At 64.8% G+C, this 902,827-nt stretch carries 826 protein-coding genes, 9 tRNA genes, 12 pseudogenes and 3 riboswitches (2 of these 850 cut by a window edge); of the genes and pseudogenes, 415 read left to right on the top strand and 432 right to left on the bottom strand.

The window, feature by feature from the left end; genetic code table 11:
• The 3 genes from cysW to CCZ28_RS11810 form a co-directional block, all read left to right on the top strand.
• A protein-coding gene (cysW, locus tag CCZ28_RS11800; RefSeq protein ID WP_140218225.1) for a sulfate ABC transporter permease subunit CysW crosses the window boundary here: on the top strand, positions 1–578 show its 3' portion. It extends 289 nt beyond the left edge of the window; 578 of the gene's 867 nt are visible here — the last part of the coding sequence; its start codon lies beyond the left edge, outside the window; it ends in the stop codon at positions 576–578.
• A 6-nt stretch (positions 579–584) separates the two neighbouring features.
• Positions 585–1,553, top strand: a complete 969-nt coding sequence (locus tag CCZ28_RS11805; protein WP_140218227.1) for a sulfate/molybdate ABC transporter ATP-binding protein — start codon at positions 585–587, stop codon at positions 1,551–1,553.
• Positions 1,554–1,798: 245 nt separating this feature from the next.
• Positions 1,799–3,250 carry a methyl-accepting chemotaxis protein gene (locus tag CCZ28_RS11810; RefSeq protein ID WP_240795288.1) on the top strand — a complete coding sequence of 484 codons (1,452 nt, stop codon included), beginning with the start codon at positions 1,799–1,801 and terminating at the stop codon, positions 3,248–3,250.
• A gap of 27 nt (positions 3,251–3,277) precedes the next feature.
• Here the strand turns inward: CCZ28_RS11810 and CCZ28_RS11815 are convergent, their stop codons facing one another.
• The 3 genes from CCZ28_RS11815 to gabD all read right to left on the bottom strand — a co-directional run bounded on the left by CCZ28_RS11815 (position 3,278) and on the right by gabD (position 7,558).
• Positions 3,278–4,483, bottom strand: a complete 1,206-nt coding sequence (locus tag CCZ28_RS11815; protein ID WP_140218231.1) for an HDOD domain-containing protein — start codon at positions 4,481–4,483, stop codon at positions 3,278–3,280.
• A gap of 114 nt (positions 4,484–4,597) precedes the next feature.
• The gene (gabT, locus tag CCZ28_RS11820) at positions 4,598–5,878 is read right to left on the bottom strand and encodes a 4-aminobutyrate--2-oxoglutarate transaminase (protein WP_140218233.1); all 1,281 of its coding nucleotides are present in this window, start codon (positions 5,876–5,878) and stop codon (positions 4,598–4,600) included.
• 231 nt (positions 5,879–6,109) lie between these two features.
• Positions 6,110–7,558, bottom strand: a complete 1,449-nt coding sequence (gabD, locus tag CCZ28_RS11825; RefSeq protein ID WP_140218235.1) for an NADP-dependent succinate-semialdehyde dehydrogenase — start codon at positions 7,556–7,558, stop codon at positions 6,110–6,112.
• Positions 7,559–7,900: 342 nt separating this feature from the next.
• On the opposite strand from gabD, the gene CCZ28_RS11830 reads away from it, so the two are divergent.
• From CCZ28_RS11830 to sugE, 8 genes are all read left to right on the top strand, one after another.
• Positions 7,901–7,977: transfer RNA gene (locus CCZ28_RS11830), tRNA-Arg, on the top strand.
• Positions 7,978–8,230: 253 nt separating this feature from the next.
• Positions 8,231–11,695 carry a type I restriction-modification system endonuclease gene (gene hsdR / locus CCZ28_RS11835; protein WP_140221332.1) on the top strand — a complete coding sequence of 1,155 codons (3,465 nt, stop codon included), beginning with the start codon at positions 8,231–8,233 and terminating at the stop codon, positions 11,693–11,695.
• 103 nt (positions 11,696–11,798) lie between these two features.
• Positions 11,799–13,310, top strand: coding sequence for an RNA-binding domain-containing protein (locus CCZ28_RS11840; RefSeq protein ID WP_140218237.1), 1,512 nt, complete (start codon positions 11,799–11,801; stop codon positions 13,308–13,310).
• Positions 13,311–13,378: 68 nt separating this feature from the next.
• The gene (locus tag CCZ28_RS11845; protein WP_140218239.1) at positions 13,379–14,920 is read left to right on the top strand and encodes an HsdM family class I SAM-dependent methyltransferase; all 1,542 of its coding nucleotides are present in this window, start codon (positions 13,379–13,381) and stop codon (positions 14,918–14,920) included.
• Complete coding sequence (locus CCZ28_RS11850; RefSeq protein WP_140218241.1) at positions 14,913–16,388, top strand: restriction endonuclease subunit S; 1,476 nt, start codon at positions 14,913–14,915, stop codon at positions 16,386–16,388. The genes CCZ28_RS11845 and CCZ28_RS11850 overlap by 8 nt, the downstream gene beginning before the upstream one ends.
• A gap of 25 nt (positions 16,389–16,413) precedes the next feature.
• The gene (locus CCZ28_RS11855) at positions 16,414–17,349 is read left to right on the top strand and encodes a restriction endonuclease (protein WP_140218243.1); all 936 of its coding nucleotides are present in this window, start codon (positions 16,414–16,416) and stop codon (positions 17,347–17,349) included.
• 162 nt (positions 17,350–17,511) lie between these two features.
• Positions 17,512–17,898: a hypothetical protein gene (locus CCZ28_RS11860; protein WP_140218245.1), complete on the top strand. Its 387-nt coding sequence runs from the start codon at positions 17,512–17,514 to the stop codon at positions 17,896–17,898.
• Between the two features lie 163 nt (positions 17,899–18,061).
• Positions 18,062–18,379 (top strand): quaternary ammonium compound efflux SMR transporter SugE, encoded by a 318-nt coding sequence (gene sugE, locus CCZ28_RS11865; RefSeq protein ID WP_140218247.1) that lies wholly within the window; start codon positions 18,062–18,064, stop codon positions 18,377–18,379.
• 12 nt (positions 18,380–18,391) lie between these two features.
• Here sugE and CCZ28_RS11870 read toward each other — a convergent pair whose 3' ends face one another.
• The gene (locus tag CCZ28_RS11870; RefSeq protein WP_140218249.1) at positions 18,392–18,877 is read right to left on the bottom strand and encodes a hypothetical protein; all 486 of its coding nucleotides are present in this window, start codon (positions 18,875–18,877) and stop codon (positions 18,392–18,394) included.
• A gap of 109 nt (positions 18,878–18,986) precedes the next feature.
• On the opposite strand from CCZ28_RS11870, the gene CCZ28_RS11875 reads away from it, so the two are divergent.
• The 8 genes from CCZ28_RS11875 (at position 18,987) to CCZ28_RS11910 (ending at position 28,190) form a co-directional block, all read left to right on the top strand.
• A complete protein-coding gene (locus tag CCZ28_RS11875; RefSeq protein ID WP_167509233.1) occupies positions 18,987–20,069 on the top strand; it encodes a PQQ-dependent sugar dehydrogenase in 1,083 nt (360 codons plus the stop codon).
• Between the two features lie 364 nt (positions 20,070–20,433).
• Positions 20,434–21,507 carry a saccharopine dehydrogenase family protein gene (locus CCZ28_RS11880; RefSeq protein ID WP_140218251.1) on the top strand — a complete coding sequence of 358 codons (1,074 nt, stop codon included), beginning with the start codon at positions 20,434–20,436 and terminating at the stop codon, positions 21,505–21,507.
• A gap of 66 nt (positions 21,508–21,573) precedes the next feature.
• The gene (locus CCZ28_RS11885) at positions 21,574–22,515 is read left to right on the top strand and encodes a Gfo/Idh/MocA family protein (protein ID WP_140218253.1); all 942 of its coding nucleotides are present in this window, start codon (positions 21,574–21,576) and stop codon (positions 22,513–22,515) included.
• 120 nt (positions 22,516–22,635) lie between these two features.
• Entirely contained in the window at positions 22,636–24,276 is a 1,641-nt protein-coding gene (locus CCZ28_RS11890; protein ID WP_140218255.1) for a methyl-accepting chemotaxis protein, read from the top strand.
• Positions 24,277–24,442: 166 nt separating this feature from the next.
• Positions 24,443–24,697, top strand: coding sequence for a hypothetical protein (locus tag CCZ28_RS11895; RefSeq protein WP_140218257.1), 255 nt, complete (start codon positions 24,443–24,445; stop codon positions 24,695–24,697).
• A 240-nt stretch (positions 24,698–24,937) separates the two neighbouring features.
• Entirely contained in the window at positions 24,938–25,831 is an 894-nt protein-coding gene (locus CCZ28_RS11900) for an SDR family oxidoreductase (protein WP_140218259.1), read from the top strand.
• Between the two features lie 5 nt (positions 25,832–25,836).
• Positions 25,837–27,630, top strand: a complete 1,794-nt coding sequence (locus tag CCZ28_RS11905; RefSeq protein WP_140218261.1) for a glycoside hydrolase family 15 protein — start codon at positions 25,837–25,839, stop codon at positions 27,628–27,630.
• A 2-nt stretch (positions 27,631–27,632) separates the two neighbouring features.
• Positions 27,633–28,190, top strand: a complete 558-nt coding sequence (locus CCZ28_RS11910) for a DNA-3-methyladenine glycosylase (RefSeq protein WP_140218262.1) — start codon at positions 27,633–27,635, stop codon at positions 28,188–28,190.
• A 138-nt stretch (positions 28,191–28,328) separates the two neighbouring features.
• Here CCZ28_RS11910 and pstB read toward each other — a convergent pair whose 3' ends face one another.
• The 4 genes from pstB to pstS form a co-directional block, all read right to left on the bottom strand.
• On the bottom strand, positions 28,329–29,093 hold the full coding sequence (pstB, locus tag CCZ28_RS11915) for a phosphate ABC transporter ATP-binding protein PstB (protein WP_058764843.1): 765 nt from the start codon (positions 29,091–29,093) through the stop codon (positions 28,329–28,331).
• Between the two features lie 5 nt (positions 29,094–29,098).
• Positions 29,099–29,974, bottom strand: coding sequence for a phosphate ABC transporter permease PstA (pstA, locus tag CCZ28_RS11920; protein ID WP_140218264.1), 876 nt, complete (start codon positions 29,972–29,974; stop codon positions 29,099–29,101).
• Complete coding sequence (gene pstC, locus CCZ28_RS11925; protein WP_140218266.1) at positions 29,974–30,948, bottom strand: phosphate ABC transporter permease subunit PstC; 975 nt, start codon at positions 30,946–30,948, stop codon at positions 29,974–29,976. Before pstC ends, pstA begins: the two co-directional genes overlap by 1 nt.
• 78 nt (positions 30,949–31,026) lie before the next feature.
• The gene (gene pstS / locus CCZ28_RS11930) at positions 31,027–32,052 is read right to left on the bottom strand and encodes a phosphate ABC transporter substrate-binding protein PstS (RefSeq protein WP_140218268.1); all 1,026 of its coding nucleotides are present in this window, start codon (positions 32,050–32,052) and stop codon (positions 31,027–31,029) included.
• A 395-nt stretch (positions 32,053–32,447) separates the two neighbouring features.
• Positions 32,448–32,611: riboswitch (yybP-ykoY riboswitch) on the top strand.
• A gap of 9 nt (positions 32,612–32,620) precedes the next feature.
• Here pstS and mntP point away from each other — a divergent pair.
• On the top strand, positions 32,621–33,193 hold the full coding sequence (mntP, locus tag CCZ28_RS11935; RefSeq protein WP_140218270.1) for a manganese efflux pump MntP: 573 nt from the start codon (positions 32,621–32,623) through the stop codon (positions 33,191–33,193).
• Between the two features lie 39 nt (positions 33,194–33,232).
• Here the strand turns inward: mntP and CCZ28_RS11940 are convergent, their stop codons facing one another.
• Both CCZ28_RS11940 and CCZ28_RS11945 read right to left on the bottom strand, forming a co-directional pair.
• Positions 33,233–33,775, bottom strand: coding sequence for a cytochrome b (locus CCZ28_RS11940; RefSeq protein WP_140218272.1), 543 nt, complete (start codon positions 33,773–33,775; stop codon positions 33,233–33,235).
• 80 nt (positions 33,776–33,855) lie between these two features.
• Complete coding sequence (locus CCZ28_RS11945; RefSeq protein ID WP_140218274.1) at positions 33,856–35,529, bottom strand: phosphoethanolamine transferase; 1,674 nt, start codon at positions 35,527–35,529, stop codon at positions 33,856–33,858.
• A gap of 247 nt (positions 35,530–35,776) precedes the next feature.
• On the opposite strand from CCZ28_RS11945, the gene CCZ28_RS11950 reads away from it, so the two are divergent.
• Positions 35,777–36,727, top strand: a complete 951-nt coding sequence (locus tag CCZ28_RS11950) for a cation diffusion facilitator family transporter (RefSeq protein ID WP_140218276.1) — start codon at positions 35,777–35,779, stop codon at positions 36,725–36,727.
• A 139-nt stretch (positions 36,728–36,866) separates the two neighbouring features.
• Here the strand turns inward: CCZ28_RS11950 and CCZ28_RS11955 are convergent, their stop codons facing one another.
• Both CCZ28_RS11955 and CCZ28_RS11960 read right to left on the bottom strand, forming a co-directional pair.
• Complete coding sequence (locus tag CCZ28_RS11955) at positions 36,867–37,415, bottom strand: cytochrome b/b6 domain-containing protein (protein WP_140218278.1); 549 nt, start codon at positions 37,413–37,415, stop codon at positions 36,867–36,869.
• Positions 37,415–37,681 (bottom strand): PepSY domain-containing protein, encoded by a 267-nt coding sequence (locus CCZ28_RS11960; protein ID WP_140218280.1) that lies wholly within the window; start codon positions 37,679–37,681, stop codon positions 37,415–37,417. Before CCZ28_RS11960 ends, CCZ28_RS11955 begins: the two co-directional genes overlap by 1 nt.
• Before the next feature lie 150 nt (positions 37,682–37,831).
• Between CCZ28_RS11960 and CCZ28_RS11965 the strand changes: the two genes are divergently transcribed.
• Both CCZ28_RS11965 and CCZ28_RS11970 read left to right on the top strand, forming a co-directional pair.
• Positions 37,832–38,497 (top strand): response regulator, encoded by a 666-nt coding sequence (locus tag CCZ28_RS11965; RefSeq protein WP_140218282.1) that lies wholly within the window; start codon positions 37,832–37,834, stop codon positions 38,495–38,497.
• Complete coding sequence (locus CCZ28_RS11970) at positions 38,494–39,855, top strand: ATP-binding protein (RefSeq protein WP_140218284.1); 1,362 nt, start codon at positions 38,494–38,496, stop codon at positions 39,853–39,855. Before CCZ28_RS11965 ends, CCZ28_RS11970 begins: the two co-directional genes overlap by 4 nt.
• On the opposite strand, the gene CCZ28_RS11975 is transcribed toward CCZ28_RS11970, so the two are convergent.
• Entirely contained in the window at positions 39,852–41,066 is a 1,215-nt protein-coding gene (locus CCZ28_RS11975; RefSeq protein WP_240795151.1) for an MFS transporter, read from the bottom strand. The genes CCZ28_RS11970 and CCZ28_RS11975 overlap by 4 nt on opposite strands.
• 78 nt (positions 41,067–41,144) lie before the next feature.
• On the opposite strand from CCZ28_RS11975, the gene CCZ28_RS11980 reads away from it, so the two are divergent.
• Positions 41,145–41,636, top strand: a complete 492-nt coding sequence (locus CCZ28_RS11980; RefSeq protein WP_205894571.1) for a MarR family winged helix-turn-helix transcriptional regulator — start codon at positions 41,145–41,147, stop codon at positions 41,634–41,636.
• A 49-nt stretch (positions 41,637–41,685) separates the two neighbouring features.
• Here the strand turns inward: CCZ28_RS11980 and CCZ28_RS11985 are convergent, their stop codons facing one another.
• Positions 41,686–43,047: an MFS transporter gene (locus CCZ28_RS11985; protein ID WP_140218286.1), complete on the bottom strand. Its 1,362-nt coding sequence runs from the start codon at positions 43,045–43,047 to the stop codon at positions 41,686–41,688.
• 317 nt (positions 43,048–43,364) lie between these two features.
• Between CCZ28_RS11985 and CCZ28_RS11990 the strand changes: the two genes are divergently transcribed.
• Together CCZ28_RS11990 and CCZ28_RS11995 are read left to right on the top strand one after the other, a co-directional pair.
• Positions 43,365–45,467 carry an ATP-binding protein gene (locus CCZ28_RS11990; protein WP_140218288.1) on the top strand — a complete coding sequence of 701 codons (2,103 nt, stop codon included), beginning with the start codon at positions 43,365–43,367 and terminating at the stop codon, positions 45,465–45,467.
• A 353-nt stretch (positions 45,468–45,820) separates the two neighbouring features.
• Positions 45,821–46,117 carry a hypothetical protein gene (locus CCZ28_RS11995; RefSeq protein ID WP_140218290.1) on the top strand — a complete coding sequence of 99 codons (297 nt, stop codon included), beginning with the start codon at positions 45,821–45,823 and terminating at the stop codon, positions 46,115–46,117.
• A 12-nt stretch (positions 46,118–46,129) separates the two neighbouring features.
• On the opposite strand, the gene CCZ28_RS12000 is transcribed toward CCZ28_RS11995, so the two are convergent.
• The 4 genes from CCZ28_RS12000 to CCZ28_RS12010 form a co-directional block, all read right to left on the bottom strand.
• The gene (locus tag CCZ28_RS12000; protein ID WP_140218292.1) at positions 46,130–46,915 is read right to left on the bottom strand and encodes an aldolase; all 786 of its coding nucleotides are present in this window, start codon (positions 46,913–46,915) and stop codon (positions 46,130–46,132) included.
• A gap of 131 nt (positions 46,916–47,046) precedes the next feature.
• Positions 47,047–47,877: a PhzF family phenazine biosynthesis protein gene (locus CCZ28_RS12005; protein WP_140218294.1), complete on the bottom strand. Its 831-nt coding sequence runs from the start codon at positions 47,875–47,877 to the stop codon at positions 47,047–47,049.
• A gap of 498 nt (positions 47,878–48,375) precedes the next feature.
• A complete protein-coding gene (locus CCZ28_RS24445; RefSeq protein ID WP_167509234.1) occupies positions 48,376–48,513 on the bottom strand; it encodes a hypothetical protein in 138 nt (45 codons plus the stop codon).
• A gap of 60 nt (positions 48,514–48,573) precedes the next feature.
• Positions 48,574–49,137 (bottom strand): TetR/AcrR family transcriptional regulator, encoded by a 564-nt coding sequence (locus CCZ28_RS12010; RefSeq protein WP_140218296.1) that lies wholly within the window; start codon positions 49,135–49,137, stop codon positions 48,574–48,576.
• Positions 49,138–49,210: 73 nt separating this feature from the next.
• Here CCZ28_RS12010 and CCZ28_RS12015 point away from each other — a divergent pair, with 73 nt between their 5' ends.
• The 7 genes from CCZ28_RS12015 (at position 49,211) to CCZ28_RS12050 (ending at position 57,364) form a co-directional block, all read left to right on the top strand.
• Positions 49,211–50,083 carry an alpha/beta hydrolase family protein gene (locus tag CCZ28_RS12015; protein WP_140218298.1) on the top strand — a complete coding sequence of 291 codons (873 nt, stop codon included), beginning with the start codon at positions 49,211–49,213 and terminating at the stop codon, positions 50,081–50,083.
• Positions 50,084–50,451: 368 nt separating this feature from the next.
• Positions 50,452–51,186, top strand: a complete 735-nt coding sequence (locus tag CCZ28_RS12020; protein WP_140218300.1) for a hypothetical protein — start codon at positions 50,452–50,454, stop codon at positions 51,184–51,186.
• Between the two features lie 187 nt (positions 51,187–51,373).
• Positions 51,374–52,552 carry a hypothetical protein gene (locus CCZ28_RS12025; protein WP_140218302.1) on the top strand — a complete coding sequence of 393 codons (1,179 nt, stop codon included), beginning with the start codon at positions 51,374–51,376 and terminating at the stop codon, positions 52,550–52,552.
• The gene (locus CCZ28_RS12030) at positions 52,542–54,308 is read left to right on the top strand and encodes an ATP-binding protein (RefSeq protein ID WP_140218304.1); all 1,767 of its coding nucleotides are present in this window, start codon (positions 52,542–52,544) and stop codon (positions 54,306–54,308) included. The genes CCZ28_RS12025 and CCZ28_RS12030 overlap by 11 nt, the downstream gene beginning before the upstream one ends.
• Before the next feature lie 370 nt (positions 54,309–54,678).
• On the top strand, positions 54,679–55,800 hold the full coding sequence (locus CCZ28_RS12035) for a hypothetical protein (protein ID WP_140218306.1): 1,122 nt from the start codon (positions 54,679–54,681) through the stop codon (positions 55,798–55,800).
• Between the two features lie 212 nt (positions 55,801–56,012).
• Positions 56,013–56,489, top strand: coding sequence for a hypothetical protein (locus CCZ28_RS12045; protein WP_140218308.1), 477 nt, complete (start codon positions 56,013–56,015; stop codon positions 56,487–56,489).
• 59 nt (positions 56,490–56,548) lie between these two features.
• The gene (locus CCZ28_RS12050; protein ID WP_140218310.1) at positions 56,549–57,364 is read left to right on the top strand and encodes a glucose 1-dehydrogenase; all 816 of its coding nucleotides are present in this window, start codon (positions 56,549–56,551) and stop codon (positions 57,362–57,364) included.
• 4 nt (positions 57,365–57,368) lie between these two features.
• Here the strand turns inward: CCZ28_RS12050 and CCZ28_RS12055 are convergent, their stop codons facing one another.
• Both CCZ28_RS12055 and CCZ28_RS12060 read right to left on the bottom strand, forming a co-directional pair.
• A complete protein-coding gene (locus tag CCZ28_RS12055) occupies positions 57,369–58,529 on the bottom strand; it encodes a sensor histidine kinase (RefSeq protein WP_140218312.1) in 1,161 nt (386 codons plus the stop codon).
• A 105-nt stretch (positions 58,530–58,634) separates the two neighbouring features.
• Positions 58,635–58,925 (bottom strand): hypothetical protein, encoded by a 291-nt coding sequence (locus tag CCZ28_RS12060; RefSeq protein ID WP_058766329.1) that lies wholly within the window; start codon positions 58,923–58,925, stop codon positions 58,635–58,637.
• Between the two features lie 537 nt (positions 58,926–59,462).
• On the opposite strand from CCZ28_RS12060, the gene CCZ28_RS12065 reads away from it, so the two are divergent.
• The 3 genes from CCZ28_RS12065 (at position 59,463) to CCZ28_RS12070 (ending at position 61,274) form a co-directional block, all read left to right on the top strand.
• Positions 59,463–60,542, top strand: coding sequence for an alpha/beta fold hydrolase (locus CCZ28_RS12065; RefSeq protein WP_140218314.1), 1,080 nt, complete (start codon positions 59,463–59,465; stop codon positions 60,540–60,542).
• 123 nt (positions 60,543–60,665) lie between these two features.
• A complete protein-coding gene (locus tag CCZ28_RS24880) occupies positions 60,666–60,818 on the top strand; it encodes a hypothetical protein (protein WP_346763999.1) in 153 nt (50 codons plus the stop codon).
• A gap of 33 nt (positions 60,819–60,851) precedes the next feature.
• Positions 60,852–61,274 (top strand): transferase, encoded by a 423-nt coding sequence (locus CCZ28_RS12070; RefSeq protein ID WP_346764000.1) that lies wholly within the window; start codon positions 60,852–60,854, stop codon positions 61,272–61,274.
• Between the two features lie 6 nt (positions 61,275–61,280).
• Here CCZ28_RS12070 and CCZ28_RS12075 read toward each other — a convergent pair.
• Positions 61,281–61,397 (bottom strand): annotated as a pseudogene (locus tag CCZ28_RS12075) (GNAT family N-acetyltransferase); the annotation flags it as partial.
• 319 nt (positions 61,398–61,716) lie between these two features.
• Between CCZ28_RS12075 and CCZ28_RS12080 the strand changes: the two are divergent.
• Positions 61,717–62,787 (top strand): hypothetical protein, encoded by a 1,071-nt coding sequence (locus CCZ28_RS12080; RefSeq protein WP_140218316.1) that lies wholly within the window; start codon positions 61,717–61,719, stop codon positions 62,785–62,787.
• Between the two features lie 160 nt (positions 62,788–62,947).
• Here the strand turns inward: CCZ28_RS12080 and CCZ28_RS12085 are convergent, their stop codons facing one another.
• The 6 genes from CCZ28_RS12085 to glnH form a co-directional block, all read right to left on the bottom strand.
• Complete coding sequence (locus CCZ28_RS12085; protein ID WP_140218318.1) at positions 62,948–63,448, bottom strand: GNAT family N-acetyltransferase; 501 nt, start codon at positions 63,446–63,448, stop codon at positions 62,948–62,950.
• A gap of 75 nt (positions 63,449–63,523) precedes the next feature.
• Positions 63,524–64,429 carry a MurR/RpiR family transcriptional regulator gene (locus CCZ28_RS12090; protein WP_140218320.1) on the bottom strand — a complete coding sequence of 302 codons (906 nt, stop codon included), beginning with the start codon at positions 64,427–64,429 and terminating at the stop codon, positions 63,524–63,526.
• Positions 64,430–64,439: 10 nt separating this feature from the next.
• Positions 64,440–65,477 (bottom strand): C45 family autoproteolytic acyltransferase/hydolase, encoded by a 1,038-nt coding sequence (locus tag CCZ28_RS12095; protein WP_140218322.1) that lies wholly within the window; start codon positions 65,475–65,477, stop codon positions 64,440–64,442.
• A 9-nt stretch (positions 65,478–65,486) separates the two neighbouring features.
• Positions 65,487–66,209 (bottom strand): glutamine ABC transporter ATP-binding protein GlnQ, encoded by a 723-nt coding sequence (glnQ, locus tag CCZ28_RS12100; protein WP_140218324.1) that lies wholly within the window; start codon positions 66,207–66,209, stop codon positions 65,487–65,489.
• Complete coding sequence (gene glnP, locus CCZ28_RS12105; protein WP_140218326.1) at positions 66,206–66,862, bottom strand: glutamine ABC transporter permease GlnP; 657 nt, start codon at positions 66,860–66,862, stop codon at positions 66,206–66,208. The genes glnQ and glnP overlap by 4 nt, the downstream gene beginning before the upstream one ends.
• Before the next feature lie 30 nt (positions 66,863–66,892).
• Positions 66,893–67,636 (bottom strand): glutamine ABC transporter substrate-binding protein GlnH, encoded by a 744-nt coding sequence (glnH, locus tag CCZ28_RS12110; protein WP_140218328.1) that lies wholly within the window; start codon positions 67,634–67,636, stop codon positions 66,893–66,895.
• A 223-nt stretch (positions 67,637–67,859) separates the two neighbouring features.
• Here glnH and CCZ28_RS12115 point away from each other — a divergent pair, with 223 nt between their 5' ends.
• Positions 67,860–69,188, top strand: coding sequence for an aspartate aminotransferase family protein (locus CCZ28_RS12115; RefSeq protein WP_140218330.1), 1,329 nt, complete (start codon positions 67,860–67,862; stop codon positions 69,186–69,188).
• A gap of 11 nt (positions 69,189–69,199) precedes the next feature.
• Positions 69,200–69,760, top strand: a complete 561-nt coding sequence (locus tag CCZ28_RS12120; RefSeq protein WP_140218332.1) for a carboxymuconolactone decarboxylase family protein — start codon at positions 69,200–69,202, stop codon at positions 69,758–69,760.
• 8 nt (positions 69,761–69,768) lie between these two features.
• Here the strand turns inward: CCZ28_RS12120 and CCZ28_RS12125 are convergent, their stop codons facing one another.
• A complete protein-coding gene (locus tag CCZ28_RS12125) occupies positions 69,769–70,935 on the bottom strand; it encodes an MFS transporter (RefSeq protein ID WP_140218334.1) in 1,167 nt (388 codons plus the stop codon).
• Positions 70,936–71,031: 96 nt separating this feature from the next.
• Here CCZ28_RS12125 and CCZ28_RS12130 point away from each other — a divergent pair, with 96 nt between their 5' ends.
• The 5 genes and pseudogenes from CCZ28_RS12130 (at position 71,032) to CCZ28_RS12145 (ending at position 75,941) form a co-directional block, all read left to right on the top strand.
• Positions 71,032–71,925: a LysR family transcriptional regulator gene (locus CCZ28_RS12130; protein ID WP_140218336.1), complete on the top strand. Its 894-nt coding sequence runs from the start codon at positions 71,032–71,034 to the stop codon at positions 71,923–71,925.
• A 178-nt stretch (positions 71,926–72,103) separates the two neighbouring features.
• Positions 72,104–72,395: pseudogene (locus CCZ28_RS24700) on the top strand (MFS transporter); the annotation flags it as partial.
• Between the two features lie 240 nt (positions 72,396–72,635).
• Positions 72,636–73,643: pseudogene (locus CCZ28_RS25100) on the top strand (HAMP domain-containing protein); the annotation flags it as partial.
• Between the two features lie 87 nt (positions 73,644–73,730).
• Positions 73,731–74,498 (top strand): methyl-accepting chemotaxis protein, encoded by a 768-nt coding sequence (locus CCZ28_RS25105; RefSeq protein ID WP_437179219.1) that lies wholly within the window; start codon positions 73,731–73,733, stop codon positions 74,496–74,498.
• A 471-nt stretch (positions 74,499–74,969) separates the two neighbouring features.
• Positions 74,970–75,941 (top strand): IS110 family transposase, encoded by a 972-nt coding sequence (locus CCZ28_RS12145; RefSeq protein WP_140218340.1) that lies wholly within the window; start codon positions 74,970–74,972, stop codon positions 75,939–75,941.
• Between the two features lie 603 nt (positions 75,942–76,544).
• Here the strand turns inward: CCZ28_RS12145 and CCZ28_RS12150 are convergent.
• A complete protein-coding gene (locus CCZ28_RS12150; RefSeq protein ID WP_140218342.1) occupies positions 76,545–77,996 on the bottom strand; it encodes a dihydrolipoyl dehydrogenase in 1,452 nt (483 codons plus the stop codon).
• A gap of 233 nt (positions 77,997–78,229) precedes the next feature.
• Here CCZ28_RS12150 and CCZ28_RS12155 point away from each other — a divergent pair, with 233 nt between their 5' ends.
• Both CCZ28_RS12155 and CCZ28_RS12160 read left to right on the top strand, forming a co-directional pair.
• The gene (locus CCZ28_RS12155; protein WP_140218344.1) at positions 78,230–78,745 is read left to right on the top strand and encodes a hypothetical protein; all 516 of its coding nucleotides are present in this window, start codon (positions 78,230–78,232) and stop codon (positions 78,743–78,745) included.
• A 351-nt stretch (positions 78,746–79,096) separates the two neighbouring features.
• Positions 79,097–80,149, top strand: coding sequence for an acyltransferase family protein (locus CCZ28_RS12160; RefSeq protein WP_140218346.1), 1,053 nt, complete (start codon positions 79,097–79,099; stop codon positions 80,147–80,149).
• A gap of 19 nt (positions 80,150–80,168) precedes the next feature.
• On the opposite strand, the gene crcB is transcribed toward CCZ28_RS12160, so the two are convergent.
• Positions 80,169–80,546: a fluoride efflux transporter CrcB gene (gene crcB / locus CCZ28_RS12165; protein WP_140218348.1), complete on the bottom strand. Its 378-nt coding sequence runs from the start codon at positions 80,544–80,546 to the stop codon at positions 80,169–80,171.
• A gap of 1 nt (position 80,547) precedes the next feature.
• The gene (nhaA, locus tag CCZ28_RS12170) at positions 80,548–81,726 is read right to left on the bottom strand and encodes a Na+/H+ antiporter NhaA (protein ID WP_140218350.1); all 1,179 of its coding nucleotides are present in this window, start codon (positions 81,724–81,726) and stop codon (positions 80,548–80,550) included.
• 233 nt (positions 81,727–81,959) lie between these two features.
• Here nhaA and CCZ28_RS12175 point away from each other — a divergent pair, with 233 nt between their 5' ends.
• The 5 genes and pseudogenes from CCZ28_RS12175 to CCZ28_RS12195 all read left to right on the top strand — a co-directional run bounded on the left by CCZ28_RS12175 (position 81,960) and on the right by CCZ28_RS12195 (position 85,699).
• Entirely contained in the window at positions 81,960–83,123 is a 1,164-nt protein-coding gene (locus CCZ28_RS12175; RefSeq protein ID WP_205894572.1) for an HPP family protein, read from the top strand.
• A gap of 136 nt (positions 83,124–83,259) precedes the next feature.
• Complete coding sequence (locus CCZ28_RS12180; protein ID WP_058766319.1) at positions 83,260–83,691, top strand: DUF4398 domain-containing protein; 432 nt, start codon at positions 83,260–83,262, stop codon at positions 83,689–83,691.
• Between the two features lie 29 nt (positions 83,692–83,720).
• Positions 83,721–84,104 (top strand): annotated as a pseudogene (locus CCZ28_RS12185) (DUF4398 domain-containing protein); the annotation flags it as partial.
• 110 nt (positions 84,105–84,214) lie between these two features.
• A complete protein-coding gene (locus CCZ28_RS12190; protein ID WP_140218354.1) occupies positions 84,215–85,222 on the top strand; it encodes a zinc-dependent alcohol dehydrogenase family protein in 1,008 nt (335 codons plus the stop codon).
• A gap of 84 nt (positions 85,223–85,306) precedes the next feature.
• Positions 85,307–85,699, top strand: coding sequence for a response regulator (locus CCZ28_RS12195; RefSeq protein ID WP_140218356.1), 393 nt, complete (start codon positions 85,307–85,309; stop codon positions 85,697–85,699).
• Positions 85,700–85,838: 139 nt separating this feature from the next.
• Here CCZ28_RS12195 and CCZ28_RS12205 read toward each other — a convergent pair whose 3' ends face one another.
• Complete coding sequence (locus tag CCZ28_RS12205; RefSeq protein WP_058777897.1) at positions 85,839–86,222, bottom strand: response regulator; 384 nt, start codon at positions 86,220–86,222, stop codon at positions 85,839–85,841.
• 243 nt (positions 86,223–86,465) lie between these two features.
• On the opposite strand from CCZ28_RS12205, the gene CCZ28_RS24705 reads away from it, so the two are divergent.
• Together CCZ28_RS24705 and CCZ28_RS12215 are read left to right on the top strand one after the other, a co-directional pair.
• Positions 86,466–89,807 carry a PAS domain S-box protein gene (locus CCZ28_RS24705; RefSeq protein WP_140218358.1) on the top strand — a complete coding sequence of 1,114 codons (3,342 nt, stop codon included), beginning with the start codon at positions 86,466–86,468 and terminating at the stop codon, positions 89,805–89,807.
• A gap of 505 nt (positions 89,808–90,312) precedes the next feature.
• Positions 90,313–91,455 (top strand): IS481 family transposase, encoded by a 1,143-nt coding sequence (locus CCZ28_RS12215; protein WP_140218360.1) that lies wholly within the window; start codon positions 90,313–90,315, stop codon positions 91,453–91,455.
• A 124-nt stretch (positions 91,456–91,579) separates the two neighbouring features.
• Here CCZ28_RS12215 and prpF read toward each other — a convergent pair whose 3' ends face one another.
• The 4 genes from prpF to CCZ28_RS12235 form a co-directional block, all read right to left on the bottom strand.
• Entirely contained in the window at positions 91,580–92,728 is a 1,149-nt protein-coding gene (gene prpF, locus CCZ28_RS12220) for a 2-methylaconitate cis-trans isomerase PrpF (RefSeq protein WP_140218362.1), read from the bottom strand.
• Between the two features lie 19 nt (positions 92,729–92,747).
• The gene (gene yghX / locus CCZ28_RS12225; RefSeq protein ID WP_140218364.1) at positions 92,748–93,638 is read right to left on the bottom strand and encodes a YghX family hydrolase; all 891 of its coding nucleotides are present in this window, start codon (positions 93,636–93,638) and stop codon (positions 92,748–92,750) included.
• 116 nt (positions 93,639–93,754) lie between these two features.
• Complete coding sequence (locus CCZ28_RS12230; RefSeq protein WP_140218366.1) at positions 93,755–97,873, bottom strand: CheR family methyltransferase; 4,119 nt, start codon at positions 97,871–97,873, stop codon at positions 93,755–93,757.
• A 485-nt stretch (positions 97,874–98,358) separates the two neighbouring features.
• Complete coding sequence (locus CCZ28_RS12235; RefSeq protein WP_140221337.1) at positions 98,359–100,701, bottom strand: DNA polymerase II; 2,343 nt, start codon at positions 100,699–100,701, stop codon at positions 98,359–98,361.
• Between the two features lie 205 nt (positions 100,702–100,906).
• On the opposite strand from CCZ28_RS12235, the gene CCZ28_RS12240 reads away from it, so the two are divergent.
• Entirely contained in the window at positions 100,907–101,599 is a 693-nt protein-coding gene (locus CCZ28_RS12240) for a 3'-5' exonuclease (RefSeq protein WP_240795152.1), read from the top strand.
• Between the two features lie 7 nt (positions 101,600–101,606).
• On the opposite strand, the gene CCZ28_RS12245 is transcribed toward CCZ28_RS12240, so the two are convergent.
• Positions 101,607–102,098: a hypothetical protein gene (locus CCZ28_RS12245; protein ID WP_205894573.1), complete on the bottom strand. Its 492-nt coding sequence runs from the start codon at positions 102,096–102,098 to the stop codon at positions 101,607–101,609.
• A gap of 245 nt (positions 102,099–102,343) precedes the next feature.
• Here CCZ28_RS12245 and CCZ28_RS12250 point away from each other — a divergent pair, with 245 nt between their 5' ends.
• Entirely contained in the window at positions 102,344–103,363 is a 1,020-nt protein-coding gene (locus CCZ28_RS12250; RefSeq protein WP_058760711.1) for a branched-chain amino acid aminotransferase, read from the top strand.
• 886 nt (positions 103,364–104,249) lie between these two features.
• Here the strand turns inward: CCZ28_RS12250 and CCZ28_RS12255 are convergent.
• The 10 genes from CCZ28_RS12255 to CCZ28_RS12295 all read right to left on the bottom strand — a co-directional run bounded on the left by CCZ28_RS12255 (position 104,250) and on the right by CCZ28_RS12295 (position 113,568).
• Positions 104,250–104,813 carry a DedA family protein gene (locus CCZ28_RS12255; protein ID WP_140218368.1) on the bottom strand — a complete coding sequence of 188 codons (564 nt, stop codon included), beginning with the start codon at positions 104,811–104,813 and terminating at the stop codon, positions 104,250–104,252.
• An 8-nt stretch (positions 104,814–104,821) separates the two neighbouring features.
• Positions 104,822–105,928, bottom strand: a complete 1,107-nt coding sequence (locus tag CCZ28_RS12260) for a calcium:proton antiporter (RefSeq protein ID WP_140218371.1) — start codon at positions 105,926–105,928, stop codon at positions 104,822–104,824.
• A gap of 149 nt (positions 105,929–106,077) precedes the next feature.
• Positions 106,078–106,197 (bottom strand): SDR family oxidoreductase, encoded by a 120-nt coding sequence (locus CCZ28_RS24930; RefSeq protein WP_205894574.1) that lies wholly within the window; start codon positions 106,195–106,197, stop codon positions 106,078–106,080.
• Entirely contained in the window at positions 106,194–106,817 is a 624-nt protein-coding gene (locus CCZ28_RS12265; RefSeq protein WP_205894575.1) for an SDR family NAD(P)-dependent oxidoreductase, read from the bottom strand. Before CCZ28_RS12265 ends, CCZ28_RS24930 begins: the two co-directional genes overlap by 4 nt.
• 13 nt (positions 106,818–106,830) lie before the next feature.
• Positions 106,831–108,303, bottom strand: coding sequence for a carbohydrate porin (locus tag CCZ28_RS12270; RefSeq protein WP_140218386.1), 1,473 nt, complete (start codon positions 108,301–108,303; stop codon positions 106,831–106,833).
• A gap of 86 nt (positions 108,304–108,389) precedes the next feature.
• Positions 108,390–109,178, bottom strand: a complete 789-nt coding sequence (locus tag CCZ28_RS12275; RefSeq protein WP_140218388.1) for an SDR family NAD(P)-dependent oxidoreductase — start codon at positions 109,176–109,178, stop codon at positions 108,390–108,392.
• Between the two features lies 1 nt (position 109,179).
• Positions 109,180–110,421, bottom strand: a complete 1,242-nt coding sequence (locus CCZ28_RS12280; protein ID WP_140218390.1) for an MFS transporter — start codon at positions 110,419–110,421, stop codon at positions 109,180–109,182.
• A gap of 53 nt (positions 110,422–110,474) precedes the next feature.
• Entirely contained in the window at positions 110,475–111,413 is a 939-nt protein-coding gene (locus CCZ28_RS12285; protein ID WP_140218392.1) for an NAD-dependent epimerase/dehydratase family protein, read from the bottom strand.
• 1 nt (position 111,414) lies between these two features.
• Positions 111,415–112,410: a fumarylacetoacetate hydrolase family protein gene (locus tag CCZ28_RS12290; protein ID WP_140218394.1), complete on the bottom strand. Its 996-nt coding sequence runs from the start codon at positions 112,408–112,410 to the stop codon at positions 111,415–111,417.
• Positions 112,411–112,551: 141 nt separating this feature from the next.
• A complete protein-coding gene (locus CCZ28_RS12295; RefSeq protein ID WP_140218396.1) occupies positions 112,552–113,568 on the bottom strand; it encodes an SMP-30/gluconolactonase/LRE family protein in 1,017 nt (338 codons plus the stop codon).
• A gap of 348 nt (positions 113,569–113,916) precedes the next feature.
• Between CCZ28_RS12295 and CCZ28_RS12300 the strand changes: the two genes are divergently transcribed.
• From CCZ28_RS12300 to CCZ28_RS12320, 5 genes are all read left to right on the top strand, one after another.
• Entirely contained in the window at positions 113,917–114,843 is a 927-nt protein-coding gene (locus CCZ28_RS12300) for a LysR family transcriptional regulator (protein ID WP_140218398.1), read from the top strand.
• Positions 114,844–115,208: 365 nt separating this feature from the next.
• Entirely contained in the window at positions 115,209–116,141 is a 933-nt protein-coding gene (locus CCZ28_RS12305; RefSeq protein WP_140218399.1) for a VOC family protein, read from the top strand.
• Positions 116,142–116,150: 9 nt separating this feature from the next.
• Positions 116,151–116,525, top strand: a complete 375-nt coding sequence (locus CCZ28_RS12310) for a Rieske (2Fe-2S) protein (RefSeq protein WP_140218401.1) — start codon at positions 116,151–116,153, stop codon at positions 116,523–116,525.
• A 26-nt stretch (positions 116,526–116,551) separates the two neighbouring features.
• Positions 116,552–117,715 (top strand): alpha/beta hydrolase family protein, encoded by a 1,164-nt coding sequence (locus CCZ28_RS12315; RefSeq protein ID WP_140218403.1) that lies wholly within the window; start codon positions 116,552–116,554, stop codon positions 117,713–117,715.
• A 17-nt stretch (positions 117,716–117,732) separates the two neighbouring features.
• Positions 117,733–118,866, top strand: a complete 1,134-nt coding sequence (locus CCZ28_RS12320; protein WP_140218405.1) for an FAD-dependent oxidoreductase — start codon at positions 117,733–117,735, stop codon at positions 118,864–118,866.
• Between the two features lie 104 nt (positions 118,867–118,970).
• Here the strand turns inward: CCZ28_RS12320 and CCZ28_RS12325 are convergent, their stop codons facing one another.
• Positions 118,971–120,071, bottom strand: coding sequence for an acyltransferase family protein (locus CCZ28_RS12325; RefSeq protein WP_240795153.1), 1,101 nt, complete (start codon positions 120,069–120,071; stop codon positions 118,971–118,973).
• Positions 120,072–120,299: 228 nt separating this feature from the next.
• On the opposite strand from CCZ28_RS12325, the gene CCZ28_RS12330 reads away from it, so the two are divergent.
• The 4 genes from CCZ28_RS12330 to CCZ28_RS12350 all read left to right on the top strand — a co-directional run bounded on the left by CCZ28_RS12330 (position 120,300) and on the right by CCZ28_RS12350 (position 125,966).
• Entirely contained in the window at positions 120,300–121,250 is a 951-nt protein-coding gene (locus CCZ28_RS12330) for an adenosine deaminase (RefSeq protein ID WP_140218409.1), read from the top strand.
• 2 nt (positions 121,251–121,252) lie between these two features.
• On the top strand, positions 121,253–122,059 hold the full coding sequence (hisN, locus tag CCZ28_RS12335) for a histidinol-phosphatase (RefSeq protein WP_140218411.1): 807 nt from the start codon (positions 121,253–121,255) through the stop codon (positions 122,057–122,059).
• A 1,134-nt stretch (positions 122,060–123,193) separates the two neighbouring features.
• Complete coding sequence (locus CCZ28_RS12345; protein WP_140218415.1) at positions 123,194–124,126, top strand: IS110 family transposase; 933 nt, start codon at positions 123,194–123,196, stop codon at positions 124,124–124,126.
• Between the two features lie 160 nt (positions 124,127–124,286).
• The gene (locus CCZ28_RS12350) at positions 124,287–125,966 is read left to right on the top strand and encodes an ArnT family glycosyltransferase (protein ID WP_205894576.1); all 1,680 of its coding nucleotides are present in this window, start codon (positions 124,287–124,289) and stop codon (positions 125,964–125,966) included.
• A 78-nt stretch (positions 125,967–126,044) separates the two neighbouring features.
• On the opposite strand, the gene CCZ28_RS12355 is transcribed toward CCZ28_RS12350, so the two are convergent.
• The 5 genes from CCZ28_RS12355 to rutA all read right to left on the bottom strand — a co-directional run bounded on the left by CCZ28_RS12355 (position 126,045) and on the right by rutA (position 129,648).
• On the bottom strand, positions 126,045–126,569 hold the full coding sequence (locus tag CCZ28_RS12355) for a flavin reductase (RefSeq protein WP_140218417.1): 525 nt from the start codon (positions 126,567–126,569) through the stop codon (positions 126,045–126,047).
• Between the two features lie 4 nt (positions 126,570–126,573).
• Positions 126,574–127,359, bottom strand: a complete 786-nt coding sequence (gene rutD, locus CCZ28_RS12360; protein ID WP_140218419.1) for a pyrimidine utilization protein D — start codon at positions 127,357–127,359, stop codon at positions 126,574–126,576.
• 82 nt (positions 127,360–127,441) lie between these two features.
• Positions 127,442–127,825, bottom strand: coding sequence for a pyrimidine utilization protein C (gene rutC / locus CCZ28_RS12365; RefSeq protein ID WP_058768984.1), 384 nt, complete (start codon positions 127,823–127,825; stop codon positions 127,442–127,444).
• A 6-nt stretch (positions 127,826–127,831) separates the two neighbouring features.
• Entirely contained in the window at positions 127,832–128,560 is a 729-nt protein-coding gene (rutB, locus tag CCZ28_RS12370) for a pyrimidine utilization protein B (protein ID WP_140218421.1), read from the bottom strand.
• Positions 128,560–129,648: a pyrimidine utilization protein A gene (rutA, locus tag CCZ28_RS12375; RefSeq protein WP_140218423.1), complete on the bottom strand. Its 1,089-nt coding sequence runs from the start codon at positions 129,646–129,648 to the stop codon at positions 128,560–128,562. The genes rutB and rutA overlap by 1 nt, the downstream gene beginning before the upstream one ends.
• Positions 129,649–129,984: 336 nt before the next feature.
• Between rutA and rutR the strand changes: the two genes are divergently transcribed.
• Positions 129,985–130,695 carry an HTH-type transcriptional regulator RutR gene (rutR, locus tag CCZ28_RS12380; protein WP_140221341.1) on the top strand — a complete coding sequence of 237 codons (711 nt, stop codon included), beginning with the start codon at positions 129,985–129,987 and terminating at the stop codon, positions 130,693–130,695.
• Position 130,696: 1 nt separating this feature from the next.
• Here rutR and CCZ28_RS12385 read toward each other — a convergent pair whose 3' ends face one another.
• Positions 130,697–131,605, bottom strand: a complete 909-nt coding sequence (locus CCZ28_RS12385; RefSeq protein WP_140218425.1) for an alpha/beta fold hydrolase — start codon at positions 131,603–131,605, stop codon at positions 130,697–130,699.
• Positions 131,606–131,728: 123 nt separating this feature from the next.
• Here CCZ28_RS12385 and CCZ28_RS12390 point away from each other — a divergent pair, with 123 nt between their 5' ends.
• Positions 131,729–132,163 carry a GNAT family N-acetyltransferase gene (locus tag CCZ28_RS12390; RefSeq protein ID WP_140218426.1) on the top strand — a complete coding sequence of 145 codons (435 nt, stop codon included), beginning with the start codon at positions 131,729–131,731 and terminating at the stop codon, positions 132,161–132,163.
• Positions 132,164–132,198: 35 nt separating this feature from the next.
• On the opposite strand, the gene eutC is transcribed toward CCZ28_RS12390, so the two are convergent.
• From eutC to eat, 3 genes are all read right to left on the bottom strand, one after another.
• Entirely contained in the window at positions 132,199–133,014 is an 816-nt protein-coding gene (eutC, locus tag CCZ28_RS12395) for an ethanolamine ammonia-lyase subunit EutC (RefSeq protein WP_140218428.1), read from the bottom strand.
• A gap of 145 nt (positions 133,015–133,159) precedes the next feature.
• Entirely contained in the window at positions 133,160–134,551 is a 1,392-nt protein-coding gene (locus CCZ28_RS12400) for an ethanolamine ammonia-lyase subunit EutB (RefSeq protein ID WP_140218430.1), read from the bottom strand.
• A gap of 67 nt (positions 134,552–134,618) precedes the next feature.
• Complete coding sequence (gene eat, locus CCZ28_RS12405; protein ID WP_140218432.1) at positions 134,619–135,983, bottom strand: ethanolamine permease; 1,365 nt, start codon at positions 135,981–135,983, stop codon at positions 134,619–134,621.
• Between the two features lie 338 nt (positions 135,984–136,321).
• Here eat and qhpR point away from each other — a divergent pair, with 338 nt between their 5' ends.
• The 9 genes from qhpR to CCZ28_RS12450 all read left to right on the top strand — a co-directional run bounded on the left by qhpR (position 136,322) and on the right by CCZ28_RS12450 (position 144,591).
• Positions 136,322–137,365: an AraC-like transcriptional regulator QhpR gene (gene qhpR, locus CCZ28_RS12410; protein ID WP_140218434.1), complete on the top strand. Its 1,044-nt coding sequence runs from the start codon at positions 136,322–136,324 to the stop codon at positions 137,363–137,365.
• A 1,017-nt stretch (positions 137,366–138,382) separates the two neighbouring features.
• On the top strand, positions 138,383–139,222 hold the full coding sequence (locus CCZ28_RS12415) for an urease accessory protein UreD (RefSeq protein WP_140218436.1): 840 nt from the start codon (positions 138,383–138,385) through the stop codon (positions 139,220–139,222).
• Positions 139,223–139,306: 84 nt separating this feature from the next.
• On the top strand, positions 139,307–139,609 hold the full coding sequence (gene ureA / locus CCZ28_RS12420) for an urease subunit gamma (RefSeq protein WP_140218438.1): 303 nt from the start codon (positions 139,307–139,309) through the stop codon (positions 139,607–139,609).
• Positions 139,610–139,619: 10 nt separating this feature from the next.
• On the top strand, positions 139,620–140,129 hold the full coding sequence (locus CCZ28_RS12425; RefSeq protein ID WP_058777628.1) for a GNAT family N-acetyltransferase: 510 nt from the start codon (positions 139,620–139,622) through the stop codon (positions 140,127–140,129).
• Positions 140,126–140,431: an urease subunit beta gene (locus CCZ28_RS12430; protein ID WP_137279113.1), complete on the top strand. Its 306-nt coding sequence runs from the start codon at positions 140,126–140,128 to the stop codon at positions 140,429–140,431. Before CCZ28_RS12425 ends, CCZ28_RS12430 begins: the two co-directional genes overlap by 4 nt.
• 152 nt (positions 140,432–140,583) lie before the next feature.
• Positions 140,584–142,284, top strand: coding sequence for an urease subunit alpha (gene ureC / locus CCZ28_RS12435; protein ID WP_140218440.1), 1,701 nt, complete (start codon positions 140,584–140,586; stop codon positions 142,282–142,284).
• Between the two features lie 88 nt (positions 142,285–142,372).
• Positions 142,373–143,479: an AAA family ATPase gene (locus tag CCZ28_RS12440; protein WP_140218442.1), complete on the top strand. Its 1,107-nt coding sequence runs from the start codon at positions 142,373–142,375 to the stop codon at positions 143,477–143,479.
• Between the two features lie 14 nt (positions 143,480–143,493).
• The gene (locus CCZ28_RS12445) at positions 143,494–144,069 is read left to right on the top strand and encodes a DUF4276 family protein (protein WP_240795155.1); all 576 of its coding nucleotides are present in this window, start codon (positions 143,494–143,496) and stop codon (positions 144,067–144,069) included.
• A 135-nt stretch (positions 144,070–144,204) separates the two neighbouring features.
• Positions 144,205–144,591, top strand: coding sequence for a DUF2809 domain-containing protein (locus CCZ28_RS12450; protein ID WP_167509236.1), 387 nt, complete (start codon positions 144,205–144,207; stop codon positions 144,589–144,591).
• Between the two features lie 6 nt (positions 144,592–144,597).
• Here CCZ28_RS12450 and CCZ28_RS12455 read toward each other — a convergent pair whose 3' ends face one another.
• Complete coding sequence (locus CCZ28_RS12455; protein ID WP_140218449.1) at positions 144,598–146,004, bottom strand: L-cystine transporter; 1,407 nt, start codon at positions 146,002–146,004, stop codon at positions 144,598–144,600.
• A 221-nt stretch (positions 146,005–146,225) separates the two neighbouring features.
• On the opposite strand from CCZ28_RS12455, the gene CCZ28_RS12460 reads away from it, so the two are divergent.
• Together CCZ28_RS12460 and CCZ28_RS12465 are read left to right on the top strand one after the other, a co-directional pair.
• Entirely contained in the window at positions 146,226–146,555 is a 330-nt protein-coding gene (locus CCZ28_RS12460) for a hypothetical protein (protein WP_140218451.1), read from the top strand.
• Between the two features lie 82 nt (positions 146,556–146,637).
• Positions 146,638–147,186: a glutathione peroxidase gene (locus CCZ28_RS12465; protein WP_140218453.1), complete on the top strand. Its 549-nt coding sequence runs from the start codon at positions 146,638–146,640 to the stop codon at positions 147,184–147,186.
• A 904-nt stretch (positions 147,187–148,090) separates the two neighbouring features.
• Here CCZ28_RS12465 and azu read toward each other — a convergent pair.
• A complete protein-coding gene (azu, locus tag CCZ28_RS12475) occupies positions 148,091–148,540 on the bottom strand; it encodes an azurin (protein ID WP_140218457.1) in 450 nt (149 codons plus the stop codon).
• Positions 148,541–148,873: 333 nt separating this feature from the next.
• Here azu and CCZ28_RS12480 point away from each other — a divergent pair, with 333 nt between their 5' ends.
• The 4 genes from CCZ28_RS12480 to CCZ28_RS12495 all read left to right on the top strand — a co-directional run bounded on the left by CCZ28_RS12480 (position 148,874) and on the right by CCZ28_RS12495 (position 152,407).
• The gene (locus CCZ28_RS12480) at positions 148,874–149,461 is read left to right on the top strand and encodes a TIGR00730 family Rossman fold protein (RefSeq protein WP_058779589.1); all 588 of its coding nucleotides are present in this window, start codon (positions 148,874–148,876) and stop codon (positions 149,459–149,461) included.
• Positions 149,462–149,549: 88 nt separating this feature from the next.
• A complete protein-coding gene (locus CCZ28_RS12485; protein ID WP_140218459.1) occupies positions 149,550–150,407 on the top strand; it encodes an SDR family oxidoreductase in 858 nt (285 codons plus the stop codon).
• Positions 150,408–150,459: 52 nt separating this feature from the next.
• A complete protein-coding gene (locus tag CCZ28_RS12490; RefSeq protein ID WP_140218461.1) occupies positions 150,460–151,533 on the top strand; it encodes a class I mannose-6-phosphate isomerase in 1,074 nt (357 codons plus the stop codon).
• A gap of 16 nt (positions 151,534–151,549) precedes the next feature.
• Positions 151,550–152,407, top strand: coding sequence for a glucose 1-dehydrogenase (locus CCZ28_RS12495; RefSeq protein WP_140218463.1), 858 nt, complete (start codon positions 151,550–151,552; stop codon positions 152,405–152,407).
• 324 nt (positions 152,408–152,731) lie between these two features.
• Here CCZ28_RS12495 and CCZ28_RS12500 read toward each other — a convergent pair whose 3' ends face one another.
• Entirely contained in the window at positions 152,732–153,388 is a 657-nt protein-coding gene (locus tag CCZ28_RS12500) for a TetR family transcriptional regulator (protein ID WP_058779593.1), read from the bottom strand.
• Positions 153,389–153,469: 81 nt separating this feature from the next.
• Positions 153,470–155,371: a 3-dehydroshikimate dehydratase QuiC gene (gene quiC, locus CCZ28_RS12505; RefSeq protein WP_140218465.1), complete on the bottom strand. Its 1,902-nt coding sequence runs from the start codon at positions 155,369–155,371 to the stop codon at positions 153,470–153,472.
• 454 nt (positions 155,372–155,825) lie between these two features.
• Between quiC and CCZ28_RS12510 the strand changes: the two genes are divergently transcribed.
• Both CCZ28_RS12510 and CCZ28_RS12515 read left to right on the top strand, forming a co-directional pair.
• Positions 155,826–157,223: an MFS transporter gene (locus tag CCZ28_RS12510; protein WP_140218467.1), complete on the top strand. Its 1,398-nt coding sequence runs from the start codon at positions 155,826–155,828 to the stop codon at positions 157,221–157,223.
• 254 nt (positions 157,224–157,477) lie between these two features.
• Positions 157,478–158,746: an OprD family porin gene (locus CCZ28_RS12515; RefSeq protein ID WP_140218469.1), complete on the top strand. Its 1,269-nt coding sequence runs from the start codon at positions 157,478–157,480 to the stop codon at positions 158,744–158,746.
• A 493-nt stretch (positions 158,747–159,239) separates the two neighbouring features.
• Here CCZ28_RS12515 and CCZ28_RS12520 read toward each other — a convergent pair whose 3' ends face one another.
• Together CCZ28_RS12520 and CCZ28_RS12525 are read right to left on the bottom strand one after the other, a co-directional pair.
• On the bottom strand, positions 159,240–160,169 hold the full coding sequence (locus tag CCZ28_RS12520; RefSeq protein ID WP_140218471.1) for a DUF6402 family protein: 930 nt from the start codon (positions 160,167–160,169) through the stop codon (positions 159,240–159,242).
• A 10-nt stretch (positions 160,170–160,179) separates the two neighbouring features.
• The gene (locus CCZ28_RS12525; protein ID WP_140218473.1) at positions 160,180–160,728 is read right to left on the bottom strand and encodes a PAAR domain-containing protein; all 549 of its coding nucleotides are present in this window, start codon (positions 160,726–160,728) and stop codon (positions 160,180–160,182) included.
• A 165-nt stretch (positions 160,729–160,893) separates the two neighbouring features.
• Here CCZ28_RS12525 and CCZ28_RS12530 point away from each other — a divergent pair, with 165 nt between their 5' ends.
• Positions 160,894–161,958 carry a PA0069 family radical SAM protein gene (locus CCZ28_RS12530; protein ID WP_140218475.1) on the top strand — a complete coding sequence of 355 codons (1,065 nt, stop codon included), beginning with the start codon at positions 160,894–160,896 and terminating at the stop codon, positions 161,956–161,958.
• A 172-nt stretch (positions 161,959–162,130) separates the two neighbouring features.
• Here CCZ28_RS12530 and CCZ28_RS12535 read toward each other — a convergent pair whose 3' ends face one another.
• Positions 162,131–162,499 carry a hypothetical protein gene (locus CCZ28_RS12535; protein ID WP_140218476.1) on the bottom strand — a complete coding sequence of 123 codons (369 nt, stop codon included), beginning with the start codon at positions 162,497–162,499 and terminating at the stop codon, positions 162,131–162,133.
• A 354-nt stretch (positions 162,500–162,853) separates the two neighbouring features.
• Between CCZ28_RS12535 and CCZ28_RS12540 the strand changes: the two genes are divergently transcribed.
• The gene (locus CCZ28_RS12540) at positions 162,854–164,668 is read left to right on the top strand and encodes a S9 family peptidase (RefSeq protein WP_140218478.1); all 1,815 of its coding nucleotides are present in this window, start codon (positions 162,854–162,856) and stop codon (positions 164,666–164,668) included.
• 105 nt (positions 164,669–164,773) lie between these two features.
• Positions 164,774–165,514, top strand: coding sequence for a DUF502 domain-containing protein (locus tag CCZ28_RS12545; RefSeq protein ID WP_140218480.1), 741 nt, complete (start codon positions 164,774–164,776; stop codon positions 165,512–165,514).
• Here the strand turns inward: CCZ28_RS12545 and CCZ28_RS12550 are convergent.
• Positions 165,511–166,308, bottom strand: a complete 798-nt coding sequence (locus CCZ28_RS12550; protein WP_140218482.1) for an SDR family NAD(P)-dependent oxidoreductase — start codon at positions 166,306–166,308, stop codon at positions 165,511–165,513. The two genes, CCZ28_RS12545 and CCZ28_RS12550, sit on opposite strands and share 4 nt — an antisense overlap.
• A gap of 153 nt (positions 166,309–166,461) precedes the next feature.
• Between CCZ28_RS12550 and CCZ28_RS12555 the strand changes: the two genes are divergently transcribed.
• Positions 166,462–166,899, top strand: coding sequence for a thiol-disulfide oxidoreductase DCC family protein (locus CCZ28_RS12555; RefSeq protein ID WP_140218484.1), 438 nt, complete (start codon positions 166,462–166,464; stop codon positions 166,897–166,899).
• A gap of 135 nt (positions 166,900–167,034) precedes the next feature.
• Complete coding sequence (locus CCZ28_RS12560; protein ID WP_058783069.1) at positions 167,035–168,297, top strand: Hsp70 family protein; 1,263 nt, start codon at positions 167,035–167,037, stop codon at positions 168,295–168,297.
• A 141-nt stretch (positions 168,298–168,438) separates the two neighbouring features.
• On the opposite strand, the gene CCZ28_RS12565 is transcribed toward CCZ28_RS12560, so the two are convergent.
• The gene (locus tag CCZ28_RS12565; RefSeq protein WP_140218486.1) at positions 168,439–168,930 is read right to left on the bottom strand and encodes a TetR/AcrR family transcriptional regulator; all 492 of its coding nucleotides are present in this window, start codon (positions 168,928–168,930) and stop codon (positions 168,439–168,441) included.
• 74 nt (positions 168,931–169,004) lie between these two features.
• Here CCZ28_RS12565 and CCZ28_RS12570 point away from each other — a divergent pair, with 74 nt between their 5' ends.
• Both CCZ28_RS12570 and CCZ28_RS12575 read left to right on the top strand, forming a co-directional pair.
• The gene (locus CCZ28_RS12570) at positions 169,005–169,373 is read left to right on the top strand and encodes a darcynin family protein (RefSeq protein WP_140218488.1); all 369 of its coding nucleotides are present in this window, start codon (positions 169,005–169,007) and stop codon (positions 169,371–169,373) included.
• A gap of 277 nt (positions 169,374–169,650) precedes the next feature.
• Positions 169,651–170,157 carry a nuclear transport factor 2 family protein gene (locus CCZ28_RS12575; protein WP_140218490.1) on the top strand — a complete coding sequence of 169 codons (507 nt, stop codon included), beginning with the start codon at positions 169,651–169,653 and terminating at the stop codon, positions 170,155–170,157.
• Here CCZ28_RS12575 and CCZ28_RS12580 read toward each other — a convergent pair.
• Positions 170,140–171,591, bottom strand: a complete 1,452-nt coding sequence (locus CCZ28_RS12580) for an MFS transporter (protein WP_140218492.1) — start codon at positions 171,589–171,591, stop codon at positions 170,140–170,142. The genes CCZ28_RS12575 and CCZ28_RS12580 overlap by 18 nt on opposite strands.
• 178 nt (positions 171,592–171,769) lie before the next feature.
• Here CCZ28_RS12580 and CCZ28_RS12585 point away from each other — a divergent pair, with 178 nt between their 5' ends.
• Positions 171,770–172,633 carry a LysR family transcriptional regulator gene (locus tag CCZ28_RS12585; protein WP_140218494.1) on the top strand — a complete coding sequence of 288 codons (864 nt, stop codon included), beginning with the start codon at positions 171,770–171,772 and terminating at the stop codon, positions 172,631–172,633.
• Between the two features lie 39 nt (positions 172,634–172,672).
• Here the strand turns inward: CCZ28_RS12585 and bdcA are convergent, their stop codons facing one another.
• A complete protein-coding gene (gene bdcA / locus CCZ28_RS12590; RefSeq protein ID WP_140218496.1) occupies positions 172,673–173,386 on the bottom strand; it encodes an SDR family oxidoreductase in 714 nt (237 codons plus the stop codon).
• 72 nt (positions 173,387–173,458) lie between these two features.
• Between bdcA and CCZ28_RS12595 the strand changes: the two genes are divergently transcribed.
• Positions 173,459–174,058 carry a TetR/AcrR family transcriptional regulator gene (locus CCZ28_RS12595; RefSeq protein ID WP_140218498.1) on the top strand — a complete coding sequence of 200 codons (600 nt, stop codon included), beginning with the start codon at positions 173,459–173,461 and terminating at the stop codon, positions 174,056–174,058.
• Between the two features lie 15 nt (positions 174,059–174,073).
• Here the strand turns inward: CCZ28_RS12595 and fdhE are convergent, their stop codons facing one another.
• Genes fdhE through fdnG form a run of 4 tightly spaced genes read right to left on the bottom strand, consistent with a single transcriptional unit; the run spans position 174,074 to position 179,697 of the window.
• Positions 174,074–174,997, bottom strand: coding sequence for a formate dehydrogenase accessory protein FdhE (gene fdhE / locus CCZ28_RS12600; protein ID WP_140218500.1), 924 nt, complete (start codon positions 174,995–174,997; stop codon positions 174,074–174,076).
• Positions 174,997–175,704 (bottom strand): formate dehydrogenase subunit gamma, encoded by a 708-nt coding sequence (locus CCZ28_RS12605; protein ID WP_140218502.1) that lies wholly within the window; start codon positions 175,702–175,704, stop codon positions 174,997–174,999. Before CCZ28_RS12605 ends, fdhE begins: the two co-directional genes overlap by 1 nt.
• Positions 175,701–176,621 (bottom strand): formate dehydrogenase subunit beta, encoded by a 921-nt coding sequence (gene fdxH, locus CCZ28_RS12610; RefSeq protein WP_140218504.1) that lies wholly within the window; start codon positions 176,619–176,621, stop codon positions 175,701–175,703. Before fdxH ends, CCZ28_RS12605 begins: the two co-directional genes overlap by 4 nt.
• 10 nt (positions 176,622–176,631) lie before the next feature.
• Entirely contained in the window at positions 176,632–179,697 is a 3,066-nt protein-coding gene (gene fdnG, locus CCZ28_RS12615; RefSeq protein ID WP_140221342.1) for a formate dehydrogenase-N subunit alpha, read from the bottom strand.
• Positions 179,698–179,961: 264 nt separating this feature from the next.
• Between fdnG and CCZ28_RS12620 the strand changes: the two genes are divergently transcribed.
• Positions 179,962–180,411: a GyrI-like domain-containing protein gene (locus CCZ28_RS12620; protein WP_042137586.1), complete on the top strand. Its 450-nt coding sequence runs from the start codon at positions 179,962–179,964 to the stop codon at positions 180,409–180,411.
• Between the two features lie 103 nt (positions 180,412–180,514).
• Positions 180,515–181,420 (top strand): NAD-dependent protein deacetylase, encoded by a 906-nt coding sequence (locus CCZ28_RS12625; RefSeq protein ID WP_140218506.1) that lies wholly within the window; start codon positions 180,515–180,517, stop codon positions 181,418–181,420.
• Here CCZ28_RS12625 and CCZ28_RS12630 read toward each other — a convergent pair.
• The 3 genes from CCZ28_RS12630 to CCZ28_RS12640 form a co-directional block, all read right to left on the bottom strand.
• Positions 181,347–182,492, bottom strand: coding sequence for an acyltransferase family protein (locus CCZ28_RS12630; RefSeq protein WP_140218508.1), 1,146 nt, complete (start codon positions 182,490–182,492; stop codon positions 181,347–181,349). The genes CCZ28_RS12625 and CCZ28_RS12630 overlap by 74 nt on opposite strands.
• Positions 182,493–182,911: 419 nt before the next feature.
• The gene (locus tag CCZ28_RS12635; protein ID WP_140218510.1) at positions 182,912–185,344 is read right to left on the bottom strand and encodes a glucan 1,4-alpha-glucosidase; all 2,433 of its coding nucleotides are present in this window, start codon (positions 185,342–185,344) and stop codon (positions 182,912–182,914) included.
• Between the two features lie 99 nt (positions 185,345–185,443).
• The gene (locus tag CCZ28_RS12640) at positions 185,444–187,675 is read right to left on the bottom strand and encodes an FUSC family protein (protein WP_140218512.1); all 2,232 of its coding nucleotides are present in this window, start codon (positions 187,673–187,675) and stop codon (positions 185,444–185,446) included.
• A gap of 165 nt (positions 187,676–187,840) precedes the next feature.
• Between CCZ28_RS12640 and CCZ28_RS12645 the strand changes: the two genes are divergently transcribed.
• Complete coding sequence (locus CCZ28_RS12645) at positions 187,841–188,773, top strand: LysR family transcriptional regulator (protein ID WP_140218514.1); 933 nt, start codon at positions 187,841–187,843, stop codon at positions 188,771–188,773.
• Here CCZ28_RS12645 and CCZ28_RS12650 read toward each other — a convergent pair.
• From CCZ28_RS12650 to CCZ28_RS12665, 4 genes are all read right to left on the bottom strand, one after another.
• Entirely contained in the window at positions 188,770–189,303 is a 534-nt protein-coding gene (locus CCZ28_RS12650; RefSeq protein WP_140218516.1) for a cytochrome b, read from the bottom strand. The genes CCZ28_RS12645 and CCZ28_RS12650 overlap by 4 nt on opposite strands.
• 87 nt (positions 189,304–189,390) lie before the next feature.
• The gene (locus CCZ28_RS12655) at positions 189,391–190,656 is read right to left on the bottom strand and encodes an arsenic transporter (RefSeq protein ID WP_140218519.1); all 1,266 of its coding nucleotides are present in this window, start codon (positions 190,654–190,656) and stop codon (positions 189,391–189,393) included.
• 41 nt (positions 190,657–190,697) lie between these two features.
• Complete coding sequence (locus CCZ28_RS12660) at positions 190,698–192,014, bottom strand: MFS transporter (RefSeq protein WP_140218521.1); 1,317 nt, start codon at positions 192,012–192,014, stop codon at positions 190,698–190,700.
• Positions 192,015–192,298: 284 nt separating this feature from the next.
• Positions 192,299–193,249: a bestrophin family protein gene (locus CCZ28_RS12665; RefSeq protein WP_058768100.1), complete on the bottom strand. Its 951-nt coding sequence runs from the start codon at positions 193,247–193,249 to the stop codon at positions 192,299–192,301.
• Between the two features lie 439 nt (positions 193,250–193,688).
• Between CCZ28_RS12665 and CCZ28_RS12670 the strand changes: the two genes are divergently transcribed.
• The 3 genes from CCZ28_RS12670 to CCZ28_RS12680 are packed head-to-tail and all read left to right on the top strand — an operon-like array spanning position 193,689 to position 197,144.
• On the top strand, positions 193,689–196,544 hold the full coding sequence (locus CCZ28_RS12670) for a DUF748 domain-containing protein (protein ID WP_140218523.1): 2,856 nt from the start codon (positions 193,689–193,691) through the stop codon (positions 196,542–196,544).
• A 19-nt stretch (positions 196,545–196,563) separates the two neighbouring features.
• Positions 196,564–196,848, top strand: a complete 285-nt coding sequence (locus tag CCZ28_RS12675; RefSeq protein ID WP_140218525.1) for a DUF2845 domain-containing protein — start codon at positions 196,564–196,566, stop codon at positions 196,846–196,848.
• Positions 196,845–197,144, top strand: a complete 300-nt coding sequence (locus CCZ28_RS12680) for a DUF2845 domain-containing protein (RefSeq protein ID WP_140218527.1) — start codon at positions 196,845–196,847, stop codon at positions 197,142–197,144. The genes CCZ28_RS12675 and CCZ28_RS12680 overlap by 4 nt, the downstream gene beginning before the upstream one ends.
• A 226-nt stretch (positions 197,145–197,370) precedes the next feature.
• Here the strand turns inward: CCZ28_RS12680 and CCZ28_RS12685 are convergent, their stop codons facing one another.
• Positions 197,371–198,153, bottom strand: a complete 783-nt coding sequence (locus tag CCZ28_RS12685) for an NAD(P)H-dependent oxidoreductase (protein WP_140218529.1) — start codon at positions 198,151–198,153, stop codon at positions 197,371–197,373.
• Between the two features lie 86 nt (positions 198,154–198,239).
• Between CCZ28_RS12685 and CCZ28_RS12690 the strand changes: the two genes are divergently transcribed.
• Positions 198,240–199,142 (top strand): LysR family transcriptional regulator, encoded by a 903-nt coding sequence (locus CCZ28_RS12690; RefSeq protein ID WP_140218531.1) that lies wholly within the window; start codon positions 198,240–198,242, stop codon positions 199,140–199,142.
• A gap of 145 nt (positions 199,143–199,287) precedes the next feature.
• Entirely contained in the window at positions 199,288–199,989 is a 702-nt protein-coding gene (locus tag CCZ28_RS12695; RefSeq protein ID WP_140218533.1) for a glutathione S-transferase family protein, read from the top strand.
• A 229-nt stretch (positions 199,990–200,218) separates the two neighbouring features.
• Here the strand turns inward: CCZ28_RS12695 and CCZ28_RS12700 are convergent, their stop codons facing one another.
• Positions 200,219–200,728 carry a nucleoside 2-deoxyribosyltransferase gene (locus CCZ28_RS12700; RefSeq protein WP_140218535.1) on the bottom strand — a complete coding sequence of 170 codons (510 nt, stop codon included), beginning with the start codon at positions 200,726–200,728 and terminating at the stop codon, positions 200,219–200,221.
• A gap of 299 nt (positions 200,729–201,027) precedes the next feature.
• On the opposite strand from CCZ28_RS12700, the gene CCZ28_RS12705 reads away from it, so the two are divergent.
• Positions 201,028–202,743: a GGDEF domain-containing protein gene (locus tag CCZ28_RS12705; protein ID WP_140218537.1), complete on the top strand. Its 1,716-nt coding sequence runs from the start codon at positions 201,028–201,030 to the stop codon at positions 202,741–202,743.
• An 87-nt stretch (positions 202,744–202,830) separates the two neighbouring features.
• On the opposite strand, the gene CCZ28_RS12710 is transcribed toward CCZ28_RS12705, so the two are convergent.
• Positions 202,831–203,421, bottom strand: coding sequence for a recombinase family protein (locus tag CCZ28_RS12710; protein ID WP_058787109.1), 591 nt, complete (start codon positions 203,419–203,421; stop codon positions 202,831–202,833).
• A gap of 220 nt (positions 203,422–203,641) precedes the next feature.
• The gene (locus CCZ28_RS24450; RefSeq protein WP_167509237.1) at positions 203,642–203,851 is read right to left on the bottom strand and encodes a hypothetical protein; all 210 of its coding nucleotides are present in this window, start codon (positions 203,849–203,851) and stop codon (positions 203,642–203,644) included.
• On the opposite strand from CCZ28_RS24450, the gene CCZ28_RS12715 reads away from it, so the two are divergent.
• Positions 203,834–204,994 carry an EAL domain-containing protein gene (locus CCZ28_RS12715; protein WP_167509238.1) on the top strand — a complete coding sequence of 387 codons (1,161 nt, stop codon included), beginning with the start codon at positions 203,834–203,836 and terminating at the stop codon, positions 204,992–204,994. The two genes, CCZ28_RS24450 and CCZ28_RS12715, sit on opposite strands and share 18 nt — an antisense overlap.
• On the opposite strand, the gene CCZ28_RS12720 is transcribed toward CCZ28_RS12715, so the two are convergent.
• Entirely contained in the window at positions 204,991–206,436 is a 1,446-nt protein-coding gene (locus tag CCZ28_RS12720; RefSeq protein WP_205894577.1) for a PLP-dependent aminotransferase family protein, read from the bottom strand. The two genes, CCZ28_RS12715 and CCZ28_RS12720, sit on opposite strands and share 4 nt — an antisense overlap.
• A gap of 168 nt (positions 206,437–206,604) precedes the next feature.
• Here CCZ28_RS12720 and CCZ28_RS24710 point away from each other — a divergent pair.
• Positions 206,605–206,709: pseudogene (locus CCZ28_RS24710) on the top strand (hypothetical protein); the annotation flags it as partial.
• A gap of 89 nt (positions 206,710–206,798) precedes the next feature.
• On the opposite strand, the gene CCZ28_RS12730 reads toward CCZ28_RS24710, so the two are convergent.
• Both CCZ28_RS12730 and CCZ28_RS12735 read right to left on the bottom strand, forming a co-directional pair.
• A complete protein-coding gene (locus CCZ28_RS12730; protein ID WP_140218541.1) occupies positions 206,799–207,845 on the bottom strand; it encodes a metal-dependent hydrolase in 1,047 nt (348 codons plus the stop codon).
• 3 nt (positions 207,846–207,848) lie between these two features.
• Positions 207,849–208,598 (bottom strand): alpha/beta fold hydrolase, encoded by a 750-nt coding sequence (locus tag CCZ28_RS12735; protein ID WP_140218543.1) that lies wholly within the window; start codon positions 208,596–208,598, stop codon positions 207,849–207,851.
• Between the two features lie 216 nt (positions 208,599–208,814).
• Between CCZ28_RS12735 and CCZ28_RS12740 the strand changes: the two genes are divergently transcribed.
• The 3 genes from CCZ28_RS12740 to CCZ28_RS12750 all read left to right on the top strand — a co-directional run bounded on the left by CCZ28_RS12740 (position 208,815) and on the right by CCZ28_RS12750 (position 210,298).
• Positions 208,815–209,048 carry a hypothetical protein gene (locus CCZ28_RS12740; RefSeq protein WP_140218545.1) on the top strand — a complete coding sequence of 78 codons (234 nt, stop codon included), beginning with the start codon at positions 208,815–208,817 and terminating at the stop codon, positions 209,046–209,048.
• A gap of 114 nt (positions 209,049–209,162) precedes the next feature.
• On the top strand, positions 209,163–209,861 hold the full coding sequence (locus CCZ28_RS12745) for a helix-turn-helix transcriptional regulator (RefSeq protein ID WP_140218547.1): 699 nt from the start codon (positions 209,163–209,165) through the stop codon (positions 209,859–209,861).
• A 65-nt stretch (positions 209,862–209,926) separates the two neighbouring features.
• A complete protein-coding gene (locus tag CCZ28_RS12750; protein WP_140218549.1) occupies positions 209,927–210,298 on the top strand; it encodes a VOC family protein in 372 nt (123 codons plus the stop codon).
• Between the two features lie 139 nt (positions 210,299–210,437).
• On the opposite strand, the gene CCZ28_RS12755 is transcribed toward CCZ28_RS12750, so the two are convergent.
• The gene (locus tag CCZ28_RS12755) at positions 210,438–210,704 is read right to left on the bottom strand and encodes a DksA/TraR family C4-type zinc finger protein (protein ID WP_140218551.1); all 267 of its coding nucleotides are present in this window, start codon (positions 210,702–210,704) and stop codon (positions 210,438–210,440) included.
• A 118-nt stretch (positions 210,705–210,822) separates the two neighbouring features.
• Between CCZ28_RS12755 and CCZ28_RS12760 the strand changes: the two genes are divergently transcribed.
• The 5 genes from CCZ28_RS12760 to CCZ28_RS12780 all read left to right on the top strand — a co-directional run bounded on the left by CCZ28_RS12760 (position 210,823) and on the right by CCZ28_RS12780 (position 214,203).
• Positions 210,823–211,539, top strand: coding sequence for a CDP-diacylglycerol diphosphatase (locus CCZ28_RS12760; protein WP_240795157.1), 717 nt, complete (start codon positions 210,823–210,825; stop codon positions 211,537–211,539).
• 20 nt (positions 211,540–211,559) lie between these two features.
• Positions 211,560–211,772 carry a hypothetical protein gene (locus CCZ28_RS12765; protein WP_140218553.1) on the top strand — a complete coding sequence of 71 codons (213 nt, stop codon included), beginning with the start codon at positions 211,560–211,562 and terminating at the stop codon, positions 211,770–211,772.
• A 205-nt stretch (positions 211,773–211,977) separates the two neighbouring features.
• The gene (locus CCZ28_RS12770; protein WP_140218555.1) at positions 211,978–212,625 is read left to right on the top strand and encodes a TIGR04211 family SH3 domain-containing protein; all 648 of its coding nucleotides are present in this window, start codon (positions 211,978–211,980) and stop codon (positions 212,623–212,625) included.
• A 102-nt stretch (positions 212,626–212,727) separates the two neighbouring features.
• Positions 212,728–213,315 carry an NUDIX domain-containing protein gene (locus CCZ28_RS12775; RefSeq protein WP_140218557.1) on the top strand — a complete coding sequence of 196 codons (588 nt, stop codon included), beginning with the start codon at positions 212,728–212,730 and terminating at the stop codon, positions 213,313–213,315.
• Between the two features lie 3 nt (positions 213,316–213,318).
• The gene (locus tag CCZ28_RS12780; protein WP_140218559.1) at positions 213,319–214,203 is read left to right on the top strand and encodes an oxygenase MpaB family protein; all 885 of its coding nucleotides are present in this window, start codon (positions 213,319–213,321) and stop codon (positions 214,201–214,203) included.
• A gap of 325 nt (positions 214,204–214,528) precedes the next feature.
• Here CCZ28_RS12780 and dbpA read toward each other — a convergent pair whose 3' ends face one another.
• Positions 214,529–215,902, bottom strand: a complete 1,374-nt coding sequence (dbpA, locus tag CCZ28_RS12785; protein WP_140218561.1) for an ATP-dependent RNA helicase DbpA — start codon at positions 215,900–215,902, stop codon at positions 214,529–214,531.
• Between the two features lie 127 nt (positions 215,903–216,029).
• Here dbpA and CCZ28_RS12790 point away from each other — a divergent pair, with 127 nt between their 5' ends.
• The 3 genes from CCZ28_RS12790 to CCZ28_RS12795 all read left to right on the top strand — a co-directional run bounded on the left by CCZ28_RS12790 (position 216,030) and on the right by CCZ28_RS12795 (position 217,918).
• Entirely contained in the window at positions 216,030–216,662 is a 633-nt protein-coding gene (locus CCZ28_RS12790) for a glutathione S-transferase family protein (RefSeq protein ID WP_140218563.1), read from the top strand.
• A 114-nt stretch (positions 216,663–216,776) separates the two neighbouring features.
• Complete coding sequence (locus CCZ28_RS24455; RefSeq protein WP_167371452.1) at positions 216,777–216,920, top strand: hypothetical protein; 144 nt, start codon at positions 216,777–216,779, stop codon at positions 216,918–216,920.
• Positions 216,921–217,078: 158 nt separating this feature from the next.
• Positions 217,079–217,918, top strand: coding sequence for a DUF6502 family protein (locus CCZ28_RS12795; RefSeq protein ID WP_140218565.1), 840 nt, complete (start codon positions 217,079–217,081; stop codon positions 217,916–217,918).
• Here the strand turns inward: CCZ28_RS12795 and CCZ28_RS12800 are convergent.
• From CCZ28_RS12800 to CCZ28_RS12825, 6 genes are read right to left on the bottom strand one after another with little or no spacing between them, the layout of a single operon-like run.
• Positions 217,915–218,361, bottom strand: coding sequence for a type IV pilin protein (locus tag CCZ28_RS12800; protein ID WP_140218567.1), 447 nt, complete (start codon positions 218,359–218,361; stop codon positions 217,915–217,917). The genes CCZ28_RS12795 and CCZ28_RS12800 overlap by 4 nt on opposite strands.
• A 7-nt stretch (positions 218,362–218,368) precedes the next feature.
• Positions 218,369–221,956: a pilus assembly protein gene (locus CCZ28_RS12805; RefSeq protein ID WP_240795158.1), complete on the bottom strand. Its 3,588-nt coding sequence runs from the start codon at positions 221,954–221,956 to the stop codon at positions 218,369–218,371.
• The gene (locus tag CCZ28_RS12810) at positions 221,953–222,561 is read right to left on the bottom strand and encodes a pilus assembly PilX family protein (RefSeq protein WP_140218569.1); all 609 of its coding nucleotides are present in this window, start codon (positions 222,559–222,561) and stop codon (positions 221,953–221,955) included. Before CCZ28_RS12810 ends, CCZ28_RS12805 begins: the two co-directional genes overlap by 4 nt.
• Positions 222,558–223,295, bottom strand: coding sequence for a PilW family protein (locus CCZ28_RS12815; protein WP_140218572.1), 738 nt, complete (start codon positions 223,293–223,295; stop codon positions 222,558–222,560). The genes CCZ28_RS12810 and CCZ28_RS12815 overlap by 4 nt, the downstream gene beginning before the upstream one ends.
• The gene (pilV, locus tag CCZ28_RS12820) at positions 223,292–223,894 is read right to left on the bottom strand and encodes a type IV pilus modification protein PilV (RefSeq protein WP_140218574.1); all 603 of its coding nucleotides are present in this window, start codon (positions 223,892–223,894) and stop codon (positions 223,292–223,294) included. The genes CCZ28_RS12815 and pilV overlap by 4 nt, the downstream gene beginning before the upstream one ends.
• On the bottom strand, positions 223,885–224,394 hold the full coding sequence (locus tag CCZ28_RS12825; protein ID WP_140218576.1) for a GspH/FimT family pseudopilin: 510 nt from the start codon (positions 224,392–224,394) through the stop codon (positions 223,885–223,887). The genes pilV and CCZ28_RS12825 overlap by 10 nt, the downstream gene beginning before the upstream one ends.
• Before the next feature lie 814 nt (positions 224,395–225,208).
• Here CCZ28_RS12825 and CCZ28_RS12830 point away from each other — a divergent pair.
• Positions 225,209–225,892, top strand: coding sequence for a class I SAM-dependent methyltransferase (locus CCZ28_RS12830; RefSeq protein WP_140218578.1), 684 nt, complete (start codon positions 225,209–225,211; stop codon positions 225,890–225,892).
• A gap of 16 nt (positions 225,893–225,908) precedes the next feature.
• Here CCZ28_RS12830 and CCZ28_RS12835 read toward each other — a convergent pair whose 3' ends face one another.
• Together CCZ28_RS12835 and CCZ28_RS12840 are read right to left on the bottom strand one after the other, a co-directional pair.
• Positions 225,909–226,832 (bottom strand): DUF6515 family protein, encoded by a 924-nt coding sequence (locus CCZ28_RS12835; RefSeq protein ID WP_205894578.1) that lies wholly within the window; start codon positions 226,830–226,832, stop codon positions 225,909–225,911.
• A gap of 105 nt (positions 226,833–226,937) precedes the next feature.
• A pseudogene (locus tag CCZ28_RS12840) lies at positions 226,938–227,156 on the bottom strand (aldo/keto reductase); the annotation flags it as partial.
• Positions 227,157–227,268: 112 nt separating this feature from the next.
• On the opposite strand from CCZ28_RS12840, the gene proP reads away from it, so the two are divergent.
• The gene (gene proP / locus CCZ28_RS12845; protein WP_140218580.1) at positions 227,269–228,720 is read left to right on the top strand and encodes a glycine betaine/L-proline transporter ProP; all 1,452 of its coding nucleotides are present in this window, start codon (positions 227,269–227,271) and stop codon (positions 228,718–228,720) included.
• Positions 228,721–229,325: 605 nt separating this feature from the next.
• The gene (locus CCZ28_RS12850; RefSeq protein WP_140218582.1) at positions 229,326–229,805 is read left to right on the top strand and encodes an Lrp/AsnC family transcriptional regulator; all 480 of its coding nucleotides are present in this window, start codon (positions 229,326–229,328) and stop codon (positions 229,803–229,805) included.
• On the opposite strand, the gene CCZ28_RS12855 is transcribed toward CCZ28_RS12850, so the two are convergent.
• Together CCZ28_RS12855 and CCZ28_RS12860 are read right to left on the bottom strand one after the other, a co-directional pair.
• Entirely contained in the window at positions 229,779–230,630 is an 852-nt protein-coding gene (locus CCZ28_RS12855; protein WP_140218584.1) for a Brp/Blh family beta-carotene 15,15'-dioxygenase, read from the bottom strand. The two genes, CCZ28_RS12850 and CCZ28_RS12855, sit on opposite strands and share 27 nt — an antisense overlap.
• 2 nt (positions 230,631–230,632) lie before the next feature.
• Positions 230,633–231,325 (bottom strand): bacteriorhodopsin, encoded by a 693-nt coding sequence (locus tag CCZ28_RS12860; protein WP_140218586.1) that lies wholly within the window; start codon positions 231,323–231,325, stop codon positions 230,633–230,635.
• Positions 231,326–232,025: 700 nt separating this feature from the next.
• On the opposite strand from CCZ28_RS12860, the gene CCZ28_RS12865 reads away from it, so the two are divergent.
• Positions 232,026–232,760, top strand: a complete 735-nt coding sequence (locus tag CCZ28_RS12865) for a hypothetical protein (RefSeq protein ID WP_140218588.1) — start codon at positions 232,026–232,028, stop codon at positions 232,758–232,760.
• Between the two features lie 504 nt (positions 232,761–233,264).
• Here CCZ28_RS12865 and CCZ28_RS12870 read toward each other — a convergent pair.
• Both CCZ28_RS12870 and CCZ28_RS12875 read right to left on the bottom strand, forming a co-directional pair.
• Entirely contained in the window at positions 233,265–235,157 is a 1,893-nt protein-coding gene (locus CCZ28_RS12870; RefSeq protein ID WP_140218589.1) for a methyl-accepting chemotaxis protein, read from the bottom strand.
• A 333-nt stretch (positions 235,158–235,490) separates the two neighbouring features.
• The gene (locus CCZ28_RS12875; protein WP_140218591.1) at positions 235,491–236,378 is read right to left on the bottom strand and encodes a LysR substrate-binding domain-containing protein; all 888 of its coding nucleotides are present in this window, start codon (positions 236,376–236,378) and stop codon (positions 235,491–235,493) included.
• A gap of 121 nt (positions 236,379–236,499) precedes the next feature.
• On the opposite strand from CCZ28_RS12875, the gene CCZ28_RS12880 reads away from it, so the two are divergent.
• The 22 genes from CCZ28_RS12880 (at position 236,500) to CCZ28_RS12985 (ending at position 255,445) form a co-directional block, all read left to right on the top strand.
• A complete protein-coding gene (locus CCZ28_RS12880; RefSeq protein WP_140218593.1) occupies positions 236,500–237,777 on the top strand; it encodes an MFS transporter in 1,278 nt (425 codons plus the stop codon).
• 375 nt (positions 237,778–238,152) lie between these two features.
• Positions 238,153–238,875 (top strand): beta-ketoacyl synthase chain length factor, encoded by a 723-nt coding sequence (locus CCZ28_RS12885; protein ID WP_140221346.1) that lies wholly within the window; start codon positions 238,153–238,155, stop codon positions 238,873–238,875.
• On the top strand, positions 238,872–239,639 hold the full coding sequence (locus CCZ28_RS12890; RefSeq protein WP_140218595.1) for a lysophospholipid acyltransferase family protein: 768 nt from the start codon (positions 238,872–238,874) through the stop codon (positions 239,637–239,639). The genes CCZ28_RS12885 and CCZ28_RS12890 overlap by 4 nt, the downstream gene beginning before the upstream one ends.
• Positions 239,632–239,892 carry a phosphopantetheine-binding protein gene (locus tag CCZ28_RS12895; protein WP_140218597.1) on the top strand — a complete coding sequence of 87 codons (261 nt, stop codon included), beginning with the start codon at positions 239,632–239,634 and terminating at the stop codon, positions 239,890–239,892. Before CCZ28_RS12890 ends, CCZ28_RS12895 begins: the two co-directional genes overlap by 8 nt.
• A 10-nt stretch (positions 239,893–239,902) precedes the next feature.
• A complete protein-coding gene (locus tag CCZ28_RS12900; RefSeq protein WP_140218599.1) occupies positions 239,903–240,157 on the top strand; it encodes an acyl carrier protein in 255 nt (84 codons plus the stop codon).
• A gap of 10 nt (positions 240,158–240,167) precedes the next feature.
• Positions 240,168–240,740: a hypothetical protein gene (locus CCZ28_RS12905; protein WP_140218601.1), complete on the top strand. Its 573-nt coding sequence runs from the start codon at positions 240,168–240,170 to the stop codon at positions 240,738–240,740.
• The gene (locus CCZ28_RS12910; RefSeq protein WP_140218603.1) at positions 240,737–242,383 is read left to right on the top strand and encodes an AMP-binding protein; all 1,647 of its coding nucleotides are present in this window, start codon (positions 240,737–240,739) and stop codon (positions 242,381–242,383) included. Before CCZ28_RS12905 ends, CCZ28_RS12910 begins: the two co-directional genes overlap by 4 nt.
• Positions 242,380–243,117, top strand: coding sequence for a glycosyltransferase family 2 protein (locus CCZ28_RS12915; RefSeq protein WP_140218605.1), 738 nt, complete (start codon positions 242,380–242,382; stop codon positions 243,115–243,117). The genes CCZ28_RS12910 and CCZ28_RS12915 overlap by 4 nt, the downstream gene beginning before the upstream one ends.
• Positions 243,096–244,034, top strand: coding sequence for an LpxL/LpxP family acyltransferase (locus CCZ28_RS12920; RefSeq protein WP_437179220.1), 939 nt, complete (start codon positions 243,096–243,098; stop codon positions 244,032–244,034). The genes CCZ28_RS12915 and CCZ28_RS12920 overlap by 22 nt, the downstream gene beginning before the upstream one ends.
• The gene (locus CCZ28_RS12925; protein ID WP_140218609.1) at positions 244,024–245,550 is read left to right on the top strand and encodes an HAL/PAL/TAL family ammonia-lyase; all 1,527 of its coding nucleotides are present in this window, start codon (positions 244,024–244,026) and stop codon (positions 245,548–245,550) included. The genes CCZ28_RS12920 and CCZ28_RS12925 overlap by 11 nt, the downstream gene beginning before the upstream one ends.
• Positions 245,543–245,977 carry an acyl-CoA thioesterase gene (locus tag CCZ28_RS12930; protein ID WP_140218610.1) on the top strand — a complete coding sequence of 145 codons (435 nt, stop codon included), beginning with the start codon at positions 245,543–245,545 and terminating at the stop codon, positions 245,975–245,977. Before CCZ28_RS12925 ends, CCZ28_RS12930 begins: the two co-directional genes overlap by 8 nt.
• Positions 245,965–246,549, top strand: coding sequence for an outer membrane lipoprotein carrier protein LolA (locus CCZ28_RS12935; protein WP_140218612.1), 585 nt, complete (start codon positions 245,965–245,967; stop codon positions 246,547–246,549). The genes CCZ28_RS12930 and CCZ28_RS12935 overlap by 13 nt, the downstream gene beginning before the upstream one ends.
• Positions 246,546–248,870 (top strand): MMPL family transporter, encoded by a 2,325-nt coding sequence (locus CCZ28_RS12940; RefSeq protein WP_140218614.1) that lies wholly within the window; start codon positions 246,546–246,548, stop codon positions 248,868–248,870. The genes CCZ28_RS12935 and CCZ28_RS12940 overlap by 4 nt, the downstream gene beginning before the upstream one ends.
• A complete protein-coding gene (locus CCZ28_RS12945) occupies positions 248,863–250,110 on the top strand; it encodes an NAD(P)/FAD-dependent oxidoreductase (protein ID WP_140218616.1) in 1,248 nt (415 codons plus the stop codon). Before CCZ28_RS12940 ends, CCZ28_RS12945 begins: the two co-directional genes overlap by 8 nt.
• Positions 250,107–250,604, top strand: a complete 498-nt coding sequence (locus CCZ28_RS12950) for a hypothetical protein (protein ID WP_140218618.1) — start codon at positions 250,107–250,109, stop codon at positions 250,602–250,604. The genes CCZ28_RS12945 and CCZ28_RS12950 overlap by 4 nt, the downstream gene beginning before the upstream one ends.
• Complete coding sequence (locus CCZ28_RS12955; RefSeq protein WP_140218620.1) at positions 250,601–251,785, top strand: beta-ketoacyl-[acyl-carrier-protein] synthase family protein; 1,185 nt, start codon at positions 250,601–250,603, stop codon at positions 251,783–251,785. The genes CCZ28_RS12950 and CCZ28_RS12955 overlap by 4 nt, the downstream gene beginning before the upstream one ends.
• On the top strand, positions 251,782–252,231 hold the full coding sequence (locus CCZ28_RS12960) for an ApeP family dehydratase (protein ID WP_140218622.1): 450 nt from the start codon (positions 251,782–251,784) through the stop codon (positions 252,229–252,231). Before CCZ28_RS12955 ends, CCZ28_RS12960 begins: the two co-directional genes overlap by 4 nt.
• Positions 252,228–252,965, top strand: coding sequence for a 3-oxoacyl-ACP reductase FabG (gene fabG / locus CCZ28_RS12965; RefSeq protein WP_140218624.1), 738 nt, complete (start codon positions 252,228–252,230; stop codon positions 252,963–252,965). The genes CCZ28_RS12960 and fabG overlap by 4 nt, the downstream gene beginning before the upstream one ends.
• Positions 252,965–254,197: a beta-ketoacyl-ACP synthase gene (locus tag CCZ28_RS12970; RefSeq protein WP_140218626.1), complete on the top strand. Its 1,233-nt coding sequence runs from the start codon at positions 252,965–252,967 to the stop codon at positions 254,195–254,197. The genes fabG and CCZ28_RS12970 overlap by 1 nt, the downstream gene beginning before the upstream one ends.
• A 23-nt stretch (positions 254,198–254,220) precedes the next feature.
• Positions 254,221–254,619 carry a hypothetical protein gene (locus CCZ28_RS12975; protein WP_140218627.1) on the top strand — a complete coding sequence of 133 codons (399 nt, stop codon included), beginning with the start codon at positions 254,221–254,223 and terminating at the stop codon, positions 254,617–254,619.
• Positions 254,620–254,699: 80 nt separating this feature from the next.
• The gene (locus CCZ28_RS12980; RefSeq protein WP_140218629.1) at positions 254,700–255,149 is read left to right on the top strand and encodes an excinuclease; all 450 of its coding nucleotides are present in this window, start codon (positions 254,700–254,702) and stop codon (positions 255,147–255,149) included.
• 59 nt (positions 255,150–255,208) lie between these two features.
• The gene (locus CCZ28_RS12985; protein WP_140218631.1) at positions 255,209–255,445 is read left to right on the top strand and encodes a hypothetical protein; all 237 of its coding nucleotides are present in this window, start codon (positions 255,209–255,211) and stop codon (positions 255,443–255,445) included.
• 331 nt (positions 255,446–255,776) lie between these two features.
• Here the strand turns inward: CCZ28_RS12985 and ilvA (CCZ28_RS12990) are convergent, their stop codons facing one another.
• Positions 255,777–257,291: a threonine ammonia-lyase, biosynthetic gene (ilvA, locus tag CCZ28_RS12990; RefSeq protein WP_140218633.1), complete on the bottom strand. Its 1,515-nt coding sequence runs from the start codon at positions 257,289–257,291 to the stop codon at positions 255,777–255,779.
• A gap of 127 nt (positions 257,292–257,418) precedes the next feature.
• On the opposite strand from ilvA (CCZ28_RS12990), the gene rpiA reads away from it, so the two are divergent.
• Positions 257,419–258,093 carry a ribose-5-phosphate isomerase RpiA gene (gene rpiA, locus CCZ28_RS12995; protein WP_058785140.1) on the top strand — a complete coding sequence of 225 codons (675 nt, stop codon included), beginning with the start codon at positions 257,419–257,421 and terminating at the stop codon, positions 258,091–258,093.
• 251 nt (positions 258,094–258,344) lie between these two features.
• On the opposite strand, the gene serA is transcribed toward rpiA, so the two are convergent.
• Entirely contained in the window at positions 258,345–259,574 is a 1,230-nt protein-coding gene (gene serA / locus CCZ28_RS13000; protein WP_140218635.1) for a phosphoglycerate dehydrogenase, read from the bottom strand.
• A 239-nt stretch (positions 259,575–259,813) separates the two neighbouring features.
• Here serA and CCZ28_RS13005 point away from each other — a divergent pair, with 239 nt between their 5' ends.
• The 3 genes from CCZ28_RS13005 (at position 259,814) to CCZ28_RS13015 (ending at position 262,468) form a co-directional block, all read left to right on the top strand.
• On the top strand, positions 259,814–260,479 hold the full coding sequence (locus tag CCZ28_RS13005; RefSeq protein WP_140218637.1) for a fumarylacetoacetate hydrolase family protein: 666 nt from the start codon (positions 259,814–259,816) through the stop codon (positions 260,477–260,479).
• An 89-nt stretch (positions 260,480–260,568) separates the two neighbouring features.
• Positions 260,569–261,474 (top strand): SdiA-regulated domain-containing protein, encoded by a 906-nt coding sequence (locus tag CCZ28_RS13010; RefSeq protein WP_140218639.1) that lies wholly within the window; start codon positions 260,569–260,571, stop codon positions 261,472–261,474.
• Positions 261,475–261,544: 70 nt separating this feature from the next.
• Positions 261,545–262,468: an SdiA-regulated domain-containing protein gene (locus CCZ28_RS13015; protein ID WP_140218641.1), complete on the top strand. Its 924-nt coding sequence runs from the start codon at positions 261,545–261,547 to the stop codon at positions 262,466–262,468.
• A 363-nt stretch (positions 262,469–262,831) separates the two neighbouring features.
• Here CCZ28_RS13015 and CCZ28_RS13020 read toward each other — a convergent pair whose 3' ends face one another.
• Both CCZ28_RS13020 and CCZ28_RS13025 read right to left on the bottom strand, forming a co-directional pair.
• Complete coding sequence (locus CCZ28_RS13020) at positions 262,832–263,974, bottom strand: IS481 family transposase (protein WP_140218643.1); 1,143 nt, start codon at positions 263,972–263,974, stop codon at positions 262,832–262,834.
• A 311-nt stretch (positions 263,975–264,285) separates the two neighbouring features.
• Positions 264,286–264,810: a gamma carbonic anhydrase family protein gene (locus tag CCZ28_RS13025; protein WP_140218645.1), complete on the bottom strand. Its 525-nt coding sequence runs from the start codon at positions 264,808–264,810 to the stop codon at positions 264,286–264,288.
• Between the two features lie 306 nt (positions 264,811–265,116).
• Between CCZ28_RS13025 and CCZ28_RS13030 the strand changes: the two genes are divergently transcribed.
• From CCZ28_RS13030 to CCZ28_RS13045, 4 genes are all read left to right on the top strand, one after another.
• Positions 265,117–266,568, top strand: coding sequence for an anion permease (locus CCZ28_RS13030; RefSeq protein WP_140218647.1), 1,452 nt, complete (start codon positions 265,117–265,119; stop codon positions 266,566–266,568).
• Positions 266,569–267,490: 922 nt separating this feature from the next.
• Positions 267,491–269,026 (top strand): acetyl-CoA hydrolase/transferase family protein, encoded by a 1,536-nt coding sequence (locus CCZ28_RS13035; protein WP_140218649.1) that lies wholly within the window; start codon positions 267,491–267,493, stop codon positions 269,024–269,026.
• Between the two features lie 241 nt (positions 269,027–269,267).
• Positions 269,268–270,179: a D-alanyl-D-alanine endopeptidase gene (pbpG, locus tag CCZ28_RS13040; RefSeq protein WP_140218651.1), complete on the top strand. Its 912-nt coding sequence runs from the start codon at positions 269,268–269,270 to the stop codon at positions 270,177–270,179.
• 110 nt (positions 270,180–270,289) lie between these two features.
• Positions 270,290–270,532, top strand: coding sequence for a hypothetical protein (locus CCZ28_RS13045; RefSeq protein WP_140218653.1), 243 nt, complete (start codon positions 270,290–270,292; stop codon positions 270,530–270,532).
• Here CCZ28_RS13045 and CCZ28_RS13050 read toward each other — a convergent pair.
• From CCZ28_RS13050 to CCZ28_RS13070, 5 genes are all read right to left on the bottom strand, one after another.
• On the bottom strand, positions 270,526–270,963 hold the full coding sequence (locus tag CCZ28_RS13050) for a GNAT family N-acetyltransferase (protein WP_140218655.1): 438 nt from the start codon (positions 270,961–270,963) through the stop codon (positions 270,526–270,528). The genes CCZ28_RS13045 and CCZ28_RS13050 overlap by 7 nt on opposite strands.
• A gap of 2 nt (positions 270,964–270,965) precedes the next feature.
• A complete protein-coding gene (locus CCZ28_RS13055) occupies positions 270,966–271,976 on the bottom strand; it encodes an AI-2E family transporter (protein ID WP_140218657.1) in 1,011 nt (336 codons plus the stop codon).
• Between the two features lie 118 nt (positions 271,977–272,094).
• Complete coding sequence (locus tag CCZ28_RS13060; protein WP_140218659.1) at positions 272,095–273,039, bottom strand: diguanylate cyclase domain-containing protein; 945 nt, start codon at positions 273,037–273,039, stop codon at positions 272,095–272,097.
• Entirely contained in the window at positions 273,036–277,874 is a 4,839-nt protein-coding gene (locus tag CCZ28_RS13065; RefSeq protein ID WP_140218661.1) for a PAS domain S-box protein, read from the bottom strand. Before CCZ28_RS13065 ends, CCZ28_RS13060 begins: the two co-directional genes overlap by 4 nt.
• A 301-nt stretch (positions 277,875–278,175) precedes the next feature.
• Positions 278,176–279,720 (bottom strand): carbohydrate porin, encoded by a 1,545-nt coding sequence (locus CCZ28_RS13070; protein ID WP_240795292.1) that lies wholly within the window; start codon positions 279,718–279,720, stop codon positions 278,176–278,178.
• A 445-nt stretch (positions 279,721–280,165) separates the two neighbouring features.
• Here CCZ28_RS13070 and CCZ28_RS13075 point away from each other — a divergent pair, with 445 nt between their 5' ends.
• Both CCZ28_RS13075 and CCZ28_RS13080 read left to right on the top strand, forming a co-directional pair.
• Positions 280,166–281,641 (top strand): glycoside hydrolase family 32 protein, encoded by a 1,476-nt coding sequence (locus CCZ28_RS13075; protein ID WP_140218665.1) that lies wholly within the window; start codon positions 280,166–280,168, stop codon positions 281,639–281,641.
• A gap of 53 nt (positions 281,642–281,694) precedes the next feature.
• Positions 281,695–282,687, top strand: a complete 993-nt coding sequence (locus CCZ28_RS13080) for a LacI family DNA-binding transcriptional regulator (RefSeq protein WP_140218667.1) — start codon at positions 281,695–281,697, stop codon at positions 282,685–282,687.
• On the opposite strand, the gene CCZ28_RS13085 is transcribed toward CCZ28_RS13080, so the two are convergent.
• The gene (locus tag CCZ28_RS13085; protein ID WP_140218669.1) at positions 282,684–283,715 is read right to left on the bottom strand and encodes a LacI family DNA-binding transcriptional regulator; all 1,032 of its coding nucleotides are present in this window, start codon (positions 283,713–283,715) and stop codon (positions 282,684–282,686) included. The genes CCZ28_RS13080 and CCZ28_RS13085 overlap by 4 nt on opposite strands.
• 361 nt (positions 283,716–284,076) lie before the next feature.
• Here CCZ28_RS13085 and CCZ28_RS13090 point away from each other — a divergent pair, with 361 nt between their 5' ends.
• From CCZ28_RS13090 to CCZ28_RS13110, 5 genes are all read left to right on the top strand, one after another.
• On the top strand, positions 284,077–285,333 hold the full coding sequence (locus CCZ28_RS13090) for an ABC transporter substrate-binding protein (protein WP_205894580.1): 1,257 nt from the start codon (positions 284,077–284,079) through the stop codon (positions 285,331–285,333).
• A gap of 94 nt (positions 285,334–285,427) precedes the next feature.
• Positions 285,428–286,417, top strand: coding sequence for a carbohydrate ABC transporter permease (locus CCZ28_RS13095; RefSeq protein WP_140218673.1), 990 nt, complete (start codon positions 285,428–285,430; stop codon positions 286,415–286,417).
• Positions 286,414–287,256 carry a carbohydrate ABC transporter permease gene (locus CCZ28_RS13100; RefSeq protein ID WP_140218676.1) on the top strand — a complete coding sequence of 281 codons (843 nt, stop codon included), beginning with the start codon at positions 286,414–286,416 and terminating at the stop codon, positions 287,254–287,256. The genes CCZ28_RS13095 and CCZ28_RS13100 overlap by 4 nt, the downstream gene beginning before the upstream one ends.
• A gap of 6 nt (positions 287,257–287,262) precedes the next feature.
• Positions 287,263–288,948, top strand: a complete 1,686-nt coding sequence (locus tag CCZ28_RS13105; RefSeq protein WP_140218678.1) for an alpha-glucosidase family protein — start codon at positions 287,263–287,265, stop codon at positions 288,946–288,948.
• A 17-nt stretch (positions 288,949–288,965) separates the two neighbouring features.
• A complete protein-coding gene (locus CCZ28_RS13110) occupies positions 288,966–290,060 on the top strand; it encodes an ABC transporter ATP-binding protein (protein ID WP_140218680.1) in 1,095 nt (364 codons plus the stop codon).
• 49 nt (positions 290,061–290,109) lie between these two features.
• Here the strand turns inward: CCZ28_RS13110 and CCZ28_RS25110 are convergent, their stop codons facing one another.
• The 3 genes and pseudogenes from CCZ28_RS25110 to CCZ28_RS13120 all read right to left on the bottom strand — a co-directional run bounded on the left by CCZ28_RS25110 (position 290,110) and on the right by CCZ28_RS13120 (position 293,061).
• Positions 290,110–290,874, bottom strand: coding sequence for a methyl-accepting chemotaxis protein (locus CCZ28_RS25110; RefSeq protein WP_437179221.1), 765 nt, complete (start codon positions 290,872–290,874; stop codon positions 290,110–290,112).
• Positions 290,875–290,967: 93 nt separating this feature from the next.
• Positions 290,968–291,999: pseudogene (locus CCZ28_RS25115) on the bottom strand (HAMP domain-containing protein); the annotation flags it as partial.
• Positions 292,000–292,110: 111 nt separating this feature from the next.
• Positions 292,111–293,061 carry an AEC family transporter gene (locus CCZ28_RS13120; RefSeq protein ID WP_140218684.1) on the bottom strand — a complete coding sequence of 317 codons (951 nt, stop codon included), beginning with the start codon at positions 293,059–293,061 and terminating at the stop codon, positions 292,111–292,113.
• A gap of 327 nt (positions 293,062–293,388) precedes the next feature.
• Here CCZ28_RS13120 and CCZ28_RS13125 point away from each other — a divergent pair, with 327 nt between their 5' ends.
• Positions 293,389–295,821: a glucose/quinate/shikimate family membrane-bound PQQ-dependent dehydrogenase gene (locus tag CCZ28_RS13125; RefSeq protein WP_140218686.1), complete on the top strand. Its 2,433-nt coding sequence runs from the start codon at positions 293,389–293,391 to the stop codon at positions 295,819–295,821.
• Positions 295,822–295,928: 107 nt separating this feature from the next.
• On the opposite strand, the gene CCZ28_RS13130 is transcribed toward CCZ28_RS13125, so the two are convergent.
• Both CCZ28_RS13130 and iolG read right to left on the bottom strand, forming a co-directional pair.
• Entirely contained in the window at positions 295,929–296,846 is a 918-nt protein-coding gene (locus CCZ28_RS13130) for a sugar ABC transporter substrate-binding protein (RefSeq protein WP_140218688.1), read from the bottom strand.
• 69 nt (positions 296,847–296,915) lie between these two features.
• Complete coding sequence (iolG, locus tag CCZ28_RS13135) at positions 296,916–297,908, bottom strand: inositol 2-dehydrogenase (protein ID WP_140218690.1); 993 nt, start codon at positions 297,906–297,908, stop codon at positions 296,916–296,918.
• A 120-nt stretch (positions 297,909–298,028) separates the two neighbouring features.
• On the opposite strand from iolG, the gene pqqF reads away from it, so the two are divergent.
• The 8 genes from pqqF (at position 298,029) to CCZ28_RS13175 (ending at position 306,099) form a co-directional block, all read left to right on the top strand.
• A complete protein-coding gene (gene pqqF / locus CCZ28_RS13140) occupies positions 298,029–300,416 on the top strand; it encodes a pyrroloquinoline quinone biosynthesis protein PqqF (protein ID WP_140218692.1) in 2,388 nt (795 codons plus the stop codon).
• Positions 300,417–300,598: 182 nt separating this feature from the next.
• Entirely contained in the window at positions 300,599–300,670 is a 72-nt protein-coding gene (gene pqqA / locus CCZ28_RS13145) for a pyrroloquinoline quinone precursor peptide PqqA (RefSeq protein WP_003243383.1), read from the top strand.
• A gap of 55 nt (positions 300,671–300,725) precedes the next feature.
• On the top strand, positions 300,726–301,637 hold the full coding sequence (pqqB, locus tag CCZ28_RS13150; RefSeq protein ID WP_140218694.1) for a pyrroloquinoline quinone biosynthesis protein PqqB: 912 nt from the start codon (positions 300,726–300,728) through the stop codon (positions 301,635–301,637).
• Positions 301,638–301,642: 5 nt separating this feature from the next.
• Positions 301,643–302,392: a pyrroloquinoline-quinone synthase PqqC gene (pqqC, locus tag CCZ28_RS13155; RefSeq protein ID WP_140218696.1), complete on the top strand. Its 750-nt coding sequence runs from the start codon at positions 301,643–301,645 to the stop codon at positions 302,390–302,392.
• On the top strand, positions 302,389–302,664 hold the full coding sequence (gene pqqD, locus CCZ28_RS13160) for a pyrroloquinoline quinone biosynthesis peptide chaperone PqqD (protein WP_140218698.1): 276 nt from the start codon (positions 302,389–302,391) through the stop codon (positions 302,662–302,664). The genes pqqC and pqqD overlap by 4 nt, the downstream gene beginning before the upstream one ends.
• A gap of 22 nt (positions 302,665–302,686) precedes the next feature.
• The gene (gene pqqE / locus CCZ28_RS13165; protein ID WP_167509239.1) at positions 302,687–303,838 is read left to right on the top strand and encodes a pyrroloquinoline quinone biosynthesis protein PqqE; all 1,152 of its coding nucleotides are present in this window, start codon (positions 302,687–302,689) and stop codon (positions 303,836–303,838) included.
• 209 nt (positions 303,839–304,047) lie between these two features.
• On the top strand, positions 304,048–304,572 hold the full coding sequence (locus CCZ28_RS13170; RefSeq protein WP_140218702.1) for a GNAT family N-acetyltransferase: 525 nt from the start codon (positions 304,048–304,050) through the stop codon (positions 304,570–304,572).
• Between the two features lie 120 nt (positions 304,573–304,692).
• Positions 304,693–306,099, top strand: coding sequence for an ATP-binding protein (locus tag CCZ28_RS13175; RefSeq protein WP_140218704.1), 1,407 nt, complete (start codon positions 304,693–304,695; stop codon positions 306,097–306,099).
• Between the two features lie 919 nt (positions 306,100–307,018).
• On the opposite strand, the gene pcaC is transcribed toward CCZ28_RS13175, so the two are convergent.
• The 7 genes from pcaC to CCZ28_RS13210 form a co-directional block, all read right to left on the bottom strand.
• Positions 307,019–307,414 (bottom strand): 4-carboxymuconolactone decarboxylase, encoded by a 396-nt coding sequence (gene pcaC / locus CCZ28_RS13180; RefSeq protein WP_140218705.1) that lies wholly within the window; start codon positions 307,412–307,414, stop codon positions 307,019–307,021.
• Positions 307,415–307,425: 11 nt separating this feature from the next.
• On the bottom strand, positions 307,426–308,214 hold the full coding sequence (gene pcaD, locus CCZ28_RS13185; RefSeq protein WP_140218707.1) for a 3-oxoadipate enol-lactonase: 789 nt from the start codon (positions 308,212–308,214) through the stop codon (positions 307,426–307,428).
• Positions 308,215–308,230: 16 nt separating this feature from the next.
• Positions 308,231–309,589 (bottom strand): 3-carboxy-cis,cis-muconate cycloisomerase, encoded by a 1,359-nt coding sequence (locus CCZ28_RS13190; protein ID WP_140218709.1) that lies wholly within the window; start codon positions 309,587–309,589, stop codon positions 308,231–308,233.
• Between the two features lie 16 nt (positions 309,590–309,605).
• The gene (locus CCZ28_RS13195) at positions 309,606–310,898 is read right to left on the bottom strand and encodes an MFS family transporter (protein WP_140218711.1); all 1,293 of its coding nucleotides are present in this window, start codon (positions 310,896–310,898) and stop codon (positions 309,606–309,608) included.
• A gap of 243 nt (positions 310,899–311,141) precedes the next feature.
• Positions 311,142–312,356 carry a 3-oxoadipyl-CoA thiolase gene (pcaF, locus tag CCZ28_RS13200; protein WP_140218713.1) on the bottom strand — a complete coding sequence of 405 codons (1,215 nt, stop codon included), beginning with the start codon at positions 312,354–312,356 and terminating at the stop codon, positions 311,142–311,144.
• Positions 312,353–313,138 carry a CoA-transferase subunit beta gene (locus CCZ28_RS13205; protein ID WP_058762700.1) on the bottom strand — a complete coding sequence of 262 codons (786 nt, stop codon included), beginning with the start codon at positions 313,136–313,138 and terminating at the stop codon, positions 312,353–312,355. Before CCZ28_RS13205 ends, pcaF begins: the two co-directional genes overlap by 4 nt.
• 3 nt (positions 313,139–313,141) lie before the next feature.
• Complete coding sequence (locus CCZ28_RS13210; RefSeq protein WP_058762699.1) at positions 313,142–313,990, bottom strand: CoA transferase subunit A; 849 nt, start codon at positions 313,988–313,990, stop codon at positions 313,142–313,144.
• A gap of 205 nt (positions 313,991–314,195) precedes the next feature.
• On the opposite strand from CCZ28_RS13210, the gene CCZ28_RS13215 reads away from it, so the two are divergent.
• Positions 314,196–314,417: a VF530 family DNA-binding protein gene (locus CCZ28_RS13215; RefSeq protein WP_058762698.1), complete on the top strand. Its 222-nt coding sequence runs from the start codon at positions 314,196–314,198 to the stop codon at positions 314,415–314,417.
• A 582-nt stretch (positions 314,418–314,999) separates the two neighbouring features.
• On the opposite strand, the gene CCZ28_RS13220 is transcribed toward CCZ28_RS13215, so the two are convergent.
• On the bottom strand, positions 315,000–316,652 hold the full coding sequence (locus CCZ28_RS13220) for a ShlB/FhaC/HecB family hemolysin secretion/activation protein (protein ID WP_140218715.1): 1,653 nt from the start codon (positions 316,650–316,652) through the stop codon (positions 315,000–315,002).
• Between the two features lie 2 nt (positions 316,653–316,654).
• Positions 316,655–321,643 (bottom strand): YDG domain-containing protein, encoded by a 4,989-nt coding sequence (locus tag CCZ28_RS13225; RefSeq protein WP_140218716.1) that lies wholly within the window; start codon positions 321,641–321,643, stop codon positions 316,655–316,657.
• 298 nt (positions 321,644–321,941) lie between these two features.
• On the opposite strand from CCZ28_RS13225, the gene CCZ28_RS13230 reads away from it, so the two are divergent.
• The gene (locus tag CCZ28_RS13230) at positions 321,942–322,541 is read left to right on the top strand and encodes a response regulator (protein ID WP_058762694.1); all 600 of its coding nucleotides are present in this window, start codon (positions 321,942–321,944) and stop codon (positions 322,539–322,541) included.
• Between the two features lie 158 nt (positions 322,542–322,699).
• Positions 322,700–324,331 carry an ATP-binding response regulator gene (locus CCZ28_RS13235; RefSeq protein WP_205894581.1) on the top strand — a complete coding sequence of 544 codons (1,632 nt, stop codon included), beginning with the start codon at positions 322,700–322,702 and terminating at the stop codon, positions 324,329–324,331.
• A gap of 391 nt (positions 324,332–324,722) precedes the next feature.
• On the opposite strand, the gene CCZ28_RS13240 is transcribed toward CCZ28_RS13235, so the two are convergent.
• The gene (locus CCZ28_RS13240; RefSeq protein ID WP_140218720.1) at positions 324,723–325,661 is read right to left on the bottom strand and encodes a class I SAM-dependent methyltransferase; all 939 of its coding nucleotides are present in this window, start codon (positions 325,659–325,661) and stop codon (positions 324,723–324,725) included.
• Between the two features lie 227 nt (positions 325,662–325,888).
• Between CCZ28_RS13240 and CCZ28_RS13245 the strand changes: the two genes are divergently transcribed.
• Positions 325,889–328,012 carry a TonB-dependent siderophore receptor gene (locus tag CCZ28_RS13245; protein WP_140218722.1) on the top strand — a complete coding sequence of 708 codons (2,124 nt, stop codon included), beginning with the start codon at positions 325,889–325,891 and terminating at the stop codon, positions 328,010–328,012.
• Between the two features lie 13 nt (positions 328,013–328,025).
• On the opposite strand, the gene CCZ28_RS13250 is transcribed toward CCZ28_RS13245, so the two are convergent.
• The 15 genes and pseudogenes from CCZ28_RS13250 to cobG form a co-directional block, all read right to left on the bottom strand.
• Positions 328,026–328,823 carry an ABC transporter ATP-binding protein gene (locus tag CCZ28_RS13250; protein WP_140218724.1) on the bottom strand — a complete coding sequence of 266 codons (798 nt, stop codon included), beginning with the start codon at positions 328,821–328,823 and terminating at the stop codon, positions 328,026–328,028.
• Positions 328,820–329,878 (bottom strand): FecCD family ABC transporter permease, encoded by a 1,059-nt coding sequence (locus tag CCZ28_RS13255; RefSeq protein ID WP_140218726.1) that lies wholly within the window; start codon positions 329,876–329,878, stop codon positions 328,820–328,822. The genes CCZ28_RS13250 and CCZ28_RS13255 overlap by 4 nt, the downstream gene beginning before the upstream one ends.
• Complete coding sequence (locus CCZ28_RS13260; protein WP_140218728.1) at positions 329,875–330,993, bottom strand: ABC transporter substrate-binding protein; 1,119 nt, start codon at positions 330,991–330,993, stop codon at positions 329,875–329,877. The genes CCZ28_RS13255 and CCZ28_RS13260 overlap by 4 nt, the downstream gene beginning before the upstream one ends.
• A 132-nt stretch (positions 330,994–331,125) precedes the next feature.
• The gene (locus tag CCZ28_RS13265; RefSeq protein WP_140221347.1) at positions 331,126–332,478 is read right to left on the bottom strand and encodes an MFS transporter; all 1,353 of its coding nucleotides are present in this window, start codon (positions 332,476–332,478) and stop codon (positions 331,126–331,128) included.
• A 151-nt stretch (positions 332,479–332,629) separates the two neighbouring features.
• Positions 332,630–333,142, bottom strand: a pseudogene (locus tag CCZ28_RS13270) (FAD-dependent monooxygenase); the annotation flags it as partial.
• Positions 333,143–333,489: 347 nt separating this feature from the next.
• Entirely contained in the window at positions 333,490–334,344 is an 855-nt protein-coding gene (locus CCZ28_RS13275; RefSeq protein ID WP_058786467.1) for an IclR family transcriptional regulator domain-containing protein, read from the bottom strand.
• Between the two features lie 415 nt (positions 334,345–334,759).
• On the bottom strand, positions 334,760–336,295 hold the full coding sequence (locus CCZ28_RS13280) for a hypothetical protein (protein ID WP_140218732.1): 1,536 nt from the start codon (positions 336,293–336,295) through the stop codon (positions 334,760–334,762).
• A gap of 52 nt (positions 336,296–336,347) precedes the next feature.
• Positions 336,348–337,373 (bottom strand): acyltransferase family protein, encoded by a 1,026-nt coding sequence (locus CCZ28_RS13285; protein ID WP_140218733.1) that lies wholly within the window; start codon positions 337,371–337,373, stop codon positions 336,348–336,350.
• A 92-nt stretch (positions 337,374–337,465) separates the two neighbouring features.
• Positions 337,466–338,230, bottom strand: coding sequence for an ABC transporter ATP-binding protein (locus tag CCZ28_RS13290; protein ID WP_140218736.1), 765 nt, complete (start codon positions 338,228–338,230; stop codon positions 337,466–337,468).
• Complete coding sequence (locus tag CCZ28_RS13295) at positions 338,227–339,261, bottom strand: FecCD family ABC transporter permease (RefSeq protein WP_140218738.1); 1,035 nt, start codon at positions 339,259–339,261, stop codon at positions 338,227–338,229. The genes CCZ28_RS13290 and CCZ28_RS13295 overlap by 4 nt, the downstream gene beginning before the upstream one ends.
• Positions 339,258–340,274, bottom strand: coding sequence for an ABC transporter substrate-binding protein (locus CCZ28_RS13300; protein WP_140218740.1), 1,017 nt, complete (start codon positions 340,272–340,274; stop codon positions 339,258–339,260). The genes CCZ28_RS13295 and CCZ28_RS13300 overlap by 4 nt, the downstream gene beginning before the upstream one ends.
• Before the next feature lie 42 nt (positions 340,275–340,316).
• Positions 340,317–340,402, bottom strand: a riboswitch (adenosylcobalamin (AdoCbl) riboswitch).
• 59 nt (positions 340,403–340,461) lie between these two features.
• Positions 340,462–342,132 (bottom strand): precorrin-3B C(17)-methyltransferase, encoded by a 1,671-nt coding sequence (cobJ, locus tag CCZ28_RS13305; RefSeq protein ID WP_167509240.1) that lies wholly within the window; start codon positions 342,130–342,132, stop codon positions 340,462–340,464.
• Positions 342,120–342,860: a precorrin-2 C(20)-methyltransferase gene (locus CCZ28_RS13310; protein ID WP_140218742.1), complete on the bottom strand. Its 741-nt coding sequence runs from the start codon at positions 342,858–342,860 to the stop codon at positions 342,120–342,122. Before CCZ28_RS13310 ends, cobJ begins: the two co-directional genes overlap by 13 nt.
• On the bottom strand, positions 342,860–343,486 hold the full coding sequence (locus CCZ28_RS13315; protein ID WP_140218744.1) for a precorrin-8X methylmutase: 627 nt from the start codon (positions 343,484–343,486) through the stop codon (positions 342,860–342,862). Before CCZ28_RS13315 ends, CCZ28_RS13310 begins: the two co-directional genes overlap by 1 nt.
• Entirely contained in the window at positions 343,479–344,765 is a 1,287-nt protein-coding gene (gene cobG / locus CCZ28_RS13320) for a precorrin-3B synthase (protein ID WP_276613490.1), read from the bottom strand. Before cobG ends, CCZ28_RS13315 begins: the two co-directional genes overlap by 8 nt.
• A 97-nt stretch (positions 344,766–344,862) precedes the next feature.
• On the opposite strand from cobG, the gene cbiE reads away from it, so the two are divergent.
• The 3 genes from cbiE (at position 344,863) to cobM (ending at position 347,859) form a co-directional block, all read left to right on the top strand.
• Positions 344,863–346,065: a precorrin-6y C5,15-methyltransferase (decarboxylating) subunit CbiE gene (gene cbiE, locus CCZ28_RS13325; RefSeq protein WP_140218746.1), complete on the top strand. Its 1,203-nt coding sequence runs from the start codon at positions 344,863–344,865 to the stop codon at positions 346,063–346,065.
• A gap of 343 nt (positions 346,066–346,408) precedes the next feature.
• On the top strand, positions 346,409–347,131 hold the full coding sequence (locus tag CCZ28_RS13330) for a cobalt-precorrin-6A reductase (RefSeq protein ID WP_140218748.1): 723 nt from the start codon (positions 346,409–346,411) through the stop codon (positions 347,129–347,131).
• Positions 347,128–347,859 (top strand): precorrin-4 C(11)-methyltransferase, encoded by a 732-nt coding sequence (cobM, locus tag CCZ28_RS13335; protein WP_140218750.1) that lies wholly within the window; start codon positions 347,128–347,130, stop codon positions 347,857–347,859. The genes CCZ28_RS13330 and cobM overlap by 4 nt, the downstream gene beginning before the upstream one ends.
• 111 nt (positions 347,860–347,970) lie before the next feature.
• Here the strand turns inward: cobM and deoC are convergent, their stop codons facing one another.
• Positions 347,971–348,648 (bottom strand): deoxyribose-phosphate aldolase, encoded by a 678-nt coding sequence (gene deoC, locus CCZ28_RS13340; protein ID WP_140218751.1) that lies wholly within the window; start codon positions 348,646–348,648, stop codon positions 347,971–347,973.
• Positions 348,649–348,720: 72 nt separating this feature from the next.
• Positions 348,721–350,046: a DUF3100 domain-containing protein gene (locus CCZ28_RS13345; RefSeq protein ID WP_140218753.1), complete on the bottom strand. Its 1,326-nt coding sequence runs from the start codon at positions 350,044–350,046 to the stop codon at positions 348,721–348,723.
• 330 nt (positions 350,047–350,376) lie between these two features.
• Here CCZ28_RS13345 and CCZ28_RS13350 point away from each other — a divergent pair, with 330 nt between their 5' ends.
• On the top strand, positions 350,377–351,279 hold the full coding sequence (locus CCZ28_RS13350) for a LysR family transcriptional regulator (protein WP_140218755.1): 903 nt from the start codon (positions 350,377–350,379) through the stop codon (positions 351,277–351,279).
• Between the two features lie 176 nt (positions 351,280–351,455).
• Here CCZ28_RS13350 and CCZ28_RS13355 read toward each other — a convergent pair whose 3' ends face one another.
• Genes CCZ28_RS13355 through CCZ28_RS13365 form a run of 3 tightly spaced genes read right to left on the bottom strand, consistent with a single transcriptional unit; the run spans position 351,456 to position 355,024 of the window.
• On the bottom strand, positions 351,456–352,610 hold the full coding sequence (locus CCZ28_RS13355) for a M20 aminoacylase family protein (RefSeq protein ID WP_140218757.1): 1,155 nt from the start codon (positions 352,608–352,610) through the stop codon (positions 351,456–351,458).
• A gap of 3 nt (positions 352,611–352,613) precedes the next feature.
• Complete coding sequence (locus CCZ28_RS13360) at positions 352,614–354,131, bottom strand: aldehyde dehydrogenase family protein (RefSeq protein WP_140218760.1); 1,518 nt, start codon at positions 354,129–354,131, stop codon at positions 352,614–352,616.
• Between the two features lie 2 nt (positions 354,132–354,133).
• Complete coding sequence (locus tag CCZ28_RS13365; RefSeq protein ID WP_140218763.1) at positions 354,134–355,024, bottom strand: NAD(P)-dependent oxidoreductase; 891 nt, start codon at positions 355,022–355,024, stop codon at positions 354,134–354,136.
• Positions 355,025–355,384: 360 nt separating this feature from the next.
• On the opposite strand from CCZ28_RS13365, the gene urtA reads away from it, so the two are divergent.
• From urtA to CCZ28_RS13400, 7 genes are all read left to right on the top strand, one after another.
• A complete protein-coding gene (gene urtA, locus CCZ28_RS13370) occupies positions 355,385–356,659 on the top strand; it encodes an urea ABC transporter substrate-binding protein (protein ID WP_140218765.1) in 1,275 nt (424 codons plus the stop codon).
• A 317-nt stretch (positions 356,660–356,976) separates the two neighbouring features.
• Positions 356,977–358,545: an urea ABC transporter permease subunit UrtB gene (urtB, locus tag CCZ28_RS13375; protein ID WP_140218767.1), complete on the top strand. Its 1,569-nt coding sequence runs from the start codon at positions 356,977–356,979 to the stop codon at positions 358,543–358,545.
• Between the two features lie 44 nt (positions 358,546–358,589).
• Positions 358,590–359,621 (top strand): urea ABC transporter permease subunit UrtC, encoded by a 1,032-nt coding sequence (urtC, locus tag CCZ28_RS13380; RefSeq protein ID WP_437179222.1) that lies wholly within the window; start codon positions 358,590–358,592, stop codon positions 359,619–359,621.
• Positions 359,618–360,463, top strand: a complete 846-nt coding sequence (urtD, locus tag CCZ28_RS13385; protein WP_140218771.1) for an urea ABC transporter ATP-binding protein UrtD — start codon at positions 359,618–359,620, stop codon at positions 360,461–360,463. The genes urtC and urtD overlap by 4 nt, the downstream gene beginning before the upstream one ends.
• 116 nt (positions 360,464–360,579) lie before the next feature.
• A complete protein-coding gene (urtE, locus tag CCZ28_RS13390; protein WP_074528715.1) occupies positions 360,580–361,278 on the top strand; it encodes an urea ABC transporter ATP-binding subunit UrtE in 699 nt (232 codons plus the stop codon).
• 140 nt (positions 361,279–361,418) lie between these two features.
• Complete coding sequence (aroQ, locus tag CCZ28_RS13395; RefSeq protein WP_140218773.1) at positions 361,419–361,862, top strand: type II 3-dehydroquinate dehydratase; 444 nt, start codon at positions 361,419–361,421, stop codon at positions 361,860–361,862.
• Between the two features lie 4 nt (positions 361,863–361,866).
• The gene (locus CCZ28_RS13400; RefSeq protein ID WP_140218775.1) at positions 361,867–362,721 is read left to right on the top strand and encodes a shikimate dehydrogenase; all 855 of its coding nucleotides are present in this window, start codon (positions 361,867–361,869) and stop codon (positions 362,719–362,721) included.
• A gap of 90 nt (positions 362,722–362,811) precedes the next feature.
• On the opposite strand, the gene CCZ28_RS13405 is transcribed toward CCZ28_RS13400, so the two are convergent.
• Together CCZ28_RS13405 and CCZ28_RS13410 are read right to left on the bottom strand one after the other, a co-directional pair.
• Positions 362,812–363,267, bottom strand: a complete 456-nt coding sequence (locus tag CCZ28_RS13405) for an REP-associated tyrosine transposase (protein ID WP_140218777.1) — start codon at positions 363,265–363,267, stop codon at positions 362,812–362,814.
• Positions 363,268–363,375: 108 nt separating this feature from the next.
• Positions 363,376–365,643, bottom strand: a complete 2,268-nt coding sequence (locus CCZ28_RS13410) for a YgiQ family radical SAM protein (RefSeq protein ID WP_140218779.1) — start codon at positions 365,641–365,643, stop codon at positions 363,376–363,378.
• A 289-nt stretch (positions 365,644–365,932) separates the two neighbouring features.
• On the opposite strand from CCZ28_RS13410, the gene CCZ28_RS13415 reads away from it, so the two are divergent.
• Positions 365,933–367,309, top strand: coding sequence for an amino acid permease (locus CCZ28_RS13415; protein ID WP_140218781.1), 1,377 nt, complete (start codon positions 365,933–365,935; stop codon positions 367,307–367,309).
• Positions 367,310–367,512: 203 nt separating this feature from the next.
• Here the strand turns inward: CCZ28_RS13415 and CCZ28_RS13420 are convergent, their stop codons facing one another.
• The 10 genes from CCZ28_RS13420 to rnr all read right to left on the bottom strand — a co-directional run bounded on the left by CCZ28_RS13420 (position 367,513) and on the right by rnr (position 378,115).
• Positions 367,513–368,994: a glucosyltransferase domain-containing protein gene (locus tag CCZ28_RS13420; RefSeq protein ID WP_140218783.1), complete on the bottom strand. Its 1,482-nt coding sequence runs from the start codon at positions 368,992–368,994 to the stop codon at positions 367,513–367,515.
• Positions 368,995–369,256: 262 nt separating this feature from the next.
• Positions 369,257–370,270 (bottom strand): D-alanine--D-alanine ligase, encoded by a 1,014-nt coding sequence (locus tag CCZ28_RS13425; RefSeq protein ID WP_140221350.1) that lies wholly within the window; start codon positions 370,268–370,270, stop codon positions 369,257–369,259.
• Positions 370,270–371,664, bottom strand: a complete 1,395-nt coding sequence (dnaB, locus tag CCZ28_RS13430; protein WP_058768707.1) for a replicative DNA helicase — start codon at positions 371,662–371,664, stop codon at positions 370,270–370,272. The genes CCZ28_RS13425 and dnaB overlap by 1 nt, the downstream gene beginning before the upstream one ends.
• Positions 371,665–371,813: 149 nt before the next feature.
• The gene (rplI, locus tag CCZ28_RS13435; protein WP_140218785.1) at positions 371,814–372,260 is read right to left on the bottom strand and encodes a 50S ribosomal protein L9; all 447 of its coding nucleotides are present in this window, start codon (positions 372,258–372,260) and stop codon (positions 371,814–371,816) included.
• A gap of 20 nt (positions 372,261–372,280) precedes the next feature.
• Positions 372,281–373,171 carry a hypothetical protein gene (locus CCZ28_RS13440; RefSeq protein ID WP_140218787.1) on the bottom strand — a complete coding sequence of 297 codons (891 nt, stop codon included), beginning with the start codon at positions 373,169–373,171 and terminating at the stop codon, positions 372,281–372,283.
• Positions 373,172–373,206: 35 nt separating this feature from the next.
• Entirely contained in the window at positions 373,207–373,437 is a 231-nt protein-coding gene (rpsR, locus tag CCZ28_RS13445) for a 30S ribosomal protein S18 (RefSeq protein WP_058765609.1), read from the bottom strand.
• Between the two features lie 26 nt (positions 373,438–373,463).
• Entirely contained in the window at positions 373,464–373,874 is a 411-nt protein-coding gene (gene rpsF / locus CCZ28_RS13450; RefSeq protein WP_140218789.1) for a 30S ribosomal protein S6, read from the bottom strand.
• 182 nt (positions 373,875–374,056) lie between these two features.
• Positions 374,057–374,431, bottom strand: coding sequence for a response regulator (locus CCZ28_RS13455; protein WP_140218791.1), 375 nt, complete (start codon positions 374,429–374,431; stop codon positions 374,057–374,059).
• Positions 374,432–374,564: 133 nt separating this feature from the next.
• On the bottom strand, positions 374,565–375,314 hold the full coding sequence (rlmB, locus tag CCZ28_RS13460; RefSeq protein ID WP_058779685.1) for a 23S rRNA (guanosine(2251)-2'-O)-methyltransferase RlmB: 750 nt from the start codon (positions 375,312–375,314) through the stop codon (positions 374,565–374,567).
• Positions 375,311–378,115, bottom strand: a complete 2,805-nt coding sequence (gene rnr / locus CCZ28_RS13465; protein ID WP_140218793.1) for a ribonuclease R — start codon at positions 378,113–378,115, stop codon at positions 375,311–375,313. The genes rlmB and rnr overlap by 4 nt, the downstream gene beginning before the upstream one ends.
• Before the next feature lie 212 nt (positions 378,116–378,327).
• On the opposite strand from rnr, the gene CCZ28_RS13470 reads away from it, so the two are divergent.
• Both CCZ28_RS13470 and CCZ28_RS13475 read left to right on the top strand, forming a co-directional pair.
• Positions 378,328–378,414: transfer RNA gene (locus CCZ28_RS13470), tRNA-Leu, on the top strand.
• Positions 378,415–378,526: 112 nt separating this feature from the next.
• Positions 378,527–378,613: transfer RNA gene (locus tag CCZ28_RS13475), tRNA-Leu, on the top strand.
• 88 nt (positions 378,614–378,701) lie between these two features.
• Here CCZ28_RS13475 and CCZ28_RS25120 read toward each other — a convergent pair.
• The 13 genes and pseudogenes from CCZ28_RS25120 to CCZ28_RS13535 form a co-directional block, all read right to left on the bottom strand.
• A complete protein-coding gene (locus CCZ28_RS25120) occupies positions 378,702–379,373 on the bottom strand; it encodes a methyl-accepting chemotaxis protein (protein ID WP_437179223.1) in 672 nt (223 codons plus the stop codon).
• Between the two features lie 186 nt (positions 379,374–379,559).
• Positions 379,560–380,636 (bottom strand): annotated as a pseudogene (locus tag CCZ28_RS25125) (HAMP domain-containing protein); the annotation flags it as partial.
• Between the two features lie 199 nt (positions 380,637–380,835).
• Positions 380,836–382,131: an adenylosuccinate synthase gene (locus CCZ28_RS13485; RefSeq protein ID WP_058779907.1), complete on the bottom strand. Its 1,296-nt coding sequence runs from the start codon at positions 382,129–382,131 to the stop codon at positions 380,836–380,838.
• A gap of 78 nt (positions 382,132–382,209) precedes the next feature.
• Positions 382,210–383,397, bottom strand: a complete 1,188-nt coding sequence (locus CCZ28_RS13490; protein WP_140218797.1) for an ATP phosphoribosyltransferase regulatory subunit — start codon at positions 383,395–383,397, stop codon at positions 382,210–382,212.
• Positions 383,398–383,654: 257 nt separating this feature from the next.
• Complete coding sequence (gene hflC, locus CCZ28_RS13495; RefSeq protein ID WP_140218799.1) at positions 383,655–384,524, bottom strand: protease modulator HflC; 870 nt, start codon at positions 384,522–384,524, stop codon at positions 383,655–383,657.
• A complete protein-coding gene (gene hflK, locus CCZ28_RS13500) occupies positions 384,524–385,711 on the bottom strand; it encodes an FtsH protease activity modulator HflK (RefSeq protein WP_140218801.1) in 1,188 nt (395 codons plus the stop codon). The genes hflC and hflK overlap by 1 nt, the downstream gene beginning before the upstream one ends.
• Before the next feature lie 98 nt (positions 385,712–385,809).
• Positions 385,810–387,114 (bottom strand): ribosome rescue GTPase HflX, encoded by a 1,305-nt coding sequence (gene hflX, locus CCZ28_RS13505; RefSeq protein ID WP_140218803.1) that lies wholly within the window; start codon positions 387,112–387,114, stop codon positions 385,810–385,812.
• A gap of 20 nt (positions 387,115–387,134) precedes the next feature.
• The gene (gene hfq, locus CCZ28_RS13510) at positions 387,135–387,380 is read right to left on the bottom strand and encodes an RNA chaperone Hfq (protein WP_007161156.1); all 246 of its coding nucleotides are present in this window, start codon (positions 387,378–387,380) and stop codon (positions 387,135–387,137) included.
• An 85-nt stretch (positions 387,381–387,465) separates the two neighbouring features.
• Positions 387,466–388,446 carry a tRNA (adenosine(37)-N6)-dimethylallyltransferase MiaA gene (gene miaA, locus CCZ28_RS13515; RefSeq protein WP_140218804.1) on the bottom strand — a complete coding sequence of 327 codons (981 nt, stop codon included), beginning with the start codon at positions 388,444–388,446 and terminating at the stop codon, positions 387,466–387,468.
• Positions 388,447–388,489: 43 nt separating this feature from the next.
• Positions 388,490–390,388, bottom strand: a complete 1,899-nt coding sequence (mutL, locus tag CCZ28_RS13520) for a DNA mismatch repair endonuclease MutL (protein WP_140218806.1) — start codon at positions 390,386–390,388, stop codon at positions 388,490–388,492.
• Entirely contained in the window at positions 390,381–391,811 is a 1,431-nt protein-coding gene (locus CCZ28_RS13525) for an N-acetylmuramoyl-L-alanine amidase (RefSeq protein ID WP_140218808.1), read from the bottom strand. The genes mutL and CCZ28_RS13525 overlap by 8 nt, the downstream gene beginning before the upstream one ends.
• Before the next feature lie 91 nt (positions 391,812–391,902).
• Entirely contained in the window at positions 391,903–392,364 is a 462-nt protein-coding gene (gene tsaE, locus CCZ28_RS13530) for a tRNA (adenosine(37)-N6)-threonylcarbamoyltransferase complex ATPase subunit type 1 TsaE (protein ID WP_140218810.1), read from the bottom strand.
• A complete protein-coding gene (locus tag CCZ28_RS13535) occupies positions 392,352–393,839 on the bottom strand; it encodes an NAD(P)H-hydrate dehydratase (protein ID WP_140218812.1) in 1,488 nt (495 codons plus the stop codon). Before CCZ28_RS13535 ends, tsaE begins: the two co-directional genes overlap by 13 nt.
• Before the next feature lie 62 nt (positions 393,840–393,901).
• Between CCZ28_RS13535 and queG the strand changes: the two genes are divergently transcribed.
• Positions 393,902–394,966: a tRNA epoxyqueuosine(34) reductase QueG gene (gene queG / locus CCZ28_RS13540; RefSeq protein ID WP_140218814.1), complete on the top strand. Its 1,065-nt coding sequence runs from the start codon at positions 393,902–393,904 to the stop codon at positions 394,964–394,966.
• On the opposite strand, the gene CCZ28_RS13545 is transcribed toward queG, so the two are convergent.
• Genes CCZ28_RS13545 through CCZ28_RS13555 form a run of 3 tightly spaced genes read right to left on the bottom strand, consistent with a single transcriptional unit; the run spans position 394,963 to position 396,960 of the window.
• The gene (locus tag CCZ28_RS13545; RefSeq protein ID WP_240795294.1) at positions 394,963–395,574 is read right to left on the bottom strand and encodes a trimeric intracellular cation channel family protein; all 612 of its coding nucleotides are present in this window, start codon (positions 395,572–395,574) and stop codon (positions 394,963–394,965) included. The two genes, queG and CCZ28_RS13545, sit on opposite strands and share 4 nt — an antisense overlap.
• A 16-nt stretch (positions 395,575–395,590) precedes the next feature.
• Positions 395,591–396,139, bottom strand: a complete 549-nt coding sequence (gene orn / locus CCZ28_RS13550) for an oligoribonuclease (RefSeq protein WP_140218818.1) — start codon at positions 396,137–396,139, stop codon at positions 395,591–395,593.
• A gap of 50 nt (positions 396,140–396,189) precedes the next feature.
• Complete coding sequence (locus tag CCZ28_RS13555) at positions 396,190–396,960, bottom strand: class I SAM-dependent methyltransferase (RefSeq protein WP_140218820.1); 771 nt, start codon at positions 396,958–396,960, stop codon at positions 396,190–396,192.
• A gap of 94 nt (positions 396,961–397,054) precedes the next feature.
• Between CCZ28_RS13555 and rsgA the strand changes: the two genes are divergently transcribed.
• Positions 397,055–398,077 carry a small ribosomal subunit biogenesis GTPase RsgA gene (gene rsgA / locus CCZ28_RS13560; protein WP_140218822.1) on the top strand — a complete coding sequence of 341 codons (1,023 nt, stop codon included), beginning with the start codon at positions 397,055–397,057 and terminating at the stop codon, positions 398,075–398,077.
• Positions 398,078–398,301: 224 nt separating this feature from the next.
• On the opposite strand, the gene CCZ28_RS13565 is transcribed toward rsgA, so the two are convergent.
• The 3 genes from CCZ28_RS13565 to motA form a co-directional block, all read right to left on the bottom strand.
• Positions 398,302–398,901 carry a nitroreductase family protein gene (locus CCZ28_RS13565; protein ID WP_140218824.1) on the bottom strand — a complete coding sequence of 200 codons (600 nt, stop codon included), beginning with the start codon at positions 398,899–398,901 and terminating at the stop codon, positions 398,302–398,304.
• Positions 398,902–399,062: 161 nt separating this feature from the next.
• On the bottom strand, positions 399,063–400,232 hold the full coding sequence (locus CCZ28_RS13570; RefSeq protein ID WP_140218826.1) for a flagellar motor protein MotB: 1,170 nt from the start codon (positions 400,230–400,232) through the stop codon (positions 399,063–399,065).
• Positions 400,232–401,083: a flagellar motor stator protein MotA gene (gene motA, locus CCZ28_RS13575; protein ID WP_058760791.1), complete on the bottom strand. Its 852-nt coding sequence runs from the start codon at positions 401,081–401,083 to the stop codon at positions 400,232–400,234. Before motA ends, CCZ28_RS13570 begins: the two co-directional genes overlap by 1 nt.
• A gap of 123 nt (positions 401,084–401,206) precedes the next feature.
• On the opposite strand from motA, the gene CCZ28_RS13580 reads away from it, so the two are divergent.
• The 5 genes from CCZ28_RS13580 to CCZ28_RS13600 all read left to right on the top strand — a co-directional run bounded on the left by CCZ28_RS13580 (position 401,207) and on the right by CCZ28_RS13600 (position 408,458).
• Positions 401,207–402,724, top strand: coding sequence for an HDOD domain-containing protein (locus CCZ28_RS13580; RefSeq protein WP_140218828.1), 1,518 nt, complete (start codon positions 401,207–401,209; stop codon positions 402,722–402,724).
• Between the two features lie 57 nt (positions 402,725–402,781).
• Positions 402,782–403,591: a rhodanese-like domain-containing protein gene (locus CCZ28_RS13585; protein WP_140218830.1), complete on the top strand. Its 810-nt coding sequence runs from the start codon at positions 402,782–402,784 to the stop codon at positions 403,589–403,591.
• Positions 403,592–403,607: 16 nt separating this feature from the next.
• The gene (asd, locus tag CCZ28_RS13590; protein ID WP_140218832.1) at positions 403,608–404,516 is read left to right on the top strand and encodes an archaetidylserine decarboxylase; all 909 of its coding nucleotides are present in this window, start codon (positions 403,608–403,610) and stop codon (positions 404,514–404,516) included.
• Positions 404,517–404,584: 68 nt separating this feature from the next.
• The gene (locus tag CCZ28_RS13595) at positions 404,585–406,348 is read left to right on the top strand and encodes a molecular chaperone (protein ID WP_140218834.1); all 1,764 of its coding nucleotides are present in this window, start codon (positions 404,585–404,587) and stop codon (positions 406,346–406,348) included.
• Positions 406,349–406,388: 40 nt separating this feature from the next.
• Positions 406,389–408,458: a GGDEF domain-containing phosphodiesterase gene (locus tag CCZ28_RS13600; protein ID WP_140218836.1), complete on the top strand. Its 2,070-nt coding sequence runs from the start codon at positions 406,389–406,391 to the stop codon at positions 408,456–408,458.
• Between the two features lie 114 nt (positions 408,459–408,572).
• Here the strand turns inward: CCZ28_RS13600 and serB are convergent, their stop codons facing one another.
• The gene (serB, locus tag CCZ28_RS13605) at positions 408,573–409,727 is read right to left on the bottom strand and encodes a phosphoserine phosphatase SerB (RefSeq protein WP_140218838.1); all 1,155 of its coding nucleotides are present in this window, start codon (positions 409,725–409,727) and stop codon (positions 408,573–408,575) included.
• Positions 409,728–409,915: 188 nt separating this feature from the next.
• Here serB and CCZ28_RS13610 point away from each other — a divergent pair, with 188 nt between their 5' ends.
• The 3 genes from CCZ28_RS13610 to CCZ28_RS13620 all read left to right on the top strand — a co-directional run bounded on the left by CCZ28_RS13610 (position 409,916) and on the right by CCZ28_RS13620 (position 413,709).
• A complete protein-coding gene (locus CCZ28_RS13610; RefSeq protein WP_140218840.1) occupies positions 409,916–411,418 on the top strand; it encodes an AhpA/YtjB family protein in 1,503 nt (500 codons plus the stop codon).
• Positions 411,419–411,439: 21 nt separating this feature from the next.
• Positions 411,440–412,978, top strand: coding sequence for a C13 family peptidase (locus tag CCZ28_RS13615; RefSeq protein ID WP_140218842.1), 1,539 nt, complete (start codon positions 411,440–411,442; stop codon positions 412,976–412,978).
• Positions 412,979–413,067: 89 nt separating this feature from the next.
• A complete protein-coding gene (locus CCZ28_RS13620) occupies positions 413,068–413,709 on the top strand; it encodes an oxidoreductase (protein WP_140218844.1) in 642 nt (213 codons plus the stop codon).
• 231 nt (positions 413,710–413,940) lie between these two features.
• Here the strand turns inward: CCZ28_RS13620 and CCZ28_RS13625 are convergent, their stop codons facing one another.
• Positions 413,941–414,876: a LysR substrate-binding domain-containing protein gene (locus CCZ28_RS13625; protein WP_140218846.1), complete on the bottom strand. Its 936-nt coding sequence runs from the start codon at positions 414,874–414,876 to the stop codon at positions 413,941–413,943.
• A gap of 126 nt (positions 414,877–415,002) precedes the next feature.
• Here CCZ28_RS13625 and CCZ28_RS13630 point away from each other — a divergent pair, with 126 nt between their 5' ends.
• Entirely contained in the window at positions 415,003–416,379 is a 1,377-nt protein-coding gene (locus CCZ28_RS13630; RefSeq protein ID WP_140218848.1) for an L-serine ammonia-lyase, read from the top strand.
• 63 nt (positions 416,380–416,442) lie between these two features.
• Positions 416,443–416,919 (top strand): YbaK/EbsC family protein, encoded by a 477-nt coding sequence (locus tag CCZ28_RS13635; RefSeq protein ID WP_140218850.1) that lies wholly within the window; start codon positions 416,443–416,445, stop codon positions 416,917–416,919.
• Here CCZ28_RS13635 and CCZ28_RS24840 read toward each other — a convergent pair.
• Positions 416,907–417,035, bottom strand: a complete 129-nt coding sequence (locus tag CCZ28_RS24840) for a hypothetical protein (protein ID WP_276613492.1) — start codon at positions 417,033–417,035, stop codon at positions 416,907–416,909. The two genes, CCZ28_RS13635 and CCZ28_RS24840, sit on opposite strands and share 13 nt — an antisense overlap.
• A 145-nt stretch (positions 417,036–417,180) precedes the next feature.
• Between CCZ28_RS24840 and CCZ28_RS13640 the strand changes: the two genes are divergently transcribed.
• The gene (locus tag CCZ28_RS13640) at positions 417,181–418,584 is read left to right on the top strand and encodes a PLP-dependent aminotransferase family protein (protein WP_140218852.1); all 1,404 of its coding nucleotides are present in this window, start codon (positions 417,181–417,183) and stop codon (positions 418,582–418,584) included.
• Here CCZ28_RS13640 and CCZ28_RS13645 read toward each other — a convergent pair.
• Genes CCZ28_RS13645 through mpl form a run of 3 tightly spaced genes read right to left on the bottom strand, consistent with a single transcriptional unit; the run spans position 418,581 to position 420,857 of the window.
• On the bottom strand, positions 418,581–418,877 hold the full coding sequence (locus CCZ28_RS13645) for a YceK/YidQ family lipoprotein (protein WP_140218854.1): 297 nt from the start codon (positions 418,875–418,877) through the stop codon (positions 418,581–418,583). The two genes, CCZ28_RS13640 and CCZ28_RS13645, sit on opposite strands and share 4 nt — an antisense overlap.
• Positions 418,870–419,502, bottom strand: coding sequence for a flavin prenyltransferase UbiX (gene ubiX / locus CCZ28_RS13650; protein ID WP_007161189.1), 633 nt, complete (start codon positions 419,500–419,502; stop codon positions 418,870–418,872). Before ubiX ends, CCZ28_RS13645 begins: the two co-directional genes overlap by 8 nt.
• Positions 419,502–420,857, bottom strand: a complete 1,356-nt coding sequence (mpl, locus tag CCZ28_RS13655; protein WP_140218856.1) for a UDP-N-acetylmuramate:L-alanyl-gamma-D-glutamyl-meso-diaminopimelate ligase — start codon at positions 420,855–420,857, stop codon at positions 419,502–419,504. The genes ubiX and mpl overlap by 1 nt, the downstream gene beginning before the upstream one ends.
• A 210-nt stretch (positions 420,858–421,067) precedes the next feature.
• Here mpl and CCZ28_RS13660 point away from each other — a divergent pair, with 210 nt between their 5' ends.
• Both CCZ28_RS13660 and CCZ28_RS13665 read left to right on the top strand, forming a co-directional pair.
• A complete protein-coding gene (locus tag CCZ28_RS13660; RefSeq protein WP_140218858.1) occupies positions 421,068–421,442 on the top strand; it encodes a COG4315 family predicted lipoprotein in 375 nt (124 codons plus the stop codon).
• 130 nt (positions 421,443–421,572) lie between these two features.
• Positions 421,573–422,739 carry a C4-dicarboxylate ABC transporter gene (locus CCZ28_RS13665; RefSeq protein WP_140218860.1) on the top strand — a complete coding sequence of 389 codons (1,167 nt, stop codon included), beginning with the start codon at positions 421,573–421,575 and terminating at the stop codon, positions 422,737–422,739.
• On the opposite strand, the gene CCZ28_RS13670 is transcribed toward CCZ28_RS13665, so the two are convergent.
• Positions 422,736–424,628, bottom strand: coding sequence for a sigma-54-dependent Fis family transcriptional regulator (locus CCZ28_RS13670; RefSeq protein ID WP_140218862.1), 1,893 nt, complete (start codon positions 424,626–424,628; stop codon positions 422,736–422,738). The genes CCZ28_RS13665 and CCZ28_RS13670 overlap by 4 nt on opposite strands.
• A gap of 248 nt (positions 424,629–424,876) precedes the next feature.
• Here CCZ28_RS13670 and exaC point away from each other — a divergent pair, with 248 nt between their 5' ends.
• From exaC to CCZ28_RS13700, 6 genes are all read left to right on the top strand, one after another.
• The gene (gene exaC, locus CCZ28_RS13675; RefSeq protein ID WP_140218864.1) at positions 424,877–426,397 is read left to right on the top strand and encodes an acetaldehyde dehydrogenase ExaC; all 1,521 of its coding nucleotides are present in this window, start codon (positions 424,877–424,879) and stop codon (positions 426,395–426,397) included.
• A 250-nt stretch (positions 426,398–426,647) separates the two neighbouring features.
• On the top strand, positions 426,648–427,679 hold the full coding sequence (adhP, locus tag CCZ28_RS13680; protein ID WP_140218866.1) for an alcohol dehydrogenase AdhP: 1,032 nt from the start codon (positions 426,648–426,650) through the stop codon (positions 427,677–427,679).
• Between the two features lie 175 nt (positions 427,680–427,854).
• Positions 427,855–428,502 carry a DedA family protein gene (locus CCZ28_RS13685; RefSeq protein ID WP_140218868.1) on the top strand — a complete coding sequence of 216 codons (648 nt, stop codon included), beginning with the start codon at positions 427,855–427,857 and terminating at the stop codon, positions 428,500–428,502.
• Between the two features lie 4 nt (positions 428,503–428,506).
• A complete protein-coding gene (locus CCZ28_RS13690; protein WP_140218870.1) occupies positions 428,507–429,343 on the top strand; it encodes a zinc-dependent peptidase in 837 nt (278 codons plus the stop codon).
• A gap of 51 nt (positions 429,344–429,394) precedes the next feature.
• Entirely contained in the window at positions 429,395–429,922 is a 528-nt protein-coding gene (ppa, locus tag CCZ28_RS13695; RefSeq protein ID WP_058760816.1) for an inorganic diphosphatase, read from the top strand.
• 424 nt (positions 429,923–430,346) lie between these two features.
• Entirely contained in the window at positions 430,347–431,552 is a 1,206-nt protein-coding gene (locus CCZ28_RS13700; RefSeq protein ID WP_140218872.1) for a tyrosine-type recombinase/integrase, read from the top strand.
• A 371-nt stretch (positions 431,553–431,923) separates the two neighbouring features.
• On the opposite strand, the gene CCZ28_RS13705 is transcribed toward CCZ28_RS13700, so the two are convergent.
• Genes CCZ28_RS13705 through CCZ28_RS13720 form a run of 4 tightly spaced genes read right to left on the bottom strand, consistent with a single transcriptional unit; the run spans position 431,924 to position 438,133 of the window.
• The gene (locus CCZ28_RS13705; protein ID WP_240795295.1) at positions 431,924–433,654 is read right to left on the bottom strand and encodes a response regulator receiver domain; all 1,731 of its coding nucleotides are present in this window, start codon (positions 433,652–433,654) and stop codon (positions 431,924–431,926) included.
• 1 nt (position 433,655) lies between these two features.
• Entirely contained in the window at positions 433,656–436,604 is a 2,949-nt protein-coding gene (locus tag CCZ28_RS13710) for an ATP-binding protein (protein WP_240795159.1), read from the bottom strand.
• Positions 436,605–436,636: 32 nt separating this feature from the next.
• Positions 436,637–437,101: a very short patch repair endonuclease gene (locus CCZ28_RS13715; protein ID WP_437179177.1), complete on the bottom strand. Its 465-nt coding sequence runs from the start codon at positions 437,099–437,101 to the stop codon at positions 436,637–436,639.
• Positions 437,102–437,107: 6 nt separating this feature from the next.
• Entirely contained in the window at positions 437,108–438,133 is a 1,026-nt protein-coding gene (locus CCZ28_RS13720; protein ID WP_140218878.1) for a DNA cytosine methyltransferase, read from the bottom strand.
• Between the two features lie 374 nt (positions 438,134–438,507).
• On the opposite strand from CCZ28_RS13720, the gene CCZ28_RS13725 reads away from it, so the two are divergent.
• The 8 genes from CCZ28_RS13725 (at position 438,508) to CCZ28_RS13760 (ending at position 444,014) form a co-directional block, all read left to right on the top strand.
• On the top strand, positions 438,508–439,344 hold the full coding sequence (locus tag CCZ28_RS13725) for an MrcB family domain-containing protein (RefSeq protein WP_140218880.1): 837 nt from the start codon (positions 438,508–438,510) through the stop codon (positions 439,342–439,344).
• Between the two features lie 131 nt (positions 439,345–439,475).
• The gene (locus CCZ28_RS13730) at positions 439,476–439,913 is read left to right on the top strand and encodes a protein NO VEIN domain-containing protein (protein ID WP_140218882.1); all 438 of its coding nucleotides are present in this window, start codon (positions 439,476–439,478) and stop codon (positions 439,911–439,913) included.
• Between the two features lie 259 nt (positions 439,914–440,172).
• A complete protein-coding gene (locus CCZ28_RS24715) occupies positions 440,173–440,445 on the top strand; it encodes a hypothetical protein (protein WP_240795160.1) in 273 nt (90 codons plus the stop codon).
• A 91-nt stretch (positions 440,446–440,536) separates the two neighbouring features.
• The gene (locus CCZ28_RS13740; RefSeq protein ID WP_140218887.1) at positions 440,537–441,505 is read left to right on the top strand and encodes a DUF932 domain-containing protein; all 969 of its coding nucleotides are present in this window, start codon (positions 440,537–440,539) and stop codon (positions 441,503–441,505) included.
• 145 nt (positions 441,506–441,650) lie between these two features.
• Positions 441,651–442,655 (top strand): YqaJ viral recombinase family protein, encoded by a 1,005-nt coding sequence (locus tag CCZ28_RS13745; protein ID WP_140218889.1) that lies wholly within the window; start codon positions 441,651–441,653, stop codon positions 442,653–442,655.
• Between the two features lie 72 nt (positions 442,656–442,727).
• A complete protein-coding gene (radC, locus tag CCZ28_RS13750) occupies positions 442,728–443,225 on the top strand; it encodes a RadC family protein (RefSeq protein WP_058760828.1) in 498 nt (165 codons plus the stop codon).
• A 172-nt stretch (positions 443,226–443,397) separates the two neighbouring features.
• Complete coding sequence (locus CCZ28_RS13755) at positions 443,398–443,595, top strand: hypothetical protein (RefSeq protein ID WP_140218891.1); 198 nt, start codon at positions 443,398–443,400, stop codon at positions 443,593–443,595.
• Between the two features lie 74 nt (positions 443,596–443,669).
• Positions 443,670–444,014 carry a hypothetical protein gene (locus tag CCZ28_RS13760; RefSeq protein WP_140218893.1) on the top strand — a complete coding sequence of 115 codons (345 nt, stop codon included), beginning with the start codon at positions 443,670–443,672 and terminating at the stop codon, positions 444,012–444,014.
• 17 nt (positions 444,015–444,031) lie between these two features.
• Here the strand turns inward: CCZ28_RS13760 and CCZ28_RS13765 are convergent, their stop codons facing one another.
• Positions 444,032–444,379, bottom strand: a complete 348-nt coding sequence (locus tag CCZ28_RS13765; protein ID WP_058760831.1) for a helix-turn-helix domain-containing protein — start codon at positions 444,377–444,379, stop codon at positions 444,032–444,034.
• Between the two features lie 149 nt (positions 444,380–444,528).
• Here CCZ28_RS13765 and CCZ28_RS13770 point away from each other — a divergent pair, with 149 nt between their 5' ends.
• The 3 genes from CCZ28_RS13770 to CCZ28_RS13780 are packed head-to-tail and all read left to right on the top strand — an operon-like array spanning position 444,529 to position 445,668.
• Positions 444,529–444,978: a hypothetical protein gene (locus CCZ28_RS13770; RefSeq protein ID WP_140218895.1), complete on the top strand. Its 450-nt coding sequence runs from the start codon at positions 444,529–444,531 to the stop codon at positions 444,976–444,978.
• 45 nt (positions 444,979–445,023) lie between these two features.
• The gene (locus tag CCZ28_RS13775) at positions 445,024–445,392 is read left to right on the top strand and encodes a hypothetical protein (protein ID WP_205894583.1); all 369 of its coding nucleotides are present in this window, start codon (positions 445,024–445,026) and stop codon (positions 445,390–445,392) included.
• 12 nt (positions 445,393–445,404) lie between these two features.
• Positions 445,405–445,668, top strand: a complete 264-nt coding sequence (locus CCZ28_RS13780; RefSeq protein WP_137279056.1) for a hypothetical protein — start codon at positions 445,405–445,407, stop codon at positions 445,666–445,668.
• Between the two features lie 409 nt (positions 445,669–446,077).
• Here CCZ28_RS13780 and CCZ28_RS13785 read toward each other — a convergent pair whose 3' ends face one another.
• The 10 genes from CCZ28_RS13785 to CCZ28_RS13830 all read right to left on the bottom strand — a co-directional run bounded on the left by CCZ28_RS13785 (position 446,078) and on the right by CCZ28_RS13830 (position 459,229).
• Positions 446,078–447,343: a cation:proton antiporter gene (locus CCZ28_RS13785; protein ID WP_058760834.1), complete on the bottom strand. Its 1,266-nt coding sequence runs from the start codon at positions 447,341–447,343 to the stop codon at positions 446,078–446,080.
• An 11-nt stretch (positions 447,344–447,354) separates the two neighbouring features.
• A complete protein-coding gene (locus CCZ28_RS13790; protein WP_140218897.1) occupies positions 447,355–448,782 on the bottom strand; it encodes a pyridoxal phosphate-dependent decarboxylase family protein in 1,428 nt (475 codons plus the stop codon).
• Positions 448,775–450,055, bottom strand: coding sequence for an ATP-grasp domain-containing protein (locus CCZ28_RS13795; RefSeq protein ID WP_140218899.1), 1,281 nt, complete (start codon positions 450,053–450,055; stop codon positions 448,775–448,777). Before CCZ28_RS13795 ends, CCZ28_RS13790 begins: the two co-directional genes overlap by 8 nt.
• Positions 450,056–450,066: 11 nt before the next feature.
• Positions 450,067–451,395 carry a coproporphyrinogen-III oxidase family protein gene (locus CCZ28_RS13800; protein ID WP_058766257.1) on the bottom strand — a complete coding sequence of 443 codons (1,329 nt, stop codon included), beginning with the start codon at positions 451,393–451,395 and terminating at the stop codon, positions 450,067–450,069.
• Positions 451,396–451,404: 9 nt separating this feature from the next.
• Positions 451,405–452,220 (bottom strand): amidohydrolase family protein, encoded by an 816-nt coding sequence (locus tag CCZ28_RS13805; RefSeq protein ID WP_140218901.1) that lies wholly within the window; start codon positions 452,218–452,220, stop codon positions 451,405–451,407.
• A gap of 14 nt (positions 452,221–452,234) precedes the next feature.
• The gene (locus tag CCZ28_RS13810) at positions 452,235–453,797 is read right to left on the bottom strand and encodes an NAD(P)-binding domain-containing protein (protein WP_204957066.1); all 1,563 of its coding nucleotides are present in this window, start codon (positions 453,795–453,797) and stop codon (positions 452,235–452,237) included.
• A gap of 182 nt (positions 453,798–453,979) precedes the next feature.
• Positions 453,980–455,008: a methyltransferase gene (locus CCZ28_RS13815; RefSeq protein ID WP_058766259.1), complete on the bottom strand. Its 1,029-nt coding sequence runs from the start codon at positions 455,006–455,008 to the stop codon at positions 453,980–453,982.
• Positions 455,009–455,040: 32 nt separating this feature from the next.
• Positions 455,041–456,147: a DNA alkylation repair protein gene (locus CCZ28_RS13820; protein WP_140218903.1), complete on the bottom strand. Its 1,107-nt coding sequence runs from the start codon at positions 456,145–456,147 to the stop codon at positions 455,041–455,043.
• A gap of 18 nt (positions 456,148–456,165) precedes the next feature.
• The gene (locus CCZ28_RS13825; RefSeq protein ID WP_081049595.1) at positions 456,166–456,951 is read right to left on the bottom strand and encodes an outer membrane lipoprotein-sorting protein; all 786 of its coding nucleotides are present in this window, start codon (positions 456,949–456,951) and stop codon (positions 456,166–456,168) included.
• Complete coding sequence (locus tag CCZ28_RS13830) at positions 456,899–459,229, bottom strand: efflux RND transporter permease subunit (protein ID WP_167509242.1); 2,331 nt, start codon at positions 459,227–459,229, stop codon at positions 456,899–456,901. Before CCZ28_RS13830 ends, CCZ28_RS13825 begins: the two co-directional genes overlap by 53 nt.
• A gap of 139 nt (positions 459,230–459,368) precedes the next feature.
• Here CCZ28_RS13830 and CCZ28_RS13835 point away from each other — a divergent pair, with 139 nt between their 5' ends.
• The 5 genes and pseudogenes from CCZ28_RS13835 to CCZ28_RS13855 all read left to right on the top strand — a co-directional run.
• Positions 459,369–459,854 carry a DUF1330 domain-containing protein gene (locus CCZ28_RS13835; protein ID WP_140218907.1) on the top strand — a complete coding sequence of 162 codons (486 nt, stop codon included), beginning with the start codon at positions 459,369–459,371 and terminating at the stop codon, positions 459,852–459,854.
• A gap of 22 nt (positions 459,855–459,876) precedes the next feature.
• Positions 459,877–461,238 (top strand): cytochrome P450, encoded by a 1,362-nt coding sequence (locus tag CCZ28_RS13840; protein WP_140218909.1) that lies wholly within the window; start codon positions 459,877–459,879, stop codon positions 461,236–461,238.
• Complete coding sequence (locus CCZ28_RS13845; RefSeq protein ID WP_140218911.1) at positions 461,216–462,322, top strand: hypothetical protein; 1,107 nt, start codon at positions 461,216–461,218, stop codon at positions 462,320–462,322. Before CCZ28_RS13840 ends, CCZ28_RS13845 begins: the two co-directional genes overlap by 23 nt.
• A 109-nt stretch (positions 462,323–462,431) precedes the next feature.
• A complete protein-coding gene (locus CCZ28_RS13850) occupies positions 462,432–462,875 on the top strand; it encodes a MarR family winged helix-turn-helix transcriptional regulator (RefSeq protein ID WP_140218914.1) in 444 nt (147 codons plus the stop codon).
• Between the two features lie 80 nt (positions 462,876–462,955).
• Positions 462,956–463,640 (top strand): annotated as a pseudogene (locus CCZ28_RS13855) (DNA helicase); the annotation flags it as partial.
• A gap of 158 nt (positions 463,641–463,798) precedes the next feature.
• On the opposite strand, the gene CCZ28_RS13860 reads toward CCZ28_RS13855, so the two are convergent.
• Positions 463,799–464,497, bottom strand: coding sequence for an inovirus Gp2 family protein (locus CCZ28_RS13860; RefSeq protein WP_081323513.1), 699 nt, complete (start codon positions 464,495–464,497; stop codon positions 463,799–463,801).
• A 405-nt stretch (positions 464,498–464,902) separates the two neighbouring features.
• Positions 464,903–465,133: a helix-turn-helix transcriptional regulator gene (locus CCZ28_RS13865; protein ID WP_058760849.1), complete on the bottom strand. Its 231-nt coding sequence runs from the start codon at positions 465,131–465,133 to the stop codon at positions 464,903–464,905.
• A 630-nt stretch (positions 465,134–465,763) separates the two neighbouring features.
• Between CCZ28_RS13865 and CCZ28_RS13870 the strand changes: the two genes are divergently transcribed.
• Positions 465,764–466,456, top strand: a complete 693-nt coding sequence (locus CCZ28_RS13870; RefSeq protein ID WP_205894584.1) for a hypothetical protein — start codon at positions 465,764–465,766, stop codon at positions 466,454–466,456.
• Between the two features lie 655 nt (positions 466,457–467,111).
• Positions 467,112–468,173: a DUF748 domain-containing protein gene (locus CCZ28_RS13875; RefSeq protein WP_140218918.1), complete on the top strand. Its 1,062-nt coding sequence runs from the start codon at positions 467,112–467,114 to the stop codon at positions 468,171–468,173.
• Between the two features lie 241 nt (positions 468,174–468,414).
• Here the strand turns inward: CCZ28_RS13875 and ilvA (CCZ28_RS13880) are convergent, their stop codons facing one another.
• Positions 468,415–469,956 (bottom strand): threonine ammonia-lyase, biosynthetic, encoded by a 1,542-nt coding sequence (gene ilvA, locus CCZ28_RS13880; protein WP_140218920.1) that lies wholly within the window; start codon positions 469,954–469,956, stop codon positions 468,415–468,417.
• Positions 469,953–470,354 carry a YybH family protein gene (locus tag CCZ28_RS13885; protein WP_140218922.1) on the bottom strand — a complete coding sequence of 134 codons (402 nt, stop codon included), beginning with the start codon at positions 470,352–470,354 and terminating at the stop codon, positions 469,953–469,955. Before CCZ28_RS13885 ends, ilvA (CCZ28_RS13880) begins: the two co-directional genes overlap by 4 nt.
• A 261-nt stretch (positions 470,355–470,615) precedes the next feature.
• Between CCZ28_RS13885 and CCZ28_RS13890 the strand changes: the two genes are divergently transcribed.
• The 4 genes from CCZ28_RS13890 (at position 470,616) to CCZ28_RS25130 (ending at position 476,107) form a co-directional block, all read left to right on the top strand.
• Complete coding sequence (locus tag CCZ28_RS13890; RefSeq protein WP_140218924.1) at positions 470,616–470,858, top strand: exodeoxyribonuclease VII small subunit; 243 nt, start codon at positions 470,616–470,618, stop codon at positions 470,856–470,858.
• Positions 470,855–471,733, top strand: a complete 879-nt coding sequence (locus CCZ28_RS13895) for a polyprenyl synthetase family protein (RefSeq protein WP_140218926.1) — start codon at positions 470,855–470,857, stop codon at positions 471,731–471,733. Before CCZ28_RS13890 ends, CCZ28_RS13895 begins: the two co-directional genes overlap by 4 nt.
• A 150-nt stretch (positions 471,734–471,883) precedes the next feature.
• Complete coding sequence (gene dxs, locus CCZ28_RS13900; protein WP_140218928.1) at positions 471,884–473,833, top strand: 1-deoxy-D-xylulose-5-phosphate synthase; 1,950 nt, start codon at positions 471,884–471,886, stop codon at positions 473,831–473,833.
• A gap of 1,575 nt (positions 473,834–475,408) precedes the next feature.
• Positions 475,409–476,107 (top strand): methyl-accepting chemotaxis protein, encoded by a 699-nt coding sequence (locus CCZ28_RS25130; RefSeq protein ID WP_437179224.1) that lies wholly within the window; start codon positions 475,409–475,411, stop codon positions 476,105–476,107.
• Here CCZ28_RS25130 and ribA read toward each other — a convergent pair whose 3' ends face one another.
• From ribA to nrdR, 10 genes are all read right to left on the bottom strand, one after another.
• Positions 476,108–476,728, bottom strand: a complete 621-nt coding sequence (ribA, locus tag CCZ28_RS13910) for a GTP cyclohydrolase II (RefSeq protein WP_058760869.1) — start codon at positions 476,726–476,728, stop codon at positions 476,108–476,110.
• A gap of 298 nt (positions 476,729–477,026) precedes the next feature.
• Positions 477,027–477,659 (bottom strand): retropepsin-like aspartic protease family protein, encoded by a 633-nt coding sequence (locus tag CCZ28_RS13915; protein ID WP_140218932.1) that lies wholly within the window; start codon positions 477,657–477,659, stop codon positions 477,027–477,029.
• Positions 477,660–477,686: 27 nt separating this feature from the next.
• Positions 477,687–478,196 (bottom strand): phosphatidylglycerophosphatase A family protein, encoded by a 510-nt coding sequence (locus tag CCZ28_RS13920; RefSeq protein WP_140218935.1) that lies wholly within the window; start codon positions 478,194–478,196, stop codon positions 477,687–477,689.
• A gap of 22 nt (positions 478,197–478,218) precedes the next feature.
• A complete protein-coding gene (thiL, locus tag CCZ28_RS13925; RefSeq protein WP_140218936.1) occupies positions 478,219–479,175 on the bottom strand; it encodes a thiamine-phosphate kinase in 957 nt (318 codons plus the stop codon).
• 15 nt (positions 479,176–479,190) lie between these two features.
• Positions 479,191–479,670 (bottom strand): transcription antitermination factor NusB, encoded by a 480-nt coding sequence (gene nusB, locus CCZ28_RS13930; RefSeq protein ID WP_027599169.1) that lies wholly within the window; start codon positions 479,668–479,670, stop codon positions 479,191–479,193.
• Positions 479,671–479,678: 8 nt separating this feature from the next.
• Positions 479,679–480,155, bottom strand: coding sequence for a 6,7-dimethyl-8-ribityllumazine synthase (ribH, locus tag CCZ28_RS13935; RefSeq protein WP_007161209.1), 477 nt, complete (start codon positions 480,153–480,155; stop codon positions 479,679–479,681).
• A gap of 109 nt (positions 480,156–480,264) precedes the next feature.
• The gene (gene ribBA, locus CCZ28_RS13940) at positions 480,265–481,353 is read right to left on the bottom strand and encodes a bifunctional 3,4-dihydroxy-2-butanone-4-phosphate synthase/GTP cyclohydrolase II (RefSeq protein ID WP_140218938.1); all 1,089 of its coding nucleotides are present in this window, start codon (positions 481,351–481,353) and stop codon (positions 480,265–480,267) included.
• A 10-nt stretch (positions 481,354–481,363) separates the two neighbouring features.
• A complete protein-coding gene (locus CCZ28_RS13945) occupies positions 481,364–482,026 on the bottom strand; it encodes a riboflavin synthase (RefSeq protein ID WP_140218940.1) in 663 nt (220 codons plus the stop codon).
• 144 nt (positions 482,027–482,170) lie between these two features.
• Positions 482,171–482,330: riboswitch (FMN riboswitch) on the bottom strand.
• Between the two features lie 56 nt (positions 482,331–482,386).
• Positions 482,387–483,511 carry a bifunctional diaminohydroxyphosphoribosylaminopyrimidine deaminase/5-amino-6-(5-phosphoribosylamino)uracil reductase RibD gene (gene ribD / locus CCZ28_RS13950; RefSeq protein WP_140218942.1) on the bottom strand — a complete coding sequence of 375 codons (1,125 nt, stop codon included), beginning with the start codon at positions 483,509–483,511 and terminating at the stop codon, positions 482,387–482,389.
• Entirely contained in the window at positions 483,508–483,978 is a 471-nt protein-coding gene (gene nrdR, locus CCZ28_RS13955) for a transcriptional regulator NrdR (protein WP_007161213.1), read from the bottom strand. Before nrdR ends, ribD begins: the two co-directional genes overlap by 4 nt.
• 190 nt (positions 483,979–484,168) lie before the next feature.
• On the opposite strand from nrdR, the gene CCZ28_RS13960 reads away from it, so the two are divergent.
• From CCZ28_RS13960 to trxA, 3 genes are all read left to right on the top strand, one after another.
• Complete coding sequence (locus tag CCZ28_RS13960) at positions 484,169–484,633, top strand: YbaY family lipoprotein (protein WP_140218944.1); 465 nt, start codon at positions 484,169–484,171, stop codon at positions 484,631–484,633.
• The gene (locus CCZ28_RS13965) at positions 484,630–485,277 is read left to right on the top strand and encodes a class I SAM-dependent methyltransferase (RefSeq protein ID WP_140218946.1); all 648 of its coding nucleotides are present in this window, start codon (positions 484,630–484,632) and stop codon (positions 485,275–485,277) included. The genes CCZ28_RS13960 and CCZ28_RS13965 overlap by 4 nt, the downstream gene beginning before the upstream one ends.
• A gap of 68 nt (positions 485,278–485,345) precedes the next feature.
• On the top strand, positions 485,346–486,215 hold the full coding sequence (gene trxA / locus CCZ28_RS13970; RefSeq protein WP_140218948.1) for a thioredoxin: 870 nt from the start codon (positions 485,346–485,348) through the stop codon (positions 486,213–486,215).
• 123 nt (positions 486,216–486,338) lie between these two features.
• Here trxA and CCZ28_RS13975 read toward each other — a convergent pair whose 3' ends face one another.
• Positions 486,339–486,689: a hypothetical protein gene (locus tag CCZ28_RS13975; protein ID WP_140218950.1), complete on the bottom strand. Its 351-nt coding sequence runs from the start codon at positions 486,687–486,689 to the stop codon at positions 486,339–486,341.
• A 122-nt stretch (positions 486,690–486,811) separates the two neighbouring features.
• On the opposite strand from CCZ28_RS13975, the gene CCZ28_RS13980 reads away from it, so the two are divergent.
• The 5 genes from CCZ28_RS13980 to CCZ28_RS14000 all read left to right on the top strand — a co-directional run bounded on the left by CCZ28_RS13980 (position 486,812) and on the right by CCZ28_RS14000 (position 490,626).
• Positions 486,812–487,363: a DUF2796 domain-containing protein gene (locus tag CCZ28_RS13980; RefSeq protein ID WP_140218952.1), complete on the top strand. Its 552-nt coding sequence runs from the start codon at positions 486,812–486,814 to the stop codon at positions 487,361–487,363.
• Between the two features lie 7 nt (positions 487,364–487,370).
• On the top strand, positions 487,371–488,078 hold the full coding sequence (locus CCZ28_RS13985) for an ABC transporter ATP-binding protein (protein ID WP_140218954.1): 708 nt from the start codon (positions 487,371–487,373) through the stop codon (positions 488,076–488,078).
• 1 nt (position 488,079) lies between these two features.
• Complete coding sequence (locus tag CCZ28_RS13990) at positions 488,080–489,333, top strand: ABC transporter permease (protein WP_140218956.1); 1,254 nt, start codon at positions 488,080–488,082, stop codon at positions 489,331–489,333.
• Between the two features lie 13 nt (positions 489,334–489,346).
• Positions 489,347–489,841, top strand: coding sequence for a DUF3299 domain-containing protein (locus tag CCZ28_RS13995; RefSeq protein ID WP_140218958.1), 495 nt, complete (start codon positions 489,347–489,349; stop codon positions 489,839–489,841).
• A gap of 95 nt (positions 489,842–489,936) precedes the next feature.
• The gene (locus CCZ28_RS14000) at positions 489,937–490,626 is read left to right on the top strand and encodes an OmpW/AlkL family protein (RefSeq protein ID WP_140218960.1); all 690 of its coding nucleotides are present in this window, start codon (positions 489,937–489,939) and stop codon (positions 490,624–490,626) included.
• A gap of 235 nt (positions 490,627–490,861) precedes the next feature.
• Here the strand turns inward: CCZ28_RS14000 and CCZ28_RS14010 are convergent, their stop codons facing one another.
• The 52 genes from CCZ28_RS14010 to CCZ28_RS14265 form a co-directional block, all read right to left on the bottom strand.
• Positions 490,862–491,791: an NAD-dependent epimerase/dehydratase family protein gene (locus CCZ28_RS14010; protein WP_140218962.1), complete on the bottom strand. Its 930-nt coding sequence runs from the start codon at positions 491,789–491,791 to the stop codon at positions 490,862–490,864.
• Positions 491,784–492,683 carry a sugar nucleotide-binding protein gene (locus CCZ28_RS14015; RefSeq protein ID WP_205894585.1) on the bottom strand — a complete coding sequence of 300 codons (900 nt, stop codon included), beginning with the start codon at positions 492,681–492,683 and terminating at the stop codon, positions 491,784–491,786. The genes CCZ28_RS14010 and CCZ28_RS14015 overlap by 8 nt, the downstream gene beginning before the upstream one ends.
• 87 nt (positions 492,684–492,770) lie before the next feature.
• Positions 492,771–494,975 carry a YccS family putative transporter gene (gene yccS, locus CCZ28_RS14020; protein ID WP_205894586.1) on the bottom strand — a complete coding sequence of 735 codons (2,205 nt, stop codon included), beginning with the start codon at positions 494,973–494,975 and terminating at the stop codon, positions 492,771–492,773.
• 145 nt (positions 494,976–495,120) lie between these two features.
• Positions 495,121–496,578: a catalase gene (locus CCZ28_RS14025; RefSeq protein WP_140218966.1), complete on the bottom strand. Its 1,458-nt coding sequence runs from the start codon at positions 496,576–496,578 to the stop codon at positions 495,121–495,123.
• Between the two features lie 200 nt (positions 496,579–496,778).
• Complete coding sequence (rplQ, locus tag CCZ28_RS14030) at positions 496,779–497,168, bottom strand: 50S ribosomal protein L17 (protein WP_007161227.1); 390 nt, start codon at positions 497,166–497,168, stop codon at positions 496,779–496,781.
• Between the two features lie 44 nt (positions 497,169–497,212).
• Complete coding sequence (locus CCZ28_RS14035; RefSeq protein WP_058760890.1) at positions 497,213–498,214, bottom strand: DNA-directed RNA polymerase subunit alpha; 1,002 nt, start codon at positions 498,212–498,214, stop codon at positions 497,213–497,215.
• Positions 498,215–498,236: 22 nt separating this feature from the next.
• Positions 498,237–498,857, bottom strand: a complete 621-nt coding sequence (gene rpsD, locus CCZ28_RS14040; protein WP_017640289.1) for a 30S ribosomal protein S4 — start codon at positions 498,855–498,857, stop codon at positions 498,237–498,239.
• A 16-nt stretch (positions 498,858–498,873) separates the two neighbouring features.
• Positions 498,874–499,263: a 30S ribosomal protein S11 gene (gene rpsK, locus CCZ28_RS14045; RefSeq protein ID WP_003281811.1), complete on the bottom strand. Its 390-nt coding sequence runs from the start codon at positions 499,261–499,263 to the stop codon at positions 498,874–498,876.
• A 30-nt stretch (positions 499,264–499,293) separates the two neighbouring features.
• Complete coding sequence (rpsM, locus tag CCZ28_RS14050; protein WP_007161230.1) at positions 499,294–499,650, bottom strand: 30S ribosomal protein S13; 357 nt, start codon at positions 499,648–499,650, stop codon at positions 499,294–499,296.
• Between the two features lie 130 nt (positions 499,651–499,780).
• Positions 499,781–499,897, bottom strand: a complete 117-nt coding sequence (gene rpmJ / locus CCZ28_RS14055; protein WP_002555468.1) for a 50S ribosomal protein L36 — start codon at positions 499,895–499,897, stop codon at positions 499,781–499,783.
• A 30-nt stretch (positions 499,898–499,927) separates the two neighbouring features.
• Positions 499,928–501,259 carry a preprotein translocase subunit SecY gene (secY, locus tag CCZ28_RS14060; protein ID WP_140218968.1) on the bottom strand — a complete coding sequence of 444 codons (1,332 nt, stop codon included), beginning with the start codon at positions 501,257–501,259 and terminating at the stop codon, positions 499,928–499,930.
• Entirely contained in the window at positions 501,260–501,694 is a 435-nt protein-coding gene (gene rplO / locus CCZ28_RS14065; protein ID WP_007161232.1) for a 50S ribosomal protein L15, read from the bottom strand.
• Between the two features lie 3 nt (positions 501,695–501,697).
• Positions 501,698–501,880, bottom strand: a complete 183-nt coding sequence (gene rpmD / locus CCZ28_RS14070; protein WP_007161233.1) for a 50S ribosomal protein L30 — start codon at positions 501,878–501,880, stop codon at positions 501,698–501,700.
• Between the two features lie 2 nt (positions 501,881–501,882).
• A complete protein-coding gene (gene rpsE, locus CCZ28_RS14075; RefSeq protein ID WP_058760892.1) occupies positions 501,883–502,383 on the bottom strand; it encodes a 30S ribosomal protein S5 in 501 nt (166 codons plus the stop codon).
• Between the two features lie 3 nt (positions 502,384–502,386).
• Positions 502,387–502,737 carry a 50S ribosomal protein L18 gene (rplR, locus tag CCZ28_RS14080; RefSeq protein ID WP_058760893.1) on the bottom strand — a complete coding sequence of 117 codons (351 nt, stop codon included), beginning with the start codon at positions 502,735–502,737 and terminating at the stop codon, positions 502,387–502,389.
• A gap of 10 nt (positions 502,738–502,747) precedes the next feature.
• Entirely contained in the window at positions 502,748–503,281 is a 534-nt protein-coding gene (gene rplF, locus CCZ28_RS14085; protein WP_058760894.1) for a 50S ribosomal protein L6, read from the bottom strand.
• Between the two features lie 11 nt (positions 503,282–503,292).
• Positions 503,293–503,685, bottom strand: coding sequence for a 30S ribosomal protein S8 (rpsH, locus tag CCZ28_RS14090; RefSeq protein WP_058760895.1), 393 nt, complete (start codon positions 503,683–503,685; stop codon positions 503,293–503,295).
• A 161-nt stretch (positions 503,686–503,846) separates the two neighbouring features.
• A complete protein-coding gene (gene rpsN / locus CCZ28_RS14095) occupies positions 503,847–504,152 on the bottom strand; it encodes a 30S ribosomal protein S14 (protein WP_140218970.1) in 306 nt (101 codons plus the stop codon).
• A 13-nt stretch (positions 504,153–504,165) separates the two neighbouring features.
• The gene (gene rplE / locus CCZ28_RS14100; protein WP_007161239.1) at positions 504,166–504,705 is read right to left on the bottom strand and encodes a 50S ribosomal protein L5; all 540 of its coding nucleotides are present in this window, start codon (positions 504,703–504,705) and stop codon (positions 504,166–504,168) included.
• A gap of 19 nt (positions 504,706–504,724) precedes the next feature.
• Entirely contained in the window at positions 504,725–505,039 is a 315-nt protein-coding gene (gene rplX / locus CCZ28_RS14105; protein ID WP_017640283.1) for a 50S ribosomal protein L24, read from the bottom strand.
• A 12-nt stretch (positions 505,040–505,051) separates the two neighbouring features.
• Positions 505,052–505,420, bottom strand: a complete 369-nt coding sequence (rplN, locus tag CCZ28_RS14110; protein WP_007161241.1) for a 50S ribosomal protein L14 — start codon at positions 505,418–505,420, stop codon at positions 505,052–505,054.
• A gap of 12 nt (positions 505,421–505,432) precedes the next feature.
• The gene (rpsQ, locus tag CCZ28_RS14115) at positions 505,433–505,699 is read right to left on the bottom strand and encodes a 30S ribosomal protein S17 (protein ID WP_007161242.1); all 267 of its coding nucleotides are present in this window, start codon (positions 505,697–505,699) and stop codon (positions 505,433–505,435) included.
• 2 nt (positions 505,700–505,701) lie between these two features.
• Positions 505,702–505,893, bottom strand: coding sequence for a 50S ribosomal protein L29 (gene rpmC, locus CCZ28_RS14120; protein WP_007161243.1), 192 nt, complete (start codon positions 505,891–505,893; stop codon positions 505,702–505,704).
• Positions 505,893–506,306, bottom strand: a complete 414-nt coding sequence (gene rplP / locus CCZ28_RS14125) for a 50S ribosomal protein L16 (RefSeq protein ID WP_017640282.1) — start codon at positions 506,304–506,306, stop codon at positions 505,893–505,895. The genes rpmC and rplP overlap by 1 nt, the downstream gene beginning before the upstream one ends.
• Before the next feature lie 12 nt (positions 506,307–506,318).
• Entirely contained in the window at positions 506,319–507,008 is a 690-nt protein-coding gene (rpsC, locus tag CCZ28_RS14130) for a 30S ribosomal protein S3 (protein ID WP_007161245.1), read from the bottom strand.
• Positions 507,009–507,021: 13 nt separating this feature from the next.
• Positions 507,022–507,354 (bottom strand): 50S ribosomal protein L22, encoded by a 333-nt coding sequence (rplV, locus tag CCZ28_RS14135; RefSeq protein ID WP_007161246.1) that lies wholly within the window; start codon positions 507,352–507,354, stop codon positions 507,022–507,024.
• 12 nt (positions 507,355–507,366) lie between these two features.
• Positions 507,367–507,642, bottom strand: a complete 276-nt coding sequence (gene rpsS, locus CCZ28_RS14140) for a 30S ribosomal protein S19 (protein ID WP_007161247.1) — start codon at positions 507,640–507,642, stop codon at positions 507,367–507,369.
• Between the two features lie 18 nt (positions 507,643–507,660).
• Complete coding sequence (gene rplB, locus CCZ28_RS14145; RefSeq protein WP_058760897.1) at positions 507,661–508,482, bottom strand: 50S ribosomal protein L2; 822 nt, start codon at positions 508,480–508,482, stop codon at positions 507,661–507,663.
• Positions 508,483–508,494: 12 nt separating this feature from the next.
• On the bottom strand, positions 508,495–508,794 hold the full coding sequence (gene rplW / locus CCZ28_RS14150; protein ID WP_007161249.1) for a 50S ribosomal protein L23: 300 nt from the start codon (positions 508,792–508,794) through the stop codon (positions 508,495–508,497).
• Positions 508,791–509,393, bottom strand: coding sequence for a 50S ribosomal protein L4 (rplD, locus tag CCZ28_RS14155; protein ID WP_007161250.1), 603 nt, complete (start codon positions 509,391–509,393; stop codon positions 508,791–508,793). The genes rplW and rplD overlap by 4 nt, the downstream gene beginning before the upstream one ends.
• A 13-nt stretch (positions 509,394–509,406) precedes the next feature.
• Complete coding sequence (gene rplC, locus CCZ28_RS14160; RefSeq protein ID WP_058760898.1) at positions 509,407–510,042, bottom strand: 50S ribosomal protein L3; 636 nt, start codon at positions 510,040–510,042, stop codon at positions 509,407–509,409.
• Between the two features lie 83 nt (positions 510,043–510,125).
• Complete coding sequence (gene rpsJ, locus CCZ28_RS14165) at positions 510,126–510,437, bottom strand: 30S ribosomal protein S10 (RefSeq protein ID WP_003243886.1); 312 nt, start codon at positions 510,435–510,437, stop codon at positions 510,126–510,128.
• Positions 510,438–510,609: 172 nt separating this feature from the next.
• Positions 510,610–511,803, bottom strand: coding sequence for an elongation factor Tu (tuf, locus tag CCZ28_RS14170; protein ID WP_058766819.1), 1,194 nt, complete (start codon positions 511,801–511,803; stop codon positions 510,610–510,612).
• Between the two features lie 28 nt (positions 511,804–511,831).
• Positions 511,832–513,934, bottom strand: coding sequence for an elongation factor G (gene fusA / locus CCZ28_RS14175; RefSeq protein ID WP_140218972.1), 2,103 nt, complete (start codon positions 513,932–513,934; stop codon positions 511,832–511,834).
• A 30-nt stretch (positions 513,935–513,964) separates the two neighbouring features.
• Positions 513,965–514,438: a 30S ribosomal protein S7 gene (rpsG, locus tag CCZ28_RS14180; RefSeq protein ID WP_007163088.1), complete on the bottom strand. Its 474-nt coding sequence runs from the start codon at positions 514,436–514,438 to the stop codon at positions 513,965–513,967.
• Between the two features lie 87 nt (positions 514,439–514,525).
• Positions 514,526–514,897 (bottom strand): 30S ribosomal protein S12, encoded by a 372-nt coding sequence (gene rpsL, locus CCZ28_RS14185; RefSeq protein WP_058765563.1) that lies wholly within the window; start codon positions 514,895–514,897, stop codon positions 514,526–514,528.
• Between the two features lie 165 nt (positions 514,898–515,062).
• On the bottom strand, positions 515,063–519,262 hold the full coding sequence (rpoC, locus tag CCZ28_RS14190; RefSeq protein ID WP_058765565.1) for a DNA-directed RNA polymerase subunit beta': 4,200 nt from the start codon (positions 519,260–519,262) through the stop codon (positions 515,063–515,065).
• 62 nt (positions 519,263–519,324) lie between these two features.
• Positions 519,325–523,398, bottom strand: a complete 4,074-nt coding sequence (gene rpoB, locus CCZ28_RS14195; RefSeq protein ID WP_140218974.1) for a DNA-directed RNA polymerase subunit beta — start codon at positions 523,396–523,398, stop codon at positions 519,325–519,327.
• A gap of 224 nt (positions 523,399–523,622) precedes the next feature.
• Entirely contained in the window at positions 523,623–523,991 is a 369-nt protein-coding gene (gene rplL, locus CCZ28_RS14200; RefSeq protein ID WP_058765569.1) for a 50S ribosomal protein L7/L12, read from the bottom strand.
• A gap of 79 nt (positions 523,992–524,070) precedes the next feature.
• Entirely contained in the window at positions 524,071–524,571 is a 501-nt protein-coding gene (gene rplJ / locus CCZ28_RS14205; protein WP_007163093.1) for a 50S ribosomal protein L10, read from the bottom strand.
• 208 nt (positions 524,572–524,779) lie between these two features.
• Positions 524,780–525,475, bottom strand: coding sequence for a 50S ribosomal protein L1 (rplA, locus tag CCZ28_RS14210; protein WP_058765571.1), 696 nt, complete (start codon positions 525,473–525,475; stop codon positions 524,780–524,782).
• Positions 525,475–525,906: a 50S ribosomal protein L11 gene (rplK, locus tag CCZ28_RS14215; protein WP_058765574.1), complete on the bottom strand. Its 432-nt coding sequence runs from the start codon at positions 525,904–525,906 to the stop codon at positions 525,475–525,477. The genes rplA and rplK overlap by 1 nt, the downstream gene beginning before the upstream one ends.
• Before the next feature lie 112 nt (positions 525,907–526,018).
• Positions 526,019–526,552, bottom strand: a complete 534-nt coding sequence (gene nusG / locus CCZ28_RS14220) for a transcription termination/antitermination protein NusG (protein ID WP_007163096.1) — start codon at positions 526,550–526,552, stop codon at positions 526,019–526,021.
• An 11-nt stretch (positions 526,553–526,563) separates the two neighbouring features.
• Positions 526,564–526,932 (bottom strand): preprotein translocase subunit SecE, encoded by a 369-nt coding sequence (gene secE, locus CCZ28_RS14225; RefSeq protein ID WP_058766816.1) that lies wholly within the window; start codon positions 526,930–526,932, stop codon positions 526,564–526,566.
• Positions 526,933–526,967: 35 nt separating this feature from the next.
• Positions 526,968–527,043: transfer RNA gene (locus CCZ28_RS14230), tRNA-Trp, on the bottom strand.
• Between the two features lie 54 nt (positions 527,044–527,097).
• Complete coding sequence (gene tuf, locus CCZ28_RS14235; RefSeq protein WP_058766819.1) at positions 527,098–528,291, bottom strand: elongation factor Tu; 1,194 nt, start codon at positions 528,289–528,291, stop codon at positions 527,098–527,100.
• Positions 528,292–528,374: 83 nt separating this feature from the next.
• Positions 528,375–528,450: transfer RNA gene (locus tag CCZ28_RS14240), tRNA-Thr, on the bottom strand.
• 20 nt (positions 528,451–528,470) lie between these two features.
• Positions 528,471–528,544, bottom strand: a tRNA-Gly gene (locus CCZ28_RS14245).
• Between the two features lie 23 nt (positions 528,545–528,567).
• Positions 528,568–528,652: transfer RNA gene (locus CCZ28_RS14250), tRNA-Tyr, on the bottom strand.
• Positions 528,653–528,870: 218 nt separating this feature from the next.
• Positions 528,871–530,412: a phosphoenolpyruvate carboxykinase gene (locus CCZ28_RS14255; protein ID WP_140218976.1), complete on the bottom strand. Its 1,542-nt coding sequence runs from the start codon at positions 530,410–530,412 to the stop codon at positions 528,871–528,873.
• 104 nt (positions 530,413–530,516) lie between these two features.
• Entirely contained in the window at positions 530,517–531,410 is an 894-nt protein-coding gene (gene hslO / locus CCZ28_RS14260) for an Hsp33 family molecular chaperone HslO (RefSeq protein ID WP_058772831.1), read from the bottom strand.
• Positions 531,411–531,512: 102 nt separating this feature from the next.
• Complete coding sequence (locus tag CCZ28_RS14265; protein WP_140221354.1) at positions 531,513–531,896, bottom strand: RNA-binding S4 domain-containing protein; 384 nt, start codon at positions 531,894–531,896, stop codon at positions 531,513–531,515.
• Between the two features lie 118 nt (positions 531,897–532,014).
• Between CCZ28_RS14265 and CCZ28_RS14270 the strand changes: the two genes are divergently transcribed.
• Genes CCZ28_RS14270 through rimK form a run of 3 tightly spaced genes read left to right on the top strand, consistent with a single transcriptional unit; the run spans position 532,015 to position 534,185 of the window.
• A complete protein-coding gene (locus tag CCZ28_RS14270) occupies positions 532,015–532,791 on the top strand; it encodes an EAL domain-containing protein (RefSeq protein WP_140218978.1) in 777 nt (258 codons plus the stop codon).
• Between the two features lie 15 nt (positions 532,792–532,806).
• Positions 532,807–533,283 carry an ATP-dependent zinc protease family protein gene (locus CCZ28_RS14275; protein ID WP_058761527.1) on the top strand — a complete coding sequence of 159 codons (477 nt, stop codon included), beginning with the start codon at positions 532,807–532,809 and terminating at the stop codon, positions 533,281–533,283.
• Positions 533,280–534,185 carry a 30S ribosomal protein S6--L-glutamate ligase gene (rimK, locus tag CCZ28_RS14280; RefSeq protein ID WP_058761526.1) on the top strand — a complete coding sequence of 302 codons (906 nt, stop codon included), beginning with the start codon at positions 533,280–533,282 and terminating at the stop codon, positions 534,183–534,185. Before CCZ28_RS14275 ends, rimK begins: the two co-directional genes overlap by 4 nt.
• 200 nt (positions 534,186–534,385) lie before the next feature.
• On the opposite strand, the gene CCZ28_RS14285 is transcribed toward rimK, so the two are convergent.
• Positions 534,386–535,705 (bottom strand): ATP-binding protein, encoded by a 1,320-nt coding sequence (locus CCZ28_RS14285; protein WP_140218980.1) that lies wholly within the window; start codon positions 535,703–535,705, stop codon positions 534,386–534,388.
• Positions 535,706–535,843: 138 nt separating this feature from the next.
• Here CCZ28_RS14285 and CCZ28_RS14290 point away from each other — a divergent pair, with 138 nt between their 5' ends.
• Positions 535,844–536,716 carry an undecaprenyl-diphosphate phosphatase gene (locus tag CCZ28_RS14290; RefSeq protein ID WP_140218982.1) on the top strand — a complete coding sequence of 291 codons (873 nt, stop codon included), beginning with the start codon at positions 535,844–535,846 and terminating at the stop codon, positions 536,714–536,716.
• 183 nt (positions 536,717–536,899) lie between these two features.
• Here CCZ28_RS14290 and ompR read toward each other — a convergent pair whose 3' ends face one another.
• Positions 536,900–537,634 (bottom strand): osmolarity response regulator transcription factor OmpR, encoded by a 735-nt coding sequence (gene ompR / locus CCZ28_RS14295; protein WP_140218984.1) that lies wholly within the window; start codon positions 537,632–537,634, stop codon positions 536,900–536,902.
• Positions 537,635–537,809: 175 nt separating this feature from the next.
• Here ompR and CCZ28_RS14300 point away from each other — a divergent pair, with 175 nt between their 5' ends.
• The 3 genes from CCZ28_RS14300 to gshA all read left to right on the top strand — a co-directional run bounded on the left by CCZ28_RS14300 (position 537,810) and on the right by gshA (position 542,302).
• Positions 537,810–540,128: a Tex family protein gene (locus tag CCZ28_RS14300; protein WP_140218986.1), complete on the top strand. Its 2,319-nt coding sequence runs from the start codon at positions 537,810–537,812 to the stop codon at positions 540,126–540,128.
• 2 nt (positions 540,129–540,130) lie between these two features.
• The gene (locus tag CCZ28_RS14305; protein WP_058761521.1) at positions 540,131–540,514 is read left to right on the top strand and encodes a PaaI family thioesterase; all 384 of its coding nucleotides are present in this window, start codon (positions 540,131–540,133) and stop codon (positions 540,512–540,514) included.
• 210 nt (positions 540,515–540,724) lie between these two features.
• Positions 540,725–542,302 carry a glutamate--cysteine ligase gene (gene gshA, locus CCZ28_RS14310; protein WP_140218987.1) on the top strand — a complete coding sequence of 526 codons (1,578 nt, stop codon included), beginning with the start codon at positions 540,725–540,727 and terminating at the stop codon, positions 542,300–542,302.
• Between the two features lie 844 nt (positions 542,303–543,146).
• Here the strand turns inward: gshA and argA are convergent.
• Positions 543,147–544,445 carry an amino-acid N-acetyltransferase gene (gene argA, locus CCZ28_RS14320; RefSeq protein WP_058761519.1) on the bottom strand — a complete coding sequence of 433 codons (1,299 nt, stop codon included), beginning with the start codon at positions 544,443–544,445 and terminating at the stop codon, positions 543,147–543,149.
• A 162-nt stretch (positions 544,446–544,607) separates the two neighbouring features.
• A complete protein-coding gene (gene argE / locus CCZ28_RS14325; protein WP_140218989.1) occupies positions 544,608–545,768 on the bottom strand; it encodes an acetylornithine deacetylase in 1,161 nt (386 codons plus the stop codon).
• A 169-nt stretch (positions 545,769–545,937) separates the two neighbouring features.
• Between argE and CCZ28_RS14330 the strand changes: the two genes are divergently transcribed.
• The 4 genes from CCZ28_RS14330 to CCZ28_RS14345 all read left to right on the top strand — a co-directional run bounded on the left by CCZ28_RS14330 (position 545,938) and on the right by CCZ28_RS14345 (position 554,029).
• Positions 545,938–547,287, top strand: a complete 1,350-nt coding sequence (locus CCZ28_RS14330) for a CYTH domain-containing protein (protein WP_140218991.1) — start codon at positions 545,938–545,940, stop codon at positions 547,285–547,287.
• A gap of 188 nt (positions 547,288–547,475) precedes the next feature.
• Positions 547,476–549,257 (top strand): GspE/PulE family protein, encoded by a 1,782-nt coding sequence (locus tag CCZ28_RS14335; protein ID WP_140218993.1) that lies wholly within the window; start codon positions 547,476–547,478, stop codon positions 549,255–549,257.
• A 40-nt stretch (positions 549,258–549,297) separates the two neighbouring features.
• A complete protein-coding gene (locus CCZ28_RS14340) occupies positions 549,298–553,647 on the top strand; it encodes a PAS domain S-box protein (protein ID WP_140218995.1) in 4,350 nt (1,449 codons plus the stop codon).
• Between the two features lie 67 nt (positions 553,648–553,714).
• The gene (locus tag CCZ28_RS14345) at positions 553,715–554,029 is read left to right on the top strand and encodes a DUF2388 domain-containing protein (protein ID WP_058761514.1); all 315 of its coding nucleotides are present in this window, start codon (positions 553,715–553,717) and stop codon (positions 554,027–554,029) included.
• Between the two features lie 95 nt (positions 554,030–554,124).
• On the opposite strand, the gene gcvH (CCZ28_RS14350) is transcribed toward CCZ28_RS14345, so the two are convergent.
• Positions 554,125–554,508 carry a glycine cleavage system protein GcvH gene (gcvH, locus tag CCZ28_RS14350; protein ID WP_140218997.1) on the bottom strand — a complete coding sequence of 128 codons (384 nt, stop codon included), beginning with the start codon at positions 554,506–554,508 and terminating at the stop codon, positions 554,125–554,127.
• A gap of 77 nt (positions 554,509–554,585) precedes the next feature.
• Positions 554,586–555,629, bottom strand: a complete 1,044-nt coding sequence (locus CCZ28_RS14355) for a glycoside hydrolase family 5 protein (protein WP_140218999.1) — start codon at positions 555,627–555,629, stop codon at positions 554,586–554,588.
• Between the two features lie 459 nt (positions 555,630–556,088).
• Here CCZ28_RS14355 and CCZ28_RS14360 point away from each other — a divergent pair, with 459 nt between their 5' ends.
• The 4 genes from CCZ28_RS14360 to CCZ28_RS14375 all read left to right on the top strand — a co-directional run bounded on the left by CCZ28_RS14360 (position 556,089) and on the right by CCZ28_RS14375 (position 560,334).
• Positions 556,089–557,417, top strand: coding sequence for a PQQ-dependent sugar dehydrogenase (locus CCZ28_RS14360; protein WP_140219001.1), 1,329 nt, complete (start codon positions 556,089–556,091; stop codon positions 557,415–557,417).
• Positions 557,418–557,544: 127 nt separating this feature from the next.
• Positions 557,545–558,219 carry a response regulator gene (locus tag CCZ28_RS14365; RefSeq protein ID WP_140219003.1) on the top strand — a complete coding sequence of 225 codons (675 nt, stop codon included), beginning with the start codon at positions 557,545–557,547 and terminating at the stop codon, positions 558,217–558,219.
• Positions 558,216–559,592, top strand: coding sequence for an ATP-binding protein (locus tag CCZ28_RS14370; RefSeq protein WP_140219005.1), 1,377 nt, complete (start codon positions 558,216–558,218; stop codon positions 559,590–559,592). The genes CCZ28_RS14365 and CCZ28_RS14370 overlap by 4 nt, the downstream gene beginning before the upstream one ends.
• A gap of 127 nt (positions 559,593–559,719) precedes the next feature.
• Positions 559,720–560,334: a glutathione S-transferase family protein gene (locus CCZ28_RS14375; protein ID WP_140219007.1), complete on the top strand. Its 615-nt coding sequence runs from the start codon at positions 559,720–559,722 to the stop codon at positions 560,332–560,334.
• Positions 560,335–560,340: 6 nt separating this feature from the next.
• Here the strand turns inward: CCZ28_RS14375 and CCZ28_RS14380 are convergent, their stop codons facing one another.
• The gene (locus tag CCZ28_RS14380) at positions 560,341–561,603 is read right to left on the bottom strand and encodes an HD-GYP domain-containing protein (protein ID WP_140219009.1); all 1,263 of its coding nucleotides are present in this window, start codon (positions 561,601–561,603) and stop codon (positions 560,341–560,343) included.
• Between the two features lie 106 nt (positions 561,604–561,709).
• Here CCZ28_RS14380 and CCZ28_RS14385 point away from each other — a divergent pair, with 106 nt between their 5' ends.
• Positions 561,710–562,591, top strand: coding sequence for an acyltransferase (locus CCZ28_RS14385; RefSeq protein WP_140219011.1), 882 nt, complete (start codon positions 561,710–561,712; stop codon positions 562,589–562,591).
• A gap of 72 nt (positions 562,592–562,663) precedes the next feature.
• Positions 562,664–564,097: a multidrug transporter subunit MdtD gene (mdtD, locus tag CCZ28_RS14390; protein ID WP_140219013.1), complete on the top strand. Its 1,434-nt coding sequence runs from the start codon at positions 562,664–562,666 to the stop codon at positions 564,095–564,097.
• Positions 564,098–564,207: 110 nt separating this feature from the next.
• On the opposite strand, the gene CCZ28_RS14395 is transcribed toward mdtD, so the two are convergent.
• Positions 564,208–564,417: a cold-shock protein gene (locus CCZ28_RS14395; protein WP_007161279.1), complete on the bottom strand. Its 210-nt coding sequence runs from the start codon at positions 564,415–564,417 to the stop codon at positions 564,208–564,210.
• 408 nt (positions 564,418–564,825) lie between these two features.
• Here CCZ28_RS14395 and CCZ28_RS14400 point away from each other — a divergent pair, with 408 nt between their 5' ends.
• Entirely contained in the window at positions 564,826–565,518 is a 693-nt protein-coding gene (locus CCZ28_RS14400) for an HAD family hydrolase (RefSeq protein ID WP_140219015.1), read from the top strand.
• 44 nt (positions 565,519–565,562) lie between these two features.
• Here the strand turns inward: CCZ28_RS14400 and CCZ28_RS14405 are convergent, their stop codons facing one another.
• Both CCZ28_RS14405 and murJ read right to left on the bottom strand, forming a co-directional pair.
• Positions 565,563–566,777, bottom strand: a complete 1,215-nt coding sequence (locus CCZ28_RS14405; RefSeq protein WP_240795297.1) for an NAD(P)-dependent oxidoreductase — start codon at positions 566,775–566,777, stop codon at positions 565,563–565,565.
• 288 nt (positions 566,778–567,065) lie between these two features.
• Positions 567,066–568,559, bottom strand: a complete 1,494-nt coding sequence (gene murJ / locus CCZ28_RS14410; protein ID WP_140219019.1) for a murein biosynthesis integral membrane protein MurJ — start codon at positions 568,557–568,559, stop codon at positions 567,066–567,068.
• A gap of 315 nt (positions 568,560–568,874) precedes the next feature.
• Here murJ and CCZ28_RS14415 point away from each other — a divergent pair, with 315 nt between their 5' ends.
• From CCZ28_RS14415 to CCZ28_RS14425, 3 genes are all read left to right on the top strand, one after another.
• The gene (locus CCZ28_RS14415; RefSeq protein WP_058761501.1) at positions 568,875–569,129 is read left to right on the top strand and encodes a YebG family protein; all 255 of its coding nucleotides are present in this window, start codon (positions 568,875–568,877) and stop codon (positions 569,127–569,129) included.
• 56 nt (positions 569,130–569,185) lie between these two features.
• Entirely contained in the window at positions 569,186–570,139 is a 954-nt protein-coding gene (locus CCZ28_RS14420; protein WP_140219021.1) for a nucleoside hydrolase, read from the top strand.
• A gap of 150 nt (positions 570,140–570,289) precedes the next feature.
• Positions 570,290–572,188: a hypothetical protein gene (locus CCZ28_RS14425; RefSeq protein WP_140219023.1), complete on the top strand. Its 1,899-nt coding sequence runs from the start codon at positions 570,290–570,292 to the stop codon at positions 572,186–572,188.
• Positions 572,189–572,575: 387 nt separating this feature from the next.
• Here the strand turns inward: CCZ28_RS14425 and fba are convergent, their stop codons facing one another.
• From fba to epd, 5 genes are all read right to left on the bottom strand, one after another.
• The gene (gene fba / locus CCZ28_RS14430; RefSeq protein WP_140219025.1) at positions 572,576–573,640 is read right to left on the bottom strand and encodes a class II fructose-bisphosphate aldolase; all 1,065 of its coding nucleotides are present in this window, start codon (positions 573,638–573,640) and stop codon (positions 572,576–572,578) included.
• A 119-nt stretch (positions 573,641–573,759) separates the two neighbouring features.
• On the bottom strand, positions 573,760–574,089 hold the full coding sequence (locus tag CCZ28_RS14435; protein WP_140219027.1) for an MliC family protein: 330 nt from the start codon (positions 574,087–574,089) through the stop codon (positions 573,760–573,762).
• A complete protein-coding gene (locus CCZ28_RS14440) occupies positions 574,086–574,277 on the bottom strand; it encodes a hypothetical protein (RefSeq protein ID WP_140219029.1) in 192 nt (63 codons plus the stop codon). Before CCZ28_RS14440 ends, CCZ28_RS14435 begins: the two co-directional genes overlap by 4 nt.
• A 5-nt stretch (positions 574,278–574,282) precedes the next feature.
• Positions 574,283–575,446 carry a phosphoglycerate kinase gene (locus CCZ28_RS14445; protein ID WP_140219031.1) on the bottom strand — a complete coding sequence of 388 codons (1,164 nt, stop codon included), beginning with the start codon at positions 575,444–575,446 and terminating at the stop codon, positions 574,283–574,285.
• Between the two features lie 27 nt (positions 575,447–575,473).
• Complete coding sequence (epd, locus tag CCZ28_RS14450) at positions 575,474–576,517, bottom strand: erythrose-4-phosphate dehydrogenase (protein ID WP_140219033.1); 1,044 nt, start codon at positions 576,515–576,517, stop codon at positions 575,474–575,476.
• Positions 576,518–576,992: 475 nt separating this feature from the next.
• On the opposite strand from epd, the gene nrdH reads away from it, so the two are divergent.
• The 7 genes from nrdH to CCZ28_RS14485 all read left to right on the top strand — a co-directional run bounded on the left by nrdH (position 576,993) and on the right by CCZ28_RS14485 (position 585,102).
• On the top strand, positions 576,993–577,217 hold the full coding sequence (gene nrdH / locus CCZ28_RS14455; protein ID WP_058761494.1) for a glutaredoxin-like protein NrdH: 225 nt from the start codon (positions 576,993–576,995) through the stop codon (positions 577,215–577,217).
• Between the two features lie 12 nt (positions 577,218–577,229).
• Entirely contained in the window at positions 577,230–577,634 is a 405-nt protein-coding gene (nrdI, locus tag CCZ28_RS14460) for a class Ib ribonucleoside-diphosphate reductase assembly flavoprotein NrdI (RefSeq protein WP_027598230.1), read from the top strand.
• Complete coding sequence (nrdE, locus tag CCZ28_RS14465; RefSeq protein ID WP_140219035.1) at positions 577,616–579,757, top strand: class 1b ribonucleoside-diphosphate reductase subunit alpha; 2,142 nt, start codon at positions 577,616–577,618, stop codon at positions 579,755–579,757. The genes nrdI and nrdE overlap by 19 nt, the downstream gene beginning before the upstream one ends.
• 10 nt (positions 579,758–579,767) lie before the next feature.
• Positions 579,768–580,748 (top strand): class 1b ribonucleoside-diphosphate reductase subunit beta, encoded by a 981-nt coding sequence (gene nrdF / locus CCZ28_RS14470; protein WP_140219037.1) that lies wholly within the window; start codon positions 579,768–579,770, stop codon positions 580,746–580,748.
• A gap of 320 nt (positions 580,749–581,068) precedes the next feature.
• Positions 581,069–582,604: a DNA-3-methyladenine glycosylase 2 gene (locus CCZ28_RS14475; protein WP_140219039.1), complete on the top strand. Its 1,536-nt coding sequence runs from the start codon at positions 581,069–581,071 to the stop codon at positions 582,602–582,604.
• A complete protein-coding gene (locus CCZ28_RS14480) occupies positions 582,604–583,104 on the top strand; it encodes a methylated-DNA--[protein]-cysteine S-methyltransferase (RefSeq protein ID WP_140219042.1) in 501 nt (166 codons plus the stop codon). Before CCZ28_RS14475 ends, CCZ28_RS14480 begins: the two co-directional genes overlap by 1 nt.
• A 123-nt stretch (positions 583,105–583,227) precedes the next feature.
• Positions 583,228–585,102, top strand: coding sequence for a type VI secretion system Vgr family protein (locus CCZ28_RS14485; RefSeq protein WP_140219044.1), 1,875 nt, complete (start codon positions 583,228–583,230; stop codon positions 585,100–585,102).
• Positions 585,103–585,212: 110 nt separating this feature from the next.
• Here the strand turns inward: CCZ28_RS14485 and tkt are convergent, their stop codons facing one another.
• The 5 genes from tkt to CCZ28_RS14510 all read right to left on the bottom strand — a co-directional run bounded on the left by tkt (position 585,213) and on the right by CCZ28_RS14510 (position 590,839).
• Entirely contained in the window at positions 585,213–587,210 is a 1,998-nt protein-coding gene (gene tkt, locus CCZ28_RS14490) for a transketolase (RefSeq protein ID WP_140219046.1), read from the bottom strand.
• Positions 587,211–587,330: 120 nt separating this feature from the next.
• Complete coding sequence (locus CCZ28_RS14495; protein WP_140219048.1) at positions 587,331–587,933, bottom strand: PqiC family protein; 603 nt, start codon at positions 587,931–587,933, stop codon at positions 587,331–587,333.
• Entirely contained in the window at positions 587,930–589,576 is a 1,647-nt protein-coding gene (locus CCZ28_RS14500; RefSeq protein ID WP_140219050.1) for an intermembrane transport protein PqiB, read from the bottom strand. Before CCZ28_RS14500 ends, CCZ28_RS14495 begins: the two co-directional genes overlap by 4 nt.
• Complete coding sequence (locus CCZ28_RS14505; RefSeq protein WP_140219051.1) at positions 589,560–590,201, bottom strand: paraquat-inducible protein A; 642 nt, start codon at positions 590,199–590,201, stop codon at positions 589,560–589,562. Before CCZ28_RS14505 ends, CCZ28_RS14500 begins: the two co-directional genes overlap by 17 nt.
• Positions 590,198–590,839 (bottom strand): paraquat-inducible protein A, encoded by a 642-nt coding sequence (locus CCZ28_RS14510; RefSeq protein WP_140219053.1) that lies wholly within the window; start codon positions 590,837–590,839, stop codon positions 590,198–590,200. Before CCZ28_RS14510 ends, CCZ28_RS14505 begins: the two co-directional genes overlap by 4 nt.
• Before the next feature lie 217 nt (positions 590,840–591,056).
• On the opposite strand from CCZ28_RS14510, the gene CCZ28_RS14515 reads away from it, so the two are divergent.
• The 6 genes from CCZ28_RS14515 to CCZ28_RS14540 all read left to right on the top strand — a co-directional run bounded on the left by CCZ28_RS14515 (position 591,057) and on the right by CCZ28_RS14540 (position 598,372).
• Positions 591,057–592,055, top strand: a complete 999-nt coding sequence (locus tag CCZ28_RS14515) for an ArsR/SmtB family transcription factor (protein ID WP_140219055.1) — start codon at positions 591,057–591,059, stop codon at positions 592,053–592,055.
• A gap of 116 nt (positions 592,056–592,171) precedes the next feature.
• Complete coding sequence (gene metK / locus CCZ28_RS14520) at positions 592,172–593,362, top strand: methionine adenosyltransferase (protein ID WP_140219057.1); 1,191 nt, start codon at positions 592,172–592,174, stop codon at positions 593,360–593,362.
• A 171-nt stretch (positions 593,363–593,533) separates the two neighbouring features.
• Positions 593,534–594,163: a phosphatase PAP2 family protein gene (locus tag CCZ28_RS14525; protein WP_140219059.1), complete on the top strand. Its 630-nt coding sequence runs from the start codon at positions 593,534–593,536 to the stop codon at positions 594,161–594,163.
• A 129-nt stretch (positions 594,164–594,292) separates the two neighbouring features.
• A complete protein-coding gene (locus tag CCZ28_RS14530) occupies positions 594,293–594,922 on the top strand; it encodes a phosphatase PAP2 family protein (protein ID WP_140219061.1) in 630 nt (209 codons plus the stop codon).
• Positions 594,923–595,017: 95 nt separating this feature from the next.
• Entirely contained in the window at positions 595,018–596,061 is a 1,044-nt protein-coding gene (locus CCZ28_RS14535; RefSeq protein ID WP_140219063.1) for a polyamine ABC transporter substrate-binding protein, read from the top strand.
• On the top strand, positions 596,048–598,372 hold the full coding sequence (locus tag CCZ28_RS14540) for a putative bifunctional diguanylate cyclase/phosphodiesterase (RefSeq protein WP_140219065.1): 2,325 nt from the start codon (positions 596,048–596,050) through the stop codon (positions 598,370–598,372). Before CCZ28_RS14535 ends, CCZ28_RS14540 begins: the two co-directional genes overlap by 14 nt.
• 325 nt (positions 598,373–598,697) lie before the next feature.
• Here the strand turns inward: CCZ28_RS14540 and CCZ28_RS14545 are convergent, their stop codons facing one another.
• From CCZ28_RS14545 to thiI, 3 genes are all read right to left on the bottom strand, one after another.
• Positions 598,698–599,087, bottom strand: a complete 390-nt coding sequence (locus CCZ28_RS14545; RefSeq protein ID WP_140219067.1) for a lysozyme inhibitor LprI family protein — start codon at positions 599,085–599,087, stop codon at positions 598,698–598,700.
• Positions 599,088–599,244: 157 nt separating this feature from the next.
• A complete protein-coding gene (gene typA / locus CCZ28_RS14550; protein WP_058761476.1) occupies positions 599,245–601,062 on the bottom strand; it encodes a translational GTPase TypA in 1,818 nt (605 codons plus the stop codon).
• A 156-nt stretch (positions 601,063–601,218) separates the two neighbouring features.
• Positions 601,219–602,673: a tRNA uracil 4-sulfurtransferase ThiI gene (gene thiI, locus CCZ28_RS14555; RefSeq protein ID WP_140219069.1), complete on the bottom strand. Its 1,455-nt coding sequence runs from the start codon at positions 602,671–602,673 to the stop codon at positions 601,219–601,221.
• Between the two features lie 385 nt (positions 602,674–603,058).
• Here thiI and glnA point away from each other — a divergent pair, with 385 nt between their 5' ends.
• From glnA to ntrC, 5 genes are all read left to right on the top strand, one after another.
• Entirely contained in the window at positions 603,059–604,465 is a 1,407-nt protein-coding gene (glnA, locus tag CCZ28_RS14560) for a glutamate--ammonia ligase (RefSeq protein WP_058761474.1), read from the top strand.
• 158 nt (positions 604,466–604,623) lie between these two features.
• The gene (locus tag CCZ28_RS14565) at positions 604,624–605,142 is read left to right on the top strand and encodes a DUF4124 domain-containing protein (RefSeq protein ID WP_140219071.1); all 519 of its coding nucleotides are present in this window, start codon (positions 604,624–604,626) and stop codon (positions 605,140–605,142) included.
• Complete coding sequence (locus CCZ28_RS14570) at positions 605,142–605,780, top strand: DUF4124 domain-containing protein (RefSeq protein WP_140219073.1); 639 nt, start codon at positions 605,142–605,144, stop codon at positions 605,778–605,780. The genes CCZ28_RS14565 and CCZ28_RS14570 overlap by 1 nt, the downstream gene beginning before the upstream one ends.
• Before the next feature lie 171 nt (positions 605,781–605,951).
• The gene (glnL, locus tag CCZ28_RS14575) at positions 605,952–607,016 is read left to right on the top strand and encodes a nitrogen regulation protein NR(II) (RefSeq protein WP_058761471.1); all 1,065 of its coding nucleotides are present in this window, start codon (positions 605,952–605,954) and stop codon (positions 607,014–607,016) included.
• A gap of 12 nt (positions 607,017–607,028) precedes the next feature.
• Entirely contained in the window at positions 607,029–608,459 is a 1,431-nt protein-coding gene (gene ntrC, locus CCZ28_RS14580; RefSeq protein WP_058761470.1) for a nitrogen regulation protein NR(I), read from the top strand.
• 1,097 nt (positions 608,460–609,556) lie between these two features.
• Here ntrC and CCZ28_RS14585 read toward each other — a convergent pair.
• Complete coding sequence (locus CCZ28_RS14585; RefSeq protein WP_140219075.1) at positions 609,557–610,114, bottom strand: hypothetical protein; 558 nt, start codon at positions 610,112–610,114, stop codon at positions 609,557–609,559.
• Between the two features lie 72 nt (positions 610,115–610,186).
• Here CCZ28_RS14585 and CCZ28_RS14590 point away from each other — a divergent pair, with 72 nt between their 5' ends.
• The 3 genes from CCZ28_RS14590 to rarD all read left to right on the top strand — a co-directional run bounded on the left by CCZ28_RS14590 (position 610,187) and on the right by rarD (position 614,154).
• Entirely contained in the window at positions 610,187–610,654 is a 468-nt protein-coding gene (locus CCZ28_RS14590) for a tRNA (cytidine(34)-2'-O)-methyltransferase (protein ID WP_058761468.1), read from the top strand.
• 76 nt (positions 610,655–610,730) lie between these two features.
• A complete protein-coding gene (locus tag CCZ28_RS14595; RefSeq protein ID WP_240795161.1) occupies positions 610,731–613,079 on the top strand; it encodes an FdhF/YdeP family oxidoreductase in 2,349 nt (782 codons plus the stop codon).
• A gap of 187 nt (positions 613,080–613,266) precedes the next feature.
• On the top strand, positions 613,267–614,154 hold the full coding sequence (rarD, locus tag CCZ28_RS14600) for an EamA family transporter RarD (RefSeq protein ID WP_140219077.1): 888 nt from the start codon (positions 613,267–613,269) through the stop codon (positions 614,152–614,154).
• 45 nt (positions 614,155–614,199) lie between these two features.
• Here rarD and secB read toward each other — a convergent pair whose 3' ends face one another.
• The 3 genes from secB to CCZ28_RS14615 are packed head-to-tail and all read right to left on the bottom strand — an operon-like array spanning position 614,200 to position 615,407.
• On the bottom strand, positions 614,200–614,664 hold the full coding sequence (secB, locus tag CCZ28_RS14605) for a protein-export chaperone SecB (RefSeq protein ID WP_140219079.1): 465 nt from the start codon (positions 614,662–614,664) through the stop codon (positions 614,200–614,202).
• Positions 614,665–614,691: 27 nt separating this feature from the next.
• Entirely contained in the window at positions 614,692–614,946 is a 255-nt protein-coding gene (gene grxC / locus CCZ28_RS14610) for a glutaredoxin 3 (RefSeq protein ID WP_140219081.1), read from the bottom strand.
• Positions 614,947–614,987: 41 nt separating this feature from the next.
• Entirely contained in the window at positions 614,988–615,407 is a 420-nt protein-coding gene (locus CCZ28_RS14615; protein WP_058772180.1) for a rhodanese-like domain-containing protein, read from the bottom strand.
• A gap of 181 nt (positions 615,408–615,588) precedes the next feature.
• Between CCZ28_RS14615 and CCZ28_RS14620 the strand changes: the two genes are divergently transcribed.
• The 4 genes from CCZ28_RS14620 (at position 615,589) to CCZ28_RS14635 (ending at position 619,748) form a co-directional block, all read left to right on the top strand.
• Entirely contained in the window at positions 615,589–616,200 is a 612-nt protein-coding gene (locus tag CCZ28_RS14620) for an NAD(P)-dependent oxidoreductase (RefSeq protein WP_140219083.1), read from the top strand.
• A 133-nt stretch (positions 616,201–616,333) separates the two neighbouring features.
• Entirely contained in the window at positions 616,334–617,617 is a 1,284-nt protein-coding gene (locus tag CCZ28_RS14625) for a murein hydrolase activator EnvC family protein (protein WP_140219085.1), read from the top strand.
• A 29-nt stretch (positions 617,618–617,646) separates the two neighbouring features.
• The gene (locus CCZ28_RS14630; protein ID WP_140219087.1) at positions 617,647–618,990 is read left to right on the top strand and encodes a S41 family peptidase; all 1,344 of its coding nucleotides are present in this window, start codon (positions 617,647–617,649) and stop codon (positions 618,988–618,990) included.
• Between the two features lie 2 nt (positions 618,991–618,992).
• The gene (locus CCZ28_RS14635; RefSeq protein WP_437179178.1) at positions 618,993–619,748 is read left to right on the top strand and encodes a divergent polysaccharide deacetylase family protein; all 756 of its coding nucleotides are present in this window, start codon (positions 618,993–618,995) and stop codon (positions 619,746–619,748) included.
• 7 nt (positions 619,749–619,755) lie between these two features.
• On the opposite strand, the gene CCZ28_RS14640 is transcribed toward CCZ28_RS14635, so the two are convergent.
• The 9 genes from CCZ28_RS14640 to CCZ28_RS14680 all read right to left on the bottom strand — a co-directional run bounded on the left by CCZ28_RS14640 (position 619,756) and on the right by CCZ28_RS14680 (position 626,763).
• The gene (locus tag CCZ28_RS14640; protein ID WP_140219090.1) at positions 619,756–620,517 is read right to left on the bottom strand and encodes a substrate-binding periplasmic protein; all 762 of its coding nucleotides are present in this window, start codon (positions 620,515–620,517) and stop codon (positions 619,756–619,758) included.
• A 293-nt stretch (positions 620,518–620,810) separates the two neighbouring features.
• Positions 620,811–621,572, bottom strand: a complete 762-nt coding sequence (locus tag CCZ28_RS14645) for a substrate-binding periplasmic protein (RefSeq protein ID WP_167509243.1) — start codon at positions 621,570–621,572, stop codon at positions 620,811–620,813.
• Positions 621,573–621,602: 30 nt separating this feature from the next.
• Positions 621,603–622,385, bottom strand: a complete 783-nt coding sequence (gene hisF, locus CCZ28_RS14650) for an imidazole glycerol phosphate synthase subunit HisF (RefSeq protein WP_140219092.1) — start codon at positions 622,383–622,385, stop codon at positions 621,603–621,605.
• Between the two features lie 21 nt (positions 622,386–622,406).
• A complete protein-coding gene (locus tag CCZ28_RS14655) occupies positions 622,407–622,703 on the bottom strand; it encodes a chorismate mutase (RefSeq protein ID WP_140219095.1) in 297 nt (98 codons plus the stop codon).
• A 10-nt stretch (positions 622,704–622,713) separates the two neighbouring features.
• Complete coding sequence (hisA, locus tag CCZ28_RS14660) at positions 622,714–623,451, bottom strand: 1-(5-phosphoribosyl)-5-[(5-phosphoribosylamino)methylideneamino]imidazole-4-carboxamide isomerase (protein ID WP_140219097.1); 738 nt, start codon at positions 623,449–623,451, stop codon at positions 622,714–622,716.
• A gap of 32 nt (positions 623,452–623,483) precedes the next feature.
• Positions 623,484–623,741, bottom strand: coding sequence for a DUF2164 domain-containing protein (locus CCZ28_RS14665; RefSeq protein WP_058768512.1), 258 nt, complete (start codon positions 623,739–623,741; stop codon positions 623,484–623,486).
• The gene (gene hisH, locus CCZ28_RS14670) at positions 623,741–624,379 is read right to left on the bottom strand and encodes an imidazole glycerol phosphate synthase subunit HisH (RefSeq protein WP_140219099.1); all 639 of its coding nucleotides are present in this window, start codon (positions 624,377–624,379) and stop codon (positions 623,741–623,743) included. The genes CCZ28_RS14665 and hisH overlap by 1 nt, the downstream gene beginning before the upstream one ends.
• The gene (gene hisB, locus CCZ28_RS14675; RefSeq protein WP_140219101.1) at positions 624,379–624,972 is read right to left on the bottom strand and encodes an imidazoleglycerol-phosphate dehydratase HisB; all 594 of its coding nucleotides are present in this window, start codon (positions 624,970–624,972) and stop codon (positions 624,379–624,381) included. The genes hisH and hisB overlap by 1 nt, the downstream gene beginning before the upstream one ends.
• A 126-nt stretch (positions 624,973–625,098) precedes the next feature.
• Complete coding sequence (locus CCZ28_RS14680) at positions 625,099–626,763, bottom strand: OFA family MFS transporter (protein WP_140219103.1); 1,665 nt, start codon at positions 626,761–626,763, stop codon at positions 625,099–625,101.
• A gap of 297 nt (positions 626,764–627,060) precedes the next feature.
• On the opposite strand from CCZ28_RS14680, the gene CCZ28_RS14685 reads away from it, so the two are divergent.
• From CCZ28_RS14685 to CCZ28_RS14705, 5 genes are all read left to right on the top strand, one after another.
• Entirely contained in the window at positions 627,061–629,280 is a 2,220-nt protein-coding gene (locus tag CCZ28_RS14685) for an AsmA family protein (protein WP_140219104.1), read from the top strand.
• On the top strand, positions 629,277–630,341 hold the full coding sequence (gene mutY / locus CCZ28_RS14690; protein WP_140219106.1) for an A/G-specific adenine glycosylase: 1,065 nt from the start codon (positions 629,277–629,279) through the stop codon (positions 630,339–630,341). Before CCZ28_RS14685 ends, mutY begins: the two co-directional genes overlap by 4 nt.
• Positions 630,338–630,610, top strand: coding sequence for an oxidative damage protection protein (locus CCZ28_RS14695; RefSeq protein WP_058768518.1), 273 nt, complete (start codon positions 630,338–630,340; stop codon positions 630,608–630,610). Before mutY ends, CCZ28_RS14695 begins: the two co-directional genes overlap by 4 nt.
• A gap of 85 nt (positions 630,611–630,695) precedes the next feature.
• A tRNA-Phe gene (locus CCZ28_RS14700) sits at positions 630,696–630,771 on the top strand.
• A gap of 299 nt (positions 630,772–631,070) precedes the next feature.
• Positions 631,071–631,424 (top strand): hypothetical protein, encoded by a 354-nt coding sequence (locus CCZ28_RS14705; RefSeq protein ID WP_140219108.1) that lies wholly within the window; start codon positions 631,071–631,073, stop codon positions 631,422–631,424.
• Positions 631,425–631,562: 138 nt separating this feature from the next.
• On the opposite strand, the gene CCZ28_RS14710 is transcribed toward CCZ28_RS14705, so the two are convergent.
• Entirely contained in the window at positions 631,563–631,883 is a 321-nt protein-coding gene (locus tag CCZ28_RS14710; protein ID WP_140219110.1) for a cupin domain-containing protein, read from the bottom strand.
• Between the two features lie 322 nt (positions 631,884–632,205).
• Between CCZ28_RS14710 and CCZ28_RS14715 the strand changes: the two genes are divergently transcribed.
• Positions 632,206–632,412: a hypothetical protein gene (locus tag CCZ28_RS14715; RefSeq protein ID WP_140219112.1), complete on the top strand. Its 207-nt coding sequence runs from the start codon at positions 632,206–632,208 to the stop codon at positions 632,410–632,412.
• 213 nt (positions 632,413–632,625) lie between these two features.
• Positions 632,626–632,967, top strand: coding sequence for a hypothetical protein (locus CCZ28_RS14720; RefSeq protein ID WP_140219114.1), 342 nt, complete (start codon positions 632,626–632,628; stop codon positions 632,965–632,967).
• Between the two features lie 265 nt (positions 632,968–633,232).
• Here the strand turns inward: CCZ28_RS14720 and sutA are convergent, their stop codons facing one another.
• The 4 genes from sutA to glnK form a co-directional block, all read right to left on the bottom strand.
• The gene (gene sutA, locus CCZ28_RS14725) at positions 633,233–633,568 is read right to left on the bottom strand and encodes a transcriptional regulator SutA (RefSeq protein ID WP_058772194.1); all 336 of its coding nucleotides are present in this window, start codon (positions 633,566–633,568) and stop codon (positions 633,233–633,235) included.
• A 71-nt stretch (positions 633,569–633,639) separates the two neighbouring features.
• Positions 633,640–634,059, bottom strand: a complete 420-nt coding sequence (locus CCZ28_RS14730) for a secondary thiamine-phosphate synthase enzyme YjbQ (protein ID WP_140219116.1) — start codon at positions 634,057–634,059, stop codon at positions 633,640–633,642.
• A gap of 173 nt (positions 634,060–634,232) precedes the next feature.
• Positions 634,233–635,573 (bottom strand): ammonium transporter, encoded by a 1,341-nt coding sequence (locus tag CCZ28_RS14735; RefSeq protein ID WP_140219118.1) that lies wholly within the window; start codon positions 635,571–635,573, stop codon positions 634,233–634,235.
• 49 nt (positions 635,574–635,622) lie between these two features.
• Positions 635,623–635,961, bottom strand: coding sequence for a P-II family nitrogen regulator (gene glnK, locus CCZ28_RS14740; protein ID WP_003096476.1), 339 nt, complete (start codon positions 635,959–635,961; stop codon positions 635,623–635,625).
• A 389-nt stretch (positions 635,962–636,350) separates the two neighbouring features.
• Between glnK and CCZ28_RS14745 the strand changes: the two genes are divergently transcribed.
• The 5 genes from CCZ28_RS14745 (at position 636,351) to CCZ28_RS14765 (ending at position 641,815) form a co-directional block, all read left to right on the top strand.
• Positions 636,351–636,650 (top strand): accessory factor UbiK family protein, encoded by a 300-nt coding sequence (locus tag CCZ28_RS14745; protein WP_074528821.1) that lies wholly within the window; start codon positions 636,351–636,353, stop codon positions 636,648–636,650.
• Between the two features lie 64 nt (positions 636,651–636,714).
• Complete coding sequence (locus tag CCZ28_RS14750) at positions 636,715–638,205, top strand: YifB family Mg chelatase-like AAA ATPase (protein WP_140219120.1); 1,491 nt, start codon at positions 636,715–636,717, stop codon at positions 638,203–638,205.
• Positions 638,206–639,243: 1,038 nt separating this feature from the next.
• A complete protein-coding gene (locus CCZ28_RS14755) occupies positions 639,244–639,942 on the top strand; it encodes a hypothetical protein (RefSeq protein WP_140219122.1) in 699 nt (232 codons plus the stop codon).
• Positions 639,939–640,775 carry a dCTP deaminase gene (locus tag CCZ28_RS14760; RefSeq protein WP_140219124.1) on the top strand — a complete coding sequence of 279 codons (837 nt, stop codon included), beginning with the start codon at positions 639,939–639,941 and terminating at the stop codon, positions 640,773–640,775. Before CCZ28_RS14755 ends, CCZ28_RS14760 begins: the two co-directional genes overlap by 4 nt.
• Positions 640,772–641,815 (top strand): thiamine-phosphate kinase, encoded by a 1,044-nt coding sequence (locus tag CCZ28_RS14765; RefSeq protein ID WP_140219126.1) that lies wholly within the window; start codon positions 640,772–640,774, stop codon positions 641,813–641,815. Before CCZ28_RS14760 ends, CCZ28_RS14765 begins: the two co-directional genes overlap by 4 nt.
• Positions 641,816–642,172: 357 nt before the next feature.
• Here CCZ28_RS14765 and CCZ28_RS14775 read toward each other — a convergent pair whose 3' ends face one another.
• The 4 genes and pseudogenes from CCZ28_RS14775 to CCZ28_RS14790 all read right to left on the bottom strand — a co-directional run bounded on the left by CCZ28_RS14775 (position 642,173) and on the right by CCZ28_RS14790 (position 647,003).
• Positions 642,173–642,361 carry a hypothetical protein gene (locus CCZ28_RS14775; RefSeq protein WP_140219128.1) on the bottom strand — a complete coding sequence of 63 codons (189 nt, stop codon included), beginning with the start codon at positions 642,359–642,361 and terminating at the stop codon, positions 642,173–642,175.
• A gap of 112 nt (positions 642,362–642,473) precedes the next feature.
• A pseudogene (locus CCZ28_RS14780) lies at positions 642,474–643,802 on the bottom strand (IS4 family transposase).
• A gap of 140 nt (positions 643,803–643,942) precedes the next feature.
• The gene (locus tag CCZ28_RS14785) at positions 643,943–645,910 is read right to left on the bottom strand and encodes a methyl-accepting chemotaxis protein (RefSeq protein ID WP_437179225.1); all 1,968 of its coding nucleotides are present in this window, start codon (positions 645,908–645,910) and stop codon (positions 643,943–643,945) included.
• 163 nt (positions 645,911–646,073) lie between these two features.
• A complete protein-coding gene (locus CCZ28_RS14790; RefSeq protein ID WP_140219132.1) occupies positions 646,074–647,003 on the bottom strand; it encodes a LysR substrate-binding domain-containing protein in 930 nt (309 codons plus the stop codon).
• A gap of 103 nt (positions 647,004–647,106) precedes the next feature.
• Here CCZ28_RS14790 and CCZ28_RS14795 point away from each other — a divergent pair, with 103 nt between their 5' ends.
• Positions 647,107–648,507: a NorM family multidrug efflux MATE transporter gene (locus CCZ28_RS14795; RefSeq protein WP_140219134.1), complete on the top strand. Its 1,401-nt coding sequence runs from the start codon at positions 647,107–647,109 to the stop codon at positions 648,505–648,507.
• 124 nt (positions 648,508–648,631) lie between these two features.
• Entirely contained in the window at positions 648,632–649,273 is a 642-nt protein-coding gene (locus CCZ28_RS14800) for a LuxR C-terminal-related transcriptional regulator (protein ID WP_140219136.1), read from the top strand.
• Here the strand turns inward: CCZ28_RS14800 and CCZ28_RS14805 are convergent.
• Entirely contained in the window at positions 649,266–650,897 is a 1,632-nt protein-coding gene (locus tag CCZ28_RS14805; RefSeq protein WP_140219138.1) for an ATP-binding response regulator, read from the bottom strand. The two genes, CCZ28_RS14800 and CCZ28_RS14805, sit on opposite strands and share 8 nt — an antisense overlap.
• Positions 650,894–651,589: a YoaK family protein gene (locus CCZ28_RS14810; RefSeq protein ID WP_140219140.1), complete on the bottom strand. Its 696-nt coding sequence runs from the start codon at positions 651,587–651,589 to the stop codon at positions 650,894–650,896. Before CCZ28_RS14810 ends, CCZ28_RS14805 begins: the two co-directional genes overlap by 4 nt.
• 127 nt (positions 651,590–651,716) lie before the next feature.
• Here CCZ28_RS14810 and CCZ28_RS14815 point away from each other — a divergent pair, with 127 nt between their 5' ends.
• Positions 651,717–652,562 (top strand): EamA family transporter, encoded by an 846-nt coding sequence (locus CCZ28_RS14815; protein ID WP_140219142.1) that lies wholly within the window; start codon positions 651,717–651,719, stop codon positions 652,560–652,562.
• Between the two features lie 13 nt (positions 652,563–652,575).
• Here the strand turns inward: CCZ28_RS14815 and CCZ28_RS14820 are convergent, their stop codons facing one another.
• Positions 652,576–653,370, bottom strand: a complete 795-nt coding sequence (locus CCZ28_RS14820; RefSeq protein WP_140219143.1) for an OBAP family protein — start codon at positions 653,368–653,370, stop codon at positions 652,576–652,578.
• A gap of 229 nt (positions 653,371–653,599) precedes the next feature.
• Here CCZ28_RS14820 and CCZ28_RS14825 point away from each other — a divergent pair, with 229 nt between their 5' ends.
• The 5 genes from CCZ28_RS14825 to CCZ28_RS14845 all read left to right on the top strand — a co-directional run bounded on the left by CCZ28_RS14825 (position 653,600) and on the right by CCZ28_RS14845 (position 656,700).
• The gene (locus CCZ28_RS14825; protein WP_140221357.1) at positions 653,600–654,358 is read left to right on the top strand and encodes a ParA family protein; all 759 of its coding nucleotides are present in this window, start codon (positions 653,600–653,602) and stop codon (positions 654,356–654,358) included.
• Between the two features lie 76 nt (positions 654,359–654,434).
• Positions 654,435–655,127, top strand: coding sequence for an AzlC family ABC transporter permease (locus tag CCZ28_RS14830; protein WP_140219145.1), 693 nt, complete (start codon positions 654,435–654,437; stop codon positions 655,125–655,127).
• Complete coding sequence (locus CCZ28_RS14835) at positions 655,124–655,435, top strand: AzlD domain-containing protein (protein ID WP_140219147.1); 312 nt, start codon at positions 655,124–655,126, stop codon at positions 655,433–655,435. The genes CCZ28_RS14830 and CCZ28_RS14835 overlap by 4 nt, the downstream gene beginning before the upstream one ends.
• A 36-nt stretch (positions 655,436–655,471) precedes the next feature.
• The gene (locus CCZ28_RS14840; protein ID WP_140219148.1) at positions 655,472–656,299 is read left to right on the top strand and encodes an AraC family transcriptional regulator; all 828 of its coding nucleotides are present in this window, start codon (positions 655,472–655,474) and stop codon (positions 656,297–656,299) included.
• A gap of 176 nt (positions 656,300–656,475) precedes the next feature.
• Complete coding sequence (locus CCZ28_RS14845; RefSeq protein ID WP_140219150.1) at positions 656,476–656,700, top strand: DUF2934 domain-containing protein; 225 nt, start codon at positions 656,476–656,478, stop codon at positions 656,698–656,700.
• 12 nt (positions 656,701–656,712) lie between these two features.
• On the opposite strand, the gene CCZ28_RS24845 is transcribed toward CCZ28_RS14845, so the two are convergent.
• From CCZ28_RS24845 to CCZ28_RS14865, 4 genes are all read right to left on the bottom strand, one after another.
• A complete protein-coding gene (locus CCZ28_RS24845) occupies positions 656,713–658,026 on the bottom strand; it encodes a methyl-accepting chemotaxis protein (protein WP_140219152.1) in 1,314 nt (437 codons plus the stop codon).
• 126 nt (positions 658,027–658,152) lie between these two features.
• Positions 658,153–659,094, bottom strand: coding sequence for a GNAT family N-acetyltransferase (locus tag CCZ28_RS14855; RefSeq protein ID WP_140219154.1), 942 nt, complete (start codon positions 659,092–659,094; stop codon positions 658,153–658,155).
• A 69-nt stretch (positions 659,095–659,163) separates the two neighbouring features.
• Positions 659,164–660,144, bottom strand: a complete 981-nt coding sequence (locus CCZ28_RS14860; RefSeq protein ID WP_140219156.1) for a fumarylacetoacetate hydrolase family protein — start codon at positions 660,142–660,144, stop codon at positions 659,164–659,166.
• Entirely contained in the window at positions 660,141–660,923 is a 783-nt protein-coding gene (locus tag CCZ28_RS14865) for a cyclase family protein (protein WP_140219158.1), read from the bottom strand. Before CCZ28_RS14865 ends, CCZ28_RS14860 begins: the two co-directional genes overlap by 4 nt.
• Before the next feature lie 267 nt (positions 660,924–661,190).
• Here CCZ28_RS14865 and CCZ28_RS14870 point away from each other — a divergent pair, with 267 nt between their 5' ends.
• The 3 genes from CCZ28_RS14870 to CCZ28_RS14880 all read left to right on the top strand — a co-directional run bounded on the left by CCZ28_RS14870 (position 661,191) and on the right by CCZ28_RS14880 (position 664,769).
• Entirely contained in the window at positions 661,191–662,354 is a 1,164-nt protein-coding gene (locus CCZ28_RS14870) for a hypothetical protein (RefSeq protein WP_140219160.1), read from the top strand.
• A 27-nt stretch (positions 662,355–662,381) separates the two neighbouring features.
• The gene (locus tag CCZ28_RS14875) at positions 662,382–663,506 is read left to right on the top strand and encodes an FAD-dependent monooxygenase (protein WP_140219162.1); all 1,125 of its coding nucleotides are present in this window, start codon (positions 662,382–662,384) and stop codon (positions 663,504–663,506) included.
• A 93-nt stretch (positions 663,507–663,599) separates the two neighbouring features.
• Positions 663,600–664,769 (top strand): MFS transporter, encoded by a 1,170-nt coding sequence (locus tag CCZ28_RS14880; RefSeq protein WP_140219164.1) that lies wholly within the window; start codon positions 663,600–663,602, stop codon positions 664,767–664,769.
• 741 nt (positions 664,770–665,510) lie between these two features.
• Here the strand turns inward: CCZ28_RS14880 and CCZ28_RS14885 are convergent.
• Positions 665,511–666,671, bottom strand: a complete 1,161-nt coding sequence (locus tag CCZ28_RS14885) for an alpha/beta fold hydrolase (protein ID WP_205894678.1) — start codon at positions 666,669–666,671, stop codon at positions 665,511–665,513.
• 118 nt (positions 666,672–666,789) lie between these two features.
• On the bottom strand, positions 666,790–667,737 hold the full coding sequence (locus tag CCZ28_RS14890) for a LysR substrate-binding domain-containing protein (RefSeq protein WP_167509244.1): 948 nt from the start codon (positions 667,735–667,737) through the stop codon (positions 666,790–666,792).
• Between the two features lie 191 nt (positions 667,738–667,928).
• Between CCZ28_RS14890 and CCZ28_RS14895 the strand changes: the two genes are divergently transcribed.
• Together CCZ28_RS14895 and CCZ28_RS14900 are read left to right on the top strand one after the other, a co-directional pair.
• Positions 667,929–668,858, top strand: a complete 930-nt coding sequence (locus CCZ28_RS14895) for a VOC family protein (RefSeq protein ID WP_140219171.1) — start codon at positions 667,929–667,931, stop codon at positions 668,856–668,858.
• Positions 668,859–668,865: 7 nt separating this feature from the next.
• Positions 668,866–669,258 (top strand): Rieske (2Fe-2S) protein, encoded by a 393-nt coding sequence (locus CCZ28_RS14900; protein ID WP_140219173.1) that lies wholly within the window; start codon positions 668,866–668,868, stop codon positions 669,256–669,258.
• On the opposite strand, the gene CCZ28_RS14905 is transcribed toward CCZ28_RS14900, so the two are convergent.
• Entirely contained in the window at positions 669,253–670,575 is a 1,323-nt protein-coding gene (locus tag CCZ28_RS14905) for a Na+/H+ antiporter family protein (RefSeq protein WP_140219175.1), read from the bottom strand. The two genes, CCZ28_RS14900 and CCZ28_RS14905, sit on opposite strands and share 6 nt — an antisense overlap.
• Positions 670,576–670,886: 311 nt before the next feature.
• Here CCZ28_RS14905 and CCZ28_RS14910 point away from each other — a divergent pair, with 311 nt between their 5' ends.
• Entirely contained in the window at positions 670,887–671,171 is a 285-nt protein-coding gene (locus CCZ28_RS14910; RefSeq protein ID WP_140219177.1) for a hypothetical protein, read from the top strand.
• Between the two features lie 271 nt (positions 671,172–671,442).
• On the opposite strand, the gene CCZ28_RS14915 is transcribed toward CCZ28_RS14910, so the two are convergent.
• From CCZ28_RS14915 to xylA, 4 genes are all read right to left on the bottom strand, one after another.
• Complete coding sequence (locus tag CCZ28_RS14915) at positions 671,443–672,579, bottom strand: sugar ABC transporter permease (protein ID WP_140219179.1); 1,137 nt, start codon at positions 672,577–672,579, stop codon at positions 671,443–671,445.
• A complete protein-coding gene (gene xylG / locus CCZ28_RS14920; protein WP_140219181.1) occupies positions 672,579–674,135 on the bottom strand; it encodes a D-xylose ABC transporter ATP-binding protein in 1,557 nt (518 codons plus the stop codon). The genes CCZ28_RS14915 and xylG overlap by 1 nt, the downstream gene beginning before the upstream one ends.
• Positions 674,136–674,198: 63 nt before the next feature.
• Entirely contained in the window at positions 674,199–675,200 is a 1,002-nt protein-coding gene (xylF, locus tag CCZ28_RS14925) for a D-xylose ABC transporter substrate-binding protein (protein WP_140219183.1), read from the bottom strand.
• A gap of 117 nt (positions 675,201–675,317) precedes the next feature.
• Positions 675,318–676,634 (bottom strand): xylose isomerase, encoded by a 1,317-nt coding sequence (xylA, locus tag CCZ28_RS14930; protein ID WP_140219185.1) that lies wholly within the window; start codon positions 676,632–676,634, stop codon positions 675,318–675,320.
• A 185-nt stretch (positions 676,635–676,819) separates the two neighbouring features.
• Here xylA and CCZ28_RS14935 point away from each other — a divergent pair, with 185 nt between their 5' ends.
• Positions 676,820–678,073, top strand: coding sequence for a XylR family transcriptional regulator (locus CCZ28_RS14935; protein WP_140219187.1), 1,254 nt, complete (start codon positions 676,820–676,822; stop codon positions 678,071–678,073).
• Here the strand turns inward: CCZ28_RS14935 and CCZ28_RS14940 are convergent.
• Positions 678,055–678,585: a Dps family protein gene (locus CCZ28_RS14940; RefSeq protein ID WP_017639603.1), complete on the bottom strand. Its 531-nt coding sequence runs from the start codon at positions 678,583–678,585 to the stop codon at positions 678,055–678,057. The genes CCZ28_RS14935 and CCZ28_RS14940 overlap by 19 nt on opposite strands.
• Before the next feature lie 373 nt (positions 678,586–678,958).
• Here CCZ28_RS14940 and CCZ28_RS14945 point away from each other — a divergent pair, with 373 nt between their 5' ends.
• Genes CCZ28_RS14945 through CCZ28_RS14955 form a run of 3 tightly spaced genes read left to right on the top strand, consistent with a single transcriptional unit; the run spans position 678,959 to position 681,056 of the window.
• A complete protein-coding gene (locus CCZ28_RS14945) occupies positions 678,959–679,672 on the top strand; it encodes a hypothetical protein (RefSeq protein WP_240795162.1) in 714 nt (237 codons plus the stop codon).
• Positions 679,669–680,082 (top strand): phage holin family protein, encoded by a 414-nt coding sequence (locus CCZ28_RS14950; RefSeq protein WP_140219189.1) that lies wholly within the window; start codon positions 679,669–679,671, stop codon positions 680,080–680,082. The genes CCZ28_RS14945 and CCZ28_RS14950 overlap by 4 nt, the downstream gene beginning before the upstream one ends.
• On the top strand, positions 680,079–681,056 hold the full coding sequence (locus tag CCZ28_RS14955) for a DUF3618 domain-containing protein (RefSeq protein WP_140219191.1): 978 nt from the start codon (positions 680,079–680,081) through the stop codon (positions 681,054–681,056). The genes CCZ28_RS14950 and CCZ28_RS14955 overlap by 4 nt, the downstream gene beginning before the upstream one ends.
• A 95-nt stretch (positions 681,057–681,151) precedes the next feature.
• On the opposite strand, the gene CCZ28_RS24460 is transcribed toward CCZ28_RS14955, so the two are convergent.
• Positions 681,152–681,304, bottom strand: a complete 153-nt coding sequence (locus tag CCZ28_RS24460) for a hypothetical protein (protein WP_167509245.1) — start codon at positions 681,302–681,304, stop codon at positions 681,152–681,154.
• 68 nt (positions 681,305–681,372) lie between these two features.
• Positions 681,373–682,353 carry an aldo/keto reductase gene (locus CCZ28_RS14960; protein WP_140219193.1) on the bottom strand — a complete coding sequence of 327 codons (981 nt, stop codon included), beginning with the start codon at positions 682,351–682,353 and terminating at the stop codon, positions 681,373–681,375.
• A gap of 111 nt (positions 682,354–682,464) precedes the next feature.
• Between CCZ28_RS14960 and CCZ28_RS14965 the strand changes: the two genes are divergently transcribed.
• The 5 genes from CCZ28_RS14965 to CCZ28_RS14985 all read left to right on the top strand — a co-directional run bounded on the left by CCZ28_RS14965 (position 682,465) and on the right by CCZ28_RS14985 (position 688,467).
• Positions 682,465–683,379, top strand: coding sequence for a LysR family transcriptional regulator (locus tag CCZ28_RS14965; protein ID WP_140219195.1), 915 nt, complete (start codon positions 682,465–682,467; stop codon positions 683,377–683,379).
• Positions 683,380–683,451: 72 nt separating this feature from the next.
• Positions 683,452–685,185, top strand: a complete 1,734-nt coding sequence (locus CCZ28_RS14970) for an OPT/YSL family transporter (protein WP_140219197.1) — start codon at positions 683,452–683,454, stop codon at positions 685,183–685,185.
• A gap of 218 nt (positions 685,186–685,403) precedes the next feature.
• The gene (locus tag CCZ28_RS14975) at positions 685,404–686,684 is read left to right on the top strand and encodes an MFS transporter (RefSeq protein ID WP_140219199.1); all 1,281 of its coding nucleotides are present in this window, start codon (positions 685,404–685,406) and stop codon (positions 686,682–686,684) included.
• A 138-nt stretch (positions 686,685–686,822) separates the two neighbouring features.
• Complete coding sequence (locus tag CCZ28_RS14980) at positions 686,823–687,884, top strand: haloacid dehalogenase-like hydrolase (protein ID WP_140219201.1); 1,062 nt, start codon at positions 686,823–686,825, stop codon at positions 687,882–687,884.
• Between the two features lie 58 nt (positions 687,885–687,942).
• Positions 687,943–688,467, top strand: coding sequence for a glycine cleavage system protein R (locus CCZ28_RS14985; protein ID WP_140219203.1), 525 nt, complete (start codon positions 687,943–687,945; stop codon positions 688,465–688,467).
• Here CCZ28_RS14985 and CCZ28_RS14990 read toward each other — a convergent pair.
• The 3 genes from CCZ28_RS14990 to CCZ28_RS15000 all read right to left on the bottom strand — a co-directional run bounded on the left by CCZ28_RS14990 (position 688,464) and on the right by CCZ28_RS15000 (position 691,606).
• Positions 688,464–688,949 (bottom strand): UPF0158 family protein, encoded by a 486-nt coding sequence (locus CCZ28_RS14990; protein ID WP_140219205.1) that lies wholly within the window; start codon positions 688,947–688,949, stop codon positions 688,464–688,466. The two genes, CCZ28_RS14985 and CCZ28_RS14990, sit on opposite strands and share 4 nt — an antisense overlap.
• Before the next feature lie 78 nt (positions 688,950–689,027).
• The gene (locus CCZ28_RS14995; protein WP_140219207.1) at positions 689,028–690,428 is read right to left on the bottom strand and encodes a sugar porter family MFS transporter; all 1,401 of its coding nucleotides are present in this window, start codon (positions 690,426–690,428) and stop codon (positions 689,028–689,030) included.
• A gap of 194 nt (positions 690,429–690,622) precedes the next feature.
• Complete coding sequence (locus CCZ28_RS15000; RefSeq protein WP_140219209.1) at positions 690,623–691,606, bottom strand: LysR family transcriptional regulator; 984 nt, start codon at positions 691,604–691,606, stop codon at positions 690,623–690,625.
• A gap of 92 nt (positions 691,607–691,698) precedes the next feature.
• Between CCZ28_RS15000 and CCZ28_RS15005 the strand changes: the two genes are divergently transcribed.
• The 6 genes and pseudogenes from CCZ28_RS15005 to CCZ28_RS25140 all read left to right on the top strand — a co-directional run bounded on the left by CCZ28_RS15005 (position 691,699) and on the right by CCZ28_RS25140 (position 696,199).
• Positions 691,699–692,337 carry an alanyl-tRNA editing protein gene (locus CCZ28_RS15005; protein WP_140219211.1) on the top strand — a complete coding sequence of 213 codons (639 nt, stop codon included), beginning with the start codon at positions 691,699–691,701 and terminating at the stop codon, positions 692,335–692,337.
• A gap of 34 nt (positions 692,338–692,371) precedes the next feature.
• A complete protein-coding gene (locus tag CCZ28_RS15010; RefSeq protein ID WP_140219213.1) occupies positions 692,372–693,142 on the top strand; it encodes a 2OG-Fe(II) oxygenase family protein in 771 nt (256 codons plus the stop codon).
• A 1-nt stretch (position 693,143) separates the two neighbouring features.
• Positions 693,144–693,785 carry a LysE family translocator gene (locus tag CCZ28_RS15015; protein ID WP_140219215.1) on the top strand — a complete coding sequence of 214 codons (642 nt, stop codon included), beginning with the start codon at positions 693,144–693,146 and terminating at the stop codon, positions 693,783–693,785.
• Between the two features lie 32 nt (positions 693,786–693,817).
• Positions 693,818–694,147: an Arc family DNA-binding protein gene (locus tag CCZ28_RS15020; RefSeq protein WP_140219217.1), complete on the top strand. Its 330-nt coding sequence runs from the start codon at positions 693,818–693,820 to the stop codon at positions 694,145–694,147.
• A 207-nt stretch (positions 694,148–694,354) separates the two neighbouring features.
• Positions 694,355–695,344, top strand: a pseudogene (locus CCZ28_RS25135) (methyl-accepting chemotaxis protein); the annotation flags it as partial.
• A gap of 120 nt (positions 695,345–695,464) precedes the next feature.
• The gene (locus CCZ28_RS25140; protein ID WP_437179226.1) at positions 695,465–696,199 is read left to right on the top strand and encodes a methyl-accepting chemotaxis protein; all 735 of its coding nucleotides are present in this window, start codon (positions 695,465–695,467) and stop codon (positions 696,197–696,199) included.
• Positions 696,200–696,622: 423 nt separating this feature from the next.
• Here the strand turns inward: CCZ28_RS25140 and CCZ28_RS15030 are convergent, their stop codons facing one another.
• Both CCZ28_RS15030 and dgt read right to left on the bottom strand, forming a co-directional pair.
• Positions 696,623–697,207 carry a flavin reductase family protein gene (locus CCZ28_RS15030; RefSeq protein ID WP_140219221.1) on the bottom strand — a complete coding sequence of 195 codons (585 nt, stop codon included), beginning with the start codon at positions 697,205–697,207 and terminating at the stop codon, positions 696,623–696,625.
• 100 nt (positions 697,208–697,307) lie between these two features.
• A complete protein-coding gene (gene dgt / locus CCZ28_RS15035) occupies positions 697,308–698,810 on the bottom strand; it encodes a dGTPase (RefSeq protein WP_140219223.1) in 1,503 nt (500 codons plus the stop codon).
• A 144-nt stretch (positions 698,811–698,954) separates the two neighbouring features.
• Here dgt and CCZ28_RS15040 point away from each other — a divergent pair, with 144 nt between their 5' ends.
• Both CCZ28_RS15040 and rep read left to right on the top strand, forming a co-directional pair.
• Positions 698,955–699,641 carry a hypothetical protein gene (locus tag CCZ28_RS15040; protein WP_140219225.1) on the top strand — a complete coding sequence of 229 codons (687 nt, stop codon included), beginning with the start codon at positions 698,955–698,957 and terminating at the stop codon, positions 699,639–699,641.
• A gap of 60 nt (positions 699,642–699,701) precedes the next feature.
• Positions 699,702–701,714: a DNA helicase Rep gene (rep, locus tag CCZ28_RS15045; protein WP_140219227.1), complete on the top strand. Its 2,013-nt coding sequence runs from the start codon at positions 699,702–699,704 to the stop codon at positions 701,712–701,714.
• A gap of 263 nt (positions 701,715–701,977) precedes the next feature.
• Here the strand turns inward: rep and CCZ28_RS15050 are convergent, their stop codons facing one another.
• On the bottom strand, positions 701,978–704,545 hold the full coding sequence (locus CCZ28_RS15050; protein ID WP_140219229.1) for a cellulase family glycosylhydrolase: 2,568 nt from the start codon (positions 704,543–704,545) through the stop codon (positions 701,978–701,980).
• A gap of 270 nt (positions 704,546–704,815) precedes the next feature.
• The gene (locus tag CCZ28_RS15055) at positions 704,816–705,811 is read right to left on the bottom strand and encodes a glycosyl hydrolase 53 family protein (protein ID WP_240795163.1); all 996 of its coding nucleotides are present in this window, start codon (positions 705,809–705,811) and stop codon (positions 704,816–704,818) included.
• A gap of 39 nt (positions 705,812–705,850) precedes the next feature.
• Here CCZ28_RS15055 and CCZ28_RS15060 point away from each other — a divergent pair, with 39 nt between their 5' ends.
• Positions 705,851–706,165 carry a DinB family protein gene (locus tag CCZ28_RS15060; RefSeq protein WP_205894588.1) on the top strand — a complete coding sequence of 105 codons (315 nt, stop codon included), beginning with the start codon at positions 705,851–705,853 and terminating at the stop codon, positions 706,163–706,165.
• Positions 706,166–706,344: 179 nt separating this feature from the next.
• On the opposite strand, the gene CCZ28_RS15065 is transcribed toward CCZ28_RS15060, so the two are convergent.
• The 4 genes from CCZ28_RS15065 to dadA all read right to left on the bottom strand — a co-directional run bounded on the left by CCZ28_RS15065 (position 706,345) and on the right by dadA (position 709,854).
• Positions 706,345–706,899 carry a cupin domain-containing protein gene (locus CCZ28_RS15065; protein WP_058772516.1) on the bottom strand — a complete coding sequence of 185 codons (555 nt, stop codon included), beginning with the start codon at positions 706,897–706,899 and terminating at the stop codon, positions 706,345–706,347.
• Between the two features lie 163 nt (positions 706,900–707,062).
• On the bottom strand, positions 707,063–708,133 hold the full coding sequence (gene alr / locus CCZ28_RS15070) for an alanine racemase (RefSeq protein ID WP_140219231.1): 1,071 nt from the start codon (positions 708,131–708,133) through the stop codon (positions 707,063–707,065).
• Between the two features lie 91 nt (positions 708,134–708,224).
• Positions 708,225–708,581 carry a RidA family protein gene (locus tag CCZ28_RS15075; protein WP_058761624.1) on the bottom strand — a complete coding sequence of 119 codons (357 nt, stop codon included), beginning with the start codon at positions 708,579–708,581 and terminating at the stop codon, positions 708,225–708,227.
• Complete coding sequence (gene dadA, locus CCZ28_RS15080; RefSeq protein WP_140219233.1) at positions 708,556–709,854, bottom strand: D-amino acid dehydrogenase; 1,299 nt, start codon at positions 709,852–709,854, stop codon at positions 708,556–708,558. Before dadA ends, CCZ28_RS15075 begins: the two co-directional genes overlap by 26 nt.
• 157 nt (positions 709,855–710,011) lie before the next feature.
• Between dadA and CCZ28_RS15085 the strand changes: the two genes are divergently transcribed.
• The 11 genes from CCZ28_RS15085 to CCZ28_RS15135 all read left to right on the top strand — a co-directional run bounded on the left by CCZ28_RS15085 (position 710,012) and on the right by CCZ28_RS15135 (position 720,606).
• On the top strand, positions 710,012–710,500 hold the full coding sequence (locus CCZ28_RS15085) for an Lrp/AsnC ligand binding domain-containing protein (protein ID WP_058761626.1): 489 nt from the start codon (positions 710,012–710,014) through the stop codon (positions 710,498–710,500).
• A gap of 71 nt (positions 710,501–710,571) precedes the next feature.
• Positions 710,572–711,381 (top strand): class I SAM-dependent methyltransferase, encoded by an 810-nt coding sequence (locus CCZ28_RS15090; protein WP_140219235.1) that lies wholly within the window; start codon positions 710,572–710,574, stop codon positions 711,379–711,381.
• A gap of 35 nt (positions 711,382–711,416) precedes the next feature.
• The gene (locus CCZ28_RS15095) at positions 711,417–712,697 is read left to right on the top strand and encodes an NAD(P)/FAD-dependent oxidoreductase (RefSeq protein ID WP_140219237.1); all 1,281 of its coding nucleotides are present in this window, start codon (positions 711,417–711,419) and stop codon (positions 712,695–712,697) included.
• Positions 712,694–714,244, top strand: coding sequence for a phospholipase D family protein (locus tag CCZ28_RS15100; protein ID WP_140219239.1), 1,551 nt, complete (start codon positions 712,694–712,696; stop codon positions 714,242–714,244). The genes CCZ28_RS15095 and CCZ28_RS15100 overlap by 4 nt, the downstream gene beginning before the upstream one ends.
• 278 nt (positions 714,245–714,522) lie before the next feature.
• Positions 714,523–715,572: a biotin synthase BioB gene (gene bioB / locus CCZ28_RS15105; protein WP_140219241.1), complete on the top strand. Its 1,050-nt coding sequence runs from the start codon at positions 714,523–714,525 to the stop codon at positions 715,570–715,572.
• 91 nt (positions 715,573–715,663) lie between these two features.
• Positions 715,664–716,839, top strand: coding sequence for an 8-amino-7-oxononanoate synthase (gene bioF / locus CCZ28_RS15110; protein ID WP_140219243.1), 1,176 nt, complete (start codon positions 715,664–715,666; stop codon positions 716,837–716,839).
• 7 nt (positions 716,840–716,846) lie between these two features.
• Positions 716,847–717,572: an alpha/beta fold hydrolase gene (locus CCZ28_RS15115; protein WP_140219245.1), complete on the top strand. Its 726-nt coding sequence runs from the start codon at positions 716,847–716,849 to the stop codon at positions 717,570–717,572.
• Entirely contained in the window at positions 717,553–718,368 is an 816-nt protein-coding gene (gene bioC / locus CCZ28_RS15120; protein WP_140221360.1) for a malonyl-ACP O-methyltransferase BioC, read from the top strand. The genes CCZ28_RS15115 and bioC overlap by 20 nt, the downstream gene beginning before the upstream one ends.
• 5 nt (positions 718,369–718,373) lie before the next feature.
• Positions 718,374–719,045 (top strand): dethiobiotin synthase, encoded by a 672-nt coding sequence (gene bioD, locus CCZ28_RS15125; RefSeq protein ID WP_140219247.1) that lies wholly within the window; start codon positions 718,374–718,376, stop codon positions 719,043–719,045.
• A 91-nt stretch (positions 719,046–719,136) separates the two neighbouring features.
• Positions 719,137–720,249 (top strand): curlin, encoded by a 1,113-nt coding sequence (locus tag CCZ28_RS15130; RefSeq protein ID WP_140219249.1) that lies wholly within the window; start codon positions 719,137–719,139, stop codon positions 720,247–720,249.
• Positions 720,250–720,339: 90 nt separating this feature from the next.
• Entirely contained in the window at positions 720,340–720,606 is a 267-nt protein-coding gene (locus tag CCZ28_RS15135; RefSeq protein ID WP_140219251.1) for a hypothetical protein, read from the top strand.
• Between the two features lie 49 nt (positions 720,607–720,655).
• Here the strand turns inward: CCZ28_RS15135 and CCZ28_RS15140 are convergent, their stop codons facing one another.
• On the bottom strand, positions 720,656–722,704 hold the full coding sequence (locus tag CCZ28_RS15140) for a methyl-accepting chemotaxis protein (protein ID WP_140219253.1): 2,049 nt from the start codon (positions 722,702–722,704) through the stop codon (positions 720,656–720,658).
• 172 nt (positions 722,705–722,876) lie between these two features.
• Here CCZ28_RS15140 and CCZ28_RS15145 point away from each other — a divergent pair, with 172 nt between their 5' ends.
• Together CCZ28_RS15145 and CCZ28_RS15150 are read left to right on the top strand one after the other, a co-directional pair.
• Positions 722,877–723,449, top strand: coding sequence for a xanthine phosphoribosyltransferase (locus CCZ28_RS15145; RefSeq protein ID WP_140219255.1), 573 nt, complete (start codon positions 722,877–722,879; stop codon positions 723,447–723,449).
• A 3-nt stretch (positions 723,450–723,452) separates the two neighbouring features.
• Positions 723,453–723,857 carry a YkgJ family cysteine cluster protein gene (locus tag CCZ28_RS15150; RefSeq protein ID WP_140219257.1) on the top strand — a complete coding sequence of 135 codons (405 nt, stop codon included), beginning with the start codon at positions 723,453–723,455 and terminating at the stop codon, positions 723,855–723,857.
• A gap of 132 nt (positions 723,858–723,989) precedes the next feature.
• Here the strand turns inward: CCZ28_RS15150 and CCZ28_RS15155 are convergent, their stop codons facing one another.
• Positions 723,990–724,304 carry a YkgJ family cysteine cluster protein gene (locus CCZ28_RS15155; protein WP_140221361.1) on the bottom strand — a complete coding sequence of 105 codons (315 nt, stop codon included), beginning with the start codon at positions 724,302–724,304 and terminating at the stop codon, positions 723,990–723,992.
• A gap of 130 nt (positions 724,305–724,434) precedes the next feature.
• Here CCZ28_RS15155 and CCZ28_RS15160 point away from each other — a divergent pair, with 130 nt between their 5' ends.
• Positions 724,435–726,138: a peptidoglycan D,D-transpeptidase FtsI family protein gene (locus CCZ28_RS15160; RefSeq protein WP_140219259.1), complete on the top strand. Its 1,704-nt coding sequence runs from the start codon at positions 724,435–724,437 to the stop codon at positions 726,136–726,138.
• Positions 726,139–726,209: 71 nt separating this feature from the next.
• Here the strand turns inward: CCZ28_RS15160 and CCZ28_RS15165 are convergent, their stop codons facing one another.
• Entirely contained in the window at positions 726,210–727,178 is a 969-nt protein-coding gene (locus CCZ28_RS15165) for a helix-turn-helix domain-containing protein (RefSeq protein ID WP_205894589.1), read from the bottom strand.
• 404 nt (positions 727,179–727,582) lie between these two features.
• On the opposite strand from CCZ28_RS15165, the gene CCZ28_RS15170 reads away from it, so the two are divergent.
• Positions 727,583–728,830: an acyl-CoA dehydrogenase family protein gene (locus CCZ28_RS15170; protein ID WP_140219263.1), complete on the top strand. Its 1,248-nt coding sequence runs from the start codon at positions 727,583–727,585 to the stop codon at positions 728,828–728,830.
• 165 nt (positions 728,831–728,995) lie between these two features.
• Positions 728,996–729,943, top strand: coding sequence for a transporter (locus CCZ28_RS15175; protein ID WP_140219265.1), 948 nt, complete (start codon positions 728,996–728,998; stop codon positions 729,941–729,943).
• 151 nt (positions 729,944–730,094) lie between these two features.
• Here the strand turns inward: CCZ28_RS15175 and CCZ28_RS15180 are convergent, their stop codons facing one another.
• The 4 genes from CCZ28_RS15180 to znuA all read right to left on the bottom strand — a co-directional run bounded on the left by CCZ28_RS15180 (position 730,095) and on the right by znuA (position 734,184).
• Positions 730,095–730,547, bottom strand: a complete 453-nt coding sequence (locus CCZ28_RS15180; RefSeq protein ID WP_140219267.1) for a thioesterase domain-containing protein — start codon at positions 730,545–730,547, stop codon at positions 730,095–730,097.
• A 61-nt stretch (positions 730,548–730,608) separates the two neighbouring features.
• The gene (locus CCZ28_RS15185) at positions 730,609–732,003 is read right to left on the bottom strand and encodes an ATP-binding protein (protein WP_167509246.1); all 1,395 of its coding nucleotides are present in this window, start codon (positions 732,001–732,003) and stop codon (positions 730,609–730,611) included.
• On the bottom strand, positions 732,000–732,677 hold the full coding sequence (locus CCZ28_RS15190; RefSeq protein ID WP_058761644.1) for a response regulator transcription factor: 678 nt from the start codon (positions 732,675–732,677) through the stop codon (positions 732,000–732,002). The genes CCZ28_RS15185 and CCZ28_RS15190 overlap by 4 nt, the downstream gene beginning before the upstream one ends.
• A 505-nt stretch (positions 732,678–733,182) precedes the next feature.
• The gene (gene znuA / locus CCZ28_RS15195) at positions 733,183–734,184 is read right to left on the bottom strand and encodes a zinc ABC transporter substrate-binding protein ZnuA (RefSeq protein ID WP_140219269.1); all 1,002 of its coding nucleotides are present in this window, start codon (positions 734,182–734,184) and stop codon (positions 733,183–733,185) included.
• A gap of 65 nt (positions 734,185–734,249) precedes the next feature.
• Here znuA and CCZ28_RS15200 point away from each other — a divergent pair, with 65 nt between their 5' ends.
• Genes CCZ28_RS15200 through znuB form a run of 3 tightly spaced genes read left to right on the top strand, consistent with a single transcriptional unit; the run spans position 734,250 to position 736,280 of the window.
• A complete protein-coding gene (locus CCZ28_RS15200; RefSeq protein WP_140219271.1) occupies positions 734,250–734,735 on the top strand; it encodes a Fur family transcriptional regulator in 486 nt (161 codons plus the stop codon).
• A complete protein-coding gene (gene znuC / locus CCZ28_RS15205) occupies positions 734,732–735,502 on the top strand; it encodes a zinc ABC transporter ATP-binding protein ZnuC (RefSeq protein WP_140219273.1) in 771 nt (256 codons plus the stop codon). Before CCZ28_RS15200 ends, znuC begins: the two co-directional genes overlap by 4 nt.
• Positions 735,495–736,280 (top strand): zinc ABC transporter permease subunit ZnuB, encoded by a 786-nt coding sequence (gene znuB / locus CCZ28_RS15210; RefSeq protein WP_140219275.1) that lies wholly within the window; start codon positions 735,495–735,497, stop codon positions 736,278–736,280. The genes znuC and znuB overlap by 8 nt, the downstream gene beginning before the upstream one ends.
• Before the next feature lie 5 nt (positions 736,281–736,285).
• Here znuB and CCZ28_RS15215 read toward each other — a convergent pair whose 3' ends face one another.
• Complete coding sequence (locus CCZ28_RS15215) at positions 736,286–737,242, bottom strand: aliphatic sulfonate ABC transporter substrate-binding protein (protein WP_140219277.1); 957 nt, start codon at positions 737,240–737,242, stop codon at positions 736,286–736,288.
• A gap of 197 nt (positions 737,243–737,439) precedes the next feature.
• Here CCZ28_RS15215 and CCZ28_RS15220 point away from each other — a divergent pair, with 197 nt between their 5' ends.
• The 3 genes from CCZ28_RS15220 (at position 737,440) to CCZ28_RS15230 (ending at position 739,627) form a co-directional block, all read left to right on the top strand.
• Positions 737,440–737,736 carry a YciI family protein gene (locus CCZ28_RS15220; protein ID WP_140219279.1) on the top strand — a complete coding sequence of 99 codons (297 nt, stop codon included), beginning with the start codon at positions 737,440–737,442 and terminating at the stop codon, positions 737,734–737,736.
• Positions 737,737–738,038: 302 nt separating this feature from the next.
• Positions 738,039–739,100, top strand: coding sequence for an acyltransferase family protein (locus CCZ28_RS15225; protein ID WP_140219281.1), 1,062 nt, complete (start codon positions 738,039–738,041; stop codon positions 739,098–739,100).
• A gap of 158 nt (positions 739,101–739,258) precedes the next feature.
• Entirely contained in the window at positions 739,259–739,627 is a 369-nt protein-coding gene (locus CCZ28_RS15230; RefSeq protein WP_140219283.1) for a hypothetical protein, read from the top strand.
• A 110-nt stretch (positions 739,628–739,737) separates the two neighbouring features.
• On the opposite strand, the gene CCZ28_RS15235 is transcribed toward CCZ28_RS15230, so the two are convergent.
• On the bottom strand, positions 739,738–740,754 hold the full coding sequence (locus CCZ28_RS15235; protein ID WP_140219285.1) for a zinc-dependent alcohol dehydrogenase family protein: 1,017 nt from the start codon (positions 740,752–740,754) through the stop codon (positions 739,738–739,740).
• A gap of 150 nt (positions 740,755–740,904) precedes the next feature.
• Between CCZ28_RS15235 and CCZ28_RS15240 the strand changes: the two genes are divergently transcribed.
• Positions 740,905–741,825 (top strand): LysR family transcriptional regulator, encoded by a 921-nt coding sequence (locus tag CCZ28_RS15240; RefSeq protein ID WP_058761652.1) that lies wholly within the window; start codon positions 740,905–740,907, stop codon positions 741,823–741,825.
• Between the two features lie 135 nt (positions 741,826–741,960).
• On the opposite strand, the gene CCZ28_RS15245 is transcribed toward CCZ28_RS15240, so the two are convergent.
• Both CCZ28_RS15245 and CCZ28_RS24465 read right to left on the bottom strand, forming a co-directional pair.
• Complete coding sequence (locus tag CCZ28_RS15245; protein ID WP_140219287.1) at positions 741,961–742,569, bottom strand: glutathione S-transferase; 609 nt, start codon at positions 742,567–742,569, stop codon at positions 741,961–741,963.
• Positions 742,496–742,930: a hypothetical protein gene (locus tag CCZ28_RS24465; RefSeq protein ID WP_167509247.1), complete on the bottom strand. Its 435-nt coding sequence runs from the start codon at positions 742,928–742,930 to the stop codon at positions 742,496–742,498. Before CCZ28_RS24465 ends, CCZ28_RS15245 begins: the two co-directional genes overlap by 74 nt.
• 105 nt (positions 742,931–743,035) lie before the next feature.
• Between CCZ28_RS24465 and CCZ28_RS15250 the strand changes: the two genes are divergently transcribed.
• Entirely contained in the window at positions 743,036–743,992 is a 957-nt protein-coding gene (locus tag CCZ28_RS15250; RefSeq protein WP_140221363.1) for a LysR substrate-binding domain-containing protein, read from the top strand.
• Between the two features lie 128 nt (positions 743,993–744,120).
• Here the strand turns inward: CCZ28_RS15250 and CCZ28_RS15255 are convergent, their stop codons facing one another.
• Together CCZ28_RS15255 and CCZ28_RS15260 are read right to left on the bottom strand one after the other, a co-directional pair.
• Entirely contained in the window at positions 744,121–745,380 is a 1,260-nt protein-coding gene (locus CCZ28_RS15255) for a type II toxin-antitoxin system HipA family toxin (protein ID WP_140219289.1), read from the bottom strand.
• Positions 745,373–745,690, bottom strand: a complete 318-nt coding sequence (locus CCZ28_RS15260; RefSeq protein WP_140219291.1) for a helix-turn-helix domain-containing protein — start codon at positions 745,688–745,690, stop codon at positions 745,373–745,375. The genes CCZ28_RS15255 and CCZ28_RS15260 overlap by 8 nt, the downstream gene beginning before the upstream one ends.
• A 394-nt stretch (positions 745,691–746,084) precedes the next feature.
• Here CCZ28_RS15260 and CCZ28_RS15265 point away from each other — a divergent pair, with 394 nt between their 5' ends.
• The 10 genes from CCZ28_RS15265 to CCZ28_RS15310 all read left to right on the top strand — a co-directional run bounded on the left by CCZ28_RS15265 (position 746,085) and on the right by CCZ28_RS15310 (position 758,714).
• The gene (locus CCZ28_RS15265) at positions 746,085–747,302 is read left to right on the top strand and encodes an efflux RND transporter periplasmic adaptor subunit (RefSeq protein WP_140219293.1); all 1,218 of its coding nucleotides are present in this window, start codon (positions 746,085–746,087) and stop codon (positions 747,300–747,302) included.
• A 155-nt stretch (positions 747,303–747,457) separates the two neighbouring features.
• Positions 747,458–750,634, top strand: coding sequence for an efflux RND transporter permease subunit (locus CCZ28_RS15270; protein ID WP_140219295.1), 3,177 nt, complete (start codon positions 747,458–747,460; stop codon positions 750,632–750,634).
• Entirely contained in the window at positions 750,631–752,064 is a 1,434-nt protein-coding gene (locus CCZ28_RS15275) for an efflux transporter outer membrane subunit (RefSeq protein WP_140219297.1), read from the top strand. Before CCZ28_RS15270 ends, CCZ28_RS15275 begins: the two co-directional genes overlap by 4 nt.
• A gap of 430 nt (positions 752,065–752,494) precedes the next feature.
• On the top strand, positions 752,495–755,302 hold the full coding sequence (locus tag CCZ28_RS15280; RefSeq protein WP_140219300.1) for a monovalent cation/H+ antiporter subunit A: 2,808 nt from the start codon (positions 752,495–752,497) through the stop codon (positions 755,300–755,302).
• 1 nt (position 755,303) lies between these two features.
• Positions 755,304–755,633, top strand: coding sequence for a Na+/H+ antiporter subunit C (locus tag CCZ28_RS15285; protein ID WP_027597400.1), 330 nt, complete (start codon positions 755,304–755,306; stop codon positions 755,631–755,633).
• Positions 755,630–757,129, top strand: coding sequence for a monovalent cation/H+ antiporter subunit D (locus tag CCZ28_RS15290; protein ID WP_140219302.1), 1,500 nt, complete (start codon positions 755,630–755,632; stop codon positions 757,127–757,129). Before CCZ28_RS15285 ends, CCZ28_RS15290 begins: the two co-directional genes overlap by 4 nt.
• Entirely contained in the window at positions 757,126–757,623 is a 498-nt protein-coding gene (locus tag CCZ28_RS15295) for a Na+/H+ antiporter subunit E (RefSeq protein WP_140219304.1), read from the top strand. Before CCZ28_RS15290 ends, CCZ28_RS15295 begins: the two co-directional genes overlap by 4 nt.
• Positions 757,608–757,877 carry a K+/H+ antiporter subunit F gene (locus CCZ28_RS15300; RefSeq protein WP_140219306.1) on the top strand — a complete coding sequence of 90 codons (270 nt, stop codon included), beginning with the start codon at positions 757,608–757,610 and terminating at the stop codon, positions 757,875–757,877. Before CCZ28_RS15295 ends, CCZ28_RS15300 begins: the two co-directional genes overlap by 16 nt.
• A 155-nt stretch (positions 757,878–758,032) precedes the next feature.
• A complete protein-coding gene (locus CCZ28_RS15305) occupies positions 758,033–758,362 on the top strand; it encodes a Na+/H+ antiporter subunit G (RefSeq protein WP_140219308.1) in 330 nt (109 codons plus the stop codon).
• Between the two features lie 91 nt (positions 758,363–758,453).
• The gene (locus CCZ28_RS15310; RefSeq protein WP_140219310.1) at positions 758,454–758,714 is read left to right on the top strand and encodes a putative hemolysin; all 261 of its coding nucleotides are present in this window, start codon (positions 758,454–758,456) and stop codon (positions 758,712–758,714) included.
• Positions 758,715–758,718: 4 nt separating this feature from the next.
• On the opposite strand, the gene CCZ28_RS15315 is transcribed toward CCZ28_RS15310, so the two are convergent.
• A complete protein-coding gene (locus CCZ28_RS15315; protein WP_140219312.1) occupies positions 758,719–760,296 on the bottom strand; it encodes an ABC transporter substrate-binding protein in 1,578 nt (525 codons plus the stop codon).
• A 456-nt stretch (positions 760,297–760,752) separates the two neighbouring features.
• On the opposite strand from CCZ28_RS15315, the gene rpmB reads away from it, so the two are divergent.
• Together rpmB and rpmG are read left to right on the top strand one after the other, a co-directional pair.
• Positions 760,753–760,989 (top strand): 50S ribosomal protein L28, encoded by a 237-nt coding sequence (rpmB, locus tag CCZ28_RS15320; protein WP_007159903.1) that lies wholly within the window; start codon positions 760,753–760,755, stop codon positions 760,987–760,989.
• Positions 760,990–761,000: 11 nt separating this feature from the next.
• Positions 761,001–761,156, top strand: a complete 156-nt coding sequence (gene rpmG / locus CCZ28_RS15325; RefSeq protein WP_007159904.1) for a 50S ribosomal protein L33 — start codon at positions 761,001–761,003, stop codon at positions 761,154–761,156.
• Between the two features lie 105 nt (positions 761,157–761,261).
• Here the strand turns inward: rpmG and CCZ28_RS15330 are convergent, their stop codons facing one another.
• From CCZ28_RS15330 to CCZ28_RS15340, 3 genes are all read right to left on the bottom strand, one after another.
• A complete protein-coding gene (locus CCZ28_RS15330) occupies positions 761,262–762,656 on the bottom strand; it encodes an aminoacyl-tRNA deacylase and HDOD domain-containing protein (protein WP_140219314.1) in 1,395 nt (464 codons plus the stop codon).
• Positions 762,657–762,731: 75 nt separating this feature from the next.
• Positions 762,732–764,807 carry an ATP-dependent DNA helicase RecG gene (gene recG / locus CCZ28_RS15335; RefSeq protein WP_140219316.1) on the bottom strand — a complete coding sequence of 692 codons (2,076 nt, stop codon included), beginning with the start codon at positions 764,805–764,807 and terminating at the stop codon, positions 762,732–762,734.
• Positions 764,804–765,736: a hydrogen peroxide-inducible genes activator gene (locus CCZ28_RS15340; RefSeq protein WP_058761670.1), complete on the bottom strand. Its 933-nt coding sequence runs from the start codon at positions 765,734–765,736 to the stop codon at positions 764,804–764,806. The genes recG and CCZ28_RS15340 overlap by 4 nt, the downstream gene beginning before the upstream one ends.
• 153 nt (positions 765,737–765,889) lie before the next feature.
• Here CCZ28_RS15340 and CCZ28_RS15345 point away from each other — a divergent pair, with 153 nt between their 5' ends.
• Positions 765,890–766,735, top strand: a complete 846-nt coding sequence (locus tag CCZ28_RS15345; RefSeq protein WP_140219318.1) for an NAD-dependent epimerase/dehydratase family protein — start codon at positions 765,890–765,892, stop codon at positions 766,733–766,735.
• 51 nt (positions 766,736–766,786) lie between these two features.
• Here the strand turns inward: CCZ28_RS15345 and gltP are convergent, their stop codons facing one another.
• The 5 genes from gltP to CCZ28_RS15370 form a co-directional block, all read right to left on the bottom strand.
• Positions 766,787–768,139, bottom strand: coding sequence for a glutamate/aspartate:proton symporter GltP (gene gltP, locus CCZ28_RS15350; protein ID WP_140219320.1), 1,353 nt, complete (start codon positions 768,137–768,139; stop codon positions 766,787–766,789).
• Between the two features lie 454 nt (positions 768,140–768,593).
• Complete coding sequence (locus CCZ28_RS15355) at positions 768,594–769,424, bottom strand: aldo/keto reductase (RefSeq protein WP_140219322.1); 831 nt, start codon at positions 769,422–769,424, stop codon at positions 768,594–768,596.
• Between the two features lie 70 nt (positions 769,425–769,494).
• Positions 769,495–769,857, bottom strand: coding sequence for a hypothetical protein (locus tag CCZ28_RS15360; protein WP_240795164.1), 363 nt, complete (start codon positions 769,855–769,857; stop codon positions 769,495–769,497).
• 144 nt (positions 769,858–770,001) lie between these two features.
• Positions 770,002–771,201, bottom strand: coding sequence for a formaldehyde dehydrogenase, glutathione-independent (fdhA, locus tag CCZ28_RS15365; protein WP_140219324.1), 1,200 nt, complete (start codon positions 771,199–771,201; stop codon positions 770,002–770,004).
• Positions 771,202–771,387: 186 nt separating this feature from the next.
• Positions 771,388–772,695: an MFS transporter gene (locus CCZ28_RS15370; RefSeq protein ID WP_167509301.1), complete on the bottom strand. Its 1,308-nt coding sequence runs from the start codon at positions 772,693–772,695 to the stop codon at positions 771,388–771,390.
• A gap of 486 nt (positions 772,696–773,181) precedes the next feature.
• Between CCZ28_RS15370 and CCZ28_RS15375 the strand changes: the two genes are divergently transcribed.
• Positions 773,182–773,583 (top strand): acyl-CoA thioesterase, encoded by a 402-nt coding sequence (locus CCZ28_RS15375; protein ID WP_140221365.1) that lies wholly within the window; start codon positions 773,182–773,184, stop codon positions 773,581–773,583.
• Positions 773,584–773,598: 15 nt separating this feature from the next.
• Here the strand turns inward: CCZ28_RS15375 and CCZ28_RS15380 are convergent, their stop codons facing one another.
• A complete protein-coding gene (locus CCZ28_RS15380) occupies positions 773,599–774,807 on the bottom strand; it encodes an aldose 1-epimerase family protein (protein WP_437179227.1) in 1,209 nt (402 codons plus the stop codon).
• 235 nt (positions 774,808–775,042) lie between these two features.
• On the opposite strand from CCZ28_RS15380, the gene CCZ28_RS15385 reads away from it, so the two are divergent.
• Positions 775,043–775,483: a hypothetical protein gene (locus tag CCZ28_RS15385; RefSeq protein ID WP_140219329.1), complete on the top strand. Its 441-nt coding sequence runs from the start codon at positions 775,043–775,045 to the stop codon at positions 775,481–775,483.
• 98 nt (positions 775,484–775,581) lie between these two features.
• Here CCZ28_RS15385 and CCZ28_RS15390 read toward each other — a convergent pair whose 3' ends face one another.
• The 9 genes from CCZ28_RS15390 to CCZ28_RS15430 all read right to left on the bottom strand — a co-directional run bounded on the left by CCZ28_RS15390 (position 775,582) and on the right by CCZ28_RS15430 (position 786,242).
• The gene (locus tag CCZ28_RS15390; protein WP_140219331.1) at positions 775,582–776,265 is read right to left on the bottom strand and encodes a DUF2931 family protein; all 684 of its coding nucleotides are present in this window, start codon (positions 776,263–776,265) and stop codon (positions 775,582–775,584) included.
• A complete protein-coding gene (locus tag CCZ28_RS15395) occupies positions 776,262–778,148 on the bottom strand; it encodes a PAAR domain-containing protein (RefSeq protein WP_140219333.1) in 1,887 nt (628 codons plus the stop codon). Before CCZ28_RS15395 ends, CCZ28_RS15390 begins: the two co-directional genes overlap by 4 nt.
• A 177-nt stretch (positions 778,149–778,325) precedes the next feature.
• Positions 778,326–779,726, bottom strand: a complete 1,401-nt coding sequence (locus tag CCZ28_RS15400) for a sugar porter family MFS transporter (RefSeq protein WP_140219335.1) — start codon at positions 779,724–779,726, stop codon at positions 778,326–778,328.
• 102 nt (positions 779,727–779,828) lie between these two features.
• The gene (locus tag CCZ28_RS15405) at positions 779,829–780,881 is read right to left on the bottom strand and encodes an SMP-30/gluconolactonase/LRE family protein (protein WP_140219337.1); all 1,053 of its coding nucleotides are present in this window, start codon (positions 780,879–780,881) and stop codon (positions 779,829–779,831) included.
• A gap of 81 nt (positions 780,882–780,962) precedes the next feature.
• The gene (locus CCZ28_RS15410; RefSeq protein WP_140219339.1) at positions 780,963–782,288 is read right to left on the bottom strand and encodes an MFS transporter; all 1,326 of its coding nucleotides are present in this window, start codon (positions 782,286–782,288) and stop codon (positions 780,963–780,965) included.
• Between the two features lie 327 nt (positions 782,289–782,615).
• On the bottom strand, positions 782,616–783,764 hold the full coding sequence (dgoD, locus tag CCZ28_RS15415; RefSeq protein ID WP_058761681.1) for a galactonate dehydratase: 1,149 nt from the start codon (positions 783,762–783,764) through the stop codon (positions 782,616–782,618).
• A gap of 114 nt (positions 783,765–783,878) precedes the next feature.
• Positions 783,879–784,505, bottom strand: a complete 627-nt coding sequence (locus CCZ28_RS15420) for a 2-dehydro-3-deoxy-6-phosphogalactonate aldolase (RefSeq protein WP_140219341.1) — start codon at positions 784,503–784,505, stop codon at positions 783,879–783,881.
• Positions 784,498–785,451 (bottom strand): 2-dehydro-3-deoxygalactonokinase, encoded by a 954-nt coding sequence (locus CCZ28_RS15425; RefSeq protein ID WP_140219343.1) that lies wholly within the window; start codon positions 785,449–785,451, stop codon positions 784,498–784,500. Before CCZ28_RS15425 ends, CCZ28_RS15420 begins: the two co-directional genes overlap by 8 nt.
• A complete protein-coding gene (locus CCZ28_RS15430; RefSeq protein WP_140219345.1) occupies positions 785,448–786,242 on the bottom strand; it encodes an IclR family transcriptional regulator in 795 nt (264 codons plus the stop codon). Before CCZ28_RS15430 ends, CCZ28_RS15425 begins: the two co-directional genes overlap by 4 nt.
• A 161-nt stretch (positions 786,243–786,403) precedes the next feature.
• On the opposite strand from CCZ28_RS15430, the gene phoB reads away from it, so the two are divergent.
• The 7 genes from phoB (at position 786,404) to CCZ28_RS15465 (ending at position 794,432) form a co-directional block, all read left to right on the top strand.
• Complete coding sequence (gene phoB, locus CCZ28_RS15435; RefSeq protein WP_058761685.1) at positions 786,404–787,093, top strand: phosphate regulon transcriptional regulator PhoB; 690 nt, start codon at positions 786,404–786,406, stop codon at positions 787,091–787,093.
• Positions 787,094–787,113: 20 nt separating this feature from the next.
• Positions 787,114–788,427 carry a phosphate regulon sensor histidine kinase PhoR gene (gene phoR / locus CCZ28_RS15440; RefSeq protein WP_140219347.1) on the top strand — a complete coding sequence of 438 codons (1,314 nt, stop codon included), beginning with the start codon at positions 787,114–787,116 and terminating at the stop codon, positions 788,425–788,427.
• 55 nt (positions 788,428–788,482) lie between these two features.
• Entirely contained in the window at positions 788,483–790,231 is a 1,749-nt protein-coding gene (locus CCZ28_RS15445; RefSeq protein WP_140219349.1) for a sensor histidine kinase, read from the top strand.
• Positions 790,232–790,337: 106 nt separating this feature from the next.
• The gene (locus tag CCZ28_RS15450; protein ID WP_140219351.1) at positions 790,338–791,687 is read left to right on the top strand and encodes a sigma-54-dependent transcriptional regulator; all 1,350 of its coding nucleotides are present in this window, start codon (positions 790,338–790,340) and stop codon (positions 791,685–791,687) included.
• Between the two features lie 168 nt (positions 791,688–791,855).
• Complete coding sequence (locus CCZ28_RS15455; RefSeq protein ID WP_140216570.1) at positions 791,856–793,163, top strand: MFS transporter; 1,308 nt, start codon at positions 791,856–791,858, stop codon at positions 793,161–793,163.
• Between the two features lie 174 nt (positions 793,164–793,337).
• A complete protein-coding gene (locus tag CCZ28_RS15460; RefSeq protein WP_140219353.1) occupies positions 793,338–793,646 on the top strand; it encodes a hypothetical protein in 309 nt (102 codons plus the stop codon).
• A gap of 453 nt (positions 793,647–794,099) precedes the next feature.
• A complete protein-coding gene (locus CCZ28_RS15465) occupies positions 794,100–794,432 on the top strand; it encodes an endonuclease domain-containing protein (protein ID WP_140219355.1) in 333 nt (110 codons plus the stop codon).
• On the opposite strand, the gene CCZ28_RS15470 is transcribed toward CCZ28_RS15465, so the two are convergent.
• Positions 794,419–796,383 carry a DNA topoisomerase III gene (locus tag CCZ28_RS15470; protein WP_140219357.1) on the bottom strand — a complete coding sequence of 655 codons (1,965 nt, stop codon included), beginning with the start codon at positions 796,381–796,383 and terminating at the stop codon, positions 794,419–794,421. The two genes, CCZ28_RS15465 and CCZ28_RS15470, sit on opposite strands and share 14 nt — an antisense overlap.
• A gap of 242 nt (positions 796,384–796,625) precedes the next feature.
• Here CCZ28_RS15470 and CCZ28_RS15475 point away from each other — a divergent pair, with 242 nt between their 5' ends.
• Complete coding sequence (locus CCZ28_RS15475; protein ID WP_140219359.1) at positions 796,626–796,817, top strand: hypothetical protein; 192 nt, start codon at positions 796,626–796,628, stop codon at positions 796,815–796,817.
• 4 nt (positions 796,818–796,821) lie between these two features.
• Here the strand turns inward: CCZ28_RS15475 and CCZ28_RS15480 are convergent, their stop codons facing one another.
• Entirely contained in the window at positions 796,822–797,742 is a 921-nt protein-coding gene (locus CCZ28_RS15480) for a LysR substrate-binding domain-containing protein (RefSeq protein WP_140219361.1), read from the bottom strand.
• 156 nt (positions 797,743–797,898) lie between these two features.
• Here CCZ28_RS15480 and CCZ28_RS15485 point away from each other — a divergent pair, with 156 nt between their 5' ends.
• Positions 797,899–798,513 carry a glutathione S-transferase gene (locus tag CCZ28_RS15485; RefSeq protein WP_140219363.1) on the top strand — a complete coding sequence of 205 codons (615 nt, stop codon included), beginning with the start codon at positions 797,899–797,901 and terminating at the stop codon, positions 798,511–798,513.
• A 96-nt stretch (positions 798,514–798,609) separates the two neighbouring features.
• On the opposite strand, the gene gcvT is transcribed toward CCZ28_RS15485, so the two are convergent.
• From gcvT to CCZ28_RS15515, 6 genes are all read right to left on the bottom strand, one after another.
• The gene (gene gcvT, locus CCZ28_RS15490; protein ID WP_058766569.1) at positions 798,610–799,719 is read right to left on the bottom strand and encodes a glycine cleavage system aminomethyltransferase GcvT; all 1,110 of its coding nucleotides are present in this window, start codon (positions 799,717–799,719) and stop codon (positions 798,610–798,612) included.
• Between the two features lie 254 nt (positions 799,720–799,973).
• A complete protein-coding gene (gene gcvP / locus CCZ28_RS15495; RefSeq protein ID WP_140219365.1) occupies positions 799,974–802,829 on the bottom strand; it encodes an aminomethyl-transferring glycine dehydrogenase in 2,856 nt (951 codons plus the stop codon).
• A gap of 7 nt (positions 802,830–802,836) precedes the next feature.
• Positions 802,837–803,205 (bottom strand): glycine cleavage system protein GcvH, encoded by a 369-nt coding sequence (gene gcvH, locus CCZ28_RS15500; protein ID WP_140219367.1) that lies wholly within the window; start codon positions 803,203–803,205, stop codon positions 802,837–802,839.
• 254 nt (positions 803,206–803,459) lie between these two features.
• Positions 803,460–804,614: a glutathionylspermidine synthase family protein gene (locus tag CCZ28_RS15505; protein WP_140219369.1), complete on the bottom strand. Its 1,155-nt coding sequence runs from the start codon at positions 804,612–804,614 to the stop codon at positions 803,460–803,462.
• A 3-nt stretch (positions 804,615–804,617) separates the two neighbouring features.
• Positions 804,618–805,163 (bottom strand): DUF1190 domain-containing protein, encoded by a 546-nt coding sequence (locus CCZ28_RS15510; RefSeq protein WP_140219371.1) that lies wholly within the window; start codon positions 805,161–805,163, stop codon positions 804,618–804,620.
• A gap of 9 nt (positions 805,164–805,172) precedes the next feature.
• Complete coding sequence (locus tag CCZ28_RS15515) at positions 805,173–805,577, bottom strand: DUF350 domain-containing protein (protein ID WP_140219373.1); 405 nt, start codon at positions 805,575–805,577, stop codon at positions 805,173–805,175.
• Positions 805,578–805,763: 186 nt separating this feature from the next.
• Between CCZ28_RS15515 and poxB the strand changes: the two genes are divergently transcribed.
• The gene (poxB, locus tag CCZ28_RS15520) at positions 805,764–807,488 is read left to right on the top strand and encodes a ubiquinone-dependent pyruvate dehydrogenase (RefSeq protein ID WP_140219375.1); all 1,725 of its coding nucleotides are present in this window, start codon (positions 805,764–805,766) and stop codon (positions 807,486–807,488) included.
• A gap of 1 nt (position 807,489) precedes the next feature.
• Here the strand turns inward: poxB and ykgO are convergent, their stop codons facing one another.
• The 5 genes from ykgO to CCZ28_RS15545 form a co-directional block, all read right to left on the bottom strand.
• Positions 807,490–807,639, bottom strand: coding sequence for a type B 50S ribosomal protein L36 (gene ykgO / locus CCZ28_RS15525; protein WP_140219377.1), 150 nt, complete (start codon positions 807,637–807,639; stop codon positions 807,490–807,492).
• A gap of 223 nt (positions 807,640–807,862) precedes the next feature.
• The gene (locus CCZ28_RS15530; RefSeq protein WP_140219379.1) at positions 807,863–808,594 is read right to left on the bottom strand and encodes a substrate-binding periplasmic protein; all 732 of its coding nucleotides are present in this window, start codon (positions 808,592–808,594) and stop codon (positions 807,863–807,865) included.
• Positions 808,591–810,459, bottom strand: coding sequence for a GGDEF domain-containing protein (locus CCZ28_RS15535; RefSeq protein WP_140219381.1), 1,869 nt, complete (start codon positions 810,457–810,459; stop codon positions 808,591–808,593). Before CCZ28_RS15535 ends, CCZ28_RS15530 begins: the two co-directional genes overlap by 4 nt.
• A complete protein-coding gene (locus CCZ28_RS15540) occupies positions 810,456–811,247 on the bottom strand; it encodes a substrate-binding periplasmic protein (protein WP_140219383.1) in 792 nt (263 codons plus the stop codon). Before CCZ28_RS15540 ends, CCZ28_RS15535 begins: the two co-directional genes overlap by 4 nt.
• 24 nt (positions 811,248–811,271) lie before the next feature.
• A complete protein-coding gene (locus tag CCZ28_RS15545) occupies positions 811,272–812,792 on the bottom strand; it encodes a sigma-54-dependent transcriptional regulator (protein WP_140219385.1) in 1,521 nt (506 codons plus the stop codon).
• Between the two features lie 86 nt (positions 812,793–812,878).
• Between CCZ28_RS15545 and CCZ28_RS15550 the strand changes: the two genes are divergently transcribed.
• From CCZ28_RS15550 to CCZ28_RS15560, 3 genes are all read left to right on the top strand, one after another.
• Complete coding sequence (locus CCZ28_RS15550; protein WP_140219387.1) at positions 812,879–813,313, top strand: MarR family winged helix-turn-helix transcriptional regulator; 435 nt, start codon at positions 812,879–812,881, stop codon at positions 813,311–813,313.
• A 142-nt stretch (positions 813,314–813,455) separates the two neighbouring features.
• Positions 813,456–813,872, top strand: coding sequence for an organic hydroperoxide resistance protein (locus CCZ28_RS15555; protein ID WP_140219389.1), 417 nt, complete (start codon positions 813,456–813,458; stop codon positions 813,870–813,872).
• Between the two features lie 69 nt (positions 813,873–813,941).
• Positions 813,942–814,967 carry an alpha/beta hydrolase gene (locus tag CCZ28_RS15560; RefSeq protein WP_140219391.1) on the top strand — a complete coding sequence of 342 codons (1,026 nt, stop codon included), beginning with the start codon at positions 813,942–813,944 and terminating at the stop codon, positions 814,965–814,967.
• A 54-nt stretch (positions 814,968–815,021) separates the two neighbouring features.
• Here CCZ28_RS15560 and CCZ28_RS15565 read toward each other — a convergent pair whose 3' ends face one another.
• Complete coding sequence (locus CCZ28_RS15565) at positions 815,022–815,930, bottom strand: LysR family transcriptional regulator (protein WP_140219395.1); 909 nt, start codon at positions 815,928–815,930, stop codon at positions 815,022–815,024.
• A 104-nt stretch (positions 815,931–816,034) separates the two neighbouring features.
• Here CCZ28_RS15565 and CCZ28_RS15570 point away from each other — a divergent pair, with 104 nt between their 5' ends.
• Both CCZ28_RS15570 and nfsB read left to right on the top strand, forming a co-directional pair.
• Positions 816,035–817,042 carry a zinc-binding alcohol dehydrogenase family protein gene (locus CCZ28_RS15570; RefSeq protein WP_140219398.1) on the top strand — a complete coding sequence of 336 codons (1,008 nt, stop codon included), beginning with the start codon at positions 816,035–816,037 and terminating at the stop codon, positions 817,040–817,042.
• A gap of 72 nt (positions 817,043–817,114) precedes the next feature.
• Entirely contained in the window at positions 817,115–817,762 is a 648-nt protein-coding gene (gene nfsB, locus CCZ28_RS15575) for an oxygen-insensitive NAD(P)H nitroreductase (RefSeq protein WP_140219400.1), read from the top strand.
• Positions 817,763–818,068: 306 nt separating this feature from the next.
• On the opposite strand, the gene CCZ28_RS15580 is transcribed toward nfsB, so the two are convergent.
• Positions 818,069–819,070: an LLM class flavin-dependent oxidoreductase gene (locus CCZ28_RS15580; protein WP_140219402.1), complete on the bottom strand. Its 1,002-nt coding sequence runs from the start codon at positions 819,068–819,070 to the stop codon at positions 818,069–818,071.
• Positions 819,054–819,464, bottom strand: a complete 411-nt coding sequence (locus CCZ28_RS15585; RefSeq protein ID WP_140219404.1) for a winged helix-turn-helix transcriptional regulator — start codon at positions 819,462–819,464, stop codon at positions 819,054–819,056. Before CCZ28_RS15585 ends, CCZ28_RS15580 begins: the two co-directional genes overlap by 17 nt.
• A gap of 192 nt (positions 819,465–819,656) precedes the next feature.
• On the opposite strand from CCZ28_RS15585, the gene betI reads away from it, so the two are divergent.
• The 3 genes from betI to betA all read left to right on the top strand — a co-directional run bounded on the left by betI (position 819,657) and on the right by betA (position 823,819).
• Positions 819,657–820,244, top strand: coding sequence for a transcriptional regulator BetI (gene betI / locus CCZ28_RS15590; protein WP_140219406.1), 588 nt, complete (start codon positions 819,657–819,659; stop codon positions 820,242–820,244).
• 240 nt (positions 820,245–820,484) lie between these two features.
• Positions 820,485–821,957, top strand: a complete 1,473-nt coding sequence (gene betB / locus CCZ28_RS15595; protein ID WP_140219408.1) for a betaine-aldehyde dehydrogenase — start codon at positions 820,485–820,487, stop codon at positions 821,955–821,957.
• Positions 821,958–822,079: 122 nt separating this feature from the next.
• Complete coding sequence (gene betA / locus CCZ28_RS15600) at positions 822,080–823,819, top strand: choline dehydrogenase (RefSeq protein ID WP_140219411.1); 1,740 nt, start codon at positions 822,080–822,082, stop codon at positions 823,817–823,819.
• Positions 823,820–823,973: 154 nt separating this feature from the next.
• Here the strand turns inward: betA and CCZ28_RS15605 are convergent, their stop codons facing one another.
• A complete protein-coding gene (locus tag CCZ28_RS15605) occupies positions 823,974–824,318 on the bottom strand; it encodes a hypothetical protein (protein WP_140219413.1) in 345 nt (114 codons plus the stop codon).
• 118 nt (positions 824,319–824,436) lie between these two features.
• On the opposite strand from CCZ28_RS15605, the gene CCZ28_RS15610 reads away from it, so the two are divergent.
• Positions 824,437–824,512 (top strand) — tRNA-Thr (locus CCZ28_RS15610).
• Between the two features lie 77 nt (positions 824,513–824,589).
• On the opposite strand, the gene CCZ28_RS15615 is transcribed toward CCZ28_RS15610, so the two are convergent.
• A complete protein-coding gene (locus CCZ28_RS15615; RefSeq protein WP_140219415.1) occupies positions 824,590–824,880 on the bottom strand; it encodes a helix-turn-helix domain-containing protein in 291 nt (96 codons plus the stop codon).
• 98 nt (positions 824,881–824,978) lie between these two features.
• Between CCZ28_RS15615 and CCZ28_RS15620 the strand changes: the two genes are divergently transcribed.
• Entirely contained in the window at positions 824,979–825,305 is a 327-nt protein-coding gene (locus tag CCZ28_RS15620; protein WP_140219417.1) for a hypothetical protein, read from the top strand.
• 77 nt (positions 825,306–825,382) lie between these two features.
• Entirely contained in the window at positions 825,383–826,816 is a 1,434-nt protein-coding gene (locus CCZ28_RS15625; RefSeq protein WP_140219419.1) for an SEFIR domain-containing protein, read from the top strand.
• Between the two features lie 110 nt (positions 826,817–826,926).
• On the opposite strand, the gene CCZ28_RS15630 is transcribed toward CCZ28_RS15625, so the two are convergent.
• The 8 genes from CCZ28_RS15630 to CCZ28_RS15665 form a co-directional block, all read right to left on the bottom strand.
• A complete protein-coding gene (locus CCZ28_RS15630; protein WP_140219421.1) occupies positions 826,927–827,244 on the bottom strand; it encodes a hypothetical protein in 318 nt (105 codons plus the stop codon).
• The gene (locus CCZ28_RS15635; protein WP_140219423.1) at positions 827,228–827,947 is read right to left on the bottom strand and encodes a hypothetical protein; all 720 of its coding nucleotides are present in this window, start codon (positions 827,945–827,947) and stop codon (positions 827,228–827,230) included. The genes CCZ28_RS15630 and CCZ28_RS15635 overlap by 17 nt, the downstream gene beginning before the upstream one ends.
• A 559-nt stretch (positions 827,948–828,506) precedes the next feature.
• On the bottom strand, positions 828,507–828,737 hold the full coding sequence (locus tag CCZ28_RS15640) for a hypothetical protein (protein ID WP_140219425.1): 231 nt from the start codon (positions 828,735–828,737) through the stop codon (positions 828,507–828,509).
• On the bottom strand, positions 828,734–829,174 hold the full coding sequence (locus tag CCZ28_RS24580) for a hypothetical protein (RefSeq protein ID WP_140219426.1): 441 nt from the start codon (positions 829,172–829,174) through the stop codon (positions 828,734–828,736). Before CCZ28_RS24580 ends, CCZ28_RS15640 begins: the two co-directional genes overlap by 4 nt.
• A gap of 582 nt (positions 829,175–829,756) precedes the next feature.
• Positions 829,757–830,901 (bottom strand): IS3 family transposase gene (locus CCZ28_RS15650; RefSeq protein WP_140221366.1). Its coding sequence is split into 2 segments (ribosomal slippage): positions 829,757–830,631 and positions 830,631–830,901, totalling 1,146 coding nucleotides; the frame shifts between segments, so codons are not numbered across the junction.
• 26 nt (positions 830,902–830,927) lie between these two features.
• Complete coding sequence (locus CCZ28_RS15655; protein WP_140219428.1) at positions 830,928–833,216, bottom strand: VapE domain-containing protein; 2,289 nt, start codon at positions 833,214–833,216, stop codon at positions 830,928–830,930.
• Between the two features lie 2 nt (positions 833,217–833,218).
• On the bottom strand, positions 833,219–833,521 hold the full coding sequence (locus CCZ28_RS15660) for a helix-turn-helix transcriptional regulator (RefSeq protein WP_140219430.1): 303 nt from the start codon (positions 833,519–833,521) through the stop codon (positions 833,219–833,221).
• 328 nt (positions 833,522–833,849) lie between these two features.
• Complete coding sequence (locus CCZ28_RS15665) at positions 833,850–835,037, bottom strand: tyrosine-type recombinase/integrase (RefSeq protein WP_140219432.1); 1,188 nt, start codon at positions 835,035–835,037, stop codon at positions 833,850–833,852.
• Positions 835,038–836,319: 1,282 nt separating this feature from the next.
• On the opposite strand from CCZ28_RS15665, the gene CCZ28_RS15670 reads away from it, so the two are divergent.
• Positions 836,320–837,426 carry a glycosyltransferase gene (locus CCZ28_RS15670; RefSeq protein WP_140219434.1) on the top strand — a complete coding sequence of 369 codons (1,107 nt, stop codon included), beginning with the start codon at positions 836,320–836,322 and terminating at the stop codon, positions 837,424–837,426.
• An 8-nt stretch (positions 837,427–837,434) separates the two neighbouring features.
• Here CCZ28_RS15670 and CCZ28_RS15675 read toward each other — a convergent pair whose 3' ends face one another.
• From CCZ28_RS15675 to CCZ28_RS15735, 13 genes are all read right to left on the bottom strand, one after another.
• Entirely contained in the window at positions 837,435–838,571 is a 1,137-nt protein-coding gene (locus tag CCZ28_RS15675; protein WP_167509302.1) for a glycosyltransferase family 4 protein, read from the bottom strand.
• 5 nt (positions 838,572–838,576) lie between these two features.
• The gene (locus tag CCZ28_RS15680; RefSeq protein WP_140219438.1) at positions 838,577–839,473 is read right to left on the bottom strand and encodes an NAD-dependent epimerase/dehydratase family protein; all 897 of its coding nucleotides are present in this window, start codon (positions 839,471–839,473) and stop codon (positions 838,577–838,579) included.
• A gap of 14 nt (positions 839,474–839,487) precedes the next feature.
• The gene (gmd, locus tag CCZ28_RS15685; RefSeq protein ID WP_140219440.1) at positions 839,488–840,519 is read right to left on the bottom strand and encodes a GDP-mannose 4,6-dehydratase; all 1,032 of its coding nucleotides are present in this window, start codon (positions 840,517–840,519) and stop codon (positions 839,488–839,490) included.
• A 97-nt stretch (positions 840,520–840,616) separates the two neighbouring features.
• Positions 840,617–841,378 carry a glycosyltransferase family 2 protein gene (locus tag CCZ28_RS15690; RefSeq protein WP_205894590.1) on the bottom strand — a complete coding sequence of 254 codons (762 nt, stop codon included), beginning with the start codon at positions 841,376–841,378 and terminating at the stop codon, positions 840,617–840,619.
• An 11-nt stretch (positions 841,379–841,389) separates the two neighbouring features.
• Positions 841,390–841,788 carry a capsular biosynthesis protein gene (locus CCZ28_RS15695; protein ID WP_140219442.1) on the bottom strand — a complete coding sequence of 133 codons (399 nt, stop codon included), beginning with the start codon at positions 841,786–841,788 and terminating at the stop codon, positions 841,390–841,392.
• On the bottom strand, positions 841,769–843,244 hold the full coding sequence (locus CCZ28_RS15700) for a hypothetical protein (RefSeq protein WP_140219444.1): 1,476 nt from the start codon (positions 843,242–843,244) through the stop codon (positions 841,769–841,771). Before CCZ28_RS15700 ends, CCZ28_RS15695 begins: the two co-directional genes overlap by 20 nt.
• On the bottom strand, positions 843,234–844,130 hold the full coding sequence (locus CCZ28_RS15705; RefSeq protein WP_167509248.1) for a lysylphosphatidylglycerol synthase domain-containing protein: 897 nt from the start codon (positions 844,128–844,130) through the stop codon (positions 843,234–843,236). Before CCZ28_RS15705 ends, CCZ28_RS15700 begins: the two co-directional genes overlap by 11 nt.
• Positions 844,123–844,932, bottom strand: coding sequence for a glycosyltransferase family 2 protein (locus CCZ28_RS15710; protein WP_140221368.1), 810 nt, complete (start codon positions 844,930–844,932; stop codon positions 844,123–844,125). Before CCZ28_RS15710 ends, CCZ28_RS15705 begins: the two co-directional genes overlap by 8 nt.
• Before the next feature lie 464 nt (positions 844,933–845,396).
• A complete protein-coding gene (locus tag CCZ28_RS15715) occupies positions 845,397–847,448 on the bottom strand; it encodes a hypothetical protein (protein WP_140219449.1) in 2,052 nt (683 codons plus the stop codon).
• A gap of 304 nt (positions 847,449–847,752) precedes the next feature.
• A complete protein-coding gene (locus CCZ28_RS15720; protein ID WP_140219451.1) occupies positions 847,753–851,490 on the bottom strand; it encodes a glycosyltransferase in 3,738 nt (1,245 codons plus the stop codon).
• The gene (locus CCZ28_RS15725; protein WP_140219453.1) at positions 851,490–852,914 is read right to left on the bottom strand and encodes an FkbM family methyltransferase; all 1,425 of its coding nucleotides are present in this window, start codon (positions 852,912–852,914) and stop codon (positions 851,490–851,492) included. The genes CCZ28_RS15720 and CCZ28_RS15725 overlap by 1 nt, the downstream gene beginning before the upstream one ends.
• Positions 852,911–854,131 carry an ABC transporter ATP-binding protein gene (locus CCZ28_RS15730; protein ID WP_140219455.1) on the bottom strand — a complete coding sequence of 407 codons (1,221 nt, stop codon included), beginning with the start codon at positions 854,129–854,131 and terminating at the stop codon, positions 852,911–852,913. Before CCZ28_RS15730 ends, CCZ28_RS15725 begins: the two co-directional genes overlap by 4 nt.
• A complete protein-coding gene (locus CCZ28_RS15735; protein WP_140219457.1) occupies positions 854,128–854,922 on the bottom strand; it encodes an ABC transporter permease in 795 nt (264 codons plus the stop codon). Before CCZ28_RS15735 ends, CCZ28_RS15730 begins: the two co-directional genes overlap by 4 nt.
• A gap of 910 nt (positions 854,923–855,832) precedes the next feature.
• Here CCZ28_RS15735 and CCZ28_RS24735 point away from each other — a divergent pair.
• Genes CCZ28_RS24735 through CCZ28_RS24745 form a run of 3 tightly spaced genes read left to right on the top strand, consistent with a single transcriptional unit; the run spans position 855,833 to position 857,545 of the window.
• The gene (locus tag CCZ28_RS24735) at positions 855,833–856,009 is read left to right on the top strand and encodes a hypothetical protein (protein ID WP_240795165.1); all 177 of its coding nucleotides are present in this window, start codon (positions 855,833–855,835) and stop codon (positions 856,007–856,009) included.
• Between the two features lie 51 nt (positions 856,010–856,060).
• The gene (locus CCZ28_RS24740; RefSeq protein ID WP_240795166.1) at positions 856,061–856,687 is read left to right on the top strand and encodes a glycoside hydrolase family 5 protein; all 627 of its coding nucleotides are present in this window, start codon (positions 856,061–856,063) and stop codon (positions 856,685–856,687) included.
• A 9-nt stretch (positions 856,688–856,696) separates the two neighbouring features.
• The gene (locus CCZ28_RS24745; protein WP_240795167.1) at positions 856,697–857,545 is read left to right on the top strand and encodes a DUF4214 domain-containing protein; all 849 of its coding nucleotides are present in this window, start codon (positions 856,697–856,699) and stop codon (positions 857,543–857,545) included.
• 10 nt (positions 857,546–857,555) lie between these two features.
• On the opposite strand, the gene CCZ28_RS15750 is transcribed toward CCZ28_RS24745, so the two are convergent.
• From CCZ28_RS15750 to CCZ28_RS15765, 4 genes are all read right to left on the bottom strand, one after another.
• Positions 857,556–858,014, bottom strand: coding sequence for an Lrp/AsnC family transcriptional regulator (locus CCZ28_RS15750; protein WP_140219459.1), 459 nt, complete (start codon positions 858,012–858,014; stop codon positions 857,556–857,558).
• Between the two features lie 59 nt (positions 858,015–858,073).
• Positions 858,074–859,405 (bottom strand): 2-oxoadipate dioxygenase/decarboxylase HglS, encoded by a 1,332-nt coding sequence (hglS, locus tag CCZ28_RS15755; protein WP_140219461.1) that lies wholly within the window; start codon positions 859,403–859,405, stop codon positions 858,074–858,076.
• Between the two features lie 251 nt (positions 859,406–859,656).
• Positions 859,657–859,905 carry a hypothetical protein gene (locus CCZ28_RS15760; RefSeq protein WP_140219463.1) on the bottom strand — a complete coding sequence of 83 codons (249 nt, stop codon included), beginning with the start codon at positions 859,903–859,905 and terminating at the stop codon, positions 859,657–859,659.
• A 71-nt stretch (positions 859,906–859,976) separates the two neighbouring features.
• Positions 859,977–860,177: a hypothetical protein gene (locus CCZ28_RS15765; protein ID WP_140219465.1), complete on the bottom strand. Its 201-nt coding sequence runs from the start codon at positions 860,175–860,177 to the stop codon at positions 859,977–859,979.
• Between the two features lie 196 nt (positions 860,178–860,373).
• On the opposite strand from CCZ28_RS15765, the gene CCZ28_RS15770 reads away from it, so the two are divergent.
• The 10 genes from CCZ28_RS15770 (at position 860,374) to CCZ28_RS15815 (ending at position 869,069) form a co-directional block, all read left to right on the top strand.
• Positions 860,374–862,188 carry a sensor histidine kinase gene (locus CCZ28_RS15770; protein WP_140219467.1) on the top strand — a complete coding sequence of 605 codons (1,815 nt, stop codon included), beginning with the start codon at positions 860,374–860,376 and terminating at the stop codon, positions 862,186–862,188.
• Between the two features lie 31 nt (positions 862,189–862,219).
• Positions 862,220–863,653 (top strand): sigma-54-dependent transcriptional regulator, encoded by a 1,434-nt coding sequence (locus tag CCZ28_RS15775; protein WP_140219469.1) that lies wholly within the window; start codon positions 862,220–862,222, stop codon positions 863,651–863,653.
• A 109-nt stretch (positions 863,654–863,762) separates the two neighbouring features.
• A complete protein-coding gene (locus tag CCZ28_RS15780; RefSeq protein ID WP_058782605.1) occupies positions 863,763–864,773 on the top strand; it encodes an SIS domain-containing protein in 1,011 nt (336 codons plus the stop codon).
• Positions 864,774–864,982: 209 nt separating this feature from the next.
• Positions 864,983–865,600, top strand: coding sequence for a helix-turn-helix transcriptional regulator (locus CCZ28_RS15785; protein WP_240795168.1), 618 nt, complete (start codon positions 864,983–864,985; stop codon positions 865,598–865,600).
• Positions 865,600–865,983, top strand: a complete 384-nt coding sequence (csgE, locus tag CCZ28_RS15790; RefSeq protein ID WP_058766516.1) for a curli production assembly/transport protein CsgE — start codon at positions 865,600–865,602, stop codon at positions 865,981–865,983. Before CCZ28_RS15785 ends, csgE begins: the two co-directional genes overlap by 1 nt.
• Positions 865,980–866,387 (top strand): curli assembly protein CsgF, encoded by a 408-nt coding sequence (locus CCZ28_RS15795; protein WP_058783408.1) that lies wholly within the window; start codon positions 865,980–865,982, stop codon positions 866,385–866,387. Before csgE ends, CCZ28_RS15795 begins: the two co-directional genes overlap by 4 nt.
• 15 nt (positions 866,388–866,402) lie before the next feature.
• Entirely contained in the window at positions 866,403–867,242 is an 840-nt protein-coding gene (locus tag CCZ28_RS15800) for a CsgG/HfaB family protein (protein ID WP_140219473.1), read from the top strand.
• Between the two features lie 92 nt (positions 867,243–867,334).
• Positions 867,335–867,796 carry a curli fiber surface-exposed nucleator CsgB gene (locus CCZ28_RS15805; RefSeq protein ID WP_140219475.1) on the top strand — a complete coding sequence of 154 codons (462 nt, stop codon included), beginning with the start codon at positions 867,335–867,337 and terminating at the stop codon, positions 867,794–867,796.
• 23 nt (positions 867,797–867,819) lie between these two features.
• On the top strand, positions 867,820–868,740 hold the full coding sequence (locus CCZ28_RS15810; protein WP_140219477.1) for a hypothetical protein: 921 nt from the start codon (positions 867,820–867,822) through the stop codon (positions 868,738–868,740).
• 50 nt (positions 868,741–868,790) lie between these two features.
• On the top strand, positions 868,791–869,069 hold the full coding sequence (locus tag CCZ28_RS15815; protein WP_205894592.1) for a hypothetical protein: 279 nt from the start codon (positions 868,791–868,793) through the stop codon (positions 869,067–869,069).
• A 40-nt stretch (positions 869,070–869,109) separates the two neighbouring features.
• On the opposite strand, the gene CCZ28_RS15820 is transcribed toward CCZ28_RS15815, so the two are convergent.
• The gene (locus CCZ28_RS15820) at positions 869,110–870,063 is read right to left on the bottom strand and encodes a homoserine kinase (protein ID WP_140219481.1); all 954 of its coding nucleotides are present in this window, start codon (positions 870,061–870,063) and stop codon (positions 869,110–869,112) included.
• 62 nt (positions 870,064–870,125) lie between these two features.
• Positions 870,126–870,416: a DUF2782 domain-containing protein gene (locus tag CCZ28_RS15825; protein ID WP_140219483.1), complete on the bottom strand. Its 291-nt coding sequence runs from the start codon at positions 870,414–870,416 to the stop codon at positions 870,126–870,128.
• Between the two features lie 110 nt (positions 870,417–870,526).
• On the opposite strand from CCZ28_RS15825, the gene polA reads away from it, so the two are divergent.
• Positions 870,527–873,274 carry a DNA polymerase I gene (gene polA / locus CCZ28_RS15830; protein WP_140219485.1) on the top strand — a complete coding sequence of 916 codons (2,748 nt, stop codon included), beginning with the start codon at positions 870,527–870,529 and terminating at the stop codon, positions 873,272–873,274.
• 173 nt (positions 873,275–873,447) lie between these two features.
• On the opposite strand, the gene etfB is transcribed toward polA, so the two are convergent.
• The 7 genes from etfB to CCZ28_RS15865 form a co-directional block, all read right to left on the bottom strand.
• Positions 873,448–874,248, bottom strand: a complete 801-nt coding sequence (gene etfB / locus CCZ28_RS15835; protein WP_140219487.1) for an electron transfer flavoprotein subunit beta — start codon at positions 874,246–874,248, stop codon at positions 873,448–873,450.
• Positions 874,238–875,473 carry an electron transfer flavoprotein subunit alpha gene (etfA, locus tag CCZ28_RS15840; RefSeq protein ID WP_140219489.1) on the bottom strand — a complete coding sequence of 412 codons (1,236 nt, stop codon included), beginning with the start codon at positions 875,471–875,473 and terminating at the stop codon, positions 874,238–874,240. The genes etfB and etfA overlap by 11 nt, the downstream gene beginning before the upstream one ends.
• A gap of 175 nt (positions 875,474–875,648) precedes the next feature.
• Positions 875,649–877,640, bottom strand: coding sequence for a dimethylglycine demethylation protein DgcB (gene dgcB / locus CCZ28_RS15845; protein WP_140219491.1), 1,992 nt, complete (start codon positions 877,638–877,640; stop codon positions 875,649–875,651).
• 183 nt (positions 877,641–877,823) lie between these two features.
• On the bottom strand, positions 877,824–879,884 hold the full coding sequence (gene dgcA / locus CCZ28_RS15850; RefSeq protein WP_140219493.1) for a dimethylglycine demethylation protein DgcA: 2,061 nt from the start codon (positions 879,882–879,884) through the stop codon (positions 877,824–877,826).
• 103 nt (positions 879,885–879,987) lie between these two features.
• A complete protein-coding gene (locus CCZ28_RS15855) occupies positions 879,988–880,518 on the bottom strand; it encodes a DUF5943 domain-containing protein (RefSeq protein WP_140219495.1) in 531 nt (176 codons plus the stop codon).
• A 117-nt stretch (positions 880,519–880,635) separates the two neighbouring features.
• Positions 880,636–881,613, bottom strand: a complete 978-nt coding sequence (locus tag CCZ28_RS15860) for a dipeptidase (RefSeq protein WP_140219497.1) — start codon at positions 881,611–881,613, stop codon at positions 880,636–880,638.
• Between the two features lie 130 nt (positions 881,614–881,743).
• On the bottom strand, positions 881,744–882,742 hold the full coding sequence (locus tag CCZ28_RS15865) for a GlxA family transcriptional regulator (protein ID WP_140219499.1): 999 nt from the start codon (positions 882,740–882,742) through the stop codon (positions 881,744–881,746).
• Positions 882,743–882,897: 155 nt separating this feature from the next.
• Between CCZ28_RS15865 and choX the strand changes: the two genes are divergently transcribed.
• The 6 genes from choX (at position 882,898) to CCZ28_RS15895 (ending at position 887,669) form a co-directional block, all read left to right on the top strand.
• Positions 882,898–883,830: a choline ABC transporter substrate-binding protein gene (gene choX / locus CCZ28_RS15870; RefSeq protein ID WP_140219501.1), complete on the top strand. Its 933-nt coding sequence runs from the start codon at positions 882,898–882,900 to the stop codon at positions 883,828–883,830.
• Between the two features lie 17 nt (positions 883,831–883,847).
• Positions 883,848–884,735, top strand: a complete 888-nt coding sequence (locus CCZ28_RS15875) for a 3-keto-5-aminohexanoate cleavage protein (protein ID WP_140219503.1) — start codon at positions 883,848–883,850, stop codon at positions 884,733–884,735.
• Positions 884,732–885,676, top strand: a complete 945-nt coding sequence (locus tag CCZ28_RS15880) for an L-carnitine dehydrogenase (protein WP_140219505.1) — start codon at positions 884,732–884,734, stop codon at positions 885,674–885,676. Before CCZ28_RS15875 ends, CCZ28_RS15880 begins: the two co-directional genes overlap by 4 nt.
• Before the next feature lie 9 nt (positions 885,677–885,685).
• The gene (locus tag CCZ28_RS15885; protein WP_140219506.1) at positions 885,686–886,156 is read left to right on the top strand and encodes a thioesterase family protein; all 471 of its coding nucleotides are present in this window, start codon (positions 885,686–885,688) and stop codon (positions 886,154–886,156) included.
• Positions 886,153–887,073: an alpha/beta hydrolase gene (locus CCZ28_RS15890; RefSeq protein ID WP_240795169.1), complete on the top strand. Its 921-nt coding sequence runs from the start codon at positions 886,153–886,155 to the stop codon at positions 887,071–887,073. The genes CCZ28_RS15885 and CCZ28_RS15890 overlap by 4 nt, the downstream gene beginning before the upstream one ends.
• A 347-nt stretch (positions 887,074–887,420) precedes the next feature.
• A complete protein-coding gene (locus CCZ28_RS15895; protein WP_140219508.1) occupies positions 887,421–887,669 on the top strand; it encodes a hypothetical protein in 249 nt (82 codons plus the stop codon).
• A gap of 51 nt (positions 887,670–887,720) precedes the next feature.
• On the opposite strand, the gene CCZ28_RS15900 is transcribed toward CCZ28_RS15895, so the two are convergent.
• A complete protein-coding gene (locus CCZ28_RS15900; protein WP_205894679.1) occupies positions 887,721–888,590 on the bottom strand; it encodes an alpha/beta fold hydrolase in 870 nt (289 codons plus the stop codon).
• Between the two features lie 10 nt (positions 888,591–888,600).
• The gene (locus tag CCZ28_RS15905; protein ID WP_140219512.1) at positions 888,601–889,686 is read right to left on the bottom strand and encodes a tartrate dehydrogenase; all 1,086 of its coding nucleotides are present in this window, start codon (positions 889,684–889,686) and stop codon (positions 888,601–888,603) included.
• 105 nt (positions 889,687–889,791) lie between these two features.
• Here CCZ28_RS15905 and CCZ28_RS15910 point away from each other — a divergent pair, with 105 nt between their 5' ends.
• The 3 genes from CCZ28_RS15910 to CCZ28_RS15920 all read left to right on the top strand — a co-directional run bounded on the left by CCZ28_RS15910 (position 889,792) and on the right by CCZ28_RS15920 (position 892,232).
• Positions 889,792–890,688 (top strand): LysR family transcriptional regulator, encoded by an 897-nt coding sequence (locus CCZ28_RS15910; protein ID WP_140219514.1) that lies wholly within the window; start codon positions 889,792–889,794, stop codon positions 890,686–890,688.
• A gap of 73 nt (positions 890,689–890,761) precedes the next feature.
• A complete protein-coding gene (locus CCZ28_RS15915) occupies positions 890,762–891,601 on the top strand; it encodes an AraC family transcriptional regulator (RefSeq protein WP_140219516.1) in 840 nt (279 codons plus the stop codon).
• 46 nt (positions 891,602–891,647) lie between these two features.
• A complete protein-coding gene (locus tag CCZ28_RS15920; protein WP_140219518.1) occupies positions 891,648–892,232 on the top strand; it encodes a LysE family translocator in 585 nt (194 codons plus the stop codon).
• Here CCZ28_RS15920 and CCZ28_RS15925 read toward each other — a convergent pair.
• Entirely contained in the window at positions 892,229–893,137 is a 909-nt protein-coding gene (locus CCZ28_RS15925) for a LysR substrate-binding domain-containing protein (RefSeq protein ID WP_140219520.1), read from the bottom strand. The two genes, CCZ28_RS15920 and CCZ28_RS15925, sit on opposite strands and share 4 nt — an antisense overlap.
• A 110-nt stretch (positions 893,138–893,247) precedes the next feature.
• On the opposite strand from CCZ28_RS15925, the gene CCZ28_RS15930 reads away from it, so the two are divergent.
• Positions 893,248–893,850, top strand: coding sequence for an FMN-dependent NADH-azoreductase (locus CCZ28_RS15930; RefSeq protein WP_140219522.1), 603 nt, complete (start codon positions 893,248–893,250; stop codon positions 893,848–893,850).
• A 247-nt stretch (positions 893,851–894,097) separates the two neighbouring features.
• On the opposite strand, the gene CCZ28_RS15935 is transcribed toward CCZ28_RS15930, so the two are convergent.
• Positions 894,098–895,078 (bottom strand): aldo/keto reductase, encoded by a 981-nt coding sequence (locus CCZ28_RS15935; RefSeq protein ID WP_140219524.1) that lies wholly within the window; start codon positions 895,076–895,078, stop codon positions 894,098–894,100.
• Positions 895,079–895,197: 119 nt separating this feature from the next.
• On the opposite strand from CCZ28_RS15935, the gene CCZ28_RS15940 reads away from it, so the two are divergent.
• Both CCZ28_RS15940 and CCZ28_RS24850 read left to right on the top strand, forming a co-directional pair.
• Positions 895,198–895,626, top strand: coding sequence for an OsmC family protein (locus tag CCZ28_RS15940; RefSeq protein ID WP_140219526.1), 429 nt, complete (start codon positions 895,198–895,200; stop codon positions 895,624–895,626).
• Between the two features lie 269 nt (positions 895,627–895,895).
• A complete protein-coding gene (locus CCZ28_RS24850; protein ID WP_257721105.1) occupies positions 895,896–896,024 on the top strand; it encodes a hypothetical protein in 129 nt (42 codons plus the stop codon).
• A 222-nt stretch (positions 896,025–896,246) separates the two neighbouring features.
• On the opposite strand, the gene CCZ28_RS15945 is transcribed toward CCZ28_RS24850, so the two are convergent.
• Entirely contained in the window at positions 896,247–896,480 is a 234-nt protein-coding gene (locus CCZ28_RS15945) for a hypothetical protein (RefSeq protein ID WP_140219528.1), read from the bottom strand.
• A gap of 63 nt (positions 896,481–896,543) precedes the next feature.
• Positions 896,544–896,960: a MarR family winged helix-turn-helix transcriptional regulator gene (locus tag CCZ28_RS15950; protein ID WP_058761779.1), complete on the bottom strand. Its 417-nt coding sequence runs from the start codon at positions 896,958–896,960 to the stop codon at positions 896,544–896,546.
• Positions 896,961–897,014: 54 nt separating this feature from the next.
• Here CCZ28_RS15950 and CCZ28_RS15955 point away from each other — a divergent pair, with 54 nt between their 5' ends.
• Complete coding sequence (locus CCZ28_RS15955; RefSeq protein WP_140219530.1) at positions 897,015–897,809, top strand: siderophore-interacting protein; 795 nt, start codon at positions 897,015–897,017, stop codon at positions 897,807–897,809.
• A complete protein-coding gene (locus tag CCZ28_RS15960) occupies positions 897,806–899,152 on the top strand; it encodes an MFS transporter (RefSeq protein WP_140219532.1) in 1,347 nt (448 codons plus the stop codon). Before CCZ28_RS15955 ends, CCZ28_RS15960 begins: the two co-directional genes overlap by 4 nt.
• Here the strand turns inward: CCZ28_RS15960 and CCZ28_RS15965 are convergent.
• Positions 899,149–900,177 (bottom strand): aminopeptidase, encoded by a 1,029-nt coding sequence (locus CCZ28_RS15965; RefSeq protein WP_240795301.1) that lies wholly within the window; start codon positions 900,175–900,177, stop codon positions 899,149–899,151. The genes CCZ28_RS15960 and CCZ28_RS15965 overlap by 4 nt on opposite strands.
• 94 nt (positions 900,178–900,271) lie before the next feature.
• Between CCZ28_RS15965 and CCZ28_RS15970 the strand changes: the two genes are divergently transcribed.
• A complete protein-coding gene (locus CCZ28_RS15970) occupies positions 900,272–900,694 on the top strand; it encodes a hypothetical protein (RefSeq protein ID WP_140219534.1) in 423 nt (140 codons plus the stop codon).
• A gap of 32 nt (positions 900,695–900,726) precedes the next feature.
• The gene (locus CCZ28_RS15975; protein WP_140219536.1) at positions 900,727–901,158 is read left to right on the top strand and encodes a hypothetical protein; all 432 of its coding nucleotides are present in this window, start codon (positions 900,727–900,729) and stop codon (positions 901,156–901,158) included.
• Positions 901,159–901,177: 19 nt separating this feature from the next.
• Here CCZ28_RS15975 and CCZ28_RS24475 read toward each other — a convergent pair whose 3' ends face one another.
• Both CCZ28_RS24475 and CCZ28_RS15980 read right to left on the bottom strand, forming a co-directional pair.
• The gene (locus CCZ28_RS24475; RefSeq protein ID WP_167509249.1) at positions 901,178–901,354 is read right to left on the bottom strand and encodes a hypothetical protein; all 177 of its coding nucleotides are present in this window, start codon (positions 901,352–901,354) and stop codon (positions 901,178–901,180) included.
• Positions 901,355–901,455: 101 nt separating this feature from the next.
• A complete protein-coding gene (locus CCZ28_RS15980; protein ID WP_140219538.1) occupies positions 901,456–901,686 on the bottom strand; it encodes a DUF1161 domain-containing protein in 231 nt (76 codons plus the stop codon).
• Positions 901,687–901,833: 147 nt separating this feature from the next.
• Here CCZ28_RS15980 and CCZ28_RS15985 point away from each other — a divergent pair, with 147 nt between their 5' ends.
• Complete coding sequence (locus CCZ28_RS15985; RefSeq protein ID WP_140219540.1) at positions 901,834–902,502, top strand: hypothetical protein; 669 nt, start codon at positions 901,834–901,836, stop codon at positions 902,500–902,502.
• On the opposite strand, the gene CCZ28_RS15990 is transcribed toward CCZ28_RS15985, so the two are convergent.
• Positions 902,484–902,827 carry the end of a nucleoside recognition domain-containing protein gene (locus CCZ28_RS15990; protein ID WP_140219542.1) on the bottom strand. Its footprint extends 886 nt past the window's final position, so 344 of the gene's 1,230 nt are visible here — the last part of the coding sequence; its start codon lies beyond the right edge, outside the window; its stop codon occupies positions 902,484–902,486. The two genes, CCZ28_RS15985 and CCZ28_RS15990, sit on opposite strands and share 19 nt — an antisense overlap.

Below are 902,827 nucleotides of genomic sequence, written 5' to 3' on the forward strand. Positions count from 1 at the left end.
AGTTCACCGGCAAGAGCCTGCTGATCACCCTGATCGACCTGCCCTTCTCGGTCTCGCCAGTCATCGCCGGCCTCATCTACGTGCTGCTGTTCGGCGCCCAGGGGCTGCTGGGCCCTTACCTGCAGAGCGTCAACGTGCAGATCGTCTTCGCCGTGCCCGGCATCGTCCTGGCGACGATCTTCGTCACCTTCCCCTATGTGGCCCGCGAGCTGATCCCGCTGATGCAGGAACAGGGCACCCAGGAGGAAGAGGCCGCCCGTCTGCTGGGCGCCAGTGGCTGGCAGCTGTTCTGGCACGTGACTCTGCCCAACGTGAAGTGGGCACTGATCTATGGGGTGGTGCTGTGCACCGCGCGGGCCATGGGTGAGTTCGGCGCGGTATCGGTGGTTTCCGGGCACATCCGCGGCCTGACCAACACCCTGCCGCTGCACATCGAGATTCTCTACAACGAATACAACATCGTCGCCGCCTTCAGCGTGGCGATCCTGCTGCTGATGATGGCCCTGGTGATCCTGCTGCTGCGGCAGTGGAGCGAAAGCCACCTGAGCCGCGAACTCCAGCACCGTGATGAGGAATAAGGCGCCATGAGCATCGAGATCCAGGGTATCAACAAGCGTTTCGGCGCCTTCCAGGCGCTCAAGGACATCAACCTGCACATCGAGAGCGGCGAGCTGGTCGCCCTGCTCGGCCCGTCCGGCTGCGGCAAGACCACCCTGCTGCGCATCATCGCCGGTCTGGAATCGCCGGACGCCGGCAACATCGGCTTCTATGGCGAGGACGTCTCCGGCCGCGACGTGCGTGATCGCAACGTCGGTTTCGTCTTCCAGCACTACGCGCTGTTCCGCCACATGACGGTGTTCGACAACGTCGCCTTCGGCCTGCGCATGAAGCCGCGCCGCGAGCGCCCGAGCGAGGCGCAGATCGCCAGCAAGGTGCATGAGCTGCTGAACATGGTGCAGCTCGACTGGCTGGCCGATCGCTATCCGGAGCAACTCTCCGGCGGTCAGCGCCAGCGCATCGCCCTGGCCCGCGCCCTGGCGGTGGAACCCAAGATCCTGCTGCTCGACGAGCCCTTCGGCGCCCTGGACGCCAAGGTGCGCAAGGAGCTGCGCCGCTGGCTGGCCAGGCTGCACGACGAGATCCATCTGACCTCGGTATTCGTCACCCACGACCAGGAGGAAGCCATGGAGGTGGCGGATCGCATCGTGGTGATGAACAAGGGGCAGATCGAGCAGGTCGGCACGCCCGGCGAGGTCTACGAGCAACCGGCGAGCGACTTCGTCTATCACTTCCTCGGCGACTCCAATCGCCTGGCACTGGGCGAGCAGGAGGTGCTGTTCCGGCCCCACGAGGTGGAACTGGAGCGCGAGGCGCGGCCCGGCTATCACGCCGCCGAGGTGCGCGATATCCGCCCGCTGGGAGCCATCACCCGGGTTACCCTGCGGGTGCCGGAGCAGGCTGAGATGATCGAGGTGGAGCTGGTCAAGGATCATCCGGCGCTGATCGGACTGCAACGGGGCACGCCGCTGCACTTCCTGCCGCGCACTCCCTGAGCCGCACCTATGGTCGGCTGCGACGAAAGTCGTAGCCGATATCATCAGACAATCATTGCAACCTCTGGAAAACTGGCTCCATGATCGCAACGTCGAAATCCGTCACGGTTTCGGCGTCGACCCGAGCACAAAAACAAGGAGGTCGCATGCCCAAGCGCTGGCTAGCCGTGCTGTCGTTTCACTTGGTAGCGCTCGCTGGCGCGCTGCTGCTCTGGCAGGTATTCGCCCTACCAATGGCAGTCGGCATGGGGCTGACCCTGCTCGCCGCGCTCTGGCCCTGGCTGCTGCTGCGCCCCAACTCCCCGCCTCCCGCGCCCGCCGAGACCGGAGAGGAACTCACCCGCGATCTTTCCCGCAGCACGGCGCGCAATGCCGTGGCCATCGCGGGTGTCGCCTATGCGGCGCAACAACTGGCGGCCAAGGTACAGTCCCAGGCCAGTGCCGCCGCTCAGATTTCCACCAGCGCCGCGTCCCTCACCCACACCGAGCAGGACAGTGCCAGCAGCGCGCGCCAGGCCCTGGACGTGGTGCGGCAGGTGCACGAGCGCAGCGAGGTCGGCCAGGCGGCCCTGAGTTCGGCGATCCGCGCCATCCAGGCCCTGGGCGATCACGCCCGCGAAAGTCGGGAATTGATCGCCGGCCTCAGCGCCCGTACCGACAAGATCCAGCAGGTCACCGAAGTCATCCAGGCCATCGCCAGCCAGACCAACCTGCTGGCACTCAACGCCGCCATCGAGGCGGCACGCGCCGGCGAGCACGGTCGCGGTTTCGCCGTGGTGGCCGATGAGGTTCGCGGCCTGGCGGCGCGGACGTCTCAAGCCACCGGCGAGGTGGGATTGATCGTCGCTGACATCAGCCAGCAGACCGGCGCGGTGGTCAGCCAGATCCAGCAACTCGCCAATGCTCTGGAGGACGGTGTCCGCCAGGTAGAACAGACGGGCGAAGGGCTGCAGGAGATCGCGCGCCTGGCGCAGACCGCCGAGCGCCAGGCCGAGGATATCGCCCAAGGCACCTCGGCCAATCTCGCCCAATTGGAAAGCCTGGCCCAGGCGGTGGACCAGGTACATAGCGATCTGGCCGACAGCGAGCGCCAGACCAGCCGCCTGAGCAGTGCCGCCGACGAACTGGTGGACATGGCCGAAGCCACCAGTGAGCGCCTGGCCGAAGTCGGCCTGGACAGTTATCACCAACGCATCTTCGAACTGGCGCGCCAGGGCGCGGATGCCATCGGCCAGCGCTTCGAGGACGACCTGGCGGCCGGACGCATCACCCAGGACGCCCTGTTCGACCGCCAATACCAAGCCGTTCCCGGCAGCCAGCCGCCCAAGTACCGTACGCGCTTCGACAGCTACACCGATGGCGTGCTGCCGGCAATCCAGGAGCCCCTGCTGGCACAGCATCCGGGCCTGGTGTTCGTCATCGCCTGTACTCCCGAGGGCTACGTGCCCACCCACAACCAGGCCTTCTCCCACGCCCTCACCGGCGATCTGACGGTGGATACGGCACGCAGCCGCAGCAAGCGCATCTTTGGCGATCGCACCGGCAAGCGTTGCGGCAGCCACCAGCGGCGGCTATTGCTGCAGACCTACATGAGGGATACCGGCGAGGTGATGCACGACCTTTCGGTGCCGATCATGGTGAACGGTCGGCACTGGGGCGGGCTACGGCTGGGCTATCGACCCGATACGGCGCGCTAGGCTTTGCCTTGAAAGGTCGGCAGCTCTTCAGACCGCCGAGGACAGCTTGAGCTGGCTGACGGCCAGCTTCCACACCGGCGGCTCCAGGCCGAGCATGCGCCCGGCCTTGTGCTCGATGAGGGCCTCGATTTCCTCGTCTGCGGTCAGGCTCGCGGCGTGGGCGGCCAGGTGCAGGATCAGCGAGGGCTTGGGCAGCACCCCGTGCAGGCTGTGCACCGCGGCCACCAGCTCGCGTAACTCCAGCGGCAGGCGCCAATGCCGCTGCAACTCGGTGGAAAACTCCAGGCTGTAGCGCGCCAGGGCACGTTCCACCGCCGCCTCATCGACGAGGCCGCCACCATCGCTCCAGCGCTGCAACCCCTGCAGCACGGCCAACTCGCCAAGGCGATGCAGCAGGCCTCCGGTGTAGCAGCGTTCGGCGTCTTCGCGGACATAACGGAGCGCCAGTAGCCGAGCACAGTCGGCTGCGCGCTGGGCAACGTGCAGGTAGCCCTCGGCGCGTCCGGACAGCAACGGATGACCGAGCCGCGTCGCTCGCCTGAGGCTCAGGCCCAGGACCAGATTGAGGGTAAAGCCAACCCCCAGGCGTGGCAGGGCCTGGCTGAGTGTCTGGCAGGATTGCCCCACGCGCTGGGAGGCGCTATTGGCGGCGGCGATCAGGGTCGCGGTGACCAGCGGGTCCTGACCGAATTCCGTTTCCAGCTCGCCCAGGCTGCAACTCGCGCTATCACGGCAGCGCTGGATGATACTGGGCAGGTCGGCGAACAACGGTACGGCGTCGATCTCCGCAGCCATTCGCTGCAGATAGTCGTCCAGCGTCCCCATCGACTCGGCCTGGCCGGCATGGGTGTCCTCGCCCGCGGGCGGCAACAGGCTGCGCAACCGGCGCAACACCTCTTCGGCGGCGTAGGGTTTCACCAGGTAGGCGGTGGGCGCCAGGCGCAGGGCGGCGCGTACATAGGCGGCATCGGCTTGATCGGACAACAGGATGACCGGCTGCAGGGGCTGGACACCGCGCTGGCGGATGCGGCGTAGAAGGTCGAGTCCATCGCAATCGGCGGGACCCTCGACGATGACCAGGGCGCATCTCTTGCGACGATCCAGTTCGGCGAGCGCCTGGTAGCCGTGGCCATATTCGTGAACCAAGGCATCGGCGCGCACGGCGAGGACAAGTGACTTGAGCAGGTCACGGGTCCAGGGATTGGCATCGACGATCAGTATCAGGGGCGGCATCCCAACCCACTCCTGCTCAAGGTAAGCGAAGCGGCGGATGATGCGTCAAACCTGGGCTTTCTGCCAAGCCCGTCACAACCGAACCGCCCTCTTTCGAGGGCGGCCGGCTAGCACTCAGCCCAATTCAGCGAAACACTCGCCGATAATGGCCAAGCCACGATCCAGCTCTTCGTCGCTGGCGGTCAGCGGCACCAGAATGCGCAGCACGTTGCCGTAGCTGCCACAGCTGAGCAGGATCAGGCCCTTCTGGCGCGCGCGGACGACGATCTGGCTGGTCAGCTCGGCATCGGGCTGTTCGACGTCGCCGCCCTTGCCCAGCTCCATAGCGATCATGGCGCCCAGGCCACGCACCTCGCAGATCTGCGGGTGCTTGGTCGCCAGCTCACGCAGGCCGGCGGTGAGGCGTTCGCCCACGGCCTTGGATCTGTCCAGCAGGTTCTCCTGCTCGAAGGTCTCGATCACCGCCAGGGCGGCGGCACAGGCGATGGGGCTACCGGCATAGGTGCCGCCCAGGCCACCTGGAGCGACGGCGTCCATCACCGTGGCGCGACCGGTCACGCCCGACAGCGGGAAACCACCGGCGATGGACTTGGCGAAGGTCACCAGGTCGGCGTCGACGCCCATCTGCTCCATGGCGAAGAAGGTCCCGGTGCGACCGGCGCCGGACTGGACTTCATCAGCGATCAGCAAGATGCCGTGGGTGTCGCAGAGCTTGCGCAGGCGCTGCATGAAGTCCTTGGGCGCCGCATAGAAGCCACCCTCGCCCTGCACCGGCTCGAGGATGATGGCAGCCACGTCGCCGGGTGCGGCATCGTTCTTGAAGATGCGCTCGACGCTGGCGATGGCGTCATCGACGCTGATGCCGTGCAGCTCGCAGGGGTACAGCGCGCGATAGACGCCGCCGGGCATCAGGCCCATGCCGGCCGAATAGGGCGCGACCTTGCCGGTGAGCGACAGGGTCATCATGGTGCGACCGTGGTAGGCGCTGGAGAAGGCGATGACGCCGGCGCGCTGGGTGGCGGCGCGGGCAATCTTGACGGCGTTCTCCACCGCTTCGGAGCCGGAATTGAACAGTGCGGTCTTCTTCGGGAAGTTGCCCGGCACCAGTTCGTTGAGCTTTTCGCAGACTTCGACGTAGGGCTCGTAGGCCAGCACCTGGAAGCAGGTGTGGGAGACCTTGGTCAGTTGCTCCTGCACGGCCGCCACCACGCGCGGATGCAGATGGCCGGTGTTGAGCACGGCGATACCGCCGGCGAAGTCCAGGAACTCGTTGCCCTCGACGTCCCAGACCTTGGCGTTCTCCGCGCGGGCGACGAAGATCGGGTGGGTCTGGCCGACGCCACGGGCGACGGCGGCGCTGCGGCGGTGCATCAGGGAATCATTGGTGTGGCTCATTGCAGTCCTCGATGGCCGCTCATCGTGCGGCCGGCTACGGAAAAAGCGCGGACCGGATTCCGGGCAGCATACGATGATCGACTGCCAACGGCCCGGCGTCCGCGCCGGGAAAATCTGTGGGTCAGGCTGGAGCGCTGTTGGGCTTCGACGGTGGAGCCGTCTCAACCCAACCTACCTTGATCGTAGGTTGGGTTGAGCGCAGCGAAGCCCGACAGACCAGCCGGCGTCGGGTCAGATGCCCAGGCAGAGGTACTTGATCTCCAGGTAGTCCTCGATGCCGTACTTGGAGCCTTCGCGGCCCAGGCCCGAGGCCTTGACGCCACCGAAGGGGGCGACCTCGTTGGAGATCAGGCCGGTGTTGATGCCGACCATGCCGTACTCCAGCGCCTCGGCCACGCGGAACACGCGGGACAGGTCGCGGGCATAGAAGTAAGAGGCCAGGCCGAACTCGGTGTCGTTGGCCAGCTCGATGACCTCGGCCTCGTCCTTGAAGCGAAACAGCGGCGCCAGCGGGCCGAAGGTCTCTTCCTTGGACACCTTGGCGCTCTTGGGCACATCGGCGAGGATGGTCGGTTCGAAATAGCTGCCGCCATTGGCGTGGGCCTTGCCACCGGCGATGACCTTGGCGCCCTGGCTCACGGCGTCGTCGATGTGCTCCTGGACCTTGGCGGCGGCCTTGGCGTCGATCAGCGGGCCGATGGTCACGCCCTCTTCCAGGCCGTTACCGACCTTGAGCTTGGCCACGGCAGCTTTGAATTTCTCGGCGAAGGCCTCGTAGACACCGTCCTGGATGTAGAGGCGATTGACGCAGACGCAGGTCTGGCCGGCGTTGCGGTACTTGGAGGCGATGGCGCCTTCCACGGCCTTGTCCAGGTCGGCGTCGTCGAAGACGATGAAGGGGGCGTTGCCACCCAGCTCCAGCGACAGCTTCTTGATGGTCGGTGCGCTCTGTTCCATCAGCTTGGCACCGATCTCGGTGGAGCCGGTGAAGGAAATCTTGCGCACGATGGGGCTCTCGGTCAGCTCGGCACCGATCTCGGTGGCGGAGCCGGTGACCACGCTCAGCACGCCCTTGGGAATGCCGGCGCGCTCGGCCAGCTCGGCCAGGGCCAGCGCCGAGTACGGGGTCTGGCTGGCGGGCTTGATGACCATGGTGCAACCGGCGGCCAGGGCCGGGCCAGCTTTACGGGTGATCATCGCGGTGGGGAAGTTCCACGGCGTGATGGCAGCGGTGACGCCGATGGGCTGCTTGATCACCAGGATGCGCTTGTCAGCCTGGTGGCCGGGGATGGTGTCGCCGTAGATGCGCTTGGCTTCCTCGGCGAACCACTCGATGAAGGAGGCGGCATAGGCGATCTCGCCCTTGGCTTCGGCCAGCGGCTTGCCCTGCTCCAGGGTCATCAGGCGGCCCAGGTCGTCCTGGTTCTCGATCAGCAGTTCGTACCAGCGACGCAGCTTGGCCGAACGCTCCTTGGCGGTCAGGGCCCGCCAGGCCGGCAGGGCGCGGTTGGCGGCGTCGATGGCGCGCTTGGTCTCGGCGCGGCCGAGCTTGGGAATGGTGCCCAGGGTCTCGCCGGTGGCGGGGTTGTCCACGCTGACGGTGGCGCCGCTGTCGGCGTCGATCCAGGCACCGTCGACATAGGCTTGCTGGCGAAACAGGGAAGCATCTTTGAGCTGCATTACGGTCTCCTTGGCTGAAAGGGCCGGAAGCAAGGGCATGACACCCCTGCGCCTGCGATAAGGTCAGGCTTGGCAACGCTGGCATGGCCAGCATTCAGTGCCCGCTGCTGAAACATCCGCACCGACGCGGGCGTTCGAAATATTGAACGCATCCTAGGAGAATCCTGAACCCCTGTGCAAGAGCGATTGGGAGGTTTTCTCAACAGCCTTTCTTCTCTTTATGCAGCCCTTGCCACACCCGACGAAACAGTCGTTCAAAATCAACAACATCGTGCATCCGGGCATGGACGGTCCGATGCAAGGTGAGTATGATGGCGACCGATTCAGCGTCACCGAATCGCTGCACTCGTAGCTCAGCTGGATAGAGTACTGCCCTCCGAAGGCAGGGGTCGTGGGTTCGAATCCCGCCGAGTGCGCCATCTCCCGTTCACCACTGTTGCAGTCGCGTGAACGCCGCCAAAGCCCGCCATCGAGCGGGCTTTGTTGTTTCTGGAATGTCCCAAGACTTCCATTTATCGAAGCGCCGTCGAGCTTTCCCCTATCCAGTACTAAGCTATTCGACGTTCAAAGGTTGAGCGTGGCTAGCCAAATACATCATCCATTGTGTCTGGCATCATGCATCTGCAACGCCGTTACTTCCGCATTGCCGCTGAAGAATTCAAGGGATGGAGCATGGCAGAGAGCAGTAACTTCGCTTTTTTCAAGGAGCACGACCCGGTCTTTTTCCAACTTGCCAATGCCGCCGAGCGCGTATTTGCCAGTGACCCCAACACGACGCTGATCAAACTGCGCCAGTTGGGCGAAGCCCTGGCCCAAGACCTCGCGGTGAGAGCGGGTATCGAGCTCGATAGCATCACTACTCAAGCTGACCTGCTATATCGCCTGAGCCGTGAAATTCAGCTCGATGGCAACATCCGTAATCTTTTCCACACGCTGCGCGTGGAAGGTAACAAGGCTACCCACGGATTCCGCACCCAGCATCGCGAGGCATTGGATGGACTGAGGGTCGGCCGCGCCTTGGCAATCTGGTACCACCAGTCGTTCGGCAACGGCGGCAGTACGTTCAAGCCAGGGCCTTTCATCACGCCGGTCGATCCGAGTGAGCCGTTGCGTGATCTGCAGGGGCAGATCGAAAGACTTCGTACTGAGCTGAGCGAAAGTCGCCAGCAGTTGGAGAGCAACAACCAGCTAGCCGAGCTACTGACGCAAGAAAAGGCAGAGCAAGCCAGTCTCGCCGAGAAAATGAACGAGGACGCTCGTGTTTACGAGCAACTTGCTCAGGAGCGCGAAGAGGAACTGGCCAAGGCGCGAGCCGATTTCGAGATTCGACTCAAAGCACTGCAGCAGCAGCTCGAAAACCAGCCGCAAGCGGCGCAACAGGTCACCCGCAGAATTCAGCAGGCGACCAGCCAGTTCGACCTCAACGAAGACCTCACCCGCATCCTCATCGATCAACAATTGAACGATGCCGGCTGGGAAGCCGATTCGCTCGACCTGACCTACGGCAAGGGTGCTCGACCCGAGAAAGGCAAGAACAAAGCCATCGCCGAATGGCCTACCTGCAAGCCTAACGAAGATGCCGATTACGTGCTGTTCGCCGGTCTCACCCCGGTGGCTATCGTCGAGGCCAAGCGCAAGCGCATCAACATCGCTAACCGCATCCCCCAGGCCGAGCGCTATTCGCGTCAGCTAATCATTACCGGTGATCTGCAATCGGTCGGGCAAGGCCTTGGCTGGGCGGATGGCCAGGGCGGCTACTTCAAGGTCCCGTTCGCCTTCGCCTGCAATGGCCGCCCCTTCATCAAACAGCTCGCCGAGCTGTCGGGCATCTGGTTCCGCGACCTGCGTACCCCAGCCAACCTACGCCGGCCGCTACAGGACTTCCATACCCCTAGTGGTCTGCTCGACCTGCTCAAACGTAGCCGTGACGAGGCGGAAGCCAAGCTTCAGCAGGAGGGCTTCGCCTACCTGAAGCTACGCAATTATCAGGAAAACGCCATCAAGGCCGTCGAGCAGGCACTGGCCGACGGCCGTCGCCAATGCCTACTGGCAATGGCGACTGGTACCGGCAAGACCCGCACCATAATCGGATTGATGTACCGCCTGCTGAAAGCCGAGCGTTTCCACCGCATCCTCTTTTTGGTCGACCGCAGCGCTCTTGGCCAACAAGCCATAGAGGCTTTCAACGAAGCGACGTTGGAGCAAAACCAAACGTTGGCGCAGATCTACGACGTCAAGGAACTGGGCGACATGGCCGCCGAGGCTGCAACACGGGTCCAAGTTGCCACCGTGCAAGCCATGGTCAGGCGCATCTTCCAATCGGACACCCCACCGCCCATCGATGCCTTCGACTGCATCATCGTCGACGAAGCCCATCGTGGTTACACCCTCGATCAGGAAATGACCGAAGGCGAACTGGCGATGCGCGACTTCAATCAGTACCTATCGCAATATCGTCGCGTGCTCGACTACTTCGACGCCTGTCGCATCGGGCTCACCGCGACGCCCGCCAAGCACACCAGTGAAGTCTTCGGCGCGCCGATTTTCACCTATAGCTACCGCGAGGCCGTGGCCGACGACTGGCTGATTGATCACGAACCGCCGATCCGCTACCAGACCCAACTCAGCCAGAGCGGTATCCATTTCGCCAAGGGCGAGAGCGTCAGCGTCATCGATACCAGTACCGGTGAAGTGGATGTCGCCGAGCTCGAGGACGAACTCGATTTCGAGATCGAGTCCTTCAACCGCCGTGTGATCACGCCAGGTTTCGACCAAGTCATCTGTGAACAACTGGCTCAGGAGCTCGACCCGTCGGGAGACGAAAAGGCGATGATTTTCTGCGTCAACCAGGCTCATGCCGAACGGGTAAAGAATCTGCTCGATGCAGCCTTCAAGGACGTCCACGGCGAGGCTTACAACCAGTCCGCCGTGCAGATCATCACCGGGCAGAGTGACAAGGTCGAACAACTGATCCGCCAGTACAAGAACGAACGCTACCCGAGCATTGCCATCACGGTCGACCTCTTGACCACCGGCATCGACGTGCCAAGTATCTGCCATCTGGTGTTCATGCGCCGGGTACGTTCGCGCATCCTTTATGAACAGATGAAGGGCCGCGCAACGCGTCGCTGCGATGAAATCGGCAAGACGGTCTTCAAGATCTACGACCCGGTCGAGCTGTACGCCGCCCTCGCCCCCGTAGACACCATGAAGCCCCTGGTGAAAGACCCGAACATCAGCCTTGACCAGTTGGTCAGCGAGCTGATCAACCCGGCCAGCCTCGAGGCTCCTGGTAACCAGCCAGACACCAGCCATGCCCACGATGTACTGGACCAGCTCAGCCAGAGGGTCATGCGCATCCTACGCAAGGCCAGCCACAAGGCTGAGACCAAGCCAGTCCTCAAAAACAAGCTTGCCGAACTAGAAGACGCCTGGGGGGTTGCCCCGGACAAGCTCCACCAGCATCTGCATCAGCTCGGTCCGCAACAGGCTGCACAATTCATTCAGCAACATGCCCAATTGCTCCAACAGTTGGCCACGGTCAACGCGCTGCTCGGATCAGAGAACTACCCGGTGATCTCCACCCACACGGACGCGCTCATGGTCCGCGAGCAGAACTATGGCAAATACCAGAAGCCTGCCGACTATCTGGAAAGCTTCAATGACTTCATCAAGAACCAGTTGAACCAGTCGGTGGCGCTCGGTGTGGTAGTCAACCGCCCGCAAGACCTGACCCGCGAACAGTTGCGTGAAGTGCGCCTGCTACTCGACGCGCACGACTACAGCGAGGCGAACCTGCAAAGCGCCTGGCGCAACCAGACTAATCAGGAAATCGCGGCCAGTATCGTCGGCTTCATCCGTCAAGCCGCCCTCGGTGAAGCGCTGCGACCCTTCGAGCAGCGCGTAGCCAAGGCCATGGAAGCGATCTACGCCCTGCAACCCTGGACGCCGGTTCAGCGCAAATGGCTGGATCGCCTAGCCAAGCAACTGGTGCACGAGGTCGTCATCGATGAAAAACAGATTGGCGAAGCCTTCAGAAACGACGGCGGCAGCACGCGGCTGGATAGGCTGCTCGGTGGCAACCTCAGCGTGGTGCTGGAAGCTTTGAACGATAACCTGTGGGTACAAACGGGATGAGACAGATCCCGAATGGTGGATTGGTCAGAGCGCTCAGCCATGACGGACAATGCGCCCTCCTCCTGCCACAGGCCCTATCCGCTGCGCTATCCAGAGACGCTTCATGACCCTTGCCGAACTCAAGCAGATCCTTGCCCGGGGTGAGGACAGCCGTCACCAGTTCAAGCGTGACTTCAGCAATATCGATGCTTTGACTGCCGAACTGGTGGCGTTCGCCAATACGGCTGGTGGCTATCTGCTGATTGGCGTGGATGATTCCGGTGCGATCAGCGGTTTGAGTGGCACCGACGTGGCACGGCTCAATCAGCTGCTGTCCAACGCGGCTTCGCAACACATCAAGCCGGCAATCAACCCTTTATCCAGCAACCTCCAGACCGACCATGGACTGGTCATGATCGTGACGGTCGAACAGGGGCTTAATCGTCCTTATGTCGACAACCACGGGCATATCTGGGTGAAGAGTGGTGCCGACAAGCGGCGGGTCACGGCTCGTGAAGAACTCCAGCGCCTGTTCCAGCAGGCTGGACTGGTATACGCCGATGCGGTGCCCGTAGCAGGCAGCAGCCCGGCGGATATCGATACCAAGGCGCTAGGTGAGTATTTTCAACGCCGCTTTCGGCAAAGCCCCGAGCAGGCCGGCCTGGACACCGCCCGCATACTGGACAACCTAGGCCTCGCCAGTGACGGCACACCCAATCTGGCAGGCTTGCTGCTGTTCGGCCAAGTACCACAGCGCTGGTGCCCCGCCTTCGACATCAAGGCCGTGGCCTTTCCCGGTACGGTGCTGCATGACCGCCACTACCTCGACAGCGAAGATATCGACGGCAATCTGCAGGAGCAGTACCGCCGCAGCCTGGCCTTCATCAAGCGCAACCTGCGTCATGTGCAGCGCCAGCAGGGCTTCAATAGCCTCGGCCAGTTGGAAGTACCCGAAGAGGTATTCGAGGAGTTGCTGGTCAACGCCTTGATCCACCGCGACTACTTCGTTAGCGCCTCCATCCGCTTGCTGATCTTTGCCGACCGCATCGAGTTGATCAGCCCTGGGCACCTGCCGGATGTGCTCAATACGGAGAAGATTCGCTTCGGCCTATCCAACCGGCGCAATCCGACACTCACCTCCCATGCCGTGCATATCCTGCCCTATCGCGGCCTGGGTACCGGCATCCCGCGTGCGATCGATGCCTGGCCGGAGATCGAGCTGCATGATGACCGGCAGAGCAATCAGTTCCAGGTAGTGATCAAGCGGCCCGTGGAAAGAGGGACTCTTTCGGGCCCAAGTGGGGACCAAGTCGGGACCAAGTCGGGACCAGGTAGGGACTCAGTAGGGACCGAGTCATCAGCAGCTGGCATCCAACCCGAGCCGCGTCCGCCCTTGCAGCCAGAGCAAGCCATACTGCTGCAGAGGATGACCGGCGACCACGCCGTGCCCGAGTTGATGACCTTCGTCGGGCGCAGCAACCGCAGCAAATTCCGTGAGCAGGTCCTGGCCCCCCTGCTGGTACTGGGCCTGGTCGAGATGACCATTCCGAACAAACCCAGCAGCAGCAAGCAGCGCTATCGCCTGACCGCAGCCGGCCGCGCGCTAAAGGCTGAACCAGGCAGCCAAGACCACTGAATCCAGACAACCATGACGATTCGCCAGAACTCTACGGCGCCTTGTCCATTTTTCAGCATAGGTACCCCATGACCCAATCCGACATCGTCCAGAAATTGTGGAATCTCTGCGACGTCCTGCGTGACGACGGCATCAACTACAGCGATTACGTCACCGAGCTGGTGCTGCTGCTGTTCATCAAGATGGAATACGAGCAGGTACAGAACGACGAGAACTTCGGCCACAAGCTGCCCGCAGGCGCGCGCTGGCCGGACCTGGCGGGCAAATCCGGTCTCAACCTGCTCGACTACTACCGACAGCTGCTGCTGGACCTGGGCAAGAACCCGGACCCGCTGATCGCCGCCATCTACGCCGATGCCCAGACGCGCCTCAAGGAGCCGCGCCACCTTGAGCAGCTGATCAAGAGCCTCGACGGCATCGACTGGTTCAGCGCCCGCGAAGACGGCCTTGGCGACCTCTATGAAGGCCTGCTGGAAAAGAACGCCAGCGAGACCAAGTCCGGCGCCGGCCAGTACTTCACCCCGCGCCCGTTGATCGACAGCATCATCCGCTGCCTCAAGCCGCAACCGGGCGAGACCATCCAGGACCCGGCCGCCGGTACCGCGGGCTTTCTCATCGCCGCCGATGCCTATATCAAGCAGCACACCGATGACCTCTACGACCTCGATGACAGGGCGCGCCGCTTTCAGCGCACCCAGGCCTACGTCGGCGTCGAACTGGTGCCCGGCACCCGCCGCCTGGCGCTGATGAATACCCTGCTGCATGGCATGGAAGGCGATGCGGAAGGCGTGGTGCACCTGGGCAACGCCCTTGGCCAGGTCGGCGCCAGCCTGCCCAAGGTGGACGTGATCCTCTCCAACCCACCCTTCGGCACCGCCAAGGGCGGCGGCGGCCCGACTCGTGATGACCTCACCTACCGCACCAGCAACAAGCAACTGGCCTTCCTGCAGCATATCTACCGTGGCCTCAAGCCCGGCGGCCGCGCCGCCGTGGTACTGCCGGACAACGTGCTGTTCGAGGCCGGCGTGGGCACCGAGGTGCGCCGCGACCTGATGGACAAGTGCAATCTGCACACCATCCTGCGTCTACCCACCGGCATCTTCTATGCCCAAGGCGTGAAGACCAATGTGCTGTTCTTTCAGAAGGGCGCGGCCGACAACCCACGCCAGGAAGAGCGCTGCACCCAGCGCGTCTGGATCTATGACCTGCGCAGCAATATGCCCAGCTTCGGCAAGCGCACCCCCTTCGGCCCCACCTACCTCAAGCCATTCGTGGATGCTTATGGCGAGGACCCCAATGGCAACAGCCCACGCGCCGAGAACGTCGAGGGCATCGGCGAGACTAGTCGCTTTCGCTGCTTTACCCGTGAGCAAATCCGCGAACGGGGTGATTCGCTGGATATCAGTTGGCTCAAGGACGAAAGCAGTCTGGACGCTGCTGACCTTCCCGCCCCGGAAGTGCTGGCGGGTGAAGCCATGGCCGAACTGACCGAGGCGCTGCATGAGCTGGAAGAGCTGATGAAGGCGCTGGGTGCGGGAGATGAAGTGGTGGCGCAGAAGCAGTTGATGGCGGAGGTGATGGGGTTGGAAGTAGGAGCTTGCAATGAATGAGCTACCAACAGGATGGGCTGAAGCAAGTATCAGTGACTTGGCGGACCTAAATCCCAAACAAGCATTCGATGATGAAGCTACTGCTGGTTTCGTACCGATGTCCCATGCGCCAACCAACTTTCTAGATAAGCTGCGTTTTGAGGAGCGTCCTTGGGGCGATATCAAGAAGGCTTACACAAACTTCAAAAATGGCGATGTGATTTTCGCCAAGGTCACGCCCTGTTTTGAAAACGGCAAGGCCGCCTATGTCGAGGGATTGCCTAACGGAATAGGCGCGGGAAGCAGCGAGTTTTTCGTGCTTCGCCCAAGCTGCGATGATGTCTCGAGCAAATACCTGTTAGCTCTAGTCAAGAGCCACAACTTCCTACGCGAAGGCGCAGAAAACATGACTGGCGCAGTCGGCCTACGCCGCGTGCCTAAGCAATTTGTAGAGAGCTACCCGGTAAAGGTGCCGCCCGCCGCCGAACAAACCCGCATCGCCGCCAAGCTCGACGAACTGCTGGCACAGGTTGATACCCTGAAAGTCCGCATCGACGGCATCCCCGCGCTGCTCAAGCGCTTTCGCCAGTCCGTTCTCGCTGCCGCCGTTTCCGGGAAGTTGACCGAGGAATGGCGGACGCTAAACGACGCCGAGTCCGTGAATAGTTATATTCAAAACATAAGATCGAAACGTCTCCAGCTGTGGCAAGAAACGCAGGTAAACAGCCTAAGAAGATCTCAATACAAAAAACCAGATGATCTTCTTGATGAAGAATTTCCGGAACTTCCAGAAAAATGGATGTATTGTTCCGTTTCGGAAATCAGCAGCAGAGTCACCTATGGGCTCACGGTCAGACCTTCATATGTCGAAATCGGTGCTCCGGTTATTTCAGCGAAGGAAATAAAAAGCGGAGTCATAGACTATGAAAATGCAAAAAGGATTAGCTTTGCCGATCATAAATCGCAACGCGAAAAATGCAAAATATTTCAAGGCGATATCTTATTTAGCAAAACAGGAACAATTGGCTCAGTTGCGCGAGCGGACAGAGACATAGCTTGTTGCTCGTCTCAAAATGTTGCTGTGGTCTCTCCCCTAATAAATTCGAAATTTGTCGCAATTGTTTTTAGGAGTAAATTGATTCAGGACCTGGCCACTCGAAACATAAAAACCACGGCGATTCCTGATCTCCAGCTCGGGGTTATCTCAAGGTTTCCTGTCCCCCTGACCAGCGAAAGAGAGCAAATCGAAATCGTCCGCCGCGTCGAGCAACTTTTCTCCGTCGCCGACCAAGTCGAACTCTTTTTCAAGGTCGCACAGGCGCGTATCGACCGCCTGACCCAGAGCATCCTAGCCAAAGCCTTCCGCGGCGAACTGGTGCCCCAGGACCCGAACGACGAGCCGGCTAGCGTGTTGCTGGAACGCATCAAGGCTCAACGCGCCGCTGCACCTAAGGCCAGGCGTGGTCGACAAGCCGCCAAGCTGAGCTAAATCTTTTTTAGGAAGAAAACGAACCATGTCCGTGCCGACCTACGACCAGTTCATCGAGCCCATCCTGCGTTTTCTCGCTGCCCACCCGGAAGGCGCCACAGCGGGTGAGACGCACGAAGCGGCTGCCCAGGCGTTGGGCCTCAGTGAGGCGCAACGGCAGGAGACCATCGCCAGTGGCCAGCCTACCTACAAGAACCGCTCGGGGTGGGCGCACGATAGGCTCAAGCGCGCCGGCTATTCCAGCAGCGCCAAGCGTGGCTATTGGCAGTTGACCGACAGCGGCAGCGTCTTTGCCCTGGCCAATCCAGCCCCGCTGAGCCACGAGCAGGTCGAACATCTGGCGTTGAATTTCATCAGCGTGCAACTCAAGCCGGCACCAGATGCCGCCTCGCTGGATGAGGGCAACGACACACCCGCGCCGCTCGTTCAGGCCGACCTCGCCACCAGCAGTCCCCAGGAGCGCCTGAACCAGGCCATCCTCGAGCTACGCACCAGCGTGGCGGGCGATCTGCTGGACAGCCTGCTGCAGGCGAGCCCAACGCGCTTCGAGCACATCGTGCTCGACGTGTTGCATCGTCTGGGCTACGGCGCGAATCGCCAGGCGCTGCAGCAGGTGGGTGGCAGTGGCGATGGCGGCATCGACGGGGTGATCTCGCTGGATGCCCTGGGGCTGGAAAAGGTCTATGTGCAGGCCAAGCGTTGGCAGGGAACCGTCGGCCGCCCTGACCTGCAGGCCTTCTATGGCGCCCTGGCCGGGCAGAAGGCCAAGCGGGGTGTCTTCATCACCACCTCCGGCTTCACCGCCCAGGCTGTCGACTTCGCGCGCTCGGTCGAAGGACTGGTGCTGGTCGATGGTAAGCGCCTGGTCGACCTGATGCTCGACCATGAGGTCGGCGTCACCTCACAGCTCTATAAGGTGCCCCGGCTCGACAGCGACTACTTCGACGAATCACTGGGCTGAGTTGGCGCCGCCTTACGCTTCCCACCGGCCACCCGAGCAGGCCAGGCCCAGCGTGGGTCAGTCTTTGCCGAAAGGCGCTTGCCAGAGCCCTAGCGCCTGAACCAAGCGCCTGTTGCGGGCTCTCAAGAGGTCTCACCTACGGTAAGCCCCGAGGAGCTCTGGATGAAATCCCTGATTCCCCTGCTGCTATTGCCTCTCGCCCTGGGTGCCTGCACCAAGGAGCAGGGTCGCCCAGACGATCTCGGTCTGCCCAGTTGCGATCTGGCGCAGCAGCGCGCCTTGCCGGGTGAGCTGGGTGGGTCGATCACCGATCCGCTGCAGGCGCATATTTCCATGCGCGCCAATGTGCTGCAGGCGGATGTGAGCACGGCGCGGATCGCTCGGCGGATCAGTCAGCAGCAGGCGAACCAGTTCAGCGAGCGCATCGCCCAGGTGCGGCAGCGGAGCGATGACTTCGTCAAGCAACAGGGCTTCCTGAGCGCGGCGGAGCGGGCCAGTTTCGATCGGGAGTTCGATGGGATCGCCGAGCAGATTTGCAAGCCGCATTAGGTGAGCGACAAGCCCTACGGGTCGAAAGGCCCGGGCGCGACCGTTAGGATAGCGCCGCCGATCCGGCGGTGAGGTCTTGCCGCCCTTCTCTTCCAGCCCTGGGGACACCCCCAAGATCGGTGGGCAACGTTCCGGGACGGCCCGGTGTCATAGGAGGCCGTTTGTGGCTTGGTTCTATCTGGTGTGTGCGGGATTGCTCGAGGTGGTCTGGGCATTCTCTATGAAGCAGTCCGCGGGTTTCTCGCGCCTCACCCCGACGGTGATCACCCTGGTCGCCATGGTGGCGAGTGTGGCGCTCTTGTCGATTTCCATGCGCAGCCTGCCGCTGGGCACCGCCTATACGATCTGGACCGGCATCGGCGCTGTGGGTGCCTTCGTGGTGGGCATCCTGGTGCTGGGTGAGGCGGCGAGTCCGCTGCGGATCCTGGCCGCCGCGCTAATTGTCAGCGGGCTGGTGTTGATGAAGCTGACCTCGTCCTGAGGGGGCTTTCGCCTAGCGCAGGACGCCTGCCCGGTCAGCGGCGGGCCGGACCAGCCAGATGAACAGCAATCCGCCCACCAGGCCGCCCACGGCCATTGCCAGCAGGCCGTCCAGGGTGCGGGTGGCGTAGATGAGCACCGGCATGGGGGCGAAGGCATCGATCAGGCGGATGGCGGCGATCAGGCTGACGCTGGTGGCCAGCGGCAGCAGGCAGGCCCGGTAGGCAACGCTGCCGCGCCCCAGCCAGAAGGCGGCGGCAAAGGCTGGTAACCAAGCGGCGAGCACGATGGCGGCGTAGACGGGTCCGAAACCCAGCAGATCCTGCAACGAGGTCTGCCAACGGGTAGCGGCGTCTATCCGCTGCCCCAGGCCCTGCAGCGCGGCCAGGTTGTACTGGGTCTGCACCAGGCTGCCCCAGGCGGTGGCCAGCAGCAGGGCGGCGGCGAAGGCCAGAAGCGTGCGGGGTCTGAGCAAGGCGCGCCAGAGCGGTTTGGACATGAGCGGACGTTCTCGAAGAGAGGTAATGATGGTAGCGACAGCGGATGCCTGGGGTAGACCTCGGCCGTTGCGTAAAGCTTCCGGGCGCTGGGCCTGGTTTGTGTTGCCAATGATTCTGCTTGGCGGCTCGCTGGCCATGGCAGCGCCGGCCTACCGGATCGAGACGGTGGCGACCGGGCTCGCGCGGCCCTGGTCGCTGGCCTTCCTGCCCGATGGCCGGGCGCTGCTGACCGAGGGCGCCGGACGGCTGCGACTGCTGGTGCCCGACGCTCAAGGCCGGCTCAGCCTGCAGGAGGCGGCTGTGACCGGGCTGCCCGAGCTGTACACCGAAGGCCAGGCCGGCCTGTTCGAAGTGCTGCCTGACCCGGACTTTGCGAACAACCAGCTGCTCTATCTCTCCTACGCGTCAGGCACGCGCGAGGCCAATCATCTGCAGGTGGTGCGCGCGCGGTTGGACGGCATGCGCCTGCAGGACGTCCAGACGCTGTTCAGCAGCCAACCGGCCAAGCCCTTCGGCCAGCACTTCGGAGCGCGCATGGCGCTGCTGGGCGACGGTACCCTGGCCATCGCCCTGGGCGATGGCAATGTGGAGCGTACCGACGCCCAGCGACTGGATACCCATCTGGGCAAGATCGTGCGGGTGACCCGCGACGGCGGAGTGCCAGCAGACAATCCCTTCGTCGACCGTCCTGGCGCCCTGCCGGAGATCTACAGCCTCGGCCATCGCAATCCCCAGGGGCTGGTCTGGGTAGCCGAGCGCCAGGCGCTGTACGAGCACGAGCATGGCTCCAAGGGCGGCGACGAGCTGAATCTGATTCGCGCCGGCGCCAACTACGGCTGGCCGCTGACTACCGGCGGGGTGGACTACACCGGCGCACGCATCACACCCTTCCGCGACTTGCCGGGGATCACTCCACCGCTGCTGGAGTGGACGCCCTCCATCGCCCCAGCCGGCATGACCTGGTACGACGGCACGGGTTTTCCCGCCTGGCGGGGCAGCCTGTTCGTGGCCGCGCTGCGGGAAAAGTCGGTGCGACGGATACCGCTGGTGGACGGCAAGCCCGGCCAGCAGGAGCTGTTGTTCCAGGAGCTGGACCAGCGACTGCGCGATGTACGCAGCGGACCGGATGGCAATCTCTGGCTGCTCACCGATGGCGAGGAAGGCCAGTTGCTGCGGGTGGTGCCGGGTTAGGTAGTGATTGCAGCCGAGGTGGTTAGCCGGGGTGCCGACCCTACACACCACTGATCGTGGCCATGCCGGTGCGCCGTAGCGACCGCCCCTACCGGACGCCGTAGGTTGGGTTGAGCGCAGCGAAGCCCAACACTGCCCAAGCTGAACATCCCTGTTGGGCTTCGACGATGAAGCCGTCTCAACCCAACCTACGGTCTATCCAAAGCCTGTGGCGGCAACGTTTCGGCTCAAAAGCGAAACGCTCCGTCGAAACGACGGCACACTCGACGATTCGACCAATAAATAACAACGATTCGACGCTCTGACGCTCACATTTGACAGCGCCGCTTTTTAAGCTGGAGCCTTCAACCACGGAGGATCCGCCATGAAAGTCACCCTGCTCGGCGCCGGCCATATCGGCTACACCATTTCCCAACTGCTGCATGCCAGTGGCGACTATCAGGTGACGGTGGCGGATCGTGACGAACGGGCCCTGGCCGCCATCGCGGCCCTGGGTGTACGGACCCGCACCCTGGATACCGCCGACGCTGCCGCCCTGACCGCCGCCCTGGACGATCAGGACGTGGTGCTCAACGCCCTGCCCTATCACCTGGCGATTCCCGTGGGCCAGGCGGCCAAGGCCACCAATACCCACTACTTCGACCTGACCGAAGATGTGAAGGCCACCAAGACCATTCGCCAGCTGGCCGAGGGCGCGAGCAACGCCTTCATGCCCCAGTGCGGCCTGGCGCCGGGCTTCATCGGCATCGCCGCCCATTCGCTGGCCAAGCGCTTCGACAGCGTGCGCGAAGTGAAGATGCGCGTCGGCGCCCTGCCGGAATTCCCCACCAATGCCCTGAAGTACAACCTGACCTGGAGCGTCGACGGCCTGGTCAACGAGTACTGCCACCCCTGCGAGGCGGTGCGCAACGGCGAGCTACAACTGGTGCAGCCGCTGGAAGGCTTGGAGCACTTCTCCCTGGACGGCGTGGAATACGAGGCCTTCAACACCTCGGGCGGCCTGGGCACCCTCTGCGAGACCCTGCAGGGCCAGGTGGAAACCCTGGACTACAAGACCGTGCGCTATCCCGGTCACCGCGACCTGATGAAGTTCCTGCTGGAAGACCTGCGCCTGGCGGGTGACCAGGAACAGCTCAAGGGCATCCTGCGCGGCGCCGTGCCCACCACCATGCAGGACGTGGTGCTGGTGTTCGTCACCGTCAGCGGTTTGCGTGACGGCAAGCTGGTGCAGGAGGTGTTCAGCCGCAAGATCTTCGCCGCCGAGCGCGACGGCCGCCTGACCAGCGCCATCCAGATCACCACCGCCGCCGGTATCTGCACCGCCCTGGACCTGTTCCGCGAAGGCAAGCTGCCGCAGCGCGGCTTCATCGCCCAGGAGCAGGTGGACATGGACGCCTTCCTGGCCAACCGTTTCGGCAAGGCCTACCAGCCGGCCTGATCGTGGAAGCTTAACGACCGCCAAGGGGTCCATAACGGTACAGCCACCGTTAGAGGACCCCTTGTCATGCTCAGCGTCGCCATCGTCGGTTGCGAACAGATCCACGCCCAGGACTACTTGGACACCAGCCTGGCCGATCCGCGGGTACGGGTGGTGGCAGTGGCCAGCGAGCGCGACCCAGCCCGCGCCCAACGTCTCGCCGCACCCCATGGCCTGCCGGTGCTGGACGACTTCAGGCAACTGCCCGCGGTGGACCTGGCCTTCGTCACCACCGCCATCGACGACCATGAAGCCGCAGTGGCGGCCCTGTTGCCCCGCGCCCGTCACCTGTTCGTGGAAAAGCCGCTGGCCGTTTCGGCCGAGCGGGCCAGCGCCTTGGCCGAGCAACTCGCCGGACGCTCATTCTTCAGCGGTTTCTATCTGCGCACCGACCCGGCCTTGCAGCAGCTGCGGCAGCTCGCCCGGGGCGGCGCCATCGGCACACTCACCCACCTATCATTGACCGCGGGCCATCCGGGACTGCTGAAGGGTTGGCTGAGCGAGTGGCCGGCGCACCTGGACGAGGCGCGCATGGGCTACGGCGCCTTCGGCGATCTGGCCGTGCATCTGCTCGACTTCGGCGCTTGGCTCACCGACCAGCCGCTGACGGTGGAGCATTGCCGCCTGGAACGCGACCCCCGCTGGCCGCTGGATCACGGTGGCGAAGCCCTGCTGTACGCGGGGGCCCTGCCCATCCACCTGCGCGCCAGCGCCACCCTGCGCGGCCCGCGACTGGCCATCCGCCTGGATGGCAGCTCGGGAACCCTGGAACTCTCCGCCGGGCAACTGTTGCTGCACGATGCCCAGGGCAACCGCCAACTGCTGAGCGAAGGCATCGATCCCGGAGTCCCCCAGGGGGCCCAGGCGGTATTCGATCGGCTGCTCGGCCAGGAGCGTCCCGAGCTAGCCAATCTGGACGCTGCCCTTGCAGCAAATCGTCTGCTTGATCATCTCTATGGACGCCGCTGAACTGGCAAATCGCCAGCAATATCGCCAGGACGAACAGACTAAAGGTCAGTCTATTGATGCCGATAGCGAAGACATCCGGCGCACTGCTGCTGGCATCCTCCTCGCTGAAAGGAACATTCAATGGTCTGGTTCGACAATCTGGCGCTGGCGAAAAAACTCGCCATCGCCTTCGGCCTGTGCACCCTTATCACCCTCGGCATAGGTGCGGCCGGCATGAGCGGTCTCTATAGCCTGAACTCGCTGCTGGACTCGGTGCTGAACAACAATCTGCGCTCCATCACCCAGCTCAACGATGCCAAGAGCAACGTGATCGGCCACAACCGCGATCTGTTCCGGCTGATCTCCATGACCTACGCCAATGCGCCCCAGGCCGATCAGGAGCGCATCCTCGCCTCCCTGCACGCCAACCAGGCCGAAGCGGAAAAGCCCTTCGCGGACTATCGCACCACACCGCTGGAAGCCGATGAAAAGGCGGCCGGGGACGACTTCGAACGCGACTGGAAAACCTATCTCACCGGCGTCGACAGCGTGTTGGCGCGGCTGGCCGCCAAGGACCCGGCCGGTGCCTATCAGTTGGTGAACGATCAGGTGCAGCCGCTCTATCGCAAGACCATGGCCTCCTTCAAGATCATGGTGGAGTCCAACAAGCGCCAGGGCAACGAGTCCGGTGTCGCCGCCCACGCCACCTTCAGCCAGGCCTTCTGGTTGCTGGGAGGTGGACTGCTGTTGGCCGTGGTCTGCGCCCTGGTGCTGGGCATCGTCATCACCCGCCTGATCGTGACGCCGATCCGCCAGGCCGTGACCAGCGCCGAGCGTGTCGCCCAGGGCGATCTGACCCTGCCGATCCAGACCACCCGCCGCGACGAAGCCGGTCAGCTCCTGCAAGCCCTGGGCGGCATGCAGCGCAGCCTGAAGGACACCGTGCAGCAGATGGCCAGCGCCGCCAGCCAACTCGCCGCGGCCGCCGAGGAATTGCACGCGGTCACCGAGGAAACCTCGCGCGGCCAGGTGCGCCAGCACGACGAGGTGCAGCAGGCCGCCACGGCGGTCAACCAGATGACCGCCGCCGTGGAAGAGGTGGCCCGCAATGCCGCCTCTACCTCGACCGCTTCCCAGGAGACCAGCCGTGAAGCGCAACTGGGTCGTGAGCAGGTACAGCAAGCGGCCCAGGCCATGACGGTGATGACCGCCGAGATCACCGATTCCACCCAGAAGGTGCAGACCCTGGAAGGCCAGGTCCGCGAGATCGGTCAGGTACTGGAAGTCATCCGCGGCATCGCCGAGCAAACCAACCTCCTGGCGCTCAACGCCGCCATCGAGGCCGCCCGCGCCGGCGAACAGGGTCGCGGCTTCGCCGTGGTAGCGGACGAGGTGCGCGCCCTGGCCCATCGTACCCAGGGCTCTACCGGCGAGATCGAACGCATGATGAGCGCCGTGCGCGGCAGCGCCGAAGAGGCGGTGAGTGCCATGCACAAGAGCCAGACCCTGGCCGACGACACCCAGCAGCGCGCCAATCGTGCCGGCGAGGCGCTGGAGCGCATCACCGCCGGGGTGGCGCGCATCGAGGAGCGCAACCTGGTAATCGCCAGCGCCGCCGAGGAGCAGGCCCAGGTGGCCCGTGAGGTGGACCGCAACCTGATGAACATTCAGGATCTGTCCACCCAGACCGCTACCGGTGCCCAGCAGACCGCGGCCTCCAGCCAGGAGCTGTCGCGCCTGGCCACCTCCTTCCAGGGCCTGGTGGCGCAATTCCGTTATTGATCAAGCGTTCGGAAAACTTCCGACCAGCGGCCAGCCTGCCCTCGCGCCAGCGAGCGGCAGGCCTCAAGCGCAGCGGTGGGGCTCAACGTGCACGATGCGGCCCCTTGGGGATTGAACATTGCGCGCCAGGGCGGCTCTGAGCTGAACCGCTCGAATGGATGCTCCCATGCGCTTCACCTACGATGCTCGCCGCAGTTACCGCCTGATCGGCCTGGATGATGGTCGACTGGCCGGTCAATTACTCGGGGGCCAGCTGTACATCATGGTGGCAGGCGATGGCACCCAACCCATGTCCTATGCCCAGCTGGAAGACGACCAGTTGCGTACGTCCGAGGGCGACCTGATCGGCTGTCGCGAGGCGGACATCCTCACCCTGCAACGTACCGGCGTAGCCCTGCGCCTGGAACCGCTCGATCCCTGAGCGATGACTTGAAGGCTACCCGGCTAGCCGCCTCCACCTTGCGTTTTCCCAGCGCCCAATGTTCTTGGGCGCTGGCTGCCCTGCCGCCGTCGAAAAAGCGGCCTCCGTAACCAAGTCGCAAACCTCGTATGCCTTCCGATAACCGACGGGAACCTCGCCCGACCTTCGGCTTTCCATTTTCCTGAACGTCATCGAATAGGTCGCCATCCGGCACCTTTCTCGCGCTTTTCAGGAGATGTCATGTCCAGCAACAACCAGTACGCCATGCAGAACCCCCTCACCCAGTATCCCCAGCCGGAATTCCCCAAGCAGCCCCAGGAGGCGCCAGGCCTGGCCCAGGTCATGCAACCGCGTCCCGATCATGGCGAGACCAGCTACAAGGGATTTGGCCGACTGGCGGGGCGCAAGGCGCTGATCACCGGGGCGGATTCGGGGATCGGGCGGGCGACCGCCATCGCCTATGCCCGCGAGGGTGCCGACCTGGTACTCAACTACCTGCCCGAGGAGGAAGCCGACGCCCAGGAAGTGGTCAAGCTGGTGGAAGCCGAGGGTCGCCAGGCCTTTTGCCTACCCGGTGACCTGAAGGACGAGGCCTTCTGCAACCAGCTGGTGAGCAAGGCGAAGGACGTCCTCGGCGGCCTCGATATTCTGGTCAACGTGGCCGGCAAGCAGACCGCCGTGCAGGACATCGCCGAGCTGACCACCGAGCAGTTCGACGCCACCTTCAAGACCAACCTCTATGCGCTGTTCTGGCTGTGCAAGGCGGCGCTGCCGCACCTGCCGGCCGGCGCCGCCATCATCAACACCACCTCGATCCAGGCCACCCAGCCGTCGGAATTCCTGCTGGACTACGCGTCCACCAAGGCGGCCATCACCAACTTCACCAAGGCCCTGGCCAAGCAGGTCGCCAGCAAGGGCATCCGCGTCAACGCCGTGGCCCCCGGTCCCTTCTGGACCCCGCTGCAGCCCAGCGGTGGCCAGCCCCAGGACAAGATCCCCAGCTTCGGCGGCGAGACGGTGTTCAAGCGTCCGGGGCAGCCGGCCGAACTGGCACCCATCTATGTGCTGCTGGCCTCCCAGGAGTCCAGCTATGTGACCGGTGAGGTCTATGGCGCCACCGGAGGCATGGGCTGAGGGCCGTGGCGGCCTTCGACCCGGCTCGCCAGGACGGCTATGCGCCCCTGGCGGGCTATGCCGCCCTCTCCGACGGTCGTTCGGTAGCCCTGGTGGCGCCGGACGGCTCGCTGGATTGGTGGTGCGTGCCCAACATGGATTCCGCCCCGCTGTTCGACCGCCTGCTGGATGCCCCGGACGGCGGTTTCTTCGCCATTACGCCGGTGGCCGACTATCGCGTCGAACGGGCCTATCGCGAAGACAGCAATGTGCTGGAGACCTGCTTCCACACCGCCGACGGCAGCGTGCGCCTGACCGAGTCGCTCAACAGCGGCTCGGCCGGACGCCTGCCCTGGTGCGAACTGGGCCGCCGGGTGGAAGGACTCTCTGGCCAGGTCGAACTGCGTATCGAACTGGTACCGGGCACCCAGGGCCAGACCGTCTCGCCTTGGATGCGCAGCACGCCCAATGGCGAGGTCATGCATGTCGATGGCGTCATGGCCACCCTGCGCTATTGCGAGCGCCTGGAAATCCTCCAGTGCGACGACCGCCGGCTGGTGGCGCGCCTGGTACTGGAAGCCGGCCAGCGCAGCGTGTTGGCGCTGACCGCCACCGAAAACGAGCCCTTGATCGTGCCGACGCTGGAAGAGGTCGACCAGCGCATCGACCGCAGCGACCAGGCCTGGCGTGAATGGGCCCAGGGTTTCGCCTACCGGGGAGAATTCCTCTCTGAGGTGAAGCGCTCGGCCCTGGCGCTCAAGTTGCTGCTCTACTCCCCTACCGGCGCCATCGTCGCCGCGGCCACCACCTCGCTGCCGGAGCGGATCGGCGGCGACAAGAACTACGAATATCGCTATGCCTGGGTGCGCGATGCGGTCTTCACCATCAAAGCCTTCCTCTACCTGGGAGCGCTGGGCGAGGCCCAGGCGGCACTGGCCTGGATCCAGAACGTCATCCGCCGTCACGGCAATCGCCTGCACACCTGCTTCACCCTGGAAGGCGAACTGGCGCCCGAGGAACGCACCATCCCGGTTCCCGGCTATCGCGACTCCCGACCGGTGCGCGTCGGCAATCGCGCTAGCGCCCAGTGCCAGCTGAGTCTCTATGGCGACCTGCTGGAGACCTTCCGCCTCTATGCGAGCAAGGGCCACGTGCTGGATTTCGCCACCGCCAGCCTGCTCACCGACCTGGCCAATCTCTGCGCCGACAGCTGGCGCCAGCCGGATGCCGGCATGTGGGAGCTACCCGAGGAGCGGCATTACACCCTGTCCAAGCTGGGTTGCTGGTTCGCCCTGGATCGCGCCGTGACCCTGGCCCGTGAGGGCCATATCCCCGATGCCCTGTGCGGTCGCTGGCAACGGGAGCGCGACCGTATCCGCGATTGGGTCAACGAACACTGCTGGAGCGAACGCCAGCAGGCCTACACCTTCTATGCTGGCACCGAGCGCCTGGATGCCGGCCTGCTGCTGGGCATCCGCTTCGGCTTCGACGGTGGGGCACGCTCGGTCAGCACCCTCGCGGCCATCCGCCGCGAGTTGGCCCGGGGCCCGCTGGTCTATCGCTACAGCGGTGCCGAGCGCGAGGAAGGCGCCTTCCTCGCCTGTTCCTACTGGATGGTCGAAGCCCATGCGGTGCTGGGCGAGGTGGAGCAGGCCCGCGCCTTGATGCGCGAGGTACTGGCCGCCAGTCTCAACGGCGTCGGCCTGATGACCGAGATGCGCGATCCGCACGACGGCGCGGCCCTGGGCAATTTCCCCCAGGGCCTTAGCCACCTGGCCCTGGTGCATGCCGCGCTGATCCTGGAAGAACCGGAGCCCTAGGCGTGACGACACTGGATTTCAGCCGCCCGGTGGAAGAGGTCGCCCGCCAGCTGATCGGCGCCACCCTGGCGGTTGCAGGGGTGGGCGGCGTGATCGTCGAGACGGAAGCCTACGACGGCGAAGACCCGGCTTCCCACAGCTTTTCCGGCCAGACCCCACGCAACCGGGCCATGTTCGGGCCGCCGGGGCATGCCTATGTCTATCGCTCCTACGGCATCCACTGGTGCTTCAACCTGGTCTGTCGCGAGAGCGGCCATGGCGCCGGGGTCTTGATTCGGGCCTTGGAACCGCTCTGGGGGCTGGAACTCATGCGCGAGCGGCGCGGTGGGCTAGCCGATCGACTGCTCTGCGCCGGTCCGGGCCGGGTCTGCCAGGCGCTGGGCATCGACGGCAGCCACGACGGTCTGCCACTGGCTGGACCGCCCTTCCAACTGGAGCCGGCGGTCGAGCCCGTGAACGTGGTCCAGGGTCCGCGTATCGGTATCACCCGTGCCCGCGAGGTACCCTGGCGCTTCGGTCTGGCCGGCTCGCGCTATCTGAGCCGACGCTTTCCTGGCTGAGTGCAAGATAGTCCCGCCGGCCCTGCGCGACGATGGCGGACCGCCATGGCCGCGATCACGTGAGTCGAGTGATCGCTCCAGAGCCCATGAAAAAAGGCCACTCCCAGGAGTGGCCTTCAAGTACGAACGGACAAGGCTTCAGCCGAAGCGACCGGTGATGTAGTCCTCGGTCTGCTTCTTGTCCGGCTTGGTGAAGATCTTGTCGGTCTTGTCCATTTCGATCAGCTCACCCAGGTACATGAAGGCGGTGACGTCGGAACAGCGCGCCGCCTGCTGCATGTTGTGGGTGACGATCACCACGGTGAACTCCTGCTTCAGTTCTGCCAGCAGTTGCTCGATGCGTGCAGTAGAGATCGGGTCCAGTGCCGAGGTGGGTTCGTCCAGCAGCAGCACCCGCGGCCGCAGGGCGATGGTGCGGGCGATGCACAGGCGCTGCTGCTGACCACCGGAGAGCCCCAGGGCGCTCTGGTTCAGCTTGTCCTTGACCTCATCCCACAGCGCCGCGCCGCGCAGGGCCTGCTCGACGCGATCCTGCAACTCCACCCGGGACAGCCGCTCGTGGTGGCGAATGCCGTAGGCGACGTTGTCGGCGATGGACATGGGGAAAGGCACCGGCTTCTGGAACACCATGCCGATGGTGCTGCGCAGGCGGCTCAGCGAGTACTTCGGATCGAGGATGTTCTCCCCGTCCATGAGGATCTCGCCGGTCGCTTCCAGCCCCGGATACTCGGAGTAGATGCGGTTGAAGATGCGCAGCAGCGTGGACTTGCCGCATCCGGACGGGCCGATGATGGCGGTGATCTGCTTGGCCGCGATGTCCAGGTTGATCGACTTGAGCGCCTGATGGCCCTTGTAGCGGAAGCCGACGTCGCGCGCCTGCAGTTCCGGTATCTGCGTCTGCATGGTGGTCACTTGGAATCCCGGTTGCGAAAGAAGAAACGAGAGGAAAGGTTCAGGAACAGCACGAACAACGTCAGCAGCAGGGCGCCGGCCCAAGCCAGTTGCTGCCAGTTCTCGAACGGACTCATGGCGAATTGGAAGATGGTCACGGGAACGGTGGCCATGGGCTGCAGCAGGTCGGCGTTCCAGTACTGGTTACCGAAGGCGGTGAACAGCAGCGGGGCGGTCTCGCCAGTGATCCGCGCGATGGCCAGCAACACCCCGGTGACCACGCCGGCGCGGGAAGCGCGCAGCAGGATCTGCAGGGTGACCTTCCATTGCGGGATGCCCAGCGCCAGGGCCGCTTCACGCATGGCCGCGGGCTGCAGCTGCATCATTTCGTCGGTGGTACGGGTCACCACCGGCACCACCAGCATGGCCAAGGCCAGGGCGCCGGCCAGACCGGAGAAGCCTACGCTGCCGCCGGTGGCCTTGCTCAGTTGCATCACCACCACGGTGTAGATGAACAGGCCGATGACGATGGAGGGCGCCGACAAGAGGATGTCATTGACGAAGCGTACCACCAGGCCGAGCTTGGAATGGCGGGCATACTCCGCCAGCCAGAGGCCGGCCAGGATACCGATGGGTGCACCGATGGCCGTGCCCAACAGAGTGATCAGCACGCTGCCGAACAGAGCGTTGGCCAGACCGCCGTCGGCGGCACCGGGCGGCGGGGTCATCTCAATGAAGATACTCGGGCTCAGGGCGGTCATGCCCTTGAGCAGGGTGGTACCGAGGATCCAGGCCAGAAAGCTCAGGCCCAGCACGGCAGCGGCGCTGCCAAAGACCAGCGCGATACCGTTCTTGATCCGGCGCTTGCGGTAGAGATAGGCGTCGATGTGCATCAGTTACCTGCCTTGCGCGACAGCTGCGTCAGCATCAGACGCGCCGCGAGCAGCACGAAGAAGGTCACCACGAAGAGCAGGAAGCCCAGGGCCAGCAGCGCGGAACGGTGCAGGTCGGTGTAGGCCTCGTTGAATTCGTTGGCGATCACCGAGGCGATGGAGCTGCTCGGCATCATCAGCGAGAGGGAGAACTGGTGAGCGTTGCCCAGCACGAAGGTCACCGCCATGGTCTCGCCCAGGGCGCGACCCAAGCCGAGGAAGGCACCGCCGACCACCGCCGAGCGGGTGTAGGGCAGCACGATGTCCCAGCAGACTTCCCAGGTAGTGGAGCCCAGGGCGTAGGCCGACTCCTTGAGCTGGGGCGGTACGCTGCGGAATACCTCGTACATCACCGAGGTGATGAAGGGCAGGATCATGATCGCCAGGATGATACCGGCGGTGAGCATGCCGATCCCCAGCGGCGGCCCCTGGAACAGCACGCCGATGAACGGGATGGCGCCCAGGTAGTCGTTGATGAAGGGCGAAATGTGCGCGGCCATGAAAGGACCGAAGACAAACAGGCCCCACATGCCGTAGATGATCGAGGGAATGCCGGCCAGCAGTTCGACTGCGGTGGCCACCGGGCCGCGCAACCAGGTCGGCGCGATCTCGGACAGGAACAGGGCGATGCCGAAGCTGGTGGGCACGGCCAGCACCAGGGCGATCAGCGAAGTCATCAGGGTGCCGTAGATGGGCACCAGGGCGCCGAACTTCTCGGCTCCGACATCCCACTCGGCGGAGGTCAGGAAACTCAGGCCGAAGGTCATGAAGGCCTGGCGACCGCCCCAGAGGGTGGACAGGGCTGCCCCGACCAGCACCAGCAGAACCAGCAGGGCGGCGGAGAACAGCAGGCGCCGGAACCAGGTGTCCGCGCGAGTATCCCGGCGGATACGCTCTTCCTGAGCGGCCGAAAGGGGAAGGGTTTGATCGGTCATGGTGATTTCCGGTCAGCAGATCGGGATGCGCGAAGCCGCCCGGGCCCCTGAGGGATCCCGGACGGCAGGCGGTCTAACTCACTTCTTGAAATCGCTGGCCCAGTAGCCTTCGATCTGCTTGACCAGGGCTTCGGGGACCGGCACGTAGTCCAGGGCCTCGGCTTCTTTCTGGCCGTGGTCCAACGCCCACTTGAAGAATTCGAAGGCGACCTTGCTGCGCTCTTCGTTCTTCGGATCCTTGTACATCACGATCCAGGTGGTAGCGGTGATCGGCCAGGCATCGGCGCCCGGGGCGTTGGTCATCAGCAGGTTGAAGTCCTTGGCGTTCTTCCAATCAGCAGTGGCGGCAGCCGCCTGGAAGCTCTTCGAGTCGGGCTCGACGAACTTGCCGGCAGCGTTCTTCAGCTCCACGTGAGTCATCTTGTTGGTCAGCGCGTAGGCGTATTCGACGTAGCCGATGGCGCCTTTGATCTGCTTCACGTAGGCAGCGATACCTTCGTTACCCTTGCCACCCACACCGACCGGCCAGTTGACGGTGGTGCCGAAGTTGTACTTCTCCTTCCACTCGGGGCTGACCTTGGACAGGTAGTTGGTGAAGTTGTAGGAGGTGCCGGAGCCGTCGGAACGACGGACCACGGTGATGGCGCTGTCAGGCAGCTTCAGACCCGGGTTCAGCGCGGTGATGGCCGGATCGTTCCAGGTCTTCACCTCACCCATGAAGATCTTGGCCAGGACCGGACCATCCAGCTTCAGCTTGCCGGGCTCGACGCCTTCGACGTTCACCACCGGCACGATGCCGCCGATGATGGTCGGGAACTGGCCGAGGCCACCCTTCTGCAGGTCTTCGGTGCTGAGAGGAGCGTCGGTGGCGCCGAAGTCCACGGTGGCCGCCTTGATCTGGGCGATGCCGCCGCCGGAACCGATGGACTGGTAGTTGATGCGGTTGCCGGTCTTCTCGCTGAAGGTCTGCGACCACTTCGACATGACCGGATACACGAAGCTCGAACCTGCGCCCGTGATATCCACGGCGTGGGCGGCGGTGCTCAGGCAGAAGGCCGACAACAACAGGGAGAGGCTGAACGTGCGTTTCATTGGTTGCTCCATTACCTTAGTGAGGGCTGGCGCTAGGCTATTGCCGAAATGTGACAATTAAGTGTCAGCGGCATGACGAAACGAGGACGGCACCGCGCCATCATCGCTGGCGTGTTTTGCGCCCATGCCCTCCGCCTACCGCCTGCCCCTTACCTGCACCGTTGCTTTCCGTCCCGCTGTCCGGGCGACACCTACCAACTCAGGTACGACAACCCCACCTACGCCCGGGATGCCCCGGCATGACCGCCAGGGAAGCCGTGCCTCCGGCTAAAGCGAGACACCATGCGGCTTGCGTGAACCTCGACGCAGCCAGATACGGCAGACACGCAGGCAGATTTAGCCAAGGCTATATATATTAGAACTATCTACAAGATAGACTTTCTCTATCCGGCTAGGTAAGGTGGCGGCCTCTTTGGGGAGTAGCCTGCTTCCGCTGCGGCGGAAAGCGTCCTGATCAACATACTCGGCAACCGCCGTGGTCAGGACAGCCGGTCAGGGTTGGCGAGACCAGGGGCATCACCGCGCCGTGCCGGGCGTGCGGTGCTGTCTTGTGGATGCGAGCCCGGTCGGCACTGTCACAATGAACCCCGCTTCCCTGATGTTCCTGGCCTTCGCCATGTCCACCGATGCCTTCGCCGCCGCCGTCGGCAAGGGCGCCAGCCTGCACAAGCCCTGCCTGCGCGAAGCCCTGCGTACCGGCGCCATCTTCGGTGTCATCGAAGCCATCACCCCGGTGATCGGCTGGGCCGTGGGCCTCACCGCGGCCCAGTACGTGCAGCCCTGGGATCACTGGATCGCCTTCACCCTACTTACCGTGTTGGGTCTGCGCATGATCTGGGCCGGCTTCGGCGCGCCCGATGCCGAAGAGGAAAAACCGCGCCAGCACTCCTTCCTGCTGCTGGCCCTCACCGCCGTGGCCACCAGCATCGACGCCCTCGCCGTGGGCGTGGGCCTGGCCTTCATCGACGTCAACATCGTCACCGCCGCCCTGGCCATCGGCCTCGCCACCATGGTCATGGTGACCACCGGCGTGATGCTGGGCCGAGTGATGGGCAACCTGGTCGGCAAGCGGGCGGAAATGCTCGGCGGCGTGGTGCTGATCGTGGTCGGCGCCGTCATCCTGCACGAACACCTGGCGGCCGCTGCCTCCTAACGGCGCTGTTGAAGAGGGGCTCGCTGGCCCCTCTTCGCGCTAGAGCATTCGCCTCAAGGTATCGTCCTTGCGGATCAGGTGATGCCACAGCGCGGCCAGCACATGCAGGCCGATCACCCAATAGAAGGCCTGGCCCAGCCAGGCGTGTACCCCCTTGAGCGACTTCGCCAATTCCGGGTCCACGGCAAAGGGCGACGGTAGCGCCCAGGTGCTGGACGGAATCTTCACCGCGCCAATGGTCAGCCAGACGGTGAACAGCCCGAGCAACGGCTGGGCCAGCAGAAAGCCATAGAGGGCGTAGTGGGTCAGCCGGCCAATCCGCGCCAGGCCCGCCTCCAGCGGTGGCGTGATCGGCGGCACCGGATGACGGCTGCGCACCCAGAAGCGTGGCAGCACCAGCAGCAGCACCAGCAAGCCCACCCAGAAATGACTGAGCACCACCCACTGGCGCGCCAACGAGCCGCGTTCGAACTGTCCCCGGTTGGTGATCAGCACATAGGCCAGGATCACCAGCAGGGCCATGAGCCAATGCAGCAGCCGCGCGCTGCGCACATAACGGGAAACAGAAAGACCGGTGGGCATGGCAAAGTCCTTGCGCGATGAAAGGAAAAGGCGCCGGCAGTGTAGCGGCGCCCGCATTCTAGAAGTATGCCCCGAAGGCCCTAGCCACAGGGGTTCTCCGACATATCCAACAGCAAGGTGCTCAGTTGCTGCGGCGGCTGGTGCACCAGACCGGTGGGCGATTCGCAGACCCGTTGCACGAAGTTGTCGCTGAACAGCAGCTTGCCGTGGACGAAATGCTCGTCCGGACGGCGATTGGGATTGTCGATGCGGGTACCCAGGCGCTCCGCCAGCCAACTACCGGCTTCGTAGTGACTGATCCAGCGCTCGTCCTGCAGCTCGCCGAGGGCCTGGGCCGGCGCCTCTCGTGCCACCACGATCACCGGCACGTCGCTGACCTCGGGGACCAGATCGTTGTGGCCCCAGTGACCGCCCTCCCCCAGCCGCTGGCCGTGATCGCCGGTGATGATCAGATAGCGCTCACCGTCCAGACGGTCGAAATCGGCGAGGATCTCGGCGAGCAGGCCATCCAGGTAATGCAGCGAATTGTCGTAGGCATTGGCCTGGCCTTCCGCCCCCTCGTCCGGCCAGGGTGCTGGGGTGGTTTCGTGGCGGTAGTTCTGCGCATAGGGCAGGTGCGCGGTGCGCAGGTTGAGCACCACGAAGTTGCGCGGCGCCCAGCGCTGCTCGTCGAGGATCTCCAGCAGGGCACGATCCTGGCGCTGCAGGAAGCGCAGCGGATGGTCCTCGCGGGTGATGGAAACGTCCAGGTAGCGACTGCCCAGGTGCGCCAGCAACTTGGATTCCTGGGAGGACAGCCAATGGGTACGAAAGCCCGCGGCCTGGGCGAAGCGGAACAGGTTGATCTCGCCGGTACGCAGGCGCTGGTCCTGGCCGGGCTCGCGGATCGGATTGAGCAGATAGGGCAGGCTCACGTCGGTGGCCACCCCCGCCGCCACGCCGGGCCGGATCAACGCCTGCGGATTACCCTGCAGGTAGGCCGATAGCTTAGGGGTGGTATTACGCGCATAGCCAAAGGCCCCCAGGCGGTCGCTGCGCAGCGAATCGGCCACCACCAGCCAGACATGCCGCGCCGTGCTGGGCACCGGAACCAGTCCATAAGGCGCATAGCCCGTCGGCGGCAGGCTTACGTCGTCGCGTCCGGCCAGGCGTACCGCCCAGGCGGAAAAGGCGTTCAGGCTGTTGTGCAGGCCACTGCGGGCCGGGCTGGGCACGAAGGCATCGAGATTGCGGTAGGTGGCGCGATAGGGCTTGGACAGCAACACCGCGGCGATCAGCAACAGCGCCCACCGGCTGGCCGGCAAGGGCACCCGTCCCGGCAGTTGGAGATGCAGGGCGATCAGCAGGCCATAGGGCAGGCCCACGCAGAGCAGCACGGGCCAGTGCTGCGGCAGGCTGACAGCCAGCGTCTGGCGGACCTCGGCGGTATCGCCCAGCAGGGCCTGGATGTCGATGGCGCTGAGTGGCTCGCCGAAAAAGCTCAGGTTGCCCAACTGCAGGAGCTGCATCACCGCGAACAGCAGCAGGATCGACGCCGCCAGCCGCGGCAGGTTGCACAGCCAGAGCGCCAGGCTGAACACCCAGAGCGCCGCGACGTAGCCCGCCTCCAGCTCGGCGCGGTTGTTCGGGGTGAAGAGTTGCTGCAGGAAGTCGTCGCTCAGCAGTAGCAGGCAGCTCAGGCTGGTGAGCATCAGCAGGTTGCGCCAGGGTCGCCAGCCCGTGGCACGCGGGCGGGAAAGGTGCGCGAGCAGCATCAGCGGGCTCCGCGCGAAAGGGGGCGGGGATCAAGGCGAGCGGCCATGGGTAAGGCTCCGGCATCGGGAAGCCGCCACCCTGGGCAATGAACCTTAATGGAGTCTTAGTGGCTAATCTGCAGTTACAGATGACTGCCTGGGCTGCAGCCGTGAAAGTCCCTTTACCCTGAAGTAACTACAGACTTCAGAATGATCACCAGAGCGGCGTAACACCCGCTTCTTCCTTTATCGACGAGAGACCCTAGCGATGAGTGGCTCCGCCCATAACCATCATCACGATCACGATCATCAGCATGGCCACGGACACGACCATGGCCATTCCCATGCCCCGCGGGTAACGGCAGACAACGAGCGCAAGCTCAAGCTGGTGTTCGGTCTGACCCTGGTGTACGCCATCGTCCAGGCCCTCGGCGGCTGGTGGGCCGGTTCGTTGGCGCTGATCGCCGATTCCGGCCACATGGTCTCGGATGCGGCGGCGCTGCTGTTGGCGCTGGTGGCCTATCGCGTCGCCGCCAAGGCGGCCAATGCCCGCTTCACCTACGGCTTCCACCGGGTGCGGATCCTGGCGGCGCTGACCAACGGGATCGCCCTGCTCCTGCTGGTGCTATGGATCGGCTGGGAGGCGATCACGCGGCTGCGCGAGCCCACCGAGGTGCTGTCGGGCCCCATGCTGGTGGTGGCGGTGATCGGCCTGCTGGTCAATGTCGTCGGCTTCCTGGTGCTCAACGGCGGGCACAAGGATGACAGCAACCTGCGTGGCGCCCTGCTGCACGTGGCCGGCGATCTGCTGGGCTCGGTGGGCGCCATCCTCGCCGCCCTGGGCATCCTCTGGACCGGCTGGAATTGGCTCGATCCGGCGCTATCGCTGCTGGTCGCCCTGCTGATCGTCAAATCGGCCTGGAGCCTGGTGCGCGATGCCGCCGCAGTGCTCCTCCAGGCCGCGCCGCGGGAATTCGACACGGCCGGCGCCACGGCGGCGGTCCGCGCCCTGCCGGAGGTGGCCGAGGTGGGCCATCTGCACGTCTGGACGCTGACCGACGAAACCCGTATCGCCACCCTGCACATCACTCCGGCGCCGGGCAGCGATCCGTTGCGGCTGCCGACGCTGGTGGGCGACTTGCTGCGCAGCCAGCATGGCCTGCAACACGTGACGGTCCAGGTGGACCCACCGGGCACCCTCGACGCGCACTGCGCCTAGGCTTTGTCTAAAAAGTGCCTGCGCTCGGCCATGCTGCGTTAAAAATCCGTTCGGAATGCTCATTTACCACTCGTAAACTCCGCTTCCTCACGAATTTTTGCCTTGCCTGGCCTTCGCTCGGCGACTTTTCAGACAAGCCCTAATCGGGCGTGGATCGGTCGTCGAGCGGGCGGCGGCGACCGGTCAGCATCGACAAAGGCAGGTTGTCGCGTACCCCCAGGCTTTCCACCACCGCTGCTACGGCATGCAGGCAGACCAGTGCGAGCAGGGCGTTGGCGAACAGGGCATGCAGATCCTCCGGCCAGTCGGCGCCCCAGAGCGCATCCACCTCGGTCATCAGGAAGCCGGTCAGGCAGAGCGAGCCGATGGCGGCCATCATCAGTAGCATCACCAGGGCGCCCAGCGGCGAATGGCCGAGGCGATGATAGGGGCGCCTCTGCCAGAGAGCGGACAGATGGGCCTTGAGCCGGGCGGGGGTCGGCCAGAAATCGCTCCAGCGCGCGCTACGCGGACCGACGAAACCCCACACCAGCCGCACCACCAGCCAGGCACTGGCGTAGTAGCCGATCCAGCGATGCCAGAAGGCACCCTTCTCGTTGAAGAAGTAGTTGGCGAAGAAGGCGGCGGCGACCGACAGATGGAACAGCCGCACCAGGGGGTCCCAGAGCCGTACGGTCGCCGCGCTCATCAGCCCTCGACCTCGGTCTTGACCGCCTTGCCGCTCACCGGATCGTGATAGATCTCGACCTTGCGCTTGTCCTTGTCGAAGCCGTAGATCTCGTAGCAGTTACCCTTGGTGATCTTGAACTTCTTGATCTCGTAGCCCTGCTCGCGCAGCTTGGCCTGGAATTGATCGGCGTTCTGCCAGGTCGACTTGTCCGCTTGGGTGCATTGGGGCTCGGCGGCTAGGGCCAGGGGACTTACGAACAGCAGCGGAAGCAGCAGACGGCGCATGGTGGCACTCCTCTTGTTGGGAAGCCCAGGCTCGGCGCCGAACCTTAATGCAATCTTAGTATGAAATATTCAGTAACGTTTGCCACGGACTGCCTCATCCGCGCTACGGCGATGATCACCAGCTACCTCTAGAGCGAAAGGAGACAGGCCGTGCGGGTACTCCTGGTGGAAGACGATGCCGCCCTGGCCCAGGGCATCCGCATGGCCCTGCGCGGCGAGGGCTACACCCTGGACTGGGTGGCCGACGGCCTGGCCGCCGAGCATGCCCTGGGCTGCGAGCGCTTCGACCTGGTGCTGCTGGATCTGGGCCTGCCCCGCCTGGACGGCCTCGACCTGTTGCGCCGCCTGCGCAGCCAGCCCGAGGGCAACGTGCCGGTGCTGGTGCTCACCTCGCGCGATGCCAAGGCCGACCGCATCCAGGGCCTGGATGCCGGCGCCGACGACTACCTGGTCAAACCCTGCGACCTGGACGAACTCAAGGCGCGCATCCGTGCCCTGGTCCGTCGCAGCTGCGGCCGCGCGCAACCGCTGCTGGAGCATGCCGGGGTCAGCCTCGACCCGGCCAGCCAGGCGGTCCGCTACCGGGGCGCCGAGGTGGTCATGACCCCCATGGAATACCAGTTGCTGCACCAGTTGCTCTTGCGCCCCGGCGCCGTCATCACCCGCGAGCGGCTGAGCAATGCTCTCTACGGCTGGCAGGAGGCGGCGTCGGGCAACACCCTGGAAGTCCTCATCCACAACCTGCGCAAGAAACTCGACAGCAGCCTCATCCGCACCGTCCGCGGCGTGGGCTATCTCCTGGAGCGCCAAGCATGATCGCCATCCGCACCCGCATCCTCGCCCCTACCCTGGCACTGGTGATGGCCGGCAGCCTGGCCCTGGCCCTGCTGGCCCTGCGCGATAGCCATCGCGAGATCGAAGACATCTACGACGCCCAGTTGGTACAGGGCGCCCGCCTGTTGGAGAGCCTGCTGCAGACGGGCGTCCCGACGGCGGCTACCTGGACCATGCTGGCGGGGGTCTTCGACCGTGCCATGCAGCCCGGTGCCAATGGCGTCGCGGCGCATCCCTATGAGAACCAGCTGACCTTCCAGATCTGGACCGCCGACGGCCAACTGCTGGCCCGCTCGGGCAACGCGCCCCGCTTGGCGGAAGTACCACCCGAGGGGCTGCACGACGTCTTCGTGAACGGCCACGAATGGTGCGGGGTGCTGGTGCGGATGGCCGACAGCGGCCTGCGCATCTGGGTCGGCGAGCGCGATGACCTGCGTCAGGACCTCATCCAGCGCATCGTCAGCCATACCCTCTGGCCGACCCTGGTGGGGCTGCCCTTGCTGGTAGGCATCCTCTGGCTGCTGCTGGGTTGGGGGCTGCGACCCTTGCAGGACTTCGCCCGCGGCCTGCGCGAGCGTGACCAGCACAGCCTGGCGCCCTTGCCGAGCGGCCCGCTGCCGCCGGAGCTGCAACCCATGCACAGCGCCCTGGATCACCTGCTGGCCCAGTTGCGCGCCCTGCTCGACCGCGAGCGGCGCTTCATCGCCGACGCCGCCCACGAGTTGCGTACGCCCCTGGCGATCCTCGATCTGCATGCGCAGAACGCCCAGCGCGCCCAGACGCCCGAAGAGCGCGACGAAGCCCTCGGCTACCTGCGCCAGGGCGTCAGTCGCGCCACCCGCCTGGCCAGCCAGTTGCTCACCCTGGCGCGACTGGAACCCGGTGCCACCCAGGTCCAGCCGCTGGAGCTGGAGCCGCTGGTGCGCGAAGAACTGGCGGAACTCACGCCCCTGGCGCTGGAGCGGCAGGTCGAATTGGTGCTGGCGGCCCAGCCGGGACAACCGGTGCTGGGCGACCCGGATGCCATCGCCATCGCCCTGCAGAATCTGGTCACCAACGCCCTGGCCTTCGCCCCCGCCGGCAGTGCAGTGGAGGTGGGCATCGAACCGGGCCAGGACGACGGCGTGTTGCTGCGGGTGGAAGATCGCGGCCCCGGGGTGGACGAAGCCGAACTGGCGCGGCTGTGCGATCGCTTCTACAGCGCCGGCAACCCCCAGGGTGCCGGTCTGGGTCTGGCCATCGTCGAGACCATCACCCGCCGCCTGGGCGGCGCCCTGAGTTTCAGCAACAGAGCTCGGGGCGGCTTCTGCGTAGAATTGCGCCTGCCGCGCGCGGCCTAGGCCTCGTGGCAGGGCGCAAGCCCAACGACCCGCTCGGTCCGGGTCAGATGCAACCCCAGCCCCATCAGCAGCACCACGCCCACCGCCATCAGCAGCCAGGCGTTGGCCAGGCTGTCCAACTGGTCGCGCAGGATGCCGGCGGCCAGCGGCGCCAGGCTGGCGATCAGATAGCCGCCACCCTGGACGAAACCGAGCAAGGCGCCCGCCTCGCCTGGATCGCGCACCTGGTCCATCGCCAGGATCAGCGACAGCGGGAACAAGGTGCCGATACCCAGGCCGAGCAGGAGGGCGATGGGGAGCGCCAACCGCAGCGGGACCAGCGCCAGGCCCAGCAGCCCCACCAGCACCACGCCGAGCACGCCCAGCACCAAAGGACGGCGATTGCGCAGCCGGGCGATGGTCGCCGAGAGCAAGAGGCCGGCGCTGACTTCGGCGAGACTCAGGCCGCCCAGCAGCAGGCCGCTGTCGACCGGTTGCCAGCCGAGGCCGGTGTAGTACGGCGGCAGCCAGGCCAGTACCAGGGTGTAGGCGGAGGTGCCGATGCCGAAGAACGCCAGCAGCACCCAGGCCTGCCGTGAACGCCACGGCTGGGCGCGGGGAACCGCGGTGGATACCGGCGCATCGGGGCGCGCCAGGGCCAGCCAGGTCACCAGCGCCAACAGCACCGGCAGGGTCCAGAGCGCCAGGCCTGGAGCCCAACCCAACCGTTCGGCCAGGGGCGCCGCGGTGGCGGCGGCCAGGGCGGCGCCACCCATGATGCCGGTGGTGTAGAGCCCCATCAGGGTGCTGGTGCGCTGTGGATAACAACGGCGGATATAGGCCGGGATCAGCGCCTGCACCAGGGCGATGCCGACCCCGCCCAGGCCGGCGGTGAGGATCAGCCCCAGCCCGCTCGGCTCGTCCCAACGCACGGCATTGGCCAACGCCAGCAGCAACAGGCCCAGGGCGATGCCACGGCGCTCGCCGAGCCAGGCCTGCAACCGGGCCCCACCCAGGGCACAGAGGCCCATGGCGGCGATGGGCAGGGTGGTGAGCGCGCCGGCGGCGCTGCCGTCCAGTCCGGTTGCCACCTGGATGCCATCCAGCAGCGGACCGATGGCGGCCAGGATCGGCCGCAGGTTGAGGCCGACCAAGAGCACCAGCAGCACGGCCAGGCAGGCATCCTGCCGTGGCGAAGCAACGGACGGGGATGATGGTGACGCGGAAAGCATGGACAATCTCCGGAATGACGCGATATTTCTCTTGATGAGAAGTATCTTAACATCAAGATACATGATCGAGGTAACGCTATGGCCGATCGCGCCGCATTCGCCGTGGACCAATGGCGCCGCGAACGTCCCGATCTGGACGCCCTGCCCATGCGCCTGGTGGGACGTCTCGGCGAGGTCGCCCAGGTGCTCAGTCGCGACGTCCTGCAGCCCTTCTTCGACGAGCACCGGCTGCACTATGGCGAATTCGATGTGCTGGCCACCTTGAGACGTGCCGGCGCGCCCTATGCGCTGAGTCCGACGGTGCTCTACGAATCGGCCATGATCTCCTCGGGCGGCATGACCAATCGCCTCGACCGCCTGGAGCGCGCCGGCCTGATCAAGCGCCAGAAGAATCCCGGGGATCGCCGCAGCACCCTGGTCGCCCTCACCCACTCAGGCTTCGAACTCATCGATGGCCTGATGAGCGCCCACGTGGACAACGAGCGCCGCGCCCTGGCTACCCTCAGCGCGGACGAGCAGCAACAGCTGGATGCCCTGTTGGGTAAGTGGTTGGCCGCGCGTACGGAATGAAAAAAGCCGCGTGGCAGCACCACGCGGCTTTGCGGTCAGCGGCTGCGCCTCAACCCGCCGAGATACGCTCCAGCGGCACCGGCTTGAGACGCGGCGTGAGGACGTGGATGACCAGGATGGCCACCAGATAGGCGCTGCCGGCCACGATGAAGATCGGCTGGTAGGACTTGAATATCTCCAGGATGTAGCCGTTGTAGGTGGTCATCAGCATGCCGCCGATGGCGCCGGCGGTTCCGCCGATACCGATCACCGAGGCCACGGCTTCCTTGGGGAAGAGATCCGACGGCAGGGTCATCAGGTTGGCCGACCAGGCCTGGTGCGCCGCCGCGGCCAGGCCGATGATGCCCACCACCAGCCAGAGGCTGGAAACGAACTGGGCGGTGACGATGGGCACGACCGCCAGGGCGCAGAGCAGCATGGTGGTCTTGCGCGCCAGGTTGGCGTTGCGGCCGAGCTTCATCTGCTTGGAGGAACCCCAGCCGCCCAGCACCGAACCGATGTCGGCCAGGATATAGATGGCGATCAGCGGTGGGCCGAAGGACTTCAGGTTCAGGCCGTAGGTCTTGCCGAGGAAGTCCGGCAGCCAGAACAGGTACAGCCACCAGATCGGATCGGTGAGGAACTTGCCGGCGGCGTAGGCCCAGGTCTCGCGGAAGGTCAGCAGCTTGAACCAGGAGATCTTCACCGCGGTAGCCGGCTTGGCCGATACCGGCGAGCCATCGTCGGACTGGATATAGGCCAGCTCTTCACGGCTCACCTTGGGGTGCTCGTGGGGGCGGCGATAGAGCAGCAGCCAGGCGACCAGCCACAGCGCGGTGACGATGCCGATGGAGATGAAGGCCGCGCGCCAGCCCCAGGCCAGGGTGATGGCCGGTACCAGCAAAGGTGTGATGATAGGCCCCATGGCGGTACCGGCGTTGAAGATGCCGGTGGCCTGGGCGCGCTCCTTCTGCGGAAACCATTCCGACACCGCCTTCAGGCTTGCCGGAAAGCTGCCGGACTCGCCGAAGCCGAGGGTGAAGCGAACCAGCACGAAATGGGTAACGGTATGGGCGATGCCGTGGCCGATGCTGGCGATGGTCCAGATGGTGAAGGCCAGGGCATAGCCGATGCGTACCCCCACCTTGTCGATGATCCGCCCGAAGGTGAGGAAGCCAATGGCATAGGCGCACTGGAACCAGAACACGATCTTGGCGTAGTCGGTCTCCGACCAGCCTAGGTCCGTCTGCAGCGTGGGCTTGAGGATGCCGATCATCTGGCGGTCGATGTAGTTGATGCCGATGGCGATGAACAGCAGCGCGCAAATCAGCCAGCGATAGCGGGTGAAGCGTGAGGCCTGTTGGGTGGTGGCGACGGGCGGGACCTGCGATCGCGGGGCGGATTCCGACCCGGGGGTGACCTGGATAGTCATCGAATAGGCTTCCTGACTTGTTGTTATGGCCGGCGTGAACCGGGGTCGTTGGAAAGCTGTTACCGGATATTCATATGACATCGTATGAGTTGTCTGAACAGCTGTCAATCCACCGAAAGCAAAGAGGTATGACCTCTCGCAGCACCCCAGAACCGCTTCTTGAGCCCAAGCATGCAGCCCGGTCGACTCGTCATTTTTGAGATCTAAAATGGCGAAAAGCCGCTTCCGTGACCTGTCTGGCACTTTTTCGTTTCAAGACGTCTAATGCGATTCCTGAAGCGAAGCCGTCGCCTCAACTTGCCCATCCCGAGCCCCCTGTGTCCTCAGCAGACATCCCCGCCCTGATGGCGCGTATCGCGCAGCTGGAACAGAGCAACCGCCAGCTGCAACAGCAGCTCGACGCCCGCGATGCGCCGGTGGAAGGCACGGCCACCCTGGCCAGCGAGCGCTACCAGTTCCTGTTCAACGCCATGGACGAGGGCTTCTGCATCATCGAATTCCTCGACGGCCCCCATGGACCGCTGAGCGACTACCTCCATGTCGAGGCCAATCCGGCCTATGCCGCCCATGCCGGTATCCCCAACATCGTGGGCAAGAAGCTACGCGACGTGGTCGGCGACGAGGCCCAGGCCTGGCTCGACCGTTACGGCCAGGTGCTGCGCACCGGTGAATCCATCCGCTTCGAGCAGGAACTGGTGGCCACCGGGCGCTACCTGGAGCTGACCGCCTTTCGCATCGAACCGGCCAGTCGGCGCCAGGTTGCCGTGTTGTTCCAGGACATCACCGCGCGCAAGCGCGCCGAACTGGCCTTGCGTCAGCTCAACGAAACCCTCGAAGAGCGGGTGCAGGCCGCGCTGGCCGCCAACCGCATCCTGGCGAACGTGGTGGATGGTGCCGATGCGATGATCCATGTGCTGGATTTCGATTTCCGTTGGCTGGCGTTCAATGGCTCAGGGGCCGACCTCTTCGCCCAGGTGTTCGACGTTCGACCGCGGATCGGCGCTTCCTACCTCGCCGCCCTGGACAGCCAACCGCAGATACGTGAGCGCCTGAGCGCGCAGTGGCAGCGGGCCTTCGCCGGCGAAGCCTTCAGCGAGATCGTCTCGGTGGGCGAAGCTCCGATCCAGCGTCACTACGAACTACAATTCAACGCCCTGCTCGACGCCGAGGGGCGGCGCATCGGCGCCTACCAGTTCGCCTACGACGTGACCGAGCGCCTCAACGAGCAAGAGCGCATCCGGCTCATGGAAGAAGCCCTGCGGCAATCGCAGAAGATGGAAGCCGTCGGCCAGCTCACCGGAGGCATCGCCCACGACTTCAACAACCTGCTGACCGGCATCCTCGGCTCCTTGGAGATGCTCGAACTGCGTCTGCGCCAGGGTCGCCTGCAGGACCTGGATCGCTACACCGGCACCGCCCGCAGCGCCGCCCAGCGCGCCGCCGCCCTGACCCACCGGCTGCTGGCCTTCTCCCGTCGGCAGACCCTCGATCCGCAACCGGTGGCGCTGGAACAACTGGTGGTCGGGCTCGAAGATCTCATCCAGCGCAGCATAGGACCGCAAATCATCCTAGAGCACGAGGCCGATCCGCAGCTCTGGCTGACCCACATCGACGCCTCGCAGCTGGAAAACGCCCTGCTCAACCTCTGCCTCAATGCCCGCGACGCCATGCCCGAGGGCGGACGCATCCGCATCGTCCTGGCCAACGAGGCCCTCGACGCAGCCCACGCCCAGCAGTGCGCCTTGGGCGCGGGCGACTACGTCCGCCTGAGCGTGGGGGATACCGGCAGCGGCATGAGCGAAGAGGTGCTCGAGCGGGTGTTCGATCCCTTCTTCACCACCAAGCCCTTGGGCCAGGGTACGGGCCTGGGCCTGTCCATGGTGCACGGCTTCGTGCTGCAATCCGGCGGCGGGATTCGTATCGAATCTGCGCCCGGTCAGGGCACCAGGGTCCACCTCTATCTGCCGCGCCATTACCTCGCGAGCATCGCCCATCCGCCGGTCTATCCCGAGCTGGAACCCAATCTGCGGGGCCAGGGCGAGACCATCCTCGTGGTCGACGACGAACCCACCATCCGCGCCCTGGTGGTCGAGGTCATGACCGCCCAGGGCTATCGGGTGCTGGAAGCGGCCGATGGCGCCACGGCCCTGAGCCTGCTACAGGCCGATACCCCGCTGGACCTGTTGGTCACCGATGTCGGCCTGCCCGGCCCCCTCAACGGTCGCCAGTTGGCCGATGCCTTGCGCAGCGGGCGGCCCAAGCTGCCAGTGCTGTTCATCACCGGTTATGCCGAAAGCAACGTCATCGGTGACGGCGACCTCGAAGCGGGCATGCGCGTACTCATCAAACCTTTCGGCCTGGATGCCCTCGAACGCCGCATTCACCTGATGCTCGGAGACCGCCAGGGCGACTCGTCCTGAGGCAACCCAAATGATGGCTTTTTGATATCATCAGGCTTTATTCCTCTCGTCGTGACCGAGCAGCCCATGGACAAGCGCTCCCGGATGCACCTCCTGCTGATCTTCACCGTGATCGCCGGCATGGCCCTGCTGGCGGACCAGATCCGTTAAGGCGGTCGTAAGCAAAGGAGTGGCACTCTGAGTTCCATGCCGCAAGGCATCGTAGAAGCTGACTCTGCGTTTGAGCCCGGGTAGGACCCGGGCTTTTTTTTGCAGAAAGAAAATGCGCAGCAGTCCACGGCTCGCGTTTTTGGCACTCAGGTCCGGCCGGCAGGCTCTGCCATCATGGTTGCATCGTCCAGGAGGGACATCCCATGATCACCAGGCTGCCGTCTGCCACCGCGTCACCGCTCACCTACGACGTCTGCCCGCTAGGGGCTGATAGCCCCTCCCTCTCCATCGACATCCTCCGCCAGGGCTTCCTGGCCCTGGACAATCACCTGCAGCTCGCGGTGGGCCGCGAGATCAAGCACCAGCTGCGCGAGCGCCTGATCGCCGACCTCAATGCCCAGCCGGTCGACACCGCGGTCCTGGCCGTCGAAGCCGAAGAGACGCCCCCGGTGGCAGCCACGCCGCGCCGCGAACGTCAGACGCGCCTGAGCGGCGGCTGACGCTTAACGCCCTTAGTCCAGATAATCCGGCTCCAGCCGCAGCAACTGGCGCTTCACGCTTTCCAGGTGCAACCGGGCGCTCTCGGCGTTGCCCTGCAACATCTGCTGGCAGGCGGCATGGGCGATGGCCGGGGCCACCGGCAGGAGCGGCCGGCCGCTGGCCATGGCCTTGAGCTGCACCTCGGCGGCGCGCTCCAGGTAGTAGAGATCATCCCAGGCCTCGGCGATGCTCGGGCCCAGCACCAGCGGACCGTGATTCTTCAGCATCACCACATCGGCCTCACCCGCCGCCCGGGCGATGCGTTCGCCCTCGGCATAGTCCAGCGCCAGACCGTTGTAGTCTTCGTCCACGCTCAGGCGGTCATAGAACTTCAGCGCCGTCTGCCCGGCCCAGACGAAGGACTCGCCCTCCAGCAGGCACAGCGCCGTGGCATTGGGCATATGGGTATGGAAAGCCGCCCGCGCGCGTGGATTGAGCCGGTGCAACTGGGCATGGATATAGAAGGCGGTGGCCTCGGGAGCGCCCTCGCCGGCCACCACGCCACCTTCGAAATCACAGATCAGCAGCGACGAGGCCGTCACCTCGGCGAAGGCCAGGCCGTAGGGATTGACCAGGAAGAGATCGTCATGCCCCGGCACCACGAAGGAAAAGTGATTGCAGATCCCCTCGCCCAGGCCGAGCCGGGCGGCCATGCGAAAGCAGGCGGCCAGGTCGATGCGTGCCTGGCGGATGGCGGGGGTATCCAGATCGCGCTGTGTGGTGACGGTGCGGGCGGTGCTATCGAAGGCGTGGGCCATGGGTAACTCCTGGGAAAGAGGCCAGAGTGCTGCATAAAGGATGCCTAAAGGAGCCAGGTGGTTGTGCACCTGTCCTCGTCGCCAACCCAGCCGCATAGCGTAGCGCTGAGTACGCTCCACGCCACCTGAGGTTAGAGTGCCAGCGTACCGCGGATGCAATCCTGCACCGCACCACCCACCCAGATACGGCCGTCGATCCGGGCCACCCGCACTCGGCCACGGCGGCCCAGGGCAGTGCCCTGGCTGGCCAGGTAGCGCTCCGGCGCCAGCCCCGCCGGGATCAGCCACTGCGCCAGGCTGGCGTTGAGGCTGCCGGTGACCGGGTCCTCGGCGAATTCCTCGCCCATCAGGGCGCGCACCTCGAATTGCGCCTCGGCCTCCGGGCCGGTCCAGGGCGCCACCAGGCCTACATTCAGTCCTTCCAGGGCGCTGTAGTCCGGGCGGATCGCCAGCAACTCCTCACGACTCTCCAGCAGCACCGCCACCCAGCCGGGACCATTGTCGGCCCACTGGCTGGCCTGGATACGCTCAGGTGCCAGCCCCGTCCCGCGGGCGATACGCGCCAGCACCTCGGGCTCCACCGGTCCGCCACGCAGCAAGGGCGGCGCGGCGAAGGCCAATTCCTCTCCGGCCGCGCGAATCGGCACCAGCCCGGCGCCACACTCCTGGATCACCTCGCCACCCCGTGGCCGCCCACCTTCGCGCAGCCAAACATGGCAACTGCCCAGGGTCGGATGGCCCGCGAAAGGCAGTTCGCGCACTGGGGTGAAGATGCGCACCCGATAATCCGCCGCCGGATCGGTCGGTTGGAGCAGAAAGGTGGTCTCCGACAGATTGGTCCAACGAGCCAGCGCCGCCATCTGCTCGGTAGAGAGATGGTCGGCACCGCAGACCACCGCCAGGGCATTGCCCTCTAGGGGGCGTTGGGCGAAGACATCGACCTGATGAAAAGCGAGAGACATGGCAGCGGACTCCTAGGGACAAGGATCCGATTGTCCGCAGCCAACAGAGCAACGCGCCAGCTACAGCCAGGCGACTAGGCAGCCGTACAGAAGTCTTTTTGCTTACAGATAGGCATAACTGTTATGCCAGCGCCCTCACCCCAACCCTCTTCCCCTGGGAGAGGGGGCTGGATCGGTGCGCGCGGAAACACCATGCCCTCCACCGGCACGTAGGTTGGCGCTGAGCGCAGCGAAGCCCAACAGCAAACCTCGAACACCACCCCTCACCCCAGAAGAAGGCGCTGGATCGGCGCGAGCGGAAACGCCCCGCCCGCCACTAACACCGTAGGTTGGCGCTGAGCGCAGCGAAGCCCAACAACCAACCTCGAACACCACGCCCTCACCCCAACCCTCTCCCCCTGGGAGAGGGGGCTGGATCGGCGCGAGTGGAAATGCCGCGCCCGCCACCAACACCGTAGGTTGGCGCTGAGCGCAGCGAAGCCCAACACCCCAACCCCACTACCGCTTCGGACTCAAGGGACTGTCGTCCTGGTCCTCACGCTCTTCGGTGGTAGTGGTATCGGCCGAATCCGGCACGTCGCCGTATTCGTCGTAATCGTGTGGGGTCTGCTGGTCGTTGGCGGGTTCGCGGCTCATAGGGTACTCCGGTGCAAGGGACGCCCTTGGTGGAGTCCCCACATCGCGGCGGCGTTCCCGTCAGACCAGCGCCACCAGACGTTCGGCCACCCGGTCGAAGGGTTCGATGCTGCGCTGGGCACGGCATAGCGGGATCACGCCCTGCGCCGCTGCCACCAGCAGGGTCGCAAGGCCGGTGGCCGCCTCGGCCGAGTGGCCGTGCTCCACCAGCGCCCTCTGCAAAAGCGCCTCCCAGCGGCGATAGATGCCCGCTGCCGCGTCCAGCTCGCGCTGGGCGATCTCGTCCACCGGTTCTTCCACCGCCACCGCCATCACCGGGCAGCCGACGCGGAAATCCGAGTCCAACAGGATGTCGCGCCACAGCCGCAGGAAGCCCTGGATACCTGCCAGCGTCCCGACCTGTAGTTGCTGCTCCAGGTCACGGCTGACCCGCGCCCCGGCCAGTTCCACCGCCTCCACCACCAGTTGGTGCCTGCCACCGGGAAAGTGATGATAGGTGGACCCCAGCGGCGCCTCGGCGCGTTTGATGGTCTCGCGGATGCTGGTGGCATTGAGGCCGTGCTGCGCCAGCATGGCCGAAGCCGCCACCACTACCCGTTCCCGCACCGTCGACTGCTCGGTCATCCATTCTCCTTGCTATGACAGCTGTCATAACCTACCGTCCAGGCATTATAACAACTGTCATAGGGGCCACCCCATGCCCAGCGACGCGCTCGATCAAGAGCTGATCACGGCCGATGGCTATCGCCTGGGCACCCGGCGCTTTCCTGCCCAGGGCCCACTCCAAGGCCGGCTGATCGTCGCCGGCGCCACCGCCGTGCCCCAGGGCTTCTACCGCCGCTTCGCCCAGCACGCCGCCGCCCGCGGCTTCGAGACCCTGACCCTGGACTACCGCGGCGTCGGCCGCTCGGCGCCGGCCTCGCTCAAGGGCTTTCGCATGGACCTGTTGGACTGGGCGCGCCAGGACCTCGCCGCCGCCGTGGACGCCATGGCCCAGGGCGACGTCCCGCTCTACCTGGTCGGCCACTCCTATGGCGGTCACGCCTTCGGCCTCTTGCCCAACCACGCCAAGGTGGCCGGCTTCTATGTCTTCGGCACCAGCGCCGGCTGGTACGGCTACATGCCCCCGCTGGAGCGCCTCAAGGTGCTGACCATGTGGAAACTGGTGCTGCCGGTGCTCACCTGGTGGAAAGGCTACTGCCCCTGGAGCGCCCTGGGCCTGGGCGAAGACCTGCCGCGCGACGTCTATCGCCAGTGGCGCCATTGGTGCAGCCTGCCCCACTACTTCTTCGACGACCCGGCCATGCGCGGCATCGAAGTCGGCTTCGCCGCGGTGCGCACCCCCATCGTCGCGGTCAACGCCCTGGACGACCTCTGGGCCACCCCGCAATCACGCGATGCCTTCATGCAGGCCTATCGCAACGCCGACCTGCAACGCGAAGACCTTGACCCCCGCCAGCACGGCGGCGCCATCGGTCACATGGGCTACTTCCGCCCCAGCGCCCAGCTGCTGTGGGATAGAGCGCTGGATTGGTTCACCGCCCTGCCCCGAGCGTCCAGCCCGAGCTGAGTAGCGAAGAGGCGCACAGCGCAGCGCTCAGGACCAGGCCTGGACGGGCCGACATCGCCAGCCCACACAACTTAAAGTCAGCGGATTAAGCCCTGAATGCCGCGACCGCCTGGACGGTCGTGGTGACAGCTCGTCGGCTCTAGTACGAGAGACATGCGCCTTTACCAACGCTCACGCCGTAATGCGAAGCCTCGCCAATCCTGGGTTCGAGCCCTATTTCTCGCAAAATCGTCGGACTTAAATACAGGAAAGGGCTCAATTCCGGCACTTTGCCAGCCTTGACGCTCTTCCGCCTGCCACCTAACGTGAAATCCATCACAAGGATGTGGCCGGAACGACCTCTCGTCCCGGCCCGGCCAGGAGGCCACATGCCCAGCAAAGACCGTCACGGTAAGACCGCTCAAGACTACCGAAGCGCGCTCATCGCCGAACTCGATGCCGTTCCCGACTATCGCCGCCGCAAGCCCCGGCACTCTCCCCTGTTACTGATCTGGCTGCTGGTGCCCGTTGCCCTGCTCTGGCTCAACTGGCCTTGGGTACAGCGTTGGCTGCATCCCGCTCCTCTGGCTGAACAGCCGCTAGACGTTTCAGAAGCCCAAGCCCCTACACCGCCCCCAAGCACTGCCCTCCCCGCACCAGAACCCCGCCAAGCCCTAGCCGCCCCGCAATCCCTGGATGCCTGCCTCAAGCAGAGCAATGTGGTGGATGAAGAAGTACTGCGCTGCCGCTATGGCGCCCTGCCTCGTACTCAGGAGCCCACCACCCCGCCTCAGGGCATGGTCTCTGCGGCTTATCTCGCCCAATACAAGGCGGATCGAGAGCTAGCTCCCGTGCGCACCTCATCCTCGCCTTCCTTTAGGGAAAGCCATTGGGTGCGTGGATGGGACGGTAGTGGCTCCTACTTAGCTACTTGGGATGTGCAAGACAACCGGATTGATTACGGCAGTGTTTGTGGGAATCACCGCAAGGGCTCTATCGAGTATCGGGAGTGTAGGAAGGGGGCGAAGCAGTGGTTCAAGGAAAATTGTGCAAAACTGAAAACCAAAGAGGATTTGAAAAAAATGCGCTATTGCTCTGCGGCAGAAGGATTTGGAGCAATGTAGAAAGAACCTCAACAACATTGAATCAAAAAAAGCTTATCCAGGCTCCTCGCAAGAACACTTTAAAACCAAACACAAAAACAAATTAAAAATAACTTTAAGCGCAAGATTTATTGCAACACCAAGCCAGATGAGTAATACCAAACTTTCAAACCAGCAAAACCAGCCACTCATTTAATAAGAGATCAAAATGGGACGCTCAGCTGATTATACGATTCAAGGATTTCTGTACCAGTTCAACCAAACTCTATCCGAATTACTTAAAGCGGATGACGATGCAGAAATTACAATTGAAGGGATAGTCGAAGACATAGAAGTAAGAACATTCAGTGGCACCAAGGCAATTCAATGCAAGTACCACGAAACCAAGGAAACTTATACGCCCAGCATCCTTTACGACCCCTTACTTCAGATGATGAAGCATTACAAGTCAAACCCAACAGCAAATATCGACTATCATCTTTTTGTACACTTTCCAAACAGCCCGAAAATCATCATCTCCGCAACAGAACTAAATGAAGCTATAAACTCTAAAAACAAAGAATTACAAAACACAATAAAAGATGTAATCGGCGTAAACATAAGCGGATTTCTCACCGTATTTTCTATTAGACTAACATCTAAATACGATGATTTAATGATGGAAAACATGGAACTATTATCCACTCTAGGATTTGAAAAAACCGAGGTGGAAGCGCTATTTTACCCAAACGCAATTCAAATTATTGGCGACCTAAGCATTAAACATGAAGAGGCGCTTAGAAAAGTAACCAAGAAAGATTTTTTAGCCACTTTACGAAAAATAAGATCAACAGCGATTTCCCAGTGGACACTAGCACTGAAAACTCGAAAAAAAATTATAGAATCCCGAAGAAAACAGTTAAAAGAAAATCTCAATAAAAACGTTAGACTCCGCTTTGTAACCATATTTCCTGAATTTATAGAGCAGTTCGACGAACAAATTATTCTTTTCATAAAGTCATTTATTGACAAATATCACTATAAGCAAGCACATACACAAACACCTTTATTTGCTCTAGATGTCACACAACAAGAGTTATATAAAATCGCCAGCAGACTGGATAGCAAAGACGTTTGTCCAAACCTAGGACTTACTGCAATGGATTTTTCTGAAAAAAACTTTTTCCGCGAACCCATGGCAAACAAAGACAGAAAAGAATTTGCGCTTCGACTTATCTCCTGGAATGAATATAAGGGCATTCAACTGCAAAAAAAAGCAGACGATTTTTTTGTTATAGGCTATGGAAATACAGCTGAGCTAGATTTGCAGGACATTAATGTCGAGAATCTAGCGTGCGAAAAACTTGAAGAAGTAAAATACATGTTGGGGATAAGCGATGTCTACTAAAATTGGAGCGGTTCTATCTTGCGCACCAAAAGCAATTGTAGTTGTCATAGACAGCCTGGAATTATTTGAAAACCACAAGGAAGCGCTACAAGTAGGGCGCTTTCTAAAAATCGCCCAAGGCAACCATGATTTTACAATTGCGACCATATTAAATATTAAAGGCATAAATACATTTTCAGCAGCTGACAAGCCTATCTGGAGCTTTCAGATAGAGTGTCAAGCCATTGGAACTTTAGTAGACAACAAAACCTTCGACCGCGGCAGCCTGCTTTTGCCCGTACCAACCGAACTAGCATTCACTGTAGACGCGGATACTTTAGACAAAATATTTTCGGCAGATGGAAGCCATAATTTCCCGCTAGGCAAACTATCAATGAACAAGACCATTGATCTGATGATCAACGGAAATAGTTTTTTTAGCAAACATATTGCGGTAGTAGGATCTACCGGCTCAGGAAAATCCTGCACTGTCGCTAGCGTACTACAAAGAACAGTAGGAGTATCTCAAAACAAAAACAAAAACAAAAACCTTCAAAACAACTCCCATATAGTGATATTTGATATTCACGACGAATATACAGCAGCATTTAAATTAGAAAAAGATGAACTATTTACGCTAAACCGACTAGATATTGATTCGCTTCAGTTACCGTACTGGCTAATGAACTCCGAAGAACTTGAAAGCATGTTCATCGAGAGCAACGAATCAAATTCGCACAACCAAGTTAGCCAATTCAAACATGCCGTCGTTCTCAATAAAGAAAAGCACAATCCAAGCATTTCAGAAATAACATATGACACCCCGGTTTACTTTTCTATTCAAGAAGTTTTTAACTTCATAGAAAACCTAAATCGCGAAGTTATTAGCCGACTACCAGGAGAAGACAAACCTAAGCTAGCAGATGGCACCTTGGTAGATGACCGAAAAATCTACTTCGAGAAAATATATGATTTTGTCGTAAACTCCACCGCAGCAGCTACAAAAGCTAGTAACGGCCCATTCAACGGAGAATTCAACAGATTTACATCACGGCTAGAAGCAAAACTTACTGACAAGCGACTCAGATTTCTTCTGAACTCAAAGAAAACCTGTGGCCAAGCACACAACACCGCAGACTTTGAAAGCTTGATGAAACAGTTTATTGGCTACCTCCACAAATCAAACGTTACCATTGTAGATCTGAGTGGCGTTCCGTTTGAAGTACTCAGTGTGACTGTAAGCTTGATTTCCCGGCTTATATTCGACTTTTGTTTTCATTATTCAAAAATACAACATGCTGATGGCAAGCTTAACGACATTCCCGTCATGCTCGTTTGTGAAGAGGCTCACAACTATGTACCTCGGGACGGTCATGCAGCCTATCGAGCCTCCAGAAAATCCATTGAACGTATAGCAAAGGAGGGAAGAAAATATGGTTTAAGCTTGATGGTGGTAAGCCAACGTCCGTCGGAAGTATCGGAAACTATCTTTGCCCAATGCAACAACTTTATTTCTTTACGCCTTACAAACGATGCTGACCAAAATTACGTACGCCGGCTATTTCCAGATAACGCCAACGCGATCACAGACATTCTACCTAACTTAGCACCCGGCGAATGTGTAGTAGTCGGTGATGCCGTACTACTACCCGCAGTTATAAAAATGGCGCTTCCAGCTCCAGAACCGCATTCTAGAAGCGTTGATGTTCATAGCGAATGGGAAACTCCCTGGCGAGATATCTTATTTTCCAGCGTTATTGATCGTTGGAGAAAATAAGCCATTCGACAAAGCTCAATCACAACACTCTATTATATCTACTTAAAACAGCACCTCTGAGATTGGTCAGCGAATTAATTTTAGCACATTCATCTCTACAAAGATGGGGTCGATGCTGAACAATTTCAGAGGCTTATACGGAGCACCAGACGAAAAACAACCTTAAAGCCAAAGGGAACAAATCCGCACAAAAAGGAGAGTACCGATAAAACTACCGCATCATGAAGGAAGCACGGCATGCAATTCAGACTTTCGACCGATTACAAATAGAACGCTTTCAGCTAGATTAATCTCAAGTAATTCTCACTCATGAGATTACCCTTCTAGCCCTGGCCGATTAGTCTTCCAAAGACTTTACAAGGACCGTCCCATGCAAACATCCCGCTCCCTCATGATGCTGTTGCTCTTGGCCAACACCGGTGCTGCCTTAGCCGCGTCCCAGACGGCAAACGTCCAGCAAAGCGGTGGCTTCAATGTGGTGAATCTGGACCAGGGCAGTGGGCTATCGGCGCGTAATACGGCGGATATCCAGCAGACCGGCAGCTTCTTGAATGCCCAGGTCACCCAGCAGAACGACGCCGATGACAGCGTTCGGTTGGTGCAGGACAGCGGCAGGAGCGTGGCGGTGGTCAACCAGAGCTGGGGCGCGCGGCGGCGGGTAGACATCGAGCAGGTCGATGCCGGCTACGGGCGAGTGGAGGTGGATCAGGGGCCAGGCGTGGACAACGAGACGGTGGTGCGGCAGACGGGTCTGCGGCAGGACACCTATGTGCATCAGGACGGCGGCTCGCACCGGATCAGCATCGACCAGACCGGCGAGCGGGCGGGTGATAACACCCTGACGGTGAACCAGGACGGGCTGAACGGCAATCTGGAGCTGCGCCAGTATGGCGATGCGCTGAACCTGCAGGTGGTCAGCTTCGGGCTGCGCAATGGTGCCTGGGTGAACCAGAACGGCAACGATTCGACCACGGTCGTCGAGCAACGCGGCAATGACAACTACGTGGGGCTCAAGCAGGCCGGTGAGCGGGTGGATTCCAAGGTAGTCCAGCAGGGTAATGGCAACGATGTCAGCCTGAGCCATTCCAGCAACCTGGGCCAGCCCAGCAGCGTCGACATTGCCCAGCGTGGCGATCTCAATCGTGCTGAGGTGAATGTCTATGGCGTCGGTAGCCAGCTGACCCTGGCGCAGACCGGTGACGGCAACGGCGCTTCCGCCATCGTCTCGGGCGAGGGTAACCAGCTGGATCTGGCGTCCACTGGTGACGGCAATGGCATCACGGCCTACTACCTGGGCAACGACGGCCAGTTGAAGGTGGATCAACAGGGCAGCGGCCTCGGGGTGACAGCCTATGTCACGGGCGATACCTCCCGCATCAGCGTCAATCAGAGCGGCTTCCAGCACACCGCCAACCTGACCCAGGCCACGGCGGGTAATGTGATCAACCTGACCCAGAGCGGTTTCTCCAACCACGCGGTCATTACCCAGTAGGCCGGCCGCGGCGGGCCGGGAGGGAATCGCCTGGGCAGCGTCTCCAGCAATGGCTGTTCGTCAGCCTGTCGATCGGTTTCGCCCTGCGCCTTGCTTGGGTCCAGCAGGGGGTCAAGGTCTGCTGTCGGTGCTCAGGCAGCCCTCGGGGCGCGTCCTCAATCTTTGGCTGGTGCGGCCGCTACCCTGGCATTCCCCTCGCTATGGAGTCCGCGATGTCCAGCCCCTTGTCGGTGAATGGTATCGGCCACGGCATCTTGCGCCCCGTCACTCTCAGATTGAGCGATGCGCCTACCAAGTCCCAGGCCAAAGAAGAGACCACCAAGACCGCCCTAGCCAAGCAGGAAAAGGGCATTGGCAAGCCCAATCCGCTGAATCAGATCAAGGACCAGGCCGAAGCCAGCAGTAGCAGCGACAAAGGCAGCACCGGCAACAGCACCCTGGATACGCTGCAGAAGGCCATCGACATGGCCAAGCGGCAACTGGAGTTGGCGCAGAAGCAGTTGCGTGCCGTGGAAGCCCAGAGCAAGGGCGCCAGCAAGGAGGCCCAGGAAGCCAGCCAGGCCGCGCGGGAGGCCGCCCAGGCCAACGTGGCGGCCGCCAGCGAGGCGTTGATGAGTGCCTATGCCGCCTACACCGAGGCGCTGAAGAAGGCCGGCGACAGCAGCAGCGGGGTCAGCGCGCGGGCGTGATCGGCGCCCAGCGGCTTGGGTTACCCTTGTGGTCCCATCCACCGCTGGAGGAATCCACCATGGCCAACCGGTTGCTCACCAAGACCACGCTCGTCACTGGCGCGGCCCAGGGTATAGGCGCCGCCATCGCCCGGGCTTTCGTGGCGGAAGGTGCCTTCGTCTATGTCACCGACCTGAACGACGAGTTGGGCCACGCCGTCGCGGCCCAGTTGGGCGACAGGGCGCGCTATCTGCACCTGGATGTACGTGACGAAGACCAGTGGCAGCAGGTGACGCAGCAGCTCCTCGCCGAGCGGGGTCGGCTGGACGTGCTGGTGAACAATGCCGGGATCACCGGGTTCGAGCAGGGCGTGGTGGCCCACGATCCGGAACACGCCCGCCTGGCCGACTGGCAGGCGGTGCATCGCACCAACCTCGATGGCGTCTTCCTCGGCTGCAAGTACGGCATCCGTGCCATGCGGCCCGCGGGGGCCGGATCCATCATCAATATTTCGTCGCGCTCCGGGTTGGTGGGCATCCCTGGAGCGGCGGCCTATGCCGCGTCCAAGGCCGCGGTGCGTAACCACAGCAAGACGGTGGCGCTCTATTGCGCGGAGCAGGGCCTGGCCATCCGCTGCAATTCGATCCACCCCGCCGCCGTCCTCACGCCGATGTGGGAGCCCATGCTGGGCAATGGCCCGGATCGCGAGGCACGCATGGCGGCCCTGGTGCGGGATACACCGCTGCGGCGCTTCGGCCAGCCCGAAGAGGTGGCCGCCCTGGCGCTGCTGCTGGCGTCCGACGAGGCGACCTACATGACCGGCAGCGAATTGAATCTGGATGGCGGGCTGCTGGCGGGTTCGGCGGTGACACCGGCCGTGGCGGACGAGTCCTAGCCCGCTACTGCTTGACCTTGAAGCTCAGCCGCAACTCGGTGCCGCGCTGGCCGGCGCGTGACCACTGCGCCTGGCCACCGATCTGGGCGGCCAGGCCCTCGATCAGCTTCATGCCGGTGCCGGACCCGGGCTTGGTAGCGGGTGCCTGCAACGGCAGGCCCTTGCCGTCGTCCCCGATGCGCACGGTCCAGGCGCCTTCGCTTGCGCTTTCGATATCCACCGCCAGCGAGCCGCCCTGGCCGTCGAAGGCGTACTTGAGGCTGTTGGAGGCGAATTCGGTGAGGATCATGCCCAGGGGCACGGCGGTATCCGGGTCCAGGTCGACGTCGGCGATGGCGATCTGCAGCCGTACCGGGCCGGAGTGCTCCTGATGCAGGTGGCACAGGTTCTCCAACAACTGCATCACGAAGGGCCGCAGGCGCAATTGCCTGGCGGTGTTGGCCACATAGAGTTGTTCGTGGACCAGGCGCAGGGCATCGATGCGTGCGCCTATGCCCTGGAGTTCCTGGCGCGCTTCGTCCGACTGGGCCGCGCGCGATCTCAGCCAGACCAGGCCGGCGATGATGGCGATGTGGTTCTTGATGCGGTGCTGCATCTCTTGCATGAGCCGGGTGTTGGCCTGCAGGGCCTCGTTGAGATCGCTGGTCTTGAGTAGCCGGTCGATGACGGGGCCGAGGATGGTGGCGTAGGTACGCAGGAACTCAACGTCTTCCTCGCCGAAATCCCGTGGCTCACGGGCGTCGACCTGCAGCAGGCCATAGGGCTTGCCGCCGGGTAGCAGGATGGGCACGTTCACCAGGGCGACGACGCCGTGCTCGCGGAGGAACTCGGGCAGGTCGAAGCGCTCTTCCTGGGCGATGTCCGGGGTGATGACGGGGCGGCTGACCTTGATCGAATAGGCTTCGGAAGAGCGTTCTCCGAGAGAGATCCTGGCCTGGCCGACCACCCCGGTCTGCCAACCGACGCCGGCACGCACCAGCGCCTGATGCGCGCCGCGCTCGATCTCCAGCACCTTGGACAGGTCGGTGCCGAGCGCAGTGCTCACCAGCCGACAGGCGCGGGTGAGGACCTCGTCCAGGTCTTCGCAGCGCAGAGCGAAATCGCCGAAGTCGGCCAGCAGTTTCTGGCGGTGGACCAGGCTGTGGAGTTGTTGATGAGCGTTCATCGCGCCGTTGCTCTTGTTCGTTGAGACTCGGAACGATCCGTGACCGCCAAGCGGTGGGGATCTGACCCTGGGTGAGCTGCCGTCGAGGCGGATCGGTGCGCCCCTTCAGGTTTCGCCAGGGTCCGCCCCGCTGCCCGGCCGCGGCCGGTCATCCGGATAGATGTCCTGGTCGGTGATGGCGGCATGACTGCCCAGGGCACGCAGTTGATTGACGGCGTCGCGGATCACCTCGTAGAGCAGCGAGGTATTGCGCACCAGGGCCTGGCTGAGGGTGCGACTGACACGCGCCGGGCGTGCCGGATCGATCAGGGTGATCACCAGGTTGTCTCCCTGGGATTCGAGTTCGTGCTTGATGGGCGGGTCCAGCGCCGCCAGCTGGCTACGAAGGGCTTGCATACGGCTGGAGGCTCCCCGAGGGCTGTTTTTCAGTCCGACTCGATGGCTGGCCGAAGCGTTCCAGCGCTGCGCTTATCCGCCGCCAGGCCGCACTGGGCGCGGGATGGCGGATGGATGGGGACTGGCTGCTAAGCCAAGGGCTCTACCGCCAAGGTTGCCGCCCCCTCCCCCAGTGCGGTCCTCATCGGCAGTCGGGACAGCCCCCTCGAGCGCACCGTCTTGGCCCCCCTCAATCAATGCCTCTGCTGCCGCGAGGCCAACCGCTCCTGCAAGGCTTTGGGGATGCGCACCTTATTTTTGTGACGTAGCTCACACTATGTTATTAAAGCCTCCCGCGGGAACCCGTGGGATCTCAGCTGTTCAGCCACTCGCTCAACTACAGGTCGGCAAGTCACTCTGGCAGCCCGTAACGCGCGTGAAGCCCAGGCTGGAGGACTACCGCGTCTGGCAGAGGGCTTCAGGTAGTAAGCGGCAGGATGAGAGGTGTGACGTTGTGAGTTTCCTATTGATTGTTTCGTTAGCGGATGGACGACTTTCATGAGCAGAGTTTTTAACGTACGGCTTGCTATGGGCAGCTTGCTTTCTGCCCTCACCCTGCTGTTGCTGCTGAACCCCCTTGCGGTTCAAGCAAGCGAGCAACCCACGCCGGTCGAAGGCGATTTCGTGGTGCCGAGCTTCAGGTTCCATACCGGGCAAACGCTCGATAACTTGCGGCTGCACTACATCACGCTGGGCAACAGCAGCAACCCTGCGGTCCTGGTCCTGCACGGCACCGCCCAGCAGGCCAAGGCGATGTTGAGCAAGGATGTGGGGGGCCAGTTGTTCGGCCCTGGCCAGCCGCTGGATGCGAACAAGTATTTCATCGTGATCCCGGATGCCATAGGCACCGGTAAGTCGACCAAGCCGTCGGATGGGTTGCGCGCCGCCTTCCCCCATTACGACTACGCCGACATGGTGCAGGCGCAATACCTCTTGCTCACCAAGGGCCTAGGCATCAAGCACTTGCGCTTGATCATCGGTAATTCGATGGGGGGCATGCAGACCTGGATGTGGGGCGGCCTCCACCCCGGCTTCGCCGATGGCTTGGTGCCCATGGCGGCGCAGCCCACGGAGATGGCCGGCCGTAATTGGATGATGCGGCGCATGCTGGTGGAATCCATCAAGCAGGACCCCGCGTGGAATCAGGGTAACTACCAGACGCAACCGCCGTCGCTACGCCTGGCCAAGACCATGTTCGAAGTCGCCACCAGTGGCGGCACCCTGAACTTCCAGGAGATCGCCGGCACCCATGCCAAGGCCGATGAGCTGGTCGATAAACGCCTGGCGGCTCCGGTCACCATCGACGCCAACGACTTCATCTATCAGTGGGAAGCGTCGGCCGACTACAACGCCGAGCCGGGCTTGGCGAAGATCAAGGTGCCGGTCCTGGCCATCAATGCGGCGGATGACGAGCGTAACCCACCGGAGACGGGCCTCATGCAAGAGGCACTGAAGCAGGTGCCCAGTGCCCGGTTACTGTTGATTCCGGCCAGTACCGAAACGCGCGGCCACGGTACGACCGGGTTGGCGAAACTCTATGCGGCAGACCTGGCGCGCTTCGTCGATAAACTCCCCTAGCCCCCAATAAGGCAGGCCGCTCGCCCGGCGGGCCAGGCTCGGAGCTTTGCACGACAGCAGGAGACGCAGCACAAGATGACGAGCACGAAGCCGAACCCGTTCCCCGAGCCCCGAGCCCCTGCCATGAGCCTCTTGGACATCAGCACCTTCATCGCCCGCTGGCCGACACTGGCCCTCGCGCCCGCCGAACCGTGGCGGATCACCCAGGAGTGCGAGGCGCACATCCGCGCCCTGCTGGAACGACTCGGCCCGGACTTTCGGCGCGTCGGGGACTAGGCCATCCATGACAGTGCCGTGGTGGAAGCCGGCGTGGTATTGAAGGGGCCCCTGATCATCGGCGCCGGAGCATTCGTAGCGACCGGGGCCTATCTGCGCGGTGGGGTCTATCTCGGCACGGGCTGCGGTGTAGGTCCGGCGTGCGAGGTGAAGAGCAGCCTGCTGCTGGACGGGAGCAAGCTGGCGCACTTCAACTTCGTCGGGGATTCGCTGATCGGCGCCGGGGTGAATCTGGAAGCCGGCGCCATCGTCGCCAACTATCGCAACGAGAGTGACGGCGCGCCCATCCGCATCCGCCATGGCGAGCGGGTGATCGAGACCGGGGTGCGTAAGTTCGGTGCCCTCATCGGTGATGGGTGCAAAGTGGGCGCCAACGCAGTGCTGGCACCCGGCCCCCTGCTCGCCCCGGGAACCCGGGTGCCGCGGCTGGGACTGGTCGACCAGGGCGCTTACTAGCCGCGCCTAGAGCGGCGTCTCTTCCTGCTGGTAGATACGCAACCCACGCGCCTGGTAGTTGGCCAGGGCGGCCGGGTGGTCGAGGGTGCAGGTGTGCACCCAGACCCGCTCGGTGCAGGGCCAGTCCGGTCAGAGTCATCACCCGTAAGCCAGGGCTTTGTCACCTAAGGGCGACCGCCTTGCAGTGAGCTCACCAAACCATCCTTTAGATTCAGTTTTTTACGCCTGAGTCATCCTCTATTTGAATGATTACCGAGCTGAAAACTTCCATTATAAATCATGACCAGGGCCGTGCTCCGCTCGCGACCTGAGCAAGGACAGCGGAGTTACTTAGCACATTGGAAAATATGGAATCTACTCATATTGAGTAGCCAGCATTCATTAGTAAAAAAGAGAAGCTCTAGAAACCCGAAAATCACGTCGAGCAGGAAAAGGAGTTCTCATGAAAGCCACCGCATCCTTATTACTAACCAGCCTCATACTTCTCACCGGCTGCAGTACTGTGAACCAATCTACCAAAGTCCTCGAAGCTGAACAGCGAGTGGTGACAGGGGTCGACAGGGAAGAGCTCCTCGGCAAGCAGTTGCATACGGCTAGAATCGTCTGCCCGGAGCCAAGTCCAGATGCGTTGAAAACCTTCGCCTTGTCTGGCACAGCATCCAAAGGTGACATCGCTGCACTCTCGGCCGCATACCAGCAGTCGGGAGCGAATATTGGTCTACGCACGCAGTCCATTCAGCTTCTACGTGATCAGTTGTTCGCTTACTGCCAAGCCTATGCAAACGGCGCGATCACCGCCGAGATGTATCAGATGTACATGGCACGCAACCAACGCAATACCGTTGCCACTCTTGCCATCGAGCAGCTTACCGGCGCGATCAAAAGTCCTGACGTCGTCTTGACTAGCCAGAGTTCTACTGCCGACAGCAAATACCTGCTCGACCAGGCAGCCCTGATCAAAGACGCCAAAGAAAAGCTGGCCAAGATGACCGCAGGTAGCGATGAAGCGAAAACCATGCAAAGCAATATCGAAGCGATGCAGGCGCAATTGAAGCAGGCTCAGCAGTCGATGGTTCAAGCAGGCGGTTCTGGAACATCGGTTACCTTAGCTCAGCCTCCACTTCCTGCCGAAGGTATAAAGAGCATCGCTGATAGGGTATGGGACATCACAGCGACAACCGCTTGGAGCAATGATCTTTTTTACATCTGCATGAACGCCTATGCCAATCTCCCCCCGAATAAGCGTCAGCCAGAATTCGACGCTGCCTGCGCAAAGATCTATGACAACCTTGCAAAGATTCATTTATTTCAGCTAAAACAAATTACAGCAGCAGCCAATCAAGCGGCTCAAGCGAGCTCTGACCATAAGCGAACCACACCCAACTCCTCAAATACGCCAAATGCAAATAGCAACGGACAGCACAATCTCCCCCCAATTGGCTCTGTCAATGTAGGCGTCCCCGCGATGAAGAAGATGGAAACGTATCCATTTAGCACTAGCTTTGGAAATTAAGCGCGGCTCATGGAAAAAAACAGACCACAAAAGATCTTCTGCCACGTAGGATGAAATTTGGCCCCCAATAGGCGATAGGTGCCAGCGGGCGCACTACTTGTCCCCGGGCACCCGTGTGTCGCGGCTGGGACTGGTCGATCAGGACGCCGACTAGCTGCACCTAGAGCGGCGTCTCTTCCTGCTGGTAGATCTTCAGCCCCCGCGCCTGGTAGTTGGCCAGGGCCGCCGGGTGATCGAGGGTGCAGGTGTGCACCCAGACCCGCTCGGTGCCCGCCCACTCCCAGGCGCTGCGGATGGCGTGACTCAGTAGCGGGCCGCCGAAGCCCAGGCCCATGAAGGCGCCGGCCAGGCCGAAGTAGCGGATCTCGACATTGCGGCCATCCGGGCGGTACAGCTCGTAGTAGCCGGCGATGGCGCCGCGGTGATAGGCAACCCAGGTGCGGTGGCCCTCCTGCTCCACCAGGGCGCGCCACTCGGCATCGCTCCAGCGGTTCAGGTCACTCCAGTCCCAGGCCTGGCCGACCAGGCCGTAGAGGAAGCGATTGAGTTCGGGTTGTGGCACCTCGCACTCGACGATGTGCAGGTCCGGCCGTTGCGGCTTTTCCCGCAGCTCGGCGGAGGAGGTCATTTCGAGATAGAAGGTGGTGCAGGTCCGGTCCATCGCCAAGGCTCCCTGGGAAAGGTCAGACCTTATTGTGAACAGGGCCGGGGACCCGGTGCCAGCCTGAATGCGACCTCAGAGCGACGCATTGAGCTCCGCAATCAGGGTTTCCCGGTACTTCAGCGCCTCCACCGAAGCTTCGCCCAGGGAGCTGGCGACGGCGCTGAGCAGCCCCTCGGCGAGCAGCATGAAGGCGCACATGCTGTTGCTGAAGAACAGGCTGTGGTTGGGTACGAAGAAGCTGTAACGGGCGGTCTTGGCCAGCGGTGAGCTGGCCGAATCGGTCAGGGCGACGACGGTGATGCCGTGGCGCGCCGCGACCTCGGCGGTGGCCAGCACGCTGGGGGTGTAGGGAAAGCAGCTGGCGACCACCAGCACGTCCCCGGTCTCCAGTTGCGCCAGGGCATCGGCCACCCCCTGGCGACTGGAATCCAAGGCACCGACGTCCGGCCGCAGCATGCCCAGGCCGTAGGCCATGAACAGCGCCAGGGAGTTGAACTGGCGCATGCCGTGGATGCGCACGCGCTTGGCCTGGCTCAGGGTCGCCACTACCGCTTCGAAGGTGGCGGGATCGACCTGTTCGATGGTGCTGGCGATATTGGCGCTTTCCTGGCGACCCAGCCGCGTGAGTTGCGCCAAGGTGCCCTTGTCATCGGCGCCGACCACCAGCCGCGAGGCCTGGTCGCTGTAGAAGCTGCGGCCCTCGGTCAGCTCGCGGCGGAACACGTCCTGCAGCTTGCTGAAGCCCGAGTAGCCGAGGCGCCGGGCCAGGCGCGACAGGGTGGAGGCGTTGACGTTGACCTGCTCGGCCAGCTCGCTGATGGAGGACACCGCAGCCCGTTGCGGCGACTCGATGAGCGCGGTGAGTACCCGGACCGAACTGCTGCCCAGGGCGATGTCGACTTCCTGCCTTTCGATAGCAGCCAACAGCTCCTTCAGGCCACCCACGGTATCTGGCGCCTGGGCGCTCGCTTTGCTCATCGACCATCCATCATGCGGAAACGGAAACCACACCCGAGGCGGCGGGAGTCTCCTGCGCCGCGCCGGTGTGAACGCTCCATTCTACCCCGGTCGGCGTGAGGATGAAGACGGCGCTGGCCAGAGTGTTCTCGTCGTCCGGGTCATCGGCGGCGCAGCGATAGATGGGCAGGTCGGGCACGGCGGTGTCGCGCAGGATGTCCAGCGCCTGCGTCGGCGACAACTCATCCTGATGCGCCGCCAGCCGCACCTCCACCTGCCGCTGGCGGGCGTCGGAGCTGTCGGTGATGCGCTGCCCTACCCCGGCCAGGGCGGCGTGGACGATGTGGTTGGCATGGCCGCCGGGCCGCTCGATCTCGACCACGGCGGTGGCCGTTGCACTCGCCTCGACACTGACAACCCGCGCCGAGCCGGCCTGGCCGAAGGTGTGGTGGAAGGCCCCGGCGCGCGGCAGGAAGGACACAGCGGCGATGGCCTCGTCAATCGAACGGGCATCGAGGGAAGCGCGCCCGAGGATCTGCCGCGGAACCCCGGTCGGGATATCCGTCGGTCTCAGGTTGTTGACCGTGGCGACGACCCCGAAGGCATTGACCGCGAAGGTGTGGCCAGGAATGGAGCCCGGATAGGCGAAGCTGGTGAAGGCCACTCCTTCATCGGGCCTGACCTCGACCAGGGCGCAGTCGCCGCGCAATGGCGGCAGGCCGTCTTCGTTGTGGGCGATCAGGGTGCCACGCGCGGTTCGGCCATATACCGTGGTGCAGCCGTCCACCGCGGGCAGGCCGGGGAAGTCGCCGCGGCAATTCCACAGGAAGACTTCCGCCAGCGGCAGTTGCAGGCCGGCGGCAAGGCCTTCGAGTTCCTGCCAGTAGCGGGGAAAGTGCTGGCGCACCAGCACCTGCATGCGCTGGGCCTTTTCCGTATTGGCCTGGCTAGCCAGCCATTGCCAGAGCGGCAGCGGGCGCAGCTTGGCGTGCACGGCATCACGACCGAATTCGCCCAGGCCGAAGCCGATGTCGTGGGCGCTGCCGGAAAGCTTGAGTCGAGCGAGCATGGGGCGGCCTCAGGACACGTGCTGGAGGAATTCCCGCAGGCGCGGGCTGGGCGGATTGGCGATCAGGGCCCTCGGGTCACCGTCTTCGGCGATGCGGCCCTGGTCGATGAAGATCAGCCGGCTGGCGACCTTGCGCGCGAAGTCCACCTCGTGGGTGACGATGACCATGGTCATGCCTTCCTCGGCGAGGGCCTTCATCACCGTCAGGACCTCATGGCGCAACTCCGGGTCGAGCGCAGAGGTGGGCTCGTCGAACAGCATCATCTTCGGCTTGACCGCCAGGGCGCGAGCGATGGCGACGCGCTGCTGCTGGCCGCCGGAGAGCTGCGCCGGATAATGATCGGCGCGCTCGGCCAGGCCGACCTTGGCCAACAGCTCGCGCGCCTGGGCCTGGGCCTCGGTCTTGCTCGCCCCGCGCACGCGGATCGGGCCGAAGGCGACGTTTTCCAGAGCCGTCATCTGCGGGAACAGGTGGAATTGCTGGAACACCATGCCCGCCTCCTGGCGGATCAGGCGCTCGTCGACCTTGGGATCGTTGACGGTGAGGCCGTCGACGATCAGCTCGCCGGAGGTGATCTCTTCGAGCTTGTTGATGCAGCGCAGCAGGGTGGATTTACCGGAACCCGAGGGGCCGATGATCACCACCACCTCGCCGCTGGCGATGCTCAGGTCGATGTCGTGCAGCACCTGGATGCGGCCGAAGTGCTTGGAGACGTTCTTGAATTCGATCATAGGATTTTCATCCTGGCTTCGATGAGGCGCAGTACGTAGCTGAGCACCAGGGTGATGATCAGGTAGATCACCGCGACGGCAGTCCAGATTTCCATCGCGCGGAAGTTGCCGGCGATGATCTCCTGGCCCTGGCGGGTCAGTTCGGCCACGCCGATGACGATGAACAAGGAGGTGTCCTTGATGCTGACGATCCACTGGTTGCCCAGCGCGGGCAGCATGCGGCGGAAGGCCAGCGGGGCGATGACGTACTTGAGGGTGTCGCGACGCGACAGCCCCAGCGCCAGGCCCGCCTCACGGAAGCCCTTGTTGATCGACAGCACCGCACCCCGGGTGATTTCGCCGATGTAGGCGCCCGAGTTGAGCATGATGGTGATGACCGCCGCGCCGAAGGGATCGATCCGCACCGGGATCATCAACGGCAGGGCGAAGTAGATGAACATCACCTGCACCATGATCGGGGTGCCACGGAAGAGTTCGATGAAGACGAGGGCTACCCGGCTGCTGAAGAAACCGCCGTAGGCGCGAGCGAAGCCCGCGACCACGCCGATCACGGCACCGCCCAGCAGGCCCAGGATGGAGATCCAGAGCGTGAGCTTGGCGCCGTCGAGCAGTTCGGGGAGCGCAGCCCAGATGGCGCTCCATTGGAATTGCATGCTGAAGACTCTCTTGCCTAGCGGGAGGGATTACTGCGGCTGGCTGCCGAACCACTTTTCATAGATGCGCGCATAGGTGCCGTTCTCGCGCAGCTTCTTCAGCGCGGCATTGACCGGTTCACGCAGGTCGCTGCCCTTGGGGAAGGCGATGCCGTATTGCTGCGCCATCATCTGCGCGCCCACGGTCTTCACCCGGCCGTCGCCGGCGGTCTTGATGTAGTAGAGGACGTTGGGCGTGTCGTGCATGGCGGCGTCGACGCGACCGGTGCGCAGTTCGAGGTAGGCGTTGTCGATGTTGGGGAACTGGCGCAGTTCCTTGGCCTTGAAATGGGCCTTGGCGTAGTCGGCCGCGGAGGTACCGGCCTTCACCGCGACGGTCTTGCCGGCGAGATCGGCCTCGCCCTTGATGCTGTCGTTGTCCTTCCTGACCATCAGCAGGAAGCCGCTGTCGTAGTAGCCGTCGGAGAAGTCGATGACCTGCTTGCGCTCATCCTTGATGGTGATGCCGGCCAGGGCCACGTCGACATTGTGCGTCTGCAGCGCCGGGATGATGCCGTTGAAATCCATGGGTTTGAGCTGGTAGGTCCACCCCAGCTCCTTGGCGATCGCCGCCCACAGGTCGATATCGAAGCCCACGTACTCGTTGCCCTGCTTGAACTCGAACGGCACGAAGGCCGTATCGGTGGCGACCAGCAATTCCTTGCCCGCCGCCTGGGTGGTGCACGACAGGGTGAAGGCAATAGCGGCCAGCGATGCTTTGAAGAAGGTCTTCATCGTCTTTCCTCGACAAAAAGTTATCTCGATCACCGCAGGTCGGTGCGAGGGAAAGCGGCAGTAGGAAGGGGGTAGTGCTGTTGTTGTGGGTCGGCAGCGGCGTACCAGAGCGTGCGGTGCAGCCTTGCCAGGCACCCGGATACGAGCCGGGCGCCGCTGAATGCAAATATCCGTTGCCTTGTGTTTTGATGCAAGTAATATTTGCACGACACCAGGAGGGTCTATGAGCCACGTATTGCACCGCAGCCTTACCCACAGCTATCCCACCGCCGTCGCGGGCGACGGGCCCTACCTCATCGACAGCGAGGGCCGGCGCTATCTGGATGCCAGCGGCGGCGCTGCCGTGTCCTGCCTCGGCCATAGCGATCAGGAAGTCATCGCGGCAGTACGACAGCAGATCGGCCAGTTGGCCTACGCCCACACCTCGTTCTTCACCACCGGGGTGATGGAAGAGCTGGCGGACTTCCTGATCGCCCGGGCGCCCGCCGGGCTGGATTCCGTGTATTTCGTCTCGGGCGGCTCGGAAGCCGTGGAAACGGCGCTGAAACTCGCCCGGCAGTATTTCGTCGAGATCGGCCAACCGGCACGCAAGCATGTGATCGCCCGGCGCCAGAGCTACCATGGCAACACCCTGGGCGCCCTGGCCGCCGGCGGCAACGCCTGGCGCCGCCAGCAATTCCAGCCGCTGCTGATCGACGTCAGCCACGTCAGCCCCTGCTATGCCTATCGCGAGCAGGGCGCGGAGGAAAGCAGCGAGCAATTCGCCGAGCGGCTGGCGCAGGAACTGGAAGCGGAGATCCTGCGCCTGGGCGCCGACCAGGTCATGGCCTTCGTCGCCGAGCCGGTGGTGGGGGCCACCCTGGGCGCGGTAGCGGCCGTGCCGGGCTACTTCAAGAAGATCCGCGCGGTCTGCGATAAGTATGGCGTGCTGCTGATCCTCGACGAGGTCATGTGCGGCATGGGCCGTACCGGTTCGCTGTTCGCCGCCGAGCAGGAAGGCATCACCGCGGATCTCATCACCATCGCCAAGGGCCTGGGCGCCGGCTACCAACCCATAGGCGCGACCCTGCTCAGCGGCCGCATTCGCGACGCCATCGCCCAGGGCTCCGGCTTCTTCCAGCACGGCCATACCTACATCGGCCACGCCACGGCTTGCGCTGCGGCCCTGGCGGTGCAAAAGGCCGTCGAGCAGCGCGGTTTGCTGGAGCGGGGCGTGCGCCAGGGCGACCGTCTGCACGCCGGGCTGGTCGAGCGGCTGGGCCAGCATCCCAACGTCGGCGATATTCGCGGTCGCGGTCTGTTCCGCGGTATCGAGCTGGTCGCCGACCGCGCGGGCAAGACGCCCTTCGCGCCCGAGCTCAAGGTGCACGCCCGCTTCAAGAAGCAGGCGATGGCCGAGGGCCTGATGTGCTATCCCATGGGTGGCACCCTCGATGGACAGCGCGGCGATCACATCCTCCTCGCCCCGCCCTTCATCATCGATGATGGCCATGTCGAGGAGATCGTCGAGAAGCTGTCCCTGACCCTGGACGCTGTGCTCACCAGCCTTTGAGGACCACGACCATGCCGATCTCTTCGCGCCTGACGCCCCTGTCCGAGCAGAACATGACGCCCGAGCAGCAGCGGGTGCTGGCCGATATCCTCAGCGGGCCGCGCGGCAATCTCGACGGGCCCTTCCTGGCCTGGGTCCACAGTCCGGCACTGGCCGATCACGCCCAGCGCCTGGGTGCCTTCTGCCGCTACGGCACCCGCCTCGACCTGCGCCTCACCGAGCTGGCGATCCTCACCACCGCGGCCTGGTGGCGCTCCCAGGCGGAATGGCAGATTCATGAGCCCATCGCTCGCGCGGCCGGCCTATCAGATGCGGTGATCGAGGCCCTGCGGCAGCACAGCGCACCTACCTTCGAAACGCCCGAGGACGCCTGTGTCTATGCCATCGGCACGGCGCTAAACGAGACCCGGCGCGTCCCCGACAACCTCTATCGGCTGGGGGTGGATTTGTTCAGTGAAGCAGGCATGGTGGAGCTGATCGGGGTGTACGGCTACTACACCCTGGTGGCCATGACCCTCAACGCCTTCGCGGTCGATAGGGGCACGGATACGCCCCTGCCCTTTCCCGAATAGCGCGAGTCCTAACCTGCCACCGCCACGCCCGCCCGACTGCGCCAGGCGAAGGCCAGCACCATCAGCAGCCCCAGGGCGGCCATGCCGGCGCCGGCCAGGGAGATGGCGGGATAGCCCAGGCCGGCCTTGATCACCGCGCCACCGAGGGCCGCGCCTATGGCATTGCCCAGGTTGAAGGCGCCGATGTTGACCGCCGAGGCCAGGTTGGGGGCGTCCTGGGCGGCTTCCATCACGCGCATCTGTAGCGGCGGCACCAGGGCGAAGCTGGCGATGCCCCAGACGAGGATGGCCACGGCGGCCGGCAGCGGCCAGCGCATCAGCACGGTGAAGGCCAGCAGGACGACGATGAGTACGCCGAGGGAGGCGATCAGGGTGCGGTCGATGGAGCGATCCGCCGCCTTGCCGCCCCAGAGGTTGCCCAGGGTCAGGCCGACGCCGAACAAGACCAGCATGGCGGTGATGAAGGCGGTGGAGGCATGGGTCTCGCGGCTCAGGATGGGCGCGATATAGGTGAAGACGGTGAACATGGCGCCGGAGCCGACCACGGTCAGCGCCAGGGCGGCGACTACCTGAGGACGCGCCAGCACGCGGATCTCGGCCATCACGCCATCACTCGGCGGCAGGGCGACGTTGGGCAGGGCGAACCAGAGGGCGACCATGGTCAACACGCCGAGGCCGGCGATGCCCCAGAAGGCCTGGCGCCAGCCGAGCAATTCCCCGAACCAGGTCGCCAGCGGCACCCCGCCGATGGTGGCCAGGGTCAGCCCCATGAACATGGCCGCCACCGCCCCGGCACGCTTGTCCGGCGCGACCACGCTGGCCGCCACCAGGGCACCGACACCAAAGAAGGCGCCATGGTTGAGCGAGGTCACCACCCGGGCGATCAGCAGGCTGGTGTAGTCGCTGGCCAAGGCCGACATCAGGTTGCCCAGGGTGAAGATGGCCATCAGACCGATCAGCAGGTGCCGACGCGGGATACGGCCGGTGGTGAGGGTCATCAGCGGCGCACCGATCAGCACGCCGAGGGCGTAGGCGCTGACCAAGAGGCCGGCCGCCGGAATGGACACGCCGAGGTCGGCGGCGATGCCGGGCAACATACCCATGGGGGCGAATTCGGTGACGCCGATGCCGAAGGCTCCGGTCGCCAAGGCGAGCAGTGGGGGGTTGATACGCATGGAAAGGGCTCCTTATCTATGCGGTGGATGCTAAGCTCCCCTGCCAACAGCCGGTAGACGGCACTTTTGGCATGCACCTTTGCCTGGGAGTCACAGATGGATCTGGCGGGTAGGTCGGGTGAGATGGCGGTCTTCGTGCAGGTGGTGGAGGCCGGCAGCCTGTCGGCCGCCGCCAGAGCCCTGCGCTTGACGCCTTCGGCGGTCAGCCGCTCCATTGCCCGCACCGAGCAGCGCCTGGGCACCCGGTTGCTGCTGCGCACCACCCGGGCCATCACCCTCACCGCCGAGGGCGAGGCCTATCTGCGCGCAGCGCGGCGCATCCTGGCGGATCTGGCCGAGGTGGAAGAGGCCATCGCCGATCAAGGCGTCCCCCGGGGCCGGTTGCGCGTCAGTGCGGCGCTCTATCATGGCCGCATGATCCTGGTGCCGCTGGTGGCCGCCTTCAGCGCCCGCTATCCGGACATCGTGGTGGACCTGGCGCTGGGCGACGAGGTGGTCGACATCCTCGCCGGCCAGGCCGACGTGGCGATCCGCTTCGGCCAGCTGGCCGACAGCCCCCTGACCGCCCGCCCCCTCGGCATCACCGGCCAGGTGATAGTGGCCTCACCGGCCTATCTCGCCCGCCACGGCACGCCCCAGGTGCCGGAAGACCTGCTCGACCACAATTGCCTGAGATTCAATTTCCGCCGCGCCGCGCCGGACTGGCCCTTCCGCCGGGACGGCCGCCAGTTCGCGCTGAAAATCTCGGGCAATATCGAATGCAACAGTGGCGAAGCCCTGGCGCAACTGGCGCGGGAAGGCGCCGGCATCGCCCGCATCGGGGCCTTCAGCGTGGCGGACGATCTGCGCAGCGGCGCCCTGGTGCCCTTGCTAGAGGCCTGGAATCCCGGTGACCTGGAGCCCATCCACGCGGTGTTCATCGGCGGCCCCGCCATGCCGGCGCGGGTACGGGTATTCGTGGATTTCCTGGTGGAACGGCTGGGTAGCTGAGTCTGGCGCGCTAGATCGGCCTGGTAGCGAGGGTGCCTGGTGAGCCGCAACGAGTTGATGATCGTCAGCGACCAGTTGCTGGCCTAGGTGCTCAGCGCCCTGCTCGCCTGGCTGGCATGAGAACGGCATCTGGCGCTGAGCACAGCGAAGCCCAACAGTCAGGCTTCTGTGTCTGGCTGTCCTGGTGTTCTCGCTGTTCGTGCAGATCTGCATCGCCCCGGTGTACTGACTGCCGATGTCGGCACCCTTCCCCAACCAGCTGCGCGGCCTGCTGACCGGGGTGGCCGTGCAATGGCTATGCGATGCCACCGTGGCCTTCAGCTTTCCGGTAGCGCTGGAAGCCATCGGCAACTTCACCTTCTTAGATCTTCGCCGCCATCAACCTGGGCTCGCTGGTCTTCGTCTACTTCTGCCTGCCGGAGACCCGTGGCAAGTCGCTGGAAGACATCGAGCGCCATCTGAAGAAATAGCTCTGATACCTGGATAGCTGACCGTTCGCCAACGTTTCGGCCCGATTCGGACCAAATGGAATAATTTCCAAGCCCGTATCAAGTCGTACTTTTCCAAGCCGATGGAGAGTGAAGGCATGACGCCGTCACTTTCCGCGCCAGGCGCGACCGGGACTTTGGATGAACATCAAACAGAAACTCACCTCGCTTTTCGCGGTAACCGCCTGCCTCCCGGTGATCCTGGTGGCGGGCGTAGTCATCATGAACGTGCGCAGCCAGGCGACTGACGATTTCGTCGAGAACAGCGGCCGCGAAATCCGCCAGATCGACCGCAATATCCAGCAGTTCTTTTCCGGCATCCAGCAGAATGTCGACTTCCTGGCCAAGGAGCCGGGCCTCGTCGGGCTCGCAGGCCTGAAGAACTACAGCGGCGCCGATGCTGCCCAGTTGCCGCAGCCGGAGGTCGGCCAGCAGGCCCTGGACTATTTCACCCGCTTCGCCAAGACCCATCCCACCACCGCCTACCTCTCGGTCGGTCTGACCGATGGCGGCTACGTCAGCTGGCCGGACGACACCAAGCTGGCCAACTACGATCCGCGCGTACGGCCCTGGTACCAGGCCGCCATCGCCAATCCGGGCAAGGTGGTGCGTACCCCGGCCTATTACTGGGCGACCGACGACGTCTCCCTGATGGGCGTGGTGCGGACGATGGAAGACGCCAGCGGCAAGCTGCGCGGCGTGGTAGGCCTGGACATCTCTCTTAAGCAGCTCACCGATCTGGTGAAGAGCATCACCCTGGGCCAGAGCGGCTACCTGATGCTGGTGGAAGACAACGGCAACGTGCTGGTCGACCCCCGCGATCCCAAGCACAACTTCAAGCAGCTCAAAGAGCTGGGCGACGCCTACCAGACGCTGAACGGCATCCAGAGCGGCCTGGGCGAGGTCAGCCTGAACGGCACCGACTACATGGTCAACGTCTACCAGGCCAAGGACCTGGGCTGGAAATTCATCGGCCTGATCGAGCGCAGCGAGGTGATGGGCAAGGCCACCAGCCTGACCTGGCAGATCGCCGGGATCACCGCCGTGCTGGCACTGGTGTTCGCCCTGCTCGGCGCGGCCTTCGCCGGCATGATCGTGCGGCCGATCCGCGGGGTGTCCGCCGGCCTGGAATCCATCGCCCAGGGCGAAGGCGACCTGACCAAGAGCCTGGAGGTACAGGGCAAGGACGAAACCGCCACCCTGGCCGGTTGGTTCAACCAATTCCTCGCCAGCATCCGCCAACTGGTGCAGCGCATCGGCCAGGCTTCGAGCGATCTGCAGCAGGCCTCGCGCACCACGACCGCGGCGGCCACCAGCATGAACGAGGTGGCCGGTCGCCAGCGCGAGGCCGTGGAGCTGGTCTCCACCGCCTTCAACGAGATGGTCGCCACCTCCAACGAAGTGGCGCGCTCCTGCAGCCAGGCCGCGGCCTCCGCCGACGCCGGTCACCACCGCGTGCAGGAAGGCTACGGCCAGATCGAAAAGGCTACCGGCAACGTCAACCAGCTCAGCGGCAGCCTGACCCAATCGGCCCAGGCCATGGCCGTGCTGGAGCAGGACAGCCACAACATCAACACCATCCTCGACACCATCCGCGGCATCGCCGAGCAGACCAACCTGCTGGCGCTCAACGCCGCCATCGAAGCCGCCCGCGCCGGTGAACAGGGGCGTGGCTTCGCGGTGGTGGCCGACGAGGTCCGCGCCCTGGCCAAGCGGACCGCCGACTCCACCGGCGAGATCGACGGCCTGCTCGGTAGCCTGGCGCGCCGCACCCAGGAGGTCACCCGGCAGATCGAGACCAGCCTGGAGCTCTCGCAAACCAGCGTGGTCTCCATCAACGAAGCCCGCGGCAGCTTCGAGGGCATCCGCAAGTCGGTGGACGAGATCCGCGACCAGGCACTGCAGATCGCCGCGGCGGCCGAGGAACAGCATCAGGTCGCCGAGGACATCAACCGCCACATCGCCCAGATCCAGGACGACGCCCAGCAGGTGGAAGGCCTGGCCCAGTCCACCACCCGGGACTCCTCGCGCCTGGCGCAACTCTCCGGCGAACTGGACGGCCTGGTCCGGCGCTTCAAGACCTGATCGTCGACCGCGATGAACGAAGCCTCGTCGGTGCTCCCGGCGGGGCTTTTTGTTGGGCGGGTTTGGGTGGATGAGGCTGCGCCATCATCCACCCTACAGCTAAACGTTCCGGCCCCCGCATGAATCCGCCCCGACTCGGGACAGCCCCCCCTCTCCCGCTGGCGGGAGAGGGTTGGGGTGAGGGCAGCCATGTACGGCATGGGTACGCCTGGGTTCGCGTGGATGAGGCTGCGCCGTCATCCACCCTTGTATCTCGACTACAGCCTCCTCAGGAGGTCATAGTCCCCGACTGATCATCGGGGGAGGATGGCAAGCCGTGTCCACCCTTAGGCCTTTGAGCTTGCAACGTAGATAGGCTGCCTCCGCCACACTCATCCCCAAGTTCGAACGGTATCTAGAGCCTCTAGAGCTCGTATTGCACAAGGTTGGACGGGATGACGTGATCGTGACTCATCTGAAGGAGGAGACATCATGGCCGTAGTGGTGGGCGTTGATATCGCCAAGCGCAGCTTCGATCTGGCGGTCCTACAGTCCAACGGCAAGTACCGGACCAAGGGCAAGCTGAGCAACGACCCGTCAGGCTTCGCGGTCTTTGCAGACTGGCTGCAACAGCATGCCGAGTCAGGCGCTTGGATCGTGATGGAGGCCACGGGCATCTATCACGAAGCGCTCGCCGAGCACTTCCATGCTCTGGGCTACCGAATCGCAGTGCTCAATCCAGCACAGATCGCCCGCTATGCGCAAAGCCAGTTGCAACGCAGCAAGACGGACAAACTCGACGCCAAGCTGATCGCCACCTATGGCCAGCGGCATGAGGATAGTCTGCGAGACTGGCACCCGGAACCTGTGTCCATCCGCACGCTTCGCGCGCTGACCCGGCGCCTGGAGGACCTCCAATCGCTACGACAGATGGAGTTCAATCGGCTCGAGGTCAGCCCGGAAAAAGTCCAGGACTCCATCCGGGCAGTCTTGCAGCGGCTTGATGAGCAGATCGCCTGGACGCTTGAACAGATCAAACGCCATATCGACGACGATCCAGACTTACGTGGTAAGCGCGACCTGCTGGTGAGTATCGACGGCATCGCCGACAAGACCGCCGCTTTGATCCTGGCGGAGCTCGGCGATATCGACCGCTTCGCCAATGCCCGCGCCGTTACCGCCTTTGCTGGCTTGAACCCACGCCTACAGGAATCCGGTCTCGCGCGCGGCCATGCCTGCCTCTCGCGCATGGGATCAGTCCGCTTACGAAGTGCGCTATACCTACCCGCTGTCGTGGCGCTGACCTACAACCCGGCTATCAAGGCGCAAGCCGAGCGTCTGAAAGCCAGGGGCAAAAGAGGTAAACAAACCGTCTGCGCCGCCATGCGTAAGCTGCTGACCATCGCCTATGGCGTGCTCAAATCGGGCAAGCCTTTCGACCCTGCTTTAGCGATTGCACACTGAGGAACAAAGACGGTATCTACGGAGTCCCGGCTTCCGCCTGAATCCGCCTCCACTCGGGACAGCCCCCTCTCCCGCCGGCGGGAGAGGGTTGGGGTGAGGGCAGCCGAGCACGGCATTGGCACGCCAGGGTTCGCGTGGATGAGGCTGCGCCGTCATCCACCGTACGGCTGAACGCTCCAGCCTCCGCCTGAATCCGTCTCCACTCGGGACAGCCCCCTCTCCCGCTGGCGGGAGAGGGTTGGGGTAAGGGCAGTCGAGCACGGCTTGAGTACGCCAGGGTCTGCGTGGATGAGGCTGCGCCGTCATCCACCCTACGGAGTCCTGGCTTCCGCCTGAACCCACCTCACACTCGGGACGGCCCCCTCTCCCGCTGGCGGGAGAGGGTTGGGATGAGGGCAGCCGAGCACGGCTTGAGTACGCCAGGGTCTGCGTGGATGAGGCTGCGCCGTCATCCACCCTACGGAGTCCCGGCTTCCGCCTGAATCCGCCTCCCGCGCGGGACAGCCCCCTCTCCCGCTGGCGGGAGAGGGTTGGGGTGAGGGTGGACCGCCCAGTCTCCCCATTGGGCTGCGCGGCGCTCAGTGCCAACCTGCCAGCAGCCCCTCAGGCACCGGACGGCGAACCCTGGTCGCGGTCGTCGCGCAGGCTGCTGTGGGCCGCCTTGCAGATTTCGCGCAGACCGCTCTTGAGGCCCTCCTCCAGGGTGGGGTGGTAGAAAGGCATATCTAGCAGGGAGCTTGCGGTCTCGCCATGGATCAGCGCCAGCACCAGCAGATGCCCGAGGTGATCCATGCCCGGGCCGACCATGGCAGCACCGGTGAGCTTGCCGGTGCCCGGTTCGGCATAGAAGCGGGCGATACCCTCGTTGCGGGCTTCCACCCGGGCGCGGCCCTGGTCGTGGTAGGAGGAGGTGCCGATCAGACTCCCCGCGTCCGGCGGGCTGCCCAGCACGGCCACCGGCGGATCGGTGAAGATCAGCGAAAATCGCGGCGAGCGCAGGGTGGCCCGCACCTCGGGATAGCAGGCCGCGTTGTGCCCGGCGATGGCGCCCTCGTCGGATGCCTCGTGGAGGATGGGGCGGTCATGATCGGCATCGCCCGCGATGAAGATCGACGAGGAGCCGCATTGCATCGTCTGGGGATCGTAGACCGGGGTGCCATGGTCATCCAGCTCGATGCCGGTGGTTTCCAGACCCAACCCTTTCAGCCGTGGCGGGCGGCCGGCCGCGACCAGTACATAGTCGAAATCGCCCTCGCCGTTCGCGGCGCCGGACCAGGACAACCGCACCCCGTCGCCCTGGCGCCGGGCATCTACCTCGACGTTCAGGTACAGGGTGAGATCGCGCTCCAGGATCTGCCGCAACTCGGCTTTCACCTCGGCATCCTCGAGTGCCCCTAGGCCGTCGTTCTGACCAAATAGTGTGACCAATACACCCAGCCGGGCCATCGCCTGAGCCAATTCCAGCCCGACCGGCCCGGTACCTATCACCGCCAGCGAACGCGGCAGGTCGGCCAACTCGAAGATCGTCTCGTTGGTCAGGGCGCGGTCGCCCAAGGCGTCGAAGGGCGCGGGGACCAGGGGATAGGAGCCGGTGGCAATGACCACGGTGCGAGCCCGTATCGTCCGACCATCGCTCAGTTGCAGGCGATCCGGTGCCACGAAACGCGCCGTGGCGCGCTGCGCGACACCCTCGGGCAGCTGCTCGAAGCCCTGCTGGGTAGCCGCCACGAAGTGATCCCGCTCGCGCCGCACCCGCGCCATGACGGCCGCTCCGTCGACCCGCACGTCACCCACCTCGATGCCGAAGAGGCTGGCGCGCTGGACCTCATGATGGGCTTCCCCGGCGACAATCAACAACTTGGACGGCATGCAGCCCACGGCGGCGCAGGTGGTGCCGGCCCAGCGGTCATCGATCAGCAAGGTCCGGGCGCCGTGCCGGCGAGCCGCGCGCTCGGCAGCGAGTCCTGCGGTTCCGGCACCGATCACAGCCACGTCGCACTCTAGTGCTACGGCATCAAGCTCTACTGCGGTGGAACGTTCATCTGCGGCACTCATGGGGTCACCTGACGTTGCGAGGAGTCATCTGGCTCACGCAGAGCCTCTAGCTTGGGACCCAAAGCGCAGCGTTGAGGTTGCATTGTCAGCTTGTGACCCACTTCGACAAAAATCCGACACTTTTTGTCAGTACTGTCAAATTACATGCCACTCGTCACCTTATACTGGCGTTATGGAACCATTAGGGTGTCCTATCCTCAATTAGCCACACTAAATGGACAAAGGGCCTTCACATGGAACGTGACCTCAGCAAGATCCCGCTCATCACCGATTGGTCCTACCTGATCGCCCTGGAAACCGGTCTGTTCACCCGTGGCGAACTCAGCGGTGCGGTGCTCAAGGCACTGAAGGACCAGGCCCGCCTGCTTTCCCGTCGCTATCTGGTGCAGAAGTCCAAACTGGACGTACGCAAGCTGTCGCCTGCCGAGGCCGAGATCCTCGATACGCTCAGCGATACCGCCGCCAACCTGCGGCGGCGCCAGCGACTGCCACACAACATCGTCAAGAGCCTGCGGGCCGGCGGCCTGATCGCCGCCGTCGAGCGTAGCGTCTGTGCCGCGGGCATCCTGCAGTGCCACAACGGCTTCTATGAAGATGGCCTGGAGCCCGGCGCCTTCGAACGCATCGTGGCGCGCCATCCGCAGGAATTCGGCGACCACGCCCGGCAAATCGCTGCTCTCTATCTGGCCCAGGAGACCTCGTCCACCACGGCCACCGCGCCCGATCAAAACCTGCAGGCCAGCGCCTGATGCGCGGGATGCTCGCAATCTACGTGGCGGCCGGGAGGCCCCAGCCCACGTCAGCACGCGAGCGTCCTGCGTTTCGGGTCGCCACCACCGTAACGCTGTGTCAGAGACCTCGGCGCATGACGTCCGCTCGCATGCCGCTCAGCCCCCCATAGCGCCCCGCCCTCGCCCGGCCGCACGGTCAGCCTGACCGGTCGGCTGCCGCCCAGCCGTTGTCGGCCACGCCGACAGCGACCTTTGCCAGTGCCCGTCCAACCGACGGGCGCCCTTGCCGCTGCCCCATGCAGCGCCGCGCGCCGGATATTTCCTGGCGGGCGGCGCCGATGGCAGCGGCCACGGCTGCGAGGAGCAGACATGACTACCGCCAACGCCCCCCACGGGCGCAACAACTTCGATTTCCTCAGATTCGCCGCGGCCTCCACCGTGGTCGTCGGTCACAGCTTCTGGCTCTCGGGCCACATCGGTGCCGAGCCGATTCTCAACTTCACCGGCTTCACCGACGCGGCCAACATCGCCGTCTACGTGTTCTTCGTGATCAGCGGCTTCTTGATCACGGCGTCCTACCAGCGCAGTCGCAACCCCCTGGACTTCCTCGCCAAGCGCGCCCTGCGCATCTTCCCGGCGTTGATCGTCTCGGTGCTCTTCTCGGTGCTGGTAGTGGGTTGGCTGGCCACCAGCCGCGAGACCAGCGCCTATTTCAGTGATCGCCAGACCCTGGGGTTCTTCAAGAACATCCTCTTGCTGACGCGCTTCGAGCTGCCCGGCGTCTTTGTCGACAATCCGTTCCCCGACACGGTGAACGGCAGCTACTGGACCCTGCCCTACGAGGTGTTCATGTACCTGTCGGTGCTGATCATCGGCGTAATGGGGCTGCTGACCCGCTCGGTGGTCATGGCCACCCTGGTGGTGCTGGTCCTGGGCAACTTCCTGCTGCTGCCGGAGATGGGCATCGCCAGCTTCATGCTGCACAAGGTGTTCAGCCTGGGCATGTTCTTCTTCGCCGGTGCGCTGCTGCAATTGGCGGGACCGCGCCTCCCCTGGCGACTGGACCTGGCCCTGGCGCTGTGCCTGCTGTCGCTGGCCGCCATCGTCTGGCAGACGCTGCCGGTGATCCACCTGGTATCCCTGGCCTACGTGATCATCTACCTGGCGCAGGTCCGGATACCGCTGGTGCACGGCTTCGGTCGCTTCGGCGACTATTCCTACGGCCTCTACCTGTTCAACTTTCCGGTGCAGCAACTGCTCATGCACTGGTTTCCCGAGCATTTCTCGTTGCCTGGTTTCCTGGCGGTGAGCTATGCCCTCACCCTGGGCTGCGCCGTGCTTTCCTGGCACCTGATCGAGGCGCCGGCCTTGCGCTTCAAGCCGCGGCGCAAGCCTCCGACCGTGCCCACCGCGCCGGCCTGAACCCAGGTGGCCGGTCGGCTCAGCCGAGGCGACCGGCCAGGGCGAAGCCGGCCAGCGTCATCAGCAGCGACCCCAGCACATGGAGGGTGACGGTGAGCGCCGCCCAGCCCAGGCGACCGCTTTGCAGCAGCGTCACCACCTCGGCGGAAAAGGTCGAGAAGGTGGTGAAGCCGCCGCAGAAGCCGGTCACCAGCAGCAGCTTCCAGTAGGGGTCCAGCCCCGGATAGCGGGTGAACAGGCCCAGGGCCAGACCGATCACGAAACCGCCGACCAGATTCACCAACAGCGTGCCCATGGGCAGCAGGGGGAACAGCGCATTCAGGCGCAGGCCGACCCACCAGCGGCAGGCGCTCCCCAGGGCTCCCCCGAACATCACCGCGAACAGGGCATAGGGCATCTCAAACTCCTTGGCGACGGCGGTCGGCGAGCAGCAGTACGGCGACTCCCGCCAGGGCCGACAACAGCGACCCCAGCAGCATCCCGATCTTCACCTCGTCGACCAGCAAGGGCGCTCCGGGGAAGGCCAGGGCGCCGATGAACAGACTCATGGTGAAACCTATCCCGCAGAGCAGCGCCACGCCATAGAGCTGCAGCCCGTTGGCGCCTTCCGGCAGGCGTGCCAGACCGCTGCGGATGGCCAGCAGCGCCAGTAGCGAGATACCGATCTGCTTGCCGAGGAACAACCCCAGGGCCACGCCCAGCGGTACCGGGTCCAGCAGATTGGCCAGGGAGAGGTTGCCCAGGGCCACCCCGGCATTGGCGAAGCCGAATACGGGGACGATGAGGAAGGCCACCCAGGGGTGCAGGGCGGCCTCCAGCTTGAGCAGCGGCGAGGCATCGTCGGTCTCGGTATCGCCCAAGGGGATGAACAGCGCCAGGATCACCCCGGCCAGGGTCGCATGGATGCCCGAGCGCAGCAGGCAGAACCACAGCAGCACGCCGATCAGCAGGTAGGGCAGCAGCGCCTTGACCTTGAGACGATTGAGCACGAAGAGCACGGCTACCAGGCCTGCCGCGGCCAGCAGCATGGTGGTGGACAAGTCGCTGGTGTAGAACAGGGCGATGATCAGCACGGCGCCGAGGTCGTCGAGAATCGCCAGGGCCGAGAGAAAGACCTTGAGCGAGGTCGGCACCCGCGAGCCGAGCAGCGAGAGCACCCCGAGGGCGAAGGCGATGTCGGTGGCGGCGGGAATCGCCCAGCCGGCGAGCGTCTGGGGCTCGTGGCGATTGACCAGGGCATAGATGAGCGCCGGCACCGCCATGCCGCCCAGGGCCGCCAGCCCCGGCAGGGCGCGATCACCCCAGGTGGCGAGTTGGCCGACCGCCATCTCGCGCTTGATTTCCAGGCCCACCAGCAGGAAGAAGAGCGCCATCAGGCCATCGTTGATCCAGTGGCCGACGGACAGGCCGCCGACATCCAGGTGCAAGGTGGCGAAATAGCCGGTGGCCAAGGGCGAGTTGGCGACGATGAGGGCAAGGGCCGCGGCGATCATCAACACGATGCCGCCCGCCGCCTCGGCGGCGCAGAAACGTTGCAGGAAGGCCAGGGCCTTGGCCGGGGAAACCGGGGATGACATGGGCAGCCGAACTCCGCGCGGCGGCCCGACCTGCGCTGACGTTGAACCTGTCCTACCGCGCGATTGCGGCGACACCCAGCCAGCAAGGGTACAACGGCCAGGCTATCGAATGCAGCAGCAAATCCCGCCTCCGCTCTGGTCCGCGGCTATCGGGCAGGACGGCATAGATAGTCTTGCCAGGGGTCGTTTGACGAGGGACCATCAACGCCCGTTTTGCCCGCCAGTCCTAGCCCATGTCCCAGGAACCGGTCACGCCGCCCCCGTCCCTCATGAACCGCCTCGGCCAAGGCCTGCGCGCCTTCTGGCCGGCGCCGCTGCCCATCGACGCCCGCGAACGACTGCGCGCCAGCCTCGGTGCCGGGCTCGGCATCCTGCTCGCCGCGCTGCTGGCAGCCTGGTGGCTGGAAGGCCAACCGGTGCACCAGCACGGCGCCCTGGCCCTGGCGCTGGTGGCCCCCCTGGGCGCCAGTGCCGTGCTGGTGTTCGCCCTGCCCTCCAGCCCCCTGGCGCAGCCCTGGTCGGTGGTGGGTGGCAATACCCTGTCGGCGCTGATCGGCATCGCCTGCGCCCAGTGGCTACCCGAGGCCAACCTGGCCGCCGCCGTGGCGGTCGCCCTGGCCATCGCCGCCATGTTCGCCCTGCGCTGCCTGCATCCACCGGGCGGTGCCTCGGCGCTGTTGATGGTGCTCATCGGCGCCCACGACTTCAGCTATGCCTGGAGCCCGGTGGCGCTGGATTCGCTGCTGCTGGTGGTCGCCGGCCTGGTCTACAACAATCTCACCCGGCGCCCCTGGCCCCATGTCCCGCGCCCGGCCGAACCGAGCGGCGAAACCCGCCTGCAACGCGCCGACCTGGACGCGGTGCTGGCACGCTACAACCAGGTGCTGGACATCAGTCGCGACGACCTCGCCGAGCTGCTGGAGCAGGTGGAAGCCCGCGCCTACCAGCGCAAGATGGGCGAATTGCGCTGTGCCGATGTGATGAGTCGCGAACCGGTGGTGGCCCGCGCCGAGATGCCCCTGCAGGAAGCCTGGGCGCTGATGCGCGCGCGGCGCATCAAGGCGCTGCCGGTCACCGATCGCCAGGGCCATCTGCTGGGCATCGTCACCGTGGCCGACTTCATGCGGCAGATCGACCTGGATGTGCACGAGGGCCTCGGTTGGCGGCTGCGCTCCCTGGTTCGCCCGCGGGCGCGCCAGGGCGAGCGCACGGTCGGCCGGATCATGACCCGCACCGTAAGGGTGGCCAGCGCCGACCGCCTGTTGATCGACCTGGTGCCGGTGTTCTCCGAAAACGGCCACCGGCACATCCCCATCATCGACGGCTCGCGCCGGCTCGTCGGCATCATCACCCAGTCGGACCTGATCCGCGCGCTGTACCAGGCGGTACGCGCCTGAGCGAAGGACCATGACCTCCCAGCCGACTACCAGACCGAACGGCGCCCGCTAGCCCGCGTTCCAGCGAACCTCGCCGCGTTTTCGCCGTCTCAAAGGCACTGTCGTCCATTCCGGGCGACCTGACAGGAATGTTCGGATGAAAACCGGTTTCTCTCGCGCCTTTCCGTTCTCCGCGCCACGCGCGCTGCTCGCCAGCCTGGTCCTGGGCGGCGGCCTGCTGCTGGCGGGTTGCGCCGGCAATCCACCGACCGCGCAGATGGCCGTGACCCAGTCCGCCGTCAACGAAGCCGTCAGCTCCGGTGGCAACCAGTACGCCCCCATCGAGACCAAGTCGGCCCAGGACAAGTGGACCCAGGCCCAGACCGCCCTCTCCAACGAGAAGTACGCCGAAGCCAAGCAACTGGCCGAGCAGGCCGAGTGGGACGCCCGCCTGGCCACCCGCAAGACCCAGGCGGCCAAGGCCGAGGCGGCGCTCAAGGATGCGCAGAACAGCATCCAGCAGATTCGCGAGGAAGGTCAGATCAACCTCCAACTGCAACAGAACCTACAGAAAAAAGTGCAGCAGTAAGCTGCCCGCTCTCTTGAAGGACGAATCCCATGCGTAAACGTTTTCTGCTTCCGCTGCTGTCGGCCCTGACCCTCACCCTCGCCGCCTGCGCCACGCCGCCCAACCCCAATCTGGAAAAGGCGCGCAACGACTACGCCGCCTTGGAATCCCAGCCCCAGGCCAACCAGCTGGCGGCACTGGAGACCAAGGATGCCGGCACCTGGCTGACCAAGGCCGACAAGGCCTACAAGGACGGCGAGAGCGAGCAAACCGTCGACCAACTGGCCTACCTGACCCAGCAGCGCATCCAGACCGCCATGCAGACCATCAAGCTGCGCCTGGCCGAGGCCGAGCTGAAGAAGACCGACGCCGAGCGCGGCGAAGCCCGCCTCAACACCCGCACCCAGCAGCTGCAGCAACTGCAGAAGGCCATCAAGTAAGGCTGACGGGCGCGGGTTCCGTCAGGGAATCCTGCGCCCTTCACCGTGGTCCTCTACAGACTCGCGCGTCCCAGCGCTCAGCCCTGTCTTGGAGGATTTCACTCATGAATGCCATCCGCCTGCGCAAACCCGGTGGCCTCGATCACCTGGAATGGACCGACCTGCCCGATCCCGGCGAGCCGGGGCCCGGGGAGATCCGCGTTCGTATCCATGCCAGCTCGCTGAACTTCCACGATCTGGGCGTGGTGCTCGGCAAGATGCCGGCTGCCGATGGCCGCATCCCCATGTCCGATGGTGCCGGGGTGGTCGAGGCCGTCGGGGCGGGCGTCAGCGAATTCGCCGTGGGTGACGCCGTGGTATCCACCTTCTTTCCGCACTGGCTGGACGGTGAGCCGCCCATCGACGACTTCTCCACCACCCCCGGCGATGGCGTCGACGGCTTCGCCTGCGAGGTGGTGGTACGGCCGGCCACGGCCTTCACCCGGGCGCCCAAGGGCTACAGCCACGCCGAGGCGGCTACCTTGACCACCGCCGGTCTCACCGCCTGGCGGGCCCTGGTGGTGGATGGCGGCCTCAAGGCTGGCGACACTGTGCTGGTGCTGGGGACCGGTGGCGTCTCCATCTTCGCCCTGCAGATCGCCAAGGCCATGGGCGCCACGGTGATCGCCACCTCCTCTTCGGACGAGAAGCTGCAACGCGCCTACGCCCTGGGTGCCGATCACCTGATCAACTACCGCGAAGAGCCGGAATGGGGTGCCAAGGTACAGGCCATCACCGGCGGGCGCGGGGCGGACATCGTGGTGGAGGTCGGCGGACCGGCGACCCTGGCACAATCGATCCAGGCTGCGCGCATCCATGGCCATCTGGCACTGATCGGCGTCCTTACCGGTATCGAAGGCCAGATTCCCACCGCGAACCTGATGCGCCGTCACCAGCGCTTGCAGGGCCTGATCGTCGGTAGCAGGCGCCACCAGCAGGACATGATCCGGGCGCTGGAGAGCACGGGAATTAAGCCGGTCATCGACCGTAGCTACCCCCTGCGCGAGATCGCCCAGGCCTTCGCCTTCCAGAAGGATGGCAGCCACTTCGGCAAGATCGTGCTAGATATCTGACAATAGTCGGATTAATTAAGGTTGCAGGAAAGGCAGCTCTGCTAGACTTTCCGGATCGCCCTCGCGTGCGTTCCGGAAGTCCTGATGACCTCGCCCACCGCTCTACCCTATGCCGTCGTCATCGAAGACAACGCCCTGTTGGCCGAACTGCTCGGCCAGCATCTCGAAGAGCGGCTGGGTTGGACCTGCGTCCGTTTCGACAATGCCGACGACGCCTTGGTGGAGCTGCTGCAACGAAAGCAAGCACCTGCCCTGCTGATCACCGATCACCTGATGCCCGGACAGCTGCGCGGCGGTGAATTGGCGCAGATGTTGATCCAGCGCTGGCCCCAACTGCCCCTGGTGATCACCTCGGGCTATGGCTATGAAATAACCACGGCGTTGCCGCCCCAGGTGATCTTCCTGCAGAAACCCTGGACGCTGGATGAAGTGGATGCGGCGGTGCGCCTAGCCCAGGCGCGGCAAGGGCAGGCTTAGGTTCTGTACGAAAAATGCCTGCGCTCGGTGATGCTTCGTTGAAAAACGCTTCGGAATGCTCATTTACCACTCGTAAACTCCGCTTCCTCAGCGCTTTTCGCCTCGCCTGACCGTCGCTCGGCGATTTTTCGTACAGAACCTAGAGGCCGAGCTTGCTGCAGGCCGCCAGCAACTGATCGATGCTCCAGGGCTTGGGCAGGAACAGCGCACGTTCCTCGCGTTCGGCATACTGCTGCCCGGTATAGCCGGACGACACCAGGATGGGCAGTTGCGCGAAACGCTGGCGTACCTGTTTGGCCAGGGCCAGGCCATCCAGCCGACCGGGCATGCGCACGTCGGTGAAAAGCAGATCGGGCGGTGACGGGTCCTGCTCGAGCCAGGCCCAAGCGGCATCGGCGGAGTCGAAGGATTGGACGGCGTAACCTTCCATCTCGAACACCTCCGTCGCCAGGGAACGCAGCACGGCATCGTCCTCGACGACCAGCACGGTAGTAACGGTGGCGGGAGAAACTACATCGGTCATGGCAATGCTGCTTAATTAGTACGACTATTAGGACCGAATTTACTCGACTTGGATCACAGAACTCGGACGAACGGTTGATCCTGGGTTTCCTGCACCTGTCTGATACCTCAACGGCTACTTAATTCCCGGTTTGTCGGAAAATCTTGCCGATGGCGCCTTGATGTCACCTAGCCTCTTTCCACTCAAGGTCCTTTGCCGACATCCTGGCGAAGTACTCCGCCGCCCATCCCCTCGAACGACCCCATGGCCGACTCCGATCTTTCCTACGCTGAACTCCAGGCGGAAGTGCTTCGCCTCCGCGCCGCCCTCGACGAGCAGGCCGACCTCCCCCCCCAGGACGCCCAGCGGCGCCTGGCGATCTTCGACGGCGCCATCGATTTCGCCATGGTCGTCCTCGACCCGGCGGGCGTGATAACCGACTGGAACAACGGCGCCGAGCGCTTGCTGGGCTGGACCGCCGATGAGGTACGGGGCGAATCCGCCGAGTGCTTCTTCACCCCCGAAGACAATCTCAGCGGCCGAGCGGCACTGGAAATGAAGCTGGCCTTGCGCGATGGCCGCGCCGAGGACGAGCGCTGGCACCTGCACCGCGACGGCTCGCGCTTCTGGGCCAGTGGCGAGATGCATCCGCTGCACGACGAGGCCGGTCGCCATACCGGCTATGTGAAGATCCTGCGCGACCGCACCGCCCAGCACCTGGCCGGCGAGGCGCTGCGCGACAGCGAGCGGCACCTCCACGAGGTCCAGCAGCGCCTGGTGGAAAGCGAGCGCTATTGGCGTGGCCTGTTCGAACAGCTCGAAGAGGGCTTCATCCTCGGCACCATCCTGCGTGATGACCAGGGTCGCGGGCAGGACTGGCGCTACGAGCAGGTCAATCGCGCCTGGCTGCAGAACTTCGGCTTCACGGCGGAACAAACGATAGGCCATACCGCCCGTGAACTCTTTCCCGCGCTCGAAGACAGCTGGGTCGAAGACTTCACCCGGGTGGTCGATACCGGCCAGTCGTTCAGCTATGTACGCCAATTCCAGCACGATGGCTGCTGGTACGAAGGCCACGTCCACAAGGCGGGGCCGGACAGTTTTTTGGTGCTGTTCCTGGAGGTCACCGAACGAGAGCTGGCCGCCCAGGCCAAACGCCGCGAAGAACTCTATCGCCTGGCCCTGCTCGAACTCAGCGAGCGCTTCAGCCACCTGAACGACATCGATGCCGTCATCGAAGTCGCCTGCGCCACCCTGGGTACCACCCTGGGTGCCCATCTGGTGGGCTACGGCCTGGTGGACGCCGAGGCCGAGACCATCCGCGTGGCGCGCGACTGGACGACCCCCGGCGCCCGCAGCCTGGTCGGCACCCTGAACTTCCGCGACTACGGCAGCTACATCGAAGACTTCAAGCGCGGCGAGACAGTGGTGATCACCGACGTGCGCGAAGACCCGCGCACCCGGGACAATCTCCCCGCGCTGGAGATGCTGGATACCCGCGCCTTCGTCAACACCCCCCTGTTCGAGCACGGTCGCTTCATCGCCCTGCTCTATGTCAGCTCCTGTACGCCCCGCCAGTGGCTGCCGAGCGAGTTGCAGTTCATCCGCGAGGTCGCCAACCGCACCCGTTCGGCTACCGCGCGACTGGCCGCCGAGCAGGCCCTGCGTGACAGCGAGATGAATCTACGGCTGGTCGCCGATACCCTGCCCTGCCTGATCGCCTTCGTCGATCGCGAGCTGGTCTATCGATTCGCCAATGCCGAGGCGCCGAAGTGGTTCAGGGACGCTCCTGGCAGCATCCTCGGCCGCCGCATGGACGAGGTCTTCTCGACCTCCCTGTTCGCCGCGCGCCGCCATGCCATCGAAGCCGCCCTGGAGGGTGTCCCGGCGCGCCTCGACCTGCCCTGGGCCTGGCCGGACGGCCGGCGGCGCATCGCCGATATCCATTACCGCCCACGCCGGGACGCCCGCGGCCTGGTGGATGGCTTCTACGTCTTCGCCCAGGACGTCACGGCCCAGCGCGACGCCCAGACCCTGATCCAGGCGCAGAACTTCAGCCTCAGCCAGGAGGTGCAGGCCCGCACCGCCGAGCGCGACCGCCTCTGGGCGCTCAGCGAGGACCTGCTGATGATCGCCGACTTCGAGGGGCAACTGGTACGGGTCAGTCCGTCCTGGTCCCGCCATCTCGGGTATTCCGAAGCCGAGTTGCTCAGCCGGTCCTACCGCGAACTCATCCACCCCGACGACCTGCCCAAGGTCATGGTGGCGCTGGACGAACTGCGCCGCAGCGGCCTGCCGACACGGCTGGAGAATCGTGTGCTGGCGGCGAACGGTAGCTGGCGCTGGCTGTCCTGGACGCTGTCGCTGGACAACGATCAGGAGCGGCTCACCGGCGCCGGTCGCGACGTGACCCGCGAGAAGGAAGCCACGGAAACCCAGGCGCTGCTGGAGGAACAGCTCCGCCAGTCGCAGAAGATGGAGGCGGTCGGCCAGCTCACCGGTGGCCTCGCCCACGACTTCAACAACCTGCTCGCCGGCATCGTCGGCAGCCTCGACCTGCTCACCGTGCGCATCGGCCAGGGCCGGTTGAACAACCTGGAGCGCTATACCACCGCCGCCCAGGGCGCCGCCATCCGCGCCGCCGCCCTCACCCACCGGCTGCTGGCCTTCTCCCGGCGGCAGACGCTGGACCCCAAGCCCACCGACGTCAATCGCCTGGTGGCCGGCATGGAAGACCTGATCCGCCGCACCGTGGGGCCGGCGATCCAGATCGAGGTGGTGGCCGCCGGTGATCTCTGGTCGACCCTGGTGGACCCGCCCCAGCTGGAAAATGCCCTGCTCAATCTCTGCATCAACGCCCGCGACGCCATGCCCGAGGGCGGACGCATCTTCATCGAAACCGCCAATCGTGTCCTGGATACCCGCATGGCGCGGGTGCGCGACCTGGAGCCGGGCGAATACATCTCCCTCTCCGTGACCGACAACGGCTGTGGCATGCCGCCGGAGGTGGTCGCCAAGGCCTTCGATCCCTTCTTCACCACCAAGCCCATCGGCGTCGGCACCGGACTCGGCCTGTCGATGATCTACGGCTTCGTTCGCCAGTCCGGCGGCCAGGCGCGCATCCACTCGCAGCTCGACGAGGGCACCAGCGTGACCCTGTTCCTGCCCCGCCATAGCGAGGCGGCGACCAGCCTCGAGGCCACCATCACCCAGGCGGCGCTGCCCCGCGTCGGCCACGGCGAGACCGTGCTGGTGGTGGACGACGAGCCGACCGTGCGCATGCTGGTCGTCGAGGTGCTGGAAGAACTGGGCTATGCGGCCCTGGAAGCGGCCGACGCCAGCTCCGGGCTGCGCCTGCTGGAATCCGACGTGCGCATCGACCTGCTGGTCAGCGACGTCGGCCTGCCCGGCGGCATGAACGGCCGGCAGATGGCCGACGCCGCCCGCCAGCGCCGCCCGGGCCTCAAGGTGCTGTTCATCACCGGCTATGCCGAGAACGCCGTGATCGGCAACGGCCACCTGGAGCCGGGCATGCACGTGATGACCAAGCCCTTCGCCATGGACGCCCTGGCGATCCGCATCCGCGATCTCATCGAAGGGACCTAGAAGCGTAGGTTGGCGCTGAGCGCAGCGAAGCCCAACGAGGCGGCTCCCAGCGTAGGATCGCCCTCTCCCCAACCCTCTCCCTGAGGGAGAGGGTGCGCTTGTGTCGCCCGGGATAGAGAGCGGCGCAGCCTTATCCACCGTTTGCAGCAGGGCCTACCCAGTGGAAAACGCTGCGCGGTTTTCCACGCTACGAGGATCACGTCCTCCTGGTAAACGCCTTGGACTCGACCAGCCCTCTCCCCCGGGGAGAGGGCTGGGGTGAGGGGATTCGGGCTCAGTCGCGTAGGGTGGATAACGGCGCAGCCTTATCCACCGTTTGCAGCGGGGCCTGCCAGTGGAAAACGCTGCGCGGTTTTCCACGCTACGAGGATCGCGGCCTCCTGGTAAACGCATGGGACTCGACCACCCCTCTCCCTTTGTGTATGGCCCGGGGACATGGTGAACACCTGTTCGGAGACAGGGTGGACACATCAAGCTGTGGCATTTGGCAGAAGTGAGCAGGCCGATGCCGTGGCAGGAGAGGTCCACGATGGAGTTACGCGAGGAATTCGTTGGCTTGGCACAACAGGCGGGAGCGAACATACGCTTGCTGTGCCGCCGTTTCGGCATTAGCCCGACGACGGGATACAAGTGGCTGGCGCGTGCCAGAGCCGGTGAGGCGCTGACGGATCGCTCGCGCCGTCCGGCGACGTCGCCAGGCCGCTGTGCAGCGGAATGCGAGGCGCAGGTCATGGCCTTGCGCGCGCAACATCCGGCTTGGGGAGCACGTAAGCTGGCGCGTCGACTGGAGGATCAGGGCATGCCGATGCCGGCCATTAGCACGGTGCATGCGATCCTGGTCCGTCACGGCGCAGTGAGCACGGCGGCCTCGGAGGCGGCCAAGCCCTGGCAGCGCTTTGAACACCCGCACGCCAACGATCTGTGGCAGATGGACTTCAAGGGTCATGTACCCCTGTTGCGGGGACGCTGTCATCCGTTGACCGTATTGGACGACCATTCGCGTTACGCGGTGGTGTTGCAGGCCTGCGGCGACGAGCGGGAAAGCACCGTGCGTCAGTGCCTGATCGCCGCATTCGAGCGCTATGGCCTGCCGGCGCGAATGACCATGGACAACGGCAGCCCCTGGGGCACGGACGGCCAGCATTACACTCGGCTGGACGTCTGGCTGATGGCCCAGGGTATCCGGGTCAGCCATTCGCGGCCCTATCATCCGCAGACGCAGGGCAAGGACGAACGCCTCCACCGCACGCTCAAGGCCGAAGTCCTGCAAGGCCCGCCGTGGGCAGACCTGGACAAGGCGCAGCGGGCCTTCGACCACTGGCGACAGCTCTACAATGCCCAGCGGCCGCATCAGGCGCTGGGCATGCAGGTGCCCCAGACACGCTATCAGCCCAGCCCCCGCGCCTATTGCCCCACGCCATCCGCGCCGTTGTACGCTGAAGGCGGTATCGTCCGCACGGTACGCGATCAGGGGCTCATCAACTGGCGAGGCCATCAGTGGCACGTGGGCAAGGCCTTCATCGGCGAGCCCGTGCTGATCCGTCCTGAGGGCGAGGACGGCCAGTACGACGTGTTCTGGCGCACCTGGCGCATCGCGTGTTTGAACGCACACACCCGGACGGCGACGACGGGACGTTCCGTCGCCTGACACCTGTCCACCATGTCCTCGAACAGGTGTCCACCATGTCTCCGGGCTATACACCTTTGGGAGAGGGTTGGGGTGAGGGGATTGAGTATTGCGCGGCTGCGCTGCCCTCAACCCACCCCAGGTACTAGCCCTCCGCCGGTACCCGCACCCACCCTTCCATGAGTCGCCGCGCGCTGCGGCTCATGATGGCCTTCTCCATCTGCCAGCTGCCGTCCACCTCACGCGCCTGGGCGCCGACCGTCACGGTGCCGGCGGTGTGGCCCATACGTACCTGGCGTCCGGCCAGCTCGCCGGTGAGCTGATTGACCAGGGTGCCGGGCAGCATGGCGGCCACCGCCACGGCGACCGCGCCGGTGCCGGGAATGGCGTGGTGCAGCTTGCCCATGGAGATCATGCGGGCGATGAGATCGAGCTCCGCGGCCTGCACCTGTTTGCCGCCGGCCACCCGATAGGTCTGCGGCGGTGCGATCAGGCACAGCTTGGGCGTGTGAGGGCGCTCCGCGGTGGCCTGGGCGGCGCTGGTCGCCAGGCCCATGGCCACGGCACCGGCGGCGCGCAGGAGCTCCAGGCGCTGCAGCAGCTCCGCATCGCCGTTGATCTGCGCCTGGGTCTCGGTACCGCTCAGGCCAAGCGCCTCGGCGCGCACGAAGATGGTCGGATTACCGGCATTGAGCAGGGTCACCGGCAGCCGGCCCAGACCGGCAATCTGCAACTCATCGACGGCCCGCCCGGTGGGCAGCACGCTGCCATCGGTCCCGGTGGGATCGAGGAATTCGAGCACGACTTCAGCGGCGGGAAAGGCCACGCCGTCGAAGCAGAAATCGCCCTCTTCCTGCACCTCGCCGGCCACCATGGGTACCCGGGCGAGGATGCGCTTGCCGAGATTGGCCTGCCAGATACGCACCGTGGCCAGGCCGTCGCGGGGCGCCTGCACCAGGCCCTCGCTGATGGCGAAGGGACCGACGGCGGCGCTGAGATTGCCGCAATTGCCCGACCAGTCGATCACCGGCAGTTCGATGGCCGGCGCGCCGAACAGGTAGTCGATATCGCAGTCCGGGCGACAGGACGGGGCGATCACCACCACCTTGCTGGTGCTGGAGGTGGCGCCGCCCAGGCCGTCGATCTGCTTGCCATAGGGGTCGGGGCTGCCGATCACCCGCAGCAGCAGGGCATCGCGCGCGGGGCCGGCGGGCGGTAGGTCGCGGGCATGGAAGAACACGCCCTTGCTGGAACCACCCCGCATGTAGACGGCAGGAATACGGTGTTGCGGCATGGTGGGCTCCGTCAGGGGATCACGCCAGATAGCGCCCGAACCAACCCAGGGTGCGATCCCAGGCTAGGCGGGCGGCGGCTTCGTCGTAGCGCGGGGTGGAATCGTTATGGAAGCCATGGGTGGTGCCGGGATAGCGCTGCACCTCGAAGGTCTTGCCCTGGGTCGTTAGAGCCGCCTCGTAGGCGGCGGCGCCTTCGTTGATACGCGGATCGTTCTCGGCGTAGTGGATCAACAGCGGCGCCTTGATCCGCGCCACCTCCTCCACACGGGGCTGGCGGCCGTAGAAGGGTACCGCCGCGGCCAGCTCGGGATAGGCCACGGCGGCGGCGTTGGCCACCCCGCCGCCATAGCAGAAGCCGGTGATGCCGACCTTGCCGGTGCTGAATTCGTGGCTCATCAGGGTTTCCACGGCGGCGAAGAAGTCGTTCATCAACTTCTGCGGATCGACCTGCTGCTGCAGCTCGCGACCCTTGTCGTCGTTGCCGGGATAGCCGCCCATGGCGGTCAGGCCATCCGGCGCCAGGGCCAGGTAACCGGCCTTGGCCAGGCGCCGGGCCACGTCTTCGATATAGGGATTGAGGCCGCGATTCTCGTGCACCACCACCACCGCCGACACCTTGCCGCTGGCCTTGGCCGGACGCACCAGGTAGCCGCGTACCCGACCATGGCCCTGGGGCGAGGGGTAGTAGACGTATTCGGCGACGATGTCCGGATCGGTGAATTCCACCTGGGTGGCCAGGGCGTAATTGGGACTCAGGGCCGCCAATACCCCGGTGGCGGAGAGGCCCAGCACCGCGGCGCAGGCACCGGCGCGGTCGAGGAAGTCGCGCCGGCTGATGCGCCCATGGACGTAGAAGTCATAGAGTTCGAGCAGTTCGGGCGAGAAATCCTTGGCGGTGAGACGGGTCATCGCAGCGCTCCTCTGGCGGGGTACGCGGCGCCCGACCCGGATGGGCGGGCGCCCCGGCTGGTCCCGAGTGTGCCGCGAATCGTCTGACTATGCCACCGCCCCGGACGGCCCCGGACTCAGACCGAGGGACGCAACTCACGCAGTACGGCGAGCAAAGCCTCGAAGCTGACCGGTTTGTTCAGGTGCTGGGCGAAACCGGCGGCCCGCGCCTTGTCGACGTCCAGCCGCGTACCGTAGCCGGACAGCGCCACGGCCGGGGTGCCGACATTGCGATCCCCCGCCCGCACTCGGCGCAGGAATTCATGGCCGTCCATCTCCGGCATGCCGATGTCGGAGAGGATGATGTCGAAATCCTGCGCCTGGGCCAGCGCCAGGCCGTTGTGGGAGTCGGTCGCCGCGGTGACCACCACGCCCTCCTCTTCGAGCAGCAGCTGCAGGGTCTCGACGATGTCGGCAGAGTCGTCCACCAGCAGCGCCCGCAACCCGGCGAGGGAGTGCTCATCCGCCTGCGCCGTAGGGGCGAGTTGCTGCTCGGCGTGGCACAGCGGCAGCCAGACGCTGAACCTTGCGCCCAAGCCGGGGCCGGCGGAGTGAGCCTCGATCCGCCCACCGTGGGCTTCCACCAGTTGCTTGACCAGCGCCAGGCCGATGCCCAGGCCATGCTGGGCGCGGGCGGTGTATTTCATTTCCGCCTGGCCGAACATCTCGAATACCCGCGGCAGGAAGTCGGGATCGATCCCCTGCCCGGTGTCCGTCACCTCCAGCCGCGCCTCCTGGCCGTCCGCGTCCAGGGCGATCGACACCTGGCCGCCGGCCGGGGTGAACTTGATAGCGTTGTTGAGCAGATTCCAGACGATCTGCCCGATACGGGTGGCGTCCGCATGGACGTACAGCGGCTCGCTCGGCAGGCGCGTGCAGGAGACCTCGACCTCGCCCGCCAGCGGCTTGATCACCTCGGCGATCTCGCGCAGTTGCTGGGCCAGGTCCAGCCCGACCCGCTCCAGTTTGAGCTTGCCGGTACGGATGCGCGACAGGTCGAGCAGGTCATCGATGATCTGTGCCTGGCTGCGCACCGCGCGCTGGATGGCTTCGGTCGCCCGGCGCGCCAGGGCCACGTTGCGCAGCACGGGTGAGCGCGCCAGCAGCTCGCTGTTGAGCTGGATGAGATTGAGCGGATGCTTGAGCTCGTGGGACATCACCGCGAAGAATTCGTCCTTGAGCTGGACCAGGGCGCGCTGCTGCGCCTGCTGGTTGGCTGCCTCGCTGGAGCGCACATGGTCGGCGGTGGCGTCGCGGGCGATCTTGGCGTAGCCCCGTCCACCGGCGGCATTGTTCATCCGGCTGAGCACCCCGGCGCAGTACAGCCGGCTACCGTCCTTGCGCCTGAGCCAGCGCTCGTTGTGGGCAGCGCCCTGGGCGTCGGCGGTGTGCATTTCCTCTTCCGGCACCTGGGCGGCGACATCTTCCGGGGTGAAGATCAGGCCTACCGGTTGGCCCAGGGCCTCGCGCTCGCTGTAGCCGAATAGCCGGGTGGCGCCGCCGTTCCAACTGTTGATGATGCCATTGGCGTCCAGGGTGACGATGGCGTAATCCTGGATGTTCTGCGCCACCAGGCGCATGTTCTCTTCGCCAGCGCGGGCGCGATCCTGAGCCAGGCGCCGCTCGGTGACGTCGATGAAGGTCAGCACCGCTCCCTCGATGCGATCCTCCGCGGTGCGGTAGGGCAACAGCCGCGCCAGGTACCAGTGGTCATCGTGACTGCGCACCTCGCGCTTGATGAGCCGGAGGGATTCGAACACCTGGTTGGCATCGTCGGCCAGCTCCGGGTAGTCCAGCCGATGGGTGATGTCGAGCAGCGAGCGGCCGGTATCGCTGACGATCATGTTGAAGATGCCGATCGCCCGCGGGGTGAATCTCTTGATGCGCATGCCACGGTCGACGAACACCGTGGCGATGTCGGTGGAGGTGATGAGGTTCTGCAGATCGTCGTTGATCTTGCCGGTTTCCTCGATCTTGGCCTTGAGTTCGTAGTTGACGGTGATCAGTTCTTCGTTGATCGACTGCAGCTCTTCCTTGCTGGTCTCCAGCTCTTCGGTGGCCGAACGCAGCTCTTCGTTGATCGCCTGCAGTTCCTCGTTGGAGGCCTTGAGTTCCTCGGTCGAGGTCTCGGATTGCTCGATGGTCAGCTGCAACTGTTCCTTGGTGCGCTGCAGCTCGGCTTCCAGCTGGGTGAGGACACTGTCCTTGGCTTCCGTGTGATCGCTGGAGGCGTCGGTGCTCATGACGTCTTCGACTTCGTCGAAGAGCACCAGCATGTAGTCGGTGCTGGTGTCGCTGTCGCGGAAGGGCCGCACCACCATGTTGATGTAGTAGCTGCGGTCGTCGCGCTGGATGTGCACGCGCCGGGCCTCGACGCTCTTGTTGCTCTGCAGGGCCTGGAACAGCGCGGTGCGCAGCTCCAGGCGCAATTCCTCCAGCACCAGCGCCGGCAGGTTGTAGCTGGGCTCGCCGCCGACGTAGCGAAGGAAACGCCCGGCCCGCTCGGACATGTGCACGATGTTGGATTCGCGGTCGACGATGATGCTCGGCGGCGCGTATTGCTCCAGCACCCGCTGGTGCACCTCGGCGAAGGACACCTTCTTGCGCCGACCGACCTGGTGCGGCGGCAGGCGCACGCTGTGCACGCCCGGGTTGAGATTGAGCAGCGGCGTGGGCCGCACCACGCTGGTGGTGTGCTTGGCACGGTAGATGCGGTTTTTCTTGTCGACCGTGGCGAACAGGTTGCTCTGCACATCGGCCGACTCGGAACTGCCGAGGAACAGGTAGCCGCCCGGCTTGAGCGCGAAGTGGAAGGTGTGCAGGATCTCGGCCTGCACCTCGCGATCCAGGTAGATCAGCAGGTTGCGACAGCTAATCAGATCGAGCCGGGAAAAGGGCGGATCGCTGAGCAGGTTGTGCTGGGCGAACAGCACCTTCTCGCGCAGCTCCTTCTTCACCCGGTACTGGTTCTGCTCCTTGAGCAGGTGCTGGCGCAGGCGGCCGGGGGTGACATCGGTAATGATCGAGCCGGGATAGACCCCATGCCGGGCCACGGCCAGGGCGTGCTCGTCGAGATCGGTGGCGAACACCTGCAAGCGCGCACCGGACTGGCGTAACTCGGCCTGCTCGGTGAGCAGCATGGCCAAGGAATAGGCCTCTTCACCGCTGGAACAAGCCGCGCTCCAGACCCGCAATTCCTGCTCTTCCTCCAGGCCGTGCAGTTGCTCGAACAGTTCGGGGATGACATCGCGCTCCAGCGCCTCGAAGGCTTCGCGATCACGGAAGAAATTGGTCACGCCGATGAGCATGTCCTTGAGCAGCGCCGGGGTTTCCTCGGGATGCTCGTGCAGGAAGCTGGCATAGGCCGGCATGTCGGGGATTGTGTTCACCTGCATGCGCCGCTCCACACGGCGCAGCACCGTGGCGGTCTTGTACTGCTTGAAGTTGTGTCCGGTGCGGGTGCGCAGCAGGGTGAGGATGTCGCGCAGGGCCAGTTGCATGGCCTTGCTCGAAGCGCCCGGCAGCCGGGCCTCTAGCTCGATCTGGCGCAACTCGCTCTGGCTCAGGGAGTTGATGGTGACAGCCAGCTCCAGCAGCTTCTGCGGCATGTCCACCACCGGCAGGACGAAATCCACCGCGCCGGTAGCGATGGCGCTGCAGGGCATGGAATCGAACTCCGCATCTTCCGGCGCCTGGGCCAGGGTCACCCCGCCCTGCTCCTTGACCCGTCCGAGCCCAACGGAACCGTCCGCACCGTTGCCCGACAGGACGATGGCGATGGCCCGCGCCTTATGCACATCGGCGAGGGCGCGGAAGAACAGGTCCACCGCCACGTGGTCGCCCGACGGCCGCTCCGCCGGATTGAGGCGCAGGTAGCCATCGTTCATGGTCAGGTCGAAGCCGGGTGGTATCACATAGACGTGCTCGGCCTCGATGGGCACCGGCTGGGTGACCTGCTGCACCGGCAGCCGGGTCGCGCGCTGCAGGATCTGGTCGAGACTGCTTTGGTGCTCGGGCGACAGGTGCATCACCACCACGAAGGCCATGCCGCAATCCGCTGGCAGGTCCTCGAAAAAGCGTAGCAGGGCCTGGATCCCGCCCGCCGAAGCCCCGATGCCCACCACCGGGAACGGCAGGTCGCTGGGGGTCAACTGCTTGGAGTTGTTGGGTCGGGCCACATCCGCCTGTTTGCTCATCTATCCGCCGTTTGAAAATCCATAAGAAATCGGGGTTGCCGCCATCGCCGCGGCCAGGTCGTCCATCCCTTTAGCGCCGAAACGCCCCATCGCCACCGGAGTATAACGAGCGCTCGCGCGGAGGACGGGTCTCATCCTGCCGAGAGTTGGCTCAGCCGACGTTTGCCGCCTGTGAATCGGACTGATGGCGTAATGGCGAGTGCGAGCGAAGCGTGCGGCCGAGCACCGGACCGCTCGCGGGAGAGGGCTGGGGTGAGGGTGGTCGGTTGGTCCCGGCACGAAGCGGGTGGATGAGGCTACGCCGTCAGCCAGCCTACGCGACGCTAATCGCGGTCATGGTGGTCCGCCGATGCGGCCGCTCCGCACTTCTTAGCTTATCGCGGCCATGGGCCGCTCCTACAAAGGCTTCATATCCCGTAGGAGCGGCCCATGGCCGCGATAGGCCCTACGCGAGACCCGCCACCAGCACGGGACCGCACCTACCATCAAAACAACCCCAACTGCCGATCCAGCAGCCGCTCGAAGCGGTCGCCAACGAAGGGCAGGATGGCATCGGCCACCGGGGCTAGCTGGCGCTGCACATAGTGGTCGTAGTCCGGCGGTGCATGGGGCAGCTCGACCGGCTCGGGGCCGGCGGTGGTGATCAGGTAGCTGATCCAGCCGCCGCGGCGGAACTGGCTACGCCGCCCAAGGCGGGCATTTTCCGCCTCGAACAGCCGGGCGGCGCGCACCTGGGGCGGAACATTGCTCTGGTACTCGTCCAGCGGCCGGCGCAGACGCTTGCGATAGACCAGCAGGTCGTCGAATTCGCCGGCGCGGGTGCGGGCGACGAAGTCGCGCAGGTACTCCACATGGGGCTCGCCGGTGAAGATGCGCAGGTACAGCTCGCGCTGGAAGCGCTGGGCCAGCGGTGACCAGTCGCTGCGCACCGTTTCCAGTCCCTTGAACACCAGCTCGGGCGCGCCGTCCACACCGGGCCTGAGCCCGGCGTATCTCTTCTTGCTGCCCTCCTCCGCGCCACGGATGGTGGGCATGAGAAAGCGGGCGAAGTGGGTTTCGTATTGCAGTTCCAGGTGGCTTTCCAGCCCCAGTTCGGCCTGTAGCTGCTCGCGCCAGTGGGCATTGACCGCCGCCACCAGCTCGCGACCGATGCGCTCGGCCTCGGCTTCGTCGTGGGCACGGCCAAGCCAGACGAAGGTGGAGTCGGTATCGCCATAGATCACCCGATGGCCGCGCGCCTCGATCAGCTCGCGGGTGCGGTGCATCACCGCATGGCCGCGCAGGGTGATGGACGAGGCCAGCCGATGATCGAAGAAGCGGCAGTGCGGCGTGCCCAGCACCCCGTAGAAGCTGTTCATGATGATCTTCAGCGCCTGGGCCAGGGGCGCGTTGCCGGCGCGCTTGGCCGCATCGCGCCCTTCCCAGACCCGCGCCACCATCTCCGGCAGGCAGTGCCGGGTGCGATGGAAGCGCGCCCCGCGAAAGCCCGGCACGGTTTCGTCCTCGGGCGTCGCCAGGCCCTCCACCAGCCCCACCGGGTCGATGAGAAAGGTGCGGATCAGCGAGGGATAGAGGCTCTTGTAGTCCAGTACCAGCACCGAGTCGTAGAGCCCGGGCCGCGAATCCATGACGAAGCCGCCCGGACTGGCCTCGGGCGGCTGGGCGCCGAGGTTGGGCGCGACGAAGCCCTGGCGGTGCATCAGCGGCAGATAGAGGTGGTAGAAGGCGGCGATGGAGGCACCGTGGCGCTCCAGCGGCAAGCCGGTGACGCTGGCCCGCTCCAGCAGGAAGCGCAGCAGCTCGGTCTGCTCGAAGATGCGGGTAACCAGCTCGCAGTCCACCAGGTTGTAGCGCGCCAGGGCGCTCTTCTCGCTGGCGAACATGCGGTTGATGGAGGCCATGCGGTCGTGGGGATTGTCGATGGCCTTGCCTTCGCCCAGCAGGGTGCGGGAGACGTTCTCCAGGCTGTAGGAGGGGAACACCCAGGTCGCCGACTTGAGCGCCTCCACGCCATCGATGATCGGCCGCCCGGCCAGCAGGGCAAAGAATTGGCGCCCCTGGCCGCCGGGTTCGTAGCGATCATCCTCGGGTGCCCCGCGCCCCAGGTGCAGGAGCACGCCCAATTTACGCGCGTGCTCGTGGAGCACGCGGATGTCGAACTGCAGCACGCTCCAGCCGATGATGACGTCGGGATCGTGGCGCGCCAGCCAGGCATTGAGGCGTTCGAGCAGGGTGGCGCGGTCGGCGACATATTCCAGGTCGAAGTCCAGAGCTACCTCTTCGCCGGTAGGCGGACCGAGCATGTACACCTGGCGCTGGCCGCAGCCGTGCAGGCCGATGCTGTAGAGCTCGCCGCGCTCACTGGTCTCGATGTCCAGCGACAGGGTGCGCAACTGCGGGCGGTAGTCGGGCGCGGGGCGCAACGGGGTTGTACCGCGTTCGCCTGTCTGCGGCAGCTGCACCGGCGCAGTGATGAAGCGCTCCATGAGGAAGCGATCCGCCGGGGCGATATCCGCCTCATAGACCTCGATACCGAGCGCGGCGAGACGCTGCTCCAGGTCGCGCAGGATGCGATAGCGCGGCGCATAGAGCCCCAGGACGGGGCGCCGCTGGAAGTCCTGCAACGCCAGTTCGCGCAGCTCCACCTCGTGCGGCAATAGCCGTTCGATGTCCGCTCGTCGCTCGGCGGGCACGAAGGCCACCGCCTGTTGTGCCGGTATCCGCAGCTCTCGCGGACCGGCATCGGTGGCGAACCAGAACACCAGCTCCAACCCACTGGCGGTCTCGCGCCACAGGCGTGTCAGCAGAAAACCCTGGGCGGCAGCCACAGCCATCGCTCCTCTCATCACTCAGGGCACCATTCTCGCAAGGCCGCTCGCCAGGGGCGACCCCAGTGCGCCCAATACTCCGCTCGTCGGCCCGGCCAAACGGTCTGTGTCCTGTGGCGATGATCTTGCATCGAATGGCCACACCCGTCGTAGAGCCGACTCCTTCGGCTACTGGGCGTATCCTTTTACCGTTTCAGGCAGTGTCATGAATTCGTTGTCTTCGTCCATCCCCCTCGCGGCCCCTCCCCGCTACAACGCCCAGCAAGCCCTCGTGCGCGAGCAGGCCCGGCGTTGGATGGAGCAGGATGTCCTGGTGCTGGACACCGAGGCCACCGGTCTCGGCGAGGACGCCCAGTTGATCGAGGTGGCGGTGATGACCCTGAGTGGTCGAGTGCTGCTCGACACCCTGGTGCGCCCCACCATCGCCGTCCCGCGCGAAGCCACCCTCATCCACGGCCTGACCGATGCCCACTTGGCCCAGGCGCCGACCTTCCCCGAGGTCTTCGCCCGGCTCTGGCCCCTGCTGCAGGGCCGTACCGTGCTGGCCTACGGCATGGCCTTCGACTACCGGCTGCTGTCGCACAACGCTCGCCTGCACGGCCTGGCGCTGCCGCCGGAACTGGAACGGGAGACGCCACCGGTGCAACTGGTGGACGGCACCCGCCTGCACTGCCTGATGCAACTCTATGCCCAGTTCTGGCAGGAACCGAGCCTGGACAGCCGCAGCCAGGATGGCTGGCGGCGCAAATCCCTGGCCATGGCCGCCCGCAACCAGGGCATCACGGTGCAGGACACCCACCGCGCCCTGCCCGACTGCCGGCTCAAGGCCGCGCTGGTCCAGGCCGTGGCGGGCGAGGCACCCGCCACCTGGAATGGGCTGCAGGCCCTGGCCGGCTAGAAATTGCCTAGTTCGCCTCCGCCGCTCGCAATACCCAGCGCAGGCCCTGCAGATCCTCGGCGGAGAGGGTCTCGCGCAGGCGGCAGAGGCGATAGGTGACCCGGGTATTCAGCGCCACCCATTCCAGGTCCTGGCGCGTGGGCTGGGCGACGAAGTATTCGCCGTAGCGCTCGTCCAGCCCGGCCATGCGGTACTGGCCCTTGAGCGGCAGGTAGAGCCGTCCGTTCATTTCCCAGCGACTGGCACTGCAGCCATGGAAGCGCACCTTGTCACCGAAGGTGGACAGCTGGGTACGGAAATCGGTGGTGGCGTGGCCGGCGCTGGTCTTGAACTGGCTGGCGATCACGCTGAAGACGATGCCCTGGGGCGAGGGCGCGCCGCGCCACTCGATGACCCGGCGATTGAGCGCCGTATCGAAGCCATCGGTGAAGATTCCGGCGGCCTGCACCGGAAGCGCTGGCAGGGTGAGCGCACCCAGCAACGCCATCGTTGTTTTCAAAACCCACTCCTGGTGGCGACCCCACCTCCCCAGCCTGACGCAACGGCCAGAGGCGGCAAAGGGCCAGCGTCACGCTTTGGAGACCCGATTGGCTGAAAGGTGCCCCCGCCGGTCCGGATAAGCGGTATCTTTCACAGTCTGAGGATGAGTTCTCCTTCGTCCACCCCTTAAACCGTCGCCGGCGAGGCGTACGGCCACCCCCCTGAAACGACCGGCCGAGGCGCCGGAGAGCACTGCGAGGATCTATGAGCGCTGCGGATATCGATTGGAAGACCCTCGGTTTCGACTACATCAAGACCGACTTCCGCTTCATCGCCACCTATCGCAACGGCAGCTGGCAACCCGGCGAGCTGACTCGCGACAACCAACTGCACATCAGCGAAGGCTCCACGGCCATCCACTACGGCCAGCAGTGCTTCGAAGGCCTCAAGGCCTACCGCTGCCAGGACGGTTCCATCAACCTGTTCCGTCCCGACCGCAACGCCGCACGCATGCACAAGAGCTGCGCCCGCCTGCTGATGCCGCCGGTCCCCACCGAACTGTTCATCGACGCCTGCCAGCAGGTGGTCAAGGCCAACGAAGCCTGGATTCCGCCCTACGGCACCGGTGGCGCCTTCTACCTGCGTCCCTTCGTCATCGGCGTGGGTGACAACATCGGCGTGCGCACCGCCCCCGAATTCCACTTCGTGGTGTTCGGCATCCCGGTCGGCGCCTACTTCAAGGGCGGCATGACCCCGCACAACTTCGTCATCTCCAGCTACGACCGCGCCGCGCCCCAGGGCACCGGCGCCGCCAAGGTCGGCGGCAACTATGCCGCGAGCCTGATGCCCGGCGCCCAGGCCAAGGCCGAAGGCTTCGCCGACTGCATCTACCTGGACCCCCTGACCCATCGCAAGATCGAGGAAGTCGGCTCGGCCAACTTCTTCGCCATCACCGGCGACGGCAAGTTCGTCACCCCGCGTTCCGAGTCGGTGCTGCCGGGCGTGACCCGCATGTCGCTGATGGACCTGGCCCGCGAGCGGCTGAACCTGGAAGTGGTCGAGGGCGACGTCTTCATCGACCAACTCGACCAGTTCGTCGAAGCCGGCGCCTGCGGCACCGCGGCGGTGATCACCCCCATCGGTGGCATCCAGTACGGTGAAAAGCTGCATGTCTTCCACAGCCTGACCGAGGTCGGCCCGGTGACGCGCAAGCTGTACGAGGAATTGACCGGTATCCAGACCGGTGACAAGCCGGCTCCGGAGGGTTGGATCGTCAAGGTCTGACCTGGGGGTTGGGTTGGTTTGAAGAAGGCGCCTAGGGCGCCTTTTTCATTTGAAGCAGGACTTGGGCGGTAGGTTGGGTTGAGCGCAAGCGAAGCCCAACACCTGGCTCTAGCTGATTATCGAGTGCTCTGATGGCTCTTGTTTCGCCCACCCGGGCGACTCACTTTTTTCAGTCGCGAAAAAAGTAAGCAAAAACGCTTGCCCCGGACATCCGGCCCTCCGCTGCGCTGCGGGTCCGCTCACGCCAGCGCCGTTCCGGGGCCGGTCCAGATGGGCCGTCCATGGCCCACTGGACCTCTCGCCGCATCCATGCGGCTCGACCCACTCCACGACACCGGCGTTCGCCCTCCTGAAACGGGGCGATTCGCCAGCCTGAAAGTGTTGGTTGAAGAGCCCGTAGCGTGGACAACGGCGAAGCCTTGTCCACTGATGGCTTAGATGCCAGCAGTGGAAAACGCTGCGCGGTTCTCCACGCTACGAATCGCTCGGGCTTTGCCTGTAAACACCGTAGTCTCAGGCTGGCGCCCCGTCCCCGTCAGTGAGGCCGAGTGTAGGTGTTGCGCAGGGGGATGCGAGGCAGGACGCCGAGCAAGGCGCGAGGGGCAGGAAGCCCCTTCGTGCCGTGCCCCCGGAGCGACGCCGGAGCGAGGGGACCCGGAGCGCAGCGGAGGGCCGAAACGTGGGGTGTGCTTTCTTTTGCTTACTTTTCTTTGCACCGGGCGGCGATCCGCAAGCAAAGAAAAGTAAGTCGCCGGCCAGGCGAAATAAGAAGCATCAGCAGAGCGCGATAAAGAGCTTAGGCAACAGTAAACCAAGGTATCTCGGCCAACTTCCGAATTGTTGGACTTCGCTTGCGCTCAACCCAACCTACGCAACCACCCTCCCCCTACAACCCCTCCCGCCGCCGCAAAACGGCGCGCACCCCCACGAACAACACCACCACACAGATCGCCGCCGCAAAGAACCACCGCTTCGACACATGATGCTCCGCGAAGAAATCGCGCAGGATCTCGCCCACCAGGTAACCGACCCCGGTCATGAGAAAGCCCCAGAGCAGCGCCCCTATCACGTTGTAGAACAGAAAACGCCGCGGCCTTACCCCACTGGCGCCGATCAGCAGCGGGCCGATCAGGCGGAAACCGTAGGCGAAGCGGATACCGATGATCCACAGCGCCTCGTGGCGATGGATGCGGCTGCGCAGCCAGTCGATGCGCTGCTGCTGATGCTTGAAGCGGCGCAGGATGCCATCGCCATAGCGGCGCCCCAGAAAGAACAGCGTCTGGTCACCGATGAAGCCGCCCAGGGCCACGCACAGTGCCGTGAGCGGAAACAGCAGATAGCCATGGCGCGCCGCGATGCCGGCCAGGATGGCGACGCCGTCGCCCTCCACCAACGCGCCGAGCACGGCTGCGCCATAGCCGTAATTGCTGATCATCTCGCTGTCGATCATGGGGCTTCCTAGAGGCCAAGAATGGTCAGCATGATGAAGGTACCGAACAGCACGAAATGCGTCATGCCCTCGATGGCGTTGGTCTCGCCGTCATTGAGGTTGATGGCGGCGACGATCAGGGTCACGGCCATCATCACCGTCTGCACCGGGGTCATGGCCATCTGAATCTGTTGGCCATTGAACAGGGCGATGGCTTCCACCACCGGCACGGTAAGGATCACGGTGGACAGGCTGGCGCCCAGGGCGATGTTGATCACCGACTGCATGCGATTGGCCATGGCCGCGCGCAGGGCCGTGAGGATCTCGGGGCTGGCGGAGATCACCGCCACCACCAAGGCGGGCACCAGGGCCGGTACGGCCAGGCCTTCGAGGCCGGTATCCAGGGACTTGGACATCACCTCGGCCAGGGCGCCGGTGGCGACGATACCGACGATCAGCAGGCCGATGGATAGCGCCGCACTGCTCTCGCCATGGCCGCCCGCCTCGCCCTGCCCCTCGGCCGCCGGGCGCTTGCGCTTCTTCTCTGGGTAGTTGTAGCTGAAGAAGTAGCTGTGCGGGCCGGTCTGCATGCGCAGGAACAGCGCATAGAGCAAGGCCATGGCGCCGATGGTGAAGAAGGAATAGACGTGCCACTGGGCCGAGGGAATGAACTCCGGCACCAGCATGGAGATGCTCACCGCGGTCATGATCATCACGCCGTAGCTGCGGCTGGAATCGTCGTTGTAGGGCTGCTCGCCGTGCTTGATGCCACCGAGCAAGGCGGCCAGGCCGATGATGCCGTTCATGTCCAGCATCACCGCGGCGTAGATGGTATCGCGGGCCAGGGTCGGCGAATGGTCGTGGCTCATCATGATCGCCAGGATGATCACCTCCACCAGCACGGCGGAGAGGGTCAGGATCATGGTGCCATAGGGATCGCCGACCTTTTCCGCCAGCAATTCGGCGTGGTGGGCCACGCGCATGGCGGCGCAGATGATGGCGGCGATCAGGCCACCGGCGGCGACCAGCGCCAGGGTCTGGCCACCGCCGAGCAGCGCGTGCTCGAACACATAGGCCAGCACCGTGGCACCGATGGCGACTAGCAGTAGGGTTTCGTCTTTGAGGGCGGCGAGCATGGAAAAGGCGTCCTTGAATGAGCAATGCCTTGTTACGACCGCCGCAGATGGCAAAACGCTCGCACTACGCCCTTGACGGACTCACTGCCGCCAGAGAAGGCCACGGTCGCCCTCGTGCCTTGTCCGCCTGACGTGTACTCGATATCTGCCTAGAACAGAAAGCCTCCGTCGACATTGAACACCTGACCCGTGATGTAGGCAGAGGCATCGGAGGTCAAGAAGGCGAGCAGACCGCAGAGATCTTCTGGCGCACCGGTTCGCGGGATCAACTGGCTGTCGCGGACCCGTTCGAAGAGTGCGCCGGCAGGGCCTTGGTGCTGCCGGGATGACGGATCAGCCCGGGTGACAAGGCGTTCACGGTAATGCCACTGTCGCCCAGTTCCGCCGCCAGGGCGCGGGTTAATCCGATCACGCCACCCTTGCTGGCGATATACGCCAGGAAGCACTTCTGTGGACGACCGGTATTGCTGGAGGCCAGATTGATAATCCGCCCCCAGCCGCGCGTGGCCATACCAGGCGCAAAGGCCTGGCTGAGCAGGAAGGCCGCGTCCAGATTGATCGCCAGGGTCTGTCGCCAGGTGGCCAGATCGGTCTGCGCCAAATCGCGCAGTGGCGTAACGGCGGCGTTGTTGACCAGTACGTCGCAGCGACCGAAGCGCTCCAGCACACTGCAGGCGAAGGCATCCACCGCCGCGGGATCTGCCAGGTCGCAACGCTGCGCCCAGGCCGAGCCGCCGGCCTGGACGATGGTGGCGACGGTAGCATCGGCGGCGACTCTGTCGGCGAGCGCCAGCGCGAAACCGGCGGACGCCAGCTGCAGGGCGAAGGCCTGACCCAGGCCACTCGCCGCGCCCGTCACTACCGCGAGTCGGGAGTGGCATGGAGTCATGGCCTCATCCTCCTCATTTCAGGCCGTTCAGGCCTAGCAGCTGGTCGAATTGCACATGCAGCAGCACGCCGAAGGCGTAGCCGTCGCGTGGATTGTCGCCACTGACAGGATTGAGGTAGCTGCTGCCGTGGAAGGTGCGGGTCACGTAGGGGCTGAGCACGATGCTGTCGGTCAGGACGAAGTTAGCGTCCAGGGAGAGCGCGTATTCATCGCGTCCCGGCCGATAATCGCCGCCGCCACTGCTCACGGCGTGGGCGTCTTCGAGGAAGCGCTGCTGGTGATCGGTGAGCTGCGCCCAGCTGGCCTTGATGGAATAGCTGTCGAACGGTCGGCTGCGGAACGGCGCCGATAGAATCAGACCCAGATCGGCCTGATTGGCCACACCGCTGGCAGTCTCCTCTTCGAATACGTGGGAGAGGCTGCCATGGACGCTTAGGGCGGTAGGATTGCGTACCCCAGGCTGACCGCCATCGGCGCGCCAGAAGGTCTGTTTCGCGCCTACATAGAAGCCACTGACGCCGTCGTGGGTAGCGGGTGCAGCCTGGCTGGTGACCCGGGAAGTGCCATCGACGGTGTAATAGGGATCGTTTTGTCGACGGTTGTTATAGAACCCCATCAGCTCGAAAGAGGTGGGATAGGTGCTCATCGAAAAGTCGGTACGGTAGGCGATGTTGCCCAAGTAGATGGTGCTCAACGACCCGCCCATGTCCCCCTCCCGCCGCTCCCAGTCATTGGTGAAAGGATAGGCGTTGTAGCTACGCCAGGTGCCCAGCTGAGCACGCCACTGCGGGGTGAAATCGTAGGCACTGCGGAAACCCCAGTTGGCATAGGGTGGCGGGTTGATGCCGGCCGTGTCCTGCAGGATTGATGGACTCACGCAGCCGTAGGGCAAATTGCACAGCGGCAGGGCGAAATAGGTGCCGGCGTTACTCTTGCCCGCCTCCAGGGTCAGACGGTCGTCCAGCAGACGCTGCTCATAGGTGAACAGCGTCAGATGGCTTACGCGGGGAATATAGGGTGATGGCTTGCCCGCCAGCGCGTCGCCAACCTGGGTGCCGTAGGCGAGGTTCGAGGCCCAGGGCACATAGAGCTGCATGAAATGTACAATGCCGCCGGGCAAGCCGGCGAGCTTTTGCATGTCAAAGTCGGCACCGATTCCAAACAATGTCAGAGTTTCATGCCGACCGGTGTCGAGGCCTGCACTGGGGTTGGCAAGGTAGAGCTGAGTCATGTCCAGATGGGGGCTGATGCCCTGCTCCTTGAGCCAGCGGCCCTGCTCCTCCAGCAATCGGCCGGCGGGCGCGGGTTGCCGCGGCTCGACGAACAGTACCCGCGGCCCCATCCGTTCGTTAGGCAGGCTGTCGTCGGTGCTGGAGGGCAGCTGCTGACGCCCTCCCTGATCCAGATCGGCGGCGAATGCCGTTCCGGAATGAAGCGCGGCTAGCACCAGGGAGAGAACGAGAAACTTGCCATGAATGTTGTTCATGTCGACATCCTTTGTTGTTGTTATTGCGGACACAGTTACCCGCGGCATCGCCAGATGCCTGTGCGGGAAAAGTTGAACGTCTTGATTCAACCGGCAGTGGCGCCAGCGTCTATCGCCAGATCGGCCCCGGTTATCCAGACGGCCTCGTCAGACGCCAGAAAGACTGCCGCCCAGGCGACGTCCTCCGGCATGCCCAGCCGTTCGCGCAGGAACTGACGGCTGAGCGCCGTAGGACGCAGCTCAGGATCTCGTGCCATATGAGCCCGCGTGGCTTGCGTCTCGATCAGCCCGGGGGACAGGGTGTTGGCGCGGATGTTGTACGGCCCGCCCTCCATCGCCAGCTGGCGGGTCATGGCCAGCACCCCGCCTTTGCCGGCGCAATGGGCAAGCGCGGGCGAGCCCTCCAGCGCCATCCGCGCATTGGCGGAGGCGAAGTTGAGGACCACCCCGCCGCCGCGTGCCTTGAGCACCGGCCAGGCGGCCTGGCAGACCAGGAAGACGATGTCCAACTCACCCGTGAGGGTCCGCCGCCACTGGGCTTCGTAATCCATGTCTTCGATCCAGGCGAAGGCACCGAAGGCTGCGGCGTTGACCAAACAGTCGAAGCCGCCGTCGCCCTGGGCACAGGCCCACTCGATCCATGCCTTTACCGCGGCCGGCTGGGTAAGGTCGCAGGTGTATATGGCCAGGTTCTGCAGCCCCTCTGCCCGCGCCAGGGCAAGTGTTTGCTCGGCGGCTGCAGTGTCGCGATCGCAGCCCAATACCCGGGCGCCCTGGCGGGCGAACAGCAGTGCACAGGCCTGCCCGATTCCATTGCCCACGCCGGTGATGAGGGCAGTCTTGCCGGCGAGCCGGCCACGTTCGGTAGCAGCCATCTCAGGCCTCCTTGACATTGCGAGCGGCGAAGGGAAAGCCGATCCGCGGCCGGCTACAGAAGGCACACAGCAAGGCGACGACCGCCATCGGTAGCAGGACCCAGGCTGCCAGGCCCACGGTGGCTGCCAGACCTTGGGTATGGGCGGTAACCGCGACCACTAGGATGGGACTCAGGAAGGCGCCCAGCGAATAGCTGCCATACCAGGCACCGGTCCCGAAGGCGCGACGCTGCCAGGGCAATTCGCGCATGTTCCAGATGGCCAGACTCGGCAGCATCAGGCCGCAGCCCAGGCCGTTGACCAGCGCTATCAGCAGCATGAAGGAAACCCGGTCGGCCCAGGGCACCAAGAGGAAACTGCAGCCGATCAGGGCGAACGCAATGGCCAGGCAATGCGGGATGCGTAGTTTCAGGCGCAGCAGTAGGTGCACGCTGAGCGTGCCCAGCACGATCATCACGCTGCAGGCCGAGGCGATCATACCGGCGGTGCTCGGCGATGCCTGACCGATGTCGCGCAGCAGATAGGCCAGTTGGATCTGCAACACCATGAAGGCCACACCGCCTACCAAGGTGATCAGGCAGACCACCGTCAAGAGCGCGGGCCGGAAGACGTTGGCCTCCTGCGAAGATTCTTGGGCGTCGGCGGCGGCCGAGGTCTGGCGCTGCGGCTCCCACAGCAGGAAATAGGCGAACACTGCCATGACCAAGGCGACTATGTAGACCAGGTACGGCATGCGCCAGCCAAGTTCGCCCAAGATACCGCCAATCATGAAGAAGAGGATGGAGGAACTGGCGGCGAAGGTGGTTTGCAGGGCGAGGTAGCGTTGCCGTAGCGCGCCGCTGTAGTAATCACCGATCAGGGTGGTGCTGATGGTCACCACCACCGCTTCCATGCAACCCAGCACGATGCGGCTGACGATGATGGCGTGCAGCGATTCGAGAAACAGCGGCAGTACGCCCATGCAACCATAGCCCACCATGGCCATCAGCAGCAGACGTTTGCGGCCCAGGCGGTCAGCCAAGATGCCCATCACGGGCCCCAGCAGGGCCACCATCAGCCCAGGCACAGCCAGCGAGATGGGCACCAGGAATTGTACGTTGGGTACCTCGGCGAAATGCGCCTGCATCTGCGGCAGGCTGGGCGCCACCACGATGGCCGCCATGGGCGCCAGGCAATTGATGAGTAACAACAGATAGGTGGCGATACGAGCCACGGAAGAGCCGGAACGAGCGGAGGCGGTCATTTGTGTTCTCCATGAGTTGTTCTTGTTGTTTGGCGAATACACGGACGCGGAGGTCATCCGTCCAACGTGCGTTCGATCAGTCCGGCCAGGTCGCCATCGTGTTGAAACCCCAGAGCCTGTGCCTCGGGCGTAGCGAGTGAGGGATAACGGGCGAACGCCCGTTCCAGTGCGGGATCGGGACGGTAGCTGACCAGTTGGCGACGGTCTTCGCCGAAGCGCGCGCACAGCCCCTCAACAACCGCCCCGAGACTCAGGTGCAGCACCGGCAGCGTTATCGCCCGACGTTTGGCCAGGGCCGCGCTGGGTATCCGTGCGGCGTGCAGCAGGTTGTCGACGCAGCGCGCCGCCGACATCCACCAGGCGGTGCCTTCCGCCGCGACCGGACAGACGAAGGCTTGGCCATCGCGCAGCCGCCAGAAAAGGTCGCTCATGAAAGCCGACAGTAGGCCGGACGGCTGCGGCGGTCGCGCCACGATGCCGGGCAGGCGCAGGGCGATGCCGTCCAGGCCGCCGCGCCGGGAGAAGTCATCGAGCAGCAACTCGCCGATCAGCTTCTGGGTGCCGTAGCTCAGTTGCGGTCGCAACGGTGCCCCCTCGTCCATGGGCGCCATCGGCAGGCGACCGTAGACGGCGATGGTGCTGGCGAACACCACGCGTGGTGGCCGGGTGTGCCTTTGCAGGCCCTCGAACAGCGCCAGGGTGGCGTCCAGATTGACCCGGCGGCCCAGGGCATAGTCACGCTCGGCCAGCCCGCCGGGCACGCTGGCCAGGTGAAACACCACCTCGGCCGGGTGGACGAGCGCTGCGGCCAGCACCTCAGGCTCGGCCAGGCTGCCCGTGATCGAATGGATTCGCGGATCGCTCGGCATGCCGGGCAGTTGGACGTCCAGCAGCGTCAGGCGCGTCCAGGGCAAGGCCTCGGTATCGTCCAGCAAGCGTCTTACCAGGCACTGGCCGACGAAACCGCCGGCACCGGTCACGAGGACATGCATCTCACACCTCCGACGGCAGCGGCGCCGCAACGAATTGGTGGTCGATGGCGCCGAACAGGCTCTGGCCATCGAGGCCGAACATCTCGAATCTCAGCCGATCACCGAAGCTCAGGAACGGCGTGCGTGACTCGCCCTGCTCGAGCTTTTCGATGGCGCGCCGCTCGGCTAGGCAGGCCGAGCCAGTGCGACGATAGTCGCGGTTGGAAAAGGTGCCCGAGCCGAGCACGGTCCCGGCGCGCAACCGGCGGGTGCGCGCCAGGTGCATCACCAGTTCGGGAAAGCTGAAGTCCATCTCGCCGCCATGGGGCTCGCCGAAGCGCTCGCCATTGAGTTCCACGCGCAGCGGTAGCTGGACCCGGCCGTCGCGCCAGGCGTCGCCCAGCTCGTCCGGGGTGATGGCGACCGGCGCGAACACCGTGCTCGGCTTGGCCCGCAGCGGCCCGAAGCCGATGCTGATTTCCTTGAACAGGTGGGCGCGCAGGCTGACGTCGTTGAGCAACATCAGTAGGCGGATGTGGCCAGCGGCGGCGGCGGGCTGGACGCCCAGCGGCACGTCGTCCAGGACCACGGCCACCTCGCCCTCGAAATCGATGTGCTGGTCTTCGCCGGGCACCGGGTAGTCGTCACAGGGCCCATAGAAATCGTCGCCGCTGCCCTGATAGATGATGGGGACACCCGCGTCCTTCTTGATGTCCAGGTCGTAGGCCCGCTCCATGAGAGCGCCATGGGCGAGAAATGCGGAGGCATCCGCCCACTGATAGGCACGGGGCAAGGGTGCCATGACGGCGCGGGGATCGAAGTCGAAAGCATCTGCGATGAGGCCAACGTTGAGCGCCGAATAGAGTTCTTCGAGCCGAGGCGCGCAGGCTTCCCAGTCATCCAGCACGGTCTGCAACCGAGGCATCGACGCAGGCACGAACACCGCTTTGCGAAGATCACGAGATACCAGCAGCAGACGACCGTCGCGGCTGCCATCCTTGAGCGAGGCGAATTTCACGGCAAAACCTCCGTTAGGGAGTGTTGTGTCGCAACCGGAGTGCGGTCACGCAAACAGCGCTTGGATGGCCAAGCCGCAAAAGGACGGTCCTGTTTGAGTTGCCGGATCATGTGCAGCTCCTGTTCGGAAAGGTGAGGAAAACTAGCGCCAGTGAATCAGCGGCTGACCCGCCACCGGCGCGCGGAAATAGGGAATACGGGTGCCTTGCAGGCTGCCGAGGTAGACGGTGCGCAGGTCCGGCCCGCCAAAGGTGAGGCTGGCCAGCCAGGGCGCCAGGGTGCCGCGCGCGGCCTGCATGATGGCGGGGGTCAGGGTCTTGTCGGCGTAGTGCCGATTGAGGCGCGCGGTGGCCTGGGGATCGCCGTCGTCGAGCAGCGTCAGCACCTCGCCCTCGGGGGTCAGGGCGATCAGCTGGTCGCTCATTACCAGCGTCACCCAGAGGTTGCCGTGGGCATCGAAGGCGAATCCATCCGGAAAGCCTGGCAGCTCGGCCGGGCCGTACACCTCGCGCTCGCCCAGCGAGCCATCGGGGCGCAGCCGCAGCCGGGAAATGCGCCTGACGTTGCTCTCCACCACGTAGAGCCACTCTTCGCGATCGTCGAAGCGGATCTCGTTGGTGCCGCCGAAGCCCTCGGCGACGATACGGATGCCCTGCTCGTCGATCACGCCGATGTAGCCATCCAGCACGCCCGAGTTGATGGAATCGGTCCAGGGCTGCTGGGTGGTGGTGACGGTGAACCAGATCCGCCCACGGGAATCGCGCAGCGGAAAGTTGGTCTTGCCCAGCGGCCGACCCTCGAGATGGTCGTGCAGCACCGTCAGCTGGCCGTGGTGATCGAGGCGCTCGATGCGGTCCAGCCCCCAGTTGCAGATGATGAAGTCGCCGTCCGCGGTCAGCGCCAGGCCATTGGGCAGCGAGGCGCCCTGGGACTGCACGTAGCGTTGCTGGAAGTCCACCGGGGCGCTGTCCGTAACGGTCGGTGCCAGCAGCCGCTGGCTGCCGTCCGGATCGATGCGCATCACGCCACCGCGGGCGTCGGCACTCCACAGGGTGCCGTCGGGTTGGGCGATGATGCATTCCGGGCGTTGCAGGTCGCGACCGATGAACTGGATGCTGGCGCGGTCGACCTGCCAGCCCTTGAGGGGATTGCTTGCCATGCTGAGGTCTCATGCTGGGCCGGACGTCGGGCGCAGGGGCCGCGACACGGCAGGAGGTCGCCGGAGCGACGGGGGTCTAGCGAGGCTGCGCGGTCGCTCGCACAGGGTAGGGATGGCGTGTGGCGAACGACCCGCCGAGGGATCGCGAGAGACGGAACGGCGTCATGGGTAGCTCCCAAATTATTCTTGTTGTCCGCCGCGACAGCGGCTGTGATTCGACGGTATGCAGCCCGCAGGTATTTGAGAAATCGTTTGTTGACATACGAGGCATAAGCGCGCTGGATTGGTCCCAGGCGCCCCGCCTCTCACAACAACAGCCCCGGACCGCACCGGAGCCAGGAGTAGCCCATGCGTTTCTATGGTCTGGATCTGAACCTGCTGGTGGTGCTCGATGCGCTCCTGGTCGAGCAGAACATCACCCGCGCCGGCGAGCGGCTGTTCCTCAGCCAACCGGCCACCAGCGCCGCCCTCGCCCGGCTGCGTGATTACTTCCAGGACGAATTGCTGGTACAGAACGGGCGCAAGATGATCCGCACGCCCAAGGGCGAGGCGCTCAGCCAACCGATCCGCGACCTGCTGATCCAGATGCGTTCAACCCTGGACAATCGCCACCAGTTCGACCCGGCACAGGCACAGCGCAAGTTCGTGCTGATGGCCTCGGACTACATCAGTACCGTGCTGCTGCCCCAGGTCAGCCGACGTCTCAACGAACTCGCCCCGCATGCCTGCCTGGAGATGATCCCGCCCAACGACAATCCGCGGGAGATGATCGAGCGGGGCCACGTCGATCTGCTGGTGCTCCCCACTACCCACCTGACCGAGGAGCACCCCAGCCAGATCCTGTTCGAGGACAGCTTCGTCTGCATGGTCTGCCGGGACCATCCAGAGGTGGGCGAAAGCCTGTCCTTCGAGCAATACAAGCAACTGGGCCATGTGCTGGCCCGCTGGGGTCAACAGCGCATCCCGTCCGTGGATGAGTGGTTTCTCAATCGCTACAACTTCGAGCGCCGCGCGGAAGTCATCACCAATGCTTTCAGCAAGATGCCGACCTTCCTGCCCGGTACCCGCCGCGTCGCCACCATCCACCTGCGCCTGGCCGAACAATGCGCCCGCGAATTGCCGCTCAGGATCCTGCCGGTGCCCTGGGATGCGCCCCCCTTGGTGATGGCGATGCAGTGGAACCGTCACCAGCAACACGACCCCGGACTGAACTGGCTGCGCGAGCTGATCGCCGAAAGCGCCGCCGCCCTGCCCGAGGTGCACCTTGGTAATTGAATCATCGCGAGGCATCCACCAAACGGATGCTTCGTATGCCAAATTAAAATTTCTCGAATGACTCGGCGCTGCGTAGTTTCTTGAAAACAGTCCTGGCCACACCTGCCAAGGCACTCAGAACAAGAACCACATCGAGACAACGCCATGTTCCAGCGCCCTTCGCTCCGCCTCGCGCCCGCCCCTGCCATCGTCGGCTCACCGCCGCCCTGAACCCTGGCGGTGCGCCGTCGCCCTGAGCCGTCACCACGCACCCGCCTCGCCTGACTCGAACTCGAAAACCCAACCCGGTCCGCCCTGAGCTCGCCGCCGGGTTTTCCTGCCCGCTCGCCTGGCCGTTCTGCCAGGCCGCCCCTGGAGACATCGCCATGCACATCACCGGTCTCGAATACCTGACGTTCGGCGTCGAAGATCTGGCTGCCGCTCACCAGTACCTGCTGGACTACGGGCTGGATGCCCAGGACTACGACCCCGCAGTCGGCGGCACCTATCTCGCCCTGGACGGCACGGGGATGATCGTCCGTCACAGCAACCATCCCGGCCTGCCGCCGCTGCCGCCTGGCGCCCACTCGCCCTGTCTGCGCGAGACCCACTACGGCGTGGCCGACCAGGCCACCCTGGCGGCCCTGCAGGATCTGCTCGGCACCGATCGCAAGGTCAGCGTCGGCGCCGACGGCAGCCTGCACTGCCTGGACGACGCGGGTTTCGCCATCGCCTTCCAGTTGTCCAGGCGCCAGCCGATTCAGGCCCCCTACCTGGGCTTCAACGTACCCGGCCAGGCGCCGGGACGGGCGCCCAACGACTGCGCCGCGGACCCCGCCGCGGAGATCAAGCCGCGCTCGCTGTCCCACGTGGTCTATTTCGTCGAAGACGTCGCCCGAACCGAGGCCTTCTACCGGCGCCTGGGCTTCGTGGTCACCGATCGCTTCAACGGTCTGGGGCCCTTCCTGCGGCCTGCCGGTACTCAGGAACACCACACGCTGTTCATGCTGCAGAGCCACAACGCCCACATGGTCGGCTGCAACCACTTCACCTTCCATTTCGGCTCGGCCAGCGAGGTCCTGCAGCAGGGTTGGCGCTTCCAGCAGAAGGGCTACCAGAGCTTCTGGGGACCGGGCCGCCACATCATGGGCAGCAACTTCTTCTGGTACTTCAACAGTCCCTTCGGCGCGGCCATGGAATTCGACGCCGACATGGACCATCACGACGACAGCTGGGTACCGCGCGCCCTGGACCCCGGCGCGGACAATTCGCAGATTTTCCTCTTCGAGGGCCGTGACAAATGGGCGCCGGGCGAGTGAGACCCCGACATGGTCAACGAACGCCGTCTCTGTCACCGCGACGAACTGCCCGATCAAGGCGCCCGCGGTCTGCTGCGCGAAGGTCACCATGACCGGGTGTTCGCCATCCGCCGCGGCGACGAGGTCTTCGTCTGGCTCAACGACTGTCCGCACAACCATCGCCCGCTGGAGTACCAGCGCGACCGTTTCCTCTCGGCCGATGGCCAGCACATCGTCTGCTATGCCCACTCGGCGCATTTCGAGCTGCGTAGCGGCCGCTGCTTCGCCGGTCCCTGCGTCGGTCGCTACCTGACCGAGATTCCGGCGCGGGTGGACGCCGAGGGAACCGTTTGGATTACCACCGAGCTACCCGACCCCACCCGTAAATCGCCACCTTCTTCCTAGCCTTTTGCCTGTACGAGGTCGATCCCATGTTCCAGTACTTTCCTTCCAACTATGTCTGGAGTCTCTCGACGATGATCGCCCTGACCCATGGCGGTAACATCGGTGAAGTGGACGCCATGTGCGCGCCGCTGCGCGATGCCGCCCTGGGTGGCGACGATCCCGGCACCGAGGCCTTCTATGCGGCCTGGAAAGACGGCGCCGACCGCTTGCTGCAGCTCTCCGAAGACGACCTGGCGCGTGGCCGTCGCCTGTCGGCGGGTGAAAAGCTGGGTCGCGCGGCGCTCTACTACGGCATTGCCGAGCGGATGCAGGCTCACGGCTTCGCGCATCGCCTGGCGCTGTACCAGCGCTCGCTGGAATTGTTCGAACGCGCCCGGCAGCTCGGCCGGGAGAATTGCCAGCGCGTGGAGATCCCCTATGGCGACGCGCACCTCAGTGCCCTGTACGTACGCGCCGAGGGCCTGCCGCCTGGCGCGAAGGCGCCCATCGTGGTGATCATGAACGGCCTCGACAGCACCAAGGAGATGCTGCAGAAGAGCGTCATGGGGCGGCATTTCCCTCAGCGCGGGCTGTCCGCCCTGTTCGTCGACCAGCCGGGGACCGGCGAGGCCCTGCGCCTGCACGGCTTGCCGGCACGCTTCGACAGCGAAGCCTGGGCCTCGCCCATCGTCGACTGGCTGGAAGACCATCCGGAAGTGGATGCGAAGCGCATCGGCGCCCTCGGCGTCTCCCTCGGCGGCTACTACTGCCCACGGGCGGTAGCCTTCGAACCGCGCTTCGCCTGTGGCGCGGTCTGGGGCGCCAATCACGACTGGCGTGCCGTGCAGCAGGCGCGGCGGCGCCGTGAGGGGGAGAATCCGGTGCCCCATTACTGGCAGCACGTGCAATGGGTGTTCGGCGCCAAGGATCTCGACGACTTCCTGACCAAGGCCGAAGCCATGCACCTGGACGGCATCCTGGACCGTATCCGGGTGCCCTTCCTGGTCACCCACGGCGAGCACGACCGGCAGATTCCGCTGCACTACGCCCAGCGTACCTATGACCAGTTGGTGAACAGCCCGGACCGGGAACTGCTGGTGTTCACCGCGCGCGAAGGGGGGGTCGAGCACAGTTCGCTGGATAACCCCAACAACGCCGGCAACCTCATCGCCGATTGGCTGGCCGAACGGCTGGGTGGCGTCGTCGCCTGATCCACAGGAGAAGCATCATGGCTCTTATCGAGAACGCGCTGATCGTCGGTGGCGGGATCGGCGGCATGAGCGCCGCGATCCAGTTGCGCAAGCAAGGCATCGCGGTGGAACTGGTCGAGATCAATCCTGCCTGGGCGCCGGACGGTGCCGGTATCACCATCAGCGGACCCAGCCTGCGCGCATTGCGCGAGATCGGCGTGGTGGACGAGGTCTTGCGCCGCGGCGGCTGGTGGCGCGCCATCGATCTGCGCGACGCTCAGGGCGAGTTGCTCCGCACCGTGCCCCTCGCTCCTGCCGTCGGTGCCGAGGATCTGCCCAGCGCGGCCGGCATCCCGCGCCCGGTGCTGGCCGAGATTCTCGCCACCGCCACCCGCGCCGCGGGTACCACCGTCCGGCTCGGCATCAGCTTCGAACGTCTTACCCAGGACGCGGATGGCGTGGACGTGCTGTTCAGCGATGGCAGTGAGCGTCGCTACGATCTGGTGATAGGCGCCGACGGCGTCAATTCCGCGCTACGCCGCCTGGTGCTGCCGGACTTCGCCGGCCCAGTGTTCACCGGACAGGGCTGCTGGCGGCTCATCGTGCCGCGACTGCACGAGAACTCCACCATGTACCTGAGCGACCGGATCAAGGCAGGGGTCAACCCCATCAGCCCGGATCTCTGCTATCTCTACCTGCTGGAGCGACGCGACGGGCAGGAATTCATTCCGCCCGCGGTCTGGCCGGAGATTCTCGCCGAACTGCTGACGCCTTTCAGCGGGGAATTGGCCGATATCCGCCGTGGCCTGCTGGACGGAAGTCTACCCGACCCTCAGCTGCTCTATCGTCCCCTGGCCGGCCATATGATCCCCGCCCCCTGGCACCGCGGACGGCTGGTCCTGCTGGGCGACACGGTCCACGCCACCACACCGCAACTGGCCTCGGGCGCCGGCATCGCCATGGAAGGCGCGATCATCCTGGCCGAGGAGCTGCGACGCCATCACTCGCTGGCGGATGCCTTGAGCGCCTATGCCGGTCGTCACTACGACCGCGCCAGCCTGGTGGTGGAGGCCTCAGCCGAGCTGGGGCGTATCGAGCAGGAGGCCGGTGGTGCCCAGGCTCATGCCCAGGTTATGCAGAGGACCCTGGAACTACTGCGCCTGCCGATCTAGCGCGGCGCGAACGGACGCGCGCATTCGCCGATGGCCGCGCGGGCGAAGCGTGAGCGACGAGGGCTTCGACCGGCGTCGGCCCACGGGGGCCCGTGCCGCCTGCCCTACCCTACCCGCGAGGTCGGCACCAGGCGGCTCCACACCGCCTTGGTGCCCAGGGCGCAGGCCTGGCGATAGCCCAGGGCGTGGCGCTCCACCAGGTACCAGGACACCACCGCCAGCGGTAGGGTGATGCCGATGGAGAGGATCACCATGGTCCAGGCCTCGATGCCGGGAATCACCGCGGCCAGGGTCTGCTGCACCGGGAAGGAGTAGATGTAGAGGCCGTAGGAGTAGTCACCCACCTCGTTGAAGGCACGGATGCGCCCGGCCGGGACGAAGGCGAGGTAAAGCAGCACGTAGCCCAGCACCAGGTTGTAGACCAGGAAGAAGCTGTCGCGGTCCGGCATAGCCACCGCCAACAAGGCCACGGCGGCGATGAAGGCGGCGCGTGACAGCGGGATATAGGCGCGCAACACATAGAAGGCGCCACCGAGGAAGAACATCTGGAACAGCCGCAGCAGGTGCGATTCGCTGGCGAAGAAGTAGTGGGCGAACAGTTTGAACAGCGCGGCGCCCGCGGCGAACAGCAGGATGGCGCGCTGGAAGTGACGGTTGTCCAAGCGCAGCCAGAGTACCGCCAGCCAGAGCAGCGCCAGGGCGCCGTACATGCCCACCTCGAAGGGCAGCGTCCACAAGGAGCCATTGACGACGGCCTGCAACGGATTGCCCTCGAACAGGCCGGGCAGGTCGAATTCGGCGCCGGCGATCAGACCGGTGTTCTTCAGCAGGTAGACCCAGGTCTCGCCGTCGCTCAGGTAGTCCTGCAGCGGCGCCCGGGTCAGCCAGGCGCCGAGGCCGAGCACCGTCAGCATGAGCATCACCAGCAGGCCCGGCACCACCCGCAGGGCGCGGCCCCAGACGAAATCGATGATGTCGGCGCGACTCAGCAGGCTCTTGGTGACCAAAAAACCGCTGGTGATGAAGAAGATGTCGACCGCGATGTCGCCGAGGGTCATGCCCAGGCTCTCGCGGCCGGGCTCCGCCGTGGGGGTGCCGCTGGAGATGGCGAAGCTGTGGCTGAAAACCACGGCGAGCGCCGCGATCATGCGAATCAGATTGAGATTGTTGTTCTTGCCGCCAACATGATCCTGAACGGTCTGCACGGATACCTCACGCCTGGTGTTTGGAGCCATGCGTCCCGATTGTAGTCAGATCCAGACCCATTGCAGGGGTTGTGGCCATTTGCTGGCCCAAAGCGTGGAATGCTGGGAAATTCTGACGCTCAGGGCCACCGTACATCGGTCGCCGGGAACCCGCAGACCTGCAGGTGACCGGGCAAAGCGTGCGACAATCCCTGACTGATTCAGCTTGACGACGAATAGGACACCTCCATGTACGACTGGCTCAATGCCCTACCCAAGGCCGAACTCCACCTGCACCTGGAAGGCACCCTGGAGCCCGAGCTGCTGTTCAAGCTGGCCGAGCGCCACGGCGTCGCCCTGCCCTGGCCGGATGTCGAGGCCCTGCGCGCCGCCTACAACTTCGGCAACCTGCAGGAATTCCTCGATCTCTACTATGCCGGCGCCGACGTGCTGCGCACCGAACAGGACTTCTACGACCTGACCTGGGCCTATCTGCTCAAGTGCAAGGAGCAGAACGTCATCCACACCGAGCCCTTCTTCGATCCCCAGACCCACACCGATCGCGGAATTCCCTTCGAGGTGGTGGTGCGTGGTATCACCCAGGCGCTGGCCGACGGGGAAAAGCAGCTGGGCGTGACCAGCGGGCTGATCCTCAGCTTCCTGCGCCATCTCTCCGAGGACGCCGCCCAGGCCACCCTGGACCAGGCACTGCCGTTCCGCGATCTCTTCATCGCCGTCGGCCTGGACAGCTCCGAGCAGGGCCATCCGCCGAGCAAGTTCAAGCGCGTCTTCGCCCGCGCTCGCGCCGAAGGCTTCCCGGCCGTCGCCCACGCCGGCGAGGAAGGCCCGCCGGAATACATCTGGGAGGCCCTGGACCAGCTCGGCGTGGTACGCATCGACCACGGCGTGCGCGCCTTCGAAGACGAGCGCCTGATGGCCCGCCTGATCGACCAGCAGATCCCGCTCACCGTCTGCCCACTGTCCAACACCAAGCTTTGCGTGTTCGACGACATGAGCCAGCACACCATCCTCAAGATGCTTGACCGAGGCCTCAAGGTCACGGTTAATTCCGACGACCCCGCCTACTTCGGCGGTTACGTCACTGAGAACTTCATGGCCCTGTACGAAGGCCTGAACATGACCCGCGCCCAGGCCCAGCGCCTGGCGCAGAACAGCCTAGACGCCCGCCTGGTGAAATAAGCATGAGTCTGACCGCTGCCGAAATTTCCTACTACCAACGTTTCGCTGAACGCCTGACCGATGCCGCCGCCGTGGCCATCCAGCCCTACTTCCGCGCCCAGTTGGCAGTGGATGACAAAGGCGACGCGGCCAGTGCCGGGCGGCGCTACGACCCGGTGACCATCGCCGACAAGGCCGCCGAACGAGCCATGCGTGAACTCATCCAGGCCGAGCACCCGGATCACGGCATCCTTGGCGAGGAAGAGGAAAACGTTACCGGCAGCAGTCCCCTGACCTGGGTGCTGGACCCCATCGATGGCACCCGCGCCTTCATCACCGGCCTGCCGCTATGGGGCACCCTGGTGGCGCTCAACGACGGCCGCCGCCCGGTGGTGGGAGTAATGAACCAACCCTTCACCGGCGAGCGCTACCTGGGCACCCCGGCCGGCACCTGGCGCAACGACGTGCCGCTGCGCACCCGCCCCTGCGCCAGCCTGGCCCAGGCGCGGCTGATGTGCACCAGCCGCGATATCTTCGATACCCCCGAGCGCCTGGCGGCCTTCGACGCCATCGCCGCCGAGGTGCAGCTGGCTCGCTTCGGCGGTGACTGCTACGCCTACTGCATGCTGGCCTCGGGCTTCGTCGACGTCATCATCGAAGCCAGCCTGCAGCCCTACGACGTCCAGGCGTTGATCCCCATCATCGAAGGCGCCGGCGGCCGCATGACGGCCTGGGACGGCGGTGACGCCCAGCAGGGTGGGGCCATCCTCGCCTGTGGCGATCCGGCGCTGCACGCGCAGTTGGTGGAGCGGTTGAAGCACCTGGCGTAGGGTGCCTGTTTTCGTAGGTTGGGTTGAGCGGAGCGAAGCCCAACGCGGCTCCCTGCTCAAACCAGACGCGTTGGGCTTCAACGACGTAGCCGTCTCGATCCAAGCTAGGCGATTGCAACGTAGGTTGGGTTGAGCGCAGCGAAGCCCAACCTTGCAAAGGTTGGTCCCTGCTTGGGCTTATCGGTGCCCTAGCTATTTATCGAGCTTTGCTGGTACTTCTTGTTTCGCCCACCCGGGCGAGTCACTTTTGCCAATCGCGGCAAAAGTAACCAAAACCGCTGTCCCCACGTTTCGGCCCTCCGCTTCGCTCCGGGTCCCCTCGCTCCGGTGCCGCTCCAGGGGCACGGCACGAAGGGGCATCCTGCCCCTCGCGCCTTGCTCGGCGTCCTGCCTCGCATCCCCCTCCGCGACACCTACACTCGGCCTCACTGACGGGGACGGGGCGCCAGCCTGAGGCTTGGGTGTTTACAGGCAAAGCCCGAGCGATTCGTAGCGTGGAGAACCGCGCAGCGTTTTCCACTGCTGGCATCTAAGCCATCAGTGGACAAGGCTGCGCCGTTGTCCACGCTACGGGGTACGGGTTATTCAACCAAAACTTTCAGGCTGGCGAATCGCCCCGTTCAGTAGGGCGAACGCCAGTGCCGTGGAGTGGGTCGAGCCGCAGGGATGCGGCGAGAGGTCCAGTGGGCCATGGACGGCCCATCTGGACCGACCCCGGAACGGCGCTGGCGTGAGCGGACCCGCAGCGAAGCGGAGGGCCGGATGGCGGGGCAAGCGTTTTTGGTTACTTTTGTCCGGGGCGCGCAGCCGCGACTGAAAAAAGTGACTCGCCCGGGTGGGCGAAACAGGAATCCCCAACAGACCTCGATAAGCAGCCAAGGCACCAATAGCTAAGCCCACCAGCAATCGCGGCCATGGGCCGCTTGTGTCTTGGCTTGCGGTTAGGATGAAGGTGAGAGCAGCAGGGGGCAGGCTGTAGGGCCGCAGTGTTTCGAGCACGTGTAGGAGCCGGTTCCGCCCCCTGCTGACCTCTGACGTCCCAGCCCGAACAGTTGATCGAGCTTCCACCTCGAACCGCACAAGCGTGGGCCTTCGTCAGAGGCGCTCTCCTCACCAGTATAGGGGGACCTGACGATGAAGGCAGCCTGGGTAGGAATCGATGTGGCCAAGGACACCCTGGCCGTTTGTGTATTGCCGGATAAACGGCAGCGCGACTATGCCAATACACCTGAAGGCTGGACCGAGCTGCGCGATGAGCTCAGCGGTTATGAGGTCCAGCGGGTGCTGCTCGAAGCCACTGGGGGCTACGAAGCGGGCGTGCTGCGTTATCTGGCGGCAGCCGGTTTGCCCGTGATGCGGATCAATCCGCGCCAGGCCCGGGCTTTTGCCCAGGCCATGGGTCGCCAGGCCAAGACCGACCGGATCGACGCGGCTCTGTTGGCCCATCAGGCCCGGGTGATCGAGGGGACGGCTTATCAGCCGCAGAGCGCGCAAGCCTTGGCGCTCCAGGAGCTGGTCAAGCGTCGTACCCACCTGGTCGCCCAACGTGACGACGATCGGCGTCGCCTCGCTCAAGCGTCACTTCCCGCCGTACAGGCCAATATTCGCCAATGTCTGGACTTCCTCAACCAACAGATCGCTTCGTTGAACCAAGCCATCGCCCAGGCCTGCAAGGCGCTGGACGGCAGCCGCGCCCAGCGTCTGGCCAGTGTGAGCGGGATCGGTCCGGTCAGCGTGGCGAATCTCTTGGCTTACCTGCCAGAGTTGGGCCACTTGGACCGCCGCCAGATAGCCGCCCTGGTGGGCGTGGCGCCCTACACTGTCGACAGTGGCGCCAAGAAAGGCATAAGACGCATCTCGGGCGGTCGCTCTGCGATCAGGCGCGTGCTGTACATGGCGGCCTGGTCGGTGGTACGGCACCAGGCTGATTTCAACCGCCGCTACCAAGAGCTACTTCAGCGTGGAAAGCCCGCCAAGGTCGCCCTGATCGCCTGTCTGCGCGTCCTGCTGACACGGCTCAATGCCATGCTCAGGGACGGCACGCCTTGGCGATCAGAACCGGCGTGAGAAGACAGTTGCTCCTACACGCTCAATCCAACCCCGTAGAAGCGGCCGCATCGGCGGACCGCCATGGCCACGATTAGCCCTCGTCATCCCCCGGCAACCTCTTAAGCCCCCTCTAAGCCAAATCCCGTATACCGGCAGGATTCCGCCAAGAGTCACTGCCTTGTCCACCACCTCCCCCCCTGCCTCGCCAAGCACAGTGCGCCTGGAGCGAGGGCTATTGCTCTGCTGCCTGGTCGCCTACCTGCTCGCCGGACTGTTCGGTCGTGGGCTGTGGAAGGCCGATGAGCCCTACTCCTTCGGCATGGTGTGGAACTTCCTAACTACCCCGGACTGGTTGATCCCTCGGGTGGGCGATGCGCCCTTCATGGAAAAGCCGCCGCTGATGTACTGGAGCGGTGCCTTCACCGCCCGACTGTTTTCCCCCTGGCTAGGCGAGCCGGACGGTGCGCGGCTGGCGGTGCTGGGCTGGATGCTGGTGACCCTCGCCGCCCTGGCCTGGCTCACCCAGCGGCTGCTACCCGGGCGCGCGCGTCAGGCGTTGCTCGCCCTGCTGGGCATGCTCGGCGTGGTGCAGCACAGCCATCTGCTGATCGCCGACGTGCCGCAACTCGCCGGCGCCACCCTGGGACTGGCGGGCCTCGCCGCCTATCTGCACGATGGCGAAAAACCCTGGCAGCGTGGGCTGCTGTTCGGCAGCGGCCTGGGCATCGCCTTCATGAGCAAGGGCTTGCTGGTGCCGGGGGTATTGGGGCTCTGCGGGGGGCTCTGCGCCGTCTGCTGGCCACAGCGCCTGGTCGAACCGGCCACTCGGCGCTGGCTGCTCGCCGCCCTCGTCGCCGCCCTGCCTTGGCTGCTGATCTGGCCGCTGCTGCTCTGGCACCAGGCACCCGAGCTCTTCCATACCTGGCTGTGGACCAACAACATCGGCCGCTTCTTCGGCCTGGAAGCGCGCAACAGCGATACCGATGGCCTGGTCTCCAGCCTGGCGGACCTGGCGGCGCTGTCCTTTCCCACCGGGTTGATCCTGCTCGGCGCCACGCTCTGGCAGCTGTATCGCCGTGGCGGCAGCCCGCTGAAGCGGCTGGGCCGGCATCCAGGACTGGCCACGGTGGTGCTTTACGCCCTCGTCTGCCTGGGGGTGCTACTCAAGTCGGCGGTCTTCCGCAGCCTCTATCTGCTACCGCTGTTTCCCGCCCTGGCGCTGCTGGCGGCGCGGCTGGAGCCACCCCCTGCCATCGCCCGCCTCGGACGCGATGCCAGCCTGGCGTTCTGGACACCCGTCATCGCCCTGCTGGCCCTGGGCGGTATCGGCCTGGCCTTGAACTGGCCGCTGCCCTGGCCGCGCCTCGTCACCGACCATCTGCCGATAACGGAACGCCTGCCACTGAGCCCTCTGGCCTGGGCGGTCGCCCTACTGGCCTTGCTCGGCTGGGGTGTCGCGCTCGGGCTGCGCACGCAGTTGGGCGCCGCCAGCACCTGGTTCGTCGGCCTGACCGTCGGCTGGACCCTGGCCAATACCCTGTGGCTCCCCTGGGTCGACCTGGGCAACAGCTACGCCCGGCCTTTCACCGAACTGCAGCGGGTACTTCCGGCGGCGGATTGCGTGGCCAGCTACGGCCTAGGCGAATCGGAGCGCTCCATGCTGCACGTCTACAGCGGCTATCCACCGCAGGAACAGGCCAGCCTGAGCCAGGTGCCCTGCCAATTGCTGGTGGTGCAGGACGAATGGCACGAACCGGTGGCGGTGCCCGCCGACTGGACGCTCTTCTGGCAGGGCGCCCGGCCTGGCAACTTGAAGGAGCGCTTCCGCGCCTTCAGCCTCGTGCAACCGGGCCCTTGAGGCGTTGGGCTTCGCTACGCTCAACCCAGCCTACCGGAGCCCGCGTAGGTATCGCCATCGAAGCCCAACAGGCCCAGGCTAAGGCAGCTCGTGATAGCGCCGGTCGAAGTAGAGCAACCCGCCCTCGCCGCCCGGCTCGGCCACGCCCAGTACCTCGCAGAGCAGCAGGTCGTGGCTGCCCACCGCCTGCACCCCGGCGATGCGACAGTCGCAGGCCACCAGGGCACCGTCCAACACTGGCGCACCGGTGGCCAGGCGCGTCCAGCTCGCCGCGGCGAAGCGCTCGGCCATGGCGGTCTTGCCGCCGAAGAGAGTGGCCAAGGCCTGCTGACCGGCGGCCAGGACGTTGACGCAGAGCACCCCATTGGCGCTGAACGCCGGATGCACCGAGGCACTGCGATTGAGGCAGACCAGCAGGGTCGGCGGGGTATCGCTGACGCTGCACACGGCGGTGGCGGTAAAACCGGCGAGCCCGGCCGGGCCGTCGGTGGTGACGATGTTGACCGCGGCCCCCAGGCGCGCCATGGCACCGCGGAAGAGGTCGCGCTCGACCGGGACGGCGGGCATCTCGGCGGGCAGCGACAGGGCATGGGCGACGGACATGGCGTTACTCCTCGAAGGCTTGGCAGAGATAGTCGAGTACCACCCGGTCGAAGGTAGCGGGATCGGTGATGCTGGAGGCATGGCCGCCCCACTCCAGTAACTGGAAGGTGGCCTGGGGCAGGCCCGCGGCCAGGCGCTGGGACGAAGTCCAGGGCACCAGGACGTCGTCGCGATTGGCCAGCACCAGGGTTGGCACCTCGATCCGTACCAGCTCGGCGTCCACGTCGAAGGCCAGCAGGGCACCGATGCGCCGCAGTACATTGGCCTCCCCCGGAAAATGCGCCAGGGCATGGGCTTCGTCGGTGGCCAGGCGCTCGCCGTGTTCGGCGATCCAGGTGGCCGGATAGAGGAAGATCGCCTGGGCCTGGACATAGGCCGCGGCGCCGCTGTCACGCAGCAGGCGCTGGCGCAGGGCGAAGCAGCGCCCGGTGTGTGGATTGGGTCGGCTCCAGGCATTGACCAGCACCTGGCGGCGGATCAGGCCTGGCCGCAGCAGATTGGCTTGCAGCCCCACCAGGCCACCGAGGGCATGGCCCATGAACAGGCAATCGCGCAGTTCCAGGCGGTCGGCCAGGGCCAGCAGGTCCTCGGCCATGTGCTGGATGCGATAGTCCGCCGGCAACTCGGCCGGACTCTTGCCGGTGCCGCTCTGGTCGTAGATCACCACCCGGAAATGTTCGCCCAGGGCTGCCAACTGCGGCGCCCAGAAGGCGCCGGCACCACCCAGGCCGGAGCTGAGCAACAGGGTCGCGGCCGCCGGGTCCTGGCGGCCATGGAGTTCGAAGTGCATGGGCGGTCCTCGGTGGTTCAGTGGGGGGGCTTCCCTCACCCCAGCCCTCTCCCAGGGGGAGAGGGGGCAAGACGGCGTAGCCCTAGCCGATATGGGCGATGCTGGCGATCTCGATCAGGGCGTCGGGCTTCACCAGGCCGCACTGGATGCAGTAGCGCGCCGGCTTCTCGCCAGGGAAGAACTCGGCGTACACCGCATTGATGGCGGCGTAGTTCGCCCAGTCGGTGAGCATGATCATGTTGAAGGTGACGTCGGCCATGCTGCCGCCCGCCGCCTCCACCACGCCCTGGATGGTGGTGAGCACGTGGCGCGCCTGGGCGGCGGCGTCACCGACGTGGACCACGTTGTTCTGCGCATCGAACGGCAGGGTGCCGGAGACATAGAGCACCCCGTCGGCCAGGCTGCCGGGGACGAAGGGGGCGATGGGGGTACCGGTACCGGCGGGAATCACGGCTTGCTTGGGCATGGTGGCTCAGTCCTTGGCGAAGGTGGTGTGGAAATCGGCGCAGCTGGCGACCCAGCCGAAGAAGGTCTCGATGTTGAACAGCGCGGCCTCGTGGGCCGAACGCGGACCAGCCTGGTGGCAGGCGTCGTGCAGGCAGATGCCGAAGTATTCGAGGAAGAAGCCATCCCTCAGGGTCGACTCCACGCAGACATTGGTGGCGACGCCGACGAACACCAGGTTGCGGATGCCACGGGCGCGCAGCAGGCTGTCCAGGTTGGTGTTGTAGAAGCCGCTGTAGCGGGTCTTGGGCACCACCAGGTCTTCTGCCGCCGGCTGCAAACTGTCCACCAGGGCGTAGTCCCAGCCGCCCTTGGCCAGCAGTTGGCCCTGCAGCTCGGGACGCTTGCGCATGGTCTTGAGCGCGTTGGACTTGTGCCAGTTGGGCGAACCGGGGCCACCGGCCTCGCGGTATTCCGGGTCCCAGCCGTTCTGGAACCAGACCACCTGCATACCCGCGCCTCGGGCGGTCTCCACCACGGAGGCGATGTTCTCGATCACCGGCCCGGTGGCCGAGACGTCGAAGCCGGCCAGGTCCAGGTAGCCGCCCGGGCTGGCATAGGCGTTCTGCATGTCCACCACGATCAGCGCCGTCTCGCTGGCCTTCAGCCGCAGCGGCTCGGGCCGTGCCGGCAGGGTCAGGGCCTCGGCGTCGCTCGCAGGCAGGGCATAGCCCGCCAAGGTTTCCACAGCGTTCATCAGGCACTCTCCTTGAGCAAGTCGACATGGCGGCGGCTGTGCATCAGCGGCTGGATGCGCTCGCCGAAATCGGTGACGCCCTGGACGAAGTCGTCGAAGGTCAGCAGCACCCCGCTGGTACCGGGCACCTCGGCGATCTCGTCGAGCAGCCGCGCCACGGTGGCGAAGGAGCCCACCAGGGTGCCCATGTTGATGTTCACCGCCGAGGTGGGATCGGCCATCTGGCGCACGTTGGTATCGCTGCCGGACTTGGTATCGGCGGCGGCCTGGGCGCCCAGCCAGGCGATGGCCTCCTCGTCGGCGCCGGCCTTGTAGTGTTCCCACTTGGCGCGGGCGGCCTCGTCGGACTCGGCGGCGATGATCATGAACAGGGCGATGGAGGTGACGTCACGACCGGTCTTGGCGGTGGCCGCCTGCAGCCGTTCCACCGCCGGGGCGAAGGCCTTGGGCGTGTTCACCCCCTTGCCGAAGACGAAGCTGTAGTCGGCGTGCTCGGCGGCGAAGGCCAGGCCGGCGTCGCTGGAACCGGCGCAAACGATTTCCATGGGCGCCTGGGGCTGGGGGCTCACCCGGCAGTCGTCCATCTGGAAATGCGCGCCCTTGAAATCCGACTGGCCGGTGCCCCACAGATCGCGCAGCACCTGGGCGTACTCGCCGAGATAGCCGTATCTATTGGCGAAGAAGTCATCGCCCGGCCAGAGGCCCATCTGGCTGTACTCGGGCTTTTGCCAGCCGGTGACCAGATTGACGCCAAAGCGCCCACCGGAGATGGAATCTATGGTCGAGGCCATGCGGGCGACGATGGCCGGCGGTAGGGTCAGGGTCGCGGCGGTGGCGAACAACTTGATGCGCGAGGTCACTGCCGCCAGCCCGGCCATCAGGGTGAAGGATTCCAGGTTGTGGTCCCAGAACTCGGTTTTCCCGCCGAAGCCACGCAGCTTGATCATCGACAGAGCGAAGTCGAAGCCGTAGTGCTCGGCGCGCTGCACGATCTCGCGATTCAACTCGAAAGTGGGACGGTACTGGGGGGCGTTTTCCGAGAGCAGCCAGCCGTTGTTGCCGATGGGAATGAAGACACCGATGTTCATCGCTCGCACTCTCCCGCAGTCAAGAGTCGGAACGCACCCGGAGGCGCTGTGACTGCAGGATCGGAGCAGAAAGCTTGCCAAGTCTTGAAAATCCAATTCGATCAAGCACTTGAATATCATCTCGGAAAAATCATGGACCATTTAGTCTGAATTAGAGCACCCAGTTTGTGCGGGCTGCCCGAATCTGGGGCATGAACAGGTCCTCGACATGCTAAAGTTCAATAACTGGCGGCACCCCGGTGCTCGCCAGAGATTCGTCACCAGGATGGTGCGAATGCGAACGACCGTGCTTGAAAGACTTCCTTTCCCGCTGAGCAAGCGGCTGGCATGTGTCAGATGTTGATAAGGCCCAAGGAGCAATTCGTGAGTCAGGCCAGCGATTCTTCCCCAGCACGCAAACCCCGCCAGCCCAGCCCAGCTGCCCAGCAGCGGCGGCTACGCCAGATCGAAGCCAAGCGGGCGCAAATCCTCAGTGCAGCGCTCGATATCTTTTCCCGCCTCGGTCTGCATGGCGCCAGCCTGGATCAGGTCGCCTTGCAGGCCGACGTGTCCAAGACCAACCTGCTCTACTACTTCAGCAGCAAGGAAGAGCTGTACCTGGCGGTCTTGCGCCAGTTGCTCACCACCTGGCTGAGCCCCTTGCGCACCTTCAGCGAAGACCAGGAGCCGATCGAGGCCCTGCGCGGCTACCTGCGCCATAAGCTGGAGATGGCGCGTGACCGCCCGGCCGAGTCGCGGCTGTTCTGCCTGGAGATGATCCAGGGCGCTCCCCTGTTGCTCCCGGAGTTGCAGAGCAACCTGCACGACCTGATGGTCGAAAAGATCCGCGTGATCCGCGCCTGGATCACCGCCGGCAAGCTGGCACCGGTGGATCCGCACCACCTGATCTTCAGCATCTGGGCGACTACCCAGCATTACGCGGATTTCCGCGTGCAGGTGCAGGCCCTCTGCGGTCGTAGCCTGCTCGATCCGGACTTCTTCGACGAGGCACTGCAGAGTCTCGAGACCCTGATCATCGAAGGTTTGCGGCCACGCCCAAGCGTCTGAGCTACTGATCCGCCAGGAAGAAATCGGCGAACAGCCCGCTCAGCCGCGGCCAAAGCGGTGCCGGCAGGTCATGGGCCATGTCCGGGATGCGCTCGAAGCGCGCTCCCGGAATGGCCCGCGCCACGGCCCGGCCGCAGGCTGGCTTGAGCAGTGGATCGCAGGCTCCGTGCACCACTAGGGTCGGTGCCTGGATGCGGCGGGCGAAGGGGCGCAGGTCGCCGCTGCCGAGCAGGGCGAACAGTTGGCGCTGCACTCCCTCCACATCCACGCCCCGCGCCAGGATGCGCTGCACCAGCCGCTCGAGATCGGCCTCGCTCTGCCGGTAACGAGGACTCTCGATGCCGCGCAACAGGGCCTTTTGCCGAGCGATGGCAGCTTCCAGCGGTAGATCGGCCGGCGGGCGCAGCAGCAGGCTGCCGAGCAGCTTGAACGACGGCGGCGGTAACAGCGGCTGATTGGTGGACGAGAACAGGATGCCAAGGCGCGCCACCCGTTGCGGCCAATCGGCAGCCAAGATCTGAGCGATCATTCCGCCCATGGAGCCACCCAGGACAAAGGTACGTTCGATGCCCAGGTGATCGAGCAGGCCCACGGCATCCGCAGCCATGGCGTCCAGACGATAGGGCACCACGCTGGTCTTGCCCAGTTGCGCCCGTCCCAGCACCGGCCACAGCGAAGGCGCTCGCCCGCCTGACCAGCTCAGCCGGGACGACTGACCGATATCGCGGTTGTCGAAGCGGATCACCCGCAGCCCCCGACGCACCAAGGCTTCGCAGAACCCCTCCGGCCACAGCAGCAATTGGGCACCGAAGCCCATGATGAGCAGCAGCGGTGGATGGGCGGGATCACCCCAGTCCTCGTAGGCCAGTTCCAGCGTTCCGACTCGGGCACGACCTTCGCGTCTATCCATGCTTCACCACGACCGGGCAAAAGCTCATGCTACCCCAGAGACGCATCGGGGAAAGCAGCAGAACCCAGTGGTCACGCCCCTACAGATCAAGCTGTCATCGACAGCCTCGTGGAGAACGGCGTCATGGCCTTAGCGCCTTTGGAATTCCATCTCACCGACGAGGCGCGGGAAGACCTGCGCCAGGCCATCGGCGCACCGCTGCGCCTTTACAACGAAGCCCAGGCGGGTCCGAGCGGTTACCGTCCGTTGGTCATCGCCCTGACCCGTGGCGGCGAGGCGCTGGGCGGGCTCTGGGGCTACACCGGCTATGGCTGGCTTACGGTGCAATTGCTGGCCGTGGACGAAGCCGTGCGTGGCCAGGGCGCCGGGCGGGAGTTGCTGCTGCGCGCCGAGGCCGAAGCCATCAGCCGTGGTTGCCACGGTGCCTGGCTCGATACCCACGAATTTCAGGCCCGCGGCTTCTACGAACGCCTGGGCTATGAGCTGTTCGGCGAGCTGGCGGACTATCCGCCCGGCTTTGCGCGGTATTTCCTGCGCAAGACGCTCACGCCAGCCTGAAGTGACCTTGAGGCACCTCAGGCAGGGCGTGGCCCTCAGTGGTCGGTGAGGAAATTGCCGATCCGGGCATTTTCTTGCGCGCCTTCCAACAGCGGCACCTCGGCCTCGTCCTTGAGTTGCACGCCGGACAGCTTGCGCCGATCCGCCTCGCGCATCAGATAAAGCAGCTTGTGCGCCGCCAGGCCGTAGGCGAGGCCTTCCAGGCGCACGTTGGAGATGCAATTACGATAGGCGTCGTTGAGGCCGGGCTTGGGACCGTAGGTGAAGTAGAGGCCGAGGCTGTCGGGCGAACTCAACCCTGGGCGCTCGCCGATCAGCATCACCAGCAGGCGCGCCTTGAGCAGTCCGCCGATCTCGTCACCGACGGCAACCCGGCCCTGCTCCACCAGGGTCACCGGCGCCCAGCGCCAGTCCTCGGCCCGGGCCTGGTCGGCCAGGCGTTCGAGAAACGGCAGAGCATGGCGATGGACCGCCAGGGCGGAGAGACCGTCGGCGATGACCACGGCGACGTCGAAGCCCTCGGGGTGCTCGGTGGCGTAGGCCTGCAACGCTCGTGTGGACTCCTCGGACAGCTTGCGGCCCAGGTCCGGACGCTGCAGATAGGTGTGGCGATCCGGCGCGGCGCTCTTGAGCACCAGGGTCTCACGACCCTGGGCAGCCAATCTTTCGCGCAGCGCCTGATGGTCGAAGGCCAGGTGCACGGCATCGCGCGCCTGGGCATGGGCGGCCTGAAAGTCCAGCTGGGCCGCCGTGGGCAGGCTGGTACCGGCACGGCCGAGGGCGATACGCGCCGGGGTAAGGCGACGCAATTCGGCCCAGGGATCGGGGCGGGCGGTGTCGTTGGGGTTCATGGGGAGACTCCTGAGCTATTAGGTTCATCGCGGCCATGGCGATCCGCCGATGCGGCCGCTCCTACGCGGTACGGAGTAGGCCTGTAGGAGCGGCCCATGGCCGCGATAAGGCCGCATCGCCACACCGGCATGGCCGCGATCCTTCCTACAACTGGGCCAACACTTGCTGGAACGGCGCCGGCAAGCCTTCGCCGAGACGGAAGCGGCCATTCTCCAGGCGCAGGATGCCCAGGCGGTCGAGCCAGGCGGCGAATTCCGGCGCCGGTTGCAGACCCAGCACCTGGCGGGCGTAGAGGGCGTCGTGGAAGGAGGTGGTCTGGTAGTTGAGCATCACGTCGTCCGACCCCGGGATGCCCATGATGAAGTTGATGCCCGCCGCGCCCAGCAGGGTCAGCAGCATGTCCATGTCGTCCTGGTCGGCTTCGGCATGGTTGGTGTAGCAGATGTCGCAACCCATGGGCACGCCGAGCAGCTTGCCGCAGAAGTGATCTTCGAGCCCCGCACGAATGATCTGCTTGCCGTTGTAGAGATACTCCGGGCCGATGAAGCCGACCACGGTGTTCACCAGCAGCGGCTTGAATTTACGCGCCACGGCGTAGGCGCGTACCTCGCAGGTCTGCTGGTCGACGCCATGGTGCGCCCCGGCGGAGAGCGCACTGCCCTGCCCCGTCTCGAAATACATCAGGTTGTCGCCCAGGGTGCCACGCCGCTGCGACAGCCCGGCATCAAAGCCTTCCTGCAACAGCGCCAGACTGATGCCGAAGCTTTCGTTGGCGCCCTGAGTACCGGCGATGGACTGGAACACCAGGTCCACCGGCGCGCCGCGTTCGATGGCGGCGATGCTAGTGGTGACATGGGTCAGCACGCAGGACTGGGTAGGGATCTCGTAGCGCTGGATCACCGCGTCGAGCATCTTCAGCAGTTCGCAGATGCCGCTGGTACTGTCGGTGGCCGGATTGATGCCGATCACCGCATCACCGTTGCCGTAGAGCAAACCGTCGAGGACGCTGGCGGCGATGCCGGCCGGATCGTCGGTGGGGTGATTGGGTTGCAAGCGGGTCGACAGCCGCCCGCGCAGGCCGATGGTGTTGCGGAAACGGGTCACCACCCGGACCTTTTGCGCCACCAGGATCAGGTCCTGGATACGCATGATCTTGGACACCGCGGCGACCATCTCCGGGGTCAGCCCCGGCGCCAGGGCGGCGAGGCTGACCTCGTCCGCCGCCGCGCCCAGCAGCCAGTCGCGAAAGCCACCCACGGTGAGATGGGCGACCGGGGCGAAGGCCTGGGCGTCGTGGCTATCCAGGATCAGCCGGGTGACCTCGTCGGCCTCGTAGGGAATCACCGCCTCGCTGAGGAAGTGCTTGAGCGGCACCTCGGCCAGGGCCATCTGCGCCGCCACCCGCTCCACGTCGCTGGCGGCGGCGACCCCGGCCAGGACATCCCCGGATCGTGCCGGGGTCGCCTTGGCCAACAGCTCCTTGAGATCGGCGAAGCGCCAGGTCTGGCCGCCCACGCTGTGCTGGAAACCGCTCATGCTACCTCCTCGGGTTACGCTGCTCAGAGCCTGTTCAAAGGCTCACGAGCAGACTTTGAACAGGCTCTCACGCCTCGCCGAAGGCGGCGTCTGGGGCGATGTTGCCCTGTCTACGGCTGAGACCGCAGACCAGCGCGCCTATCACCATCAGCACCACGAAGACGCTGGCGATCACCGTGTTGTACCAGACCATGGCGACCAGGCAGACCACCGCCAGCACCAGGGCGATGGCCGGCACCACGGGATAGCCGGGGGCGCGGAAGGTGCGCTCCAGATGCGGCTCGCTGCGACGCAGCTTGAACAGGCTGAGCATGCTCATGATGTACATGACGATGGCGCCGAACACGCTCATGGTGATCATGGCGGCGGTCAGGGTCATGCCCTGCAGACTGATCACGCCGTCGCTGAAGATGGCGGCGATGCCCACCACGCCCCCGGCCAGCACCGCGCGGTGCGGGGTCTGGAAACGCGACAGCTTGGCTAGGCCATGGGGCAGGAAGCCGGCGCGGGCCAGGGCGAAGAACTGCCGCGAATAGCCGAGGATGATGCCGTGGAAGCTGGCCACCAGACCGAACAGGCCGATGCCCACCAGCAGGTGCAGCCACATCGAGCTGTTGCCCACTACGCCCTTCATGGCCTGGGGCAGCGGATCGTTGATGTTGGACAGGGCGCGCCAGTCACCCACGCCGCCAGCGAAGATCATCACGCCGATGGCCAGGGTCACCAGGGTGAGGATGCCGGCGATATAGGCCTTGGGAATGGTGCGCTTGGGGTCCTTGGCTTCCTCGGCGGCCATGGCCGCACCCTCGATGGCGAGGAAGAACCAAATGGCGAAGGGAATGGCGGCGAACATGCCACCCACCGCGGCCAGGGAGAACTGGTCCTGACCGGCCCAGCCGCCGCTGGTGAAGTTGACCAGGCTGAAGCCCGGCGCCACCACGCCCATGAAGATCAGCAGCTCGATCACCGCCAGCACCGTGACCACCAGCTCGAAGGTGGCGGCGATGCTCACCCCGACGATGTTCAGGGTCATGAAGATGAAATAGGCCGCCACCGCGCACAGCTTGGGATCGAACGAGGGGAACTGCACGTTGAGGTAGGCGCCGATGGCCATGGCGATGGCCGGCGGGGCGAAGACGAACTCGATCAGCGTGGCGATCCCGGCAATGGTGCCGCCGACGGGGCCGAAGGCCCGCCGACTGTAGGCGAAGGGCCCACCGGCGTGGGGAATGGCGGTGGTCAATTCCGTGAAGCTGAAGATGAAGCAGGTGTACATCACCGCCACCAGCAGCGTGGTGATCAGAAAACCCAGGGTACCCGCGACGCCCCAGCCATAGCTCCAGCCGAAGTATTCCCCGGAGATCACCAGACCCACGGCGATGCCCCAGAGATGCAGGGTGCCGAGGGTCGGCTTGAGTTTCTCGTTGCTCATGACAGGCCACTCCCCTTGTAGCGACAAGATGCGAATGGGCGACCGCGGTCCCGCGATGCCCGGCTTTTTCGAGCTTAAAGGGCACAAGGCCATGCCGACTTGACCGGTCAGCGCACCTGATGCGACTTCAGGTCAAGTCGGCGTTACCTCGCTTCCCAGGGTGCTACGCAAGACCGCACCACAGCGGTGCGTCGCACGCTCGCACGCCCCACGACGAGGCATAGCGGAGTCCGTAATAGCCGGAAACCATCGGCCTCTTGCCCTTCGCTGGCTACGGATATCCGTCCCGGGGCACAGCCTTTGCTTCATTCGTGCCGACACCCCTACGGATCCATACCATGCCCCTGGCCGACTCTGGCTTCGCCGCCCTGACCTCACCGTCGCGCAACCTCGGCGTACTCTCTGCCGCAGCCAGCGGGCTGGATGCCGTCATCGCCAGCCACGGCGGCGACGTGGATCGGATCTTCGGCGCTGCCGGCATCGATCCCGAGCAATTGCAGCACCCCACGCTCAGCTTGGGGTTGGGCAACTACTGCCGGGTGCTGGAAGAGGCCGCCGCTCAGTCCGGCTGCGACAATTTCGGCCTGCACTATGGCCAGCAATTCAAACCGCAGCGGCTAGGTCTGCTGGGCTACGTGGGGCTCTGCTCGCCCACTGCCGAGGCAGCGCTGCAAAACTTCGCCGCTGCCTTTCCCTTCCACCAGCACAGCACCCTGATCCAATTGGTGGATGCCGGTGACTGCTGGCGCTTCGACTACCAGGTACGCCATGGCGCCATCGTCGCCCGCCGCCAGGACGCCGAGCTGACCCTGGGCATGTTGCTCAACCTCCTGCGCCATGTACTCGGCCCAACCTGGGCGCCCCGCGCGGTGCAGTTCGAACATCCGCGTCCCGAGGGCTGGCACGAACACCGCCGGCTGTTCGATGCCCAGGTCAGCTTCGGCCACCCCTGCAACGCCATGCTGGTACCCAAGGCCGATCTGCACGGCCGGGCCATGCCCGACCACGACCCGCTGCTCCTACTGGTGGTGCAGGACGCCATCCGCCAACTCGGCCAGCGCCTGCCGCAGGTGGAACTGCTCGAAGAGGTCCGCGCCTCGGTACGCCTGGCGCTGCCCCTGGGCGAGCCCAGCCTGGAGACCATCGCCCAGCGCCTAGACCTCTCCACCAGCCAGCTGCAACGCCGCCTGCGCGATCAGGGGGCGAGCTTCTCGGCCCTGGTCGAGGGCGTTCGTCGAGACCTGGCCCAGCATTACCTGCGGCAGCGGCTACCGGTCACCGACCTAGCGCCGCTGCTGGGATACTCGGAGACCAGCGCCTTTTCGCGGGCGTTTCGGCGGTGGTTTCAGGTGAGTCCGAGGCAATGGCGGCAGCAGGCGTAGGCTGGATTTGACGCCGCTGGCAGCGGCACACGTAGGTTGGCGCTGAGCGTAGCGAAGCCCAACGAGGTGGTGGTTGACAGTGATGCCCTGGCTTATCGTTGCCCTAGCTGTTTATCGTGGTTTGCTTGTGGCTCTTGTTTCGCCCACCCGGGCGAGTCACTTTTGCCAATCGCGGCAAAAGTAACCAAAAACGCTGTCCCCACGTTTCGGCCCTCCGCTGCGCTCCGGGTCCCCTCGCTCCGGTGCCGCTCCAGGGGCACGGCACGAAGGGGCTTCCTGCCCCTCGCGCCTTGCTCGGCGTCCTGCCTCGCATCCCCCTCCGCAACACCTGCACTCGGCCTCACTGACGGGGACGGGGCGCCAGCCTGAGACTACGGTGTTTACAGGCAAAGCCAGAGCGATTCGTAGCGTGGAAAACCGCGCAGCGTTTTCCACCGGCGGGCACCTAAGCCATCAGTGGACAAGGCTTCGCCGTTGTGCACGCTACGGGCTCTTCAACCAACACTTTCAGGCTGGCGAATCGCCCCGTTCAGGAGGGCGAACGCCAGTGTCGTGGAGTGGGTCGAGCCGCAGGGATGCGGCGAGAGGTCCAGTGGGCCAGGGACGGCCCATCTGGACCGACCCCGGAACGGCGCTGGCGTGAGCGGACCCGGAGCGCAGCGCAGGGCCGGATGGTCGGGGCAAGCGTTTTTGCTTACTTTTTTCGCGACTGAAAAAAGTGAGTCGCCCGGGTGGGCGAAACAAGAGGTATCAGCAAAGCTCGGTAAGCAGCTGAGGCACCAATAAAAGCAATTCTGTGCCATCGCAACGTTGGGCTTCGCCCCGCTCAGCGCCAACCTACCGAAGCGGTGAAAGTGATGCGCCTGGATGGACAAAACAAAAACCATCAAAGCACTCGGTAATCAGCCAAACACCTCCACAATACCCAGCTGAAAGACAACCTCTGTCCAACCGGTCAGATTCTTGCAAGGCACTCCCCCAAACCGCCCCAACCAGAACAACGAACCCACCCAAACGATGACCTCCGCCCTGCCCCCTGCCCTCTTCACCCCGGCCTGGCCGGCGCGCCTGGAGCTGGCCTATGCCCGCCAGGGCGACTGGACGCGCCCCACCACTCGCCGCCACCTCGGCCCCTTGCGCGTGCAGAAGCACCTCCACGCCGAAGGCCCCGAGGTCTGCCAGCACATCCTGGTGCATCCCCCAGGCGGCATTGCCGGTGGTGATCGGCTGGATATCGAGGTCAGCGTCGGCGAGACCGCCTGGGCCCAGCTCACCAGCCCCGGCGCGGCCAAGTGGTATCGCGCCGACAGCGCGGCGCACCAGCAGATCGACCTGCGCGTCGCCGCCGGCGCCACCCTGGAGTGGCTGCCCCAGGAGACCATCGTCTTCTCCGGCGCCCAGGCCCATCTCGCCACCCGCATCGACCTGGAGGGCGACGCCCGCCTCTGCTACTGGGACATCGTCGCCCTGGGTCGCCCGGCCAGTGCCGAGCGCTTCGCCGAAGGCTTGTTCCAGGCGCATCTGGACGTCCGCCGCGATGGCCTCCCGCTATGGTACGAACGCCAGCGTCTGGTCGGCGCGGATCGCCTGCTGGACTCGCCCATCGGCCTCGCCGGCCAACCGGTGTTCGCCACCCTGTTGATCACCGGGACCCTGGACGCCGACACCCTGGAACGCTGCCGCGAGCTCAAGCTGCCGGTGCGGGGCGACCTCACCCAACTGCCCGGCCTGGTGGTCGCCCGCTGCCTGGCCGCCGAAACTCTGCAGGCCCGCGCCTGGCTGATCGAAGTCTGGCGCCTGCTGCGCCCGGCCCTACTCGGCCGCGCCGCCGTCCCGCCCCGGATCTGGAGTACCTGAGGCCGCCGCGCTCTTGTAGGAGCGGCCCGCGGCCGCGATGATCGACCGATATCCCCTGACCGAACCTGCCAACCGGAACACCCCATGGACCTGACGCCCCGCGAAAAAGACAAGCTGCTCATCTTCACCGCCGGCCTGGTGGCCGAGCGCCGCCTGGCGCGCGGTGTGAAGCTCAACTACCCCGAAGCCATGGCGCTGATCTCCGCCGCCCTGCTCGAAGGCGCCCGCGACGGTCGTACCGTGGCCGAGCTGATGCACTACGGCACCACCCTGCTGACCCGCGAGCAGGTCATGGAAGGCGTTCCGGAGATGATCCCGGAAATCCAGGTGGAAGCCACCTTCCCCGACGGCACCAAGCTGGTCACCGTCCACCAACCCATTGCCTAGGGAAGCCAGCATGAGCCTGATCGTCCGCGACGCCACCCCCGCCGACCTGCCGGCGGTCCTGGCCATCTACAACGATGCCGTGGCCAACACCACGGCGATCTGGAACGACAACCTCGTCGACCTGGCCAACCGCCAGGCCTGGTTCGACCTGCGCGCCGACCAGGGCTACCCGATCCTGGTGGCCGAGAACGCCAGCGGCGAGGTGGTCGGCTACTCGTCCTTCGGTGACTGGCGGCCCTTCGATGGCTTCCGCCACACCGTCGAGCACTCGGTCTATGTCCGCAACGACCAGCGCGGCCAGGGCATCGGCCCGCGCCTGATGACGGTGCTCATCGAGCGCGCCCGCGCCTGCGACAAGCACGTGATGGTGGCCGCCATCGAGAGCGGCAACCTGGCGTCCATCCGCCTGCACGAACGCCTGGGCTTCCTCACCACCGGGCAGATGCCCCAGGTCGGCACCAAGTTCGGTCGCTGGCTGGACCTCACCTTCATGCAACTCATGCTGGAGCAACGCCCATGATCCCCGGCGAATACCAGATCCAGGACGGCGAGATCGAACTCAACGCCGGCCGCCGTACCTTGAGTCTCACCGTCGCCAACAGCGGTGATCGACCGATCCAGGTGGGCTCCCACTACCACTTCCACGAGACCAACGACGCCCTGGTGTTCGACCGCGCCCTGGCCCGTGGCATGCGCCTGAACATCGCCGCCGGCACCGCCGTGCGCTTCGAGCCGGGGCAGAGCCGCGAGGTGGAGCTGGTCGAGCTGGCCGGCGCCCGTACCGTCTACGGCTTCGCCGGGCGGGTGATGGGCAAGTTGTAGGGCCGCTCGGGCTCTTCGCCTTTTACGCGCTCCTCTCCCCAGGGGAGAGGGGGCCCAAGAACAGACACCGAGCTCCCGCTCTTCCCCCTCTCCCTCTGGGAGAGGGTCGGGGTGAGGGCCAACCGGACCACCTTTATTCGGGATTCACGCCTATGAAAATCTCCCGCCAAGCCTATGCCGACATGTTCGGCCCCACTACCGGCGACCGGGTGCGCCTGGCCGACACCGAGCTCTGGATCGAGGTCGAGCACGACCACACCGTCTACGGCGAAGAAGTGAAATTCGGCGGCGGCAAGGTCATCCGCGACGGCATGGGCCAGAGCCAGCTGCCCGCCGCCGAGGTGGTCGACACCGTCATCACCAACGCCCTGATCGTCGATCATTGGGGCATCGTCAAGGCCGACGTCGGCCTCAAGCACGGCCGCATCCATGCCATCGGCAAGGCCGGCAACCCGGACATCCAGCCCAACGTCACCGTCCCCATCGGCGCCGCCACCGAGGTCATCGCCGGCGAGGGCATGATCCTCACCGCGGGCGGGATCGACTCCCACATCCACTTCATCTGCCCGCAGCAGATCGAAGAGGCGCTCATGAGCGGCACCACCACCATGATCGGTGGCGGCACCGGCCCGGCCACCGGCACCTATGCCACCACCGTGACGCCCGGCCCCTGGCACATGGCGCAGATGCTCAAGGCCGCCGACGCCTTCCCGATGAACATCGGCTTCACCGGCAAGGGCAACGCCAGCCTGCCCGAGCCGCTGGAAGAGCAGGTGCGTGCCGGCGCCATCGGTCTCAAGCTGCACGAGGACTGGGGCACCACCCCGGCCGCCATCGACAACTGCCTAGCGGTGGCCGATCGCTTCGACATCCAGGTGGCCATCCACACCGATACCCTCAATGAGTCCGGCTTCGTCGAGACCACCCTGGGCGCCTTCAAGGGCCGCACCATCCATACCTACCACACCGAGGGCGCCGGTGGCGGCCACGCGCCGGACATCATCAAGGCCTGTGGCTTCCCCAACGTGCTGCCCAGCTCCACCAACCCGACGCGGCCCTTCACCAGGAACACCATCGACGAGCACCTGGACATGCTCATGGTCTGCCACCACCTGGACCCGAGCATCGCCGAGGACGTGGCCTTCGCCGAGAGCCGCATCCGCCGCGAAACCATCGCCGCCGAGGACATCCTCCACGACCTCGGCGCCTTCGCCATGATCAGCTCCGACAGCCAGGCCATGGGCCGCGTCGGCGAGGTCATCACCCGCACCTGGCAGACCGCCGACAAGATGAAGAAGCAGCGCGGCCCGCTGCCCGAGGACGGCGCCGGCAACGACAACTTCCGGGTCAAGCGCTACATCGCCAAGTACACCATCAACCCGGCCATCACCCACGGCATCAGCCACGAGGTGGGCTCCATCGAGGTAGGCAAGTTCGCCGACCTGGTGCTCTGGCGTCCGGCCTTCTTTGGCGTGAAGCCGACGCTGATCCTCAAGGGTGGCGCCATCGCCGCGAGCCTGATGGGCGACGCCAACGCCTCCATCCCCACCCCGCAACCGGTGCACTACCGCCCCATGTTCGGCAGCTACGCCGGCATGCTCCACGACACCAGCCTGACCTTCATCAGCCAGGCCGCCTTCGACGCCGGGGTGCCCGAGCAACTGGGGCTGAAGAAGCGCATCGGCGTGGTCAAGGGCTGCCGCACCGCGCAGAAGAGCGACCTCATCCACAACGGCTACCTGCCGACCATCGAGGTCGATCCGCAGAACTACCAGGTCAAGGCCGACGGCCAGTTGCTCTGGTGCGAACCGGCCGAGGTGCTGCCGATGGCGCAACGGTATTTCCTGTTTTGACGGTTTGGCCGATGTGGCGAGCTTTTATAGCCTGGAGCAAGCGAGGATACTGCCGCGAGATGAACAGCTACCGGTAACGAGCTCAGCCATGTCTGACCAAAGCGTGCACCTTCACCACATTAAGCTCGAGGGATTCAAATCGATCAAATCCCTCGATCTCGATTTGAGCGCCATCAATATCTTGATCGGCGCCAACGGTGCAGGGAAATCGAATTTCATTTCCCTTTTCACATTCTTGCGGAATTTAGCCCAAGGCAAGCTTCAAACCTATGTAGAGCAGCAAGGCTACGCCAATACTTTCTTCCACTTTGGTACGAAACAGACATCAAGCATCCTGATTGAACTGGATGTGGGCCAAAATGGTTACCACGCCGAACTCGTGCACAGCCCCAATACCGACACCCTGCTTTTCGAAAAAGAATATTGCACATATTCGGGATCTCAAAAATCCTGGACGATAAAGGGGAAGCTAGGAGAAAGCGGCTTGCTGCCAGGCTCCGAGGCTGCCAGCGCCTATGTTCGAAAATATACACGCGATTATCTACAACACTGTCGCATCTATCATTTTCATGACACCAGCTCGACGGCCTCATTCAAGCAATCGACCCCTCTGGAAGCCACGGATTTCCTGCATGCCGATGCGGGAAATCTAGCAGCCTTTCTCTATCGACTTAGACATGAATTTCCGCAAAGCTACAATGACATAGTCGCCACCATTAAAACCGTAGCGCCTTTTTTCCACGATTTCTATCTCCAACCTCGTGGAGCTGCTGGTGAAGAAACTATTCTTCTACGTTGGCTGCATCGCGATCACGACAATCCGTTCTCGGCCAATCAACTATCTGACGGAACCGCGCGCTTCATTTGTCTGGCCACGCTGTTCTTGCAACCCCGTGAGTGGCGGCCCAAAACCTTAGTACTGGATGAGCCTGAACTCGGCCTACACCCTGCCGCCTTGGACGTATTGGCAGAAATGCTGAAATCCGTTGCCCGACACAATCAGGTGATTTGCTCAACCCAGTCGGTGGTTTTCGCCAATCACTTCGAGCCGCAGGACTTTATTGTCGTCGATCAAGAGCGTGGAGTATCCACGTTCAAGCGCCTCGACGCTGACGGGCTTGCTCATTGGCTGGAGGACTATGGTACCGGTGATCTTTGGGCGAAGAATCTGATTGGAGGCCGCCCCGAATGGTGAGGATAGGTATTTCGGTGGAAGGCCCCACCGAAGAGCGCCTCATTAAGGCAGTGCTAGTTCCTTATATGCAGGAGCGCGGCAAATTTTTGTGCCCGATATCGATCGGCGGAAATGTAAGCGTCGACAAGGTCGCTGGGGAGCTCAAGAAACTAGCTAACAGCTTCGACTATGTTTCCACCTTCTATGATTTCTACGGTTTCAAACGACGACAGCCCGGCGAGACAAAGGCGACCTTGGAAAATCGACTTTTGCAAGCAGCTGCACCGAACATTCAGCAACGCTTCCTTCCATACGTGCAGATGTATGAGCTTGAAGGTATTTTGTTTTCCTCTCCCACCGCTATTGCTCAAACGCTACAAAGCCCAGCTCTGGAGAGTTGGGCTACCCAAATTGTCACCCGCTTCGGTGGTGATCCGGAGCGGATAAACGATTCGCCGCAAACCGCGCCCTCTAAACGCCTGGAACAACACAGTGATTATCGCAAGACGACTCACGGTCCGGACATCGCAAAGCTAATAGGTGTTGAGCGACTACGAGAAGCGTGCCGTGGATTCGATGCCTGGCTGATAGCTCTGGAGGCCTTTAGATGAAAATAGATAACCATGATGGGAAGGCGAGTCTCATCGCAGCACACCTCGCTGTCAGCTGAGCCGTCAAAGGGCGCCTAACCCGACGAAATGATTGACACAACGTTTATCAGCTCGCGCCTATTTGCGCTGTTGAGCATGCTGAGCTGCATCGTCCTGGGCCTGGCTTCACGCCTGCCCGGGGCGGTCGCGTCGTCGGGTAAGTACCCCGGCGACGTGCTCTGGGCGGCCATGGTGTTCTTCGGCTGGGGCCTGCTGCTGCCACTCAGGCCCCTACGGCAGCGCCTAGTGCTCGCCCTGGCCTCGGCTTGGGGTATCGAAGTCCTTAAGCTCTGGCAGACGCCCTGGCTAGTGGAGCTACGCCACTCCATCCTCGGCCACCTGGTATTCGGCCAGGTATTTTCCTGGCAGAACCTGGTGGCCTACGCTCTGGGCATTCTGCTGGCTGTCGGGGTGATGCGAGCGCTGGAGTGGCATTCGGCCCACCACCAGCGCCTAACTATCCGCGGTTCGCATCACGACTGACTGGGCTCAGCCACGCCCCACCGGCGCGGCCGGGGCTTCCGCCCGGTCGTCACGGTCGTAGGCGGCCTTGTCCAACTGACCCATCCAGCGGGCGGTCAGGGTGCCGGCGGTCATGGCGCCGTTGACGTTGAGGGCGGTGCGGCCCATGTCGATCAGCGGCTCGATGGACACCAGCAGCGCCACCAGGGTCACCGGCAGGCCCAGGGCCGGCAGTACGATCAGGGCGGCAAAGGTGGCGCCGCCACCCACACCGGCCACGCCCGCCGAACTCAGGGTGACGATGCCCACCAGGCTGGCGATCCACAACGGATCGAAGGGGTTGATGCCCAGCGTCGGGGCGACCATCACCGCCAGCATGGCCGGATAAAGGCCCGCGCAGCCATTCTGGCCGATGGTGGCACCGAAGGAGGCAGCGAAGCTAGCGATGGCCGGCGGCACGCCCAGGCGTTCGGTCTGGGCCTCGATGTTCAGCGGGATGGTCGCCGCGCTGGAACGGCTGGTGAAGGCAAAGCTCAGTACCGGCCAGACCTTGGGAAAGAAGCGCGCCGGCGACAGGCCGCTCAGGGTCAGCAGCAGCGCATGCACGCCGAACAGGATGGCCAGGCCCAGGTAGGAGGCGATTAGGAAGGTGCCCAGCTTGAGCACGTCCTGGGGACTGGCGGTGGCGACCATCTTGGTCATCAGCGCCAGCACGCCATAGGGGGTGAGTTGCAGCAGCAGGCGCACCAGCTTCATCACCCAGGCCTGGAGCACGTCGATACCGGCCAGCACCTTCTCGCCGCGGACCGGATCGTCACGCTGCAGACGCAGGGCGGCGACGCCGAGGAAGGCGGCGAAGATCACCACGCTGATGATGGAGGTGGGATTGGCACCGGAGAGATCGGCGAAGGGATTCTTCGGAATGAAGGACAGCAGCAGTTGCGGCACCGACAGGTCCGCCACCTTGCCGACATAGCTGTTCTGCAGCGCGGTCAGGCGCGCGGTCTCCTGGGCGCCCTGCACCAGCCCCTCGGCGCTGAGGCCGAACAGCCAGGTCACCAGCACCCCGACCAAGGCGGCGATGGCGGTGGTGAACAGTAGGGTACCCAGGGTCAAGAGGCTGATGCGGCCCATGGACGAGGCCTCGCGCAATCGCGCCACGGCCCCCAGGATGGAGGCGAACACCAGCGGCATGATGCTCATCTGCAGCAGTTGCACGTAGCCGTTACCGACCAGGTTGAACCAGCCGATGGAGGTCTTGAGCACGGGGGCGTCGTGCCCGTAGAGGAGTTGCAGCACCAGGCCGAAGGCCACGCCCAGGACGAGGCCGATGAAGACGCGCACGGCCAGGCTCCAGCCGGTATTGCGAGTGCGAGCCAACAGGCCGAGCAGCACGACGAAGGCGACGAGGTTGAGGACGAGAGGCAGATTCACAATGGTTCTCCAAAGCGGCGCCCGGCGCGGCCGCCGGACGAAAAGGCGGCGATGGTAGCAGCTCGGGCCACCTGGGCTTAGATCGAGGTGCTATCACCTGATAACAGGAAGAGCGGTTCTATCGCCGGGGTGAACGGTGCTCGCCTGGCGCACTGCACTGCTAGAGTGCAGACCGTCGGGAAACGATGTCCGACGCTGCCAACCAGAAAAGGAGTCACCTCATGCAACGTTTCGCCAAGCTCGCCGCTTCCTTCGCCCTCGCCGCCGCCGTCACCGGCTGCACCGGCACCGCGATGAAGACGCAGAACCTGGACCCGTCGCAGTACACCGTCATCGGCCATGGCGAAGGCAAGGCCACTGGCATCATGCTGTTCCAGGTCATCCCGATCCAACAGAACGACCGCTTCGTGCGCGCCCAGAACGCGGCCATCAGGTCCCGCGGTGGCGATGCCCTGATCAACACCCAGGTGCAGGAAAACTGGTTCTGGGCCTGGGTCCTGAACGGCTACACCACCACCGTCTCCGGCGACGTGGTCAAGCTCAAGCGCTGATCCCTCGCCCGAGCGACAGGCGCCGCCCACCCGGGCGGCGCTTTTGCGCTAGGCTGGTCGCTTCTCCCCGAGGACGCCGACCATGACCACGACCCTGATGAAACTGCCGCTGCAATCCATCGACGGCGAAACCCTGACCCTGGAACGCTACCTGGGCAAGGTGCTGCTGGTGGTGAACGTCGCCTCAAAGTGCGGCCTCACCAACCAGTACGAAGGCCTGGAACGCATCTACGAGGCCCAGCGCGAGCGCGGCCTGGAAGTACTCGGCTTTCCCGCTAACGACTTCAAGCAGCAGGAGCCCGGCAGCGACGCCGAGATCAAGGAATTCTGCACCCTCACCTACGGCGTGCAATTCCCGCTGTTCGCCAAGCTCAGCGTGGTGGGCGAAGACAAGCATCCGCTCTACGACGAACTGACCCGCGCCCAGCCCGACGCCACCGGCGACGGCCCGTTCCGTGAGCGCATGTTGAGCCGCGGCGGCAGCCCCAATCCCAAGCCTGAGGTACTGTGGAATTTCGAGAAATTCTTGATTGGGCGCAATGGTGAGGTGATGGGTCGGTTTGCACCTGATGTGACGGCGGATGATCCGCGGTTGGTGGAGGCGATTGAGGTGGAGTTGGCGAAGGGTTGAGGTCAGGGTGCCGGTAGGTTGGGTTGAGCGGGAGCGAAGCCCAACGTTGCAGGGCCTCACGCTTGTTTAGTTGGAGCCATGGCTGCTTATTGAGTGCTTGGAGAGTTTTTGTTTCGCCCACCCGGGCGAGTCACTTTTGCCAATCGCGGCTGCGCGCCCCGGACAAAAGTAACCAAAAACGCTTGCCCCACGTTTCGGCCCTTCGCTGCGCTCCGGGTCCCCTCGCTCCGGTGCCGCTCCAGGGGCACGGCACGAAGGGGCCTCCTGCCCCTCGCGCCTTGCTCGGCGTCCTGCCTCGCATCCCCCTCCGCAACACCTGCACTCGGCCTCTCTGACGGGGACGGGACGCCAGCCTGAAACTTTGGGAGCGTTTGCAGAGAGGCCATCGCGATTCGTAGCGTGGAAAACCGCGCAGCGTTTTCCACAGGTGGGCACCGAAACCATCAGTGGACAAGGCTGCGCCGTTGTCCACGCTACGGGGTACGGGTTATTCAACCAAAACTTTCAGGCTGGCGAATCGCCCCGTTCAGGAGGGCGAACGCCAGCGTCGTGGAGTGGGTCGAGCCGCATGGATGCGGCGAGAGGTCAAGTGGGCCAGGGACGGCCCATCTGGACCGACCCCGGAACGGCACTGGCGTGAGCGGACCCGCAGCGCAGCGGAGGGCCGGATGTCCGGGGCAAGCGTTTTTGCTTACTTTTTTCCGGGACGCGCAGTCGCGACTGAAAAAAGTGAGTCGCCCGGGTGGGCGAAACAAGAGGTATCAGCAAGGCAGGATAAACAACTAAGACACCAAGAAGTCTTGGCAATGGTGCCATAAGTTGGGCTTCGCTAACGCTCAACCCAACCTACAGGAGTCTCCTGCTCAAGAGTCGGAATGCCACGGTCGACCGCCACACCCTCCCCCTACCCCCGCTGCAACACCCCCCGCATGGACCCAAAGTGCCCCGGGAACGAGCAGAAGAAGGTGTACTCCTTGCCCGCCTCCAAGGCGCTGGTGTCGAAGGTCACCGAATCCTTCTCGCCACCACCCAACATCTTGGTATGGGCAATGATGCGTTCGTCGCCTTCGGGCAGGTAGCCCTTGGCCTCACCCGCGTTCATGCCGGCGGCGTCCACCGCGGCGGCGTCGGTGGAGCGGGTCAGTACCCAGTTATGGCCCATCACGTTCTTGGGCAGGCTGCCGCTGTGGATCAACTCGACGGTAAAGGTCTTGCACGACGCCGGGACCTGGATGGAGGCGCGGCTATAGGTCATCTGATCGCCGGCTTCGATTTGCGTCGTACAGCTGTCGGCGGCCCAGGCGCCGGTACTTCCCAGTGCGAACAGCGCCGCAGCGAACAACTTAGATTTCATGAACCCTCCGGATGCGTGAAAGTCGCCAGTCAGACCGATGCGAGGGTGGCGGGTTCCGGCAGACCTGGCAAGCGCGTGGCACGCTTCGCTCTATCGGCTCCATCGAAACCTTTGCCGGGCGTTCACGCCAGGTGCCTGCGACCATGGCTGCACCTCTCGCCAGCCAAGGATGCCCGCCATGACCCTCACCGCCCTGCTGCACGAGCTGTTCGCCAGCTACGCCCAGGCCGCCAGCGGCAATGCGCCGGAAGAAGCTTTCCTCGCGCGATGACGGTGCTTTGATCCGGCGGATCGGGCGGCTAGGCTAGGCGTTTTGCCTGCCGAGGAGTCCCCATGTCGCTGAAAGCCGTCTGTGTCTTCTGTGGTGCCAAGTCCGGTGCCTCTCCCGTCTTTCAGGAAGCCGCCGCGCAACTTGGTCGCACCCTGGCAGAGCGCGGCCTCACCCTGGTCTATGGCGGGGGCAAGGTCGGCCTGATGGGCGTGGTCGCCGATGCCGCCCTGGCCGCCGGTGGCGAGGTGATCGGCATCATTCCGCAAAGTCTCAAGACCGCCGAACTAGGCCACACCGGCTGCACCCGCCTGGAAGTGGTCGATGGCATGCACGCGCGCAAGGCGCGGATGGCGGAACTGGCCGATGCCTTCATCGCCCTCCCCGGCGGACTGGGTACCCTGGAAGAACTCTTCGAGGTCTGGACCTGGGGCCAGCTCGGCTACCACGCCAAGCCCATGGGCCTGCTGGAGGTCGATGGCTTCTATGCCCAGCTCGAAGGCTTCCTCGATCATCTGGTGGCCCAGGGCTTCGTCGCCGCGCCGCACCGCGCCATGCTGCAGGTAGAAGACTCGCCCAATGCCTTGCTAGACGCCCTCGTTGCCTGGCAGCCCACCGTGCCGCCGCGCTGGGCAGAACCGGCGCCGCGCTAGCGCCGCTGCACCGCCCGTCCCGGATCTCGAACCCTCGCCGCTTGTGGCCTGTCGGTACTGACAGGCACCTAGTTAAGAGGATTCTTTCATGACCGACTTCCCCAAAGCCCCCATGCCCGAACAGCAGCAGGAGGTTCCCGGCCTGCAGTCGCGCATGAATCCGCTGCCGGATTGCGGAGAGCAAAGCTACAAGGGCTCCGGCCGCCTGACCGGCAAGAAGGCGCTGATCACCGGTGGCGACAGTGGTATCGGCCGCGCCGTGGCCATCGCCTTCGCCCGTGAAGGCGCCGATGTCGCCATCAGCTACCTGGACGAGCACGAAGACGCCGAGGACACCGCCCGCCTGGTGCGCGAGGCCGGGCGTGAAGCCCTGCTACTGCCGGGCTGCCTGTCCCAGCGCGAGCAGTGCCTGGCGGTGGTGGACAAGACCGTGGCCGCCTTCGGCCGCCTCGATGTGCTGGTCAATAACGCCGCTTTCCAGATGACTCACGAGACCCTCGACGAGATTCCCGACGACGAGTGGGTCTACACCTTCGATGTGAACATCACCGCCATGTTTCGCATCACCCAGGCGGCGGTGAAGCACATGGGCAAGGGCGGCTCCATCATCAACACCACCTCGGTGAACTCGGACATGCCGCGGCCGACCCTGCTGGCCTATGCCACCACCAAGGGCGCCATCGCCAACTTCACCGCGGGTCTGGCCCAGTTGCTCGGCGAGAAGGGCATCCGTGCCAACAGCGTAGCCCCCGGCCCCATCTGGACCCCGCTGATCCCGTCCACCATGCCGCCCGAGCAGGTCAAGGAATTCGGTGGCAATACCCCGCTCGGCCGCCCCGGCCAGCCGGTGGAACTGGCGCCGGTCTACGTGATGCTGGCCTCGGATGAATCCAGCTACACCTCGGGCGCACGCATCGCCGTCACCGGCGGCAAGCCGATTCTATGATGCCCTGGCCCCGGCGCCTGCCGGGGCCTTTCCTGTCGCTGGAGTCCCCCCGATGCTCGGCTATCCCCTGCGTCTATCCACCCCCTTGCGCACCCATGTGTTCGGCGGCCACGAGATCGCCGAGCGCCTCGGCAAGCGCGGCCTGCCGCCCGGTCGTATCGCCGAGACCTGGGAGATCAGCGATGTGCCGGGCAGCAGCGCCACGGTGCTCGAAGGGCCCCTCGCCGGGCGCAGTCTGCACGAGGTGGTAGAAGCTCATCCCGATCAACTGGTCGCCCCCGGCTGGCAGGGGCCCTGGTTTCCCCTGCTGACCAAATTCATCGACGGTAGCGGTCGCCTGCCGGTGCACCTGCACGCCGACGACGCCACCGCGCGGCGCCTGGAATGCCAACCCAACGGCAAGACCGAAGCCTGGCACATCCTCTGGGCCGAACCGGGCGCCACTGCCCTGGTGGGCCTCAAGCCTAGCCAGACCCGCGACGGCGTGCGCAACGCCCTGCTGCGACAGGACTACGACGCCGTGATGCGCCGCCTGCCGGTACGCGCCGGCGAGACCTTCTTCGTCCCCGGCGGCACCCTGCACAGCTTCGGCCCCGGCACCCTGATCTACGAGATCGAACAGACCTCGGACATCCAGCAGCACGCCATGCCCTGGCGCATGACCGATGGCGAGCCCCTGTCTCATGGTGAATGGCGCGCCGGCATCGAAGCCCTGCTGGACGAGCTGGACCTGGACGCTGATCCGCGAGTCACACCCGGTCTGCGTCTGCCCCTGGGTGACGGTCACGACCGCCTGCTGTGCACCGCTTGCCAGCACTTCGCCCTGGAACGTTGGCGCCTGGCCGGCGCCGGTGCGCCACCGCTGGACTATGGTTTCAGCAGCGCGCGCCTGCTGAGCAACGTCGGCCGGCCGGTGCGCCTGGAGGCGCCCGGCTGGAGCGGCATGCTCGGCGCCGCCGAATCCCTGCTGCTACCGGCCGACCTGGGCGAGATCCGCCTTACCGGCCCGGCCGACCTGTTGATCGGCTACGTGCCCGATCTGCAACAGGACATCCAGGCGCCCCTGGCAGCTGCCGGTTACGGCCCAGCGGTGCTGGCCGACCTGGGCATCGAATTCTCTTCCTGACCTCCAAGGAGTCCCCATGAGCGACCATCCCAAGCCCCCACTGAAACCCCAACCCCAGACCTTCCCCGGTTCGGAAGCGCACATGGACCCACGCCCCGACAGCGGCGCCGAGACCTATCGCGGTTCGGGTCGCATCAAGGGCAAGGCGGCGCTGATCACCGGTGCCGACAGCGGCATCGGTCGCGCCGTGGCCATCGCCTTCGCCCGTGAGGGTGCCGATGTCGCCATCGCCTATCTCGACGAGCATGAGGATGCCCGCGAGACCGCCCGCCTGGTCACCGAGGCCGGACGCCAGGCAGTCCTGCTGCCCGGCGATCTAGTCGACCGCCAGACCTGCCTTGACGTGGTGCAGAAGACCGTCGAAGCCTTTGGCCGTATCGACGTGCTTGTCAATAACGCTGCCTTCCAGCAGGTGCGTGACAGCCTCGACGAGATCCCCGACGAGGAATGGGTGCATACCTTCAACGTGAACATCCATGCGATGTTCCGCATCACCCAGGCGGCGGTGAAGCACATGCCACGCGGCGGCTCCATCATCAATACCGCGTCGATCAACGCCGACATCGCCCCGCCGACCCTGCTGGCCTATTCGGCTACCAAGGGCGCCATCGCCAACTTCACCGCGGGTCTCGCGCAACTGCTCGGCGACAAGGGCATCCGCGCCAACAGCGTGGCCCCTGGGCCGATCTGGACGCCACTGATCGTCAGTACCATGAAGCCCGATGAGCCCGAGCAATTCGGTGGCAGCACCCCACTGGGTCGCCCAGGCCAACCGGTGGAATTGGCCCCGGCCTATGTGCTGCTGGCCTCGGACGAAGCGAGCTACATCTCCGGCGCCATGCTGCCGGTGACGGGCGGGATGCCGGTGCTTTAAGGGTTTGGCTGGGGTACCAGGGTTTGCCCTCACCCCAGCCCTCTCCCCGAGGGAGAGGGGGTTGATTGGGTGCAGGGCCGCCACTAGGGCGCTAGGTTCCTGATAGCCACAGGGCACTCTGGCGCTCGATGTAAAGCACGCCGCCGCAGCCTGGCCGGGCGCCTCATCTCCCTTTGGGAGAGGGCCGCTCAGTAGCCTAGAGGCTCTTTCCTTCGAGCTTGAAAATGGCTCTAAGGAAAGCCCCATACGGCGTTGCTTGTGCGAGATGACGACGTCTTGTTGGGCTTCGCTGCGCTCAACCCAACCTACCCAGCAAGCCACAACTCAGGGCTTCAAATACCCCACCACCGCATCGCCGATCATCGCCTTGTGCCGGCGTACCGAGTCTTCGTCATCCAGATCCACCCGATGGATGAGACCGAAGGTGTGGCGGTTGGAAACGCGGAAGAAGCAGAAGGCACTGATCAGCAGATGGACGTCCACGGCATCAAGGCCGGCACGGACTTCGCCACTGGCCTCGCCGCGTTCGAGGATGCGGCGGATGGATTCCAGCGCCGACAGATTCAGGCTGCTGATGGTCGCCGAACTGGCCAGATGATGGCCGCGGTGGATGTTCTCGATGCTTACCAGCCGGATGAAATCGTCGTGGCTGCGATGGTGCTCGAAGGTGAATTCGGTCAGGCGGCGGATGGCTTCCAGCGGTGCCAGGCTGTCCAGTGGCAATTGCGCCTCGGTGGCGCGGACATCGCTGTAGAGCTTTTCCAGCACGGCGAGATACAGCCCCTCCTTGCTGCCGAAGTAGTAGTAGATCATCCGCTTGGAGGTGTGGGTACGCTCGGCGATGGCGTCCACGCGCGCGCCACTCAGGCCCTGGTCGGCGAATTCCGCCACGGCCGCGGCAAGGATGGTCTGGCGGGTTTTCTCGGGATTGTTCTTGCGCGGCGTACGGAGCGTGGGCGCAAGCGCCGGGGTGTCCTGCATAGGCTATGACTCTTGTTATGGGAGCGGCGCCCAACCGACGCCGTTCCGGATACGCGGGTACCCGCAGGGTGCCCGCCTCGCTCAAAACTCCGCGGGGGCGGGCCGACCCTGGCGCGCCTGCAGCATGGCCGCCAGGCGTACCGGGCTATTGGCCGCGCCATAACCACTGTAGTCCTTGCGCTGCAGGATCTCGAAGAAGAACCGATTGGCGAAGGACTCGGTGTAGACGTGGAACAGCTCGCCGCCCTGGGCGTCGCGGTCGTAGAGCACGTTGTAATAGGCCAGGCGACTGAGGAAGTCGTCATCGAAATCGAAGCGCGCCCCCAGGTCGTCGTAGTAGTTCATCGGGATCTCCAGCAAGGGTACCCCGGCGGCCTTGGCCTGCTCCACCGCCTGGAAGATGTCCTGGCAGGCGAAGGCGATGTGATGCACCCCGGAGCCACGATAGCTGGACAGCGCCCGGGCGATGGCGGTGTTGCGGCTCTCGGAGATGTTCAATGCCAGGCGCACGTTGCCCTGGCGATTCTTCAGGGCGCGGCTCTTGACCAGGCCATAGGGGTCCGGGACCACCACCTCGTCGTCGGCACTGAAGTCGAACAGGCTCTTGTAGAACAGCACCCAGCTGTCCAGGGCATCGGCCGGCAGGGCGATGGCCACGTGATCGACATGGGTCAGCCCCAGGCCGCCGCTGGCGCCGGCGCTGACGTCGAAGTCGGTGTCATAGAGACTGCGACCGTCGGCGCCGCGATCGGCCAGATAGATCAGGCTGCCATCGGGCGCCCGTACCGCCGGGATTTCCCGCTCGTTGGGCCCCACCAGGCCGCGATAGGGCTGCGCCCGGTACTGCTGGGCGCGCTCCAGGGCGGCGTGGCTATCCGGCACCCGCAACGCCATGGCGCACAGCGAGGGGCCATGGGCTTCGAAGAAGTTATGGCCGAAGGAATAGGGTTCGGCGTTGAGTACCAGGTTGATCTCGCCCTGGCGCAACAGCTTGACGTTCTTGGAGCGGTGGCGCCCGGCCTGGGCGAAACCCAGCTTGCCCAGCCAACGCGCCAACTCGGCGCCATGGGCGTCGTCCACGGCGAACTCGAGGAACTCGGTGCCCTCCAGGCGCGGCGCCTGGGGCGGGGCGAACAGCGGCGCGGCCACCGGGGTTTCCTCGCGTTGCAGGCGGGCGGCGGTCTGCTCTTCCAGGTACAGCAGCGACCTCAGGCCGTCGGCGGCGGTGGCACGGGTCTGGGCGGCGCGGAAGCCGTCGTTGAAGATCTCCAGCGACAGCGGGCCCTGGTAGCCGGTCTGCAGGATGGGCGCGAGGAAACCGCCCAGGTCGAATTCGCCCTGGCCCGGGAAGCAGCGGAAATGGCGGCTCCACTCCAGCACGTCCATCTGCAACAGCGGCGCATCGGCCATCTGCACGAAGAAGATCTTGTCGCCGGGGATCTGGGCGATGCCGGCCGGATCGCCGCCCAGGGAGAGGGTGTGGAAGCTATCCAGCAGCACGCCGAGATTGGGATGGTCGACTTCCTTCACCAGCCGCCAGACCTGCTGCCAGGTGTTGACGTGACGGCCCCAGGCCAGGGCTTCGTAGCCGATGCGCAGGTCGCGCAGGGCGGCGCGTTCGGCCAGCAATTGCAGATCGTCGGCGATCAGGCGCTCGTCGCCGAGGCTATCGGCGGCGGTGTTGCTGCACACCAGGATGAGGTCGGTACCCAGTTCCTGCATGAGGTCGAACTTGCGCTCGGCGCGGTCGAGGTTGCGCTGCAGGCGCTCACGGCGCCCGCCTTCGAAGTCGCGGAACGGCTGGAACAGGGTGATGGCCAGGCCCAGGTCCTGGGTGCGCTGGCGAATCTCGCGCGGGCTGGCGCCGGAATACAGCAGATCGTTCTCGAAGATCTCCACGCCGTCGAAGCCCGCCGCGGCGATGGCTTCGAGCTTTTCGGTCAGGGTGCCACTGATGGATACGGTAGCGATGGAACGCAGCATGCCGAAGCTCCTGTAGTGAACGGTCGTCTCCGTCGGATGACCGCCACGGAGAAGATCTGGTTCGTCGGGTCTGCGGACGATTATTCTCGGCGCCATCCAGCCCAACAATGGATTATGTACGAACCGGTTAGTTTCTGTTCGCTGATCGAACAGTTGGTCGTTCAGCGAATTGACCAGCCGCAGCGACGACTCGCACTATGAATTCCAGAGCCTCCTGCGCTCGTCGCTTCTACCGCGTCGACCATAACAAGACAAACAAGAGTGTGCGTCCATGCCCCAGCTATCCACGCTATCCTTCGCTCCCCGTCTCGCCTGTCGTCCATCCGTGACCAGTCGGCGACGGGCAGGCTAGTCCCTACGCCCCGTTCTACCTAGTTCGGACCTGCGCCGATCGAGCGTGCTCGTGCGCGTCGCCGAACTCCATCCTGGCCTGACAATAATTCCGGAGACAACCATGGCCAATACCGCCTCCCCTACGACCGGCTCCCAAGCCAAGAAAGCCACCGCGAGTGGCTGGATCGGCTCGGCACTCGAATATTACGACTTCTTCATCTACGCCCAGGCGGCGGCGCTGATCTTCCCGCAGATCTTCTTCCCTTCCACCGATCCCAAGATCGCCATCGTCGCCTCCCTCGCCACCTACGGCGTGGGCTATCTGGCGCGTCCGGTGGGGGCCTTCGTGCTGGGCCACTGGGGCGACACCCGCGGCCGCAAGAACGTCCTGCTGCTGTGCATGTTCCTCATGGGCATAGCCACCATGGCCGTGGGCCTGCTGCCCACCTACCACCAGATCGGCATCCTCGCCCCCATCCTGCTGGTGGTGCTGCGTCTGATCCAAGGCTTTGCCGTGGCCGGTGAGATTTCCGGTGCCAGCTCCATGGTGCTGGAACACGCGCCCTTCGGCCGGCGGGGCTACTACGCGAGCTTCACCCTGCAGGGTGTGCAAGCCGGTCAGGTGATGGCCGCCGCGGTGTTCCTGCCGCTGGCCTACTTCATGCCCGCCGATGCCTTCAACAGCTGGGGCTGGCGCATTCCCTTCCTGCTCAGCGCCTTCGTCCTGCTGGCTGGTTTCATCATCCGCCGCGAGGTCCACGAGACTCCTGCCTTCGTCAAGGAAGAGGCCAAGGCCGAGACGGCGGCTGCGCCCAAGCGCACCCCCATCGGCGAAGCCCTCAGCACCAGCTGGAAGTCCATGATCCTGGTCGCGCTGATGGCGCTGATGAACGTGATCCCGGTGGTGGCCACCATCTTCGGCGCGGCCTATGCGGTGCAGCCAGCCTATGGCATCGGCTTCGACAAGAGCGTCTACCTGTGGATACCCGTGGTGGGCAACATCGTCGCGGTACTGGTGATCCCCTATGTCGGCAACCTGTCCGACCGTATCGGCCGGCGGCCGACCATGATCGGCGGCGCCCTGGGTTCCGGCCTGCTGGCCTTCGGCTACCTCTATGCCATCAGTATCCACAACCTGCCGCTGGCCTTCGGCATGTCGCTGCTGATGTGGGGCGTGGTCTACCAGGGCTACAACGCGGTCTTCCCGAGCTTCTACCCGGAGCAATTCCAGACCCGCTACCGCGTCTCGGCCATGGCCATCTCCCAGAACATCGGCACCATGCTCACCGCCCTGCTGCCGGCGCTGTTCGCCCTGGTCGCTCCGCCCGGCACCGACAACATCTGGATCGTGGTCGGTGGCCTGGCTTTCGGTGTGACCTGCCTGTCGGCCCTGGCCGCCTACCTGTCGCCGGAAACCTACCGCGTGCCCATGAGCGAACTGGGCAAGCCCGGCGCCCAGCAGATGGACAAGCACGCCTACGACACGGCGCGTCAGGACAGCCTGAAAGCTAGCGTCTGACCCTGCCTGGAGCCCTTGCCTGGCGAGGGCTCCAACAGGCTATCCCGATCCGCTTGCCGCAAGAAGTACGTTGTCATATAACTACGCAGCCGATCGCTTCGGTCTTTGCTTTCCAATAATTCAAATAAGAAAGGAATCCACCATGTTGCCCTCCCCCTCCTAGCACCACCCACCACGCCGCCTTACCCCGCCCTTCTCAGATGCCGACTGAACGCCGGCAGGGCACCCCTTACCAACAAGAACAAGGAACACCCATGAGCACTCGCCTCGCTTCCGGCCGGTTCGCCCGCGCCTGCGCCACTTTCGCCGCCCTGACCAGCAGCGGTTCGCTGTGGGCCGCGGACAGCGGTTTCATCGACGGCACCAAGGCCAACCTCAACCTGCGCAACTTCTACTTCAATCGCAATTTCGTCGATCCGGCCTACACTGCACAGAACAAGGCCGAGGAATGGACCCAGAGCTTCATCTTCGGCCTGACCTCCGGCTACACCCAGGGCCCGGTCGGCTTCGGCATCGATGCGCTCGGCCTGTATTCGGTCAAGCTCGATGGTGGCGCTGGCACCTACGGCACCCAGTTGCTGCCGACCCACGCCGGCAACGAACCGGCCAAGGACTTCGGCCGTCTGGCCCTGGCAGCCAAGGCCAAGGTGTCCAAGACCGATATCAAGGTCGGTGAATGGTTCGCCGTCCTGCCGATCCTGAGATCCGACGATGGCCGCTCGCTGCCGCAGACCTTCCAGGGCGCCCAGATCCATTCCGCCGAGATCCAGAACCTGGAACTCTGGGGCGGCCAGATGCGCCAGAACAGCCCGCGCAACGACGCCAGCATGCAGGACATGTTCATGCAGGGCCGCGCCAACGCCACCTCCGACCGCTTCAACTTCGTCGGCGGCGAATACAAGTTCAACGAGAAACGCACCCAGATCGGCCTCTGGTACGCCCAACTCGAAGACATCTACCACCAGAAGTTCATCAACCTGATCCACTACCAGCCGGTCGGCAGCTGGACCCTGGGCGCCAACCTCGGCTATTTCATCGGCGAGGACGATGGCTCCGCGCGCGCCGGCGCCCTGGACAACCGCACCGCCTATGCGCTGCTCTCCGCCAAGCAGGGCGGCGGCACCTTCTATGTCGGTCTGCAACGCGTCAGTGGCGACAGCCCCTGGATGAGAGTCAACGGCACCAGCGGCGGTGCCCTGGGCAACGACAGCTACAACTCCAGCTACGACAATGCCCGGGAGCGCTCCTGGCAGGTCCGCTACGACTACAACTTCGCCGCCTTCGGCATGCCGGGCCTGACGCTGATGAACCGCTACCTGAGCGGCGACAACGTCCATACCGGCACCATCACCGACGGCAAGGAATGGGGCCGCGAGTCCGAGGTGCAATACGAGGTGCAGAGCGGTCCGCTGAAGAAGCTGTTGATCCGCTGGCGCAACTCGACCATGAGACGCGACTACAGCGCCAGCGGCTCTTTCGACGAGAACCGCATCATCCTCAACTACCCCATCTCGGTGTTGTAAGGAAGGGGCTCAGCGGCTGCATGGGTGGCCGCTGAGCTGTTGCGAAATACAGAGCAAGGATTCAGTAATCAATCTGATTTAAGAATCCCACACCGTCCATCCCCTGTTGAAGAATAGTCCACGTTGCTAATCAAATAATTCAGCCAAACAGGACACCAGCCGTTCATATGCAACTCTATTCGATGGTCGACTTTTGAAAAAGTCATGGAAGTCATACCGATAGACTCCTGACTCTCATAGACTCCCATCTCCAACGCGTCCTGATTGAAGAATGGCGAACGATAAGCCGCTCCAGAATCCTTTCTAACAAATCGCATGTAGCCTAAACTAAAAGAAGGAAGCAATGGAGTGAATATCCAAACACTTTCCACTTTGTAATCTCCCCAAGGACTATCTCTTGAGTAGTCCGCAGGAGCATTTATGATTCGCCAAGCCTCCAGGAAAAGCATAAAAGCGAATAGAGCAACAACGAAAAAAAATAACCTGAGCGCCCTCACCGATTGACCTCAAGAACTATCGCCCTAGGCAAATTCTCGTATTTTATATCCGAAAAAATTCTAAAATCTCCACCATTCCCAGAGTTAGCCCTATACTCAGCGAAATCCGAGTTAGTAACTAGAAAAAATCTTTTAGACATAAAATCTGCATAACGTGCCTGTACCTCAGCGACAGAGATAGAACCTTCGCTGAAGCCTATATGTAGACGTCCATTTCGCGCCATCAACTCTGCAACACTGTTCGCCATACCTTCAAACCCCCAAAAACCTAACGGCTGGCTATACCACATATAGGGAACGCGAAAATCATAACTATCTTCTATATAAAAAGCCAAACGCCTCACTTCAAACCGCAAGCGATTTCCGCTCACTAAAACGTCGCCTTCGCCCGCCACCCTCATATTGAAATTCGCTAAGGCACCTCGCAACTCACTTAGCGAAGAAATATCCCAATTAGCAAATACAACTGGCTGAGTGTTGAATCTCCCGAATTTTTCTGCCGCGCTTGCTTTGCCCTTAAAGGCAACCGGGTAAAGGCCGTTAGCCATCCCGAAAAAATTTCTTGCCAAATTAACCTTCATAAAGGCCTGGGCACTTTCGCTAAACCACAACCCTCTCAAAGCATGCCAGGCGTCACGAGACTCGGAAAACTGGAGAACCCAGTCCATCTTGACGATTGTTTCCTCGATATATTCTTCTGTTGGCCAGGCATCATGTCTCTTCACCTCAGCACTCATTCCTCCATCCACCGTATCCGGCCAGGGCTTGCCATTGAACCAATGCCGCATCAAAGCCGCGGCGACGGGCCAGTTCATCTTGTCCATGGCATCGGGGATGTCGGTGATCTTGAAGGGGCGGGTCTGGACCTTGACGCCCTGGCGCTGCGTGGTAGGCGTGAGGGTGGCGGTCGAGGTGATGGGCTGCATGGCAGTGTCTTCAGCCGATGACGATGGCGGTCTGGGGCTCGAAGTCGACGGATAGCGACTCGGCCTGGGCGGCGGTATGGGCGCGGGTGCGGCCTTGGTCGTCGGTGCGGCCTTCGATGACCTGGCCGCCGGCGGTGCGCAGCCGGTAGGCGCGGTCGGCCAGCGGGGCACCGGTGACTTCGTCGTGCAGCACGAAGTGCTCGTCGTAATAGCCAGGCATCGGCGAGGGCGGGATGAAAGCCGCCTGGCTGACCTGATCGCCCACCAGCACATCGCCGGAGCCGCTGATGATGACGCCGCCGTGGGCGGTGGCACTGCCGAGCAGGGCCAGGGGCTGGCCATTGACGAATACCGTGGCGCTGCCTTGGACGATGACGTCGCCGCAGGCGGTGCTGTCGCCAACCCGGGCGGCGGGCAGGCCGTTGATCAGCACATCGGGCGAACCACTGGCGATGGGATTGGGACCGTGGCCGGTAAGCGGGCAGGCATCGGTATCGGAAAGACGGGCAGCGGGTTTGCCGGACATGGTGACACTCCTTCGTCGGGGGCCCAGCTCCATGCCGGGACTGCAATGCGTATACCGCCAAAACAATTCGCTGAAAACCCCTCTAGCACGGTACTTTCGCGATTGGCGACCAACCTCTCATCCTGCTGTTCTGCTAGAGACTTGTTCTGCTCGGCCAGGCCATATACTGTATAAAAATACAGATATCGAGATCTGGTCATGACCCAGCCCCAACGTCCACCACGCGGCCGTGGTACTGCCAGCAATCCGCACAATCGCTTCACCGCGACCCGCAGCGAGGCCGAGCACGATGGCTGGTACGAAGAGGCGACGCCGCTGACCTTCACCACCAGCGTTCGCCAGGAAACCGCAAAGACAGTCATCAGCCGCAACCAGTCCCCGGACGTGGGCTTCGACCGCTCGGTGAATCCCTATCGGGGTTGCGAGCATGGCTGCATCTACTGCTTCGCTCGCCCGTCCCACGCCTATTGGGATCTGTCGCCGGGTATCGATTTCGAGACGCAGCTGATCGCCAAGACCAACCTGGCGGAGCGCCTGGAAGCGGAACTGGGCAAGCCGGGCTATCAGCCACAGCCCATCGCCCTGGGCATCAATACCGATGGCTACCAGCCCATCGAGCGGCAGTATCAACTGACCCGCCAGGCGCTGGAGATCCTGCTGCGCTATCGCCATCCGGTGACCCTCATCACCAAGAGCGCGCTGATCCTGCGCGATCTGGATCTGTTCGTGCAGCTCGCCGAACGCAATCTGGTGCGGGTGGCCTTCAGCCTCACGACGCTGGATGACGACCTCAAGCGCATCCTCGAACCCCGTACCGCGACCCCCTCGGCCCGCCTGAAAGCCATGCGCACCCTGCACGAGCACGGGGTGCCGGTGAGCGCGCTGCTGGCACCGATGATCCCCATGATCAACGACCATGAGCTGGAAGCTCTGCTGGAAGCGGCGCGCGACCATGGCGCCCGCTCGGCTGGCTACGCCCTGCTGCGCCTGCCACTGGAGATCGCCGACTTGTTCGAGGAATGGCTACAGACGCATTTTCCCGAACGCGCCGCCCATGTGATGAGCCTGATTCGCCAGTCCCGCGGCGGCAAGAATTACGACAGCCGCTTCGGAATCCGCATGAAGGGCGAAGGCCAGTTCGCCGAGTTGCTGGCGCAGCGCTTTCGCCTGGCACGTCGGCGCTTCGGCCTGGAACGGCGGGAGGGCGAAGGCTTGGATTGCAGTCAGTTCGCGCCGCCGGGGGAGCAGTTGGGGTTGTTCTAGGGCGGTTGCTTCTGCCAGTCGCCCCCCCAAGAGGTGGATGATTTTTCGCTCTTTGGCCGGCGACCGAAACAGGTCCTATAAGGCTAAGGCGCAACGCTGCCCAGGCGATCCATCGATGCGGACAAAAGGCGCTGCCAAGCCAGGGTAAATCCTTGCGGAAGCCCCCATGGCCTCAAGGCAAAACGCGCCCACCCTGCCACTGGGTCAGGCCAAGGCCGATGCTGATGTGATCGGTGGCTTGCGTCTCCAGGCCCAGGTGGGTCGCCGACTCCACGCCATTCGGCAGGCCCTTGCCCATCATCACCCCGTAGCCCAGAGTGCCATGTACCTTCGGCAGTTTGCCGAAGAGGGAGGGATCGCTGCCCAGGTCGGGAAGGCTGGACGTCTCGGACTGCGGTTGGGCTTGGGCCGTCGGCGCGGGCTTGTCCAGGGTGGCTGCAGACGGTTGGCTGGGCGGCAGGCTCAGGTCCAGCGCCAGGGCCGAAGAGCTGACCAGGCACAGCAGCAGGACGGATGACCAAGACAGGACGGAACGGGGCATGACGACCTCCGGCCAGAGGCACGGCTGACGGGCGTGACGGGGATTGGGTGCATGGCAGGGTGCCATGACGGCTGAACTGGCAGACTACCCCGGTTTGGCAGCTTAGTCATGGGGCCTCTGTAGGCCCCAGCCAGGGGCCGCTGTTGTAGGTTGGGTTGAGCGTAGCGAAGCCCAACAGTCCGCAGTGCCCTCACCCCAACCCTCCCCCTGAGGGAGAGGGGGCGATGGTCCTGCGCCTTGCGATGCCCAGGTCGTAGCGGTTTGGCCTGTCGCCGCATGCAGGCAGCGCACCGCCCGCTTTGCTCTCCGCCCCCAGCTGCTAGGCTAACGACTGCCAACGCCTTTGGAGTCGCCATGTCTATCTCCCTCACCCCAGCCCAGGCCGTTGCCGCCGGTATCGATTTCGCCGAACTCAAGGTCGATGCCAGCGGCCTCTATTGGAGCCAGTACGACCCGGTCGACGGCGCTACCCGCCTCTGGCGGTGGCAGGCCGACCAGGCGCCGCGCTGCCTGACGCCGGAGGGCTTCAGCCTGCGCAGCCGGGTCTACGAGTATGGCGGCGGCGCGCTGTGCCTGGCCGACGATGGTCCCTGGTTCGTCAACGAGGCCGACCAGGGCATCTATCGCCAACCGCTGGCGGGTGGCGCGCCGCAGCGCCTGGCCGGGGCGGCGCACCTGCGCTACGGCGATCTGAGCTGGGACGGGCGGCACCGCCGGGTCCTGGCCGTGGAGGAGGATCGCCAAGAGCAACCGCCACGCCATCGCCTGGTCGCCCTGGATACCGCGGGAACCCGCCTGGTGCTGGCCGAGGGCGCGGACTTCTATGCCGCGCCGCGCGCCAGCGCCGACGGTCGCCGGCTGGCCTGGATCGAATGGGACCGACCGCATCAGCCCTGGACCCGGACCCGCCTGCTGGCCACCGCCCTGGACGAGCGGGGCCTGCCGGGCGCTCCCCTGGTCATCGCTGCCGACCCCGAGGAGTCGCTGCAGCAGCCCTCTTTCGATAGCGCCAATCGCCTCTGGGCACTGAGCGATCGTCACGGCTGGTGGCAACCCTGGCGGGAGACGGCCACCGGCTTCGCGCCCGCCCCGGCTCCTGCGGCGGACCATGCCGCCGCGCCCTGGCAACTGGGCGGCACCAGCTGGCTGCCCACGAGCGACGACGGCTGGCTGGCGACCTGGCAGGAAGATGGCTTCGGTCTGCTCGGTGAGCATCAGGCCAATGGCCAAGTGCGGCGCCTGGCCGCGGACTTCAGCCGCTTTCGCGGTTTGGCCCTGGATGAGCAGCGCTGCTACTGCATCGCCGCCTCCCCGAGCCGCCCCGCGGCGATCCTCGCCATCGACCGCCACAGTGGCGCCGTGCAGGTACTGGCCGGGGGTGCGGCGCCCCTGCCGGAGAGCGCCATCGTCACGCCGCAGCGACTGAGCTATCCCAGTGGCGACGCCCTGGCCCAGGGGTTTCTCTATCTGCCCGAAGACCGCGGGGACGGTCCGCCGCCGCTGCTGGTCATCGTCCATGGCGGCCCTACCTCCTGCACCTATCCGGTGTTCGATGCGCGTATCCAGTTCTGGGTGCGCCAGGGCTTCGCCGTGGTCGATCTCAACTATCGCGGCAGTAGCGGCCATGGCCGCGCCTATCGCCAGGCGCTGCACCTGCGTTGGGGCGAGGTGGACGTGGACGATGCCTGCGCGGTGGTCGAGTACCTGGGTCGCCAAGGCCATATCGATCCGCAGCGTGCCTTTATCCGTGGCGGTAGCGCGGGGGGCTATACGGTGCTCTGCGCCCTGGCTTTCCGCGATGTGTTCCGCGCCGGCGCCAGTCTCTATGGCGTGAGCGATCCCCTGGCGCTGGCCAAGGTCACCCACAAGTTCGAGGCCGACTACCTGGACTGGCTGATCGGCGATCCCGAAGCCGATCGCCAGCGCTACGAGGCGCGTACCCCGCTGCTGCACGCCGCGGGGATCAAGGCGCCGGTGATCTTTTTCCAGGGCCTCAAGGACGCCGTGGTGGTACCCGCGCAGACCGATGCCATGGCCGCTGCCCTAGAGGCGCGCGGCGTGCCGGTGGTGGTGCGACGCTATCCCGAGGAAGGTCATGGCTTTCGTCGTGCGGCCAACCAGGCGGATGCCCTGGAGCAGGAAGCGGGCTTCTACCGCCGCTGGCTATGACGTCCAGGCTGGCGATAGGACGCCGAGCGCTCATAAAGTCTGTCTTCATGGGTACCGGGTCTAGGCCACCCGTATAGAATGGCGCTTTAGTCATAGAGTCTTGGCATGCCCTTCGTTCGTCGCGGTTTCGAAAGCATCGTGTCCACCTGGCTGGCCGGCTTGTTGCTGCTCCTGCCCCTGGTGCTGACCCTGGCCCTGATCGGCTGGATCGTCAGTTTCCTCAACGGGCTGATCGGGCCGAACACCACCCTGGGCAAGCTATTCGTGGCGGTCGGGCATCCCTTCGTCGGCAACTCCCTGGCCGCCTACGGCATCGGCACCCTGGTGCTGCTGGTGCTGCTCTATCCGTTGGGCATCGCAGTGAAGTTGGGTCTGCGCCGCCCCCTGGCCTGGTTCGCCAACCTGACCTTCCGGCGTATTCCGGTGTTCGGCAAGCTCTATGGCCTGGCCGAGCGTTTCGTCGAATTGCTCGACCGCAAGGAAGGCGGGGCGGACATCCGCGCCATGAGTCCGGTGTGGTGCTTCTTCGGTGGCCAGGGCGTGGCGGTGCTGGCATTGCTGCCCAATCCGGCGGTGGTCGACATCGATGGTCGCCACTATCACGCCGTGCTGGTGCCCTCGGCGCCGGTGCCGGTGGGTGGCGGCCTGCTCTATGTGCCGGTTGACTGGGTGAAACCGGCCGACATGGGCATCGACATGTTCACCAGCATCTACGTCTCAATGGGCATCACCCTGCCGCCGGTGGTCAAGGATCGCCAGGTGGAATTCATTCCCCTGGAAGAGGCGGTACGGCGCCAGCAGGGGCAGGAAGGCGGGACGACCGAGGAGTCGCCCCGCCCTTCTTAGTTCTGCACCGCCTGGACCGAACCACCATCCACGCGCAGATTGCTGCCGTTGATGAAAGAGGCGCGTTCGGACACCAGCAGGGCAATGGCCGCGGCCACCTCCTCCACCTTGCCGCGGCGCTTCTGCACGATGCCGGGCCGTTCTTCGTCGAGGAAGCTTTCGATGGCTTCCTCGAAGGAAACGCCCAGTTCCTTGGCGCGCTTTTCCATCATGCCGTCGGTCATGCCGGTCTCGATGAAGGCCGGCGAAACGGTGTTGCACAGCACGCCGTGAGCCGCTTCCTTGTAGGACAGATTCTTGATGAAGGCCGCCAGGGCCGCCTTGGCGACGTTGTAGACGGCCTCTTCCCAATAGGGCTGGACGGCGTTTTCCGAGGTGATGCAGACGAAGCGCCCCCAGCCGCGCTTACGCATGCGCGGAATGGCTGCGCGGGCGACGCGGACGGCGGAGAAGAAATCGGTGGCCCAGGCCTCCTCGTAGTCGGCGTCGGCCAGTTCCAGCGGATCGCCCTTGGCGCCAGTGACGCCGGCGGTATGGACCACGATGTCGATCTGGCCGAAACGCGACTCGCCCTGCTCCACCAGCCTGTTCACGGCGGCCTGGTCGGTCATGTCGGCGGCGATCAGCAGCGGCTCGCCCGGCAGGCCCTTGGCCGCCTCTTCCAACGTCACCTGCTCCAGGTCGGACAGCACCAGCTTGACGCCTTCCTCGGCCAGCAACTTGGCCGTGGCCAGCCCCATGCCACCGCTGGCGCCCGTGATGAGGGCGACGCGCCCCTTGATTCCCAGATCCATAGCGACCTCGTTCGTTGGTTAGCTGCAATGCCGTCATCCGGCGTCTCTAATTCCGACTCGCCAGGGCGCGCCGTTGCGCTTACCGTTCGGCGGAAAGCGCAACGGCAGCCCCAGCCGCCGGTCCAGATAGGCAAGACCCACAGGATGATCCCCATGCACGCGCCCCGCCTGCCCCTGACCCTCTACCACGACGGTGCCTGTCCGCTCTGCGCCCGCGAGATCGCCTGGTTGCGGCGGCATGCCGACCCGAGTCGCCTGCACCTGGTCGACCTGGCCGCGCCGGATTACCAGGCGCCGGCCGATGCCCCGCCGCGCCAGGTCATGCTCGACCTGCTGCATGCCCGCGATGCCGAGGGCCACTGGTTCCGCGGCCTGGATGCCACCTACTGGAGCTGGCGCACCGCCGGCCTCGGCCACTGGGCGCGGCCCCTCGCCTGGCGTCCGCTACGGCCCCTGCTGGAACTGGGTTATCGCCTGTTCCTGAAGCTGCGTCCGGGGCTGACCTGGCTGCCGCATCCGGACGGCGGGCGCCGCTGTCGGGATGACGCCTGCAGCCTGGACGAACGCCGCGAGGAGCGACGCAAGGGTTAGCCCAGACCGGGATGGCATACTGCCGCAGGAGCCCAAGCGAGACGCCTTCGTGCCACCCTGCTGGCATCCGGCCATGGTTCGTTTGCGCGCCGGTCTGGGCTAAACTGCGCGGCTGTTCGCGTTACGGATCCTGACATGTCTGCTCTACCCGCTCGGGCCCTGGGCCTCGACTTCGGTACTTCCAACTCCACCGCCGGCTGGCTGCGGCCTTCGGGGGAGGTCTTGCTGCCGCTGGAAGAAGGCAAGGCCACCCTGCCCTCGGTGATATTCTTCAACGCCGAGGAACGGCGCCCGGCCTATGGTCGCCAGGCGCTGCACGAATACCTGGAAGGCTACGAGGGCCGGCTGCTGAGATCGCTCAAGAGCCTGCTCGGCTCCAGCCTGCTCAAGGGCGAGACCAGCATCCTCGGCAGCGCCCTGCCCTTCACCGAGGTACTCGGCCTGTTCCTCGGCACCCTCAAGCAGCGCGCCGAAGCCCAGGCGAATCGCGCCTTCGACGCCGTGGTGCTGGGTCGTCCGGTGCACTTCGTCGATGACGATCCGGTCGCCGACCAGGAGGCCGAGGACACCCTGGCCGCCGTGGCGCGCCAGGTGGGCTTCAAGGATATTTCCTTCCAGTTCGAACCCCTCGCCGCCGCCTTCGACTACGAGCGCAGCATCGAGCGCGAGGAGCTGGTGCTGATCGTCGACATCGGCGGTGGTACCTCGGACTTCTCCCTGGTGCGCCTGGCCCCGGAGCGCCGCGAGCTGGCCGACCGCGCCGGCGACATCCTCGCCACCGGCGGCGTGCACGTCGGCGGCACCGACTTCGACCGCCAACTGAGCCTGGAAGGGGTGATGCCGCTGCTGGGCTACGGCAGCGCCATGAAGAGTGGCGCCACCATGCCCACCAGCCACTACATCAACCTGGCGACCTGGCACACCATCAACGCCGTCTACGCCAAGAAGAGCGTGCTGGGCCTGCGCGACATGAGATACGACGCCCAGGACACCCGCTGCATGGATCGCCTGTTCAAGCTCATCGAACAGCGCGCCGGCCACTGGCTGGCCATGCAGGTGGAAGACGCCAAGATCGCCCTGACCGACGACTGGCGCCGCACCCTGCGCCTGGATCGCATCGAGACCGGCCTGGCCGCCGATCTGGAACGCCCGCTGTTCGACGCCGCCATCGCCTTGCAACTGGAACGCCTCAGCCGCGGCGTGGACGACCTGCTGGCCCGCGCCGACCTCGACCCGGCGCGGGTCGACAGCCTGTTCTTCACCGGCGGCTCCAGCGGCATCCCGGCCCTGCGCCAGGCCCTGGCCAGACGTTTCCCGGGCGCCCGCCTAGTGGACGGCGATCGCTTCGGCAACATCGGCAACGGCCTGGCCATCGAGGCGTTCAAGCGTTACGGCTGACAGCACCGTCAGGGGCGCGAGCACCATAGAGATAGCCCAATACGGCGCGGGATACGCGCTTCTGCAAGCCATCCTGCTCGGTCTCGCCCCGAGCGCCGGCGGCATCCGCCAGCCCTCTGATGATTGCCAGGACATCGTCCGCTACCTGCGCAATGGAGATGTCTGGCGGCAATTGCAGGTCAGGATGCTGAAGTGCCCTCGCAAGGATCTCGCGTAGCCGAAGCAAGACCTCGTACCGTTCCTTATCGTGGGGTAACCGCGCTTCTTCGATTCCAATAGCCGCGCCAGCGCCGGGCGCTGCAATTGGTGGCGTACCGCGGCGCCTATCAAGCCGGCAAGAATCTCCGCGCCGCTCGCCAGCGCCAAGGCCCGCTCGGAATCGGCGATGAAGCCTGAGGCTTCACGCACGATCAAGGCGCCGAGCAGGGCCTCCTTACTCGGGAAATACTGATAGAGCGAGCCAATGCTGACTCCCGCTCGCTCCGCCACCGCATTGGTGGTGAAGCCACCCATGCCTCGCTCTTCCAGAATGCGAGCTGTGGCCTCGACGATGACCGCCAGCGTATTGGCTGAACGCGCCTGACGCGGGATTTTCCGTGGACGCGGACGTTGACTATCGGGGGGTTGGGTCATGCTGGAATGCGAGTACCGAATGTGAGCATAAGCTCGCATTCTAATCAGGTCATCCCCATACACAAGGAACGACCATGACACCTGAAACCCTCGACTTCGAACCCACTCTCACCGCCTTCATGTTGGTCAAGACCGCTCCCGAATGGCTAGCGTTGCCCATCAATCGCCGTTTCGAACTGCTCGGTGAATACATCACCCCACTGCTGCGCAAGTATGCCGACAGCGTCAGGCTGCGCTTCTACGATGTGGAGTTCTATGCAGCCCACGTGACCGACATCTGGCTGTGGGAGGCACGCGATCACCAGGTCTATCAACTGCTGGTAGAAGAATTGCGCGAGACACCGTTCTGGGATCGCTATTTCACCATCGTCGACATCTTGGTCGGTGTGGAGAACGCCTATGCCCGCAACTATGGTCGGGTACCGGTGACTGCACTGAGTTGAGCCTGTCTCTTCCACCGGAAACGACGCAAGGAGAGTGCTGCGCGTCTGGCTGACGGCAAACCGGATCCCGTCGGCACTCGGTTGCGTCGATGAGACCAGGCCTCTTGGGCGACCTGGCGCAGCTCTACCACGGCTCCACACCAAAGCCCGTCGGTAAGCGACGCTAACCAGGCTGTCCAGACGTCACGGAGTTCTGTGGACAGGGTCAGCGGCCTATCGTGTTTTCCAGGCGCTCGCCTCTTGTCGAGGAGAGTCCTGAACACGGGAGTTAACCGTCATGAACCGAGCGGAACGTCTGGGCTGGGCCGCCACCCTGTCCTTGGTCGCCCTCTTCGATACCCCTGGCAAGGCCGGAGCCAGCGAGTCCGCTACCGAGCGCAATCGGCAGCTCATCGAACGGGCCTTCGCCGATTGGACGAGAGGGCACGGCCGCTTTTTCGACGATGTCCTCTCGCCCGAGGTGGTCTGGACCATCCAGGGCAGCGGCCCCGCCGCGAGGGTTTATCACGGCCGCCAGGACTTCCTGCAACAGGCGGTGCAACCATTCGCGCAACGCCTGGAAGCGCCCCTGGTGCCCCGCGTACAGGCCATCTGGGCGCAGGGCGATACGGTAGTGGTGCGTTGGAACGGCACGGCCACCACCCTTGATGGCGCGCCCTATCGCAACGAATACGTCTGGATCTTCGAGGTGCACGAGGGCCGGGCGACCCGGGTCGAGGCCTTTCTCGATTTGCGTCCTTATCAGGACGTCATCGACCGTATCCCGCTAGGTATCGCTCCCTGAAGGCCTTTGCCAACTCAATCCCGCCGCCAGCGCCAAGGCGCCGGCAATCGCCAGGGACGTCAGCGCAAAGGCGAAGCGAACCGTCGCGGCAGGGGCGCCGTCGGGGGCGAGTAGGAAGAACAGGCCACCCAGGAGCGCGACCGACAGGGCAGCGCTGATCTGCAAGGTGGCATTCATCAAGCCGGCCGCGAGACCGGCCAAGCTCGGTGCCACCTGGTCCGCGTTCAACCTGACCAGGGCGGGCAGCGCGATGCCCTGCCCCAGGCCGATCAAGAGCAGCGGAACGGGTAGCCAGGCGGGTGAGCCCGCCAGGGCGGCTACCAGCACCAACCCCGTGACCTCCAGGGCCATGCCCAGGGAGGCGGTGCGGGTGCCCAGGCGCTGGGCGATGCGTGGACTGCACAGGGGACCGCACAGAAACCCGACTCCCAAGGGCAGAATCGCCCAACCCGCCGCCAAGGCGCCGTGGCCCAGCCCCGCCTGCTGGTAGACGGCGAAGATGAGGAAGAAAGAGGCAAGGGCGTAGAACAGGAAGGTCGCCAGCAGGCTGCGGCGCAGTCTGGCTGCCGCGAGCAGGGAGGGCAGCACCAAGGGCATTTCACCCGCCCCTTCCTTGCGCTGCTCGTAGCGCCAGAACAGCCACAGCAACACCCCACTCAAGAGCAACAGGGGTACGGACCACCAGGGCCACTCGAGTCGCGGCGCCTCGACGAGGGGGACGACCAGCGCCAATAGCCCTGCGGCGAGCAAGCAGGCGCCGATGACGTCCAGCCGCGCTCCCTGATTCGCCCGACTCTCGCGCAGCCAGGCCAAGGCGGCAGGCAAGGCGCAGAGGATGATGGGAAGGTTGATGAGAAAGATGCTGCGCCAGCCGAGGCCGAAGGGACTGGCTTCGATCAGCACGCCACCCAACACCTGGCCGCTGACCGAGGCGAGGCCGAAGGTGGCGCCATAAAGGCCGAGCGCCCGATTCTTCTCCTCCGCCGGGAAGGTGGCATGGATCAAGGCCAGGGACTGGGGCGCCATGATGGCGGCGGCTATGCCCTGCAGCAGCCGCCCGGCGATGAGGGCCTCGGGCGAGGGTGCCAGTCCGCACAGCGCCGAGGCCAGGCCGAAGCCCACCATGCCGCCTAGATAAACGCGCTTGCGACCGTAGAGATCGCCTAGCCGCCCACCCAGGATCAGGGTGACCGCATAGGCGGTCGCATAGACCGACACCACCAGTTGGGCGAGATCCGAAGACGCCTGGAAGTCGCTACGGATCACCGGCAGTGCCACATTGACGATGAAGAAGTCGAGCGGCGGCAGCAGCGTGCCGAGCAACAACACCCCCAGGGCGAACCAGCGGCGGCTGTCGGGTTGTGCCCTGGTACCGTCCGCTGCTCGCGGGTGGGCGACACCCGCCTCTAGGCCCTTGCAGGCGCCCGTTACCATAGCTGCCCTCTCTCGCAATCTGCTCATAGCTGATCACCCATGCAGAGCCAGTTCCAACCTCACTGGCAAGGGTCCGACGGACCGGGATTGACGTGAGCCCTCATGGTCTCCCCTACGTTATTGTTTGGGGACTGCCCTTCCTGCATATTGAATGTTCATTTTTGAACGAGAGTTCGCCATGGAATGGGGTGATGTGCGGATCTTCCTGGCGGTTGCCCGCGGCGGGTCCTATGGCTCGGCGGCGCGGGCGCTGGACATCAGCCACCCGACAGTGGGTCGAAGGATCAAGGTGCTCGAGGAAGAAGCCGGGCAGGCGCTGTTCCGCCGCACCAGTGACGGTCTGATCCTCACCAATTCAGGCGATGCGGTCTTCGCCCTGGCCGAGTCCATGGAAGCCTCGGCCCTGGCCATGGAGCGGCGCCTGGCCGGTAACCATGAACGCCTGGAGGGACTCTTGCGGATTTCCTCGGCGGATTGGTTTGCCGGCTACGTCCTGGCGCCGGTCCTGGCCGAGCTGAGCCGTCGGCACCCCGCCGTGGTGCCCGAGGTGATCGCCAGCTATCGCCTGCTGGATCTCTCCCGGCGCGATGCGGACGTGGCCTTTCGCCTGGTGCCCTTCAGCGAACCGGATATCGTGCAGCGGCGTTTCCTGACCCTGCCCTATGGGCTCTATGGCTCGGCCGCCACCGCGCTGGCCGTGCAGGAAGACCCGGCTTCGGTCGGCCTGATCCTGATGAACACCGCGCAAGCGCACTTCCCCGATGTCGCCTGGCTGATCGAGCGGCTACCGGAGTCACGACGCGCTTTCACCAGCACCAGTCGGACGGTCCAGGCGCAGCTGTGCCGGCGCGGCCTGGGGGTCGCCGTCCTGCCCCGCCCGGTCGGCGATGCGACGGCAGGACTGCAGCTGATCGAGACCTTCGGCCCGCCGCCGTCGCGGGAGATCTGGGTGGGCTACCACCAGGATCTGCGTCTCATGGATCGGCTGCGCGCGCTGCTGGATATCGCGGAGGAGTTGCTGGGCCCCGCAGGCGAAGCCTGAGCTCCTGTCACCGGGGCGACAGGAGCAGGCGGGAGGCAATCAGGCGCCGAAGGCCCCATCGATGGTATGCATGGCGCCCGTGACGAAGCCGGCCTCGGGTCCGGCCAGCCAGGCCACCATGCCGGCCACCTCCTCGACGCGGCCGTGGCGCTTGATCGCCAGGAAGCTGTGCATCATGTCCTTCATCGGCCCCTCCGCGGGATTCATGTCGGTATCTATGGGCCCCGGCTGCACCACGTTGACGGTGATGCCGCGCGGCCCGAAATCCCGCGCCAGGCCGCGGGCCAGTCCCTGCAGCGCGGATTTGCTCACGGCGTAGGCGGCCAGGCCGGGAACCGGCATGCGGTCGCCATTCACCGAGCCGATCACGATGATGCGGCCACCGGCCGGCATCTGCCGCGCGGCCTCCACCGCGGCGTGATAGGGCGCGTGCACATTGATGCGCAGCAGCCGGTCGACGGCGTCCGGGTCCTGCTCCAGCGCATCGCCGAAGAGGGCGACGCCGGAATTCACCACCAGCACATCCAGCGGGCCGCTGTCGCGCACCCGGGCGATGATCGCGTCGCGGTCGGCGCTGTCGGTCGCCTGGGCGGTGCTACCGGTTTCGGCGACTAGCGCCTGGGCGGCCTCCTGGGAACTGGAATAGGTGAAGATCACCCGGGCCCCCTCGGCGGCGAAGCGCCGCACGATGGCCGCGCCTATCCCGCGGCTGCCACCCAGAACCAGTACCGACTTGCCTGCAAAATTCGCCATGACCCTACCTCCTGATTAATGTAGCGAGTGTTACAATAAACCTCACACGCCACCTGTCAAAGTATTTTTGTAATGAACGCTACAAATAAATCCGCACCCCGTGGCCGTCCGCGCCGTTTCGATCCGGACCAGGCCGTCGCCCGCGCGCAGCGTCTGTTCCATGCACAGGGCTACGACGGGGTGAGCGTCGCCGACCTCACCCAGGCCCTCGGCATCAATCCACCCAGTTTCTATGCGGCCTTCGGCAGCAAGGCCGAGCTGTATCGGAAGGTGCTCGAACGCTACGCTCTGACCGACGCCCTGCCCCTGCGGCAGATCCTGGCCGCCGACCGGCCGCTGGCCATGGCGCTGGTGCAGCTACTGGAAGAGGCGGCGCGCCGCTACGCGGCCGATCCGGTCGCGGCGGGTTGTCTGGTGCTGGAGGGTATGCATTGCGACGATCCCCAGGCGCGCGCGGCGGCCAATGTCTATCACCTGGCGGCCCAGGAGCTCATCCGCAGCAGCATCGCCGCGCGCTATCCAGAACAGGCGCAGCTGGTGGCCGATTTCGTCGCCACCACTATGGCCGGCCTCTCCGCCAGCGCCCGGCACGGCCAGAGCCTGGAGCGCCTGCTGGCCAGCGCCCGCCTGGCCGGCCTGGCGGTGACCCAGACGCTGCCCGAAGACGCCTGAGCCGTCGCCGCGCCCCTACTCGCCCGCGATGAACAGCGGATTGAAGCCGCTGCGGGCATAGCGCCCTTCTTCGGCCAGGGCGAAATCCAGCGGCAGGCTAGCGAGGTCGTCGGCGAGGGGATCGGCGCCGAGATTGAAGCTCTTGCTGACCAGCTTGAGGTAGCTGTCGCAGCTGTCGCAGGTCTCGGCCTGGGCGGCCAGGGGCGTCTTGCCGGCCTGGTCCTCCAGGGCCAGGTAGCGCACCTTGGCGCTGGCGTTGCAGCAGCTGCACTTGCTGCGCTCCAGGTGCCATTCGGTGGCGCAGAGACTGCAGTGCAGATAGCGCACGTTGTCGCGATCGCGGTCGGCGTGGACGATGCTGGCCAGCGGCGGCGCCGCGCAGGTCGGGCACAGCACCCGGCTGGCATCGCCAAGGCGCTGGGGTGGTTGCGGCAGGCTCAGGGCCAGGCGTACCCAGGCGACCTGCAGGGCGGCGCCCACCAGCGGCAGCAGCGCGCGGGTCGCGGCGGCGCCGGAATCCTGGGCCAGCAGTTGTTCGGCGAGACGCTGGCGCTCGGCGGCGGGCAGCGCGGCCAGGCGATCGAGCACGGGTCGCTGGCGCTCGGCCACGCGCAGTTCCAGGTTGGCCAGCAGCGCCTCCAGATCGCCCTGCCAGTCCAGATCCCGCAGCAGGGCCTGCCCCTGCAGCGGCGGCATGCCGTGCTCCAAGGCCAGGCTGAAGGCATCCGGCGCCGGTTGCCAGCTGGGCTGGCGTTCCTGCAGGACGGCCTCCTGGGCCTGGACCAGCAGGGCCATGAAGCCGAGGAAATCGCCCAGCTCGGGGCTACGCTCGGCCAGTTCGCGCAGCCGGCGGGCGCGACGGGCGAACAGCTGGCGATCGGGCAGCACCACCGGTGGCGGATTGAGGATGCCGGTGGGCGAGGTGCCGTACTGATGCATCAGGGGGTCCCCTTGTCGGGCATGCGGTGTTCATCCAGGGGGCGCTCGCCCTGCTCGCCGCCTTCGCGGCGTTCCTGCTCGACGATCTCGTCGTACCACAGCCGGTGGTGGTGCTTGGCCCAGGCGCGGCTGACGCGGCCCTGGGTCATGGCGCGGAAGGAGCCCTTTACCCAGATCGCCGAATAGACGTGGATGATCAGGGTGACGATGGCGACGAAGGCGACATAGGCGTGCACCAGGCTGGAGAAGCGCAGCCAGCCACGCGGCAGGATGTCGGCGAAGTACGGCCGCCAGATGAAGAAGCCGCTGAGCAACAGCGCCGGCACCGACAGCAGCATCACCCAGTACACCAGCTTCTGCCCCGGATTGTTGGCGCCGATGGGCGGCGCCCGTTCATCGCGGTTGGCGAGGACGTCGCCGATGCGCCGCACCCAGGCCACGTCGTGGCGCTTGAACAGGTTGACCTTGAAGAAGCGCACCGCCATGACCACGAAGCCCAGGCTCATGGCCACCCCGATGAAGGGGTGCAGAATGCGCGTCATGGTCGGCCCGCCGAACAGCGCCGTGAGGTCGAAGAAGAACGGGTGGAAGAAGGCCAGGCCGCTCAGGGTCAGGCAGACGAAGGTTGCGGCGATGAACCAGTGGTTCAGCCGGCTGAAGGTGGTGTAGCGCAGGATGCCGCGCTTGTTGTCCGACGGCGTGGTCATGGCCGATCCTCCTCGCGTGCGGCGTGGCGCTCCGCCTCGTCCGGGGATTCCTCGGGTTCTTCCTTGGGCCCCTTGGTCAGGTAGTGGGCGATGCCGGCGATGGCGGTGACGCCCAGCAGCGCCGACATGATCGGCTTGGTCACGCCCTTCCACAGGCTGACCATGGGGCTGATCTGCGGATCGGCCGGCAGGTGGGTATAGAGTTCCGGCTTGTCGGCGTGCTGCAGCACGTACATCACATGGGTGCCACCTACCCCGGCCGGATCGTAGAGACCGGCGCCGGGAAAGCCGCGGTCATGCAACTGGCCGACACGCATCTGGGCTTGTTCGGTCATGTCTTCCTTGGTACCGAACATGATCGCCCCGGTCGGGCAGGACTTGACGCAGGCCGGCTCCAGGCCGTGGTAGACGCGGTCGGAACAGAGGGTGCACTTGTAGGCCTTCTGGTCCTTCTTGGAGATGCGCGGCACGTCGAAGGGACAACCGGAGACGCAGTAGCCGCAGCCGATGCAGTGCTCGGAATTGAAGTCGACGATGCCGTTGGCGTACTGCACGATGGCCCCCGGCGCCGGGCAGGCCTTGAGGCAGCCCGGCTCGGCGCAGTGCATGCAGTTGTCCTTGCGGATCAGCCACTCCAGGTTGCCCTTCTCGTTGACGTATTCGTCGAATCTCATCACCTGGAAGGTCTCCGGGGTGAGGTCCGGCGGATTGTTGTAGGTACCGTTGCAATGCCCGACCTCGTCGCGCAGGTCGTTCCATTCCGAACAGGCCACCTGGCAGGCCTTGCAGCCGATGCAGCGCGACACGTCGATCAGCTTGGCCACCGCCTCCACCCCGCCGATACGGGTGTGGGGCGACTCCTCGGAGGTGGCCGAGCGTGCGACGATGTTCTGGAAGTTGACTTGATCGCCTCTCATAGAACCTCCCTCAGACCTTTTCCACGTTCACCAGGAACGACTTGAATTCCGGTGTCTGGGTATTGGCGTCGCCCACGTAGGGGGTCAGGGTGTTGGTGAGGAATCCGGGGCGGGTGACGCCCTTGAAGCCCCAGTGGATGGGGATGCCGATGTGGTGCACGGTGCGCCCCTCCACCTGCAGCCCGTGCATGCGCTTGGTCACCACCGCCACCGCCTTGATGTAGCCGCGCTTGGAGCTGACCTTGACCCAGTCGCCGGCCTTGATGCCGAGCTCGGTCGCCAGGTCTTCGCCGATCTCGACGAACTTCTCCGGCTGGGCGATAGCGTTGAGCCGCGCATGGGTGGTCCAGAAGTGGAAGTGCTCGGTCAGGCGGTAGGTGGTGGCCGCATAGGGAAATTCCTCGCGGGTGCCCAGCCGGGCCCGGTCGCCCGGGAAGATCCGCGCCGCCGGGTTGTTCCTGGCGCGCGGGTTGTCCGGGTGCAGCGGGTTGTGGTCCAGCGGCGACTCGAAAGGCTCGTAGTGCTCCGGGAAAGGCCCCTCGGCCAGCAGGCTGCCGCCGAAGAAGTGCGCGACGCCCTCCTGGTTGAGGATGAAGGGCCCGGCCTTGGCCGAGGGCGGCGAGGTCCAGGGGAAGTCGGGGATGTCGGCCCCGGCCCAGCGTTCGCCGTTCCACCAGATCAGCCGCTTCTCCGGCGCCCAGGAGGTCCCGTCGGGTCGGGCGCCGGCGCGGTTGTAGAGGATGCGGCGATTGAGCGGCCAGGCCCAGGCCCAGCCCAGGGTCATGCCGATGTTGTAGGGATCGGCGTTGTCGCGCCGGTCCATGTTGTTGCCCTGGCGGTTGTAGGAGCCCGAGTAGATCCAGCAGCCGCAGGTGGTGCTGCCGTCGTCGGCAAGGAAGCCGAAGTCGTCGAGCAGTTCGCCGCGCTTGTGCGAGATGGTCCCGTTCGGCCCGGGCAGGTCGGCCAGGGCGCGACCGTTGTATTCCTGGGCGATGTCCTCGGGATTGGGCTCCTCCGGATTGCTGTAGGGCCAAGTCAGGTTGAGGATGGGATCGGGGAAGGCGCCGCCCTCGTCGCGATACATCTGCTGCAGGCGATGGAACAGCCCGGCGAGGATGGCCACGTCCGGCCGCGACTCACCCGGCGGCGGCGCGGCGCGCCAGTGCCACTGCAACCAGCGCGAACTGTTGACGATGGCGCCGTTCTCCTCGGCGAAGCAGGTGGTGGGCAGGCGGAACACCTCGGTCTGGATCTGGCTCGGGTCCACGTCGTTGAGTTCGCCGTGGTTCTGCCAGAACTCGGCGGTCTCGATGGCCAGCGGGTCCATCACCACCAGGTACTTGAGCTTGCCGAGCGCCTGGCTGACCTTGTTCTTGTCCGGGAAGGAGGCCAGCGGATTGAAGCCCTGGCAGAAGTAGCCGGTGATCTCGCCGTGGTGCATGCGCTCGAAGGTGTGCAGGACGTCGTAGAGCGGCTCGCTGAGCTTGGGCAGCCAGTCGTAGCACCAGTCGTTGTCCTTGGTCGCCGCCTCGGAGAACCAGGCCTTCATCAGGCTGACGTGGAAGCGCTCGTAGTACTTCCAGTAGGAGACCTCGCCTTCGCGCAGCGGCTGCTTGGCGCGGCGCTTGATGTAGTCGCGGTACTCCTGCTCCTCGTGGGAGGCCAGGTAGAGATAGCCCGGCAACTGGTTGGAGAGCAGGCCCAGGTCGGTCAGCCCCTGGATGTTGGAGTGGCCGCGCAGGGCGTTGACCCCACCGCCGAGCATGCCGATGTTGCCCAGCAGCAGCTGCACCATGGAGGCGGTGCGGATGATCTGGGCGCCGATGGAATGCTGGGTCCAGCCCAGGGCATAGAGGATGCTCATGGTGCGCTCGGGGCGCGCCGTCTCGGCGATCATGTCCCAGGTGGTCTGGATCTGCTCGCGCGGCATGCCGCAGACGCGCTCCACCAGCTCGAGGGTGTAGCGGCTGTAGTGCGCCTTCATCAGCTGGTAGACGCAACGCGGGTGCTGCAGCGTCGGGTCTTCCTTCACCATGCCGCGCTCGTCGAACTCGTAGCTCCAGCTGGACTTTTCATAGGCACGGCGCTTGTCCTCGCCGAAGCCGGAGAAGAGGCCGTCGTGGAAGCCGTAGTCCTCCTTCACGATGATGGCGACGTCGGTGTAGGCCTTTACGTACTCATGCTGGATCTGGTCCGTGGTGAGCAGGAAGTTGATCAGCCCGCCCAGGTAGACGATGTCGGTTCCGGTGCGGATATAGGCGTGGTAGTCCGCCACCGCCGAGGTCCGGGTGAAGCGCGGATCTATGGTGATCAGCTTGGCGTTGTTCTTTTCCTTGGCCTCCACCATCCAGCGAAAGCCCACCGGGTGCGCCTCGGCCGAGTTGCCGCCCATGGACAGGATGAGATTGGCATTGCGGATGTCGACCCAGTGATTGGTCATGGCACCGCGGCCGAACGAAGGGGCAAGACCTGCCACCGTCGGTCCGTGTCACACGCGCGCCTGGTTGTCGATCGCCAGCATGCCGAGGCTGCGGATCACCTTCTGGGTGAGATACGCCGTCTCGTTGGAACAGGCCGAGGCCGCCAGGAAGCCGGTGGTGGTCCAGTGGTTGACCAGATGGCCGTCGGCGTCATGGGTGACGAAGTTCTTGTCCCTGTCCTCCTTCATGTAGCGAGCGATGCGGTCCAGCGCCTCGTTCCAGCTGATGCGCTTCCACTCGTTGCTGCCCGGCTCGCGCACCTCGGGATGTGAGAGGCGCGATTCGCTCTTGATGAAGTCCAGCACCCCGGCGCCCTTGGGGCAGAGGGAACCGCGACTGACCGGATGATCCGGATCGCCTTCGACGTGGTAGATGTCGCTGACGGTGTTGATGCCGCCATCGCCGCGGCTGTAGAGCAGCATGCCGCAACCCACCGAACAGTAGGTGCAGGTGTTGCGCGTCACCTTGGCGGCGGCGAGCTTGTAGTAGCGGATGGACGCCAGCGCGGGTTCCGGGGCGAAGCCGAGCAAGGCCATGCTCGAGGTGGCGACCCCCGCCGTACTGAGTTTGAGAAAGTTGCGGCGCGATACCTTGATCGACATTTTTCTGGGTAACTCCAGGCACATCACGGTAGGACTTCGTCCTGGCCGGGGCCTGGCAGTTCGAGCGAAGCGTCGTCTTTCTTCGCCGAAAAATCATTCAAAATCAGTGTTTTAGCGAAGCGGCGGAGGGCTTGGCAGGGTCTGCGGCAGGGGCTGGCGGCGGCTGCGACCTTTCGTCCGATGGCCGACCCGGCTGACCGCCGCGCGCCGCTGGAGTAAGGTGACGGCCTTCATCGCATCTTCGAGAGAGTCTGTCCCATGTCGCTGGAAATCGTCGACCATCCCGCCCTGGAAGTGACCGGTCTGCTGTTCGAGCCCGGCCAGGGCGAAGACATCGCCGCCCTCTGGCGGCGCTTCGCCGACCGCGCGGGCGAGATCACCGGCCGCGAAGGCGACGCCGAATGGTACGGCCTGAGCTGGCGCCAGGCCGGCACCATGCACTATCTGGCTGCCGTGGCCACCGCGCCGGGCGCACCGCTGCCCGCCGGCATGGTGCGCCAGGAGTTGCCGGAAGGTCGCTATGCCCGCTACGTGCACCTGGGCACCGCGCCCAGCGTGGCCAAGAGCCTTGGCCGGCTGTTCGCCGAGCTGCTGCCGGCGCGCGGCCTGCAACCCCGCCCGGGCGCCTGCTTCGAGCACTACACCGAGGCCTTCACCGGGGTGGATGCCCAGGATTCGCAGATCTATATCTACGTGCCGGTCTTCTAAAGGCCACTCGCCGCCTGGCGGACAGGACGTTCGTCAGCTGCGGCTTGCCTCGCGGCATAACCCTTTCCAAGCTGGGGATATCGCCCGCAACCCCAGGTGCACGATGTCCCTGCCCGAGCTCCAGTCCTTTATCGCCCGGCACGAGCGGATCTTTCTGCTCACCGGGGCCGGTTGCAGCACCGATTCCGGCATTCCCGACTACCGCGACCGCGACGGCGCCTGGAAGCGCCCGCAACCGGTCACCCTGCAGGCCTTCGTCGGCGACGAACTCCTGCGCCGCCGCTACTGGGCACGCAGCCTGATCGGCTGGCCGCGCTTCTGCCAGGCGCGGCCCAACGCCACCCACCAGGCCCTGGCGGCCCTGGAGCGGCGCGGCCAGGTGGAGATGCTGCTGACCCAGAACGTCGATCGGCTGCACCAGGCCGCCGGCAGCGAGGCGGTGATCGACCTGCACGGTCGCCTCGACCAGATCCGCTGCCTGGGCTGCGAGCTGCGCCTGCCACGTCAGGAATTCCAGCAGTGGCTGGGCGAACTCAATGGCGACTGGCTGCAACTGGACGCGGCTACCGCGCCGGATGGCGATGCCGATCTGGAAGGCGTGGACTTCATGAGTTTCCGCGTGCCGGACTGCCCGCGCTGCTGCGCCCTGCTCAAGCCGGACGTGGTGTTCTTTGGCGAACACGTGCCCGGTGCGCGGGTGGAGCGCGCCTTCGCCCACCTCGGCCGCGCCGATGCGCTGCTGGTGGTGGGCTCGTCGCTGATGGTCTATTCCGGCTTTCGCTTCGCCCAGGCCGCGGCCCGCGCCGGCCTGCCCATCGCCGCCCTGGGCTATGGCCGCACTCGCGCGGACGACCTGCTGACGCTCAAGGTGGAAGCCTCTTGCGCCGAGGGCCTGGCCTTTCTGCTGGAGCACCCCGGGGCGGTCGCGCCGGCTCTCAGGCGGGTACTTCCTGACGCCGCGGCGCCCGGCCCAGGTGCATCAGCGGACGCTCGATCCAGCGGTAGCTGAGCATCGACAGCAGGCAGGCGAGCACCAGCACCGGTGGCAGCAGCGCCATGAAGCCGACGGTGCCCAGGACCTCGACCGAACCCAGGTTGAGCAGAGTGAAGAGGCCGTAGAGCAGCAGGCCGTGGGTGAGATAGAGGCTGTAGCTGATCTCGCCCAGTACCTTGAGGCCGCGACTGCGCAGGAGGCCGAAGAGGTCGTTGCCGGCGGCCATGGCGGCGAAGGGCAAGGCCAGCGCCAGCATCTGCTTGAGGTTGTAGTCCGGCTGGGTCATGGCATAGGCCACCAGCGCCAGCGACAGCGCGGCCACCAGGGGCGTGCGCAGGCGTGCCAGCAGCGCCGGCCGATGGACCTTGACGAACACCGGCAGGAAACCCAGCAGGAACAGCAGGCCGAAGCGGGCACCCAGCACGTGATAGTGATAGCCGGCGGCGACCAGGCCGCCCACCAGCAGCGCCGAGATCAGCAGCGGCAGGCCGAAGCCGCGGCGATTGAACAGCGCGGCGATGATCGGCAGGGCCAGGTAGAACAGCGCCTCGTAGCGCAGCGTCCAGTGGGCGCCAGCGGTCATCCAGCCGCTCTCCTCCAGGCCGTTGAGACTGAAGCCGGAAAACAGCTCCCAGCTGAGCAGTTCGAGCATGAAGTGCTGGCCGTCGGCAATGACGAAGTGGGTGCGGATCAGGGTGAAGAGCACCACCACGGCCACCACGCAGAGATACAGCGGCATCACCCGCAACACCCGCGATCTCAGCAGCTCGCCCCAGTCCGGCGTGCGGCGATAGACCTTTCCGAAGAACAGGTAGCCGGTGATCATGAAGAACAGTGAGACCGGCACCACGCCCAGGTTGTAGAGCAGGTCGCTGTCAGGCTCGCGCCACTGGCCCTCGGCCTTGAGGTGATAGGTCAGCACGAAATGCAGGCAGACCACGGCGGTGGCGAGGATGCCACGCAGGGCATCCAGCGGCGAGGAACGCGCCAGGGTTTCCTGGGTGAGCAAGGGACTGCGCCGCAGGGCGAAGGCCAGCAGCACCAGGGTGCCCAGGTAGAGCGCGATGGGGAGAGCGACGTCAGTCATATCCGTGACCTTTTCGACAGGAGCAGGCCGGCATCCGCATCCTGGCGACAGGCGCGGAGACCACAGCGAGCGAGAGAAAACGACGGCAGCCGGGCACGCTACCGCGCGGTACAGGACCGTGGGCAGAAGGACCGGAGCGGAGAGGGAAAGTGGGTAGCGGAAGGATCCGCTCACCTCAGGAAAGCCTGAGAACGCCCATCAGACAAGTCTTGTTACAGGCGTTCCATAGCGCCAGACGTTTCGTTATAGGGACTCAACCGCCCTGGCACGCGGCCTTGCGACCGCATGCCGTTCGTCGGCATCCATAGTCGGGATCAGGCAATCCGATCTCGACGCTAGCCAATGCTGCCTTTTTGGCTGCACTCGCTGCCGAAAAGGCAGCATTGGCCACCTGGGTAGCTCTTGCGTCCAGGCCTGTCTCAGGGCGCCAGTGCCCGCGCCACCACCGGGTAGTGATCCCACACCTGGCCGTCCGCCATCGAGCGCAGCAGCTTGACGTACTCGGCATGGGACCAGGCCAGCGGCGTCGCCGAATCGGTGCCCTGCCCCTTGCTGTAGCCGTGGCGCCGGTTGTCGCCCACGCCGTCCCAGACCTGCTCGGGCAGCATCAGGCCGGCGTTGGCGAACAGTTCCAGACCGCGGACGTAGGTGTCGCGCAGCTTGCCGAGCGCCGCCGCATCCGGCTTGCCCTGCAGGACCAGGCGCGCCAGCTCGTAGTGCCCGCGCTCGCCGGTGAAGATCGGCCAGACCCGGCCGCGCAGGCCGGAGTTGGGCACCGGCTGCTCGGTGGCCGGGAAGTTGATGCCGGAGCTTTCGCTCTCGCCATAGCCGTCGTTGCCGTAGCGCCGCCAGCCGGGGAAGGTGCCCTCCACCCCCGGGTACTGGAAGCTGTACTTGACCCGCAGATTCTCCGGCAGGCCCTCGTCGTCCAGCACCGCCAGGCTCTTCTGCACCAGGGGATCGCCGGCCGGCCGCACGCCGTAGCGCACCAGTTCGAGGAAACCGGCGTCCAGCACCTGGTCTTCCGGCAGGCCCGGACGGCTGTTGTTGTCCACCAGCTTGCCCTTGTCGTTCGGGTCGGGATTCTGGGTGATGCGCAGGTAGTAGTTGCCGGCGCCCAGGCTGCCCTGGGTGGTGGCCATGGTCTTTTCCACCTGGCTCGAATAGCGCCGCGCGGTGTCGCGGTAGCGGCTGGCGTTGGCCTCGTCGCCGGCGTGGCGCGCCAGTTCGCTGGCCGTGGCGAGACCGGCGATCACCGCCGCGGTGGTGGACGGCGAATAGCCCCACTGCTCTTCCCAGCGCTCCTGCTGGGTTTGCGGCGGCTTGACCTGCCAGGTGTTCCAACCCAGGTTGACCTGGCTGTCACGAGCGAGGAAATCCGCCGCGGGCCGGAGCATGTCGCGGTACCAGCGATCGATCTCGGCGTCGCCCAAGAGGCCGCCCTGCCAGAGGCGATAGCCGAGCATGATCGGCATGGCGGTCTGGTCCAGTTGCACGCCCACCCATTCGATGGTGCCGTCGACGTGGGTCTTCTGCAGGAACCAGCCGGTGGCGCCGGGCGCGCGGACCTCGTCGCCCTGCTTCTGCTGGTGGATGAAGGCCGAGCTGTCGGCCGGCTTGCGCGCGGTGTTGGCATCCACCTGCACCTGCTTGAGGTAGCTGAAGGCGACCTTGGGCGTCTGCCGATCGCCCAGCGCCAGCAGCGCCATGGCGCACTGGTAGAAGTCGCGCGGCCAGACCGCCTTGTAGCCGGTGGTGCCCTTGGCCGCCGGCACCGTCTCGCCCCAGGGATTGGACAGCGAGGCGATCAGGGCACCGGCATGGGTCTTGTCTTCCTGGGCCTTGAGCACCAGGGCGCTGGCGTTGAGCAACTTGCCGCCATCGCCGGCCTGGGCCTGTAGCCGCGGCAGCTGGTCGAGACTGGCCAGGTAGTCCTGCCAGCCGATGGCGTCGCCCTCGCCGTTGTACTGGGCCAGCACCTTCCGGTAGCCGCGCGCCAGGGTGGCATCCGCCGCCGCCTCGGCCTGGCGCGGATTGGCGCCGAAGCCCACCACCACGTCGAGGGTGGTCTCGGCGCCCTTGAGCGGCAGCTTGGCCAGCATGGCGACATTGCCGGCCTGGTCGCCGGTGCTGCTGTAGAGCTGGGTCAGCTTGCCGTTGCGGCGTAGATCGTCGAGACCGTCGGAGGCGCCGACGAAGCCCACGGTGGGCGTCTGCAACGGCTGGCTGGCCTTGACCACCAGGGCGTGCTGGCCTTCGCTGGCGTAGAGCACCGAGCCTTTCATCGCCGCGCGATCATGGCTGCCGCTGTTGGCCAGCGCCGGATCGACATAGAGATAGGGCTGGATGCGCGGGTCCTGGCTACGAAAGATGACGCGCATGACCAGGGTGTCCTGGTCCGGGTCGGTGAAGACGTGCTTCTCGATCTCGTAGCGGCCCTGGCGGTCGCGATTGACGATCCGGTAGGCCAGCGAAGTGGGCCGGCCAGCGGCGTCGGTGGCGAGGTATTCGATGCGGCTGTCGGTGTCGTCACGTTCCAGGTGGGTGAAGTCGGGACCGCGGATCACCAGTTGCATCTCGCGCAGCTGCGCCTCATGGATGAGTCCCTGCATGGTCTCGGTGACCACCCCCTGGGCCAGCGAGAACCAGACCCGCGAGACGCGGCCGGTGCTGGCCTGGTCGCTGTAGGCGCCGTCGCGATAGGCCTCGTAGCTGGTGCCGATGCCGGTCTTGCCGGAGTAGGACCAGAAGGGTGAGGCGCCGGGTGCGCCGGGGGCGTCCAGGGCGAACGCCAAGGGGGTGAGGAAACAGCTAGCGGAACACAGCAGCGGACGGACGAAGCGTACGGGCATGGGCGGTCGGGCCTTGTTCTGGTTATGCCGAAAGGCGCATGGCAGAGGGTGGTTCGCCCTCCCCGTCCGTAAGCCTAGCCGGATTTTTCCAGGGCGCTGCTAGCCCTCGTCCCGCGCGGGGTCCGGCGTCCGTGGCAAATAAGCGGCCAGGGGCGAATCCGGTGCCAGCAGCGAGGTGCGGATGAAGTGCAGGTAGCTGGCGATGCGCCGTAGCGGTGAGCGGTCGAAGTCGCCGGGATTGGGCTCCAGGTGGCGCTGCGCCTGGTGCGCCAGGAGGATGGCCTGGTCCACCGCGCGCAGGGCGCGGGCCAGGTTGGCGGCGTCGGGCTGGCGGAACAGCCGCACCAGCGCCCGGCCCAGGGCGCGGATGGCCAGGCGCCAGGCGCGCTGCTCGCGATACCAGGGCAGGGGCGGCAAGGCGGCCTGCTCCAGGCGCAGCTCGATGATGGCGTGGCCCAGTTCCAGGCTGAGAAAGGTCCAGCGCAGCAGGCGCCGCTGCACCAACGGCTGGCCCACGGTCAGCACCTGCACCTGGTTGAGCAGGTCGCGCAGGCCGCCATCGAAACGGCTGCTCAGCCCCGGCAGAGGTGCGCCTATGGCATGCACCAGTCGTTCGCGCAGGGCGTCTTCCAGGCGGCGCCAGACCCAGGGCTGGCTGGGCGGCAGCAGCACGCTGACGGCCAGCACCGCCACGCCACAGGCCACTAGATAGGCCAGATAGGTATTGCAGAAGACGTCGGCATCGTAGCGCGGCAGATTGCCCGACAGCGCCGCCGAGCAGAACCACACCATCAAGCCGGTGCCATAGCCCGCCAGTCGCGGGCGGGTGATCAGCCAGGCGCCGGCGGCGAATACCGGTGCCAGGGTCAGCAGCAACAGGGCGAAGCCGTCCACCCAGGGCAGCACCTGGAATTGCAGCAGGCCCCCGGCCAGGGCGCCGACCAGGGTGCCCCCCGCCAGTTGCAGGCAATAGCGGCGCGGATCTGCCGAGGTGGAGGCCAGCGCCGAGATCAGCCCCGCCGCCAGGGTGCAGGCCGCCCCGCTCGGCCAGGCGGTCTCGATCCAGAACAGCCCCACGCCCAGCACCACCAGGGCACTGCGCAGCCCGGCCATCCAGGCCACCGCGCGACTGGCCAGGGGCGTGAAGGTCTCGCGCATCTTGGGCGCGGTGCCGGTCGGTACATCCAGCTCCAGCTGGGTATTCAGCAGCAGGTGCAAATCCTCGGCGAAGCGATAGAGCAATTCGGCGGCGGTGTCGTAGTCGAGCCGGTCGGCCTCGGCCGCGGGCGCCGTGCGAGCCAGTTGCTGGCGACCGGCGCGGATCGCCGCCATCAAGGTTTCGCGCTCCGCGGCCAGGCGCTCGTTGAGCCGGCGCAGATCGCGCTCTTCCGGTAGCCGGCCCAGGCCCGGTGCCAGGGCGGCGGCGACCAGCTCCAAGGCGGGCGCCAGGGCCTGGCGCACCGCCGGCGGCCGCGCGGCCAGACGCTCCAGCAACTGGTAGAGGGCATGAAAGCGGGTGTTAAGCAGCATGAGCCGATTGCCCAGGGCCGCCAGGCGCCCACTGCGGCGGCGCAGATAGGGCTCTTCGAAGACGCTGGCGCTGCGCAGGCTCTCGAACCCCACGGAGTCGGCGGCGAAACGGGCGCTGAGCCCGGCGAAGCGCTCGGCGTCTAGGCGGCCCAGCAGGCCGTCATGGGCCATGGCTAGGAAGTCGCGCAGCCGCTGCGCCAGGGTGCGGCGCAAGACGCCGCGGGTGGTCTGCGGCAGGATGGCCACGCTCACCACCCCGGCGCAGCAGATGCCCAGGGCGATCTCCAGCAGGCGCCACACCGCCTGGAGGAAGGCGCCCTGGGGCTCGGCCACCGCCGGCAGCCCCACCAGGCAGGCGGTGTAGCCGGCGAGCAGAAAGGCATAGCTGCGAAAGTCCCGATAGCGCGCCGCGCCGCGGGTGCAATAGCCGATCCATAGCACCAGGGCGCCGAGCAGCAGGACCCGCTCCTGGGCGAACAGGGCGATGGCGGCGACGGTGAAGGTCAGCCCGGCGAGACTGCCCAGGACCCGATAGAAACTCTTGGCCAGCACCTGTCCGCTCTGCGGCTGCAGGACGATGAAGACGGTGACCAGCACGGTGCTCGGTTGCGGCAGCTCCAGGCGATAGGCCAGCCACAGCGCCAGGGCGGCGGCGAGCAAGGCCTTGGCGATGAAGGCCCAGGTCTGGCCGTCGGTGCGGGCCCATTCGCGGCCGGCGCGGCGCCAGGCATTCAGGCTGGGCCAGCGTTTGCGCGGAACGGAGCGGGACGGCCGCAGGGGCAACGGCGAAGCGAGGGGCATGCTGGGCAACGACGGCATCGACGGGAGGGGGCGAGACGCAGCGCCTCGGCGGCCATTCTAGGAAGCCGGGTCCACCCCGATTAAGCCGGGTGCGACAGCAAAGAGCGTTAACCAACGGGCGGGTAATGGCCCACAATGGCGCTTTACCCGGCCCCGCCCTCGCTCATGGATCATCTCTTCAATCTGCGCGCCTTCGCCTGCGTGGCCCGCACCGGCAGTTTCACCGGTGCCGCCCGCCAGCTGGAACTCACCACCGCCTATGTCTCACGGGCGGTGAGCCAGCTGGAGCAGCATCTGCAGACCCGGCTGCTGCACCGCACCACCCGCCAGCTGCGCCTGACCGAAGCCGGCGAACGCTACCTGGTGCGCTGCGAACGCATCCTCGCCGACCTCGATGAGGCCGACGCCGAGGCCCGCCATGCCCTGGCGGTGCCCCGTGGGCGGTTGCGCATCCACACCATGACCGGACTCGGCCAGCACTACCTGATCCAGAGCCTGGCCAGCTATCGCGAGCGCTATCCCGAGGTCGATCTCGATCTGCAACTGACCAACACCTATACCGACATCCTCAAGGAAGGCTACGACCTGTCGCTGATCCTGGCCGCGGGTCTCGCGGATTCGGCCTTCTGCTCGGCGCGGCTGGGCAGCACCTACAGCGTGCTCTGCGCGGCGCCCGGCTATCTCGAACGCCAAGGCCACCCGGCCACGCCGGCGGACCTGGCCGGGCACCGCTGCCTGCGCCTGGTCAACCGCGCCATGGCGCCGGATCGCTGGCTGCTGGAAGGCCCGGAAGGCAGCGCCGAGGTGGCGGTGGACCGGCCGCCGTTCCAGGTCAACACCGCCGACGCCCTGGCCGAAGCCGTGGCCAACGGCCTGGGCATCGGCGCCCTGCCGCTCTACGCGGCCGTCGCCGGACTCGCCAGCGGGCGGTTGCAGCGAGTGCTGCCCAGGCATCGGCTCTATGCCCTGGACATCCACGCCCTCTATCCGTCGCGGCCCTTTCTCGATGCCAAGATCCGCACCCTGGTGGATCACCTGCGCGAGACCCTACCCGGCCTGCTGGAGCGTGATCGGCAGCTGGTGGAAGGCGGCGCCTAAAGGCGCTGCTCGGGCAGCATCCGCTCCAGGGTGCCATCGCGGCGGACCGCCACGTGCCAGACCACCGCCGCCACGTGCAGGATCACCAGGCCATAGACGGCGAACTGGCCCGCCACGTGGATGCGATTGGCGAGGATGCCGAGGGCTTCATGGCGGGGAAATCCCGGTAGCGAAAATAAGCCGAACACCGGCACCGGCTGCCCCTGGCCGGCCATCAGGTAGCCGGTCACCGGCATCACCAGCAACACGGCGTAGAGCAGACCGTGATTGAGGCCGGCGAGCAGCCGCAGCAGGCGCCCGTCACGGGAATTGGCCGGCGGCGCCGGATGCCGCCAGCGCCAGGTCAGGCGGATCAGCACCAGCAGGAATACCGTGATGCCGGTGGATTCGTGCAGCAGGTACCAGAGCGTACGCACCGGCCCGGGCGGAAAGTTTTCCGCGACCCAGACGAAGGGCAACAACAGGCACAACAGCGCGACGGTCAGCCAGTGCAACGCCTGGGCGAAGCCGGTGTAGCGAGCGACGGCCATGGGCGATGCTCCGTGACGAGTGGACCCCGATAGTGCCCCAGGCGCGGCGACAACGCCGCTGCGCCTGGAGACCGCCCGTCAGAGCCCTTAAAGATGAATAAGAGCGGCTAGGGCCAACAGCAACGCCGGGATCATCACCAGGGTGCCCAGCTTGAGGAATTGCCAGAAGCTCACCGACAGCCCCTCGCGGCGCAGCGCGGCCAGCCAGAGCAGGGTCGCCAGCGAACCGGTGATGGACAGGTTGGGGCCCAGGTCGATACCGATCAGTACCGCCCCGGCGATCTTTTCCGAGACATGGGCGGCCTGTACCGCGGCGCCCGCCAACAGGCCCGCGGGCAGGTTGTTGACCAGGTTGCTGCCGAAGGCCACCAGCAGACCGGCGCCCCAGGCGGCCCGTTCCGGCGTCGCCTGGGCGGCGGCCTGCAGCTGATTGGCCAGCGCCTGCAGTACCCCGGTGGTCTCCAGGGCTTCCACCAGCACGAACAGCCCGGCCACCAACGGCAAGACGCTCCAGGAGATGTGCTTGAGCAACTCCAGGCCGCCGCCGCGCTTGCAGGCCACCACCAGGAAGGTGGCGAAGCCGGCGAGAAAGGTCGGCAGGCCCAGTTCCAGATCCAGCGCCGAAGCCCCCAGCAGCACCAGGATGGTCAGGATCAGGCCGCAGCCGGCGATCCGGCCGGTGGTGGGCAGGGGGTCCACCGTGCCCCCCTCGGCCAGGCGCTCGGCGCGCAGGACCTTGGCCTGGGTCGCCCAGAGCATGAGGAAGGTCGCGCCGATGGCCAGGATCGACGGCAGGGTGAACAGCGCCAGCCAGCGGCCCAGCTCCGGCATGTGCTCGGCGAAGACCACCAGGTTGGCCGGGTTGGAGATCGGCAGCACGAAGCTCGCCGCGTTGGCGATGAAGGCGCAAGAGAACAGATAGGGCAGCGGATTCTTCACCTGGGCGGCGCGGGTGGCGTAATAGACCGCCGGGGTCAGCACCACGGCGCAGGCGTCGTTGGAGAGAAAAACCGTGACCAGGATGCCGACCCCGTAGACCAGGGCGAACAGCCGCAGCGCCGAGCCCTTGGCGGCGCCCACCGCATGACCGGCCACCCAGTCGAACAACCCCTCCTTCCGGGCGATCTCGGCCAGCAGCATCATGCCGATGAGGAACAGATAGACGTCGGTGCCCTTGGCGATGCCATGCCAGACGCCTTCCAGGGGGAGCAGGCCGAAAATGGCCAGCAGCGCCGCGCCGATGACGGCGAACAGCGCCTCGGGCAGGCCGAAGGGCCGGGTGACCACGCCGAGGGTCGCCATCCCGGCGATGATCCACGTCAGCAGGTGAGGAGAGAGTGCGAGTGACCCCATGAACGCCTAGTGCCTTCTGTCGAGCGGGAAAGCGGCAGACATTAGCCTAAACCGGCCGATTGCGGAGGCCCCATGGAGCCGGATTTCGCGCTGGAGGTCACCTGACGGTCGCGGGTTTCCGGCATCAGCAGCAGATAGAGCACGAAGCCCACGCCGGCGATGGCCGCCAGGGTGGTGAAGGCTGCGGCATAGCCGAACTTGACGATGATCACCCCGGCGATGGTGGCGCTGATGGCAGCGCCCAGGCCCTGGGCAGTGGCGATGGCGCCCTGGCTGACATTGAAGCGGCCACTGCCACGGGTCAGGTCGGCGACGATCACCGGCATCAGCGCCCCGTAGATCCCGGCACCTATGCCATCGAGTAATTGCACCGCCACCAGGTAGTAGGGGCTGTCGGAGAAGGTATAGAGCACGCCGCGGATCGCCAGCACGGCGAAGGCGAACAGGAAGATCGGCTTACGCCCGAAGGTATCGGCCTTGCGTCCCACCAGGATGGCCACCGGCACCATCACGCACTGGGCGGCGACGATGCAGACGGCGACCAGCGAGGTGGCGCTGTCCTTTCCTACGATATGGGTCAGTTGCTGGCCGACCGAGGTCAGCATGGCGGCATTGGCCAGGTGGAAGATGGCGGCGAGCAGCGCCAGCAGCTGCAACTTGCGATTGGCCAGCAGCGCCTGCCAGGCCGAGACCGGCTTGGCGTCGCGGGCCCCGGGCTCGGTGCTCAGCCCCTGGGCCAGGTCATCGTCGATCTCGTCCTGGGGTACGCGGATGATGGCGACGATGGAGGCCGCGGCGAGTGCCGCCATTAGCCAGAACACCACGGTGGGACCGAAGAAATAGGCCAGGCCGCCTGCCAGCGCCGCGGAGACGGCGTTGCCGGCATGGTTGAAGCCCTCGTTGCGGCCGATGTGCCGGGTGAAGGCCTTGGGTCCGACGATGCCCAGGGTGATGGCGGCCAGCGCCGGGGCGAAGATCGCCGCCGCGGCGTGGGCCAGTGACTGGGTGGCGGCCACCACGTAGAAATTGGAGACGAAGGGCAGCATCACGCTGCAGAGGGTCACCACCAGGGCCGCGACCCCGACCATGAGGCGCTTGTGGCGGGTCCGGTCGATCAGGGCGCCGGCCGGGGTCTGGGCGATCAAGCCGGCGATGCCGGCCAGGGTCATGATGAAACCCGCGGTGGCCTCGTTCCAGCCCTCTCCCGGACCGCGCACAGCGATCAGATAGATGGCGAGATAGGGGCCCAGGCCGTCGCGAACGTCGGCCAGGGTGAAGTTGAGGGCATCCAGGGCATGGCGCGCGCGGCGCGAGGGTTCGGCGCCAGTCCCGGCGGCCGGGGAAAGGGTCTCTGACATGAGCGGGCATCCGTAGCGAGGGTTGGGGGTCGCCCGGGTGATGTCCGCTGGACCTGCACCCCGTGGCACACCTCGCCCCGGCTGGTTGGCGACGCCCGGAAAGCTCCGCGACGCCACGCCAAACCACCGCTGCCAGGGGAGGTTGCAAAATGTGACCGGAGCGAAGCGATGCTAGTGCCGTGCCAGCCTGAAAGAATCTGTCTAGTGCGCCTCTTTCCGAACCCTGGCTACCGTTTTTTGCCCAGCGCCCCCTGGCTCCGCGCATGTCGCGGCCGTCCGTCGCCTCAGGCCACCTGGCGTGCCGGAACCGGGCTGCTTTCCTGCGCCAGCTCCACGGTCGCGCCCTCTTCGCTGCGCGGCCGCAGCATCGACAGGAGATTGGCCTCGATGGTGGCGCACAGCTTGTCCATGGTGATCTGGTGCTGGCTGTCGGCGAAGGGCGCCTGCAGATCGCTGCCGATGCGCTCCAGGGCCAACAGCATGAAGCCGACCACGGTGGACACCAGCGGGGTGAACCAGCCCAGGGTCGACACCAGTCCGAGCGGCATGGCGATGCAGAACAGGAAGCTGAACAGCTGCGGAAAGCACACATAGGGATAGGGCAAGGGCGTGTTGGCGATGCGCTCCATGCCGCCCTGCCAGTTGGACATGTCCACCAGGGTCTCTTCCAACCGCGCCAGGCGGATGCTGTCCAGGCGGCCCTGGCGGTACTCGCTGGCGATCAGCTCGGCGGTGCCGGCGAGGATGTCGTTGGCGAAGTTGAGGCTGCCCTCGGCCAGCGCCAGTTCGTGGCGGGCGAGATAGGGCGCCGCGGCCTGGGCCGGGTCCTGGCGCTTGAGCTGGGCGCGCAGGGCGTGCAGATAGCCCATGTGCCGACGCAGCAGCACCGGCTTGACCCTATTCTGCCCGGCCCCCGCGTCATCGATCAGGGTCAGCACCTGGCGGCCGAAGCTGCGCGAACTGTTGACCATGGCGCCCCACAGGGTCCGCGCCTCCCACCAGCGGCCATAGGCGCTGCTGTTGCGAAAGCTGATCAGCACCACCAGCGCCGAGCACAGCAGGGTCAGGGGTGTGAGCGGCAGATCGAAGCGATCGTCGACGAACAGCATGGCGTCCACCGTCACCGCCACGTCCCACAGCAGTAAGCCGAACAACGACCAGCCGACATAGCTGAAGCTGGTACGCAGGAACTGGACTTTCTTCTGGATCGAACGGAGCTGGATCGGACTGGACATCTGGCACTCCCGGCGGCGGCGCGGCTTCTCGATTCATGGTTGCCCGTGCCTCCTGACCTCTCACCACGGGCCTTCGACCCGTCGCCGCGCCTCCTCCTGAGCCTGCAACCTGTTCACGAGACTAGTCGGCGGCCCTTAAGTCAAACTTAATCCGAGACCGACCGATGGATCATGGCAAAGTGCCGTGCCAGAGCGCTTCGCCGCCTCTGCGACGGCTCTAGCGGGAGCCTTTCGTGCCAGCCCGACCGCTGATCGGCCTGGTCTCGGGCCCGGCCTGCCGAAAACGAGAAACGTGATCGATTCGCCAGTTGGCGAGGGTCAGCGGACGCCAGGCGAACGCCCCTACCGGCGACCCGCGCCGCTTTTGGGACGCCCAGCGCCCTCCCCGGCCAGGATGACGTGCCATAATCCGGCCACCTTTGCCGTCCTAGATGCCTGCATGCCCAGAATTGTGAAAGCGAGCCTCGTCCTGCTCGCGCTCTTGGCCCTCTACAGTCTGCTCGGCTTCGTCGTCGGACCGCGCCTCGCCCTGCACTACCTCAACCAGACGCTGGCCGAACGCCTCACCCAGCCGGCGCACCTGCAGGCCCTGAGCTTCAACCCCTTCACCCTGGAGCTGCGCGCCCAGGGCTTGCTGATCGGCCCGGCCGAGCAGCCCACGGTGGCCGCCGAAGGCCTCTACGCCAATCTGCAACTGGACAGCCTCTGGCGGCGCACCCTGCACCTCACCGACGTCCGCCTCGACCAGCCACGGGTCGACCTGCGCATCGCCAAGGGTGGTGCGGTCAACCTGGCGGGGCTCTGGCGCAGCGATCCGACCGACGCCTCCGCCGCGCCGGCGCCCACCCCGGAGCAGCCGAGCCAGCCCTTCCCGGTACACATCGAACGCATCGCCCTGGTGGGCGGGCAGCTGCATTACCTCGATGCCCAGGGCGCCCAGCCGGTGGAGGTCACCTTCACCCCGCTGGACGCCCAGTTGCAGGATTTCCGCACCCGCAGCAGCGAGACCCCGGGCCAGCTGGCGCTGACCGCCACCACCGCCCAGGGCGGCCAACTCACCTGGAAAGGCAGCCTGGACCTTGAGCCCCTGCGCAGCGAGGGCGACCTGACCCTGAAGGACGTGAGCCTCGCGCCCTGGTGGCCCTATGTGCGCAACCAGCTACCCCTGGCCCTCGCCAAGGGCCGGCTGGAAGCCAGCACCCACTACCGACTGGACCTGACCAAGACGCTGCAACTGCAACTCAGCCAGGGCCGCCTGGCACTCGACGACGTCGCCGTCCAGGCGGTGGGCGCCGAACCCAAGGCCAGCTTCAAGCACTTCGCCGCCGAGGGCCTCGCCCTGGATCTGCAGAAGCGCGAGGTCAGCATCGCTCGGCTGCGTGGCAACGGCCTGGATGCCTGGGGCAATCGCGAGAAGGACGGCAGCCTGGACTGGCAGAAGCTGTTCCCCAGCAGTGACGCCCCCAGTAGCGGGCCGGCCTGGCGGGTGCAGCTCAAGGACGTCCAGCTCAGCGACAACCAGCTGCACCTGGTGGACCGGGTACCGCCGGACCCGGCCAGTCTCTACTTCAGCGGCCTGGACCTGGCGCTGAAGGACTTCGACAGCCAGGGCGATAAGCCCTTCGGCCTCGACCTCAAGACCACCCTGGGCGATCGCGGCCGCATCACCGTCGACGGCCAGCTGGCGCTCGCCCCTTTGCAGGGCAACTTCGCCGTCAGCATCGACGAACTCAACCTGCGTCAGGCCCAGCCCTATCTCAGCCCCTACCTGCGCCTGGAAATCCGCAGCGGCCAACTCGCCGGCCGCCTCAAGGTGGCCCTGGCCGCCGGCGACCCGCTGGACCTCAGAGTCAGCGGCAACGCCCAGATCACCCAGGTGCATCTGCTGGACACCCTGCACCAGCAGGACTTCATGCGCTGGCAGTTGCTCGACTTGCAGGGCATCGCCTTCGACCTGGGCAAGCGCCTGGTCATCGACAAGATCGACCTGGAAAAGCCCTATGGCACCCTGGTGATCAACCAGGACCTGAGCAACAACTTCAGTGCCCTGCTGGTCCCCCAGCCCAAGACCGACAGCAAGGATCCAGCGCCGCCCATGCAGATCCGCATCGGCGGGGTGAACATCAAGGACGGCAGCGCCGATTTCGCCGACAACAGCCTCAAGCCCGGTTTCGCCACCAATATCCAGTCCCTGGAAGGCGGCATCGGCACCCTGGATACCGCCGCCTCGAAACCGGCCGACATCCACCTCTCCGGCAAGGTCGACCGCTTCGCCCCGGTGGAGATCAAGGGCCGCCTCGATCCCCTCGACCCCTGGCAGCAACTGGACGTGACCGCCTATTTCCGCCAGGTCGAACTCACCACTCTGTCGCCCTACACCGGCAAGTTCGCCGGCTATGCGGTACGTAAGGGCCGCCTGGACCTGGACCTGCAATACCGCATCGACGACGGCAAGCTGCAGGCGCAGAACCACGTGGTGCTCGACCAGCTGGAACTGGGTGACCGGGTGGACAGCAAGGACGCCGTGGATCTACCACTGCGCCTGGCGGTGGCCCTGCTCAAGGACAGCCACGGCCGCATCGATCTACGCCTGCCGGTGGCGGGCAATCTCGACGACCCCAACTTCAGCGTCATGCCGGTGGTCTGGCAGACCCTGCGCAATCTGCTGAGTCGCGCCGTCCAGGCGCCCTTCCGCATGCTGGCGGGTCTCGTCGGCGGACACGAGGCCAACCTCGACGCCATCGACTTCGCCCCGGGCAGCAGCAGCCTCTCCGCCCAGGCCCGCAGTGACCTGGACAAGCTGGCCGCGGCCCTGCGCCAGCGACCGCAACTGACGGTGGAAGTCGAGGGCCACGCCAGCGCCGCCAGCGACGGCCGCGCCCTGGCCGCCAGCCAGTTGGAAAAGGACTTCCAGACCCAGTATTTCAACCTGCTGCAACGCCGGGGCGACAAGGTGCCGGCCGATCCGAGTCAGTTGCAGGTGCCCGCCGACATGCGCGCGCCGCTGCTGGAAGGCCTGTACCGCCTGCGGCTACAGGCGCAACCGCCGCAGGAATGGGATAGTCTTGACGATGCCACCCGCACGGCGCGCCTGCGGCAGGCGGTCCTCGAAGCCTGGAGCGGCAACGACGGCCTCCTGCGCAGCCTGGCCCAGCAACGCGCGAGCGCCATCAAGACCTATCTGGTGGACACGGCGAAACTGGATGCCCAGCGGGTCTATCTGCTGGACGTCAGCACTCAACCCAAATCCGGCGAGACGCCCACGGCCGCACAGTTGCAGCTCGGCGCGCTCTGACCGGTCAGGAGACCCTGTCATGCGTGCCCTGCTCGCCGCCTTCGCCCTGCTGATCGCCACCGGCGCCGCCGCCGATACCCTGCGTTGCGGCAATGCCTTGGTCAGTCGGGGTGATCGCACCTTCGAAGTCCGGCAGAAATGCGGCGAGCCGGTGCACCGCGACCTGGTGGGCTACGAGCTGGGCGCCAATCTACGCCGCGAGGCGGTGATCGAAGAATGGGTCTATGGTCCCAAGAACGGTGCCACCTACATCCTCACCTTCGAAGCCAACCGCCTCACCCGCATCGAGTCCAAGCGCGAATGAAAGGCTGCGCCCTGCTCCTCCTGGTCCTGCTCGCCAGCGGTACCGCCCAGGCCGCCTCCTTGAGATGCGGCAGCGCCCTGGTCTCCGACGGCTCCACCACCCACGAGGTACGCGACAGATGCGGCGATCCGCTGAGCATCACTCCCCTGGGCGAACGCCAGGTAAGGGACGCCTACGGCTATCGCCAGGTGGAATTCGTCGAGGAATGGGCCTATGGCCCCTGGAACGGCATGCTGTATTTCCTCACCTTCCGCGGCGGCCGCCTGGCCGAGGTGGACAGTAAGAGGGCCAACTGAGGCCGCTTGCCCGCACCAGACCGCTGCGATCCGCCGCGTAGGTTGGGTTGAGACGGCTCCATCGTCGAAGCCCAACGAGGATGTTCAATCTTGGGCACCGTTGGGCTTCGCTGCGCTCAACCCAACCTACGGCTCGCCTCGGTAGCGTCGCTCCGTAGCGTGGAAAACCGCAGAGCGTTTTCCACTGGGACACAGACAACCGGAGTGGCGCCCCCTGCCCCACCCCTCACTCCTCCCGCAAATGAACGCCCAACCCCGTCCGCCCCGGTGCCAGCTCGGGCCTCAGGGTCAGGGCCGGGATCTCGTAGTCGCCCCCATTCTGCCGCCGGAATGGCAGGGGAGCGTCCGTCGCCAGCCCATCCAGCCGGGCGCCGTAGGCCTGGCAGAGCCGCTCGAAACCCGCGGCATCGACCTTACTGGTGCGATAGACCGGAAACGGTGGCAACACGCTGAAACCGGGATAGAAGAGGATGCCGTGCTGGATGGGAAAGAGGATGTCGTCCAGGCCGCCATTGATGCCGCGCCCGCTGTAGTGCGATTCCCAGCCGCCGCAGGTCACCACCAGCATGGCGCGCTTGCCGGCCAGGGTGCCTTCGCCGTAGCGGTCGCCCCAGTGGCTGTCGCTGTGCTCACCCACGCCATAGGCGAAGCCACAGGCATAGACGCGCTCCACCCAGCCCTTGAGGATGGCAGGCAGCGAAAACCACCACAGTGGAAATTGCAGGATGACCGCATCAGCCCACAGTAACTTGGCCTGTTCGGCGGCGATGTCATCCGGTTGTACGTCCCCGGCGTAGGCCCGCTGGGAATCCAGCACCGCATCGAAGCGTTCCCCCGGCGCCAGGTGCGGCGCATCCGCGGCATCCAGGGTGGCCTTCCAGCCCATGGCGTAGAGATCGGAAAGCTGCACCTCATGACCGGATTCCTGCAGATGGGCGACGGCGAAGTCGCGCAGGGCGCCATTGAGGGAGCGGGGTTCGGGATGGGCGTAGACCAGCAGGACCTTCATGGTGAGCACCTCGTGAGGGAGAGGTGCCCAGGCTAGAAGCGACCGCGCTATGCTGAAAATGAATTACCGAAACAGCAGCCATTGCCATGCACAATACCTTGCGCCGCCTCGACCTCAATCTGCTGGTCACCCTCGACGCCCTGCTCGCCGAACTCAATGTGACCCGCGCGGCGCGGCGGCTCAACCTGGCGCAGCCCACCGTGAGTCTGCAACTCGGCCGGCTCCGCCAGCTGCTGGACGATCCCCTGCTCTTGCCGGGGCCGCGCGGCATGCGGCCCACGGCGCGCGCCGAGACCCTGCGCGAACCGCTGCGCCAGGCCCTGGCCGCGCTGGAGGACGCCCTGGCCCCCGCCGCGCCCTTCGACCCGGCCCGCGCCGAACGCACCTGGCGCATCGCCGCCAGCGACCACAGCGCCACCACCTTGCTGACGCCGCTCCTGGCCGAGCTGCGCCAGCAGGCTCCGGGCCTGCGCCTGGCATTGCTCGACAAAAAGCCGGACCTGCTCGCCGAGCAGTTGGAAGGCGATCGCCTGGACCTGGCGCTGGACGTGGCCGATGCCGCCGCATCCGGCCTGCGCCAGCGGCTGCTGTTCACCGAACGCTATCTGCTGGCCGGGCGCCGCGGCCATCCCGCCCTGCGCGAGCCGGTCTCCCTGGAAGCCTTCTGCCAATTGGACCAGGCGTTGGTCTCACCCAATGGGGGCGGCTTCGCCAGCGCCACCGACCGCCTGCTGGCGGAGCGCGGCCTGGCGCGGCGGGTGGTGCTGTCGGTGCCGCACTTCTCCACCCTGGCCAGCGCCCTGCTCGCCAGCGATCTGGTCGCCCTGCTGCCGGCGCGGATCGCCCTGACCCATCCCGGCCTGCAGACGCAGCAGCCGCCGCTGGCCGTGCCGGGCTTCGACATGCTGCTGCTCTGGCCCGAACGCCTGCACCGCGATCCCGCCCATGCCTGGTTGCGCGAGCGGATCGTCTCCAGCCTCACGGGGTGAACGCCAATCGACTCTGCATATGGACGGCATACAGCGGCTTGGCTTTGCGTCCGTTGCCTTGGCCAGCATCCTCTGTCGCCTTATCCGAACGCGGCGCGACTGGCCGCAGTCGCATGCCTAGTCAGTTCCCATTCTGGAGTCCTCCATGTCCAAGCTACGTCTCTTCACCTCGCCGTCCGCCTTTCCCAATCCCCAGCGGCTGCGGCTGTTCATCCATGAAAAGGGCATCGCCGACCAGTTCGAGGAGGTCATCCTGAAGATGGCGCCCGAGGGCGAGCAACGACAGTGGCAGCACCTCAAGCGCAATCCCTGGGGCGAGACGCCCACCCTGGAACTCGCCGAGGGCGGTTATCTGGCCGAGAGCGCGGCCATCGCCCGCTATCTGGACCAGGCCTATCCCGGGCGCAAGGTGTTTGGCGAGACGCCACTGGAGCAGGGCCAGGACGCCATGTGGAACGACCGCATCTTCGTCCATGTGCTCTATCGCATCGTCACCATGTTCCATGTGCAGCACGAAGGCCTCGGCCACAAGCTGGAGCTGACCCACAATCCGCAATGGGGCGAGCACTGCCGCAAAGAGGCGCTGATGCACGCGGCGCTGGTGGATCGGCACCTGGCCGATGGCCGCGAGTGGCTGCTGGGCGGCGCGGCGCCAACCTTTGCCGACATCACCCTGTGCACCGCCATCGCCTTCTCCAAGTACCCCACCAACCAGACGCCGCTGGACGAGCGCTTCGAGCACCTGGCGGCCTTCTGGGCCCGCTGGCAAGAGCGCGACAGCTTCCGCGCGGCCTATGCCGACGGCAACAGCGGCCTGGACGAGCTGGCGTCCCTGGCGCGCGGCTGATCCCGCGCCAACCGCCCCCTCTCCCCCTGGGAGAGGGCTGGGGTGAGGGCCGCACGGTGGAAGCCGCTAGTGTGGTGTTTCAGAAGTTCGCGCAAGAATTGGCGAGTGATTTTTGTTCCTGGGGTAGGCGCCGGGACGAGTCATAGCAGGGCTATGGCGAGGAGCGGCAACACCGCCCAGGAGCAAAAAACGCCGCCAAAATTGTGTAGATAACTTCTGAAACACCACACTAGCCCAGCCGCTCGCGCAATACCGCCAGCGCCTCGGCCGGCCCGCCGACGACGATCCGCGCCGGCACCGCCAGCATCAGGTTGAGCGGCAGGCCGAATTCCTCCAGCGTCCAGCCGTCACGGTCCAGCAGCTCCGGCCCCACCCAATCGGGGTGCCGCGCACGGATGCGCTCGGCCAGGCTGCCCTGCTCCGGTACATAGCCCACCACCGGCTTGCCCCGCGCCACCGCGTAACCCACCTCGAAGCAGGTACCGCTGTCGGGCTCGGCGCCGCGGAAGAAGTCCAGATTGGCCAGCACGGCATCGGCCGCGTCGATCACGGCGAGATTTGCCCGGTAGATCCAGGCTGCCTGCTCATGCGGGCTGCTCAGCTCCGCGGGAATGGCATTGTCCAACGGAAACAGACCTTCGCAGCCCTGCTCGGCGCACAGCGCCTTGAGCGCCTGGCCATGGGCGACGGCATCGGGGCGAAAGACATCGGGGCCGGCCAGGTAGATACGTGGAGACATAGGACGATTCCTCGAGCAAAGCGGTCAGTCTAGGCGCCGCGTCGCCCTACCGCACCCTGGCATCACCCGGTGATAAGCGAGAGCCCCGAAACGCCTGTGCTAGACCAACGAGAATGGTTCCCATGGTCATGCGCCGCTCGGGTAGCCATGATGACCGTTCACGCAATAACCAACCTCCTTGACGACTCCCCATCTGGGTACGCATGACCGAGCGCCTTAAAATCGTCACCACCTGAGCATCGCTCCGCTCCTGCAGAGTCAGGCTCGCTTCCAGAATACATTTCGTTCGGTATCGCTCGATGTCTGGCCGCCTTCTCCTGACCATCCATCTCAACCGATTGATCAACTTCCTGCTGGTGCTGGTGTGCTTCGCCACTGGCTGCGGCATGCTGCTGATCGTCCGCCAGGCCTACGAGACCTCGGCGAGCCTGCAACTGACCCTGGCCCAGTTACCGGTCTACGAGCAATCCTTGCGCCTGGCGGAAGCCGTTTCCGCCGAGCGCGGACCAACCAACGCCATGCTCGGCGAGCGCGACGGCGACCCGCAGCAACTGGCGCAGGCACAGGCGCTGAGCGATGAGCGCCTCGCCCAATTACAGAAAACACTACGCGACTGTCAGACCTGCAGCGTGACGCCTGGCCAAGTCGGAAGGGCCTACCACGGCGTGCTGCGTGCCCGAGCACTGCTGGAGCAGCGCCTACGAACGCCACCTGGCACCCCTGATCGCGTCGGCGTCACGGAAGTGATACAGGCGATGTTCCTGGCGGCCGATGAAAACTTCATCGCCGCCAATCGTCTCCTCCAAGATCTGGCTTACCGCACCCCAGGCATCTCCAGCTGCCTGGCCAATGCCAGGCTGGCCGCTCGCCTGCACGACACCGCCGGCCGACTGGGATCGCTGCTGACACCCGCGCTGCAAGCAGGTCGCCCGCCTACCGCAGAAGAACAGGTGAGCCTGCAGCAGACCCTGGGGCGAGTCCAGCAACTGGTGGATCTCTTGCGCAGCAATCTCGACCTGGCGCCGGCACCTGCCGAACACGCCCGCTTCCTGAGCGTGCAGCAGAGCTATCTGGGGCATGGCTTGGACTGGTATCAAGGGACCCTGGCCGCCCTCGCCCGAGGCGAGACGCCCAGTGCCGCAGCCTTCGCCCGAGGCTACGTACCCACCGTGGCCAGCATCCTGGAGCTACGCGACACCGCGCTGGGGTTGGCTCATGCCGAAGCCGAGCGATTGGCCCACGATGCCTATTGGCGGCTATGGGTGAGGATTGCCGCGGCACTCGGTATCCTGCTGGCGCTGAGCGTCAGCTTGCTGTTGCTCAAGCAACGGCTGCTCTCGCCATTACTGGCGAACACTCAGCGGCTGCTCGCCCTGACCCGTCGTCAAATGCCGGAAGGCATGAAAAAGCGGGAGCCCCGGACCCTGTTCGCCGCGTTCGAACAATTGGAGCGGCAGTTGCACCAGGTCGATCTGCTGCGCCAGGAGCGTGATGCGCTGATCGCCGAACTCAAGGTCCGTGCCGACACCGACTACCTCACCGGCCTGGCCAATCGCCGAGCCTTCGAACATCTGCTGATACAAGGCGTGCTCACCACACCGCGCTATCTGGCGGCCATCACCTTCGATGTCGATTATTTCAAGCGCATCAACGACACCTACGGCCACGCGACAGGGGATCTCCTGCTGCAACACCTGGCGCAACGCTGCAACGGACTGCTGCGCCAGGGTGACCGGCTCGCCCGGATCGGCGGTGAAGAATTCGCGGTCCTGGCCGACGTCAAGTACCCCGACGAGGCCGTGGCCCTGGCCGAGCGGCTGCGTCTGGGAATTGCCGACACCCCGTTCAATGTCGGTCCGACCGAAGCCTTGCCGGTAACCGCCAGTTTCGGCGTGTCCGTGACCACACGCCTGGAACCCGGCGCCCAGGTGCGACTGCTGGCCGAAGCCGATGCCGCCCTCTACCGGGCCAAGCACCGCGGCCGCAATTGCAGCGAAGTCGCCGCGCTAAGCTAGCGTCGCGTCGGCGATAACAGGGTCCCGCCCAGCCGTCCGCGCCTGCTCGCCGATCCGCCACCTACCCTTGGCCTGGCTGGCCGCCGATCAGCCGTGCCCGGCCCCCTCTTCCTCGCAGAGCTTGGCGTAGTTCGCCAGACGTCGCTTGACGGTGCGCGGATGCACCCCGAAATGACTGGCGACCGCCAAAAGGCTCCAACGCTCTTGCTTGAGCAATTGGTGAGCCTGCCGGCACTGATCGCTGGACAGCGCCGGGCGTCGCCCGAGGACCTTACCCTCCATGCGGGCAGCCGCCAGGCCCGCCCGGGTCCGCTCGCTGATCAGGGCCCGCTCGAACTCGGCGAGAGCCGCCATGATGTGGAACACCAACCGACCGCCCGACGAATTGGTGTCTATGCCCTCGCTCAACGAATGAAACAGCACCTTGCGCCTGCCTAGTCGATCCAGCACCTGGATGAGGTGCGGCAGGGAGCGCCCCAAACGATCCAGCCGCCATACCACGAGCTTGTCGCCAGCGCGCAGGCGCCCCAGCGCCCGGTCGAGACCCGGCCGCGACGTGATCCCACCGGACACTCCTTGATCGGTATAGATGCGGTCGCAACCGACACGCTCCAGTGCCTGGATTTGCAACGCCAGAGATTGATCGTCGGTGGACACTCGGGCATATCCGATAAGCATTCTCTCTTTTCCTGATTTCAGGGGCATTTCTTGAGTGCGGCTCATTCGAGCGGGCAAGAACAAGCTCACAGTGGCCCAAAGTTGACTAAAAGGTTCCTCTTTGCCCTGTCATGATCAATGCGTATTAAGTTATTGATTAGAAATGGATTTTTAAAAACAGATCAGTCTTTTATTTATGATCGCACAAAGGAACATTTGTGAACCAAACCACCTAATTTTTTCAATAAAAATCAATTTGCGGAATATCTGTTACTGCAAAAACAAATACCAAGATCGAGAGGTCGAGATGAACCAGGCCATAGCGGTAAAAGGTGAAAGCCCAGCAGCATCCGGATTGCTGATAACCCTGTACAACCGTGAACACCTGCTGAGGGCCTTTGGTGAAGATTTCGCCCAGGCAGCGATAGCTACCTTGCAGCGCCAGGTTCATCTATGGGGCGCGTCGGTATTGGCGCTGAACACCGACAGTTTCCTGGCCGAACCGGCACCCGCCGAACGTCACGACCTCGCCGCTCTCGCCGAACATTGGCAAGTCGCCCTGACCTGCACGGTGCTGGAATGGCACTCGCAACGCGCCCTGCCGGTCATCGGCATCCGCCCGGTACGTAGCCTGATGGGCGATGACCGGCTCGACCGCTTGCATCCGCTGCATCCCCTTTCCGCTCAGGACGCCTGGCCAGCCCTCCGTCCGCCCCCCATCAGCTACGGTTGGGACTGGCAACTCAACTATGAGCGAGACATGGCCATCGCCGAGGATTTCTTTGCCTTGGCCGAGCAGGGCCAAGCCGCTCTGGCTCTACAGCCCATAGCCCGGCAACCCTGGGACGCTCAGCGGCCGAAGCGTAACCCGGTCCTCTACCACGAAGCACTGCTACGGTGGCATCCCGACAACCGTCGCCTGAAAGACCTCGGTCCAGGCCAGGTTGTGAGCGCTCTGGAGCGTTTGGGGTTGGTACGGATGCTCGACCATGCAGTCCTGAGCACCGTGATCGATGCCCTGGAACGCCGTCCGGAGCTGCATCTGGGCTGCAATCTATCCGCCAGCAGCCTAGTGCTGGACTCTTGGTGGAGCAGTCCACTGCAACGCCTCGCCCAAGCGCCCGCGGTCGCCAGCCGTTTGACCGTGGAAATTACCGAAAGTACAGCTGTTGGCGACATGGACGCGGCCTTGGCTTTCACCCGACACTTGAAATCCCTGGGCTGCCAATTGGCACTGGACGATTTCGGCTCCGGCTACGGCGCGCTCGGCTTCGCCATGGCCGTTCCGCTCAATGTGATCAAGCTGGACCGCAGTCTGCTGCACGGCGCCCGAGGCAATCGCTCGGCCATGGAGCAGTTGCAGAACCTGTCCCGGCTCTGTCGCACCCTGGCTCCCAAGGTAGTGGCGGAAGGGGTCGAGACCCCGCAGGATATGCACAGTCTACGCCTGATCGAGCTGGACTGGGCGCAAGGCTTCTGGATCGGGAGACCACTACTAGGCGAGCAGCCCCTGCATCTACGCTGGCCTGAGCGGATAGCGAGCAATCCTTCGATGCAGCTCATCCCTACTGACACCGTACCGCTCAGTACCTAGGAAACCACCGCCGCCTGCGGTAGCGTCGCCAGGTCCAGCAACCGCTTGGCCTCCTCCCCTACCTTGCGCACGCCCTCCTCCACGCCAGGGCGATGCGCCTGGGCGTAGTTCAGCCGCACGCAATTGCGGTACTTGCCCGAGGCGGAAAAGATGCTGCCGCAGGCGATCTGCACGCTTTGCGCCAGCAACGCGTGATTGAGCGGATGGCTGTCACAGTCCTCGGGTAGCTCCACCCAGAGCAGGAAGCTGCCCTGGGGTTGGCTGATCCGGGTGCCGGCGGGAAAGTAACGCTGTACCCAGGCACTCATCAGGTCGAGATTGCGTTGGTACTGGGCGCGCATGCGCCGCACATGGGCCGTGTAGTGCCCGGCGGCGATGAACTCGGCGATGGCCAGCTGCGGCTGGGGCGCCGTGCAGCCGGTGCCAATGTACTTGAGGTGCAGGATGCGCTCGGCATAGCGCCCGGGCGCCACCCAGCCGACTCTCAATCCCGGCGCCAGGGTCTTGGAGAAGGAACTGCAGAGGATCACCCGGTCGTCTTCGTCGAAGGCCTTGAGCGCCCGGCCACGGGGATAGCTGTAGAGCAGGTCGCCGTAGACGTCGTCCTCGATTACCGCCAGGTCGTGCTTGCGCGCCAGCGCCACCAGTTGCCGCTTGTTCGCCTCCGGCATGCAATAGCCCAGCGGGTTGTTGCAACTAGGGGTGAGCTGGATGGCCCGCACCGGCCATTGCTCCAGGGCCAGCTCCAGCGCCGGCAGGCTGATGCCGGTGCGCGGATCGGTGGGGATCTCCAGCGCCTTGAGGCCCTGACCCTTGAGCGTCTGCATCACCCCGTGGAAGGTCGGCGAATCCACGGCGACGATATCGCCTTCCTGGCAGGTGGCGCGCAGGGCGATGGCCAGCGCTTCGTGGGCACCACTGGTGATGACGATGTCGTCGGCGGTGAGCACGCAGCCGGCATCCAGTTGCAGCCGCGCCACCTGCTCGCGCAGGGCGGCGACGCCCTGGATGCTGTCGTAGGACAGCCCGGCATTGCCCGGCCGCCGCGCCAGGCGCGCCATGCCGGCGAGCAAGGGCGCCAGGGTCGGCGCATCGGTATCCGGCAGGCCCCGGCCGAGCTGCACCCGCACCGAATCGGGCGTACTGGTCATCAGCTCGCGTATCGGCTCCCAGCCGGATACCTCCACCGGCCAGCGCGCTGGGCGGGTGACCTGGGGCAGCTCGATCACCCGGCGTTCGAGGCGGACGAAATAGCCGGACTTGGGTCGCGGCTCCACCAGCCCGCGATCCTCCAGCAGACGATAGGCCTGTTGCACCGTGGCCAGGCTCACACCGTGCTCCTGCGCCAGGGCGCGTACCGAAGGCAGGCGCTCGCCCGGTCGATAGAGGCCTTGTTCGATACGACGGCCGAGCGCGTCGGCCAACAGCTGATAGCGATTCATGTACGGACTATAGCGGCGTCGGTCGGTGTATCGCGCCATACAGATGGCCATGTGGGACACCATACAGCTGCTCTCTGTACAGCGGCTGTATGGCGAACAACCCATCGGCCTGGGTCTGCCCCTCTGGCGGCCGGCGGCGGAGCATGGAGATAGACAAGGAGAGACGCCATGCCCAGACCCGCTAGCCTTCATGAGCAAACCCGTACCGCTGGTTGCTGGCTGTTGTTCCGGCACCAACTGACCACCCGCCGCACCCTGCTGGAACTCACGGATAAGGAATTGGCCGATATCGGCCTGGATCGGACGGCGGCCCTGCACGAGGCCCACCGTCCCTGGTGGCGAGTACTGATCGACGCCTGGCGTCAGTCCGGCAGTCGCGACAGCCGCGCCGCCCAGTCCGCCACGGGGGCCGGCAGCTCCGGGTGCCAGAGCCTGCGCCAGACCACCGCCAGTTGCTCCCAGCCACCGCGTTCGCGCGGCCATAACGAGGGTTCGGCAACCAGTCGCCAGCCCGTGGCCTCGCGCTGAGCCAGGACGAAGCGAAAGGTGTGATAACCGGTGGCACCCAGGCGCAGGTCGGTGACCACCAGGTCATTGCCCAGGCGGTCGTAGCGCAGCCAGTCGTCGGTGAACCAGCGCAGGCGCTGCTCGGCCGGTGACGCGGCAACGATAGGTGCCAGCTCACCACCGCGGGGCAGGGCCACCAATTCAGGGGGACGTCCGTCGAAGAGGCCTACCCAGGCTTCCCGGTAGCGCTCCGGCCCATCGTCCACCATGACCCGCCACAGCAGGCTGGTGAACGGCAGGGGCGCGCTGAACAACCGCGCGTCCTGCTGCCCCTGGGCCGCCAGTGCCTTGCGTACCTGGCGTTCGGCGGAATACTTGGCCACCAGCGTCCAGCCCAGGTAGGTGGTGGAAATCAGCAGCGCCGCCACGGCCAAGCGTGGCGAGCGCCCGCGCGGGCCGAGCAGCAGCCCGGCCAACACCGCCAGCAGCAGTGGCAGGGTATAGAGCGGATCGATGATGAAGATGCTGGACCAGGCCACCGGAGTGGTCGGCAGCGGCCAGAACAGCTGAGTGCCATAGGTGGTGAAGGCATCCAGCAAGGGATGAGTGATGAGCACCAGCCAAAGGGTGAGGAACAGGCGTCGTCGGCTATAGCCCGGATCGCGCCAGCGCCCGCAGAGCCAGGTGAGCAGCAGGGCCACCCCGGTCAGCACGAACAGCGAGTGGCTGAAGCCGCGGTGGTAGGTCATCTCGTTGACCGCGTGGCCGTAGTCGATGAACACATCGAGATCCGGCAGCGTGCCCAGGGCGGCGCCATAGAGGATGGCTTGCCGCCCCTGCCAGCGCCCGAGCAAGGCGGTCTGGAGCGTGGCGCCGAGAACGGCCTGGGTCAGCGAATCCACCGGTCAGAGGTCCTTGGCGAAGTCGAGCATCAAGCGCGCCAAGGCTTGGGGCGTCTGCAACGGCATCAGGTGGCCGGCCCCCGGGATCACCTCCAGGCGGCTGTGGGGGAAAGGCGCCAGGGTGGTCCGGCGTTGCTCGTCTGGCCCCGGCACCTGTTCGTCATCCGCACCGCAGACCAGCAGCACCGGATAGTCCAGCGTCGGGATACGTTCACTCCAGTCTTCGCGACTGCCATGGTCGACCCAGGCGCGCCAGGCGGCCAGATTCAGGCGCTGGGCATCGGCGATGACCACCTCGCGGATGGCATCGGGCAGGCGATGGGCGCTGGATTCGTCGACGAAGGCTTCGGCTTCCGCCCGGCTCTTGCCATAGGCGCGCTGGGCGTCACGATCCGCCTCGCTCATGGGCTGCGGACCCGGCGGCGAAGGAGCGACCAGGATCAACCCGGCGAGATATTCCGGTCGCCGCGCCGCCAGTACCACGGCCACCTTGCCGGTCATCGAATGGCCGACCAGGATGCAGCGATCGAGGCCCAGGGCGCGGATGCTGGCATCCAGCTGATCGGCCATCTCCGCCACGCTATAGCCTTCCACCTCGGCCGCATCGCCGAAGCCCGGCGTATTCAGCGCCACGCAATGGTGCTCGCCATCCAGATAGGGCAAGGTGGGAAACCAGGTGCGGTGGGAACCGCCGAGAAAGTGCAGGAGCACGAAGGTGGGCGAACCGCTACCTTGTTGGCTGTGGGGAAGCATTGGGAGTCCTCGGTGCGGATCGAAAGCAAGCAATAGAGAGATGGAGAGTTCGGCATCGCGCTAAGTTCCGCTTCGCTGAGCCCTGACCGCCCGGCCTGAGTGCGCCGGTATCATCTGGAACAATCCGCCCCCGGAACGCCTCATGACCGATCCGTCCCGCTTTCACCTCACCTGTCACGGGCGGGCTATCTCGTTACCCCTGCCAAAGGTGCCCTGATGCTTGCCGACAGCCAGTTGAAGCTGCGCCAGTGGCGCCCGGAAGACGGCCCGGCCTTCACCGCCACCGCCAACCAGCCATCGGTGGCTGTAATGGAGCGCCTGTCGATGACCGACGCCGGCACCTTCGAGCATCCCCGCCTGCCGCCCAGCCATCCCTTGCAGCCGCTCCGGCTATTTCGACTGAGCCGGGCGCGCTGGCTTTCATCGCATCCCGCCCAACCAGCCCCCTGAAAGACGCACGAGGCACCGGCGCTCGAGCCTGATGAGCAACCGTCCTCGAGGTGTCCTCGCGCCCCCGCGTGACCAGTGCTAGAGCATCACCCTACACCCGCTTAAACTGCGCGGATGTCACGCTCAGAACGGCTGTTCGATCTGCTCCAGGCCTTGCGCCGGCACCGCCGCGCCGTGAGTGGCCGCGCCTTGGCGGCGGAAACCGGGGTCAGCCTGAGAACCCTGTACCGCGACATCGCCAGCCTGCAGGCCTTGGGGGCGGCCATCGAGGGCGAACCCGGGGTCGGCTATATCCTCAAGCCGGGCTTCCTGCTGCCACCCCTGATGTTCACGCCGGAAGAGCTGGAAGCCTTGGTCCTCGGCTCGCGCTGGGTGGCCGAGCGTACCGATGGCAGCCTTGCCGCGGCCGCCGGCAATGCCCTGGCGCGGATCTCCGCGGTCCTGCCGAGCGAGCTGCAAAACGAGTTGGCCATGACCACCCTGCTCATCGGGCCGAGCCGGGAAACACCGCAAAACCAGGTCGATCCGGCGCTCCTGCGCCAGGCGATACGCCAGGAAACCAAGCTCACCCTGGTCTACCGCGATGCCGCCGACAGCGAGTCCCGGCGCACCATCTGGCCCTTCGCGCTGGCCTACTTCGACGCCGTCCGGGTGCTGCTGGGCTGGTGTGAGCTGCGTGAAGATTTCCGCAGCTTTCGCGCCGACCGCATCCTCGCGGTAGAGCCCAGTGAGCAGCGTTATCCGCAGCGCCGCCAGACCTTGCTCAGGGACTGGCGCAAGCAGATGGAGCGCCAGCGCGACGCCTCTGCGTGACTGCTGACAGAAACTGGCAGTGGGGGTCCCTAGACTGGGCGACATCACCCCAGAGGAGCTGCGCCATGCACTACCGCACCAGTCTGATGTTCTATGTCGCCGATGTCCGTACCAGCCGGGATTTCTACGCCAGGTTGCTCGACCTCACCCCGGTCGAGGACGGCCCCGGCTTCGCCCTGTTCGTGCTCCCGTCCGGTCTCGCCCTGGGCCTGTGGGCGCGGGATGCCGTGGTCCCGCCAGTGAGCGCGGGCAGCGCGACAGGTGAATTGGGCTTCAAGGTAGAGAGCCTGGCGGCGGTGGATGAACTGCATGAGCTCTGGCTGGCCCGGGGCGCCGAGGTGGCCTGGCCGCCGACCGATCTGCCATTCGGCCGCAGCTTCGTCGCGCTCGATCCGGACGGCAACCGGCTAAGGGGTTACGCGGTGCATCCCGACTGAGCCCTGCCGGCCGCTACGGGCAGGGTGGCTCAGCAGTTGGCATAAGTCGCGCCAGCTGCTGGACAAGGGGTCGGCATGGTACAAATCCTACCCCTTGCCCTCTTAGGGTCGCCGCATCTTGACCTTGCCCGCGTCCGTCCTAGCGCAACTGACTGTCCTTGCTCCCCCGCCGGTTGTAGCCGCCAGCGCGCTGGTCTTCGGCATCCTGCTCGGACTGGCAACGGATGCACAGGCGCACGCCCGGCACCGCCTGGCGGCGCGCCTCGGGAATGGATTCGCCGCATTCCTCGCAGTGGCTAAGGCTTGCGCCCCTGTGCAAGCGGCTGCGGGCGCGTTGCACCGCATCATCCACCGTGCTGTCGATCTGGTCCTGAACCGCGCCGTCTCCGGCCCACCCGTTGGCCATGGCTGACTCCCCAATGTGCCGCCCTGATACTCATTGGAAAGGAAGCTCGCGCAGATGTTCGCCGCCGTCCAGTGTCCGCTGGTCGTGGTGGCGGCAACTGTCGTTGCTGGTGCTGGCCATGACGCTGGCGGGCTGTTCCAGCCGCGAGTGGCTGCGCCAGGTCACGGTTGGACTATGCGTGCCCGATGCGCGACTTACCGGCTCGGCATTGCCCTGTCGCCAGGTGGTCGCCCACCCCGGCTTCGCCGTGCTGCGCGCGCCCGGCGAGGGTCAGCATTTCATCCTGGTGCCCCTGCGACCCTTGCGTGGCCTGGAGAGTCCGGCACTCTGGCAGCCTGGCCAACCCAACTGGTTCGGCCTGGCCTGGCGTCAGCGCTGGTACCTGAGCGCCTGGGGCCCGGCGCCGGTGGCCGACGACCTTGTCGGCCTTGCGCTCAATGCCCCCAGCGGGCGTAGCCAGGATCAGTTGCACGTGCATCTCGCCTGCGTGCGCCCCGCGATCCGTCGGCAACTGTGGCGGCTGGCACCCGAGCTGGACGAGCACTGGCGCACGCTGCCGGTTAGCCTGGCCGGTGGTCGCTACCAGGCACGCCGCCTGAGCGAAGCCCAGTTGTTGGCGCCGGATTTCTTCGCAGCGCTGGCCGCTCACCCGCCCTATCCGCTGCCCGACCCCCGGCTATCGCTGGCGGTGGTCGCCTTGCCCAGCTCCGCTGCCAGCCGCACGTTCCTGCTGCTGGCCGGCCGCGCGGGCAGCCAGCCCGGCGATCAGGGTTCGGCGGAGCGGCTGCTGGCACCGGAATGCCAGGGAACGTCCAGTCTCGCGGCGACTCAATAGCGCCAGCGTCAGGAGGCTGTATGCCACAGGAATTCCAGGAACTCTTCGACTTCATCGATCAGCTGCTCGCCTGGTCGGACTTCTATCTCAAGTGCGCCCTGCTGCTCGGCGGCGTCGGCATGGTCGCCGGCGCGGTGGCCTGGAAACGTTGGTGGGGCAAGGCGCTGGCCTTCGGCAGTGCGGGGCTGGGGGTGTTGGCCGCACTCGGGCTGGATCTCTTGAATCGGCTTTGAGGGCTTTCGCCCGCCGTCTCATGGCAGTCAGATGACACTGACCGTCGCTTTCCGCCGCCAAAGCTTGAACTGTTTCACCGTCTCGCACAGAGAGCGCTACGGGTTGGCGGATAGATCGCGACAGCTTGCTAGGGTACTGCCCCACAATAATCCGGCTTGTTCACCACGGCCTTCATCTTTTCAGCTCATGCATACAGACCCGACCATGCCCAAGTCCTCTTCTCGCCTGCTGTCCCGCCTCCCGCGCCTTGGCCTTTGCCTGGTCGCTTCCCTCGCCTCCTTCGCTGGCACCGCCAATGCCCAGGAGAGCAGTACCCGCTGGGTCAGCGACAGCCTGACCACCTACGTCCGCAGCGGCCCCACCGATGGCTACCGCATCGTCGGCACCCTCAGGTCCGGGCAGAAGGTCGAATTGATCAGCACCCAGGGCGACTACAGCCAGGTGCGTGGCGAGGGCGGCAGTACCGTCTGGATTCCTAGCAGCGACCTGCAGGCCAAACCCGGCCAGGCCGAGCGCCTGCCGCAGCTGGAGCAGCAGGTGGCCGAACTGAGCGGCCAGCTCAAGACCATCGACGACAGCTGGAAGACGCGCGTCCAGGGCATGCAGGAGACCCTGGATTCGCGCAAGCAGCAGATCGACGAACTCGAGGCCCGCCGCAAGGACCTCGATGCCCAGCTCACCCAGGCCCAATCGGACCTGCGCAGCACCCAGGCCAAACTCGGCAACGAGAACAAGCAGGCGCTGATGCAATACATGGTCTATGGCGGCAGCATCGCCGGCGCGGGCCTGCTGGCCGGTCTGATCCTGCCGTCCATGACCCGCGGCCGGAAGAAGAACGACCGCTGGTTCTAACCTGGTCCTGGCGGCGGTGCGGAACCTGCGGCGGCGCTCCGTGCCTCAACGAGGCACGACTTCTGCTACCGTGGCCCGACGCCTTCCGCCAAGACGAGTCTCATGTCCGACACCTCCCGCATCCGTATCCAGCAGGTCGAGATCCTCTCCGATGACTGGGGCCTGCTGAAGAAGACCACCTTCGACTACCTGCGCCGCGACGGCAGCTGGCAGCGCCAGACCCGGGAGACCTACGACCGCGGCAACGGCGCCACCATCCTGCTGTACGACCGCGAGCGGCGCACCGTGCTGCTGATCCGCCAGTTCCGCCTGCCCACCCTGGGCAACGGCCTGGACGACGGCCTGCTGGTGGAAACCCCGGCCGGCCTGCTGGACCAGGCGGCGCCCGAAGCGCGCATCAAGGCCGAGGTGGAGGAAGAGACCGGTTACCGGCTGGACAATGTGCAGCACCTGTTCGACGCCTTCATGAGTCCCGGCTCGGTGACCGAATTGCTGCACTTCTTCGCCGGCGAATACCGCGCCGACCAGCGCATCGCCGAGGGTGGTGGGCTGCAGGAGGAAGGCGAAGACATCGAATTGCTGGAATTGCCCTTCGACGAAGCCCTGGCCATGGCGCGCGATGGTCGGCTGGTGGATGGCAAGACCATCATGCTGCTGCAGTACGCCGCCCTCTATCTGCTGCCGCGCTAGCCCATGGAGGCGATCCGTAGCCGCATCGAGCGGCAGGTGATGAGCCTTACCGGGCTGGCGCTGGGCGAGGTCGACTACGAGCAGCCACCGGGTGACCCCGGCCTCTTCGGTCCGGGCAGCGTGCCCTGGCGGGTGCACAGCGACTTCACCTGCATGCTGATCGGCGGCATCGCCGCCTTGCTGATGCAGACCCTGCACCCGCTGGCCCTGGCCGGCGTCTGGGATCACTCGAAATTCCGCGAGGACATGCTCGGCCGCCTCCGGCGTACCGGGCAGTTCATCGCCGCCACCACCTTCGGCAGCCAAGGCGACGCCGAGCGCCTGATCGAGCGGGTCAAGGCCATCCACAGACACATCCAGGGCCAGGCCGCCGATGGCCGCGCCTATCGCGCCGAGGACCCCGCCCTGCTGACCTGGGTGCACGTGGCCGAGGTCAGCCATTTCCTGGCCGCCTACCTGCGCTATTTCGATCCGCAGTTGCCGGGGGAGGAACAGGATCGCTACTACGCCGAGATCGCCCTGGTCGCCGAGCGCCTGGGCGCTACCGAGGTACCGCGCTCACGGGCGGAGATCGCCGCCTACTACCAGGAGCTCCGTCCCGAACTGGTCTGTGACCAGCGCAGCCGCGAGGTCTGCCGGGTGCTACTGCAGGCGCCCGCGCCCAGTGCCCTGGCCAAGCCGTTCGGCAAGCTGATGATGAGCGCCGGTATCGACCTGCTGCCCGACTGGGCCAGTGCGGAACTGGGTTTCCGGCAGAGTCCGCTGCAACGGCGGCTGATTCGTACCGGTATCGGCGCGACCGCCCCAGTGCTGCGCTGGGCGGTACGCAATGGCTCGTCGCATCGGGCCAGACGGCGGATGGGGATCGAGGGTCAGCCTGCGCCGTGATCGCGGCCATGGCGGCCCGCCGATGCGGCCGCTCTTACGGAAGCCAATGGAGACGAACACCTGCTCGGATAGCCCCTCTCACCTTGGGAGAGGGTTGGGGTGAGGGCGCGCCTTGCGACGAAGTCCCAGTGGAAAAGGCTGCGCCGTTTTCCACGCTACGGCGCTACCACTCACCTGAGACATACTTATCGCGGCCATGCCGGTGCGCCGTAGCGACCGCTCCTACAGCCACGGACGTCACTGTAGGAGCGGCCCATGGCCGCGATAAGGCAAATACCGCTAGGACCAGGCCACCAGGACCGCAATAGCCGTAGCCAAATCCGCCCTACAACATCCGCACCTTGATCGACCGCCCCTTGATCTTGCCCTCGCTCAGCCGCTGCAGGGCCTGGCGGGCGATGTCCCTTTCCACGGCGACGAAGGCCTGGTGGTCGAACAGGGTGATCTTGCCGATCTTGGCGCCGGGCAGGCCGGCGTCGCCGGTCAGGGCGCCGAGGATGTCGCCGGGACGCAGCTTGTCCTTCTTGCCGGCCGCCAGGGCCAGGGTGTGCATCGCCGGCACCAGCGGCTCGGGCGTATCGCGCAGGGCGCCGAGTGGCTGCCAATCCAGCGGCGTGCCCTGCTGGGTCTCGATGGCCTGGGCGCGGCTGGCCTCGGCCGGCGCCACCAGCGACAGCGCCATACCCTGCTCGCCAGCCCGGCCACTGCGGCCGATACGGTGTACGTGCACCGCCGGATCGCGGGACAGCTCGACGTTGATCACCGCCTCCAGGCCTGCCACGTCGATACCGCGAGCGGCCACGTCGGTGGCCACCAGCACGCAAAGGCTGCGATTGGCGAACATCGCCAGCACCTGGTCACGCTCGCGCTGCTCCAGATCGCCGTGCAGGGCGGCGGCGGAGATGCGCTGGGCATGCAGTGCCTCGACCACCTCCTGGCACTGCTGGCGGGTCTGGCAGAAGGCCACGGCGCTGGCCGGACGATAATGCCGCAGCAACCGCACCACGGCGGCCAGACGGTCCTGGGCGGCGATCTCGTAGAAGCGCTGGCGAATCTGGGTCTCGCTGTGCTGGCTCTCGACGCTGATGCGCAGCGGCGCCCGCAGATAGTCCTCGGCCAGCCGCTCGATGCCTTCCGGGTAGGTGGCGGAGAACAGCAGTGTCTGCCGACGCGCCGGGGTCTGCCGGAGGATGTCGGCGATGGCGTCGATGAAGCCCATGTCGAGCATGCGATCGGCTTCGTCGAGCACCGCGACGTTGAGGCCGTCGAGCACCAGGGTGCCCTTGCGCAGGTGCTCCTGCACCCGGCCCGGCGTACCGACGATCACCTGGGCACCGTGCTCCAGGGAGGCGATCTGCGGCCCCAGCGGCATGCCGCCGCAGAGGGTCAGGATCTTGAGGTTGGCCGTGGCCCGCGCCAACCGGCGCAGCTCGCGGGCCACCTGGTCCGCCAGTTCGCGGGTCGGGCACAGCACCAGTGCCTGGCAGCCGAAATAGCGTGGATTGAGACCGGTCAGCAGGCCGATGCCAAAGGCGGCCGTCTTGCCCGAACCGGTCTTGGCCTGGGCGATGAGGTCCTGGCCCTTGAGGATGATGGGCAGGCTGGCCGCCTGGATGGGCGTCATGTCCAGGTAGCCGAGATCGGCCAGGTTGGCCTGCATGGCATCGGCCAGCGGCAGGGTATCGAAGGATGCGGGCACGGGAGTCCTGTGAAACGGCTCGTAAAGGTTTGTCAGTCTAGCAGAAGGGCACCCGCGTACCCGCGCGTGGACGCTGGCGGGTAGCCTACCTATGCTAAGAAGGACGCCCATTCAAGGAAGCAGCTCCATGTTCGACCGGCCCCTACTCTATACCCATCCCATGTCGCGCGGACGCATCGTGCGCTGGCTACTGGAGGAGCTTGGCCAACCCTACGAGGTCCAGCGGATCGACTATGGGCCGGCGATGAAATCGGCGGCCTACCGGGCGATCAACCCCATGGGCAAGGTGCCGGCGTTGCGCCATGGCTCCGTGGTGGTGACCGAGACCCCCGCCATCTGCGCCTATCTTGCCGACGCCTTTCCCGCCGCGGGCCTCGCCCCGCCGCTGACCGATCCCGCCCGCGGTACCTATTATCGCTGGTTGTTCTTCGCCGCCGGTCCGCTGGAAGCCGCCACCACCAACCAGGCCCTGGGCGTCACCCTGCCCGACGATCCGCAGAAGCGTGGTGCGGTGGGCTACGGCAGTCTCGCCGAGGTGCTCGATACCCTCGACGCCGCCCTGGCGCCCGGCGAATACCTGGTCGATGACCGCTTCACCGCCGCCGATGTCTACGTTGGTGCCCATCTCGCCTGGGGTATGGCTTTCGGCACCGTCGAGAAGCGCCCTAACTTCGAACGCTATGTCGCTGGTTTGGTCGCGCGCCCCGCGGCGGTACGCGCTCGCGAGCTGGACGACGCCGAACTCGACGCCCTCGGCTGACGCCAGGGTCTTTTGCTGTCCTCAAGCACAGCGCTGACTGCCGCCGTTCGCCCCGGCGCGGGAACGGGTCCGTCCAGAAGGGTTCGATATCTCCGCTGACCACAGGAGAACACCATGAGCGATGCCGACCAAAAGACTTACGATAATCCCAGCAACACCCCGCCGCCGGACGAATTACCCTATGCGGATATGGAGCCGGAGGAATTTCCGGACGATCCCGACGTGGCCGGTCAAACCGAGTCAGGTACGCCTGGCTGATGCCTGCGTCCGCAGCCAGTGGCGCCGTGAACACTGGCTTGCATATCCATCCACCATGGGTAATGTCCTGATTACGCCGCAAGCGGCCTCATAGGTTTGACTGCATCCTGGACTGTCGCGAAGATGACCCGGCTTCGTCCATCTCGAGCCTCTTTCGCATGCTTTCCACCAAGGTTCCTTTGCTCCTGCGCAGCCTGCTCGGTCGGCTGGTGCGTATCGCTATCGCCTCCGGCGTGACCTATCAGGCCTTCGATCGTCTGCTCCGCCAGACCTACTTCGAGGTCGCCAGCGAATTCGAGCCACTGCGCGACAAGCCGAATTCGGACAGCCGCATTTCGGTGCTTACCGGCCTGCCACGCCGCGAGGTGCGCGCGCTGCGCGACGCCAAACCCGAGCAATCCCGCGTTGCACCCAGCCTGGAATGGCAGGTGCTCAGCGCCTGGACTTCGCGCCTGGACCTGCTCGACGCCGAAGGCAATCTACGGCCGCTGCCACGCACCCAACGCCGCGGCGGCGAGCAGAGTTTCGATGCGCTGGTAGCCAGTGTCGGCAGCGACGTTCGGGCCCGTACCGTCCTGGATGAATGGCTGCGCAAGGGGTACGCCCGCCTCGACGAGAACGACTGCGTGGTGCTCACTCCGCGTTCGCTGCTGCGCGGCACCGAGGGTCAGGAAGGCGCGGGTCGGCTATTGGCGCATTTCACCGGCGATCTCCTGACCGGCTTCGAACGGCACTATCTACAGGATCGCTCGGGACCCGATTTCACCTTCCATGTGGTCTACGGCCACGGGCTCACCGAGGCTTCGGCGCTCACGCTGTATCACGCCGCCTACGATGAATCCATGCAGCTACTCAACCGCCTCAATCGCCTGGTCGTCGAACACGAAGCCCTCGACGTCGGCAAGGCGGACGCCACCCAGCGAATCACGCTGGGCTTCGGTGGCTATCGGGTGGAACAGGCCCGGGATACGGGACTGGTGCAAGAGCGAGAGGATTAGCGCCAGCAGTCGGTAACCTCACCCTTGGACACCTTCTTGACGCCCTGGGCATTGAGGATCAGGTTGCCACAGACGTCATTGGCCTGGGTGCCCTTGGGCTGTGCGGTCAGCACATAGGGGCCATCGCTGGTATAGCCCGCGCTTCCGGCGGCATTGGTCGCCAGGCTCAGCTCATAGTAACCACTCGGCGACAGCACCGTCTGACTGCCTGCGGCCGTCTTGCTGTTGACGATATTGAGATCGCTGACCTTGTTCGTATAGGCGTTGTTCTGCGCATAGAAGCGCTCCATCCGCGCCGCCGCCTCGTTGAGCAGCGCCTGGCCTTCGCTGCGATGGGAGCGCAGCACGTAGTTCTGGTAGCTCGGATAGGCGATGGCGGCCAGGATGCCGACGATCGCCACGGTGATCAGCACCTCGATCAGGGTAAAGCCTCTTGCGCGCATCGCTACCTCAGGGTTCCGGATTCTGGTTGGAGATGGTCCGCCAGGTTTGGCGAACGGGGGAACGCTCCAGCTTGACCCCTTCGAGCAGACTTTTATCAGTAAGCGTCGAGCCGCTTGCGCCGCCCGCCCCGCCCAGATTGGTCGCGCCTACGGTAGTCGCCCCCACGGTAATGCGACCACCGCTGTACGAAAACGCTGCGAGCCCAGGAAACAAACCAGCCAGTTTCAGCCGCGAATAGTTGACCGTGGTGCCCAGCAACAGGTGGTCGGTGCCCCCTCCCGTGTAGGGATCCAAGGCATAAAGATAGGTGACGGCACCCGAATCGCAAGGATCGTCATTGGGCACCAGCGACGCCGTCAGCAGGGTATCGGCCAGATAAAGCGGCTTGGTGATGACCATTTCACCCGCTGACGGCAGGTTGAGATACCAGCCGTATTTACCGCTGCCCGTACTGTCGTCGTACCAATCCACGGCGTTCGTGCTCACCGTATTGGCCGTGGTGGTGACCGACGCATCGGTCGCACCGGTGTAGGTGATCGGGGTATCGCCACCCAGGGTCTGCTGTTGAAGATTGGCTACCGTCAGCGCAGGCGTACTGCCAGCGATCTCGCCGGTGGTCTGCCGATCCCAGATGCCGTAGAGACTCATGGCCTTGCTGGTGACGGCCGTGGCATCGCCAGCCTCCAGGTATTTACCCGTACCGAACAGCAGCAGGTAACCGATCCCCGACGGATGCCGCAGCACCTGGATCTCCGCCATGATGGCCTGCGGCTGGCCCGCTCCTCCGCTGCTGTAGCGGGAGGCACGGGCGCGATAGAGCGGCGCCCCGCCGAAGGCCACCTTCAGATCACCAATGGCCGCGACGGCCTTGAGGCTGCTACCGATCAGGTCGAAGCGCCAGAGATTGCCGTGCAGATCGCCGGCGTAGGCGTAGTCGGCGATGAGATCGCCGTCGACGTCCAACACCGTCGGTGTGGCCAGGCCATTAGCGGTGGTCAGTCCGTCGTTGGGCTCGGGCGTGAGTGCGGCGAGCCGCCGGCCGGTCTTGACGTCCAGGGCATAGAGCACTGCCTTGTCGTTGGCGCCGTTGTAACCGTTGGCGAGCAGTACGGCCCAATCGCCGGTATGCAGACGAGCGAACGCTGGCTTGCTGTAGGTGAGGCCCAACTCGCTGAAATCGGCGTCATTGGCACTCCGCTCCCAGAGCACCTTGGGATCATCGGGGTCCGTGACATCCAGCGCGAACACGGCCTTGCCGCCACCGCGTAGCGTGCCGACCAGCACCGTGTGCCAGTCGCCATCGTAGTAGACATCCTGAACCAAGGGCGCGCCGTCCACGTAGAACTGGTGAGTGCTGTTGGTGTAGCTCGGATCGGTGAGTTTGTAGAGAGTGGGGATCACGGCGCTCGGCACGAAGGCGAAGGCTTCGTTGCCGTTGTCGTCGAAGGCATGCAGCATGCCGTCGTTGGCACCGACATAGAGACGCGTGGCGCGGGTGGCCCACTTTTTCTGGAAGGCACTGTAGCTGCCAGCGCTGCCAAGCCTGTTCATCTTGGCCGTGGGGCTGCTGGGCGTGGTAACCAGCGCGGGCGTGGAGTCGACGATGTCACCGAGCAGGTGGTTGCGAATACGCAAGGATGGCGTAGCCGCCTGGCTTTCCTTGCTGCGATCACCACGCAGATAGTTGAGTCGGGCCTCGCCATAGCTATCGCGGGTACCATTCGCATTGCGATTCAGCGCCGCCTTCTGGTCGTCGCTGAGGTTGCTCCAGAGGAACGCCTGGCGCACACCGCCCACGCTCATGTACACCTTTCGGGTGGCGTAGGCGCCCGTGCCGTAGGTCGCATCCAGCCGGCTCTGGGCGCTCCAGACCTGGGTGGCCGTGGTGGCCGTGCGCAACGACTTGATCAGGTCGCCACTCCAGTCGGTGCTGGAGAAAGTCGGCACATAGGTGTAGTTGGAGCTCAGGGTGCTATCCAGCAAGTAGGACGATGCCTGACCAGCGCTGGCCGTATTGGCCTGGGCGATGCGATTCACCACCTGGCTCAGGGAGTCGACCAGGCCACTGGCATCGTCGGCGCTGAAGAAGTCGCCGCGGGAATTGATCGCCGCGTGCCAGAGGTCATAGACGTTGTTGTCGCTGTCGCTGCTGGCCTCAGGCCAGGTCATGCTCGGGCTGTAGCCCCCGGTAAAGGTGCTGCCGCCCCAGGCGGGATTGGTCAGCGACGAACCCAGGCCGAAGCCGACGGTATAGGTGACCAGGTGCTGCCAGGTCGCCGGGTCGTTCTTCGGATTCCAGTACTGGGTTCTGGTGTTGGTGCTGGACTCGCGGATGTAAGGCGAGAGCCTGTCCGTGATAGTGGGCTGGGCGTCCGTCGCCCAGTATTTGAACGCCAGATCAGCCAGGGTATTGCTGGCGCTGTCGGTGAACGGCGTCTGGGTCGACGCGTAATCCATCCCATCCGGCAGGGTTCGACCGCTGCCGTCCACGTTCCCCACGCTGAAGCTGTCCGAATTCCACTTACCGTCGGTCATCATGATCTGATAACTCGGTCGGCAGGCGTATTCGGGACTCTGGGTCACCCCGGGGTCCTTGGCGTAGGGGCCTTCGCTACCGCTGTTTTGCAGAAAGCGACCAGCCCTGTCCATGGCACTGCGCAGCGGCGTACCCGTGTTGAAATTGATGTCGCCCAGCCACTTGAAGAAGTTGGCGCGGGCCTGACCATCGAAGGTGCGCAGCGGGTTGCCGCCGCGATAGCTGATGCCGCTGCACCCGCTGCTGGCGCCCAGGGTGGTGCAGTTGCTCAGGTCCTGCCAGGTCAGCCGTACCGTATTGGAAAATTGCGAGAAGGCCAGATTGGCCGACGACTGCATGCTCAGCGCACGATTGCGATAGAAGGCGTACCAGATGGCGAAGTTCTGCCGGTCCGCGGCGGAGGTGGGATTCACCAGGGTGTAGCAGGCGTCGTTCGAGGTTCGGCAGCTGGTGTTATCGCTGTTGAACACATAGTAGTAGGCCGGCACGCCCGTCTCGGTCTTATCACTGCTCCAGCTATAGAAGTCCGCTCTCGGATTTTCCGCCAGGTAATAGATAACTCCCGTATTGCCGCCGTAGTTGGTCCCGGCGTTGTAGTTCGTGTCCTGGCCACGCGCGGTGTCGTATTCCCAGGCCACGCGATAATCCCGGCTCAGGTCCACCGTGCCGGCTCCCGGCCGGAAGCCATTCACGTACACCTTGGTGAAGTCGAAGCCCGTGCCGCTGCTGACCGGATAGTCCGCAACCGTCAGCACGCCATTGCTGAAGGTGACCTTCTTCGGCACGGCATAGGTCACCGCGGGGTTGTAGTACATGGCATTGAAGGCCGACGACTTGACCCGCCGCGTAGGGCGCAGATTGTTGGCGCTGTAGCCCAGGGCGTCGGGAATGAAGCCCCACTTCATGCTGTTGGAGTTGTCCAGCGTCACGATGATGTTGGGATCGACGCCCGTGCTGAGGAATAGCGGCTGCTGGTTGATGTTGAGGGTACTGGCACCGACGACAGCGGACGCGCCAAGCAGGACCAGTAGCGCCAGGCGCAGGGAAGAAAGGCTCATGGCACCTCCAGCTTGATGATGCTCTGCAGGATGACCGGGAAGCGCGCACCGCCACTGCGGGCCGCCGCCGTGATCCGGTAGTAGTAGGAGCCGCGGCCCTTGTAGGCATCGGCGAGGCTGGGACTGCCGCCCTCGCCGATCACCGTGACCACCCAGCGCGGCGCCAGCCGATAGCGGGATTGGCCATCGAAGCCCTGGTAGCCCAGGGAGGTATCGGCCGGCAGCTCGGTGAGGGTTTGCAGCGCGGTCTTGGCCCAGGTCTGCACCTTGGCCTGGGTATCCAGGTCGTGGTCCTCGCTGAGGATGCATAGATTCGCGGTGGTGGTCGCCAGGGTGGTCGCGCTGGTCTTGCAGGAGTCGAAACCGGCACTGGCGCTGGCGAAGGCCGCCGTGCCACGTAGCACGCTCAGGCGCCGCTCGGCCTCGCGCAGGGCGGACTCGGCGGCGTTGTAGGCGCGCTTCTGCTCCGAGACGTTGCCCCCCACGCGATTCTGCAGGGTGGTCTCGCGCATGCTGGTGATGGCCAGCAGGGTGAGCAGCAACAGCATGACCAGGGCGACCAGGAGGACGGCGCCCCCTTGGCGTCGGGCTGCAGGACGGTTCATGGCATCAGATTCCGCAAGGTGACGCTGCCCTGGACGATTTGCAGCACCTGGCTACTGGCACCCTCGGGCGCTGCCCGCCCGGTCAGGGTCCGCCAATTCGTCGCCATGGCGTTGGCCAGGCCGTCGCTGGCCACGCGGCTGGAAAACAGCGCGGCATAGCGAATCGCCTGGCTTTGCGCCGCGGGCGACGGCGGCGTGAACCAGACGAAATCCGCCAGCCCCGCGACGATGACCTGGGCCGGCTGGCCCTGGGCACTGCATTGCAGGCTGCCGCGTCCCGGCGTCCCCGTGGCATCGGCGACATAGCTGATGCGGGTCAGCACCTCGGTACCGTTGAGGCCGGCGGCAGCGATGGGATTACCCAGGCAATCGCTGTCGGTCCCCTTCACCTCGCCCTGGTAGCGAAAGCACAGCCCGGTCTTGTCGCTGGTCAGGGCGACCGCCTGCCCCGGGTTCATGGCCGGGCAGCCGTTGCCAGCCGCCCGCGCCGGAAAAGCCAGCGCCAGGGTCGTCTGGCTGACCGGATTGGCGCGAAAGCCCGCCCGCGCCAGTTGCTGGTCGAGCAACAGCAGCGCGGTCCGGCCATTTTCCTCGTTGCTGACCTGGCCTTCCTGGAACAGCGCGTGCCGCTTGTTGTTCAGGTACAGCTGGGTCACCGCCAGGATGAGAAAGGTGCTCAGGGTCAGGGCCACCATCAATTCGATGATGGAGAGGCCCGCTTGCCGCGCCTTCATAGCTCCCCCCTCAGGGTGTAGAAGCACAGCCCGCCGCTGCAGCCCGCGCTGTTGCCGGTATTGTCCTGCCAGGCGAGGACGATCATCACCATGGAGGCACTGGGCGACACGCAGGCATCGGTATCGTTGTAGGGCGCGGTGCTGCCCAGTTGCGGGGGCTTGCGCGTCGGACAGACCGCGAAGTTGGCCTTGATCAGAGCATCGGTCACCGGCAGCAGCATCTTGACCTGCTGCAACCAACAGCTGAGATCCTTGCCGGCCACGCTGCTGCCGCCCGCACTGCGGTCGAGCGTGGCGCAGGTGCCATCGGCCGCCTCCAGGGCCACCAGGGTGAAATCCTTGCCAGCCTGCTTGGCGTAGGGGCTCGCGGTGTTGAAGCTGTCACCGCTCAGGGCCGCGGCCGGATTGCTGCGCATCAGCTCCAGCAGCTCGCTGGCCAGCATGATGGCGTTGTTGCGCTGGATGGCATCCTGGGACAGCACCAGGCTGCGCGATTGCAGCGCCACCAGGCCCAGCACGCCGATGCAGATGATCACCAGGCTGACCAGCACCTCGATCAGGCTGAAGCCCGCCGTGGGGGCCTTGCACCTTAGCTGCATCCGCGGGTGCTCGCCGACGTGGGGGTGAAATCGGACACCGCGGTGTAGCCGCCCTGGCTGATGGTGAGTGCCTTGCCGGAGGTGTGGGTGTCGTTGGTGGCGCAGAGCAGGATGGTGAAGGGCGCGGCGAGGGTGCCATTGGGCCTGAAGGTCAGGCGGGTGGCGGTGCCGACACTGCTGATGCCACTGGGTGCCAGACCACTGCCTTCGAAGGCCCGCAGCGTTTCCACATCGCCCACGACGGTGCTACTGGCCGTGGTGACCTTGAGCGCACCGGACCAGTTGTTGACGCTCGGCGCCTCCACGCTGACGTTCAGCCCCCGCGTCAGGGCTTCACTGCGCGCGTAGTTGAGCAGATTAGTCAGCTCATTTGCCGCAACAGTCACCCGATTGGACCGAGTCAAGGCGCCGAAGCCAGGCGCAGCGATGGCGATCAGGATGCCCACCAAGGCCATGACTATCATCAATTCGGTAAGAGTGAAGCCTGCAGCCTTCTTCACGTCAGGTCTGCCTTGTGTCTATCGAGGAAAACGAGATGCTGCGCCTGACCTAGAGCAAAATCAGCATCAGAGAGATGTTCGGCCGTATGGACGGGATGACTGGCCGGGTCTTGCGGGCGAATCCCGGATCAGCGAAGCGCCACTGATTAGCTTCATTTCAGGTAAATAAAGCCGCCTACTAATATGCCATCTAACGTTATGAAAACCAACTTGAGCGCTCTAACTCAAGGGTCTCAGCCGTTCCCCACGGAAAAATGGTCATTCTAATATTGCGCAGGCAGGCCCTGTAACCCGCAGAAATGATCCGTCGCTACGGTGCTTCCTCAGCGCCTGTCGGGCCGTTCCAGCCGCCCCGTTCTCCAAGGTCACTACAGGACCACGCGGACTCCAGGTGCGCCTCGCCTGAGCATGCACTTTGTCCATAGCCTAGTCCCTCCAAATTCATTGATTGAATGAACAACCAATAAACTTGGATTGAAGTTTTTTAATTGAAGCACCAAACAATAAAAGCCCTTTCGAGCACCAACTTCTCATTCATGACGGAACAAGTCATCCATAACTAGCCAAAGCGGGCGTTATTGTTCTAAAAAGAACAGGCCTATTTTTCCGCGCCGCGCCGGGATGAGCGCTCCACCTGACCTGAAGACTGTGGACGCCAGGCAACCAGAAGCCTCTAGGCCGCATTGGTTAGGCATCAGCAATAACGCAGCGGGTAACGCTTCGTTATCGAAGTGCACTTTTCCATCATCGGACTCCGCGCCGAGTTAGTTCCGTATCGCCGCTGCTTTCATCTACCGACAATGACAAGGCCGCTATGCACGACTCGAAGAAAATCGATTATTCGCTGAATGACACCGACACCTCCGCGCCCCATTCCGCCCTGGACAACGCCGCCATCATTTCCGCCTATCGGCGCTGGGCCAATGTCTATGATCGGGTGTTCGGTGGTGTCTCGGCGCCCGGGCGCAAGCGTGCGGTAGCGGCGGTCAACGCCCTGGCGGGCACCCGGGTGCTGGAGGTCGGCGTGGGCACCGGTCTCGCCCTGCCCCACTACGGCGCCGACAAGAGTGTCACCGGCATCGACCTGTCACCGGACATGCTGGCCAAGGCCCGGGAGCGCGTCGCCCGCGAGGGGCTCACCACCGTGGAGGCCCTGCTCGAAGCCAACGCCGAGGATACCGGCCTGCCCACCGGCTCCTTCGATATCGCCGTGGCCATGTTCGTGGCCTCCGTGGTGCCCAATCCGCGCAAGCTGATGCAGGAGATGCGCCGAGTGGTGAAGCCGGGTGGCCACCTGCTGCTGGTCAATCATTTCCAGGCCGAGAGTGGTCTGCGCCTGCTGGCGGAAAAGGCCCTGGCGCCGGCCTCGCGCAAGCTCGGCTGGCACCCGGATTTCGCCATGGCATCCATCCTCTCCCGTGAAGACCTGCGCCGCGCCAGTCGCAGCAGCGTGCCGCCCTTTGGGCTGTTCACCCTGGTGCAGCTGACCAACGACTAGCCGCGCAGGTGCAGCCCTACTCCACCCGATACCCACGTCCCGCCAGGCATGCCGCCAGCGCCTGGCGGAAACGCTGGGTCAGGTAGGGATCGGCCACCGCGCCGGGGCGTTCGGGATCGAAACCCGAATCACCGGCGGCGTAGCGGCGGCAGTCATATCTATCCGTGGCGTAGCGCTCGGGTGGCTGGCCCTGCAGGGGATAGGCGGTGACGTCATAGGCGTCGTAGTTTGCCGTGGGCGGCGCGCTCGCAACCGACACTGGCACCGGCGCGGTGGGGTCGGCGACGGTGACGAAGCCGCCGCCCGGATCGGTACGGTAGTAACTCCCCGCCGCGAAGTAATAGGTGGTGCCGCCCATCCACAGCGTCTCGGCGAAGTCCGGCAACACGCTGACCCGGACGCCGGTCGGCGGCAGAACCACCACGTAACGCGGGCCCTGGGGACGATACCAGTAGCCGTCGGCATAGTAGTACTGGCTATCCCGGTACCAGACGCGGGTAAAGCCGGCGGGCACGCCCGGCACCTCGAAGCCGGGGCGCCACTGCGGATGTCGGCCCCAACCCGGCCGGCCAGCTTGCCAGTCCTGGCCATAGTCGGGGCGCGGTGGCGGTGGCGATGGATAGCCGGGCGCGGCATAACCCGGACGCTGCTGCCAGGTCGGCGGTGGACCCGGTGGCAAGTCGTTACGCTGCCAGTCGTCCAGGGCCGGCCCAGCAGGCCTGGCCACCGGCGGGCGTCGCTCCGGAGGCGGTCCGTTCCAACGACCGGGGCCCTGGTCCACCGGTCCCCGGCCCGGCGCGGGCGGAGCTCCGGGTGGCGGTCCTGCGGGAGCGCCGGGAGGCGTGACATAGCCACCGCCCAGGCGTATGTCGTCGGCCTGAACCAGGGTCGCGGTCAGACAGCAGGCCAGGGCCGTCGCCAGCAGGGTCTGGGGCTTCATGGATGCCTCCTCGACGGGACCGTCCCATCGTCCCCGCCAGTATCTCATGGGTGCCGCGGCCCTCCCTGTCGCTTACCTGTCGCGCTGCCGTTCCAGGGTCTTGCGCTGCTCGGCCAAGCCGTTGGAATACCGGTCGGCGGTATCCACCAGGTTGACGTCGGCGTCGAAGGCGATATCGAACAGCCGGCGCAGGGTGCGCAGGTCGATGCCGCCGCATTTCTCGAAGCCCTCGCGACCACCCACCTGCAGGGTGCCGAGGTCGAGTTGTGAAGCGAGCAGGCCGGAATGGCCGAGCGGACGATACTGCGGGGTGCCTCCACGGATTTTTTGCACGTGAAGGGTCGACTCCCGGTGCGGCTGGCAAGTTTCAACCGCACAGGAATCGCACTTCTAGCGGTCTGCCTGGGTCTATGGCCCCACGCAAGGAGGAAAACACATGTCGAAACACCATCATCACGTCGGCTGGTTCAAGCGCCGCCATGAGGTTAAGCCGGACGACCTCACCATCGTGGACAACTCCCTGGTCAAGCGCGCCGTCGGTGCCGCCGCCCTGGGCAACGCCATGGAATGGTTCGATTTCGGCGTCTATGGCTACCTGGCCGTGACCCTGGGCAAGGTCTTCTTTCCCGACGGCGATGCCGCGGCGCAATTGATCGCCACCTTCGCCACCTTTACCGTCGCCTTCCTGGTCCGCCCACTCGGCGGCATGGTGTTCGGGCCGCTGGGCGATAAATACGGCCGCCAGAAGATCCTGGCTCTGACCATGATCATGATGGCCCTGGGCACCTTCAGCATCGGCCTCATCCCCAGCTACGAAAGCATCGGCATCTGGGCGCCCGCCCTGCTGCTGCTCGCCCGGGTGGTGCAGGGCTTCTCCACTGGCGGCGAATACGGCGGCGCGGCGACCTTCATCGCCGAATACGCCACCGACAAGACCCGCGGGCGCATGGGCAGCTGGCTGGAATTCGGTACCCTGGCCGGCTACATCGCCGGAGCCGGGACGGTCACCGCCCTTACCGCGGCGCTCAGCCAGGAACAGTTGCTCGACTGGGGCTGGCGCGTCCCCTTCTTCATCGCCGGTCCCTTGGGCCTGCTCGGCCTCTATATGCGCCTGAAGCTGGAAGAGACGCCGGCATTCAAGGCCCACGCCGAAGCCAACGAAGGCAAGGCGGCGGACAGCCCGGCGCACAGCCTGCGCGAGCTGTTCACCCTGCATCGCGTCGCCCTGCTCAAGTGCGTCGGCCTGGTGCTGGTGTTCAACGTCACCGACTACATGCTGCTGACCTACATGCCCAGCTACCTGGCCGTGACCATGGGCTATGCCGAGACCAAGGGCCTGCTGCTGATCCTCATCGTCATGGTGGTTATGATGCCGCTCAACATCCTAGGCGGCTTCTTCAGCGACCACCTGGGCCGCAAGCCGATGATCATCGGCGCGTGCCTGGCGATCCTGGTCCTGGCGATTCCCTGCCTCAAGCTGATCGGCAGCGGCGAGGACTGGCTGATCTTCCTTGGCCTGATGCTGCTGGGCATCGCCCTAGCCTGCTTCACCAGCACCATGCCCTCCACCCTGCCGGCGCTGTTCTACACCCCGATCCGCTACAGCGCCCTGTCCATCGCCTTCAACATCTCGGTGTCGCTGTTCGGCGGGACCACCCCGCTGGTCACCGCCTGGCTGGTGGAAAAGACCGGCGACCCGCTGGTGCCGGCCTACTACCTGATGGTGGCAGCGGTGATCGGCATCCTCACCATGCTCACCGTGCGCGAGACCGCTGGCAAACCCCTGCGCGGCTCGCCACCCTCGGTGGCCAGCGAAGAGGAAGCCAAGGAATTCCTCGCCAGCGACGCACCACTGACCGTGGACAAGCAGCCGCCGGGGCGTGCGTAAGCCTAATCGCGGCCATGGGCCGCTCCTACAGGGGGGATGCGTTTGTAGGAGCGGCCCATGGCCGCGATAAGCGCGATAAAGACAGTTGCGCATGGATATCACCGTAGGAGCTGTCGCTACGGCGCACCGGCATGGTCGCGATCAATAGCCTCCGCAGCATCCGGCGGACTACCTTAGCTACGATTAGCCTCGTAGCTTCACCTCGTCCCCCAACCTCCTCCAAACGCCCCCTCTCCCCCAGGGAAAGAGCCGGGGTGAGGGCCCGCTCAACCCCACGATTTCCAGCCAAAAGAAAAGGGGAGACCTGGCGGCCTCCCCTTGAATTCGTTGTCCTCTCGCACCGCTCGTGACGGTGGCTGCGATCGACCAGGAATGGTGACCTGGGCGGGCCCGGGCGCGGCGGACGGGATACCGTCGTTGGCGATACGAAAGGCCCTCCTGGGGCGCTTCCGGTGGACAGCTCTACCGGGCTATCGAAGTTGAGTTCAGCTTACGCCCCTAGGCCCAGCAGGGGTTTGCGTTGTTTGCGCTTTTTATCGCCCCTTGCGCAATCCTTCGCTAGAAAACTAGCATTGCACGCTCCTGGCTAGCGCAAGGTATGCAAAATGGACAAACTCGACCGCTTCGATCTAAAAATCCTGGCAGAACTGCAACGCGATACCCGCCTCTCCAACCAGGAACTAGCCGAACGCATCGGGCTATCACCCTCCCCCTGCTCGCGGCGGGTCAAGCAACTGGAAGACGCTGGCTACATCACCCGCCAGGTCGCCCTGCTGGATCGCAAGAAACTCGGCCTGTCGCTGACCGCCTTCGTGCTCATCGGCATGGACAGGCACACCCCGGAGCGCTTCGAGAATTTCCAGGCGGTCATCGCCCAGTGCCCCGAGGTGCTGGAGTGCTGCCTGGTCACCGGCATGGACGCGGACTACCAACTCAAGGTGGTGGTACCCGACATGGAGCACTACCAGCAATTGCTGCTGGGTACCCTGACGCGCATCGAAGGTGTCTCCAGCGTGCGTTCGAGCTTCGTGCTCAACCAGATCTTGGCCAGCACCGAGCTACCGCTCAACCACCTGCGTACCTAGGTGCGGGGCGACCGCAACACCGGTTCCGAGAAAGCGCGGCAGTACCAGCATGTGCGGCACGGCGAAGGCCGCCAAGACGGCGAACAGGGCGCGGACACCGGTGCGTTCCTGCAGCAGGAAGACCAAGCCACCGGCCAGGGTGAAGACCGCCGCCCCCAGCAGGATCGGCCAGGTCAGCCAGAGATAGGCCTTGAGGCTGGCTGCCCCCAATAGCCGCTGCCGCACCCCGGTCTGGGGCGCGGCGTGCAGCAGATAGAAGCCGAGGGCGAAGCCCCCCAGGGGCGGCGTCAGCACCACGGCGAATAGCGTGACGGCGAGCCAGGGACAATGCCGCTGCCAGGCGGCCAGCAGCAGAACAGGCAGCGACAGCGCGCCACCGAGGACGAGCAGCCAGGTCAGCCATTGCGCCAAAGCTAAAGACGCCGTTGGCCCCATGGCCAAGCCCAGCAACCGGGCGACGGCTGCAGGGTGCAACAGCGCCGGCCCGCCAAGGATGAACAGCCCAAGCGCCAGCGACGTTAGCCGCCCGGCGAACAGCTCGTCCTCATGGGCGAAGTGCCAAGCCGAGAGCAGTAGGAACAGCGCCAGGGCCAGCGCTCCTGCCAGTTGCCAGCACAGCAGACAGGCCAGGGCGGTCGCCAGGTAGCAGCCCAGAAAGGCGGGGCGGCGTGTTGGAGAGACCAGGCAGAGGTCGCTGGCACCATGCAGCAGTCCCAGCCCCAGGCCCACCACCAGGACGAAGGCCAGTTGCCCTGCCCCGCCCGCCAGGCTGGCGAGCCCGGCGGTCAGCAGCAGCGCGAGCCAGCTCCGCCCGCTCACGGTCATGGCTAGACGCCAGGCCGCGCCAGGGCCGCGCGCAGGTTGCGCTCGGAGGTGAAGGCGTAGACCACCTTGGCCAGCACATCGAGGATCAGGAAGGCCCAGACCGTGGCTGCATCGCTCACCGCCCAGACACCCTCGGGCCCCACGGCGAAGACCACCGGATAGATCAGCCAGAGCACGCTGAGAAAGCCGACGTTCTTGCGGTAGGCCACGCCAATCGGCGCCTGCTGCCCGGCCAGGGTCGCCAGCGGCTTCCACAACAGATAGAGCACCCCGGCGAAGGCCGCGCAGGACCAGGCGAAGAACACCCACTTGATGGTGCCGAAGGGGGCCAGGGAAGCGATCAGGCCGGTCACGATCATCACCACGTCCAGGGTGACGATGGAGGCCACGAAACCGGCCTGGCCTTCCTGCTCACGCGCGCCCAGGTAGGCCGAGCTCACCACGCCGGCCAGCAACAGTGGGGTGGTGAAGGTCCAGTCCAGGTAACGGGCGACATAGGTGACACTGCCGTCCGGCTTGATCAGGTTGCCGACGCCCAGGTACATGGCCAGATAGGCCGTGGCGGCGATGAAGGGCACGGCGGCATGCACCAGGGTATGGCCGCGCAACGGACCATGGTGCGCGCCCCTGGCATAGATCGCCAGGGACGCGAGCGACATGATGATGAAACCGATGAGCAGGGGCGTCTGAATCATGAAAGTCTCCAGAGGGTCGATAGGGGCGAACCGGTACGACCAACCCCTCTGGAAAAGGGGTTCTCGACAACCGCTGCGCTTAAGGTAGAGAAGCCGCCGCGAGAGTTGGTTCAAAATGTTTCAGAACCACTGGACGGCTGGCACAGCGGTCTCGATCGAGGTCAGGCGCCGCTCTTGAGCGCTCAGGCAGGCTGCGTCCTTTCGTGCCCTCCCGGAAATCTGCATGCTGCCGCTCCAAAGGTATCGTCGAGCTACAAACGCTGCTTCAACTGCCATGCCTTCTTCGACGACTTTTACCAGCGCTTTCTGGCCAAATCGCTAAAGTATGAAAAGCCTGTTGTTAACGATATAGCCACTCAGAATGTATTGGCTTCAACTCAGCAAGCTAATACCTTTCATATTGAGCCAACACCAGAAAGCTATTAAGTCGCGGATCATCCATCTGCTTAACTAGCACAAGGTAGTTGAGCCCAGCCTCGAATCCACGCTAGAATTTTCTAGGCGCCGCATATTATTCGCAGGCCGACCTTAACTAGCACTACCACCTAATAGAAATCAGAACTCATTACCCAACAGAAAAGCTGAACAACCCTTAACTGAACCATTTACCCCTACGAGGTAAAAACACAAACACAACAACCTAAAATCAAGTAGTGATAACACGTTCAAAAACAGCAAGGCAAAATTAAGAAGAAACCACATGTACAAAGAAGCACTGATAGAAATAGCACCAACGATTGCTTACTTTTTGATATTTACAACATTAATCTACGTACTTCTTTATTTGTTACTTATAAAGAAAACAAAACACCTTCCAACTGTACTTGGTGACATCGGATGGAAACGCGTGGATTACATATGGATAATTGCAGGATCGCTCGGGGTCGTTACTCAGATAATTCAAATACAAGCTCAAATTGTAAGCACTGAGCTAAGCACTCAAAGGACGCTTGACAATTTAGCCTCCATGAACTTAAACAGAGCAGCATTTGAATTAAGCGATTCGTCTGTTTGCCTTACCCGTACAGAAGAAAAGAAGTCAAATTTTAGAAATTTGGAGAAAAAAGAATTAATGAGAGCCTGCAAGAAATTTAAGGAATTCGCTCCAAACTCCCCAAATCAGATCGAACTAAAAATAGCAATGATATTAAATAAAAAAGAAATAGAAGATTCTGCCGAAAACTATAAAACTCCTTTAATAAAAACCAAAATAGAATCCTTCAAAAAAGCCTTTGCGGCTTACGAAAAACAGCTAAATGAAACATCAAAAATAAACAATAAAGCAATAGAATATAATAGAGTTATACAGAAACTAATTATTACAACCCCGATAATACTTGCTATAGCAATTGCCTTGAGGCTAGCAAAAGTTACAGGCGAGATAAGATTAAAAAAACTGTCAGACAAAAAATCTCAAAAATCTAATTGCCCTTAAAAACTCAAACCAAGACAACGCAGAACAAGCTGACTTTACAAGATACCACTACAAAACCACAAAGCACAGAAAGATGAAGTGCCTGACCGAATAAAAATTCGGCCCCTCCATGATCATGATGCTTCCTGGTCAGAGCGACTCCGCCGCAAAGACCGACCTTGATAACAAACATCTTTACGAATCATATATCAATAGCAACTAAGAAAACGCCGTTATCTGCAGCGACGTCTTACCCCTACACCAGGGCAAACATACCGTCGACGTCACCTTGGGATCGTCCAGCCTCCGATACACGAGCCCTTCAATTAGCGTGTATCTGTAGGTGGCGCGCAGCACTGTGATGCAAAGTCTTGCCAGCGGCTAGGCCAAGAATAATAAGGGCCTAGCTGCCCTCTTGGACGATGCGTGGACTACGGGCAGTAGAGGTCAGCGACAGGTTGTAGAGGCTGATACCTCTACGAGAAAGTGGACTCGCCATGACTGCCTGCCGGCAGCCATGGGCTTTCAGATCCGGAAACCACCCACCAGCTTTTGCAGCCGATCCGCCTCGGCTTCCAAGGCGGTGCAGGCCGCCAGGGTGGCCTGGAGGTTGTCCACGCCCTGCTGGTTGAGCAGGTTGATCTCGCTGATGTCCTGGTTGAGCGTTTCCACCACCGAGGTCTGTTCTTCGGTGGCGGTGGCCACCGACTGGTTCTGGCCGTCGATCTCGCCGATGCGCTCGGTGACGCTGCCCAGACTGCTCCCGGCCTGCTGTGCCACCTGCATGCTGTGGGTGCTCTGCCGCTGGCTTTCCTGCATGAGGGCCACCGCATCGCGCGAGCCGTTCTGCAATTCCTCGATCATCTGCTGGATCTGCTGCGCCGAACTCTGGGTGCGGCTGGCCAGGGAGCGGACTTCATCAGCAACCACGGCGAAGCCACGACCGGCTTCACCGGCACGGGCCGCTTCGATGGCGGCGTTGAGCGCCAAGAGGTTGGTCTGCTCGGAAATACCGCGGATGACGTCGAGGATCTGGCCGATGTTGGCGGTCTTGCCGTTGAGCGCTTCGATGTGTTCGCAACTGGTGCCGATCTTGGCCGATAGCGCCTGCATGGCGGTCATGGCCTCGTCCAGTACGCGTCGGCCTTCTTCGCCCTGCTGGCGCGCGCTGCGCGCCTCGCCGGAGGCGTGGGCGGCATTGCGGGCGATCTCCTGGGTGGCGGCGCCCATTTCGTTGATGGCCGCGGCCACACTGGTAGTGCGCTGGGATTGCACATCCGACTGTTGCATGGACGACTGCGAGGCCTCCAGCACCCGGCGGGTACCCTGGTTGAGCTGGCCAGTACTCTGGGCCACATCGCGGATCGAGGTATGAATCCGCGCCACGAACTGGTTGAAAGCCTGGGCCAGCAGGCCGAATTCGTCGCGCGTCTCCACCGGCAGGCGACGGGTCAGGTCGCCCTCGCCCTGGGCGATGTCTTCCATGGCACGGCCGAGGTCGCGGAGCGGGCGCAGCAGCCCCCGGATCAGCAGACCCAGCAGCAGCACCATGACGATGACCGCGACCACGGTCGCGACGATGGCCAGGTTGCGGGCCTGGGTCACCGGGGCATAGGCCTTGGCTTCGTCGATGGATAGGCCCAGGTACCACTTCGCGGCTACCGGCAGGCCTTCCACCGGGGTGAAACTCACCAGGCGATCACTGCCACCGACCCGTACCGTCTGGAAGCCGGGCGCCAGGGTTGGCGTGTTATCCGGGAAGACGTCCTTGAGCGACTTGAGCACCTGTTCGGGATGGCTGCTGACCAGGACCTTGCCATTGGCGTCCACCAGGAAGGCCTCGCCCAGGCCACCCGCATCCAAGGCACTGATCATCTCCGTCAGGGTGGACAGATAGAGATAGCAGGCCACCACGCCGCCCAGTTGGCCATTGCGCAGCAAGGGCGCCGAGATGGTCAGCCCCAGCTTGCCGTTCGAGGCGAAGATATAGGGAGAGGAAAGCGTGAGGCCGCCGGCGGCCACTGCCTCGGTGTACCAGGGCCGTTTGCGCGGATCGTAACCGGCGGGGACCGGCGAGCCGTTGCGGGCGATGAAGGTACCGTCCGGTTGCGCCAGGTAGAGGGTGGAGAACACCTCGGTATAAATCTTCTGCTCCGGCAGTTTGTCGAAGTTACCCGAGGGGGTGTCGGTGAGGATCGTCTGCACCAGGGCATCGGCTACCTTGATGCGGGTTTCCAACCAGTAGGACACATTGGTCGCCGTGATACGCCCCGTCTCGGTCAGGGTCTGCTGTAGCGTCTGATCGATGGCCTGGCGTTGCAGGTAGGCGTTGAAACTCGCGAAGGCAGCCAGGACTACCGCCATCACTAGAGCGGTTGCCAACAAGATCTTGTGGCTGAATTTGAGCTGCTTTAGCACTGGGCGCCCTCCATGGGACTGATCCAAATGAAAATCTGTAACGGTATTTTGCTATCGGCACCATCAATAGCAGCCTTTAGCAGCAGCTCATCCCGAAACCGGAACAGGCAGATGATTGGTACGAAAAAACCGACGCCTGCCGTTTCCAGACCGCGAACGCCCCTGGAGCGGGGCTTTCCTGGCTGCACATTCAGCTGACTGTCTCCCGTGACCAGCGCAGGAGCGATGAGGTGAAGCGCTAGGGTGAGTCCTTGCAGGAAACCGCCCTTTGCCGCGCGTGAAGAGGACTGCCGGCAGGCGCCACGGCCCCCAGCAGAATGCCCTAGAAGCGGCTCACTCGGCCGCCAGCAGCAACCTGGCGAAGGCCGCCGCCTGCGGCGAGGTCTCGTCCCGGCGCCGGAGCAACCACACCGCCGAGGTGGCTTCCGGGTCGTCCAGTTCGCGATACACCAGCCCTTCCATCTGGGTGCGCTGGTAGGTGGCGGGCAGCACGGTGACGCCAAGCCCGGCGGCGACCAGGCCGAGGATGATGAGGACTTCGCTGGCCTCCTGGACGATGCGCGGGGTGAAGCCGACGCGGGCGGTGAGGGTCAGCAACTGGTCGTAGAGGCCGGTGCCGAAGGTGCGGGGGAAATAGACGAAGGGCTCTTCAGCGAGGGCGGCCAGGGGCAGTGGGCCGGTGCCCTGCTGGGCCAGGGGATGGTCGTGTCGCAGGGCGACCACCAGGGGTTCGCGGAAGAGTTCGATCGCCACCAGAGTATCGGGTAGTTCGATGGGGCGGATCAGGCCGATCTGCAGGTTGCCGGCGAGCATGGCGTCGATCTGCTCGCGGCTGCTCATCTCCTGCAGTTGCAGTCGTACCTCGGGGTAGGCGCGGCGATAGGCGAACAGGGTCTTGGGGATGGTGGCGACGAAGGGCGAGGAGGCGCTGAAGCCCACCTGCAGTTGCCCGGTCTCGCCCCGCCCGGCGCGGCGGACCCGTTCGGCGGCCCGCTCGCTGGCGGCGAGCAATTGGCGGGCTTCGTCGAGAAACAGCCGACCGGCCTCGGTCAGGGCGACGCGTCGGTTGGTGCGCTCCAGCAGCCGGGTACCCAGCTCCGCCTCCAGGGCCTGGATCTGCTGGCTGAGCGGCGGCTGGGAGAGATTCAGCCGTTGGGCGGCGCGACCGAAGTGCAGCTCCTCGGCCACCGCCACGAAGTACCTCAGGTGTCGCAGCTCCATGCCCGCCTCAATGAGTCGCAGAACCTATCAATCGAGACGAACAATATATTGGCCATATGACCGCTAGCAACCTAGGGTGAAGAGGTCAGACCTGTAATCCCGCCCCGTCACCGAGGTACCCGTGAATACGTCCCGGTCGTCCGCCACCCAGCCCGCGCCTGCATTGAGCAACCGTCCCGCCGCCAACGAAGCGCAACACGAGCCGAGCGCCTTCATCGAGAAGGGCACGCCGCAATTCCTGCGCACCGCCCTGGCGCTGTTCTGCGGTGGCTTCGCCACCTTCGCCCTGCTCTATTGCGTGCAGCCGCTGATGCCGATCTTTTCCCAGGCCTTCGGCCTCACCGCGGCGGCCAGCAGCCTGTCGCTGTCCTTGGCCACCGGGTTGATGGCCTGCGGCCTGCTGGTGACCGGGCCGATTTCCGATGCCATAGGGCGCAAGTCGGTGATGGTCTTCGCGCTGTTCGCCGCCGGGGCCTTCACCCTGGCCAGCGCCCTGATGCCCACCTGGGACGGCATCCTGGTGACCCGCGCCCTGGTGGGGCTGTCGCTGGCCGGCGTCGCCGCGGTGGCCATGACCTACCTGGCCGAAGAGGTACACCCGGAGCACCTGGGGTATGCCATGGGCCTCTATATCAGCGGCAACGCCCTGGGCGGGATGTCCGGTCGGGTGATCAGCGGGGTGGTGGTGGACTTCGTCTCCTGGCGCATCGCCCTGGGCGCCCTCGGGGTGTTGGCGCTGGTGGCGGCACTGCTGTTCAAGCGCAGCCTGCCGGACTCCAAGCGTTTCCAGCCGCGCCCCCTGCAGCCGCGCAATCTGCTCGCCGGCTATGCCTTGCACTTTCGCGATGCCGGTCTGCCCTGGCTGTTCCTGGAGGCCTTCCTGCTGATGGGCGCCTTCGTCACCCTGTTCAACTACATCGCCTATCGCCTGCTGGCCGAGCCCTACCATCTGAGCCAGGCCTGGATCGGTGTCCTGTCGCTGGTCTATCTGGCGGGCATCTACAGCTCGGCCAAGTTCGGCAGCCTGGCCGACCGCTTTGGCCGGCGCCGGGTGTTCACCGCTGCCATCGTGCTGCAGCTCGGCGGCCTGCTGCTGACGCTGTGTTCCCCGCTGTGGCTGATACTGGTGGGCATGCTGCTGTTCACCTTCGGCTTCTTCGGCGCCCATTCGGTGGCCAGCAGCTGGGTCGGTCGGCGTGCCCGCCAGGCCCGGGGCCAGGCCTCGTCGCTCTATCTGTTCAGCTACTACGCCGGCTCCAGCGTGGCCGGCACCCTCGGTGGCTTCTGCTGGTACCTGGGCGGTTGGACCGGTGTCGGCCTGTTCATCGGTGCCCTGCTGCTGGTGGCCTTGGCGGTCGCCGTGCGGCTGTCGAAGTTGCAGCCACTGCCGGCGGCATGACGCCGCTCCCCGCCATCAAGACCGCTCCAGCCGAGCGGAAAATGCTCCTGGAGCGGCACAGGCAGCCATGATCGCGATAACCGTCAGCAATCACGTCGCCTTTACGTTCGATCATCGACCGCGAATCCGCCCTTTCACTGCCGCTCGTCGCACGGAGCGGCGTTTCGTTCCCTGAAAAGGGGCTCTCTCTTCCCTGCCACGCTAGCCTGTCGCTGGTTCAACGCGCGCGGCTGTTACCTCTTCGCAAAGTTCATACAAATGTTTGCCTAGGGTAGAAGCCACTTGGATAATGCGCGCCGAACGCTGCAATACCCTGCTCATCAGGGATAGATGAACGGCAAGCACGTAGGCTCCGGGGTAGATTCAGCCGTGAACATGCAATTCCAGATCAGCGATTGGCGCGCCTGGGCGCCTGGTCTCGTCGACCAGGACGCTTGGCGGCAGTGGTGCGCCGCGCCCTGGAGCCCGGCGGACGATGGCAGTCAACCCGATGCCAGCTTCCTGCCAGCCATGCAGCGCCGCCGCCTGAGCCGCCTGGCACGCATGACCTTCCAAGTGGCCTGGCCACTGGCCGATGCCCATGGCGCGCCGCTGCCGCTGATCTTCGCCTCGCGCCACGGCGAGACCCCGCGCACCCTGGCCATCCTCCAGGAGCTGGCCCGCGGCGAGCCGCTCTCCCCGACTCAGTTCAGCCTCTCGGTGCACAACGCCATCATCGGCCAGTGGTCGATCCTGCGTGGCGACCACAGCGAGATGAATGCCCTGGCTACCGGCCGCGACGGTCTCGAGCATGCCGTGCTGGAAGCTTGCACCCTGCTGGCCGAAGGCGCCACCGGGGTCCTGGTGGTGATCGCCGAGGAGGCGCCGCCAACCCTCTATGCACCGCAGATCGACGACGTACCCTTTCCCTACGCCGTTGGCCTGCTGCTCACCCCTGGCAGCACCTGCGCCCTGAGTGGCGAGCCGGCGCCGACAGAAGCTGCGACCAGCAGTTGGCCCCACGCCCTGGAACTGCTGCGCCTGCTGGAAAGCCGCGGCGCCCTGCACCACGCCTACGCCGGGCGCGCCTGGCACTGGCAGGCGGAGGCCTACGGATGATCAACCGGCTGGACTACGGCTACCGACTGCTGGCCACGGGGCTCAATTTCGTGGTGTTCGGCTGCGGCGCGCTGATCTTCCGGCTGTTGGTCCTGCCCGTCCTGTTGGCGCTGCCGGGCGATACGCTACGGCGCCGCCAGCGTGCGCGGCGAGCCAACGCCTGGCTGTTCCGTTCCTTCGTCGCCTTCATGGTATTGACCCGGGTGATGAACCTACGCATCCAGGGCCGCGAGCGCCTGGGTCGCCCGGGCCAGTTGATCATCGCCAACCACCCCTCGCTGATCGACGTGGTGGTGCTCATCGGCCTGGTGCCCGATGCCAATTGCGTGGTCAAGCAAGGCCTCTGGCAGAATCCCTATCTCAAGCGGCAGATCCAGGCCGCCGGCTACATCAGCAACGACGGCAGCGCCGAGATGCTCGATGCCGCCGCCGACTCCCTGCGCCAGGGCCAGACGCTGATCGTCTTTCCCGAAGGCACCCGCACCACCCCCGGCGAGCCCCCACGCTTCCATCGCGGCGCCGCCGCCATCGCCCTGCGCGGCGCTCGCTGCATCACCCCGGTGATCATCCGCGTGGTGCCCAGCACCCTGACCAAGGCCACGCCCTGGTATCGCATTCCGTCGCGGCGCTTCGACTTTCAGCTGGACGTCGGCGCCGACATCGACCCCACCACCTTCGCCGGACGGCCGCTGCCGCTGGCGTCGCGTGAACTCAACGACCAGCTGCACCAGCTCTACCTGAAGGAAACCGGCAACCATGACTGACCTCAACATCGAGCTCAAAAGCCTGATCATCGAGGCACTCGGCCTCGAGGACGTCACCGTCGACGACATCGGCGACGAACAGACCCTGTTCGGCGACGGCCTGGGCCTGGATTCGGTGGATGCCCTGGAGCTGGGCCTGGCGATCCAGAAGCGCTATGGCATCCGCATCGACGCCGAAGCCAAGGACACCCGTACCCACTTCGCCAACGTCAACGCCCTCGCGGCCTTCGTCGCCGCCCAGCGCGCCGCCTGAGGAGAACGCCATGCAAACCCGTGACGCCATCTTCGAGACCCTGCGCAACGCCCTGGTCGAACTCTTCGAGCTGGAGCCCGAGCGCGTGACCCTGGATGCCAACCTCTACGAGGACCTGGAGATCGACAGCATCGACGCCGTCGACCTGATCGACCACCTGCGCCGCCAGACCGGCCACAAGATCGCCGCCGAACAATTCCGCCAGGTGCGCACCGTGGGCGATGTGGTCGAAGCGGTCCATCGCATCAGCCAAGCGGAAACCTGATCCGCCGCTTATGAGTGCCCTGCCTTCCCGCTCCCCGCTGGGCCTGGTCGCCGGTGCCCTGCTGCTCCTGCTCGGCCTGGCCTATCCCTTCGCCGTCTATTTCGGCCTGCAGGCCCTCTCGCCACGGCTATTCGCCGCCGGTCTCGGTGCCCTTTGGGGGCTACGGCTGCTGCAACCCGGCCTCAATGGCCTGCAGCGCAGTACCGCCCTGGTCGCCCTGGGTTTCTGCCTGTTGCTGGCGCTGAGCGATGCCGCCGTGCTCTTGCGCTGGTATCCGGTGCTGCTCAGCCTGTTCCTGCTAGCGCTGTTCGGCCTGAGTCTGCTGCGTGGCCAGCCGGTGATCGAGCGGCTGGCACGGCTGCGCGAACCCGAGCTGCCGCCGCGGGCGGTGCGCTATACCCGCCGGGTGACCCAGGTCTGGTGCCTGTTTTTCCTGCTCAATGCCGCGACCGCCGCGGCCCTGGCGCTCTGGGCGCCGCTGGCCTGGTGGACGCTCTATACCGGCGTGATCGCCTACGGCCTGATGGGCCTATTGTTCGCCGGTGAATGGCTGATCCGCCAGCGCGTGCGGAGGCAGCCATGAACGTCACGCCCCTGGCCGATCTGCTAGGCCCCGCGAGCCCATTAAGCGCCGCCCTGCAACAGCGCGCCCTGCGCCTGGCAGCGGCTTTCCAGGCGGCTGGACTCCAGCGCCTGGCCCTGCATCTCGACGACGCCGAGGATCTGGCCTGCGCCCTGCTCGGCGCCTGGCGCGCCGGGATCGAGGTGATCCTGCCGGCCGACGATCAATCCGCCACCCGCGCTCGGCTCACCCCGACCCTCGACGCCTGGCTGGACGACCTCGAAGGCTGGACGGCTGCCGAACCCCTGACGCCCGCCCTACTCGATCTGCAGGCGCCGCTGCTGACCCTGAGCACCTCGGGCTCCAGCGGTGAACCCAAACTGATCGCCAAGCAGCTGTTCCAGCTGGCCAACGAGGTGGCGGCCCTGGAGCGGTTGTGGGGTGAATCCCTCGGCGACGCCACTATCCTCGGCAGCGTCTCCACCCAACATATCTACGGCCTGCTGTTCCGCGTGCTCTGGCCGCTCTGCGCCGGTCGGCCCTTCGCCCGCCAGGCGCTGCCCTTCACTGAGGAGCTGCAACGGGAGACCGCCGCCCTGCTGCGCGAAGGCCGGCGGGCGGTATGGATCAGCAGTCCGGCGCTGCTCAAGCGCCTCGGCGAGAATCTCGACGACGCCATTCTCGGCCAGGTGGTGCGGGTGTTTTCCTCCGGTGGGGTGCTGCCGGAAGCGGCGGCTTCGGCTTGCCAGGCGCGCTTTGGCAGCTACCCCACCGAGGTCTATGGCAGCTCCGAAACCGGCGGCATCGCCTGGCGCCAAGGCCCCCAGCCCTGGCAAGCCTTCGCCGGCATCGAACTGGGCCAGGATCAGGAGGGTGCCCTCTGGCTGACCTCGCCCTATCTGCCTCAGGGTCTGCGCGAGCAGACCATGGATGGCGTGCGCCTGCTGGGTGACGGCCGCTTCGAGTTGCTCGGGCGCCTGGATCGCATCGTCAAGCTGGAAGAAAAGCGCATCGCCCTGCCGGCCCTGGAAGAACGCCTGCTGGGCCACCCGGCTATCGCCGACGTGCGCCTGGGTGTGGTGCACCAGGGTCGCGCCCTGCTCGGCGCCCTGGTGGCCCTGAGCGAGAGCGGCCTGCATCAGCTGCGCAACGGCGGTCGCCGCGCCCTGGTGGCCGAGCTGCGCGAACACCTGGTCGGCCATTGCGAGGCCATCGCCCTGCCCCGCCGCTGGCGCCTGCTGCTGGCGCTGCCCTACAGCGCCCAGGGCAAGCTGGCCCAGGCCGAGGTGGAGCGCCTGCTGGCCCAGCCAAGGCCGGTGGATATCGAGCCGCTGAGCGTCGAGCGCACGGCAGACGGCTGGCGCCTGGAGTTAACGGTCGCCCCGGACCTGGCGTTCTTTTCCGGCCATTTCCCCACGGCGCCGGTAGTGCCCGGAGTGGTACAGGTCGGCTGGGCCCAGCGCCTGGCCCGCCAGCACCTGGAGCTACCCGCTGACTTCGCCGGTCTGGAGGTGCTCAAGTTCCAGCAGTTGCTGCGGCCGGGTGATCGGGTGACCCTGACCTTCCACTTCGATGCCGCTCGCAGCAAGCTGCACTTCGCCTTTCGCCGCGGCGAGGCGGCCTGTTCGTCCGGGCGCATTCTGCTCAAGGAGAACACGCCATGAGCTTTCGGGCCTGCGCGGTGATCCCGGTGTTCGACCACGAACATGCCCTGCCACTGGTGGTGCAGGCTCTGCGTCAACGCGCCCTGCCCTGCGTGCTGGTGGACGATGCCTCCGGCCCCGCCTGCGCCCAGGTGATGGACGAGCTGGCGACCCAACCCGACATCCATCTGCTGCGCCTGCCGGTCAACCAGGGCAAGGGCGGCGCGGTGATGGCGGGGCTCGCCGAGGCGCAGCGACTGGGCTTCACCCACGCCCTGCAGGTGGACGCCGACGGCCAGCACGATCTCGCCGACGTCGCCGCCTTCCTGGCCGAGGCCCAGGCCCATCCCGAGGCGCTGATCTGCGGCTATCCGCGTTTCGACGACTCGGTACCCAAGGGCCGGCTCTATGCCCGTTACCTCACCCACGTCTGGGTCTGGATCAATAGTCTGTCGCTCAAGATCCGCGACAGCATGTGCGGCTTTCGCGTCTATCCCCTGGCGCCGACCCTGGCGGTGATCCGCGCGGGTGGCCTGGGCAAGCGCATGGATTTCGACCCGGAGATCCTGGTACGCCTGGCCTGGCGCGACCAGCCCATGCGCTGGCGCCCGACCCGAGTGCACTACCCGCTGGATGGCCGCTCGCACTTTCGCCTCTGGCAGGACAACGTACTGATCTCGCGCATGCATACCCGGCTGTTCTTCGGCATGCTGGTGCGCGCGCCGCGCCTGCTCTGGCGGCGGATGCGCGGGTGAGCGGTCACTGGGCGCAGCAACGCGAGCGCGGCAGCCCCGTGCTGATGCGTCTCACCGCCTGGTTGGCGCGGCACCTGGGCCGCCGCGCCATTGCCCCGCTGCTGCGGCTGATCGTGCTGTACTTCTTCCTGTTCGGCGGTCGTGCTCGCCGCGGCATCCTGGAGTACCAACAGCGTCTGGCCGCCTGGAGCGGACGCCCCGAGCCGGGTCCGAGCTGGCGCAGCGGCTACGCCCAGTTCATGGCCTTCGCCGAAGCCCTGCTGGACAAGCTCGACGCCTGGAATGGCCGCCTCGGCCTGGATCAGGTGCAATTGCATGACGACGATCAGGTCCATGCGCGGATGAACGCTCCCCGTGGCGAGATCCTGGTCACCGCCCACCTGGGCAATCTGGAGGTCTGTCGTGCCCTGGCCCAGTTGGGGCGGAGGGTCCGGCTCAATGTGCTGGTCCACACCCGTCACGCCGAGGCCTTCAATCGCCTGCTGGAAGAAGCCGGCGCCAACGACCTGCGGCTGATCCAGGTCAGCGAATTGGACCCGGCGGTCATGCTGCAACTGAGCGAACGCCTGGAGCGCGGCGAATGGCTGGCCATCGCCGGTGACCGGGTGCCGCTGCACGGCGGACGCACCGTGGAAGTGGATTTCCTCGGCGCCCCGGCGCCCTTCCCCCAAGGGCCCTGGCTGCTGGCGCACCTGCTGCGCTGCCCGACCAACCTGCTGTTCTGCCTGCGCGAGGACGACGGCTATCACGTCTACCTGGAAGACTTCGCCCCTATTCCCGCCTGGCGCCGCCAGGAACGCGCCGCCGGCATCCAGGGCCTGGCCCAGGCCTATGCCGAGCGCCTTGCCGCCTATTGCCTGAAGGCGCCGCGGCAGTGGTTCAACTTCTATCCGTTCTGGAGTCGCCATGAACGCTAAGGTAGTTTTCGGCAGCACCACCCTCGCCCTCGAAGACCTGGTGGCCCTGGCCGAAGGCCGCGCCGAGGCCGCCTTGCAGGAAGATCCCGCCTTCCGCGACGGCATCGCCCGCGGCGCACTCTTCGTCGATTCGCTGCTGGCCCGCGAAGGCTCGGTCTATGGCATCACCACCGGCTACGGCGATTCCTGCGTGGTCGCCGTGCCCCTCGCCCAGGTCGAGGCGCTGCCGCGCCAGCTCTACACCTTCCATGGCTGCGGCCTGGGTCGGCACCTGGACGCGGCGGCAACGCGCGCGGTGCTGGCCGCGCGGCTGCAGTCGCTGTGCCAGGGCGTCTCCGGGGTGCGCGTCGAATTGCTGGAGCGACTCACCGCCTTCCTGCGCGAAGACATCCTGCCGCTGATCCCCGAGGAAGGCTCGGTGGGCGCCAGCGGCGATCTCACCCCGCTGTCCTACGTCGCCGCCGCGCTCTGCGGTGAGCGCCAGGTGCTCTGGCGCAACGAGGTACGGGAGGCGGCCGACGTCCATGCCGAGCTGGGCTGGACGCCCCTGGTGCTCCGGCCCAAGGAAGCCCTGGCCTTGATGAACGGCACCGCGGTGATGACTGGCCTGGCCTGCCTGGCCTTCGCCCGCGCCGAGTATCTGTTGCACTTGGCCACCCGCATCACCGCCCTCAACGTGGTGGCCCTGGCCGGCAATCCCGAGCACTTCGACCAGCGCCTGTTCGCCGCCAAGCCCCATCCGGGCCAGGGCCAGGTGGCCGCCTGGCTGAGGACCGATCTCGCCGCCGAAGGTCCCGCGGCACCGTTGCACCGCTTGCAGGACCGCTATTCGCTGCGTTGCGCGCCCCATGTGCTGGGGGTGCTGGCCGACAGCCTGCCCTGGCTGCGCCAATTCATCGAGACCGAACTCAACAGCGCCAACGATAATCCGCTGATTGACGCCGAGGACGAGCGGGTGCTGCACGGCGGCCACTTCTATGGCGGCCACATCGCCTGCGCCATGGACAGTCTCAAGACCCTGGTGGCCAATGTCGCCGATCTGCTCGACCGCCAGCTCGCCCTGCTGGTGGATGCGCGCTACAACCACGGCCTGCCGGGCAACCTTTCCGGGGCGCCGGCCGAACGGGCCATGCTCAACCACGGCTTCAAGGCGGTGCAGATCGGCGCCAGCGCCTGGACCGCCGAAGCGCTCAAGGGCACCCTGCCGGCCAGCGTCTTCTCCCGCTCCACCGAATGCCACAACCAGGACAAGGTCAGCATGGGCACCATCGCCGCTCGCGACGCCCTGCGCGTGCTGGAACTCACAGAGCAGGTGGCCGCCGCCGCCCTGCTGGCGGCGCAACAGGGTGTCTGGCTCAGGTGCCAGCAGGGCGTGGAACCGCCCGCGCCCCTGGCCGCCATGCACCGGGAGTTGGCCGAGACCTTCCCTCCCTTGTTCGAGGATCGTGCCCTGGAGGCCGAATTGCGCCAGGCCCTGGGCCTGATCCGCGCCCGCCACTGGAGGCTCTATGCGTAAGACCGGTGCCCTGCAGGTCGAGGTGGAGATCGACATCCCCTTCTTCGACGTCGACATGATGGAGATCGTCTGGCACGGCCATTATGTGAAGTACCTGGAGGTGGCGCGCTGCGCCCTGCTCGACCGTCTCCAGCACAACTACCTGCAGATGCGCGATTCCGGCTATGGCTGGCCGGTGATCGACCTGCAGATCCGCTACATCCGCCCGCTGCTGTTCCAACAGCGCATTCGCGTGCGGGTCGACCTGGTGGAATGGGAGAACCGCCTCAAGCTCCATTACCTGATCACCGATGCCGCCACCGGCGAACGCCTGACCCGCGCCAGCACCGTGCAGGTCGCCGTGGACATGGCCAGCCGCGAGATGCAGCTGGCCTCGCCCAAGGTGTTCGTCGAGGCGGTGGAGAGGGCTCTGGCATGCGCCGACTGATCGCTCTGTTGCTGCTCCTGGCCGCGCCCCTGGCCCAGGCCTTCGACCTCGACGACCTGGCCACCCAGCTGGCGCGGCCGGCGGTGGTCGAGGGTAGCTTCGTCCAGCAGCGCTATCTGCGCGCCCTGCCGCAGCCGCTCACCAGCAGCGGCCACTTCACCCTGGCGCGTGGCCTGGGCCTGCTCTGGCGGCTGGAAAAGCCCCTGGCGCAGACCTATCGCATCACCCCCGGCGCCATCGCCAAGCAGACGCCGTCCGGCTGGACGCCGCTGCCCGGCAGCGACCTGGCCGCCCGCCAGAGCGCCCTGTTCCTCGCCGTGCTCGGCGGTGATCGCAGCGGCCTGGAACGCGACTTCGAGCTGGCCCTGAGCGGTGACGCCAGTCACTGGCAGCTACGCCTGACCCCGCGCGGCGCCCTGCTCAAGCAGGTGTTCGACGGCATCCTCATCCAGGGCGGTGCCCTGGTGGAGCAGGTGGAGATCCGCGAGACCCAGGGCGATCGCAGCCTGCTCAAACTGGACGGCCAGGCCAGCGACGCCCTCTCCGCCGACCAGCGCGCGGCCTTCCAGTGATCCGCCTGCAGCGCCCCTTCCTGCTGTTCCTCCTGGCCCTGCTGGCGCTCAGCGCCTGGCAGTGGCGGCACGGTCCGCCGGTGGCCGCCGATCTGCTGGCGCTCCTGCCCCAGGGCGCCGGTGATGCCCTCACCCAGCAGGCCGAGGCGCGCATGGCCGAGCCGCTCAATCGCGAGGTGCTCTTGCTGGTCGGTCATCCGCAACGCGAGCGGGTGGCGTCGCTGGCCGAGCGGCTGGGCCAGGCCTGGTCCCGGGAACCGCTGTTCGAAAAGGTACAATGGCAGCTCACGCCCGACCTGCCCGGCTTGCGCCAGCAACTCCTGGCCAGTCGCCTGGCGCTGCCATTGGGTCCGGCGCGCGACGAATTGATCAAGACGCCCGACGGCTATCTGCAGGCCCGCGCCGCCGCCCTCTTCGATCCCTTCGCCGGGGCCGGCGCCCTGCCCCTGGAGCAGGATTGGTTCGGCCTTGGCCTGCTCTTGCAGCGCCAGCTCACCCCGGCCAGCAAGGTCGACTTCGACGCTGGCAGCGGCCTCTTGCTGACCCAGGGCGACGGCCTGACCTGGGCGCTGATCCGCGCCCGCACCCGCGCCGATGCCTTCGATTTCGACGCCCCGCCGCGAGTGGAGGCCCTGATCGAGAGCGCCCGCCGTGAGGTGGTGGCCGACGGTGGTCAGTTGCTCGCCGCCAGTGGTCTGAGATACGCCGCCAATGGCCAGGCCACCGCCAGCCGCGAGATGTCGCTGATCGGTGGGTTCGCCACCCTGGGCACCCTGGCCCTGCTGCTGGGGCTGTTCCGCCGCTGGCGGGTACTGCTCAGCCTCCTGGCGGTGGGCGTGGCCCTCCTGGCTGGCAGCGCGGCCTGCGTGCTCTTGTTCGGCCAGATCAACGCCCTCACCCTGATCCTCGGTGCCAGCCTTACCGGGGTGGCCGCCGACTATCCGCTGCACTATCTCAGTAAGAGCTGGAAGGGCGGCCCCTGGGACGCCGAGGCCATCCTGCGCGAGACGCTGCCGGGGCTGTCCCTGAGCCTGGCCACCAATCTGCTGGGCTATATGGCGCTGGCCTGCACGCCCTTTCCGGCGCTGACCCAGGTGGCGGTATTTTCCGCCGCCGGCCTGATCGGCGCCTATCTCACCACCGTCTGCCTGTTGCCGGCCTGGTGGCAACGCCTGGACCTGGCGCCGCCGGCCGCGCCGCTACGCGTCATGCAGCGCCTGCTGGGCCTGCGCCTGCGGCTGCTGGCCCGCACCGGCAGCCTGCCGCTGCTCTTGGCGCTGCTAGCCTTTTGCGCCGCCGGCCTCTGGCAGCTGCACACCCAGAACGACCTGCGCCTCTGGCTCGGCCAAGACCCGGCGCTGACCCGCGAAGCCCAGGCCATCGCCCGCCTCACCGGCTTGCAACCCACCAGCCAGTTCTTCCTGGTGCGCGGCGCCAATGCCGACGAGGTGCTGCAACGCCAGAGCGCCCTGGGCCAGCGCCTGGAGGGATTGGTCGAGGAGGGTCAGCTACAGGGCTATCGCGCCCTGAGCGGCCTGGTCGCCCCCGCTGCCGCCCAGGCGGAACTGCGCCAGGCCCTGGCCGGCTGGGACGAGCGCCTGCAACCGCTGCTGGCCGTCGGCCTTCCCGCCGAGGCCTTGCAGGCGGAGCTGAAACAACTGCAACAACTGCCCGACGTGACGCTCGACCAGGCCCTGGCCGGCCCCCTGGGCGAACCCTGGCGCCCGCTCTGGCTGGGCCGGACGGCCGACGGCGGCGCCGCGGGCCTGGTCAGTCTGCAAGGCCTGGGTAACGCCCAGGTGCTGCAACAGGTGGCTGACGGTCTGCCCGGCGTGCAACTGGTGGACCGCCTGGGCGAATTGCGCGGGCTGTTCGTCCATACCCAGCGCCTGGCGGTGGAACTCAAGCTCTTGGCCTCGGGCGCCATCTTCCTGCTCTTGCTCTGGGCCTTCGGTCGTCGCGCGGCGCTGCGCATCGTCTGCCTGCCGCTGCTGGCCGCCTTGGCCGCCCTGGCCTGCCTGGGTTGGCTGGGCCAGCCGCTGACCCTGTTCAGCCTGTTCGCCCTGCTGCTGATCACCGCCATCGGCGTGGACTACGCCATCCTCATGCACGAGGCCATCGGCGGCCCGGCGGTGAGTCTGCTCGGTGGCCTGCTGTCGGGCGTCGGCAGTTGGCTATCCTTCGGTCTGCTGATGCTCAGTAGTACCCCGGCCATCGCCAACTTCGGCCTGGCCATCAGCCTGGGCCTGGTGTTCAGCTTCCTGCTGGCGCCCTGGGCCTCGCCCCCTGTTTCCCACGAAAAGGAATTTCGCCATGGTTGAACATCATCCCCTGGTCGTCATCGGGGCCGGCCCAGCCGGTGCCGTGGTCGCCGCCATGCTCAAGCGTCGCGGTCATGCGGTGCTGGTGCTGGAGGCCCAGCATTTCCCGCGCTTCTCCATTGGCGAGAGCCTGCTGTCCCACAGCCTGGACTTCGTCGAGGAAGCCGGAATGCTGCCGGCCGTCGAAGCGGCGGGGTTCCAGACCAAGGTCGGCGCGGCCTTCGCCTGGGGCGAGCGCTATACCGACTTCGACTTCCGCGACACCTACAGTGGCGGGCGCAGTACCTTCCAGGTCCAGCGCGGTCCCTTCGACAAGATCCTCGCCGACGATGCCGCACGCCAGGGCGTGGAAATCCGCTATGGCCAGCGGGTGACCGCCGTGACCCTCGGGGAAGACGGCGCCAAGACCCAGCTCGACATCCTGGGCGACGACGGCCATGCCTATCGCCTCAGCACCGACTTCCTGCTCGACGCCAGCGGCTATGGCCGGGTCCTGCCGCGGCTGCTGGACCTGGAGGCACCGTCCAACTTCCCCGTGCGCCGCGCGCTCTTCACCCACGTCGAAGACCGCATCGACGATCCCGGCTTCGATCGCGAACGCATCCTCATCACCACCCACCCGACCCTGCGCGACGTCTGGTTCTGGACCATTCCCTTCAGCGATGGCCGCACCTCGGTCGGGGTGGTCGCCGCCGCCGAGCGTTATGCCGGACGCGCCCTTGATCTCGCCACCTGTCTGCGCGACTGGGTGGCCGAGACCCCGAGCCTGGCCCGGGTGCTGCACAATGCGGTCTGGGATACCCCGGTGCGCGAGCTGGGCGGCTACGCGGCCAACGTCAAGCGCCTGCACGGCCCCGGTTTCGCCCTGCTGGGCAATGCCGCCGAGTTTCTCGATCCGGTGTTCTCCTCGGGCGTCACCATCGCCCTGCGCTCGGCCAGTCTGGCCGCACCGCTGGTGGATCGCCAGTTGCGCGGCGAGCCGGTGGACTGGGAAGCCGAATTCGCCCGGCCGCTCAAGGCGGGCGTCGATACGTTCCGCGCCTATGTGGAGGGCTGGTACGATGGCAGCTTCCAGGACGTCATCTATTTCGAGCACGCCCAGCCCGAGATCCGCAGCATGATCTGCGCCATCCTCGCCGGCTACGCCTGGGACGTTCGCAACCCCTTCGTCAAGGAACCCAAGCGGCGCCTGCGCCTGCTCGTGGAGCTTTGCCAGCTGAATTCGGCCCATCCTGCATGACCTTGCTCCGTCCGCTCCTCTTCGCGCTGGCCTGCCTGCTGCTCGCCGCCTGCGCCAGCCAGCCGCCGCTGCCCAGCAGCCCGCCGCCACTGGCGCATGCCCTCGTCTACCAGGTGGAACGCCAGACCGCCGAGGGCAGCGACGCCCTGCTGCTGGCGATCCAGCCGGAGGGCGCGGCCCTGCGCTTTTCCCTGTTCGATCCCCTGGGCGTGCCCCAGGCGCGCCAGCGGCTGATCGACGGCGCCTGGCACGCCGACGGCCTGCTGCCACCCAATCCCCAGGCGCGCACCTTCTTCAGCGTGCTGCTGTTCGCCCTGACCCCAACCGACCAGTTGCCACGAGCCTATGCTGCGGGTGACTGGCAGCAGGCCGCCGACGGCAGCCGTACCCTCAAGGCCTGGCAGGTACGCTATCCCGCCGCCGATCGCCTGGAACTGGGCGCGCCGGAGCAGCCGAGCTACCGCCTGACCCTGCTACCGGAGTCCGCCCCTTGAGCGCCTATCTCAACGCTCTGGGGCTGCTTTGTGCCCTGGGCCGGGGCAAGGCCGAGGTCGCCCGCGGCCTGTTCGCCGGCGACAGCTCCGGCATGCGACCCACCCCCGGCTGGATTCCCGAACGCCAGCCACCAGTGGGCACCGTCACCGCCGCCCTGCCGGCCTGGCCAGCGGCCTGGGCGCCCTTCTTCAGCCGCAACAACCAGCTCTTGCTGGCGGCCCTGACCGAAATCGAGCCCCAGGTGCGCCAGGCCATCGAGCGCCACGGCCCCGCCCGTATCGGCGTGGTGCTGGGCACCAGCACCTCGGGCATCCACGAGGCCAGCCAAGGCATCGCCGTGCACCAGCGCAGCGGGCAACTGCCCGAGGGCTATCAATACGCCCAGCAGGAACTGGTGGCGCCCGCCGATTTCCTCGCCCGCTACCTGGGCTTGAGCGGCCCCTGCTACGGCCTTTCCACTGCCTGCACCAGCAGCGCCCGCGCCCTGCTCAGCGCCCGTCGGCTGCTGGTCCAGGGCCATTGCGATGCGGTGCTCTGCGGCGGCGTGGACAGCCTCTGCGGCCTGACCCTGAACGGCTTCGCCGCTCTGGAAGCGGTCAGCGAGACGCTGTGCAATCCCTTCTCGGTCAATCGCTGCGGCATCAATATCGGCGAGGGCGCGGCGCTGTTCCTGCTGACCCGCGAGCCAGGCCCCATCGCCCTGCTCGGCGGCGGCGCCAGTTCCGATGCCCACCACATCTCGGCTCCCGATCCCAGCGGTCGCGGCGCCATCCAGGCCATGCAGGCGGCCCTGCGCGCCAGTGGCCTGCAACCGGGCGACATCGGCTATCTCAACCTGCACGGCACCGCCACCCCGCACAACGACGCCATGGAAAGCCAGGCGACCCACCAAGTGTTTCCCGCCGGGGTGCCCTGCTCCTCGACCAAGCCGCTGACCGGCCACACCCTCGGCGCCGCCGGAGCGCTGGAAGTCGCCTTCGCCTGGCTGACCCTGGACCCGGTCCTCAACCCCGCGGGCCATTTGCCGCCGCAACGCTGGGATGGCCAGCCCGACCCGGCCCTGCCGCGCCTGGCGCTGACCGCGGGCGACAGCCGCCTGGACGGCCGCCGCCACGCCATGAGCAATAGCTTCGCCTTTGGCGGCAGCAACGTCAGCCTCATCCTCGGAGCCACGCCATGATCCCCTGGACCCTCGCCGAGCTGGTGCCCCACGCCGGCGACATGCTGCTGATCGACGAGATCCTCGCCTGTGACGAGGGCGGCATCGAGACCCGCCTGGTGGTACGCCCCGGCCTGTTCACCGATACCGACGGCGCCCTGCCGGCCTGGATCGGCGTGGAGCTGATGGCCCAGAGCGTGGCCGCCTTCGCCGGCTGCCAGGCGCGTCGCCGCGGCGAATCACCGGCGCTGGGCTTCCTGCTCGGCACCCGCCAGTTCGCCTGCGACGTGCCAGCCTTCCCCGCCGGCGCCGAATTGCGCATCCGCGCCCAGTCGGCGCTGGAAAACGAGGATGGCATGGCCATCTTCGACTGCCAGCTGCAGGGCCCTGGCTGCCAGGCCAGCGCCCGCTTGAACGTCTATCGTCCGCCCCAGGCGGATCTGTACCTAGAGGAACCCGCGCCATGAGCGTTGCCCCCGCCCCGGTCCTGGTGACCGGCTCCAGCCGCGGCCTGGGCCGCGCCATCGCCCTGCGCCTGGCCGCCGCCGGCCATGACCTGGTGCTGCACTGCCGCAGCCGCCGCGAGGAAGCCGAGGCGGTGCGCGCCGAGGTCGAGGCCCTGGGTCGCAGCGCCCGGGTGCTGCAATTCGACGTCGGCGACCGCGCCGCCTGCGCCGCCATCCTGGAGGCCGACACCGAGGCCCACGGCGGCTACTACGGGGTGGTCTGCAACGCCGGCCTGACCCGCGACGGCGCCTTTCCGGCGCTGACCGGCGAAGACTGGGATATTGTCCTGCGCACCAACCTCGACGGCTTCTACAACGTGCTGCACCCGGTGGTCATGCCGATGATCCGCCGCCGCGCGCCGGGGCGTATCGTCTGCATCACTTCGGTCTCCGGGCTGATCGGCAATCGCGGCCAGGTCAACTACAGCGCCTCCAAGGCCGGCCTCATCGGCGCCGCCAAGGCCCTGGCGGTGGAGCTGGCCAAGCGCAAGATCACCGTCAACTGCGTCGCCCCGGGGCTGATCGACACCGAGATCCTCGACGAGCACGTGCCAGTAGAGAAGATCCTCGAGATGATCCCCGCCGGGCGTATGGGCACCCCCGAGGAAGTGGCCCACGCCGTGGCCTTCCTGCTCGCCCCCGAGGCCGGCTACATCACCCGCCAGGTGCTGGCGGTCAACGGAGGGCTGTGCTGATGAGCGGTCGCCGCGTCGTGATCACCGGAATGGCCGGCGTCACCGCCCTGGGCAGTGACTGGCCGACCATCCGCGCTAACTTCCTCGCCGGCCGGAGCGGTATCCGCCGCATGGACGCCTGGGATCGCTACACCGAGATGAACACCCGCCTGGGCGGGCCCATCGTCGACTTCCAGGTGCCGGGCCACTGGACCCGCAAGCAACTGCGCAGCATGGGTCGCGTCTCCCAGCTGGCGGTAGCCGCCGCCGAGTGCGCCCTGGCCGATGCCGGGCTGCTGGATGACCCGAGCATCGCCGACGGTCGCATGGGCGTGGCCTGTGGCTCCTCCACCGGCAGTACCGACGACATCAAGGCGCTGGCCAACATGCTGCTCAGCGACGCCGCGGTGGGCCTCAACGCCAACACCTATGTGCGCATGATGCCGCACACCGCCGCCGCCAACCTGAGTCTGTTCTTCGGCCTCAAGGGCCGCTTGATTCCCACCTCCAGCGCCTGCACCAGCGGCAGCCAGGGCATCGGCTATGCCTACGAGGCCATCAAGTTCGGGCGCCTGCCGCTGATGCTGGCCGGCGGCGCTGAAGAACTCTGCCCCAGCGAGGCCATGGTCTTCGACACCCTCTATGCCACCAGCCTGCGCAACGACGCGCCCCACACCTCGCCACGGCCCTACGACCGCAGTCGCGACGGCCTGGTGATCGGCGAAGGCGCCGGCATCCTGGTACTGGAAGAACTGGAGCACGCCCTGGCCCGTGGCGCGCACATCCACGCCGAGATCGTCGGCTTCGGCAGCAACGCCGACGGCCAGCATTCCACCCGCCCCGAGCAGGCCACCATGCAGCGCGCCATGGAGCTGGCCCTGGAAGACGCCGGGCTGACCCCGGACGCCATCGGCTACGTCAACGGCCACGGCACCGCCACCGAACAGGGCGACATCGCCGAAACTCGCGCCACCCAGGCGCTGTTCGGCGAGCGGATGCCCATCAGCTCGCAGAAGAGCTACCTGGGCCACACCCTCGGCGCCTGTGGCGCCCTGGAGTCCTGGTTCAGCATCGCCATGATGAACGAAGAACTGTTCGTGCCCACTCTCAACCTCGATGAACTGGACCCCCAGTGTGGCGAACTGGACTATCTGCGCGGCGGGCCGCGGGCACTGCGCACCGACCACGTGATGAACAACAATTTCGCCTTCGGCGGGGTGAACACCTCGCTGATCTTCCGCCGCTGGTCCTGATGCCCCTTGCCCGAGGTATGCCCATGTTGCGTCGCCTGCTGCTCGTCTCCGCTCTGCTGTTCCTGGCGGCCTGCACTCGTGCGCCCCTGGTGACGCCCCAGGAGGTCTTTCCCGCCGATCGGGTGGAGAACGCCGCCGATGTCCGGCGTGCCATCGTCGAAGTCCTGCAAACCCGCGGCTGGACCGTGGGCAGCGAGAGCCCCGGTATGATCGTCGCCAGCATCCTGGTGCGCGGTCGTCACCAGGCCTGGGTCGACATCCCCTACAGCACCAAGGGCTACCAGATCCGCTACCGCGACAGCGCCGGTCTCGACTACGATGGCCGACGCATCCATCGCAACTACAATCGCTGGGTGCAGCGGCTCGACGCCGACATCCGCCGGCAATTGCAGCTGCCGGCGCCCACTGACGCTGCGGAGTGAAAGGCGCTTCGCTCGAGCAAGTTCGCAGAAACCCAGGCGTTCTGCGTTAAACAGTCATCCCCGTCCACAAGGAAGTCATCATGCGTAACGTCGCACCGAAACTGGCCCTCGCCCTCAGCCTGGCCGCCTTGCTGCCCGCTGCCGCCCAGGCGCGCGACACCACCCTGCAACTGCCCTTCGCCGAAGTCGTCCAGGAAGCCCTGGCGGCCAAGCGCCTAGATGGCAGCGTCAAATTCTACCTGGCCGGCAATCCCGTCCCGGGCAAGGCCACCGTGGTGAACGCCAACATCACCACCAACCAGAAGACCAACGCCTTCAACAAGACCGACGAGGCCGCCTGCCGCTGGGTGCTGCAATCGGCGCTGATCCGCCTGCAGGACGCGGCCAAGGCCGCCGGCGCCAATGCCGTCACCGACATCACCAGCTACTACAAGAAGAACGAGTGGAGCGACCCCACCCGCTACGAGTGCCACGCCGGCGCCCTCATGGCCGGTGTCGCCCTCAAGGGCAAGCTGGTCATTCTCAAGTAGGCCGGAACGGCGGCGTGTCCGGACGGGTCTGTCTAGAAACCCGCTCCGAGGCCGCCGCCATGCCCACCTTTCGCGTCCACTACCGCAAGGACGGCGAGTCCCGCCAGCTCGACCTCGAGCATCCGCAGGCGAGTCTCGCCCCTCACGAAGCCGCCCTGGCCGTGCTGGAACAGCTGCGTGCCGACGCCGAGAACAGCCTGGCGCTGCCGCCTGCCGACGCCCAGGCCGCGGCCATCCTGCGCCAGGCCGAGGTGCATGGACTGACGGATATCCGGGTGGAGCCGCAGGCTTCGTAAGGTTGGCGCCGAGCGCAGCGAAGCTCAACGGGCGGTGCTATCGGTGTCTGGCCGCCCTCACCCCAGCCCTCTCCCAGAGGGAGAGGGGGCGGTCTGGTCCAGCGCGGGCTTGTGGGCTCATCGCGACCATGGCGGTCCGCCGCTGCGGTCGCGCCTACAAAAGCGTCATTCCCTGTAGGAGCGGTCGCTACGGCGCACCGGCATGGCCGCGATCATCGCCGTAGCGTGGAAAACGGCGCAGCCTTTTCCACTGACAGGCTCCGGTGCCAACGGTGGATAAGGCTGCGCCGTTATCCACCCTACCTGCAGCGAAGCCCAACGCCGCCAGACCTCAGCCCAGGAACAACCGGTACGCCGGATTCTCCGTCTCGTCCCAATAGCGATAGCCGATGGCGTCCAGGGTCGCCAACAGCTCCGGCCGCTCGGCCTGACTGGCTTCCAGCGCGGCGAACACCCGCCCATCGGCTGCGCCGTGGTTGCGGTAATGGAACATGCTGATGTTCCAGCGGCCGCCTAGCCGTTCGAGGAAATCGAACAGCGCGCCGGGTCGCTCGGGGAATTCGAAGCGGAACACCTGCTCCTGATCCACCCGCGCCGCATGGCCGCCCACGGTGTGGCGGATATGCAGCTTGGCCAGTTCGTTGTCGGTCAGATCCAGCACCGGGAAACCCTGGTCGCGCAGGCCCTGCAGCAGCGCCTCGCGCGGATCGCGCTGGGGATGGGTCTGCACCCCGACGAAGATATGCGCCTCTTCGCCGGTGTGATAGCGATAGTTGAATTCGGTGATCTGCCGCCGGCCCAGGGCTTCGCAGAAGGCGCGGAAGCTGCCGGGCCGCTCGGGGATGGTCACGGCGATGATGGCTTCGCGCTGCTCGCCCAGTTCGGCGCGCTCGGCCACGTGGCGCAGCCGATCGAAGTTGATGTTGGCACCCGAATCGATGGCCACCAGCACCTGGCCACCGCTGCCTTCGCGCTCGGCGTATTTCTTGATCCCGGCCACGCCCAGGGCGCCGGCCGGTTCGGTGATGGAGCGGGTGTCGTCGTAGATGTCCTTGATCGCCGCGCAAATCTCGTCCGAGCTGACGGTGATGACTTCATCCACATAACGCCGGCAAACCTCAAAGGTGTGGTGACCGATCTGGGCCACGGCCACGCCATCGGCGAACAGCCCGACTCGCGGCAACACCACCCGCTCGCCCGCCGCCATGGCCTGCTGCAGGCAATTGGAATCGTCCGGCTCGACGCCGATCACCTTGATCTCCGGGCGCAGGTATTTCACATAGGCGGCGATACCGGCGATCAGGCCACCACCGCCTACGGGGACGAAGATGGCGTCCAGGCGACCGGGATGCTGGCGCAGGATCTCCATGGCCACGGTGCCCTGGCCGGCGATGACGTCCGGGTCGTCATAGGGCGGCACGAAGGTGTAGCCCTGCTCCTCGACCAGGCGCAGGGCCTCAGCCAGGGCATCGGGGAAGGCGTCGCCATGCAGCACCACCTCGCCACCGCGGGACTGCACGCCGATGACCTTGAGCTCAGGCGTGGTCCGCGGCATGACGATGATCGCCCGCACGCCCAGCTCACGGGCCGCCAGGGCCAGGCCCTGGGCGTGGTTGCCGGCGCTGGCGGCGATCACCCCGCGGGCCTTTTCCTCGGCCGAGAGGCTGGCCAGCTTGGTGTAGGCGCCGCGGATCTTGAAGGAGAACACCGGCTGCAGGTCCTCGCGCTTGAGCAGCACCTGGCAACCGAGTCGCTCGGACAGCGCCCGCGCCGGTTGCAGGGGCGTTTCGATGGCCACGTCGTAGACGGGGGCGAGCAGGGTCTTCTTCACGTACTGTTCGAGCATCGGCGGGACGATCCGGTGGGTGCGGCGGGGGCGAAAAGTCTACTACGGGCACCCCAGGGTAGGTTAGCCAAGCCGTCCGAGCGGCTATAATCGGCGCCCCTCCACCCGTTTCTCTGCGGATACCCCCATGAATCAGGACCAGCTCAAGCAGGCCGTCGCCCAGGCCGCGGTCGACCTCATCCTCCCCCAGCTCTCCCGCGACAGCGTGGTCGGCGTGGGCACCGGCTCGACCGCTAACTTCTTTATCGACCTGCTGGCCAAGCACAAGCTGGAATTCGACGGCGCCGTGGCCAGCTCCCAGGCCACCGCCGACCGGCTGAAGAGCCACGGCATCACCGTCTATGACCTCAATGGCGTGAGCGACCTGGAATTCTACGTGGACGGCGCCGACGAGGCCGACGGCCACCTCAACCTGATCAAGGGCGGCGGCGCGGCCCTGACCCGCGAGAAGATCGTCGCCGCCGTGGCGCGCAAATTCATCTGCATCGCCGATGCCAGCAAGCGCGTCGACGTCCTCGGCGAATTCCCGCTACCGGTGGAAGTCATCCCCATGGCCCGCAGCCACGTGGCCCGCGAGTTGGTGAAGCTGGGCGGCGACCCGGAATACCGCGACGGCGTGGTGACCGACAACGGCAACGTCATCCTCGACGTGCACAATATGCACATCGTCGATCCGGTGGGCCTGGAAGCCAAGATCAACAACATCGTCGGCGTGGTCGCCAACGGCCTCTTCGCCGCCCGCCCGGCGGACGTGCTGCTGCTGGGTACCGCCCAGGGCGTGGAGCGCCTGGAGCGGAGCTGAGCCATTCGTAGCGTGGAAAACCGCGCCAGCGTTTTCCACAGAGAGGTTCGTGCGTGATCGGTGGATAAGGCTACGCCGTTATCCACCCTACGCGGTGTTGGGCTTCGACGATGGAGCCGTCTCAACCCAACCTACGGGAATTGCCATAGGTTGGGTTGAGCGCAGCGAAGCCCAACGATCCCCGCACCCAGCCCACGAAAAAGCCCCGGTCAGGCGAACCCGACCGGGGCTTTTTCATGACGCCTTGAGGCTTAGAACAGCACGCGGCAGCGGATGGTGCCCTTGACGTTCTGCAGCTTCTCCTGGGCCAGGTCGGAGTACTCGGCGTCGACGTCGATCACCACGTAGCCGACCTTCTCGTCGGTCTGCAGGTACTGGCCGGAGATGTTGATGCCGCTCTCGGAGAAGACGCGGTTGATCTCCGACAGCACGCCCGGCACGTTCTGGTGGATGTGCAGCAGGCGGTGCTTGCCCGGATGCGACGGCAGGGCCACTTCGGGGAAGTTGACCGAGGACACCGAGGTACCGTTGTCGCTGTACTTGACCAGCTTCTCGGCCACTTCCAGACCGATGTTGGCCTGGGCTTCGGCAGTGGAACCGCCGATGTGCGGGGTGAGGATGACATTGTCCAGGCCACGCAGCGGCGAGACGAATTCGTCGTTGTTGGAGCGCGGCTCCACCGGGAAGACGTCGATGGCGGCGCCGATCAGGTGCTCGTCCTTGATGGCCGCGGCCAGGGCGTCGAGGTCGACCACGGTGCCACGGGCGGCGTTGATCAGGATGCCACCCTTCTTGATGGCGCGGATCTCGCGCTCGCCGATCATCAGCTGGGTGGCGGGGGTTTCCGGCACGTGCAGAGTGACGATGTCGCTCATGCCGAGCAATTCGGTGAGCGAGCCGACCTGCTGGGCATTGCCTAGGGGCAGCTTGGTGACCACGTCATAGAAATAGACCTGCATGCCCAGGCCCTCGGCCAGCACCGACAGCTGGGTGCCGATGGAGCCGTAGCCGATGATGCCCAGCTTCTTGCCGCGGATCTCGAAGGAATTGGCCGCGCTCTTGATCCAGCCGCCGCGGTGGCAGGAGGCGTTCTTGGCCGGGATGCCGCGCAGCAGCAGGATGGCTTCGGCCAGCACCAGTTCGGCCACCGAACGGGTGTTGGAATAGGGGGCGTTGAATACGGCGATACCACGCTCACGGGCCGCCTGCAGGTCGACCTGGTTGGTGCCGATGCAGAAGCAGCCGACAGCGACTAGCTTCTTGGCGCAGTCGAACACCTCTTCGGTGAGCTGGGTCCGGGAGCGGATACCGATGAAGTGGGCGTCGGCGATCTTTTCCTTGAGCTGGGCTTCCGGCAGGGAACTGGTGACGTACTCGATGTTGCTGTAACCCGCGGACTTCAGGGTATCCACGGCGGACTGGTGGACGCCTTCCAGGAGAAGGAAGCGGATCTTGCTCTTGTCGAGGGAAGTCTTGCTCATCTGCGTTGAATCCAGGGTTGCCAGGGAGAAGGAGGCCGCCGCGCGGCAGGCCAGAGCAGCCAGCGGCGAAAAGGGCAGCCATCTTAACATGCGCCGCCCGATGCAGGTCCGATTGCGACCTGAAGCTTTCTCAGTGCGACCATGAGCACCTCGCGACCAGCGCCGCGCCGCGCGGGCCGCTTTTGGTTAAGATCGTGTAGTTAAGATCGTCGGCGGACGCCACTCACCAGGAGCACAAGATGGCCTATCAGCACCAGTATCTCGACGGCACCAAGATCCACTTCCCCCTGGGCAAGGTCGTCTGCATCGGCCGCAACTACGCCGAGCACGCCAAGGAACTGAACAATCCGGTTCCCACCGAGCCCCTGCTGTTCATCAAGCCAGCCAGTTGCGTGGTGCCGGTGGCGGGAGGCTTCGCCATCCCCACCGACCAGGGTTCGGTGCACTACGAGGCCGAGATCGCCGTGTTGATCGGCAAGCCGCTGTCGAAGAAGCCCTCCGCCGAGGAAGTGCGCGACGCCATCTCCGGCTTCGCGCCCTCCCTGGATCTGACCCTGCGCGAGGTACAGAGCCGCCTCAAGGAAAAAGGCTATCCCTGGGAGATCGCCAAGAGCTTCGACGGCGCCTGCGTACTCGCCCCCTTCGTGCCGGGCGACGCCTTCGCTGATCTCGCCGACATCCCGGTGCGCCTGACCATCAACGGCGAGGTGCGCCAGGACGGCAACAGCCGCGACATGCTCAATCCCATCCTGCCGCTGATCCAGACCATCGCCGGGCATTTCTCACTGCAACCGGGCGACGTCATCCTCACCGGTACGCCCGTGGGTGTCGGACCGCTCAACGTGGGCGACGAGCTGGTGCTAGAGCTGCCCGACGTTAGCCGCTTCGAAACGCGCGTGCTATAACGCCGCATCCCCACCGTCGCTCGGCTGGTGCCAGGCGACGGTGCGTCTGGCCTGCTGCGACCCTCTAACAAGAAGCCGCTCGAGCCAGCATGTCCAGACTCCCCCGCCTCGTCCTGTTCCGTCTATTGCCCGCCTTCGTCCTGCTGGTGCTGCTGGTCCTCACCTTCGTCTGGCACTGGAACGACCGGGCGCTGTTCTGGTGGCAGGAATACCGGACGCCGCCGGCGGTGCGCGCCCAATCCGTCTGGCTGCCGGACTATCGGGCGGTGATCCAGGGCAAGCAGCTGCCGGGCCTGGCCGAGGCCGAGACCTCCGATCTCACCTACGACAGACGCACCCATACCCTGTTCGCCGTCACCGGCAACACCCCCTACCTGGTGCAATTGAGCCTGACCGGCGACATCCTGCGCCGCATCCCGATCCACAACGCCGCCAATCTGGAAGGGGTGACCACCCTGGAAGACGGGCGCCTGGCCATCGTCGACGAGCGCCAGCGGCGGCTGTCGCTGTTCACGCTCGCCGACGATACCCGGGAGCTGGACGCCAACACCTTCGAACACCATGACCTGGGCTTTCCCGACGCCGGCAACAAGGGCTTCGAAGGCATCGCCTGGGACCCGCAGCACCAGCGGTTGATCCTCAGCAAGGAACGTGACCCGGCCGCTCTCTTCACCCTGGTCAGCGATGGCCACGGCGTCAGCGGCAACCTTGCGCCCCTCCCGGTCAAGCAACTGGTGCTCGACTACTCCGCGGTGGCGGTCGATCCGCGTACCGGTCACCTGCTGGCGCTATCCGACCAGTCCCACACCCTGGTGGAACTGACCGCCGAGGGCCAGCCGGTCAGCTTCATCAGCCTGAGGCGCGGACTGCACGGCCTGGATGCCACCCTGGAGCAACCGGAAGGCGTGGCCCTCGACGACGACGGCAATCTCTACCTGATCGGTGAGCCCAATCTCTTCCATGTGTTTCATAAGGTATCCGGCAGCGCGCAATGAGCGATCATTCAGCTTGAATTCAGCCTGGCGCCCTTAGGCTGCGCGGCACTGTTGTCGTAGGATCCTGCCGATGTTCCCGCTGTTTTCCTTACGCGTTCTGGGCGCCGTACTGGGCGCCGCCGTGCTGCTGGCCCTGACCCTGGTGGCCCAGCAGCACCGCTTGTTCGAGCGACTCTGGTTCAACCTCCAGAGCCAATTCCACGCCGAGAGTCGCGAGGCTCGTTCGCTGTGGCTGCCAGCTTATCGAGTCACCGTGGAAGCGCGCCCCATCGGCGAGGGCATCACCGATGTTTCGGCGCTGAGCTTCGATCCAGATCGCCGCACCCTGGTCAGCGTCACCAACAAGCCGGCACGCTTTCTCGAACTGGACCTGAACGGCAAGCTGCTGCGCCAGGTGGATCTCAAAGGCTTCAGCGATCCCGAAGCCATCGAGTACATCGCGCCGGGCGTCTACATGATCAGCGAAGAGCGCCGCCAGCGCCTGGTGCGGGTGCACATCGGCGCCGACACCCGCGAAGTGGACATCGACGACCGCAGCGTCAGCCATCCCTTCAGCCTGAGCGACGTGGAAAGCGACAACCGCGGCAACGAAGGCCTGGCCTACGACGCCGCCCGCCAGCGCTTCTTCGTCGCCAAGGAAAGCGATCCGGTACGCATCTACGAGATCGACGGCCTGGGCAGCGAAGCCTTCGACGGGCTGCAGGCCCTGTCGCTACGCAGCGATCCCCAACGCGATCGCCGGCTGTTCGTGCGCGACCTCTCCAGCCTGCAATTCGACCCCGGCACAGGCCATTTGCTGGCGCTCTCCGACCAGTCGCGACTGGTCTTGGAGCTGGACGACGACGGCAAGCCGATCAGCTCGCTGTCGCTGCTGCGCGGCCAGCACTGCCTCAGTCGCAGCGTGCCCCAGGCCGAAGGCGTGGCCATGGACGACCAGGGTACGCTGTACGTGGTCAGCGAGCCGAATCTGTTCTATCGCTTCGAGAAGCCGTGAGGTAGATACCCACTGGCCGCCAATTGGAGCCAAAAGCCTGCTCGGACAGCCCCCTCTCCCTTGGGTAGAGGGTTGGGGTGAGGGCACGCCTGACACGAAGCCGTGGCGCCCCACCTGCCCTGTAGGTTGGGTTGAGCGATAGCGAAGCCCAACAGGCCTGGGGGATCGGCGCGGCTCTACCCTCACCCTAGCCCTCTCCCAGAGGGAGAGGGGACGGTCCGGCGCCAGCGGATAGAGTGGTGACAGCTGATCGCGAGCCTGCCCGAGCCACTGGGGCCAAAAGCCTGCTCGGACAGCTCCCTCTCCCTTGTGTATAGCCCGGAGACATGGTGGACACCTGTTCGAGGACATGGTGGACAGGTGTCAGGCGACGGAACGTCCCGTCGTCGCCGTCCGGGTGTGTGCGTTCAAACACGCGATGCGCCAGGTGCGCCAGAACACGTCGTACTGGCCGTCCACGCCCTCGGGACGGATCAGCACGGGCTCGCCGATGAAGGCCTTGCCCACGTGCCACTGATGACCTCGCCAGTTGATGAGCCCCTGATCGCGTACCGTGCGGACGATACCGCCTTCAGCGTACAACGGCGCGGATGGCGCGGGGCAATAGGCGCGGGGGCTGGGTTGATAGCGTGTCTGGGGCACCTGCATGCCCAGCGCCTGATGCGGCCGCTGGGCATTGTAGAGCTGTCGCCAGTGGTCGAAGGCCCGCTGCGCCTTGTCCAGGTCTGCCCACGGCGGGCCTTGCAGGACTTCGGCCTTGAGCGTGCGGTGGAAGCGTTCGTCCTTGCCCTGCGTCTGCGGATGATAGGGCCGCGAATGGCTGACCCGGATGCCCTGGGCCATCAGCCAGACGTCCAGCCGAGTGTAGTGCTGGCCATCCGTGCCCCAGGGGCTGCCGTTGTCCATGGTCATTCGCGCCGGCAGGCCATAGCGCTCGAATGCGGCGATCAGGCACTGACGCACGGTGGTTTCCCGCTCGTCGCCGCAGGCCTGCAACACCACTGCGTAGCGCGAATGGTCGTCCAATACGGTCAACGGATGACAGCGTCCCCGCAACAGGGGTACATGACCCTTGAAGTCCATCTGCCACAGATCGTTGGCGTGCGTGTGTTCAAAGCGCTGCCAGGGCTTGGCCGCCGCTGAAGCCGCCGCGCTCACCGCGCCGTGGCGGACCAGGATTGCATGCACCGTGCTGATGGCTGGCATCGAGACGCCCTGATCTTCCAGCCGACGCGCCAGCTTACGTGCACCCCAAGCCGGGTGCTGCGCGCGCAAGGCCATGACCTGCGCCTCGCATTCCGCTGCACAGCGGCCTGGCGACGTCGCCGGACGGCGCGAGCGATCCGTCAGCGCCTCACCGGCCCTGGCACGCGCCAGCCACTTGTATCCCGTCGTCGGACTAATCCCGAAGCGGCGACACAGCAGGCGTACGTTTGCTCCCGTCTGTTGGGCCAAGCCAACGAATTCCTCGCGTAGCTCCATCGTGGACCTCTCCTGCCACGGCATCGGCCTGCTCCCACCTGCCAAATGCCACAGCGTGAAGTGTCCACCCTGTCTCCGAACAGGTGTTCACCATGTCCCCGGGCCATACACCTTGGGGAGAGGGTTGGGGTGAGGGCGCGCCTGGCACGAATGCCATGGCGCTACACCTGCCCTGTAGGTTGGGTTGAGCGATAGCGAAGCCCAACAGGCCTGGGGGATCGGCGCGGCTCTACCCTCACCCTAGCCCTCTCCCAGAGAGAGGGGATGGTCCGGCGTCAGCAGATGGGGATGGCGACAGCTGATCGCGAGCCTGCCCGAGCCACTGGAGACGCCCCCTACTCCCCCTGCTCGAACAACTCCTCCAGATAGCGCCGCGCATTAGCCACGTAGACCTGGGCATTGGCGGCGAGCTGGGCCTGTTGGGCATCGCTCAGGGTGCGGACCACCTTGGCCGGCGAGCCGAGCACGAGGGAGCCGTCGGGAATCACGCTGTTCTCGGTGACCAGGGCATTGGCGCCCACCAGGCAGTGGCGACCGATACGCGCGCCGTTGAGCACCACGGCATGGATGCCGATCAGGCTGCCGTCGCCGATCTCGCAGCCGTGCAGCATGGCCTGGTGCCCGACAGTTACCCCGCGGCCCAGGGTCAGCGGTGAGCCGGGGTCGGTGTGCAGCACGGCGCCATCCTGCACGTTACTGTCCGGGCCTATGTGGATCAGTTCGTTGTCGCCACGCAGCACCGCGCCGAACCAGACACTGGCGCCTTCGTCCAGGCGGACCTTGCCGATCACCGCGGCGGTGGGCGCGACCCAGCTCTGTGGATGGGCCTCGACCCGCTGTTCTCCCAGGCGGTATTTCATGCTGCTCTTCCTCGTGTTGTTGTCGTTGGCGGAACGCCCGATTGTTCGCCGGTAGGGACCACGGGTGCAATCGGTGGCGACGAGAGTCATCCGCCTCGTTGCAAGTAATTCTCGATAAGTAAAGAATGTTTTGCGGAACCCCAGGCCGGCGGACTGCGACGAATGACCACGGCCAGGGCGCTGGGAAAGGGCTTCGCGCTTTGCAAAGCTTGGCGCCGCTGCAAGCAAGGGGAGCCTGGCAGGCGCAAGGACGGCGCTACGTGTCATCCATCAGCCACCCTGACCACCGCCATCTGCGAGAGCCCAATGCGTACCACCTGGAAATTCTTCTTGCCCCTCGCAGTCGCCGGTCTGCTGGCGCTGCTGCCCGCCCCGGACGGCCTGCCCACCCATGCCTGGCTGTACTTCGCCCTCTTCGCCGGGGTGGTGGTGGGCCTGATCCTCGAACCCCTGCCCGGTGCGGTGATCGGCCTGATCGGCGTGGCCCTGGCGGCCCTGCTGGCGCCCTGGGTGCTGTTCAGCCCGGCGCAACTGGCCACGCCCGGCTTCCGCGCCCCTCAGGAGGCGCTGCGCTGGGGCCTGGCGGGCTTCGCCAACAACACCGTCTGGCTGATTTTCAGTGCCTTCATGTTCGCCCTGGGCTACGAGAAGACTGGCCTTGGCCGCCGCATCGCCCTGCTGCTGGTCAAGGCCATGGGTCGCCGGACCCTGACCCTGGGCTACGCGGTAATGCTGGCCGACCTAGCCCTGGCGCCCTTCACGCCGTCCAACACCGCACGCAGCGGCGGCACCGTCTACCCCGTGATCCGCAACCTGCCGCTGCTCTACGATTCCAAGCCCAACGACCCCAGTGCCCGGCGCATCGGCTCCTATCTGATGTGGGTGGCGATTTCCTCCACCTGCGTGACCAGCACCCTCTTCCTCACCGCCCTGGCGCCCAACCTGCTGGCGGCCGCCCTGATCGAGAAGACCGCTCAGGTGCACATCAGTTGGGGCCAGTGGTTCATCGCCGCCGCGCCCATGGGCATCCTCTTGCTGGCCCTGCTACCGCTGCTGACCTATTGGCTGTATCCGCCGGAGATCAAGCGTAACGATCAGGTGCCGCTGTGGGCAGCCAAGGAACTGGCCGAACTCGGTCCGCTGACCCACAACGAGAAGCTGCTGCTGGCCCTGGTGATCGGTGCCCTGGCGCTGTGGATCTTCGGCGCCGCCTGGGCCGATCCGGCGCTGGTGGGCATCCTGGTGATCGTGCTGATGCTCCTGCTGCGGGTCATCACCTGGGATGACGCCCTGGGCAACAAGGCTGCCTGGAACACCTTCGCCTGGTTCGCCACCCTGGTGGCCCTGGCCGACGGCCTGACCCGGGTCGGCTTCGTCGCCTGGTTCGGCCAGTGGGTCGCCGGTCACCTCGGCGGCTTCCATGCCGGTACCGCCATGGTGGTGCTGGTGGTGGTCTTCTACCTCGCCCACTACCTATTCGCCAGCTCCACCGCCCATACCACCGCGTTGCTGCCGGTGATGCTGGCCGCCGGCATGGGCATCCCCGGCATCGACCTGCCGGTGTTCGCCCTGCTGCTGGGCACGTCCCTGGGCCTGATGGGCATCATCACCCCCTACGGCACGGGGCCGAGTCCGGTGTACTACGGCAGCGGCTATCTGCCCAGTGCGGACTATTGGCGACTGGGGACGATCTTCGGGGCGCTGTTCCTGCTGGTACTGCTGGGGATCGGGGTGCCATGGATCATGATGGTGGTGTGAGGCCGAGGCCCGGGTGGAGCACCGTAGGTTGGGTTGAGCGATAGCGAAGCCCAACATTGCGGCGGTTGCAGTGATGCCTTGGTTTATCGGTGCCCTTGCTGCTTATCGAGTGCTCGGATGACTTTTGTTTCGCCCACCCGGGCGACTCACTTTTGCCAATCGCCGCAAAAGTAAGCAAAAACGCTTGCCCCGACCATCCGGCCTTCCGCTGCGCTCCAGGTCCGCTCACGCCAGCGCCGTTCCGGGGTCGGCCTACACGGGCCGTCCATGGCCCGTTAGGCCTCTCGCCGCATCCATGCGGCTCGACCCACTCCACGACACTGGCGTTCGCCCTGCTGAACGGGGCGGTTTCGCAGCCTGAAAGTTTTGGTTGAAGAGCCACGAACAGCTCGTAGCGTGGACAACGGCGCAGCCTTGTCCACAGGGATCGGCGTTACTCCCTCAGTGGAAAACGCTGCGCGGTTTTCCACGCTACGAACCCTGAACGCCGAATCCTCAGGCTTGCGCCCCGTCCCCGTCAGTGAGACCGAGTGTAGGTGTTGCGGAGGGGGATGCGAGGCAGGACGCCGAGCAAGGCGCGAGGGGCAGGAGGCCCCTTCGTGCCGCGCCCCCGGAGCGGCACCGGAGCGAGGGGACCCGGAGCGTAGCGGAGGGCCGAAACGTGGGGACAGCGTTTTTGGTTACTTTTGCCGCGACTGGCAAAAGTGACTCGCCCGAGGGGGCGAAACAAAAACCATCAAAGCACTCGGTAATCCGCCTGGGGATTGATCAAAGCCCAAAGCGTTGGGCCTCGCTATCGCTCAACCCACCCCACTCTCCAAAATTTCCCCACCACCCGACCTTTTGCTTAGGGACCTAAGCATCCCTTCGGCGTAGAATCCACATTCTTAGTGTGCTTTCGATAACACCCGTAGAGGTCGTCATGTCCCACCGTATTCGCCACCCCGGCTTCGCTGCCAAACGCCAAAGCGCTGAGCAGGCCGCCCAGTTCATCCGTCACGGCATGACCGTGGGCATGAGCGGCTTCACCGGGGCCGGTTATCCCAAGGCCGTGCCCGGCGCCCTGGCCCAGCGCATCACCGCCAGCCACGGGGCCGGCGAGCCCTTTCGCATCAAGGTGCTGACCGGCGCCTCCACCGCGCCGGAACTGGACGGCGCCCTGGCGCGGGTCGATGGCATTGAGTTGCGGGTGCCCTTCCAGTCCGATCCGGAGCTACGCAGCCGCATCAACGCCGGCGGCCTGGAGTACATGGACATCCACCTGGGCCAACTGGCGGAAAAGGTCCGCTACGGCTTCTTCGGCAAGATCGACGTGGCGGTGGTGGAAATCGCCGCGATTCGTGAGGACGGCCGGCTGGTGCCCTCCTCCTCGGTGGGCAACAACAAGACCTGGCTGGACATGGCCGATGCGGTGATCCTCGAGGTCAATCGCTGGCAGCCCGATGCCCTGGACGGCATGCACGACATCTACACCGACGGCGCCCTACCACCCCGGCGCACGCCGATACCGCTGGAACATCCCGGCGACCGCATCGGCTCGCCCTACCTGGAGGTACCGCTGGACAAGGTGGTGGCCGTGGTGGAAACCGATGCCCCCGATCGCAACAGCCCGTTCAAGGCGCCGGACGCCGCCTCCCAGGCCATCGCCGGACATCTGCTGGACTTCCTACGTTTCGAGGTGCGCCAGGGCCGCATTCCCGCCAACCTGCTGCCGATCCAGTCGGGCGTGGGCAATATCGCCAACGCCTTCATGCAGGGCCTGGCCGCGAGCGAGTTCGAAGGCCTGACCGCCTTCACCGAGGTCATCCAGGACGGCATGCTGGAGTTGCTCATCAGCGGCAAGATGGAACTGGCCTCGGCCACCTCATTCTCGCTGAGCCCGGTGGGCATCGAGCGCTTCCTCGAACACGCCGAGTCCCTGCGCCAGCGCATCATCCTGCGCCAGCAGGGGGTGAGCAATCACCCGGAACTGGTGCGCCGCCTGGGCTGCATCGCCTTGAACGGCATGCTGGAAGCCGACCTCTATGGCAACGTCAACTCCACCCACCAGATGGGTACCGGGATGATGAACGGCATCGGCGGCTCCGGCGACTTCGCCCGCAACGCCTATCTGTCGGTGTTCATGGCGCCGAGCACGGCCAAGAACGGCCTGATCTCGACCCTGGTGCCCATGGTCAGCCACGTCGACCACACCGAGCACGATGTCGCGGTGATCGTCACCGACCAGGGCCTGGCCGATCTGCGCATGCTCAGTCCTAAGCAGCGCGCCCGCGCCATCCTCGAACAGTGCGTGCACCCAAGTTTCCGCCCCGCGTTGGAAGACTATTTCGAGCGCGCCCTAGCCGGCAGCCACGGCAAGCACACCCCGCACCTGCTGCCCGAGGCCCTTTCCTGGCACGAGCGCTACCTGGTCACCGGCAGCATGCTCGGCCCCGCTGCCCAGGAAGCCCACGACTGAAAAGCAAGGCGCCCCAGGCCTCTCGGGCGCCCTTTCGCTCCGCTATTCCCGCCGTTCGTCGCCCATCTGCAACTAATTGTGACTTTTTGACAGCGCGCTGTGTAAAAAGCTGCCTTGTCGGATTCCCAGCCGACATTCCGGGTGATAAAAGACGTGAAATCTTTGCGCAATGTCCTTGATCTGCAAGGGGCATTGCCGTTCGCGGTTGTTCTAACTCCGCCCCCCTTTGAGAGCTGTCATCGTGAAGATCTGTCATCAACTTGCCGGCCTGTTGCTGGCTGGCTTGGTCGGGCTGAGTCCGGTCGCTTTGGCCCAGACCCCACCCAAGGTCAAGGCCGCGGCCGCCGCCACTGCCCAGCGCCTGGCCTCCAACCACGCCCTGGTCGTGGACCTCAAGACCAACCAGGTGCTGTTCGCCCAGAATCCCGACCAAGTCGCCCCCATCGCTTCGGTCACCAAGCTGATGACCGCGATGGTGGTACTGGACGCCAAGCAGCCGCTGGACCAAGTCATCGACATCGACATCAGCGAGAACCCGGCCATGCGCGGCGTCTTCTCGCGGGTGCGCCTGGGCAGCGAGCTGACCCGTCGCGACATGCTGCAACTGGCGCTGATGTCCTCGGAAAACCGGGCCGCCACCAGCCTCGCCTATCACTACCCGGGCGGTCAGAAGGCCTTCGTCGCCGCCATGAACGCCAAGGCCCGCGCCCTGGGCATGAAGAACACGCGCTACGCCGAGCCCACCGGCCTGTCGCCGCTCAATGTCTCCACCGCCCGCGACCTGGTGACGCTGCTCAAGGCGACCGAGCACTATCCGCTGCTCGGCCAGCTCAGCACCACACCGGAAAAGACCCAGGCGTTCCGCAATCCCAACTACGTGCTGGGCTTTCGCAACACCAACCACCTGATCTACAACCCCGACTGGAGTGTGCAGCTGACCAAGACCGGCTACACCGACAAGGCCGGGCATTGCCTGGTGATGCGCACCGTGATGGCCGGTCGGCCGGTAGCCTTCGTGGTGATGGATGCCTTCGGCAAGTTCACCCATATGGCCGACGCTACCCGCGTCCGCCGCTGGCTGGAAACCGGCGCCCTGAGCCCCCTGCCGGGCGCGCCCAAGGGTGGCCGCAGCACGGTGCTGGCACGGCAGTGACCGGCGCCTGAGCGAGCCCCAAGCCGCGTCCTTGACGCGGCTTTTTCATGGGCGCGGCACCCTGGGCGGCAGCGGAGGTCTAGCTTTTACCCCCGCAGGAGTCCTCCGTCATGGCCGATACCCCTACTCCGCAGCAATACTACGAGACGCTCACCGGCCGCTGCTGGCTGGACGACGTGCGCGAATGGCGCCGTCTGCAAGCCGAGGCCCAGGCCGCCGCCGACCACTACCTGGCCTGCCCGGACGACTTCGGCACGCCCGAGCGCGAGCGTCTGGAACGGGAATGGCGCACCATCAACGAAAGGGCCGGGGCCTTCTGGCAGCGCATGTGGGGGAATCTGGATCGTCAGTGAGCCGCGATGGGCCGCTGGTGCAGGGTCAGGCTATAGGTCTCGAAGCCTAGCGACGCCCAGAAGGCCCGGCCACGCTTATTGGTGGCCAGGACATCGAGTCTCACCGGCCAATCAGCCGGCCATAGCTGATCGCGCAGATGATGGTAGAAGGCACGGCCCAGGCCCTGGCGGCGCGCCTCGGGCGCCACATAGAGATGGCGCAGGAAAATTGCCGCCTCTTCCAGACGATAGAGAGCGTAGCCCAGCGACTGGCCGTCCCGCTCGGCCAGGACGGCCTGATATTCACCGCGACTCAACCAGTCCACCATGCGCTGGCGCAATGCCGCCTCGGCGAGGGGCTGTGGGCTTCCCTGATCACGCTGCAAACCGGCATTGAAGCCCGTCAGCACCTCCAGGTCGGCCAGGCCGGCGGTGCGGTAGACAGGGGTCATGACTAGACCAGCCCTTCCGCCTTCAACTCGCTCTTGAGATAGGCGTAGTAGACCGGCGCCGCCACCAGGCCGGGCAGGCCGAAGGCCGCCTCGAACACCAGCATGGCCACCAGCAGCTCCCAGGAGCGGGCGCTGATCTGGCCGCCGACGATGCGGGCGTTGAGGAAGTATTCCAGCTTGTGGATGGCGATCAGGTAGCCCAGCGCCGCCACCGCGACCCAGATCGACAGCGACAGGCCAGCGATGAAGATCAGGGTGTTGGACATCAGGTTGCCGATCACCGGCAGCAGGCCAAGGATGAAGGTGAGGATCACCAGGGTCTTGGCCAGCGGCAGGTGGACGTCGAACAGTGGCAGCACGCCGAGCAGGAAGATGCCGGTCAGGGTGGTGTTGAGCAGCGAGATCTTGATCTGGGCGAAGACGATGTTGCGAAAGGCCTGGGCCACCAGGCCGAGACGCACCAGCAGTGCGCCGGACAGCGGCCTCAGCCGCTCGGGATCGGGAGCGGGCTGCAGGGCGACGATGGCACCGAGGATCATGCCGATCAGCACGATGACGAAGGTCCGCGCGGCGTCGCGGCCGAACAGCTGCAATTGCGCCACATGGGCGCGCACCCATTCCACCAATTCGCGCTTCATGCTATCGGCATTGGCCGGCAGGTAGGCGTCCAGCGAGGGCGGCAACTGGGCGCGGGCGCGCTCGGTGAGCACCATGAACTTGTCCAGCAGGCGCCCGGGGTTCTGCACCTCCTGGATGATGAAGCTGGTGAACCAGACGAAAAACAGCGTCAGCAGGCTCACCACCAGGGCCCCGAGCAGGGCCACCGCCAGCCAGCGCGCGCCTCCGCCGGGCAGATGGCGCTGCAGACGCCCGGCCAGGGTGTTGACCAGCTCGTACACCAGCAGTCCGGCCAGCAGGCTGGGCAGCAGCTTGAGCGGGAGAACCAGATAGAGGGCGGTGAAGACGATGATCCAGCTGGCCAAGATGGCCTGGCGTTGCGTGAAGGCGTACATAGATTACCGAACGGCAGAATCCCTGCGCGCAGTCTGCCAGCCCGCCGCCTCGCCGCCCAGCCTGGGTGAAGAAGAAAGCCCGAGCCTCTGTTACCCGGCGTTACCCGCGCAGCGTCGTTCAGCCCGCCAGTTCGGCAGCGCAGACCCGCGCCCGTCCTTGGTGCTTGGCCGCATAGAGCTGCGCATCGGCTGCGGTGATCAGGGCTGCCGGGTCGACGGCGGTCGGCGGCAGCGCGGTGGCTACGCCCAGACTCAGGGTGACATAGCCGGTCACCGATGAATGACCGTGGGGCAGGCGCTGATCGCGCACCTGCTGCAGCAAGCGTTCGGCGACCTGGCTTGCGCCCTCCAGATCGGTCCCCGGCAGCAGGCAGCCGAATTCCTCGCCGCCGTAGCGCGCCAGCAGGTCGTAGGGGCGGAACAGGCCCTGGCCCAGGGCCTGGGCGACCTGGCGCAGGCACTGGTCGCCGGCGAGATGGCCGTAGTGATCGTTGTAGGCCTTGAAGTGATCGATATCCATGAGGATCAGCGAGAAGGGCGTGCCTTCACGCTGACTCTGGCGCCAGCCGCGCAGCAGTGCCTCGTCGAACTGGCGACGATTGGCGATGCCGGTAAGGCCGTCGACCAGGGCGATGCTGCGCAGGACGTCGCGTTGCGCCTTGAGCGTGAGCTGGGTGCGGACCCGGGCGCGGACGATCACCGGGTTGATCGGCTTGTTGATGAAATCGACGGCGCCCAGCTCCAGTCCGATCACCTCCTCGTCGGGGCCTTCCTGGCCGGTGACGAAGATCACCGGGATGGCCGCGGTGGCCGGATCGGCCTGCAGCCGCCGCAGCACCTCGTGGCCATCGAGCTGGGGCATCATCACGTCGAGCAGGATCAGGTCCGGCTGCTGGGCGAGGGCCAGTTGCAACGCCTGGGCGCCGTTGGTGGCCATCAGGGTCTCGCAATCCTCGCGCAAGAGTTCGTGGAGGATACGAATGTTGAGCGGCTGGTCGTCGACGATCAGCAGCTTGGGTTTGCTGCGCCGCCCGGTGGTCTCGGCGGCGGTCGGCAGATTCATAGGGCCTCCTTGAGGTCAGGCAGCGTTGCGAGGGCCGCCGCGAAATCCAGGGTCTCGACCTGGGCACGGAACAGGTCGTAGCGCACCTGGGCTTCGGCCCGGCACTGGCTGGGCAACTCGGCCAGCCGGTCCAGGGCTTCGAGATTGCCCTGGCCGAGCAATAGCGCGAGTTCGTCCAGGCGGGCGGACCAGTCCACTATCAGCGTAGCGGCTATTTGGGCCGGTGGCGGCGGCAGGCGCTCGGCGAGGGCGCTGCGCAGTTCGGCCAGGGCCTCGTCGAGCAATAGCCGCAGGGTCGCCAGCTCGGCCGCGACGTCCGCCGGTATCCCAGCGCCCGCCTTGCCGGCCCGCTCGCCATCGGCGGCGTGAGCCGCCAGGCACTGGGCTCCCATGGTGCCGGCGCTGCCCTTGAGCGAATGCAGCACGGCGACCGCGCCTTCGGTGTCAACGGCGCTCCAGGCCTGCTCCAGGCGGGCCAGCAGATCCTGGGAGTCCTCGGCGAAGCGTTCGAGCAGGGAGCCGAACAGGCGGGCATCGCCGCCGAAACGCCGGAGGATGACGCCCAACGGCTCGATCCGCCGTTCGTCGGTGACCGACGCGGCGCTGACCATGGGCGCCACCTCCCGACCGGTCAGGCGTTGCAGCCGGCTGACCAACAGTTCCAGGTCGATGGGCTTGCCGATGTGGTCGTCCATGCCGGCGGCCAGGCAGGCATCGCGATCGGTGTGGGAGGCGTTGGCGGTCATCGCCAGGATCGGCAGGGTACTGAAGCGGCCATCGGCGCGGATGCGACGGGTGGCTTCCAGACCATCGATGTCGGGCATCTGCATGTCCATGATGACCACGTCGAGGGGCGTGCCGGAGAGCACCCGCTCGACGCCTTCCAGGCCGCCCTCCGCCAGCTCCACCTGGGCGCCCTGGGCCAGCAGCAGCTCGGCGGCCACCTGGCGGTTGAGGGCGTTGTCTTCCACCACCAGCAGGCGCAAGCCGGCCAGGCGGTGACTTTCGTCGACCATCGCGGCCGCGTGCACGCCCGCCGGGATCTCGGCGCCCAGGGCGCGCTCCACCGCCTCGACGATCTGCGCCGGGGTCACCGGCTTGGTCAGGTAGTCGTCGAAGGGGGCCTCGCCGCTCTGTTGGGCTTCATTGAGGAAGTCACGGCCGAAGCCGGTGAGCATGATGACCCGGGGTCGCTCGGCGGACTGGGACTCGTGCAGCTGGCGGGCCGCGGCCAGGCCGTCGCCGTCGGGCATGCGCCAGTCCATGAGCACGGCCTCATAGGGTTGGCCTTGCCGTTGGGCCTGGGCGACCTGCTCCAGCGCAGCGGCGCCGCTGGTGACCAGATCCACCTGCCAGCCGAGGGCGGCCAAGGTTTCCACCAGCACTTCGCCGACCAGGGTGTTGTCATCGGCCAGCAGCACCCGGCGCCGCACGGGCGCCAGCTGTGCCTCGCCCTGGCTGTCCACCGCCAGGGTGACGTCGAACCAGAAGCGGCTGCCCACGCCCAGTTCGCTTTCCACCTGCAACTGGCCGTCCATCAGCTCCACCAGCCGCTTGCAGATCGCCAGGCCCAGGCCGGTGCCGCCGAAGCGCCGACTGATGGACGCCTCGGCCTGGGTGAAGCCCTGGAACAGTTGCGCCTGCTGGTCCGGACTGATGCCGATGCCGGTGTCCTGCACCGAGAATTCTAGCCGCAGCGGGCCGTCCGCCTGGGACAGTTGGCGGACGCTGACCAGCACCTGGCCGGCCTCGGTGAACTTGAGGGCGTTGCCGGCCAGGTTGATGAGGATCTGCTGCAGGCGCAGGCTGTCGCCGACCAGCGCGGTGGGCAGTCCGGCCTCGAGCTGATAGTTGATCTCGACGTTCTTCTCGCCGCTGTTGCCGGAGAGCACCACGCCCAGGTTGCGCAGCACCTGCTCCAGGCTGAAGGGATGGACGTCCAATTGCAGCTTGCCGGCTTCGATCTTGGAGTAGTCGAGCACGTCGTTGAGCAGCCCCAGCAACGAACGCGCCGCCTGCTGGGCCTTGGTCAGGTAGTCGCCCTGGCGGTTATCCAGGGCGGTGCGCTGCAGCAATTGCAGCATGCCCAGCACGGCGTTCATCGGCGTGCGGATCTCGTGGCTCATGTTGGCCAGGAAGGACGACTTGGCCTGGCTGGCCAGGTCGGCGCGGGTGCGTTCCTCACGCAGCCGATGCTCCAGTTCCAGCTGCTCGGTGATGTCGCGGTTGATGCCCACCACCCGCAGCACCCGGCCACGCGGATCGCGCTCGGTATGGGCGCCGGCGAGGATGTGCCGCAGCGAGCCATCCTGACGACGGATGCGGAACACCGGGTCGAACGTCGCCCGCCCGGCCATGGCCGCGCCGAGGCGCTCTTCGGCGTCGGGCAGGTCGTCAGGATGCACGCGGCAACGCCAGTCATTGTAGGTCAGACCCTGCTCGCGCTGGACGTCGGTCCATTCGTAGAGTTCGAACATCCGCTCGTTGCATTGCACCTGGCCGGTGTCGGGTTGCCAGCACCAGATGCCCAGCTCGGCGACATCGGCGGCCATGGCCAGTTGGTCACGAGTCCGCAGCAGTACCTGGCGCTGGCGGCTCTGCTCGGTGATGTCGGCGATGATGGCTACCGCCAGCCGCTCGCCGTCGGTCCACATCACGCCCAGGCTCAGGGTGATGGGGAAGACACTACCGTCCTGGCGCCGGCCTTCCATCTCCTGGCCCTGCTGCCCACTGTCGCTGTCGGGCAACTCGAGCGGGCAACTGAAGAGTGCCTCGTAGCCGGCGAGATAGCCCGGAATCAACCGGTGGATCGGCTGGCCGATCACCTGCTCGGCGTGATAGCCGAAGATACGCTCGCCGGCTGGATTGAAGGAGCGCACCAGGCCGGCGCTGTCGACGGTGACGATGGGGTTGACCGCGGTGTCCAGGATCGCCCGGGTCAGCGCCAGGCTGGCGGCCAGTTCCAACTCGGCAGCCTTGCGCTCGGTGACGTCCGAGGCGATGCCCAGGTAGCCGCTGACCTGCCCGGCGCCATCGCGCATGGTGGTCACTACCAGGCTGACATCGCGGTGCTCGCCGTCGCGGCGGATGTAGGTCCACTCACGCGCCTCGGCACCGACGCGTTCGGAGCGCTCCACCAGCACGCGGAAGCCGCTGATCGGCGCGCCATACTGGGCACTCAGGGACTGGCCCTGGGCCTCCAACTCCTCGGGGAGATGGAAGTCGCTGGCGTGCCAGGTGCCGACCACCTCGTCGGCGCGATAGCCCAGCAGGCGCTCGGCGCCCTCGTTGAACAGAGTGATGCGACCGTCACGGTCAGTGGCGATGATGCCCACCTCGGAGGCCGCGCGCAGCACGTCGCCGAGCAGCCGGTTGGTCTGGCTGAGTTCGGCGGTGCGCTGGGCCACCTGACCTTCCAGGCGCGCATTGAGCGCCAGGATCTCGGCCTGGGCGGCCTTCTGCACGGAGATGTCGCGCACCGTCTTGGACGCGCCGACCACCCGGCCATCGCGCCCGCGCATGGGCGAGACACTGACCAGGACATCGATGTAGCGCCCGTCGCGATGCTGGCGACGGGTCTCGAAGTGCGGCACCGGCTCCCCCTTGCCGATCCGCTCCAGCACCCGCCACTCTTCGTGCTCCAGTTCGGCGGGCACGACGAGGTCGAGCAGGCGCTGCCCCACGGCTTCGCTGGCGGGATAGCCGAACAGCTGTTCCGCGGCGTGGTTCCAGCTCAGCACCACGCCGTTGAGGTCCTTGCTGATGATGCCGTCGGAGGAGCTCTCCACCACCGCGGTCAGGTTGGCCTGGTCCTGTTGGTACTGGCGGCGGCGCTGACGGGTGGTGAGCACGGCGAAGGTCAGGCCGGCGGCCAGCAGGCTGAATAGCTTGCCGAACAGGTGCACCAGGGGCACCGAGACCAGGTTCTGCGCCGCGACGAAGGTCGGGGTGGCGGTGAATGCCAGCTGCCATTGCCGGCCGTAGACGCCCTGCACCAGCCGGCGCTCGGACAGCTCCCGGGCGCCCTCCTCGTCCTCGCCATGCCGATAGAACAGACGCGGGGCGTCGGGGACGGTCACGTCGCTCAAGCGGATGATCAGCCCCGGAATGTTCAGCCGCAGACTGCCGAACATTTCCTCGATGCTCAGGGGTACATAGGACCACCCCAGGGTAGCGGCCTCCCGTGCGCGCGGATCGGCCGGAGGAAGCCCCTCTTCATAGATCGGCAGCATCATCAGGAAACCGGCCTCGGGGGGCGTAGAGGCCTGCAGTTGCAGCGGACCGGTCAGATGGATATCGGCATGCTGCATGGACAGCACGGCGGCCTCGCGGCGGATGGGATCGGACGCCGCGTCCATGCCGATGGCCTTGAGGTTACGCGAGATCGGCTCCAGGTACTGGACGACATAGCGATCGCCGTCATGGGGAGCGAAGGCACGAATGGTGAAATTGGGCCAGCCATCGGCGCTGGCTTCCCGCAGAAAGCGGGCTTCTTCGGCCTGGGGCACCCGGCGGATGAAGCCGACGCCCCGCGCGCCGCGAAACTCCTGGCCCAGGTCATGGACGCGGCCGTAGTTACCGAGCAATTGACGCGACAGGTTGCCACCGGCGACCACCACCAGGTCACGCATGCCGATCAGGCTGTATTCATAGGTGCGCAGCCGGTCCAGCACCTGGTCGCGGACGTCATCGGCCGCGCTGTCCAGGGCGCTGTGTAACTGCTGGTCATTGCGCGCGGCCAGTTGCCGCATGGCCAGACTCGTCAGCAGGACGCCGCACAGGAAGACCCCTAGACTCCAGCGCACACGCGAGGACGATAACAATCGCTTGAACATGGACATTGCCCTGTTGAAGATCCACTCCGCGTGGATCGAACGAACGGGACCAGGGCATGGGAAAGGCTGGAAAGCCGCGCCTTATTCAGAGATGAAGTGACTTATGGGAAGCGAAGCGCCGCTGGCCAACTAATGACCACATCGGCAGTGCGGGAAAATTTCTTGATACCGTGGATCGTTTCGCAGGCCCGTGCGAAAACGAAAAAAGCGGCTGAACCCTGGACGTTGAGCCGCTGAGAACCCCTCAACCCATATGACTATTTCAGACGAACGGCGAGGGGGATCGCCGTTCGCATCCTGGCTAGAACCACACTTCCATCTGCGTACCGACCTGCCAGACGCCACCCGACTTGAAGCCCGGCTGCCCCAGATCGTCGGAGCGGCTGAAGTTGTCGAGTCCGGAGGTCCAGTTCATATAGGAGGCGAATACCCGCAGCTCGGGACGCAGCAGATAGTCACCCGTCTGCGCCTTGAAGGTGGGCGCGATGGTGGCCTTCCAGAAGTTGCCATCGGCGAGGCCACGTCCGGCATAGCCCCGGGCATCGATATCCATGTTCTGGAAGGTCAGCTCGTACTGCATCTCGAAGTTGCGGGTGATGTCGTTGGAGAATCGCAGGTTGGTGGTGACGTAGCGGTAGTGGTCGCCGGGCATGTAGCGGTCGGTGCCGCGCTCGGCGATCACCGCCGGCGCCACGCGCCAGAACGGACTCAGGCGGGTATGACCGTAGAAGGCCAGACGCAGCGATTGGGCGTTGTCCAGCAGGTCGCCGTCGCCGCCCACCTGGCTGAGTTCCGCACCGAGACCGCGACCGTAGAGCAGCGAGGCCTTGAACAGCCCTTCACGACCGAAGAAGTCGTTCTGGGCATAGGTGAAGGCGGTATGCAGACCCTTGTCACCCGGCGTTTGCCCGCCCAGGTTCACCCGATGATCGTTACCGCCCGCACCGGGCTGGGCCAGGCGTCCGTCGTTCTGCCCGGAGGTGATGCCACTGGTCATGACCTGCCAGCGCCCCTGGTCGAAGAACTGGTTGAGCGTACCGATATAGGTCCGCGTGTCCTTGCCGTTCTCCAGGCCGAAGTCACCGTAGGAACGGCTCATCAACGAGGCGTTGAGGCGCCAGTAGTCGGTCGGCTTGACATCGTAGATACCGGCACCGGTACCGGCCAGGAAGACGATGTCGCGGTCCAGCCAGTGCACGTCGAAGTTGTCGCGGTCGAAGCGCTTGCCAGCCCAGAGGGTGGAGTCGCGGAAGGTGGGCGAGGACTTGAAGGAAGCCAGGCTGCTCAACTCGGCATAGGCCTGGCGAACGTTCAGGTTACTTTCCTGGGCGGTCCAGACGTTGGGCGTCTGCACGCCGTCGGCCAGCATCAGGAAGTACTTCCAACGCGTACCGTTCTCTACTTGTTGCTCCTGGGAGAACTTGGCCTCGATGTAGGTATCGGGCTCATTACCCAAACGACCGACGTTGCCGCCGACGGAGCCGGCCGGCGTCAACCCGGGACCGCCCCGCCCGGCCTTGTCGCCATTGGCGAGAAAACCGGAGCGCGCATAGGCACCGAACTTGAAACCGCTGTCGGTCGGCTTGACCGTTGCTGGCGCCTCGCCGACCGCGAGCTGCCGCGCCTCGATACGCGCCATGCGCTCATCCAGGGACAGCTGATCGCCCTTCGGCGCAGTGTTGGCGGCAGTCGCTTGAGCACCTGCGGTGGTGGCGTTGGCCGTTGCGGTGGTCTTGGCGGGCTTGGCCGCCTTGGCTTGTTCATCCTGACGGAGCTGGGCTACCTCGGCCTCGGCCTTGGCGGCGCGACTTTCGGCGGCGACCACCCGGGATTCCAGCTGGGCCATCCGTTCTTCGAGCGTGAGCCCCTTGGGTGCCGCCAGGACGAGTGGCGAGAACAGCAGCAGGGACGCGGCCGCCCCTCTTCCATAGAATTGAGCCTTCATGAGTCACCTTTTGTTTTTTTTGTCTGTGGTCTTGCTGGAGCGACGTTCCGAACCCCTTACCTTCCGGAACGCCACCGCTTGACAAACCGTCGGTCAGGTCCGTCAATGCACGGCAGTGTTAACGTTACCAAAACAAAAAACAAGAGCGCTCGAAAAATTTTTCAGCTGCATGGATAAGCGCCGAAGCCCCCTAGGGCGTGCGTTCAAGCGCAACGGCTCGACGTAGCCCAGGCCACGCCGACCATGCCGAGTAGCCCTGCTGGTTTGCAGGTCGCAGGCGCTGCCTCCTTGCCTGTGCGAGCGAGCGTTCTCGTGCCCTTTTCACTTTTCTTCGAGACCCGATTTCATGCTTTCTTCCGCGCTGTCCAAGGCTCACGAGGCGATCCTCGAACAACTTGAGCAACGTCACGACGCCTGGCGTCCGGCCTACCACCTGGCGCCTCAGGTGGGCTGGATGAACGACCCGAATGGGCTGGTGTTCTTCCAGGGCGAATACCACGTCTTCTATCAGTACCACCCCTACTCGACGAAATGGGGCCCCATGCATTGGGGCCATGCCAAGAGCGCCGATCTGGTCCATTGGCAACACTTGCCGGTCGCCTTGGCGCCGGATACCGAAGCCGATCGCGACGGCTGCTTCTCGGGCTCTGCGGTGGTCTGGGAAGACCGGCTCTACCTGCTCTATACCGGCCATCGCTGGTTGGGCGAGCCGGGGCGCGAAGACCAGGGGCTGTACCAGGTGCAGTGCCTGGCCAGCAGTGAGGACGGCTTGGTGTTCACCAAGCACGGCACGGTGATCGAACCGCCGGTCCCCGAGATGCAGCACTTCCGCGATCCCAAGGTCTGGCGGCGCGACGACGCCTGGTGGATGGCCCTCGGCGCTCGCGAGGGTGACGATCCCCGGCTGCTGCTCTATCGCTCCCACGACCTCTTCCATTGGGAAGCTCTGGGCACCGCCCTGGGCGGCACCCGCGAGCAGGATGGCTACATGTGGGAGTGTCCCGATCTCTTCCCGCTGGGTGACGAGGACGTCTTCCTCTGCTCGCCGCAGGGGCTGCGTCCCCGGGGCTATCGCTATCGCAATCTCTACCAGAACGCCTATCGTCTGGGCCGGCTCACCGACGCGGCGCGCTTCCTGCCGCGTACCGACTTCATCGAGCTCGACCATGGCCACGATTTCTATGCCGCCCAGACGCTGGAGGCACCGGATGGTCGCCGCCTGCTCTGGGCCTGGCTGGACATGTGGGAAAGCCCCATGCCGAGCCAGGCCGACGGCTGGTGCGGCATGCTTTCGCTGCCGCGTGAAGTCAGCCGGGAAGGAGACCGCCTGCGGCAAAGACCCGCGCGGGAGTTGATAGCCCTTCGGGAAAGCGAGCATCCCCTCGCCGGGCAGCACCTGAAGAGCGAAAGACTGCTGCTGCCGCTGGAGGGCGAGCGCCTGGAACTCGAGATCGAGATCGATCTCCACGCCAGCGATGCCGAGCGCTTCGGCCTGGCCCTGCGGGTCGACCCGAATGGGCGCGAGGAAACGCTGCTCTACGTGGATGCCCAGGCCGGCCGCCTGGTGCTGGATCGCGAACGCGCCGGACGCGGTGTGGCGGGCGTGCGCAGCCTACCGCTCACCGCCGGCCAGACGACGCTGCATCTGCGTCTCTACCTGGATAGATCGTCGCTGGAAGTCTTCGTCGACGACGGCCTCCACACCTTCGGCAGCCGCCTCTATCCGGGGCCGGACAGCCAGGGAGTAGCGCTCTTCGCCAGCAACGGCAGCGCCCGCTTCAGCCAACTGCGGGCCTGGACGCTGCGCGATCTGGCCCTCTGACCCCTGCTGATTTGGCATACTCCCCTCCTGATCAAGCGAGCGGGAGGGATGGGATGCCATCGGTGAAGGATGTGGCCCGGCTGGCCGGCGTCTCGGCCATGACGGTTTCGCGCGCGCTGAACAATCCGGAAAAGCTCGGCGCCGAGACCCTGACCCGCATCCAGTCGGCGATCCAGACGCTCGGCTACGTACCGGACCTGGCCGCCCGCCGGATTCGCGGTGGACGCTCCAGCGGCAAGACCATCGGCGTCTTCGCCCTGGGCACCGCCACCACCCCCTTCGCCGTGGATCTACTGCTGGGCCTGGAGCGCACGACGCGGGAGCATGGCTGGAATCTGTTCATCCTCAACCTGCTGGAGGACCGCCCCAGCCCCGAGGACATCGAATTGATGCTGGCGCACCGCCCGGACGGCATCGTCTTCAGCTCCATGCACCTGCGCGCCGTAGCGGTCCCCAGCGGCCTGGGGGAACGCCCCGTGGTCCTGAGCAACTGCTATGCCGAACGCGCAGCGATGGCCTGCTACGTACCGGACGATGCCGAGGGGCAATACCAGGCGGTGCGCACGGCCCTGGCTCGCGGCTATCGACGCCCGCTGAGCATCAATCTGCCGCGTCCCAGTCCGGCTTGGCCGCTTCGCCAGGAGGGTCTGCTGCGCGCCTGCCGGGAAGCCGGTCTGGCTGACGCCCTCGGCCAGTATGACCTGAGCACCGACGACGCCTACGACGAGACCCGCCTCGAGCTGGAGCGCCGTTTCGCCACCGCAGCGACCACCCCGGACCTGCTGATCTGCGGCAACGACCGGATCGCCCTGGTGGCCTACCAATGGCTGCTGGCCCGCGGACTGCGCATTCCGCAAGACGTGGCCGTGCTCGGCTACGACAACATGGTCGGCGTCGCCGAGTTGTTCCATCCGCCCCTGACCACCGTTCAGCTACCGCACTTCGAACTCGGGCGTGAGGCGGCCCTGCACCTGATCGAAGGACGCGCCAACGACCGGGCGCGCCATCAGTTGGCCTGTCCGCTGGTGGATCGCGCCTCCCTCTAGCACGACGAACGCACCGGACCGGTGGACGTACCGGGGATCAGCGGCACGTCCCAGACCTCCACCAGTTCTGCCGCGGGTACGCCGCGGGCACGTTCGATGGCCATGTGGGCGATGCGCCGCCCGGCCAGACGGATCGAGGAACGCAAGACGGTGAGCCCCGGTGCGGCGATCTCCGTCGGCAGCGCCGCGACGACGTCGTCGTGGGCGATGAGGGAGACGTCACCAGGAATGCTCAGCCCGGCTTCGGCGATGGCCTGGGCTGCGCCTATGGCCTGCAGCACCGAAGAGCAGAGGAAGGCAGTCGGCGGCTCGACCAGGGCCAGCATGCCGCGCGCCGCCTCGTAGCCGCGGGCATAGGTCTGCTGCCCGGCAGCCATCAGAGCGGGATCGGCGCTCAGGCCCGCGGCGGCGAGCTCGGCCAGATAGCCCGCTCGGCGATCACGGCCATAGGCCAGATGCTCTTCACCATTGAGCAGGGCGATGCGCCGATGGCCGAACGCCGTCAGGTGTGCGGTGCCCTTGGCGAAAGCACCAACGCTGTCGACGCTGAGCGAGGCGACGTTCTGGCCAAAGACCGGCAAGCCGTGGGCGACCACCGGAAAGGCGATCTCGGCGAGGTCGGCGGTCTCCGGATCGTCGAACACCGGCGACAGCAACACCAGGGCGTCCACCGCCCCCGAGCCTATGACGCGCTCGCACACGGCCCGCTCCTGCCCCTTGAGCGTGGGCAGCAGATGAATGGCCAGGCCGCATTCGGCGGCCGTTTCGCTGATGCCCGTCAACAGATCGGTGACGATGGGATTTTCCAGCATGTTGTCGTGGATCGACAGCAGGATACCCAGGGCATCGGCCCGCCCGGTCGCCAGCCGCAGCGCGGTCGGGTTCGGCTGGTAGTTGAGGCGTTGCGCCGCTTCCAGTACTCGCTGGCGAGTCTTGGCCCCCACCTCCGGATAGCCGTTCAGCGCCCGGCTCACGGTGGTCGGCGAGAGGCCCAGATGGGCCGCGAGATCCTTCAGGCTATTGATCATGTTGTTGTAGGTACCTGGCGGATAGGTGAAGCCGTTCGAAGAAGAAGCTCATCGGGATGCGGCCGGATAATACGGTGATTGACACCCCCGGCAAAGTAGCGCAGTCTGCATTTAGCGCTTTCAAAGCGCTTTGAATAAGGTTTTCATCGACTTCTCCTGGTGACTTGAGCTGGTTGTGAAGTGGGTCGACAGAGCGCCTCGACATATTCGAAGGCCTGTATCGATCCGCGCCACGCAGCGTCCGTACCTGGGAAGACAACAACAACAATGAAAGGCCAGGTAACCGTTTCGCCTTCGCTCGCGCCGCTCACAGGGGCGACGAAGGCTGCCACGGACGGTTGCCTGCCAGGAGATGAACAGTATGTTTAAGCGACTAGCCGGAGTGCTCGTCACCGGTGTTCTGCTGGGCGGCGTCGCCCAGGCCGAGGAGTTGTCCATCGTCGCCGGCTCGATCGGCAAGGACATCGAGGAGTTGCGCCTGCAACTCGATGCCTTCGAAAAGGCCAGTGGACACAAGGTGAAGATCGTAACCATGCCCGCCTCGGCCACCGACCAGTTCGGCCAATACCGCCTCTGGCTGTCGGCCGGCAACAAGGACATCGACGTCTACCGCACCGACGTGGTCTGGGCCCCGCAACTCGCCGCCAGCTTCGTCGACCTTTCGGACGCCATGAAGGACGTCGTCGGTCAACACTCGCCGTCGGTGATCGCCTCCCAGACCGTGAATGGCAAGCTGGTGGCCATGCCGATGTTCTCCGATGCCCCGGCGCTCTACTACCGCAAGGACCTGCTGGAAAAATACGGCAAGCCCGTGCCCACCACCTGGACCGAACTGGCGACCACCGCCAAGGAAATCCAGGACGCGGAACGTGCCGCCGGGCAACCCCAGCTCAACGGCTACGTGTTCCAGGGCGCTGCCTACGAGGGCACCACCTGCATGGGCCTGGAGTTGATCGCCTCCAATGGCGGCGGCGATATCGTCTCGCCCCAGGGTGACATCACCGTCAACAACCCCAAGGCCGCCGAGGCGCTGAGTATGGCCCACGGCTGGGTCGGCACCATCGCGCCCAAGGGCGTCCTCGGCTATCAAGAGGAGGATGCGCGCGGCGTCTGGCAAACCGGCAACGCCGTGTTCATGCGCAACTGGCCCTATGCCTACCCGCTGGGTAACGGCGCCGACTCGCCCATCAAGGGCAAGTTCGAGGTCGCGCCCCTGCCGGCCGGCGCCGGTGGCAAGTCGGCGGCCTGCCTGGGTGGCTGGAATCTCGCGGTCTCCAAGTACTCGACCCACCAGCAGGCGGCCATCGAGTTGGTTCGCTACCTGGTCTCGGCCGAGGCCCAGAAGCAACGGGCGCTGCTGAACGTTCGCCTGCCATCGATCCCCGCGCTGTACCAGGATCCGGACATCGTTGCCCAGCAACCGCTGGTGGCCCGTTGGAAGGACGTCTTCGAGAACGCTACCCCGCGTCCCTCGGCGCCGACCAAAACGCGCTACAACGAGGTCTCGCAGCAGTTCTGGACCACCGTCAACCGCACCCTGGCCGGCCAGGGCGATGCGGCGAGCAATCTCGACGCCCTGGACAAGCAGTTGCGACGCCTGAAGCGCAACGACTGGTAAGGCCTGCACGAGCGCTCGGACCTCGCCCCGAGGTCCGAGCGCATGTCCTTGGTGGCTGTCCCGGCCACGCCAAGCTTCACGGATGCACCCGATCATGACCCACTTCGAATCCGCTCCCACGCCTCCTGCGGCGGTCACCCCCAAGGCGGCGCATTCGCGCTCCAGGCTGTCCCGCCAACGGCAGCGCGCCGCCCTGCTGTTCATCGCGCCGATGCTGGTGGTGCTCGCCGGGGTAGCCGCCTGGCCGCTACTCAAGACGATCTACTTCTCCTTCACCGATGCCCGCCTGGGTGATCTATCCAGCGCTGCCTTCGTCGGCTTGCGTAACTACTACGAGTGGGTGGATTACGGCGATGGTCAGGGCGAGGCCTTCGGCGTGCTGGTGGATCCGGTCTGGTGGCAGGCGGTCTGGAACACGGTGCGCTACACCCTGATCTCGGTCAGCCTGGAGACCTTTTTCGGCCTGATCGTGGCGCTGGTGCTCAACGCCCGGTTTCCCGGACGCGCGCTGGTCAGGGCGGCGGTGCTGATTCCCTGGGCCATTCCCACCATCGTCTCGGCCAAGCTGTGGGCCTGGATGATGAACGACCAGTTCGGCATTTTGAACGATCTGCTGGTCCACCTCGGCCTCCTGGCGGCGCCCATCGCCTGGACCGCCTCGCCGGATACCGCCATGACCGCGGTCATCATCGTCGACGTATGGAAGACCACGCCCTTCATGGCCCTGCTGATCCTGGCCGGTCTGCAGCTGGTGCCCGGCGACGTCTACGAAGCCGCCCGCATCGATGGCGTGCATCCAGTCAAGGTGTTCTTCCGCGTGACCCTGCCGCTGATCCGGCCGGCGATCCTGGTGGCGGTGATCTTCCGCGCCCTCGATGCCCTGCGCGTCTTCGATCTGATCTACGTGCTGACGCCGAACAATTCCGAGACCAAGACCATGAGCGTCTATGCCCAGGAAAATCTGTTCCAGTTCGACAACTTCGCCCAGGGCTCGGCGGCCTCGACCCTGCTGTTCCTGGTGGTCGCGCTGATCACCCTGATCTACCTCAAGACCGCCCGTCTCGACCTGGGAGCCAGCAAATGAACGCCCGCGCCCTCAAGCAACTCACCGCCAAGACCGGTTTCTACCTGCTGGTGGTGGCCATCGTGGTCTTCTCGGTCTTTCCCTTCTACTACGCGATCCTGACCAGCCTGAAGACCGGCACCGATCTGTTCCGGATCGACTACCTGCCGCGCGCGGTCACCTTCGCCAACTACGCCAGCGTCTTATCCACCGATACCTTCCTGCACAACCTGCTCAACTCGGTGATCGTCGCCGTGTCGGTGGTGGCGCTGTCGCTGGCGCTGGCCATCACCGCCGCCTATGCCCTGGCGCGCGTGCCCTTCCGCGGTCGCGGCCTGCTGCTGGTGACGATCCTCGGCGTCTCCATGTTTCCGCAGATCGCCGTGCTCGCCGGTCTGTTCGAAATGGTGCGCGCCCTGGGCCTCTACAACAGCCTGCTGTCGCTGATCCTGGCCTACATGATCTTCACCCTGCCCTTCACGGTCTGGGTGCTGACCACCTTCATGCGCGAATTGCCCGCCGAGATCGAGGAAGCGGCCATCGTCGATGGCGCCTCGCCGCTCACCATCGTCACCCGCATCTTCATGCCGCTGATGTGGCCGGCGCTGGTGACCACCGGGCTGCTGGCCTTCATCGCCGCCTGGAACGAATTCCTCTTCGCCCTGACCTTCGTCGCCAACAACGAGACGCGTACCGTACCGGTGGCCATCGCCCTGCTCTCGGGCGCCTCGGAGATGGAAACCCCCTGGGGCACCATCATGGCCGCCTCGGTGGTGGTCACCCTGCCGCTGATCGTCCTGGTCCTCATCTTCCAACGCAAGATCGTTGCCGGCCTCACCGCTGGCGGTGTGAAGGGGTAATCCGCCATGGCCAATACTCAGACCCAGGCCGTCGACCGCGACTGGTGGCGTGGCGCGGTGATCTACGAGATCTATCCACGCTCCTTCCAGGACAGCAACGGCGACGGTATCGGCGATCTCGCCGGCATCACCGCGCGCCTGCCCTATGTCGCCGACCTGGGGGTCGACGCCATCTGGATCGCGCCCTTCATGCGCTCGCCCATGGCCGATTTCGGCTATGACGTCTCCGACTACCGCGACGTCGATCCGCAATTCGGCACCCTCGCCGACTTCGATGCTCTGGTCAGCCGCGCCCACGAACTGGGCCTGAAGGTGATGATCGACCTGGTGCTGTCGCACACCTCCAGCCGCCATCCCTGGTTCGCCGAAAGTCGCAGTGATCGCCACAACGCCCGCGCCGACTGGTACGTCTGGGCCGATGCCAAGCCCGACGGCTCGCCGCCCAACAACTGGCTGTCCAACTTCGGCGGTTCCTCCTGGGAATGGGACGCCGGCCGTGGCCAGTACTACCTGCACAATTTCCTCATCGAGCAGCCCGACCTCAACTTCCACAACGAAGCTGTGGTGCAGGCGGTGCTGGACGTGGTGCGCTTCTGGCTCGACCGGGGCGTCGACGGCTTCCGCCTCGATACCGCGAACTTCTATTTCCACGACGCCGAGCTAAGAGACAATCCACCGCTGCCGCCGGAATTGCAGAACGAGCGCCTGGCCCCGCGGGATCGCCCCTACAACTGGCAAGATCACCGCTACGACAAGAATCGCCCGGAAAACCTCGGTTTCCTGCGGCGTTTCCGCGCCCTGCTCGACGAGTATCCGGCGGCCACCGCCGTCGGCGAGGTGGGCGAAATGATTCATGGCACGGCGCTGATGGCCGAATACACCGGCGGCGGCGATCGACTGCACATGTGCTACGCCTTCGACTTCCTCAACACCGCCCTGCCGGCGGTAGAGGATATCCGGCCGGTGATCGAGGACTTCGAGCGGGCGGCCGCCGATGGCTGGGCCTGCTGGGCCTTTTCCAACCATGACGTGGTGCGCCATGCCTCGCGCTGGGCCAAGGACCGGCCGGACGGCACGGCCATCCTGCGCCTGGCGGCGGCGATCCTGCTCACCCTGCGCGGCTCGGTGTGCCTGTACCAGGGCGAAGAACTGGGCCAGACCGAGGCGGACATCGCCTTCGCCGACATCGTCGATCCCTGGGGCAAGCGCTACTGGCCGGCCATCAAGGGCCGCGACGGCTGCCGTACGCCCATGGTCTGGAGCGCCGCGCTGCCTCATGGTGGTTTCACCGAGTCGACGGCCAGACCCTGGCTGCCGGTACCGGCCAAACACCTGCCGCTGGCGGTCGATCGTCAGGCGCAACGCGTCGACTCCCTGCTCGCCTGCTATCGCACCCTGCTCGCCTGGCGCCGAACGCTCCCGGCATTGGTCAAGGGCTCGATCGAGTTTCTCGACCTGCATCCGCAGGTGCTCGCCTTCGAAAGACAGCTCGGCGAAGAACGCCTGCTGGTGGCCTTCAACCTGGCCGATGGCCAGCCGCTGGAACTGGCGCTTGCGCCGAATCTCGCCGAGCACCTGCGGGAAGATCTCACGCCAGCGCTGCTGGGCGGTCGCCTCGAGCGCCAGCGCCTGCTGCTACCGCCCCATTCCGGCCTGATCGCCCGCCTCGCGGGCGGCGCCGATCACCGCTAACCGATGAGGACTTCTGGATGACCACGCTCACCCTCAAAGGGATCAAGAAACGCTACGGCAACGTCGAGATCCTGCAGCACATCGACCTCGACATCCGCTCGGGAGAATTCATCGTCTTCGTCGGCCCGTCCGGCTGCGGCAAGTCGACCCTGCTGCGGGTCATCGCCGGCCTGGAAGACATCACTGCGGGCACCTTCTCCATCGATGGCGAGGTGGTCAACGACCGCACGCCCAAGGAGCGCGGGATCGCCATGGTGTTCCAGTCCTATGCGCTCTATCCGCACATGACGGTCTACCAGAACATGGCCTTCGGCCTGACCCTGGACAAGGGCACGCCCAAGTCGGAGATCGACGTCCGCGTCCGCCGCGCCGCCGAGGCGCTGCAACTCACGCCTTACCTCGAGCGGCTGCCCAAGGCGCTGTCCGGTGGCCAGCGCCAGCGCGTGGCGATCGGCCGGGCCATTACCCGCGATCCCAAGGTGTTCCTGTTCGACGAACCCCTGTCCAACCTCGACGCCGCCCTGCGCGTGCAGACGCGCATCGAGATCGCCCGGCTGCACGAGCAGATGCCCAACACCACCATGATCTACGTCACCCACGATCAGGTGGAGGCCATGACCCTGGCCGACCGCATCGTGGTGCTCAACGGCGGTCGCGTCGAGCAGGTCGGTTCGCCCCTGGAACTCTACGACGATCCGGACAACCTGTTCGTCGCCCGCTTCCTCGGCTCGCCGGCGATGAACATCCTGCCCGCCACCGCCCGCGAAGGGCACCTGGATCTGCACGGTGCGCAAGGCGCTCAAACGCTGAGCGCGCCGGCCGGCATCCAGGGTGAGCTGCACCTGGGCGTCCGCCCGGAGCATCTACACCTGGTCCCGGCCGGCCAGGGCATCCTGTCCGGCACCGTCACCCTGACCGAGCAACTCGGCGAATTGACGCTGGTGTATGTGGACCTAGGCAACGGCGGTGAACCGCTGGTGGCCAAGGTAGCCGGCAAGGCCGAGCTGCACCACGGCCAACAGGTACAGCTGACCAGCGCCCCCGAACACCTGCGCTACTTCGATGCGGAAGGTCGCGCGCTGCGCCAGCACCGGCATAGCGCGGTCGCCTGAGGGCTCCACCGCCGCGCCGCCTCGAGCAGGGAGGCGCGGCGGGCACTTACTAGATCCTGAAACCACCGACCAGCCGTTGCAGCCGACCGGCCTCGGCTTCCAGCGCCGTGCAAGCCGCCAGGGTCGCCTGGAGGTTGTCCACGCCCTGCTGGTTCAGCAGGTTGATCTCGCTGATATCCATGTTCAGGGTTTCCACCACCGAGGTCTGCTCTTCGGTCGCGGTGGCGACGGACTGGTTCTGGCCGTCGATCTCGCCGATGCGCTCGGTGACGCTGCCCAGACTGCTCCCGGCCTGCTGCGCCACCTGCATGCTGTGGGCGCTCTGCCGCTGGCTTTCCTGCATCAGCGCCACCGCATCGCGCGAACCGTTCTGCAGTTCTTCGATCATCTGCTGGATCTGCTGCGCCGAACTCTGGGTGCGGCTGGCCAGGGAGCGGACTTCATCAGCAACCACGGCGAAGCCACGGCCGGCCTCGCCCGCGCGGGCTGCCTCGATGGCGGCGTTGAGTGCCAAGAGGTTGGTCTGCTCGGAAATACCGCGGATGACTTCGAGGATCTGACCGATGTTGGCGGCCTTGCCGTTGAGCGCTTCGATATGCTCGCAACTGGTGCCGATCTTCGCTGACAGCGCCTGCATGGCGTGCAGGGCTTCGTTGAGCACCTCACGGCCTTCTTCGCCCTGTTGGCGCGCACTACGCGCCTCGCCGGAGGCGTGGGCGGCGTTGCGGGCGATCTCCTGAGTGGCGGCGCCCATTTCGTTGATGGCCGCGGCCACACTGGTAGTGCGCTGGGATTGCACATCCGACTGCTGCATGGAGGACTGCGAAGACTCCAGCACGCGCCGGGTGCTCTGGTTCAGCTCGCCGGTGGTCTGGGCCACCTCGCGGATCGAGGTGTGGATACGGGCCACGAACTGATTGAAGGCTTCGGCCAAGACACCGAATTCATCGCGGGTCTGCACCGGTAGCCGACGGGTCAGATCGCCCTCACCCTGGGCGATGTCCTGCATGGCGCGGGACAGGTCGCGCAGCGGTCGCAGCAGCACCCGGATCAACAGGCCCAGCAGCAAAATGATGGCGATCACCGCGATCACCGTCGCCACGATGGCCAGGTTGCGCGCCTGGGTGACCGGAGCATAGGCCTTGGCCTGGTCGATGGACTGGCCCAGGTACCACTTGACCGAGGGCAGGCCTTCCACCGGCGTGAAGCTGATCAGGCGTTCGGTGCCGTCCTGGTAGGTAGTGCTGAAGCCCGGGGTGACGCTTGGCGTATCGTCGGGAAAGATGTCCTTGAGATTCTTCAGGACCTGTTCGGGGTGACCGCTGACGAGAATCTTGCCGTCGCCGTCGACCAGAAAGGCCTCACCCAGACCGCCCGCATTGAGCGAGGTGATGATGCTGGTCAGGGTCGAGAGATTGACGTCGCCCCCTACCACGCCGATGACCTGACCATCGCGGATCAGGGGGGTGGTGATGGGCATGCCCAGCTTGCCGGTGGTAGCGAAGACATAGGGCTTCATCAACACGGTCCTGCCCGCGGTCGTGGGCTCGATGTACCAGGGTCTCTTGCGCGGATCGTAGCCAGCCGGCACCGGGGATTGCGGATAGGCCGTATAGGAACCATCGGCACCGCCCAGGTAGGCGGTATCGAAACTCGCGGCGTAAGTCTTCTGCTGCAGCACGGCGCTGAGCGTTTCCGGCGAGCTATCACGGCGCAGTACGTCCGCCTGGCTTTCCAACAGGCGGATACGGCCATCCAGCCAGAACGCGATGTTGGCCGCGGCGATTCGTCCGCCTTCGCTCAGGGAGGCCCGCAGTTCGCGGTCGATGGTCGTGCGCTGCAGATAGGCGTTGAATCCGGAAAAACCCACCAGCGCGACGGTCACGACCAGCGCCGCCGTCAATAAGATCTTGTGACTGAACCTGAGTTGTCCGCGCATCGTATGTCCTTGGACAGATGAGAAAAAAGGCAGCACCGGAACAATACCGCCGCCTCTCTGTATCGGCTGTTAAAGCCGCGTCCTTGAGCCTCCCGCCAGGAATTTAGCGTCTTATATCAGGCTCAATGCTTTCAGCAACAATAGGCCGAGGTTGGTGGTAAACATCCCGCCCAGGGTACTGATCACCACGATGGCCGCCGCCAGTTGGGCATTGCCCCCTGCGGCGCGAGCCATGACGAAGCTGGAGGCAGCCGTGGGGCAGCCCAGGTAGAGGAACAGGATACCCAGCGCCGGTCCCTGGATGCCCAGGGCCAGAGCGCCCAGCACGCCGAGCAGGGGTATCCAGACGATCTTCCACAGGCTGGCCCCCAGTGCCAGACGGCTGCTCTCGCGCAGCGCCGCCAACGAGAGGGTGGCGCCGATGCACATCAGTGCCAGCGGCAGGGTGAGCCCAGCGAAGTAGCGCGCTGAACTCTCCAGCCAGCGCGGCAGTTGCCATTGCCAGTAGGCGAAGGGAATGGCCACCAGGATGCCGATGATCAGCGGATTGCCGAGGATACTGCGCAGGATGGTGCGCCAGTTGGCCTGCAAGTGCGGGCTATAGAGCGCCAGCACGATGGTCGAGAGCACGTTGTAGAAGAGGATGACCATGCCGGCCAGGATGCCGCCCACCGACAGGCCATAGTCGCCGTACTGGGTGGCCGCCAGCGCCAGGCCGACGATGCCGCAGTTGCCGCGAAAGGCGCCCTGCACGTACACCCCCCGATCGGCATGGGGACAGCGCCAGATCGCCCAGGCCCAGACGAGCAGGAAGCTCGTCACCGTGGCCAGCGCGAAATAGCCCAGCAGCAGGGGTTGCAAGGCTTCGCCCAGGTCCGCCTTGATGATGCCGAGAAACAGCAGGGTCGGCATGGTGGCGCGAAAAACCAGGCTGGACGCGGTATTGACGAAGGCCGTGTCGATCCAGCCCAGTCGCTTGAGCACGCAGCCGAGCAGCACCAGGGCAAAGACGGGTGCGGTGACGTTGAAGGTCGCCTGGACCAGGGTTAGGACGTCGGACATGGACAGGGCGGGCCGGGGAAAAGGCTGGCGATGGTAGCAGGGTGGCGTCGCCTGGGGCCGCTCCGGCAATCATCGCGAAGTGACATCAGAAGGTCCTTAGCTTACTATCTACCCGCCCGATTCAGACGACACCCTCCAAGCCAGCCCACGGCTCGCCTCAGCGCAACCGCTCTAGGCTACCCGCCAGGGAAGCCCACGAAGGGGTGGAACGATAAGACAGACAATAGGTTCAGACGTAGCAGACGACAGATCCGCATGCGGTTCCGATTTGCGATGTCGTCGATCGAGTCGAACATCCTCTTCTACGATTGTATTGCGAGCGCTGCTATGACTGTCACTTCCTCTGCGAGACCGGGAGGCCTGCCTACCAGGTTACTCGGCATCCTGTTTATCCTCCTGGGCCTGGGCCTCTTGGGGCTGGGCATCAAACTGGCCACCCTCGGGGGCTCCCTGTACTACCTCGGCGGTGGCGTGCTGCTCGCCCTGAGCGGTTACCTGCTGTTCATCCGGCGCGCCAGTGGCGTCTGGGTCTATGCCTTCTTCCTGGTGGTCTCCACCGCCTGGGCCGTGCTGGAAGTGCAATTCGACTGGTGGCAACTGGTGCCGCGCCTGGCGCTGTGGTTCGTGCTCGGCCTGGTCCTGCTGATCCCGGCATTCCGCCGGCCGCTGGACAGCCGCAGCGGTGGCCTGCCGCTGATCGGTTCCCTGGTGATCGCCGGCGTCGTCGCCCTGGTCGCCCAGTTCGTCAACTACAACCGTCTGGACGGTGACCTGGGCCGCGATACCGCCGGCACCACGAGCGCCGCTCCGACCGCCGCCGATGGTGACTGGCCCTCCTACGGCCGTACCGCCTTCGGTGATCGCTACTCGCCGCTCAAGCAGATCGACGTGAACAACGTGAAGGATCTGGAAGTGGCCTGGACCACCCGTACCGGCGACCTTCCCGGACCGAACGATCCCCAGGAGACCACCGCGGAAAACACCCCGCTCAAGGTCAACGGCATGCTCTACGTCTGCACGCCGCACAGCCAGGTGATCGCCTTGGATCCCGACAGCGGCAAGGAAATCTGGCGCTTCGATCCCAAGCTGAGCACCCAGCACGCCGACAGCTTCAAGGGCTGGGCGCACATGACCTGCCGTGGCGTGGCCTACCACGACGACGCCACCTACGCTGGCACCACCACCGCGGGCCAGAGCCCGGCCACCGGCGCCGCCGTTCCGGTCGACGAGCAGAGCACCCCGGCCGCCAACAGCTGCCCGCGGCGTCTGTTCCTGCCCACCGCCGACACCCGCCTGATCGCCATCAACGCCGATACCGGCAAGGTGTGCAGCGACTTCGGCGACAACGGCCAGGTCGACCTGACCGCCAACATGGGCAGCTTCACGCCCGGTGGTTACTACTCCACCTCGCCGCCGGCAGTCACCCGCAACCTGGTGATCATCGGTGGCCACGTCACCGATAACGTCTCCACCGACGAGCCCTCCGGCGTCGTGCGGGCCTACGACGTGCACACCGGCAAGCTGGTGTGGAACTGGGACAGCGGCAATCCGGACGCCACCGCGCCCATCGCCGCCGATGGCATCTACACCCGCAACTCGCCCAACATGTGGTCGATGATGGCAGTCGACGAAAAGGTCGGCATGGTCTATCTGCCCATGGGCAACCAGATGCCCGACCAGTGGGGCGGTGACCGTACCCCGGCCTCCGAGAAGTACAGCGCTGGCGTCGTCGCCCTCGATATCGCCACCGGCAAGGTGCGCTGGAACTACCAGTTCACCCACCATGACCTCTGGGACATGGACGTGGGCGGCCAGCCGACCCTGGTGGACATCAAGACCGCTGACGGCGTGAAACCCGCGCTGATGGCCTCGACCAAGCAGGGCAGCATCTATGTGCTGGACCGCACCAATGGTCAGCCCATCTACCCGATCACCGAAACCCCGGTGCCCCAGGGCGCGGTGGCAGGCGACCACACCTCGCCGACCCAGCCGATCTCCTCGATCAACCTGGCCGCGCCGACCCTCAAGGAAAGCGACATGTGGGGCGGTACGCCTTTCGACCAGGCACTGTGCCGCATCGCCTTCCGCGAGCACCGCTACGAGGGCATCTACACCCCGCCGTCCACCCAGGGCTCCATCGTCTACCCGGGTAACTTCGGCGTGTTCGACTGGGGTGGTATCTCGGTCGATCCGGTACGCCAGATCGCCTTCCTCAACCCCAGCTACATGGCCTTCACCTCCAAGCTGATCCCGCGCGAGGAAATCGCCAACCAGCCGGCGCGAAAGAGCGAGACCGAGGGCATCCAGCCCAACAAGGGCGCGCCCTATGGCGTGATCCTGTCGGCCTTCCTGTCGCCCCTGGGCCTGCCCTGCCAGGCACCCGCCTGGGGCTACGTGGCCGGTCTCGACCTGACCACCGGCAAGCTGGTCTACAAGCACAAGAACGGCACCGTGCGCGACAACTCGCCGGTCCCGCTGCCGCTGCCCATGGGCGTGCCCAGCCTGGGCGGCACCGTCACCACCGCCGGTGGCGTGGCTTTCCTCAGCGGCACCCTGGACCAGTACCTGCGCGCCTATGACGTGAAGAACGGCAAGGAACTGTGGAAAGGCCGCCTGCCGGCCGGTGGCCAGACCACCCCCATGACCTACACCGGCAAGGACGGTCGCCAGTACGTGCTGGTCTACGCCGGCGGCCATGGTTCGCTGGGTACCAAGCAAGGCGACTACGTGATGGCCTTCGCCCTGCCCGAGAAGAAGTAAGGGCAGGCGCGAAAGCGCACGTAAGAGCGTAAGAAAAAGCCCCGGCCAATTGGTCGGGGCTTTTTCGTTCAGGCGCCTTGAACAGCGCTTTCGGTGGCGGGCCTTATTCAGCGATTCTTGAATTGCGCGACGTTGTCCGCCGTCACCAGTTCGAAGGGAATGTCCACCACCGCCGGGACCGTTTCCTTGCGCGCGGCCTTGACCGCGTTCTCGATGGCCGCACGGCCCTGGCCCTTGGCGTCGTGGAACACGGTGACGGTGAGCAGGCCACGCTGCAGGGCGGCCAGGCCGTCCGGGGTGCCGTCGACGCCGCCGATGAAGACGTCCTTGCCCGGCTGCTTGCCGGCCTGGCGCAAGGCCATGGCGGCACCGATGGCCATCTCGTCGTTGTTGGAGGCCACGGCGTCGATCTGGCGACCGGACGTCAGCCAGTTGCTCATCAGGTCCATGCCCTTGTCACGCTGCCATTCGGCGGTCTGCTCTTCCACCACCTTGATGTCCGGGTACTTGGCCAGCACCTCCTTGACCCCGGCGGTACGGCCATGGGTGGCATCGTTGGAGAGCAGGCCGAGCATGATGGCGAGATTGCCCTTGCCGCCCATCTTCTGCGCCAGCGCCTCCATCTGCAGCCGACCGGCCAGCTTCTCGTTGGAGCCGATGTACACCACGCCAGCGGGCAGCTCTTCCTGGGGCCGACGATTAACGTACAGCAGCGGGATGCCGGCCTTCTTGGCCGCGGCGGTCATATTGCGGGTGGCAGCGGTGTCCACCGGCGTCACCACCACGGCATCGACCTTCTGGTTGACGAAGCTTTCCACCTGGCTCAGTTGGCGCACCACGTCACCGCGGGCGTCCTCGAATTGCAGCTGCACCCCACCCTCGCGCTTGGCCTCGTCGGCCATGGCCTCGCGCAGGTAGGTAAGGAAGTTGTCGTCGAACTGGGCGATGCTCACCCCTATGCGCAGATCGGCCAACGCCAGGGTGCTGAACAGGGTGGAGATGACGAGCAGACAAACTCTTTTCATGACGGGTCTTCTCTTGTTTTGGTGTTATGGGGACCACGGAAGCGCCAGCCGCACGCAGCCGGCAGGGCGTTACAGGGTGACGCTGGCGCCGCTGCGCAAGGACTCGATGGCCGCCTCGGCCAGGCGCTGGGCCTGGTAGCCGTCCTCGAAGCTGGGCTGGATGGCCGCGCCCTGCTCCACCGCCGTGACGAAGGCACCAACCTGGGCGCGATAGGCTTCTTCGTAGCGATCAATGAAGAAGTTCATCAGAGGTTCGCGTGCGGCGGCGCTGTTGTCGCTGTAGCGTTCCAGCGGGGTGCGATGGCGGTTGCCGGACACCAGCATGCCGCGGCTGCCGAGGGCCTCGATGCGCTGGTCGTAGCCATAGCAGGCGCGTCGTGAACCGTTGATGTGGCAGAGCCGGCCTGAGGCGGTCTCGAGGATCACCATCACCGAGTCGATATCGCCCACCTCCGCCACTTCCGGGGCGACCAAGGCGCTGCCGTAGGCGCACAGCTTCACCGGCTCCTCGCCGAGAATGAAACGGGCCATGTCGAAGTCGTGGATCAACATGTCGCGGAACAGGCCGCCGGAGCTGCGCAGGTAGTCCAGCGAAGGCAACCCGGGATCGCGGCTGGTGATGATCAACTGCTCCAGATTGCCGATCTCGCCGGCCTGGAGCGCCTCGCGCAGGGCCAGGTGGCCGGGGTCGAAGCGGCGATTGAAGCCGATCTGGATCGGCCGGTCGGTGCCTTCCAGCTGTTGCCGGCAGGCCTGGACCCGGGCGAAGTCGAGGTCGATGGGCTTTTCGCAGAGCACTGCCTTGCCAGCCTTGACCGCCTGCTCCAGCAGGTCGACGTGGGTGTCGGTACTGGAAGCGATGAGTACGGCGTCCACCGTCGGATCGGCGAGCGCCTCGGCCACGTCGGTCGCCACCCGGGCGCCGTGCAACCCCGCCACCTGCTCGGCGGAGGGACGATGGACGTCATAGACGTAGGCGAGCTGGGCGGCGGGATGGCGACTCAGGGTGTCGGCGTGCAGGCGGCCGATGCGACCGGCACCAAAGAGGGCGAAGCGCAGCATGAAGCGATCTCCTATTTTTTGGAATTGTTTTTCTTCTAAAAGAATAAATAAACAATATTTTCCATTTCGTCCACTGAAACCTTTGTCCTCTTGGCGGGCGAGTCCGCTAAGCTAGTCACTATGCTGCCCACCCCCACCCATCATCGTCGCCTGCGCCTGGCCAACGGCCTGGCCGTTGCCCTGCTGCACGATCCCGAACTGCCGCAGGCGGCCGCGCTGGTACGCATCGGTGCCGGCAGCCACCAGGCCCCCCGCGCCTATCCGGGCCTGGCCCACTTCCTCGAACACCTGTTCTTTCTCGGCAGTCAGCGCTATCCGGTGGCGGACGGCCTGATGCCCCTGGTGCAACGCCTGGGTGGCGAACTCAACGCCAGCACCCGCGAGACCACCACCGACTTCTTCTTCGCCCTGGCCCCCGAGCACCTGGGCGCCGGCCTCGCCCGGCTGCTGGACATGCTCGCCGCGCCCCTGCTGGCCCTGGACGCCCAGCACCGCGAGCGCGAGGTGCTGCACGCCGAATTCATCGCCTGGTCACGCAGCGCCGACACCCGCAGGGACCTGGCCCTGGCCACGGGCCTGCCGGCCGCACACCCGGCCAGAGGCTTCCACGCCGGCAATAGATACAGCCTGCCGCTGCACAGCGCCGCCTTCCAGACGGCGCTGCGCGCCTTCCAGCAGCACCATTACCGCGCGAGCAACGCCCTGCTGGTATTGGCCGGGCCGCAGCCCCTGGCCGAACTGGAGCGCCAGGCCCGCGAACACGGCGCTGTCCTGCCGCCTGGTCCGCCGCCAGGTGCCAAGGTGCCCTCGCCGCTCCCCGCGCTGGGCGAGCGCTGGCAGACGAGCGCCGTCGCAGCCCCGGCGCTGGCCGTGCAATTCGCCCTCGACGATCTGCTCCCTGGCAGTTGGGAAGCCGCGGAATTGCTCGAAGCCCTGCTGCTCGGCGAACAGCCGGGCGGGCTGCTGGCGACCCTGCGCCAGGCGGGCCTGGCCGAGCGTCTGGACCTCGCCTGGCCCTATCGCCAGGAGCGCCAGGGCCTGTTGCGCCTGGCTGTCGTACCTGGCCCGCGAACTACACCGGCCGCGCTGACCGCCGCCCTCTGCGCCTGGTTGGCAGCCCTGCGCCAGGTGCCCCTCGCCAACTTGGAGCAGGATCACGCCGCCCGGGTCCAGCGCCAGTGGGCCACCCTGCCTGCCCTGGCGCTGGTGCGCCGCCTCGGCGAGCGACTCTGGCTGGACCGTGGCGGCCTGGCCTGGCCGCAACCGGCACTCTCCGCCACGGCCCGCGCCGCCTGGCCCCGACTGCTCGCCCTCCTGGTGCCGCAACGACTCAGCGGCTTCGCGGCTGGCCTGCCAGATGAGCAGGGCGCAGAGGTAGCAGTCGCCACCCCCTTCGGCCTGCCACCCGCCAATCCCCTGCTCGCCCCGCTCCCCGGGCTGCCGACCCCCGACATCCAGCCCTGGCCGCTCAGCCAGGCACTGGCGCCCCAGCAGCGCGACGGAGTGCTGTTCCTGCGCTGGCAGTGGCCGGGGCAGGCGCCCGTGGCGCCGCAGGCGACGGTCCTGGGTGCCCTGCCCCGGCTGGCCGCCGAGGCCGGCGTCAATCTACGTTGGAGTCCGCCAGGCGCGCCCTGGGAGCTGCGGCTCCAGGGCTGGGCCGAGGCCTTGCCGAAGACATTGCAACAGGCGCTCGATGGTCTGGCCGACGAATTCGATGGCCCAAGGGCAGCCACCCAGTCACCGCCCGAACCCATGCTGATCCGCCAATTGCTCAAGGTCCTGCCGGAGCGTCTGCCGGCCGTCACCCCAGGCAGCGGTGACGGCGGCCCCGCCTGGCAGGCCCTGGCCTGTGGCCTGCCACCCATCGCCCAGGCGGCCTTGGCGACGGTCGCCCCGCCGCCCCAACCGCGAGCCGTACCGCTCGGCGAACCCCCACGCTTCAGTGGTCGCCATTGGCAGCTTGAACCCAGAGCCGACGCCCAGCAGGCACTCCTGCTGTTCTGCCCGCAACCCAACGCATTGCCTGCCACCGAAGCCGCCTGGCGCCTGCTGGCGGCGCGTCTGCAAGCGCCGCTGTTCTGCCGCCTGCGCAGCGAGCGGCAACTGGGCTACGCGGTGTTTTCCGCCTATCGCCAATTGGGCGACCAGAGCGGCCTGCTGATTGGCGTGCAGTCGCCCCATGCCAGTGCCCTGGACATCCTCGCGGAAATCGAGGCCTGCCTCAGCGACAGTCGCCCGGCCGTGGTCGCCGATACCCAGGCAATGGCCGACAGCATCCAGCAATTGGCGCGCGACTTCGGTCCCCTGACCACCCAGCGCGGCGCCCTGGCCGAACGCCTCTGGTGGGGCTTCCAGCGCACCGGCGCCCTGGACCTCGGGCCACTAAGAACCGCCATCGCCGCGCTGGACGAGCCCGCCCTGCTGCAGGCCTGGAGCCAGCTCACGGCCTTGGACGCCCCGCGCTTCGTCCTGGCCAATGCCGCCGCGCCATCCGGCTGGCTGTCATAGCTTTCAACATATTCCCGGGAGCGTCGGCAACCGGCAGCGGTCCATCTGTTGCAGGATCGGTAAGACAGTTATGTCCGTACCAGCCCACCGATTCGCTATCGGCAAAACCCTTAGCCAAGCAACTTTGTTAAACTTGGCGACCGGATCCATCCGGCTTTCGCAGTCAAAAAAGGAGACCTCCCATGTGGACCAAGCCTGCCTACACTGACCTGCGCATCGGCTTCGAAGTCACCATGTACTTCGCCAACCGTTGATGCGCCCCACGCCCCGGTCCGCCGGGGCGTACTTTTTCCAGGTTTAGCCTTTCCCATGCATATCCAGATTCTCGGCTCCGCCGCTGGCGGCGGCTTTCCCCAGTGGAACTGCAACTGCCCCAATTGCGACGGCTTCCGCAAGGGCACCCTCAAGGCCCAGGCCCGTACCCAATCCTCCATCGCCCTGTCCGACGACGGGGTGAACTGGATCCTGTGCAACGCCTCGCCCGACATCCGTGCCCAACTGGCCGGTTTCGCTCCGCTGCAACCGGCGCGGGCCCTGCGCGACACCGGCATCCGCGCCATCGTCCTGCTGGACAGCCAGATCGACCACACCACCGGCCTGCTCAGCCTGCGCGAGGGCTGCCCCCACGAGGTCTGGTGCACCGAGATGGTCCACCAGGACCTGACCACCGGTTTTCCACTGTTCAACATGCTCCAGCACTGGAACGGTGGTCTCACCTGGCGCCCCATAGGCCTGAGCGGCAGCTTCACCATCCCAGCCTGCCCGAACCTAGAATTCACGCCCTTCCCGCTGCGCAGCGCCGCGCCGCCCTATTCGCCCCATCGCCACGATCCGCACCCCGGCGACAACCTGGGCCTGCTGGTCCACGACCGGCGTACCGGCGGCAAGCTGTTCTATGCCCCGGGCCTGGGCCAGCCGGACGCCGCCCTGCTGGAGCTGATGGGCCAGGCCGATTGCCTGCTGGTGGACGGCACCCTCTGGACCGACGACGAGATGCAGCGTCGCGGCGTGGGCACCCGCACCGGCACCGAGATGGGCCACCTGCCGCAGAGCGGCCCCGGCGGCATGCTGGAAGTGCTGGCCAGCTTCGAGCGCCAGCGCAAGGTGCTGATCCACATCAACAACACCAATCCGATCCTGGACGAAGACTCCCCCGAACGCGCCATCGTCGCGCGCCAGGGCGTGGAAGTCGCCTGGGACGGGATGTCCATCGAGTTGTGACCGCCATGCCCAACGCCCTTAGCCCTACCGAATTCGAAGCCGCCCTGCGCGCCAAGGGTGAGCTCTACCACATCCACCACCCCTATCACGTGGCCATGTACCAGGGTCGCGCCAGCCGCGAGCAGATCCAGGGCTGGGTGGCCAACCGCTTCTACTACCAGGTCAACATCCCGCTCAAGGACGCCGCCATCCTGGCCAACTGCCCGGACCGCGAGATCCGTCGCGAATGGGTGCAGCGCATCCTCGACCACGATGGCGAGCCCGGCAGCGAAGGCGGCATCGAGGCCTGGCTGCGGCTGGCCGAGGCCACCGGCCTGGACCGCGAGCAGGTGCTCTCCCAGGAGCTGGTGCTGCCCGGAGTGCGCTTCGCGGTCGACGCCTATGTCAACTTCGCCCGCCGCGCCTCCTGGCAGGAGGCCGCCAGCAGCTCCCTGACCGAGTTGTTCGCGCCGCAGATCCACCAGTCGCGCCTGGACGCCTGGCCGACCCACTATCCCTGGATCGATCCGGCCGGCTACGAGTACTTCCGCACCCGCCTGGGCCAGGCCCGTCGCGACGTCGAGCACGGCCTGCAGATCACCCTGCAGCACTACACCACCTGGGAATCCCAGCAGCGCATGCTGGAGATCCTGCAATTCAAGCTGGACATCCTCTGGAGCATGCTCGACGCCATGAGCATGGCCTACGAACTGCACCGCCCGCCCTACCACAGCGTTACCAGCGAGCGCCGCTGGCACCGAGGAATCGACCTATGAGCTTCGACCGCACCCAGGTGCCGCGCTGGCGCCCCGGCTATCGCTTCCAGTTCGAGCCGGCGCAGGACGCCCATGTGCTGCTCTATCCCGAGGGCATGATCAAGCTCAACGAGAGCGCCGCCGCCATCGGCGAATTGATCGACGGCCAGCGCGACGTGGCCGCCATCATCCAAGTGCTCGACGAGCGCTTCCCCGGCGTTCCCGAACTGGGCGTCGACGTCGAACAATTCATGGAGGTCGCTCGTGCAGAGCACTGGCTCCTGCTCGGCTGATACCTCGCTGCCTGGGGTGCCCATGCAACTCCCGCAGCCGCCGGCGGTAGGCAAGCACAACGTCGGCCTGCCGCTGTGGCTGCTGGCCGAGGTCACCTATCGCTGTCCGCTGCAGTGCCCCTATTGCTCCAATCCCCTGGACTTCGCCGCCCAGGGTCGCGAGCTGACCACCGAACAGTGGTTCAAGGTCATGGCCGAGGCACGCGAGATGGGCGCCGCCCAGATCGGCTTTTCCGGCGGCGAGCCCCTGGTGCGCCAGGACCTCGCCGAACTCATCCGCGAGGCGCGCCGGCTGGGCTACTACACCAACCTCATCACCTCCGGCATCGGCCTCACCGAGGCGCGCATCGCTGAATTCCAGCAGGCCGGCCTGGACCATATCCAGATCAGCTTCCAGGCCAGCGACGAACAGGTGAACAACCTGCTGGCCGGCTCGAAGAAAGCCTTCGCCCAGAAGCTCGCCATGGCCAAGGCGGTCAAGGCCCATGGCTATCCCATGGTGCTCAACTTCGTTACTCACAGGCACAACATCGATCGCATCGACCAGATCATCGACCTCTGCCTGGCCCTGGAAGCCGACTTCGTCGAACTCGCCACCTGCCAGTTCTACGGCTGGGCCGAGCGCAATCGCGCCGGTCTCCTGCCGACCAGGGCCCAACTGGAGCGCGCCGAAGGCATCACCAATGACTACCGCGCGCGCCTCAAGGCCGAGAACCATCCCTGCAAGCTGATCTTCGTCACTCCGGACTACTACGAAGAGCGCCCCAAGGCCTGCATGGACGGCTGGGGCAAGCTGTTCCTCACCATTACGCCAGACGGCACCGCCCTGCCCTGCCACGGCGCTCGGCAGATGCCCATCGCCTTCCCCAACGTGAAGGAGCAGGATCTCAGGCACATCTGGTACGACTCCTTCGGCTTCAACGTCTACCGCGGCTACGACTGGATGCCCGAGCCCTGCCGTTCCTGCGACGAGAAGGAAAAGGACTACGGCGGTTGCCGCTGCCAGGCCTTCATGCTCACCGGCGATGCGCGCAACGCCGACCCGGTCTGCGCCAAGTCCCCGCACCACGACCTCATCCTCGCCGCCCGCGCCGAAGCCGAGACCGCTACCCAGCGGATCGAGGATCTGCAATTCAGGAACGAGCGCAACTCGCGACTGATCGCCAAGGCCTAGTCCAGCCGGCGCGATTCCGAGACCGACCCCAGGGTCGTAACCCGCCTGCCAGAGACGTCGCCAGGCACGCCGAGGTCGTCAGCGGAATCCCGCTGCGGAGAGTCCGAGGCAGTCTTGGGCTGGGACTCAACACCCACGGCTCCGAGGCATTTGCCTCCCGGCCGGGCAGTTGACCATACTGCCCGGCCGGACCTTTTCTTCCTGCCGTCATGTCCTCGATACGCCCGCTGCGCCCTGCCGATCTCTCCGCCGTCCTGCTCATCCAGGCCGCCAACTACCCCGCCGACCTGCTCGAAGACCGGGACTTCTATGCCAATCGCCTGGCACTCGCGCCCGAGCATTGCTGGGCGGCGACCGATGCCCGGGGCCAACTCCAGGGCTATCTGATCGCCTACCCCTGGGACGACGGCCTGCCACCGGTGCTCGGCGCCCGCCTGGAACAGCTACCCCACCCCGCCTCGACCTGGTTCCTGCATGACTGCGCGGTACACCCCGACGCCCAGGGGCAAGGCGTCGCCGGTCGGCTCTATCGGCATGCCCAGGGCCAGGCCCGCCAGGCGCGACTGGCACGGGGTCGCCTGGTATCCCTGCCCGGCGCCATCGGCTATTGGCAGCGCCATCACTACCGCCCGCTACCCGCCGACGCGGCGCTCAGCGCCAAGCTGGCCGGTTATGGCGCAGGCGCCTGCCTGATGCAACTCAGCTTCGAAGCTCTTGCCGACGAGCCTTCGTAAAACTTGCAAATCTAAATGCAAGTATTTCTCTTTTGGCTTTAATATGGCCGCGCCCTGGAGGGCTCTCCCTGCCCGGCGCACTGGCGCGGGCGTTTCGATCGCCGACACAAGGAATTCTCGATGCACAGTTCTTTCGCGTCCTCGGCCAAGGGCCGGCGCGCCTTTTCCCTCACCCTGCTCGCCGGCGTGTTGGCGCTGGGCCTGCAGACCGCCCAGGCGCGCTCCAGCTTCGAAGCCCCCGATCCGGACTACCACGGCGAGATCAAGGCCAGCCCTGCCGCCGGCACCGCCATCCTGGCGGGCAGCGAGGTCGCGCTGGAAGGTCGCGGCTTCAAGCCCGGCCAGCAGATCACCCTGTCCCGCGGCGGCGTGACGCTCAATCCCGACGCCGCCTACGTGGCCGATGCCCAGGGCAATTTCAAGGCGACCATCCGCATCCCCGAAGATGCCGCGCCCGGCCAGCATCCCATCGTGGTCAGCACCGCCCAACCCTCGGGCGCCGCGGTCTTCCCGCTCAAGGTGTCGCCGGTGGTACCGCTGTCCAGCGCCGACGCCTATAGCCTCACCGCGGCCAAGCTGGTGCCCGGTCTGTATCAGGTGGGCATCAGCGCCAAGACGGGTGCCCTCTTCGTCACCTCCGCCGTGGGCCGCCCCCCGGTCAAGGTCTCGCAACTGCTCAAGCTCGATCCCAAGGACCTGTCCATCGAGCGCCAGATCACCCCGGCCGCCGCGCCGGGCGAGGACGCCGGCGTCTTCGCCGTCTACGGCGTGGGCGTGGACGACCGCAATGGCACCGTCTGGACCACCAATACCCGGCAGAACACCGTGGCGGTCTATCGTCAGAAAGACCTGGGCCTGGTCAAGCAATTCGCCCCCGGCACCGTGCCCCATGCCCATACCGTGGTGATCGACGACAAGCTCGACCGCGCCTTCGCCTCGGCCGCCATGACGCCGGACATCGTCTCCTTCGATGCCAAGACCCCGGCCGTGCGCAAGCGCATCAGCATCGAGTCGGGCGTACGCGGCGAGCGGTTCGCCGTGGTCGGCCTGTCCCTGGACCCGGCGGTGCACAAGCTCTACGCCGTCAGCCTGAAAACCAACGAAGCCGCAGTGATCGACGCCAAGACCGAGAAGGTCGAGAAGGTCTTCCCGATCCAGGGCGCCAAGACCCCCATGAGCGTGGCCCACGATCCCCAGACCGACCGCCTGTTCATCGCCGCCCAGGGCAGCGACAACCTGCTGATCGTCGACGCCAAGACCGGCCAGACCCTGCATAACGTCACCACCGGTGCCGGCGCCCTGAATGTCGTGTTCGACCCGGTCAAGCGCCTGGCCTATGTCACCAACCGCGGCGCCGGCACCCTGACCGTGGTCGACCCGGATGGCAACATCAAGGCCAACCTGGAACTGGGCACCTACCCCAACCACGCGGTGGTGGATAGCAAGGGGGTGGTCTACGCGGTGAACAAGGCCAAGGGGCAGGATGATGCCGAGGGGGATCGGATTACGCGGGTAGTGGCCAAGTAACAAGCCTGCAGCCCCTGGCTTGGGCTGGGGGCCGCTTTCGGCTTTCGTAGGTTGGGTTGAGCGAAGCGAAGCCCAACGTTGCAAGGCTTCATTCTGCACCTTGGTGTGGGTGCCTCCGCTGATTATCGAGTGCATTGATAGCTCTTGTTTCGCCCACCCGGGCGACTCACTTTTTTCAGTCGCGAAAAAAGTAAGCAAAAACGCTTGCCCCACCATCCGGCCCTCCGCTGCGCTACGGGTCCGCTCACGCCAGCGCCGTTCCGGGGTCGACCTACACGGGCCGTCCATGGCCCGTTAGGCCTCTCGCCGCATCCATGCGGCTCGACCCCTCCACGACACTGGCGCTCGCCCTCCTGAACGGGGCGATTCGCCAGCCTGAAAGTTTCGGTTGAAGAACCGTAAGCGGCTGCAAGCCGTAGCGTGGACAACGGCGCAGCCTTGTCCACTGATGGTGTTGGCGTCCAAAAGTGGAAAACGCTGCGCGGTTTTCCACGCTACACATGTGAACACCCAAGCATCAGGCTAGCGCCCCGCCCCGTCAGTGAGGCCGAGTGCAGGTGTTGCGGAGGGGGATGCGAGGCAGGACGCCGAGCAAGGCGCGAGGGGCAGGAGGCCCCTTCGCGCCGTGCCCACGGAGCGGCACCGGAGCGAGGGGACCCGGAGCGCAGCGAAGGGCCGAAACGTGGGGCAAGCGTTTTTGGTTACTTTTTGTCGCGACTGACAAAAGTGACTCGCCCGGGAGGGCGAAACCAAAACCTTCAACGCACTCAATAAGCAGCCATAGCACCTATTAAACAAGCGTGAGGCCCTGCAACGTTGGGCTTCGCTCACGCTCAACCCAACCTACGCCGCCAAAACCAACGACGCCCACCAGATCACTCCAGCGGGCGCCATTCAAGGGGGCGACTGAGGGGAAAACTCACCCCTCCAGCGACTCCACCCCCAACTCATCCCACACCGCCTCCGCCAGATGGAAGGTGGCATTGGCCGCCGGGATGCCACAGTAGATGGCGCTCTGCATGATCAGCTCCTTGATCTCCTCCCGCGTCACCCCGTTGCTGCGGGCGGCGCGCAGGTGCAGGCGCAATTCGCCCTCGCGGTTCATGCCGATCAGCATGGCGATGGTGATCAGGCTGCGGGTGTGCCGCGGCAGACCCGGGCGGGTCCAGATGTCGCCCCAGGCGTGGCGGGTGATCATCTCCTGGAATTCTTCGTTGAAGGGCGTCAGCTTTTCCAGACTGCGGTCGACGTGGGCATCGCCCAGGACCGCGCGACGGACCTGCATGCCGGCGGCGTAACGTTCTTTCTCGTCCAAGATCGACTCCTTTAGGCGCTGAGGAAGGTCAGCACGCGCTGGGTGAAGGCGTCGCCCATCTGCACGTTGGACAGGTGGGCGGCGGGAAACTCGACGTACTCGGCGCCGGGGATGCGCTCCTGCAGGAAGCGCCCGTCGGCCGGGGTGGTCACGGCGTCGTGGCTGCCGGCGACGATCAGCGTCGGGGCGCGGATGGCGTCCAGCACCTCGCGGAAGTCGGCATCACGCACCGCCGCGCAGTTGGCCGCATAGCCCTGGGGCGAGGTGCTGGCGAGCATGGCGACGATGCGGTCGACCTTCTCCGGTTCGGCGCTGGCGAAGTCGGGGGTGAACCAGCGGCCGATGGAGGCGTCGCGCAGGTCGCGCATGGCCTGCTCGCCGCCGGCTTCGACGGTCTGGATGCGGGTGTTCCACACCTCGGGAGTGCCGATCTTGGCGCCGGTGTTGCACAGCACCAGGCGGGTGACCCGCTCGGGAGCGTTGATGCCCAGCCATTGGCCGATGGAGCCGCCCATGGACAGGCCGCAGAAGGCGAATCGCTCGATACCCAGGGCATCGGCCAGGGCCAGGACATCACGGCCGTTCTGGTCCATGCGATAGGGGCCGGGCGTCACCAGGGAGGCGCCGTGGCCGCGGGTGTCGTAGCGCAGCAGGCGGAATCTCTCGCTGAAAGCCGCGGCCTGGTCATCCCACATGGCCAGGTTGGTACCCAGGGAGTTGGACAGGATCAGCACCGGAGCGCCTTCGGGGCCCTCCAGCCGGTAGTTCAGGTCGCCATCGGCGAGACGTACGCTGGGCATCAGGCAGTCCTCTTGTCTAGGGATGGGAAAGCAGGGTCTGGTGTTCGGCCAGGGTGCGGGCCACCCAGGCCCGCGCCTGGCCCTGGTAATGGGCGGGGTCCAGCAATCGATCCAGCTCGGCGCTGGAGAGTTCGGCAGTCACCTCGGGGGTGTCGCCCAGTACCTGGCGCAGATGGCGACCTTCCTGGACGGCGCGCTTGCAGCTCTGCTCCACCAGGTGGTGGGCGGCCTCGCGGCCCAGGCGGCCGGCCAGGGCGATGCTCACCGCCTCGGCCAGCACCAGGCCGTGCGTCAGCTCCAGGTTGGCCTGCATGCGTGTGGCGTCCACTTCCAGGCCGGCGACGATGGCCTGCGCCTGTTGCAGGGCGCCGGACACCAGGCAGAACAGTTCCGGCAGGGTTTCCCACTCGGCGTGCCAGAGGCCCAGGCTGCGTTCGTGCTCCTGGGGCATGGCGGAAAACAGGGTGCTGACCAGCCCCGGCGCGCGGGTAGCGGCAGCGATGAGCACGGCCGCGCCGACCGGATTGCGTTTGTGCGGCATGGTGGAGGAACCACCCTTGCCCGGCGCCGACGGCTCGAAGACCTCGGCGGCCTCGGTCTGCATCAGCAGCGACAGGTCGCGGCCCAGCTTGCCCAGGCTGCCAGCCACCAGGCCGAGCCAGGCACCGACTTCGACGAGACGGTCGCGTTGGGTATGCCAGGGCTGCTCCGGCAGGCTCAGCCCCAGCTCATAGGACAAGGCCTCGGCCACCGGCAGGGCCTCATCGCCCAACGCGGCCAGGCTGCCCGAAGCGCCGCCAAACTGCAGCACCAGTACCCGTGGCCGCAACTCGGCCAGGCGCTGGCGATGACGGGTGATGGCGCCCAGTACCCCGGCCAGCTTCATGCCCAGGGTCACCGGCGTTGCGTGTTGCAGCCAGGTACGGCCGGCCAGCACGGTGCCGGCATGACGCTCTGCCTGGATGGCCAGGGCCTCGGCCAGGGCGGCCAGATCGGTATCCAGTAACTCCAGCGCCTGGCGGACCTGCAGCACCAGTCCGCTGTCCATGGCGTCCTGGCTGGTAGCGCCACGGTGCACATGACGCTCGGCCTCGGGGTCCTGGGCGGCGATCTGCCGGCCGAGGGCCTTGACCAGGGGGATGGCCGAATTGCCGGCACTGACCACGGCGCGGGCCAGCTCGGCGGCATCGTACAGCTCGGCGCGGCAGGCGGCGGCGATGGGCGCCACCGCCGTCTCCGGGATCACTCCCACCGCGGCCTCGGCTCGCGCCAGGGCCGCTTCGAAGTCCAGCATGCCCTGCAGTCGGCCCCGGTCGCAGAACACCGCACGCATGGCGGCGCTAGTGAAGTAGGCATCGAACAGCAGGTTGGACATGGGGGACTCCTTGGACTTAGTGGTCGTGATGCAGGTAGGTGGCCTGTCGCGGCAGCCGCAGGCTGACCAGGAAGGCCACCGCCAGCATCACCGAAACGTAGATATAGAAGATTTCCTCGTGACCCTGGGTCTTGAAGCTCAGGGCGACGAATTCCGCAGAGCCGCCGAACAGGGCATTGGCCACCGCATAGGACAGCCCCACGCCCAAGGCGCGCACCTCGGGCGGGAACATCTCCGCCTTCACCAGGCCGCTGATGGAGGTGTAGAGGCTGATGATGGCCATGGCCAGGCAGATCAGCAGGAAGGCCACGAAGGGACTCTGGACGTTGGCCAGGGCGGTGAGGATCGGCCAGGTACCGAGAGCGCCCAGGGCACCGAACAGCAGCATGGAGGCGCGCCGACCGATGCGGTCGGAAAGCATGCCGAACAGCGGCTGCATGATCATGAACACGAACAGGGCACAGGTCATCACGGCACTGGCGGTCTTGGCGTCCATGCCGCTGGTGTTGACCAGGTACTTCTGCATGTAGGTGGTGAAGGTATAGAAGATCAGCGAGCCGCCGGCGGTATAGCCGAGCACGGTGAAGAAGGCAGCCTTGTGGTGCCGGAACAACCCGCCCAGGGTACCGGCTTCCTTGTTGGCGCGGCTCTCGGCGGTGGTGGTCTCTTCCAGCGAGCGACGCAGGAACAGCGAGATCACCGCGGCGGCGGCACCGACCAGGAAGGGAATCCGCCAGCCCCAGGCACGCAGGTCGGCATCGCTGAGCACCTGCTGCAGGATCACCACCACCAGCACCGCCAGCAACTGGCCACCGATCAGGGTGACGTATTGGAAGGAGGCGAAGAAGCCGCGCTGACCGCGCAGGGCCACTTCGCTCATGTAGGTGGCGGTGGTGCCGTATTCACCGCCCACCGAGATGCCCTGCAGCAGTCGCGCGAGCAACAGCAGCGCGGGTGCGGCGACGCCGATGCTGGCGTAGGTGGGCAGGCAGGCGATGCCCAGGGAGCCGGCGCCCATCATCAGAATGGAGATGACCATGGAGGTACGGCGACCGTACTTGTCGGCGATGCGACCGAAGATCCAGCCGCCGATGGGCCGCATGAGAAAGCCCGCGGCGAACACCCCGGCGGTGTTGAGCAACTGCACGGTGGGATCGCTCTTCGGGAAGAAGGCGGCGGCGAAGTAGATGGAGCAGAAGGCGTAGACGTAGAAGTCGAACCACTCGACCAGATTGCCGGAGGAAGCCCCAACGATGGCGAAGATGCGCTTCTTGCGCTCCTCGAAGCTGTAGTGCGGATGCGTGCTCATGGGAATCCTTAGTTATAGGTATGGATGGACGGGAGACAGACTACCGCCATTCGGACTCTGGGAGACACATGCGGTTACAGGGAGGTGCGGGCATTGATTGGGGTGAGGGTAGGTAGTGTTAGGGCAGCTCATCGAGCCAAACGCTCTGTGATCGGCGCTGACCATCGCGGCCATGGGCCGCTCCTACAGGGTCACGCTTTTGTAGGAGCGGCCCATGGCCGCGATAGGTCCAAGCGACAAACCTCAGATCCCGTCCACCCGCTCCACCGCCAACGCCAAGCCCTGGCCGACGCCCACGCACATGGTCGCCAGGCCCAGGCGGCCGCCGGTTTTCTCCAGGTGGTGCACCGCGGTGAGCACCAGGCGATTGCCGCTCATGCCCAGGGGATGGCCCAGGGCAATGGCGCCGCCGTTGGGATTGACCTTGGGACTATCGTCGGCCACGCCCAGCTCGCGCAGTACCGCCAGCCCCTGGGCGGCGAAGGCTTCGTTGAGTTCGATGACGTCGAAGGCGTCGATGGAAAGGTCCAGTTGCTTGAGTAGCTTGCGCACCGCCGGGGTCGGGCCGACGCCCATGATGCGCGGCGCTACCCCGCCGCTGGCCATGCCCAGTACCTTGGCGCGCGGCGTGAGGCCGTGCTTCTTCACGGCTTCCGCCGAGGCCAGGATGATGGCCGAAGCACCGTCGTTGAGGCCCGAGGCGTTGCCGGCGGTGACGGTCTTATCCGGGCCGTTGACCGGCTTGAGCTTGGCCAGGCCGTCGGCGGTGGTGTCCGGACGCGGATGCTCGTCCTGCGCCACCACCACGTCGCCCTTCTTGCCCTTGATGGTCACCGGGACGATTTCCTCGGCGTAGTAACCGGATTCCTGGGCCGCGGCGGCGCGTTGCTGGCTGCGCAGGCCGAAGGCGTCCTGGTCGGCGCGACTGACGCCATAGTCGGCGGCGACGTTGTCCCCGGTGACCGGCATGCTGTCCACGCCATAGGCCTCTTTCAGCGCCGGATTGACGAAGCGCCAGCCGAGGGTGGTGTCTTCCAGCTTCTGGCCACGGCCGAAGGCGCTGTCGGCCTTGCCCATGACATAGGGCGCGCGGGTCATGGACTCCACGCCGGCGGCGATCACCAGATCCATCTCGCCCAGGGCGATGGCGCGGTAGGCCTGGCCCACCGCTTCCATGCCCGAGGCGCAGAGGCGATTGAGAGTCACACCCGGTACGGTTTCCGGCAACCCCGACAGCAGCACCGCCATGCGCGCCACGTTGCGGTTGTCTTCGCCGGCCTGGTTGGCGCAGCCCATGAACACCTCGTCCACGGCAGACCAGTCCACCTGCGGGTTCCGCTCCTGCAACGCCTTGAGCGGGATGGCTGCCAGGTCGTCGGCACGCACGGCGGACAGTCCGCCGTTGAGCCGGCCGATGGGCGTACGGACGGCGTCGCAGATATAGACGGCGCGACTCATTCCTCACCTCCCTTCTGGCCGCCATGGGCCGCCGCGGTGCGCGCCTGCAGATCGCGCAGCGCCTCGAGTTCGGTGGCGGTGGGCGCCTCGGTGGTGGCGACCTGGTCGGCGAAGCGGATGGCCCAGCCGGTAGCGGCCACCACCTGCTCGCGGGTCACCCCGGGATGCAGGGCGGTCACCACGAATTCGTTGGTCCCGGCTTCCGGCTCCATGATGCAGAGGTCGGTGATGATGGCGGTCGGGCCCTTGCCCGGCAGGCCCAGCTGCTGGCGGTGATCGCCGCCCTCGCCGTAGCCCACCGAGGTGATGAAGGCCAGCTTGTCGACGAAGCTGCGGTGCGACTGCTTGAGGATGATCAGCACCTCCTTGGCCGAGCCGGCGATCTCCGGCGCACCGCCGGCGCCCGGCAGGCGGACCTTGGGCTGGTTGTAGTCACCGATCACCGTGGTGTTGATGTTGCCGAAGCGGTCGACCTGGGCAGCGCCCAGGAAGCCGACGTCGATGCGTCCGCCCTGCAACCAGTAGCGGAAGATCTCGCCAGTGGGCACCACGGTGTCGGCGGTCTCGGCCAGTTCGCCGTCACCGATGGACAGCGGCAGCACCGTGGGCTTGGCGCCGATGGGGCCGGATTCGTAGATCAGTACCACGTCCGGCGCATGGGTCAGGCGCGCCAGGTTCGCCGCGGTGGACGGCAGGCCGATGCCGACGAAGCAGACGCTGCCATTGCCGAGGCGGCGCGCGGCGGCCACGGTCATCATTTCATTGGTGGTGAAGTCGCTCATGATTCAGGCCTCCGCAGCCAGCTTCGCCTGGAAGGCGGCGAAGTCCGCGGTACCGCGGATGTAGGTGTCGATCCACTGGGTGAAGGTATCGCGATCGCGGGCGATCGGGTCCCAGGCCTGGTAGAAGCGGTTGTCGCGCTCGTAGTAGCCGTGGGCATAGGACGGATGCGCTCCGCCCGGCACCACGCAGACGGCGCTCAGGGCCCAGGTCGGCAGCACGCAGGCATTCATCGGCGCCTGGAGGTCATCGACGATTTCCTCAACGGTGACGATGCAGCGCTGGGCGGCCAGGGCGGCTTCCTTCTGCACGCCGAGGATGCCCTGGATCAGCACGTTGCCCTGGCGGTCGGCCTTTTGCGCATGGATGACGGTGACGTCGGGACGCACGCTGGGCACCGCGGCGAGTTTCTCGCCGGTGAAGGGGCATTCGATGAACTTGATGTCCGGGTTGACCTTGACCAGGTCCGAGCCCTGGTAGCCGCGCAGCACGGCGAACGGCAGGTTGGAGGCGCCGGCGACATAGGCATTGGCCAGGGCCGCGTGGCTGTGCTCGGAGATCTCCAGCTTGTGCGGCCAGCCCTTCTCCACCGCATCGCGCAGGCGGTGCAGCGAGCCGACGCCGGGGTTGCCACCCCAGGAGAAGATCAGCCGCTTGGCACAGCCGGCGCCGATCAGCAGGTCATAGACCAGGTCGGGGGTCATGCGCACCAGGGTCAGGTCGCGCCGGTTCTGGCGGATCAACTCGTGGGCGGCGGCAGTCGGGATGAGATGGGTGAAGCCTTCGAGGGCGACGGTATCGCCATCGTGGACGAAGCGCTGGATGGCTTCGCTCAGGGACAGGATCTGGGCCATGGATTGTCGACTCGCGTCTTGTTATCGGCGCCGCCCGGTGCGGCGGTCTGGAGTCAGACTACAAAGCCCCAGCGCCTCGAACAATCCGATAATCGACTAAGAGTTCGATTATCGAACAACATTGCTCAGCAGGCTATCGACCCGAGCGATACGCGGCCGGCCGGGGTAACGGCTACACTGCCCGCCTTCGCCAGGAGTCCAGCCGATGTCCGAAAAACCCCGCCCCGCCCTCGAAGGTGTCACCCTCGAAGCCCTGCTCACCCGCCTGGTGGAACATCACGGCTGGGAAGAACTCGGCCGGCGCATCCCGCTGCGCTGCTTCACCCACGATCCCAGTATCAAATCCAGCCTGACCTTCTTGCGCCGCACCCCCTGGGCGCGGGAAAAGGTCGAGCAGCTGTATCGACGATTGCCCAAGCGCGACTGACGTTCGGGCCAGCTCGCCCGGCAAGAACCGCTCGTTAATCGCAGACAGTAATGAGACCTGCGGAGGGTGGATGACAACGTAGCCTCATCTACGGAAGCCCAGCTCCAAGGACGAGATCATTGCGCGGCTATATGCTCCGTGACGGCCATAGCGGTCCGTTGATGCGACTGCTCCGACGGACAGCGTCGCGACCAGCAACCGCATCTTTCACCGATACTCGCTCGGATGACTACCTTTTCCTCCCCAGGAAAAGAGGCGTGAAGCAAGGCGCCCCGCAACGAATGTCCCAATGAAAAAAGCCTCGTCGTTTTTCACCCCGCGGCTATAGCGATGAGGCATTAGCTCCTGCACTTACGTCGGAGCCTGTAGCAGCAACTGTCTGCTCGCATTATCTCGATCATGGCAGTCTGCCGATGCGGCCGCTCCTACAGGTCCCTGTCTTTCCGTAGGAGCGGCCCATGGCCGCGATCAGGAGCACGAGCAGGAGCAGCCCGTAGCGTGGAAAACCGCGCAGCATTTTCCACTGCCAGCTCTATCCAGCCTTACCCCGACTGAACAGGGGTATGGGGGGGACGCTGGCTCTCAAAAGAACCGCACCACCTGCGCCCATACCCTTGGCGAGCGATCGACGTCACTGGTAGGTTCGGCGTTGCCCAGCTTCCAGGCCGCTACGGCGTTTACGCGCCAGCCGTAGGCGTTCCAGGTCGCTCCTACCCCAGCGCCGGACAGGCTGCGGTGGTTGTCCTCGGTGGTCCAGGGATCACGGTTCAGCCGTACCTCGCCATGGTCAACGAAGGTGGACAATTGCCAGGCCTGGGTCAGGGCATAGCGCAGTTCCACATTGGCCAGCCAACCCTCGTCGCCCGAGGCTTCGCCCTGGGGATAGGCGCGCACGCCATAGGCGCCGCCCAGGTAAAACTTCTCCGAGCTGTCCAGGTTGCGGTCGGCCCACTGGGCCTGCAGCTGGGTGTAGAGGCTGAAGCGCTCGGTCAGCCGCTGCAGGCGTACCAGGCTGGGGCTGATTTTGTTGAACTGGCCGCGTGTGCCAGCAGTGGTCTGGTCCTGCAGGCGCTGGTCGGCGCCGGAAATGTCCAGGTCGCCATGGCTCCAGGCCAGGGCGAAGCTGTTCACCCCGCCACCCAGCAGGCTGTCCTGGCTGCTGCCGTTGAGCGAGAGGGTGGTGACCCGCGAGTGCTTGTCGCTGCGCTCGCTGAAGGCGTCGATGTCGTCGCGCAGGCGCTTGGCGTCGAATTGCAGCTGGGTATCCAGGGTCAGGCCGCGCTGGCGGATCAACGGCTGTACGGCGAAGACGCTGGCTACCTGGGCACGGCCATGGGCGTCCAAATCGGCGAAATCCTTGGCCAGACGGTAATCCATATCGGAATAGGCCACGCCGAGCTGGGTCGACCAGGGCGTGACCGGCAACTGGTAGGCGATACGCCCGTAGCGCTGGTCTTCATCGCTGACCGTGGCCCTCAGGCTGAGACGATCACCCAGGGCCAGGGGGTTGTTCACATTGAGGGTGCCGCCCAGGCGGTATTCACCGATGAAGCGGTTGCCGTAGTTGTCGGCATCCACCGAGCCGGACAACAACGTCGCGGGGCCCATGTCCACCACCAGGTCCGAGGTGCCGGTGGTGGCGCCGGGCTGCAGGGTCGCCTTGGCCTCGCGCCCGGGCACCTCTTGCAAGAGCAGCAGGCTGCGAGTCAGCGAATCCGCCTTGATCGGTTCGCCCGGTACCAGCTGCGCCAGCGGCGCCAGGGCGAAGCCATGCAGGTCCACGGCGTGTTCGGCGCGCACTGCACCATAGCGCCCTTCGAGGATGGCGACGCGTACCTGCCCGTTATCGATGCTCTGGGCCGGCAGATAGGCACGGGCCAGGGGATAGCCATGGGCCTGATACAGCTCGGTGATGCGCTGGAGACCCGCTTGCAACTGGGCCAGGGTCAGGCTGCGCCCGCGCAGATCCTTGAGCAACTGCTGCAGCTCCTGGTCGGGGATGGCGCTATTGCCCTCCAGGATGAAGCCCTTGACCACCAGCGTGGGGCCGCCTGACGCAGCCTGGGTGGCCGGCGCACTGGGCAGGTTCAGCTCCAGGGTCTGGCGCTCGGGCAGGGCCAGGGGCTGTTGGTCCAGGCTCTGCAGAGATTGACCGGCATCCGGTGCGGTAGCAGCGTGTACCGCGTAGGGCAAGGCGGCGAGGACGCAACCGAGCAGGGGGTGGATCAAACGCATCTTCAGATTCCTTCCGGCAAGCGAATGCCACGGTTGACGACTTTCAGGTTGGGCAAACCGCTCAGGCTGGCGCCATTCAACTCCTCGAAGGCGGTCAGGCGTAGCGTGGTATCACCGACGGGTTGGGCGGTACCGGTCTGGCCGTCCTGCACCGGAGCGGTACTGGACACCTGGGCGGCTATTACGGGCGGAACCACAGACGGCGTGCTTACAGGCTGCGTACTGGGGTTGTCAGGTACCGGTTGTGGCACGGTCACGCCTTGCACCGTTAGGGTTCCTGGGTTGTAGCTGATCAGGTAGTTGCCCAAACCGAGGCCGTTCGCCGCACTGGGCACAATGAGGTAGCTGCCGGGTGCCGCCGTAGCGTTGGCACCGGGGCTAGCGAGAACCACGTTAGCTACGGAGTCGCCCGTAAAGAGTCCCGTGACGTTGTAGCCACTGAGCTGGGCGAGCTGCCCGGCTGCCTTGCTGGCATCCAGAGCGGTAATCACCAGCGGTGCCGGTGTGATATCGGCGATGGTGGTGCCATTGGTGGCCAACTGATAGTTACCGGCATCGGTGCCACCGAGGCTGCCGCTGACGTTGACGGTTTTGCCGTTGCCCACGTTCTTGTCGGTGAAGCTACCGCTGGTGGTGAAGCTCACGGTATCACCCTGGATCGCGCCGCTCAGGGCGCCGACGGTGATGGCGCTGGTAGTGCCGTCGTAGGTTTTGTCCTGGGCCGTGATGCTGCCGGTGAGGGTCTTGGGCGTGATGGTGGCCGTGGTGGTGGCGTTGGTACTGCCCAACACATAGTTGCTGGCGCCGCTGCCGTTAAGGCTGCCGCTGACGTTGACTTGCTTGCCCGTGCCGGCGTTCTTGTCGGTGAAGGCACCAGTGCTGGCGAGACTCACGTCATCACCTTGGATCGCGCCACTCAGGCTGCCCGAAACTGTGGCAGCGGTGGTCCCATCGTAGGTCTTGTCCTGGGCGGCGATAGTGCCGGTAATGGACTTGGCGGCGATGTTGGCCGTGGTGGTGGCGTTGGTGCTGCTCAACACATAGTTGCTGGCGCCGCTGCCACTGAGCACGCCGCTGACGTTGACTTGCTTGCCCGTGCCCGCGTTCTTGTCGGTGAAGCTACCGCTGGTGGTGAGGCTCACGGCATCCCCCTGGATCGCGCCGCTCAGGGCGCCGACAGTAATGGCGCTGGTAGTGCCGTCGTAGGTCTTGTCCTGGGCGGTGATGCTACCGGTGATGGTCTTGGGCGTGATGGTCAGGCTGGCGGCCTGGATAGTGATGTCGTAGCCCTGCGAGGTGGAATACAGCTGGTTGTTCAGCGTCAGGTTGCCGGCCTGGGTGCTATAGGTGCCAGCATTAGCCGAGTTGCTGCTATAGCTCAGGCTACCGAGTAGGGTCGCGCCGGGGACCGAGGTGGTATAGGAGCTACCACTGCTGGCGCTACCGTCGTAGACCTTATCGGCAACGGTGGCAGTGACGGTCAGCGGGGTGAGGAGGCTACGCAGCAGGGGGCCGCTGTTGCCTTCGTATATGCGCCAGACCGCATTCGAGCCGCCTGTGCTAGCGATATCCCACCCTGCGTACGTCGAAGCCTGGGTTAATTCGGACCGGGATTTCCCATTGCCGAAGCCGTTGCTGCTGCCATTGATGGCGTTGCCACTGGCATCGGTGGTGGCATAGAAGCTACTGCTAAGGGTTCCATGGTCGTTGTATCCGAGCAGCCCGCCGACATTTGAGGTGCCCGATACACTACCGGTGGCATAGGCGTTGCTCAGAGTACCGACGTTCAATCCGAGCAGGCCACCGACGTATTGGCTGCCAGAGACGCTGCCGGTGGCATAGACGTTGCTCAGGGTGCCGGAGCTGTATCCGACCAGCCCACCGGAATAGCTGCCCGATACACTGTCGGTGGCATAGGCGTTGCTCAGGGTTCCACGGTCGTTGTATCCAACCAGCCCGCCGACGTAATAGTTGCCCGATACACTGCCGGTGGCATAAGCGTTGCTCAGGGTTCCACGGTCGTTGTATCCAACCAGCCCGCCGACAACTTGGTCGCCCGAGACGCTGACACCGACCAGCCCAATATCGCGGATCACGGCGCCAGCGCCAGTAATGCCGAATAAACCGACATAATTGTTGGAGCGATTGATGACTAAATCACTCAGGGTGTGGCCTAGTCCATTAAAGGTGCCGATGAATAGGGTACTGTTGCTACCCAGCGGATTCCAGCCCGCGCCGTTGTTGGCGCTGGAACTGGCCAGGGCGGTATAGCCAGGGCTGTTCTGGTCGAGGTTGTTGCTCAGGCTGAAATAGTAACCACCACTCAGCACTTGGCTGATATTGGCCAACTGCTGCCAAGAGGTGATGCTGTAGGCGCTGCCTACCGTACCAGCACCACCGGCGAATAGCGTGTTCCAGACGATATCCACCGGGCGGGTAACGCCGGTGAGGTAGGGCAGGCCTCCTGAGCCGTAGCCGGCCACACTGGTATTGATACCGGGGAATGACCAGATGCTCGTATCCCAGCCGGTAAAGGTGGTCTGCGCACTCAACTCGGTCCAGGTTTTAGCTACACCGTTGACATTCCCGTCGAACCTAACACCCGTAGTTGCGCCGCTGTCGTTGATAGCGTTTCCAACTGCATCGGTGGTGGCGTAGAAACTGTTGTTTATCGTCCCGTTGTTGTAGTTGCGCCCGACGAGTCCGCCGAGCACATAAGCACCCGAAGTGACGCTGCCGGTGGCATAGGTGTAAGTGATGCTTCCGCCGTTGATAGCTCCCACCAGCCCACCTACAAAGCTGCCGCCAGAGGCATTTCCGGTTGCATAGGCGTTGCTAATGGTTCCACGGTCGCTGTATCCGACCAACCCACCTAAGTTGCCGTTAGTGGATCCCACTGCGCCTGTTGCATAGACGTTGCTGATGGTTCCACGGTCGTTGTATCCGACCAACCCGCCGAGAGTGCCGTTACCCGAAACACCGCCTGTGGCATAGGCGTTGGTGATGGTTCCAAGTTCGTTAGTTCCGACCAGCCCGCCACCCTCACTGTCACTCCCAACAGTGCCTGTGGCATAGGCATTGGTAATGGTCCCACCTTGGTTGTATCCAACCAGCCCGCCGCCTTTGGCGTTGACGCCCCCAACGTTGCTGGTGGAATAGGCGTTACTTATGGTTCCTTGATTTTGTCCGACCAACCCGCCTGTGTTGTTTGGACGCACAAGGCCCGACATATCAAGGGTGGCATACACGTTGCTAACGATTCCCGCATTGAATCCGGCTAGCCCACCGATGTTACCGTTATAGGCACCCGAAATACTGCCACCGACTAGACCGATATCGCGGATTACACTGCCGTTGGCTGCTAAACCGAACAAACCGATGTAGTTCGTATTGCTGACGTTTATGCTCAGATTGCCAAGGGTATGGCCAAGCCCGGCGAATTGTCCGGTGAAGTTGCTGCTGCTGTCACCCACCGGCTGCCAGTTGCCGATACTGCTCAGGTCGATATTACTGCCCACGGCATAGTTGCCGGCCAGGCTGTTATTCATGGCTTGCAGCGCATTGGCATCAGTGACCACGGTGTAACTGACCAGGCTGCCAGTCGAGCCTTTTTGGGTACCGAAGTTGTTGCCGCTGTGCAGGTTGATAGGGGCCTTGATGTAGTAGTCCGCGACACCGCCATTGGCGCTGGCTTGGCCGTACTTCAGGACAACCTTGCCGCCTGGGTCTCCGGCGGTGATAGCGGCGTTGATGTTGATGTTGCGTTCAGCATTCAGCGTAAGGGTGTTCGCGCTGTTCCAGGTGATGATGTCATTCACATGGATATCGCCATTGCCTCCAGCGGTACCCATGGTGGCGGTCTGGATCTCGAAGTTGTTGTTCTGTACTGCGGTCGAGACGGCCACGCCGGTCATGTCACCCCCGCTGGCAGCGATGGTGAAATCATTAGGGTCGATCAGCCAGGTACCGGTCTTGCCGTTCCGTGCCTGGGTGGTGACCTTGGCACTGTCCGCCACCTTGACGTGGGCGCCCGAGGTTTCGATGAAGCCACCGTTGCCGCCTGTGGGCGCACTGGCATCCAAGGTGCCCGCGACCTGCACCGTGCCGCCGTCGAAACCGCCGAGCAATTCGATCTTGCCGCCGCGCTCGGCCAGGGTCTGGGCCTCGATCACGCCGCTGTTATTGACCACGGTCTTGAGCAGGGCATCGCTGGCGTGGGCGGTGAGCAGTACCTGGCCGCCGTTGGCGCGGATCAGCTCGCGGTTTTCCGCCAGGGCATCGGCGGTGGCTTCATCCACCTTGACGTTGAGCAGGCCGTCGCCGGCGAAGTCCAGGGTCATGGCCTGGCCAGCGGCTAGCGCCACGCTGCCGCCATTGGCGACGATCACGCCTTGGTTGCTGACCTGGCCACCGAGCAGCGCCACGGCGCCGCCGTCATGGGCCTTGATGTTGCCTTGGTTGAGCACCGTCTTGGGCGTGGCCTGGCTCTTGAAGCGGTAGCGACCCTGTTCGAAATCGCTGTTGGAGATATCCAGGGTGGAGGCCACCAGCCCGCCGACGTTCACGCTGGCGCCCTGGCCGAAGAGGATGCCGTTGGGATTGACCAGGAACACCCGGCCATTGGCGTCCAGGTTACCGAGGATGCGCGAGGCATCCTGGCCCACCACCCGGTTCAGGGCTACGGCCTGGCTGGAGGGTTGGTGGAAAGTCACCCCATGGCCAGCGCCTATGTCGAAGCTCTGCCAATCGATGGCCAGGTTGGCACTGGACTGCTCGACGGTAAGCTGCTGGCCAGTGCTGGAGAGATGCCCACTGCCGGACACCACCGTCCCACCGCTGGGTAGATTCGCCGCCATGGCGCCTAGGGGCGCCAACAGCAGGAGACCCACCGCCCGGCCACTGCCGCGCTTGCCGCCGCTCTTGGCCAATTCACTGGTGACGACCCAGGCTTGGAGGGCATGGCTCCATAGGGTGCGGAAGATGCGATTCATGGTGGGAGTCCTTTCGGAGGCGATAGGTGGGCGTCAGGTCACAACGACAGGGCAACCGGGGAAGTTGTCGGGAGGGTCGCGGCGGGCTCTATCCGTTGGGCCGGCCCCTCTTTTCGAGGCGACTGTCATTCGGCGCGCAGTGCCTGACTAACCAGGCTCGATGAATGGCAACGCATAAGAACGCGATACCGTTCACATACTTGATCACCTTAAGAGGCGCGCCCACCCATCGCCTATAGTCCATTTGGACCGGTTCGAAAATCTTGTGAGGCCGCTTGGCCGCGTCTAGATTGCGGGGATGGAAAAGCCAACCACCCTGCTACTCATCGACGACCATGCGCTGTTCCGCTCCGGTATCGCCCTAGTACTGGCGGTGGGCTTGCCCCTGGTCACCATCAGGGAAGCCTCTTCGCTCGAGGACGCCTTGCGTCTGAATGAAGTGGAACCGCAGTTGGTGTTGCTCGACGTTCAGCTCCAGGGCATCAGCGGGCTGGAGGGTATTACCGCCATCCGCGAGAAATGGCCGCAGGCGAAGATCGTCATGGTGTCGGCCTTCGATCTGTCGGAGGTGGTGCGCGAGGCGGTGCGCCGCGGGGCGCTGGAGTTCATCTCCAAGACCGAACAGCCCGAACGACTGCTGCAGAAGATCCGCGTCCTGCTCGATGGCGACCTTCCCGAAGGACCGGTGCTGGCGAGTGATCGACCACGACTGACGCCACGCCAGATCGAGGTACTCGAGCTGCTGAGCCAGGGGCTGTCGAACAAGCTGATCGGTCGCCGCCTGGAGCTGTCCGAGCACACGGTGCGCGGCCATGTTCAGGCCCTGCTCGCGGCGCTACGGGTGGCGAGCCGCACCGAGGCCATCTATACCGCCCGCCGGCTGGGTCTGCTGCTTTGATCGATGACGTCCGGATTCAACGCGAGCGGCTCAGGTTGATCCTCGAGGGCACCAGCCAGTCGCTCTGGGTCGGTATCCCTCTATCGACGCTGTTGCTCGGCATCTTCCTGGCCGTCGGACGCAAGACAACGCACACGAGTGACTCCGCAATCTGGTCAATGACCGACAACCAACTGCAGTTGGCGGCATGGTATCTGGCGTTCCTCGCCTGCCGCTTCTTTCTGGTCGGCTACAGCCGGCATCTACTACGACTGCGATTGGATCACAGCCAGGTTGCGCCGACGGTGCGCATTCTGGTGCTCAGCAAGCTGGTGGAGGGCCTGATCTGGGGCTCACTCGCCTGGATCGGCCTACAGGAAAACGGCCCGGCCAGTTCCATCGCGCTGCTATTAGCCATGATGGCTGCGATCGGCAGCCATGCGGTATCCCTGCTCTCCACGATTCTGCGGCTCTACCTGAGCCTGATGCTACCGATGTTGTCCTTGATCATGCTGCGGCTTTTCATGATGGACGAGCTGACCTATCAGGCCATGGGGGCTTGCTGCCTGCTCTACGTCATCGCACAGTGTCGGCAGGCGTGTCTGGTCGGCGGCGAGATCAATACCTCCATTCGGCTGCGCTTCGAAAACCTCGATCTGATCGAACGGCTGCAGCACGAAAGCCAGGTGGCCAGCGCCGCACGTGAAGCGGCCGAGCAGGCCAACGAAGCCAAGTCGCGCTTCCTGGCCGCCGCCAGTCATGACCTGCGTCAGCCCATCCATGCCCAGGGGTTGTTCCTGGAGGCGCTGTCCTACAGCCAGTTGGACGAGCACCAACGTCAGGCCCTGGACAATGCCAAGGCGGCCGGCCTGGCGTCGGCGGACATGCTCAACACCCTGCTGGACTTCTCCCGTATCGAGGCCGGGGTGGTGCAACCCAGCGTGCAGCCTGTAGATCTGCACAGTCTCTTCTGCAAGATAGAGCTGGATCTGGCGCCCCTGGCGGATGCCAAGGGGCTCATCTACCGCTGTCGCGAGACCGACTTGCAGATCCTGTCCGATCCGGCGCTGCTGGAGCTGATCTTGCGCAACCTGATTACTAACGCCATTCGCTACACCGAGCGCGGCGGACTGCTGGTCGCCGCGCGTCGGCGGCGGAGCCATGCCATCCTAGAAGTCGTGGATACCGGGATCGGCATCGCCGCGAACCAGCAGCGGGAGATCTTTCGCGAGTTCCATCAACTGAATAACAGCGAACGTGACCGGCGCAACGGCCTGGGGCTAGGACTGGCCATCGTCGAAGGCCTGGTGCGCTCTCTGGAGCATCGCCTGACCCTGGTGTCGCAGGTAGGTCGCGGCAGCGCCTTTCGCCTGGAAGTGCCGCTCTCGCTCCTGCAACCACTGGCCCACTATCCCGGCCAACCGCCGCCGGTCACCGACACAGAGTTGCAATTGCGTGGCTGCATCCTGGTAGTGGACGACGACGAGTCCATCCGCTTCGGCATGCAGCAATTGCTGAGCAGTTGGGGCTGCACCAGCGCAGTGGCCGAGTCCTATCAAGCGGCGGTCGCCCTACCCTGGAACACGGCACCGGCCATGATCATCTGCGACTATCGACTACGCGATCAGCAGACCGGAGCACAGGTGATTCGCGCTTTGCGCTCACACTTCGCCCGTGACATTCCGGCCTTGTTGATCACCGGCGACACAGCGCCCGAGCGCCTCAGCGAGGCGGCCTCCAGCGGCATTCCCCTGCTGCACAAGCCGGTGAGTGCCAAGGACTTGCGGCGGGCACTGGGCGATCTGTCGTGACGGGCTTGGGCGCCCGCCAGCGCGGCCCGGGCCAGTGCGCAGCTTGGGCTGAGACGGCCCCATCGTCGAAGCCCAACAGCCGTGGTCGAGCGGGGCACCGTTGGGCTTCGCTGCGCTCAACGCCAACCTACGCGGCACCCATGGAACTCCAACATTTTGCCGATCGTGGCCATGCCGGTGCGCCGTAGCGACCGCTCCTACGGGAGTTACCAAAGCTTGTAGGAGCGGCCCATGGCCGCGATCCAGGCGTAGCGTGGAAAACCGCGCAGCGTTTTCCACTGGCAGGCCCGGCCTAAGGCGGTGGATAAGGCTGCGCCGTTATCCACCCTACGCGGCTGAGGGCTTCGCTGCGCTCAGCGCCAACCTACGGCGTTATCGGGCAGCCAGGTGCTCAGCCCTGCCGGAACACCAGCACCTTGAGCCCACCTTCGGGATCTTCATCGGCGAATTCCGGTGGATTGGCCAGGCGCTCGACGAAGGCCAGGCTCGGTGCCTCCTGGGCCATGCCGGCGATGAGGAAATCCGCGCCCACGCCGGGGTCGTTGACGCAGGCCAGGACCCGGCCGCCGGGCGTGAGCAGCTCGGGCAGGCGGCGCAGGATGCGGGCGTAGTCCTTGGTCAGGGCGAAGCTGCCCTGCTGGAAGCTCGGTGGATCGACGATCACCAGGTCGTAGGGCCCCAGCTTGCGCACCTTGCCCCAGGACTTGAACAGTTCGTGGCCGAGAAAGCTGACCTTGCCCAGGTCATGGCCATTGAGGCGATGATTCTCGCGACCGCGGGTCAAGGGACCGCGGGCCATGTCCAGGTTGACGACCTGGTTCGCCCCACCAGCCAGGGCTGCCACCGAGAAGCCGCAGGTATAGGCGAACAGGTTGAGCACCCGCAGTCCGGCCGCCTGTTCGCGCACCCAGCGCCGGCCAAGGCGCATGTCGAGAAACAGGCCCATGTTCTGGTGCCGGGAGAGATCCAGGCCGAATTTCAGCCCGTCCTCATGGATGACCTGCTCGCCCACCGGTGCACCGATCAGGGCTTCGCTGGCGGCGTCGAGGCGATAACGGTGCTGCAGGAGCAGGCTGAAGGCGGCACTGGCAGCCCAGGCCGGCGTCACGGCCAGGGCCGCCAGGCTGGTGCGCAGGGCGTCCAGTTCAGCCGCGGGCAACTCGCGGAACAGCCCCACCCGCACCACGCCTTCCAGCCAGTCGACGGTGAGTTGCTCGAGCCCCGGCAATAGCCGGCCGCGGCCATGGATCAGGCGGCGCGCTTCAGCGGGCGGCGGGTCGAGCGCGGCGAGGAGCAGCGTGGTGAGCTGGGCAAGGGTGGCGGTATTCATGGACGGTCGCTGACGAAAAGGGACCGGCATGCTACGCCAAATGGCCGGCCCTGGCTGAATACCTGACGCCAAGCACCCTGCGGACCGGCCTTGAGCCTACTCGGCTCAGTCACTCGGCAGACATCCGACAAACAAACCGAAATTCATCGCAGGTGGTAACGAATCGCAGTTGTATCCCTCTTTTAAGCCGCTCTAGAATCCGCCTCCCATTTCTTTGGACGATAACCATGCGCCGGCTGGTCCCTGCCCTTTCCCTACTGCCCCTTTGTGCCCTGCCCATCCACGGCTTCGCCCAGACGGCGGACGAATCGCCCCAGGCCCTGTCCGATCTCACCATCACGGGAACGACGGAATCGCCCACCGGCCCGGTGCAAGGCTACAAGGCCGAACGCTCCAGCAGCGCCACCCGGACCGACACCCCATTGCATGAAACGCCGCAGTCGGTGAGCGTGGTCTCGCGCGAGGCGCTCACCGACGTCTCCGCCACCAGTCTGCAGCAGGCACTGGACCTGGCCGGCGGCGTGGGCCGCGGCAACAACTTCGGCGGCCAGGGCCTGACCAACTACACGGTGCGCGGCTTCACCAGCGCCGAGTACTTCCGCAACGGCTTCCCCATGAACCGTGGCTATCCCAGTGCGCCGGATGCCGCCCTCCTGGAGCGCGTCGAAGTACTCCGCGGCCCGGCGGCCACCCTCTATGGCCGCAGCGATCCGGGCGGCACCTTCAATGTGATCACCAAGCAGCCGCTGGGCGAGCGCAAGACCACTATCGGCAGCCAATTCACCGACCAGGGCCAGAAGCGCGGCACCCTGGACACCACCGGCCCGGTAGACGAGGACGGCCGCCTGGCCTATCGCCTCAACCTGATCGCCCAAGGCGGCGACACCTTCCGCGACGACGTGCACACCGAGCGCTACGAAGTCGCCCCGGTGCTGAGCTGGCAGGCCACCGATGCCACCCTGATCACCTTCGAGGCCGACATCATCCGCAACAACGCTCCCCTGGATCGCGGGCGAACCAACTATCTGGCCCAGCGCGCCGAGGCCAGCCGCTCCACCAACGCCTGGGAAAAGGGCACCACCAACCTGCTGCACAACGACAGCGAGACCTACCAGCTGCGCTTCGAGCATCAGCTCAATGACGCCTGGACCCTGGCTGGCGGCTTCCAGTACCTGGACGGCAGCCTCAAGGGCAATGCCGTGGAAGCCAACGGCGTGCAGGCCAATGGCGTGATCCTGGGCCGCAACTTCAGCTACCGTAACCTGGAGTGGAGCGACCGCGACCTGCAGTTGAACCTGACCGGTCACTTCGACACCTTCGGCCTGGGCCACACCCTGGTCACCGGCGTGGAGGTGGAGGACTACGACTACCGCTCTATCATCCAGCGCTCCGCGGGCGGTACCGGCGTCTACACGGTCAACCTGGTCGATCCGGTCCTGGGCCAGCCGCGCCCGGCGCTGACCCGCACCCCCACCCACGATCACGAGACGCTCAAGAGCTGGGCCGCCTTCGTGCAGGACCAGCTCGCTGTCACCGACCGCCTCAAGCTGCTGGGCGGCGTGCGTCTGGAACGCTTCGAGCACGACTACGACAACTTCGTGGCCGGCGGCCAGAGCTGGTCCAACGACGACACCGCCGTCACCCCGCGCCTGGGCGCAAGCTACGACCTCACCCCGGAGCTGGCGCTCTACAGCAGCGCCTCCAAGTCGTTCAAGCCCAACACCGGCGCGGCGCGCCAGGGTGGCGGTTTCGATCCCGAAGAGGGCAAGGCCTATGAACTGGGCCTGAAGTGGGCAGCGCTGGGCGGTCGCCTGAGCGTCGATGCGGCGATCTTCCATACGGTCAAGGAAAACGTCCTGACCCTGGATCCGGTCGATCCCAACTTCAGCGTCGCCGCAGGCGAGGTACGCAGCCGCGGCTTCGAACTCAACGTGGCCGGCGACCTGACCCGCAACTGGCGCATCCTCGGTGGCTATGCCTATACCGACGCCGAGGTGACCAAGGACAACAGCCTGCCCAGCGGCACCCGCCTGACCAACATCCCGCGCAATGCCGTCAACCTGCTCAACGTCTACGAATTCCACGATGGCGCGCTACGCGGCCTGGGCCTGGGTGGCAACATCCGCTACGTGGGCGCCCGCGAAGGCCAGAAGACCGCCGTCAGCGACTACAAGATGGACAGCTACACGGTCACCGACCTGCTGAGCTTCTACCAGGTCGACGCGCACCTGCGGCTGAACCTGGACGTGCGCAACGTCTTCAACAAGGGTTACGACGAGAGCTCCTGGAACGCCTACAGCTATCCGGGCGAGCCGCGGACGGTGCAGGCGGGCTTCACCTACACCTTCTGATGTTCCACGGCGGTCAGGCCTCGTTGAAGGCCTGACCGGCCAGCGGCTGGACCACCGGCCGGCCCTGGCGGTCGTGCAGGATGTCCACCGCCACGCCGTAGGTGGCTTCGAGCAGATCGGCGGTGACGATGCTGGCGGGGGCACCCGCAGCCAGCAAGCCGCCGTCGACCAGCACCAGCAGCGAATCGGCGTACTGGCAGGCCAGATTGAGGTCGTGCAGTACCACCACGGTCACCCGGTCATGCAGCCGGGTCTCGTGGCGCACCCGGTCCAGCAGGTTGATCTGGTGGCGCAGATCCAAGGCACTGACCGGTTCGTCCAGCAGCATCACCTCAGGCTCCCGCATCAGCACCTGGGCGAAGAACACCAGTTGCCGCTGGCCACCGCTCAAGGCACCGAGCTGGCGCGACGCCAGGTGGGCGATGCCCACCTCCTCCAGCTTGCCCAGCGCTCGCCGCAGCAGGTCATCGTCCAGATGCAGGGTCAGCCGTTCCAGGCTGCCCATGGCCACCGTCTCCAGCACCGACAGCGCCGCCTCGGCATGGGAATCCTGCGGCATGTAGGCCACGCCCTGGCGCCAGCCCTCGCGTTGCGCACGGGCTGAGGCACCCGCGACCAGCCGCCGCTCGCCACGCTCGATCCGGCCAGCGGCCAGGGGTAGGTCACCGGCCAGGGCGCGCAGCAGGGTGGTCTTGCCGGTGCCGTTGGGGCCGAGGATCACATGGACCCGCCCGGCGTGCAGCTCGGTGGACAGCCCGGTGATCACCTGGCGATCGCCGCGTTTCAGGGTCAGTTCATGGATACGGATCATGGCGTGGGCCTGCGCGGAGCGAAGATCAGCCAGAGCAGGAAGGGCACCCCGACGATGGCGGTGACGATGCCCACGGGAAACAGCGCGCCCGGCAGGATGGACTTGGACAGCACCGAGGCGAAGGACAGCATCAGGGCGCCGCAGAGGGCCGACAGGGGCAGGAGGAAGCGCTGGTCCTCGCCCACCTGCCAGCGGGCGATGTGCGGGGCGACCAGGCCGACGAAGCCGATCACCCCGACGAAGCTGGTCGCCGTGGCGGTCATCACCGCCACCAGGATCAGCACCTTGAGGCGCAGCCGGCGAATGTCCACGCCCAGGCTGGCGGCGCGGGCCTCGCCCAGGCGCAGGGCGGCCAGCTTCCAGGCATCGCCCAGCAGCAGCAGGCAGCACAGCAGGGTCACCCCGCTGACGATGGCCAGGGTGGTCCAGGTGGCGCGACCCAGGCTGCCGAACAGCCAGAACAGGATCTGCTGCGACAACTCCGGCGAGGACAGGAACTGCACCAGCGACAACAGCGACTGGAAGAGGAACAGCAGGGCGATGCCGCCGAGGATGATGGTGTCGCTACCGGTGCGCTTGAGCGAGGCCAGGGCGAACAGGAACAACGCCGCCAGCATGGCGAAGACGAAGGCGCCCAGCGGCACGCCGATCAGCGCGCCCAGGCCGAAGCTGCCCAGCGCCAGACTCAGGGCGGCGCCGCAGCCGGCGGCGGCGGCCATGCCCAGGGTGTAGGGGCTGGCCATGGGATTGTTGAGCAGCGTCTGCATCTGCGCCCCACCGGCGCCGAGCGCGGCGCCCACCGCCAGGGCCATCAGGGCGACGGGCAGGCGCAGGTCGCGGACGATGGCGTCGGTCATCGGCTGGCGTTCGCCCAGGCCGGTCAGCGACCTGAGCACCTCCAGCGGCGAGAGCAGCGAAGGACCGGTGGCGATGTCCAACACCAAACCGATCAGGGTCAAGGCGAGAAACACCCAGCAGGCTCGCCAGCGGCGGCGCTCGCGGGCGCGCTGCTCGGCGATGGCGTCGCCGTGGCCGGCGGTCGAGGCAGCCGTCATGGCGCCAGCCCTATGGCGAAGGTGCCCTGGGGCTGGATCGGCAGGTAGCGCCGGTAATACTCCCGGTAGTTGGCCATGGGGTCCAGGTCCTGGAACAGATCCGGATAGAGCTGCTTGGCGATGAATTGCAGCATGGCGAAGTCTTCCAGGCTGCGCGAGGCGCCTTGATAGACACCATAGAGACGGCCGTCGCGAATGGCCGGCAGATTGGCCCAGCCCGACCGTTGCATGAAGGCGCGTAGATGGCTGCGGGCATCTTCCGCCGTCACGCCCGGCCCCATGGGCAGCGCGGTGGGATTGCTGTTGTCTTCGCGGCCAGAGATGAAGATGACCTGCGGCTGGGCCAGGAGCACCTGCTCCGGATTCATCACGCCCCACCACTGCACGAAGGGCGCGGCGATGTTGTCGCCGCCGGCCAGGGTCACCAGGGCGCCCCACATGTTCTGCCCGTAGGTGAAGGAATATTCGGCCGGGCCCTTGTTGCCGAATTCGACGTAGACCCGCGGCTTGGGCCGCTGGGCCGCCGCGATGCGCGTCTGGACCTCTTCCACCGCCTTGGCATAGAGGTCGGCCAGCTCGGCGGCCCGCGCCTCCTGGCCGGTGAGGATGCCGAGCAGGCGGGTGGAAGCCAGGTGGCGTTCGAGGGTCTGGGCGTTGTAGTCGATCACCACCACCGGGATGCCCAGTTGCGCCAGGCGCTTGACCTCGCTGTCCAACGCCTGGAATTGCCAGGCGGCCAGCACCACCACGTCAGGCTTGAGGCTGAGCACCTTTTCCACCGAGAAGCTGTTGGTTTCCACCTCGCCGACGTCGGGCAGCTCGGCCAGGGACGGCAGCTTGGCGACATACTCCCGCCAGGTGCCGGGCGTCTTGCGCTCCCAGGCGCCGCGGGAGATGCCGACGACGGTGTCCAAGGCGTGGGGGCCGCCCACGGCCAGGTAGTCGGCGAAGTGGAAGCCCAGCACCACCCGCTTGGCGGGGACCTCGAGGGTCACGCTGCGACCGAGGACGTCGGTGACCTGACGGGTCTCGGCGAAAGCCGGTGCAATCAGAAAGCAAGCGATAAGCGTTACTAGCCGTGCAGCCCACTGCCGACCGAGAGCGAAACCTTTCATGGAACCCCTTGAGACGTCTGGGCCGCCTTGCAGCAGGCAACCGGCGAAGCGGCCAAAGGGTGCAACTTTACGCGGTGGCAGCGTCTGCGACTAGCGTCCGCCCGTGAACAACGGGCGGACGGAGATACTGCCTCAGGTCGCGTCGGCGTGGCTGACCACCCCCTTGATCAGCACCGCCAAAGCGGCGAGGGCCGCGGGTAGCAGCAACGCGGTGAGCACCTGGGTGAAGGTCCAGCCCAGGCCCAGCAGGGTCGCGCCCATCCAGGCACCGGTGATGGCGCCGAAACGGCCGATGCCGAGCATCCAGGACACGCCGGTGGCGCGGCCATGGGTCGGGTAGTAGCGCGCCGCCAGCGAGGGCATGGCCGATTGGGCGCCGTTGATGCACATGCCGGCCACCAGCACCAGGGTGGCCACCAGGGCGACCTGGCCCAGGCTCTGGCCGACGCAGTAGGCGAAGACTCCGGCCAGGGCGTAGAACAGGCCGATGACCTTGTGCGGATTGAACCTGTCCATGGCCCAGCCGACGAAGACCGCGCTGAGCACCCCGCCGAACTGGAACAGCGCACCGATCAGGGCGGCCTGCTCCAGGCTGGCCCCGGCGTCGCGCATCAGGGTCGGCAGCCAGCTGGTGAGCAGATAGACGATCACCAGGCCCATGAAATAGGTCAGCCACAGCAGCAGGGTGCCGGCGCTGTAGCTGCGGTTGAAGATCACCGCGAAGACGTTGCCGGCCTTGACGGTTTTCTGCTCCGGCACCACGAAATGCCGCGCCTCGGCGGCCTCGCGACCAATGGGCGCCAATACCCGGCGGATGCGCTCGGCGCTCTTGCCGTGCACCACCAGATAACGCGCCGACTCGGGCAGCCAGAGCAGCAGGACCACCGCCAGGGCCAGCGGCAGCACGCCGCCGAGCACCAGTAGGCTGTGCCAGCCATAGGCCGGAATCATCCAGGCCGAGACGAAACCGCCGCCGGCCATGCCCAGGTTGAAGCCGCAGAACATGCTGGTCACCAGCAGCGACTTGAGCCGTTCGGGGGTGTATTCCGACAGCAGCGTGGTGGCGTTGGGCATGGCCGCGCCGAGGCCCAGGCCGGTGAGGAATCTCAGGATCACCAGTTGTTCGAGGTTGGCGCTGAAGGCCGACAGCAGGCTGAAGCCGCCGAAGATGAAGGTGGCCACCACCAGCACGCCCTTGCGGCCGAAGCGGTCGGCCAGCGGCCCGGAGCCGAGGGCGCCGAAGACCATGCCGCCCAGGGCGGCGCTCATCACCGGGCCCAAGCTGGCGCGCGGCACACCCCAGTCCACCGACAGCGCCGGCGCGATGAAGCCCATGGCGGCGGTATCCAGGCCATCGAGGAAGACGATGAGAAAGCACAGGGCGACGATGCGCCACTGATAGGCCGAGAGGGCCTGGCGATTGATGAACTGCTGGACGTCCAGGGTGCCGGACACGGCCGGCGCGGGACTGCCGGCCAGGGGCATGGCGGCCCCATCGAGAGTTTGGGTCATGGTGGTCTGCTCATGTTGTTGTTATCGGCGTATTGCGCCACTGCGCCGACGTTAAGCCCAACTACAAGAGACTGACAATTCGATTATCGGCTCGATGACCGATAATCGACCATTTTCTTGCCCCTTAGGCAGGTTGCAGCGTCCAGCCCAGCCAGCGCCTCGCCGCCCGCACATCGTCCAGCAGATCGTGCTGCCACAACCAGTCGAAGCGCCTGGCCAGGGTCTGCCCCAGACGGGCTTCATCCTGGCCGGTTGCCGGATCGCGGTACTCATAGAGTTCGCCAGCCTCCCAGGAGGTGCGCTGGGTGCGGCAGGCCCGGGGCAGGCGCCAGCGCTGGTAAGCCTGGAGTACCTGGTCGAGGTTGTCGCGCGTCAGCTGCGGATCGACCAGCAGCTCGCGCAGGAACCAGGCGTCTTCCAGGCCCTGGCCGGCACCGGCGCCCTGGTGCGGCAGCATGGCGTGGGCGGCATCGCCCAGTAGCGCGGCGCGGCCGTGCACGTAATAGGGCAGTTCCTCGATGTCGTGTAGCGCCCAGAGCGTTGGTGCTTCAATGGCAGCCACCAGGGTCCGCGCCGCCAGGCCCCAATCGGCGAAGGCCGCCCCCACCTCGGCGCGACTGGCGTTGCGCACCCAGGGCAGCGCCGGCGCCAGGATGCGCACCTGGCCGGCATAGTGCAGCCGGCAGAGGTCGAGGGCGGCGAAGCTGCGATGGGCGAGACTGGCCCGGGCGGCAGTGGCGCGCGGGATCTGCAGGCGATGGTTGCCGAGATGGCGACCGACGTATTCCGAAACCTGGCCGGGGGTGCAGGCGGCGAAGACCTGGCTGCGTTCGCTCAGCAAGATCCTGTCCATGGCGATACTCCTGGCAGTTTGTTGTTATGCCGCCAGGATGCGCAGCCGCGCCAGAGCCTGTCCAATACCCGCCAGGTTTTCCCCCATACCTGAAAGGTATCGTGAAACCGCTCCAGTACGTGCTCTCTACCTTAGTGGAAGAGCCGCGTACTTAGTTCTTCGCTGGCCGCCAGTAACACCGGCAGGAATTTCGTCTCGAGCTCCTGACGACTGACCCGGCTGGCATGGGTGCCGACGTTGAGCGCCGCCAGCACCTGGCCGGCGGCATCGCGCAGGGGTACCGCCAGGGATCTCAGCCCCACCTCCAATTCCTGGTCGACCACTACGTAGCCCTGCTGGCGTACCTGGCCCAGGCACTCGATGAGCGCCGGGCGCTGGTAGAGGGTGCGGCTGGTCTTGGCCTGCAGATCGGCGTGGTCCAGGTAGTCGTGCAAGGCGGCATCGTCCAGGGCGGCGAGCAGGATGCGGCCCATGGAGGTGCAGTAGGCCGGCAGCCGGCTACCGACGCTGAGATCCACCGAGATCAGCCGCTGCGGCGTGGCCGAGCGGGCGATGTAGAGGATCTCGTCGCCCTCCAGGGTGGCCATGGAGCAGGCCTCGTGCAGTTGTTCGCTGAGGCGGTCGAGCACCGGCTGGGCGGTGACCGCCAGCGGCGTGGACGACAGATACGCATGGCCCAGGGTCAGCACCTTGGGCAACAGCGAATAGGTGCGGCCATCGGTGGTGACGTAGCCCAGCTTCATCAGGGTATGCAGGCAGCGCCGCACCGCCGCGCGAGGGATCTCGGTGCGGTGGCTGATCTGGGCGATGGTCAGCTGGCGCTTGCGCTCCTGGAAGGCATGGATCACCGCCAGGCCACGGGCCAGGGAGGTCATGAAATTCGGGTCGCCGGCGAAGGCCTCGATGCGCTTGGCCGGCGAGGCGATGATCGGCGGCGCCGCCAACGGCGGCAGGCCCGTGGCATGAGCGGTGCGGTTATCGTCCATAGACCCTATCCTCGGCAGGCTTTTGGCCGATTATCGAGCGAAGGGGCGATTATCGCAATGGCTAGACGGTGAGCAGAGCTGACAGTGAATGTTACAACTGGCTTAGAGCAGGCTTCAGTTGGGTCATGCGTTCAGGATTAGGTTCTGTACGAGAAATACCTGCGCTCGGTGATGCTTCATTGAAAAAGGCCTGGATAGCCAGCCCCGCCTAGGCGGCCCCGTCGGAATGCTCATTTACCGCTCGTAAACTCGTTCGCGAGCCCGGTCGAGCGCGACTCCGATCCGCTTCCTCAGCCTTTTTCGCGGGGCCGCCTAGGCCTCGCCTGACCTTCGCTCGGCGAATTTTCGTACAGAACCTGGCTCACGAAGGTGAGAACAACTGGTCGCTCAGAGCCACTCAACGTCAAATACTCCATCAGATGACAACCTTGACACCCAGACGAGCGACACTACCAGTCGCCGCAGCTTGAGGAACTTTTATCTGAATCCTTATGACTTCGTCGTTACAATCTATCACCTTCATTCTTACTTCCACGAAAACTGCATCCGCAGGTAGCCCACCCAAGAGGGTCAAACTTACCGACTTTCTGGTCGGCACATAAAGCAGCCCATGGGGCACACTGATCATCTGGACAGCAGTGGTATCCAGAGGAAAGTAGGCGCTCTCCAACTCAACATTCGTTCGACCACTTGCTATTAGTCCCGTGGCACGAATCTGAAATCTATCCAACTGATCAGCTGGCCGATCCCCCGTAATATAGGCGCCTTGGATCGAATAAATATCCAGATCCAGCGAATTCTTTCCAGCATGAGTGTCCACCGGCAGTTGGTAATTCAAACCAGCCACATAGGACAGTAAAACCTTGCCACTGACCGTATTTAGACTACCGGAAACGTCTATACCGACCGAGCACTCCCTCGCATAAAAATTCGTCAAACTATTTCCAGAACCAGAAACGATCAAGCCCTTATGCTTTCCAAGCTGACCGAAAAACTTGGCCACTGCAAATGTATTGCCATTACCCGAGACCTTGAGCACCGCATAACCTTCAGTACCTGAATACATAGAGCCGTGAAAGCTTCCTACATTGTTGTAGTTCCCCACCAGATTCAGACCGTCATTTGACTGACCGCCATTGATCAGCTTTATCCTTCCAAATTGGCAGTTGGATGCCGTGACTCGACCATAGTCGCCATCGATTATCCAATGAGCGATGGCGGTCGTAGAACCCAGGATAGCTCCAGCATCACCATTACCGTTGGCGTTCGCGTAGGTATGTAGATGACCGATCTCGGTCACGTTTCCATCGAACTTTCCCGCCTGAGTTTCCGAAATATAGCCCCCCGCCTTGTTGTATCCAGCAATGAAGCTTGTCACTACCGAGTTATGCGGGCCACGGTTGCGCCATCCCCACCCCTGTCGACTGCGCATGGAGGTAAGCTTATCGATGAATCCCTCTTCCTGCCCCTGCCAAGTACCTGAACCGCTCGTACTGGCGTATTCGGTGTAGACATTGTCATCGAAGCAGTTCTGAACCAGAACCTCTCCTTTCATCAGAATGGCGCAGCCATACCAAGCGATTCCTCGTCCCTGTTGTTGGTTCGCTCCATTGCCATTTATCCTCAGGTCCTTGATACCGAACCAAGACGGTACACGCCCATCAGTTGCAACGGTCTTTCCCGAACCCGTCAAGGCATCGAAGTTCTCACTGATCAGAAAGTCGCAATTCGCACCAGGTGATTGGGCGAGTTCGGTCGCACCGACGCCTAATCCCTCGATTATCACGTTGCGCTTCAGAACGATTTGCTGGGCGTAGAATACCCCCTGGGGAACCAAGACAATTCCTCCACCCTGCAGCGAGTCGATGGCCTTGCGGAAAGCCTCGGTGTAATCCGCCTCACCTTGGTAGAAATCGAGCACCGATACATAACCAGGAACATCAAGAGGCATAGGTATTATCCTTAATAAGAATCTTGCTTCGCCTAGACAGGAGCAACGTCTGCTACACGCTACGGGCGCTCCGATGCAGAACACCGCCCCCCCACTGTTTCGCCCAGGCATTCAATGGCCGTTCTACCCAGGCATAACACAGCCAGCCCACCAGCAGCGCTCCCACCAAGAGCAGGCCACCGAAAGACCAGCCGCCCAATATCCCTACTTTCTGGGCGACTCTAGCGAGCGGACTCAAGACGAACACGTGGGAAAGATAGAGCGAGTAAGAACTGTCACCCAGGCGCTCCAGCGGTTTAAACATGTTGCGCCAACCAGAAAGCCGATCCTCGGCCCCCACCACGCTCAGGCAGATCAGCATCATGGGCAGCCCCCCACTGAAGACGCGCCCAAGAGGTGTTTCGACCAGCCCCTGGTCGTTCTGATAGATCAAGGCGACCAACCCAACCAGCCCTAGCAACGAAAGCGGCCAACGTCCCAGGTGTCCGGACCGCCAAAGGTGGAATACGGCAATCCCCATCAGAAATTCCAGCAGCAGAGGGTCCAGCAGAAACTGCAGCCAGGAGTTCTCTGGCTTCACCAGCAGGCCAGTCAGCGCCAATAGGAGCAATACGCTAGCCACTAGTAATTGCCGTTTACCCTTGGTCAGCATCAAGGACAGACCGAAGATCAGGTAGAACAGGAATTCATAGCGGAGTGTCCAGCCGTTATCGACCAGATATCTCATCCCATTGGGTGCCAGGAGCCAGGATGCCCAGATGCTGGTCTCGCCCCCACCCGCATTGACCATGTTGGGAAAGCTCAGCCAGAGCAGCAAAGCTACCGCCGTGAACAGCCAGTACAGGGGCAGAATCCGCTGGACACGGGCGAGCATGAACCGCCCAAAACTCAGGTTCTTGCCGTGGGTGGTATGGCACATGATGAAGCCAGAGATGATGAAGAACAGATCGACGCCGAACTGCCCTACGGTGAGAAAGCTGAAGGCGTCGCTGCCGTACTGTTGACCCTTTATGGCGATGTGGTGCAGCACCACCATCAGGGCCGCTGCGGCTCTCAGATACTGAATCGAATGAAGCATGGCGCCTTCTCCGGGTGTGCTGCGGCCTGGAAAAGATGCTACGTCGGTCGACGGCGCGCGACCTGGACAAATCCTAACAACCGGCGACAGAGTCAGGCTACGTCGTAACGGATGTAGAGTCGCCCCGAGTCCCGCTCGCGTTCTACCCGCGCTCGCACCCCCCACACCTGCTGGATCAGCTCGGCTGTCAGCACCTCGGCTGGCGTACCCTCGGCGACCAGGCGGCCGTCGCGCAGTACCACCAGGCGATCGCAGAACAGCGCGGCCAGGTTGAGGTCGTGGATGGCCAGCACGCAGGTGGCCGGCAGGCGGCGAACCAGGTCGAGGATCTCCAGCTGGTGCTGGATATCGAGGTGGTTGGTGGGTTCGTCCAGCAAGAGTTCGCTGGGCTCCTGGGCCAGGGCACGGGCGATCTGGGCGCGTTGGCGTTCGCCGCCGGAAAGGCTGTGCCAGCGGCGCCCGGCCTTGTCGACCAGCCCCACCTGGGCCAGGGCGCGCTGGCAGACCTCGGCGTCGCGGGCGCTCCAGGCGTCGAGCAGGCCGCGATGGGGCGTACGGCCCAGGCGCACCACCTCGGCCACCGAGAGGTCGGCCTCGGTGCCGGCCTGCTGCTCCACCAGGGCCACCCGGCGGGCCAGGTCGCGGCGCCGCAACTGATTCAGCGGGGTCTCGTCGAGGCTGACCTCCCCCTCCTCCGGTCGCCGTAGCCCGGCCAAGAGTCGCAACAGGCTGGACTTGCCCGAGCCGTTGGGGCCGAGCAGGCCGAGCACGCCGCCGGGCTGCACCTGCAGGGTCACCCCGCGCAGGATCGGCTGGCCACCGGCGCTCCAGGCCACGTCACGGGCGGCCAGGCTCATCGGACTTCCCGCGCGCGATAGAGAATGAAGGCGAAGGCCGGCGCCCCGACCAGGGCGGTGACCACGCCGATGGGCAGGGTCTGCTTGGCCACCAGGGTACGGGCGACGATATCGGCCAGCACCATGAACAGGGCGCCGGTCAGGGCGCAGGTGGGCAGCAGGCGACCATGGCCGGGGCCCACCAGGAAGCGCGCCACATGGGGAATCACCAGGCCGACGAAACCCACCGCCCCTACCAGGCTGACCAGGCAGGCGGTGATCAGGCCGGTGACCGCCAGGAGCAGCAGGCGCAGCGGTCCCACCGCTACTCCCAGGCTGGCGGCGGCGTCCTCGCCGAAGGCGAAGGCATCCAGCGCCCGGGCGCAGGCGAGGCAGACCAACAGGCCACCCAGGACCACGGCGCCGGCCAGCCAGACATCCGGCCAGCGCACCCCGGACAGGCTGCCGAGCAGCCAGAACATGACGCTACGCGCCTGCTCGGCATTGGCCGCGGTAGCGACGATATAGGCGGTCAGGGCGTTGAACAGCTGAGAGGCGGCGACCCCGGCGAGAATGATGCGGGTGCTGCCGCCACTGCCCAGGAAAGGCAGCACCACGGTGAAGGCCAGCATGGCGCCAAGGAAGGCGCCCAGGGAGACCCCGAGCACCCCGCCGCCGACGCCCAGCAGCATTACCAGCACCGCGCCGGTGGAGGCTCCGGCCGACAGCCCCAGCACATAGGGTTCGGCCAAGGCGTTGCGCAGCAGCGCCTGGAGGATGGCGCCGGACACCGCCAGGCCCGCGCCGCAGCAGGCCGCCACCAGGGCGCGGCTGAAGCGGTATTCCCAGACGATGCCCTGGACGATGCGCTCCACCGGATAGGGCCCCAGGCCAAGGCCATTGGCGATGGCCAGCAGGCTGGTCAGAGGGGCGATGGGCATCTCGCCGAAGGAGGCCGCGAACACCACACTGGCGGCCAGCGCCAGCACGGCGGCCAGGCCCAGCAGCCAGCGCCAGGGCCGGGCGCCTTCGGCCGCCAGGGGCAGGCTCATGGTTTGGGCTTGGCCAGGTCGCTGGCCAGGGCCTCGACGCCATCCACCACCCGCAGCGAGGGGTTGAGGGTCGGGGCGTCCACCACCAGCAGATGGTTCTCGCGCACCGCGCGCAATTCGCGGGTCAGAGGATCGCTGCGCAGGAAGGCCAGTTTCTTGTCCACGTCGTCGGCTGGGTACAGGCGGCGGTCCATGCGCGCCACCACGATATAGTCCGGGTCCAGGGCGGCGATGCGCTCCCAGCTCACCGCCGGCCACTCTTCGGCGCTGTCCACCACGTTGCGCAGCCCCAGGGCGCGCGCGATCCAGGCGGGCGCACCGAGGTTGCCGGCCACCCAGGGATCGCCTTCCAGGCGGGTACTGGAGAACCAGAACAGCACCGAACGTCCCTGCACCCCGGCAGCCTTGGCTTTCTCGCCAGCGGCGGCGATGCGCCGGTCCAAATCAGCCGCCAGGCGGTCGCCGGCCGGCTGCACATCCAGGATGGCCGCCAGCTCGTGCACCTCACGGGTCACCAGTTGCATGTCGAAGGGCGCGCTACGGCTGCCGTCGCTGTTGGAATCGGCGGTCACCGCCTTGCCCTCGCAGTCGCTGGGCGCCACGTAGGCGGCGATGCCCAGGTCGGCGAAGCGCGGGAAGTCGCCCACCTCGCCACCGGGACCGACGTGATAGGTGTACTGCGCCGCCACCAGGTCCGGCCGGGTGCCGACCACGGCTTCGAAGCTGGGCGCGTTGTCGGCCAGGCGCGGGATGCCCTTGCCCTCTGCCTGCAGATTCGCGGGCAAGGCGCCGAACCAGACGCCAGTGCCCACCAGGCGCGGCCCCACGCCCAGGCTCAGGAGCAGCTCGGTGCTGGCCTGGCCGATACTGACCACGCGCTGCGGCGCGCGCTCGAAGACCAGGTCGCGACCACAGTTGTGGACGGTAAGCGGATAGTGGGTGGCGGCCTGAGCGGTGAAGGACGAAACGGACAGTGCCGCAGCGGCTAGCAGCGGCGAAAGACGGCGAAGCATGGACTCTCCTTGGGATGACGCGTCCCTTGTGGATGATGGTTATCCCCTGGCAAGGTCTGGCTCATCTCCCGGAGGAGACTCACAGTGGCGCGACCGCGCCGGATTTGCACCGGCTTCCCGCCAGGGAACGTGAGGGGTCGCCGACGTTAGGCCAGCGGCGACCAATCTTCAAGCACTTGACGTTACTTTATAACAAATCCGGATCGTACCAGCGCGGCGTGTAGACCCATTCGCCGCCGTCGGCCCGAGGGAAACGCCTGGTATGGCTGGAGCCGAGGATCACCAGGGTGCGCGAATCCACCCTGTCGCTGCGCAGGGCGCCGAGGCTGGTGTATTCGAGACCGCCACCGGGCCGGCCGACGTCGCGGCCAAGGATCACCGGGGTGGTCGCCGGGCGGCAGCTGCGCAGGACGTCCAGCGCCCGTTCCAGCTGGTGCGGACGGGCCTTGGAGATGGGGTTGTAGAAGGCCATGGCCAGGTCCGCCGCGGCGGCCTGGCGCAGGCGCTGCTCGATCACCGCCCAGGGCTTGAGGTTGTCGGACAGGGAGATCAGGCAGAAATCGTGGCCCAGGGGCGCACCCGCCAGGGCCGCGCTGGCCATGGCCGCGGTGATACCCGGCAGGATTTCCAGCTCCACCGCCGCCCAGCGCGGGTCATCGGCGCCTTCCAGCACCTCCAGCACCGCCGCGGCCATGGCGAAGACGCCCGGATCGCCGGACGACACCATGACCACCTGGCGACCGCTGGCGGCCAGTTCGAAGGCGTGGCGGGCGCGCTGCAGCTCTTCGCGGTTGTCGCTGGCATGGGCTAGTTGGTCGGGGCGCAGGGGGCCGGCCATCTTCACATAGGTGGCATAGCCGAGCACGTCCTGGGCCTGGTCCAGGGCGCGGCGCACCACCGGGGCCATGAGTTCGGCCGCACCGGGGCCGAGGCCTACCACGCTGAGACGACCGCGGCGCTGACCGATTCCATCGGCGTCCAGCGGCGTCGGGTGCAGATGCAGGGCGATGCCGCGCTCCTGGGCGCGGTCCACGGTCGCCCGGGCGAAATCCGGGGTGCCGGCAGCGACGAATCTCAGCGGCACATCCAGCGCCTGGCTCAGCTCGGCCAGGGCGGGCGCGGCCATGTCTTCCGCCCGCGCCAGGAGCACGGCCACCGCACCTGGCGCATAGCCGGTGCTGGCGAGCAATTCGCTGACGGCCGTCGCGCTGGCATCGGCGCGCACCGCCACCAGTACCGCGCGGGGATGGATCAGCAGGGTGTGGTCGTCGGCGCTGGCCAGTGGCGAGACCAGGATGCGCTGCCGCGCGGCGGGATCGCGGGCCAGGGGCACCTCGTCCAGCCAGGGCGCCTCGCCCTCGATGCGCACCGGCTCACCGGCCAGTAGATCGGCCACCCGGTGCTTGGCCACGTCAACGTCGGCCAGGGCATAGCCGACCGGCGGATCGAGCAGGCAGGTGCCGAATCTCAGTTCGCCGCTGGTGGTGATGGCCGGGGCCACGTCCAGCAACGTACCGAGCTGACGGGCCAGGCGATTGGCCCCAGCCAGGCCGCCCAGCAGCGGCACCACGGCGCTGCCGTCCTCGGCCACCGCCAGCACCGGCGGCTCGGCGGTCTTGTCGTCCAAGAGCGGCGCCAGGGTACGGATGACAATGCCGGCGGCGCATAGCACCACCAGCGGGCGCTGTTGCCGATAGAGGTCGCGCAGATGGTCGCCGAAGGCGCTATAGCCCACATCGCCCTCGACCCGTCCGGCGAGGCCGTGCACCTGGCTACTCGGCAAGCCGGCCTGCAGGCGGCGGGCGGTGGCCAGGGCACCGGGGCCGAGGATGACGATGGCCGGGCTCAACCCTTCCATTTCACCCCCGGCACCACCACCAGCGAGAAATACGGCGAGGCCATGGGCTCCACCTCGTCCAGCGGCACGATGCGCTGGTTGCTCATGGTGGCGCGCTCGATATAGCGGGCGCGCTCGTCCAGGCCCAGCTCGCGCAAGACTTGGCGCACCTTCTCGAAGTTACGGCCGAGCTTCATCACCACGGCGGCGTCGGCGCTGGCCAGGCGCGCCTTGAGTTCCTCGGCGGAGAGCACCCCGGAGAGCACCGTGAGGGTCTGGTTGCGATAGACCAGCGGCAGACCGAGCATGGCCACGCCACCGAGCATGGAGCAGACCCCCGGTACCACCTGGGCTTCGTAGCGCTCGGCCAGGCGGTCGTGCAGGTACATGTAGGAGCCGTAGAAGAAGGGATCGCCCTCGCAGATCACCGCCACGTCGCGGCCGGCATCCAGGTGGTCGGCCACCTGGGAGGCGGCGGTGTCGTAGAAATCGGCGATCACCGTCTCGTAGGAGAGCGGCGGCGCCAGCTTCTCGGTGGTCACCGGATAGACCAGCGGCAGGCGCTGCTGGCCGTCCAGCAGATAGCCCTCGATCACGCCATAGGCATTGCCGCCCTGGCCAACGTTGGCCTTGGCCTTGGCGACGAAATAGGCCACCACCGGCGCGCCCTGCAGCAGGCGCAGGGCCTTGAGGGTGATGAGTTCCGGATCGCCGGGGCCGACGCCCAGGCCGAGCAGGCGGCCGGCCATCACTCCACCTCCGTGGCCAGGGCGTTGACCGCGGCGGCGGCCATGGCACTGCCACCGCGGCGGCCGCGGACGATGACATAGGGCACGCCGCGGCTGTCGGCGGCCAGGGCGTCCTTGGACTCCATCGCCCCGACGAAGCCCACCGGCATGCCCAGGATCAGTGCCGGCTTGGGCGCGCCGGCGTCGAGCATCTCCAACAGGTAGAACAGCGCCGTGGGGGCATTGCCGATCACCACCACGCTGCCGGCCAGGTGCGGCCGCCAGCGCTCCAGGGCCACGGCGGAACGGGTATTGCCCCGCTCGATGGCCAGTTCCCGGATACCCTCGTCGTGCAGGGTGCAGATCACCTGGTTATTCGCCGGCAAGCGGGTGCGAGTGACACCCTCGGCGACCATGCGCGCATCGCAGAGGATGGGCGCACCGGCCGCCAGGGCCGCGCGACCGGCCGCGCCGGCGCCCGGGGAAAAGGCCAGGTCCTGGACCACGTCGACCATGCCGCAGGCGTGGATCACCCGGACGGCGAGCTTTTCCAGGTCGGCAGGGATGGCCGAGAGATCGGCCTCGGCGCGGATGGTGGCGAAGGATTGGCGATAGATCGCCTGGCCGTCGCGTTCGTACTCAAGCATCACTAGGGCTCCGGGCCAGCCAGGCGGCGGCCTCGTCGAGAGAAAGGTGGATGGCGCGTCGCCGGCCCGGACCGGGCTGGGTGGCGTCGTGCACGAAGAGGTCATAGCGGCCGGGGGCCACGGCCAGCAGGGTATGGGGTGCCTGGCCAGCCAGGGCGCAACTGCGCGGGCAACCGGAGAGATGCACCGCCACGCCGGCCGGTAGCCGCTCGGCCAGGCGCAGGGCATCGCCCTTGGTATCGGCCTGGCCCTTGGCGCAGCCCACGCTGCCGGTACAGGCGATCAGCCGGGCCAGGGGCGCGGCGGCGTCGGTGGTCAGGTCCAGGGCAGCCAGAGCGGCGAGCAGCTCGGGCGCCTGATCGACAGATACATCCGGCAGCAACAGGCCCTGCCAGGGGGTGAGGTGCAATTCGCCGTTGCCCAGGCGCTCGGCCAGGTCGGCGCCTGCCGCCAACGTCGTGGCCGGCAGACGACCCAGGGCGGGCTGGGCACCGACCCAGCAGAGGCCAGGTTGCCGCTGAGGATGGCTACCGAGGCGGCCGGCGATTTCCGCTGGCGCGCGTGGGTGGCTCGGAGTCGGCAGCAGATCCAGACCGGCCAGCAGCTCCTCGACCGGATATTGCGCCAGCAGCTGTCTCATGCGGCTCTGCTCGGGACCGGCCAGGTCAAGGAAGCGATGCAGCAGGGTCGCCACCGTGGCTACCTCGCGACCCGCGGGGATCAGGCCCAGGGGCGCATCCGCAGGGGTACCGGCCAGGCCGAGCACGAAGCCCTCAGCGCGAGCCGACAGCCAGACATCATGGGGATGATCGAGCCGCGCCAGGGCCTCGCCGCCGTCCAGTTGCAGGGCGAACTTGGCCGATAGCCCATGCAGTCGACGGTCGCCTTCCAGGAGGGCGAGCAGTTCGGCGGCCAGGGGACGGACGTCCTGCAGCTGCTGCGGATCGCGGCCGGCAGAGGGGCTGAGCAGCAGATTGCGCACGTCGTCGGCGGCGGGATCGGCCGGGCCCAGACCGGCAGCTTGCAGCGCAGCCACCAACGCGTCGGCCCCATCCTGGCGCACGCCCCGCAGTTGTAGATTGGCTCTATTGGTCAGCTCCAGCACACCGGTCGCCCAGCGCTCGCTGGCGGCAGCGATGGCCCGCGCCTGGTCTGCCATGAGCCGACCGCCCGGCAACTTCACCCGGCACAGGCCGCCATCGCGCGCGGGCACGATGCGCAACAGGCCCGGACAGGCCGAAGGCCGCGGGACGATGGCGGAGGGAAGCGAAGGATTCACGGCGGAAGGTCGGGCTGGACGGGAAAGACGCTATTATGCCCGCTTTGCCCGACCCCTTGAAAACGCCCGGTCGGCCGACGTTCGATGAGGTGTGTTCATGATCCCCTGGCTGACCGTGGTGGGTATCGGCGAAGACGGCTACCCCGGCCTCGGCAAGCAGGCGCGCCGCGCCCTGCTGGAGGCAGGGGTCGTCATCGGCGGTCCGCGCCAGCTGGCGCTGCTGCCACCCTGCATTCGCGCCACTCGCGAGCCCTGGCCGCAGCCCTTCGCCCTGGCCCCGGTGCTGGACCGGCGCGGCACCCCGGTCTGCGTGCTGGCCAGCGGCGATCCCATGCTATTCGGCGTCGGCGCCAGCCTTGCGCGCCAGTTGTCGGCCGACGAGCTGCAGGTGCTGCCGGCGCCCTCCTCCTATTCTCTGGCCGCTGCCCGCCTGGGTTGGCCGCTGCAAGAGGTGGCGTTGCTGTCGGTGGTGGCCCGCCCCCTGGCCGGCGTGGTGCGCCACCTGCACCCCGGCGCACGGCTGCTGGTCTTGAGCAACGACGGTAGCAGTCCCGCTGCCCTGGCCGAGTTGCTGGTGGAGCAGGGCTTCGGCGCCAGCCAGCTGCAGGTGCTGGAGCACCTGGGCGGCCCGCTGGAAAGACGGATCGCTGGTCGTGCCCAGGACTGGTCGCTGGCCGAGGCGGCGGCGCTCAACCTGGTCGCCATCGAGGTCCTGAGCGAGACCGGTGCGGCGGGTCTGCCACTCACCGCCGGTCTGCCAGACAGTGCCTATCGCCACGACGGCCAGTTGACCAAGAGAGACGTGCGCGCCGTGACCCTGGCCCGTCTGGCGCCGCGCCCCGGCGAGTTGCTGTGGGACGTGGGCGCTGGCTGCGGCTCCATCGGTATCGAATGGGCGCGCAGCCATCCTAGTTGTCGGGTGCTGGCCATCGAAGCGGATCCCGGACGCCAGGCGCATATCCTCCACAACCGCGACCAGCTCGGCGCCCCGGCGCTGCAGCTGGTGGCCGGCCAGGCGCCGGAGGCCCTGGCCGGCCTGGCCATGCCAGATGCCATCTTCATCGGCGGCGGCCTCACCGCACCCGGCGTGCTGGACGCCTGCTGGGACGCCCTGAAGCCCGGCGGCCGCCTGGTCGCCAATGCCGTGACCCTGCAGACCGAGGCCGCCCTGGTGGCCTTCCGCGAACGCCACGGTGGCGACCTGACCCGCCTGCAGGTGGCTCAGGCGCAACCACTCGGCACCTTCGACACCTGGCGCGCAGCGCTGCCCATCACCTTGCTGGAGGTGGTGAAGTCGTGAGTGTTGGACGTGGCCCCCTCACCCCAACCCTCTCCCCGAGGGGAGAGGGGGTGGCTTGGTATGGCCCTTTAATCCGCGGCGGTAAGCAGCGCCTCGCCCCCTCACCCCAGCCCTCTCCCCGTAGGGGCGAGGGGGTCGTTCGGTGGTGGGTTGGAAGTCTGGCGTCCGGGCTAACGCCCACTCGTCTTTTTGAGCGAGCTGCAATGACCGGCGAGAACGCCGCCTGCGAGACCAAGACGCCTGCTCCGCAGCTCAATCCCAGGCACCGGCTTTGCTCCCCTCTCCCCCTGGGAGAGGGGCCGGGGGTGAGGGTACACGCCCACAGCATCGTCGGAGCAACCCCATGAAGATCCTCCTGCTCGGCGGCACCACCGAAGCCCTGGCCATCGCCCGTCGACTACCGGCGGATGCCCTCTACAGCCTCGCCGGCCTCGGCCGGGTGCCCCAGGATCTGCCCTGCCAGGTAAGGGTTGGCGGCTACGGTGGCGCCGCAGGCCTGGCCGCCTTTCTCCGTACGGAAGGCATCGAGCTGCTGCTGGACGCCACCCACCCCTATGCAGCGCAGATCAGCCATAACGCCGCCCAGGCGGCGACCAGTGCCGGCATCCCCTGCTGGGCCCTGCGCCGCCCCGGTTGGCAAGCAGGCTCGGAAGACGACTGGCGCGAGGTGGCCGACTGGGCCGAACTCCGGATGGCGCTGGCACCCTTCGCCCGCCCCTTCTTCACCCTCGGTCGCGAACCCCTGGAACACCTGGCAGAGATCCCGGCCCACCAGTTCTGGACCCTGCGCCTGCTCGATGCCTATCCCGGCAACGAACGAGCGCGGATCATCGCCGACCGCGGCCCCTTCGCCCTGGACGCCGAGCGCACCCTGTTCGCCCAGGGCAACTTCGATGTGCTGATCAGCAAGAACAGCGGCAGCGCCGCCACCCAGCCCAAGTTGCAAGTGGCCCGCGAGCGCGGCCTGCCGGTGCTGATCCTGCGGCGCCCCGCCCTGCCCGCCGTCGACCGCGAATTCGCCAGCGTCGCCGAGCTGCTCGCCGCCCTCGCCGAGGAAATCCCATGACCGTCCACTTCATCGGCGCCGGCCCTGGCGATCCCGACCTCATCACCGTCAAGGGCCAGCGACTGATCCGTCAGTGCCCGGTGATCCTCTATGCCGGCTCCCTGGTGCCGCCAGCGGTGTTGGAAGGCCATAGCGCCGAGACGGTGATCGACACCGCCCACCTGGATCTCGACGCCATCGTCGGCCACCTGGCCGCCGCCCATGCCCGCGGCAAAGACGTGGCACGAGTGCACTCCGGCGATCCCTCACTGTACGGCGCCATCGGCGAGCAGATCCGCCGCCTGCAGGCGCTGGGCATTCCCTACGAGATCGTCCCCGGCGTGACCGCCACCGCCGCCTGCGCCGCCCTGCTCGGCTGCGAGCTGACCCTGCCCGGTGTCAGCCAGACGGTGATCCTGACCCGCTATGCCAGCCGCACCGTCATGCCGGAGGGCGAAGCGCTGGCTGATCTGGCCCGGCACCGCGCCACCCTGGCCATCCACCTGGGCGTGGGCCAGTTGGAGCGCATCGTCGCCGACCTGCTACCGCACTACGGTCCCGCCTGCCCGGTGGCCATCGTCCACCGCGCCAGTTGGCCGGACCAGGACAGTGTCCAGGGCACCCTGGCCGACATCGTCGAACGGGCCCGCGACAAGGACTTCCGCCGCACCGCGCTGATCCTGGTCGGCGAGGTGCTGGCGCCAGGGGATTTCAGCGATTCCAAGCTTTATCGGCAGGGGCCGGGCTAACCCCCGTAGGTTGAGCTGAGGCGGCCTTATCGCCGAAGCCCAACACACTCAAGGCTCGACGCAGCACCGTTGGGCTTCGCTGCGCTCAACCCAACCTACGTCACCCTTGCATCAATACCCCGCTCCACCCTCGCCACCACTGACGATGGCCACCCCCGAACTGGTCCCCAACCGAGTCGCGCCGGCCGCCAGCATGGCCAGGGCGGTGGCGCGGTCGCGGACCCCGCCGGAGGCCTTGACGCCCATCTCCGGGCCCACCTCTTCGCGCATCAGCCGGACGTCCTCCAGGGTCGCGCCGCCGTGGCCGAATCCGGTGGAGGTCTTGACGAAGGCCACCCCAAGGTCACGACAGATCCGGCAGGCCTGGCGCTTCTGGGTCTCGTCGAGCAGGCCGGTCTCCAGGATCACCTTGAGCGGCACCGTGCCGCAGGCGGCCAACACCGCGGCGATGTCGGCGGACACCTCGTCCAGCAGCCCATCCTTGAGCCAGCCGATGTTGAGCACCATGTCGATCTCCCCCGCTCCAGCGGCGATGGCGCGCTCGGCCTCGAAGGCCTTGGCCGCGCTCAAGCCGGCGCCCAGCGGAAAGCCCACCACCGCGCAGACCTTGACCGGGCTGCCAGCCAGTTGCGCCGCCGCATAGGGGACCTGAGCTGAATTCACGCACACCGAATAGAAGCCGTGGGTCATGGCCTCCGCGCACAGCTGGGCGATACGCGCGCGACTGGCGTCGGCGGCGAGCAGGGTGTGATCGATATGGGCTGCGAGCGAAGGGGCATCGGGCTGCATGGAAACCTCCAGGGACAGGAGGCTGCAGTATGAACCCCGCCCCCGGTCACGGCGACCGGGGGCGGCCTATCCTCAGTGGAACAGCTCGGCGATGAACACCGCGCCGATGAAGGTGCCGAAGCTGGCGGTCAGGGACACCACCACGATGCGCCAGCCGAGGCGGCGGAAAGCGGGGATGTCCTTGGCGATGGACAGACCGGCGAAGGCCAGCATCGGGGTGATCACCGCCAGCACGCCGACGGTGTTGGAGGCGGCGGTGATCTGCGGCGCCCAGGGGCACCAGGGCGAGGTGAGGAACATGGCCACCAGCGATACCCAGCACACCGCCGGCACCTTGCGGCGGAACAGCTGGCAGAGCAGTTCGCCGACGAAGGCCGCGGCGATCAGCAGTGCTGCGGCGGTGAAGGCGGCAGCCGGCAGCGCCTTGGTGGCGACGAAGGTACTGAGCAGGGCCAGGCCGGCGGCGGCCAGCCATGCGCTCAGGCGGCCCGACCAACCCAGTTCCACCGGCTCGTCCACCACCGTCTGGTCCACCGCGCTCTGCGTAAAGGAGGCCTTGGTGGTGCGACCGATGCGCGGCTCCAGCACCCGATAGCCCCAGACCGCCAGCGGCAAGGAGATGAACAGGGTGAAGTAGGTGCCCAGGGTGGTGGTGATCAGGTTGGCCGCCGCGGCCAGCGCCATGACCTGCTTGGCCACTTCGGGCGTCTGCTGGGCGGCCACTGCACCGGCCGCGGCGGCCATGATGCTGCCCGAGCCGATGCCGGAGCCCATGGCCAGGGAATAGGGATGGAAGATGTTGAGGCTGGCGATGAAGCCGGCCACGATGGCCATGAACACCGCGCCGATCAGGGTGCCGGTGAGGTATTCGGCGAGCACGCCGCGGCCTTCCGGGGAATCCATGCCATATCGTTCGCCGATGATCGCCAGGCTCGGCTCGCGGCCCACTGAGAAGGTGGCACCGATGGCCTCACGCTTGATGCCCAGCAGCAGCGCCACCGGCAGGCCGAGCAGGATGGTGCCGACGAAATGGCCCAGCTCCTGGAAGGCCAGCGCCCAGCCCGCGGCGATCACCGTGGGCAGCGAGCCCCCCACCACCAGGCCGAGCTTGGCGATGAAGATCAGCAGGGCGTATTGCAGGATGGCCGCCGAGCGCACCTGGGCAGCGCGCCCGATGGCCAGGCCCTGGGGCAGATGCTTGCTGGCCAGACCGACGGCGGCTCCCAGCAGCAGCGCCCAGATCATCGGCAGCAGGACCACCTTGCCCGGCCCCAGCGGAATGCTGATGGCGCCAATCAGCTCGGCGATCAGCAGTACCACCGCCGCCCAGACATAGAGTTTCACGGTATCGCTGACAGCGCGGTCCTGGCCGACGGCCAGAGTCGGATTGGCACTCATTCTTCCCCCTGCGGCCCACTCGTGGGCTCGGTTGTAGGTATGGTTGGCAGACGCGAGCGGCGGGCTCGCTGGGCAGAAACGAAGGCTCCGCAAGGGAGCGTGACTCGGCTGTTCTAGGAGGGCTGGTCGAGGTCGCACAGGGGCTTACCAGAGCTGAGAGCGCCTGGAAGAGCGTCGCCTTCCACGGGATTTCCCACCACTCCGGGCCACTACGCCGCTGGCCTCGTCCAGGCCGGGGCGGCCGTGGTCTTGGCCCGAGTATGGACAGCGCCCTGTTCTCTCTCCAATACTGGAAATGGCCTTTTCCGTTGCCTTTACGAGAACACACGGATGCGTGGAATTCACGAACAGCGCTTGCATTATTTCGTCGAAGCGGTGCGTCTGGGTAGCGTGCGCGCCGCTGCCGACGCCCTGGACATCGCGCCTTCGGCGGTCAGCCGGCAGATCGCCCAGGTCGAGGCGGAACTGGGCGTCGATCTCATCGAGCGGCACCGCCGCGGCATCACTCCGACCGAAGCCGGCCGCCTGGTGCTGGACTATTTTCGCCAGCGCCAGACCCAGCTCGACGGTCTGAGAGACGCCATCGCCGACCTCCAGGGGCTGCGTACCGGCAACGTGGTGCTGGCCATCGGCGAGGGTTTCATTGGCGATCTGTCGCGCAGCCTGGGCGAGTTTTCCGCCCGGCATCCGGACATCGAGGTGAGAGTCAACGTGGTGGGCACCAACGAGGTGATCCGTCAGGTGGTGGAGGATGAGGCGCACCTGGGCCTGGTGTTCAATCCGCCACGCGATCCGCATCTGCGGGTGCACGGCAGCCGGCCGCAGCCGCTCTATGCCCTGGTGGCACCGGAACACCCCTTGGCCACCACCGCGAGCCCCATCGCGCTGGACGAACTGGGCCGGCACCGCCTGGCGCTACCGGACATCTCCTACGGCATCCGCCAGATGCTCGATGCCGTGGAACAGGCCGCCGGCCAGCGCCTGGCGCCGACCCTGACCTGCAACACCTTCACCCTGCTCAAGCACTATGCCCAGCAGGGCGGCGTGACCCTCTTGCCGCTGTTCGCCGCCACCCAGGAACTGGACAGCGGCGCCTTGCACGCCCTGCCCCTGGCCGATCCGGGCTTCGCCCGCGCCCACGTCGAGCTGGTCACCCGCCTGGGGCGCAAGCTCAGCCGTGCGGCGGACGAATTACGGGCGAGTCTAGTACAGCAGATGACCGCCTTTCGCTGAGCGCTTTAAAGAGATACTTAGTGCCTATTCAAAGGCTCGCGAGCTAGCGACAAACAAGGCGAAAATGGCTGAGGAAGCGGATCGGACTCGCGCTCGAGTTTACGAAGGGTAAATGAGCATTCCGAAGCCATTTTCAACGCAGTTTGGCCGACGCGCAGCAGCCTTTGAAAAGGCTCTCAGGCCGGCAGCTCCTGCCGCACCAGCTCCGCCCACAACCGCACCGCCGGCTCGATGATGGCGTCGTTGAAGTCGTAGGCTGGATTGTGCAGCGGCGCCGAGGGCTGGGCGTCGTCGACGCCGAGCCAGAGATAGGCCCCCGGACGCGCCGCCAGCATGAAGGCGAAGTCCTCGGAAGCCATGGACGGTGGTACGCCATCGCTGACCCGTTTGGCACCAAAGGCCTGCACCGCCGCCTCGCGCACTCGCGCCGCCTGGGCGGGATGGTTCTGGGTCACCGGATAGCCACGGGTGAATTCCAGTTCGCCGCGCACACCCTGGGCAAGCGGGGCCTGGGCGACGATCTCGCCGATCAGCCGCTCCACCTCGGCCCGTACCGCGCCGTCCAGGCAACGCACCGTGCCCCTGAGCCGCGCCACCTCGGGGATGACGTTGATCGCCTCCCCTGCTTCCATCATGGTCACGCTGACCACCGCGGACGCCAGCGGCGAGATACGTCGGGCGACGATGGTCTGCAACTGCAGGATCAGGTCCGCCGCGGCGACGATGGGATCGCGACCGCGCTCGGGCATGGCCGCGTGGCAGCCCTTGCCGGTCAGGGTGATGGCGAAGGTGTCCAGCGAGGCCATCATGGCCCCGGGATTGACCACCACCTGGCCGGCCGGCAGCCCCGGCCAGTTGTGCAGGCCGTAGATGGCGTCCATCGGGAAGCGTTCGAACAGGCCGTCCTCGATCATCTTCTGGGCGCCGCCGAGATTTTCCTCGGCGGGCTGGAAGACGAAATAGAGGGTGCCGCGGAAGTCACGGTTTTCGCTCAGGTGGCGGGCCGTGGCCAGCAGGATGGCGGTGTGGCCGTCATGCCCGCAGGCATGCATGCGCCCGGCTGCGGTGGAACGGTGGGGCAGGTTCCCCACCTCCTGCATCGGCAGGGCGTCCATGTCGGCGCGCAGTCCCAGGCTGGGGCCCTCGCCGTGGCGCAGTACCCCGACCACACCCGTCCCGCCGAGGCCGCGATGGACCTCCAGGCCGAAGCCCTCCAGCAGTTCGGCCACCCGCGCTGCGGTGCGGTGCTCGGCGAAGCCCAGTTCGGGGTGGGCGTGGAAGTCGCGCCGCCAGTTACGGGCGTCGTCCAACAGGGATTGGTGAATGGTCATCTATTACTCCAGGCTGGCGCCATAGCCGAAGCCGGCGGCGGGCACCGCGGCGGTCTCCACCCAGACGCTCTTCACCTCGCTGTATTCGCGCAGGGCGTCGAGGCCGGAGGAACGGCCATAGCCGCTCTCGCCGTAGCCGCCGAAGGGCGAGCTGACGTGGATGGTCTTGTAGCCGTTGATCCAGAAGGTGCCGGCGCGCACGCCACGGGCCACCCGGTGGGCACGGCCGACGTCGCGGGTCCAGACCGCCCCGGCCAGGCCAAAGCGACTGTCGTTGGCGATGCGGATGGCGTCGGCCTCGTCCTTGAAGGGAATGGCCACCACCACCGGCCCGAAGATTTCTTCCTGGGCGCAAGCCAGGCCGTTGTGGCCGGCCAGCACGGTGGGATTGACGTAGTAGCCGGCCCCGGCCGGCAGCGGCTCGACGCCATTGGCCACGTGCCGCGCGCCCTCGCCCAGGGCACCTTCCACCATTCGGCGCACGTGGGCGAACTGCTTGGCATTGTGGATCGGGCCGATCTGGGTCTCGGGATCGCTCGGGTCACCTACCTTGAACTGGCTGGCGGCGCGGGCCACCGCCTGAATGAAGCGTTCGTAGATGGACTCCTGCACCAGCAGGCGCGAACCGGAGACGCAACTCTGACCGGCGCCGGAGAAGATCGCCGCCTGGGCGCCGCGTACGGCCAGGTCCAGGTCGGCGTCCTCGAAGACGATGTTGGCCGACTTGCCACCCAGCTCCAGCACCGCCGGGATGCAGCGCTGGGCCGCGGCGGCGGCGATGTGGCGGCCGGTGGCCGGCGAGCCGACAAAGACCACCTTGCGGATGTCGGCGTGGGCGATCACCTGCTGGCCCACGGTATGGCCCTGGCCGGCGAGGACGTTGACCAGGCCCTTGGGCGCGCCGGCGCGTTCCACCAGCACGCCGAGCAGCAGCGAGGTCACCGGGGTCAGCTCGGACGGCTTGAGGATCACCGCGTTGCCGGCGGTGATGGCCGGGGCGATCTGCCAGCCGCCGGTGAAGATGGGTGCGTTCCAGGGGGTGATCTGCAGCACCGTGCCCAGGGGTTCGTAGGTCACGTAGTTAAGGTGGCTGGTGGGCACCGGAATGACTTCGCCGTGCAGCTTGTCGGCCCAGCCGGCGTAGTACTCGAACATCTCGGCGACCTTGAGCACCTCGACACGCGCATCGCGGATCGGCTTGTTGGCGGTCAGGGATTCCAGCTGCGCCAGGGCCTCGGCCTCCTCGCGGATCAGGGCGCCGACCTTATAGATGATGCGTCCGCGGGCCTGGGCGGTCAGGGCGCGCCACTCCTCGCGCGCCCGGCGGGCGGCGGCATCAGCGCGCTCGACCACGGCCAGGTCGGCATCGGGGTAGCTGTAGGCGAGGCTGTCGTCATGGGCGTTGCGGACGTTGACCTGCTCGCCGCTGCCGTCGACGAATTCGCCGTCCACGTAGCTGGCGACCTGCTGGCGGTCGCCCCAGAAGGGCTTGAGCAATTCCAGAGCCTTGGCATTCATCATGATCATTCCCCCTTGCCGAACAGGTCTTCGCTGGTGCGTCGTGCGATGGCGCAGAAATCCTCGCCATCGGCCAGGGTATCGGCGCTGGCCGCCCAGGCCTGGGCGGTAGCCGCGGCCAGCGGCAGGTCGAGGCCGAGTTCGGCGATGAGGTCGCGGGCCAGGCCCACGTCCTTGCGCATCAGGCCCATGGTGAAGCCGGAGTCGTAGGCCTTGTTCAGCACCCAGGTGGGGAACATGGCCTGGCTGGCGGCGCTGCGCCCGGAGCCGGCGTTGATGCCTTCGATCAGCTTTTCCGGGGCGACCCCGGCGCAGGCGGCCATGGTCACCGCCTCGGCGGTGGTGATCAGGTGCGCCGCGGCGAGCAGGTTGTTGGCGATCTTGGCGATGTTGCCGGCGCCCACGGCACCGACGTGCACGCGGGTCGCGCTCATGGCTTCCAGTGCAGGCAGCGCCTTGGCCAGGGCCGCTTCGCTACCGCCGATGACCATGGTCATGGTGCCGGCCGCGGCACCGGCCGGACCGCCGGAGACCGGGGCATCGAGGAAGTCGGCGCCGACCTCGGCGAAGGCCGCCGCCACCCGGCGGCTGGTCTCGGGGGTGGAGGTGGTGGTGTCGACCACCACGGTGCCCGGTCGCACGCGACCGACCAGCCCCGCCTCGCCCAGGCACACGGCCTCGACATGCTCGGCCTTGGGCAGCGACAGCACGATCACCTCGCTGGTGGCGGCCAGGGCTGCCAGATCGCCGGCGATGGCCACGCCCTGGGCGGCGACCCGCTCGCAGGCGGCGCTGGAGGGGTCCAGCCCGATAACCGGCACGCCCTTGCGCGCCAGGGTGATCGCCATGTTGCCGCCCATGTTGCCGAGTCCGATGACCCCGACCTGCCTGCCCATGCCTTGCTCCTCTTCTCGTCTCACGAATGACTAGCGACCGGCCCGTTGGCCAGCCTGTGACGATCGAGTATGGGAGGCCCAGGCATCACCACCAATACGGCATTCGGTCTTTCATGTTGCGCAAAAGGCAACGGCTCACCCGTCCTTGGCAGAGCATCGGCACCAGCATCGTGCAAGCCATCATAGGCCTACCGATAGCCGCCCCACACTGGTGCACGACGCCAATCCTGAACGATCGGTCAACCCATCCGACACCAGTGCCCATGCGGCCTGCCATACGCTGGCACAAATCCTGAAATGGCGATTGCCGGGCCGAGAGCCCAGCCCAACAACAGCGCACGTTCGCCAGGAGCCACTCGCATGAAGCGCCGTCCTCTACTCAAGACCACCCTCGCCGCCAGCGCCCTGCTCATGAGCGGCCTGTTCCCCTGGAGTGCCGCGCACGCCGCGGACACCATCAAGGTCGGCATCCTGCATTCGCTCTCCGGCACCATGGCCATCTCCGAAACCGCGCTGAAGAACATGGCGCTGATGACCATCGACGAAATCAACGCCAAGGGCGGGGTGCTGGGCAAGAAACTCGAACCCGTGGTGGTCGATCCGGCCTCCAACTGGCCGCTGTTCGCCGAGAAGGCACGCCAGTTGCTGACCCAGGACAAGGTCGCGGTCACCTTCGGCTGCTGGACCTCGGTGTCGCGCAAGTCGGTACTGCCGGTGTTCGAGGAACTCAACGGCCTGCTGTTCTACCCGGTGCAGTACGAAGGCGAAGAGATGTCGCCCAACGTCTTCTACACCGGCGCAGCGCCGAACCAGCAGGCCATCCCGGCAGTGGAATACCTGATGAGCGAAGACGGCGGCGGCGCCAAGCGCTTCTTCCTGCTTGGCACCGACTACGTCTATCCGCGCACCACCAACAAGATCCTGAGAGCCTTCCTGCATAGCAAGGGTGTCGAGGACAAGGACATCGAAGAGGTCTACACCCCCTTCGGCTACAGCGACTACCAGACCATCGTCGCCAACATCAAGAAGTTCGCCGCCGGCGGCAAGACCGCGGTCATCTCCACCATCAACGGCGACTCCAACGTGCCCTTCTACAAGGAGCTGGGCAACCAGGGCCTGAAGGCCACCGAGGTACCGGTGATGGCCTTCTCGGTGGGTGAGGAAGAATTGCGCGGCATCGACACCAAGCCGCTGGTGGGCCAGCTGGCCGCCTGGAACTACTTCGAATCCCTGGATAACCCGGTGAACAAGAAGTTCGTCGCCGACTGGAAGGCCTACGCCAAGGCCCAGAACCTGCCCAACTACCAGACCACCGTGACCAACGACCCCATGGAAGCCACCTACATCGGCATCCACATGTGGGCCCAGGCGGTGGAGAAGGCCGGCAGCACCGACGTCGACAAGGTACGCAAGGCCATGGCCGGCCAGACCTTCGCCGCACCGGACGGCTACACCATCGAAATGGACAAGACCAACCACCACCTGCACAAGCCGGTGATGATTGGCGAGATCCAGGAAGACGGTCAGTTCAACGTCGTCTGGCAGAGCAAGGGACCGATCCGCGCCCAGCCCTGGAGCCCCTACATCCCCGGAAACGACAAGAAGCCCGACGAGCCGGTGAAGAGCGGCAAGTAAGCTCCAGCCCTCACCCCCGGCCCCTCTCCCAGGGGGAGAGGGGAGCGAAGCGCCGCTCAGCTTGAACGACGTGCGTGCTTTTACCCCCTCTCCCTTAGGGAGAGGGCTGGGGTGAGGGCAAAGGCGCTCCGAAGCCAACAGGAAACACCCGCAACACCACAGCTCCGCTCTTCCCCCTCTCCCCCTGGGAAAGGGTTGGGGTGAGGGCCCGCCAGCGCCTCCACCCCACCGGAAGCCCGGCACCAGAAACGAGGCCACGCGTGCCACTCCCCAGGGAGCCCACACGCCAGAGCCTTTACCTAACGACGAGGCCGAGCATGTCCCTACGCCTTTTCCTTCTGCCCCTGCTGTTGCTGCTCGCCGGCACCGTCCAGGCCGGCCCCGCCGCCGACCTCGCCGCCGCCAGCACCAGCGACCAGGCCAAACTCCTGCAGGACTGGGCCGCCGCCCCCGAGCCTGCGCAACTGCCGGTGCTCCAAGCCCTGCAAGACGGCCGCTTCTACGTCGACGACGCCAAGCGGCCCTTCTACAAGACCGGCGACAGCTATACCGCCGCCGAGGGCGAAGCCACCGCCCCCACCGGCACGCCCAAGCCGGTGCGCCTGAACAATCGCCTGCGCATCCTCATCGGCGCCGCCCAGGCCAGCGGTCAGCTGCTGTCCAGCGACGCCACCCAGCGCCTGGCCGCCGCCCAGGCCCTGCGCCAGGAGGCCAAGCCCGAACAGCGCCCCTTCCTGGAGAAGCGCCTGCACGCCGAGGCCGATCAGCAGGTGAAAAATGCCCTGGCCGCCGCCCTGGCCAACCTGCAGCTGAGCGATCCCGATCCCGCCGTACGCCTGGCCGCGGTGCGGCTGCTCGGCGAGTCCGGCGAACCCCAAGCCAAGCCCCGCCTGCAGGCCCTGCTCGACCCCGCCGTGGAAGCCAACGAAGACGTCCGCAAGGCCGCCGCCACCGGCCTTGCCCAGGTGGAGCGCAAGCTGCTGCTGGGCGATCTGCTCGGCCAGGCCTTCACCGGCCTGTCGCTGGGCTCCATCCTGCTGCTGGCCGCCCTGGGCCTGGCCATCACCTACGGCCTGCTCGGCGTCATCAACATGGCCCACGGCGAGATGCTGATGCTCGGTGCCTACGCCACCTATGTGGTGCAGTTGACCCTGCAACGCCTGGCCCCCGAATGGCTGGCCTGGTATCCGCTGCTGGCGCTGCCGGTGGCCTTCGCCGTCACCGCCGCCATCGGCATGGCCCTGGAACGCACCGTGATCCGCCATCTCTATGGCCGGCCGCTGGAAACCCTGCTGGCGACCTGGGGCATCAGCCTGATGCTGATCCAGGCGGTACGGGTGGTGTTTGGCGCCCAGAACGTGGAAGTGGCCAACCCGGCCTGGCTGTCCGGCGGTATCCAGGTGCTGCCCAACCTGCTGCTGCCGTGGAACCGGGTGATCATCCTCGGCTTCGTGGTCTTCGTGCTGATCCTCACCTGGACCCTGCTGAACAAGACCCGCCTGGGCCTCAACGTGCGCGCCGTGACCCAGAATCGCAACATGGCCGCCTGCTGCGGGGTGCCCACCGGACGCATCGACATGCTCGCCTTCGGCCTCGGTTCCGGCATCGCCGGCCTCGGCGGCGTGGCCCTGTCGCAGATCGGCAACGTCGGCCCCGACCTCGGCCAGAGCTACATCATCGACTCCTTCCTGGTGGTGGTGCTGGGCGGCGTCGGCCAGTTGGCCGGCAGCGTGCTGGCCGCCTTCGGCCTGGGCATCCTCAACAAGGTCCTCGAGCCGCAGATCGGCGCCGTGCTGGGCAAGATCCTCATCCTCGGCCTGATCATCCTGTTCATCCAGAAACGGCCCCAGGGCCTGTTCGCCCTCAAGGGGAGGGTCATCGATTGAACCAGCCACTCGCCCTCACCGCCGTGCAGAAGGTCGGCCCGCGCCTGAGCCTGGCCGTCCTCGGCCTGGTCCTCACCGGGCTGATCGCCCTGCCGCTGCTGTCCCTGCTGCCGGCCGACAACCCCTTCCAGGTCTCGGCCTACACCCTCACCCTGGCGGGCAAGATCCTCTGCTACGCCATCGTCGCCCTGGCCCTCGACCTGGTCTGGGGCTACGCCGGCATGCTCTCCCTGGGCCATGCCCTGTTCTTCGCCCTGGGCGGCTACGCCATGGGCATGTACCTGATGCGCCAGGCTGCCGGCGATGGTCTGCCGCCCTTCATGAGCTTCCTCTCCTGGACCAGTTACCCCTGGTTCTGGGCCGGCACCGACCACTTCCTCTGGGCCCTATGCCTGGCGGTATTGGCGCCCGGCCTGCTGGCCCTGGTGTTCGGCTTCTTCGCCTTCCGCTCGAAGATCAAGGGCGTCTACTTCTCGATCATGACCCAGGCCCTGACCTACGCCGGCATGCTGCTGTTCTTCCGCAACGAGACCGGTTTCGGCGGCAACAACGGCTTCACCGGCTTCACCACCCTGCTGGGCTTTCCGGTGGCGGCCCAGGGCACCCGCGCGGTGCTCTTCCTGCTCACCGTGGCGCTGCTGGTGGCCAGCCTCTGGCTGGGTTGGCGGCTGGCGCAGAGCAAGTTCGGCCGCATCCTCACGGCGATCCGCGACGCCGAGAACCGGGTGACCTTCTGCGGCTACGATCCGCGCGGCTTCAAGCTGTTCGTCTGGGTGCTCTCGGCGGTGCTCTGCGGCCTGGCCGGCGCCCTCTACGTGCCCCAGGTGGGCATCATCAATCCCAGCGAGATGGCCCCGACCAACTCCATCGAGGCGGCCATCTGGGTCGCCCTCGGCGGCCGCGGCAGCCTGATCGGCCCGGTGCTCGGCGCCGGTATCGTCAACGGCGCCAAGAGCTGGTTCACCGTGGCCTTCCCCGAGTACTGGCTGTTCTTCCTCGGCGCCCTGTTCATCGTCGTCACCCTCTACCTGCCACGCGGCGTGATCGGCCTCATCAACAAGGAGCGCGACGCATGAAAGCCGCCCCCGTTCCCCCGCTGGCCGCCGAGGTGCTCGATCCCGGCGTCGGTGGCGAAGCCAGTGGCCTCGGCCATCGCGCCGGCAAGGGCCTGGATACCCGCCACGGCACCATCCTCAGCCTGGAAGGCATCGAGGTCAGCTTCGACGGCTTCAAGGCCCTGCGCGACCTCAATCTCTACATCGGCGTCGGCGAACTGCGCTGCATCATCGGCCCCAATGGCGCCGGCAAGACGACGATGATGGACGTCATCACCGGCAAGACCCGTCCCGACCGCGGCAGCGCCTGGTTCGGCGAGACGCTGGATCTCACCCGCCTGCAACCGGTGCAGATCGCCCAGGCCGGCATCGGCCGCAAGTTCCAGAAACCCACGGTGTTCGAGGCCCTGAGCGTCTGGGAAAACCTGGAGCTGGCGCAGAAGACCGACAAGTCGGTCTGGTCCAGCCTCCGCGCCCGGCTCTCCGGCATGCAGCGCGATCGCCTGGAAGAGGTGCTCACCACCATCCGCCTGCAGGAATCGCGTGGCCGCACCGCCGGCATGCTCTCCCACGGCCAGAAGCAATTCCTCGAGATCGGCATGCTGCTGGTGCAGGAGCCCCAGTTGCTGCTGCTCGACGAACCCGTGGCCGGCATGACCGACGCCGAGACCGAATTCACCGCCGAGCTGTTCAAGTCGCTGGTACCCAAGCACTCGCTCATGGTGGTGGAGCACGACATGGGCTTCGTCGGCAGCATCGCCGACCACGTCACCGTGCTGCACCAGGGCCACGTCCTGGCCGAAGGCTCGCTGGACCAGGTCCAGGCCAACGAACAGGTGATCGAGGTGTATCTAGGGCGCTAGCGCCGCGCCGAATTGAACGCATATCGCGGCCATGGCGGTTCGCCGCTGCGACCGCTCCTACGTAGGAGCGGCCCATGGCCGCGATGACCCAAACATTGCGCCCCACCGAGGCCCCCATGCTCCAGGTCAACGAACTCCATCAATACTACGGCGGTAGCCACATCCTGCGCGGCCTGTCCTTCGAGGCCCCCATCGGCGAAGTCACCAGCCTGCTCGGCCGCAACGGCGTCGGCAAGACCACCCTGCTGCGCTGCCTCATGGGCCTGATCCCGGCCAAGCGCGGCAGCGTCACCTGGGACGGCCAAGACATCACCAGCCGCAAGCCGCACCAGCGCGTGCAAGCCGGCATCGCCTATGTGCCCCAGGGCCGCGAGATCTTTCCGCGTCTCACCGTCGAGGAAAACCTGCTCATGGGCCTGGCGCGCTTTCCCGCCCGGGAAGCCCGCGAAGTGCCCGAGTTCATCTACGAACTCTTCCCAGTGCTCCAGCAGATGCGCCAGCGCCGCGGCGGCGATCTCTCCGGCGGTCAGCAACAGCAACTGGCCATCGGCCGCGCCCTGGCCACCCGCCCGCGCTTGCTGATCCTCGACGAACCCACCGAGGGCATTCAGCCCTCGGTGATCAAGGAGATCGGCACCGTCATCGCCCATCTGGCCAAACGGGGCGACATGGCCATCCTGCTGGTGGAACAGTTCTACGACTTCGCCAGCGAACTGGCCGACAACTACCTGGTGATGTCCCGCGGCGAGATCGTCCAGCGCGGCCGGGGCGTCGACATGGAGGCGGAAGGAGTACGCGGGCTGGTAGCCATTTGAGTCGAGGGCCGGGGCGATAATCGAACGCTTCCGGGTCCGCTTGGCGCGGGCCGATTGACGGAATTAACCAGCTGGTACATTTTTCTCTGCAACGCCGGGCGGTGCCTGCCCGGCAGAACAACAACAGAGAGAAAGTCACCATGCCCTCCCGTCGTATCCTGGTGCTCAATGGCCCCAACCTCAACCTGCTCGGCACCCGCGAACCCGCCACCTACGGCCACGAGACCCTGGCCGACGTCGCCCGCCTGTGCGAGCAGACCGCCCGCGAAGAGGGTTACGAGGTCGACTTCCGCCAGACCAACCACGAAGGCGAATTGCTCGACTGGATCCACCAGGCGCGCGGCGCCTACGCCGGGGTGGTGATCAACCCCGCCGCCTGGACCCACACCTCGGTGGCCCTGCGCGACGCCCTGGTGGCCAGCGAACTGCCGGTCTACGAGGTGCACCTGTCCAACGTGCATCGCCGCGAAGCCTTCCGGCATCATTCCTATGTCTCGGGCATCGCCGTCGGCGTCATCTGCGGCCTTGGCAGCCAGGGCTATCGCGCCGCCATCGCCGCGCTCATCGCACACCAGGGGAATTGAGTCCATGACCGCACCCAAATCCGTCCTCGCCGGCCTGATCGGCGCCGGCATCCAGGCCTCGCTGACACCCGCCATGCACGAGCGCGAAGGCGACGCCCAGGGCCTGAGATACCTCTACCGCCTGATCGACCTGGACGCTCTCGGCCTCAAGGCCGACGCCCTGCCCGAGCTGCTGCAGGCCGCCCAGCGCACCGGTTTCACCGGACTCAACATCACCTTTCCCTGCAAGCAGTCGATCATCCCGCTGCTCGACGACCTCTCCCCCGAGGCGCGCGGCATCGGCGCGGTGAACACCGTGGTGTTGGCCGACGGCCGCGCCATAGGCCACAACACTGACTGCCTGGGCTTCGCCGAAGGCTTCCGCCGCGGCCTGCCGGACGTGGCCAAGCGCCTGGTGGTCCAGCTGGGCGCCGGCGGCGCCGGTAGCGCCGTGGCCCATGCCCTGCTCGCCGAGGGCGTCGACCAGCTGTTCATCTTCGACGTCGAGGCCGAGCGTGCCCAGATCCTGGTGGACAACCTGACCCGCCACTTCGGCCCCGGCCGCGCCGCGGTCGGCACCGACCGGGCCGCGGCAGTCGCCGCCGCCGACGGCCTGGTCAACACCTCGCCAGTGGGCATGGCCAAGCTGCCCGGTCTGCCGCTGCCGGCCGAGCTGCTGCACCCCGGCCTGTGGGTCGCCGAGATCATCTACTTCCCGCTGGAAACCGAACTGCTGCGCCACGCCCGCGCCCTCGGCTGCCGCACCCTGGACGGCGGCACCATGGCCGTCTTCCAGGCGGTCAAGGCCTTCGAACTCTTCAGCGGCCGCACCGCCAACGCCGACCGGATGCAGGCCCACTTCGCCGAATTGCGCGGGTAGCGCGGTTGATCGCGGCCATGGGCCGCTCCTACAGGCTCCGATATGCCCCGTAGGAGCGGCCCATGGCCGCGATAATTTCCGCGCAACCATCTACAGCCACACCGCATCCCAAAACGAATAATCACCCGCCCGCTTCACCAGCCCCGCCCGCACCGGATTGGCGACGATGTAGCGGGCCACCGCCTGCACATCCTCTTCGGCTCGTAGCGCATGGTCATGATAGGCCGGCGCCCACACAGCCCCTTTGGTATTGCGGATCGCATTGACCCGACGCGCGCTTGCCGACTTCAGGCGCAGGACCAACTCTTCCAGGCTGAAACACTCACCCAGCGAAACCAGCCAGTGAACGTGATCCGGCATCAACACCCAGGCAAGCAGCCTGGCGTCACCAAGCAAACGAGGGTCGTTGAAGGCACGAGCCGCCGTGCACGCCAAATGGAAATCGGCGAACAGTGCCTGACGTTCCACGGTCGTGGCGGTAAGGAGATACAGCTGGCCAGGCAGAGAAACCCGGCCCCTGCGTAGCGCCGCATGACGTGATGACATCGCTCGTCCTTGAGTGATGAAGACAATTAAGAGCTATCGCGGCCATGGGCCGCTCCTACAGTAATGCTTGAGACTGTAGGAGCGGCCCATGGCCGCGATCAAAAGATCTTACCGCGGCATATTCGGCTGGCGCCGCGACTTCTTGCGCGGGCCACCCTTGGCGTAGCCGGTGGCCTGGCCTTCCTGGCCCTTGTCCCAGGCCTTGCTGCCGTCGCTGGCGCGGGGCGGCAGGCCGGTGTGCTGGGTGAGGATGCGCCCAGCCCCAGCGCCGGCCTTCTTGCTGCCCACCGGGGTGGAATTCTTGCGCCGCGCGCTCTGGTAGCCGGCGTCGCCCACCGGCTGGGTGGCCGGGATCAGCTGGTGCTTGCCCGGCCCGATCAGGTCGGCGCGGCCCATCTCCTTGAGCGCCTCGCGCAGCATCGGCCAGCCCTTGGGATCGTGGTAGCGCAGGAAGGCCTTGTGCAGGCGGCGCTGCTGGTCGCTCTTAACGATGGTCACGCCATCGCTCTTGTAGGTGACCTTGCGCAGCGGATTCTTGCCCGAGTGGTACATGGCCGTGGCGGTGGCCATCGGCGAGGGATAGAAGGCCTGCACCTGGTCCGCGCGGAAGCCGTTGCGCTTGAGCCAGAGGGCAAGGTTCATCATGTCCTCGTCCGTGGTGCCCGGGTGCGCGGCGATGAAGTAGGGGATCAGGTACTGCTCCTTGCCCGCCTCCTTGGTGTACTTCTCGAACATCTGCTTGAAGCGGTCATAGCTGCCGATGCCCGGCTTCATCATCTTGTCCAGCGGACCGCGCTCGGTGTGCTCGGGCGCGATCTTCAGGTAGCCGCCGACATGGTGGGTGACCAGTTCCTTGACGTATTCGGGCGACTCCACGGCCAGGTCGTATCTCAGCCCCGAGGCGATCAGGATCTTCTTCACCCCCGGCAGCGCCCGCGCCTTGCGGTACAGCTCGATCAGCGACGAGTGATCGGTGTTGAGGTTCTCGCAGATACCGGGGAACACGCACGACGGCTTGCGGCAGTGGCGCTCGATCTCCGGGTCCTTGCAGGCGATGCGGTACATGTTGGCGGTCGGCCCGCCCAGGTCCGAAACCACGCCGGTAAAGCCCGGCACCTTGTCGCGCATCTCCTCGATCTCGCGGATGATCGAGTCATGGGAGCGATTCTGGATGATCCGGCCTTCGTGCTCGGTGATCGAGCAGAAGGTGCAGCCACCGAAGCAGCCACGCATGATGTTCACCGAGAAACGGATCATCTCGTAGGCCGGGATCTTCTCCTTGCCATAGGCCGGGTGCGGCACCCGCGCATAGGGCATGCCGAACACGTAGTCCATTTCCTCGGTGGTCATGGGGATGGGCGGCGGATTGAACCAGACGTCGACCTCGCCATGCTTCTGCACCAGAGCGCGAGCGTTGCCCGGGTTGGTCTCCAGGTGCAGCACGCGGTTGGCGTGGGCATAGAGCACCGGGTCGTTGCGCACCTTCTCGAAGGACGGCAGGCGGATCACCGTTTTGTCGCGGGTCATGCGCGGGCTTTCCAGCAGTTGCACCACCTTGGCTTCGTTGGGGTCTTCGACCTCACCTTTCGCCTGCTCAATGGCGCAGGCCTCGGTGTCCTGGGTATTGACGTAGGGATTGATGATCTTGTCGACGCGGCCAGGACGGTCGATGCGGGTCGAGTCGACCTCGAACCAGCCCTCGGGGGTATCACGACGGATGAAGGCGGTGCCGCGCACATCGGTGATGGACTCGACCTGCTCGCCCCGCGACAGCCGCTGGGCGATCTCCACCACGGCGCGCTCGGCGTTGCCGTAGAGCAGGATGTCGGCGGTGGCGTCCATCAGGATCGAGCGCCGCACCTTGTCCTGCCAGTAGTCGTAGTGGGCGATCCGGCGCAGCGACGCCTCGATGCCGCCGAGCACCACCGGCACATGGCTATAGGCCTCCTTGCAGCGCTGGCTGTAGACCAGGCTGGCGCGATCCGGCCGCTTGCCGGCGACATTGCCCGGGGTATAGGCATCGTCCGAGCGGATCTTCTTGTCGGCGGTGTAGCGGTTGATCATCGAGTCCATGTTGCCCGCGGCCACGCCGAAGAACAGATTCGGCTCGCCGAGCTGCATGAAGTCGTCCTTCGACTGCCAGGCTGGCTGGGCGATGATGCCCACCCGGAAGCCCTGGGCTTCCAGCAAGCGGCCAATGATGGCCATGCCGAAGGATGGATGATCGACGTAGGCGTCCCCGGTGACGATGATGATGTCGCAGCTGTCCCAGCCGAGTTGGTCCATTTCCGCCCGACTCATGGGCAGGAACGGCGCCGGACCGAAGCACTCGGCCCAGTATTTCGGATAGTCGAACAGCGGCGTGGCGGCTTGCATGGCAGCTTCCGGGAAAGGGGTATTTTGGAGGGCGCGCAGAATAGCACAAAAAATGACCAATTCAGCCCCCGGACATCGATTGCCTTTGGCTATCGGCGGTGGCTCTGGCCCGCCCTCACCCCAACCCTCTCCCAGGGGGAGAGGAGGCAAAAGCACCCCGCGTACCTGCTCTTCCCCCTCTCCCTCAGGGAGAGGGCCGGGGTGAGGGAAAGCCCACGCCGCGGCCTGACTCGACAGGAGTGCTACCATAGCCCCCCGCTCCCTCCCCACCACCGAGACACCCCCGTCCATGTCCCAGCCCCAACCCGCCGCCGGCCAGTTGCAGCGCGGCCTGAAGAATCGTCACATCCAGTTGATCGCCCTCGGCGGGGCCATCGGCACCGGTCTGTTCCTCGGCTCGGCCGGGGTGCTCAAGTCGGCCGGCCCGGCGATGATCCTTGGCTACGCCATCGCCGGCTTCATCGCCTTCCTGATCATGCGCCAGCTCGGCGAGATGATCGTCGAGGAGCCGGTGGCCGGTTCCTTCAGTCACTTCGCCAGTCGCTACTGGGGGCGCTTCCCGGGCTTTCTCTCCGGCTGGAACTACTGGGTGCTCTATGTACTGGTGGGCATGTCGGAACTCACCGCGGTGGGCAAGTACGTGCAGTACTGGTGGCCCGAAGTACCGACCTGGGCCAGCGCCCTGGTGTTCTTCGTACTGGTCAACGCCATCAACCTGTTCAACGTGAAGGCCTTCGGCGAGACCGAATTCTGGTTCGCCCTGATCAAGGTGGTGGCCATCCTCGGCATGATGGCCTTCGGCCTCTGGCTGCTGATCAGCGGCGCCGGTGGCCCCGAGGCCTCAGTGAGCAACCTCTGGAGCCATGGCGGCTTCCTGCCCAACGGCTGGAGCGGCCTGTTCGCCGTGCTGGCGATCATCATGTTCTCCTTTGGCGGGCTGGAGCTGGTGGGCATCACCGCCGCCGAAGCCGACCAGCCGCGCACCGTCATCCCCAAGGCCATCAACCAGGTGGTCTGGCGCATCCTGATCTTCTATGTCGGCGCCCTGACCATCCTGCTCTCGCTGCACCCCTGGGACGAACTGGTGCGCAGCATCGGCGCCGGCGGTGACGACTACGCCGGCAGTCCCTTCGTGCAGACCTTCGCCCTGCTCGGTAGCGACACCGCCGCCAACCTGCTCAACTTCGTGGTCCTGACCGCGGCGCTGTCGGTCTACAACAGCGGCGTCTACTGCACCAGCCGCATGCTCTACGGCCTGGCCGAGCAGGGCGACGCCCCGCGCGCCCTGCTGCGCACGAACCGCAGCGGGGTGCCGCTGCTGGGTATCGCCGTGTCCTCGGCTGTGACCCTGCTCTGCGTGCTGGTCAACTACCTGCTGCCGCAGAATGCGCTGGAGCTGTTGATGTCGCTGGTGGTGGCCTCGCTGGTGATCGCCTGGGCGCTGATCAGCCTGACCCACCTGAAATTCCGCGCCGCCCAACGCCAGGCCGGCCGGACCTCGCACTTCCCGGCGTTCTGGTCGCCCTTCGCCAACTGGCTGTGCCTGGCCTTCGTCGGCATGATCCTGGTGCTGATGCTGCGCATCCCCGGCATCGCCGTGTCGGTCTATGCCATCCCGGTGTGGCTGGCCTTCCTGTTCCTCTGCTTCAAGCTGCGCCGAGGCTGATCGCACCTGGCTCTCTCGCAGGCCGATGTTGGCTTGACGCCTTTGATCGCGGCCCGATGCGGCCGCTCCTGTCAGGCAAACTATCGCGGCCACGGGCCGCTCCTACAAGGGTGTCTGTACCCGTAGGAGCGGCCCATGGCCGCGATAGCCCAACGGGCGTAGCCAAGCCTTGTTGGGCTTCGCTTCGCTCAGCCCAACCTACCCTACTCGAAGGGTATCCACGGCGGCCGCGGCTTCATGATGATGCAGCCGTCCTCGCCCACCGCCCAGATGTCATAGTAAAGATTGTCCACCAGCCGTACCCCGGCACCGGGGACGGCCACGCGCTGGGTGCAGCTGTCGCTGTCGGCATCGTCGATCACCCCCAGATCCTGCAGGCGCTCGGCGATCATGAAGTTGCCCGGCGACAGGCCGAGGATGAAGGGCAGCACCGGCAATTGTTCGAGCGTCCGGTGCGCCAGGGGCAGCCAGGTCGCCTCCAGCGGTCCGCCGGTCCAGAGAATGCGCTTGAACTGGCGCAAGCGGGGATCGCTGCTGAGATCGTGGCGCAGCTCCTGCACGAGTTCGCGCTCGAAGGTCTTTTGCGCGGACAGCACCTGGCCATAGGCATAGGCCAGCGACAGCATCCACAGCAGCGGCAGGATCACCAGCCACTCCAGACGCGGCACCAGCCGTTCCAGCAGGTCGTGGGCGAGCAGCAGGCCCAACATCAGCACCACGGCCATTCCCGTCAGGGTCCGCGCCTCGAGGATGAAATCGCGGAACAGCAGGGTGATGCCGGCCACGCAGAGCGCCAGCACCGGCAGGGTCGCGCCGTACAGCAGCAGCACTGGCTGCGCGCGACGACCATAGGCGCGCGCATAGGTCAGCGCACCCAGCCCGTAGCCCAGGGCGGCCAGAGCGCCAAAGATGATCCACAGCCAGGTATTGCCGGGCGTCAGCAGCAGCTCGACGCAGTGCAGGACCTCGCCCAGGCGCTGCCAGAGGATCGGCAGCAGGTCGGCGCCCAGCCCGGCATGACGATCGGTGGTCACCAATTGGTAGGCGGTCAGATAGTAGAACAGCGTGCCCAGCAGCAGCTGCACGACCTGGCGCAGCACCAGGCGCAAGAGCCGCTCCGGCGACACGCGCCGCTGCACCCCGCGGATCAGCTCCAGGCCACAGAGCGCAATGAAGACGTTGAGCGCCACCTGGTAGAAGGCGATGGCCGCCGCCAACAGGATCGCCGGAGCCAGCAGCGTCACCAGGGTATGGCGACTGCGGAACAGCACCGCATAGATCACCGCAACCAGGCTCAACGCCATGGCCGGGCCGTCGTACTGATAGGTCAGATTGCCCAGCCAGAACGGCGAGAACCATAGCGGCAGGATGGCCAGGCACTGGGTCGGGCGCGGTGCGCCGAAGTAGTGCCGCGCCAGGTCGGTCAAGGCCCAGGCCGCGGCGACACTGGCGATCAACAGCGGCAAGGGAAAGATGTTGAGGGTCGTACCGCTGAAGGTCAGCAGCCGATAGAACATCTCGGTGAGCACGCGCCCCTGCTGACGCCATTCCAGACCGTTCTGCAACTGGATGCGCCAGTTGTCGTCGACATAGGGAAAATCGGCGAGGATGAACGGCAAGACGAACAGCAGGATGGCAAGCAGAAAGAACAGGCGGGTCTGTAGCGGGGTCAACGTCCGATTCAAGGTTCCGCTCCCTGGCGGCGAACGAAGTACCTGCGGTATTCACCGGCAGGAGTTACAGGCTGACCGACCAGGCACCTGCCCGGCCGGTCGGGTTCGGCTCGAACGACTGACGAAGCCGCTCAGCGCAGCTGATGATGGCACCGAACGCAGGGCCCGGACCATCCCAGTCTCGCCCCTCGTCTGGAACAGACTCTACCAGGTCGCTTTTTGCCCCTGGCCTGGGAGGTCCAGCGCCGGGAGCCGCTCTAGCAAGAGCCTTGCATCATCGCAGAGCCAGCCGGCAAATGCGCTCGCACAGTTCTTCGAAATCAATGCCGACCGCCGCCGCCGATTGCGGTAGCAGACTGGTGGCGGTCATTCCCGGCAGGGTATTAACCTCCAGGCACCAGAGGCGTCCCTCGGCATCCAGGCGGAAATCGGCGCGGCTGTAGCCGTTGAGCTTGAGCGCCTGGTGCGCAGCCAGGGCCAGCCGGCGCGCCTCGGCAGCGATCTCGGCCGACACCTCGGCCGGGAAAACCTCCACCGCGCCCTGGGGCTGGTACTTGCTGGTGTAATCGAACACGCCGCTCTGGCCGAGGACGATCTCGCCCACCGCCAGTGCCTGGTCGCCCAGGACCCCCACGGTCAGCTCGCGACCGGCGACGAAGCGCTCGATCATCACCTCTCGGTCGTAACGCAGCGCCAAGTCGATGGCCGGCTGCAGATCCTCGGCGCGGCTGACCTTGCTCAGACCCACGGTGGAGCCCTGCTGGCTGGGCTTGACGATCACCGGAAAGCCCAGGGTCTCGGCCACGATGGCGGCATCCACCGGCGCCATCAGCCAGTCGGCGGTGGGCACCCCGGCGGCGCGGAACAGCCGCTTACTGAGGTCCTTGTCCATGGCCACGGCGCTGCCTATCCGGCCACTACCGGTATAGCGCAGCTCGGCCAGATCGAGCAGGGTCTGCAGGGTACCGTTCTCACCGGTACCGCCATGCAGCGCGAGGAACAGCAGATCCTGATCGCCCAGCTCGGCACGGCTGAGCACGGCGCCGGCGTCCTGGCCGCGCATCCGCACCAGGGCGGTCCGCTCCGGCGGCTCGAGGCCGACCCGGGCCTCCAGCAGCGCCCGCTCGGCGTCCTCGTCCAGCAAACCCAGGGCGGTGTCCACGGTCACCACCTGGTGCCCGCGCCGACGCAAGGCCGCCACCACCTGGGCGCCGCTGGCGATGGAGACATCGCGTTCCTCGCTGGTGCCGCCGAGCAGGACGGCGATCTTCAGCTTGTCCTTGACCATCATTCGTCCTCGAAAACGTAGCTGCCGGGTGCGAGATTCTCGAACCGGGTGTATTTGCCGATGAAGGCCAGCCGCGTGGTGCCGATCGGGCCGTTACGCTGCTTGCCGATGATGATTTCCGCCACGCCCTTGTACTCGGTCTCCGGGTGGTACACCTCGTCCCGGTAGACGAACATGATGACGTCGGCGTCCTGCTCGATGGCGCCCGATTCACGCAGGTCGGAGTTCACCGGACGCTTGTTCGGCCGCTGCTCCAGGGAGCGGTTGAGCTGGGACAGCGCCACCACCGGGCAGTTGAATTCCTTGGCCAGGCCCTTGAGCGAGCGCGAGATCTCGGAGATCTCGTTGGTGCGGTTCTCACCGCCGCTGCCGCCGATCTGCATCAGCTGCAGGTAGTCCACCATGATCAGTGCCAGGTCGCCGTGCTCGCGCACCAGACGCCGGGTCCGGGCGCGCATTTCCGAGGGGCTGATGCCAGCGGTATCGTCGATGAACAATTTGCGGTCGTTGAGCAGGTTGACCGCCGAGGTCAGCCGCGGCCAGTCGTCATCGTCCAGCTTGCCGGAACGCACCTTGGTCTGGTCAATACGGCCGAGGGACGACAGCATCCGCAGCACGATGGAGTCGGCGGGCATCTCCAGGGAGAACACCAGCACCGCCTTGTCGGTCCGCAGCACCGCGTTCTCCACCAGGTTCATGGCGAAGGTGGTCTTGCCCATGGACGGGCGGCCGGCGACGATGATCAAGTCGGCCGGTTGCAGGCCGCTGGTCTTCTCGTCCAGGTCGGCGAAGCCCGTGGAGACCCCGGTGATGGCGTCGCTGGAGTTGAACAGGGTATCGATGCGGTCTATGGCCTTGGTCAGGATGTCGTTCACCCCCACCGGGCCGCCGGATTTGGGTCGTGCTTCAGCGATCTCGAAGATCTTGCGCTCGGCTTCGTCGAGCAGCTCGTTGGCGCCGCGCCCTTCCGGGTTGTAGGCACTGTCGGCGATGTCGGCGCTGATGCCGATCAGCTGCCGCAAGGTGGCACGCTCGCGCACGATCTGCGCATAGGCCTTGATGTTGGCCACCGACGGCGTGTTCCTGGCCAGCTCGGCCAGATAGGCCAGGCCACCCACCTGGGGCAGTTGGCCTTCGTTGTCCAACTGCTCGGACAGGGTCACCACGTCGAACGGCTGGTTGCGCTCGGCCAGACGGGCCACGGCGCGGAAGATGAGTCTATGGTCGTGCCGATAGAAGTCGCCATCGGACACCTGATCGAGCACGCGCTCCCAGGCATTGTTGTCCAGCATCAGACCACCCAGCACGGCCTGTTCGGCCTCGATGGAATGCGGCGGCACCTTGAGGGCAGCGGTCTGCAGATCGTACTGCTCGGGCAGGGAAATCTCGTTCATGCGCAGGTCTTGGGCCCCCATTGCGGGCGGCGAAATGATTTTCGAACGGCAGAAAAGACAAAGGGCACGTCACTGCCTTCGCAATGACGTGCCCGATTGTCGGCAGACAAACGCTGGGGCGCAAGTCCGCCAGTCAGGCGACGGCGCGCTTATTCAGCGACGACGACGACCTTGACGGTAGCTTCGACGTCGGTGTGCAGGTGCACTTCGATGTCGTATTCGCCGGTGTTACGCAGCGCGCCGTTGGGCAGGCGAACTTCGCTCTTGTCCAGCTCGACGCCAGCGGCGCTGACGGCTTCGGCGATGTCGCGGGTGCCGATGGAACCGAACAGCTTGCCTTCGTCGCCAGAGTTGGCAGCGATGGTAACGGTCAGTTCAGCCAGCTTGGCGGCACGGGCGTCGGCCTGAGCCTTCTTCTCGGCAGCCTGCTTCTCGAGCTCGGCGCGACGAGCTTCGAAAGCCTCGACGTTGGCAGCGGTAGCTGCGGTGGCCTTGCCCTGCGGCAGCAGGAAGTTACGGGCGTAGCCGCCCTTGACGTTCACTTTGTCGCCCAGGTTGCCCAGGTTGGCGATCTTTTCCAGCAGGATGACATCCATTGAGTCTTTCCTCTTAACTTTTAACCTTCACCGTCCGTCGGGCCCTGCGGCTCTTGCGCAGACCGCCCACGGAAATCGAACACGCTATCGATCACAGCCAGAATCACCAACAACGGATAGATCAACTGCCCGAACAGCAACAGCGTCACGTACAGCCCCACCAACCAGAATCCCGCCAGGCGCTTGACCGCCACCAGCCCATGCAACAGGGCGATGCCGGCAAAGGCCAGCGGCACGCTGCACAGCGGGGTCAGCAGGCCAAGCCCACTGCCCAGGTTCGGCGCCAGCACCAGCAGGGCCAGCAGGCCGAGCGCGATGGCCGGACGCAAACGCAGGACCCGGAACTCGCGACCGAACCCCTGAGGGTTGTACAGCGCCGCCTGCCAGTAGCGCCCTAGCATCAGGCACAGCAGGCAGGTGATCTGGAAGAACGCCGCCATCAGGCCGGTCAGCACGGGCAGCAGCAACTGCTGCAACTGCGCCTGCTTTTCCGGCGGCAACTGCGCCATGTTCGGGCCCAGTACCTGGGGCAACATCTGGCGGATGGTATCTGCCAGTTCGTTGATACCCTCGGCGTAGACCTGTCCCAGCACCAGGGCGAAGACCAGCCCCAGGGGGACGCTGGCCAACAACACCCGCGTCCAGGACAGACTCTGGCGCAATATGGCCGCCAGCAGCGTCGAACCCAGGACCACCAACAGGATGCTGGCATCGCCCCAGTACAACCAGAACAATGCTGGCAGCAGGGCCCAGACCAGCACTCCGGCCGCCGCGGCAGGTCCCCGGCGCAACAGCACCAGGCTGCCACCGGCAGCGGTCATCCAGTACAGCAGCGGCACGACCGCGCCCAATACCACCACCAGGGTGGCCTGGGTACGCCCGCGCATGATGAACTCAGCCAGAGGCCGCATGCCGTGTTTATCCGTTATCCGTGCTCAGGCGTCGATCAACGACCGTGGCTGTCGGTGTAGGGCAGCAGGGCCAGGTAACGGGCACGCTTGATGGCGGCGCCCAGCTGACGCTGGTACTTGGCCTTGGTGCCAGTGATACGGCTCGGGACGATCTTGCCGGTTTCGGAGATGTAGGCCTTCAGGGTGTTGAGATCCTTGTAGTCGATCTCTTTCACGCCTTCGGCGGTGAAACGGCAGAACTTACGACGACGGAAGAAACGTGCCATGACAATGATTCCTCGCTAGATCCAGATTACTCGGCGCTGTCGACGTCGTCGGAGCTACCATCGGCAGACTCGGACTCGGCAGGACGCTCGCGACGCTCGCGACGCTCGTTGCGGTTTTCTTCGGCCTTGAGCATCTCGGACTGACCGGTGACGGCCTCGTCACGGCGCAGGATCATGTTACGGATCACGGCGTCGTTGTAGCGGAAGTTGTCTTCCAGCTCGGCCAGGGCCTTGGCGCTGCACTCGATGTTCATGAGTACGTAGTGAGCCTTGTGAACGTTGTCGATGGCGTAAGCCAGCTGACGACGGCCCCAGTCTTCCAGGCGATGGACTTTGCCACCGTCTTCTTCGATAGCCTTGGTGTAGCGCTCGACCATGCCGCCCACCTGTTCGCTCTGGTCCGGATGAACCAGGAACACGACTTCGTAATGACGCATTTAATGCTCCTTACGGGTTGCAGCCTGCCGCGGAAACGCGGTCAGGCAAGGAGTGAATAGTTCGGATGACTTGCCCCGCGGAGTACGGACGTACTCCAGGCAAGGGGCAGCATTCTAGAGAAGGGCGCCCGAGGGCGCAACCGCACAGCTGGCCGGCGCGACCGCCGGCCAGCTCTGACGCCTCAGCGTTGCACGTCGGCCAGGGCCTGGCGGATCTTGTTCAGGTCGTAGGGCTTGATCAGCACCCCGACCCGCTCTTCCATACCCGGCTCGGGCTCGAAGGCGTAACCGGAGGCGACGACGATGCGCAGCGCCGGATCCATCGCCAATGCACGCCGCGTCAACTCGATACCGGACATGCCACCCAGGCCGATATCGGTGAACAGCACATCGTGCTCACGTTGCGGCAGCAGCTCCAAGGCGGCCTCCGCGGAGGCGACGGCCGTGACCTGATGATCCAGCTCTTCGATGACTTCCGTGGTCAGCATGCGCAGCGTGGCGTCGTCCTCGACGAGCAACACTCGCAAGCCTACCGGCTCTTGGATCTCCTGACTCACGCGGGCATCCTCTCGTTAGCAGCGCTCGCTCCGGGATTCCGAGCGGCGAGCCTGACATTCTGCGGACCGAAGCGCGATTCGTATAGTGCGATACGCACCAAAGCAGCGCCTAGGCGTTTCATCATGTTCACGTTCAGGGCGCGGAGCCTCGTCTTTGCCGTACCGCCTCGAACAGGCAGATACCCGTCGCCACCGATACGTTGAGACTGCTAACGCTGCCCGCCATGGGCAACCGCGCCAGATGGTCGCAGTGCTCGCGGGTGAGGCGGCGCATGCCCTTGCCTTCGGCCCCCATGACCACTACCGTCGGCCCACTCATGTCGACATCGTAGATGTCCTGCGTCGCCTCGCCGGCGGTGCCGACGATCCAGAGGCCGCGCTTCTGCAGCTTTTCCAGGGTACGCGCCAGGTTGGTGACCGCCACCAGGGGCAGCACCTCGGCGGCCCCGCAGGCTACCTTGCGCACCACCGCGGTCAGGGTGGCGGACTTGTCCTTGGGCACGATCACCGCCAGGGCTCCCGCTGCATCGGCGCTACGCAGGCAGGCGCCGAGGTTGTGCGGATCGGTCACGCCATCCAGCACCAGCAGCAGCGGCGGCCCCTCGGCCCGGTCGAGCAATTCCTCGAGCATGGCCTCGCCCCATACCTGGCTGGGACTGACCTGGGCCACCACGCCCTGATGCACGCCCTCGGCGAGCTCGTCGAGCAGGGCACGGGGCTTGGTCTCCACCGCCAGCCGCTGGCCAGCGGCCAACTCCAACAACGCCTGGACACGCGGCTCCTGCCGCCCCTCGGCGATCCAGAGCTGCTTCACGCGCCGCGGATGGAAGCGCAACAGCGCCTCCACGGCATGGATACCGTAGACGGTTTCCAGCTGACTCATGCGTCACCCTTGGGGCGCGACTGGCCCTTGCGATGGGGCTTTTTCGCCTTGGCTGCCGGCTTGGCCTGGCCTTCGACCTTGGGCTTGCCTGCCGATTTTTTCTTGGCGGCAGCGGCCTTGGCCTTCTTGACCTTGGCTTCCACCGCGGCAGCGCCTTCGGCAGCCGCACCCTGGGCCTGACGCGCCGCTGGAGCGGTACGGGCCTTGGCCGTGGCACTGGCCTTGCTCTTGCCGACCTTGCCCTGGGCGCTGCTGGTCTTGCCTTGACTGCTGGTCTTGTCCTGGCTGCCGGCCTTGCTCTGGCCGCCGGACTTGCCCTTGGCCTTGGGCTTGGCGCCTTCCACCTTGGCTTCCGCCAGCAGGGCCTGCTTCACCGCGCGGCTGCGCTTGACGTCGGTATTGCCCAGCAGCTTGTCAGCCTGCTCCAGCAGTTCCGGCGACACCGAGGTAGCCGGTGCTTCCGGCGTCGGGGCGACGGCTTGGTCTTCCGCGGGCGCTTCGCGACGGCGACCGCGACTGTCACGCTTGCGGCGCGGCTCGCGCTCTTCGCGCACCCGCGGCGCGCCGGCACTGGCCGGCAGGACGAAATCGATCTTGCGCTCGTCCAGGTCGACCCGCGCCACCACCACCTCGAGGGGATCGCCCAGGCGATAGCTGCGCCCGCTGCGCTCGCCGGAGAGGCGATGGTGGACGCTGTCGAAGTGGTAGTAGTCGTCCGGCAGCGCGGTGACGTGCACCAGGCCCTCGACGAAGACCTCGGACAACTCGACGAACAGGCCGAAACCGGTCACCGCAGTGATGACGCCGGCATAGGTCTCGCCGACGCGATCCTTCATGAATTCGCACTTGAGCCAGTTGGAGACATCCCGCGTGGCTTCGTCGGCGCGGCGCTCGGTCATGGAGCACTGCTCGCCAAGTTGATCCAGACGCAGTTCGTCGTAGGGATAGATCCGCGCCTTGGGCATGCTCGCCGCACCGGCGCGCTTGACGTGCTTGGTCTCCAGCTTGGAGCGGATCACGCTGCGAATGGCGCGATGGATCAACAGGTCCGGATAACGGCGGATCGGCGAGGTGAAGTGGGTATAGGCCTCGTAGTTGAGACCGAAGTGCCCGTTGTTGTCCGGGCTGTAGACCGCCTGGCTCAGGGATCTGAGCATCACCGTCTGGATCAGCCGGAAGTCCGGACGCTCACGGATCTGCTGCAGCAGCGCCTGGTAGTCGGATGGCACCGGATTGGCCTTGCCCTTGGTCAGCGACAGGCCCATCTCACCGAGGAACTGGCGCAGGTTGGTCTGCTTTTCCAGGGGCGGCGCGTCGTGTACCCGATACAGGGCGGGAACCTTGTGCTTCTCGAGGAACTTGGCGGTGGCCACATTGGCGCACAGCATGCACTCCTCGATCAGCTTGTGGGCATCGTTGCGCTGGGTCGGGCGGATCTCGGAGATCTTGCGGTCGGCGCCGAAGACGATGCGCGTTTCCTGGGTCTCGAAATCGATGGCGCCGCGCACATGGCGGGCAGCCAGCAACACCTTGTACAGCGCATAGAGCTGCTCGAGATGCGGCACCACGTCGCCCAGCTGCTTGCGCAACTGCTTGCCTTCGGCCGACTTGGGCTGCTCCAGCACCGCCGAGACCTTGTTGTAAGTCAACCGCGCATGGGAGTGGATGACCGCCTCGTAGAACTGGTAGCCGGTCATGCGGCCGGAAGCGGCGATGGTCATCTCGCAGACCATGGCCAGACGATCCACCTGGGGATTGAGCGAGCAGAGGCCGTTGGAGAGCGCCTCCGGCAGCATGGGAATCACCCGCGCGGGGAAATACACCGAGTTGCCACGTTTTTCCGCCTCGGCGTCCAGCGCCGAGCCGACCTTGACGTAGTGCGAGACGTCGGCAATGGCGACATACAGCCGCCAGCCGCCAGACTTCTTGGCCTCGGCATAGACGGCGTCGTCGAAGTCACGGGCGTCCTCGCCATCGATGGTGACGAAGGGCAACTGGCGCAGATCGATGCGCTTCTGCTTGTCCTTCTCCTCCACCTCGGGCTTGAGCTTGGCGGCTTCCTTCTCGACGGCCTTGGGCCACTCGTTGGGGATGTCGTAGCTGCGCAGGGCGACTTCGATCTCCATGCCCGGCGCCATGTAGTCGCCGAGGATCTCGACCACTTCACCCTGGGCCTGGCGGAAGGTGGTAGGCCATTCGTCGATGCGCACCTGCACGAACTGGCCATGGGCGGCACCGCCGTGCTTGCCTTCGGGCACCAGCACCTGCTGACCGATCTTGGGATTGTCCGGCACCACGTAGGCCAGCCCGCTCTCCTGGAAGAAGCGCCCGACCAGGGATTCGTGGGCACGGCTGACCACCTCGACCAGTCCACCTTCACGGCGACCGCGGCGGTCATGGCCGGCCACCCGCGCGAGGGCGATGTCGCCGTCGAACACCAGGCGCATCTGTGCCGGGCTGAGGAAGAGGTCGTCGCTGCCGTCGTCGGGGATCAGGAAACCGAAGCCGTCACGATGGCCGGCGATGCGGCCACGCACCAGATCCAGCTTGTCGATGGGGGCATAGGCACCGCGGCGGGTGTAGATGACCTGGCCATCACGCTCCATGGCGCGCATGCGGCGGCGCAGGGCTTCGAGCTGGTCTTCGGTAGTGAGGCCGAATTCCTCGGCGAGCTGCGGCCGCGTGGCCGGAGCGCCGCGGTCGGCGAGGTGAGCCAGAATGAGTTCGCGGCTCGGAATGGGGTTGTCGTACTTTTCCGCTTCCCGGGCGGCCTCGGGATCGAGGGATTGCCAATCGGCCATCAGTCTGGGGTTACCTTCTATGTCTAGGTTCGGTAGGAGCAGCCATGGAGCCTATTGAAACGTGAAAACAGCGCAATAGTTAGCCTGGCATGCTCAATAAAATATTTTTCGCAGCAGGGGTTTACAAGCAAACGACCCCTGAGTAAAGTGCCGCCCCACGACGCCGTGAGCAGTTGCGACGTCGGAGACGATGAGCGATCATCGCATTGAGTGCCCAGGTGGCGGAATTGGTAGACGCACTAGGTTCAGGTCCTAGCGGTGGCAACACCGTGGAAGTTCGAGTCTTCTCCTGGGCACCACTCATTATAGTCGATCGATTTGCAGATCGGTCGACGAAAAGCCGGCGATAGCCGGTTTTTTAATCCCAAGACCCGCAAGGGCACTGGGAAGCGATCAGAAGTCGCACTGCAGGCCCAGGTGGCGGAATTGGTAGACGCACTAGGTTCAGGTCCTAGCGGTGGCAACACCGTGGAAGTTCGAGTCTTCTCCTGGGCACCAATACCAAGCGTACGATCCCTGATCGGACGCACAGAAAAAACCGGCTTCGGCCGGTTTTTTCTTGCCTGCGAAAAAGCGCAGCCCGCCGCTACGCCTTGAACTGCCCCAGACTACTGCGCAATTGCGCCGCCAATTCCGCCAGGGTACGCCCGCCCCTGGCGGTAGCCGCCATGGATTCGGCCGCCTTCAGCGCCTCGCCATGAATGATCTCGACCCGCTGGCGCACCGCGGCGGCGCCTTCGGCCTGGCGTTGCGCCGCCTGGGCAGCCGTGCTCATGCTGGCATGCACCTGATCCACCGCGCGATGGACATCCTGCTGGATGCGATTACTGTCACGCAACACGGCCAGGCCACTACCCGCCTGCTGCCGGGCCTCGCCGATGGCTGCCACGGCTTCGCGTGCACCCTCTTGCAGGCCGGCGATGTGGGCACGAATGCTGCCGGTCGACTCCTGGGTCTTGCTAGCCAGGGCGCGGACCTCGTCGGCGACCACCGCGAAACCTCGACCACTCTCGCCGGCTCGCGCGGCCTCGATGGCGGCGTTGAGCGCCAGCAGGTTGGTCTGCTCGGCGATGCCGCGGATCACGTCCAGCACCACCTCGATCTGCTCGCTCTGCCCCGCCAGCCGCTCGATCACCTGGGCACCCGACTCGACCTGGGTCACCAGGCCCTCGATGCCCTGAGCCACCTGGTTGGCGATCCGGGCGCTGCTCTGGGTGGAGCTGCGAATGGCTTCTACCTGCTGCAGAGCGCCCTGCATGGCAGCGCTTTCGCCTTGCGCCTCTTCGGCGATGCCGGACAGGGCTTCCAGACTGCGCGACACCTCCTCACGCTGCCGCTGAGCAGCCGCCTCGGCCGCGGCACTGCTCCCCGCCAGACCACGAATCTCCTCACCGGTGCGCTCGGCGACCCGATGCGCCTCGCTCACCAGCGGCTGCAGCTTGGCGATGAAGCGATCGACCGCACCGCCGAGCGCCTGGATCTCGTCGCCCTGACCGAGATTAAGCCGCCGGGTCAGATCGCCCTCCCCTGCCGCCAGGTCATCCAGCGCCCGCTGCAGCACCGCGATCCGGCGCAACACCCGCTGCCCCAGCACCAGGGCCACCGCCACCACCATGACCACGCCGACCAGAATCAAGCCCAGGGCGATCTGCCAGCGCAACGCCGACGCCATGGCGGCCACCGTCTCGCCCGCGTTGCGACTCATCGCCAGGGCGACCTGACGGGTGCCTTCCAGCCGGCTGGACAGGGTCGCGGCGCTGCCCTTGGCCGCCTCCGCCACGCTGGCGGACACCAGGCCGCCGGCATCGTCGATCAGGGTCTTGAAACGCTTATCCAACTCGGCGCCGGTCCGGGCGATGGACTGGGTGGAAAACCCCACCACCACCTTGCCGATCTCCACGCCATTGGGACTGATGGAGGCATCCACCCGGTACACGGAAGGATCGCGGGTGGCCGCATCGAGCACCTTGGCCAGGGCCCCTTCTCCTTGGCCCGCCGCGAGCAGACGAGAGACACGCTCATCCTGACGGTTGAGATAACGCGTCAGGTTCTGGCCTTGAGCATCCTGGAACACCACGAAGAGTACGTCGGGATTGTTCTGGGCACGCCGGGCCAGATCGGACAGCGCCGGCACATCGGCATCCCACATGGCCTTGGGTGAGACACCCGCCAGCAGCTCCGCCAGATTCTGCGCATTGCTCTTCAGGGTGTCGGTCAGGGTATCGCCTACCTGCTGCCGCTCACGAGCCAGCCGCTGCTCCAGCCCTTCCGCCAGCCGGGTACGCGTCTGCCCCGCCAGTTCGGCGAGACTGCCATCCACCTCGCCACCGGCCTGCCGCAGGGTCTCGGCCAGTCGCTCGGATTCACCGGAAAGACGCTGCGCCAGCCCCAGCTGCAGGTCCCGTACCGCGCCCTGGGTCAGCCATACCGCCAAGGCGACCTGGATGACCACCGCCAGCAAAAGACTGATGAATACCGGCAGCAGCAGACGACTGCGCAGCAGCGAAAAGAGGAACGACATGGAAATCTCCAGCGGCAAATGACGTTACAGGCTGTCGGCCAACTCCGAGCGAGCTGGAGCGATAGTGATCAGTTGTCGTAGCAATATGCTGGCCATTTTGGACCAATGGCCATTCCAGAGCACCGGTCGTCATGGGTGCCTCCAGAAAGCGAAAAGCCCCGCGAGGCGGGGCTTTTCGGGATGCATCCTTTTAGCGCACTCAGGCGAAAGGATGACGCAGCACGATGGTTTCCTTGCGGTCCGGACCGGTCGACACGATATCGATCGGCGCCCCCACCAGCTCGGCGATCCGGCGGATGTAGGCCTGGGCATTGGCCGGCAGCGCCTCGATGCTCTGGGCGCCCACGGTGGATTCGCTCCAACCCGGCAGGTCTTCGTAGATCGGCTGCAGACCCGCATAGCTGTCGGCGTCGGTGGGCGCCTCGGTCAGCAGGTTGCCGGCGGCGTCCCGGTAGCCGGTGCAGATGCGCACGGTTTCCAGGCCATCGAGCACGTCCAGCTTGGTCAGGCAGAGACCGGAGATGCTATTGATCTCGATGGAGCGACGCAGGATGACCGCATCGAACCAGCCGCAACGACGCGGACGGCCAGTCACCGAACCGAATTCATGCCCCTGCTTGGCCAGGTAGGCACCGGTCTCGTCGAACAACTCGGTCGGGAAGGGACCGGAGCCAACGCGAGTGGTGTAGGCCTTGGTGATGCCGAGGATGTAGTCCAGGTACAGCGGACCCACGCCAGAACCGGTCGCCACGCCACCTGCGGTGGTGCTGGAGCTGGTGACGAAGGGATAGGTGCCGTGATCGATGTCCAGCAGGGTGCCCTGGGCGCCTTCGAACATCAGGTTCTCGCCGGCCTTGCGCAGCTCGTGCAGGCGACTGACGACATCCATCACCAGCGGCTGCATGACCTTGGCGTGCTCCATGGCCTCGTCGTAGGTCTTCTGGAAGTCCACCGGCGGCTCGTTGAAGTAGTTCTGCAGGACGAAGTTGTGATAGTCCAGCACTTCCTTGAGCTTGGCGGCGAAACGCTCGGGGTGGAACAGATCACCGACGCGCAGACCGCGACGGGCGATCTTGTCTTCGTAGGCCGGGCCGATACCGCGACCGGTGGTACCGATCTTGGCTTCGCCACGGGCCTTTTCACGTGCCTGGTCCAGGGCCACATGGTAGGGCAGGATCAGCGAGCAGGCCGAGCTGATGCGCAGCCGCTCGCGCACCGGGACGCCACGGGCTTCCAGCTCGCCGACCTCCTTGAACAGGGCCTCCGGCGAAAGCACCACGCCATTGCCGATCAGGCACTGGGTGTCGGCACGCAGGATACCCGAGGGAATCAGCCGCAGGATGGTCTTCTGACCATCGATGACCAGTGTGTGACCGGCATTGTGGCCGCCCTGGTAACGCACCACGGCAGCGGCCTGGTCGGTCAGCAGGTCCACGATCTTGCCCTTGCCCTCATCACCCCACTGGGTGCCCAGGACGACGACGTTCTTACCCATAACCTTATCCCCTGTCAGGAAGATTTCTGTCGGCCAGGCCGACGATGCTCACGTTCACCCGGATGCCAGATCCGGTGCTTAGGAATTCAAGGGCACCACGACCCAGGCGCCCTGCTGCTCGACCAGACGGCGGTCGCAGCCGGCGCTGCGCAGCTGGCTTTCGCCCTCGAGGCTGGTGGCCTGGACCACCCGCTCACCGCGGGCCCGCAGGTCACGCACGAGCTGCCAGAGTACCGGCGAATGCCCGGCCGGCGCCCAGATCCCGCGGCGCGGCTCCTCGAGCACGGCGGTGCCCAGCTCGACGAGGGTTTTCAGATCGGTGGAGAAGCCGGTGGCGGGCCGCGACCGGCCGAAGTCGGCGCCGATGTTGTCGTAGCGTCCGCCCTGGGCGATGGACTGGCCGGTACCCGGGACGAAGGCCGCGAAGACCACGCCGGTGTGGTAGTGATAACCACGCAGCTCGCCCAGATCGAAATACAGGGGCACGTTCGGGAAGCGGCTCTGCAAGGACTCGGCCAGGGCGACCAGTTCATCCAGCGCCTGCATCACCGCCTCGGGCGCACCAGCCAGGCGCTGCCGGGCATGGTCGAGCACGGAGGCATCACCACTCAGTTCGACCAGGGCGCGCAGCCAGCCACGCTCGGCCGCGGGCAGGGCCGCGGTCAACTCATCGATCTCATCGACGGCCTTGCGTTGCAGGGCATCGAACAGCGTCTGCTCGCCAGCACCGGACACACCGGCAACCTGGCACAGACCGCGATAGATGCCGACATGGCCGAGGTCCATATGCACATCGGGCACCTGGGCCTGCTCGAGCACGTCGAGCATCAGGCTGATGACCTCGAGATCCCCTTCGCTGCCCGGCACGCCATAGAGTTCGGCGCCGACCTGAATGGGACTGCGCGATGTCGACAAGGCCCGCGGCCGGGTATGCAGCACGCTGCCGGCATAGCACAGGCGGCTCGGACCATCGTGCTTGAGGCTGTGGGCGTCCATGCGCGCGACCTGGGGCGTGATATCGGAGCGGAAACCCATGAGGCGGCCGGAGTTGGGATCGGTCACCTTGAAGGTGCGCAGCTCCAATTCCTGAGCCGCGCCGGTGAGCAGCGATTCCAGAAATTCCAGGTGCGGGGTGATGACGAACTCGTAGCCCCAGCAGTGGAACAGCTCCAGCACCCGCCGACGGGCACCTTCGATGCGCGCCGCGTCAGGCGGCAGGATTTCCTCGATACCGTCAGGCAGCAGCCAGCGGTCTACCGTAGCCATTAGGCCTCTTCTCCATGTCATGGATCGGCACGCGGCTACCGAGGTCGGCGCTGGAGACTTCGCGAGGAAGTCCGGCCGCCGGATCGAGCCGCTCTGCCGTGGATTGCTACCCGGATCAGCCAGGGCGTCGCCCTTCCACGGGTTTCGTACGGACGCAAAAAAGCCGGGGATGGCCCCGGCTGATTCATGATAACACGAAAAAATCGGCGATCGGGGATGAACGACGAGCGAAGTCTAGCTGCCGTTCATCCCGTTCTTCACTGCCCAGGGTTCTGGAAATACTTGAAGAAATCGCTCTTCCCATCGAGTACCAGCACATCGCTCTTGCTGGAGAAGCTGGAGCGATAGGCTTGCAGACTCCGATAGAAGGAGAAGAACGCCGGATTCTTCGAGTAGGCCTGGGAGTACACCTGGGCCGCCTGGGCGTCACCGGCACCGCGCGCTTCCTCAGCCTGGCGATAGGCTTCGGCGAGGATCACGCGGCGCTGACGATCGGCGTCGGCACGGATGCCCTCGGCCAGCTCGCGACCCTTGGCCCGATGCTCGCGGGCTTCCCGCTCGCGCTCGGTGCTCATCCGCTCGTAAACGCTGCGGCTGACTTCCTTGGGCAGGTCGATGGCCTTGATGCGCACATCCACCACCTCGATGCCCAGCTCCTGGTTGGCCATGCGATTGAGCGACGCGGTCAGGTCGCCGACCATCGAATCGCGCTCGCCAGACACCACCTCGCTCAGGGTACGACGCCCGAACTGGTCGCGCAGCCCGGACTCCAGACGACGCAGCAGGCGCTCGTCGGCGATCTGCTTGAGGCCAGAAGTCGCCGTGTAGTAGCGCTCGGGGTTGGCGATACGCCACTTGGCGTAGGCGTCCACCATCACCGCCTTCTTCTCCAGGGTCAGGAATCTCTGGGTCGGGGTGTCGAGGGTTTGCAGGCGGGCATCGAACTTGCGCACCCGGTTGACGTAGGGAATCTTGAAGTGCAGGCCGGGCTCCAGATTGGGCTCGACCACGCGACCGAAGCGCAGCATGACGGCGCGATCGGTTTGCTTCACCACGAACAGACTGCTCCAGGCACCGAGACCCAGCAGGACCACGACGATCAGCGCGGCCAGTGATTTATTGCTCATCAGCGGCTCTCCCTGGTACGCGTTTCGGTGGACTGCGGCAGATTGCGAATGACCGAGGCGGCCGTATCGCTGGACGCCGCCGGGGCGGCACCACTGCTGATGGCCGACGTCGGCGCCGGCGCACGGTTCTGCATCAGCTTGTCGAGCGGCAGATAGAGCAGGTTCTGACCGGGCTGACCGGTGATCAGCACCTTGCTCGACTGGCCGAGCACCTCCTGCATCGTCTCGATGTACAGACGCTCGCGGGTCAACTGCGGATTGGCCGCGTACTGGACTGCCAGCTGGCTGAAGCGCGAGGCATCACCCTGGGCACGGGCGACGACTTCATCGCGGTAGCCATTGGCTTCCTCGATGATGCGCTGGGCCGCACCGCGAGCCTCGGGAATGACGCCGTTGGCATAGGCCTCGGCCTGGTTCTTCTCGCGCTGCTCGTCTTCCCGGGCGCGGATGACGTCGTCGAATGCTTCCTGGACTTCGCGCGGCGCCGAGGCGCTCTGGATGTTCACCTGGGTTACGGTGATGCCGGTGCCATAGCTGTCGAGGATGCGCTGCAGACGCTCGCGCACCTGGGTCGCCACCTGCTCGCGACCGTCGGTGAGCAGCTGGTCCATGGTGGAAGAGCCGGCGACATGGCGCAGGGCGCTGTCGGTAGCCTGCTGCAGACTGACCTCGGGCTGATCGACGTCGAGGACGAAGTCCTTGAGGTTGGTGATGCGGTACTGGACCGTCAGCGGCACCTCGACGATGTTCTCGTCCTGGGTCAGCATGGCGCCCTGCTTGCTGTAAGCGCGCTCACGCGTGACGTTTTCCTGGTACTTGGTCTCGAACGGCGGGAAGTAGATGTTCAAGCCAGGACCGACGGTCTCGTAGTACTTGCCGAAGCGCAGGATCACTGCCTGCTCCTGCTCGTCCACCACGTAGACAGCGTTGTATAGCCACAGCGCCGCGAGCAGCAGCAGGCCGAGCAGGATCAGGCTCTTGCCGCCGCCTGAACCGAGGCTATCGCCGCCACTGCCACCGGAGCGCTTCTTGCCGCCGACCAGGCGATTGATACGGTCTTGAAACTTGCGCAGGGCTTCGTCGAGGTCCGGAGGACCCTTGCGTCCACCATTGCCACCGCCGCCACCGTTGCGTCCGCCCCAGGGGTCTTGATTATTCGAGTTGCCACCGGGCTCGTTCCAAGCCATAGCGCTCTCCCTACTGATAACGCGAAAACGCGCCGAAATGGCGCGTCGACCAATGCTACCGGATGGTCCCCGCCCGAACAAAAGCGCCGAGCAGGGGTTTATTGCAAAACATGTTGCTGGATAAAGACTTCCGGCTCTTCACCGGCCCGGCTGAGCAGTCGATTGAGTTCGGCGCGGGGTACTCGTACAGACAACAGGATGTTGCCTTCGTCGTCGTGGTCATCGCTTTGCACCACGCCCAGGTCGAACAATTGCGCCCGCAGGCGAGCATAGCGTTGCGGGAGGCGCAGCACCCCAACGAAAAGATCCTCACCGAGCAGCTCGGCGATGGCCTGACCGACCAGCTCCAGTCCCTGGGCATTGCGTGCCGATACCCAGACCCGGATCGGGCGACCGGTCTCGTCGTCACGCTGGATATGGGGCTCGACCCCGTCGAGCAGATCGATCTTGTTGTAGACCTCCAGCATCGGCAATTCGTCCGCGCCGATTTCATGCAAGACCGCCTCGACCTGCTGGATCTGCAACTGGCGATCCTCTTCGTGGGCATCGATCACGTGCAGCAGCAGGTCGGAGTTGCTGGATTCCTCCAGCGTCGCGCGGAAGGCTTCCACCAACTTGTGCGGCAGGTGGCGGATGAAGCCTACCGTGTCAGCGAGCACGATCGGCCCCAGATCCGGCAGCTGCAAACGCCGCAGGGTAGGATCGAGGGTCGCGAACAGCTGATCAGCCGCATAGACGGTGGATTCGGTGAGACTGTTGAACAGGGTGGACTTGCCGGCGTTGGTATAGCCGACCAGGGAGACCGCGGGGATCTCGGCGCGACGGCGGCCGCGGCGTGCCTGTTCGCGCTGGCTCAGCACCTTGTCCAGGCGCTGGCGGATCTGGCGGATCCGTATCCGCAGCAGCCGGCGGTCGGTTTCCAGCTGGGTTTCACCCGGACCACGCAGGCCGATACCGCCCTTCTGGCGTTCGAGGTGGGTCCAGCCGCGAACCAGCCGGGTGCTCATGTGCTCGAGCTGGGCGAGTTCCACCTGTAGCTTGCCCTCGTGGGTGCGGGCACGCTGGGCGAAGATGTCGAGAATCAGACCGGTACGATCCAGCACGCGGCACTCGAAGGCTTTTTCGAGGTTACGTTCCTGACTGGGCGTGAGGTCGTGATTGAAGATGACCAGGTCGGCTTCGTTGGCGTGCACCTGATCGTGCAGCTCCTCGACCTTGCCGGTACCGATGAGAAAACGCGCGGTCGGCTGGCTGCGGTTCACCGTGACGAATGCCACGGTTTGCGCCCCCGCCGACCGCGCGAGTTCGAGAAACTCCTGAGGATCTTCGCGCGCCTCGGGATGCAGGCCTTCTAAATGGACCAGAATGGCCCGCTCACCGCCTTCATGACGCTCGAAGAACAACAGGGCGCTCCTCTTGTGATTTATTCGCTATCCGACTCGCTCGTCTCAGAGCTGGGCAGACGGACCGGACGGCTCGGCACCACGGTGGAGATCGCGTGCTTGTAGACCATCTGGCTGACGGTGTTCTTGAGCAGGATCACGAACTGGTCGAAGGACTCGATCTGACCCTGCAGCTTGATGCCGTTGACGAGGTAAATGGAAACCGGAACGCGCTCTTTACGCAGGGTGTTCAGGTAAGGGTCTTGTAGCGAATGCCCTTTTGACATCGTGTCGCTCTCCTAAGAAATGAAAATATGCTCTGGCGACATGCCAGCTTCCGCTGCCCACCATGGACACGCGGACAAAAAACGATCAGCTGCGGTGCGATATGGAGACGCCGGCGAGGCATTTCAAGATCCGTGGCAGATTGTCACAGGCCAGGCTGTCGAACGTCTGCGCGGCGGGCCAGCCACGCAACCAGGTCAACTGCCGCTTCGCCAACTGCCGCGTCGCCGCGATACCACGCGCCACCATTTCTTCCCGCGTACATTCCCCGTCGAGGAACTCCCAGACCTGACGATAGCCCACGGATCGCATGGAGGGCAGACCCAGATGCAGATCGGCACGGTCACGCAAGGCTGAGACTTCGCCGACGAGGCCCTGTTCCAGCATCAGCTCGAAGCGCTCGGCGATCCGCGCATGGAGCACGTCGCGACGACCGGGCGCCAAAATCAATTGGACGACAGTATAGGGCAATTGTGTCTGGGGCGCGCCGTTGGAATCGGTATTGGCACGCATTTGCAGCGCGCGGTGCTCGGTCATCGAGCGGCCACTGACGCGAAACACCTCCAGGGCCCGCAGTAGACGCTGGGGGTCGTTGGGGTGGATGCGCGCGGCGGACACCGGATCGACCTCGGCCAGCAGCCGATGGATCTCGCCCCAACCGGCCTGGGCCGCCAGCGCCTCGATCTCGGCGCGCACCGCGGGATCGGCGCTGGGCATGTCGGCCAGGCCTTCGAGCAGGGCCTTGAAGTAGAGCATGGTGCCGCCCACCAGTAGGGGAATGCGTCCGGCCGCGGTGATCTCGGCCATGGCGGCCAGGGCATCGGCACGAAATTCAGCGGCGGAATAGCTTTCCGCCGGATCGCGGATATCCACCAACCGGTGCGGATGGGCCGCCAGCAACTCGGCGCTGGGCTTGGCGGTGCCTATGTCCATGCCGCGATAGATGAGCGCCGAATCCACGCTGATCAGCTCGATGGGCAGCAGTTGCGCCAGTTCGATGGCGAGATCGGTCTTGCCGGACGCGGTCGGCCCCATGAGGAAGATGGCGGGCGGCAGGGGGGCGGTCATGATGAATTCTCGAAGGGCGCCGCGCGAGGGCGCGGCGGGACGGTCAACGACCGCGCAGGAAGAGTTTATCCAGGTCGTCCAGACTGAGCTGGGCCCAGGTGGGACGACCGTGGTTGCACTGGCCGCTGCGCTCGGTGGTTTCCATGTCGCGTAGCAGGGCGTTCATCTCCGGCAGGGTCAGCCGCCGGTTGGCCCGTACCGAGCCGTGGCAGGCCATGGTCCCGAGCAATTCGTTCAGGTGCGCCTGGATACGGTCGCTGGTGCCGTACTCCAGCAGATCGGCGAGTACGTCCTGCACCAGCCGCGCGGCCTGGGCCTGCTTGAGCAGCGCGGGAATCTGGCGGATCGCGAGGGTCTCGGGAGCGAGGCGCTGCAATTCGAAGCCGAGACGCTCGAACCACTGGCCATGCTCTTCGGCGCAGTCGGCCTCGCGCTCGCTGACCGCCAGGGACTCGGGCACCAGCAGCGGCTGGCCGCGCAGGCCTTCGCTGGCCATGGCGACCTTGAGGCGCTCGTAGGTGATGCGCTCGTGGGCGGCGTGCATGTCCACCAGGATCAGCCCCTGGGCGTTCTCGGCCAGGATGTAGATGCCCTTGAGCTGGGCCAGGGCGTAGCCGAGCGGCGGCACGTCGCCCTGCTCCGCCGGCAAGGGCGCAGGCTCGGCGCCCTCCGGCAGCGGCGCGAAGAAGGTCTTGTAGGCGTTCTGGACCTCGGCCACGGGCGCCCCGGAATAGGGCTGTGGCGTGGGACTGTAGCGTGGGGCGCCACCCGAGCCGCCGCCACTAGCGAAGGGCTGGGCAGGCGGCGCAGGGCTGTCGTGCAGCACGGCAGCGGCCAGGCGCATCTCGCCCTGGGGACCGAATTCGCCCGCGGCCGGACCGCTCAGCGGCGCTGGAGTGGTAGGCGCCACCACGGCGAGCTGGTCGTCCGGACGGATATCGCCCAGGGCGCGATGCAGGGTGCCGTAGAGGAAGTCGTGCACCTGGCGGCTGTCGCGGAAACGCACCTCGTGCTTGGTGGGATGGACGTTGACGTCCACCGTCGCCGGGTCCAGTTCGAGGAACAGCACGAAGGCCGGATGGCGACCGTTGTAGAGAACGTCGCGATAGGCCTGGCGCACGGCGTGGGCGACCAGCTTGTCACGCACCATGCGGCCGTTGACGTAGAAGTACTGCAGATCGGCCTGGCTACGCGAGAAGGTCGGCAGGCCCACCCAGCCCCAGAGACGCAGGCCGCCGCGCTCGATGTCCACCGGCAGCGCCTGTTCGAGGAAGGCCGGACCGCAGACCGCGCCGACCCGTCGTCCCTGGCTCTGGGGGTCACTCGCCGGATGCAGGGCGAGGACGCTCTTGCCGTTGTGGCGCAGGTGGAAGCCGACGTCGAAGCGCGCCAGCGCCAGGCGCCGCACCACTTCCTGCAGGTGATCGAATTCGGTCTTTTCGGCGCGCAGGAACTTGCGCCGCGCCGGGGTATTGAAGAAGAGGTCGCGCACCTCCACCGAGGTGCCTTGGGGATGGGCGGCGGGCTGTACCCGGGGCTGCATCTCGCGGCCCTCGGTTTCCACCTGCCAGGCCTGGTCTTCGCCCAGGTGGCGCGAGGTCAGGGTGAGGCGCGACACCGAACTGACCGAGGCCAGGGCTTCACCGCGAAAGCCCAGGCTGGCGACGCTTTCCAGTTCGTCCAGGTGGTAGATCTTGCTGGTGGCGTGGCGCGCCAGGGCCAGGTGCAGGTCATCCGCCGGGATGCCATGGCCATCGTCGCGCACCCGCAGCAACTTGACGCCGCCCTGCTCCACCTCGACGTCGATGCGTCGGGCACCGGCGTCCAGGCTGTTCTCCAGCAACTCCTTGGCCACCGAGGCCGGTCGTTCGACCACCTCGCCGGCGGCGATCTGGTTGGACAGCCGCGGACTGAGCAGTTGGATGCGCCGGGGTTCAATCATTGCTGGCCGCCAGTTCGTGGGTGGGAATGGTCAAGACCTGGCCGGAACGGATGCGGTCGCTTTTTAGCCGGTTGGCGGCACGCAGGGTGGACAGGTCGACGTCATAACGGCGGGCGATCAGGCTCAGGCTTTCACCGGGCTGCACCCGATGCTGGTCGGCGCCCCGCACGTTGCCAACCTTGCCACCCCGCTGCTCCCGTTGCCAGGCCAGATAGGTGCCTGGCGGCGGCCGGTGCTGGAAGTATTGCACGATGCCGGCCTGGATCTGCCGGGCGAGCAGCCCCTGGTGCGCCGGACTGGCGAGCTTGGCCGATTCGTTGGCGTTGGTGATGAAGCCGGTCTCCACCAGGATCGAGGGGATGTCCGGCGACTTGAGCACGACGAAACCAGCCTGTTCCACCCGCGAATGCAGCAGTTTGGTAGCGCGCCCGACCTGGCCGAGGATGGTCTGGCCGACCTCCAGGCTGGAGGCCACGGTGGCGGTCATGGACAGGTCCAGGAGCACGCCGGCGAGCATGGGATCCTTGTTGTCCAGGGCATCGGAGACGCCGCCGACCTGGTCGGAGCGGTTTTCCGCATCGGCCAGCCAGCGCGCGGCCTCGGAGGTGGCGCCGCGCTGGGACAGGGCGAAGACGGTGACACCCTCGGCGCTGGCGCTGGGCGCCGAGTCGGCATGGATGGAGATGAACAGGTCGGCGCCCTTCTTGCGGGCGATGATCTGCCGCTGGCGCAGCGGGATGAAGTAGTCGCTGGTACGGGTCAGCTCGGCGCGGAAGCCCTTCTGCCGGTTGAGATTGGCCTGCAACTGCTTGGCGATGGCCAACACCACGTTCTTCTCGTACAACCGGCCGCGGCCGATGGCGCCTGGGTCTTCACCGCCATGGCCGGGGTCGATCACCACCACCACGTCGCGCTTGCCACTGGGAACGGCCGGCAGGCGCGTCGCCGGCTGGGCCGGGGTCACCGGAGTGGCCGGCAGGTTGGGGGTGACGGTGGCCGGGATGTCACTGGTGGCCGGATCGGTGCCCTGGTCGTAAAGGTCGACCACCAGGCGATTGCCATATTCCTTGTTGGGCGCCAGGGTAAAGCTCTTGGGCGTCAGGGCACCCTTGGTGTCCAGCACCAGGCGCACCTCGCCGGGCGAGCGCTGGGCCGCCCGCAGGCCGGTGATGGGAGTATTGCGCAGCGGCTTTTCGCTCAACCCACCGGCGAGCTGGGCGCCGGACAGGTCGATGACGATGCGATCCGGGGCACTGAGGGTGAAGACGCTGGCCTTGACCGGACCGGTGAGGTCGAACACCAGCCGGGTGTTGTCGGGCGCACGCCAGACGCGCATGCCCTTGATCTGGGTGGCGGCCAGCAGCTGACTGCTGAGGATCAACAACAACAGGCCGAGTCCCGACCTGAGAAAACGCTTGCGCATGCCTGCGACCGTATAGCTGGAGAACGAAGGATCAGCGCCTAAGACTGTCTGAAAAGTCGCCGACTGAGCGCAGGCATCTTTCGAACGAGCCTTAAGGCGCGAGGGCGGCGCACCAGGCCTCGCCGTGAACACCTTGGCCAACCAGGCGCAGGTCACGGCCGTCGGCGCGTGGCGTAATGGTAATGTCCAGGTCCGGCTTTGGCAAAAAGCCCTGGCCGCGCTCGGGCCATTCCACCAGGCACAAGGCCTCGGGTGTGAAGTAGTCGCGAATCCCCATGAATTCCAGCTCTTCCGGATCGGCCAGACGGTAGAGATCGAAGTGATAGACCGCGCCGCTGGTCAGTTCATAGGGCTCGACCAGGGTAAAGGTGGGACTCTTGACCGCCCCGGCGTGACCAAGACCACGCAGTATGCCGCGCGACAGGGTGGTCTTGCCGGCCCCCAGATCGCCGTGCAGATAGAGCACGCCGCGACCGCTACTGGCCTGGGCCAGGCGGGCACCGAGGGCGTACATGGCGGTTTCGTCGGCGGCGTGCAGGGTCAGTTCAGGCATGGCTGGAGTTCCTCGAGCAACTGGCTGGCGACCGGGGGCAGATCGCTGGCGGCGAGACCGCGGCCCTGGCGACCCAGCTCGGCGCCGGCCCGCCCGTGCAGCCAGGCGCCCAGGCAGGCGGCTTCGAAGGGTGGCAGGCCCTGCCCCAGCAGGGCGGCGATGATACCGGTGAGGATATCCCCCAGGCCACCGGTAGCCATCGCCGGATGCCCTTCGCCGCACAGCGCCATGCGGCCGTCCGGATGGGCGATCAGGGTGCCGAAGCCCTTGAGCAGGGCCACGCCGCCGTAGCGCCGGGCCAGTTCGCGGGCGCTGCCGGGACGATCGGCCTCGATGTCCTTGATCGACACAGCGAGCAGTCGCGCCGCCTCGCCCGGATGGGGCGTCATCACCCAGGGCCCGCGTGGCGCCTCGATCACGCCAGCGGCCAGCAGGTTGAGGGCATCGGCGTCCCATACCTGAGTCGTCTCCAGGGTCGCGGCAGCGCTCGCCAAGGCCCGCCCCCAGGCACCCTGCCCCAGCCCCGGACCGACGGCCAGCACATCGGCCTTCTTGGCCAGCTCCAGCACGGCGAAACTGGAATGCACGCCGGCGACCATGACCTCGGGGCGCCGAGACAGCACCGCACTGACGTTGGATGGCCGGGTCGCCAGGCTGAGCATGCCGGCGCCGCAGCGCAAGGCCGCCTCGCTGGTCATGATGGCTGCGCCACCGGTGCCTTCATCGCCGCCGATCACCAACAGGTGACCGTATTGCCCCTTGTGGGCATTGAGCGGTCGCTTGGCCAGGCGTGGCAGGTTGCCGGGCGCCAGCCGCTGGGCGGTGGCGTGGGCGGGATTCTGCGGTTCCTCCATCAACGGCTCGAACACCAGGCTGCCGACGTGATCCGGCCCCTTGCCGGTGAACAGGCCGAGCTTGAGGCCGATGAAGGTGATGGTCAGATCGGCGCGCACCAGGGCGCCTGCCGCGGCCCCGGTATCGGCGTCCAGTCCGGAAGGCAGGTCGATGGCCACCACCGGCAAGTCACTGGCGTTGATCCGTTCGATGGCCGTGGCATAGGGCTCACGTGCCGCCCCCTTGAGCCCGGTCCCCAGCAGGGCATCGACCACGACTCCCTCCAGTGGCGCATCCGCGCGCCAGGGCTGGATATCCACCCCGGCGGCCAGGGCTTCGGCATGGGCCAAGGCGGCATCGCCGCCGAGCCCGGCCGGGTCGGCCAGGTACCAGACCCGCGCCTGCCAACCGGCCTTGCGCGCCAGGCTGGCGACCAGATAGCCGTCACCGGCATTGTTGCCCGCACCCGCCAGCACGCAGAGCGACCCGGCATGGGGCCAGCCATGGCGCAACGAGCGCCAGGCCGCAGCGGCGGCGCGGCGCATCAACTCGAGGCCGGGCAGGCCACCGGCGATGAGTTGGGCGTCGAGATCCCGCACCTGCTGGGCGCTGTAGAGCTGGAACGGCAGTTCGTCGTGCATGCTGGGAAAGCCTCCGGAGTCTGGCAAAATAGGCGGCCCTCCTGCCATGCGCCTTCCTGTCGATGTCCGCTGTCGCCCTCGATCTCGCCGCCCTGGCCGACCTCATCAAAACCTGGGGTCGGGAATTGGGATTTCAGCAGACCGGCATCGCCGGCCTGAATCTGGCACGTCACGAGGAACATCTGGAGCGCTGGCTGGCCGCCGGTTTCCATGGCGAGATGGACTATATGGCCGCGCACGGCAGCAAACGTTCGCGACCGGCCGAACTGGTGCCCGGCACGCTCAGGGTGATTTCCCTGCGCATGGATTACCTGCCCGGCGATACCCGCATGAGCGAGCGCCTGGCGGACGGTGGCGCCGCCTACGTCTCGCGCTACGCCCTGGGCCGCGACTACCACAAGCTGATCCGCAAGCGCCTGCAGCACCTGGCCGAGCGCATCCAGGGCGAGATCGGTCCCTTCGGCTACCGCGCCTTCGTCGACAGCGCGCCGGTGCTGGAAAAAGCCATCGCTGAACAAGCTGGCCTGGGCTGGATCGGCAAGAACACCCTGGTGCTCAACCGCAAGGCGGGCAGTTGGTTCTTCCTCGGCGAACTCTTCGTCGACGTGCCCCTGCCGGTGGACGAGCCCACGCCACGCGACCACTGCGGCACCTGCCGTGCCTGCCTGGACATCTGCCCCACCCAGGCCTTCGTCGGCCCCTATCAGCTCGACGCCCGCCGCTGCATCTCCTACCTGACCATCGAGTTCAAGGGCTCCATTCCCCTGGAGCTGCGCCCGCTGATCGGCAACCGGGTGTTCGGTTGCGACGACTGCCAATTGGTCTGCCCCTGGAATCGCTTCGCCAAGCCTACCGCCGAAGGCGACTTCCAGCCGCGCCATAGCCTGGACAGCGCCAGCCTGGCCGAGCTCTTCCGCTGGACCGAAGCCGAATTCCTCAGCCGCACCGAAGGCTCACCGCTCCGCCGCGCCGGCTACGAGCGCTGGCTGCGCAACCTGGCGGTGGGCCTGGGCAATGCCCCGACCAGTATCCCGGTAGTGGAGGCGCTGAAGCTGCAGCGTGACCATCCCTCACCACTGGTACGCGAGCATGTGGAATGGGCACTGGAGCGGCATGCCCAGGACTAGTGGGGCTCGTCGTCGTACCTAAAGGTCGGCATCTGCCAATTGAATCTGAGCGCCAGCAGGCGCAGCAGCAAGCCGGCGCTGAGGGTTATCAGCAGCGCCTGCTCCTCGCTCAGACACTGGCGGCAGAGCAGGTAGCAGCCGGCGGAAAGCACCGCCACGCTGGCGTAGAGTTCGCGCCTGAGGATCAGGGGGACGTCGTTGCAGAGGATGTCGCGCAGGATGCCGCCACAGGTGCCGGTGAGGGTACCGCTGACGATGACGATGACCGGACTCAGGCCCATCTCCAGGGCCACCTGGCAGCCGATCACGGTGAAGGCGACCAGACCCAGGGCATCGAGTACCAGGAACAGCTGGCGCAGATGGCGCATGACCCGAGCGATGGCCACGGTGGCCAGGCCAGCGCCAGCGGTGAGCGCCAGGTACTCCGGATGCTTGACCCAACCGAGCGGGTAGTGCCCGAGCAGGACGTCGCGCACCGAGCCGCCGCCCAGGGCGGTGACGCTGGCGATCAGCGCCACGCCGAACAGGTCCATGCCACGCCGCCCGGCTGACAGGGCGCCGGTCATGGCCTCGGCGGTGATGGCCACCAAGTAGAGGATGGACAGCAGCACGGATGCCGGGCCGTCAGACCTTGATGAAGTGCTCGCGGTAGTGGCGCAGCTCGGCGATGGAGTCGCGGATGTCGTCCAGCGCCAGGTGGCTGCCGCTCTTCTTCACGCCGTCGCGGACGTGGGGCGCCCAGCGCGCGGCCAGCTCCTTGAGGGTGGAGACGTCCAGATTACGGTAGTGGAAGTAGGCTTCCAGCTCCGGCATGCGGCGATAGAGGAAGCGACGATCCTGGCAGATGCTGTTGCCGCAGATCGGCGACTTGCCCTTGGGTACCCACTGCCGCAGGAACTCCAGGGTCAGGGCCTCGGCCTGGGCGGTGTCGATGGTGCTTTCACGCACCCGCTGAGTCAGCCCCGAGCCACCGTGCTGACGGGTATTCCACTCGTCCATGCCGGCCAGGACCTCGTCCGACTGGTGGATGGCCAGCACCGGTCCCTCGGCCAGCACATTGAGATCGCTGTCGGTGACGATGGTGGCCATCTCGATGATCACGTCCCGATCCGGATCCAGGCCGGTCATTTCCAGGTCGATCCAGATCAGGTGCTGCGGATTGGGGGTGGTCATGGTGAACTCCTTGATGAAGGCGCCAGTGTAGCAGTGCGCCTGCCGCTCACCTACCGACGCCAGAGCAGCAGACGGCTGCCGCGTAGGTCACCCACTTCGTGGACGGCATCCGCCGGCTGCCCAGGAATCTCGAAGGTATTGCTGATCAGCCAGCTGCCGGCGCGCAGTTCCTGGCGAGCCTTCTCGCCCAGACGCGGCATGGGCGCCGGCGAGAGAAAGCAGTAGACGACCTCGAACTCGCCCAGCTCCATCCGCCAGAGGTCGCGATAGCGCACCTGGCAGTTGCGCCGCGGCAGGCAACGCAGCCAGGCCAGGGCGAAACTCAGCGGTGCCGTCTCCACACCGACGAAACTGGCCTGCGGAAAGCGCCGGGACAGATCGACCAGGGTGTCGCCAAGGCCGCAGCCGAGGTCGACGAACCTGAAGGTCGGCTCCCGCTCGGCGAGCAGCCCGGCCAGCCGATCGCGGGTCTGGCGGCCGGTGAGATAGAGCGGTACCCGCTCGCGCAGGCTGTTCCAGTTCAGCAGGAGCAGCAGCAGGAAGCCCAGCGCGGCGATGCCCGCCGAGAGGCCGCGCCCGCTGACCAGATAGAGCGCCGGGGCGAACAGCAGGTTGATGAACACCCACCAGCGCGCCAGCCCGAGCAGTTCGCCTAGCAGGGCCGCCAGCACTGCCTGTAGGCAAACCAAGGCCAGCAGCGAGGGGCGTTGGCCGGCGAAGCTGGCCCAAAGCCGCAGACCGACGACGGCGACCACCAGGGCGGCCAACTGCACCAATACGGCCAGCAACAAGGGATAGCGCGAGGCGAGATGGGCCAGCATGGCGGCTCCAGGGCGACGAGGTGCGCCAAGTTTAGGTAATCCGCGAGAGGCGGCCAATGCTAGACTCCTCGCCCCTGAAACCCGCGGACATCCCATGGCCAAACGCCACCTGACCCGTCGCCAGAGCTGGCGGATCGAGAAAATCCAGACCGAGCGCGCCGCCCGCGCGGAAAAACGCGAGTCGAAGCTGATCGAAGAGCTCGAGGGCGGCGACCTGGGACCGGAACAGCAGGGCCAGGTGATCGCCCATTTCGGCGTCCAGGTGGACGTGGAAGATGGTGACGGCCAGCTGCAGCGCTGCCATCTGCGCGCCAATCTGCCGACCCTGGTCACCGGTGACCAGGTGGTGTTCCGCGCCGGCGTCCAGGGCAATGGCGTCATCGTCGCCCAATTGCCACGCCGCTCGGAGATCTGCCGGCCGGACATGCGTGGCCAGCTCAAGCCGGTGGCGGCCAACGTCGATCGCCTGGTGATCGTCTTCGCCCCGCTGCCCACGCCCCACGCCAATCTCATCGACCGCTACCTGGTGGCAGCCGAGCACGCCGGCATCCAGCCGTTGCTCCTGCTCAACAAGGCCGACCTGATCGACGAGCACAACGGCCCGGCGCTGGATGAATTGCTGGGCATCTACCGCGAACTGGACTATCCGCTATTGGAGGTCTCGGCCCACAATGGGCTGAGCATGGACCAACTCAAGAGCGCCCTGGACGAGCACGTCAGTGTCTTCGTCGGTCAGTCGGGCGTGGGCAAGTCGTCGCTGGTCAACGCCTTGCTACCCGGTGTCGATACGCGCGTCGGTCCGTTGTCGGAGTTGACCGGAAAGGGCACCCACACCACCACCACCGCACGGCTCTTCCACTTTCCCGATGGCGGCGATCTGATCGACTCGCCCGGCATCCGCGAATTCGGCCTGAGCCACGTCAGTCGCGACGATGTCGAGGCGGGTTTCAAGGAATTCGGCGACTATCTGGGCCACTGTCGCTTCCGCGACTGCCAGCACGAGCGCGAGCCCGGTTGCGCCCTGCTCGCCGCCCTGGAACGCGGCGACATCCATCCGCAGCGGATGGCCAGCTATAGGCATATCCTGGCTAGCCTGGAAGGCGAGCCGCGCTACTAGAGCCTGTTAAAAGGCTGCTGCGCGTCGGCCAAACGGCGTTGAAAAGCCCCTGGATCGCCAGCCCGGCCGGAATGCTCATTTACCATCTGTAAACCCGAGCGCGGGTCCGATCCGCTTCCTCAGGTCTTTTCGCGGGGCCGCCCAGGCCTTGTTTGGCTCTAGCTCGCGAGCCTTTTAATAGGCTCTCTAGAGAAAACGCCGGGCTCGCCCGGCGTTTTCTTTTATTAGCCGAAGACGCGGAAGCGCTCGGCGTCGTCCATGAAGGTCTTCTCGGGGAAGTCACCCTCGTTGGAGCCGAAGGGCATCTGGGCGCGCAGGTGCCAGGTGTCGGGCAGCTGCCACTCGGCGGCGGCCAGGGCGTCGGGCAGCGGATTGTAGTGCTGCAGGCTGGCGCCGATGCCGGCGTTGGCCAGGGCCGTCCAGACCGAGAACTGGGCGATGCCGCTGGCCTGTTCCGACCAGATGGGGAAGTTGTCGGCGTAGGAGGGATACTGGTCCTGCAGCGCGGCGACAACGTGGCGGTCCTCATAGAACAGCACGGTACCGGCACCGGCGGCGAAGCTGTTGATCTTGCCCTCGGTGGGGGCGAAGGACTCGGCCGGCACGATCTGCCGCAGGGCCTGCATGACGAAGCCCCAGAACTTCTCGCTCTCGGCGCCGAACAGGATCACCGCGCGCGAGCTCTGGGAATTGAAGGCGGAGGGCGACAGCTTGACCGCGTCCTGGATCAGCGTGGTGACCTGGTCCTGGGCCAGCGGCAGGTTCTTGCCCAAGGCGTACTGGCTACGACGGCGCTTGATGGTGTCGATAAAGGCGTTGCTCATCGGAAGGCTCCTGCAGAGGTCGGAGATCGAGAGACCGCGCGCCAGGGCGCAAGGTGCCCGATCGATCATGAAACCTCTGCAGCATAGCGAGCCAGCCGCGCGCCAACGGACGAAAAAACCGAACGCTGGCAGCGAATTTTCCTATCTATCGCCGTGATCGCTCAGGGTTTGCTCTGGATCACGCCCGCATCGAAGGCATTGACCTGCTGCTTGAACGCCGCGTTGTTGATGGGCTGCGCCAGATTGCCAGTGGCGGACACACTCCCACTGGAGACCCCGCCACGATTGGCACCCGGTGCCCCCTGGGCGGGCGCCGCGGACGGACCATTGTTACTGTTGCGCCCCTCGATGGCCTGCAGGGCCTTCTTGGTCAGCACGATGATGTCGATGCGCCGGTTCACCGGGTTGAGCGGATGCTCACGATCAAAAGGCGCGGAAGCCGCATAGCCGACGATCCGGGCTACCTGCTCGTCCGGATAACCACCGGCTTCCAGGGCGCGCCGCGCCGCGTTGGCCCGACCGGCGGACAGCTCCCAATTGCTGAAATCGCCCTTGCCGACGTAACGCGCGGCATCGGTATGGCCACTGATGCTGATCTTGTTCGGTACCTGGCGAATGGTGTCGGCCATGGCCAGCAGGATGTCCTCGAAATACGGCTTCAGCCGCGGGCTGCCCGAGTCGAACATCGAGCGATTATCGGCATCGACGATCTGGATGCGCAGGCCGTCCTGGGTGATTTCCATCAGGATCTGGTCCTTGAACTTCTGCAGTTCCGGATTCTCCTTGATCTTGTTCTGCAACTCCTGCAGCAGCAGCTCCAGGCGCTGCTTCTCGACCTGCTCGGCGATCTTCTCCGCCTGGCTGGCATCCATCTTCTGGGCCTGGCTCGGATCCTTGTTCTGATCCTTCTGCGCCGCCGCATTCGGTTGGCGATCCGGTGAGGTGTCCGGGGACTGGGTCGGATCGGGCTGCACCCGGTTGGACTCGTTGGGATCGGCACGCTCCTGCATGTCCGGGTTGACCTTGTTCTGGGTCGAATCCGGCTGTGCCTGGATCTCGGGATTCAGGGTCCGGTCAGGTGCGGGCGTCGGGGTGCCACCCAGGTCGATGACATAGGGACTGGCGCTTTCGGTGAAGCCGATCGGGTCCTGGAAGTAGCCGGCGATGGCCTTCTTCTGCTCCGGCGTGGCCGAAGACATCAGCCAGAGCACCAGGAAGAACGCCATCATGGCGGTAGCGAAGTCGGCGAAAGCGATCTTCCAGGCGCCGCCGTGGTGACCGGCGGCGCTCTTCTTGACGCGCTTGACGATAATCGGCTGGTTGTTGTCCATCAGCTGCCCCGCATCGCCTGCTCGAGTTCACTGAAGGAGGGGCGATGCGCCGGGAACAGCACCTTGCGGCCGAACTCCACGGCGACGGTGGGCGGCATGCCGCTGGCGGCGGCCACCAGGCAGGCCTTGATGGCCTCCAGCACGTTGAGTTCTTCCTTGGCATCGTGCTCGAGGCAGGTCGCCAGCGGACCGAAGAAGCCATAGGCCGCAAGAATACCGAGGAAGGTCCCCACCAGGGCCGCACCGACGTGGCCGCCGATGGCTGCCTGGTCGCCCTCGCCGAGCATGCCCATGGTGATCACGATACCCAGTACCGCGGCGACGATCCCGAAGCCGGGCAGGCCGTCGGCGACCCGCGACACGGCATGGGAGGGGTGCTCCAGCTCTTCCTTGATGCCGGCCAGCTCCATGTCGAACAGGCCTTCCAGCTCGTGGGGCGCCATGTTGCCGGACGACATCAGCCGCAGGTAGTCGGCGATGTAGGCGGTCATCTGCTCGTCTTTGATGATGTTCGGATACTTGCTGAAGATCGGACTGGCCTTGGGATCTTCCACGTCCGCTTCGATGGACATCATGCCCTCGCGGCGACTCTTGTTGAGGATTTCGTAGAGCAGCTTGAGCACGTCCATGTAGAACGCATGGGTGAAGCGATTGCCGAACATCTTCAGCGACTTCTTGAACACCTGCATGAAGGTGCTGCCCGGGTTGGCCTGCAAGAAAGCGCCCAACGCCGCGCCGCCGATGATCAGCACCTCGAGCGGCTGGATGATCGCGGCGATCTTGCCATGCGCGAGGATGTAGCCGCCGAGGACAGCCGCGAATATCACGATGATGCCGATGATTTTTGCCATGGTTGGGAATACTGTGTGCGCTAGAGGAAAGTAAACCGGGGGGATACAGCCTTCACGCCCCCTTTATCGGACCTGGTGTCCGGGACTGAAGGCCTTTCATCACATTTCAAGGCAGCCCGTCGTATGTCCAGCCGCCCGAACAACCTAGAGGAATGGGTCAAGCTCCTGGAGGGTGTGCGTTTACCTATCGCGATCACCACCCAGGAGCGACTGAGGCGCAGTCTAGCCGACGGACGGTTGGCCTTGCATGAGATTGCCGAAAGGCTCTGCGAGTCACCTCCGCTGGCCTTGGCGCTCTTGCGCGAGGCCAATCGGGGCCACACCAGCCTTGGCGATCCCGCGGCCAGTCTCGAGGCGGCGCTCGGGCGCGTCGGGCTGGGCCCGGCGGAATACCTGGTCGCGCGCCAGCCCTCAATGCCCGAGGACAGCCTGCCACTGCCACTACGCCAGCTGTGCCTGGTCAGTCAGCACGCCATGACCCTGGGCCTGGGCCTGTTCGGTGTACCCCTGGCACGACTGTGGCCGGATATCCGCCTGGCCTCCCTGCTCTTTCTGGCGCCGCTCTGGCCGCTGATCACCCGCTACCCGGAATTGTTCGAGGAATGGGAGCGCCGGGTACTAGCCGAAGGCGAACCGGCGCCGAAAGTCGAGCGCGACCTGCTGGGCGTATCGGCCGTGCGCCTCTGCGAGGCGCTGGCGCGCCATTGGCAGCTACCAGACTGGATCGTGGATGGCTATCGCCTGCTGGACCAGGATCGCCGGCAACTGGTCAAGGCGTTGCATATCGCCCACGCCGACGACCCGCTCGAACAACAACAACGCCTCGACGAAGATCCCGATCTGCGCCGTTGGCTGACCCACCCGGGCAACACCATTCTGTTGGCCAACGGTCTCGCCCTGGCCAGCCACCAGGGCTGGGACGGTCCCCACACCCTGCGTTGGCAGCGTTTCAGCGCCCTCTATCTGCAATTGCCGCTGGCGCGGGTGCAGAGTCGCAGCCACGAATTGGCGGTACAGGACGCCCAGCGCCATGCCCGCCCCGGCCTCTGGCACCCCGCCGAGGGGCTGCTCTGGCCGCCGGGCGAGCGACGCCTGCGGCCGGTCCCCAAAGTTCAGGTGGCCGCTGAAAGCCAGGCGCAGCGTTGGCGCGGCCTGTGCGAGCAGATGCTGCACACGCCCAGCGCCTTCGCTACCCTGCCGCAGCTGTTCGACTGCGCGCGCCAGGCCCTGGTGGCCTGCGGCCTGCCGCGCCTGCTCTTGCTCACACCCGACCGCAACGGCCAGAAGGGCAACGTCCAGCTGCACCACGGACTGGACGAAGCCGTCGGTCTACAACTGGAGATCGCCAACCAGCCGCTCCTGGCCAAGCTGTTCGGCAGCCCCGGCCAACTGCGTATCGACGCAACCAACCGGGCGCGCTTCGCGCCGCACCTGCCCAAGGATCTGCGGCGACTGTTCGCCAACGAACGCCTCTGGCTGCGCAGCTTGGGCTTCGGCGAGCGGGTGGTCCTGCTGGCCGTGCTGGATAGCGAGCTGGAGCCGGCCGACCCCCGCCGCACCGCAGCCCTGGACAAGACCTTCACCTGCATCGAGCGGGCCATCGGTACCTTCGCCAATCGCCCCAGAGCACGGCCGACCTGACGTCTGGCTACTAACCTCGGTACACTTGATCCTCTTCGGACCGACGGGAAATCCGCAATGCCCTTTTCCGCCCTGCCCCTGGTGATCGAACCCGCCGATCTCGCGGCGCGTCTGGACGCGCCCGAGCTAATTCTGGTGGACCTCAGCAGTGCCGCCCACTATGCCGAAGGGCATCTACCCGGTGCGCGCCACGTCGCGCCCGCCCGGACCCAATTGGGGACCAAGCCGGCGCCCGGCCTGCTACCCGCCCAGGCGGACCTGGAGCAGCTGTTCGGCGAATTGGGCCAGCGTCCCGAGGCCGTCTACGTGGTCTATGACGACGAGGGCGGCGGCTGGGCCGGTCGGTTCATCTGGCTGCTGGACGTCATCGGCCACGCCAACTATCACTATCTCAACGGCGGCCGCCAGGGCTGGATCGCCGCCGGCCTGCCGCTGGTGACCGACGTCTCCGCCCCGGTAGGCGCCCCCGTTGCCTTGACCCTCCACGACGAGCCCACCGCCACCCGCGCCTACCTGCAGAGCCGGCTGGGCGCCGAGGACCTGGCGATCTGGGACGCCCGCGGCGCCGACGAATACCGCGGCGAAAAGGTACTGACCGCGCGCGGCGGCCACATCCCCGGGGCGATCAACTTCGAATGGACGGCGGGCATGGATCGCGAGCGCCAATTGCGCATCCGCGAGGACCTGGCCGCCGAACTCGAACGCCTGGGCATCACCCGGGACAAGGAAATCGTCACCCACTGCCAGACCCACCACCGATCCGGCTTCACCTATCTTGCGGCCAAGGCCCTGGGCTACCCGCGGGTGAAGGCCTATGCCGGCTCCTGGGGCGAATGGGGCAATCACCCCGACACGCCCATCGAATGATCGCCAAGGACACGTTATGAAAGTGCAAGATCGACTGTTCATCCTGGCCCAGCACCTGCTGCCCCACCACCTGCTGTCACGGGTGATCGGCGGCTTCGCCGAGTGCCACGCCCCCTGGTTCAAGAACCGGCTGATCCGTTGGTTCGTGCGCCATTACGATGTGGACATGCGCCAGGCACTTGTGGAAGAGCCCACCGCCTACGAGAACTTCAACGCCTTCTTCACCCGCGCCCTCAAAGCCGATGCCCGGCCACTGCCGGCCGAGCCCGGCGTGGTGGTCAGCCCCAGCGATGGCGCCATCAGCCAGCTCGGGCGCATCGAGCACGGGCGCATCTTCCAGGCCAAGGGCCACAGCTACAGTCTGCTGGAACTGCTCGGCGGCGACGGCCTGCGTGCCGCACCCTTCATGGGCGGCAGCTTCGCCACCATCTACCTATCGCCCAAGGACTATCACCGGGTGCACATGCCGCTCACCGGTACCCTCAAGGAAATGATCTACGTGCCCGGGCGGATCTTCTCGGTCAACCAGCTCACCGCCGAGAACGTACCCGAGCTGTTCGCCCGCAACGAGCGGGTGGTCTGCATCTTCGACACCGCCGTGGGCCCCATGGCCGTCATCCTGGTCGGCGCCATGATCGTCGCCAGCATCGAGACGGTCTGGGCCGGCCTGGTCACGCCGCCCAAGCGTGAACTCAAGACCTTCGCCTACGACGAAGCGGCCCGTGCCCCCATCGAACTGCGTACCGGGGACGAGCTGGGCCGCTTCAAGCTGGGCTCCACCGCCATCGTGCTGTTCGGACCCGACGCGGTGAACTGGTCCGCTGAACTCGGCGCCCTGTCGACCGTCAACATGGGGCAATTGCTCGGGGTGCCGGCCGTGCCAGCCCCCTTGACCACCGTTACCGAGCCGGAGCCTCTCGCCTAAGATGCGCGGTTCATTGCCCATCGAAACAGGAGTACGGGCGGCACATGGATAGCAAAAGGCCACAGCTCATGTTGCGGGTCCCGACGCCCGATCAACGCAGCCTGACGTTCTGTGACGCCACGCCAGCCGGCCTGAAACGCTGGCTGGACCAGTTGCCGCGCGCCAAGCTGGGCGAATTCGCGCGGCTGCTCTACCAAGGCCTGCTCGAACTCAATCGCCTGATCCTGACACCGGAAGCGCGCCTGCGCCTGCTCGAAGCCCTACGCCCGGACGTGCAGCGCGTCTGCCAGCAACTCGAGCGCCATGTGTTCAACCAGGCCATAGTGCTCGACGAGCGCTCGCGCAAGGTCGCCAATCTCTGTCAGGCACTGCAGAACCTGCTGGCCGCCGGCTACAAGCTGATCGTGGTCGAGGAAAGCGAGCGCGGCGAACGCAACACCCTGCTGGCTACCGCCATCCAGCGCGCGCTACGCGCCCTGTTCGGTCCGCTGATCAGGGCCGCGCAACTCTACACCCCTGTGCACGACAACCTGTGGCTGGAGCTGCACCAGCTCTATCGCCTCGCCGTCACCAGCGGCCTGCACACCCAGAAGATCCGTGACGAACTCCTGCCCGGTGACGGCAACCAGACCATCACCCAAGCCTACAGCGCCGCCCTGCTGTTCGGCGCCGCGCGCTGCAATCAACTGCGCCAGAGCCATATCGCCCAGTTGACCCTGCATCTGGATGACTGGGCCGGCCTGGTTCGCCTGCAGGGACCGGAGCAGACCGGCACCCTGATGGTGGTGGCGCCCCAGATCGATGCGCCGCCACGCTATCGCTCGCTGCTGCGCGAAGCCAACCTCAGCGGTCTGCTGGGCCTCGCCCCGCAGGCGCTGGTGCAGGCCATCGAAGACTATCTGGCCCTGGCTCCGGAGCAGCGACCGCGCGCGCGCCTGCCGGTGCATGGCGATCTGTCCCTCGATCTCTTGCAACACCTGGTCGGCGCCTGGGGCCAGGAGGCGGATCGTGCCTTCCAGCGCATGCCCGGCAACGGCCAGGTGCAGGTCTGCATCGGCATGAGTGCCCTGCACTATCAGCTCGCGGGTGGCCAGGCCTTCGCCGAGACGCTGCAACAGGCCGCGGCCCAGGTACCGGAACCCTTCGCGCCCAAGCCCAAGGAAGATGTCTGGTCGCTCGCCTTCGATGCCGATACGCGCACCTCGGACACCTTGGAGTGGGATGCTGGCGCGCTGGAAGAAATCCACTACGACGTCCTGCCAGGCGAGGGCGATTCCGCCAGCCCCGCCTTTCCGATCCATAACGTACAGGTGGTCAACCACAGTCCGGGCGGCTATTGCCTGAGCTGGAGCGGCGAGGTGCCCGAACAACTGCAGGCGGGTGAATTGCTCGGTGTGAAACTGCCCGAGGACCACAATTGGGGACCCGCCGTGGTGCGCTGGGTCCGCCAGGTACCCGGCAGCGGCACCCAGATGGGCGTCGAATTGCTGGCTCCCACCGCCCGCCCCTGCGGCTTGCAACTGCTGCGCAAGGCAGAACAGAACAGCCAATACCTGCGCGCCCTGCTGCTGCCCGAGATCAAGGCCATCGACCAGGCCCCGACGCTGATCGCACCGCGCCTGCCCTTCCAGGAAGGCAGCAAGGTGCAGATCAATCAGCAAGGCGTCGAGCAGCGCGGCATGCTGGATCGGCGCCGCAGCATGACCGTGAGTTTCAGCGTGTTCGAATATCACCTGCTGGAGCAGGCCAGCGCGCAACCGGCCGGCTCGCCGTCCGGCAGTGGTGGGGGACGCCAGGAGGAAGACTTTGACTCCCTGTGGAAGTCTCTGTAGCTTCAATGGATTGTCGTTATCGCCAAGGTGCGAGTAGACCATGGCTGCCGAATACAGTGCGATCCGTCTGTTGCTGCTCGAAACATCGCAGAACGAGGCGGAGCGCCTGGTCAGCCTCTTCCGCAATGCCGGTCGCGCAGCGCGGGCCCACCGCCTCGCTGACCCTGCCGGACTCGATGAGCTCCTGAGCCAACATTGGGACCTCGTCATCCTCGCGCCCGCGGCAGAGGATTTTGACACCCAGGCCGCCCTGAAACGTCTGCGCATGCGGGCGCCCCAGCTCGCGGTGATCCAGCGCGTACCGCCCGCCGATCCCGAAGCGGTGGTGAACGCCCTGCGCCAGGGTGCGCGGGATGCCATCGCCAGCGACAATGACGAACACCTGCTGCTGGCCTGTCTGCGTGAACTGGGCAATCAGGCCGAACGCCAGGAATGTCGCCGTCTGACCCAGGCGCTGGCCGAGGCGGAACAGCGCTGCCAACTCCTGCTGGCCAATGCGGTAGACGCGGTCGCCTACGTTCACGACGGCATGCACATCCATGTCAACTCGGCCTATGTGGAGCTGCTCGGCTACCCCTCCGCCGACGACCTGGAGATCACCCCGCTGATGGACCTGATCGCCGCGGCCGACCAGCCGGCGTTGCGCGATGCCTTCCGCCAATTGCGCGACGATCCCAATGCCCGCGAATTGAGCTGCCAGTGCGTCCGTCACGATGGCAGCCTGCTGGCGGCCCAGTTGCGCCTGACCCCGGCAATCTACCTCGACGAGCCTTGCGTACAGCTGCAAGTCCGCGAGGAGCGCGTCATCGACGTCTCCTTCGAGGAACAGCTACGCGAGGTGCGCTTCCAGGACACCCTGACCGGCCTGATCAATCGGGGCCGCATGCTCGAACTGCTCGAAGAGGCCCTGGAAAGCGCGCGACTCGGGACTCCGGCCAGCTTCGCCTACCTGACCATAGACCGTTATCCGACGTTGCTGGCGGAACTCGGCATCGGCGCCATGGATGAATTGCTGGTGACCCTGGCGGAACGCCTGCGCGAGCATTTCGGCACCCTGGTGACCCTGGCACGCTTCGCCGACGACGCCTTCGCCGCCCTGCTGCCCCAGCCCGCCGACACGACCCTGGACAACGCCTTCGAGCGGCTGCTCGGCCGCCAGGAACGCCAAGCGCTGACAGTTGCGGGGCGTGCTTTGGTCGTCAGCTATTCCATTGGCGTGGTCGCGCTGGACAGCCACGCCAAGAGCGCCGGTGATCTGGTGGACCGCGCCCACCGGTGCGCACGTCAGGTCGCCCAGCGCGGCGGCAACGCCAGCAAGCGCTACGATCCGGCGGAAGAACTGGCCGCCGCCGCCAACCGTGGCAACCTCGTCGCCATGGTCAAGCAGGCCTTGCAGCAAAACAGCTTCCGCTTGCTGTTCCAGCCGGTGATCGGCCTGCGCGGTGGCAGCTACGAGTACTACGAGGTGCTGCTGCGGCTGATCAATCCCCAGGGCGAGGAAGTCTCACCGACCGAATTCGCCCTTACCGCCCGCGACAGCGGCCTGAGCGGCCAGATCGATCGCTGGGTGATCCACCAGGCCGTGCGGCAGCTGGGCGAACACCGCGCCCGCGGCTATGGTACGCGCATCTTCGTCCACCTATCCGGCGCCACGCTGGGCGATCTGGAGTTACTGTCCTGGTTGGACAAGACGCTGCAGACCCAGGGCCTGGAGGCCGAGGCGGTGATCTTCCAATTGGCCGAGGAAGAGGTGCTGGCCAATCCAGAGCAGGCCCTGGCCATGGTCCAGCGCCTACGGCGCCAGGGCCACCAGATCACCTTCAGCGGTTTCGCCGGCAGCGCGCAGCCGCTGGCGGCGCTACGCCTGGTGGTGCCGGACTACGTCAAGCTGTCCAGCACGCTGATCAAGGATCTGGCGCAGCCCGAACACCAGGCCCGCCTCAAGGCCCTGGTCGCCGAGCTGAGCGAGCAGAACGTCCTGGCCATCGCCCCCTTCGTCGAAAGCGCCAGTGTCCTGGCGCAGCTGTGGCAGGTCGGGGTGCACTTCATCCAGGGCTACTACCTGCAGGAGCCCAGCCAGGCGATGGACTACGAATTCCAGGCCGAGTAGCGGCGATATGGCGATCCTGACTGACCGCAGGAGCCACTACCTTATCGCGACCATGGGCCGCTCTTACAGGCTCGATGTAACCGTAGGAGCGGCCCATGGCCGCGATAAGGCGTTTCAGCCGCGGGTGTGGCGGTCTTCCACACCCAATAGATAGAGCACGCCATCGAGCCCCAGCACGCTCACCGACTGCCGGGCCGACTGGCGTACCAGCGGCTTGGCGCGAAAAGCCACGCCAAGACCAGCCAGGGCCAGCATCGGCAGGTCATTGGCACCGTCACCCACGGCGATGGTCTGGTCGAGTTCCAGGCCTTCGCGGCTGGCCAGCTCGCGCAGCAGGTCCGCCTTGCGTTGGGCGTCGACGATGGGCTCCACAGCCCGACCGGTCACCTTGCCCTCGACGATCTCCAGTTCGTTGGCATAGACGTAGTCGATGCCCAGCCGCGCCTGCACCTGACGGGCGAAATAGGTGAAGCCACCGGAGAGAATGGCGGTCTTGTAGCCCAGGCGTTTCAATTCGGCGAACAGCCGCTCGGCGCCCTCGGTCAGGCGCAGCTGGGCACCGATATCCGCGAGTACCTCTTCCGACAGCCCCTGCAGCAGCGCCATGCGCTCGGTGAAACTGGCGCGGAAGTCGATCTCGCCGCGCATGGCGCGCTCGGTGATGGCCGCCACCCGCTCGCCGATGCCGGCCGCCTTGGCCAGTTCGTCGATGACCTCCGCCTGGATCAGGGTGCTGTCCATGTCGAACACCGCCAGCCGACGATGCTGGCGCTGCAGATCGTCGGGCTGCCAGCCGAGATCGGCCCGGCCCTCCTGGGCCAGGGCCAGCAGCGCCGCGCGAAACGCTTCGGCATCGCGCGGCTCGCCAGTGACGCTCAGCTCCAACGCAGCGCGCTCGGTGGCGCCCGGCTCGCTCAGGGTACGCACGGCCTGGATGGTCAAGCCCTGCTGGGCACAGAGTTCAGCCACGGGCGCCAACGGCAGGTCCGCCAGGCAGCGGCCCATCAACGTCAGCACGTGCGGCTGGCCAGGTTCCGCCGCCGGCTGCACCAGGGGCGCGACCTGCAAGCCTAACGCCTGCAGCGCCGCGGCCAAGGGTTCACCGGCTGCGGCCGGACTGACCAGCAAGGTCAGACTCGTCTCCGCGCCCAAGCCGCGCTGTTGCAGGGCTTCCAGGCGGGCGCCGACCGCCGCCAGGGTCTGCTGGAGGGCCGCCAGTCCGCCGGCGGGCAGCCTACCCATGGCCTGGAGTCCGATAACGTCTTGCATGGCGATCCCCTTGACGAAAAGCGCGCAGTCTACCTTTTCGCTCGAGCGGTGCCGAGCCGTGGCCGCCGGCTGGCGGCGGGAGCCCACCGCCGGCCTCTTTTGCGGGCAAGGACCCGCATTCGCCGTTTTCGCCCCCCCACCCGCTGGTTATACTTGCCGCACACTTTTTATCCAAAGAAACGATTTCTGTGACCCGCCCCGCGACCGTCAAGCCCGATAATTTCTTCCTGCTGATCTACCGAGCCCTGCGCCAGCGTCGTGTGCCGGTGGCCTTGCGCATCGTTTCCCACAGTCTGCTCCTGGTCGCCGCCGCCCTGGTGATCTATGCCGGCATTATGAGCGTGCAATTCCGCCATGCCATGCAGCAGCAGGCCGACGCCGTCGGCCAGAGCCTGGTGACCCAGACCGCCAACTCCGCCGCCGAATTGCTGGTGGCCAACGACAACCTCAGCCTCAACGTGCTGCTGAGCAATCTGGCGCGCAATCCGCTGGTCGCCCATGCCGCGGTCTACAGCCCCGACAACCGGGTGCTGGCCGAATCCGGCACCCGCCCGAGCCAGGGTCTGCTGACCGCCACCGACGGCATCTACAGCACGCCGATCCGCTTCCAGGATGTCACCGCCGGTCAGGTCCGCCTGGCGCTGGACATGAATCAGTTCCAGCAGCCGATGATGATCAGCCTGCAGAACATGGGCCTGCTCGGCCTCATCCTCCTGGCGCTGACGCTGATCCTCAGCCTGCGCCTGGGTCGGCAGCTGTCCACTCCGCTGCTGGAGCTGCGCGTCTGGCTACGGGATCCCGACGATCCGGCGCCGGGCGCCGGGCGCCTCGACGAACTGGGCGACCTCGCGCGCCAGCTGCAGAGCCGGCTGGTACCGCCCAAGCCGCCCAAGGCGGAAACCGCCGAAGACGACGATCCCTTCGCCGATGAGCAGGGTGGCCTCAGCGTCAAGCCGCCGCCCGCGCGCAAGGCCGCCAGCGCCAAGCCGGCCGCCCGCAAGCCGGTCGCGGCGGCGCAGCCGGAAGCTGACGAACTGGACGCCGACGCCTTCGCCGACCTGGTCCCCGACTCCTTCACCGAACCGCCGGCCACCCCGGCTCCGGCGATACCCACCGAGCCCGACATCGTCACCTCCGCCGTATTGGCGATCCAGCTCGGTGCCCAGGACCAGCTCAGCCGGCTGCCACGCAGTCGCCTCGAACAGTTGCTCGAACGCTATCGCGACTGCCTACAGCAGGCTACCGAGCTCTACGACGGGGAATTGCACACGCTCAAGGACGGCGGTAGCCTGATCCTCTTCCACGAGCGCAGCGATGACGACGACTACCTGACTCGCGCCCTCTGCTGCGGCGAGATCATGCGTGCCCTGGGTCACGCCCTGCAGGTGGAAGTGGTCGGCAGCGGTGCAACCCTGCAGCTGCAGTTGGGTCTGACCCAAGGCGAACGACTCGCTGGCCTGGAGCTTGCCCAATTGCTGGACAACACCACCGTACGCAATGCCCAGGCGCTGAGCCGCCACAGTCGCAACCTGCTGCTGGTCGAGCAGAGCATCGCCGAGGACGAACTGCTGCGTAAGCGCGCCCGTATCCGCACCATCGCCAGCCCGGCCGGTGCCAGCTGCGTGGAGCGCCTTCTGGAACCCTACTCCGCGACGCTGGAGCGTCATCTGGTCCGGCTCGAGGCGCGTTAAAGCGCCCGCCGGACCCCACCTATGCGCGCCCTCCTGCTCCGTCTCGCCTTCGCCGCTCTCCTGCTGGTGGCCTCTGTCACCCAGGCGGCGCCCAACGTGAGCACCGTGAGGCTGCCCGATGGCGGGATCTACACCGGCGAGATCGTCAGTGGCCTGCTCAACGGCAGCGGTCGCATCGAATGGCCCAACGGCAACTGGCTCAAGGGCCGCTTCAAGGACGGCCTGGCCGAGGGACCCGGCGAACAGCAATTCGCCGACGGCACCTACTACCAGGGCACCTTCCGCCGCGGCCTCTATCATGGCCAGGGCAATCTGATCAGCAGCAGCGGCTGGGAATATCACGGCAGCTTCGTCAACGGCCGCATGCAGGGCCAAGGCTCCAAGCTCGACAGCGACGGCACCCAGACCATCGGCACCTTCAACGACGGCCACCTCAATGGCGTCGGCCAATGGCAGGAACCGGGTGGCGACCGCTACGACGGCGAATTCGTCGACGACCAGTTCGAGGGAGCCGGTGTCTATCGCAGCGCTGGCGGCGATCTCTGGCGTGGCCGTTTCTCCGCTGGCGAGCTGACCGGCAATGGTGAATTCGTCGGCGACGACGGTAGCCAGTACCACGGCGGCTTCCGCAACTGGAAATTCGACGGCCCAGGCGTGCTCACCAACAACGATGGCAGCGTCTACCGGGGCAATTTCGCCGACGGCGTCTACGCCGGCATGGGCGTGCTGACCCGCGTCGACGGTCAAGTCGAACGCGGTCTCTGGGAAGGCGGCAAGCGCATCCGCGATGATCAGGGCCAGTACATCGCCGATCCCCTGGAGCTCACCTTGCTCGACGAGGGCAAGATACTGGACCGGGAACTGCAACAGGTCCCGGCCTCCACGCCCGCCCCCGAACTCTACGGCCTGGTCCTGGCCGGCGATGGCAACCAGGGTGTGTTCCAGCGCGAAGCCAACTACGTCGCCAACTTCATGACCACCACCTGGGGCGCGCGTGACGTCATTCGCCTGATCAACGCCAAGAACTTCCGCAGCGATCACCCACTGGCCACCCGCGAGAATCTCTACCAGAGCATCCAGACCCTGGCCCAGCGCACCGGTCCGGAAGACCTCATCGTCCTCTACCTGACCAGCCACGGCTCGGCGGACCACCAATTGGTGCTCGACCAACCCGGGCTGGATCTCTCCAGCCTGCCGGCGGCGGAACTCGGGCGCCTGCTCGCGCCCCTGCGCGGCCGGGATAAGGTGGTCATCGTCTCCAGTTGCTACAGTGGCGGCTTCATCCCCCAACTGCAGGACGACCACACCATGGTGATCACCGCCTCCAAGGCCGATCGCACGTCCTTCGGCTGTACCGACGAAGCCGACTTCACCTATTTCGGCCGTGCCCTGTTCGGCGAAGCCTTCCAGCACACCGACGATCCCGAGCAGGCCTTCCAGCGCGCCCGCGAAACCGTCGCCGTACGCGAGAAGGCCGAGGGTTTCGATCCTTCCGAGCCGCAGATCTGGGCCCCGCCCGCCGTGCTGCAGAAATGGCGCGCCTGGCGCGCGAGTCGCTGAGTGCCACTCTTGCCAGTGCCCCTGACGAACAACCGGAACGCCTGCGGTCCAATTCGGCATGAGCGGCCGCCGCTACCTAGGAGAGCCCCGTGTACCTGACGCCCCAGCATGCCCTCATCGCCGGCGCCACTGGCCTGACCGGTGAACACCTGCTCGATCGTCTCCTCAACGAGCCGACGGTACCGCGGGTGTTGGCCCCGACGCGCCGCCCGCTGGCGGAACACGCCCGCCTGGACAACCCGGTCGGCGATCTCAACAGCCTGCTACCCACGCTGCAGGGCCCGCTGGACGTGGCCTTCTGTTGCCTGGGCACGACCCTGAAGCAGGCCGGGTCCGAAGCGGCCTTTCGCGCGGTGGACTTCGGCCTGCCGCTGGCGGTGGGCCAACGCGCCCTGGAACTGGGTGCCCGCCACTACGTGGTAGTCAGCGCCATCGGTGCCGATCCGCAGTCCTCGATCTTCTACAACAGGGTCAAGGGTGAACTGGAGGAGGCCTTGCGTGGCCAAGGCTGGACACAATTGACCCTGGCGCGGCCATCCCTGCTGATCGGTCAGCGCCAGGAAGAGCGATTGGGTGAACGCCTCGCCGCGCCCCTGTCGCAATGGCTACCGGGCAAATGGCATGGTATCGAAGCCACGGTCCTGGCCCGCGCACTGTGGCGCCTGGCCCTGGAAGAAAGCCAGGGCGTCCGGGTGGTGGAGTCGGACGAATTGCGCAAGCTGGGGCGCTGAAGGCTCACGCGACGCCGCCGAAACGAAACCACAGCGCGGCCGCTCCTACGGACCACTGTAGGTTGGGTTGAGCGCAGCGAAGCCCCAACATTCCTCGGGTGCCGGCAATGTTGGGCTTCGACGATAGAGCCGTCTCAACCCAACCTACGCCCCGTCGCCGCCATGGCCGCGATCCTTTCTGGATACACCCGCGCCGATATCGCGAGCGCAACCAGGCAATGTCCCTCGTTCTTACGCCGGCCTTGCCAGCACCATCTGATCGGCTTCCTGCACCAGCCAATCATGCAGGGCGCGCAGCCGTGGATCAGCCAGGGCGCCCTGGGCATAGAGCAGCATGTATCTCTTCTGCGCCGGCACCGCACGGCCGAACGGCGGAATCACCAGCACGCCACGCGCCAGTTCGTCGGTGATCAGGGCGCGCCGGGCGATGGCCACGCCCATGCCGGCAATGGCCGCCTCGATGGTCAGGTGATTGCGATTGAAGGTGTGCCCGCGCCGGACATCCAAGGCGGGTGCGCCGATGCTGGCGAGGTAGAACTCCCACTCGGCGTATTCATAGCTGCCGCGCCAGGCGGTGATGTCGTGCAGCAGCGGATAGAACTCCAGATCCTCCGCGCGCTCCAGCGGCGGTCGCCCCTGCAGCAGGCCCGGCGCACAGACCGGAAAGATCTCTTCTTCCATCAACGGTGTCGAGGCCAGCCCGGGATAGCTGCCGTCGTTGAGGTCGATGGCCAGATCGAATTCACCCTCGCGCAGCGACCAGCTGCTGTCTTCGGCCACCAGCCGCAACTGCAGGTCCGGAAAGCGCTCCTGCAGCAGCGGCAAACGCGGCGTCAGCCATTTGCCGAGGAACGAGGGAATCGACCTGAGCCGCACCACCCCGCCGAATTGCCCGGCATTGAGCCGCCGCAACTCGGCGTCGATCAGCCCATAGGCCTGATTCAGGGTGGTCGCCAACCGCTGCCCCTCGGCGGTCAGTTCCAGGCCGCGGGCCACGCGATGGAACAGCTTGAAGCCCAGGCGCTCTTCCAGCTGGCGCATCTGCTGGCTGATGGCCCCCGGCGTCACATGCAGCTCTTCGGCGCAGCGCGTGAAGGAGAGATGTCGGGCGGCGCAGGCGAAGACCTGCAGCCAAGCCTGGGTTTGGGCGTTGAGGATCCGGCTCATCGATGAGTTCCGCTAAAGGATCGCTTAGAAGCTTTCGTTTGTGCGAGAGGGCGGCTAATCACCACTATGAGCCATCCGCCGGCACCCTGTCTGGCGCCCATTCAAGCTCACCTTGGGATTATCGTCATGGCCATCAGCGTCTTCGACCTGTTCAAAATCGGCGTGGGTCCGTCCAGCTCCCATACCGTGGGACCGATGCGGGCCGGTGCCCTCTTCGCCCAGCGCCTGGTCGACGAAGGCCTGCTGGAGCAGGTCAAGCGCGTCGAGGTGCGCCTTTACGGCTCGCTGTCGGCTACCGGCGTCGGCCATGGCACCGATCGCGCCACCCTGATCGGCCTGATGGGCGAATGGCCGGACCGGGTCGACCCCGCCGCCGTGGAACCGCGAATCGAAGTCCTGCGCAACGAGCGCAAGCTAATGCTCGCCGGTACCCAGCCGATCAATTTCGATTGGCAGGAAGACATGCTGCTGCTGGACGAGAACCTGCCCTACCACCCCAATGCCATGACCCTGACTGCCTTTGGCGCCACCGGTGAAGTGGCCGAAGCCACCTACTACTCCGTCGGCGGCGGCTTCGTGGTGGACGCCGAGCAGGCCGCCAGCGGCGTACTGGACAGCGACACCACCGAATTGCCCTACGAATTCTCCAGCGGCGCCGAGCTGCTGCACCTGTGCCGCAGCCATGGCCTGGGCGTAGCCGAACTGATGCTGGCGAACGAAAAGAGCTGGCGCTCCGAGGAAGAGATCCGCAGTGGTCTGTTGCGCATCTGGAACGTCATGCGCGAGTGCGTCGATAACGGCCTGCGCAACGAAGGCATCCTGCCCGGTGGCCTCAAGGTACGTCGGCGCGCCGCACGCCTGCACCAGAGTCTGCAGGCCATCGGCAAGCCCAACGTCATCGGCTCCACCCTTTCCGCCATGGAATGGGTCAACCTCTTCGCCCTGGCGGTGAACGAGGAAAACGCCGCCGGCGGACGCATGGTCACCGCCCCCACCAACGGTGCGGCCGGCATCATCCCGGCGGTGCTGATGTACTACATGAAATTCAACCCCGACGCCTGCGACGACGACGTGGTGCGCTTCATGCTCGCCGCCGCCGCCGTTGGCATCCTGTGCAAGAAGAACGCTTCCATCTCAGGGGCCGAAGTAGGCTGCCAGGGTGAAGTCGGTTCGGCCTGCGCCATGGCCGCCGCCGGCCTCGCTGAGGTGCTGGGGGCCAGCCCCGCGCAGCTGGAAAACGCCGCCGAAATCGGCCTGGAACACAACCTGGGCCTGACCTGCGACCCAGTAGGTGGGCTGGTGCAGGTGCCCTGCATCGAGCGCAACGCCATCGCCGCGGTCAAGGCGATCAACGCCGCCCAGATGGCGCTACGGGGCGACGGCGAACACTTCATCTCCCTCGACCAGGTGATCCGCACCATGAAGGAAACCGGCGCGGACATGCACGACAAATACAAGGAAACCTCGCGCGGCGGCCTGGCGGTTACCTTCGTGGAGTGTTGAGTCGGTCTTGACGAAAGCGGAGCGGATTGTCGAGAGTCGGGCTTTGCCATCAAAGGAATGCCCATGAGCCTCGAATCCGTCCGCCAGCATCTCGCCCTTATCGCGCCTGACCTCGAGGTCGTCGAGGCGCAGACCAGTACTGCGACCGTAGCCCTGGCTGCAGCGGCTCATGGCGTGGAGCCGGGACGGATCGCCAAGACCCTGGGTTTGAAGGTGGGCGATCAGCAACTGCTGCTGGTCGCACGGGGCGATGCCCGGCTGGATAACCGCAAGCTGAAGGCGACCTTCGGTGGCAAGGCCAAGCTGCTCGATGCCGCCACCGTGGAAGGCCTTACCGGGCACCCGGTGGGGGGTGTCTGCCCCTTCGGACTGGCCACGCCGCTGCCGGTCTATTGCGATGTGTCCATCAAGGCCTTCGACGAGGTGCTACCGGCGGCGGGCGCCACCCATAGCATGGTGCGCCTCACGCCGGAGCGGCTGGCGGCCCTGACCGAGGCGCGCTGGGTGGATGTCTGCGAATTGAGCGATCAGCGCAGCTGATCGTTCTTCTCCACGTCGCGGCGGTCCTTGTTCAGGACGACGCAGGCGTAGTAGCCACTGCCGAGCAGGATGAGTGCGAGCAGGCTGAAGAGAATCATGAAGATACCATCGTCCATGGCTGCCTCCGTGGGATGCCAGAAAGGGATGGATAAAGCTTAGGCTTCCGGGCGCCAGTGTTACAGCAGCAGGTAGACACATGAAAAACCGGATCAGATGGCCGGTGCCTCGCTATAGTGAGGGTCTCCCCTGCCCCGGCCCCGCATGAAGCGCTACGAGAAATTCGCCGACCAGCTCGCCACCCTGATGACCACCGGCGTCCTCACGCCCGGTGAACGCCTGCCGTCGGTACGCAGCGCCAGCCGGACCCATGGCATCAGCCCGTCCACGGTGTTCCAGGCCTATTACCTGCTGGAAAGTCGCGGGCTGATCGAGGCGCGGGAACGTTCCGGCTATTTCGTCCGCGAACCCGCGCGGTCGCACGACGCGGCACCAGTGCTGGCGCCGCTGGAAGGCACCGAGGTGGCGGTGAGCGACCTGGTGTACTCGGTGCTGCAATCCTTGCAGGACCCGGACATCGTGCCCTTCGGCTCGGCCTTTCCCAGCCCGGATCTCTTTCCCCTGGCACGGTTGGCCCGCAGCATGGCCCATGGCCTGCGCGACCTGCCCGCCCACGACCTTACCGCCTACGTCACCCCCGGGCACCCCGAGCTGCGCCGACAGATCGCCCGGCGCTATGGCCTGGCCGGGATGCCCGACGTCGGTGAAGAACTGGTGATCACCCATGGCGCTCTGGAAGCCCTCAACCTGGGGCTGCAGAGCCTGACCCGGCCCGGCGATCTGGTGGCGGTGGAAAGCCCGGCCTTCTACGCCAGTCTGCAGGTGCTGGAGCGGCTGCAACTCAAGGCGGTGGAGATTCCGGTCGATCCCGAACGCGGCCTGAACGTGGATGCCTTGGCAGAGGCCCTTGGCCGTCTGCCGATCAAGGCCTGCTGGTTCATGAGCGGCCTGCAGAATCCCACCGGAGTCAGTCTCGACGACCGCGCCCAGCAGCGACTCTACGGCCTGCTGCAACGCCATCAGGTGCCACTGCTGGAAGACGACGTCTACGCCGAACTCTACAGCGGCAGCGAACCGCATCGACCGATCAAGCGCTTCGACAGCGAAGGCCTGGTGCTGCACTGCGGCTCCTTTTCCAAGTGCCTGGCGCCCGGCTACCGCATCGGCTGGATCGCCGCCGGACGCCAGGCCGGCGCCGTCGCCCGGCTGCGCCTGATGACCACCATCACCCCCTCGATGCCGGCCCAGGCCGCCCTGGCGGATTATCTGCAGCACGGTGGCTACGATCGCCATCTGCGCCGGCTGCGGCTGGCTCTCGACCGCCAGCGCCAGGCCATGCTGGCTGCGGCGCGCCGCTATTTTCCCGCGGAAACCAGGATCAGCCGGCCCCAGGGCGGTTACTTCCTTTGGTTCGAGCTGCCCGCTCAGGTGGACAGCCTGGCGCTCTATCGTCAGGCCCTGGCCGAGGGCATCAGCCTGGCGCCGGGGCCGATCTTTTCCGCGCAGCAGGGCTTTCGCCACTGCATCAGACTCAATTGCGGGCCCCCCTGGGACGCGCGCAGCGAGGCGGCCATGGCCACGCTCGGTGAGTTGCTGAAGGCGTTCTAGAGGCCGCCCCGCACGCTGCCACGTCCACCAATGGCGGCCGGCAGGGACAGCGGTAGCAGCAGGGTGTCGAGCAGGGCGCTGCCAGGCAGATCCAGCGCCGGCCAAGCCGGGGCTTCGGCGCCGAAGCGCTCTTGGGCGCAGCAACCGCCCTGCAGGGCATAGAGATCCAGCCGGGTACCGGCATAGACCACCGGCGCACCGGGCTTGGCCGCGTCCAGGGTGCGCGCCGTGGCGCAGCCGCCGAGGGCCAGGACGGCCATCAGCAGCAGGCCGAGGCGCGAGGCCTTAGTCATCGTTGCCGGACAGGTGATGTTCGCCCCAGCGCGGCAGCATGTCCTGGGGGATGCCCAGGGTGTTGAGGATGCGCGCTACCACGAAGTCCACCAGATCGTCGAGGGTCTGCGGCTGGTGGTAGAAGCCAGGCGAGGCCGGCAGGATGGTCACCCCCAGGTTGGACAGCTTGAGCATGTTTTCCAGGTGGATGCTGGAAAACGGCGACTCGCGCGGCACCAGGATCAGTTGCCGGCGCTCCTTGAGGGCCACGTCGGCGGCGCGCTCGATGAGGTTGTTGCTGGCCCCGGTGGCGATGGCCGAAAGGGTGCCGGTGGAACAGGGGCAGACCACCATGGCCGCAGGGGCACTGGAGCCGGAGGCTGGCGGCGCCATCCAGTCGCTTTGGCCGAATACCCGCACCTGGCCGGGGGCCGCGCCGGTGTATTCAGTCAGAAAGGCCTGCATGGCCTGGGGCTTGGGCGGCAGAACCACGTCGGTCTCGGTGGCCATCACCAGCTGTGCGGCCTTGGAGATGAGGAAGTGCACCTCGCGCTCTTCCTGCACCAGGCAGTCCAGCAGGCGCAGGCCGTACTGGGAGCCGGAGGCGCCGGTCAGCGCCAGGGTGATACGTTCCGGGCCGGCCATCATGCCTGCCCCAGGGCAGCGGCCAGCTTGCCATGCAGGCCGCCGAACCCGCCGTTACTCATGATCACCACATGGGTGGGTCCGTCCAGCTCGGCCTTGACGCGTTCGATGATGGCCTCCAGGGAGTTACAGACCACGGCGGGCACGGCGCAGGCCTCAGCGGTCCCGGCCAGGTCCCAGCCCAGATTCGGCGGGGCGTACCAGACCACGCTGTCGGCACCGGTAACGCTGTCCGGCAGACCGTCACGATGGGCGCCCAGCTTCATGGAATTCGAGCGCGGTTCGATCACGGCGATGATGCGCTCGCGGCCGACCCGGGCGCGCAGCCCCTGCAGGGTGGTGGCAATGGCGGTCGGGTGGTGGGCGAAATCGTCGTAGACGGTCACGCCCTTCACCTCGGCGACCTTCTCCATGCGCCGCTTCACGCTGCGGAATGAGCTCAGGGCGGCGACGCCCAGGCTCGGCACCACGCCCACGTGACGGGCCGCGGCCAGGGTGGCCAGGGCATTGGCCACGTTGTGCTGGCCGGTCAGCTCCCAGGCCACGGTGCCCTGGACTTCACCAGCGAACAGCACCTCGAAGCGCGAGCCGTCCTCGGCCAGCAGGCGCGCCTGCCATTGGCCGCCTTCACCAGTGGTCTGCACCGGGGTCCAGCAGCCCATCTGCAGCACCCGCACGAGAGCGGTCTCGGCAGTGGGATGGATGATCAGACCGCTGCTAGGGATGGTCCGCACCAGGTGATGGAATTGCCGCTCGATGGCTGCCAAATCCGGGAAGATGTCCGCGTGATCGTATTCCAGGTTGTTGAGGATGGTGGTGCGCGGCCGGTAGTGGACGAACTTGGATCTCTTGTCGAAGAAGGCGCTGTCGTATTCGTCGGCTTCCACCACGAAGAAGGGCGTACCACCCAGGCGCGCGGAAATGCCGAAATTCTGCGGCACCCCACCGATGAGAAAGCCCGGACTCATGCCGGCGTGCTCCAGCACCCAGGCCAGCATGCTGGTGGTGGTGGTCTTGCCATGGGTCCCGGCCACTGCCAGCACCCAACGGCCCTGCAGCACATGCTCGGCCAGCCACTGGGGGCCGGAGACATAGGGCAGCCCCTTGTCCAGCACGTATTCCACCGCCGGATTGCCGCGCGACAGGGCGTTGCCGATCACCAGCAGGTCCGGCGCGGGGTCGAGTTGCGCCGGATCGTAGCCCTGGGTCAGCTCGATGCCCTGGGCTTCCAGCTGGGTGCTCATAGGCGGATAGACGTTGGCATCGGAGCCAGTCACGCGATGGCCGGCTTCCTTGGCCAGCACCGCGAGCGACCCCATGAAGGTGCCGCAGATACCGAGGATGTGGATGTGCATGACAGGTGGGCTCCGCTACAGAATTGAACGGCGGCAAGGTTAGCACGGGGGGCCAGAGTGCCGGCGCGCTAGCCGTCGCGGATGCTCCCGTGTAACGGTCGCGAAGTCGCCACGAACTTCGATTAGAGTGCGATAAGCATCACGGCTCTCCGGATGCCTTTGCATCTTCGTCGGTACGTTCGCCTTAACGACAATTACAAGAGGTCGACCATGCTCAAACGCCTGCTGATCACTGCAGCAACCCTTTCTTTCGCCGGACTCGCCTTCGCTGCGGCGCCAGTCAAGGTCGCCGACACCGCCCTGGGCAAGGTGCTCGTCGACAGCCAAGGCATGACGCTCTATACCTTTACCAAGGACAGCGCGGGCAAGTCCGCCTGCAATGGCGGCTGCGCCCAGAATTGGCCGCCGCTCAAGGCCGAAGCCGGTGCCAAGGCCGGCGATGGCTACAGCCTGGTGACCCGCGACGACGGTAGCCAGCAGTGGGCCTATCAGGGCAAGCCGCTCTACACCTGGGTCAAGGACAGCAAGCCGGGCAATACCACCGGCGAGGGCGTCAATCAGGTGTGGCACGTAGCCAAGCCCTGACGATGAGGCGCTGTTCTGCGGAGTAGGGCAGCGCCTTATCTGCCATTTAGATTATTATTTTATAATCATTCACTTTTAATGATACTTGAGATTTTCTAGGCTAGCGGCATTCCTTTTCAGGAGCCCTGCCATGGCCTTCCCCACTGCCTTCGTCCTACCGCGGGACCGCAGACCCTTCAGCCAGCTTGACCGCCCTCTGGAGGTCATCCGCCAGTTCACTCCCAATTGGTTCGCCGTGACCATGGGTACCGGCATCCTGGCTCTCGCCCTGGCGGCCTTCCCCCTGCCGCTTCCCGGACTGCGCCAGGTCGCCGAGGGCCTCTGGCTGCTCAACGCGCTGCTGTTCACCCTGTTCGCCGGGCTCTATGTCGCCCGCTGGCTGCTATTCTTCGACGAAGCCCGGCAGGTGTTCGCCCACGCCACGGTGTCCATGTTCTTCGGCACCATCCCCATGGGCCTGGCGACGCTGATCAATGGGCTGTTGCTGTTCGGCCTGCCGCGCTGGGGTGAAGCGGTGGTGCCCCTGGCCCTCGGCCTCTGGTGGCTGGATGCGGCCATGGCGCTGGCCTGCGGGGTGTTGATTCCCTATCTGATGTTCACTCGCCAGGAGCACCGCATCGACCAGATGACCGCCGTCTGGCTACTGCCCGTGGTGGCTGCGGAAGTCGCCGCCGCCAGTGGCGGGCTGCTGGTCCCGCACCTGGCGGCTGGCGAGCAATTCACGGTGCTCATCGCCAGCTATGTGCTGTGGGCCTACTCGGTGCCCGTCGCCCTGAGTCTGCTGGTGATCCTGCTGCTGCGCCTGGCGCTGCACAAGTTGCCGCCGGCCAGCATGGCGGCGTCGAGCTGGCTGGCGCTCGGGCCAATCGGCACCGGTGCCCTGGGCCTACTGGTGCTGGGCACCGATGCGCCAGCGGTGTTGGCCGCCCACGGCCTGGCGGTGGTCGGCGAGGTCGCCAAGGGCCTGGGACTGCTGGGCGCCGTGTTGCTCTGGGGATTGGGTCTCTGGTGGTTGGCGCTCGCGCTGCTGATCACCGGGCGCTATGCCCGCCAGGGGATGCCTTTCAACCTGGGCTGGTGGGGGTTCACCTTTCCCCTGGGGGTCTATGCGCTGACCACCCTGCGCCTGGGCGAGGCCCTGGCGGCGCCTTTCTTCACCGGCCTGGGCGCCGTACTGGTGGTGGCGCTGGTCCTGCTGTGGACCCTGGTGGCCAGCCGTACCCTAGCGGGTGCCTACCGGGGCAGTCTGTTCGTCTCGCCTTGCATCGCCCACCTTTGTCCGAAGATGGCGCACTAGTCCTGCGGGCGCTGCAGGCCGTGCTGATGCAGCCACCGATAGAGGGTGTTGCGACTCACTCCGAGCCGCTTGGCCGCCCGGGTCATCTGCCAGTGGCAATCCTCCAGCACCGCGCGCAGCTCCTCCCGGGCACTGTCGACTGGTGCGGCGCCGGACGGAACGCGCGGCGTGGCAGTACGACAATCCGCCGGTAGGTCATCCAGACCTATATAGCCATCCTCATTCAGGGCCACCAGGGTGCGCAACACGGTCCGCAGTTGGCGGACGTTGCCGGGCCAGGGCTGGGCCAGCAGGCAGGCGCGCGCCGCGGGATCGAGGTGGATGGGCTCACCCCGTGCCTCTTCGGCCAGCAATTGGTCGAGCAGCACGCCACGGTCGCTGCGGTCGCGTAGCGCCGGCAGGGTCACCACCAGGCCACGCAGGCGATAGTAGAGGTCTTCGCGAAAGCTGCCGGCCGCCACCAGGGCCTCCAGGTCGTGGTGGCTGGCGCTGATCAGCCGCAGGTCCAGGGCCCGCGGGGCACCGCCGCCGAGAGGAACCACCTGACGTTCTTCCAGCACCCGCAACAGACGCGTTTGCAGTACCAGCGGCATGTCGCCGATCTCGTCGAGGAAGAGGATGCCGCCATCGGCCTGCTGCAGCTTGCCGGCCATGCCTTCCTTGCGCGCCCCGGTGAAGCTGCCGCCGCGATAGCCGAACAGCTCGCTCTCGATCAGGGTTTCCGGAATGGCCGCGCAGTTGAGGGCGACGAAGGCCTTACCGGCGCGACTGCTGGCGCGGTGCAGGGCGCTGGCGAAGGCTTCCTTGCCGGTACCGGTCTCGCCGTGCAGCAGCACCGGCACGTCCCGTTCGAGCACCTTGAGTGCCCGGGCGAAGTCCCGCGCCAGTGCCGGATCAGCCAGGCAGATACCGCTGGAGGGCGGCGTCTTGGGTACCACTTCCGGGGTGACCGGACGCACCTGAGGCCCACGAACCAGGCCATGGAAGCTCTGCCCCTGGCGTCCGCGCAGCGCCCAACAGGCGCTGGGTTGCGGTCGGGCGCGCTCCAGCAATTCGTCCAGTCGCAGCTCGAACAGACTCGCCATCCCCTGCCCCACTACCGCCGCGCGGGCCAGGCCGAGCAGCATCAGGGCGGTCTCGTTGGCGGCGCAGATCCGGCCCTCGCCGTCGAAGGCCAGCAGCCCCTCGCTGAGCAACCCGACATAGGCCGCCTGGGCATGGAAGCGCAGCAGATAGCCATCGGCGTAGCGGTCGAGGAAATAGCAGCTCTCGATCAGCTTGGCCGAGAGATTGACCAGCGCCATGGTGTGGAACTGGCCCTGGCGCGAGGCTTCCTGGCGCGCGGTGGAGACGTCCAGTACCGCCAGCAGCTCGCCCGCCGGATCGAATACCGGACTGGCCGAGCAGGTCAGTTGGGTGTGGCGACTACGGAAGTGTTCGTCGCGATGGATGGTCAGCGCCTGCCGCTCCACCACGCAGGTGCCGATGCCGTTGGTGCCTTCGCAGGCCTCGCTCCAGTCGGCGCCCAGCCAGAGGCCGGCCTGCTGGAAGATGCCGCGCTCGGCCTCGGCGGTCACGCAGTCGAGGATCAGGCCACGGGCATCGGTGAGCAGCACGGCATGGCCGGCACCGCCGAGTTGCTGGTGCAGCGAATTCATCTGGCCGCGGGCGATCTGCAGGACCCGCTGCTGGCGCTCGCGATGCTCGTCGAAACGGGCACGCTCCAGCACCCAGGGCGCCATTCGGGCAGCCGGGTCCAACTGGTGCTCATCGAGACAGCGCCGCCAGGAGCGGGCGATGGCCGGATCGCTGGCCGGGCCGTCGAGGACGGCGCCGCGGGCGAGTTCGAGCACCTGGCTGGCATGACGATCGGACGGGGTGGCGGGCATTGTAATTATCCTCCGCGGGGGCGTCTGCGGCCTCCAGCATAGGCCAAATCGGCGGGGCTGGGCACTCTGTCACTCCGAAGTGACAGGCTGTCACGCCAAGGGGTGACACCTCTGTCACAGTGACAGGGTGCGGCGTCCACCCTCACGGCAGAAAAGGCAGCAGCCATGCGGGTTAGCTCGATTTGGCCCGCGCCTTGCTCAGGATGAGGGCGTCGCTCTTACTAACAAAAACAACCAGGAGACCCACCATGCGCTATGCAGCCCCCGGCACCCAAGACGCCCTCGTCACCCTGCAAGCCCGCTACGGCAACTATATCGGCGGCGAATTCGTCGCCCCGGTGAAGGGCCAGTACTTCACCAATACCTCGCCGGTGAACGGCTCGGTGATCGGTGAATTCCCCCGCTCCGATGCCGCCGACATCGAGCGCGCCCTGGACGCTGCCCATGCCGCCGCCGATGCCTGGGGCCGCACCTCGGTGCAGGAGCGTTCGCTGATCCTGCTGAAGATCGCCGATCGCATCGAACAGAATCTGGAAAAGCTGGCCGTCGCCGAAACCTGGGACAACGGCAAGGCGGTGCGCGAGACGCTCAACGCCGACGTGCCCCTGGCCGCTGACCACTTCCGCTATTTCGCCGGCTGCATCCGCGCCCAGGAAGGCACCGCCGCCGAAATCAACGACACCACCGCCAGCTACCACTTTCATGAGCCGCTGGGCGTGGTCGGCCAGATAATCCCCTGGAACTTCCCGCTGCTGATGGCCGCCTGGAAACTGGCCCCGGCCCTGGCCGCTGGCAACTGCGTGGTGCTCAAGCCCGCCGAGCAGACCCCGCTGTCCATCACCCTGTTCGTCGAACTCGTCGGCGACCTGTTGCCCCCCGGCGTGCTCAACGTGGTGCAGGGCTATGGCAAGGAGGCCGGCGAGGCCCTGGCCACCAGCACCCGCATCGCCAAGATCGCCTTCACTGGCTCCACCCCAGTGGGTTCGCACATCCTCTCCTGTGCGGCCAAGAACATCATCCCCAGCACCGTGGAGCTGGGCGGCAAGTCGCCCAACATCTACTTCGAAGACATCATGCAGGCCGAGCCGAGCTTCATCGAGAAGGCCGCCGAAGGACTGGTGCTGGGCTTCTTCAACCAGGGTGAGGTGTGCACCTGCCCGTCCCGCGCCCTGGTGCAGGAATCCATCTATGCCCCCTTCATGGAAGCGGTGCTGAAGAAGGTCGCCCAGATCAAGCGCGGCGATCCGCTGGACACCGACACCATGGTCGGCGCCCAGGCCTCCCAGCAGCAGTTCGAGAAGATCGTCTCCTACCTGGAGATCGCCCGTCAGGAAGGTGCCGAATTCCTCACCGGCGGCAACGTCGAGAAATTGCAGGGCGACCTGGCCAGTGGTTATTACATCCAGCCGACCCTGCTCAAGGGCCACAACAAGATGCGCGTCTTCCAGGAGGAGATCTTCGGCCCGGTGATCGGGGTGACCACCTTCAAGGACGAAGCCGAAGCCCTGGCCATCGCCAACGACACCGAATTCGGTCTCGGCGCCGGCGTCTGGACCCGCGACATCAACCGTGCCTACCGCATGGGCCGCGGCATCAAGGCCGGTCGCGTCTGGACCAACTGCTACCACCTCTACCCCGCCCATGCCGCCTTCGGCGGCTACAAGAAATCCGGCGTCGGCCGGGAAACCCACAAGATGATGCTCGACCACTACCAGCAGACCAAGAACCTGCTGGTCAGCTACGACATCAACCCGTTGGGCTTCTTCTAAGAGCGGCCAGCGAGACGTCCGGCGCGGCTTCCAGGCAGCCGCGTAGACGTTAGCGCTGCTCCTAGTACGACGCCTGGATCGCGCGCCTCAGCAGGAAGTCGGGGCGCGCCTTCCGCCTGACCTGGATCAACACCCGCTCCCCGTGGGCAGCCGAAGCTAGACGCAACGGCCACCCGCGGTGGACCGGTGCATCCCGGCGCAGGCCCCGTCTGGCTTCATCCACGCATCATGCATCCATGAGGGACTCGTCATGCCTAAAACAATGAAAGCTGCCGTCGTCACCGCCTTTGGCCAACCCCTGGAAATCCGCGAAGTCGAGGTGCCCACCCCGGGCGCCGGCCAGGTGCTGGTCAAGATCGCCGCCAGCGGCGTCTGCCATACCGACCTGCATGCCGCCGAGGGCGACTGGCCGGTCAAACCCAATCCCCCCTTCATTCCCGGCCACGAGGGCGTCGGCCACGTAGTGGCGGTCGGTGCCGGGGTCACCCACGTCAAGGAGGGCGACCGCGTCGGGGTGCCCTGGCTGTATTCCGCCTGTGGTCATTGCGAGCACTGCCTGGGCGGCTGGGAAACCCTTTGCGAATCCCAGCAGAACACTGGCTATTCAGTGAACGGCGGCTTCGCCGAATACACCCTGGCCGATGCCGGCTATGTCGGCCGCCTGCCGGACAACGTCGGTTTCGTCGAGATCGCGCCCATCCTCTGCGCCGGGGTCACCGTCTACAAGGGCCTGAAGATGACCGACACCAAGCCCGGCAACTGGGTAGTGATCTCCGGCATCGGCGGGCTGGGCCACATGGCAGTGCAATACGCCCGGGCCATGGGCCTGAACGTGGCGGCGGTGGACGTGGACGACAAGAAGCTCGACCTCGCCCGCCGGCTGGGCGCCGAGGTCACGGTCAACGCTCGCCAGCAGGACCCGGCCGCCTACCTGAAGAAAGAGATCGGTGGCGCCCACGGCGCCCTGGTCACGGCGGTCTCGCCCAAGGCTTTCGAACAGGCCATCGGCATGACCCGCCGTGGCGGTACCATCGCCCTCAACGGCCTGCCACCGGGCGACTTCCCGCTGTCGATCTTCGACATGGTGCTCAACGGCACCACGGTACGCGGCTCCATCGTCGGCACCCGCCTGGACCTGCAGGAGGCGCTGGACTTCGCCGGCGAGGGCAAGGTCAAGGCCACGGTGAGCGCCGAGCCCCTGGAGAACATCAACGCCATCTTCTCCCGCATGCATGAAGGCGGCATCGAGGGTCGGGTGGTGATCGATATGGCGATGAGCTGAGAACCGGTCCAACACTCCCGCGTCCACCACGGCGCGGGAGTGAACCTTTAGCCTACCTCGACCTCTGAGCGGCTGGCGTTTTTTCCCGGCACCTATCTCGACCAGGCCACAAAAACTGGTCTCGACTGCCCCTATAATCGCCGCTGGACCCTCGCAACCACGGTAGGCACGCTCCATGGAATTCAACCCGATCGACCTGATCCTGCACCTCGACGTCTACCTCAGCGGCTTGGTCGCCCAATACGGCGCCTGGATCTACGCCATTCTCTTCGCCGTGATCTTCTGCGAGACGGGGCTGGTGGTCACCCCCTTCCTGCCCGGGGACTCCCTGCTGTTCATCGCCGGCGCCCTGTCCGCCCTCGGGAACATGGACCCCTACCTGCTGGCGGGACTGCTGATGTTCGCCGCGGTGGCGGGCGACAGCACCAACTACCTGATCGGCCGCTTCGCCGGGGACAAGCTGTTCAGCAACCCCCACTCCAAGGTATTCCGCCGTGACTACCTGCTGCGCACCCAGGCCTTCTACGAACACCATGGCGGCAAGACCATCACCCTGGCGCGCTTCCTGCCCATCATCCGTACCTTCGCCCCCTTCGTCGCTGGCGTGGGGCGCATGCACTACCCCTACTTCCTCGCCTACAGCGTGCTCGGCTCGCTGCTGTGGGTCGGTGGCCTGGTCAGCCTGGGCTACTTCTTCGGCAACGTACCCTTCATCAAACAGAACCTCACCCTCATGGTGCTGGCCATCATCGGTATTTCCCTGCTGCCGATGATCCTCGGCCTGATCAAGAGCCGCCGCACCTCGGTACAGAGCGGAGCCTGAGCAATTGGGCTTCTGGCGCGCCTGGCGCGAACGGCGCCTGCTGCAGCGGGTGGCCATCGCCGATGACCTCTGGGCGCGCCTGCGCCAGCGCCTGCCCATCCTCGATGGCCTGACCGTCGAGGAAGACGCCTGGCTGCGCGAGCAGTGCGTGTTGTTCCTCGCCAGCAAGCGCCTCACCCTGCTCGAAGGCTTGGAACTGGACGACGGCGACCGGCTGCTGCTGGCCGCCCAGGCCTTGATCCCCCTGCTGCATCTACCGGAAGCGGCGCTCTATCCCAATGTGCGCGAGATCATCGTCTACCCGGATACCTTCGTCAGTCCCCAGCGCTATCGCGACGAGGGCGGCCTCGAACATGAGTGGGACGATGAACGCGACGGCGAGGCCTGGGATCGCGGCCAGGTCATCCTGGCCTGGCCCGGCGTCCAGGCCAGCGGCGGCTGGGAAGCCTACAACTTGGTCATCCACGAATTCGCCCACCTCATCGACCTGCTCGCCGGTGGTCTGTGCAACGGCCAGCCGCCGCTGCACGCAGGCATGCCCCAGGCGGCCTGGACCGGCGCCCTGCAGCACGCCTATGACGACCTCAATCGCCAGCTCGACGCCGATCCGGACGCCGAGACCGCGCTCGACCCCTATGCGGCGGAAAGCCCCGAGGAATTCTTCGCCGTCGCCTGCGAGTACTTCTTCAGCGCGCCCGACCTGCTGAGCGAGCACTATCCGCAGGTCTACGGGCAGTTGCAGCAACTGTTCCGCCAGGATCCACGTACCCGCCTCGCCGTCAGCCTGGCGAGCGTGCCGCACCCGGCAACCCCGGGGTCCGAGGCTCGAACCCCGATCTGAAAGCGCCTATACTCCCGGCCACTTTTCCCAACCGACCAGAGGGACCCGTTCATGAGCTACAGCAAGATTCCCGCCGGCAAAGACCTGCCGAACGACATCTACGTCGCCATCGAGATTCCGGCCAACCACGCGCCGATCAAGTACGAGATCGACAAGGACAGCGACGCCCTCTTCGTCGACCGCTTCATGGCCACCCCCATGTTCTACCCGGCCAACTACGGCTACATCCCCAACACCCTGGCCGATGACGGCGATCCCCTGGACGTGCTGGTCGTGACCCCCTACCCGGTCGCTCCCGGTGCCGTGATCCGCGCCCGCCCGGTCGGCGTGCTGCACATGACCGACGAAGCCGGTGGCGACGCCAAGCTGATCGCCGTCCCCCACGACAAGCTGACCGTCCTGTACAAGGACGTGCAGGAATACACCGACCTGCCGGCCCTGCTGCTGGAGCAGATCAAGCACTTCTTCGAGAACTACAAGGATCTGGAGAAGGGCAAGTGGGTCAAGGTCGAAGGCTGGGGCAACGCCGACGCCGCCCGCGCCGAGATCACCAAGGCCGTGGCCGCCTACAAGGGCTGATCCGCGTCGCCTAGAAGAGCCCGGTTCGCCGGGCTTTTCCGTTTCTGGACGTCCCGCCTACCATCCCGGGCTTCCTATCCGGCGGCAAAGCGACTACCCTGCATCCCTCGTCGCCATCCGCGACCCCGCGGCGATCCGCCATCTGCCGATCGCCGTCCGAGGCTCAGGCCTCTTTCTCACCTGCCCGGCAAGGGCAACCCGGGCGGGCCGGGCTCACCAAAAATCAGCTCAACCCGCCCTCGAAAGCCGGCCACAAGCCGGCTTTTTTGTTGTCCGAAGAAATCCCTCGACATCCAATCAGGCTAGCAACCACGCGGCTTACAGCTTAGCATTCGTCCAAGGACATCCACCGAGAACCTACAAAATCCACGCTCAAGGTGTGGGTCAGAATGTGGGTCGAAGGGTGTGGGTTAGAGGAGGAACAATGGGTAAGCTGACCAGTAAGACCGTGGGGTCGATCGTTAAAGCTGCAACTCCAGGCAAGACCAACGATGGCGACGGCCTCTACTTCCAGGTCTCCAAGAGCGGCGGCACAAGCTGGATTTTCCGCTACAAGCTCGACGGCCGAAGCCGCGAAATGGGGTTAGGCCCCTACCCTGCCGTTACCCTCAGCCAAGCCCGTCAACTGGCCGCTGACCAGCGCAAGCTCCTTGCCTTAGGGAGCGACCCACTCGCATCCCGCGATGCGGCAAAGGAAGCCAAGCGTGAGGCAGAACGCCAAGCCGCAGCGCGTCGCATTACGTTTGAGGATCTGGCTCACGAATACCAGCAAGCACACGGGGGCAGCTGGTCTGAAAAATGGCGGAAAGGCTGGCTACGTAAGCTGGAGCTCTACGCCTTCCCAACCATGGGTAAATTGCCTGCGGACGCCATAGGTACTGACCAAGTGCTGGCTGTCTTGCGCCCCATCTGGGCGACCAAGACTCGCACCGCCGATGAAGTCCGCGGCCAGATCGAACAGATACTGGATGCAGCCAAAGCCCGGCGCCTACGCGAGGGGGAAAATCCTGCCCGCTGGCGTGGCCATCTAGACAACTTGCTGAGCAAAGCAGAGAAAAAGAAAGCCAGGCAGCGGCAGCACTTCCCAGCACTGCAATGGAAAGATACTCCGAAGCTGATAGCCGCCCTGGCCAAAATCGAGACGCGTGACGCCGTCGCCGCCAGGCTGCTGATCCTAACTGGCGCGCGCCACCATATGATCCAACATGCTCAATGGTCTGAATTCGATCTCAAAGCAGGGACTTGGGCGCTGCCTGCTGAGCGGATGAAGATGCGGAAACGCTTCGTCATCCCTCTGCCACGTCAGGCAATCGAGATGCTGGAGATATTGAATAATAATCATTCAATATATCTATTTCCCGGACAGGGAAAGAGCGGCGTCATGCACAGCAATGCAATACGCAATCTGCTACACAAGCTGGGGTATGAAGACATCACAAGACACGGCTTCCGGTCCACCTTTCGGGACTGGGCAAACGAGTGCACAAACTACCCAAGAGAGGTTTGCGAGCTTGCGCTTGCCCACGATGAGCGCGATCAGACAGAGGCAGCCTATTCACGATCCGATCTTCTTGAAAAACGCAAAGCACTGATGGCAGATTGGGCAAACTTTTGTACAAATTCACAATAAGTGAAAGTACGGTGCCCGTAAAAGTGCCAGATCAAGTGCAGACGTCGATGAATACCTGATTAATTGAAGACTTAGAACGTATCTGTCAACCGCAAAACAGGTTAGCCAATAGCGACCTCGATCAGATCTCAGATAAAACTAGCCGCGTTTATCAATGGAGAAAATTTAGTTCGCAAATTTATTCAAAAAAAAATCGCCCCCTTATCATTCCACCTTGCGCGCTTAGTTACCATTTCAGAAATATCTTAAAAGTACTTTCTACCAGATCTGAAATGCCGTACAAACAAACCAAAAAGAAAAAAGAGCATTGAGACACTTTTACGAAGACATAAAAACCCCAAAAAGCTTTAACTAATAAAGACGCGCAAGCTTTAAAAAGAAAAACGTCCCTCACTTATTAGCCTTAGGTATTCCGAATCACTAACACCTATTCGCATCCAGTTGCGTAAGAGCCCTGCCATTTCACTAGCTGCACGGGTATACCGCACTTCTCCGAGCCAGGAAAATTTTTGGCCCTCCAAATCTTGAAACTCATATTTTCCTGAACCATCCTGATCACTACTGGCCAATACTCTTTTAAGAGAATTATCCGGAACAAAGAAGAAGGTTCTAATAACTGGGCTTTTTTGATCTATACGAAGGAAAATATCCTGCCCCTCGGAATCCTTCAAAACAATCCCATACTTCTCCAAGTCAATATTTATTTTTAAAAAAACAAATGGTGTCTTTTCCTCAAGTCGTAACGTATCACATGCTGGCGTCAGACAAATAAGGTATTCGAACTCCTCTGAAATGGCTTGCCCTTGGTTATCAGTTCCTGCGGACCTCAACACATACTTGATTATGGTTCCGGTAGTAAGTGATGGACACCATCCTACAGCGCTGCATGGTTTTGAGCGACCATGAGCCTCACGTTTGAGAACAACCAACCGAGCAAATTCGTGTTCAGAGCTTTTAGAAGAGTCAGGCCCACCTGCTAAAGCAGTAGAAATCAAATGCCGAGATTTTTCAGGAAACCTAATGTCATTAGGGGCCCCATTGAAAGCCTTATGATCTCGCACACCACCAGCCAAAATACTTAGAAGAAGGGACTTATCTAAAACCACATCTCCACCTACTCTCTGAACAGATATGGCGCGCTCCTTAGCATTGATCCACTTAATAATAGGCTCACTCTCTAAGTACCTTTCAGCAACAGACTCTAAACCTATAGCAGAATCACATTCCGATACAAACAAGTCGCGGAGCATTTCCGAAACATCACCTGGAGGATTTGTAATAATTCTATTGGCAATATAGGCAGAGTCCAAATTACTACCAAACCTCGTTAAAATATGATGAGCATTTTTTCTAACAGCCCCAACCGCTGCCAAGGAAAATGCAGGTATCAGTCCATCTGCAAAAAAGGAGAATAGATCTATCAAATCGAGTGGCAACTGAGAGGCCGAAGTCAACCTCTTATTCTTTAATACGACTAGCGTATTATCACCATAAGCACAGAAATCCTTCCCCTCGACATCCAAAACAGAGACGCCACCAATACGCAAATATTCCTTAATATCTTTAAATATAGAGTCTCCCAGAGGCTCTCCCGTATAAACACAGATGAGTCGGAGCCTCCCATTTTCGGCTGAGTCTGACTCCGCAATCTGCTGAAGAATGGAAAGCGTTAGTGATGAATCCTTCTTTTTCAAATACCAATCAATAACGACAAGATCTGAGACTTTTGCTGCAGCTACTGCACGGGCAATCTTTTGGTCTTGCTGCGAATCTTCGTCATCCGGCAGGACAAATGCACATGCAACGCCATTAGATGCAAACTTGTCAGATATAGCACGCAGATCTAGATCGTGTAGTTGATCTACCTCAGTATCAACGGGTGCAACAGTCGCCTCGACCGCTAGAAATCCAGAATCCAAACCATTGTCTGTTGGCAGATCGATCTGGTCGATAGTTGCTGTTTCTCTTTCACGAACCCAAGGCTGATTGTCAATCACAACCGCCGTCTTAAGAAACTCTTTTACGGCACCGCGTATATGATCAGACCAAATAGCGGCATAATCCATAGCCACTTGTTTTTCTATGACACCCTGACTTTCCATATCATTCACCCTGCGAATCCTTCGAAAAGATCCTAAATTCTGGACTCACATTAAGCCCCGACTGCACAAGCTCAATATCAAGCCCTTCTCTACGCAATGCCTGCTGACTAATGGCAAGCCCCATGCCACGCCCGCCAGGCTTTTGTGTCTCGCCAAAGTCAAATATTCGCCGCCGAATGCGCTCTTCTATACCAGGCCCATTATTGGAAATCAAAAAACCTTGATTATCCGCATCTAATATTATCCTTTTCTCTCCCTGAGCACGGCTATTCAACCAATAAATAGCATTATCAATGACATTTACAAAAGCCCCTATCAATGCCGAAGACTTACACTGCACTGTAAACCCTCGAAATGCCAAAGTAGCGTCAAGCCTTATCGAGAAAGTCTCTAGAGGCTCACTGAATACACCTCGCACGACGCTTAATATTTCACTACCTGAAACTTCAACGGTAGAGCGATACAATCTCCTACCCAGGGGGTCCAAGACCTTTAAATAACCCTCTAAGTGCTCAATATGATCGCGAAGCTTTTTATATATCGAAGCCAGAGGTGGATTTCTATCAGCCCATGGCTTAAGCTCCAACATGGCTGACCTGATACCTCGCGACGCTCCCTCGAACTCATGCTGAAGAATACCTACCGACATCCCCATTTGAGCAAAATCAGAATAAAATTCAATCTGCTCCTCTAGGACTTGGTTTCTTGATTCAAGAGCAGCAAATCGATCATCCAAAGTCTCTCGAGCCTGGACCCCTTCAGATAACTCTATCATCTGTCGCTTCAAAGAACCCAATAGCTCAAATTCACGACTTTTTAAATCTAAAAACCTCTTTTCTATCTCGCTTCGAATTCCGTCTAATTCGTCTGGCTTCTCAGCTGTGCGCTTTGCAAACTCATCAACTAACTTCTCAACATTAACCCTGAAATCAGAAAACTCGTCTTTGAGAACACCGTGAATAGCGCTTTGCATTCGCTCAACAGAACTTGATGTTTCACGACGCAAGCTTGCCAGATCACGGACAATATTTTCCTTCTCTCGCTCAATATCTTGAATTGCTATATTTCTTCTTTCTGAGGCAGCTATACGTCCATCGCCCGCTTTTCTTACCTGATCATCCAACTCGGACCTGAGAGGTTCTAACAACTCTCGCTTTAGCTGTTCAGATATTGATTCGTACGCAACCCAATCCCTTTGCAGCTTTTTGGTTAGAGCCAACCCCCGAGGAAGTATTAACTGTACCTTGCCGCTCAATATACGTAGCCTCTGTTTCGCTTCTAGATCCAGCTGGCGCAACCTTGAAGCAAAATCCCCCAGATCAAACTCGAGACCGATAAGATCCAGCTTGGCCTTAAATACATTAATAATATCTGATGACTCGGACTCGAAGTACCCCGAGTTATAATACTCAAAAAACTCATCAAGCTCTGACTGCAATAGCTTACGACGCTGATCGGCTTTGTTCTTCTGTTTTCTTAGCAATTCAGCTTGTGCAATTAATACACCTTTCCCCTCGTTATAATCATCCCCCTGAGGAGACGCGGTCCTAAAAAACTCATAAGCCAACTGCCTAAATAGATTAACCAAAATAGATCGAAAATCTCGATAAGCCAGGTTCTCTCTAAACCCTTCGCGGCCAGCCTTCTCGGTTAAAGCGCCGTTTTCAGAGTGCTTAATTCCCACGTAACCAAAACCACGGCGATAAGAGAAAAACCAATCTCTCGCAGAATATGTCCTTCGCTTTTCGATATCGAGCCAGTCGACATCTGAATTACCATAAGGAAGCACACGAATCCCATCTCGATATATGTAAATCCCTCCTACCCTCTCCGTTTTGCTAGTCATTTCTGACCAGTCTTCTGGTGAAAGACGAGATTCACTAGCTCGACCTTGAACATATCCATAACGAAAAGAAAAAGGTCCGCATTTGGATGCACGCCCCCCTCCGTCCGTCCAGTTACAGACGAACTCCCTTGAGCGACCATATACAGAAACCTTTCCTACAAACTGACCGAATTCGTCAAACCCCCCTTCAAAGTAATGATCAGTTTTTTCAAAATCATCACTAGTAAAGAAGCTGCTAGGCCCGATACGCTCTATCACTCCATCAAAACTGTGATCACGAAATTCCGTTTTGATAACTGGTTCATCAGATGCCATTGCATTGGAGAACCCGAGGAGGTTGCGCTCCAGCTTCGAAGACTCCCTCTCGCCCTTTCCATCAATATCGTCATCTAACTCGGGAGCGACAGGAAGTACAATGAAATGTGTACCATAACCCTTACCAGTGAGAGTTAATGGGTCCTCCCTATATGCTCCCGCATCGTTTTTATTTAGTGTTTTATCCAGCATGTCGGGGCCTATCGCCCGAACTCGATCCAAATCATCAGTTAGCTGCTTGAACGCTGCGGGAGCAATTTTTTCTTCAAGGGCCTTTAGATTCACAACTACTCTATCAGCTAACCGCCCAATATCATCTCTAGTTGGCAGCGTACCACCGGCAAACTCTTCCAGAGGCACGTCAATTGAGCTGACATCCAACCCCGGCTGCTCAAAAAGCCCCCAATGAACCAATGCTACAACTAGATCTTTAAGCCCATCTGGTCGACTTGCCCGAGACATCAATATTGTAATTGGGGCTATAACTGCTATGGCTAGACGTCCAATCCCTTTTTCTCCCATAATGGAACGCTTAGGTAATTTTTTTGGACCTCGCCATTCCTGATCGCCCGAACCATGATTGGCGTTAACGCGGGATTCAGTTCCCAAAGTTAACCAACGGTTCTCAACGTCTTCCCGAGTCATGCCATATCCGTCGTCACGGAGGACAAGTACACGGTTTCGGCGGAAATAGTCAACTTCGACTCTTTCCGCATAGGCATCATGTGAATTCTTGAAAAGCTCATGAATTGCGGTAGGAATACCCGCAATTTGCTGCCTGCCGAGCATATCGACGGCCCTAGCTCTAACCCTGAGCTGTGTCATGAAGACTCCTGGTCTCTAAGGAGTTGTAGACCTTTGTGTAGTTGATCCATGACGATTGCTGCCATGGACTCAGGAGACTGGTGGGTCCAAAAGCGTAAAACACTCCAGCCTGTAGCCAACAAAACTGAGGTCACCCGCTCGTCGCGGATACGATTGCTCTGTAGCTTTTCCGCCCACCAACTTCCGTTCGCTTTCGGGATAGTACCGTGATCCGGACAACCATGCCAAAAACATCCATCAATGAAAACGGCGAGTTTAGCCCTGGGAAAGGCAATGTCGATGTTCGATCGTCCTAAAACGCCGGATTTAGGCTTGTAGTGAATACGGTAACGAAGTCCCGCGGAGAATAGTAGCTTTCGAAGTGCAAGCTCAGGGGCGGTGTCTTTCGTGCGAATACGCTTCATAACGGCCGATACCTGATCCGAAGACGGTAGCGGTCGAGATGAGCGACTTTTTTTCACAGCACATCAAGCCCTGATTGCCGCCCTAAGGCTACGGGCAATCGTACGCATCATTTCCGGCGGCACGGCATTGCCGATCTGGGTTGCAACCTGGCTAGCGTTACCGTGGAATATGTAGGTGTCGGGGAACGATTGAAGCCGTGCGGCTTCGCGTAACGTGATGGCCCTGTGCTGTTCAGGATGTGCATATCGGCCCCGGGTGATATCAGTACATCCGGTCGTAAGGGTCGGGGCGACATCGTTCCAACGCATACGCCCATAAGTGTCGGAGAAAGAAGAGGCTTTTTCCGCCCGCTGATGACAAGCTAACTGCAGCTCTATAGGTAAGGATTCACGCCCCCCGCCATTTCTGGGGATGTGCTGCAGACGTTGAATATTGAGCGGTGAGTGCCTACGAGCGAAGTGAAGCGGATCCAATCCGGACTCAGGCCGCCCCACAGGCGGCACAGGTAATTCCGAGATTGCCCGGTGCACGGTCTTTCGGCGACGTTGAACGATCTTCGTAGCGACAGATAGCGGAACACCTTTGGCTGCAACCAGGATCATCCTAGTACGACGCTGTGGTACTCCCAGGTCTGCAGCGTCCACCCGTATGGGCTCAGCTACGGAATAACCGTTCTTTCTCAGCCAGCGCCTGAAGCTCCCGAAAATACTAGTAGAGGCTAAACCAGGGACGTTCTCCAGGAAGACCAAGGAGGGCTCGAAACGAGTGATGAATTTTTTGGATTCTCCTACCAGATCCCGGCGCGAATCAGTGTCGCTCTTGTATCTGTTCTGGCTGCTGAACGGCTGGCAGGGGGCACACACCACGAGCAAGTCCAAATTTTGGGGTATGACGTCAGCGAACTCTTCAGGGCTCACCTGACGAATGTCCTTCTCCAGAAGACGTACTTCTGGATGATTCTCACGGTAGGTGCGGCAAGCACCTGCATCAAAGTCAACGGCCCCAACGACTTGGAATCCTGCTTTCCGTAGTCCTAGAGAAACAGCACCGGACCCGCAGAACAAATCCAGAGCAATTGGCCTTGACATTAAGAATTACCTGACAAATGAGTGAACGCTCTACCCTCTGGGTCTCGACGGAAACCAGAAATGGCAACGATTTTGCCACTGATGAAAATGTAGCCGCAAGTCCTTGTAGAGTCTAGAAATTTAGAACTGTAGGGCTCAGTTGTACAAGCAAAACGTACGTGACATGGACGATTTCCGCCAGCAGGTGTAGGTCGGAGCCCCTTTTTGATGCTGCACACCCATGAGCCTTCCGATAACCTCCAAAAAGCCAAATGCGATCATCCGATGGTAGTGAACGTACGCAGGACCTGGGTGACCGAAAAGAGAGCTGACTCGCAGGCCCCTAAGACCAACCCACTCCTTCGCTATAGCAGAATAGAGTTAAGGAACGAGGAATGACCAAGCTGTCGCCTGATGAGCTCTTTGCTCCTTTACAGCGCGAGCACCTACTCAGAGCAATTGAGTTGATCGACTTAGGAGCACAGAGCCACTTTGCAGACTTAACGAAATTTGATGTCCTCTATCGCGAGAGGCGCTATGCGCCTAAGGAAGTGATAGGCCTCGCACTAGAAATATTTAATAGCAAAAAATTAAGTCCGCACGACTTTAAAGGAGGCGAGAACTCGGCATGCTTTAAAAAACTGGAAACCCTAGGCCTAATCATTGTCCCCAAGAACGAATCCCGCCAGCCAACCACATTAAAAAAGATAATCTCCAGGATACTCATTCTTCAATTAAAATATTCTTCTAAAAACACAGAGGCCATGATTGAGCGTGGAAATCTAATTAGAAATGACCTTAAAAACCTCATATATAATAAATTTGAAAAACTCGCTCCAATCTTCACCAGCGCAGGCTATTCATGCAAGGTAGAGGGAAGCGACGGCATAGGTAGAAAGTCTCGTTCTCCTTGGATTCGCATATTCTACCCAGCGCTATCTCCAACACCGCGAGAAGGTTGGTATTTCGTAATCCACTTTTCCAGTAAAGGTGACTATTTTTATTCAACAATTAATTGCGGATCAACATGGTTCCAGGGAGACGGTAGCTTATATGCCATATCTGACGATGAGCTCATAAGAAAAATAGAATGGGCTAAAGCACATCTCATCCGTAGAGGCTTAGATTTTTCACAATTTCAAGAAAAAAAATTGAGTTGCATGGCAACTCTCTTTCGCGTCAATTTGAAAAGGCCACTCTTCTCGCAAAGCGATACTCTCCAGACTCGTTAAATGAATCAGCCTTCTGGTCCGATGCTCAAGAGCTTTGCTCGCTTCTGACGTGCCTTTACGACGGGGAAAAGCAGAAAAATGATCCACTATCCGAAGCAGCCGAACCATTGGAAATAAGTGACGTAGAGCTCTTGATCAATCCCTTGAAAAAAGGAGCTGGGCAGGGACGGGGCCTGAGCTATCCAGAGCGAAGAGCGGTTGAACTGCGAGCCATGGCTGTAGCTGAGTCCATGCTTGTATCTTGCGGATATATCAAAGTAGTGGATACGTCTGCTCATGAGCCTTATGACTTCAAGGCGCAGAAGGAAGAAGTAGAATGGCGAATCGAAGTAAAGGGATCGACATCTAATCAGATTGACAAATTTATGCTCACAGCCAACGAGCTGAAACTCCATCGAAGTGGACAAGGTAATACTATATTGATAACTGTCAGCGGGATTGCCCTCAGCCGCGACGGTGAAGAGCCTAAAGCCTCCGGCGGAGTAGCCGAACTACACGCACCATGGGATTTGTCTAAATGGGACTTTCTCCCAACCGCCTACGTTGCCAGCCGTCGCAAGCAGACCTAAACAACTAGTGGCTACAAACGGTGCTGTACGGGTTTAAGCAAGGCCAAGTAAGCAGAGCACTTCCATTAAAAAGCCGATCTATGGGCCTTTTAGAGGAGCTACCATTCTCAATGCAACCACAATGCTTGGCAGCAATTCGATTAGAATTTTTTTCAACTCTACATTACGGCAGTGACATTCCTACCACGAAGGCTTTCCGCTCATGTCATTGCAGTGTCCTCGCTGTCACTCCTTCAAAGTCGATTCCCTCCATCCCGCCATGAAAGCCGGTGCCACCATCGGTACCGTTGGTGGCGTAGCACGTGGCGTCAGCGCTGCCCTAGCCGGCAGCCAGACAGGTGCAGCGCTCGGCGCTATTGCTGGACCAGTCGGTATCACCCTTGGCTCCGTATCAGGTGCCATCCTCGGCGGCCTGGTTGGCGGCGTGGGCGGCTGTGCCCTTGGCGCTCAGCTCGGTGAATCGCTCGACCGCCACGTCCTGGCCAATAACCTCTGCTTGCTCTGCGGTCACCGCTTCAACCTGCCGACCTGATCGGCGCTCTCCCTCTTCATCTCCCCCGTCCGGTCGGTGCTGCGCCTCGCGCAGCGCTTTATGCCGGCGTGCACCCAAAGGAATTGCTCACATGGCACATCTCGTCGACACCATGGCCTACGCTGGCGCCACCCCGTGGCATGGCCTGGGTAATCAGCTCACTCAGAAACAGCCCATCGAAGTCTGGCAACGCGAAGCCGGGATGGACTGGCAGATCCTCGAAAGTCCTGTGCACTTCAAATCGGACGCGGTCGGTCACCTGGGTGCTATCCACTCGTTCCCCGAGCAGAAGGTGCTGTTCCGCTCCGACACCAAGGCGCCGCTTTCTGTCGTCTCACAACGCTATCAGACGGTGCAGCCGCGCGAGGTTCTGGAGTTCTACCGCGACCTGACCGAGGTCTCCGGCTACCAGTTGGAAACAGCCGGCGTGCTCAAGGAGGGTCGTAAGTTCTGGGCCCTGGCGCGGACAGGACAACGCATGACCCTGAAAGGCAACGATCAGGTCAACGGCTATCTGCTCTTGGCCACCTCCTGCGATGGCACCCTGGCCACCACCGCGACACCGACCACGGTCAGGGTGGTATGCAACAACACGCTCAGCATCGCGGTGAATGGCGCTACTCAGGCGATCAAGGTTCCCCACAGCACGCGATTCGACCCTATAGCCGTGAAGAAGCAGCTCGGTATCGCCGTCGCTGGTTGGGATGAGTTCATGTATCGCCTGCGGCTGCTGGCTGATCGCAAGGTCGGCGATGCCGAGTCGACGGGCTTTTTCATCCGGGTGCTCTGTGATTCAGCTGGGAGCAGTCATACCCAGGGAGGCCTTCCCAATGAGCGGGCCCTGAGAACGGTGCAAGCCCTGTACGAGGGACGAGGTCGCGGCGCGGTCCTTGAGTCCGCACAAGGGACCGCCTGGGGCCTGCTCAACGCGGTCACCGAATTCGTCGATCACGAACGGCGGGCGCGGAGCTCTGAGTATCGGCTCGACTCGGCCTGGTTTGGCCAAGGTGGTCAGCTCAAGCAGCGGGCACTGTCGGCCGCACTCGACCTGGTGGCCTGACGGCATTCCCCCCTCGCTACTGGCTACGGCATTCCTCAGGCCGCGCCAACGCCATTTCAGATTCGCAGCACTGCCCTCCTTTCTGACACCTAGCTCAGGCGGCTTCGTGCCGACTGAGCACTCTATGCCGTACAGGAGCTTAATCATGAGTCGTTCCTCCCTGATCACCACACAGCAACACCCTCGTCCACTCCTCCACCTCGTTACCACCGCTACGGAATCTCACCTCGCAGCTCCTGAAGCTCGACCTGTGAGGCTCTTCAGCCAAGACGCTGCAGCGGCCCTGGGGCTAGATCCGGACAAATCTCAGCTGGAGCTCTGGCTCGAGAAAACTGGACGGCAAACGGCTCCTCTGGAGAGCGATCCCCAGGACGACAGCACGCCCGCATTCTGGCAAAGCGTGCTCGAACCCATCATCTTTTGGCGCTACAGCAGGAGCACCGGCCGCAAGGTTCGGCGCTACAGCCGGGAGGTGTCCCATGCCTCGCCCGATCTGCCCTGGATGGTTACCCGCATTGAACGCGAGGTGCTGGATGACGAAGACGTCCAGTTGCTCGTGTGCAGGGCCGTGGGCGCCAGCGAAGTCTACCGGTGGCAGGAAGGTGTCCCGGTAGCCATGCGCCTGCAGGTCATGCACCTACTGGCAGTGACAGGCAAACACGCGGCCGACGTTGCCGTACTGCTGGGTGGTCAGCAGTGGCAGATCCACCGTATCAAGCGCGATGAAGCCAGCATCGCGCAGCTGATCGAAGGAGAGCGTCAGTTCTGGCACTACCTGAACAGGGATCGTCCGCCGCCAGCCGATGGCTCTGCCTCTGCAAGTAAGGCACTCGCGCGCCTGTATCCAGAAAGCTCAGGCGCGCGACGCGACTTTCGCCAGCACGCTGGCCTCCTTGCCATCTATCTGGAGCTGAAGGTGTTGCGCCAAGCACTCCAGGCCAAGCAAGCACGAGCAACAGAACTCCAGCAGCGTCTTCAGCAGGCCTTGGGCGACGCCACCTACGGCGGTTTCCCGTATGGATCCATTCGATGGCAACGGACGCAGGACCGTACGGTACTCGATGTCGACCGCCTGCTGCAGGACCAGCCAGAGCTGCTCGAGCGCTACGCCAAACACCTGCCAGGAGAGCGGCAGTTCTTCATCAGTTGAAGGCGGTAGCCCCCGCTCTCTCCGCCTCAGCTCCCCCCTTTTTGAAACCTAACCTTTGTCGCGAGACCTCTCATGATTGCGAGCAAACTCAAGGCTGGCGAAACCGCTGGCAGCTATCTCATCGACTCTCCAGTAACCGAAGCCGACATTCTCGGTATCGCGAGGCAACTCGTTGCCCAGCGATTGAGCAAAGGCAGCAGTTTGACCGAGCCCCAACAGGTCATTGCTCATCTGCAGACGCTGCTCATCCAACAAGAGCGGGAGGTCTTCGCTCTTCTGCTGCTCGACAGCAAGCACCGTGTGATCTGCTACGAAGAACTGTTCCAGGGCACCCTGGATGCGGCGAGTGTCTATCCGCGCGAGGTGGTGAAAACCGTGCTGCGGCACAACGCGGCGGCGGTGATCCTGGTGCACAACCATCCTTCGGGAGATCCAGAGCCAAGTCAGGCGGATCGCCGTCTCACCCAGACGCTCAAGGAGCTGTTGAACTTGGTGGGTACCCGTACCCTGGACCACATCATCGTGGGACACGAGGGCTGCGTCTCGATGGCGGAACTGGGCCTGGTCTAGCCTTCGATCTGCTCCGCCCGCCTCACAGCCTCCCCCGCTGACACCTGGCGCTCCCCGCGCTTTACCAGCACGTCTCTTCCCGTTCCCTCATGACGACTATTGGCTCGACCGCCAAGGCACGCGCTCGCGTCCTGGTTGCTTGGCCAATCGCCACCTGAAAGGAGACTTCACCATGCCGCTTCTGCGTTTTCTCGCCTCGCTATTCGTGTTCGTCGGGCTACTGGCCAGCAGCCTGCTCGCTGTTGGCCTCTTGGTACTGATGCTGCGCTTCTGGCCGTTCGCCTTGGCCATCGCTCTGGCCTTGGCGCTCTTCGGCGGGCTGCTTCGCCGTTCCGGTACCGCGTTCACTACGCCATCCACGACGGCATAAGGGCAGGCCCCTTGGCCTGCCCTTTCTCATTCTGAATAGCCGTTCTGCCCTCTCTTCTGACAGGAGCTTTAGCCATGCCCACACCTTGCTTGATCTGTAACTCATCGGTCGTGCTGTCCAAGGAAGCGGCCCAGGTGATCGCCAGCCTCATCGGTAGCCTGGACGCCTTTCTAAGGGGTATTCAGCCGCCGACTGAGCCGGGGGCTCCCACTCAACAGGGACAGCGCGGTCCGCTGGAACAGGCGTTCAATCGCATGCTCCAGGGGCTATCAGCCGTCCACACGAGCTGGCCCGATACCCATGCTTTCATCAAGGACGTTCATCGCCATCAATTCATGGAGTATCAGTGCCTGTGTCTACGCTGTGGCGCCAAGTATGACGAGCCGTCGCCGTCTCCCGGCCAGGAGACGGCGACCTGATCGTAGGTGACCAACTGTCATCCCTGGCGCAGGCGCTCACCTAACCCCTGCACCAGTCCCAGCACCAGTTGCCGGTCCGCCTCGGTCAGGGCGTCCAGTAGGCGGCTGATTTGGCGCGCCTGATCATCGCTGCGCGGGCTGGCCTCGCTGAGTAGCTCTGCCGCCTCACAGTGAAAGATGGATGCAAAGTCGTAGAGCCGGGCGATGTTAGGAATGACCACGCCTCTCTCGATCCGAGAGACGGCCTCGTTACCTATACCCAGGCGCTCCGCGACCTCCTCCTGCGTCAGCCCCACCCGAAGCCGATGACGTGCGATAGCCCGCCCAACCGACTCCGCCAAATTCTTCTGATCGATACCGCTCATGCCAAGGCTCCAACCGTCCACCCGGATGGTTGGGTATCCACTCGTTGACATGAAGTGCGTCACAAGTTGAAATCCAACCTAATAGGTTGCCTAACAACTTCTTCTCCCTTCTCCGCTTTCCCCTTTGCCTCCCTAAAAGGATGTTCCTGATGAGCACGAAAACCTTCTGGCTTCCCCTACTGTGCGGACTGGTCTGCAGCCCTACCTTTGCAGGCACCTATGAATGGTCAGCCGGATATGCCCAAGGCGTTGCCGAGCACCTGGTCGATGACGGCAATGGCAACGAACTCAACATCTCCTGCCCGGATGACGGTGAAACTGCGGTGACGGCCTACGCCACCATCGCTGGCAAGGCCTACGCCTCTGATAAGGATCCGGGCTTCGATGTGATCGTGGATGGCGAGCACTACAGCAATCCGTTCTTCACCGACTGCAACGTCTGCAGCCAGAACTTCCCGGCCTTCTGGAAGGCACTGCGTAACGCCAACAACCTGCAGATCAGTGCAGGAGGCAAAACCGTAAAGCTGCCGACCAAGAACCTAAAACAGGTGCTGAAGCCGTTCGACAGCAAGACCAATCAATGCCGCGTGACTTGGTAGCTGCGCGGCGCTCATCCCGAATTATTAGCCTTAAAGGAATACCTCATGAATGGCTCCAACCAACCTCAGCACTCCCACTCTGAAGACAGCCTTCCACCCTTCAATCTAGGACTGATTGGATGGGGAGTCGCAGCGCTGGCGCTCGGCATCCTCTCCGTAACGTTCAATACCTCGGCGATGGTTTTGGGCGCTGGCTTGCTGGCCAAATGCTTTGCGGTCGTGGTGGGCACGGTATTGGGCTGGATCGGGGCAGTGGTCGGCGATGCGATCCGCAAGTTCGCGCATCCTGATGCTGTCTTTACCAGCGGCGGGCTGCTGAGCCTGCTGTGGATCAAGATCTTCTGGCGAGTAGGACCACAACTGATTGGCTTGGTGTGCGGCGTGATGCTGGGCTGTGCGCTAGTGCTGCGTTGAGGGGACTTGGATATGAAGAAGTACCTGGCACTCCTCGCCTCTCTGCTGCTGATCAACGCGTGCTCGGACGAAAACTCCAAGATCCGCGGTGATTTTATCGCCGGCTGCATGAATGGGGGCTCGAGCAAGGCCGTATGTGCTTGCACATTCGAGAAGCTCGAAACGAAGTACAGCCCAGCAGAACTGCGAGGGATCAATCGCTTAACAGCACCGCCGGAATCTTTCCTAAGGGAAGCTTTTCAATCAGCACAAGCGTGCCGTATTCAGCACAACTGATCCCAATGCGCCATATACCGCTGCCCCTGCCAACAAATTAGCCTACGCATATAAGTCAAGACGTTCGAAACCTTAATGAGGAAGGGCTGCTCAAAGCAGCCCTTCCTCATTAAGAATGAACAATATTTTTATTTTTCTGTTCGGTGCCTTTTAGCATGCAGATATTCAAACTTAGACGATCTGAAAGCAGGTCCAATGACAAAAATTCAAGCCACCTCGAAGATCTGACAGAGGTTCCAGCCACTCTACTATTGGTCCGTCTTCGACATGCGAAATGGCAGTACGCCCCAATGGATTTGCCCAGGAAGCCAGGGTCAGCTCCTGGAGGTGTATGAGCACAGGCAAAGCCGGTACCGGGCACCGCGCCCCTACTTTACGAAACCGCTCCAGGCTAATTGTCAGTCCAGTCCTAAGCGCACCCCATCTGCACTGTGCGCTGCGCCACTCGCGCCTCACGTCGTTGCAGCAGGTTCAGCAATGGCGCAGTTATCAGGGTAGAGAACAGCGCCATGATCACGAGGATCGAGAACAGCTGTGCCGGCATCAAGCCCAGCTCATGGGCGATGTTCAACACCACCAACTCCATCAGCGCCCGGGTGTTGAGCAACACTCCGATCTTCAACGCCTCACGCCCCGCCATCCCCCCCAGCCGGGCGGCTAGCGCGCAGCTCAGGCCTTTGCTGGCACAGGCGCAGAACACCCAGAACAGACACCAGAGCAGGTCATCGGCCGTGCCGAGGGTGCCCAGGTCGATCTTCATGCCGGTGTAAAAGAAGAACACCGGCACCATGACGATATTGACCAGCGGGCGCATGCGCAGATCCCACTGCTCGCGCAGCACGTCACATCGGTACAGCGCGGTGCCGAGCACGAAACCGCCGACGATGGCGAACACGCCCAGACATGCAGTGATGACCGCCATGACGAAGACCGTGGCGACCACCAGGCCGAAACGCATGTCGCTCAACCCCTCGCCCGAGGGCGACTCACGCTGCAGCCAACGGTTCAGCCAGGGCGCCACCCCGCGATAGAACAGGCCGAGGAACAGGCCGACCGCGCCCACTTTCAACAGCGTGGCGGTGAAGCCTTCGCCGGCGCACACCACGATGACCAGCCCCAGCGCAATCCAGCCGATCAGGTCGTTGATGCCGGCAGCCGCTATGGCGGTCACTCCGGTCTCGCTACGTGCCATGCCGCGCTCGAGCAGAATGCGACCGAGAATAGGCAGGGCCGTGATGGAGAAGGAAATGCCGCACACCAGCATCAGCCCGGTCAAGTTCTCCACCGGCTGGTACTGAGTATAGAGATACGCGCAGGCCATCCCGGCCAGATAAGGCATTGGAATGCCCAGCACGGTGATCCAGCCCAGGGCACGCTTCAGTCGGCGCTCGCGCAGCAGGCCGAAGTCGAACTCCATGCCGATCTGGAACATCATCAGGATGATGCCCAACTGCGAGATCGCCGTGAGAATACCGCCCACCGAGCCGTTCAGAAACGCCCTGCCCTCGGGCCAGAACATGCCCATTAAGGTGCCGAGCACGATGCCACCAGCGATCTCGCCGACCGCAAACGGCTGGCCATGACGCTGCGCCAGTCGCCCCGCTAGCTGGCTGCTGACGATGATGATCGCCAAAGCCCCTAGGAGCGTGACCAGTTGCTGTTCGTGATGATTCATGGCTGGACCTCCTAGTCCGAAAGAAGGGCAAGTTCGCCCAGCAGCCCGTCGAGGCCTTGTTTGAAGGAGTGCATGTGCGCCACGCCAGTGTCCGGGTTGCTGACCGCGACCCGCAGGTACTGACGCCCTTGCCAGTCCAAGATGCTGGGGTAGCCCAAGCCACGTTGCTGGCAGAGCTCCACCAGTTGCTGGACCTGCTGGTCGCTGGCCGCCCTTGGACGAAACGCCAGGACCGGCATCAGTCCCTGATCCGGCACCAGGCTGTAGCGCGTATCGGCCCGCACCTGCTCACGAAGGCTGGCGGCGGCGGCTGTCATGCCGCGCAACGTCTGGCGATAACCCTGTACGCCGAGGTGGCGCAGCAGGCACCACAGACCCAGGGAGCGAAACTGGCGGGTGCCGTACAGGTTCATCTTGAAGGTGTCGAGCTCTCCCTTCTCTTCCCAGTACGGCCCGCCTGACCAGAAGCTGCCCGCCAGCAGCTCGCCGTTGCGCACCAGCAGGCAGCCCACGCCAAAGGCAGCGAACATCCACTTGCAGGGGTCGAAGGTGATCGAGTCGGCCTCGTGCAGGCCGTACATCATGGCCCTGGCCTCGGGCAAGGCAGCCAAGGCCAGACCAGCGGCGGCATCGACGTGGAACCACAAGTCATGCTGGCGAGCACAGTCGGCAATCGCCTGCAAAGGGTCGATCGCGCCAGTGGCAGTGGTGCCCAGCATGCCGATCACGCACATCGGACTTAGGCCCTGGGCGATGTCCGCAGCCAATTGCGCAGTCAAGGCATCGACCTGCAGCACACCATGGCTGTCGACTTCCACCGAGACCAACACCTGCGGATCGAAGCCGAGCACATCCAGGGCCTTGGCCACCGAGAAGTGCCCTTCGCGTGACATGTACACCCGCGCCCGAGAGAACGGTATGTCATGTCCGACGCGAGCCTGCCAGTGCTCGCGTGCCAGCTTGAGGCCGATGAGGTTGGCCAAGGTACCGCCACCGGTGAAGATCCCTCCCGGCAGACGGCCCTGCACTGGCGGCAGGTCGAACAGCCCGCGCAACGCGTGCAACACCTCCGCTTCGATCATCGTCGCGCTCGGCCCCGCGCGCCAGGCGCCTGGGGTCTGGTTCAACGCGCTGCCGAGCAGGTCGCCGAGCACGGTGGCGGGGTGTGGCTTGGGCGAGATGTAGCCGAAATACTTCGGGTGGCTGACATTGCACAGCCCTGCGCTCATCAGTTCGATGGCCGCCGCCAGGGTGTCGCCCAGCGGTTGGCCGTCGACGGTCAACGGTTGCGGCGCGTTGATCCGCTCGGCGATGGCGTCGTGCGCGTGCCAGAGCGGGAAGCGCTCCGGCGCCACCTGCATGTCAGCGAAGAATTCCAGCACCTGGCGTCCGGCGCTCAACAGCGCCTGCGAGCGCCCATGCTGCAAGGGATCAATCACGCTCCACCCCCGAGGTCTCGACGTGCAGACGGATCTGACGCTGGATGCGCATGTGCCGCCCCAGTACAGCCTGCCGGTCTTCGCCGGCGATCAGGTAGTAGCAGTAGTGCGGCTGAGCCGAGTCGGGCATCGCCTGTACCCAGTCACCGGGCTCGGCCAGGATGATCCGCTCACACAACCCCGGCATGTCGTCGAACACCTCCAGCCCCTCGACCTCGCGCAGCACACCGCTGCGCTCGATCACCACGCCACCGAACAGCATCGCGCCCTGGGGCGGAGCTAGGGCCGGCAAGGCCGGAAGGCCGAGCAACTGCCCAGCCTGGGCGGCATGCACATCCAACCCGGTAAGGCGGCCGATCGCCTGCACAGTGAAACCGCCGCCTGGCCGCAACCCCGCCTCTAATACGCAGGGCACGCCCTGCCGGTAACGGATCTCGACGTGCGCGGCGCCCTGGGTCAGCCCCAGGCCCCGCGCCGCACGGATCGCCAACGCGCCCAGTTGGCGCTCCTCGTCACGATTGCCGGAGGTCGGCCAGACCGATGCCGATTCGGCGAAGTACGGCCCATGTCCGCCTTCCTTCTCCAGTACCGCTAGCACCAGATCCTCGCCGTCAGCCTGCAGCAGCACGTCGATACCGAACTCACGCCCTTCGCAGTAGGCCTGGGCAATCATGCGTAGGCTGCCGTGACCGTAGGCGAAGCGGTTGCGGTCCTTGAGTGGATCGACCGCGATGGACTGCGCGATGAGGCCTTCGAGCCTGGCCAGCGCAGCCTGGTACTGCCGCTCGTCAGCGACCGCGATGACCCCTTGGCTGTTCATCGAGTCACTGAGCTTGATCACCACGCGCTCGCCCAACTGCTCACGCACTCGTGCCCACGGCGTGCGCGCATCCAGGGGCAAGGTCGGCGGCACGACGATGCCCTGAGCCTCCCAGAGCAGCGCCGCCAGGTACTTGTTGCGGCTGGCGACTGCCGTGGCCACCGACATGCCCGCCAAGCCCAACTGCTCGGCCAGTTGCGCCGTCGCCAGCACGGTGCCTTCGTTGACCGGCAGCAAGGCATCGAGCGGCTGCCGCGCGTGGTAACCACGAACAGCATCGAACAACCCCTCGAGCGGCCACAGCGGCACATTAAGCACCGCCTCCACGGCAGGGTGCTCACACCACGCCTCGCCGTTGCCGATCAGTACCACGCGCAAGCCCGCTGCGCCCAGGCCATCGAGCAGGCGTCGACCGGGATAGGCGTGAAGCACGCCTATGCGTTTTCCCTTCATTGCAATTCTCCTCAGAAGGACCCCGTGCGGGCGCCCGGGCGGCTTTCGAGCAGCGTCAGCACTTGCCCGCCGACCTGGCGCTGGGTGGCCTCGAACAGGTCGGTGGTCATGTTGTTGGTCCACAGCCGACCTCGCTGGGAGATCTCGTAGGCGTGCTCACCGTCGGCCAGCAGGCCGTGCTCGACCCAGCGCTCCAGCAACCGCGGGTCAATGGTCTGCAGCGCCTGGTGGTGGGCCTTGTCCAGTCGCAGGAACTTGGGAAACATCACCGCACCACGGTTTTCCGGACGCTCCAGCGCCAGCGAGCTCTTCTCGATGCTCGGCAGCCCTTGCTCGATCGCCTCCATGTAGCGGTTTACGTTGCTTTGCTTCATGTAGCTGAAACCATCGACGTAGCCGCGCGCCGAGGAGCCGACCGCCAGCGTCTCGGCGCGGTGCTCGCCACCACCGCCGCCCCACAGCAGGCGGAAGTACTCGCACACCTGATCCTTGCGGCTGTAGATCTGGTCGGCGACGTTGCGGTAGCCCGACTCTGCCAGGCGGTGGCGCAACTGTTCGAACATCGCAAGCATCAAGGTATCGCTGGGCTTGGGCGGAATGCTGCCCTCCTCCATCTGGCGCTTGAACTTGGGCGGGAAGGCGAAGTAGTGCAGGTTGTAGTAGTCGACGCTGTCGAAGCCGTCGTCGATCAGCCGCGCCAGGTCACGCTCCAGCGACACCAGAGTCTGCCCTGGCAAGTTGTACATCATGTCGACGTTGATCTCGTCGAAGCCGAAGCGCCGCCCCTGATCGCGCACATTGGCCACGTCATCCAGAGTCGCGGCGATATTGAAGTGGTCGCGCAGCGACTGGTCATAGGTCTGAAGGCCGAAGCTGATACGCTGCACGCCATTGGCCTTGAGTACCTCCAGGCGATGCGGATCGCCAAGAGTCTTCGGCTCGCCCTCAAAAGTCCATTCGGCCTGCGGGTCGATGGTGAAACTCTGCCTGATGGTATCCATGATGCGTTGCAGCTGCCCAGGCGACAGCACCGAGGGCGAGCCGCCACCGAAGTAGATAGCGCGCAGCATCGAGGACTGGCCACGCACACTCGCCGCCTCGTTGCGAATGTCACGGCACAGCGCCTGGGTGTAACGCTCGTAGACCGAGGTGTCCTTGTCCACACGCACGTGGAACGGGCAGAAACGGCACATGTCCTGGCAGTAGGGTATGTGCACATAGAGCAGGGTTTCTATGCCGGCCGCCACCGGTTGCTGGAATACGCCTGGCAGTCGGGCATGCACCGCATCGCCGAGCAACGGATAGAAATAATAAGTCAGCGGATAGTAGGCCTCGTACATGCTCGCCCCCTAGCCCAGCAAACGGTTGGCGTTGTCTTGCAGCACGGCACGCAGTACCTGCTCGTCCAGACCCGCGCCGAGAATGCGCTGGCACACCGCCGAGTAGCTGCCGCTGACCGGCAGGTCCGAACCGAACAGCACCTTGTGGTGAATCTGCGGCCGGTCGTGCAGCCAGTCCGCCAGAACCTCTGGCGGCACCAGCGCGGTATCGAGGTAGACCCCCGGATAGCGCTCTGCCATTTCCAAGGCTTCGTCGTACCAGGTCGGCTTGCCGCCATGGGCGAACACCACGTTCAGCGTCGGGAAGGTTTCCACCAGGCGGCGATAGTCGCTGGGGCGAATATATTTCTGCTCGGTGTCGCGCTGGGCGGTCAGCCCGGTGTGATACATGATCGGCTGGCCGGCCTCGGCGCATTTCTCGTAGACCGCCATCATCGAGTCCAGGTACGGGTCGAAGTCGTGGTCGGCTGGGTAGAATTTGTAGCCCTTGATGCCGCGCGCATGGTCCTTGTGCCATTCGGCGAGCGGATCGGGATGATGGTTGGGGTTGATGTTGCCGAACGGCACGAAGAACGGATCGTTGCCGCAGAACTCTAGAATCAGCTCACTATCGATGGAGAAGCTGGTGCCCGGCCCGCACTCGGCCAGGATCACCGCGCGCACCACGCCACAACCTTGCAGGTAAGCCTTGAGCGCGGCCGGGTCGGAAAAGATCTGGCGCACGTCGACACCCGACTCGAAAGGAAACTTGGTCAGCAGGCCCTGGATGTCGTCGCGCAGCAGAGCGAACTTGCCGGCATGAATGTGAAAGTCAACGAAGTTCATTTCAAAAGTCCTTTTCAAAATGTCGGAACGGTCTGGAACAGGGACATGTAGTGAGGGGCGACACTGGCGTGCAGACGCTGTTCGAGGAACGCCAGCAGCGGCTCGACATGCTCGGGCTCGTGCCATTCGGCGGCCAGGTCCTCGATCACGTGGTGTTCGGCCAGCAGTTCGCCGTCCTGGTAATGGCGCACGATCGGATGGAGGAAGTTGGAGTCCTCGGCGCGCTTGACGTTTTCTCGGCCGACGCGCTCGACGTTGAACGGGTTGTCGAACTTGCGCTGGCCGAACTCCAGGGTCAGGGTGAGGTATTCCTGCCCAGCGAAGCGCTCGGCGACCTGGAGCATGGTCAGTTCCTCGAAGAAGGTCAGCGTATGCTCCTTGCGGTCGAGCACCGCCACGTCCTGCAGATAGCCCGGTTGCTGCCAGAGCGCCGAGGAACGGTTGATTCGCGCCAGCAAACGCTCGCACAGCGCCTCGGTCTGCAACGCCAGCGTCTGGCTTGGCAGACCGATGCCTTCGTAGCGCTCATGCAGCAGGCGGCACAGGGTGCGCACGTTGTAGCGGAAACCATGGATGAAGCCGGACATGTACTTCTTGTAGTCCAGGTACTGCATAAGGGTGCCGGCGAAATACAGGTCCGGTACGTTGGCGGACTGCCAGTCGGCACTCTGCACCGGCAGCCGGCCCTGGGTGCATAGCTGTGGGCGGCAGCTGTCGTCGAACAGCGAATCGTCGAAGCGGAAACCAGTGCAGGCAATGACCCGGTCGTACTCGATCATTTCCTGCTCGCCCTCGGCGTGCTGGTAGGCGAACCACGCTTTGTAGCGCTCGCCGTCGCGCTCGATACGCTGCAACTGGGCATCGAGCACAGCGTTCTGCGACTTGAGCTGGTAGGTATCGAGCAGGTTGTTGTTGACTGCCCGGACATGGCCTACATAGTGAGTCGACCAGGCCATGCGCAACGGGTTGGGGCTGGCCACGTGAATCATCGCGGCGTGCTCAATCAGCGCATCGGCGGTCTCGAACGCCGAGTTGCCCTTGCCCAGGATCAGCACTTTCTTGTTGGTCAGTGGCTCGGGATCGACATCCATGTCGGCATAATGCTCGGCGTGCTCGATGCCCTCGATGGCCGGCAGCCAGCCCAGGTGCACGCCGGTCGCCACGATCAGCACACGCGCATGCAGCTGCTCGCCGTTGCCCAAAGTGACGATGAAGTGCCCGTCACGCTTGACGTTGGTCACGGTGCAGCCGCTGCGCACGTTCAGTTGATGCTGCTCGGCGAAGCTCTTGAGGTAACGGGGCATGTCATCGGCGTCAGGGAAGTAGCGCCGACTGAAATCAGGGAAACGCTGGCTCGGCTGCTCGTCGCTGAGCAGCGAGTTCCAATCCCAGCGCAGGTTGATTTCCGGATCGTCGTAGCCGGTGTGGACCTTGTTGATGGAAATCAGCTTACGGTGCCGGGGGAAGCGCTTGAAGCTGGTTCCCGGCGCTTGGCCACTTTCGAGTATCAGGTAATCGCAGCCCTGTTCCTGCAGGCAGTAGCCTGCCTGCAAACCGGCCGGGCCAGCACCGATCACCAAGTATCCATACATCCTTGAGTTGGGCATTTCGATAACTCCATTTATTCATGGTCTGTGAATAACGGGCACGCGGCGTCGCTCAGCCATCGCCGGTTGGCGAAAGCTGTGTGCGCTCATCGAGTCGTTAAGTCAGTGTTAACGTGTTGTTGTAAACATCGGGCTCAAGGCCCCCGGGTGGGCTACACGAAGCCGATCACAGCATGCTTTTCGCCGCTGCCGCGGGTTACCTGGGTCCTGCTGAAACCGGCGGCGCGCAGTAGCGCCTCGAACTGCTCGGCGGTACGGTGCCGGCCACCGGTTTCCAGCAGCATGGCCAGGTCCTGCATCACGGCATTGAAGGGCGCCGCGCCCGAGGCCTCGAGCAGGCGGTCGAGCACCAACACCCGACCATTCTCCGGCAAGGCTTCGCGCACCCGGCGCAGCAGGGCGCACGACTGCTCATCGTCCCAGTCCGAGAGGATGAAGCCCAAGGCATAGGCCTGAGCCTTGGGCAACGGGCTGTCCCAGAAATCGCCGGCCACGAAACCGACCCGACCGAGCAGTTCCATGCTCTCGACACGCGCCAGGCAATGGCGCTCGACGGCGGGCAAGTCAAACACCGTCGCGCGCAAACCGGGGTGACGGCGAGCCGCGGCGATGGCGAAGGCCCCGACGCCGCCGCCCAGGTCGACAATGCTGTCGACTTCATCGAGCAGGCCAAGCCCTACGAGCTCTTCGGAAGGTTGGTGGCTAAGGCTCCACATGGCGTCATGAAACGCGCTGCCACGCTCCTCAGCCTCCAGATAGTCGAACGGTGCCTGGGCTTCCTGGGCCAATTGCGACCATTGCGCCTGGCCGCTAGCCAGCGCCGCATCCAGGTGCTCGAACAGCGGCTGGGTATTGTCGGCGAAATGCTCCAGCAACGGTCCCAGGAACTGAGGTGACGCCGGATCCAGCGAGCGCTGGGCCCCGGATGTCAGGACATAGCCGTACGCGCCGTGACCGACCAGGTTCCAGGCCATCGCGCCACCGAGCACGCGACGCAGGGTGTCCTGGTCAAGGTCCAAGCGTTGCGCCAGCGTGTCCAGTGCAACGCCGTCGGGGGCCGCCGCCAGTTCGCGATACAGGCCAAGACGATGGCCATGGAAGAGGATGCCACTGCCCATGAAGCCGTAAAGCGCCATGTTCACCGGATCCTGAGCGACGAGGGTGTCGAATGCCGTTTGCATGGGTAAAACCTCCTTGTTTCGGGGGCGCGAATTCAGGTGCCCAGTTCGAAGGTACCTTCGGCCAGTACCTGTCCATTGACTATCAGCTGTATCTGATGCGCACCGGGGTAATAACTACGCACCTGGTTGGTGGCGATGCCATGCTCGCGCTGCAGGCGCACGCTGCCCTGGGCCTGCTTCTTGCGCTTGCTCCACTTGAATACCCGGCGATTGGTCTGCCCGCGAGCACCGGGAGCGAGGATGGCGTAGTCGACCATCAGGCCATGTTCGCCCGCCCCTTCGACCTGGATATCGCAGTCCAGCGTGATGCTCTGGCCGGCCACGATGCTCGGCGGACTGACCTCGAAACGCTTAACCTTGACCGGTGTCGTGCGCAAATAGCCAAGCAGCTCGAGGGCCGCGGCGTTGCCCTGGCGCGTCAGAGTGCGCGCGGCGTGGCGTACCATCCACTGCCCCTGCTCGCTCGGCAGCTCGGCTTTCCAGCGGCTGAGCAGCTCGACCACCAACGCGGGATGATCCTTGCTGATGTCGTTGAGGTTGTTGGCCACCGAACGCCGCACATAAAGACTGGGATCGTCGCGCAGACGTTCGAGCAGCGGCAGGATCGGCGTCGGATCGAGCAGCAGCGAGGGCACACGTGAAGCCCAAGGCAGGCGCGGCCGAGTGCCTTCGCTGATCAGCCGGCGCACGTCGGAGCTGTCATCGTCTAGCCAGCCGGTCAGCACCGCCAGGGTCTGCTGCGGACAGGCCACCAGGTACGGGCGAATGGCGAACTCGCTGGTGAAGTGTCGGGTGACCTTGTGAATGGCCTGCATCGCCAGCTCGAAATCGTCCAGGCCACGGGTCTCGACGATATCGGCGATGACCCACACCGGGAACCCGCTCATGCGCCCCAAGCGCGTCTGGGGCAAGGCATCGAGCATGCCCGTGAGCACCGGCACGGCTTCGTCGAACGACAGCCCCAGCCCGTGCCACAGCGCCTCGGCCAACGCCCGTACCCGGGCTTTCATTTCCAGGCCTTGCAGCTCGGTCGGCAGGGCCGCCTGGTAACGCTGGGCATCGAAGCCCGGCGCCAATGCCGCGGCGCGCAGGCCCAGCTCCTGGCACAGTGCTTGATCGAAATGATCCTTGAAGTCCATGTCCTTTCTCCGTGCCTGTCAGCGCCGGGCTTCCAGGCTACTTCTGTCGAAGGCAAGCGCGTCGTAGCCGTTGCCGAAGCGATAGTTGCTCCAGCGCATCAGTGTCTGTTTGCCGGTCTGGTGATTGACCATGCGCATCTGTCCGGCACGCCAGTAGCGCTCGCCATAGACCTGGTAGTCCTGGTAGGTCTGGGTCTTGAGCAGCGCGTTCTTGCGGTCGTAGTACTCGACTTTCAGAGGCCGGTAATGTGCCTTGTCCAGCCAGGTTACCTGACGCGTGTAGCCCGAGCGCGGATACGCCGGCACCATCTGCAAGCGGTACGCCTGCTGCCCTTCGACTTCCTCGTCGCCCAGGTACTCGTAGCTGTACTTGTCCAGCTCCCAACTGGCCATGTCCTCATAGGCGAACTCACTGCCCATGAACGGCCCGGACTTGTTCTCCGAGGCGATACGCTTGACCCTGCGAAGCGACGGGAAGTACTGCCACTGATCGTCTGACTGCAAGCTGTGGGCGTGGGTCAGCAGGGTCGTACCGCGCACATCCGCCGGGCTGAGAAATCGCGCCAGGCTCTTGTCGCCATCGCCCTGCACTTCGAGAAACTGCACCTCTAGCTCACGACTGCTGGTCGCACCGTAGGCATTGCGCAGTTCCATCTGCAGTTCGGCCGCCATGTCCTGCCAGCCCGTGTTGCGGCGATCCGCCTCCTGGGCAATCTGCAGGCCACGCTCATCGGCCAACGCCGCGCCCGCCTCAACGAGGCAGAGCAGGCTGACCAGCAGCTTCAATTGTTTCAGTCCCTTCACGTTTTCTCTCCAGAGTCAGTTCAAGCAGCCGTGGCAGTAGGAAGAAGTCCGCCAGCAGGGCGATCACCAGGGTCAGGGCGGTCATCAACCCCATCTCCCGGTTCAAGGCGAAGTCCGACAGGGCCAGCACCAGGAAGCCGGCGGTCAGGGTCAGCGTGGTCACCAGCAAGGCCGGCGCCGTGCTGCCGAAAGCATCGACTACCGCCTCGGCGACGCTACGCCCTTCTTCGCGGGTGCGTTGCAGCACCGCATACATGAAGTGGATGGTGTCATCGACCACCACGCCAAGCGTCATCGACGCGACGATGGCGACGGAGAAGCCGACCTGGCCAACGAACAGCCACCAGATGCCCAGCACCATGGCCACCGGAATGATGTTCGGCACCAGCGACAGCAGGCCGAGCTTCCAGGAACGGAACAGCACCATCAGCAGCAGCGCCACCACCAGCGCCGAACTGGCGATGCCCCACATCATGCTTTCGACGTTGCGCTGGCCGATATGGGCGAAGATCAGCGTGGTGCTAGCGGCCGTGGCGGTAAGCATCGAGGCGTTGGCCTGCAGCCAGTCCATCGAGCGGCGCTCGAAGGCCAGCATCTGCCGCGTGCTCAGCTCGTGCAGCGCGACCACGGTCCGGGCGGTGCCACGGCCGACATCAATCTGGTTGTTCAGGTCGAGTCCGTAGGGCAACGACTGTTCGTACAACAACAGGCTCTGGGCCGCGATTTCGGTGTTGGCCGGCAGACGGTAGGCATCCGCCTCGCCGGTGGTCAGGCTGCGGTTGATGCGCTTGACCACATCCGACAGGGTGCCCACGTGCGCCACTTCGGGCTGCTGGCGCAACCAGCTGGCGAAGGCGTCGACATCGGCGAGGAAGCGCGGATCGTTGACACCAGCGTCGGAGCGCGACCGCAGGGCGTATTCGATGGTGTAAAGGCCGGTAAGGTTATGCTCGGTGAAGTCGTTGGCTTGGCGAAACGCGGTGTCCGGGCTGAACCAGCGCAGGTACTGGTCGTTGAGATCGTTGCGCCCGGCCAGCGACACCAGCACCACCACCACCGGTAGGGTCAGCCACATCAGCAGCCGCGAGCGCGCCTGGACCCAGGTGCCGAAGCGACGCATGCCACGCTCCAGCGGATCGCTGCCCTTGCCCGGCTTCAATGGTAGCAACGCCACCAGCCCCGGCAGCAGGCACAAGGTGTACAGCCAGGCCATGCCGATGCCGATCGAAACGATGTTGCCTAGGTCGCGGAACGGCGGGATCTCACTGAAGTTCAGCGATAGGAAGGCGATGGCGGTGGTAATGCTGGTCACCGTCACCGGTACGGCGGTTTCCTGCAACGCCTCGCGCACCGCCACTAGGCGCGATTCGCCCTTGTGCAGGTGGCTCAACGTCACCGACAGGACATGCACCACGTCCGCCACCGCGATCATCAGCACCACCAGCGGCGCCGAGGCCGACAGCGAGGTCAGGCTCATGCCCAGCCAACCGGCGATGCCTTCGGCGCTGTTCATTGCCAGGTAGACCACCGCCACCGCCGCCAGCGTGGCCAGCACGCTGCGCAGCATGACCAGCGCGGCGACCAGGATGACCAGGTAAACCCACGGCGTGAGGCTGATCGCATCGCCCATGGCCGCCTCAAGGAAGGCATTGTTGTACATGGCCATGCCAGTCAGGTGCACCTTCAGGCCGGGATAGCGGCTCTGCGCCTGATCGGCAAGCTTACGGGCAAAGCCCACCACCTCGCTGTTCTCGAACGGCGACTCACCGGCCAGATGGTAGATGACGTTAACCGCGGCAACCTTGCCATCCTGAGACACCAGACGGCCGACCAGTTGCGGTTCGGCCAGGGCCACGGCGCGGATACGCTCGCGCTCGGCAGGCTCCAGACGGGTCTGCTCGGACACCAAGTCGGCGACGCGGATGTTGTCGGCGTCGGCATCTATATGCTGGAAGTTGGCCAGCGAGTCGACGCGCACCGAATAGGGCGTCTGCCAGGCTTGCCGGGTGATCCAGCGCAGGGCCTCAAGGGATTGCTTGTCGAAGGCGTCGCCGGAGGCAGGTGCCAGCACGATGAACAGGTTGTCCGAGCGGTCGAAGGTGGCCTGCAACTGCTCGAGCGCCATCAGCTCGGGGTTGTCCTTGGCCAGGTAGTCACGGTAGTCGGTGCTGAAGCCGAGCCGATCCTTGCCCAAGCTGGCCAGCGCGGCCACGGCAAGAAAGGCAAGCAGCAATCCCCAGCGCAGACGCACCAGCACCGAGGCAATCGTTCTCATCATTTTGACATCCATTCCAAAAAGACCGGGGTAATCGGTGGCTACGCAAGCTATAGACCTATAGTTCATATGTCAACAATTGACGTATCAACTTTTGACTTGTAATTTTCGGCCCTTACTTTCCCCTCGCAAGGAGCGATACATGAAATTGACCGTTAGCCACTCCGCCGAAACCCAGGCCATTGCCAGCGGCCTGCTGGACGGCCTGGTCGCCCAACCGCTGTTCGGCGAGCTAGACGTGCGCCGTCTGCAGCTCGCCCCCGCCGGCACGGGCCTGGCCGTGATGCAGGTGAAAAAAGACCTGGCGCGCTGGAACAGCCCCACGGGTCAAAAAATGTTGGTGGTGTTCCAGTTCCACGAGCGCGATGCTGACCAGCACGAATCGTCCTTGGCCCGCTATGTCGACGACCGCGAACCAGCACTGGCCCGCCACGGTGTGGCGGTGGTGCTCAGCGCTGTGACCGAGCGCGGCGAGCATTGGCCCTTCGATGGCTTCGAGATCATCGACTTCCCAAGCCTGGAAACCGTTGGCCAACTGATGCAGGACGACGACTACCGTCAGCGCACCGCAACCTCCAGCGCCGTGTTCGGCGGTGCCTTCGCCATGGCGCCGATCAAGGCCGCCTGAAGCCGCAATCAAGGACGATGACATGATGGCTTTCGCCCCAGGCCCTCGCGGGCATGTTCTCTTTGGCTGTGCCCAGCAGTTCCGTGAGCGCCCATTGGCGCTGCTCGACGAGTGCCACCAGCGCTACGGGACGCTGGTACGTCTGCCGGTCGGTTTCGGCATGGCCTTCTGCCTTGCCTTCGACCCCCATGACCTGGCCACGATCTTCCACAGCGACAACTTCGGCCGCAGCGATATCGCCAAGGCCTTCGAGCCGCTGGCTGGCGGCAGCATGATCATTGCCGATGGTGATCGATGGAAGGAGCAGCGCAAGGCTGTCATGCCCTCGTTCGCGCTACCACGACTGCGCGCCCTTGCCCAGGTGGTCGATGACCTCGCCGCCGAACGCGTCGCCGGCTGGCAACACCACCAGCGGGCCGGCGCGCCCCTGGACCTGCAAGCACAGATGGTCGCGTACGCCATGGACGTGCTGACCCACTTCCTCTTCGGCCGGCGCATTGACGCACAGGCGATCGCACGTATAGCCGATGGCTGGACGCAGAGCCTGTACTACATGAACATCCGCCTGTCGGCCGCCGTGCCGGTGCCCGACTGGCTGCCGACCCCCAACAACCGACGCCTGCACCGTGCCGCGAGCCTGATCGCCGATGTACTGCTGGAAATCATCAGCGAACAGCGCCAACGTCAGGGTAGCCAGGACGGTGGCTTTCTCGGCGACCTGATCGGCTACCGCGACGAGCGTGGCCATACCCTGCAGGACGCGCGCATCCTGCGCGAAATCATGGGTGTATTCCTGGCCGGTTTCGACACCGTAGCCAGCGCCATGATGTGGACGCTAAACGACCTGACCAACCACCCGCAGTGGCAGAGCAGGGTCGCCGACGAACTGGCCAGGCCTGGCCAGGAACCGCGCCTGGATCTGAAGGACACGCCATTGCTGGAGCAGTGCTTCAACGAATCAATGCGGCTGTCGCCACCACTCTGGCTGGTGGACCGCAAAGCCAAGGCCAGCTGCATGCTCGGCGGCCAGCGCATTCCGGCAGGCACCAACATCATCACCAGCCCCTGGGTCACCCACCGAGACCCGCGCTACTGGGCCACGCCATTGCGGTTCAACCCCGAGCACTTCTCCGCGCACGCTCCCGAGCGCCCGAAATACGCCTACTTCCCCTTTGGCGGCGGACGCATGAAGTGCATCGGCATAGGCCTGGCCCATTTACAGCTCAAGGCGATCGTGCGCCATGCCTTGGGGCATTTCGAGCTCGCTCCGGCCGCCGACCACGTCCCTCAGATCGAGCCGGCCTTCGTGCTGCGTACCCGTGACGGCCTGAAGGTGACATTGACCAGACGCGAAGCCCGACGTGCAACGGCCGTTGCGGTCTAGCGCCTGCGGGCTGCTGGGCTGGCTGTGCTGCGCGCTCGCCCAAGGCGAGCCGGGACACACCGAGCTGACCGTGCAGGGCAATGGCTACGAGGCCGCGCGTCGCAGCTTCGTTGGCCTGCAGTACAAGTGGGATCGCCAGGAGGCGCTGACACGCGGGCTCATGCTAGATATAGAGGTCGAGTTGCAGATGGCAGGCGTGCCACGCTACGACGCCGCCGACCTGCGCGAGCTTTCCATCACCTACGACAATGGCCCCTGGCAGCTGCGCGCTGGCGCCAGTCGCGTGTTCTGGGGCGTCACCGAATCTCGCCACCTAGTAGATGTGATCAACCAGCTCGACCAGCGCTTCGACCCGGACGGCGATGTACGCCTGTCGCAGCCCATGATCGCGCTCAGCTATCGCCAGCCCGGACGCAGCGTCACGCTGTTCGCCTTGCCCTGCTACCGCGAGCGGCAGACCACGCTGATGGTTATGCCCAGGGATGATGCGGCCTACGACGACAGCACGGTGTCAGCGCTGCGCTGCGACGGCGCGCCCGGCTTCGCCCTGCGTGCCAGCCAGGTGGCCGGGCCGGCAGACCTAGGCCTGAGCCTGTTCCAAGGCCCGGCGCGCGAGCCGTACGGCGGGCGTCGGGCCGAGCCCCAGGACGATCCCTATCCTCGCGTGCAGCGTGCCGCGTTCGATGGCCAGGTCACTCTGGGCCCCTGGCTTCTCAAGCTCGAGGCCCTGCTGCAGGACAGCGAGCGTGGCAGCGACCGGGCCGCGGTAGCCGGTTTCGAATACACCTGGCCATCGGCCCTTGGCGGCGCCAGCGACCTTTCCCTGCTGATCGAGCACCTGGTCGACAGCCGCTGCGACAGCCTCGTCGCGGCCTGCGGGGAAATGCTCGGCGTGCGCTGGCTGGCCAACGACAGCGAAGACAGCAACCTGCTGGTCTCGGCCGTTCGCGATCGAACCAGTGGTCGCGTGGGCCTGAAGATCCAAGGCAGCCGGCGCATCGACGAGCAGCTCAGCATGCTGCTCAACAGTGGCGGAATGCACCGCACCAGGTATCTCTCCATTGGGCTATCCTATGCTTTTTGAGCTCGTCCTTCTCCCCTTCGACAGTACGTATGCTCGCCGCTCCACCAGGATGGCGCCAACCTATTGCGCGTCTTGCTTGGTCGCCTATCGCATCCAGAGGTCCTGAACAGTGGCAAGCAACGCTGAACCTGTATTACGCAGCCTATTTTGTTTCAACTTCTACCGTGGCTGGAGAGGCATCTCCGAGTTCTATCGCAAGTACCTGCCCGAGGGTATTTCCGCCCAGCAGAGCTACCTGCTGGAGCTGTGCAACGTCGATGAGGGCATCCTGGTCGGCGAGATCGCGCATCAGCTCGAAATCGAGATGTCGGCCGTGTCCGGCCTGCTCAAGCGCATGGAGGCCAGCGGTCTGGTGCGCCGCGAGGTGGCGCCGCAGAATCGCCGCCAGACCCTGGTCTACCTGACCACCGAAGGCGAGGAACTGCGTAGCCAAGTGCACACGGCCATGATGGCGGCGGATAAGCAACTGTCCAAAGCCATCCCCAAAGAAGACAAGGTCGCCTTGATGAAGGTGGTTGACCAGATCCGCGTGCTGATTGGCGAAGACGGCTGAAGTCTGTTTTAAGCAGCAACGCTTTGCTTGCAATGATACTTCACGAAGATTGAAGTACCACCAGGCCCATCAGCGTCTAGAAGCGCATGATCGACCTACAGGATCGCAGCGTGCAGATCACCCACGGCGGCTACCCAAGCTCTATCAGATGAGTCGGCGGGACCTTTCCAATCGCTTCGGCGCCATCCTGCTCGACGCGGGCCAGGATGTGAACGCGGTGATCGCCACCAGCAGCTCTATCGATTTCGCGGCGCAGACGCTCTGAGCGCGCCCTGGATGGCGGATGCCGAGGGGCACCACCTGATCCAGTCGTTCCACTTCGGCCCGGCTGTGGCCCACGTGACCAACGTCATCCTGTCGTTCAAGGGCAAGACGGCGAAGCTGCAGGGCCTTGGCCAACGCACTCTGGTGAAGCGATCGCTGCCGGAGGGCCCTCCATACCGCACCTGTTTACACCGCACAGTGAGCGGGGTGATCGAGAACGCCCTGTGCCTTGAGAAACAGGGTGGCCAGCGGATGTTCTAGATCGGCGGGATCTACAGCCACTCGCTACGTGAGCTCGAGGATCTGTTCCAGTTCAGCCACGGGCGCAATGACCTGGTGCAGCAGAAGAAGCTCCTGAAGGACTACCGCGGCTACGAGCAGTACCAGGAAATCGCCAAGGCCACCCAGGACGCAGAAATGCAGCGTTCGGTGCGGATTATCGAGGCGTACTTCGACCTATCCAAGCGCATCGAGCAGCTACGGCGCTACTCGGCGGCCAGCGCCGCACCTGGGAGGCATCCACCCAGCGGATCGGCCAGACCGTGGCGAAGGCCTGCTGGAATTAAATGGTTTGTCTCCTTCCCCCATGACCGTTACCACCAAGAGCATCCAGGATAGCGGCAGGATCATCCGCTGGAGCTGGAAGGCCGGCGTGGTGGCTAGCCCCGACTGGTGCCGAACCCACGCTGTCGATCCCCATAGGTCTTGGTAGCACTCTTACACAAGTAGCTTGCTCGATAGAAAAGCTCTGGCAGCTCATCGACATCTCCTCGACGAATCTCCCGATCAACAAAGTACTCGGCATTCCTAGGAACCTCTAAAAGCCCATTCGCTTGCTCGACCGGTATGCCCAGTGCACTTGCCCAGGACTCTTGCATTCGGCTTATCATGTTCACACGCTTTGAACGTAGCCGTCCCATCGTGTAGTAGGCATCTCGGTTTAACAGAATCAGCAGATGGTAGTGCTGCCGACCCGCGTGACCCACCTCTCTTGCCCAAACGTACCTGACCTTGCATCCACGCGAGTAGCCTCGCTCAGCCACCCGCTCTTGGTGGTACTCGATCTTCTTCGTGAACGACTCAAAGAACCTGCTGATGATCCGATTCGTATAGACGTGGCCGGGAAGCTCGACGCCTCGGGGCAAGCGGAGATCCACTCTGAAAGCCAAGATCCTCGGATACTCAGCCAAGGCCAGCTCAATAGTGTGCTTGAGATCAGACAGGTACTCACGAATGTATGGGCCTTTGTCTTCCTGAAGAGGAAAGCCCTCGTAGGTGTCGTCGCAGTGCAGATGAAGGTTGGTATTGGCAGGATGACGGAGCAAGTAACGTTGAATGGTATCGGTATCATTTAACATGGTTATGACCTCTTATCAGTTGAGTTTCATAACCTCTACCTGTTGTGTATTTTTTAACCCTTACCTTTGCTCATCTGATCTATTGGTGCTCCGGGCGCCATGTATTGCTAGCCATTCAAGTATTGAGTAGTAGCTAGTAAAAGCATAATACCCGCACCGCACTTGCCTTCTCCGAGCTGCTCGGGCAAACCACCTCAATTATCAGGCCACAGCTGCATTTTTTGCCGAGATCAGGTTCCGGAGATAAATCAAACCGATGAGGCATAAACTAAATATCGGAACTTAACCTTAAGGGCAGCAGTGTCAACACTAACACGACTTGCTATGGGTACAGAACAATCATGGGCGGAATAGCGGCACAAGCACCATGACCGGCGTTGGCCGGTCATGGTGCAAGTTGCAGATCTAGCTGGCCATGCTCAGATGATTAATGGCGCGCGCAGTAGCTCCCTCTGCTAAGTCCCGCTCCTCAATCCTGGCCAGTATCCAATCTTGCACCTCGCCACCAACCCAGCCGACGCAACGGTCGCCCAATGGTACCGGTTTCGGAAACGTACCTTCCGCGATGTATTTGTAGATTGTTGATCGGGCAAGTCCGGTCGAGTCGATGACTTCTTTCAGACGGATGATTCGCATGAGCAAGCTCCTCTGTATGGCTCAGAGGATTGGCAAACTTAGTAATAAAAGACTGAAACTCTTTGGACGACATTACTTATCGCACCTGCAAGTCCTATTTTTAGAGAATCGGCTCTTTGTACTTTTTAATCCCACTAGGCTCGGCCCTTTTCTAGCTCTCATCGCCATCACCCTTCCGGCCACGCGTACCCGATGTCATCTAAGCCCAGTACCACGAAGGCTATTCTAAGCATCGGCATCTAAAAACACCGATGCTTAGACGCGGAAAATCATCAAAAGCAGATGAGCAAAAGGCCAAAGCATGCCATGAACCGCTTAAAATTGGAGTTTCGAGGCAAAATTTGCTGCACATTAACCCTAGAAAAACCACTGAAAACCTGAAGAATATACATAGAATTATTCTAGAATCGCACTAGAATGAGCGTAGAATCATGGAAATTCGCATGCACGCCTGGAAGGAGATGGAATCAAGTGGAAAATAAAAACAGCTCCAATCGCAACGAGGCTGATGCCCTAAGCGAGCTCCTAAAGGAGCCGCATCAAAATCGTCGCCACGACATATGGCTGTGGCTATACCTCTACTACCAAAGACGTCTAAATCTGGACCTACGCACCTGCAATGGTATAACCATGCGTGACGAACTAGCCAAAAACCTGGAAAAACGCAAATATCTCTTAAGTCGTATCCCCCAAGAAAAAGATCGATATCTACTTCCGAATGAAACACTGAACTGGATCGAAAATAATGAACGGCAGCTCCTATGGCTGACCCGTCAGATCCAATACATCAGTGACATGCGACTACCCATTGGCTTGATCCACCTAACCGGGAGGGATCGCCTTATCGGTTTGATTGACATATGGGATATCGAAATCTCTGAAAAAGAACGCGGAATCGAAAACCTTCATTGGGACTGGAAAAGACACACAGCCAAGGACATTGACTTTGTTTGGTTTGCCGATAAAAAAGAGAGCGAAAAGCGATGCCTCTGTGCATGGGAATGGCTCAAGAAAAATTACCTCTCGATGCAGCGTTTTCAGGTCCCTATCAGCAACTATCCGGAGCTCCTGATCTTCTTTGACGGCGCCAATCTAAGCCCATACGAACAAACAGCCATGATTCGAGATATCAAGAAACGATGGAGTCGCAAACAGTTTGATGAGCGCGCCGCAGACAAGAAACAAATTAATTTCATGCTTTCCAAGACAGTTATAGCTCAGCTCGATGCACTGTCACAAAAACACGACTTAAAACGGGCACAGATAGTTGAAATGCTCGTAGCAATGGAAATTGAAGCAGGTGTATATCTAGATAAAGGTTAGAAATTTAAACCAGGACATATCACAAAGCCACCTAGCGAAGCGCCACATATATCGGCTGCATCTGAGCGACTGACAAAAATATTGGCTCTACCAAATAGGAGAAAGAGCATCCTCATTGAGGACCAGCCCGTACTGAGTGGAATCTTCCGGCCTATGTGTTCAAATAGAGCATGGCTTGATTTGCAAGAAGTATTCAGCCGTAATCGCGGGTAGGCTAGCGGTGTCGCGATTGGCAGGGATGGCAAAGTTGTCTAGGGCGAACCGCTAAGTTAGATGCTGACCCCTCATGAAGGCGAACAGGCTCCTAAGCTCACTCATCGGTTAGCTCTTGAGGCTCAGCAAGGCGATACTCATGCCAAGGTGTGGGTAAATTTGTGGGTCAAAACCTACTAAATTTTTTTATTGTTTTAAATCAGCAAGTTAAAATAGCAAAAGGCCGACCACAAGCCGGCTTTTTTGCGCCTGCCGTTCGAGCAACTCGGGCAGACGTCTAACGCACCGACGACCGGTGGTGTGGCCTGGGTTTCGCCAGACACCCGCGTAGAGCCCTTGCGCCTCGCTTGATCGCGGAGGTTGTCCGGCAGAGTGAATTCACCAGAAACTCGCAGCCGCTCGGCAAGGTCGACCGGGGACGAGTCGCTCCCGGGCCATCACCATGTCACGTCGCCTACGCCTACCTTTCTATATCCTCATTGGCCTGATCGCCCTGCTGCTGTGCCTGCACCTCGCCGCGCCCCTGCTGATTCGTCACTACCTCAACGAGAAGCTGGCGGACATGGGCGACTATCGCGGCCAGATCAGCGACGTCGATCTCGCCTGGTGGCGGGGCGCCTATCGCATCGAGGGACTGGAGATCGTCAAGGTCAACGGCAAGGTGCCGGTGCCCTTTCTCAAGGCGCCGAGTATCGACATCGCGGTGAGCTGGCGTTCGCTGTGGCAGGAGCATGCCATCGTCGGGCGTATCCTCTTCGAACGCCCCGAACTCAACTTCGTCGATGGCGGCGCGCGCAAGGAACAGTCGCAGACCGGTGAGGGCACCGACTGGCAAGCCCAGGTGGACAAGCTCATTTCCATCACCCTCGACGAGGTGCGGGTGGTCGATGGGCGGGTGACCTTTCGCAACTTCAATTCCAATCCCCAGGTGAATCTGGCGGCGACCGACGTCAACGCCAGCCTCTACAACCTGACCAACGCCGCCGATGCCCAGGGCGAACGCATCGCTCGCTTCGAGGGCAAGGCCGCCATCCTCGGCAATGCTCCGCTGGAGGCCAGCGCCCGCTTCGATCCCTTCAAGGACTTCACCGATTTCGATTTCCGCCTGCGGGTGACCGACATCGACCTGCCCAAGCTCAACGACTTCGCGCGCGCCTACGGCAGATTCGATTTCCGCGCTGGCAGTGGCGACGTGGTGGTGGAAGCCAAGGCGGTGAACGGTCAGCTCAGTGGCTACGTCAAACCCCTGATGCAGAACGTCGACATCTTCGACTGGCAGCAGGACGTCGAGAACCGTAACAAGAACGCCCTGGAAAGCGCCTGGGAAGCGGTGGTCGGCACCGCCCAGACCCTGCTCAAGAACCAGCCCCGCGACCAGTTCGCCACCCGGGTGGATCTCTCCGGCAGCGTGAAGAACCAGGACATCAGCCCGCTGCAGGCCTTTTTCAATATCCTGCGCAATGCCTTCGTCCGGGCCTTCAGTACGCGGTATGACGCGGATTGAAGCTTCCGTAGGTTGGTGCTGAGCGCAGCGAAGCCCAACAGATTAGCTTCTGGCGTCTAGTCGCCCTCACCCCAGCCCTCTCCCAGAGGGAGAGGGGCGGCTGGGCTCCGTAGCGTGGAAAACCGAGCAGCGTTTTCCACTAACTCACACTGGCGCCAACGGTGGATAAGGCTGCGCCGTTATCCACCCTACCCGTATGCCCCCGTAGGCTGGCGCTGAGCACAGCGAAGCCCAACACCCCTCAACCGATAAACAACCGATACGCCGGATTCTCCGTCTCGTCCCAATAGCGATAGCCGATGGCGTCCAGGGTGGCCAATAGCTCGTCCCGCTCGGCATGACTGGCTTCCAGCGCGGCGAACACCCGACCATCGGCTGCGCCATGGTTGCGGTAATGGAACATGCTGATGTTCCAGCGGCCGCCTAGCCGTTCGAGGAAGTCGAACAGCGCTCGGGGCCGCTCGGGGAATTCGAAGCGGAACACCTGCTCCTGATCCACCCGCGCCGCATGGCCGCCCACGGTGTGGCGGATATGCAGCTTGGCCAGTTCGTTGTCGGTCAGGTCCAGCACCGGGAAACCCTGGTCGCGCAGCCCTTGGAGCAAGGCCTCGCGCGGATCGCGCTGGGGATGGGTCTGGACGCCGACGAAGATGTGCGCCTCTTCGCCGGTGTGGTAGCGGTAGTTGAATTCGGTGATCTGCCGCCGGCCCAGGGCTTCGCAGAAGGCGCGGAAGCTGCCCGGCCGCTCGGGGATGGTCACGGCGATGATGGCTTCGCGCTGCTCGCCCAGCTCGGCGCGCTCGGCCACGTGTCGCAGCCGGTCGAAGTTGATGTTGGCACCCGAATCGATGGCCACCAGCACCTGGCCGCCGCTGCCTTCGCGCTCAGCGTATTTCTTGATCCCGGCCACGCCCAGGGCGCCGGCCGGTTCGGTGATGGAGCGGGTATCGTCGTAGATGTCCTTGATCGCCGCGCAGATCTCGTCACTGCTGACGGTGATGACTTCATCCACATAACGCCGGCAAACCTCGAAGGTGTGGTGACCGATCTGGGCCACGGCCACGCCATCGGCGAACAGCCCGACTCGCGGCAACACCACCCGCTCGCCCGCCGCCAGGGCCTGCTGCAGGCAGTTGGAGTCGTCCGGCTCGACACCTATGACCTTGATCTCGGGCCGTAGGTATTTGACGTAGGCGGCGATACCGGCGATCAGGCCACCACCGCCTACGGGGACGAAGATGGCATCCAGGCGACCAGGGTGCTGGCGTAGGATCTCCATGGCCACAGTGCCCTGGCCGGCGATGACGTCCGGGTCGTCATAGGGCGGGACGAAGGTGTAGCCCTGCTCCTCGACCAGGCGCAGGGCCTCGGCCAGGGCGTCGGGGAAGGCGTCGCCATGCAGCACCACCTCGCCGCCGCGCGATTGCACGCCGATGACCTTGAGCTCCGGCGTGGTCCGCGGCATGACGATGATCGCCCGCACCCCTAGTTCACGGGCCGCCAGGGCCAGGCCCTGGGCGTGGTTGCCGGCGCTAGCGGCGATCACCCCGCGGGCCTTTTCCTCGGCCGATAGGCTCGCCAGCTTGGTGTAGGCGCCGCGGATCTTGAAGGAGAACACCGGCTGCAGGTCTTCGCGCTTGAGCAGCACCTGGCAGCCCAGCCGCTCGGACAGCGCCCGCGCCGGTTGCAGGGGCGTTTCGATCGCCACGTCGTAGACGGGGGCTTCGAGGATCTTGCGGGCGTAGCGCTGCAAGAGATCGGTGGCGGGTTCCTGAGAGGTCATGGCGCGACCTCCAGCTGGGCGTCCAACAGCCCAGTCCCATAGGAGTTATCTACCGCACAACGCCACTGGTCATCAGCTTCCCGTCGAAAGACATAGGTAGCCTGACGCCGCGCCACGGGCTGCTCTTCCGATCCCAGCGCCAAACGCGCGAGGACTAATGCCGTGTCACCCGTGGCCAGAACCTGAAAAGAGGATTGCCGCACCTGCAAGTCATCACCGAAATGCGCGGCGATGCGCTCGAAGGCACCGATGATAGCCATACGGCCACTCACTTGGAGCCCTGGCTTGAGCACCAATAGGGCATCCTCGGTATAGAAGTCGGCCAGCGCCGCGAAATCGCGACTATTGATGAGGGCATCTGCTCTCTGGATTCGGGCACACAGCGCAACGGTAGACATAGAGCTCTCCTGGTCTTCGCATCGGGCCCAGGAGTCAGAAAGTACAAACCCGCCTCTTGGGCGGGTTTGGTTGCGCAGCTAACGCTGTCCCGCCATCAGGTAATGGCGGTAATAATGCTGGGGCGTTGGAGGCTGCGCGTTTTCATGACCGTTACCCTAGGGCCTGGCCGGGCACGGCGTCAAGCGGCGCCGATGGCTGTGGCACAATGGCTGACCTGTTGCCAACTTCCCGCGACCCGATCGCCTCTGTCGAGAATCCCGATGGCCCGCAAAAAAGCTCCCGACTTCGAACAATCCCTGGCCGAACTGCAGACCCTGGTGGAACGCCTGGAAAGCGGCGAGCTGTCCCTGGAGGACTCCCTCGGCGCCTTCGAACAGGGCATCCGTCTGACCCGCGAATGCCAGGGCGCCCTGGCCCAGGCGGAGCAGAAGGTGCAGATCCTGCTGGAAAAGGATGGCGAACTCAGCGCCGTGCCCTTCGCCCCGGCCGGGGACGACGCATGATCGAGGCCTACCAGCAGCGCTGCCAGACCCGCGTCGACACTGCCCTCGCCCCGCTCTTCACCGCCCCGCGTGCCGAACTCGCCCGGCTCTATGCGGCCATGGCCTACAGCGTCATGGGCGGTGGCAAGCGGGTGCGGCCGCTGCTGGTCTATGCCGCCTGCGAAGCCCTGGGTGGCGATCCGGCGCGCGCCGACCAGGCCGCCTGCGCGGTGGAACTGATCCACGCCTATTCCCTGGTCCACGACGACCTGCCGGCCATGGACGACGACGACCTGCGCCGCGGTCGGCCCACCACCCACAAGGCCTATGACGAGGCCTGCGCCATCCTCGCCGGCGACGGCTTGCAGACGCTGGCCTTCGAGACCCTGCTGGCGGCGCCCCAGGACGCCGCGGTGCGGCTGGAGATGGTCGCGGTGCTGGCCCGCGCCAGCGGCCCGGCGGGCATGGTCGGCGGTCAGGCCATCGACCTGGAGTCGGTCGGCCGGCGCATCGACCAGCCGGCGCTGGAAACCATGCATCTGCACAAGACCGGCGCCCTGATCGCCGCCAGCGTGCAACTGGGAGCCCTGGCCAGCGAAGCCGCCAGCCCTGCCGATCAGGCCGCCCTGGCCCGCTATGCCCAGGCCATCGGCCTGGCCTTTCAGGTCTGGGACGACGTGCTCGACATCGAGAGCGATACGCAAACCCTGGGCAAGCGCCAGGGCGCCGACCTCGCCCGCGACAAACCGACCTACCCAGCCCTGCTCGGCCTGGAGTCCGCCAAGGCCTACGCGCTGGAACTACGCGATACGGCCCTGGCCGCCGTCGACCACCTGGGCGAGCGCGCCGCGCCCCTGCGCGCTCTGGCCCGCTACATCGTGGAGCGGCGCAACTAAGCGCTCGCTCGCGGAAAAACTCATGACCAGGGTCGCATTTGCCGTCCCGACCGTTGTCACAGGGGCATAACAAGACGCCCTGCCCGCTGTTGGGATGCCACGCGGGCATCGGGTAAACTGCCTAATTCTCTGCGCAAAGTGATCAGCCAGATGCCCAAGACGTTTCACGAGATTCCCCGCCAGCGTCCCGCGACGCCCCTGCTCGACCGCATCGACTCGCCAGTCCAGCTGCGCCAGCTCGGTGATGCCGAACTGGAAGCCGTCGCCGACGAGCTGCGCGCCTTTCTCCTGTGGACCGTGGGCCAGACCGGCGGTCACTTCGGCGCTGGCCTGGGCGTCATCGAGCTGACTGTGGCCCTGCACTACGTCTTCAACACCCCGGAAGACCGCCTGGTGTGGGACGTCGGCCACCAGGCCTATCCGCACAAGATCCTCACCGGTCGCCGCGAGGGCATGGCCAGCCTGCGCCAGAAGGACGGCCTGGCCGCCTTCCCGCGGCGTAGCGAGAGCGAATACGACACCTTTGGCGTCGGCCACTCCAGCACCTCCATTGGCGCCGCCCTGGGCATGGCTATCGCCGCCCAGCTGCAGGGGATCGAGCGCAAGTCGGTGGCGGTGATCGGCGACGGCGCCCTGACCGCGGGCATGGCCTTCGAGGCGCTCAACCACGCCTCGGACACCGGCGCCAACATGCTGGTGGTGCTCAACGACAACGACATGTCCATCTCGCGCAACGTCGGTGGACTGTCCAACTACCTGGCCCGGCTGCTCTCCAGCCGCACCTATCAGCACCTGCGCGAGAACGGCAAGAAGGCCCTCTCCAAGCTGCCCGGTGCCTGGGAAATCGCCCGCCGCACCGAAGAGGCCGCCAAGGGCATGCTGGTACCCGGCACCCTGTTCGAGGAACTGGGCTGGAACTACATCGGCCCCATCGACGGCCATGACCTGCCGACCCTGGTCACCACCCTGCGCAACCTGCGCGATGCCAAGGGTCCGCAGTTCCTCCACGTGATCACCCGCAAGGGCAAGGGCCTGTCCATCGCCGAGGCCGATCCCATCGGCTACCACGCCATCACCAAGCTGGAGCCGCTGGACGCCAAGCCCAAGCGCCCGGGCGCGCCCAAGTACTCCAATATCTTCGGTGACTGGCTGTGCGACATGGCTGCCGCCGATCCCAAGCTGGTGGGCATCACCCCGGCGATGAAGGAAGGCTCCGACCTGATCCGCTTCGCCGAGTGCTATCCCGAGCGCTACTTCGACGTGGCCATCGCCGAGCAGCACGCGGTGACCCTGGCCGCGGGTCTGGCCTGCGACGGTATGAAACCGGTGGTGGCCATCTATTCCACCTTCCTGCAACGCGCCTATGATCAGTTGATCCACGACGTGGCGGTGCAGAACCTCGATGTGCTCTTCGCCATCGACCGCGCCGGTCTGGTGGGCGAAGACGGCCCGACCCACGCCGGCAGCTTCGACCTGGCCTACCTGCGCTGCATCCCCGGCATGGTGATCATGGCGCCCAGCGACGAGAACGAGCTGCGCCGCCTGCTCACCACCGGCTATCGCCACCAGGGCCCGGCCGCGGTGCGCTATCCCCGTGGCAGCGGCCCCAACGCCGCCCTGGATCCGGGCCTGGAGCCCCTGCCCATAGGCCAGGGCGTGGTGCGGCGGCGCAGCGGCCTGAAGAGCGGCACCAAGGTCGGCTTCCTGGTCTTCGGTGTGCAACTGGCCGAAGCTCTGCAGGTCGCCGAGCGCCTGGACGCCAGCGTCGCCGACATGAGATTCGTCAAACCCCTGGACGAGGCGCTGATCCGCCAGTTCGCCGCCGATCACGACCTGCTGGTCACCGTCGAGGAGAACAGCGTCATGGGCGGCGCCGGCAGTGCGGTCAACGAATTCCTGCAAGCCAACGCCCTGGTCTTGCCGGTGCTAAACCTGGGCCTGCCGGACAGCTACATCGAACACGCCAAGCCCACCGAGATGCTCGCCGAGTGCGGTCTGGATGTGGCCGGGATCGAGCGCGCGGTGCGCGAGCGCCTGGCAACCCTGGAAACGGCCCAACCCACCGCCTCGCCGCGCCTGGCCGGGGGCGCCTCGGCCTGACTGGCGCACCGCTGATCCGGCGCTGCCAACGCCTCGTCAAACCGCTCTAGCACGGGGCTAAAGCCCGACCCATGCTGGCCGATGACCTGAATCATCTCGGCAGCAAGGATAGATGTGATGAGCGATATGGACTTGAGCGGTCGAGAGCGCCGCTGGCTGCCCTGGCTAGGTCGCAATGGCAAAGTGGCCCGCAGTTGGGCCTGCCTGCGCAACGGAGGCCGCCAGGAGCGCCTGGAAAAGACTTTCGCGGGCCTGGTCAGTACCCGCCGTGACCTGTTACTGACCTGGACCCAGCGGCACTGGCAGCAGCTGGAACGCATCGCCAGGGTGCTGGAAATCGGCTGGCCACAGCTGGACCCGCGCAGCCTGGACGAAGCGCTGCTCCATCTCGCCGATGCCTCAGAACTGTTCGTGGTAGATACCCAGGGGCTGATCCTCGCCTCCACGGCGCGCCAGCGCCAGGGCAGCCGTCACGATGCCGCCGCCCTGGCTCGAGGACTGCAAGCCCCCTTCCTGCAAGGCCCCTATCGCGATCCGGTCACCCTCGCCCTGGGCCCGACCACCTCGGCCTTCCACGACGCCGTTACCCTGATGTTCCACCAGCCGCTGCGCCAAGCCGGCAAGCCGCTGGGTTGTCTCTGCCTGCGCCTGCCCAACGATGTCCTCAGCGATCTCATCCAGCGCGAGGCCGGACACGTCTTTCCGGATTCCGGCGACAACTACCTGTTCATGGTCAAGGCGGTTGCCGATCCCAGCATAGCGCCTGGCACCGCGCTGTCGCGCTCGCGCTTCGAAGACGCCACCTTCACCGCCGGCGACAATCTCAAGCAGGGCGTCGCTACCCCCTTCGGAACGGTACGGATCCGCGAGCACACCGAATTCGAATTGAAATTCACCGCACCGGCGACCAAGGAACTGCACCCCGGCGTACGCGAGACCATTCGCAAGGGACGCAATCTCTTCGTCGCCTATCCAGGCTATTCTGACTACCGCCACGTCCCGGTTATCGGTGCTGGCCTCACCCTGCAATTGCCCGGTTCGCCGGATACCTGGGGCCTGCTCTGCGAAGCGGATCTGGAAGAAGCCTATCGCGGCGGCAGCCTGACCCAGCACCTGCTACTCGGCGCCCTGCTACTGGCCGGCGGGGCCTGGGGCCTGCAAGCGGCCCTGAGTCTCTGGCAACCGGCCTGGCAAGGAGCCTTCGGCCTGGGCAGCGCCGCCCTGGCGCTGATCCTGTACGCCGGCCTGGTGGTCGGGCCCTGCACCCGGCGTCTGCAACGCCTGGGCGACTTCTTCCTCGACATCGCCGAATGCGGCGCCAGTCTCGACCAGCGCCTGGATCGCCAGGGCTTTCGCGCCGACGAGACCGGTGAATTGGCCATCTGGATCAACAGCTTCGTCGACCGTCTCGATACCTCGTTGCGGACCGTCAAGCAGGTCACCCGCGCCCTGAGCACGGATGCCGAAGGCCTGCAACGCGGTGCCCAGCACGCCAGCCAGGAAGCCGAACAGCAGCGTCAGGCGGCCGAGGCCAATGCCCAGGCCATGCAGACCATGCTCAAAGGCAGCCAGGAGATGGCCATCCACGTGCGTGACAGCAGTGGCCTGTCGGTTCGCGCCCGCAGTGGCAGCGATCACGGCAACCTGCTGGTGAGCCAGGTGGCACGGGATCTGGAAACCCTCGATGGCACCATCGGCACCTCCGCCGGGACCATAGGCGCGCTGAACGAGCAGACCCATGCGGTGCGCCATGTCACCGATACCATTCGCGGCATCGCCGAGCAGACCAACCTGCTGGCGCTCAACGCGGCCATCGAGGCGGCCCGCGCCGGCGATCAGGGGCGCGGCTTCGCCGTGGTGGCCGACGAGGTACGCCGCCTGGCCAATCACTCGGCGGATTCGACCCGGGAAATCGCCAGCATTCTCGACCAGATCCGCGCGCTGTCGGAACAGGCGGTGGCGGCCATGCAACGCTGCAAGGAAGACGCCCAGACCTCGCGCACGCGCTCGGACCAGGCTCAAGCAGCGCTCGGCGCCATCGACCGCGATGTCGGCGCCCTGCAGGAGCACCTGACCCATATCAGCCATACCCTGGAAGCGCTGGACGCCAGCGGCAACCAGTTGCAGGTCCGCACCGAGGCCAGCCTGGACCAGGCCCGGCGTAGCGCCGAGCTGGCCCAGGCGACCCTGGGCGCCAGCCGCAACGTGGATCAGCAGGTACTGGAGCTGCAGGAGGCCGCACAGCGCCTGGAGCCGGCGCGCACGGCCGGTTGATCAGGACTCGGCGGTCTCTTCGTTCTGATGCAGATTGCCGAGCATGTGACCGAGCTTGCCGGCCTTGGTCAGCAGATAGCGACGATTGTGCGGATTGAGGCCTTCCTGCAGCGGCACCCGCTCGGCCACCGGGATGCCCAGGGCCTCGAGCGCCTTGACCTTGCGCGGATTGTTGGTCATCAGCCGCAGCGCGGTCACGCCGAGGTGGTCGAGCATCGGCTTGCACAGGGCGTAGGTGCGCTGGTCGGCACCGAAGCCCAGGCGCTCGTTGGCTTCCACGGTATCGGCACCGGCATCCTGCAGTTCATAGGCGCGGATCTTGTTGAGCAGGCCGATGCCGCGCCCTTCCTGACGCAGGTACAGCAACACGCCACGCCCGGCTTCGGCGATGGCGCGTAGCGCGGCTTCCAGCTGGAAACCGCAGTCGCATCTCAGGCTGAACAGGGCGTCGCCGGTCAGACACTCGGAATGCAGCCGTCCCAGGACCGGTTCGCCGTCGGCCACGTCACCGAAGGTCAGGGCGACGTGTTCCTTGCCATCGGTTTCGTCGAGGAAACCGTGCATGGTGAACAGGCCGAAGGGGGTGGGCAATTGGGAGGCGGCGACAAAGACGACGGACACCTGCGGGCTCCTGGCGGGGAAAGACGTACATTGTAACCTTTTCCCCAGGCCCGGCGTCATCGCCAGGGGTTATGACGACGACACGTAGCGATCTATCAGAGCCTGTTCATAATCTCGCGAGCTAGATCCAAACAAGGCCTAGGCGGCCCCACGAAAAGGGCTGAGGAAGCGGATCGGACTCGCGCTCGAGTTTACGAGTGGTAAATGAGCATTGCGACGGGGCCGCCCAGGCGGGGCTGGCCTTCCAGGCCATTTTCAACGCGGTTTGGCCGACGCGCAGCAGATTATGAACAGGCTCTCAGCGCGCCTGGACGTAGAGGACACCCTGAGCCTCGCGCCAGCCGACCCGGTTGAGGAAGCTCATGCCCAGCAGACCCTGGCTGGGATAGTCGCCCTCCAGCACCATGGCCTCCACGCCCACCACCTCGACATCGCCCAGCCGCACCTGGGTGAGGGTGGTGCGCCAGGCGCGGGCGTGACCGCTGGCGGTCTCTACCCAGCCCGGAGTGCCGTCGCGATACTTGATACCGAGCTGATCGGCCTGGGCGCCGCTCAGGGCAACGCTGGTGGCGCCGGTATCCACCAGCAGCGCGACCGGTCGGCCATTGATCGAGGCAGTGACCTGGTAATGGCCGTTGTTGCTGCGGGGGATGCTGAATTCCCGACGCTGCGGGGTGCTGTAGCCGTCGCTGTATTCGCGGTCGAGGGTGAAGGTCTGGGTCCGGCCGTCGATGCGCAGTACCGCTTGCTGGGCATCCGCGCTGATCACCTCGACGTCATCCAGCCGCTGCCCAACCTTGAGCAGCTTGCGCTGGCCGTTGACGTTGACCACCGCCGCCCCGTTGAACAAGCCCACCACCCTGACCTGGGGCTGCGCCCAGGCGAGCGTACCAACGGCCAACAAGAGGCCGCACGCGCCCAGTTTTTTCACTGCCCTGCTCCTTGGGCCTGTGTCTCGTCAGCCGACGAGATGACCCCAACCGATATGTAGTCCCTGAACCACGAGCCAGGCGATCACGCCGGCCAGCACATCGTCGACCATGATGCCGACGCCGCCGCGGACATTGACATCCAGCCAGCGGATTGGCCAGGGCTTGCAGATGTCTAGCACGCGGAAAGCGACGAAACCCACCAACAGCCAGACCAACCCCGGTGGGGCCAGCCAGAAGGTGATCCAGATGCCGACCATCTCGTCCCAGACGATGCCTTCGTGGTCATGCACGCCCAGCTCCCGGGCGACCTTGCCGCACAGCCAGCAGCCGAACAGGGTCAGGGCCACCAGCAGCAACGGATAGCTCCAGCCAGTGAGCAGCTGCCACAGCGGCACGAAGGGCAAGGCAATCAGCGAACCCCAGGTGCCGGGCGCCTTGGGCAGGGTGCCGGAGCCCAGGCCGAAGGCCAGGAAGTGCCAGGGATCGCGCCAGACCGAAGGGGGGACCGGCTGGGCGGGGGCTTGCTGTTCGCTCAAGGAGGGACTCCGCTCGAAGGCGTTAGAAATGTTGGAAACCGGCCTGTACCGGCGTCATGGGCTGGCCCAGAGTATCGAGTACCGTGACGCCACTGCCCGCCTCGACCCGACCGATCACCTGCGCCTGGGGCCAGGTGGCGGCCAGGGCCGGAGCCTGGTCCGGCGGCAGGGTGAAGACCAGCAGATAGTCATCCCCAGCGCCCAGGGCCAGGCGCAGCACCTCGTCCGCCGGGAAGAGTTCGGCCAGCGCCGCACTGACGGGCAGCCGTGCCGTCTCCAGCACCAGCCGGACCCCGGAGGCCGTGGCGATGTGGCCACAGTCGGCCACCAGGCCGTCGGAGACATCCTGGGCCGCCGTCGCCCGGCCGCGCAGCCAGAGACCGAGACCGAATTGCGGCTGCGGCGCCCAGTAGCGCGCCAGGAGCTGCGCACTGGAGGGCCCGGACGGCGCGCGCTGGCCCAGCACGAAGGGCAAGGCCCCACCCGCCTCACCAGGCGCACCGCCCAGACACAGCAGGTCGCCCGGTCGGGCACCACTGCGCAGCAGGGCCTGCCCGGCCGGCACTCGGCCGAAGACCGTGAGGGTAAGGGAGAGCGGACCGCGGGTGGTATCGCCACCCACCAGGCGCAGGTCGCACTGCTCGGCCATGGCGCCGAGTCCCTTGGCCAGCGCTTCCAGCCAGGCCGGCTCGACGGTCGGCAGGGTCAGCGCCAGGGTGAAGCCCAGGGGCGCCGCACCCATGGCGGCCAGGTCGCTGGCGCTCACCGCCAGGGCACGCTGGCCGAGTTCGAAGGCATGCGGACAGGGATCGGGAAAGTGCACCCCGGCGGTCAGGGTATCGGTGGATACCGCCAGTTGCTCGCCGGGCGCGAGCGCCAGCAGGGCGCAGTCGTCACCTATGCCCAGGGCCACGCCGGGACCGCCGCGGGCGCAGGGCGCCGCGGCGAAATAACGGCGGATGAGTTCGAATTCACCCATGCCGGCGCGAACGGATCAACGCTTGCCGCGCAACTCGGCGCTACGCAGCTTGGGCGCCAGCTTGTCCAGCACGCCGTTGACGAACTTGTGGCCGTCGGTGGCGCCGAAGATCTTGGCCAGCTCGATGCCTTCGTTGATCACCACGCGATAGGGTACGTCGATGCGCTTGAGCAGCTCGTAGCAGGACAGCCGCAGCACGGCCAGCTCGACCGGGTCGACCTCGTCCATGGCGCGGTCCAGGCAGGGCAGGATCAGACCGTCGATCTCGCCCTTGTTGGCCGGCACGCCGTGGAGGATTTCATGGAAGTAGGCGCCGTCGACCTTGGCGAAATCGTTGTCGACGCGAAATTGCGCCTCGATCTCGTTGATCGCCTGGCCCGCCATGTGCCACTGGTACAGCGCCTGGACCGACAGGCTGCGCGCTTCGCGACGGGCAGCCAGTTTGCCGGTGGGGGCTTTCTTGCCCGCGGGCTTGCCGGCCGCGGGCGGAGTCAGATCGCCGCTCACTTGGCCTCCAGCTGCGCCAGCAGGCTGACCATTTCCAGGGCGGACAGCGCGGCTTCGGCGCCCTTGTTACCGGCCTTGGTGCCGGAGCGCTCGATGGCCTGTTCGATGGAATCAACAGTCAGGACGCCGAAGGACACCGGTACGCCGAATTCCATGGAGACCTGGGCCAGGCCCTTGGTGCACTCGCCGGCCACGTATTCGAAGTGGGGGGTGCCGCCGCGGATCACCGCGCCGAGGGCGATGATGGCATCGAATTCGTCGCGCTGGGCGATCTTCTGCACCGCCAGCGGGATTTCGAAGGCGCCGGGGACGCGGATGATGGTCAGGTCGTCCGGCTTGATGCCGTGACGGACCAGGGCGTCGATGGCGCCCTGCAGCAGGCTCTCGACGACGAAGCTGTTGAAGCGGCCGACCACCAGGGCGAAGCGGCCCTGGGGAGCGATGAAGGTGCCTTCAAAGGTCTTGATGTTCATGTGCGGGTCCAGTTGTCAAAGAGCCGGACGGCCGGCAATGGCCAGGCCGTCCGTGGAAATCCAGGTGAAGCGCGCCACACCACCCGGGCAGGCGCGCCAGGCGGAAGGGTCATTCTTCAGGAGGTAGATAGTCTACTACTTCCAGGTCGAAGCCGGATATGGCGTTGAACTTCATCGGCGAGCTGAGCAGGCGCATCTGCCGAATGCCCAGGTCGCGCAGGATCTGCGAACCGGCGCCGACGGTGCTGTAGGTGGACAGCGCCTTGGGCACCGGCAGCGGCTCGCGCAGATGCGCCAGCAGGTCGTCGCCCTCGATGGAATGACCGAGCAGCAGCACCACCCCGGCGCCTTCGCGGGCGACGCGCTCCATGGCGCTGCGCAGACTCCAGCGGCCCGGTTGGTGCACCTGCAGCAGGTCGCGCAGCGGGTCCATGTTGTGTACCCGCACCAGCGGCAGCTCCTGGCTGGCCAGATCGCCGCGGATCAGCGCCAGATGGACGTCGCCCTCCACCTCGTCACGGTAGGTCACCAGCTTGAAGGAGCCGAGTTCGGTCTCGAGCTGTTGCTCGTCGATGCGCTTGACGGTGTGCTCGTGCAGCAGGCGGTAGTGGATCAGATCGGCGATGGTGCCGACCTTGAGGCCGTGCTGCTCGGCGAAGGCTTCGAGTTCGTCGCGACGGGCCATGGTGCCGTCGTCATTCATTACCTCGCAGATCACCCCGCTCTCGGCGAAACCGGCCATGCGCGCCAGATCGCAGGCGGCTTCGGTGTGGCCGGCGCGGGCCAGGACGCCACCGGGCTGGGCCATCAGCGGGAACATGTGGCCGGGGCTGACCACATCGCCGGGCTTGGCGTCCTTGGCGATGGCGGCCTGCACGGTACGGGCGCGGTCGGCGGCGGAGATGCCGGTGCTGATGCCCTCGGCGGCCTCGATGGAGACGGTGAACTTGGTGCCGAAGCCGGAGGCGTTGCGGCTGGCCATCATCGGCAGGTTGAGGCGCTCGCAGAGGCCCTTGCTCATGGGCATGCAGATCAGGCCGCGGGCGTGGCGGGCCATGAAGTTGATGTGTTCGGCGGTGACGCATTCGGAGGCGATGATGATGTCGCCTTCGTTCTCGCGGTCCTCGTCGTCCATGAGGATGACCATCTTGCCCGCGCGGATGTCCTGGATGATGTCTTCGATGCTGGAAAGTGCCACGGTGTCGTCCTTAGCGCTGCAGATAGCCGTGTTCGGCGAGAAAGTGTTCGGTGACGCCGCCCTTGGTGGACTCGGCGGCCTTGTCGCCCAGCAGCAGGCGCTCCAAGTAGCGGGCCAGGAGGTCCACCTCCAGATTCACCCGGCGACCGGGACGGTAGTCGGCCATGATGGTCTCGCCGAGGGTATGGGGCACGATGGTCAGCTCGAATTCGGCGCCGTCCACCGCGTTGACCGTGAGGCTGACGCCATCCACGGTGATCGAGCCCTTGAGGGCGATGTAGCGCGCCAGCTCGGCCGGCGCGCGCAGGCGGAATTGCACGGCGCGGGCGTTATCGGCGCGCGAGACCACTTCGCCGAGGCCATCCACGTGGCCGCTGACCAGGTGGCCGCCGAGCCGGCTGGTGGGCATCAATGCCTTTTCCAGGTTGACCTTGCTGCCGGGCTTGAGGGCGCCCAGGCTGGTCAGGCTCAGGGTCTCGCGACTGACGTCGGCCCAGAAGCCGTCGCCGGGCAGGTCCACGGCGGTGAGGCAGACGCCGTTGACGGCGATGCTGTCGCCGAGCTTGACGTCGGCAAGGTCCAGCTTGCCGGTGGCGACGTAGAGGCGCACATCCCCGCCCTTGGGCGTCAGGGCGCGGATCTCGCCGAGGGCTTCGATGATTCCGGTGAACATCAGCTCAGGCCTCCTGGAGGCGGAGCCGAAAAGGCAGTGCAGATCGACATCGACGAACTCCTGTTTCGGTGAAAAAACAGGGCGCACGGACAGAAGGGAACATGCAGACGGACAAAGGGCTCGCACCCCTGCCAGGCGAGGCTATCCCGTTCTCTCTCATCCGGACTATGACCGTCGGCCCCGGAATCCAACCGGGTCTGCTGACCTCCCCCGCCGCAGAGAACGAAGGAGCGCTCGCGGGCTCGTCCCGATTGGATCGGGCATCACCGCCGGTGGGGAATTGCACCCCGCCCTGAGAACTTGCCACTCCAAGGTGGCGCAGGTTTTGTAACACAGTTTGCGGCCGGGGGGCCAGGGGCCTCAGGTATCGCGTAGCGGCCGGGCGATCAAGTGCAAATCCGCGCCGACCGGAGTCGCGCTGACGATCCTGAGCTGCGGCGCCTCGGCCAGGTGCTCGAGGGGCCAGTCCAGTAGCGGGCGGGCGCTGGAGCCGAGGAACTTGGGCGCCAGGAACAGATGGTATTCGTCGACCAATCCGGCCCGGGCGAAGGCCCCGGCGAGGCGTGGTCCGGCTTCCACCAGAACATCGTTGACCTGCTCGGTGCCCAGCTGGGTGAGCAGGGCTGCCAAGTCGACCTGACCGGCGGTGCCCGGCAATGCCAGGTAGTCGTGACCGGCGGCGGCATAGCCCGGATCGTCCGAGGCCAGGCCTGCGACCCGCGCCGCGCCAGCCTGGAAGAAGGGTGCCTCGAGCGGCACCCGGCCGCGCCCATCCACCAGCAGCCGCTGCGGCGTGCGCAGGGTGGCCAGGGCCAGGTCTTCGCCGGTCAGGCCCAGTTCGCTCGGCCGCACGGTCAGGCGGGCGCCGTCGGCCAGCACGGTGTCGGCACCGGTGATCACCACCCCGGCTTCGGCCCGCAGCCGCTGCACGCTCTGCCGCGCCGCCGGGCCGGTGATCCATTGGCTCTCGCCATTGGCCATGGCGGTGCGGCCATCCAGGCTCAGCGCCAGCTTGACCCGCACGAAGGGCCGGCCGGTAAGCATGCGCTGGATGAAGCCGGCATTGAGCGCCCGTGCCTCGGCTTCCAGCACCCCGGCGCGGGTGGCGATGCCCGCAGCGGCGAGCCGCGCCAGGCCGCGCCCGGCCACCAGCGGATTGGGATCGGTCATGGCCGCCACCACCTCGGCCACGCCAGCGGCGACCAGGGCGTCGGCGCAGGGCGGGGTGCGGCCATGGTGACTGCAGGGTTCCAGGGTCACATAGGCCGTGGCACCTCTTGCCGCTTCGCCCGCCTGGCGCAGGGCATGCACCTCGGCATGGGGCTCGCCGGCCTGGCGATGCCAGCCCTCGCCCACCACCTGGCCGTCGCGAACGATGACGCAACCCACCCGTGGATTGGGCGCCGTGCTGTAGCGCCCACGGGCCGCCAGCGCCAGGGCACGGGCCATCCACTGTTCGTCGTTTACCACGGTCGGGCCGCTCATACTGGTTGCTTACCCGGGTCCTGGGCCAGGCGCTCGATCTCGTCGCGGAATTCGGCGAGGTCCTGGAATTGCCGATAGACCGAGGCGAAACGGATATAGGCCACCTGATCCAGTTTGCGCAGTTCGTCCATCACCAACTCGCCCACCACCCGGGAACGGATCTCCCGCTCGCCGGTAGCGCGCAGCCGGTGCTTGATCAGGGCGATTGCCTCTTCCAGGCGCTCCACGCTCACCGGCCGCTTCTCCAGGGCGCGCTGCATGCCGGCGCGCAACTTATCCTCATCGAAGGGCTGACGGGTACCGTCCTGCTTGATCAGTCGCGGTAGGACCAGTTCGGCGGTCTCGAAGGTGGTGAAGCGTTCCTGGCAGGCCAGACACTCACGCCGCCGGCGCACCTGCTCGCCGGCCGCAACCAGCCGGGAATCCGTGACCTTGGTGTCGTGGGCGCCGCAGAAGGGACAATGCATGGGAGAGTCGATCGCCGGAAGGGAAAGTCTTCATGGTAACCCAACGTCCTCCACCGGGAACCTCCGGGTACCGGACGAATCGACAGCCAGGGGCCGCTGGGCTATAAGAACGCGCTGGTTTTGCGGTCTCCCTGTCGGACACCCCAGCCTCCCGTGCAGCCCTCGCCGGCCGCGACCTACGGATCCTGCCATGACTCCACGCCCTTTCCTGCCCCTGCTGCTCACCGCCCTGCTGGCGGCCTGCTCCAGCCCATCCGAAACCCCGCCGGCACAACCGACGGCCCCGACCGTGGTTTCGGACCCGGTAGCCGACGCGCCAACGCCGGCCAATATGCGCGAAGTCTCCGGCGTACTGCGCAATAGCCAAGGGCTGGTCCCGGCTGGCGCCCAGGTGGAAATCGCCCTGCTGGCGGTCAATGCCAAGGGCTTGCCGCAGCGGCTGCTGGCCAGTGAGACGGTGATCGGCAAGGGGGCGCCCCTGGCCTTCCGCCTGCCCTTCAACCCCGGTCTCTTCCCCACTCGTCCGGATCTCAAGGTGGAATTCCACGCCCGCCTGATCCAGGCCGGCCAACTGGCCAGTTTCTTGCCGCCGGTGAACGTAGGCGGGCCGAACAGCCAGAACCTGGGCGAACTGGTGCTGAACCAGACGCCGTGACACCGCCCGCCAGCCTCGCCACCGCCCTGGTGGCACTGCTCGGCGACGCCCGTCTCAGTCTGCAGGCGCTGCCTGGCTGCGACCTGTCGCTGTGGCTGATCGACCCCGCCAACATGGCCCGGGCCTTTTCCCCCGCGGAAACCCAGCGACTGCTGGAGGCGCCACCCTACTGGTGCTTCTGCTGGGCCAGCGGCCTGGCCCTTGCCCAATGGATCGCGGCCCATCCCCAGGCCGTCGCCGGACGCCAGGTACTGGATTTCGGCAGCGGCTCGGGCATCGCCGGCCTTGCCGCCGCGCAGGCAGGTGCCGCGCGGGTGGTCTGCTGCGACCTCGATCCACTGGCCCTGAAGGCCTGCCGCGCCAATGCCGCGGCCAACGATCTCAGGATCGAGACACTGGCTGATCTGCACGCCAGTACCGAACGCTTCGATCTCATCCTCGCCGCCGATGTCCTCTACGACCGCGCCAACCTCTCCCTGCTGGCGCTGTTGCAGGATCGCGCCGAGGCGATACTGCTGGCCGACTCGCGCGTCCGCGACCTCGACCACCCTGGTTTCACCCGTATCGACGAACTGCAGGCCTGCACCTTGCCGGATCTCGCCGAGCCGGATGAATTCCGCCGCGTGACGCTCTATCAAGGCTGAGTCGGGCCACCTTGTTTCCAAGGCCGGCGCCCCCACCTATAGTGCATCTTTCGTTTGCCGAGTCCGCCATGAGCCAGGTCCCCTACATTTTCGACGCCACCCTCGATACCTTTCAGCAACAGGTCATCGATGCCTCCTTCACGACCCCGGTGCTGGTGGACTTCTGGGCCGAGTGGTGCGCGCCCTGCAAGGTGCTGATGCCGCTGCTGGCCAAGATCACCGAGTCCTATGGCGGCGCCCTGCACCTGGCCAAGGTCAACTGTGACATCGAGCAGGAACTGGTGATGAGATTCGGCATCCGCAGCCTGCCCACCGTGGTGCTGTTCAAGGACGGCCAGCCGGTGGACGGCTTCGCCGGCGCCCAGCCCGAATCGGCCATCCGCGCCCTGCTCGAACCCCATGTCCAGGCGCTGCCACCGGCCGAGGAAGATCCGCTGGAGGCTGCCCAGGCGCTGTTCGCCGAGGGTCGTTTCGCCGAAGCCGAAGCGCTGCTCAAGGCCCTGCTGGAGCAGGACAACAGCAACGCCCTGGCGCTGATCCTCTATGCCCGCTGCCTGGCCGAACGCAATGAACTGGACGACGCCCAGGCGGTGCTGGACGCGGTCAAGGGTGACGAACACAAGCAGGCCCTGGCCGGGGCCCGCGCCCAACTGACCTTCCTGCGTCAGGCCGCCAGCCTGCCCGACGTCGCCGAACTCAAGAGCCGCCTGGCCCGCGATGCCGCCGACGATGAAGCCGCCTACCAACTGGCCGTGCAGCAACTGGCCCGCCAGCAATACGAACCGGCACTGGATGGTCTGCTGGAACTGTTCCGCCGCAATCGCGGCTACGGCGACGATCTGCCACGCAAGACCCTGGTACAGGTCTTCGATCTGCTGGGCAACGACCATCCGCTAGTCGCTACCTATCGCCGCCGGCTGTACCAGGCGCTGTACTAAGCCGCTCGGTAATGGCTGCGTCACGCCAGACGCAGCCTTATCCACAACCGTGGTAATTCAAGCGCTGTGGACGATCTGTAGCGTGGAAAACCGCGCAGCGTTTTCCACTGGCCACACGCCAAGCTACCCCTGCCAGATATAGAACTGCGCCTCCCCCACCCGCTCCATGCGCACCTGGGGACTATGCCTCAGCCTTACCAGCAGTTGCTTGGCCACGCCCAGATTACCGGTCAGCTTCTCCAGGGCCACGAGGATATCCGGCCCGCTGAGCCGCCCGGCAGAGCTGAGCAGCTTCACCACCTGATCCCACAGCATATCGCCGCCTGACTTAGGTCCACTGGGCGTAGCGGTCACGGCCGGCGCGGGTGTCTCCGGCGGACGCAGGGCAGCGGCCAGGCGCTGCCAGTCGGCCTCTTCCAGCTCGACCGTCAAATCCACGGGCTGGCTGCCGATGGTTCCGCGGATGCGTACCATGGTGTTCTCCTCGTCTTGCAGAGCCCCATGCTCCCACAGCCATCGACCGACGCCAAACCGAGGTTGCAGCCCGGAAAAGCAACAACATAACATAGCGCCTCACCATCCCTTGGAAGCCGTCCATGCGCCTGCCTCTGCTATCTTTCTGTCTGGCCACCCTCATCGTGCAACCGGTGTTCGCCCACGGCACCCAGGATGAGCACGACGAGCACGAACATGGCGCCCTCGGTGCCCACGTACATGGCGAATCCCATCTCGACCTGGCTCAGACCGACACTGGCCTGGAGCTGCAGTGGAGCAGTCCGGCCGCCGATCTGCTGGGCTTCGAGCACGCGCCGCGCAGCCAAGCGGAAAAGGACGCCGTCGCCGCTCTCCAAGAGACCCTGGCCCAACCCCAGGCGTTGGTGAAGCTGCCGGCCGCCGCCGGTTGCCAATTGGCCAAGGCCAGCGCCGAGAGTCCGCTGTTCGCCAAGGACTCCAGCGCCAGCGGCCATCTGGACGTGGACGCCAGCATGAGCTTCACCTGCAGCAAGCCTGCCGCCCTCGACAGCCTGGATCTCTCCGGCTGGTTCGCCCGCTTCCCCAACAGCCACAGCGTCGAAGTCCAGGCCATCCTCGCCAGCGGCCAAAAAGGTGCCGAACTGACTGCCAAGCAACCGCGGCTGAAATGGTAAGACGGTCGTGACCACCGCGCCCCTGGTCGAGCTCCAGGATCTCGGCTTCGCCTGGCCCGGCCAGGCCGAGTGCCTGGACATTCGGCACTTCAGCCTGGCGCCGGGCGAGACGCTGTTCCTCGAAGGCCCCTCGGGCAGCGGCAAGACCACCCTGCTCGCCCTGCTCGGCGGAGTGCAGCGTCCCAATCGCGGCCAGGTACGGCTGCTCGGCCAGGATCTTGGTCAGCTCGCCACCGCCCGGCGCGACCGCTTTCGCGTCGACCACAGCGGCTTTCTCTTCCAGCAGTTCAACCTGCTGCCCTTTCTCTCGGTGCTGGAAAACGTCCTGCTGCCCTGCCAGTTCTCGGCGCTGCGCCGCGAACGCGCCAGCCAGCGTCATGGCGACCCTCAGGATGCGGCCTTGACCCTGTTGCATGCCCTCGGGCTGACCGACCCCAGTCTGCCCTGGCGCGCCGCCCGCGAGTTGTCCATCGGTCAGCAGCAGCGGGTTGCCGCCGCGCGAGCGCTGATCGGGCAACCGGAGCTGGTGATCGCCGACGAACCCACCTCGGCCCTCGACAGCGACCACCGCGACGCCTTTCTGCAACTGCTGTTCGCCGAGTGCACCGCCGCGGGTGCCGGCCTGCTGTTCGTCAGTCACGACCGCAGCCTGGCAGCGCACTTCGACCGCCACCTGACCCTGGCCCAGCTCAACGCCGCCCGGCCGGAGACCTAGGATGCCGCTCTTCCGTCTGGCCTGGGCCAGCCTGCGCAATCGCCGCGCCACCGCCTTGCTCACCGTCTTCACCATCGCCGTCTCGGTAGCCTTGCTGCTGGGGGTCGAGCGCCTGCGCACCGAGGCCAAGGCTAGCTTCGCCAGCACCATCGTCGGCACCGACCTGGTGGTGGGCGCGCGCTCCGGCGCGGTCAACCTGCTGCTCTATTCAGTGTTCCGCATCGGCAACGCCACCAACAACATCCGCTGGGAAAGCTACGAGAAACTCGCTGCCGATCCCCGCGTCGCCTGGACCATCCCGCTGTCCCTCGGTGACTCCCACCGCGGCTACCGGGTACTGGGCACCGACGGCAACTACTTCGCCCACTATCACTATGGCCGCAACCAACCCCTGCGCCTGGCCCAGGGCCGGCCTTTCGCGGACGTCTTCGAGGTGGTGCTGGGCGCCGAGGTGGCCAAGGCGCTGCACTATCGGCTGGGCGACAGGATCGTGCTGGCCCACGGCATCTCCACCATCAGCCTGACCGAGCACAGCGATCACCCCTTCACCGTGGTCGGCATCCTCGCCCCCACCGGCACCCCGGTCGACCGTACCCTGCACATCCCCCTGACCGGCATGACCGCCCTGCACCTGGATTGGCGCGGTGGCATGCCCGGCCCATCCCTCAGCGACGCCGAGGTGCGCCAGCGCGACCTCACGCCCAAGGACATCACCGCCGCCCTGGTCGGCCTCAAGAGCCGGGTGGCTACCTTCGCCCTCCAGCGCGCCATCAACGACTACAGCGGCGAACCCCTGATGGCCATCCTGCCGGGAGTCGCCCTGCAGGAGCTCTGGGGGCTGCTCGGCACCGCGGAACAGGCGCTGCTGGCGATGTCGCTGTGCGTGGTGCTCACCGGCCTGGTGGGGATGCTCACCGCTCTGCTCGCCAGTCTCAACGAAAGGCGCCGGGAGATGGCCATCCTGCGCTCGGTGGGCGCCCAGCCACGCCACCTGTTCGGTCTGCTGCTGGCCGAAGCGCTCGGCCTTACCCTGGCCGGCTGCCTAGGTGGCCTGGCCTTGCTCTACGGCGCCATCGCCGTCGGACGGCCCTGGCTGCTGGCGGAATACGGCCTGGCATTGCCGCTGGACTGGCCTTCGCTCTACGATTGGCAACTGCTCGGCGGCATCCTGCTCGCGGCCCTGGTGCTCGGCTGCATCCCGGCCTGGCGTGGTTGTCGCCAGGCCCTAACGGATGGCTTGTCCGTGCGCTTGTAGACGAGGCTCCACCATGCGCCTGGTGCTCCTGCTGTTGCTCTGCTGGCTGTCCTGGGCGCAGGCCGAACCCCGCCAACTCGCCTGGCGCGAACTGGTGCCGGCCGATGCACCGCGCTTCAATCCGGGCAGTATCGACCACGGCCTCGGTGAAGACGGCCCGGCCGCTAGCCAGCCCTGGCCGGACGCCCCTACGGTAGCCGCGCTGGACGGTCAGGAAGTGCGCCTACCCGGCTACGTGGTGCCACTGATGGTCACCGAAGAAGGCGAAGTCACCGAATTCCTGCTGGTGCCCTACTACGGTGCCTGCATCCATGTCCCGCCCCCGCCGGGTAACCAGATCGTCTACGTCAAGGGCAGCCACGACCTCTGGCTGTCCAAGCTGCACCTGCCCTACTGGGTGGAAGGCCGCCTGGGCGTGGGTACCCAGCGCAGCGAGGTAGCGGTCGCCGGCTATTGGTTGCAGGCACAGCGTGTCCTTCCCTACATCCTGAAAGGCGATGGCTCCTGAGGGAGATGTCATCTCCCTTGAGCGAGATCAAGAGTCCGCCGCATCGCCTTCGCTAGGCTGCTCCGAGCTTTTTTCAGCGTCTTCGGAGCCCTGCCATGCATCCCCTCTTCCGTCTCAGTCTGCTCGCCCTCGCCCTGGCCGCCCCCTTCGCCCAGGCCCACGAGGCCGGCGACATCATCCTGCGCGCCGGCGCCATCACCGTGGATCCCCACGAGCGCAGCTCCGACGTCAAGATCGATCGGGGCGCCCTGAGCGGCGCCAACCTCGGTGGCAAGGCGGCCATGGACAGCGACACCCAACTGGGCCTCAACGTCGCCTATATGCTCACCGACCACCTGGGCCTCGAGCTGCTGGCGGCCACGCCCTTCGAGCACCAGGTCAACATCAAGGGTACCGGGCTGGACGCCGCCAATGGCAAGCTGGGCAGCCTCAAGCACCTACCGCCGACCCTGAGCCTGGTCTACTACCCGCTGGATGCCAAGGCGAGATTCCAACCCTATGTCGGCGCCGGCCTCAACTACACCTGGATCTATGACGAACACGTCGGCAGCGGCGCCAGCGCGGCCGGCTTCGACAATTTCCGCGCCGACAATTCCTGGGGCTGGGCCGCCCAGGTGGGCGCCGATGTCATGCTCACCGATCGGGTGATGCTCAACGCCCAGATCCGCTACATCGACATCTCGACCACCGCCCACGTCGATAACACCGCCCTAGGCGCCCGCGCCAAGGTCGATCTGGACGTGGATCCCTGGGTGTACATGGTCGGCCTAGGCTATCGCTTCTAGGTTCTGTACGAAAATGCCTGTGCTCGGTGATGCTTCGTTGAAAAAGGCTTCGAAATGCTCATTTACCGCTCGTAAACTCCGCTTCCTCAGCCTTTTTCGCCTCGCCTGACCTTCGCTCGGCGACTTTTCGTACAGAACCTAAGCCAAGGCAGGCGCGCGATCTATCGTAGGTTGGCGCTGAGAAAGCTCCACCGGCGAAGCCCGACAGGCCAGGGTGTGCCCCTGGCTCCAGTCGCTAGTCCCGCAACAACGCCGCCAATCCAGCGCCCATGCTCGTGGGGCGACTGAAATCGAAGCGCTCGCGCAGGCGGCGGTTATCCGCCTTCGAATGGCGGATGTCACCCGAACGCGCCGCGCCATGGGTCACCTCTGGCAGGCCACCGAGCACCTGGCCGATCTCGGCCAGCAGAGCGTTCAGGCTGATGGTCTCGCCACGTCCGACATTCACCGCACCGGCCGCGACCTCGGGCGCTTCCAGCGCCTGCACCAGGATGTCGACCAGATCGGCCACGTAGACGAAGTCGCGGGTCTGCTCGCCATCGCCGAACACCATGATCGGCGTCTGGCGCCGCGCCCGCTCGGTGAAGATGCTAATCACCCCCGAATAGGGCGAAGACGGATCCTGCCGCGGGCCGTAGATGTTGAAGAAACGGAAGATCGCCGGCTCCAGGCCGTGCTGGCGGCGATAGAAATCGAAGTAATACTCGCCGGCCAGCTTGTCGGCCGCATAGGGCGTGAGCGGCGCCTTGGGTAGCTCTTCGTCAATGGCCTGGCCCTGGCCGTTGGCGCCATATACCGCCGCGCTGGAGGCATAGACCACCCGCTTGATCCCGGCCTTGCGCATGGCCTCGCAGAGATTCAGGGTGCCGATGAAATTGGCCTTGTGGGTACCGACCGGATCCTCGACGGACGCCTGCACCGAGGCTACCGCTGCCAGATGCACCACCGCCGCGCAGCCCGCTACCGCGGCTTCCAGCGTCGCGGCATCGGCCACGTCGCCTACCCGCAACTGCAGGCGCTCATCGTCGAGACGCAGATTCTCGCGCTTGCCAGTACTGAGGTCGTCCAGTATCCGCACGCGCTGGCCACGGGCTAGCAGCGCATCCGCCAGGTGCGAGCCGATGAAACCGGCACCGCCAGTGATCAGAATGGGCGCATCACTCATCGAAACCTACCTCGTCCTGCCGAAAGCCCTGCAACAACGCCGGCAACTCCTGCTGCCAGCGTCGCGCCTTGATCCCGAAGGTGTTGAGCAGCTTGCGGCTGATCAACACCCCATGTTGTGGCTCCTCCGCGGCATCCGCGCGCTCCTGGTGCGGCACGTCCTGCCATTCGCAATGCACCGGCCGGTCGAACTCCTGCCAGAGCGTGGCGAGGGTCTCGGCCAGGCCCAACTCCGAGACCGCTTCCTGGGCCCCGTAGTGATAGGTCCCCCATAGCGGCGCCCCGCAATCGAGCTGCTTGACGATGGCCAACAGCACCCGGGCGGCATCGCCCACAGTGGTCGGATTGCCACGCCGATCGCCCGACCGCGGAACGACCTGCTCGTCATTCATTTGCCGCAGCAGGCGTCCCAGGCGGCCGTCCATCGAGTCGTCCAGCACCCAGCCCAGGCGCAGCAGGATATGCATCGGGCAGAGAGCACGCACCAGTTGCTCGACCCGCCAGAGCGCCTCACCACGCGCGCCCGGAGGCCGCGGAAGGTCTTTTTCACTATAGCCGGCTACGCGCGAGCCATCGAAAAGCCGATAACTGGACGGCTGGATCAGCGGAATCTGGTAGTGCTGGCAGAGGCCGGCCAGCCGCTGCACCGCCAGCGCCTGGCGCTGCATCGTGGCGGGATCGAAATCCGCCGCCTGCAACCAATCGTGGTAATAGGCGAGATTGATCACGGCACCCGGACGGACGCGGTCCAGCGCCTCGGTCAGGCCGGCGGCATACCAGCCTTCCGCCGGCATTTCAGGAGCGATGAATTCGATGCCTGCTTCGGCACCTGCGGTCAGCAGCGCCTTGCCCAGGGCGCTCTCCCCGCCCACTACTAGAAGACGCATACGCATGAGTCGAAACAGCCTTCAAACCAGCAAAAACGGACGTCGAGGAATTCGACGCAGACCGGCCAACATAGCGCGTCGCGCAGGCCTTGCTCAAGCATCGGCCGTGCTCAGGGCGGGCTGCTCACGGGTTTGTTCGCGCAAGGTATGGTTGGCAGCGCTCTTGAGATTGGGCAGCAACCGGCAGATCAGCGCCAGCTGAGTGCAGACCAGCCGATAGCCATCGTCGTTGCCGTCCGCCGCAGCCTCCAGCTCATCGGCCAGGGTACTTTCTTCCTCGGCGGTTGGCGGCAGGCTGCGCCGCTCCGCCACTGCGGCGGCGATGGCCTCCATGCCCTCGGCGATCCGGGTTACGGCGCGCTCCACCAGGGCATCGTGCTCGGCCGCCTCCAACTGACGCCGATGCGCCCCCAGGGCCGACAGATAACCCAGCAGCGTATTGGATAGGGCCAGATAGCGAAAACCGGCTTCCAGATTGCGGCGGAAATGCCCGGGATCACGCAGCATGTTGGCCAGCGCCGCCGAGAGCGTCGCATCGGCGTTATGGGCATTACGACGTGCCACACGATAGTCGAGATCGTCGCGCTTGCCGGTCCGATATTGCTCGTGCAGGCGGCGCAGGTAGAGGGCATTGGTGCGTAGCGTGTTGGCCATCACCTGGTGCAACCGTCGCCCCTGCCAGTCCGGCAAGATGAAGAACACCGCCAGTACTGCGATCAGACAGCCCATCAGGGTGTCCAGCAGGCGCGGCCAGATCAGCATGAAACCATTGCCCACCTGGTTGAAGCAGAACAGCACCATCAGGGTGATGGCAGCAGTGGCGACGGTGTAGCGATCCGTCCGCGTGATGAAGAACACCAATCCCCCCACCAGTGCCAGCAGCAGCTGGATTTCCGGCTGGGTGAACAATTCCAGCAAGGCACTGCCCAGCAGCAGCCCGATCACCGTGCCCACGATTCGCTGCACCAGCCGCACCCGGGTCGCCCCATACTGCGGCCGACAGACGAACACCGTGGTCAACAGGATCCAGTAACCGTTCACCGGATGGATCAGGTGCAACACCCCATAGCCGATCATCAGCGCCAGGGCCATGCGCAGGCCGTGACGGAACAGCAGCGAGGTCGGCGTGAGTTGTAGACGGATGCGCTGGAAGACTTCCCGCAGCGAGCGCGCGGACGGGTCGAGCAGACTGGTGTCGAGATCCGCTGCCCCCGAATCGCTGGTGCCCGCTTCGGAAAACTGCCGCTCCAGGGTCGAAAGGTTGTGGCCGAGCAGATCCAGCGAGCGCAACAGACTGCGCCAGCGCGGATTCTGCTGCTGTTTGAGGTATTCCAGCGACGCCTGTAGATCAATCAATCCCTGCTGGCTCTGCTGGCCGTACTCGAAGGGCTGACCGAGTCTGATCGCCTCGCCCAGGTTGAAGCAGGCACTGGCCTGCAACTTGAGCAGGCGCTGGCAGCGAAACAGGATATCGCTATGGAAGAAGGCCTCGGTGAGCGCACTGTAGGGATAGTGCGACGAGCTGGCACGCTCGTGGATGTCCTGGGCCATGAAATACAGCCGGAAATAGCGGCCCGAGCGCGCACCGGGCCGCCCCGAGCGGCCGAAGCGATTGAGAATGGTCGCCTTGGCCTGGTTCAGCGCCTGCACCACCTTGCCATTCTGCTGCGCCAGCAGCACGCGCCGTTGATGCAGGTCGACACCCCGCACCGGCTCGAGCATCTCGGCCTTGAGCTTCAGGAAGATGCCCAGCTCGCCATAGAGCGCGAACAGATTCTGGCGCACGGGCTGATGAGCGAACAGCGCGCACCACAGCACCGACAGAACGCCATACCACAGGGCACCAGCTAGCAGATGTGCTGGCTCGTACCATAGCGGCATCTGCGTTCCCAGCCGTTGATCCACCCCGATCATGGCGTAGATCGACAGAATCACCGTGGCCTGCGCGATGGACGCATAGCGCTCGCCGATGGCGCCGAGCATGGTCAGGCTGAACGTAGCGAGTCCCAGCCCCACCACGAAGATCCAGGGATAGGGGAACAGCAACTCCACCGAGAAGGCCGCTACGGCAAAACACAGCAGCGTCACCACCAGCGACTTGAGCCGGCCCAGCCAGCTGTCGTCGGTCTCCGCCAGAGCACTGGCGATGATGCCAAGGAACACCGGCGACAGCGCACGCAGATCGCCCAGCGACCAGCAGACGGCCATGGCGCCACTCAGGGCGACAAAGACGCGCACGCCATAGCTGGCTTTTTCATGCGCCCACAATTGGCGCAAAGACACTCCGAACAGAGTCATGACGGGAGAGCTAGCCTCGAGTTTTCGCGCTTGATGCGAACCTTAGCATTGCGACGTCGCCAGAGGCGTCCGAGACAGCCTTTCCACGATTTTTTTAACGGACGAAAAAAAGCCCGGCATCAGCCGGGCCTTTTCTAGGCCTGTATCAGGCCACTTCGCTAGGATCTATACCCAAGCCCTTGGCCACACCCGTGCCGTAGGCAGGGTCGGCCTTGAGGAAATGACCGATCTGGCGCAGCTGGACGCCACGGGTCACCGAACCCAGGGCGCCGACGATATTGCCGATCAGCAAGGCCTGCTGGTCAGGGTTCATCAGGCGGAACAGTGCCCCGGCCTGACTGTAATAGTCCTCGTCCACCCGGTGATCGTAGCGATCGGCCGGGCCGGCGAAGTTCAGCGCCGGCTCGCGGTATTGCGGCGCCTGCTTGGGCGTATGACCATAGCTGTTCGGCTCGTAGTTGGGCAGGGAACCACCATTGCCATCGAAACGCATGGCGCCGTCACGCTGGTTGTTGGCATAAGGGCAGCGCGGGGCGTTGACCGGCAGCTGCTGGTAGTTGGTCCCCACCCGATAGCGCTGGGCATCGGCATAGGCGAACACCCGGCCTTGCAACATGCGATCCGGCGACAGGCCCACACCCGGCACCACGTTACTCGGCGCGAAAGACGCCTGCTCCACTTCGGCGAAGTAGTTCTGTGGATTGCGGTTGAGCTCCAGTACGCCGACTTCCTGCAGCGGATAGTCCTTCTGCGACCACACCTTGGTCACGTCGAAGGGGTTCTCAACGCGGCCAGCCGCTTCCTGCTCGCTCATCACCTGAATGCACATCGTCCAGCGCGGGAATTCGCCGCGCTCGATGGCCTGGAACAGGTCGCGCTGGCTGTAATCAGGATCGGTGCCGGCCAAACGGGCCGCCTCGGCCGGCGCCAGGTTCTTGATGCCCTGCTGGCTCTTGAAGTGGAACTTCACGAAGTGCCGCTCACCCTGGGCATTGATCAGGCTGAAGGTGTGGCTACCGAAGCCATGCATGAAGCGATAGCCATCCGGAATACCGCGATCCGAGAACAGGATGGTGACCTGGTGCAGCGACTCCGGCGACAGCGACCAGAAATCCCACATCATCTGCGGGCTTTTCAGGTTGCTCCAGGGATCGCGCTTCTGGGTATGGATGAAGTCCGGAAACTTGAGCGGATCGCGGATGAAGAACACCGGGGTGTTGTTGCCGACGATGTCCCAGTTGCCTTCTTCGGTATAGAACTTCAAGGCGAAACCTCGGGGATCGCGCTCGGTATCCGCCGATCCCCGCTCACCACCCACGGTGGAGAAACGCAGAATGGTTTCGGTCTGCTTGCCCACGCTGGCGAACAGCTTGGCGCTGGTCAGGTGCGTGATGTCCTGGGTCACAGTAAAGGTGCCGTAGGCAGCAGAGCCCTTGGCATGAACGCGGCGCTCGGGAATGACTTCGCGATTGAAGTGCGCCAGCTTCTCGACTAGATGGAAATCGTCGAGCATCAGCGGGCCACGGGGACCGGCGGTGCGAGAATTCTGGTTATCGGCCACCGGTATGCCGCTGGCAGTGGTAAGGATCTTGGTATCGGTCACGGACTGTCTCCCTCTGGATAGCGTTGGCTAATCGCGCCTGGGAGAAGTATCGCCAAGGCAATACTTTAGGACTAATTTATTGATCCTAGCGACCTGATAGAAATAACCGAAACGCTTTCACTACGGCACCCAAGCCGTCGGCCAAACGCCGGGCATGAAAAAGCCGGGCAAGCGCCCGGCTTTTTCAGGAACGAGACTGCTTACTCAGCAGCCTGCTCCACGGTACCACCGACCGGACGGTCGATCAGCTCGACGTACGCCATGGGGGCGTTGTCGCCGGCGCGGAAACCGCACTTCAGGATACGCAGGTAGCCACCCGGACGGTTGGCGTAGCGCTTACCCAGGTCGTTGAACAGCTTGCCAACGGCAGCTTTCGAACGGGTACGGTCGAAAGCCAGACGACGGTTGGCGACGCTGTCTTCCTTGGCCAGGGTGATCAGCGGCTCGGCAACGCGGCGCAGTTCCTTGGCTTTCGGCAGGGTAGTTTTGATCAGCTCGTGCTCGAACAGCGACACAGCCATGTTCTGGAACATGGCCTTGCGGTGTGCGCTCGTGCGGCTCAGATGACGACCACTTTTACGATGACGCATGATTGAAATTCCTTCCCAAACTAACGTTCGGTGAACAATGACGATCAGGCAGTAGCCTTGTCGTCCTTCTTAAGGCTTGCAGGGGGCCAGTTGTCCAGGCGCATACCGAGCGACAGACCACGGGAGGCCAAGACGTCCTTGATTTCGGTCAGGGACTTCTTACCCAGGTTCGGGGTCTTGAGCAGCTCCACTTCGGTACGCTGAATCAGGTCACCGATGTAGTAGATGTTCTCCGCCTTGAGGCAGTTAGCCGAACGAACGGTCAGTTCCAGATCGTCTACCGGACGCAACAGGATCGGATCGATCTCGTCTTCCTGTTCAACCACGACCGGCTCGCTGTCGCCCTTGAGGTCGACGAACGCAGCCAGCTGCTGTTGCAGGATGGTGGCAGCACGACGGATGGCTTCTTCCGGATCCAGAGTACCGTTGGTTTCCAGGTCAAGCACGAGCTTGTCCAGGTTGGTACGCTGCTCGACCCGAGCGTTTTCCACCACGTACGCCACGCGACGCACCGGGCTGAACGAAGCGTCGAGCTGCAGACGACCGATAGCACGGGTTTCGTCTTCTTCGCTCTGACGTGCATCGGCGGGCTCATAGCCACGACCGCGCGCGATTTTCAGCTTCATGTTCAGCGAACCGTTGTCCGCCAGGTGAGCGATGACGTGATCGCCGTTGACGATCTCGACATCGTGATCGACCTGAATGTCGGAGGCCAGAACTGGCCCCTGACCTTTCTTGCTCAGGCTCAGGGTGACTTCGTCACGGCCGTGCAACTTGATGGCCAGACCCTTGAGGTTGAGCAGGATCTCGATCACGTCTTCCTGCACGCCTTCGATGGCGCTGTATTCGTGCAGAACACCGTCGATCTCTGCTTCGACTACCGCGCAGCCAGGCATGGAGGACAACAGGATACGCCGCAGCGCGTTGCCCAAGGTATGGCCGAAACCACGCTCGAGAGGCTCGAGGGTGATCTTGGCACGGGTCTGACTAACCGCCTGCACATCGATATGGCGGGGGGTCAGGAACTCATTTACCGAACTCTGCATGGATGCACCTACTTTCTAGCCCTTACTTGGAGTAGAGCTCGACAATCAGGTTTTCGTTGATGTCGGCGGAGAGATCACCACGGGCCGGCACGCTCTTGAAGGTGCCTTCCTTTTTCTCGGTGCTCACTTCGACCCACTCAACACGGCCACGCTGGCCGCACAGCTCGAGAGCTTGAGCGATACGCAGCTGGTTTTTGGCCTTTTCACGGACAGCGACGACGTCACCGACCTTGACCTGATAGGAGGGAATGTTGACGGTCTGACCGTTAACGGTGATCGACTTGTGGGAGACCAGCTGGCGCGATTCCGCGCGAGTGGCGCCGAAGCCCATGCGATACACCACGTTGTCCAGACGGCATTCGAGCAGTTGCAGCAGGTTTTCACCGGTAGCGCCCTTGCGACGGGCAGCTTCCTGGTAGTAACCAGCGAACTGACGCTCGAGCACGCCATAGATACGGCGGACTTTCTGCTTTTCACGCAGCTGCAGACCGTAGTCGGACAGACGACCGCGACGCTGGCCGTGTTGACCAGGAACGGTTTCCAGCTTGCACTTCGAGTCGAGGGCACGAGCGCCGCTCTTCAGGAAGAGATCAGTGCCTTCGCGGCGGGACAGTTTGCACTTGGGACCAATGTAACGAGCCATTTCTCACTGTCTCCTATTACACGCGACGCTTCTTCGGCGGACGGCACCCGTTGTGCGGGATGGGCGTCACGTCGGTGATGCTGGCGATTTTGTAACCACAGGCGTTCAGGGCACGAACAGCGGACTCACGGCCGGGGCCGGGACCTTTGACGTTCACGTCCAGATTCTTCAGACCATATTCCAGAGCGGCTTGGCCGGCACGTTCGGCTGCAATCTGGGCAGCGAACGGGGTGCTCTTACGGGAGCCACGGAAGCCGGAGCCACCGGAGGTCGCCCAGGACAAAGCGTTGCCCTGACGATCGGTGATGGTCACGATGGTGTTGTTGAAAGAGGCGTGGATATGGGCGATGCCATCAACCACTGTCTTTTTGACTTTCTTACGAGGACGAGCAGCAGGTTTTGCCATGACTAGATTCCTGTCGATTCGCGGATGCGATTACTTGCGGATCGGCTTGCGCGGGCCCTTACGGGTACGGGCATTGGTCTTGGTGCGCTGACCACGGACCGGCAGACCACGGCGGTGACGCAGACCGCGGTAGCAACCCAGATCCATCAGGCGCTTGATGTTCATGTTGATTTCGCGGCGCAGGTCACCCTCGGTGAGGATTTTGGCGACCTCGTTACGCAGCTGATCGACCTGCTCGTCGCTCAGTTCTTTGATCTTGGCGGTCGGCTCGATGCCGGTGGCCGCGCAGATCTTCTGAGAGGTGGTGCGACCGACACCATAGATGTAGGTCAGCGAGATAACAGTGTGCTTGTTATCTGGAATGTTGACGCCTGCAATACGGGCCATTCAGAAAAACTCCAATTGACAGCTACCGACGCCCCGGAAGCCAAGAAAAGGGCGCGCGATATTAACGCTGTAGGAACAAATGATCAACCCGGCAGCACACTAGCTGCCGGGTTAGACGCGTGATTCACACTCAGCCTTGGCGCTGCTTGTGACGCGGTTCAGCGCTGCAGATCACGCGCACGACACCTTCGCGGCGAATGATCTTGCAGTTACGGCACAGCTTCTTGACCGATGCACGAACTTTCATGACAACTCCTCTAACCTTACGGGTAACGGATCAGCGCATGAGGCCGCTGCCGTAGCCCTTCAGGTTGGCTTTCTTCATCAGGGACTCGTATTGATGAGATACGAGATGGGATTGGACCTGGGACATGAAGTCCATGACCACAACCACCACGATCAGCAACGAGGTCCCACCGAGATAGAACGGCACGTTCGCCGCGACCACCAGAAACTGGGGCAACAAGCACACCGCCGTCATGTACAGGGCACCAAACATGGTCAGCCGGGTCAGCACGCCGTCGATGTAGCGCGCGGACTGCTCACCTGGACGAATGCCCGGAATGAACGCCCCGGATTTCTTCAGGTTCTCAGCCACGTCCTTGGGGTTGAACATCAGCGCTGTATAGAAGAAGCAGAAGAAGATGATCCCTGCACTAAACAGCAAGATATTCAGCGGCTGGCCGGGCGCGATAGCCTGAGCTACGTCCTGCAACCAACCAAGCCCTTGGGACTGACCGAACCACGAACCGAGCGACGCCGGGAACAGCAGGATGCTGCTGGCGAAGATCGCCGGAATAACCCCGGCCATGTTCACCTTGAGCGGCAGGTGGCTGTTCTGCGCAGCGAAGACCTTGCGGCCCTGCTGACGCTTGGCGTAGTGCACGGCAATGCGACGCTGCCCGCGCTCGATGAACACCACGAAGGCGATGATGGCCACAGCCACTACACCAACGATGATCAGCGCGAAAATATTGATGTCACCCTGCCGTGCCGATTCGAAGGACTGACCGATGGCGCGGGGCAAGCCCGCGACGATACCAGCAAAGATCAGCATCGAGATGCCATTGCCGATACCGCGCTCGGTGATCTGCTCACCGAGCCACATCATGAACAGAGCACCGGCGACAAAGGTGGTGACAGCGACGAAGTAGAAGCTGAAGCCCACACTGAACGCCACGCCCTGACTGGCGAGTCCTACCGACATCCCGGTGGCCTGAACGAGCGCCAGAACCAGCGTGCCGTAACGGGTGTACTGGCTGATCTTGCGACGACCAGACTCACCCTCTTTCTTCAATTGCTCCAGCTGTGGGCTGATCGCGGTAAGCAGCTGCATGATGATCGATGCCGAGATGTACGGCATGATCCCCAGTGCGAAGATGCTCATCCGCTCCAGCGCACCGCCGGAGAACATGTTGAAGAGGCTAAGAATGGTCCCCTCGTTCTGCCTGAACAGTGCGGCCAGCTGATCGGGATTGATACCCGGAACAGGGATGTGCGCACCGATCCTGTAGACGATGATCGCCAGAAACAGGAATCGGAGGCGGGTCCACAGCTCGGACATACCACCGCTCTTGCTGAGCGCAGAGAGAGCACCTTGCTTAGCCATTTATTCCTCGATCTTGCCGCCAGCTGCTTCGATGGCTGCACGGGCGCCCTTGGTGGCACCAATGCCCTTCAGGGTGACGGCACGAGTGACGTCGCCGGACAGCACGACCTTGACACGCTTGATGTCACGGCTGATCACGTTGGCGTCTTTCAGCGCCTGCAGATCGACGACGTCGACATCAACCTTGGCCAGCTCGGAGGTACGAACCTCGGCACGGTCCAGGGCTTTCAGCGAAACGAAGCCGAACTTGGGCAGACGACGGTGCAGCGGCTGCTGACCGCCCTCGAAGCCGGGAGCGACCTTACCGCCGGAGCGGGAGGTCAGACCCTTGTGGCCGCGACCACCGGTCTTACCCAGGCCGCTACCGATACCACGACCGGGACGCAGCTTCTCACGGCGAGCGCCGGGAGCGGAACGCAGATCGTTCAATTTCATGACTTAACCCTCCACACGCAGAAGGTAGTAGGCCTTGTTGATCATGCCGCGATTTTCAGGAGTGTCCTGAACTTCGACGGTGTGACCGATGCGACGCAGGCCGAGACCCTTGACGCAAGCCTTGTGATTGGCCAGACGGCCGTGGACGCTCTTGATCAGCGTGACCTTGACGGTTGCATTAGCCATGATCAGAGAATCTCCTCGACGCTCTTGCCACGCTTGGCAGCAACAGCTTCCGGCGCCTGCATGTGCTTGAGACCTTCGAAGGTCGCGTACACCACGTTTACCGGGTTGGTGGAGCCGTAGCACTTGGCCAGGACGTTCTGGACACCAGCCACTTCCAGCACGGCGCGCATGGCACCGCCGGCGATGATGCCGGTACCTTCGGAAGCGGGCTGCATGTACACCTTGGAGGCGCCATGGGCAGCCTTGACCGGGTACTGCAGGGTGGTGCCGTTCAGATCCACCTGGATCATGTTGCGGCGAGCGGCTTCCATAGCCTTCTGGATGGCGGCAGGCACTTCACGGGCCTTGCCACGGCCGAAGCCAACGCGGCCTTTGCCATCGCCAACCACGGTCAGAGCGGTGAAGGCGAAGATACGGCCGCCTTTCACGGTTTTGGCTACGCGGTTAACTTGAACCAGCTTCTCGATGTAGCCTTCGTCGCGCTTTTGATCGTTATTTGCCATGACTTAGAACTCCAGCCCGCCTTCACGAGCAGCGTCGGCCAGCGCCTTGACGCGACCATGGTACTTGAAGCCAGAACGATCAAAGGCTACCTGGGTAACACCAGCGGCCTTGGCACGCTCGGCGACCAGCAGACCAACTTTCTTGGCCGCCTCGACGTTGCTGGTAGCGCTCTCGCGCAGTTCTTTGTCCAGCGTAGAAGCGCTGGCCAGGACCTTGCTGCCGTCGGCCGCGATGACCTGGGCATAGATGTGCTGGGAAGAGCGGTACACGCACAGACGGACCGCTTCCAGTTCGCGCATCTTCAGACGAGCCTTGCGAGCGCGACGCAGTCGGGTTTCTTTCTTGACGGTCATTTGCTATGCCCTACTTTTTCTTGGCTTCTTTACGGTGGACGACTTCGTCGGCATACCGTACACCTTTGCCCTTGTAAGGCTCCGGCGGACGGAAACCACGAATCTCAGCCGCAACCTGACCTACCAGCTGTTTGTCGATACCCTTGATCAGGATGTCGGTCTGGTTGGGGGTTTCTGCGGTGATGCCTTGCGGCAGTTCGTAGTCCACAGGGTGAGAGAAGCCCAGAGCGAGGTTCAGCACCTGACCTTTGGCTTGGGCCTTGTAGCCCACACCGACCAGTTGCAGCTTGCGCTCGAAGCCCTGGCTGACGCCGATCACCATGTTGTTGACCAGGGCACGGGTAGTGCCGGCCATCGCACGGGTCTGCTGATCGCCATTGCGAGCAGCGAAACGCAGCTCACCGGACTCTTGGGTAACTTCTACGGACGGATGGACCTTCAGTTCCAGAGCGCCCTTGGCACCCTTGATCGAAAGAGCCTGACCGGCCAGATTCACTTCGACGCCCGCAGGCAGTCTTACGGGGTTTTTAGCAACGCGAGACATGCTGATTCCCCTTAGAAGACTGTGCAGAGCACTTCGCCGCCAACACCAGCAGCACGGGCTGCGCGATCAGTCATCACACCTTTGTTGGTGGAAACGATCGACACGCCCAGACCGCCACGCACTTTCGGCAGCTGATCAACGGCTTTGTACTGGCGCAGACCGGGACGGCTGCTACGCTTGAGTTCTTCGATGACAGGCTTGCCTTCGAAATACTTCAGCTCGATGGACAGCAACGGCTTGGCTTCCGCGCTGACCTGAAAATCCGCAATGTAACCTTCATCCTTGAGGACTTTGGCAACGGCTGCCTTCAGCTTGGAAGAAGGCATGCTCACGACGGTCTTTTCAGCCATCTGGGCATTACGGATACGAGTTAGCATGTCTGCTAACGGGTCCTGCATACTCATGGGCTATTAGCTCCTAATACAGAAACGAGCCTTCCGGCTCTCAAAATCACCCCTCGGCAATAGGCCGATTCGGGCGAGCCGAGCATTCTAGAGATCGGCCAGAAACGAATCAAGCCCCAAGAGGGGCTTGATTCAATTACCGCGATGAAAGGCGCTAACTGTTACCAGCTGGCCTTCACCAGGCCGGGCACGTCACCGCGCATGGCTGCTTCACGCAGCTTGATGCGGGACAGACCGAACTTGCGGTAGACGCCGTGCGGACGACCGGTCAGGCGGCAGCGGTTACGCAGGCGGCTGGCGCTGGCGTCACGGGGCTGCTTCTGCAGGGCGACCTGGGCATTCCAACGCTCCTCGGGAGAGGCGTTGACGTTACCGATGGTCGCCTTCAACTCGGCGCGCTTCTTGGCGAACTTGGCAACCGTCTGCTGACGCTTCAGCTCGCGGTTAATCATGCTTTGCTTAGCCATCTGAAGACCTCAATCAGTTACGGAACGGGAAGTTGAACGCACGCAGCAGCGCACGGCCTTCCTCGTCGGTACGAGCGGTGGTGGTCAGGGTGATGTCCATGCCACGCAGCGCATCGATCTTGTCGTAATCGATTTCCGGGAAGATGATCTGCTCTTTCACGCCCATGCTGTAATTGCCACGACCATCGAAGGACTTGGCATTCAGGCCGCGGAAGTCACGCACGCGCGGCAGGGAGATGGACAGCAGACGATCCAGGAATTCGTACATGCGATCGCTACGCAGGGTCACCTTGACGCCGATCGGCCAGCCTTCGCGAATCTTGAAGCCAGCAATGGAATTGCGGGCATAAGTCACGACCGGCTTTTGACCAGCGATCTTTTCCAGGTCAGCTACAGCGTTGTCGATGATCTTCTTGTCACCGACCGCTTCGCCCAGACCCATGTTCAAGGTGATCTTGGTGATGCGCGGAACTTCCATCACGTTACCCAGCTGAAGCTGCTCTTTCAGCTTGGGCGCGATTTCCTTCCGATAAATCTCTTTCAATCGAGCCATGGTGATCTACCTAGCAGCTTCAGGCCTGGACCGCTTTTTGGGTCGACTTGAAGATACGAATCTTCTTGCCGTCTTCGACTTTGAAACCAACGCGGTCAGCCTTGTTGGTCTCGGAGTTGAAAATGGCAACGTTGGAGACATGCAGAGGGGCTTCTTTCTCTACGATGCCACCCTGAACGCCCAGCATGGGGTTGGGCTTGGTGTGGCGCTTGATCAGGTTGACCCCACCAACGACCAGACGGTCATCGGCGAGCACCTTCAGCACCTTGCCACGCTTGCCCTTGTCCTTGCCGGCAATGACGATTACCTCGTCGTCACGACGAATCTTTTGCATGTCGGCTACTCCTTACAGCACTTCGGGGGCAAGGGAGACGATCTTCATGAACTTCTCGGAGCGAAGTTCACGGGTCACCGGCCCAAAGATACGGGTGCCAATCGGCTCTTGCTTGTTGTTCAGCAGAACCGCGGCGTTACCGTCGAAGCGGATGATGGAACCGTCGGTGCGGCGGACGCCGTGCTTGGTACGCACGACGACAGCAGTCATCACCTGACCTTTCTTCACCTTGCCGCGCGGAATTGCTTCCTTGACGGTGACCTTGATGATGTCGCCGATACCGGCGTAGCGGCGGTGGGAACCGCCGAGCACCTTGATGCACATCACGCGACGAGCGCCGCTGTTGTCGGCGACGTCAAGCATGGATTGAGTCTGGATCATGGCTCTCTACCCTTATACCTGAACGGCGCGCTCGACGACGTCAACCAGGGTCCACGCCTTGGTCTTGGCCAGCGGGCGGGTTTCGCGAATGGTGACCAGGTCACCAATGCGGCACTGATTGGTTTCGTCGTGAGCGTGCAGCTTGGTGGAACGCTTCACGTATTTGCCGTAGATCGGGTGCTTAACGCGACGCTCGATCAGTACGGTCACGGTTTTGTCCATCTTGTCGCTGACCACTCGGCCGGTCAGCGTACGGACAGTTTTTTCAGCTTCAGCCATGATCACTTACCTGCTTGCTGGTTCAGCACAGTCTTGACGCGAGCGATGTCGCGCTTCACTTGCGAGAGCATGTGAGACTGACCCAACTGGCCAGTTGCCTTCTGCATACGCAGATTGAACTGGTCACGCAGCAGGTTGAGAAGCTGCTCGTTCAGCTCCTCTACGGATTTCTCACGCAAATCTTTCGCTTTCATCACATCACCGTCCGCTTAACAAAGGAGGTTTCGAGCGGAAGCTTGGCAGCGGCCAGGGCAAATGCCTGACGAGCCAGATCCTCGGAAACACCTTCGATCTCGTACAGGACCTTGCCCGGCTGGATCTGGGCTACCCAGTACTCGACACTACCCTTACCTTTACCCATCCGCACTTCGAGAGGCTTCTTGGTGACAGGCTTGTCAGGGAAGACGCGGATCCAGATCTTGCCGCCACGCTTCACGTGACGGGTCAGCGCACGACGTGCGGATTCGATCTGGCGAGCGGTCAGACGGCCACGGCCGACAGCCTTCAGCGCGTACTCGCCGAAGCTGACCTTGCTACCGCGATGAGCCAGACCACGGTTGTGGCCGGTCATCTGCTTGCGGAATTTTGTACGCTTGGGTTGCAGCATGTTGCGTACTCCTTACTTAGCAGCAGCTTTTTTGCGCGGAGCCGGGGCTACGGGCTTGAGCTCTTCCTGGCGGCCACCAATGACCTCGCCTTTGAAGATCCAGACCTTCACACCGATCACACCGTAGGTGGTGTGAGCTTCCGCAGTGGCGTAGTCGATATCGGCACGCAGGGTGTGCAGGGGCACACGACCTTCCCGATACCACTCGGTACGGGCGATTTCAGCACCGCCCAAACGACCGCTCACCTGAATCTTGATGCCTTTGGCACCAATGCGGATCGCGTTCTGCACGGCGCGCTTCATGGCGCGACGGAACATGACACGACGCTCAAGCTGCTGCGCAACGCTCTGCGCAACCAGGGCACCGTCGAGCTCCGGCTTGCGGATCTCTTCGATGTTGATGTGCACCGGCACACCCATTCTTGCGGTCAGGTCCTGACGCAGCTTCTCGACATCCTCACCTTTCTTGCCGATCACGATACCGGGACGGGCGGTGTGGATGGTGATGCGTGCGGTTTGAGCCGGACGATGAATATCGATACGGCTTACGGACGCGCTTTTTAGTTTGTCCTGGAGGTACTCACGAACCTTCAAGTCGGCCAGCAGATAGTCCGCATAAGTGCGCTTATCCGCGTACCAGACCGAAGTGTGCTCCTTGACGATACCCAGGCGAATGCCATTGGGATGTACTTTCTGACCCATCTGATCGACTCCGTTACTTGTCCGCAACCTTGACCGTGATATGGCAAGACCGCTTCACGATGCGATCAGCACGACCTTTGGCACGCGGCATGATGCGCTTGAGCGAACGACCTTCGTTTACGAAGACGGTGGAAACCTTCAGGTCATCCACGTCGGCGCCTTCATTGTGCTCGGCGTTGGCCACGGCCGACTCCAGCACTTTCTTCATGATTTCAGCGGCTTTCTTGCTGCTGAAAGTCAACAGGTTGAGCGCTTCGCCCACCTTCTTCCCGCGAATCTGGTCGGCGACCAAGCGGGCTTTCTGGGCGGAGATACGAGCGCCCGACAGCTTAGCGGCTACTTCCATCTTCCTTACCCCTTAACGCTTGGCTTTCTTGTCAGCCGCATGACCGCGATAGGTGCGGGTAGCAGCGAACTCGCCGAGTTTGTGGCCGACCATGTCTTCGTTCACCAGAACGGGGACATGTTGACGACCGTTGTGCACAGCGATGGTCAGGCCGACCATTTGCGGCAGGATCATCGAACGACGCGACCAGGTCTTGATCGGCTTGCGCTCGTTTTTTTCCACCGCGACTTCGATCTTCTTCAACAGGTGAAGATCGATAAAAGGACCTTTCTTCAGAGAACGGGGCACAGTCGAATCCTCTACTGATTACTTGCCGCGACGGACAATCATCTTGTCGGTACGCTTGTTGGAGCGCGTCTTGAGACCCTTGGTCTTGACGCCCCACGGCGAAACCGGATGACGGCCACCGGAAGTACGACCCTCACCACCACCGTGCGGGTGATCGACCGGGTTCATGGCAACACCACGAACGGTCGGACGCACGCCACGCCAGCGAGTGGCACCGGCCTTACCCAGCGAACGCAGGCTGTGCTCACCGTTGGACACTTCGCCCAGGGTGGCACGGCACTCGGACAGCACCTTACGCATTTCACCGCTGCGCAGACGCACGGTGACGTAGGCGCCTTCACGGGCGACCAACTGAGCGGAGGTACCAGCGGAGCGAGCGATCTGAGCGCCTTTGCCAGGCTTCAGCTCGATACCGTGAACGGTGCTACCGACCGGGACGTTGCGCAGCGGCAGGTTGTTGCCGGCCTTGATGGGAGCGCCAGCGCCGGACATGAGCTGATCACCAGCAGCAACACCCTTGGGGGCGATGATGTAGCGACGCTCGCCATCGGCGTACTTCAGCAGAGCGATGTGTGCAGTACGGTTCGGATCGTATTCGATACGCTCGACGACGGCAGGGATGCCATCCTTGTTGCGACGGAAATCGACCAGACGATAGTGCTGCTTGTGACCACCGCCGATGTGGCGAGTGGTGATACGACCGTTGTTGTTACGGCCGCCGGACTTGCTCTTCTTCTCCAGCAACGGAGCGTAAGGCGCGCCCTTGTGCAGATCAGCGTTGACCACCTTGACCACAAAGCGGCGGCCAGCGGAGGTCGGCTTGCATTTTACGATTGCCATGATGCCCCCTGATTACTCGGCGCTGCTGGAAAAGTCGAGATCCTGGCCCGGCTGGAGAGCGATGTACGCTTTTTTCCAGTCGTTACGCTTGCCCAGACCACGAGCGGTGCGCTTGGTCTTGCCCTGAACGTTCAGGGTGCTGACGCTGCGAACCTTGACCTCGAACAGTTGCTCGACGGCCTTCTTGATTTCCAGCTTGGTTGCATCGGTGGCAACCTTGAATACGAACTGCTTCTGGCTGTCCGCCAGCATGGTGGCCTTCTCGGAGATGTGCGGGCCAAGCAGCACTTTGAATACGCGTTCCTGGTTCATGCCAGCAGCTCCTCGAATTTCTTCACGGCGGACACAGTGACCAGCACCTTGTCGTAGGCGATCAGGCTGACCGGGTCGGAACCCTGGACATCACGCACATCGACGAAAGGCAGATTGCGGGCGGCCAGATACAGATTCTGGTCGACAGCGTCGGTCACGATCAGCACGTCGCTCAGGCCCAGGCCGTCCAGCTTGCTGACCAGGGTCTTGGTCTTGGGCGCGTCGACGGCGAAGTCGTCAACCACGACCAGACGGTCCAGACGGACCAGCTCGGCGAGGATGGAGCGCAGTGCAGCGCGGTACATCTTCTTGTTCAGCTTCTGGCTGTGATCCTGGGGCTTGGCTGCGAAAGCCACACCACCGGAACGCCAGATGGGGCTGCGGATCGTACCCGCACGGGCACGACCGCTGCCCTTCTGACGCCAGGGCTTCTTGCCGCCACCGCTGACTTCGGAACGGGTCTTCTGGGCACGGGTGCCCTGACGACCGCCAGCCATGTAGGCGACGACTGCCTGGTGAACCAGGGTCTCGTTGAATTCACCGCCGAAGGTGTGCTCGGAGACTTCGATAGCTTGAGAGCCATTCACATTGAGTTGCATGTTCTCTCTCCTCTCAACCACGGGCCTTGACAGCGGGACGCACGATCACGTCACCACCCGGCGCGCCGGGGACGGCACCCTTGACCAGCAGCAGGTTGCGCTCGGCGTCTACACGCACGACTTCCAGCGACTGAACGGTTACACGCTCCGCACCCAGGTGACCGGACATTTTCTTGCCCTTGAACACACGACCAGGAGTCTGGCACTGGCCGATGGAACCAGGCGCACGGTGGGAAACGGAGTTGCCGTGGGTGTTGTCCTGACCACGGAAGTTCCAGCGCTTGATGGTACCGGCGTAGCCCTTACCTTTGGACTGACCAGTGACATCAACCATCTGGCCGGCTTCGAACAGGGCCACAGTGACTTCGTCACCGGCCTTGTACTCACCGTCTTCCAGGCGGAATTCGAGGACGCTACGACCAGCGGCTACGCTGGCCTTGGCGAAGTGACCGGCTTGCGCCTTGGTCACGCGGGAAGCACGACGCTCGCCCACGGTTACCTGAATGGCGCGATAGCCATCGGTTTCTTCGCTTTTGAATTGGGTTACGCGATTCGGCTCGATCTCGATGACCGTAACCGGAACGGAAACGCCTTCTTCGGTGAAAACGCGGGTCATGCCGCATTTACGACCGACTACACCAATCGTCATGTTGAGAACCTCTTGAGTGTACGGGGCTTTCACCCGCTATGGCCGCCCATTTCAGAGCGTTACACGACTGAAACCTAAAGGTTTCAGCCGAGGCTGATTTGCACTTCAACGCCAGCGGCGAGATCGAGCTTCATCAGCGCATCGACGGTCTTGTCGGTGGGCTGAACGATGTCGAGCACACGCTTGTGGGTACGAATTTCGTACTGGTCACGAGCGTCCTTGTTGACGTGCGGAGAAATCAGCACAGTGTAACGTTCCTTGCGGGTAGGCAGAGGAATCGGACCACGCACCTGAGCACCAGTACGTTTCGCGGTTTCCACGATTTCCTGGGTGGATTGATCGATCAGGCGATGATCAAAAGCCTTCAACCGAATACGGATTTGTTGATTTTGCATTTGACCTCAGACTCCAAGCTTTCCCCTCGGGCAAAAAGGTGCCCGATTAAAGGAGGCGCAATTCTAAGGATGTCGCTCACGACTGTCAAGAACGCCTCTTTTGCCATCTGTCAATTTCACGAGGCAAGAAAAAAGGCCCCGAAGGGCCTTTTTTCCGTTTCAGATCAATCGATTACTCAATGATCTTGGCAACCACGCCGGCGCCGACGGTACGACCGCCTTCACGGATGGCGAAACGCAGACCGTCTTCCATGGCGATCGGAGCGATCAGGGTGACAACCATTTTGATGTTGTCGCCCGGCATCACCATCTCGACGCCTTCCGGCAGTTCGCAGTTACCGGTCACGTCAGTGGTCCGGAAGTAGAACTGCGGACGGTAGCCCTTGAAGAACGGGGTATGACGACCACCTTCTTCCTTGGACAGCACGTACACTTCGCACTCGAACTTGGTGTGCGGCTTGATGGTGCCCGGCTTGGCCAGGACCTGGCCACGCTCCACGTCTTCACGCTTGGTGCCACGCAGCAGCACGCCGACGTTCTCACCGGCACGGCCTTCGTCCAGCAGCTTGCGGAACATTTCAACGCCGGTGCAGGTGGTCTTGACGGTGGCCTTGATGCCCACGATCTCGACTTCTTCCTGGACCTTGACGATGCCACGCTCGACACGACCGGTTACCACGGTGCCGCGACCGGAGATCGAGAACACGTCTTCGATCGGCATCAGGAACGGCTTGTCGATGGCGCGCTCGGGCTCGGGGATGTAGGAGTCCAGGGTCTCGACCAGCTTACGCACGGCAGAAACGCCCATCTCGTTGTCGTCCTGGCCGTTCAGGGCCATCAGCGCGGAGCCGATGACGATCGGAGTGTCGTCGCCCGGGAAGTCGTAGGTGTTCAGCAGATCGCGAACTTCCATCTCGACCAGTTCCAGCAGCTCGGCGTCGTCAACCATGTCGGCCTTGTTCAGGAACACGACGATGTAGGGAACGCCTACCTGACGGGACAGCAGGATGTGCTCACGGGTCTGCGGCATGGGGCCGTCAGCAGCCGAGCAAACCAGGATCGCGCCGTCCATCTGGGCAGCACCGGTGATCATGTTCTTCACGTAGTCGGCGTGGCCGGGGCAGTCGACGTGCGCGTAGTGACGGATCGCCGAGTCGTACTCAACGTGGGAGGTGTTGATGGTGATACCGCGAGCCTTTTCTTCCGGCGCGTTATCGATCTGGTCGAAACCACGAGCGGAACCGCCCCAGGTGTCGGCACAGACTTTGGTCAGCGCTGCGGTCAGAGTGGTCTTGCCATGGTCAACGTGACCGATGGTGCCCACGTTCAGGTGCGGTTTGTTACGTTCGAATTTTTCTTTAGCCACGAGATAAAACCTCTAGTCAAAGCGCTGATTAAGCTTGTTTCTTGATGATGGCTTCGGCGATGTTCGACGGAGCTTCGGCGTACTTGGAGAACTCCATGGAGTAGCTTGCGCGACCCTGAGACATGGAGCGGACATCCGTAGCGTAGCCAAACATCTCGCCCAGCGGAACCTCGGCACGGATGACCTTGCCGGTCACGGTGTCTTCCATACCCTGGATCAGGCCACGACGACGGTTCAGGTCACCCATGACGTCACCCATGTAGTCTTCCGGGGTCACGACCTCGACCTTCATGATCGGCTCGAGCAGCACGGCACCACCCTTCTGGGTGAGCTGCTTGGTCGCCATGGAGGCAGCGATCTTGAACGCCATCTCGTTGGAGTCGACATCGTGATAGGAACCATCGAATACCGCGGCCTTCAAGCCCAGCAGCGGATAGCCGGCGACGACGCCGTTCTTCATCTGCTCTTCGATACCCTTCTGGATCGCCGGAATGTATTCCTTGGGAATCACACCGCCCACGACTTCGCTGGTGAACTCCAGACCTTCCTGACCTTCGTCAGCCGGTGCGAAGCGGATCCAGCAGTGACCGAACTGACCACGACCACCCGACTGGCGAACGAACTTGCCTTCGATCTCGCAAGTGTTGCGGATGGTTTCGCGGTAGGCGACCTGAGGCTTGCCGATGTTCGCTTCCACGCCGAATTCGCGCTTCATGCGGTCCACCAGGATGTCCAGGTGCAGCTCGCCCATACCGGAGATGATGGTCTGACCGGACTCTTCGTCGGTCTTGACGCGGAACGAGGGGTCTTCCTGGGCCAACTTGCCCAGAGCGATACCCATCTTCTCCTGATCGGCCTTGGTCTTCGGCTCGACGGCGACCGAGATCACCGGCTCCGGGAAGTCCATGCGCTCAAGGATGATCGGCTTCTCGATCGAGCACAGGGTGTCACCGGTGGTGACGTCCTTCATGCCGATCAGGGCAGCGATGTCGCCAGCGCGAACTTCCTTGATCTCTTCACGGGTGTTGGCATGCATCTGCACCATACGGCCGACGCGCTCTTTCTTGCCTTTCACCGAGTTGATGACGGAGTCACCGGAGCTCAGCACGCCCGAGTAGACGCGCGCGAAGGTCAGGGTACCGACGAAGGGGTCGGTAGCGATCTTGAACGCCAGAGCCGAGAAGGGCTCGTTGTCGTCCGCATGACGCTCGTCGGTGATTTCCTCGTTGTCCGGGTTGGTACCCTTGATCGCGGGAATCTCGATCGGCGCCGGCAGGAAGTCGATCACGGCGTCCAGAACCAGGGGCACACCCTTGTTCTTGAAGGACGAACCGCAAACGGCCGGGACGATTTCGCAGGCGATGGTACGCTGACGCAGGCCGGCCTTGATCTCTTCGATCGACAGCTCGCCTTCTTCCAGGTACTTGTTCATCAGCTCTTCGTTGGCTTCGGCGGCTGCCTCGACCATGTTGGAGCGCCACTGCTCGGCATCGGCCAGCATGTCCGCAGGAATCTCTTCCTCGCGGTAGGTCATGCCCTGGTCGTCTTCGTTCCAGAAGATCGCCTTCATCTTCAGCAGGTCGATCTGGCCCTGGAAGTTCTCTTCCGCGCCAATGGCCAGCTGAACCGGGACCGGAGTGTGGCCCAGACGCTTCTTGATCTGCTCGACGACGCGCAGGAAGTTAGCGCCGGCACGGTCCATCTTGTTGACGTAGACGATGCGCGGTACGCCGTACTTGTTGGCCTGACGCCATACGGTTTCGGACTGGGGCTCGACACCGGAGGTGCCGCAGAACACCACTACCGCACCATCCAGCACGCGCAGGGAACGCTCCACCTCAATGGTGAAGTCCACGTGGCCGGGGGTGTCGATGATGTTCACGCGGTACTTGTCGTACTGCTTGGTCGAACCGGACCAGAACGCGGTGGTGGCAGCGGAGGTGATGGTGATACCACGCTCCTGCTCCTGCACCATCCAGTCCATGGTCGCAGCGCCGTCGTGAACCTCACCCATTTTGTGGTTCACGCCGGTGTAGAACAGAATCCGCTCGGTAGTAGTCGTCTTACCTGCGTCCACGTGGGCGCAGATACCGATGTTCCGGTAGCGGTTGATAGCGGTTGTACGAGCCATAAGGTCCTCGCTTGATTGGAAGCGCTAGGCTTAGAAGCGGTAGTGCGAGAAGGCCTTGTTGGCTTCTGCCATGCGATGCACGTCTTCGCGCTTCTTGACTGCGGCACCCTTGCCTTCAAAAGCGTCCATGAGTTCACCCGCCAGGCGCAGAGCCATGGACTTCTCACCACGCTTGCGCGCGGAGTCCACCAGCCAGCGCATGGCCAGGGCATTACGACGGGAAGGACGAACCTCAACCGGCACCTGGTAGGTAGCACCGCCGACACGGCGGGACTTCACTTCGACCAGCGGAGCGATGGCGTCGAGCGCTTTTTCGAAAACTTCCAGGGGTTCGGCGTTCTTGGAACGCTCTTTGACCTTGTCCAGAGCACCATAAACGATACGCTCGGCAACGGCTTTCTTGCCGCTTTCCATCACGTGGTTCATGAACTTGGCCAGGATCTGGCTTCCGTATTTCGGATCGTCAAGTATTTCGCGCTTGGCCGCTACACGACGTCTTGGCATTGATAAGCCCTCAAAACGGTCTTCAGGTTAGCTCGGGACAGATTGCCCGACCTTACTCTTATCGACTCGAACAAAAAGAAAAGGTGATTACTTCGGACGCTTGGTGCCGTACTTGGAACGGCCCTGCTTGCGGTCCTTCACACCGGTGGTGTCCAGCGAGCCGCGCACGGTGTGATAACGCACACCCGGCAGATCCTTGACCCGGCCACCGCGGATCAGCACGACGCTGTGTTCCTGCAGGTTGTGACCTTCACCGCCGATGTAGGAGGTGACTTCGAAGCCGTTGGTCAGACGCACACGGCAGACCTTCCGCAGTGCGGAGTTCGGCTTCTTGGGAGTGGTGGTGTACACGCGAGTGCACACGCCACGGCGTTGCGGGCAGTTTTGCAGCGCAGGCACGTCGGATTTCTCGACGAGACGCTTGCGTGCACTACGCACCAGCTGGTTGATAGTTGCCATCTATAGCTCCACTGATTGTCTTGCGACATAAACGAAATGACAGAACGTTAGTCCTGCCCATTTTCGGGGAACGAAAGTCTAAAGAGCTTGCAAGCTCCAGTCAAGACAAAGCCCCCGGACGCCAGGGGCGCCGGGGGCTTGGTCAAGCGACGTCGGCTACCGAACTCAGCTGGCGCTGGAGTTCAGCGCTTCGGTCAGCGCGGCTTCGGCTTCGCTGGCGCTGACGCGCTGCGGCTTGCCGAGTTCGCGCTGGCGCTTGCGCTCGCTGTGGTAGGCCAGACCGGTACCGGCCGGGATCAGACGACCCACTACCACGTTCTCCTTCAGGCCGCGCAGGAAGTCGCGCTTGCCGGTCACGGCGGCTTCGGTCAGGACACGGGTGGTCTCCTGGAAGGAAGCGGCCGAGATGAAGGACTCGGTGGACAGCGAGGCCTTGGTGATACCCAGCAGCACGCGCTCGTACTTGGCGACGAAGCGATCGTTGGCGACCAGTTGCTCGTTCTCTTCCAGGACGTGGGTCAGTTCGACCTGATCGCCCTTGATGAAGCTCGAGTCACCGGTATCGCTCACTTCGACCTTACGCAGCATCTGCCGCAGGATGGTCTCGATGTGCTTGTCGTTGATCTTCACGCCCTGCAGGCGGTACACGTCCTGGATCTCGTTGACGATGTATTTGGCCAGCGCGCTGACACCCAGCAGGCGCAGGATGTCGTGCGGGTTGCTCGGACCATCGGAGATGACTTCGCCGCGGCTGACCTGTTCGCCTTCGAAGACGTTCAGGTGGCGCCACTTCGGAATCAGCTCCTCGTAGGGATCGGTGCCGTCGGTCGGGGTGATGACCAGGCGACGCTTGCCCTTGGTTTCCTTGCCGAAGGAGATGGTACCGCTGATCTCCGCCAGGATGGCCGGTTCCTTGGGACGACGCGCTTCGAAGAGGTCGGCCACGCGGGGCAGACCACCGGTGATGTCGCGGGTCTTGGAGGTTTCCTGGGGGATACGGGCGATAACGTCACCCACATGCACCTTGGCACCGTCGCTCAGGTTGACCAGCGCGTTCGGCGGCAGGAAGTACTGGGCCGGTACGTCGGTACCCGGCAGCAGCAGGTCCTTGCCGTTGGCGTCGATCAGCTTGACCGCCGGACGGATGTCCTTGCCGGAAGTCGGGCGATCCTTGGCGTCGAGCACCTCGATGTTGGTCAGACCGGTCAGTTCGTCGGTCTGGCGCTTGATGGTGATGCCCTCCTCCATGCCGACGAAGGCCACGGTACCGTCCATCTCGGTGACGATGGGGTGGGTGTGCGGGTCCCACTTGGCGACGATGGCGCCAGCGTCGACCTTGTCACCTTCCTTGACCGAAATCACCGCACCGTAGGGCAGCTTGTAGCGCTCGCGCTCACGACCGAAGTCGTCGGCGATGGCCAGTTCACCGGAACGGGACACGGCGACCAGGGCACCGTCGGCACGTTCGACGTGCTTCAGGTTGTGCAGGCGGATGGCACCGCCGTTCTTGACCTGGACGCTGTCGGCCGCGGAAGTACGGCTGGCCGCACCACCGATGTGGAAGGTACGCATGGTCAGCTGGGTACCCGGCTCACCGATGGACTGGGCGGCGATGACACCGACCGCTTCACCGATGTTGACCTGGTGACCACGGGCCAGATCGCGACCGTAGCACTTGGCGCAGATGCCATGGCGGGTTTCGCAGGTGATCGGCGAACGCACCACGACTTCGTCGACGCTGTTGAGCTCGAGGAACTCGACCCAGCGCTCGTCGACCAGGGTGCCAGCCGGCACGATGATCTCTTCGGTACCCGGCTTGGGCACGTCACGGGCGATGACTCGACCCAGTACGCGCTCACCCAGGGGCTCGACCACGTCGCCGCCTTCGATGTGCGGAGTCATGATCAGGCCGCGCTCGGTACCGCAATCGACCTCGGTCACCACCAGGTCCTGGGCCACGTCGACGAGACGACGGGTCAGGTAACCGGAGTTCGCGGTCTTCAGGGCGGTATCCGCCAGACCCTTACGAGCACCGTGGGTGGAGATGAAGTACTGGAGTACGTTCAGGCCTTCACGGAAGTTGGCGGTGATGGGCGTCTCGATGATGGAGCCGTCCGGCTTGGCCATCAGGCCACGCATGCCGGCGAGCTGACGAATCTGGGCCGCGGAACCCCGGGCGCCGGAATCGGCCATCATGTACATGGAGTTGAAAGACTCCTGATCGACTTCCTTGCCCTCGCGGTCGATGACCTTCTCTTTCGAGAGGTTGGTCATCATCGCCTTGGACACTTCGTCGTTGGCCTTCGACCAGAGGTCGATCACCTTGTTGTACTTCTCGCCCTGGGTCACCAGGCCGGAGGCGTACTGGCTCTCGATCTCCTTCACCTCGGCGGTGGCGGCATCGATGATGCGCGCCTTCTCGTCCGGGATGACGAAGTCGTTGACGCCGATGGAGACGCCGGACAGGGTCGAGTAGGCGAAACCGGTGTACATCAGCTGGTCGGCGAAGATGACGGTATCCTTCAGACCCACCACGCGGTAGCAGTGGTTGATCAGCTTGGAAATGGCCTTCTTCTTCATCGACTGGTTGACCACGTCGTACGGCAGACCGGCAGGCACGACCTGGAACAGCAGCGCGCGGCCGACGGTGGTGTCGACGATGCGGGTGTTCTTGGTCAGGCTGCCGTCCTTGTGACGGATGGTCTCGTTGATGCGCACCTTGACCTTGGCGTGCAGCGCGGCTTCGCCGGCACGGAAGACGCGGTCGACTTCCTGCAGGTCGGCGAACACGCGGCCTTCGCCCTTGGCGTTGATGGCTTCACGGGTCATGTAGTACAGACCCAGAACCACGTCCTGCGACGGCACGATGATCGGCTCGCCGTTGGCGGGCGACAGGATGTTGTTGGTGGACATCATCAGGGCGCGCGCTTCCAGCTGGGCTTCCAGCGTCAGCGGCACGTGCACGGCCATCTGGTCACCGTCGAAGTCGGCGTTGTACGCGGCGCAGACCAGCGGGTGCAGCTGGATCGCCTTGCCTTCGATGAGGACCGGCTCGAACGCCTGGATACCCAGACGGTGCAGGGTCGGGGCGCGGTTGAGTAGCACGGGGTGTTCGCGGATGACTTCGGCTAGAACGTCCCAGACCTCGGGCAGTTCGCGCTCGACCATCTTCTTGGCGGCCTTGATGGTGGTCGCCATGCCGCGGGCTTCCAGCTTGCCGAAGATGAAGGGCTTGAACAGCTCCAGGGCCATCTTCTTGGGCAGACCGCACTGGTGCAGGCGCAGGGTCGGGCCCACGGTGATCACGGAACGACCGGAGTAGTCGACGCGCTTGCCCAGCAGGTTCTGACGGAAACGACCCTGCTTGCCCTTGATCATGTCAGCCAGGGACTTCAGCGGGCGCTTGTTGGAACCGGTGATGGCACGACCGCGACGGCCGTTGTCCAGCAGAGCGTCAACGGCTTCCTGCAGCATGCGCTTCTCGTTGCGCACGATGATGTCGGGCGCGGCGAGGTCGAGCAGCCGCTTGAGGCGGTTGTTCCGGTTGATGACGCGACGATAGAGGTCGTTCAGGTCGGAGGTCGCGAAGCGGCCGCCATCCAGCGGTACCAGCGGACGCAAGTCCGGCGGCAGCACGGGCAGCACGGTCATGACCATCCACTCCGGCTTGTTGCCGGAGCCCTGGAAGGCTTCCATCAGCTTCAGGCGCTTGGACAGCTTCTTGATCTTGGTCTCGGAGTTGGTCTGCGGAATCTCTTCGCGCAGGCGGCCGATCTCGTGCTCCAGATCGATGGCGCCGAGCAGCTGGAATACGGCTTCAGCACCCATGCGGGCGTCGAAGTCGTCGCCGAACTCTTCCAGTGCCTCGAAGTACTGCTCGTCGTTGAGCAGCTGGTACTTCTCGAGGGTGGTCATGCCCGGGTCGATCACCACGTAGCTCTCGAAATAGAGCACGCGCTCGATGTCACGCAGGGTCATGTCCAGCAGCAGGCCGATACGGGACGGCAGCGACTTCAGGAACCAGATGTGGGCGACGGGCGAAGCCAGCTCGATGTGGCCCATGCGCTCGCGACGCACCTTGGCCAGGGCGACTTCCACGCCGCACTTCTCGCAGATCACGCCGCGGTGCTTGAGGCGCTTGTACTTTCCGCACAGGCACTCGTAGTCCTTGACCGGGCCAAAGATCTTGGCGCAGAACAGACCATCGCGCTCGGGCTTGAAGGTACGGTAGTTGATGGTCTCCGGCTTCTTCACTTCACCGAACGACCAGGAACGAATCATCTCGGGCGAGGCCAGACCGATACGGATGGCATCGAACTCTTCGAGTTGACCCTGGTTTTTCAACAGATTAAGCAAGTCTTTCAAGGCCTTTCCTCCTCACGGACCGGAGACGACCGACGCGCGGTCGCCTCCTCTAGGGTCTCGTGTTATTCGGTTTCCAGTTCGATATCGATGCCGAGCGAGCGGATTTCCTTGATCAGTACGTTGAAGGACTCGGGCATGCCGGCCTCCATGCGGTGATCCCCGTCCACGATGTTCTTGTACATCTTGGTCCGGCCGTTCACATCGTCCGACTTCACCGTCAGCATTTCCTGCAGGGTGTAAGCCGCGCCATAGGCCTCCAGTGCCCAGACCTCCATCTCCCCGAAACGCTGACCACCGAACTGCGCCTTACCACCCAGCGGCTGCTGGGTAACCAGGCTGTAGGAGCCGGTGGAACGGGCGTGCATCTTGTCGTCCACCAGGTGGTTCAGCTTGAGCATGTACATGTAGCCAACGGTGGTGGTGCGCTCGAAGGCGTTGCCGGTGCGACCGTCGTACAGACGCATCTGGCCGCTCTCGGGCAGATCGGCCAGCTTCAGCATAGCTTTGATCTCGCGCTCCTTGGCACCGTCGAACACCGGCGTGGCCATGGGGACACCACCGCGCAGGTTCTTCGCCAGGTCGAGGATTTCCTGATCGCTCAGGTCGTCCAGCTTCTCCTGACGGCCACCGATCTCGTTGTAGATCTCGTGCAGGAAGCCACGCAGTTCGGCGACCTTGCGCTGCTCTTCGATCATCACGTTGATCTTCTCGCCCAGGCCCTTGGCCGCGAGGCCCAGGTGGGTTTCGAGGATCTGACCGACGTTCATCCGCGAAGGTACGCCCAGCGGGTTCAGCACGATGTCCACCGGCGTGCCGTTGGCGTCGTAGGGCATGTCTTCGACCGGCATGATCACCGAGACCACACCCTTGTTACCGTGGCGACCGGCCATCTTGTCGCCCGGCTGGATGCGGCGCTTGATGGCGAGGTAGACCTTGACGATCTTCAGTACGCCCGGCGCCAGGTCATCGCCCTGCTGCAGCTTGCGCTTCTTGTCTTCGAACTTGTCGTCCAGCAGCTGGCGACGGTCGGACAGGTAGGCCTGGGCCTTTTCCAGCTGCTCGTTGTGAGCATCTTCCGCCATGCGCAGCTTGAACCACTGACCGCGCTCGAGGCCATTCAGGTACTCGTCGGTGATGACGGCACCCTTCTTGACCGCCGGACCGCCTTCGGCGACCTGACCGACCAGCGCCTGACGCAGACGCTCGAAGGTCGCGCCTTCGACGATGCGGAACTCTTCGTTCAGGTCCTTGCGGATCTCGTCGAGCTGGGACTTCTCGATGGCCAGGGCGCGGGAGTCGCGCTCGACGCCGTCACGGGTGAAGACCTGGACGTCGATGACGGTACCCTTGGTGCCTGTGGGCACGCGCAGGGAGGTGTCCTTAACGTCGCTGGCCTTCTCGCCGAAGATGGCGCGCAGCAGCTTCTCTTCCGGGGTCAGCTGGGTTTCGCCCTTGGGCGTGACCTTGCCGACCAGGATGTCACCGGCACCGACTTCGGCACCGACGTAGACGATACCGGCCTCATCCAGCTTGTTCAGCGCAGCCTCACCCACGTTCGGGATGTCGGAGGTGATCTCCTCCGGGCCGAGCTTGGTGTCACGGGCCACACAGGTCAGTTCCTGGATGTGGATGGTGGTGAAGCGGTCTTCCTGGACCACGCGCTCCGACAGACAGATGGAGTCTTCGAAGTTGAAGCCGTTCCAGGGCATGAAGGCCACGCGCATGTTCTGACCCAGTGCCAGCTCGCCCATATCGGTCGAGGGGCCATCGGCCAGGATGTCGAACTTGGCCACCTGATCACCCTTGCTCACCAGCGGACGCTGGTTGATGCAGGTGTTCTGGTTGGAACGGGTGTACTTGGTCAGGTTGTAGATGTCGACGCCGGCTTCACCGGTCTCGACTTCGTCATCGTTGACGCGTACCACGATACGGCTGGCGTCGACGGAGTCGATCACGCCACCACGACGGGCCACGACGCAGACGCCGGAGTCACGGGCGACGTTGCGCTCCATGCCGGTACCGACCAGCGGCTTGTCCGAACGCAGGGTCGGCACGGCCTGACGCTGCATGTTGGAACCCATCAGCGCACGGTTGGCGTCGTCGTGCTCGAGGAACGGAATCAACGAGGCGGCGACGGAGACGACCTGCTTGGGCGACACGTCCATCAGGGTGACGTCTTCGGGCGCCTTGACGGTGAATTCGTTCAGGTGACGCACGGCGACCAGCTCGTCGATCAACCGATTGTTCTCGTCCAGGGCCGCGGAAGCCTGGGCGATCACGTGGTTGGCTTCTTCGATGGCCGACAGGAAGACGATCTCGTCGGTGGCCACGCCGTCCTTGACCATGCGGTACGGGCTCTCGAGGAAGCCGTACTGGTTGGTGCGGGCATAGGCAGCCAGGGAGTTAATCAGGCCGATGTTCGGACCTTCCGGGGTTTCGATCGGGCAGACACGACCGTAGTGCGTCGGGTGAACGTCACGCACTTCGAAGCCGGCACGCTCACGGGTCAGACCGCCCGGGCCGAGCGCGGAGACGCGGCGCTTGTGGGTGATCTCCGACAGCGGGTTGTTCTGGTCCATGAACTGGGACAGCTGGCTGGAACCGAAGAATTCCTTGATCGCGGCGGCCACCGGCTTGGCGTTGATCAGGTCCTGCGGCATCAGGCCTTCGCTTTCGGCCATGGACAGGCGTTCCTTGACGGCGCGCTCTACCCGCACCAGGCCCACACGGAACTGGTTCTCGGCCATCTCGCCGACGCAACGGACACGACGGTTACCCAGGTGGTCGATGTCGTCGACGATGCCCTTGCCGTTACGGATGTCGACCAGGGTCTTGAGCACGTCGACGATGTCTTCGCGGCTCAGCACGCCCGAGCCTTCGATGGCATCGCGACCGATACGGCGGTTGAACTTCATGCGGCCGACGGCGGACAGGTCGTAACGCTCGGCGCTGAAGAACAGGTTGTTGAACAGGGTCTCGGCCGCTTCCTTGGTTGGCGGCTCGCCAGGACGCATCATCCGATAGATCTCGACCAGGGCTTCCAGCTGGTTGCCGGTGGAGTCGATCTTCAGGGTATCGGAGATGAACGGACCGCAGTCGATGTCGTTGGTGTACAGCGTCTCGAGACGCACGACATTGGCCTTGGCGATCTTGGCCAGCATGTCCAGGGTCAGCTCGGTGTTGCACTCGGCGATGATCTCGCCGGTAGCCGGGTGCACGATGGCCTTGGCAGTGGTACGGCCAATGACGTAGTCGAAGGGCACTTCCAGCTCGGTGATACCGGATTTTTCCAGCTGGTTGATGTGGCGAGCGGTGACGCGACGGCCCTGCTCCACGATCACCTTGCCGGTGTTGTCCTTGATGTCGAAGCTGGCGATATCGCCACGCAGACGCTGGGGCACCAGCTCCAGATTCAGGGTCTCGTCCTTGATGTGGAAGACGTTGGTGTCATAGAAGGCATCCAGCACTTCTTCAGTGCTGTAGCCGAGCGCGCGCAGCAGTACCGAGGCCGGCAGCTTGCGGCGACGGTCGATACGGACGAAGACGGCGTCCTTGGGATCGAACTCGAAGTCCAGCCAGGAGCCGCGGTAGGGAATGATGCGCGCCGAGTACAGCAGCTTGCCCGAGCTGTGGGTCTTGCCACGGTCGTGATCGAAGAACACGCCCGGGCTGCGGTGCAGCTGGGACACGATGACGCGCTCGGTACCATTGATGATGAAGGTACCGTTCTCGGTCATCAGGGGGATTTCCCCCATGTAGACTTCCTGCTCCTTGATGTCCTTGATCGCCTTGTTCGACGACTCACGGTCGAAAATGATCAGGCGAACCTTGACCCGCAGCGGGACCGCGAAGGTCACGCCGCGCAGGACGCATTCCTTCACGTCGAAGGCAGGATCGCCCAGGCGATAGCCGACGTATTCCAGGGCAGCGTTGCCGGAATAGCTGATAATCGGGAAAACGGACTTGAAGGCCGCATGCAGGCCGATATCGCGGAACTGGTCTTTGCCTGCGCCCGCCTGCAGGAATTCGCGGTACGAATCCAGTTGGATAGCCAGCAAATAGGGCACGTCCATGACGTGCGGCAACTTGCTAAAGTCCTTGCGGATACGTTTTTTCTCAGTGTATGAGTAAGCCATCAGCGTTCCCCAGCTTGGTCACCAGCTTGTTTGGCCTCTCCGACGGGAGCAGCCGGAAAATCGTGCAAACCCTTGGTTTGCCGCACCCCGAGAGCGAGGTGGATACAGCACGTTTTGGTAGGCGGATATGCTCGCCCTGCACAAAACGGCAAAAGGCCGGTGGCGTTCGCCACCAGCCATCAGCCGAACGTGAGACGTTCTGGCTGTAGACGCAAGAACCGAACTTACTTGAGCTCGACCTTGGCGCCTGCTTCTTCCAGAGACTTCTTGGCAGCCTCGGCTTCCTCTTTGGAAACGCCTTCCTTGACCACGCCCGGGGCGCCGTCAACGACAGCCTTGGCTTCTTTCAGGCCCAGGCCGGTCAGTTCACGAACGACCTTGATCACGTTCACTTTCTTGTCGCCGGCTTCGGTCAACATGATGGTGAATTCGGTCTGCTCTTCGACGGCAGCAGCGGCAACAGCCGGGCCAGCGGCAACGGCAGCAGCGGCGGTCACGCCGAACTTCTCTTCCATCGCCTTGATCAGTTCCACCACTTGCATGACGGACATTTCGGATACGGCGTTGATGATGTCTTCGTTGGTCAGAGCCATGACTCTAAATTCCTATAACAGGGTGCGGCTTCAGGCCGCAAATAATAAGAAAGACTTCGGGAAAGCGCAGCACGCACGATTAGGCGGCGGCAGCTTCCTTTTGGTCGCGAATGGCGGCGAGGGTACGAGCCAGCTTGCTGGTAGCGCCCTGGATAACGCTCATCAGCTGGGACACAGCTTCGTCGTAGGTCGGCAGCGATGCCAGTACGTCGATCTGGTTAGCCGGGATGAGCTTGCCTTCGAACGCGGCGGCCTTGATCTCGAACTTGTCCTGACCCTTGGCGAAATCCTTGAAGATACGGGCGGCAGCGCCCGGATGCTCTTGGGAGAACGCGATAAGGGTCGGGCCCTTGAAGGTGTCGTTGAGGACGTCGAAAGACGTACCTTCAACGGCACGACGCAGCAGGGTGTTACGTACGACACGCACATAGACACCGGCCGCGCGGGCCTCTTTACGGAGTCCGGTCATGGCACCCACGGTCACGCCACGGGCATCAGCCACGACAGCGGACAGGGCACCTTGGGCAGCCTCGTTGACTTCAGCGACGATAGCCTTCTTGTCTTCGAGTTTGATTGCCACGGGTTCAACTCCTGGATGTTACCGTTTCGCCCGATGGACTGGGCGGCGTTTTGGTGTCTGACTCGGTAACCGAATCGGGAGCACCATCTGCGTAGGCTAGGGTTTCCCCGGTTTAAGACCTGCGTCCCCTACGGTCTTGGACAGCCCCCGCCAGGCAGGGACCCCAATCTTGGCGCCGCACCCGAAGGCACGGCGACTTCTAACTTGCTTAGGCTTCCAGGGAAGCCTGGTCGATCTGCAGACCCGGGCCCATGGTGGAGCTCAGGGTGATGCGCTTGACGTAGATGCCCTTGGAGGTCGAGGGCTTCAGGCGCTTCAGGTCGGCCAGCAGGGCTTCGACGTTCTGCTTCAGCTTGACGGGCTCGAAATCGATCTTGCCAACGGAAGCGTGGATGATGCCGTTCTTGTCGGTACGGAAACGCACCTGACCAGCCTTGGCATTCTTGACGGCGGTCGCGACGTCCGGGGTCACAGTGCCAACCTTGGGGTTGGGCATCAGACCGCGCGGGCCGAGGATCTGGCCCAGCTGACCGACGACGCGCATGGCGTCCGGCGAAGCGATGACCACGTCGTAGTTCAGATCACCAGCTTTCATCTCGGCAGCCAGTTCGTCCATGCCGACTTTCTCGGCACCAGCGGCCAGCGCGGCTTCGGCGTTGGCACCCTGGGTGAACACGGCAACGCGAACCGACTTGCCAGTGCCGTTGGGCAGCACGGTGGCGCCGCGAACGACCTGGTCGGATTTACGCGGATCCACGCCCAGGTTCACGGAGACGTCAACGGACTCCTTGAACTTGATGGTGGACAGCTCGGCCAGCAGGGCCGCGGCTTCTTCGAAGCCGTACTGCTTGCCGGCCTGGATTTTTTCGGCGATCGACTTTTGACGCTTAGTGAGCTTGGCCATTACACGCCCTCCACATTCAGACCCATGCTACGAGCGGAACCGGCGATGGTGCGCACGGCGGCGTCCATATCGGCGGCGGTGAGATCGGCATTCTTGGTCTTGGCGATCTCTTCCAGCTGGGCGCGGGTAACGGTACCGACCTTCTGGGTGTTGGGGCGGGGCGAGCCGCTCTGAATGCCAGCAGCCTTCTTGAGCAGCACGGAGGCCGGGGTGCTCTTGATTTCGAAGGTGAAGCTACGGTCGCTGTACACGGTGATGATCACCGGGGTGGGCAGACCAGGCTCCATGCCCTGGGTGCGGGCGTTGAACGCCTTGCAGAATTCCATGATGTTGACGCCGTGCTGACCCAGAGCCGGACCGACTGGCGGGCTCGGGTTGGCTTGAGCGGCCTTAACCTGCAGCTTGATGTAAGCCTGAATCTTCTTAGCCATGTGCTACTCCAATGATGGGTTCAGCGCCCCGCGGGGCTCCCCAATTACTTGCTATATCCCAGTGACGACAAAACCCCGCAGCCTTGGCTACGGGGTGAGGGATGCGGACAACCTAGACCTTTTCGACCTGGCTGAACTCGAGCTCCACGGGGGTAGACCGACCAAAGATCAGTACCGCCACGTGGATGCGGCTCTTTTCGTAATTCACTTCTTCGACGACACCATTGAAGTCGGCGAACGGACCATCAACCACACGAACCGTCTCACCTGCCTCGAACAGCGTCTTCGGCTTGGGCTTGTCGCTACTGTCGGAAACACGGCGCAGAATGGCGTCCGCTTCGCGATCAGTGATGGGCGCAGGCTTGTCGGCAGTACCACCGATGAAGCCCATGACCCGAGGGGTGTCCTTGACCAGGTGCCAGGTCCCTTCGTTCATTTCCATCTGCACCAGGACGTAGCCTGGGAAAAACTTACGCTCGCTCTTGCGCTTCTGGCCGTTGCGCATTTCCACCACTTCTTCGGTGGGCACGAGAATGTCGCCGAACTGGTCTTCCATTTCGTGCAGCTTGACGCGCTCGATCAACGAACGCATGACATGCTTCTCGTAACCCGAGTAGGCATGCACGACGTACCAACGCTTAGCCACGGCGAACCCTTTCAACCAACGATCGTGGAAACCAGCCAACCGAGCAGGGAGTCAAGCCCCCACAACAACAAAGCCATCACGAGCACCACGGCAACCACGATCAGCGTGGTCTGAGTGGTCTCTTGCCGAGTAGGCCAGACAACCTTGCGAATCTCGGTACGGGCGTCTTTCAGCAAACCAAAGAACGCTTGCCCCTTGACAGTCTGCAGTGCGATAAAGGCAGCAATCGCAGCCAACACCAACAGACCTATGACTCGATACAGGATGGACTGAGCAGCGAAGTAATGATTGGCAACCACACCGATCACGACCAGAACGACAACCACCAGCCACTTCAGCGCATCGAAGCGCGACTCTTTGGCTTCCGCCTTGATGCTCATTGCATGAATCCTGTAAGGAGTGCCAGATCAGAATCTGGCAGGCCAGGAGGGAATCGAACCCCCAACCTGCGGTTTTGGAGACCGCCGCTCTGCCAATTGAGCTACTGGCCTGTAACTTGAATCAGGCCGACCATTATGCCGACCTGAAAGCCCAAGATCAATCGATTACTCGATGATCTTGGCAACCACACCGGCGCCGACGGTACGACCGCCTTCACGGATGGCGAAACGCAGACCGTCTTCCATGGCGATCGGAGCGATCAGGGTGACAACCATTTTGATGTTGTCGCCCGGCATCACCATCTCGACGCCTTCCGGCAGTTCGCAGTTACCGGTCACGTCAGTGGTCCGGAAGTAGAACTGCGGACGGTAGCCCTTGAAGAACGGGGTATGACGACCACCTTCTTCCTTGGACAGCACGTACACTTCGCACTCGAACTTGGTGTGCGGCTTGATGGTGCCCGGCTTGGCCAGGACCTGGCCACGCTCCACGTCTTCACGCTTGGTGCCACGCAGCAGCACGCCGACGTTCTCACCGGCACGGCCTTCGTCCAGCAGCTTGCGGAACATTTCAACGCCGGTGCAGGTGGTCTTGACGGTGGCCTTGATGCCCACGATCTCGACTTCTTCCTGGACCTTGACGATGCCACGCTCGACACGACCGGTTACCACGGTGCCGCGACCGGAGATCGAGAACACGTCTTCGATCGGCATCAGGAACGGCTTGTCGATGGCGCGCTCGGGCTCGGGGATGTAGGAGTCCAGGGTCTCGACCAGCTTACGCACGGCAGAAACGCCCATCTCGTTGTCGTCCTGGCCGTTCAGGGCCATCAGCGCGGAGCCGATGACGATCGGAGTGTCGTCGCCCGGGAAGTCGTAGGTGTTCAGCAGATCGCGAACTTCCATCTCGACCAGTTCCAGCAGCTCGGCGTCGTCAACCATGTCGGCCTTGTTCAGGAACACGACGATGTAGGGAACGCCTACCTGACGGGACAGCAGGATGTGCTCACGGGTCTGCGGCATGGGGCCGTCAGCAGCCGAGCAAACCAGGATCGCGCCGTCCATCTGGGCAGCACCGGTGATCATGTTCTTCACGTAGTCGGCGTGGCCGGGGCAGTCGACGTGCGCGTAGTGACGGATCGCCGAGTCGTACTCAACGTGGGAGGTGTTGATGGTGATACCGCGAGCCTTTTCTTCCGGCGCGTTATCGATCTGGTCGAAACCACGAGCGGAACCGCCCCAGGTGTCGGCACAGACTTTGGTCAGCGCTGCGGTCAGCGTGGTCTTGCCATGGTCAACGTGACCGATGGTGCCCACGTTCAGGTGCGGTTTGTTACGTTCAAACTTTTCTTTAGCCATCGACACTCTCTCCCTTCACGAATTGAGCAAAGCAATGCCGCCATTAAAACAAAGGCAGATATTTTCATATCTGCCTTTTAAGATGGAGCTCATGAGCGGATTTGAACCGCTGACCTCACCCTTACCAAGGGTGTGCTCTACCAACTGAGCTACATGAGCGAAACATTTGCCAGTCAAACTGGAGCGGGTAGCGGGAATCGAACCCGCATCATCAGCTTGGAAGGCTGAGGTTCTACCACTGAACTATACCCGCAGAGCCTTGACGCTCTAGCAATCTGGTGGAGGGGGAAGGATTCGAACCTTCGAAGTCTGCGACGTCAGATTTACAGTCTGATCCCTTTGGCCACTCGGGAACCCCTCCAAAGTGAGGCGGCATTTTCTTCATCTGCCCTCCCCTTGTCAAGGATTTTTTTAAAATCTCCTTAACAATCAGTGCTTTCGCTTCGCACCTTGGCGTTATCAGCGAAAGCGGGCGCAGTTTATGCAACGACGCCCAAGCATGCAACCCCCAAATGCAAAAAAAGCTTAAAAAACAAAGGCCGCCTCGAAGGCGGCCTTTGTTTACAGGCGAGCCCCCTATTACACCTGGGGACCAGCCGCCCGGATGGCCTCGGAGATACCGGAGAACTTCTTGAAGTTCTCGACGAACTTACCGGCCAGCTCACGCGCTGCCGCGTCATAGGCCTCGCCATCCTGCCAGGTATCGCGGGGATTGAGCAGAACGCTGTCCACGCCAGGCACGGCGACCGGAACGTCGAGGTTGATCACCGGCACGTGACGGGTTTCGGCGCCGATGAGCGCACCGCTCTGGATAGCAGCGATCACCGCCCGGGTAGTCGGGATGTTGAAGCGCTTGCCGACGCCGTAGCCGCCACCGGTCCAGCCGGTATTGACCAGATAGACCTTGGAGCCGAAGCCCTGGATACGCTTGATCAGCAGATCGGCGTATTCAGCCGCGGGACGCGGGAAGAAGGGCGCACCGAAGCAGGTGGAGAAGGTGGACTTGATGCCGGGACCCGAGCCCATTTCGGTCGAACCGACCAGGGCGGTATAACCGGACAGGAAGTGGTAGGCCGCCTGCTCATTATTAAGGATGGAGACAGGAGGCAGCACGCCCGTGAGATCGCAGGTCAGGAAGATGACGGCATTGGGCTCGCCACCCAGGTTGTGCTCGGCACGCTTGTCGATCAGCTCGCGCGGATAGGCGGCACGGCTGTTCTGGGTCAGGCTGTCGTCGGCGTAGTTCGGCTGACGGGTCTGCGGATCAAGGACCACGTTCTCCAGTACGGCGCCGAACTGGATGGCCTTCCAGATGACCGGCTCGTTCTTCTCGGACAGGTCGATGCACTTGGCGTAGCAGCCACCTTCCATATTGAAGACGGTACCCACACCCCAGCCATGCTCGTCGTCACCGATGAGGTAGCGGCTCTGGTCAGCGGACAGGGTGGTCTTGCCGGTACCGGAAAGACCGAAGAACAGGGTGACATCGCCCTCTTCGCCCACGTTGGCGGCGCAGTGCATCGGCAGCACGTCCTTTTCCGGCAGCAGGAAGTTCTGCACGGAGAACATGGCTTTCTTCATTTCGCCCGCGTAGCGCATGCCGGCGATCAGCACCTTGCGTGCCGCGAAGTTGATGATGACGGTACCGTCGGAATTGGTGCCGTCACGCTCGGGCTCGCAGACGAAATGCGGAGCGTTGATGATCTCCCAGGCCGGCTTGGACTGGGGGTTGTATTCAGCCGGATTGATGAACAGGCAGCGACCGAACAGATTGTGCCAGGCCGTCTCGGTACGCATGATGACGGGCAGGTAGTGCTCGACATCGGCGCCTACATGCACATGGGAAACGAATTGATCGCGCTCGTCCAGGTAGGCGCTGACGCGCTCCCACAGCGGAGCGAACTTCTCCTCCGGGAAAGGCCGGTTGATCGGCCCCCAATGGATGGCAGCGCGCGTGGAGGCCTCTTCGACGATAAAGCGATCAACCGGCGAACGCCCCGTGCGATGCCCGGTCCTGACGACCAGCGAGCCGTTGTCGGCCAGCTCTCCCTCGCCGCGCCGCAGGGATTCTTCCACTAGCTGAGCGACGCTGATATCGGTATACACGTTGGCTTTCGTCATTTCGTTCCCCATGGCCCTGGGCCGTTCCTCATGCTTGTAGTTCTTACACGGCAGAACTACACGTTGCGGGATTATGCCAGAAAGCCTTTGGGCAATTGCAACGGTTAGTGGCGGGTATTTCCTGGCGTTTGCGTGCCGCCGCCCGCAAAAATCTGCGCGATATCGGCGGCGTCGAATACCTGCTGTTCATTGCAAAACTGACAATCGACCCGAATTTTGCCCTGCTGTTCGTCGAGCAGGGTCTCGACCTCCGGCCGGCCCATGCTGACCAGGGCATTGGCGGCGCGATCACGCGAGCAGCTGCAGTTGAACGCCACGCCCTGCTCGTCGAACAGGCGCACGGTTTCCTCGTGGAACAGCCGATGCAGGATCACTTCATTGTCCAGGCCCAGCAGTTCTTCCGCGGTCAGGGTATCGGCCAGGGTAACCACATGCTCCCAGCTGTCCTGGCGCGCCTGGGCATCCTTGATGCGCGCTGGCGGAAGCTGCTGGAGCAGCAGACCGCGCGCCCGGCGGCCGTCGGCATTCAGCCAGAAGCGGGTAGGCAGTTGCTCGGAGGTGGCAAAGTAGCCGGACAGGCATTCGGCGAGATTGGCGCCTTCCAGGGGAACGATCCCCTGGTAGCGCTGGCCGTGACGCGGATCTATGGTCAAGGCCAGCACACCGTCCGGCATGAGTTCGCCAAGGGACGCGGAGGCGCTGATCGCCTCCTCTTCGTAACGGGCGATACCACGCACCTCGCGCTCACTGGAGCATTCGACCATCAGTAACGGGATGGGACCGCTGGAGCGCGCCTGGAGCACGAGCAGCCCTTCGAACTTGAGGGTGCCGCACAACAGCGCCGCTGCCGCCAGCATCTCGCCCAGCAATTGGGCGACTGGCTCAGGATAGGGATGCTTGGCCAGCACCTCGGCGTAACTGCGATCCAAGGTGGCCAGTTCGCCGCGGACGTCGGTTTCGTCGAACAGGAAGCGCTGGGTGAAATCGTGGGAAGTCATGAACTACCTATATAAAGAGGGAAGGACGCAAGCCCTGCCCCGGTGATCCAGGGCAAGACGTGAGAGCGGGCCTTCGAAGGGATCCAGCGAGCGGCGATCGACTCAGTCGTCGAAAGGATGGACGTACTCGCGAAATTGGTGAATCTGGCGGCGTTGTTTCTTGGTCGGACGGCCGTCGGTCTGCAGGCCGAGATTACCGGCCTTGCGGGCTGCGGCCGCCTGCTCGCGCGCCTTGATGCTTTCCGGCGTTTCCGTGTAGAGCTGCTGGGCCTCAGGCGCGCCGCGGCGGTCCTGAGACAGGGCAACGATCACCACGGTCTTTTCGTCATAGCCCTGGCGGATGGTGAGAATGTCACCTAGGCGCGGCTCCTTGCTGGGCTTGCAGCGCTCGCCACGACATTGAACCTTGCCGCCCTCGAGCGCCGCCTTGGCCAGCGCGCGGGTCTTGAAAAAACGCGCGGCCCATAGCCATTTATCAAGGCGCATCCGTTCTTCAGTGTGATCTACTGCATGCATCGAATAAAAGGTCCCCTGTTGGGTCTTAGACTCTTCTTTGAACTCTAAACCATCGGACCCACGCTGCAAGCGCGCCCACCGGAGAGCCATGACCACATTCTTTCCTGCCGATCTGACCGGCCAGACCCGCTGTGCGGGTTGCCAGCAATCGGAGCCCCTGGGATTCGAGTTCGACTTCGCCTACCAGCCGATCGTGGACTTGGGCAAAGGCGACGTCTTCGCCCGAGAGGCCCTGGTGCGCGGACCGAAAGGCGAAGGTGCGCTCTCGGTACTCAACCAAGTCACCGACAGCAACAGGTATCGCTTCGATCAGCTCTGCCGCACCAAGGCGATTGCCACCGCAGCCACCCTGGGCATGCAGGAGAGCCTGTCGATCAATTTCCTGCCCAATGCGGTCTATCGCCCGGAGCTCTGCATTCGCAGCACGCTGGCTGCCGCTCGTGAACATGCCTTTCCGTTGGAGCGGTTGATCTTCGAGACGGTGGAAACGGAGCACGTCTCCAGTAATCACCTGACGAACATCCTGCGCGAGTATCAGCAGTTCGGCTTCAAGACCGCCATCGACGACTTCGGCGCCGGCCATTCCGGCCTGACGCTGTTGGCCGACTTCCAGCCGGATCTGGTCAAGCTCGATATGGCGCTGATCCGCGACATCGATCAGGATCGCATCCGCCGCACCATCGTGCGTAACGTGATCGCCATGTGCAACGAACTGGGTACCCAGGTGGTGGCCGAAGGCGTGGAAACCGTCGCGGAGCGCGACTGCCTGCGCGACCTCGGCATCGATCTGATGCAGGGCTATCTCTTCGCCAAACCGGCCTTCAAACAGCTCATTGATCCGCAACATTTAGGCGGAGGGCACTGATTTCAAGGAGCAGCGATGAGCAATTCTGCCGAACTGGCCATCATCGGACTGAGTGAATGGGTGGCGCTGCCAGACCTTGGCGTGGTGGGCCTCAGAGCCAAGATCGACACCGGAGCCGCCACCTCGGCCCTGCATGCGACGGAAGTTCAGCCGTTCATGCGTGGCAAGGAACGCTGGGTGAGATTCACCGTGCACCTGGGCACCCTGGTCCAGTCGCGACACCGCCATTGCGAAGCGCCGCTCGTAGCGAAAAAGACCATTCGTAGCTCCAACGGCATCGCCCAGACCCGCTATGTCATCCGTACCCTGCTGGCCCTGGGCGAGCGGCAGTGGCCGGTGGAGTTCACCCTGGCCTGCCGCAAGAGCATGCGCTATCGCATGCTGCTCGGGTCCAAGGCGCTGATCGAAGGTGGCTTGCTGGTGAATCCCGCCGTCTCCTATGCGCAAGCCAAACCCCTGTTGTCCCTTACTCCGGCCTCCGGTGCCCCATGAAAATCGCCGTTCTCTCGCGTAATCCCAATCTGTACTCCACCCGGCGCCTGGTCGAGGCCGGCGTCAACCGCGGCCACGAGGTGGTGGTGGTCGACACCTTGCGCGCGTACATGAACATCGCCAGCCACAAACCCCAGATCCACTATCGCGGCAAACCCCTGGAGGGCTTCGATGCGGTCATCCCGCGCATCGGCGCCTCGGTGACCTTCTATGGTTGCGCGGTGCTGCGCCAATTCGAGATGCAGGGGGTCTTCCCGCTCAACGAAAGCGTGGCCATCAGCCGCTCGCGGGACAAGCTGCGCTCGCTGCAACTGCTCTCGCGCAAGGGCATCGGCCTGCCGGTGACCGGCTTCGCTCACTCGCCGGACGATGTGCCGGACCTGATTCAGATGGTCAATGGCGCGCCGCTGGTGATCAAGGTACTGGAAGGCACCCAGGGCATCGGGGTGGTGCTGTGCGAGACCGAGAAGGCCGCCGAGTCGGTGATCGAGGCCTTCATGGGGCTCAAGCAGAACATCATGGTGCAGGAGTACATTCGTGAGGCGGGCGGCGCTGACATTCGCTGCTTCGTGGTGGGCGACAAGGTGATCGCGGCGATGAAACGCCAGGCGGCGCCGGGTGAGTTTCGCTCGAACCTGCATCGGGGTGGAACGGCGAGCCTGATCAAGATTACCCCCGAAGAACGCATGACCGCCTTGCGCGCCGCCCGGGCGATGGGGCTGAGCGTGGCCGGGGTGGATATCTTGAGATCCAATCACGGCCCCCTGGTGATGGAGGTGAACTCCTCGCCCGGTCTGGAGGGTATCGAGCAGACCACCGGCAAGGACGTGGCGGGGATCATCATCGAGTATCTGGAAAAGAACGCCGAGCCGGGGCTGACGCGGACCAAGGGCAAGGGTTGAGGTCAAAGGACGTTGGGCTTCGCTGCGCTCAGCCCAACCTACACAAGGCTCGCGATCATGACGAACCGCCGATGCGGGCATTCTATGGATGCCTGGGGAGGCCATCCGATCGCGGCCATGCCGGTGCGCCGTAGCGACCGCACCTACAAGCTAAATCTAACTGCGGGAGCGGTCCGCCATGGCCGCGATAGCACCCTTTGTCAGCTGGCGCTGCGGGGGAGCAGCAGACCCAGCGGCAGCAGCACGCGCGCTTCCACCCCTCCCCCTTCGCGATTGCGCAGTTCGGCGCTGCCGCCGTGCTGCGCGGCAATGCGCTTGACGATGGCCAGGCCCAGCCCCGAACCGCTGACGGTACGGGCGCGATTGCCGCGAGTGAAGGGATTGAAGATCTCCTGCAGATCCTTGGGATCGATGCCGGGACCGCGGTCCATCACGCTCAAGGCGACATAGGGTGCAGTAGCGGACCCCGCCACCTGGCCCACCACTTCGATACCGCCACCGCCGCCATGGCGTAGGGCGTTCTCCACCAGGTTGGTCAGCAAGCGCTTGAAGGAGATGCGGCGTACCGGCAGGGGCGGCAGGACGTCCAGCATCAGTCGGACCCGCTCGCTTTCCTGGTTGTAAGGCGCCACCACCTGGCGGGCCAGCTCGTTGATATTGGTGAGTTCCTGGGGCTCGTCGCGACCGTCGCGAACGAAGGCGAGGAATTGGTCGAGGATGGCGTTCATGTCCTCGATGTCACGGATCATGTCCTCGGCTTCTTCGCGCTCGGCGGGCGGCATCAGCTCCACCGCCAGGCGCAGCCGGGTCAGCGGCGTGCGCAGGTCGTGGGACACCCCGGCGAGCATGAGTTCGCGTTCGCGCCCGGCCTGCTCGACATCCTCGGCCATCTGGTTGAAGGCGTGGTAGACGTCCTGGATCTCACTGGGTGCATCGGTCTCGGGCAGGCGGACGCTACGCCCCTTGCCCAGCTCGCGCGCGGCGATCACCAGCCGGCGCAAGGGCTGGTTGAGTTGCCGGACGAAGACCCAGGCGGCGCCCACGGACAGCAGCCCGATGGCCAGGAACCAGCCGAGCACGCTCCAGATGTGCTGTCCGCGCAGGGGGTGGGCCATCAGCGGAATCTTGATCCAATCGGGACCGAGGCTTGGCGCCAGGACCCAGAGTGCCGGGCCGTGCTGGACGCGTACCCGCACCTGGGTGTCCTCGCCCAGCTCCTGCTTCATCTGACGTTCGAAAATCTCGCTGTAGGGCCAGTGGTACTCACCGGCCGGCACGGTGTCCGGCGATTCGTAGCGCAGCCCCGCAGCCTGGGCGATGCGCGGCCGCTCGGCTTCCGGGGTGGCCCAGTAGGCCCTGAGCGTAAGAGCCGCGCCGTGACTGTACTGGCGGTCGACCAGGACGTCTTCGTTGAGCAGCAGATAGACCAGGGTCAGCGCCTTGGAAAAGAGCACCGCGAGCAGGACCATCCACAGCGAGCGGGCGAAGAAACTCTGGGGAAACCAGCTGGGCGCCTTCATCGAGCGGAATTCCTGAGCGAAACGGCGCGAAAGCCATCACAACCTCTGGAGATGCGCGGTCCAGATAGACAACCAAACGGAGAAACATTCGGATACATTTGCTCGTCCATCCTTTCCCTTCAACCTGGAGTTTCTCTCGTGTCCGACATCTGCCAGACCGGCCTGGACATCGGCTTCGCCTCGCTCAGCTACGCCCAGATCGCATTTCTTGGCGTGGTGCAGGGTATCACCGAGCTGCTACCCATTTCGTCCACGGCGCACATGCGGGTGGTGCCTGCCCTGCTCGGCTGGCGCGATCCCGGCTCGGCCTTTTCCGCGGCCATGCAGATGGCGGCCCTGGCGGCGGTGATCAGCTACTTCTGGCGTGACGTCAGCGGGGTGACCCGGGGCAGCCTCGCCGCGGTGCGCCAACGCGACTTCGACAGCCCGGATTTCCTACTGGCCGTGATGATCGTGCTGGCGACCATTCCCATCTGCATTGCCGGGCTGCTGCTGGCGCCCCTGCTCAACGCCTGCGGTTCGCCGCTGCGCGGCCTCAGCGTCATTGGCTATGCCTGCCTGGGCATGGCGGTGTTGTTGGCCTTGGCCGAGCGCATCTGCCGACACAACAGGGACATCTCGCAAATGCGCCTGCGCGATGCCTTGATCGTGGGGATTGCCCAGGTCGGCGCCTTGATTCCGGGCGTCTCGCGCTCCGGCTCGACCCTGACCGCCGCCATGTTCCTCAACCTGCGTCGCGAGGAAGCCGCGCGTTTCTCCTTCCTGCTCGGCCTGCCGGCCATCGCCCTGGCCGGGCTCAAGGAGCTGGTGGTGCTCTGGCATGCGCACATCCCTGCGCAGGCCTGGTCGCTGCTGCTGGTGGGACTGGTGGTGGCGAGTCTGTCGGCCTTCGCCGCGATCTGGGGCCTGATGCGTTTTCTCGAACGCTTCTCGACCTGGCCCTTTATCGTCTACCGTGCGCTGCTGGGGATTTTCCTGCTGGTGGGCGTGCATCAGGGGCTATTCGCCTAAGAGCCTGTTCAAAATCTCGCGAGCTAGAGCCAAACAAGGCGAAAATGGCTGAGGAAGCGGAGTTTACGAGTGGTAAATGAGCATTCCGAAGCCATTTTCAACGCAGTTTGGCCGACGCGCAGCAGATTTTGAACAGGCTCTAAGCCACTGCCCAGCCGGGGCGCGATGCCCCGGCTACCTTCCCTACTTGCCGGCGCCGTCCGGCACGAAGACGTAGCCCACGCCCCAGACGGTCTGGATGTAGCGCGGCTTGGACGGATCGGGCTCGATCATCCGGCGCAGGCGGGAGATCTGGACGTCGATGGAGCGCTCCAGGGCATCCCATTCGCGGCCACGAGCCAGGTTCATCAGCTTGTCGCGGGTCAGCGGCTCGCGGGCGTGGTCGACCAGCGCCTTGAGCACGGCGAATTCGCCGGTGGTGAGCATGTGGGTCTCTTCGCCCCGCTTGAGTTCGCGGGTGGCCAGGTGCAGGGCGTAGTCGCCGAAGGTCACCACCTCGTCGGTACCGGCGGGCGCGCCGGGTACCACCGGGGCCTGGCGTCGCAGTACGGCCTTGATGCGCGCCACCAGCTCCAGCGGGTTGAACGGCTTGGCCAGGTAGTCGTCGGCACCCTGGTCGAGGCCCTGGATCCGACTGCCTTCGTCGCCCTTGGCGGTCAGCATGATGATGGGGATGCGGTTGCCGCTCTCGCGCAGGCGAGCGCAGGCGGAGAGGCCGTCTTCGCCTGGCATCATCAGGTCGAGGACGACCAGGTTGAAGACCTCGCGGGCCAGCAGGCGGTCCATCTGCTCGGCGCTTTCGACGGTGCGGACGCGATAACCCTGTTCGGCCAGAAAACGCTCCAAGAGGCGGCGCAGCCGGGCGTCGTCGTCGACGACCAGGATCTTTTCACCTTCTGGGGCAGCGGTGGTGCTCATAATAGCTCCTTGTGATCTAGCACTGGATTATGCCGTAGGCCATCCGACCGCGGCTTTGGGCCATTGTTAGCAGATTTTGCCCGGCGACGGGCGACGGTGGTGGCACAGGAAGCGGCGGCCCGATGGGCTCGGGTATACTGCCGCCCGCTTTTTCTTGTGCCAGCCAGGAAGCCCGATGGATATCAATAGCCGTATCGCCGAGGAGCTCGGCGCCCGCCCGCAACAGGTCGCCGCCGCCGTGGCCCTGCTCGACGAAGGGTCCACCGTGCCCTTCATCGCCCGTTACCGCAAGGAAGTCACCGGCAGCCTGGACGACACCCAGCTGCGTCATCTCGAAGAGCGGCTGCGCTATCTGCGCGAACTGGAAGAGCGCCGCGCGGCGGTGCTGGCCAGCATCGAGGAACAGGGCAAGCTGACGCCCGAGCTGGCCCGCGAGATCAATCTGGCCGACACCAAGACGCGCCTGGAAGACCTCTATCTCCCCTACAAGCAGAAGCGCCGTACCAAGGGCCAGATCGCCCTGGAAGCCGGGCTCGGCCCGCTGGCCGAAGCGCTGCTGGGCGATCCGACGCTGACGCCGGAGACCGAGGCGGCCGCCTACGTCGACGCTGACAAGGGCGTGGCCGACGTCAAGGCCGCCCTGGAAGGCGCCAAGTACATCCTGATGGAGCGTTTCGCCGAGGACGCCGATCTGCTGGCACGCCTGCGTGGCGTGCTGCAGCAGGACGCCATCCTCAGCGCCCGCCTGGTGCCCGGCAAGGAAACCGAAGGCGCCAAGTTCAGCGACTACTTCGAGCACGACGAGCCCTTCAAGGCGGTGCCCTCGCACCGGGCCCTGGCGATCTTCCGCGGGCGCAACGAAGGCATCCTCAGCGCCGCGCTCAAGCTCGGCGAGGAAGGCCCCGGTATCGCCCATCCCTGCGAGGGGCTGATCGCCGCGCACTTCGGTCTGAAGAACGAAGGCCGCGCCGCGGACAAGTGGCTGGCCGAGGTGGTGCGCTGGACCTGGAAGGTCAAGCTCTACACCTCCCTGGAAACCGACCTGCTCGGCGAGCTGCGCGAGAAGGCCGAGGACGAGGCCATCGCGGTGTTCGCCCGTAACCTGCACGACCTGCTGCTGGCCGCCCCGGCCGGACCGCGCACCACCCTGGCGCTGGACCCCGGTCTGCGCACCGGCTGCAAGGTGGCGGTGGTGGATGCCACCGGCAAGCTGCTGGCTACCGACACCGTCTACCCGCACGCGCCGAAGAACCAGTGGGACCAGACCCTGGCCACCCTCGGCGTGCTCTGCACCAAGCACGGCGTCGACCTGATCGCCATCGGCAATGGCACCGCCAGCCGTGAGACCGACAAGCTGGCCGGCGAGCTGATCCGCAAGTATCCGGGCCTGGGGCTGACCAAGGTGATGGTCAGCGAGGCCGGCGCTTCGGTGTATTCCGCCTCGGAGCTGGCCGCCCGGGAATTCCCCGACCTGGATGTCTCCCTGCGCGGTGCCGTGTCCATCGCCCGTCGCCTGCAGGATCCGCTGGCCGAGCTGGTGAAGATCGAGCCCAAGTCCATCGGCGTTGGCCAGTACCAGCACGATGTCTCCCAGCTCAAGCTGGCGCGCAGCCTGGACGCCGTGGTGGAAGACTGCGTGAACGCCGTGGGCGTGGACGTGAACACCGCCTCCGCCGCCCTGCTGGCGCGCATCTCCGGTCTGAACGCCACCCTGGCGCAGAACATCGTGCAGTTCCGCGATGCCAACGGCGCCTTCACTACCCGCGATGCCCTGAAGAAGGTGCCACGCCTGGGCGACAAGACCTTCGAGCAGGCCGCCGGCTTCCTGCGGGTGATGAGCGGCGCCAATCCGCTGGACGCCTCGGCGGTGCACCCGGAGACCTATCCGCTGGTGCAACGCATCGCCGCCGACACCGGACGCGATATCCGCTCGCTGATCGGCGACTCGGGTTTCCTCAAGCGCCTGGACCCGAAGAAATTCACCGGCGAGACCTTCGGCCTGCCGACGGTGACCGACATCCTCAAGGAACTGGACAAGCCCGGCCGCGACCCGCGCCCGGAGTTCAAGACCGCGGTGTTCCAGGACGGCGTGGAAAAGCTCTCCGACCTCAAGCCCGGCATGGTGCTCGAGGGCGTCATCACCAACGTCACCAACTTCGGTGCCTTCGTCGACATCGGTGTACACCAGGACGGCCTGGTACACATCAGTGCCCTGTCGGAGAAGTTCGTCAAGGACCCCTACGAGGTGGTCAAGGCGGGTGACATCGTCAAGGTCAAGGTGATGGAAGTGGACGTGCCGCGCAATCGTGTGGGGCTGTCCATGCGCATGGGCGATACTCCAGGGGAGAAGGTCGAGGGCAAGCCCGGCGGCCAGGCCCGTGGCGGCAGCGGCAAGCCCCGCGCCGACAAGGGCGCGCCGCGGCAGACGCAACCGGCACCGGCCAATAACGCCATGGCATCGCTGTTCGCCAATGCCAAGCAACTGAGGAAGTGAGCATGAGTGGTTCTCCCGTAGGTAAGGACAGCGCCTTCAGCAGTCTGCTGGGCATGACCATCCACAAGGCCGAGCAGGGCGAGTCCGAGGTGCGCATGAGCGTGCAGGACCAACTGATCAACCTGCACGGCAAGCTGCATGGCGGCGCCCTCTTCTCGCTAATCGACACCGCCCTCGGCCAGGCCAGCCACAGCCTGTTCGACGGCCGGCCGGGTAGCGTGACCCTGGAGTGCAAGGTCAACTACGTGCGCGGCGTGAGCGAAGGCGAGCTGGTCTGCCACGCCCGGGTGATCCACCCGGGCCGCAAGACCCATGTGCTGGAAGCCAAGGTCCACCAGGGCGACAAACTGATCGCCCTGGCCCAGGCGACCTTCGCCTGTCTATGACCGGCCAGACCGGGCGGTGACAAGGCGGCGCATATCGCCCTTTGCCATCACCTGAGCTACGCTGGGAGACAACTGAGCGGGTTGCGGTCTGAGGCTTGAACCCGGACCGCGGCAGTGACTGCTGCGCCCGCGTCGGCCCTGGCCGACCACCCCCATATCAGTCGGTTTCTTCTACCCTGCCCGGGGCGAGTACCGCCAAAGGAAGTTAACTTGAGCGATATCCTGTCCCGCCGCCTGGCCCTGCTCGGCGCTGACCCTTCTCTGCTAACGGCCTGCCTCCACGGCATCGAACGCGAGGCCCTGCGCATCGACGCCCAGGGCGAACTGTCCCAGCGCCCCCACCCGCGGACGCTGGGCTCGGCCCTGACCCATCCGCAGATCACCACGGACTATTCCGAGGCGCTGCTGGAATTCATCACCCCCACCGGCACCCACACTCCCGAGGTGCTGGAGGCGCTGGACCGGGTGCACCGCGCCGCGGTGGCCCAGCTCGACGGCGAGCGGCTGTGGAGTGGCTCCATGCCCTGCGCCCTGCCGGCCGAAGACCAGATCCCCATCGCCGACTACGGCAGTTCCAACATCGGCCGGCTCAAGCACGTCTATCGCCGCGGCTTGGCGCTGCGCTACAGCCGCACCATGCAGTGCATCGCCGGCATCCACTACAACTTTTCCTTGCCGGAAAAGGCCTGGGAGTTGCTACGCCAGAGCGAAGGCGATGCGCGCAATGCCCGCGACTACCAGTCGGCGCGCTACATCGCCCTGATCCGCAACTTCCGCCGCTACAGCTGGCTGCTGATGTACCTGTTCGGCGCCTCGCCGGCGCTGGATATCGGCTTCCTGCGGGGTCGGCCGCACCAGTTGCAGACCCTGGACGAGCGGACCCTGTACCTGCCCTATGCCACCAGCCTGCGCATGAGCGACCTGGGCTACCAGAGCAACGCCCAGGCCAGCCTGACGCCGGACTACAATGACCTGACCACCTACACCGAGAGCCTGAGGCGCGCGGTGGGCACGCCCTATCCGCCCTATGCGGAGATCGGCACCCACCAGGACGGCGAGTGGGTGCAGCTCAACACCAACATCCTGCAGATCGAGAACGAGTACTACGCCACCATCCGCCCGAAGCGGGTCACCCGCAGCGGCGAGCGTCCGGTGCAGGCGCTGATGGCCCGCGGCGTGCAGTACATCGAGGTGCGCTGCTTGGACATCGACCCCTTCCTGCCGCTGGGGATCGATACCACCACCGCCCTCTTCCTCGACGCCTTCCTGCTCTATTGCGCCCTGGAAGGCAGCCCGCCGCTCAACGGCGAGTGCAGCGAATGCACCGACAACTTCGCCAGCGTAGTTCGCGAAGGCCGCAAGCCTGGCCTGCGTCTGCAACGCCATGGCGCCTCGGTGGCGATGATCGACTGGGCGGCAGAATTGCTCGACCAGATCGAACAGTGCGCCAAGGTGCTGGATGCCAGCACGGGTGGCGATGCCCATCGCCAGGCGGTCGTGGCACAGCAGCAAAAATTCGCCGATGTCCGTCTCACACCCTCGGCGCGGGTGCTGCAGGAGCTGCGCGAACGCGGCGAAAGCTTCGCCGAATTCGGGCTGCGGCAGAGCGAGGTCCATGCGGCCTATTTCGCCAGTCACCCGCTGAGCGAAGGCGAGCGGGAGTGCTACGCCGAGATGGCGCGACAGTCGCTGGAAGAGCAGGCGGAGATAGAGGCGTCGCCCCAGGGGGATTTTGATACCTTCGTGGCGGCGTATCAGGCGAGTATTTTGGCGACGATTGGGGTGTAGACAGGTAGGTTGGGCTGAGACGGCTTCATCGTCGAAGCCCAACGTTACAGTGGTCGCTGAGATGCCTTGGTTTATCAATACCCTGGCTAATTATCGTGTTCTGCTGATAGCTCTTGTTTCGCCCACCCGGGCGAGTCACTTTTGCCAGTCGCGGCAAAAGTAACCAAAAACGCTGTCCCCACGCTTCGGCCCTACGCTGCGCTCCGGGTCCCCTCGCTCCGGCGCCGCTCCGGGGGTACGGCACGAAGGGGCCTCCTGCCCCTCGCGCCTTGCTCGGCGTCCTGCCTCGCATCCCCCTCCGCGACACCTACACTCGGCCTCACTGACGGGGACGGGATACCAGCCTGGGAATTCGGTGTTCAGGAGAGTCGTAGCGTTTTCCACTGGCGCGTAACGCCGATCCCTGTGGACAAGGCTTCGCCGTTGTCCACGCTACGGGTTATTCAACCAAAACTTTCAGGCTGGCGAATCGCCCCGTTCAGGAGGGCGAATGCCAGTGTCGTGGAGTGGGTCGAGCCGCATGGATGCGGCGAGAGGCCTAACGGGCCATGGACGGCCCGTGTAGGCCGACCCCGGAACGGCGCTGGTGTGAGCGGACCCGGAGCGAAGCGAAGGGCCGGATGGTCGGGGCAAGCGTTTTTGGTTACTTTTGCCGCGACTGGCAAAAGTGACTCGCCCGAGGGGGCGAAACAAAAACCATCCGAAAGCTCAGTAATCAGCTAGAAGCCAGAAGCCAGAAGCCAGAAGCCAGAAGCCAGAAGCCAGAAGCCAGAAGCCAGAAGCCAGCCAGAGCGTTGGGCTTCGACGATGGAGCCGTCTCAGCCCAACCTACGTCAGCTGCGCCCTACAGGCTCTTCTCGAAGATCTTCGAATTACGCTGGTAGTTGTACAGCGACGCCCGCGCCGCGGGCAGGCGTTCCACGCCGCTGGGCTCGAAGCCGCGCTCGCGGAACCAGTGGGCGGTCTTGGTGGTGAGCACGAACAGGGTGCTCAGGCCACGCTCGCGGGCACGCTGCTCGATGCGTGCCAGCAGGGCATCGCCGCGGCCGCCGTGGCGGTAGTCGGGATTCACCGCCAGGCAGGCTAGCTCGCCCGCCGCCGAGTCGGCGATGGGATAGAGCGCCGCGCAGGCGATGATCAGGCCCTCGCGTTCGACGATGCTGAATTGCTCGATCTCCCGCTCCAGCACCTCGCGCGAGCGACGCACCAGGATGCCCTGCTCTTCCAGCGGACGGATCAGTTCCATCAGGCCGCCGACGTCGGCGATGGTCGCCTCGCGCAGGGTTTCGAAGGGCTCCTGGGCCACCAGGGTGCCGCTGCCGGCGCGGGTGAAGAGTTCGGTGAGCAGAGCGCCGTCCTCGGCGTAGCCGACGATATGGCAGCGACGCACGCCGCCGCGGGTGGCCTGGGCGGCGGCGTCGAGCAGTTCGGCCTGGTAGGAGCTGCCCAGGCGCGCCAGATGGGTGGGAATCTGCTGCGGACCGATCTCGCGGATCAGGGCGCCGTGTTCGTCCAGGAGGCCCGGTTCGGCGCCGTAGAGCACCAGTTTGTCGGCGCCCAGGTCGATGGCGGCGCGCATGGCCACATCTTCGCAGGCCAGGTTGAAGGTTTCGCCGGTGGGGGAATAGCCCAGTGGCGAGAGCAGCACGATGGTGCGTTCGTCGAGCAGCCGGCCGATGCCGCGCCGGTCGATGCGGCGTACCTCGCCGGTGTGGTGGAAGTCGACGCCGTCCTGCACCCCCACCGGGCGCGCGGTGACCAGGTTGCCGCTGGCGACCCGCAGCCGCGAGCCCTGCATGGGCGAGGCGGCCATGTCCATCGACAGCCGCGCCTCGATGGCGCTGCGCAGGCTGCCGACCGCGTCGATCACGGCTTCTAGGGTCGGGCCGTCGGTGATGCGCAGGTCGTTGTAGAAGCGCGGCTCGATGCCGCGGGCGGCCAGGCGCGATTCGATCTGCGGACGCGAGCCGTGCACCAGCACCAGGCGCACGCCGAGGCTGTGCAGCAGGACCAGGTCGTGGACGATGTTGCCGAAGTTGGGATGGGCGACGCCATCGCCGGGCAGCATGACGACGAAGGTGGCGTCGCGGTGGGCATTGATATAGGGCGAAGCGTGGCGGAGCCAGTTGACGTAGTCGTGCATCGAGACGAAGACCCTTGATGAGTAGGCGTGAGGGTGAACGGAGGCAGGCAGGGCGTTCAGCGTCGTCGCAGCACGGGGGTTCCTCGAAGCGGGGCGGATGGGCAGGCAGCGTCAGTAGACCACCTGGAGTTTACAAAAAGTCACGCCGGGCGACCGGCCAATTCATCGAACGACAGCCGCATCACCCAGGCAATAGTGGCGGATCAGGGCCTGCAGCAGGCTCACGGTCGGCGCGATCCGGGCCAGATCCAGGTGTTCCTCGGGCTGATGGGCGCAGCTGATGTCGCCGGGGCCGAGCACCAGCACCTCCTGGGTGATCGCCTGCAGATAGGGCGCCTCGGTGGCGAAGGCCACGGCATCGGCGCGGTGGCCGGTGAGACGCTCGGCCAGGCGCACCAGCTCGGCTTCGGCCGGCTGCTCGAAGGGCGGCACGGCGGGAAACAGCGGCTGGTAGTCGATCTTCACCCCGAAGCGCTCGGCGACGGGCAGCAGGCGCCCGCGGATGACCTGGCGCAGGGCTTCCGGCTGCATGCCCGGCAAGGGGCGGAGGTCGAATTCCAGGGCGCACTGGCCGCAGATGCGGTTGGGGTTGTCGCCGCCATGGATGCAACCCAGGTTGAGGGTTGGCTGGGGTACCAGGAACAGCGGATTGCGGTACTCGCGCTGCCACTGGGCGCGCAGGTCGAGCAACTCGCCCATCACCGCCTGCATGGCCTCCAGGGCACTGTGGCCCAGTGTGGGGTCGGAGGAATGGCCGCTCTGGCCAAGGATGTCGATACGCTCCATGAGGATGCCCTTGTGCAGGCGGATCGGTCGCAGCCCGGTCGGCTCGCCGATCACCGCGGCGCGGCCCAGCGGTCGTCCGGCTTCGGCCAGGGCCCGGGCACCGTCCATGGAGGATTCCTCGTCGCAGGTGGCGAGCACGATCAACGGCTGGCGCAACTGCCGGGGATCCAGCTCGCGCACCGCCTCCAGGATCAGGGCGAAGAAGCCCTTCATGTCGCAGCTGCCGAGGCCGTACCAGCGGTCGTCGGCCTCGCGCAGCCGCAGGGGATCGCCCTGCCAGAGGGCCTCGTCGTAGGGCACGGTGTCGGTGTGGCCGGCCAGCACCAGGCCGCCGGGACCGCTGCCCAGGGTGGCGATGAGGTTGAACTTGCCCGGGGTCACCTCCTGGGTCTCGCAGGCGAAGCCCAGGGCGCCGAACCAGCCGGCCAGGCGGGCGATGACCCCGGCGTTGGACTGGTCCAGCGCCGCCTGGGTGCAGCTCACCGAGCTTTCGGCGATGAGGGTGGCGAACAGAGCTTTCAGCGCAGGCACGGTCATGGATGTCTCCTGGTCACGGCTCCATCATGGCGCCATCCGCCCTGGGATGAAACCTTCATGCGCCCAGGGGCCGGGACGGGCTAAACTAGCGCCCACGTTCTCGCCTTCCGTCGTCATGACGCGCTCGGCACGGAGCCGGACCGTTCTCTTCCGGCGCCAGGATGCTCCAATGGCCAAAGAAACCGAAATCAAGCTGCGCGCCAGTGTGGCGACCCTCGACGCCCTGCGCGCTCACCCGTTGCTCAAGAAGCGTTGCAAGGACGGCTGGCAGCGCCACGAGCTGTCCAACTGCTACTACGACACCGACACCCGCGACCTGGCCCATGCCAAGGTCGCCCTGCGCGTGCGCCGTGACGGCGACCGCTACATCCAGACGCTCAAGAGTCGCGGCCAGAGCGTAGCCGGGCTGTCCGAGCGCAACGAATGGGAGTGGCCGCTGACCGATGCCACCCTGGATACCACGCTGTTCGACGATAGCTGCTGGCCCGCGGCCCTGGCTGACCTGGACCTGCGCCGCTTGCAGCCGGTGTTCGATACCGACTTCGTCCGCGACGCGGCGGAGATCGCCTGGGGCCGGGGCAAGGCTCGCACCATCATCGAAGTGGCCCTGGATCAGGGCGAGGTCCGTGCCGGCGAGCAGCGCGAAGCCATCGCCGAGGTCGAGCTGGAGTTGCGCCAGGGCGAACCGGCGGCGTTGCTGGAACTGGCCGAGCAACTGGCCGCCGAGCTGCCGCTGATGCCTTGCGACATCAGCAAGGCCGAGCGCGGCTATCGCCTGCACGACGCCGCTAGCTACACCCTCTATCTGTCCGCGCCGGAGCTGGACGCCGAGACGCCGCTGGACGAAGCCGTCGCCCGCCTCGGCTGGCACCTGCTGGCCGGCAGCCAGCGCCTGGCCGAGCAGTATCGCTGGAACGGCCACTGGCGCCTGCTGGTGGACTGGGTACACCAACTGATCGACCTGCGCGCCCTGCTCGGCAGTCTCGGCCAGGCGGCGCCGCGCGCCAGCAGCCGTGACCTGCGCCAGGCGCTCGACGAATTGCTCGCCGACTGGCGTCCGCTGGCCGCCATTGGCCAGGACGATGAAGAGGCGCGCCGCCAGGCGCCGCAGCGCTTCGCCGCCGAGCTGGAGCGCCCGCGCTGGGGCCTGTTCTCCCTGCGCGCTGCCCGCTGGCTGCATGCCCGTGCCTGGACCGAGGGCCGTACCGGTCGTGGCGAGCGCCAGGGTGCCACGCCGCTGGGCCAGTGGTTGCCGCGCCTGCTGGCCCAGGAGGCCGCCGAGCTACCGCTGCTGCGCGCCATCACCGAGCCGGAACTGATCGAGCAGCAACTGCCCCGCCTGGAGCGGATGCAGGTCTGGCTACACCTGGCGCGTGGCGCCCTGGACCTGCCCGAAGCCGACCGGCTGTATGGCGAGCTGGGCAAGCTGGCCCCCCTGAGCGCCCATGGCGATCTCGCCGGGGTTGCCGAACAGGCCCGCCTGATCCACGGCCTGGCGCCCTGGAAAGCCCTGGCTTGAGCCGCCAGACGGCAGGAACGATCCCAAGGCCGCGCCGTCCATCCTGATGGCACAAGGCCGCGAGCGATTCCGCAACGCAAAATCGCTATGCTGGAGAAAACCACCGCCCCAGCAGCTATGGGGGCGGTAGTGGCGTCGCCCGCGGACAGGCTGTCGGATCCGGGCGACCAGCGTTCCTAGGAGTCCCGATGTCCGCCATAGCTTCCTCTTCCGCCGACCGTTGGCTCGACCTGGGCGATATCCTGCGTGAGCTGGTCAGCCAGCAGCGGATCGACCAGCAGACCGCCGAACAGTGCCTGCTGCTGCGGCGTGGCTCCGCCAATCCGCAGCAGCATCCGCTGGAATTCCTGGCGGCGCAGAGCATGGACGATCTCGCCCGGCCCGGACGCAAGCTGGATCTGGACAGCCTGACCCGCTGGCTGGCCGAGTATTCCGGCCAGCCCTTCTACCGCATCGATCCGCTCAAGGTGGATGTGGCTTCGATCACCCCGCTGATGTCCTATGCCTTCGCCCAGCGCAACAAGATCCTCGCCGTGGCGGTGAGCCCGGACGAGGTGACGGTGGCCAGCGCCCAGCCCTTCGTGCACAGCTGGGAGAGCAACCTCACCCACGTGCTGCAGCGGCCGATCAAGCGCGTGGTGGCGAGCCCCGCCGACATCACCCGCTATACCCAGGAATTCTTCCGCCTGGCGCGCTCGGTCACCGGCGCCTCGGCGGTGGAGCAGAAGAGCAGCGGCGTCGGCAACTTCGAACAGTTGGTCAACCTGGGCGCCAGCGACAGCGAGCCGGATGCCAACGACGCCCACATCGTCAACATCGTCGACTGGCTGTTCCAATACGCCTTCCAGCAGCGCGCCAGCGATATCCACGTCGAGCCGCGGCGCGAACAGGGGGCGGTGCGCTTTCGCATCGATGGCGTACTGCACACCGTCTACCAGTTCCCGGCCCAGGTCACCCTGGCGGTGGTCAGCCGGATCAAGAACCTCGGGCGCATGAACGTCGCCGAGAAGCGCAAGCCCCAGGATGGCCGGATCAAGACCCGCATGGCCGGCGACAAGGAGGTGGAGCTGCGGCTGTCGACCATGCCCACCGCCTTCGGCGAAAAGCTGGTGATGCGAATCTTCGACCCGGACGTGCTGCTCAAGAGCTTCGACCAGTTGGGCTTCTCCGCCGACGACCTGAAACGCTGGGCCAGCATGACCGGCCAGCCCAACGGCATCATCCTGGTCACCGGCCCCACCGGTTCGGGCAAGACCACCACCCTGTACACCACCCTCAAGCAGCTGGCCACGCCCGAGGTCAACGTCTGCACCATCGAAGATCCCATCGAGATGGTAGAGGACGCCTTCAACCAGATGCAGGTGCAGCCCAACATCGAGGTGACCTTCGCCAGCGGCGTACGGGCGCTGATGCGGCAGGACCCGGACATCATCATGATCGGTGAGATCCGCGACCTGGAGACCGCCGAGATGGCCATCCAGGCGGCGCTGACCGGGCACCTGGTGCTCTCCACCCTGCACACCAACGACGCGCCCAGCTCGGTGAGCCGGCTGATCGAACTGGGTGTGCCCTACTACCTGATCCGCGCCACGGTGCTGGGCGTCATGGCCCAGCGCCTGGTGCGCACCCTGTGCCCCGCCTGCAAGGCGCCCACCGAGCTGGACCCGGCCGCCTGGCAGGAGCTGACCAAGCCCTGGAACGCGCCGCTGCCGACCGGGGCCATGCAACCGGTGGGTTGCCCGGAGTGTCGCGATACCGGCTATCGCGGTCGTGCCGGGGTCTACGAAATCCTTACCCTCTCGGATAGTCTGCGCGAATTGGTGACGGGCGATACCGACATCACCGCCCTGCGCCGCCAGGCGTTCAAGGAGGGCATGCGCAGCCTGCGGTTATCCGGGGCGCAAAAGATCGCCGCCGGCCAGACCACCATGGAAGAAGTGCTGCGCGTCACGCCCCAGAGTGAACGTTAGCGCCCCTGGCGCCCCGCGAGCGGAACAAGGATAGCGAGCCGTGCAGATAACCGCCGTCAACCCTCTGGCCATGGCTGCCGAGGACCCCGAGCAGATTCGCCGCCGTCAGGCGTGGCTGGCCGATCATGGCCTGCTCGACGGCCAAGCGGAGCCGGGCCTCGAGGATCTGGTCGAGCTGGCGGCCACCCTCTGCGAGACGCCCATCGCCGCGGTCAACCTGCTGGGTGAGCACCTGCAACTGTTCAAGGCCGAGCGTGGTCTGGGCGTCGCCGAAATGCCCTTGGCCCTGTCCTTCTGTCGCCACCTGCACGCGGCCGGCGAGGCGCGGCAGATCGAGGACCTCAGCCAGGACCCACGCTTCGCCGACAATCCGCTGGTCACCGATCCCGCGGGGCTGAGATTCTATGCCGGTGCGCCGCTGCGCACGGCCGATGGGGTCTTTCTCGGCACCCTCTGCGTGTTCGACTGGCAACCACGGGAGCTGAGCACGGCGCGCCTTACCGGTCTCGACCGCCTTGCCCGCCAGGTGTTGCGCCTGTTCGAGACCCAGTCGAAGGCGACTGCGCCGACTCGCCACAGCGGCCTCGACGAGGCGCACTATCGTGCCCTGATGGACGTCAATCCGCAGATCATCTGGTTCGCCCGGCCCGACGGCACCTTCGAATACGCCAATCGCTACTGGTACGAATACAGCGGCCTGACCCCCGAACGCGCCGCCGCCGATCCCGAGCTCTGGGCCGCCACCATCCATCCCGACCATCGCCAACTGCTGCTGCGCCATTGGGGCGAGGTCCGCGCGCAGCGCATCGCCGGTAGTCTGGAATTGCAATTGCGCGATGCCCAGGGCCGCTATCGCTGGTTCGAGACGCGCACCATGCCGTTCACCAATGCCAGCGGTGAGATCGAGCACTGGGTGGGGGTGGCCCAGGACATCGACAGCCGCAAGCGGGCCGAGACGGCGCTGCAGGAAAGCGAGGCCTTTGCTCACCTGCTGCTCGAATCCACCCATGAAGGCTTCTGCGCGCTCGATCGCGAGGGCCGCACCACCCTGTGCAATCGCGCCTTCCGCCAGATGCTGGGGCTGGCCGAGGACCGCGACGGCCTGGACGAACCCCTGGAAACCCGCCTCGGTTCGGCGCGCAGCGAGGACGGCGCCCAGGCCATCCGCCGCGCCGCCCGCGACGGCGCCATCCTGCATCTGTCCGCCGATGCGCTGCTGCGCGAAGACGGCAGCCTGCTGCCGGTGGAATGGCGGGCCCAGCCGCTCTGGCGTGACGGCGAGGTCCAGGGTGCCATCTGTACCTTCGTCGACCTCAGCGAGCGCATCCGCAGTCATGACCGCCAGCGCTTCCTGCTGGAGCTGGGCGATCTGCTGCATGGCGTCACCCATACCGGCGAGGTGGCCTCGGTGCTGGGTGACAGCCTCGGCCATCTGCTGGCCGTGCAGCGCATCGGCTACGCCCGGGTCGGCCGGGACGGTAGCCTGACCATCGACAGCGACTGGCTCGACCAGGGGCGAACGCGCCGTCTGAACCTGCCCAGCCTGGCCCATTGGCACACCTCGGCGGTGGAGGAATTGCGCCGCGGCGTCATCGTCAGCGTGGAAGACAGCGCCCAGGACAGCCGGCTGGGCCAGATGCGCGAGCGACTGCTGGAGCACGACGTCCGTGCCGGCCTGGTGGTGCCGCTGCTCGCCGAGGAGCAACTGGTCGGCCTGCTGTTCCTCTACACCGATACGCCCCGTCACTGGACCATCGGCGACGTGGCCCTGGTGCGCGAAGTGGCCGAACGCATCCGCATCGTCATCGAGCGCACCGCAGCGGCCGACGCCCTGCGCGTAGCCGAACAGCGGATCGCCCTGGCCATGGACGTGGCCGACCTGGGCGTCTGGGACTACGACATCGACCACGACCTGATCAGCTGGGATGCCCGCCTGGCCCATCTGGTCGGCGCCCCGGAGCGCCGCCGCAAGACCCGCGGGGCAGCCCTGCTGCGCGCCCTGCACCCGGCCGACGCCCCTCGGGTCCGCGCCTATGTCAGCGCGGCCATCCAGAGCCAGGGCAGCGCCTACGATCTGCGCCTGACCTTTCGCGTGCGCAGCTCGCGGCAGGAAGAGCCGGTCTGGCTGAGCATCCGCGGGCGCGAACGCCTGGAGCCGGGCGGACGTCGACGCCTGGTCGGCATCGCTCGGGACATCACCCGCGAACGCCACGACGCCGACCGCATCAGCGAGACCAATCGCCAGTTGCGGCAACAGATCGAAGAACGCCGCGAAGCGGCAGCCCGCCAGCACGCCCTCATCGAGCTGGGCGACCGCTTGCGCGAAGGCGATCCGGAAAGTGCCGGGGTGGCCGTCGCCCTGGAGCTGGTGGGCGTGCGCCTGGGCCTGCGTCGCGTCGGTTACGCCCGGCTCGACGAAGGTCGCGGCACCTTCATCATGCAGCAGGTCTGGACGCCCAATGGCAGCGCCGATCATGCCCTCGCCTATCCGCTGCTCGCTCCCGACAGCCTGGGCACCCAGGAAGGCGAAGCGCCCCTGGTCATCGACGACGTCAGCCAGGACCCCCGCGCCCAGGCCAATGCCGAGCGCCTGCTCGACCTGGAAATCGCCGCCTTGGTGGACATTCCGCTCTATGAGGATGGCCGTCTACGGGCCTTGTTCGTCGCCCACGACCAGCGCGCCCGTCTGTGGAAGGAAAGCGAGGTACAGTTCCTGCGTGATGTCACCGACCGGCTCTGGGCGGCCATCTGCCGGCAGCGTTCCCAGGATGCCCAGCGTGAAAGCGAGGGGCGCTTCCGCCTGATGGCCGACAGCGCCCCGGTACTGATCTGGGCCTGCGACGGCGAAGGCCAGCTGCAATTCGTCAACCAGCGCTTCGCCAGCGAATTCGACCTGCACGATGCCGACCTGCGCGACCAAGGCTGGAGCGCCCTGCTACCGGACACGGAATGCCCGGCCTTCGAAGGCGCCTTCAAGCAGGCCATCGCCACCCACAGCGCGCTGCGCGCCGAGGTACGGGTGCGCAACGCCCAGGGCGAGTGGCGCTGGCTGCGCCTGGAAGGCACGCCGCGCCTGGAGGTCGACGGTGAATTCCACGGCCTGGTCGGCTGTGGCGTGGACATCACCGAGGCCCGGCAGACCACCGACCAGTTGGAGCAGCGCATCGCCGAGCGGACCCAGGAGCTGGGTCGCAGCCACGCCCGATTGATCGCCGAGATCTACGAGCGCGAGCGGACCGAAGAAGCCCTGCGGCAGTCGCAGAAGATGGAAGCCATCGGCCAACTCACCGGCGGTATCGCCCACGACTTCAACAACATGCTGACCGGTATCGTCGGCGCCCTCGACCTGATCCGGCTGCGCATCGCCAACGGCCGTACCCAGGACCTGGATCGCTACATCAACGCGGCGGTCAATTCGGCGGATCGCGCCGCGGCCCTCACCCATCGGCTGCTGGCCTTCGCCCGCCGGCAGACCCTCGATCCGCAGCCGGTGGACGTGCACCAACTGGTCGAATCCCTGCAGGATCTGTTGGTGCGCACTGTGGGTGAGAACGTTACCTTGCGGCTGGACCTCGCGCCCGTCGCCTGGCTCGCCCACAGCGATACCCATCAGCTGGAAAACGCCCTGCTCAACCTGGTGATCAATGGCCGCGACGCCATGCCCGCCGGGGGCGAGCTGTGCATCGCCACCACTACCCTCAGCCTGGACGCCGAGGCGGCCGCGCGCGAATCCCTCACCCCGGGTGACTATGTCCGCCTGAGCGTGACCGATACCGGCACCGGCATGCCACCCGAGGTCAAGGCCAAGGCCTTCGAGCCCTTCTTCACCACCAAACCGGCCGGCCAGGGCACGGGGCTCGGCTTGTCGATGATCTACGGCTTCGTCAAGCAGTCCGGCGGTACCGCGCGCATCGACACCGAGCAGGGCCAGGGCACCACCATCAGTCTCTACCTGCCCAGGCACGCCGAAGTCGCTGCGGCAGCCCAGGAGCAGTCGACGACCAAGGTCGCGCCACGCGCCGAAGCCGGCCAGACCGTCCTGGTAGTGGAAGACGAGTACGCCGTGCGCATGATCGTGCTGGAGGTACTCGCCGAACTAGGTTACACCGCCCTGGAGGCCAGCGACGCCGACGGCGCCCTGCCGATCATCGAAAGCGGGCAGCGGTTGGACCTGCTCATCAGCGATGTCGGCCTGCCTGGCATGAATGGGCGTCAGCTCGCCGAGATCGCCCGCGGCCGTCGGCCCGAACTCAAGGTGTTGTTCATCACCGGCTATGCCAAGAATGCCAAGGTACGCGGCGAATTCCTTGGCGAGAACATGGACATGCTGATCAAGCCCTTCGACATCGATGCCCTGGCCGAACGCATCCACAGCATGATTCAGAGCTAGCAAGGGACTCGGAACTCGTCGGACGTCTCCGCTCTCTAATGGAGACCTCAAGAAGGAGATTTCATCCATGCGCCTGAAGAAGCTTGCTCTGGTTTCCCTGATCGGCCTGCCGCTGCTGGCCGCGACCACCGCCGCCAATGCGGATGCCCGGTTCTGGCGTCATGCCGCGACCCTGGGCGCGACCTCCGGCTCGTTCTATACCACCAGCCGTGACGACCACAAGATCGTCGCCGCCACCCAGGACGACGCCAGCTCCTACCTGGCCAGCAATGGCCAGATCCGCGGCCCCTACCTGGAAGCTGCCCTGCGCGACATGCGCGCGGCCCAGCCGGGCCTGCAGGCCAGTGATAGCGATCTGGCCATGCGTATCCTGACCCAGTAAGAGCCCGCTCAAAGGGGCAGGCAAAAAAAGAACCCCGCCGGCCAGGCCGCGCGGGGTTCTTTTTTTGCTGGATTGGCGAAGCGCGAACGAAGCCCTTAGCTTTCGCTGGCCTGCCGGTAGCCTTCGGCATCCAGCAGTTTGTCCAGCTCGGCCGGATCCTGCGGCTTGAGCTTGAAGAACCAGGCGCCATAGGGTTCGCCGTTCACCTGCTCGGGTGCATCGGCCAGCGCCTCGTTGATCGCGATCACCTCGCCGCCCACCGGCGCATAGATGTCCGAGGCGGCCTTGACCGACTCCACCACCCCGGCCTGATCGCCCGCGGCAAGGGTCTTGCCGATTTCCGGCAGTTCGATGAACACCACATCGCCCAGTGCCTCCTGGGCATGGTCGGAGATGCCGACGGTGACGCTACCATCGGCTTCCAGGCGCGCCCATTCGTGGCTGGCGGCATAACGCAGGTCGGCGGGAATCTGGCTCATGAGGGGTCCTCGGGACTGGCACGGTGAAAAGGCTAGGGTAGCCTGCCAACCCTGAGGACCGCCATCGTCACCCACGCTTAATTGGGGCCGATCCGCGTGCAGCTGGTGTTGTCGACGTATTTCTTCAGCGTCGCCCACTGCGGCCGATCCACACCGTTAATGGGCTCCACCGCCAGGTTGTAATTACCCCAACCCGGGCCTGCGGCCCAATAGCTAGCCGGAATGCAGTGCTGCTTGAGGTAGGCCAGCATGTTGTCCATGGCCAGCAACCAGCGCGGATCATCGTCCGGCACGCCGAATTCGCCGATGTAGCCCTGCTTGCCGTTCTTCTTCAGCCAGTCGACGAAAGGCTTGACTCTGTTCACCCCGACCTGGGGATCGAAGCCACTCATGTCCTTGCTGGCGTATTGGCCACCGCCGTCGTTATCGAAATAGACATGGGCGGAAAAGATCAGCTTGTTCGCCGGATCCTTGAGTGCCAGCAGCGGGTCGTTCCACTGCGGCCAGCGAGCAGCGCTGGACCAGCCGTTGCCCTCGACGATGATGGGATGCACGTTGTCCACGGTGCGGATACCGTTGATGCCGTGCTGGGCGGCGGTCGGCCAGAAGGCCACGGCGTCGTGGGGCTCGTTCATGATGTCGTAGCCATAGAGCGCCGGATGCCTGCCGAAGCGGTAAGCCAGGCGGTAGGTCACATCCCAGTAGTTGAAATAGGTGACCTTGCCGGCGCCGATCACCTCGCCGCGATAGCGGGCGTAGTTGTGCAGATCGAGGATCACCTTCACGTCGTATTTCTGCGCGTAGTTGAGCGTCTGGGTGATCAGGGCGCCATAATCCGGGTCCAGCATCGAATTCAATTTGGGCTGAATGCGCTCCCAGATGATCGGAAAGCGCACCAGCTTGATGCCCTTGGCGCTCCAGTCCTTGAAGTGCTGTTCGCTGGGAAAGACATAGTTGCGGTTGTTCACGCCGGGCAGCACCTGGCTGGCGAAACCGGCACCGGAAAAGTTGAGGCCGACCAGTTCGACCGCCTGGGCCGAGGGCAACCAGGCGCTAGCCAGGGCCAGCGTACTGGCGAGACACAGCGAAACGTGGCGCAAGCGCCGGGTAAGGGATTGCATGATTGCACCTGTGGGAAGAGGTATTTCCCGCCGACCGCAAACTAGCGGGCTCTGGCGTGGACGAGTTCGGGCGGCCGCGTCCTCCTGCGGCGCCGTGTGGCGCGACTTCGTCGTCATTGTTGACGCAGCTATCGGCCTTTCCGGGCGCAGCTTGAGGAACTATTTCCCTTTAAAAACAGTTATTTAGCGCTAAAAAAGCGTCAGATTGCCGGCACTTTGGCAAAGCGCGACCGAGTGGTAGCGCTAAGATCTTGAACCGTCGGCATTTTCTGTAATCAAGACCTGGACGAGCGAAGCGGCGATGTCTCTAGTGAGACCGATCAGTCGAATAGGGTCGACTTGTAACCGCTTGTGCCAATATGGTCGCCTGGACTGCCTGGATATCCACTGTCTGCCCCACTTGGAACATTGAGCGTCGAACCGGGCTCTATCCTCCGAGCCCCTGCGAGAGCCCTTGCCATGCCCCTTTGCGCGACCTTGCCCCTGCGTTCCCTGGCACTGACCCTGGCAGCCATCACCCTGTTGGGTTGCGGTGAGCACTCCCGGCTGGAAAAAGCCGCCAGCTACGGCCCCACTCCCACGCTGCCAGAGCCGCATCCGACCTTCATGCCCACGGTGAACGTGGCGCCCGCGGTGGGCTGGCCCCAGGGCGCGCTGCCCACCGCCGCCCCGGGCACCCAGGTCAAGGCCTTCGCCAGCGGCCTGGACCATCCGCGCTGGCTCTATGTCTTGCCCAACGGTGACGTCCTGGTGGCGGAAAGCAATGCGCCCAAGCGCGACGACTTTCCCGGCGTCAAGCGCTGGATCGCCGGCCTGTTCATGAAGAAGGCCGGTGCCGGCGTGCCCAGCGCCGATCGCATCACGCTGCTGCGTGACGCCGACGGCGACGGGGTGGCCGAAACCCGTACGGTATTCGCCGAAGGACTGCACTCGCCGTTCGGCATGGTGCTGGTGGGCAATGACTTCTATGTCGCCAATGCCGACGCCCTGGTGCGCTTCACCTATCGTCCCGGCGCCACCCACCTGGACGGCCCGTCCACCCTGGTCACCGATCTGCCGGCGGGCATCAATCACCACTGGACCAAGAACGTCATCGCCAGTCGCGATGGCCAGAAGCTCTATATCACCGTCGGCTCCAACAGCAACGTCGGCGAAAACGGCCTGGACATCGAGCAGGGCCGCGCCGCCATCTGGGAGCTGGACCGCGCCAGTGGCCAGAAGCGCCTGTTCGCCGCCGGCCTGCGCAACCCCAACGGCCTGGACTGGGAGCCCACCACCGGCACGCTGTGGACGGTGGTCAACGAACGCGACGAGATCGGCAGCGACCTGGTCCCCGACTACGCCACCTCGGTCCAGGACGGCGGCTTCTACGGCTGGCCCTACAGCTATTGGGGCAAGAACGTGGACCGCCGCGTCCAGCCGCCGCGACCGGACCTGGTGGCCAAGGCGCTCACCCCCGACTACGCCCTCGGTACCCATACCGCCTCCCTGGGCCTGGCCTTCGCCAGCGCCGATACCCGGTTGCCGGAAGCGTTCCGCCAGGGCCTGTTCGTCGGTCAGCACGGTTCCTGGAACCGCGATCCGAAGAGCGGCTACAAGGTCGTCTTCGTTCCCTTCCAGAATGGCAAGCCCAGCGGTCCACCGCGCGATGTGCTGACCGGTTTCCTCAATGCCAAGGAAGAAGCCCAGGGACGCCCGGTCGGCGTAGCCAACGATGGTCGCGGCGCCCTGCTGGTGGCGGACGATGTCGGCAACACGATCTGGCGGGTCAGCGCCCAACGTCCCTGACGTCTCGTTAATCCCTCCTTAAGCGCGCCCGCCTAGGCTTGAGCCTGACCATCCTGGGGGATGGTCACCGCTCTTGCCGAGGCAGGCCCGGAGCGGTAAAAACCGTTCCACCGTCTGGGAAAATCCAATGAGAATATTGCTGGCCGAAGACGACATGTTGCTGGGCGACGGCATCCGCGCCGGTCTGGCTCTGGAAGGCGATACCGTCGATTGGGTGACCGATGGCCAGGCCGCCCAGTCCGCCTTGGAAACCGACCCCTTCGATCTGGTGGTGCTCGACATCGGCCTGCCGCGGCGCTCCGGGCTCGAGGTGTTGTCCGCCCTGCGCAAGCGCGGTGATGGCACCCCGGTACTGATCCTGACCGCCCGTGACAAGGTCACCGACCGGGTCACCGGCCTGGACACCGGCGCCGACGACTATCTGACCAAACCCTTCGACCTCGACGAACTGCTCGCCCGCGTCCGGGCCCTGACCCGGCGCAGTACCGGCCGCGCCCAGCCACTGCTGGAGCACAACGAGCTCAAGGTCGATCCAGCCACCCACAGGGTCACCCTGGCCGGCCAACCGGTCGACCTGGCCCCGCGCGAATATGCGCTGCTGCGCCTGTTGCTGGAAAACATGGGCAAGGTACTCTCGCGCAATCGCCTGGAGCAGGCGCTCTATGGCTGGGACGGCGATGTCGAAAGCAATGCCATCGAAGTCCACATCCACCACCTCAGACGCAAGCTGGGCAGCAGCCTGATCCGTACCGTGCGCGGCATCGGCTACGGTATCGACCAGCCCGAACGACCGACCTCATGATTGACCGCCCCGCCGCTTCCCTGCGCAAGAGGCTGTTGACCCTGCTGTTATGCGGGATCTTCGCCTGCTGGCTGATCGCGGCGCTGGTGACCTATCAGTTGGTGTTGCGCCAGGTGAATCGCCTGGCCGACGAAGACATGCTGGATTTCGGTGCGGCGGCCCTGCATCTGGCCACCCTGACCGAAAGCAGCGATCAGGTCCTGTCACCGGAGGCGCAGCTGCTGGAGCGCAGCCGCATGGCCATCGCCGACCTGCCGCTGTTCAAACGTCGCAATGCGCTGGGCTATCTGCTGCAAGCCGGCAACCAGCAACTCGGTACTCCGGCTCCCCCGCCGGGCCTGATCGACCAGCCCCCCGGCTTCAGCAGTCTGGTGGCCAACGGTCAGCGCTGGCGCGTGCTGCGGCTGATCAGTGGCGAGGGCAAGATCTGGATCTACGAGAACCTCGCCGACCGGCGTGGCGCCACCAACCTGCTGCTGCTCGGCTCGCTGTTCCCCCTGGGCCTGGCCCTGCCGGTGCTGGCGGCACTCATCTGGTTCGGCGTCACCCGCGGCCTCGAACCGCTGCGCCAGTTGGCGGCCCAGATCAAACAGCGTTCCGCCCAACGCCTGGAGCCGCTGCCGCTGACCCGGGTCCCCCAGGAAGCGGCGGCCCTGGTGGCCGAGATCAATGCCCTGATGCAACGCCTGGATGGCGCCCTGGAGGCCGAGCGCCGGCTGACCAGCGACGCCGCCCACGAAATCCGTACGCCCCTCGCCAGCCTCTTGACCCACACCCAGGTAGCCCTGCGCTCGAGCGATCCCCAGGCCCATGCCCGCGGCCTGGTGCAGGTCCGCCGCAGTGCCGAACGCATCAGCCAGTTGATGGAGCAGATCCTGCTGCTGGCCCGCCTGGACAGCGGTGCGCTACAGGAGCAATTCGTCACCGTACACCTGGGCGGCCTGGCAGCGGATACCCTGTCCGAGCTGGCCCCGCTGGCCATCGACAAGAACATCGACCTGGTCCTGGAAGACCAGGACGTGCAGCTCTCCGGCATCCCGACCTGGCTGGGCGTCTTACTCACCAATCTGGTCGGCAATGCCATCCGCTATACCCCGAGCGGTGGTCAGGTGCTGGTGCGGGTCGCCGCGGGAGCACCCGGCCGGGTACGGATGGATATCTGCGACAGTGGTCCCGGGGTGTCGGCAGAGGAACGAGAGATGATCTTCACCCGCTTCTATCGCAGCGAAAGCGCCGGACAGAACACCGGGAGCGGCCTCGGCCTGCCCATCGTCAAGCGTATCGTCGAAATCCATGGCGGCAGCCTGTACCTGGGCGAGGGTTTGGAGGGCCGCGGCCTGGGCGTGCACATCGAGCTGCCCGGCATCGCCTGAAGGCGATGAGTGGGCCGCTGCCGACCGGCTAAGACCAAGGCCGGCTTTCAACCAGACCGGCCAAGGGCTTACAGTGACGGGATTCGCCATCGGCGACGCGCAGTCCCGCTATCTGGAGAGCCCGGCCATGTCCATGATCCTGTACCACACTCCCGCCTCGCCCTTCGGTCGCAAAGTCGTGGTGATGCTCCACGAGACGGACCTGATCGAGCAGGTGGAAGTGGAAATCGTCCAGCAGACGCCGCTCAACCCCAATCGCGACGTCCTGGATACCAACCCTGCTGGCAAGATTCCCGCGTTGCGTCTGGCCGACGGCACCTGCCTGCACGATAGCCGCGTCATACTCGACTACCTGGATACCCTGCACCAGCGCCCGCCGCTGATCCCACGCCAGGGCCCGGAACGCTGGCGCCGGCTGACCATGGCTTCGCTGTGCGACGCCATGATGGAAGCCGCCGTGCAGATTCGCTATGAAAGCTTCATGCGCCCGCCGGGCATGCAGTGGAAACTCTGGCTGGACAACCAGCAGGAAAAGATCGCCCGCGCGCTGGACTACTTCGAGCGCGACGCCATCGCCGAGCTGGAAGGGGAATTCGATGTCGCCTGCCTGGGCATGGCCTGCCTGCTGGGCTATCTGGATTTCCGCATTCCCACCTGGGCCTGGCGCAGCGACTGCCCTCGGATCGCCGCCTGGTACGCCCGCGTCAGCGAGCGCCCGTCCCTGCAGGCGACCCGCCCCTGAGTGACGCTAGGCCTGCTGCCAGAGCCGCTCCAGGTTACGAAAGCCCCACTCCTCGGGCAGCTCCCGGCGAACGATGCGCTCGCCAGTAGGCGTGCGTGCAAGGTCCAGCAGACGCTGGGGCAAGGGGGTACGCGAGCGGGCGGAAAAGAATACCCGCACCGTGGGTGTGAGCAGGTTGTGTGGATGCTGATCGATGACCACCGCCAATTGCTCGTTGCTCAGGCGCACCAACGAACCGATGGGATAGATGCCCAGGGTTTTCACGAACGCCTGGAATACCTGCGGATCGAAATGCCCCGTCCATTCCGCCATGCGGCGGATCGACTCGGCCGGACTCCAGGCCTGTTTGTAGGCCCGGGTCGAGGAGATGGCGTCGTAGACGTCGCACACCGCGGCGATCCGCGAGAGCAGGCTGATCCTGGAGCCCGCTTGGCGATCGGGATAACCGCTGCCATCGAATTTCTCGTGGTGATGCCGACAGACATCGATGACCGCCGCGCCAGCGCCCCACTCCTGCAACAGGACAACGCCGAGTTCAGGATGGCGCTTCATCACGGCGAACTCGTCATCAGTCAGCTTGCCCGGCTTGTTGAGCACCTCGGGGGGCACCAGCATCTTGCCCACGTCGTGCAGCAAGCCGGCCTTACCGGCCAGGAAAATCTGTTCTGCGGGCAGTTCCATCTGCCGCGCCACCGCCGTCATCAGGGCGCAGACCGAAACCGAGTGGATGTAGGTATATTCATCTACCGTACGCAGACGCGTCAGACTGATCAGCGCCGTGGGATGCCGCAGCACCGAGGCCGAAATCTGCTCGACCACGTCGTTCATTTCGTTCAACTCGATGGCCTTGCCCAGGCGGACGTCCTGGAACAGTCGTGCCACCTCTTGCTTGGCGTGGTCGCTCACCGCCCGCGCCTGCGCCAGCTCCTGATGGCAGCTGGCCACGGGTTCCTGCTCGGCGCTGGCGGACGGCGGCACCACCTGGGGCGACACCAGCGGCGCGGCCGAGAGTGACGGCGCCTCGGCCAGGGTCGCGGCCAACGACGGCACGACCACCGGCTCGTCAGCGGGCGGCTGCGGCAATCGATCCAGGCCCTTGGCGACATCGATCCACACCGCCGTCACTGCACTGCCCTGGATCTTCTGCAGATCGCGTGGACTCTGAAGCAGGAAGCGCGCTTTCCAGAACGGATGGTCGATCCAGCTGCCTTCGAACCTGTGGATGTACATGCCGAGACGAACCTCGGCACTGGCAATCTTTTTCAGCATGGCGTTCACTTCGCAGCGTCCCGGCAGCAGCCGCCCTAGAGCGGATAATGGCAAAACGGCATGTCGCGCTAAAGACTATCGCACCACCTTACAGACGAGAGTATCCATGCACCTCCTGACCGGTATCACCGTCTCCCTGCTCCTGCTGCTGAACACCCTCATCCTGATCGGCCCCCTGATGCTGTTCGCGCTGATCAAGCTGCTCCCCTACGCACCGCTGCGTGATCGGTGCTCCCGGATCGTCATGAACATCGCCGAGACCTGGGCGGAAATCAACAAACTGATCTTCGCCCGACTCACGCCTACCCATTGGGATATCCGCGGTGCCGAGGTGCTGAGGCGGGATCGCTCCTATCTGGTCATCTGCAACCACCAATCCTGGGTCGATATTCCCGCCCTGATCGAGACCTTCAACCGCAAGGTGCCCTACTTCAAATTCTTCCTGAAGAAAGAACTCATCTGGGTCCCCTTCCTCGGCCTCGCCTGGTGGGCACTGGACTATCCCTTCATGAAGAGATACAGCAAGGAACAACTCGCCCGGCGACCGGAACTCAAGGGCGCGGACCTGGCCATCACCCGGCGAGCCTGCGAAAAATTCCGCCGCCAGCCGGTCACCATCGTCAACTACCTGGAGGGCACCCGCTTCACCCCCGCCAAGCATGCCGAACAGAATTCGCCCTATCGGCACCTGCTCAAGCCCAAGGCGGGTGGCATGGCCTTCGTGCTGGCTGCCATGGGCGATCAGCTGGATACCCTGCTGGACATCACCCTGGTCTATCCCGAAGGGCGGATTCCCGGGTTCTGGGATCTGCTTTGCGGGCGGGTGAAACGCGTTATCATCGATATCCGCGCGCGACCGCTGGATCCAGCGCGCTGGGCGGGCGACTACAGCGAAGATGCGCAATTCCGCGCGCATTTCCAGCAGTGGGTCAGCGAGCTCTGGGCGGAAAAGGATCAGCGAATCGAGGCGTTGCAGCAGTCCCGCTGAAATGGCGGGGCACCCCGCGGCCTGTCGACAGTCAGAGTGCGGGTAGTCGGTTGTCTCGACAAGGATCCCTCAATGCCCACCCCGACGCTGGACTCCATCACGGCTCGCTGGCTTCCCTGGCTGATCGCCGTCGCCTTCTTCATGCAGTCGCTGGATGCGACCATCGTCAACACCGCCCTGCCACGGATGGCCGCCGATCTCGGCGAGAATCCCTTGCGCATGCAGGGGGTGGTGATCGCCTATCTGCTCACTGTCGCCCTGCTGATTCCGGCCTCGGGTTGGATTTCCGACCGCTTCGGCAGTCGCCGCGTCTTCTTCACCGCCATCGCCCTCTTCACCTTCGGCTCGCTGCTCTGCGCCCTGGCGCCCAGCCTCAATCTGCTGATCGCCGCTCGCGTCATCCAGGGCCTGGGCGGCTCGCTGATGCTGCCGGTGGGTCGCCTGGTGATCCTGCGCGTCTATCCGCGCAGCGAGCTGGTGCGCATTCTCAGCTTCATCACCATTCCCGGTCTGATCGGCCCCCTGGCGGGTCCAGCACTGGGCGGCTGGCTGGTGGAAGCCGTGTCCTGGCACTGGATTTTCCTGATCAACCTGCCGGTGGGCATCCTCGGCTGCATCGCCACCCGGCGCCTGCTGCCGGACCTGCGCAGCCCGCTGCCGCAGCGCTTCGATGGCCTCGGCTTCCTGCTGTTCGGCAGCTCCATGGTGCTGATCAGCATTGCCCTGGAAGGCCTCGGCGATCTGCACCTGCCGCATGTGCGAGTGGTGCTGCTGCTGATGGCCGGCATGGCCTGCATGGTCGCCTACTGGCTCCGCGCCCTGCACCACGAGCAACCCTTGTTCTCGCCCGAGCTGTTCCGCATCCGCAGCTTCGCGGTGGGCATCTTCGGCAATCTCTTCGCCCGCCTAGGTAGTGGCGCCCTGCCCTTCCTCATCCCGCTGCTGTTCCAGGTGGGCCTCGGTTACCCACCCGCCCAGGCCGGCCTGCTGATGATGCCCCTGGCGCTGTCGGCGATGCTGGCCAAGCCCATCGCCGGCCCCTTGATCGGTCGCCTCGGCTATCGGCGCCTGCTGGTGGGCAACACCCTGCTGCTGGGCTGCCTGATCGCCAGCCTCGCCCTGCTCGGGCCCACCACGCCCTTCGTCTGGCTGCTCATTCATCTCGGCATCCTGGGCGCGGTGAATTCCATGCAGTTCACCGCCATGAACACCATCACCCTCATCGACCTGCACGACCAGCAGGCCGCGAGCGGCAACAGCCTGCTGTCGGTGGTGATGCAATTGGCCATGAGCTTCGGCGTCGCCTGCGCGGCGGCCTTGCTGGGCGGCTTCCAGGACGACTATGGCGACGTCGAGGTGCTCTCTGCCTTCCGCGCCACCTTCGTCTGTGTCGGCCTCTTGTCGATGCTGGCCGCCGGGATCTTCCTGCAGGCCTCGCGCGAGACCGGTCGGCGGGCCAAGCCGCTGGCGACGGAACCGGAAAAGAGCGCGCAGAACGTGGAATGACGCTGACTAGCGCCTGGTCTTCTACTGTTCTTCTAGTAGTACCCAGGCGCCAGAAACGAAAAACCCCGGCAGTGCCAGGGTTTTTCGTGAGCTTCGGGCGACGTCAGGTGTCAGATGACCTGTACGTGCTCTGCCTGCATGCCTTTCTGGCCCTGCACGACTTCGAAGCTGACCTTCTGGCCTTCAGCCAGGGTCTTGAAACCTTTGCCTTCGATCGCGCGGAAGTGAACGAACACGTCCGGACCGCTCTCGGGAGTGATGAAGCCGTAGCCTTTGGTTTCGTTGAACCATTTGACGGTGCCGTTCTGACGATTCGACATGACGGGTGTTGCTCCTTGGAATAACGGGTTTGTTATGACACGTGCTGGCGCGGCAGTGCGTTGCATAGACCATGCGCCCGGGACTGAGTTGCAAGGAGTAACAAGAATCGCAGCAAGGGGTGGACATCGAGCCTACCGCCTCAGGTCACGATCGACGGCGACCCAAGCAAACACAGTTCTCGAACTCTACGCCATATTTTTCTGGAAAGCGATTACCCTCCGGAGGTCGAAATCGTTTTGGATAAAAGGTCTTTTTGAGCCGGCTGAAAGGTACTGGCGAGCCGGTTTTCGACCGCCTGGACAAGGCCTGCCAACCCACTGAAACGAGGGCTTTCAGCGCTGCCAGCTCGGCTGCGCGGTGCCAGGTCGATCTCCGGATCCTGAAATCTCCCCCTGCAAGGAATACCGATGAATGTCACCCCTGTGGAACTACTGATCAGCGATTGCGATGGCGTGTTGGTCGACAGCGAAATCCTGGCCGAGCGCGTCGTCCTCGACGGCCTGGCCGCCTACGCTCCGCGCGCCGAATTGGAAGCCCTGTTGCATGGCACTTTCGGCCTGACCACCCGAGACATCTTCAACCTGGTCGAGCAACGCTTCGGCATCACCCTGCCCCCGACCTTGTTCAGTGACCTGCGCGCCCAGGCCGAAGACCTGATCGCAACCAGCGTCGAGCCCATCCCCGGCGTGAAGCGGGCCCTGGAAAGCCTCGACCTGCCCCTGGCGGTGGCCTCCAACAGCCTGAGGCACAGCGTCGAATCCTCGGTCCGGCGGGCGGGCCTGGTCGAGCGCGTGGCGGGAAATATCTTCAGTGCCGACATGGTCGAGCGCCCCAAGCCGGCGCCCGACGTCTACCTGCTCGCAGCCAGGACGATGGGCGTCGCGCCAGAACGTTGCCTGGTGATCGAGGACAGCACCACCGGGGTGCGGGCGGCCCTGGCCGCGGGCATGAGGGTCATTGGCTTCACCGGCGCCAGCCACATCCCGCCGAGCCATGGCGAGACCCTGAGCAAACTTGGGGTGACCGCGCTGATCGCCCATATGGACGACTTGCCCGCCACGGTGGCCCGCCTGCGCGAAGCGGCCAGCGGCGCCCAATGAAAGAAGGGGCCTAACGGCCCCTTCGGTTTGACGTTGAAGCTGGATCAGGAAAGGACCGAACCGGCCACCTTGGGCAGTGCCACCGGCGGCAGACCGGCCACGGCATTCCAGGCCCGGTCGCTGAGCTGGGTTTCCAGCAGCTGGCGATGAATCGCCTCGCGATGCTGATCCAGCACGATGTCCAGCGCGCGACTGGGCAGCAATTCCACGTCATCGAAGGTGAGGATCTGGCCAGGCTCCGCCGCCCGCTTGAGCACGCTGTGCTTGAGCAGACCGATCGGCAAATGATCCGGGCACTCGGCGATCTTCACGGCTTCGCCGCGCACGCTGTAGCCACCGATACCGCGCTCGATGACGTCGCCGGCCGCCATAGGTTTCTTCATGATCGCGGCCACGCTCAGGGTCGGCGTGGTGGAGTTGTTCAGCAGGATCTTGCCGCCGGCGATGACGCGACGCAGGGTCTTGCCGACCTCCAGGGAGCAGAGGTGGAAGGGGCGTACCAACACGTAGTACGGCCCCTTGCCCAACTTGAAGTATTCGATGGCGCCCGCCTGGTCCTCGTCATGGCGACCGACCACGAAGACCCCGCCCGCCGAGTAACCGCTCGGGATCACGTAGTCGACGATGGGCTTGCCCAGTTGCTCGGCCATCTGCGCCAGGATGTTCGCGCTATCTTGCAGATTGGTCGAATTCAGCCCCTCGAGCCCCTGGCGGGTGATGGTGGCGCCATAGTTGTTACCCACCACCACCTGCTCGATCTGCACCTTGGTGCCATCGGTGAAGGAAGTGGTCTGGTCGACGCTGGTGCCCTGGCGGGCGGACCAGTAGGCCATGTCTTCGGGCGTCGGGTTGTGGTTCAGATAGCCCTTCATGTTGCCGTAGACCAGCGGCTTGAAGCCCATCTGCACGGCCTCTTCGTGCAGCGCAGCCAGCGAACCCGGCTGGTCGCCCTCGGCCTCGGTGAGGAAGCCCTTGCCGGCCAGATAGGAACCCGTCGTCACCTGCAGTTCGGCATTGATGGTGACCACCTTGATGCCCGCCTCGAAGGCGCGCTCGATGATCTCGGTGCCGTGGTAGGGGTCGCCACTGCACTCCACCAGCAGGTCGCAATGGTCGACCAGATCGGCCACCGACTGGGTGAGCAGCTCGGGCAGGGGATAGTCGGTGACCGTGGCGATGGGTCGGCGAGTCAGGACGCGCGTGACGGTCATGTCGTCGTAGTGACGGCTGATCAGTCGAGCCAGGCAGCGAGAGATCATGCCGGTACCGACGATACCAATGCGGGTGACGGGGGATTGGGATGACATAGGATCGATTCCTTTCAAAGAGAATGGCGGTGGTGACCAGGACCACCAGGCGAAGTGCCGATCCCAACTACGCGTCTGATCTCTTGCAAATGGAAAACCTCTTCCATCAGAAATTCTATTGACTGGGATCAATCTTTCCGTGCGACTCGAAGCCAACTCAAAAATTCATGACTTCGTGACAGATAGCGACCAATGGACGCAGATCGCTACCTTTTTCCTAGCCGTTCATCGACGGCGCTTTCAACTCGTCGGCTCCGGATTCTCGGTGCCGACACCACCCCGTGCCCAATAGGCACGGCGGAACAGGTCACGCTCGCCCAACGCCAGCAACAGCACGGCGAAGCCCAGCATCGCCACGCCGATGCTGACGATCAGCTCCACCAGGCCGACGGGCTTGGGCAGCCAGAAGCTCGACAGGGCCACCGCGCTGCCCGCTCCGAACCAGCGCAGCAGCAGCGACAGGTGCAGGCCGTCGAGCGAATGGCGATACAGCGCCGCAGCCATGAACAGGGCCTGCAGGACGGCGCCGGTCGTGAAGGAGTAGGCCAGCCCCTGGGCACCGAAGGGCCGATAGAGGCAAGCATCCAGCGCCACGGTGATCAGCGAACTGGCCAGGGTGGCATAGAGGAAGGTCTTGGCTCTTTGCTGGGACAGCAGCGCCCGTCCCCAGAGCAGGGCCAGGCCCATCCAGGGCAGACCCAGGGCATAGGCCACGACCAGGGTGGCCGTTGCGGCGCTCTGCTCGGCACCGAAGGCGCCCCGCTCCAGCAAGACCTTGACCACCGGCTCGGCATAGCCGAACAGCACCACCGCCGCCGGGACGAGGAACAACAGCGTCCCCAGCAGGGCCTTGCGCATCAAGGCCCCGTACTTGTCGGCATTGCCTTCGTTCCAGCTGCGCGTCAGCTCGGGGAAGATCATCGCCAGGATGGACAGGGCATAGAGGGTGAGCGGGATGGTCACGATGCGGTAGGAAAACGACAGCATGGTGATGTTGCCCTCGGCCAGCAGCGAGGCAAAAAAGCGTTCCGCCAGCATGCAGCCCTGCTGTGCGCCGGCGGCGAGGAGGACCGGGGCGAAGGTCAGGGCGAAGGGGCTGCCCTCGGGCTTTTCGAACGCGACCGAGCGCTGGCCGAGATAGCCCAGGCGACGATGCTGGATGACGATCAGCAAGACCTGGGGCAGCAACATGCCGATGAACAGACTGATCCCGCTCGGCTGCAGGATGATGATGGCCAGGATGGCGCCGAGATTGAGCATCAGCGTCCGGGTCATCGGCAGGATGAAGATTCGATCCAGATTGAGCAGCGCGCCCTGGCAATAAAGGATGGCCTGCACGCAGATCAAGAGCGTGCCCACCGCGAACACCAGCTTGCCCGCCTCGACCTGCTCATCGCTCCAGCCGGGAGCCAGGGCATGCATCAGCCAGGGGCTGGCCAGGACGCCGACCACCGACAACAACAGCCCGAACAAGCCGATGCGCCAGTACAGCCAGCGACCCACCTGCTCGTACTGGTTGTTGCACCGGTCGCGGATCCGCTGCAGGTAGGGAATCATGGCGTCACGCAGGGCGAGGCCGAAGAAGCTCTCGAAGAACACCGGCAGGATCAGCGCGACGAAGATGAGATCCGCCTCCCAGCTCACGCCGAATTGCCGGGCGATCAGCAGGTCGCGCAGGAACCCCAGCAGAAAGCTGGCGACGGTGATGGCGAGGATGACGAGGGTGGAATTCACGCCTGCACCTCGGTCAGCACGGAGCGGCCAAGCGGGCTAATAAGCAGACAGGTGAAGGTGGTGGGCATGGAGGGTCTCGTTCCGTGAGCCGGAGGTGATCCGGGAAAAGCGGGCAGCGGCGCCAGTTCTGTTCAGACTCAGAGACCACCTTGCTCTCTTAAGTTTCCTGTCTCAATTTCAGGTCCGCGCAGAAATGTCGAACGATTGGCAAATTGCCATGACTACCCAGACACCAGCCGCCGAGCGGTAGTGGTTGCATTGGGAACGAAAGCCGAATACTGTATATATAACCAGATACAGATTACGAGGTGACGCATGGCCGTCGAAGTGTTGTATCGCAGCAGCCGAGATCCGGAGCGCCTGTTCATGGATAAAGCCGAAGCCGATCGTCACGACAAGATGCTGGAGCTGGCCGAGTCTCTCGCCAGCGTGTTGGACAAGGCCGTTCCCGGTCTTGCCGAGAAACAGTGCGAAGACCTGGGCCTGTTCATGGCCCGCAATCGGGAAGTCTTCGCCCGTGCCTTCCGTAACCAGCCGGATGCGCTGGGCGAGCTGGACCTGCCCGACTAGCAGGTTCGCCTGCCCGTCGGGTAGCCTGGGACGAGATCCGAGCTGGAGAAAGCCTCTTGTCCCTTCCCATCATTTTCGATACCGATCCTGGCGTGGACGACGCCCAGGCCATCGCCCTGCTGTTCGCCGATCCCGCCTTCGAGGTGATCGGCCTGACCACCACCTTCGGCAACGTGCCGGTGTCCACCGCGACCCGCAATGCCCTGCTGCTGACCGAGCTGGCCGGGCGCGAGACGCCGGTGGCCGCCGGCGTGGCCGAGCCGCTGGTGAAGCCGGCGGGCAACCATGCCCTGCATGTGCATGGCCAGGATGGCCTGGGCAATCAGGCACTCCCCGCGCCAAGCCAGACACCCCATGCCCTCGATGCCGCACGCTTCATCGTCGAGCAGACGCGTCTGCGACCGGGTGAGATCACCCTGGTGGCGGTGGGACCGCTCGGCAACCTGGCGCTCGCCCTGGCGCTGGACCCAGAGGTCGCCCAGCGGGTTCGGCAGGTAGTGGTCATGGGTGGCGCCGTCGTCGAACCGGGCAACGTCACGCCGGTGGCGGAAGCCAATATCTTCTCCGATCCCCATGCGGCGGCGCGGGTATTCGCCGCGCCCTGGCCGCTGACCCTGGTAGGGCTGGACGCCACCCACCGCGCCGTTCTGGATCCGCCCCGCCTGCAGCGGATCGCCGCACACCAGGGCGCCCTGGGTGAGGTGCTGGCACGCAGCTATGACTTCTATGCAGACTTCTACCGTAGCGTGAAGGACATCGATGGCTGCCATCCTCATGACAGCTGCGCCCTGGCCTTCCTGCGCCGCCCGGAGCTGTTCCGCACCGCCCGGGGTCATCTCAGCGTCGGCACCGAGGGCCTGGCGGAAGGCCAGACCTTCTTCGCCCCGGAGGGACGCCTGTATCAGGATGGGCGCTGGTCCGGCAATCCGTTGGTGACGGTCTGTCTGGACATGGACGGCACAGCCATGGTCGCCTGGATGGAAGAGGTGCTGACCGCAGCGAACGCCTAGCCGGTCACGAATCTGCGAAAGTGGCGTTCTAGAGCCTTCGGCCGCTCAAAAAGTGTGAACCATGCACGCAAAGTTGTTGCGACGCTCAGGTAGAAATCCCCCGGTGTTTTCTACCCCGCCCCAGGCGGACGACTGTGCAAAGGATTGCCCATGGTTCGCTATGACTTGCTGTTGAGTGGCAGCTGCCGCGATGACGTTTCCACCGACGCCCTGAGAGCCAGCCTCGTGTATCACCTGCGGTTGACGCTGGAGCAGGTGGAACGCCTGCTGCCCCCGGCCACCGGGATCCTCAAGCGGGACCTGCCCGCCAAGGAAGCCCTGGACTGGGTCGAGCGGCTGACCGATGCCGGGCTCCGTGTCCACCTCATCGAACGACCGGCCGCGCCGCCCACCGCTCGGGAGCCCGGCCTGCCGGCTCGCCTGGCCGCCTTGGAGACCTCGGGGCTAGCGCGCCCCGCCTTCGGACTCGGTCAACGGCTGCACCTGCTGATGGCCATAGGCATCGGCCTGGCCCTCACCCTGCTCTATCTGTTGCCCGGCCTGGCCGGACTGTCGCTGGCCGGCGCTGCGCTGTACGCCTTCGCCACGCTACTGCACCAGGATGCCATGATCGCCTGCGCCCTCGCCTTGCCGACGGCCGCCCTGGGGGCCTGGCTCGGTCTCGGCTTGCTGCTACCCCTGGGGCGTACGAAGGAGCAGGCAACCGCCAAGATGGATCTTGGCGTGGAACAGGAACCGGGCCTGCAGCGGCTGGTCGAGTCGCTCTGCCGGGCCATGCAGGTACGGCCACCACGGCGCCTGGTACTGGCGGCCGACGCGGACATCCACCTCAATGCCACGACCCGGACGCTAACCCTGGGCCTGCCGCTGATGACGGCGCTCACCACCCAGCAGTTTCTGGCCAGCCTCGGCCACGTGTTAGGGCACCAGGTGAGCGCGTTGGACCGCCTGGGCGGGGGCTTGCTCAACGCCAGCCTGGCCCGGCTCGAACGAATCGCCCAGGGACGTATCGCACCGGCGCCTCTAGCGTCGCTCACTCGAATCGCACGCGTCTGGGCCCGCCTGCTGTTCGTCGCCGGCTGTCGACTGACCCGCTCCGCCAGCCAACGCCGGGAAGCACGGGCCGATCATTACGAGGCCCTGCTCGGCGGCAGTGCGAATTTTCGGGCGACCGCGCTGCGACGTCGCCGCCTCAGCCAGGCCTGGCGCGAAGCCAGGCGCCGCAGTCTCGCCGCACCACAGGAGCAAGGCCTCGCCAGCAACCTGCTGGACCTCGTCGAGGCCCTGCTGGCCAGGCAGACGCATGCACCGGCCCTGAGTCCTGGACATAGCAGCCGCTACTGGAGCCGTCATCCCGCGGATCGGCAGCGAGTGACCTGGGTCGAGCAATTCGAGCGGCCTGGACTACTGGACGACCAACGCCCCGCCACCAGCCTGCTGGAGCACTATGACCGCTACAGCCATGCCCTGACCCGTGCGGTCTATCACCTGGCGGGACGCCGTCCGGAAGAGCAAGCGGGCGCGACGGCGGTCGATTTGGTCCCGGAACTCATTCAGGATTCGGGAGAAGAACTGCAACAGTGGAGTGGCCATGCCTGGCCCGACGCGCCTTGGCTACCCCTGCATCTACCGCTGGACCGAACGACCCGCGCCCTGGATACCGATGCCGTCCGCGAGCGGATCCAGCTGTTGGCCAGGGGCACCGGAAGCGCCTGGCAGGAAGCCGAGAAGGAAGCCCAACGCCGTTGTCTATTGGCCTTCTACGAAGAGCTGCATATCCATGATCTCGCTCGAGCCGTGCGCGGTGAAGGCAGATTCAATCCGCAGCATCCGCGGGAGTTCCGTGCCATCGACACCTGGCAAACCCCTGCTCGGCAGCAGTTGCTGGCCATAGCACCGCTCTACCGGCGCAGGATCGAGTTGGCGCTCGCTCGGCCGCTACCGGGTCGCGAACAAGCGCGCGACTGCTATCGGTTGATTGTCAAACTGGCCGAGCTGTATCCGGAAGTGGAGCGGCTGCGCGAAGCCCGCCTGCTGGTCAAGGAATAGCGGACACTGCAACGGAAACGCCAGGGTTTCCGGAGCCTCGACGAACTCTGCGACTTCGCCGAGCAGGATCACCAACGCCGGGTGATGCTGTGGCTGAATTCCCCCCTGTCACTTCCGTCCGCTATCGCCGCCACCAGTCTGGGTGATCACCTGCAACGCCATTGCCCTCGACTGGATCCTGCCCAGGACTCGCCCTCTGCCGTTTACCGCCATACGTCCAGCCTGTTGCCGGCGCTGAACGAACTCCACCGGAGCCTCTGGCTGCACCTCGCCCGCTGGTGCCGGGGCGTTGAAGCGCACCTCGACTCGTCACCGTTGCGCCGTTCGGCCTGAGCGTGGCGCAGACGAAAAAAAGGCCCCTCCTAGGGGCCTTTTCCATATCCCGGATCAGTTGACCTTGGGATCCAGCTCGCCGCGGGCATAGCGCTCGAACATGGCTTCCAGGGAGATCGGCTTGATCTTGGAGGCCTGGCCGGCGGTGCCGAAGGCTTCGTAGCGGGCGATACAGACGTCGCGCATGGCGGTCACGGTCTTGGCCAGGTACTTGCGCGGGTCGAACTCGCTACGGTTCTTGGCCATGAACTCGCGGATGGCACCGGTGGACGCCAGGCGCAGGTCGGTGTCGATGTTGACCTTGCGCACGCCGTACTTGATGCCTTCGACGATCTCCTCGACCGGCACGCCGTAGGTTTCCTTGATGTCGCCACCGTACTCGTTGATGATCTTCAGCCACTCCTGGGGCACCGAGCTGGAGCCGTGCATGACCAGGTGGGTGTCCGGGATGCGCGCATGAATTTCCTTGATGCGCTGGATCGACAGGGTGTCCCCGGTCGGCGGCTTGGTGAACTTGTAGGCGCCGTGGCTGGTGCCGATGGCGATGGCCAGGGCGTCGACCTTGGTGGCCTTGACGAACTGGGCGGCTTCTTCCGGATCGGTCAGCAGCTGGCTGTGATCCAGGGTGCCCTCGGCGCCAACGCCGTCTTCTTCACCGGCCATGCCGGTTTCCAGGCTGCCCAGGCAACCCAGCTCGCCTTCCACGGACACGCCGCAGGCATGGGCGAAGGCCACGGTCTGCTGGGTGACGCGCACGTTGTAGTCGTAGTCGGACGGGGTCTTGCCGTCGGCCTTGAGCGAGCCGTCCATCATCACCGAGGAGAAGCCCAGCTGGATGGAACGCTGGCAGACGTCGGGGCTGGTGCCGTGGTCCTGGTGCATGACCACCGGGATATGCGGGAATTCTTCCACTGCGGCCAGGATCAGGTGGCGCAGGAAGGGAGCACCGGCGTACTTGCGGGCACCGGCGGAGGCCTGGACGATGACCGGCGAATCGGTCTTGTCGGCGGCTTCCATGATGGCGCGCATCTGCTCCAGGTTATTGACGTTGAAGGCCGGAACGCCGTAGCCGAATTCGGCGGCGTGATCCAGCAACTGACGCATGCTGACGAGTGCCATTGGTGATTATCTCCCTACAAAAGGCGGTGGTGGCGCCAGCCTGCATGAGCGGCTGGCTGGGTTCAAGCGGCCGACCCCTGGCCGCCATGGATTAATCGGTTCAGCTGACATTCGCCGGCTCACGGCGTCCGGCAGCCACGGCCGATGAGGTCGTTGTTGGCGATCCAGTAAACGAGTCCCTGGTCACCACGGATATGGAAGGCCAGCAGGCCATCGGTGTAGGACTGGCCGTCGGTGGCCGGTTCGCGATTGAGGTGGCGGATCAGGCCATCGCTTTCCAGTTTGAGGTCGACGATGGACTGGCTGCGATCCACGTAGCGCCAATCGAAGGCCGCCTTGGAATCGCAGACCCAGTGGGTCCAGCCACCGGTCTGGTGACCGCCGCGACCGGCGCAGCCAGCCAGAGCAGCGGCGACCAGCACGCCGAGCAGCAGGCCGCGGGCCTTCACTGGGCGCAACCGCTGGTGGGACGACTGGCGCTGCCGGTGAGCGTATCGACGCGCTCGCTGTTCTGCGCCGTGGGCGTGGCTGCCGCCGCGGGCGGCGGCACGAAGACCGCGCAGGCCTTGTCGGCATTGCCACCGGCACAACCGGCCAACATCAGGACAGCGGAACAGACGAGCAGCGGCGTACGCATGGCAATCACTCCTGGGCGCGTTGCTGGAGAACTTCCACGGCCGGCAGCACCTTGCCCTCGACGAATTCGAGGAAGGCGCCGCCGCCGGTGGAGATATAGGAGACCTTTTCCCCGATGCCGTACTTGTCGATGGCAGCCAGGGTGTCGCCACCGCCGGCGATGGAGAAGGCGTCGCTGTCGGCGATGGCCTGGGCCAGGGTCCGGGTACCCTCGCCGAACTGGTCGAATTCGAAGACGCCGACCGGACCGTTCCAGAGGATGGTCTTGGCCGATTTCAGCAGGTCGGCGAATTGCTGGGCGCTGACCGGGCCGATGTCGAGGATCATGTCGTCGTCGGCCACGTCCTTGATCGACTTGGTGGTGGCCTGGGCGGTCTCGGCGAATTCCTTGGCGACCACCACGTCCACCGGCAGCGGCACGCTGACCTTGGCGGCGATGGCCTTGGCGGTCTCCACCAGGTCGGCTTCGTACAGCGACTTGCCGACCTTGTAGCCGGCCGCCGCGAGGAAGGTGTTGGCGATGCCGCCGCCGACGATCAGTTGGTCGCAGATCTGCGCCAGGGAATTCAGCACGTCCAGCTTGGTGGAGACCTTGGAGCCGGCGACGATGGCCGCCATCGGACGGGCGGGATTGCCCAGCGCCTTGCCCAGGGCGTCCAGCTCGGCGGCCAGCAGCGGACCGGCCGCGGCGACCTTGGCGAACTTGGCCACGCCATGGGTCGAACCCTCGGCGCGGTGGGCGGTGCCGAAGGCGTCCATGACGAAGATGTCGCACAGGGCGGCGTACTTCTTCGCCAGCTCATCGGCGTTCTTTTTCTCGCCCACGTTGAAGCGCACGTTCTCCAGCAGCACCAGTTGGCCCGGCTCGACCTGCACACCGTCCAGGTAGTCCTTCACCAGCGGCACCTCGCGGCCCAGGGCCTTGCTCAGGTAGGCGGCCACCGGTGCCAGGCTGTTCTCTTCGCTGAATTCGCCTTCGGTAGGACGGCCCAGGTGCGAGCAGACGATCACCGCGGCGCCCTTTTCCAGGGCCAGCTTGAGGGTCGGCAGGGCAGCGACCAGACGGGCGTCACTCTTGATCTGGCCTTCCTTCACCGGAACGTTGAGGTCTTCGCGGATCAGGACGCGCTTACCCTTCAGATCGAGGTCGCTCATTTTCAACACGGACATACAGGCAATCCCTTCGTTGTGCTTGTTTCAGGTGGGCTTGGCGATGCGCAGCCAATGGCCGGCGACGTCGAGCATGCGGTTGGCGAAGCCCCATTCATTGTCGAACCAGACCAGCAGATTGACCAGCCGGGGGCCGGAGACGCGGGTCTGGCTGCCATCGACGATGGCCGAATGGGGATCGTGGTTGAAATCGCAGGAAGCGTGGGGCAACTCGGTGTAGTCGATCAGCCCGGCCAGGGGGCCGCTCTGAGCGGCGTCGCGCAACAGGGTGTTGAGCGCGGGGGCCGTGGTGTCCTGGCCGACGATGCAGGTGATGTCCAGGCAGGAGACATTGACCGTGGGTACGCGCACGGCGCGGGCCTGGATGCGCCCGCTCAGCTCCGGCAGCAGCCGCTCGATGCCCCGGGCCAGGCCGGTCGCCACCGGGATGATCGACTGGAACGCCGAGCGGGTCCGCCGCAGATCTTCGGCATGGTAGGCGTCGATCACGGGCTGGTCGTTCATGGCCGAGTGGATCGTGGTGATAGAGACGTATTCCAGACCCAAGGTCTCATGCAAAAGTTTCAGCACCGGGACACTGCAGTTGGTGGTACAGGACGCATTCGAGACCAGGGTCTCGTCGCCACTCAGACTCTGCTGGTTGACACCATAGACCACGGTGGCGTCCACGTCCGTCTCACTGACCATGGGCTGGGAAAACAGCACCCGCGGCGCGCCACCGGCGAGAAAACGCCCGGCCTCGGCGCGGGTGCTGAAGGCGCCGGAGCATTCCAGCACCAGGTCGACGTCCAGCGCCCGCCAGTCCACTCGCTCCGGCTCCGTCTCACGGCGGATCTCCAGGGCCTGGTCACCGATGCGCAGCCGCTCGCCCTCCAGCGCCACCCGCCCGGGAAAGCGGCCGTGGGTGGAATCGAAGCGGGTCAGGTATTCGAGGCTGGGGCGGTCGGCCAGGTCGTTGAGGGCGACGATGGTCAACTCCGTCGCCGCACCGCGTTCGTGCAGGGCACGCAGGACACAACGGCCGATGCGACCGTAGCCGTTGAGAGCGAGGCGATAGCGGGCAGAACTCATGCGTGACCGGACTCGAGCGCTAGCGAAAGGCCGATTATGCGGGCGTTCGGCGACGAATGGGAGTCGCTACCGTAGCTGGCCTGCCGTTCTAACTACAAAAGGGTGCCCGCCTTGGCAGACGGAAGAAATTTATGCCGTCTGGCTTGGGGCTGTTGCGGTATCGACGAGAAGTCGTGGTCTGCATTGGAAGGGCTGGAGGTAGTACCAAGACCCTCAGGGCTACCTGCCTGCATGTCGCGACAGGCGCGACTTCGCCTGGAAGAAAGGTCATCGGAGGGTGATAGACCAGAGCCATGACCTGGATCAAAAACCCCACTTATTGTGTTGTAGAAATCATAAAACACCATATGTAGTATCTAGGCCGAACTTGAGGCCCAAGCCGAACTCAAAGAAAAGGACCCACGCCGCCCCGGCGAATGCCGCTTGGCGAGAGGCTTTTCCTTTGCGTTCGCCCCACTACGGACAGGAGTCAGCCATGACCATCACCATCTACAGCAAGCCCGCCTGCGTGCAGTGCAACGCCACCTACCGCGCCCTGGATCGCCAGGGGATCGCCTACCAGGTGGTGGACATCGAGCAGGACGCCCAGGCGCGCCAGACCGTGGAGTCCCTGGGTTATCGCCAGGTACCGGTGGTGGTGGCCGGTGACGACCACTGGGCCGGCTTCCGCCCGGACAAGCTCGGCCAACTGGTGGCCTGAGGCGCTCAGACCATGGGCGAGCTGCTGTACTTCTCCAGCACCTCGGAGAACACCCATAGATTCGTCGAGAAACTCGGGCTGCCGGCGCGGCGCATACCCCAGGATCCCGCCGCCGAACCGCTCAAGGCCCGCGAGCCTTACATCCTGGTGCTGCCCACCTATGGTGGCGGCGGCAGCAAGGGGGCGGTGCCCAAGCCGGTCATTCATTTTCTCAACGATCCGCATAACCGCGCCTTGATCCGCGGCGTCATCGCCGCGGGCAACACCAACTTCGGCGAGGGCTACTGCCTGGGCGGACGCATCGTCGCCCAGAAATGCGCGGTGCCCCTGCTCTACCAATTCGAATTGCTCGGGACGACGGAGGACGTCGACCGGGTGCGCACGGGAGTGAACGACTTTTGGCAACGTCAGGCCTGACCCCGACCGGCAGCGAGGCGGACTACCACGCGCTCAACGCCATGCTCAATCTCTACGGTCCCAACGGCGAGCTGCAACTCGACAAAGACCGCCAGGCGGCGCGGCAGTACTTCCTGCAGCACGTCAACCAGAACACCGTGTTCTTCCATAATCTGGACGAGAAACTCGGCTACCTGGTGGACAAGGGCTACTACGAGGCGGCGGTGCTGGAGCAATACGCGCCGGCCTTCGTCAAGGCGCTGTTCGAGCGTGCCTACGCCTACAAATTCCGCTTCCAGAGCTTCCTGGGTGCCTTCAAGTACTACACCAGCTACACCTTGAAGACCTTCGACGGCCAGCGCTACCTGGAACGCTACGAAGACCGGGTATGCATGGTCGCCCTGAGCCTGGCGCGCGGCGACGAACGCCTGGCCGAGTCCCTGGTGGACGAGATGATCAGCGGGCGCTTCCAGCCGGCCACGCCGACCTTCCTCAACGCCGGCAAGCGCCAGCGCGGCGAGCTGGTGTCCTGCTTCCTGTTGCGCATCGAGGACAACATGGAGTCCATCGGCCGCGCGGTGAATTCGGCGCTGCAGCTCTCCAAGCGTGGCGGCGGCGTGGCTTTCCTACTGAGCAACGTGCGCGAGGTCGGGGCACCGATCAAGCGCATCGAGAACCAGTCCTCCGGCATCATCCCGATCATGAAACTGCTGGAAGACGCCTTCTCCTACGCCAATCAGCTGGGTTCGCGCCAGGGCGCCGGGGCCGTCTATCTCAATGCCCACCACCCGGACATCCTGAGATTCCTCGACACCAAGCGCGAGAACGCCGACGAGAAGATCCGCATCAAGACCCTGTCCCTCGGCGTGGTCATCCCCGACATCACTTTCGAGCTGGCCAAGCGCAACGCCGACATGTACCTGTTCTCGCCCTACGATGTGGAGCGGGTCTATGGCGTGCCCTTCGCCGACATCAGCGTCAGCGACAAGTACGCGGAGATGGTGGCCGACGCGCGCATCCGCAAGCGCAAGATCAACGCCCGGGAATTCTTCCAGACCCTGGCGGAGATCCAGTTCGAGTCCGGCTATCCCTACCTGATGTTCGAAGACACGGTGAATCGCGCCAACCCCATCGCCGGGCGCATCAACATGAGCAACCTTTGCTCGGAGATCCTCCAGGTCAATACCCCCAGCCGCTTCGACGAAGACCTGGGCTACCAGCACGTCGGCCAGGACATCTCCTGCAACCTGGGCTCGCTGAACATCGCCCGCACCATGGATTCGCCGGACCTGGGCCGCACCGTGGAGACCGCCATCCGCGGCCTCACCGCCGTGTCGGAGATGAGCGACATCCGCTGCGTGCCCTCGGTGGCCGCCGGCAATGCCGCTTCCCATGCCATCGGCCTGGGGCAGATGAACCTGCACGGCTACCTGGCCCGCGAGCGCATCCACTATGGCTCGGCGGAAGGCCTGGATTTCACCAACCTCTATTTCTACACCGTCACCTACCACGCGGTGCGTGCCTCCAATCGCCTGGCCATCGAACGCGGCCAGAGCTTCCAGGGCTTCGCCGATTCCAAGTACGCCAGCGGCGAGTATTTCGACCTGTACGTTAACGGCGACTTCACCCCGCGCACCCCGCGGGTGGCCCAGCTGTTCGAGGTCGCCGGCATTCGCCTGCCGACTCGCGAAGACTGGCAGGAGCTCAAGGCGTCGGTGATGCAGCACGGCCTGTTCAACCGCAACCTCCAGGCCATCCCGCCGACCGGCTCGATCTCCTACATCAACCACTCCACCTCGAGCATCCACCCCATCGTCGCCAAGGTGGAGATCCGCAAGGAAGGCAAGCTGGGCCGCGTCTACTACCCGGCACCCTACCTGGCCGACGACAACCAGGAGTACTACCAGGACGCCTACGAGATCGGCCCGGAAAAGATCATCGACACCTATGCCGAGGCCACCCGCCATGTCGACCAGGGGCTGTCGCTGACGCTGTTCTTCCGCGATACCGCCACCACCCGCGACATCAACCGGGCGCAGATCTACGCCTGGAAGAAGGGCATCAAGACGCTCTACTACATCCGCCTGCGCCAGGCCGCCCTGGAAGGCACCGAGGTGCAGGGCTGCGTGTCCTGCAGCCTGTGAGGAAATCGCCATGAACGCATCCGTCAAAGCGCCGCGCCTGAATCGCATCAACGCCATCAACTGGAACCGCCTGCAGGACGAGAAAGACCTGGAGGTGTGGAATCGCCTGACCGGCAACTTCTGGCTGCCGGAAAAGATCCCGCTGTCCAACGACATCCCCTCCTGGGCGACCCTGACGCCCAAGGAGCAGCAACTGACCATCCGCGTCTTCACCGGCCTGACCCTGCTGGACACCATCCAGAACGCCGTGGGCGCCCCGACCCTGCTGGCCGATGCCGTCACCCCCCACGAGGAAGCGGTGATCGCCAACATCGGCTTCATGGAGGCGGTGCATGCGCGCTCCTACAGCTCGATCTTTTCCACCCTCTGCTCGACACCGGACGTGGACGAGGCCTATCGCTGGAGCGAAGAGAATCCCTACCTGCAGACCAAGGCCGACCTGATCCTCGCGCGTTACCACGCCGAGGACCCGCTGCTGCGCAAGGTGGCCAGCGTCTTCCTGGAATCCTTCCTCTTCTATTCGGGCTTCTACCTGCCGATGTACTGGTCCAGCCGCGCCAAGCTGACCAACACCGCCGACCTGATCCGCCTGATCATTCGCGACGAGGCGGTGCACGGCTACTACATCGGCTACAAATTCCAGCAGGCCCTGGCCAAGGAAAGTCCGGAGCGCCGCCAGCAGGTCAAGGACTTCGCCTACGAACTCCTGCAGGACCTCTATGACAACGAAGTGGCCTATACCGAGGACCTCTACGACAGCGTCGGCTGGAGCGAGGACGTGAAGAAATTCCTCCACTACAACGCCAACAAGGCGCTGATGAACCTGGGCTTCGAGGCGCTGTTCCCCAGCAGCATGACCGACGTCAGCCCGGCGATCCTGGCCGCCCTGTCGCCCAGCGCCGACGAGAATCACGACTTCTTCTCCGGCTCGGGCTCGTCCTATGTCATCGGCAAGGCGGTGAGCACCGAGGACGAGGATTGGGATTTCTGAGCCCAATCGCCCCTGCTGGTCAGCCCCCTCTCCCGCTGGGAGAGGGTTGGGGTGAGGGTGCCCCTCGCGACGAAGCCCTCAGTGGAAAAGGCTGCGCCGTTTTCCACGCTACGGCGCTGAGCCGGCCGCCTGCTCCGACAAGCCCCCTCTCCCTCTGGGAGAGGGCTGGGGTGAGGGCAACCCTCGCGACGAAGTCCTCAGTGGAAAAGGCTGCGCCGTTTTCCACGCTACGGTGCTGCGATAGAAATGTCCCAACCCACCTCAGCGGTCCCGTCCGAAAACGGCCAGTCACTCCTACCCGGCGGTGCTAACCTGCCGCCATGAACGCCTTCCCCGACATCCCTGCCTTCGAACGCGCCCGCCTGGCGCGGGACCCGCGCTTCGACGGCCTGTTCTACACCGCGGTGCTCACCACCGGCATCTATTGCCGGCCGGTGTGCCCGGCGCAACCGCCGCGGCCGGAGAACGTCAGCTACTACCCCAGCGCCGCGGCCGCCGAAGCTGCCGGCTATCGGCCCTGCCTCAGATGCCGCCCGGAACTCTCCCCCGCCGGCGGCCATTGGCAGCGCGGCGACGCTACCCTGGCCCGCGCCCTGCGGCTGATGGACGAAGGCCTGGACGACGGCGGCCTGCCCGCCCTCGCCGCCCGCCTCGATCTCGGCGACCGTCAGTTGCGCCGCCTGTTCGTCGAACGCCTGGGCGCGGCGCCCCTGGCGGTGCTCACCACCCGCCGCCTGCTGTTCGCCAAGCAATTGCTCAGCGAGACCCGGCTGCCCATCACCGAGGTGGCCCTGGCCGCCGGCTTCGGCAGTCTGAGACGCTTCAACGACGCCTTCCGCCGCGCCTACGGCCTGGCCCCCAGCCAGTTGCGCAAGGGCCAGGCCGCCGCTTCACCCGTCCTGGTCCTGCGCCTGGCCTATCGACCGCCCTACGACTTCGCCGCCCAGCTGGATTTCCTGCGTGGCCATGCGCTGCCCGGCGTCGAGGTGGTGGACGACGTCAGCTACGCCCGGGTGATAGGCACGCCCGAACGCCCCGGCTGGCTGCGTCTTTCCGCCTGGGACGCCAGCAGCCCGGCGCTGCGCCTGGAACTCCACGGCGCCGCCCCTGGCGAGCTGCAGGCGGCGGTCGCGCGCATCCGCCGCATGTTCGACCTGGACGCCGATCCCGAGGCCATCGCCCAGGGCCTCGCCGTCGATCCGACCCTGGCCGAGCTGGTGGCCCGCCGCCCCGGTCTGCGCCTGCCCAGTGGCTGGGACGGCTTCGAGATCGCCGTGCGCGCCGTCATCGGCCAACAGGTCAGTGTGGTGGCCGCCACCACCATGACCGCGCGGGTGGTGCAACGCTTCGGTCGGCCCTGGGGCGAACCGGCCCAAGACGCCAGCCAGCCCCCTGCCGGCCTGCATCACTTCTTCCCCACGGTGGACGCCCTCGCCGATGCCGCCCTGGAAGACCTCACCGGCCTCGGCCTGATCCGCGCCCGCGCCGGCACCCTGGGCACCGTCGCTCGGGCCTTGCGCGCCGGCGAGGTGGATTTCGACAGCGGCCGCATCCTGGACGACTTCACCCGCCGCTGGGTTGCCTTGAAGGGCATCGGTCCCTGGACCGCCCAGTACATCGCCCTGCGCGCCCTGGCCCATCCCGACGCCTGCCCGGTGGAAGACCTGGTGCTGCAGAAAAGATTGGCGCCACCGGGCGAACGTCTCACCGCCAAGGCCCTTTATGCCCGTGCCGAGGCCTGGCGGCCCTGGCGCGCCTATGGGGTGATGCAAGTCTGGCGCGAGGCCACCTGGAAGGCGCCCGCCAATGCCCCTGCCGAACCCGTCCCCACCCGCCTCGCCAAGGAGTCGCCGTGATGATCGCCTACTGCCTGTTGGACAGCCCCATCGGCACCCTCACCCTGGCCGCCGACGACAGCGGCCTGCGCGTGGTGGAATTTCCCGAGAATCGCTACCTGGCCAAGCGCGACGCTAGCTGGGTCGCCGCCGAACATCCGACCTTGGCCCTAGCTCGCGAGCAACTCGGCGAGTATTTCGCCGGCCAGCGCCAGGTGTTCGAGCTACCACTGGCGCCACGCGGCACCCCCTTCCAACTGGAAGTCTGGCAAGCCCTGGCGCGGATTCCCCATGGCCAGACCTGGAGCTACGGCCAGTTGGCCAGCCATCTCGGCCGCCCCCAGGCGATGCGTGCGGTGGGCGCTGCCAATGGCCGCAATCCGCTGCCCATCGTGCTGCCCTGTCACCGGGTGATAGGGGCATCCGGCGCCCTCACCGGCTTCGGCGGCGGCCTACCGACCAAGCAATTCCTGCTGGAATTGGAAGGGGCCTTGCCTGCGCCGAGAGATCTGTTCGCCTAGGCCTAGGCCGCTACTGCGCAAGAATTCGCCTGTGAAACCGCTCTAGAATGCAGACTTCAGCACTTGAGCCGGCGTGCCTTCGCTGATCAGAATGGGGCTTTCGATTCGCAAGGACGCGATGCGATGTTTAGCCCGGCCAATGCCCCGCCGTTCACCCTGACGCTGGAAGGCGTCGCCCACGACTTCCAGATCCTCGCCTTCGACGGCACCGAAGCCATCGGCCAGCCCTATCGCTTCCAGCTCGAACTGGTCAGCGAAAGACCGGACTGGCCACTCGAAGCGCTGCTCCATCGCCGCGCCTTCCTCAGCCTGGCCGCAGGCGACAGGGGCATCCATGGCCAGATCGCCGCCATTGCCCAAGGCGATTCCGGTCAGCGACTGACTCGCTACCACCTCGAACTGGTGCCGCGCCTGGCCTACCTCGCCCATCGCGTCAATTCGCGGATCTTCCAGCAGCGCAGCGTCCCGCAGATCCTCACCCAGTTGCTCGAGGAGCACGGCATCCTCGAAGGCGACCACAGATTCGCCCTCGGGCCGACGGTCTATTCGCCGCGCGACTACTGCGTGCAGTACGGCGAAAGCGATCTCGCCTTCCTCACTCGTCTGTGCGAAGAAGAAGGCTTGCACTATCACCACGAACACTGCCGCGACGGCCATGTACTCGTCTTCGGCGACGACGCCACCGGCTTTCCCCGGCTGGCCGCCACCCGCTACCTGCCCGGCAGCGGCCTGGTGGCGGACGAACCCGTGGTGCGGCGCTTCGACGTCGGCCTGCAGACCCGCAGCAGCGCCACCACCCTGCGCGATTACGACTTCCTGCAGCCGCGCCTGCGCCTGGAAAGCGGCACGGACACCGCTACGCCGCCCGCCTTGGAACATTATGGCTTCCCCGGTCACTTCACCGACCGCGCCACCGGCAAGCGCCTGAGCGGCCGGCGCCTGGAAAGCCTGAGGGTCGACGCCCAGCAGGCCCATGGCAAGAGCGACCAGCCCAGCCTGGTGAGCGGGCATTTCCTGCCGCTGGAACAGCATCCCCGCGGCGACTGGAACCAGCTCTGGCTGTTGACCGAAATCCATCACCAGGGCCGGCAGCCCCAGGTGCTCGAAGAAAGCATTACCAGTGACGACAGCCATCCGACGGACGACGGCTTCCGCCAGGGCTATCGCAACACCTTCGCTGCCATCCCCTGGACGGTGCCCTTCCGCCTGCCCCTGCACCATCCCAAGCCACGGTTGTTCGGCGCCCAGAGCGCCGTGGTCACCGGCCCGGCCGGTGAAGAGATCCACTGCGACGCCCTGGGCCGGGTCAAGGTGCAATTCCACTGGGATCGCGAGGGCCAGGCGGATGAGCGCACCAGTTGCTGGCTACGCGTCGCCAGCGGCTGGGCGGGCAACGGCTACGGCGCCCTGGCCGTGCCGCGCATCGGCATGGAGGTGCTGGTGGGCTTCCTGGAAGGAGACCCCGACCAGCCTCTGGTAACCGGCTGCCTCTACCACGCCGAACACCGGCCGCCACTGGAACTGTCCAAGGACAAGACCCGCAGCAGCTTCAAGAGCCTGAGCAGCCCCGGCGGTGGTGGTTACAACGAATTGCGCATCGAAGATCGACACGGGCAGGAAGAAATCCACGTCCACGCCCAGCGTGACTGGGACGAACGCATCGGCCACGACCACCGCAGCGAGATCGGCAACGAACGCCACCAACGCATCCGCGCCAGCAGCTACAGCGAATTCCACGCCGAGGAGCACCGCATCACCCATGGCGAACGCCGTACCGAGGTCCGCGCCGACGACCACCTGAGCATCGCCGACAGCCAGCACCTGCGCCTGGCCACCGGCCTGTTCGTCGAGGCCGGCAGCGAGATCAAGCTCCAGTCCGGCCAGAAGATCGTCCTCGAAGCCGGCGCGAGCCTGACCCTCAAGGCCGGCGGCAGCTTCGTGCAACTGGATGCCGGAGGCGTCACCCTGGTGGGAGCAAGCATCAGGGTAAATCCCTGACGACGGCCCGCCTGCATGTCCAGATACGAAACAGCGCAGACCTCCGCTGAATTTCACCCATAAAAAAGCCACGCATCAGCGTGGCTTTTTTGCACTACGACCCGCGACCTTTAGTCTTCCAGCAGTTCGCCAGCCACCGCCAGGACGTTGTCCAGGGTGAAGCCGAAGTGCTCGAACAGCGCGGCCGCCGGAGCGGATTCGCCGTAGGTGTGCATGCCGATGATGCGACCATCGAGACCGACGTACTTGTACCAGAAGTCGGCAATGCCGGCCTCGATGGCGATGCGGGCGCCGACTTCCACCGGCAGGACCTGCTGGCGGTATTCGGGGCTCTGGCGGTCGAAGACGCTGGTGCTGGGCATGGAAACCACGCGCACGTTGCGCCCTTCGGCGGTCAGGCGGTCATAGGCCTGCACGGCCAGGCCGACTTCGGAGCCGGTGGCGATGAAGATCAGCTCGGGCTCGCCGACGCAGTCCTTGAGCACGTAGCCGCCGCGGGCAGCGTTGCCCAAGGTGGCCTCGTCGCGCAGGTTATGGGCCAGGTTCTGGCGGGAGAAGATCAGCGCGCTGGGGCCGTCACGGCGCTCCAGGGCAGCGGTCCAGGCGATGGCGGATTCCACCGCATCGGCCGGGCGCCAGGTGTCCAGGTTGGGGGTGTAGCGCAGCGAGGCCAGTTGCTCCACCGGCTGGTGGGTGGGGCCGTCTTCGCCGAGGCCGATGGAGTCGTGGGTGAAGACATAGAGCACCCGCTGCTTCATCAGCGCCGACATGCGCACCGCGTTGCGGGCGTATTCCATGAACATCAGGAAGGTGGCGCCGTAGGGCACCAGGCCGCCGTGCAGGGCGACGCCGTTCATGATGGCGCTCATGCCGAATTCGCGCACGCCGTAGTGGACGTAGTTGCCGCTGGCGTCTTCGGCGGTGACGCCCTTGGCGCCTTTCCACAGGGTCAGGTTGGAACCGGCCAGGTCAGCGGAGCCACCGAGCAGCTCGGGCAGCAGCGGACCGAAGAATTGCAGGGCGTTCTGGCTGGCCTTGCGGCTGGCGATGGTCTCGCCCTTGGCGGCGACCTCCTGGATGAAGGCGGCGGCGCGCTCGGCGAAATCGGCGGGCAGGTCACCGACCATGCGGCGCTTGAACTCGGCGGCCAGCTCCGGATGGGCGGCAGCGTAGGCAGCGAAGCGACCGTTCCACTCGGCTTCGGCCGCGGCGCCACGGGCCTTGGCACTCCACTCGGCGTAGATGTCGGCGGGGATCTCGAAGGGCGCATGGGGCCAGCCGAGCAGCTCGCGGGCACCCTGGATCTCGTCGTTGCCCAGGGGAGCGCCGTGGCACTCTTCCTTGCCCTGCTTGTGCGGAGCGCCGTAGCCGATCACGGTCTTGCAGCAGATCAGCGTCGGCTGGTCGCTCTTGCGGGCGGTGTCCAGGGCGGTCTTGATCTCGTCGGCGTCATGGCCGTCGACGTTGCGGATCACCTGCCAGCCATAGCTTTCGAAGCGCTTGGGGGTGTCGTCGGTGAACCAGCCTTCGACCTCGCCATCGATGGAGATGCCGTTGTCGTCGTAGAAGGCGATCAGCTTGGACAGGCCCAGGGTGCCGGCCAGGGAGCAGGCCTCGTGGGAGACACCCTCCATCATGCAGCCATCGCCGAGGAAGGCGTAGGTGTGGTGGTCGACGATGGTGTGGCCATCACGGTTGAACTGGGCGGCCAGGACCTTTTCCGCCAGGGCGAAGCCCACGGCGTTGGCGATACCCTGGCCCAGCGGACCGGTGGTGGTCTCGATGCCCGGGGCATAGCCGTACTCGGGATGGCCCGGGGTCTTGCTGTGCAACTGACGGAAATTCTTCAGGTCGTCGATGGACAGGTCGTAACCCGACAGGTGCAGCAGCGAATAGATGAGCATGGAGCCGTGGCCGTTGGACAGCACGAAGCGGTCGCGGTCGGCCCACTTGGGGTTGGCCGGGTTGTGCTTGAGCTGATCGTGCCAGAGCACCTCGGCGATGTCGGCCATGCCCATGGGCGCGCCGGGGTGGCCACTGTTGGCTTTTTGCACGGCATCCATGCTGAGGGCGCGGATGGCGTTGGCTCGATCACGACGGCTGGGCATTGCGGTGTCTCCTGGCAGAGGCAGAGCGAAGGGGCCGTCATTCTGGCCCAGCCAGGGCACTTCCAGCAATCGGCGCGGTCAGGGCCGCGCCGAATCACCAGGCATCCTTATTACGAGGCATCACGAGGCGGGACAGTCGGCCTCGCCGTCGGCGGCGACGAAGCGCCGCGCCACCGGCTCGATGAGCGCCGCCAGCTGGCGCAGGGCCGCCCGATGGGCATCCACCAGGGACTGGTAGCTGTCCCCGGCGGGCGCTTGCAGGCGGCTGCCGCAGGTCAGCACCCGGTCACCGGCCGGCGTGGCTAGCCGCAGGGTCCAGAGGCCTTCTATGCGCGCGAAGCCGCCGGGCACCGACTCGAAGCGGCGCACATCGAGGTTGATACGCAATACCGGACTGCCGCCACCCCGCGGGGCATCACCCAGGTCCAGGGTGCCCAGGCGCGCCTGCAGATCGGCCGACAGGGCGCTGCGCACCTCGTCGGCCAGGGGCGCGATCCAGCGCTGGTCCTCCAACAGGGCGATGCCATCGCCCTGGCGGATCACCAGTTGCGGCTGATCCACCTGCGGCGGCACGGTAACGCCCTGCAGGGCGAAGCGGAACGGTGCCGGTGTGCCGCTGGCCTGGGGGTCGGCGCTGCTGGTGAGGGTGTGATAGGTCAACGGGGCCTTGGCCGCACAGGCGGCCAACAGCAGAGGCAGAGCCAGGCAAGTCAGGCGCTTCATGGCAGTTTTCCTTTGACGGCATCGCGGGAGCCCGGCTCGAGCTTGGGCGGCGGATCGGTCACCAGACCGCGGATCAGCGAATCCGGATGGCGGCTCAGGTAGTCGCCGAACACCCGCAGGGAGCGCGCCATGCGTTGCACTTCCTCGAGCGTCTGGTTGAGGTTCTGCTGCACGGGCGAATCGGCGCCGAGGGTCTGGCTGGCGCTGCCGGTGAGTTGCTGCACCCCCATGAGGGTGGTGGTCATCTGCGGCAGCACTCCAGTGTTGAGCTGCTTGAGGGTGCCGCTCAACTGCGCCAGGCTGGTATCGAGATTCTTGCCGATGGAGTCGAAGGGGATCTTGTCGATCTTGTTGACGATGCCCGCCATCTGCTCCTGCAAGCGGTCGAAACTGCCGGTGACGGTGGGGATGACCAGCGGCTGCGCCTTGGGATTGAAGGCCACCTTGGGCGCATTGGGAATGAAGTCGATGGAGATGTAGAGCTGTCCGGTGAGCAGGTTGCCGGTGCGGGCCTGGGCACGCAGGCCGCGTTCCACCCAGCCGGCGAACAGCTTGCCATCGCGGTCCTGGGCCTCGATACGCTTGCCGACCTCGCCGAGGCGCTGCGGATAGATCACCGCGCCGACGACCAGGGAGAAATCATCCTTCTTCTGGTCGTAGTCCGGCGTCAGGGACACCACCCGACCGATGTTCATGCCAAGGAACTCCACCGGTGCGCCGGTGGCGAGGCCCCGCAGGGACTGCTGGAATCTCATGCGGATGTAGTGCGGTTCGCCGTCCGGCGGCGCCAGGGCGCTGGTCTGGTCATCGAACAGGGCGTAATGGGTGTCTTCCGGGGCTTCCTGCTGGTCCTTGGGCCAGTCCGGGGTGACGAAGGCGATGCCACCGGCGACCACCGTGGCCAGGGATTGGGTATTGAGCTTGAGCCCGCTGGCGCTGAGGGCCACGTCCACGCCGCTGGCGTTCCAGAAGCGGCTATTGGTGGTGACGAAGCGGTCGTAGGGGGAATCGATGAAGACCTGGGCGTCAACGCCCGTGCCTTCTCGGTTCAAGTGATAGGACACCACCCGCCCGACCTGGATACGCCGGTAGTAGATCGGCGAGCCCACGTCCAGGGAGCCGAGATCATCGGCGGTGAGCAGGAAACGCTTGCCCGAGGCGCCATGGATCAGCGCCGGTGGCTGCTCCAGGCCGCGGAAGTCGTAGTGCTTCTCGGTGGAGTCGCCGATGTCGGCGCCGATGAAGGGGCCCGAGAGCAGGGTGTCGACCCCCGAGACGCCACTCACGCCGAAGCGTGGCCGCACCACCCAGTAGCGGGCCCCCTGGGTGGCGAAGCCTTCAGCGGACTTCTCCAGGTCGATGGTGATGATCACCCGGTTGCGATCGGGCGCCAACTGGATATCGGTGACCGTGCCGATCACTACGTTCTTGTACTTGACCTGGGTCTTGCCGGCTTCCAGGCCCTCGGCGGTGAGAAAGGTCACCGTGATGGCAGGCCCGCGCGACGCCCAGCTGTGGACGACCATGGACAGCCCGATCAGGGCCGCCACGATGGGCACCAGCCAGATCAGCGAGACGCTCCAGCGACTGCGGCGTACCTCGGGGGTAGGCGCCAGGGCGTCGGGTTCATGCCTGTCCGTCATCGTTCACCTCTGCATCCCAGATCAAGCGGGGATCGAAACTCATCGCGGCGAGCATCGTCAGCACCACCACGAAACCAAAGAACACGATACCCAGGCGCGGCGCCGCCGAACTCAGGGCACCGAAGTGCACCAGCGCCGAGACCAGGGCCACGACGATCACATCGAGCATCGACCAGTAGCCGATCAGCTCGACGAAGCGATAGAGCCGGGCACGCTGGGCCATCGCCCAGTCACTGCGCCGCTGGCAGGTCACCAGCAGGGTGCCGAGCACCAGGAACTTGATGGACGGCACCGCCACGCTGGCGATGAAGATGACCAGGGCGACGCCCCAGGAGCCGTTCTCCCAGAATTCGATCACCCCCTGGAGAATGGTGCTCTCCGTGCCGCGCCCCAGGGTACCGGTGAACATCACCGGCAGGGTATTGGCCGGGATATAGAGGATCAGCGCGGCGATCAGGTAGGCCCAGGTCTTGGCATAGGCGTTCGGCTTGCGCGGGTGCAGCGCCGAACCGCAACGCGGGCAGCCGGCCTTGCGATGCTGCGGCGCCGTGCAGACGTTGCCGCAGACGTGGCATAGGCAGAGACCGAGCTCGGCGGCGCGCGGCGGCAGCTGGGGCGCGCTCATGGCTCACGCTCCCCGACGGCGTCCCACAGCGGATGCAGATCGCGCTTGGCGATGATCAGCAAGACCACCATCAGCCCGATCATGCCGAACAGGCCCATGCCCACCACCACGTGCAGCAGGCCGGCCAGCTTGATCACTGCCACCAGGGCGCCGAGCACGAACACCTCGATCATGCTCCAGGGGCGCAGGTAATGCAGGGTGACCATGGCGGTGGCGAAGCCGGGGGCGCGACGACCGGCCTGGGCGAAGCCGAGTACCCAGAGCAGCAGCAGGATCTGCAGCAGCGGCACCACGAACAGGGTCATGGCCACCACCAGCGCCATGGGTCCGGCGAAGCCGCTGCTCATGGCCACCACCGATTCCAGCAGCGTCGCCTCGCTGTGCAGGCCGCGAAAGCTCAATTGCAGGATGGGGCCGACATTGGCGATGACGAACAGCACCGCCGCGGCGATGGCCAGCGCCAGCAGGCCCTGGATATCGAGCCGACTGGCGCGATAGAGCAAGGCGCCGCAGCGCAGGCAATGCGCCCGCTCACCCACCGCGAGCGGTTCGAGGCGATGCACCGAATCGCAGTGCTCGCAAATCACCAGATGGGTGCCTGGCGCGGGCGCGGAGGAAGAGGGTGGCTGGGCGGACATGAGACGGCCTGGATGGCGCTCCCTGAACGAAATCTGCATCTTTGACGCGTTAGCGCCCCCGGAGTTACCGCGCGGGGTGCAACGATAGCCAGTCGACCGGCGGTGGCATCTTACCTACATCTCCGCACGTATGCGCGCTTCGTCACCACGGACAAGTATCAAAACTTTTTGATGCTTTTCTTGCGACGGATTCGACGGGTCTCTAGACTAGCGCCCCATGAATCCGCTCCGCGTGCCGGCGCTCGGCCGAGACCCAGGTGACACCCTCGCCGCCCTGTGCAAGGCCGGCGGCGATCCCCTGCGCCTGAACGTCTTGCGCGCCCTGCACAGTGCCTCCTTCGGCGTGCTGGAGCTGGCGCAGATCTTCGATACCGGCCAGTCCGGCATCAGTCACCACCTCAAGGTACTGGCCCAGGCCAAGCTGGTGGCGACCCGTCGCGAAGGCAATGCCATCTTCTATCGCCGCGCCCTGCCCCGTCCGGGTAGCCTGGGCGGTTCGCTGCACGCCGCGCTGCTCGAAGAGGTGGATGCCCTGCCCCTGCCGATGCAGGTGCAAGCGCGGATCGGCGAGGTGCATGCCCAGCGTGCGGCGGTGAGTCGTGACTTCTTCGCCCGGGTGGCGGAGAAATTCCAGGCCCAGCAGGACCTCATCGCCAGCCTACCGCAATATCGCGATGGCTTGCTCAGCCTGCTTGATGCCCTGGCGCTGGAGCCGCACGGTTGCGCGCTGGAAGTGGGACCGGGCGACGGTGCCTTCCTGCCCGACCTGGCCCAGCGCTTCGCCCAGGTGCTGGCGGTGGACAACAGCCCGGCGATGCTCGAACTGGCCCGCCAGCGCTGCCAGCGCGACGGCCTCGCCAACGTCGAGCTGCAACTGGCCGATGCCCTCGCCGAGCCGCTGCCCCGCGCCGATTGCGTGGTGCTCAACATGGTCCTGCATCACCTGGCCGCGCCGGCAGCCGCCTTGCAACGCCTGGCGCTGTGCGTGGCCCCTGGCGGCAGCCTGGTGATCACCGATCTCTGCCCCCACGACCAGGCTTGGGCACGGGACGCCTGTGGCGATCTCTGGCTCGGCTTCGACCAGGACGAACTGGCGCGCTGGGCGCAGGCCGCAGGGCTGGTAGCCGGCGAAAGCCTTTACCTCGGCCTGCGCAATGGCTTTCAGATCCAGGTGCGGCAATTCGCGCGCCCGGATCAGGGAAACACCCCGTCATGAGGCCAAGCGGCCAATGGCGGGCGGACCGGGCGCCCACGGGCGTCATGTCCAGCAAGGAAACTGCTGTCTCGACCGGCCTTCGGGCCCCTACCCCTTGGTAATTTAGGAACCGTTCGATGAGCGAATATTCCCTGTTCACCTCCGAGTCCGTCTCCGAAGGCCATCCGGACAAGATCGCCGACCAGATCTCCGACGCCGTGCTCGACGCCATCATCACCCAGGACAAGCACGCCCGCGTGGCCTGCGAGACCCTGGTCAAGACCGGCGTGGCCATCGTCGCCGGCGAAGTCACCACCTCCGCCTGGGTCGACCTGGAGCAACTGGTGCGCGACGTCATCGTCGACATCGGCTACAACAGCTCGGACGTGGGCTTCGACGGCGCCACCTGCGGCATCGTCAACATCATCGGCAAGCAGTCGGTGGACATCGCCCAGGGCGTCGACCGCAGCAAGCCGGAAGACCAGGGTGCCGGCGACCAGGGCCTGATGTTCGGCTACGCCTGCAACGAGACCGACGTGCTGATGCCCGCGCCCATCACCTTCTCCCACCGCCTGGTGGAGCGGCAGGCCGAGGCGCGCAAGTCGGGCCTGCTGCCCTGGCTGCGTCCGGACGCCAAGTCCCAGGTGACCTGCCGCTACGAAGGCGGCCAGGTGGTCGGCATCGACGCCATCGTGCTGTCCACCCAGCACAACCCCGAGGTCAAGTACGCCGACCTGCGCGAAGCCGTGATGGAGCTGATCGTCAAGCACGTCATCCCCGCCGAGCTGCTGCACAAGGATACCCAGTTCCACATCAACCCGACCGGCCAGTTCATCATCGGCGGCCCGGTGGGTGACTGCGGCCTGACCGGCCGCAAGATCATCGTCGACAGCTACGGCGGCATGGCCCGTCACGGCGGCGGCGCCTTCTCCGGCAAGGACCCGTCCAAGGTCGACCGCAGCGCCGCCTATGCCGGCCGCTACGTGGCCAAGAACATCGTCGCCGCAGGCCTGGCCGAGCGTTGCGAGATCCAGGTGTCCTACGCCATCGGCGTGGCCCAGCCCACCTCCATCTCGATCAACACCTTCGGCACCGCCAAGGTCAGCGACGAGAAGATCGTGCAGCTGGTGCGCGAGCACTTCGACCTGCGCCCCTACGCCATCACCACCATGCTCGACCTGCTGCACCCGATGTATCGCGCCACCGCGGCCTACGGCCACTTCGGCCGTCATCCGCAGGAAATCACCGTGGGCGATGACACCTTCACCACCTTCACCTGGGAACGCACCGACAAGGCCGACGCCCTGCGCGCCGCCGCCGGTCTGTAAAGCGCCCCACGGCGAAAGCCCCGGCCACCTTTGGTGCCCGGGGCTTTTTTCTGGGTCTGCCAAAGGGGTCCCAGCGCTTTCTTGCGCCAGTCCACAGGCTGGCACGGCCGATGCAACCTCTGGACGTCTGGCGGTCAGAATGCCTCGTCGTTTACAGGAGTCTGCTCATCCATGTGGCTGTTCATCACCAATTTCGGCGATTCCTCGGTGATGCTTCCCTGCGCCCTGCTCATCGCGCTGTGGCTGCTGGCCGGCCTGTCCGCGCGGGCGGCATCGCTCTGGTTGCTGCTGTTCGGTGCCGCGAGTCTCCTCGTGGCCCTGTCCAAGGTCGCCTTCTTCGGCTGGGGGCTGGGCATTCCGCGCCTGGACTTCACCGGTTTCAGTGGCCACTCCATGCTGGTGGGCAGTGTGCTGCCGGTGCTCGGCTGGCTGCTGGCCGGCCGGGCGCGGCCAGCGCTACGGCTGACCGCGACGGCCATCGGCGCGGTAGGCGCGCTGCTCATCGCCGTCTCCCGGGTGGTGCTGGGCTATCACTCGGTCTCGGAAGTGGTGACCGGCCTGCCCATCGGCTATGCCGCCAGCGGCAGTCTGCTCTGGCTGCTACGCGGCCAGCAGGTGGTGCTCAACCCGCGTCAGGCCGCCCTGGGCGCGAGTCTGCTCCTGCTGCCGCTGCTCTTGCTGCACGGCACCAACGCCCCGACCCAAAGGGTGCTGGAACGCCTGGCGGTGAAATTCGCCGACGAACAGAACCCCTGGACCCGCGCCCACCAAAGAGCCGGCGTGGCACCGTTGCAGAACTGATCGGTCAGACGTGGGTAAAAAGACGCCAGAAGGTGGCCGCAGAGGCGATGCGAGCGGTACCATGGGCGTCTTCGTTTTCTCCGTAGTCTCCTGGCGTGGCAAGTCGCGCCTTGAGTGAGAGCCCCGCCCATGAGCCTCTGGCCCTTCATCACCAACTTCGGCGACGCCACCCTGATGCTGCCCAGCGCCCTGGTCGTCGGTGTCTGGCTGGCCCTGGGTAGCGGTATGCGTGGCCTGCTGTTGTGGTTCGGCCTGTTCGCCGCCGCCTGCCTGCTCACCGCCGCTACCAAGATCGTGTTCTTCGGCTGGGGCCTGGGCAGCCGCGAATTGAATTTCACTGGTATCAGCGGCCATTCCATGCAGGCCGCCAGCGTGCTCCCCATGCTGGCGTGGCTGCTGTCCGGCCTGCGCAAGCGACGCGTCCTGGCCTTCTGGCTCGGCGCGGCAGCCGCGGTGCTGGTGGCCTATTCGCGGGTTCGGCTGGGTTATCACTCGCCCTCAGAGGCCATCTCCGGGACCGTTCTCGGTCTGGCGGTCGCGGCCCTGTGCCTGCGTCTACTACCGGAGCCGGCCGCCCTGCCGCCCGTGCAGGGACGGCCCCTGGCCTTGAGCCTGTTGCTGCCCTTGCTACTGGTACAGCACGGTGAACACGCCCCGACCCATACCTTGATGCAAAAGCTGGGAACCCTGGCTGCCGGCAACGATCGTCCCTACAGCCGGGCCGATCTGCATGCCCAAGCCTATTCGTCGATAAACTAACGTCATCCTTCTAGGCTCCTAGTGTTATAGGGAGAACGGTGCGCCAGAGGCGCGCATCGCCATGACTGTCGCTCGCTATCGCCCGGAAGACCAAGATGCGCCCACGACGGATCCTGCTGTCGCTGCTCTGGCTACTCGGACTGCCGCTCCCGCTGAGTGCAGAGCCGCTACAGCTCTATACCTGGGAAGGTTATTTCAGCGGGACCCTCTTGCAGCGCTGGGCGAAAATCGCCGACCGGGTGCAGGAAATCCATTTCGACAGCGGCGATGTGCGCGATGCCACCCTGGCGGGTGGCGATGCCGATATCGACCTGGTGGTGATCAACGCGGTGAGCGCCAACCGCCTCGGCCGGGACGGCCTGCTGCTGCGCCTCGACGAACGCAACATTCCCGCGCTCCGGGAAATCGATCCGCGTTGGCGCAACAGTTGTGGCGACTATGCCGTGCCCTATGTCTGGGGCACGCTGGGCCTGCTCTATCGTGCCGACCGGCTGGCCACGGCGCCCGACTCCTGGCGACAGCTGCTGCAACCCGCGGCAGCGCTGGACGGTCACATCGCCATGCTGGAAGACCATGACGACCTGCTGGTACCCCCGCTGATCACCCTGGGCGCAGCGATCAACAGCAACGATCAGGCGCTGCTCAAACGCAGCTTCGCCCTGCTCAAGGCCCAGGCACCCGCGGTTCTCACCTATCAGTACGTGGTCACGGCCATGCACAATCCGGCCTACAGCGACCGCATCGATCTGGCGCTCGGCTACAGCGGCGATCAACACCTGCTGAACATGGCGACATCCGGGCAACCCTGGCGCTTCGTCACGCCGCGCGAAGGTACCCTGCTCTGGGTCGATTGCCTGGCCATTCCCAGCCACACGGAGCACCAGGCCGAAGCCGAACGCTTCCTCGATTTCCTCAACCAGCCCGAGAACGCCCTGTTAGCCACCACCGAACTGCACCTGGCTACCGTCAACGCGGGCGCCCTGCGACTCTTGCCCGAGGCATTGCGCAAGGACCCCACCCTGTTCCCATCCGACGAGGTGCTCATTCACAGCCAGACCTTCCACGAAGGCCCGGTGGACGTCTCACAGACCCGACAACGTATCGCTGGCGCCCTGGTAGGTCGGCATGAGCCTCAATAGGCGTGCGCTACTGCTGATTCTGCCGGTCGCCCTGCTCTGCAGCCTCACGCTGGTCAGTCTGGGTTACAAGGTGCAGCGCGAGGCGGTGATCGGCCTCGAACGCTCGCGGCTCAACCACGATCTGGGCGCTCTGGTAACCGCTTACCATGAATACGCTCATTTCAGCCGCAGCCTGCTGTACGCCCTGTCCAACAGCCCGACCCTTGGTGCCTTTCTGCGTCAACTGGATGTCCCCTATCGCAAGGAGGCCATGGGCACCCAGATCCAACAGACCGTCACACAACTCGTCGGCAGCGATGTGCCGTCGCGCATCTCCTTCGCCATCGCCCGTCCGGATCGAAGCCTCGCCTACTACTACGAGTACAGCGACGATCCCTTCGCTCAGTTGAATCCGGCTCAGCGGCGACTACTGGAGCACCCCGCAAACAATTCGGAGTCCCTGGCTGAACGTCACGACGACCTGATCGAAGAAGACGGCCAGGCGTTGCTGGTCGCCAACACCGCGATCCTGCCCAGTACCGGCGCCGCGCCCATGCCCAGCCAGCGCGACCAAGCCATGACCCTACAACTGGCGGTGCGCCCAGACCGCATGGAAAATCTGCGCCACCGACTCGAACTCGCCTATGGCGCCCCCCTGACCATCACCTCGACGCCGCCGCCGATGCCAACGGGTCTCGCCGCGATGGAGCAACTGTCGCCCAGGCGCTACGTCCAACTGATCCCGGATCCGCGCCTACTGGAAGATCGCCTGACGCAACTGGCAACCCTCTACTTCGGCGGTGGCCTGGCGGTGACACTGATCTGCTTCCTGATCCTGGTGGTGCTGATCCGACGCTACATCACCGAGCCCGTTGCGCGCCTGGACAGGCAACTGACCGAAGTGCTGGATGGCGAACGCCAATCGCTCGATACGCCTCAAGAACCTGGCGAAATCGGTCACCTGGGCGGCAACATGAAGCGGCTGCACGACAATAACCTGACCATTCTCACCCAGCTGCGCAACGCCTTGCGCACCGATCCCCTCACCCAGATCGGTAATCGCCGTCACTTCCAGCTGACCGGCGAGCAATGGCTGGCCGAGGATGCCGCCCCCACGACCATCGCCCTGCTGTGCTTCGGCCTCGACCACTTCAAGTCGGTGAACGACCGCTTCGGCCATGCCGCTGGCGATGCCCTGTTGCGTGCCCTGGCACAACGCACCCAGGGACTCATCGACACCCAACCGGAATTCGGCGGGGCGGTGTTCACCCGCCTGGCCGGTGACGAATTCGCCATCCTGATGCGCGGTGAGCGGGCGGGCTTGCATGCCCTGCAACTGGGTGAGCAACTGCAACGCGCCCACCACCACGGCACCCTGCTGGGCGAGCGGCGCTATGCGGTCAGTTTGAGCCTCGGACTCACCGCCCTGGAAGATCCGCCGAACCTGGCGGAACTGCTGGCTCAGGCGAATCTGGCCATGGACGAGGCCAAGGCCAAGGGCGGCAACCAGCTGGTGCGCTTCACACCCCAGCTCGCCGCCCAGCAGCGCCGATTGGATCTGCTCGACGAACAGCTGCGCCAGCTGGATCCGGATAGCGAATTCCATCTGGAATACATGCCCGCCGTGGATGCCCAGGGGCGGGTACGTTCGGTCGAAGCCCTGGTGCGCTGGACGTCGCCGACGCTGGGCAAGGTCTCGCCGGCGGAATTCATTCCCATCGCCGAACGCCAGGGCCAGTTCCGCTGGATCGATCGCTGGGTCATCGACCGTGCCTTCCAAGACTACCCCGAGCTGGCCGAGGCCCTGGGCGTACAGCCGATCCTGTCGATCAACCTGTCCTCCGCGCAACTGGATCAGGCCGACATCGTGCCCTACCTCAAGGAACGAGCTCGGTACCACCGGGTGGATCCCACGCAGATCGAGCTGGAGTTCACCGAGACCTTCGCTGCGGAACTGAACGAGTGCACCCTGACCCTACTGCGGGAGCTACGCAGCGCCGGCTTCCGGGTCGCCATCGACGATTTCGGCGTGGGCTACACCTCCATCCAGCAGGTCACCGACTATCCCGCCGACACCATCAAATTCGACCGCCTCATCGTAGAGCGCCTCGGCCATCCCGGCAACCAGGCCAGTCTGGATGCCCTCGTCGCCTTCTGCCATGCCCGCGACGCCCAGGTGATCGCCGAAGGCGTGGACACCCTCCTCAAGCAGCAGTGCCTGGAGCAGGCCGGTTGCGACCTGCTCCAGGGCTTCCTGATCTGCCCGCCGCGATGCCTGCACGACCTGCGCGAATGGCAACGCCAGCGTCAAGGCCTTTCGAGCCGCGCCTAGCGTGATGCTTCGGAATTCATCTACACAATTCTGGCGGCGCTCTTTGCCCGCAGCGGCGGATCGCCCTGGGGGGGCGTTGCCACCCCTCGCCATAGCCCTGCCATGACTCGTCGCGGCGCCTGGCCCAGTCGGAGCGCCGAACCGTCCCAAAATCACTCGCCCAGTCTTGCGCGAACGTTTGAAACACCACTGTAGATGCCGTCGATACGAAGCCTAGTCTTGCATCGCGGCCATGGGCCGCTCCTACGGATACATCGGGACCCGTAGGAGCGGCCCATGGCCGCGATGCAGAGGCTACGGGCCCATAGGCCTACTACTAAAGCCCTCACTGACCTAGCCTGCCCGCCTCGCAGCCGGTGCTGGCGCATTCGCGCAGGCGCTCCTTGAGCATCTCCAGGCGGTTCTCGGTGAGGGTGACGGCGCAGTCCAGATTGACGAAGTAGCCATCGGCCTCTTCACGGGAGCACTGGCTGTCGCGCTGCTTGATCCAGGCGAGCTGGCCCTGCTTGAGCAGCGCCTGCTGGTCGACCGGCAATAGCTTGCGCAGCTCGCCGTAAGTCTGATTCAACGACTTGTCGCTCTGGGCGAACAGATTGCTCGCGCAGTAGACGGTATCGAAGGCGTTGCGCGGCGTACCGCAGCCGGCAGCCTGGGCACCGGTGACGAGGGCGAGACCGGCCAGGGTCAGGGTGGCGGCGAAGGTGATTTTCAACATGGCAGCATCCTGCAGCTAGGGCCGTCCGACGTGGCGCACCCGAGGCCGCCAACGCTAGCAAAAGCGCGGCCCGGCGCCCACGGCGAGCGCTGTCGACCGCGGCACGCGAGCAACAAAAAAGCGCCCGAAGGCGCTTTCTTGCATTACCGAAACGCGATCAGACCTTGGAACGCTCGAAGCGCTTGCGGTCGTTCTCGTTCAGGTACTTCTTGCGCAGGCGGATGGACTTGGGCGTCACTTCCACCAGCTCGTCGTCGGCGATGAATTCCAGCGCCTGCTCCAGGGTGAACTTGATCGGCGGCACCAGGGCGATGACTTCGTCCTTGCCCGAGGCGCGCATGTTGTCCAGCTTCTTGCCCTTGGTGGGGTTGAGCACCAAGTCGTTGTCACGGCTGTTGATGCCGCACAGCTGGCCTTCGTAGATCTCGTCGCCCGGGGCCAGGAACAGCTTGCCGCGGCTCTGCAGGGTTTCCAGCGAGTAGGTCAGCGCGGTACCGGTGGCCATGGACACCAGCACGCCGTTCTGACGGTTGCTCACTTCGCCGGCCTTGATCGGGCCGTAGTGGCTGAAGGTCGAGGTCAGGATGCCGCTGCCCGAGGTCAGGGTCAGGAAGTTGTTCCGGAAACCGATCAGGCCACGCGCCGGGATGGTGTATTCCAAGCGGATACGGCCCTTGCCGTCGGGGATCATGTTGGTCAGATCGCCCTTGCGCAGACCCATCTGTTCCATCACCGAGCCCTGGTGCTGCTCTTCGATGTCGATGGTGACGTTCTCGTAGGGCTCCTGCTTCTCGCCGTCCTTCTCGATGATCACCACTTCCGGACGGCCCACGGCCATCTCGAAGCCTTCACGGCGCATGTTCTCGATCAGTACCGACAGGTGCAGCTCGCCACGGCCGGAGACCTTGAACTTCTCGGCCGACTCGCCCGGCTCGACGCGCAGGGCCACGTTGTGCAGCAGCTCCTTGTCCAGGCGGTCCTTGATGTTGCGGCTGGTGACGAACTTGCCTTCACGACCGGCGAAGGGCGAGTCGTTGACCTGGAAGGTCATGCTCACGGTGGGCTGGTCGACGGTCAGCGGCGGACGGGCTTCGACGTTCTGCGGATCGCACAGGGTGTCGGAGATGAACAGCTCGTCCATGCCCGAGACGCAGACGATGTCGCCGGCTTCGGCTTCGGCCACTTCCACGCGCTGCAGGCCGGAGTGGCCCATGATCTTGAGAATACGACCGTTACGCTTGCTGCCGTCGTCGCTGATGGCCACCACCGGGGTGTTGGCCTTGATGCGGCCACGGGCGATGCGGCCGATGCCGATCACGCCCAGGAAGCTGTTGTAGTCCAGCTGGGAGATCTGCATCTGGAAGGGACCGTCCACATCGACCTGGGGCGCCGGGACGTGGTCGACGATGGCCTGGAACAGGGCATCCATGTTGTCGTCCATCTTCTCGTGGTCCAGACCGGCGATGCCGTTCAGGGCGCTGGCGTAGACGATCGGGAAGTCCAGCTGCTCATCGGTGGCGCCGAGGTTGTCGAACAGATCGAAGATCTGGTCGATGACCCAGTCCGGACGCGCGCCGGGACGGTCGATCTTGTTCACCACCACGATCGGACGCAGGCCGGCCTTGAACGCCTTCTGGGTCACGAAACGGGTCTGCGGCATGGGGCCGTCCTGGGCGTCGACCACCAGCAGCACGGAGTCGACCATCGACATCACGCGCTCCACCTCGCCACCGAAGTCGGCGTGGCCGGGGGTGTCGACGATGTTGATGTTGTAGTCCTTCCACTTCAGCGCGGTGTTCTTGGCCAGGATGGTGATGCCACGTTCCTTTTCCTGGTCGTTGCTGTCCATCACCCGCTCGTTTTCCGCTTCTTTGCGGTCCAGGGTGCCGGACAGGCGCAGCAGCTTGTCGACGAGGGTGGTCTTGCCATGGTCGACGTGCGCGATGATGGCGATGTTGCGTAGATTCTCGATCACAGTGGTGTTCTCGGTATAGAAATGAAGGAGCTTCAGCCAGCAGGCTGACAGCTGGAGATTGCAAAGACGCGAAACGCGGCCGACGGCGTGGGGCCGGCCGGCTAGCGGAGGTCGGGAGGGCGGTGGCGGATACTGCCACCCAGCAGGCCCGGCTGCTTAGGCCGGACGATAAACGCGCACATTGGCGTGCCCTTCGGTGAGCAGGTGATGGGCGTGCAGCCGGCTCATCACCCCGCGGTCGCAATAAAGGAGGTACTGGCGGCTGTCGTCCAGTTCCTTGAAACGGCTGTTCAGGGCGAAGAAGGGCATGGCCTGCACTTCGATGCCCGCAAGTTCCAGCGGCGCCTCTTCCTGGGCGTCGGGATGGCGGATGTCCACCACGATCTGACCTGGCAAGGGCTGTGCCAGCTCTTCGACCTGCACGTCCTTGCCCAGCTCTTCGATCACCTTGTCGACGGTGATGAAGCGAGCGCGCTCCAGGGCGGCGTCAAGCACCGCCATGTCGAACTTGCCTTCCTCGTGCTCCACCCGGAAGCCCTTGGCCTTGGTGGTGGGATTCACCGAGATGACGCCACAGTATTCCGGCATGTGCTTGGCGAAGTCGGCGGTGCCGATGCGCTCGGCGGTATCGATGATGTCCTGCTTGTGGCTGGCCAGCAGCGGGCGCAGCACCAGGGTATCGGTGGCCTTGTCGATCACCGCCAGGTTGGTCAGGGTCTGGCTGGAGACCTGGGAGACGGCCTCGCCGGTCACCAGCGCCTCGATCTGCAACTGCTCGGCGATGCGGCTGGCGGCACGCAGCATCATGCGCTTCAAGATCACGCCCATGTGGCTGTCGTCGCACTGGGTGAGGATCTGCCCCACCACCTCCTCGAAGGGCACGCTGATGAACAGCACGCGCTGGGAGCGACCGAATTTCTCCCACAGATAGTGCGCCACTTCCATCACGCCCAATTCGTGGGCACGCCCGCCGAGATTGAAGAAGCAGAAGTGGCTGACCATGCCGCGCCTCATCATCTGGTAGGCGGCCACGGTGGAATCGAAGCCACCGGACATCAGCACCAGCACCTGCTCCAGGGCCCCCAGCGGATAACCGCCCAACCCCTCGTGATGCTGGTCGATGATGAACAGCTTCTGGTCGCGGATCTCCAGGCGAACGTTCACCTCGGGATTCTTCAGGGCGATGCCGGCACCGCCGCAGCGCTCGCGCAGACCACCACCGACGTAGCGCTCCACGTCCATCGAGGAAAAGTCATGCTTGCCGGCGCGCTTGCAGCGCACCGAGAACACCTTGCCACGGACCCGCTCGCCGAAGTGGCGCTCGCACAGGGTGAGGATGGTCTCGAAGTCGCCCAGCGGATACTCGTGCACCTCGAGGAACTGGCCGATGCCGGGGGTACAGGCCAGGCGCTGCTTCATCTCCGCCAGCAGGCGCGGCTCGCTGACCGCGGTGTCGAGGGTGACGTTGTCCCACACCCCATCGACCAGCACGTCCGGATCCAGATCACGCAGCACGACCCGAATGTTCTTCACCAGCTGGCGAATGAAATTCTTGCGTACCGGACGACTCTTGATGGTGATTTCCGGAAAGACCTTGATGATGAGCTTCATGAACGGGAGACGGCGTGCGGGAAACGCGAAAGAAAAGGGCCAAGATCATACCTGAAAACCGCCGCGGACTCGAATCGAGCCGACAAAATCACCTAAAGCCCCATTTAAGTGCATTTCTAAAATTCAAAGCACCAAACAGGTGCGATCATGCGGCATCGACAGGCCTGAAAACGCCGCGAGATACGGTGGCAAGCCGCTCCAGCCCATTTGAGGGCACTGGCATACAACTTGCTCTCTTGTGAGGCAGCCGCCCCTGAGCCAGCATAGGGCGCTTTTCGTCGAATGCCGGTCGTGGACCGCGCAGCACGGGAGCGCCCCTCAAGGGCACAGCTGATACCGGGAGTACCGCCAACCGCTCCCGGCCGAAATTCCTCTGGAGGAAACCATGTCGAAGGCTGTTCAACTGATCAAAGAAAACGACGTGAAGTGGGTAGACCTGCGCTTCACCGACACCAAAGGCAAGCAGCAACACGTCACCATGCCGGCGCGTGACGCGCTGGACGAGGACTTCTTCGCCCACGGCAAGATGTTCGACGGCTCCTCCATCGCCGGCTGGAAAGGCATCGAAGCCTCCGACATGATCCTGCTGCCCGACGACAGCACCGCCGTCCTGGACCCCTTCACCGAAGAGCCGACCCTGATCCTGGTCTGCGACATCATCGAACCCTCGACCATGCAGCCCTACGAGCGCGACCCCCGCGGTATCGCCAAGGCCGCCGAGGAATACCTGAAGTCCACCGGCATCGGCGACACCGTGTTCGTCGGCCCGGAGCCCGAGTTCTTCATCTTCGACGAAGTGAAGTTCAAGTCGGACATCTCCGGCTCCATGTTCAAGATCTTCTCCGAGCAGGCGTCCTGGAACACCGACGCTGACTTCGAAAGCGGCAACAAGGGCCACCGTCCGGGCGTCAAGGGCGGCTACTTCCCGGTTCCGCCAGTCGATCACGACCACGAAATCCGTACCGCCATGTGCAACGCCCTGGAAGAGATGGGCCTGACCGTGGAAGTCCACCACCACGAAGTGGCGACCGCTGGCCAGAACGAGATCGGTGTGCAGTTCAACACCCTGGTCAAGAAGGCCGACGAGACCCAGACCCTGAAGTACGTCGTGCACAATGTGGCCGATGCCTACGGCAAGACCGCCACCTTCATGCCCAAGCCCCTGTACGGCGACAACGGCTCCGGCATGCACGTGCACATGTCCATCTCCAAGGATGGCAAGAACACCTTCGCCGGCGAAGGCTATGCCGGTCTGTCCGATACCGCCCTGTACTTCATCGGCGGCATCATCAAGCACGGCAAGGCCCTGAACGGCTTCACCAACCCGTCCACCAACAGCTACAAGCGTCTGGTGCCCGGCTTCGAAGCCCCGGTCATGCTGGCCTACTCGGCCCGTAACCGTTCCGCCTCCATCCGTATCCCCTATGTGTCGAGCCCGAAAGCCCGCCGCATCGAAGCCCGCTTCCCGGATCCGGCTGCCAACCCCTACCTGTGCTTCGCCGCTCTGCTGATGGCTGGCCTGGACGGCATCCAGAACAAGATTCACCCCGGCGATGCAGCCGACAAGAACCTGTACGATCTGCCGCCGGAAGAAGGCAAGAAGATCCCGCAGGTCTGCGGCAGCCTGAAGGAAGCCCTGGAAGCCCTGGACGCCGGTCGTGCATTCCTGACCAAGGGCGGCGTCTTCACCGACGAGTTCATCGATGCCTACATCGAGCTGAAGTCCGAGGAAGAGATCAAGGTGCGTACCTTCGTGCACCCGCTGGAATACGACCTGTACTACAGCGTCTAATCCCGCTGCGGTAATTGAAAAGGCCTCCTTCGGGAGGCCTTTTCTTTGCGTGCGGAAAACCGTCGCGACCGACGCCACCGCGGGAAGGCCGAGCTGCCTACCTACGCACCCAGCGTGCCTGCTACCCTTGATCCCCATCGCCCGGCCGAGATTCCGCCATGCCTCGCCTGCTCGCCTGCTGTCTGTTCTGCCTCGCCTGCTCCGCCCAGGCCGCGATCTACAAGTCGGTCGATGCCGAAGGCAATACGGTGTTCAGCGACCAACCCTCGGCCAATGCCACACCGGTGCAGGTGCCCCCCACCAATACCGTGGGCAATCCCCAGCCGGCGCCAAGCATCCCGAGCGCCCCCGCGACTGTGCCGTCCGCAGGCCCGGCCTTCAGCCGTCTGGAGGTGAATCTGCCCAACGACGAGGCTATCCGCGCCAACAATGGCACCTTTGCCGTGGGGGTCTCCCTGGAACCGGCACTGAAGGCGGGCCAGAGCCTGCAACTGCTGGTGGATGGCCAGCCCTATGGCAGCCCCGGCCAGAGCACCCGCTTCGGCGTCACCAACCTGGAGCGTGGCGAGCACCGCTTCGCCGCCCAGGTCCTCTCGGGCACAGGCGAGGTGATCCAGACCAGTGCCGAGAAGACGGTCACGGTGCAACGCATCAGTGTCAACAGTCCCGCCCGCTGATGAGCCGCGTTCTCGCCCTGCTGCTGCTCTGCGTCCTGCTACCCGCGCAGGCGGCGGTCTACAGCTATGTCGACAAGGACGGTAATCGCGTCTACACCGACCAGCCGCCCAAGGGCGTCAAGGCCACCCGGGTGCCGGTGAGTACCACCAACAACCTCAACCAACAGGGCCAGCCGACCCGCAAGCTGAGTCCGACGCCAAGCGCGCCGGTGGCGAAGACGCCCAAGCCCGCGCCCTTCCGCTACCAGATGCTACGCATCCTGGTCCCCGAGCCCGACGCCACCGTGATCGATCAACAAGGGCAACTCATCGTCAGCCTGGTGAGCGAGCCGGAGCTGCAACCGGGCCACAGCTATCGACTGCTGCTGGATGACAAGGAAGCCGGTGTCGGCCGCAGCCCGGTCTTCCCGCTGGACAACCTGGACCGCGGCACCCATCAGCTGGTGGCGGAAATCCTCGCGGCCGATGGTAACGTGCTGGAGCGCACCCCGGCCCAGCCCTTCCACCTGCGCCGCCCTTCACTGGAGCAGAAGCGCCGTGCCCATCCGTGCGCAGCGGCGGATTGGGGCAAAAGACCGGAATGCCCACTCGACATGAAGCCGCCCGAAGTCAAGAAATCCTGGCTACCCTTCCTGTAACGCCCCATATTGGTGCTCTTTTCCGTCGCGCACCATCTTGATACAAATCCTAGGCAGGTTGCCGAGGCGCACGGCGGCTGTTAGTGCACGTTACAGCTATCTGCCCTAACTCGGGGCGTCTTGGTTTGCTTCTTGCATTTTCCTATCGTCTCTATAGCGCTGTGGCCTCTCATGCCTACCGACGTCATCCATCGACTCCTGCTCGACAACCTTACGACCGCGGTCATCCTGCTGGATGCGGAGTTGCGGCTGGAGTACATGAATCCGGCGGCCGAGATGCTGCTGGCCATCAGCGGCCAGCGCAGTCACGGTCAGTTCATCAGCGAACTCTTCACCGAATCGCCCGAGGCCCTGCAGGCGCTGCGCCAGGCGGTGGATCATGCCCACCCCTTCACCAAGCGCGAGGCTTTGCTGGTTTCCACCTCGGGCAACAGCCTGACGGTGGACTACGCGGTGACGCCCATCCTGGACCGCCACAACACCCTGCTGCTGCTGGAAGTCCATCCGCGCGACCGCCTGCTGCGCATCACCAAGGAAGAGGCGCAACTCTCCAAGCAGGAGACCACCAAGCTGCTGGTGCGCGGCCTGGCCCACGAGATCAAGAATCCCCTGGGCGGCATCCGTGGCGCCGCCCAGTTGCTGGCCCGAGAGCTGCCCGAGGAATCCCTCAAGGACTACACCAACGTCATCATCGAGGAAGCGGACCGCCTGCGGAATCTGGTCGACCGCATGCTCGGTTCCAACAAGCTGCCCAAGCTCGCCATCACCAACGTGCACGAGGTGCTCGAGCGGGTCTGCAGCCTGGTGGAAGCGGAAAGCCAGGGGTTGATCAACCTGGTGCGTGACTACGACCCAAGCATTCCCGACCTGATGATCGATCGCGAACAGATGATCCAGGCCGTGCTCAACATCGTGCGCAACGCCATGCAGGCCATCTCCCAGCAGAACGAGCTGCGCCTGGGCCGAGTCACCCTGAGAACTCGCACCCTGCGCCAGTTCACCATCGGCCACCACCGCCATCGCCTGGTGTGCAAGGTGGAGATCACCGACAACGGTCCGGGCATTCCCCCGGACCTGCAGGAAACCATCTTCTATCCCATGGTCAGCGGCCGCCCCGACGGCACCGGCCTGGGACTCGCCATTACCCAGAACATCATCACCCAGCACCAGGGCCTGATCGAGTGTGAAAGCCATCCCGGCCACACCGCCTTCAGCATCTTCCTGCCGCTGGAATAACGAGGAGCACGCATGAGCCGTTCGGAGACCGTCTGGATCGTCGACGACGACCGTTCCATCCGCTGGGTCCTGGAAAAAGCCCTGCAACAAGAAGGCATGACCACCGTCGCCTTCGACAGCGCCGACAGCGTCATGACCCGCCTCGGTCGCCAGCAACCGGACGTGGTGATCTCGGACATCCGCATGCCCGGCACCAGCGGCCTGGACCTGCTGTCGCGCATCCGCGAGATGCACCCGCGCCTGCCGGTCATCATCATGACCGCCCATTCCGACCTGGACAGCGCCGTGGCCTCCTACCAGGGCGGCGCCTTCGAGTACCTGCCCAAGCCGTTCGACGTCGACGAGGCCGTGGCTTTGGTCAAGCGCGCCGGGCAGCACGCCCAGGAGCAACAGGGCTTCGCCGAGCCGGCGCACCTGACCCGCACCCCCGAGATCATCGGCGAGGCGCCGGCGATGCAGGAGGTGTTCCGCGCCATCGGCCGGCTCTCGCATTCCAACATCACCGTACTGATCAACGGCGAATCCGGTACCGGCAAGGAACTGGTCGCCCACGCCCTGCACCGCCACAGCCCGCGCGCCGCGGCGCCCTTCATCGCGCTGAACATGGCCGCCATTCCCAAGGACCTGATGGAGTCCGAGCTGTTCGGTCATGAAAAGGGCGCCTTCACCGGCGCCGCCGCCCAGCGCCGTGGCCGCTTCGAGCAGGCCGACGGCGGCACCCTGTTCCTCGACGAGATCGGCGACATGCCGGCCGACACCCAGACCCGCCTGCTGCGGGTGCTGGCCGATGGCGAGTTCTATCGTGTCGGCGGCCACACCCCGGTCAAGGTGGACGTGCGCATCATCGCCGCCACCCACCAGAACCTCGAAGGCCTGGTGCGCGAGGGCAAGTTCCGCGAGGACCTCTTCCATCGCCTCAACGTCATCCGCATCCATATCCCGCGCCTGGCCGATCGCCGCGAGGACATCCCCGCCCTCGCCCGCCACTTCCTGGCGCGTGCCGCCCAGGAATTGGCCGTGGAGCCCAAGACCCTACGCGGCGAGACCGAGGAATACATGAAGGGCCTGCCCTGGCAGGGCAACGTGCGCCAGCTGGAGAACACCTGCCGCTGGATCACGGTGATGGCCTCCAGCCGCGAAGTCCTGATCGACGACCTGCCGCCCGAGCTGCTCAACCAGCCCCAGGACGCCGCTCCCGCCGCCAACTGGGAACAGGCCCTGCGGCAATGGGCCGACCAGGCCCTCACCCGCGGCCAGTCCAGCCTGCTGGACAATGCCGTACCGGCCTTCGAACGCATCATGATCGAGACCGCGCTCAAGCACACCGCCGGCCGCCGCCGTGATGCCGCCGTGCTGCTCGGTTGGGGGCGCAATACCTTGACGCGCAAGATCAAGGAATTGGGCATGAAGGTGGACGGGCCGGATGAGGATGGGGAGGACTGAGGGTTCTCTACGGTGCCGTAGGCTGGGCTGAGCGTAAGCGAAGCCCAACGTTTTGGACTATTGGTGCCCTAGCCGGTTACCGAGTTTTGGTGGTACTTCTTATTTCGCTCTCCCGAGCGACTCACTTTTGCCAGTCGCGGCAAAAGTAAGCAAAAACGCTTGCCCCGACCATCCGGCCTTCCGCTGCGCTCCAGGTCCGCTCACACCAGCGCCGTTCCGGGGTCGGTCCAGATGGGCCGTCCATGGCCCACTGGACCTCTCGCCGCATCCATGCGGCTCGACCCACTCCACGACACTGGCGTTCGCCCTCCTGAACGGGGCGATTCGCCAGCCTGAAAGTTTCGGTTGAAGAACACGTAGCGTGGACAACGGCGAAGCCTTGTCCACAGGGATCGGCGTTATGCGCCAGTGGAAAACGCTGCGCGGTTTTCCACGCTACAAGAGAAAGTAAATACCGAAGCCTCAGGCTGGCGCCTCCGTCCCCGTCAGTGAGGCCGAGCGTAGGTGTCGCGGAGGGGGATGCGAGGCAGGACGCCGAGCAAGGCGCGAGGGGCAGGAAGCCCCTTCGTGCCGTGCCCCCGGAGCGGCACCGGAGCGAGGGGACACGGAGCGTAGCGGAGGGCCGAAACGTGGGGACAAGCGTTTTTGGTTACTTTTTTGGCGTTTGAAAAAAGTGACTCGCCCGGGTGGGCGAAATAAAAACCCTCAGCAAACCGCGATGATCAGCTTAGGCCGTGATAAGCCCAAACCCAAAACGTTGGGCTTCGCTAACGCTCAACCCAACCTACAAAGTCGCCCCAAAACACCCAACCCAAAAACTTGGCACACCTCCTGCAATATCCTAGGTAACTACCCTTTTGGGGACCTCGGTACAGGCAGGCTGGGGAATCCCCTCTTTTCTTCTCGAGGCCATCACTCCGTGTGATGGCCTCTTTTTTTGCCTGCAAAAAACCTGAAACCCTGTGCTAGAGCGGTTTTTCCGCAAAAAGAGCTGCCTCATGGCCAGGCGAACAGCCGAATTTAGCAAGCCGCCCGAAACGCCATTCCGCGTTCAGCTCTGGTGCATATCCGTGCGCTTTGCCTAATAACGGGGCATTTCAGGGCGCCAGCGGGACCTCGATCTTGAGCACCCAGTTTTCGCCGTCCTCTAACAACTGATCGCCGGCCTGTAGGGGGCCACCAACGCCCACCAGCAACACCTTCAGATCCTGGCCATCCTGGCGCACCGTCCAGGAAAAGCTACCGCCTGGGCGCACCACCCGGCCCTGGCGCTCACCGCCGTCCCAGCGTGCCCGTGGCAGGCGCAGGCTGAGGGCACCCTCGGGACGGTAGCGTTCGTAGAACAACGAGCGATCGGCGGTGATCAGCAATTCGAAGCGTCCCGGCTCCTGCCGCGTGTCCACTCCCAGGATGACCGGCCGGCGGGCCTCGGCCGACCAGGGGTCGGGGTGATTACGCTGGTACATCAACTGGCCGATGATCATGCCGAACAGGCCGGCACCCAAGGCGGCCGAGGCCAGCCAGAGCGTCAGCCGTTGGCGCTGGACGCGCCATTCAGCCTTGAGCAATTCCGGGTTTTCCACCCGCGCCAATTCGTCCTGGCGTGCCCGGTGTTCACGCAGCAGTAGCTCGACCAGCCGTTGCCAGAGGTTCATCGACCTGCCCCGCTCGCGACGGCGCGGCGGCGGCGCAGTACCATAGGCGCTTTGCCAGGCGCCCTGCCCTTCATGTTCGACATCATCCTCTACCAACCGGAAATTCCGCCCAATACCGGCAACGTCATTCGCCTCTGTGCCATCACCGGCTGCCGCCTGCACCTGATCGAGCCGCTGGGCTTCGCGCTGGACGACAAGAAGCTGCGTCGTGCCGGCTTGGACTACCACGAGTGGTCCACGGTGCGGACCCACGCCAGTCTCGCGGCCTGTATAGCAGATTTGCAGCCGCCCCGACTGCTCGCCTTCACCACCAAGGCCAGCCATCCCTTCACCGAGATCGCCTATGCACCGGGCGATGCCCTGCTGTTCGGTCCTGAGAGTCGGGGGCTGCCAGCCGAGGTGTTGGAGTCGCTACCGCCCGAGCAGCGGCTGCGCCTGCCGATGTTGCCCAACCGGCGCAGCCTCAATCTATCCAACACCGTGGCCGTGGCCGTTTACGAAGGTTGGCGCCAACTGGGCTTCGCCGCACCGCCGGGCTGACCGCTAGAACCTTCCGGCCAGACGCGTCGTCCGATGGTTGATAGGCACATCGCCCTACAGCCATGCGAGGCGCACCATGAGCAAGATCGGCAAACCCAAGGTTGAACGCTATGACGCCCCTTCCGGCGGCTGGGGCTCGGCCCGTTCGGTGACCGAGATCGTGCTACGCGAGCGGGTGCCGCTGAAATCGGGCGCCCTGCTCGCCAAGCAGAACAAGCACGGCGGCTTCGGCTGCGTGAGCTGCGCCTGGGCCAAGCCGGGCAAGCCCCATCCGCTGGAATTCTGCGAGAACGGCGCCAAGGCTACTGCCTGGGAGGTCACCAGCAAGAGATGCGGGCCGGAGTTCTTCGCCCAGCATTCGCTGAGCGAATTGCGCGGCTGGCGTGACCACGATCTGGAAGAGGTTGGTCGGCTGACCCATCCGTTGCGCTACGACGCCGCCAGCGACCGCTATCGCCGGGTCAGCTGGGCCGAGGCCTTCGCCGACATCGGCGCCGAACTCAAGGCGCTGGATCCGGACTCGGTTATCTTCTATGCCTCCGGCCGCGCCGCGCTGGAAACCTCCTACCTCTATCAGCTCTACGCGCGCCTGTACGGCACCAACAACCTGCCGGACAGCTCCAACATGTGCCATGAGAGCACCTCGGTAGCCCTGCCCAAGAGCATCGGCGTGACCGTGGGCACCGTGACCCTGAATGACTTCGCCCAGGCCGATTGCCTGCTGTTCTTCGGCCAGAATCCGGGCAGCAACAGTCCGCGGATGCTGCACGACCTGCAAGAAGCCCGTAAGCGCGGCGCGCCCATCATCACCTTCAACCCCTTGCGCGAACGCGGTCTGGAAACCTTCGTCAATCCGCAGTCGCCGGTGGAGATGCTCAGCGATCACCCCACCCAGATCAGCACCCAGTATCACCAGCTCAAACCGGGTGGCGATATCGCCGCCCTAGCCGGCATGTGCAAGGCGCTCCTGGCCGCCGATGACGACGCCCGCGAGCAGGGCCGCCCTGCCGTGCTCGACCATGCCTTCATCGCCGAGCACTGCCACGGTTTCGCCGACTTCTGCGAGTGGCTGCAGCGCCAGGAATGGCCGCAGTTGGAGCGGCAGTCGGGTCTCACCCGTAGCGCCCTGGAAGCGGCGGCCGCCGTCTACGGTCGTTGCCAGAAGGTCATCGGCATCTATGGCATGGGCCTGACCCAACACCGCCATGGCGTGGAAACCATCCAGATGCTGACCAACCTGCTGCTCATGCGCGGCAATATCGGCAAGCCCGGCGCCGGCATATGCCCGGTACGCGGCCACTCCAACGTCCAGGGCCAGCGCACCGTGGGCATCACCGAGAAGCCGGAACTGGCGCCGCTGGACCAGCTCGGTGAACGCTTCGGCTTCACTCCACCGCAGGACAAGGGCCGCAATACCGTGGAAGCCTGCGAAGGCATCATCGACGGCTCGGTGAAGGCCTTCATCAGCCTGGGTGGCAACTTCCTGCGGGCCATTCCCGAGACCAGTCTGATGGAGCCGGCCTGGCGTACCCTGCGGCTGTCGGTACAGATCGCTACCAAGCTCAATCGCAATCACCTGGTACCGGCGGACAAGACCTACCTGCTGCCCTGCCTCGGTCGGACCGAGATAGATCGCCAGAATGGCGTGGAACAGGCCCACAGCACCGAGGATAGCACCGGTTGCATCCACGGCTGGCGTGGCGTGGCCGAGCCGCCCGAAGGCGACCTGCTGTCCGAACCGGCCATCGTCGCCGGCCTGGCCAAGGCCACCCTGCCGGACAATCCCAAGGTGACCTGGGATGCCTGGGTCGCCGACTACGGCCTGATCCGCGACGAAATCGCCCTCTCCTTCCCGGAGATCTTCCACGACTTCAATGCGCGGCTCTGGGAGGTAGGAGGTTTCCATCGTCCGCTGCCCGCAGCCAAGCGCGAATGGAAGACCGAGACCGGCAAGGCCAATCTCATCGTGCCGCGCAGCCTGGAAGAAAATCCGGACATGCCCGCCGCTGGACGCGATGTCCTGACGCTGATGACGCTGCGCAGCAACGACCAGTTCAACACCACCATCTACGGCTATCACGATCGTTTCCGTGGCGTGAAGGGTACCCGAGCGGTGCTGCTGATGAACCGCAACGACATCGAACGCCTGGGCCTCGCCGAGGGCGACAAGGTGCAGGTATCGACGGTAGCCGATGATGGCGTACGTCGTGAGGTTGGCCCGTTGCGCGTCACGCCCTACAACATCCCGGAAGGCGCCTGCGGTGGCTACTATCCCGAATGCAACGCCCTGATCCCGCTCTGGCACCATGCCGAAGAGAGCAAAGTCCCGGCCGCCAAGGCCATTCCGGTCCGGTTGAACAAGCTGATCGCAGCGAACGACGGTAGCTTTCCGGTGGAGCCCGCAGGTTATGGCGCCCAGCAATGAGGCCGGATAGCGCTGATCGCGCCTGAGCCGAGGACTGTGCGGCTGCTATGACGACGCTGTCGTAGCAGCCTGGGCGATATAGCTCGACCGCTATCGGCATGGGGTAGGTTTCTCACCTGTTCCGACATCAGTCGATACCTTGAGCTATCCTGGCCGGACAAGAACGTTGTCTGCCTAAGGATTTCTCATGTCTGCCTTGCGCCAGGGCTACGCCCTGGGTCTCACTGCCTACGGGTTGTGGGGCTTGTTTCCGTTGTTCTTCAAATTGCTGGCGGCGTTGCCGTCCCTCGAAATCCTGTTCCAGCGCATTCTCTGGTCCGCGCTGTTCAGCGCCCTGTTGCTGCTGGTCTGGCGGCACCCTGGCTGGTGGGTGGAACTACGCGCCCATCCGCGCCGCCTGGCGTGGCTGGCGCTGTCCGGCGCGCTGGTCGCTAGCAACTGGCTGGTCTACATCTGGGCGGTCAATAACGCCCATGTGGTCGAGGCCAGCCTGGGCTACTACATCAATCCGCTGGTCAACATCCTGCTCGCCCTGGTGATCCTGGGCGAGCGGCTGCGCCCCCTGCAATGGCTCGCCGTGGGCCTGGCGGTGCTGGGAGTTGGCCAGCAACTCTGGACCCTGGGACAACTGCCCTGGGTCTCCCTGGCCTTGGCCCTGACCTTCGCCTTCTACGGCCTGGTCCGGCGCCAGACGCCGGTGGCCGCCCTGCCAGGCATGGTAGTGGAGAGCTGGCTGCTGGTGCCGGTCGCCCTGGTCGCCCTGCCGCTGCTGACCCCGGGTGTGAGCCTGCAACCGGAAATCTGGCACTCGTCCCTGGGCCTGCTGATCGTGCTGGCCGGCCCGGTCACCCTGATTCCCTTGCTGTGCTTCAACGCCGCGGCGCGCAAGCTGCCCTATTCGACCCTGGGCTTTTTGCAGTACCTCGCCCCGACCCTGGTACTGATCCAGGCGGTCTGGCTCTATGGCGAGCCCTTCCCGCGCGAGCGGCTGTTCGCCTTCCTCTGCATCTGGCTGGGCCTGGCGGTCTTCAGCTTCGATCTCTGGCGCGCCAGTCGGCGCCTGAAGGCCAGATAGCAGAACGCCCCTCGTGAGGGGCGTTCGGTACCGCAGCGGAGCCGATCAGGCTTCGCCAGCGGTTTGCATGCGCGCCAGTTCCTGGGCGTACAGGGCGTCGAAGTTCACCGGCTGCAGCATCAGCGCCGGGAAGGAGCCACGCACCACCATGTTGTCCAGCGCCTCGCGGGCGTAGGGGAACAGGATGTTGGGGCAGAAGGCGCCCAGGGCGTGTGCCATGGAAGCGGCGTCCAGACCCTTGATCAGGAAGATGCCACCCTGCTGCACTTCGGCGATGAAGGCGGTCTCTTCCTTGTTCTTGACGGTCACGGTCAGGGTCAGCACCACTTCGTGGAAGTCGTCGCCCAGGGTCTTCTGGCGGGTCGCCAGGTCCAGGTTGACGTTGGGCTGCCACTCCTGGCGGAAGATCTCGGGGCTCTTGGGGGCTTCGAAGGACAGGTCGCGGATGTAGATGCGCTGAAGGGAGAACTGAGCGCCGTCTTCCTGGGCGCCATTGATTTGATCGGTCATGGTAGGGCCTTGAGTGGTGAGTGTTGGTCAGGCGGACAACAGCGGATCGAGGCGTCCGCTTCGGTCTAGGGCATAGAGATCATCGCAACCGCCGACGTGGGTAGTGCCGACCCAGATCTGCGGCACGCTGGTGCGGCCGGCCTTGCGGGCCATTTCGCTGCGCAGGGCCGGTTGGCCATCGACGGAAATCTCCCGGTAGGCCACATTCTTGCGATCGAGCAGGTGCTTGGCACGATGGCAATAGGGACACCAGGCACTGGTATAGATGACGACGTCGGTCATGCGCGGTCTCCAGTGGCCGCTGACGCGGCCACGCTAGGGGGTCACTTCACCAGCGGCAGGTTCTCTGCGCGCCAGGTGGCGATACCGCCATTCAGACGAGCGGCGGTGAAGCCGGCCTTCTGCAGATCGCCGCACACAGCGCCCGCCTGCTGGCCGGCACTGTCCACCACGATCAGGGTCTTGGCCTTGTGCTTTTCCAGTAGAGACAAGCTGCTGGCGACTTTCTCCTGAGCGATGTTCAGGGCACCGACGATATGCCCGGCGGCGAAATCCTTGCTGGGGCGGATGTCGACCACCACGCCTTCCTCGCGGTTGAGCAGCGCGGTGAGTTCACCGGTGGAGAGACTGCGCCCACCGCGACGGGTTTCGTTGAACAGCATCAGGGCGACGATGGCGATGAAGGCAGCGACGAGAAGCGGATGATGGGTGGCGAATTCGACCACCCGACCGAGAAATTCCATGATTGAGCAACTATCCGAGAAGGGCTAAAAATGCCGGCCAGTATACACAGCCCCCCGGTAGCGCCATACCCTCGCTGCCCCGGGTTATCGGCGGGTAACCTGCACACGCGAAACTGCCTCCTTGGCGGCCTGCGGCGGTCTGCTTAGGCTTGGCTTTCCTTCATTCATCGGGAATCCTGCCATGACCTCCATCGCTCTACTCGGCGCCACCGGCAATGTCGGCAGCCGCCTGCTCGACGAAGCCCTCACCCGTGGTCACCGGGTCACCGCCCTGGTACGCGACCCTGCCCGCCTCGCGCCCCGGACCGGCCTGACGGTGGCTACCGGCGACGTCACCCACAGTGACACCGCCCAGGCCCTCGCCGGTCATGAGGTATTGATCAGCAGCCTGAGATTCGCCGACGTCCCCCCGGCGACGCTCATCGATTTCGCCCGCGCCTCGGGTATCCCGCGCCTGCTGATCGTGGGTGGCGCCGCCAGCCTGAGCCTGCCGGACGGCACGCGTCTCTTCGATGCGCCGGCCTTCCCGGCGGAATATCGCAGCGAGGCCGGTGCCGGCATCGCTACCCTGGAGGCACTGCGGGAGGTCAACGACCTCGACTGGGTCTTCGTCAGTCCGCAGATGGTCTTCTTCCCCGGCGAGCGGACCGGCCACTTCCGCCTGGGCACCGACGCCCTGCTATTCGATGCCGCTGGCGACAGCCGGATCTCCTACGAAGACTTCGCCGTGGCCCTGCTGGACGAAGTCGAGCGACCCGTGCATCACCGCACTCGCTTCACCGTCGGCTACTGAAAGAGAAATGCTCCCTCGTTCGCAGCCTGACCGCCTGGGCGGGCTGTGAACGCCGAACGGCGTACCTCGGCGTTTTTTTTGCCGGATGTGACGGGCATACTAGGCGCTTCGCCCTGGAAAGCTACGACCCCGCATGCGCCGTCTTCTCGTCTCTCTTCTGCTCGCCAGCGTTCTCGCTCCTGCCCTGGCCGATGACCGCGCCGATACCCAGCGGCAGATCGAGCAGACCCGCCAGGAAATCCAGGAGATGCAGAAGGTGCTCAAGCAGGTGCAGGCCGAGAAATCCGGCGTGCAGAAGCAGTTGCAGAGCACCGAGACCCAACTGGGCGATTTGGAAAAGCAGGTCGACTCGCTGCAGAAGCAGCTGGAGAACGGCGAAAAAAAGCTTCAAGAGCTGGACGGTCGCAAGAAAAAGCTCGACCAGTCCCGCGCTGAACAACAGCAGCTGATCGCCGTGCAGATTCGCGCCGCCTACCAGAGCGGTCGCCAGGAATACCTCAAGTTGCTGCTGAATCAGGAGCATCCGGAAAAGGTCAGCCGCACCCTCACCTACTACAACTACCTGAATCGCACCCGGCTGGATCAACTCGCCACCTTCAACGACACCCTGCGCGAGCTGCGTGAGGTGGAACAAGGCATCCAGCAGGAACAGAGCGAACTGGTCGCCCGCCGCGAGGACCTGGAGAAGCGCCAGGCGGAGCTGGTCGAGGTACGCAAGGAACGTCAGACGGCGTTGGCCAAGATCAACGAGGATTACCGCGACAAGAGCCGTGAGATCCAGGCCCGCGAGCAGGATCAGGCCGCCCTGAACAAGGTGCTCAAGACCATCGAGGAAACTCTCGCCCGCCAGGCGCGCGAGGCCGAGGAAGCGCGGCAACGGCAACTGGCCGAGGCCCGCGCGCGTGAAGCTCGCGATGCGGCGCGGCGCCAGGCGGAAAGCGATACGAAAGCCCCGCGTACCTCGAACGCCCCGGACATGGCGGTGTCTAGTGCAGCACCTGCGTATGGCGGCGCCTTCGCCAATGCCCGCGGCAAGCTGCCCTGGCCGGTCGACGGCCGCCTGGTGGCGCGCTTCGGCAGCCCGCGCGGCGACGATCCCCGGGCGAAATGGGACGGGGTGCTGATCGCCGCCAGCGCGGGTACTCGGGTCAAGGCGATACACGACGGTCGGGTGGTCTTCGCCGACTGGCTAAGAGGCGCCGGCCAACTGGTAATCATCGATCACGGGAATGGCTATCTCAGCCTGTACGGACATAATCAGAGCCTGCTGAAGTCTGCAGGTGATGTGGTCAAGGCCGGGGATGCCATCGCGACCGTCGGCGCCAGCGGCGGTCAGGAAGCCTCAGCCTTGTACTTCGCCATCCGCCAACAGGGTCGCCCGACGGACCCGGTCATCTGGTGTCGTGCTCAGGGATAGTGAGACACACCCCGGTTTAGGAGCTGCACATGCCGCATCGCTTTCGTCCCACCGCCCTGGTCCTCGCCCTGTTGTTCGGTGGCGTTGGAGTCGTCCAGGCGCAATCGCCGCAGAGCGTGCCGGCAGCGGTGACCCCGGTCCCCTCGGGCACCGCCGCCGATGCCCCAGCCAGCGCTCCGCTGCCACTGGACGAGCTGCGCACCTTCGCCGAGGTGTTCGACCGCATCAAGGCCGCCTATGTGGAACCGGTCTCGGACAAGGTCCTGCTGGAGAACGCCATCAAGGGCATGCTCAGCAACCTGGACCCGCACTCCGCGTACCTCGAGCCCAAGGACTTCGCCGAACTGCAGGAAACCACCAGCGGTGAATTCGGCGGCCTGGGCCTGGAAGTCGGCCAGGAGAACGGCTTCATCAAGGTGGTCTCGCCCATCGACGATACCCCAGCGGCCAAGGCCCGCCTGCAACCGGGCGATCTGATCGTCAAGATCGATGGCCAGCCGACCAAGGGCCAGACCATCAACGAAGCCGTCGACAAGATGCGCGGCAAGCCGGGCAGCACCATTACCCTGACCATCGTGCGCAACGGCGGCCAGCCGTTCGACGTGAAGCTCGCGCGGGCGGTGATCAAGGTCAACAGCGTCAAGAGCCAGCTGCTGGAGTCGGGCTATGGCCTGATCCGCATCTCGCAATTCCAGGTCAACACCGGTGAAGAGACGGTCAAGGCACTGAACAAGCTGCGGCAGGAGAACAAGGGCAAGCTCAAGGGCCTGATCCTCGACCTGAGGAACAACCCGGGCGGCGTGCTGCAATCCGCGGTGGAAGTGGCCGACGCCTTCCTCAACCACGGCCTGATCGTCTACACCAAGGGCCGGCTGCCCAATTCCGAACTGCGCTTCACCGCCGACGCCGCCGACCCGAGCGACAAGGTACCGCTGGTGGTCTTGATCAACGGCGGCAGCGCCTCGGCCGCCGAGATCGTCGCCGGCGCCCTGCAGGACAACAAGCGTGCCATCCTCATGGGCACCGACAGCTTCGGCAAGGGCTCGGTGCAGACCGTGCTGCCGCTGAACAACGACCGGGCGCTCAAGCTCACCACGGCGCTCTACTACACCCCCAGCGGTCGTTCGATCCAGGCCCAGGGCATCACCCCGGACATCGCTGTCGCCCAGGCCAAGGTCACTCCCGAGAGCGGCGACGACGAGTACTTCAAGGAAGCCGATCTCGCCGGCCACCTGAGCAATGGCAACGGCGGCGCCGACCGTCCCACCGGCAGCAAGAAGCCCAACCAGACCCCGCGACCGCAGGATGATGACTTCCAGCTCTCCCAGGCCCTGTCGCTGCTCAAGGGGCTGAACGTCACCCATACGCCGTGAGGGTGAGACAGCTGCTGCTGGCCGGGGCGCTCGCGCTGGCTAGCGGCCTGGCCCTGGCGGCGCCCGCGCGCCTGACCATCGTCATCGACGACTTGGGCCAGAATGCGGCCCGGGATCGCCAGGTGCTGGAGTTACCGGCGCCGGTGGTCCTGGCGATCATTCCCGAGACCCAGCACGCCCCCGAACTCGCCGCCCAGGCCCATCGCGCCGGCCGCACGGTGCTGTTGCACCTGCCCATGGACCCGGCCGGCGGCCCCTATGCCTGGCATCCGGAAATGTCATCGAGCGAGCGTCTGCAACGCCTCGATCGCGCCCTGGAGCGAGTGCCCGAGGCCGATGGGGTGAACAACCACGAAGGCAGCCGCATGACCGCCGACCGACCGGCCATGGCCGAGTTGATGCAGGTACTGCAGCAGCGTCATCTGCTGTTTCTCGACAGCCGCACCAGCGCCGCCACGGTCGCCGCGGCGGAAGCCCAGAAGATCGGCCTGGCCAGTGTCTCGCGCGATGTCTTCCTCGATAACGAGGCGACGCCCGCGGCGGTGGCTGCCCAACTCGCCGAGGGCGTGCGACTGGCCCAGCGCCAGGGCAGCGCCGTCTTGATCGGTCATCCCTACCCGGCGACCCTGGCGGTGCTGGCGCAGCAGCTGCCGCGCCTCAAGGCCCAGGGCGTCGAGATCATCGACCTGCCGCAGATGATCGCCCTACGCGCCAACCAGGCCATGGCCGCACACGGTCGCGACGGGCGCTATCGCTAGGACGGCATCAGAGGTAGCGATTGGTGATGCCGTCGACCACCCATTCCTTGCGCATGGCGTCCAGCGCCGCTTGTAGGCGGCTCACCACCTCGTCGGGCGTGTCCTTGTTCAGGGCCAGATAGAGCGAGGCCTCGCGCAGGCGCAGCACGGTCTTCAACTGGGTGACGCCGGCCTGCTTGGCCAGATAGCGGCCGACCGGATCGGTGGTGGCCCAGAGATCCAGTTGCCCGGCCTGCAAGGCAGCCACGTTCTCCTGATCGCGCAGGGCGTTGATGGGAAGCAGCCCCTGGCTTTCGAGATAGCGACTGACGGCATCGTTCTTGTAGGCGCCGACGCGGTACTTGGCCAGGTCCTTGAGGCTGCCGAGCGTGATCGTACTGTTCTGCGGCGCCAGGACCACCCAGGCGGTCGGGGCCAAGGGACCGACCCATTTGAACAGGGCCTCGCGTTCAGGCGTGCGGGTGGTGGAGAAGATACCGTAGTTGGCGTTCTCCAGGGTGAGGTTGTAGATCCTGTCCCAGGGAAAACGCAACGACAGGTCGTAGGCGATCTTGGCGCGCTTGAACATCTCACGCACCAGATCGGTACTGATCCCCTCGATGGAGGCATCCCGGGCGAAGTTCTTGCCATCGACCGCCATGTTGTAAGGAGGGAAATTCTCGGTGAACAAGACCACTCGATAGTCCGCCGGTAACTCGGCACGCGCCTGGGCCATGCCCAGCATGCAGCCCAACAGTACGCCCGCGACACCCCACCATGACTTGCGCATTGCTCCTCCCTGGCCATTCCCGGCCGACCTCTAGGTTTGGTACTGCCTCACAACGAAGCCCGCTCGCCACCCTCGGTGCCCAGGCAACCCGCCACTCAGCACGTTCGCAGCAGGCGTGCTCGCCCGCTCCTGTCCGTGACACTCGTCCTCTCAAGCGGTGTACCCAGCGCCCAGGGCATCACCGACAAGTCGTCTTGCAGAAGTCGTTGTTGCCAATGCCGTCGACCCGAGCGTCCGGACTCGGCCCTTCGCCAGAGCGATAGCTAATCCTGCGCTGGTTCCAGCGGCCAGCCCTACAGATAACGATTGAAGATGCGCTGAACCTCGCCCGTCTGCCGCAGCTCGTCGAGAGCCTTTTGCAGCTTCTGTACCACCTCGTCAGGGGTCTGCTTGTTCAACGCCAGAAACAACTCACCGGTATTGAAGCGCAGCAGCGTCTTGAGCCCGGACACGTTCTCCTGCCGCGCCAGGTAGCGGCCGGCCGGATCCCCCGTGGCCCAGACATCGATCTGCCCCTTGAGCAGGCGCTGGACGTTTTCCTGGTCACGCAGGGCAAGTTCGGGAGTGAAGCCCTGCTTGAGCAGGCTTTCGGCGATGGCGTCACCCTGGTAGGCGCCGATCTTGAGCTGCTGCTGGCGCACATCGTCCAGGCTGCGCAATTGCAGGTGGCTGTCGGAGCGGCCGAGCAGTACCCAGTCATCCGGGCCGATGGGGCCGACCCACTTGAACAGGGCTTCGCGCTCGGGGAGGCGCGCCGTGACGAAGACCCCGTGGTCGGGCTGATCCAGGGCCATGCCGTAGATCCGCTCCCAGGGAAACCTGAGGGTCAGGTTGTAGGGAATGCCGGCGCGCTGGCACATCTCGCGGACCATCTCGACGGCGATGCCCTTGAGATCGTCATCGCGGGCGAAATTCTTGCCGTCGACGGCAAAGTTGTAGGGCGGGAAATTCTCGGTCAGCAGGGTGAGCTGATAGCCTTCTGGAATATCGGCCCTTGCCGTCGTGGCCGACAGCAACAGCAAGCCAGCCAAGCAGCCCCAGAATCCCTTGCGCACGCCCCTACTCCCTGCCGGCAGCGCCGGTGCTTAAGATTTTGTGGAGCGTATCACAATCCCTTTTTCGGCCAGGTACCGTTTGGCCTCGGGAATCGTGCATTCGCCGAAATGGAAGATGCTGGCGGCGAGCACGGCCGAGGCCTTGCCTTCCAGGATGCCGTCGGCCAGGTGCTGCAGGTTGCCGACGCCGCCGGAGGCGATCACCGGAATCCCCACCGCCTCGCTCACGGCGCGGGTCACGCCCAGGTCGAAGCCGTTCTTCATGCCGTCCTGGTCCATGCTGGTGAGCAGGATCTCGCCGGCGCCCAGGCCTTCCATCTTCTGCGCCCAGGCCACGGCGTCGAGGCCGGTGGGCTTGCGCCCGCCATGGGTGAAGATCTCCCAGCGCGGCGTCTCGCCGGGTGCGCTGACGCGCTTGGCGTCGATGGCCACCACGATGCACTGGGCGCCGAAGCGCGCTGCGGCTTCGCCGACGAATTCCGGGGTGAAGACCGCCGCAGTATTGATCGAGACCTTGTCCGCCCCGGCGTTGAGCAGGTTGCGGATGTCCTGCACGGTGCGCACGCCGCCGCCCACGGTCAGTGGGATGAACACCTGGCTGGCCATGCGCTCCACGGTGTGCAGGGTGGTATCACGACCCTGGTGGCTGGCAGTGATGTCGAGAAAGGTGATCTCGTCGGCGCCCTGCTCGTTGTAGCGGCGGGCGATCTCGACCGGATCGCCGGCATCGCGGATGTTCTCGAACTTGACGCCCTTGACCACGCGGCCGTTGTCCACGTCCAGGCAGGGGATGATGCGTTTGGCCAGCGCCATGTTTCTCTCCAGAAGACCGGGTCAGGTACGTTGCTGCAAGGTGGCGTGCTCCGCCAATTCAGCCTCGATAAAGGCAGTGATCATCGCCCGATAGACCTGCTCGACCACTACCGGTGACGCGCCAGCCTCGTCGGCCAGCGCCTTGACCTTGGCAATGACCTGCTCCACGCGCTGTGGCGCTCGCACGGCGGCGTCGTCCTTCTTGAAACGAGCGGCTTGGCGGACATAGGCACCACGCGCCGCCAGCAGGTGAACGATCTGCCGATCGAGTTCGTCGATCGCGACGCGAACCTCGGCCAGGGAAGCGCATTCGATCACTGTCGAGCCCTCAGACCTTGAAGTTGTCGCACAGCGCCTGGGCCTCGGCGACGTCGAGGGTACCCTCGTAGATCGCGCGACCGGTGATGGCGCCGATGATGCCCGGGCTGCGGGCGTCGAGCAGATTCTGGATGTCGCCCAGGTTGTGGATGCCGCCGGAGGCGATCACCGGGATGCTGGTGGCTTCGGCCAGGGCGCGGGTGGCCGGGACGTTGCAGCCCTGCATCATGCCGTCGCGGGCGATGTCGGTGTAGACGATGGCGCTGACGCCGTCGGCCTCGAAGCGACGGGCCAGGTCGGTGACCTGCAACTCGCTGACCTCGGCCCAGCCGTCGGTGGCGACGAAACCGTCCTTGGCGTCCAGGCCGACGATGACCTTGCCGGGGAAGGTGCGGCAGGCTTCAGCGACGAATTCCGGCTGCTTGACCGCCTTGGTGCCGATGATCACGTAGCTGACGCCAGCGCGGACATAGTGCTCGATGGTCTCCAGCGAGCGGATGCCGCCGCCGATCTGGATCGGCAGGCCGGGATAACGCTTGGCGATGGCGGTGACCACCTCGCCATTGACCGGCTGGCCTTCGAAGGCGCCGTTGAGATCGACCAGGTGCAGCCGACGGCAGCCGCCGTCGACCCACTGGGCGGCCATGGCCACGGGATCGTCGGAGAATACGGTGGAGTCTTCCATACGCCCCTGGCGCAGGCGGACACAGGCGCCGTCCTTGAGGTCGATGGCGGGGATGATCAGCATGGCAATACCTTGGCTCTCGGGGTGAGGGCGATCTAGGGCTTTTCCAGCGCCCAGATGTCGCTTTCCAGGCTGTCGACGCGCTCCCTGAGTAGGGCCTGCACGTCGGCAACCGCCTTGTTGTAGTACAGCGGCCCGCACTCGCGGGCGAAGAAATCCAGCAGTTCCTCGACTTCGAAACGCCCCAGGCGGACCTCGAAGCTATCGTCCAGCAGGGTCTGCAAGGCCGTGACCAGGCGCTGGGTCTGCTCGGGTTCGAGCGTCACCAACGGCGCGGGCGGCTTGCGCGCCATTACCAACGGCCGTCCCAGGCGAGGAAGTTGGCATAGAGCTGCAGGCCGCAGTCGGCGCTCTTCTCGGGATGGAACTGGGTGGCGAAGCGCGAGCCGTCGGCCAGGGCGGCGGCGAAGTCCAGGCCGTAGCGGCCACGACCGACCACCTGGCGCGGATTGCCGGCCTCGACATAGAAGCTGTGCACGAAATAGAAGCGGGCGCGATCGGGGATGCCGTGCCAGAGCGGATGGTCGAGCACGTGTCTGACCTCGTTCCAGCCCATGTGCGGCACCTTGAGGGCCTCGCCCTCCTCCTGCATGCCGCCTGGAAAACGGCGCACGGCACCGGGGAACAGGCCGATGCAATTCACGCCGCCGTTCTCCTCGCTGCGCTGCATCAGCGCCTGCATGCCGACGCAGACGCCGAGGAAGGGGCGATCCTGGCTGACTTCGCGCACCAGGTCATCGATGCCCTGGCGACGGATCTCGGCCATGCAATCGCGGATGGCGCCGACCCCGGGCAGGACGATGCGGTCCGCCTCGCGGATCACCGCGGGATCGCCGGTCACCAGCACCTGGTGGCTACCGGCGTGCTCCAGGGCCTTGGCCACGGAGTGCAGGTTGCCCATGCCGTAGTCGATGACGGCTACCGTCTGCATCACAGGCACCCCTTGGTGGAAGGCATGACGCCGGCCATGCGCGGATCTTCGCTGAGGGCCATGCGCAGAGCGCGGCCGAAGGCCTTGAATACCGTCTCGATCTGGTGGTGGCTGTTGACCCCACGCAGGTTGTCGATGTGCAGGGTCACCTGGGCGTGATTGGTGAAGCCCTGGAAGAATTCGAGGAACAGATCGACGTCCATGCGGCCCACGGTGGCGCGGGTGAAGGGCACGTTCCAGTGCAGCCCGGGCCGCCCGGAGAAGTCGATGACCACCCGTGACAGGGCTTCGTCCAGCGGCACATAGGCATGGCCGTAGCGCTGGATGCCCTTCTTGTCGCCAACAGCCTTGGCGAACGCCTGGCCGAGGGTGATGCCGATGTCTTCCACCGTGTGGTGGTCGTCGATGTGCAGGTCGCCGCGGCAATGGATGTCGAGGTCGATCAGGCCGTGACGGGCGATCTGGTCGAGCATGTGCTCGAGGAAGGGGACCCCGGTGTCGAAGCGCGCTGCGCCCGTGCCGTCCAGATCCAGGGATACCTTGACCTGGGTTTCCAGGGTGTTGCGCTCGACGGTTGCCTTGCGTTCGACCATAGCCTGCTCCGCGAAAATCGGTGGGCGAAAGGGCCGATATTATAGGGGCGCGGGGGCTGGATCGAAAGCGCGGCGGGACGAGGCGTTCCACCGCGAGGGGCGCCCTCGTCGGGCGCCCGCTGCCGCTTAGCTGAAGAGCGCGGCGGTTTTCTGCAGGGTGATCCAGATACCCCAGGCCAACGGGATGCCCACGGCCAGCCAGGCCAGGATGGCCAGCGGCTTGGTCTTGGGATCGGCGCTCCACTCCAGCACCTGGATGCTGCCAGCGCTGCCGTCATGGCCCTTGGCGCGCTCGACGGCGAGTTCGGCATCGGTCATGAAGTGCTTGTCGGCCACCGGACGCACCAGCAGGTTGCAGATGAAGCCCAGCACCAGCAGGCCGGCCAGGATGTACAGGGTGATGTCATACACCTGGGCGCGGGGAATGCCCATGCTCAGTTGGTACTCACGCAGGTAGTTGACCAGCACCGGACCGAAGACGCCGGCAGCGGCCCAGGCGGTCAGCAGGCGGCCATGGATGGCGCCGACCATCTGGGTGCCGAACAGATCGGCCAGGTAGGCCGGCACGGTGGAGAAGCCACCGCCGTACATGGACAGGATCAGGCAGAAGGCGAACACGAACAGCGCGACGCTGCCCAGGTGACCGGTCCAGGGCACGATGGCGTACAGCAGGAAGCCCAGGGTGAAGAAGACGAAGTAGGTCATCTTGCGGCCGATGTAGTCGGAGAAGGATGCCCAGAAGAAGCGACCGCCGATGTTGAACAGGCTCAGCAGGCCGGTGAAGCCGGCGGCGATGGCGGCGATCTGCTTGAGCTGATCGCTGCTCAGCTCACCATAGGTCAGGCCGTTGCCCAGCAGGCGACCACCGAAGACCTCCTGCAGCAGCGGCGAAGCCATGCCAATGATGCCGATGCCGGCGGTGACGTTCAGGCAGAGCACGGCCCAGACCAGCCAGAACTGCGGGATGCCCCAGATCTTGCTGACGTGCACGTGGCGGTTGGTGATCATGCCGCTGCTGGTCTTCTTGGTGGACGGCGTCCAGCCGGCGGGCTTCCAGCCGGTCGGCGGTACGCGGTAGCCCAGGGCGCCGCTCAGCATGAACACGAAGTAGATCACTGCCATGACCAGGAAGGTCTGCCAGACGCCGACTTGGGTCGCCGAGGCGAAATGGCGCATCAGCAGGTCGGCCAGAGGGGCGCCCACCATGGCGCCGCCACCGAAGCCCATGATGGCCATGCCGGTCGCCATGCCGCGCTTGTCCGGGAACCACTTGATCAGGGTCGACACCGGCGAGATGTAGCCCAGGCCCAGACCGATACCGCCGATCACGCCCGAGCCCAGCCACAGCATCCAGATCTGATGGGTATAGATGCCCAGGGCGGAAATCAGCAGACCACCGCACCAGCACAGCGCCGAGACGACACCGGCCTTGCGCGGACCGGCATGCTCCAGCCAGCCGCCGAACAGCGCGGCCGAACAGCCGAGGAAGATGAAGAACAGGGTGTAGATCCAGCCGAGCTGGGAGATCTTCCAGTCACAGGTCGCACTGAAGATTTCTTCGAAGAAGCCCATCTCCACCGGACAGGCGACGGCGGCGGTGATACCGATGGCCTTGGACAGCGGCAACCAGAACACCGAGAAGCCGTAGGCCATGCCGATGCACAGATGGATGGCCAGTGCGGCCGGCGGTACCAGCCAGCGATTGAAGCCAGGACGCGCGATGATGCGCTCTTTGGAGAGGAAAGCCGGTCGTGCCGAAGCGGCGCCGCCAGCGGTCAGCGTAGTGCTCATGGGTTCAGCCCTTTTCTAGTCTGTAGCATTCAGGCCGGTAGACATTCCCTGCACGCTTCCCCGTAAACGAGTCAAAGAAACGGCGTCAACCGACCGAAGGTGCGCGACATTAAATCGCACCCCTGGCCAACTGCCACCTTTTCTCATTTGACAGGGTACGGGCGGTGCAAGACGCCCGACGAAACGGGCGACCACCACCGCTGTCACAGGCCCGACACCCCGGTGTCATCCGGGCCAGCCCATGCCCTTATACTGGCCAGTCGCGCCATCGCCCGTCGGAACAGGAATTTCCTCGCCATGAAAGCTTTCGCCAAAGTGCTGGGTATCGTTCTCGTCGGCCTGCTGCTCTTGCTGGTCGCCGTAGGCTTCGCCCTCACCCACCTGGTCGATCCCAATGACTACAAGGACGAGATTCGTCAGCTGGCGCACGACAAGGCCAATGTCGACCTGCAGCTCAAGGGCGACATCGGCTGGAGTCTGTTCCCCTGGCTGGGCGTCGAATTGCACGACGCCACCCTTGCCAGTGCCGCCACCCCGGATCGCCAGCTCGCCCAGGTGCAGCGCCTGATCCTCTCGGTGCGCCTGCTGCCCCTGCTGCTGCGCCGCGACCTGGAGATGAGCGACGTCAAGATCGACGGCCTGGACCTCACCGCCAGCCGCGATGACCAGGGCCGCAGCAACTGGGCGGAGATCGGCCGTCCCGCGCCCCAGCCCGGACAGGCCGACGCCCCTGCGGCGGACGCCCCCGCCGCGAACGAACCCGCGACCAGCCATCGCCAACCGCTCAAGCTCAACGTCGAAAGCCTGACGATCCGCAACTCGCGCATCGAATACAGCGACGCCCGCAGTGGCGCCCACTACACCTTCGACGGCATCGATCTGCAGACCGGCGCCATCTACCCCGGCACGGCCATTCCGCTCAAGCTGGCCGGCACCGCCAGCACCACCCAGCCGCCGGTGAAGGCCACGGTGCAGCTCAGCGGCGAATTCCGCTTCGATCCGGCCAGCCAGCAATACGCCCTGGACGATCTGCAACTCACCGGCGATGCCACCGGCGAGCCCTTCAACGGCAAGCTGGTCAACTATTCCGCCAGCGGCGAACTCGCCGTTGATCGCCGCGCCCAGACCGCCGACTGGACCAGCCTCAAGCTGACCGCCAACGACCTCAAGGCGCTGGGCGATCTCAAGCTCACCGGTCTCGAGACCGAGCCCCAACTGACCGGTGGCGTCTCCATCGCCCGCCTGGACCTGCGCGCCTTCCTCGACAGCATCGGCGTCGAATTGCCGGCCATGGCCGATGCCAAGACCCTGCAGCGCTTCGAGATGAACGCCCAGCTACAGGCCAGCCGCAATGCCCTGGTGCTGAACGACTTCAACTTCAACCTCGACGACAGCACCCTCAAGGGCCGCGTCGCCGTCGACGACATCGCTCGCCGCGCCCTGCGCATCCAGCTCAGTGGCGACACCCTGGACCTGGATCGCTATCTGCCGGCCAAGACCGCCGCGGCCCGCCAGGCCAACGGTGCGCGCCAACAGGAAGTCGCCCAGGTCGACGCCAGCGCGGCCCAGGGCAACTCGCCGCTGCCGGAAGCCCCGACCCAGCACGCCTGGAGCCAGGAGACCCTGCTGCCGGTGGAGCGTCTACGCAGCCTCGATGCCAATGTCGAGCTGAGCCTGCAACAGCTGACGCTGGACCAGTTGCCCTTCGAGAACGCCAGCCTCAAGGCCACGGCCAACGACGGCCAGTTGCAACTCAGCGACCTGAGCGGCGAGCTGTTCGGTGGTAACTTCCAGGCCAATGGCACCCTCGACGTGCGCGGCGCCCAACCCCAGCTAAGCGTCCACGAACGCATCAACAGCGTACCGGTGGAGCGCATCCTGCAGGCCCAGGGCCAGAAGCCACCGGTGGAAGGCCAGCTCGACCTGGACGCCGACCTGCGCAGCAGCGGCGCCAGCCAGCGCGCCCTGATCGACAACCTGGACGGTACCGCTCGCTTCGCCCTGCGCAATGGCCAGCTCATCGACGCCAACGTCGAAAGCCAGCTGTGCCAGGGCATCTCCTTGCTCAATCGCAAGCCACTGGAACTGCCCCACGGCGGCCAGAACACCCCGTTCCGCCAGTTGAGCGGCACCCTCAGCATCGTCAACGGCGTGGCGCGCAACCAGGACCTGCGCGTCAGCGTGCCGGGACTGGCGGTCAAAGGTGATGGCGACATCGACCTGCGGACCCTTGGCCTCGACTACCACCTGGGCATCACCGTCCAGGGCGACACCAACGCCGCCGCCGATCCGGGCTGCAAGGTCGGCGAACGCTATGCCGACATCGAGTGGCCACTGCAATGCCGCGGCCCTCTGGAGCTGGGCGCCAAGGCCTGCCGCCTGGACCGCCAGGCCATGGGCCAGATCATCGCCCAGGCCGCCGGCAATCGTCTGAACGAAAAAATCGAGGAGAAGCTCGGTGATAAGATCAGTCCCGACATTCAGAACGCCATCCGGGGACTCTTGCAACGCCGATGACTGACGACGCTTTCGGTACCGCCGTACTGGCCTGGTACGACCTGCACGGCCGCAAGGACCTGCCCTGGCAACAGGCCGTGACGCCCTATCGTGTCTGGGTCTCGGAGATCATGCTCCAGCAGACCCAGGTCGCCACCGTGCTGGGCTATTTCGACCGCTTCATGCAGGCGCTACCCACGGTCGAGGCGCTGGCCGCCGCGCCCGAGGACGAGGTGCTGCACCTCTGGACCGGGCTCGGCTACTACAGTCGCGCGCGCAACCTGCACAAGGCCGCCAAGACCGTGGTCGAGCGCCACGGTGGTGAATTCCCGCGCAGCGTCGAAGCCCTGGCCGAGCTGCCCGGCATCGGCCGCTCCACCGCCGGGGCCATCGCCAGCCTGAGCATGAACATCCGCGCACCCATCCTCGATGGCAACGTCAAGCGGGTGCTGGCGCGCTACACCGCCACCCCGGGCTATCCGGGCGAGCCGGCCGTGGCCCGGCGCCTGTGGGACGTGGCCGAGCGGCTGATGCCCCATGAGCGCGTCGGCCACTACACCCAGGCGATGATGGACCTGGGCGCCACCCTCTGTACCCGCAGCAAGCCCAGCTGCCTGCTGTGCCCGGTCAAGCCCGGCTGTCGCGCCCACCTGCTGGGCCAGGAGACCGACTTTCCCGCCTCCAAGCCACGCAAGACGCTGCCGCAGCGGCACACCCTGATGCCGCTATTCGTCAACGACGACAATGCCGTGCTCCTGCAGCGCCGGCCTTCCACCGGTCTCTGGGGCGGCCTGTGGGGACCGCCGGAAGTGGCCGACATCGCCGAACTCGAAGTCCTGGCCGAACGCCAGGGTCTTACCATCGACGAACGCCAGGCGCTGCCCGGCCTGGTGCATACCTTCAGCCATTTCCAACTGGCCATCGAGCCCTGGCTGGTGCAGGTGGACCACCGCCGCCACGCCGTGGCCGAGGGCGACTGGCTTTGGTATAACCTCGCCTCCCCGCCGCGCCTGGGCCTCGCCGCCCCGGTGCAGAAACTGCTCAAGCGCGCCGCGCAGGCGCTCAAAGGAGAACCCGCATGACCCGCACCGTGATGTGCCGCAAGCACAAGCAGGAGCTGCCCGGCCTCGATCGTCCGCCCTACCCCGGCGCCAAGGGCGAAGACATCTACCAGCACGTCTCCAAGCAAGCCTGGGAAGAGTGGCAGAAACACCAGACCATGCTCATCAACGAGCGCCGGCTGAACATGATGAACGCCGAGGATCGCAAGTTCCTCCAGGCCGAGATGGACAAGTTCCTCTCCGGCGAAGACTACGCCCAGGCCGAAGGCTACGTGCCCCCCAGCGCCTGACCAACCGCTAAGCGCCCGAAAAATCTAAATTTTTTTGGGCTCGCTGTTGACACAAGGTCGAGAAACGCTTTTAATGCGCCCCGTTGCCCAGGTAGCTCAGTTGGTAGAGCAGGGGATTGAAAATCCCCGTGTCGGCGGTTCGATTCCGTCCCTGGGCACCAAAATATAGCTCCGCGGGTTCTGCTGAACCCCGGAGATCAGAAAAACCGGCCTAGGCCGGTTTTTTTGTGCCCGGAAAAAAGCATGACGGTCGCCCTGCGCGCGGTTGGTACTGCGGCCGCTCCCGCCTTCCCAGCGAACCCTGACGGATGCCACCCGCCACCCAAAGGCTCGCCCTAGAGCCTCCACAGCCCCTCGTCTCCGCAAAAAATTTTGCCCAACCCTGCTTGACTCTCTACCCACTACAGACTTCGTAATGGCGTGGCATCACCCAACCGCCACCCTTTTCGGAGTCAGTACCATGACCACCTGCAGCGACAAGCATCACGCCAACCACAGCCACCAGCATGGGCCGAATTGCGGACACACCGCCATCGAGCACGACGGCCACGTCGATTATCTCCATGACGGCCACCTGCACCACATGCATGGCGATCACGTGGACGAGCACGTCATCGAAGTCAGCGTCACCAATCCCGACCAGTGCACCCATGGCCAGAGTTCCGGCCATGCAGCCGACCATGTCCACGGCCCGGACTGCGGCCATGAAGCCGTGCCCCATGGCGACCACGTCGACTACCTGGTGGATGGCCGCCTGCACCATGTCCACGATGGCCATTGCGACGATCATGGCCCGGTGACCCTGGCTAAGTAGCCTTTAGCCGAACGCCAAGCAGGCGGGCACCCTTCCCCCCGCCACGGAAGGGTGCCGGGTCGGCGCAGCACCTCACTGCGTTCCCGCCCGACGATATCCTGTCCCCTTACCGGCTCCAGACCGTGCGAATGCCTGGGCTCAGGTCGCCGCCTCGAAGTGAATCGCCAGCCAGACGCTGGCAACCGCGGGATCGGTAAAGGTCACCCAGTGCTCGGTATGCGCCGGGATGAACAGCGTGTCGCCCGGCTGCAAGGCCACCTCGCGCCCCTCCAAGGCCACCCGCGCGGCCCCTTTGAGCAACACGACCCATTCGTCGTGCGCCTGCCGATAGGGCTCGTGGGCCGGGGTGGACTGCCCCTGGGAAACGATGCGCTCGATCCGGCACCCGGGCCTACTGAGCAAAGGTGTGAACACCTCCGCAAGAGCGGCGTCGGGCAGGTCGTTAAGCAGATTGATCATGACGTTTTTCCAGAAGCCGCGGCGGCCGTTCGCGCTATGGTCAGCAAGGCTGCTCCAGTCGTGCCGCCTGCTCAAGTCCCGGATGAATCCCCTCATCACCTCATGAGCCTTCACGATGACCGCAAAGACACTGGCATTTGCCGTAGAGAGTGGGAACGGCCCGACCTTTTCATCGCATCGTCACCTCATGAGCCGCCTTTTCGGCGATGATCCGGAACACGATTGGCAAGCGGCCTTCACTGCCGCGCCGCCAGGGTCGCTCCGCACCTTCACCGCGGGCGCGACCCCTCTTCTGCTCTCAGCGCACGGAGGCGCTTACCCGATGCCCATTCGCTTGCTCCCCCTTGCCGATCAAAGTGGCGTCCTGCCCCAGGCGATGCTCGACCCCTCCCTGGCCACCCCTACGCAGCCTGTAGTCCCGCTCTGGCTGTCGCTGCTCAGCGGTATCAGCCTGTGGCTGAATCGGCTCTTTCTCGGCCTGGTCATGGCGCTGGTCGGCTTTACCCTCTGGCAGTGGTGGCAGGGATGAAACGACGCCTGGATCAACTGGAACTGGCGATCCTGATGTGCGGCATCGGCCTCCTGGCACTGGCCCTCATCTTGGCGGTAGGCATGCAGGGTCTGGACTGGGGCTGAGCGGACCCGGCGGAGTCTTACCAGACCTTTACCTGGCCTGACGCCCGCTGACAGCCAAAGGTGTTTCATGGTGACGCGGCCCATCGAGCGCCGCGAGGAGAGCACCATGGCATCGCAAGCGTCCCTGATCCTGCTGTTGACCGCCGCCCTGACCGCCAGCGGCCTGGCAGCGGCCCACGAGCTGCCGGGCGAAGGTCCGGCGCAACGCTGGACCGTCGGCGCCGAGGCGGGCCCCGACGCGGCCGATTTCAGGCCGGTGGGCGAGTACCGACGGCATCACCGGTACCACCCCTACTACCGTAGGGATCGCTACCCCTACAGCTACTATCGCCCCTATCCGCAGCAGGAATACGTCTCGCCCCATTGGCGTCCGCTCCCACCCGGGCATTACGCCCCGCCGCCTGGTTACGAGACGCGCCCCTATTACGGTCCGCCCCGGCATTGGTGAACTGCTTGGCAGAGCCGGACTCGAATGGTGGCCTTTTGCGATGAGTAGCACAGGCAACTATTTGCCAGGGGAGCAGAATGCCATCACCCACTAGGGCTTTCAGGGCGTCGCCAACATGTATGAGAGAGACGATGTAATCTGCATGGCCTGCCTTGCAACCATGGCTGCGGCCTTTACCGGCTTCATCATGGTGATGGCACTGGTCTGATCGCCAGACAAACGAAACCCCGCCGCGGCGGGGTTTCGTAGGCGGTATGGCGCGATCCTAGATAGGACGACTGCCATATTTGCTATCGGGCTTCTTGGGCGGATCGGCAACCACATTGGCATCGATTTCCTGCACCTTGCCACCGCGCGCCAGGAACTCCTGCATGGCCTTTTCCAAGGCGTCCCGCTCGCGCTGCTTGGCCTCGACGGAGGGCAGCTCCTCGGGTTCCGCTTCCCGCTTCTTCTTCGCCTTGCTGGTGGACGCCGGCGTCTCGCCGTCGCCACTGTCCTCGGCTTCGGCGTCTTCGGTCGCCGCGGCGAATTCTTCGTTATCGCCCTCGTCTTCCTCCGCCCCCGTCTCCAGGTCGTCCTGCTCGAGATCTTCGTCGCTCATAAACCGCCTCCAAACACATTGGTAAAATCGGGCCGCGCGTTTTGACGCGACCTCCAAAGAAAAATTCCTGGCTATTCGCCTTGCAGCGTCGCGATCACGCGGCGTGCGCCACCCTGGTCCCGGTGCTCGCCCAGATAGATGCCCTGCCAGGTCCCCAGGGCCAGCCGCCCCTGCTGGATCGGCAGGCTCAGGCTGCAGCCGAGCAGGCTGCTCTTGAAATGCGCGGGCAGGTCATCCGGCCCTTCGTAGTCATGTTCATAACCGCCCTGGCCTTGGGGCACCAGTTGGTTGAAGAACCGCTCGAAGTCGCGCCGTACCGCCCCATCGGCATTTTCGTTGATGGTCAGGGACGCCGAGGTGTGCTGCAACCACAGGTGCAGCAGTCCGATCCGGCACTGACCCAGCTCCGGTAGCTGATCCAAGACCTCATCGGTGATCAGATGGAAGCCGCGCGCCCGCGCGCGCAGGGAAAAGGTCCGCTGCAGCCACATGAACAACCCCCGCCGACTGACTGGGCGCGCATTCTAGCGCGACGATCGGAAAAGCAAAGCGGTGAATGCACACCGCCGGCGTGCAGTCTAGACACAGCAGGACGACGGTTGTTCCAGCCGTATGGCAGACGCAAAAAAGGCGCCTCGCGGCGCCTTTTTCGGCTGAGTCCGGCTTACAGGTTGTAGCCGCGCTCGTTGTGCAGGGTGAGGTCCAGACCCACGGTCTCTTCTTCCTCGTTGACCCGCAGGCCCATGATCATGTCCAGCACCTTGAGGATCACGAAGGTGACGATGCCGGTGTAGATGATGGTGAAGGCCACGCCCTTGAACTGGATGAAGAACTGCGCGCCGATGTCGGTCACGGTGCCGAAGCCACCCAGGGACGGGGCAGCGAAGATACCGGTCAGCAGGGCGCCGACGATACCGCCGATACCATGTACGCCGAAGGCGTCCAGGGAGTCGTCGTAGCCCAGCTTGCGCTTGAGGCTGGTGGCGCTGAAGAAGCACAGCACGCCAGCGGCCAGGCCGATGATCAGGGCGCCCATGGGGCCGGCGGTACCAGCAGCCGGGGTGATGGCGACCAGACCGGCGACCACGCCGGAAGCGATGCCCAGGGCGCTCGGCTTACCGTGGGTGATCCACTCGGCGAACATCCAGCCCAGGGCGGCGGCAGCGGTGGCGATCTGGGTGGTCAGCATGGCCATGCCAGCGGTGCCATTGGCGGCAGCGGCGGAACCGGCGTTGAAGCCGAACCAGCCGACCCACAGCATGGCCGCGCCCACCAGGGTGTAGCCCAGGTTGTGCGGCGCCATGGGCGTGGCCGGGTAGCCTTTGCGCTTGCCCAGAACCAGGGCAGCGACCAGACCGGCGATACCGGCGTTGATGTGCACCACGGTGCCGCCAGCGAAGTCCAGCACGCCCCAGTCCCACAGCAGGCCGCCGTCACCGCTCCAGACCATGTGGGCGATGGGGGCGTAGACGAAGGTGAACCACAGGCCGGTGAAGACCAGCATGGCGGAGAACTTCATGCGCTCGGCGAAGGCACCGACGATCAGCGCCGGGGTGATGATGGCGAAGGTCATCTGGAAGGTGACGAAGACGCTTTCCGGGAACAGCGCGGTGGCCGAGGTGACGGCGTCGTGCTGCAGGCTGGACAGGAAGGCCTTGCCCAGACCGCCGATGAAGGAGTTGAAGTTGGTGACGCCCTTCTCCATGCCAGTGGTGTCGAAGGCCAGGCTGTAGCCGTAGAGCATCCACAGGATGCTGACGAGACCGGTGATGGCGAAGCACTGCATCATGACCGAGAGGACGTTCTTGGCGCGCACCATGCCGCCGTAGAACAAGGCGAGCCCAGGGATGGTCATGAACAGCACGAGTGCCGTCGAGACCAGCATCCAAGCGGTATCACCGCTATTGATGGCAGGTGCCGCAGCCGCTTCCTGGGCCATGGCTAGGCCCGGCAGCGCTACGAAAGACATGAGGGCTCCTAGCCCTGCGTACTTGCGCAGAGTCATCGTTGTTTCTCCTGGGGCTCGTTTGGGGTTGGGCTGTCGGTTTAAATCGTCAGATGGCGTCTGTGTCGGTTTCGCCGGTACGGATGCGGATGGCCTGCTCGAGGTTCACCACGAAGATCTTGCCGTCGCCGATCTTGCCGGTGTTGGCGGCCTTGGTGATGGCCTCGATGACGCGGTCGAGTTGATCGTCGGCGATGGCGACGTCGATCTTGACCTTGGGCAGGAAGTCGACGACGTATTCGGCGCCACGATAGAGCTCGGTGTGGCCCTTCTGGCGACCGAAGCCCTTGACCTCGGTGACGGTGATGCCTTGCACACCGATCTCGGACAGCGACTCACGCACGTCGTCGAGCTTGAATGGCTTGATGATGGCGGTGACTAGTTTCATGAACTTCTCCCGATTGAGTGGACTGGCCCCAGGAAAACAAACCCCGGCCCAAGTCTAGCGCAGTGACCGTCTGTTTAACCGTCGACGTGTTGATCGCCGGGGTCATGGCAAAAGCAGCCGTGGCGTGCCTCTGACCCAGGCGCCTCCGACGCTCGTCTCTGCATCGGCAGTAGCAGAAAGCTTGCCAATTTTGCGAACGGGTTACGAATTCCACGGCCTGCACGCCTCGCACGCCACCTGACGGGGCAAATCCCAAGCTGGCAGGAAACACTTTGCACCAACAATGAACAGCTCTGCGACTCGCTTAGCACCAAAGCAGTGCAGGCACTGCCAGCGGACGTCGAGGTCCACCGTGTTACACTCGGGCTTTGATCCAGCAGGGGATAACCATGTCCACGACCCGTTCGCTGTTCGATTCCCTGACCCAACAGGCCAGCCGGCTGTTCGGTCAGGACTCGCCGCTACCGAAGGCGGAAATCGAGAGTCAGTTCAAGGCCCTGCTGCAGGGTGCCCTGAGCAAGCTCGACGTGGTCAGTCGCGAGGAATTCGATGCCCAGATGGCGGTACTGGCCCGCACGCGAGCCCGCCTGGAAGCGCTGGAACTGCGCCTGACCGAACTGGAAAAGACCCAGACCAGCAGCGTTACCCCACCGGTTACCCCGGCCACGGACGTCGCGCCCGCCGACTGATCCGTGATGGCTGCGCCAGGATGGCGCAGCTTTTCGACTGGCGCACCACGATCAAGGAGAGATCATGTCGCTTGCCCTCGTTCATGCCCGCGCCCAGGTGGGCGTGGAAGCACCACCGGTGGTCGTCGAGGCGCACCTGGCCAATGGCCTGCCCGCCCTCACCCTCGTCGGCCTGCCGGAAACCGCCGTCCGCGAAGCCAAGGACCGGGTGCGTAGCGCCATCCTCAATAGCGGCTTCGAGTTTCCCAGCCGCCGCATCACCCTCAATCTCGCACCGGCCGATCTACCCAAGGATGGCGGGCGCTTCGATCTCGCCCTGGCCATCGGCATCCTGGCCGCTAGCGGTCAGTTACCCGCCCAGGGACTTGACGGCTACGAATGTCTCGGCGAATTGGCGCTGTCGGGTGCGGTGCGGCCCATTCGTGGCGTCCTGCCGGCGGCACTGGCCGCCCGCACCGCCGGACGGGTGCTGGTAGTACCCCGCGCCAATGCCGAGGAAGCCTGTCTGGCCAGTGGCCTGCCGGTGCTGGCGGTCGATCATCTGCTGGAATTCGCCGGCCACCTGAGCGGCCAATCGCCCCTCGCCCATTACCAGCCCAGCGGCCTGCTGCGCACGCCTTTGCCCTATCCGGATCTGGCGGAGGTGCAGGGGCAGCAGGCGGCCAAGCGCGCTCTGGTGGTGGCTGCGGCGGGTGCGCACAATCTGTTGCTAGCCGGACCGCCGGGGACCGGCAAGACGCTGCTCGCCAGCCGCCTGCCCGGGCTGTTGCCGCCGCTGGACGAGGAGGAAGCGCTGCAGGTGGCCGCCATCCATTCGGTGGCCGGTCCCGAACCGCTGGCGCATTGGCCGCAGCGTCCCTTTCGTCAACCTCACCATTCGGCGTCCGGTCCGGCGCTGGTGGGCGGCGGCAGCCGGCCAGGTCCGGGGGAGATCACCCTGGCCCATCGCGGGATACTGTTTCTCGACGAGTTGCCAGAATTCGACCGCAAGGTGCTGGAAGTCCTGCGGGAGCCCCTGGAAAGTGGCGAGATCGTCATCGCCCGGGCGCGCGAGCGCGTGCGTTTCCCGGCGCGCTTCCAACTGGTCGCGGCGATGAATCCCTGCCCCTGTGGTTATCTCGGTGACCCTACCGGCCGCTGCCGTTGCAGCCCGGAGCAGGTCCAGCGCTATCGCGCCAAGCTCTCCGGTCCGCTGCTCGACCGCATCGACCTGCACCTGACCGTGGCGCGTGAAAACTTGCGTCTGGGCGCCTCGCCCGTCGCCGAACTGACGACCGCCGCAGCCGCCCGTCAAGTGGCGGACGCCCGCGCTATCCAGATGGCGCGCCAGGGCCGCCCGAACGCCTTGATCGGGCTGGATCAGTTGCACCAGGTTTGTGCATTGAGCGAAGCGGATCAACGCTGGCTGGAAGGCGCTGGCGAACGTCTGAATTTATCCCTGCGTGCCCTGCATAGAGTCATCAAGGTGGCCCGGACCCTGGCCGATCTGGCGGGGCAGGCCACCATCGAGCGAGCGCAGCTGGCCGAGGCATTGCAGTATCGGGCACCGGGTTGATGTCAGATAGACGCCCCCCTCGTCTGCTACCATAGCGTTGTGCTCCGCTAAAGGCGGAAGGCTGCGGCGCTGGTATTGGCCGCCCCCGGAAACATGCAAGATGCTGCTCGCTAGTAGTCTGCTAATATCGTTTCCGTTCGCGAATCAGCTCGAGGACCTCTTCCAACTTGGAAACATGCACTACCGCTCCACGTGCACCGCCCGATGCAAGGCTGCCGTCCCGGTAGAGTTTGCATCAATGGAACAATTGACTGGGATTGATACCGTTGCGCCGAGCCATCGCCGATGACGATATGCCTAGGCTCCAGTATTTCGCGCACCACGGTCAGCTTCCCATCAACGCTGCAACGACAATGCCGCTCCTAGCCAAGTACTTCGATACTTTTGTCTTTGCTGGTAGTCAGAACTACAGTCGACTGACTATCCTTTGTGGCGAGCGGTAACCGGCGCTCTATGTCTGAGACGGCTCGTTAAGTGGTCAACGTTCAGCCATACACGTTAACCATCACGCCATAGAACCTAAGGCCTGATGTCGTATCGGACGCAATATACACCTAAAGTAGATTATCTGGGGAGTCAAAAAATAGCTCCGATTATCACGAGAATTGAGCACAGAGCTGTAAAGATTCCGTACCCGTAGATAAGGATGACTACCGGCCTCGGCCTCCCAGAGGCAGATGCTACGAGCGGACCCGCTTGGAGCCACATTAGGCCTAGCAGTAGCCCTATAGGGTAGAATCCTACTTTAACGGCGTTTCCTAACGAAATTACCGCAGGCACTGCCAAACTTGCGAGGACAATAGGCATGAGAACCACTATCAGATATGCAGCACTTATGGATGCTCTATTTTTTGACAAAAGCAGTCCTGTAGCAAATGCAGCGCTCATCCCAAAGGAAATCATACCGAGTGATTCAATTGCTAATTCATCTAAAATTTTAATTTTTAATCCTTAACAAACAATATCTACCACAGACCTTAGTGATCGTAGAATTTATCATATTGTAAAAGACATTGCAAAAACACTACGATTCTCGACGTGTTTTTCAAAGGCTTATCAAACATGAAAATCTTATCCAGGACAAAAGCAATCACTTCTACCATGTCATCCAACCGAGAAGTCGCCTGGCCCTCTTTTTTAGAGGTGGTACAAGACACTTCCAACCTAGCTTTGCTCAAGACTATAGACGAGCTAATACTTCACAGACCTTCGCTGACCGAAAGCGCTAGGATATCATATCGACACCAGTTGGGTTTTATAAAAATTATATTAGCCTCTGCAAATACAGGATCTTGTATTCGTCTGCATCTATGGGACCGAGAGGGTGTAGCCGATGAAGACATTCATTCTCATTGCACAACCTTTATATCAAGAGTAGTGCTCGGCAGCCTCGTTGAAAAATCCTACGAACTTACTGAAGGATCAAGCCACACTCGATTTAAGTACCGGCAGGGGCACGCTGCAGCAGATGGCATGACAGGAGTAATTCTCCTAAAAAGCAAAATCATGCCCTCTGGAACCATCTACCAACGTCGGCCTACCGAGTTGCACAGCATCAGTGACGTTTCAAAAAATACATTAACAGTATCTGCGTGGATGCCCCGCAATGAAGATGCCATAGTGCTAAAGCCCGAGCGCAGCGCATCAGCGGAAGACTGCACTAGTCCTGTCGGGATGCCTGAGCATGAACTATATTTTTTGTTAAAATCGATTAAAGATAGGCTAAATGGAAAATGATCCTCAATGACACCGAGATAACAAACCGCTCGAATGGCCCGAATGCACTAATCTCCCCATTCAGCTCTGAAAATCTGCGCTTAAGCTCATACGACCTGACTGTAGGAAAAGAATATTATATAGGACAAAGCGACACCGGCTCGCTGTTCGAAACACAAACCTTGAGGACTTCGCAATCTATCACCATTCCGCCTCATGCCGTATGTTTCATTTTGACGGAAGAACAAATAAATCTTAGCGATGACATAACGGCTAGGGTCTCGCTTCGTATGACACATATTTACGCGGGAATGGTTCTCACTTCACAACCCCCATTTGACCCAAATTATCGAGGCAAGGTAGTTGTAATGCTTCATAATTTGTCATCTGCGCCTTATCATTTAAAGTGCGGAGAGCGAGTTGCAACCATTGAATTCACTAAACTTATTTCGCCGGCTCAAGGCAACCGTGTACATAGATCAGTGCACAATTTGGAAGCGCAGCTATCAAAACCATTAGTTAGTAGCCTAACAGAAATTGCAAATGCATCTACATCGGTTCAAAATAAAATTAATTGGTTGAGCGGACAAATGCTCATTTTTGCTGCGCTAGTCGTTGCTGTATTGGCAGTACCCGGATTCTTTTCTTACAGCACCCTTCTAGATAGGCTCAGTGAGCAGCGTGATCAAATCAAAGAAATCAGCAAAGATATTGATGATTTCAAAAAAAAGCTCGAATCTAGTGAGTCGAATAATAATACACTTATCGAAAAACTATCAATCCTTGAGAAAAAAACACGAAACGGAACAACCCTTATTTCTCAACCAAGCTCCTCGGGAGGTGACAAACAGTGAAAACAACCATGTCTGGAATTGGGGAGAAAAACTTTCTCAGGACTTTGCTTCCAACACTCCAAGCATCTCCGAACTTTGTAAACGGATTTGGACATGACGCAAGTATAATAGATCTGGGACTTGAAGAGCTATTAGCATTCAAAATAGATCGAGCACCATACCCTGTAGCTCTAAAACAGGGTATCGGAAACTATAAAACCTGGGGACGATTAGCAGTTATCGCAAATATTAGCGACCTTCTCGCTGTTGGTGCAAAACCTAGTGCATTTATGCTTTCCATAGTAGTTCCAGGAAACTTTCATGCTGACAATGTATCTGCAATAATAGAAGGTTGCGCTGAAGCCTGTAAAGATCATCAAATTTCTTTCCTTGGGGGAGATACTAAAGAAGGAGCAGCGCCACAGGTAGTCGGATCTGCCTTAGGCACTGTTAGTAAAGAAAAATACTTTGGAAGACATACGGCGCAGTGCGGCGACTACTTATTTATTGCGGGAACTTTGGGTGGCTTTGCGGGAGCAGTCGCTTTACTAGAATCAAATAACCTAGAGGAAAAAATTGCTATTAGCTGTGCAGACAAACTCATTAATCCGACTGCGAGAATTAAAGAAGGAGCCTACCTACGCGAGAGTCTAGGCGTAGTGGCAGCCTGTGATTTAAGTGATGGATTGAGCGAGGCAATTAGTATTTTTTGCTCAAAAGAAGTAGGGATTTCGATACAAGAAACAGACCTTCCTCTCGACCCCTTGGCCAGGGCAGCCGCGGAAAAACGTAAGGTGTCAAGCTGGAAACTCGCCTTTGGCGTTGGTGACTGGTCTATCGCATGCGTAGTGCGCTCAGATGATGTTTCAAGCTTCAAAGCTGGTATAAATAGTGAGCTTGCACTGTATGAAATTGGTCAATTCAATGACTCAGGACATGTAGAAATAATAGATAGATGGGGAAAGACCCAAAAGATCCCCGATCTAGTTAATGAACATTTTCGCAAAAGGGCGGAAGATGGAAAAGATTACTCAGACACTCTGATAGGCAACAGCAAATAAATTGCCTCCTAAAGTAGCCTATATGGCCATAGCTTCTCCACATGGCACAGCAGAGTTATTTGATTGCAAGTAAAATTCCGCTCACTCCATCGAAGCTCTGAGTTTACATGCAACCAAATGCGATTACTCTGCCGACATCGATCAGCAGATTCGCACCCCTGAGTGCTCTGCGCGACGCCCTGGTCCATGTCGCGGATTGCCCTGCGCCGTCGCATCTAGATTGCCCAACCTTCAGGCGTCTGATGGAGCTCAGCGGTCGTCAGGCCAGGCGGGACATATCTCGTAAGACGCCGTGGTAAGGAAGCCGCCTTGAAAAGATCTTCTAATCTGGCATTGCTCGCTTAGGCGTCATCCCGCCTAGCGCTTGCTCCGCTCGCCAAACCGCGACTTCTCCTGCAAGTCATCCTTCAACGCCTGGTTCTCCTGCGCCAGCTCGAAGCACATCGCCCGCCACTGGTGGGCGAGTTCGCGATAGTCATCCCGTTCCGCGCGCAGGGTCGTCAGCATGCGTTCGACGGCTTGCACCGTCTCGTTCGATACGCCCATTTCAACTCTCCTTCTAAACTGTATTTGCATACAGTAGTCAGAGGATTGGACGCGGGCAAGCGGCATGTGGCTAAAGAATAAAAAAGGGAGGCCTGAGCCTAATGCCAGTCAGTTAAGCCTGACTGGCATTTTTCTTTCTGGTCGGATATTTCGAAGGCTTGGGCTTGATGACCCGCGGATAGGCACGGTAATCGCGCCTATGCGGCAGCACGAAGTGCGGTGCCAAAGCATGCAGGTCGGCGAGATAGCGTGGGATGTTGCCAGGACTGTTCAGCGAAAGGCTCAGCAGGAATTTCAGGATGGCCCAGCTGCACGCGGAGAAGCTCATCTCGCAGGGATAAACACCCGGGCACTGGCGACTCATCTGCACCATCTGATAACGCAGCAGGTTGTATCCCAGGAGCAGCCCCCAAAGCTCCTGCTCCACCATGTCCGGTGTTTTGCTGCGTAGCGTGTAGCGGCCATCGAGCAGGCCTTGCTTGATCTCTCGGTAGCCCAGCTCGATTTCCCAGCGGTGGCTGTAGAGATCGACGATCTCGTCGCAGACGAAACGCCTAGGGTCCGTCATGGAGGTGAGTATCTGGTACTGCTTGCCCTTGATGGTCTTACTCAGCAGTCGCGCCTGTAGGGTGTCCGGCAGATCGGGCCATTGTCGGCGGGCCTGTGGCGAGGTTCGAAGGCTGACCAGGGCATCCTGTTTGCCCCATGCACGGACTACCTCGTACTGGGCGCCTTTGCGCAGCGGTAACAGCCAGTGCCGTTCGTGGCCCATTCGCTGCCAGCGATGTAGCAGGCCTAACGAGTAGAAGCCCTTGTCGAACAGGGTCAGTGAATGGTCGGGCGTGCTTTCGATCAATCGCTCGGCCAGCTTCATCTCATTGCTTGCGTAAGCGTCGAAGGCGCTACTCACCAGTAGATGGCTGGTCAGCTCCATCTGACACACCATGCGGACCTGGGGAAAGCCGGTTTCACCCTGCTGATTGGTCGCCGAGCCGTAGCGCGCACGATTGTCGAGCGTATCCGGTGTACGCCAGACCACGCCGTCAACCCCGAGCAAGCGCAGTCCCTGCCAGCCCGGATGTCCGGCTGTCTCGTGCCAGCGCTGTTGGGTCAGTTGGAAGACCTAACGGACAGCGTTGACTCCCAGTCGCTGGCGGCCTTGCACCACGGCACTGGGGGCTACCAAGGGCTTCTAGCCGGGCAACATGATGTCCAACTGATTGACCACATCCCAGGCCGACAGGCGACGAAACAGGGCCAGGCCGATGACGCACCAGAGCATGGACTCCAGCGGCAGCCGACGTTTGCGTAGGGTAGCCACCCCGGCTGTTTCCAGCGCGGTCTTGATCAGGTCGGGATCGAGCAGCTCACCCAAGGCCTCGAGTGTCGTCGTGGTCGAAGACAACTCGCGAGTCATTTCCAGGGCTTGAGCAATACGCATAAAAAATCCGGTGCTTGGAATCAAGCACCGGATTCTGTGCGCCGCCAGTCAGGCGTCAAGGCCGAACTCTTAACTGACTGGCATTAGGTCTGGGCCTCCCTTCGCAATCGCCACACCGGTCATGACCGGCCAGAGCGGCCTTAGCTGAAGCGACCGACCTCGGCGCTCAGCTCTTCGGCCAGGTGGCGGAGTTCGCCGGCGGTGCCGGCCAGGCCCTCGGCGGCATCGCGCTGGGCGGCGTTGTCCACGGCGATGGCCTGGATGTTGCGGCTCAGGGCAGTGGCCGTGGTGCTCTGCTCGGCGGTGGCCTGGGCAATGCCGGAGAACTGGTCGACCGCCTCGGCGACCTGCAGGTCGATGCTGCGCAGGGCCTGGGCGACATCGGCGTTGCGCGCCAGCCCTTGCTCCATGAGACGGTTGCCTTCGTCGATGGCACCCATGGCGCGCTGGGTTTCGTCCTGTACCGCACCGATCATCTGCGAGATCTCGCGGGTGGCGGCGCTGGTACGACCGGCCAATTGACGGACCTCGTCGGCGACCACGGCGAAGCCGCGGCCCTGCTCGCCGGCGCGAGCGGCTTCGATGGCCGCGTTGAGCGCCAGCAGGTTGGTCTGCTCGGCGATCCCGCTGATGACGCCAATGATGCCGCCGATCTGCTGGGAGCGGTCGTCCAGGCCCTTGATCAGTTCGGCCGTGCTGGAGAGCGAGTCGGCGATCTGCTCCAGGGCGCCCGAGGCCCCTTGCATGGCCTGGGTACCGGTACGGGTCTGCTGGGCGTTTTCCTGCACCAGGCGCTCGGTGCGCTGCATGCCGTCGGCGATGTTCTGGGCGGTGGCGCTGAATTCCTCCACGGCGCTGGCCATGCTGTCGATCTGGCTGGACTGCTCGGCGGAGCGGCGCAGGGTTTCCTCGGAGAGCTGGCTCAGTTGCTGGGAACGCTCGGTGACCGCGCGCGAGGAGCCGCGCACCTGTTCGACGGTGGACGCCAGGGCGTCGGCCATCTGGTTGAAGCTGTGGGCGAGTTCGCCGATCTCGTCGTGGCTACGTGCCTCGACGCGCACGCTCAGTTGACCACGACCGAGGGCCTGGGCGCGTTCCACCAACTGGGCCAGCGGGCTGAGTTTGCGCCGCAGCAGCAGTACCGAGGCGGCCACGGCCAGCAGCAGGGCGATCAGGCTGCCGATGGCCAGGCGCAGGCCGACGGCATGCACGGGAGCCACCAGTTCCGCCTTGGGCAGGGTGGCGACCACGGTCCAGCCTTCGCCTTCGACCGGGGCGCTGACGCTGAGGAAGTCCTCGTTGCCGTCACTCCAGTTGAATTCGTGTTGCCGCGGCTTGGCCTTGAGTTCGGCGAGTAGCTGGTCGCTGTGCTTGGCATTGGCCGGCGGTACCAGCCAGTGGCCTTGCTCGTCGAGCAAGGCCAGGGAGCCGGTTTCGCCGATGCGCAGCTTGTTCAGTTGGGCCAGTTGCTGGGCCTGGGCATCGGTGTAGTCGAAACCGACGAAGAGCACGGCGATGACCTTACCGGCGCCGTCGCGCACCGGGGTGTACTGGGTCATGTAGGAGCGCCCGAACAGCTGGGCACGACCGACATAGCCCTGACCCTGCAAGAGGCCGGCATAGGCCGGATGCTTGCGATCGAGCTGGGTACCTATGGCGCGGGCGCCGTCCTGCTTCTTGAGGGAGGTGGTGATTCGGGTGAAGTCGTCGCCATCACGGACGAAGATGGTGGCGACACCGCCGGTCAGCCGGGTGAAGTCATCGACCAGGGTGAAGTCATTGTTCAGCGCCTTACCATCGAACAGCAGCGCGGGCGCGGTACTTCCGACCAGCGGCAGACGCTCGCCGGAAAGGCTCAGGCCGCTATCGAAACGCCGCTCGAACAGATTGGCGAGGCGCTGGGTGCTGACCTTCAGGGTGGCGAGGAAGGTGCTCTGCTGATCGGCGAGCAACTGGGCCTCACTGCTCAGGTGCTTGCGCTGGGTGCCTTCGATGGACACGCTCAAAGCGTGCAGGGCGAATAGGCAGCTGCCCGCGATGACGATCACCAGTACCAGGCTCAGGGCGAGCGCAAGTTGTCGCGCGATACTGGTACGACGGGGGGAAATGACCATAGGGTGCTCCTGGGTGTTTATGTCCCTTTAGGGCAGAAAAATGGATGACGAGGGCTATTTGCCTAGAAACCGCTCTACGACGGCCTTTTCAAAGACTCAACGGTAGTTTATCGGCTGGAGGGCGACGAACTAAAGGAAATGACGATTGTCTGGCGCCTTATTTATGGCGAAACACGCTCGGCAGTGTCTGGCTCGCGACTTCCCGCTGGAGAAAATCCGCCAGTTGGCGAAAGCGTGCCTGCCCGCGGCGCGCGCGCGGCCAGACCAGGTAGTAACCCGCGCCACTGGCCACGGCATCGGGCCAGGGCAACGCGATCAGACCGGCCGCCACGTCTTCGGCGAGCATGACCAGATCGCCGATGGAAACGCCGTAGCCGCGCGCGGCGGCGGCCATGCCCAGTTCGAGGGTGTCGAATACCTGGCCGCCGGTCACCGGCACCGCCTGGGTCAGCCCCATGGCTTGCAACCAGCGCCGCCAGTCGCGACGGTCGAAGGTGGGATGCAGCAGCTCTTCCCGTTGCAGCCGGGCCACGTCCCATACCCCGCTACGGGCCGCCGCTGGCGAACAGACCGGCACCAGCCATTCCTCGAACAGCGGCACCACCTCCCAGTCTGCCGGAAAGAGACCGTCGCCCAGCAGTACGGCGCAATCGAAGGGCTCATGGACGAAATCGACCCGGTCACTGGTCATCCAGACGCTGGTGAGTTGGATATCCAGCTGCGGACTGGCCTGCCGGAAGCGCGCCAGCCGCGTCAGCAGCCAGCGCAGCGACAGGGTGGTGGGCGCCTTCAGGCGCAGGGTGCCCTCTTCCACGGCGAGATTGCCGCAGGCGCGCGCCAGGGCCTCGAAGCCTTCGCTCAGGCCCGGCAGCAGCAGCTTGCCGGGTTCGGTCAGGACCAGGTGGCGACCGGCACGCTCGAACAGCCGACAGCCGAAGGTCTCTTCCAGGGTCCGCACGTGGCGACTCACCGCGCTCTGGGTCAACGACAGCTCCTGGGCGGCGCGGGTGAAGGAGCCGTGACGGGCCGCGGCCTCGAAGGCGCGCAGGGCATAGAGCGGCGGCAAGCGCGAAGCATGCTCGGGCATGACTCTGACTCATGGGTGGCATGGCTATTTTCCGATTGTGGAGCGCGCGCTGTGGTCGAACAATGAGTTCTTGTCGTCTGTCGCCCCTTTCCTCGAGATCGCCATGTCTTCGCCGCGCCATGAATTGCTCGCCCTGTTGCGCCTGGCCCTGCCGCTGATCGGTGCCCAGTTGGCCTATGTGGCCATGGTGTTCACCGACACCCTGATGATGGGGCGCCTGGGGCCGGCAGCGCTGGCCGGGGGTGGGCTGGGGGCGTCGGTGTATTCCTTCGTCTCGGTGATCTGCATCGGGGTGATCACTGCGGTAGCCAATCTGGCGGCGCTGCGCCGCGGGGCAGGAGACACCGAGGGCGTGGCGGCGGTGACGGCAGCGGGGATCTGGATCGCCCTGGCCCTGGCGCTGCTGGCCGGCTGCCTGCTGTGGAACATCGAGCCGCTGCTGGCGCTGGCCGGCCAGCCGGAGGAGAGTCGCCAGGCGGCAGCGGTCTTCCTGCGCTGCCTGGCCTTCGCCCTGCCCGGCCATCTGCTGTTCATGACCCTGCGTGGCTTCACCAGCGCCCTGGAGCGCCCCGGCCCGGTATTGACCATCGTGCTCGGCGCGGCCGCGCTCAATGCGCTGCTCAACCTGGCCCTGCTGCACGGTTGGGGCGGGCTGCCACAGCCAGGACTGCCGGGCATCGGCACGGTGACCGCGGTGGTGATGAATGGCGCGGCGCTGTGCCTGGCACTGTACATCACTCGGCATCCGGCCTACGCCCCCTACCGCCTCGCCCGCTACCTGCGCCGGCCGGATCGCCGTGCGCTGGCCGATACCCTTGGCCAGGGCCTGGCGATCAGCGGTACCTATGCGGTGGAAGCCTGTCTGTTCCTGTCGGCGGCGCTGTGCATGGGGACGCTGAGCACCACGGCGCTGGCAGCCAACCAGATCGCCTACCAACTGGTGTACCTGGTGTTCATGCTGCCGGCCGGGCTCTCCTATGCCACCAGCATCCGCATTGGCCAGCACCAGGGCGCGGGCCGGCCGCGCGAGGTATTGCTGGTAGGGCGCCTGGCCATCGGCGGGGGCGCCGTGGTGATGTTGGGCATCGCCGTGCTGTTCTGGTGCTTTCCCGGCTGGTTCGTGGGGCTGTTCCTGGCGGACGCCCACAGCCCGGTGGCGGAGCTGGCACGCCAGCTGGTACTGATCGCCGCACTGTTCGTCATCTTCGACGGCACCCAGTGCATCGCCCAGGGCGCCTTGCGCGGTATCCACCAGGCGCGCCTGGGCTTCTATGGTGGCTTGCTCTGCTACTGCCTGATCGGCGCCGGCAGCACCTGGCTGCTGGGCGTGCAGGCGGGCCTCGGCCCGCATGGCGTCTGGTGGGGCCTGGCGCTGGGCCTGGCCTGCGCGGCGGTGCTGCTCGCCGGTGCCTTCGAGTGGCTGATGCGCCGGCAATTGGGACCCTTCAGACGTCATCCGGCGGACACCGCCAGCGGTGTGCGGGAAGCTTCCCAGGCCGGCTGATATCTGGCGGCCGGAAACAAACAGTATTACCAATGGCCGCCCCTGGGGGCGCTGCGCTAGACTAAAGGCTTTGGACCGCCAGGCGGATTCGCCACCCGCTGACGCGGCCCCGGGATAGTTACCGATGGAACGCTTCATCGTCGCCGACGACCACCCTCTCTTTCGCGAAGGCCTGGCGCGCATCCTGTGCCAGCTGCAACCTCAGGCACGGGTAGAGCAGGCCGAAAGCCTGCAACAGGTGTTGGAGCTGGCACGCCAGGACGGGCCGCCGACCGCCTTGCTGCTGGACCTGCTCTACCCCGGCCAGGACCTGAGCTTCTCGTTGCGCGCGCTACGCCAGGAATTCAACCGCAGCACCCTGATCGTGATCTCCATGCTCGAAGACCCGACGGTGATCGAGCACATCATGGCCGCTGGCGTGGATGGCTTCATCGGCAAGGCCCTGCCGCCTACCGCCATCGCCGAGGCCATTACCGCCATCCTCGCCGGTCAGCCGGTGGTGCGCTACGCGAGCGCGACCCTGGCCGCGACGGCCACGCTGTCCGATCACCCATTGCAGGCGCTGACACCGCGTCAGTTGGAGGTGCTCGGCTTGATTACCCAGGGACTGAGCAACAAGGAGATCGCCCGGAGTCTGGCCATCTCGCCCTTCACTGTCCGTATCCACGTCTCTGCGTTGCTGCGTACCCTGGGCGTGGGGACCCGGGTGGCCGCCGCGGCCTTTGGCGCCCAGGCCGGCCTCGGGGTGCGCCGCCCGCTCAGTTAGCGGCGACGCGAGACGCCAGCAGCAGGGCGCGCAACTCCGCTGGCCGTACCGGCTTGGCCAGCACGGGAATCTCGGGGTCGCCCAAGGTCTGCTGTACGTGCGGGATGTCGTGCCCGGTCATCACGATGGCCGGGATACGCCGCCCCTGCAGCCGGTTGAGATAGGCGATGCAATCGGCGCCCGACGCGCTGCGGTCGAGATCGAAATCGGTGATCACCAGGTCGCAGGCCACGGCACCGCAGGGAATGCTGGTGGCGGTGGTGACCTCGCAGCCCCAACTGCGCAGCAGGGTCGCGGTGGCGAGCAGTACGTTGGCGTCGTCTTCGATCAGCAGCACGCGCCAGCCGGTGAGCAGTTGCCGCGGTCCGCTCGGCGGCCGCACCCGTAGCTCGGGCGCGACGGTGGCCAGGGGCAGATCCTGCAGGATGACCACGGTACCCCGCTCCGGTCGAGACTGGATGCTCAACCGCAGTTCGAGCAGCCTGGCGATGCGCTGCACGATGGACAGCCCCAGGCCGACGCCCTCGATGTCACGATCCCGCGCTTCCCGTACCCGATAGAATTCCTCGCAGAGGTGCGGCAGGTGTTCGGCGGCGATGCCGGGGCCCTGATCGTACACCGCCAGGGCCAGCCGGCCCGAGCGGCGGCGAGCGGCGATCAGCACCGGGCGCCCGGGCGCATACTTGAGGGCATTGGACAGGAGATTCTGCAGCGAGGTGAGCAGCAGCGCCGGATCGCTGTAGACCTGTAGTCCACAGCGTCGCCAGCGGATCTCCACCCCGGCCCAGCGCGCGGCCTCGGCATTCTGGCGGACCAGATCGTCCACCAGCGTATCCACGTCGACCACCGTGCGCCGGGGTTTGATCTGCTTCTGATCGAGGGTGTAGATGTCCAGCAGGGAGCGGAACAGCTGTTCCACGCCGAGCAGGGAGCGGTCGATGTTATCGACCAGCCGGCCCTGGTCCGCGCTCAGTTGGCCATCGCGCAGGCAGGCGGTGAACAGGCCGATGGAATGGATCGGCTGGCGCAGGTCATGGCTGGCCTGCGCCAGGAAGCGCGCCTTGGCCTGGTTGGCGGCCTCGGCTTCGCCCAGCGACTGCTGGATACGCGTCAGCAGGAAATACACATAGCCGGGCACCAGCAGCGCGGTCACCAGCATCATCAGCGTCACCGTGGGATAGCGCTGCAAGAAGGGCATCCCCGCGATGGTGGCACCCATGGCGGTCAGCGACAGCAGGGTGGCCAAGAGCAGATAGCCACGGCCGTAGCGCAGGCCATTGCCGACCGTGACCCAGAGCAGCACGCCGAACAGCGGCAGCAGGGCCTCGCCGCTGGTGATGGAGGAAAAGGTGATGGCGCTGAAGTCCAGACTCATGGCCAGCAGGCGGCGCCAGGGTTTCACTCCCGGTCGCCGGCGCACTTCGAAGAAGAGCGCCAAGGCCAGCAGCGTGAACAGCGCGTAGCACGCCAGGTTGGCCAAGAGGACGCCCGTATCGAACAGCCCCCAGGCCCAAGCGCCGATGACATAGACCGAGACCGGCAGGACGAAGGCCAGGCGGATCTTGGTCTGGCCCAGTTCAGGATCGCGGGCGACGACGCCGAGGGCGGATACCGACGCGCTCATGAGGCCAGATACCCCAGCTGCCAGGAACGCGGTATCAGCCGGAAGATCACCGCGAGGATGGCCGCGCAGCCGGCGCTGGCGTACCAGGCCGCCAGCCCCAGGCGCGCCTCCAGCAGGGCGCCCAGCACCCCACCGAGCAGCATCCCCAGCCAGGGCACCAGTTGTATCCCCCAGCCGCGGCGGCGCTCGCCCAGCAGCCAGCGGCCCAGGCCGCGCCCGAAACGCGACAGGGCACCGGTGACATAGGTGAGGCCAATGGGCAGGCCATAGACCTGCTCCACCACCACGTTGACCATGCCCATGGCGAACACCCCGGCCAAGAAGGCCAGACGGGCGTCCGGCAGGCTGGCCGCCACGGCCAGCAGCAGGGCCAGCAGCCCGAGCAGTACGCAGGCGCGCTGGCGGGTCAGGCGTTGCAGCAGTACGCCCCCGGCGTTGCCCAGCACGAAGACGCCGATGGCCGCGGCCAGGTGCGCGGCGGTGGACCACCGACCGGCGGCCACGTCGGTGGCCAGGCGGGTGGTGTTGCCGCTCATGAAGGAGGCGAAATCGCCGGTGGCGAGAAAACCGATGGCATCGGTCATGCCCGCCAGCAGCGACAGCCCGGCGACCAGGGCCAGGCCGACCGCGCCATGGCGGGGCGTCGCGGGCGCCGGGAGCGATTCCGGTGGAATAGGGGCAGTGGCGGTCATGGGCAGCCATCCTGGCGGGGTAGCGGAATACCGCGCTAGTGTGCGGCTTGCAATGTCCCGGCGCCAAGGGCGCAGTCGCGGAAGGTGGCTTGGGCTAGACTAGTGGACCCGCCTGGCCGGAGGCCAAGTGACTACGCCCCTGTTCGCCCTGGTACTGCTCGCCGCCCTGCTGCACGCCGGCTGGAACGCCCTGCTCAAGATCGGTCTCGACCGCTTTCTCACCGCCAGCCTGATTCAGATCGGCGCCGGTATCGTGGCGCTGCTGGCGCTGCCTTTCGTCGCCCTGCCGCCGGCCGCCGCCTGGCCCTGGATCGCCCTCTCCGCCCTGCTGCACATCGGCTACAACGCCTTTCTCGCCCGCGCCTATCGCTATGGCGACCTGGGCCAGGTCTATCCCCTGTCCCGTGGCAGCGCGCCGCTGCTGGTCAGTGGGGTGGCCTTCCTCGCCCTGGGCGAAGCCCTTTCCCCGCCGGCGCTGCTCGGCCTCGGCCTGCTGGTGACCGGCCTTGCGCTCATGGCGCTGCTCGGCGCCCGCCGCGGTACACCGCCGAGTCTCGCGCTGCTGGTTTGCGCCTTCACCACCGGTGCCTTCATCGCCAGCTATACCCTGGCCGACGCCCTCGGCGCCCGCGCCAGCGGCGATGCCGTGGCCTATGCCCTCTGGCTGTTCGCCGTGAACGGGGTGGTGGCCGCCCTGGTGCTGCGCCTGACCCGCGGTACCCAGGCCTTCGTCGGCCTGGGCCCGCACTGGCGCGCGGGCCTGGCAGGCGGGGTGATGTCGATGCTGGCCTATACCCTGGTGATCGTCGCCACCACCCGAGCGCCCATCGGCCTGGTCTCGGCGCTGCGCGAGACCAGCGTGCTGTTCGCCCTGCTGATCGGGGTGGTCTGGTTGCGTGAATCCTTGCCGCTGGGGCGAGTCTGCGCCGGCCTGGCCATCGTCGCCGGGGCGGTGGCGATCAAGCTGGCGTGAATGGCTATCCGCCTCACGGCTTGTTCGAACTGGCGTTGACACCTTCTTCGTTGTGCTCGCTGTCATGGTCATGCAGCTGGCCGGTGGGGTCCTGCAGCTGGATCACCTTGCCCTGCTGCCACCCATCGGCCCCGGGGCCGACCGCGGGCGTCGGCAGGTCGGCGCGGGCGGCCTTGGTCTCGGTGGTGGCGACGCCCAGGCGGCGATCGCGCTCGGCGAGCAACGTGGGATCGAGCTGGCCGTCGGCGGTGAAACCCATCATCAACTGGGGGACGCCGAGCGGCAGTTCCAGGTCTTGGTCGGTGTGCCAGGTATGCCAGGTCTTGCCGTAGGTGTGCACCAGCTTGTCCATCAGGCGGTGCTCGGCCACCTGGGGCACGCCGGGCGCGATCAGCTGACCGGATTTCACCTCGTGCACATGGCTATGCCACAGCGCCTTCTCGGCTTCGGGCAGGGTCTTGAACAGCCGCTCGCTGATGATGTACTCGACGCCCATCAGCTTGGCCTCGGCGACGTTGCCGTCGTAGATCACGCACTGGAACATTTCCTCGCCCAGCACGCTGCAATAGTGATGGGCTTCCATCTGGCTCTTGGGGTGGCCGTTGTAGAAGTGGAAGCCGTCCAGGTAGGTGTTGAGGGCGGCGATGGGCGGCTTGCGCTGCAGCAGATCGGCACCGGCTTCGAGGACGCGGGTATCGGGCTGGGCGGGGGCGCCTGGGGTCGGCACCGGGGAACGGGTGTCATTGGCGGCCTGGACCAGCGGGGCGCAGGCGAGCAGCAACAGAGCGGGGAACCGGAGGGCGGTCATGGCGGATTCTCGGCAGGGGCTTGCCGAGTTCGAAGGCCCGGCAGACGCCAAGGTTCCACCGCTGCGCTAGGCTCGTCATACGGCTGTCATGCAATGGCCATAAATTCGTCATCGTCCGACCGTGGCATTTCGGTATAAGCGAAACGGTCGATCAGGCCTTGCGCCTCTGGCTTTCCATCTCTGTCGAGACGACTCAATGAACGCACACAGCTCTCCGTCCGGTCATGCCCTGCGCCGCGTGGTCTTCAACAAGAAGGGCGGCGTCGGCAAGTCCAGCATCGCCTGCAATCTGGCGGCCATCAGCGCCCACGAGGGCTACCGCACCCTGCTGGTGGATCTGGACCCCCAGGCCAATTCCAGCCAGTACCTCACCGGCCAGGTGGGCGACGACCTGCCCCACGGTATCGCCGACTTCTTCAAGCAGACCCTGAGTGGCGGCAAGAAGGCCCAGGCCAATATCCACGCCACCGCCTGGCCCAATCTCGACCTGATCGCCGCCTCCGGCGAGCTGACCGAGCTGCAGTTCAAGCTGGAAGCCAAGTACAAGATCCAGAAGCTGGCCAAGTACCTGGAAAAACTCGGCGAAGACTACGACCGCATCTACCTGGACACCCCGCCGGCGCTGAACTTCTACAGTATCTCGGCGCTGATCGCCGCCGACCGCTGCCTGATCCCCTTCGACTGCGATGTCTTCGCCCAGCAGGCGCTGTACGACCTGATCGAGGAGTTGGAGGAGATCCGCGAGGACTACAACGAGCACCTCACGGTCGAGGGCATCGTCATCAACCAATACCACGCCCAGGCCAGCACCCCGCGCCAGCTGATCGAAGAACTCCAGGCGCGCGACCTGCCGGTACTGGCAGCGCCGTTGATGGCCTCGGTGAAGATGCGCGAATCGCACCAGCAGCATCGTCCGCTGATCCACCTGGACCCGAGCCACAAGTTGACCAAGCAGTATCTGGAGCTGTTCGCGCTGCTGGAAGGCTGAGGGCGCAAGAATGTTCAAGACGAGCCAGGGATAGGCGCGGCATCCTGGGCATCCCTTGCCCGCTGGAGCCCTGCCGATGCCCCCTTCCCGCCGCCGCGCCTTTGCTCAGGGCGCCTGGCAGATCCTGCCGCTGTCGCTGGCCTGCGCGCCCTGGGGCCTGCTGGTCGGCGCTCTGGCCATCGAGACCGGGCTCAGCGTCCTGGAAGGCCAGGCCTTTTCCCTACTGGTGTTCGCCGGTGCGGCCCAGCTGGTGGCCCTGGGCATGCTCAAGGCGGGTGCGGGCCTCGCCGCCATCCTGCTGACCACCCTGCTGCTGACCTCCCAGCACCTGCTCTATGGCCTGCACATGAGACGGGTGCTGGCGCCTCAGCCGCTACCCTGGCGGCTGGGCTTCGGCTTCCTGCTCACCGATGAATTCTTCGCCCTGAACCATGCCGAGCAACCGGCCAGCTTCGATCGCTGGCGCGCCCTGGGCATGGGCCTGAGCTTCTATCTGTTGTGGAATCTGTTCACCCTCGCCGGCCTGCTGCTGGGGCGGGTGCTGCCGAACCTGGGCGCCCTGGGCCTGGACTTTTCCATCGCCGCCACCTTCATCGCCCTGGTGGTGCCGCTGGTGCGCGACCTGGCCACCGTCGCCTGCGTGCTCACCGCCTTGCTGGTCTCGGTCTGGCTGCATCAGCTGCAGTGGCAGGGCGCCCTGGTACTGGGCGGGCTGGCCGGGATGAGCGTGGGCTTCGTCGTGCGCCGGCTGCGGGAGTCCGGGGCATGATCATCGCCACCCTGCTCGGCATGGCCGCCTTGGTATTCTTCAATCGCTATGTCTTCCTCGAACCGCGCCTGCCGTTGCGCCTGGGACGCAACCTGCGCACCTTCCTGGAATTCGCTGTGCCGGGGATGCTCACCGCCATCTGCGGGCCCATCCTGATCTCGGGCGACGCCTCCCTGACCGCCACCCTGCTCAACCCTTACCTGCTGGCCGGCCTGGCGGCCGTGGGGCTGATGCTCTGGACGCGGCGGGTGCTGACCACGGTGGTCCTGAGCATGGGGGTGTTCTATCTGCTGCGCTGGCTGTTGTAGCGCGCTAAGGTGGAGTCAGGCCCATGCGAGAACGTGATGAAAGAACGACAAGAAAACGCCCGCCTCTGGTCCGCCCGCGGACTGGGCGGGGTCGAATTGCTGCACGCCCAGTATCGGCGGCAGCGCTTCGCGCCCCATGTGCACGAGGGCTACGTCTTCACCGTGATCGAGCGTGGCGCCCAGCGCTTTCGCCATCGTGGCGCCGAGCACCTGGCGGCCGCGGGCAGCATGGTGTTGATCAATCCAGACGAATTGCACACCGGCGCCACGGCAGTGGCGGAAGGCTGGCAATACCGCGGCTTCTATCCGACGCTGGCGCAACTGGCGCCGGTCTTCGCCGAGCTGGGGCGCCCGCTAAAGGCCACCCCGGCCTTCGCCACCAGCGTGCTGCAGGACTCCCAGGTCAGCGCCGCCTTCGGCCATCTACATCGCCTGGCCGACCAGGGCGCCGAGGCCTTGGAGCAACAGACCGCCTGGCGCGAGGCCCTGCTCCTATTGTTCGGTCGCCATGCGCGCCTCGGCGCGCTACCGGAGCCGGGACGTGAACCCCTGGCGGTGCAGCGCGCCCGGGAGTTGCTCAGCCAGCGCTTGCAGCAACCGCCGAGTCTCGAAGAACTGGCCCAGGCGGTGGGGCTGTCGCCCTTTCATTTCCTGCGGGTGTTCCGCCGCGCGACCGGTCTGCCGCCCCATGCCTGGCTCAAGCAGCAACGCCTCACCCGCGCCCAAGGGCTGCTGCGCGCCGGTTGGGCACCACTGGAAGTGGCCTTGCAACTGGGCTTCGCTGACCAGAGCCACCTCAGTCGCCAGTTCAAGCAGGCCTACGGCGTGGCGCCTGGTGCCTATCGACGCGCCTGGCACGGCTAGGCCGCTACCGACGAACGGTCACCCGGCCAGAAGCAGCCAGCCAGAGCCCATTAAGCGGCAGCCATGGCTTGGCGCACGCTGCGCACGGAGAAACTTTTGCCGACGCCGCCAGCCTAGTCAGGGTAGGAACGGCTCTACCGCCTGTTCCCCCTGCCCTTTGCCTGGAGTCACTCACCATGAGTCTCGAAGAACGTATCCGCCAACGCGCCTATGAAATCTGGGAGCGCGAAGGCCGCCCGCACGGCCAGGATTTCGACCACTGGTTTCGCGCCAACCGCGAACTGGAAGACCAACCCGACGACAACCTGACCCAGGTCGGCGGCATCCAGAGCAGCGTCGCCCCACCGGCGCCCAAGCCACGCAGTCGCTCGCGCAAGAAAGCGACCGCGGACAACGCCTGACGCCACGGCCCGCTATTTGCGGATCATGTCGGCCGCCCGCTGCGTCGCCTCGGAGGTGCGGGTCGCCAGTTTGCGTACTTCGTCCGCCACCACGGCGAAACCCCGCCCGGCTTCACCAGCCCGGGCCGCCTCGATGGCCGCGTTGAGCGCCAACAGGTTGGTCTGGGCGGCGATGCCCTGGATGGAGCCGACGATCTCGGTGACCTTGTGCAGGTTGTCTTCCATGGTACGGTGCTGGGCTTCCTGGGCCTCGCGCAAGGCGTCCTGCTCATGGGTGGCATGGACATCAGCCAGGGCTCCCACTACCCGTAGCGGAGTGCCGTCAGGAGCGCGCTTGGTCTGGCCACGGGCGCGGAACCAGCGCACCTCGTTGTTCTTCAGCACCAGGCGATAGGTGATGTCCAAGCCGGTACGACCGGTGCGGTCGTTGGTATGCTCACGAAAGGCCTCAAGGACGCGCTCGCGATCTTCTGGATAGATGCGCGAATCCCAACTGTCTCGCACATCGGGGAATTCTTCGCGGGTTTCATAGCCGAGCAGGCGCCGGAACTGTGGGGACCACCAGTAGGACTTCGTGGGCTTTTGCGGATCCTCGTAGCTTATTGCCATGTCCCAGAGGCCATCGTTGAGCATCTCCCGCGCCAGCTCGAATCGGGTCAGGGTGACATCGAGTTCCTGGTCGCGCAGGCGCTGTTCGTGGATGTCGCGCAGCGAGCCGGCGACCCGCAACGGAACGCCGCGTTCGTCCCGCAGGGTGGCACCGGTGGCCCTCACCCAGCGGTACTCGCCGGATTTCAGGGCGATGCGGTATTGCACGTCGTAGGGCGTCTGGCCGCTGCGATCCTTCATGTGGGCGGCGAAGGCATCCAGCACATAGGCGCTGTCTTCGGGATGCAGGCGCTTCGCCCAGCTGCCGAGTTCGTTAGGGAAATCACGTTCATCGCGAAAGCCCAGCATGGCGCGGAACTGATCCGACCACCAGAAGGCATTGCGCGGATTGACCGGATCGCCGGCCACCACCTCCATGTCCCACAGGCCCTCGCTGGAGCCTTGGCTGACCAGTTCGAAGCGGGTCCCCAAGCGCTTGGCGAGGGCTTCGCTGTCGGCTACCCGGGCGGTCAGGGCCGCGTTGTCCTGGCTCAAGGCCTGCACCTGCTGCTCCAATTCGTGCTGCTGCGCCAGCAATCCCTGGATACCGTTGGCCAGGCGCGCCAGCGCGGCGGTCCCCTGGTAGGCGCCGGTATTGGAAAGCGGTGTGGCCTGCTCGGTGGCCTCGGCCAATACCGTCAGCGCACGCATGATCGAGTAATGCTTGAGCAACGCCATGATGGAATCCTCGGAAAGGGTTAGCCGCGGCAAGGACTGCGCACGAGCGAGTACAGTGTATCGGCCCGGCCGCTTCGCTCTTGAGTGCGATCTAGAGCTTTTTTCGATCGCAGGAGGGGCGTGCGATCAGCGCCAGTCGTCCAGCAGCCAGACCTCGGGCCGGTCGTAGTGGGCATCGCCGCGGTGCAGGGTGATGCCCAGGATCTCGCTACGAAAGCCGGCGGCCAGCAGCCATTGGTAGGCACCCAGGCGTGCGGTGTTGACCCCGGCCAGCAGCCGCTGCTGGCCCTGCTGCCGCGCCAGGCCATCGCAGGCGGCGATCAGACGAGCGAAGCGGTCTTCGACGCCCGGACCCGGCCGGACAGCCGCGCATTTCACATAGCACACCCCGGCCCCCGCCTCACTGCGTGGGCCGAAATGGCAAATGGCGAAGCCTTCCGCGCGGCCCTCTGCATCCTGCAGCACCAGACTCTCGCCCAGTTGTTGCTCCTGTACCGCCGCCATCTCGGCGGAGACGTCGAGCCCGGGGGCGTTGGCCTGGCCCAGCTCCGCGCAGGCCGCCAGGAGCGCGGCAGGCTCGACAGCCAGCGAAAATCTATGGGCGGGTGGTAGCGCGTGCGGCTGCACGGGGCGCGCCATCACTGCCGTCAAGGTGCGTGGCCAAAAGCCGAAGCCCTGGTAGAGCCCCAGATGGCGCGGGCTATCGGGAAAGGTGAACAGGCCGGCATGAATCAGTTGCCAGGCATCGAGTTGCGCCACCGCGGCGCCCATCAGCGCCTTGGCCACCTTGGCGTCCCAGTAGTCCGGATGCACCGCCAGAGGTCCGAGGATGCCGTGGCGACCCCAGCGGGTCACGCAGACCACGCCGACCAGCCGTTCACCGTCCTGCGCCTTGAACCAGGCGGTATGGGGCGCGGCGAAGCGACTGCGCACATAGTCCCGGTCGTTCCAGAACTCCCCCGGCTCGGCGGCGCCCATCCAGGTGGCGAAGGCCAGGCGGACCACCTCGGTGGCGGCGGGCAGGTCGGTGGCGGTGAGGGGGTCGATCAGCAGGCTTGGGGTCGGCATGGCGCGGGGTTCCTCGGGGACTCCCGGCTTGGACCGACCCTCAGCGGCTTTTGCGCCGAGCGCTCAGCGCTAGCCGTCCAGCGCGACCACCTCCTGGTCGAGCGCGCCAAACAGTGGGGCTCCGTCGGCATCCCGTGCCTCCATGTGTACCCGGTCACCGAAAGCGAGATAAGGGGTGAGCGGACGGCCATGCTCGATCACCTCGATGCTGCGACGCTCGGACAGGCAAGAGCTGCCGACCTCGCGCCACTCGGCGTTGGCCACGGTGCCCGAACCGAGCACCGTGCCGGCAACCAGGTCGCGCGAATAGGCGGCATGGGCGAGCAATTCGTCGAAGCCATAGGCCATGGCTCCGCCACGTGCCCGGCCGAAGACTTCGCCGTTGAGGTGGATTTCCAGCGGCAGGTCGATACGGCACTGCTGCCAGCGCTCGCCCAGCTCGTCCGGGGTGACCGCCACCGGCGCCATGGAGCAGCGCGGCTTGCATTGCAGCATGCCAAAGCCGCTCTTCATCTCCAGCGGCCCCAAGCGGCGCAACGACCAGTCGTTGATCTGCACCAGCAGGCGGATGTGCCCCCGGCAACGGGCGGCGTCCGCGCCCTGGGGAATGGCGTCACAGATCACGCCGAACTCGCCTTCGAAGTCGATATCGTCACGGAGATCGCCAAAGGGCACCGGCTCGTCCGGCCCCAGGAAGCGATCGGAGACGCCCTGGTACATCAGCGGCTTGCCTTCCGGATGGGTGGCGGCGAAGCCGAAGGCCTTATGCATCAATTCGCCGTGACTGGGGAAGGCACTGGCGTCGAGCCACTGCCAGGCACGTGGTAGCGGCGCCAACAGCTGCAATTGCGCCAAGGGCACTTCCCCGGCGACCGCTCCCTGTTCCAGGGCCGTGGCCTCGCGCTGCAGATCCGGCGCCAGCCGGCGCCAGTCGTCGAGGGCAGCCTGCAGAGTGGTGGCGGCCGCCGCCGGGACGGCCCGGCGATGGTCACGACTGACCAGGTGGAGACGGCCATCGGGCTGGCCGTTGGCGGCGCTGACGAATCTCATGCGGGGTGCTCCTCGTCGAGCAGGGCCACTGGGCGACACCAGCCGGCGGAACCTCGGGCCACCTTGACCGGCAGGGCGATGACGTCGAAGCCGGTGGCGGGCAGCCGCTCCAGGTTGCCGAGCTTTTCCATGTGGCAGTAGCAGGTCTCGGCACCGGCCTTGTGGCCCTCCCAGAAGCGCGACCATTCGCCATGTTCACGGATCCCGGCCATCACCGCGCCCAGCGGCGGGTCCCAGCTCCAGCCATCGGTGCCCACCAGCCGCACGCCGCGGGAGGTCAGCCAGAGGGTGGCCTCGCGACCCATGCCACAGCCGGCCGAGACGTAATCGTCATGGCCGTAGCGGCTGCCGGCGCGGGTGTTGACCAGGACGATATCACCGGGCTGCAAGACGTGACCGATACGGTCGAGCTCCGCCTCCACCTCGGCCGCCGAGACGCGATGGCCATCGGCCAAGGCGCGGAAGTCCAGCTTCACACCGCGACCGAAACACCATTCCAGCGGTACCTCGTCGATGGTGATGGCCCGCTCGCCGTTGTTCATGGTGGGGTGGTAGTGCCAGGGCGCATCCATGTGGGTGCCGGCATGGGTGGTGGTCTCGAGGAATTCGACCGCGCCGCCCTGCCCCTCCAGCAGCTTGTCCGGCGGGATGCCGAAGGCCTGCTCCAGCTCCCGCGCGCCCTCCAGATGATCGAGGTAGCGGATGCTGGGCCGCATGCCAGGGGGATCGGAAGCGATACCGGCCTGCAAGGCGACGGACAAGTCGATGATCTGGCGCATGGATTCTCCTAGTTGTCGTTATGCCTGAACGTTTGCGCGAGTTGGATGATGTCGCCAGGAAGGCTGGCCTTGACCAACAAGTTTTCGCGATGCCTGGCATCCAGCGAATCGATGCGCCACCCATTGATGCCGTCGATAGCTGGCATCCATACCTTGAACTTCCAAGGCACAAGGGATTGTTCGAATACTGGCCCCGTCGCGGCGACCCCACCCGACGCCAGGAATTGCAGTCGGCGTCGGCAAAAATAAGAACAACGGAGAACCGATGTGAAAGCCAGCCTTCCCACTCTGGCTCTGGCCTGGGCCATGAGTCCGCTGTATTGCGCTGTTGCGGCAGACGCTACCAATACCCCGCCCACCGGCGGTTTCGTCCCCACGCCCGGCATGATCACCATGAAGACCCTGATCGACGCCGGTGTCCTGGTGCCCATGCTCAGCGACGAGTACTTCGGCCTGCACCAGGCGCGGATCGGCGAGTCGCGCAACAACACCCAGTACGGCGATAACCAGTCGCCCGGCAAACCGCTGCCGCGCTTTCGCGACGACGACCAGTTGTACATCGCACCTCTGACCCTGACCCACGAGCTGCCGGCCAGCAGTGGCGCCAACTTCGTGCGGGTGGCCATCACCGGAACCAAGGCCTACGCCGACCATTCGGCGGCCCTGGAAAACGACGGCACCATCAAGCGCGCCGCGCTGCAGTTCCTCCATGCGCCCACCCCCGACCGTATCTATGGCGTGGGCCTGACCTACACGACGTACGACTTCGACAACCTGTTCAACCGCGATCCTCTGGGCAGTCACGCCAGCACCGGCTACCGGGGCTGGGGCCTGCAAGCCATGGTCGCCCAGGATTTCGCCGGACCGCTGGCGGCCTTCGCCCGCGCCGAGTACACCAAGGGCGAATCGAAATTCTCCCTGACCCAGAACATCGCCCCGGGCGTGAGCATCCCGGTCCACTACAGTGGCCAGAGCGACGACCATCTCTATCTGGAAAGCCAGCTGGTGGGCACCTGGGACAGCCGCAACGCCAGCTGGATGCCAGCCAACTGGGTGCTGCACCCGGTGTTGGGCGCTACCTTCCAGCGCGACTTCATCGCCGAGGCCACCACCAACCAGGGTACCCGCATCGGCGGCGCCGTCGGCAGCACCGAAGACTACGGCTTGGTCTTCAGCAAGGTGGTCCTGGAGAAGAAAGCCGCCTTCTCGCCCGATCTACAGGTGACACCACGCTTCACCCTGGGAGTCGAGCACGAGTACGTCAACGACCTCGACCGCTACCTGAGCGACCCCACGGCCTTGGTCTCGGGCATCGGCCTAGGCCTGAGCAAATTCGGCCAACGTCTGGACATCGACTACACCCGCCGCGACGGCCTGGACAACAAGCGCGACCTCAGCACCCTGGTCGTCGCCCTGTCCTTTGTCTTCTGAAACGCTCGCCCTGAAAGGAAAGCTGTCATGAACGCATCGCGCATACTGGTCATCGGCGGCGGCTTCGCCGGCATGGCCGCCGCCCTGGAACTGGACAAGTTCGGCGCCCAGGTGGAACTCCTCGAACAGGATCCCAACTGGCGTACCGACGGTGCCGGGATCAGCCTGCACGGGGCGACCCTGAGGGTTTTCCAGCGCCTGGGCATCTATGAGGCCTTCGCTCGCGAAGGCGGCCTGAGCAATGGCTTCGACATCCTTGAACCAACCAGCGACCGGGTGCTGGTCACCCTGCCGACGCCGGTGGTGGGTGACACCGGCTACGGCAGTGCCGGCATCATGCGCCCGCGGCTCGCCGAACTGCTGCGCGAGCACGTACGCCGGGCTGGCATCCCGGTACGCCTGGGTTACGGCTTCACCGGCCTCGAGCAACAGCCCGCCGGGGTACGGGTGCGCTTCGGCGATGGCAGCAGCGCCGAGTACGACCTGGTGGTGGGCGCCGATGGCATTCACTCCAGCGTCCGCGCCCAGGCCTTCGCCGATGCCCCCGCGCCGGCCTACGTCGGCCAGGGCGTCTGGCGCGCCCTGGTGGACTGGCCGCAGGCACTGGAGCGTCCCGGCATGTGGAGCGACGGCGAACTCAAGGTCGGCATCAATCGCGTCTCCGCTACCCAGGGCTATGTGTTCCTCACCGAAGCCCGCGGCACCACCGAACATCTCGATCCGCAGACCTTCCTCGCGTATTTCCGGGCGTTGTTGCAGCGCTTTCCCTCCCCGACCCTGCAGCTCATCGCCGCTGGCCTGAACGCACAAAGTCAGATCCTCTATCGCCCGCTCTATCAGCTGCTGTTGCCACGCCCCTGGAATCGCGGCCGGGTAGTGCTGATCGGCGATGCGGTGCACTCGACCACCCCGCACCTGGCCGCCGGCGCCTGTGCCGCTTTGGAAGACGCCGTGGTGCTGGCCGACGAACTGGCCCGAACGCCGGACATAACGGCCGCCCTGGCCGCCTTCGAGGCGCGCCGCTGGGAGCGCTGCCGGATGATCGTCACCAACTCGGCCCGCCTCTGCGAGATCGAGCGCACCCGCGGTGACCGCCAGGAACATGCGGAGTTGATGCGTCACTCCATGCTGGCCCTGGCCGAACCCGTCTAACGCATTTCCCCGGAGCCCAGGGCTGGTCTACACGGTCGCCGAACGCGAGCCCTTTTCAGACCAGCCCGGTGCACCGCTGCCCAGGAGAAATCCATGAACGCTATCGTCATCAAGCGGACGGCGCTGGCCGCCCTGCTGCTCGCCCATTGTGCCGGCATGCTCGATCTGGTCGTGCTGCCGGTCTGGATCGGTACCCTGGTGGGGCACTATCACTTCACGCCCCAGGGCGCCGGGCAACTGGTCACCCTGTTCCTGCTGGCCATGGTGCTGGCCAGCGTGACGGTGGCTGCCCGCTTCGACCGGCTACCGCGCCGGGCCCTTGCTACCCTGGGCTTCGCGATCGCCGCACTGGGCTTCGCCGCCGCCTCGCGCTACGACGCCTACCAGGCGTTGCTGATCCTGCACCTGCTGGCCGGCCTGGGCGTGGGTTGCGGCCTGAGCATGACCCACGGCGCCATGGGCCATAGCGCCCGACCGCATCGCACCTTCGCCTTCGCCGGTCTGGCCCTGGGCATCGCCGCCATCCTGCTGCTCGCCGGGCTGCCGCTGCTGATCGAACGCCATGGCGGTCAGACCCTGTTCCAGGCGCTGGCGGTGATCATGGTCGTGACCGCGCTAGCGCTGCTGGCGACCTATCCCAAACTCGGGCAGGTCGAGCACGAACCGCTGGCAGGCAAAGATCTGCGACTGAGCCGCAAGGTCTGGCTGGTGATCGCCGGTATCTGCCTGATGACCGTCAACAACGCCATGGTATTCGGTTATTTCGACATCATCGGCCGGACCCGCGGCTTCGGTAGCGGCCAGATCAATGGCGTGCTGATGGCGCTGGGGTTGGTCAACCTGATGGTGATCGTACCCCTGGCCTTGTTCCTGGAGCGCCGGGTCAGCGCCGAGCGGGCGATCCTCTGCGGCCCGCCCATCCAGATGCTGCTGGCCGCGGTGATCACCAACGTCTCCAGCTATCTGCCCTGGGCGGTGGCCGCCGCCTGCTATACCGGGGCGCAGACCGCCACCCATACCTTCGTCTTCGCCTTGCTCGCCCGCCTCGACCCGAGCCGCCGGGCGGTGGCCGCCACCCCGGCCATGCTCATGGCCGGGGCTGCCTGCGGTCCCGTCGTCGGCGGCCTGCTAGGCGAACACTTCGGCTTCGGCGCCCTGAGCCTGGCGACCTCACTGCTCGGCGGCCTGGCGCTGCTGGCTTTCCTGCTGGCCCGCGCCCAGCCGCTGCCGCTCACTGGTGCTGGCGCGCCTCAGGAATCCTGATTCCCCTGCACTACCCCGCTACGGCCGCCCTTCGCAGGGCGGCCGTTTTCGTTTGTCCACCGGTTCTAGCCCCGGTCCAGCGTGGGACCGGGACTGCGCTGATCGCGGCCATGGGCCGCTCCTACGGTGTTCTCTCCCGGCCCACCCCAGCGGGAGAGGGGACGATACAGCGCGACTTTGCGTAGCGCTGCACCTGTTTCTCGTGCAACGCTGAGACAGCGTTGGATAGGGACGATGAGCACAGGAGAGATCAGCAAGGCCCACTTCACGATCTTGCCGGGGCCGATGCAGATGGCCGCCTGCTCGGATGGCTCCCTCTCCCCTTGGGAGATGGCTGGGGTGAGGGCGCCTCTCGCCACGCAATCCACAGTGGAAAAGGCTGCGCCGTTTTCCACGCTACGGCTCTGAGACCCCTGCGCTACCCTGCTACGGCCGCGCCTTCGGAGGCGGCCGTTTTCGTCTATCCGCCGGTTCTAGCTCCGGTCCGGCGTGGGACCGGGACCTAGCTGATCGCGGCCATGGGCCGCTCCTACGGTGTCCGCTCCCAGCGGGAGAGGGGACGATGAGCGCAGGAGAGATCAGCGAGGCCCACTTGCGAGGCCGTCAGGTGCTGACGTAGCGGGTAGGGAAGAAAGAACGTTCGGCCACGGACGCCAAAGCGAACAGGCTGGCGAGGATAGCGCCAGCCTGTCGGGGAAAACGCATGGCAGGAAACGCCGCCAGAGGGGCGGCGCTTGAGATTCAGCGCGGGGCGAGGCGGCCGTCGAGCGTGTCGGCGAACCAGTCGGCGATGTAGTGCAGACCGAAGGCCATGTTGTCGGCACCCACGTGCTCCACGCCACCTTCGCGCTCGGTGAAGATCTTCAGTTCCCGCCGTGGTGAGTTCACCAGCCCCTCGTAGGCCTTATGGGCGTACTCCAGGCCGATCTGGCGATCCTTCTCGCCATGGGTGACCAGGAAGGGCACACGGATCTTTTCCATCTCGCCGTCCAGACACATCCGGTCGGCCTTGGCGAAGAAGCTCTCTTGGTCATGGGCGCCGAACACCCAGTGCACGTGCTTCCAGTAGTGCGGCACGGGATTCTCGCCCTCGCGGCGCAGCCGGCGATGCTGCACCTCGCCCCAGTCGTGGTTGGCGCCCCAGCAGGCGCCAGCGGCGAAGCGCGGCTCGTTGGCGCAGATGCGCGGGGCGTAGTAGCCGCCCAGGGAGATGCCGGTGATGCCGATCCGCGCGGGATCGACGTCGGGACGCCCGGCCAGGTAGTCGAAGGCCGGCGTGCCCCAGTTCTCCGATTGCGGATCGGCATGGAAGCCCTCCAGGCGCAGGCTCTCGCCGGTCCCTGGCTGATCCAGGCAAAGCGTCGAGATGCCCCGGCGCGCCAGTTCCCGCGGTAGATGCGACCAGTAGAGCATCTCCTTGCAGCTGTCCAGGCCGTTGAGATAGAGCACGCAGGGCGCCGGCCCCGTCACGCCTTCGGCGCGGGTGAAATAGCCCGACAGCTTGCCGTCCCGGTAGGGGAATTCGATGCGCTGGCAATTCTCGCCGCCATGGTCGATGGCGCTGAGGAAGGCGGCCTTGCCCTTGGCGTAGGTCGCCTCGCGCCCGGCATGTCCCTGGCCCTGCATGCGCTCGGCGAGCAGGTAGTAGAGCGCCGCCCGGTGCAGCTTGTCGGCGGCGGAAAAACCGGCGCCGCGCGCCAGGTCCTCGTCGGCCAGGGCCGCCAGCTTGTCGGCACCGGCCACCCAGGCTTCGAGGAACTGCACGGTGCCGACGTCTTCGCCACCCTCAGCGCGTTCCAGCAAGGGTTGGCACATGTCCATCACCTCACCGATCTTCGCTCCACTTTCCAGGGCGATGGCGACGGTCAGATTCCAGACGTAATTGGGAAAGAAATTGAACAGGGCCACGGTGTCTCCTCCAGGCAGCCGACGGATGCCGCGGCAGGACCGAGGCAGCAGCCGGCCGCAGCGACGTTCGCCTCACCTTAAGCGAGGAGGCCCCGCCGCCCGGAAACGCTTTTCATGCATCCCTCGCATTGACGGCATCGATACCTGGCCGCTCCCGGTGCAGCGCGCTGGCCGCCATGCTCAACAGTCCGCGCAACCAGCGCAGCGCCGGGTCCTGCCCCAACTGGGCATGCCACTGCACGTGCTCGACGATCCGCGGCGGGTCGAACGGTAGCGGGTGGAGCACCAGGGGTAGCCAGCGCAGTGCCTGGTCGGCCAGGGCACCGTGGACGGTGGCGATTCGGTCGGTGCCGACCAGCAAAGGCGCCAGGGCCGAGAAGCTGAAGCACTCCACGTCCACCTCCAGCCGCAAGCCGCGCTTGGCCAGGCCTGTGACGATCACGCTACTCGTGCCCACCTGGGGGATGGTGACCATATGCCTGGCCTCCAGATAGCGCTCCAGCGTCAGCGGCGCCTGGCCATAACGCCCCTGGGCCCAGGCCAGGGCGACGAAGTCGTCGCTATAGAGGGCCTCGCTGGGATGCTCGGCCGACAGCAGGATGTCCGGCGCGATGATCAGGTCGGCGTCGCCCCGATCGATCACCGCCCCCGGATCGCGCACCTGCGCCAGCCACTTGAATCTCACGCTGGCCTGCTGCCGTGCGGCCTCGGCCAGCACCCGCGGCGCCAGCACCTGCAGGGTGTAGTCGGAGAGCACGATGCGGAATTCGCGCTTGGAAGTCTGGGGATCGAAGTCCAGGTCGCTGGTGATCGCCGACTCGATGCGCACCAGGATCTCCCGCAGCGGCTGGCGCAACGACTCCGCCTTCGGCGTCAGCTGCATCTGCCGGCCGACCTGCACCAGCAGCGGATCGTCGAAGTAGTCGCGCAGCCGGCGCAACGCCGACGACATGGCCGACTGGGTCAGGTGCATCTCGTCGCTGGCCTGGGTCACCGAGCGATAGGTCAGCAGCCGATCCAGGGCCACCAGCAGATTCAGATCCAAGCGACCGAAACGCATCTTGTCCTTCCCCAGGCTCATTGTTCTTGTTGAGGTCCGGCGCTCATCCGCTGTGGCGCCCGTGCGGCCCGAGTATCTATCCGGTCAATACGACGCATCAACAACTTCTGTTTTCGCAAAACGCAGCCAATGCCTAGCCTCGCTACAGACCGCCCAAGGCGGCACGACTGAATTCTTGCGAGGACTCGACAATGCGCATCATCGGCCCGGACGACATGGTATTCGGGGTAACGGACCTGGCGGCCAGCCGCACCTTCCTGCGGGACTTCGGACTCGACGAGGTGGCGCTCGCCGACGGCGGTTACCGCTTCGAGGCGCTCGACGGCACGGCCATCACCCTGCGCCCGGCCGACGATCCCGCCCTGCCCCCGCCGTTACCCACCACCAGCCAGTTACGCCAGACCATCTGGGGCTGCGCCGATCAGGCCGCGGTGGACGAGATCGCCGACGAACTGGGGCGCGACCGGCCGCTAGTCCGCCGGGAAGACGGCACCCTGGAATGCCGCGACGACCTGGGTTTCGAGATCGCCTTTCGGGTCACCCACCGCCGGCCGCTGGACCTTGCGCCCGAGCGGGTCAATACCCCCGGAGCGGCCAGCGCGCGCCCGGCCAACGAACTGGGCAGCGACGGCAGCGTGGCGGCGCAACCGCACACCCTGTCGCATATCGTCTATTTCGTCCCGGACTACCGCAAGATGGAAGCTTTCTACCAGCGCCTGGGCTTCGTGGTGACCGACAGGTTCCTCGACGTCGGCCCCTTCATGCGCCCTCAGGCCAACGATGACCACCACTGCCTGTTCATGATCCAGACCCCACCCTTCATGCAGGGCCTGGAGCACCTGGCCTTCCATATGAAGGGCCCCACCGAATTGATGCTGGCCGGGCACCGCCTGCAGAGCAAGGGCTACGAGACCTTCTGGGGGCCGGGCCGGCACAACTTCGGCTCGAACTGGTTCTGGTACTTCAACTCGCCCCTGGGCGTGCACGTGGAATACGACGCCGACATGGACAAGCACGATGCCGACTGGCAACCGCGCAGTGCCGCGGCCAGCCCGGAGACCTCGCAGCTGTTCCTCTTCGAGGCGGTCGAAAAGTGGTATCCCAACGGCAAGCCCGCCTGAGGCGACGATGAACATCGTTCCGCGCCCCATCGTCGAGCCACTGTGCCGGCTCGACGAGCTACCGGAACGCCGCTCGCGAGGTTTCGATCCGCTCGGCGAGGGACGGGACACCCTGTTCCTGGTCCGCCTGGAGGATCGCGTCTTCGCCTGGCGCAATGCCTGTCCGCACTACGAATTCGCCCGCATGGCCTGGAAAAAGGACGAGTTCCTCAATGCCGACCACAGCCTCATCCTCTGCGGCGCCCACGGGGCGCTGTTCGACATCGTCGACGGGCACTGCGTCAAAGGTCCTTGCGAAGGCCAGCGCCTGACCGCCGTGCCCCTGGAAGTGCGTGACGGCGCCATCTATATCCTCGGTGACTACGCCCCCGGCCTGCGCAAGCACCAGCCACGCTCATAGCCACAGCACCGCCGCCCAGCCGAACACCAGCATCGGCAGGCTGAAGTGCAGGAAGGACGGCACCACGGTGTCCCAGATATGGCTGTGTTGGCCGTCCACGTTGAGCCCGGAGGTGGGGCCGAGGGTGGAATCCGAGGCCGGCGAGCCGGAATCGCCCAGGGCGCCGGCGGTGCCGATCAGGCAGACGATGGCCAGGGGCGAGAAGCCCAGGTGCAGGCACAGCGGGCCGAGGATGGCGGCGAGGATGGGTACGCTGGAGAAGGACGAGCCGATGCCCAGGGTCACCAGCATGCCCAGCAGCAGCAGCAGCAGCAGTGCGCCCAGGGCGCGGTTGTCGCCGATCAAGCCCGCGGCGCTGGCCGCCAGGTCCTTGATCTGGCCGGTGGCGGTGAGCACCTCGGCGAAGCCACCAGCGGTGAGCATGATGAAGCCGATCACCGCCATCATCTTCGCGCCCTCGCTGAACAGGTCGTCCGCCTCGCGCCAGCGCACCACTCCGGTGGCGGTGAAGACCACGAAGCCGACCAGGGCGCCGAGGATCATGGAATCCAGCCAGAGCTGCACGCCGAAGGCGGCGACCACGGCGATCAGCGCCACCGCCAGGGTGCGGCCATTGTAGGGCCGGTCGGCGCGCTCGGTGCGCGCCACCAGGCTCAGGTCATAGCGGCGTGGCCGGCGATAGCTGACGAACACCGCCAACAGCAGCCCGACCACCATGCCCAGGGCGGGCAGGAACATGGCGCGGCTGGGGTCCACCCCGCTCACGTCCACCCCGGCACGCGAGACGCTGGCCAAGAGGATGTCGTGCAGGTAGAGGCTGCCGAAGCCCACCGGCAGGAACATGTAGGGGGCGATCAGGCCGAAGGTCATGACGCAGGACAGCCGCCGTCGATCCAGCTCCAGGCGCGTCAGCACATAGAGCAGCGGCGGCACCAGCAGCGGGATGAAGGCGATGTGGATGGGCAGGATGTTTTGCGAGGCGATGGACACCGCCAAGAGCAACCCGAGCAGGGCCCAGCGCAACGAACGGCCATCCTGGGCGGCCTGCCGCTCCATCAGCGCCAGCGCCCGGTCGGCCAGCATATGGGCCAGCCCCGACTGGCTGATGGCCACGGCGAAGGCGCCCAGCAGCGCATAGGAAAGCGCCACCTTGGCGCCGTTACCCAGGCCGGCGTTGAAGGCCAGCAGGGTGCCCTCCAGCCCGAGCCCGCCCACCAACCCGCCAGCGACCGCACCGGCGATCATCGCCACCACCACATGTACCCGGGACAGACTCAGCACCAGCATGAGCCCCACCGCTACCACCACCGCATTCATCACCGACTCCGCACCACAAAAGGGCGCGCACTCTGCCGCAGCCGGCTACGGGCGTCAAAGGCAGAGGATGGATGGGCGGTGGATTGGCTTTATCCACAGCAGGCCGAGTGATGCGGGGGTGGAAAAGCCAGCGACAGCCAACGGAGTGGGCATCCGCACAGACCCTCCCTCTGGCTCCAAGCGAGATCGCGACGGGCTTCCCCCATCTATAGAAAGGAATCGCGACCTTATAGCCAATTCGTACTGAACCTTCCGGGCCGCGAAGGCGTCTGACTCGGACCTTTCAAGGTCATGACAAGGATGACTTGCCCATGGAACATGCCATCGATGAGCTGATCACCGCCTTCAGCCCACATTCCTGCCTGGCCGTTCCCCGACGCGCCGACCGGACCCTGTTGTTCACCATCACCGATACCGCCCGTGCGATCACGGTGACCAAGGCCATCCCCTTGTGCAGCCTCGAATGCAAGACCTCTCTGGCCACGGTGATCAAGGATCTGCAACGCGACCTGGATCGAGCAGCAGGCGCCCTGAGTAGCGAAAGTCTCGCCGACCTACGCCAACGCGGCCCACGGGTGCAGCGGTTCGATATCTGAGGGCGCTTTGGCGAAGGGGTTGGGAAACGCGGTGGTTTTCTAGGGACAGGGTCTGATCGCGGCCATGGCGGTCCGCCGATGCGGCCGCTCCTACGGGACATTGTAGAAGCAACTGTCTTGATCGCGTATCGCGGCCATGGGCCGCTCCTACAATGGCATCTGTGCCAGTAGGAGCGGCCCATGGCCGCGATTGCCGCTGCTAACCAGGCTCCCTCACCCCTGCCCTCTCCCAAAGGGAGAGGGGGCGGTCAGGCGCGGTGGATAAGTCCGATCAGCGCCGCCCCGTCCGGGTACTGACGTCTACCCAGACGGCCAGGACCAGGATGCCGCCCTTGACGATCATCTGCCAGTAGCTGTCCACATCGAGCATGGACATGCCGTTATCCAGGCTGGCGATCACCAGGGCGCCGAGCAGGGCGCCGTAGACGGTGCCGGAGCCGCCGCGCATGGAGGTGCCGCCGATGAAGCAGGCGGCGATGGCGTCCAGTTCGCCCATGGTGCCGGCCGAGGGCGAGCCGGCGGCCAGGCGGGCGGTGTTGACCAGGCCGGCCAGGGCGCACATCACGCCCATGAGGCCGAAGATGCCCAGCTTGATCGCCTGGACGTTGATGCCCGACAGCCGGGTGGCTTCCAGGTTGCTGCCCACCGCATAGATACGCCGGCCGAACACCGTCTGGCTGGTGATGTAGCTGAACACCCCCAGCAGCACCAGCAGGATCAGCACCGGCACCGGGATGCCATCGTAGCGGTTGAGGGTCTGGATGAACGCGGCCAGCACCACCCCGATCACCGCCACCCGCAGCACGTCGCGCCACAGCGGCGCCAGGGCGAGGTCCAGGGCCTTGCGCTTGCTGCGCTGGCGCCAGGTGAGGACGATGGCCAGGCCGAACAGCAGCACGCCCAGGGCGCTGCCCACGGCCGGCGGCAGATAGCCCTGGCCGAGGTAGACCAGTTCCGGCGACACCGGGGCGACGGTGACGCCGCCGGTGAGTCCGAGCAGCACGCCGCGAAAGGCCAGCATGCCGCCGAGACCGACGATAAAGGACGGTATCCCCCGATAGGCACTCAGGTAGCCGTTGATCAGGCCGATCAGCAGCCCACCGGCGGCCACCGCCAGTAGGGTGATCGGCAGGGGCACGTGGTAGGTGACGTCGAGTATCGCGGCCACACCGCCGAGCAGGCCCAGCTGCGAGCCGACCGAGAGGTCGATCTCGCCGGCGATGATCACCAGCACCATGCCGCAGGCGAGGATGCCGGTGATGGACATCTGCCGCAGCAGGTTGGAGAGGTTGCGCGGGGTGACGAAACCGCCCTCGGTCTGCCAGCTGAAGAACAGCCAGATCAGGGCCACGGCGATCAGCAGGGCGAGCATCTTGTAACGAGTGAACAGCTGTTTCACGGCGTGCATCAGAAGTGCTCCCGGGCTTGGGCGACCGCCCGTTCGGTGGTGCCCAGGGCGGCGGCCAGTACGCGCTCCTGGGTCAGGTTCTCGTTGGGGAAATCGCCGCGCAGCCGGCCTTCGCCGAGCACCAGCACCCGGTCGGAGACGCCGAGCACCTCGGCCAGCTCCGAGGAGACCATGACGATGGCCACACCCTCGGCAGCCAGCAGGCCGATCAGGCGATAGATCTCGTACTTGGCACCGACGTCGACGCCCCGGGTGGGCTCGTCGAGGATCAGCACCTTGGGCCGCGCCAGCAGCATCTTGGAGAGCACCGCCTTCTGCTGGTTACCCCCGGAGAGACCGGTGATGGGCAGGAAGGGGCTGCTGGTCTTGAGTTGCAGCCGGGCGATCTCGGTGTCGATGCAGGACAGTTCCGCCTCGCCGTCGATGCGGCTCAGGTGGGCGAATCTATCCAGCACCGTGAGGGTGATGTTCGAGCCCACGCCGAGGTCGGGAATGATGCCCTGCCGCTTGCGATCCTCCGGCACCAGGCAGAGACCGGCGCGAATGGACCTCAGCGGCGTGCGGGTGTCGATGCGCTGGCCGTTGAGCCAGACCTCGCCCTCGTAGCGGCCGTCGTAGGCGCCGAAGATGGCCGAGACCAGCTCGGTGCGCCCGGCGCCCACCAATCCGGCGATGCCGAGGATCTCGCCGGCGCGCACGGCGAAGGAGACGTCATCGACTCTCTTGCGCTGGGGGTTGTCGACGTCCAGGCAGGTGAAGTGGCGCGCCTCGAAGATCACCTCGCCGATCTCGTGGGGGATCTGCGGATAGAGGTTGGTCATGGCGCGGCCGACCATCTGAGTGATGATACGGTCGATGTCCATCTCGGCCATCGGCGTGGTGGCGATGTGCTTGCCATCGCGGATCACCGTGATGGTGTCGCAGATGGCCGCCACCTCGTCGAGCTTGTGCGAGATGTAGACGCAGGCCACCCCTTGCGCCTTGAGGTCGCGGATGATGTCCAGCAGCACGGCGATCTCGGAGGTGGTGAGCGCCGAGGTCGGTTCGTCGAGGATCAACAGCCGGGCGTTCTTGTTCAGCGCCTTGGCGATCTCCACCAGTTGCTGCAGGCCGCCACCGTATTGGGATACCGGCAGAGCCACGTTCATGTCCGGCACCTTGAGCCGACGCATCAGCTCGGCCGAGCGCTGCAGCATGGTGGGGTAGTCCAGCCGGCCGCCGAAACGGCGCGGCTCGTGGCCCATGAAGATGTTCTCGGCCACGGAAAGATCGGGTACCAGAGTCAGTTCCTGGTGGATGATGACGATGCCGGCCGCCTCGGACTCGGCGATGGAATGGGCTTCCAGGGGCCGCCCGTCCCAGCGGATCTCGCCTTCCCAGGTACCGTGGGGATAGACCGCCGAGAGCACCTTCATCAGGGTGGACTTGCCGGCGCCGTTCTCGCCGCACAGCCCTACGCATTCGCCCGGACGCACCTTGAGATCGATGCCGTCCAACGCCCGCACCCCGCCGAAGCTCTTGGCGATGCCGTGCATTTCCAACAGATAGTCGGCCATGGCCGCTCCTCGCCCAGAAGCCGCCCGACGCGAGGCGTCAGGCGGCCAGCCGGTGACCAGTGGTTATTTGCCGTCGATCTGGGCCTGGGTGTAGAAGCCGTCCTTGACCAGCAACTCGACGTTGTCCTTGGTCAGCTCGGTCGGCGTGAGCAGCACGGTGTCGACCTTCTTGGTGCCGTTGTCGTAGGTGGAATTGAAGCCCGGCTTCTCGCCGCGCACCAGTTGCACCGACAGCTTGGCCGCCTCGGAGGCGATCAGCTTGAGCGGCTTGTAGACGGTCATGGTCTGGGTGCCGGCGATCACCCGCTTGATGGCGGCGAGGTCGGCGTCCTGGCCGGACACGGCGACCTTGCCGGCCAGCTTCTGCGCGGCCAGGGCCTGGATGGCGCCGCCCGCGGTGGCGTCGTTGGAGGCGACGATGCCGTCGATCTTGTTGTCGTTGGCGGTCAGAGCGTTCTCGACGATGGCCAGGGCCTCGGTCGGGTTCCACTCCTTCACCCACTGCTGGCCAACGATCTTGACGTCGCCCTTGTCGATGGCCGGCTGCAGGACCTTCATCTGGCCCTGGCGGAGGATCTTGGCGTTGTTGTCGGTGGGGGCGCCGCCGAGCAGGAAGTAATTGCCCTTGGGCTGGGCCTTGAGCACGCCACCCGCCTGCATCTCGCCGACCTTCTCGTTATCGAAGGAGATATAGGCGTCGATGTCGGCGTTGAGGATCAGGCGGTCGTAGGAGATCACCTTGACCCCGGCCTTCTTGGCCTCGGCCACCACGTTGTTCAGCACCGTGGCGTTGAAGGGCACGATGACGATGGCGTCCACCCCGCGCGAGATCAGGTTCTCGATCTGCGACAGCTGGCGCTGCTCGTTGGCATCGGCGGATTGCACATAGACCTTGGCACCGAGTTGCTCGGCGGCGGCGACGAAATAGTCGCGGTCACGGGCCCAGCGCTCCAGGCGCAGGTCGTCGATGGAGAAACCGATCTTGGGATGCTGGGCGTCGGCCTGGGCGAAACCGGTGGTGCAGAGGGCGAGCAGACCTGCGAGCAGGGTGGTCTTGAAGTTCATGATTGCGTCCTTCGTTATTGTTGTTGTGGAGCGGTGAAACGGCTCTGAGTGTAACGATTCAGCAGTGTTGTACAAGCGGGCCAGAACGGCTTTTTTGTGCTGGCCCGCTCAATGGCCTCAACGGTAGAGGTAGCGGTTGACGATGCCTTCGAGCAATTCCTGGCGACCGCTCACCGGCTGGGGCGCAAGCCCCTGGGTGAAGGTGTGCTCGGCCAGTTGCGCAAGGTTCAGTTGGCCCGCGAGGATGCGCTGGCCCAGGGCCTGGTCCCAACCGGCATAGCGCTCGGCCTTGAACTTGCCCAGCGGGTCGTCCTGCAGCAGCGCCGCGGCGCGCTCCAGCGACAACGCCAGGGTGTCCATGGCGGCCACGTGGCCATGGAACAGATCCACCTCGTCCAGGCTCTGGCGCCGCACCTTGGCATCGAAGTTGAAGCCGCCGCGGGTGAAGCCGCCGCCCTTGAGGATCTCGTAGATCGCCAGGGTCATTTCCTCGACGCTGTTGGGGAACTGGTCGGTGTCCCAGCCGTTCTGCGGATCGCCGCGGTTGGCGTCGATGCTGCCGAACACCCCCAGGGCCACGGCGCTGGCGATCTCGTGCTGGAAGCTGTGGCCGGCCAGGGTGGCGTGGTTGGCCTCGATGTTGACCTTGATCTCCTTCTCCAGCCCGAATTGCTGCAGAAAGCCGAAGACGGTGGCCACGTCGTAGTCGTATTGGTGCTTGGTCGGCTCCTGGGGCTTGGGCTCGATCAGCAGGTCGCCCTGGAAGCCGATGCGGTGCTTGTGTTCCACCACCAGTTGCATGAAGCGACCCAGTTGTTCGCGCTCGCGCTTGAGGTCGGTGTTGAGCAGCGTCTCGTAACCTTCGCGACCGCCCCAGAGCACATAGTTCTCGCCGCCCAGGCGGTGGGTGGCGTTCATCGCCGTGCAGACCTGGGTGGCAGCGCAGGCGAAGATCTCGGGATTGGGATTGGTAGCGGCGCCGGCCGCGTAGCGCGGGTGGCTGAAGCAGTTGGCGGTACCCCACAGCAGCTTGACGCCGGTCTCGCTCTGGTGGTGCTCCAGCTCGTCCACCAGGCGGGCGAAGTTCTCACGGTATTCGGCGAAGCTGGCACCCTCGGGGGCGACGTCGGTGTCGTGGAAGCAGTAGTAGTCGACGCCCAGCTTGCTGAAGAATTCGAAGGCGGCGGCGGCCTTGGCGCGCGCCTGATCGAGGGGCTCGCCGGCGGCCTGCCAGGGACGCTGGAAGGTGCCCTGGCCGAAGACATCGCTACCCGGCCAGACGAAGGTGTGCCAGTAGCAGACGGCCATGCGCAGGTGTTCGCGCATCGGCTTGCCGAGCACCAGGCGGTCGGCTTCGTAGTGGCGGAAGGCGAACGGGGAATCGCTGTCGGGACCGGCGTAGCGGACCTTGTCGACGTTCGGGAAGTAAGGCATCGCGTTGTCCTTGTTCTTATCGTTCGCACCCGGCACGGCGTGCCGGCTTGCCCTGATGGTAGCGCCGCCACCTGGGCTGCCTATTGTGAAAATCACCAGAGCGGAGTGCGATTTTGCCGCTTGAGCGGTGCCGGCCAGGGTCGTAGTCTGATATCTCTCTTCGTGCGTTCCGCCGGAAGCCCGCCATGCCCAGCCAGCCGCCCGTTCATCGTGTCGCCCTGCTGTTCAACGGCAGCAAGATCTATGACCGCGGCATCCTCGCGGGCATCGGCAACTACCTGAGCGGCACCCGGGCACGCTGGGACCTGTTTCTCGAAGAGGATTTCCTCTGCCGCCTCAAGGGCATCGAGCGCTGGCAGGGCGATGGCATCATCGCCGACTTCGACGACCCTGCGGTAAGCGACGCCCTGGCCAACAGCGCGCTGCCGGTAATCGCGGTGGGCGGCTCCTATGCGGAGGCGGCCAACTACCCGCCGGGCATTCCCTATGTGGCCACCGACAATGCCGCCCTGGTGCGCTTGGCCTATGACCATCTGATCGAGTCGGGGCTGACCCGCTTCGCCTGTTTCAGCCTTCCAGCCGCCGACACCAATCGCTGGGCCGGCGAACGCGAGGCCGCCTTCGCCGCCCTGCTCCGCCGCGACGGCCTGCCCGTGGAGATCTATCGCGGGCTGGAGACCAGCGCGCCGCTGTGGGACACCGCCGTGGAACAGCTGATCGCCTGGCTGCACGGCCTGCCCAAACCGGTGGGCATCCTCGCCGTCACCGACGCCCGGGCGCGGCAACTCTTGCAGGCCTGCCTCACCGCCGGCATTTCGGTGCCGGAACAGGTGGCGTTGATCGGCATCGACAACGATCCCCTGGCCCGCACCCTGACCCGGGTGCCCCTGAGTTCGGTGATCCAGGGTACCGAAGCCATAGGGCGCGAGGCAGCGCGGCTGTTGCACCAGCGGCTGCATGGTGTGGAGCTGGGCGCGCCGCGGGTGCTGATCCCGCCGGAAGGCATCAATGTCCAGGCGTCCAGCCGGCACCAGGCGGTGCGTCATCCGCAGGTGATGCGCGCCCTGCATTTCATCCGCCAATACGCCTGCCAGGGCATCAAGACCGCCCAGGTGGCCAGCTACGTGGGCATCTCCCGTTCGGCGCTGGAGACTTCCTTCCGCCGCGAGCTGGGCCGCAGCCTGCACGACGAGATCCTTGGCTTCAAACTGGCCGCGGCGGCCCAGGCCCTGCAGGAAGGCGCGCCGAGCCTTGCGGACGTCGCCCGCCGTTGCGGCTTCACCTCGGCGCAGTACCTGCACGCGGTGTTCCGTCGTGAATTCGGCTGCACGCCGCGGCAATACCAGTCGAATCCCAGGCCCCTGGCGAGCGCCCATGAAAAAGCCCGTCCGGAGACGGGCTTTCAGGCAGCGACCGTGGCTTATTTACCGACGGTCTGACCCAGGAACCAGGCACGCTCTTCGGCTTGGTCGATCCACTCTTCCAGCAGGCTGGTGGTGGAGACGTCGTTGGCGTCGTCGGTCAGGGTGTGGGTGGTGCGCATGTAGGCGGCCAGCGACTGGTTGTCGTCATGCAGCTCGGTCAGCATCTGGTCGGCCGACAGGTCGGTGGCGTCGCTGCTGGCCAGGCGCTTGAGCTGCACCATCTGCTCCAGGGAGCGTACGGTGGGCTGGCCGATCTTGCGCGCGCGCTCGGCGATCAGGTCGGTGATGCCATACAGCTGGGTGGCTTGTTCTTCCAGCAGCAGGTGGTAGTCGCGGAAATGCGAGCCCTTCATGTGCCAGTGGTAGTTCTTGGTCTTGATGTACAGCGCGAAGACATCGGACAGCAGCACGGCCAGGGCTTCGCCTACCGCCTGCTGGTTTTGCAGGGTGGCGTCCTCGCCCTGATGGGCCTTCTGCTTGACGCTGGAAACGGTCTTCAGTTCTTGCTTGGCATTGGCAACGGCCATGAGAGATCTCCTGTCATTCTGACGTGAGTTGAAGAGGTAGGTCCGCACTCGGCGAACGTCAACGTCTGTAGGAATCGACCGCACCGGGCGAAAAAACGTTCATCGAATTTCCATATCGCCACCATGGCCAAGACGAATGGTCGCCAGCGTTGCGATTGCGTTTCATTGCCCGTCCTAGAGGCTGCGCCGCTCCCTGGCCGTCTCGCTTGTAGCTAACCCTGTAGGTAAAACCGTTTGTCAGTTCCAGCGACAAACCGATGCCGCTGCCGAACCGTCGCTCGCTCACCTCGGTCACCTAAAAGGCAAGGCACACGAACGGTCGCCAAGAGTTTTCTGTCGGCCACGACAAGGTTCTGCACACAGGTACAAGCGTATGACGACGCCCACTGATCCCGCCCAGGGACATCCCTCGCAGACCAAGGACGGTTCCGCGGCAGAGGCCCATCTGCACGATTTGAAAGAGGTCGCCCGGGACACGGTGCAAGACGCCAAGCAAGAAGGCGCCGCGCACTATGAACACTATCGCGACACCGCCGCCGACCAGCTCGGCGCCATCGCCCAGAGTGCCCAGGCAGCCGCTGACGAACTCGAAGACAAGAACACCCTGGGGCTGGCGCACTATGTCAGCGACATGGCGCAGAGCCTGACCGGTCTGGCCGAGGATTTGCGCGGCAAGAGCGCCGAACAGCTGCTGCACCAGGCCGGTACCTTGGCGCGGGACAATCCGGCGCTTTTCCTCACCGGCAGCATCGCCATCGGCTTCGGCCTATCGCGCTTTCTCAAGGCGTCCAGCCAGGCGGATACCGGCAGTACCGCGCAGCACAGCGGTGCGGACGAGCTGCCCACGCTGACCACCCCCTCGGTAGCGGCGGAAAACGAATTGGTGGAGCCGGCGGCCGGGGCCGACGTCATCCACACCAACGCCATTCCCAAGGGACCCGACGTCCATACGCCGACCACCACACGTAGCGGCGATCCCATCGGCGGCGCGGCGATCAATCCGGCCCGTAGCGACAGCACCCTCAATACCGGCACCTCATCCAGCCAGTTGGATCGACCCACCCTGAGCGGAGGCAAGCAGCCATGATCAACGAGAATCCCACTCCGCGTCCCAGCGAGGGCGATACCTCGGTGGTCGGCCTGGTCAAGCAGCTGGTCCAGGAAGTCCCGGCGCTGTTCACCAAGGAACTGGCCCTGGCCAAGGCCGAACTGGGCGAATCCCTGCGCACCACCAAGGCCGGCGTCGCCGGCGTGGCAGCTGGCGCCATCGTGTTGCTGGCCGGCTTCATCGTGCTGCTCATGGGCGTGGTCTATTTCCTCTCCCAGTACCTCACGCCCTGGGCCGCCGCCCTGCTGGTGGGCGCCGTGGTCATGGTGATCGGCTTCATCATGCTGCAGTCGGGCAAGAAGCAATTCGAGCCGTCCCACTTCACGCCTGACCGCACCGTCAACAGCCTGCAGAAGGACAAGGACGCCGTACGGAGAGCCGCACAATGAGCATCACCGATCAGATCGACGCGGAGTCCCGCAAGAATCCCGAAGAACTCGAGCGCGAGATCGACCAGAAGCGCGAGCGCATCGAAGACCTGGTGGGCGCGCTGGAAAGCCGCCTGTCGCCCGGCCAGCTGTTCGACCAGGCGCTCTCCTATACCAAGGGCCACAGTGGCGAATTCGCCCACAACCTGGGCACTACCCTCAAGGCCAATCCGGTGCCCGCGGTGCTGACCTCGGTCGGCCTGCTGTGGCTGGCACTCGGGCAGAATCGCACGCCGGCACCGGCCACGGCGGGCAGTCCGCTGAAGGACAAGCTGGCGGGCGCCCTGGATTCGGTGACCAGCAGCGCAGGCCATACCCGCGACTCACTGAACCGGGGCAGTCACGATGTCCGTGACAAGGTGACCGGCCTGGGCGATACCGTCTCGGCCAAGGCCTCGCAGACCGGCGAGCGGCTGAGCGATACCGCCGCCCAGGCCAAGGACACCCTGACCGACCAGGCGCAGCAACTCAAGGGCAGCTTCGACACCCTGCTGCGCGAACAGCCGCTGGTGGTCGGTGCCCTGGGCATCGCCCTCGGCGCCTTGCTCGGCGCCGCGCTGCCGCGGACCCAGACCGAGGATCGCGCCCTCGGCAAGCACAGCGACAAGCTGACCGCCAAGGCCAAGCAGGTAGCCAGCAGCGGCTACGAGCAAGTCAAGGCGGCTGGACAGGATGTGGCGAAGGAAGCACGCCCGGCCAGCCCTGACAGTGGCAGCCAGCAGGCGGGTACGGGGACTGCGCCCAGAAACCTGGGCAACGATCCCGATGCCGGGGTCGAGTCCATGGCGGGCTCGCCGAGGGCAGGCACCGGCAGCACACTCGGCGCCACCCAGGCAACCACGGGCATGAATGTCGGCCGTACCGCAGCCAACGGTAATACCCCTGGCGCGGTAGGTGACGAGAGTGGCATGGCCACCCCGCCGCGCAACTTCTAGCCAGGCGGACCGCCGGGGTCAGCCGCTGACTCCGGCCCATAAAGCAAAGGCGCCCGGATTTGCACTAGGGCGCCTTTGCTTGTTTCAGTGCCGCCTTAGTAACCCGGATCCGGATTCTCCTTGGGTTGCTCGGGTCGCTTGTCGTTCTGCGGACGCTGCTCTTCGCCGCCCTGGTTGAGTTCCTTGTGGGTCTCGCCGACCTTGCCGGCATTTTCCGGCTTGTGGTCGAGATCTTCGCGCTTGGCCATGATCCTCACCTCTTGTGGCTGAGTAGCTTAGGCAACGCGGCGGGGCCAGGGTGCCCCGGCCGCACCGATCAACGCAGGGGCGGCGCCATGAACTCGGGCCCCACCGGGTCCTTGACGTGTTCGGCGAGGATGGCATCGATGGCCGTCAGGTCTTCCCTGCTCAGGCGCCAGCCGAAAGCCTCGTCCAGGCCCTGCAACTGCTCGGGCTTGCGCGCCCCCCAGAGGGCGATGGTCGGCCCCTGGTCGAGAATCCAGCGGATGGCCAGGGCCAGTACCGACTTGCCGTGCCGTTCGCGGGCGAAGGCGGTCAGGGCGTCCACCGCCGCCAGATACTGGGCGAAGCGCGGCGCCTGGAACTTGGGATCGCCCTGGCGCAGGTCGTCGCCCTCGAAGCGGGTATCGGCGTTCATCCGCCCGGACAGCAGGCCACGGCAGAGGGCGCCATAGGCCAGCACCACCAGGCCGTGACGCTGGGCATAGGGCAGCACATCGGCTTCGATGGCGCGCTCGAACAGGTTGTAGGGCGGCTGCACGCTGGAAAGATTGGCGAACTGGCGGAAGGCTTCCAACTGCTCGGGCGAGTAGTTGCTCACGCCGATGGCGAGGATCTTGCCCGCCTGTTGCTGCCGCTCCAGTTCGCGGGCGGTTTCTTCGTGGGGCACCTGGGGATCGGGCCAGTGCACCTGATAGAGATCGATGCGATCAGTACGCAGGCGGCGCAGAGAATCCTCCAGCTCCTGGCGGATACGCGCGGCGCTGGCGTTGCGGCGGACCTGCTCGCCCGGCCACTCCAGGGCGACCTTGGTAGCGATCACCGCCTGGTCGCGGATGCCTTCCAGGGCCTTGCCGACGATCTCCTCGGAGCGGCCGAAGCCGTATACCGGGGCGGTGTCGATGAGGTTGATGCCGCCTTGCACGGCGCCGCGGATGGTCTCGATGGAACGGGCTTCGTCGGTACCGCCCCACATCCAGCCACCGATGGCCCAGGTACCGAGGCCGATGCGGGAAACGGGGGTATCGATACCCGGGATACGCAGGGTTTCACTCATAGAATCTCCAGGCGAAGACGCCAGTCGGAAGGGTTAGCCTTGTGAGGCTAATTCAAAAAGCGTTGAATAGGGCTCAACGAACGCTTGACCCTTATCGCGCGAGGAGTGCCCGTGCCCACCTTGAATCGCGGCGAATTGGCCGACCTCAACGTCTTCGTCGCCCTGGTCCGCCGGCGCAGTTTCCGCCAGGCCGCCATCGAGCTAGGCGTCACCACCTCGGCACTGAGCCATGCCCTGCGGCAATTGGAGACGCGCCTGGGGGTCAAGCTGCTCAATCGTACCAGCCGCTCGGTGGTGCCGACCCTGGCCGGCGCGGCGCTGGCGGAAAAGCTCGAACAGGGCTTCGCCCTCATCGGCGAGGCCCTGGGCGAGCTGGATCTGCACCGCGACGCCCCGGTGGGCCGGCTGCGCCTGAGCGTACCGCGCGATGCGGCGCGGCTGCTGGTGACCCCCACGCTGCCTCGCCTGCTGGCCGACTACCCGCAGTTGCAACTGGACATCAGCGTCGAAGACCGCCCGGTGGATATCGTCGCCGACGGCCTCGATGCCGGCATCCGCTACGGCGATACCGTGCCCCAGGACATGGTCGCCCTGCCACTCACCGACGAACTGCGCTGGGTGGTGGTGGGCGCCCCCGCCTACCTGGCCCGCCACGGGCGCCCGGAGCACCCGGAGGACCTGGCTCGGCATCACTGCATACGCCTACGCCTGGGCAACGGCGCCCTCTATCGCTGGGAACTGGGCAGCGGCGCCACGACCCGGGTGCTCGACGTGCCGGGCCCGCTCACCGTCAACGAGACCGAGACCTCGATCCAGGCCGCCCTGGATGGCCTGGGGTTGGCCTATTGCCTGGAGTGGCGGGTGGCCGAGGAGCTGCGCGACGGCCGCCTGGAACAGCTGCTGCCGGCCTGGGCCTCGCCCGGCGCGCCGCTGTGCATCTACTACCCCAGCCGGCGCCAGCCGCCGCCAGGCTTGCGCCAACTGATCGAGGCCCTGCGCCAGAGCTGGGCGCAGACGAAGCCCTGAGTCGGCGAACCAACCGGCATACGAGCGGGTCCCCTGACGACGCCCGTCGTTTCCGTGACCGAGGAGCCGCTTTTGTCCGACGCCACCGCCGCCCCGTCCGCTCTGCCGCTACCCGTGGAGCGCGAACTCAGTCCCCGCGCCCTGCTCACCGGTGCCCTGCTGGGTATCCTGCTGACCCCGGCGAACGTCTATGCCGGCCTCAAGATCGGCTGGTCGTTCAATATGTCGATCATCGCCCTGCTGGTGAGCTACGGCCTCTGGCACCGTCTGGGCCGGCGGCTTGGACAACCGGGTTGGACGCTGCACGAGAGCAATATCAACCAGACCGTGGCCTCGGCGGCGGCGAGCATCGTTTCCGGCGGCCTGGTGGCGCCCATCCCGGCCTATACCCTGTTGACCGGCCAGGAGCTGCCCACCCTGCCGCTGATGGGCTGGGTATTCGCCGTGAGCTTTCTCGGCATCTGGGTGGCCTGGTATCTCCGGCCGTTGCTGCTGGCCGATGCCAGCCTGACCTTTCCCGAGGGCCTGGCCACCCTGGAGGCACTGCGCCAGGTCTATGCCAGTGGCGCCGAGGCCCTGGCCCGGCTGCGGGTACTGCTCGGCGCCCTGGCGCTGTCGGCGATCGTCAAGCTGGTGGACAGCTTCGCCTGGGCGCTGCCACGGGTGGCGCCCTCGCCGGCCCTGGAGCGATTGACCTTCAGCTTCGATCCCTCCCTGCTGCTGCTCGGCTTCGGCGGCATTATCGGCCTGCGGGTCGGTCTCTCCCTCCTACTTGGCACCCTGCTGGCCTGGGCGGGGCTGGCGCCCTGGCTGCTGGCCAGCGGGATCGCCCAACTGCCTGCGGATGCCAGCGGCCCGCAGTACGGGGTGCTGGTGCAATGGCTGCTGTGGCCGGGGGTGAGCCTGATGGTCAGCGCCACCCTGGCCTCGCTGGCAGTGCGCCTGGCTACCCTGCCGCGCGGTGAACGTCACCGCCAGGGCTGGCGGCGGCCACGCGTCTGGCCGCTGATCCTGCTGCTGGTGGCGAGCCTGCTGGTGGTGCTGCTGCAGGTCCGCCTGTTCGGGATCGATCCCTGGCTCGCCCTGGTGGCCATCCCCCTGGCGATCTTTCTCGCCGCCATGGCCGCGCGGGTGGTGGGCGCTACCGGCATCCCGCCCATCGGCGCCATCGGCCAGCTCTCGCAACTGACCTTCGGCCTGGCCGCGCCGGGCCAGGTCAACATCAACCTGATGGGCGCCAATACCGCCGGCGGCGCGGCCGGCCAGAGCACCGACCTGATGAACGACTTCAAAGTCGGCAAGGCCATCGGCGCCACCCCGGCCAAGCAGGTGGTCGCCCAATGCCTGGGCATCGCCCTGGGCGCGGTGGCCGGGGTGCTCACCTACCGGCTGCTGATTCCCGATCCCCAGGCGCTCTTGCTCAGCGCCGCTTGGCCGGCCCCGGCGGTGGCCCAGTGGAAGGCGGTGGCGGAAACCCTGACCCAAGGTCTGGGCGCGCTGGACGCGGCGATGCGCCTGGGCATCCTCTGCGGCGCCCTGGCCGGCCTGCTGCTGGGCCTGGCCGAGGCGCTGCTGGCCCCGCGCCGGGCACTCTGGCTGCCCAGTTCGGCGGCGCTGGGGCTGGCGTTCATCCTGCCGGCGTCGGTGTCCCTGATGATGACCCTGGGCGCCCTGCTCACGGCCCTGGTGCGCTGGCGCCGGCCACGCCTGGCCGAGCGCTTCGCCCTGGCCGCTGCCGCCGGGCTGATCGCCGGGGAAAGTCTGGCCGGGGTCGGGGCTGCCTTCTGGCAAATGCTCAATTCTTGAGCTGCGACATCTTGTCAACTGGACAATAATTTCCAGACGTAATGACGCGAACCTTTCATCAACCTTTCAAATCCAGTAATTTCGCGGGTTTTGGTCCGAATCAGCTTGCCAGCACAGTTTTGCAACACATAAGGTTACAAATAGTGCGACCCACCCATAGAGGTCTGGGCGCCTTGCGCGAGCTGTCTCCATAACAAACCCAATCCGAGCTAGCACTGATGGCCACCACCTCGAAAGCCAAATCCATCTTCCGCGTCGTCAGCGGAAACTTCCTCGAAATGTACGACTTCATGGTGTATGGCTTCTATGCCACGGCCATCGCCAAGACGTTCTTTCCCGGTGACGACGCCTTCGCCTCCCTGATGCTGTCGCTGGCCACCTTCGGTGCCGGCTTCCTGATGCGTCCCCTGGGGGCGATCTTCCTCGGCGCCTACATCGACAAGCACGGCCGTCGCCATGGCCTGATCGTGACCCTGGCACTGATGGCCATGGGTACCCTGCTGATCGCCGTGGTGCCCGGCTATGCCACCCTGGGCGTGGCCGCGCCGATCCTGGTGTTGATCGGTCGCCTGCTGCAGGGCTTCTCCGCCGGCGTCGAGCTGGGCGGAGTATCCGTCTACCTGTCGGAAATCGCCACCCCCGGTCGCAAGGGCTTCTTCGTCTCCTGGCAATCCGCCAGCCAGCAGGTCGCGGTGGTCTTCGCCGGCGTGCTGGGCGCCCTGCTCAACCACTGGCTGTCGCCCGCCGAGATGGGTGAATGGGGCTGGCGCATCCCCTTCCTGATCGGCTGCCTGATCGTGCCCTTCCTGTTCATCATCCGCCGCTCCCTGGAAGAAAGCCCGGAGTTCGAGGCGCGCAAGCAGCGTCCGACCTTCCGCGAGACCATGGCCTCCATCGGCCAGAACTTCGGCACCGTGCTGGCCGGCGTGGCCATGGTCTCCATGACCACCGCCTCCTTCTACCTGATCACCGCCTACACCCCCACCTTCGGCCGCCACGAACTGAACCTGACCGCTCTGGACAGCCTGATCGTCACCGCCTGCGTGGGTGTCTCCAACTTCATCTGGCTGCCGGTGATGGGCGCCCTGAGCGATCGCGTCGGCCGTCGCCCGCTACTGATCTTCGCCACCGTGCTGGCCATCCTCAGTGCCTACCCGGCGATGATCTGGCTGACCAACGAGCCCAGCTTCGGTCGTCTGCTGCTGGTCGAGCTGTGGCTGTCGTTCCTCTACGGCACCTACAACGGCGGCATGGTGGTGGCCCTGACCGAGATCATGCCGGTCCACGTCCGCACCACCGGTTTCTCCCTGGCCTACAGCCTGGCCACCGCGACCTTCGGCGGCTTCACCCCGATGATCTGCACCTGGCTGATCCAGGAAACCGGCAACAAGGCCGCCCCCGGCATGTGGCTGACCCTGGCCGCCGTGCTGGGCCTGGTCGCCACCCTGACCCTGTTCCGTGGCAAGAGCCACGGCCAGCTCAAGCCTGCCACCGCCTGACGCTGTCTCCGGGGCGGCCGCTCGCGCCGCCCTGGGAACGCTCGAAGCCGCTTCCTAGACACAGTTTGTAACCTCACCCTGCTAGGGTCACCACGAACGTTCGCACTCCGCGGACGCCGTAGTCGGAATACGCCCCGTATGGCCCTCCTCCCCCGTCGCCTGCTTGCCGGCCTCGTGCTCGGCGCCCTGTCCCTCACCGCCCAGGCCACCGAACTCAGCCACTGGCCCAAGGCGGCAGCCGAGCAACTCGATGCCCTGATCGCCGCCAATGCCAACCAAGGCAACTACGCGGTGTTCGACATGGACAACACCAGCTATCGCTACGACCTGGAAGAGTCGCTGCTGCCCTTCCTCGAAATGAAGGGCGTGCTGACCCGCGAGACCCTCGACCCCTCGCTCAAGCTGATCCCCTTCAAGGACGTCAACGGCCACAAGGAAAGCCTCAACAGCTACTACTACCGGCTGTGCGAGATCGACGACCTGGTCTGCTACCCCTGGGTCGCCCAGGTGTTCTCCGGCTTCACCCTCAAGCAGCTCAAGGGCTATATCGATGAGCTGATGGCCTACGGCAAGCCGATCCCCGCTACCTACTATGGCAAGGACGACAAGGTCGAGACGGTGGAGATCAACCCGCCCAAGCTCTTCACCGGCCAGCAGGAGCTCTATCACAAGCTGATGGAGAACGGCATCGAGGTCTATGTGATCAGCGCCGCCCATGAAGAACTGGTACGCATGGTGGCGTCCGATCCGCGCTACGGCTACGACGTCAAACCGCAGAATGTCATCGGCGTCACCACCCTGCTCAAGGACCCCGCCACCGGCGCCCTGACCACGGCCCGCAAGCAGATCGCCGAGGGCAAGTACGATCCCCAGGCCAACCTCAAGCTGCAGGTCACGCCCTACCTCTGGACTCCGGCCACCTGGTTCGCCGGCAAGTACGCCGCCATCCTCACCTACATCAGCCCCTGGAAGAAACCCATCCTGGTGGCGGGCGACACCCCGGTGAGCGACGGTCCCATGCTGTTCCAGGGCGTGGACGCGGCCAAGGGCGGTATCCACCTGTGGGTCGATCGCAAGGCCAAGTACCGCACCCAGATCGAGGCGATGATGAAGAGCAACGCCGAAGGTCAGGCCGCGAACGGCGTGGCGGTGAATGCCGACAAGCACTGGGTGATCGTCAAACCCGAAGACATCCAGTAGGCCAGCGTTCTAGGGCGGGCTAGACTGCAGGCACCCCTTGTCTGCCTTGGAGCCCGCCATGGAACACCTGGTCCTGACCGTCATCGCCCCTGATCGCCCCGGCCTGGTGGAAGCCCTGGCCGACTGCGTGGCCGCCCAGGGCGGCAACTGGCTGGAAAGCCGCATGGCCCACCTCGCCGGCCAGTTCGCCGGCATCCTCTCGGTGGAAGTGGAGCCGGAGCTGCGCAACGGCCTGGTGGAAACCCTGCAGCAACTGGCCATTCCGGGCCTGCGCATCCTGGTCGGCGAGCCCGGCCAGCCGGCGCCGGTGGGCGCCCCGCTGGTGCAGCTCGATCTCTTGGGCAACGATCGTGTCGGCATCGTCCGCGACATCACCCGCGCGCTGCACCAGGTCGGCGTCAACGTCGAACGCCTGTCCACCGAGACGCGTCCGGCACCCATGAGCAGCGAGGTGCTGTTCCACGCCACCGCCCTGCTGGCACTACCGGCCGACCTCGAACTCGAAGCCTTGCAGGCGCATCTGGAAACCCTTACCGACGACCTGATGGTGGATCTGAAGCTCTATCGGCACGGGCATGATTAACCCCGCCCTTTCTCCAACCGCCGCCTGATCCCCTCCGGCACATCCTCGGCCAGCGGCAGCCGGCCATCCGCCGGCAAGGCTTCCAGCCCGGCTTCGTCCAGCAGCACCAGCAGCTCTTCCTTGAGTCGGTTCAGGGCGAAGGCCTGCCAGGCCTCGCGTACCGAGGGGAAGAGGTCCAGTTCGTAGTCGAAGGTGCGCAGCGGTCGGCGGCTGTCCAGGGCGGCGCGCAAGAGCGGCTGGGCGTGGGGATGACGCAGCTGGTGCAGGAAGGCTTCGCGCAGTTCCAGGCGATCCTCCTGGGTCAGACGCGGTAGCGGCAGGTAGCGCTCGGGATCTTCCAGCTCTTCGCGCTCTTCCAGACTGAGGTCATCCGGGTCTAGCAGGCGCAGGGCGCCGCTGTCGAGATCGAGAAAATGGGTACCTCGCTCCCGGCTGTCGAGGGCGGCGGCCAGTTGATCGAGGTCGAGGGTGAGGGGGCGCATGGCAGGACTCCGGCACAGGCGAACAGGAGCGAAGATCTATCTCCGCTCCTGTTGCGACCCTAGCACTGGAAGCTGCGTTCAGCCCTGCCGCTGATAGGGAAAGAAGCGCCGCTCGCGCAGGTCGTGCTCGATCTGCTCCAGGCTCTTGCCCTTGGTTTCCGGCACCAGGCGCCAGATGAACAGCAGGGCCACCAGGGAAATCCCGGCGTAGAGCCAGAAGGTGTGGGCGGCGCCTAGCTGGGTCACCAGGCTCAGGGTGGTGAGGGTCACCAGCAGGTCGAAGCCCCAGTGGCTGAAGGCACCGACGCTGGCGCCCTTGCCGCGCACGAACAGCGGATAGACCTCGGCGTTGATCAGCCAGATGCAGACGCCAAAGCCGCCGCAATTGAGCATCAGGTAGGCGGCCAGGCAGGCCACCACCGTCCAGCGCTCGACATCGGTCTGGGGACCGGCGCCCTGGAACAGGTAGCCCATGATGGCCAGGGCGATGATGGAGCCGGGAATCAGCGTCAGCAGATAGCGACGACGGCCGATGCGGTCCACCAGGAAGCTGCCGACCACGGTCATGATCACCACCAGGATGGTGCTGCAACCGGTGGCCAGCACCGCGGTCTGGTCGGAGAAACCGGCCTGGGTGAGGATGGTCGGTGCGTAGTAGATCAGCGCATTGTTGCCGGTGATCTGCGAGAACATGGCGATGCCCGCCCCCACCAGCAGCGCCGGGCGCACCCAGGGCGAGAACAGATCGCTCCAGCTACCCTCGGGCGCATTGCTCACGGTCTTGATTTCGGTCAGTTCGGCCTGGGCTGCCGCCGTGCCGCCCCGCACCCGTTCCAGCACGGCCAGGGCGTCTTTTTCGCGGCCCTTGACCAGCAGCCAGCGTGGGCTCTCCGGCAGCACCGCCATGCCGGCCAGCAGGATCAGCGCCGGCACCAGGCCGAGGCCGAACATCCAGCGCCAGTGCTCGTCCAGGGCGAAGCCGGTGAAGTAGGCCACGGTGATGCCGAACACCACCATGAACTGGAACAGCACCACCAGCTTGCCGCGGTGCTCCGGCGGCGCCACCTCGGCGATGTACACCGGGATGATCTGGGTGGAACTGCCGGCCGACAGGCCGAGCAGGAAGCGCGACAGGATCAAGAGGGTGACGTTGGGCGACAGCGCCGAGAGCACCGAGCCCAGGGCGAACACCAGGGCCACCCCGATGATGGTCTTGCGCCGGCCGAGCCGGTCGGAGATCGGGCCGGTACCCAGGCAGCCGAACAGGGCGCCGAAGATGATGGCACCGGTCACCAGCTGCTTGACGGTGTCGTCCATGGCGAATTCCCGGCCGAGGCCGAGCAGGGCGACGCCGATGATGCCGGTGTCGTAGCCGAACAGCAGGCCTCCGAGGGCAGCGATCACGGCGATGAGCACGACCAGCCCCTTGCGCGGGGTGGCCGCCACGGGTACGGCTAGCGAGGGTGAGGAAGCGAGCATGGGAAATCCTTTCTTGTTCTGCCAGGGCCAGGATCGCCAGGCGATCCGCAGGACTCGCGCAGACGAGTCGTGATCAGCATGACCTAGCGAAAACCCGCGGGGTCCTAGGCAAAGAAAGGTTAGGTGAATCGTTTCACCTAACAGCAGTAGTTGTAACAGAACTTGTGAAAGGCTTCACGAAAGCTCGGATCGCCTCAGCTGCCGATGGTCAGCTCCTGGAAACGCCGTTCGGGCAAGGCCGCGGCGCCCTGGCCCTGGCGCAGCGCCTGGTCGCTCAGGCGTTCGACGAGAAAGTCGATGAACACCTTGAGCTTGGGCGGTAGATGGCGGGTCGCCGGATACAGCAGCCAGGCGCCGCCGTAGTAGTGCGGCAGGAAGGTCCAGTCCGGCAGCACCTGGACGATCTCGCCCCGCGCCAGGGCGGCCTGGGCGGTGAAGAACGGCAGGCTGCCGATGCCGATGTGATTGAGCACGGCGTCCAGCCGCACCCCGGTGTGGTTGGCGGCATAGCGCCCGCGGACGTTGACGTGGACCACCTTGGCGCCCTGGCGGAATTTCCAGCGCGAATCGGCCGGCTCCTCGCCGAGATAGATGCAGCTGTGCTGGGCCAGGTCACGCGGGTGCGCGGGGCTGCCGTGCTCGGCCAGGTACTGCGGCGTGGCGCAGAGCAGGTGCTCGATGGTGAGCAACTGGCGACCGACCAGGCCGGGCGGTGGCCGATCGGTGATGCGGATGGCCAGGTCGACGTTGTCGTCGATCAGATCGACGTAGCGGTCTTCCAGCATCAGCTGGACATCCACCGCCGGGTAGCGGCGCAGGAACTCGGGCATGTGTGGATGGATCAGGGTGCTGCCCACCGCCTTGGGCACCGACAGCCGCACGATACCGGCCGGGGCCTGGTTGAACTGGCCGCTGACCTCCAGCACCGCCCGCGCGGCCCCGACCATGTCGCTGCAGCGCCGGTACACCTCTTCCCCCGCCTCCGACAAGCGCAGCTTGCGGGTGCTGCGATTGAGCAATCGTGTGCCTAAAGCCTTCTCCAGGCGCGCCACGCTGCGGCTGGTGGACGAGGGCGTCAACCCTAGCTGACGGGCCGCCGCAGAGAAGCTGCCGCTCTCCACGACCCGTACGAAGATGGCCATCTCGCTCAGCAAAGGGAGGGGAAGACTTATGCTCACAGCGCAAAATTCCTTTGGAGGGAGGATGGATTATCACGCTTTCACCCCCTCATTAGAATGACGATATATCTCGCTTTCCTGGTAGTAGCCGTATGACCGAGCGCCTGTATTTCTTGAGCGACAGTCTGATCGCCGAGGTCGAGGTCATTGCCTGCAGCCCCGCCGAAGTGGGCTATCTGGTCGAATTGCGGGCGACGCCCTTCCATCCCCAGGGCGGTGGCCAACCCAGCGACACCGGCTGGATCGGGACCGCCCAGGTCAGCCGCGTGGTGCAGGACGGTGAACGCATCCTGCACCACACCCAGCGCGCCCTTCAACCGGGCGTCGTACTGGCGCGGGTCGATGAAGAGCGGCGGCGGCGGCATTCGCGGCTGCACTCGGCCGGCCACCTGATCGGCCACATCGGCGAGACCTATGGCTGGCAACCGGTCAAGGCTCATCACTGGCCGGGCGAAGGCAAGATCGAATTCGTGCCGGGGCTGGAACCGCAGCCCCTGGACGTCCAGACCCTGCAAGCGCAGTTCGATTCCCTGGTGGAGGAAGACCTGCCGCTACGGATCGAGGTCGATGCCGCGGGCCTGCGCCAGGTGAGCTTCGGCGAGGGCGTGGCGCGCTACGCCTGCGGCGGCACCCATATGCGCTCGTCCCGTGCCGTCGGGTCGTTGAGCGCCCTGGGCCTCAAGGAAAAGAAAGGGCGTCTGCTGGTGAGCTACGACATGGCCGACGCCTGAGCTACCGCCCACCTCACCGCAGACAGGAAGCGCCATGCTGCTCGAACTCGACGCTCTCGACACCGAGAGCCTGCACCATCTCGCCGCTGAACGCCTGTTGGCCGTGCGCGTCCGGGCCTTCGTCCCCCGCCCGCTGGCCGACGACCTCGGCCAACAGATCCTCGGTAACGGCTTCGCCAGCTATGCCAACGCCCCCAGTATCGGCCGCATCGGCATGGCCTTCTACGAGGCGGAGAACCAGCGCTCGCAGATGGACGACTACTTCGCCAGCGTCGCCCGCAATCTGGAAGAGCTGCGCCGCCGCTGTCGGCCCTATCTCAATCCCATCGACCTGGTGCGCTGCACCCTCGACGAGGCCTGGCCCGCCGGCGCCCAGCTGCAGACCCTCTGGGGCCGCAAGATGTACGTCGGCCTGTCGCGGGTGGTGAAGCCCGGGGTGCGCTTTCTCGCCCACCACGACATCTTCGCCAAGGACGCCCCCGGTAGCACGGAGGCGGAGAGCGTGGTGACTCAACTGGCCTGCAACGTCTACCTGACCATGCCCAGCGAGGGCGGCGAATTGCAGCTCTGGTCGCGCGAGCTGTCGCCGGAGGCTTTCGACGCCCTGCGCGGCGACAGCTACGGCATCGAGCCCGACCAGCTCGGCCCGCCCTGCCTGACGATTCGCCCCGAACCGGGCGACCTGATCCTGTTCAATTCCCGCCGCATGCACGCCGTGACCCCCGGCAACGACCAGCCCCGCCTGTCGCTGTCGTGTTTCGTCGGCTATCGCGGGGTCGCCGAACCCCTGACGTACTGGAGCTGACATGTCCCCCTATCTGAGCGAATTCCTCGCCTTGGCGACCATCCACTTCCTGGCGGTACTGGCCCCGGGACCGGACTTCGCCGTGACCGTACGCCAGAGCGTCAGGTTCGGCCGCCTGATCGGCCTCTGTACCGCCCTGGGCATCGGCGCCGGCATCTCGGTGCACGTGCTCTATACCCTGCTCGGCATCGGCGCCCTGATGCATGCCACGCCCTGGCTGCTGGATGCCGCCAAGGTGCTGGGCGGTGCCTACATCCTCTGGCTGGGCTTCAACCTCATCCGCAGCAAGCCCACCGCCGCGCCGCTGGACGACAGCCAGTGGCAGGCCGCCGATCTGGAACGCCAGGCACCGGGCAAGGCCTTTCTCACCGGCTTCCTGACCAACGCCACCAATCCCAAGGCCACCCTGTTCTTCCTGGCCATCTTCACCACCGTGGTCAGCGCCGAGACGCCGCTGGCCGTGCAAGGGCTCTACGGCCTGTGGATGTGCGCGGTCAACGCCGGCTGGTTCGCCCTGGTCAGCCTGCTGTTTTCCAGCCCCCGTGTTCGCCAGACCTTCCTGCGCCTGGGCCACTGGTTCGAACGAACCATGGGCCTGGTGCTGGTTTTCTTCGCCGGTCGACTGCTGTTGTCGGCGCTTTGACGTCAGCCACCCCTGTTATCTGGAGGTCCGCCATGCCTTACGTCCACCGCGCTCCCGCTGGTATTCCCACGGAAAAATTCGTCGTCCGCCTGCCCGATGGCATGCGTGAACGCATCGCCGCCGTGGCCCGTACCCATCGCCACAGCATGAACACCGAGATCGTCGCCTGGCTGGAACGCAGCCTGGTGCAGGACGGCGTGCTGGAACCCGGCAGTCTCGACCAGGACGACGACCTGCTCAGCGCCGGCGAGCAATTGCTGCTGCAACGCTTCCGCCAACTCAACGAGCGCCAGCAGAATGCGCTGATCTCGGTGCTGGAACTGGAATTACCGGTACCCCTGGCCAGCCCGGAAACCGCCTGAGCGCAACCGGCTCTTCCCCCGGGGAGAGCCGGTCGTCGGCTGGCCGGCACCTGACCGATCAGTCACTTTCAAGTCGCCAGCGGGATGGCCGATGAAGGGGTATCTCGACTCCTTACCGGTACCCTCATGTCCGCCTCCAAAGCATCCTGGCTGAGCAATCTCGGCATTTCCAAGAAACTGTCCCTGGGCTTCGGCGCCCTGCTGGTCATGGTGGCGGTGGTAGCCCTGTTCGGTTACCTCACCGCCAATACCCTGCTCGACCGCATCACCAAGACGCGCTACAGCGGCGACCTCAAGGCCGACATCCTCAATGTACGGGTCGATGAAAAGAATTATCTGCTCGACCCGAGCAGCGCCAATGTCACCCGCCAGCAGACCGACCTGACCCACGTGTCGGAAGAGATCGCCAAGGGCCTGTCCCTGCTGACCAATCCGGCCAACGTCGCCATCCTGAGCAACATCCAGCAGGAAATGAAGGCCTACCGCGAGCGCTTCGCCACCCTGCTGCAGGCCAACCAGACCAGCGCCGAGGCGCAGAAGGAACTGACCCAGGTCTCCGACAACGTCACCAAGACCTTCGACGAATTGTTCGAACTCGTCTTCGCCCCCGGCGGCAGCTACGGCACCGCCGAGCTCAAGGCCGTCGCCCAGATGAAGGCGCAGATGGTCGGCATCCGCCTGGCCATCCGCCGCTTCCTCGGCGATCCCGACGACAGCAAGGCCCAGGCGGCGCTCAAGGCCATCGATGATCTGCGCAATACCCTGACCGCCACCCAGAAGCAGATCGACGGCGATACCGCCGCGCGACTGTACAACGCCGACCAGGACGTGACCCGCTATCGCGCCTTCTTCGAATCCATCGTCGCCCAGAATCGCCAAGCCCAGACCGCCGTCACCAGCCTGCAGGACCAGGGCAACAAACTGGTGCAATTGCTCGACCAGCTGAGCGAAGGCCAGCTCAAGTCCGCCAACGCCGAGCGCCAGGCCGCCCTGCTCAAGCTCCTGCTGAGCAGCCTGGTCGCCCTGCTGATCGGCATCGCCGCCGCCTGGCTGATCACCCGGCAGATCGCCCAGCCGCTGGCGACCGCCATGGCCATGCTCAAGCGCGTCGCCGCAGGCGATCTCACGCTGCGCAGCGAGGTCGCTCGCCGTGATGAGCTGGGCGAACTGCAGCGGACCACCCAGGCCATGGCCGACGACCTGCGGCAGCTGGTCGGCGGGATCGCCGGCGGCGTGAGCCAGCTCGCCAGCGCGGCGGAAGAGCTGTCCGCCTTCGGCATGCAGACCAGCCGCGGCGTGACCCAGCAGCGTGACGAGATGCACCAGGTGGCTACCGCCATGAACGAGATGGCGGCCACGGTGCAGAACGTGGCGCAGAACACCTCCACCGCCTCGAACGCCGCCCAGACCGCCGACACCATGGCCCGTGAAGGCAGCCAGACGGTCAAGCGCGCCGCCCAGGAAATCACCCTGGCCGCGGAAGAGGTCGAGGGCCTCGGCGCGGCCATGGAGCGCCTGGACGCCGCCAGCGGGCGTATCGGCAGCGTCATCGACGTGATCAAGGCCATCGCCGAGCAGACCAACCTGTTGGCGCTCAACGCCGCCATCGAAGCCGCCCGTGCCGGCGAGCAGGGCCGCGGTTTCGCCGTGGTGGCCGACGAGGTGCGCTCCCTGGCGCAGCGCACCCAGGAATCCACCCGCGAGATCGGCGAGCTGATCGCCACCCTGCAACAGGGCACCACCGAAGCCAGCGAGCGCATGCAGGCCAGCCGCGACCGCACCCTGGGCACCGTGACCCTGGCCCAGGAGGCCGAACGCGCCCTGGACGCCATCTACCAGACGGTAGCGGAGATCCAGAATCTCAACCAACAGATCGCCACCGCCGTGGAAGAACAGAGCCTGGTGGCCGAGGAAATCAACGCCAACGTGGTCAAGGTCAGCGGTCTCGCCGAGGAATCGGCCACCGCCAATACCCACGCGGCGACCTCGATCAACGAACTGGCACGCCTGGGCGGCGACCTCCAGCAGATGGTCGCGCGCTTCCGCGTCTGAGTGCGGTTGCGGCTACGCCAGGACGGCTGGCGTAGCCGGGCTCAGAGCTTGTTCAAAATCTCGCGAGCTAGTGTGGTGTTTCAGAAGTTATCTACACAATTTTGGCGGCGCTTTTTGCCCGCAGCGGCGGACCGCCCTGGGCGGTGTTGCCACTCCTCGCCATAGCCCTGCTATGACTCGTCCCGGCGCCTGGCCCAGGAACAAAAATCACTCGCCAATTCTTGTGCGAACTTCTGAAACACCACACTAGAGCCAAACAAGGCCTAGGCGGCCCCGCGAAGATAGCTGAGGAAGCGGATCGGACTCGCGCGCGAGTCTATGAGTGGTAAATGAGCATTGCGACGGGGCCGCCTAGGCCGGGCTGGCGACCCAGGCCATTTTCAACGCAGTTTGGCCGACGTGCAGCAGATTTTGAACAGGCTCTCAGGCGCGCGGCTCCAGCATCCGCCCCTGGATACCGTCGCCGATCACCAGGAAATGGCCACCCGCGACGTGGTGCAGGGTGCGCAGCCCATCCTGGCCGCTGAAGTCCCAGTGGCCGTCACGAAAGACCCGGGTGTCGGCCTGGGCGGCGAGCACCTCGCCGAGGAAAAGGTCGTAGCGCTGCTGATTGCGCGCCTCTGGCAGCAACCGGCACTCCAGCCAGGCGACGCAACCGGCGATCCGCGGTGCGCTGATCCTTTCGCCGTCCAGGCTCTCGATGTCATAGGCGTCGAACTTGTCCACGTTCCACCCGCTGGTGTTGCCCACCGTCTGCACCAGATCCACCTGGGCGGCGCAGGGCACGTTGAGCACGAAGCTGCCCTCGGCTTCCAACAGCTGGCGGGTCCAGGTCTGCTTGTCCAGCACCACCGCCACCTTGCAGGGTTCGAAATCCACCGCCATGGCCCAGGCCGCCGCCATGACGCTGCGTTGTTCCGCATGAGCGGCGCTGACCAACACGGTAGGGCCGTGGTTGAGCAGGCGATAGGCCTTGGCCAGGGGAACGGGGGCGAGGGTGGTGGTCATGGCGAGATCCTGAGTGAGCGAGAACATCAAGACTGGGCTCTGTCTGAAAAGTGCCTGGGCTCGCGAGGCCACTCTTCGGCGGCCTTGAGTGGCGGGTTGACTAGGTCGCCGAAAGCGTCTGGTATTCATCCAGGGCGAACTGATCGGTCATGCCACTCACGAAGTCGAGCAGCATGCGATAACGGTGGTAGAACTCCCAGTGCGCGAAGTGGGCCGCCGCGGGGTCCAATTCCCTGAGTGCCTGGGTATAGGCCCGCAGATGCTTGGGCGGCAGGCGCCGCAGCAGCAGATGCTCGTGTGGCCACTGGCCACGCTCGCCGCGCGACAGCACGATGAAGTCCGCCGCGGGCAACCTGAGCAGGGGCGCGTAGCTGTCCAGCAGGCCTTGCAGGATGCGCAGGCCCTGCAACTCCAAGGTCTGGACCTCGCGATGGCAGAAGACCTGCTCCACCGCCACCTGCTTGAAGGTATTCACCACCGCTTCGTGGATGCTGCCATCTTCTAGCAGCGCCCGTCCCAGGGTGCCGGCTTCGACCGCAGGGAAATGCTCGATGAACTGGCTCGCCGCGTGGGCGACCAAGGGATGGAGCATGTTGACCCTCAGCCAGATGAAGTAGCTGCCCTGGGGATCGACCTCTTCGCGTTGCGCGATGCGCAGATTGCTCCTGATAGCTTCGGCGAAGCTACTGGGCGTGTCGCGGATGACCGTGACAGGCTCATCGACGCCATGCGGCCGGAGCTGGCCAAACTTGGCTATCAGCAGCTCGCTCAGCCGTTCGAGACTCAGGATGCCCTTCTCCACCGCGTCTTCCAGGTCCGCCAGGCAGTAGGAGATGTCGTCGGCGGCCTCCATGATGTAGACCACGGGATGCCGGGTACCCGGCGCCATGTCCAGCACCTGCCACAGCTCCTGGACGAAGGGCTCCTCGGCCAGGTAGTACCCGGGCTTCTTGTTGAGGTAATAGCCAGGCTCGCCGCGAGCGGGCTTGGGCTGGTAGGCCGGGCGGACATATTTGAGCAGTCCGGCGGTCTGGGTATAGGTGAGATTGAGCCGGAGCAACTTGACCACCAGGCGCACGGCCTGGGCGTTGCCTTCGAATTGGGCGAGATCGCTGAGCAAGCGCTCGCGCAGAGCCGGATCGTGGGGCGCGGGAACGGTCGCCTCGAACAGCGCCGCCAGGTGCCGCTCCGACCAGGCGTTGAGGGCAAATTCGCCGAAATGCCCGAAGGGTGGATTGCCGATGTCGTGCATCAGGCAGGACATCTCCACCAGGGTTTCGAGGATGCCGTCCAGCCCTTGCAGACCGTATTCGGCGGCGCGCGGCCCAAGCTCCTTGAACAGCTTTCGGACGATGTAGCGCCCGGTTTGCTGGACTTCCAGCGAGTGCGTCAGGCGGCTGCGCACGGCGGCGTTGCGCTCCAGCGGAAAGACCTGGGTCTTCTGCTGCAGACGCCGCACGGGCGCCGAGACGATGATGCGACCGCGGTCGCTTTCCAGCGCGGTTTGCACCCAGGCGATCCCGCAGTCGTCGACCTTCATGCTGGGATCCGTGGCTTGCCGCCGATAGGCGCGGGCACCGCTGATCTTGTCCCTGATACTCATCACTTCCCTCCTTGTGCGCTAGGGCATGGATTGCGCAAAAATTTGCCGATTCCGCTGGCGACCCGCAAACCTCTCCAGGCCATCGTGGTCCGACGCCAATGCCCTCTACGGGTCGACAAGAATATAGCGTTAAGGATGACCACTATGCCTGCCTTCTTCCTGAAGTCCGCCCTGGTGCTGTGCCTGCTCTGCTCGCTGGCGCTATCGGCCCAGGCGGCGCCCGCGCAACCGCCGTCGAGCGCCACCCAACCGCTGCTCTCCAGCTCGATCAACGACTTCAGCAACGAAGACTGGGATCGCGGCGTGCTGCGCCGGGTCGCTGGCCTGACCATTCCGGCGACGCCGGCCAATGTCGAGGGCTTCATCAGCGGTCGCCAGGTCCAACTGGGTGACGGCCAGTGGCGCGCCATCACCGAGGTGCAGCGGGTCGGCGACAACCTGGCGGTGTTCGTCGAGGGCGAGCCGCTGGACGCCGAGGCCGTCGGCTATCCACGGCGCCTGGTGGTGGACGACGCCCCGGGGACCGGGCGTCACCTGCAACGCCTGCCCGGGCGCTTCAACACCCCGATCAACGACTTCACCAACCAGGACTGGCTCAAGGGCATCTACCGCAAGGCGGCCGGCGTCTCCATCCCGGTCACCGAACGCAACCGCGAGGAATTCAAACCCGGCGCCATCGTCCGCCTGGCCGATGGCCAGGACTATGCCGTCACCCACGTCAGCGAATTCGGCCGCAGCATGGGCGTCTTTCTCGACAGCCCCGTGCTGCCCGGCGAAAAGTACGGCTATCCGCGCCAGCTGACCTTCGTCGCTCCCGCGCCCAAGCCCTGAGACCGGAGGGGGCGCCGCTGGTAGAATCCTTCGCCCAGCGTCGTCACCCCTCGGTCCGCCATGTCCAAGCTCAATCCCCGCCAGGCCGAAGCCGTGGCCTACATCAGCGGCCCCCTGCTGGTGCTGGCCGGCGCCGGCTCCGGCAAGACCAGCGTCATCACCCGCAAGATCGCCTACCTGGTGCAACAGTGCGGCATCCGCGCCCAGTACATCTGCGCCGTGACCTTCACCAACAAGGCGGCGCGGGAGATGAAGGCACGGGTCGCCAGCCTGCTCAAGGCCGGCGAAGGCCGCGGCCTCACCGTCTCCACCTTCCACAACCTCGGGCTGAACATCATCCGTCGCGAGTACGTGCACCTGGGCTACAAGCCGGGCTTCTCCATCTTCGACGAGGGCGACATCAAGGCGCTGCTCACCGACATCATGCAGAAGGAGTACCAGGGCGACGACGGCCTGGACGAGATCAAGAACTACATCGGCAACTGGAAGAACGACCTCATCCTGCCGGAAGAGGCCCTGGAAAAGGCGCGCACGCCCAAGGAGCAGACTGCCGCGGTGGTCTACCTGCACTACCAGCGCACCCTCAAGGCCTATAACGCGGTCGATTTCGACGACCTCATCCTGATGCCGGTGAAGCTGTTCCAGGATCACCCCGAGGTGCTGGAGCGCTGGCGCAATCGCATCCGCTACATGCTGGTGGACGAATACCAGGACACCAACACCAGCCAGTACCTGCTGGTGAAGATGCTGGTGCAGGAGCGCGCCCAGTTCACCGTGGTGGGCGACGACGACCAGTCGATCTATGCCTGGCGCGGCGCGCGGCCGGAAAACCTGATGCAGCTCAAGGACGACTTCCCCTCGCTGAAAGTGGTGATGCTGGAGCAGAACTACCGCTCCACCAGCCGCATCCTCAAGTGCGCCAACGTGCTCATCGCCAACAATCCCCATGTGTTCGAGAAGCAGCTGTGGAGCGAGATGGGCCACGGCGATCCGATCCGGGTGCTGCGCTGCAAGAACGAGGACGGCGAGGCCGAACGCATCGCCCTGGAAATCCTCACCCTGCACCTCAAGACCCAGCGGCCCTACGCGGATTTCGCCATCCTCTATCGCGGCAACCACCAGGCCAAGCTGATGGAGCTGAAACTCCAGCACCACCAGATCCCCTACCGGCTCTCCGGCGGCACCAGCTTCTTCGCCCGCCAGGAGGTCAAGGACGTGATGTCCTACCTGCGCCTGCTGGTGAATCCGGACGACGACAACGCCTTCCTGCGGGTGATCAACGTACCGCGCCGGGAGATTGGCTCCACCACCCTGGAAAAGCTCGGCAACTACGCCGGCAGCCGGGATCTATCGATGTACGCCGCTGCCGACGAGATCGGCCTCGGCGAACACCTGGACGCCCGCTTCACCGAGCGCCTGGCGCGCTTCAAGCGCTGGATGGACGGGGTGCGCCAGAACTGCGCCGGCGAAGACCCCATCGGCGCCCTGCGCAGCATGGTGATGGACATCGACTACGAGAACTGGATTCGCCAGAACGCCAGCTCCGACAAGATCGCCGACTTCCGCATGGGCAACGTCTGGTTCCTCCTGGATGCGCTGAAGAACATCCTGAAAAAGGATGAGGACGGCGAGATGACCATCGAGGATGCCATCGCCAAGCTGGTGCTGCGCGACATGCTCGAGCGCCAGCAGGAGGAAGAGGAAGGCGCAGACGGGGTGCAGATGATGACCCTGCACGCCTCCAAGGGCCTGGAGTTCCCCTATGTGTTCATCATGGGCATGGAAGAGGAGATCCTGCCGCACCGCTCCAGCATCGAGGCCGACACCATCGAGGAAGAGCGCCGCCTGGCCTACGTGGGCATCACCCGCGCCCGCCAGACCCTGGCCTTCACCTACGCCACCCGGCGCAAGCAGTACGGCGAGCTGATCGACTGCACCCCCAGCCGCTTCCTCGACGAGTTGCCACCCGAGGACCTGCAATGGGAAGGCATGGAGGAAGCCCCCCAGGAACAGAAGGCCGCCCGCGGCAACGACGCCCTGGCGGCGATGCGGGCGATGCTGAAGAAGGGGTGAGGACCGCTGCCGGCGATTGCCCCCACCCCAACCCTCTCCCTGAGGGAGAGGGGGCTAGCGCGTGCCGCCGCGAGCCGAGGCATCTCGCCTTAGGCTTCCTCGTAAAGCCACTGGCTACGCGACCAACCCACCACACCGATCAGTCCCCTCTCCCTCCGGGAGAGGGCTAGGGTGAGGGCCACCCAACACCCATATTCCCCCCAAAACAACACCGCCCCCGCTACCTATCAGGCAGCGGGGGCGGTGCAGTTGTCGCTCAGCCCTTACTTGGCGAAGCTGGTCACCATGTCGAAGATCGGCTTGGGACGCTTGAGGTCATACATCATCCCGAAGTGCCGCTCGTGGACCACCGGGTTGTTCGGCTCGTCGAGCAATTCGTAGACGTTGATCTCGGCCACCACATCCTTGTAGCTGGTGTTGAGCACCGTGAGCATCTGCTTGACGCTGTCGTAGCAGGCCTGGTCGCCGGCGCGACCGCCGTCGGTGTTGCCCTGGTAGACGTTGCCGCAGTTCATCTCGTTGAAGAACACCTTGGTCTTGTACTTGGTGGCCATGGCGCGCATCTGCCCCAGGTACATGTCCATCCAGTAACCCTTGTCGTCGAAGTAGGGGTAATAGTGGAAGCTCACATAGTCGAAGTTGAAACCCGACGCCTTGGCCTGGTCGAGGAACCACATGGCGCCGTTGCGATCACCCGGGCAGCGTGAGGTGGCGGTCTTGTCGTCCGAGTTGCAGGCCATCACGTTGATGGTAGTCTTGAGGTTGGCGCCCAGTTCGTCCGAGGCCTGCTTGATGCCGCGGTAGATGCCGACCAGGACGTTGATACGATCCTGCGCACCGGCCTTGGCATAGTCCTGCTCGTTACCGATCTCCCAGATCTTGATGTCGTTGGCGTAGCGCTTGGCCAGGGTATAGGCCTGTGCCTGGCTCAGCTTGTGGGTGATCACCGGCCGCAGGGTGATGTTGTACTTGCGCGCCAGGGCCACCAGCCGATCCAGCCGGTCGAAGTTGGTCACCAGGTACTCGCCGGAACGATAGGTCCGCAGGTTGCGCGCCGCCAGCAATTGCAGACGGGCTTCCATCTCCGCATCCGGATAGGCGTCGCTGTTGTCGTGACCCACCACCCCCAGCGGGATGTTGGCGTAGCCGGTCAGTGGCGCCGAGGAGACGGTACCGCTGGGAGCCGGCTGGACCACGTTCTGCACCGGTTGGGTCGCGGTCGAGCCGCCCTGAGCCAGGGCGGTGCTGACCTTCTTGTCGAAGGCGGTCTTGTCGTCGCCCAGGCTGCTGCGCATGACTTCCAGCGGCAGGTTGGCGCGCGCGGTGACGCCGTTGGCCAGGCGACTGGCCCAGTAGGCACTGCCGCTGCTGTCGGCGCTACGGCCATAGAGGGTCTGGTAGACCTTGTTGACCAGGGCCGCGCCACTCAGAGAGCCATAGAGCGCGGTGGATTCGCTGTTGGCGGCGAAGGTGGCCGCCACCTGCTCGACGCTCATATCGCTAGCCAGGCGCGAAGCCCAGTAATTCAGGCCACCGGCATCGGCCGCTCGACCGTAGTAGGCCAGGTAGAGCTGTTCGACGGTGGTCAGCTTGGACGAGGTCGTGGCGGTGCCGGTGGTAGCCGTGGTGCCTCCCGTGCTCGCGCCGGTCCCCGCAGTGCCCCCGGTAGTGCCAGTGCCGGTGGCAGGCGTTGCGCCGGTCGTGTTGCCGGTAGTACCGGTAGCGCCCGTACCGCCGGTGGTGCCCGCGGTCGCGCCGCCGGTGGCGGTCTCGGCCTTGGCCGGGGTGGTGGCGACGGGCGTCATCTGGGGACCGATGGCCGCGCAGCTGTCCTTGTCGAGGTACTTGGCGAGCACCGCCCACTGCGGACGCTCCTTGCCATTGATCGGCTCGACCGCCTGGTTGTAGGTGCCCCAACCCGGACCGGCGGCCCAGTAGGTGGCCGGAATGCAGTTCTGCTTCAGGTAGGCCAGCATGGCGTCAAGAATGGGCAACCAGCGCGCATCCGTGTCAGGTACGCCGAAGCCGCCGATGAAGCCGCGCTTGTTGTTGGTCTTGAGCCAGGAGACGAAGGGCTTGAGCCGGTCGACACCATAGCTCGACGCCAGGCTGGCGACGTTCAGATTGGTATCGAAGAAGGCCTGGGCCATGAAGATCAGGTTGTTGGCCGGATCGGTCAGCTTGAGCAGGCCGTCGTTCCACTGCGGCCAGCGGGAGGTGTCGGCCCAGCCGTTGCCCTCGATGAAGATCGGGTGGGTCGAGTCGGCCACGCGCACGCCATTGATTCCGTACTGGGCGGCGGTCGGCCAGTTGCTCACGGCGTCGTGGGGCTCGTTCATGATGTCGTAGCCATAGAGCGCCGGATGGGTGCCCCAGCGCTGGGCGACACGGGTCATGAGATTCTGGAAGGCCTCGTAGGGCACTTCGCCCGCGCCGATGACCTTGCCCTGATAGCGGGCGTAGTTGTGCAGATCGAGGATGACCTTGACCCCGTACTTCTGGGCATAGCCCAGGGTGCGATCGATCAGGCCGGCGTAGGTGGGGTCGAGATTGACCCCCATGGACGGTTGCAGGCGTTCCCAGAGGATGGGGAAGCGCACCAGCTTCACGCCCTTGGCGCTCCACTGCTGGAAATGGCTCTCGGCCGGGAAGATGTAGTTGCGGTCGTTGACACCGGGCAGGATCTGGGCGGCGAAGGTGGCGCCGGAGAAGTTGAGACCAACCAGGTCAACGGCCTGGGCGGAGGTGGCGAGCGAAGCGGTGGCGAAAAGAGCAGGCAACAGCAACGCCTGACGCGGCAGGCGACGGGAGATGGAGCTAAGGATTGTCATGCAAAGGAACCAGATAGGCCGAGGTGCGCGATTCGATCCGTGCATCCCACCTCGGTACAGCAGGAAAACTGCCGGAGAAGATCGTTTCCCCGACACCTGCAAAGCCTAGTGCAAGCGCTAGACCAATAAGAACCCGTGCCATCATCAAGCCGGGGTGAACGCGACCTTTTGCCAGATGTACGGTGCCGATGATGGCACTTTCGCTACCGTTTATCGGTGACTACCCAGTCACGAGAAGGGCCGACCGGAGCCTAAAGTCAGACTTGTCGGCTATCTGACGTCTCCGGACGCCCCGGCATAGCGGCGAATCAGCGCCATGACCGGTTTCGGCCGGTCCAGGTCGTAGAACAAGCCGAAGTGCCGCTCGTGGGGGACCGGGTGGGTCGGCTCGTCGAGCAGTTCGTAGACGTTGATCTCCCGGACGACGTCGCGGTAGCGGCCATTGAGTTCGGAGAGGATGGACTCCAGGCTGTCGTAGCAGCCGCGATCGCCCGGTCGGCCGCCATCGGTGCTGCCGCTGTAGATCTCGCCGCAATTGACCTCGTTGAAGAAGATCCGGGTGCGGTACTTTTCCGCCATGGCGCGCATCTGGCCCAAGTAGAGGTCCATCCAGCGGCCGCGGTCGTGGTAGTGCGGGTAGTAGTGAAAACTGATGTGGTCGAAGTCGAAGCCCGCCGCCTTGGCCTGGTCGAGAAACCACAGGGAGCCCAGTGGCTCGCCAGGGCAGCGCGCCTTGGGACTCCGGTCATGGGGATTGCAGGACATCACGTTGATGGTGGTCTCGAGTCCTGCGCCCAGTTCGTCGGACGCCCGTCGAATCCCCCGGTAGATGTCCACCAGCCGGCTGATGCGAATCCCGGCGCCGACGCGGGAATAGTCCTGTTCGTTGCCGATCTCCCAGATCTTGATGTCCTGGGCATAGCGCTTGGCCAGGGCGTAGGCCTGAGCCTGGGTCAGCTGCTGGGTGATCACCGGCCTCAGGGTGATGCGGTACTGGCGGGCCAGGGCCACCAGGCGATCCAGCCGCGGCAGGTCCAACAGCAGGAATTCACCGGACCGGTAGCTGCGCAGGTTGTAGCGGTCGAGCAGTTGCAGCCGCCGCTCCATCTGCGCATCGGGATAGGCGGCGTTGTTGTCGTGGCCCACCACGCCCAGCGGGATATAGGGCAACTCGGGCAGGACCACCGGCTCGGCGGCCCGCGCCATACCGGCCAAGGCCAGGACCAGCGTCAGACCCAGGCCAAACTGTCGCGAACGGCGGCGCATCGCAGGCTTCCTTGCAGGAGGTGAGAGCAGCGCCCGAGCATGGCAAAGCGCTGCCACCCCCTCAATGCCAGGGCTGGCCAGGCTGCGACCCCACGCACATCTCCTCGGGTTACAGTAGGTGTTCGAGCACTCCGCGCCACCGGCCCGGTGCGGGAGCGGGTCGACCGGACCCTGCAGCATCTCTTCGTCCACCAGTTGCACCACCGCGGCCAGGCCCACGCCCTGCTGCTGGCGAGCGGCGTGGCACCGCCGCAACTGGACGAATTCTTCCTCGCCCAGGACGAGCCCCTGCGCCGAGCGGAGTTGCGGGCGCTGGGGATAGATGAGCAGGAGGTATGGGGTACTGACCTGTAGGAGCGGCCGCATCGGCGGACCGCCCTGGCCGCCATAGGGCGGCGCCGATGAAGCCGAACCCCCGCTCGAACAGCTCCCTCTCCCTCCGGGAGAGGGTTGGGGTGAGGGCACCCTTGGCACCGACTCCAGGTGGAAAAGGCTACGCCGTTTTCCACCCTACGAGTTCGTGACGCAGATGCTCAGAAATTCGCCGGCGTGGTCGCGCTGATCAGCCGGGCGGGGGCGTCGAAGGGATTGCGGAAGCGATGCGGCCGGCTGCTCTCGAAGTAGTAGCTGTCGCCCGGTTCGAGGATATGTACCTCGCCCCCCACGGTCAGCTCCAGGCGGCCCTCCACCACCAGGCCGGCCTCCTCGCCCTCGTGGGCGTACATCTCTTCGCCGGTGTCGGCACCCGGCGGATAGGTCTCGTCGAGAAAGGCCAGGGCGCGACTGGGATGGGCGCGGCCGACCAGGCGCATGCGTACGGTCTGGGCACCGCTGGCGATGTCGATGAGTTCGTTGGCGCGATAGACCACCTGGGTGGGGGCATCCTGTTCCAGGTCCAGGGAAAAGAATTCCACCAGGGACATGGGAATGCCGGCCAGCACCTTCTTCAACGAGCTGATGGAGGGGCTGACGCTGTTCTTCTCGATCATCGAGATGGTGCTGTTGGTCACCCCGGCACGTTTGGCGAGTTCGCGCTGGGACAGGCCCTTGAGGGTACGGATGGTTTGCAGGCGGGCACCGACGTCCAAGGTGGTGAACTCTCCTCGACAGGGCGGACGGACCGCAGGCTAGCGCCACGAAGGCAGGTGTTCGGCATCATGGCAACGCTGTTCGAGATTTACAACACGCCAATGGCGATAGCGACCGGCGTGGGGCGCGGCAACGCGATACCCGCCCTCTCGCGAGGCTGTCTCAGCCTTGGTAGTGGCGCGGCACCCGCTTGAGGTTGCACAGCAGTTGGTAGGGAATGGTGCCGCAGCGTTCGGCCAGCGCGGCTACCGAGACCTGCCTGCCCCAGAACTCGACTTCGCTGCCTACCCCGGCCTGGGGATGATCGCTGAGATCGACGGTGAGCATGTCCATGGACACCCGCCCGATCAATCGCCCAGGGCGGCCATCGATGGCCACCGGGGTGTCGTTGGGCGCATGGCGCGGATAGCCATCGGCATAGCCCAGGGCGACCACCCCGACCCGCGTCGGCCGCTCGGTGACGAAGCGGGCGCCATAGCCCACCGGCTCACCGGCCGGCAGTTCGCGCACGGCGATCACCCGCGAGGTCAGGGTCATCACCGGCTGCAGCCGCTCGGCGACGGCCTGGGGCGCGGTGAAGGGCGAGACGCCATAGAGCATCAGCCCCGGCCGTACCCAGTCGCCGGCCGCCTGGGGCCAGCCCAGGGTCGCCGGCGAGTTGCGCAGGCTGGTAGGACCCGGCAGACCTTCGGTGGCAGCGCGGAAGGTGGCGATCTGGGCAGCGGTAGCCGGGCTATCCGGCTCGTCGGCGCGGGCGAAGTGGGTCATCTTGACGATGCCGCTGACCTTGCCGCTGGCCAGCAGCCGCTTGTACGCAGCCGCGTAATCCTGGGGAAAGAAGCCGACCCGGTGCATGCCGGAATCCAGCTTCAACCAGACCTGCAGCGGCCGTGTCAAAGTGGCGCGCTCCAGGGCTTCGAGCTGCCAGTCGGCATGGATCACCATCCACAGATCGTGCTCGGCGATGAGCGGCAACTCGTCGGCGGTAAAGAAGCCTTCCAGCAAGAGGATGGGCGCGCGGATACCCGCGGCGCGCAACTCCAGCGCCTCTTCGATACAGGCCACGGCGAAGCCATCGGCCTCGCCCGCCAGGGCGCCGGCCACCGCCACCGCGCCATGCCCATAGGCATCGGCCTTGATCACCGCCAGGGCACGGGCGTCGGAGAGTTCCCGCGCCAGGCGGTAGTTGTGGCGCAGGGCGGCGAGGTCGATGAGGGCGCGGGCGGGACGCATGGGAGGTCTCGGCAATTGAAGAGTGAGGGATGGGAGGGCTGGACGGCACCCTCACCCTAACCCTCTCCCAGGGGGAGAGGGGATACAGACGCTAGGCTTTCACCGCGGCGATGACGTTCATCTCCACCAGGATATCGGGCTTGGCCAGCTTGGCTTCTACAGTGGTGCGACCGGGGGTGGCGCCCTGGGCGACCCACTCGTCCCAGGCGCGATTCATGCCCTCGAAATGCAGGGCGATGTCGCGCAGGAAGATGGTCACCACCAGGATGTGCTGCTTGTCGCTGCCGGCCTCGGCAAGGAATTTGTCGACGTTGGCCAGGGTCTCGCGGGTCTGCTGGTAGATGTCGCCGGAAAAGTCGTCGGCCAGTTGGCCGGCGAGGTAGACGGTGCCGTTGTGGATGTTGATCTCGCTTAGGCGGCGATCAGTGTGCAGACGCTGTACGGGCATTGCGCGGGGACTCCTGGGTGGCGGAATAACGGGAAATGTCGAGACCCTCGGCGCTGATCTGCGGCCGCTTGCGACCGATCAGATCGGCCAGCAGGCGACCGGAGCCACAGGCCATGGTCCAGCCCAGCGTCCCGTGCCCGGTGTTGAGGAACAGGTTGCGATAGCGGGTGGCGCCGACGATGGGGGTCCCGTCCGGGGTGGTGGGTCGCAAGCCGGTCCAGAAACTGGCCCGGGCGAGGTCGCCGCCGCGAGGATAGAGATCCCCGGTGATCATTTCCAGGGTCGCCCGCCGCCGCGGGTCCAGGCTCAGGTCGAAGCCACAGATCTCGGCCATGCCGCCGACGCGGATGCGGTCGTCGAAGCGGGTGATGGCGACCTTGTAGGTCTCGTCGAGGATGGTCGAGGTCGGCGCCATGCTGGCATCGACGATGGGCACCGTCAGCGAATAACCCTTGAGCGGATAGACCGGCGCGCGGATACCCAGGGGCGCCAGCAGTTGCGGCGAATAGCTGCCCAGGGCCAGGACGTAGTGATCGGCGGTGAGCAGCTCGCCGTCGACTTTTACGCCGTCGATACGGTCGCCACTGGCGCTGAGTTGCTGGATCTGGGCACCGAAGCGGAACTCCACGCCCAGGCGGCGGGCTTCCTCGGCCAGGCGATTGGTGAACAGGAAGCAGTCACCGGTCTGGTCGTTGGGCAGGCGCAGACCGCCGGCGAGCTTGTGCTTGACCGCCGCCAGCGCCGGTTCGACCCGGGCCACGCCGTCGCGGTCGAGCAGTTCGAAGGGCACGCCGGAGCGCTCCAGCACGGCGATGTCCTTGGCCGCGGCGTCCACCTGCTGCTGGGTACGGAAGATCTGGGTAGTGCCCAGTTGGCGGCCTTCGTAGGCGATCCCGGTTTCCTGGCGCAGCTCGTCGAGGCAGTCACGGCTGTATTCGGACAGCCGCACCATGCGCTCCTTGTTCACCGCATAGCGGGCAGCGGTGCAGTTGCGCAGCATCTGCGCCATCCACAGGTACTGGTTGGCATCGCCGGTCAGGCGAATGGCCAGGGGCGCATGCTTTTGGAACAACCACTTCAGCGCCTTGAGCGGCACCCCGGGCGCGGCCCAGGGCGAGGCATAGCCAGGCGAGACCTGACCGGCATTGGCGTGGCTGGTCTCCAGCGCCGGACCGGCCTGGCGATCGACCACGACCACCTCGAACCCCTGGCGGGCCAGATAGTAGGCGCTGGTGGTGCCGATGACGCCGCTCCCCAAAACCAGTACACGCATTACAAGCTCCTGGCCGGCGAGAGGATTTCGCCGGCTTTCAACGGGATGAAGGCAGATACGGCAAGTATAGAAAGGCGCTGGCAGTGCTAATCACTGAAGAATTGCCTATATTCGGAGTAATTTTCCGGCAAAGCCCTCCTCGGCAGAGACCCCCTCGATGCGTACCCATCACCAGGCCAGACGCGAGCTGGACAAGATCGACCGCAATATCCTGCGCATCCTCCAGGAAGACGGGCGCATCTCCTTCACCGAACTGGGCGAGCGGGTGGGGCTGTCCACCACGCCCTGTACCGAGCGCGTCCGCCGTTTGGAGCGCGAGGGCATCATCCAGGGCTACAACGCCCGCCTCAATCCGCAGCACCTCAGGGCCGGTCTGCTGGTATTCGTCGAGCTCAGCCTGGACTACAAGTCCGGCGACACCTTCGAAGAGTTCCGCCGCGCCGTGCTCAAGCTGCCCCAGGTGCTGGAATGCCACCTGGTCTCGGGTGAATTCGACTACCTGGTCAAGGCGCGCATCTCCGAGATGGCCTCCTACCGTAAGCTGCTCGGCGACATCCTGCTCAAGCTGCCCCATGTGCGCGAATCCAAGAGCTATATCGTGATGGAAGAGATCAAGGAGACCCTGAGTCTGCCGGTACCGGATTGACGGCTGTCTGGCCATCCGCGGGATTGGCGTCTAGGCTGCGGTCTTGCGCCTGAATGCCAAGGAGGCACGCCATGGACCCGCGCGAACGCCAGCGCATCACCGCCGCCAACCGCCAGGCCTGGGAGCTGTCGGCTCCGCTCCATGCCCAGGGCGAGGAATGGGCGGATCTGCTGAGGCAAGCCGGGCAACCGGGCTTCTCGGTGCTGGACGACTGCCTGACCCGTACCCTCACCGAGTTGGATATCCGCGGCCTGAGCTGCGCCCAGGTCGGCTGCAACAATGCCCGCGAATTGCTCTCCCTGGCCGCGCTGGGCGGTCAGCCTGCCCTGGGTATCGATCAGTCGACAGCCTTTCTTGCTCAAGGCCAGCAACTGGCCACGGCGGCGGGGCTCACGCCGGCGCTGGTGGAGGCCGATATCTATGCCCTGCCCCAGGGCCTGGGGCAGCATGACCTGGTGCTGATCACCATCGGCGTGCTCGGCTGGATGCCCGACCTGCCGGCCTTCTTCGCTGCGGTACATGGCCTGCTGGCGCCGGGCGGCCGTCTGGTGATCTACGAGACCCACCCCTTCCTGGAAGTCTTCGAGCCCCAGGCGGATCAGCCTCTGCTGCCCCACTACAGCTATTTCCGCCGCGAGCCCCTGGTCATCGACGACCTCATCGCCTACGACGGCCAGGATCATGGCCAGGGCGCAACGAGCTACTGGCATATCCACACCCTGGGCACCATCGTCAGCACCTGCCTGCAAGCAGGACTTGTCTTGCGACGCCTGGAAGAACATCCGCACTCCAACCGCGAGGTGGATTACGACCTCTATGAAAACCAGGCGGCCCAGTTGCCGATGAGTTTCACCCTGGTTGCGCAACGTCCGACGGCTTAGGATTGCCCCTTCGCCTAGGTCAGTCAGACGCCTCTATGCAGCCCCATGCTCCATCCTATTACGCCGCCACCGCCAACCAAACGCTGACGTTTCCACCGTTAGAGGGTGAGATCCAGGCCGATGTCTGCGTGGTCGGCGGCGGTTTCTCCGGGCTCAATACCGCCCTGGAGCTGGCCGAGCGCGGTGCGCGGGTGGTGCTGCTGGAAGCCCGGCGCATCGGCTGGGGGGCCAGTGGTCGTAACGGCGGCCAACTGATCCGCGGCGTCGGCCACGACGTCGAGCAGTTCGAGCCGGTCATCGGCGCCGAGGGCGTACGGGAACTCAAGCGGCTGGGTTTCGAGGCGGTGGATCTGGTCCGCCAGCGCATCGCCCGCCACGACATCCAGTGCGATCTCACCTGGGGCTTCGCCGACCTGGCCAACAAGCCGCGCCACTGGCAGCACCTGCAGGAAGAGCAAGCGTCTCTCCAGGCCCTGGGCTATCCCCATGCGCTGCGCCTGGTGCCCAAAGCCCAGCTGGCCGAGGTGATCGGCTCCGCGCGCTACGCCGGCGCCCTGGTGGATGAGGGTTCCGGCCATCTGCATCCGCTCAACCTGGCCCTGGGCGAGGCCGCTGCGGCTGAGGCGCTGGGCGTACAACTCTTCGAAGGCAGTCACGTCACCCGCCTGGAATACGGCCCCAGGGTGCGGGTACACACCGCCCGTGGCCGGGTGAGCGCCGACACCCTGGTGCTCTGCTGCAACGCCTATATCGAAGACCTGCAACCTGAGCTGTCCGCCCAGGTACTGCCCGCCGGCAGCTATGTGATCGCTACCGAGCCGCTGTCCGCCGAGCGAGCCGCGCGGCTGCTGCCGGGCAACCGGGCGGTCTGCGACCAGAACGTGGCGGTGGACTACTTCCGCCTCTCCGCCGATCGCCGCCTGCTGTTCGGCGGTGCCTGCCACTACTCCGGGCGCGATCCCCAGGACATCGCCGGCTACATGAGGCCGAAGATGCTGGCGGTCTTCCCGGAGTTGGCCGATGTCCGGCTGGACTACGCCTGGGGCGGCATGATCGGCATCGGCGCCAACCGCCTGCCGCAGATCGGTCGGCTGCGCGAGCACCCCAACGTCTTCCATGCCCAGGCCTACGCCGGCCACGGCGTCAACGCCACCCACCTGGCCGGGCATCTGCTGGCGGAAGCGATCATGGCCCAGTCGGCCGGTTTCGACCTCTTCGCCCAGGTGCCCCATGCGCGCTTTCCCGGCGGGCGCCACCTGAGGTCGCCGCTGCTGGCGCTGGGCATGCTCTGGTATCGCCTCAAGGACCTGCTGTGATCCGCCTGGTCATCCCCCTGCTGCTGGCGCTGCTGGCCGGCTGCGCCACGCCGATTCCCCGCACCCCTTCCCAGGTGCTGCCCGCCGCCGGCACCGCCCTGGACAAGGAGGTGCGCGAGGCCGGCGCCAGCCACCCGGGCCTCTCGGGCTTTCGCCTGCTGGAGACCAGCACCGACGCCTTCACCGCGCGCGCCGAATTGATCCGCAAGGCCCAGCGCAGCCTGGATATCCAGTACTACATCGTCCACGACGGCCTGACCACGCGGCTGCTGGTCAACGAACTGCTCAAGGCGGCGGATCGCGGCGTGCGCATCCGCTTCCTCATCGACGATACCAGCAGCGACGGCAACGACTACCAGATCGCCGTGCTGGCCGCCCATCCCAATGTGCAGATCCGCGTCTTCAATCCGCTGCACCTGGGCCGCAGCACCGGGCCGACCCGCGCCCTCGGCCGCCTGATGGAACTCAACCAGCAGCACCGGCGCATGCACAACAAGCTGTGGCTGGCCGATGACAGCGTGGCCATCGTCGGCGGCCGCAACCTCGGCGACGAGTACTTCGACGCCCGTCCAGAGATGAATTTCACTGACCTCGACCTGCTCGCCGCCGGTCCGGTGGCGCGGCAACTGGGGACCAGCTTCGACCAGTATTGGAACAGCCCCCTGAGCCAACCGGCTCGCCGCCTGCGCTGGTTCGCCCCCTCGGCGGGTGCCCTGGTGCGGCTGCGCGAGCGCCTGCACCGCTATCTCGACAGCGAGCGCACCCATGATTTGGCGCTGTACAACCGCCTACGTCGCTACGCCACCGCCCCGCAACTCGACAACTGGCTGCAGGAACTGACCTGGGCCCCCGCCCAGGCCTTCTGGGATGCCCCGCGCAAGGTGCTGGCCGAGGACGAACCGGATTGGCAACTGCTGCTGACCCACCAACTGCAACCGGTCATGGATGGCGCCCAGCATGAGTTGCTGCTGATGTCCTCCTACTTCGTGCCCATGGACCAGGGGGTCGACTATCTGGGCGGCCTGACTGCGCGCGGCGTCGACGTACGGGTACTGACCAATGCCCTGGAAGCCACGGACGTGCCGGCCGTGCATGCCGGCTACGCCCCCTATCGCACCGCGCTGCTGGCCGAAGGCATCAAGCTTTACGAGCTGCGCGCCCGCCCGGACCAGCAGAGATCCGCCCTGCCCTACCGCTTCGGCGAATCCGAATCCAGCCTGCACAGCAAGGCGATGGCCATCGATGGGCGCTGGTCCTTCATCGGCTCCTTCAATTTCGATCCGCGCTCGGTGCTGTGGAACACCGAGGTCGGCATCCTGGTGGACAGCCCGGCCCTAACCGGTCGCCTGCGCCAGCTGATGCTGCAGGGCATGGACCCGAGCGTGTCCTACGCCGTGAAACGCGTCGAAGACCAGGGCCGGGCGCACCTGGAATGGGTCACCGAACGCAACGGCCAGCCGCGGGTGCTCCACCATGAACCCGGCAGCGCCTGGCGCCGCTTTAATGCCTGGGTGGTCAAGGCGGTGGGGCTGGAACGGCTGCTCTAGGGGCCTCCCTCACCCCAACCCTCTCCCAATGGGAGAGGGGGCTGGATCGTAGGTTGGGTTGAGACAGCTCCACCGTCGAAGCCCAACAACCAGCACCCTGCCAGCCCTGTTGGGCTTCACTAACGCTCAACCCAACCTACGACTCCATCAATCTCCCTGCAAAAAATCCGGCAATTGTTCATTTTATGAACAGTAGTCGACCAAAACTTCGGCTAAGGTCGACCGCATTCTATGGCCCCGCTCCAGCGCCCGGCCGTTTTCCGCCTCGAGGATCTCCCATGAGCGCTACCGCCCTGCGTCACGACTGGACTCTCGCCGAAGTCCGCGCCCTGTTCCAGCAGCCCTTCAACGACCTGCTGTTCCAGGCCCAGAGCGTGCATCGCCAGCACTTCGACCCCAATCGCGTCCAGGTCTCCACCCTGCTGTCGATCAAGACCGGTGCCTGCCCGGAAGACTGCAAGTACTGCCCCCAGTCCGGCCACTACAACACCGGCCTGGAAAAGGAAAAGCTGATGGAGGTGCAGAAGGTGCTGGAGGCGGCCGCCGAGGCCAAGGCCATCGGCTCCACCCGCTTCTGCATGGGCGCCGCCTGGAAGCATCCTTCCGCCAAGGACATGCCCTACGTCCTGCAGATGGTGCAGGGCGTCAAGGCCCTGGGCCTGGAGACCTGCATGACCCTCGGCCGCCTGGACCAGGAGCAGACCCGCGCCCTGGCCGACGCCGGGCTGGACTATTACAACCACAACCTGGACACCTCGCCGGAGTTCTACGGCAACATCATCACCACCCGCACCTACGGCGAGCGCCTGCAGACCCTGGCCTACGTCCGCGAGGCGGGGATGAAGATCTGTTCCGGCGGCATCCTCGGCATGGGCGAGTCGGTGGACGACCGCGCCGGCCTGCTGATCCAGCTGGCCAACCTGCCCGAACACCCGGAGTCGGTGCCGATCAACATGCTGGTCAAGGTCCAGGGCACGCCGCTGGCCGAGGAAAAGGACGTCGACCCCTTCGACTTCATCCGTACCCTGGCGGTGGCGCGCATCCTCATGCCCAGGTCCCATGTGCGCCTCTCCGCCGGTCGCGAGCAGATGAACGAGCAGATGCAGTCCCTGGCCTTCCTGGCCGGCGCCAACTCCATCTTCTACGGCGAGAAGCTGCTGACCACCGGCAACCCCCAGGCCGAAAAGGACATGCAGCTGTTCGCCCGCCTCGGCATCCAGCCCGAAGCCCGCGAAGAACACGCCGACGAGGTGCACCAGGCCGCCATCGAGCAGGCCCTGGTGGAACAGCGCAACAGCGAACTCTTCTACGACGCCGCCACCGCCTGACCCCCACTCCCCGCCCTGCTCTTCCCCCTCTCCCCCTGGGAGAGGGCCGGGGTGAGGGCGCACTCTGCAACCCTCTCCACCGAGACTCCCCATGGCCTTCAACCTCGCCGCCCGCCTGGCCCAGCGTCACGCTGCGCATCTCTACCGGAGCCGACCGCTGCTGGACGCGCCCCAGGGCCCCGCGGTGGTGGTGGATGGGGAAACCCTGCTGGCCTTCTGCAGCAACGACTACCTGGGACTGGCCAACCACCCCGCGCTGATCGCCGCCCTGCGCGCTGGCGCCGAGCGCTGGGGCGTCGGCGGCGGGGCCTCGCATTTGGTGATCGGCCACAGCAGACCCCATCACCAGGTGGAAGAAGCCCTGGCCGAACTCACCGGCCGGCCGCGCGCCCTGCTGTTCTCCACCGGCTACATGGCCAACCTGGCCGCCGTCACCGCCCTGGTCGGGCGCGGCGATACGGTGCTGGAAGACCGCCTCAACCACGCTTCCCTGCTCGACGCCGGCCTGCTCAGCGGCGCGCGCTTCGCCCGCTACCAGCACAACGATCCCGCCAGCCTGGCCAGCCGCCTCGCCAAGGCCGAGGGCGATACCCTGGTGGTCACCGATGGCGTCTTCAGCATGGACGGCGATCTCGCCGATTTGCCCGAGCTCTGCCAGGTCGCCCAGCGTCACGGCGCCTGGACCCTGGTGGACGACGCCCACGGCATCGGCATCCTGGGCGCCAGCGGTGGCGGCATCGTCGAGCACTTCGGCCTGGACCAGAGCCAGGTGCCGGTGCTGGTCGGCACCCTGGGCAAGGCCTGTGGCACCGCCGGGGCCTTCGTCGCCGGCAGCGAAGAGCTGATCGAGACGCTGATCCAGTTCGCCCGCCCCTACATCTACACCACCAGCCAGCCGCCAGCGGTGGCCTGCGCCACCCTCGCCGCCCTGCAGCTCGTCCGCGAAGAGGGCTGGCGCCGTGAGCTCCTGCACACTTTGATCCAGAGATTCCGCAGGGGCGCGACGGCCCTCGGCCTGGACCTTATGCTCAGCGCCACGCCGATCCAGCCCATCCTGGTCGGCGACAGCGCGCGCGCCCTCGCACTCTCCGCCGCCCTGCGCCGGCGCGGGATCCTGGTCACCGCCATCCGACCGCCCACCGTACCGGCCGGCAGTGCCCGCCTGCGGGTGACCCTGACGGCGGCCCATCGCGAAGCGCACGTGGACCTCTTGCTCGACGCTCTGGCCCAGGCCATGGCCGAATTACCGCCTGACGCGGATAAGTGACCGACCAATGCGCGATACCCTGATCTTGCTGCCCGGCTGGGGCCTGGGCAGTGCTCCGCTGGAGCCCCTGCGTGACGAACTCACCGAGCTGGCGCCCTTTCTCGACGTGCTGATCGAGCCGCTGCCGGCGCTGGCCGATACCCAGGAATGGTTCGCCGACCTGGAGGGCCGTATCGCCGACGGCGTCTGGCTGGCCGGCTGGTCGCTGGGCGGCATGCTCGCCAGCGAATTCACCCTGCGCCGCCCAGAAGGCGTGCATGGCCTCGTCACCCTGGCCAGCAACCGCTGTTTCGTCGCCCGCGCCGGCTGGCAGACCGCCATGGCGCGCAGCGTCTTCACCGACTTCTTCGAAGCCTGTTCGCTGGACGCCGACCAGACCCTCAGGCGCTTCACTCTGCTGGTGGCCCAGGGCGCCCGCGACAGCCGCACCCTCGCCCGCCAGCTGCAGGTGACCCTGCCCGAGGTCGACCCCGAGGTGGTCCTGGCCGGCCTGGAATTGCTGGCGCGCCTGGACACCCGCGTCGCCCTGCAGGCCTTCACCGGTCCCCAGCTGCACCTGTTCGGCGCCCACGACGCCCTGGTCCCGGCCACGGCCGCCCAGGCCTTGCGTAACGAGCTGCCGACCGCCCAGATCGAGGTCCTGGAGCACGCCAGTCATGGCCTGCCCCTGGAGCGCCCGGACGAGGTGGCCTTGCGTATCCGTGAATTCATCTATGCAGGACGAGATGGCTGACGTATTGCCCGACAAGCGCCAGGTGGCGCTGTCCTTTTCCCGCGCCGCCGCGCAGTACGACGGCGCCGCCCTGCTGCAACGCCGGGTCGCCGACCGCCTCCTGGCGCAGTTGCACGCTCTAGACAAGCAAGGTTGGTTGAACCCGCAACTCTGGCTGGACCTAGGCAGCGGTACCGGCTATTGCAGTCGGGCCCTGGCCCAGCGTCACCCCCACAGTGAAGGCCTGGCCCTGGACCTGGCCGCCGGCATGCTCCGTCATGCCCGCCAGCAGGGGACCGGCGCCCGTTACCATGTGGCCGCCGACGCCGAGCGCCTGCCACTACGCGACGATTGCTGCGACCTCATCCTCTCCAGCCTGGCCCTGCAGTGGTGCGCCGAGCTGCCCACCGTCCTCGCCGAGGCGCGGCGCGTCCTGCGACCGGGCGGGGTGCTGGCCTTCAGCAGCCTGGTCGAGGGCACCCTCGCCGAGTTGCGCCAGAGCTGGGCCCAGGTGGACGACCAGGTGCACGTCAATCGCTTCCGCCCCCAGACGGCCTATGCCGAAGCCGCCAAAGCCAGCGGCCTGCAGCTGCTGACGCTGGAGGTCGCGCCCGAACAGCTGCACTTCCCGGACCTGCGCGCCCTCACCCACCACCTCAAGGCCATAGGCGCGCACAACCTCAACCAGGGTCGCCCCCAGGGGCTCACCGGCCGCCAGCGCCTGGCAGCCTTCACCCAGGCCTACGAAAGCCTGCGCCAGTCCGCCGGCCTGCCCGCCACCTACCAGGTGATCTACGTCCTGCTGCGCAAGGAATGACCGTCATGCTCGCCTACTTCGTCACCGGCACCGATACCGAGATCGGCAAGACCACCATCGCCGCCGGCCTGCTGCACCGCGCCCGCCAACAGGGCCTCGTCACCGCCGGGGTCAAGCCGGTGGCCTCCGGCTGCGAACGCACCGCTGAGGGCCTGCGCAACGGCGACGCCCTGGCGCTGCTGGGCGAGACCTCGCTGCCACTCGCCTATGCCGACATCAATCCCATCGCCCTGGAACCCGCCATCGCTCCGCACCTGGCGGCCCGCGAGGCCGGCATCGAGCTCAGCGTCGCCAGCCTGGCCATGCCGGTGCGGCGGATCCTCGCCCTGGGTGCCGACTTCACCCTGGTGGAAGGCGCCGGCGGCTGGCGCGTGCCCCTGGCTGGGCGCGAGTCGCTGTCCGATCTTGCGCGGGAACTGCAGCTGCCGGTGATCCTGGTGGTGGGCGTACGCCTGGGCTGCATCAACCACGCCCTGCTCAGCGCCGAGGCCATCCTCGCCGACGGCCTGCCGCTGGCCGGCTGGGTGGCCAATCTGGTGGCCCCGGCCACCCTGCGTCTGGACGACAACCTCGCCACCCTGCACGAGCGCCTGCCCGCGCCCTGCCTGGGCACGGTGCCGCACCTGGCCGCGGCCACCCCGGCCGCCGTTGCCGCACACCTGCGCCTGCCCGGCTGATATCAGTCTTTCGGGCGATGGCCGCTCGGCCGGGGCGACGGCAGACTGCCCTGGCCGCCGCCCTCGCGCGGCCTCTCCAGCGGATGCCGCCGTGCCTGCCATCAAGCTCTTCACCTGCCTGGGCCTGCTCGGCCTGACCAGCACTGCCTGGGCCTTGGAAAACCAGAGCCTCGTGGATCAGCGCGGCGAACGCCTGGGCGCCTTCCTGACCCAGGACGCCGACACCCGCCAGGGCAGGCTGGAGGTGGTCCAGACCGGCCGCGCCAGCCAGGCCTATCTCACCCAGAGCGCGTCCCTGGGCGACAGCACCCGCGTCGAGCAGGGCGGCCTCGGCAACTTCGCCAATATCACCCAGGCCGCGGGCGGCGCGCGTGAGGTCACCATCGACCAGCGCGAAGCCAATCAGAGCCACGCCTACGTCTACCAGGGCCATGGCCAGCGTAACCGGGTGGACATCGTCCAGGACGGCCTGCTCAACGAAGCCCTGGTACGCCAGGGTGGCGATGACCAGCAGATGCGTATCGAACAGTCCGGCGCGCGCAACGGTATCGAGCTGTTCCAGGACGGTCGCGACAGCGGTACGAGGTCGCGCCTCAAACAGGTGGGCGACGATCACGTCCAGGACGTACTGAGCCTGGGCGCGCGCAACGAGGTCGATCTGCTGCAGGGCGGCGCAGCCAACCAGGCGCAGGTCGAACAGCGCGGCGACGACAACTATGCCGGCGTCCGCCAGGGTGCGCGGCAACAGGAGCTCCGGCTGATCCAGACCGGCAATCGCAACGACGCCCGTGTCCAGCAGAACGGGCTCGCGGATCGGCCGCAACGGATTAGCGCTGTCCAGCTCGGCGATGACAACACCGCCCAGTTGCTCGTCACTGGCGAGGGCAACACCCTCGATCTCCAGCAGCAGGGCAGCCGTAACACCGCCGGGGTACTGATCGGTGGCGACGATGCACGTCTGACCCTCGTCACCACGGGCAACGACAATGCTTTCAGGGCGAACGGGGACGGCGACGACATCGAACTCAGCGTCACGCAACTCGGCGAGGGTCACGTCTTCTCCGCCAGCCTGCTGAGCGCCGCCCAGGTCGAGGCGAGCCAGCAGGGCTTCGGCCAGCGCGCTGTCATCAGCCAGTTGAGCGAAGGCAACAGCCTTAGCCTGCGCCAGAGCGGCCAGGGCAACAGCGCGACGATCCAGCAATAGCACGGATACAGGCGGTCACAGAGAACGGTGGTTTGTTGGCGTCAAAGCTGCTCTAATAGCCTTCTGACATCACCGTCGAGGACACTGTCCATGAACGTGACATCAAGCAATCCGCTCTACACTGGCATGCAGGCCTTCCAGAACGGCAGCCGCATGGTCGACAAGGCCGGCGTTGCCCTGGCCTCCCAGACGGCGCGCAACCAGGAAGAAGCCCTGGGTGCGACCACCAACAGCCAGGCCGATCTGGCCAGTCAGTTGGTCAATCTGGATGTCGGCAAGTATCAGGCGCTGGCGGGCAGCAAGGTCATGCAGACCGCCCAGGAGACCCTGGGCAGCCTGATCGATACCAAAGCCTGACCGCAACGACTTACGAAACCAGGGGCGCCCAAGGCGCCCCGTCGCGTCTTCAGCCCAGGCGAAAACGCGCCGTCGTGGCTGCCAGGGCCTGGCTGCCGCGTCCGAGTCCCTCGGCGGCCTGGCGCACCTGGCGGGCATTGCCCAGCAACCGATTGGCCGCTACGTCCACCTGCTGAATGTTGCCACTGACCTGGTCGGCGGTGACCGCCTGCTCTTCGGCCGCCGTGGCGATCTGGGTCAGGGTGTCCGACACCCCCTCCACCGCCTGGGTGATCTCTTCCAGCTTGCGGCCCAGACCGGTAACGGCCAGGGCGTCGTTCTCGGCCTGGCCACAGGCTTCGCGCATCAGCGTCACCGCCTGGGTCACGGTCTCGCTGAGGCTGCCGACCGTGCCGGCGATCTGGGCGGTGGAGGCCTGGGTCCGTTGCGACAGCGAACGCACCTCGTCGGCCACCACGGCGAAGCCGCGCCCCTGATCGCCGGCGCGGGCCGCCTCGATGGCGGCATTGAGCGCCAGCAGGTTGGTCTGCTCGGCGATGCCGCGAATGACGTCCACTACCTGGCGGATCTGTCCCGCCTGCTCGCTGACCTGCCCCATGGCCGTCGCGGTCTCGCTCAAGCGGGTATTGAGTTGCTGGATGCTGGCGGTGGTCTGCCGACTGTCCTGCTGACTGCGCGCGGAAATGTCTCGCATCTGCTCGGCGCGACCGGCAGCCTGTTCGCAACTCTGGGCGACGCCCTGGGCGGTGGCGGCCAGTTCGTTGGCCGCCGTGACGATCTGGGCGATCTGCTGTTGCTGATCCTCGACCGCGACCAGCGCATCGCCGGACTGGACCCCGAGTTGCTGGGAGGCGACGCCGAGTTGCTGGGTTTCCCGGTCTACACCTTGCAAGCTCTGGCGCAGCTGGACCACGGCCGTATTGAGCGAGCGACTGATGGTGGCCAGCTCATCGCGGCCGGCCACCTCGCTGGCCTGGGTCAGATCACCGTCGCGCAGCGAGTCGGCCAGGGTGGTGATGCCCGCGGCACCGCGCCGGATGGAAACCTGCATGCAGAGCAGCAGATAGCAGGTCAGTAGCAGCAAGCTGGCGAACAGCGCCAGGACCACGGCGAAATTGCGGATCGTCTGGCTACCGTAATAGTCCAGCCGGCTATCCAACTGGGCCAGCACCTGGCTGCGGAAGGTCGTCATCGCCGCCAGGGCACCGTCCAGGGTGCTTTCGAAGTCCGCGGGCGACAGGGTGACTTGGCTGCCAAACACCCCCGCATCGAGGGTCTTGAGACTGGCTTCCAGGGTCGCCTGCACCTTGCGATAGTCCTGAGCCCAAGACGCCAGTTCCGGCGGCAACTGGCTCTGCAGCAGATTGCCGACCTTGGTCATGCTGATCAGGGAATCGCCGATCCGGGTCCTCAGGTCACGCAGCTCCAGGCGATTCTGCAGGGAGAGGTTGCCGGCGACTACGCTGGGCTCGCCGAAACTGTCCAGACGCCCCAGCCGCTCGCTGAGATCGACCGCCTTGTCGGTGCCTAACTGCATCAGCAGATAGGTTTCCAGCCAGGGATCGAGGATCAGGCCACTGTCGGTGGCGACCTTTTCCCGCAGCGCCTGGGCCGCGGCCAAGGCCGTGGTGAAGCGATCATAGGTCTGTTGCGCGTCGAGGCTGCGCAGGCTGGTGTTGTCCAGGCCGGCGAGGACCGTCTTGAGTTGCGCCAGCAGTTGCTCCCGCTCCCGTCCCGGCATCTCGTCGGCGAGCCGCTGGCTGAGGATCGCCATGGCTTTTTCGCGCGGCGCCTGCCGGGCCTCCATGGCGGTCAGGGCCTGTTCGGCCGCGGTCGGATTCGTCGCGGCCTGGGCTTTCCAGCGCGCCGCCAGATTACGCCGCGCCATGATCTCGGTCTCCACTGCATCCAACGTCTGCAACACGTGCACGCCGGCGCGCTCGCCGGCCACGATGTCCAGCTTGGCCTTGAAGTCCAGGCCCAGCAGCCAAAGGCTGACGCCCATCGGCACCAGGAAGAGCACGAACAGCAACTGAAACTTGCGCGCGAAACCGAAGCGTCCGAGCAAGCCTATCCCTAGCGTCAACAGCCCACCCATTATTTTTCTCCTTGTTATGACCACGGGCTGCAAGGGCGACCCTTGGAGCTGCCTATGACGCGGATTATCGGCAAATTACCGCCTTTCTTGACGGATAAGGCACAATTCGCGCCCTAACCCGTCCCCCCTTCCGACCCAATGCCGTCGGGCAAGCCGTCAAAGGACCGCTCGCGTGGAACTTCTAAAAGCCAAGATCCGTACCGAAGGCCAGGTACTTTCCGAGCAGGTGCTCAAAGTCGATGCCTTCCTCAACCACCAGATCGATCCCCAGCTGATGCAGGCCATCGGCCGGGAATTCGCCCAGCGCTTCGCCGCGGCCGGCATCACCAAGATCGTCACCATCGAGGCCTCGGGCATCGCCCCGGCGGTCCTGACCGGGCTCGAGCTCGGGGTGCCGGTGATCTTCGCCCGCAAGCACCAGTCGCTGACCCTCACCGACCACTTGCTGACCGCCTCCGTCTACTCCTTCACCAAGCAGACGGAGAGCACCATAGCCGTGTCTACCACGCACCTTTCAGCCGACGACCGGGTATTAATCATTGACGACTTCCTCGCCAATGGTAAGGCGGCCAAGGCACTGATTTCGATCATCAACCAGGCGGGCGCCCAGGTCGTGGGTCTGGGTATCGTGATCGAGAAGGCCTTCCAGGCCGGGCGTGCCGAACTGGACGCCTTGGGCTACCGAGTCGAGTCCCTGGCCCGCGTCGCTTCCCTGGCCGATGGCCAGGTCACCTTCGCCGAGTAAGCCATGGCCCAGATACTGCGCATTCTCGGCGCCGATCTCGATCGCACCGAAACCTGGATCCGCTACGACAAGGCCATGTGCCTGGACTGCGTCTCCAGTTGCTGCACCCTCCCGGTGGAGGCACGCCTGTCGGATCTGATCCGCATGGGCGTGGTGGACGAGTTCGAGAAGGGCGAGCCGCTCAAGGACATCGCCAAGCGCCTCAAGAAGGAGGGGATCGTCGAACGCCTGAACGCCAAGACCGGGTTGTTCACCCTGGTGCGGCTGTCCAACAACGATTGCCTGTACCTGCATCCGAAGACGCGGCTGTGCACCATCTACGACCAGCGGCCGGAGACCTGCCGCAACCACCCACGGGTCGGCCCGCGGCCGGGTTATTGCGCCTACAAGCCGCAGAAGCTGCGTTGAATCCCTGATCGCGGCCGTGGGCCCCGTAGGTTGGGTTGAGCGCCAGCGAAGCCCAACAGGGTTGGCCTCGGTGTGCTGGCGATGTTGGGCTTCGACGATGTAGCCGTCTCAACCCAACCTACAGTCTCCTGCTCAAAACTCGCCACTCGCCATCGCCCGGACCATATCCGCGCGCTCCTCCAGGCACTCCGGGCCGGCCATGTCGAAGATCCGGCAGACCCAGGGCCGTACCTCATAGATGCTGCAGTTCATCTGTTCGCGATCCAGGGCTGCGCACCAGCCGTCGTCGAGGCGCTTCATGCGGGTGCCGGTCCAGTCTTCCTCGATGAAACGGGCCGGGACGTCGGGATCGTCGAACAGCAGCACTTCCTGGCGGCAGCACCAGGCCTGACAGCTGTCGCAGGTCACGGTAGGGGTGGTCAGATCGTGCAGGGGGATGTCGCTCATGGGCGCAGTGTAACGCCCTGGACCGCCCAGCGGTTTCCGGCCGATGGCTGGAGCAGTTAACATGCGCGCTCCTTGCTGATTGTAACCAGTTGTGACCATGCCCAAGCCTCCTCCCCGCGCCGGAGCCGCCATGACGGCCGCCCCCCGCTATCGCTTCTATGTCGTGGTCGTCGTGCTGGTCCTGCTGACCTGCGTGGTCGCTGGCCGCATCACCTATCTCAAGCTGTTCGACGCCGAGTTCCTCGGTGACCAGGGCGATCGCCGCTCGGTGCGCCACATCCCCATCCCGGTCACCCGCGGCATGATCACCGACCGCAATGGCGCGCCCCTGGCGGTCTCCACCGAGGTGGTGACCATCTGGTGCAATCCGGCGGAGATGCAGGACAGCGCCGATCAGTTGGGCCGGCTGGCCCAGGCCATCCACAAGCCCGAGGCCGAGCTGCGCAACCTGATCCTCGAGCACCCGGAAAAGCACTTCCTCTATCTGGCCCGTGCCCTGTCGCCCATCGATGGCGAGAACATCATGGCGCTGGGCATCCCCGGCGTGCACCAGATCAAGGAATACAAGCGCTACTACCCGAGCTCCGACCTGGTGGCCCAGGTGGTCGGCATGGTCAACATCGACGGCCACGGCCAGGAGGGCCTGGAGCTGGGCTTCGAAGACTGGCTGGCCGGACGCAGTGGCGTCCGCGAGGTGCTGATCAATCCGCGCGGCTCGGTGGTGAAGAATATCCGCGTGGTGCGCCAGCCGCAGCCGAGCAAGGACGTCGCCCTGTCCATCGACCTGCGCCTGCAATTCATCGCCTATCGCGCGCTGCAGACGGCGGTGGAGAAGTTCGGTGCCCAGTCCGGCTCCGCGGTGCTGGTCGATCCCAAGACCGGGCAGATCCTGGCGATGACCAATTTCCCCTCCTACAACCCCAATAACCGCGCCACCCTGCAGATCCCCAACATGCGCAACCGCACCCTGACCGACGCCTTCGAGCCCGGTTCGGTGATCAAGCCATTCAGCATGTCGGTGGCCCTGGCCTCGGGCCGCTTCAACGAGAACAGCACCGTGGACGTGGCGCCGGGCTGGATGACCATCGACGGCCACACCATCCACGACGTGGCCCGGCGCGGCATCCTGACCATGACCGGCGTACTGCTCAACTCCTCGAACATCGGCATGAGCAAGGTGGCGCTGCAGATCGGCCCCCAGCCGATCTACGAGCAGCTCGGCCGGGTTGGCTTCGGCGCGCCCATGGAGCTGGGCTTCCCCGGCGAGAACGCCGGCTATCTGCCGATGCACACCAAGTGGTCGCAGATCGCCACCGCCAGTATGTCCTTCGGCTACAGCCTGGCGGTCAACGTCGCCGAGCTGGCCCAGGCCTATTCGGTGATCGCCAACGACGGCAAGCTCACCCCCCTGACCCTGCTCAAGGATCAGAAGCAGAAGCCGGTGCAGGCCATGGACCCGAGCATCGCCCGGCGCATCCGCGCCATGCTCAACCACGTGGTGGAGGACGAGGGCGGCGTCTATCGCGCCCGGGTGCCCGGCTATCACGTGGCCGGCAAGTCCGGTACCGCGCGCAAGGCCGGTTCCGGCAGCTATACCGAGCACGCCTATCGTTCGCTGTTCGTCGGCATGGCGCCGGCCGCCGATCCCAAGCTGGTGCTGGCGGTGATGCTCGACAGCCCGACCAAGGAAGGCTACTTCGGGGGCCTGGTCTCGGCGCCGACCTTCAGCGAGATCATGTCCGGCGCCCTGCGTGCCCTGGCCGTGCCACCGGACAACCTGCCCGACACCAATACCGCCCAGCAGGCGAAAGCCGAGTCCCATTCCCACGGCTGAGCGCGGTGCGATCAGCACCCGGCCCAGAGGGGCTGGGTACGGAGTCGGAGGCCTGACGGCGCCGAAGCGGCCTAGGCGTCCTGACCCATCTCTCTCACCAGAGCAGCAGCTTCGCCACGGCGCGCCTCCAGCGCATAGTCCCGCGGGGACAGGCCAAAGCGCTTTTTGAACAGCCGTGAGAAGTGCGCAGCGTCGTTGAAGCCCGAACGCAACGCGACGGTCAGCACGCCGGGATGGCCGGGAGTGCGTAATTCGCGTGCACTGCGCTGCAGGCGCAGCTCCCGGATCAAACTGCTGACCTGCAGCGGCGCCTCGTCGAACAGACCGTACAACGTCCGCCGCGAGACCTTGAAGCGTGCCGCCAGCAGATCCGGCCCGAGCCGAGGTTCGGCCAAGTGGTCGGCGATATAGGTCTCGACCGCTTGCCGAAATGCCAGGCGCACCGGCAGCCGGTCCTGCTCCTGCGCATCGAGGGTAGCGCCCAGGGCAACGGCGAGGATACCGTTGAGTGCCGTGCTGAGCCCCTCCGCCGCCGCGTTATCGACACCCCCCTCGGTCTGCTCGAGCAGACGGGCAAACCGCGCAGCGACGAGGCCCAGCCCGCCTTGCCCGCTGACGCAACGTGCCGTGGCGCGATGCGGCGCCACGAGTCGTGAGACGAGTTGCTCCCGGGGAATGCGAAAGGACAACACGCGCCAGTCTTCACGAAAGTCGAGGCTATAAGGACGGGTGGTGTCGACGATGGAAAAGTCGCCAGGCGACACCAGCGTTTCCCGGCCATCCTGGCGAACAACGCAGGAGCCTTCGAGCTGGAAGTTCGCGAAGCAGAATTCGACAGGGTCGTGACTGATCTCTTCCCAGCGGCGGGTGACGAGCTGCGCACGTGAGGCGATTTGGGTCTGGGTACTCGACGATAGCGGCCGCAAGGCGACTTCACCCATGAAGTCCCTCAAGGATTCTTTTTGCTTGATAACCGGGTTCAGCGACACGAAGGCTTCGCATAGCACCTCACGCCAATAGCTGAAGCGGTGATCCTGCATACAGGAGCGGGTACTCCAAATCTGCGTCTCGCGTGTCATACGCCTTCACCTTGCACAGATCGTCAATTGCGGTTGCACGAGAAAACAACTCGCCCTGGTCGAACCCCGTGCCAATGCCCATTCCAGAGCACCACCGACCGTTCAAATTCCGTGCAAACGCGCTATGCCGGTGCAGCGAACCCCTGGATACAGGGGTGAATACGTAGCAATGCCGAGGCCATCCCCCTGATTCAGTGATCGAGCAAAGTCCGGGCCACAAAACCCGGTACCGGATATCTGCGTTAGACGCCTGCAGCGCTTGCGCGAATCGTCAATTCGACCTGCATGGACCGGCAAGACCCCGTGTGGGGTGCTTCCTACGATTGAGTGGCAGTTCCTTCCTTCACTCTGAAAAGGCACTTCCCATGGCAATCGACTTCCAGCTTTCCGACTTCCAGCAAACCCTGCAGGCCTCCGCGCGAGCTTTCGCCGCCGAGACACTGAGTGCGGTCGCCCCCACCATCGCACCGCTGGCACGGCCTGATGAGCGCTTCTACGCCACGCGGCCCTTCTACCAAGCCATGGCCGATGCCGGCTTCATCAAGGCACTGTTGCCCAAGGCGGTCGGCGGTACGTCGCTCTCGACGCTGGATTTCGCCCTGGCAGCCGAAGAGCTCACCACCGCCGACGTCAACGTTCCCTCGGCCTTGCTGGCCACCGGCCTGGGGCTGCACGCACTCATCCACCATGGCAGCGAAGAGCAGCAGCGGCGCTTCCTGCCGGACTTCGTCGAAGACGGTTCGCTGCTGGCCGCGTTGGCCTTCACCGAGGTCACCGGAGGCGCCAACTACGACAACCCCGATCCTTCGGTGGGAGTGCAGACCTTCGCCCGCCGCGAGGGTGACGAGTGGGTCATCAATGGTGCCAAGCACTACACCACCAATGGCACCGGTTGGGATGGCAAGGGCGCACACCTGTACAGCGTCATCTGCCGGACCGACCCGAGCCTGCCGCCCCAGCAATCGTTGGCGGTCATCATGGTCCCCGGCAACACGCCGGGCATCGAGATCGCCGGCCTGCTCGATACCATCGGCCACCGCGCGACCATTTCGCCGCGCATCCATTTCAACGAGGTGCGTGTACCCGCCAGCAACATCGTGGGCAAGCCCGGAGACGGTATCGCCTTCGTGGAAGACGCCTTCGCCTGGACTGCGGCGCTGATCGGCGCCGCCTGCGTCGGCGTGATGCGTGCAGCCTTCGACGTCGCCCTGACGTTCGCCAAGACGGACAAGCGCTCCGGCACGGTACCGGTGATCGAACACCAGAACGTCGGCTTCATGCTGGCCGACATCAAGATGCGCATCGAGGCATCGCGCTACCTGACCTGGAAGGCCTGCCACCAGCTCGAACTCAGTAAAAGGCGCAGCCGTGAGCTCGCCATCATCACCAAGACCTACTGTTCGGAGCTGTGCGTTCAGGCGGTCTATGACGCCATGCGCGTCGTCGGGGTCGATGCCTATACCGACCTGTATCCGCTGGCTGGCCTGATGCAGGACGCGCTGTGCTTCCCCCTCTACGACGGCGGCAACATGGGGGTGCGTCGCCGCCAGTTGCACACCCTCCTACGCTCGCCGCACTACGACCCCATGGCCGCCGCCGAGGCACGCGGATAAGCCCTGCGCCCACGCGCGGAAGACGCGGGCAACCGACGTCCTCACCACAACCACACGGTGGGGACGTGCCTCCCGGCTTGCGCCCTGGCACCAGGATACCGGCACCTGCCGTGTCACCGGGCAGCACGCCACCCAAGACGATGGCTTTCAAAAGGACTTTTGACGATGACTTCATCCATTGCCAGTCTGCGCAGGCTGGCCACTCCACACGACACCCGGCGCGCCTCACCCGGCAACGCGACCCGCTGGATACTGGCGTGGACCGGTCTGCTGGCGAGCAGCCTCATGCCCCTGGCAGCCCAGGCCATCGATGTGGACCCTGCCGACTTCGTTCCCGCCCCGGCAGGCACCACCGCAGGTCTGTTCTACCTGCAGCATGTCGAGCGCGACAGCCTCTATTCGCATGGCCACCAGCCCCTCGACGACCCGCGCCTGGACTCGAACATCGGCATCGCCCGCTTGGTCCACTACACCCAGATAGGCGGGGTAACGGTCGCGCCGCAGATCCTCCAGCCGTTCGGCCGCCTGGAGGCGAGTCACGACACCCAGGCGCTCGGCGATGCCAGCGGTCTGGCGGATACCATCCTGGCCATGCCGTTCTGGCTGATCAACGACCCTCAGGCACGTTCCTATCTGGCAATCGCGCCTTACCTCTTCTTGCCGACGGGTCGCTACAACCACGATCACACCCTTAATTTGGGCGAGAACCGCTGGAAGTTCGACCTGCAGGTAGGCTACGTCAAGGGCCTGAGCGCTGCCTGGTATCTCGACCTGACCGGGGACGTCATGTTCTTCGGCAAGAACGACGACTACACCGCCGCCAAGACCACCCTCGAACAGAAGCCGCTCTATCAGGGCCAGGCAGCGCTACGCTACCAATTCAGCCCGGGCGCGAATGCCTTCGTCGGACTCTCCCAAACCTGGGGCGGTGAATCACGAGTCGCTGGCGAGGATCTCGACGATGAAGCGCGCCAGCGCAAGATCACCATTGGCGGCAGCTACTTCATCCAACCGAAAACACAGCTGATGGTGTCCATTGGACGGGATCTCGAGGTGGAAAACGGCTTCAAGGAGGATGCGCGCCTCAATATCCGCTTGCTACAGATCTTCTGATCGCGATCGCTACGGCCACCCGTCCAAAACGCAGCAGGGCGACCCTTGGGGTCGCCCTGCTTTCTATTGCACCTCCAACCGTTGGCACTTGGCGTTGCGGAGACTCGCTCACGCCTCGCCGCCTAGCGTAGGTGATGTCTGAAACGTCGGATCAGCGATGCAGCACGTACTGACCGGTAAAGCGCACGCCGTCTTCGCCGTTGTCGGCGAGGATGCGCGACTGCAAGGTGATGCGGGCCCGGCCGCGGCGGCGGAAGGTGGTCTCGAAGCGCTCCCAGGCGCGTTCCTCGGGCGGCTCGCCGAAGGCCGTGGCATCGGCGGTGATGGGCCGCGGATAGCTGATCTGGCCTTCCTGGATGAGGATGTGGCCTTCCTCGATACCCGCTTCGCGCAGTCGCAGGTACAGCCAGCCCCAACCGGCGAGGACCGCCACGCAGTAGAGGCTGCCACCGAACATGGTGCTGGCGTGATTGATGTTCGCGTCCAGCGGCGCATGCAGTTGCAGGCGGTGTTCGCTCCAATCGCGGACTTGCAGGCCCAGCGCCTGGGTGATGGGGATGTCGTGGTGGAGCAGGGATTCGAGGTGACGGCAGTCGCGGCTCATGCCGGGGTCCTTACAGACAAAATTTCACTATCTGGAGCAGACGCAAGCCATGACCCAGGGGTCACGTCCTGGCGCCATTGTGCACCAAGGAAGGCCGCTCCGGGGAAATGGCGGCGGGCAGGCGGAAGCGGAAGCGGGCGCCGCCCAGGCTCGATTCGTCGATGGTCAAACTGCTGCGGTAGCCTTCGAGGATGTCCTGCACCACGGCCAGGCCAATGCCTTGTCCTGGGTGCCGGCTGTCCATGCGCATACCGCGGCGCAGCACGCTTTCGCGCCGCTCGGCCGGGATACCGGGGCCATCGTCCTCGATGTCGAGGATCCAGTGCTCGGTATGGCGCCGCGCACTGACCTTTACCTGGGTCAGGCAAAGGCGATAGGCGTTCTCCAGCAGGTTGCCGAATACCTCCAGCATGGCGGCCTCCTCGGCCTGTACCCGCAGATTGGGCGGCAATTCCAGTTCGGCCTGGACGCGCTTCTCGGCGTAGACCTTGTCCAGGGTGCTGAACAGCGACTCCAACAAGGGCGCCAGTTCCAGCGGCCGGCTGAGTACCGCACTGCCCTGGCGCGTGGCCCGCTGCAGCTGGTACATCACCTGCTGGTTCATCCGCTCGATCTGGGTCTGCAGGGTGCCGACCTCCTGATCCAGCTGCGAATGACGGCGCAATTCCTCGGTCACGCCCTGTAGCACCGCCAGGGGCGTCTTCAGGCTGTGGGCCAGATCGCCCAAAGTATCGCGATAACGCTCGCGCTGCAGGCGCTCGTGGTCGAGCAGCCGGTTGAGCGAGCGGATCAGGCGGCTGATCTCGCTCGGCACGTTCTTTTCGTCGAGCAGGTCGCGCTGGTCGGTTTCCACGGCGTCGAGCTGCCGGCTCAGGCGGCGCAGCGGCCGCAGGCTCCATTGCATGACCAGGGCGAGCAGCAGCAGCAGGGTACCCAGCACCCCCACCAACCAGAGGATCACCTGGTGAATGAAGGTGGCGCGCAGGCGTTCGTATTCCTCGGCGGGCTGCATGGTGACCACGCTGAAACCGGCCACCGGCGGATTGCCCAGCAGCACCTCGCGGTCGAAGACGAAGAAGCCGCGTCCCTGGTCATCGGTGGCCTTGACCAGCTTGACCCCGCCGCCATCGAAGGTCGGCCGGTAGTTGGGTTTTTCCTTCATCGCCGAGCGCGAGCGCCAGAGCAGCCGGCCGTTCTGGTCATAGACGTAGCCGAGGATGGGCGAACCGGGACGGTCGAAGACTTCCTCGGCGATCATCTCGGGCATCGCCAGGCGACCGTCGATGGCCCGCGCGGCGCCGATCAGGGTGTTGGCGTTGGCCTCCAGCCGGGCGGCGACGAAGTTCTCCACGGTGCGGTCGAAGGCGTTGCGGATCGCCGGCACCATCAGCGCCAGGCAGACGATCACCAGCAGCGCCGCGCTGAGCAGCAGCCGCACGCGAAAGGAACGGATCACTGGCAGCGCTCGGTGAACAGATACCCGCGCCCACGGACCGTTTCTATGGGTTGCATCTGGCAGTTGGCCTCCAGCTTGCGCCGCAGACGACCCACCAGCACCTCGATGACGTTGCTGTCGTGCTCGCCGTCATCGTCGTAGAGCTGCTCCATGAGCCGCTCCTTGGTGATCACCTGCTGGTGGTTGCGCATCAGGTACTCCAGCAGGCGGTATTCGTAGGCGGTGAGCTGCAACGGCTGCTCTTCGTTGAAGGCCTGCTGGCGGCCCAGGTCCAGCTTGAGCGAGCCGGCGCGGATGCTGGGCTGGACGAAGCCCGCCGAGCGCCGCAGCAGCACGTTGAGGCGCGCCTCCAGCTCTTCGAACTGGAACGGCTTCACCACGTAGTCATCCGCCCCGGCGCCGAGGCCCTCGACCTTGTCCTGCCAGCTACCGCGAGCGGTCAGGATGAGAATCGGCAGGGTGGCGCCCTGGTTGCGCAGCTGGCGGATCAGATCGAGTCCGCTCATGCCGGGCAGGCCCAGATCGATGATGGCGAGGTCGTGATGGAATTCGCGGGCGCTGTAGAGCGCTTCTTCCGCATCGGCCACGGCATTGACGACATGACCGGCTTCACCCAGACGCACCTTGAGGTGGTGGCGCAGCAGGTTTTCGTCTTCGACGACGAGGATCTTCATGCAGACTCCTGAACAGCTAACGAGACTCTCTCTGGCCGCGACCGCACGCTTCGCGCAGCGGCGCCCGGATACCGATTATGGCGCCTGCGGCGGGCTGGCGGCGAGAGCGGAGGATGGATGGATAGGGTCACTCACTTTATTCCAGGCAAAAAAAACCTCTCCGGTTGGAGAGGTAAGGAGCACTTCATGGGGATCGGAAACTGCCGTTGGGGAACGGCTCCGTCGCGAGACGGTTGCAGGGGACCAGAGCTGACTTGGTGACCCTGCAAGGGGTTACAAGGATGAACACGCCAGGTCGGGTCGAAGTGTCCGGACGATCTGCCTTAGCGGGAGCTGCGCTAGGGTGAACATATCCGGGCGACCTCGGCGTTGCTGATCTGACAGTTGCAGATTAGGCCAATGGCCCTGAACGCTCCCTGAACTCGTCCTGAACGCAAGCTGAACAATGTCAAGGGTGGGTAAAGGACGACGGACGGTAGCTCCCCACGTCCATCGCCCAAGGACCTCAAGGCAGCTTGGCCAGGCAGCCGCTCAGGGTATCGGCCACGTTCTGTAGCAAGGCCGTATAACCCTGGCCGTCGACCGGGATACGGGCGCCGAGCGGGTCCAGCTCCACCAGGGTCACCGGCAAGCCACTGCTCAGGGTGGTGGCGATCTTGGGTTGCAACGGCGGCTCGGTGAACACGCAGGTAGGGCCGGCGGCCTTGAGTTCGTCGCGCATGGCCGCCACGTGGCGCGCACCGGGCTGGACGTCGGCACCCAGGGCGAAGACGCCGCGATGCCCCAGGCCATAGGCCTCCTCGAAATAGTCGAAGGCCTCGTGGAAGACGAAGTAGGGTTTGCCGGCGACCGGCGCCAGTTGCGCGCGCAGGGCCTGGTCCTTGGCGGTCAACTGCGCCTCGAAGGCCTTGAGGTTGGCGGCGTAGCGCGCCGCGTTGGCTGGATCGGCCTGGCTCAGATCGGCGGCCACCCGCGCCGCGATGACCCGCGCGTTGGCGGGAGTCAGCCAGAGGTGTGCATCCAGGCTGCCGGGGCGATGGTCATGGTCGTGGGCGTATTCGGGCTCGCCACCCTGCGCGTGGCCATGCTCGTCACCGTGCGCTGCGTCGTGGTCGTGGTCGTGGTCGTGGTCGTGGTCGTGGTCATCGTCGCCATGCTCGTGCTCCGCGCCGAAGCGGCGCAGATGCAGGCCGGGCAGGTCCTGGACCGCCACGCTGGGGCCCTTGCGGTCCTTCAGCACGGCCGGCAGGAAGGCTTCCAGATCGGGACCGATCCAGTAGACCAGGGTAGCGTCGCGCACCTGGCGCAGGTCCGACGGGCGCAGGGCGTAATGGTGCGGCGAGGCACCCGGCGGCAGCAGCACGGCGGGTTGGCCGGCACCCTCCTGGATGGCGGCGGCGATCAGTTGCAAGGGCTTGATACTGGTCAGCACCTGCACCTCGGCCCGGGCCGGGAGCAGGACGCCACTGAGGAGCAGGGAAACGACGAGGGGTAGGAAGCGCAGCACGTGAAAGTCCCGATTCTTAAGAGAGGTGCAATATAATAACGTCCTGGCTCCCAAGGTACCGCTCCATGTCCGACGCCCCCCTGGCCTTTCGACCCCATGATCATTCGCGCTGCGTCGCCCACGCCCTGGCCGAGGCCGATGACCTCTGCCGCCGCGCCGGCGTGCGTCTCACCGACCTGCGCAAACGGGTGCTGGAGCTGGTCTGGCAAAGCCACAAGCCACTCGGTGCCTACGACATCCTGGCCGTGCTCAGCGAGCAGGACGGCCGCCGGGCGGCACCGCCCACCGTCTACCGGGCGCTGGACTTCCTCGTCGAGAACGGTCTGGTGCACCGCATCGCCTCGCTCAACGCCTTCGTCGGCTGCAACCATCCCGGCGAAGCGCACCAGGGCCAGTTCCTGATCTGCCGCACCTGCCAGGTGAGCATCGAGCTGGAGCAACCGGCCGTGCACCAGGCCATCCTCGCCGGCGCCGAAGCCGTGGGCTTTCGCGTGGAAGGCCAGACCGTGGAAGTGATCGGCCAATGCGCCGCCTGCCGGAAGCAGGCATGAGCGAGGCGCTGATCCGCTTGCAGGATGTCAGCGTGACCTTCGCCGGTCAGGCGGTACTCGATCAGGTGAGCCTCACCCTCGATCCCGGGCGCATCGTGACTCTCATCGGTCCCAATGGCGCCGGCAAGACCACCCTGGTGCGCAGCGTGCTCGGCCTGCTGACGCCGGAGCGCGGCAGCGTCTGGCGCCGGCCGCGGTTGCGCATCGGCTACATGCCGCAAAAGCTGCAGGTGGACGCCACCCTGCCGCTGTCGGTGCTGCGCTTCCTGCGCCTGGTGCCGGGGGTGACCCGTGCCAGTGCCCTCGCCGCCCTGGGCGAGGTGGGCGCCGAGGGGGTGATCGATAGCCCCTTGCAAAGCATCTCCGGTGGCGAGCTGCAGCGGGTGCTGCTGGCCCGCGCCCTGCTGCGCCAACCCGAATTGCTGGTGCTCGACGAACCCGTCCAGGGCGTCGACATCAACGGCCAGAGCGAGCTCTACCGGCTGATCGGCCAGTTGCGCGAGCGGCATGGCTGCGGCGTGCTGATGGTGTCCCACGACCTGCACCTGGTCATGGGCGCCACCGACCAGGTGATCTGCCTCAATCGCCACGTCTGCTGCTCCGGTCATCCCGAGCAGGTCAGCGGCGATCCAGCCTACCAGGCGCTGTTCGGCCAGAGCGCGCGCAACCTGGCCATCTATCACCATCGCCACGATCACGCCCACGACCTGCACGGCAGCGTGGTCAAGGCGCCGCACGTCCATGGAGACCACTGCAAGCATGGCTGATTTTCTGCTGTATGCCCTGCTCGCCGGTCTCGCTCTCGCCCTGGTCGCCGGTCCGCTCGGCTCCTTCGTGGTCTGGCGGCGCATGGCCTATTTCGGCGACACCCTGTCCCATGCCGCCCTGCTCGGGGTAGCCCTGGGCTTCCTGCTGGACGTCAGCCCGACGCTGACCGTCACCGTCGGCTGCCTGGCGCTGGCCGTGCTGCTGGTGCTGCTGCAACGCCGCCGCGGCCTGGCCGCGGACACCCTGCTCGGCATCCTCGCCCACAGCACCCTGTCACTGGGGCTGGTGGCGCTGTCCTTCATGCACGAGGTACGGGTCGACCTGATGAGCTATCTGTTCGGCGACCTGCTGGCGGTCGGCCCCAGCGATCTACGCTGGATTCTCGGCGGCAGCGCCCTGGTGCTGGCGGCCCTGGCCTGGCTGTGGCGACCGCTGCTGGCCATCACCGTGCACGAGGAACTGGCCCAGGTGGAAGGCCTGCCGGTGACCTGGATCCGCCTGGCGCTGATGCTGCTGGTGGCCATCGTCATCGCCGTGGCCATGAAGATCGTCGGGGTGCTGCTGATCACCTCGCTGCTGATCATCCCCGCCGCCACCGCTCAAAGACACGCCCGCAGCCCGGAACAGATGGCCTGTGGCGCCAGCCTGCTGGGCATGGTGGCGGTGTGCCTAGGGCTGACCCTGTCCTGGTACCAGGACACCCCGGCCGGGCCCTCGGTGGTGGTGGCTGCCGCCGGGATGTTTCTGCTGGGTTACCTGCTACCCCGTCGCGCCTAGCCGCTCTAGTGCGGCGCGTGCCAGACCGCCTGGCTGACATCCACCTTGCGCGGAATCAGCCCCTGGTCATGGAAGACATCGGCGACCTTCTGCTGAGTGGCGATGATCTCGGGGGTCAGCGGGGTCACGCCATAGCGGGTCCGCGCTTGCCAAGTAGCGATCACCGGCTCCGGCAGACCGATCTGCTCGGCCAGGATGCGGCTCACCTCCGGCTTGTGGGTGTTGGCCCAGGCCCCGGCCTTGGCCAGCTCCGCCAGCAGCAGGTGGATCGCCTGGGGATGAGCATCGGCGAAGCGACGTGAGCCTTCGTAAAAGGCGTTGGCGCGCAACAGACCTTTATAGTCGGCCAGGACCCGTACCGACTGGCCCTGCTGGATGGCGGCGAGATAAGGATCCCAGATCGCCCAGGCATCCACCGAGCCGTTGGCGAAGGCGGCGCGGGCATCGGCGGGGGCCAGGTAGACCGGCTGGATGTCCTTGAGGGTGAGACCGGCCTTGTTCAGGGCAGCGACGAGCAGGAAGTTAGCGCTCGAACCCTTCTGCACCGCCACCTTCTTGCCCTTGAGTTCGCTGACCGCGCGGATCGCCGAGCCGTTCGGCACCACGATGGCCTCGACCGACTCGCTGGCCGGCTCGGCGCCCAGGTAGACCAGATCGACACCGGCGGCCTGGGCGAAGATCGGCGGCGGCGAACCGGTGTAGCCGACGTCGACGCTACCGGCGTTGAGGGCCTCCAGCAGTTGCGGCCCGGCCTGGAATTCGCGCCAGGTCACCTGATAGCCCTGGGCGCCCAGGGCCTTCTCCAGAGTACCCTGGGCCTTGAGCACCGCCAGTAGCCCACCGCCTTTCTGATAGCCGATACGCAGCTGCTGCTCAGCCGCCTGCACCGGCGCCCACACCCCGAGGGCGACGGCCAACACCACGAAGAGACGTGCGAGACGCCTGAAGGACAGCAGAGCCATGAGAACCTCCTTATATTCCATTAGAGAAGGCAAGGATGGCTCCTTTATAAAAGAATGTTTAATACGTTTCTCTGCTATGGCTATGCCCGGGGGTTAGCGCCAGTCTGTCGTCCAACGTCCGATTGACGCTATACCCAGGATCGCGCCACCCTGCGCCAGCGGCGGCCACGGGGGTCGCCACCCTTTCGGAGCCTGCCATGCCTTTTCTGATCGAGACCTTCGACAAACCGGACAGCCTGGCCCTGCGCCAAGAGCATCGCCCGGCGCACCTAGACTTCCTGCGGGAAAACGCCGCCGCCCTGCTGGCCTGTGGGGCCAAGCTCAGCGACGACGGCGAATCCCCCAGCGGCAGCGTCTACATCGTCGACGTGGAGACCCGCGCCGAAGCGGAAGCCTTCCTGGCCCAAGACCCTTTCAGCAAGGTTGGTCTGCCGGGCGAAGTCCGTATCACCCGCTGGCGCAAGGCCGTACTCGACGGCAAGGCCTTCGTCTGAGGCAACACGGCGGCCGCACTGGCCGCCATCGCTTCGCAAGCTGGCTTAAAGAATCCTTAAAACTGGCTAAATGCCACCTCAATCGCCGGGGTTCGCAGCCGTTGCGAGTTCACACTTTGAGGAATCACTTCACGGAAAAGTGATGCAGCGCAAGAAAAGCCGGGCTTTTCGGGGCAGTCCTGCAAGCAGGAGAGCGAACTAGCCTAAGCTCACCGGGCTCAGATGATCGATGCGCCGACACTCGTTCCCCGTCACCCTTCGAGGAATCGCTGTCCCGCTTTAGCCAGTACAGAGGACTCAGCATGACCAAGACCACGCCTGAGAAGGATCTGCGAATAGAGACCATTCGCGGACTGGCGCTGTTTCTGATGGTAGCGGGCCACGTGATTGGCAGCTCGTCCACCCTGGGCATGAAGGTGTCCGACGACTCCCTGCTGCGCTATCTCTACGATTCCCTCGTCTATATTCGGATGCCGCTGTTCACCGCGATTTCCGGTTACGTCTATGCGTTGCGTCCAGTGAACACAAACAGCGACCTGTCGCGTTTCTACAAAGGCAAGTTCAAGCGCATCGGCATTCCGCTGATCGTGGTCTCGACGCTGTTCTTCGCCTTGCAGATGGCCGTACCCAATACTAACTACAAGCCACAGCTGACCGATATCTTCAGCATCTACTTCTTCAGCTACGCGCACTTCTGGTTTCTGCAGTCGATCTTCTGCATCTTCGTGATCATCGCCCTGCTGGAGAAAGCCGGCCTGTTGCTGACCTTGCGCAATTTTGGTCTGGTCTTCGCCGTGGCCCTGGCCGCCTCCTTCGCCTGGGAAAGCTTCCCGGACCTGTTCAGCCTGTACAAGGCGGTGCAGCTGTTCCCCTTCTTCCTACTGGGCCTGGGCCTCTACCGCTTCGGCGAGGAGCTCATCACCCGCCGCAACGTGACCGCCATGGCGGTGGCGCTCGCCATCTTGGTAGCCGTCGATCAGGCCTATCTGTTCGAGCTGGTCGATCTCGACGAGGCCGACATGGCGGTGATCGGCACAGCCCTGGGGCTGGCGGCCATCAGCCTGCTGATCGCCCGTCGCTTCTACTTCAAGCCGCTGGCCTGGCTGGGCTACTTTTCCTTCGAGATCTACCTGTTCCACGTCTTCGGCACCGCCGGTGCCCGCATCGTGCTGAACAAGCTGCAGGTTCACGACGTCTGGGTGGTCTTTACCGTCAGCATGGTGATGGGCCTGTTCCTGCCGGTGATCCTCAAGGTAGTGCTGGAACGGATCAGCCCGCTGCACTTTCTCAGCGTGGCCTTCTTCGGTACCAAGACGCGGGTGAACCGCGCTACCCCGCCGTTGCAGAAGAAGGCCACTGCTTAGTAATACTTTGCAAGACAGAAGAATCGAGGTTCGCAAGGAGTGCGAAACCGAGGAAAGGCTCTATCTAGCGGATCTACGGACTGCCAAGACCTTTGGCACCCCCGCAAAGGCTGCTAACCTGATCTTCCTAACAACGATGGTACAAGGAAGAACCAGCGATGCCTCCATTTATCTTGAAAACCTTTGGCGGTCTCAATCGTAGCTACTATCTTCGTCACTTGACGTTCGCATGCGCCATACTGGCCTTCTTTGTCGTCATGTTGCATCAAGCTCAAAGCAATACCACTGGACTCGCGTTTTACGTACTTGCCGTCGTCAATACTCTGCTATACCCCTACTCACGTTTCGTTTATGAAAGCGTGGTCGGCTTCATCATGGGCAAGAATGTATTCTTCGTTAATGCCTTGCTAATGCTTCTCGTAAAATCAATGACCATGTTGATGTGCTGGTGGCTTGCGATCTTCATCGCCCCCTTGGGACTCGCCTATCTGTATTGGCAACACAACCGCCAATCTAGCAACTCTTGATTCAGCGAGGCCTCGTCCTAAGCTCTGTAAGAAGCATCGCAGAGCGCAGGCACTTTTCGTACAGTGCCTAGAAAGCAGCAGGCGAGGCCTGATGAATACCATCCCGGTTTTCAATCGACGCTAATCACTACCCGCCCACGGGTAGGGCACTGCTCCATGCAGCGATGCGCCTCGACGTATTGGTCGAAGGGGAAGACCTGCTTGATCTGCGCCTTGAGCAGCAGATCGCGGGTCAGCTGATCGAGGTGCTGCAGCGCGGCGCGCACAGCGGCGCAATCCGCTTCCAACCCCATCTCCGGCTGGCCAGTGAAGTCCTGGACGCAGTGGATGTAGAGCTTGAACTTCTTCTTGAAGGCGGCGCAGGCCGGCAGCGGGGTCTGGTTGCCGCCGTTGAGGCCGTAGAGCAGCAGCCGACCACGCGGCGCCATGGCCTCGCCGAGCAGGGCCAGTTGCGGGCCGCCCAGGGCATCCAGGGCGACGTGCACGCCGACGCCATCGGTGATGCTGGCGATCCGGCTGACCAGGTCCTCTTCCTCTGCGGCGATGACCTTCTCGGCGCCCAGTTCGCGCAGGTAGTCGCGGTCCGCGGCGTCATGGGTGGTGGCGATGACCCGACCGCCCAAGGCCTTGGCCAGTTGGACGGACGCCGGACCACAACAACGACTGGCATCGGTGATCAGTACCCACTCACCGGGTTGCAGCCGCGCCTGGTGTACCAGGCCGGTGTAGGCGGTGAGCAGCGGGGTGTAGTGCACCGCGGCCTCGACCGGCGTGAGCACCTCCGGATAGCGCACCAGGGACGTAGCCGGATAGACCAGTTCGTCGCCATAGGCCGGGTAGCGATTGATGTCATGGCCGAGGAAGCTGGCTACGCGGTCGCCCACGGCGAATTCCGCGACACCCTCGCCCAGGGCGGCGACCACCCCGGCAAGTTCGCAGCCAAGACCCGCCGGCGGATTGGCCTGCTCGGGGGCGAGATTTTGCCGCCAGAGCACGTCGTACCAGCTCACGCCGATGGCCTCTACCCGCACCAACACCTCGCCGGGTCCGGCCACGGGGGTGGGCCGGTCGATGCAGGTGAGCACCTCCGGCGGGCCGAACTCGGTGAACTGGATCAGGCGGGACATGGGACTACCTCGCGTTGATGCCGACCCCGGAACGATTGCCGAGGCGGACTGCTTATGGCTAGGACTCTAACCAGCCTTGCCTTAGGATTCTATGCATCCCTATCGATAATGGACATCGCGGGAATCGATCCACTCCCTATCGGGGCCTGAATGAACCGTACCGATCTGCGCCGCGTCGACCTCAATCTGCTCATCGTGTTCGAGACCCTGATGCTCGAACGCAGCGTCACCCGTGCCGCAGAAAAGCTGTTCCTTGGCCAGCCGGCCATCAGCGCCGCCCTGGCCCGCCTGCGCACCCTGTTCGACGATCCGCTGTTCGTCCGCACCGGGCGCAGCATGGAGCCCACGCCGCGCGCCCAGGAGATCGCCGCCCTGCTGTCGCCGGCGCTGGACCAGATCTCCAGCGCGGTGAGCCGCACCCAGAGTTTCGAGCCGGCCAGCGCCGACCGGGTGTTTCGCGTCGGCCTGTCCGATGACGTCGAATTCGCCCTGCTGCCGCCGCTGCTCCGGCGAATCCGCATCGAGGCCCCGGGCACCACCCTGGTGGTACGGCGGATGAACTACCTGACCGCTGCCGGCATGCTGGCCTCCGGCGAGATCACCGTGGCGGTGGGCTATACCGAGGAATTGCCGGCCAATTCGAAGAGAAGGCCGGTGCGTCGCTTCGGCTTCAAGGTCCTGCGCGCCGACAGCAAGCCCGGTCGCCTGACCCTGGACGAATACTGCGCCCGGCCCCATGCCCTGGTGTCCTATGCCGGCGACCTCACCGGCTACGTCGACGAGTTGCTGGACAAGCTCGGCCGCCAGCGCCGGGTGGTGCTGGCGGTGCCCCAGTTCAATGGCCTGGGCTCGCTGCTGGCGGAAACCGACCTGCTGGTGATGGTGCCGGACTACACCGCTCGGCTGCTGGCCAGCGCTGGCGGCCTGAGGTACGAAGACCCGCCCGAGGAACTGCGCGACGGCGGCCACGAACTGCCCATGGCCTGGAGCGGCGCCCAGGACCACGACCCAGGCGAGCGCTGGCTGAGGTCGCGGATCCAGATGTTCATCGGCGATCCGGACAGTCTCTAGCGGCGCTTGCCACTCACTGCACAGTATTGCGCGACGCTTTTTCGCCAGCCTTTCCATGATGACGGCTCGCGATAAGGAGCGAACGGCAGAAAGGGAAAGCGGTGCGGTCGAACCCGGCTCGAACCGCACCCACAATCAGGCGAGTGGATAACGCTTGAACAGGTCAGTCTGTTCCAGGCGCGCCGCATGGGCTTCAAGGGCAGGGAAATCACCGGCCGGAACGACCTCGGGCACCATCAGTTTCATGAACGACCAAGCCACAGCGGTGGTAAGTGCGGCCTGGTCTGATCGCTCGCCTTGTGCTGGCCGGGCGGACCAGTGCCTCTCCAGTTCGACACAGGCGGCCCGCAACTGCTGGGTGACGCGTTCGACCCAGGGCAGATGAAGTTTTTCTGCCGGACGCAGCTTGCGCTCATAGACCAGTTGCACGCTTTTCTCGCATACGGCCAATGCGAGTCCCAGGATACGCAGGGCATCGGCCAGGGCCTGGGGTTGTTGCGGCAACAGCTTGTTGGCGGGCGCACTGAGGCTCTCGAAGTAGTCGATGATCAACGTCGAGTCCATCAATACCGTGCCGTCATCCAACACCAGGGTCGGCGCCTTGACCACCGGATTGATCCGGGAGAACGCCTCGAAGGTACTGAAGACGGACAAGGGCTCATGCTCGAAGCTAACGCCCAGCAGATCCAGGGAAATCGCCACTCGGCGCACATAGGGTGAATCCAGCATGCCAATCAGTTTCATCCATCACTCTCCTGGGTTTGATAGCGATCTCCAACGCCTTTGCCCGACGCCTGAACAAAGGGCTCAGCCGCCAGGTAAAAGCCTGGGTGTCATGCGTAGTGGCGGGCGCGAACTGCAGGACACCTTCACCCTCGATCAGGACCAACCCGGCAGGTAATTTCACCTGTTCGCCAGAGCTGATCGCTACGTCACCATCCGCGCTACTGATCCAGTGCCAGCCAGTGACGACACGCGCCTGGATCTCCTGGGCATGGCGTACCGACAACAGCTGCGTGCGGGCCAGGGACACCTGTAGCCAGCACCATTCATTTCCATAAAAGCTCTCCGCCCATCCCTGACTTACCCCAGCCGCGATGTCCATGGCGCAATCCCCCTGCACGCCGTGTATTTACTGCTCCTTACATTAGTGAGAGTCTCGAGGCTTACCTATCGTTATTTTCTTGGACTCAACGCAAGAAATACTTACATGGCAAATATTCCACCCCTGACCTGTCTGCGTAGTTTCGAAGCGGTGGCACGGCTGGGCAGCATCATCGCCGCCGCCAAGGAGTTGCACGTTACTCACTCGGCCATCAGCCAACAGATCAAGGTGCTGGAAGAGCTGATCGGCGTCACCCTGTTCATCCGCGAGGGGCGACGCAGCCTGCGCGTCAGCGAGGATGGACGGCTTTATGCCCTGCAGATCCGCGAATCGCTGGGCGATATCGCCGAAGCCACCCGCCTGATCAAGGCCCAGCCCAAGTCGACCGAATTGGTCGTCGCCGTACTCCCCTCGTTCGGCCTCAACTGGTTGTTGCCGCGCCTACCGCGCTTCCAGCAGCTACACCCGCACATCAGCGTGCGGCTACAAGCCAGCCTGGCAGTGTCGAACCTGAGCCGGGAGTCGGTCGATGTCGGGATCCGCATGGGCAAGGGGGACTGGGAGGGCGTGGAGAAGCGGCTGCTGTTCCACGACGAGACGCTGGTGATCGCGGCTCCGCACTTCAATGGCGGGGCCTTGCCCCAGACCCCGGAAGCTATCGTTAGCAGCCCTATCATTTTCAACATGGAGTCCTGGCAACCCTGGTGCCAAGCTGCAGGCTTGAAGAGTGAGGTAACGCGCTTCGGTCTGTGCAGCAACGACTCCAACCTGGTGCTGCAAGCGATACGCCTCGGCCAGGGTATCGCTCTCGAACGCCGCAGCCTGGTGCACGACGCGATCCAGCGAGGCGAGTTCGTGCAGCTGTCCCAGGTCACGGCTCCCTATCCCTATCCGTATTGGTTGGTGCTGCCAGACCGGAAGCCTTCGGAGGCCAAGCAACGCGTTTTCTCTGGTTGGCTGGCAGGGGAAGTGTCCGAATACTTGAATGGACTGGATCAGGATCAAGACCAAGATCAAGATCAAGATCAAGATCAAGATCAAGATCAGCCCAAAATGACGTGAGTCTGGCACCTGGTCGAGCAGTACCCAAGAAAGTGCTGGCCGAGATCGCGCACCCGATAGTATCTAAGGCCCGGATCAGCGCGGCTGGGCCTGGCGAATGGGAGCCATGGAAGCGCGGATTCCGCGACTCAGCGCAGCAAGCTAAGGTTCTCGTCAAGGCGGCCCTGGATGGTCATCAGGGTATCTCGGGTGATGGTTCCAGGATATTCACGCTCGACAAGGGCGGTGAACTGGCTAGCGACCTCGCCGATGCGCTCGATGGTGTCACTCGCGATGGCGGGCGGGACTTCCGCCTCGTCCGCGAGACCGAGCAGCGCAGCTCGCTGGATATCCAAGGACTCGCCCAGTACATCCATCTGGTGATGGCCGTGCGGTCCCTCGCAAAAGGTCACGTCGTAGGCCGGTGCCAAGGTCCAGGTCCCCGTGGCGGACATGAGGTAGGCGAAGTTCTTCGGATGGTCGTCCCTATTGTTGAAGACGACATTGAACACGGCGCGCTCGAAGGCGATCGCCTTCTGGCGTACATCCTTGGTGCAGAGTTGCGTCGCCCGCAGGAAGTTGACGTAGTCCAGCGCTCCTGGCTCCTGATAGTTGGCGCCCGTGAAGGCGGCGAGGCTTTGCATCGGTACACGTTGCCCAGCCACCCGGTCGAAACGCCGGGTAGCGAAGGCTGCCTGACCGTCGGGCAAGCTAAAGTAGCGGGTGTCCGCCGCCTGGATGCCACAAAGACGCAAACAGTCGGCATAGGCCGCCTCCACGGCACATACTTCAGGATGCTCGTGCCTGGCCGGAAACTTGATCAGCCAGGCCTCGAGGTCCGGGCTGGCCACGGTGGTGAAGGTGCCCGTGCCTGGATCTCGATAGATCAGCGCCTTCGGTCGGGCCCCCTGGGGCGAGCCGCCCAGCTGCAGCAAGGTTTGCAGGAATTCCCCACCCTCACCGGCAAGCACCTCCTGAACTTCGGCCAACAGCAGCTCCAGAGGTAGATGCTCCTGTACTGCCTCACCCTCAGGAGCAAGGGGTTCGAAGGTCATGGCACCCATGGCGTTGTCGCCTATGTAGGCCAGCCGTTGCAGTGGCCCGATGCGCGCCGCATTGAGTCCGCGGCGCTTGAACAATCGATTCATCAACAGCATGCCCCAGCCATCCGGCAAGGCGTCATAGACCGGTCCCGGCAGCCCCAATTGATGAGCCGGAAACCCCTGGCGCAGGGCTGGCCCCTCCAGGGGCAACTGAAAAGCCGATAGCTCGAAACCGCGCTGTTTTGCCTGAGCACTATATTCGAACAGGATCTGTGAGCGACCACCCAAGGCCGTCGTTGCCCTCAGCCGCCCCCACAGCCAGCGCTCGCCCCAGCCTTCGTAGTAGACGTCCACCTGTTCAGCCATCGCTGGATTTCCTCTTGATACGCTGGCGCCTGGCGCTTTCTTCATAGCGACGGGCATCCTCCAGGCTATTCAGCTGCGGCAGGAACAAATCTTCGAACTCCTTGCTGCGCCCGAGCACCATGGCGATTCGTACCAGGCTCTCGAAGCCAACGTTACGACCTGCCTCGAGATTGGACACGGTGTTAGTGCCAAGCCCGGCACGGGCAGCGACCTCCGCCTGGGTCAGTCGCTGGGCCAGGCGCTCGGTGCGCAAGCGCTTGCACAGCTGCTTGACGATCTCGCCTGGCTTGCTGAAGCTTAAATCCAACATAGCGTGGCTTATCCCGATAAAGAATGTTCAACGCACAGTAAAAGAGAATTACGCCATTTCCCAGATAATTCCTAGATATGAGGTGTTACCCGTCAGAAATAGGTTTTAGCCACAAAATTATGGAATTAAGCGAGTGTTAGTCGTATCCAGCCATTTGCTGTTCCGAACCTAAGGGTTAGCTTGGCCAAGCCTCCCCGCCTTGGCGCGACCCTCCCGGCTCTCTCACCTTGTTCAGAACCATCGTTCCAGACGGTTTCCAATCACCGCCAGCGATACCTACGGCAAAACCATCATCGCCATCGATAAATAAGTTCGAGCCCTTCGATTCGTCGCTGCCCGCGCGCGGCGGCAGACTCGCCTCCCTGACCTCTTTCCACCTCGGGCGGACTCGAACATGGATCTCTTCGCGAAAACCCTCGGCCCGCTGGCCCTGACCTCTACCCTGTTGCTCGCCGCCTGCGGCGATTCCCATCCCCAAGCCAGTGCCGCCCCACCCGCGCCCAAGGTGAGCGCCGCCGAGGTGCTGCGCCAACCGGTGGTGGAATGGGACGAGGTGACCGGGCGCCTGGAAGCACCGGAATCCGTGGTGGTGCGTCCCCGCGTGTCCGGCTACGTCGACCGCGTGCTGTTCCACGAGGGTGCCCGGGTCAAGCGCGGCGACCTGCTGCTGCAGATCGATCCACGGCCCTTCCAGGCCGAGGTCAAGCGCCTCGAAGCCGAGCTGCAACAGGCCCGCGCCAATGCCAGCCGCACCGCCGACGAAGCCGCTCGTGGCGAGCGCCTGCGCAGCAGCAACGCCATCTCCGCGGAAATCGTCGAGGCCCGGCGCAGCGCCGCCCAGGAAGCCAAGGCCAGCGTCGCCGCCGCCCAGGCGCAACTCGATGCCGCGCGCCTGAATCTGGGCTTTACCGAGGTCCGCGCCGCCATCGATGGTCGCGTCGGCCGTGCCGAGGTGACCGCCGGTAACCTGGTCAACGCCGGTGACACCCGCCTCACCACCCTGGTATCCACCGACAAGGTCTATGCCTATTTCGATGCCGACGAGCGCGTCTTCCTCAAGCAGCAGGCCCTGGCCCGCCAGGGTCAGCGCGGCGCGGCCAGCCCGGTCTACATGGCACTGTCCAACGAAGACGACTTCTCCCACGAAGGCCACATGGACTTCATGGACAACCAGCTCGATCCGCGTACCGGCACCATCCACGGTCGCGCCGTGTTCGACAACGCCGACGGCCGCTTCACCCCGGGGCTCTACGCCCGGCTGCGGCTGGTGGGCAGCGGTACCTACGAAGGCACTCTGATCCAGGACGCCGCCGTGGGCACCGACCTGGGCAAGAAATTCGTACTGGTGGTGGACGGCCAGAACAAGGCCGCCTATCGCACCGTCGACCTGGGCCCGCGTCTGGAAGGCCTGCGCATCGTGCGCAAGGGGCTGGAAGCCGGCGATCGCATCGTGGTCAACGGCCTGCAGCGGGTGCGCCCGGGCATGACCGTCGACGCCCAGTCGGTGCCCATGGCCGATGCCACCACCCTGGCCGCCCTCAAGCGCCAGCGTGATGCTGTCCTGGCCAGCCTGCCGGCACCGATCCAGCCGCTCAAGGTGGGTAGTCGCTAGGCCCCAGGCTCCACCCCGTCCAGCTCAAAACCTTCGCCCATAAAGGCATCGCGCTCATCGCGGCCATGGGCCGCTCCTACAGGCACGGACATCACCGTAGGAGCGGCACTTGGCGCGATGGACGCGACGGCCGCCTGTTGCCCAAGGAAAGCCCGATGAACTTCTCCCAGTTCTTCATCCGCCGGCCGATCTTCGCCGCCGTGCTCTCGCTGATCATCCTGATCGGCGGGGCCATCTCGCTGTTCCAGTTACCGATCAGCGAATACCCCGAGGTGGTACCGCCCACCGTGGTGGTACGCGCCACCTTCCCCGGCGCCAACCCCAAGGTGATCGGCGAGACCGTCGCCGCGCCCCTGGAGCAGGCCATGAACGGCGTGGAGCACATGCTCTATCTATCGTCCCAGTCCACCGCCGACGGCAAGCTGACGCTGACCATCACCTTCGCCCTGGGCACCAACCTGGATACCGCCCAGGTGCAGGTGCAGAACCGCGTCACCCGCACCCTGCCCAAACTGCCGGAAGAGGTGCAGCGCCTCGGCGTGACCGCCGACAAGGCCTCGCCGGACCTGGCGATGGTGGTGCACCTGACCTCGCCGGACCAGCGCTACGACATGCTCTACCTGTCCAACTACGCCCTGATCAACGTCAAGGACGAGCTGGCACGACTGGACGGCGTGGGCGACGTCCAGCTGTTCGGCATGGGCGACTATTCCCTGCGCGTCTGGCTCGATCCGGACAAGGTGGCCTCGCGCGGCCTGACCGCCAGCGACGTGGTCGCCGCCATCCGCGAGCAGAACCGCCAGGTCGCGGCCGGTGCCCTGGGCGCGCCGCCGACACCGGGCAGCACCAGCTTCCAGTTGGCCATCAACACCCAGGGGCGCCTGGTGGATGAGGAAGAATTCGCCAACATCATCGTGCGCGCCGGCAGCGACGGCCAGATCACCCGGCTGCGCGACATCGCCCGCATCGAACTGGGCTCCAACCAGTACGCGCTGAGATCTCTGCTGAACAACCAGCCGGCGGTGGCCATCCCGATCTTCCAGCGCCCCGGCAGCAATGCCATCGACCTGTCCAACCAGGTGCGCGCCAAGATGGCCGAGCTCAAGCAGAGCTTCCCCCAGGGCATGGACTACGAGATCGTCTACGACCCGACCATCTTCGTGCGCGGCTCCATCGAAGCCGTGGTGCACACCCTGTTCGAAGCCATCATCCTGGTGGTGCTGGTGGTGATCCTGTTCCTGCAGACCTGGCGCGCCTCCATCATTCCCCTGGCGGCGGTGCCGGTGTCGCTGATCGGCACCTTCGCGGTGATGCACGCCTTCGGCTTCTCGCTCAATGCGCTGTCGCTGTTCGGCCTGGTGCTGGCCATCGGCATCGTGGTGGACGACGCCATCGTGGTGGTGGAAAACGTCGAGCGGAATATCGGTCTCGGCCTCGACCCGGTGGCGGCCACCCGGCGCGCCATGGGCGAGGTGACCGGCCCGATCATCGCCACCGCCCTGGTGCTCTGCGCGGTGTTCGTTCCCACCGCCTTCATCTCCGGCCTCACCGGGCAGTTCTACCGGCAATTCGCCCTGACCATCGCCATCTCCACGGTGATCTCGGCCTTCAACTCCCTGACCCTGTCGCCGGCCCTGGCCGCCGTGCTGCTCAAGGGCCACGATGCGCCCAAGGACCGCTTCTCGCGGCTGCTCGACCGCTTGTTCGGCGGCTGGTTGTTCGCCCCCTTCAACCGTTTCTTCGACAAGGCCAGCCATGGCTACGTCGGCACCGTGCGCCGCGTGCTGCGCGGCGGTTCCATCGTGCTGGTGCTCTATGTGGTGCTGCTCGGCCTGACCGGCCTGGGTCTGATCAAGACGCCCACCGGCTTCGTACCGCCGCAGGACAAGCAGTACCTGGTGGCCTTCGCCCAGTTGCCCGACGCCGCCACCCTGGATCGCAGCGAGGACGTCATCCGCCGCATGTCGGCCATCGCCCTCAAGCACCCCGGCGTGGAAAGCACCGTGGCCTTCCCCGGCCTGTCCATCAACGGCTTCACCAACAGCCCCAACAGCGGCATCGTCTTCGTGACCCTGAAGCCCTTCGAGGAGCGCCGCGATGCCTCGCTGTCGGCCGGTGCCATCGCCGCCCAGCTCAATGGTGAATTCGCGTCCATCCAGGAATCCATCATCGCCATCTTCCCGCCGCCGCCGGTACAGGGGCTGGGCAGCATCGGCGGCTTCCGCCTGCAGGTGGAGGACCGCGGCAACCTGGGCTACGAGGAACTCTACACCCAGACCCAGAGCGTGCTGGCCAAGGCGCGGCAGTTGCCGGAGCTGGCGCCGGAGTCGCTGTTCACCAGCTACCAGGTCAACGTGCCGCAGATCGATGCCCACATCGACCGCGAGAAGGCCAAGACCCACGGGGTGCCCATCGACGCCATCTTCGACACCCTGCAGGCCTACCTGGGCTCGACCTACGCCAACGACTTCAATCGCTTCGGCCGCACCTTCCAGGTCAACGTCCAGGCCGACCAGCGCTTCCGCCTGGAGCCCGAGCAGATCGGCCAGCTCAAGGTGCGCAACGACCGCGGCGAGATGGTGCCCCTGTCCACCTTCGTCAAGATCAGCGACACCGCCGGCCCCGACCGGGTGATGCACTACAACGGCTTCCTCACCGCCGAGATCAACGGCGCGCCAGCACCGGGCTACAGCTCCGGCCAGGCCCAGGCGGCCATCGAGCGGCTGCTCAAGCAGGAGCTGCCCAACGGCATGACCTTCGAATGGACCGAGCTGACCTACCAGCAGATCCTCTCCGGCAATACCGCCCTGCTGGTGTTCCCGCTCTGCGTGCTGCTGGCCTTCCTGGTGCTGGCCGCCCAGTACGAGAGCTGGAGCCTGCCGCTGGCGGTGATCCTGATCGTGCCCATGACCCTACTCTCGGCCATCACCGGGGTGATCCTGGCCGGCAGCGACAACAACATCTTCACCCAGATCGGCCTGATCGTGCTGGTGGGCCTGGCGTGCAAGAACGCCATCCTCATCGTCGAGTTCGCCAAGGACCAGCAGGCCACCGGCAAGGACCGCGTCGCCGCGGTGCTGGAGGCCTGCCGCCTGCGGCTGCGGCCCATCCTGATGACCAGCTTCGCCTTCATCATGGGCGTGGTACCCCTGGTGACCTCCACCGGCGCCGGCGCCGAGATGCGCCACGCCATGGGCGTCGCGGTGTTCTCCGGGATGCTCGGGGTGACCTTCTTCGGCCTGCTGCTCACACCGCTGTTCTATACCCTGGTGCGCGCCTTCGTGGAGCGTCGCCAGGCCCGTTCCGCCATCGCCCGGGAGGCCCAGGCATGAAGGTCTTCGCTCCCCTGCTGCTGGCGCTGGCGGTTTCCGCCTGCGCCGTCGGCCCGCACTACCAGGCGCTGCAGCCGGCGCCCGCCCAGCTCAAGGCCAGCCAGCAGCCCAGCGTCTATGACCAGGGCCGCTTCGAGGCCCTCTGGTGGCGCCAGTTCGAGGACCCGACCCTCAACGCCCTGGTCGCCAGCAGCCTGGACGGCAACCGCGAATTGCGCGCCGCCTTCGCCCGGCTGCGCGCCGCCCGTGCCCTGCGCGACGACGACGCCAACGACCTCTATCCGACGGTCACCAGCCGCGCCAGCAGCCAGCTCGGCAAGGCCCAGCAACCCGGTTTCACCGAGGAACGGGTCAACAGCGACCGCTACGACCTGGGCCTGGACATGGCCTGGGAAATCGATCTGTTCGGTCGGGTCCGCCATGCCCTGGAAGCCAGCGACGCCCGCGCCGAAGCGGCGGCCTCCGACCTCGCCGCCCTGCAGGTCAGCCTGATCGCGGAATTGGTGGACGCCTATGGCGACCTGCGCGGCGCCCAGCTGCGCGAACGCATCGCCCGCGACAACCTGGGCAACCAGCGCGAGGCCCGCCGGCTGACCGTGACCCTGAGGGACGAAGGCATGGGCAGCGACCTGGACGTGCAACGCAGCGAAGCACGCCTGGCCGCCACCGAGGCCAGCCTGCCGGAGTTCCAGGCCCAGGCCACCCGCGCGCGCAATCGCATCGCCACCCTGCTCGGCGAGCGGCCGGATGCCCTGAGCGTGGATCTCTCGCCCAAGGCCCTACCGGCCATCGCCAAGCGCCTGCCCATCGGCGATCCCGGCGAATTGCTGCGCCGCCGCCCGGACGTGGCCGCCGCCGAGCGCCGCCTGGCCGCCGCCACCGCCGACGTGGGCGTGGCCACGGCCGATCTCTTCCCGCGGGTCAGCCTCTCGGGCTTTCTCGGCTTCACCGCCGGGCGCGGCTCGCAGATCGGCAGCAGCGCCGCCCGCGCCTGGGCCCTCGGACCGAGTATCAGTTGGCCGGCCTTCGACCTGGGCAGCGTCCGCGCCCGCTTGCGCGGCGCCCGCGCCGGCTCCAATGAAGCCCTGGCCAACTACGAGCAGCAGGTACTGACCGCCCTGGAAGAGAGCGCCAACGCCTTCAGCGACTACGGGCGCCGCCAGGAACGCCTGCAGGCCCTGATCCGCCAGTCGGTGGCCAGCCGCGCCGCCGCCGACCAGGCCGAGATCCGCTATCGCGAAGGCGGCACCGACTTCCTGGTGCTGCTCGACGCCCAGCGCGAGCGCCTGGCCGCCGAGGACCAGCAGGCCCAGGGCGAGATCGAGCTCTATCGCGGCATCGTTGCCCTCTACAAGGCCCTGGGTGGCGGCTGGGATGTCCCGCCCGCCCGTCTCGCCCAGGCCACCGCTTCCCCCGCGCCGGCGCTCTGACCGCTGGCGCTTACCCCCGGCACGCGTTTCGTGCTCCTTTGGCGTGTCGGGTTTTTTTCTTCCCCCTGCATCCGGCGGCCCGCCCAGGGCACGCCGGGTGTGTCTCTCCTGCGGACGTGAGCAAAAGCCCGTTCCAGAGGTCTCATTCAGGCCTGGCAGACATCCAACCCAGGCATGCACCCGGGTCAGGGCCACATGCGCCCTGTTTCCTAATATTTTGTAAGGGAGACAGGTCTAGGAATTCGCGGTCTGTCTTTTATTATCACCGAAGGTTATTAAACCGCCGGTTCTTGTATAAAACCTTGAGATAGGTCTGCCTCCCCGTCGCCGTTCCGGCGATCTTCGGGCGGGCAGGCGCACCGCCGCACGAGGCATCGAGGAAGCCCAGTCGACCACACCGCCACGAGGCGGCTAGCTACAGGATGCAGGCATGGTATTGGCGCTGATCATCGCGTTGCCTTTCATGGGCACCCTCCTTTCGCTGCTGGCCGGGCGCCGCAGCCGATCGGCCTGTGCCCTGGCGACCGCGTTGGCGCCCGCCGTGGCCCTGGCCCTGTTGCTCACGCAGCTGCCAGCCGTGCTGGAGGGCGCCGTGCTGCTGCACCGGGTCGACTGGCTGCCGGCGCTGGGCCTGAATCTCAGCCTGCGCCTGGACGGCCTGGGGCTGATGTTCGTCCTGATGATCCTGGTCATCGGCCTCTTGGTGATCCTCTATGCCGCCTATTACCTGGGCAAGGACGAGCCGGTCGGGCGCTTCTTCGCCTACCTGCTGCTGTTCATGGGCGCCATGCTGGGCATGGTGCTGGCGGAAAACCTGCTGCTGCTGATGGTGTTCTGGGAGCTGACCAGCCTGGCGTCCTTCCTGCTGATCGGTTTCTGGAGCCACAGCAAGGAAGCGCGCCAGGGCGCGCGCATGGCGCTGACCGTCACTGGCGGTGGCGGCCTGGCGCTGCTCGCCGGCATCCTCTTGATCGGCCATATCGTCGGCAGCTTCGAACTCAGCGACGTCCTGGCCGCCGGCCCGCTGATCACCGGCCACGCCCTCTATCCGCTGGCGCTGATCCTGGTGCTGTTGGGCGTCTTCACCAAGTCCGCGCAATTCCCCTTCCACTTCTGGCTGCCCCAGGCCATGGCCGCGCCGACGCCGGTGTCGGCCTATCTGCACTCGGCGACCATGGTCAAGGCCGGGGTCTTCCTTCTGGCGCGCCTTTATCCGGCGCTGGCCGATTCGGACTGGTGGTTCTACATCGTCACCCTCACCGGCCTCGCCACCCTGGTGGTGGGCGCCGTCCTGGCGCTGTTCCAGCACGACCTCAAGGGGCTGCTGGCCTATTCCACCATCAGCCACCTGGGCCTGATCACCCTGCTGTTCGGCCTCGACACCCAGCTGTCCACCGTGGCGGCGGTGTTCCACATCCTCAACCACGCCACCTTCAAGGCCTCGCTGTTCATGGCCGCCGGGATCATCGACCACGAGACCGGCAGCCGCGACATGCGCCGCCTCGCCGGTCTCTGGCGCTACATGCCGCACACCGCGGTGCTGGCCATGGTCGCCGCCGCGGCCATGGGCGGGGTGCCCTTGCTCAACGGCTTCCTGAGCAAGGAGATGTTCTTCAACGAGACCCTCAACCACGGCCTGTTCGGTAGCTTCAGCTGGATAGTGCCGGCGCTGGCGGTGCTCTACGGGGTCTTCTCGGTGGCCTATTCGCTGCGCTTCATCCACGACGTCTTCTTCAACGGCGAACCGCGCGACCTGCCCCACTATCCGCCCCACGAGCCGCCGCGCTACATGAAGATCCCGGTGGAGATCCTGGTGCTGCTCTGCCTGCTGGTCGGCATAGTGCCCGGCTACACCGTGGCGCCGCTGTTGGCCGCTGGTGCCAGCGCCGCCCTGGGCGGCAGCCTGCCCGAGTACAGCCTGGCCATCTGGCACGGCTTCAACACCGCCCTGATGATGAGCATCCTGGCCATGGTGGGTGGCGTGGTGGTCTACGCCTGCCGCCAGCCGCTGTTCCGCTGGCAGGCGGGCCTGCCGGACGTGGATGCCCGCCTGGTCTTCGAGCACGCCCTCAACCGCCTGATCGGCTTCGCACGAGGTGTCACCCAGCGCCTGGAGAGCGGTTCGCTGCAGCGCTACATCGCCCTGATGCTGCTGGCCACCCTGGTGCTGCTGGTGACGGCGCTGTCCGGCCTGGATGTCCTCGGCGGCGAGGTCGCGCTCTCCCCCGTCGATCCGCTCACCGCCCTGGGCCTGGGTATCCTCATGCTGACCGCGGTGCTGACGGTGGTCTTCCATCGCAACCGCCTCAAAGCGCTGATGACCCTGAGCACCGTGGGCCTGATCGTGTCTCTGCTGTTCGCCCGCTATTCCGCGCCGGACCTGGCGCTGACCCAGCTGTCGGTGGAGGTGGTGACCATCATCCTGCTGGTGCTGGCGCTGTTCTTCATGCCCGATCGCACCCCCATCGAATCCAGCAGCCTGCGTGGCCTGCGCGATGTGCTGCTGGCCGGCGGCCTGGGGCTGATGGTGGCGCTGCTGGCCTATGCCGTGCTGACCCGCCCCTACACGGGCATCGGCGACTTCTTCCTGGCCAACTCGGTGTCCGGTGGCGGTGGCTACAACGTGGTCAACGTCATCCTGGTGGACTTCCGCGGCTTCGACACCCTGGGCGAGATCACCGTGCTGGCCATCGCCGCCGCCGGTGTCTACGGCCTGCTCAAGCACCTGCACCTGCCGCACCCGCTGGTCGATCCCAAGGGCACGCCCTGGTCCCGCGACAGCCATCCGATGATCCTCAACAACGTGGCCCGGGTACTGCTGCCGCTGGCGCTGCTGGTCTCGGCCTTCGTCTTCGTACGCGGCCACAACCTGCCCGGTGGTGGCTTCATCGCCGGCCTGATCACCGCCATCGCCCTGATCCTGCAGTACGTCGCCCATGGCGTGACCTGGACCCAGCGCCGCCTGCCCGTCAGCTACCACACCCTGGCCGGACTCGGCGTGCTGATCGCCGCCCTTACCGGGCTGGGTTCCCTGGCGTTCGGCCGACCCTTCCTCACCACCGCCTTCGACTACTTCGCCATTCCGCTGATCGGCAAGACCGAATTGGCCACCGCCCTGATCTTCGATCTGGGCGTCTACCTCGCCGTCGTCGGCGCCACCCTCCTGATCCTCTCCAACCTCGGCCACGTCAGCCGGGACGAGACGGACAAGGACGGTTCCAGCCAGGAGGTGCTCTAACATGGAAATCCTGTTCTGCACGGCCCTTGGCGTGCTCACCGCCAGCGGCGTCTATCTGCTGCTGCGGGCCCGGCTCTATCCGGTGGTGCTCGGCCTCACCCTGCTCTCCTATGCGGTCAACCTCTTCCTCTTCGCCATGGGCCGGCTGCGTACCGGGGTGCCCGCGGTGATCGGCCAGGCCGCCGAGCAGGCCGATCCGGTGCCCCAGGCGCTGGTGCTCACCGCCATCGTCATCGGCTTCGCCATGACCGCCTTCGTGGTCGCTCTGTCGTTACGCGCCCTGGGCGAGTTGCGCACCGATCACGTGGACGGCGAGGAACCGCGCCGATGAAGCACCTGATCATCCTGCCGATCCTCATTCCGCTGTTCATGGGCGCCTTCCTGCTGATGCGCCCGCGGCTATCGGCGCCCACCGCGCGGCGGCTGTCGCTGCTCGCCACCTGGACGCTGCTGCCGCTGGCCGTGGTGCTCCTGCAGCGGGCCAGCAGCGGTAGCCTGGAGGTCTATGCCCTCGGCGACTGGCCGGCCCCCTTCGGCATCGTCCTGCTGCTGGATCGCCTGGCCGCCCTGATGCTGTTCACCGTGGCGGTGCTGGCCGGCTGCGCGGCGCTCTATGCCTGCCGCGGCGACGACGAACGCGGCCCGGATTTCCATGCGCTGTTCCAGTTCCAGTTGCTGGGCATCAATGGCGCCTTCCTCACCGGCGATCTGTTCAACCTCTTCGTCTTCTTCGAAATCCTGCTGATCGCCTCCTACGCCCTGCTGGTGCACGGTGCTGGTCCGGCCCGGGTGCGTGCCGGTTTGCACTACGTGGTGCTCAACCTGGTGGGCTCGGCGCTGTTCCTGATCGGCATCGGCCTGCTCTACGGCCTGCTCGGCACCCTCAATATGGCGGACCTGGGCCTGCGGGTGGCCAACGCCGGTCCGGCGCAGGCCCCGCTGCTGGCCGCGGCAGGCTTCCTGCTGTTGGTGGTGTTCGGCCTCAAGGGCGCCATCCTGCCGCTGTACTTCTGGCTGCCCGGCGCCTATTCCGCCGCCAGCGCCCCGGTCGCGGCGCTGTTCGCCATCATGACCAAGGTCGGCCTCTACGCCATCGTCCGCGTCTTTTTGCTGGTCTTCGGCAGCACCGCCGGCCCCCTGGCGGGCTTCGTGCTGCCCTGGCTCTGGCCACTGGCGGCGGTCACCCTGGCCGCGGGCGTATTCGGCGCCCTCGCCGCGCACCATCTCAAGGCCCTGCTCGGCTACCTGGTGGTGATCTCGGTGGGCATGCTGCTCAGCGGCGTCGCCCTGGGCAGCGTCGCGGGTCTGGCCGCCGCGCTGTTCTACCTGGTGCACAGCACCTGGATCGCTGGTGCCCTGTTCCTGCTGGCGGACCTTGTCGCCCAGCAGCGCGGTCCCCAGGGCGATACCCTGAACAGCGGTCCGCAGCTGGCCAATCCACGTCTGCTCGGCGGGCTGTTCTTCCTCGGCGCGGTATCCGTCGCCGGGCTGCCACCCTTCCCCGGCTTTCTCGGCAAGGTGATGCTCTTGCAGGCTACCGGTACCGCCTGGCCGGCGCTGATCATCTGGCCGGTGGTGCTGCTCGGCGGCCTCGGCATGCTCATCGCCCTGTCCCGCGCCGGCACCACCCTGTTCTGGCGCAGCAACAGCGCCGCCCTGAGCGTGCGTCTCGACCCCGTCCAGCTCGCCGCCACCCTTGGCCTGCTGGCGGGCAGTCCGCTGCTGGTCGCCGCCGCGGCGCCACTGCACGGCTATGTGCTGGACACCGCCCGGCAGTTGCTGGACGTGGCGCCCTACTTCGACATCGTCCGGGGGGTCGGTCCATGAAGCGCTGGCTGCCGCACCCGCTGCTCACCCTATTGCTGACCCTGACCTGGCTGCTGCTCAACAACACCCTGAGCCTCGGGCAACTGCTGCTGGGCCTGCTGCTCGGCTGGGGCATCCCGCTGCTCTGCCAGGACTTCCTGCTCCCTGCTCCGCGCCTGCGCCGCCCAGGCCTGCTGCTGCGCTACGCGCTGATGGTGCTGTACGACATCATCGTCGCCAACCTGCACGTCGCCCGCCTGGTGCTGGGGCCTACCCAGGATCTCAAGCCGGCCTTCATCGAGGTGCCCATCGACATCGAGGACGAATTCCTCCTCACCCTGCTGGCCTGCGTGGTCTCCCTCACTCCCGGCACCGTCTCCTCCGGCCTCAGCGCCGATCGCAAGACCCTGCTGCTGCATGGCCTGGACGTCGCCGACAAGGCGCAGGTGATCCGCCAGGTCAAGACCCGCTATGAAACCCCGCTCAAGGAGATCTTCGAATGCTCACCTACGTGACGCTGCTGTGTATGGGCATGATGGGCGTGGCCGCCGTGCTCAACGTCTATCGCCTGGTGAAGGGCCCGGACATCCCGGATCGGGTGCTGGCCCTGGATACCCTCTACATCAACGTCCTGGCGCTGATCGTGCTGTTCGGCATCTGGCTGGCCACCGCCGTCTTTTTCGAGGCGGCGCTGCTCATCGCCGTGACCGGCTTCGTCGGCACCGTGGCGCTGGGCAAGCATATGCTCCACGGCGAAATCATCGACTGAGAACCTATCCCTGATCAGCTGCGCGTCGGCCAAGCTGCGTTGAAAAGACTTTCGGAATGCTCATTTACCATTCGTAAACTCCGCTTCCTCAAGTCCTTTCGCCTTGCTTGGCTCTAGCTCGCAAGATCATGAACAGCTTCTAGAGAGGAACACCCATGCCCTTCTGGCTCGAACTCCTGATCTGCGCCCTGCTGCTCATCGGCAGCAGCTTCGCCCTCATCGGCGCCATCGGCCTCTACCGGCTGCCGGACTTCTTCATGCGCCTGCATGGCCCGACCAAGGCCACCACCCTGGGCGTGGGCAGCACCATCATCGCCTCCATGCTGTTCTTCAGCGTCCAGGGCGACGGCCTCAGCCTGCACGAGTTGCTGATCGCCCTGTTCCTCTTCATCACCGCGCCGGTGAGCGCCCACATGATGGCCCGAGCCGCGCTCCAGCAGAAGGTCAAGCTGGTGGAACGCACCGATGGGCGCCCATGGCAGTGAGGCGTCACTACCCGCTGAATCCGGCACTGGCTGGCAGGGTGCGAATGCTCTAGGGTAGGGGTTACAACCCTCTCGGAGTGTGTATTCCACCATGCGTAACTGCATTTCTTACCTGGCTACCAGCGTCCTCTTGACCAGCCTGCTCTCGACCCTCGGCTGTAGCAGCAATAGCCGTGACGTGCGACCAGAGCACAACGCCCAGCTCGCCAATCCGGCGTCCGAGTACTGCATCAGCCAAGGTGGCCGCCTGGAAAACCGCAAGGACGCCAGCGGTAACGAGTACAGCCTGTGTCGCTTCGCCGATGGCCGTGAGATCGAGGAGTGGGCGCTGTACCGCCGCGCCCACCCCTGAGAGGCTAGCGGCCGCCACTGACCTGGCTGAAATCCTGGCGACCGAAGGGATTGGGCTGGTAACCCTGCACATTGCTCTTGGCGAGCACCGTGACTGTCGGGTGCGCCAACGGTAGCCACAACGCCTGATCGTGGATGATGCGTTGCGCCTGGTGGTAGACGGTGGCCCGGGCCATCTGGTCGGACAGGGTCTTGCCCTTGGCGATGGCGCCGTCGAGGGTCTTGTCGCAATAGCGGGCGAAGTTGAGGCCCGACTGCACCGAGGCGCAGGAGAATTGCGGCGTCAGGTAGTTGTCCGGATCACCGTTGTCGCCGGCCCAGCCCATGAACAGCAGGTCATGCTCGCCAGCCTTGGCTCGGCGGATCAGTTCGCCCCACTCGATCACCTGGATCTGGGCATCGATGCCGATCTTCTTCAGGTCCGCCTGCAGCATCTGGGCGCCCAGTTGCGGATTGGGATTGAGCAGGCTGCCGCTGGGGCGAGTCCAGATGGTGGTCTTGAAGCCGTCCTTGAAACCGGCCTGGGCCAGCAGCGCCTTGGCCTTGGCCGGATCGTAGGGATAGGCCGGCACGTCCTTGGCGTAACCCCAGGTAGTGGGCGGATAGACATTGTCCGCCGCCACCGCCGTGTCCTGGAACACCGCCTTGAGATAGCTCTGCTTGTCGAACGCCAGATTGATGGCCTGGCGCACCTTGATGTTGTCCAGTGGCGGGTGCGTGGTATTGAGGGCGACGAAGGCGGTCATGAAGGCTGGCGTCTGCAGCACCTGCAGACTCTTGTCCTCCCGGGCGCTCTGCAAGTCCTGCGGCTTGGGCGACAGGGCGATCTGGCACTCGCCACGCTTGAGCCGCTGCAGGCGCACCGCCGAGTCCGGGGTGATGGCATAGATCAGACCATCCACCTTGGGCTTGCCGCCGAAGTAATCCGGATTGGCGGCATAGCGCACCGAGGCGTCCTTCTGGTAACGCTTGAACACGAAGGGCCCGGTCCCTATGGGTTCGTCGTTGAGCTGGTCGGTCTTGCCGGCCTTGAGCAACTGGTTGGCGTACTCGGCGGAATAGATGGAAGCGAAGCCCATGCTCAGGGTCGGCAAGAAGGTGGAATCCGGCGTGTTGAGCACGATGCGCACGCCCAGGTCTCCGGTCTTCTCCACGCTCTTGATCAGCTTGGGCCACTGCATCGACTGGGCATGGGGATAGCCGCTCTTGGCCACCGCATGCCAAGGATTGTTCTTGTCCAGCATGCGCTGGAAGCTGAACACCACGTCGTCGGCGTTCAGGGTGCGGCTGGGGGTGAAGTAGTCGGTCTGGTGAAACTTCACATCCGGGCGCAGGGTGAAGTCATAGGTCAGGCCGTCGCTGGAGATCGTCCAGCTCTGCGCCAGGCTCGGCACCAGCTTGCCTTCGCTGGCGTCATAGTCCACCAGACGGTTCATCAGCACGTCGGCCGAGGCGTTGGTGGTGGTCAGGGAGTTGTACTGCACCACGTCGAATCCATCCGGGCTGGCTTCGGTGCAGACACTGAGCGTGGCGGCCTGGGCCAGCAGGGGCGCGAAGAGCAGGGGCAAGGCGGCGAAACGCATGGACGATTCCTTGTATACCTGGATTGTATAGACGACGGGTCGGCCGGATGCCCCGGCCGCAGAGACGTCGCCCGCGGCTGTCGGAGGGTAGCCAGAGTACGCGGAGACTGGATACCCCAGGCTTCCACGCACCCTGCACGCCCGTCCGGCGAACGCACAGCCGCAGTGTTTATTGCTCTAAACTAGACCACCCGCCTGCCCGTCACAATGCTTCCGACCGACGAACGGTGGAGCTTGTGGCTGGCGCCGCAGGTGTCGCTGTCCCAGGGGATTTCTATCCGTCGCCGCACCTTGTTATCCCGCGACGCTTCTGGTATAAAACAGCGCTCTTTTTTCGGGGTACCGCCGCCTCAGGCTCCGGCTTCGCTGGCACACTCCCCGTCAAAACAGGAATCAATACAGTTACAAGCGGCCAACCCATGCCGGGTTTGGCATGAGGTTTATGAGGGCTGAGCCATGTCGAGAGTTTGCCAAGTAACCGGTAAGGGTCCGATTACTGGGAACAACGTTTCCCACGCTAACAACAAAACCCGTCGTCGTTTCCTGCCGAACCTGCAGCACCACCGTTTCTGGGTAGAATCCGAGAAGCGTTTCGTGCGTCTGCGCGTTTCTGCCAAGGGCATGCGTATCATCGACAAGCGTGGTATCGAAACCGTGCTGTCCGAGCTGCGTAGCCGCGGCGAAAAATTCTAAGGGGATTTGTCATGCGTGAATTGATCCGTTTGATTTCCAGTGCCGGCACCGGTCACTTCTACACCACTGACAAGAACAAGCGCACCAAGCCCGAAAAGATCGAAATCAAGAAATTCGATCCGGTCGTGCGCAAGCATGTCATGTACAAGGAAGGCAAGATCAAGTAATTGATCGCCCCTTGACGAAAAACCCGCCTCGGCGGGTTTTTTGTTGTCTGGCGTTTCACTGGTCACCGGCGGTGCGGCCTCGGCAGAGACCGCACCGCCCGGGGATCATTTGAACTGACCGGTGAGCTCGCGCAGGGCGGCTTCCGCGCCCAGGATCTTCTGCATGCATTCCTCGGCCTTGGCCGGATCGATGTTCAGGCGGGCATAGAGCTCATCGGGAATCGCCTGGGACGGGCCATTGCCGATGCCTTCGCGACGCAGCAACTGCACGGCGAGGAAAATCAGGTTCGGATAGACCGCATGTTCACCGCGGTACGCGGGATCGCCCTGGAAACGCAGCGCCGTCACCACTTCCTCGGGCATCTCCCAGCAGCGCATCAGGGCCGCGCCGATCTGTTCGCGGGTAATGCCCAGCAGGTGATGCTCGATCACCTGGTGATCGAGCTGACGGTTGGCTTCCAGATGGCGGCAGATCAGCGTGAAATGCGGCGGAAAAACATGTGCCAGCACCAGATAGCCGAAGTTGTGCAGCAGTCCACCCAGGTAGGCCAAGCCCATTTCCGGACGCTCCGCCCGCGGCATCGAGCGCGCCAGCCCTTCGATCAGGGCAGCGGTATAGATGGCCTTCTTCCAGTAGGGCGTTTCCTGCTGCGGCTGGTCGCTGGGCAGGCTGAGGGTCTTGCCCAGGGCCAGGCCGAGCGCCAGGTTGATCACCAGGTCGAAACCCAGCACTCGCACGATGGCGTCTTCCACCGAGCGGATCTTGCCGGGCGCGGCATAGTAGGGCGAGGCGGCCCAACTGATCACCTGGGCGGCCAGCGCCGGATCGGTCTCCACCACATTGGCCAGCTCATCCACGGTGGCCTCGGGATCGACGCGCAGCTTGATGACCTTTTCCGCGGTCCTGGACAGCGGCGGGATTTCCAGGGTCTCCTCCAGGCGCTGACGGATGCGCCGGGCGGTAAAGGCGGTGGCGGCATGCAGGATTTCCGCCTGGTCCCGATCGGGATGGCGCAGATTCGGCTGGATACCCACCGCGGGTATGCCGAAGCGGCCAGCGGTCGCCTGGCTCAGCAGGCGGCGATAGTCGGCGGTCTCCACCTCCAGCAGCAGCGAACGCTCGCCAGACTCCAGCAGCAACCGCGGCGCGTCGAGCAGACGTTCGTCATACAGGCAGGGCGAATTGGTCAGCGAGGGCAGCCCCGGCAAGACACCCAGCTCGTAGCGCTCGAGGGTCCGCATCAGCCGCTCCGAGGCCACCACCGTCAGCTCACGCCCAGTGAATTCCACCAGTCGCCGCAGGTCCAGCAATTGATCCTCGGGCAACAGCACCAGCAGCATGCCGACACTGTCGCTCAACAGCACCGTGTGCACTCGATTCGACTGCGGTTGTCGTTCCGGTACCGGTACCGGCCGATAGGCCAGACCCAGTTGGGCGAGCAGTTGCTGGATCGAAGGGGGTACCTCGGGAAGAGGCGAAGCGAGCGCTACATCGGTCATGGTGTATAAGTCCTCACGTACGCCTGGGAGTATAACCATTCGGCCTTGCCTGTATCGCCGTCTGTATAACCTTTGTCAAACCTGACCGTATTGCTGCCCATGGCGCAGCCAACGTTCCAGCAGCGGCCCGGCATGGCTCGGCCAGCGTGCCAGCAATTCCTGGGCGGCATCGCGCACCGCTGGCAGCCAATGGGCGTCGCGCATCAGATCGGCCACCTTGAATTGCAGCAGGCCGGTCTGGCGCGTGCCGAGCATCTCGCCGGGGCCGCGTAGCTCCAGATCCTTTTCGGCGATGATGAAGCCGTCATTGGTCTCGCGCATGATGGCCAGACGCTCCCGACCGATCTGCGACAGCGGCGGATGGAACAGCAGCACGCAATGGCTGACCGCACTACCCCGCCCGACCCGGCCGCGTAGCTGGTGCAACTGGGCCAGGCCCAGGCGTTCGGGATTCTCGATGATCATCAGGCTGGCGTTGGGGACGTCCACCCCCACCTCGATCACCGTGGTGGCCACCAGCAGCTGTAGGTTGCCAGCCTTGAACTCGGCCATCACCGCGGCCTTCTCCGCCGGCTTCATGCGCCCGTGGATCAGCCCGACGCGCAACTCGGCCAGGGCCAGCTGCAATTCCTCGTAGGTGGTCTCGGCGGCCTGGCAGGTGAGTTCCTCGGATTCCTCGATCAGGGTGCAGACCCAATAGGCCTGACGCCCCTCGTGGCAGGCCGCGCGCACCCGCTCCACCACTTCCTCGCGCCGGCTGTCGGTCACACTCACGGTATTGACCGGGGTGCGGCCTGGCGGCAGCTCGTCGAGCACCGAGGTGTCCAGGTCGGCATAGGCGCTCATGGCCAGGGTGCGCGGAATGGGCGTGGCGGTCATGATCAGCTGGTGCGGGGCCAGGCGGCCGTCGACGCCCTTCTGGCGCAGGGCCAGGCGCTGCTGCACGCCGAAGCGGTGCTGTTCGTCGATCACCACCAGCGCCAGCCGGGCGAAGCGGACCTCGTCCTGGAACAGCGCATGGGTGCCCACCACCATGGGCGCCCCGGCGGCGATGCGTTCGAGCGAGCTGGCGCGGGCCTTGCCCTTGAGCTTGCCGGCCAACCAGGCCACCTCGATGTCCAGGGCGGCGAACCAGCGCTGGAAGTTGAGGAAGTGCTGCTCGGCGAGGATCTCGGTGGGCGCCATCAGCGCCACCTGGTAGCCCGCCTCGATGGCCTGCAGGGCAGCCAGGGCGGCGACCACCGTCTTGCCCGCGCCCACGTCACCCTGTACCAGCCGCAACATGGGCTCGGCCTGGGCGAGGTCGTAGGCGATCTCGCGACCGACGCGCTGCTGGGCGCCGGTGGGGATGAAGCCGAGGTTGTCCAGGTAGCGCTGCGGCAGCCGCCGGGCCGCCGGCAGGGGCACGGCGCGCTGGGCGCGTAGGGTCTCGCGCAGCCGCTGCAGGGACAGCTGGTGGGTTAGCAACTCTTCGAAGACCAGCCGTTCCTGGGCCCAATGGCGGCCTTCGGCGAGTTCTTCGAGATCGGCATCCGGCGGCGGCCGGTGCAGATAGCGCAGCGCATCGGCCAGTGGGCCCAGGCGATAGTGCTCGGCCATCTCCGGCGGCAGCCAGTCCGGCAGCGATTCGGGCCCCAGCCGCTCCAGTGCCTGGCCGCTGAGCTGGCGTAGCCGTAGCTGGGTGAGGCCTTCGGTGGTCGGGTAGATGGGCGTCAGCGTCTGCTCGACCGGCGCCGGGGCGCTCTCGTCCTGGGCGCGGTACTCCGGGTGATAGATCTCCAGCCCCGAGGCGCCGGGGCGGACCTCACCGTAGCAGCGCAGCAGGGTGCCGCGCTTGAGGCCGTCCTTCTGCGCCTGGCTGAAGTGGAAGAATCTCAGTGATAGGGTGCCGCTGCCGTCCTGCAGCCGTACCAGCAGGCTGCGCCGGCGGCCCATGATCACCTCGGCGGAGGCGACCATGCCCTCCACCACCGCATCCTGGCCGGGCCGCAAGGCGCCGATGGGCACGATGCGAGTCCGGTCCTGGTAGCGCAACGGCAGGTGGAAGAGCACGTCCTGCAAGGTTTCCAGGCCGACCCGCGCGAGCTTTTCCTGCAGGGCGGCGCCTACCCCCTTGAGGGCGGTGACCGGCGTCGCGGCCAGCTCGTTCATGCCGGCTGTACGACGCCCTTGGCCTCAGGCCGCGCCACCGAGCACAGCCGGACCGAGTCGGCCAGCACCTCGATGGCCTTGGGCCGCGGAAAGCTGGCGCGCCAGGCGATGGCCACGGTGCGATAGGGCACCGGCCGCTCGAAAGGCCGCACCTCGATGATCCCCGGCGCATAGTGATGACTCTCCACCGCCGAGAACGGCAGCACCGAGACGCCCAGGCCAGAGGCGACCATGTGGCGGATGGTCTCCAGCGACGAGGATTCCACCGTGGAGTTCTTGTTCTCCTCGTGCTTGCGCACCGTCGGGCAGGCTTCGAGGACCTGGTCGCGGAAGCAGTGACCCTCGCCCAGCAGCAGCAGGCTCTTGTCGCTGAGCTGGTTCTGCGGGATGGCCTTGAGCTTGGTCCAGGGGTGCCGCGCCGGCATCATCACGTAGAAGGGTTCGTCGTACAGCGGCATGGTCAGGACATCCGGCTCGCTGAACGGCAGGGCCAGGATGACGGCGTCCAGTTCACCCGTGCGCAGCTTGTCGCGCAGTAGATGGGTGAAGTTTTCCTCGATGTACAGCGGCATCTCCGGCGCCACCCGGTTGAGTTGCGGGATGAGATGCGGGAAGAGATAGGGCCCGATGGTATAGATGGCACCGATCTTCAGTGGGGCGCTGAGCTGGTTCTTGCCAGCCTGGGCCAGTTCACGGATGCCCTGGGCCTGTTCCAGCACCTTTTGCGCCTGGGCGACGATGCCCTCGCCGGTGGGGGTCAGGCGCACGGCACTCTTGCTGCGCTCGAAGATCAGAATGCCCAGCTCGTCCTCGAGCTTCTTGACGCCGACCGACAGCGTCGGCTGGCTGACATGGCAACGCTCGGCGGCTCGGCCAAAGTGCTGTTCCTGGGCGAGCGTGACGATATAGCGCAGTTCAGTCAGGGTCATAGTCAAATTCCATGGATTGCCTGCCAATCTTAGCGGCTGTCTCTATCAACGGCCAAGCGCGACGGGTACGGGGCCGGCCTATAAGTTGGACCCCGGGTCCGCCCAAGCTACCCTGGCCGTCTGTCCAGGCCTTTTCTAGAGAAGGAAACACCGATGAGCACCATCCTGATCGCCGGTTGTGGCGATGTCGGCAGCCGCCTCGGCCTGCAACTGGTCGCCCAGGGTCACCGCGTCTTTGGCCTGAGGCGCAACGCCGCCGCCCTGCCCGCCGAATTGCTAGCTGTCGCGGGCGACCTGGCCGATCCCGAGCCGCCAGCGGCCTGGCCGCGTGAGCCCCTCGATCAGATAGTCTATGCCACCGCCGCGACCGACCATGACGAAGCCGGCTACCGCGCCGCCTACGTCGACGGCCTGCGCCATCTGCTGGGCTGGCTGGCCGCCTGCGACCAGCGTCCGCAGCGACTGCTGTTCGTCTCCAGCAGCGGCGTTTATGCCCAGCAGAACGGCGCCTGGATCGATGAAACCGCGCCGGCCCAACCCGAGCGCTTTTCCGGCCGCATCCTGCGCGAGGCGGAAGAGCTGGCGCTCGGCAGCGGGATTCCCGCCAGCGTGGTGCGGCTGACCGGCATCTATGGTCCCGGACGCGAGGCGCTGCTGCGCCAGGTCCGTGCGGGCTCCCGGGTGACTCGCCAGCCGCCGCTCTATGGCAATCGCATCCACGTCGAGGACGCCGCCGGCCTGCTGGCGCTGCTGCTGCAGCGGGATCGCGAAGGGGTCGCCCTGGAGGCTCTCTATCTGGGCGTGGACGATGACCCGGCCCCGCTGGACGAGGTGGTCGACTGGCTGCGTGCCCGCCTCGGCATCGACTTCTGGTCCGAGGACGCCGAGTTGCGCCGGGCCGGCAGCAAGAGATGCAGCAACGCCCGCGCCCGTGCCCTGGGCTGGGTGCCCCGCTACCCCAGCTATCGCGAGGGCTACGCGGCGATTCTCGCGGGCTGAAACGACAGAGCCCGGCACGGGGCCGGGCTCTGCTCTCAGCGAGTTGCCTGCTCAGTCGCGCAGCGCATCGCCACGGGTGGCCTGCGGGCGTTCCTCGATCTTGGCGCCACCGCTCTTGAGGTGCGGCAGGGCCGCCCAGTAGGCAGCGCCCTTCTCGGCGTCGTACAGCCCTTCCCATTTGGCGATGACCAGCGCGGCCAGGGCGTTGCCGATCACGTTCAGCGCGGTACGCGCCATGTCCATGATGCGATCCACCCCGGCGATGAAGGCCAGGCCTTCCAGCGGGATGCCGACGCTGCCCAGAGTGGCCAGCAGCACCACGAAGGACACGCCCGGCACGCCGGCGATGCCCTTGGAGGTGACCATCAGGGTCAGCACCAGCAGCAATTGCTGGCCGAGCGACAGGTCGATGCCATAAAGCTGAGCGATGAACAGCGCCGCGATGCTCTGGTAGAGGGTGGAGCCGTCGAGGTTGAAGGAGTAGCCGGTGGGCACCACGAAGCTGGTGATGGCCTTGGGCGCGCCGTAGGCCTCCATCTTCTCGATGATGCGCGGCAACACGGTTTCCGAGCTGGCGGTGGAATAGGCCAGGATCAGCTCGTCCTTGAGGATGCGGATGATGCGGAAGATCGAGAAGCCGAACAGCTTGGCCACCAGCCCCAGCACACCGAGGGCGAAGAAGCCGATGGCGACGTAGACCAGCACCACCAGCTTGGCCAGCGGCAGCAGGGAGGCGAAGCCGAAGTTGGCCACGGTCACCGCGATCAGGGCGAAGACGCCGATGGGCGCGTAGTTCATGATCATGTGAGTGACCTTGAACATGGCCTCGGAGATGCCCTGGAAGACCCGCACAACCGGTTCCCGGGTGGCTTCCGGCAGGGCGCCCAGGCCCAGACCGAACATCACGGCGAAGAAGATGATCGGCAGCATCTCGCCACGGGCCACGGCGGCGAAGACATTGGAGGGAATCAGGTTGAGGATGGTCGCGATGAAGGCATGGTCATGCTGCACTTCCGCGGTGGTCTTCTGGTACTGGGAGATGTCGGTGGTACCCAGGGTGCTCATGTCGATGCCGGCACCGGGCTGCACGCTGTCGGCGAAGAACAGGCCGACGACGATGGCCAGGGTGGTGACGATCTCGAAGTAGAGGATGGTCTTGAGCCCGATGCGGCCCAGCTTCTTGGAGTCGCCGACGCCGGCGATACCGACCACCAGGGTGGCGATGACGATGGGCACCACGATCATCTTGATCAGCCGGATGAAGATGTCACCCGCTGGCTTGAGAACGTTCGAGATCCACCAGGCCTTCTCGGCACTGAAGTGATTGAGCAGTGCGCCGACGGCGATCCCCAGCACGAGGCCGATGAGGATCTGCCAGGCGAGGCTGAGCTTGGGCTTGGTCATGTACCGACACCTTTGTTCTAGTTGCTTGAGTTCGGGACGAACGTCACCGCGCCGGTACGAGATGCGCGAAACGCATGCAATGCCGGCTGAGGGTCTTCGTTCAGGCTGCGGAAACGGCGCTCGAAAAGGACGAGGAGCGCCAAAGCGCCACACCTTTTGCCAGAGCGTTAGCCGACGTGTCTAATGCCGCTGTCGCCTGCCCTATGCCGATCCGGCATGGGGCGTCCCGAAAGGGCCGCGCAGCATACAGGCTCTGGCGCCTTGCGCGCCAGGCATACAGAGGCGCCGCTCATCGCGGCGCCTCAGAACCTGTTCAAAGGCTCGCGAGCTAGAGCCAAACAAGGCGAAAAGATCTGAGGAAGCGGAGTTTACGAATGGTAAATGAGCATTCCGAAGGTCTTTTCAACGCCGTTTGGCCGACGCGCAGCAGACTTTGAGCAGGTTCTCAGGCCGCTCAGCCGTTGAAAGTGGCCGGATCAGGACCTAGACGCTTGTCTTGGTTCAGACCAGCGATCTGGCGCAGGTCATCCTCATCCAGGGCGAAGTCGAAGATCTGCATGTTTTCTTCGATGCGCTTGGGCGTCTTGGATTTGGGGAAGATGATGTTGCCGAGCTGGATATGCCAGCGCAGCACCACCTGGGCCGGCGTCTTGCCGTGCTTGGCCGCCAATTGCTGCAGTACTGGGCTACCCAGCAGCTCGCCACCCTGGGCCAGCGGGCTCCAGGCCTCGGTGGCGATGCCCTTGTAGGTATTGAACTCGCGCAACTCCTGTTGCTGCAGCAACGGATGGCACTCGATCTGGTTGACCACCGGTACCACGCCGGTCTCGGTGAGCAGGGTCTCGATATCGTCCTGGCGGAAGTTGGAGACACCGATGGACTTCACCCGGCCCTGGTTGCGCAACTCGATCAGGGCTTTCCAGCTGTCGAGAAACAGGCCCTTTTCCGGCAGCGGCCAGTGGATCAGGTAGAGATCGACATACTCCAGGCCCAGCTTGGCCAGGCTGGTATCGAAGGCGCGCAGGGCACTGTCGTAGCCCTGGTCGGCATTCCATAGCTTGGTGGTGACGAACAGCTCGTCACGCGGCAGACCGGCCTGGGCGATGGCCTGGCCGACGCCCTCTTCGTTGCCGTAGATGGCCGCGGTATCGATGTGGCGATAGCCCAGGTCGAGGGCGGTCTTGACCACCTGGGCCGTCTCTTCGGCGGGGGTCTGCCAGACGCCCAGGCCGAATTGCGGAATATGGTGACCGTCGTTGAGCTGAAGACGGGTGATCGCGGACATGCGTCGCTCCTCTGGAATGTATGGACGTCAGAGATGTGACTGATGGAGATGGCCTTTTGCTCCCGAGCCGCTAGTCCAGACGCATGGCTTCGGGCACCCGATAGCTTTCCACCCAGCCCAATACGGTATGACCGTCCTGCTGGAACTCCACGCGCTTCCAACGCTGGAAGGAACGGGTCTCGATCACCCGTATCTGGGTATCGCCGTCCAGGCGCACCAAGGTGTTGCGCGCACGCTCGCGATTGCGGTCGTAGACGAAGGGCCACTTGAGCACATCGACCGGCCCGCGCAGCAACCAGCCTTGCCCTTCTTCGGCGAAGCGAAAGGAGACGCCCCCCTCGGCGCGGGCGACGTTACTGCCGAGCAGTAACAGCAGTGCCATGAGCAACGATGGGACGATGCGAGAGACGGTGGAAAGGACATTCGGAGTCATGCAGGCCTCGTTCGTGGCACCGGGGAAAAGCAGCGTCCGGACGGACGCTGCGGGGATAGACCCTGCGGTGCGCTAAACGACTGCATGGCTCGCCCGAGAAATGCCAAATAGCCAGCATTCCAGGCGAAACAATTAGCGCAGTGCTTAAGCGGCGCTGAACAGCCGGTGCGGATCGATGACGAATTTCTTCGGTACGCCCGAATCGAATTCGCTGTAGCCGCGGGGGGCCTCGTCCAGGGTGATCACCTGCACGCCGACGATGTCGGCGATCTTGATGCGATCCCACATGATCGCCTGCATCAGCTGGCGGTTGTACTTCATCACCGGGGTCTGGCCGGTGTGGAAGCTGTGGGACTTGGCCCAGCCCAGGCCGAAGCGGATGCTCAGGGCGCCCTGCTTGGCGGCGGCGTCGACCGCGCCCGGATCGTCGGTGACGTACAGGCCGGGGATACCGATCTTGCCAGCCACCCGCACGATGCCCATCAGCGAGTTCAGCACGGTGGCCGGCGCCTCGCTCTTGGCACCCTCGTGACCATGGCCACGGGCCTCGAAGCCGACGGCGTCGACCGCGCAATCCACTTCCGGGGTGCCCAGCAGCGCGGCGATCTGTTCGTGCAGCGGGGTGTCCTGGGACAGGTCGGCGATCTCGAAGCCCTGGGCCTTGGCGTGGGCCAGGCGTACCGGGTTGACGTCGCCGACGATGACCACGGCAGCCCCCAGCAGGCGGGCGGAAGCGGCGGCGGCTAGACCGACTGGACCGGCGCCGGCGATGTAGACGCTGGTGCCCGGGCCGACGCCAGCGGTGACGGCGCCGTGGTAGCCGGTGGGCAGGATGTCGGACAGGCAGGTCAGGTCGCGGATCTTCTCCATGGCCGCGTCGCGGTTCGGCAGCTTGAGCAGGTTGAAGTCGGCATAGGGGACCAGCACGTACTCGGCCTGGCCACCGACCCAACCGCCCATGTCGACGTAGCCATAGGCACCGCCGGCACGCGAGGGGTTCACGGTGAGGCAGACACCGGTGTCCTGCTCTTTACAGGTGCGGCAGCGACCGCAGGCGACGTTGAAGGGTACCGAGACCAGATCGCCGACCTTGAGGGTTTCGACGTCGCGACCCGCTTCGATCACCTCGCCGGTGATCTCGTGGCCGAGTACCAGGCCTTCGGGAGCCGTGGTCCGGCCACGCACCATGTGCTGGTCGGAACCGCAGATGTTGGTGGAGACCACGCGCAGGATCACGCCATGGTCGATACGCTTGCCTTGCGGGGTTTCCATCTTCGGATAGGGAATGGTCTGCACCTCGACCTTGCCCGCACCCAGATAGACGACGCCACGATTGCCGGACATGTTGCACCTCGCTGTTATTGTTGGAATAGCCGTTCGAGACTAGTCCTCGCGAGGCGAGACGTCTGTGGGGATGGCGTTTTTGGCGATGTCGAGGTCGTCCTGACAGGCCGTCCTCACAGGCCGTCCTGACAGATCGTCTTGGCAGAACCCGCCACGCCGCCGGTATCGGCGACGTGGCAACGGCGATCAGGCAGTCGCCAGGGCGGCGGCGCGGCGTTCGCGGCCGAGCAGGTAGAAGCCGACACCCACGCCCAGCAGGGCCAGCCCCGTGACGTACCAGGCCGGACCCAGCGGATGCTGCTTGAGCATCAGGGTGACGACCATGGGCGTCAGGCCGCCGAAGATGGCGTAGGCGACGTTGTAGGAGAACGACAGGCCCGAGAAGCGCACCTTGGGCGGAAAGGCCAGCACCATCACCCGCGGCACGCCGCCGATGACACCGACCGCCCCGCCCGCCAGGGCATAGAGCGGGAACAGCCACTCCGGATGGGTCTTGAGGCCCGCGTACAGGGCCCAACTGGCCACCGCCAGGATCAGGCCACCGACGATGAACACCGGACCGCTGCCGAAACGGTCGGACAGCGCACCGGAGAGGATGCAGCCGAGGGTCAGGAAGACGATGGCCAGGCTGTTGGCCTTGAGCGCCAAGGCCGCGGAGAAGCCGTACTGGGTCTGCAGCAGGGTCGGGGTCATGAGGATGACCACGACGATGCCGGCGGTGAGCATCCAGGTCAGCAGCATGGACAGCACCACGCTGCCGGGATGGTCGCGCAGCACGGCCTTGAGCGGCACCTCTTCGGCCAGCGACTTGTGGATCGCCAGTTCGGCGAACACCGGCGTCTCGTGCAGCCAGCGCCGCAGGTAGACCGAGAACAGCCCGAAGACGCCGCCGATCAGGAAGGGGAAGCGCCAGGCGTAGTCGGCCACTTCCAGCGGGGTGAAGAGGGTGTTGATCAGGGTCGCCATCAGCGAGCCGAGCAGGATGCCGAAGGTCAGACCCGCGGTGAGGGTGCCGCAGGCATAGCCGACGTGCTTGCCGGGGACGTGCTCGGAGACGAACACCCAGGCACCGGGTACCTCGCCGCCGATGGCCGCGCCCTGGATGATGCGCAGCACCAGCAGCAGGATGGGGGCGGCCACGCCGATCTGGGCGTAGGTGGGCATCAGGCCCATGCCCAGGGTCGGCAGCGCCATCATGAAGATGCTCAGGGTGAACATCTTCTTGCGGCCGAGCAGGTCGCCGAAGTGCGCCATGACGATGCCGCCCAGGGGCCGCGCCAGGTAGCCGGCGGCGAAGATGCCGAAGGTCTGCATCTGCCGCAGCCACTCGGGCATGTCGGTGGGAAAGAACAGTTTTCCCACCACCGCGGCGAAGAAGACGAAGATGACGAAGTCGTAGAATTCCAGCGCACCGCCCAGGGCGGACAACGACAAGGTCTTGTAGTCGCTACGGCCCAGGGGGCGCGACGTGAGGGGCGCGGAGGCGGATTGCAGTTTCATCGGAGATCCCGGATAAAAAGAGGAGCGCAAAAGGAATTCGGCCTCTGGCATCCCTCCGGGTGTAGCGGACAAGACGCGGCCCCGAGTGACCTTCCGCTTGGGACGGAAAGGTGAGGATCGGGCGGGTCGCTGGGTAGGCGCCGGACCTGCGCGGCGCCGCACGCACTCTTGTGGAGCTCTGCGACAGCAGGTCGACCGATCATTACTGGATCACCGGACGTACGCGGCCCTCTGGATTGCCTGGCCGGTCACGGACCTCACGATAGCAAATCTGCAAGGAATTTCCGCTATTCATTCAGTGCACATTCAGCTGTTATCGACCACTTTCCCTATTTTTCTGGGTGCGAAAGCGGTCGAGCGGCTCTGAGCCAGGCGTTATACTGTAGCTCCCTAACGATCCCGCCCCAGGGATTGGCAGCATTCTTGCGTCTTAATGCTGAACGTTACCTACCTATCCGGGCTCCCGAGGGCCCTGTCATGATCGAAGAGCTCGAACAAGAAGATCCCATCCCCCAGGGCGACCTGGCCATGCAGATCACCGCCCTGCCCCGGGAAACCAATGGTTTCGGCGACATCTACGGTGGCTGGCTGGTGGCCCAGATGGACCTCGCCGGCAGCGCCATGGCCAGTCGCCTGGCCGCCGGACGCGTCGCCACCGTGGCCATCGACCGCATGACCTTCATGACCCCGGTGCCCGTGGGCGCACAGCTCTCCTTCTACACCAACACCCTGGAGATCGGCCGCAGCTCCATCCAGATCCTCATCGAGGTCTGGAGCGACGACCCGTTGTCCAGCGAGTGGCGCAAGGTGACCGAAGCGGTGTTCGTCTTCGTCGCCATCGACGGTAGCGGGCGCACCCGTCCGGTACCGGCGCGGCGCTAGGCGCACGCAAAGGACCTAGGGGCCGGACACCAGCGGCGTTTCCCTGACCTTCGTCGGCCGTCCGTGCTGGATGGCGTCGACCTGGCGTAGCGCCTGCTGGACGGCCGCCGCGGTGGGCAACAGGCGGTATTCGAGGGTGAAGTCGCGGCTGCCACCGGCCTCGATACGGGGTACCAGGCCCAGGGCGCGCTGCTGGCTGCGGTTGTAGGAAAAGCTGGTGCCCGGCGCCAGGCCGGTGACGTAGCCCTGTGCCTTGCCATCGGTATTCTTCCACAGGGTGAAGACTGGCAATTCGTGCACATTGAACGCCAGGGCCACGCCCTGGTGGGCACTGCGGTCGTGCAGCACCGCCAGGCTGTGTCCTTGATCGTCGCTCCAGGGATAGAGGTTGTAGAGTGTCTCGCCATAGCCTGGCGTCGGTGCGCGATAGCCCTGCCATTCCGCCAGTTCGCTACGCGCCCGCGCGTCGAAGGGCGACACCTCGCGCACCGGGGCGGCGAAGCGTGCGCCCTCGCCGAGCAGTGGCGGCCCGAAGTTGCTGAGATAGAGCACCTGATACTCGGCGGCATGGTCGCTCTGGTTGGTCAGGCGGTCGTGCAGGGTGAAGCTCGTGGCCCCGGCATGGGTGACCAGTTCGGTGTCGATGCGGAAGTCGGCCTGCTTGAAGGCCTCCTCGTACAAGACGCCCTTGAGGCCGATGCGATGGGGCGGCTGCTCATCGATGGTGAGCACCACCTGGCTCGCCGGCAGGTAGCTGGCACGACCCTGCAGGGTGAGCGGTTGGCCGCGGTCCATGCCCGGCTGGCCGACCCACTCGAAGCCGGCGCGGGCCACCCATTCGTTGAAGCCTTCCAGCCAGCCCCGACCGCCACGGCTCTCCAGATTGACGAAGGTCGGGTTGACCACCTCGCGCACGGGCGAGTCCCAGCCCAGCCGCAGGGTCCCGGCCTGGGCGCGCAGGACATTCATGCCACGGGTGGCGACCACGGTGATCTGCAAGGCCCCGGTGTCGATCTCGATCAGCACCGAGCCCTCCTGGCGTCCGCCGCTCAGGCGGTGCATCCCGACGGTGAAGGCCAGGCCGTCGCGAATACCCAGCCGATCACTGCTGATGCTCCAGTTCTGTACCGGCTTGTCCGGGGCGATGAGGGTGTATTCCCAGGCCGAAGCCGTGGCGCTGACGAGGAGCAGGAGACAGCCAGACAGCAGACGGGCATGGCGGATCATGGAGTCCCCTTGGCGCATCGGTCACCTTGAGTCTAGACCACTGCAACCGGGGTTGCAGCCCTTTGCCCAGGTGCCATGAACTCCGGATGACACGTCTTTCGCGTATAGGTTTCTTCAGCGAAATCAAAGGAATGAGTAAAGGCAACCTTTACCATTCAAACGACCGTTTGGTGCTTGCCAGGGCAGACGTTTTTGCCGAGGATCGGCTCGTCTCTACCACGGAGTGGACTCCATGAAACCTTCAGCCCTGTTCTTGTTGCTAGCCCTGGCGGGCGTTGCCCCGGCTTATGCGGGCAATACCGAAGCCGGACTCGGTGGCGCCGTGGGCGGCGTGCTCGGTACGCTGGTCGGCCAACAGGTCGGCGGCAGCACCGGCGCGGCCATCGGTGCCGGCGTGGGTGGTGCAGCAGGTGGTGTACTGGGCGCGGATCGGCGCAATCGTACCGAGGCGGCCATTGGCGGCGGCCTGGGCGCGGCGGGTGGCAACGTGATCGGTAACCGCGTGGGCGGCAGCACCGGCGGCCTGGTTGGCGCGGCCCTGGGCGGTGGCGCCGGTGGTGCCCTGGGTAACAGCCTGGGCGATGACGGTCGCGACGATCGCCGCTATCGGGGCGACCATCCCGGCAAGGGTTGGAAGCACGCCAAGCACAGACACAAGCACTGGCACCGCTAAGGAAAACGCCCGGCACTGCCGGGCGTTTTCGTTTCCGGAGCCGGGCCGCCTACGGCGGCGACCTTGGAGGAGATCAGGAGCCAGCAGGCGCCAATCCCTCAAGGCCCCACGGTGGCATAGGGGATAGGCGCCCACCAACTGCCGTAGGGCACGCCGTACTTGTCGACATAGGCCTTCACCACCGGCGACAGCGGGCGGTACTTGCCGCCGGACTGCCCTCCATAGGGCCCCTTGGGTTCGATCTCGGCCTGGAGGGTCAGGACTTCGATGGGGTCCAGGCAGGGGCCTTTTATCCATACCTTGACGACTCCGCCTGGCGCTAAGCCGACGGTGAGAGACTCGCGGTAATCGAACGTGCGACCGCTCGGGCACTTGGCGGGAAGGCGTTCGACCATCTTCTTTCGCGCCCAGTCAGGAATGGTAAAGAGCGCATGATAGGTCTGCGGTTCGACCATTGATTGCCAACGTAGCGAGACGACATAAGGCAGGTCCAGGCCGGTCAAGTAGCGTCCCTTGCCCGACCCGATTCTTTCTGGCCACCCATTCGCACGTATCGCCAGGTTTTCAGGCTTGCCATAGGACACAACCCCACCCATGGCATTGGGAAATATACGTCCGCTGTTGTCGCCTATATTGACCTGCTCCAGCCAAACCTCCATGTAATTGGGCGCCAGAAAGCCAAGGTACCAGGCGTCATAGGGCAACTTAGGCTTGGTCGTAGCGCTGGATTGGCAAGCCGCCAGGCCAACAGTCAGGGCGAGCAACAGCAGCCAGCGGCTCATCGGGAATACCCCGCTTGCAGGCGATTGGGATAGACGTTGCGACGACCATCGAGCGTAGGGCCATCGACGAAGACGGCCGCCACATTACCCAGACCGCTGCCAATCCGCGCATTCCAGTGCGCCGAACGATGCACGTAGCGGCTCAGCAGCAGGCGGGCTTCGGCTTGGTCGACCGTTAGTGGCCCACCCAGGGCACGGGCTTCTAGCTTGGTGGCTATCGGTCGTAGCTCCTCAGGCAGGCGCAATCCCGGGTCCTCGTCATCAATGGCTGTTAAAGGAACATCCTGGGTACTGGCCAGACGATGCATCACGCGCAGGTACACTAGGGATAATTCCCCACGCACCTTCCGATCCAAGCGTATCGCGGCGAAGACCTCGGATTCCGGAAGGTCGCCACGGGTGCGTGGAATTTCGATGCGCCAAGTGTCGATGCTCAGTTTAGTAGTGGCAGGATCGAACCAGGGCTCCTGCTGTAGCTGAGCCAGATCCAGCTCGGCCTGGCGATAGCTCCAAGCCGCGTGGCTATCGGTGCCGTAGCGCTCGCGCGAGGCGAGCGGCCGGGTCAGCAGCAAGCGCTCCTGCATTTCAGGTGGATAGCCGCCGCCCAGGTCGGCATGGACGCCTGGCAGGGTGATTTCCTCATGCTCGGGTGCCACGCTGGTCAGGGCGAAGTTTCGGCGGTATTCGTAGCCGGCGGCCAATTGCACCACCTTGCGCGCGCACCCGACTGGTAGATAGAGGTTGAGTCCGGGATTGGAGGCATTAGCTGGGCTGAAATCGCCTCGCAACGGATCGGCCACTGCCGCCACGGTATCGAATAGGCCGATGAAATTGAGCGTCACCTTGGCGCGCCGCCAGGCAAAGCAAGGTGCTAGCCCTGTAGCCGCGACGCCACCATCTGCCTTCAATACCTCGTTGGCGAAATGGCGTGCCGCAGCCGCGCCTCGGCTGAAGCCGAAGAGATCGAACTCGACCGCTTCGACGATAAGCTCCGGGTTGCTTAAACGAAATTCGTCGTAGCGTTTTGAGAACTCTGCTGGGAACGTCTGAACGCACGCTAGAACGCCACTGGAGCCTAAACCGGTTCCCATGGACAGGAGGCTATCCGGCTGGCCGGCACGTGTACCGATGCCTTCTATATAGACCGAAATACTGGATCTGACTTCACTTCTATCAAGCTTTCGGTCCACGTCGCTGTCGTACAGCCGATACAACCGCGCGATATTCGTCTCCGCATTGGCATAGCTGCTGTCGGTGTTCAGCATGAACTTATCGCAGTGCCGGGCGATGCTCCTGGCCTGGTCTTCACGGAAGCCCTGCTCCTCCGCCCGGCAGGCGGCGCCAGTGGCGGCGTTGAAGAGGTTGTTGCCGGTGCCATCGAAGAAGACGCCGATACGCAGGGTGATGCGCTGCTGCACAGAGCGCTCGGACTCGTGAGTCGGCTGCTCTTGACTCGACGCAGCACCGACCGGTTGACTGGAAGAATGGCCCGGCACCGGTCGCTCCCGACTGCGCAGGCCGAGGGGCGCGCCCCGTCCGGGTGTTGGCTGGGTGACGTCTCCCTGGGAAGCGCAGGCGCCGTTTGCCGCGCCAGCAGTGCTCGCCCCTCCGCCATTCATGCCGATGATGACGGTCCCCGTGCCGCCGATCACCACTCCGCCATGGCTGGTGACGCTACCGAGCACTGCCGCCGGCTTGCCGTTGATGAGGACGTTGGGGATGACGGCCGCACTCAATGCCGCGCCACAGGCACAGGCGTGGCCCAGGGTCGCAGCCGGCAGGCCGTCGAAGAAGACGTTGGACGAGCCCTGGACCAGGGCGGTGGTACCGCATTTGGGGCAGGCGACGGGGTCGCCCAGGCGTGCAGCGGGTTTTCCAGACATGACCGATCTCCCTATCGGCAACTACAGGTCTGGGAAAATGCCGCAGGAAAGGCTCTGGGACAAGGCTTTCAGCTGGGTTTGCGCCTGTCATCACAAAACGCGGGCAGCGCAGCGGACGCATCGCCACCGCACATGAAAACGCCCGGCAGTGCCGGGCGTTTGCCTTTCACTTGAGCCTTACTGGCCCAGGTCGCGCAGGCGCTTGCCCTGCATCAGGTTGCGCTCGATGCGTTCCAGGGTGACGCCCTTGGTTTCCGGCACCAGCCAGAACACCAGGAAGATGAACACCACGTTCAATCCGGCATAGATCCAGAAGGTGGTGCCCTGGCCCAGGGTGCCCAGCATGGTCAGGAAGGTGGCGCCGACGATCATGTTGGCGATCCAGTTGGTGAAGGTGGAGCAGCCGATGCCGAAGTCGCGGCCCTTGAGTGGCTGGACTTCCGAGCACAGGGTCCAGATCAGCGGACCGGCCGACATGGCGAAGCCGACGATGAAGATCAGCAGCATGACCACGGTGAAGGTCTGCTGGCCATGGCTCAGGTTGCCCATGCCGAGCATGGTGCCAACCACGCCCAGGCCCACGGCCATGACCACGAAGCCGGTGTAGAGGATGGGTTTGCGGCCCCACTTGTCGACCAGGAAGATGGCGATGAAGGTGGCCAGCACGTTGGTCAGGCCGACCGCGGCGGTGAACCACATCTGGGCGGCGGTATCGTAGCCCATGCCTTCGAAGATGCGCGGCGCGTAGTACATCACCACGTTCATGCCGGTGAATTGCTGCACCACCTGCAAGAGCACGCCCAGGCCCACCGAGCGGCGGAAATTGGGGTTTTCCTTGAACAGCGACCAGCCCTTCTGCGGCACCTTGAGCTGCTCTTCGATTTCCGCGACTTCCTGCTGGATGACCTTTTCGTCACCGCGCAGCCGGTGCAGGACCTTGATGGCCTCCTCCTTGCGGCCGGCCATGATCAGCCAGCGCGGACTGTCCGGCAGGGCGAAGACGCCGAGCAGGAACAGCACCCCGGGGATGGCGATGATGCCGAGCATCCAACGCCAGGCTTCGTAATAGCTGAAGGCGGTATTGGACAGGAAGGCGAGCAGGATGCCGGCGGTGATCATCAGTTGGTACAGCGAGATCATCGAACCGCGGATGTTTTCCGGCGCGACCTCGGCCAGGTACAGCGGCGCGGTGAAGGAGGCGATGCCGATGGCCAGGCCCAGCAGGAAGCGGGCGAAGATCAGCATGGTCGGCGAAGTCGCCAGGCCACACAGCACCGAACCGACCACGAACAGCACGGCACCCAGCATCAGGGATTTCTTGCGGCCCAGCTTGGCCGACAGCGAACCCGCGCCCAGGGCACCCAGGGCGGCACCCGCCATCATGCTGGAGACGATCCATTCGATCACCTGGTCGGAGATCTGGAATTCCTTCTGGATGAACTGGGTGGCGCCGGAGATCACACCGATGTCGAGACCGAACATCAGACCGGCCAGGGCGGCCATCAGGCAGGCGAAGATGGCCTTGGGTTGAGCCTTCTCGGTGACATGGCCATCGGCCGTCGTAGTGGTACTGCTCATGGGGCACTCCTCTCTCGCCTCGTGGGCGATCTTGTTGTCGCGGTGGTTCCGTTTCCGTTTGTTACAGACCTAGCTAACGATTCTTGGTTCGCGGCAGGCCGCTTACCAGAGCCGTGCCGGCTGGGCATTCACATAGGTGGCATAGAGCGAGCCTCCGCCGGTGATGAACAGGCGGTTGCGCTTGAGCCCGCCGAATTCGACGTTGGAGACGGTTTCCGGGAGGTGCAGAGTGGCCAGCGGCTGGCCGTTCGGATTGAATACCCGCACGCTGTTCTGCTCGGCATTACCGGCCCAGCTGCACCAGAGATTGCCGTCGCTGTCGACGCGAAAACCATCGATCACGCCCTGGTCCTTGGCGTCGATCAGCACCTCGCCGCCGCCCAGGGTGCCGTCGTCCTTCACGCTGAACGCCCGGACGTGATTGGGCTTGCCGGGATTGCCGCCACCGGCGGTGTCGCTGATGTAGAGGCGCTTGCCGTCGGGGGCGAAGGCCAGGCCATTGGGACGGCCGAAGTCGCCCACCGCCACCGTGGCACTGCCCTGGGGATCGATGCGATAGACGTTGGTGGGCAGCTCGAACTCGGCCTGGTGGCCTTCGTAGGCACCGAGGATGCCGTAGCCCGGATCGGTGAACCAGATGGCGCCATCGGCGGAGACCACCACGTCGTTGGGCGCGTTCAGCGGCTTGCCATCGAAGCGGTCGAGCAGCACGGTGACACTGCCGTCGTGCTCGCGGCGGGTGACGCGGCGGGTGTCATGCTCGCAACTGAGCAGCCGGCCCTCGCGGTCGCGGGTATGGCCGTTGGCGTTGTGCGACTGGTCGTCGTAGACGCTGACGTGGCCATCGTCGGCGCTCCAGCGCATCACCCGGGCATTGGGGATGTCGCTGAACAGCAGGCAGCGCCAGTCGGCCATCCACACCGGGCCTTCGGTCCACAGACCGCCCGACCAGAGTCGTTCGACGAAGGCATTGCCCAGGCGCCCCTTGAAGGCCGCATCGTGGATCTCCCAGGCGGGATCGGGCATGACGATGGGCGGCTTGCCCTCCCAGTTACGGGTGAGACCGAACTTGTCTTCGGCCAGGGCGCGGCTGGCGACCAGGCCGGCCGAGGCGGCCAGGGAAACACCGAGGAAGGTGCGACGGGCGAGAGGCATGGAGAGACTCCTTTGTTGTCGTTATGAGCACGGCAAGGCCGGTGGCAGAGCGCCGCAGACAGGCGCTCCTTTTAGTCGCCCTTATTCGGGCAGACGTTCCACCTTGCCCACTACCAGGCCGTAGCAAAGGGCACCGACCAGGGCGGTCACGCCGATGAAGGCGATGGCCGGGGCGAAGCTGCCGTCCTTGACCAGGAAGCCGATGACGATGGGCACGCAGATGGCCGACAGGTTGCCGATGAAGTTGAACATCCCGCCGGTAAGACCGATCAGCCGCTCCGGGGCCATGGCCGAGACCAGCGACCAGGTGATGGACGCCAGGCCGTTGCCGAAGAAGGCCAAGGCCAGGCAGGCGATGATCAGCGCCGGGGAGTCGACGAAGTTGGCGCCGACGATGCTGGTGGAGATCAAGAGGCCACCGATGATCGGCAGCTTGCGCGCCAGGCCCACGGAGGCGCCGCGGCGGATCAGCCAGTCCGACAGCAGGCCCGAGAAGATCACCCCGAGGAAGGCGGCGAGGAACGGCAGCGAGGCGAGGAAGCCGGCCTTGATGAAATCCATGCCGCGATACTTCACCAGGTAGGTGGGGAACCAGGTGAGGAAGAACCAGAGGGTGGAGTTGAGGCAGAACTGGCCGAGGTAGATGCCCCACAGCTTGCGCTTGTTGAGCACGCTCCAGAGGTCACGCCACTGGAAGGCGGCGCGGCGGCGATTCTTCTGCTCCAGGTCGACCAGACCGCCGCCCTGCTGGATCAGCTCGACCTCGGCGGCATTGGCGCCGCGAAAGTCCTTGGGCTCGCGATAGACGAGGAACCAGATGGCCGCCCAGAGGATGCCGACACCGCCGGTGACGACGAAGACCATGTGCCAGCCGAAGGCCTGCTGCAGATAGATCAGCACCGGGGTGAGAAAGGCCAGGCCGACGAACTGGCCGGAGGTGTAGAAGCCAATGGCGGTGGCCCGCTCGCGCTCGGGGAACCAAGTGGTGACCACCCGGTTGTTGATCGGATAGGCCGGGGCTTCCAGGGCGCCCACGGCGAGACGCAGGACGATCAGGCCGATGAAGCTGCCGACGAAGCCGAGGCCGATGGTGGCCAGCGACCAGAGGGCGATGGCCACGGGATAGAGGATGCGCGGGGCGACCTTGTCCACCAGCCAGCCGCCGGGAATCTGCATGGCGGCGTAGGTCCAGCCGAAGGCCGAGAGGATCAGGCCCATGTGCACCGGCTCGATGCCCAGGTCCTGGGCCAGGTGCGGAGCGGCGATGGAGAGGTTGCTGCGGTCGAGATAGTTGATCACCACGGTGACGAACAGCAGCACCATGATGAAGAAGCGCGCCCGGCTGGGCTTGGCCAGGGTCGGCGCGGCCGTGGCCGCTGCGGCGGCGGCCTGGGTGGGGATAGGCATGGCTCGGGTCCTGTAGTTGGCGTTGTGGCGAGCGTTGTGGGTATCTGAGGGTCAGGGTGTGGCGGCGGCCCTCTCCCTAGCCCTCTCCCAGAGGGAGAGGGGATGGTCGGTGCAGTAGTCGAGTCCGTACTCCTGCTCTTGCCTCCTCTCCCCCTGGGAGAGGGTTGGGGTGAGGGGCCAGCGGTGCATGACAGTTATCGATGGCGCTGCTTTCCCTCTCCCTAGCCCTCTCCCAAAGGGAGAGGGGATGGTCGGTGCGGTAGCCGAGTCCGTGCTCCTGCTCTTGCCCCCTCTCCCTCTGGGAGAGGGTTGGGGTGAGGGCGCTCCTTACCACTCGGCGAAACTGCCGTCCTTGTGCCGCCACACCGGGTTGCGCCAGCGATGGCCGATGGCCGCGCGTTCCTTGACGAATTCCTCGTTGACCTCGACGCCGAGCCCCGGCCCCTGGGGAATCTTCACGTGGCCGTCGCCGTAGTCGAACACCTCGGGATTCTTGATGTAGTCCAGCAGGTCGTTGCCCTGGTTGTAGTGGATGCCCAGGCTCTGCTCCTGGATGAAGGCGTTGTAGCAGTTGGCGTCCAGCTGCAGGTTGACCGCCAGGGCGATGGGGCCGAGCGGGCAATGCAGGGCGATGGCGACGTCGTAGGCCTCGGCCATGTTGGCGATCTTGCGCGTCTCGGTGATGCCGCCGGCGTGGGAGGGATCGGGTTGCAGGATGTCGACGTAGCCTTCCTGGAGGATGCGCTTGAAGTCCCAGCGCGAATACAGCCGCTCGCCCAGGGCGATGGGCGTGTTGCTCATCAGGGCGATTTCCTTGAGCGCCTCGTGGTGCTCGCTGAGCACCGGCTCCTCGATGAACATCAGGCGGAATTGCTCCAGCTCCTTGACCAGCACCTTGGCCATGGGCTTGTGCACTCGGCCATGGAAGTCCACGCCGATGCCGAAGTGCGGCCCGCAGGCTTCACGGATGGCGGCGACGTTGGCGATCACCTGGTCGACCTTGTCGTAGGTATCGACGAACTGCATCTCTTCGCTGGCGTTCATCTTGATCGCGGTGAAGCCCTTGGCCTGGCGCTCCAGCGCCTGGGCCGCGGTCTCCGCCGGGCGATCGCCGCCGATCCAGGAATAGACGCGGATGCTCTCGCGCACCTGGCCGCCGAGCAGTTCGTGCACTGGCACGCCCAGGGCCTTGCCCTTGATGTCCCACAGCGCCTGGTCGATGCCGGCCAGGGCACTCATGTGGATGCCGCCGCCACGATAGAAGCCGCCGCGGTAGAGCACCGTCCAGTGGTCTTCAATGTTGCGCGGGTCCTTGCCGATCAGGTAGTCGGCCAGTTCGTCGACCGCCGCGGCCACGCTGTGGGCACGGCCCTCCAGCACGGGTTCGCCCCAGCCGTGGATGCCCTCATCGGTCTCGATCTTGAGGAAGCACCAGCGCGGCGGGACGACGTAGGTGGTGAGTTTGGTGATCTTCATGGTGTGGAGTCTCGACGGTAATTATTGGAATCGAGGGGATTGGGCAAATCGCGGTCATGGACCGCTCCTACGGAGGCACCGGGTATCTGTAGGAGCGGTCCATGACCGCGAGCTTTAAGCGTTCTTTACCGCCGCCCATCCGGCCGCGAAGGCCTGAGCATTGGCGCTCACCTGGGCCGCGGTCAGGCCTGGCTTGTACAGCGCCGAGCCGAGGCCGAAGCCGTTGGCGCCGGCCGCCACGTAGGGGCCCATGTTGTCCGGGGTGATGCCGCCCACCGGTAGCAGCGCCAGTTCCTTGGGAAAGACCGCCCGCCAGGCCTTGACCACCGCCGGCCCGAGTTGCTCGGCGGGGAACAGCTTGAGGCTGTCGGCACCGGCGTCGAGGGCGGCGAAGCCTTCCGAGGGGGTGGCGACGCCCGGCGCGCTGACCAGGCCGGCGGCCTTGCTGGCGCGGATCACCACCAGGTTGGCATTGGGCGAGACGATCAGCCGGCCACCCGCGGCATCCACCTCGGCCACCTGGGCCTCGGTGAGCACGGTGCCGGCACCGATCAGGCAATCTTCGCCCAGCTCGGCGGTGAGCCGACGGATGCTGTCGAAGGGCTGCGGTGAATTGAGCGGGATCTCAATGACGCGAAAGCCGGCGTCGTAGAGGGCGCGCCCGACCGGGACGATCTCGTCGGGGGTGACGCCGCGCAGGATGGCGATCAGCGGCAGGTCCTTGAGGTAGGTATCAAGCATGGGAGCCTCCAGAGGTGGGCAGCAGGCCGGCGGCCTGGGCCAGGCGCCAGAGCCCGGCGCGGGTGGCCTGCTCCAGCAGGCGAACCTGGTGGATATCGAACAGCGCCAGGGCATCGCGGTAACGCTGGCAGAGCGCCGCGTCGCCGATCAGCACCAGGGGTGGACAGGGAGCGCCCGCGAGGGCGGCGACCTGGCTGCGCAGCTCTTCGCCGATCAGCAGGCCGGACAGATAATCGAGGCTGTGGGCGGCGCTCAGCTCGCCGGCGAGCACCCGGCTGCGGGCGGTGAAGAGGCGGCCGAACAGGCCCTCGGCGCCGGCGTCCCGCGCCGTGGTGAGGCCCAGGCGGAAGGCTTCGGCACCGGCTTCAGGACCGGCCTCGGCGGCCGGGCGCCCGAGGATGGAATGTTCACGCAGGACGGCGAACAACTCGCCGGTCATATAGGTGGCGAAGTCGGTCAGGCGCCCGTCGCGCACCCGCACCCATTTGCTGTGGGTGCCGGGCAGCACCAGCAGGGCCTCGGCGGCCAGGTCCGGCTCCAGTTCGAGGGCGCCGAACACCTGGGTTTCCTCGCCACGCAGGACGTTGGGCAAGGCGCCGCGCTGCATCACCCCGGGGACCAGATGGAGATCGCCGCAACCGCTGTCCAGGCGCAAGAGGCCGGCGGCCAGGCTGTGCACATCCGCCGGGCAGTCGGCATAGGGCACCTCGCGCCAGCCACCCCGGCTGCCGACCATACCGCAGGCGATGGCCGGCAATTGCGGATGGGCCTCGCGCCAGTCGCCTACCAGGGTGCGATAGGCCGCGGCGAAGTCGCCATCGGGCACGTGCATGATGCCCCAGGGCCGGCTGCGGGTGTCCAGCACGGCGCCCTGGGCGTCGAGCAACTGGGCCCGCAGGGACGAGGTGCCCCAGTCGAGGCCGATGAGGTGCGGGGTGGCGGTCATGCAGGGCTCCAGCCGAGTTCGCGGGAAATGGCCCGGGCGCAGGCGCTGACCTCGGGCTGTAAGTCATGCAGCCGCGCCTCGGGCATGTAGGGGATGGCACTGGCCACGCTAAGGGCGGCGACGATGGCGCCGTCGGCGCCGCGGATGGGCGCGGCCACGCAGCGGATGCCCAGTTCGTTCTCTTCCAGGTCCAGGGCGTAGCCGTCGGTGGCATAGCGGCGCAGCCGCGCCCGGTAGTCCGCCCAGGGCAGGAAGTCCTCGCGCAGGCCGGGCTGCCCGGCACGCTGCGCCACGCCTTCGCCATAGAGGGCTTCCCACTCGTCTTCCCCGAGATCAAGCATCAGCGCCTTGCCGACTCCGGTCAGCGCCAGCGGCATGCGCAGGCCGACCCGGGATCTCATCTCCAGGCCGCGACTGCCCGGCAGCTTGTCCAGATAGAGCACGTCGCCACCCTCGCGCACCCCGAGGTGCACGGTATCGCCGCAGCGCTGGGCCAGGCGTTGCAGATGGGGACGGGCCACACCGGTCAGCGGCAGTTGCTCGCGAGCCTGGTAGCCGAGGGCGATGAGGTGGCTGCCGAGGATCAGTCGCCCGCCATCGCTGCGCAGGTAGCCGGCCTGGGTCAGGGCGGCGACCAGGCGATGGGTGGTGCTGCGGGTGCAGCCGATGGCGGCGCCAACCTGGGCCAGGCTGTCGGCGCCGGCGGCCACGGCTTCGAGTACCGCCAGGCCGCGAAACAGCGCCTGGGCTCCGCTGGGCGCTTCGCCCTTATTGGAATTGTTGTCGTTCATGGTGCCTTCACTCTAGAAGCCTGGTAGAGAAATCTCAATATGTGAAACACAATCCCATATTGTGGGATTTATAAGAGATATGACAGCCTTGTCACATAGCTGCAATATTGTCGCTATCTAATGCACGGCACATTGCAAGGACTCGAGAGGCAGAGCGCTCCATGACGGGTAAATCCATCCTGATCGTCGACGACGAGGCCCCCATTCGCGAGATGATCGCCGTGGCCTTGGAAATGGCTGGCTATGAATGCCTGGAGGCGGACAACAGCAAGGACGCCCATGCCCTGATCGTCGATCGCAAGCCCGATCTCATCCTGCTCGACTGGATGCTGCCCGGCACCTCCGGCCTGGAGCTGGCCCGCCGGCTCAAGCGCGACGAGCTGACCGACGCCATCCCCATCATCATGCTCACGGCCAAGGGCGACGAGGACAACAAGGTCCAGGGCCTGGAGACCGGCGCCGACGACTACATCACCAAGCCCTTCTCGCCCCGCGAGCTGGTGGCGCGGCTGAAAGCCGTGCTGCGCCGCACCGGGCACCTGGAGAACGACGGCCCGCTGGAGGTCAACGGCCTGGTGCTGGACCCGGTCAGCCATCGGGTGACCATCGACGGCACCCCCGCCGAGATGGGCCCCACCGAGTACCGCCTGCTACAGTTCTTCATGACTCACCAGGAGCGCGCCTACACCCGCGGCCAGTTGCTCGACCAGGTCTGGGGCGGCAACGTCTACGTCGAGGAACGCACCGTGGACGTGCACATCCGCCGCCTGCGCAAGGCCCTCGGTGAGACCTACGAGAACCTGGTACAGACGGTGCGCGGCACCGGGTATCGCTTTTCCACCAAACTCTGACCGCGCAGGCCACCGCCGCCGTGAACATCAACTGGCGCTCCCGTCTGGCCACTCAGCTGTCGACCGTGGTCGCCGGCTGCGCCCTGGCCGGCTGGCCGTTCGGCCATGTCGGCCTGGCGGTGGCGCTGGGACTGGCGGTCTACCTGGCGATCACCCTGAGGCACCTCCTGCGCCTGCATGCCTGGCTCTTGAACGAGACGCCCGGCGCGCCGCCGGAAGCCGAGGGCCTGTGGGGTGACGTCCTGGATCGCCTCTACCGCCGCCAACGCAACGAACAGCGCCAGCGCGAGGAATTGCTCGCCGTGATCGGCCGCGCCCAGGCTTCCACCGAGGCCCTGCGCGACGCCATCATCCTGGTGGATCGCCACGGCAACCTGGAATGGTGGAACCGCGCCGCGGAAACCCTGCTGGGCCTGCGCCAGCCGCAGGATCTCGGCCAGCCCATCACCAACCTGGTGCGCCACCCGCGCTTCGCCGACTACTTCGTCAGTGGCGACTACGGCGAGCCCCTGGAGCTGTCCTCGCCGCTCAACGACGACCAGTACCTGCACATCCTGGTGACCCGCTTCGGCGAGGGCGATCGCCTGCTGCTGGTGCGCGATGTGACCCGCGTCCATCAGTTGGAACAGATGCGCAAGGACTTCGTCGCCAACGTCTCCCACGAATTGCGCACTCCGCTGACAGTGATCGCCGGCTACCTGGAAACCTTGCTGGACAATGCCGACCACGCTACCCCGCGCTGGCGGCGGGCGCTGGGGCAGATGCAGCAGCAGGCCGGGCGCATGCAGCACACCATCGACGACTTGCTGCTGCTGGCGCGCCTGGAGGCCACCGACTACCCCGCCGACAATCGTCCGGTCGCCCTGGCGCCACTGCTCGGCTCCATCCTGCAGGACGGCCGCGCCCTGTCCGGCGCCGTCGGTCATCGCCTGAGCCTGGATTGCGAAGCCGACCTCGCACTGCTGGGTAGCGAGACCGAATTGCGCAGCTGCTTCTCCAACCTGGTGTTCAACGCGGTCAAGTACAGCCCCGCCGGCGGCGAGGTACGGGTGCGCGCCTGGCAGGACGCCAACGGCGCCCACGTCGCCGTGCAGGACACCGGCCCCGGCATCGACGCCCGTCATCTGCCGCGCCTCACCGAGCGCTTCTATCGCATCGATGCCAGCCGTGCCTCCAGCACCGGCGGTACCGGCCTGGGTCTGGCCATCGTCAAGCACGTGCTGATCCGTCACCGCGGCGCGCTGGACATCCACAGCGTGGTCGGCGAGGGCAGTTGCTTCACCTGCCACTTCCAGGCCGAGCAGATCGCCCGGCCGGCCGCCATCTCGGCCTGAGTCCTCTACTGGCGGCCGTGCTATCGTCCGGCCACCCCTGCCACGGTACCCCTCGATGCCCCCTGCCCTGCGCCTGCTGCCGGTCCTGTTGCTCGCCCTGCTCGGCGGCCTGCTGGTCAGTGGCCTGGCCTGGCAGCACGCCGAGCGGGCGACCCTGAACGACGCCAGTCTGGTCGGCCAGGAGCAATTGCGCCTGCACGCCAGCGGCCTGCAGACCCTGATCGACCGCTTCCGCGCCCTGCCGGCGGTGCTGGCCCAGGACCCCGAGCTGATCGCCGTCCTTACCACGCCACCCGACGCGGCCGCCACCGAACGGCTCAATCTCAAGCTGGAACGGCTCAACGCCGCAGCCCAGTCCTCGACCCTGGAACTATTGGATCGCACCGGCCTGGCCATTGGCGCCAGCAATTGGCGCCTGCCCGTCAGCTACGTCGGGCACAACTACAGCTTTCGCCCCTATTTCCGCGAGACCCTCGCCGGCGGCAGCGGACGTTTCTATGCGGTGGGCGTCACCACCGGCATTCCCGGCTACTTCCTCTCACATGCGGTGCTGGACGCCCAGGGCCGCTTTCTCGGCGCGGTGGTGGTCAAACTGGAATTTCCCGTTATCGAGGCCCGCTGGGGCGAGCATCCCGAGGTACTGCTGGTGAGCGACGCCCGTGGCGTGGTGTTCGCCGCCAACCGGCCCGACTGGCGCTATCGCCTCCTGCGCGAGCTGACCCCGGCCGATCACGCCGAATTGGCCACTACCCGCCAATACGACCGCCGCCCCCTACGGCCGCTGGTCCACCGCGAACGGCTGGCCCTGGGCGAGCAGCGCCAGGTGGCGCGCATCGAGGCCCCGGAAGGAACGGCAGACTACCTGTGGGACAGTCTGCCCCTGCCCAGCGAAGGCTGGACCCTGCACCTGCTCCGGCCCACCCGCGACCTGCCAGGCGGCGGTCTGGGCGCGGCGCTGGCCGCCGGCTGCGCCTGGTTGCTGCTGGTCTGCGCGGTCCTGCTGCTGGTGCAGCGCCGTCGCCTGCAGCGCCTGCGCCAGCGCAGCCGGGCCGAGCTGGAGCGCCTGGTGGAGGCCCGTACCACAGAACTCCGCACCGCCCAGGACGGCCTGGTCCAGGCCGCCAAGCTGGCCGCCCTGGGGCAGATGTCGGCGGCGCTGGTGCACGAACTCAACCAGCCGCTCACCGCCCAGCGCATGCACCTGGCGAGTCTGCGCCTATTGCTGGACCACGACCGACTGGACGAGGCGCGCGCCGCCCTGGAACGCCTCGACGCCCTGCTCACCCGCATGAGCGGTCTCACCGGCCACCTCAAGACCTATGCGCGCAAGACCCCCGCCGGCCTGCGCGAGCGGGTCGACCTGGCGCTGGTAGTGGATCAGGCGCTGGAACTGCTGGAGGCGCGGCGCGCCGAGGTAGGCGCCGAACTGGTCCTGGACCTGCCGCAACCGGCCTGGCTGCTGGGCGATCCCATCCGCCTGGAGCAGGTGCTGGTCAATCTGCTGCGCAACGCCCTGGACGCCGTGGCCGAGCGCCACGCGCCGCGGGTCCTGGTCAGCCTGCGACGGGACGGCGACAGCTGGCAGCTGGAGGTGGCCGACAACGGCGGCGGCATCGCCCGCGAGCACCTGGACCAGGTGTTCGATCCCTTCTTCACCACCAAGCCGGTGGGTGAAGGCCTCGGCCTGGGGCTGGCCGTATCCTCCGCTATCGTCCAGGCCCAAAGCGGGCAATTGACGGTGACCAATGGGGTCGAGGGCGCCATCTTCCGCCTACGCCTGCCAGTCGCCCCCGAGCCGAGCTAGCGCACCCGGGTCGTCTGCCTTGCCTGCTGGCGCTATCCGCGGAAGACTCGACCGCCTGGCGTCGTTAGGGCAAGGTAGCGGCGCGTAGGCAGTGAGAGGAGGCCCGATGCAAGCCCAGGTTTATCTGGTCGACGACGAAGCCAGCATCCGCGAAGCGGTGCGCCAGTGGCTGGAGCTGTCGGGGCACCAGGTGCGGCTGTTCGCCCGCGCCGAAGAGTGCCTGGCGGCGGTGACCCCGGACTTCGCCGGGGTAGTGGTCAGCGACGTGCGCATGCCCGGCATGGACGGCCTGGCCCTGCTGGAACGGTTGCAGACCCTGGATCGCGACCTGCCGGTGATCCTGCTCACCGCCCACGGCGATGTCGCCCTGGCGGTAACCGCCATGCGCCAGGGCGCCTACGACTTCCTGGAAAAACCCTTCAGCCCCGAGGCCTTGCTGGGCGATCTCGGGCGGGCCCTGGAAAAGCGCCGCCTGGTCCTGGAAAACCGCCAGCTGCATCGCCAGGTCGACGACCAGAGCGCCCTCGCCCGCCGCTTGCTGGGGGTCTCTCCCGGTATCGTCCAACTGCGCCAACAGATCCTCGACCTGGCGCCGACACCGGTGAACGTCCTGCTGCGCGGCGAGACCGGCAGCGGCAAGGAACTGGTTGCCCGCTGCCTGCACGACTTCGGCCCACGCGCCGGCAAGGCCTTCGTCGCCCTCAACTGCGCAGCCATTCCCGAGCAGCTGTTCGAGAGCGAGCTGTTCGGTCACGAGAGCGGCGCCTTCACCGGTGCCCAGGGCAAGCGCATCGGCAAGCTGGAATACGCCAACGGCGGCACCCTGTTCCTCGACGAGATCGAAAGCATGCCCCTGGCCCAGCAGGTCAAGCTCCTCCGGGTGCTGCAAGAGCAGCGCCTGGAGCGCCTGGGCTCCAACCAGAGCATCGCCCTGGACCTGCGCATCGTCGCCGCCACCAAGCCGGACCTGCTCGAAGAAGCCCGCGCCGGCCGCTTCCGCGAAGACCTGGCCTATCGCCTCAATGTCGCCGAGCTGCACCTGCCGCCGCTACGCTCCCGGCGCGAAGACATCCCGCTGCTGTTCGACCACTTCCTCGCCGCCGCCGGCGCGCGCCTGGGGCGTCAGGTCACCCCGCCCGGTGCCGCGCGGCTGGCCCAGTTGCTCGGCCATGGCTGGCCGGGCAACGTCCGTGAACTGGCCAACGCCGCCGAACGCGAGGTGCTCGGCCTGGGCGCGCCCGCACCCGCCACTCTGACTGCCGCTAGCGGCACCTCCCTGGCCGACCAGCTGGAAGCCTTCGAAGCCCAGTGCCTGCGCGCCGCTCTGACGCGCCACGGCGGTGAGATCAAGGCGGTGATGGACGAGCTGCAACTGCCCCGGCGCACCCTCAACGAGAAGATGCAGCGCCATGGCCTGGTGCGCGCTGATTTCCGCGACGGCCCCGAAGGCGACTGACGGGCGCTAGGCGGAAATCCGCTCATCGCCACGTGGCGTTCGGCGGTCTTTCGCCGATCCGGCACCACCGAACCCAGTAAGGACGCGGCTCCACGGCCTGGCACGCCCCCTGCAATCGCTCTTGTCGACGCTTCGCGCGCTTGATAACAACGACAAGAGGAATCCTCTGTGGATAGCACCGCTACCCTCGCGGCCGGCCAGGCCGCGCCCAAGACCACCTCGCAACGTATCAAATCCATCTTCAGTGGTTCGGTCGGCAACCTGGTCGAGTGGTTCGACTGGTACGTCTACGCCGCCTTCTCCCTGTACTTCGCCAAGGCCTTCTTCCCCCAAGGCGACCAGACCGCCCAGTTGCTCAACGTCGCCGCCATCTTCGCCGTGGGCTTTCTCATGCGACCCATCGGCGGCTGGCTGATGGGCCTCTACGCCGACAAGGCCGGACGCAAGGCCGCGCTGATGGTCTCGGTGATCATGATGTGCGCCGGCTCCCTGATCATCGCCCTCACCCCCAGCTATGCCAGCATCGGCGTCGCCGCACCGGTCATGCTGGTCTTGGCGCGCCTGCTGCAGGGCCTCTCGGTGGGCGGTGAATACGGCACCTCCGCCACCTATCTGAGCGAGATGGCGACCAAGGAAAGCCGCGGTTTCTACTCCAGCTTCCAGTACGTCACCCTGATCTCCGGCCAGCTCCTGGCCCTGGCCACCCTGATCGTGCTGCAGCAACTGCTCACCGTGCAGCAGCTGGAAAGCTGGGGCTGGCGCATCCCCTTCGTGATCGGTGCCGCCTGCGCCGTGACCGCCCTCTACCTGCGTCGCGGCATGGAGGAAACCTCCTCGTTCAAGAAGTCCGAGAAGCCCAAGGAAAGCCTGATGCGCACCCTGGCACGGCATCCCAAGGAGTTCTTCACCGTGGTCGGCCTGACCATGGGCGGTACCCTGGCCTTCTACACCTACACCACCTACATGCAGAAATACCTGGTCAACTCGGTGGGCATGAGCAAGACCGACGCCACCTCCATCTCGGCGGCCACCCTGTTCCTGTTCATGCTGCTGCAACCCCTGGTCGGCGCCCTCTCCGACAAGATCGGCCGGCGCCCGGTGCTGATCGCCTTCGGCGTGCTAGGCACCCTGTTCACCTATCCGATCCTGACCGCCCTGGGTAGCGTCACCAGTTGGTGGGGCGCCTTCGGCCTGATCATGGTGGCGCTGGTGATCGTCAGCTTCTACACCTCGATCAACGCCGTGGTGAAGGCCGAGCTGTTCCCCACCGAGATCCGCGCCCTGGGTGTCGGCCTGCCCTACGCCCTGACCGTGTCCATCTTCGGCGGCACCGCCGAATACCTGGCCCTGTGGTTCAAGAGCATCGGTATGGAAAGTGGCTACTACTGGTACGTGACCGGCTGCATCGCCTGCTCGCTGCTGGTCTACGTCTTCATGAAGGACACCCGCGACCACTCGCGCATCGTGCACGAGTAACCGCTCGTCCCGAGGCGGGCCTCTCGGTCGCAAGATTCGGCCGTCCGGCCCGCCCCCTCTTTGCCTGGGCTTTGGGGCACGCCATCGTAGTGTCACCGGCAGCCGTCGCATCGGCCGTTCTTCCGGCCAATGTGGCGAGTTCGCCCCCTCCTCCCAAGCCCCGGTTACACACTCATGGAAATCGACTACGGTCCCAGCTATGCCAAACTGGGTCTCCAGTTCCAATACCAATGGAGCACCCTGCTGCGCGATGCCCTGAAGAAGCACGGCATCACCGACGCCCAGGCCAAGGCCATCTGCGGCGACTTCGCCTTCGACCTCTCCAAGCTCATCGACGAGTCCGAGATCCAGGCCGACGGCATCTCCTATCGCCCGGTGATCGCCTTCACCGAGGACGAGGAAACCCTGCTGGTCCAGTCGGCCGAGTTCGACTACCACGAAGCGGCCTACGCTACCGCCGCAGCGGCGTTCGAGAAGAAGTAAGCCGGACGGGCGCTCGCGTGCGCGCCCTCACCCCAGCCCTCTTCCCCAGGGAGAGGGGGTTGTCTGGAGCGGGAGGCGGGCTTCCCCTCCAACGCCAGGCTTCACAGGTATTTTCAGAGTTACCGCGATAGCGAACTCTTCGCTCCGGACCAGGGCTGAAGCGCCAGGCGATACTCCACCACATCGCCCCGCTCCGTACCGCCCCCTCTCCCTCCGGGAGAGGGCCGGGGTGAGGGCAAACCCAACGCCATAGCCATTTCAGTCCCCAGCTATTTCCTACTAGCCAAGTCCAGACTGAAAACCCGCAAAACTCTCGTTCCAGAGCTATCGCCAAGCCAAGACCCTCAGGCGATACTCCACCAGATCGCCCCACTCCATACCGCCCCCTCTCCCTCCGGGAGAGGGCCGGGGTGAGGGCAAACCCAACGCCAAAACCCAAGGGAACGGATTCCCATGCCCCTCGTCACCCACGCCCGCAGCCTGCGTCGCAACCAAACCGACGCCGAGCGCGCCCTCTGGCAGCACCTGCGTGGCAAGCGTTTCCAAGGATTCAAGTTCCGTCGCCAGCATCCCTATGGCCGCTACATCCTGGATTTCGTCTGCCTGGAAGCGCGCCTGGTGATCGAACTGGACGGCGGCCAGCATCAAGGCAGCGTGGCCGACCGCACGCGCGATGCCTGGCTGGGTGCTCAGGGCTTTCAAACGCTGCGCTTCTGGAACCACGACGTCCTGAACCAGCCCGAAGCCGTGCTCGAACGCCTCTTCGCCGCCCTCAGCCCGGCTTGACCCTCGGCTTGCGCGCTCGCGTCGGAGCGCCAGCCGTCTTCGCCGTCGCCTTGGCCTTGCCCCCACCCGTACGCCGCTTCTTTTTCCAGGGCGCGCCCTTGCCCACTGGCGGCGGTCCGCTGATGGTGAGGGTCAGCCCCAGGCAGCGCTCCACCTGCTTGCCCATCCAGGCCGATTGCTTGGCGACGAATTCGGCCAGGCTCAGCTCGCCCTCCTGCACCCGGTCCAGCGCCTGCTCCCAGAGCGCCGTGGTGCCCGGATCGGCGATGGCCCGCGGCACGGCGTCGATCAGCCCGAAGGCCGCCGGCGTCGCCGCCAGGGCCTTGCCCTGCTTGACCAGGTAACCACGATCCAAGAGGCCCTGGATGATCCCGGCGCGGGTCGCCTCGGTGCCGATGCCGGTGGTGTCCTTGAGCTTCTGCTTGAGCACCGGGTCCTCCACCAGCTTGGCGACGTTCTTCATCGCCTTGATCAGATCACCCTCAGTGAAGGGCTTGGGCGGCTGGCTCAGTTGATCCTTGCAGCGCACCTCGACCACCGGATAGTGCTCGCCTTCGCGCAACTCGGGCAGGGCCTGGGGTGGCGGCGCCTCGCGCCCCTTGGGCGGGGTCAGGGCTTCGGGCAGGGCGCGGCGCCAGCCGGGCTCCACCAGGCGCTTACCTGTGGCGCGCAGGCGTTCGCCACCGGCTTCGAAATCGGCCTGGGTGCGGTCGAATTCGTGCTGGGGCAGGAACTGGGCCAGATAGCGCGCCCGGATCAGGCCATAAACATTGCGCTCCTGAGGACTCAGCCGCCCCAGGTCGCGGGTCACCAGGGTCGGGATGATGCCGTGGTGGGCGCTGACCTTGGCATCGTTCCAGGCCCGCGAGCGACGGCTGGCATCCAGGTGCTCACGCAGCGGCGCGAGACTGCCATCGGCGCCCAGCAGAACAGCGAGCAGTGCCGGCGCCTCGGCGTGCTGCGACAGCGGCAGGTAGCCGCAATCGCTGCGTGGATAGGTGATCAGCTTATGGGTCTCGTAGAGCGCCTGGGCGATGTCCAGGGTCTGCTGGGCGCCCAGATTGAGGCGCTTGGAGCAGACTTCCTGCAGGGTGCCCAGATCGAAGGGCAAGGGCGCCGCCTCGCGGATGCGCTCGGTCTTGAGCTTGACCAGCCGCGCCTGGCCGGCCGCTTCGATGGCCTGGGCAGCCGCCTGGGCCACCTCCGGCTTGAGGCAGCGCCCCTGATCGTCGCAGACGGCGTCCGGCGGCTGCCATTGGGCCTGGAAGCGCCCACCCGGCGCCGCCAGGGTGGCCTCCACGGTCCAGAAGGGCACCGGTACGAAGGCGGCGATGGCGCGGTCGCGATCCACCACCAGGCGCAGGGTCGGCGTCTGCACCCGGCCGACCGAGAGCACGCCCTGGTAGCCAGAGCGCCGTCCCAGCAGGGTGAACAAGCGACTCATGTTCATGCCGATCAGCCAATCGGCGCGCGAACGCCCCAAGGCGGATTGGTAGAGCCCATAGGTCTCGGCGCCCGGCTTGAGCGCGGCCAGGGCGCGGCGGATGGAGACGTCATCCAGCGCCGACAGCCACAGCCGGCGGATCGGTCCGCGATAGCGGCAATGCTCCACCAGCTCGCGGGCGATCATCTCGCCTTCGCGATCGGCGTCGGTGGCGATCACTAGTTCGCTGGCCTCGCCGAGCAGGCGCTTGACCGCCTTGAACTGGCTGCCGGTGGTCTTCTTGACCTGCAGCTTCCACTGCTCGGGGACGATGGGCAAATCGTCCAGCGACCAGCGTTTGTAGCGACTGTCGTAGGCATCCGGCGGCGCCGTCTCCAGCAAGTGGCCGATGCACCAGGTGACGGTCACGCCCTGCCCCAGCAGGCAGCCCTCGCCCCGCCGATTGGCGCCGAGGACGCGGGCGATGTCCTTGGCCTGGGAGGGTTTTTCGCAGAGATACAGCTGCATGGCGGGCGTCGCGTAACGGGAATCGCCACAGGATGCAAAGCGGCGCCGGCCAGCGCAAGGACTAATCTGTATATCCGTACAGAAATACCCTTTTGCGCCAATTCGCCCAGTGGGCCACAGCCCCCGTAGGACGTGGATCACAGCTTGAACGGCGGCTCCCAGATGCGCGGAATCTTGCCGGTGGCGGACAGTCCTTGGGCTACGGCACTTTCGCCGTCTATAGCCGAGCTCGGGAGGCGTCAATGAACACTGTAGCTATGGAGCGCGCCAAGGCCGAGAGCAGCGGCGCCGGTAACCAGGTCGACACCGCCAGCAGCCAGGCGCTGCGGGCCGCCATCAGCACCATGCGCCGTACTACCAGCCAGGTGCAGCGCATCAACGATCAACTCTGGGAAGTCTGGCCGGACGGTCGGCGCAAGCTGCTGCTGCGCTGAGGTATCACGCCCCGGCGTCCTGCCCGGGCGCCGGGGTACCTAGGGTGGCCAGATAGGTCGCGACCTCGGCCTGGATCCAGGCGGTGAAGTGCGCCTGTTTTTCCACCGACTCCGCCCGTTCCGGCCAGACCAGCCAGTAGGTGTAGGGATAGGGCGCGACGACGGGGCTGAGCTGGACCAGGCGGCCCTGCTGCAGCGCGGTCTGCACCAGGCTGCGTCGCTCCAGCGCCAGGGTCTGGCCGAGGCGCAAGGCTTCCAGCACCAGGTTGGAGTCGTTCACGCCGAGGGCGCAGCTGGGCATGGCCTGGCCCCTACCCGCCGCTTCCCCCCAGTGCCGCCAGGTTTCCTCGGTGTGCATCACCGGTTGGGCCAGGGCTTCGTCCAGGGTTCGTGGCAGCCTCCCGCCGTTGTAGTCGGGCGCCGCCACCAACAGGACATCGTCCTGGAACAGACGCAGCGCCGTCAGGCCGTCCCACTGCCCTTCCCCCATGCGCACCCCGATATCCACCATGCCCTGGCGCAGATCCTGGAAATCCATGCTGGTCTGGATGCGGATGCGGTACTCCGGATGCAGGGCGCGAAAACGCGGCAGGCGTGGCAGCAACCAGTGCGTGGCGAAAGAGGGAAAGGTGGCGAACACCAGCTCGTTGCGCCGCGGTCGGGCCTGCAAGCGGCGGGTCGCCTCGCCCAGGTCGGCGAGCAACTGGCGCACCTGCTCGGCATAGGCGCGACCGTCCCCCGTCACCTCGATCCCCCGCCCCTGGCGCTCGAACAGCACCATGCCCAACTGATGCTCCAGCCCCTTCACCTGCTGGCTGACCGCCGCATGGGTGAGGTGCAACTCGCTGGCCGCCCGGGTCACGCTTCCCAGGCGCGCCACCGCTTCGAAGCAACGCAGGGCATTCAACGGCGGCAGACGCGACATGTAAGACTTCCTTACCGATCCAGTCAGATTTTCTCGATGGAAGCATCTTCGACGAAGTCCTAAGGTTACGTCTAGAGCGTCATCCAGCGCATTATCCATCGCTAGCATGATGCTCCACGTGGAACAGGATTCACTCTTTCTGACAGGACACCGCCCATGCAACTCATCGGCATGCTCGACTCGCCCTATGTACGGCGGGTCGCGATCTCCCTTCGCCTGCTGGCTCTGCCGTTCGAGCTGCGCCAGCTATCGGTCTTCCGCGATGTCGAGCGCTTTCGCACCTTCAACCCGGTGGTCAAGGCACCGACCCTGATCTGCCTGGATGGCCAGCGGCTGATGGATTCGTCGCTGATCCTCGACTATGCCCAGCACCTCGCCTGCGGCAGCCGGCAATTGCTGCCTCACGGTCATGCCGCCCGGGCGAATGCCTTGAGCCGGGTCGGCCTGGCCCTGGCACTGTGCGAGAAGGCGGTGCAATTGGTGTACGAGCGCGATCTACGCCCCGAGGAGAAGCGCCACGAACCCTGGCGGCAACGGGTGGAGGGGCAATTGCGCGCGGCCTGCGGCGCCCTGGACAAGGCCTGGCTGGTCCCGCGCCCGCCGCTCAGCGAGAGCGATATCGGCCAGGACGCCATCGACACGGCGGTGGCCTGGAGCTTTCTCCACCACGTTCTGCCGGGCCTGATCGACCGGCAGAACTATCCGACGCTGGAAGCCCTGGCCGCCGAGGCGGAAAGGCTGTCGGTGTTTCGGGATTATCCGGTGGTGTGAGGTGCTGTTGGGCTTCGCTGGCGCTCAACCCAACCTACGGGCCAGGCTTTCGTAGGTTGGGTTGAGCAACGCGAAGCCCAACGCTCAGGACTTAAATTATCCGCGGTAATACCGCTGCGGCACGAAGGGCGTCTTGGCGACTTTGACCGGGACCTGCTTGCCGCGCACCACGGCGAACAGCTCGGTATCCAGGGCGGCGAAGGCGCTGTCGACATAACCCATGGCCACCGGCGCGCCCAGGGTCGGACCGAAGCCGCCGCTGGTGACGCGGCCGATGCTGGCGCCATTGGCATCTACCAGCTCTGCACCCTCGCGCACCGGCACCCGCTCCTGCACCAGCAGGCCGACCCGCTTGCGGCTCACACCGTCGCGCTGTTCGGCGAAGATGCGCTCGGCGCCGGGGAAACCACCGGCGCGGCCGTTGCCTTCGCGGCGTACCTTGGACAGCGCCCAACCCAGGTTGGCCATCACCGGCGTGGTGCCGGCATCCATGTCATGACCATAGAGGCAGAGACCGGCTTCCAGGCGCAGTGAATCACGGGCGCCCAGGCCGATGGCCTCGACTTCCGGCTCGGCCAGCAGGCGACGGGCCAGGGCTTCGGCGGCGGCGCTGGGCACCGAGATCTCGTAGCCGTCTTCACCGGTGTAGCCGCTGCGGCTGACGATGCAGGGCTGGTCCAGCAGCTTGACGCGGCGCACCTGCATGAAGGTCATCTCGGCCACTTCCGGCGCCAGGCGCGACAGCACCGCGGCGGCGGCCGGGCCCTGCAGGGCCAGCAGGGCGCGATCGAATTGCGGCAGTACCTGGCAGCGATCGCCGAGGTGCTTTTCCAGGTGGGCGAGGTCAGCTTCCTTGCAGGCAGCGTTGACCACTAGGTAGAGGCAATCGCCGAGGTTGGCGACCATGAGGTCGTCGAGGATGCCGCCGTTGTCGTCGGTCAGCAGGGCATAGCGCTGCATGCCGCTGGGCAGGTCGATGATGTCGACCGGTACCAGGGACTCCAGGGCTTCGGCGGCCGCATCGCCTTCGAGCAGCACCTGGCCCATGTGGGACACGTCGAACAGCCCGGCCTGGGCGCGGGTGTGCTGGTGCTCCTTGAGCACGCCGAGCGGGTATTGCACCGGCATCTCGTAGCCGGCGAAGGGCACCATGCGGGCGCCGAGTTCCAGGTGCAGCGCGTGGAGCGAAGTCTTGAGCAGGGACATGGTGGGGCTCCGTGTCGGGTGGCGGTTTCCGCGCTCCGGTCCTCCAGAGCAAGGAAGCTGTGATCTGAATGGGTCGCGCCTGATGAGCGAGGCGCGACCTCGGTGCTTCGGGTTTCCCTCACCCCGGCCCTCTCCCAGGGGGAGAGGGGGAAGAGCGGTGCTTCACCTGGATATCCTGCGCAATTGCGCAGAACTAGCAAAGTGCGGCGGCGCTACTCCCCTCTCCCCCTGGGAGAGGGGCCGGGGGTGAGGGCTCAGGCCTCGCCGTACGCCTCGATGGGCGGGCAGGAACAGACCAGGTTGCGATCGCCGTAGACGTTGTCGATACGTGCCACCGGCGGCCAGTACTTGCCGTCCACCAGGCTCGGCAGCGGGAACACCGCCTGCTCGCGGCTGTAGGGGTGAGTCCACTCCCCGGCCAGTTCGCGCGCGGTATGGGGCGCGTTCTTCAGCGGGTTGTCCTGGGGGTCCAGGGTGCCGCTTTCCAGGGCGCTGATCTCTTCGCGGATGGCGATCATGGCGTCGCAGAAGCGATCCAGTTCCTGCTTGGACTCGCTCTCGGTGGGCTCGATCATCAGGGTGCCGGCCACCGGGAAGGACATGGTCGGCGCATGGAAACCGAAGTCGATCAGGCGCTTGGCCACGTCGTCCACGGTCACGCCACTGCTGTCCTTGAGCGGCCGCAGGTCGAGGATGCACTCGTGGGCCACCAGGCCGCTGGTGCCGGTGTAGAGCACTGGGTAGTGCTCTTCCAGGCGGCGGGCGATGTAGTTGGCGCTGAGGATGGCCACCTGGGAGGCGCGGGTGAGACCGGCGCTGCCCATCATCTTCAGGTACATCCAGGAGATCGGCAGGATGCTGGCGCTGCCGTAGGGCGCCGCGCAGACCGCGCCTTCCTTGCGTTCCAGGTGGGCATGGCCGGGGAGGAAGGGCGCCAGGTGCGCCTTGACGCCGATGGGGCCGACACCCGGACCACCGCCGCCGTGGGGGATGCAGAAGGTCTTGTGCAGGTTGAGGTGGGAGACGTCACCACCGAATTGGCCCGGGGCGCAGAGGCCGACCATGGCGTTCATGTTGGCGCCGTCGATGTAGACCTGGCCGCCGTGGTCGTGGATCACCTGGCAGATCTCGCGAATGGCTTCCTCGAACACCCCGTGGGTGGACGGATAGGTGATCATCAGCGCGGCCAGGCGGTCGCTGTGCTGTTCGGCCTTGGCGCGCAGGTCGTCGAGGTCGACGTTGCCGCGCTTGTCGCAGGCCACCACCACCACGCGCATGTCGACCATGCTGGCGGTGGCGGGGTTGGTGCCGTGGGCCGAAGCCGGGATCAGGCAGACGTCACGCTCGCCCTGGCCGCGGCTCTGGTGATAGGCGCGGATGGCCAGGAGGCCGGCGTACTCGCCCTGGGAACCGGCGTTGGGCTGCAGGGAGACGGCGTCGTAGCCGGTGGCGGCGCAGAGCATGGCTTCCAGCTCGGTGGTGAGCTGGGCATAGCCCTGGGCCTGGTCGGCCGGCGCGAAGGGATGGATGGCGCCGAATTCAGCCCAGGTGACCGGGATCATCTCGCTGGCGGCATTGAGCTTCATGGTGCAGGAGCCCAGCGGGATCATGGTGCGATCCAGTGCCAGGTCCTTGTCCGCCAGCTTGCGCAGATAGCGCATCAGCTCGGTCTCGGACCTATGGCTGGCGAACACCGGGTGGGTCAGGAAGGCCGACTGGCGCCGCAGCGCTTCCGGCAACTCCACGCCACTGACGTCGCCCAGCTCGGCGACCTGGGGTGCGGCCTGGCCGTCGGCCAGGATCTCCAGCAGCGCCTGGACGTCGGCCAGGGTGCTGGTTTCGTCGAGGGACACGCCCAGGGCTTCCGCGCTGACTTCGCGCAGGTTGTAGCCACGGGCGCGGGCGGCCTCGTGCAGGGCGGCGGTGCGCGCGCCGAACACCAGGGTCAGGGTGTCGAAGGCGGTGTGCTGGGTCTGGTGACCGAGGCGCTGCAGGCCGGCGGCCAGCAGGCCGGTGAGACGCTGCACCCGGGTGGCGATGCGAGTCAGGCCCTCGGGGCCGTGGTAGACCGCGTACATGCTGGCGATGTTGGCCAGCAGCACCTGGGCGGTGCAGATGTTGCTGGTGGCCTTCTCGCGGCGGATGTGCTGCTCGCGGGTCTGGAGCGCCAGGCGATAGGCCGGGTTGCCGTGGCGGTCGATGGACACACCGACGACGCGCCCGGGCATGTCGCGCTTGTACTTGTCTTGCGTCGCGAAGTAGGCCGCGTGAGGACCGCCGAAGCCGAGCGGCACACCGAAGCGCTGGGCGGTACCGATGGCCACGTCCGCGCCCAGTTCGCCGGGCGGGGTGAGCAGGGTCAGGGCCAGCAGGTCGGCGGCCATGGCCACCAGGGCACCGGCGGCCTGGAAGGCCTGGATGCTCTCGCGGTAGTCGCGGATCTCACCGGTGGTCATCGGATACTGGAACAGGGCGCCGAAGAAGCGGCCGTGGTCCTCGATCTCGGTTTCCACGCCCACCACCACCTCGATGCCCAGGGGCTCGGCGCGGGTGCGCAAGACGTCCAGGGTCTGGGGATGGCAGTGCACGGAGGCGAAGAAGGCAGTGGCCTTGTTCTTCGCCAGGCGCTTGCAGAAGGTCATGGCCTCGGCGGCGGCGGTACCCTCGTCCAGCAGCGAGGCGTTGGCCACCGGCATGCCGGTGAGGTCGCCGATCAGCGTCTGGAAGTTGAGCAGGGCTTCCAGGCGGCCTTGGGAGATCTCCGGCTGGTAGGGGGTGTAGGCGGTGTACCAGGCCGGATTTTCCAGCAGGTTGCGCAGGATCGGCGCCGGGGTATGGGTGTTGTAGTAGCCCTGGCCGATGAGGCTCTTGAGCAGGCGGTTCTTGCCGGCGATGGCGCGCAGCTCGGCCAGGGCGTCGGCTTCGGACAGCCCGGCGGGCAGGTCCAGCACGCTGGTGCCCTTGATGCTCTCGGGGATCACCTGGGCGGTCATGGCCTCCAGGGATTCGTAGCCGAGCAGGTCGAGCATGGCGATCTCGTCCAGCTCGCGCGGGCCGATGTGGCGCGGGACGAATTCGTCGGCGGTGCTTAGGGTAGCGTGCAGCGACATGGCGGTCTTACCCCTTGATCAGTTGCTGATAGGCGGCTTCGTCGAGCAGGGCGGCGAAGGCTTCGGCATTGGCGGGCTGGAAGCGGAAGAACCAGCCGGCATCCAGCGGATCGCTGTTGATGGTCTCGGGCGCATCATTGAGCGCCTCGTTGACGGCCAGGACCTCGCCATCCAGCGGCATGGTGATGTTGCTGGCGGCCTTGACCGATTCCAGCACCGCCACCTCATCGCCCTGGGCGTAGCTGCGCAGCTCCGGCAGTTGCACGAAGACCAGGTCGCCGAGCGAATCCTGAGCATAGTCGGTGATGCCGACGGTGATGCTGCCATCGGCTTCCTGACGCAGCCATTCGTGTTCTTCGGTGTAGCGCAGACCCATTGCCAGACTCCTGCGGACCTTCGTCCTGATGGATAGAGACGTCTGGTATTGCAAGGCCAGTGCCAGGATTAAAATCCAGCATTTTCAGGACGTTAGCCTTAACCATCACAGGGCGGTGTAGCGAAATCGTTACGGAAAGCTTCCATCTCTCCAATAGCTGTAACGTTTTAAAAACATCGTATCGATTTCGTTACAATATTAGCCTGTCTCTTGGATCAGACAGCCAAGCTATAAGAGTCAGCCCGTGCCCAACCTCAGTCGAGAATGAAATGCGGCAGGAAGCGCGAGCTGTCCTGGGTGATCAGCGATCTGTCCTCGCGGATGCCCAGGCCGCAGGCGCGGTCACCCACCACCCAACTGCCCAGCACAGGATAATGGCCGTCGAAACAGGGCAGCGGCTGGCAGGCCTGGCGAATGGTCGCCCCACCGTAGGGACCGGCCACCGCTGCCCGGCGCCCGTCACTGGCGTGCAGGCTCACGTTGGCGCCCTCGCGAGAGAACAGCGGCTTGCGCACCCAGCCCGGCGCCAGGTGCGCGCTGGGCCGGGCATCGAAATAGGTCGGCAGCAGGTTGGGATGCCCCGGGTGCTGCTCCCAGAGCAGCGCCAGGATGCCCTTGTTGCTCAGCAGCGCCTTCCACGGTGGCTCGACGAAGCGGGTGCCGCTGGCCGGAATGGCCGCGCCGAAGGCGTCTTCCAGCAGGTGTTCCCAGGGATAGAGCTTGAACAGGCTGAAGATGGAATGGCCCTGAAGGTCGACGAAGGTGCCCGAGCGCTCCAGGCCGATGTCCTCGATGGCCAGGAAACGGGCATCCAGCCCGGCCTGGACGGCGCAATCGCGCAGGTAGTCGACGGTGCCCCGATCCTCCAGGGAGTCGCGCACCGCGGCCAGGTACAGCGGCTGCGGCAAGCCCAGATCGGCCAGGGTCTCGATCAGCCGCTCCTGGATCAGGTTGTACTGGTCGGCCGCGGCGGGCAGCCCACCGCGCTCGCGCTGCTGCTCCAGCCACAGCCACTGGAAATAAGCCGCCTCGTAGAGCGAGGTGGGGGTGTCGTAATTGAGCTCGAACAGCTTGGCCGGGCCCTGGCCGCTGTAGCAGAAGTCCATCCGGCCATAGAGCGAGGGCTCGCGACGGCGCCAGCTGATGCGCAGGTGGTCCCAGAAGAAGCGCGGAATGTGCAGCCGCTCCAGCAGCTCCTCGCGTTCGACGATGAGATCCACCAGCGCCAGGCACAGCTGGTGCAGCTCGGCGGTGGGCGCCTCGATGTCGTCCTCGATCTGCCGCAGGCTGAAGCGGTAGGCGGCGGTCTCGTCCCAATAGGGTTCGCCGTCGAAGGTATGGAAGGCGAAGCCCAGGGCCTCGGCCTGCTGGCGCCAGTCGGGACGCTCGCTGAAGGAGATGCGCTGCATGGCCTAGCCTCCACTGCTGGCGCGCGCCGCCGCGGCCTTGCCGAAGCCGCCACGACTGACGAAGCGCCCCGTGTCCACCACCTGGGCCGCGCGATCTACCGAGACCCGCCCGCTGCGCCCGGAGACGGCGACGTTGCTGCCGGTGCGCCAGTTGCCTGGATTGTCCAGGGCACGGTAGAGCGGCCGACTGTCGCGGTGCCGATCATGATCGAAGTCCAAGGTCGATACCTGGCCAGCGGTGGCCGATTCGCGATTGATCAAAAAGCCCGACATCAGCGGCACATAGTAGGGCAACGGTCCTTCGCAGCGCCCCACGCCGAAATCCGCTTCGCAATCGCTCAGTTGCACATAGCGCGGGGCCTGCACGGCATGGGCGCTATAGGCACTGGCGTACTCCCGGGCGCAGATGGTGTCGCTGAATACCCCGTCACGGTTGCACTGGTCGACTGTTTCGTAGGTATAGCCGGTGGTGGGCCGGCTGGTACACCAGGCCAGGGTCAATATCGGCGCGCCGATGAGCACTAGCTTGAGCGCTTGACTGCGTTTCATGGCCTGCCCTCAACCGGTGATGGCGGCGGCATTGAGCACGCCTACGCCCAGGGCGAAACAGGCGGCGAGGATGCCGCTGGCCATCTCGTTGGCCGCCAGCCGTTGCGGCAGCCCAGGCAGGCCCAGGCGCAGCAGCTGGAAGGCCAGCAACTGGGTGACCAGGGCAATGAGCGCCCAGATCAGGAAGTCGACCAGGCTCACCGCCACCCGCATGGCACCGGCCAGGGGCAGCACGAAGCCGAGCAGACTGCCACCGAAGGCCAGCGCCGCGGCGGGTACGTCGGCGCGGATCAGCTGCCATTCGCGGTGGGGCGTGAGCCAGGCGTAGAGCACGCAGAACAGCCCGAGCAGAGCCAGGGACAGCAACAGGTAGAGCAGAAAAGCGGGAAAGCCGCTGAGGTAGGCGGACAGCACGGGGACACTCCTTGTCGATACGAGTCGGCCGCGATTATCGCCGTAGCGGGCGGAGCCGTGCCGACCGTTCACCGGGCGAAACGGCGGGGCGGTCGCGAACTTCCGCCCCGCTTCGTCGGCCCAAGAGAGCACAACAAGACCTCTACCAAGCGGCTTCTCCCTCCCCTCTTGCCTGGAGATCCTGTCATGGCTGTAAAAACCGTCGCCGATCTGCTCGTCGCCACCCTTGAAGCCGCCGGGGTGGACACCATCTGGGGCCTGCCGGGCGACTCGCTCAACGGCCTCACCGAAAGCCTGCGCAAGCGCGAACGCATCCGCTGGCGCGGGGTGCGCCACGAGGAAGCCGCGGCCTTCGCCGCCAGTGCCGCCGCCGACATCAGCGGGCGCCTGGCCGTCTGCGCCGGCTCCTGCGGTCCGGGCAATCTGCACCTGATCAACGGCCTGTTCGACGCCCAACGCAGCGGCGCGCCGGTACTGGCCATCGCCGCCCAGATCCCCTCCAGCGAGATCGGCCTGGGCTACTTCCAGGAAACCCATCCCGAGCGGCTGTTTCGCGACTGCAGCGACTACTGCGAGGTGGTCTCCCATCCCGAGCAACTGCCGCGCATCCTCGAAACCGCCATGCGTTCGGCCATCCTCAATCGTTCGGTGTCGGTGGTGGTGATCTCTGGCGACGTGGCCCTGGCCGAGGCCCCCACCCAGCAGGTCCAGTGGAGCGAGCCGGTGCGCCCGGTGGTGGTGCCGCCAGACGCCGAGCTGGACGCCCTGGCCGAATTGCTGGCTGGCGAGAAGCGTATCACCCTGCTCTGCGGTGCCGGTTGCGCCGGGGCCCATGCCCAGGTGGTGGCCCTGGCCGAGCGGTTGCAGGCCCCGGTGGTCCACGCCCTGCGCGGCAAGGCCCATATCGAATATGCGAATCCCTACGGTGTGGGCATGACCGGGCTGATCGGCTTTTCCTCCGGCTATCACGCGCTCAAGGAATGCGACCTGCTAGTGATGCTGGGCAGCAACTTCCCCTATCGCAACTTCTTCCCGGATCACGGGCGGGTGGTGCAGATCGACCTGCGCGGCGCCCACCTGGGCGTCCGCACCCCGCTACTCAAGGGCTTGGTGGGCGATGTCCGCGCCACCCTCGACGCCCTGCTGCCGAGGCTCCAGCCCAACAGCCACAGCCGCTTCCTGGAAAAGGCCCAGGAGCACTACCGCAAGACCCGCGCCGAGTTGGACGACCTGGCCACCGCCACCGCCGATGGCGAGCCGCTGCACCCCCAGTACCTCACCACCCGCATCAGCGAACTGGCCGCGCCGGACGCCCTCTTCACCTGCGACGTGGGCACCCCCACGGTGTGGGCGGCGCGCTACCTGGCGATGAATTTCGAACGCAAGCTGGCCGGCTCCTTCAGCCACGGCTCCATGGCCAATGCCGTGCCCCAGGCCATGGGGCTGCAGGCGGCCTTCCCTGGGCGCCAGGTGGTGGCCCTGGCCGGTGACGGCGGCCTATCCATGTTGCTCGGCGAACTGGCGACCCTGGCCAGCCAGCAGCTACCGGTCAAGGTGATCGTCTACGACAACGCCACCCTGGGCTTCGTCGCCATGGAGATGAAGGCCGCCGGCATGCTCGACGACACCACGGATCTGGCCACCGTCGACTTCGCCCGGGTCGCCGAAGCCTGCGGCGTGCGCGGCTGGAAGGTTGAATCGGCGAGCCTGCTGGACGCCACCCTGGAAGAGGCCTTCGCCCACCCTGGTCCGGCCCTGGTGGATGTGCGCATCGCCAAGCAGGAGCTGTCGCTGCCGCCGAAGATCGAGGCCGCCCAGGCCAAAGGCTTCAGCCTCTACATGCTGCGCGCGGTAATGAGCGGTCGGGGTAGCGAGGTGTTGGACCTGGCCAAGACCAACGTGCTGCGCTGAGTCAGCCCTTGTTGCGATTCTTGGCGTTGCCCTGGCGCGCCTTGAATCGCGGGTTGCTCTTGCAGATCACATAGATCCGCCCGCGGCGCTTGACCACTTGGCAATCACGGTGACGGAGTTTGGCTTGTTTGAGTGAGGCGAGAACTTTCATGTCATGGAGCCCTTCGATATGTAATAACATTACGTTAATACGAATCAATCGCAATGACAAGCCCGCCAACCACTGCCCCCGGGGTACGGTCCTTGGTGTCCTCCTACTCGACCGCCGCTGTCGCTGATGGCAGTTGCCCGGTCGTACAAGGCTGTACGCCGTGGTGTTAGGCCGCCTTGGCGAGGCATCGAACCGCGCCCAAGCCAGGGTACCGCACCGCTGGCTAGCGGTCGCTCGGCAACACCAGCAGCCGAGCGACCTCGCCGCTGGCCTTGAGCTTCGCGAAGGCGTCGCGTAGCCGCTCCACCAGCGGAGCCGGCGTGGTCGGGCCGAATGCCATGTACAGCGGCGTATCGATCTCCTCCAAGGCCGCCAGGCGCTGCAATCCCGGGCAGGCGCTGCCCGCTGCCCGGCAGAAGTGGGCGGCATCCCCCTCCGGCAGCGGCACGGCATCCACCTGACCATTGAGCAGACGGCTGACATTGTCCTGCTGCTGGCCCGACACCACCAGCCGCTGGAAGCCGAGCTGCTGCAGATACTGGTGGCGTACGTCATCGCGCAGCACACCCAGGCGATAGGCGCGGGCGTCGTCGAGTCGCTCGATCCGAACCTCGTCACGGCTCGCCAGCCGATAGAAGTAGTAACGCAGGCGCATGATCTCCCCCACCCACTGGAACTGGGCCTCGCGGGCCGGGGTACGGGCGATGAGATAGATCAGCACGCCCGGTTCGTGCAGTGTCAGGTCGACGGCACGGGCCCAGGGATAGAGCTCTACCAGGTAATCCTGGATACCCGCCGCTGCCAGGGTCCGTTCCACCACTGCGGTCGCCGGCCCTCCGACCCGACCGTTGACGACCCAGGTGAAGGAGGTGTCTTCGGTCACGGCGCGGACGGTGGCGGCCTCCGCGCACGGCCCCAGCAGTCCCAATAGGGCCAACAGCAGTAGCGGCTTCATAGGGTTCCCTCCTCTTGCAGCTGACAACTGCGATCGCGCCCCAGGCTTTTGGCCCGGTAGAGCGCCCGGTCGGCCAAGCCCATGAGGGCGGCGAAATCTGGCGTTCCGGCGCTCAGCGCGGCGTAGCCGATGCTCAGGGTGACATGGCCGGCGGCCTCCGAACCGCTGTGGGGGATGCCCAGCGCGGTCACGGCCCGGCGTAGACGCTCGGCCATTGCTTCTGCGCCGGACAGGTCGGTCGCGGGCAGCAATACGGCGAATTCCTCGCCGCCGATCCGCGCCACCAAGTCGCCGGGGCGGACCACGACCTGCTGCAGGGCGGTCGCTACCTGTTGCAGGCAGAGATCGCCCTGGGCATGGCCGTAGGTATCGTTGTAGCGCTTGAAGAAGTCGACATCGCAGAGCAGCAGCGAGAGGGGTAGCCCGGAGCGCTGAGCGCGGCGAAACTCCACATGCTCGGTCTCATCGAAGCAGCGGCGATTGGGCAGCCCGGTGAGCGGGTCACTGCGCGACAGCTGCTCCAAACGCGCGTTGGCGCTGCGCAACGCCTCCTGGGAGGCCAGCAGGTCGCGCAATTGCAGCTGGTGATGGGAGGCATGCAGCAACAACTGGGTGGTCATGTTGATCAGCGCCCGCTCGTCGGTACGCCACTCACCACCCAGATCACAGCCAAACAGCAGCAAGGCATCTTCATCCTCGGCGATCCGCAGATGGACCAGCGCCATGGCTTCGTTACCCAGGGCCAGCAGCGGCTGGGCCGCCTCACCGAGCACGCTGACGAGTGCACTCGGTGAGGCGAAGGTCTGCGGCACCTCGGGCTCCAGCAGGGCCTCCAGGGCCTGGGCGCACGAGGTCGGCAGACTCAAGCCCAGGGCCATCGGCTCAACGTCGCCGAACCAGCCCTGGTACAGGCGATAGGTCGATTCCTGGGCGTGGCGCTTGAACCAGAAGGCTTGACGCGCGCGCAGGCGTTGCGCCACCTCTTGCAGGCAGAGCTGGCAGTGCCGGTCGAACTGCTCGCAAGGCGCATGGATCAGTTGGTTGGACAGCCCCAGGATGGTTTGCTGCGCGGTCGCCAGCGCCTCGAGTTCCGCCGTGCGTTCGCGTACTCGGTCTGCCAGGCGATCACGATGCGCGGCCAATTCCTCTTCATGCCGATGCTGTTGGGCCAGATAGCCCGCCAGATTGCCTTGCAGCGCGTTGATACCGCTCACCAGCAGGTCCAGTTCGTCCTGCCGGGCGGGCCGCTGCAGGCGAAGAGGCTTTTCCAGGGTGGCGGCCGACAGCGACGACAAATGCCGGGCGATGCGGCGGACGTGCAAGGTCACCAGCCGATTGAAGGCCAGGCTGACCAGGCCGGCGAGCAGCAGGGCGAGCGTGAGCTGGGTCAGCAGGGTACCCGCCACGCTATCGCGCAACTCGTGCCAGAGCAGGGCCTCATTGCCCTGGATGAGCAGCTCGCCGAGCACCTCGTGACCGCCGGGATAGGGACTGTAGACCAGCTCGCCTTGGCGACTGGGCGCCAGGCTCGACGGGGACCAGTTGGGGCGCTGACGGGATTGGACCTCGGGCTCCTGGCCGCGACCGACCAGACGCAGTTCGATGCGACCGACCGAGGCGATGCGCAGCGCGCCGTCCAGGTGCGCCTGCACCGAAGCCGTGTCCATCTCCCAGAGAGCCTTGGCCAGGGTCGATTGGTAGACCTGCTCCAGCAGTTGCAGCTCGGCATCCATCCCGACGCGATTCTGCTCCCAGATGTTCCAGGTGCGCAGCCCCGCCGTGAGCGCGGAAAACAGGAGGCAGCACACCACCATCAACAGGGCCAGGCGGTTGCCCAACGAGCGGTGCGTTCGGTCGTCACTCATAGCCAGCGCCGCTGAAGCTCGGCCAGCGTGCCGTCCTTTTGCAGGGTAGCGAAGGCCGCCCGCAGCCGCGCGATTATCTCGGGGGAAGTACCCAGGCTCGCCGCCAAGTACACCGGATTAGGCGGTACGCAATAGACCTGGGCCAGATCTCGGCGGGGTTCGTAGCCCGCCTGGCGGGCCAGGTGATAGGCCATCGCTCGATTGGCGATCCACAGATCGACCCGTCCAGCCTTCAGCTTCTCCAGATTGTGGCTGTAATGCGCACTGGATTGCAGCTCCTGCCCGACGACGAAACCATGCTCCAACAGGATGCGTTCTCCCGAATCGCCATTGACCGTGGCGATTTGCAGCCCGTGAGCCGCCTCCAATTTGGCCAACGGCCGAACACGCCCCCGCCAGCTGTACAAACAGAGGTCGCCCTTGAAAAGGGTCAGTACCCACTCGAATAGCGCTTCGCGCTCGGGAAGACGCCCCATGGAAAAGATCAGCACGCCAGGGTGTCCCTGGGCCTGGGCGAAGGCACGCGCCCACGGCATGATCTGCGGCTCGGCAGCGAGCCCGGCACGGGCCAACAGCAGCCGCACCAATTCGACCGAAAAGCCGGTCACCCGGCCATCCGGCTGGATCATGCTGAACGGAGGATAGTCCTCGGTCACCACCTCCAACGCAGTCGCACGAGCGCCATTACAGACCAGCACCAAACCAAGAAGCAGACCTTGCAAGAATTTGCTCGTCACGACGCCCTCCCCGTTCGAGCACGACGTGGTCTGAGCGTTATCGGGCAGCACCGATGAAACTTGAAGCCGTTGCGCTTAGTCTCGCCGGGGAATGCCGTAGCGTCGCAGACGCATGGCGATGGCCGAGTGCGAGGTCTGCAGGCGCGCGGCCAACTGGCGGCTGGAGGGAAACTGCGGATAGAGCCGCTCCAGCAGCGCCGCCTCGAAGCCCTGTACGGCGGCCTCCAGGGTGCCGACCTCGGTCTCCACCTGTCCCGCCACGGCGGTACCGGCCAGATCCAGGTCGTCGACGTCGATCTGGCCGCTCTCGCTGATGGCCGCGGCGCGAAAGAGGATGTTCTGCAACTGGCGCACGTTGCCCGGCCAGGCGTTGCCCAGCAGCACACCGTAGGTGGCCGGGGCCAGGCGGCACGGCGGGCGACCGATCTGGGCGCACGCCTGCTGCAGGAAGTGCCGTGCCAGCAGCAGGATGTCCTGGCCGCGCTCACGCAGCGCCGGCACCTGCAGGCTGAGCACGTTGAGGCGATAGAAGAGGTCTTCGCGAAAGGTGCCGACCGCCACCATGGCCTGGAGGTCGCGATGGGTGGCGGCGAGGATGCGCACATTGACCTGGGTCTCGTGGGCGCCGCCGACCCGGCGGAAGGTGCCATCGGAGAGGAATCTCAGCAACTTGGCCTGCAGGTAGGGTGACATCTCGCCGACCTCGTCGAGAAACACCGTCCCCTGGTCGGCCAGCTCCAGCAGCCCCGGCTTGCCGCCACGCTGGGCGCCGGTGAAGGCACCCGGGGCGTAGCCGAACAACTCGCTCTCGGCCAGGCTCTCCGGTAGCGCCGCGCAATTCAGCGCCAGAAAGGGTGCGTCGCGGCGGGCACTGGCGGCATGGCAGGCACGGGCCACCAGCTCCTTGCCGGTGCCGGTCTCGCCGAGGATCAGCAGCGGTGCCTCCAGGGCTGCCAGACGCTGGGCCCGGGCCTTGAGGGTGCGGATGGCCGCGCAGTCGCCGAGCAGGGAATCGAAGCCCTCGGGGGTATCGTGGCGCAGTGCCGAGAGTCGCCCACCGATACGGCTGGGTGCATAGAGGGTTAGGAGACCACCCGCCAGGCCGCCCACCGGTTCGCCGATGGGGGTGGCGTCCAGCAGCAGCGCCTGGCCGCGCAGCACCACCTCGCGTAACGGCAGGCGAAAGCCCTGGGCCAGTAATTCGACCGGCAACTCGGCATCGTTGAAGAGTTCGGCCAGGGTACTGCCGGCGTCTTCGCCGGCCAGGGCGGCGAAGGCCGGATTGGCCAGCAAAATCCGGCCCTCGCCGTCCACCGCCAGCACCGGATCGGCCATGGCGGCGAGCAGCGCATCGAGCTGCAGACTGCGCCGCTGGCCGGGCAGGATGTCCACTACCCGTACCGCCTCCACCCCCACCACGGTCAGCAAGGCGGCGCGCAACTCCTCCAGCACCGCCGCGCTCAGGGTCGGCGCATCGATATAGACATTCGGCGGCACCATTTCCACCGCATCCAGGTTGAGATTGCGTGCACCGAGCAGCGCCAGCACCTCCTGGGTGATGCCGACACGATCGATGAAGGAAACATGGATACGCATGAAAACCATGGGGTCTGAAGGTGAAAGGCTATGCTACCCAAATGCTCGGGGTAGAATCATTTCTCATTTGCCGTAGCGAGATCTCCATGACCAGCAAAGACCCTCTCCTGCTCGATCAGCAGCTGTGCTTCGCGCTGTACTCCACCTCGTTGGCCATGACCAAGGTGTACAAGCCGCTGCTCGAAGAGGTGGGGCTGACCTATCCCCAGTATCTGTTGATGCTGGTGCTCTGGGAGAACGACCGCCTCCCGCTCAAGGAACTGGCCCGTCGGCTGCACCAGGACTCCGGTGCCCTGACCCCGGTGCTCAAGCGTCTGGAAGCCGAGGGCTACGTGACCCGCCAGCGCAACGCCGAGGACGAACGCAACCTGTCCATCGAGCTCACCGCGCAAGGGCGCGCCCTGCGCGACAAGGCCAAGAAGATCAATGGCACCATCGGCAGCTACTGCGCCCTGGGCGACCAGGAAATGACCGAACTGCGCCAAAACCTCACCGCGTTGCGCGCCAAGCTGGAGCGTTAAGGCCGAACGACCGCTGGTCGGCCACTTCCGAGATAAATTTGCGCGATAACTAATATCGCGATAACTTAAAGCCGTCCCCGGGAATCTTCAGTATCTCGGTCCAGCGAATCGATTATCGCGATACATAAATCAGGAGTCCGCCATGAACATTCTCTACACCGCTTCCGCAACCAGCACCGGTGGCCGTGATGGCCGTTCCATCAGCAGCGACAAGGCCTTGGACGTGCAGCTGTCCACACCCAAGGAACTCGGCGGCGCTGGTGGTCCGGGCACCAACCCCGAGCAACTCTTCGCGGCTGGCTACTCCGCCTGCTTCCTCGGCGCGATGAAATTCGTCGGTGCCAAGGAAAAGATCGCCGTTCCGGCTGACGTCAGCGTGACCGCCCAGGTCGGCATCGGCCCGATCCCCACCGGCTTCGCCATCGACGTCGAGCTGACCATCAGCCTGCCGGGCCTGGAGCGCGCCGTGGCCGAAGACCTGATCGAGAAAGCCCACCAGGTCTGCCCCTACTCCAACGCCACCCGCGGCAACGTGGACGTGCGTCTGATCCTGGCCTAAGGGTCGCGGCACCTACCAGGCGCCTCATGCCGAGGCGCCCGCTCCTTCAGCTTCGCGGAGTCATCCATCATGCGCACCTTCTCTCGTCTGCTCGGTCTTTCCACCCTCACCCTGGCCATGGGCAGCGCCTTCGCCGCGCCCCAGCCCGATCCGCACCTGGAGCGCACCACCCAGGCCTTCGTCGACAGCCTGAATTCCAGCGGTGGCAAACCCCTGGAAACCCTGTCGCCGAAAGACGCTCGTGCCGTTCTGGTCGGTGCCCAGGCCAGCGTCAAGGTCGACCTGTCCGGCGTCAAGACCACTGAAAAAACCATCCAGGTCGACGGCAAGCCGCTGCTGCTGACCATCGTCCGCCCGGAAAACGCCAAGGGCGAGACGCCGGCCTTCATGTTCTTCCATGGCGGCGGCTGGGTGCTGGGTGACTTCCCCACCCACCAGCGCCTGGTGCGTGACCTGGTGGTGGCCTCCGGCGCAACGGCGGTATTCGTCAACTACACCCCGAGTCCGGAAGCCCACTTCCCGGTGGCCATCAACCAGGCCTACGCCGCGACCCAATGGGTCGCCGAGCACGGCAAGGAAATCAATGTCGACGGCAGTCGCCTGGCCGTGGCCGGCAACAGCGTCGGCGGCAACATGGCCGCGGTGGTCAGCCTGATGGCCAAGGACAAGGGCACGCCCAAGCTGCGCTACCAGGCCCTGCTGTGGCCGGTGACCGACGCCAACTTCGACACCCCGTCCTACAAGGAGTACGCCGAAGGCCGTTTCCTCACCCGCAACATGATGAAGTGGTTCTGGGACAGCTACACCACCAACGAAGCCGACCGCGCCAACATCTACGCCTCGCCGCTGCGCGCCACCCTGGAGCAGCTCAAGGGCCTGCCGCCGGCGCTGGTGCAGACCGCCGAGAACGACGTGCTGCGTGACGAGGGCGAGGCCTATGCCCGCAAGCTCAACGCCGCCGGTGTCGACGTGGTCCAGGTCCAATACGACGGCATGATCCACGACTATGGGCTGCTCAACGCCCTGGCGAAGGTCTCCGAGGTCCAGGCGGCGCTGTCCCAGGCTGGCCAGTTGCTGAAGCAGCACCTGCAATAAGCTCGATGCGGTACCCAAGGGGTGGCTTCCAGGTGGAAGCCACCTTTTTTTCGTTCAGGGCTGAGGGCCCAGCGCCGCGAAGCGCTCGGTCAGCCAGCCATGCAGCTGCCTGACCGCGGGCGAGAATTGCCGGCGATGCGGGCAGAACAGTTGCAGCGGCAGGGGCTCGCCGGGCAGCTCGGGCAGCAATCGCACCAGGCGCCCGGCCTGGAAATCCTCGCGCAGTTCGAGCCAGGACTTGTAGAGGATGCCCTCTCCCGCCAGTGCCCAGCGGTGTACCACCTCGGCATCGTCACTCTGCAACGGTCCGCTCACCGCCACCTGGCGCAGGCCGCCCTCGGGCAATACGAAGCTCCACTTGTCGTAGGTCCGGCCATGCAACTGGTAAAGCAGGCAGGCGTGCCCGGCCAGCTCGTCCAGGCTACGCGGCGTACCCCGACGCGCCAGATAGGCTGGCGCAGCCGCCAGCAGCCGGCGATTGTCCGGCACCAAAGGCAAGGCCACCAAGCTATCGTCCTGGCTGCGCCCGTAGCGGATGGCGATATCCACCGGATCGCGGTAGACATCGGCCTGCTGATCCGACACGTACAGCCGCAGCGTCAGCCCTGGATGCCGTTGGCGGAATTCGGTCAGCCAGGGCAGCAGCAGATTACGCCCCAGATCGGACGGCGCCGCCACCTGCAACACTCCACGCAACTCGGGGTTCTCGCCCTGCAGCCGCTCGCGCCCCTCGCGCAGGGTCTCCAGCACCTCCCGGGCATAGGGCAGATAGGCCTCGCCCTCGGCAGTGAGTCTCAGGCTGCGGGTCGAGCGAGCGAACAGGCGGATGCCCAGCTCGCGCTCCAACCGGCCGATGGCGGCGCTCACCTGGCCCGGCAGCAGGTCTATCTCGCGGGCGGCGCGGGAAAAGCTGCCCAGAGCGGCGGAGCGCACGAAAAGACCGAGGTCGTCGAAGCGGATCATTTTCACTCCCATGGTGAAGGTGCTATCCGATTCTGCCGCTTTTTCCCACCAAGGATGAAGACGACCATGGCCTCAAATTCTCTCATCGCTCAAGGAGCCCCACCATGAAAGCCATCGTCCACGGTGATATCACCCTTCCTGCCAGCGATCCCCGCGCCCTGCAGGATGTCGAACTGCCCGATCCTACTCCAGGCGCTCACGATCTACTGGTGGAAGTCCGCGCCATCGCGGTCAACCCGGTGGATACCAAGGTGCGCCAGGGTCTGGTGGAGCGCGAATCCAAGGTGCTGGGCTGGGATGTCTCCGGCGTGGTACGTGAGGTGGGCGGCGCGGTCAGCCGCTTCGCCGTAGGCGATGAGGTCTACTACGCCGGCGAACTGTTCCGCCCCGGCTGCAATAGCGAACTGCACCTGGTAGATGAACACCTGGCCGGCCACAAACCCAGGAGCCTGGACCATGCCCAGGCCGCCGCCCTGCCGCTGACCGCCGTCACCGCCTGGGAGCTGCTGTTCGATCGCCTCGGCGTCGCCGAAGGCGGTGGCGCCGGTCAGCAACTGCTGGTGATGGGTGCCGCGGGCGGCGTTGGCTCCGTGCTGATCCAACTGGCGCGCCAACTCACCGAGCTGACCGTGATCGGCACCGCCTCCCGCGCCGAGACCCAGGACTGGGTCCGCGAACTCGGTGCCCACCACGTCATCGACCACCACCAGCCGCTGCGCCCGCAACTGGAAGCCCTCGGCCTGGACGGCGTGACGCTGGTCGCCAGCCTCACCCACACCGACCAGCATTACGCTCAGTTGGTGGAAGTGTTGCGCCCTCAAGGCCGCCTGGCGGTGATCGACGATCCCGAACAACTCGATGCCGTGCCCATGAAGCTCAAGTCCCTGTCGCTGCACTGGGAATTGATGTTCACCCGCTCGCTGTTCCAAACCCCGGATAAGGTGCGCCAACACGAGATCCTCGAACGGGTCGCCGGGCTGATCGACGAGGGCACCCTCAAGACCACCCTGGGCGAACACCTGGGCCGCATCGACGCCGCCAACCTGCGCCGCGCCCATGCCCAGCTGGAAAGCCACCAGGCCCGCGGCAAGCTCGTGTTGGAGGGCTTCTAAGCACTCTTCAAGGCTTCACGTTATCGTCGCGCCCCAGAGGCGCGACGCCTCCCCTCAATCAGGAATCGACCCATGCAGCTGTCCCAGATCGCCCGCACCCGCTACACCACCAAGGCCTTCGACGGCTCCCGCAGCATCCCCGCCGAACAGGTCGAGGAACTGCTGGAGCTGTTGCGCCAGGCGCCGTCCTCGGTCAATTCCCAGCCCTGGCACTTCGTGGTCGCCGCCAGCGCCGAGGCCAAGGCGCGCATCGCCCAGGGTATGCAGAGCCCCTACAACGAACCCAAGGTACTGCCGGCGTCCCACGTCATCGTGCTGTGCACCCGCCTGGAAATGACCGAAGGCCATCTGGCCCAGGTGCTGGAGCAGGAAGCCCAGGACGGCCGCTTCGCCAAGCCCGAGGCGCGCGCCGCCCAGGACGGCACCCGTCGCCACTTCGTCGACCTGCATCGCCATGAGCGCAAGGACGTGCAGCACTGGATGGAGAAGCAGACCTACCTGGCCCTGGGCACCCTGCTGCTGGGCGCCGCCGCCCTGGGCATCGACGCCACCTCCATGGAAGGCTTCGACGCCAACAGCCTGGATAAGGAACTGGGCCTGCGCGAGCAGGGCTACACCGCCCTGGTGGTGGTCGGCCTGGGCTACCGCGGCGAAAGCGACTTCAACGCCGCCCTGCCCAAGTCCCGCCTGACCCGCGAGCAGGTCTTCACCTTCCTGTAAAACGTACGGCCCCGTAGCGTGGATAACGGCGCAGCCTTATCCACAGCTCGCGCCAGTACCGGCCGGTGGAAAACGCTGCGCGGTTTTCCACGCTACCCAGCCTCTGCGTAGGTTGGGCTGAGCGCAGCGAAGCCCAACAAAGGGCAGCAGCTGCCTTCTTGCAGACATGAAAAAGCCGACCGCTACAAACGGTCGGCCTTTTCGTTTGGACCTGTTGGGCTTCGACGATGATGCCGTCTCAACCCAACCTACGGGGCTCGCGTAGGTTGGGTTGAGCCCAGCGAAGCCCAACAGGCCCAGCTCCCATCAACCGCTCTTCAGATCCGCCAGGATCGAAAACGCCTGCAAGCGATCCGCCTGCTCGTAGACGTCGCAGGTGAAGATCAGCTCGTCGGCGTCGGTCTTCTCCAGCAGCAACTCCAGGCGCTCACGCACCTTGTCCGGTCCGCCGATCACCGCCATGCCGAGGAAGCTCGACACGGATTCCTTCTCATGGGGCAACCAGACCCCCTCCATGCTGCGTACCGGCGGCTGCAGGCGCAGGCTGTCACCACGGAACAGGGCGAGGATGCGCTGATAGACGGTGGTGGCCAGGTAGTTGGCCTCGTCGTCGCTACCGGCGGCCACCAGGGGTACGCCGAGCATCACATAGGGGCGATCTAGCGTCTTGGACGGCTGGAAATTCTCCCGATACAGGCGGATCGCCTCGTGCACATAGCGCGGCGCGAAGTGCGAGGCGAAGGCATAGGGCAGGCCCTTGGCCGCCGCCAACTGGGCGCTGAACAGACTGGAACCCAGCAGCCAGATCGGCACCTCGGTGCCCACCCCCGGCATGGCGATCACGCCCTGCCCCGGCTGTTGCGGTCCGAAGTAATGCTGCAGTTCTTCCACGTCCCGCGGAAAGTCGTCGGAGCTGCCCAGGCGATCGCGGCGCAGAGCATAGGCGGTGCGCTGGTCCGACCCCGGCGCCCGACCGAGGCCCAGTTCGATCCGTCCCGGATACAGCGAGGCCAGGGTGCCGAACTGCTCGGCCACCACCAGCGGCGCGTGGTTGGGCAGCATGATGCCACCCGAGCCCAGGCGCAGGGTGCTGGTACCGGCGGCCAGATAGCCCAGCAGCACGGCGGTCGCCGAACTGGCGATGCCGTCCATGTTGTGGTGCTCGGCCACCCAGTAGCGGGAAAAGCCGAGTCGCTCGACATGCCGAGCCAGGTTCAGGGCATTGTGCAGCGCCTGGGCCGCGTCGCCATCGTCACGGATGGGAGCGAGGTCGAGGACCGACAGGGCGGTCTTAGCGAGACGGGTCATCAGGAATCTCCTCGGCGACCCTATCGTAGGCCGCCCTGTGGCGCTGAATGAGAGGCTGCTTCGCGGTGGCCCAGGCAGCCAGGGCGCCCACCGGCACCATCAGGCTCTGGCCCAGCTCGGTGAGGGCGTACTCCACCTGCGGCGGCTTGGTCGGCGTCACCGTGCGCGAGACCAGGCCATCGCGCTCCAGTTGGCGCAGGGTGACGCTGAGCATGCGCTGGGAAATGCCGTCGACCCGGCGGCGCAATTCGTTGAAGCGCAGCGGGCCGGATTCCAGGGTGAAGAGCGTCAGCAAGGACCAGGCATCACCGATCCGATCCAGCACGTCCCGGATCGGACAGGCATGGGCATGCAGACGGCGACGACTGGAGATACGACTGACCACGGCGTCCATGGCGATCCTCGAAGCAGAACTGACTCCAGCCTACGCCCTCCTGGCGGTTATTAAAAGTAACCACCCGTCAGGACTGGTGTTACCGCCAGTACCCAGGCACAATCCGAGAGGCAGTGATATTTTTTATTGATTGAACGTTCAATAAAAAATAGTTACCCTCGGAGGCTCCTTCCGCCCTCTCAGGAGATGCCCGTGCCCAAGGTCGGCATGCAGCCCATCCGCCGCTCGCAGCTCATCGCCGCGACCCTCGAAGCCGTCGACGAAGTCGGCATGGGCGACGCCAGTATCGCCTTCATCGCCCGCAAGGCCGGCGTCTCCAACGGCATCATCAGCCACTACTTCCAAGACAAGAACGGCCTGCTCGAGGCCACCATGCGGCATCTGATGAATGCCCTGCGCCAGGCCGTGCGCGAACGCCGGGCGCTGCTGCCCAACGACGATCCCGCCGCCAACCTGCGCGCCATCATCCAGGGCAACTTCGACGAGACCCAGGTCAGCGGCCCGGCCATGAAGACCTGGCTGGCCTTCTGGGCCACCAGCATGCACCAGCCCAACCTGCGGCGCCTGCAGCGCATCAACGACCTGCGCCTGTACTCGAATCTCTGCTGGCAATTCCGTCGCCTGCTGCCTCGCGACCAGGCCCGCGCCGCCGCCCGTGGCCTGGCCGCCATCATCGACGGCCTCTGGCTGCGCGGCGCCCTCTCCGGCGACGCCTTCAATACCCAGCAAGCCTTGCAGATCGCCTACGACTACCTGGACCTGCAACTGGCCAAGGCCTGATCCACCAGTCCCCGCCGCCCCTGCCACCTCCCAGGCAGGGGCCCGCCCGCTCCACCTCCCCACTCGAACCGCTCTGGGCCGGCCCTCGGCACGGCTGGTTTTCGTCGCGCACTTTTCATTGATTGAACGTTCAATAAAAATTAAGTAGACTGGTTTCCATCGCTGGAGCAGAAAGCCTCGTCTTTCGCTCCCTGTGTTCCTTGCGGGCGCAACGGCGCCTGCCCAGCCTGGGAGATCGTCATGGCCCGTTTCGCCGAACAGCAGCTCTACATCGGTGGTCGCTACGTCGCCGCCACCAGTGGCGCCACCTTCGAAAGCCTCAACCCCGCTACCGGGGAAGTGCTCGCCCAGGTCCAGCGCGCCAGCCGCGCCGACGTGGACAAGGCCGTCGAAGCCGCGGCCGCCGGCCAGAAGGTGTGGGCCGCCATGACCGCGATGCAGCGTTCGCGGATCCTGCGCAAGGCGGTGGATATCCTGCGTGAGCGCAACGATGAGCTCGCCCTGCTGGAAACCCTGGACACCGGCAAGGCCCTGTCCGAAACCCAGGCCGTGGACATCGTCACCGGCGCCGACGTGCTCGAGTACTACGCCGGCCTGATCCCGGCTCTGGAAGGCGAGCAGATCCCCCTGCGCGAGACCTCCTTCGTCTATACCCGTCGCGAACCCCTGGGCGTGGTCGCCGGCATCGGTGCCTGGAACTACCCGATCCAGATCGCCCTGTGGAAATCCGCCCCGGCCCTGGCCGCCGGCAACGCCATGATCTTCAAGCCCAGCGAGGTGACCTCCCTCACTGCCCTGAAACTGGCCGAGATCTACACCGAAGCCGGCCTGCCCGATGGCGTCTTCAACGTCCTCACCGGTAGTGGTCGCGAAGTCGGTCAATGGCTGAGCGAGCACCCCGGCATCGAGAAGATTTCCTTCACCGGCGGTACCACCACCGGCAAGAAGGTCATGGCCAGTGCTTCCAGCTCCACGCTCAAGGAAGTCACCATGGAACTGGGCGGCAAGTCGCCGCTGATCGTCTTCGAAGATGCCGATCTGGATCGCGCGGCGGACATCGCCGTGATGGCCAACTTCTTCAGCACCGGCCAGGTCTGCACCAATGGCACCCGGGTCTTCGTACCCAAGACGCTGGCCGCGGCCTTCGAAGCCAAGGTGGTCGAGCGCGTCAAGCGCATCCGCCTGGGCAACCCCGAGGACCTGAACACCAACTTCGGGCCGCTCACCAGCCTCGGTCATATGGAAAGCGTGCTCGAGTACATCGAGTCGGGCCGTCGCGAAGGCGCCCGCCTGGTGATCGGCGGTGAGCGCGTCACCACCGGCGAATTCGCCAAGGGCGCCTACGTCGCCGCGACCGTCTTCGCCGACTGCCGCGACGACATGACCATCGTGCGCGAAGAGATCTTCGGGCCGGTCATGAGCATCCTCACCTACGACAGCGAAGACGAAGTGATCCGTCGCGCAAACGACAGCGAATACGGCCTGGCCGCCGGCATCGTCACCTGCGACCTGGCGCGCGCGCACCGGGTCATCCATCGCCTGGAAGCCGGTATCTGCTGGATCAACACCTGGGGCGAGTCCCCGGCGGAAATGCCCGTCGGCGGCTACAAGCAGTCCGGCGTGGGCCGCGAGAACGGCATCTCCACCCTGGGCCACTACACCCGCATCAAGTCCGTGCAGGTCGAGCTGGGCGACTACGCCTCGGTGTTCTGAGCACACCGCTAGCCTGCCCCCCTCCCGCCGCCGTGGAGGGGTCGCTTTCTCCCCTCTTCGCCGAAGAGGGGCCGGGGGCAAGGGACCAGGGGTCCGCGCCCACAGCTAAGAGGAGAACCTTCATGGCCCAAGAATTCGATTACATCATCATCGGCGCCGGCTCGGCCGGTAACGTCCTGGCGACCCGCCTGACCGAGGATAAGGACGTGACCGTCCTGCTGCTCGAAGCCGGTGGCCCCGACTATCGCCTGGACTTCCGCACCCAGATGCCGGCCGCCCTGGCCTATCCGCTGCAGGGCAAGAGATACAACTGGGCCTACCAGACCGAGCCCGAGCCGCACATGGACAACCGCCGGATGGAATGCGGCCGTGGCAAGGGCCTGGGTGGCTCCTCGCTGATCAACGGCATGTGCTACATCCGCGGCAATGCCCTGGACTACGACCAGTGGGCGCAGCTCGATGGCCTGGAAGACTGGACCTACCTGGACTGCCTGCCCTACTTCCGCAAGGCCGAGAAGCGCGACGCCGGTGCCAACGACTGGCATGGCGGCGACGGCCCGGTCTCGGTGACCACCGCCAAGCCAAACGCCAATCCGCTGTTCGAAGCCATGGTCGAGGCCGGCGTCCAGGCCGGCTACCCGCGCACCACCGATCTCAACGGCTACCAGCAGGAAGGCTTCGGCCCGATGGACCGTTTCGTCACCCCGGACGGCCGTCGCTCCAGCACCGCCCGCGGCTACCTGGACCAGGCCAAGGGCCGCCCAAACCTGACCATCGTCACCCACGCCACCACCGACCGCATCCTCTTCGACGGCAAGCGCGCCTCTGGCGTGGCCTACCTGAAGGGCGACTCCATGGAAGTCATCACCGCGCGCGCCCGCCGCGAGGTACTGCTCTGCGCTGGCGCCATCGCCTCGCCGCAGATCCTGCAGCGCTCCGGTGTCGGCCCCGCGCCGCTGCTGCGGCGCTTCGACATCCCGGTGATCCACGACCTGCCCGGCGTCGGCCAGAATCTGCAGGATCACCTGGAGATGTACCTGCAGTACGAGTGCAAGCAGCCGGTCTCGCTGTATCCGGCACTGAAGTGGTACAACCAGCCGCAGATCGGCCTGGAGTGGATGCTCAAGGGCACCGGCCTGGGCGCCACCAACCACTTCGAAGCGGGCGGTTTCATCCGCTCCAGCGAAGAGTTCGACTGGCCCAACATCCAGTACCACTTCCTGCCGATCGCCATCAACTACAACGGCAGCAACGCCATCGAAGCCCACGGCTTCCAGGCCCACGTCGGCTCCATGAGATCGCCCAGCCGGGGTCGTATCGAGCTGACCTCGCGTGATCCGCGCCAGCACCCCAGCATCCTGTTCAACTACATGAGTACCGAGCAGGACTGGCGCGAATTCCGCGACGGCATCCGCCTGACTCGCGAGATCATGCAGCAGCCGGCACTGGACCCCTACCGCGGCGAAGAGATCAACCCGGGCCGCGACTGCGTGACCGATGCCCAGCTGGACGCCTTCGTGCGCTCCCATGCCGAGACCGCCTATCATCCCTCCTGCTCCAACAAGATGGGTACCGACGACATGGCAGTGGTCGACGGCGCCGGTCGGGTGCACGGCCTGGAAGGCCTGCGCGTGGTGGACGCCTCCATCATGCCGATCATCGCGACCGGCAACCTCAATGCCCCGACCATAATGATTGCCGAGAAGATCGCCGACAAAATTCGCGGCCGCACCCCGCTGCCACGCAGCAACGCCGCCTACTACGTCGCCAACGGCGCCCCGGTCCGGGGCACCCCGCTGCGCAACGTGAGCGGTCAACGCGCTGCTGCTGAACCGCACCACCGCGATCAACCGGCCGCCTGATCGCAGTGGCACAACGCGAGAAGGGCGCCAATCGGCGCCCTTCTCGTATCTGTCCAGCCAACCTCAGCAATTATCTGTCTAGCCAACCTCAGCGATGCCGCCGCTCTTCCCCCTCTTCCCTCCGGGAGAGGGCCGGGGTGAGGGCCGCCTCACCTCACAGACAATCCTTCACCGCCGTCAAGATGGTTCGCGGCCGCAGCGGATTGTTCGCCATCTGCTCACGCAACTGAATCCGCGTCCCCCGCGAAGCCGATCCGATATCGATGATCGCCGCGGTCGCCCCAGGCACCTTGCTGTCCACCAGCACCCGCTGGCTGCTCCCCTGCGGCTGGACCACCACATGGCGACCATCCTTCTCGAGCCCGGCAACCAGGCAGCCGCGATAGTCTTCAGCACTCTTGCCCGTACGCAACTCCATCGGCGGATTGCGCTCAAGGTTCGCCTGACTGGTGCAACCAGCCAGAGCAGCGGCCAGCATGGCCAGGGTCTTCGTTCTCATCAGCGGCTCCTCGCAAGCTCTTTGCCCCATTCTACCGGTTCGGCGCTTACACGAGGCTTAACGGACGCACATCCTTGGTTTACAAGGGCTTTTCCATGGCTATAATGGCGTCCCCCTTGCCGGTATAGCTCAGCTGGTAGAGCAACTGACTTGTAATCAGTAGGTCCCGGGTTCGACTCCTGGTGCCGGCACCAAGCGCTGCAAGACCTTAGGCCAACCTCCCGGTTGGCCTTCGTCGTTTCTGGGCCAAGGCAAACACGGTTCCGACACGCTAGCGCACGGACGGACGTCCCTTGCGCGTCTTGGGCGAGTCGCTGCCCCTCCCCCTCCTATCAAGAAACTCCCCGATCAGCTCGAGCGGCGGCACCCCTATCGCCTCGGCCAGCTCGACCAGCTCGACGGCGTCTATACGCCTCTCGCCCCTCTCGCACTTGGACACGAAGGTCTGGGTGTTGCCGATCCGCCGTGCGAGCTCCACCTGCGAGACGCCCGCACGCTGCCTCGCCCCGCGTAGGACGTCGAGGAGCGTCTGGTAGTCGTCGTTGTGGGTAGAGTTCGCCATCGTGCAGTGACCTGGGGTTCACGGCACGGTAGAGTCCACATCGGGATAGTCCAAAATGGACTATTTATCAGACACGATCCTCATGGAAGGAGAGCACCATGCGTCACGTCATCGCCGCACTAGCCACCGTCGTCGCCCTGTCCGCGCACGCGGCAGACGAGCCTACCCAGGCCCAAAGGGACTTCGTCACCTACCTCGTCAAGAGCGGGAAGGAGCCGAAGGTGAAGGACGCGACCTGGATGGGCAGGAACAACCTCTACGTCGGCGTCATCGACGACCGCACTCCGCGCGACGGCTTCGCCAACTACATCTGCTCGGTGGCTGCAGACCGAGGCCTTACGCCCGACCTGGTCAAGATCGTGGACATCGTCAAGGTCGTGCGCACTGGCAAGTTCGTCGAGCTTGGGAAAAGCAGATGTAATTAGGCTCTGATGACCGCTTTCTGATGACGTGTTGGTCCGCTAGTATCAGACTATCGCCACCAGAAAGCGGGACTATAGAAATGGAATCAGTTGCCCCTAAACTATTTATTTCCTACAGCTGGTCTACACCTGAGCATGAACAATGGGTTATTGACTTAGCCACACAACTGGTTGAATCCGGCGTTGACGTCATACTAGACAAATGGGATCTACGTGAAGGACATGACTCAGTAGCTTTCATGGAAAAAATGGTAACCGATGAAAACATAAAAAAGGTCGCTATAGTTTCTGACAAAATATATGCAGAGAAAGCGGACGGCCGAAACGGCGGAGTAGGTACAGAGACCCAAATCATTTCTAGAAAGGTTTATGAAAACCAATCTCAGGACAAGTTTGTTGCAATCCTCCCGTGCAGAGATGAACACGGCAAAGCATATCTCCCGACCTATTACAATAGCAGAATATATATCGATCTCAGTGAGCCTGAGAGATACAACGAAGACTTTGAAAAGCTCCTTCGATGGGTGTTTGACAAACCTCTATATATCAAACCAGAAATAGGAAAAAGGCCGGAATTTCTTGAGTCTGCCAATACTACCTCCTTAGGAGCAACAGCTTCTTTTAGAAGAGCAAATGACGCCCTCAAGACAGGGAAAAGTTATGCAAATGGCGCAACTGACGAGTATCTTAGTCTTTTCACCGAAAACCTCGAAAGGTTTAGAATAAAACAATCAGATTCGAAAGAATTTGATGATGAAGTAGTAGAAAACCTTGGCGAACTAGCCAGTGCCAAGGACGAAGTTCTCAACGTCATTTTGTCTATCGCGCAATATCAAGCCACAGAAGAAATGATCCAAAAGCTTCATAGATTTTTTGAACGCCTCATTGACTATACATTACCCCCTCAATCCGCAAGAAGCTACAATACAGCAGATTTTGACAACTACAAATTTTTGGTGCACGAGCTGTTTTTAAGCACCATTGCAATACTATGTAAAAATGAAAGATTTTCGGCGGCAAACCTATTACTTGAGACCCCCTATTGCACTAGAAACGATAGCTCCCGATTTAACCATGGAGCAGGAACTTTTAGTGCATTTCTACAAATGCCAGACTCACTTGATTACAGAAATAGACGACTCAAATTGAACAGAATATCTCTTCAAGCGGATATTTTAAAAGAAAGAACAAGACACTCGTGCATAGACTTCTCATCGATTATGCAAGCCGATTTTATCTTGTACCTTAGGGCTGAGTTTGAAAGAATTGCATGGTGGCCCATAACTCTAGTTTATGCGGGACACCAATATTCTCCTTTCGAAGTTTTTGCACGCTCTGCTTCGAGAAAGCACTTCGAAAAAGTCAAAGAAGTCATATCAGTATCAAATAAAACAGATGTAGATCTATTTGTCGAAGAACTCGATCAAGGTAAACGAAGAGTTCCATCAACAGGCTGGGACCGCTTTTCTCCAAAAGTACTTATGGGCTTTGATAACCTATGTACTCGACCATGAGCATGACGTTGGACATTTGATGCCGCATCAACGGGTCGGGCCACGTAAGCGACTGAAAGACAAAGGGCTACCCTCCGGGTAGCCCTTCTCTAACACGGCCTGACAACACGTCAGGGGACGTACGCGTCGAGCAGCCCCGTCCATACGCCAGGGCGGCACCCGTAGCATGCCCCCTCGGCGTCGGCCAGCGTCGCCCGGTCGACGTAGCAGTCCCACGAGCGCGAGTAGTGCAGGCCGAGGTGCTCGGCCGCCCGGTCGAACACCGGTCCGCCCAGGGCGTAGCCGGCACGCTCGCACGCCAGGCGCAGCGGCTCGATCAGCTCGCCGCGCTGCCTGATCGACCGGCCCCGCATCGCTCCCACCATGGCGTCGCACGCCACGCCGAAAGCGATGCCCCGTGCCCTCCTCTCCTCAGCCGCGGTCAGCATTCTCGAGCTCCTCGAGCAGCGAGGGGTCGAGGGCCTGCCGCTGCATCGCGAGGCCCACAGTGCTCAGGGGGCTGGAGCGACCCGCACGCCAGGCACGGATGGCGACCACGGTAGCCTGTAGCTGGTGCTCCGCGATGGCGATGTACTCGGCGGCCTTCCGGTGCTCGTCCATGCCGACGGCGTTGGCGAGCTCGGACGCGGTGAAGGGGCGCGAGTCGCGCGGAAGCTGGTCCAGCCGGGAGAGCACGGCGGCGGCCAGGGCCACGTCCGAGGTGCCAACGGCGAGCTGCCCCATCGCGGCGAGCTCCGCAGGCCCTGCGCCCCGGAGCTGCACGGTGTAGGCCGTGCGACGCTCGGAGCCGAGCGCCTGCCGGGCGAGGACCTGGACGGGGCTGGCGTAGTAGACGCGCTGGCCGACGGCCGCGGCGTGCGCCTTGCCCGCCTCGCGTAGCAGGCCGTCCAGCTCGTCGTCGGCCGAGGCGCGGACCTCCACGAGGGCCTGCCGGACCTCCTGCGCCTCGAGCCCCTGGAGGACGGACATCTGGGTCTGCATGCCCGAGGCGCGGGTCTTCGCCCAGCGTGCAACGATCTCGGTGCGGCGGGCGGCGGCGTCTCTCTGCAGGCGCTCGATGACGCGGACGGCGCGGGCGTTGATGGACGCAAGTGCCTGGGCGTGCTCGGCGATGGCCGAGACGGTCAGCATGGGGGTTTTGATGAGTGCGGTCCTGGAAGGGTCTCCGATCTCCGGGACCCTCGGCGGCGGCGGGATGCCGCTGGGGAGGTTGCCTCGGTGGGTCGCTGTGCCCAGCCTCAGCCGTCGGCGCGTGCCTCACGCCTCGGGACCGCCTTCGGCCCCGGAGTGAGGCCATCGTGCGTCGCCGTCGCGACGGCGCGAGCCATCGCGTGTCACGGCCGTGTCGTGCGCCCCGCCACGAACGGACGGGGCCAGGTGGCGGCTCGACGTGGAGGGCTCCCGCCCGTAGATCGTCGGTCGGGCGCTCAGTCCGGCCCGGCCAGGCCCCCGCAGCCGACGCAGATCCGGCAGCGGACGACGTCGCCGCTCCAGGCCGGACGCCGGCAGCGCATGCACCTCACCCAGCCGACGCGCCGCACGACCCGCCCGCGGGGGTCCGCGTTGTAGTCCAGCACCGGCTCCCGGCGGGCCCCGCCGTCGTCGGGCCAGCGTCCGGGCTCGACGAGGTCATAGCCCTGCGTCCTGAGGTGGGCCGCCATGAGAGCGTGCTTCGGCAGCTGGCGGCCCCTCACGAGTACGGCCCCCTCTCCGCGTGCTCGACCGCCAGCTGCGCCCACTCCTCGGCGTCGAGCGCCGGGACGGGCCCCAGGGCCGGCGAGCCCACCCGGAGGCGCGACCTGACGAACCTCGGGCCGCCCAGGCGCTCCACGGCGGCCGGCGCGGTGGCGACGACCGAGGCCACCGCCGAGTCGATCAGGCGCAGGTAGGCGAGCGCCTGCGACGCGGTGAGCCCGCTCATGGCCGGTCCGCCTCGGCCAGGGCCTCCCGCTCGGCCTCGGCGTACCGCTCCAGCAAGGGCACGAGCCGCGCCTGGTCCTCCTCGCTCATACGCTGCAGCGCCTCGAAGCTCAGCCCCGTCTGGGCCTCGACTTTGATGCGCAGGCGCTCGGCCATGCGGTCGCCGAAGCGGAACTTGAGCAGCACCTCCAGCAGGCGGTCGCTCTTGCCCTCGGTGGCGCGGGCGTAGGCCTCGCCGAGCAGGCCGTCGAGCGCGGTCTCGAGGGCCGCCTCCCAGCGGGCACGGAACGCCGCGTCGCGCTGCTTGTGCTCGAAGGCCGTGCGGCGGTGGATGCCGCAGGCCTCGGCGGCCCGCTTCGGCGAGCAGGTCTCCTCCAGCAGCTCTAGGAAGCGCTCGCGCAGCTCGGGCGTGAACGCGACGGGGATCTTGCGGGTCATGGGTCTCTCCAGAAAAGACGGCTTACGACCGTGATCCTGGCGTGTCAGGCGCGCGCGGCGAGCCACCGTTCGGCCAGCGTCGGCGTGGCACGGGGGACATCGCGCCCGCCGATAGGGGATCGATGGGCGAGGCCTCGCGCGCGAGGGAGAACCCGGTGAGTGTCCCAAGATGCGAATTCGGCCACGGGGCCATCCCGGATAGTCAAACAGGCGCGCTACTGCGTTACCGCCCCTTGTTACCCGGCAGTATCGGGCCAAAGCCTTGCACCGCACGGCTTGCTGCCGCGTTACTGATGTTGCTGTGCAAATCGCCAAAACTCTGAACTTGTCGGATATCCGTCAGCAGCCGAGCAATGTGTGCTGCGACGAGAATGGAGGGTCCTTACTTCTTATTACTTTATTTTTTAAGGTAACAAGAGTAACAAGGTAACAAGCCTTGCGGTGCAAGGCTTTGGCGCGTTACCGAAGATACTCGCTAGGCGGTAGCAGGGTAACGCCCCCTGGTTTAGTCGGCCCTCAAAGGCAGGCTTTTACGGGCTTTTTGTAGTGGTCAAGCTTTGGTGGACACCGGGATAGGGGATTTCAGGTAGTGGCCTTCTCGTAGTCGGCAGGTGATCGATAGCCGAGGGTGGAGTGCAGCCGGTGGGTGTTGTAGAAGGCGACGATGTAATGAGTGATGTCGGCAGCGGCCTCGGCCGGATTGGCGTAACGGCGTTGCCAGACCCGTTCCATCTTCAGGTTCAGGAAGAACCGTTCCATGACGGCGTTATCCCAGCAGTTTCCCTTGCGGCTCATGCTGGCAACCAGGCCATGGCGAGTCAGCAGGTCGCGGTGGGCTTGGCTGGCATACTGGCTGCCGCGGTCGGTGTGCACGATCAGCCCAGGCGTGGGCTGGCGTAGCGCGATGGCCATTTGCAGTGCCGTGCAGACCAGCTCGGCGGGCATGTGCGGAGCCATCGCCCAGCCCACGATCTTGCGTGAATACAAATCCAGCACGGCCGCCAGGTACAGCCAGCCGCGCTCGGTGCGGATGTAGGTGATATCAGCTCCCCACGCCTGGTCGGGGGCGTGCGGGTTAAAGCGTCGAGCCAGGTGGTTGTCGGCTATCGGCAGCTCATGTCGGCTATCGGTGGTATGGACGAACTGACGCTTCCAGTGCGCCTTCAGGCCCTGCTGCTTCATCAGGCGTCGCACTCGGTGGCGCCCCACACGCAAGCCCTGGGCCTTCAGGCTCGCACTCAGCCGGCGACTACCGTAGTTGCCACCACTCGCCTGGAAGGCAGCCTGCAACGGTGCGGTAAGGGGGCAGGCCCGTGAGACTCGCCCGCGATGACGTGCAGCATACACGCCCGAGCGACTCACACCCACAAGCCGACACGGTCGGGACGTTTCGACCTTCTCCTGCCACTGATCGATCATCTGCTGGATCACTTCAGTTCCCGGGCGAAGAAGGCCGAGGCTTTTTTTAGGATCGAGACATCCTCGCGTAGCCGCTGGTTTTCCCGCTCCAACTCCCGAATGCGTTGTTGCTCTGCAGTCAACGGCTTACCCTGGCCAGGCTGCCCCGCCTGCTCGGCATCGTACTGGGCCAGCCAACGGCGTACTGCACTATCGACCAGGTCCAAGTCACGGCAGACCTGCGTCACGCTCAGGCCTTGGTCTCTGATCATTTGCACCACCTGCAGTTTGAAGGCGGTGTCGAAGCGTCTACGGATACGTGATGTCATGGCGTTCAGATCCTCGTGGGGGATGATCATCCCCTATCGAGGTGTCCACGAGAATTAGGCCACCACATTTCGTACCCCTTTCCCTGCTTCCCGTCGATTCGCATGTTCTCCCTGTGGGTCCATCCCAGGCTGCGCTCCATGACTGTGCGGAGTTGCTTCGAGTCGGCTGGCGTCCTGTCCTTGGCCGCAATCCCCAGCATGTCGAAGAGCGTCGAGGTGTGGACTCGGTCGATCACCCTCGGCTCGTTTCCAGGGGGCCAGATACCACCGTTGAGGATATCGCCGAGTACGTCCACCCAGGGGTGTTCGGTCCTCCTGGACTCCTGCTCCACCTGGGCCTCCGCCCAGAGCTCCTTCGGCAGGGTGAGCGACTCCCCCTCGGACTCTCGGTGGGCGGCTTCTGCCCATAGCTGGTCGCGTACAAGGCTGATCCCTTCTAGGTCCACGCCCCTGACCTTGATGGGCCAGAACCGACGGTTGCCGGTCGCGTCCATGAGGTATTCGGCCTGGTTGGTCGTGCCGATGAACACACACTGCCTATCGAGACTTTTCGTCATCCGCTCGTAGGGCAGTCGGACCTTGTCCGTCCCGCTCGAGACGAATTGCTTGAGCGACTCTACGGCGGACCTCTTGAGGACCGACATCTCCCCCAGCTCGATGATCCAACGCCCCCGTAGCGCGAGGGCTGCCTCCTTGCTCTCCGTATTTCCTAGGGGTGTGTCGGAGAACCAGTCCCCGTTGGGGCAGAGAGCCCTTATTAGGGAGCTCTTCCCCACGCCCTGCTCTCCCTCGAGGACCATCACGTTGTCGAACTTGCAGCCCGGCACCCGCACCCTCCTGACGGCGGCCAGGAGCACCTTGGCGCCGACCGCCCGAGTGTACGCGTTGTCCTCGACCCCCGCGTAACTGGTGAGCCACCCGTCGAGCCGTTCCTCGCCGTCCCATACTTGGCGATCAAGGTACTCCCGCACCGGGTGGACAGTGTTCTCGAGTGCCACAGTGAGTAGCGCCTCCATGACATCGTCCTTGCCCCAGTTAACCTTCATCGTCTGCACTAGGAAGGCCCTTATGCGACGCACGGTGTCATCGTCCAATCGGCTGCCGGCACCGCCCCAAGGTAAGTGCTCAGCCGCCAGATGGGTCTCCCCGCCGAACTCATCGTGAACGAGGCCCATCTGGGGGGCAAGACGCCTAACGAGCGCCAGGCAGTTATGGAAATCGTTCTTGACCTTCCCCGTCTCGGTCGTGGCGAGCCTCGGCCAGACGCTGGCCGCCTCGATGCGCTGCGAGAGAGACGCTACCTCCTCGTCCGTCACCTCCTCGAAGTCGTCCTCCGGCTCGGCATGCGGGACGCTCAGGCCGCACCTGGCGAGCACTTGGTGCAGGTGGCGCACCGTAGTAGGTCTACCACCGCGGCCCGAGCGGACCGCGAGCGAGTCCCACCGTTTGCCGATGACCTCGGCATGGTCGCCGTACCCGGCAGCCTGCGTACTCCAGGCGATGAACTCCTCCCGACCCGCGGCTGCAGTTCCGTGGTGGCACGCACACATGAGCTGGAACCAGTCTTCGTGCGCGCCCTCACCGAAATCGTCAGGCGGTAGGTCGGCCAGCGCGCCGGCGAGCTGCTCCGGCGTTATGTCCCCCCAAAGGTCCGCCTCGACGGTCCCGGCCGGCCTTTCGACCCGGCGGACACGCAGCACTTCGAGCAGCTCGGCCGGTGCCTGCGGCGTCTCGTCGGGGCCGAGCATCCAGAACTCAGACTCGTAGCGGCGGCCGGTATCGGGGTGCACCGAACCAGGGGCCACAACCTGTCCACCCTGCTTTTTGAAGTCGATGCCGGGGTACTGCGGCAACCCGCCTACGGTGGCGAGCCCCGCAGGCTTGCGCAAGTAGTAATGGTGTCCGCCGCCGCCCGTGACAACGTGGGGGCACGCGTTTAGATCCAAGCCGCAGTCGGCGACCAGTGCACCTAGTGAGGTATCGCCGCCGTTGCGCGGATCCACGTCCACGACTAGATCCGTCGGCCCGAGGCGCACTCCAAGGTTAGCGCCATGGGCACGCGCCTCGGCTATCACGTCGGCGGCGACGTATCGACGATTCGGCCGATTCCTGTCCCTAGGTGCCTTGCTGCCATCCCGTAGAGGAATGAGCTCGTAGCCGGCGCGAACCAAGAACTCGGCATCCTCGAACGATGGCGTATCCCTCCGGGATGCCGCCGTACCATGTTCCTTACGGGTGGTCATGCCCGTCTCCTCCTTAATCGCCTCGTCGCACTCACGCCCGCCTAGCCCGCGGGCGTTTTCTTTTGCGTCCATGCTCAGCCCTCCTTCACGCAGGTACGTGTGGCCAGCATGGCGTCGGCGGAGCGGCGCATGCCCTCGCCCATCGCCTGCCCCTGGGCGTGATGGCGGAGGTCACCCACGCGGTAGCGGATCATCTTCGGGCCGAGGCGCACGAAGCAGGGACCGCCACCGTGACTGCGGTACCAGGCAAGAGTGTTGTAGCGGAGGCGCAGGAAAGCGGCGGCCTCCTGTGCGGTGACGAGCGCATCGTCGGGGAGCGCGTGGAGCGTGCGTACTTCTTCGGGCGTCAACGTGGGCGCCAGGTAGGGCTTCGACATCTCTGAGGTCTCGGTCTGGTCAGCTAGGGAGTTGTGCACATCCGCCGCCTTCCGCCGCAGATAGGGCTCCGATCCTCCGTTGTGCCTCTGGAGGGGAGCCTCGGCTGTTCTTGCCACCGAAAGCACTTCTGATCGCCCTAGCCATTGCCGACGACCCCCGGACCATAGCGGCCCGATTGCCTCACATATTAGTGCGGCGATTCGCGCGCAGATACCAACGTTTGGTCTGCTCGATCCGGCCGAGTCTGCGGCTGCGGTCTCGGAGCGGCGGCTCGTGCTCGGGACATCGCGCTCCGAGCACGTCTACGTCACCTAGAGGGTCCAGAACTCAGTCTTGGGGCACCGGCGGCCACTGACCGACCGTCCAGGTGAGACCCAGGGCCTCAAGCACTCTCGCCGATGCCCTCTCCTGCAGCGAGCGGAGGTGCCCGAGGCTGGGATTGAGGTAGCCCATGGTGACGTTGCCGATGGCGTGGTTGAGGAGGAACTTGAGCTCGGCCAGCGGCACGCCGGCCTCCAGCGCGAGGGTGGCGTAGGTGTGCCTCAGGGCGTGGCCCGTCAGGCCGTCCAGCTCGGCCTGCTTGACCTCTGAGACCCTGCCGCTGCGACTGTCCGCGGGGAACAGCCAGCCGTGCCCGCGACGGGGCGAGCTGGCGCCCTGCCGGCGGTGCTCCATAAGGTCCTGAAGCGGCCTGGAGAGGGGAAGGTCGAAGGCCCTGGCGGCGCCACCCTTCGGCCTCGGGACGTGCAGGGCGTCCCCCGTCGGTAGCAGTTGCTCGATCTGGGCGTCGCAGGCGGCGGTCCTGCGCATGCCGGTCAGAATCATGAAGAGGTGCAGGTCTCGGCGCACCGGGTTGTCCAGCGCCACGACCGCCCTACCCCACGCTCGCAGGCGATCCTCGGCCGCGTCGACGCGCCTACGCTGTACGCCATGGAAGTCGACGTTCGCTGTCGGGTTGGAGGGCAGGTCGGGGTGCTCCCGTAGGCCGCGGTTGTACACGGCACGCAGCACCCGCATGACGCCGTCCGCCGTGGCGATGCCGTGTCGAGCGGTCATCTGCGCGTGGCGCTCCCTTATGGCCGCCCTATCAGCGCCGAGCTCGGCCAGGGGCCTGTCCATCCAGTCGCCCAGGTACTGCTCGCAGTTGTAGCGGTACTGCTTAAGGGTCTGTGCCGAAAGGGCCCTGGCAGAGAGGTGGAGTTCCAGCGTCTCGCCCAGCGTGACGCCGCGTGCCCTCGCCTTGCGTCGCTCCTCGTTCGGGTTCGCCCCGCCTCGCATGCTGACCAGCGTCTTGCGGGCGAGATCGCGGGCGGCCTTGGCGTCGAGCGCGGGGTGATCGCCGAGCTTGGTCCGCACCTGGCGTCCGTTAACGAGCGACTGGACGTAGTAGGCGCGCTTGGAGGGAGAGACGATGAGGTAGAAGCCCCTGAGCTCGGTGTCGGCGTAAAGGGTGCTTCGGCCACGCTCGGGGACGGGGGCTCGCTCGGCAAGGGACTGGGTTATCTTCGACTTCATGGGGGACACGCTCCGTGTTGAGGGGCCACGTCCCGGACACGATTCGCTGCCACAAGGCACCATGTCCGATCACGTAAGCCCCACTAACTTATCCCCATTAAGTCGCGTTAAATCAGCCTCGTAAGCGCCTTTTGGCCTTCCGATTCAAATGTTGGCACAAGCTCCGGCGCCCGACTTGTAATCAGTAGGTCCCGGGTTCGACTCCTGGTGCCGGCACCAAACGCTGCAAGACCTTAGGCCAACCTTTCGGTTGGCCTTTGTCGTTTCTGGGCCGAGGCAAACACGCTTTCGACAAGCTAGTGTAAAAACGCACGCCCTTGCGTCTCTTGGGCGAATTGCTAAGCCCCTGTAATCCAAGAATTTTCTAATTAGATCGAGCGTTAATACCATATCGCTCCAGTCAACTCGGCAGTGTAAATTTCCTTCCAGAAAATAAGGATTGCATATTCCCAAGTCCCTGAACGAGTTTTATATGATAGACGCCTGCGTGTTACCTCGCCTAAAGCATATACTTTGACCATGAAATTAATACATTTTTAAAATGCGAAAATTGCAACTACCACATACAGTGAATTTGCACTTAGTCTCAGCGTGCTAGACTCAGATACTCTTCGATACCCGTTACGCTCGGCCCCCAACAGTTGATAATGCAGAGCGAGCGGAACTACCCTCCCGCTTGCGGTAATGCAAAGTAATCTCAGAATTATATCCGCGCGCTTAAATTACTCCATCACATTCTCAAAGAAAGCAGGCAAAAGCGATATCTCAACTGCTTGAGGCTAGCGCTCGAAGGGTATCTATACCGGAAGGCTATTTAGGCGGCAGCAAGCCGACTGTTCATGATGGATTCCACGCTGATTGGCTTTGAGCATCTATCGATCAGTATGGGTAAGTGGCGTTCGACCAAATACGACGCACTAAGCTTAAAGCAATTAAAACCGAAGCACTTTATATAAAACTCAGATCATCGAGACTTAACCCTAAAACGCCCTGAGTATTATATAGACTTTGGCCATGCGCTTCAGGACAAAATACTTAAGCTATTGAAAATTTAACCTTGATGAACGAAGCTCAATAAATCATAAATGTGCATCCTTCATCTGCCTTATATAACATTAGCTTTTGGAAATCTGGATCCAAGCATTTTCATAGCATGCAGCCGGCTGTTCCTCAGCCACATGGAACGTGAACCAAAATTATTTTTAAGTAAAATTTCAAATTATAAAACTTATCATACTAGATTTATGCTATTGTGCCTCCCCTTTTTAGGGGCTAATCGATCATGCGCATTTTGCATGTCTTCAAGACGTATCTACCCGACACCCATGGTGGGATCGAACATGTCATTCGCCAGATATGCCTGGCGACAAGAAACTCTGGGATCGAGCATCGAGTCCTCACGCTCAGCAAACATCCCGACCCCGAACAGCTCGAGGTAGACGGCATACCCGTCCGCCGGGTGAAGCAGGACCTCGACTTCGCCTCGACCGGACTTTCCCTGGCCGCCTTCCGAGCCTTCGCCAAGGAAAGCCGCGCCGTCGATCTAGTGCACTTTCACTTCCCGTGGCCGTTCATGGATGTCCTACAGCTGGTGATACGGCCGGGCAGGCCCTATTTGGTGAGCTATCACTCGGACATCGTTAAGCAGCGCCATCTACTCAAACTCTATTCACCGTTGATGCATGGCTTCTTGAGCAAAGCTGCCTGCGTAATAGCGGCAACCGAGCCATATCGCCGGTCCAGCCCTACCCTGCAACGCCTGGGTAGCAAGGTAAAGGTAATTCCCTACGGCCTGGATCCAGCCAGCTATCCCGAGGCGGACCTGCAGCGCGTGGCGAACTGGCGTGAGCGTCTCGGACCGCGCTATCTGCTGTTCGTAGGGGTAATGCGCTACTACAAAGGGCTGCATCTGTTGCTTGAGGCGCTTCAGGGGCTCGACTATCCGCTGGCCATCGTTGGCGATGGGCCGGAAGGAGAAGCCCTCCGCGCTCAGTGCGAGCGGTTGGGTCTGAAGAACTGCCATTTCCTGGGACGTCAAAGCGAAGAAGATCTAGCAGCGCTGTATGCCGGCTGCGAAAGCTTCGTCTTCCCCTCGCACCTGCGCTCTGAAGCCTTTGGCATGGCTCTGCTGGAAGCGGCCATGTATGGCAAGCCCATGCTCAGTTGTGAGATCGGCTCGGGCATGAGCGAGATCAATATCAGCGGTCTGACCGGGATCGGCGTGCTGCCCGAACCCGCAGCTTTGCGCCGAGGACTGATCACGTTGTGGGAGGATGCCGAACTCCGGACCCGCTACGGGCAGGCCGCCCGAGTACGCTTCGAGACACATTTCCGCAGCGAGATCATGGCCGGCAAGCTGATTGAGGTCTACCGCGCTGCCCTTGCCTAAATCAGGAGCTAGCGTCCTCGCAGAGCCAGGCGATAAACCTCTAGCGTTCGGGCAGCACAAGCATCCCAGGTGTAGCCGTGGGCACGTCGTTCGCCCTCGTCTACTCGCTGACGCACTGCCAAAGGATCATCCAGTATCTCCAGCATTGCCCGGGTTATAGCCTTGGATTCCTGCGGAGCGGCCTGCAAAGCCGCGTCGCCGACCACCTCCGGCAGTGACGTAGTGTTGGAACAGATTACCGGGCAACGGGCTGCGAAGGCCTCAATCGCTGGCAGACCAAAGCCTTCGAACAGCGACATGAATACCAGGGCTGCTGCACTCTGGAGCAAGGCAATGACATCTTCCTGCGGTAGATATTCCAGCCACTTGCCCTCCCCCCTAGCCTCCAGAGCACGTAACTCCTTGACCAAGGTTTCGGCACGCCACCCGTTGCGCCCTACCACGACCAAAGGATGCTGCTTGCGCAGGGCCTCTGGTAGGTGAGCATGGGCGGCCAGTACCGCCGCGAGATTCTTGCGCGGTTGCAGAGTACCGACAAAGAGGAAAAAGCCGGGCTCCAGGCCATGCTTGCACAACACATCCTGGCGAATAACCTCAGATTGCCGAACAAAATACGACATATCAACGCCAAGCGGCGTGACATGGACCCGCTCTTCCGCGATGCCGAGTAGCCTGACTATGTCTCTCTTGCTGTACTCCGAGATGGTAATGACTTGATCGGCCCAACCCACACTCTGATTGAACAGCCAGTTCTTCAAGCGACGTAGTTTGAGCGTGACCCATTCGGGATGGAGCTGTGGAATCAGATCCATCACGCTGGCTACCATGGCGACGTTCTTGAGTCGAGGTATATGGTGGTCCGGCGCGTGGAAGATATCGACTTCACTCGCCAGTCGTTGGTCGACCCTAGAATCAGCCCCCAGCAGCGCATTTTTCAGGACGAACTCGGGGAACCGAGTCGCCAGGCTAACCGGCAGCCCGCAATCCAGCATCGGAGCATGGATGCAGAAGGTGTATGGCTTGACCTCGACGTTAGGGACCGCCATCAGCCCCTTGCATAGCGACTGGGTATAGATACCGATGCCATCGAGATGACCTTTGGCTACGCCGGAAGACCAGACCGTAGTACCTAATCCGATTTTCAAGACTGTCAACGACCGCGTCCCAGGGCTGCGTAGAGATCTTGGAGCGTCCGCTCCAGAGGAATCAGATCCCTGCCCCCCACCACTTCGCGCAGGCGTGCATCACTGCCGCGGAGCGTAGGAATCTCATTGGCCCGCACAAAGGCCGGATTGACCCTGACCTCTATCGAATAACCCGCAATGCGCTCCATCGTCTTGATGATGGTCCGCAGCGCCGTCGCGTTGCCGGAGCAGACATTGACGGAGCTCGAACGGTAGTCACTGGCGAGCAGCCCTAGGTAGGCCTGGGCCAGGTCGCGGACGTCCGAGAAGTCCCGGCTCACATCCAGATTGCCCAACTCGATCACCCGCTCGCCGCGGGCGAAATGCCCCACGATCTTGGGGATTAGGAAACGCTCATCCTGCCCTGGCCCGGTGTAGTTGAACGGCCGGGTGATGACGATGGGCAGGCGGTCGTACCAGGTGGCGACCATGTGTTCCATGGCCAGTTTGCTGCACGCGTAGTGGTTGACGGGCGCCGCGCAGACCGACTCGTCGATTACCTCGATACCAGGAGTACCGTAGATATTGGCACTACTCGCGATAAGTACCCGCTGAGGTTGACGCTCGAGTGCGCCGAGCGCCTCCAACAAATTCAACGTGCCGAACAGGTTCACCCGGTAAAAAGCCTCCTGATCGGCATAGCCAACAAAGGCCAGCGCCGCCAGATGGATGACCCAATCCGGTTGCGCCTGCGCCACGGCGGCAGCGACGGCCGCCTTGTCGGTGAGATCGCATGCCAAGGTGACATCCGCATCGGTAGTACCACTACCGAATCCGACTACTTTGAATCCCCGCGCCTTGAGCGCCTGGATGAGATAGCGTCCTGTGAAACCCGATGCGCCTGTGACCAGAGCGGTTGGCATGCCTATCCCCTTGGTTAGAACGAGAAGCCCTGTTCGTTGCGACGCAGGTCAGCCTCGACCATCATCTGGCACAGTTGCTCCAGGGTCGTCTTGGGCTCCCAGCCCAGCTCACGCTTGGCCTTCTCGGGGTTGCCGATCAGCAGGTCCACTTCGGCGGGACGGTGGAATTTGGGATTCACGGCGACGATCTTCTTGCCGCTGTGGGTGCAGTAGCCTTCTTCCTTGTCCGCTTCGCCTTTCCATTCCAGCTGGATGTCCACGGCTTTGGCCGCCAGGCTGACGAAGTCCCGTACAGTTTCGGTACGGTTGGTAGCCAACACGTAGGTGTCGGGCTTGTCGGCCTGCAGCATGCGCCACATGCCTTCGACGTATTCCTTGGCAAAACCCCAGTCACGCTTGGCGTCGAGGTTGCCCAGCTCCAGCACGTCCAGTTTGCCCAGCTTGATCTTGGCGATGCTGTCGGTGATCTTGCGGGTCACGAACTCACGGCCGCGCAGCGGGGATTCGTGGTTGAAGAGGATGCCGCTGGTGCCAAAGATGCCGTAGGACTCGCGGTAGTTGATGGTCATCCAATGGGCATAGAGCTTGGCCACGCCGTAGGGGCTACGCGGATAGAAAGGAGTGCTCTCGATCTGCGGAATCGCCTGAACCTTACCGAACATCTCCGAGGTGGACGCCTGGTAAAAGCGGATCTTCGGATTGACGATGCGGATGGCTTCGAGCAGGTTCACCGGGCCGACGCCGGTAATTTCAGCAGTGGTCACCGGCTGGTCGAAGGACACGCCCACGAAGCTCTGGGCGGCCAGGTTGTATACCTCGGTAGCTTCGGTGGTCTGCAGCAGGCGAATGCTGGCGGACAGGTCGGTCAGGTCATACTCGACCAGGTGCAGGCTGGGATGGCCAGCGACACCGACCTCTTCGATACGCCAAAAGTTGACCGAGCTGGTACGGCGGTAGGTGCCATAGACGGTGTAGCCTTTTTCCAGCAGCAGCTGTGCCAGGTAGGCGCCGTCCTGGCCTGTGATGCCGGTGATGATAGCTTTCATAGATGTACCCAAAGTCAATTGAACCCTAACTCAATCATAGAACACATATATGCCGCCTCACAGGATACCCGTTGTCCCGGCAGCTTCCACGAGAATTTCAGAGATCGGCCATGCCCTCAAATTGGTTAGGAGATTTTTGTAGGAAGGAATCGAGCTCTTGAGGAGTACCCAGCACATGGACGTCCTCAACTGGCAGATCTAAAATCGAAATTTTCAGCCCTTGAAAAAGTAATTCTTGATAGAGCGGAGCAATATAGCGTTCACCTTTAACCAAACTATCAGGCTTGGAAAAAAAGCTTTCATATGCTTGAGAAAAATATTCTGCTCTCGCAAACCAATAAAGCCCAATCGAAGCGAAATTAGATATTCTTCTTTTTTCAGAAAATTCAGTTGCCCATTGGTCAGAACCAAGTTTGACAAAACTCCAATGATCCCCAGGAACCTGAAAACATGGAACCCATGCATCAGAGCCTTCCCTGATGAAATCAGGGCTCAGAGAAGATGGCGTAACAAAAGTATCGATATTGTATATGAGTAAAGGCCAATCTGCTCGCCATAAATCCTTTGTCAGGTAGGCGCTCGTAGCCTGACCGTCTGTAATGCTATCCAATTCAATTACTTGAACATTCTTTAAACCTAGGCTGTGGCAGCGCTTATGGACGTATTCAGCAGATCCATTACTTTTCAGGCAAACGAAAATTACGCAACAATCAGGAGAAAAAAAATTCTTCAGCGATAGCATTGACCAGTCGAACAAACTTTTACCATGCGCAAGTATCTCGTACTTCGGTACCAAATACCCGGCATCAGTGAAGCGTGATCCCCGCCCCGCCATTGTGATGACGATATTAACTGACACTTTGATCGCTCCTATTCCTGACCAAGCAGGTTCTGAATTTCTTCTTCGCTGAGCGCAAGGAACTCGTTCGGACGAATAGCGCGATCGTCAATGTAAAAACCACGCTTCCTGGGCCAGGGTTTACCGAACAAAATCTCGTCGTAAGGAACCTCCCATCTCTCCAGCCATTCTAACAAAACGGGAGCAGTATGCTTATTCACCATACCGACATTATTGTTGTACGTCCGCATACTACGCGCCGTAAACAATAGTATCTTATAGCCCTTATCTTTATATTCCCTAAGCTTTTCGATCATCGCGATCTTGGGTTCGACGTCAGCATAGGTTTGCCCTTCCACTTTGATCTCGCAAAGCGTGCCGTCGACGTCCACTACTAAAACCCCGTCGGTTTTATCTAGGTAGCTGTCCATATTCAATCTCGTCAAGTATTTTCCCAGACGTTACTAGGAAAGCCATTATTTTCTTGGGATGATCTATATGCAATGGAAGCATGGATAAGAATAATGATGCCTCCCCTAAACGCATGATTCTTGCGTTGTAACCTTGGGCCGCTATAGACTTCAAGAAAAGTTGCTTGAGGCTCGACATATTGCCTTGATTGATTGTTAGCTTAAGAGTAATCTCATCTGTAAAGCCAACTTCATAGAGCCCATTATTTATGAAATCATAATCACCCATGACACTATGTGAGATCTTGCAGAGATCATAGAGCGGATGAGTCCACATCTCGTCCTGGCTTACAGCTCCCTTGGGATCGATAAGCTTAAGTAAATAGCGCTGCTGGTCGTACAAAATATTCGAAAAACATGGATCACCATGACCAACAACCAAATATGCCTGTTCAAATGATTTTTTGTGACGATGATACAATCTAATATAACGCTCAACTTGGCTATTCAACTCAAAATGCGGTGTAGCGCTCTTTACTAAATCATTAATGCTACGACCCCTCTCAAGGGAAAGAAATTCTTCTGCCCTTTCCATCACCTTATCAACGAACAGCCTTTTTGCAACTAGTGCAACGTCTTCTTTACTTCGGGGCTGCTGGGGTCGAGACGCGAGAAAAAATAAAATACGCTCAACAAAGGGCTCGAAAGTATCGTTTTCAAATGCCCCATGCACCCATTGTAACGCTGCATCAGCGAGGTAGTAACGCATCATTTTATATGATGCCCGCCCACCTTCGTCCTGGTAATCAAATGGCTGAATGAGCCAAGGCCGCATAGACTCAGGAACAATATTGTAAAAAGAATACTCAGCTAACATCTTGCGCTTATCTGTAGAGCGCTTCGTGTAGAAGAATGTATCGATCTGTACCTCGTTGAAATGCCGAGTGGCCGTCGAGTCACAGGTGAATGACAGGAAATCTCTTATATTGGAAAGATCAAATGGCTCAATAGATTGCACTCGCTGAAAACCTTGCCATGCACGGTCCCAAATGTGCAGCGGACTAGCCACAAAAGCTGACCAATTCTCCACCAAAAAGTGAGCATTTTGCAGAAATAAGATCAGTGGCTTATACAGGCGATCTATGAAATCTTCCTCAGCATAGGGCATTCGCTGCATGAGCTGATTCAAGTATTGCAATTGGCGAAATCCTGCTCGCCCTGCCACTACACAGACTGCTGTAGACTCGCTGCTCGTTTCTAGAGTACTTCGCAGCTCAGGGAGATCGTCCGCACCTCGCAAATGAATGAAGTTTTTGCTCATCCAATCCGGAACTGCACTAATAAAATGTTGAACAAGCGTTTTTCGTTTAAATACAATCTCGCCGTATCGACGATGGCCAACTAGGTTTCTGACGTCACCGCTGACCGTCTCGCGATCATCGAATATCAATAATATATTTTTCTGATTATCTAGCATCTTGAGACCTAGATTCCTTTAGCAAAGTAGCTGTACCAGCAAGTACCAGGAAAACGGACGCTAACAAGGCGAGCGCCAGCGACTGATGCAGACCAAACACGTTCAATTGAGTATTAGAACCGTCTGTTAAACCACCTAACAAAATCGAATAAAACAAACTGGCCATGCTGGGCTCATTTGCTTCGATAACTTTCACAAATACAGCGATAGCCAGCATTTCAAGGGCCCAAACAAGAATAGTTAGCAGAAGAATACCGGACAGACGCCCCTCGACGGATTTGACGACATCAGCTTCTAAAAGGCGCAGCCCATGACTGACTTTAAGGAGTGAAAGACCGCGGCTACTGTGGCTCACTAACACGAGATGCCTATTAAGATAAACGAACACCTTTGAGACGGCGAACATTCCAAACAGCCCTAGGAGACAAGCAGAGAGAAAAACCATGAAAACTGCACGCATTTCGGCCGGAACTTCAACGTTGAAAATATAAAAGCCAACAATGCAAAGGACAAGCACAACAATATCCGAGAATCTTTCGGCCAGCCAAATCGCCAAGGCTTTTCTTCTTCCGCTATAAACATAAAAAAATCCGCCCAATCGCAAAAATTCACCTATTTTAAAAGGTAAGAAAGCACTTGGGAATGCGGTTAATGCATGAGCCCCCATAAGCGACAACGCTTTTTCTCTTTCATCCAACGTCAACAAAGACAACCGTAACATACGGACACTATGTGAAGAAAAATAAAGCGCAACTATACACAATAGCGCAAAAGGCTGCTCACTTACAAAAAGATGAAATATAGAAGACTTAAATAAAAAAAGCCACACAGCAAGGGAAGCAAAAATAAAGAACAGAAAAAAAACTAGTAGCACGCGCTTATTCATGAGCATCTTTATTGCACGCAATCTTTCCACTATATGAAGAAACTACTTTTCTACGCATCTCTTCCTCGAAAAATTTATCACCTTTGAATAGGCAGCCTCCAAGCAAACCTAGGACCTTGAAAGCCTGACGAAACAATCTTACATTAGATGCCTGATCTTCCTCTCTCCAACTAATTGGGAAAAACTCAACATTATGTTTGCGATGAAAGCTAGCTAGCAGCATAACGTAATTAAAAGTCAAGTCGTCGGGAAATTTCTTATAATAAAACTCTCTAAAAGGTTCCAGCCTGTACAGATTCAAACCAGACCCAAGATCGTAGACCCGCTTGTTTGCCACTAATCCAAATAGCACATTATAAACCCTATTGCCGAGGGTGCGGATCTTCGAATATCCCATCAAGCGGCTACCTTTCATAAAGCGAGCCCCTAGCAAGCAATCCACTTTTCTGTGCGTCTGTTTTTTTAGAGCAGGAATGAGATCATGTATATCTGCCTGATCGTCGCCATGCAAAACAACTAGGTATTCGTAGCCTTTCTCCAAGGCATAACGGAAAGCTGCCTTGTGCGAGCCTCCAAGTCCATAATTCTCATCGTTTCTCCAAGCGATAAATCTACAATTATTGATACTAGCGGCCGAATCTATCGCAGCCTGCAAGGTGCCATCTGGAGAAATATTATCAATAACAATAACGGTATCGACTAATGCTTGGACTTCAGCATCGAATTGACCGATTACTCTAGTAATCTGCGCTTGACACCGATAGGCGGGAATAAAAACCAAAACGCGTTCACTTCTTTCCATTTGATCCACTCAAGCCCCCTTAACGACCATCTTAATAAAACCAGTAAGCCAGCGCATAAACAGAAAGTTGGACAATAGATTGATAGGGGTGACTACGATTTTGGCAATTATTGAAGAATATAAACCCAAAACTCTACTCGCAAAGTACTGGACCAGAAAGCCATCTACCCCCTGTATTATTTTAGAGTATAAAAAGATAGAAATAGCTTGCCAACCCCAGTACAAAACCAAGAAATAACTTCTGTTTTTAGAGGCCACATTAAAAACCGATTTTATTGACAGGAACCACACCAACGTGACACCTATGAAAGAAGACAAAACATTTGCTGAAAAGGCAGACGCTAGGAAGACATGTATCGCCAAGAAATATGTCAGGATGTCACTAATCCATCCTAGCCCAGAAACGAACACAAATCCCAAAAGAAGCCTCAATTCTGGCCGCTTCTCAAGTCTAGGCGCTAGCATCATTTCTCAGTCACCCGCAAAATATCGACTTTGCGTATAGATAAATTGCCGTGACCATTGTACCAAGCTCTTATTTCAAACTGTTCTATTCTATTTTTTAGGGTAAAGTGCTTTGTAGTCGAATTTTCTGTTGTCAGAAAATCTCCCGAAGAGATTGTTAAGTTTTGTTCGGGATTATTGAATCTACCTACATCCCAACGACTTCCTGAGGCACTGGCGCTGTAGTCAATAGTAACCTGGTACTCGCCCGGGGGAAGATCAATATAGGGCCCATACATTAAAAATCCCTCACTATCCTTACCTGCTACAGCTCTGCGCTCATACTGTTCGGCGGTACCTACAAGGCCAAGCACTTGATCGCCCGCAATAACATATCGGCGGAACCTCCCTACTCGACTTAAAAACACATCAATTTTGGCTTGCATAAAATTGTTCAGCCGTTGATCAGCGTAAAACCAAACTTCTGAGTCGCTGCCTGCACAGGTAAAAACTTGATCAGGTTTTGGCAATATACGACCTATTGTCTCAGGCATTAGATCAAACTGAGACTTAGTGCCTGAACGGTTCATAATTGCAAAGTTATAAGACTTAAGAGCATATCGTTTTGGCTCGATCAACGGCCCCAACGTCATCATATGGAAAAAAGGTTCAGCACTCTGCAATACTGGCAAGATGTAAGGAGAAAAGCTGGATTTATAAGACACACCGCGAGCGCTCCAAAAGTCAGCGATTCCGGATCCGAGCTCGTACCCTTTCCCGGCGACATCGTCAATGCAACTGGCAATATCGTCAGAGGGCCCTCTGATACCTTTTTGCATCAGCACTGCATAATCCCCTCTACCACTGGTGGACAATTGGGATTTTAGCGAAGACAATGCATAAGCCACCATCAATGCTATAAAACCAATTACCAGCCATCTAACTAAAACCACCTCGAATAGGTTGTAATTACTTAACTTCAAAATACACAACAGCATAGCAAGAAATATAGGGAATGCAAAGTATCGATAGCCTGCAAAATCGAGAAAACCACCTGAAGCTACAACTCCAAGAATAGAGATTGGAATTGCTAAACATAGGAAAAAAAACCCTAAAAAGAACTGTAACTCTTTACTAGGAAACCGAAACACCAGCGCATAAGAATTACTTTGCTCGCGAGCTTTATCTAGATACAAGTAGGAGAAACAACTAAGCAACAGCCAGGCGATACTAAAAGCAGTTACAATCGCTAGCAAAAAGGTATAAGGGTTATCCCTGGCAAAAACATTTAGAGTAGCCGTGTATAGATACTTGGCAGCCGTCAAGGCACCTTCAAGATTCATTGGGGCGCGACCACTTAATGAATCATAAGAAACTAGCAGGCGATTGACGAAGATCGAACATACGTGCCCTAAGCAAACAACAGCCAACACCTTTCCCCATACCCTTAATTTAACCATGGAAAAACGCGTCAATAATAAAATTACAATACCCATAATCATTATGGGTAGGGTAAAAGCCAATACGAATATGGAAGTAGATGTGGTACCTGCCAGAGTACAAAAGAATAAAAGAAGGTAGTTAACGCCTCGATCACGGCTAACCAGACCGATTACAAGTGAAAGGCCTAAAATTGGAAAAAGCAATGCAGCGAAATGATTGTTTGTACTATTGAAGAATAGCCACATCCCCGAATGAGATGCAATAAAGGTCACTATTGTTAAGCACGCGAGTATTACAATCTTAGTACCGCTGGAAATTGTAGGTTGCAACGCTTTCGCAAGATGAAGAATTGCTCCAGCCAATAACAATACCTGCGCTGCACATACGAAAACCACTCTTAGCGCAGCGCTAGGCAGCACCCAATATGCAAGGAAATACACCAACATGTCAGGCATATAGGCTGGAGCAGGCGTTATTTTCCAATCTCGCCAGTGGCCGTCGTGCGCAAACAAATCAACCATTAAACTATCTAAAAACAGCAAGTCACTATGCAGATGTGTTTTGAATATTAAGAATCCTGACATTATGAAAAGCATGAACCAAGCAAAGGTCAATTGCGTCTTCTTCATATAGTTGCCCTATAAATTAAATAATAAAACTAAAATGAATATTGAAATTTAGGGCACCCATTTTAGCTTAATGCCCTTTTGATCAATCTAACAAGAACTAGGGAGCTAGTCGCCTTGGCTACAGGATAAGCAATCCCTGGCATAGATACCAAATAAACAATATTGACCATGCGTGCGATGAAATTGTTAGCCATATTGATCTCTAAGCGTACTGAAAAATGATCCTATTTGTATATCGACAGTTGCTATCGGCAAGTCCTCTTTTCCGATAGCAGTCAAGTAAAATTAACCGCATACTAACATCCTACTTGGAACCAATAGGTCCATTTTTATATGTCGCTTTTCCAAGTACAATTTGCATTAGGTTTTTTGCACTTTCTTCCCAGGTAAGCCAAGACATCTTCTGGGACATTACCAAATTATTTTCTTCCTTCAACCGGATCCACTCAGCAAGCGCCGTAGCAAGCTCTGAGGCAGTTTGAGCCTCGAAATAGTAAGCGTACTCGCCCGCAACTTCCCTAAAAACTGGAATATCTCTCGCAACAACAGGCAGCCCGTGCTGAGCGGCCTCTATAAGCGGTAGGCCGAAGCCTTCATCGAGTGATGCTGCTATGAGTGCGCTACTGTTCGAATAAAGACACTCAAGATATTCATCGCTGATAGAGTCGAACCAGAAAAGTCGTAGATTAAGCTCAGGGTGAACGGTGAGTCGCTTTACTAGTCCATCGACCATCCAGCCCGACTTGCCAACGATAATTAAGATAGCGTTTTGCCCATCGCGCCACAGGTGCTCCATCGCACTTAAGACCTGCGCATGGGCTTTCCGCGGCTCTAACGTACCTACCATCAGAAAGCTTGCTGCAGCTCGTATTGTAGCCAACCGCTGTGGGGCATCGTGCGGCAGACCAGTGGTAGGCTTAGAATTGACGATGTCGCCACCATTGTGAGAAACGGATAGACTCGGAAAATTTTCCTCCGCAAATCCAAGCGTCGGCAGTACTTTCCGGACCGCTGTCGCAGTAGCCGCAGAAACGCAGACCAAGCCATCGAATTGACCTACAACTCTCAACCATTGCTGGAAAATTTCCGAGGCACCAGGCAAAAAGCACTCGGGCATCGTGATGGGCAACAGGTCGTGAACCAGGAACGAAAGTCGTACGCCTGCACGATACAAGGCCTGGTAATAGCTCTCTTGCTCGCGTACGACGATTGGTTGTAGATCCAATCCGAAGAACACATCGTCGATCTTGGCGGACACCGGATCGTCCTGCAGGTCCGTATCAGGACAGCCAAGAAACTTCAATGTGAAGCGCCGAGCATATCGGTAACCGGGCTTGCCGATTGTCGCGTAAACCGGCTCGATGCGTATTCCAGCGGGCGGATTACGCATCCATTCGCCCAGGATGCCGCGCACGACACGCTGGATTCCACTACCCACGTCACGCTGAATAAGTTCGGAAATATCAACCAGAAGTTGTCGCTGGTGATAAGGCGAGCGATGCGAATAATCGAAGGAACGAGCAATGTCGATACGCAGGTTTGCAGAGGCGATGTCCGACTGCGCGAGTCGAGCCGCCAACTTGCCTACTGCATTGCCACGCTCGTAGTAGCGCTCGATGCTTTGCCAATAGCGGTCGGCACACTCTCGGGGTGCGTGGTCCTGATGTACGGTCTGCTGGCCGCCGGTCGCCAACGATTGCCGCAACCCGGCGTCTTGCCACAAACGCTCCAACGCTTCGGTAAGAGCCTCGTCGGTGAAGTCGTCGGCGAGCTTCATCGTGCAGTGGTCAGGCAGATCCGCCATACTACCATTGGCGTTGACGATCAGCGGAATACCGTAATTCAAGCAATCCAGGGCAGAAGCCGAGGTCTCCCCACGCGAAAGCGTTCTAAGTTGAACCCCCACATCGGCGATGCTCAGATAGCTCTTGAATACGGCTGCATCGGTCCAGCCAACGATCTTAATGTTTTTTGGGTTGCCGCTCTGCGCAATCTTTTGTTTAACGCTGCGCCCGTACTCGTTGGCAGCGTTTTCGCCCACAAAGACCAGGCGGCAGGACCGATCCTTCGACAGGGAAGATCGATTCCAGGCGTCCAGCAACCGGTCGTTGAGCTTGGTCGGACCTAGTAAGCCAAAGCTCGCGACGATGAAGTCATTTTGGGCGAACCCCAAGGAGCGGCGAATATCGTTCCGATTTTTTCCGTCTTGCCGCGCAGGTTCACGTAGCAGAGGAATAACTGACCAGTCAGCGCCTGCCGGATTGCCGTACCAATCCCTTGCCATACGCCGCGAACTATCGGAATGCACGATCACGCCCAAAGCGTTTTCCAGCACCGGTAGATTGCAAGGATACTGCCAGACGACATCCGCAGTATCTTGCGCTGTGAAGCGATGCTGTACCGCCGTATAGCCATGCGAGCGATACAGCGATTGCACCCAGAGGCCGGGCACGAGCCCATGAGCTTCAAGATGGGCAACGACACCTGACAGGAAAAAGTCGTGTAGGACCACGACCCCCGGAAAACGCTGCAGTAAGGGGAACATCTGTTCGTGCAGCAGCGAATTGCCGAAATGGTAGAGGATGCGATCGTAGCGACCAGCGTGCCGCGCGAACCAGTCCACTGAGCGAACCGAGCAGATGGAAGTGATAGCAGCCCCAACGATGGCAGGCTGATCGGTGATAAGATCGATCTCGTAATGCCGACTCAATTCGGGAATCAGCTCGGCGCTGTAGTCGCTGATACCACTTCGCTCGGGCGGCAACGGTGAAAAATACGCCAGGCGAGGCCGCACGTAATTAACTTGCCGCGGGATCTTTTTCTGCTCTTGGATCAGCGAGTCAATAGCTTGCCAAGCGCGAGCTGCTGTGGCTGCCCATGAGAAGACCTGGCTCTGCTTTAGTGCATGGCGTTCGAGATCGCTACGGAAGTCGACGTCTACCAAAAGCTGCTCGATCTTCCGAGCCATAGCATCGGTGTCATAAGGATCGAAGAGCGCATCGGCTCGCCCTACCACCTCGGGCAAACTCGAGGTATTGGCCGCGATCACGGCCTTGCCACAACTCATCGCCTCGAGCGCTGGCAAGCCGAAGCCTTCATGCCAGGAGGGGAAGACGAACGCCTTGCAAACATTGTAAAGCGCGACCAGGTCTGCCTCAGGGACATACCCGGTGAAAACGAGCTCATCAACGGCCAGGCCCACGCGCTTGGCCAGACTTGCCAGGCGCACCCTGTCCTGTTCGTGGATCGAACACACGATGGCCAATTGATGGGTATTTCTAACGGCCTTAGGCAGCTTGGCGTAGCTCTCGATCAGACGCTCGATGTTCTTACGATGATCGATGCCGCCGGTATAGAGCAGGAATTCCCGCGTGAGGCCGTAGCGCTCCAGCAGTGGCGCCCGTACATCATCGGCTAGCTGCTGAGGCACGAAGCCGGCATCGGCGGCCGTGGCGATGTTGACGACGCTATCTGGCGGCAGGCCAAGAAAATCCAGTGCCTCGCGCCGGGAAGAGTCCGAGATCGACAGTACCCGCGCAGCTCTTCGCAGGTGATTCAGCTTGCTTTCGTACCAGCGCTCTACCTTCGGGTTTTCCAAATAAACGGATCTGTTGATCAGCGGAATGAGATCATAGAGCACAGCTACCGTGGGTATGGACCTGTCCAACAGACCAATGCTGGTGACGGCGTCATCCACCAAACCCTCGAACAGGCTAAGTACCAGAACCACGCTGGGATCGAGACTGACAATGAATGCTTCTCTCACCAGCTCAGCGGCCTGTCGCTGCTGCTCCGTATCTTCGTGGAGGAAAGCGGTATGTCTAGGCGCCGTCCATACGCGTAGGTTTTCTGCGGGCAGCAGCGCACCGAATTGCTTCCTTAGCGGCATGACGGTCTCAGGGAAGGCATCCGAAAGCATCAAAATGACTTCGTATTCTCCGGCAGCCTTGATGAGACCCTCGACCAAGGACAACGCATATCGTCCAATACCACGCTTGCGGTTTTCGGCCTGCGCAGCTTGCAAATCTATGACTATTCGCATCAGCCGACATCCTTAATATTCGAACCTTGCCTGGCATCCAATTGCGCAAGAACGTGCCGAGCTCCACGAGTAAGCTCATCCTGGTCCGGCGGCGTGTTATCGATGTCGCAAGGACGTGGAGCCTGAGCAGGCGACGCAGGGCTGGCAACGAAGCGTCGATAAAGTTTGCGCGTCACGCCATGCAGAAAAGGCGCCTTGCGTAGTCCTGACGAGAGCATCTCCAACAAGCGCGGATGGCGACTCAGCCAAGCCAGACCACAGGTCAGGGGTTTGCGCAGAATCGCCTTCGCCGATGAACGGGCCGTCAGACTTCCTCGCAGAAAGCCGGCGCCCATCTGATGCCTCTGTCTACCCAAGAAGCGCCAGGGACGAGTCAGCCGCCAAGAGCTGCTGGCGTGGATAGCCTCTACCTGGACTTGGGCATCAACTGCACGCAGCCACCAGTGATGGGCGTTACTTAGCGATTCGTTGAGCCGTTCGGTCAGCAGGGCTTTCTCTTGTTCGCTTTGCTCCAAATCGGAGGTCACTTGGGCAGTGACTTTCAAAAGATCCGCCTTAGCGGCCTCGGCTGCCAAGGCACGTGCATCCAGCGCGGGCACCTCCAGCGCAAGCGTCTCTATGCGCGCTCGCGCTTCCAGCAAGTCGGCCCCCTGCTGCTCAGACTGGGAGCGCAAAAGATCTCGCTCGACGCCAAGATCTTGCAACTGGCCTTTGAGCAGGTCGCAGTAGGGTTGCGACGCCGTTCCGCTGAGAAAGAATTCATCGAAAATACTGACTGGCAGCTGAAAATGGTCAAGGAGTTCGGAGCGCTTTTCGTGAACGTAATAGCGATTCAGTCCGTCGAAATAGGCATAGCGATAGCCTTTTTCCAATATCAAGGGCTCCCAGACTTGATGGGTCTGCGTCTGGGTTCCAGGGGCGGTGCTTTCAATCAACAATATCCAGGGCCTGACCGGGGAAGACTTCCAGCTTTCGAGCACCTGCTTTTCAAAACCCTCTACATCGATCTTTAGCCAATGCACGATCTTGTAGTCATAGCGATCGAGCAGACCGTCCAAGCCCAGGACTTCCACCTGGGTTTCGATGACTGAACGACCAGCCGCCCGATGGCGATTGGCAATTTCAGCATCCGCGGTGGAGAGCCCGGTATCAGGAATCTGGAAGAACGTCAGACTGCCTTCGGAAGAGCCTATGGCCAGACGCTCCACAGTCTCGTCGGGGCGTTGCTCTTTCAACCGTTCGGCATATTGCGGGGTGGGCTCGACATGCACGCCACGCCAACCATGCTGGTAGAAAGCCAAGCTAACCGAGTCGACAATCGGATCCTGGGCACCGATGTCGATATAGAAACCGTGCTTGATGTCTTTCAAGGCACGCCACAGTAGGACGTCCTCGAAGTTTTGCGCGTAGGAGACAAACGTCATGCCACGGTCACCTCTATCACCGGATCCATCCAGGCACAGCCGGCAAAGTGATCCTTATCGACATTCATAACATTGAATACCAATGCCATGTCTCGCCACTCGTAATTGTTGACCAGATGGGTATCCGTGCTGCACAGCGCGGTCTGAATAGAATAGCTACCAGGCCCGAGATTCATATCAAAGACGATCTTGAACTCTACACGCTCGCCCGCTCTTACATTCTCAAGCGCCTGATCCTTCAGGTGAGTATTGGTGCCATACATGACCTGACCGAGCCGATCTTTGATCCCATAACCCAACACCAGCCGCTCAACATCTTGATGAGCCTTGGCTACGACTCTCAAAATGACAGGCTGCCCTACGTCTACATATTCGATGGGCATTCCTGCATCGTTCAGTATGGCTATTTCCTCGACCGTTATTTCGCCAGTTCCCGAAACCGTCTGAGTTCTACCGTCCGCCATTTGTTTGATTTGCACTGTGCTGTTTTCTTTCTCGGCGATCAGCGCATTATAGAAGTCCATGACCTCTTCCGGCCCACCGTCTTTTATGACAGTACCTTTTTCCAACAGAATGGCACGATCACACAAGACCTGTATCGAAGCTCGGTCATGCGAGACGATAAGCAGGGTCGTACCCTGCTCTTGAAACTCCTTGATTCGATTAAAACTTTTGTGCTGGAAATACGCATCACCTACCGACAGCGCTTCGTCCACGATAAGAATTTCCGGGCGAAACGCGGTAGCTACTGCGAAAGCCACGCGCATTTGCATGCCGCTCGAATAAGTTCTTACCGCTTCATCGAAGTAATGACCAATTTCGGCGAATTCGTATATTTCAGGCATGGCTTGGCGAATCTGTTCCGCCGAATACCCCATGAGGCCGGCCGCATGGTAGGCATTTTGTCGTCCCGTCAATTCTGGATTGAAGCCCATTCCCAATTCGAGGATGGCAGCGATTCGGCCATTCACCTTGATGGTGCCCTCGGTAGGCTGGAGGGTTCCGGTAATCATCTTCAGTAGCGTCGACTTACCTGCACCATTTTGGCCGACAATTCCAATCGCCTGTCCTACTTCGATACTGAAGTTTACATTCTTCAATACCCACACTTCTTCGGCAGGGACAGTTTTCATGCCAAACCAGCGAGCAAATCTTTGCCACTCCGATCGATAGTTGCGGTAGGCCTTACCTATTCCGGAAACCTGCATGAGACTCATAGCGCGTCCACCATCTCAGGCGCTGCGCGTCTGAACACGAAAACGCCAAGCGCCATCAGAACCACAGAAATCAGAAAAGCGGATAGCATCCCTTGAATGGCGGGAACCTGTCCGTAAACGAGAATATCGTGATATCCGCCTACGATCTTGTACATAGGATTGTAAGAGACTAGATTTTTTACGCCCTCTGGGATGACATTCAGCGGGTAGACGATAGGCGTGAACCAGAAAAGCACTTGTAAGAGAATGGGTACTACCTGACCAATGTCTCGTACGAAAACGTTGAGCACGCCGAGCAACAAACCTATTCCCACGGCCAGTGCGACGACAAATACCGTCATCGGAAGAATCCAGAAAATCTCCAAGCCCGGCCGATTTCCCATCAGCACAAAGACGGTCACGATGCACACGAGCAGGATTGCATAATTGATCAGGCAGGACCCTACTACGATGACCGGCAGGGTAATTCTCGGGAAGCGCATCTTCTTGATGAGACCCCCGTTGTCGATGAAGACGGTGAGACAACGACCGACGATTTCGGAAAACAGGGTCCAGGCGAGAATACCGGCCATCAGATACATGGCATAGGCATATTTGTTGTCAATGCCCGGCAACTTCGCGGCCAGTAGATTGGAAAGGATCAGCGCATAGATTGCGACCTGTACCAGAGGATGAATTACCATCCATACTCCGCCCAGACGGCTTCTAGAAAATCTGCTGACAAACTCATTACGTATAGAGGACATTATGAAACCTCTATACAAATAGATGCTTTTCAGTAAACCACCCATTTCTACTCCTTCACTTGTAGCGACAAACGCCCATACTGAGCACGAAGCGTTTTCGCAAAAATTCGATTGGCCGACGATGCTCGACTCATAGAGCACACCAGAATGTAAGAGCTTCGCCACCTGAGCACCTGAGCGAAACGCGCCAGGCAGCCGTATGAGTTTTTACGACCGCCAGCAATGAATGTCTTGCAGAAACCTTTGGGCAGGCCGCCGATCTAGCGCCGGGATAGTCAGACAGACGTCTTTGGGCGCGCGCCCCGTAAGGGCTAGAGCGAGTAGCCGATATCACGATCAGCATGATGGAGACTGAAGCTAGGTCACACATGAATCGGAGACTATCTATCGCCAGGGTGAGGTGGAACGGCACGAGCCCCGGGCACCGAGCGAGTCATCTTGGCTCCAACCGCGCTGCCCTGCACGCAAACAGGACGAGAGTCTACAGGTTTGAGCGTCACAGGTCTCACGAACAACGATTTTTGAGATAGCCATAAAGCTCTGATCGGTAGCATTCGCGGTCGCTCAGACCGGACAGGCGGCCACAAGGTTTCTGGTACCCTCCAGAAAGCCCAACACAGCCATTCCATGCCGGAAAAACGCTACCGAAGCTTCTCGTCATCCGGTCTAGGTGCTGCCAGCCGTTGGCGACCTAGTCCATCAGGAAACACGTTATAGGCCAGTTTGGCTGCGGGTAGAGTCGGCCCCCAAGTCCACAGGTGCAATTTCATACGCACCAGCAATCCCTCGACCCAGTGCTAAGGTCCACTCATCGCCTATCGCTAAAGAATTCGCCAGATCTTCAGATATCAGGGCCACAAGCTCGGAGACAAAGGAGCCTGCCGCCTGAGGCTAACTCGCTCATCGGTGCTGGCTCCCGCTCCGCGTCCCCTTCTGGCCATGGCGACCGGCACCGATGAAAGCCCTTACCTCTCGCTTGTTCACCTTCGCACTGGCATCGCTGATTTCCAGTTACGCTCTTTTCGGCAAAGCAGAGAAGGCCCATGCCGAGGCTATGCCTTTGGTCGGTCTGAATCTTTCAAGTGCCGGCTTCGCGGGCCAGGCCCTTCCAGGGGTCAATGGCACCCACTAAATCTTCCCGGTGGAGGCTTACTTCAGTCAGTGGAGTGCTCGCGGAGTAAGGTTGATTCGCTTCCCCATTATTTGGGAGCGCTTGCAACCGACACTGGGTGGCGCGCTGGACCCTACCTACGCGAGCTTGATCGACCGAACCTTCGGTTATGCCAACAAATACGGCATGAAGATCATTCTGGATCTGCAAAACTACATGCGCTATCGCGGCGTGGTGATAGGTACGGGCAACGTCTCCTATGCTCACCATCAAGATGTCATGACGCGGATCGCTCAACGCTGGAGCGCTCAGTCCTCGCTCTACGCCTATGACATCATGAACGAACCGCACGACGCGGTAGCCCAATGGTCAGCAGCAGCCCAGTACGGAATCAACGGAGTAAGGTCCGTCGATTCGACTCGGCCGATCATGATCGAGGGCAACGGTTGGTCTGAGGCAACTCGCTGGCCGCAGTGGAATGATTCACTACTGGGCTTGAAGGATCCGGCCAACAATCTGATTTTCCAGGCGCATACCTACTTCGATGGCGGCGGCGGCAACTATACGGTGACCAGTGCCAGTGCCTATCCTGATGACTACGGCTTAGAGCGGGTCAAACCTTTCGTGGAGTGGTTCAAGAAGAACGGCAAGCGCGGCATGATTGGTGAGTTTGGCGTTCCAGACAGCGATCCGCGCTAGAATGTCATCATGGCCCGGATGCTGGCCTACTTGAAGCAGAATTGCATTCCGGCAACCTACTGGGCAGCCGGGCCGGGCTGGGCTAATTGCAATCTCTCCGTGGAGCCGATCAATGGAGTCGAGCGGCCTCAATGGGCAACGTTAAAAGCCTATCTCGATGAATCCAGCTGTACGCGAATAGGTCCGCTTTCCGCTACGAATCAGGCCCAATCAGCAGCGGACAGTTCATCCTATGCAACCACCATTGCCGGTGTTTATCGTGACTACCTGGGACGCGAGGCCGATCAGGCAGAGCTAACCTATTGGTCCGCTCAACTGGCCAATGGCAGCATGACCTTGGCCGGTGTCATCAACACCATCATGAATAGCGCGGAGTACCAGAATCGCACATCGGTCGAAAAGCTTTATCAGACCTATCTCGGCCGCAGCGCCGACACCGCTGGCCTGAACTACTGGTCAGGTCAATTGGGCAGCGGTGTCATGACCACCAACGCCATAGCAGTCGCTCTTATTGGCAGCACCGAATATCAGGGCAACCTGCAGGCCTCGCTCAACCAGCTCTACGTAGCCTATCTAGGTCGTAACGCCAACCAGGCGGGGCTGAGCTATTGGTTGCAGCAAGTCACTAACGGCAGCATGGGAATAGCAACTGTCAAGGCAGCCATCGCCAGCAGTCCGGAAGGCATAGCCTATGCCAAGACTTCCATTCGACAACTGTACCAAAGCTATCTGGGCCGAGACGCCGACAGCGGCGGTCTGAACACCTGGACATCTCAGGTAACCAGCGGTGCCATGACGCTGGACGATGTCGCCACAGCAATCAAAGGCAGCGCTGAATACCGTAGCCGACAATCTTGACCGAGCCTGCTTAGGGAGCCCCCGCCCCGCCCCGCCGATCGATCTTCCGATTCAGGATGATCGACGTCTGCGTCTGCTTCACCCCCTCGAGATTGCCGATGCGGTCGAGTAGCTCATCGAGCTTTTCGTGGGTGGTGCAGCGCAGGAAGGCCAGGTAGTCGAATTGGCCGCTGACGGAGGAGACTTCCTCGACCTCGATCATCTTTTCCAGGGCGCGGATGACGCCGGCGGTGCTGCGCGGCAGGACGCTGATGGCGCAGTAGGCGCGAACGGCAGCCTGTTCCAACTCCGAGCCCAGGCGTAGGCCGTAGCCCTGGATGATGCCCTCGCGTTCGAGGCGCGCCAGGCGGGTGACCACGGTCGTGCGGGCCAGGCCCAGTTGACGGGCCAGGGTGGCATTGGAGGCGCGGGCGTTCTGTTGCAGCAGGTGGATGAGCTGCCAGTCGGTCGGATCGAGTTTGGTGAACATCGTTGCTGCCTGCCGGAGACGGGCGTCGGCGGCTGGCCGCCGACGCGGGAGCCGTCATTCTAGGCGGGGCGGCCGAGGGCAGCCAGGGCGGCACCCAGGGATTCGCGTTGCTGCCGCTCGTACAACGCCATCTCATCGAGCACCGGTGCGCCCAAGGCCGCCTCGAAGGCCGCGCGATTGCCGCCGCTCTGGTATTCCTGCTGGCTGCCGGCACCCAGGTTGGACTGGAATATGCCGGCGGCGCTGACCGGCAGGAAGTCTTCGTAGGTGATGGGATCGGCGATGAGCTGGCCAGCGGCGATCAGGGCGTCGGGATCGGCGGTATCCATGGCTGGGTGATTAGCCGCCGCAGCGCGATAGCGGAACCAGGCCAGGCCTTGGCGACGCAGTTCGTCCCAGTCATCCGGTAGATCCTGGAACACTTCGGACAGGATGGTCGCGTAATCACTGCCGGCAGCCTTGCTGCGCTGGCGCACCTCCTGCAGAAGTTCGTCGTAGCGCTGGCGGGCGGCCGGGGTGAGAGCTACGCCGCGCTGTTCGATCTCGCCGAAGCGCGCTGTGTGGGAGCCCTGGACCTCGCCCTGGAACAGGATGGGTTCTTCCAACGCCCTGAAGCTGGTCTGGCGGAGCAGGATGGGGCACTGGCGGCGGGGCGGGCCTTCGATGGTTTCCTTAGGGGCGATACCACGAGCGGGCATCTTGGCCTGGACGGCGTCGATGTCGAGGGTGCGGGGGGTCAGGTGGTTGATGTGCGGGCCCTTGAAGCAGACCACGTCAGCGATCAGCCGGTGGGCGTCGTGCAGGCGCTGATAGAGGCCGGCGTCGACGTTGGCCTCGCGGTGCCAGCGGAAGGTCTCCAGGGCTTCCTGGACGAAGGCGTCGGCCTCGGCGTCGGTGAGGCCACCCTGGGCTTCGGCGCGTTCGATCAATTCCAGCGCGCCCGGCGTGAAGATACGCCGCTCGGCCAATACCCCTTCGGCCACCTGGCGCAATTCGGCGTCCTCGATCAGCTCCAGACGCAGCAACGAGGTGAAGACGCGGAAGGGGTTGATCTGCAGGGCCGCCGGCTCCACCGGGCGGAAGGCCGTGGAATGCACGGGTACTCCGGCCACGCTCAGGTCATAGTAGCCAACCGGCTGCATACCCATCACGGCGAACAGTCGACGCAGGGTAGCCAGTTCGGCGGCCGTCCCGACGCGGATGGCCCCATGGCGCTCCAGGTCCAGCCGCTCCGCGGAATCCTGGGCGAAGCCCGGTTGCCCGGCATTCACCTCGGCGACCAGTTCCAGCAGGGTGCCGTACTGGGGGACTTCCTGACGGTACATCGCCGACATGGCTTGGGAAAAGCGGGTCCGGATGAGATCCGGGGAAAGTAGCGGCGCGGCGGTCATGGGAGCGGCTCCTGGTTCAGGCTAGAAACCGATTTCGACACGCCCGCCGGTACCACTCAAGCGATCTTTGTTCATCGGATCATTCCCTAGGGGAATGGGCGAGCCCGCCCTAAGCTTGTCTGAAAAGTCGCCGAGCGAAGGTCAGGCAAGGCAAAAATTCGTGAGGAAGCGGAGTTTACGAGTGGTAAATGAGCATTCCGAACGGATTTTTAACGCCGCATGACCGAGCGTAGGCACTTTTCAGACAAAGCTTAGTGATCCTGGTGCTTGGTCTTGGGCTTCCTCACATGGTCGCTCCCGGTATCACTGCCCGAACCGGCGCTGGCGCCGTTGTCGGCGGCGCCCACTCCCGTGCTCGGTGCCTTTTCCATACCGTGGGTACTGCTGTGATCGGGGTGGGTCGGCGTAGCGGGGGGATTGGTCGGACTGACCTGGGCCAGGGCCGCGGCGGACAGGCCAACACCGAGAATCAGGGTAGGCAACAGCAGGATCTTGCGCATGGGAGGTCTCCTCGACAGCGGATTCACTCCTGTTTGGGCACCTCCCACCCCGGGAGGTGCCGCACCGCAGGTCAGCTGCCGCTGCTGCTGGCCTTGTGCGCCTTCTTGTGGACGACTTTCTTGTGGTGGGTCGTCGCCTGCTTGCCGGTCTTGGCGGGACTGCTCGTGGCGGCGCCCGCTGTCGGCGCAGGATCGGCCGGCGCCGTCTGGGCGAAGGCGGCAGAGGTGGCCAGGAGGCCGGCAAGGGTCAGGCAGAGGGTGGTGCTTTTCATCGAAGTCACTCCTTCGTTGGCTGATTGCCAGGCCAGTTAGCCGGCTTTCGCGGGAAAAAACCGTGTCCCTTTCCACAGCCGAGCCCATTGGTAACAAGATATTTCAAACGACTGCCAACGCGTTAACAGTCGGCAAGCCCTTCGCCGCCACTCGGCCTTGGGCATAATGCAGCCAGTCCCTCTACCGTACCCGCGCATGCCCAAGAGCCCTCACCTCCCCAAGCGACCCCGCTGGAGCAGCCTGTTGCTCCTGGCGCTGGGCCTGACGCTGCTGCTGGTCCCGCTGCGCTACGCCGCCCAGCACTACTACGAGGCGCAACTGGCCGAGCAGAACGGCCAGACCCTGGACCTGTACGTCGCCAACCTGCTGGGCACCCTGAGACGCTACGAGGTGCTGCCGGACCTGCTCGGCGATCTGCCGGTGCTGCGCAATGCCCTGGAGCGACCGGGCGATCGCGCGGCCCAAGACGCCGCCAGCCGGATGCTCGAAGACATCCGCCAGCGCACCGGTGCCGACGTCATCTACCTGATGCAGGACGACGGCATCTGTCTGTCCAGCTCCAACTTCCGGCAGCCGGACAGCTTCATCGGTCGCGACTTCTCCTTCCGTCCCTATTTCAAGGCCGCCATGCAGGGCCAGCCAGGGCGCTTCTTCGGCCTGGGTACCACCTCGAGCAAGCGCGGCTACTACTTCGCCGCGGCCGTGCGCGACGGTGAGCGCGCCACCGGCGTGGTGGTGGTCAAGGTGGACCTGGACAGCGCGGAAAAGCTCTGGGGTAACGCACCCGAGCAGCTCTTGGTCACCGACGACCTGGGCGTGGTCATCCTCACCTCCCACGACGCCTGGCGTTTCCGCGCCACCCATCCGCTGGACGAACGCCAGCGCGAACAGGTCAATGCCAACCGTCCCTACCCGACCACCGACCCGGCACCTCTGACCCTGGTACCGGGCAACTGGCTGACCCAGACCCGCAACCTGGACGAGGTGGGCTGGACGGCGCAGATCCTGGCGCCGCGGGAAATCGTCGAGCGCCAGGTGCGCAGCGCCCTCTACGTCGGCGCGGCGACCCTGCTGGCACTGCTCCTGCTGCTGGTGGTGATGACCCTGAGACGCCGCCACTTCATCGAGCGTCTGGCGCTGGATGCCCGGGCCAAGCGCGACCTGGAGCTGAACGTGGAGGAACGCACCCGCGACCTCCAGACGCTCAACGCCAGGCTGCAGCAGGAGGTGCACGATCGCGAACAGGCCCAGCGCGAGCTGATGCGCGCCCAGGACGAAGCCGTGCAGGCCGGCAAGCTGTCGGCGCTGGGGACCATGTCGGCCAGCATCAGCCACGAACTCAACCAGCCGCTGGCGGCCATCCGCAGCTATACGGAAAACGCCGCCGTGCTGCTCGATCATGATCGGCTGGACGATGCCCGCAGCAACCTCAAGTTGATCGGCGAATTGACCACGCGCATGGCCAACATCATCGCCCACCTCAAGGCCTATGCCCGCGGCGCCCGGCGTGCGCCGGAAAGCGTGGTGCTGCAAGGTGCCCTGGAAGATGCCCTGGCCCTGGTCGCCGCGCGGCGCCGCGCCATGCAGGTGGAGTTGATCCGCGACCTGCCCGATGCGCCGCTGTGGGTACAGGCCGGGGAAACCCGCTTGCGGCAGATCATCAGCAACTTGCTCAGCAACGCCCTCGATGCCCTGGCGGAAAAGACCAGCACCCGGCGGCTCTGGCTGACCACCAGTCTCGACGAGCGCGGCGTGACCCTGATCCTGAGAGACAACGGTCCGGGCTTCTCCAGCGAAGCCCTGGCCCGCGCCCACGAACCCTTCTTCACCACCAAGGCCACCGCCCAGGGCCTCGGCCTCGGCCTGGCGATCTGCGATAACCTGTTACGCACCCTTGGCGGCCACCTGCACCTGTCCAACCATGTCGATGGCGGTGCCGAGGTGCGCCTCTATCTGCTGCATGGCAAACCGGGTGTCGCCTCCGTGCCCCAGGAAGAAGTCCGCGGTTGACCGCGCAGCCCATCAATCTAGGTTTCTTGTCATGAGCGCCCTCCCCCCCTTCGACCCCGCCAGCCAGATCCTGCTGATCGACGATGACGCCCATCTGCGCCTGGCCCTGAGCCAAACCCTGGACCTGGCCGGCTTCAAGGTGACGGCCCTGGCCGACGCCCGCGAGTTGGAAATGGCCAGGGTGCGCGACTGGCCGGGGGTGGTGGTGAGCGACATCCGCATGCCCGGCATCGATGGCCTGGAGTTGCTGGCCCAGTTGCACCAGCGCGATGCCGAGTTGCCCGTGGTGCTCATTACCGGCCATGGCGATGTACCCCTGGCGGTGCAGGCGATGCGCGCCGGGGCCTATGATTTCCTCGAAAAGCCCTTCGCCAACGACGCCCTGATCGACAGCGTGCGGCGCGCCCTGGGCGCCCGTCATCTGGTGCTGGAAAACCGCAGCCTGCGCCTGGCCCTGGCCGAGCGGCAGGAATTGCAGACCCGCCTGATCGGCCAGACCCCGGGCATCGCCCGCCTGCGTGACCAGATCGGCGCCCTGGCCGCGACCCAGGCCGATGTGCTGATCCATGGCGAAACCGGGGCCGGCAAGGAGGTGGTGGCCCGCGCCCTGCACGACCTGTCGAACCGCCGCGATGGCCCCTTCGTCGCCATCAACGCCGGCGCCCTTGCCGAATCCGTGGTGGAGAGCGAACTTTTCGGCCACGAGCAGGGCGCCTTCACCGGGGCCCAGAAGCGTCGCATCGGCAAGTTCGAATACGCCAGCGGCGGCACCCTCTTCCTCGACGAGATCGAGAGCATGAGCCTGGATGTCCAGGTCAAGCTGCTGCGCCTCTTGCAGGAGCGCAAGGTCGAGCGGCTGGGTTCCAACCTGCAGATACCCCTGGACATCCGGGTGGTCGCCGCCACCAAGGAAGACCTGCGCCAGGCCGCCGACCAGGGTCGCTTCCGCGCCGACCTCTACTACCGACTCAACGTCGCCACCCTGCGCATCCCCGCCCTGCGCGAGCGCAGCGAAGATATCCTGCCGCTGTTCCGTCACTTCGCCCTGGCCGCCGCCGAACGCCACGGCACGCCGGTGCGCGAACCCGATGCCGAACAGCGCGCCGCCCTGATCGCCCATAGCTGGCCGGGCAACGTACGCGAATTGCAGAACGCCGCCGAGCGCTTCGCCCTGGGCCTGGAGCTGGCCCTGGACCACGGTGCCTATGCGCCGTTGGCGCCCATGAGTTCGCCGTCACCAGCGGCGTCTGCGGGGGCGCCCGCAGCCCCGGCGGCGGCCATGGCCGGCCTGGGCGAGCAGGTGGAAGCCTTCGAGCGCGATCTCATCCAGCGCGAACTGGCCAAACCCCACGCCTCCCTGCGCAGCCTCGCCGAGGCCCTGGGCCTGCCGCGCAAGACGCTGTCCGACAAGCTGCGCAAGCATGACCTGCACTTCACCGGTGGGGCGGCGGACGAAGCCGACTGATCCCAGGCGCGACTGCCGCCCGACCAAGGTCCGCTGGTCGATAGCGGGTAGGGATGGCAGAGTGGGAGCCATCAGGCGCTATCCGCGGGAGCCCCCTTTGACTTCGCTCATGCTTGAAGAAGCCGCCGCCAGCGGTGCGGCGGTCACTCGCCAACTGGCGACCATCGACCAGGCCCTGGCGGAGCTGGCCGCCGACCTCAGGGCCAAGCCACCACAGCTGGCACTCACGGTGGCGCGCGGCAGTTCCGACCATGCGGCCAGCTACTTCGCCTACCTCGCCATGGCCCACCTGGGTCTGCCGGTGCTGTCCCTGCCGCCCTCGCTGGTCACCCTGCGGCAGGCGCCGTTGCGCGTCGAAGGCCAGCTCGCCCTGGGCTTTTCCCAATCCGGGCGCAGCCCCGACCTGATCGAGACGCTCACCGCGCTGGATCGCTACGGCGCCCGTACCGCTGCCCTGGTCAACGAGATCGACTCGCCCCTGGCCCAGGCCTGCCGCCATGCCATCGGCGTGCAGGCGGGGCCCGAGCGCAGCGTCGCCGCCACCAAGAGCTTCATCGCCACCCTGGCCGCCGCTGCCCGGTTGATCGGCCATTGGCAGCAAGACGAAACCCTACTCGCCGCCGGCGCGGCCCTGCCAGATGCCCTGGATGGCGCCGCTGAACTCAGCTGGGCCTCGGCGCTGCCGGTATTGCGTGACGCCGAGCGCTGCATGGTAGTCGGCCGGGGGCCGGGCTTCGCCATCGCCCAGGAGGCCGCGCTCAAGCTCAAGGAAACCTCGGCCTTGCAAGGTGAGGCCTTCAGTGGCGCCGAGTTGCAGCATGGCCCGCTGGCCCTGGTGGAGCGTGGCTATCCGCTGCTGATCTTCGCCCTACGCGGCCCCGAGCAGCCCGGTCTGCTGCAACTCGCGCAGGATCTGCGCGGGCGCGGTGCCCGGGTCCTGCTGGCCGCCCCGGACGACATCGCCGAGCGTGATCTGCCACTCGCCACCGCGGGGCACCCCGACCTCGACGGTCTGCTGGCGATCCAGAGTTTCTACCGCATGGCCGCACTGCTGGCCGAAGCGCGCGGCCAGGACCCGGACCAGCCACGTCACCTGCGCAAGGTCACCCTGACCCGCTGAGCGATCCGAGTGCCCCGCCACCTGGGGCATTGCGGCTCAATCCTTGGAGCTAATCCCTTGGAGCTAGCAGCGAAGCGCCAATCCGACGGCAATCTGCCAAGCGGTCCACAGAGCCATCAAGCCGCTGAAAATCGATCAGTTTTTTCTTGTCGCCCCGCGCGATTTGTCTCAGCGTTCGCGCAACGGACGATGAGGCAGCATATATGGACATGCGCACGGAACCTGCGAGAAAGGTTCGCCTGACGACGGCAAACGTCCTCTTGGCGGAATTGCTCAAACCCTTTCTGGAAGAACGGCACGGCATCGAACTCTGCTGTGTCAGCGAACTGGCCGAGGTCGACGACGCCAGCCTGATCCTGGTCGACCTCGGCAGTGTGCCGGAAGCAGCACTCGAGCGCTGGCTGGAAGGCCTGGTGCCGGCGGTCACCGTGGCCTTTCTGAATGCCACCGTCGAACAGGCCCTGCCTTGGGTCGAACGCTTTCCCGCCATCCAGGGCGTGTTCGCGCCCCAGGCCAGCCGGGAACAACTGCTGCAGGGCCTGGGCGCCCTGCTGGCTGGCGAGGATTGGCTGCCGCGCGGCATTCTCGCCCACCTGCTGCGCCGCTCCCGCGAACGGCCCAGCATCGCCGCCGATGGCCTGACCCGCCGCGAACGGGAGATCCTGCGCCTGGTAGGCCGCGGTCTGTCCAACGCCGCCATCGGCCAGGCACTGTGCCTGAGCACCCATACCGTCAAGAGCCATATGCACAACCTGCTGCGCAAGACTGGCGCCGCCAATAGAGCCGAGGCGGCGCTGCGCTTTCACGCCGGCCAGGATCTGCCGTGATGAAAGCGGCCTGGTTGCTGCTCGGCCTGCTGGCGACCGGAGCGGCCCGCGCCGAGGGCGACATCATCCAAGGCCTGCTGGTGGACAACACCATTTCCCGCTTCGGTCACGAGTTCTATCGCCAGTTCGCCGACCGCCTCACCGACACCACCGAGCTGGATTTCAATCTGGTGGTGCGCGAGCGCCCCTCGGCGCGCTGGGGCAGCCTGGTGTGGGTCGAGTACGAACAGCGGCTGCTCTATCGCCAGTTCATCCCCCCGGGCAACAGCGACCTCAAGGAGGCCGCCTACGCCGCCGCGGACCAGGTCCGCGAGGGCATCACCCGGCAGCGGTTGGAAAACCTGCTGCAGGACAACTTCGACATGGAAAAGGACGAGTTATGAAGGCGCACGCTTGGAGAGCCCTGCCCCTGGCCTGGATGCTGGGTACGCTGCCAGCGTGGGCGACCGAACTGGTCTACACCCCGGTGAATCCGTCCTTTGGCGGCAATCCGCTCAACGGCACCTACCTGCTGAACAACGCCACCGCCCAGGATCGCCACAAGGACCCGGACCTGCGCAGCAGCAGTAGCAGCCAGTCGGCCCTGGAGCGCTTCACCAGCCAGCTGGAATCGCGACTGCTGTCCCAGGTGCTGACCGACATCAAGGACGGCAATTCCGGCTCGCTCTCCACCGACCAGTTCATCGTCAACATCATCGACGACTCCGGCAACCTCACCGTGCAGATCACCGATCGCGGCACCGGCGAGATTTCGGAAATCTCCGTCAACGGCTTCAATCAACCCTGAGCACGGATGCCTCCCATGAACGCCTTTTCCCTGGCGGCGGCGCTGACCGCCGCCCTCGTATTGGCCGGCTGCGTACACGATCCCATGCCCGCCGAACAGCACGCCGCCCCGACCCTGACGCCACGCGCCTCGACCTACTACGACCTGCTGGCCCTGCCGCCGCCCAAGGGCCCGCTGGTGGCGGCCGTCTATGGCTTTCGCGACCAGACCGGGCAATACAAACCCAATCCAGCCAGCTCCTTTTCCACCGCGGTCACCCAGGGCGCCGGCAGCATGCTGGTGGATGCCCTGCAGGCCAGCGGCTGGTTCGTGGTGCTCGAACGTGAAGGCCTGCAAAATCTGCTGACCGAGCGCAAGATCATCCGCGCCACCCAGAACAAGCCCGACCTGCCGGAAAATCTGCAGCAGGCACTGCCCTCGCTGCAGGCCGCCAACCTGCTCCTGGAAGGCGGCGTGGTGGCCTACGACACCAACGTCCGCAGCGGTGGCGAAGGGGCGCGCTACCTGGGTATCGGCCTATCCGAGGAGTACCGGGTGGATCAGGTCACGGTCAATCTGCGCGCCATCGACACCCGTAGCGGTCGGGTGCTGGCCAATGTCATGACTTCCAAGACCATCTACTCCATCGGTCGCCAGGCAGGCGTCTTCAAGTTCATCGAATTCAAGCGGCTGCTCGAAGCCGAGTCCGGCTACACCACCAACGAGCCGGCGCAGCTATGCGTGCTCTCGGCCATCGAAGCGGCCGTCGCCCACCTGATCGCCCAGGGCGTGGAGCGGCGTCTGTGGCTGGTGGCCGACGGCCGCGACGCCCGCGATCCGGCCCTGACCAAGTACCTGGAACCGATCCGGCGCTAGGGCTTAAGCCTGGCGTCGGGCGGGTTTCACTCCCTGGAGCGATAGCGATGGGCCACGCGGCTCCGGACAATGCTTCGCGGAGAATCCATGCAATGACGGTGACAGCCATACGCAGCCCCTTCGACGGCCTCGCCGTGATCCTCGCCCTGGCGCTGGGCCTGAGCGCCACGGTGTCGGCCGCCGACCTGATGGAAACCGGCGATCTGGGCCAGGCGCCCACCGCACAACGCGCCGCCACCATCCTGCAGATCGGTGCCGGCAACCAGGCGCTCATCGACCAGCGTGGCACTGCGCTCAGCGGCCATATCGCCCAGCGCGGCGCCGCCCAGGAAGCCAGCATCCTGCAGGACGGCAGTGAGTTGACCGCCATCATCCAGCAAGGTGGCTACGGCAATGTCGCGACCATCGAGCAGGTCGGCAGCGGCAACCTGGCGGACATCCGCCAGCTGGGCGTCCAGGGCAATGCCCGCATCGAACAGTACGGCTCGGGGCTGTCCAGCCGCATCGTCCAGTACGGAAGCAACCAGAACATGGTGGTACGGCAGTACCGCTGATGGCACTCAAGGAGATCGACCCGATGTTTCCACTCAGGCCCCTGGCCGTCCTGACGCTGACCCTGATCGCCGGCACCGCCCTCGCCGCGAACAGCTCTGCCACCCTCCAGCAGGACGGCAACAGCGGCACCATCACCCTCGACCAAAGTGGTGCCGGCAACAGCGCGACCCTCTACCAGCTGCAGGGTGAAAGCAACCAGATCAGCGTGGTGCAGACCGGCGCCAGCACCGCCACCATCACCCAGGGCGGCGATGTCTACGGCTATGCCCAGGGCAACGTGGCGAACCTGCGGCAGGAGGCCGGCAGCAGCGTACACAGCCTGACCCAGGACGGTTTCGGCAACCAGGCCACCGTCACCTCCATGGGCAGCAACAGCGGCACCCTGACCCAGGTCGCCTCGAGCGCCCAGCTGACCCTGGAGCAGAACGGCGACAACAACCAGGTGCGCGTCGACCAGAGCGGCGATGGCGCCGTGGCCACCCTTACCCAGCAAGGCACTGACAACCGTATCGAGTTGACCCAGCAGGGCTATCCTGGTGGCGTGGCCGAGTTGACCCAGCGCGGCCAGGGCAACCTGGCCACCGCCGTCGCTTCCGGCAAGTTCAACGAGCTGTCCTTCACCCAGGACGGCAACCGCAACGAGCTGAAGGCCGACCAGTCGGGTCGCGGTAACCACAGCACCGGCAGCTCCATCGGTGACGACAACCTGGCCAGCTTCAATGTCCAGGGCGACAGCAACACCACCAGTATCGTGCAGAACGGCAATGGCAACGAGGCACGCCTCGACACCAACAGCGCCTACAGCACCGCCACCATCGATCAGCGTGGCGACAGCAACCGCGCGACCATCCTGCAGACCTCGGCCAACTTCAACAGCTACAACGACAGCGCGCGGATCTCGCAGAACGGCTTCGGCAACAGCGCGACCATCAACCAGCGGTGAACAGGAGCGCCTGGCTGTTGCTGGCCTTCCTGCCGTTGGCAGGAGGGGCCTTGGGTAGTGCCAGCCTGGAGCTGCAACCCCAGGCGGCGGGCGCTCGGCTGCAACTGTGCTTTGCCGGCGAAGCCGCACCCCTCAGCTACGAACTCGTCGTGGAGATGCACGGCCCGGCCGGCGTCGCCCATACTCGTCAGGCCGGTGAAGCCAAGGGCGATGGGTGTCCGGTGGACAATCGGCTAGGCGCCGCCCCAGGCAGCCTGATCGAGGCGAAGGTAACGTGGCAGCGGCAAGGACAGCCGCAACCCGTCCTGGAGCGCAGGCTACAGCTGTAGCGATAGGAGGGACTCGGCGCGTTCCACGTGGAACCTGGCCCTACAGGGTCAGCGGCAATTCCAGGACGGTCTGCTGACGCGCCGCCAGACGCTGCTGGAATTCAGCCGGATCATGGATCAGCACGTCCTGACCGGCGAAGGCCTGGGCGGCGATCAGCCGCGACAGCCAGAAGCGCACGCAGGCGACGCGCAAGAGCACTGGCCACAGTTCGGCTTCACGGGGCGTGAAGTGGCGATCCGCGGCATAGGCCGCCAGCAGCGCCCGCGCCCGTGGCAGATCCAGCGCGCCGCTTTCGCTGGAGCACCAGTCGTTCACCGTGATGGCGAGGTCATAGAGCATCCAGCCGGAGCTGGCGTTGTAAAAGTCGATAACACCCGACAAACGGGGACCATCGAACATCACGTTGTCGCGGAACAGATCGCCGTGCAGGTTGGCCTCGGGCAGCGCCGGCTGTTCCGCCAGCAGGCTGCGGATTTCCGCCAGCGTCCGTTCCAGCAGCGGTCGGGCCGTCTCGTCCAGGGTCGGCGCCAGGCGTTCGCCCTCGCTGAGCATCCACGGCAGGCCGCGATCGCTGGCGCGCTCGATCCGCTGCGCGCCGGCCGTCGCCCGGTGCAGATGCCCCAGCAAATGACCGACTTCGCCGCAATGATGAGGATTGGGTGCGCGCTCGTGACGACCGGCCAGCCGCGGCTGCAGCAGCGCCGGCTTGCCGGCCAACTGGCGTAGCGCTTCGCCGTCCTGGGTACGTACCGCGTAAGGCACCGGCAGGTCGGCCTCGTGCAGGACGTCGAGCAGTTGGATGAAGAACGGCATCTCCGCCACCGGCCCGCGCTCCACCAGGGTCAGGACGAACTCGCCGCCTTCCAGGCTGATGAAGTAGTTGGTGTTTTCCGAGCCCTCGGCGATACCCCGGAAATCCAGCAGCCGGCCCAGGCCATAGGGCGCGAGAAAGGCTTCGAGGGTGGGACGGTCGAGGGGCGTGAAGACGGACATGGCGGGGCCTGGCGGGATAATGTGCGAGCGGCGCGCAGTTTACCGGTCCAGAGGCCCTGCGCCTACCAGCTGAACAGGCGCCAGCTGGGGACGTGCAGGGTCGGCTTGTCGTTAGCGGCGGTGCTGCTGCCATCGGCTGGCACCAACTCGTAGGGCGCGCCGTGCTTGGGAATGACCCGGGTGGACTGCAACACACCGCGGATCCGCGTCTCTTCGATGGTCTGGTCGCCGGCCTGGTAGCGAATCACCTTGATCTCGTCAGGCAGGGGCTTTTCACCGGGCGGCAGGGGCTCGGCGGCATGCGCCAACGGGGCCAGCAGGAGCGCGACAAGCAGGAAGCGACGGGCACCCATGATAACCTTTGACCTTTTGAACGGGACGATAGGTCGATTCTAGATCCGCCCCGGTTGGTCGTCGAGCCCAGCCGTAGACGTCCCGCGCCTCCCTGCCAAAGGTCCTGACCATGAGCCACGCCCCCCTCGTCCTGGTGGACGGTTCCTCCTATCTCTACCGCGCCTTCCATGCCCTGCCGCCGCTGATGACTTCCACCGGCAAGCCGACCGGCGCGGTGAAGGGCGTACTCAACATGCTGCTCTCCCTGCGTCGCCAGTATCCGGACAGCCTCTTCGCGGTGGTCTTCGACGCCAAGGGCCCGACCTTCCGCGACGAACTCTTCGCCGACTACAAGGCCCAGCGCCCGGCCATGCCCGACGATCTGCGCAGCCAGGTCGAGCCGCTGCACGCCTGCATCCGCGCCCTGGGTCTGCCGCTGCTGGCGGTCGAAGGTGTGGAAGCCGACGACGTCATCGGCACCCTCGCCCGCCACTGCGCCAGCGCCGAGCGCCCAGTGGTGATCTCCACCGGTGACAAGGACATGGCCCAGTTGGTCTGCCCCTACGTCACCCTGGTCAACACCATGAGTGGCAGCGTGCTGGACGTCGAAGGGGTGAAGACCAAATTCGGCGTCGGTCCTGAGTTGATCATCGACTACCTAGCGCTGATGGGCGACAAGATCGACAACATTCCCGGGGTCCCCGGGGTGGGCGAGAAGACCGCTGCCGGCCTGCTCAACGGCATCGGCGGTGGCCTGGACACCCTCTATGCCAATCTCGAGGCCGTAGCCGCCCTACCCCTGCGTGGCGCCAAGTCCCTGGCCGCCAAGTTGGACCAGCATCGCGAACAGGCCTATCTGTCCTACCAGCTGGCCACCATCAAGCTGGACGTGCCGCTGGAGCTGACCTTCGAGGAACTCACCGTCGGCGAACCCCACGTCGAGGCCTTGATGGCGCTCTACCAGGAGCTGGAATTCAAATCCTGGCTGGACGAGCTGATCCGCGACACCAAGGCCAAGGGCGCGCCCTTGCCGCTGGCCGAGGATGACGCTGCCACCCAGGTGGAGACCCACTACGACACCGTGCTGGAACAGGCCGACTTAGACGCCTGGCTGGCACGGCTGCAAGCCGCCGACTGCTTCGCCTTCGATACCGAGACCACCAGCATCGATGCCCAGCGCGCCGATTTGGTGGGGCTGTCCTTCGCCGTGGCGCCAGGCCAGGCCGCCTATGTGCCCCTGGCGCACAACTATATGGGCGCGCCGACCCAGCTCGATCTGCAAGGAGTGCTGGACGCGCTCAAGCCGCTGCTGGAAGACCCCAAGAAGCTCAAGGTGATGCAGCACGGCAAGTACGACCTCAATGTGCTGGATCGCTACGACATCAGGATCCAGGGCATCGCCTTCGACACCATGCTCGAATCCTATGTGCTGGACGCCACCGCCACCCGCCACGACATGGACAGCCTGGCACTCAAGTACCTGGGCCACAGCACCATCCGCTTCGAGGACATCGCCGGCAAGGGCGCCAAGCAGCTGACCTTCGACCAGATCGCCATCGAACAGGCCGGCCCCTATGCCGCGGAGGATGCCGACGTCACCCTGCGCCTGCACGAGACCCTCTGGCCCAAGCTGGAAGCCGTGCCTGGCCTGGCGTCGGTGCTGCGCGACATCGAGATGCCCCTGGTGCCGACGCTGGCACGCATCGAGCGCAACGGCGCCCTGGTGGATTCAGCGCTGCTCGGGGTCCAGAGCCGCGAGCTGGGCGAGAAGATGATCGCCCTGGAAAAGGAGGCCTATGAGCTGGCCGGCCAGGAATTCAACCTGGGCTCGCCCAAGCAGCTGGGCGAGATCCTCTTCGTCAAGCTGGGCCTGCCCATCGTCAGCAAGACCGCCTCCGGCCAGCCCTCTACCGCCGAGGCGGTACTGCAGGAATTGGCCGACCAGGACTTCCCGCTGCCCAAGGTGCTCATGCAGTACCGGCAGATGAGCAAGCTCAAGAGCACCTACACCGACAAGCTGCCGCAGCAGATCAATCCGCGCACCGGGCGCATCCACACCAGCTATCACCAGGCGGTGACGGCGACCGGCCGGCTGTCTTCCAGCGACCCGAACCTGCAGAACATCCCGATCCGTACCGCCGAGGGCCGCCGTATCCGCCAGGCCTTCGTCGCCCCTAAAGGCTATCGCCTGCTGGCAGCGGACTATTCGCAGATCGAATTACGCATCATGGCCCATCTGGCCCAGGACGAGGGCCTGCTGCACGCCTTCCAGAACGATCTGGACGTGCACCGCGCCACCGCCGCCGAGGTGATGGGCGTGCCCCTGGAAGAGGTCAGCAACGAAGACCGCCGGCGCGCCAAGGCCATCAACTTCGGCCTGATCTACGGCATGAGCGCCTTCGGCCTGGCCAAGCAGATCGGCGTTGGCCGCGCCGAGGCCCAGGCCTACATCGACCGTTACTTCCAGCGCTATCCGGGCGTGCTGGCCTACATGGAGCGCACCCGCGCCCAGGTGGTGGATCAGGGCTATGTGGAGACCCTCTACGGTCGCCGGCTGTACCTGCCGGACATCCACTCCAAGAACCAGGGTCTACGCCGTGCCGCCGAACGGGCGGCGATCAACGCGCCCATGCAGGGCACCGCGGCGGACATCATCAAGCGCGCCATGATCGCCGTGGACGGCTGGCTGCAGTCGACCCCGGACCTGGACGCCCGAGTCATCCTGCAGGTGCACGATGAATTGGTACTGGAAGTGCGCGAAGACCAGGTGGAGCGCCTGCGCGAAGGCCTGCTACCGCTGATGAGCGCCGCCGGCGAGCTGGACGTGCCGCTGCTAGTGGAGTCGGGCGTGGGTGGCAATTGGGACGAGGCGCACTGAGGGGCGCTGAAGGTGGGATCGTTGGGCTTCGCAGGGCTCAGCCCAACCTGCGGGTCCTGCGAGGTGTGGTAGCACCGTAGCGTGGAAAACGGCGCAGCCTTTTCCACTGTCGCTCAGGTGCCAAGGGTCTGCCTCACCCCAGCCCTCTCCCGGAGGGAGAGGGAGCAAACGCGTCAGCGCACCACGCCTTCCTCGCGCAACACCTTGAGGATGGCGGCGGCCGCGGCTTCGGGAGCCAGATCCTTGAGGACCTGACCGCCATCGCCGGACGCCTTGGCCGTGGCGGCCTTGAAGCGGTCGGCAGCGGTCTTGGCCTTGATCACCTTGAGGCGCTTGGGGCGCGCCTTGGCCGGTTGGAGTTCGCCGTTTTCGAACAGGCTGTCCTGCACCACCTCGGTGGTCTCCACCTGCAGCTCGCCACGACGGGCGGGGCCGAAGGCGCTTTGCCGGGGTGCCGGGGCGGCGCTGTCGACGCTGGCGACGAAAGGCAGGCGCACCCGCAGTCGACGGCGCTGACCACGCGGCAGGGCTTGCAGCACGGTCGCCTGACCACCTTCCACGGCTTCCACCGCGGCGAGGCCGACCACCAGGGGCCAGCCCAGGGTTTCCGCCAGGAGATAGGGCAACAGCCCGGAGCCCTCGCCCGTCTCCGCCTGGCTACCCGTCAGCACCAGGCCGGCACCGACCTCGCGCAGGGTGTCGCCGAGGGCTGGCAGGGCATCGGCGCTCGCCGGCTGCTCCAGCACGTGCAAGGCCGGCACGCCCATGCCGAGGTAGCCACGCAGAGCTTCCTCGGCGGGATCACCGGCATGCAGTACGCGCAGGCGCTCGCCGACCAGACGCAGGCCGAGTTCTACGGCGCGGGCATCCTGCTCCGCTCGCCGCGCCCGCCCGGAGGTGGGATGGGCACCGACGGAGACCAGGGCCACGACATTCACGCCGTCCAGTGACGGCAGCTTCTGCTCAAGCGACATCCTGCAATCCTCCTGCGCGCTGTTGCTCGACCAGTTGCGCCAGCGCCGCGAGGATGGCGTCGCCATCGCCGATCACCGACAGATCGGCACGCTTGACCATGTCGCAACCCGGATTGGTGTTGATGGCGATGACCTTGTCGCAACTGGCGATACCCTGCAGGTGCTGTACGGCACCGGAGATACCCACGGCCAGATAGACCCGGGCGGTGACCCAGGTACCGGTGGCCCCGACCTGGCGGTTGCGCGGCATATGGCCGTCGTCCACCGCCACCCGCGAGGCACCCTCGGTAGCGCCGAGGATGGCGGCGGTGCTGTGGAATAGGTTCCAGTCGCTGATGCCGTTGCCTCCCGAGAGGATGAATTCGGCTTCGCCCAGGGGAATCTGCATGGGGTCGACCGCTACCGGACCGAGATCCTCGATGCGCGGCAGATGGCGAGCGACGCTGCCGCTCAGCTGTACCGGCAGCACTTCGTGACGCGTCTCGCCGACCGGCTCCGCGCACTCCGGCAGGGCCAGCACCAGACGTGGCAGGGGTTGTTGCAGATCCTGGCGACCGGCACCGGCACGACCGGTGGCCACGCCGTCCTTGACCTGCCAGACGCGAGTCGCCGGCCGTTCGTGCAGGGCCGCGCCCAGGCGCCGACCCAGTTCACCGCCGCCGCTGCGGCTGTCGGGCAGCAACCAGTGACGCGGTTGCAACTCGCCATTCACCGCGCGCAGGGCCAGGACCCGTTGTTCGGGTGCATAGCCCTGGAATTGTTCGCCCTCCAGATGCAGCAGGCGATCCACGCCGGCGGTGTCGAAGGCGGTTTCCTTGACCTCACCGAAGACCACGGCCAGCACGGCGCCTTCGGCACCGGCCAGTTGCCGGGCCAGGCCCAGCAGGTCGCGATCGTGGGCGGTCAGGCGACCGCTGACCAGGTCGGGGACCACGGCGATGTAGAAGGCCGGCTCGGCGATCTGGTGTAGCGGCAGTTGTTCTTCCACGGCCTGGGCCGCGCCACGCCGGCCACCGCCCTGCTGGGCGCCACTGCGGTCGATACGCTTGAGGCCCTGGGGGCCGACGAAGCCCGCCGCGGCGGCATGGGGATTCTTGCGGACGAGGCCGTTGGGGCCCATCCAGCGGATTTCGGCATCGGCGCTGCTGGCGATACTCGCATGCAGGGGATGCAGACGGTTGCGCGCGATCCACTCGCGGCGCGGGTCGCGACGAATGATGCTCATGCGGGGCGCTCCGTGTAGGAATGTTGGGCGATGGGCTTGCTGGCCCCCTCACCCCAGCCCTCTCCCCTGAGGGGAGAGGGGGTAAAAGCGGTGAACACCGGTACTTGTCTGGCACACCTGATCATCCCCTCTCCCCTCGGGGAGAGGGCTAGGATGAGGGGGCCCCGACGCCCGCTCACGACAGGGCCTCCGCGACCGGCCGACGCGCAGCCGCAGGCTTGCTGTCCAGCGGTGCCTCGACAATGGCCTCGGCCACCAGCTCGGCGATGTCCTTGATTTCCGGGCGTGGGGCGACCACGCCTTCCAGCATCAGGGTGCACTGGGGGCAACCCACGGCCACCAGCTCGGCGCCGGTTTCCTTGATGTCGACCATGCGCATATCGGGAATCCGCTGCTTGCCGGGGATGTCGGTGATGGGAGCACCGCCGCCACCGCCACAGCAACGCGAACGGAAACCGGAACGCTCCATCTCCTTGACCGCGATGCCCAGCGCCTTGAGCACGGCGCGCGGGGCCTCGTACTCGCCGTTGTAGCGGCCCAGGTAGCAGGGGTCGTGATAGGTGATGGTGGCACCCTGTTCGGCCAGGGCATGCTGGCCCAGGTGCAGGGTGCCGCGGCTGAGCAGTGTCTCGATGAAGGTGCTGTGGTGCTGGACCTGGTAGTTGCCACCCAGGGCACCGTATTCGTTCTTGAGCACATGGAAGCTGTGGGGGTCGCAGGAGACGATGGTCTGGAAGCGATATTTGCTCAGCGTCTCGATGTTGCGCTTGGCCAACTGCTGGAAGGTCGCCTCGTCGCCCAGGCGACGGGCCACGTCACCGCTGTCGCGCTCTTCCAGGCCGAGCACGGCGAAGTCCACCTTGGCCGCCTTGAGCACCTTGACGAAGGCGCGCAGGGTGCGTTGGTTGCGCATGTCGAAGGCACCGTCGCCGACCCAGAACAGCACCTCGGCCTGGCCCTTGTCCTTCATCAGCGGCAGATCCAGGTCGGCCGCCCAGTTCAGGCGTCCACCCGGGGCGAAGCCGCCGGGGTTGTCGGTGGCGATGAGGTTTTCCAGTACCTCGGCGCCCTTGTTCGGCGTCTCGCCGCGCTCCAGGGTCAGGTGCCGGCGCATGTCGACGATGGCATCGACGTGCTCGATCATCATCGGGCATTCCTCGACGCAGGCACGGCAGGTGGTGCAGGACCAGAGGGTCTCGGCATCCACCAGGGCCTTGCCCTGACGGGCGACGATGGGCAGGTGCGGACCGCCCGCGTGCTCGCCCACCGGCTTGCCCGGATAGGGCGAGCCGAAATAATGGGCATCGCTACCACCCTTGAGGCCGACCACCATGTCCTGGATCAGCTTCTTGGGGTTGAGCGGCTGGCCGGCGGCGAAGGCCGGGCACATGGCTTCGCAACGGCCGCACTGGACGCAGGCGTCGAAGCCGAGCAGTTGGTTCCAAGTGAAGTCGGCGGGCTTTTCCACCCCCAGCGGGGCCTGGGGATCGTTCAGATCCAGCGCCTTGAGGCCGCTGGAACGCGCCGGGCTGGCGTTGTGCGGGGTGCTGAAGCGCTCGGCACGGCGGTGCCAGGCCAGGTGCAGAGCACCGGCGAAGGCGTGCTTGATGGGGCCGCCCCAGGTCATGCCGAGGAACAGTTCGGATACGCCCCAGGCTACGCCGACCGCGAGGACAGCGGCGAGAATCCAACCACCGAAGTCCGGGGGCAGGATGCCGGCGACCGGCAGGGTGGCAATGAAGAAGCTCGCCGCGAAGGCCAGCAGACTCTTCGGCAGGCGCATCCAGGGACCCTTGGACAGCCGTGCCGGCGGGTTGCGGCGGCGCTTGGCGACGAACAGGGCACCAGTGAACATGCAGACGGTGGCCGCCAGCAGCGCCCAACCGAGGACGCGGCTGTGCAGACCGAAGCCGTGCACCAGGATGGCCAGCAGCGCCGCCAGGACGAAACCGCCGGCGGTGGCCACGTGGGTCTTGGAAATGTACTTGTCGCGGTCGACCACGTGGTGCAGATCCACCAGGTAGCGGCGCGGCATCTTCAGCAGCCCGCCGACCCAGTCGACCTGGGCGGGACGGCCCTGCCGCCAGAGACTGAAACGCCGCACGGCACCGATCACGGTGAGCGCCAGAGCGGCGAAGAGCAGGATGGGGAGGATGGTGTCGAGCATTGCGAGTCTCCCTACGGGACCTCGGGTAGCGGCGGATCACCCCCTCTCCCTGGGGAGAAAGCTGGAATGAGGAGGCTGAGTTCACGCCAAGGCGTCAGCTGAGCCCCCTCACCCCACCCTCTCCCCCAGGGAGAGGGGGCTGTCCGTGCCGACCGGACGTTGCGAACCCTCACGGGGCGTGTCTTAGAAGTCCTTGCACAGGCGCAGGGCATCGTAGATGGCGGCATGGGTGTTGCGCTGGGCCACGCAATCGCCGATGCGATACAGCAGGTAGCCATTGCCGGTCTCGCCGAGCGCCGGCTGGGGCTCGATGGCGAACAGGGCTTCGATGTCCATCTGGCCCTTGTTGCGCGAGCCTTCCTTGAGGGCGTAGTAGAGCCCCTCGTCCGGACGCACGCCGTTCTCGATGACGACCTGATCCACCACGCGCTCTTCGCGGGCACCGGTGTATTCGTTCTCCAGCACCGCGACCTTCTTGTCGCCCTCGGCGTAGACCTTTTCCAGCATCAGGTCGCCGGTCATGATCACTTCCTTGGGATACATGCTGCGGTAGTAGGTCGGGAAGGTGGTCCCGCCGATGGCGACGCCCGGCTTGATATCGTCGGTGACGATTTCCACCTGGGAGCCCTTGTCGGCCAGGTAGTCGGCCACGGACATACCGGTGAATTCGCAGATGGTGTCGTATACCAGCACGTTCTTGCCCGGCTCGACCTTGCCCGAAAGGATGTCCCAGCTGCTGACGACCAGGCCGTCGGCGGCGTGCCAATGCTCGACCTGTTCGAGGAAGGGATGGCCACCGTTGGCCAGGATGACGATATCCGGGCGCAGATCGAGGATGGTCGCCGGATCGGCGGCGGTACCCAGGCGCAGATCGATACCCAGCCGCGCCAGCTCCAGCTGGTACCAGCGGGTGATACCGGCGATCTGGTCGCGCTGCGGGGCGCGGGCAGCCAGGGTGATCTGGCCACCGAGTTGCTCCTGCTTCTCGAACAGGGTGACGTCATGGCCGCGCTCGGCGGAAACGCGAGCGGCTTCCATGCCGGCGGGGCCACCACCGACGATGACCACCTTGCGCTTGGGCCCGGTGGACTTCTCGATGATGTGCGGCAGACCCATGTATTCGCGGCTGGTGGCGGCGTTCTGGATGCACAATACGTCCAGGCCCTGGTACTGGCGGTCGATGCAGTAGTTGGCGCCGACGCACTGACGGATCTGGTCAACCTGGCCCATCTTGATCTTGGTGATCAGGTGCGGGTCGGCGATATGGGCGCGGGTCATGCCGACCATGTCGACGTAACCGCCCTCGAGGATCCGGGTGGCCTGGTTGGGGTCCTTGATGTTCTGTGCGTGCAGCACCGGGACGTTGACCACTTCCTTGATGCCGGCGGCCAGGTGCAGGAAGGGCTCCGGCGGATAGGTCATGTTGGGGATGACGTTGGCCAGGGTGTTGTGGGTGTCGCAGCCCGAGCCGACCACGCCGATGAAGTCGAGCATGCCGGTGTCGGCGTAGTACTTGGCGATCTGCTTCATGTCGTCATGGGACAGGCCGTCCGGGTGGAATTCATCCCCGGTGATACGCATGCCGACGCAGAAGTCGTCGCCCACTTCGGCGCGTACGGCCTTGAGCACCTCCATGCCGAATCTCATACGGTTCTCGAAGCTGCCGCCCCACTCGTCGGTACGCTTGTTGACGCGCGGCGACCAGAACTGATCGATCATGTGCTGGTGCACGGCGGACAGTTCGACACCATCCAGGCCACCGGCCTTGGCGCGTCTGGCAGCTTGCGCGAAGTTGCCGATCACCCGCCAGATCTCTTCCGGCTCGATGGTCTTGCAGGTGGCGCGGTGCACGGGCTCACGGATACCCGACGGCGACATCAGGGTCGGCCAGTGGCCGCCATCCCAACGCGAGCGCCGACCCATGTGGGTGATCTGGATCATGATCTTGGCGCCATGCTTGTGCATGGCATCGGCCAGATTCTGGAAATGCGGAATGATGCGGTCAGTGGAGAGGTTGACCGAACTCCACCAGTGCTGGGGGCTGTCGATGGCGACCACCGAGGAACCACCGCAGATGGCCAGGCCGATACCGCCCTTGGCCTTCTCTTCGTAATACTTGACGTAACGCTCGGTGGTCATGCCGCCATCGGTGGCGTAGACCTCGGCATGGGCCGTGGAGAGCACGCGGTTGCGGATGGTGAGCTTGCCGATCTGGATCGGCTGGAACATTGCTTCGAAGGCCATGACCTTCTCCTCGATCGGCTAGTGCGCAGTCTGGGCTGCACTCTTACTCTGGGGTGTCGCTGGGGTGGGCACGGCCGGGCCGGCGTCCACCCTACGGGATGGCTTACAGCGGACGGGTAACGAACAGACCTTCGTCATGGCCCTCTTCGGAGCCGCTGTATTCCTGCACGGTCACGGTGCGGATGGCGCTGCCCTTGGCGGCCAGGATCTGGTCGATGGCACCGGAGAACCAGCCGGTGAACATGTAGTCGACCTTGCGATTGACCTTGCCGTAGACGTAGACGAAGGCCGAATGCTTGAGCTTGACCTCGGCGTAACCGGTCTCCAGATCGAGCTTCTGGGTCTCGAACAGGCCCCAGCCGCGCTGCGACAGGCGCTTCATGTAGTGCTCGAACACCGCGGCGCCCTGGAGGCCATGGCACTCGGCTTCCTTTTCGCACCAGTGCCAGGCGGACTTGTAGCCGGCCTTGTAGAGGATCTCGGCGTACTTGTCGGCGCCCAGGACTTCTTCGATACCCATGTGGTTGTTGACGAAGAAATGCCGGGGTACGTACAGCATCGGCAGGGCGTCGGTGGTCCAGACGCCGGTTTCGTCGTCGACCTGGATGGGCATTTCGGGGGCGTGGCTGGCCATGGGGCACTCCAGAGAAAGGGTTTTGGGTCGGGTTCAGCAGCAGCTGAACCCGATGATCGAAAGGGGTTGGGTAAGGTGTGTCGGGCGGCGCTGCGGCCAAGCCGACCTACAACGGGATCATTCGCCCCAGACTTCGCCGAGGATGCGCATCCAGTTCTCGCCCATGACCTTGCGCACGGTGCGCTCGGGCATGCCGCGCTTGAGCAGGGTCTCGGTCAGGTTGGGGAATTCACCGACGGTACGGATGCCCAGCGGATTGACGATCTTGCCGAAGCTGGTCAGGCGGCGGGCGTAACCCTTGTCGTGGGTCAGCCACTCGAAGAAGTCATGGCCGTGGCCCTGGGTGAAGTCGGTACCGATGCCGATGGAGTCTTCGCCGACCAGGTTCATCACATACTCGATGGCTTCGGCGTAATCGTCGATGGTCGAGTCGATGCCCTTGGCCAGGAAGGGGGCGAACATGGTCACGCCGACGAAGCCGCCGTGGTCGGCGATGAACTTGAGTTCTTCGTCCGACTTGTTGCGCGGATGTTCCTTGAGACCCGAGGGCAGGCAGTGGGAGTAGCAGACCGGCTTCTTGGACTCGAGGATGACTTCCTCGCTGGTCTTGGAGCCGACGTGGGAGAGGTCGCACATGATGCCGACGCGGTTCATCTCGGCGACGATCTCGCGACCGAAGCCGGACAGGCCGCCGTCACGCTCGTAGCAACCGGTGCCCACCAGGTTCTGGGTGTTGTAGCACATCTGCACGATGCCGACGCCGAGCTGCTTGAAGATCTCGACGTAGCCGATCTGGTCTTCGAAGGCGTGGGCGTTCTGGAAGCCGAACAGGATGCCGGTCTTGCCCTGGGCCTTGGCCTGACGGATCTCGGCGGTGGTACGCACCTGGACCACCAGGTCGCTGCACTCGCGGATCAGTTTCTGGCTGGCTGCGATGTTGTTGACCGTCGCCTGGAAGCCTTCCCACACCGAGACGGTGCAGTTCGCGGCGGTCAGGCCGCCCTTGCGCATGTCTTCGAAGAGTTCGCGGTTCCACTTGGCGATGATCAGCCCGTCGATGACGATGCTGTCGGCGTGGAGTTCGGTGGCATTCATGACGGGCTCCGGCGAAAGTCTTGCGCCGGAACGGGTGCCGGCGATTCGAGGCCAGCATAGCCCCGGGGTTCCCGGCGACCGGATACAAAAACGACAGAGGTATCACCAGAAGCGTCAGGGCCAGTGTTGGCTAGCCTAGCGGGAAGACTTCGACCGTTGACAAGGCGTTGGTCGCCGCGAGACGACCAGAGTCGCGGCGCGGACGATCATCGCGGGGGCTCAGGCCGAAGCGCTGGCGGTAGCAGCGGGAAAAATAGGAGGCGGATTGGAAGCCGCAGGCCAGCGCGACCTCCAGCACACTGGCATCGCCCTGTTGCAGGAGCTGGCGCGCCTTGTCCAGGCGCAACTGCAGATAGAAGGTCGAGGGCGTCGTATCCAGATAGAGGCGGAACAGCCGCTCCAGTTGGCGCCGGGTCACCTGGATGCCGGCGGCCAGCTCCAGGGTCCCCAGGGGCGTCTCGGTGTGGCGCTCCATGCGCTCCACCACGCGGATCAGCTTGCGATTGGCGATGCCGTAGCGTTGCGCCACCTGTAGCCGCTGGTGTTCGCGCGGCGGTCGGATGCGGCCGAGGACGAATTGTTCGGAGACCTGCACCGTCAGGTCGCTGCCGTGGCTGCGACCGATCAGCTCCAGCAGCAGGTCGAGGCTCGCCGTGCCCCCGGCGCAGGTGATGCGCCCACGGTCGATCTCGAATAGCTCGCCGGTGACTTCCAATTGCGGCCAGGCTTCGCGAAAGGCCGCAACCGCCTCCCAGTGCAGGGTAACGCGGTAGCCGTCCAGCAGCCCGGCCTTGGCCAGGATCAGGGCACCGGTATCGATGCCGCCCAGGGGATGGCCATGCCTCGCGACCTGGCGCAACCAGGTGGCGAGGCCGTCGTCGTAATGGGCCAGGGGCTCGAAACCGGCTACTACGAACAGGGTAGTGCCGGGCGCCAGGGGCTCGAGGCCGCCATCGACGTTGAGCGACATGCCGTTGCTGGCGGTCACGGCGGCGCCCTCGCGACCGAGGATGCGCCAGGCGTAGCTGCCGGGGCGAAAGCGGTTGGCCACCCGCAGGGGTTCCAGAGTGGAGATGAAGCCCAGCGCGGAAAAACCGGGCAGCAGGAGGAAGGCAAAGGACTGCGACATGGGTGGAGCCTCCGCGGTAACGGTGGCTACCGGCAAGCAAGAAGGTCGCCAGGGTGCAAATTCCGGTCGTCGGGCTGCGCATGGTCGCCCAGCGAGGCGCCTAGGGTAGAAGGCACCGGCAGTCATCCTCAGCAAGCCGCCACCAGGAGTTCGCCATGCCTTCCAAGACGCTCTGCTCCACCCTCCTCGCCTGCGGCCTGTTGGCCGCCGCCCTGGGCAGTGCCCGCGCGGCCGATCCCGCCAGTTGCCAGACCGTGCGCCTGGGTATCGTCGGCTGGACCGACGTGGTCGCCACCAGTGCCCTGGCCGAGGTCATGCTCGAAGGCCTCGGTTATACGGTCAAGCCGACCACCGCCTCGCAACAGATCATCATGGCGGGCATGGGCAACAGGGACCTGGACGTCTTCCTCGGCTACTGGCAGCCGACCATGCAGCCAGTGGTGCAGCCCTTCGTCGACAAGGGCCAGGTCAAGGTGCTGACCCCGCCGCTGCTAGCCGATGCCCAGTCCACCTTCGCGGTGCCCGACTACGTCTATGAAGGCGGCCTGAAGACCTTCGCCGACATCGCCCGCTTCAAGGACAAGCTCGGCGGCAAGATCTACGGCATCGAGCCGGGCAGCGGCGCCAATCGCGCCACCGCCGAGATGATCAAGACCAACCGCTTCGGCCTCAAGGACTTCCAGCTGGTGGAGTCCAGCGAGGCGGGCATGCTCAGCGCCGTACGCCGGGCCGAGAAGCGCAAGGAATGGATCGTCTTCTTCGGCTGGAAACCGCACCCGATGAATCTGCAGATCAAGATGCACTACCTCAGCGGCAGCGAGGACGTCTTCGGACCCGACGAAGGCAAGGCGACGGTCTCGGTGGTCACCACCGCGGACTATCCGCAGCGCTGCCCCAATGTCCAGCAACTGCTCACCAACCTGCACCTGGACAGCGCCGAAGTCAGCGCCGTGATGGCGCCCATCCTGGAGCGCACCGCGCCCAAGGACGCCGCCCGCGCCTGGCTCAAGGAGCATCCGCAACGCCTCGACGCCTTCCTGCAAGGCGTTACCACCTACGCCGGCCAGCCCGCCGCTCTCAAGCTCTGATCGCCAAGGAAAGACTCATGAACACCGATGTCATCATTACCTGCGCCCTCACCGGTGCCGGTGATACCGTAGGCCGCAATCCCTACGTTCCCGTTACCCCGGCGCAGATCGCCGAGGCTGCCCTGGAGGCCGCCCGCGCGGGCGCCACGGTGGTGCACGCCCATGTGCGCGACCCGGCCACCGGCAAGCCGAGTCGCGACGTGGCGCTCTATCGCGAGGTGGTCGAGCGCATCCGCGAGGCGGACGTCGACATCATCGTCAACCTCACCGCCGGTATGGGCGGCGACCTGGAGATCGGCCCGGGCGAGACGCCCACCGAATTCGGACCCGGCTCGGATCTGGTCGGCCCGCTGACCCGCCTGCTGCATATCGAGGAGCTGCGCCCGGACATCTGCACCCTGGACTGCGGCACCCTCAACTTCGGCGATGGCGACTTCATCTATGTCTCCACCCCCGCGCAACTGCGCGCCGGGGCCAAGCGCATCACCGAGCTGGGGGTGAAGGCCGAGCTGGAGATCTTCGACACCGGCCATCTCTGGTTCGCCAAGCAGTTGCTCAAGGAAGGCCTGCTGGAAGACCCGCTGTTCCAGATCTGCCTGGGTATTCCCTGGGGTGCACCCGCCGACACCACCACCATGAAGGCCATGGTCGACAACCTGCCAGCGGGCGCCTGCTGGGCCGGCTTCGGCATCGGCCGCATGCAGATGCCCATGGCCGCCCAGGCCATGCTGCTGGGCGGCAACGTACGGGTCGGCCTGGAAGACAACCTCTGGCTGGACCGTGGCGTCCATGCCACCAACGGCAGCCTGGTGGAACGGGTCATACAGATCATCGAGCGGCTGGGCGGGCGGGCTCTCAGCCCGGCCGAAGGGCGTCAGAAGATGAACCTGGGAGGTGCCCGATGAGCGCCGTCTTCGCTGCCCTCGGTACCGGCGTGATCGGTGCCGGCTGGATCGCCCGGGCGCTGGCCCGGGGCCTGGACGTGCGTGCCTGGGATCCGGCGCCCGGTGCCGAGTCCGCCCTGCGCACCCGCCTGGCCAATGCCTGGCCGGCGCTGGAGGCCCTGGGCCTGGCGCCGGGCGCCAGCCTGGAGCGCCTGACGTTCCATACCGACCTGGAAGCCGCCGTGGCCAGCGCCGATGTCATCCAGGAAAGCGCGCCCGAGCGCCTGGAGCTCAAGCGCGACCTGCACGCTCGGGTCAGCCGGGCGGCTCGGCCCGACGCCCTGATCTGCTCCAGCACCTCGGGGTTGCTGCCCAGCGACTTCTATGCCGATGCCGAGCACCCCGAGCGCTGCCTGGTGGGCCATCCGTTCAATCCGGTCTACCTGCTGCCGCTGGTGGAGGTGGTGGGCGGGACCCAGACCTCGGCGGCCAATCTGGCGCGCGCCGAAGCCTTCTATCGCGAGTTGGGCATGCGGCCGCTGCGGGTGCGCAAGGAGGTGCCCGGCTTCATCGCCGATCGCCTGCTCGAAGCCCTGTGGCGCGAGGCGCTGCACCTGGTCAACGACGGCGTCGCCACCACCGGCGAGATCGACGACGCCATCCGCTATGGCGCCGGCCTGCGCTGGTCGTTCATGGGTACCTTCCTCACCTACACCCTGGCCGGCGGCCCGGCGGGCATGCGCCACTTCATGCAGCAATTCGGCCCGGCGCTGAAGCTGCCCTGGACCTACCTGGAGGCGCCGGAGTTGACCGACGGCCTGATCGACGCCGTGGTCGAGGGCACCCAGGCGCAACAGGGCGACCTGGAACTGGCCGCGCTGGAGCGCTATCGCGACGACTGCCTACTGACGGTGCAGGCGGCCATCGCCGAGTGCAAGACGCGCCACGGCATCCGGGACTAGGAGGACAGCATGCTCATCCACAGCACGGCGGTCGCCCCTGACTGGGTCGACTACAACGGCCATCTGCGCGATGCCTATTACCTGCTGATCTTCAGCCACGCCACCGACGCCCTGATGGACGCCATGGGCCTGGACGCCGCTGGCCGCGCCGCCAGCGGGCACTCGTTGTTCACCCTGGAGTGCCATCTCAACTTTCTGCACGAGGTGAAGGCGGACGCCCAGCTGGAGGTGTGGGTGAGGTTCCTGGCTCTGGACGCCAAGCGCCTGCACCTGCACTTCGGGCTGTACCATGCAGGCGAGGCCGAGCTGCTGGCGGCCTCCGAGCAGTTGCTGCTGCATGTCGACCTGGCCGGCCCCAAGTCGGCGCCCTTCGCGCCGGCGGTACACGACTGGCTGGCGACCCGATTGGCGGCTCAGCACGACGAGCCCTGGCCGGAGCACGTCGGGCGGGTCATCGGCCTGCCACCGGCCCGGCGATGAGCCAGCCACCGCTGTCGGCGGACATGGCCGCCTTCGTCGCGGCCAGCCAAGCCTTCGCCGTGGCCGATCCGGCTATCGCCGCCCAACGCCAGGCCTATGCCCGGCTCTGCACCGCCCTGGCGCCAGCGGACTACCAGGGATTGGCGGTCAGCGACCACCGGGCCGGTGGAGTACCGCTGCGGTTGGTGGCGCCGCTGGAATCCGCCACCGACCGCCCCGCCCTGCTCTATCTGCACGGCGGCGGCTGGATGCTCGGTGACCTGGACTCCCACGGCTTTCTCGCGGCCCGCCTGGCGCGACGCCTGGGGCTGGCCGTCTTGTTGGTGGACTATCGCCTGGCGCCGGAGCATCCCTACCCGGCGGCCCGGGAGGACGCTCTGCTAGTCTGGGATTGGCTGGTACGCGAAGCCCGCACACTGGGGCTGGACGGGACCCGGCTGGGGGTGGCGGGCGATAGTGCCGGTGGCACTCTGGCCGCTGCCCTGTGCCTGGCGCTGCGGCAGCAAGGCAAAGCCCAGCCCAGGGTCCAGGCGCTTGTCTATCCGGCCCTGACCGCGCGGATATTGCCCAGCGAAAGACGCCAGGCAGAGGCGCCCTTGCTGAGCGCCGCCGATTGGCGTGCCTGCCTGGCCGGCTATCTGCCCCGGTCGGAGGATCATGGGGACTGCCTGGCGCTGCCGCTGAACGCGACGGATCTCGCGGGACTGGCCCCAGCCTTTGTCGCCTTGGCCAGCCGTGATCCCTTGCGCGACCATGGCCATGCCTATGCCGCTGCCCTGCGCGCAGCCGGTACGCCTTGCCGGCTCTGGGAGGGGGCGGGCCTGCTGCACGGTGCCCTGAGGGCGAAAGGAGCGCGAGCCGAGGCTTTGCGCCGCGCTCTGGAAGTCTTTTTGGTGCGGGAATTGGGTTTGCCCTAGCCCTTGAGCTCTCGCTCAACCCATCAGAAGACAAAAAAAAACCTCAACCGCTGGAGACGGAAGAGGTTTAAACGCCCTGATGGGCCTCAGTGTGTAACCGTCGATTGCTACGCTCTGGTGGCGAACAACCTGAAAATGTCGAGGATTGGCGCCATTCTAACGGCGATCCTGCTGCTTGACCCTGCGGCAGATTGTCCAGGCACTATGTCGTAATAATCCTACATTGCCTAGATGGCTGGCGGGACGCTACCTAAAAACGACATCCGGCTATGCGCCGACGCCAGAGCGGCTTGCTGTCGACGACATCAATGGGAAAATCTGACCATTCAATCCAAGAGGACAGTGCCATGATGATCGCCGACCTGATCGACCAGGATGACTTCCGCGACCGCTTGCGGGCGCTGGGTTTCAACGTGACGGCCGAGGCCTCGGCGGATGAAGCCAGTCGCCAAGCGCTGACGGCGCTGACCCCGGAACGCGCCAATGTGCTGCGCCAGCTGATACAGGAGTTGCTGTCCGGCAGCGCCGCGCTGCTGCCAGCCGTGCGCCAGGCCATCGACCAGCAGTTGCTGCCGGCCCTGGCACAGGCGCGCTAGGCCTGGTCTGAAGGCCGGTGGAACAATCGCCGAGGGCAAGGCTCCTCGGCCTCAGGCGAAGAACGCCAGCGCCTCTTCCAACACCAGCTCCGGCAACTCCTCTGCCAGGTAATGCCCACCCGGCAAGGCCCGGCCGCTGACCTGGGTGGCTACCTGGCGCCACTCGGCGAGGGGATCGAAACAGCGGCCCACGGTGCCTTCCGCACCCCAGAGTATTCGAAGCGGCAGTTCCAGGCGGCGACCGGCATCCAGGTCGGCCTGGTCATGGGCCAGGTCGATGCCGGCACTGGCGCGATAGTCTTCACAGATGCCACGGGCCGTACCTGGCAGGCTGAGACAGCGCAGGTACTCGGCCAGCACCTCTGGTGGAAAGGGCGCCAGGCCCGCGCTGCGGGTGCCCATCACTCCTTTCAGATAGCCCTCCGGATCGGCCTCGATCAGCCGTTCCGGCAGCGGTGCCGGCCGGATCAGGAAGAACCAGTGCCAGTAGGCCCGGGCGAACGTCTCGTTGGTCTGCCGATACATGGCCAGGGTCGGGGCGATGTCCAGCAGCAGCAGCCGCTCCACCGCCTGCGGATGGTCCAATGCCAGGCGATGGGCGACCCGGGCGCCACGGTCATGGGCCAGCACGGCGAAGCGCTCATGGCCCAGTAGGCGCATCAGCTCGACGTTATCCCGCGCCAGGGTGCGCTTGCTATAGGCCTGGTCGCCCGCGGCCGGCTTGGCGCTGTCGCCATAGCCACGCAGGTCGGCGGCCACCAGGGTGAAGCGCTCGGCCAGCCGCGGCGCCACCCGATGCCACATGACGTGGGTCTGGGGATGACCGTGGAGCAGGAGCAGCGCCGGACCGCTGCCGCCGACCCGGCAATTCAACTCGACGCCGTCGACGTCCAGCCGGTGCTGGGCGAATCCCGGAAACAGGCCGTCCATCTCAGGCCAGGGCCGCGGCGATGGCCCGGCCCAGACTCTCGGTGGTGCCCTGACCGCCGAGGTCGCGGGTCAGGGGCGCCTGCTCCGGGCCCTGACTCAGCACCGCCTCGATGGCCGCTACTACCGCCGCGCCGGCCTCGGCATGGCCGAGGTGCTCGAGCATCATGGCCCCGCACCAGATCTGGCCGATGGGATTGGCGATGCCCTTGCCGGCGATATCCGGCGCCGAGCCGTGCACCGGCTCGAACAGGCTGGGGAAATTGCGCTCCGGGTTGATGTTGGCCGAGGGGGCGATGCCGATGGTGCCGGTACAGGCCGGACCCAGGTCGGAGAGGATGTCGCCGAACAGGTTGCTGGCCACCACCACGTCGAACCAGTCCGGGTGCAGGACGAAGTTGGCGGTGAGGATGTCGATGTGGAACTTGTCCACCGCCACCTCGGGATAGGCCTTGGCCATCTCTTCGACGCGCTTGTCCCACCAGGGCATGGTGATGGCGATGCCGTTGGACTTGGTGGCCGAGGTCAGCTTCTGGCGCGGTCGCTGCTGGGCCAGGTCGAAGGCGAACTTGAGGATGCGGTCGGTGCCGTGGCGGGTCATCACCGTTTCCTGGATCACCACCTCGCGCTCGGTGCCCTCGAACATGATGCCGCCGACGCTGGAATACTCGCCCTCGGTGTTCTCGCGTACCACATAGAAGTCGATGTCGCCCGGTTTGCGATTGGCCAGGGGCGCCTTGACCCCGGGCATCAGCCGGCAGGGCCGCAGGTTGACGTACTGGTCGAAGCGACGACGGAATTGCAGCAGAGAGCCCCAGAGGGAGATGTGGTCGGGTACCACGTCCGGCCAGCCGACCGCGCCGAAGTAGAGGGCGTCGTAGCCCTTGAGCGTCTCGAACCAGTCGTCCGGCAGCATCTTGCCGTGGGCCTGGTAGTAGGCGGCGCTGGCGAAGTCGAAGTGGTCGAACTGCAAGGCGATGCCGAAGCGGCGGGCGGCGGCTTCCAACACGCGGATACCCTCGGGCATGACTTCCGTGCCGATGCCGTCACCGGCGATGACCGCGATCTTGTGGGGCTGGGACGCTTGCATGGGGATTCTCCGGCAGTTCGAGTGAGAGGACTCCAGTGTAGTCTCGCGCTGGAGGCGTACAATCCCGCCCCAGGGAAAGCCATTGTTAACCTGGAATCAAGAATCTTGTCTGCCGACGATCTCGCCTTCTTCGTCCGCCTGGCTGGTCATCCCAGTCTGACCGCCGCTGCCCGCGAACTGGGGCTGTCCCTGGCGGCGGTGAGCAAGAGACTCACCGCCTTGGAGCGCCGCCTGGGTGTGCAACTGATCCGCCGTACCACGCGGCGGCTGGACCTGACGCCGGAAGGCCTGCGCTATCTGGAAGGTGCCCGGCCGCTGCTGCGTCAGCTGGAGGATCTGGAGGCCGAGGTCGGCCGCCCCGATGCGCCCCTCAGCGGGACGCTCAATCTCAACGCCACCTTCGGATTCGGCCGACGGCACCTGGCGCCGCTGCTGTCGGATTTCGCGGCGCGCCATCCGCAGCTGGAACTCAATCTGCACCTCTCCAGCCATCCGGTGAATCTGTTGGAAGGCCCGTTCGACCTGGATATCCGCGTTGGCGAGCCGCCGGATGCCCGGGTCATCGCCCATCGCCTGCTCGACAATCGCCGCCTGCTCTGCGCCGCCCCAGCCTACCTGGCCCGCGCCGGGATGCCGGCAAGCGTGGCGGACCTGGCGCGGCACAACTGCCTGGTCTTGCGCCAGGACGCCGGTGACTACGCCGTCTGGCGCTTCACCAAGGCCGGCCAGCACTTCGCCCAGAAGGTGCGCGGCAGCCTGAGCAGCAACGACGGCGAGGTGATGGTGCGCCTGGCGCTGGATGGCCATGGCCTGATCCTGAGATCGGAATGGGACGTGGCCGAGTTGATCGCCAGCGGCGCCCTGGTGCCAGTACTGACCGATCATGAAGCCCCGGCGGCGGCCATCTATGCGGTCCATCGCCAGCAGCGCCACGTACCGCGGCGGATTTCCGAGCTGATCCGCCATCTGGCGCGGGAACTGCCCGCCCGGCTGGGGCGCTAGCCTGCACGAATCTTCCAGACCGACATCAGGTCAGTAACTAGACTGAAAGGCCCGAAAGCCCCCTTCTCTCGCCATGGCCGACGATCACTGGATCCAGCTGCAGCAAGACGCCGAGACCGGTATCGAGACCCTGCGCGCCCATTTCGAGGGCCATGCCTACGATCCACACTGGCACGACGCCTATCTGGTGGGCTACACCGAGCAGGGCCTGCAGCAATTCCATTGCCGTGGCCAGCGCCATCTGAGCACCCCGGGGCAGGTCTTCCTGCTGGAGCCCGGCGAGTTGCACGACGGCCAGGCGCCGGAAGCCGAGGGCTTCACCTATTCCATGCTCTATCTCGATCCTCAGTGGCTGGCGCGCGAGCTGCAGGGGCTGCATGGCGACGCCCGCCCACTCGGAGAGCCCGGCTTCGCCCGCACCCTGGTGGAGCAAGCCGAGTTGCACCGCGCCGTAGCCTGGGCCCATGAGGTCCTGAGCCGGCCCGAACTGCGCATCGTCCGCCAGAGCGCCCTGGACGCCCTGCTGCTGCGCCTGTTGCCGCAACTGCAATGGCGCGCGCCCCAGGCCGGTGATCCCCGGCTGCCCCAGGTGGCCCTGCGCGCGCGGGACTTCCTGCACGCCCACCACCATGAGGACATCGGCCTGGAAGAACTGGCGCGAGCCTGCGGGGTGGACAGATTCCGCCTGACCCGCGCCTTCAAGGCGGCCTTTGGCCTCGCACCCCACGCCTATCTGGTGCAATTGCGGCTGTCTCGCGCCCGCCGCCTGCTGGCCGATGGCCTGTCGCCGGCGGACACCGCCGCGGCCCTGGGCTTCGCCGACCAGAGCCATCTGGGTCGCTGGTTCCGCCGCGCCTATGGCCTGACGCCCGCCGCCTACCGCGCGCGCTGCTCGAATCTTCCAGACCGCTAGCGACGGGGCTGCGACGCTGGAGACTCAGTCCTTCCAGGAGTCTCCCATGTCCCTGTTGCCCTTCCTGCTATTCGCCCTGGTCGCCTCCATCACCCCTGGGCCGACCAATGTCCTCATCCTCGGTCACAGCGCCCGCCATGGCGCCCGGGCCAGTCTGCCACTGGTGCTGGGCGGCAGCCTGGGCGCGGTCGCCCTGGTGCTGGTGGTGGGCTTCGGCCTCGGCCAGACCCTGGCCCGGCATCCCGACTGGCAACGCGGCCTGGCCTGGGCCGGGGTACTCTGGCTGAGCTGGCTGGCCTGGCAACTGGCCCGCGCCAGGGCGCCGGAGGTGGCGGACGACAGCGCCCGCCTGGGCTTCGGCGGCACCGCCGGCCTACAGGTGCTCAACCCCAAGAGCTGGAGCATGGCGCTGGCGGTGGTGACCGTCTACGCCGAGCCCGGCGTCGATTTGTGGCGCCAGGTCCTGCTGCTGGCCCTGGTGTTCCTGCTGGTGTCTGTACCTTGCCTGGGCCTCTGGGCGCTGCTCGGCCGGGCCGCGGCGCGCCGCCTGAAATCGACGCGGGCCTGGCGCGGTTTCAACCTGGGAATGGCCGGCTTGCTGCTCGTGTCGGCCTGGGCGACGGTGGTCTAGACCGGCGCCCCGTCATGAGCCTGGAGACTGACCTCCAGATGCTCCAGCCAGGCCCGCACGGCCGGCAACTGACCCCGGCGATGGGCGTAGGCGGCCTGGAGGTGACCGCCGGGGATGGACCAGTCCGGCAAGAGGCGCTGCAGGCGGCCCTCGGCCAGTTCGGTCTGACAGTAGATCAGCGGCAGTACCGTGTAGCCGAGGCCGGCCAGGGCGGCGGTCTTGCGGACGCCGAAGTCGTCGATGCCCAGCCGGGCCTCCAAGACCAGCTCGCGCCGTTCGCCCTGGGGGCCCACCAGGCGCAGATGCACCTTGCGATCCACTTCGAGGGCGCCGAGCAGCGGGAGACCCAGCAGGGCCTCCGGTGCATCCAGGGGTCGGCCGGCGAGCAACTCGGGGGTCGCCACCAGCACCACCGCGGCCTGACGCAGCCGCCGTACCACCAACCCCGGCTCTTCGTCGTCGAGGTCCCGTACGCGCAGGGCGACGTCCACCCCTTCGTTGATGATGTCCACCCGGCGGTTGACCAGCAGCAGGTCCAGCTGCACCTGGGGATAGCGTGCGAGGAACTGCGTCACCACCTCCGGCAGGTACTGCTGCGCCAGGGCCACCGGGCAGGACACCCGCAGCGGACCTCGCGGTTCGCTGGACAGGCTGGCAGCGGTTTCGGCAGCGCTCTCCGCCTCGCGCAGCAGCGCCTGGCAATGCACCAGGTAGCGCTCGCCCAGGGTGGTGAGGGTCAGGGTGCGGGTGGTGCGCTGCAGCAGGCGGGCGCCCAGACGCGTCTCCAGCTCGGCGATGCGTCGCGACAGCCGCGACTTGGGAATGCCCAGCAGCCGACCGGCGGCAGCGAAGCCCCCGGCTTCCACCACCTTGGCGAAGTAGGCGAGATCATTGAGGTCTTGCATGGCCGATTGTCCTATCCATGGGACGATGCATCACATTCTACGGGACTAATCGAGTATTCGACTTATCGGTAGTCTGGACCCATCTCTTCGAATCCTATAGGACCGTCGCCATGAAACTCCTGCACATCGATTCCAGCATCCTCGGTGATCATTCCGCGTCCCGCGCCCTGAGCACCAAGGTCGTCGCCGCGCTGAAGGCCAGCCATCCGGAGCTGGACGTGACCTACCACGATCTCGCCCATGATTCGCTGGGCCACTTCTCCGCCGCCAGCCTGGCCGCCGGTGCCACCCCGGCCGAGCAGCGCAGCGCCGAACAGCGCGACGAAGCCGAGCGCAATGCCCGCGCCCTGCAGGAATTCCTCGCCGCCGACGTGCTGGTACTGGGTGCGCCCATGTACAACTTCACCATCCCGACCCAGCTGAAGGCCTGGATCGACCGCATCACCGTGGCCGGCACCACCTTCCGCTACGGCGAAGCCGGTCCGGAAGGCCTGTGCGGTGGCAAGAAGGCGATCATCGTCGCCACTGCCGGCGGCATCCATGCGGGCAAGCCCACCGGTATCGCCCACGAGGACTACCTGAAGTTGCTGCTGGGCTTCCTCGGCATCACCGACGTCCAGATCGTCCGCGCCGAAGGCCTGGCCTATGGCGACGAAGCCAAGGGCGCCGCCCTGGCCAGCGCCGAGCGCCAGATCGCAGAGCAGTACGCCTGAGTCTGGGTGGCCCTCACCCCCGGCCCCTCTCCCTGAGGGAGAGGGGAGCTAGAGCCCAGAGGTCGAGATTCGTGGGCCTTGGCTCAGCGGCTTAGCCAATGCACCGCCCTGCTCTTCCCCTCAGCAGAAGGGAGAAGACCCAAAGGCTGAGCCTTGTTGGCCCTGACGCTGATAAGCATCCATTCCACCGCCCCGCTCTTCCCCCTCTCCCTCCGGGAGAGGGCCGGGGTGAGGGCAACGCCGCTCCTCAGCTGAACCCCACCACCGGATGCGGCACATAGGGCGCTTCCAGGGCGGCGATCTCTTCATCACTCAGCTGCAGTTCCAAGGCCGCCACCGCATCGTCCAGATGCTGCGGCTTGGACGCCCCGACGATGGGCGCATCGATCCCCGGTTTCTGCAGCAGCCAGGCCAAGGCCACCTGGGCACGAGGTACGCCACGGGCTTCAGCGATGCGCGCCACGGCCGCGACGATCTGCCGGTCGGAATCCTCACTGGCGGTATAGAGCGTCTTGCCATAGGCGTCGCTCTCGGTGCGCGCCGTACTGGCGTCCCAGTCGCGAGTCAGGCGGCCACGGGCCAGGGGACTCCAGGGAATCACCCCGATGCCGGCATCGCGGCACAGCGGCAGCATCTCCCGCTCCTCTTCGCGATTGAGCAGGTTCACGTGGTTCTGCATGGTGGCGAAACGCGTCCAGCCGTGGCGTTCAGCGGTATGCAGCGCCTTGGCGAATTGCCAGGCATACATGCTGCTCGCACCGATGTGCAGCGCCTTGCCCGCCTTGACCACATCATGCAGGGCTTCGAGGGTCTCCTCGATGGGCGTCTGGTAGTCCCAGCGATGGATCTGGTAGAGGTCGACGTAGTCAGTACCCAGCCGCTGCAGGCTGGCGTCGATGGCGGCGAAGATGGCCTTGCGCGACAGGCCGCCGACGTTGGGCTTGTCCCGCAGCGGGAAGTACACCTTGGTCGCCAGCACGATCTCCTCGCGCACGGCGTTGGCCTTGAGGAAGCGGCCGACGATCTCTTCGCTGGTGCCATCGGAATAGCTGTTGGCGGTATCGAAGAAATTGATCCCCAGGTCCAGCGCCTTCTTCAGCAGCGGCAGGCTCTGGTCTTCCGGCAGGGTCCAGGGGTGATTGCCACGCTCGGGCACGCCATAGGTCATGCAGCCCAGGCAAAGGGGTGAGATCTTCAGGCCGGTACGGCCGAGGTTGCGGTACTTCATGGAGGCCTCCAAAGGTTGTTGAAAGGGGGTTGACCACGCAGGTCTTGGATCGACTGCAACGAACTTACCGGCTGCCATCTGGCTCTAGATGGATTCCTACCCACAACCGGAGACGCTTCATGAAGAAATATGCTTCCGCGGTCTGGCAAGGCGGTCTGAAAGACGGCAAGGGCCACATCACCACCGAGAGCGGCGCGCTCAAGGATAATGCCTACGGCTTCAACACCCGCTTCGAAGGCACTCCGGGTACCAACCCCGAGGAACTGATCGGCGCCGCCCATGCCGGCTGCTTCTCCATGGCCTTCTCCATGCTGCTGGGTCAACAGGGTCTCACGCCTGAGCGCATCGAGACCAAGGCCGACGTCACCCTGGACAAGGTCGGCGAGGGTTTCGAGATCACCACCATCGACCTGACCATGAAGGCCAAGATTCCCGGTGCCACCCAGGAGCAGTTCACCACCATCGCCAATCAGGCGAAGGAAGGCTGCCCGGTATCCAAGGTACTCAAGGGTGCCAAGATCAACCTGAACGCCACGCTGGAAGGCTAAGAGCCTGTTCAAAATCTTGCGAGCTAGAGCCAAACAAGGCCTGGGCGGCCCCACGAAAACGCCTGAGGAAGCGGAGTTTACGAGTGGTAAATGAGCATTCCGAAGGCGTTTTCAACGCAGTTTGGCCGACGCGCAGCAGATTATGAACAGGCTCTAAGGGTCCGGTGCCTGCCGGTGCCGCTCGGCGCCGGCAACACCGCGTCATAAAGCCCTTCCGCAGCGCCAGGCTGAATGGCTAGACTGCTCCGACCCCATATTCGGAGTTCCCGATGAACGACTCCATCTTCATGGCGATCTTTTCCATCCTCGCGCTGCTGTTGCTTGGCGGCGGTGTCTATGGCTGCGTGATCCTCAATCGTCAGCGCAAGGACATCGAGAAGAACGACAGCGAAGGCTAGGTCAGGCGCCGACCAGTCAGGTAGCGGACGCCTGCCAGACCGAGGGCTGCCACACGCGGTTCATAGCCTGAGGCAGAGGGGCAGTCGACGCCAGAAAGAAGCCAAGGTGACGACCGTTGCAACGCTGCTGTCGCCACGTCCAAACGACAGCTCTCGCCCTTTCTGCCCCATCGCCGCTGCACATGACGGAACCTCGATGGCACCGAGGTTCCACGTGGAACCTCAGCGCTCGAGCTTGCGCTCGACCTCGGCGGTCTTGCGTTTCAGCTCGTCCGCCTCCTGCTCCTTGGTCTTGATATCGGTGGGGGTAATGGCCTTGTCGATGGCATCGGTCGGCGCGGATTCGGGCTGCTGGATGTCCTTCTTCACCACCTCCACGGGACGGCCCGCTTCGTCGACCGTGGGCTCGTTCGGTGGGGTCTTGCCCAGATGGGCATCGGAACGCTGATCGCTCATGGAGAACTCCTTGATGGGTACTCTGCTTCGAGCCCTGCGACCAGCGTGGAGTTCGCTAACCGCTCAACGAGGCGTCCGGACCCGCTCGAGATAAGCCAGCAACTGCCGCTGCTCGGCCGGCTCCAGCGGCGCGAAGACCGCTTCCAGCGCCTGCTGACGCGGCACCTGGGCTTGTTCCAAGGCCTGGCGACCCTGCTCGGTGAGATGCACCAACAGGGCACGCCGGTCCTGGGGGTGGGGCTCGCGGCGGACCAGGCCATCACGCTCCAGGGCGTCGAAGGCATCGGTCAGGGTGCGCGGCGCATGCCGCAGTTGCTCGGCCACCTCGCCGGGGCGGCAGGGACCGAGGCGCTCCAACACCATCAGCACCTTGTAGCGGGCAAAGGACAGACCCGACGCCTTGAGCGTCTCATCCAGTTGTTGGCGCATCTGCCGTTTGAGATCCAGCAGGGCCTCGGCAATGGCGGCGGCGGTTGACATGAAAGACTCTTACCTCGAATATAGTGAGGAACCTCAATTAATGGTACCTCCGCAATGGCTACATCTTTTCACAGCCCTGAGGGCGATGCCAATGCCCGTCATGTATTCAACCGTGTGCGCTTCGAGCTCAAGCGGCGCTGGGCGACCGTCGTTCGCCGCGAAGAACTGGGTGGCGACCTCTTGCGCCTGACCTTCGGCGGCAGCGATCTGGCCGACTTCCAGAGCGCGGCCTTCGACGAGCACGTCAAGCTGTTCGTCCCCGCCGACACCACGCCCATCCGCGCCGCCAGCCCCGAACAACTGGTGGGCCGGCACTACACCCCGCGCCACTACGACGCCGCCCGTGGCGAATTGGCCATCGACTTCTACCTGCATGAAGCCGGGGTGCTGACCACCTGGGCGCGTCAGGCGCAACCCGGGGCCGAATTGATCATCGGCGGCCCCAAGGGCGCTCTCGTCCCGCCGGAGGATTTCGACTGGTATCTGCTGGCCGGCGACGAGACCGCCCTGCCGGCCATCGCCCGGCGCCTCGAGCAACTGGCCGCCGGCGTGCGCGTCCTGGTGATCGCCGAAATCGCCCGTCCAGGACTGGAGATCACCCTGCCGACAGCGGCAGACGCCGACATCCGCTGGGTCCATCGCGACAGGCAGCCCGATGCCCTGCTGCAGGCGCTGCAAGCCCTGGAGCTGCCCGCTGGCGAAGGCTATGCCTGGGTAGCCGGCGAGGCGAGCCAAGCGCGCGCCGCGCGCCAGGCGCTCCTGACCAAGGGTCTGCCACGGGACTGGGTCAAGGCCGCCGGCTATTGGAAGCTCGGTGAAAGCGATCAGCACGTGAAGCTCGACGATTGAGTACTGCCGCCCCCCTCGCCGACGGGCTGCCGCTCCCCCGCCGCCAGCGGGCCATCGCCGCCCTGCTGCTGGCCATCAGCATGACGGTGCTGGACAGCGGCATCGCCAACCTGGCCCTGCCCACCATCGCCCAGGCGCTGGACGTCTCGGCGGCGGCGGCGGTCTGGATCGTCAGTGCCTATCAGCTGAGCCTGGTCGCCTTGCTGTTTCCCCTGGCGGCGGTGGCCGAGCGCCAGGGTTTGCGCCCGGTATTCGCCGCCGGCGTCGGCATCTTCGGCCTGGCTTCCCTGGGCTGCGCCCTGGCGCCGGGCCTCCCCAGTCTGGTAGCCGCCCGCGCGCTCCAGGGCGTGGGCGCCGCCGCCATCATGTGCGTCAGCGCCGGTATCGTCCGGCTGTCCTACCCGCGGGATCGGCTGGGGCGCGGTATCGCCATCAATGCCCTGTGCGTCGCCCTGGGTTCGGCCGCCGCGCCCAGCCTGGGAGCGGCGATCTTGACCCTGGGTAGCTGGCCCTGGCTGTTCGCGGTCAATGTGCCCATCGCGTTAGTGATCGGCCTGCTGGTACGCAATCTGCCCGACAGCCCTCGCGCGCAACGCCGGCTCGATCCGCTCAGCGTGCTGCTCAACGCCCTGGTGTTCTGCGCCGGCATCGGCGGTCTCGAACGCCTGGGCGGTGCGCCCCTGCAGGGTATGGCACTGCTGCTGTTGGCAGCCGCCAGCCTGGTATTGCTGATCCGCCGCGAGCGCGGACTGCCGGCACCCCTGCTGCCGGTCGATCTGCTGGGCCTGCCGGCCATGCGTCACTCGGTGCTGGCCTCGGTCTGCTCCTTCGCGGCGCAGATGCTGTGTTTTCTCGCCCTGCCCTTCTACCTGCAGCATCAGCTCGGGCTGGTGCCCCTGCACGTTGCCCTGTTGATGCTGGCCTGGCCACTCACCGTGGCGGTGTCGGCCCAGGTGGCCGGGCGTCTGGCCGATCGCTATCCGCCGCAGCGCCTGTGCATGCTGGGCGGCTTGGGCATCGCCCTGGGGCTGGCCGCCGCTGCCGGCATGCCGCTGGCGCGCTCGACCCTGCTGCTGATTCCCTGTCTGGTGCTCGGCGGGATCGGCTTCGGCTTCTTCCAGGTGCCCAACAACAGGATCATGCTCACCGCCGCCCCCGCGGGGCGCAATGGCGCCACCGGTGGCGTCCAGGCCACCGCCCGCCAGACCGGTATGGCGCTGGGCGCTGCGGCCCTGGCCCTGCTGCTGCATCTGGATGGGAGCCTGGCGCCGCGGCTGGGTCTAGCCCTGGCGGCGGCGCTGGGGTTGGTCGCGGCCTGGTCCAACTGGCGGGCACCGCGTTAGGGCTGAGCGTTGCGGTCTGCCGCGAGCAGCGCCTGGAGCGTCCGTTCGCGTTCCGCGGCGGGACGCTCGCCCAGTAGTTGGACCCGATGGAAGAACGCCGGCCAGTTGCCTGGGTGCTGTCGATAGAGAGCGGCGAAGGCCGGTACCCATTGCTCGTACAGGCCGTAAGGCACCAGCCGCGCGTTGTTGAGCGGCTGCTGCATCCAGCCGTCGAAGCGCCGCTCTTCCCGCCAGGCCGGCGTGGCGCGCAGCCGTTGGTAATCGGCACGCAGTTGCGCGAAACGCCTGGCCTTGGCCGCGCGCATGGCCGTTGGGGTTAGCGGCTGGGCATAGAGCCGCGCCAGATCCTCGCGGGTGGTGAGCAACAGAGCGCGGAACTGCTGGTAACGCGCCTCGCGCCCCGGGTCCGGCGGTGGCAGGCCGCGACTGGCGCGCCATTGCCGCAGGCCCTCGCCCTCGACGAAGGTGGCGTAGGATTCGTTGAATGCCGTATCGCCGGGTAGATAGAAGCGCTGGTGAGCCAGCTCGTGGAAGATGGTGGCCGCCACCTGGTCGTCGTCCCAGCGCAGCATGCTGCTGAGCAGCGGATCGCTGAACCAGCCCAGCGTCGAATAGGCCGGTACGCCGCCGACGTAGGTGTCCTGCCCCTGGCGTTGCAGCTCTTGGGCCGCCGCCCGCGCCGCGGCTTCCCGGTAGTAGCCGCGATAGGCCACGCAACCGGCGATGGGAAAGCAGTGGGTGGTGGGCCGGGTGGAGAATTCGTCGGTGGCGAAGACGTTCCACAGCACGAAGGGCCGCTTGAGTTCGACGAAACTGCGATAACTGGCATTGTCCGGCAGGGCCAATTCGGCACTGGCGAAACGCCGCGCGGCCGCCGCGGCGGCGAGACGCTGGCGCAGGACGGCGGGGCGCGCCGGATCAGCGACGACTGTCGCAATGGGCTCGCGATCACGGATCAGCGCGAATTGGCCCTGTACCATCTGGCCGTAGTACCCGACCGAGGTACAACCGCCCAGCCCGATCATCAGGGACAGCAACCCCAGCCCAAGGCCCGCGCGTTGCGCAGGCAGGGTGCCTGACTGGGTGGCGCGCCCTTCCCTGCCCGGAGTTGTAGCCGTCATGCGTAGACTGTGCCTGCTGTTGCCTGTGCTGTTCCTGAGCGCCTGTTCCCTCTGGCCGTTGCCCAAGCCCGACCCGGCGCAGGCCTGGATCGATCTGGACAGCGACGGCAAGGCCAAGCTGGAAGCCCTGAGTGCCGATCGCAAGGAACTCGACGACAAACGTTATTTCCAGGTCTGGCCAGGAAGCCACGACCTGCAGGTACGCTACCAGTTCGAGGTGCAGCCCACCAACATCGGTGCCCAGGTCGCCGAGCCGCTGCCACGTACCTGCCTGGTCACACTCAACTACAAGGCCTTCGCCGCGGGCGAGCGCTATCGCCTGGAAGCCGGCCAGACCGGCTGGCGGCCCTGGGCGCGCCTCTATGACGAGCGCAACCAGGAAGTGGCACACAGCAATGCCAGTCGTTGCGGCGACGTGTAGACTCGACGAACCCCCTCTGTCAGGAGTCGTCCATGCGTTTGCGGTTGCTGGCTTCCCTGCTGCTGCTCGGTGGCTGTACCACGCCGCTGCCTCCGGTCGACCCCCAGCAGGCCTGGATCGACCTGGTGCTCCGTGAACCGGCCATAGGCGCCTCGCTGCTGGCCGAATCCCAGGATGGCCGGCGCCTGAACGACGGCCGCTACTTCCAGCTCATCCCGGGGCCCCATAGCCTCAAGGTGAGCTACAGCTACGAACTCTATGGCAACGGCGGTTTCGGGCCACGCTTTGGCTGGAACAACACCTTACAGATCCAATGCTACCTGGAGCTCGAGTATGGTGATTTCCAGGCGGGTCGCCGTTATCGCCTGGAGGCCGAGCATACCTTCGGCCAGGGGGAGATCACCCTCTACGACGGGCAGCGCGAGCTGGTGACCTCGCAACGAGGCATCTGTACGCCCATCTGAACCGCTGGCGCAGACCGACTCAGGCCGGCAGGCTCAGCCAGTCGTCCTGACCGCGGTCCAGGGTCTGGATCACGGCAGGGCGCTCCTTCTGCTCATGCAATTGCCGACTCAGGCGCAGGAAATCCTCGCGTTCCATCCAGCGCGGCGCGGACTGGGCAAGGGACAGGGCTTGGCGAATCCGGGCGAACAGCGACATGGCATTACCCTCTTGGCTAGATACTGTATGCGCAAACAGTACTAAGCCAAGCGGAACTGTACAAGTATCCAGCTGATGAACGGTCTGCTCTCGACGACGCCTCAGTCGTTACGTTGATAGATGATCTTGCGGGTACCGTTGGCGCAGCTGCCCACCACCATGTTCGGATCCCGTACCTCGGCGTTGGGCACTACTTCCAGGGTATAGGCGGTCACCCCGGCTGCCTGGATCTTGACCTCGATGTCGGCCTTGAGCTGATCGCAGGACAGGGGCGCGGCCAGCAGCGGCGCGCTGAGCAGGGCGGTACAGCAAAGCAGCGATAGACGTAGCATGGCGATGTTCCTTGGCGTGATGACCTCGCTACTTGGACGCCACGGCTGTGGCGATGTTCTCACCGGCAACCGTCCGATCAGCGAAGCGGTGGAACCCAGGACCCGAACGGTCTTTCCGATGGTCATCCCGTCCCGCGAAGTGTCCCCATGTTCCAGTGGTTGCAAGACAATTACCAGGTACTCACCCTCATCGCCCAGTGTTGCACCCTGGGTGTCTGGATCCTCTATGCCCAGCTCCTGCTCAACAACTACAAGCGCCAGCGCCAGCCGCGGCTGATCATCAACCGCGGCGCCGGCAAGGGCGTGGGCGCCCTCTGCCTGCTATCGAACATGAGCGCCGAACCGGTGTTCATCAACCAGCTCACGGTGATCCTCAAGACCAATCGCGAGACGCTCTACACCGATGTCACCGACATCCGCGAAAGCGGCCAGGATGACTTCGATCCCGATCTGGTGCTGGGCCAGGCCACCCACCAGGGCCCGCTCAACACCGGTGACTTCACCCACATCGGCACCTTCCAGGGCCTGATCCGGCGTGCTGCCGAGGGCAATGGCCTGGCGTTGGACAATCATCGCCCGCCGGACGGCTGGGTGTTCGAAGGCATGGAGATCCGTGCCGTGGCCTTCTACGGTTCTGACCATGACCCCATCGGAGTGCGCCGCCGCTTCCGCCTCGGCCAGCACGATGGCGAGTATTGCGCGCTGATCGCCGAGGATTGGCAGACCCAGCAGCTCACCTCACGCCGCCAGCGGCGCATGGTGCAGGACGACTGGATGCGCGAACCGGAGCACCGAACTCAGCCGAAGAACCAGTAGCAGACCAGGATCGACGCCGTCACGCCGGTGAATTCCGCCAGCAGGGCGCAACCCACCGCATGGCGCGCGCGCTGGATGCCCACCGCGCCGAAGTACACCGCCAGCACGTAGAAGGTGGTCTCGGTGCTGCCCTGGATGGTGGCCGCCACCAGTGCCGGGAAGCTGTCCACCCCCTGGGTCTTCATGGTCTCGATCAGCAGGGCGCGGGCGGCGCTGCCGGAGAAGGGCTTGACCAGGGCGGTGGGCAGCGCCTCGACGAAGCGGGTATCCCAGCCGAGAAAGGTCACCGCGTGGCGGATGCCTTCGAGGATCGCCTCCAGGGCGC

Source organism: Pseudomonas oryzihabitans (assembly GCF_006384975.1).
Classification (GTDB): Bacteria; Pseudomonadota; Gammaproteobacteria; order Pseudomonadales; family Pseudomonadaceae; genus Chryseomonas; species Chryseomonas psychrotolerans_B.

What these genes read in the sequence shown, in the direction of transcription:
- pqqC (WP_140218696.1), top strand. Translation starts at nt 301,643, where the DNA reads ATGCCCAACGCCCTTAGCCCTACCGAATTCGAAGCCGCCCTGCGCGCC.
- CCZ28_RS24715 (WP_240795160.1), top strand. Translation starts at nt 440,173, where the DNA reads ATGAAAGCCGGTGCCACCATCGGTACCGTTGGTGGCGTAGCACGTGGC.
- CCZ28_RS12735 (WP_140218543.1), bottom strand. Translation starts at nt 208,598, where the DNA reads ATGCTTCCCCACAGCCAACAAGGTAGCGGTTCGCCCACCTTCGTGCTC.
- CCZ28_RS12095 (WP_140218322.1), bottom strand. Translation starts at nt 65,477, where the DNA reads ATGCTCGCTCGACTCAAGCTTTCCGGCAGCGCCCACGACATCGGCTTC.
- CCZ28_RS12400 (WP_140218430.1), bottom strand. Translation starts at nt 134,551, where the DNA reads ATGAGCGGTTTCCAGCACAGCGTGGGCGGCCAGACCTGGCGCTTCGCC.
- CCZ28_RS14895 (WP_140219171.1), top strand. Translation starts at nt 667,929, where the DNA reads ATGCGCATCATCGGCCCGGACGACATGGTATTCGGGGTAACGGACCTG.
- CCZ28_RS12975 (WP_140218627.1), top strand. Translation starts at nt 254,221, where the DNA reads ATGTTGCGTCGCCTGCTGCTCGTCTCCGCTCTGCTGTTCCTGGCGGCC.
- CCZ28_RS13830 (WP_167509242.1), bottom strand. Translation starts at nt 459,229, where the DNA reads ATGATGAGAACGATTGCCTCGGTGCTGGTGCGTCTGCGCTGGGGATTG.
- CCZ28_RS14255 (WP_140218976.1), bottom strand. Translation starts at nt 530,412, where the DNA reads ATGACGAAAGCCAACGTGTATACCGATATCAGCGTCGCTCAGCTAGTG.
- CCZ28_RS14835 (WP_140219147.1), top strand. Translation starts at nt 655,124, where the DNA reads ATGATCATCGCCACCCTGCTCGGCATGGCCGCCTTGGTATTCTTCAAT.
- CCZ28_RS15235 (WP_140219285.1), bottom strand. Translation starts at nt 740,754, where the DNA reads ATGTCCCGCCTGATCCAGTTCACCGAGTTCGGCCCGCCGGAGGTGCTC.
- fdhA (WP_140219324.1), bottom strand. Translation starts at nt 771,201, where the DNA reads ATGTCCGGCAATCGTGGCGTCGTCTATCTGGGTGCGGGCAAGGTCGAG.
- CCZ28_RS14495 (WP_140219048.1), bottom strand. Translation starts at nt 587,933, where the DNA reads ATGAAGCGCCTGACTTGCCTGGCTCTGCCTCTGCTGTTGGCCGCCTGT.
- rpsC (WP_007161245.1), bottom strand. Translation starts at nt 507,008, where the DNA reads ATGGGTCAGAAAGTACATCCCAATGGCATTCGCCTGGGTATCGTCAAG.
- CCZ28_RS15040 (WP_140219225.1), top strand. Translation starts at nt 698,955, where the DNA reads ATGCCTGCCTTCTTCCTGAAGTCCGCCCTGGTGCTGTGCCTGCTCTGC.
- CCZ28_RS15220 (WP_140219279.1), top strand. Translation starts at nt 737,440, where the DNA reads ATGCCTTTTCTGATCGAGACCTTCGACAAACCGGACAGCCTGGCCCTG.
- CCZ28_RS12125 (WP_140218334.1), bottom strand. Translation starts at nt 70,935, where the DNA reads ATGCGTATCAACCCCCCACTGCTCGCCTTGGCGACCGGAGCCTTCGGC.
- CCZ28_RS12530 (WP_140218475.1), top strand. Translation starts at nt 160,894, where the DNA reads ATGACCCAGCCCCAACGTCCACCACGCGGCCGTGGTACTGCCAGCAAT.
- secB (WP_140219079.1), bottom strand. Translation starts at nt 614,664, where the DNA reads ATGACCGATCAAATCAATGGCGCCCAGGAAGACGGCGCTCAGTTCTCC.
- CCZ28_RS15585 (WP_140219404.1), bottom strand. Translation starts at nt 819,464, where the DNA reads ATGGACGCCGTGGTCAGTCGTATCTCCAGTCGTCGCCGTCTGCATGCC.
- CCZ28_RS14800 (WP_140219136.1), top strand. Translation starts at nt 648,632, where the DNA reads ATGGAACGCTTCATCGTCGCCGACGACCACCCTCTCTTTCGCGAAGGC.
- CCZ28_RS13120 (WP_140218684.1), bottom strand. Translation starts at nt 293,061, where the DNA reads ATGTCCGACGTCCTAACCCTGGTCCAGGCGACCTTCAACGTCACCGCA.
- CCZ28_RS25140 (WP_437179226.1), top strand. Translation starts at nt 695,465, where the DNA reads ATGCACCAGGTGGCTACCGCCATGAACGAGATGGCGGCCACGGTGCAG.
- rplD (WP_007161250.1), bottom strand. Translation starts at nt 509,393, where the DNA reads ATGCAACTCAATGTGAATGGCTCTCAAGCTATCGAAGTCTCCGAGCAC.
- CCZ28_RS12875 (WP_140218591.1), bottom strand. Translation starts at nt 236,378, where the DNA reads ATGGAGCTGCGACACCTGAGGTACTTCGTGGCGGTGGCCGAGGAGCTG.
- CCZ28_RS13565 (WP_140218824.1), bottom strand. Translation starts at nt 398,901, where the DNA reads ATGAGCAACGCCTTTATCGACACCATCAAGCGCCGTCGTAGCCAGTAC.
- CCZ28_RS12985 (WP_140218631.1), top strand. Translation starts at nt 255,209, where the DNA reads ATGCCCACCTTTCGCGTCCACTACCGCAAGGACGGCGAGTCCCGCCAG.
- CCZ28_RS12685 (WP_140218529.1), bottom strand. Translation starts at nt 198,153, where the DNA reads ATGAAGGTCCTGCTGGTCTACGCCCATCCCGAACCCCGCTCCCTCAAT.
- radC (WP_058760828.1), top strand. Translation starts at nt 442,728, where the DNA reads ATGATTGCGAGCAAACTCAAGGCTGGCGAAACCGCTGGCAGCTATCTC.
- ntrC (WP_058761470.1), top strand. Translation starts at nt 607,029, where the DNA reads ATGAGCCGTTCGGAGACCGTCTGGATCGTCGACGACGACCGTTCCATC.
- CCZ28_RS15285 (WP_027597400.1), top strand. Translation starts at nt 755,304, where the DNA reads ATGGAAATCCTGTTCTGCACGGCCCTTGGCGTGCTCACCGCCAGCGGC.
- CCZ28_RS15925 (WP_140219520.1), bottom strand. Translation starts at nt 893,137, where the DNA reads ATGCAAGACCTCAATGATCTCGCCTACTTCGCCAAGGTGGTGGAAGCC.
- CCZ28_RS15865 (WP_140219499.1), bottom strand. Translation starts at nt 882,742, where the DNA reads ATGTCGCAGTCCTTTGCCTTCCTCCTGCTGCCCGGTTTTTCCGCGCTG.
- CCZ28_RS15975 (WP_140219536.1), top strand. Translation starts at nt 900,727, where the DNA reads ATGCGTTTGCGGTTGCTGGCTTCCCTGCTGCTGCTCGGTGGCTGTACC.
- CCZ28_RS15190 (WP_058761644.1), bottom strand. Translation starts at nt 732,677, where the DNA reads ATGAAGATCCTCGTCGTCGAAGACGAAAACCTGCTGCGCCACCACCTC.
- CCZ28_RS15095 (WP_140219237.1), top strand. Translation starts at nt 711,417, where the DNA reads ATGCAGCCCCATGCTCCATCCTATTACGCCGCCACCGCCAACCAAACG.
- hisF (WP_140219092.1), bottom strand. Translation starts at nt 622,385, where the DNA reads ATGGCGCTGGCCAAACGCATCATCCCCTGCCTGGACGTGGACAACGGC.
- CCZ28_RS14960 (WP_140219193.1), bottom strand. Translation starts at nt 682,353, where the DNA reads ATGAGTGAAACCCTGCGTATCCCGGGTATCGATACCCCCGTTTCCCGC.
- CCZ28_RS13265 (WP_140221347.1), bottom strand. Translation starts at nt 332,478, where the DNA reads ATGCCCCTGGCCGGCAGTCCCGCGCCGGCCGTGTCCGGCACCCTGGAC.
- CCZ28_RS14805 (WP_140219138.1), bottom strand. Translation starts at nt 650,897, where the DNA reads ATGAGCGCGTCGGTATCCGCCCTCGGCGTCGTCGCCCGCGATCCTGAA.
- CCZ28_RS14720 (WP_140219114.1), top strand. Translation starts at nt 632,626, where the DNA reads ATGGCATCGCAAGCGTCCCTGATCCTGCTGTTGACCGCCGCCCTGACC.
- znuC (WP_140219273.1), top strand. Translation starts at nt 734,732, where the DNA reads ATGAGCGAGGCGCTGATCCGCTTGCAGGATGTCAGCGTGACCTTCGCC.
- serA (WP_140218635.1), bottom strand. Translation starts at nt 259,574, where the DNA reads ATGAGCAAGACTTCCCTCGACAAGAGCAAGATCCGCTTCCTTCTCCTG.
- CCZ28_RS15505 (WP_140219369.1), bottom strand. Translation starts at nt 804,614, where the DNA reads ATGCAGCGCATCTCCTTCAGCGAGCGTCCCGACTGGCGCCAGCAGGCC.
- CCZ28_RS13945 (WP_140218940.1), bottom strand. Translation starts at nt 482,026, where the DNA reads ATGTTCACCGGAATCATCGAAGCCCTCGGCGAGATCCGCGCCCTGACG.
- CCZ28_RS12860 (WP_140218586.1), bottom strand. Translation starts at nt 231,325, where the DNA reads ATGATTCAGACGCCCCTGCTCATCGGTTTCATCATCATGTCGCTCGCG.
- CCZ28_RS13195 (WP_140218711.1), bottom strand. Translation starts at nt 310,898, where the DNA reads ATGAGCACGCATCCGCACTACAGCTTCGAGGAGCGCAAGAAGCGCATC.
- CCZ28_RS15020 (WP_140219217.1), top strand. Translation starts at nt 693,818, where the DNA reads ATGCCTTACGTCCACCGCGCTCCCGCTGGTATTCCCACGGAAAAATTC.
- CCZ28_RS12260 (WP_140218371.1), bottom strand. Translation starts at nt 105,928, where the DNA reads ATGCTCGCCGCCCTCAAAGACGAAACCCTACTGCTAGTCGCCATCGGT.
- CCZ28_RS11975 (WP_240795151.1), bottom strand. Translation starts at nt 41,066, where the DNA reads ATGCTTTCCGCGTCACCATCATCCCCGTCCGTTGCTTCGCCACGGCAG.
- CCZ28_RS15725 (WP_140219453.1), bottom strand. Translation starts at nt 852,914, where the DNA reads ATGACGTTTGTCTCCTACGCGCAAAACTTCGAGGACGTCCTACTGTGG.
- hisH (WP_140219099.1), bottom strand. Translation starts at nt 624,379, where the DNA reads ATGCAGACGGTAGCCGTCATCGACTACGGCATGGGCAACCTGCACTCC.
- pqqE (WP_167509239.1), top strand. Translation starts at nt 302,687, where the DNA reads ATGCAACTCCCGCAGCCGCCGGCGGTAGGCAAGCACAACGTCGGCCTG.
- CCZ28_RS12460 (WP_140218451.1), top strand. Translation starts at nt 146,226, where the DNA reads ATGCAACGTTTCGCCAAGCTCGCCGCTTCCTTCGCCCTCGCCGCCGCC.
- glnL (WP_058761471.1), top strand. Translation starts at nt 605,952, where the DNA reads ATGCCTACCGACGTCATCCATCGACTCCTGCTCGACAACCTTACGACC.
- CCZ28_RS14375 (WP_140219007.1), top strand. Translation starts at nt 559,720, where the DNA reads ATGTCCATGATCCTGTACCACACTCCCGCCTCGCCCTTCGGTCGCAAA.
- CCZ28_RS15385 (WP_140219329.1), top strand. Translation starts at nt 775,043, where the DNA reads ATGAAACCTTCAGCCCTGTTCTTGTTGCTAGCCCTGGCGGGCGTTGCC.
- CCZ28_RS14735 (WP_140219118.1), bottom strand. Translation starts at nt 635,573, where the DNA reads ATGACTCTGCGCAAGTACGCAGGGCTAGGAGCCCTCATGTCTTTCGTA.
- CCZ28_RS12345 (WP_140218415.1), top strand. Translation starts at nt 123,194, where the DNA reads ATGAAGGCAGCCTGGGTAGGAATCGATGTGGCCAAGGACACCCTGGCC.
- CCZ28_RS25120 (WP_437179223.1), bottom strand. Translation starts at nt 379,373, where the DNA reads ATGCAGGGCGCTCTGCAGCAGGTAGAAGCCATTCGCAGCTCCACCCAG.
- CCZ28_RS15805 (WP_140219475.1), top strand. Translation starts at nt 867,335, where the DNA reads ATGACGGTGACAGCCATACGCAGCCCCTTCGACGGCCTCGCCGTGATC.
- CCZ28_RS12635 (WP_140218510.1), bottom strand. Translation starts at nt 185,344, where the DNA reads ATGCCCGTACGCTTCGTCCGTCCGCTGCTGTGTTCCGCTAGCTGTTTC.
- urtA (WP_140218765.1), top strand. Translation starts at nt 355,385, where the DNA reads ATGAAGCGCCGTCCTCTACTCAAGACCACCCTCGCCGCCAGCGCCCTG.
- gcvP (WP_140219365.1), bottom strand. Translation starts at nt 802,829, where the DNA reads ATGTCGCTGCACGCTACCCTAAGCACCGCCGACGAATTCGTCCCGCGC.
- CCZ28_RS13030 (WP_140218647.1), top strand. Translation starts at nt 265,117, where the DNA reads ATGCGTACCACCTGGAAATTCTTCTTGCCCCTCGCAGTCGCCGGTCTG.
- CCZ28_RS11940 (WP_140218272.1), bottom strand. Translation starts at nt 33,775, where the DNA reads ATGCCCACCGGTCTTTCTGTTTCCCGTTATGTGCGCAGCGCGCGGCTG.
- qhpR (WP_140218434.1), top strand. Translation starts at nt 136,322, where the DNA reads ATGCCCCTGGCCGACTCTGGCTTCGCCGCCCTGACCTCACCGTCGCGC.
- hflC (WP_140218799.1), bottom strand. Translation starts at nt 384,524, where the DNA reads ATGAGCAATAAATCACTGGCCGCGCTGATCGTCGTGGTCCTGCTGGGT.
- betA (WP_140219411.1), top strand. Translation starts at nt 822,080, where the DNA reads ATGGCCCAAGAATTCGATTACATCATCATCGGCGCCGGCTCGGCCGGT.
- CCZ28_RS15985 (WP_140219540.1), top strand. Translation starts at nt 901,834, where the DNA reads ATGTTCCAGTGGTTGCAAGACAATTACCAGGTACTCACCCTCATCGCC.
- CCZ28_RS11955 (WP_140218278.1), bottom strand. Translation starts at nt 37,415, where the DNA reads ATGAGCGCGGCGACCGTACGGCTCTGGGACCCCCTGGTGCGGCTGTTC.
- CCZ28_RS15760 (WP_140219463.1), bottom strand. Translation starts at nt 859,905, where the DNA reads ATGCGCAAGATCCTGCTGTTGCCTACCCTGATTCTCGGTGTTGGCCTG.
- CCZ28_RS14615 (WP_058772180.1), bottom strand. Translation starts at nt 615,407, where the DNA reads ATGGAATTTCTCGGTCGGGTGGTCGAATTCGCCACCCATCATCCGCTT.
- CCZ28_RS14585 (WP_140219075.1), bottom strand. Translation starts at nt 610,114, where the DNA reads ATGAACCTCTGGCAACGGCTGGTCGAGCTACTGCTGCGTGAACACCGG.
- CCZ28_RS12605 (WP_140218502.1), bottom strand. Translation starts at nt 175,704, where the DNA reads ATGACCACGCCGTCGGACAACAAGCGCGGCATCCTGCGCTACACCACC.
- CCZ28_RS14000 (WP_140218960.1), top strand. Translation starts at nt 489,937, where the DNA reads ATGCATCCCCTCTTCCGTCTCAGTCTGCTCGCCCTCGCCCTGGCCGCC.
- CCZ28_RS11970 (WP_140218284.1), top strand. Translation starts at nt 38,494, where the DNA reads ATGATCGCCATCCGCACCCGCATCCTCGCCCCTACCCTGGCACTGGTG.
- CCZ28_RS12415 (WP_140218436.1), top strand. Translation starts at nt 138,383, where the DNA reads ATGACCTCCGCCCTGCCCCCTGCCCTCTTCACCCCGGCCTGGCCGGCG.
- CCZ28_RS15720 (WP_140219451.1), bottom strand. Translation starts at nt 851,490, where the DNA reads ATGCGAATAGTCATAGATTTGCAAGCTGCGCAGGCCGAAAACCGCAAG.
- mntP (WP_140218270.1), top strand. Translation starts at nt 32,621, where the DNA reads ATGAACCCCGCTTCCCTGATGTTCCTGGCCTTCGCCATGTCCACCGAT.
- CCZ28_RS15930 (WP_140219522.1), top strand. Translation starts at nt 893,248, where the DNA reads ATGAAACTCCTGCACATCGATTCCAGCATCCTCGGTGATCATTCCGCG.
- xylF (WP_140219183.1), bottom strand. Translation starts at nt 675,200, where the DNA reads ATGAACTTCAAGACCACCCTGCTCGCAGGTCTGCTCGCCCTCTGCACC.
- dgcA (WP_140219493.1), bottom strand. Translation starts at nt 879,884, where the DNA reads ATGGCCTTCGAAGCAATGTTCCAGCCGATCCAGATCGGCAAGCTCACC.
- CCZ28_RS14990 (WP_140219205.1), bottom strand. Translation starts at nt 688,949, where the DNA reads ATGCGCCCCCTCACCCTCGACCTCGATCAACTGGCCGCCGCCCTCGAC.
- CCZ28_RS15160 (WP_140219259.1), top strand. Translation starts at nt 724,435, where the DNA reads ATGACGGCCGCCCCCCGCTATCGCTTCTATGTCGTGGTCGTCGTGCTG.
- CCZ28_RS15950 (WP_058761779.1), bottom strand. Translation starts at nt 896,960, where the DNA reads ATGTCAACCGCCGCCGCCATTGCCGAGGCCCTGCTGGATCTCAAACGG.
- CCZ28_RS12850 (WP_140218582.1), top strand. Translation starts at nt 229,326, where the DNA reads ATGGACAAACTCGACCGCTTCGATCTAAAAATCCTGGCAGAACTGCAA.
- mutL (WP_140218806.1), bottom strand. Translation starts at nt 390,388, where the DNA reads ATGATTGAACCCCGGCGCATCCAACTGCTCAGTCCGCGGCTGTCCAAC.
- pstB (WP_058764843.1), bottom strand. Translation starts at nt 29,093, where the DNA reads ATGCAGACGCAGATACCGGAACTGCAGGCGCGCGACGTCGGCTTCCGC.
- rlmB (WP_058779685.1), bottom strand. Translation starts at nt 375,314, where the DNA reads ATGAGTCAGCTGGAAACCGTCTACGGTATCCATGCCGTGGAGGCGCTG.
- CCZ28_RS12865 (WP_140218588.1), top strand. Translation starts at nt 232,026, where the DNA reads ATGTACAAAGAAGCACTGATAGAAATAGCACCAACGATTGCTTACTTT.
- CCZ28_RS12275 (WP_140218388.1), bottom strand. Translation starts at nt 109,178, where the DNA reads ATGGCTGCTACCGAACGTGGCCGGCTCGCCGGCAAGACTGCCCTCATC.
- thiI (WP_140219069.1), bottom strand. Translation starts at nt 602,673, where the DNA reads ATGAAGCTCATCATCAAGGTCTTTCCGGAAATCACCATCAAGAGTCGT.
- CCZ28_RS15935 (WP_140219524.1), bottom strand. Translation starts at nt 895,078, where the DNA reads ATGAAGTACCGCAACCTCGGCCGTACCGGCCTGAAGATCTCACCCCTT.
- CCZ28_RS13490 (WP_140218797.1), bottom strand. Translation starts at nt 383,397, where the DNA reads ATGGCTACGGTAGACCGCTGGCTGCTGCCTGACGGTATCGAGGAAATC.
- CCZ28_RS13125 (WP_140218686.1), top strand. Translation starts at nt 293,389, where the DNA reads ATGACTGTCACTTCCTCTGCGAGACCGGGAGGCCTGCCTACCAGGTTA.
- CCZ28_RS11945 (WP_140218274.1), bottom strand. Translation starts at nt 35,529, where the DNA reads ATGCTGCTCGCGCACCTTTCCCGCCCGCGTGCCACGGGCTGGCGACCC.
- CCZ28_RS14775 (WP_140219128.1), bottom strand. Translation starts at nt 642,361, where the DNA reads ATGGGCGTATCGAACGAGACGGTGCAAGCCGTCGAACGCATGCTGACG.
- CCZ28_RS13640 (WP_140218852.1), top strand. Translation starts at nt 417,181, where the DNA reads ATGAAGCGCTACGAGAAATTCGCCGACCAGCTCGCCACCCTGATGACC.
- rutC (WP_058768984.1), bottom strand. Translation starts at nt 127,825, where the DNA reads ATGCCCAAGCAAGCCGTGATTCCCGCCGGTACCGGTACCCCCATCGCC.
- CCZ28_RS12305 (WP_140218399.1), top strand. Translation starts at nt 115,209, where the DNA reads ATGCACATCACCGGTCTCGAATACCTGACGTTCGGCGTCGAAGATCTG.
- CCZ28_RS13630 (WP_140218848.1), top strand. Translation starts at nt 415,003, where the DNA reads ATGGCCATCAGCGTCTTCGACCTGTTCAAAATCGGCGTGGGTCCGTCC.
- CCZ28_RS13660 (WP_140218858.1), top strand. Translation starts at nt 421,068, where the DNA reads ATGCTCAAACGCCTGCTGATCACTGCAGCAACCCTTTCTTTCGCCGGA.
- rpoB (WP_140218974.1), bottom strand. Translation starts at nt 523,398, where the DNA reads ATGGCTTACTCATACACTGAGAAAAAACGTATCCGCAAGGACTTTAGC.
- CCZ28_RS15115 (WP_140219245.1), top strand. Translation starts at nt 716,847, where the DNA reads ATGCGCGATACCCTGATCTTGCTGCCCGGCTGGGGCCTGGGCAGTGCT.
- CCZ28_RS14745 (WP_074528821.1), top strand. Translation starts at nt 636,351, where the DNA reads ATGTCCACGACCCGTTCGCTGTTCGATTCCCTGACCCAACAGGCCAGC.
- CCZ28_RS14510 (WP_140219053.1), bottom strand. Translation starts at nt 590,839, where the DNA reads ATGTCCGCCCAGCCACCCTCTTCCTCCGCGCCCGCGCCAGGCACCCAT.
- yccS (WP_205894586.1), bottom strand. Translation starts at nt 494,975, where the DNA reads ATGACTCTGTTCGGAGTGTCTTTGCGCCAATTGTGGGCGCATGAAAAA.
- rpmB (WP_007159903.1), top strand. Translation starts at nt 760,753, where the DNA reads ATGTCGAGAGTTTGCCAAGTAACCGGTAAGGGTCCGATTACTGGGAAC.
- CCZ28_RS11960 (WP_140218280.1), bottom strand. Translation starts at nt 37,681, where the DNA reads ATGCGCCGTCTGCTGCTTCCGCTGCTGTTCGTAAGTCCCCTGGCCCTA.
- CCZ28_RS12980 (WP_140218629.1), top strand. Translation starts at nt 254,700, where the DNA reads ATGCGTAACGTCGCACCGAAACTGGCCCTCGCCCTCAGCCTGGCCGCC.
- pcaF (WP_140218713.1), bottom strand. Translation starts at nt 312,356, where the DNA reads ATGAGTCGCGCCGTCTATATCTGCGACGCCGTCCGTACGCCCATCGGC.
- CCZ28_RS12720 (WP_205894577.1), bottom strand. Translation starts at nt 206,436, where the DNA reads ATGAATCGCTATCAGCTGTTGGCCGACGCGCTCGGCCGTCGTATCGAA.
- CCZ28_RS13865 (WP_058760849.1), bottom strand. Translation starts at nt 465,133, where the DNA reads ATGCGAATCATCCGTCTGAAAGAAGTCATCGACTCGACCGGACTTGCC.
- poxB (WP_140219375.1), top strand. Translation starts at nt 805,764, where the DNA reads ATGGCTGTAAAAACCGTCGCCGATCTGCTCGTCGCCACCCTTGAAGCC.
- CCZ28_RS12625 (WP_140218506.1), top strand. Translation starts at nt 180,515, where the DNA reads ATGTCCCTGCCCGAGCTCCAGTCCTTTATCGCCCGGCACGAGCGGATC.
- CCZ28_RS15810 (WP_140219477.1), top strand. Translation starts at nt 867,820, where the DNA reads ATGTTTCCACTCAGGCCCCTGGCCGTCCTGACGCTGACCCTGATCGCC.
- CCZ28_RS15565 (WP_140219395.1), bottom strand. Translation starts at nt 815,930, where the DNA reads ATGATCCGCTTCGACGACCTCGGTCTTTTCGTGCGCTCCGCCGCTCTG.
- CCZ28_RS15750 (WP_140219459.1), bottom strand. Translation starts at nt 858,014, where the DNA reads ATGTTCACCAAACTCGATCCGACCGACTGGCAGCTCATCCACCTGCTG.
- CCZ28_RS13080 (WP_140218667.1), top strand. Translation starts at nt 281,695, where the DNA reads ATGCCATCGGTGAAGGATGTGGCCCGGCTGGCCGGCGTCTCGGCCATG.
- CCZ28_RS14730 (WP_140219116.1), bottom strand. Translation starts at nt 634,059, where the DNA reads ATGTGGCTGCAGCGGACCTTTTCCCTGCGCGCGCGGGCGCGCGGCTTC.
- CCZ28_RS13700 (WP_140218872.1), top strand. Translation starts at nt 430,347, where the DNA reads ATGGGTAAGCTGACCAGTAAGACCGTGGGGTCGATCGTTAAAGCTGCA.
- hisN (WP_140218411.1), top strand. Translation starts at nt 121,253, where the DNA reads ATGAGTCTGACCGCTGCCGAAATTTCCTACTACCAACGTTTCGCTGAA.
- dgoD (WP_058761681.1), bottom strand. Translation starts at nt 783,764, where the DNA reads ATGAAGATCACCAAACTCACCACCTACGTCGTCCCGCCGCGCTGGTGC.
- CCZ28_RS13035 (WP_140218649.1), top strand. Translation starts at nt 267,491, where the DNA reads ATGTCCCACCGTATTCGCCACCCCGGCTTCGCTGCCAAACGCCAAAGC.
- CCZ28_RS14445 (WP_140219031.1), bottom strand. Translation starts at nt 575,446, where the DNA reads ATGTCCGTGTTGAAAATGAGCGACCTCGATCTGAAGGGTAAGCGCGTC.
- CCZ28_RS14515 (WP_140219055.1), top strand. Translation starts at nt 591,057, where the DNA reads ATGAATCCGCTCCGCGTGCCGGCGCTCGGCCGAGACCCAGGTGACACC.
- etfA (WP_140219489.1), bottom strand. Translation starts at nt 875,473, where the DNA reads ATGAGCATCATTCGTCGCGACCCGCGCCGCGAGTGGATCGCGCGCAAC.
- CCZ28_RS14855 (WP_140219154.1), bottom strand. Translation starts at nt 659,094, where the DNA reads ATGCCGACCCCAAGCCTGCTGATCGACCCCCTCACCGCCACCGACCTG.
- CCZ28_RS12770 (WP_140218555.1), top strand. Translation starts at nt 211,978, where the DNA reads ATGCCCAAGTCCTCTTCTCGCCTGCTGTCCCGCCTCCCGCGCCTTGGC.
- CCZ28_RS15420 (WP_140219341.1), bottom strand. Translation starts at nt 784,505, where the DNA reads ATGCTTGATACCTACCTCAAGGACCTGCCGCTGATCGCCATCCTGCGC.
- CCZ28_RS13255 (WP_140218726.1), bottom strand. Translation starts at nt 329,878, where the DNA reads ATGACGGCTGCCTCGACCGCCGGCCACGGCGACGCCATCGCCGAGCAG.
- pqqB (WP_140218694.1), top strand. Translation starts at nt 300,726, where the DNA reads ATGCATATCCAGATTCTCGGCTCCGCCGCTGGCGGCGGCTTTCCCCAG.
- CCZ28_RS12130 (WP_140218336.1), top strand. Translation starts at nt 71,032, where the DNA reads ATGGATCTGGCGGGTAGGTCGGGTGAGATGGCGGTCTTCGTGCAGGTG.
- CCZ28_RS12240 (WP_240795152.1), top strand. Translation starts at nt 100,907, where the DNA reads ATGAATTCGTTGTCTTCGTCCATCCCCCTCGCGGCCCCTCCCCGCTAC.
- CCZ28_RS15480 (WP_140219361.1), bottom strand. Translation starts at nt 797,742, where the DNA reads ATGTCGCGTCTGCCGCCGTTGAATGCCCTGCGTTGCTTCGAAGCGGTG.
- hisA (WP_140219097.1), bottom strand. Translation starts at nt 623,451, where the DNA reads ATGCTGATCATCCCCGCCATCGACCTCAAGGACGGCGCCTGTGTCCGC.
- CCZ28_RS15060 (WP_205894588.1), top strand. Translation starts at nt 705,851, where the DNA reads ATGGCAAAGCGCTGCCACCCCCTCAATGCCAGGGCTGGCCAGGCTGCG.
- nrdR (WP_007161213.1), bottom strand. Translation starts at nt 483,978, where the DNA reads ATGCATTGTCCCTTCTGCGGCGCCCACGACACCAAGGTCACGGATTCC.
- gcvT (WP_058766569.1), bottom strand. Translation starts at nt 799,719, where the DNA reads ATGTCCCTGCTCAAGACTTCGCTCCACGCGCTGCACCTGGAACTCGGC.
- fdhE (WP_140218500.1), bottom strand. Translation starts at nt 174,997, where the DNA reads ATGCATCAGTACGGCACCTCGCCCACCGGCATCCTCAATCCGCCACCG.
- CCZ28_RS13440 (WP_140218787.1), bottom strand. Translation starts at nt 373,171, where the DNA reads ATGCGGCCTCTGGCTGAGTTCATCATGCGCGGGCGTACCCAGGCCACC.
- hslO (WP_058772831.1), bottom strand. Translation starts at nt 531,410, where the DNA reads ATGACTTCCCACGATTTCACCCAGCGCTTCCTGTTCGACGAAACCGAC.
- CCZ28_RS14370 (WP_140219005.1), top strand. Translation starts at nt 558,216, where the DNA reads ATGATTGACCGCCCCGCCGCTTCCCTGCGCAAGAGGCTGTTGACCCTG.
- trxA (WP_140218948.1), top strand. Translation starts at nt 485,346, where the DNA reads ATGAGCCAGGTCCCCTACATTTTCGACGCCACCCTCGATACCTTTCAG.
- CCZ28_RS13100 (WP_140218676.1), top strand. Translation starts at nt 286,414, where the DNA reads ATGAACGCCCGCGCCCTCAAGCAACTCACCGCCAAGACCGGTTTCTAC.
- crcB (WP_140218348.1), bottom strand. Translation starts at nt 80,546, where the DNA reads ATGCCCTATGCCCTGTTCGCGGTGATGTTCGGGGGAGCCCTGGGGAGC.
- CCZ28_RS13840 (WP_140218909.1), top strand. Translation starts at nt 459,877, where the DNA reads ATGATGGCTTTCGCCCCAGGCCCTCGCGGGCATGTTCTCTTTGGCTGT.
- CCZ28_RS11950 (WP_140218276.1), top strand. Translation starts at nt 35,777, where the DNA reads ATGAGTGGCTCCGCCCATAACCATCATCACGATCACGATCATCAGCAT.
- CCZ28_RS11890 (WP_140218255.1), top strand. Translation starts at nt 22,636, where the DNA reads ATGGTCTGGTTCGACAATCTGGCGCTGGCGAAAAAACTCGCCATCGCC.
- CCZ28_RS12310 (WP_140218401.1), top strand. Translation starts at nt 116,151, where the DNA reads ATGGTCAACGAACGCCGTCTCTGTCACCGCGACGAACTGCCCGATCAA.
- CCZ28_RS14980 (WP_140219201.1), top strand. Translation starts at nt 686,823, where the DNA reads ATGGCCCTCCTCCCCCGTCGCCTGCTTGCCGGCCTCGTGCTCGGCGCC.
- CCZ28_RS12090 (WP_140218320.1), bottom strand. Translation starts at nt 64,429, where the DNA reads ATGAGCAAAGCGAGCGCCCAGGCGCCAGATACCGTGGGTGGCCTGAAG.
- CCZ28_RS12035 (WP_140218306.1), top strand. Translation starts at nt 54,679, where the DNA reads ATGCAAACATCCCGCTCCCTCATGATGCTGTTGCTCTTGGCCAACACC.
- glnA (WP_058761474.1), top strand. Translation starts at nt 603,059, where the DNA reads ATGTCGAAGGCTGTTCAACTGATCAAAGAAAACGACGTGAAGTGGGTA.
- CCZ28_RS12565 (WP_140218486.1), bottom strand. Translation starts at nt 168,930, where the DNA reads ATGACCCAACCCCCCGATAGTCAACGTCCGCGTCCACGGAAAATCCCG.
- CCZ28_RS14395 (WP_007161279.1), bottom strand. Translation starts at nt 564,417, where the DNA reads ATGTCGAATCGTCAGAACGGCACCGTCAAATGGTTCAACGAAACCAAA.
- CCZ28_RS11980 (WP_205894571.1), top strand. Translation starts at nt 41,145, where the DNA reads ATGGCCGATCGCGCCGCATTCGCCGTGGACCAATGGCGCCGCGAACGT.
- CCZ28_RS13760 (WP_140218893.1), top strand. Translation starts at nt 443,670, where the DNA reads ATGCCCACACCTTGCTTGATCTGTAACTCATCGGTCGTGCTGTCCAAG.
- CCZ28_RS13600 (WP_140218836.1), top strand. Translation starts at nt 406,389, where the DNA reads ATGGCTGCCGAATACAGTGCGATCCGTCTGTTGCTGCTCGAAACATCG.
- CCZ28_RS15700 (WP_140219444.1), bottom strand. Translation starts at nt 843,244, where the DNA reads ATGCTAGATAATCAGAAAAATATATTATTGATATTCGATGATCGCGAG.
- CCZ28_RS15180 (WP_140219267.1), bottom strand. Translation starts at nt 730,547, where the DNA reads ATGAGCCGCGACTGCCGTCACCTCGAATCCCTGCTCCACCACGACATC.
- CCZ28_RS15670 (WP_140219434.1), top strand. Translation starts at nt 836,320, where the DNA reads ATGCGCATTTTGCATGTCTTCAAGACGTATCTACCCGACACCCATGGT.
- CCZ28_RS12645 (WP_140218514.1), top strand. Translation starts at nt 187,841, where the DNA reads ATGGATCATCTCTTCAATCTGCGCGCCTTCGCCTGCGTGGCCCGCACC.
- rpsF (WP_140218789.1), bottom strand. Translation starts at nt 373,874, where the DNA reads ATGCGTCATTACGAAGTCGTGTTCCTGGTTCATCCGGACCAGAGCGAA.
- CCZ28_RS12525 (WP_140218473.1), bottom strand. Translation starts at nt 160,728, where the DNA reads ATGGAGCTGGGCCCCCGACGAAGGAGTGTCACCATGTCCGGCAAACCC.
- CCZ28_RS15200 (WP_140219271.1), top strand. Translation starts at nt 734,250, where the DNA reads ATGTCCGACGCCCCCCTGGCCTTTCGACCCCATGATCATTCGCGCTGC.
- CCZ28_RS12010 (WP_140218296.1), bottom strand. Translation starts at nt 49,137, where the DNA reads ATGACCGAGCAGTCGACGGTGCGGGAACGGGTAGTGGTGGCGGCTTCG.
- rpsG (WP_007163088.1), bottom strand. Translation starts at nt 514,438, where the DNA reads ATGCCAAGACGTCGTGTAGCGGCCAAGCGCGAAATACTTGACGATCCG.
- CCZ28_RS13400 (WP_140218775.1), top strand. Translation starts at nt 361,867, where the DNA reads ATGACCGCACCCAAATCCGTCCTCGCCGGCCTGATCGGCGCCGGCATC.
- CCZ28_RS15300 (WP_140219306.1), top strand. Translation starts at nt 757,608, where the DNA reads ATGCTCACCTACGTGACGCTGCTGTGTATGGGCATGATGGGCGTGGCC.
- glnQ (WP_140218324.1), bottom strand. Translation starts at nt 66,209, where the DNA reads ATGATCGAATTCAAGAACGTCTCCAAGCACTTCGGCCGCATCCAGGTG.
- CCZ28_RS14330 (WP_140218991.1), top strand. Translation starts at nt 545,938, where the DNA reads ATGGCCAAAGAAACCGAAATCAAGCTGCGCGCCAGTGTGGCGACCCTC.
- CCZ28_RS12160 (WP_140218346.1), top strand. Translation starts at nt 79,097, where the DNA reads ATGACTACCGCCAACGCCCCCCACGGGCGCAACAACTTCGATTTCCTC.
- CCZ28_RS12815 (WP_140218572.1), bottom strand. Translation starts at nt 223,295, where the DNA reads ATGAAGGCGCGGCAAGCGGGCCTCTCCATCATCGAATTGATGGTGGCC.
- CCZ28_RS15605 (WP_140219413.1), bottom strand. Translation starts at nt 824,318, where the DNA reads ATGAGAACGAAGACCCTGGCCATGCTGGCCGCTGCTCTGGCTGGTTGC.
- CCZ28_RS13975 (WP_140218950.1), bottom strand. Translation starts at nt 486,689, where the DNA reads ATGGTACGCATCCGCGGAACCATCGGCAGCCAGCCCGTGGATTTGACG.
- CCZ28_RS13405 (WP_140218777.1), bottom strand. Translation starts at nt 363,267, where the DNA reads ATGTCATCACGTCATGCGGCGCTACGCAGGGGCCGGGTTTCTCTGCCT.
- CCZ28_RS24880 (WP_346763999.1), top strand. Translation starts at nt 60,666, where the DNA reads ATGAGCCTCTTGGACATCAGCACCTTCATCGCCCGCTGGCCGACACTG.
- CCZ28_RS14355 (WP_140218999.1), bottom strand. Translation starts at nt 555,629, where the DNA reads ATGCAATCCCTTACCCGGCGCTTGCGCCACGTTTCGCTGTGTCTCGCC.
- CCZ28_RS12150 (WP_140218342.1), bottom strand. Translation starts at nt 77,996, where the DNA reads ATGAGTGCCGCAGATGAACGTTCCACCGCAGTAGAGCTTGATGCCGTA.
- CCZ28_RS12905 (WP_140218601.1), top strand. Translation starts at nt 240,168, where the DNA reads ATGAGTGCCCTGCCTTCCCGCTCCCCGCTGGGCCTGGTCGCCGGTGCC.
- tkt (WP_140219046.1), bottom strand. Translation starts at nt 587,210, where the DNA reads ATGCCCAGCCGTCGTGATCGAGCCAACGCCATCCGCGCCCTCAGCATG.
- CCZ28_RS15310 (WP_140219310.1), top strand. Translation starts at nt 758,454, where the DNA reads ATGCGTAACTGCATTTCTTACCTGGCTACCAGCGTCCTCTTGACCAGC.
- CCZ28_RS15270 (WP_140219295.1), top strand. Translation starts at nt 747,458, where the DNA reads ATGAACTTCTCCCAGTTCTTCATCCGCCGGCCGATCTTCGCCGCCGTG.
- CCZ28_RS15980 (WP_140219538.1), bottom strand. Translation starts at nt 901,686, where the DNA reads ATGCTACGTCTATCGCTGCTTTGCTGTACCGCCCTGCTCAGCGCGCCG.
- CCZ28_RS12540 (WP_140218478.1), top strand. Translation starts at nt 162,854, where the DNA reads ATGTCTATCTCCCTCACCCCAGCCCAGGCCGTTGCCGCCGGTATCGAT.
- CCZ28_RS12760 (WP_240795157.1), top strand. Translation starts at nt 210,823, where the DNA reads ATGACGCTGGCGGGCTGTTCCAGCCGCGAGTGGCTGCGCCAGGTCACG.
- CCZ28_RS12585 (WP_140218494.1), top strand. Translation starts at nt 171,770, where the DNA reads ATGGAATGGGGTGATGTGCGGATCTTCCTGGCGGTTGCCCGCGGCGGG.
- CCZ28_RS15430 (WP_140219345.1), bottom strand. Translation starts at nt 786,242, where the DNA reads ATGAACGACAACAATTCCAATAAGGGCGAAGCGCCCAGCGGAGCCCAG.
- CCZ28_RS15615 (WP_140219415.1), bottom strand. Translation starts at nt 824,880, where the DNA reads ATGGCGAACTCTACCCACAACGACGACTACCAGACGCTCCTCGACGTC.
- CCZ28_RS12195 (WP_140218356.1), top strand. Translation starts at nt 85,307, where the DNA reads ATGACCTCGCCCACCGCTCTACCCTATGCCGTCGTCATCGAAGACAAC.
- CCZ28_RS15680 (WP_140219438.1), bottom strand. Translation starts at nt 839,473, where the DNA reads ATGCCAACCGCTCTGGTCACAGGCGCATCGGGTTTCACAGGACGCTAT.
- CCZ28_RS12750 (WP_140218549.1), top strand. Translation starts at nt 209,927, where the DNA reads ATGCACTACCGCACCAGTCTGATGTTCTATGTCGCCGATGTCCGTACC.
- rplQ (WP_007161227.1), bottom strand. Translation starts at nt 497,168, where the DNA reads ATGCGTCATCGTAAAAGTGGTCGTCATCTGAGCCGCACGAGCGCACAC.
- CCZ28_RS11880 (WP_140218251.1), top strand. Translation starts at nt 20,434, where the DNA reads ATGAAAGTCACCCTGCTCGGCGCCGGCCATATCGGCTACACCATTTCC.
- CCZ28_RS15055 (WP_240795163.1), bottom strand. Translation starts at nt 705,811, where the DNA reads ATGCGCCGCCGTTCGCGACAGTTTGGCCTGGGTCTGACGCTGGTCCTG.
- CCZ28_RS12665 (WP_058768100.1), bottom strand. Translation starts at nt 193,249, where the DNA reads ATGTCCAGTCCGATCCAGCTCCGTTCGATCCAGAAGAAAGTCCAGTTC.
- CCZ28_RS12810 (WP_140218569.1), bottom strand. Translation starts at nt 222,561, where the DNA reads ATGAACCGTCCTGCAGCCCGACGCCAAGGGGGCGCCGTCCTCCTGGTC.
- CCZ28_RS15940 (WP_140219526.1), top strand. Translation starts at nt 895,198, where the DNA reads ATGAAGAAATATGCTTCCGCGGTCTGGCAAGGCGGTCTGAAAGACGGC.
- CCZ28_RS15305 (WP_140219308.1), top strand. Translation starts at nt 758,033, where the DNA reads ATGCCCTTCTGGCTCGAACTCCTGATCTGCGCCCTGCTGCTCATCGGC.
- rplB (WP_058760897.1), bottom strand. Translation starts at nt 508,482, where the DNA reads ATGGCAATCGTAAAATGCAAGCCGACCTCCGCTGGCCGCCGCTTTGTG.
- CCZ28_RS12570 (WP_140218488.1), top strand. Translation starts at nt 169,005, where the DNA reads ATGACACCTGAAACCCTCGACTTCGAACCCACTCTCACCGCCTTCATG.
- metK (WP_140219057.1), top strand. Translation starts at nt 592,172, where the DNA reads ATGAGCGAATATTCCCTGTTCACCTCCGAGTCCGTCTCCGAAGGCCAT.
- rplK (WP_058765574.1), bottom strand. Translation starts at nt 525,906, where the DNA reads ATGGCTAAGAAGATTCAGGCTTACATCAAGCTGCAGGTTAAGGCCGCT.
- CCZ28_RS13220 (WP_140218715.1), bottom strand. Translation starts at nt 316,652, where the DNA reads ATGCGTTTGATCCACCCCCTGCTCGGTTGCGTCCTCGCCGCCTTGCCC.
- CCZ28_RS14275 (WP_058761527.1), top strand. Translation starts at nt 532,807, where the DNA reads ATGAGCAATTCTGCCGAACTGGCCATCATCGGACTGAGTGAATGGGTG.
- CCZ28_RS15560 (WP_140219391.1), top strand. Translation starts at nt 813,942, where the DNA reads ATGCGCACCTTCTCTCGTCTGCTCGGTCTTTCCACCCTCACCCTGGCC.
- rpsH (WP_058760895.1), bottom strand. Translation starts at nt 503,685, where the DNA reads ATGAGTATGCAGGACCCGTTAGCAGACATGCTAACTCGTATCCGTAAT.
- nrdI (WP_027598230.1), top strand. Translation starts at nt 577,230, where the DNA reads ATGGGCGAGCTGCTGTACTTCTCCAGCACCTCGGAGAACACCCATAGA.
- CCZ28_RS11995 (WP_140218290.1), top strand. Translation starts at nt 45,821, where the DNA reads ATGATCACCAGGCTGCCGTCTGCCACCGCGTCACCGCTCACCTACGAC.
- CCZ28_RS15955 (WP_140219530.1), top strand. Translation starts at nt 897,015, where the DNA reads ATGGCTACATCTTTTCACAGCCCTGAGGGCGATGCCAATGCCCGTCAT.
- polA (WP_140219485.1), top strand. Translation starts at nt 870,527, where the DNA reads ATGAGCCACGCCCCCCTCGTCCTGGTGGACGGTTCCTCCTATCTCTAC.
- rplX (WP_017640283.1), bottom strand. Translation starts at nt 505,039, where the DNA reads ATGCAAAAGATTCGTCGTGACGACGAGGTAATCGTCATTGCCGGCAAG.
- CCZ28_RS12555 (WP_140218484.1), top strand. Translation starts at nt 166,462, where the DNA reads ATGCACGCGCCCCGCCTGCCCCTGACCCTCTACCACGACGGTGCCTGT.
- CCZ28_RS14365 (WP_140219003.1), top strand. Translation starts at nt 557,545, where the DNA reads ATGAGAATATTGCTGGCCGAAGACGACATGTTGCTGGGCGACGGCATC.
- rplI (WP_140218785.1), bottom strand. Translation starts at nt 372,260, where the DNA reads ATGGATGTCATCCTGCTGGAAAAGATCGCCAACCTGGGCAACCTGGGC.
- CCZ28_RS13025 (WP_140218645.1), bottom strand. Translation starts at nt 264,810, where the DNA reads ATGAAATACCGCCTGGGAGAACAGCGGGTCGAGGCCCATCCACAGAGC.
- CCZ28_RS12230 (WP_140218366.1), bottom strand. Translation starts at nt 97,873, where the DNA reads ATGAGCAAACAGGCGGATGTGGCCCGACCCAACAACTCCAAGCAGTTG.
- CCZ28_RS24475 (WP_167509249.1), bottom strand. Translation starts at nt 901,354, where the DNA reads ATGTCGCTGTTCGCCCGGATTCGCCAAGCCCTGTCCCTTGCCCAGTCC.
- CCZ28_RS15400 (WP_140219335.1), bottom strand. Translation starts at nt 779,726, where the DNA reads ATGAGCAGTACCACTACGACGGCCGATGGCCATGTCACCGAGAAGGCT.
- CCZ28_RS12740 (WP_140218545.1), top strand. Translation starts at nt 208,815, where the DNA reads ATGCTTGCCGACAGCCAGTTGAAGCTGCGCCAGTGGCGCCCGGAAGAC.
- CCZ28_RS15170 (WP_140219263.1), top strand. Translation starts at nt 727,583, where the DNA reads ATGGCAATCGACTTCCAGCTTTCCGACTTCCAGCAAACCCTGCAGGCC.
- rpsJ (WP_003243886.1), bottom strand. Translation starts at nt 510,437, where the DNA reads ATGCAAAATCAACAAATCCGTATTCGGTTGAAGGCTTTTGATCATCGC.
- CCZ28_RS13780 (WP_137279056.1), top strand. Translation starts at nt 445,405, where the DNA reads ATGAAGAAGTACCTGGCACTCCTCGCCTCTCTGCTGCTGATCAACGCG.
- CCZ28_RS13355 (WP_140218757.1), bottom strand. Translation starts at nt 352,610, where the DNA reads ATGACCATTCACCAATCCCTGTTGGACGACGCCCGTAACTGGCGGCGC.
- CCZ28_RS13725 (WP_140218880.1), top strand. Translation starts at nt 438,508, where the DNA reads ATGACCAAGCTGTCGCCTGATGAGCTCTTTGCTCCTTTACAGCGCGAG.
- CCZ28_RS14685 (WP_140219104.1), top strand. Translation starts at nt 627,061, where the DNA reads ATGAAAGCTTTCGCCAAAGTGCTGGGTATCGTTCTCGTCGGCCTGCTG.
- CCZ28_RS14665 (WP_058768512.1), bottom strand. Translation starts at nt 623,741, where the DNA reads ATGGCGCGCAAGCCGCCCGCGCCGTTGGTGACGCTCGAACCCGAGCAG.
- CCZ28_RS15555 (WP_140219389.1), top strand. Translation starts at nt 813,456, where the DNA reads ATGAACATTCTCTACACCGCTTCCGCAACCAGCACCGGTGGCCGTGAT.
- choX (WP_140219501.1), top strand. Translation starts at nt 882,898, where the DNA reads ATGCCTTCCAAGACGCTCTGCTCCACCCTCCTCGCCTGCGGCCTGTTG.
- CCZ28_RS12295 (WP_140218396.1), bottom strand. Translation starts at nt 113,568, where the DNA reads ATGGCAAGCAATCCCCTCAAGGGCTGGCAGGTCGACCGCGCCAGCATC.
- CCZ28_RS11875 (WP_167509233.1), top strand. Translation starts at nt 18,987, where the DNA reads ATGATTCTGCTTGGCGGCTCGCTGGCCATGGCAGCGCCGGCCTACCGG.
- CCZ28_RS12655 (WP_140218519.1), bottom strand. Translation starts at nt 190,656, where the DNA reads ATGGGGTCACTCGCACTCTCTCCTCACCTGCTGACGTGGATCATCGCC.
- bioD (WP_140219247.1), top strand. Translation starts at nt 718,374, where the DNA reads ATGCTCGCCTACTTCGTCACCGGCACCGATACCGAGATCGGCAAGACC.
- CCZ28_RS12065 (WP_140218314.1), top strand. Translation starts at nt 59,463, where the DNA reads ATGAGCAGAGTTTTTAACGTACGGCTTGCTATGGGCAGCTTGCTTTCT.
- CCZ28_RS13075 (WP_140218665.1), top strand. Translation starts at nt 280,166, where the DNA reads ATGCTTTCTTCCGCGCTGTCCAAGGCTCACGAGGCGATCCTCGAACAA.
- CCZ28_RS15625 (WP_140219419.1), top strand. Translation starts at nt 825,383, where the DNA reads ATGGAATCAGTTGCCCCTAAACTATTTATTTCCTACAGCTGGTCTACA.
- CCZ28_RS15630 (WP_140219421.1), bottom strand. Translation starts at nt 827,244, where the DNA reads ATGCTGACCGCGGCTGAGGAGAGGAGGGCACGGGGCATCGCTTTCGGC.
- CCZ28_RS15175 (WP_140219265.1), top strand. Translation starts at nt 728,996, where the DNA reads ATGACTTCATCCATTGCCAGTCTGCGCAGGCTGGCCACTCCACACGAC.
- CCZ28_RS12900 (WP_140218599.1), top strand. Translation starts at nt 239,903, where the DNA reads ATGCAAACCCGTGACGCCATCTTCGAGACCCTGCGCAACGCCCTGGTC.
- deoC (WP_140218751.1), bottom strand. Translation starts at nt 348,648, where the DNA reads ATGCAGCCCGATGCCCCTTCGCTCGCAGCCCATATCGATCACACCCTG.
- rpsD (WP_017640289.1), bottom strand. Translation starts at nt 498,857, where the DNA reads ATGGCTCGTTACATTGGTCCCAAGTGCAAACTGTCCCGCCGCGAAGGC.
- CCZ28_RS12630 (WP_140218508.1), bottom strand. Translation starts at nt 182,492, where the DNA reads ATGACTGACGTCGCTCTCCCCATCGCGCTCTACCTGGGCACCCTGGTG.
- CCZ28_RS12885 (WP_140221346.1), top strand. Translation starts at nt 238,153, where the DNA reads ATGCAATTCCAGATCAGCGATTGGCGCGCCTGGGCGCCTGGTCTCGTC.
- rplF (WP_058760894.1), bottom strand. Translation starts at nt 503,281, where the DNA reads ATGTCTCGCGTTGCTAAAAACCCCGTAAGACTGCCTGCGGGCGTCGAA.
- CCZ28_RS14750 (WP_140219120.1), top strand. Translation starts at nt 636,715, where the DNA reads ATGTCGCTTGCCCTCGTTCATGCCCGCGCCCAGGTGGGCGTGGAAGCA.
- CCZ28_RS15460 (WP_140219353.1), top strand. Translation starts at nt 793,338, where the DNA reads ATGGAAATCGACTACGGTCCCAGCTATGCCAAACTGGGTCTCCAGTTC.
- CCZ28_RS13365 (WP_140218763.1), bottom strand. Translation starts at nt 355,024, where the DNA reads ATGGGCAGGCAGGTCGGGGTCATCGGACTCGGCAACATGGGCGGCAAC.
- CCZ28_RS15405 (WP_140219337.1), bottom strand. Translation starts at nt 780,881, where the DNA reads ATGCCTCTCGCCCGTCGCACCTTCCTCGGTGTTTCCCTGGCCGCCTCG.
- CCZ28_RS13070 (WP_240795292.1), bottom strand. Translation starts at nt 279,720, where the DNA reads ATGGCCCAGCTGGAATCCCGGGTGGTCGCCGCCGAAAGTCGCGCCGCC.
- xylA (WP_140219185.1), bottom strand. Translation starts at nt 676,634, where the DNA reads ATGCCTTACTTCCCGAACGTCGACAAGGTCCGCTACGCCGGTCCCGAC.
- CCZ28_RS12675 (WP_140218525.1), top strand. Translation starts at nt 196,564, where the DNA reads ATGCGTGCCCTGCTCGCCGCCTTCGCCCTGCTGATCGCCACCGGCGCC.
- asd (WP_140218832.1), top strand. Translation starts at nt 403,608, where the DNA reads ATGAAAGTGCAAGATCGACTGTTCATCCTGGCCCAGCACCTGCTGCCC.
- CCZ28_RS15770 (WP_140219467.1), top strand. Translation starts at nt 860,374, where the DNA reads ATGCCCAAGAGCCCTCACCTCCCCAAGCGACCCCGCTGGAGCAGCCTG.
- csgE (WP_058766516.1), top strand. Translation starts at nt 865,600, where the DNA reads ATGAAAGCGGCCTGGTTGCTGCTCGGCCTGCTGGCGACCGGAGCGGCC.
- CCZ28_RS15330 (WP_140219314.1), bottom strand. Translation starts at nt 762,656, where the DNA reads ATGACCGATGTAGCGCTCGCTTCGCCTCTTCCCGAGGTACCCCCTTCG.
- CCZ28_RS14565 (WP_140219071.1), top strand. Translation starts at nt 604,624, where the DNA reads ATGCCTCGCCTGCTCGCCTGCTGTCTGTTCTGCCTCGCCTGCTCCGCC.
- rplR (WP_058760893.1), bottom strand. Translation starts at nt 502,737, where the DNA reads ATGACCGTCAAGAAAGAAACCCGACTGCGTCGCGCTCGCAAGGCTCGT.
- ppa (WP_058760816.1), top strand. Translation starts at nt 429,395, where the DNA reads ATGAGCTACAGCAAGATTCCCGCCGGCAAAGACCTGCCGAACGACATC.
- iolG (WP_140218690.1), bottom strand. Translation starts at nt 297,908, where the DNA reads ATGCTGCGCTTCGCCCTCTTTGGTGCCGGTCGCATCGGCCGCCTGCAC.
- CCZ28_RS13890 (WP_140218924.1), top strand. Translation starts at nt 470,616, where the DNA reads ATGGCCCGCAAAAAAGCTCCCGACTTCGAACAATCCCTGGCCGAACTG.
- mdtD (WP_140219013.1), top strand. Translation starts at nt 562,664, where the DNA reads ATGCCCACCCCGACGCTGGACTCCATCACGGCTCGCTGGCTTCCCTGG.
- CCZ28_RS14760 (WP_140219124.1), top strand. Translation starts at nt 639,939, where the DNA reads ATGATCCTCAATGACACCGAGATAACAAACCGCTCGAATGGCCCGAAT.
- CCZ28_RS12650 (WP_140218516.1), bottom strand. Translation starts at nt 189,303, where the DNA reads ATGGCCGTCGCTCGCTACACCGGCTTCGCCCAGGCGTTGCACTGGCTG.
- CCZ28_RS15920 (WP_140219518.1), top strand. Translation starts at nt 891,648, where the DNA reads ATGTCCCTGTTGCCCTTCCTGCTATTCGCCCTGGTCGCCTCCATCACC.
- CCZ28_RS12320 (WP_140218405.1), top strand. Translation starts at nt 117,733, where the DNA reads ATGGCTCTTATCGAGAACGCGCTGATCGTCGGTGGCGGGATCGGCGGC.
- CCZ28_RS12425 (WP_058777628.1), top strand. Translation starts at nt 139,620, where the DNA reads ATGAGCCTGATCGTCCGCGACGCCACCCCCGCCGACCTGCCGGCGGTC.
- rep (WP_140219227.1), top strand. Translation starts at nt 699,702, where the DNA reads ATGTCCAAGCTCAATCCCCGCCAGGCCGAAGCCGTGGCCTACATCAGC.
- CCZ28_RS15945 (WP_140219528.1), bottom strand. Translation starts at nt 896,480, where the DNA reads ATGAGCGATCAGCGTTCCGATGCCCATCTGGGCAAGACCCCACCGAAC.
- CCZ28_RS15245 (WP_140219287.1), bottom strand. Translation starts at nt 742,569, where the DNA reads ATGAAACTGATTGGCATGCTGGATTCACCCTATGTGCGCCGAGTGGCG.
- CCZ28_RS13410 (WP_140218779.1), bottom strand. Translation starts at nt 365,643, where the DNA reads ATGCAAGCCGCCACGCCGCTGTTCGACTATCCGAAATACTGGGCCGAG.
- CCZ28_RS12790 (WP_140218563.1), top strand. Translation starts at nt 216,030, where the DNA reads ATGTTCGACCGGCCCCTACTCTATACCCATCCCATGTCGCGCGGACGC.
- glnP (WP_140218326.1), bottom strand. Translation starts at nt 66,862, where the DNA reads ATGCAATTCCAATGGAGCGCCATCTGGGCTGCGCTCCCCGAACTGCTC.
- CCZ28_RS14905 (WP_140219175.1), bottom strand. Translation starts at nt 670,575, where the DNA reads ATGAATGCGGTGGTGGTAGCGGTGGGGCTCATGCTGGTGCTGAGTCTG.
- CCZ28_RS13235 (WP_205894581.1), top strand. Translation starts at nt 322,700, where the DNA reads ATGACCGACAACCAACTGCAGTTGGCGGCATGGTATCTGGCGTTCCTC.
- fba (WP_140219025.1), bottom strand. Translation starts at nt 573,640, where the DNA reads ATGGCACTCGTCAGCATGCGTCAGTTGCTGGATCACGCCGCCGAATTC.
- CCZ28_RS15135 (WP_140219251.1), top strand. Translation starts at nt 720,340, where the DNA reads ATGAACGTGACATCAAGCAATCCGCTCTACACTGGCATGCAGGCCTTC.
- CCZ28_RS13315 (WP_140218744.1), bottom strand. Translation starts at nt 343,486, where the DNA reads ATGCTTGAGTACGAACGCGACGGCCAGGCGATCTATCGCCAATCCTTC.
- gcvH (WP_140219367.1), bottom strand. Translation starts at nt 803,205, where the DNA reads ATGGGTCTGCGCTACACCGAAGAACACGAATGGCTGCGTCAGGAAGCC.
- CCZ28_RS13285 (WP_140218733.1), bottom strand. Translation starts at nt 337,373, where the DNA reads ATGCTTCATTCGATTCAGTATCTGAGAGCCGCAGCGGCCCTGATGGTG.
- tuf (WP_058766819.1), bottom strand. Translation starts at nt 528,291, where the DNA reads ATGGCTAAAGAAAAGTTTGAACGTAACAAACCGCACCTGAACGTGGGC.
- ribD (WP_140218942.1), bottom strand. Translation starts at nt 483,511, where the DNA reads ATGAGCGGCCCGACCGTGGTAAACGACGAACAGTGGATGGCCCGTGCC.
- CCZ28_RS11850 (WP_140218241.1), top strand. Translation starts at nt 14,913, where the DNA reads ATGAATGAGCTACCAACAGGATGGGCTGAAGCAAGTATCAGTGACTTG.
- cobM (WP_140218750.1), top strand. Translation starts at nt 347,128, where the DNA reads ATGACCGTCCACTTCATCGGCGCCGGCCCTGGCGATCCCGACCTCATC.
- rpmG (WP_007159904.1), top strand. Translation starts at nt 761,001, where the DNA reads ATGCGTGAATTGATCCGTTTGATTTCCAGTGCCGGCACCGGTCACTTC.
- CCZ28_RS11845 (WP_140218239.1), top strand. Translation starts at nt 13,379, where the DNA reads ATGACCCAATCCGACATCGTCCAGAAATTGTGGAATCTCTGCGACGTC.
- CCZ28_RS15530 (WP_140219379.1), bottom strand. Translation starts at nt 808,594, where the DNA reads ATGAAGCCGCTACTGCTGTTGGCCCTATTGGGACTGCTGGGGCCGTGC.
- CCZ28_RS12300 (WP_140218398.1), top strand. Translation starts at nt 113,917, where the DNA reads ATGCGTTTCTATGGTCTGGATCTGAACCTGCTGGTGGTGCTCGATGCG.
- CCZ28_RS13095 (WP_140218673.1), top strand. Translation starts at nt 285,428, where the DNA reads ATGACCCACTTCGAATCCGCTCCCACGCCTCCTGCGGCGGTCACCCCC.
- rpsE (WP_058760892.1), bottom strand. Translation starts at nt 502,383, where the DNA reads ATGGCAAATAACGATCAAAAGCGCGACGAAGGCTACATCGAGAAGCTG.
- proP (WP_140218580.1), top strand. Translation starts at nt 227,269, where the DNA reads ATGTCGAAACACCATCATCACGTCGGCTGGTTCAAGCGCCGCCATGAG.
- CCZ28_RS25130 (WP_437179224.1), top strand. Translation starts at nt 475,409, where the DNA reads ATGGCCATCCACGTGCGTGACAGCAGTGGCCTGTCGGTTCGCGCCCGC.
- secE (WP_058766816.1), bottom strand. Translation starts at nt 526,932, where the DNA reads ATGAGCATCAAGGCGGAAGCCAAAGAGTCGCGCTTCGATGCGCTGAAG.
- CCZ28_RS14285 (WP_140218980.1), bottom strand. Translation starts at nt 535,705, where the DNA reads ATGAAGGCGCCCAGCTGGTTTCCCCAGAGTTTCTTCGCCCGCTCGCTG.
- CCZ28_RS13800 (WP_058766257.1), bottom strand. Translation starts at nt 451,395, where the DNA reads ATGTACGAGGCCTACTATCCGCTGACTTATTATTTCTATCCGTTGCTC.
- CCZ28_RS12450 (WP_167509236.1), top strand. Translation starts at nt 144,205, where the DNA reads ATGCTGAGCTGCATCGTCCTGGGCCTGGCTTCACGCCTGCCCGGGGCG.
- CCZ28_RS15795 (WP_058783408.1), top strand. Translation starts at nt 865,980, where the DNA reads ATGAAGGCGCACGCTTGGAGAGCCCTGCCCCTGGCCTGGATGCTGGGT.
- CCZ28_RS13005 (WP_140218637.1), top strand. Translation starts at nt 259,814, where the DNA reads ATGGCCTATCAGCACCAGTATCTCGACGGCACCAAGATCCACTTCCCC.
- CCZ28_RS12485 (WP_140218459.1), top strand. Translation starts at nt 149,550, where the DNA reads ATGACCGACTTCCCCAAAGCCCCCATGCCCGAACAGCAGCAGGAGGTT.
- CCZ28_RS12020 (WP_140218300.1), top strand. Translation starts at nt 50,452, where the DNA reads ATGCCCAGCAAAGACCGTCACGGTAAGACCGCTCAAGACTACCGAAGC.
- CCZ28_RS24450 (WP_167509237.1), bottom strand. Translation starts at nt 203,851, where the DNA reads ATGAACCTGGCGCTGCAAGGTAGCTATCGCTGCCTGGGCGAAATCTTC.
- CCZ28_RS15315 (WP_140219312.1), bottom strand. Translation starts at nt 760,296, where the DNA reads ATGCGTTTCGCCGCCTTGCCCCTGCTCTTCGCGCCCCTGCTGGCCCAG.
- CCZ28_RS12640 (WP_140218512.1), bottom strand. Translation starts at nt 187,675, where the DNA reads ATGCCCCTCGCTTCGCCGTTGCCCCTGCGGCCGTCCCGCTCCGTTCCG.
- rutB (WP_140218421.1), bottom strand. Translation starts at nt 128,560, where the DNA reads ATGAACGCTGTGGAAACCTTGGCGGGCTATGCCCTGCCTGCGAGCGAC.
- CCZ28_RS12050 (WP_140218310.1), top strand. Translation starts at nt 56,549, where the DNA reads ATGGCCAACCGGTTGCTCACCAAGACCACGCTCGTCACTGGCGCGGCC.
- CCZ28_RS15140 (WP_140219253.1), bottom strand. Translation starts at nt 722,704, where the DNA reads ATGGGTGGGCTGTTGACGCTAGGGATAGGCTTGCTCGGACGCTTCGGT.
- CCZ28_RS15965 (WP_240795301.1), bottom strand. Translation starts at nt 900,177, where the DNA reads ATGATCGGGCTGGGCGGTTGTACCTCGGTCGGGTACTACGGCCAGATG.
- CCZ28_RS14545 (WP_140219067.1), bottom strand. Translation starts at nt 599,087, where the DNA reads ATGTTGAAAATCACCTTCGCCGCCACCCTGACCCTGGCCGGTCTCGCC.
- CCZ28_RS13535 (WP_140218812.1), bottom strand. Translation starts at nt 393,839, where the DNA reads ATGCACGACGAACTGCCGTTCCAGCTCTACAGCGCCCAGCAGGTGCGG.
- CCZ28_RS15280 (WP_140219300.1), top strand. Translation starts at nt 752,495, where the DNA reads ATGGTATTGGCGCTGATCATCGCGTTGCCTTTCATGGGCACCCTCCTT.
- CCZ28_RS12440 (WP_140218442.1), top strand. Translation starts at nt 142,373, where the DNA reads ATGTCTGACCAAAGCGTGCACCTTCACCACATTAAGCTCGAGGGATTC.
- CCZ28_RS12115 (WP_140218330.1), top strand. Translation starts at nt 67,860, where the DNA reads ATGAGCCACGTATTGCACCGCAGCCTTACCCACAGCTATCCCACCGCC.
- CCZ28_RS14475 (WP_140219039.1), top strand. Translation starts at nt 581,069, where the DNA reads ATGAACGCCTTCCCCGACATCCCTGCCTTCGAACGCGCCCGCCTGGCG.
- CCZ28_RS12500 (WP_058779593.1), bottom strand. Translation starts at nt 153,388, where the DNA reads ATGCAGGACACCCCGGCGCTTGCGCCCACGCTCCGTACGCCGCGCAAG.
- CCZ28_RS12550 (WP_140218482.1), bottom strand. Translation starts at nt 166,308, where the DNA reads ATGGATCTGGGAATCAAGGGGCGCGTCGCCCTCATCACGGGCGCCAGC.
- CCZ28_RS14570 (WP_140219073.1), top strand. Translation starts at nt 605,142, where the DNA reads ATGAGCCGCGTTCTCGCCCTGCTGCTGCTCTGCGTCCTGCTACCCGCG.
- rpmJ (WP_002555468.1), bottom strand. Translation starts at nt 499,897, where the DNA reads ATGAAAGTTCGTGCATCGGTCAAGAAGCTGTGCCGTAACTGCAAGATC.
- CCZ28_RS14485 (WP_140219044.1), top strand. Translation starts at nt 583,228, where the DNA reads ATGTTTAGCCCGGCCAATGCCCCGCCGTTCACCCTGACGCTGGAAGGC.
- rpmC (WP_007161243.1), bottom strand. Translation starts at nt 505,893, where the DNA reads ATGAAAGCGAAAGATTTGCGTGAGAAATCCGTAGAGGAGCTGAACGAG.
- CCZ28_RS15535 (WP_140219381.1), bottom strand. Translation starts at nt 810,459, where the DNA reads ATGAGTGACGACCGAACGCACCGCTCGTTGGGCAACCGCCTGGCCCTG.
- CCZ28_RS12250 (WP_058760711.1), top strand. Translation starts at nt 102,344, where the DNA reads ATGAGCGCTGCGGATATCGATTGGAAGACCCTCGGTTTCGACTACATC.
- CCZ28_RS12155 (WP_140218344.1), top strand. Translation starts at nt 78,230, where the DNA reads ATGGAACGTGACCTCAGCAAGATCCCGCTCATCACCGATTGGTCCTAC.
- CCZ28_RS13105 (WP_140218678.1), top strand. Translation starts at nt 287,263, where the DNA reads ATGGCCAATACTCAGACCCAGGCCGTCGACCGCGACTGGTGGCGTGGC.
- CCZ28_RS14830 (WP_140219145.1), top strand. Translation starts at nt 654,435, where the DNA reads ATGCCCCCTTCCCGCCGCCGCGCCTTTGCTCAGGGCGCCTGGCAGATC.
- CCZ28_RS12945 (WP_140218616.1), top strand. Translation starts at nt 248,863, where the DNA reads ATGGTTGAACATCATCCCCTGGTCGTCATCGGGGCCGGCCCAGCCGGT.
- CCZ28_RS12695 (WP_140218533.1), top strand. Translation starts at nt 199,288, where the DNA reads ATGTCCAAGCTACGTCTCTTCACCTCGCCGTCCGCCTTTCCCAATCCC.
- CCZ28_RS15165 (WP_205894589.1), bottom strand. Translation starts at nt 727,178, where the DNA reads ATGCAGGATCACCGCTTCAGCTATTGGCGTGAGGTGCTATGCGAAGCC.
- CCZ28_RS13110 (WP_140218680.1), top strand. Translation starts at nt 288,966, where the DNA reads ATGACCACGCTCACCCTCAAAGGGATCAAGAAACGCTACGGCAACGTC.
- CCZ28_RS15265 (WP_140219293.1), top strand. Translation starts at nt 746,085, where the DNA reads ATGGATCTCTTCGCGAAAACCCTCGGCCCGCTGGCCCTGACCTCTACC.
- CCZ28_RS12005 (WP_140218294.1), bottom strand. Translation starts at nt 47,877, where the DNA reads ATGTCTCTCGCTTTTCATCAGGTCGATGTCTTCGCCCAACGCCCCCTA.
- CCZ28_RS13050 (WP_140218655.1), bottom strand. Translation starts at nt 270,963, where the DNA reads ATGACCCCTGTCTACCGCACCGCCGGCCTGGCCGACCTGGAGGTGCTG.
- CCZ28_RS15355 (WP_140219322.1), bottom strand. Translation starts at nt 769,424, where the DNA reads ATGTCCGCGATCACCCGTCTTCAGCTCAACGACGGTCACCATATTCCG.
- CCZ28_RS24580 (WP_140219426.1), bottom strand. Translation starts at nt 829,174, where the DNA reads ATGACCCGCAAGATCCCCGTCGCGTTCACGCCCGAGCTGCGCGAGCGC.
- CCZ28_RS14710 (WP_140219110.1), bottom strand. Translation starts at nt 631,883, where the DNA reads ATGATCAATCTGCTTAACGACCTGCCCGACGCCGCTCTTGCGGAGGTG.
- bioB (WP_140219241.1), top strand. Translation starts at nt 714,523, where the DNA reads ATGAGCGCTACCGCCCTGCGTCACGACTGGACTCTCGCCGAAGTCCGC.
- CCZ28_RS15875 (WP_140219503.1), top strand. Translation starts at nt 883,848, where the DNA reads ATGAACACCGATGTCATCATTACCTGCGCCCTCACCGGTGCCGGTGAT.
- argA (WP_058761519.1), bottom strand. Translation starts at nt 544,445, where the DNA reads ATGCACGACTACGTCAACTGGCTCCGCCACGCTTCGCCCTATATCAAT.
- motA (WP_058760791.1), bottom strand. Translation starts at nt 401,083, where the DNA reads ATGGCAAAAATCATCGGCATCATCGTGATATTCGCGGCTGTCCTCGGC.
- aroQ (WP_140218773.1), top strand. Translation starts at nt 361,419, where the DNA reads ATGCCCTCCCGTCGTATCCTGGTGCTCAATGGCCCCAACCTCAACCTG.
- CCZ28_RS12000 (WP_140218292.1), bottom strand. Translation starts at nt 46,915, where the DNA reads ATGGCCCACGCCTTCGATAGCACCGCCCGCACCGTCACCACACAGCGC.
- CCZ28_RS12775 (WP_140218557.1), top strand. Translation starts at nt 212,728, where the DNA reads ATGTCCGACACCTCCCGCATCCGTATCCAGCAGGTCGAGATCCTCTCC.
- CCZ28_RS15665 (WP_140219432.1), bottom strand. Translation starts at nt 835,037, where the DNA reads ATGAAGTCGAAGATAACCCAGTCCCTTGCCGAGCGAGCCCCCGTCCCC.
- orn (WP_140218818.1), bottom strand. Translation starts at nt 396,139, where the DNA reads ATGACCACCCCCAATCCGCAGCACCTGATCTGGATCGACCTGGAAATG.
- eutC (WP_140218428.1), bottom strand. Translation starts at nt 133,014, where the DNA reads ATGAACCCCAACGACACCGCCCGCCCCGATCCCTGGGCCGAATTGCGT.
- CCZ28_RS13170 (WP_140218702.1), top strand. Translation starts at nt 304,048, where the DNA reads ATGTCCTCGATACGCCCGCTGCGCCCTGCCGATCTCTCCGCCGTCCTG.
- quiC (WP_140218465.1), bottom strand. Translation starts at nt 155,371, where the DNA reads ATGCTGCGTTCCATCGCTACCGTATCCATCAGTGGCACCCTGACCGAA.
- CCZ28_RS12510 (WP_140218467.1), top strand. Translation starts at nt 155,826, where the DNA reads ATGGCCAATACCGCCTCCCCTACGACCGGCTCCCAAGCCAAGAAAGCC.
- CCZ28_RS13010 (WP_140218639.1), top strand. Translation starts at nt 260,569, where the DNA reads ATGTCCAGACTCCCCCGCCTCGTCCTGTTCCGTCTATTGCCCGCCTTC.
- ilvA (WP_140218920.1), bottom strand. Translation starts at nt 469,956, where the DNA reads ATGACCTCTCAGGAACCCGCCACCGATCTCTTGCAGCGCTACGCCCGC.
- CCZ28_RS12620 (WP_042137586.1), top strand. Translation starts at nt 179,962, where the DNA reads ATGTCGCTGGAAATCGTCGACCATCCCGCCCTGGAAGTGACCGGTCTG.
- dgcB (WP_140219491.1), bottom strand. Translation starts at nt 877,640, where the DNA reads ATGCTCGACACCATCCTCCCCATCCTGCTCTTCGCCGCTCTGGCGCTC.
- rpsQ (WP_007161242.1), bottom strand. Translation starts at nt 505,699, where the DNA reads ATGGCTGAAGCTGAAAAAACTGTCCGTACGCTGACCGGCCGAGTGGTC.
- CCZ28_RS15660 (WP_140219430.1), bottom strand. Translation starts at nt 833,521, where the DNA reads ATGTCGAAGCCCTACCTGGCGCCCACGTTGACGCCCGAAGAAGTACGC.
- glnH (WP_140218328.1), bottom strand. Translation starts at nt 67,636, where the DNA reads ATGAAGACCTTCTTCAAAGCATCGCTGGCCGCTATTGCCTTCACCCTG.
- CCZ28_RS12595 (WP_140218498.1), top strand. Translation starts at nt 173,459, where the DNA reads ATGAACGCTACAAATAAATCCGCACCCCGTGGCCGTCCGCGCCGTTTC.
- CCZ28_RS15225 (WP_140219281.1), top strand. Translation starts at nt 738,039, where the DNA reads ATGACCAAGACCACGCCTGAGAAGGATCTGCGAATAGAGACCATTCGC.
- CCZ28_RS14265 (WP_140221354.1), bottom strand. Translation starts at nt 531,896, where the DNA reads ATGCGCCTTGATAAATGGCTATGGGCCGCGCGTTTTTTCAAGACCCGC.
- CCZ28_RS12805 (WP_240795158.1), bottom strand. Translation starts at nt 221,956, where the DNA reads ATGAGCCTTTCTTCCCTGCGCCTGGCGCTACTGGTCCTGCTTGGCGCG.
- CCZ28_RS13705 (WP_240795295.1), bottom strand. Translation starts at nt 433,654, where the DNA reads ATGGAAAGTCAGGGTGTCATAGAAAAACAAGTGGCTATGGATTATGCC.
- ureC (WP_140218440.1), top strand. Translation starts at nt 140,584, where the DNA reads ATGAAAATCTCCCGCCAAGCCTATGCCGACATGTTCGGCCCCACTACC.
- CCZ28_RS13635 (WP_140218850.1), top strand. Translation starts at nt 416,443, where the DNA reads ATGAGCCTCGAATCCGTCCGCCAGCATCTCGCCCTTATCGCGCCTGAC.
- CCZ28_RS12355 (WP_140218417.1), bottom strand. Translation starts at nt 126,569, where the DNA reads ATGTCCGTCGCCCATGCCCTGTCGCTGCCCGCCGAGATGCCCGCCGTC.
- rplA (WP_058765571.1), bottom strand. Translation starts at nt 525,475, where the DNA reads ATGGCCAAGCTCACTAAGCGTCAAAAGTCGATCGCCGAAAAAATCCAG.
- rpsN (WP_140218970.1), bottom strand. Translation starts at nt 504,152, where the DNA reads ATGGCTAAGCAAAGCATGATTAACCGCGAGCTGAAGCGTCAGCAGACG.
- CCZ28_RS14875 (WP_140219162.1), top strand. Translation starts at nt 662,382, where the DNA reads ATGAACGCATCGCGCATACTGGTCATCGGCGGCGGCTTCGCCGGCATG.
- CCZ28_RS13895 (WP_140218926.1), top strand. Translation starts at nt 470,855, where the DNA reads ATGATCGAGGCCTACCAGCAGCGCTGCCAGACCCGCGTCGACACTGCC.
- CCZ28_RS14795 (WP_140219134.1), top strand. Translation starts at nt 647,107, where the DNA reads ATGTCTTCGCCGCGCCATGAATTGCTCGCCCTGTTGCGCCTGGCCCTG.
- CCZ28_RS15260 (WP_140219291.1), bottom strand. Translation starts at nt 745,690, where the DNA reads ATGTTGGATTTAAGCTTCAGCAAGCCAGGCGAGATCGTCAAGCAGCTG.
- CCZ28_RS15240 (WP_058761652.1), top strand. Translation starts at nt 740,905, where the DNA reads ATGAACCGTACCGATCTGCGCCGCGTCGACCTCAATCTGCTCATCGTG.
- CCZ28_RS14810 (WP_140219140.1), bottom strand. Translation starts at nt 651,589, where the DNA reads ATGACCGCCACTGCCCCTATTCCACCGGAATCGCTCCCGGCGCCCGCG.
- urtD (WP_140218771.1), top strand. Translation starts at nt 359,618, where the DNA reads ATGAAAGCCGCCCCCGTTCCCCCGCTGGCCGCCGAGGTGCTCGATCCC.
- CCZ28_RS13585 (WP_140218830.1), top strand. Translation starts at nt 402,782, where the DNA reads ATGCCCTTTTCCGCCCTGCCCCTGGTGATCGAACCCGCCGATCTCGCG.
- CCZ28_RS14530 (WP_140219061.1), top strand. Translation starts at nt 594,293, where the DNA reads ATGAGCCTCTGGCCCTTCATCACCAACTTCGGCGACGCCACCCTGATG.
- CCZ28_RS13300 (WP_140218740.1), bottom strand. Translation starts at nt 340,274, where the DNA reads ATGCTTCGCCGTCTTTCGCCGCTGCTAGCCGCTGCGGCACTGTCCGTT.
- CCZ28_RS12030 (WP_140218304.1), top strand. Translation starts at nt 52,542, where the DNA reads ATGTCTACTAAAATTGGAGCGGTTCTATCTTGCGCACCAAAAGCAATT.
- CCZ28_RS15030 (WP_140219221.1), bottom strand. Translation starts at nt 697,207, where the DNA reads ATGACCACCACCCTCGCCCCCGTTCCCCTGGCCAAGGCCTATCGCCTG.
- betB (WP_140219408.1), top strand. Translation starts at nt 820,485, where the DNA reads ATGGCCCGTTTCGCCGAACAGCAGCTCTACATCGGTGGTCGCTACGTC.
- xylG (WP_140219181.1), bottom strand. Translation starts at nt 674,135, where the DNA reads ATGGCCGACTATCTGTTGGAAATGCACGGCATCGCCAAGAGCTTCGGC.
- rimK (WP_058761526.1), top strand. Translation starts at nt 533,280, where the DNA reads ATGAAAATCGCCGTTCTCTCGCGTAATCCCAATCTGTACTCCACCCGG.
- rutR (WP_140221341.1), top strand. Translation starts at nt 129,985, where the DNA reads ATGTTGATAAGGCCCAAGGAGCAATTCGTGAGTCAGGCCAGCGATTCT.
- pstA (WP_140218264.1), bottom strand. Translation starts at nt 29,974, where the DNA reads ATGCACATCGACGCCTATCTCTACCGCAAGCGCCGGATCAAGAACGGT.
- CCZ28_RS12515 (WP_140218469.1), top strand. Translation starts at nt 157,478, where the DNA reads ATGAGCACTCGCCTCGCTTCCGGCCGGTTCGCCCGCGCCTGCGCCACT.
- CCZ28_RS14345 (WP_058761514.1), top strand. Translation starts at nt 553,715, where the DNA reads ATGCGCCTGAAGAAGCTTGCTCTGGTTTCCCTGATCGGCCTGCCGCTG.
- CCZ28_RS14695 (WP_058768518.1), top strand. Translation starts at nt 630,338, where the DNA reads ATGACCCGCACCGTGATGTGCCGCAAGCACAAGCAGGAGCTGCCCGGC.
- CCZ28_RS13615 (WP_140218842.1), top strand. Translation starts at nt 411,440, where the DNA reads ATGCGCGCCCTCCTGCTCCGTCTCGCCTTCGCCGCTCTCCTGCTGGTG.
- pcaD (WP_140218707.1), bottom strand. Translation starts at nt 308,214, where the DNA reads ATGCCCAGCGTACGTCTCGCCGATGGCGACCTGAACTACCGGCTGGAG.
- cobJ (WP_167509240.1), bottom strand. Translation starts at nt 342,132, where the DNA reads ATGGAAGGGTTGAGCCCGGCCATCGTCATCCTCGGCCCCGGTGCCCTG.
- CCZ28_RS15050 (WP_140219229.1), bottom strand. Translation starts at nt 704,545, where the DNA reads ATGACAATCCTTAGCTCCATCTCCCGTCGCCTGCCGCGTCAGGCGTTG.
- CCZ28_RS14955 (WP_140219191.1), top strand. Translation starts at nt 680,079, where the DNA reads ATGAGCATCACCGATCAGATCGACGCGGAGTCCCGCAAGAATCCCGAA.
- CCZ28_RS15215 (WP_140219277.1), bottom strand. Translation starts at nt 737,242, where the DNA reads ATGGCTCTGCTGTCCTTCAGGCGTCTCGCACGTCTCTTCGTGGTGTTG.
- CCZ28_RS15710 (WP_140221368.1), bottom strand. Translation starts at nt 844,932, where the DNA reads ATGGAAAGAAGTGAACGCGTTTTGGTTTTTATTCCCGCCTATCGGTGT.
- exaC (WP_140218864.1), top strand. Translation starts at nt 424,877, where the DNA reads ATGCGCTATGCAGCCCCCGGCACCCAAGACGCCCTCGTCACCCTGCAA.
- CCZ28_RS15735 (WP_140219457.1), bottom strand. Translation starts at nt 854,922, where the DNA reads ATGGGTGGTTTACTGAAAAGCATCTATTTGTATAGAGGTTTCATAATG.
- CCZ28_RS14705 (WP_140219108.1), top strand. Translation starts at nt 631,071, where the DNA reads ATGACCACCTGCAGCGACAAGCATCACGCCAACCACAGCCACCAGCAT.
- pqqD (WP_140218698.1), top strand. Translation starts at nt 302,389, where the DNA reads ATGAGCTTCGACCGCACCCAGGTGCCGCGCTGGCGCCCCGGCTATCGC.
- CCZ28_RS12480 (WP_058779589.1), top strand. Translation starts at nt 148,874, where the DNA reads ATGTCGCTGAAAGCCGTCTGTGTCTTCTGTGGTGCCAAGTCCGGTGCC.
- CCZ28_RS14640 (WP_140219090.1), bottom strand. Translation starts at nt 620,517, where the DNA reads ATGCGCAAGTCATGGTGGGGTGTCGCGGGCGTACTGTTGGGCTGCATG.
- CCZ28_RS12190 (WP_140218354.1), top strand. Translation starts at nt 84,215, where the DNA reads ATGAATGCCATCCGCCTGCGCAAACCCGGTGGCCTCGATCACCTGGAA.
- CCZ28_RS14790 (WP_140219132.1), bottom strand. Translation starts at nt 647,003, where the DNA reads ATGCCCGAGCATGCTTCGCGCTTGCCGCCGCTCTATGCCCTGCGCGCC.
- CCZ28_RS12055 (WP_140218312.1), bottom strand. Translation starts at nt 58,529, where the DNA reads ATGAACGCTCATCAACAACTCCACAGCCTGGTCCACCGCCAGAAACTG.
- CCZ28_RS14840 (WP_140219148.1), top strand. Translation starts at nt 655,472, where the DNA reads ATGAAAGAACGACAAGAAAACGCCCGCCTCTGGTCCGCCCGCGGACTG.
- CCZ28_RS15390 (WP_140219331.1), bottom strand. Translation starts at nt 776,265, where the DNA reads ATGAGCCGCTGGCTGCTGTTGCTCGCCCTGACTGTTGGCCTGGCGGCT.
- CCZ28_RS14035 (WP_058760890.1), bottom strand. Translation starts at nt 498,214, where the DNA reads ATGCAGAGTTCGGTAAATGAGTTCCTGACCCCCCGCCATATCGATGTG.
- CCZ28_RS12545 (WP_140218480.1), top strand. Translation starts at nt 164,774, where the DNA reads ATGCCCTTCGTTCGTCGCGGTTTCGAAAGCATCGTGTCCACCTGGCTG.
- CCZ28_RS15475 (WP_140219359.1), top strand. Translation starts at nt 796,626, where the DNA reads ATGAACACTGTAGCTATGGAGCGCGCCAAGGCCGAGAGCAGCGGCGCC.
- CCZ28_RS14380 (WP_140219009.1), bottom strand. Translation starts at nt 561,603, where the DNA reads ATGCTGAAAAAGATTGCCAGTGCCGAGGTTCGTCTCGGCATGTACATC.
- CCZ28_RS12495 (WP_140218463.1), top strand. Translation starts at nt 151,550, where the DNA reads ATGAGCGACCATCCCAAGCCCCCACTGAAACCCCAACCCCAGACCTTC.
- CCZ28_RS12385 (WP_140218425.1), bottom strand. Translation starts at nt 131,605, where the DNA reads ATGGATAGACGCGAAGGTCGTGCCCGAGTCGGAACGCTGGAACTGGCC.
- CCZ28_RS24850 (WP_257721105.1), top strand. Translation starts at nt 895,896, where the DNA reads ATGAACGACTCCATCTTCATGGCGATCTTTTCCATCCTCGCGCTGCTG.
- CCZ28_RS15730 (WP_140219455.1), bottom strand. Translation starts at nt 854,131, where the DNA reads ATGAGTCTCATGCAGGTTTCCGGAATAGGTAAGGCCTACCGCAACTAT.
- CCZ28_RS13085 (WP_140218669.1), bottom strand. Translation starts at nt 283,715, where the DNA reads ATGATCAATAGCCTGAAGGATCTCGCGGCCCATCTGGGCCTCTCGCCG.
- CCZ28_RS15255 (WP_140219289.1), bottom strand. Translation starts at nt 745,380, where the DNA reads ATGGCTGAACAGGTGGACGTCTACTACGAAGGCTGGGGCGAGCGCTGG.
- CCZ28_RS12085 (WP_140218318.1), bottom strand. Translation starts at nt 63,448, where the DNA reads ATGGACCGGACCTGCACCACCTTCTATCTCGAAATGACCTCCTCCGCC.
- epd (WP_140219033.1), bottom strand. Translation starts at nt 576,517, where the DNA reads ATGAGTTCTGCCCGCTATCGCCTCGCTCTCAACGGCTACGGTCGCATC.
- CCZ28_RS15825 (WP_140219483.1), bottom strand. Translation starts at nt 870,416, where the DNA reads ATGGGTGCCCGTCGCTTCCTGCTTGTCGCGCTCCTGCTGGCCCCGTTG.
- CCZ28_RS12315 (WP_140218403.1), top strand. Translation starts at nt 116,552, where the DNA reads ATGTTCCAGTACTTTCCTTCCAACTATGTCTGGAGTCTCTCGACGATG.
- CCZ28_RS14975 (WP_140219199.1), top strand. Translation starts at nt 685,404, where the DNA reads ATGGCCACCACCTCGAAAGCCAAATCCATCTTCCGCGTCGTCAGCGGA.
- CCZ28_RS13885 (WP_140218922.1), bottom strand. Translation starts at nt 470,354, where the DNA reads ATGTCTACCGTTGCGCTGTGTGCCCGAATCCAGAGAGCAGATGCCCTC.
- tsaE (WP_140218810.1), bottom strand. Translation starts at nt 392,364, where the DNA reads ATGCCTGAACTGACCCTGCACGCCGCCGACGAAACCGCCATGTACGCC.
- CCZ28_RS15570 (WP_140219398.1), top strand. Translation starts at nt 816,035, where the DNA reads ATGAAAGCCATCGTCCACGGTGATATCACCCTTCCTGCCAGCGATCCC.
- CCZ28_RS15470 (WP_140219357.1), bottom strand. Translation starts at nt 796,383, where the DNA reads ATGCAGCTGTATCTCTGCGAAAAACCCTCCCAGGCCAAGGACATCGCC.
- CCZ28_RS14900 (WP_140219173.1), top strand. Translation starts at nt 668,866, where the DNA reads ATGAACATCGTTCCGCGCCCCATCGTCGAGCCACTGTGCCGGCTCGAC.
- CCZ28_RS12215 (WP_140218360.1), top strand. Translation starts at nt 90,313, where the DNA reads ATGCCGTGGCAGGAGAGGTCCACGATGGAGTTACGCGAGGAATTCGTT.
- glnK (WP_003096476.1), bottom strand. Translation starts at nt 635,961, where the DNA reads ATGAAACTAGTCACCGCCATCATCAAGCCATTCAAGCTCGACGACGTG.
- CCZ28_RS24460 (WP_167509245.1), bottom strand. Translation starts at nt 681,304, where the DNA reads ATGGCCAAGCGCGAAGATCTCGACCACAAGCCGGAAAATGCCGGCAAG.
- recG (WP_140219316.1), bottom strand. Translation starts at nt 764,807, where the DNA reads ATGAACGAGCTGGCCGCGACGCCGGTCACCGCCCTCAAGGGGGTAGGC.
- eat (WP_140218432.1), bottom strand. Translation starts at nt 135,983, where the DNA reads ATGAGCAACGAGAAACTCAAGCCGACCCTCGGCACCCTGCATCTCTGG.
- CCZ28_RS15655 (WP_140219428.1), bottom strand. Translation starts at nt 833,216, where the DNA reads ATGGACGCAAAAGAAAACGCCCGCGGGCTAGGCGGGCGTGAGTGCGAC.
- CCZ28_RS15550 (WP_140219387.1), top strand. Translation starts at nt 812,879, where the DNA reads ATGACCAGCAAAGACCCTCTCCTGCTCGATCAGCAGCTGTGCTTCGCG.
- CCZ28_RS13665 (WP_140218860.1), top strand. Translation starts at nt 421,573, where the DNA reads ATGGCCTTCCCCACTGCCTTCGTCCTACCGCGGGACCGCAGACCCTTC.
- rpsM (WP_007161230.1), bottom strand. Translation starts at nt 499,650, where the DNA reads ATGGCCCGTATTGCAGGCGTCAACATTCCAGATAACAAGCACACTGTT.
- queG (WP_140218814.1), top strand. Translation starts at nt 393,902, where the DNA reads ATGTCCGCTGTCGCCCTCGATCTCGCCGCCCTGGCCGACCTCATCAAA.
- bioF (WP_140219243.1), top strand. Translation starts at nt 715,664, where the DNA reads ATGGCCTTCAACCTCGCCGCCCGCCTGGCCCAGCGTCACGCTGCGCAT.
- CCZ28_RS15695 (WP_140219442.1), bottom strand. Translation starts at nt 841,788, where the DNA reads ATGGACAGCTACCTAGATAAAACCGACGGGGTTTTAGTAGTGGACGTC.
- CCZ28_RS15620 (WP_140219417.1), top strand. Translation starts at nt 824,979, where the DNA reads ATGCGTCACGTCATCGCCGCACTAGCCACCGTCGTCGCCCTGTCCGCG.
- CCZ28_RS14860 (WP_140219156.1), bottom strand. Translation starts at nt 660,144, where the DNA reads ATGAGATTCGTCAGCGCCGCCAACGGCCAGCCCGATGGCCGTCTCCAC.
- CCZ28_RS15895 (WP_140219508.1), top strand. Translation starts at nt 887,421, where the DNA reads ATGATGATCGCCGACCTGATCGACCAGGATGACTTCCGCGACCGCTTG.
- CCZ28_RS13015 (WP_140218641.1), top strand. Translation starts at nt 261,545, where the DNA reads ATGTTCCCGCTGTTTTCCTTACGCGTTCTGGGCGCCGTACTGGGCGCC.
- dgt (WP_140219223.1), bottom strand. Translation starts at nt 698,810, where the DNA reads ATGAGTATCAGGGACAAGATCAGCGGTGCCCGCGCCTATCGGCGGCAA.
- fdxH (WP_140218504.1), bottom strand. Translation starts at nt 176,621, where the DNA reads ATGAGAGGCGATCAAGTCAACTTCCAGAACATCGTCGCACGCTCGGCC.
- CCZ28_RS11815 (WP_140218231.1), bottom strand. Translation starts at nt 4,483, where the DNA reads ATGCCGCCCCTGATACTGATCGTCGATGCCAATCCCTGGACCCGTGAC.
- CCZ28_RS12950 (WP_140218618.1), top strand. Translation starts at nt 250,107, where the DNA reads ATGACCTTGCTCCGTCCGCTCCTCTTCGCGCTGGCCTGCCTGCTGCTC.
- CCZ28_RS12765 (WP_140218553.1), top strand. Translation starts at nt 211,560, where the DNA reads ATGCCACAGGAATTCCAGGAACTCTTCGACTTCATCGATCAGCTGCTC.
- CCZ28_RS11855 (WP_140218243.1), top strand. Translation starts at nt 16,414, where the DNA reads ATGTCCGTGCCGACCTACGACCAGTTCATCGAGCCCATCCTGCGTTTT.
- urtE (WP_074528715.1), top strand. Translation starts at nt 360,580, where the DNA reads ATGCTCCAGGTCAACGAACTCCATCAATACTACGGCGGTAGCCACATC.
- CCZ28_RS13870 (WP_205894584.1), top strand. Translation starts at nt 465,764, where the DNA reads ATGCGTGACGAACTAGCCAAAAACCTGGAAAAACGCAAATATCTCTTA.
- CCZ28_RS12490 (WP_140218461.1), top strand. Translation starts at nt 150,460, where the DNA reads ATGCTCGGCTATCCCCTGCGTCTATCCACCCCCTTGCGCACCCATGTG.
- CCZ28_RS13330 (WP_140218748.1), top strand. Translation starts at nt 346,409, where the DNA reads ATGAAGATCCTCCTGCTCGGCGGCACCACCGAAGCCCTGGCCATCGCC.
- CCZ28_RS15155 (WP_140221361.1), bottom strand. Translation starts at nt 724,304, where the DNA reads ATGAGCGACATCCCCCTGCACGATCTGACCACCCCTACCGTGACCTGC.
- ribH (WP_007161209.1), bottom strand. Translation starts at nt 480,155, where the DNA reads ATGAACATCAAGACCTTTGAAGGCACCTTCATCGCTCCCCAGGGCCGC.
- nhaA (WP_140218350.1), bottom strand. Translation starts at nt 81,726, where the DNA reads ATGTCATCCCCGGTTTCCCCGGCCAAGGCCCTGGCCTTCCTGCAACGT.
- CCZ28_RS15450 (WP_140219351.1), top strand. Translation starts at nt 790,338, where the DNA reads ATGCAAGCCCAGGTTTATCTGGTCGACGACGAAGCCAGCATCCGCGAA.
- CCZ28_RS15360 (WP_240795164.1), bottom strand. Translation starts at nt 769,857, where the DNA reads ATGACTCCGAATGTCCTTTCCACCGTCTCTCGCATCGTCCCATCGTTG.
- CCZ28_RS12700 (WP_140218535.1), bottom strand. Translation starts at nt 200,728, where the DNA reads ATGTCTCCACGTATCTACCTGGCCGGCCCCGATGTCTTTCGCCCCGAT.
- sutA (WP_058772194.1), bottom strand. Translation starts at nt 633,568, where the DNA reads ATGAGCGACGAAGATCTCGAGCAGGACGACCTGGAGACGGGGGCGGAG.
- CCZ28_RS15005 (WP_140219211.1), top strand. Translation starts at nt 691,699, where the DNA reads ATGACCGAGCGCCTGTATTTCTTGAGCGACAGTCTGATCGCCGAGGTC.
- CCZ28_RS12280 (WP_140218390.1), bottom strand. Translation starts at nt 110,421, where the DNA reads ATGACCGCCTCCGCTCGTTCCGGCTCTTCCGTGGCTCGTATCGCCACC.
- dadA (WP_140219233.1), bottom strand. Translation starts at nt 709,854, where the DNA reads ATGCGTGTACTGGTTTTGGGGAGCGGCGTCATCGGCACCACCAGCGCC.
- mpl (WP_140218856.1), bottom strand. Translation starts at nt 420,857, where the DNA reads ATGCACATCCACATCCTCGGTATCTGCGGCACCTTCATGGGGTCGCTC.
- CCZ28_RS12520 (WP_140218471.1), bottom strand. Translation starts at nt 160,169, where the DNA reads ATGCAGCCCATCACCTCGACCGCCACCCTCACGCCTACCACGCAGCGC.
- CCZ28_RS15800 (WP_140219473.1), top strand. Translation starts at nt 866,403, where the DNA reads ATGAACGCCTTTTCCCTGGCGGCGGCGCTGACCGCCGCCCTCGTATTG.
- CCZ28_RS13525 (WP_140218808.1), bottom strand. Translation starts at nt 391,811, where the DNA reads ATGCGCAAGCGTTTTCTCAGGTCGGGACTCGGCCTGTTGTTGTTGATC.
- CCZ28_RS13215 (WP_058762698.1), top strand. Translation starts at nt 314,196, where the DNA reads ATGTCCGAAAAACCCCGCCCCGCCCTCGAAGGTGTCACCCTCGAAGCC.
- rnr (WP_140218793.1), bottom strand. Translation starts at nt 378,115, where the DNA reads ATGGCCGATTGGCAATCCCTCGATCCCGAGGCCGCCCGGGAAGCGGAA.
- CCZ28_RS13240 (WP_140218720.1), bottom strand. Translation starts at nt 325,661, where the DNA reads ATGAATACCGCCACCCTTGCCCAGCTCACCACGCTGCTCCTCGCCGCG.
- CCZ28_RS12285 (WP_140218392.1), bottom strand. Translation starts at nt 111,413, where the DNA reads ATGCATGTCCTCGTGACCGGTGCCGGCGGTTTCGTCGGCCAGTGCCTG.
- CCZ28_RS11860 (WP_140218245.1), top strand. Translation starts at nt 17,512, where the DNA reads ATGAAATCCCTGATTCCCCTGCTGCTATTGCCTCTCGCCCTGGGTGCC.
- CCZ28_RS14415 (WP_058761501.1), top strand. Translation starts at nt 568,875, where the DNA reads ATGGCCGTCGAAGTGTTGTATCGCAGCAGCCGAGATCCGGAGCGCCTG.
- CCZ28_RS12080 (WP_140218316.1), top strand. Translation starts at nt 61,717, where the DNA reads ATGAAAGCCACCGCATCCTTATTACTAACCAGCCTCATACTTCTCACC.
- rarD (WP_140219077.1), top strand. Translation starts at nt 613,267, where the DNA reads ATGTCTGCCTTGCGCCAGGGCTACGCCCTGGGTCTCACTGCCTACGGG.
- CCZ28_RS13740 (WP_140218887.1), top strand. Translation starts at nt 440,537, where the DNA reads ATGGCACATCTCGTCGACACCATGGCCTACGCTGGCGCCACCCCGTGG.
- bioC (WP_140221360.1), top strand. Translation starts at nt 717,553, where the DNA reads ATGCAGGACGAGATGGCTGACGTATTGCCCGACAAGCGCCAGGTGGCG.
- CCZ28_RS14820 (WP_140219143.1), bottom strand. Translation starts at nt 653,370, where the DNA reads ATGACCGCCCTCCGGTTCCCCGCTCTGTTGCTGCTCGCCTGCGCCCCG.
- CCZ28_RS14890 (WP_167509244.1), bottom strand. Translation starts at nt 667,737, where the DNA reads ATGCGTTTCGGTCGCTTGGATCTGAATCTGCTGGTGGCCCTGGATCGG.
- CCZ28_RS15345 (WP_140219318.1), top strand. Translation starts at nt 765,890, where the DNA reads ATGAGCACCATCCTGATCGCCGGTTGTGGCGATGTCGGCAGCCGCCTC.
- CCZ28_RS15640 (WP_140219425.1), bottom strand. Translation starts at nt 828,737, where the DNA reads ATGAGCGGGCTCACCGCGTCGCAGGCGCTCGCCTACCTGCGCCTGATC.
- CCZ28_RS13310 (WP_140218742.1), bottom strand. Translation starts at nt 342,860, where the DNA reads ATGGCCGGCCGCCTGCTCGGCCTGGGCGTCGGCCCCGGCGATCCGGAA.
- CCZ28_RS13755 (WP_140218891.1), top strand. Translation starts at nt 443,398, where the DNA reads ATGCCGCTTCTGCGTTTTCTCGCCTCGCTATTCGTGTTCGTCGGGCTA.
- CCZ28_RS15705 (WP_167509248.1), bottom strand. Translation starts at nt 844,130, where the DNA reads ATGAATAAGCGCGTGCTACTAGTTTTTTTTCTGTTCTTTATTTTTGCT.
- pqqF (WP_140218692.1), top strand. Translation starts at nt 298,029, where the DNA reads ATGCTGCCCACCCCCACCCATCATCGTCGCCTGCGCCTGGCCAACGGC.
- CCZ28_RS13250 (WP_140218724.1), bottom strand. Translation starts at nt 328,823, where the DNA reads ATGATCCGTATCCATGAACTGACCCTGAAACGCGGCGATCGCCAGGTG.
- dnaB (WP_058768707.1), bottom strand. Translation starts at nt 371,664, where the DNA reads ATGAACGAGATTTCCCTGCCCGAGCAGTACGATCTGCAGACCGCTGCC.
- CCZ28_RS13350 (WP_140218755.1), top strand. Translation starts at nt 350,377, where the DNA reads ATGCGTGGAATTCACGAACAGCGCTTGCATTATTTCGTCGAAGCGGTG.
- rplW (WP_007161249.1), bottom strand. Translation starts at nt 508,794, where the DNA reads ATGAACCAGGAACGCGTATTCAAAGTGCTGCTTGGCCCGCACATCTCC.
- CCZ28_RS15410 (WP_140219339.1), bottom strand. Translation starts at nt 782,288, where the DNA reads ATGCCTATCCCCACCCAGGCCGCCGCCGCAGCGGCCACGGCCGCGCCG.
- CCZ28_RS12265 (WP_205894575.1), bottom strand. Translation starts at nt 106,817, where the DNA reads ATGACTCCATGCCACTCCCGACTCGCGGTAGTGACGGGCGCGGCGAGT.
- CCZ28_RS11985 (WP_140218286.1), bottom strand. Translation starts at nt 43,047, where the DNA reads ATGACTATCCAGGTCACCCCCGGGTCGGAATCCGCCCCGCGATCGCAG.
- rpiA (WP_058785140.1), top strand. Translation starts at nt 257,419, where the DNA reads ATGAATCAGGACCAGCTCAAGCAGGCCGTCGCCCAGGCCGCGGTCGAC.
- CCZ28_RS13280 (WP_140218732.1), bottom strand. Translation starts at nt 336,295, where the DNA reads ATGCCTCTTGATGTTCCTGGTTATGTATCGGTGCTCGATTTCTACCAA.
- CCZ28_RS14335 (WP_140218993.1), top strand. Translation starts at nt 547,476, where the DNA reads ATGTCCGCCATAGCTTCCTCTTCCGCCGACCGTTGGCTCGACCTGGGC.
- CCZ28_RS13765 (WP_058760831.1), bottom strand. Translation starts at nt 444,379, where the DNA reads ATGAGCGGTATCGATCAGAAGAATTTGGCGGAGTCGGTTGGGCGGGCT.
- hglS (WP_140219461.1), bottom strand. Translation starts at nt 859,405, where the DNA reads ATGACCGCCGCGCCGCTACTTTCCCCGGATCTCATCCGGACCCGCTTT.
- CCZ28_RS14915 (WP_140219179.1), bottom strand. Translation starts at nt 672,579, where the DNA reads ATGCACGCCGTGAAACAGCTGTTCACTCGTTACAAGATGCTCGCCCTG.
- CCZ28_RS13045 (WP_140218653.1), top strand. Translation starts at nt 270,290, where the DNA reads ATGGCCGATACCCCTACTCCGCAGCAATACTACGAGACGCTCACCGGC.
- CCZ28_RS15465 (WP_140219355.1), top strand. Translation starts at nt 794,100, where the DNA reads ATGCCCCTCGTCACCCACGCCCGCAGCCTGCGTCGCAACCAAACCGAC.
- CCZ28_RS14865 (WP_140219158.1), bottom strand. Translation starts at nt 660,923, where the DNA reads ATGCGCCAGATCATCGACTTGTCCGTCGCCTTGCAGGCCGGTATCGCT.
- CCZ28_RS15820 (WP_140219481.1), bottom strand. Translation starts at nt 870,063, where the DNA reads ATGTCCGTCTTCACGCCCCTCGACCGTCCCACCCTCGAAGCCTTTCTC.
- hfq (WP_007161156.1), bottom strand. Translation starts at nt 387,380, where the DNA reads ATGTCAAAAGGGCATTCGCTACAAGACCCTTACCTGAACACCCTGCGT.
- CCZ28_RS12430 (WP_137279113.1), top strand. Translation starts at nt 140,126, where the DNA reads ATGATCCCCGGCGAATACCAGATCCAGGACGGCGAGATCGAACTCAAC.
- rplV (WP_007161246.1), bottom strand. Translation starts at nt 507,354, where the DNA reads ATGGAAGTAGCCGCTAAGCTGTCGGGCGCTCGTATCTCCGCCCAGAAA.
- CCZ28_RS14500 (WP_140219050.1), bottom strand. Translation starts at nt 589,576, where the DNA reads ATGACGGACAGGCATGAACCCGACGCCCTGGCGCCTACCCCCGAGGTA.
- pstC (WP_140218266.1), bottom strand. Translation starts at nt 30,948, where the DNA reads ATGACCGATCAAACCCTTCCCCTTTCGGCCGCTCAGGAAGAGCGTATC.
- CCZ28_RS12970 (WP_140218626.1), top strand. Translation starts at nt 252,965, where the DNA reads ATGAGCGGTCGCCGCGTCGTGATCACCGGAATGGCCGGCGTCACCGCC.
- CCZ28_RS14405 (WP_240795297.1), bottom strand. Translation starts at nt 566,777, where the DNA reads ATGATCTCTCGCTGCCTGGCTCGACTGATCAGCCGTCACTACGACGAC.
- CCZ28_RS13645 (WP_140218854.1), bottom strand. Translation starts at nt 418,877, where the DNA reads ATGACTAAGGCCTCGCGCCTCGGCCTGCTGCTGATGGCCGTCCTGGCC.
- CCZ28_RS13685 (WP_140218868.1), top strand. Translation starts at nt 427,855, where the DNA reads ATGGAATTCAACCCGATCGACCTGATCCTGCACCTCGACGTCTACCTC.
- CCZ28_RS12830 (WP_140218578.1), top strand. Translation starts at nt 225,209, where the DNA reads ATGCACGACTCGAAGAAAATCGATTATTCGCTGAATGACACCGACACC.
- CCZ28_RS14625 (WP_140219085.1), top strand. Translation starts at nt 616,334, where the DNA reads ATGCGCCGTCTTCTCGTCTCTCTTCTGCTCGCCAGCGTTCTCGCTCCT.
- CCZ28_RS15445 (WP_140219349.1), top strand. Translation starts at nt 788,483, where the DNA reads ATGCCCCCTGCCCTGCGCCTGCTGCCGGTCCTGTTGCTCGCCCTGCTC.
- ykgO (WP_140219377.1), bottom strand. Translation starts at nt 807,639, where the DNA reads ATGAAAGTTCTCGCCTCACTCAAACAAGCCAAACTCCGTCACCGTGAT.
- CCZ28_RS12580 (WP_140218492.1), bottom strand. Translation starts at nt 171,591, where the DNA reads ATGGTAACGGGCGCCTGCAAGGGCCTAGAGGCGGGTGTCGCCCACCCG.
- CCZ28_RS24455 (WP_167371452.1), top strand. Translation starts at nt 216,777, where the DNA reads ATGAGCGATGCCGACCAAAAGACTTACGATAATCCCAGCAACACCCCG.
- fabG (WP_140218624.1), top strand. Translation starts at nt 252,228, where the DNA reads ATGAGCGTTGCCCCCGCCCCGGTCCTGGTGACCGGCTCCAGCCGCGGC.
- CCZ28_RS15635 (WP_140219423.1), bottom strand. Translation starts at nt 827,947, where the DNA reads ATGCTGACCGTCTCGGCCATCGCCGAGCACGCCCAGGCACTTGCGTCC.
- CCZ28_RS12890 (WP_140218595.1), top strand. Translation starts at nt 238,872, where the DNA reads ATGATCAACCGGCTGGACTACGGCTACCGACTGCTGGCCACGGGGCTC.
- CCZ28_RS15150 (WP_140219257.1), top strand. Translation starts at nt 723,453, where the DNA reads ATGGCCCAGATACTGCGCATTCTCGGCGCCGATCTCGATCGCACCGAA.
- mutY (WP_140219106.1), top strand. Translation starts at nt 629,277, where the DNA reads ATGACTGACGACGCTTTCGGTACCGCCGTACTGGCCTGGTACGACCTG.
- CCZ28_RS12560 (WP_058783069.1), top strand. Translation starts at nt 167,035, where the DNA reads ATGTCTGCTCTACCCGCTCGGGCCCTGGGCCTCGACTTCGGTACTTCC.
- rpsL (WP_058765563.1), bottom strand. Translation starts at nt 514,897, where the DNA reads ATGGCAACTATCAACCAGCTGGTGCGTAGTGCACGCAAGCGTCTCGTC.
- CCZ28_RS14010 (WP_140218962.1), bottom strand. Translation starts at nt 491,791, where the DNA reads ATGAGTGATGCGCCCATTCTGATCACTGGCGGTGCCGGTTTCATCGGC.
- yghX (WP_140218364.1), bottom strand. Translation starts at nt 93,638, where the DNA reads ATGACCCGTCTCACCGCCAAGGATTTCTCGCCCGAACTGCTCGAACTC.
- rpsR (WP_058765609.1), bottom strand. Translation starts at nt 373,437, where the DNA reads ATGGCACGTTTCTTCCGTCGTCGTAAGTTCTGCCGTTTCACCGCCGAA.
- CCZ28_RS13710 (WP_240795159.1), bottom strand. Translation starts at nt 436,604, where the DNA reads ATGCTCGGCAGGCAGCAAATTGCGGGTATTCCTACCGCAATTCATGAG.
- CCZ28_RS12710 (WP_058787109.1), bottom strand. Translation starts at nt 203,421, where the DNA reads ATGCTTATCGGATATGCCCGAGTGTCCACCGACGATCAATCTCTGGCG.
- CCZ28_RS11840 (WP_140218237.1), top strand. Translation starts at nt 11,799, where the DNA reads ATGACCCTTGCCGAACTCAAGCAGATCCTTGCCCGGGGTGAGGACAGC.
- CCZ28_RS13960 (WP_140218944.1), top strand. Translation starts at nt 484,169, where the DNA reads ATGACTCCACGCCCTTTCCTGCCCCTGCTGCTCACCGCCCTGCTGGCG.
- CCZ28_RS14505 (WP_140219051.1), bottom strand. Translation starts at nt 590,201, where the DNA reads ATGAGCGCGCCCCAGCTGCCGCCGCGCGCCGCCGAGCTCGGTCTCTGC.
- CCZ28_RS13230 (WP_058762694.1), top strand. Translation starts at nt 321,942, where the DNA reads ATGGAAAAGCCAACCACCCTGCTACTCATCGACGACCATGCGCTGTTC.
- phoB (WP_058761685.1), top strand. Translation starts at nt 786,404, where the DNA reads ATGACGGGTAAATCCATCCTGATCGTCGACGACGAGGCCCCCATTCGC.
- CCZ28_RS12780 (WP_140218559.1), top strand. Translation starts at nt 213,319, where the DNA reads ATGGAGGCGATCCGTAGCCGCATCGAGCGGCAGGTGATGAGCCTTACC.
- CCZ28_RS13060 (WP_140218659.1), bottom strand. Translation starts at nt 273,039, where the DNA reads ATGAATCTGCCGACCGCCGCCGAGACCACCGGGCGGCGCAGCAAACCC.
- CCZ28_RS13205 (WP_058762700.1), bottom strand. Translation starts at nt 313,138, where the DNA reads ATGAGCGACTTCACCACCAATGAAATGATGACCGTGGCCGCCGCGCGC.
- CCZ28_RS15905 (WP_140219512.1), bottom strand. Translation starts at nt 889,686, where the DNA reads ATGCAAGCGTCCCAGCCCCACAAGATCGCGGTCATCGCCGGTGACGGC.
- CCZ28_RS11805 (WP_140218227.1), top strand. Translation starts at nt 585, where the DNA reads ATGAGCATCGAGATCCAGGGTATCAACAAGCGTTTCGGCGCCTTCCAG.
- CCZ28_RS13275 (WP_058786467.1), bottom strand. Translation starts at nt 334,344, where the DNA reads ATGGACGATAACCGCACCGCTCATGCCACGGGCCTGCCGCCGTTGGCG.
- CCZ28_RS13770 (WP_140218895.1), top strand. Translation starts at nt 444,529, where the DNA reads ATGAGCACGAAAACCTTCTGGCTTCCCCTACTGTGCGGACTGGTCTGC.
- rplN (WP_007161241.1), bottom strand. Translation starts at nt 505,420, where the DNA reads ATGATCCAGACTCAATCCATGCTTGACGTCGCCGACAACAGCGGCGCT.
- gltP (WP_140219320.1), bottom strand. Translation starts at nt 768,139, where the DNA reads ATGACCAAGCCCAAGCTCAGCCTCGCCTGGCAGATCCTCATCGGCCTC.
- CCZ28_RS13580 (WP_140218828.1), top strand. Translation starts at nt 401,207, where the DNA reads ATGTCCAGCCGCCCGAACAACCTAGAGGAATGGGTCAAGCTCCTGGAG.
- rutD (WP_140218419.1), bottom strand. Translation starts at nt 127,359, where the DNA reads ATGCACTTCGAACTCCATGGCCGCCAGGACCCGGCGGCCGCGACCCTG.
- CCZ28_RS13225 (WP_140218716.1), bottom strand. Translation starts at nt 321,643, where the DNA reads ATGAATCGCATCTTCCGCACCCTATGGAGCCATGCCCTCCAAGCCTGG.
- CCZ28_RS13795 (WP_140218899.1), bottom strand. Translation starts at nt 450,055, where the DNA reads ATGAAGGGAAAACGCATAGGCGTGCTTCACGCCTATCCCGGTCGACGC.
- CCZ28_RS14935 (WP_140219187.1), top strand. Translation starts at nt 676,820, where the DNA reads ATGCCCAGCCAGCCGCCCGTTCATCGTGTCGCCCTGCTGTTCAACGGC.
- fusA (WP_140218972.1), bottom strand. Translation starts at nt 513,934, where the DNA reads ATGGCTCGTACAACCGCTATCAACCGCTACCGGAACATCGGTATCTGC.
- nrdF (WP_140219037.1), top strand. Translation starts at nt 579,768, where the DNA reads ATGAACGCATCCGTCAAAGCGCCGCGCCTGAATCGCATCAACGCCATC.
- grxC (WP_140219081.1), bottom strand. Translation starts at nt 614,946, where the DNA reads ATGACCGACGTCGTCATCTATACCAGTGCCTGGTGTCCCTATTGCCAT.
- rplO (WP_007161232.1), bottom strand. Translation starts at nt 501,694, where the DNA reads ATGAAATTGAACGATCTGCGTTCCGCTCCCGGCGCTCGCCGTGAGAAG.
- CCZ28_RS14715 (WP_140219112.1), top strand. Translation starts at nt 632,206, where the DNA reads ATGCCCATTCGCTTGCTCCCCCTTGCCGATCAAAGTGGCGTCCTGCCC.
- CCZ28_RS13260 (WP_140218728.1), bottom strand. Translation starts at nt 330,993, where the DNA reads ATGAAAGGTTTCGCTCTCGGTCGGCAGTGGGCTGCACGGCTAGTAACG.
- CCZ28_RS12960 (WP_140218622.1), top strand. Translation starts at nt 251,782, where the DNA reads ATGATCCCCTGGACCCTCGCCGAGCTGGTGCCCCACGCCGGCGACATG.
- CCZ28_RS14985 (WP_140219203.1), top strand. Translation starts at nt 687,943, where the DNA reads ATGGAACACCTGGTCCTGACCGTCATCGCCCCTGATCGCCCCGGCCTG.
- CCZ28_RS13175 (WP_140218704.1), top strand. Translation starts at nt 304,693, where the DNA reads ATGCACAGTTCTTTCGCGTCCTCGGCCAAGGGCCGGCGCGCCTTTTCC.
- CCZ28_RS12255 (WP_140218368.1), bottom strand. Translation starts at nt 104,813, where the DNA reads ATGATCGACAGCGAGATGATCAGCAATTACGGCTATGGCGCAGCCGTG.
- CCZ28_RS14630 (WP_140219087.1), top strand. Translation starts at nt 617,647, where the DNA reads ATGCCGCATCGCTTTCGTCCCACCGCCCTGGTCCTCGCCCTGTTGTTC.
- CCZ28_RS13875 (WP_140218918.1), top strand. Translation starts at nt 467,112, where the DNA reads ATGTCACGTCGCCTACGCCTACCTTTCTATATCCTCATTGGCCTGATC.
- CCZ28_RS15915 (WP_140219516.1), top strand. Translation starts at nt 890,762, where the DNA reads ATGGCCGACGATCACTGGATCCAGCTGCAGCAAGACGCCGAGACCGGT.
- CCZ28_RS12175 (WP_205894572.1), top strand. Translation starts at nt 81,960, where the DNA reads ATGTCCCAGGAACCGGTCACGCCGCCCCCGTCCCTCATGAACCGCCTC.
- CCZ28_RS24705 (WP_140218358.1), top strand. Translation starts at nt 86,466, where the DNA reads ATGGCCGACTCCGATCTTTCCTACGCTGAACTCCAGGCGGAAGTGCTT.
- CCZ28_RS14910 (WP_140219177.1), top strand. Translation starts at nt 670,887, where the DNA reads ATGGAACATGCCATCGATGAGCTGATCACCGCCTTCAGCCCACATTCC.
- hflK (WP_140218801.1), bottom strand. Translation starts at nt 385,711, where the DNA reads ATGGCTTGGAACGAGCCCGGTGGCAACTCGAATAATCAAGACCCCTGG.
- rsgA (WP_140218822.1), top strand. Translation starts at nt 397,055, where the DNA reads ATGGCCAAACGCCACCTGACCCGTCGCCAGAGCTGGCGGATCGAGAAA.
- CCZ28_RS15785 (WP_240795168.1), top strand. Translation starts at nt 864,983, where the DNA reads ATGCGCACGGAACCTGCGAGAAAGGTTCGCCTGACGACGGCAAACGTC.
- CCZ28_RS14400 (WP_140219015.1), top strand. Translation starts at nt 564,826, where the DNA reads ATGAATGTCACCCCTGTGGAACTACTGATCAGCGATTGCGATGGCGTG.
- CCZ28_RS13990 (WP_140218956.1), top strand. Translation starts at nt 488,080, where the DNA reads ATGCCGCTCTTCCGTCTGGCCTGGGCCAGCCTGCGCAATCGCCGCGCC.
- CCZ28_RS13090 (WP_205894580.1), top strand. Translation starts at nt 284,077, where the DNA reads ATGTTTAAGCGACTAGCCGGAGTGCTCGTCACCGGTGTTCTGCTGGGC.
- CCZ28_RS15010 (WP_140219213.1), top strand. Translation starts at nt 692,372, where the DNA reads ATGCTGCTCGAACTCGACGCTCTCGACACCGAGAGCCTGCACCATCTC.
- rpmD (WP_007161233.1), bottom strand. Translation starts at nt 501,880, where the DNA reads ATGGCTAATGCAACCGTCAAGGTCACGCTGATCAAGAGCGTCCACGGC.
- CCZ28_RS14425 (WP_140219023.1), top strand. Translation starts at nt 570,290, where the DNA reads ATGGTTCGCTATGACTTGCTGTTGAGTGGCAGCTGCCGCGATGACGTT.
- CCZ28_RS12795 (WP_140218565.1), top strand. Translation starts at nt 217,079, where the DNA reads ATGCTTTCCACCAAGGTTCCTTTGCTCCTGCGCAGCCTGCTCGGTCGG.
- secY (WP_140218968.1), bottom strand. Translation starts at nt 501,259, where the DNA reads ATGGCTAAGCAAGGTGCTCTCTCTGCGCTCAGCAAGAGCGGTGGTATG.
- CCZ28_RS13595 (WP_140218834.1), top strand. Translation starts at nt 404,585, where the DNA reads ATGTTGCGGGTCCCGACGCCCGATCAACGCAGCCTGACGTTCTGTGAC.
- CCZ28_RS15775 (WP_140219469.1), top strand. Translation starts at nt 862,220, where the DNA reads ATGAGCGCCCTCCCCCCCTTCGACCCCGCCAGCCAGATCCTGCTGATC.
- CCZ28_RS24745 (WP_240795167.1), top strand. Translation starts at nt 856,697, where the DNA reads ATGGCCCGGATGCTGGCCTACTTGAAGCAGAATTGCATTCCGGCAACC.
- CCZ28_RS15295 (WP_140219304.1), top strand. Translation starts at nt 757,126, where the DNA reads ATGAAGCGCTGGCTGCCGCACCCGCTGCTCACCCTATTGCTGACCCTG.
- CCZ28_RS14270 (WP_140218978.1), top strand. Translation starts at nt 532,015, where the DNA reads ATGACCACATTCTTTCCTGCCGATCTGACCGGCCAGACCCGCTGTGCG.
- argE (WP_140218989.1), bottom strand. Translation starts at nt 545,768, where the DNA reads ATGACCGTGCCTGCGCTGAAAGCTCTGTTCGCCACCCTCATCGCCGAA.
- CCZ28_RS15275 (WP_140219297.1), top strand. Translation starts at nt 750,631, where the DNA reads ATGAAGGTCTTCGCTCCCCTGCTGCTGGCGCTGGCGGTTTCCGCCTGC.
- CCZ28_RS14950 (WP_140219189.1), top strand. Translation starts at nt 679,669, where the DNA reads ATGATCAACGAGAATCCCACTCCGCGTCCCAGCGAGGGCGATACCTCG.
- CCZ28_RS12670 (WP_140218523.1), top strand. Translation starts at nt 193,689, where the DNA reads ATGCCCAGAATTGTGAAAGCGAGCCTCGTCCTGCTCGCGCTCTTGGCC.
- CCZ28_RS13065 (WP_140218661.1), bottom strand. Translation starts at nt 277,874, where the DNA reads ATGTTCAAGCGATTGTTATCGTCCTCGCGTGTGCGCTGGAGTCTAGGG.
- CCZ28_RS14480 (WP_140219042.1), top strand. Translation starts at nt 582,604, where the DNA reads ATGATCGCCTACTGCCTGTTGGACAGCCCCATCGGCACCCTCACCCTG.
- CCZ28_RS15715 (WP_140219449.1), bottom strand. Translation starts at nt 847,448, where the DNA reads ATGAAGAAGACGCAATTGACCTTTGCTTGGTTCATGCTTTTCATAATG.
- CCZ28_RS15885 (WP_140219506.1), top strand. Translation starts at nt 885,686, where the DNA reads ATGCTCATCCACAGCACGGCGGTCGCCCCTGACTGGGTCGACTACAAC.
- CCZ28_RS12800 (WP_140218567.1), bottom strand. Translation starts at nt 218,361, where the DNA reads ATGCGCGCAAGAGGCTTTACCCTGATCGAGGTGCTGATCACCGTGGCG.
- CCZ28_RS14940 (WP_017639603.1), bottom strand. Translation starts at nt 678,585, where the DNA reads ATGGCCGTTGCCAATGCCAAGCAAGAACTGAAGACCGTTTCCAGCGTC.
- CCZ28_RS15230 (WP_140219283.1), top strand. Translation starts at nt 739,259, where the DNA reads ATGCCTCCATTTATCTTGAAAACCTTTGGCGGTCTCAATCGTAGCTAC.
- ureA (WP_140218438.1), top strand. Translation starts at nt 139,307, where the DNA reads ATGGACCTGACGCCCCGCGAAAAAGACAAGCTGCTCATCTTCACCGCC.
- CCZ28_RS12330 (WP_140218409.1), top strand. Translation starts at nt 120,300, where the DNA reads ATGTACGACTGGCTCAATGCCCTACCCAAGGCCGAACTCCACCTGCAC.
- urtB (WP_140218767.1), top strand. Translation starts at nt 356,977, where the DNA reads ATGTCCCTACGCCTTTTCCTTCTGCCCCTGCTGTTGCTGCTCGCCGGC.
- hsdR (WP_140221332.1), top strand. Translation starts at nt 8,231, where the DNA reads ATGGCAGAGAGCAGTAACTTCGCTTTTTTCAAGGAGCACGACCCGGTC.
- CCZ28_RS13345 (WP_140218753.1), bottom strand. Translation starts at nt 350,046, where the DNA reads ATGAGTGCCAATCCGACTCTGGCCGTCGGCCAGGACCGCGCTGTCAGC.
- CCZ28_RS15290 (WP_140219302.1), top strand. Translation starts at nt 755,630, where the DNA reads ATGAAGCACCTGATCATCCTGCCGATCCTCATTCCGCTGTTCATGGGC.
- CCZ28_RS14995 (WP_140219207.1), bottom strand. Translation starts at nt 690,428, where the DNA reads ATGCTCGCTTCCTCACCCTCGCTAGCCGTACCCGTGGCGGCCACCCCG.
- CCZ28_RS13570 (WP_140218826.1), bottom strand. Translation starts at nt 400,232, where the DNA reads ATGGACAACAACCAGCCGATTATCGTCAAGCGCGTCAAGAAGAGCGCC.
- ubiX (WP_007161189.1), bottom strand. Translation starts at nt 419,502, where the DNA reads ATGGCCGGCCCGGAACGTATCACCCTGGCGCTGACCGGCGCCTCCGGC.
- adhP (WP_140218866.1), top strand. Translation starts at nt 426,648, where the DNA reads ATGCCTAAAACAATGAAAGCTGCCGTCGTCACCGCCTTTGGCCAACCC.
- bdcA (WP_140218496.1), bottom strand. Translation starts at nt 173,386, where the DNA reads ATGGCGAATTTTGCAGGCAAGTCGGTACTGGTTCTGGGTGGCAGCCGC.
- CCZ28_RS12935 (WP_140218612.1), top strand. Translation starts at nt 245,965, where the DNA reads ATGCGCCGACTGATCGCTCTGTTGCTGCTCCTGGCCGCGCCCCTGGCC.
- CCZ28_RS13290 (WP_140218736.1), bottom strand. Translation starts at nt 338,230, where the DNA reads ATGAGCCTGGCCGCCCGTGACGTGGCCTGGAGCGCCGGTGGCCAGCCG.
- CCZ28_RS12690 (WP_140218531.1), top strand. Translation starts at nt 198,240, where the DNA reads ATGCACAATACCTTGCGCCGCCTCGACCTCAATCTGCTGGTCACCCTC.
- CCZ28_RS14540 (WP_140219065.1), top strand. Translation starts at nt 596,048, where the DNA reads ATGAGCCTCAATAGGCGTGCGCTACTGCTGATTCTGCCGGTCGCCCTG.
- CCZ28_RS14945 (WP_240795162.1), top strand. Translation starts at nt 678,959, where the DNA reads ATGACGACGCCCACTGATCCCGCCCAGGGACATCCCTCGCAGACCAAG.
- CCZ28_RS12930 (WP_140218610.1), top strand. Translation starts at nt 245,543, where the DNA reads ATGCGTAAGACCGGTGCCCTGCAGGTCGAGGTGGAGATCGACATCCCC.
- CCZ28_RS12015 (WP_140218298.1), top strand. Translation starts at nt 49,211, where the DNA reads ATGCCCAGCGACGCGCTCGATCAAGAGCTGATCACGGCCGATGGCTAT.
- CCZ28_RS24465 (WP_167509247.1), bottom strand. Translation starts at nt 742,930, where the DNA reads ATGGACATCGCGGCTGGGGTAAGTCAGGGATGGGCGGAGAGCTTTTAT.
- rplP (WP_017640282.1), bottom strand. Translation starts at nt 506,306, where the DNA reads ATGCTGCAACCCAAGCGTACAAAATTCCGCAAGCAGATGACCGGCCAC.
- CCZ28_RS15970 (WP_140219534.1), top strand. Translation starts at nt 900,272, where the DNA reads ATGCGTAGACTGTGCCTGCTGTTGCCTGTGCTGTTCCTGAGCGCCTGT.
- CCZ28_RS12705 (WP_140218537.1), top strand. Translation starts at nt 201,028, where the DNA reads ATGTCTGGCCGCCTTCTCCTGACCATCCATCTCAACCGATTGATCAAC.
- CCZ28_RS13815 (WP_058766259.1), bottom strand. Translation starts at nt 455,008, where the DNA reads ATGCAAACGGCATTCGACACCCTCGTCGCTCAGGATCCGGTGAACATG.
- CCZ28_RS13980 (WP_140218952.1), top strand. Translation starts at nt 486,812, where the DNA reads ATGCGCCTGCCTCTGCTATCTTTCTGTCTGGCCACCCTCATCGTGCAA.
- CCZ28_RS13860 (WP_081323513.1), bottom strand. Translation starts at nt 464,497, where the DNA reads ATGTTAAATGATACCGATACCATTCAACGTTACTTGCTCCGTCATCCT.
- CCZ28_RS14440 (WP_140219029.1), bottom strand. Translation starts at nt 574,277, where the DNA reads ATGCGTACGCCGCTGCTCGTCTGTTCCGCTGTCCTGATGTTGGCCGGT.
- CCZ28_RS15075 (WP_058761624.1), bottom strand. Translation starts at nt 708,581, where the DNA reads ATGCCCGTACAGCGTCTGCACACTGATCGCCGCCTAAGCGAGATCAAC.
- thiL (WP_140218936.1), bottom strand. Translation starts at nt 479,175, where the DNA reads ATGGGTGAATTCGAACTCATCCGCCGTTATTTCGCCGCGGCGCCCTGC.
- CCZ28_RS13720 (WP_140218878.1), bottom strand. Translation starts at nt 438,133, where the DNA reads ATGTCAAGGCCAATTGCTCTGGATTTGTTCTGCGGGTCCGGTGCTGTT.
- CCZ28_RS12270 (WP_140218386.1), bottom strand. Translation starts at nt 108,303, where the DNA reads ATGAACAACATTCATGGCAAGTTTCTCGTTCTCTCCCTGGTGCTAGCC.
- CCZ28_RS25110 (WP_437179221.1), bottom strand. Translation starts at nt 290,874, where the DNA reads ATGCAGCAGTCGGATGTGCAATCCCAGCGCACTACCAGTGTGGCCGCG.
- CCZ28_RS13130 (WP_140218688.1), bottom strand. Translation starts at nt 296,846, where the DNA reads ATGAAAAGAGTTTGTCTGCTCGTCATCTCCACCCTGTTCAGCACCCTG.
- CCZ28_RS12060 (WP_058766329.1), bottom strand. Translation starts at nt 58,925, where the DNA reads ATGCAAGCCCTTCGTAGCCAGCTGGCGGCGCTGGACCCGCCCATCAAG.
- CCZ28_RS15580 (WP_140219402.1), bottom strand. Translation starts at nt 819,070, where the DNA reads ATGACCCGTCTCGCTAAGACCGCCCTGTCGGTCCTCGACCTCGCTCCC.
- CCZ28_RS12145 (WP_140218340.1), top strand. Translation starts at nt 74,970, where the DNA reads ATGGCCGTAGTGGTGGGCGTTGATATCGCCAAGCGCAGCTTCGATCTG.
- CCZ28_RS13190 (WP_140218709.1), bottom strand. Translation starts at nt 309,589, where the DNA reads ATGTCCAACCTGCTGTTCGATGCCTACTTCACTAGCGCCGCCATGCGT.
- CCZ28_RS11810 (WP_240795288.1), top strand. Translation starts at nt 1,799, where the DNA reads ATGGGGCTGACCCTGCTCGCCGCGCTCTGGCCCTGGCTGCTGCTGCGC.
- hisB (WP_140219101.1), bottom strand. Translation starts at nt 624,972, where the DNA reads ATGGTCGAACGCAAGGCAACCGTCGAGCGCAACACCCTGGAAACCCAG.
- dxs (WP_140218928.1), top strand. Translation starts at nt 471,884, where the DNA reads ATGCCCAAGACGTTTCACGAGATTCCCCGCCAGCGTCCCGCGACGCCC.
- CCZ28_RS15880 (WP_140219505.1), top strand. Translation starts at nt 884,732, where the DNA reads ATGAGCGCCGTCTTCGCTGCCCTCGGTACCGGCGTGATCGGTGCCGGC.
- CCZ28_RS13415 (WP_140218781.1), top strand. Translation starts at nt 365,933, where the DNA reads ATGTCCCAGCCCCAACCCGCCGCCGGCCAGTTGCAGCGCGGCCTGAAG.
- CCZ28_RS13805 (WP_140218901.1), bottom strand. Translation starts at nt 452,220, where the DNA reads ATGAACTTCGTTGACTTTCACATTCATGCCGGCAAGTTCGCTCTGCTG.
- CCZ28_RS13745 (WP_140218889.1), top strand. Translation starts at nt 441,651, where the DNA reads ATGAGTCGTTCCTCCCTGATCACCACACAGCAACACCCTCGTCCACTC.
- CCZ28_RS15015 (WP_140219215.1), top strand. Translation starts at nt 693,144, where the DNA reads ATGTCCCCCTATCTGAGCGAATTCCTCGCCTTGGCGACCATCCACTTC.
- CCZ28_RS11895 (WP_140218257.1), top strand. Translation starts at nt 24,443, where the DNA reads ATGCGCTTCACCTACGATGCTCGCCGCAGTTACCGCCTGATCGGCCTG.
- CCZ28_RS14305 (WP_058761521.1), top strand. Translation starts at nt 540,131, where the DNA reads ATGAGTGGTTCTCCCGTAGGTAAGGACAGCGCCTTCAGCAGTCTGCTG.
- rplE (WP_007161239.1), bottom strand. Translation starts at nt 504,705, where the DNA reads ATGGCTCGATTGAAAGAGATTTATCGGAAGGAAATCGCGCCCAAGCTG.
- CCZ28_RS12535 (WP_140218476.1), bottom strand. Translation starts at nt 162,499, where the DNA reads ATGCCCCGTTCCGTCCTGTCTTGGTCATCCGTCCTGCTGCTGTGCCTG.
- rplL (WP_058765569.1), bottom strand. Translation starts at nt 523,991, where the DNA reads ATGGCTCTGACCAACGAAGACATCATCAACGCCGTATCCGAAATGTCC.
- CCZ28_RS12745 (WP_140218547.1), top strand. Translation starts at nt 209,163, where the DNA reads ATGTCACGCTCAGAACGGCTGTTCGATCTGCTCCAGGCCTTGCGCCGG.
- CCZ28_RS15890 (WP_240795169.1), top strand. Translation starts at nt 886,153, where the DNA reads ATGAGCCAGCCACCGCTGTCGGCGGACATGGCCGCCTTCGTCGCGGCC.
- CCZ28_RS15510 (WP_140219371.1), bottom strand. Translation starts at nt 805,163, where the DNA reads ATGAAACGCAGTCAAGCGCTCAAGCTAGTGCTCATCGGCGCGCCGATA.
- CCZ28_RS13295 (WP_140218738.1), bottom strand. Translation starts at nt 339,261, where the DNA reads ATGAGCCTGCCCCTGGCGGCCGAAGGCGCCCGGCCCTGGCGCTGGCTG.
- gcvH (WP_140218997.1), bottom strand. Translation starts at nt 554,508, where the DNA reads ATGAGCCAGATTCCCGCCGACCTGCGTTATGCCGCCAGCCACGAATGG.
- CCZ28_RS11900 (WP_140218259.1), top strand. Translation starts at nt 24,938, where the DNA reads ATGTCCAGCAACAACCAGTACGCCATGCAGAACCCCCTCACCCAGTAT.
- CCZ28_RS14525 (WP_140219059.1), top strand. Translation starts at nt 593,534, where the DNA reads ATGTGGCTGTTCATCACCAATTTCGGCGATTCCTCGGTGATGCTTCCC.
- nfsB (WP_140219400.1), top strand. Translation starts at nt 817,115, where the DNA reads ATGCAGCTGTCCCAGATCGCCCGCACCCGCTACACCACCAAGGCCTTC.
- CCZ28_RS14535 (WP_140219063.1), top strand. Translation starts at nt 595,018, where the DNA reads ATGCGCCCACGACGGATCCTGCTGTCGCTGCTCTGGCTACTCGGACTG.
- CCZ28_RS24840 (WP_276613492.1), bottom strand. Translation starts at nt 417,035, where the DNA reads ATGGACGATGGTATCTTCATGATTCTCTTCAGCCTGCTCGCACTCATC.
- ilvA (WP_140218633.1), bottom strand. Translation starts at nt 257,291, where the DNA reads ATGCTCGAACAGTACGTGAAGAAGACCCTGCTCGCCCCCGTCTACGAC.
- CCZ28_RS15765 (WP_140219465.1), bottom strand. Translation starts at nt 860,177, where the DNA reads ATGAAAAGCACCACCCTCTGCCTGACCCTTGCCGGCCTCCTGGCCACC.
- CCZ28_RS24845 (WP_140219152.1), bottom strand. Translation starts at nt 658,026, where the DNA reads ATGGCGTTGCTCAAGCATTACTCGATCATGCGTGCGCTGACGGTATTG.
- CCZ28_RS14360 (WP_140219001.1), top strand. Translation starts at nt 556,089, where the DNA reads ATGCCCCTTTGCGCGACCTTGCCCCTGCGTTCCCTGGCACTGACCCTG.
- CCZ28_RS15085 (WP_058761626.1), top strand. Translation starts at nt 710,012, where the DNA reads ATGCGTACCCATCACCAGGCCAGACGCGAGCTGGACAAGATCGACCGC.
- CCZ28_RS12390 (WP_140218426.1), top strand. Translation starts at nt 131,729, where the DNA reads ATGGCCTTAGCGCCTTTGGAATTCCATCTCACCGACGAGGCGCGGGAA.
- CCZ28_RS14595 (WP_240795161.1), top strand. Translation starts at nt 610,731, where the DNA reads ATGAGCAAGATCGGCAAACCCAAGGTTGAACGCTATGACGCCCCTTCC.
- CCZ28_RS15395 (WP_140219333.1), bottom strand. Translation starts at nt 778,148, where the DNA reads ATGTCTGGAAAACCCGCTGCACGCCTGGGCGACCCCGTCGCCTGCCCC.
- CCZ28_RS12205 (WP_058777897.1), bottom strand. Translation starts at nt 86,222, where the DNA reads ATGACCGATGTAGTTTCTCCCGCCACCGTTACTACCGTGCTGGTCGTC.
- CCZ28_RS24445 (WP_167509234.1), bottom strand. Translation starts at nt 48,513, where the DNA reads ATGAGCCGCGAACCCGCCAACGACCAGCAGACCCCACACGATTACGAC.
- nrdH (WP_058761494.1), top strand. Translation starts at nt 576,993, where the DNA reads ATGACCATCACCATCTACAGCAAGCCCGCCTGCGTGCAGTGCAACGCC.
- rpsK (WP_003281811.1), bottom strand. Translation starts at nt 499,263, where the DNA reads ATGGCAAAACCTGCTGCTCGTCCTCGTAAGAAAGTCAAAAAGACAGTG.
- CCZ28_RS12910 (WP_140218603.1), top strand. Translation starts at nt 240,737, where the DNA reads ATGAACGTCACGCCCCTGGCCGATCTGCTAGGCCCCGCGAGCCCATTA.
- CCZ28_RS12680 (WP_140218527.1), top strand. Translation starts at nt 196,845, where the DNA reads ATGAAAGGCTGCGCCCTGCTCCTCCTGGTCCTGCTCGCCAGCGGTACC.
- CCZ28_RS13245 (WP_140218722.1), top strand. Translation starts at nt 325,889, where the DNA reads ATGCGCCGGCTGGTCCCTGCCCTTTCCCTACTGCCCCTTTGTGCCCTG.
- cbiE (WP_140218746.1), top strand. Translation starts at nt 344,863, where the DNA reads ATGATCCCCTGGCTGACCGTGGTGGGTATCGGCGAAGACGGCTACCCC.
- CCZ28_RS12915 (WP_140218605.1), top strand. Translation starts at nt 242,380, where the DNA reads ATGAGCTTTCGGGCCTGCGCGGTGATCCCGGTGTTCGACCACGAACAT.
- CCZ28_RS13360 (WP_140218760.1), bottom strand. Translation starts at nt 354,131, where the DNA reads ATGATGAATGCCAAGGCTCTGGAATTGCTCAAGCCCTTCTGGGGCGAC.
- azu (WP_140218457.1), bottom strand. Translation starts at nt 148,540, where the DNA reads ATGAAATCTAAGTTGTTCGCTGCGGCGCTGTTCGCACTGGGAAGTACC.
- CCZ28_RS13835 (WP_140218907.1), top strand. Translation starts at nt 459,369, where the DNA reads ATGAAATTGACCGTTAGCCACTCCGCCGAAACCCAGGCCATTGCCAGC.
- CCZ28_RS15855 (WP_140219495.1), bottom strand. Translation starts at nt 880,518, where the DNA reads ATGGCCAGCCACGCCCCCGAAATGCCCATCCAGGTCGACGACGAAACC.
- etfB (WP_140219487.1), bottom strand. Translation starts at nt 874,248, where the DNA reads ATGTCGCTTGAGCAGAAGCTGCCGTCACTGGACGGCGTGAATGTCGTG.
- CCZ28_RS12575 (WP_140218490.1), top strand. Translation starts at nt 169,651, where the DNA reads ATGAACCGAGCGGAACGTCTGGGCTGGGCCGCCACCCTGTCCTTGGTC.
- CCZ28_RS13485 (WP_058779907.1), bottom strand. Translation starts at nt 382,131, where the DNA reads ATGGGTAAGAACGTCGTCGTCCTGGGCACCCAGTGGGGTGATGAGGGC.
- CCZ28_RS15425 (WP_140219343.1), bottom strand. Translation starts at nt 785,451, where the DNA reads ATGACCGCCACCCCGCACCTCATCGGCCTCGACTGGGGCACCTCGTCC.
- gabT (WP_140218233.1), bottom strand. Translation starts at nt 5,878, where the DNA reads ATGAGCCACACCAATGATTCCCTGATGCACCGCCGCAGCGCCGCCGTC.
- CCZ28_RS15340 (WP_058761670.1), bottom strand. Translation starts at nt 765,736, where the DNA reads ATGACCCTGACTGAACTGCGCTATATCGTCACGCTCGCCCAGGAACAG.
- CCZ28_RS12895 (WP_140218597.1), top strand. Translation starts at nt 239,632, where the DNA reads ATGACTGACCTCAACATCGAGCTCAAAAGCCTGATCATCGAGGCACTC.
- CCZ28_RS12045 (WP_140218308.1), top strand. Translation starts at nt 56,013, where the DNA reads ATGTCCAGCCCCTTGTCGGTGAATGGTATCGGCCACGGCATCTTGCGC.
- gmd (WP_140219440.1), bottom strand. Translation starts at nt 840,519, where the DNA reads ATGAAAGCTATCATCACCGGCATCACAGGCCAGGACGGCGCCTACCTG.
- rutA (WP_140218423.1), bottom strand. Translation starts at nt 129,648, where the DNA reads ATGAACATCGGTGTCTTCATTCCCATCGGCAACAACGGCTGGCTGCTC.
- CCZ28_RS15860 (WP_140219497.1), bottom strand. Translation starts at nt 881,613, where the DNA reads ATGAATGCCACCGAACTCCACGCCGACAGCATCGTCATCGACGGGCTG.
- CCZ28_RS15545 (WP_140219385.1), bottom strand. Translation starts at nt 812,792, where the DNA reads ATGCGTATCCATGTTTCCTTCATCGATCGTGTCGGCATCACCCAGGAG.
- CCZ28_RS13555 (WP_140218820.1), bottom strand. Translation starts at nt 396,960, where the DNA reads ATGCTGGCCCATCTCGCCTCGCGCTATCCCTTGTTGCTGGCCGTATTG.
- CCZ28_RS15780 (WP_058782605.1), top strand. Translation starts at nt 863,763, where the DNA reads ATGCTTGAAGAAGCCGCCGCCAGCGGTGCGGCGGTCACTCGCCAACTG.
- CCZ28_RS11885 (WP_140218253.1), top strand. Translation starts at nt 21,574, where the DNA reads ATGCTCAGCGTCGCCATCGTCGGTTGCGAACAGATCCACGCCCAGGAC.
- CCZ28_RS12925 (WP_140218609.1), top strand. Translation starts at nt 244,024, where the DNA reads ATGAACGCTAAGGTAGTTTTCGGCAGCACCACCCTCGCCCTCGAAGAC.
- CCZ28_RS12855 (WP_140218584.1), bottom strand. Translation starts at nt 230,630, where the DNA reads ATGACCGTGAGCGGGCGGAGCTGGCTCGCGCTGCTGCTGACCGCCGGG.
- CCZ28_RS25105 (WP_437179219.1), top strand. Translation starts at nt 73,731, where the DNA reads ATGAACGAGGTGGCCGGTCGCCAGCGCGAGGCCGTGGAGCTGGTCTCC.
- CCZ28_RS14620 (WP_140219083.1), top strand. Translation starts at nt 615,589, where the DNA reads ATGACCTCCATCGCTCTACTCGGCGCCACCGGCAATGTCGGCAGCCGC.
- ompR (WP_140218984.1), bottom strand. Translation starts at nt 537,634, where the DNA reads ATGAGCACCACCGCTGCCCCAGAAGGTGAAAAGATCCTGGTCGTCGAC.
- znuB (WP_140219275.1), top strand. Translation starts at nt 735,495, where the DNA reads ATGGCTGATTTTCTGCTGTATGCCCTGCTCGCCGGTCTCGCTCTCGCC.
- CCZ28_RS14015 (WP_205894585.1), bottom strand. Translation starts at nt 492,683, where the DNA reads ATGCGTATGCGTCTTCTAGTAGTGGGCGGGGAGAGCGCCCTGGGCAAG.
- CCZ28_RS14845 (WP_140219150.1), top strand. Translation starts at nt 656,476, where the DNA reads ATGAGTCTCGAAGAACGTATCCGCCAACGCGCCTATGAAATCTGGGAG.
- CCZ28_RS12660 (WP_140218521.1), bottom strand. Translation starts at nt 192,014, where the DNA reads ATGTCAGAGACCCTTTCCCCGGCCGCCGGGACTGGCGCCGAACCCTCG.
- CCZ28_RS13020 (WP_140218643.1), bottom strand. Translation starts at nt 263,974, where the DNA reads ATGCCGTGGCAGGAGAGGTCCACGATGGAGCTACGCGAGGAATTCGTT.
- CCZ28_RS13995 (WP_140218958.1), top strand. Translation starts at nt 489,347, where the DNA reads ATGCGCCTGGTGCTCCTGCTGTTGCTCTGCTGGCTGTCCTGGGCGCAG.
- CCZ28_RS13625 (WP_140218846.1), bottom strand. Translation starts at nt 414,876, where the DNA reads ATGAGCCGGATCCTCAACGCCCAAACCCAGGCTTGGCTGCAGGTCTTC.
- prpF (WP_140218362.1), bottom strand. Translation starts at nt 92,728, where the DNA reads ATGCCGCAACACCGTATTCCTGCCGTCTACATGCGGGGTGGTTCCAGC.
- CCZ28_RS12465 (WP_140218453.1), top strand. Translation starts at nt 146,638, where the DNA reads ATGACCACGACCCTGATGAAACTGCCGCTGCAATCCATCGACGGCGAA.
- pstS (WP_140218268.1), bottom strand. Translation starts at nt 32,052, where the DNA reads ATGGAGCAACCAATGAAACGCACGTTCAGCCTCTCCCTGTTGTTGTCG.
- CCZ28_RS15485 (WP_140219363.1), top strand. Translation starts at nt 797,899, where the DNA reads ATGCAACTCATCGGCATGCTCGACTCGCCCTATGTACGGCGGGTCGCG.
- CCZ28_RS14680 (WP_140219103.1), bottom strand. Translation starts at nt 626,763, where the DNA reads ATGAGCACTACGCTGACCGCTGGCGGCGCCGCTTCGGCACGACCGGCT.
- CCZ28_RS24735 (WP_240795165.1), top strand. Translation starts at nt 855,833, where the DNA reads ATGAAAGCCCTTACCTCTCGCTTGTTCACCTTCGCACTGGCATCGCTG.
- CCZ28_RS14590 (WP_058761468.1), top strand. Translation starts at nt 610,187, where the DNA reads ATGTTCGACATCATCCTCTACCAACCGGAAATTCCGCCCAATACCGGC.
- CCZ28_RS12120 (WP_140218332.1), top strand. Translation starts at nt 69,200, where the DNA reads ATGCCGATCTCTTCGCGCCTGACGCCCCTGTCCGAGCAGAACATGACG.
- CCZ28_RS13055 (WP_140218657.1), bottom strand. Translation starts at nt 271,976, where the DNA reads ATGTACGCCTTCACGCAACGCCAGGCCATCTTGGCCAGCTGGATCATC.
- CCZ28_RS15250 (WP_140221363.1), top strand. Translation starts at nt 743,036, where the DNA reads ATGGCAAATATTCCACCCCTGACCTGTCTGCGTAGTTTCGAAGCGGTG.
- CCZ28_RS12180 (WP_058766319.1), top strand. Translation starts at nt 83,260, where the DNA reads ATGAAAACCGGTTTCTCTCGCGCCTTTCCGTTCTCCGCGCCACGCGCG.
- CCZ28_RS15090 (WP_140219235.1), top strand. Translation starts at nt 710,572, where the DNA reads ATGGACCCGCGCGAACGCCAGCGCATCACCGCCGCCAACCGCCAGGCC.
- CCZ28_RS13210 (WP_058762699.1), bottom strand. Translation starts at nt 313,990, where the DNA reads ATGGCCCAGATCCTGTCCCTGAGCGAAGCCATCCAGCGCTTCGTCCAC.
- CCZ28_RS13820 (WP_140218903.1), bottom strand. Translation starts at nt 456,147, where the DNA reads ATGGACTTCAAGGATCATTTCGATCAAGCACTGTGCCAGGAGCTGGGC.
- CCZ28_RS13425 (WP_140221350.1), bottom strand. Translation starts at nt 370,270, where the DNA reads ATGGTCAAGGACAAGCTGAAGATCGCCGTCCTGCTCGGCGGCACCAGC.
- CCZ28_RS14300 (WP_140218986.1), top strand. Translation starts at nt 537,810, where the DNA reads ATGGATATCAATAGCCGTATCGCCGAGGAGCTCGGCGCCCGCCCGCAA.
- CCZ28_RS13775 (WP_205894583.1), top strand. Translation starts at nt 445,024, where the DNA reads ATGAATGGCTCCAACCAACCTCAGCACTCCCACTCTGAAGACAGCCTT.
- rplC (WP_058760898.1), bottom strand. Translation starts at nt 510,042, where the DNA reads ATGACGATTGGTGTAGTCGGTCGTAAATGCGGCATGACCCGCGTTTTC.
- CCZ28_RS13670 (WP_140218862.1), bottom strand. Translation starts at nt 424,628, where the DNA reads ATGCCCGCCACCCCGTCCGATCGTCATGCCAGCCAGGTGCTCGAACTC.
- alr (WP_140219231.1), bottom strand. Translation starts at nt 708,133, where the DNA reads ATGCGTCCCGCCCGCGCCCTCATCGACCTCGCCGCCCTGCGCCACAAC.
- CCZ28_RS14880 (WP_140219164.1), top strand. Translation starts at nt 663,600, where the DNA reads ATGAACGCTATCGTCATCAAGCGGACGGCGCTGGCCGCCCTGCTGCTC.
- miaA (WP_140218804.1), bottom strand. Translation starts at nt 388,446, where the DNA reads ATGACCGCCCCCCTGCCGCCCGCCATCTTCCTCATGGGGCCGACCGCG.
- serB (WP_140218838.1), bottom strand. Translation starts at nt 409,727, where the DNA reads ATGCAAGACGTTATCGGACTCCAGGCCATGGGTAGGCTGCCCGCCGGC.
- gabD (WP_140218235.1), bottom strand. Translation starts at nt 7,558, where the DNA reads ATGCAGCTCAAAGATGCTTCCCTGTTTCGCCAGCAAGCCTATGTCGAC.
- CCZ28_RS12025 (WP_140218302.1), top strand. Translation starts at nt 51,374, where the DNA reads ATGGGACGCTCAGCTGATTATACGATTCAAGGATTTCTGTACCAGTTC.
- CCZ28_RS12835 (WP_205894578.1), bottom strand. Translation starts at nt 226,832, where the DNA reads ATGAAGCCCCAGACCCTGCTGGCGACGGCCCTGGCCTGCTGTCTGACC.
- CCZ28_RS11870 (WP_140218249.1), bottom strand. Translation starts at nt 18,877, where the DNA reads ATGTCCAAACCGCTCTGGCGCGCCTTGCTCAGACCCCGCACGCTTCTG.
- pilV (WP_140218574.1), bottom strand. Translation starts at nt 223,894, where the DNA reads ATGCAGCTAAGGTGCAAGGCCCCCACGGCGGGCTTCAGCCTGATCGAG.
- CCZ28_RS14385 (WP_140219011.1), top strand. Translation starts at nt 561,710, where the DNA reads ATGCACCTCCTGACCGGTATCACCGTCTCCCTGCTCCTGCTGCTGAAC.
- CCZ28_RS12755 (WP_140218551.1), bottom strand. Translation starts at nt 210,704, where the DNA reads ATGGCCAACGGGTGGGCCGGAGACGGCGCGGTTCAGGACCAGATCGAC.
- CCZ28_RS13785 (WP_058760834.1), bottom strand. Translation starts at nt 447,343, where the DNA reads ATGAATCATCACGAACAGCAACTGGTCACGCTCCTAGGGGCTTTGGCG.